Origin of the sequence: Priestia sp. TSO9, from assembly GCF_021029645.1 — a bacterium.
Taxonomy (GTDB): Bacteria; Bacillota; Bacilli; order Bacillales; family Bacillaceae_H; genus Priestia; species Priestia megaterium_E.
In genome coordinates this window covers 461,152-1,186,514 of record NZ_JAJEKD010000013.1, presented here as the reverse complement: position 1 = coordinate 1,186,514, position 725,363 = coordinate 461,152, and the positions used below count along the sequence as shown (strand labels likewise).

The window sequence follows — 725,363 nt, the reverse complement described above, 5'->3', positions numbered from 1 at the left end:
GGATGGACACACCGCTGGTGTACCAGTTGTCTTGCCAAAGGCATCGCTGGGTAGCTATGTGTGGACGGGATAAGTGCTGAAAGCATCTAAGCATGAAGCCCCCCTCAAGATGAGATTTCCCATAGCGCAAGCTAGTAAGATCCCTGAAAGATGATCAGGTTGATAGGTCAGAGGTGGAAGCGTGGCGACATGTGTAGCTGACTGATACTAATCGATCGAGGACTTAACCAAACTTTTAAAAGCGTAAGCTTTACTCAGCAAACTGTTATCTAGTTTTGAGAGAGCAATCTCTTGTCTGGTGGCGATAGCAAAGAGGTCACACCCGTTCCCATACCGAACACGGAAGTTAAGCTCTTTAGCGCCAATGGTAGTTGGGACTTTGTCCCTGTGAGAGTAGGACGTTGCCAGGCAATGAATAAGACCCCTTATGAGTCTCTTATAAAAGAGCATAGGGGTTTTTTATTTGAAATATTCTATTATAAGTAATGAAAATAACGCTTGTTAAAGCGCTTATATAGATTTTTTTGGAGGATTAGCTCAGCTGGGAGAGCACCTGCCTTACAAGCAGGGGGTCGGCGGTTCGATCCCGTCATCCTCCACCAGTTTTTCGAGCCATTAGCTCAGTTGGTAGAGCATCTGACTTTTAATCAGAGGGTCGAAGGTTCGAGTCCTTCATGGCTCATTTTAATAAGCGCCCGTAGCTCAATTGGATAGAGCGTTTGACTACGGATCAAAAGGTTAGGGGTTCGACTCCTCTCGGGCGCGCCATGAACGGGAAGTAGCTCAGCTTGGTAGAGCACTTGGTTTGGGACCAAGGGGTCGCAGGTTCGAATCCTGTCTTCCCGACCAGAAGTATAATGTTACCTTAGCTCAGTTGTTTAGAGTAGAAGGTTTATCATTCTAACATCGGAGGAATACCCAAGTCCGGCTGAAGGGATCGGTCTTGAAAACCGACAGGGGTGTCAAAGCCCGCGGGGGTTCGAATCCCTCTTCCTCCTCCATTTATTTTTATCATCATCGCGGGTTCAATTTCCGTCATGACTGCTACTTTTTATAGGGGCATAGTTTAAAGGTAGAACTACGGTCTCCAAAACCGTCAGTGTGGGTTCAATTCCTACTGCCCCTGCCATTTTAGATACATATGAGGATTATGGGCCTATAGCTCAGCTGGTTAGAGCGCACGCCTGATAAGCGTGAGGTCGGTGGTTCGAGTCCACTTAGGCCCACCAGTATAACAAACAGTTAAGTTAAACTTAAAAAACAATCACGGCCCGTTGGTCAAGTGGTTAAGACACCGCCCTTTCACGGCGGTAACACGGGTTCGAATCCCGTACGGGTCATCGAAAGAGCAGTTTGCATTTGCAAACTGCTCTTTTATTTATGTCAGATAACTACAGATTTTGATTGAGACTGTATAAAATTCTAATGTGAAAACTTCAAAATTTTTGAGTCTAATCTCTGAAATTTGAACATAACGATACTAGTACTTTAAGAATAACACTAGGATAACGTGCTATAATGGATAAAACTGAATACTAGGGGTAATGAATAATGGAGGAATTAAAGCGAAAAAACCAAGGTGCTGCGGAACTAGACGAAAAGGGATTTAAGTGGATGCGTTTCGTCAGCTTCTTTATGATTGTGAACCTCATTTTCACCGTAGCTTTAGTAGCAGTTGTTCTAATAGTTCCACAAATTCAAGAAACTTTTCAATGGGTAGCATTTGGTGTATATGGGTTTACAGTTCTTTATCTCATCTTTATGCGTGAAGTAGCCTTTAAAAAGACATATGGTTCTTTAGCAGCTTGGATGCGCACTGTATGGAATTTTAGTTTTATTGCTAGTGCGTTTGGGGCCATTAGCATGTTTATAGGGAACACTCACTGGACTTTATTTTAAAGGAATCTGTCTTCTTGTGTTGAAAGTGAAAGTAAGGGAGGAATTTATATGAATCCATATGAACAATTACAATTAAACAAAGAAGTAGAAGCGATTGCTAAACAACGAATTGAAATTCATAAACAGCGAATAAAGCTATCTGAAGAGTTAGAGCAAGACTTTGATAATACAGAGCTCCAAAATAAAATTATTGAGTTAGAAGAAGAAAGTCAAAAACTAAAGAAAAAGAGTGAAGCTTTACAAGCTAACTATTAAACATCCTTTCAGGGTGTTTTTTTAATAATGTTATAATAATAAACGAGTTGGTATAAAGGAGTTGGTACTATCACCATACAAAATCTTATTGACTCAAAAGATTTAGAATTGCCATTTGTTTTTTATTATGACGGGGATTTCGTACGTCAATCAATTAAAAATGGAACGAACATACTAGAAAGATATGATTACGTCGGAGAAGTTGAATTAGAATTACTTCAAGAAACTGGATTTATTGAAATTTGTATAGAGGGTTATGGTGGGATGAGAATAGGTGATAAAATTGATGTCTCTGTTGGTAATTTAGAAACTAAAAATGTTACCGAACCATTTGTTTTAGAAAAACTTGATAAGCGATTTTATTTTTTAATACCCTTTCATCCTTATTGGGTGAGTACAATGGAAGATGGGGGTATCCTCATCTCATATTCTATAAAAAGTGTACTAAATATGACTACTTACAGTTCTGAAACAGTACGTTTTCATAAAGATATTCTATCTAGCTCAACTGTATATTAAAATAAATATAGTAGCTTAATCTATTGCTTGTTAATATGCTGCTAGATATGTATCTTTTTAGAAAAAATAAAATAGCTTACTGAAATAGTCTTTATATAGAACAGAACAAGCAGATTCTTAATTATTAAGAGCCTGCTTGTTTTACTTTATACCCAGCATTAGATTCTTTATTTAACAGCTTCTTTAAATTCTTTTCGTGGCTTAAAGGCTGGAGCCTTTGTAGCATCAATAAATTCAGCTTTATTCATATCTAAATACCTCATTCCTTACTGTGTATAGTCTGTTTAGAGAAAAAATATATCATAGTTTCCTTATAAGGATCAAACCTATGTTCTTTTAAATGCATCATGCATCTGCTAGAAAACTCTAAAAAAAGTTAACATTGCATGTTTTGTTTCCTTTTTGTTAGGGAAATGGAAATAAAAGAAAGATAAAAATGATTAAAAATGAGGAGAAGGAGTGTCAAAAAGTGGTATATAGTCAAGTAGTAAGAAAACCTGAGTTTCAACAAGCGGAATCGGAAGGGTTAAATGAAGCCATTCACGAGTACATAACTCGTCGTACACGTCACAATGCACCGGTTGTGGATGCGCTTCGATATATTATGACCATTGAACATAAACATGAACGCATGCAGGTAGCAGCAGAACTGTTCGGATCAGCTATTCAGCGTGTAAAAGATCAAGATATTATTCAATATCTAAAAAAATGCGGAAGCTACAAAAGAATTTCTGATACGATGGAATAAAAACGTTTTCTTTGAAAAAGCGCCTTTAATGAGAGGGGGCTTTTTTTGTTTCCTCCATTTAAAAGCGAGGATAAATACATAGAATTCTTCCAATTTGTGCATAGTAAATGAAGCAGAATTAATTGAGGAAGAGACAGAGTTTTGTATCTGACTGCGGGGACGAATGTTAAGGTCTAGAATAAAGTCTTCATTACAGATACCCACTCTTGAATAAATGAAGATTTACGTATGTATCCCTAGCAGGAGGTTTAGTGCATGAGTCAAGAAATACCGTTAAGTTCAAGTGAAATTGCTACTCTTTGGATGACCTATCAGCAAAAAACAATGACCCAAAGAATTTTGGAATATTTTATTGCACAGGCAGAAGATGACGGGGCAAAAGAAATTATGCAAGATACGCATAGGCAAGTGGTAAACTACATTAAAGATATCAAAACAATTTTACAGAATGAAGGGGCTGCCATACCGGTAGGATATACAGAAAAAGATGTAAATGTAGGCGTTCCTAAGCTCTATGATAAGATGTTTGATATTATGTTTCTTCGCCTTTTAAAAGAAATTAGTATGGGGCTACATACGCTTCATTTAACCATGTCCTACAGAAAAGACATGATCTCTCTATATAAAGAGCTTACCGCTTTCACGCAAAGTGGCTATGACAAATGTGTAGATTATCTTCAGGAAAAAAACGTGCTTCCAAGGCCGCCAGCTGTCTCAGCGCCTAAAAAAGCGAAGTTTGCTGAAGGCACAGATTACATGAATGGCCTCCATTTGTTTTCTAGTAAACGTGCATTAAATACTGTAGAGGTAGCACATATTTATTACGCAATTGAAAGCAACATTTTTGGCATGCAAATGATCACAGGGTTTGCTCAAGTAGCAAATGAACCTGAAGTGAAGAAGTATTTTGTAAAAGGAAAAGAGCTGACTAAAAAAGTTGTAAGTGATTATAGTAAAATTCTTCTGGAGAGTGATATTCAGACGCCTGCGACGTGGGGTGCGAAAGCGACCGAGTCAAAAGTAGCACCTTTTTCGGATAAACTAATGATGTACTGCGTGAGTTTATTTTGCAGTTTCGGGCTAGGCAGCAACGCTTTAGGCACTGCGTTTAGTTTGCGTGGAGATCTTCCTCTTACACTTGTCAGTACGGCCAAAGACATTTTAACATACGGGCAAGCCGGGGGAAAAATCATGGCCAAAAACGGATGGCTTGAGGAACCGCCAAGTATGGAAGACCGAAATGATTTGATGAAATAGAAAGGCATAATACATTATGAAAACTTCTTTTTTTGAAAGAAGTTTTTTCTTTTGCATAAAAAATGTCGTTATTTGTTCGTTTAACGGTTTGTTTTTTGAATAAAAAGGATATATAAACTATAAATTTACAATTTTATACTAAAAAAGGAGGTTGTTGCATATGAAGTGGTACATAAAAGTGTTGAAAAATTACGGGACGTTTTCTGGCAGAGCAAGCCGAACTGAATACTGGATGTTTGTATTGGTCAACTTTGTTATTTCATTTATTCTTTCTTTCATTCAGTTCTTTATTGATAAGCCTCTTTTTCTGCCGGTAATCTACTCGCTATTGATTGCAGTCCCTTCGTTAGCGGTAGGAGCAAGAAGACTCCACGATACGGGAAAAAGCGGGTGGTGGCAGCTCATTACATTAGTTCCACTTATTGGAAGTATTTGGCTAATTGTTTTATTCTGCCAGCCTAGCGATCCAAAAGATAATCGTTTTGGTACAACGGCAAAAGCAGCATAAATAGAACTCCCCCTTACATAAGGGGGAGTTTTTTAGTGCACAGGTTCTACTATAGCACCATCATACGCTGATTGGTAAATAGCTCGTATGTCTTTTTCATGAAGAGGCAAAGGACTGCGAGCGAGAATTCGTTTTTGCTGGACGCCATCTTTTGTTAGCTTTTGAAGGGCACTTTCTGGAATATCAAATCCGCGAAGGGTTTGAGGAATGCCTACCTCTTTGACAAGTGACTGCAGTTGTTTTACACACTGATAAGAAGCTTCTTCTTCTGATAAAGAGTTAGCGTTTCCGCCTAGGGCTTCAAAAATATCCCGCATCTTTTCCACGCAGCTGCTGCGTATGTAACCCATCACATAGGGAAGCAATACGGCGTTTGATTCACCGTGAGAAATATGAAACTGTCCACCTAATGGATATGCAAGCGCATGAACACCGGCTACGCCTGCGTTAAAGAAAGCAAGTCCCGCTAAATAGCTTCCGTAGCTCATCTGAGTTCGCGCTTCTTTATCTTTGCCGTTTTCTACAGCTGTTCGTAAAGAAGAGCTAATCATGCGTATAGCCTTTAGTGCTAAGGCATCGGTTGCTGGATTTGCATTCACTGATACATAAGCTTCCACAGCATGAGTTAATGCATCAACCCCTGTAGCCGCCGTTACTTTAGAAGGCAAGCTCAGCGTAAGCTCGGGATCTACAATGGCAGCGTCTGCAAGCAAATAGTCGTGGGTCACGACGTCTTTTGTGCTTTCAAGAGATAATACAGAAATATTGGTTACTTCTGAACCCGTGCCAGAAGTAGTGGGAATTAAAATTTTTGGAAGACCTTTTTTTGAAATTTGTTTTGTACCAGTTAAGTTCAAGTATTCTTCTACAGCTCCATCGTGAACGGCTAAAACGGCCGTAAGTTTTGCTAAATCTAATGCGCTGCCGCCGCCAACGCCAATGACTAAATCAAATTTTCGGCTTTTTGCATAGGATACGAGTTTTTCACCGAGTGCTAAAGGCGGTTCTGGTGCCGTATCTGCATATACATCTACTTCGTATCCATTTTTAATGAGGGGAGAACTCACTTTATCTACAAGTCCAATGTCTTTTAACACGGGATCTGTGACAATTAAAATATGAGCAGGGTGATATTTTTTTACTTCCAGAAGCAGTTGCTGAAGTGATCCCCATCCTGTATAGCTAAGAGGGGTAAAAACTAGTTTTGACACAGTCATTCTTTTATCCTCCTATAGGTACTGTTTTGTTGGCGGTTTCAAAGATGTGGTTTTGCGTCTACGTATACTATAATGAAGTATCGAAAATTTTTCATTGAATACAAATTAGCTGTCACGAAAAAATTGAGCTTTACTTCACAGGGGCAAAGGATGGGGAAATGTTGAGATACGTAACAAAAGAATTAGCTCAGAAAATTGTGTGTAGAACGATGGAGATTATTGATTGCAACATTAACGTGATGAACGAAAAAGGAGTCATTATTGGTTCGGGTGACAAAAAGCGAATGAATCAAATTCACGAAGGAGCGTTGCTGGTATTAAAAAACGGCAGTTCCTACGAAATTACTCAACAGCAGGCTGACTCGCTGCGCGGGGCCAAACCGGGCGTGAATTTGCCTATTTTCTTTAACGGGGAAATTGTTGGAGTCGTGGGATTAACAGGACTGCCAGAACAGATTCGTAATTACGGAGAACTCGTGCGCATGGCGGCTGAAATGATTTTTCAAGAAATGATTTTAATAGAGGAAATTCAGTGGGATGAACGATTAAAAGAAGAGGTGGTTCATCAGCTTCTTCAACAAGAAGACCCGCTTGACTCCTTCTTTTTTGACCGGGCGAACCGCTTTGATATTAACTTATACCTTCCACGAGTGGCACTGATTGTTACAGCGGACAATCGCCATGAAGTTATGAAGCTTGTAAAGAAATACATAGCTAATAATGACTTATATGCTATGCTTCCAGACGGAGTAGTCATATTAAAATCTACAGAAGCAGGCAGCGCTAGCAGCTATGCGGAACAGCTGGAAAAACAGCTTCGGGCGTCTGGGATGGTGTGTAAGTTAGCGGCAGGATCTGTTCAACCTGACTTTAAAGGCCTTCGTGTATCTTATCAGCAGGCAAAAGATACGCTTGCGGTCGGTTCTAAGCTTCACCCAGAAGCTGTTTTCTACTGCTATTCGGATTATCAAATTCCCGTGCTGTTACGTCAAAGCGCCGGTTTTCAAGAAAATCATGATCTGTTGCATCACTATAAAAAGCTGAAGGAATACGATAAGAAAAAAGAACTTATCGAAACGTTAACGGTCTACATAGAAGAAAATGGCGAAGGAAGCACGGCAGCTAAAAAGCTTTTTATACATCGAAATACGCTAAGCTACCGTCTAGATAGAATTCAAAGCATTACGGGAAAAGATCCAAGAAAAGTCAAAGACCTTCTTGAACTGTATGTAGCCATGCTGCTGTCTAAAATTTCATAACTGTGCACGTGCATAAAAGATCTTGCGATAGTGAGGTCTTTTTCTGTTGAAGTGACTAATGAAAGAATATAAGATAGCGCTTACAATTAACGTTAGGGACAGGAGAAATAAGAAAGGGGATGCTTTATGGACGTTCAAGTAAGCGCGTTAGGCGCGATTTGTGCATTAGTAATTGCTATTATATTAATCTTAAAGAAAGTGGCTCCCGCATACGGAATGATAGCCGGAGCTTTAATTGGAGGACTGATTGGCGGAGTTAATATTGCTGATACCGTTAATTTAATGATTGAAGGGGCACAAGGCATCATTCCCGCAGTGCTGCGGATTCTTGCAGCCGGTATATTGGCCGGGGTATTAATAGAATCAGGTGCTGCAGCGGTTATAGCAGAAACCATTGTAAAAAAACTAGGGGAAACAAAAGCGCTTTTAGCTCTAGCGCTAGCCACACTCATTCTTACGACAGTAGGTGTGTTTGTTGATGTGGCTGTCATCACAGTGGCACCTATTGCTTTAGCCATTGCTAAACGTACGGGTATGTCAAAGCCTGCTATTTTATTAGCAATGATTGGAGGAGGAAAGGCGGGAAATTTAATGTCTCCTAATCCTAACGCTATTGCTGCTTCGGATGCATTTAATATTCCGCTTACATCCGTGATGGCTGCAGGAATCATTCCCGCTATATTTGGCGTAGCGGTCACTTATCTCGTAGCCAAACGATTAGTGAAAAAAGGAACAATGGTTCAAGCTGAAGAAATAGATACAGTGGATGCAAGCAGCTTGCCGCTGTTTTTAACGGCTATCATAGCACCCATTGTTACGATCGTGCTGCTGGCGCTGCGACCGCTTTTTGATCTTAATATTGATCCAATGGTTGCGCTTCCTGCAGGAGGAATTGTTGGTGCCATTGTGATGAAAAAAGGAAAACAGCTTAATACATATGCTATTTCTGGATTAGGGAAAATGTCAGGTGTAGCCATTATGCTTCTCGGAACGGGGACATTAGCAGGAATCATTGCTAACTCCCAGCTAAAAGATGTTATTATTCACGCCTTGTCTGCTATTGGGTTGCCAGCTTACGTTTTAGCACCGGTTTCAGGTATTTTTATGTCAGCGGCAACCGCTTCGACAACGGCAGGAACAGCAGTCGCAAGCCAAGTTTTTGGATCGACAATTTTAGAGCTAGGCGTTTCTGCTTTAGCCGGAGCTGCTATGGTTCATGCCGGAGCGACCGTACTTGATCACCTTCCGCACGGAAGCTTTTTTCACGCAACGGGCGGAAGTGTAAACATGAAAATAAAAGAACGCTTAAAATTAATACCGTACGAATCGCTTATTGGACTCATCATGGCAATTGTATCCACGCTTATATTTGGTGTATTAAAGCTATATGGCTAAAAATAAAAGGAGTGTTTGCGGATGAAAATTGTGATTGCACCGGATTCATTTAAAGAGAGTTTAACGGCTCTGCATGTTTGTGAAGCAGTTGAAAAAGGAATAAGAACTCATTTTCCAGACGCTGAGATTAGTAAAGTACCTATGGCAGACGGTGGAGAAGGAACTGTTCAGTCGCTTGTGGATGCAACGGGTGGAGAGATTATACAAACGCGAGTAACCGGACCGTTAGGGAAAGCAGTGGAAGCTTTTTACGGAATTCTTGGAGATGGCAAAACGGCTGTTATTGAAATGGCAGCCGCTTCAGGACTTCATCATGTTCCTATGGATGAACGCAATCCGCTTATCACCACAACGCGAGGAACCGGCGAGCTCATTCTTAAAGCGTTAGATCATAAAGTGAAGCATATCATCATTGGCATCGGAGGAAGTGCTACAAATGATGGAGGAGCTGGTATGGCAAAAGCTTTAGGGGCAAAGCTTCTTGATGCTAACGGCGCAGAAATAAAAGAAGGAGGCGGCAGTTTAAACCAGTTAGCTGCTATTGATCTGACAAACTTGGATTCCAGGCTTGCTGAAGTCAAAGTAGAAGTTGCGTGCGACGTAGACAATCCTTTAACAGGTGAAACCGGAGCATCCGCGGTATTTGGCCCTCAAAAAGGCGCAACTCCTGATATGGTTAAACGCCTTGACTGTAATCTAGCTCATTACGCAGCAGTTATTGAAAAAGAAATGAATATTCATATCCAAAGTGTTCCTGGTGCTGGAGCCGCAGGAGGACTAGGAGGGGGCCTGCTGGCATTTTTATCTGCGGAGTTAAAGCCAGGTGTAGACATTGTCATTGAAGCAACTCAGTTAGAAAGATATATTAAAGATGCTGATCTTGTCATTACCGGTGAAGGAAGAATAGATGGACAAACTATTTACGGAAAAACACCCATTGGAGTAGCGAAAACAGCAAAAAAGCATAGCGTTCCCGTGATAGCGATAGCAGGGAGCATTGGAACAGGAAGCGAAGCTGTATATGAGCACGGTATTTCTGCGTTATTCAGCGTCGTGCCCGGAGCGGTCGATTTGTCAGAAGCGCTGGAAAAAGCGGGTGAAAACATTGAAAGAACGGCTAAAAACGTAGCGTCAGTTATACGCTTAGGCATCAAGTGAAGAAGTTACAGTTTTTATTGTTCTCTTTTTAATAAATAGTAAAAGGTCTCTTTCATCAGAAGAGGCCTTTTTTTCGTTTAGTGCTAAAGTAAGCTGCTATCATTCTTTTAAATTTTATATAGGAAATAGAACTAAACGTTTTCTGAAGCGTCATAGTAAGTAAGCAGTCCCAAAGATTCGCTAGCATTCTCGTCGGCTTACTAACTGCTACTTATGGAAAGGAGAGGTTAAGGTGGAAAAAAAGTTTAGGTTCTTGAGAATTTTAAGAAACGTGATAGTAGCTATATTGGGGATATGCATCATTTTGGTTGTAACGAATCAAGTTATAACGGCAGTAGAAAAGAAAAAGTATCCGCCTATTGGTCAATTAGTAGAGGTTAATGGCAGAGATATTCATGTATATACAAAAGGTAAAGGGGAAAATACAATTGTACTACTAAGCGGCTTGGGAACGACTGCGCCTGCACTGGATTTTGAACCTTTAGTAAATGAACTGTCGAAGGATAACAAAGTTGTGGTAGTAGAACCATTTGGATACGGATGGAGTGACATTACGAATAAAAAACGTACCGTAGAAAATAGTGTAAGTGAAATGAGAGAAGCTTTGCAAAAATCGGATATAAAAGGCCCGTATATATTAATGCCGCACTCAGTTTCTGGCGTGTACAGCATGTATTACGCTAATAAATATCCAGATGAAGTAGAAGCAATTATTGGAATAGACCCTACGCTGCCAAAAGCGCTGGATTATTTTAAAGAAGAAGCGCCGAATATACCAAGTTTGATGAGTGTTTTAGCGCCAAGTGGACTTGCTCGCTTAGCCCTGCTTACTAGTCCTAATCAGTATCTACCGCTAGCCGAAGAAGGAACATATACAACAAAAAATTTAAAAATGACAAAAGCAATCTCCAGCTGGAAAGGCTACAACAAAAACGTCATTGATGAAGCAAAAGAACTGAACAACAATATAAATAAAACTCTCGATATGTCGTTTCCTTCAAAGATGCCTGTAATGATTTTTACTAGAAAAATAGATAAAGAACCAAAAGAAGAAAAATCTAATATCACGTTTTATCAAGATCAATTAAGTCACGTATCGTCGCAAAAACTAGTTGTTTTACAAGGTCATCACTATTTACACTGGACGAAGTACAGAGAAATGAGCAAAGATGTGAATGATTTTATAGATACATCTATTAATTCAAGTACAAAGAAATAAAGGCTTTAAGAAAAAGGAGTCCGAACCATGGGTCTCCTTTTTTATAGGAAAGAATCGAATCTAGTTAGCTGTATAGCTATAAATGTTATAATTAACCAATCGCTGGAATGATTTATATATAGAGGAGGCAAATCATGATTAAAGCCGTTATTTTTGATTTAGATGGGACATTATTAGACCGAGACAGTTCGTTAAAACATTTTATTCAAGATCAATACGAGCGTTATAGTAAAGAGCTAGCACATATACCGAAGCAAGAATATATATCTAGATTTATCGAGTTGGATCAAAAAGGCTATGTATGGAAAGACAAAGTATATCAGCAGCTTTTTAACGAATATGATCTTTCAAATCTAACGTGGGAAGGAATGCTAGATGATTATCTTTACTATTTTCCAGCGCACTGCGTTCCGTTTTTACATATGGAGCATGTACTAAAAGAGCTAAAGAAAAAAGGGCTGTTGCTAGGCATGATCACAAATGGTTTTACGGACTTTCAGTGGATGAATATTAGAGCGCTTGGAATTGATCACTATTTTGATACCATACTTGTTTCCGAACAAGAAGGCATTAAAAAGCCGCATAAAGATATCTTTTTGCGAGCATTAAAAGCGCTTGATGTGTCGGCTGAAGAAAGTGTATATATCGGGGATCATCCAGAAAATGATGTACTTGGTGCAAGAGGGGCGGGCATGCATGCTGTATGGAAAAAAGACGCTTTCTTTGACGGGAATTTTACAGATTCATATGTAGTAGAGGATTTAAAAGAGCTGTTGAATGTAATTAATGAGTTTCAAGAGAACTGATGTGAAAAGGAGAAACACGATGAAAACCGAAGTTCGTCTATTGACTGATGAAGATCTTAAAGAAGCAGCAATCATCTATACAAATGTTTTTAGTGCCTCATCGTGGAATGAGCCTTGGAGCATGGACACCGCTTATGCTCGTTTATATAATATCAGTAAAACTCCAGGGTACGTAGGAATAGGTTACTTCCACAGTGAAAATAATAAACTCATAGGATTTATAGTAGGAAATGAAGAACAGTGGGCGAACTATAAGACGTTTTATGTAAATGAAATTTGTGTGTTAAGCAGCACTCAGCAAACTGGCATAGGAACGAGCCTTTTATCTTTCCTTAAAGAGCTACTTATACAAAAAGAAGTGAAAGAAGTCTACGTGTCTACAGAAAGAGGCCAAGGCAAACCAGAACGTTTCTTTGAAAAGAACGGTTTTGCCACTGATGAATCTCGTATACTGATGGCGGTAAATGTAGATTGAATATAAGTGAATGGGTGTAGGGTATCCGTTTTGTTGTTCCAGGAGGAACGGTTTATAAAGCAGGAGGAAATAATTTATGATTTTTTCGCTACTAGTTTTAGTCGCTATTTTAACGGTGAGTATTCCGCTGCTGATTATTATTGTTAAAACAGTTTGGCAGCGAAAGCTTCCTCGTAATTACTATACGCCGTTTGACTATCTTGCTGCACAAACAGAAGAAGAGTTTCATGAAGAGCAAAATGAACGAGAACTAGAAGAAAAAGAAGGAGATGTTGTAAACAGAAAGAGCTAAAGGTCGTTTTCAACTCCTTCTGTTTACAGCCCACCCCTCCACAATTTCCGTAAATTCACCTAGGTGTTCTTCAAATATCCGTTTTCGATGTCCGTTAGCTCCGGATGGATGTGGAAAGCCAAATAAATACGTATGCCGAGAAAACGAAGGTTCACTTGAAAGCTTTCTTAAAACATTCTCAACCGCTTTTCCTAGTGGAACGATTAAGCATGAATTCTTTATTTCGCTCAATTCATGTGGAAACACTTCAAAGGCATAGCGAGAAAGAAGCGCTGATCGTTCGATTGGCGGCTGATGCCCCGTGTAGTTTTTTCCTTTATAAAACACAGGATATTTCAGTACAGACGTTGTATGCAGCAAATCTCTCTGTGAAGCAAATAGCTCAGCGGCACCGTTAATGCCCATGACTTTTGCAATTCCGCATTGATCTAACATGTCTATTAAATTGACTCTCATCGTTCCGCTAAAGCTAGCTGCTTTTTTTGTTTCGTACAGTACTTGTTCAAGCGGATGATGATGGGACAGGCTGGAAACGCATTGTTTAAAAGCAGTTTTCATTTGAAACCAGCCTGGTGTGATGCCGGCAATAATAATATGAGCTTCTGGATTTATGTAATCGTTATGGGGTGAGTAGTACATGCTTAGTTCCTTTTCTTGACCGATTAAAAAGTCTTTTTGCAACAGCTGTTCTTTCGTAAAATTCATATTATGCAATTGTTGAATGGCATGCAGACATTGTTGAAAATAAGAATGTTGGCTAATCATAGGCTCTCTCTTTCTTTATCACTATTTCTTCTTTTATTTTCCCCAACAAACCGTTTTATATCAAATATGAACAAATTCTTACGAAAATTAATGTTTACTAAAAGTTTACTTAAGTATTAGTTCGGTGTGATAAAAATAAAGTAGTAATAGCGGCGTTTTTGTCATTTAAACGGCGAAACTAACAAAAGAAATGAAGAATTTTGGAGAATTTTTTGATAAATTTACTGAAATTTTAAAAATATTTATTGAAAGCGTTTTATTAATGTGCTATTCTTCCAATATAAGAGATAAATATTTAGTAAAAATAGAAGATTATAATAGAGAGGTAAAAAGATGGCAACTTTAAAAGATATAGCGGCGTACGCTAAGGTTTCCAGTTCAACTGTATCAAGAGTACTAAATAATGATCATACGCTTTCTGTATCTGAGGTTACTCGTGAACGCATTCTGCATGCAGCCAAAGAGCTGCAATATACGCCCGTGAAGATACGAAAAGGAACGGCAAACGGAAAGGATATAGAAGCTCCTCGAATAGGTATTATTTTCGCTCAATCCCTTGAAGAAGAGTTAGTAGATCCTTTTTTCTCTTCTATTCGCCATGGAATAGAAAGTGAATGCGCAGAAAAGGAAATTTTTACAGTAAAGTCATTTAGGCTAAAAGGCATGAAGCAAGAAGAGCTGCTGCAGGATCTTGATGGAGTGATTGTAGTGGGAAGAGTTAGTCCAGAAACGGTTCAAGAAGTGAGCAATCATTTAGATACTATTGTTTTTATTAATCACAAAGCGGATGAGGATTTGTACGATTCGGTCATGATTGATTTTGAGAAAGCTACTAAACACGCATTAAATCATTTATTTGACCTCGGTTATAAAAGAATTGGCTATATCGGAGGGACAGAAAGAGAACATTATATCAATGGAAGTTCTATTATTGAAGATCAGCGTCAAACGGTTTTTGAACGCGTTATGCATGAAAAAGGCCTGCTCGATTCTGAGAAAGTTTATATAGGAGAGTACTCAATGACTGAAGGCTATGAGCTGATGGGACAAGCGATTAAGCAAGGAAATCTTCCTGAGGCATTTTTTATCGCAAGTGATGCAATGGCGATAGGAGCAATGCGTGCCCTGCAGCAATCAAATATAAAGGTTCCTGAAGACGTAGCGATTGTAAGCTTTGATGATGTGGATATCGCAGCATTTGCGAGCACGCCGCTCACCACAGTTAAAGTATATACTGAAGAGATGGGAAGGCAGGCTGTTAAAATGCTAGTAGATCGGTTAAGCGGCAGATCCGTTCCTTTAAAAGTCATGGTGCCGACTAAATTAATTTATCGTGAAAGCTGCGGAGCCTTACTCAAAAAACAGTAGCCTAAAAGTTATAACTTGAAAGGGGGTGATAGAAAAGAAGAATTCATACATAAAGAGTGATAAGGGGGAAGGAAAATAGAAAAAACCATAGAAAAAGCAGGTTAAAAAGCCCTAGAAACTACATACTTATTGGCAGATAAGTATGTAAATGAAAAAGCTTTTTCATCTCTAGGACTCTTTGAACCTTTGTAAAAGTATAGGATTAAATTATAAGTGACTTTATTTCGTTGTGCAATGAATTTGTCTATGTGTAAATAACTGAATATTCAGTTATTTATGTCTTGATAGAGTATAAGGAGGAAAAAAGATAAATGAAAAAGCTTACGTATCTTTTCGTTCTATTACTAGTCTTTTCTGTTGTGGCAGCGGGCTGCGGAAATAAAGAAGCGGCAACAGGCGGAAATGGGAAAACAACGCTAACGCTTTTTTCTACGATGAGTAATAAAGGGGAGAGAAAAGCGCTTCAAAATGCGATTGCAGAATTTGAAAAACAAAATCCAGATATTAAAATTGATGCGAATTTTCCGGGTAACGGCTATGAAGATATGCTTCGTGTGAAAATGGGTGCAAATGATATGCCGGATTTATTTGATACGCACGGTTGGTCTCAGCTTCGCTACGGGGAGTATGTAGCGGATTTAAAAGATATGGATTGGGTTCAGCATTTGGATCCGGCGCTAAATCAAATTTTAAAAGATAAAAGCGGCAAAGTGTATGCGTATCCTTTAAATCAAGCAAAAGACGGAATTAGCTATAATGCGACGCTGTTAGAAAAATACGGAATAAAGCCTCCTAACACAATGGATGAATTTATAACAGCATTAGAAACAGTAAAAAAGAAGAGCAAAGGAGAAGTAGCGCCTCTATGGATCCCAGGAGGGGAAAATGGCAATATTGCTCAAGTGTTTGATCAGCTGGCTACACCTCAGCTTATTACAGCAAAAAATAAGAACTACGCTAAGCAGTTGGAAAAAGGAACATTTAATTGGTCAAACTACACGCCGCTAGCGGAAACAATGGCAGAAATGAAGAAGAAAGGGCTGCTGAATGAAGACGTATTAACCGCAAAAGTATCTCAAGCAACGGAATTAATGGCTCAAAATAAAATTGCTTTTACATTTGTGGGCGGATCTCTTGGACCGGATGCAACAGAATTAAATCCTGAAGTAAAAGTAGGAACGGTACCGGTGCCTGCTATTCATAAAGGCGGTACGCAAAGCTGGATTGGCGGAGAGCGCTTTACCCTTGCTGCGTGGAAAGATTCTAAGCACCTTAAAGAAGCGAAAAAATTTATTGAATTTGTGTCACAGCCGAAAGTTGCCAAAAAGATTGCCGAAGGAACGTCTTCAGCATCGGCTCTGACAAACAATAAAACACAAAACTACTACTCTGAATACTACGATAAGTATAGCGATATTAAAGTTGAGCCATACTTCGACCGAAAGTATTTACCGAGCGGTATGTGGGCAGTGATGTCTTCTACAGGTCAAGAATTGCTAGCGGGAAGTTTAACGCCAAAGCAATTATCAAAAGAGATGGAAAAAGAGTACAAGCGTCTCAGTAAACAATAAAATAGTGTGCAAAAGTTCCTTGTTCGCCGAGAAGCAGGGAGATAGGCTTCTGCTTCTTTTCAACACAAGCTGAAATAGGAGTGAACACGATGAATGAATTAGTCAGGAAAGAGCCGGTTTCTGTAGTAAGAGATACGGAAAAACGAAAGAAAAAATTAAAAACAGAGTCTTCTTTATGGTGGATGTACCTTCCCGGCTTAGTAATTATCACCGTTTTTATTATCTATCCTTTTATTAACGGAATTAGACTTTCCTTTACTAATTGGAATGGATTTTCACAAACGTACGATTGGATTGGGCTCCAGCAGTATAAACGTTTGCTTGCAGATCCAACGACTTGGCTTGTGATAAAAAATACGCTGCTCTACGGAATAGGCAGTACTATTTTTCAAAATATTATTGGCTTGTTATACGCTTTGCTTCTGAATCAAAGCATTAAAATGAAAGCTGTAACAAGAACAATTGTCTACCTTCCGGTTATTATCAGCCCAATTATTATGGGGTATATCTGGTACTTCTTTTTTGCCTACCAAGGAGGCGCTTTAAATGACCTTCTTGTATTTTTAGGTTTTGAGAAGATTAATGCTTTGGGAACTCCAGAGCTTAACTCTTGGATTATCGTGTTCGTCAATACGTATCAATTCGTTGGAATTGCGATGATTATTTATTTAGCGGGGCTGCAAAGTATTTCAAAAGATTATTACGAGGCAGCGCAGCTTGACGGAGCATCGGCTCTTCAGCAGTTTAAAAACATCACGCTTCCATTGCTTATGCCTTCGATTACAATTAACGTCGTTTTAAATATTATCGGAGGTTTAAAACTGTTTGACGTAATTGTTGCGCTGACAGGAGGAGGGCCTGGAGATGCATCGCAGTCAATGTCTACTTTTATGTATGACTTATATTTTAGAAGACAGGACGCCGGCTATGCTGCAACTCAAGGTGTGTGCATGGCGCTCATTATCTTAGTCATTAGCTTATCAGCACTTGTGTACTTTAAACGAAAGGAGACAGAAGCGTGATGGACTATACAAATAAACGGAAAAAGCGATTTTTTACCTTTCTAGCTCTTTGTATAACGCTCGTTCATATTGTCCCTTTTTATATTCTTGTTACGACTTCTTTAAAAGCAACCGGGGACTTTAGTTCCAAATGGGTATTTCCAAAAAGCATACACCTTGAAAATTTCACAGCGGCTTGGGAGCAAGCGAATTTAGGCAGTTCTTTTATGAATACGTTTATCATTACGTTCGTTTCGGCGGTTCTGCTTATTTTTCTAGGATCAATGGCTGCGTATCCTCTAGCGCGCCGCCAAACGAAACTAAATAAGTACGTCTATTTTATTTTTATCGCCGTGATGGTAATACCGCCTTTAACAGCGTTAGTTCCGCTGTACAAAATGGTTGTGAATATGGGGATGATGAACACGTACCAAATTGCTATTTTAAATAATGTCGCAGCATTTTTGCCGCTAACGATCTTTTTGTATGCGGGCTTCATTCGCTCCACTATTTCTAAAGAGCTCGAGGAAGCAGCAAGAATTGATGGGGCCGGCACGTTAACGATTTTCTTTAAAATCGTATTTCCGCTGCTAAAGCCTGTCACTGCGTCTATTTTAATTATTGCGAGCGTCTACATTTGGAACGACTATCAGTTTGCAATATTCTTCCTTCAAGATAAGGAAATGCATACATTAACCGTTACGTTAGCAAGCTTTTTTGCCGAAAATCAAAATAATCTTAGCTTAGTAGGAGCAGCTGCGATTATTGCGATGCTTCCAATGACCATTTTATTTTTAGTGCTACAAAAATACTTTATTGCAGGGCTTTCATCAGGATCTGTAAAAGGATAAAACCAATACGAGGAAGGAAGATGACAATGTCTAAAATCACATTTATCGGAGCGGGAAGTACAGTTTTTGCAAAAAATATTTTAGGAGACTGCATGTTTGTGCCTGCTTTAGCTGGCTTTGAATTTGCGCTATACGATATAGATGCTGAGCGTTTAAGAGATTCGGAAAATATGCTAAACAATCTAAAAGAAAACTATAAAGTGAATATTACGGTTAAAGCCTATTTGAACCGCAGAGAAGCTTTAACAGGAGCAAAGTATGTGATTAACGCCATTCAAGTAGGCGGTTACAAACCAAGCACCGTCATTGATTTTGAAATTCCTAAAAAATACGGCTTGCGTCAGACAATTGGAGATACAGTAGGAATTGGAGGAATCTTCAGATCACTGCGCACGATTCCGGTCCTGTTTGATTTTGCAAAAGATATTGAAGAAGTATGTCCAGATGCGCTGTTTTTAAATTACACGAATCCAATGGCAACACTAACGGGTGCAATGCTGCGCTATACAAATGTAAAGACGGTAGGCCTTTGTCACAGTGTTCAGGTATGTACAAAAGATTTATTTGATTCTCTCGGAATGGAGCATGAAGGAATACAAGAGAAAATTGCAGGCATTAACCATATGGCATGGCTGCTAGAAGTAAAAAGAGATGGACAAGATTTATATCCAGAAATTAAGCGTCTGGCAAAAGAAAAGCAAAGAACAAAGCATCACGATATGGTGCGTTTTGAGCTAATGGATAAGTTCGGTTATTATATTACCGAATCGTCTGAGCATAACGCAGAGTATCATCCATACTTTATTAAACATAAATATCCAAATCTTGTTGATCAGTTTAACATCCCTCTTGATGAATATCCGCGCCGATGCGAAGAGCAAATTAGCAATTGGGAATCAATGAGAGAAGAAATGGTTAACAACAGTCAGTTAACTCATACACGTTCACATGAGTACGGCTCTAGAATCATTGAAGCAATGGAGACAAACGTGCCGTTTAAATTTGCCGGTAACGTATTAAATACCGGAGGCTTAATTAGTAACCTGCCGACAAAAGCGTGTGTAGAAGTGCCATGTGTTGTAGACCGAAGCGGTATTATGCCGACTTATGTAGGAGATTTACCAGAGCAGCTTGCGGCGTTAAATCGCACGAATATTAATACGCAATTGCTAACAATTGAAGCAGCTGTTACTAGAAAAAGAGAGCACATCTATCAAGCAGCGATGCTAGATCCTCATACAAATGCGGAATTATCCATGGATGACATCATTCGTATGTGCGATGATTTAATTGAAGCACACGGCGAGTGGCTGCCTGATTTTACAGGGAAAGTGAATCAATACGTGTAAGAAAAGAATCCTCGGCTGAGATCAGCTGAGGATTTTTTTGTGCGTAGGAAAAGAAGGGGATATCATCCAAAGCGATATTGACATTTAAAAAACTTCATCATACACTGTAAGAAGCAAGTCATTTTATACTAAGAAAGGAAAGGTACCGTAGACAATGGATAAGTAATCCTATTTTTTTAGACATTCTTTTAAAACTTTATTTTAAATGAACATTTGTCTAGATAGGATTAGTCTGTACATTTTTAGGTGCCATTTCTATATGTCTTATATGAAGTGATTTCTCCCTTTTTTTACTCTATAAAAGGGTGCATATTTGCGTATGCCTAATTATGACCTCTAATCCTCTCTAGAAATCCTAGGGAGGTTTTTTTATGTTATTGTTAGAAGCTATAAATATTGAAAAAAGCTATGGAGATCGCCTGCTGTTTCAAGCAGAGAAACTTCAAGTACATCGCGGAGAGCGAATTGGAATTGTGGGGAAAAACGGAGAAGGCAAATCGACGTTGCTTCATATTTTAATGAAAAAAATGAGTCCAGACCAAGGGATTGTGCAAACATATGGCCGTTCCTCACTGATTCCGCAGCTTGATGTTCAAGCTACATCGGCTGTTTCTCCTGAGATGAAAAGTCAGTGGAGTGTGCCAACTGAAGCGGACTTTCTTAGCGGAGGAGAAGAAACAAGAAAAAAAATTGCAGCTGCTCTTTCATCCGGGGGGGAACTGCTTGCAGCCGATGAGCCAACGAGCCACTTAGATGTAAAAGGCGTAGAAAAATTTGAAGAAGAAATGAAGTCTTTTACAGGCAGTCTGCTGCTGATTTCACATGACCGAGAATTATTGAACCGCCTTTGTACGTCTATTTGGGAAGTAGAAGGCGGCAAAATTCACTGCTATGAAGGCAATTATCAAGAATATGTGACGCAAAAAAAACACGCGGTTGAAAGACAGCAGTTTGAATATGAACAGTATGTAAAAGAAAAGCAGCGTCTTGAACTGGCGTCTGAAGAAAAAAGCCAAAAATCAAAGTCGCTTAAAAAAGCGCCGAGCCGTATGGGGAACTCTGAAGCGAGACTTCATAAGCGAGCGGTCGGAAAACAAAAAGCGAAGCTAGACAGAAGCGCAAAAGCGATTGAAACAAGAATTGAAAAGCTGGAGAAAAAAGAAAAGCCAAAAGAAATGGAAGAAATTCATTTTGACCTATCGCAGTTTCACCAAGTGCACAGCAAGCAGGTACTAAGCTTTGACAAAGTCTCAGCATCAGCTGGTAATCATATCTTGTTTCAAAACCTAAAAGGCGGTGTGAAGCCAGGAGCGAAAGTAGCGATTGTCGGCAAAAACGGCGCCGGAAAATCTACGCTGCTGAATATGATTGAGCAGCGAACAGAAGGCATCACGGTTGCGAAGCCTGTAAAACTCGGCTTTTTCCATCAGCGCCTCGAAAATCTAGATCCCGCTAAAAGCATTTTAGAAAACATTAAAGAAGACAGTCCGTACACTGAACAGTTTATTCGTACGGTACTATCGCGCTTACTTTTTAAACGTGAAGACGTGTATAAAAAAGTAGAGATGCTAAGCGGAGGAGAACGAGTCAAAACGGCATTAGCAAAAGTCTTTTTAGGAAACTATAACGTTCTTCTTTTAGATGAACCGACCAACTATCTTGATCTTCATACAAAAGAAGCGCTTCAAGAAGTGTTAAAAGCTTATCCAGGGACGATTTTATTTGTGACGCACGACCGCTATTTTGTTAAAAAGCTTGCGACGCATGTTTTGACGTTAAAACAGTCCAAAGCGGAGCTCGCGGCGATTGAAGACACGGGTAAAAGCAAAAAAGCGTCACAGCAGCAAAATGAAGCCGAGAAACTTGCGCTTCAACTAGAATTAACAAAAGTGATTAGCGAGCTTTCTATCACGCCAGAAGGAAAAGACAAGCAGCGTCTTGAAAAAAGATACGAAGAGCTTTTAGAAGAAAGAAAACGATTAAATAGAAAGGAAGGGTAATATCACTTCACCTAACAATGAATACAATGATGTTACTGAACATCAAAAGCGTATTGAAGGAAAATTAACGGATATGAATGTAAAAGGAACGCCCAAAAGAATAAAATGGATTGGCTATGGAATCATTATTTTCTTTGTGATTCTTATTTTAACGATGACCATCGGCGTATTGATCAATTAAAACAAAAAGCAGCCGCTTCAATGTTGAAGCGGCTGCTTTTTTATTTTCCTACTTTTGTAACGATCGCATCTCCATTTTTTCCAACGCGTACAGTAGCAAAACGAGCTTCGCTTTCCACTTTGCTGCCGGTTCCTTCTGGAATAAAATAATGTTCAATTCCGTACTGAATTCCCCAGTCGTGATAGCTGCCCGTAATGACAACGTCTTTTTCTTTAGAAGTATACGGCTTATTCCAGTCATCATCCGCTTGGTAGATTTTTGCGTATTCATACACGCCTTGTTTGTCAGGGCGAAGAACGAGCTTCACTTTTTCACCGTCTTTTACATGAGGTAAGGTAACGTGCGCAATGTCGTAATTCAGCTCAACGTAATCGCCTTGCAGCAGCGAGCGCGGATCGATCGGCTGTAAAGCGAGCTTAATTTCTTTTCCGTTTTGAAGAAGCACTTCGTTTTTAGTGAAAATGCCGCCCAGCATAATAAGCTGAACAAGAATGATGATCCATACAGCGGTTCGGCTGCGATCAAGAAACGACGGCTGCGGCTGATCAGGCGTTGACAGGTCCCATTTCCTGCTTAGGAAAAGAAAGATAAGACCTAAAATAACGAGCACAAGTGATTTATTAAATAAATCCCACACAAAGTCGTAATATTTCATCGCTAAAAAAACAAACCAGAAGATCATGCCGACAATAAAATCATATTTTGGCTCTTTTCGTACCGTTACAAATAAAAAGACGGTCGAAATTACAAAAAACACCGTACAGTAAATGATATTTAAAAAAGACGGTTCGCTTAATTCAGTCATCGACAGTAAAAAGATAAAAGCAAGAAGCAGCGCTGCTTTTTTAAACGCGTGGTGTACGTTTATCGCGTACACAGCGGCATTTAATAGAAACAAAGCGAGCAGCACATAATCTATTTTGATAGTGTCATAGTAAGCAGTCGGAACCTTTATTAACAGAAGCCCTTGCACTAGCACAAAAAGCAACAGGCGAACGGGCGTATGCTTCGTGAATACTAAAAGCGCTACAAGTGCGATGACGTAGATAAAAAACAGAATGTCGTTCACAAAAAAAGAAGCGCCGCCGCTAATTAATACGCCCATCATTAAAAGCGTATATTTCACGGTTGGAATATCTGCTTTAATCAAATAACATGCCACAATCAGCAAAACGCCAATCACAAGCATTCCGTTTGTTGGGTACGTTCCTGTAATAAGTGTGACAAGTCCTCCTAAAGAGCTGCTGCCGATGACCGATGCAATGGCCGTAATCCCAATCACCGCTATTCGTTTGATTACGCGGAGCGAGGTTTTTTGTGCTGACGTGTTAGCAGTGAGCCATTTGACAAACCATACGCTTGCACCAATAAATACAATCACGAATCCTAAAGCTAAGAACAGTGACCATTCAGCGTAGTGTTTAAAAATAAAAGAGAAAAACTGTTCAATAACAAATAAAGCAAATGCCACAATGGAAATCCCTAAAAACGGCCTTTGCGGCTCCACTTTTGAAAAATAAAAAAAGGAGCTTAGTAAAAACAGCAAATAAAAAATAATAAGACCAATCCGTAAGCTAGAGCTGCCTGTGAAATCCGGCAGGGAGATAGTTAAAAAAATGTAGTGAAACAAACAAAACGCCGCATACATGATCACAGGAGACGAGCGCTGTTTCTTTTTTATGATCCAAAAGATGAGTAAGTTCACAAACGCCATTCCTGCGTAAAGTAAAAGCGTCTCGTGTTCGCCTCGCTGTGAAACTGCACCTGTTGGTGAAATAAAAAAAGCTATGGTGAATTGAAATAAAACAAACGATAACACGTAAAACGGCCGATACTTTGTAAAAAAGCTAAACAAAATGATCGGCACAAGCCAAATTAAAAACAGCCAGTACGATTCAGCGTGCGTGTTGTAAATTTGAGAAAGAAGCGCGATGCTTAATCCAAATGAAAGAGCGCCGGCCAAAAGCGTCCAGTGACTTAAAAACGCCTGCTGAGGAAGGAGCTTTCGCACTACAAACGCACTTCCGTAAAACAGCAGCATCAGCCCCACGCTCAGCGCAATTTTAGTGTAGCGATCAAAGCCTTGCCAGTTCGATGCAAAGAAATATAAAATGCCGGACAAAACAAGAGCCAACCCCAGTAAATAACCGAGTCTTACGAGCTTTTCTCTCATACTCAACCTCCTCTTTATATTATGTATATACTAGCGCATGTTTAAATATTTGGAAATAGAAAGAATGAATGCGTTTTAACAAAAAAATTGTGTAAAAAGGCCTTTTAGTGGCATGGAAATAACAAGCGAAGTAGTCCAAAAATCTTGATAAATTGTCAATGGTAAGATAGTTTTGGTTATTTTATCCTGAAGAGTGGGTATTGAACTAAAAACCTACATTATTCCCAAAAAATATAAGAAAACGTGCCGATGTGCTCTCTTTTTTTATTTGATAAGCTATAAAAGGGAATTACTGTTAGAAGATCCAAGAGACAGATATAAAGGAAGTGTCATCATATGAATGAGATGTTTGTTGCTCATCTGTATACCCAAGTGAAGCAGGCACATGAAGATATCCAGCAGCTTACGGCTAGTAAAAACACGTTAACGGAAGTCAAAGGCGAGCTTGAACGTGCAAAGGAAAAGGTAAAAGAACCAGAGCTCACTTCCGCCACTTGGTCAGGCAGCCTTGCTGTTGGGTTTGAAGACATCCGCACCGCTATGTTAGACGAATACGATGATTTGCTGACCCGTCAGCTGACGGATGCCATCACGACAATTGATGCAAAAATTACGGCGCTTCAATCAGATATACAAGGGATGGAACGCGCCATTAAAATGCAAGAAGACGAAGCAAAAGATAAGGTGTGATGCAATATGGCAGACGAAATTAAAGTAATAGATGGTGAAATTAATAGAACGCTTAGTGACCTAAGCGCTGCTGCGCAGCAGTTTCAGCCGCTTTTTCCGTTTCACGTAGGAAGCGGACAAGAACTAGAGGTGCTCGATGAATTAAACCAGCTGAACCAGCAGCTGCAAACGTTAATTGTGGACTACAAGCAAACGCTCCTCGATGATTTGAACGCCACCAAAAAATCCGTGCAGTCCATAAAAGAAGCAGATGAAAAAGCTGCAAACGCCGCTAAATAATGTTCATATTTTATATAAAGCTATCAAAAACAACCTTTCAACCAGCATAGATTTGGCATTCAAATAAAAAGGTTTTACCTAGCGGATGATGCAAGCCTTATAAAGAGGAGCGTCCGCTTAGGTTTAGAAAAATGACGGGCGCTTGTTCGTTAACCGATTGTTGTTTTTCTACATCGATACAGCTAGGAGGTTACAGATTATTGAAAACACTTGATGTCGATGCTTTTCACGAGAATATTCAAGCTATCTTAGACTCTATTAAAAGTCAAAAAGAACAAATTCAGGGCCTGATTTCACAGGTTCAGGCATTTTCAAGCTTAGATGATGCGTTTAAAGGAAAAGGAGGAGAAGCGATTCGGTCTTTTTACGAAACGGGACATGCTTCTTTTTTAACGCTGTATCATTCATTACTCACTTCCTATGAAGCTCGACTAACTCAAATCACACATGCGCTGCGCTCATTTGAACCGAGCGAAGACGGCTACATCACGCAGCCGTTTCTACAAGACACTATTCCTGCGCATTTAAATCAAACAAGAAATACAACCGTTTCGCTTGTCGATCAAGCGAATGCAGCGATTCAAAAAGTCAGTCACCTTGCTTCTGTTTCAGCGCTTAACGACCAAGGTTTTCTAACAGAAGTAGAACAAGCAAAAAACAAAGCGGACAAAACGATGAACGATTTAGTCCGTTTTGACGAACAGCAAACGCAAAGCCTTTCAGTCATTCAAGATCAGCTGACGTCTTTAAACTCGCTGCTTTCTAAAGTGAAAGCTGGGTTTCAAAATGGTTCCATTCAGCCGGGCAATGTAAGTGAGCTGAGCGCGTTGGCGAAAAAAGCGATGACCGATTCAGGAGGCGTCTCGGTTTTTGAAAAAGGCATTCCAACAACCTTGACAAGAAAAGAAAAACAAGAGAAAGTGATAAAGGAAGTAGGTCTTGAAAAACTGATTCAGCTTCAGGCAATGACGCCTGCTGAACAGTTAAAAGAAATTCACAGGCTTGAAAAAAACTCGCCTTACATAAGAGAAGTGCTAACGCAAATTCAGCAGGATACAGCACCTGCTAACATGAAAAAACTAGCGGAACTGTCACCTGCAGAGCAAGCAGTGGAACTGGAAAAAAGTCCATATTTGCAGGCGCTCAACGATTCTTCAACTGTGGGCATGCTAACGTCTCAACAGATTCTTCAAAACGCTACGGGCGTTGAGGGAATGCTTATGCAGTCGGTGATGAGTCAGGGGCAGATTAGGAGTATTGGGACTAAAAAAGAAGCTACAAGTTCTAAAAAGCTGACTATTCAACAAAAAGAAAAGCAAGTTATTAAAACAGTTGGACTAAAACAGCTAAAAGAGCTGGAAATGATGCATCCACTGGATCAAAAAAAGAAGCTCGAACAGCTTGAAAAAAAAGCTCCCCATGTTAAAGAAGTTTTTAAACATATTCAAAAGGAAAACAGTCCAAAGGTTCAGCGGGATCTTGCGGCACTGTCTCATTCTAAAGCAAAATTAGAAAAAGAGTTGAAGAAATATCCGTATCTATATGAGAATTATAAAAAGCCTGAAATTGCAAGAAGTGTATATGAGGAGGAAGCCAAAAAGCAACAACAAGATGGTCTAGCAGCTGTTTCTTTTGTAGCGGATATGGTGCCTGTGGTTTCCAATGTAAAAGGTGGATGGGAAGCAAGTGTAGGATACGATCCTATTACGGGGAATGAACTATCTAGTTTTGACCGTTCTGTTTCTGGAGCAGGAATTGTTTTTGGCGGCTTTGCGAGAGTGCCAGGGAAAGTGGTGAAATACGGAAGCGAAGGAGCAGAATACGTACTTCGTGTAAACAAAGCAGAAAAGACCGTAACCAAGCATAAGGTTAAAGATGTTTCCAAGGGCGAATCGAAAGCTGTGAAGAAGGTGGGAAATCCTGGTGGTAAGGCGGATGTTGCTAAGGGTACGGTAAAATATACTGGAGGAAGAACACAGAAAGAATTGGATGATTTAGCAGGAGATCCATCACATGGAGGAAGAATTGAAGGTCAAGGAATAAAAGAAAGAGAGATTGGGTTAGAATTAGAAAGTCGCGGTGATTTAGGAAGAATTATTAGAGATCAAAAAGCTGATAAAGGTGCAGAGTTTATTGATACTGTTACAGAGAAAAAATGGGATGTAAAGAGCTTTGAATCTTATCCTAATGGTCATACTTCACCCAAAAAAGGTGCTTTTACAGTTGATAACGCTATGAAAAAAATAAAGAAAGAGTTTGAACGTGGTCACAATGTTATACTTGATGATAGGAATTTGACCCCAGAACATACCAAGCAATTGAAAGAGGCAATACAAAAAGAGGGGATATCAGACAAGATTATTTGGTATCCTTAGAGGGGGGGAATTATAATTAATAATCGCAAAAAAGAGGAATTAATTCAACTTTTAGAATCACATAAAATTTGGCTTGATTCTCTAGGGTTAGAAGGCAAGAAGTTAGTTCTTGATGAAGTAAAGTTGACCGAAGTAGATTTAATAAAATATCCATTAAATCAAGCTTATATTACAGATTGTATCTTTAATAATATGCACTTGATTAATATAGAAATGTATTCTTCAACTATTTGTTCTTCAAGCTTTGTGTTTGCTAATCTAGAAAATGCTGATTTCTATAAAGCAGATGTTTCTTATGCAAACTTTACAAACGCAAACCTTCAAAATACAAGATTTGCTAAGAGTGATTGTATTGAAACTATATTTAATAGTGCAAACTTAAGTGATGCAAAATTAGTAGCAGCCCTTTTTGATAATGCAGATTTTCGTAATGCAAACCTTCAAAATGCAGACGTAAGCGAATCGACGTTTGAAAATGTATTACTAAAAGGAGCTAAACTAACAGGGGTTCGAGGGTTAGAAGAGGCTTTTATTAAAAGTATTAATATTGGGACACCAGAACAACCAAATATTCTAATAGGTGGAGAGGCTAGAAAGTGGTTAGAAGTGATGAGCAATTAAAGTAAGAGCAAAATAACTTTTGGGATATAAGTGATTATAACCTTGATTGGCTAAATGCCTTTCAAGGTTTCTTTTTATTATATATGGCATGATGAAGCAAAAAACAGCTTATTACCCGTAGTACAAGAGAAAGAAGTAGTTTGGTAAGGGTAAGGCTAATTTTTTTATTTGTAGATTTTAAGATTACAACATCAACATAGGGTACGGGTAATAATAGTCAGCCGGTCAGCGGAACTAAAACAGATTTTGGAGCAGAGAATCCAGTATCTGGACAAGATTGGAATAATTATTTCAAAAATAAATATGGGAATGAAAATGTTCAATGGAAACCTGCATCATTTGATGACATCATTGCGAATCCTGAAAGATTGTATGGAAACTCTATTGGAATGAGGTGTGTACGGAAGGGGTGGATACGGTTGGAAATTCACTAATCCGGATGGAAGTGTGTTCTATCATGGCGGTGGAGGAGTGCATAAGGGTTCATACTATGGATTTTCAAATGGAAAAACAAAAAAAGTGAAGGTATATAAAAAAGAGGATGGTTACGTTCCTACTATTGATGATAAAGGTACTACAATACAAATTGATTAAAGAAGGGGAGTAAATTGTGATATCAATTGGAGAATCATTTAAACTATTTTTAGAGACATTAAAGCATTCTAATTCTAATGTTTTAACATTGTCAGATGATTTAATGGAGTATTATCTTCTTGAAGAGTTTGCAATAGAAGCACCCGCCTATTTAAGTGAATTTACCCTTGATAGATTAGCTAGTGAAGGAATTATAGATGAAGAAATTTTTGAAAAAAGTAAAAAATTAAAAGATGTGTATTTTTCAATGAATCAAATGAAAGTATGGGATAGTTCCTCTATAAAAAAAAGCTCAGAGTGGAAAGAAATTTTTTCTCTTTCCGATCAAATCTGTGAGTTAATTAATAAAAAATGGACTGGTAAAGAAATAGAATATTTAGAAACAATATAAAGGCGATAAATATTATACTATAGTGTAAAAGGTTTGTTACTCCGCTTTAACATGCAGCAAGTCATAATTCGATACAGGCAGCTCAATGGTTAATTAATCAAGGTGCGAATGTGAATGCTGGCGAAGATTTGCATATACATGCTACAGCTCTCGTAAAAGCTGTTCAGCAGGGACATTTTAAAATGGTCAAGCTGCTCGCAGAAAGCGGAGCCAATATTGCTGCTTGGTACACGTTAGGTGAAGGTCAAGAAACTACAACAATTAATGCTGTGAAAATGGCTCAAATGAAAGGTCATAATGAAATCTTAGACTATTTGTATAGTAAAAGTGAAAATGAAATGAATAAATTAGAGTCGGAAAATAATAACTCAATTTTTAATTATGTTGAAAATAAGATAGGAGAAGTCAGTTTTACCTTAAGTGAAATTGTTTCAATAAGCCGAGTCGAGATAGATGTACATGTTATTATGCCAACCGAAGAGAGAAACGCAATTACATTGTTTACAACAGGTATGAGTACACTTCCTATGGCTGAAGGTAAAGTAGAAGAAGAGCTACAATATGCAGAATTGATCATGACTCTACCGCCTAATTGGCCGATTAATGAAGAAGCGTTAAAGAAGGAAGAAAACAACTGGCCTTTGGGTTGGATAAGACAAATAGCTCACCTTTCACATATGTATGAGGGGTGGATTGACGAAGGCATAATTATTCCTAATGAGGAACCTCCTCAGCCATTTGCTAATAATACAAAGATGTCAAGTTTATTAATCATGCGACCATGTGGAGAAAATCTTCAACTGATAGATGAAGGTAAGGGTGTTATTAATTTATACCAGTTGATACCACTCCATGAAACAGAGAGACAAATAGCCATAGAAAAAGGTTCTGATTATATAGTAAAGCAATTGAAGCGCAGCGATCAAGCACCATATTTTGAAAACATAAATCGTAGTAGTGTCTGCTAAAGGAAAAAGAGCTTCAAACTAAAATCAGGAAGAAAATCTATATTCCTTATAGTGGGACAAATATACAAAACCTTACATTTGTAAAATAATATTAAAGTTTTAGAGGAAAAACTACAGTTACATAAAAAGCACTTGATTGTCTATGAGAGGCAACAAGTGCTTTTTGTGAGGAATTAACCCTTTGGAAAATATAAAAAATGACTGTATGAAGTTCATAGCTCATGGATGCTATACCATTAAATAGTATTAGGTGCACTGTCACCTGCAAAGTAAGCAGTTGAACTAGAAAACAGCCCAAAGATTCAGCAAACTCTTGCGGCGCTTGCTCATTCTAAAGCAAAATTAGAAAAAGAGTTGAAGAAATATCCGTATCTATATGAGAATTACAAAAAGCCTGAAATCGCAAGAAGTGTATATGAGGAGGAAGCCAAAAAGCAACAACAGGATGGTCTAGCAGCTGTTTCTTTTGTAGCGGATATGGTGCCTGTGGTTTCCAATGTAAAAGGTGGATGGGAAGCAAGTGTAGGATACGATCCTATTACGGGGAATGAACTATCTCGTTTTGACCGTTCTGTTTCTGGAGCAGGAATTGTCTTTGGCGGCTTTGCGAGAGTGCCAGGGAAAGTGGTGAAATACGGAAGCGAAGGAGCAGAATACGTACTTCGTGTAAACAAAGCAGAAAAGACCGTAACCAAGCATAAGGTTAAAGATGTTTCCAAGGGCGAGTCGAAAGCTGTGGAGAAAGTGGAAAAGCCTGGTGGTAAGGCGAATGCTGAAGGAGTTCATGATCAGGCGGGTGTTGCTAAGGGTACGGGTAAATTTGTCAACAATGCTGATGATGTTGTATTCAAACAAAGTTCAATAGATAAAGCTTTCAGTAAACACAGAAATGATTTTGGAAGTTATCCTGATGGTAGCAAATCTAGTGTGGAATTATTCAAAAACGATGTTTCAGAGCTGATTAATACTGGAGTTCAAAAACAAGGTAAATATAGAAACGTTGAAGGAACGCATATTTACAACGAAACTACTAAACAATGGACTTTTATTAACTCAGATGGAACTATGAATACAGCTTTCAAATTAAGTGATTCACAATACAAATATTTAATTGAAAAAGGAGTTGTAAAATAGTGAGATTAGTTAATACCCTTCTCTCAGAACATGAATTAAAGAAAGAAGATATTGAAGTGATTTGCAATATATTTAAGAAACAATATGATGAAAATATAGAAGTAAATAGCTATAAATATGATGATCGTAAATATTATGAAACTGATTTTGATATAATTGACGTAGAATTTCTAAAGGAAAATATATATATAGAAATTGATAAGTTGATTAAGATTCATGAAAAGATTATTCAATTAGTTAATCAAAATGTAGAAATAATTGTAGCTAATGATGATACAGATACGGAAATCCAAATATTTGAAAAAAATTGTAACGATATATCAGGATTTGGACTGTTTATTACTTCAAGAAAAATTCTAGAACTTGAACCCTATTATACTTCTGATATTTGCAACGCATATTTGAATTTTGAAAATGTTAGTTTTGGTGTAATGTTTGAATAGTGTTAATTAGGAAGAGACGGTTCTTCCACTTTAGGATGGATGAATGATTTGCTAAAATTTTTATAAAAGAAAAAATTATGAAATTCATGCTGGGAAATGAGATTTTACGAACATAGACAAGAAAAATATTTATGTTAACATTTTTTATTACTACCTTGATTGGCTAAACGCCTTTCAAGGTTTTTTTATAAAGTTGGATTTGGTAAAAAGGTATCCGAAGAAGAATAGATATAGTGATCAAGAAGTAATGAGAGTAGCTAACTAGGGGTAAGTCTGGATTTAACTAACCTTGACAAGAAAAGAAAAACAAGGGAACGTGATAAAGGAAGTAGGTCTTGAACAAAAGATTTAGCCCAAAAGCAGCAAGCAATTGGTCAAAAAAGGTGTATAAACCTGTTCAGAAGCAGCTTCAACCTTTACTAGATGCTGAGATACCGACTTTACGTCCTCAACCTCAACTACTGTCAGGGATAGGAGATGAGTCACCTGGACAGACCTTTGGTGAAGCGTTACATGGGTTACCGACGTATAAGATGGGGAATGTTTCGAAAGGTCAGTCCAAAGCTTTGGAGAAAGTGGAAAAGCCTGATAGTAAAGCGAATGTTGAAGGGGGTTATGATCAGGAAGCTGTTGCTAAGGGTAATACTAGTATACCGAAGCCGGTAAGACCTAAAGCAAGTAGAGTGAAACCTGACACTCGAAAAAAACCTTCTGCTAATAAAAAACAGAAGGAAAAAAATTATCAAATGCGCAATTAAATAAACTGGTAAAAGACCACTTTGTAAAAGAAACCGCGAGGACTAGAACCTTTACATCAGAGACTATGCCCGGAAGTAAAGCCTTTGCAAAATGGTTTAATGAATTGAGCGTAGATGAATTTGAATTAGCCTGGTCTACTCCAAAATTAAGGACTATTATTGAGAGTAGAATTCGTTATCCTGGTGGGTACCATGAATGGCACTTAGTATCACGAGCGCCAATTTTTAAGCGGTGGGGTGTAACGGCTGAAGATATAGCAGAAATGAGAACGTTAACGAAAGATGTTGAATTTGTTAATCCGGTAGGAAGACATGGGTTTGATGGTTCTGGCAAAGCTCATAGAGAGCTTCTCAATTTAATTGATTACTCACTTGACTACGATACATTTAAAAGAAAATTAAGAAATTGGGCACATTATAGGTTAAAAGGTGGAATTGATTCATTGCCAGAAGGACTTAGGTAAATAGAAAAGGGGGATTATGATGGAAAACCCAGGAGCTGTTTCTCTTTGGTTTGGAAATTGTAGTGATGAGGATTTGTTAAGCAAGTATGTAGAAATAAAATATGATGATGAGGGAGATAGAATCCCTTCGAGCTTCATGAATGATTTTCAGATAAATTTCCTTGAGTACAATCAAGACTTATTAGAATGTACCTACAATGAATATCCTACATCTTCTTTGTCCGAATTACTAAAGAATGCTTCGTATTCTAATTCACTTATAAGTGAACTTGAAGACTTTTATGGTGAAAGCTTAGAAGAGCCGTACAATATTGTTATTCGGTTGTATGATTTTGAATATGAAGAACTTGTTGAGGAAGCAAAACTTGATGGTAGGAAGCTTAAATATATGGGTTCTGTTATTTATGAAGATTAGAGTTTGAATTAAAGAACCTAAGTATATTTATTAATATATTATCTGAAGAAAAAAGCACTTCTTGTCTAATGACAAAAGGTGCTTTTTTTCATTTTAGGATAGAAGTAGGTAGACACATTATAATTTTATAAGTGCACGAAGTATTAAATTTTTAAAGAAGGAAATTAAATACATCGAAAGGGAATTAAAACAGCTAGTAAATCTACTAGATTATCAATTAGAGACGATGCCGGGAATAGAACTTGTGACGGCATCGGCATTAATTGCAGAAATTGGGGATGTAAAGTTATTTCCAAATGCCAATAAATTAGCACGATTTGCGGGGATTGCACCTGTTTACTTTGGTTCTGGTGGGAAAGGTAAGACACATAAAAGTAAACAAGGAAACAGGGCGCTACACGCTTTATTTTATAATTTAGCCGTACAGCAAGTGCAAGTAGCGAAAGGAAGTAAGTTACCTAGAAACCCAGTGTTTCATGTATATTATCAAAAGAAACTAAAGAGGGAAAAACACAAGGACAAGCATTGGTATGTATTATGAGAAGTTTTGTAAACATTGTATATGGTATGATGAAATATAAAACAGCTTATGAATTGCTTGATACGTTTGCAGGGAAAGGACAACTACTGCCAAACGGTAAAAAAGAAAGAGTAGACTTTGGTAAAACTATTGGGAAGTACTATGATCGAAATACCGGTGAATACCTTGAGACTACTAATGGATTGATACATTATGGCAAAGATGGAGCTCGTATAGTACCATCAAGGCCGTAAAAACAAAAGAAAAGAGGATGTATATGGGGTATGACTCTTTAATAGGAACATTAATAAAATATGAACATAGTGACATGATACTAGAATGGGAAAATGGATTAAGGATTGTAGGTGAACTAGATACAGTCTTTGAAACAGATAATGGGTTAGATGACGACGATGTAAATTATACCGAATATGATGCAGCTGTATTTCAAGTAAATGATATTTTAGCGCATCCTACTAGTGAGGAAAGTCGTTTATATAATTGGCTAATACAAAAGAAAGGTTCATTAGTTGAAATTTCACTTTATGATGATCCGCCAAGTGCAGTTTTTTTAACTGACGGAGAAAGTGTATGGAAAAGGAATATTAAAAAATAAAAACGTTACTCTAAACATATACCTTGATGGGCTACATTACCTTTCAAGGTTTATTTTGTTTTTTATAAATTTTTTAATTTCTTTGACATAGGGATTAACTGTATTACTTAAATTACATACATAGTGAAATTGAAATTAAATAAGTATTTCTTATAGATATATCGGAATTATACAAAGCCTGAAATCGCAAGAAGTGTATATGAAGCGGAAGCCAAAAGCAACAAAAGGACGGTCTAGGAACTGTTTCTTTTGCATTAGATATGGTGCCTTTGATTTCCAATGTAAAAGGTGGATGGGAAGTAGGTACGATCCTGTTACTGGCGATGAACTCTCTCATTTTGACCGTTCTGTTTCTGGAGCAGGAATGGTATTGGAGCTTTGCGAGAGTGCCAGGGAAAACGGTGAAATACGGAAGCGAAGGAGCAGAATACGTACTTCGCGTAAACAAACGCGTAAACAAAGCAGAAAAGACCGTAACCAAACATAAGGTTAAAGGTGTTTTCAAGGTTGAGTCAGAAGCTGTGGAGAAGGTGGAAAAGCCTGGTGGTAAGGCGGCTGTTTCTAAGGGGACGGCTGAAATTAATTATGTTAATTTTAATAAAACACATAAGGATTCCTTACCTAAACCTAAAGGAGATGGTCCAAATGGTGGGAAATTACAATCTCATCATGGATTACAGGAAGAATTACAATTCATGCTGGACGATTTAACTAAAGCTGGTTTTTCACGTAATACTACTAGTCAAGTTCTTGAACAACAATACAAGATGCTAAATAAACTAGGTGTTAAGTATGAAAGGATTGATTATTAATGAATATACTAGATAATATCAGTAGTATGTACACAATTGATGCTAAAAAATCTCCTTCGAAAGAAGAAGAAATTAAAGCACTACAGGACTTTTCGACAATAGATGCACCTACAGAATTTATAGAAATAATTCAGCTGGCTTCAGACATTGAAATTAATGTTAGCGACCAAATGTATATTCGAATTTGGGGAGCATCGGGGTGCATAGAAATGAATGAAGCTTATGAAGTACAGAAATATCTCCCGAATTCAATCGCAATTGGTGATGACGAAGGAGGTGGTGCGTTAATCTATCTACAGGGTAAAGATGGTTTTGGGATATACTATACAAGATTCGCGGATTTTGACATTGAGGAGGCAGTGAAAATTGCACCATCTCTAACCGAATTATTAGTAAATAATGTAGGTGTGAATACTTTATTAGATATATGAAAAACTTATACCTTGATTGGCTAAATGCTTTTCAAGTTTTGTAACGTAGAAATTGTATATTTGAAAATAGCTCAGCATCTGAATCAAAATTTATGAAAACCAGTAAATTGGTGATAAAAACTAAAGTAACAATAAGGACTGTATTTGTAAGGAATAAATTAAATATAGATGGGAAGGTGATTTTGTGTGGAGAGATCAAGTTAGTCAAATTTCTCAACTAGAAGAGAAGTGGAATAAAAAACTCAATTTACCTAGCAGTGAAAAAGAGTTATCGAGTTTTTGTAAATATGTAGAAGGGAAATTTGGTGAGGAGGTACTTCCTCAGGAATACTGTGAATTTTTAAAAACTGTTAATGGAATTGAATTTAATGGACTAATAATATACGGAATGGACCCAGACTTCTTGGAAGCTAAGCCCATCAACGAAGTGGAAAGTTTTTTAGATGCTAATGAAACGTGGAAGTCAATTATGGATGAAGATAAGCTGATTTTCTTTGGCGATTCAGATATAGCTTGGTATTGTTATAATGTTTCTAAAAAATGTTTTGTAGAATTAGACAAACCTTCAGGTGAACATATGGAAACCTTTGAAGATTTTAATACTATGCTGAAGTCTGCCTTTTCTGCAGCGCTTAGTTGAATGTACAATTTATACCCCAAGTTCGAAATGTTAAAAGGCGGTAAATTAATAGTAAAAGGTGATACATCGTATGTGTTATTCTAATAAATTAGAAGATCCTGTTTTTTAATTTCTAGCTGGGACTTTTCATCAGGATATTGCTTCGTCAGAAGAGGCATTAAAAGAGTTCTTAAAAGAAGAAAGAGCAAGATGAGGTTGAACCAGTATGTAAATTAGAAACAGTTGAGTTTGTTAAAATTATATTGGTGTGGGCTTATGAAACATATAAGTATAAAAGCCAAAAAAGAGTCATTTCTCAAGAAGATGCAGAAATAGCTATGAATTGGATTGAGGAAAAAATGGAATCCATCACTTAGTCATAAGAAGTGTGAAGTGTACTAAAGCCTGAAACCACAATGGGTGAATGCTACTCAAACTCAGCAAATCAAGCTATTGTTGAAAAACTGTTAGTGCTGGTTCTAAGGCTCCGGTTTTTCTAAATTACTAGTTTAATAAAATAAATCAGTAATCAAAGGACAAGGTTAAAAACGTTGTCCTTTAAACGTTCAGTCACCTATTAGTAAATGTTATTTTAAACTATCTATATAGTAGAAATAGCAATGAAATGGTGAAGAAGCTAATCAATAAGGAGTGAGTTTTAGTGAAAATGGAAAGAATGCATGAAAGTTTATCCATTGAAGATTTAGAACGATTTGAGCATAGTCATTCTATTACAATTCCAAGAGAGTATAGAGATTTTTTACTGGAATATAACGGTGGTTATCCAAATCCAAGTGTTTATAAGATATCTGAAAAGCTGGGTGAAAGTATAGTAAACATTTTTTATGGAATTGGAACCATGTATGACAATTTAGAGAAAAAGTTTGATCTTTTCGACGAAATTGTAGAAGCAGGGTTTATGCCAATAGCAGATGACCCAAGCGGGAATCAAATATGTATTGGGATCAGCAACCAGTATTTCGGACAAGTCTATCATTGGGCTCATTGTGAGGAAACTGAAGAAATGGAAAATATATATTTTTTGTCAAATAGCTTCAACGATTTTCTTAATTGTTTATATGAGGACTGATTATTTTACATATAAAAAAAGAACGGTTGTAACAGGTTGCACGAAAGGAGAAGTAACATGAAAAAAGAAAAAAACATAGAGGTTACAAACGAATATAATGATTCTGTCTTTTTGACTGATGGAGTCAGTATTGATGAAATAAAAAAGAGAGAAGATACGATCAACGTAAACTTGCCAGATAGTTATCAAATGAATTTAAATGCCTTTGGTCAAGCAACGGAAGAATCAATAGGCGAATTAGAAGAACTTTTGGGGTTTTTACTTCCGGAAGATTATAAAAAATTTTTAGTTGAATATAACGGAGGAACTTCGAAAGTAAGATATAGTAAATTTTTTGTTGAAGAATTAAATCAGGAAATTCCTTTAGATGTTTTGTATGGGATAGGTGTAACAAGAACGTTTGATTTAATTAAATGCTATGAAGAGTTTGAAGAAGATATGCTGCCGTATAGTTTGGTAATAGGAGATGATCCTGGTTCGGGACTTATTGTACTTATTACTGATACGGAAAGGCACGGTGTGTATTATTGGGACCACTCTCTTTCTTTCCCGCAATCTCGTGAAGAAGAAAATACATATAAAGTAGCCCATAGTTTTAAGGATTTTTTAGACGAATTAATTCATCCGAGATAACAGGGCGTGAAGAAACAGAACGAACATATGCTGAACGATTAGAAAAAGTCTTAAGTGAAGGTGATGTTATTGGTAATGAAAGATGCTATGAGCAACTATTTTAAGGTAAGAAGAGAATATTTTGAAAAAGGTTTGGATTTCCTATTTAAAACATCCTACAACGAAAATGTTCAATCAACGATTTATCAAGGGGAAGTGGATGAAGACGGAGAAATTTTATGGAACCCTGTTCAAAAAGATAATCATAGCGATATAAAATCACTTGAAGAAAGGTTTCATATTAAATTTCATTCTTCAATTGACTGCTATTTTAATTCCTACTGGTTTGCGGAGTTAGATGGTTTTCTGGATAGCCATTACATCACGTTAGAAGCTGTATTACCAAATATTGAATTGGATACGTTTGAAAGGAACTTAAAGGGATATAAAAGAAATCGCGATAAGCTTGATAAGGTTCCTATAGGTATAGAAGGCAATGATTTGGTAGTTGTGATTGATAACCTCAGCGGCAGAGTAGAATTAGAAGATTTTGAACGAGATTGTTTTAAAGAAATTGCAAACTCCTTAGAAGATTTAATTTCTAGCCTGCGTTTACAAAGATAACAAGAGTATGTACAAAAAAGAATTAAATCATCATCTACAGAAAGGGAAGGAATGGAATGAAGATCGAATTATTAAAAGCAGTGGACCAAGAGTTGGAAATGTACCCTGAAGCTTTTGGCGGTGCTGTTACTAGTGAGGAAGTGACACAAGCTGAAGCGAAGCTAAAAGTGAAACTTCCAGAGGACTTAAAAAAATTTCTTTTGAGGTATGGTTCGGGGGCAATTGGTGAAGCGATTGTTTTAGGGTTAAGAGAGGCAGAGTTTGTGTCTACACCGTCATTTGTAGATAAATCTCTACAGTTCAGAAATATGTTGCCTCAAGGATACGAGCATTTTGTTGTGATTGGAGTAGACAGTGCGGGAAATCCAGTAGGCTTTCAATATCCTAATAAAGAAATCATCATAGTTGATTTTGACTTTGGCGGAAAAAAAGTTATAGCAGGAAGCTTTGAAGAATATTTAGAAAAATCGATTCATGAAGAATTAAATATCCATTTCTGATTGAAGTTATGGAATAATCCGTATTTATAAGGAGGAATTAGATGAGAAAAGATTTAGAGTGGGAATATGCTGATTGAGAAGTATCAGAAAATGAGGTTGAAGAAAGTGGAAGGCAATTAGGATTCCACTTACCTAAAGATTATATTGATTGTGTAAAAATAAATGGAGGTGCTAGCGTATTACCAGCAGAATTTAATGTAGGCAACGTAGAGCATTGTTTTGGTAGTTTATTTAGCTTTGATAAGGAAAGCAGTGAGTACATTGTTCAAAAATATGAACTATATAAACCTATGCTTCCGAAAAAGGTTTTTCCTATTGCGAATGATTCCGCTGGAAATTTAATTTGTTTAGATTATAAAAATAATATAGACAACCCGATTGTGGTATTTTGGGAACATGAAAATGCTGCTGAAAAAGAAGTGTTAATGCAAGAGAAAGGTTTAACTGAAGAACAAGTGGAAGAACGTGCAAGGAGCAATGTATTTTACATCGCAGATACGTTTACGGATTTTTTAAGTAAATTACATGATTGAAAAGCTTTTTGTAAGTGCACGTTGATTTGCTAAAGTCTCTAAGGGGTATTTTTGTGGAAATGCTTCATCAAAAAAATGCTCGAGCGTATAACAATATGTCACTCTTCAAAATTTGGAGGGTTTTCTTTTAAATATTCAAATATAGTCTATGTAAAAGTCAACATACATGTTAGGTTTTATAACATAAATTTCTGAATAATCATTTACTTATTCACTTATTTCATGGTATGTTATATGACATAGATATTGTAACTTGCAATATCTGTTGAGAATTAGCTGTTGTAATATATACTTATTTTTCTAAAAATGCACCTGGACGAGCCGGTGCTCTATACATATATATATACATCTACGTATAACTAGTCAAAAAGAATACAGGCATTTCTATTTATAGTGATGTTTGTTCATTCGAGTGAGTATAGTTATAGTAGGTGAAATTTTCAAGACAGTTATTTTGGTTTTTAAGCTGAATTTTTGGAATAGTTTGTTATTTTATTAATCAATGCTTTGCCACTTAGAAGTAGGTATAAAAGTTTACTAATAAAAGAAAATGCAGACGGAATTTAATAAGTTTTTTGGAATTTGTGGGCGATTTTCTCACTTTTTTATCATTTTTGAATAGTTTATAATCATCAGACAATTATACTGTGATATAGTTATAAGTGAGACAGAAAAAGGTGTGTTCTTAGGTCGCACCTGAATTTTTTTACTACGTAAGCAGGAGCGCCTACATCTTTTTACAAATATAGGGGATGAGGAAGGTTATAATGAGCAACGTACAGAAAAAAACAGACGTTATCTTAATTGGTGCCGGAGTCATGAGCGCAACTTTGGGATCATTACTCAAAGAGTTAGCACCTGAATGGGACATTAAAGTGTTTGAAAAACTCGCAGACGCAGGGGAAGAAAGCTCGAACGAATGGAATAATGCAGGGACGGGCCATTCTGCGCTGTGCGAACTAAACTATACATCAGAAAAAGCTGATGGATCTATAGATATAACGAAAGCGATCCGAATTAACGAGCAGTTTCAGCTGTCAAGACAGTTTTGGTCTTATCTTGTAAGCAGCAAGTTGATTCGCAATCCGCAAGATTTTATCATGCCAATTCCGCATATGAGTTTGGTACAAGGGGAAAAAAATGTATCGTTTCTGAAAAAGCGTTTTGAAGCGCTGTCAAACAATCCGTTGTTTCAAGGAATGGAGTATTCCGACAGTCCTGACAAACTAAAAGAATGGATTCCGTTAATCATGAAGGGGCGCACGTCAAATGAACCGATTGCCGCAACTAAAATTGATTCGGGAACAGACGTAAACTTTGGTGCTTTAACACGCATGTTGTTTGACCACCTGAAAAATAAAGGGGTTCACGTTCATTACAAACGAAGTGTAAAAGATATTAAACGTAAAAGTGACGGTATGTGGGAAGTAAAAGTCGCAGATGTAGACAGCGGCAAAGTTGAGTACCACACGGCAAAGTTCATCTTTATCGGTGGCGGAGGCGGAAGCTTGCCTTTACTTCAAAAAACAGGTATTCCTGAATCCAAGCATATTGGAGGATTCCCGGTAAGCGGATTATTTATGGTATGCAATAACCCTGAAGTCATTGCGCAGCATCACGGAAAAGTATACGGAAAAGCCAAAGTCGGAGCTCCGCCAATGTCAGTTCCGCACCTTGATACACGCTATATTGATAACAAAAAGACGCTGTTGTTTGGTCCATTTGCCGGCTTTTCACCGAAATTCTTAAAAACAGGTTCGAACTTGGACTTAATCAGTTCTGTAAAGCCGAATAATATTTTAACCATGCTAGCAGCAGGCGTCAAAGAAATGGCGTTAACAAAATATTTAATTCAGCAAGTGCTGTTATCAAATGAAAAACGTGTCGAAGAACTGCGTGAGTTTATCCCGAACGCGAAAAGCGAAGACTGGGATATCGTCGTAGCGGGTCAACGTGTGCAGGTAATCAAAGACACGGAAGCCGGTGGGAAAGGAACGCTTCAGTTTGGTACAGAAGTTGTAAGTGCCGCTGATGGTTCGGTTGCTGCACTTCTTGGTGCTTCTCCTGGTGCGTCAACGGCGGTTCACGTTATGCTTGAAGTATTGGAAAAATGCTTCCCAGAAAACATGAACAAGTGGGAGCCAAAAATAAAAGAAATGATTCCTTCCTACGGCATGTCGTTAGTTGATCATCCAGACTTCTTTAACGAAATTCATGCGTCTACTTCACAGACGCTTGGTTTAATTAAAAAAGAGTCTGTTTATAGCTAAAGATTTTACGTCGCAACAAACAGCACATGTGTATGTGAAGAAATCTACAGGCGTGCACAAACACCACCTTTTCTTGAGGTGGTGTTTTAATGGTCTTTATATGTAGAGTTTGAGTTAAGAGCGGTATTGATTGCTTCCAGTCTGAAGTTTTAAATGCTTCCACGCTGCAATTGCATCATCGCGGCTTTTTCCTTTGTTTTTCGGATCGTTAAAAAAATCGCGAATAAAGCGGTTGTACTCAAACTGAGGCGCAATTTCTTTTTGATAAGAAGGCTGCTTTTTTCGTTTTTCTTCTTCATGCCACGCTTTTACCACATCTCGATAGGTTTTCCCTACATTTTCTTTAAAGTAGTTTTGAATATACGTGGAAAAATGAAACGTAGGATGAATGGCTTTTTTAAAAAAAGCCCGTACTTCTTGACTGCAGCGATGATTTTCTCCAATGACGGTATCTAATGTTAGCGGAGCTTTCGTTTTAGAGGACGAGCGTTTTTTAGAAGGTGCTCCTGAGTGTTGAGTGTCACCGGTTGTTAAAAACACTTCAATTCTTTTTGAAAGTTCCATTTTAGATCCAGACGGGCTCATATTGTTTTCACGGCAAAATTGCTGCAGCTCGGTTTTGAGCCAGTAAAAGTCCGTAAAGTCATTGATAGATAAATTTTTTGTAAGTTCGGGTCTCATTGTTTTCACCTCCATATATTTACAAAATAATTATAGAACGTTTGTTCTTGTTGGTCAATTGTTTTTAGAGAAGTACGAAGCAATGTCTTTTATGTTTCTTCCTACATAGTGAGAAGAAATAGGCTGTTTATTCATCTCTCTTGCCCAAATAGAAAGCTGGCCGATGTGATGGATTTCATGAATGATGATGTGATGCAAAATGTCAGCTTCCGTGTAAAAAGTAGAATCCCAAGGGACTGTTATGTACCTTTTGTTAGAAAAATTCAAATGACTTAGAAAGTCGGCAATTTCGGGTCTATGTGCAGAAGAAAGCGCTTGAAGCTTTTCAAGCGTATCGTATTCTTCAAAAGAAAGAACGATATCTGGTTTACCTTGGATGGCGCGTATCCAGCTGTCTTCCACATCAATAATATGAAACAGAGTTTGTAAAATGCTGCCCGTTCCTCCAGTCCGCTTCTTCAACAGTTCTTCTCTAGAAAGTTGATAACACCAGCTAAACCATTCATCTCTCACTTGCCAATTATATTCAAAAAAATGAATCATCTACCACACCTCACATGTTTTTTTACCTCTTACTAAATTAGATTAAGGCTTGTAAATTCCTTTGTAAAAAGAAGAAAAAACGTCTAGGCAAGAGATCTCTTGCAAATTCCAAAATCAAACAATTACAATAATAGAAAGGAGTTGATTGCATGAAGCTACATAAAAAAGTACTTTCTACGATTCTAGGAGGAGCTGTCGGAGACGCTTTAGGCGTTCCAGTTGAGTTTAAAAAACGCGATACATTTCGGATCACAACTATGACAGGCTACGGTACATACAACCAGCCTAAAGGAACGTGGTCAGATGATACATCTCTGACGATGTGCTTGATTGATAATTTACTAGACAAACAAGATGAATATGATTTGATGCAAAAGTTTGCGAACTATTGGTCGGATGGCTACTGGACGCCGTACGGAGAAATGTTTGATATTGGCATCGCAACAAGCGAAGCGATTCGCCGCTATAAAAGCGGGCTTCCTAAAGAAGAGTGGGGAGGAAGCGCTGAATACGACAACGGAAACGGAGCGCTTATGCGTATTGCTCCGCTTGCGTTTACACTACGTGATGAACCTAGCTTTACAAAAAGAAAAGAAGAAATAGAAAGAATTGCGCACGTCACGCACCGCCATGTGCGCTCTACGCTTGGCTGCATTATATACGTGGAGCTGCTTATTCGCCTTCTTGACGGCGATCAGCCTTTTAAAGCATATGAAAACGCGGTAAATCTCTGTCAAAAGCAGTTAACAGGTACGGAGTATGAAGCAGAGTTCACTGCGTATGAACGAGTGTTAAACCTAAGCTTGCCGCACGCAGCGATAAATGCAATTGGGTCAACTGGATACGTTGTCAGCTCGTTAGAAGCGTCAGTTTGGTCTTTTCTGAAAAGTGATGACTACGAAGAAGCTGTACTGACCGCTGTGAATTTAGGAGAAGACACAGATACAATAGGCTTTATTACAGGTACTATGGCAGGAGTATATTATGAGCTGGATGGCATTCCTGAAGAGTGGATTTGTCAGCTTGCTAAAAAAGAAGAGTTAGAGAAAGCGTGTAAGAAGTTTGCGGATATATGTTAATGGATCATAAAAATTACTCAAAAGTTCGGAGGAGATAAAGTGAAATTTTCTATGGATTTTGGCGATACCAATTTTATCGGAGTGGCAAACGCAAAAGAGTACCAATCATTTGTCGATGAGGATTGGGAGCTAGACCAGCTTCTGAATCACTTCGGCAGTGAAATGAAAAAGAGAAATATTCTAGTATGTCAAATGACAGAAGAAGGAATTGAACACTCTTGGAACGTAGAAGTGAAGATTGGAACAGAGTCGGATATAGATACATACTTTAGGAAAGCAACAGGTTATATAAATGTAACCAATCATCAGCTTTATCTCGTAGATTATGACTGCCTTACGATGGCCGCCCAGTTTGAAGATCAGTTAGTGCCTGATGCGAACTGTTCTAAGTATAGAATTGATATTAAAAACGGTATGTACAAGCTCGAGCTTATTCAATTTTATAATGTTGATCAAGATGAGTATACAGGAAATGACCAAACGGATCTTTTATTGAACTTTATTAAGATGGAGCATGTTGAAGAAACGGTCGATGAGGTATTTTGGTGTACGTATTAAGTAGTAAACGTACCGTAGGCTACTAACTTAGAGGCGTAGTGTGCCGTTCTAAGGCATCCTATCTTATTTATATATTCAGTGAAACCCTCTGGCTTTGCGTCAGAGGGTTTTTATGGTCAAAATCATTTATAATATACTTTTACATAACATACAAACTTCACGTTAAAGAAAGGTGATCACAGTGCCAAATGCATGGGATGCAGAACAAATCGTATCAGCACCGCTTGCCAAAACGCTAATCGAGACGCAGTTTCCAGAGCTTGCGCCCGCTTCAATTTCACTGCTTGGCTACGGCTTTGATAATACGGTTTATCAAGTAAACGACCGCTTTGTGTTTCGGTTTCCAAGAAGAGAACTCGCAGTAGGACTATTAAAAACAGAAAATCAGCTTTTACCAAGCCTTGCTTCTCAGCTGCCGCTATCCATTGCAGAGCCCATTTTTTTCGGTAAGCCGAATGCAGGCTATCCTTGGCCGTTTACGGGCTATCACTACGTGCAAGGAACTCCGCCTGCACGATTAACAGAAGAAGAGCGCATACAATCCGCTTCTGTACTAGCAAGGTTTCTTCGCACGCTGCATCACTATCCGTATTCAAAAGCGCAAGAGCTCGGTGTGCCGTTTGATGAGCTGAATCGACTTGATATGATGAAGCGAAAGCCGGCGCTAGAGAAATATGTCAAGCAAATGAAAGAGCGTAGTCTTTATTCGAAACAAGCTATTCTTGAAAACTATGTAAATGACATACAAGAAATTCACTATCAAGAAAAAAACGTACTGGTTCACGGAGATCTTCATATTAAAAACATGATTGTTGATCAAACCAATATGGTTTCAGGCATCATTGACTGGGGAGATGTTCATATTGGTCACCCGGCAGTTGACCTAGCGATTGCCTACAGCTTTTTACCTCCTAAAGGAAGAGCATGTTTTTTTGAAGAATATGGAAAAGTAGACGAAGAAACGCACAGACTGGCAAAATGGAAAGCCGTATTTACAACCGTAGTACTTGTGGCGCACAGCTACGACCAAGGAGACAAACAAACGTTAGAAGCGGCTCTAGAAAGCTTAAACCTCATTTTTCAAGAGTAATAAAACTGTAATAGAATTTCTGTTCAATTCCTGTATAGTTAAGAAAGGATAAAAATAAAAACAACAGGTGAAGCAAACGATGAATACAAGCCACTGGAATAAATCAGCAGCGCAGCTGCTAGAAGCATGGATACAGCTATATAAGGAAAAGGAATTTCTTATTGGAGAAACGGAATCTTTAAACATGCTAAAAGAAGAAGTAGACGGGATGGACAAAGAAAAATTTCTCTCCATAGTAGAACGTCATCTGCAAAAAGTGTATGACGAACTGGAAAAAGAACGGACAGAGTACAACATGAACAACAGTGAATATACAATGGTGACGTTTCTTTCAAGCGACTATCCGGAGTACATAAAAAAGCGTCAAAGCAATATGAGACAGATTGAACAGTTAACAAGCATACATAGGAATGTGACAGAGCTTTTTGGAAAAGAACTTTTTTCTGAAGCGGATATGGTAGCGTTTAGAAACGACTTTTTTCAACTAACAGAAAGACACGCTAACACGTCATCGTTAAAAGAAATGAAGGAAAACTGGAATACGTATTTGTCAGCGTTCGTTGACTTTCAAAAAAAGCATGAACATGTAAAACAAGCGATAGCCACAGTACTCGAAGAAGACAAGAGCTTGAAGCAAGAATGGCATCAGCTAAGCAAAAATAAAGTAGTGACCAAACAAAAAGCGACCGCCTTTCGCACAAAGCAGCATGAGCTAAATGAAAGTATTCGAAAAGCCACGACTGCACAAAAACAGTTACTCGAACTGCACTGGCCTGATGCTCGCAGCCAGTTTGATGCCTTGCAAGAAAAAATGAGTAAGAGTCTTTCTACTGTGCTGAAAGAAACGCAACGCAGTATGGAAGTCATTAGCCAAAACGATGCAAATGAACATGCCAAGTTAAAGCAATCACTTAACGACCTAAATGCAGTCCACAAAGTCGACGTTCATCAAACGTGGTTAGCGGCTTTTATTAAAAAATCACGACCATTTTTTAACGAACTGAGTGAAGATATAAAGGATACTCGGTGTCGAGAACTGTGGAATCGAATTTACGGCATGTATAAAGGAATAGCAGTAAACGAATTTATTGTTACCTACGAAGAATTTTTAGCACTTCAGCCGCTTGGGAGTGTAAAAAGCATGAAAATACCAAAGCCGTTAGCTCGGTTAAAGGTAGATATAGACCCTGTTACGCTGCCATCCTACGCAGACTTTCCCGTGCTCAAAAAGCAGCAATCATCACGGCGCACTTTCCCTATTTTAATAGGAGGAGCTATCGTTCTTGTCTTGTTACTGACGATTGTATATATGAATCGTGACAATCAAACGGCAGAAACAAGCTCAGATATAAAAGAAACGACCAGCACGACGTCGTTAAAAAATGAACAGACTAAACCAGCTGCCGTAAGTAAAACGGATCTTGAAAACTTTTTTATCTCCTATAAAGCCGCTTACTTTTCAAGTTTAAACAGCGGAGACTTTAGTGGGATGGCGCCTTATATTGACTCGGGTCAGCCAGTTTATAAACAGCTAAAAAGCTATATCACATCACTTGCCGGAAAAAACGTATCGTTTGCTAACGATCAGTTTCTCGTGACAAAAACAGAATCACATGACGACGGAACCTATGACATTTATACAAACGAAGTATACACGTTCACCGACTCATATGACGCAAGCACGCAGTTTAAAAAAGAACGAATTTATCATGTGAAAGCTGCTGGTAAAGACAAACTTCAAATTACTAAAATTGATACATTAACAGATGAGCAGAAGCCGGTGGAAGAGTGAACGGTTTCTGAGAGATTATGAACAACCGCTAGTTCCTTTTGGGGAGCTAGCGGTTGTTTTGGTTGGAGTCGGTTTTTCCTTTTTTTGTAGAGTGGTAGGAACTATTTATGAGTCTTTCATTGATTGTGTTCATGCTTCTTCCAGTAGAAGTATGGTAGTATCGAACATGTATAAAATATAGGTCGGAACATAAGTAAAAGGAGGTGCTATGATGAAAAAACGCACCAAAACAGTTAGTGCAGTCATTGCTGGAGCTACTATTTTAATAGGAGGTATATGGATGATAAATGAAACCCGTTATCCAAATGTCCCCGCTTTTAATGATCACTTTACACGAGAATTCTTAGATAAAGGCAAAAAAGCAGATAACGAGTTTTACGAGTTTAAGTCAAAGACAGGGCAGTATACAATGTGGTTTCCAGAGGAGTATCAGTTAATTCATGAAAATAAAGAAGACTATGCTATCAACGGTCAGTTTTATGAGCGATGGGTGGCTTCTTCGGGAAATTTCTTTAATAATAAAAATGAAGTTTCATACATGAACGTAGAACTGGCAGAGAAGGTAAAAGAAAATGAGGAGGTAAATGTAGAGAGTCTGTTCAAAAAGAACCTACATGTGAATCAACCAAAAAAGATAGAAACAGCGCATATCAGTATATATTACGATTCAGCATATACATATTTTAAAGGAACTGAAGAAAAAGTTGTAAAGAACAATATTAAGTATGTTCCAAATACATACGTAGCATATATAGCAGATAAAAATACGGATAAAGTAATCGAGCTTTATTACAAATATACTGGAGATCATTTAACAGAGAAACAAGGGGAAAAACAAGATAAGTTGATTGTGAAAATGCTGAAAAGTGTAAAGTTTTAATAGGTGAAACGAGAAAGAATGAAAAATCATGATTACATGATTATAATAACGAACGAATTAGCATGGCTGGCTAAAATATAAGGGGTTATCTAAAAAAGGAATTTGTGTTGATAAAACAACAAATTCCCTATTTCAATACTCTTCTCAAAAAACATTAGCACTTCCAGTTTTTTTCAATGAAATGAAAGGCAGGCCGTAAATTCGTTTTATTAGCAATCAAAATAAGAGCGGGAACAACCGAAGGGTCCGTTTTAGAGAAATTAGGAATCCGCGGATTCAACCGGAAAAACTGATCGCCTAAAAGCTCAGAGCTGACCATTGACTCGTAGTAGCTTGATCCACCAGAGATAATCTGAAGAAACGGCAGCAACGGTTCATTAGGCGATCGGTCTAAAAGCACTCCCCAATTCGGAGGCAGGTCCTCCATATCCTCAGGGCGTATGTTATCGGCACTAACCATTCCCCATCCCTTTGTATCTCTTCTTAATTGAGTTGGCTGTTCACCTGTTCCAATGGATAATACGGCAATTTGATCTAACGGCTGCTTTGCTTTTCCGACTGCAAACGCGATACTAGCTGTACTGGTATTAGTTGCTACTGTATAACCATCTACGTAGTTTTGATAAGCTCTTTGCGTTGCGGGAGCACCGCTGCTCCTAAGTATTACGTCACTCGCTTTTTCATTAAGATAAGGGGAACCAGGAAAGTTGTGGAATAACACTGGATTCCAACGATTCAGCTCCGGTGAAAATAAGTGGAACGCAGGTACAACAATTCGTTTCTTTAAGTCTCTAAGGCGAAGGTCTCGGGGGAAAAACGTTCGTATGGCTTTAATAAAACCAGAATAGGGTAGTTGTTGGTTAAAAACAGGTCCGCCCGGTCGGGAAATGCTGAATGCCGGTAAGATTTGATCTTTAAAAAAATCAAACGTCTCTTCTGGTGTTCTTCCGCTTGCTAATGCAAGAGCAGTAAATGAACCAATCGAATTTCCTGAAAAAACATTGGTTTCACTAATTAACTTGGGGTTTTGATGAGCTAATCTATTCAAAAGCTGTAAACTTAAAGCACCTAAAGTACCGCCTCCATCAAAGGTCATAATCCGATATTTTGTCAAAGGTGATTTCTCCTTTCGAATTCCATGAGAGGTATCATTCTGTATATGTTTATTTAATGTGCTGTAGAGGTATGAGTATCTCTTTTACTGATTATTTGGGAGTCAGATTATGCAGGTGATAATGGTAAGAGTTAGACAATAGATCCCTATGAAGTCTAAATAAATAGGAGGTTTTATAAATGGGCGAAGAGCTTTATTGAGGAAATCTTGAACTAAAGCTATTTGTTGAAGAAATAAATATGTTGAAGGTAGCCATAAGTTAAATCCAGGAGTAAATAAAGAGGCCTTAAAAGAGCTTGAACTGAAGTTTAATATTCAATTCCTTCAATATTATAAACATCATTTTTATCCACAAAATGGAAGTGTTCTTCCTTGGGGATATACGGAGAATGGTGACGAATTATATTGGCTAACTGAAGGGAGCCCCGCCGAATGGAAAGTGGTGGTGTATGAATCTAGATTGCCTGAAAATTATATTTACTCACTGTCCATGACTGATTTTTTTATGTGAAATAATTACAAAAAAGTTAGTTTGTGATGCATTTCTAGATGATTTTCCGAGTGATGTGGCTACATTTATTTCGGTAAATGTTGATTAGTTAATTAATTAGTAGAAAATTAGACTTAGGAGGAATGTTAGATCAAGATGCTGCCAAATAAATTGAACCAAGTTCTTGAAGAAAAAATATATATACGTGAAGATAAAACTTCAGTAAAGGATGCTTTAGCACGGCTAGAAGTAAAGGGATCCCAAACCTTCACAGAATTTTACAAACGGTATGCCGGACCATTCTGGGAAGAATACATACCTTTTGAATTACTTGATTTAGTAGATGAAGAAAATAACATTGAAGCATATACGCTTATTTGCCAAAGAGAATACGGTTTTCCTAAACAATATCTGATTTTAAGTGAAACATCAGCTAATGCCGTACTAGTGCTTGATGCTTTAACCGATAGCGTGTACATAGTAAATTTTGAAGGAGGAGACGAGCTGCTGTTAAAAGGGGAATTAGAGGCAACGTGGCCTACCTTTTCTGATTTTCTGAAATCCTATTTTAATTGTTAGGTATGGATTTTAGCGGTTATATTCCGTGTGAATGGGACGGAGAATATCGAGTTGGAAATATAGTTGTATGTAAGGTAGGGGAAGCTTTTGAAACATGTAATGAAACAATATTTTAAGAAACTAACGAGAAAATGGGAAGAGTTCAATGGAACGTTACCTTTGATTTCTTGGAATGAAGAAGCAGATAGACGTATTTATGTAGGTTCTCAAGATGAAGAAGCCTATATAGCTTGGAAACCTTTGAATTGTGTAATTAGTAGAGCGGTTAATGGTACTAAAAATAACTTCTTTGAAAGCATATTTAAATTACATAGATCCGGGTATTTGTCTTATGGATGGTGTGGAGATTATCCAGATGGTGGAATTATTGCATATAGAGGGTGAATTCAATAGCATCATGGAAGAATTAGAGGATGTTAGTAATGCTTTTGCTTTGTCTGATGAGGATTAAATTAAGTGAAATGTAAAGGAGAGGAAATGATGAAGTACGACTTTGTGGCGGATCAAGAAGATAATCAATTTTATCCCGTACGTGAAACTGATGTTGAAGAGGCAGAAAGAACGTTAGGTCTAAAGTTTCCTTTTGAGTTAAGGAAGTTTCTGTTAGAGGTGGGGTACGGCTTCCTTCGGGGGTCTGAATATAATATAAACCGCATCATGGGCCCTTCTTCAATCAGAGACGCTAGATTAAAAGTAAACGATTTTGAATTTTACCCTGATATCGAACTTTACAAAGATTTAGAAGAGGGTAAATTACTATTTTTTGAAGTCAATGAAAGTGCGCTGCTGCTGATAGAAATAAGTGAAGAGCAGAACAATGCGATTTATTATGATGACATAAAGATTGCCGATTCTTTAGAAGAGTTTTTGAAGAAAGTGATGGAGGATGACGGGTATTATTTTGATTTAGAGTGATAGGGTGTTTATAGGTATTTGAAGCAGTTTTTATGCTGGGAAATTAAAGAATCTAACAAATGAAAACAACTGGACAATCCTGAGCTGATGCTTTTCATTGAGATAAATGTTACTAAAAAGGTGTATTTTTAGAACGGAGATATATTCTAACGCTATAAATTGTGTAATATTCAATAGCAATAAATATTTACTTGAGATCCAGAAAAATTATACTGTGAAACTTCGGGATGTAAATATAGAGAAGTTACTTTAAAGGAAGAATTCAAGCTGATGAATGATGTGGGAGGAATCATAAAACGCTTAGAAGTTATTTTTTATGAATAATATGCGAATCTAACTAGACTGAATGTTAATGAAAATTTATATAGTATTATATAATACTGGGAAAGAGAAAGTGATTAGGTTACCAGATAACTATAAATTATTGTATACTATAAACATAAAAGAACTGTAAGGCTTAACCTCTTACAGTTCTTTAAATATCTCTAAATCTTTTTTATCAATAAAGCTAGACAACGAAAACCTAACGGTTGATCTAACCTGATCAATCGAAAGTCCGATAGCAGCAAGTACGTGAGAAGGCTTGCTAGAACTACACGCTGAACCTGTAGACACAGCCATTACTGGAGCTAAATTTTTCACTAAAAGTTCGTTATTTGCTCCTTTAAATTGAACGCTCAAAACTCCTGGTATCTTATGATTAGTATCATGATTGAAAACAATTTGATCGTTAAATTTATCTTTTAAAATTAACGAAACATAAGATTCCATGTCTTCTAACTTCTTAATGTTTTTCTTTAAATTCTTTTCTGCAATTTCTGCTGCTTTTCCTAAGCCAACGATATTGTGAACAGCTAACGTACCGCTTCGGATTCCTTGTTCTTGCCCGCCTCCATGGAGAAGAGGGGTAATTTTTGTTAAAATATCATATTGATCTCTACGGATAAAAGTAGCACCGATACCTTTAGGTCCATGGAATTTATGACCTGAGCATGATAGAAAAGTAATTCCAGGATAAGCCGATAAATTCATTTCAATTTTACCAACTATTTGAGTTGCATCCGTGTGTAAGAAGATGTTTCTTTTACGACATAATTCGGAAATCGATTCCATGTCATTTAAAGAACCTAGTTCGTTATTTCCCCAAATTAGCGATACTAAAATTGTGTCATCTCGCAATTGCTGTTCAAAGTCTGCTAAGTCAATTCTCCCGTACTGATCTACATCAAGGTAAGTAACTTCAAAGCCTTTTTCTTCTAAGTACTTGCATGTTTCTAATATAGAGGGATGTTCTACTTTACTAGTGATGATATGTTTACCGTGGTTAGAATAATAATCTGCCACGCCTTTAATAACCATATTATTACTTTCAGTTGAGCCGCTAGTAAATATAATTTCAGAGTCGTGAGCGCCAATTAAAGAGGCAAGAGAGTGTCTTGCTTCTTTAACCGCATTTTTAGCATTCTCAGCGACAGAATAATACTTACTTGACGGATTACCGAATTCCTCCATTAAGTAGGGGAGCATAGCTTCTTTAACTTCAGGATGAATCTGTGTAGTTGCACTATTGTCTAAATAAAGCATCAGTATCACCTATCCTTCCATTTTTAATAAGTTTTGGAGAAGCTTTTCGTAGTTTCTAGCATGTTTGTATTCGTTATCCAGCAAAACAATGCCACGCTCTAAATGTGCATTAAAAAGATCGGGGAAGTATTCTTCATCCGTAACGTTTCTTTGAGCATGTTGTCTAATTAAGGCTTTGTAAATATAATCATTTTCTCCGGTCATGGCATTTCGGTTAATATCCACGCCAGATTTATTTTCTACTAAATTTGGCATCGATGGATCTCTTAAAGAAAGAGCAAGGGCGATTCGGGACAGAATATTCCATGTTAACCCTGTTGTAGCCTGAAGAGATACTAATCTATCTCCTGTTTCTTTTGAAGTTTTTAATCGGAAATTCATAGGTTCACCCCCGTTTGTCTAAAAGGGAAATATTGATTTAAAATCTGCGTTTCTTTTCTTTCTACGTTAAATTCAAGCATATATTCTTTAGTTACACTATCTTCTAAAATCTTGTAGTTATTTTCATCAATTTCAGTATCAGTTGAAAGAATAATAGCTTGTCTTCCACAGTTAGGAATGAATTCTTTTAATACTGCGGCTTTATGGGTTTTATCTAATCTTCCTAGTAAAGTATCAAAGATAAAAGGTACTTTTCTACCCGAGCATTTAAATATAGCCCAAATAATTGAAATAAGTAAAATTTCTTTTTCGCCAGCCGATAGTGTGGACTTTTCAACATAATCCTTTTGAGAATCTAGTAAGGACACATCGTATGTCTTGTGATCAATAACAATAGAAGAGATATAGTTATGTTTTCGCAAGATTCTCTTCAGCATAGTAGTTGCTTCGATTTGAACTTGCTGTAACTTTTTCTTTAACTGAATTTCTCGGAAACGTCGACTTAATGTAATAATTTTTTGTGATTCAATAAATGAACTTTTTGTTTTTTCACTGTCTTTTAACGTACCTTGGATCTTATCGATGGTAGACGTTATGACTTCTAGTTCTGATTTCCAGTCTTCTAATTGCGATTCACGAGAGTTTAGCTCATCTTCTAATTTTAAAATAGCTTGTTGAGTAGTCTCCATGCGCTGAATCATATCACTAAATTCATTGGTTGTATCATTAATTTTTAATCTTTCTCTTAGCTTTTGGAGTTCAGTTAACTTTTCTTTATTGTCTTTAATAATGTCGAGACATTCTTGGTGAGCAGTACCTGAAATAGTTAGAAACATATTTTCAATTAAGCTACTTTCAGAAAAGGAAGCTCCATGAACTGAGCTGATCTCTTTTTCAGGCTTTACTAATTTTAAAAGGTGAGCTTTTAAAGTTTCACCTGCATTATCTTCAAAAGAACCATTAAGAGAATGAAGAACATCGCTAATTTTATCATCTGTTAATTTTGTATCTAACTGTTTAAATAATTGTAATGATTCCTCATTCTGAATTTGTTGTCTAGCATCTGTGAGAAGTCCTTTTGTCAGATAAAAAGGAAGGAGATTAGCAACAAAACCTTTAATCTTTTCTAAGTTTTGCTTCCTAATGTTTTCAAGGCTGTTCATTTGCTTAACAATCTGATCTCTCTCAGATTTTACAAGGCCACCATACTTCTCAAAAGCATCTTTAAGCTGCTGATATTCATCATTAAGCGCATCCTTTTTTAGGTTGAGCTCCTTTAAATCAGAAATGGCCGAAACAATTTTCTTTCTAAGTTCTTTTTCACGAAGATTTGAATCATAGAGAGTTTGCTCAGACTCTTCCATTTTTCTAACATCTACAGATTGATTAGAATAGCTTTCCAAATCGTTTTCAAGTATTTCGAATAAATCCAGGTTAAATACTACTTTAGATAAGTTTTGAAGGTATTCAGATAATAAATCTTCGTTCACAATTCTAGCTATTTCCTCACCATCAAATAAACATAAATCTAATAGCTGAGGAGGCATGATCTCTTTTAGTTTTGACTGAAAAATTTCTTTTTCATACTCTGATAAATACTTTCCGTTTGCTGATAAATCGAGTGTTTCTTTTAAATTATTATTGGAGAATTTCCAGTGTCGACGTAATACATAATCGGTCTTTTCGAAATTATCTATTAAAGAGAAATCCAATTTAATTCTAAAATTATTTTCATTATTTTTTTTCGCATTATGGTTAAGAATGCTTTGAACTCTTTTAAAGTATTCAGCATTTTCCGTTTTAAAGCCATAACCATAAGAACCAAACAAACCCAGCTTTATTGCATTCAAGAGGGTAGTTTTACCTGCACCGTTTTCTCCACCGATTAAAATAACATTCTTTCCATTCTCCGGTCGAAGGTTAAATGAATTGGTCTCTTTATAGGCGCCGATGTTAGTTAGTTGAATTTCATTTATAATCATGTTTAAACCTCATTTTCTCCTATTACAGATGTAAATAATCTTGTTTTAATGCTTTACCTATTTCATCCATTAAACCTCTTCTAACTTTATAGCCAGAAAAGTCTTTTTCAATAGAGATCAATTGTTTAATTACTTTAATATCAACTTTAAATTGATCACATAGTAGTTCTAGGTCGGATATTTGTTCCTTATCAAATAGTGGACGGTCATCAATTTCCCAGTCTAAAGAATAACCCATAATTTCTTCAAAGATTTTTGGAACTTGATCTTCCCAATCTCCATGTTTGAACCAAATTTTCCGAATTGCTTTTAACTCTTCAATACTTATAAGTTCATAATGAGGGTCATCAGGGTGCTTTAAGTTTTTTTGAACTTCTAAAAGTTTTCTAAGAATCTCTTGTCGTGCTTCTAATGTAAAAGGCCCTAAACCAAGTTGAGCATGCTTTGTCACCATTTCACCATCTAATGTTTCTTCTTGATACGTGACTAGTATTTTGTAATCTTGAGGTGCACTTAAATCAATGTTGTTAGTAAAAAGATAATTTTTTAATTCTTCTTTTGGTACAACAGTATATTGGTCTAATGGAATGTGTTGTTTAGGTCTACCGGATTTCTTTGGAATTAGTACATGTGGTACATCATCAATATCTACAATCTTTACATCTTTAAAGTAGGTATGACCATTCATTCTATACTTCATTCTTCTAGTTCGATCATCTCTGATAGCAGATAGCCAATTTCTAAAGTCAAGTAAGGGTTTCATCCAGTCATGACCACTTTGAATAAAGCCGCTCAAAGCTTTATCTTCGTTAACGACTGTACATACCCAGCAACCAAATCTACTGTTTCCACAAGAGCCAGCACTTTCTTTAATAGATTTATCAATTACAAGAGGGCATTCGCCACTATTGGAATCTTGATACAATCTGTGAAGCTCATGGTTGTCATCTCCCCATGGAGATGGATGGTTAAGTAAATAATTCCATACATCATCAAGGGTAAAGCTCCTAATAGGAGCGTACACATATGCGTTTGATAACGTAGAGTGTCTCATGAAAGTCTTTCCTTCGACGGTATGAGAACGAATTACATTACCACGTGTAGCACTTTCATCTTCACGTACACCTAATACCATGATTACTTCTCCAAAAGAAGATACTTTGTCCATAATAAACTGATTAGCAGGATCAATTTTTAATCGATCTGTACACCATCTGAATTTTTGATTTGGTGAAGGGTAGCCTTTACCAATAATATTGACCCAGAATGACTGTTCAAAAACTGGTTTTACTTTGTGTGTTTCAACTGGTAAATCTCTACTTAAAGCTTCATCTTGAATTCTTCTAAGAGTTTGATTAATCGAATTTATAATTAAAGGTGTTTCCACTAATGTATCGGAAGAAATTACATATACTTTTTTGTGCAATTCCTCTTTAGGCATTTCACTTAGAGCCTCAAATACTAACTGAACTACAACTGTGGAATCTTTACCACCACTATATCCTACTACCCAAGGGCGGTCATCTTCCTTATAAGCTTTTTTTATGCTTTCTTTTGCTTCGTCAATAAAAGGCACTTGTTTTGATAAAAGATTACTAATGATGCCATTACTCATAATTAAACTACTCCTTGAAAAAATTTATTTTCTAATGATTGTTCAGCATCACTTAGCGGTAAACTAATCAATTGCTTAATTTTATTAGAAGTTAATTGAATGGTAGAGGAAGTCTTTTGAATACGACCATTTTGATTAAATGCACGTCCCAACCAATCGTTTGTATTACTTCTATTCCAATCTATATTTGATAGCTTTTTAACGTAACTCTCCCAGTCTTTGGGGTGATGCTTTCGTAGATATTGTCCGACTAAACCAACTGCTTCAACAAATACGCCATGTCCCACAATAAAGTTTGCTCTTAATTCACGAGGAGTCAGTTGTTTTTCAAAAACCATGTTCCATTCTACAATAGAATCACACAAAACTAACCAAAATTGCTTCAAAAACTCTTCTTCCTCATGAGTTATTTCATCACCTTTAGATTTTCCAACTAGCTTTAGGTTTGTATTAAAAATGTGATTTAAAGCCAGTATCTTGGGTGAATTCTTGGACAGTGATACTCTTTCTTTATCTGTATATCTATTTAATAAAGGCGTAGTGGTTACAACATCTTTAGTAATAAGAGACAAACGATCTCGATAATCATAAAGAATACCGATAGAAGAAGTAGTATTTACAGCATGCCTATTTAAATCAGAAAAAATTTGTTGGGATTTTTTTAACCCTTCATCGTGGAAAAAAACTACAGATATAGTTTCGTTGCCAAGTTCGGGAGATATTTTTAATGCTTCTTCAATAGCTGCTCTTCGATGCTGCCCGTCATTAATCAAAAACCTTGCATCCAATGAAATTTGCAACTGTCCTAAGTCTTTGGATGAAGGGTCCTCATTATATGGCTGAAACTTAATTTCACCATCTATAGACGCTGTGATGGAGGAAAATACATAATCTTTTTGATTTTCCACTATGTAATTTGTCATTTCTGGAATTCTAGATTTGTTTAAAATCCTTTGAGATCTGTATTCAGGTGGAATTTCTTCTTCATCAAAAAGAAAAATCTTTGGAATAATTCGTAAAGGGCACATAGCTACAAAATATTCTTTTCCTGCTTGGACACCTCTAATAGAAGGGAAATTATAAGTGAATGTCGAGTCCATAATCAAACCTCCTTATTACGTACGTAAAATATAATTTGATTATAAATTAATTAATTCAAAGATACAATGAAAAAAACCGAATGGAGGTTCGATTTTCTGTATTTCTAATTTTCTAATTAGATTGTTTTTTGTGTAAATAAACATATTGGTCCAGCATAAAGAAAATAGATATAATATATGTTAAAATTAAAATGAAATGGAAAATGATTATAGTAACCGGAGATGATTGACAAATGAGTTCCCAAGAGGTCTTTTTTTTAAGCTTCTTAGAAGATATAAATCCTGTAGCAGCTCAAAATGCCAAGAAGATGCAAGAATTAATATATGAAGATCCAAGTAGTTCAATTGTAAAAGCTAGATTATTCGCTGAAGCAATTCTTAGTGAAGTATTTAAGCAGGAGAAAATACAAGAACCTTACGTCAATTCTTTGTATGAAAAGATTTTGTACTTAACGAGAGAAGGGTATATTGAAAGAGATATTCAGAGATCATTCGATACAATTCGCTTGTCAGGCAATAAAGCTGCTCATGATGGCCAATTTAATGACATTACAGAAGCTTTTAAACTACATAGAGAAATGTACAAAATTGGAGTTTGGTTTTATGAGGTGTATTCATTAGAACAATTAAAAGTGCCTTTATACGAGAATCCTAAACCTCCTCAACAAGAAAACATTGAAGATATTGTAAAGAAACAAATTATGAGCCTTTTTGGTCCTGAAGGATTAAAGATGGCGCAAAAAGAAGAATTATCAGGAGTAGAAGAACCCCTCTTAGTAAATGACCCTGTGTCTTCTCAAGAAGAAGATAACTCTACCTCTTCAATTTTAAATAAAGATTTAGAGCCAGGACAGAGCTACTTAGTAAGAGAGCTAAAGAGATTAAAAGATTCGTCGCAAGAAGCAATCGAGAATGCAAATAATTTTAGTATCTTTAAGGACTATATGCACGTAGATCGCAATATTCAATTGGATTTAGAAAATATATTAGAACGTAATGAAAGTAGAGAAACAGGCAATTTAATTTTGTTATGTGGTAGTGTAGGGGACGGAAAGTCTCACTTACTAGCATATCTTAAAGAAAAGAAGCCAGATTTAATAAAAGATTATACAATTTTTAATGATGCTACTGAAAGCTTTTCGCCTAATAAAGATGCAATGGAGACTTTGGAAGAAGCATTGAATAGCTTTTCAGATCAAAAAATTGAACACTCGACGCAAAAAGTAATACTAGCAATTAATATGGGAGTGTTACACAACTTTATTAATACAAAACACAAAGAATATTCCTATGAGACATTAAGGGAGTTTGTGGATAATAGTGAGTTGTTTTCTCAAAATGTAACTACTTACTTCAGCAATGAGAATTTCGATTTACTAAGCTTTGGTGATTACCATTCGTATGAATTAACTGAAAAAGGGCCCAATTCGACTTTTTATTCTTCTTTAATAAGAAAAATTTGCGATTCTTCAGATGAAAATCCGTTTTATTTAGCACTAGAAGAAGATAAAAAAAATGGGCTTCATAACATGGTTCACAAAAACTATGAGTTTTTACAAAATAAATTTGTTCAAGAACAAATTGTACAATTAGTTATTCAGACAATCGTTAGAAAAAAACTAGTTATCTCAGCTCGAGCTTTCCTGAATTTTATCGCTGATATCTTAATTCCAGATAACATTCAAAACATAGAACTGATGTCTGAATTTGACGTTTTAGAATTCTCTTTACCGAACCTTCTATTTAATCGAAAAGAGCGTTCTATAATTCTTCAATCTCTAAGTCAATTAGACCCTATTCACCGTCGCTCTGTGTTTATTGATCAGTTAGTAGTAGAGCTTAATACCTTAAATGATTGGGATACTCTAATTGAAAATTATGTTTATGCTGAAACATCGAAAGGCTGGTTTAAACCTTTTATATCTAAAGATAATTTAACGGACTATTCTTTTAATTTGTTTTTTGAAACGTTTATTAGAGTTACGTTTTTAACAAATGAAAAATTTTCCGCTAATATTGCTGATCAAAGCTATTCAAAATTCCTTAGAAGCCTTTATTATTTTAACGTGGGAGATATGAGAAAAATAAAAGGGTTTTATGGGGAGATTGAAACAGCTATTTTTAAATGGAAAGGTAGTCCAATGAAAGGCTATATATATTTAGATAAACCTTCTGAAAAGTACCGTCTAGCACAAAAGCTAGAATTGAATCCTTCTATTAGTCATTTAAAGCCGAATAAAGGAGAGGTAATCGAATCTTTTAAGTCCTTTATTACACTTGCTTATAACGATAATGATGAAAAAAATAATATCTTCCTAGATATTGATTTTCCATTGTATCAGTTGTTAACGAAAGTCCAAGATGGATACTGTCCAAACAAAAAGAATGAAGAAGATGCAATAAAGTTTGTTGAATTTATTGAAAAGCTTATGGCGTTTGGAATGAAGAAAAAGGAAATGCTTGTTCATTTCCCTCAGGATAATAAATTTTATACAATCAAGCGTGATACTTTTGGTTCATTTGTATTTGAAAGGGAGTAAGTAAAATGGTTCAAACCTTGGAAAGAGAGTATTTAAATCATCTCTTCGAAACCAAAAAAAAGCATGATACTGGTAACGTGCTAGATGTGTTACCTTTTTTGTCTAAAAGAACAAAAGAAATTAGAGGACAATTCAATAAAGTTCTTGGAGAATATATACGAAATATTTGTGAGATAAAGCTAAGCAATAAGGCCTTTAAAGATAAGGAATTTGTGACGTCTGCAGAAAGTAATGAGTTAAGTGAACATATTGCAAGTAATGTAGATTATAACAATGAAGATGATTCCCATGATTTTGTGCGATTTTTAGATCAATATCTATTTAATCAGGAAGATATTAAACCTATTCATCCGTTTTTATTTAATTATATAGAAATCGAAAAGAAATTGAAAAATGAATTTGGAAAATATGGTCAGTTTATGAGCGAAACTTTTGTTAAAGATAATCCTGAAATTAAGGCTATTTTCAATAATAAAGAGTCAGAAGATATATTAACGGAGTTAATTCTTGATAAGTTGAATGGAGTAGAAGAATCTTCAAAGAATCCCCAAAATCAGGCGAAAAATAAAACAGTTAAACAATATCAGCCTCTTTTAGGTGAGTTTACACGTATTTACCAAGAGGATATCTTGTATCTAAGTAAATATAAGGATTATTTTTTAACTTCATTTCCTTTATTAACACATTATTATGTGTTTATGTATGCGTGTCAATTAATTGTGAAATTCGAGCAATTTACCACTGCTGATATGGAAATGGTGCAACCTCTTTATTTCGCGTTAGAATGGGAATCTATGAGTAGAAGAAGAAAAGCTACTGGTGAGTTAGAGGGTTTTAAATATGTAAAAGAAAAATCTATTAATCTATTTCCTCATATTCATACTATTTCTCAACTTAGTCATAATTCACTGAATAATGTGGAAGAGCATGATGACATACTTGAGTTCATGCCATATCGTAAACTTTACGATCTAATAGAGAGTAAAGGTGAGGAGTATGAAGCTGCTTTTTTAAGCGAAGTTAATCAATGGATCAAGGACTATCTAGAATTAAGAAAGCTTCCGTCTCATGAGAATAAAGCTGCTCAAAGCCTTCCAGAAGCTTTTCAATTACTGTTTAATTGCGTAAAAGAAGGTATAAGCACAGATGTTGCTAAGAAGTTCGGTGAAAACATAGGTGATTTAGGTGCTAACCAGTTTTTAAAGACCCGAGGAAGTTATGGACAGGTATTTAATATTAAGCATGATTTTCTACTTTTGTTAACAGCTGTTTCGGTAAAAGATAAAAGAATTCCTTTAAATGATTTGTTTAAAGAACTAGAAAAAAGAGGAGTAGCATTTGACCGTTACTCTAAAAAAGAGATTATAAGCTTATTTGATGACCTTAACATTTTGGATAAAAAAAGTGATAGTGGAGATGCACAATATGTCAAACCAATTTTATAATTATATTTCTACGCTCTTAGTAGAATATTTTAAAAAAGCAGGAATTAAAAAAGGAGATCGGTTTTACTTACAACTAGATAGTGGAACGGATGTTTTTCATTTAGTTGAAGCGCTGAAAATACTAGAAGGAACTAAACCTTTTAGATATAAACATGAGTTGGGAGAGGAATATGAAACATTTTCTATTCCTTTCCATGAAATTAACTTAGTAGTAGCATGTACTTCAAAAGACGTTAAGCCTGATTTTCTTGTTACATTAAGGAACTTAGTTGGAGAGCAAAAAGGAGTTTGGGAAAACTCCGCTTTGATTAGCATTGTTTCTGAGCAATTAGATTCCATTCAAGGTGGAAGTAGTGATTTACAAAAAGAAGGAATGCCTTTACATCCAGCTTCGTTATTTAATAATTTGAGAAATGAGATTGAAAATAGAAGTTTGGAAAAAGTTGATCAAATTATTTTATTAGACAATCTAAATAATTTAGTGAAAGAACAATCTTTTCAACAAATCACTTTTTTCGAGTTTGAGGATATTTTTGCTACTTTACAAAAAGGTTCTATCGATGACACGGATTACCATAAATTTGGACTTTTTAAAGATGCTGACCTAGATAAATTTAATGGTAAAGAACAAAGAGATCGTCTAAGAGAGAATAGAGATCTTTTTGATTATGTAAGAAAAGTGCATGATTTCGGTCTTAATAAAGAAGAATTAGAAAAACAATTTTCACCAGAAGGTGCCAACGAGCTAATTAAAGAAGAGTGGCGAGAATTACCGTTCTCTAGAGTCTATAAATTTAACGAAGATTATAGAAAACTTAATAAGAAGAAAAAAGTAGATTTAATAGGCTTAAAGGTTAACCATACGATTAAACCTTGGGATAAGCCGTATAAAGAATCCACTTCAGGTAAAAGAAAAAGACATATTATAATTTTTAATCCTGAAGGTAAAGAGGAAATTGAATTACAAGCTTCTTTTAGTTTAGAGGGTAACGTAAAAAGTTTAAGCTCTGAATTCCTTAAAGTGCCTAATGCTTTTTCTAAGAACCTCACAGTTGAAGTTAAGCAAACTAATATTTTTGCTAAAATAAAGCTTGAAAAGGATGCCACAACCTTCACGAGATTTTCTTACAAACATGACAACAAAGCAGCGTTAGGTGCAGAGTTTTTTATTGCTGTTTTACCAGTTGAGCCTATCTATTTGGATAGTTATAAGTCCAAATATTTAATTGATCCAAATGGTGGTTATATAGAGCTACAATTCGAAGAAGATGAATTGAGCTTTGGAGATAAAATAGATATACAGAAAGTAGAAGTAACAGAGGACAATCAAACAATTATTACCTCTCAAGATCAAAAATTGGTTGTTACTCCATTACCAGAGGCTTTTAATGATGAGGATGAATTAAGCCTTAATATAAAATTTGAAGAATCGCTTATTCCCCTCCTCTTAAAAAATGAATTGCCTGAGTCTATGCCGATTACTGGTCAACGAATTTGGAAGCTTATCAGGGAAACTGGTAAAGATATTCAATGGTTCAAAAAAAATAACCGTTTGGTTTTAGAGAACAGAGAATTTTACTTTCACTCTGAATATCGAGACTACTTCAAATGGGAAGATGAATGGGTTAAAAATGGGTTAAAGTATGCAACTCATGAATCGGACCGGCTGCTTAATAATAGAGAATTAAAACTGAGTGATGACTTAAGAGAAGCTTATAGTAGATTTTTAACATATTTTAAGATTCGAAAGTCAATTCCTAGTTTATGTACGGTTACTGATGATTACGAGAAGCGTGCAATCGATTATATAAAGGAATATCAGAAGGAAATCAACAAATTTGAAAATGGATCTCCCGCAGGACGTAAAGGAAAAGATTTATTTAAGTTAGGTACTATTCAATCAAATGGAATGTTATATTTTACGCCATTTCATCCAATAATGGTTGCATTTAAGCTGAAAATGTTTGAGTTATTGGATTCAGAAGAGCTAGATAACAGTATTTTAAATAGATTAAATCCAAATGGACTTATTCCATTTTTATATGATGAATCGGAAACATTGTTTAAGCCGGATTATCAACAAGCAGCTATGGAATGGTTGATGTTCAAACCGGTTAATAAAGTATCTGTTTCAGCTGCTAATCAGTATTTAGCTAAGGTTGTGAACGAAAAAATCACACAATTTAAAGAGCATTTCTCTTATTTGTTTATTAAGAAATCTCAAGCACCTCTTCAAATTAATGTAATTAATATTGCCAATGATAAAGAGGTTATTCGTGGAATATTACAGTGGATGATTAAAGAAATTGATAAAGAAGGTACTGAAAGCTTAAAACCGGTAGAAGTTACTCTTTATAAAGAAGAGCATATAGAGAGTTATTTTGATTTATATGCTAGAACTGAAACCATTGAGCAATTTGAATATCTTTTTGACATTAAACTTAAATCAAAAAATGTAGACTCGGATGATATCTTAAGAACAATAAGAGAAAAACTGTTCTTTTATAAGCAGGAACTTCAGGAAGAATTAAGATATGCTCATATCTCCTTTTATAAAATGCATGCTCAAGAGAACCATGCAGTACAGCCACTTAATGGCATGACGTCAGGGATTGCTATTGAAGGCCTTTACTCAAGCGTACCGTCAATGAAGGATGAGGAGACCTATAGAAGTGGATTTGGCACAAAAGCATACAGTATCGATCCTCAAAATTACTTAACAAGCACAGCTTACTATTTAAATGAATTAGCGGCGAACTTGCGAAATGGCGGTAATGATAGTTATAGAAAAGGAGAAGCTATTTTTTCAAGAACAACTACAGCGGATGAGGAAACATTGAAAAAGATTTTTAAATCATCTTATTGGGTAACATTTGTAGATCCATTAATTGATTTGGAATTTTTTCATGATTATGAGGACGAGCTAGTTGTGATTCATTATAACGATCAATACTCTTCTTCAAGTCGATATGATGCTATAACTGTGACTGATAAAACAAACCAATATTATGCTGTAATTAAAGAGTTTCTTAAGCAAAAAGGTGTAGAAGGCACAGAGGAAAATGTCCTTGCTACAATTAAAGCTTTTAATACATTTAACGGTGAGTGGCTATTAAGGATCATAGGAAGTAAAGGTCATTATGATCGAGAAAAATTAAGTATTATTTCTGCTATCAAATATTCTGTATCTTATTTTGATCATCCAGATATTCTTTGGGTTCCTATTTCTCTCGAAGAGGTATTAAGGGTTGCTGGAGCTGTTAGTTTGAATAAATCTGATGGGGTATTTACCGCTAAAAACCTTGGAGTTAAAGGAAGTCATAGCGATGATTTATTATTAATAGGTTTAGAAAATAGAGAAGGGGATATTTCACTTCATTTTTATCCTATTGAAGTCAAGATTGGAATAAATAAAGGAGAAGTATTAGAAAAAGCACGACACCAAGTTCAAAAAACAAACCAATTGTTTATTGAAACTTTAACTAAGCGAGCTGAAGATACATTTACGAGTAAGTTTTATCGTAACTTCTTTGCTCAGCTATTCATTTCTAATGCTCAAAAGCTGACACAAAGTGGTTTTTGGAAAGAGAAAGAATATAGTCTATCAGATGAAGTTATTGAAAGATTATTAAAAGATGATTACTTAGTGTCTAATAGTCTGAAAAATTATATAGGGAACAGCGCCATACTCTCATTCCAAAAAGATGCTTTTCATAGAAGCGCTCAATTAGAAGACGATGTCTTACTATTAAACCTCACGGAAAAAGATGGGTATGAGGGTCTAGTCTTTCCAATTAAAGAAATGCAGCATTGGATTCAGTTCGAATCAAGCGATTTTATTAAAGAAGATATGCTATCGTCTCGTTATAAACTAGGAGGGGAGCATAAATCTTCAATGGATGAAAGTGCTCAATCGGATGTCTTTCCAACGGTAGAAAAAAGTAGCCCCCTTCAAGAACATAAGGACTATGCGGCTGTTAGTGAAAATTTAGGATCTTATGAAACCGAGAAACCAGACACGGTAATTATTGAGAATCTTGATGAACATGAAAATTCTCTGCATAAAGAGGGTTCTCGGTCTAGGTATGAAGGGAAGTTATCTACGAATCCAACCGAAGAAATAACTAATTATCCTTCCTTAGAACAGGCAAGAATTAAGATTGGTAAAGCGGAAAATTCTAATCGAGAAATCTATTGGGAATATGGTAATAAAGGCCTTGCCAATAGACATTTATTAATTTCTGGTAAGTCAGGTCAAGGTAAAACTTATTTTATGCAATGTTTATTGTTAGAGAAAGCTAAGCTGGGAATTTCTAGTATCGTTATTGACTATACCGAAGGCTTTTTACCTAATCAATTAGAACCTGAGTTTGTGGACTATCTGGGACACAAATTAAAACAAAAAATTGTTTACAGTGAAAAACTTCCAATAAATCCATTTCAAAAGAATACTCGGGATATCGGAGGAATTCAGTTACCGGAATCCAACACTGATGTAGCAGAACGAATTAAAAGTGTTTTTGCGGCTGTTTATAGTTCGTTAGGTATTCAACAACAAAATGCAATATACGAAGCAATTCTAAAAGGTTTAGAGCTTTATGATGAGCAAATGAGCTTAGTAAAGCTAAAAGAACTTCTTGAAGAGGATGGATCAAATTATGCTAAAACAGCACTATCACAGATTAGACCTTTGATTGATCGTAATCCATTCAGTAACGACAATGTGATTAATTGGAAAGATATTATTCATAGTGAGGGTGAGGTTTATGTAATTCAACTTACCGGGTTCCCTCGGGATGTTCAATTAATCATCACTGAATTTATCCTTTGGGATTTATGGAATTATTCTGTGAGGTACGGTAATAAGAATACACCTATGCCCGTGATTATGGATGAAGCGCAGAATCTTGATCATACCGAAAAATCACCTTCTGCTAGAGTGCTGACAGAAGGAAGAAAATTTGGTTGGTCAGCATGGTATGCGACTCAATTCTTAAAATCACAGTTAGATGCTGATGAATTAGCAAGATTACAAAATTCATCTCAAAAAATTTATTTCTCACCTCCAGAGCAAGAATTATCGCACATTGCAGCTAGCTTATCTAAAGATAATCATGAGAAAAAGCATTGGGAACACAAATTAGCTTCATTAAGAAAAGGGCAATGTATTGTTCATGGTCCTATTCTAAAAGAAAACGGAGAACTATCTCATCCTACAGTGACAGTAGTAGATATTAGTCCACTATCAGAAAGAACGTAAAAAAAACCACCTTTGAGGTGGTTTTTTTTATATGATGCGTAATCTGAAATCTTCCATTGAAGTTTTATTTTCTAAATCGTCTTCTAACTTTCTTAATCCTTTTTCAATAAAGGCTAGCATATGTTTGTGTAAATCGTCATCTGTTAGAGGTGTACTCACTTCATTAATAATTAGATGCTTAAATAATAGAAATTCCTTATCTTTAATAATATTATCCGGTATGGTCCACTTATTCTTTCCGGGAGAGTATTGCTCCGAAACTGGTCCTTCTGAAATTGAGATTCCTTTAGCTAGAGCTATTTTTACAGCCATAGGTCTTTCGCATTCTAAGGAATCTACAACTCTGTCTAATATTTGTTTTCCTTCCTCAGATAATAGCATTCTTCGATTAGACACTATATCACCCTTTTACAAAATTGAAATAACCGTCTCTGATGACAGTATATTTCTTATTTTCATCATAATCTAACATATATTGTTTATAAGAATTCTTTTCCATTAACGTCACATATTCTTGTGTGATTTCTGTATCAGTAGAAAGAATAATAACTTGTTCACTTAGTTCTTTATAGTAATGATTAATTAAATGATTTCTATGATAGCTATCAAGTCGTCCCAGCGGTGTATCAATAACCACAGGTAAAGATAAATCCGATGCTTTTGTCAAGGCCCATATTAGAGCAGAAGCAATCATCTGCATTTCACCCGCTGATCTGTCTTGAATACTAATTTCCTGCATACGATCATTATAAAGGCGAATAGTATACGTATTAATGTCAAATTCTATTTTTCCAAATTCATCTTGTTTTCTAAATAATCGATGTAACATAGTTGAGAATTCTTCTTTAATATATGTTGCTTTCATAGTTATAAGTTCTGAAACATATTGTTCCATTCCTTTAATTATACGCTCTACATGGATGTAGCGTCTTTGCACTTCTTCTAAGTTTTCATCTTGGTTGGATAGTCTACTAAGACTATTTAATAGCTTGGTTTTTTCTTCCAAAGCATTATTTAATCTACGGTTTAAAGCTTTAAATTTAGTGTTGATTTCTCCTGATTTTTCGACTAAAAGATCAATTCTTTCATTTTCTTCTTCGATATTTACTGCTTCTGGTGCATTACGGATATCCGATTCTAATTTATCTAATTCTTGCTGTAACTTTTCGATTTTATTAATTAACTCTACTACTGGATTTTTATCTTTAATAGCAAGATTCATTAAATAACTATAATCATTATTCGATATATCATGTATTTCTTGAAAGTCAGAAGGTACAGTTTGTTGTATATCATTTTCCTTAATCCAGATTTCTTGACCAATGTTTTTTATTTGTTCTAGTTGGTCTTCTGTTAAAGCTGGAGTAATACTTTTGTTAAGTAATTGATCAATGAAACGTCGATAAGGAGATAAAGAAGCATTTTGTAGCACCTTTTTATGGTGAACTTCATTTTCTGCTTTAAGCTGCTTTTTTAACTTAAGGATTTTATCACGTAAAAGAATATTTACTATGTTCTCTTGAAGAAAATCATCAAGTTGTTTGACACACAGGTCGAGTTGGGTGGCTACGCGAGCTTGGTTCTTTACAATGACTTCGCGAGATTTTGAGTTTTGTGAAATTTTCGCATTGCGTTTCTCGTGAGCCTCACTGATCAGTTTTTTATATCGTTGAATATCAGTTAGAAATTTTTGTTTCTTATTTTCCAGTATTGTGATTGTACCTTCCAATTCTTCGGCTTCTCTTTGGACATTATTAAGTTTCGTTCGACTGACGGATTTAGCTAATTTATTTTCAAGAGATGCTTTAAGAGAGCGGAGGTCAATTAATAGATGTTTATAAGCCTCCATGCCCGTTATTTTTTGAATAGCTTCTTTCATTTCATCACTATTTTGTCTTAGAATAATATCCTTAATTTCTTCTCCATCAAAAATAAAGAAAGGTGCAGCGTGATAAGGAATAATTCTATCTATGAATTTATTAAATACCTCGATGTTATCAATACGCGCACGCTTTGGAATGCTTGAACCTTGTTTTTTAACCTCAAGCTCTCTTTCTTCATGCCCCATTCTTTTAGATTGATCAAAATACCATTTAACTTTCAAATTCCATTCTTCACCGGAATCTGTTTCTAAAATTAAAGAAATAGAGCATTCACGTCCACCTTCATTAAAGAAGGAATTATTGATAGTATTAGAAAACAATCTTTTATACTCTACTTGAGAAATTCCTCGTTGGCCGAATAAAATATAAAGAATAGCCTTAAGTATAGTAGTTTTACCGGCTCCATTTAGTCCGCCTAGTAGAATAATATTTTGACTTTTTTCCTCCCGGACTTTCTCCGGTATGTAGAGGTCAATTTCTTGCAGACCATAGTAGGTTTTATAATTGTCGAAAATCAACTTTTTAAGTAACATTAAACCTCACCTTATTAATTATTTTTAGTATGAAAATCGATTAAATCTTGATATTCTTTAGTTCTCACACTTTGACTAACATTTTCATAGGATAATTTTTCTGCTGAACGAATTAATTGGCTAGCTAACTTTAAAGGAATATCATTTTGTTTACAAACCCTTGCTAGTAGCTCAAGCTCTTTTCTTTTAACTTCTTTCATGGAAACCACCTTTGTTTAATATAAAATAACAATCAAAACAGTTATCATTAAAATCTTATCATAATAATTTAGCTTATAATACTACTAAAAAGTAAATATTAGTGACTATTTTATTATATTTGGTATCTAAGGATATTAAATCAAGAGGGGAAAATGGTTATATTGTATGAAATTCCCAATGAGTGAAATTAGGCTTAAAGTTTCCTTTTTAAGGTGAGGAAGTTTCTGTTAGAGGAGGGGTGTGGCTTCCTTCAGGGGTCTGACTATAATATAAACCGCATCATGGGGCTTTCTTCAATCAGAGACGCTAGATTAAAAGTAAACAATTTTGAATTTTACCCTGATATCGAACTTTACGAAGATTTAGAAGAGGACAAATTACTATTTTTTGAAGCTAATGAAAGTGCGCTGCTGCTGATAGAAATAAGTGAAGAACCGCATAATCCCATTTATTATGATGATATAAAAATTGCCGATTCTTTAGAAGAGTTTTTGAAGAAGATGGTGGAGGATGATAGGTACTATATTGATCTAGCATGATACGATATCTGAATAATAGATAAAATAAAGAACCCTAAAAAACCGTTGGCTAAGCTTTTAACCAATGGTTTTTTAGGCAGATATAATTAAGAAGGTTCATTTCTGAAAAGACGAATCATTCATTTTAAGAATATAAATTGCCCTATACTCAAATGAAAAAAATCAGCGATGTAGCACGTTTAAATAATTTAACTGGAAATAAAAGTACTTCAATTTATGTAGTTTACAACGCCGCCAGGAAAATTTTAAACGACAGCAAAAATTTGTTCAATTGAAAACTTATCTACAACAAGAGAGTTGATGCATCAAAAATAAATGAGCATACTTGTCCAGAAACCCTCCAGTAAGTTTTCTACTCTCTATTTATCCCCTTTAAACTGTGTGTCTTTTCTGAAGAAAATTCATAGGATATAGCATCTTATCTGTATTAAGAAAGGGGTTATATCGTGGAGGAAACAAAGCTTACTGGACGAATCGTTACACCTGATGATGCGGAATATGATCAGGCTAGAACAAATAATAATTTAGGTGTACCTAAATTTCCGAGAATAATTGTATTTTGTCAGAATACAAACGATGTAGTAAATGCATTGAAGTGGGTAAAGGAAAATCATGTCTCATTTCGAATAAGAAGCGGCAGGCATAGCTATGAAAATTTTTCACTGGTAAACGGTGGATTAGTGATTGATGTCAGTGAAATGGATAGAATCAAGATCGACAGTAAAAGCATGACAGCGAAAATAGAAGCAGGGGCTAATCTAGGGAAAGTATATAATGAATTATGGAAAAAAGGAACGACTATCCCTGCAGGTACGGAAAGCAGTGTTGGTCTTGTAGGCCTTGTGCTTGGCGGAGGAATTGGCATGTTATCAAGGTTGTTTGGGCTTACCTGTGATAATTTGGTTGAAGTTGAAATGGTCATCGTAAATGAACAGAGAGAAGTTGAACTCATTAAGGCAAATAAAAATCGCAACAGTGATCTCTTTTGGGCTTGTTGTGGAGGCGGGGGCGGAAACTTTGGTATTGTTACGTCTCTTACATTCAAGGTGCAGCCTGTCTCAAAGGTGTCAATCTTTTCAATTACATGGGAATGGGAAGATTTTGAAGCTGCTTTTGATGCATGGCAGCACTGGGCCACAAATACCGATAAGCGCTTAACTTCGGAGATTGAGTTAAAGTCGAAAGAAGCGAATCAGATTATTGCTCAAGGTGAGTTTGTTGGTTCATCATTCAAGTTAAAGGAGCTTCTGCAGCCTTTAATAGATGTTGGGTGTCCTAAAAAAGTAGTAATAAAGGAAGTTTCATATATTGAAGCTGTACAATTTTTTGACGATCCGAGCGGAAACCAACCCGCCCCTCGAAAAAGGTCAGGTTCTTTTCTTAATAAACCTTTTCCAAAAGACGCTATTTTAACAATGAAGCATTTTTTAGAAAATGCTCCGAATGAAAAATCTAGTATTTGGCACCAGTCTCTTGGGGGAGCAGTGGAAGAAGTTGCCTCTAATGAAACGGCCTTCTATTATAGAGATGCTGTTATCGCACAGGAGTACCTTGCTACATGGAGCCATCCTTCAGAAGAGCGAGCAAACATTCGATGGATTGAAGAGTTAAGAAATGCTTTATCGAGATATACAACTGGAGATTATGTGAACTGGCCGGACCGGCTCATCAGAGATTGGCCAACGGCGTATTATGGAGAGAATTTTAAAAAGCTTCGAGAAGTGAAACGAGCATATGATCCATGTAATCTATTTCATTTCCCTCAAAGCATCCCGCCGTTTATTAACTGGTTTTAAAGATCATCTTTCAAGTGGTAGATGCAAATAATACCCACCTTAAATGAGGTGGTTTTTTGTGTACATTGCCTTTTCCTGAGAGCGTGAAAAAGGAAGCAAACAGTGGTAAGCAGTTATTTTATCAATAGATGGCTACGTTATACGGAGAAACATACACAAATTTCATAAACATTGACATTCCCTTCCAAACCGCATACAATAGCTACTAATAAAAGCACACAAATTCGTTGAAGAGAATCAGTACGCTGCAAGTTTGTTCCACAGAGAGCTGGTGATAGCTGAAAGCCAGTGTTCAAGCTGCAGGGGAATATCCTCTCTGAGAAGTCAAACTGAACGATAAGTAAGTTTGAACGGTAGTCTACCGTTAAAAAGAACGCGTATGATTGTACGTTGCTGAGTGCTATTGATGAACGGATCAATAGAAGCCAGGGTGGTACCGCGGTTAAAACCCGTCCCTAGTCATAGGGACGGGTTTCTTTGTGTGCTTTTAACTTTAAAAGGAGTGGTATCACATGAAAGAAGTGAATGTAAGGGAGTCTTCGCAAGAGCGCGAAAAGCGTATCCAGCAGCAGTGGCAAAAGAGAAATGTGTTTCAGCAGTCGGTTCAAAACAGGGAAGGGCATCCGTCATTTGTATTTTATGAAGGGCCTCCTACAGCAAACGGTTTGCCTCACGTGGGGCACGCGCTAGGCCGGACCATTAAAGACGTGGTGGCTCGTTATAAGACGATGGCGGGGCATCAAGTAATTCGAAAAGCAGGCTGGGATACGCACGGACTGCCGGTAGAGCTCGGTGTCGAAAAGCAGCTCGGAATTTCAGGGAAGCATGACATTGAAAAATACGGCGTAGAAGCTTTTATCAACAAGTGTAAGGAAAGTGTGTTTGTGTATGAAAAGCAGTGGCGCACGTTCACGGAGCAGCTTGGCTATTGGGTTGATATGGAAGACCCTTACATCACCTTGGAGAATTCATATATTGAAAGCGTATGGAACGTGCTTGGCACGATTCATGAAAAAGGACTTCTTTATAAAGGCCACCGCGTATCACCTTACTGCCCGAGCTGTCAAACGTCGCTGAGTTCACATGAAGTAGCGCAAGGGTATAAAGATGTAAAAGATTTAACGGTAACGGTGAAATTTAAAGTGAAAAACCGCGATAATGAGTATTTTTTAGGGTGGACGACAACACCTTGGACGCTTCCGTCAAACGTGGCGCTTGCGGTGCATGAAGAGATGAACTACGTTCGCGCTGAGCAAGGCGACAGCGTGTATATAGTGGCAGAAGCGCTCGCAGACAAAGTGTTAAAAGGAGAATATAGCGTTTTATCTCAACATAAAGGAAATGAGTTAAAAGGGATGTCGTATGAGCCGCCGTTTAATTTTGTGAAAGTGGAAAAAGGGCATGAAGTCGTAACGGCTGATTACGTAACGGATCAAAGCGGAACGGGTGTTGTTCATTTAGCACCTGCATATGGTGAAGATGATTACAGAGTCGTAAAAGAAAACGGCTTTTCGTTTGTGAACGTAGTGGATGAAAAAGGACAGTACACGTCTGAAGTGCCGCCTTTTCAAGGACGTTTCGTGAAAGACTGCGACGTTGATATCGTTCGTCATTTAGCAAATGAAGGCGTGCTGTATCATAAAGAAAAGCATGAGCACAGCTATCCGTTTTGCTGGCGATGCGACTCGCCGCTTCTTTATTACGCAAATGAAAGCTGGTTTATCCAAACGACGGCGTTGAAGGAACAGTTTTTGAAAAACAATGAAAGCGTGACGTGGTACCCGGATCATATCAAGCACGGCCGCTTTGGCAACTTTTTAGAAAATATGGTGGACTGGAACATCAGCAGAAAGCGCTACTGGGGAACACCGCTGAACGTATGGGAATGCGGAGCATGTCAGCATCAAGTAGCGCCAAAAAGCATCAAAGAGCTTCAGAAACATGCGTCTCATTCCGTGGATGACAGCATTGAACTTCATAAGCCGTATGTAGATGACGTGCAGCTAACGTGTCCGGTCTGCAGCGGAGAAATGAAGCGAACGCCCGAAGTGATTGACGTTTGGTTTGACAGCGGCTCGATGCCGTTTGCGCAGTATCACTATCCGTTTGAAAATAATGAACTGTTCCAAAAACAGTTTCCAGCAGACGTTATCGCAGAAGGAATTGATCAAACGCGCGGCTGGTTTTACAGCTTGATGGCAGTTTCAACGCTGTTTACAGGAAAAGCACCTTATAAGCGCGTTTTGTCTCTTGGCCACGTCTTAGATGAAAACGGTCAAAAGATGTCTAAAAGTAAAGGAAATGCGCTGGACCCTGTTGATCTTATTCATACATTTGGTGCTGATGCGCTTAGATGGGCGCTTTTAGCAGACAGTGCACCTTGGAATCCGAAGAAATTTTCAGAGCGCGTCGTGCAAGAAGCGAAGTCAAAAGTGATTGATACGCTTGTGAACGTGTACGGCTTTTACGTGTTATACGCCAAGCTTGACGGCTATGACCCGAAGCAAACGTATGAATTGAAAAAAACAAAATTGGATGAGTGGATTCTTTCGCGTTTACACAGCACGGTCAAGCGCGTCACAGCACATCTTGAAGATTACGGATTTACAAGTGCCGCTCGTGAAATCGCGGCATTTATTGAAGAGCTAAGCAACTGGTATGTACGACGTTCTCGCGATCGCTTTTGGTCAGAAGGGATGCACGGAGAAAAAGCAGCGGCTTACGATACGCTTCATGAAGTGTTAGTGACGCTTAGTCAGCTGTTGGCACCGTTTACGCCGTTTGTTGCGGATGATGTTCATGAAAATCTCACAGGGAAAAGCGTTCATTTAGCAGACTATCCTGTTTGTGATCAAACGAAAGTGAACGAAAAGCTGGAAAAAGAAATGGCAGCGGTGCTTCAAGTAGTGGAACTAGGCCGAAGCATCCGAAATACGCATTCGTTAAAAGTAAAGCAGCCTCTGCAAAGTCTTTCGCTTGTGGTAACGGAAGAAGATGTAGAGTGGAAAGCATATCGTGATGTCATCAAAGATGAGCTTAATGTAAAGAACTTTAACGTGGAGCAAGACGACGACAAACTTGTTTCATACGTATTAAAACTGGATTTTAAACAGGCTGGACCAAAGTTTGGGAAACAAGTTAATGAGGTCAACCAAGCGCTGAAAAACCTTTCAGAAGAGAAAGGGAAAGAGTTTGTTGAACAAGGCAAGCTAAGTGTTACGCTTGCTTCAGGAGAAAACCTAACGCTTGAAACGGCAGACGTACTTGTTGAAAAAGTGCCAAAAGAAGGTTTTGCAGTTGCATCAAACGGCACGTACACTGCGGTGTTGGATACGGCGTTAACCGAAGAACTCGTGCAGGAAAGAGTCGCTCGTGAAGTAATTCGAGCGGTTCAAGATTACCGCAAAAAGCTGGATTTACCCGTGAATTTACGTATTGATTTGGAGCTTAGCGGAGACGAAGAAGTGAAGGAAGCCGTCGCGAAGTTTGAAACGCTGCTTCAAGAAAATCTTTTGCTGCACAGTCTCAGTGTGAAAGAAGCCATCGAAAATGGAGAGACGGTAAAAGTCGGAACAAAGCAAGTTACGCTTCGCGTTTTAAATCAGAGCTGATAAAAAGCACTTACCTCATAGCAGGTAAGTGCTTTTTTACCTTTAATCAAACTGTCCGAGAACATTTTTAAGACTCGGCCAAACGATTTCAAAAGGAGCCGCTAACACATGCTCTTTTCCGTTTTCATCTTTAAAGTGCTGAACAAAACGGTACTTTCCTACTTTGTAGTTAGGAGTTGCGATATCTAGTTTGAGTGATTTCCCTGGCTTCAGCATGACAGTTTTATCAGGGAACTCTAATCCGTTTAGAACAACTTTGTACCACTTGCCGTCTTTTAAGTGATCCGCCGTATTTTCGTAAGGAATCGTTAAGGTATGCGTCGAATTGTTTTGAATAACAAAAAAGCCAAACTGCGTTTTATCGTATTTTTTACTGACAGCAGATAGCGTAATAGTTCTCCCATCAATGCTTATGGAAGAAGGAATGTTTTTTTCTTGTTTGGGTCCTAGTTCCATTTTTTGACCGTTATAATCGATATAGCCAAAGATACAAAACAAGATAATAAAAATGCCTAGTATTAGTAAAAGTGTTCGTACTATTTTCAAAAGCTTTGCACCACCTTTTTATCACTCTTCCATTATACGGAAAAATTCTCGTTTGAAATAGTATGAATTTACATTTCCTATATCACTTTTTTGAAAGGAATGATTGAATTGAGACAAATTATAGCCATGGGCGGCGGAGGTTTTTCGATGGAGCCGGATAACTTGCTTCTGGATCAATACATACTTTCACAAGCTCATATAGATGTGCCGAAAACCTGTTTTATCCCTACAGCCAGCGGAGATGCCGATAATTATATAGAAAGGTTTTATGAAGCGTTTGAGGAGTTGGTATGTACACCGTCTCATTTATCGCTGTTTTCACCAAACTTTATAGATTTAAAAGCATATGTGCTGCAGCACGATATTTTGTATGTAGGCGGCGGTAATACAAGGAAGAATATGCTTTCTTTATGGAAAGAGTGGGGACTGGATACGATTTTAAAAAAGGCTTATGAAAAAGGAGTGATCTTAGCAGGAATAAGCGCAGGTTCGATTTGCTGGTTTGAAGAAGGCGTCACTGATTCAATGAACAATAAACTGTCTAAAATCGACTGTTTAGGATTTTTAACGGGAAGTAACTGTCCTCACTACGATGGAGAAAGCAATCGAAGACCGTCGTATCGTGAGTTAATTGCAAGCGGGGAAACGAAAGAAGGCTATGCTGTAGATGATGGAGTTGCGCTGCATTTTAAAAATGAGAAGCTATCCGCATCAGTTAGCTCAAGACCAACAGCAAAAGCATATGCTGTTGGTCGAAAAGAGGAAGAAGTAGTTGAACGTGAGCTTCCGGTGACCTATTTGGGTGATCGCAAGCAATAAATGGCTGCTTTCCATGTTTCTCTGTATAAAATGGAGCTTATTCGTACATACATAAGCAGAGATTCTATCTAGGAGGGTACTTCAGTGAGCTATAAACAATACTGGGGAAACATACATGAACAAAGCGATAAGCTGCAGAAGTTATTATCGTCGTATTGGCATCAGTATTCAGATTTTGGAAACTGGCAGTTTTGGGTGGTGCTTGCTTCGCTCGTTCTTCCTCTTGTGTTGTTGTATTTTACCGTAGACCGGACGCGGATCTTTGAGGTGTTTTTCTTCGGTTATACAGTTCACGTGCTTTGGGCATATACGGATACTGCACTTGGAAGAACCGGTTATTTAACACACACGTTTTTCTTAACGCCGCAGCTTCCAAACGCAACGAATATTACCGCTTCTATTTTGCCGGTAGGCTTTCTGCTGCTTTATCAATATTGTACGAATCACCAAAAGAATTTTTATCTGTATACGATTCTGCTGAGCGCTGTTTTTTCATTTGGACTGGCGCCCCTTGAACACCATTTTAAATTTATTGATTCAGGAAAAGGAATGAGCTTATTTTATATTTTTCTGATTGATATCGGAATAACGTTAGTAGCGTATTGGTTCACAAGGCTTCTTGTAAAAGCAAAAGCCGCAGCCTATCGTAAAGTGGAAAAAGAACGTTGAAAAAATGTTTGAAGGTTATTAGTTAGGGGTATACATGTATTTAAGATAAATTGAGGTGAAAAAATTGTATTACTACCGCATTTCAGAAGGGCAAGATGAAACGTACTCTGAGACAATTGTTGTTCATGAAGAACAGTTTGATCAAGGTACGTTTGAAAAAATGGTGAAAGAAGCGATGGTCGATAAGCCTGGCAAAATTGATCAAGTGGACATTGTGAAATATTTAATTGGACATTATCATTTCCAAGTTGCATATATTGAAGCAGCCTTTCATAGTACATATACAGACTAATAATGTTATGTATTCAACAAAAAAAACCGTTGCGTTGGCAGCGGTTTTTTTGTTTCTACCAGTACCGATAGTGATAGGGGCTTTGAGGGTGATAGTAGGGATTCTGAGGCGGAGGATACGTACAAGGAGACGTGTGATGGTAGGCTGGACCAGCTTGTTTTTCCTTTTTATAGTGTTCTTTTTCTCTACATTCGTCCGTTGCTCCAATCACGATGGTTTGATTTTTTAACGGAGCCAGCGTTTTCTTTAGTTGCTCTGGATCTAAGCAGTACGTGTGAGCAAGGACTTCAATAGGCGTTTTATTTAAAATGTCCGATCCAAAAATATATTCCGGGTAAGGGGCGTCAAAAATGGCAAGTAAATGCGTATTGTCTTCAGACGCAATTTCCCAGTGCCACCAGCCTTGAGGGATATTGGCTACTTGACCGGGAGTAATCGGAATATTTGTGACTTCGTTGTTAAACGGATTGATTAATGAAACGACGGCCGAGCCTGCAATGCAGTAGACAAGCTCAGCGGCATTTTGGTGATAGTGCGGTTCGACTACGCGGCTTTTGCTTAAGTAAATATCGAGTAATGAGACGTTTCCTAATGTGTTGAGCACATCCCGGCCTAATCGGTTAATGTAATTTTGATCGTTTCGCGTATTAAGTCTGTTTTTATTCACATCAGAAAAGTATTGCACGTTTGGATTATTGTAATTCATATAGGACGTTGACAAGGGTCTTCAGCTCCGATCCTTGAATTTTTTATGATGCTGTATCGTATGTGAAGAGTTTTATTTCGTGACAGAAGCCTAGGAGGATATGTAGGTAAGGCCTATTTTTGATAACGTGTACAATCATTTGTCCACTGATTTTCATACACTGTAACAGGTTCTTTTTTTATAGAGCCATGATCAATGTCAGACGCATACGACAGATCATTTTAAGGAAAGTGAGTTGCAGAGCTGTTGCTTGATCAATATGAAAAAATAACTAGTACGTATGAAAAGCTGGATGAACTTCAGCTGCCGTTTGATAAGCCCATTTTAGTAGGAGTCGAGTGGAACGGAGTGCTGTTTGAGTTTTTAGTAAGGCTGAAAAAAGAGTCTTCTCATTTGCTTGTGTTTGGTTCAGGAGGAGGCGCAAGTCAAGAAATGCCGGCAGGTCCTCCATATTTTCAGCGCCATTCGTGGATGAATGAATTCCAAGATTCAATTATTTATTATAACGATCCTACGCTTTATTTAGGAAAGGTGTCGCTTGCGTGGGGGCAAGGGACAAGCGACCGTTTTTATTTAAAAGACATTGCGGTTTTAATTGAAAAGTTCATGAAAAAAGTGCAGATAAATTCGTCTAACGTGCTGTTTTACGGATCTTCGGGCGGCGGCTTTATGTCAATGTTTTTAGCGGGGTACGTAAAAGGAGCAAAAGCGCTTGTCAACAATCCGCAGACGTGCTTGACCAAGTGGCTGAAAACGCCGGTTCGGCAAGTGTTTAATTTATCTTATCCAAACCTAACAGAAGATGAAGTGATAGCCTCATACGGTGAGCGAATTAACGTAGTGAAGTTTTTTCGCCATATTAACTATGTGCCAAAAGTGTATTACTTGCAAAACGGGGCGTTTGAATACGATATGAACAATCACTTGCTGCCGTTTTTAACGGATTTGCAGGATATGCCAGACGACTGTGAGATTAATAATATAAAAGTGGAGCTCTATTATAACCCAAAGCTGAAGCATGCAGCTGTTAGTAAGCAAGAAACGATTGACTATGTGAATATGGCGAAGAAGATATAAGAAAAAAGGCAAGAGTTTATCTTTTAAGAAGCTGTTGCTTTTTTATGTCGAATTTTCTAACTCAATAGATACAAGTAGGAAGTTATGTTGCTTTTTCTTTTGAATATGATAGTGAAGATGAGGTGTAAGGAGGGAAAGTATGGCCGATCAAGATGAGAGAAAAAGATACTTGATGGAAGTTCAGACCTGGCTTGAACAAGTATGTGATCCTGTATTTGAAGAAGCCATTACAGAAGTAGATATAACGTCATATATAACGCGCACGCAAGAAGATGTTCTTGAATATTTAAGCGAAGAAGATGTCAACGAATATACGTTAGAAGAAATCAATAATGCAGTACGGCATATTGATAAAGTTTTAAAAGAGCGGCTTGGAGACGACGGCAGGGAGCGAGAATCGATAGCGCCAGGACAGCATGAGCTGCCGCCGCTTGGCTATAGCTATTCAGCTCTTGAACCGTATATTAACCGAGAGATCATGCGTCTTCATCACAGCAAGCATCATCAAAGCTATGTAGATGGATTAAATAAAGCAGAGCTCATGCTGCAGCAAGCCCGTAACACAAACAAATTTGACCTCATAAAACATTGGGAACGGGAAGCTTCTTTTCATGGCTCAGGTCATTATTTGCATACAATTTTTTGGGAAATTATGAGCCCAGAAGGAGGAGGGAGGCCGAGACGACAGCTGCTGCAGCAGCTTCAAAAAGACTTTGGCAGCTATGAGAAATTTATGATGCACTTTTCTCAAGCTGCAAAAAAAGTGGAAGGTGTGGGCTGGGCTATCTTAGTATGGTCGCCTCGTTCGCGAAAGCTTGAAGTCTTACAGGCTGAGCGCCATCAGCTTCTCACGCAGTGGGATACGATTCCGCTGCTCGTATTAGACGTATGGGAACACGCCTACTATTTGCAGTACAAAAATGAACGTGATCCGTACGTTGATAATTGGTGGAAAATAGTTTACTGGCCCAATGTAGAAAAAAGGTTTGAGGCAGCTAAAATGCTTCAGTGGCAGCCATATTAACAAGGAATGCAGGCATCTTAATTTCAAATAAAAAGGCTATGAAAAAAGCATTTTAGTTGGAGAAAGATCCGAACGGTGAATTGAGATTCTTGATGGAGAATCCAACTCGTTCGGATTTTTTATTGTTATGGCGATCATGTATGTATGCGTTTCTAGCAGTTGATTGGAGAGCAAGACGAAGACTCCTGCGGAAATAGTGGAATAGATGAGACCCCGCAGGAGCGCAAGCGACGAGGAGGCTCATCGGCCACCCGAGGAAAGCGAAGTCTTGCACGGAAATCAACTGCGGTGTACAAAGTGATTTATATTAAGATCCTTTAACGCATTTATTAATTTTAAATAAACTATGTTCTAAATAACTAATATAAAAATAAAGTGTAAGCCTCTAGAACCAGTTAAATGTTACAAATGAAATAATCCAATATAAATGTGTGTAAAAGCACCTTTATATGCCTAAATATGTATGTTTTTGAAATGTTAAGGTGATTAATTCACTAGTTTAAAAGGAAGAATTTTTATTTTTACTGTAACTAAACTATCAAACTATTGACATGTTACTGAAATATAACTGTAATATTCATGTGTTATTTTTTATGTATTGGTAGATAAAGGGGAAATCAATTACATGAAAAAGACAATGATTACGTTCAGTTTAGTTCTAATGTCACTGTTCGGAGTGGCAAGTGGTGCATCAGCTGCAACAAATACATATACAGTAAAAAGCGGAGATTCGCTATATAAAATTGCAAAGACATATAAAGTATCGGTTAGTCAGCTGAAACAGTGGAATAACTTAAAGTCAGACAGCATTCATCCGAAACAAGTATTAAAAGTATCACAAGTAAAATCAAGCACGCCTGCTAAAGCAGCGCCTGCGAAGTCTTCAAACGTTGTGAAAGAATTTAAAGTAACAGCAACAGCGTACACAGCGAACTGCAAAGGCTGCAGCGGAAAAACGGCGATTGGAATCGATTTGAAAAAGAATCCAAATCAAAAAGTTATTTCTGTCGATCCAAAAGTGATTAAGCTTGGTTCAAAAGTATACGTAGAAGGTTATGGCACGGCAATCGCAGCTGATACAGGAGGCGCGATTAAAGGAAATAAAATTGATGTTCTTCTTCCTTCTCAAAAAGAAGCGTTAAAATGGGGAAGAAAAACAGTAAAAGTTCAAATCTTAAAATAAGTATTTCTTAAGAGAATGAGAGCCTTCGTTGAAGGGCTCTCATTTTTTTCTTCATTAAAGGGTATGCTACTTTATATATACTGATGGAAAAGTTTTACGAAAATGATCATATTTGTTGACAAATATTTCGGAAACAGATATATTTATCCGGTATATAATTAAGTTCATTAAATATTCGTGACATAAATTAATAGAATGAACACATAAACTATATTCTTAACCTGTTTGTCATCTGAAGATTTACATACAGATAATTTTAAAGGGAAAGGTCTTGTTAAAATGAATACACAAACACAACAGTCCGATCAAGCCCGAACTCGGTCTATTTTTGGCGTAATGATAATGGGAGCGCTCGTAGCTTTTTTAAATCAAACGCTGATTAACATTGCGCTTCCGCAAATGATGGATCATTTCCATGTAACGGCGGCTACGGGTAACTGGTTAACAACCATCTTTATGTTAGTAAACGGAATTGTTATTCCAATTACAGCATTTTTAATGAATCGATTTACGACAAGGCAGCTGTATATTACAGCAATGGGGCTGTTTACAGTAGGAACACTGCTTTGCGGTATTGCACCGACATTTTCTGTTATTTTAGTGGGACGCGTCGTGCAAGCAGCAGGAGCAGGGATTTTATTTCCGTTAATTACCAACGTTATTTTTACGTTATTCCCGCCTGACCGACGTGGTTTTGCGATGGGGATTTTTGGCGTAGCGATGAACTTCGCACCGGCAGTAGGGCCGACGCTTTCTGGTTTAATAGTTGAGCACTACTCATGGCGCGTTTTATTCTTTATGATGTTTCCAATTGCACTTATCAACGTAATTGCGGCAATTATTTTAGTGAAAAACGTGACGGAAACAAGCCGACCGAAGCTAGACGTGCTTGGCGTTATTTTATCAACAGTTGGATTTGGCGGCTTGCTTTATGCGTTCGCTACGGGCGGTACAAAGGGCTGGACCAGCACCGAAGTGTTAGCCATGTTCATTGTAGGCGGTATTTCAATTCTGTTCTTTATTTTCCGTCAGTTAAAAATTGATCAGCCGCTTCTTGAATTCCGTATTTTCCGTTACCGTATGTTCACGCTGACAACAATCATTAACGTAATTGTGACAATGGCAATGTTTTCAGGTATGATTTTAATGCCGATTTATATGCAAAACGTACGCGGCTTTTCACCGTTTCTTTCAGGCCTGCTGTTACTGCCAGGGGGAATTGTAATGGGGATTATGTCTCCGATTACAGGACGGCTGTTTGATAAGTTCGGCGCAAGATGGCTTGCTGTTATTGGTTTAGCAATTACCGTTGTGACAACATATGAACTAACAAAACTTGAAACAACCACAACATTTATGTATGTCATGATTGTCTATACTGTTCGTATGTTTGGGATGTCACTGCTTATGATGCCGATCTTTACAGCTGGATTAAATGAGCTTGCGCTTAGCTTAAATAAATACGGTACCGCGATGGTTAATACGCTTCGAATGGTTGCCGGAGCTGTAGGAATGGCGTTCTTTGTATCCATTATGATGAATCAAGGTGAAAAACACGTGAAAAATATCGTAACGAATCAGCAAATTTCGCCAACAGATAAAGGCAGTATGGCTGAAGCTGTGAATCAAGGTACAGCAATGGGTATTAACGATGCGTTTATGATCGCAACGATTTTAAGTGTGATCGCGTTTGTTTTAGCCTTCTTTATTCGTAAAACATCACCAAAAGAAGATACCATTACAAATCGTGTAAAAAAAGCAAGCTAATAACAAATCCGTGCCTTTTGGTACGGATTTTTTTATGAGTTAAATTTGTCTTTTTTATAGTCAATGTAAAGGGATCCGTCGGACTGGACCTCAGCATAAAAGACGTCATCAATTGAGTTGACTCCCGCTTTTTCTAGCTGTTTATGCAGCCAGTTGTTATCTACGTGCAGGTCCTTCAAGGCATCTTCATTCGCTTTTCCATCGTAAATAACGCCCGTTGAAGTGGGAAATAAAAGCGTTTTTGACCACGAGTTCGGCTTTTTATCTTGTTTTTGCATAACGGAAAGGTTTCCGTTGATTTCTAATATGGCGTATTCGACATCTTTTATGGAAAATACGTTTTGCTGCCTCAGCATGCCTAAAAGAGATTCAATATCTAGCCGGACTTGTTTTAATGCCTTTTCCATCACTTTCCCTTGCTTAATCACAATTTTAGGCTCACCGGTAATAAGATGCCGCGCTTTTTTCGATTTCATTCCAAGATAGCCCATAGCGATCGTTAAAAATGTCCATCCTAGCAGAGAATACACTCCTTTATCAATTTCTACTCGCTTATCAGTGGAGAGGGAAGAAGCGATATTACCAATCGTAATCGCCGTAATGAATGTAAACACATTTAACTGGCTGATTTCTGTTTTTCCCATGAGCCGCGTTAAAAGAAGCAGCACAAAAAATGAACAGGCGATTCGAAACGTCGATTCAGCATAGCCCATACATTTCACCCTTCCTTCATTTCATTGTTTTATGTTGTGAAAAAATAGAAATTTTATGCAGTTGAAAAGATAAATTCCATGCTTCTTTCCCACTAGCTTTTGCTTTTGCGCTACAATAAAGAAGCAGCGTGTTTGACTAGACAAAAGAAGGTGAAAAGATGAAACCATTTAAAGCATCCGCATTATTAGATGTCATCAGTGAATTGTTCTCCGATGAAGCGTCGATTGCCGTTTCAGATCTAGAAACGTACGTGTATTACCGAGCAAGCAAACGAATTAATTTAAAAATCAGCCCTGGAGATCAAATAAAAAAAGGAACGATTACATATAAAGCATTAGAACGAAAGCAAAAAGTATCGGAATTTATTCACCGAGACGTATTTGGCACACCTTACTACGGCATGGCCGTGCCTTTCTTAGACGAAGGAGAAGTACAAGGATGCGTGACGGCGATTTTTCCCGCGTTAACGAGCGGAAAGTCAGTTGTGACGTTAAAGGTGAACGAGGGATGGATACCGGTTCCTTTCTCAAAAATCATCTACGTAGAAGCGCGTGACCGAAAAACCTATGTGTACGCCCAGAAGTATACAGGTACGCATAAATACACGTTAAATGAATTTGATTATGTGCTTCCAAAAGAAGAGTTTGTGCGCTGTCATCGTTCCTTTATCGTCAATGTGACGCAAATTCAAGAAATTTACCCTGATACACATTCAACCTTTCTGTTAGTGATGAATAACGGAGAAAAAATTCCGGTCAGTCAGTCGTACGCCAGTTATTTTCGAAAGCTGCTTGGGTTTTAACCGTCATTTAGCTTAATTATCATCAAATATGCTGTTTTGTCGCTATTTTTGTCCATTTCATTCCAAAAACTCTTGTGGACGCTCCCTTTACAGTAAAATGGTAAAAAGAGAAAAAACAAGGAGTGAACAGAATGGAAAACGTTTGCAGTCGAATTAAGCATGAAGCACTACAGAATCGCGTTGTCTCTGCTGAAGAAGCAGCGTCTTGGATTCAAGATGGAATGACTCTTGGTCTAAGCGGTTTTACACGCGCGGGGGATGTCAAAGCTGTACCGTTTGCGCTAGCGAAACGAGCGGAAATAGAACCGATAAAAGTAAGCGTATATACCGGTGCTTCACTTGGATCAGATGTGGATAAGCTATTTGCAGAAAAAGGCATGTTAAACAAACGCCTGCCGTTTCAAGCGGACCCGACCATGCGTAAAAAAATTAATGAAGGTGAATTTCAGTTTATTGACCAGCATTTATCGCATACTTCTGAATGGGTGCGTTCAGGCGTGTTAGATTCAATCGATTTCGCTATTTTGGAAGCGGTTTCTATCACAGATGACGGAATGATGATTCCAACAACGTCAATTGGCAATTCGATGGTGTTTGCCGAGCATGCAAAATCGATTATTATTGAAATTAACACAGCGCAGCCAGAGCTGTTAGAAGGTATTCACGATCTGTATGATCCAGGCGTTCAAGGACAGCGAGATGTGATCCCTTTAAAAAAATCTGATGATCGTATTGGTTCGTTAGGTATACCAATTGATTTAGATAAAGTAAAGGGTATTGTATTTACAAATCAGTTAGATTCACCGTCTACGATTGTAGCACCTGACGAAGAAACGGTTGTGATGGCTCAAAATTTGATTTCATTTTTACGCCAAGAAATTAAAGAAGGGCGATTAACCGAATCGCTTGCTCCTTTACAATCTGGAATTGGTTCCGTGGCAAATGCCGTTTTCCACGGTTTGTTAGATTCAGAGTTTCATGATTTAGAGGTGTATTCAGAAGTATTGCAAGATGCTGTGTTTGATTTATTTGACGCAGGAAAAGTTACGTTTGCTTCCTGCTGCTCAATTACGCTTTCAGCGGATAAAATGAAACAAGTTTTCTCTAATTTTGAAGCCTATCGAGATAAGCTCATTCTTCGCCCGCAGGAAATTTCAAACCATCCCGAAATCATTCGTCGCTTAGGCCTGATTTCTATTAACACTGCGCTAGAGCTAGACATTTACGGAAACGTCAATTCCACGCATGTGATGGGAACAAAAATGATGAATGGCATCGGAGGCTCAGGAGATTTTGCCCGAAATGCGCGTCTCGGTATTTTTGTAACAAAATCCATTGCTAAAAACGGTGATATTTCAAGCATAGTGCCGTTTGTTTCGCACGTTGATCATACGGAACACGATGTGGATGTGATTGTAACAGAGCAAGGATATGCGGACTTACGCGGACTCGCTCCAAGAGAACGGGCAAAATGCATTATTGAAAATTGTGCCCACCCAATGTATCGCGATCAGCTTATGGCGTATTACGAAGAAGCGCTCACGCGAGGCGGACAAACACCGCACGTTCTTGAAAAAGCCTTTTCTTTTCATACGTCTTATCAAAAAAATGGAACGATGCGAGAAGTTGTAACGCAAACAAATTGAAAAAACGCTTTGTCTCCTTATGAGACAAAGCGTTTTTTGCTGAGTAAGAAACTTGTGTTTGTTATCTCGTTGAATTACGATGAAAGGGAATACATAAAGAAAACGAGGTAACTTATCTATGAAAGCATTAGTATTTGAAAGATTTGGAGGACCTGACGTTCTGCACTATCAAGATATACCGAATCCCTCTATTGGACCAACAGATGTACTAGTAAGAACAAAAGCAATTGGACTTAATTTTGCGGATGTGTACCGAAGAAAAGGGAACTACCACTTAACGGGTACACCTCCGTATATTTTAGGATATGAAGGAGCAGGTGTGGTAGAAGAAGTAGGAGCAGAAGTAAGTCATGTTAACGTAGGAGACCGTATTGCGTTTGCTGACGTTCCTTTTGCAAATGCAGAGCTTGTTGCCGTGCCACAAGATAAAATCATTGCCGTACCTGATGATATTTCGTTTGACGCAGCTGCTTCTGTGCTTTTACAAGGGTTAACGGCTCACTATTTAACACAAGACAGCTACAGCATTCAGCCCGGCGATTATGTACTTGTTCACGCAGCTGCTGGAGGCGTAGGTCAGCTTTTAGTTCAAATTGCCAAGCTATTAGGCGGACAGGTCATTGGCTTAACGTCATCTTCTGAAAAAGCAAAAGCAGCGGCTCAGGCAGGCGCTGACTATGTCTTTTTATACGAAGATAACTGGGTGGAACAAGTGAAAGAAGTAACGAAGCGAGGCGCAGATGTTGCCTATGAATCTGTAGGAGTTACGCTAGAAAAAAGCTTTGAAGCCGTAAAAACAGGCGGAACCGTGGTATTTTACGGAATGGCAGGAGGCGATCCGGCCCCGGTCGACCCACGTATGCTGATGGATACCTCTAAAACGCTTACAGGCGGAGACTTATGGAACGTGCTTGTGTCATATGAAGAACGTAAAGTACGTTCACAGCAGTTGTTTGAGTGGATCAGTAAAGGTCAGCTTGTGTTAACTGATCCCGTGGTGTTCGATTTAAAAGACGGAGCAAAAGCACATGAGCTGCTTGAAAGCCGGAAAAGTACAGGGAAAATTTTGTTAAGACCGTAAAAGAAAGGCCCTTTAGTCAAGGGCTTTTTTCCGTTAGTAAAGGAGAAACTAAGGAGCTGTCTAATATATATAGTAGATAAGTAGAGTGAAAGAGGTGAAGGTAGATGAAACATGCATTGATTACAGCGGGTCATAAAGGTATCGGCAAGAAGGTAACAGAACAGTTTTTAAAAAAGCAGTATTCCGTTACCGTCCATTTTCGAAGTGATAAAAATAAAGTGCGAGAACTGCAAGAAGAATGGCATCAATATAAAGACAACGTACAGTTCGTAGAAGGAAATATAACGAATAAAGCAGATATTGAACACGTCGTTGCGCAGGCTATGGAGCGATTTGGACGTATTGATGTCTTAATTAATAATGCAGGTCCGTATGTGTTTGAAAGAAAAAAATTAATAGAGTACACAGACAGTGAATGGTATGAAATGCTGGAAGGGAATTTAAGCTCCGTTTTTCATTTTGTCAAAGCGGTTGTTCCTATTATGAAAAAGCAGCAGTTTGGAAGGATTATTACATACGGTTTTCAAGATGTAGAGCACACCCCTGGATGGATGTACCGCGCGGCTTTTAGTGCCGCTAAGTCAGGGCTAGCTTCTCTGACCAAATCGCTTGCTCTAGAAGTAGCCGAATACGGGATTACGGTCAATATGGTCTGTCCCGGAGATATTGTAGGGGACATGAAAGAAAGTGATATTATAAAAGCAAGATTACTAGAAGACAAGGAAACGCCTGTGGGCCGATCAGGTACGGGAGAAGACATTGCGCGTATTATTGAGTTTCTTTGTGATGAAAACTCAGATATGATTACAGGCAGCATTATATCCGCTTCGGGCGGAGTAGACGTTGTTCATAAAAGTAAAAAAACAAGCCCCTGACATTGATGCAGGGGCTTGTACGTTACAACAGCGATTCTCCGCCGTCGATAAACATTTCACTTCCGGTAATATGTTTGGACGCGTCAGAAGCTAAAAAGAAGATTAAATCTGCTACTTCTTCGGGCTTAGCTGAGCGTTTAGCAAGCGGCTGATTGCCATTTGGATATTCAATTGGAATAGCGACTTCTTTTAATTTGTCTTCTTGACGGAATGTATTGCTTTCAATATTTGTATCAACTGCTCCTGGACAAATGACGTTTACCCGTATTCCGTATGTAGAAAGTTCAAGAGCTGCCATTTTGCCGAACGCCATTTGGCCAGCCTTTGAGGAACTGTATGCGCTCATGCCGATATTTGAAAATGTACGGTTGCCGTTAATCGAGCTAGTAATAATAATGCTTCCTCCCTGAGCTTTCAAATAAGGAATAGAATGCTTCACGGTTAAAAAAGTACTTGTTAAATTTGTATCAATTGTTTTTGTCCAATCTTCTGGTGATAGTTCTTCAATAGAAGAGAACGTACCGTTGATGCCTGCGTTAATAGAAACAATATGTAATTGACTCCATAGGCTGCTGATCGTTTCGATACTCTCTTTTATACTTTCAGAGTCGGAGACGTCTGTTTTAATGGCTATACACTCTCCGCCGCTCGACATGATGGTCTCTTTTACTTCATGTAGTTTTTCTTCGTCTAAATCTAAAAGAGCAACGCGCGCTCCTTGTTCAGCTAATGTAATGGCTGAAGCACGTCCAATTCCAGACGCCGCCCCCGTCACGAGCGCAACTTTTCCAGTTAATGCAATCATTTGTAACCCCTCCATATAAAAATGTTGTTTCCTTTCTTTAGCCTATACGGAGGAAATAAAAACCTCTTTTAAAATATTTGTGTTTAAATTTGCTAAAAGATGCCAAAAGGAAAAGAGAAAACAGCGGCGAATTATTAATATGACGCCAGAACATGAAAAAGCTAATGTCAAATGAGCCTACTTGAGTAGCTAAAGATATAGCCTGTCTTTTCAGAAGAATGTTTATATAAAATTTTACATCAGAGGGACTTGCAAATCGTTCCTTGAAAGCTTACACTAGTAAAGCACAGAAAAAGGACGGTGTTTTATGAAGAAGAAAGATAATGTGATTCCATTCCCGCAAAGAAGGGAAGCGGCTGCTTATGTTCCCGCTTCTATTAGTTTAGATAAGGATATTGTGGAATTTTTAGAAATTATGAATTTTGAAGATCGCAATGATTTTTTAAATGAAATGATTGATTCATTTTTTAAATATGTAAAAGGTGAAGAAGACGAAGTAAGATAAAAGGTAACGTTAAAGACATCCAACGAGATGTTTTTTATTTTGTGACCAATTGCTTAAAAGGCATGCTTAAGCCTCGTATAGTTATTTATGGTATAGTATACATTAGATACTATCTAGCAGGTGCAAATGCGAGGAGTGATAAGATGAGTGGATTTAAAAAAGACATTCGTGCCGGATTTGAAGAACCACACTCACTAGAACAATTAAAGCATGAAATGGAGCAAAGCCTGTGGAATTTAAGAAAAGATTTGCGAAATGAAAATCGCTCGGAAACGGAAATGGAAATGATTAAAATTTCGCTGCTGTCACTATTTGAGGAACAGGCAAATAAATTGAGTGAAACTGAGCTTTCTGACTACCTTGCTGATTACCACAAAAGAGTCGAGCAGTTATTCGACAGGTATAGCTATAAATAAGACAAGCATCCTTGCGGGGATGCTTGTTTTTATTTGAGCAAAATTCGCTTGTATTCATTGCGCTTCAGAGGTTTGGATACATACCCGTCGGCTTCTAGCTGATAAATAATGGTCGCAGCTGCATATACGCTAAAGGCATGATCAAGACCAAAGTAGTCTTGCAAAGCGGCGACGCTCACTTCCTCTTGAAAGATTTTACTGCGATTCGATAAGACAATAGGGTAGACGTTTTTAACGATTTGCTTTGAAATTTCGAGTGTTAACATATTAAATCCCTCCCGTGTGAATGTACATAACTAAAGGTATTCAGCACGGTGTACATTCATGAAAAAGGGAGCGATTACATTTTTAAAAGATAAAGAAAAGAGGAGTAAATGCCCATAAAATCAAAGGTTTTATCTCTTTGTGGGGCATGTTTGAAAAACGCAGTATTTTTAGTGTATGACAAACATTTTCAAAAGTTCTATGGAATTATTAGGAGCAATTTAACTAAATCCACATATCTTAAAGTATAGCAAATGGAGGTGAAACACATGGGATACTACGGAGGTTACGGATACGGTTGTGGTTATGGCGGCGGTGGCTGCGGCGGCGGTTTCGCTTTAATCATTGTACTTTTCATCTTATTAATCATTATCGGCGCTTCTTGCTTCGGCGGCGGCTGGTGCTAATTATTAAAAAATGATGACGACGCAACATCCACACTTTATTTCTTCAACTATTTATTCCACAAAAGGTCTCTTCGGGATGAAGAGACTTTTTTAGTTTATTATTTATAATAACGTGTACAAACTGCACGTTAAAAAGGTTTTATGCGTGGTTCTACATAAAAAAAAAGACTCTGAAATCAGAGTCTTTTTCTACTTATGCTTTTTGAACGTTAGCAGCTTGAGGTCCGCGTTGACCTTCTTCAACGTCGAATGTTACAGCTTGACCTTCGTCTAAAGATTTGAATCCTTCGCTTTGGATTGCTGAGAAATGTACGAATACATCGTCGCCGTTTTCGCGCTCGATAAATCCGAAACCTTTTTCTGCGTTAAACCATTTTACTGTACCTTTTTCCATGAATGTTGCCTCCTCGTGTGCTATGCACACATTGTATTACTATCCTTGCTCATGATCAAAATCTTTAAGACGAAAGTATTCACCTATCGATTGTTGCCGAACAAAAATAATTCTTCTTATAGAATAGCAAAAGTTCATGATAATTGCAAGGAATGAAGAAAATTTAATGAAAGTGGTTCATTCATTTAATGAAAGAAAACGAAAATTATACGAGTGAAAATAAGTAAGAAAGAGCGTATCAGGTCACACTATCTCTATATATAAGAAGAAAGGGGTCAGTCATATGTTTAAACAAAAAGCAGGGGAAAAACTGATTGAACTGTTAATTGAATGGGGCGTTGATCATATTTACGGCATGCCAGGAGACTCCATTAATTCAATTATTGAACCGCTTCGCAAAGCCCAGGATAAAATTAAATTTATTCAAGTGAGGCATGAAGAAGCGGGAGCTCTCGCAGCGGCTGCATATGCGAAGTTAACGGGTAAAATCGGTGTATGCACGGCTATTGCCGGACCGGGAGCAATTCATTTACTAAATGGCTTATATGATGCCAAATTAGACAAAGCGCCCGTTTTAGCACTTACGGGGCAAGTAGAATCAGATCTCATCGGCAGCGATGCGTTTCAAGAAATTAATTTAGAGAGAATGTTCGATGATGTGGCTGTATATAACCAGCGAGTCATGTCCGCTGAGCAGCTTCCGACTGTTGTCAATCAAGCGATTCGAACAGCGTATGCTAAAAAAGGTGTGGCTGTGTTAACCATTCCCGATGATATTCCTCGTTTTGAAGTTGGATCAGAAGCACGAGAAACATCAAGCATAATTGTCAAACAAGACATTTTTCCCCATAGAGAAGATCTTGAAAAAGCAAAAGATTTGATTGGTAAAGCGGAAAGTCCGGTTATCTTAGCCGGTCGAGGCACACATGAAATGAGAGAAGAGCTGCTTGCATTTGCAGAAAAAATCGCAGCACCGATTGTTCTTACGCTTCCTGGAAAAGGCGCAATACCGGATGAACATCCATATTGTCTCGGAGGACTTGGATTAATCGGTACAAAGCCAGCGTATGAAGCGATGCAAGAAGCGGATACGCTCATCATGATTGGGACATCTTATCCGTTTACAGGATTTTTGCCAGACCATGCGAAAACGATTCATATTGATATTGATCCTGCACAAATTGGCAAAAGATATCCTGTAGATGCAGGGCTTGCAGGAGAAGCGAAAGCAACGGTTCAGTGGTTTTTAGAAAACGTTGGCCGCTCAGAACATCGCCAGTTTTTAGAGCAAAGTCAAGAACGTATGAAAAAGTGGTGGAGTCAGCTTGATACCCAAGAAGCAAAAGAAAGCCTACCTATCAAGCCACAGCGAGTGATTCGAGCGCTTCAGCACGTAGCGGCTGATAACGCGGTCTTGTCCGTAGATGTAGGAAACGTCACAGTATGGATGGCGCGTCATTTTCGTATGACAAATCAGCAGTTTGTGATTTCAAGCTGGCTAGCGACTCTTGGATGCGGGCTGCCGGGCGCACTTGCTGGAAAAATTGCTTATCCCGAGAAGCAGGTATTTGCGGTCTGTGGAGACGGCGGCTTTGCGATGACGATGGCTTTGCGATGACGATGGCAGATTTTATTACAGCTGTTAAATACAATCTTCCGCTAGTTGTGGTGCTATTTAATAACCATAAAATCGGTATGATTAAATTTGAACAAGAAGTAATGGGAAATGCTGAATTCGGCACAGACTTAACAAATCCGAACTTTGCCAGGTATGCAGATATTTGCGGAGGTGTTGGCTACCGAGTAGAAAAAGAAGAAGAGCTGCTGCCGGCTTTTGAAAGTGCTGTTAGGCAAAACAAGCCGTGTATTATCGATGTAATCGTTGATGCAAACGAAGCGCCTATGCCAGCTAAGATTACGCTAGGACAAGCAACGGGTTATGCCAAGCATATGGTGAAAGAATTGTTTCAAGAAGGCAAGCTAGATTTACCTCCTCTATAAAAAAGAGGCCGTGACGAAAGTAGTTTAGTTGAAGAAAGATCCGAACGATGAATCGAGATTCTTGATGGAGAATCAACTTCGTTTGGGTTTTTTTTATTGGCATGGTGAATGTAGTTTTCATGTATTTCGTTGCTTCTAGCAGTTGATTGGAGAGCAAGGCGAAGACTCCTGCGGGAAAAGCGGAATAGGTGAGACCCCGCAGGAGCGTATGCGACGAGGAGGCTCACCGGCCGCCCGCGGAAAGCGAAGTCTTGCACGGAAATCAACTGCGGTGTACCAAGCAACCCATATGAGCTCATGTATCCCATTTGTTCGTCTTCAGATTGGACTGGTGTGGTTATGTCTCAATCTCTTTTTCATGGTGAAATTCATTCAATATGATTAACTATAAAATTATTATGTAAACTAAAATATCTAAAAATGAAAAATAGCTACTATTATAATTTTTGATACAGTGGATGAGCAAAAAAACACAAAATTGGATGGTCTTTTTTTATAAAACTGCTTTAAGATAAGAGAGATAAAGGATAAACTACTAATAAGAAAGTTTAAATGTAAGGACTGACGCCGCATGAACTGGAGACCAGATCGCGCTAGCAAAAAAGCGATTTATAAACAAATTGCAGAATATATTGAAAGCTGTATTTCATCGGGAGCGTTTCCGCCGGATTCTATGCTGCCATCAGAACGAACGCTTGCTGCTGAGCTAAACGTGAACAGAAGCACGGTAGTAGCTGCTTATGAAGAACTGCAGGCACTTGGAATCGTAGAACGTAAAAAAGGAAGCGGCACGCGAGTTAGTTCAAGCATCTGGGGAATTTCCCGTAAACGTATTCCAAACTGGGGGAGATATGTAGAAGACGGTTCATTTTTGCCTAATTTACCGCTCGTACAACGAATAAGAAGCGAAGCTTTGCGAACAGATTTTGTAAACTTAGCCAGCGGAGAATTGGCTCCTAGCTTATTTCCAAGTGAAGATTTTCAGCGAATATTAGCGGGCATGCCGTTTAATGAGCATTTAGGCTATGATCATCCTCACGGCAATGAACGTCTGCGTGACGCTATTGCTGCTCATGTTCATGAGTACCGGAAAATCTCCACCGATGCTAATTCCATTTTAATTACATCAGGTGCACAGCAAGCACTTCATTTAATTGTTCAGTGTTTGTTAAAACCAGGAGATGCAGTAGCGATTGAAGATCCGTCTTATAGCTATTCACTGCCGCTTTTTCAATCAGCAGGTTTACGAACGTTTTTGCTGCCTGTAGATAAAAATGGAGCCAACCCGGAGGACTTAGTAGAATTACATAAAAAGCATCGTATTCGTATGGTTTTTTTAAATCCGTATTATCAAAACCCGACCGGTATTGTGTTATCAGAAGCGCGTCGAAAGCGGTTTTTAGAGCTTTCTTCAGAATACGGCATTCCGCTTATTGAAGATGATCCTTATTCACTCACGGCATTTGACGGAAATGTACATCAAACGCTGAAATCGATGGACGAGAACGGAAATGTCCTCTATATCAGCTCGCTTTCTAAAATCGTGGCATCGGGCCTTCGAATTGGCTGGATAGTAGGGCCAGAGCAAGTGATTCAGCGCCTGGCAGACGCTAAGCAGCAAATTGACTTTGGCCACAGCATCTTTCCCCAGTGGATTGCTTATCAATTCTTAGATTCTCCTACGTTTTCTTCACATATTGAAAAGCTTAGACAAGAGCTCAAAAAGCAAGAGTATGCCCTGTCGTCGAGTCTGAACGAATTGCTCGGATCAAAAGTATCTTTCGATTCACCTCAAGGCGGGATTCACTTATGGTGCAAAGTAAATCAGCCGGTCGATGACTATCGACTATTGGAAGAATCGCTTAAAAGAGGAGTGGCTTTTGTACCAGGAAGCGTGCTGAGTTCTCAAAGCGGAGCTATTCGCTTTACGTTTGGCAGAGGGGAAGAAGAGGTCATTCGAGAAGGAATCAAACGATTTGCAAGCGCCCTAGAGAGTCTGGAATAGCTATAAACATAGGTAAACGTACCGGATGAAAGTTTTATTTTATTATTTCGTATAGATTGTTATGATCTTGTGCTATACTAAGAGTACCATTAACTTTACTTCTGTATTTGTACCGACTGGTCCTGTTGAAAAACAGGGCTTTTTTTTATGTTTGTATACAAAAAAACAGATCCTTTAAAGGATCTGTTTCTGATATGTTGTGTTTCTTATGCTTTTTGAACGTTAGCAGCTTGAGGTCCGCGTTGACCTTGTTCTACGTCAAATGTTACAGCTTGACCTTCGTCTAAAGATTTGAAGCCTTCGCTTTGGATTGCTGAGAAGTGTACGAATACATCGTCTCCACCTTCGCGCTCGATGAATCCAAAACCTTTTTCTGCGTTAAACCATTTTACTTTACCTTGTTCCATAATTGTTGCCTCCTCGTGCGGACTCGCACATTGTGGTACTATTCTTGCTCAAATCTAAAGACGAAAAGTGACAATACTCATACATCCCCACCGAACAAAAATAATTCTCTTACATCTTAGCAGAAATTTCCTATGTTTGCAAGCGCTTTATTTAAAAACCATTCGTATTTTTTAGACAAGTTTTTTATAAATCATGTCTAAAAAATGTCACATTTTGAACATTATAGAAAGGCTATTCTTTGTATTCGCTTTTACTGTAGTTATATAATAATGAAAATATGCTTTTTCTAAAGATAGACGACATGCATAAGAAACGTACATACTGAGTGCTGAAATGGAGTGGTAAAGATGAAGGTGGGTTTAATTGGTTTAGGAAATATGGGATTACCGATGGCGGAAAATATGATAAAGGCGGGTCATGAACTTGTTATTTATAACCGTACTGCTTCGAAGGCGGAAAGTCTTGTGAAAAAAGGAGCAAAGGTTGTGGAGACACCTGCTCAAGCAGCACAAGAAGCGAATCTTGTCTTTACGATTCTTTCAAACGATGAGGCTTTAGAAGAAGTAACGCTTTCAGAAGCCGGTGTACTTGCAGGCCTTCAAGAAGGTGGTATTCACGTCTCAGTGAGTACTATTAGCGTAGATTTGTCGGAAAAATTAACAAGCGCACATGCTGCATCAGGACAGCATTTTGTGGCAGCGACTGTTTTAGGTCGCCCCGACGCAGCAGCAGCAGCGGCTCTCAAAGTAATAGTTGCAGGTAATAAAGAAGCAAGAGAGCACGTTTGGCCGCTGTTTGAATCGATTGGTCAAACTATTTTCACTGTAGGAGACGAGCCTTACTTATCAAATGTAGCTAAGCTTGGCAATAATTTTTTATTAGTATCGATGTTAGAAGCTGTTTCTGAAGCAGTAGTCATGGTAGAACAGTATGGCATGCAAGCGGAGGAGTTTCTTGAAGTGGTTAATAGCTTATTTGCATCTCCTGTGTATAAAAATTACGGCAATTTAATTGCTAAAAGAGACTTTGATCCAGCCGGGTTCAAGCTGGAGCTTGGCCTAAAGGATGTAAATCTGGCTATTGATGCAGCCAAAAAAGTGTCCGCTCCGCTTCCGTTAGGAGAGCTTGTGAAAGGTCATTATGAACAAGGAATCGAAAATGGCTGGGGTCATTTAGACTGGTCCGCTTTACTAAAAACAGTTGAAGCTCTAAAAAAAGATAACTAAAAAGACGAAAAGGAGTGCAGCCCGTGAAAGCGAAAGGAAAGTGGGTATGGATTGTATCCTTGATTTCGATTATTTCGTGTCTGCTGTTTGCAGCGGGACTTGGAATGTCTATTTATGATTATGTTAGCGCCTCAAAAGCTACTGTAAAAGAAATGCCAAAGCCAAAGCAAGAAACAAGCAGCAGTAACAAAAGTACCAAGAATTATACGATTGTTGCTTTAGGAGATTCACTGACAAGAGGAACAGGAGATGCAGCGGGAAAAGGGTACGTTGGGTATTTAAAAGATAATCTTGAAGAAAAAACGAAGAAGAAAATTCTCTTAAGTAACTTTGGAATAAAAGGTCAAACGTCTTCGCAGCTGGCAAGTCAAGTAAAGCAGCACGAAATTCAGCGGCAGGTTAAGTCGGCAGATACCGTACTGATCACCATTGGAGGAAATGACTTATTTCAAGGCGGACAAACGCTGCAGAACTTAAATAAAAACAATATTCAAAAGCTAGAAAATGACTATTTAAAAAACGTAGACAGCATCTTAAAAAGCATCCGGTCGGCCAATAAAGACGCGACGATTTTTTTAATTGGTTTATACAATCCGTTTAGTAACCTGCAAGATGCAAAAACGACAACGGCTATTGTACGAGAATGGAATTACAAAAGCAGTGAATTAAGTGCTAATTATAAGCAAACTGTTTTTGTTCCGACCTTTGATTTGTTTCAGCTAAAGGTAGATGACTACTTATATACCGATAAGTTTCATCCTAATGCAAAAGGCTACAAGCTGATCGCAGAACGTGTAGCATCGCTTATTACGTGGTGAGGGAGGGAATGATATGAGTGAAGTAACGCTTTCAGTAAAAGGACTGAAAAAAGTAATAGGAAAACGAGAAATTATCAAAAATATTGATTTTGAACTAAAAAGAGGCGAAGTGTTCGGCTTTTTAGGACCCAATGGAGCCGGTAAAACGACAACGATTCGAATGCTTGTCGGCTTGATTCGCCCGACCGCTGGTTCCATTTATATTTGTGGATACAGCGTATCGAAGCAGTTTACAAAAGCGATGGAGCATATCGGCTGTATTGTTGAAAATCCTGAGCTGTATCCATACTTAAGCGGCTGGGAAAATCTGCAGCACTTTTCACGCATGATTCCTTCTATGACAGAAGAACGCATTCATGAAGTGGTGGAATTAGTTGGCTTGCAAGAGCGTATCCACGATTTAGTTCGCACGTATTCGTTAGGCATGAGGCAGCGTTTAGGAATTGCGCAAGCGCTTCTCGGAAAACCAAAAGTGCTTATTTTAGACGAGCCAACGAACGGACTAGACCCTTCTGGGATTCGGGATATGCGTAAATTTATTCGCTTTTTAGCTGAAAGTGAAGGTCTAAGCGTCCTAGTATCGAGTCATTTACTGAGCGAGATTCAGCTAATGTGTGACCGAGTAGCGATTATCGCAAAAGGAGAAGTTATTCACACAGAATCGGTGAAGACCCTGTTAACTCAGCAAGAGCGTTTACTGTGGAAGCTAGATCCGCAGCCTGCAGGAATAGACGTTTTAAAACAAGTGACGGACTTTGTGCAAGTGCAGGGGGAGTACGTCACGACGTTTTATGAAGAAGCTGAAGTGGGAGAGTGGAATAAACAGCTCATTGCAGCAGGAGTAACGGTAAAAGAAATGAATCGAAAGCTTCCAACTCTTGAAGATTTATTTATCGAAATGACAGGAGGCGAATCGATTGATTAGTTTGGTTCAAAATGAAATGATCAAGCTCGTTCGAAAAAAGCGCCTGTTAATCGTTACCCTTATTATGGGCGTTTTGATTTCCATGTTTACCTATGCTCAGCTTCGCGAAACACAGCGCCTTCAAGAAAAGCTAGGAACGACCGATTGGCGCAGTACGCTGCAGCAAGAAATTATCGATACGCAAAACCGGCTGAGCGGAAGCCAAATTTCAGATGATTGGCGCAAGCAGCTTGAAATTCGCGTGGCGCAGCAGCAGTATTATTTAGATAACGATATCAATCCTTCGGAACCAGGGGCACCAACGTTTGTGCGAGGATTCATTGAAAACGCCATTCAGCTTTTGCTGCCGCTGATGATTATGATTATTGCAGCGGATTTAGTGTCTTCAGAGTACAGCTTGGGATCCATCAAGGTATTGTTGACGAGGCCTGTGAAACGGTGGAAAATCCTGCTTAGTAAATACATCACGCTCGTCATGTCCGTCTCGTTTTTAATTTTAATGTTTGGCGTTTTGTCGTACCTCATTTCTGGCGTTGTATTTGGATTTAAAGGCTGGACAGCCCCGATTCTTACGGGGTTTAGCGTGCAGGGAAATGATTTAAATACAGCGGACGTCCATTTAATTTCGCAGTGGAGATATATTTTAATGGAGTTTGGCCTTGCTTGGTTTGTATCTTTGGTCGTTGGAACGCTTGCTTTTATGCTGTCCGTTTTAATTAAAAGTACGGCTGCTGGTATGGGTGTGATGCTTGCTTGTTTGATTGCAGGTACGATTTTAAGCAGTATGGTTTCTTCGTGGAATTCAGCTAAGTACTTGTTTATGGTCAATTTAAATTTAACTTCTTACCTGCAAGGCACAGCTCCTCCGACTGAAGGAATGACACTAGGGTTTTCCTTGGGTGTGTTAACCATTTGGGGACTTGCCGGGCTGCTCGTGTCGTTTCTGGTATTTACCAAAAAAGACGTGTACTAATTCCGTATAAGTTGACGATAATCAGGAACGTGCGTTATGATTGTGTTAACAAAAAATACTGTTTTGCTCAAAGGGGAGTAGCTCTTGCAGTAAAGTCGTCATTTCGAGATTATTATCTCCGGCTTTATTGACAATGCAAATTGTTAGCGAGACCTTTGCCAATGTTGCCATTGGTAAAGGTCTGTATAAAAACACCTTTACCACATGTGGTAAAGGTGTTTTTTGTTATTTCAAAAGAAGAGAGGAGCTTAAAAATGTCAAAACTATCGAGACTGTTAAAAAGCCCCGCTGTAAAAAAAGGAATAAAAAAAGCTGTACCCATTATTATGAAAGAGTTAAAGAAACGAAAATCGAAAAGAAGATAGCAGAAAAGAAACTAAGAAAGGTTGAGTGCTAAGTGAAAAAGTGGATGCTAGTCATATCAACTGCTGTTCTTTTTATGGTCGGCGGCTGTTCTTTTCTTGAAGATACAAGCAGTACGCTGAACTACGCAAATGATGCAAAAGATTACGTGAGTGAAGCGCAAAAGTTTGCTGAAGAAATACCGCCTCTAGCGGAAAAGGCTGTTAATGATGACGAGGCAATAAAGAAGCTAGAGCAAAAGCTGCAGGAAATGAAAGGAAAAGCTGAAGAATTTAATCAAACAAAAGCTCCTGACATCGCTTCTGATGTGCACGATCAGCTTGTTCAACAAAACGAAAAAATCATTAGTGGAATTGAAGCGTATGAAGCCAATATAAAGGATGGCAGCTTCAATCCAGAAGCGCTAAAAAACAGTGAATTGTTTCAATCAATTCAAGATGTATCAAGTATTATGAAACAAATTAAAGAATTAGGTCAGTAAGAAAACGCGGTTGAGAAAAAAGTATGTTAACTAAAAAACATCCGAACGATGAATCAAGATTCTTGATGGAGAATCAACTTCGTTCGGATGTTTTTATTTGTAGGTGAACGTAGGTTTCATGTGTATAGATGCTTTAGATTGGATTGATGTAGTAGGTATGTCTTATGACTCAACATCGTTTCTTTGTTATAAATGTAAAATTATATAAATATATCTATTTATTAGAAAGAAAAACCTTTTCTTTCTTTTTTATATCTACGAAATTTTGTTAGAAGCTGTGACAAACTTAATGTCTGCTTTTCGTATCCTATGTATAGTACATATATACACACCGCTTGAAATAAATTTTTTTTGAATGAAAAGAGGATGTGGGAACGTTGATGTATTAGGTAATAAGACTCATTCTAAAAGGATGATTCATCCAATTAATAAAAACTATAGTCCTTGATTTTGAAGAGGGAAACTAAAAAAATTTTTCGGTTTACAAAAAGTTAATAAAACGCATACAAATGGTTTACTAAAAAATCAAAAAATTTACATCCTTTATAAATCTTTTCTGCTATACTATTTTTGAACAGTTGCTAGATTTATAGCGATGATAACTTACTTGAAAGGTGAATGGTAGATGAAAAAGAACAAAAGTAGTAAAACGAAAAAAATCCTATCCACATCACTGGCACTTTCTCTATTATCTATGCCTCTTTTAACTACACAGGCAGGAGCGGAAGAACGTCATCCTGGACAAAGCTCACAGCAAAGCAAGCATCAAGGCCATAATAAAAAAGATGCGCTTGTGAACATACGTCTGATGGAAACAACCGATGTTCATACGAATCTATTAAACTATGATTATTTCAAAGATGCCTCTTACGAGAAAGTGGGTTTAGCTAAAACCGCTACCTTAATCAAAAACGCTCGAAAAGAAGTAAAAAACAGCTTATTAGTAGATAACGGAGACCTCATCCAAGGAACGCCTCTAGGCACGTATAAAGCCAAGATTGACCCGCTAAAAAAAGGGGAAGTTCATCCTGTATTTAAAGCAATGAATCAGCTGGATTATGATATTGCAACACTTGGAAATCATGAGTTCAACTATGGATTAGACTTTCTAAAAGAAGCGTATAACGACGCGAACTTTCCTTACATAAATGCCAATGTCTACGTTGATGATCATGACAACAACCCGAAAAACGATAAAAATAAATTTATGCCTTATAAAATTATGAATAAAAAAGTCGTCGATGAAAATGGAAAGAAACGAACGATTAAAGTTGGTTTCATTGGCTTTGTACCGCCTCAAATTAACGATTGGGATAAAGCAAACCTTGATGGAAAAGTCATTACAAAAGGCATTGTGGAAACAGCCAACAAATATATTCCAGAAATGAAGAAAAAAGGCGCGGACGTAGTTGTTGCAATGGCTCACTCTGGATTTAGCAGCAACAAGCAAAACACGGAAGATGTGATTTACTCATTAAGTGAAGTAAAAGGCATTGATGCTATTACGTTTTCGCACACGCATAAAGTCTTCCCTGCTAAAACGGAAGCTTCGCTAGACGGTTTGTTCCTTGGAGCAGATAAAAAGCCTCTTCCTGGCGTTGATAATGCAAAAGGAACAATCAACGGCGTTCCCGCTGTCCAAGCAGGTTACGGCGGAGGGTCACTTGGTTTAATTGACTTAACGTTAAAAGAAGAAAAAGGAAAATGGAAAGTAGTAAGCTCTCAATCGTCTACGCGTGAAACGTATAAAGACGTAAAAGACGCGTCAGGGAAAACGGTTACGCAAAGTACGGTAGAACCGGATAAAGGCGTTGTTAAAGCAGTTCAAAAAGATCACGATGCAACGGTTAAATACGTGAACACACCAATCGGTAAAACGACGGATGATATTCACAGCTATTTTTCTCTTGTAAAAGATGATCCATCTATTCAAGTGGTAACAAATGCACAAAAAGATTACGTAGAAAAGTACGTTTCTCAAAACAAGCCGGAATATAAAGACCTTCCGATTTTATCAGTGGGAGCGCCTTTTAAAGCAGGAAGAAACGGCGTTGATGAATATACGGAAATTAAAAAAGGTGACTTAACGATCCGAAGCGCTGGCGACCTGTATCTATATGACAACACGTTAAAAGCGGTTAAAGTAAAAGGTTCTGTTGTAAAAGACTGGATTGATATGTCTGCCGGTAAGTTTAATCAAATTACACCGAATAAAACAGAAGAGCAGGAATTATTAAACCCAAGCTTCCCTGTTTATAATTTTGACGTCATTGACGGCGTTCAATACCAAATCGACGTCACAAAACCAGCAAAATACGATGTGAATGGAAACGTGATTCACGGAGATTCAAGCCGTGTTGTTAACTTAACGTATAACGGTAAACCAGTTGACCCGAATCAAGAGTTTATTGTTGTGACAAATAACTACCGAGCTGGCGGAGGCGGAAACTTCCCTGGTCTAAAAGGAAGCGAGCTTGTGGTGGATTCAGCGGATGAAAACCGTCAAATTCTAATGGACTACATCACCGAGCAAAAAGAAATTACGCCAACAGCTGACGATAACTGGTCAATTGCACCAATTAACGGAACGGCTAACGTGACGTTCACAAGCTCACCGCGCGGAGAAAGCTATTTAACTGAAGGAAGCAACATTACGTATACAAATAAAACGGATGACAAAGGATTCGGCATTTACAAAATTAATTTAAACGGCGAATCAAAAGATAATACAAAGGTTCAGCTTTTAGGGATGAACGACCTGCACGGTCAGCTCGATACAGATACACAAATTAAGTCAAATGGCCAAACGCTTTTAGCTGGAAATATGAAATATACAGCAGCAGCTATTCGTAAACAAGAAGCTGAAAATCCGAATACGCTTTTAGTTCATGCAGGAGACATGATTGGCGGAAGTCCGCTAGTTTCAGCGCTGTTTCAAGACGAGCCAACGGTTGAAGTGATGGAATCGCTTGGATTTGATGTAGGCACGCTTGGAAATCATGAATTTGACGAAGGCATTGCTGAGCTTCATCGTATGATTGAAGGCGGAGACCATCCAAAAGGCACAAAAGGATACGACGGCATGAATTTCCCAGTAGTAGCGGCAAATGCTTATGATACTTCAACTGATAAATTAATTACAGAACCTTACGCGATAAAAGAAGTAGGCGGCAAGAAAATTGGATTCATCGGCGTTGTAACACAAGAAACGCCAAGCATGATTGTTCGTAAAGGAAATGAAAACTTAAAAATTACGGACGAAGCAACAGCGATTGATAAATATACGGCAGAGTTAAAAAAGAAGGGTATTAAAGCAATTGTTGTACTTGCTCATAATCCATCTAATCAAAATGGAACGTCTACCGAATTTGATGCAGCCGATATCGCTAAAAAAATTGATGATGAAGTTGACGTGATCTTTTCAGCTCACAATCACGTATACAACAACAAAGTAGTAGATAACAAACTAATCGTTCAAGCTTATTCATACGGCTCAGCGTTTTCTGACGTAGACGTTGAAATCGATAATACGGGTGACATCGTGAAAAAAGATGCAAAAATTGTGACCGTTTATCAAAAAGACTATACGCCAGATCCTGAAGTTTCAAAGATTATGCAAAAATATGAAGACTTAGCAGCACCTATTAAAGCAGAAGTGGTTGGAAATTCATCTACTGCTCTAGCAAAAGGTTATCCATCTAGCGGAGCAACGGGCGATATCGCGCTTGGAAACTTAATTGCTGACGGTATGAAAGCAGAAATGAAAGCTGACTTTGCGTTAATGAATGGCGGAGGCGTTCGTTCACAGCTTGATGCTGGTGACGTGACATACGGTGATTTATTTGCGATTCAGCCGTTTGGCAACGTCTTAAATAAAGTAAAGCTAAGCGGAGCGGATTTAGAAACGGTGTTAAACAATCAAATTACATCATCTGGACTAGATTTCCATATTGCAGGCTTTAACTATACGTGGGATGGAAGCACGAATAAAGTAGTTGATATCAAGCTTCCAGATGGAAGTAAAATTGACAAAGAAAAAGAATATACAGTAGTAGTCAATAACTATATGTATGGAAATGAAAAATACGGGATTGGCGCACTTTCTTCAGATATGGAAGTGGGACCAGAAGATTTACAAGCAACGGTAAACTATATTAAAACACTTAATAGCCCGTTTGAATACAAAGCAGAAGGACGTATTCAAAACGTGGCAGCTGCTAAAACAGCTGAACAGCAAGAGCCTGCTTTGAAAATAGCTCAATAAGCCAAAAAAGACTGTCTCATAACTCGGATTTCCGGTTTAGAGACAGTCTTTTTTTAGTAAGCTGACTTACCTTTTAAACTTTAAATCAACTAATTTATGTCACAACAGCCCACTTAATTTTTGAAACAATCACCAGATTGTGGTATTCTTTCCATGGAAAGAAGATTTACGTAAACGTTAAAAGTGGTATAAAAGATTTCACTATTTTTTCATTTATTTGCGCTATGATATAGAGCTATATAGAGTCTGAAAAAGAATGTGTTCGCTATAGTAAAGGAGTAAATAAACGTGGCTATTAATCTACAAAAAGGTCAAAAAATTGATTTAACAAAAGGAAGAGAAGCCCTATCTTCTATTACAGTTGGATTAGGATGGGATCCTGTAAAAAAACGCAGCTTTTTTGGTTTTGGAGGAAACGGACCAAGTATCGACTGCGATGCATCTGTTCTTATGCTCAATTCGAACGATAAGCTTGTAAGTAACTCAGCCGTTGTGTATTTTGGAAATCGTCACAGTAACTGCGGGAGCGTTAAGCATTCAGGGGATAACCTTACCGGAGCAGGTGAAGGGGACGATGAACAAATTTTTGTTAATTTAAAAAATGTTCCCGGAAACGTACATAAACTTGTGTTTGTAGTCAACATCTATCAGTGTGTTGAGCGAAATCAAGATTTCGGTATGATTAAAAATGCTTTTATCCGCGTTGTGGACAGCGCTAAAAACGAAGAGCTTGTACACTTTAATCTATCTGAAGATCATTCAGGAGCAACCGCTTTATTTGCAGGTGAAATTTACCGAGACGGGAATGAATGGAAGTTTTCAGCAACTGGAGATGCAACGAGAGATACTGGATTGGCTGAAATTGCAAACAAATATACAAAATAAACAATTTGAAAAGAGGGAAACGAAATGGCTATTAATCTTTCAAAAGGACAAAAAGTAGATTTAACAAAAACTAATCCAGGATTAACAAACGTAGTAGTAGGTCTTGGATGGGATGTAAATAAGTATGACGGTGGAAACGATTTTGATTTAGATTCATCTGTCTTTTTATTAAACGGAGCAGGAAAATGCGCTTCAGAATCTGATTTTATTTTTTACAATAATACGACGGGTGCAAACGGAGCGGTTGAGCATACCGGAGATAACCGTACAGGCGTAGGTGAAGGAGACGATGAGCAGGTTCAAGTAGATTTGAAAAATGTGCCTCAATCTATTGAACGTATCGCGTTTACCATTACGATCCATGAAGGGGAAGCACGCGGTCAAAACTTTGGCCAAGTAAGCAACGCCTACGTTCGTATTTTAAATGCAACAAATGACGAAGAGTTAATTCGTTATGATTTAGGTGAAGACTTCTCGATCGAAACAGCCGTTGTAGTAGGAGAGCTGTACCGACACGGCGGAGAATGGAAGTTTAATGCCATTGGCAGCGGCTATCAAGGCGGCTTGGCGGCACTTGTCAACGACTTTGGTTTAAACGCCTAATCATTAAAGTAAGAAAACGTACGGAGGATGTTTTTATGTCAATTTCTTTATCAAAAGGTCAGCGCATTGACCTAACGAAAACCAACCCAGGATTAACAAAAGTAATAGTAGGCCTTGGATGGGATACAAACAAATATGCTGGATCTCAGGATTTCGATTTAGATGCATGTGCATTTTTAGCCAATAAATCAAGTCAGGTTGTAAATGACGAGGAGTTTGTTTTTTACAACAATTTGAAAAGTCCAAATGGCGCTGTGGAGCATACCGGTGACAACCGTACGGGTGCAGGAGATGGAGACGATGAGCAAATAGTCGTTGATTTTTCCCTTCTTCCTGACTACGTTGAAAAAATCGGAATTAGCGTCACGATTCACGACGCAGATGCTCGCGGACAAAACTTTGGACAAGTATCCAACGCGTTTGTTCGTCTGATAGACGCCGAAACAAATGAAGAAGTGCTTCGTTATGATTTAGGTGAAGATTTTTCAATCGAAACAGCTGTTGTAGTGTGCGAGCTATACAAGCACGGAAACGACTGGAAGTTTAATGCCATTGGCAGCGGATTTTCCGGTGGCTTGGCCGACCTTTGCCGCAACTACGGATTATCCGTATAAAAAAGGCATGGGATAAATGAAAAAGAAAGGGTGCTTTAACGAGTACCCTTTCTTTTTAGCATGTATATGTCTGAAAAGAAAGGAGCTGTAAGGCGTGAGTAAACTAATTGATCCTCATATCATTAATCTTAACGAGCAAAATGGAACTTCTCTTTTTTCTCAAGATGTTTCTCTGCGAGGTGACTTTATACAAAATGAGCAGCAAATTTCCTATAAACAAGTGGCAGGAAGATATGTAGGCACCCATCTTGATGCGGACGAGTACGCAGCTTTTCTTTATGAACTTGCGCATTCATCATCATCGATCCTTGTCCTGCACGATAAGCTTGATAAGTCCATTTCAAATGATAGATTAAAAGAAGTACAAACGATCCTTAAAATTAATCAAGAAGAGCACGGCCTTTCTGTCAATCGGCTATTTGCTTTTTTAGAAGGAAAAAAGCTGATCGTGAAGTCAGAAAATCCCGCTATACATAGAAGAGTACGCGAAAAATTTATTGAAACCTTAACGTGTTTTAAAGAACAGCATGGAGATGGTTTTATGGACGGGCATTTTCAACGCGTATTAATCGATTTAATAAAGTGGCAGTTGAATCATGTAAAACCTTGGATGGTCGATCAAGCATTTCCTGAGCACGCGCCTCGCATCATGTGGTATGGAGATGCGAATAAAAGCGAGCAGTATTTTCTCTATTATTTGATTTTACTAGGTTTTGACGTCCTTACCTTTCATCCAGAAGGAAAGGATCATTTAAAAGAAGTAGATAAGAATCAGCATTTAACAACGGTTTATACGTTTCCTTCTACTAGCTCGCTTTTACCTTTTCCAACGGATAAACCGGTTCGAAAAGGTACGGTAGCATTTCGAGCGTCTCAAGAAATTGAGCAAGTGCTTCATTCAGAGGAGTCCATGCTGTATAAACCTTGGCAATTTCGTTCGTATTTTCCAACTTCAGTCACTCTCAAAACGACGTATGATGAAATCTTTTTATTAATGAGAGAACGGGCGTTTATTCGTCCTAATTTTCAAGTGTCCAAGCCATATGTACACGTGCCGGTCTTGTTTTCAAAAGTACTTGGTATCTCTAAAAACCGAAAAGAGTACTGGAGTAAAGTGCATGAGCTCATGCAAACGGAAAATGAGTTAGCTCTGACGATTGATTCTGTTCCTTTTGCTAAAAAAATAGAAGGAAATAATCACTTTCACTATCAAGGAGCTCTCGGAAGTGATGGCACGCTCAGTCCTGATAGAATGATTGAAAGCAACTGGTGGCGCTATAAAGAGCTGCCTATCGGGCTTCAACAAGGGCTAGCTGCAGCTATTTCCAGATACTGTGCACATTCAAAGCTCCTTCGGTTGGATCATGAAGATGCGTATCAGCATCAAATGTACTTGTTTAATCAGTCTTTGAAGCTTCCAAACAACGTGCTTCGCATGCTTCAAAAATTTGATTATACGCAGCACGTCCCTCGGCTCATTATTTATCACGGAAATGAACATGAAACGTTTACGCGTGAAGATGCAGCTTTACTGCTTCTATTAAATGAATTTGGCGTTGACATTGTTCTTTTTAATCCGACCGGTCAAATAGATATAGAAGCGTTTGTCGAAGAAAAATATTTCGATATACATTGGCTAGAAGAAATTAGCTTTAATGAAGAATTCAAAGAGCCGTCGCTCATTCAAAAATGGTTAAAACGAATCTTTTAAAGAAAGAAGGGTTTTTAAATGGCAACCAACGAATTACAGCCTTTAGATGTAAACGAAGCCGAAGAAGTTTTAGAAACAAAGCCTAATGAAGTAAAAGCAAAACTGCGAGAAGAGCCGGAAGTACGTCGCTTAGCAGAACAAATTGATTATAAAAATCAGCTGGCTTTACTTGAGTATGGGAAAGAAACAGCCAATGAAATTTCCTCGTTTTCCGGAAAAGTGCTTAGTACAATTAAATCGTCTAGCATGGAAGAGTCAAGTCAATTATTAAAGCAGCTTGGAAAGATTATGGACAAATTTGATGCAAAAGATTTTGTTGAAGATAAAGGGTTTTTCTCTAAGCTTTTTAAACGCGGTCAAAAAATAGTGGATAAGCTGTTTCAAAAATATGAAACGATGGGCTCTGAAATTGATAAAGTGTATGTAGAGATTACAAAATATGAAACCGAAATGAAGCATTCAACCACGACGCTTGAACAGCTTTATGAGCAAAACTATCAGTATTATATAGAGCTTGAAAAATACATTGTAGCGGGCGAAGTAAAAGTAGAAGAGTTAAAACAAGAGCTAAAGGTGCTTGAAGAAAGAGCGTCGAGTGGAAATCAGCTGGCGGCAATGGAGCTTCAAACCTTAAAAAATGCGGTTGAGCTGATGGAGCAGCGATTATATGATTTAGAAATGGCAAAACAAGTATCTTATCAATCCGCTCCTCAAATCCGTATGCTGCAGCGAGGAAATACAAAGCTGATTGGCAAAATTAATTCTGCGTTTATTACAACGATTCCTATTTTTAAAAATGGACTCATTAACGCAATCGCAGCAAAACGTCAAAATTTAGTAGCCGAGTCTATGAACGAATTAGACAAACGTACAAATGAACTGCTCATTCGCAATGCAGAAAACATTTCACAGCAAAGCGTTAAAATTGCCAAAATGTCGGGTGCGCCCAGCGTAAAAGTAGAAACGATGGAACAAACGTGGAATATTATTATGAAAGGAATGCAGGAAACAAAAGCAATTGAAGAAGAAAACAAACGCCTTCGTGAAGAAGGACTTGTTCGCTTGGAACAATTTCAAGAAAACTTCAAAGCGCTTGAACATAAGATGTAACGAAAAAGCGAGAATCTTTATGATTCTCGCTTTTTTTGCCTATACGTTTGCTGGAAGTCTTAACCATAAGAGATTAGTGAAAAGCGTGAAAGGGTATCAGATATAAAAGAAGTATTATCCAAAATAAGATAGTTATTTCCAGAAAGCGTTTGTACACTTTTATGCTTTTTTCGAATTTGTTTAAACAATCTTTTATAATTTAAGTTAAAAACTTAAAAAAATTAAGCTTTTTAAGTTTTTTAGTTGTTTTTAGTTTTTCTTTGCGCTACAATTAGCTCATATCAAAGTAAAAAAGGAGGGTATTCGGGTGTATCAAGAGCAGCGCATGAGTGCGATTATTGAATACCTTCACACACACCGCACGATTACATTAGACGAAATTTGCGATATGTTTACCGTTTCAAAAGATACGGCGAGGCGCGATTTAGTCAAGCTTGAAGAAAACGGCGAGGTTATGAGAGTTAAAGGCGGAGCGACGCTATCGTCAAGTCATATCATTGATTACAGTGAACGAACGCCTACCAAAGCGAAAGAACAAATTGCTAAAGAAGCAGCTTCGTTAATGTCGGAGGGGTATGACGTGCTTTTAGATACGTCTTCTACCATCGCACTGATGGCGGAGTATATGGATGTAAAGCATGTAACCGTTATTACAAATTCCATTGATAATGTGGATTTGCTCGATCAATATACAGCGTGTGATACGTTTTTGCTGCCGGGCAAGTTTAACGGGAAAAACCGTAACGTCACCGGGCCAAGAACGATTTCTACGTTGCAGGAATACAAAGTAGATCAGCTGTTTTTAGGTACGTGCGGCGTTGGTGCAGCTGGTATTACATCTCCAAGTGAAGAAGAAGCGTTTTTAAAAAGACAGATGATTCAATGCGCAAGACAAGTTATTATGCTTGCGGATCATACAAAGTTTGAACGTGAATTTTTACATCGAGTATGCGATATGAGCGATATTGATATCTTAATCACAAATAAAGAGCCAGAAGCGGATGTAAAAGAAAAAATAGAACAAAATCAAGTGCGGCTTATCGTAACAGATTTTGATAAAGGAGAGGAAACACAATGAAGAAAATAAAAGTAGGATTAGTAGGATACGGATTTTCAGCAACGGTCTTTCACACGCCGCTTTTAAGCGTGTTAGAAGAATTTCATATTTCAAAGGTAATGAGTTCAAATCCTGAAAAAGTAAAGAGTGACTTAGAGGATGTTGAAGTAGTGAGCACTCTATCTGAACTTCTAGAAGATGACAGCATTGATTTAGTTATTATTACAACGCCTAGCGGCATGCACTATGAAATGGTGAAAGACGCACTACGCGCAGGTAAGCATGTAATTGTTGAAAAGCCGATGGTCGTATCAGAAAAAGAAGCAAATGAATTAATTCAATTAGCAAAAGAACAAGATGTTCAATTAAGCGTCTATCATAACCGCAGATGGGATAATGATTATTTGACGGTGAAACAGCTGATTGAAGAAGCGGAATTAGGCGACGTTAAAATGTATGAAGCTCATTTTGACCGCTATCGTCCAGCTGTTCGAGACCGCTGGAGAGAAAATGAAGGACCTGGGTCAGGAGCGCTTTACGATTTAGGATCTCATTTAATAGACCAGGCCTTACACCTTTTTGGAATGCCTGAATTTGTTCAAGCTGATGTATTTGGTCAGCGAGATCATGCACGTACGGATGATTACTTCCACGTAGTGCTTGGATACGGTTCTCTTCGCGTTATTTTACATTCAAGTGCCATTGTGCCAAGCAACGGGCCGCGCTTTCAAGTTCATGGAACAAAAGCAAGCTATATTAAATACGGCATTGACGGCCAAGAAGATATGCTAAGAGCCGGCAAGAAGCCTGTGGACGATACGTGGGGAGCCGACAGCCCTGAACACTACGGGAAGCTGACCACTGGCGAAGGCGAAACGAAAGAAATTCAAACGCTGCACGGTTCTTATGTGACGTATTATCAAAAAATTGCCGACAGCCTGCTTCGAGGAGAAGAGCTTCCGGTTTCAGCAGAAGAAGCTCGTGACGTGGTTAAAGTTATCGAAGCGGCATTTGAAAGCAGCAAAGAAAAACGAGCGGTTTATTTTAACTAAGGAGCGAGAAACAGTGAGTAATCATTCGGCAGAGAAACTGCTTGAAAAAGTAGTTCAGCAGGAAAAAGAACTGATCTTTCATCAATTTACAAATGACCAGGCTTTACAGATCGGAACGGCCCTTATTAATGAAGCAAAAAGTAAAGGGAAAGCCGTTACAGTAAGCATTAAACGAAATGGTCAAACTCTCTTTCAACATGCGATGGAAGGGGCTATTCCCGATCATGAAGAATGGATTAAACGAAAATCAAACACCGTTCTTCGTCACCATCACAGCTCGTACTATATGAAGCTGTACTGCGAGTTAAAAGATCGTTCTTACGCGCAGTTTTACGCAGCGGATCCTCAGGAATTCGAAGCAGTAGGAGGGTCATTTCCAATTTCGGTTAAAAACGTCGGCGTAATCGGAACCATTACCGTATCAGGCATGTCGCAAGAAGAAGATCATGCACTTGTGGCAGATACGATTCGTAGCTTTATTTCGTGAAGAAAGAACTTAGGATAGGAATAGTTTAAGGAAGATCCGAACGATGAATCGTTCGGATCTCTTTATTGGTTTGGTAAACGGAGGTTTCGCTGAGTGATTACCTGCTAAAGTGCTTAATAGCAGAATCATTTAAAGAAAAATCTTCTTTAGTAAGCGCCGTTTGATTCTGTGTTTCGCATTCTTTAGTAGGATGCTCTTCTTTTTTAGAAACAGCAGAAACTTCTTCGTTATTTTCATACGTGTAGTTTGTTGACATTATATTTCACCTCTTGTATCTAGTGTTTGAGGTACAGAAAATAAAATAAGAAGAAATATCAGGAATACCTTGAAAAGAAAAGTATACGCTTTAAATTATTTGAACTCATGCAAGAAATTGTCTACACTAAACACTGATACATAAATCGAGTGAGGAGAACGTGAAGAGTTTATGAAGTTGATTTCGTGGAACGTAAATGGCATTCGCGCTTGTGTGCGAAAAGGATTTTTAGATTATTTTCAAGAAGTGAATGCGGATGTATTTTGTATTCAAGAGACGAAGCTGCAGGAAGGCCAAATTGATTTGCAGCTAGAAGGGTATTATCAGTACTGGAATTATGCCGTGAAAAAAGGGTATTCCGGAACAGCTGTTTTTACAAAGCAAAAGCCTTTATCCGTTTCATACGGTGTGGATAAAGAATCGGAAGACGAAGGACGTATTATCACGCTTGAGTTTGAACAATGCTATGTAGTAAACGTGTATACGCCAAATTCTAAAAGAGACTTAGCAAGGCTTGAAGAAAGGCTTCAATGGGAAGACGATCTGCTCGTGTACTTAAACAAATTAAATAGCCGTAAAGCGGTGATTTTGTGCGGAGACTTAAACGTAGCACACGCAGAAATTGACTTGCGTAATCCGAAGCCAAACCGAGGAAATTCTGGTTTTACAATAGAAGAGCGAGGAAAAATGACGACGCTTCTTGCTAGCGGATTTCTTGATACATTTCGTTATTTGTATCCGAATCAAGAAGAAGCCTATACGTGGTGGTCGTATATGAACAAAGTGAGAGAACGAAATATCGGGTGGCGCATTGATTATTTTATCGTATCCGAGAGAATCAAAGACGTTATTCAAGAAGCTACTATTCATCCGCATGTAATGGGAAGCGATCACTGTCCTGTGATGCTAGAATTAAATGTACCTCATCTATGATATCTTTCTATATAATAGAAGAAAAACGGAAAAAAGGTTGGTTCACGCGAACGGTTGCGGTATAGTAAACATATTAAAAAGTACAGAATGTTTCATGAGATAAAGGGGGAGACAGAGGTGAAGCGAGACTCGCTGCAAACCATTGAACACGAAATTGCGCTGCTTGTTCGTCTAACAACGACGCACAGTCCTAAGCTTGGAAGCTTGGACCGTTCTGAGTATTTACTGTTAAGCGAACTAGATCAGCGCAGTCCGCTCGGGATTAATGCATTAGCTGAAAATTTAAAGCTGAGCTTATCTACAGCTAGCCGGCAAGTATCTGCGCTTGAGACTAAACAGTTTGTTCGTCGCTTTCCGAGTCCAGAAAATGGGCGAATTAGTTTAATTGAAATGACGGATGCAGGGAAAGATATTTTGCAGCATGTACAAAGCAAGCGTAAACAAGCCTATGCTGAAGTGTTAGAAAATTGGTCGGAAGAAGAGGTTTTGGCACTGGAAAAAAGTTTATCACGCTTGAATCTTGATTTTAAAAGATGGCGCAGTAATGGATGTTAAAGCGAATACATATAGATGAACAAAAAGGCTATTGAAAAATAGTCTTTTTAAGTTGAAACAAAGAAGTTGATTTCTTCTTTAAAAGATGTATAATATGTAGTGCTGCTATAACTTGCATGATACAACTTGTACAATAAAATATGTAAGGAATTGTTAGTCTTATGAAAAGAATTTAATAAAAGGAGGAATAAATATGAGTCAGAATAATCCAGCAGTAGCCTCCGACAAACAAGGTTTAAGCGTACCTAAATACTTAATTATGGCGATTTTAACGCTATTTTCAATTGGCCCTCAGTATTTTTTGAATTTATCCTACACGGTCAATCAAGTATTAATTCAAAATCGATTTGATGCGAGTACACAAAGCTTACTATTGCCATCTATTATTTCTAACTTGGCATTTGGACTTGGAGTACCTATTGGTCCGATGCTTGCGAAAAAATATGGCGTGCGTAAAGCATACTTAACGTTCGTTTTAGTCTTTTTAGCAGGTTCGATTATCAACGTTTTTTCCGAAAACGTTGCGTTTTTATCCCTTGGTCGTCTGATTCAAGGCTTAAGCTCAGGAATGCTGTTTTTAACCATTATTCCAGCTGCGCTGATCTCGTTTCCGAATAAAATCCGAAACTTCTTTTTAGTGTTAGCGATCGGCGGACTGTTCGGTTCAACGGCAATTGGAGCCTTTTTAGGTGCTGTATCTCTTAGCATGGATAATTGGCGCTGGGTTTTTGTTTTAGGAATAATAGCTTCTCTTGTCTCTCTGTTTATCGGATATAAGGTATTACCTGCTCATGATCCAACTCAGCAAGAAGATCGACCAGTGGATAAGAAAAGTATCTTTATTCTTAGTCTTATTATGATTTTATTAGTGTATCCACTGTATGAACTAAGATACGAAGGATTTGCTTCTATTCAAGTGTGGCCGTTCTTACTAGCTGCAGCAGGATTAGTTGTCATTTTTGTCTTAGTTGATTTAGCGGCTGAAAATCCGCTAGTACCATTAAAATCGCTGCTAGCCGTAAAACCAGTTGCAGGTACAATTATGGCAATTGGCGGTCATATGGCGTATATTCTAGCCATTGCAGGTATTAATGGCGTCATGCAAAATGTGCAAAATGCATCGTACACCACGCTTTCTTATTTTTATTTATACTTTTTTGTTGGGGTACTGATTTCAGCATTTGCAACGACATTTTTGTATGATAAGTTTGGCCCAGGCTACCTTGGAGCAATTGGATCACTTCTTATTGTCATTGTAGGATTTAGCTGGGTGAACGTATCAGCTGATACATCACTAGTAAGTTTATATGTTCACATTATGCTCTTTGGTATGGGTGTTAGTATGGCACTGGTATCCGGTGCGCTAGGAGCGGCACTAGCCGGAGATTTACATCAAGCTTCCATGCGTTCGATTTCACTGCACTCCATTCGAAATTTATTAGGAGCGATTGTAGCACCTGTGATTGGGTGGTTTGTTGTTCGACAAAACGCGATTTATTATGAAGATTTTCGAGGTCAAATTAGCTCAGTAGATCCTCAGGTGAAGCTGCAGCTGTCTGAAATGATCAAACGCTATATGGGTATGGGAATGAGTCAAGCAGACGCAAAAACATCGGCTGTGACGGCTGTTGTAGCAGGCGCTAAAAAAGCGTCGATTTTACATGCGTATCACAACTTATTTTACATGCTTGGTATTTTAGGCGTAATTATGCTCATTGCTTCACTAAGTAAAGCATGGAGCGGTGAAAATAGAATTCTTGTTCAAAAAGAAGAGGTTCAAGAAGAAGCTGAGCCGCAAGAAGAAAGAAAAATGCTGCCGGCACCTCAAACAGAAGAAACCTCTGTATAATATACTAACTATAGAAAGAAGGAATTCCGATGAGTAAAAGTCGTTTATTGGTTACTAACATTGTTGGAATCATTGTGATTTTATTACTAGTAGGCTTTGGTGGATATTATTTCTACGAAAAAGCAAATTACGTTAAAACAGATGAAGCGCAGGTAGAAGCACCGCTTTCACAAGTCATCGCTTCAGCTAACGGTCAGTTAAGCGAATGGAATGTAAAAGAAGGAGATAGCGTTTCTCAAGGTGATTCTGTTGGAAGCTTAAAAGAAGGCGAAAAATCAACAGACGTAACGTCTATGATTGACGGAACAATTATTAAAAACAACGCATCTCAAAATCAATTAGTAAAAGCTGGCGATGTGTTAGCACAAACAGCTGATTTATCTAAAATCTATATCAATGCAAACATTAAAGAAACAGACCTAGGCGACTTAGAAGAAGGAGACAGCGTCGACATTACAGTAGATGGAGATTCAGGTAAAGTCTTTAAAGGCCATGTTGAAGCAATTGGCCGCGCAACAAACTCAGTGTCTTCTATGCTTCCTGCTCAAAATACAGGAAACTATACAAAAGTAACGCAAAAAGTACCGGTGAAAATTTCAATTGATGATGCATCAGATAAAGTTCTTCCAGGTATGAACGCAGAAGTGAAAATTTCAATTTAATAACGGAAAAAAAGCTGCTTCCTCTAAGGGAGCGGCTTTTTTTATGCCTAAACAAATAAAATAAAAAATGTGCTAAAAAGGGGATGTATACAAAGGAAATGTGTGGTAAGATACTTCTTGTTTGAAATTGGATATCGGTAAAGAAGGTGATGGGATGACCGCGGTCGAAACAAAAAAAGGGCCAAAAGAAAAGCTGAATTTGTTTTTCTTAACGTGGCCGATCTTTTTAGAAGTGTTTCTTTTTATGTTAATGGGGATTGCTGATACCTTTATGCTAAGTGCGCTGTCAGATGATGCCGTATCAGGAGTCGGAGCAGCCAATCAATACCTTCACATTGCGATTTTGGTGTTAGAGGTCATTGGTAACGGAGCGGCAATTGTTGTCTCTCAGTATTTAGGATCAAAACGGTATATGGAAGCGTCAAAGATTTCTGCTTTGGCCGTTACGTTAAATTTAGGAGTCGGGCTAGTCATTAGCGCGGGTTTTCTTTTGTTTTCCAGACATATGATGGAAGCGATGAACTTACAAGGTGACGTACTGATGTATGCACAAAGCTATTTATCCATCGTTGGAGGAGCTATTTTTCTTCAAGCGATTATTAACTCTCTTGCAGCGATTATTCGCGTACATGGCTTTACGAAGCAGGCAATGTTTGTTTCACTTGGAATGAACATTTTTCATATTGCAGGAAACTATGCTTTAATCTTCGGGAAGTTCGGCTTTCCGGAAATGGGCGTGCAAGGAGCAGCGATTTCATCTGCGTTCAGCCGATTCGTTGCCCTTATTGTGTTCTTTTGGCTGCTGTATCAAGTGATGGAATATAGAGTGAAATTTCAGTACTACATTACGCTTTCAAAAGAATATATCGGTAAAATTTTAAAAATCGGTATTCCGTCGGCTTTCGAACAAGTGATGTATCAAGGCTGTCAAATTGTCTTTTTATACTATGCAACCTACCTAGGAGCAGAATCACTTGCTGCGAGACAGTACGCGATGAATATTTCAATGTTCATTTACTTATTTGCCATTGCAATTGGAATGGGTACAGCGATTATTGTCGGCCGTTTAGTAGGCGGAAACGAAAAAGATGAAGCGTACCATCGCGTATGGAAAAGCGTCAAATGGGCCAGTGCCGTAACGATGATGATGGTTGTTCTTGTGATGACATTCAGAACACAGCTGATCAGCGTGTTTACAGACAATCCGCATATCATTGAGCTTGGGGCGACGGTGCTGCTTCTGAGCATTGTGCTTGAAACGGGAAGAACGATGAACATTGTGCTGATTAACTCGCTGCGGGCAGCGGGAGATGCCAAATATCCGGTGTTAATTGGTGCGATGTCGATGGTCATGATGAGCTTGCCGCTCGGTTATTTCTTCGTTTTCCATTTAGACATGGGGCTCGCTGGCATCTGGCTTGCCATCGCAGCCGATGAATGGACGCGCGCAGTTATTATGTTTTTCCGCTGGAAAAGCCGAGCATGGGAAAACTACGGACTTATACAGCACGAACAAACAGCTGAAGAACCAACGCCGGTTCAAGTATAAAACAAAACCTCTGCAGGATGTGCAGAGGTTTTTTGCTGTGTAAAAAAACGAAGTGAAGTTGGTCTTTTTACGCAAAAAGCTTTAATTTGTGGGAAAAAACGGGTATAGGTACAAAGAAATGGTTTTATTCTACTTATTCTTTGTTTTAGATAACGGTATATGGTTGGATGACGTATTTAGACATGAGTCTTTTTTCTCTGATTTTCCATTTTTATCTCAATTCATGAAACTAGAAGCATAAAAAAGAGAGTTTTTTCCTATTTAGCTATAATGAGACAAATTTTATACTTATAATTATTGGATTAAACTCGAAATGTGCGGAACAGGAGGAACGATATGGGGTTAGGAAGCGTATTAGACGGACTGCTGGGTGAAGTATCTGGAAGAGTCTCAGATGTAGAAGGGAAAATTTCTAAGCTAAGAACGGCTAAAAGTAAAATTGAGCATGAACAAGCTGTTTCATTAAAAGAAATTGAACATATCAAAAAGCCTGAGCTGGGAGACAAATGGACGGGTACGTTATCGGATGATTTTGACGAAAAACGTACGGCAGCCTACGACAACATAAAAGGCATTTTAGACGGTGATTACGATGGATACATTCGTGAAATTGAAACAAAGATATGGGCGCTAGAAGCTGAAAAAGGAGCTTTGAGTGGCTTGAACGCCGTTATTGGAGAAGCGGATTCTTTATTAGCTAAAGGTGAAGAAGCCTATGACGCAGTAGAAAACAAGATTAGTGAAATTAGAAGGGGGCTGTTTTCATGACAATTAAGCTTGATCACGCTGACGTTATCAAAAAGCTTGAAGCAGTCAGCACAGCGATTGGAAATTTATCCATTAGCAAAATGCCTGACCTTGGAAAAAACAGCCTTGATACTACAGAGAAATGGGAAGCGCGCGAAGAAGAAATTCAAACGCTCATTTCTACTTATATAAAAGCACTAAACAAAAACGTAAAAGATACAAAATCTAATGTAGACTTACTAAAAGAACAAGACGAATCTATTATCCATTCGTAGCAGCAAAGGGGGATGACTGTGGGAAAGGTATACGATGCAAAAGCACTGTTTGATGTAGCAAAAGACAGGGAAAAAGCCTACGATGAGTTACTCAGCCAGCTGGGTGAACTGAAAAAAGCGCTGCAGGGCGTAGCGGACTTAGAAGGCAGCTTAGAAGGAAAAGGCGCTGACAATATAAAATCTTTTTATAAGCAGCACGTTGATACGGCCGGACAGTGGGAAAACTTAATTAAAATGCAGCAAAGCTATTTTTCAACGCTTCACGTTAAAGCTGAAAAAGCAAAGCTATCAGGAAGCACGATTGTAACTGAATCATTTTTAGAAACGGAGCTAAAAAACGCCAACAGCAATGCTAAAGAAATGGTTGCGCAGCAGCACGAAGATCTGCAGAGTATTTTAAACGGCATCGATGATATCGTCTCTATTTCAGCGTTTTCAACGAGTGAGTTTAACGATAAAATAGAAGAAGCAGAGAAAAAACGCACCGATACAATTGAAGCAGTGAACCAGCTAGACGCTGAATGGTCAAAAGAATACAGCGAAATGGACGACTTCTATGCGGTAGTGGATACGCTAGTAAGCGGCTTAGAGCTTGCTACGAGTCAAGGAGGAAGTGTCTATCAGCTTGCCTTTGACGAAAAAGCCTATCACGACAGCGAGCTGTATAAAGTTCAAACAAAGCTAAACGACTATGCAACTTCATATGTTGACTACAACAAGCAGCAAGAAGAAGTATACGAGCTGGAAAAAAAGCAAGAAGAAGAAGCAAACAAGCCGTGGTATGAAAAAACGTGGGACGCGGTTTCTACCTTTACAGGAGAGGTCAGCGGATATTATGATTATAAACGAGCAGCAGAAGGCGTGGACCCTGTTACGGGTGAAAAACTTTCCACCTCACAGCGCGTCGCAGCGGGAGCCATGGCAGCAGCCGGCTTCATTCCGGTTGTCGGCTGGGTAGGAAGAGCCGCAAAAGGCGGAAAAGCCATCTACAAAACGGCTAAAGGCCTAAGCGCAGCGGATCACGCCCTAGACGCCTACAAATCCGCCAAATCCTTCAAAGTCCTGGAGCAAACCGAAAAAGGCCTCTACGGTCTTGTGGCCGCAAACGGCTTAGGAGAATACATGACCGGACGCGACATGTTCGGGAATAAAATCAGTGAAGAGCAGCGTAAAGCAAGTCTTCTGCAAGCACTAGGAATTGCTGGAGCTGGAGCGCTTTCTACGAAAGTAGCGGGGAAAATGGGACAAAGCCTTGCGACCAAAGGAACCGAAAAACTTAACAACATGCGCAACACGCTTCGCACAAGCGCTGTTGCCAACGTCACAAAGCAAGCCTACCAAAGCGTCAAAAACGCACCGGCCTCTTGGACTCAGTCGCTACATAAAACGTATAACAACATCCTAGACAGCAGTATGCCACGACTCATGCCAGAACTTGTGCCGGCTGGTCCATCACTTGCCCAGCAGACGGTGAGAGAGACCTTGCAGAATGTGAAGCAGCAGACGATGCAGATGGTAACGAAGGTGAAATATGATCCGAACCACAACAGCTACCGTGGACCTGACGGAAGGTTTATGTCAGAGAGCGATGTTACAAAGATGGGTGACGAGGTTGAGGTTGAAACGCTTCGGAAAGTTGACGAACCTGTAAAAGTAGAGCCTGAAATTCAAAAGGTTACGGATGAAGTGGTGAAAAATGGTGATGTTTCTAAGAAACCTTACAGTAGCAGTAGACCAAGTTATGGGAAGGGCCAAGTTGAACAGGTATGGGAAAATGCTAAAGATCCTATTAATGGAAAAATCTACGATCCATCAGGTGTCGAAATAGGTTGGGATAAATCTAAACCTAGAAATGGGCAGTGGGATATGGGACATATCCCAGGAGAAAAATATTCTGATATTCACGAATTGTATATGAATGGTACTATTACAAAGAAAGAATTTTTAGAGTGGTACAGGGATCCTGCAAACTATAGACCAGAATTACCAAGCACTAACCGAGGTCATGAGTATGAATAAGGGAGGTAATGATGTAAATGGACATTAACAAGGCTGATTTTTGGACTATAATAAAGTTTGGAAATCTCGAAGAATTTTTAAAAAAGTTGAAGATTGAAAATAAATGTATCGAAGAGGTAATAAACTCGGTTGATAAAAATGGTATTAGTTTACTTGAAAAATCACTGATTAGTAGAAAGTTCGATATAGCAAAGTTTTTACTAGAAAACAATGCAAAAGTTAATATTGTTTCAAATGAAGGATGTAATGAATTGCACTATTTAGCAGCAAATATTAATTATGTAGGTGCTGTTGACTTAGCATATAAGTTAGTTGAAATGGGTGTTGATTTAAATTTAAAAGATAAAAAATTTTCTAATTCTGCAATATTATCTCTGTGTCAAGAAGTATTAAAAGAACGCACAAGGGATGGAAATGAATTAATTTTACACTGTTTGGAAAAACACCCCGATTTTAATGATTCCAATAAATTTGGTTATTCTTTAAAGCGAATAATTGAAGAACGTGGAACTGAGGATATGAAAAAAGTCATGGAGGCGGTTAGTTGAAAACAAGTAGTGGATTAGGCGGTAGCGTTGTATCAAATAATATTCTAAAAAATATAGGGGACTTAAAATGGTGCATTAAAGAAGAACCAGTAAATGATCTTGATAATGGGTGGAGATTTTTGTCTGATATCGATACAGAGGAATTTCTTGCAAATGCATCGAATATGTCAGTTTGCGACTGGGGAACGATTATTGAAATAGAACCTGCTATAATAAATATTTTTGATATGCCTATTGGTACAGATATAACTTTACTAAGCGAAAATAATAAAAAGTATTTTGTTTATACTGATTCAGGAGAAAAGGTAGTTTTTTAAGGTTGTATATTAGTGACTGATACAGATTTGGATTTATTAGTATGAAGTTCCATTAGTGTAAGTAAAGGTTAAGGATTAAAAAAATAGATAATATATACTATGAAAATCAGCAAAATATTATTAAACCTTTGATTGGATATAGCCTTTTGAGGGTTTTTTTTAATGTTTTTTATGTTAAAAATGTCTTTTCTTGAATTAAGAAGTTCATGTTGGGTGGTAGACATAGGAGATCGGAGGCAGTTACATTTAGATAAAAATTTTATAAAGAATGTAAAAGAGCCATGCCAATGGAGATAAAGGTAATTTATGATATGAAGGGTGGCTTAAAGCTGAATACAGTTTTGAGTTAATTGTAAGAAAGAGATAATAAGTATTAAGATATAGGAGTAGCTAGAACACAATTAGACGAAAGAATTCTTTTTGATGAAAATTTAGTAGGTGTTGAATTACCCCCCATAGCTGTTTTATTTGCAGGGAACTTTGTTTAGATGATTGCTACCATGTTGAAGAGCCTATTGTATACGTTTGAAATTATGAAGAATCCTTGAATTTAAATCCTGTAACATATATTGTAAGTAACAGCTTTGAAAAATTTCTAAATATCTTAGCAGAATAGGTAGTTTGATAGTATCTAAACTAGAGTGAATACTCATATATTCGTCAGACCTATTTAATTCGTTAGAGAGCACTAATTGTCTACAACAGGCAGCAAGTGCTTTCTTTTATGTGAGGGTATATAATTTCAAAGGGTTTTCATTTTTATTTGTAGTCAAATGAATAGCCTAAGCGCAGCGATCACGCTGCAAATCTGCCAAATCCTTCAAAGTCCTAGAGCAAACCAAAAAAGGCCTTTACGGTCTTGTGGCTGCCAACGGGCTAGGAGAATACATGACCGGACGCGACATGTTTGGGAATAAAATCAGTGAAGAGCAGCGTAAAGCAAGCCTTCTGCAAGCATTAGGAATTGCTGGAGCTGGAGCGCTTTCTACGAAGGTAGCGGGGAAAATGGTACAAAGCCTTGCGACCAAGGGAACCGAAAAGCTTAACAACATGCGCAACACGCTTCGCACAAGCGCCGTTGCCAACGTCACAAAGCAAGCCTACCAAAGCGTCAAAAACGCACCGGCCTCCTGGACTCAGTCGCTACATAAAACGTATAACAACATCCTAGACAGCAGCATGCCAAGACTCATGCCAGAACTTGTGCCGGCTGGTCCAGCACTTGCCCAGCAGACGGTGAGGGAGACCTTGCAGAATGTGAAGCAGCAGACGATGCAGATGATTGAAAAGCCTGTAAAAGCAGAGCGTGTGAGTGAACGTCAAATTCAACAGGATACGGGTGAAGTCAAGCACTTAGATAATATACCTAGAACAAAAGAAATTGAAGTGAAATGTAACTACAAAACTAAATTCGATTCAGAAGAATTTGCAAGACAGTTAAAGGATCAAGAAAAAGGTATGAATGAATTAACCGTACATGAATACCAGGAAAATCGAGAGCGATTTATTGATAAAGGCAGGGCAATAGAGGGAAATGTTGCTCAACAAACAGCTAGAGAAGAAGCTTTATCTGACAAAATTACCGAATTTATGGATAAAGGAAAATCATTTGATGAAGCAGAGGAAGAGGCGAAAAAATGGCTAAAAACCCAAGCGGCACTTCATAATCCAGATCAGGTTGCAGGAGGAAGGCCTGAAATAATAGGAGGAATGGGAGATAAGAGGGTTAATTTATTAAAATTGTTGATAAACAAATAGAGGAAATATCAAAAAATATGACACTAGAACAACTGAAAAATACTTATTTGAATGTAAAGTTAACACATTAAAGGAGGAGTTTGAATGGAACAATATTTAAAAGATTTTAAGTTGCATAATAAAGTTCCTAGTGAACTGATTGAAAAGTATAAAAATATGGTCCCTAAAGAAATAATAGATTTATGGCAGGATTATGGATTTGGAACATTTATGGCAGGTTATTTTAAAAGTGTCAATCCAGAGGAGTACATTGATATCTTACAAGAAAGTAGCCAAAGATACACTGATTCTTTAGTATTATTTGCAACAAGTATGGGGGATTTAGTCATATGGGCTGATGGTTATGTAAGGTTGCTTAATTTTAGGTACGGCTTACTTAAAACACTTATGCCAAACTTTCTATACTTTTTTAAAAGTTTAGATTCGGAAAAATTTCGAGACGAATATTTAAAGTGGAAGCCATATCCAAAAGCAGTAGAAAAATGGGGCGAAATACCTTATGACGAATGTTTTGGATACACCCCTCTATTAGGGCTTGGTGGAGCAGAAAAAGTAGAGAATCTAAAAAAAGTCAAATTAAAGGAACATATTCTTATTATTACTGAATTCATGGGACCAGTACAATAATGTTCAAAGCTATATTACAAAATGAACTATAAGCACTTGACTGCCTTTTAGGCAACAAGTGTTTTTTTGTGAGCCATTTTTTGTTTTTAAATTATCCGATGTGAATGTGAAAAATATCAGAAAGTTAAAGAGAAATGAGGTTGAATTTTTAAAAAAATATTTCAAAAAAACAAGTGTTGACGTTAAAAACATTTATACTGAGAGTAATATGCAAACAAAGAAATTTATAGTTAAATATATTATTGATGGCAAGCATGGCCTTACAGCATTTTATTATTGTTAAAGAAGTAAAAGTAGTATGAAAGAATTTAAAGATTTATTCAGTGAATTGCAGGCTGATATGACATCTAGTATGTAAGGAGGATATAGATGAAACCTAATTATTTTTCAATTTCAATGTACCCCACAGTAGCTTTTAACGAAGAGGAGCTATTAGGTCGTCTTTTGGATGTGTTTGAGTCAAATGAAAAATTTGCTCCTACCCATTGGGGTAACTCTGAAACAGTAAAGGTAGAATATAATCGTCGGGAAATTCTAGAAAAAGTGATTTCAGAGCTTAGAGTATCTGAAGTTCACCTGTATCGTGATAAAGCGGTGCACTATAAAGGGAGTTTTAAAGTTAACTGGAGTCATAGTTCATATTTGGAGTTTGAGTTCCATAAATCAATACCTAAAAAATTATGGTCTGTTTTTTTTGAGTTATCTGATCAAATCGCAGAAATTGTAAAGCCGCGTTATGGAGTGTCGCAAATTTTTTGGAAAGCATCTTATCCATGGAATACTGAATATGAACGCTTACATATGTGGATGAATATGTCTTCACTACCTATACCGGTCAGGTTTCTTCCTAACGGTCCCTTGGGGGTAGGAGCTAGAACATATTTTAGTGGTCATATTTTAGAAATGTTTGATAAGGAATTCCTACTAAATACTCCCGCTGTCGTATCAGAATTAGAATGGGGCGGGGTTTGTATGGATCTTTTACAAAATCCATTAGAAGCTGATAGGGATACATTGCTAGATCGGTGGTTACATGTAATGAAATACTTAGAACCAGCTCAAGTAATAGCTGTGCCAAGTTTTCATGAAAGTCGAATGGTTGTCACGTATTCGCCTAATGTTGCTTGGAAGAAGTATCTAGAAAATTAAAGGAAAGGAATTTGTAATCATGGATGAGAAAAGTAATGAGCGAATAAGGGTTATGGAAATAGTAAATAGATCTCAATATAATGATGAGGTTATAGATCAGGTAGATATGAGTGATTTAGACCTTAGTTTTTCAGACCTGTCAGAAGTAATGGCAAGGCGTATTATGGCAAAACGTGTTGTGTTGAGAGCCTCTTCACTAATGAGAGCAGCGTTTCATGACTGCGATTTTGAGTTAGCTGATTTCAGAAGTTGTAATTTAGAGGAAATTAACATGGCAGATTGTAGGTTTGGCGAAGCGGATTTTTCTAAAGCAAATATGAAATATGCAAAGATAAATATAAGTAGTTGCTTTGAAACTCGTTTTGATGAGGCTGATTTTTCACATGGAGAATTAGTTGGAACAATTTTAAATCATGCTACATTTCGCCATGCAAATTTGTCAGGAATTGATGCGGAACAGGCCGACTGTACGGGAACGGATTTCAGCGGTGCCAATCTGACAGATGGTAAATTTGAAAAAGCGCATTTGGAAAATGTGAATTTATCAGAGGTAGATGCTAGAAATGCTAATTTCACAGAAGCAGATTTTACCGGAGCAATCCTTTTAAATGGGGATTTCACAGAAGCGGATTTTACCGGTGCTAAACTCGACAATGTAGTTTGGACAGGAGCAAATGTAGAAGGAGCTAAGTTTGACGAAAATGTGAAAGAACAAGTGTTGAAAATGATATAGAAGTTGATTTTAAATTGTATGTAAAATTGGCACCTACGTTTTAATGTATGATTTGTCACAGCATGTAAAGGGTGTCACACTCTCACTATAGAACTTGAAACTAAAAGAAAGAATCTCTAGGGATGATATGGGTTGCAAAGTTATGGACTGAGATAATTTATAGAGGGATGAGTAATATTTATTTATGAATATAGAGATTAAAAATAATAGTAAGCCTGCAAATTTGCAAGAGATTCAATCATTTGAAGAAGAGTGGAATATTGAATTGCCCGATGATTATAAAGAGTTTTTACTTAAAACCAATGGCGGCAACCCTACTATACGAAGGAGTCAAACCTTAGACAAAAAAATCACGTCATCTTTAACATCTATACTTCCATTTACTAAAGAAGTGCATAAAAATGTACAGAATGTATTTTTAGCTTTTCATAGTAACCATATAATACCTGATAATCTTCTAATTATTGGCGAAGATCCAATTGATAACAAAATTTGCTTGTCATTATCAGGAGAAGATGCCGGAGCGGTTTATTATTGGAGCTTAGACATGGAAGACATCTACGAAGAAGAGTATGAATCTTCTAACACGCATTTTAGCCTTATTTCTTATAGCTTTGAAGATTTTATAAAAAGCCTAAAAGACAAATAACCCTAGAGGGCTGCTAAACTTATTTGTTTGTTAATTTTATTGGGGAACTTATAAAACCTACGTTCGTAAATAGGTATAAATTCTTTTATTCCTGAATTAATGAGATTAATTTGGCAATAAAAAATTTGCAAGAGTAAGTGGGAGCACCGATTGAATTTTCTAGGCAATAGGTGCTTTTATTAAACGCATTTGCGCATTTCAGTATTTATTTTCTATTTTATAAAAGTTACGGCTTATAAAATAGAATAGCGCCAAAATAGCTTATCCCAATCGCTAGTCATTGCAAGTATCTCAAAAAATAAGGTGGGTCACTCTATGGTGAACAAAGGAACGAAAAGATTTTTTAGGTAAGGTTAACTTGAATTCTTGAGAGTTAATCTAAGGAGTGAAAACAGCAAAATGAAAGAATATGAAGATAAGTTGAGTGAATTACAAGCTGATATGATATCTATATGTATGGAGTGCGTTGAAGATAGAGCTGATAAAGTATATGTTTATGCTTCACGTGAAGGAGGAATTGTTTCAGGCAGTTTCTTTTATTGTATCAATAATAAGTATGTAGAATGTCATAAAATGAATGATGCATTGGAGAATGGAGACGAAAGATATGATGTGTCTCAAAAAAGAATCCTTATGGTGTTGCGAATAATATGTGAAGATATCGAAAAGATTGAAGAATTATGCAAAGAATATGAAAGAGATATGCCAACGGAGATGAAGTTAATCTATGATGTTAAAAGTGGCAATTTTAAAGCTGAATACAAGTATGATTTAGTATATACTAATGATGATAGTAAAACAGCCGATCATGTTGCTGATGAGTGGTTTGAAGAAGTGAAAAATAACAAGCTTTAATTTAGTATTGGTGTGTGGTAATGAAGCAGTTAGTGCATATGGTAATAACATGATGAGAAATTACACCAATTTTAGAACTATCATAGATAATAAAATAATTGTTACTTTATAGTACATCAAATGGTTTGACTTAGTAAGCGATGATTGGTAACCCAATTATCGCTTTTGGTTTTAAATAAGGATACGGATAAAGCCAAGCATTTAGATGATATACCTAGAACAAAAGAAATTAAAGTGAAATTTACCTACAAAACTAAATTCGATTCATAAGAATTTACAAGACAGTTAAAAGATCAAGAAAAAGGGATGAATGAATTAACCATATATGAATATCAGAAAAATCGAGAGCAATTTATTGATAAAGGTAGAGCGAAAGAAGGAAATGCAGTTCAAAAATAGCTAGACAAAAAGCTTATGTACAAAAGGTAAATGAACTTCAAAGTGAGGGATTACCGTTATCACAAGCAAAGAAAAAAGCTCAGGCATGGTTAGTTACTCAAGCACCCTGACTCCTGACTAGATAGCAGGTGGGAAAGCTGAAATAATAGGAGATAAGAGGATTAATTTCTCTATAGGTAGTTAATGGAGGTCTAGAATCAAGAGTATTGATAAACAAATAGAGGAAGTAGCGAAAAACATGACACCAGAACAATTTAAAAATACGTATTTGAATGTAAAGTTAACACTTTAGGGGAGGAGTTTGAATGGAGCAATATTTAAAAGATTTTAAGTTGCATAGTAAAGTTCCGAGTGAAATCATTGAAAAGTATAAAGAATTAGTACCAAATGAAGTGATAAATTTTTGGAGTAATTATGGATTTGGTACATTTATGCAAGGGTATTTTAAAAGCGTAAATCCAGAGGAATTTATAGAAATCTTGGAGGAGAGTTGTCCAAGATTTAAGGATTCAATCGTATTGTTTGCTACGAGTATGGGAGACTTGATTATTTGGGCGGATGGATATGTTGGATTACTTAATTACAGGTATGGCATAGTAAAGATTATTATGTTTACATTTGAATTTTTCTTTCAAAATATTGCTGATTTAGAATTCAGGGATGAAGATTTATCTTGGCAGCCTTATCCCGAAGCGCTTAAACAATACAATGAGTTAGAGTATGATGAGTGTTTTGGTTATACACCTCTATTAGGGTTAGGTGGAGCAGAAAAAGTAGAGAACTTAAAAAAGGTCAAATTGAAGGAACATATTCTTATTATTACTGGTTTTATGGGGCCAGTAGAGGTATAAGGTTCGTTCTAATGAAGTAGACTTACTACTTATTTTATATTTTACAAGCAGATCGTATAGGAAACACAATAACGAATATATAAATAAAAAAACAAAGTACGAGTGAAATGAGTAGAAAAAGAATTACGAGTCTAGGTGAGATGACATTTTATCATTTTAGTCTAGAAGACCCCTACCTGAAGGAGCGGAACGAGCTTAGCTCAGCGAGTAAGTGGGGGGAAGTTCCATGTATGACAAGTACAAAGACGTATATAAACAAACATGGCATGAGTCAGGTTGTGATGTTAGTTAAAATAGGCATTACCTAGAAACTGAAAACACTGACCAAATACTTGAAATAATTAGCCTAGTGGGTATTATTGTTTCGTATAAGGATATTTATGATGAACGTGATATTGGACTAACATTTGATTGTACATGGGATATAGAAAATGGATTGGGACTTCGTTTATTAGATGAACAGGTGAACGACGTAGGGGGGCATGATGTGACCATCTAAATAAACTGTTTTTTATCCGACAACAATCTATAACCATATTTACAAGAGAAAACACGGTAGAAAATAAAGATAGTTTAATAAATGAATTTAAGCGGATAAATAGGAGTGATTCTAAGTGGATAAGTTGTCTTTTCTGCAACAATACAGAAAAAGTATTGAGTTTGTATCTAATGAAGACTTACTAAATATTAAGAAAGAGAACATCCCGAAAGAATGGCTGGAAGTATTTATAGAAACTGACAAGACTGAGAGGAAAGATAAACTAATTGCTTTATGGAATCGGGTATGTGAAAAAGAATTAAGTCACACGATTTCATATTTAAAAGAGAATTTAGTAGATGTTGAACTCATTATAGATAATGGACAGTACGCCATTCTATATAGCGTGAAGAGTGAAAATGACGAAATTCTTTATTATGAAGGGGGAATACCAAACAAATCAATTTACGATTTAGACATGGAACAAGCTTGGTCAAGTGTTCCGCAATCTATTGTTAAATTTTACGGAAAGTTACATAATGGCTTTTATTATATGCCAAGTCGAGCAATGAGTCTAGTACCGTTAGAGAGAGTAACTTATTTTAAAGAAGATGAATGGGGGATTCTTGATGATTTAGAGCATCCATTAGAAATCAATCTTGATACCACTTATGGATTTTTTGAGAATGGTATGGGTGGATACGTTGCGGTAGATTTGAACAATTGTACGGATAATAGAGCAACACTGTGGTTCACCAATGATCAGCCTGAATATAGTGTTGATTTCTGGGATATTGTAGATGAATGGATTTTAATAGGGTTACAAGATAATTAAAAAATAATGTGTAAATAGACTAAGTAAGTTTATATAGCATATAGCACTTGATTGTCCATAAAAGGAAGCAGGTGCTTTCTTTTATTTGAGCGTAACAATCAGTACAATCATAGAAAAGTTCAAAAATGAATTACGTGTACGTTAAAAAAATGGAAAGATTATTAAATAAACATAAAGAGGATTTTGTGAAAAATAAATTCATTCTTAATTTGCAAAGTGAACGAAAAGTTGGGGTTGTTTTAATTGTTGCTGAAAGAGTATTTTCTGTAATAAGTAAAGGTGATGAAAGATATCCAGCAGGTAGAGAAGCGTTAGACAAATGTTGGTTATGGGGTGAATCTCATACTGTAACTGGAGATGAACTCTATGAGCTTATTGACAATGCAGACTATACAGGGATCTCAGAATTTGCTGAGGAAGAAGAAGACTTGAATATGGCTAGGCTATGGTCACTACTAGTGGATGCCGCCGCTTATACATCTTGGGAAGCTTATAAAAACGAAAAAGTAAAATATGTACCGCAAGCACTGGAAGGTATCGGTGCAGATAGTAGCACTGTCTTTTTGAATAGCGCAGTTGAGACCGGTTTTATCACAGTAGAGGAAATTGAAAGAATGGAATTAGTTTTTTATGATTATGAGTGTACAAGCAATGAAACCTCAATAAAAAGAGAAGACTTTATGAAATTATTTTAACTCAGTGTATGGAACCTATTAAATAAACAGAACGAATGAGTAAGTGTAGACCACTACAGCAAATGGTGAGAACTAACAGTAAGCACACCTCAAAAAGCAGTTAAATGCATTATTTTTAACAGCACGTAATTGTTAAAGGAAAGAAAAAGGCGCTTTTTATGTTTTAGGATAGGAATCAATAGGTCTAGTCAAATTTTATAAGTGCAAAACTATTAAATAGTAATGTATCTTTAGTCTTAACAAGTCATCCCATTTTATTAAGGAGAATGTAAATGAAAATGGAATTAAATATCCAACAAAGAGTTGGAGAATATAGAGTGAAAAGTGATCAGTTATTTGAACAGAAAAATTATCAACAATCTGTTGATGTATTAATCAAAGGGTGGGAAGAGATTCCGCTTCCAAAAGGGTTATATAGTGATACTTATGAGGTGGTAAAAGATATCATTGATACCTTTATCATAATGAATGACTATGAAAGTGCCCAATATTGGCTAACTCATCTATACTCATCAGGCTTTAAACGATTTGATGATGGTGAGAAAGAGTTTATTTCAGGCGTTATTTATTATGAATTGGGATCCCTTTTACTTGCCAAAGAATTTTTTGATATTGCTAATCGAAAATCAGAAGGAAGATTATTTGAAGGGAAAGATACGAAATACATAAAATTACTCAAAAGGTAACCATGTATGAAGGAGGATCACCCAATCGAATAAATCGATTTAATAATTTGAGCAAGGATGCTAAAGTCGAGTATCTATTGTCACTATCTAATTTAATTATCAACAAGATTTCTGAATCTAAAGGATTTGAAGTAGCGGTTGAGTCATTAGAAAAAGCTTGGGAATGGCTAAAATTAAAGGATTTTGACGCAGATAGCCTGTATGTATATTTAGAAAACATAGATGAAACAGATATCATGACTTATATGCAACTGGCCGATGATAAAGATAATGAAAAAGTATGGATATGTATTGGAAATGCTCTGGCATATACAATCTGGGAGGCGTATCAATATGAAAAAGAAAAGTATCTTCCCCAGACTATTGAAAGTGTTGATTATCAGACTGTTCAAAGCTTCATAACAAATTTTGAAAAGGTATATGAGAATAATAGTATCTCAGATAAGCTATTACACTTTCTTGAAGAAAACTATCCAAAGAATGCTGATAAAAGGGTAGATTTAATTTCAATAAAGACTTTTATTGATGAGTCTATTGAGAAATAGATAACTAAGAAACTTCTAAAAATGTGTAATTATTTAGCTATACTTTTAAAAGCAGATTTTAACTTCAAAGATAAGCAGATGAGACTTTTAGATGACAGCTGCTTTTGGTTGTTTTTTTGAGATATTTACATTTTGTATACTTGAATGATGCTTTATTAAAGTTCATGAAGGTAGCATCATCAAGGAATATCAAGTTAATATTTGAATTTTATGAGAAGGACGATGATCAGAAGCCAAATGGATATATCGCCTTTTAATATTACACTTCATCACAATGTTAAAGAGGTATACAAATGGAATGTAAGGATGGTCAATCATTTATCCCTTGCCGGACGATACTGTGCTTTCTGAAAAGGAAGGTAAATGGAGAATGAATTTACCAGAAACGTATAAAGAATTTGTGAAAAAAAACAGCACTGTTAGTAGAAATATTATGGGAAGGTGTACAAGTGACTATGGAAATGTATTATTGTGACGAATGGTCAGATATCAAAAAGAAGCCTTGGAACATTCTTGATGAGCATACTGCATACACATACCACCAAAAACATAAACCCTATACGGTCGTACTAAGGGAAGATGAGAAGCACAAGTATATTATAAATATTACAAATGAATGGGTTTCGGTAGGGTTTTATGATGAACTAATTCGTAAATATTTAAATTATGATTTCGAAGTTATGAGTGAAGGTAAGCTTTTTTTAAGAACAGCCATGTATTGGGAATATGATGATAAAACTAATACAGAAGTAAGTAGTTTGATTTTGAATTTCCGAGAAGATGGTTACATAGCAATGGAAAAGCGTGATTTAAAAAATGGTTCAGTCGAGGAACGCGAAGCAAACAATACCCTTGAAAAAAACTGGGATGTGTTTCCTGAATTTGGCCAATACTTATATTTGTGCAAAGAAGAGCGCTAATTCTTTTGTGAAGCTAGAGTTCATAAGATGTGTCAGCTTAATAGTTGCTACGATATATAAGTATCATAGTGTCTTTTTTTAGTTGTTTGACATGGATTTGAAGAAATATAAAAAAGTTAAAGATAAACAGTTAGGATAACATACCAAATTGAAGATGAAGAACTAGGGATAGCAACAGTTGAAAACCAGTCAGGAGGATAAATTTTATGCAAATGGAAAGCCAGTTACAGGAATTGTATCAAGAAATAGCAGAAACGGTTAATAATATGATTCCAGAAGAATGGGAGAAATTTTATTTTTATGCACAGATTGATGAATCAGGGGGGCGAGTTTACTTTTTTTATAAATCAATTAGAGATAATAGCTACACGTATAGTCTAGATATACCAAAACAATTTAACATATCGGAACTAGAATTTAATAATGAAGAAGATAAGCTTTTTGATCTTAGTGAACAGCTCAGGGAAATCTTTAAAGAAAATAACCAGGAACTATGGTATTCTTTTACGCTAATGTTAGAGCAAACAGGGAAGTTCTCTGTATCATTTGATTATACAGATTGGTTGAATACAGATTACGGATTTGTAGCACAGAAAAAGATTTGGAAGTATAAATATTTAGATGAAGCACCGGCGGATGAAAAAACTAAAAGTTTAATAGATCAGTATTTAAAAGAATATCCAAATAATCCTATTTAAATAATTATTAAGGCTATACAAATAAAGGAAGCAGTAAGCACAAAGTGAAGATGAGGGATTTTCGAGTACAAATATTTAAGTAGAGAATTAGCGGATGAAAAAGATAAAGAACAAATGATGAAAATGAAAAGATATGAAGAGAATTTTAACAGCAATAATCAATAATTTATAGCATTTGAGTTTTTTAAAAAGGAGGCAAGAACTTATGGATAAGGACGATATTCATTTTCTTCAACAGTTACTTAATAGCACAGATAAGGATTATATAATAAGTTATTTATTGAATACTAATAACGCTCTATTGCTTCATTACTCTGCTGCAAATTATAACTGGAATAGTGGATTTGAAGTGCCAACAGTTATTCTAGAAAATGCAGCTTGTGATTTTGGAACAGGTTTACTGATGTTTCATTATGCAGAAGGGTATCGTATGTGAGAAGATCCTGGTGAGGTTTTAAATTCTCCTTTGGAAAATTGGAAAAAATTTTTAGGGGAAGTTTACAACAAACTCATAAACTTAGAGTTTACATCTCAGGCTATTTCTTTCAATCCTGAATTAACAAACATTCAAAAATATAAATTAAAGAAGAGTAATCCAAACATTCCTGAACTCCTTATTAATAAATCTCCAGGAGATGCGGTTGATATTTTTAAAATATAATGAATTAGTAACTAAACTTAGGTTAATTGATGCATTATAAAAAGAGAAAAGAGTTAGGTCTAAGTCTAAAATACATAAAGGAAACTAAATATCAATATCAAGCAGCTAAATCTGGAAGAATGGTAGGTATAGAATTTGAACGAACTGAAGTCATGAAAAGAGTGGCAGGTGAGACCGTTTTTGTTGGTGTTTCATTAAGGTCAAATGTATCGGAGGTTGCTAAAAGTGGAAAATGAAATGAAGCAATTACATAAAGAAATAGCTGAAACAGTGAATAAAATGATACCAGAAGAATGGGGAAAGTTTTATTTTTATGCTCAAATATCCGAAACGGGCGGAGGCACTTACTTTTTTTATAATACCCTTGAGAATGAAAAGAACTATAAATATAGTTTAGAAATTCCTTGTGAATACGACGATATTGATAAAGAATTTTATAAAATGAAGGATCGAGCTTTATTTGAGTTAAGTAATAGATTAAGAAACGTTTTTAAAGATAATCAGCAAGAACTTTGGTACTCTTTTACACTATCTGTTAATAGCGATGGCAAATTGAAGGTGCATTATGATTATACAAATTGGTTTGACACGGATTATAGCTTTGATGACCAGCTAGTGATTTGGGAATATAAATATTTAGGAACAGAACCAGATGATAGCGAAAGCAAGACTTTAATCAATAAGTATTTAAATGAGTATCCCAATAATCCAATTTAGCATAAATCCAGTATTTGTGGTTAAATTCCCACCTCATGAAGGTACTAAATTAACCCTAAAGAATTGCATCAAGGGAAGATTTTACAAGCGTAGAATTAAAAGTTTATAAGCGAGGTGCAACATCATATGAAAGAATTTGAAGACCGATTCAGTGAACTCCAAGCTGATATGATATCAATTTGTATAGAATATATTGACGATAGAGCCGACAAAGTGTATATCTATGCTTCGTGTGAAGGAAACATTATCGCTAGTAAGTTTTTTTATCTTATTAACAATCAATATGTAAAATCTCATCAAGTGAACGACGCCTTAGAGGATGAGGATGAAAGATATGATACATCTCCGAAAAGAGGATTTATGGTATTAGATATTTTAAATGAAGATATTGAAAAAATTGAAGCGCTGTGTAAAGAAAATAACAGAGACATGCCAACGGAGATGAAATTAATTTATGATGTGAAGAGCGGCCACTTTACAGCGGAATACAATTACGAGTTGGTTTATACAAATGATGATGTTAAAACCGCTAGTTATAATGCTAATGAGTGGTTTGAAAAGGTGAAACGTAATAGGCTTTAATATTTTGCTAGGGCTTCTTAGGCAATTTAACAAGGCAGCAGGAGGAATGTTAGATGAACGAAGAAAAAGTGAATAAGCTATATCAAGACATGGGCAATATCGTAATAGAGACCATTCCAGAAGCGTGTTCTAAAGTTTATCTTTATGGTGAAGTTGTTGATGGTGCCCAAACAGCGTACTTCTATTATTATCCTAATAACAGTGATGAAATTATATACAGTCATGACATTCCTGAAATTTTTGCTGTAAGTGAAGAAGACTATGTTAAACAATGGAACAAATTATTAGACTGCATCCAAGAATTGTGGAAAGTGTTTACCGGAAGTGAGAACCAAGAGCCATGGACCAGCTTCACTTTAATTTTTAATCACAAAGAAACGTTTACGATTCAATTTAATTATGATGATCTTTCAGCCGCAGATTCCCATGCTAGGAAGACAATATGGAAATATGAATACCTTGGTATCTTGCCAAAAAGTAAGCTAGGACAAAAGCATCTAAAGAGATATCTCGAGGCTGTAAAAGATAGATAAAAAATGAACAGCTTATAGTGTAATTCATTATGTTAAATATACATATTTCAATAGGGAATGAAAGAATACTACAGAGAAGGAGTACATTCAATGGAAATAAAAAAAGATTCAATCATTTATCCCTTACCATCAGATAATTTACTAGCTGAAAAGGAAGCGTTTTGGAGAGTGAAATTACCTTCAGACTATAAACAAATGATAAAAAAATAACGGGGCTTCTCCAGAAGCAAAAGTTTTTAAAGTGAAGAGTCATAGCTATGTATTAATAAGGTTTTTATGTATTCTTGAAGCCCCAGAGAACAATGAAGCTGGTACGTTTGATATTGATGTAACATGGACTCAATTAGAGGATCGGCTTACAGATGATGGAGATTTATTGGGAGTAGCTTTATTACCAATCGCGACTTTATTTGCAGGAGATTTTGTGTGTTTAGGTTATAGAAATTCAAGAGATAACCCTAGCGTTTGTGTATGGGATCATGAAAATTCTACTGAGCTTGAGCCGAACACGTACCCTGTTGCAGATACATTCAAAGAATTTTTAGCTATGCTTCATTAATCCGCAGCTAAAGTAGGGCATGAAAATAATTGTGGATTTTTTGAGGCTCTCATAGAAGTAGGCGTGATCAAATAGTAAATGTTGATTCAATTAATTATAAAAAGGGGATACGAATGAAGAAGATCGTAGAATTATTTCATGATATAGATTGTACGTTGTCTCCCATGATAAGTTTTTATAGCGCTTTATCAGATCAAAAATTTTTAAAAGTCTTACGCTATTTTTCAGAGGAAACTGGTTATGGAAATGAGTACCACATTTGTACATTTTTAGACGACTTAGAGCCGTGGGAAGAGGGCTATGTTGAAAACGGCATTGAATTTCTAGACGGTACGGGTGACACTGACAAAAGTGTTATTGTCGATTATGAAACGTTTTTAACTTACTTGCACAAAATTTGCCACGTATATATGGAAGATCATGCCCATGATAAAGAAAAAGTGATGGCTCTTTTACATAAAATCAAACAAAATCATAGTAATGAAGACTAGTAGGAGTATATAAAGAAGCAACGAATCGAGTCTTGCTATAGACAATAAGCTCCCCACACTACAGCGCATCACACCAAGCAGAGAGACGATATATTTTGGAGAGGATTCTACAAGGTAGAAAGTAGAGGGAAAACGAAAAATGGAAACAACTCACATAGCAAAAGCTATTAGAGGTGCTATAAAAGGTCGTCACTTAAATAAAGTAAGAGACTTATTTGAGAAAAATCCAGAAATGTTAACATTGGTCACACCTTTTGGCACATGGCTACATGTAGCGACAGCTCATGGTCATTTAGAAATTGTACAATACCTTATTCGTGCTGGAATAGATGTGAATGCACAAGGAGGAACTTTTTCTACCAATGCCTTAGAAAGAGCGGCTGCAAAAGGACATATAGATATTGCTAAGTATCTTATTAACCATAATATTGAACTTGATATTAGTGAACCAGATAGAAATCCGCTGTTTGCTGCCATATATAACGGTCATTTTGAGATGGTTAAACTGTTAGTTGAGAATCATATTAATATATCGATTACATACTCTGGTGAAAACATGAAAGAAATGGATGCTTACACATTTGCGATTGAACGAGGACAAATAGAAATTGCTGAATATTTAAAGCAGAAGGTGGACAGTAAATGGTTTTGAAAGATGTATAGAGAATGCGAATAGTTACATAGAAAGATTAACTTCTTTATTAAATGATGATACGAATAGAAAAACAGTGAATGATCTGCGAACAAAAGTGTTAAAAGAACTACAAGTATGATAGTGAAGTTCACTGACCACAACTATTTAAAAGTAAAAACGGTAGAAACAGCTAAATTATTGAGGGAGATGTCTACATTAAAACACGGCAATAAAGGGCAACTAAATTAAGGGGGATATGCTTTGAAGAAAAACAGCGTCAATAAAGCAATAAGAAATGCAATTAAACGTGGTGACATTAACTCAGTCAAAGAATTAATAGGTAGTAATAAAGCAATTCTACACACCATGACTCCATTTGGCAGCTGGTTGCATATAGCAGCAAAAAAAGGACAGATGGAAATAGTAGAGTATCTAGTGCATAAAGGAATCGATGTAAATACAAAAGGTGATATATTTGATGCTTCTCCCTTACGAGTGGCAGCAGGTGAGGGGCATGTAGATATAGTACAGTACTTAATCCAATCTGGAGCAGAATTAGATGTAAGCTCAGCAAAAAGAAATCCATTGTTCGCAGCAATTTACGGTGGTCATAAAGAAGTAGTTGAACATCTAGTTGATCAAGGTATAGATATTTCCGTTCAATATACCGGAGAGAATATCGAGGATATGGATGTGTACCGATATGCTAAGGAATTTGGACAAATAGAAATTGCTGAATATTTAAAGCGAAAGCTGAATGAAAAAGTACAAAAGAGAGTGCTTAAAGATTAATTAAATCGTATATAACAGGTCACAAAGCTAATAAAAGCAAGGAGGTCCATCTCATGCTAGAACCCATATATGCTGAAAACGTAATTGTCGGAGTGATACATAAAAAGCAGTTTCAATGGTATGTGACCGACCGAGAGCTATGGTATTTGGATTATGTGAAGTTTGCACAAGCTTTTGAAAATGAAGGTGATTCAGCCGTTGACGAGTACATTGAACCTGAACGAAAAGGAATCGAAGTTCTCAGCAGTGAAAATGCTGAGCTTTTTTTACAACGTATAGAGTCGTATCAAGCAGACGCAGCTACTCTTTTAAAGCTGTTTGAAAATAAAATAGAAAGCGTAGATGAAGAAGATGTATTAGACTTTAGCCCTTCGTTTTTAGTGAACTTTGATCAAAAAACGTTCTACTCACTGTTTCCTGAGCCGGCTTCATTTGAAGAATATGTTCCAAGCGATTGGGAAGGAACGTATGAAGACTTTACAGGTTTGATTCCAGAAATAGAAAAGTATTGGGTAAATAAGGACGGAGAAAATTTATTTGAGCTGTGAAAGCAAACAGGGCATGGAGGGATAACGTTGTTTCGTGTTCAAACATTCATTAAGCGTCCAGATATTTTGATTACCGATTTATCATCTCTATATGAAAAGGAATCGCACTATTTTATCGAGATATCAAATGAAGCAGAACTCATTCGTTACGGTAATCAGCTTGATTTTACTTGCCTTGAAGGAGCCATTAAGCTCGAATACTACGGTGAGCCGCTCCTTGATGTATCTGCATGGGACGTTATAGATGAGATGTGGCTTTATTTGTTGAATGCAATGGAGAGTTTAAAAGAGACCGGGTATGGAGAGATGAATTTTCCAGATCAAGCGTTAGTATTAACCTTAAAATCGGCTTCTGAACAGTTTGTACTGTATACCTTTCATACATCTCCTCCCGTAAAAGCAGTGCTTCCGAAACAAGACTTTTTTATGATAGTGTTAGGAGGAGCGGAGCAGTTTTTTTAAACGATGGAGAGATGTTTTAAAGGGAACTTTCAGTATTTCAATGAAATTAAACGTATTGAAGCGTTAAAAAGGCAGTAAGGAAGACGAGGTTACTAGTAAAAAACTACAGGAACTATGGCCACATTGTAACGGCAAGTGTAATTACTCGGCGTGCGCTGCCTTTTTCGAGCTGTTGTCCGATAGCACTTGATGTTTGCACCCAATTCACTTCATCAGGATAATTCGTAATCACTCCGTCACTTTTTGTTTTCCACAAAAATGAAGCGGGAAGCCGCTTGCTTCCAGACCACGGCGATATTTTCATTCCGGCAGAATGAACTTGGTGGATAAGAGCAGGCGTTAGGATGTCATAGGACGGGTTAAAGTAAGTGGCAAAGTCAGCAAATTGCCGGATTGAGTTTGGGTTTGTATCTCGCTGTGAAGAAGTTAGTATGCCTATAGGAACGTTTGGGAGAAGCTCATGCATTTTTTTCATGGATGAAATGTTAAAAGACTGAATGATAACGTGATCGAGCTTTCGCTTGTTGATTTCAAAAGCTACTTTTTTTTCAATTCCAGGATAAAGTTCCGGGGCTTTTAATTCTATTAATATACCGATTTTTCCTTGAAATTCATCTAACACTTGCGAAAGAGTTGGGATTTTTTCATTCGCAAACGAATTGTCTTTCCAGCTTCCTGCATCCAAGCGCTGAAGCTCCGCGTACATTAACCCTTGAATGTGTCCGCTTCCGTTTGTTGTTCGGTCTACGGTACGGTCATGCATAATAACGAGTACACCGTCTTTGCTTTGCTGCACGTCAAGTTCAATGTAATCTGCATTCATTTCTAGCGCTTGGTGAAAAGCAGCCATTGTGTTTTCAGGTGCGTAAGCGGAGGCTCCTCGGTGCGCGATATTTGTAAGTTTTTCTTCCGTGCGTGCAAAAGCAGAAGAGGCGATTGAACAGCATAATAAGGCGACTGCGCTTAGACCAGCTAAATATTTTTTCATCACGTTTCTCTCCTATGCGTTAGTATAGAAATAGCGTAACGAAAAAATGTGATGCTGATATAGAGAAAGTGTGTAGAAAGCGTTGACATTTCGTAAAGAAAAATAGGGATTTTTTCATGATGATGTTTACAAAAAATGCGTAAACGAATAGCGATTTTAATCAAACGTTAAGGAAACAGCGCTATAATAGAAGGTGTGAAAAAAAGAATAGGAATTTCTTAGAAAATAGTTGTATAATAGGTGAGTCAGTCAATGAAAGGAATGGAACATGGATATTCAGTACATACATACGTTTACGATGCAAACGAAAGAGGAGTGCCGGACGCTTCAGCAAAAGCTAAAACCACAAATTGATTTAACATCACGCGTCAAAATGACGCATATACATAACTGTGCTGGTGTTGATGTTGCGTACTGAGAAGAAAACGGCATATCTCACGGAGCGTGCAGCATTGTAGTGGTTGATTATCAGACGAAAAGCATTGTGGAAAAAGTGCACAGTGTAGGAGAAGTAACGGTTCCTTATCTTCCTGGGTTTCTAGCTTTTCGAGAGCTTCCTTTAATTCTTGAAGCGGCTAAAAAACTTCAAATAGAGCCCGATGTGTTTTTATTTGATGGCAACGGATATTTGCACTACGAGCACATGGGAGTAGCCACACATGCTTCGTTTTTTCTCAATAAACCTACCGTTGGAATTGGGAAAAGCTATTTAAAGATCAAAGGACATGATTACGTTATGCCTAAAGATACAGCAGGCGCTTATGAAGATATTGTGATTGATGGCGAAGTTTATGGTAGAGTAGTAAGGACAGCCAAAGGGGTAAAGCCTATTTTTCTGTCGTGCGGAAACTATATTGATTTGGACATGTCATATCAGCTTATGATGCATTTTATTTCAAAAGAAAGTAAGCTTCCGATTCCGGTCCGCCTAGCAGATCTGCATACGCATGAGCTGCGGAAAAGGTACCGGCAGTCAACGGGGAAGTAAGCTGTTCATAATGAGTTCATAGTTTCCTTTTATACTGATGGTTGGAATATAGTAGTAGTGTAAAATTATTAAAGAATGAGTAAGGTGATTAAAGGTGAGTTCATTTATTACGAGTATTTTGGATTTTTTAACGAGCCTTGGCTATTTAGGTATTGCGCTCGGCTTAATGATTGAAATCATTCCAAGTGAAATTGTACTAGCCTACGGGGGGTATATGATTTCTCAAGGCATGATTAGTTTTCCTGGAGCAGTCATTGCCGGAATTATTGGCGGAACGATTGCACAGTGGTTTTTATATTGGATTGGAGCCTACGGAGGACGTCCGTTTCTTCAAAAATACGGCAAGTACTTATTCATTCATGATAAGCATATTGATCTTGCGGAAAACTGGTTTAATAAATACGGCGCGGGCGTTGTTTTCTCCGCCCGTTTTGTCCCGGTTGTTCGACATGCAATTTCGATTCCTGCAGGTATTGCTAAAATGCCGTTTTGGAAGTTTACGTCTTTAACCGTGTTAGCGATGATTCCTTGGTCGATTTTATTTATTTACTTAGGCGGAAAGCTAGGCGAGAACTGGGCGAACATTGAAGACGTAGCAAGCAAATATACGCTTCCGTTTGTGGTTGCGGCATTTGTGATTATTGTTCTTTATTTCGTATTCAAACGCACGCGTACAAAGCGCGTATAAGATCGTTTTTGGACTACAAGCATGGCAAAAAGCCATGCTTTTTTTGCATGAATAAAAACAAGCTCTTTTATTTGCTCATGACTTCTTCAAGTGCTATTATTTTTCATACGCACTAAAAAAGGAGACGATTTAACGTGGTACAAGAAATTGTATTAAATGATACACCTATTCAAATTTACAGCTATGAACAAGAAATTGTAAAAGGCAAAACAAAAGTTTCAGTTGATTTTAAAGTAACAAGTGAGGAATATCATGATATTACTACACTTTTATATAAGGGTACTTTTCATGTAAATGTCCCGGAAGAAGATCTCGATTTTCAAGGAACGATTCATCAGTACTCTACGTCTTTTACAAATTTATATGAAAAAGGCCAGGTAGGGGATTTTTCATTAAGTTTAATTGAAGTGAACGAATAAGGAGCAGATGCGTGATGAAAGTAAGTATACTCGACCAATCGCCCGTTTCATCCCATCAGACCCCAGCGGAAGCGTTAGAAGCATCGATGCAGCTGGCCAAAGCGGGTGACAAGCTTGGCTATGAGCGCTACTGGATTGCAGAGCATCATGATTTGTCTGGACTTGCCTGTTCGGCTCCTGAAGTGATGCTTGGCTATATCGGCGCACAAACTAATAGAATTCGAATTGGATCGGGAGCGGTGCTGCTGCCTCACTACAAGCCGTATAAAGTAGCTGAAACGTATAACATGCTCGCAACGCTGTTTCCAGGGCGCGTTGATTTAGGGATTGGACGCGCGCCGGGTGGATCGGCTGAAGCAACAAATGCACTGTCGGATAACTTCTTGCAGCAAGTATTTAAAATGCCTGAACTTGTTAAAGAGCTTCTGCAGTTTTTAGACGATAAATTTCCGGCTGAACATGAATACGCAAAGCTTTCAGCTTCGCCGCTTCCGCCTGTCTCTCCAGAACCGTGGCTGCTTGGCACAAGTAAAAAAAGTGCTGAGCTCGCTGCTAGAAACGGAATAGCCTATACGTTTGGCCAGTTTATGAGTGAACAAGACGGTTCAGCTATTATTGATCAGTACAAACAGGCATTTCAGCCAAGGCGGAGCGGGAATCAGCCTTATGCAATTGTCACTGTATCGGTCATTTGCGCTGAAACAACCGAGCAAGCCCATCGCATCGCAACGAGCTCACTCGTATGGAAAATTCAGCAGGATAAAATGGAAGCAAAAGGCGTGCCTTCTATTGAAGAAGCGGCCAGCTATCCGCTTACAGAAGAAGCAGAGAAAAAAATGAAGAAGATGAAAGAAGCCATAATTATCGGAAATCCAGAAGAAGTACACGTCCGTCTTCAAGAAGTTCAAGCACGCTACGGAGCGGATGAACTCATGCTTGTCACCATTACGCATGATCCGGCTGACCGATTAAAATCATATGAGCTTGTCGCAGAGAAATGCAAAAAATAAGAGCCGAATTTCGGCTCTTATTTTTTATGCCCGTAATAGTACTCAAATAAGTGCTGAAATGCTTCTATAGCGCTTGAAAAAGAAGCGATGCCTTGGCGGTCCTCTATTAACCAGCACGTGGCTATTACAGAATGAGCGTATCCCCACAGTAAAATGCGTTTTTTATTTACGTTCAGTTCTTTTACAAATATATTGATTCGATGGTCAATTGTCTCTGCTACGTTTGTCTTAGGCAGATGATTTAAAAGAAAAGGGATAATTTCGTACTCTTTTTCTCCAATCAACCCTTTTGGATCAATTATTTTCCACGCCTCACCAGACTGTAAGATGTTATCATAATGCAAGTCTCCGTGAAGCAAAAAAAGCTGCTGAGAAGTCCGGTTTAATTCAGAGAAAACGGCTAGCGCGTGTTGAAGCGTTTCGGAAGAAAGAAAATCAATGCCGCTTGGATACATTTGTGTATACTCTCGAAGCTGCTTTTCTCTTTTAACGGCTGTTGCTTCGATAGTGGAGTCTGATTGAGGCATGCGCCACAGAGATTTCATGAGCCGAGCAGCGATTAACACAGCTTCGTCTTTAGTTGATAAAGAGGAAAGCGGGCATCCGGGAGACAGCTTTTCAAGCAGTAAAATGCCTTTTTCAACATCGCTGTCCACTATTTTTACCGTGTTCTCACCAGCTATTGCTGTCAGTGCTTCTTGCTCATGAAGCAGCTCTGAAGGCTCTACAAAGAGTTTGACAACTAGTTCGCTTCCATCTGCTTTGCGCGCAGGAGCAACAAAGTGGTAAGAAAGGGGAAAGTGACTGTGAATGTTGATACGCCAGCGCTCTTCACAGTAGCGAATCAGCTGAGGAAAGTCAGTTAGCCACTTTTGACCTTTATGAGAGTGAAGGTGAGTAATCGTATCACAAAACGTTTGAGGCAACGTATGCATGCGTTTGTCTCCTTTGTTGTTTCCAATTTTTTCTGATAAACTCATCATATACAGTCTATATAGAACCTGTAAAGAAGGAGGAGATCCTACATATGAAGAAAAAGAAGGTGAAATCCCCTTGGGCTCTTTCGGGGTTCCCGGTTTATATCATTGGTTTTTCACTTTTACTTGCTGGAAGCGCACCGGAGTGGCTAGAAACGGTGAGTAAAATCATGATTGTTCTTGGAGTCATTTTGCTTATAATTGCAGGAATTGATCTTAAAAAACGAAAAAAATCAGTACAAGCCTAAAAAACTGCCGTTTGGCAGTTTTTTTATTTGGAGAAAGGGTAACAAGATAACTAGATAAAAATGTTGAATTATTATTCTATTTGATGTATAAATATAATATAGAAAGCAACGGTATTGAAAGGAGAATGAACGTGTCCTACGTAATAAAAAAAGAGGTTCCGCTATTTGAGCAGTTTGCAGCTTTGCATGAAGCGAGCGGATTACATAAAAGTAAAAAAGGAAATTATACAAAAGAACAGCTGTTTGAAGCCGCAGCCAACAGCTGGTTTAGAGTCGGCATTTATGACAATGACCGATTAATTGCATTCGGCCGTATGATTTCAGACGGAATTTACCAAGCGCTTATTTGTGACGTGATGGTAGATCCCACATACCAAAATAAAGGGCTTGGAAAGCAAATTATTCAAGAGCTGTTGACGAAATGCCAAGAAAGCGGAATTGAATCGATTCAGCTGTTTGCAGCAAAAGGAAAGCATCATTTTTATAAAAAATTAGGGTTTCAAGAAAGAGAAGAAGACGCGCCAGGCATGTCGCTTGTTATATAAAAAAGCTCAGTGATCAATCATACTCACTGAGCTTTTTGTATTATGCCGTTTTTAAAACCGTACTTTTTTGGACTAAATTCCAAGCAACTTTTACTAAATAAACAACAAGCAAAACGTTTAGCATCGACGTAGCAAACATAGAAAACGGGTATGACGTGCTGTTTTGCATATTACTGTCGCCGTATAAAACAAAAAAAGTGTTCATAAAAATACTGATGCTAAATCCAAGGGACAAGTAAAGCAAGTTTTTGTCTTTTAAATAAATATAAGCCACTAAAGCAAGCGCTGCTGCTGGAAACAAGTAGCGTTCATGCATGCTTGAAGAAAACGTAAATACCCCGGAAATTTGAATAAGCGCTGCAAGAGCGGCGTATTTAAAGCTCCGTCCTTTTATATAAATAAGCCAGGAAAAAATAGTCGTCGCGACGATAAAAATAAGTCCCCACGTATGATAGCTGAAAAACAGCAGCATTGCAGAGCTGTCTTTATAGTTTGCGCCTAGTAAACTATAAAAGTTATAGGCGTTAACAGAGGCATACGGGTACTCTCCAATGGTGGATGAGAATAAATCAATAATCCACGCAGGACTTTTTCCAGCTGAAAAAGGCAATAAAATCACCCCAGCAGTGAGAGCCGCCGTTAAAGCAATTCCGAAGAAATGTTTCACTTGCTTCAGGCGAATGAGTTCAAAAAACAAAATAGGCAGGATAATAATCGCCTGCGGCTTCATTAAGACCGCTGCTGTAAAAATAACGGCCGACGCGTAAATTCTTTTTTCCGTAATCATCACAATCGCTAGGACAATAAGCAAAGTAAAAAATGAATCGACTTGCCCCCAAAATGTTGAATTAACTAAAATGGCCGGATTAAATAAATATCCAATTGCTAACAGATAGGCAAAAGAAGGTGCCAAGTATTTACGAGCTAAACGATAGAGTAAATAAGATGTGACAACATCTGCTAAAATAGGCGGGATTTTAATCAACAGCGAAAAATACTGCTGAAAATCTGGTAAACTGCCAACTTTCCCAACGATAAACAAGATATAAATATAAAACGGCGGATAATCGCTTCCGCTTTTAGCGTAGAAATTTGAAAAATGATTAGCCGCAACCGATGCCCAGTTTTTGAAAAGCGACGCATCCATATGAGAGCCTACCCACGGAATCAGCGCAATCCGAATAAATAAACCAGTGCCAAGTAATGACCATAAAATAACGCGAGAATGCCCTATCGAATGATGCCATTTCTTTTTCTTTACTAATCCGTAAACGAAAGCTGCTGCTATAAAAAAGCCCACCGTATAAAGAGCTAGCGGCGTTTCATAGTCTTTATTAGCTCCTTGACTTCCGGCACCGTTATCCATAGATAGATTATGAAAAGGCGTTACGTGTTCTCCGGAATTGCTGGGTGAAGCAGGACCGTTTCCTGAAGGAAGACGATGATCTCTTGAGTTATTATCAAGAGCAGATATACCATTCGTAATCTTTTTTAACTGATGACTTTCTTGAATTGAAAATAAATGTTCTTCTCCTTTATAGTGTGATAGTGAAACGATACTGAAAACAAATGCTAAAAGAAAAGCAGCCATTACGATAAAAGCCGTTCTTTTTTGTAGTATGTTCATATAAAATCCTCCGATGACAATGTATCGAATAAGTAGTAGTGTGTATCCATACTATAAGGGGAGTTGGTGAAAATAAAGTGAAACTTCTTTAATAAAGAGCGGAAGAGAGAGCATAAAAAAACAAGGCCTGAGAAGACCTTGTTTTTTATATTGCTTATAGTACAGCGTCAAACTTATTTACTTTCCACTGTGAACCAGATTTATAAAATGTAACGGTGCGTTTTACACTTCCTCCGTCAACTGTTGGAACCGTAAATTGATAAGAGCGAACATCGGCACGTTGATAAGTTAGTTTTGCTTTTGCTTTGTTCCACTCTAGCATGCTGAATCCGTCACCGACAGGACGAGCAAGCTTTCCGTTATATGTGATGTAGCGATAATTTGTTAATCCTTTTTGAATAGCACTGTTTGTAAACGTTTCAGATAAGTAGCTTACTAGTTTGCTTTTTGTATTAAAATCTTGACAAAGATATGAGTACTGAGTGCCTTTATAATTAAATGTTTTTTGAGTACATAAATTGCCTTTAGATCCATGAAGTGCATTCCAGAAATGGTTGCTTGCGTTTGCTGCAATTTTTACCGCATTAGTCGTTGATAGATTTTGTGATGCTGCTTGAGCTGTAACTCCTGTGCTTAGTGAAAAGAAAAGAGCAAGTGATGCTAAGATTATTCCAAATTTTTTCATTTCCATTTCCCTCCTACTCATTCATTGAAATATATGTAACATTCATGCTGTTAATATTACAATTGTTACATTTATATTACAATACTTCTTTAAAGAAATAAAGAGTATTTCTTATATATGTTTGAATTATTCCCGTATTTTCTTAAATAAAACGTAGAATTAAAAGAAAACATATAAACAGTATGTCAATTATGTGTCACATATTTCGTCGCTTTACAACTTCGTATATAATAGGAATAAACCGACCAATATGCTGATGTAGATAAATAGGTCAGGCACAAAAGGAGAACGTAGACTAATGGGTGTTTCAGAAGTAACATCAGGAATTATTATTACCACTGCTGTAATTGCTATTGTGATTATTACAGTCGGTGTTTTGGCTACAATGATTGCGATTGCGAAGAAAGCAAATAAAAAGTAAGTGTGTAGAGGAGAGTTAGTATAATAACTAATTCTCTTTTTTTTGAAAAAAACCTATCGCTATTTTTATAATAAAAATGCATAAATAACGCGTGCATTATTCATAGAAAAAAGCAGGAAATTTACGTTTTGAAGCTAATAGATACATAAGGCAAACTGCGCACTTTCATTATAAAAATAATGGAAGGGGTTCTAACAGACTTCAAGTGATATCGCCTATTTTATGTCATAATGAATGATATTCATTAACACCGCACCTTAGACGCACTTTATGACCAAATAATGAGGAGAGTGGTTGAGTTGCAACGACAAAAAGTAGCAGTGAATGGAGAAAGGTTAAAAAATACGCTTGAACAATTTGCCGAGTATGGACGAACACCTAATAACGGTGTAACCCGCTTAGCGCTGTCAGAAGAAGATCGCTTAGCACGAGATTATTTTTGCTCATGCTGCCGGGATCTTGGAATGGATATTAAAATTGACGATCTTGGATGTATTTACGCCACGCTTGAAGGATTAGAAGATAAGCCGCCTGTTGTGATTGGCTCACACATGGACAGCGTAAAAAAAGGCGGAAGGTTTGACGGAATCCTCGGTGTAGTTGCAGGATTAGAGTTAGTAAGAACGCTGGTTGAGCATAATATTAAGCCGAAGGTGCCGATTATGATTGTTAACTTTACGAATGAAGAAGGAGCGCGTTTTGAGCCTTCTATGATGGCTTCAGGTATTTTATCGGGCAAGTTTCAAAAAGACGTTATGATGAAGAAGACAGATGTTGACGGCGTGACGTTTAAGCAAGCCCTTCAATCATGCGGATATGAAGGCGATACGAGTAGCCGTCTTACTGAAGCATCGGCATTTGTAGAATTACATATTGAGCAAGGGCCTATTTTAGAAAGAGAAGCCAAATCAATCGGTGTAGTCGAGTGCGTGCTAGGAATGGTATGCTATGAAATTGAAGTTACCGGGGAGTCAGATCACGCTGGGACGACGCCGATGGATATGCGGAAAGACGCACTTTTTGCAACTAATAACCTGATTGCTGAAGCTCGTCATGAGCTCGGCAGATTGGATTCAAATTTAGTCTATACAATGGGTCGTATGAACGTACTGCCTAATATTCATACGGTTATTCCAAATAAAGTTATTTTTTCGCTTGAAGCGAGACATACGGATGAAGATGTCATTGCATCTGTGGAAAAAATTATTCAATCACTGCCTGATCAAGCAGAGCTGTTAGAAGGCTGCGAAGTGAGGGTGACCAAGCTTTGGGGTCGCGATACCGTGTGGTTTGATAAAACGGTTTGCGATGAAGTGGAAGAGTCGGTTCGTTCGCTTGGGTATTCCTATAAGCGAATGGTAAGCGGAGCTGGACATGACGCACAGTTTTTAGCTAGCTATATTCCGACGGCTATGATTTTTATTCCGAGCGTAAACGGAAAAAGTCATTGTGAGGAAGAGTTCACTCCTTGGGAAGAATGTGAAAAAGGTGTAAACGTACTTTTAGAGACGGTGATGAAGTTAGCTCAGAAGTAATGAGATAAAAGAGTAAACCTGCGGAGGTTTGCTCTTTTTTAGTGCTTAGAAAGACTCGAACTATTGCATTGAACTTTTGGTTTATTATGGATACAATAAATGAGAAGCATGCGGACGGATGTGAAAGAAGGATGTGAAAAAAAGTGAGATGTTCTCACTTAAAGAAATGAAAATTACTATTATTATTGCAGATGATAATTCGTTTATCCGAGAAGGAATGAAAATTATATTAAATACATATGAAGAATTCGACGTTGTCGCTACTTTAAAAGATGGTCAGGAAGCCGTTCAATATTGCAAGAATCATTCCGTCGATATTGCACTGTTAGATGTAAGAATGCCTGTCATGGACGGTGTAGAGGCTACAAAACTTATTTCAGAGTCAACGAAAGCAAAGCCGCTTATTTTAACTACGTTTGATGACGATGAATACATTATTGATGCTGTAAAAAACGGAGCTAAAGGCTACTTGTTAAAAAATACAGAGCCAGAGCGCATTCGAGACGCAATCAAAAGTGTCTTCAACGGCCATACGGTTCTGCAAGATGTTGTGCTTGATAAGATTAAATCAAGTTTAAACGCTGCAACTGAGCGCGAGTCAAAAGCGGATATGACACAGTTTACCGAGCGTGAAACGAGCATTATGACGCTGATTGCCAAAGGGCTTTCGAACAAAGAAATTTCTAAAACACTTTTTATTTCAGAAGGTACCGTAGCAAACTATATTAGTTCGATTTTAAGTAAAACGGGACTTGAGCATCGTACTCAAATTGCTATTTACTATTTAACCGGTAAAGGGAAGTAGGGCTATGGAAGTCGGATTAATGATGACTAAGCTCATCCTTATACTGTTTTTGGCTATTACGTACATTCAGTTTAATTATGTACACTCGATTTCAGCTATTGTGTTAGCACTGCTTCTTTACAGCTGTGTTAACATTGCAGCGTCCATTGTGAAAAAGAGAGTGTTCAAGCGTATGTTTATTGTTAGTTCAATTGTCCTTATTCTATATTGTGCGTATAAACTTCATCCTTTGTTTTTTCTTCTTTTTCCGCTAAACCTTTGTGAGCTTATTGGAGAATCAGTCGTGAAAAAATGGATGGTGCTGCTGCTTGTTTTGCTTCCAATACTGCTTGTTCCCTCTGATATTAGCGCGCTGTATGTGTTAGTCGCTGCGTTTACTTTCTTTATTTATACAGGAGCAGCTCTCTATCAAAAGCGGACAATCAATTATGAACAAAAGCTCGATGAAATGAGAGTAAGTATGCAAAAGCTGCAAAAGCACGTGAATGAAAATAAAGAGTATGTGAGGCAATCTCAATATGCTTCAAAATTAGAAGAGCGAAATCGATTATCGCAGGAAATTCACGATAAGATTGGACATTCAATGACTGGAGCACTTATTCAAATGGAGGCAGCAAAGCACGTAATGAAGCATGATCAAGAAAAAGCGCTGTCTCTTCTTCAAAATGCGATTACAATTTCGAAAGAAGGCATTGAAGAAATCAGGTTAACGTTAAAAAGCATAAAGCCTCCCGCTGAGCAAATAGGAATCAGCAGGCTTAAATTATTTATTGGTGAATTTGAGGCTAAACATAGTATTGCAATGCCTCTTGTATACAAAGGGAATTTGGATCTTATCACTCCTCTTCAGTGGAAAATTATCCATGAAAATATAACGGAAGCTATTACGAATGCCTTAAAATATGCAGAAGCAACGATGATTGCCATTGAGCTTCATGTATTAAATAAAATGGTTAAAGTAGAAGTCAAAGACAATGGAAAAGGCGCTCACTTGTTTCAAAAAGGCCTTGGCATAGCAGGAATGGAAGAACGAGCTGCTTCCATTAACGGGACGGTGATTGTTGACGGGACAAACGGGTTTTCTGTTACCACGCTGCTGCCGATAGGTGAGAAACTTCATACATAAATAATGAGATTTCTCATGGAGAAAAGGTGAACTTATGCACTGACGTAAGTTTGCCTTTTTTTCATAAAATAAGGATATACCAACACACTAGAGGTGAAATGATGAACGTATTATCGATTCAAAAATTAACAAAGAAATTTGGAGATTTTATTGCGGTAGATAATTTGTCTTTACAAGTAGAAGAAGGAGATATATTCGGCTTTTTAGGAACAAACGGAGCAGGAAAAAGCACAACGATTCATATGGTTGCTAGTCTGCTTCAAAGCAACAGCGGGGATATTGAAGTGCTGGGGAAAAATATAAAGAAGCACCGAAATTTTGCAAAGATGAACATCGGGATTGTTCCGCAAGACTTAGCGATTTATGAAGATTTGACAGCATATGAAAATGTGAAGTTTTTTGCAGGACTTTACGGATTAAGAGGCTCACTGCTTAACGAACGAGTCGAAGAAGCTTTAGCATTTGTAGGGCTTTTGGATAAACAAAAGGCGTATCCGAAAAGTTTTTCTGGAGGAATGAAAAGAAGGCTAAATATCGCATGCGCAATTGCTCATCGCCCAAAGCTTATTATAATGGATGAACCGACGGTGGGCATTGATCCTCAGTCACGAAATTATATTTTAACATCTGTAAAAAAGCTAAATGAAATGGGAAGCACAATTATTTATACGAGTCACTACATGGAAGAAGTAGAAGAGGTATGTACAAAGATTGCGATTATTGATCACGGCAAAATTATTGCTGAAGGAACAAAAGAGCAGCTGAAAGCGATTATCACCGATACAAAAGATATTTGGATTGAAGTAAAAGAAGCGGACGATATAGATTGCAGCGGTCTAAAAGACATTCCGGGAGTAACAGCCGTTACGTATGAAGATGGAATCATTAAAATTAATTCAAATGCTGAAGTGAATAACTTGAACAAAGTCATTCAGTATTTAATGAGCCACCATATTGAAATTAAAGCAGTCAAGGAGCAAGCGCCAAATTTAGAGACGGTCTTTCTGACGCTCACAGGACGCAGTCTAAGAGATTTATAAAAGAAAGGAGGAATAACGAATGAATATTATTGCAATTGCTTTGAAAGAAATGAAAAGTGATCTGCGAGATAAGCGTGCATTTATTTTTATGATTCTCTTTCCGCTAGCTCTTGTCCTTATTTTAGGAACAGCTTTGTCTCAAGCTTTTAATAACGACATGACGATAGACGATAGCTATGTTCTCTATAAAATCGACACGAGTAATGAACAATCTGCCGCATTTAAGCAGTTTGCTGCAAACGCAGAAAAATCCGGCATTCACTTTAAAGCGTTGAAAAAAGATCAGGATGGAAAAAAAGAAGTAAAAGAGCAGCGTTATACAGCTTATGTAGAAGTGAAAGACGGAGACATTGATCTCTACGGAAATGAAGAAAACAGCATTGAATTTAACGTGGTGCAAGGTATGTTAAGCACGTTTACGGATAAGTACAACGTGGCGATGGAAGTGGCAAAAGTAAATCCTCAGCAAGTGGAGAATCTGCTGCGTGCGTCTAAGCATGACTATATTCAAGAAACATCCCTTCATTCTCAAAAACAGCCCAATTCAATAGACTACTACGCTATTTCAATGACAACCATGATTGTTTTGTACGGATCTATCTCAGCGAGTTATTTAATTAGAGGAGAGCGTATGCGAAATACGGCCTATCGATTAGTAGCCGCTCCGATTAAAACCGCTGAAATTTTTGTCGGGAAAATTTTAGGTACTGTTTTGGTTCACACTATTTGTGTATTAGTGGTGATTATGTCGACTAAATACTTTTTTGATGCGAATTGGGGAGATCATTTACTCTTAGTACTCGTAATGTTAGTATCTCAAATTCTTTTTGCTATTAGCTTTGGACTAGGAGTTAGCTACCTTACGAAGACAGAAGCGGCGTCAAGAGCAATTATTATGGTTGTGATTCAAGTGTCGTGTATTGTGGGAGGAACCTATTTTCAAAATGGATCTGGAGAAGGCTTCGTCAATGTATCACCTTTAACCTGGATGAATAATGGACTTATTAAATTGATTTATACAAATGATATCGGCGCTTCTCTTTCAGTTATCGGGTTGAATGTAGGCTTCTCTATTTTATTCTTGGGCACAGCCATTGTGCTTTTGAGAAAAAGAGAGGGGTTATAACATGAAAAACATCATGTGGCTTGTCACAAATATGCTGAGAAATATGCTGCTTAGAAACAAAAGGACGCTTGTGCTTGTTATTGGTTTGCCTATTGCAGGGGTTTTAATGTCCGTTCTTATTTATGGAAATGCAGGAGGGACTTCGGTGAATATCGGAGTTGTCAATCACGATTCAACGGATATTACAAAAGATACCGTTCAGTTTTTAAAAGGGCTGCATAAAACAAATGTTAAAATGCTTACGGACAAAGAAGTGGATCATGAGATTACGTCAAAGAAAGTTGATGCGGTTATTACTTTTGAAAAAGGGTTTTCTGACAGCGTCAAAGCGAACAAACCAGATCATATTACAATCACTTCAATAAAAGGAGCAGAAGTAACGAGCTTTATTAAGTCTTATCTGTATCAATATATTGATAATATTTCTGCGCTGAATCAAGCTGCTGAAGGCGACGATGCTGCGTTTAAACAAATGTATGAGAATTATCAAAAAGCGCCATTCCACGTCTCTACGCACGCCCTTGAAGACAAAGGAACCGATCAAAATATTGTCAAGCAGACAATTGGGTATTTAATTATGTTTATGCTTTTTTCTGCGGTAAATTTATCGGCTCTTATCACAAAAGAAAAAGAGCAGCGAACGTATTTTAGACTGTTAGCTTCGCCAGTTAGCGCAAGGCAATATGTGATATCCAATGTTATTACAAATATGATTTTATTAACTCTGCAAGTAATGATTACACTTGTGTGTATTACGACTTTTTTTCACGTAGATATGAACATTCCCGTGTGGCAGCTGTTTTTTATTTTAGTTTTGTTTGGTCTAGTAGCCATCGGCTTGTCTCTTGTAATTATCGCTTTTACAGAAAGTTCAAAAGCAGCGAATGGTCTTCAGACGCTTATCATCACGCCAACTTGTTTACTGTCCGGCTGCTTTTTCCCGCCTGAATTTATGCCGGATGTGATGCAGAAAATAGCCGACTTTCTTCCTCAAACGTGGGTATTAAGTACGTTAAAAAGTGTTCAACAAGGAGCTGATTTAAGCAGCCTATGGTTAAATATCAGCATTTTACTAGCTTTTGCACTTGTTTTTTTCCTGCTGTCTATTTATAAATTAAATCGAAATAATACTGTTCAAAAGTTTATTTAAATGGTAAAGTCAGAGAATACCTCTGGCTTTTTTTGTAATTTTTAAAAAGTTACAAAAAAAGATTGAAAAATATAAGATGAAATTTTAGAATGAAAGAGGAAAGGGGTATACAAAAAGAGAATAAATAGGGGAGAAAAACGAAGTTCATGTTGGTTTTTTGCACAAATAAATGAAATCGCTTACATAAGTCAGCATGAAAATACGGAAGGAGAGATTGTCAGCGAGATAACAAAGGGGGAAAAACAGTGGGAATTTATGAACTACTTGTACCACGCACGGTTTTATATGGAGAAGGATCATTTTCTAAAATTGGAGAACAGGCTGCACTGCTTGGGACAAAGGCATTGCTTATAAGTGATGACGTTATGGTGAAAGCAGGCAATGTAGAAACTTGCCGTCGTTACTTAGCAGAGGCTGGCATGGACTGTGCCGTGTATACAGGCGTAAATTCAGAGCCGACAGATATTCATCTAGATCAAGCGCTTGCCATATGTAAAACGGAGCAGTGCGATGTGGTTATTGCCTTAGGGGGAGGCAGCTGTATCGATACTGGAAAAGCGGTTGCCATTATGATGACAAATGAAGGGCATCTACGAACGTATTTTCAAAATCAACAAGATTTTCAAGATAGTCCTCTTCCGTTGGTTGCCGTGCCTACGACTGCTGGAACCGGATCAGAAGTGACGAAAGCGACGGTTATTACAGACACGGCGTACGATGTAAAAATGATGCTTGCAAGACCTCAATTATTACCTGATACAGCCATTGTTGATCCGTTATTAACGCTATCATGTCCGAAACACGTAACGGCAGCTACAGGAATTGATGCACTCAGTCATGCAGTGGAAGCGTATTTGTCTAAAAAAGCACATCCTTTTACAGATTCACTTGCGCTTCAAGCAATTGAGTTAATCATGAAAAATATTCGTCTTGTGTATAGGAATGGAGAAAATGTTCAAGCAAGAAACGAAATGGCCTATGCTTCTATGCTGGCAGGAATGGCGTTTTCAAATTCATCTGTTGCTCTAGTGCACGGTATGTCAAGACCTATTGGCGCGTTATTCCATGTGCCGCACGGTATTTCTAATGCGATGCTCCTGCCTGCGGTTTTGGACTATACAAAAGAGGCTTCAATCGATCGTTTAGGTGAAATAGGACAAGCTCTTTTTCCGAACGTATCATATACAAAAAAAGAGGGAGCAGATGTGTTAATTGAAGCCATCAAGCAGCTTTGTATCGACTTAGAGATTCCTAATCTTCAATCGTGGGGCATTGATCGCCAGCTATTTTACGCGGCGGTTGAGAAAATGGCAGCGGATGCGATTCAAAGCGGAAGTCCTGCTAACCATCCAGTTGTACCGACGGCAGAAGAAATTATCCAACTGTATTACACGTGCTATGAATATGAGTTTGAGTCTGCACTTTATAAAAAATAAGATAAATTCAAAACAAATTGAATAAGGGATGAAAGGGGAAACGTTATGGATTTGCTGATTATTTTGCTGTCTCTGGGGCTTTTGATGCTGGTTGCTTACCGCGGATTTTCAGTTATTTTGTTTGCTCCACTTTGTGCGCTGCTAGCCGTTATTTTAACGGAACCAAGCTATGCACTCCCGTTTTTCTCAAACGTTTTTATGGAGAAAATGGTTGGGTTTATTAAAAACTACTTCCCTGTCTTTCTATTAGGAGCGGTTTTCGGGAAGATGGTTGAAATGTCTGGAGTCGCTGAGTCGATTGCGAAAACAATTGTTAAAGTCGTAGGGGCTAAACGTGCGATCTTGGCGATTGTTTTAATGGGAGCAATCTTAACCTACAGCGGCGTAAGTTTATTCGTTGTTGCGTTTGCAGTTTATCCGTTTGCAGCTAACTTATTCCGCGAAGCGAATATTCCAAAACGATTAGTACCGGGAACGATTGCATTAGGAGCTATTTCGTTTACCATGGATGCACTTCCAGGTACACCGCAGATTCAAAACGTTATTCCAACGACTTTTTTTAAAACAGACATCTATGCTGCTCCGACACTGGGGATTATCGGATCGGTTATTGTCTTTAGCTTAGGTCTTTGGTATTTGGAAAGTCGAAGCAAAAAAGCAAGAAAAGCTGGAGAAGGCTACTACGGATTTAATAATGAACTAGCGGCTGCTGCAGAACTAGAAAAAGAGTCAGTGCCTTCTACAGAACCTAAGTATGAACCTAGCGTAGCAAGACAGATTTTAGCATTTGTTCCTCTTGTGCTTGTAGGGGTTGCAAACAAATTTTTTACTGTTTCTATTCCAAAATGGTATCCAGAGGGTTTTGATTTTGCCAAAATTGGCCTTGAAGCGTTCGGAAAAGTAGATTTAACCGCGGTTGTTGGTATTTGGTCAGTGGAATTGGCACTTGTTATTGGAATTATCACAACGATTGCGTATGATTGGAAGCGAGTGACCACCGGTTTCCAAGCAGGTCTTAATGCAAGTATTGGCGGAGCGCTTCTTGCTGCGATGAACACGGGAGCTGAGTATGGCTTTGGAGGCGTTATTTCATCTCTTCCTGGGTTTGCAGCCGTTCGTGACGGTATTTCACATACATTTACAAATCCGCTTGTCAATGGAGCCGTTACGACAAACATTTTAGCGGGTATTACAGGCTCTGCTTCTGGAGGTATGGGAATTGCGCTTAGTGCGATGGGAGATAAGTATGTAGAAGCTATTAATCAGTACAACATTCCTCCTGAAGTTATGCATAGAGTTGTAGCGATGGCATCAGGCGGTATGGATACGCTTCCTCATAACGGAGCCGTTATTACACTGCTTGCCATTACCGGGTTAACCCACAAGCAGTCTTACCGAGATATTTTTGCCATCACTATTATAAAAACGCTTGCATGTTTCTTAATTATTGGAATCTACAGCTTAACTGGACTCGTATAACCAGTAAAGAGGTTGAGAAAAAAGTAGTTTCGTTGAAGAAAGATCCGAACGATGAATTGTTCGGATCTTTTTATTGTTGCAGTGATTTAGTTGCATATTAAGATTTTTGCTCTAAAACAGATTCTTTGACTTTCTAAACTGTAAGTATTATGATTACACTACTTTCTGCAGTACTATATGCCGTTACATTAATTCTTAGCATGTTTATGAAGAAAGGAGAATGACTGTGAAGCTATTTGAAGGAAATTTAAAAGTAGGCGACTGGGTCAAAGGAAAGTCTCGCGACGGTGAACTTATATACGGATATATTAAAACGATTAATCCATCTAAAAAAGCAGCACTAATCAACGTTGTGAAAAGTGATGATGAAAAAATGGTCGGCACAACCATTGGCATGATGGATGAAAAAATAGAAAAGCTGCCCCTTCAAAAAACGGCGCACGAAGAGCAAATTCTTTCATTAATTGATCTCGCGCTGCTAACGAAAGACGAAGCTTGGTTTATTGAATTAACAGCTGAATTAAAAAGATTACAAGATAAAAAGCAAGGCTGACATTCCTGATAAGGAATGAAGGCCCTGCTTTTTTTATTATTCCTAGGGGAAAAGCAGGAATGGAAAGCAGCTTGCGAGAAGAAGTAAATGACGACATTAAAAGAAAAGGTGATAAAAGATGAGTAAACGTGTCTTGATTTTAACAGGAGATGCCGTGGAGGCTTTAGAAGTTTTTTATCCGTATTATCGCTGTTTAGAAGAAGATATTCAGTGTACCATTGCTTCTCCAGTGAAAAAGAAGCTCCAAACGGTTGTTCATGATTTTCTTCCAGAAATGGAAACATTCACAGAAAAAACGGGATATAAAATTGATTCTCACGCTTCTGTAGATGAAGTGGATCCCGCTGATTTTGACGGACTTATTATTCCTGGAGGACGAGCGCCTGAATATATTCGAATGAACACAAAAGTTCAGGAAATTGCCGCTCATTTTTTAAAAGAAAACAAACCTTTAGGCGTTATTTGTCATGGTCAGCTCGTGTTAACGACGGTTAGAGAGTATCTGCAAGACAGAGAAGTGACAGCGTATCCTGCTTGCCGTCCGGAAGTAGAAGCGGCGGGTGCAGTATTTGTTGAACAGACGCTTCATGTAGACAGAAACTTAGTAACCGGACAAGCTTGGCCAGATTTACCTAAATTTATGAAAGAATTTTTTAACGTGCTAAAAAAAGCTGAAAAAGTGAACGCATAATAAAAAAGCGGGCTGAGAGAAAAGAATTCTTTCAGCTCTTTTACATGATGATAGGTGAGGTGTAAACAACGTGCAGCTTGTGTCTGAACTTTCGAAGAAAATTATAAAAGAAGTGCAGCTTGTGATGAAAGAACATGTAATTGTAACAGATCCAAGTGGAATTATTATTGCGTCAACAGAAGAAAAACGGGTTGGTTTTTTTCACGAAGGCGCGTGGAACGTGATGCAAAGAAAGCAAAAATTATATATATCCAAAAAAGAAGCAGCGGATTTAAAAGGAGTTAAGCCTGGTATTAACTTGCCTATCAGTTATCAAGGAGAGATTATTGGGGTTATTGGCATTACAGGTACTCCAGAAGCCGTTGAGCCTTTTGCAGATATTATTCGAAGATTAACAGAGTTAATTATTCGTGAGGCATATTACATAGAAACAAAGGAATGGGAAAATAAAGGAGTGGAAGCTTTTTTTCGTGAATGGATTTATAGCCAGCAGGTAGATGCAGAATTTATTGAACGAGGCCATATTTTAGGAGTACAAGCAGACAGTGCTTATTGCTGCACGCTGTTTCAAATTGATTCATCTCTTTCGAAAAATAAGCAGCAGCAGGTACAAGAAACAATTCGCTACTGGTTTGAAAGTCATAAAGCTGACGGAGATTATATCGCAAACTGGGGATATGATCGTTTGCTTTTACTGAAAGAGGCGGTAGGTGAAAAGGCAAGGCATGGATTTAAAGAAGAATTAAAAAAATGTCAGCAGTACATTCAAGCAAACAACCAAGTTATGGTAACTATTGGTGTAGGAAAGTCAGCGGAGCAATTTAATTTGCATGCTTCATATGAAGAAGCGAAAAAAGCGCTTAAAGTGGCTTCAAAACGTCAAACCGTTGTTTTTTATGAGGAACTGCTGATGGACATGATTTTAGAAGACGTTTCTAAACCTGTAAAAAAGGAATTCTTGAGTCGAGTGCTTTCCACTCTCTTAAAAGAAAAAGAGCTGCTTGAAACGCTGAAGTGCTATTTGGCCAATGATCAATCATTAAAAAAAACGGCAGTTGATTTACATATTCATATTAATACGCTTCATTACCGCTTGAAGCAAATAAAAGAGCTCACAGATATTGATCCTAAAAGCGTAAAAGGTATTACGCTTTTTTACCTTGCGCTATCTTTACTAGAGTGAAGTGCGTCCTTCGTTGGATAAACATACAAAAAAAGAGTTTTTAAAGCGCTTTTTTTTAGTTCTTTATCTATAGTCCCTCGTTGCTTCTGTAACTATAATAAGAGTAAGAGATACATATAAGGAGGAACGTTATGCTTAATGAACGAACAAAAGCAAAGCTCATTGAAGTTGTAGGATCAGCCAATTTTCAAGATAGCAGTGAAGCAAGACTCGTGTATTCCTATGACGCAACACCTAACTTTCAGTCGCTTCCTGATGCGGTTATTATGCCTGAAAACAAAGAACAAGTGAAAAGAATTTTAACGATATGCAACGAAGATCACGTGCCCATTGTTCCAAGAGGTTCAGGTACAAATTTAAGCGCAGGAACGTGTCCCACGCAAGGAGGAATTGTTCTTACATTTAACCGAATGAATAAAATTTTGGGAATTGATGAAGAAAATTTAACCGCTACTGTACAGCCAGGTGTTATCACGTTAGACTTAATTAACGCCGTAGAGGCAAAAGGTTTATTTTATCCTCCTGATCCAAGCTCTATGAAAATATCAACCATTGGAGGAAACATTAATGAATGCTCAGGAGGATTACGAGGCTTAAAATACGGCGTAACAAAAGATTACGTTCTTGGTCTTGAAGTAGTTCTTGCAAACGGCGATTGTATTAAGACAGGAGGAAAGCTGGCTAAAGATGTAGCTGGCTACGATCTAACGAACTTGTTTGTCGGGTCTGAAGGAACGCTTGGCGTCGTGACAGAAGCCATTTTAAAGCTCATTCCAATACCTGAAACAAAACAAACTCTGCTCGCGCTGTTTGAAGACATGGACGCAGCTGCTAAGACGGTTTCAGCAATTATCGCCAATAAGATTATTCCGGCTACGCTTGAATTTTTAGATCAGCCGACGTGTGAAGTAGTAGAAGATTTTGCGCAAGTTGGGCTTCCAACTGATGTAAACGCTATCTTATTGATTGAACAAGATGGCCCGCCAGAAGTGGTGAAGCGCGATATTGAAATGATTTCACGCATCTGCAGCGAAGGAAACGCTGTATCGGTAAAAGTAGCGGCTTCGCAAGCAGAAGCAGAAGCGTTAAGTACAGCCAGAAGGTCAGCCCTTTCTGCTTTAGCACGGATGAAGCCAACGACCATTTTAGAAGACGCAACCGTTCCACGGTCTAAAATTAGTGAAATGGTCAAAGCAATTAATGAAATTGCTGTAACATATAACGTTAAGATCTGTACGTTTGGTCATGCGGGAGACGGAAACCTGCATCCGACTTGTTTAACAGATGCGCGTGACGAAGAAGAGCTTCACCGGGTTGAACAAGCTTTTGAAGCAATTTTTCATAAAGCCATTGAGCTCGGAGGAACGATTACAGGGGAACACGGAGTTGGAGAAATGAAAGCACCGTATTTGGCGTTGAAGATGGGCGGAGAAGGAGTAGCAGCGATGAAAGCAATTAAGTATGCTTTGGATCCGCAAGGAATTATGAATCCAGGGAAAATTTTTGCTAAAGACACGAGAAAAAGAGTGGTGGTTCGTTCATGACGGCAACAAAAGACATTCAGCAAGCGTTCAAAGAACGGTTAGATTATGACGAGTTAATGAATTGTATGAGATGCGGTTTTTGTTTGCCGAGCTGTCCGACGTATGGACAAACGAATCAATATGAAGCAGCGTCACCGCGCGGAAGAATTGCTTTGATGAAAGGAGTGGTAGACGGACTTATTGAACCTGATGAATCTGTTGAAAAGCAATTGAATCTTTGCCTTGGCTGCCGAGCGTGTGAGCCTGTTTGTCCTTCGGGTGTGAAGTACGGGCACTTATTAGAAGAAGCGCGTGATATTATTCAGCAGAAAAAACGACATAAATGGCCGGTAAAAGCGCTCAGGCATATGGTGTTTGAACAGCTTTTTCCCCATAAAGAACGATTAAAAAATGTACATTCTCTGCTTGCTTTCTATCAAAGAAGCGGCTTGCAAAAAGCTGTTCAAAAAACAAACATACTAAACGTTCTGCCCGGTAATTTAGCACAAATGGAAAAAACGCTTCCGCCTGTGCCAACAAAAAAAGAAATGAAGAAACGTCCTTTTTTATTTGAAGCAGAAGGAACAAGAGAGCGTACGGTTGCTTTTTTTACAGGGTGTTTAATGGATACGATGTTTATGGAGACAAACAACGCGACGATTGCACTTTTACAAAAAGCGGGGTGTAAGGTCGTTATACCAGAGGTGCAGACGTGCTGCGGCGCACTGCATGCGCACGGAGGAGAAAAAGATCAGGCAAAGAAGTTAGCGAAGCAAAATATTATGGCGTTTGAATCCATTCAAGCGGATGACATTGTTCTTAATGCAGGAGGCTGCGGTGCGCTGTTGGTAGAATACGATCATTTATTAAAAGATGAGCCGGAATGGAAAGAAAGAGCGGCGGCTTTTTGTGCCAAAGTCAAAGATTTTTCAGAGATTTTATTGCAGCAGCAGTTTGTGGAAAAACAAAAGTTATCGCTTTCAAGTCAAGTTATTACGTATCAAGACTCGTGTCATTTAAGAAACGTGATGAAAACGTCCAGCGCACCGAGAAAACTGATCCAAGCGATTAACGGAACGGTGTTTCATGAAATGGAAAATGCGGATCATTGCTGTGGCTCAGCCGGTATTTATAATCTAACGGAACAAGAGATGTCTATGCAAATTTTAGATTATAAAATGGAAAAAGTGAAAGAAGCCCATGCCCATACGATTGTAACAGCGAACCCGGGCTGTCTTATTCAAATGAAGCTAGGGGTAGTCAGAGAAGGAGTAGAAGAAAGTGTAAGGGCCGTTCATCTTGCAGATTTACTTCTTGAAGCAGTAGAAAGCAAATAAAAAGGCCGGACACGTCCGGCCTTTTTATTATTTGAACAGCTGAGAAACAATTTCGTACGAACGAAGGCGAGCTTTGTGATCGTAAATTTGAGCGTTAATCATCAGTTCATCTGCTTCTGTTTCTTCAATAAACTGTTCCAGCTTGACTTTAATCGTCTCAGGACTTCCGACAATAGAAGAGCCCAGCTGCTGTTGAAGAGAAGCTTTTTCAAAGTCAGTCCATAGTTCATCCATATTATCCACAGGAGCTTTTAGTTTACCCGGTGTGTTTCGAATTAAATTTAGAAACTGCTGCTGCATAGAAGTAGCCAAACGTTCAGCTTCTCTATCTGTATCAGCAGCGATTACGTTTACACCTAACATTGCATATGGTTTGTCTAACACGTCGGACGGCTTAAAATAACGGCGATACATGTTAAGAGCTGTCATTGTATTATTAGGCGAAAAGTGACTTGCAAATGAAAATGGCAAGCCTAGCTGTGCAGAAAGCTGTGCGCTAAAACCGCTTGAGCCAAGCAGCCAAATCGGAATATTTAAACCTTGACCTGGAACAGCTTTAACGCGCATCTGACTTTCTGAAGCTGGTTTAAAGTATTCTTGCAGTTCAGCCAGCTGTTCTGGGAAGTCACTGCCGTCGCTTCTGCGGTCGCGTCGCAGCGCTTGTGCTGTCAGCTGATCTGTCCCTGGCGCTCTTCCTAAGCCTAAATCAATACGTCCTGGAAATAGTGATTCAAGCGTGCCAAAATGCTCAGCAATAACAAGCGGAGAATGGTTAGGAAGCATAATCCCTCCAGAGCCTACGCGAATGCGTGACGTGCCTGCAGCTACATGACCAATTACAACGGATGTAGCGGAGCTTGCGATACCTGTCATATTATGATGCTCAGCTAGCCAATAGCGGTTATACCCCCATTTTTCAGCGTGCTGAGCTAAATCTAATGTATTTCTAAGTGAGTCAGATACGGTTCCTCCTTCAACTACAGGAGAAAGATCTAATACGGAAATCGGAATATTTTTTAATGCTTTACTCATCAATTTCATCTTCTTTCTTTAAAGACTTCATAGGCCTTGTTATTTCAATGGAATACAAGTATTTTAACAATAATCTTTCGAGTTCCAAAATATTTTGCTTCGGTTATTTTCCTTTACGTTATTGTTCTTTATTTACATAAGCTTTTGAGAAACAAAAAGCTTGTACGGTATAAGGCAGAAGCCGCCTCTTTCTATAAAAAGCTGTCATATTTTATAGTAGAAGGGAGGATGAATATGGTTACTTTAAATGAACTAAAAAGCAAGCAGTACGATATGATATACAGTTTAGGCTATAACTGTTTTCCAGGGATATACATGAAAAAACATTCTTTGCGAAAACAAGCCGGCGTGATTGATTGGTGTATTAGCATTTCTCTTTCTCATGTTAACCAGCTGTTGAAAAATCGCTGTAAAGACTTATTTGTATATGAACACTTAACCTATATCAGTTCTTTCGGAGATGGTTCCACGCTTAGACTGCGTGATCAGGTGTATCAAATTGATTCTGCTCATGATTTTCCGTCGTCTATTAATACAGAGACTAACTGGCTTTCATATAATGAAGTCAAAGAAAAATATGAACGGAGAACGGAGCGATTTTTAACGTCGATGGAGACCAGTTCTTGTATACTGTTTATTCGCATGGGCGGAACGTATGAAGAAGCGAAAGAATTAGAGCATATTTTAAAGGGAATGGTCAAAAACGATTTCTATATACTGCTGCTGACAAACAGTGAAAAAGAACTTTTGTCCGAAGCTAACTGGGACTTGCCTTATACATGTGTTTTACATGCACCTATTTTTTCAATGGACGTGCTGCGCGATGATAAAGTATGGGAAGAGCTCTTAAGCGGGCTTGTTATAAAATAAAAGAAACTCTTTTTGTTTAATACGAGAATGAAAAAGCTCGTTTTTTTCATAGACTTTGTTATATCTGTGTATCAAAGGAGATGAAAAGATGGAGTCCAATGTGCGGAAGGTGATAAAAGAAATTGTATTGCTGCTGCTAGAACAAGACCAGCGCTGGAATGAGTATCTAGTACAGCTGGAGGATTTGAAAATACAAGTGGATTTGAATAGTTCCGCATATGAAGTTCTGAGAAAGATGACGGGTAATTACGAAGTGCTGCTTGAACATATGGATCTCATTCAGCAGTTTGAAAATCATTCTAAAAGTGAAACGGCGCTGAATGACTTAGTTACTATCGTTATGAAGCATTACTCATTAAAAAATTCATAAGCCTGCTTTGTGCAGGTTTATGGAGTTTAAGCTCTCAATGGAATTCGGTAGAGATAATCGTTTATAATAAGTACATATGGTGATGAAAGGGTGATCGATATGGAAGAGAAACAAGAAATTGTACCCGTTCGGACAGAGGAAACAGCCAAATATTATTCGGAAGAAAAATTTTGGGACAAGCTTAAAAAGTTTGGTAAAAAAGCGGGAGCAAACGTTGTTTATGCTGTATTACTTTTATACTATACGCTGCAAAAACCTGATATTCCCCCAAAAGCAAAAGCAGTCATTATAGGAGCGTTAGGTTATTTTATTCTTCCTTTAGATTTAATTCCGGACTTTGCAGCAGGAGTTGGATTTACAGATGATTTAGGAGCTCTGGGGCTTGCATTGATTCAAGTTGCCATGTACATTGATGAAGGTGTTAAACTGAAAGCAAAGGAAAAAATTAAAACGTGGTTTTCAGAAGAACACAATTTTTCCATTATTGATGCTAAAATAAAGTAACGTTATGATCTACATGTAATTATTAAATAAAGTAAGCAAAAGAAGGTGATAGATGAATCATCTTCTTTTTAATCGATAATATACAGGTCTTTTTGACTACTTTAATCCGTTTTATGTAAAAAAAACAGGATTAAAATATTTTTTTCACTAAAAGTTTAAGCAATGTAATTGAATAATTCCCCTACAAATGTTAAGTTAAAACATGTTCATAAATTCGTCACAGAAAGCAATATACAAATAAGTAAGATTGTTTGTAAAAACTTTGTGAAATTATGGAACTTTTTAACTGAGAGTTTCAAACTCTTAGAGATTCTTCCTCATCAATCAGAAGTAGCTTTCTTTCGTCACAAGATTAAGCATCTTTCATTTGAAGGTGTTTTTTTTCAGCCTAAGTAAGCCAACAACATGATTGTATGACAAGTTTTTGCTAAGGTTGTAGAGTTACTGTATTGTATGACAAGTTTTGTGTGATTTGATTTAACTAAATGAACAGCTTCGAAGTAAATAAATGATTGCAGAAAAACAAAGTCCATGCGTTTTCATGAACCATTATACGTTACTTCATATTTGTAGAGATGTTTAGCAAAAAGGGAGATGAATGGCCTGACGTAAACAATATCCATAGACAAGCCTTAGAAGATAATTATCTTTCTAAGAAAGCAAATTTATATGATTGATTCTAATCTAAACAATGGAGTGTTCAAAAATGGAAATTAGTCAAATCTTTATTATTTTAACCCCAATCTTTTTCGTTATTTTGCTAGGTTATTTAGCAGGGTATTTCAAAAAGTTTGATGCAACAACATCTAAAGGGTTAAATACGCTTGTAACAAAATTTGCGTTACCTGCACATCTATTCGTTGGTATTACAACAACATCAAAACAAACGCTTATTGAAAAATGGCCGTTTTTATTAGCATTAGTTCTTGGTATTATTGGATTTTATGTTCTTTTCTTACTTGTTGCAAAATATGTATTCAAATACTCACTAACAGGCGCGTCTATGTTCTCTTTAAACTCTACGCAGCCAACGTTTGCGTTTATGGGTATTCCCGTATTAGGTAGCTTGTTTGGCGCGGATGTAGTAGCAATTCCAATCGCCATTACGGGTATTGTAGTAAATGCGATGCTTGATCCTTTGGCAACTATTATTGGTACGGTTGGACAACGCGAAAGAAGTGAAGGGGATTCAGAAGAAAGCTTATTTAAAGTAACGATTAAATCAATCTTACACGGTCTTTCTGAACCATTAGCTTGTGTTCCGTTAATCGCAGTAGTATTAGTATTATGTGGATTCCAATCTCCAGATTTATTATCAAGCAGTTTAAATCAAATTGGCTCAATTACATCAGGTGCGGCTCTATTCGCAGTTGGGGTAACAATTGGTATTCGTAAAATTCAATTTAGCCCATCGGCATTTGGTATTGCGATTTTGAAAGTGGCTATTCAGCCGCTTGTAATGTTAGGAATTGCAACAGCAATGGGTCTATCATCAGCTGACATCGTAAAATTAGTATTATTAGTAGCGTTCCCAGGTTCAGCTGTAGCAGCGATGATTTCAGTTCGCTTTGACAGCTTAGCTGGTGAAACAGCTTCAGCATTCGTACTTAGTGCCATTATGTCACTTGTTACATTACCGCTGTTAATTTCTTGGTTAATGTAATCACATATATGGATATAAAACAAAAAAAGGCTTTGCTAAAATAGCAAAGCCTTTTTTTGTGCATCTATATTTAAAAAAGCTTTAAAAATTCTTGAGCGATTTTGGGAAGATAACTGTCGGTACGCCACGTAACTAAAGGCTCAATTACAAATGGATTATCTTCTATGTTTAAAATTTTAATATGTTCTAGTGAAAAAGAAGATAGCATCGAATAAGGAACAACAGCAGCACCGAGGCCGCGACATACTAAATTAAGAAGCATCGCTGAGTCGTGGCATTCGCATAAAATGTTAGGTGTTATATCCGTCTTTTCAAATTCCTTTATAATGCGATTGTATATGCTTATTTCCCGATTTGAACGAAGAAGAATGAGAGGGAGAGAAGCAATTTCAGCGACTGAAATCTTTTCTGATGTATAACCACTTTCTTTGGGAACGGCTACAACAAAAACATCTGGTGCAAGTGTTTTTGCTTTGACATGTTTATAAGGTAAGTCAGTAGTAGTGACTGCTACATCGATTTTTCCTTCCGTTAATAATTCGTTTAAGTGAGCTGGTTCGTTTTCATAGATGTTAAATGTGCTGTTTGGATACTGTTTTTGAATAAGAGTTAGCTTATCGAGAACCGTTGATGCACAGTAGATCGTACATCCGATTTCAAGCTTTTCATTTGTTGCGTTTTTACATTCCTGTACTTCCAATACTGATTTTTCGACCCTTTGCACAATTTCTTTCGCTCGTTTTAAAAAAAGCTCTCCTTCTGCCGTTAACAATAAGCGCTTGTTATTATTTCGTTCAAAAAGCAAAAGACCTAGCTCATTTTCGAGCTGTTTTAGCTGCCTGCTTAAAGGAGGCTGAGCCATATGCAGGCGCTTTGCTGCTTTGGTCACATTTAATTCTTCAGCTATGACAATAAAATAATGCAGCTGTCTTAATTCCACTTTATTCAACTCCATACTTTAAAGGTATTATTATATATTTTATCAATATTTTAATTGTATGGAAAATGAGTGTAAAGTTAAATGTGTAATCAAAGCAGAGAGGAGAAAGAGAAATGAAAATAGCTGTAGGAATCACAGGAGCCACGGGAGCTATTCTAGGTATTCGAATTTTAGAGCTTTTGAAGAAGGCTTCTGTTGAAACGCATTTAGTTATGTCGACTTGGGCTCATGCCACAATTAAGTTGGAAACACCGTATAGCGTTCAGCAAGTAGAAGCGCTAGCAGATTATTGTTATTCATATCAAGACCAAGCAGCAAAAATTTCAAGCGGTTCTTTTCGTATAGATGGAATGATTGTTAGTCCTTGCAGCATGAAAACATTAGCATCTATTCGAATGGGACTGGCAGATAACTTAATAGCGAGAACGGCAGATGTGATGTTAAAAGAAAGAAAGCCACTGGTGCTACTTCCTCGAGAAACGCCTTTGAATACGATTCATTTAGAAAACATGCTGGATCTTTCAAAAATGGGCGCTATCCTTGTGCCTCCTATGCCAGCATTTTATAACAAGCCTGAAACGATTGATGATCTTGTCACTCATATTGCTGTTCGAACGTTAGATCAATTAGGGATTGAGCTTCCTGAGGCAAAAAGATGGAATGGAATTAAACATTTATCACAAGGAGGAAAATAAACATGGCTTATAAAGACTTTAGAGATTTCCTTAATACGCTACATAAAGAAGGGCAGCTACTGACAATTACGGATGAAGTGCAGCCTGATCCAGATTTAGGTTCAGCAGGTCAAGCCATCAGTAATTTAGGCGACCAAACGCCGGGATTATTATTTACCAATATTTATGGGTACACCAACGCAAAGGTAGCCCTAAACGTAATGGGTTCTTGGTCAAATCACGCATTAATGATGGGAATGCCTAAATCAACTCCTGTAAAAGAACAGTTCTTTGAGTTTGCTCAGAGATATGAAAAATTTCCTGTTAAAGTAAAAAGAGAAGAAACAGCGCCATTTCATGAGTGTGAAATTAAAGATGATATTAACTTATTCGACCTTTTGCCGTTGTTTCGCTTGAATCAAGGAGACGGAGGCTACTATCTAGATAAAGCGTGCGTTATTTCTCGTGATCAGCATGATAAGGAGAACTTTGGCAAGCAAAACGTAGGTATATATCGTATGCAGGTTAAAGGGAAAGACCGTCTAGGCATTCAACCTGTGCCGCAGCATGATATTGCCATTCACTTGAAACAAGCCGAAGAAAAAGGTGAAAACCTCCCTGTATCAATTGCTTTAGGATGTGAACCTGCGATTGTCACAGCAGCTGCTACGCCGCTTCATTACGATCAATCAGAGTATGAAATGGCAGGAGCTATTCAAGGTGAGCCATACAGAATTGTGAAGTCTCAGCTTTCTGATTTAGATGTACCTTGGGGAGCAGAAGTGATTTTAGAGGGGGAAATTATAGCTGGGGAACGTGAATATGAAGGTCCTTTTGGCGAATTTACAGGTCATTACTCCGGTGGCAGAAGCATGCCTGTTATAAAAATCAATCGTGTATACCATCGCAAAGATCCTATTTTTGAAAGTCTCTATATCGGTATGCCTTGGACAGAAACAGATTATTTAATTGGAATCAATACAAGCGTTCCTTTATATCAGCAGCTAAAAGAAGCATATCCTGAAGAGATTGAAGCGGTGAACGCGATGTATACTCATGGTCTCGTTGCTATCATTTCAACGAAAAGCCGATACGGAGGGTTTGCTAAGGCGGTTGGTATGAGGGCATTGACTACGCCGCATGGATTAGGATATTGCAAGTTAGTTATTGTAGTAGACGAAGATGTGGATCCGTTTAATTTACCGCAAGTCATGTGGGCGCTATCGACAAAAATGCACCCAAAACATGATGTTATAATCGTGCCTAATCTTTCAGTTCTGCCACTTGATCCAGGATCTGAGCCGGCTGGTATTACAGATAAAATGATCTTGGATGCTACAACACCGGTTGCACCTGAAACAAGAGGCCACTATTCTCAGCCTTTAGATACACCACTTGAAACTGAAAAATGGGAAAAAATCTTAACGAATATGATGCAAAAGTAAATAAGGAGGAATCGACATGCATACTTGTCCAAGATGTGAAGCCAAACAAGCGAACTTAGTATCTAAATCACCAGTTGAAGGAGCCTGGGAGATTTACTTATGCAACGTGTGTTTGTTTACCTGGCGTTCTTCTGAACCTGAGACGATCACCAATCCTGAAAAATACCCTCGACCATTTAAAGTCAATCCAAAAGACGTACCGCTGGCAACGCACGTGCCTCCTGTGCCACCCCGATCTTAATCAGCAAAGGTGGTAAGTAAAATGAATAAAGCAGAGCTGCCAAGAGCCGTGCGGGTATTTTTAAATGGAAAAGATCTAGAAAGGAAACAGCATGATGCGATGCTGCTATCTACAGTGACATCCGAGGGTTTTCCTCATGTAGCAATGATTAGCGCAGGAGAGCTGGTAGCTATTAGCTCTTCACGCGTCAAGCTGTTAGTATGGAAAGATACAACGTCTTCAACAAACATGATACAGAATCATAAGGCAACAGTTACATTAGTTATTGAAGGAAAAGCTTATTACATTAAATTTTTGCTAAAAAAAGAACCTCCTGTGTTATCAGGCTATGAGCTATTTTCGGGAGAAGTAGCCGCTGTTAAAGAAGATTACGCAAAATATGCAGTTTTAACATCAGGAATTCAATTTCAGCTTCATGATTCCAAAGAGGTACTGAGCCGCTGGAAGCAATCAATTGAGGCTGTTCTTTCTCCTGAAAAAACCGATTCTTAAAAATAAGAATCGGTTTTTTAGCTGTAGTGGAATTTTTTTAAATAGCATGCTAGCTGAACTTTTAATAGATGTTCACTGTTTGTAAATGATATGTTCATTTTTTCCTCAACTTTTTTCAACCGCTGATAGAGTGTATTAACATGAATATGAAGCTGTTTAGCTGTAAGTGAAGCCGAGCGGTTATTATCGAAATACGCTTCTAGCGTTTGCTCTAAAGGTTCATCGTTTGAATGATTGTTCTTAAGAGGGAGAAATACTTCATCAATAAAGGTTTTGACTTCTTCTTTTGATTGATTAATAAATAGCCGATTAATTCCTATTTCCTCATACAACATGCATCCATCTTGCTGCTGAGACAGAAGGTAAGAGACAGCTTTTTCAGCTTCGCTATAACTTTTTCCTATTTGAGTAAAGTGAGAATAACGACTTCCAACCCCTATTTTCACATGACATTCATTGTAGTAACGCCATTTTGAGAGTAAATCCTCTAATTGTTTGATAATAGCATGATGTTTTTCATAAGGGTCAAGCGTAAATACAATGGTTACTTTGGTGTCGAATCCGTATACGACCGGTGCTTTTGAGCTGAAAACCGATTTGATGTCAGATACAAGGCGATGAAGGTGCAAGTTTAAGAGCTGCAGGTCCGCTTGTGAACGAATGGTAATGAGAGCGACTAGAATATGCTTTTTTGTATCAATGTTTAGCTCATTTGCTTTTTGATACAGCAAAGTGGTGTCATAACACGATAAGTATTCACTGAATAATTCATGTGTGCGCTTGTAAAATAAATCAACTAACGTTTGTTTTTTCAGCATTTCTAGTGCAATAACAGAGCTGCTTTGTTCGAGTGCCACTTGATCTAGAGAGGAAAGATCTCCTTGATGTGCCTGCATAATAAGTAACCCTAAGAGCGTGTCAATGCCGTGTATGGGGTGAATATAAACACTGTTTGCCTCAATAGTATAAAAACAAGGCTTTGTATGTGAAAGAAAATGTGTGTGGAATTCAGCTGTTTTTGTGTCTATATCAAAGAATTTCAAGAAGCCATAGGTCTTATTATCAACAAAATCTACAATGGTGACAGGAGATGTAACCATTCGGCGCAATTCGGTAAGTATTGGTTCAATTCCTTTACTTTGAAGTGAAACATTCATGAAGGTGCGATGGATTTGATCGCGGCGTATTAAAAGTTCATTTTGTTTTTTTACATCTTCAAAAAGCGCTGAGTTTAAGAGAGCAATCGATACTTGATCGGAAAAGCTTTCTAACAATTCTTTATCCTCTGCATTTAAAAGAGGGGTTGTACCATTTTGATAAATAATGAGTACGCATACCGTCTGTTCTTCCATACAAATGGGGACAGAAATAATAGATTGAATGTTTGTAAACGTATAGGACTGATTAAGATAATGAATATTATTGTCAGTCATAGTAGAAGAATCGCGTAATATATCTTTTAAGTTCGTATACATATAGCTTTTATTATGCTGAAATGTCTTTCCAATAATTCCTTCGCCAACTTTCATTTTCATGTTTTGAATTTCATTGTTTGGCCCCCCGGACCAGGCGCGAGGCAAAAGAAATTGAGTGGAAGAATCAAACATCCACAGCACGCCCATATCCGCAACAGAAATAACTGAAAGAGCATTTTCAAGAATTCTTGTTAATAGATAATCTGAGTCTTGTAAAAGTGAAATTTCCTTAATGCTTTTCATAAGCACGTTTAAAATGTGCTCATGCCGCTCCAGCTTTTTTTGCAGCACATAAGGAGAAAAGGTAGCCGATAGCTGTTTTATTTGTGGGGGTGTCCAGTCGTGCTTAGCAAATATGCGAACAACAAACGCATAGCGATTTGGAAAGGACAAGTAAATTTCCTCGAACTCTTCATATGCCATATGCTTTTGAAAGGAATCACTGCCGTTATGTAGGCTAGTGGGAGGAGGGTAAGTCAGGGATGAACATGAAGAACTGGAAAAAATCACGTTAAAATTTGCAGAATCAATACTTGTCCAAATTTGATAAGGACTATTTTTGATAATAGATGTAAGATAACCTTTCATATTAGCTAATAAATCACTCATGTTAACAACCCCTTATAGACTACTTAATGTAAAAAAATACATAGTTATAGTTCTTATTATATAGAAATACACATTGAAAAAATAGTCAGAATTTTTTAATATTTATATAACGAATTGATTTGTTACAAAACATTACATTAAATGGAATAAAAAGGAGATGAGTGCATTTATGCTAGCAAGGTCGAACTGGAAATACGTCATTTTATTTTTATTATTTTTAGGCTGGTCGCTTGGAAACTTAGATCGTTTTATTATTAACTACGCTATTTTAGATATTTCGAAAGATCTACATCTGAATGCTTCTTCTACAGGCATCATCTTAAGCAGCTTTTTTGCAGGATACGCACTGATGCAAATACCTGGAGGGTGGCTAGCAGACCGCTTTGGATTTAAAAAAGTCATTACAATCGCCGTGCTTTTATGGTCGTTGTTTACGGTTTTTACCGGCATGGCCTGGTCTTTTGCTTCTATTATTATCATTCGCTTTTTATTTGGTTTAGGGGAAGGGAGTTATTTTCCATCTGCATCAAAAGGAATCGCAGGGTGGTTTCCTCAGCAAGAACGCAGTAGAGCCATGTCCTTTTTGTTATCGTCAGGTACGATTATGGGCGTGGTTACACCAATTCTAGCGACGCAGCTGATGCAAACGATAAGCTGGAGAAGTATCTTTTATATCATAGGAGCCATCGGACTCGTTATTACAGTTCTGTTTGTTTTTTTACTGAAAGAAAAGCAGCAGAGAGAAAAAACAGAGACTTCTGCTATTCCTGCTAAGCAGATGACATTAAAAGAAATTATCAAAACTCCGATGATTTGGAATTTATTTATTGCATACTTCAGTATCTACGCCATTAACTGGGGGCTCATGTCGTGGATGCCTACATATTTAGCCGAAGTAAGACATCTGAATTTAACGGACATCGGTTTTCTTTCCGCTATCCCAGCATTTGTAGGCATTATCGGAATGTTTGTTAGCGGCTTTGTTTTAGACAAGCTTCCGGACGGAAAAGACAAGACGATCGCGGCGGTGTTTGGTTTACTGATGGGTATTTTTCTTTGCTTCATGGCCATTTCACCTAGCGTAGGCATGTTTATCGTTTTTCAAAGTGCAGTCACCTTGCTGTTTTCGTTTAATGTGATTTTAATCGCTTCAGCTCCTTTAAAAATGTTGCCTGAATCAGTGGTCGGTTCAGCAAATGGTTTTATCAATACAGGAGCTCAAGCAGCCGGCGTATTAACACCGATGCTCATTGGCTTTTTAGTACAATCGTTTGGCGGGTCGTATAATGCAGCATTTGCTTTATTAATTATCTGCGCTCTTGTCTGTGCTATTTCGTTGTTTTCGATTCGACCTGCAAAAGTGGTAGTGGACGCACAAAATGCTGTTAAATAATGAAGAAAAAGGAGAGTGTCTCATGAATATTATTAAAGAAGTCGAACAACTTATTGAAAAAAAGCGAAACGAGCTAACTCAAATCAGTGATCAAATATGGGAATATGCAGAAACGAGGTTTGAAGAGTATAAGTCGGCACAGCTGATTTGCGACATGTTAGAAAAAGAAGAGTTTACGCTTCGTACACATATTGCTAACCTTGAAACAGGTTTTATTGGAAGTTACGGGAGCGGTTATCCGATCATCGCTATTCTCGGTGAATACGATGCGCTTACCGGGCTGAGTCAAAAAGATAAGTGCGCAGTAGCAGATCCGGTCAAAAAAAACGGAAATGGCCATGGATGTGGACATAACCTACTTGGCGTAGGCTCACTAGCAGCTGCACTTGCTGTCAAAGAATACTTAAAAGAAAAAAATATCCCGGGGACCGTTCGATACTATGGATGTCCAGCCGAAGAAAGTGGTTACGGAAAGACGTATATGGTACGAGAAGGATTTTTTCAAGATGTAGACGTCGCGTTTTCATGGCATCCCGCTACCGTTAATGGTGTTATGCATACGTCATCGAATGCGGTTATGCAAGCAACTTTTAAATTTAAAGGAAGAAGCAGTCATGCAGCTGCTAGTCCTCACCTTGGCAGAAGCGCTTTAGACGCTGTAGAGTTGATGAATATTGGTGTAAATTATATGCGTGAACATATGATAGATGAAGCGCGCGTACACTATGCCATTACAAACAGCGGAGGCATCTCTCCTAATGTTGTTCAAGCAGAAGCGGAAGTGATGTACTTAATTCGTGCTCCGAAGCCATCTCAAGTAAAAGAACTTTATGAACGCGTTGTGAAAATTGCAAAGGGAGCGGCTTTAATGACTGAAACACAAATGGAACAGGAAATTCAAGGAGCCTGCGCTAATCTAATTCCAAATCAAACAATGGAGCAGCTGATGCATAAGCAAATGATGCAGATAAATTTGGCTGAAGTGAAACATGAAGAAATAGCTTTTGCCAAAGCTATTTACGAATCTACATCCGCTGAAGATAAAGAAGCAGCAAAAAAACAAGTGGGTTCACTGCTAGACAGAGCTTTAGCGGATCATCCAGTCTTCAACCAAATTGCTCCTATGTCTAAAAATGTTTCCTTCATGACAGGATCAACTGATGTCGCAGACGTTAGCTGGAATGTTCCCACTGCACAGTGCGTGACTGCAACGTGGGCTTATGCTACGCCGTTTCATACATGGCAAGCTGTTGCTCAAGGGAAAACGGAGTATGCCCACGATGCGATGTTGTTAGCTGGAAAAGCCATAGCGGCTACGGCGATTGAAATGATAGAAAATCAAGAGCTGATTAGTCAAGCCAAACAAGAGCTGGAGGATAGGCTAGAAGGGGAAAGCTATGAATGTCTTGTGCCTTCACATATACATCCACCTAATTACTCAGAAAGTGAGCAGGAAGACTATAGTGTGGTATAAAAAACGAGACGGGAAAAAACGTATTTTCGTGTAAGGAAGATCCGGACGATGAATCGTTCGGATTTTTTTATTGTTAGGTTGAACACAGGTTTCATTTATCCCGTTTGTTCGTCTTTAGATTGTATGGATGTAGTTATGGCTCAATCTCTTTTTTGTTTTCATTAAAAATAAATGGTTAAAAATATATCTCTTGGCTGAACCTAACCCTATCTAATTGTTTAGGAAAAGAGGTAAAAATATGAGAGCATATAAAGTAGAAAAAGATGGGTCAATTTCAACTTCACTAAAAGGAAAATCAGTTTTATCCACTTCTTATTTAAATAAAGGTTCTGCTTTTACTGAAGAAGAAAGAGAAGAGCTTCATCTGCAGGGACTTCTTCCTCCAACGATTTTAACGTTAGAAGAACAGGCAAAAAGAGCATATGAGCAGTTCAAGAAAGCACCGAATGATCTTCAAAAAAATAATTCGTTGAATGATCTACATAACCGGAACGTTGTCTTATTTTATCGTTTATTGAACGATCATTTAAGTGAAATGCTTCCCATTATTTACACGCCTACTGTAGGTCAATCCATCCAAGAATACAGCCATGAATACCACCGTCCTGACGGACTATATTTATCCGTAAATGAAGCGGACCGATTAAGTGATGCAATTGAAAACTTAGGACTTGACGGTGAAGATATTGATTTGCTCGTTGTAACGGATTCAGAAAGTATTCTCGGCATCGGGGACTGGGGTGTAGGAGGGATAAATATTGCAGTTGGAAAGTTAGCGGTTTATACAGCTGCTGCGGGAATTGACCCAAGCCGCGTACTGCCTGTTGTTCTTGACATGGGGACCAATAACAAAAAGCTTCTTGAAGATCCTTTGTATTTAGGAAATCGTCATGAACGAGTAAAAGGAGAAGACTATAATCGCTTTATTGCTCAATTTGTAAAAGAAATAACGACCAAGTTTCCTAAAGCGCTTCTTCATTGGGAGGATCTTGGGAATATTAACGCGCGTCATATTATGAAAGAATATGGCGATAAAATTTTAACGTTTAATGATGATATTCAAGGAACGGGAGTGATTACTCTTGCAGCCGTTTTAACAGCGGTGCGCATTACAGGAATGCCCCTAAAAGATCAGAGGGTTGTTGTATTTGGACCGGGATCTGCCGGAATTGGGAATGCTGATCGTATTCATAGTGCGATGATGCTTGAAGGGCTATCTGAAGAAGAAGCGTATGATCGTTTTTGGGCATATGATTACAGAGGTCTGTTAACCGAAGATATGGAAGATTTAGCTCCTTTTCAACAGCCGTATGTTCGCCAAAATGAAGAGATTAAAGAATGGGAAAAAGACGATGAAAATAAAATTTCACTGTTGGAGCTTGTCAAGCAAGTGAAGCCCACTATTTTAATTGGAACATCAGGCGTCACGGATGCTTTTACCGAAGAAATTATTAAAGAAATGGCAAAGCATGTAGAGCGCCCGGTGATTATGCCGCTTTCAAACCCAACTAAACTTGCTGAAGCTGTTCCAGAAAATATTATAAAATGGACGGAAGGAAAAGCCCTTATTGCAACGGGAAGTCCATTTGAACCCGTTGAATATAACGGGCATACTTATGAAATCGGACAGGCTAATAATGCGTTTGTGTTTCCGGGTCTTGGTTTAGGTGCCATTGTGGTTCGCGCTCAAAAGTTTACTGAATCTATGTTTGCAGAAGCAGCCAATGCAGTAGCGCGTGTAGCAGAAACAGATACAAAAGGAGATACGCTTCTTCCCAACATTAAAGATCTTCAAAAAGTATCAAAGGCGGTTGCTGTAGCAGTTGCTGATGCTGCTGTAAAAGATAACGTAGCAACTGTTAGCGAGCAAAATGTAAATGAACTTGTAGAAGCAGCGGTATGGCAGCCTGTTTATAAAACGATTAAGGCGAAAAATGAATGAGGTGAATGATAAATGAGCATAGGTCAAATTTTTCTCATTCTCGCGCCTATCTTTTTTGTCATTTTGCTTGGTTATTTAGCAGGGCGCTTTAAAAAATTTGATAAGCAAACGTCTAAGGGGCTCAACACATTAGTAACGAAGTTTGCGCTTCCTGCACACTTATTTGTAGGTGTAACGACAACGCCAAGAAAAACACTCATAGACGAATGGCCGTTTTTAGTAGCGCTGATTTTAGGAATCGTCGGGTTTTACCTCATTATATTGCTCATCGTGAAGTATGCAGGGAAGCATACGTTAACTTCTTCTTCAATGTTTGCTCTAAACTCAGCTCAGCCAACGTTTGCTTTTATGGGCATTCCGGTACTCGGAGGATTGTTTGGTGCAGGCGCCGTAGCGATTCCAATTGCTATAACAGGAATCGTGGTAAACGCGATTTTAGATCCGCTGGCAACGATTTTAGGAACCGTTGGACAACGGGGGCGAAAAGAAGGGGAAGAGAAAACAAGTTTATTTAAAGTAACGGTTCATTCCATTTTGCATGGTTTATCTGAGCCTTTGGCATGTGTACCGTTAATTGGAGTGATTTTAACGCTTTGCGGCTTTCAGTCACCTAAACTTTTACAGGATATGCTTGATCAAATCGGAAGTATTACATCGGGAGCAGCTTTGTTTGCGGTAGGAGTAACGATTGGAATTGGAAAAATTAACTTTAGTAAAGGGGCGCTTGGGATAGCCGTCTTAAAAGTAGCGGTTCAACCCATCGTTATGCTCGGAATTGCAGTATGGATAGGGTTGTCTTCAGATGAAGTGACAAAAGCTATTTTACTGGTAGCTTTTCCTGGGTCTGCTGTAGCAGCGATGATTGCTTTGCGGTTTGAAAGCTTGGAAAACGAAACGGCATCTGCTTTTGTTATTAGTGCTATTTTATCGTTGATTACGCTGCCGCTTCTTATTTCTTGGCTTATGTAAATAAAAAAACGAAAGAGGAGAATTCCTCTTTCGTTTTAAGACGGATTAATAAGCTAATGCAAATAATCCTTTGATATGAGATAAGTAACGAACGTTACTTGCTTCTTTCATAAGTGATGCTGGTAAACCTTTTAATTGCGTTTTGTTTCCGCCGATTGTACCAATTGCATCTTTGCGTCCAAGACTTCCTAGTGTACCAGAGAAGACAGGAACGAATGATTCCATTGCTCCACCGCGAATAGCTACTGCTAAGTTCACGCCTACAACTTCACCCATTTGCCAAGCTAATTGAGCAGTAGGTGGGTAAGGGCGACCTTCTGGACCCATTACAACCGCTGAGTCACCAGCAAGGAATACATCTTTATGAGATGTAGATTGTAAGAATTCATTTACAAGTGCACGACCGCGGTTTACTTCGATACCTGAGTTAGCAACTACAGAGTTACCTTGAACTCCGCCAGTCCATACCATTGTTTTTGTTTCAATTTTGCTGCCGTCTTTAAGTTCAACAGTTGTAGCATCCATTTTTGTTACAGGTGTACCAGTAACAAATGTAACGCCACGTTTTGTTAAGCTTGATTGAGCGCGCTCTACTAATTCAGCAGGGAAGCCTGGAAGAACTGTAGGAGCTGCTTCTACACAGTATAGAGAAATTTCTTTTGGATCAACACCGTGTTTTAGACATAGGCTTGGCATTAAGTCAGCGTATTCACCAACAAGTTCGATACCTGTTAATCCACCACCGCCGACTACGATTGTACCGTCAGCTTTATTTTTTGTTTTGCTGTATTCAGCGATACAAGCTTCTACGTGTGCACGTAAACGGTTTGCATCATTTACTGATTTAAGAACGAAGCTGTGCTCTTCTAAACCAGGGATACCGAAGTAAGCAGTTTCACTACCTAAAGCTGTAACAAGGTAGTCGTAGCTTAATTTTGTACCATCTTCAAGAGATACTTCACGTTGATCTGGTGAGATTTCTTTTACCGTTGCAATTTTTAAATCAACGTTGTAGTTTTTAAGTAATTTATCAAGTGGTAAAGCTACCGCTTGTTCAGAAACGCCGCCTACAGCTAGACGGTGTAATTCTGTAATGATTTGGTGAGTAGCAAAACGGTTCACTACTGTAATTTTTGCTTCATCCGCACTTAGGTGTTGGCGAGCTGTCATTGCAGTTAATAAACCACCGTAACCGCCGCCTAAAATTAAAATATGTTTTGACATAGTCGATCCTCCGTCCACACTTTTTAATGAAAATTATTTTTGTTTTTCGTTTGTAATGTCTAAATACGCTTGTGCAAAGCGGAATAGTTTTTGAGCTTGTGGATCTTTAAGCATGCGTAATAAACCGAATAAACCGATTGAATTAGAAGCATTTGCTTCTGCACGATCGTTTGCTTCGATTGCAGTAGCTGCAAGACCTTTTACTGTTCCTTCTACCGGCTCGATAAATTCTTTTACTCCACCAAGTAGATCTTCTTTTAATACGTCGTCAGTTAATAATGATTGCGCAACGTCGTAAGTTTTTGTAAGCACCGTTACCATTTCAGATAATTTTGGTAAATTATCTACAAGAACAGTAAGAGCTTCTTGTACTTCAGGCTTTAACAATTGATCTAACACATCCGCTTGACCTTTGTTAACTGCCGCTTCTGTTTGTACAGCAGCATTTTCCTCTGCAGCTGATTTTTGAATAGTTGATTGAGACATGAAAAGTCCTCCTTTGCTGGATACTGTTGCATATGTAGTTCCTAGTTATCTGCTAGACTTTCAAACTACATTGTGAAGTTGTGAAATCTTGCACATAATTCTATTTTAATTTTAATACGAGATAAAATCAACTCATTTCGTTGAAAAAATAAGTGAAGAACCTCGTAACCCTTTGTTTAATAAAAGTTTATAAAAAATAAAGCGAATAATTGCCTAGGTAAATAAAATTAAAATAGGGAACTAACATGATTCCTCTTCCTACGATAAAACAAATAACGTCATATTTCAACACATACGAACTTAATATTCTATAAGTATTAAAAAGATAGGGCGCATTTACTATTTAAAGAGTTTTCAAAAAATTACATTGACTTACTATAGTGTTCTACATATAATCAGAATATAACATCTTATGTAAGGAGATATAACATGGTTGTAGTGGATGAACTTTATCATAATGTGGTCATTACGTTGCCTCAATTAAAATTAATTGAATTTATAATGAAGTTAAAAGAAGCTAAAGCACAAGAAATAGAAGATATAAAAACGAAAATTAGTAAATACGAAGAGAAGAAACGTGCTGAAGAAGCTTGGTATCAATCACTATCAACGTTTCGTAAATTTTTTACCGGGCGTCCTTTAAGTCAGCATCAAGCGGTCGAGTATATGGTATACGTAAAGGAGCGCTTTAAAAAAATTGATCACCTTAAAGCACAAATGCGAGAACTTCATGAAGTTCTTGAATTAATAAAAGCGGAAAATGAAGAAACAAGTGAAATTACGCTTTCGCCTGCTATTGTACAAGAAATAAAACGATTAAAAAGCAGTGGAGGCGTTGGGATATGAGTGTTAATGAACTAAGTTTAGGGATAAATACAACGTGGGTCGTGTTAACAGCGGCGATGATTTTGTTAATGGAAGGCGGCTTTGCCTTGCTAGAGGCAGGTTTTGTCCGCTACAAAAATAGCGTGAATATTATTATGAAAGTATTCGCTGATATTACAATAGGAACGCTTTGTTTCTATTTAATTGGTTTTGGATTAATGTACGGTGATGATTTAGGTGGAGTTGTCGGTAAAAGCGGTTTTGCGCTCTCAGGTAATTTATCGCACCTTGACATTCCAATTGGGCTTGAAACGTTTTGGCTGTTTCAATGTGCATTTGTTATTGCGGTCATTTCTATCGTTTCTGGAGCGGTGGCAGAACGAATTAATTTCCGCGCATATCTTTTATATGCGATTTTAATGACTACATTTATTTATCCTATAGCCGGCCACTGGATTTGGGGAGGCGGATGGATTAGTAAGTTAGGGATGCTTGATTTTGCCGGTTCGGCAGTTATTCATGCTCTTGGCGGTTTTTCAGCTTTAGCAGCTGCAATAATGATTGGACCGAGAAAAGGGAAGTTCACGAAAAATGGAATTAGTTCTGTTTCTCTTCCAAGCAATTTGCCGCTTGCATCAGTGGGTGCTTTTTTATTATGGTTTGGATGGTTCGGGTTTAATGCAGGAAGTACGCTAAGTGCTACTGACGTTAGAATTGGTCACATTGCTATTGTCACAATGTTATCAGCAGCAGCAGGCGGAGCAGCTACTTTATTTTATACTTTATTTCGCTACAACCGTTCAGATGCACCTTCTGTGATAAATGGATCACTTGCCGGACTGGTTGGCATTACGGCCGGGTGCGCTTTTGTTAACACACCATCTGCTATTTTTATTGGAGCTGTATCTGGTTTATTAATGATGGCAGCTACAAACTGGCTCGAAGCACGTCAAATCGACGATCCTGTAGGAGCTTTTCCTGTACACGCTGCTTCGGGAATATGGGGCACGTTGGCTGTAGGCTTGTTTTCTACAGACGGCGGTGTGTTTACAGGAGGGAGCTGGACATTATTTGGCGTTCAACTTCTTGGGTTAATCGCTCTATGCGCTTGGGGATTTGTTACGACGTGGATAGGGTTAAAGGTTATTTCCTTGGTGGTTCCGCTTCGATCTACGGAAGAAGAAGAAGAAGTGGGCTTAGATATCAGCTACCACGGTATCATGGCAGCTCATCAGGCTCCTGAATTTATTGAATATGAAAACTACTATGCGGAAGTAAAAGAAAAAGCCGCAGATTCGTAATAAAAGGCCGCGCTTTATAACAAAAGGGCGGCCTTTTTATGTGAAAAAAAATAGATTAAAATACTTGGTTTAAATGATTGAAAAGTCAGAATATTTGTGTTATATTATAAAAAAGCCAAGGAGTTGATTTCTTATGAAAAAGAATTTACTTAATTCACCGCAAAAATCCAACGGAAAGGTGCTTGATGCATTATTCGCTGAGATGATTTTAGACAAGGCGATTGCAGAATTTCGTAAAGCACAGCTAAAAGAAGAAATCGACCGCACGCTATTGATGAAAAATAAAGAAGAGTTTTTAAAACTCTCATCAGAACTTAAACAAATTTCTTAATTACTTACTATACTTCACACACCATCTATTTTAGATGGTGTGTTTTATTTTTGATACCTACTAAAAGGGATTAATTAGTAATAATTATGAATATATTCCTGTTTAAAACTTTATTTACATTAATTGTATTGACTTCTTTTATGGATTTTTTTAACATAAACAAGAATTAAAGAGGAGGGGTTTGGTTGGGACATCTATTATTAGTAGATAGCTTGATTGCGGGTATTGTTTGCATTGTGTTAGGAATTTTATTTAGAGCTCATAAAACAAGTAAATTTTTGTATGGCATAGGGATTGTGTTTGGTCTTATTTTTGTCATCGGGACGGTCACTCATTCTCCATCTAATACAGAAACTTCATCAGTTACAGCTGAGAAAGTAGAAGCAAATCAAAAAAACAGTAAAGACACGTCAGAACTTAAAGCTCTCGTTACTAAGGGAATGACAGATAAGGAATTTCAAAAAGAAAAAGAGAAAGCCGCTTTTCAACAGTCAGACTTAATTGTGTTAGGTAACGGAGAAGTCGGATATGTGATCAAAGCTGAAGACGGTTACGTTGTAGCTGATACGAATGGCGAAACCATTTCAAGCGTTGAAACGTTTAAAACGGCTGATGAAGTAGAACAGTATGAGTTAAATGAAGTTAAGAAAGTACATAAAGATGTAAGGACAGTCGATGCTCATTATACGGCTTCAGATTTAGAAAGCTTAGAAGATTTTGATCAAAAAATTAATGAAGTGCTGAAGCGCGTTAATCTTACAAAAAAAGAGTTTAATGAACTAAAATTAAAGGATGTTAAAACATTAACTTCTCATGAAATAGAAGTAATGAAGACTATACGTGACTCTGTTTCTCCTCTTACAAAAGATACGCTGCTGCAAAAAACGATTCCTGCTAAAGATATTGAAAAGTATGTAGATGGCTCTTATACAGCAGTGGGAGGATATGTAGCTAAAGCTGAAGATGTTCATGATATTACTTCGTACAAAGATTTTGTTGAAAGCTTACGTTTAGATTACACCGATGGCTCAGGCAAAAGGCCGTTTCCTGAAGAAGGATCGACGTACGGTGTAATCAAATTTAAATCGCAAGCGGTAAGCCACGTTGATATTCCCTACGGAACTGTGTTGGGAGGGAAAACAACAGATGGACCTCCATGTACGCTTAATGGATTTACAGGATCTCGAAACGGGGAAACCGTTCCAGAGTTCAAATTTGATAACTATTATCCACCAGCAAACGGAGCGGAACTATACCAAGTGGTAAATGGGGAAGAAGTACTTTTAGCTACCTATGTGGCAGAAGAAAAACGATTTGTACCAGCGGTTGCTAACCCAATGTAAAGGACTGGTTTTTTGTGATTCGAAAAGGTTTGCATGCAGCATATAATGAACGAGATTACGAATGTTATGAAACGGAAAACGGATGTGTAAAGCTGATTAGCTATGAGAAAGGCGATGTAGCAAATGGATTCATTCCATACAATGACACGACTTTTACAAAAGAAGTTCCTCGTGATGCTGTTGAAGAAGTGTTTTTTGTAGCTCCGTATGCTACTTATCAAAATGAAACGTTTGGTGTGTCAGATGCTTCTGATCGTCGAGTGCTTTTGACCACATCTGAAAAAGAAAAAGCTGATAAATATCATTTTCAACGAACGGATAAATATCTATACGAAAAACATGTGTTAAGAGAAGAAGTGAAGTTAATGGAGAAAAAAACTCCTTACTCATAAGACGCCATAATAAAAAGAGGATGCACTCGCATCCTCTTTTTATTTAATCAATTTTCTTGAAGTGTTTCTGTTCGTATTATCATTTGTACGAAGGAAGGTAATGACAAGACCGATTAATCCTCCTACAATAGCAGGAACTACCCAGCCGAGACCCACTCCATACATAGGTAGAATCGATGTAAACAGATCGTTTACTGCCGCAATTTTGAATCCAGCAGCATTTAAGCCATCAAATAAACTAACGATAAACGTGAACAGAAGGCTTACTTGGTAGACTTCTGAACGTCCTTTAAATAAAGGGTGTAAGAATGTTAAAGCAATTAACACAATAGCTAACGGATAAATAGCTGTTAAGACCGGAACCGAAATAGCGATTAATTCCGTTAAACCAAAGTTTGCTACAACGGCGCTGAATGCTGATAAAATGACAGCAATCAACTTATAAGAAACACTTGGAAACAGCTTATGGAAAAAGGATGAACAAGATGTTACAAGGCCTACACTTGTTGTTAAACAAGCAACGGTAATCATCAGGCCTAAAAGAATTCCTCCGTAAGAGCCAAAGTAGTAATTTGATACTTCAGCCAAAACTGTACCTCCGTTATCAAGACGTCCAAGCTCTGATACGCTTGAAGCACCCATATAGGACAATGCACTATAAATAAGAGCTAAAATAACGGCAGCGATAGCCGTAGCTTTTGCACAAATTGTGATAATTTGTCGGTTAGTTTTTGCTCCTTTTTCTTTAATTGCATTAATAATAATAATTCCAAAAACAAATGATGCTAGTGTATCCATTGTTAAGTAGCCTTCTTGGAAGCCTTTAAAAAATGCGTGTGTTGTATAAGCTTCGCTTGGTGCTTCAAATTTCCCAATTGGGTTCACAACGGCTACAACTACCAATATTCCAATAAACGTTAATTTAATAGGTGTTAAAACTTTTCCTACTAAATCGACAATTTTCGCAGGATTTAGCGAAAAAAAGCAGGTAATAGTAAAGAAAATTACCGTGAAAATGATAAGGGGAAGGTGCCCTGGATTTTCTGATAAAAAAGGCTTAACGCCAATTTCGAACGAAACGCTTCCCGTTCTTGGCATCGCAAAAAGCGGTCCGATTGCCAAGTATAAAATCGTAGTAAAGATAATACCGAAAGCTGGGTGTACGCGACTAGCTAAAGACTGCAGATCCTCTTTTCCGGAAAAACCAAATGCGAGAACGCCTAGAAGAGGCAGACCTACACCCGTTACTAAAAATCCAGCGTTTGCTGACCAAATATTGCTTCCAGCAGACTGACCTAACATTGCAGGGAAGATTAAATTACCTGCGCCGAAGAATAGGGCAAAAAGCATAAAGCCAATAACCACTATAAATGAAAAAGGAACTTTGTTTGACACATTAAAACCTCCAAAATTATAAATGCTTTTTATTATCGTGTTGAATAATTAAAATTTTCAGAATTTTATATTCGAATAATAAAAATAAACATGTATCGTATTATACTAACCTAAAATGCATATTTCAATATAAAATTTTATTTTTTTAATTTATTCGCTGAAATAGCAAAAATAGAAAAATACTTAGCAAAAAAATCTCAATATACAACAATTATTTGATATGATAAAACAGAACCGTGGCTTTTAAAAATTCGCATGTGCGGCCTAGCATCCTTTTAGTAAAGAACTGTTTACATAAGGTGCTGTAAGGATGTATATTTATACACGGTTCGCGGAACCGCATATGCTCGATGGATGAAAGTCAACTGTGCGAAAGGAGCAAGAAAGTGAAAAGGTTAGGTCTAGCAACTCAGATTCTAATTGGACTGATTTTAGGCGTAGCTGTAGGTGCTATCTTTTACGGAAGCGATACAGCCATTTCTATTTTACAGCCGGTTGGAGACATATTTATTCATTTAATTAAGATGATTGTCGTACCGATTGTGATTTCAGCATTAATCGTAGCGGTCGCAGGAGTAGGCGATATCAAAAAATTAGGTAAGCTTGGCGGAAAAACAATTCTTTATTTCGAAATTGTTACAACCATTGCTATTGTAGTAGGGATTATTGCCGCGAACTTATTCCACCCTGGTGCAGGGGTTGACATGGGACATATTGAAAAAAGCGATATTTCTCAATATGAGGCAACGGCAAAAACGTCTGAAAGTACAGGGATTGCTCAAGAGCTTCTTCATATTGTTCCAACAAACGTGTTTCAATCGGTAGCAGAAGGTGATCTTTTACCAATCATTTTATTTTCCGTACTGTTTGGTGTAGGCGTAGCTTCGATTGGAGAGAGAGGAAAACCTGTTTTAGCCTTTTTTGAAGGCGTCTTGGATGCAATGTTTTGGGTAACTAATTTGGTGATGAAATTTGCTCCAGTAGGTGTATTTGCACTTATTGGTGTTAATATTATAAAGTTTGGTGTCGGATCACTTATTCCATTAGGAAAATTAGTGTTCGCCGTTTACTTCACCATGATTTTCTTTGTGCTTGTGGTTCTTGGAATTATTGCTAAAATGGCTGGAACAAGCATGTTTACGCTCATAAAAGTGTTAAAAGACGAGCTGCTTCTTGCTTTTACAACGGCAAGTTCAGAAGCCGTTTTACCGTCTCTTATCAAAAAGATGGAAGACTTCGGTTGTTCTAAATCGGTTACATCGTTCGTTATTCCAACGGGCTACACGTTTAACTTAGATGGTTCAACCATTTATCAGGCGCTGGCATCGCTGTTTATTGCTCAAATGTACGGCATCGACCTTTCCATTATGGATCAAATTCAGCTCCTTCTTGTGCTAATGTTAACCTCAAAAGGAATGGCTGGTGTACCAGGGGCATCGTTTGTAGTTGTACTTGCTACACTTGAATCTATGGGCTTCCCTCTTGAAGGCATGGCATTTATTGCAGGAATTGACCGCATTCTTGATATGATGCGTACCACAGTTAACGTAGTAGGAAATGCTTTAGCTGCCATTGTGATGTCGAAGTCTGAAGGCGAATTTGATAAGCAAAAATCATTAAACTATACAAATGGATTAAAGAAATCAAACATAGCTTAAAACAAAAAAGCCGGGCAGCTGCCCGGCTTTTTTGTTTGGATCTGCCTGTTATCTTTTTTGAAACATATGGTAAAATAAAAGAAATGAGAGACAAAGGAAGTGTCATAATGACGGAAACTGTTCAGTTAATTAAAAAGCTTGTTTCGATTCCCAGTCCTTCTGGAAATACAGAAAAGGTGATTTCATTTGTCGAAGACTATGTAAAAGAGCTAAATATTCAAACGTATCGCAATCGAAAAGGGGGCTTAGTCGCTACTATTCCCGGTAAAGATACAGATCACCACCGCATGCTGACGGCTCATGTTGATACATTAGGTGCTATGGTAAAAGAAATCAAATCGAGTGGGCGTCTAAAAATCGACCTGATTGGAGGGTTTCGCTACAATTCTATTGAAGGAGAATATTGTGAAATTGAAACTTCATCAGGAGAAGTATTTACAGGAACCATTCTTATGCATCAAACATCTGTTCATGTGTATAAAGATGCAGGGAAAGCTGAGCGGAATCAAGAAAATATAGAAATTCGATTGGATGAAAAAGTACATAGCGCAGAAGATGTTCGCAGCCTTGGAATTGAAGTTGGCGACTTTGTTTCGTTTGATCCTCGTGTAGAAATAACAAAAAGGGGTTTTATTAAATCTCGTCATCTCGATGATAAAGCAAGCGTAGCTTTATTGCTTCAGCTCATGAAAACAATTCAAGAAGAACAGATCGAACTGCCATACACTACGCATTTTCTCATTTCAAATAATGAAGAAATTGGATACGGAGGAAATTCGAATATTACGCCTCAAACAGTAGAATACTTAGCAGTTGATATGGGTGCTATGGGAGATGGACAATCTACTGATGAATACACTGTGTCTATTTGTGTAAAAGATTCAAGCGGCCCATATCATTACGGTTTGAGAAAGCATTTGGTGGAGCTAGCTAAGCAGCATGATATTCAGTACAAATTAGATATTTATCCATTTTACGGATCAGATGCTTCTGCTGCTATTCGTGCGGGACACGATATCGTACACGGCTTAATTGGTCCAGGAATTGATTCTTCTCATGCGTTTGAGAGAACGCATCAAGATTCATTGAATCATACGTATAAGCTTCTCTATTACTATATTCAGTCGAACATGGTTCTGCTTTAAGAAAGGGATATTTAATTAGTGTATTTTTATGCAAAATAAAGAACAGGATGGGATTACGATGTCTGTTCTTTCCTTTCTTAAAAAAGAAGCCAGCTGTCCGGCTTCTTTTTTTTAATAAATACTATATATTTTTTACTGGTGGAGCAATAGGTGATTAAAAAAGCACCTTTTTAAAGAGATACAATACTGCTTAAACCTTTTGTACATTTTGTTCATTTACAGAAGTTAAAATGTTTTTAAATTTTTAAAAGTTTCTTGTGACAAGTTTTGTAGAATGGGTTTTCAAAAGGAAATGGTTTCGTCATAATGTGGATATAGCGATCACTACAATAATCGGAGGCGAATCTTTTCATGTGGGTACTGACGGTATATGCTGGAAAAGAAATGAAAATGTTTGAATTTGAAACTGAAAAGCAGGCGAGAGAAGCTTTTGCCAAAACAAATGGCTGTAAAGTTCTTTCAGAAGTCGTGTATTATAATGATCCTCATTTAACATTGGTAGCTATATAAGTAGAAAAACAAGAGCTGATTTTTTGCTCTTGTTTTTTTATGGCTCTTTATATCCTATAAAAAGAATAGAGTTGAAATAAAAAAAAATGTACGCTATGATATGGTAGTTACTTCTATTATTCTGATAGTTTAAAAGGTTCATATATATCAAACAGCAACAGTAAAGATGCCAAGAAGGCTTAATAGGGAAACTGGTGAAAGACCAGTACTGCCCCCGCAACTGTAAGTGTGGACGAACGAGTATAACCACTGTGGAAGAATCACGGGAAGGTTCTCAAGTAGAATGATACACAAGTCAGGAGACCTGTCTTTATTGTGAAGTTTCTATTTCTCCGGGGAGCGGGAAGGGAAACGTTGGCTTAAAGTGGCATTCGTGTACACTCTTATTCTGACGTTTTACCCGCTCGCATATTAGCGAAGCGGGTTTTTCTCATGTCGCAAAACTACATATCGTGCAAAAAAGGTGCGCAATGTTTACATTGCGTTAAATGGGAAGTCTGGTGTGAAGCCAGCGCGGTACCCGCCACTGTGAAGATGAGCTGATTGCATATGCCACTGTATTCGGGAAGGCGCAATGAAGTGATGAATCGAAGCCAGGAAACCAGCCTTTTTCTAATGCGAAGCTTACCCTACGGGATATAGGTGGAAGTGCAAAAACTTAGTTTGAATTTTTCTGCGCCTCTATCAATGATAGAGGCGCTTTTTTTAGTAAAGGAGCGAATGAGTGTGACGACGTGGAACTTAAATGGAACAAAACATCACGTATTGATTTGTAATGGAAGCAGCTGTATGAGAAAAGGTGGAGAAGAAGCCACCCAAGCTATTCGAAATAAAGTGACGGAACTGGATTTGGATGAAACGGTTCATACAACGCGTACACGCTGTAATGGACGATGCAAAGATGCTCCTGTAGCTATTGTGTATCCTTCAGGAGATTGGTACAAGCAGGTCACTGAAACCGTGGCTCACCGGATTGTCGAAGAACATTTAGCAGGAGGCTGCAGTATAAAGGAATCGCTTATTTATGAATATGATCAAAATGGTTTCGTTTCTCCGGAAAACAGTGACTCCATAGAAGGAATTGACAAAGTAAAAAGTAACGCATAAAGGAGGAGCTAGCATGAAAGGTAAACTGTTAGTTATCGGATTTGGGCCGGGAAGCTTTGAACATATTACACAGCGAGCAAGAGAAGCCATTCAAGAAAGTGATATGATCATCGGTTACAAAACCTATGTGGAATTAATTCAAGGACTGTTAACGAATCAGCAAATTATTAGTACAGGAATGACCGAAGAAGTAAGCCGTGCACAAGAAGCTGTAAAGCAAGCGGAAGCAGGAAAAACCGTGGCTGTCATTTCAAGCGGAGATGCAGGAGTATATGGAATGGCAGGCCTTGTGTATGAAGTGTTGATTGAAAAAGGCTGGAAAAAAGAAACGGGCGTAGAGCTGGAAGTAATTCCTGGCATTTCGGCTATCAATTCATGCGCATCTCTCCTTGGAGCGCCCGTGATGCACGACGCTTGTACAATTAGTTTAAGTGACCACCTTACGCCTTGGGAACTAATTGAAAAAAGAATCGAAGCAGCTGCACAAGCAGATTTTGTAGTGGCTTTTTACAACCCAAAAAGCGGAAGACGAACAAGACAAATTGTTGAAGCACAGAGGATTTTATTAAAGTACCGTTCTCCTGATACGCCTGTTGGTCTTGTGAAAAGCGCTTATCGTGACCGTGAAGAAGTCGTAATGACCAACTTAAAAGACATGTTAAATCATGAAATTGGCATGCTGACTACCGTTGTTGTCGGGAATTCATCTACGTTCTTTTACGACGATTTAATGATTACCCCGCGCGGGTATCAGCGGAAATATACCCTCAACCAAACGGAGCAGCCGCTAAGACCGCATCAGCGACTTCGAAAAGAAGCAGAACCATGGGCTCTCGATCAAGAAGAGACTGTAAAGCAAACAGCTTCAGCTATTGAAGCAGTTCAGACCAAACCAGAAGAACCAGCAACTTCACGAGCTCTTGCAGAAGAAGCGCTTCAAGCAATTTTAGGTGAAACCACTTCTGCGGTCGTACATCAGCCAATAGAGTCAATTTTCGAAGTGGCAGTTAGCCCAGGACTTGCCAATAAGAAATTCACACCTGTTCAAATGACCACACTAGCAGAAGCTGTTGGTGAAAAAGGTACGATGGAGTATACACCTGACCATCAAATCAAACTGCAAATCCCAACGACTCAGCCAGATGTGATTATTAAAAAGCTCCAAGCAGCTTCCTTTTTACTATCTCCGGTCGGAGATGTGTTCACAATCAAAGCGTGTGATTTTTGTGACGGAGAAAAAAGTGATGCTATTCCACATACGGAAGAATTACAAAAACGTCTCGGGGGAATGGACATGCCAAAAGAGCTGAAGCTTGGTATTAATGGATGCGGTATGGCCTGTTATGGTGCTGTTCAAGAAGATATCGGCATTGTCTATAGAAAAGGTGCGTTTGATTTATTTTTAGGAGCTAAAACCGTTGGACGCAATGCGCATTCAGGTCAAATTGTGGCGGAAGGTATAGCGCCCGATGACATTGTTGAAATAGTGGAGAACATTGTCCATGAATATAAAGAAAAAGGTCATCCTAATGAGCGATTTCATAAATTCTTTAAGCGTGTGAAGAACGTTTATGGATTCGACTATCAAGATATAACACCAAAAATAAAAGTAGAACCAGCTCCGTGTGGAGATTAAAAAATAGGAGGGCATTATATGAAATCAGTTTTATTTGTCGGTCATGGAAGCAGAGATCCTGAAGGGAACGATCAAATTCGCGAATTTATTTCGACTATGAAGCATGATTGGGACGCATCTATTTTAGTAGAAACGTGTTTTCTAGAATTTGAACGCCCAAATGTAAGTCAAGGCATTGATACATGTGTGGCAAAAGGAGCAAAAGATGTAGTTGTAATTCCAATTATGCTCTTACCTGCTGGCCACTCTAAAATACATATTCCGGCGGCTATAGATGAAGCTAAGGAAAAATATCCACACGTAAACTTCGTATATGGACGTCCCATTGGCGTTCATGAAGAAGCCCTTGAAATTTTAAAAACGAGATTACAAGAATCGGGAGAGAATTTAGAAACTCCAGCTGAAGACACGGCTGTTATTGTCTTAGGGCGAGGAGGAAGTGATCCTGATGCAAACAGTGATTTATATAAAATTACGCGCCTTCTTTGGGAAAAAACAAATTACAAAATCGTTGAAACTTCTTTTATGGGCGTGACCGCTCCACTGATTGATGAAGGCGTGGAGCGATGTTTGAAATTGGGCGCTAAAAAAGTGGTTATTCTCCCGTATTTCTTATTTACAGGAGTACTAATTAAGCGTTTGGAAGAAATGGTGAAGCAGTATAAAATGCAGCATGAAAACATTGAGTTTAAGCTAGCCGGCTATTTCGGTTTTCACCCAAAACTGCAGACAATTTTAAAAGAACGTGCTGAAGAAGGATTAGAAGGTGAAGTGAAAATGAACTGCGATACGTGTCAATATCGCCTCGGCATTATGGAGCATATTGATCACCATCATCATCACGATCATGACCATGATCACGGACACCATCACCACGATCACCATCATGACCACGACCACCATGAAGATAAGGTCGGCGAGCTAAAATGATTTTATTGTTAGCCGGAACTAGCGATGCACGTGCATTAGCCGTGCAAGTGAAAAAAGCAGGTCATGAGGTTACGGCAACGGTTGTAACCGAAAACGCAGCTATCGAATTGCAGCGTGCAGAAGTGAAAGTGAAAATTGGACGTCTCACAAAAGAAGATATGATGGATTTTGTAAACGAACATCGTGTAAAAGCTATTGTGGATGCAAGTCATCCCTTTGCGGAAGAAGCGTCTAAAAATGCTATCGGCGTCGCTGCTGAAACAGCACTTCCTTACATACGCTATGAGCGGGCTTCGCAGGCTTTTGCCTATGATAATATGACGATGGTTTCTACGTATGAAGAAGCAGCAGAAGTAGCAGCTGAGAAAAAAGGAGTTATTATGTTGACAACAGGCAGCAAGACGCTGCAGGTTTTTACAGAAAAGCTGCTTCCTCTCTCAGATGTACGGCTTGTGGCTCGTATGCTTCCAAGGTTGGATAATATGGAAAAGTGTCAGCAATTAGGCTTTCCGCAAAAAAATATTATTGCTATTCAAGGGCCGTTTACAAAAGAGTTTGATCGAGCGCTGTATAAGCAATACGGAGTGACGGTTATGGTCACAAAAGAAAGCGGAAAAGTTGGATCTGTGGATGAAAAAGTAGAAGCAGCTAAAGAGTTAGGCTTAGATATTATTATGATTGGGCGACCGAAAATTGAGTATGGGACCGTGTATTCCACGTTTGAAGAAGTGGTTCATGCTTTATTAAACCAAACTAGGAGTTGATTGAGATGGATTTTCGTACAGAATTTAAACCGTTAACTGTTCAGCCTCAGCAAATTGAAGGAAAAAGTTTTGAAATGATTACAGAAGAGCTTGGGCCTCATCCGTTTACAGACGAACAGTACCCAATTGTTCAGCGCGTAATTCATGCGTCTGCAGACTTTGAGCTTGGACGCAGCATGCTGTTTCATCCGGATGCGATTCAAGCGGGAATTAAAGCCATTCGCAGCGGCAAGCAAGTGGTTGCAGATGTACAAATGGTACAAGTAGGAACAAACAAGCAGCGAATTGAAAAACACGGCGGTGAAATCAAAGTTTATATTTCAGATCCGGACGTAATGGAAGAAGCAAAGCGCTTAAATACAACGCGTGCAATTATTTCGATGCGAAAAGCCATCAAAGAAGCAGACGGTGGAATTTTTGCAATTGGGAACGCACCCACAGCTTTACTTGAATTAATTCGTTTGATTAAAGAAGGAGAAGCGAAGCCTGGGCTTGTTATTGGTCTGCCGGTAGGATTTGTTTCAGCAGCTGAATCTAAAGAAGAACTTGCAAAGCTTGACGTGCCGTTTATTACAAACATCGGGCGAAAAGGCGGCAGTACGGTAACGGTTGCTGCATTAAATGCAATTTCAATTCTTGCAGAACAGGTGTAACGCATGAAGGAAGTACCAAAAGAACCTAAGAAACTCAGAGAAGGCTATACGACGGGCGCTTGTGCAACGGCAGCTACGAGAGCAGCTCTGCTTACGCTAATTTCGGGAGAAGTGCAAGATGAGTCAACGATTTACCTACCTGTCGGCCGCTTTGCTACGTTTCATCTTGAAGAATGCGAGTATCGCACAAGCAGTGCTGTAGCCAGCATCATTAAAGATGCTGGAGACGATCCCGATGCCACGCACGGAGCGCTGATTATTTCTGAAGTTTCGTGGTGTAATGGTGCAGACATTATCATTGATGGGGGAGTGGGAGTAGGGCGTGTGACAAAGCCCGGTCTCCCAGTTCCTGTCGGTGAGGCAGCCATTAACCCTGTTCCAAGAAAGATGCTGAAAGAAACAGCTGAACAGCTTCTAGCCCAATACAATATACAAAAAGGCGTTAAGATTGTCATCTCGGTTCCTGAAGGAGAAGAAATGGCGAAAAAGACATTAAATGCGCGTCTAGGTATTTTAGGAGGCATTTCGATACTGGGGACGCGGGGGATTGTCGTTCCGTTCTCAACAGCTGCTTATAAAGCAAGTATCGTGCAGGCCATCAGCGTTGCTAAAGCGAGTAACTGTGAGCACGTTGTCATTACGACAGGGGGCCGAAGTGAAAAGTATGGAATGAAACAGTTCCCAGATCTTCCGGAAGAAGCATTTATCGAAATGGGAGATTTTGTTGGATTTACTTTAAAACAATGTAAAAAGCAAGGAATGAAAAAAGTGTCGCTCGTAGGCATGATGGGAAAGTTTTCAAAAGTTGCGCAAGGCGTTATGATGGTTCATTCAAAAAGTGCACCCATTGATTTTAATTTTTTAGCAAAAGCAGCTTCTGAGTCAGGCGCTTCTGCTGAACTGGTAGAGGAAATAAAAGGTGCAAACACAGCTTCTCAAGTGGGAGATTTAATGACGCAAAGCGGTCATCATCAGTTTTTTGAAAAACTGTGCGAGTACTGCTGTTTATCAGCATTAAAGGAAGTAGGGGACGGAATCGGTGTCGATACGTCTCTTTACACATTAAAAGGAGATTTTTTAGGACAGGCGGTGCAACATGGCAATTAAAATTATTGGAATTGGTGACGATGGGAAGTTAAGTTTGCTTCCTATGTATGAACAGTGGGTGTATGAAAGTGATGTGCTAATTGGAGGAAAGCGTCACCTGGATTTTTTTCAAGATTTTGAAGGAGAAAAAGTAGCGATTGAAGGGGGTCTTTCTCCTCTTGTCGAACGTTTAAAAAACGAAGAAGGAAATGCCGTTGTGTTAGCCTCAGGCGACCCGTTATTTTACGGAATAGGAAGCTATCTTTCTACGAAGCTAGACGTTGAAATATATCCTTATTTAAGTTCTATTCAGCTTGCATTCTCACGTCTAAAAGAGCGATGGCAAGACGCTTATTTTACAAGCGTGCACGGCAGAAGCATGAAGGGACTGGCTCAGCGTATTGACGGCTATAAAAAAGTGGCGATTTTAACAGATGAGCAAAATTCTCCTAGTGCTCTGGCAAACTACTTATTATCATTCGGCATGACAGAATACAAGATGTTTGTAGCAGAGAACCTAGGTGGGGAAACGGAGCGCTGTCAGATGCTTTCGCTGGAAGAGGCGGCGAACCAACTCTTTTCTCCGCTTAATGTCGTGATATTAAAGCAGGTAGAAAAAAGCCCAGTTTGGCCTCTTGGAATAGAGGACGATGAATTTATTCAACGCAAGCCGGACAAGGGGCTTATTACTAAAAAAGAAGTTCGTACACTTAGTGTTAGCGCCCTGCAGCTAAAGAGAGACAGCGTCGTATGGGATATCGGAACATGTACGGGTTCAGTCGCAATTGAAGCGGCTAAAATTGCGCGTGAAGGACAAATTTTTGCCGTGGAAAAAAATGAAGCAGACTTAGAAAACTGCAGAGAAAATCTAGCGAAATTTCGAGTAGACGCCCACACTGTGCACGGAAAAGCACCGGAAGGGTTAAGCGAGTTTGCTGATCCTGATGCGGTGTTTATTGGAGGTACAGCAGGAGGCATGGAAACCATTTTGGACGTGTGCTGCAGCCGATTAAATGCAGGAGGGCGCATCGTATTAAATGCCGTAACGATTGAAAATTTAGCAGAAGCGATGAAAGCTTTTAAAGAACGAGGGTTTGAGACTGCTGTTACCCTTGCACAAATTTCAAGAAGCAAGCCCATTTTACATTTAACGCGATTTGACGCTTTAAACCCCATTTATATTATTACAGCCAAAAGAGGAGAATGAATATGATTGGAACATTGTACGGACTTGGAGTTGGACCGGGAGATCCAGAACTTATTACAGTAAAAGCATTTCGTAAATTAAAAGAATCACCCGTTATCGCGTACCCGAAAAAGCAAAAAGGAAGCAAAAGCTACGCTCAAAAAATTATTGATGTCTATTTTAGTGCAAATGAAAAAGATATGCTGGGCCTTGTGTTTCCAATGACAAAAGATCCTGCTATTTTGGAAAGAAAATGGACCGAAACGGTAGAACGAGTATGGGAAAAGCTCCAGGAAGGAAAAGATGTAGCATTTGTCACAGAGGGCGACCCTATGCTTTACAGTACGTTTATTCACATGATGCGTCTAATGCAAGAACGTCACCCCGAAGCTCCGATTCAAGTAATTCCTGGTATTTCATCTATTAATGGAGCTGCATCTCGTTTAGGTATTCCGTTAGCAGACGGGGATGAACACGTAGCAATTGTTCCTGCTCGTGAAGATTATGAAACAATGAAAAAAGTATTAATGGAAAACGACTGCGTCATTTTTATTAAAGTGGCCAAAGTCATCGATTTTATGGTCGGTCTTTTAAAAGAGCTTGATTTGCTTGAAAAAGCGTCAGTGGTGACAAAAGTAACGTCAGATGAAGAAATTATCTGGAAAGCTTCAGAATTAGAAGGAGCCGATTTACAATACTTAACGCTAATGGTGGTGCGAAAATGAAGTTATACATAATCGGAGCTGGACCCGGAGATCCAGATTTAATTACCGTAAAAGGCTTAAAATTACTTCAGCAAGCAGATGTTGTTTTATACGCTGATTCACTGGTAAGTCAAGAGCTAGTTGCTAAGTCTAAACCAGGAGCTGAAGTGTTAAAAACAGCGGGTATGCATTTAGAAGAAATGGTCGGTACGATGCTTGAACGCATGCGTGAAGGAAAAATGGTTGTAAGAGTTCATACGGGAGATCCTGCTATGTACGGAGCCATTATGGAACAAATGGTACTTTTAAAAAGAGAAGGCGTTGATATTGAAATTGTTCCGGGCGTCAGCTCCGTATTCGCTGCTGCAGCAGCGGCTGAAGCGGAATTAACCATTCCAGATTTGACTCAAACAGTTATTTTAACTCGTGCTGAAGGAAGAACGCCTGTGCCTGAGTTTGAAAAATTAACTGATTTAGCAAAACATAAATGTACGATTGCGTTATTTTTAAGCGCGACGCTCACAAAAAAAGTAATGAAAGAATTTATAAACGCCGGTTGGAGTGAAGACACGCCGGTTGTAGTAGTCTATAAAGCAACGTGGCCAGATGAAAAAATTGTTCGCACAACGGTAAAAGACCTAGATGATGCTATGCGAACAAACGGCATTCGCAAGCAGGCGATGATTTTGGCAGGGTGGGCACTTGATCCACACATTCATGACAAAGATTATCGTTCAAAACTTTATGACAAAACATTTACCCATGGCTTTCGAAGAGGAGTGAAGTCAGAATGATTCAACTCCAAGAAGGAAAAAAAGCCCTCATTACACAGCGCGGAGAGTATGCCGTTGTAGCTATCACAAAACACGGCGTAGAAATTGCAAGAAATCTAGGCCGCACTTTTCAGCAGTCTGACGTGTATTACATGAGCAAGTTTGAAAAAGGAGACGAACAAGAGCAGAACATCCAGCTGTTTTCAGGAAGTGTTCGGATGCTTTTGCCTTCTCTTTTTGAATCGTATAAAGGACTTATTATTATTATTTCACTCGGAGCAGTTGTGCGTATGATTGCCCCTATTTTAAAAGATAAGAAAACGGATCCTGCGGTTGTTGTCATTGATGATAAAGGTGAAAATGTCATCAGCGTGCTTTCGGGTCATATCGGAGGAGCAAATGAGCTAACGCGTGAAGTTGCGGCAGCTCTTGAAGCTCATCCTGTTATTACAACAGCATCCGATGTGCAAAAAACAATTCCGGTTGATTTATTTGGTAAGCGCTTTGGATGGGTGTGGGAATCAGCAGAAAAACTAACGCCTGTCAGCGCTTCTGTGGTGAATGAAGAAGAAATAGCGGTGGTTCAAGAATCAGGTGAAAAGGGCTGGTGGCATTATGAGCACCCTGTTCCAGCTAACATTAAAACGTATTCATCGATTCAGACAGCTCTTGGAGCATCGCCACATGCAGCCTTGGTTGTAACGCATCGCAATTTAGAAGAAGAGGAAGAAGCGATCTTAGAAAACGGTGTTCTTTACCGTCCAAAAGTACTGGCGATTGGGATGGGGTGCAACAGAGGAACAAGCGCAGCGGAAATTGAAGCCGTTATTGAAAAAACGCTTGCTGAACTTCAGTTTTCCATGAAAAGTGTAAAAGCATTATGCACAATAGAGATAAAGAAAGATGAAGAAGGGCTGTTAGAAGTGGCGTCTAAGTACGGCTGGGAGTTTGTCTATTATTCGCCCCAAGAGCTAAACACCATAAGTATCCAACAGCCTTCAGATACTGTCTTTAAATATACAGGTGCATATGGCGTTAGTGAACCTGCTGCTATGTTATACAGCGGTGCTGATAAGCTTGAACTTGTGAAGAAAAAGTCAGGGAATGTCACCATTTCAGTGGCGCTTATTCCCTATGACTAAAGGAGAGAACAACATGTCAAACAGAAGACTCGTCATTGCCGGTATCGGAAGTGGCGTAGGGAAAACAACACTTACAATCGGGCTGATGGCAGCATTAAGACAAGCTGGTTACAGAGTTCAAGGGTTTAAATGCGGACCCGATTATATTGATCCAACGTATCATACGGCTGTTACAGAACGAACGTCTCGAAATATAGACAGCTGGATGCTTGAGCACGATATGGTTAGAGAAATTGTCGCTCGTGCTAGTGAAGATGCTGATATTTCCATCATGGAAGGAGTTATGGGATTTTTCGATGGGAAAAATCCGTTAACGAACGAAGGAACAACAGCAGAAATCAGCTTAATCACCAATAGCCCTGTCCTTTTAGTTGTCAATTGTGCTAGTATGGCTAGAAGTGCAGCGGCGATTGTAAAAGGGTTTCAGCAATTTTTACCGGAAGCTAACATCGTCGGTGTAATTGCTAACCGAGTTGGAAGTGAAGGGCATTATAAACTTGTTAAGGCGGCGATTGAGCAGGAATGTCATATCCCTGTAGTAGGCTACTTGAAAAGAAACGATGATCTTACGATTCCTGAACGTCACCTCGGGCTCATTCCGTCGATTGAACGAGGAGAGTTAACACCGTTTTTTGAACAGTTAGGAAAGCTTGTTCATGATACAATTGATATCGAAAAAGTATATGAACTGGCTTTAGCTCCTAAAATAGAAATTAATGATCCTATCTTTACAAAGCCGTCCGTACCTCAAGTGAAAATTGCTGTAGCGAGAGATGCGGCTTTTAACTTTTATTATAAAGAAAATTTCGAATTGTTAAAAGCTTACGGAGCAGAGCTTGTAGAATTTTCGCCTTTAAAAGGAGAAACAGTTCCCAAAGATGCTGATGGCCTTTATATAGGAGGCGGATTTCCAGAAGAATTTGCTGAAACGCTGGCTCAGCAAATCGACGTTAAAAACTCTGTTCGAGCAGCCATCCAAAGAGGGCTGCCTACGCTTGCTGAGTGTGGAGGCTTTATGTTTTTAACAGATGGTATTGTCACAACAGATGATACATGCCATGAAATGGTGGGGCTTATTCCCGGACAAGTAAGAATGCAGACAAAATTAGCTGCTTTAGGGTACCGAGAAGTGACGGGAAAGCCGGGGAATTTTTTATTTAAAGGCGATATACAAGCTAAAGGTCATGAATTTCATTATTCAACCTTTCATTCAGAGAAAGAGTTTTCGCCTGCCTATGATACAAAAGGGATGCGAGGAATGAAAGAAGAAGGCTATATGAACAATAATTTAATTGCCGGCTATACGCACTTTCATTTCGGCTCTTCTACGAAGATGGTAGAAAACTGGGTGGAACAGTGTAAAGCGGTAAAAAAAGAAAGAAGAGATGCCGTGTGACAGTTGGAAAAGTATATTTAGTAGGAGCCGGACCAGGAGATCCGAAGCTGATAACCGTATATGGAATGGAGTGTATTCAAGAAGCGGATGTCATTTTATATGACCGCTTAGCTAATGAACAGTTGTTAAACTATGCTAAAAAAGACGCGGAGCTTATTTTTTGCGGAAAATTACCGGGCAAGCACGGAGTCATCCAAGATCGTATTCATGAACTGCTTGTTGAAAAAGCACTTCAAGGAAAAGTAGTGACACGCTTAAAAGGAGGCGATCCTTTTGTGTTTGGCCGCGGAGCAGAGGAAGCTGAAGTGCTTGCTAATCAAGGAATTCCTTACGAAGTAGTGCCTGGTATCACGTCAGGAATTGCAGCTCCAGCTTATGCAGGAATTCCTGTTACCCATAGAGATCATGCCACTTCTTTTGCGATTGTAACGGGTCATGGAAGAGAAGAAAAAGGAAAAGATTATTTAAATTGGTCAGCGCTTGCTCAAGGAATAGATACAATTGCGTTTTACATGGGCGTTGGAAATTTACCTCATATATGCAAGCAGTTGATGGACCATGGACGAGATAAACATACGCCAGTAGCGCTTGTTCAATGGGGCACAACGAAGTATCAGCGCACCGTAACCGGAACGCTTGCCACAATCGAAGAAATAGCAAAAAAAGCAGAAATTGCTCATCCTGCCATTGTGCTTGTAGGTGAAGTAGTGACAATTAGAGAAAAAATAAAATGGTTCGAAGAAAGAGCGGAAAATATTCTGCTTTAACGTTAAAAGGAGGAGACAATATGACGATTATCTCACAGCTAAAAGAACGAAGAGCGGTACGAGATCATGAAGCACGTGAAGTGGAGCAAGAGAAAATCGAACAGCTGCTTGAAGCAGCGACATGGGCTCCAAATGACCGAATGAGAGAGCCTTGGAGCTTTTATGTGATTCAAGGAGAAGCAAAAAAGAAGTATGAAGAACTGGCTGAAGCGTATTTAAAGGAGCGCTTTCCTACAAAGCCTCATTTAGTAGAAAGTTCGTTAAAAGCAGTGAAAAATACGCCTGTACATATCGTCGTAACAGCTGATACAGTTGAAGGAGACGACGAAGCCACTGAAGACAATAAATATGCGGTTTCATGCGCGATTCATTCCATGTGGCTAGCAGCTAAAGAACTAGGTCTCGGATTCGTTTGGAGAACAAGAGGCGTTGGTCTTGTTCGAGACGAGAGGCTGTATGAGTTTATCGGCAAGCCTTCAGGTAAAGTCGTAGTAGGAAACGTATTTCTAGGCTATCCAAATGAAGAGTCTCTTACAAAAATGAAAGAGCCTGCTAGAACACCGTTTACAGAAAAAACAACATGGCTGTAAACTGAAATTCGAAGAAAAAGAGGTTTTTAGATTGAAAGACAAACGGGGTCTTACGTTAATTTATACCGGAGACGGAAAAGGGAAAACAACCGCTGCTTTAGGTCTTGCGTTGCGCGCTACGGGACGCGGACAAAAAGTATTAATGATTCAATTTATTAAATCTCCTCAGCGTACATATGGCGAAAAGCTGATGTTTGACAGAATAGGAATTGAAATGATTCAAACCGGAGTCGGCTTTACGTGGACAAAAACACCGCCTGAACATCGTGAAGCGTTGCAAAAAGCTTGGGCGCTAACGAAGGAAAAAGTCTTCTCGAACGAATATGATGTAGTTATTTTAGACGAGTTAAATAATGCACTGGCTATCGAGAAATTTCCTATTGATGATGTGCTACCGCTACACGAAGTAATTGACCTTATTCAAAAGCGCCCTGAGCATATGCATTTGGTCATTACCGGGCGTTCTGCCAAAAAAGAAGTGATGGATGCAGCAGATCTTGTGACGGAAATGAAGCCTCATAAACATTATTATGACGAAGGAATTCCGGCTGTAAAAGGAATTGAATTTTAAAAAGCCCTCAGTGAAGAGGGCTTTTTTTATTGAGCAGGAGCATCTACTTTTTCAGCTTGCCAGTAAAATTGGCTAATGACATCAGACAGTGCTTTTGTTGTGTTGGTTAGTTCATCAAAGTTATTATCAACCCCGCCCACTTCAATTAAAATCGCATTTTTAGAAACATCTTGGTTATATACACCGTTACCGCTGGATTTGTTTTTGCCAATAACTCCACGGCTTAACCCAGGGTATTTCTTTTCAAGACCTTCATGAAGCGCTTTTGCCATTTTTAAGTTTTGTTCAAAGTTTTGATTCGCTTTCCCTAAAACAAACACAACTTTTGCATACGATTTATTGTTAATCTTAATGGTTGTATTATCTTTTCGAAGCGAATCTCGGTGCAAATCGATAAAGTAAGTTAAATCTCTATTCTCAGTCATCGCCGTTTCAATTACTGTGCGAGACATGGCGTACGATTGATTGGTGTTCCAGCCTTTTTCTTTTAATTTCTGTCCAATATTGGTTTGATCCACTTCTGCCCCAATTCCCTGAGCCTCTAAATCTTTTCCTAGCATATTTGCGACTATATTAATATTGGTTTTGCTATCCACTGCTTTATTAGCATCTGGATCACCTTCAAGTCCTAACAGAGGCAAGTAAGATTCCCAGCTGTGTGTATGATAAATATAAAATACCTTTTTTCCGCCAGTTGTATTATTATTTGGAGCGTTCGTACCATTGTTTTCTTTAGGCTGTTGAACTTTTGTAGTAGAATTTCTTTCTTTTAGTGTTTCATCTAGCGGCGGTGCAGATTCTCTAGGGAAGTTGGTGAAATTTGTGCCTTCACCGGCGATAATGATATTGGAGTCGTAAATACTGAATCCAGGAAGTTCGGAACCAAACAAGCTTCTCGCGTCTTCTGCTCGAATACTTGTTGACAACTCGAGCAGTGTAGAAGAAAGACCTGGAGGCGAGTAATTTTTATCAAAAGCCGTTGAAAAGTGGTTGTTTTCCTGGCTCATCAAATAATAAAGGCTTTCTGCTTTATGCTTTGATAACGTTTGATAGACAATAGAAGAATTGAACTGTTCTTTAAATGCTGAGTAACTTACTAGAACAATGATAGATGATGTCATTAAAACAACGGATAAAATAACAAGAACCATCTTATATGTTAACACTACAAAATTGGCGCGATTACTAGATTTCAATGGCGAAATCTCCTCTCTATGTCAGCGTCAGGCTAATAGGTATGAAGGACTTTGCTAATCTAGTAATGATTATATGAATGGAGGTTTCTAATTATGATAAGCATTTAATAGAGAAAGTAGTCTTCAAAATCAAAAAAGAAGAATCACGTGAGATACAATCTCATATTCTCCGTGATTCTTCTTCAAATAGACGTCGGATGGCTTCTCCTTTTGGAGTGAGGCTGAATCCTTTTTTCTCTTTTTTAAGCATCTGATAGTTTTGTAATTCTTGTAAATACGTAACAATGCGCTTGCGCTTTATGGAATTTAATAATCCAAACGCGGGTATTATATCGAGCTCTTTTTGACGAATACTGTTAGTAGAAACGCCTTCTAAAATTTGTACGTAAACCTGCTGAGTTTCCGTGTTTTTTAAAGTATCTATAAGTGTTAATAGCCGTAACATTTGGTTTGAATCAAAAGTTATTTGACCGATTTTTAGCGGAGTTGAAAGCAGGTCCTGACGCTGCTTATGAAGTTCATTTTCTATCTTAGCGCTTATTTCTGTCAGCTTCGTTTCTATTTCGTTTGGACTCATATAACATGTAAATTTGTTTGTTTCCTGCAGCAGAGTGACATCTGGAAAATCCCACTGTGAAAACCATTGAATGGAACCAACTTTGAGATTGGCATTCGGTGTCTTTACTTGTAATACGTTTTGAATGAAGGAAAGAAAGGGATCGTTTTTCTGTAAAACTTGTTCTTCATTAAGTTGATAAGTGGTTAGGCTGCACAATTTGTCTTGGATCTCTTTGATGTGCACTTCATGATGCTTTAAAAGACTTTTCCATTTGAAAAAGACAAGCAGTTTTTGAATTACTTCTTCATTTTCATCTATAATCTCTTCGAACTGCCGCTGAGTTGTAGCTAATCGTTTCGCTGCTAGCACTACATTATACTCATCATCGAGTGAAATAGTATCATTTGTGACATCATATGTTACGGCGAGACCCCTGTTTTCTGAAGTTAAGCGAATGATCTCGTTTTCTCCATGAACAGTTAATACCGTATCTTCCGTATCTGAAAAACCTCCCTCAAAGGCGGTGGAAGAAAGAGAGCGAAAAGGTCTCATAATGATTTCAATCCGATTGCGCCAAAAAGCAATTTGCTCAGGGTTTTTCATAATAAAAAGCAAAGGTGATTTTTTTGATTGTTCAATTGCTTCAATCACATCTGCATTTCGATGATAAAGGGAAATGAGCGGATGTTTGAAGAAACACTTATTAATATGTTGAATCCATTCTTCTTTGGAAGAATCATGTATCCTAGCGCAAAACATGTAATCTTTCATAATACTTCCGAGGTAGTTTTCCAACTCATTTTTAGTTAAAACCGTAAAATCTTGAGAATAAAGCTCATCATGATGAATAGGAATGCCGCGATTCTTATTATATTCTTTCCATAGGAATGAAGTTGGTTTCCAAAAGTGAGGATAAACGTCTTCATTTTTATCAATTGCGACGGGAAAACCGCCCCTATGACTTCCATATAAGAACGTTTGAAAAAGGACTATATCTTCTTGAGATAACTCATTCATTGCTCGCTCAAAGTAGTCATTTAAACGTCCAAGCAGCCCTTTAGTATGTTTACTTCCTACGGACCGAATCGATTTATTTTTGCGTCCGAGCGGAAGGAATGTTAAGTGGTTGTAAGCTGTAAAATCAACAGGCAAATTTTCTGGTAAAGTCATTTGTCTAACTCCTTTCATTTATTGAGTATTTTACCTATTAAAGAAGAGAAGAAAAAGTTTTAGTGTGTCTTGAATATAAGAGTTATTTTTTAAAATTTTCTGTTAATTAATCTGTATAAATTAAGAAAAGGGATTCAAAGTGATTTTGAATGGGTATAGTAATAAAAATTTTGACACATATTATCGAATATATATGAATGTTGTCAAAAAAAACAACAAAAGTGATGATTCATCCAAAGGAGGAAGCTTATGGAGAATAAAGGTCCGTTTAAAAAGACGATATCCCTATTAGATTTAACATTGATTGGATTAGGGGCTATTTTTGGCTCCGCTTGGCTGTTTGCCGTTAGTAATGTCGCTACGCAAGCAGGTCCTGCAGGAAGTTTTTCTTGGGTTATTGGTGGAGTTATTATTTTATTAATAGGCCTTGTATACGCTGAGCTAGGGGCTGCCTTGCCTCGTACAGGAGGAATTATTAGATATCCTGTTTATTCACACGGTCATCTTGTAGGCTATATGATTTCGTTTATTACTATCGTAGCTTACACTAGTTTAATCGCTATCGAAGTAACAGCAGTGAGACAGTATGTGGCTTACTGGTTTCCAGGTTTAACAAAATCCGGTTCTGACTCACCAACGATATCCGGATGGATTCTACAATTTGTGTTGCTTTGCTTATTCTTTTTACTCAATTACTGGAGTGTAAAAGCATTTGCGAAATCGAATATTATCATTTCTATTTTCAAATATTTTGTACCGCTTACGGTAATTGTAACGCTGGCATTTTATTTTAAGTCAGGAAACTTTACGATGGGAGAGTTTGCTCCCGGGGGGTTTGATGGTATCCAGGCCGCCATTGCCACAGGCGGGGTTATGTTTGCCTACTTAGGCCTTCATCCGATTGTATCTGTAGCTGGAGAGGTGAAAAATCCTCAGCGTAATATCCCAATTGCTCTTGTGATTTGTATCATTCTAGCGGCACTTATTTATACCGCTCTGCAAGTCTTATTTATCGGGGCCATTCCATCTGATATGATCACGGGCGGTTGGTCCGGCATTCAAGATAAATTTTCACTGCCGTTTAAAGACATCGCTGTTGTTCTTGGCCTTGGCTGGCTAGCAACACTTGTTATTTTAGACGCTATTTTATCACCGGGTGGTAACGGTAATATTTTTATGAATACAACATCTAGACTTATCTATGCTTGGTCTCGTAACGGTACGCTATTTAAAACGTTTGCTCATGTGGATAAAAAAACAGGGATTCCTCGATCATCTCTATGGCTTTCATTAGGACTTTCGATTTTTTGGACACTGCCATTTCCTTCATGGAATGCACTCGTAAACGTATGCTCTGTTGCGCTTATTCTTTCTTACGCGATTGCACCAATTTCATCAGCGGCCTTTATGGTGAACGCAAAAGATTTGGAAAAGCCTTTTAAATTAAGAGGAATGAGTATAATTGGTCCATTATCCTTTATTTTTGCTTCCTTTATTGTCTACTGGTCAGGATGGAAGACTATTTCATGGCTGTTAACTTCTCAATTGGTTATGTTTGTTATATATTTGATTTTTGCTAAATATGTGCCTAAAAATGAAGTAAGTCTTCGTCAGCAGATTAAATCAACATGGTGGTTAGTTGCTTATTATATCATCATGCTCTTTATTTCTTATATCGGTTCGTTCGGCGGAGGGAAAGGTTTAATTGATACGCCTGTAGACTTAATTATCATAGCGGTCGTATCTCTTGGGATTTATTATTGGGCTAAATATACCGGCCTTCCAAAAGCGCTTATTGATTACGATCACCATCCTGAACAGGAAGAAAAAGCACCTGTATAACCTGTAAAGCAGCGATATTCGCTGCTTTTTTCTATGTTATTTGAACATGAATTTCTAAAGTTTGTCGTATAATTTAGTAGGAAAGAAGGAATTAGCACATTATTGTTTAATTAATGTAATGTAACCGTTTTAAATCCAACGCTTGGAGGAAGAGTATGATTGAAAAAATAATAAATTCACTTCGAAAGCGGCTGTGGGAAAACAATAATGTTATAGAAGTGTGTAAAAATGAAGGAGAAGTATACAGAACCACGTGTGCTTTTTTTGATGGAGTAAGCAAGAATCAACTGAATGTTTTTGAAGAAGAAATGCATGTATCACTTCCTGAAGACTACAAGCAGTTTTTGCAGCTAACAAATGGGTGTAATTTGTTCATTGATGCTGACAAAAAAATAGCAGGGAATCTTTATAGCTTAGAAGATGTAAGAGAAACAGCTTATAAAAGTCAGAGTCTTTATATGACAATTGGGTCTGTCGGAGAAGAAGAGATTATCATTGACTCTAAAAAATCAGCGCACTCTGCATATATAATAGTAAAAAAGCGGAACGCATCGTTTCAAGATGCACATGTATTACATATGAATTTTCAGAAATGGCTGGATTGTTTTATAGTGAGTCAAGGGAATTGTTTTTGGCACTGGAATGGGCTTTGTAATAAAGCTCATTCAACGGATAAAAAGACAACGGCTCAATAACGTTATCTTCTCGAATGTAAAAGCAGAGCGTGTTAATCGCTCTGCTTTTTATGTAGTCATCATAAGCTAGAACAGCGTATTCATTCTAAAAGGTTATGTATATGCTTATAAAGCACTTGTCTAATATTTGAATTGTGGATAAGTATAAGTATAGGTAGGTAATAGTAAGATGAATTTAAATAAAATGAAAAGGGAGAATGGGGATGAGTCTAACAAAGCGAGGTCCTATCATTTCATCATTGGTGATAGTATTTTAAATGAAATGCTTATGACCATGTTAAAAGGATTAAATGAACCGAATACAGCTTTAGCACAAGTAAATGCGCTGATTTTCAGATAGCAGCAAGCACTTCTTATTGCTGCTATCGTTGGAGTGATTGCCCACGTCTTATCTTTTTTCTAAAATGAATGCATGCTCGGGAAAATGCTTCAACAAGTGTTTCTATATAAATAAACGAGCACGTTAGTGTGCTCGTTTATTTATATAGAAGGAAGACGTTCCCAACCGTAAGCTTCGTCTTCAACTTTAGTTTCTCCAAACTGACTTGTGCGATTCAAGATTTTTTTGCCGCCTAATTTTTTATAAAACTGAGTCGCTTTCTTATTTTTCTTCATAGCCCAAATAATCATAGACGTATATTGCTGATTAGCAAATTCTTTTACTGAATGAGAAAATAGAAGATGACCAATTCCTTGGCTTTGCACTTCCTTGCAAACGTATAGCGCGTATATTTCAGCGCGTGACAAATGAGGCTTACCCGCTGAAAAGCCGACGATCTCTCCTCGTTCATCGATAGCGAGCAAAATAAAATGAGAAGGATCGGTAAGAAAAAGGGACCATTTTTCTGCACTTTGTTTATAAGACAAGTTGTTTAAATAAGCATCAGGTACTAACTCTTTGTATGTAATGCGCCAGCTGTCTACGTACAGACGGGCAACAGAAGGGATGTGAGAGGAAGTAGCTTTAATAATTTTCATTAAAAAATCTCCTTTTTTAAAATATTAAGGCATATAGTATACCTTTCAGCCTAAGAATATTATGAAAAATAGATCATAATTTTCCAGTAATTCATAAAATGGTAAAAAAGGTGGTGTTCATTCTCACTCTATCACGGTAAAGTGAGAATATACATTTGTTTTGTTGTTTTAATTTTTGCTACATGTATAATGTCTAACGATCTATTTGTTATTCACCTTTACTAGTCTATCAAATAGTTTTGTTAAAGCCAAAGGGGCATAGGGTAAGAAATGTCAATTCAGCTGCGTTTTGTTTTAACGTATATCAGTATTGTGTTTGTCTTTATTATTTTGCTTTTTTTATCGGGCTTTCTCATTTTCTTCTCCATTACTGGAGACGCCGATTTTGTAAGAAAACTGTACAGTCACTCCTATGAGTACAAATTGTTAACGCCAGAAGAAGAAAATGCATTCTTGGATTTAAAGTTATTGAGTGAAGAAAAACCGGAGCAGCTGCTGCGGCCGGATATGGTTAAAAAATATGAATTTGAAAATATTGATATTGTGATTCAAAAAAACACAGAGGTTGTATATGCTTCAGAATCCATTAAAGGAGAAAACCTTCGTAAATACTTGCCAAAGCATCAAAAAAGTAAAGGAAATCATTCGTATCAGCAGGACATGCTGCGCATAGGCAAGCAGTACTTTACATATATCAACCTTGATTTTCCTTTCTCGAATCAAGAAAAAGGAAGCATTTACGTTTTGCGAAAAATCAGCCCTTATGTAGGTATTATTAATCGAATTTTCCCTTTTTTAATCTTTCTACTATTAATTTTAGTCATTGTTATTATTGGATTTTTAAACTATCTTGTTTCAAGAAGCATTATTAAACCTATTCGTGAATTAAAAGAAGCGGCTGAAAAAATAAAACAAGGTGATCTTCACTTTGAGATCTCTGCTAATTCAAAGGATGAAATAGGCGAATTAACGCAAGCTTTTGAAGAAATGAGGCAAAAACTAAAATCTTCTGTTGAGCTGCAAATTCAATATGAAGATAATCGAAAGCAGCTGCTTTCAAGTATTTCACACGATTTACGAACTCCTATTACTTCCATTGTAGGATATGTAGAAGGAATTCAAGATGGAGTAGCTAATACGCCGGATAAGCTTTCTAAATATTTATTAACGATTTCAACAAAAGCAAAAGACATGAATGCGTTAATCGATGAGCTGTTTTTATTTTCTAAATTGGATTTGCACGAAATTCCATTTGTGTTTAAAAAACTTAATATTTCAGCATTTATGGAAAGTTATGTGCAAGAGCTTCAGTTTGAAATGAGCGAACATGATATTGATGTTTTATTTTCTAATGATTCTCTAACAACGCTGTATGCCAAGGCAGATGCTGAGCAGCTGCGAAGAGTTTTAATAAATTTAACAACCAACAGCATTAAATTTATGGATAAAGAAAGAAGAAAAATCGATATCGTTCTTTCTGCTACCGAAAGTGAACTCATTATTGAAGTAAAAGACAACGGCTCTGGGATTTCACCGGAAGCATTAGCGCATATTTTTGACCGGTTTTATCGAGCAGAACAGTCCCGCAATAGCAATACTGGAGGAAGTGGACTTGGACTGGCCATTGCAAAACAAATTGTTGAACGCCACGGGGGAGACATCTGGGCACTAAGTAAGCTTGGCGAGGGAACAAGTATTTTCTTTTCTTTGCAAAAAATGAATGAAAATGGTGATACACATGAAGAAGATATTATTAGTTGAAGATGAAGTAAGTATTGCTGAATTGCAAAGAGATTATTTAGAAATTAACGATTTTGAAATAGACGTTCAATATAGCGGGGATAAGGGATTAGAAAAAGCGTTAAATGAACATTTTGACCTGGTTATTTTGGATATTATGCTTCCTAAAGTGAGCGGATTTGAAGTGTGCAAGCAAATTCGAGCTGCAAAAGATATTCCAATCATTTTAGTTTCAGCTAAAAAAGAAGAAATTGATAAAATTAGAGGGCTCGGTCTAGGTGCAGATGACTATATTACAAAGCCATTCAGCCCTGGGGAGCTGGTCGCAAGAGTCAAAGCGCATTTAGCTAGATATGAAAGACTCTCTGATAAGCAGGAAAAGCGTATGATTCGCATTCATGGCTTAGCGATTGACACGCTCGCTAGAAGAGTATTCGTGAATGACAAAGAAGTGTTTTTTACAGCGAAGGAATTCGATTTGCTGAAGTTTATCGTTTCTCATCCAAATCAAGTATTAAGTAAAGAACATCTATTTGAAAAAATTTGGGGATTTGATTCTTCAGGAGATATTTCAACCGTAACAGTTCACATTCGAAAACTGAGAGAAAAGTTAGAAGAAAACCCAGCAGATCCTCAGTACCTAGAAACGGTTTGGGGAGCAGGATACCGGTTTAATATTTAAAAAAAGAGATCCGAACGATTAATCGTTCGGATCTCTTTTTTATTACGTAGTAACGATTCTATGACGAGCTTTAATCTTACTCACGGGAGGTTCGGAAGAAAATATATTTTTTTCACCGATTTTATCATATAGACCGGTTGACTTTAACATTTCTTTCGGCTGGTGCTGTAAGCCAGAAATAACGACTTGGCTATGCGAATCTTTCAAACGTTCGACCACCTTCGATAGTAAAGCTTCTCCAGATGTATCAATAAAGGAGACTTGGCTCATTCGAAGCAATAAAACTTTCGGTTTCGCTTCAGCGATGTTATCAAAGGAATCTTCTAATACTTCAGCTGATCCAAAGAAAAGAGATCCTTGCATGGTATATTCCATCAACTCAGATTTGTGAGCGTTTTCAGATGTTTCCGCTAAAACCTTTGATATCTTCAGTGATCCGCTCATTCGTTTCACGAACATAACAATAGCTAAAAGTAGACCCACGCCTACACCTGTTGTTAAATCGATTGAAACTGTTAATAAAAACGTAGCTACAAGTACAAATGAATCAGCCGACTTTGTTTTTAAAATATGAACAAATTCTTTACGCTCACTCATATTCCAAGCGACAAACATTAAAATAGGGGCCATACTTGCCAGCGGAATGTTTGATGCATAAGGAGCCAGCATCACAAGGACTAATAAAACAACTAAGCCGTGTATGACTCCTGATAGCGGAGAAGCTGCGCCGTTTTTGATATTAGTAGCCGTTCTGGCGATAGCACCAGTTGCTGGAATTCCACCAAACAGTGAGGTAGCAATATTAGCAATTCCTTGGCCCACAAGCTCTTTATTGCTATTATGCTTGGTTTTGGCCATATTATCAGCAACAACAGCCGATAGTAAAGACTCAATACCTCCAAGCATCGCAATTACGCAGGCAGCCGGAAATAGCATCACGATGTTATCCCATGTTAAATCTGGAAAGCTAAAAGATGGTAGTTTACTAGGAATGGCACCGTAAGTAGAGCCAATCGTTGCAACTTTTCCTGGGAACAGTGTAATGGCTACAAGTGTGGAAACAAGAAGACCTAGAAGGGCACCCGGAATTTTAGGTAAAAACTTTGGCGTTGTAATCACGATAGCTAAACAAATAGCGGCTATGATGACGCTGTAAATGTTAATCGTTGCAATTTTTCGTAGGATTTCAATCATATTTAAATGAAATTCCTCATGTTTTGCAATTCCTTTTAATCCTAAAAAGTTAGCGATCTGACCTGAGAAAATAATAATCGCAATTCCTGCTGTAAATCCAATCGTCACAGGGCGCGGAATAAACTTTATAAATTTCCCTAGCTTAAATATTCCGAGAAGCGTAATCATAATTCCAGCCATAAAGCCGGCGATAATGAGGTTCTCGTAACCATATTGCATGACAACTCCAAGCAGCACCGGAACAAATGCACCTGTTGGACCTGCAATTTGAAATTTCGATCCGCCTAATATTGAAACCATAATCCCTGCGATAATGGTTGTATAAATCCCGTATTCAGGTCTTACACCAGAAGCGATGGCAAAGGCCATTGCTAAAGGAATAGCAACGACCCCAACAACCAAACCGGCGATAATATCTTTTTGTAAATGCCCTGCTGAATAGCCTTGAAATCGGTTATCTTTTAGCATTCGATAAAATCCTCCTTCATGAGCTTACGGTTTCAGTTCGGTCTTTAGAATAGCCGTTTACAACAACGTCAAGCTTTCCTGTTGAGGGGTGAATAACCATTCCAGAAACAAGCACGTCTTTTGGTAATAAAGGGTGATTTCGAATCATATCCACACTGTTTTCGACACTATCTTCTACACATTCAAACCCAGTCAACCATGATTCTAAATCAATACCGGCATATTTTAGATTACGAATCTGTTCCGCGCTGATCCCTCTTTGTTCAGCAGAGGCTAAAATAGCTTCAGCTTTCATGCCTGTCATTCCACATTCATGATGACCGATGACACATACTTCATCAGCTTGCAAAGCGTAGACGGCAACCAATATACTTCTCATGACGCTGCCAAAGGGATGGGAGATAACAGCTCCGGCATTTTTCACTATTTTTGCATCTCCATTTTTTAGCCCCATGGCTTTAGGAAGTAATTCTAACAAACGTGTATCCATACAAGTTAAGATGACTATTTTTTTGTTAGGAAATTTGGATGTTTGAAAAGCCTCAAATTGATTATTTGTTACAAATTTTTCATTAAACTTTAAAACTTCAGATAGACAAGTCATTGTTTTCCTCCTGCGTTATTTATTTTTAACTTATTTTTTAGTCTAAAGATAAAGTTTAAAAACGAACTAAATAAAATATTAAAATTTTCTTAAAATATTCAGAAAAAACTTATAAATAAATCACATTTATATGCGTGAAATTATGTAAGCGCATTCTTTATTTGTTTTCACGAAAAATAGGAATTATATGTTAAAATGGTACAAAGTTGGAATTGTCTAAAAGAATGGTAGGAAGGAGGAAGGTAAAAGTGAAGGCTCTTATAGCAATAGGCATTATTTTTTGTTGTTTAGTAGGGTGCAGTTCTAATGCTCAAGTGACCAACGACAAAGAAATGGGAGAGAATATTCAGCAATCATTTGAAAAAAAAGGTGTAAGGTCAGTGGATGTATCGAAGTTAAGTGATTTTAAATGGGAAAAAGGATATTTATTCACAAACAAAAGCAAGAAAGCCGACGTAGAAAAACTTGTAAACGCACCGATCAGTGAAGAGGTAATGAAAAAAATATCTGCTGCTAATCAAATGCTTGTGTTTGTACACGAAGGAGAAGTTGTCCGCTATGTAGAACTACCCCAAGATTTCATAGCGCATGATAAAAGACAACTTGAATTTTCATCTTCTCATTCTGAACTAAAACTTAATAAAAAAAGGGAGGGCAAGCCTATAAAAGCAGGAGATAAAACGTTAAGTTCAGAAGATGCTTTAGCTGTAGAATCAATTATGAAACAAATTCAATGGAAAAAAGCTGATTACAGCGTCGCTCTTGACCCAGATGTACAGCTTACTTATGAAGGAGTCGTATACAATGTACGATTCACCTCCGAGAGTGCGGAACTTATTTCTAAAAGACGGGGAGTATATGGTAAAGTAACAGGAGAAACAGCACAGCAGCTATATGACCTATTGATGTAACCTATTGATTTATCAATAGGTTTTTTGGTGCACATATTTTTTAAATTTACATAAAATGTCTTGGTATTGTTGACATTAACGTTAACGTTAAGCTATAATGGTAATATATAATTGACGTTAACGTTAATGTTAAAGAGAGGTGAAGGGGAAAGCATGTATCTAATCGATGACGTGACGAAAATGACCGGTTTGACCAAGCGTGCTCTTCGTTATTATGAAGAGATTGGACTCATTTTGCCCCCGCAGCGCACGAAAGGAAATGCACGGATTTATTCCGAAGAAGAGGTAAAAGAACTAAAAAAAGTAGCAGAAGCAAAAGAAGTTCTCGGTTTTTCTTTACAGGAGCTGCAGCAGTTTATGTCGCTCAAAAGAATGATTGAAGAAAGAAGTGAGCAGCAAGGGTTATCAGCCAAAGAGATAACTAAAATAGAAAATTTACTGGAAAATCAAATCAAGATGATTGAATTTAAAGTGGTTAAAATGCAGGCATTTAAAACAGAATTAAAAGAAATGCGAGAATCTGCTATGGAAATACATGAAAAAACAAAAACAAAAGGAGAGATGAAAGAGTGGAAGGACAGCATTCAAATAACCGATTAGGTCAAATTATTACGGTAGTAGCTACTTTTTTAGCGTTTATGGGGATCGGGGTAGTAGATCCGATTTTACCGGAGATTGCTAAGCAAATTGGAGCTTCCCATTGGCAAGTAGAAATGTTATTTACTTCCTATTTGCTAATGATGGCTATTATGATGATTCCAGCAGGCATCTTAGCATCACGTGTAGGAGACAAGCGTTTGATGGTAACAGGACTTATTATTGTGACGATTTTTGCAGCACTATGCGGGTTTTCTAACAATATTCCTCAGCTTTCTATTTTCCGAGCAGGATGGGGACTTGGCAATTCGTTTTTCTTTGCAACAGCTATGACGCTGCTTATTGCATTATCAGGTGAAGTGAAAAAAGCAGTAGGGTTATATGAAGCTGCGATTGGTTTGGGAATGGCCGGAGGACCGCTTGTAGGAGGCGTGTTAGGAAATGCTTCTTGGAGATTGCCGTTTTTCGGTACAAGTGCTTTAATTTTTATCGCCTTTATTTTAGTATTAACGATTGTTAAACAGCCTACAAGCACTAAGCCTCGTAAAGCAGCGGGTTTTAAAGACATGGTAAAACTTTATAAATTAAAACCATTTACTCAAGGCGCTGTATCAGGCATGCTTTATTACTACGGATTTTTTACAGTGTTAGCTTATACGCCGCTTATTCTATCGATCGGAGCTCTTCAAATTGGCTTTGTTTTCTTTGGATGGGGATTATGTTTAGCTTATGGCTCAGCGGTTTTAGCGCATCAGTTAGAAAAAAGATATCAGCCAAAACAAGTGTTACATGTTAGCTTAATTGTCTTTTCACTTATTTTAATTTGTTTATTTGCCTTTGATGCAACATGGTTACGCATTGTTTTAATCATGGCCGCAGGTCTTGTATCAGGACTTAATAATGCATTATTTACGAGTCATGTCATGGAAGTATCTCCTTATGAACGAGGAATTACATCTGGAGGATATAATTTCTTAAGATGGTTAGGTGCAGCGTTTGCTCCTTTATTATCAGGAGTTATCGGCAATGCCGTAGCGCCTCAAGCTCCTTTTCTCGTAGCAGCAATTCTTGGGTTGCTAGCTTTTGTTATTATGGTTATAAAAGTAAAAACAACTTCTCAAACGAATGAAGCTGTATCTAAATAAACGTTGAAATAAAAGGCTTTTTCTTGTGAAAAGCCTTTTATTTTGTTTTATGTTATAATAGTAAAAACGTTTTTAATCATAAAAATGAAACTCTTTACCAACTTGTACGTATACTTTATATGTACATAAATCTTTTTAGGAGCGTGATGCCCATGGCCACCTGTCAAAATTGTAATCATAAATGGAACTGGAGGACAACCTTTAAACAACTGTTAACATTTAGAAACGTTTTAGAATGCCCACACTGTGACAAACAACAGTATATCTCTGCAAAATCCCAAAAGCGATTATCAATCTACTCATTTGCACCCCTTATTATTTGGCTTATTCTCTCACTATTTGACTTTTCCTTTCCATCCATTGTTGTCGCGGAGCTTATTTTCTTCATAGCAGCGGTTGTTATGATGCCACTTTCTTATGAAGTAAGCAGCGAAGAAGAACCCTTGTGGTAATAAAAAAACCTTCCGTTAAAACGGAAGGTTTTTTTATGCGGCTTTACCGTCTAGCTGTTGTCCATGATGGCGCTGATAATACACCCACCCAGCATTCAACAGTAGAAGAACACTCGTTGTTAAGAATACGTAAGGAATTCCTTTAGCTCCGGCAATTTGTCCGCCAATGACTGGACCGGCTAAATTTCCAAAATATTGCGCTGTTTGATTATAGCCAAACATTTTACCTGTAATAGAGTCCGGTACAATTTTCTTTAAATAAGAATTAATAGAAGGTAATAATCCTCCCATTGCAAAACCGAGTAAAAAACGAAGTAAGAATAGCTGCCAAGTACTATTCACAAAGGCCTGCAAGCCGCAAATAACCGCTACGATAAGCAAGCATATTTGAAGTACATTTTGAGGGCCCACGCGATCGCTGACTTTGCCAAGTTTTGATGCAGCTAAAATATTTGAAATTCCTGTTGCCGCCACGACAAAGCCTGAAATAAGGGCAAGGTGATCGGTATGAGTAGACAGTTGTTTTACATACAGTGTAACGATTGGCTGAATAGCCATAACCGCAAGCTGCAGTAAAAAAGTTGTAACAAATACACCAATCACGGCCTTTGAATTTTTAAGAGACAGTAACCCAATGTTAGATTTTTTCGTCGTTTTCGCCGTCTCTTTTTTGTCTTCTTGAATTAAATTTACAATTAAAAAAGACAAAAACATAAATGCACCCGTCACGAAAAAAACGTGACGCAATCCAATTGTATCTCCTAAGTAGCCGCCTACTAGCGGTCCTAATAAAGATCCTGATACAGCCCCTGTAGACAACATACCTAATGCTTTACCGCTGTGCTCTTTAGGTGTTTGAGTCGCTACTAACGTAATGGCTGCAGAGATGAAGCCGGAAACGGCCCCCATTAAAAAGCGCAGTCCGACAAGCTGATAGACATTTTGAACAAAACCAATAGAAGTCATAACAATTGCCATACCCAAGCTTGCGCGAAGGAGCATAAGCTTTCGGCCATATTTATCGGCCAAACTCCCCCATAAAGGAGAAACAATAGCCGCCATTAAAAAGGTAGATCCAAATGCAATACCAGCCCATCTGCTGATGGAGCTTGTATCGTGAACGCCCAGCTTTTCAATATAAAGCGGTAAAAACGGAATAACTAAACTCATCCCGGCTGTGGTGCAAAAAGAACCGAACCAGCAAATGTACAAGTTTCGTTTCCATAATTCCATTCTATTTCCTTCTTTCGTTGTACCGCATGGCGTGAAAACAACAAAAGAGCGAAACCATACGGCCTGCTCTTTTAGCATACATGCAGCATCTTTTTATCAATATAAATTATACCATATATCAGAAATGTTTAAAAATAAAATGATTTACTTAGTGAACTATTAACGTAAAGTGAAAATAGAAAGGGGTACAGTTTTACGTTAGGTTTTTTAGCCGCTTGAAGATGGTAATGATTCGTTCTTTTCGGGTATAATGTGGCGTGAAGCGTCCTCAATTTATTTTCGTTTGAGCATTTATTTATAATAGAAGACATATAAAAGGACGGTGGTATGTAAATGACTAAAAAAGAAAATGAATCCATTTATATTCAGCAGCATTTAGCAAATGAACGAACGTATTTAGCGTGGATTCGAACGTCTATTGCCACACTCGGCATTGGCTTTGTTGCAGGCGGCCTACATTTCAATTCCGGAAAAAAATTAAGTGAAGCAGCCGATACTCTTATTATTGCTGTTATCATCTTTTCTTTAGCTGCAAGTGCAGGTTTGCTTCTCTTCTCAACCTATCATTATTTTTCAACCCGCAAAAAAATTAACAGCCAAACGTATCAATCTTCTCACGCTTTGGTTATTTTTGTTTTAATGATTATGCTGATGCTGATCGGCGCTCTTATGTTTTACTTTTTTAACATTGCATAAAAAAGTTTAAGATGCAAGAAAAAAGGGAAAGCAGTCCCAGAGAATTTACGGTTTTATGAAAGAAAAAGAAGATCTATTGATATGGTGGTAATGGCAGATGTAATTATAATAATATCTTCTTTATGAACCGGCTGTATAATTTTACAGGTTAAATTCTTTGTTAACCGCGGATAATGGAAAAGGAAAGCTTTATAAGCCGAAACTTATCCAATACATGTTGAACATAAAAATTGAATATGAATTTCACTACAGGGTGAAGCGAAAGTAAAGGAGAACGCTGTTATGATTCAAACATCTAAGACCGTTGCCGCTCGTTTTTTTACGGAGCGTTTCTTTGATCAGGCTGCCCAAACAGCCTACTATTTTTTATTATCTTTTGTACCGTTTATTATCTTTCTTTTTTCTCTGCTGAGTTTCTTTCCAATTGATACAAATAATTTGCTGATATTTATTGAACCATTTACGCCTAAAAGCGCCTACGACGTAATTGAACGGTCAATTGAAACAGTTAACAATAGCGGGAAAAAAGTTTTATCTTTTAGTTTATTGGCGACTTTTTGGCTCGCATCTATGGCTATACAATCTTTGGTTCGCTCGTTAAATGACGCGTATCATATTCAAAGAAAACAAACGTTTTTGCGCGGTTTAATCAATGATTTGATTTTAACTTTTGGTTTTATGGTTGTGGTAGCTATTTCATTGTTTGTACCAATTATTGAAGAGGTTATTCGACATTTGGTCCTAACAAAAGTCCATGTTCCTGATATATGGTTTCAAAGCTGGACGACAATTAGATGGGGAATTGGGACATTATTTTTATTAGGCTTCTTCATTCTTTTTTACAAACTGATGCCAAGCGCAAGAGTAACGTGGAAAGATGTACTTCCAGGGGCTGTTTTCTCCACGCTAGGATGGCAAGTTGTATCTACCGGATTCGGATACTATGTCCAGTTTGGAAGCTACTCGCAAATCTATGGTCAGCTTGGAAGTATTATTATTTTAATGGTCTGGTTTTATTTAACGGCCGCTATTTTATTAATTGGCGGTTTAATAAACGGTAATAAGTTCATCAAAGCTCACAAGACAACGTATAGAGACGCGGAAAATGACTAGGGAAACCTAGTCGTTTTCTTTATATTCAGTTTTACAGTTAGAAAGTTTATCAAAAAAATATTGCGGGTAACTATTGAATATCTCGTTGCCTTCCCTTTACACACAACAAAAAAGCAGTAGGAGTTCACGTTGAGATGAGGTGGAAAATTGAATAATTTTAATCGGTTTTTAATCGCAATTATTGGAATTGCAGGACTGATTTGTTCCGGTATGTTAGCACTGATGGTTTATAGGGTTCCTCACCTTTCAAGCTGGTTAGAAAAGTGGCAGCATCAGGAGTGGTTTTACTACACAGTTTTATCAATAAGCGCATTTTTAGCTGTTATTTTTATTATTTTTCTTTTAACAGGCATATTTAGCAGACCGCCTAAGAAGAATTTAGCAATTGTAACTGGTGAAGGCAAAATAACAATTTCTAAAGCAACGATCGAATCTACAGCTTTACGAGCAATTAGAAGCTTTCAGGGAATACGCTCTCCTGAAGTCCATGCCTCTATTCATTCTCGCAAAGAAAAAGTTAGTCTGTATATCAACTGTTCGTTGTTTGGACGAGATGGACTACCAACACTAGGAAAAGAGATGCAGCTTGAAACAAAACGCGCCGTGGAGGCCTTACTCGAGCTTCCCGTTCACTCCGTCCGTATTGACTTAACAGATACACAAACACGAAAGGAAGAGCGTGTTGTGTGATGAAGGAGGGACATAATGAGTACTCCAGATAAATTGATTCCGTACCGTGGCCGAGTACTTGGTATTCTGGCAGGTTTAGTGTTGGCAATTTTGCTGTTAACAATTGGTTTTGGCCCCACGCTGCTAATTGTAGCTTTTATGGGAATTGGTTATGTAATCGGGAAGTGGCGAGACGGTCATTTAGACATAAATGCTTGGGTAGGATTCTTTACTAAAGGAAGATAGAAAATCACTTTAAGGGAGATGTTAGTTATGGCAGTTAATGAAACAAATACAGCAGTAAAATCTCAGGAAAATACACATCAAAATACATTAACATTTGAAGATCAAGTCATTAAAAAAATTGCTGGAATTGCAGCTAATGAAATTAAAGGAATTTTATCAATGAGCGGCGGATTTATGAGCGGGTTAACAGATCGCTTCCGCAGCACTGAAGATATCACAAAAGGGATTAACGCTGAAGTAGGAGAAAAGCAAGTTGCCCTTGATTTAAAAGTAATTGTCGAATACGGAAAAAATGTTCCAGCTATTTTCTCTGAAACTGTTAATAATGTGAAAAAATCAGTTCATGATATGACGGGATTAGAGGTAGTAGAAGTAAATATGCATGTAGAGGACGTAATGACTCGCTCTGAATTTGAAGCGAGAACGGATCGAGACAAAGAGCAGGAGTCAAAGCGTGATCTTGAATAAAATATAAAAGGTAAACACTTCCATTCATCATATATTCTTTGTATGATGAATGAGAAGTGTTTTTTTTATGGGAGGGAGAATTCTGTGATTTTGGTTAGTTCCTGCTTAGCAGGTCAAGCTTGCAGATATAATGGAAGCAGTGCCTTAGTTAAGGTAATTGAAGCGCTCGTTGAAAATAAAGAAGCGGTGATGATGTGTCCGGAACTGTTAGGTGGATTTCACACGCCTAGAGAACCGGCAGAAATTATAAAAGGAACGGGAATAGACGTAATAAACGGAAATGCGCGAGTTATTGAACGATCGGGAAAAGACGTGACAGATATATACATAGACGGGGCCTATAAGGCACTGAGCATCGCAAAAGAAATAAAAGCTACTGTTATTGTACTAAAAGAAAACAGCCCTTCATGTGGAAGTGAACATATATATAACGGAGCATTTTCAAATGTTAAATTAGCCGGTGAAGGGGTAACGACTGCGTTGCTAAGAAAGCATGGTTTTATCGTTATGTCCGAATCTCAATTTGCAGCTGAAATGCATGAAGACCCATCATAATCAAAAAAAGCGTACACACATAGTGTACGCTTTTTTTATAAAAGCTTATTTACTGTGAAGCGTATCTGCTGTGCTTTCTGTTCGTGTTACCGCATAAAGAGAGCAGAAAAGACCAAGCAAAACAAAAATAGACCCGACCCAGCCGTTATAAATAACAGAGTATTGATTAACGACAATTCCTCCAACATAGGAGCCGATCGCAATTCCTACGTGTGAAATCGCTGCATTAGTGCTGATTAAAATGTCCGACGTGTCGCGTGCACTATGGATAATTAAATTGCTTTGAGCTGGTGAAACCGCCCAGCTGAGCGCACTCCAAATGATCATAAGAAGCAAGAACACAACGAATGGTAAATGAACGCCAAAAGGCATAGCAATCATGCTAACAAAAAAGAGAGCAATCATGGTGATAACAGATGAAGAAGGGTTCCATTTATCAGAAACAGCTCCTCCAAGTCCTCCTCCTGCCACGGCAGCAAGACCGAAAATACCATAAATAATGGTCACCATCGTTGTATTTAATCCTAGTGTTTCTTGTAAAAATGGTGTGAAGTACGCATAAAGCGTTAAATGACCCGCAAGTACAAATAATGTTGCTAGGTGAATAGCGAGCATTTTTTTATTGCGTAAAGCTTTTACCTGAGTTTTTAGCGGTACAATTGGCGCAGGAGCTAGACGCTCCATTGTAAACCAAACGGTAATCATAATAATGGCAGTCAAAATTGCAATCATAACAAATACTTGACGCCAGCCAAGCGCATTTCCAATCAAAATACCAAGAGGAATGCCTAAAACAAGTGAGCCGCTGATTCCCATAAATACGATGCCAATTGCTCTGCCTTGGTATTCAGGTTTTACCATTCTAGAAGCCATTGTGGTAGATAGTACAATGATAAAAGAACCGCTCGCAGCAGCAAGAATACGTCCAATCAGTAGCATATAATAGCCCGAACTGTAGGCTGAAAATACATTGCTCAATAAGAAAATAAATAATGTCCACATATAAACTTTTTTACGCTCTATCTTAGCCGTCACATTTAGTAAAATCGGCGCAGACAAGGCATAAACAAACGAATAAATAGAGATTAAATAACCTGCTTTTGCTAATGATACATGAAATGCATCGGCAATTAAGTCTAAGATGCCTCCTAGAATTAATTCGACCGTTCCAACAACAAAAGAAGCAATCGCAAGTATGTAAACTTTTTTATTCATCAAAAAACCCCCTCTTTAAAAAGTTACAACTAGAATAGTAACCTTTTTTAGAAGGGATTTCAATAGGTAATATTAAAAAGGTTACTAATGAATTAGTAACCTTTTTAATATCGCAGGCGAGTAAGCAGCTCCATGATCTCAGAATCTTGAAGAAGCTGCTCTTGATATTTCTTTGTAATATGGGTAAGTGCAACGTCATGATAAAAGAAATCAGCAAAAACTTTTACAAGCGGCTGCGACATGGTTTTTATTGCTTTCCATGTCTCATGTTCAATGCCGGCAAATAAAAGGTAAGCATCGTCAACAATAATCAACTGCGACGGCTCAAGGTTTTTATGATCATCTATTGGATTTAATGTATGTAAATGTTTGAGGGCAGTCTGCAAGTTTCCTATGGTTAAGACCTCGACGTTTACGCCTTGTTTCTCTTTTTCTTCTAGCAATGAGCGGTAATGTGCTAACTCATCATTCCACGCGGATAAAATAATAGAAGATTCCGCTTCATGAATCAATTGTTCGATGTGAGCAGAAATAGAGGATTTATCTTTTAAACTCCAAACATAATCATCTGTAAACGTTTTTTTAATTTTATATGTTTTTAATTCATTAATGTCATTTTCAAAATCAGCAGTAAGTTTTTGAATGACGGTTTGAAGGGCTACCGCTGAGTAAAGTTTCTTTTTCCCGGACAATGTATTTACTACAATACCTTTATCAATTAAACGATTAAGCACTTCATAAATTTTTGCTTTTGGAACATGCGAATACGTAACAATTGAACTAGCATCCAGCGGGCCATCATTCGCAAGCAGCGCTTCATATACTTGACTTTCATACTGAGAAAAACCAAATTTTTGCAGCATAATTTTCTATTCATCATCCTTTCTTTTTTTAAGTATATCACGGTTTGTAAAAGTATTACTAATTGTATCAGATATAGTAATCTTATTAAACTATGTTCTAAATAATCATTAAAAATAAAATAAGCTATTAAAAGATCTTTATTACAGGAGAAATATTTTTAACCATATACTTTCTATACTAAAACACTCAACATGGGGTAAAGAAAAGAAAGAGGTGAAAAAATGAAGAAAAATGAAAAACTACTGTTGAAAAAAATGAACATAAAACAGCAAAGAGAAGTAGCTGCTCAGCTTGAAGACGTACTGAATTCCTTACTGTCCCTTGAAGAAAAATTATGCTCAGCACCTGATAATAGCGAGTGGCTTTCTTTACAAGCTCAGCTTGAAAAAAGAGAACATGAGCTGAAATTCAAGCATAAAATGCTGTGCGAAGAATGGACAGCACTATAAAAGACAGGCATTTTGTCTGTCTTTTATTGCATCTAAATTTTCATTACGCGAATAGGGCTAACCATCAAAATAGCTAACATAATCATAAGGTAAGGATTCACGTAATAAAACATGCCAAGCAGTGCGATAATTAGAGCGGGAAAAGGAATAGGAAGCCCTATAAAATAACCTATGGTTGGATTTGCACTAAATTTAGCTAATCTTAATGCGCCCATGCTTGGATAAATCATAAAAGCGAGTACGGTTAGCCAAGAGTGGGGAGAAAGAGTATGAAATAGCATTGCAGGCGCTACGCCAAAGCTTATAATATCAGCCAAAGAATCTAGCTCTACACCAAACTCACTGTTAACTCTCAGCTTTCTCGCAATTTTTCCGTCAAATAAATCGAAAAAAGCGGCTAGAAAAATAAAAAGAGCAGCTAAGCGTTCGTAGCTATTCATATTAAAAGCTATGGAAAATACGCCGCTTAGCAAATTTCCAATCGTAAAGAGATTCGGAACCCATTTTAACAGTCGAAGAATCAATGTCATACAACCGCCTTTCACAGTGTGTACGATTAGTGTAACTGTTAAATCGTATTATTATGTGAGATGTCAGATAAAAAGCAGGTAGTATTGAAACCTGGCTGTCGTTCCTGTAATATATATCGTATAATACGATAATAACTAAAAATACGATATAAAGGAGCAAGATCATGAAAATAGAGGAGTTAAACAGCTATTGGACGTCTATTTATTATCATTTGCACTATACGCATGAAGAGAAAATAACACACCAAACAATACGTCTTTTACAGCATATAGATAAATCATCTTCGGTTGGAATAAAAGAAATTGCGGATTATTTACACGTTTCACATAATACGGCATCTGAACACGTAAAGAGAAATATTGATAAAGGGTATGTATATAAAAATAGAGATATACATGATGAAAGAAAAGTAATTCTGCATTTAACAGAAGCAGGAAAAGACCTATTAAAACGGAATTCAAGCTTGGATGAAGAAAAAGTATCAGCTATTTTACGCGAAATGACAGCATCTGAAAAACAGCTGATTCAACAGGCTTTTCAGTTATTGAGCGAGCGTGCAAAACATGTATAGTATCATCAAAATTTTAATGTCGGCTCTTATTATTGCAGGGGTAACAGAAATGGCCAAAAGATTTCCCACATACGGTGGAATTGTGGCTGCCCTTCCAATTGTGAGCTTACTAAGTATTATATGGTTATCAGTGCAAGGAGAAAAAAAGGAAGTGGTCAGTCAGTTTACGCTAGGCGTTCTTTATGGACTGCCAGGCACTATTTTACTACTTGCTGTCGTCTATATTTGCTTAAAAAACTCTCTTCATTTGTTTATGAGTTTATCGATAGGAGTCATGTGTTGGGGCCTGTTTTTAGGCCTTCAAAAGATCGTGGTTAAACTAATTAATACATAAACTATTGGAATTTAATCCAATTTTCTGTAAAATGAAAGTCTAAGTGAAAGATAGGAGCTGAGTAGAGTTGAGTTTAGCAGAGAAAAAGTTAGGAATTGACCGAGTTGTTTTTATCGGCAGAACGTTTGAAGAGTATAGAGCTATGTTTAATTTGAATGAAAAGTATTTAAAAGGAAAAAAAGTGTTAGATTGTGCTGGCGGGGCCTGTTCTTTTACTGCTCATGCCTTGCAGCAAGGTACGGAGGCTATTAGCTGTGATATTGCCTATACATTTACGGCAGAAGAGCTTGAAAAGAAAGGAAGCCTGGATTTAATTCATACGATGAATCAAATGCAGCATGTACAGGAACAGTATGTGTGGAAGTATTTTTCGTCTATTGATGATTTAACTGAACATCGAAAAAGAGCATTAAAAGATTGTATTGCTCATATGAAAAAGAACCGCGAAGCCTATCAGTACGGAGCACTTCCTAATTTGCCGTTTCAAAAGAACGAGTTTGATTTAACGCTTTGTGCAAACTTTTTATTTATGTACAGTGACCGGTTAGATTATACGTTTCATTTAGAAGCTTTAAAAGAACTCATACGCGTTACAAAAGAGGAAGTACGCTTGTTTCCTTTAACGAATTTAAGCGGCAAGCTTTCTACCTATTTGCCGCAGCTGTTAGAAGAGATTGCGCCTCTAGTAAAAGGAACAGAAATAGCAGACGTCCCGTACGAATTTCAAAAAGGTGCCAATCAAATGCTGAAGATATATGTATAACAAATAGAACGAAAGCCGCTTTTAGTTAAAGCGGCTTTTTAACATTCAAACGTTTTTTGGCAGTTTGAGTATGCTTCGTTATGGTTTCAGATCCAAGGGCTTTAGCTAAACCGAACGAAGGCATATTCACATATACTGATTCATAATTTCCTGCAGGAATGACATACGTTTCATGATAAATGCCCACTGCATTCGTTTTTGAAGCCTGTTTATAAAAAGAATTCCACGCCTTTAAGTGCTGAGGGCCCTTGGCATAGGAGGTCAATTGATCAACTGACTCCCAATATTGAATCAGGGTGATGGTTCGTAAATTAAAAGATCCTTGCAAAGATAAAAATCCAAGGTTTTTGTTTGCATACAATTCGCGAATCATAGGAGGCATTGCTTTAAATACAGGGAACCACTTGTGTACGGCTGTCCATTTGTTAATGCGCATTCCTATAACAAAGACGACCAAATCCTGACCGGGCTTAGCCATCATACGATTGGAATGAATCATAAATTATGCGCCTCCTCATCATATAATTTATTAATCGTATCTTTGCACCATTCTATCGAAGCACACGTTGTTCGTTTACCGTAGTCTAGGGTAATAAGCCAATACGTTCTGTCGGGAGAAGGGCTGTTAGAAATGCTGTCTTCAATTCCGCAATACATGTGATAGCGTTCAGTTAGTGTCTGCTGAGCGTTTTTTAACTGGGAAATTGTGAGCTGCTTTTCTTGCTGACTACTAAAAAAGAGTTTTAACAAAATTTCATTTCTTTCTGAAGGGAGCTGTTTAATAGGTTCACGCAGCCAATTTTGCAGAACTTCTTTTCCTTTAGTTGTTATGACATACTCTTTTTTATCCGGTTTATCACTTTGAGCAACGGAATTGACCGTTGCTAGTTCATCATTCACAAGCTTTTGTAAAGTGGGGTAAATTTGGCCATAACTGATTTTCCAAAAATGATTTAAACTTCGATCCATTAACTGCTTAATTTCATAACCAGTTCTGCATTCCGTGGTAAGCAGTCCTAAAATTGCATATGTTGTTTGATTTTCCTTCATTTATTTTCCTCACCTATATCTTTTTGATATATATTACCATAAACAGGATAATATTCAATAAAAAAACGCGAGAGTTATGCACTCTCGCGTCTAAAAAAAGGTTTGTATTGCTGAACCATCATTTGCGAAGCAGCAATAAATAAAAAGATAAAGCCTCCACACATTAGCAACATGACAGCACCTATTCTCCATAAAAGCTTTGGCATCAGCATATCTCCTTTTTTGAAGTTATTACCTATAGTGTAAAGAATAGCTTGCAAAAATTCTAGTCATAACTAGATATAATTTTATAACTTTTTTAGACTGACTCTTCCTTTGGATCATCTTCATCAAAAATAGGAACTTCTGTATACGCTTCTTCTTTTTCGAAAGCGGAAGAAGAATTCTCTTTATCCTCTTGTGCAGGGTTCGTTTTGTCTGAAGAAATATCTGATTTAGCGTTTTTTAACTCTTCCATATCTTTTTGGATTTGGTCGGTGAAATCCTTGGGTATAGCTCCGCTTCCGTATGTAGCTCCGATGTTTAAAGCACCGCCGAGCTCCTTAATGCCAACTTGGCCAATATTGTTGTTTTGTTCGTATTTATCAAGAAAAAATTTATCAATATGAATAGGCGGGGGAGCATTTTCTAAAAGTGCCGCTTTTTGATGAATCAATTTTACTTCTTCTTGAAGGGAAGACGTTCGTTTTAGCATGTCCACCTGTACTTCAGTTAAAAGCGACATACTTCGCTCTAATGCTGAAACTCTTTCATCTAGTTCGGTCATTCTTTTGAGATAAGGAGCCATTTTTTTCTCTACAGATTGTTCTACCAAGCCAGTTAAATCCGGATAAGGTACAGTTTCTATCTTTTTATCGCGAGGGGGTTGCGTGGAGATCGCTTGTTCTAATTGCGCTACTTTTTCCTTTAAAAATTGAAGCTGGTTAGCAGTCTCTTTCATATCTTTTGCATATGCTTGTTCAGCATTTTTATGAGCACTTCTTTGTGAAGATGAAGAATCGTTGGAAAGCGCTGGCTGAGACTCCAGCTTTTTTTTGAGCATTATGAGAGAACCCATTTGCGGTTCGAGTTTTAAAAAACGGTTCATGTGAACTTCAAGCGTGTTAATACGCTTGATTTGATGTTTGAAGTCCGCTAGCTCAGTATGAAGCTGTTGGTTAGTCTGTTTGGGGTTAAAAAATCCTTTCATAGACATTTCGCTTCTCCTCATCTTGGGCTTATTTCCTCTGTAATCACAGTTAGATAAATACATATTGATTCAGTTTGGGAGTTAATATTAAATTTTTTGCATTTATAAATGCTTATGTGCAGCATTACGTTTCATTCGTAAAACTACTAAACCTTATTCAATATGAATACGCTCTTCTTGAAAAAACTGCCTGTGATAAGAAAGAATAAGCAGTCCATTTTCAAATTTTGCACGTAGATGATGCGCATCTGTAGGCTCAGGCAATTCGATAATTCGGTTAAAATCTCCAGAAGGTCGTTCTTGTACAACAGGTTGCCCTGTAATGAAAGGGTGGGGCGAGCCTTTTAATAGAAGCCGGCTGCCTGAAACAGAAACGTGCAAGTTTTCTTTTAGATAACCAGGCAGGTCAGCGATAACAATGATTTCGTGAGGAGTAACATAAATATCGACAGGCGGAAAATTACTTTTAGGAGCTTGAGGAGCCTGAGGAGCCTGATAAGAATCCGGAGCGTTCATATCCATATTTTCTTTCATAAAGTCGTTAAAAGCAGTCTGATCAAAGACACCGTTCCAAAAGTCATTTGTTTGATATTTTTTAGCAAATTCCATCCACTGCATAAGTTTATCAAAGTCCATATGGTTTCCTCCTTACCACACATCATAAAAAGATGGAATTTGAATATAGTTTGAAAAGGGGGGGGTTTAAATGGCAGGTGCATCTATAAATATTAATATTTTAATGCTAAAGATAAATTCCTTTGAAAATGCGTCTGCGGTAAATATCGGACAGAATTTACTAGCAGACTGGAATAATTCAGATAAAAAAACACAGGGGTTTGGGCAAAACTTTGGTGATGATAGCGGCTTTATAGGAACGAGAAGCTGTGTTGATGATCGAGATCAAATTGATAGCCCATCGTCCTTTCAAAAAGTGCCCATTTTATAGAAAAAGCCTAATAAATATAGCCAGTTCAGACGCAGGTTATATTTATTAGGCTTCAGATTGAATACTGATAGACGAATAGATGAAGGTATGCTGCTAGTCATGCTCGTTAGAGGCGGTGTAGAAGCTTAAATTACGCTGTTTTTAACTGAGTTTGAATCGTTTACATCTGAATCTATAATCCAGGAGAACGGAGTTACGTTCGGAGAAAAATCTCCGTTTGATTCTCCCAGACCTTGATTACGTTTATAAGATACGAACACATCAAGCTGCTGATTAGGTCCTATGCTTAAAACGGATGAATTATCCAAAACGTTCACTTTGAAGGCTTGTAAGTTAATGACCATGGGCGAAAAAATCATATGGTTTCCTCCTTATTTATCATTTTTTGTTGCAAATGCATCTACATAATCGTTATCTACAGTTTTTTGAGCAGATCCTGCTGTAAAACATTGATCAGCGTGCTGCTGTCCGAAGGCCTGATTTTTCTTTGCTGTGACATATCTTGTAACTTTTGACGTATTTCCAATAGAAATACTGCTTGCTTGATCAGCACTGCGAACGTTCAAATTTCCTAGGTTGATTTTTGTTGAGTCGAATAGCATATTATTCTCCTTTCAAACGACAGTTCTTCTAAGTCTTTAAAAGCTTATTGTAGCTTCTTTGAAAATATGAATAATACATGGATTCATTCAGAGAATAGAAGTGGTCTACTGTAGCGTATTGTAGTTCTGTGTAAAACGTGAAAAGATTTTAAAACCTCGACAGGAAAAGGAGGGAATAATAAAAATGCACGATATTTTACATGCTGTAAACACATCAGCAGTAAAAAGTGTGTTATCACTCTGCACAGAAGCTGCCTATTTTCTGTTCGTATCATTGCCTCTTCATTCATTAAGCCCCTAACGCTTTTCTTTTCTGTCATGTTTCATTAAAATGAACATAAACATATATGTAGAGAAAAGAATAGTGTAGTGTTTTCTAACGTTATAAAATAGCTTACTATACGAAGAAAGCGTCTATAATAAAAGAAATGAACCTTTTGCGTGGTCAGCTGACGATGCTTTTTATTTTTACAAACTGGTGTGAAGGCAGAAAGGAGAGAATTCGATGAGTTTGCGCGAGCGGCTGCTGTATGTAGCGGAACATTATAAACAAATGGGTGGAGATGTACTTGTGAAACATGAAATAGAAAATATGCTTACACGCAGGCTTCCGATTTCTCTTTATCGATTGGAGCATATAAATCGAGAAGAAATGCGTATATCGGGACACCATGCTGAAACATTTCCTTACGTGACCCTTGCGAATAAGAATATAGAGAGTGACGTGATGGTCGCGTATTTATTCAGTGAAGACGGTCAGCGCATTTACTTAGTCATGATGAGAGGAGACTCAGAAGAAGGAACCGATCTGAAAGACATTCGGTTTTTCACTCCTGAACATGCCCGCGTATTGAAAGATAATCATATTGTCATTGGTACAAGCATGGAAGCGAAAAACTTTGAGGATAGAGTAGCTCTTTACCTCCCTTACAATATAGCAGACTTACCTAGCAATGATCAGCTTCAAGATGACTTGTATTTACTGCTAAGTATGCATGAACAGTATATAAAAACATACGGAATGAGCAAAGAGATGATGGGAGACAAAGACGCCATCGTCCATATTCATGAGTATATTAGGAAATCTGGATTTACATATGAACGACATGATATAGCCAACGCCTACTTTGCTTTAAAGACCAAACCGTTTATTGTTTTATCAGGAATGAGTGGGACAGGAAAAACAAAGCTTGCTCAGCTCTTAGCAGATAGTATCGGTGCTACGATTGAAAATGGAAGACAAGTGCTCATTCCGGTTCGACCCGATTGGCACGATAGTTCAGATTTATTAGGATATATTGATTTAAGAGGAGATTTTCGCAGAGGATCGTTTCTGTCGATTATGCAGCAAGCCATTCAGCACCCAGCTTACACATATGTTGCCATATTGGATGAAATGAACTTAGCTCGAGTTGAACATTATTTTAGCGATATTTTAAGCGTAATGGAAAGCAGGAGCTGGTCAAAAGGGAAAATCAAAACGGCTCCGTTATTCCCGGGACATAAGATGTTCCGAGATATTTATTTGCCGTCCAATCTTCTCATTATCGGTACAATTAATATGGATGAAACCACTCATGGGTTTAGTCAAAAGTTGTTAGATCGTACCAACACCATTGAGTTAAATAAGATTCAACTAGATTCTTTTGATTTTTTAGATGATAAAGATCCGTCTCAGCACGGCATTCAAAATGTACAAATTCAAAGTCAATATGTTCACTTAAAAGATGCGTATGTTGAACATGCTGAGCTCATTCACGAAGTAACAAATGAACTTCTAACCGTCAACGAGATGCTTATAGAAGTCGATCTACAAATAGGTTACCGCGTACGCGACGAAATATGCTTTTATTTAATTTACGCGGTGAAAAGCGGGATGTTTACATTTGATCAGGCGTTTGATTTTCAGATTTTGCAAAAAGTTTTGCCTCGTATTTCAGGAAGCGATGGGTACACATTTGACTTATTAAAAAACCTTTATTATTACTGTACAAATACACTGTTAGATGATGAATTTGAGACAGCTGTCGTAAATGCAGATGGAATGAGATTTCCTAAAAGCGCACGCAAAATAATGGAGATGATGAGACGTTTTGAAGTATACGGATACACGTCATTTTGGATTAATACCGTACGTTGAAATTGAAACCGACACATGTACGGTGGTTATAAAAGGGAAAAATAAGAAAAGAATAAAATCTGCCGAAGAAGTGATGTTTTTTTCTTGTACGGGAAAAGGAATTACACATGTAAAAGTATTAAAGCCAACAAAAGGCATGATGACTTCAAAACCGCCGCTTGAGCCTTTATTTTTTGAAAATGAAACCTATCAAATTACAGTTGTTTCTAAAAATGAAACAAGCCTGTTTGTTACCCACGATTCAAAAGCAGTTGAACAAAGTTTTCAAACCGTAGGATTTCCCTACATTTTGACGGGAAATATAAGCTTTCAAAATGAAGTAGGGTATTCTACGTTTCATGTTTACAGTGAAAGAGAAAAAGAGCTGTCCTTTACTCTTGAAATTTTCCCATCAAAGATGAGCTACAAGACAGATTATGTACACATGGTTGATGAAGTGAACGGATACATTCATGATTTGGCATACGATATGCTTCGTAAAACATATATTGAAGCGAAATCTGTTTGGTCTAAGCAAGCAACATGGACGGAATTTTATCATGTGCTCTCTCACTATATGAAACCCTTTCTTCATTCTGTGCGTCAGATTGAAAATCAGCCGTTTCAATCGGTAAAAGTTGAACATGAGCTCATGAGAGGCGATCAAATAAAAAAACAAGATAGCCGTGCTATATCTTTTGTCCGAACACACCCTACCTATCTTGCATCTTCAAGCAGGGGGATTAAAATTAATCGAAATATAAAAGTAGTACCCACAAAAGCAATTGGCACCAGGCATGTGTCTACCTATGATAATCTTGAAAATCAAAGTGTTAAATGGATGATGACGCAGCTGTACCATAAGCTAACTGCACTAATTGACAAATTAATAGAAGACAGATATGTAAAAAAAGAGGCGGTGTCGGCTCTAGAAACTAATCATACCGAATTAAAAAGACTGTTAAATAATGTGTTTTGGCAACGGGTGAAGACCCTCCAAGCTTCAACTCTTCCTTCTACACTGCGTACGGCACCCCGCTACCGGGAAGCAAGCAGATACTTTATGTTCTTAACGCGAGGATTGGCTCTTAACGGAGAATTTTACCAGCTTTCATTAAAAGATATTGCAACTCTCTATGAATACTGGACGTATGTTAGTCTTTTAAAGAAGTTGAAAACTTACGGCAAGCCGATAGAGCAAAACATCATGACAACGACAGAAAAAGGGTTGAACGTCAGGATGCAGCCGTCTTATCATCGTTTTCAAGTGGGGAAAGCAGAAGTCACGCTATGGTATCAGAAAGCATATCATCATACTCATACCGTTATTCAAAAGCCTGATTTACTGCTTGAAGTAAAGCAAGGGGAGAAAAAAAGTGTATATCTTTTTGACGCTAAGTATCGCATCAAACCAAATCACGATACGCCCTCTCCTAGAGAAGAAGATATTAATACCATGCATCGTTACCGAGACGCTATTGTAGAAGAAAATGGGATAAAACCGGTACAAACAGCGATTGTGCTGTTTCCAGGGAAAGCAGAGGGCTATAAGCAGCATCATTTTTATAAAAGTATTGAACGTGTTGGAGTCGGTGCGCTGCCTTTTTTGCCGGGAGAAGAAGGGTTAGTAGAAGAATTTATTGAAGCTATTTGTACGGTAGAACCACATTTTTTCAGCGCTGAGTAGGTGAATAGGTAGAAAGTGAACAAGTCTTTTTTTATGGGTTGACATAGTGTTAAGTTTTTTATGTTTTGATGACATTTCGAGATTTTAGTTGTATTTTCCTGTTGAATTTTCTAGAATAGTAGAGAATAAAACCGTATCGAAAAGAAGTCGTATCATGTGCAGAGAACGTATCAGGAGGACAACGAAGTGAAAAAGATTCTACTATTCACGTTAGTAGCGCTATTGGCAACTTTTTTTATTGACAGGGTATACAGCGAACGCAACCAGGCGCAACTTCAGCAAACTGTAATTAATGAAATTAAAAAAACAAATCAAAGTAAAGAAGAAGCTTCCATCCTTGATTTTAATGAATTATGTGATTTTAGATGGGATAAAGTATATGTTTTTGGACCAGAAACGACTCGCAGTGAGGTAAATGAAAAGCTGGGCTTTACGTGGTCTGAAGCAAAAGCAAAAGGTATTGGAAAAGATAAAAAAGATAACTTTATTGTCTTTGTAGAAAATAATCAAGTAACGCAATATTTAAAAATACCGGCGTCATATGGAACTATTGTTCCTAAGACTTCTGTTGCAAATGAAAGCTAACGAATTTCTTCGTTAGCTTTTTTATGCTTTCTTTTTTAAGGATGAAGTTTTTTTCTCTGCTGTTGATTTTGTCGGGTGTAAAGTAGAAGGATCTATGCTCACTTTTAACATTTCCATTAAATGTCGAATATCTCGTTCTTCGCTTTCGCTGCCTTTTGTAACTTCGCCTTGATTTATTTTTTGTTGAATGACGTTTTGTAAGGCGTCTCGGTAGTTGTTTTTGTAAATAGATGGATTAAAAGAAGTAGATAGCTTCTCAATTAATTCCACCGTCACTTGTGTATCACTTTCATTAATGGAAGAAGTACTGGATAAGTTAGGCACATCTGTGACTGAACGAAGTTCTTCTTCAAAATGCATCGTGTGAAGAATAAGAGATCCGCCCACGGAACGAATAATTGCCATTTGCTGCTTGGAATATAAAAATACATCCGCAATACCGACTTTATTCGTTATTTCAAGTGCATTTAATAAAGTATAATAAGCTTTTAGGCTTGTTTCTCCAGGAGAAATATAGTAGGGCTTATCAAAAAACAGGGGATCAATGTCATCTAACGAAACAAAGTGTAACAATTCAACGGCTTTGTTTGCTGCAAAGGGCTCTTTGACACTGTCAATTTCCTGTTGTGAAAGTACAACAAACTGACCGGTCGCAGTTTCGTATCCTTTAACCAGTTCATCGGATTCTACTTCTCGTCCGCACGTTTGGCAATGTTTTTCTTGATGAATAGGTGTATGGCAAACGGAGTGTAGCGTGCGCAGCTTTACATCTTTTTCTTCAATTGCTCCGTGCAGTTTAATAGGGATATCAATTAATCCAAAGCTGATTTTACCTTTCCAAGCAGTATGAAGCATAAACGTTCTCCTTTTACTCTTTTTTTAGTAGTGTACCGTAAAACAAATTAGATATCCCATTGTTTTGAAAAGAAGAATATTCTTAAAAAACTATGTGCTAAATAAACAATTAAATAGTTCCAATAAAGCTGCAGAGACAACATCTGCAGCTTTATTGGAAATCAATAGGGACTATTTGCTGATTAGATTCATTTGTCTCATGTTTAGAAATCGTAATTTCGAGGATTTCGTTACTAAATGTAGCGGTAATTTTTTTATTCATCAATGGAAATGGAAAGTCGATTGTACGTTCAACGCTTTCTTCCATTTGTTCTCTTGCAAGCGTTCCTTGCTTTTCATCATGAAATTCTCTAATGCAGTATTTTTTGGCTGTCAGCTGTAAGTGGGCAGGTTGTATCTGAACGATAATATCCTTAGGGTGATACCCTAATAATTCAGCTTCGACAATAAATGATTGTTCTGTTTCAAATAAATCTATACGAACAGAATCATAATCTAAATAACTCATAAAGGGATTTGAAAGCATGACTTCTAACAACTCTTGAAAGCCTTTTACAAACATTTGGTCTGCTGGCAGACGCTTGTTTTTCATTTCTGCGTTCCTCCATTATTTAAACTGTTTCACTTTACTATCATATGCGCGTTTATGTACTTAGTGAACTCCTGCGCAAAGAATAAGCTTGAAGTACTAGCTGTCTTTTCTACGCATAAAAAAGCAAGCTCTGTAGAGAGCTTGCCGCTGTTTTACATATCATGTCCGCTATTGTGTTTTTGACGAGAATGCTTACGGTTTTTTACTTTATGAGATCCGCTTAGCGGTTCTGGCTGTCCAGAATTGCTTTTTGGCGCATTTCTTCTGATGTCTTTGCTGCTGTTTTTGTTCATAGTTAAAGCCTCCCTTTCATTATTAGGGTAGGATAGTGACAGGGAATTTATCCGATGAAAAATTCCCCTTTCTAAAAATAGGTTTAACAAAAACAGGAAATGGGAACAGAAAAAAAGCGTCATATATAATGACGCCTTCTCGTTAGATTTCATGGAGTTAAACGATTTTGCTTTTCTAACTAGTGATTAGTATATCCAATAAGAGATTGTTTTACTGATTTTTTTTGCGTTTTTTATTATTTTGTTTCTGTTGTTCCGTTAATGGTTCATTTGAAAATTCTTCATTATAACCCGCTCCTTTTTCTTGAGCGCTAGCCGCATTAGCTCCAGGAATGACGTGGTTTGACTTGCGTTTAGCCATGTTGAATCACCTCCGTTTCTAGCATGCGTAAAAATCAATGAAATATGAATTATTAGAAAAATAAAAGGGAGATGGAAAAGGTTATAAGTGAAACTTATGTTAATTAATAACATTCTTTTTATTTACTTATGTATAATATTATATTAAGATAGATGGTGAAGGGAATAGAGGATGGGGTAAGTAAATCCTTTATACATAGAATTTTAAGGGGGTAAAAGCAATGACTAAAAAAGACGTTTTTAACGCTCGTTCGTCATTCGATCTTAATGGCAGCACATATAATTATTACCGCTTACAAGCTTTAGAGGAAGCAGGTTTAGGTAACGTTTCTAAGCTGCCGTATTCAATTAAAGTATTATTAGAATCTGTTCTTCGTCAGGTAGATGGCCGTGTTATTACAAAAGAACACGTCGAAAACCTTGCAAAATGGGGAACAAAAGATATTAAAGATATCGATGTTCCTTTCAAACCATCTCGCGTTATTCTTCAAGATTTCACTGGAGTTCCAGCGGTTGTAGACTTAGCGTCACTTCGTAAAGCAATGGCTGATTTAGGAGGAGATCCTGACAAAATCAATCCAGAAATTCCAGTAGACCTCGTTGTCGACCACTCCGTACAAGTTGATAAAGCAGGTACAGCTGACTCATTACGAATTAATATGGACCTTGAGTTTCAACGTAATACAGAGCGCTATAATTTCTTAAGCTGGGCTCAAAAATCATTTAATAACTATCGTGCAGTTCCACCAGCTACAGGTATCGTGCACCAAGTAAATTTAGAATATTTAGCAAACGTTGTTCATGCTGTTGAAGAAGATGGTGAATTTGTAGCTTTCCCTGATTCTCTAGTAGGTACTGACTCTCATACAACGATGATTAATGGTATCGGTGTTTTAGGATGGGGTGTTGGCGGTATTGAAGCGGAAGCAGGTATGCTTGGTCAACCTTCTTATTTCCCAGTTCCTGAAGTAATCGGTGTTAAACTTGTGGGTGAATTACCAAACGGCACTACAGCTACAGACTTAGCGTTAAAAGTTACGCAAGTGCTTCGTCAAAAAGGAGTAGTCGGAAAATTCGTGGAATTCTTCGGTCCTGGCGTAGCAGAACTTCCATTAGCTGACCGTGCAACAATCGCTAATATGGCTCCTGAATACGGTGCAACATGTGGATTCTTCCCAGTTGACGCAGAAGCATTAGCATATATGCGTTTAACAGGAAGAGATGAAAAAGACATTCAGGTTGTCGAACAATATACAAAAGCAAATGGTTTATTCTTCACACCAGAAAATGAAGATCCAATTTTCACTGACGTTGTTGAGATTAACCTTGCTGAGATTGAAGCAAATCTTTCTGGTCCAAAGCGTCCGCAAGATTTAATTCCACTTTCTCAAATGCAAACAGAATTCAAGAAGGCTTTAACAGCTCCTGTTAGCAACCAAAGCTTCGGACTTGATGCTAAAGACGTAGATAAAGAAATTACGTTTAAGCTTGCAGACGGTTCAGAAACAACAATGAAAACAGGTGCCATTGCCATTGCGGCTATCACAAGCTGTACGAACACATCAAATCCTTACGTATTAGTAGCAGCTGGTTTAGTTGCCAAAAAAGCAGTAGAAAAAGGATTGGATGTTCCAGCTTACGTGAAAACGTCATTAGCACCAGGTTCAAAAGTAGTAACGGCTTACCTGCAAAATTCAGGGCTGCTTCCATACTTAGATAAAATCGGCTTTAACATCGTAGGTTACGGCTGTACGACTTGTATCGGAAACTCTGGTCCATTAGAAGCTGAAATTGAAGAAGCGATTGCAGACAACGACTTGCTTGTAACGTCTGTTCTTTCAGGAAACCGTAACTTTGAAGGACGTATTCATCAATTAGTAAAAGGTAACTACCTTGCTTCTCCGCCGCTTGTTGTAGCATATGCACTGGCTGGAACGGTAGATGTAGATTTACAAAAAGATCCAATCGGTATTGATACAGACGGCAATGAAGTATTCTTTAGCGACATCTGGCCTTCTCAAGATGAAATTAAAGAAGTTGTTAGCCGTACGGTAACGCCTGAATTATTCCGTAACGAGTATGAGCGCGTATTCGATGATAACGAGCGCTGGAATGAAATTAAAACAAGCGAAGATGCTCTTTATACGTGGGAGAATGATTCAACGTACATTCAAAACCCACCTTTCTTTGAAGGGTTATCAGAAGAGCCAGGTGAAGTAGAACCGTTAAATGATCTTCGCGTAGTAGCGAAATTTGGTGACTCAGTGACAACGGATCACATTTCACCAGCGGGTTCAATTGCAAAAACATCACCTGCAGGTCTTTACCTTCAAGAAAACGGTGTAGAACCAAAAGACTTTAACTCATATGGTTCTCGTCGTGGTAACCATGAAGTGATGATGCGCGGTACATTTGCAAACATTCGCATTAAAAACCAAGTAGCTCCTGGTACAGAAGGCGGCTGGACAACACACTGGCCAACAAATGACGTAATGAGCATTTATGATGCTTGTATGAAATACAAAGAGCAAGGTACAGGTCTTGTTGTACTTGCAGGTAAAGATTACGGCATGGGAAGTTCTCGTGACTGGGCAGCAAAAGGCACAAACCTTTTAGGTATTAAAACAGTCATCGCTGAAAGCTTTGAGCGTATTCACCGTTCAAACCTAGTATTAATGGGTGTTTTACCTCTTCAATTTAAAGATGGTGAAAGCGCGGATACATTAGGTTTAACTGGAAAAGAAACAATTGCAGTAGCAGTTGATGAAACAGTAAAACCACGTGATCTTGTAAAAGTAACAGCAACTGATGAAGCTGGAAACAAAAAAGAATTTGAAGTGCTGGTTCGTTTCGATAGTGAAGTTGAAATTGATTACTATCGTCACGGTGGTATCCTTCAAATGGTGCTTCGTGATAAATTACAGTCTAAAACACATGCGTAAGTTATAAAGAAAAAGAGCGGTTCTCGTGAGCCGCTCTTTTTTTATGCAAACGCACCGTTTTCGACAAAAAGTGAGAGGGAAATATGCTATATTATAAAAGAAAATGCCCTATAAAAGGATTATTTTAGTAGATATTGCACATATCTATTAATACATAGATTATCACTTTTTAGAAGAAATAAAGGAGCCGATCATATGGTTAAAAAAATAATTGCGGTCTTGCTTCTAGTAGGCTTTCTTAGCTACGCACTTTGGCAAGGGCTTTCTCCAAATGAAGCATCCGATAATTCTAACTTAAGCGAATACAAGGATTTAAATATCAAAAAAGACGATAGTGCTCGTCAGGCTTCGGGTCAAGCTTATGGGTTGGAACCAAAAGATACAGCGCCTCCGTTTACACTGTCAGATACGAGCGGGAAATCCGTTCAATTATCGGACTTTAAAGGAAAAAAAGTCATTTTAAACTTTTGGGCAACATGGTGTCCGCCGTGTCAAAAAGAAATGCCCGATATGCAAGCGTTTTATGCGAAAAATGGAAACGATGTACAGCTGCTTGCGGTTAATTTAACTTCGTCAGAAGGCAGTAAACAGGCAGTATCTAAGTTTCTTAAAGAAAAACAGTTTACGTTTCGTGTATTATTGGACGACCAAGATAGTGTAGGAAGTAAAAAATATCGGGTTTCCACCATTCCGACATCTTACTTTATAGATGAAGAAGGGAAAATTGTTCAACGAGTGAATGGTCCAATGACGCTTAAACAAATGGAAACCTTTGCTCAACAAGCAGCGAATTAACTTCGCTGCTTGTTTTATTAAAAATGAAACTTATTTACTTTACCATCGTATACATAGATAAGTCAGTAAACATGTCAAACTTTCTTACAACTTTTCAAAAAGTATGTTTACTTATCTGACAAATTGGTTACAATATAGATAGTTATATGATATCAGTTTCTTTAGATTTTTCAGATTTTTCATAAAAATTACATAAAGTAGGTGTTGGAATCATGAGAAAATTACGCAAACGTTCATTTGAAGAGTTAGTGCAAGAAAATAAAACGCAACTGTTAAAAGATCAGTCAGAAATTGAACGCATTGAAATGGAAATTGAAAAGCGGTTAGAAGATCGTATGCTTGAAAGAGCTGAATAATTTCAAAGTAAGTTGGTTAGAGTAACGGTGAGGAGGGGATAAGCATGGGAAATCCTAAAAAACAAAGCAAATCTTTTGTTCCGAATCACATCGGCACTCAACCGAGAGAAGCTGGTGGAAATAACGGAAAACAAATGCAAGATACATCCGGCAAGCATCCTCAAGTTATTCAAACCAAAGGTGAATGAATAAAAAGTCGCTGAATTCAGCGACTTTTTATTATTTGAATTCTACTGTGAATAAATAAACGTAAGGATTGCTCGAAATAAGCTCTTTAACAACTTCTCCATCGTCGGTTGAAAGCGGAGCAACTCGTATGCCACTGCCATCGTCACCAAATAAAGCAGCAACTGGATATGTTTTATTCATTTTTACCGTTTGTTTTTTCTCTAATCCAGTAAAGGAATAGCCGTTCATTTTTTTTTGCTTTTCCGCTTCTATTCCTAGGTTTGTATCGTTGCTGCCTACATTAAACATAACTTTATGAGTATCATCATCGATTTTATATGTAATAGCAAACATGTCAAATTCTTTTGAAACAGTCAATCCTCCTGAAAATAAAGGCTCTTTTGCTTTTCCCTTTTCGTAATAAGTAGCTTTTACATAAGCTTCTTTTGCGTGATTAGGAGCTTTCACATCGTATGCAATGATATTGCTTTTGTAGTCTAGGTTTGTCACAGCTAACATTTTTTCTTCATATTTTGAGTAATGATGAGGCTTCATAAAGGCACTTGCTGTCAACTTTGATGCCAATGAGGTTTGCGACATAAAAAATACGGCAAGCACTGCAATAAAAATGACGCTTAGTAATATTATCATTCGTTTGGTCATAGCGATTCCCCCTTTGTATGTATATATTACCATATTATGTATGTTTTATATATACATTTTAACTTAATTATAATTATATTATGTAAACTAAAATCATTTTTTTCCACTTATAGAGATGAACAAATCCGGCATACTACAATTGTAACAAAGTTATTTTGAGGAGGAAGATACAATGGCATGGAATAAATCGAATCCAGACGATCGCAGTGATAACGTTGAAAAATTACAAACAATGGTCCAAAATACAATGAAAAACATTGAAGAAGCAGAAGAAGCAGCTGCATGCAGCACTGAAGAAGAACGTCAGCGCATTCAGCAAAAAAATCACAATCGTGAAGTAAGTATCGAAGCAATGCGCAGCGAAATAAAAGATGAGTCAGAAGCTCGTCAAAATGGTTACGAAGGTACGATTTAATAAATAAAACAACGACAATAAGCAGCTAAAAATAAACGGTTTTAGCTGCTTTCTTTCTATATTTTTTTAGTAAGGTCAATACTAATACAAACTAGCGAAGAGGCTTATGTAGGTGAAAAAGCACGTAAAAAAGAAAGTAGTAAGGATTTTGGTCAATTTACTTGTTGTCTTGATTATTGTGGGCTCTTATCACACGCATAAGCCCTTGCCTAAAGGAGTTTCATACGAAAGTAAGCCCCACAAAGTAGAAGATGTATTTCTTTTATCAGACCTAACGTATCAAGACCAGCAGACGTCTGTTTCTGAACAACATATTTTTCAAGCAGTTACAAATGCGATTGATGACGCAAAAGCTTTTATTATTATGGATATGTTTCTATTTAACGGCTACTATAACCAAGGCGAAACGTTTCCTCACCTTAGTGATACGCTTGCAAGTAAGCTGATTGAAAAGAAACGAAAACATCCTACTATCGAAATCGTCTTTATTACAGATGAAATCAATACAACCTACGGCTCACATGATTCAAAGTGGTTAGATTCACTGCGGCTAAACGGAATCAAAGTGGTGCAAACCAATTTATCTAAGCTCAGAGACTCCATTCCACTGTATTCTTCAGTGTGGAGAACGTTTGTTCAGTGGTTTGGTGAAAAAGGAATCGGATGGATCACCAATCCTTTTGGAAATAATGCGCCTAAGACGACGGCTCGTGCTTATTTTAAGTTATTAAATGTAAAAGCGAATCATAGAAAAGTAGTAGCAACGGATCAAAGCGTTATTATCTCCTCTGCCAATCCTCATGATGCAAGTTTTTATAATTCTAACATGGCCTTTGAAGTAAAAGGGAATATCATTAGAGATGTGGTGAAAAGTGAACAAGCGGTGTCAGATTTTTCTTATGGAGGAAAGTTACCTCGGTATAAGAAGAAAGAAAAAGAAAAGGGAGACCTCTATGTTCAGCTGTTAACAGAAGGCAAAATCTATAAGCACATATTACATGATTTACGTCATGCTAAAAAAGGCGACGATGTATGGCTCGGCATGTTTTATCTTGGAGATCGAGACGTAATAAAGGCGCTTTTGAAAGCTTCTAAACAAGGCGCAAACGTACGATTAATTTTAGATCCTAATGAAAATGCGTTTGGAAGAAAGAAGTTCGGACTGCCTAACCGTCCAGTCGCAGCAGAACTTGTGAAAAAATCTAAAGGAAATATTAAAGTTCGCTGGTATCATACGGGAAAAGAGCAGTATCATCCTAAAACTTTATTTATTCGGAACAAAAGAAAGGCAACGATTATTGCAGGGGCAGCAAATTTCACAAAAAGAAATTTGGCTGACTTGAACTTAGAAACGGATATTAAAGTATCAGGCCCTTCTAACAAAAAGGTTATGACCGAACTAAACGCTTATTTTGACCGCTTATGGACAAATAAAGAATACACATATACACTTCCTTATAAAAGGTATGAAAATAAGATGACGCGGCTGGAAATGCTGATATATCGCATTCAAAATGCGCTTAGTCTTACAACATATTGAGTAATAACCAAACTAGTAGGAGTATATTCTCCTTATATGGTAAGATAAAACAGGAACAGTGCAAGAGGAGGTAAAATCATGCTAGTATCGAAGAAAGAAATCGAAGTGCGCTATGCAGAAACTGATCAGATGGGCGTTGTGTATCATGCTAACTATTTAGTATGGATGGAAATAGGTCGAACGCAGTTTATTAGTGATTTAGGTTTTAGCTATGCACAAATGGAAAGAGACGGTGTGCTGTCGCCAGTTATTGATATACAGGCTTCATATAAAAAGCCGCTTCATTATGGCGAGACAGCTGTAGTACATACTTGGGTTGAGAGCTATGACGGGCTACGCGTTGTGTACGGCTACGAAATTTTTAATTCAAATGAAGAACTTGCGTTAACAGGAACATCGTCACACGTATGTGTGAAAAAAGAAAACTTTAAGCCTATTTCAATTCGCCGTAATTATCCGGAATGGCATAAAGCCTATGAAAATGCCAAAAAGCAGGGTTAAGCGTAAGAAAAAAAGCATCGATAAATCGATGCTTTTTTTCTTACGCTTCGTAATGAAAGTCAGGTTCTTTTGTTTCTTCGTTATAATTTACGGTCAAATCATGACCATCAAAGTACCAAAGGTCTTCATCTTCTACGAAGAATGTTAAACCGTCAACTTTTGTTTCAACGCCAACGTTTTTAGGAGAATCTGTGTTTACACCTAAAGAAAAACCTTTTTGAACGTTACTGCATCCGCCGTAGCGAACAAAAAAGCGAATTGTTTCGTTTCCTTCTAGCATCATTTCGTCTTTGTACCACGTAGCAGCTGCTTCTGTTACTGTTAATTTCATTAATTATGCTCCTTCCAATACTGCGGATACATTTATTATAGTAGAAAGGTAGATAAATTACCAATATATACGAATCCAGCTAGGAAGGAATGAGATAAAATAAAACGATTTAATATAGAGGTGAAGGCTTCATTTCTATATTAAATCGTTTCATTCTTTCATTTGAAATCATATTGTTTTCCAATGGTCTCCCAGCAGTGAACGCAGTAGCGGCTTCCTTCTAGCTGTGAATCCATTTTCTTATTTCGTTTGCAAATGGGGCATTTTTTCTTCACATCATTCACCTCCTTATTTTAGTATCAGTATAACTAATAAATAAGAAATATATTCGCTTACAAGGTGGTTATAAAAAAAGAAATAAGAGGAAGATCCTCTTATTTCTTTTTACCTGACAAAAATGTGACTTTCGGTTCTGTTTTGTTAAGAATTCGGGTAATGTTTGCGCGGTGTCTGTAAATGACAAAGGCTACAATTAAACCAATAATCATAATAAGCATGTAGTCTTGCTTAAATAGCGTGTAGATAAAGGTTAATACCCCGGTAACCATTGATGACAGTGATACATACTTCGTTATGTATAAGCAGATAAAAAAACATAATAGTACGAAAGCAAATAAAAGAGGTTCATAACATAAAATCACTCCGGCGGACGTGGCAACAGCTTTCCCGCCTTTAAATTTCGCGAAAACAGGAAAAATATGACCAATGACAGCAAATAAACCAATGAAGAGAATGCTTTGATTCGTATCAAATAAAAGCGGTAAAGAAGCTGCTAGGGTTCCTTTTAGAATGTCTCCCAGCGTAACAATAATTCCGGCTTTTACACCCAATGTACGAAAGGAGTTGGTGCCGCCTAAATTGCCGCTTCCATGCTCTCGTATATCGATGCCGTATCCTAGTTTTCCAACAACTAGTCCAAAAGGAATAGAGCCCAAGATATAGGCAAGAATAGGTAATAAATAATTCATGTTTGAAAGCTCCTTTATTTCTATATCGTTTCTATTTTACCATGAGATACTTAAAAAAACATAGCTAGTTTTGGGTGAGAGACAATTATTTTAAAAAAAGAAGACGTTTACAAAAATAGAGAAAACGGGTACTATATGCAGGAAATCAACTGTAAATCACGAATGTTGTTCAGTACATATTATATAGCTAAGAGAGGTAATAGACATGTCCATTAAAATTCCTTCCCGCCAAGAGCTTGGTAAAATATTAAAGAGAAGCAAGCGCATTGCTGTAGTAGGTTTATCAGATAACCCTCATCGAACGTCTTATATGGTTTCAGAAGCCATGCAGCAGCAAGGCTACGAGATTATTCCAGTGAACCCGACAATTAACTCAGCGCTCGGCGTAAAAGCCGTATCTTCATTAAAAGAAATTGAAGGGCATATTGATATCGTTAATGTATTTCGTCGCTCTGAGCATTTGCTTGAAGTTGCAGAAGAGTTTTTAGAAGTAGACGCAGACGTATTTTGGGCACAATCTGGTTTAATTAATGAAGAAGCATATGACCTGCTCGCTAAAAAAGGGTATACTGTAGTTATGGATCGTTGTATAAAAGTTGAGCATGCTTTAACAAAGTAAGATCTATAAGCAGAACAACCAACCCATGCACACTGCTTGCATGGGTTTCACCATGCGTTGAAATAGTAAGAGCGTTTCCGCTACAATAGACGTTAGACAGCTAGCTTTATAATGCTTATAATCCATGAATACACAAGATATTGCTTTTATAATACGGAAATTTGTGCTAAAATCTTGTAAGTACGCAAAAATAGAAACATACGTTCTGTTTATGCGAACACTATAAAATTAAAAGATAGGATACATGATCATTTATTCTTAGACACGAAGCGCAAACGTTTGTGTTTCATACATAATGTAGTAATGTTCGTTGTAATGAAAGGGGTAGTATGAATGGCTCGGAAACAACAATTTAATTATAATGAAGATGCAATTCAAGTACTAGAAGGATTAGATGCCGTTCGTAAACGTCCTGGTATGTATATTGGAAGTACGGATACACGAGGTCTGCATCATTTAGTATATGAAATCGTCGACAACTCTGTCGATGAAGCTCTAGCAGGCTACGGAGAAGAAATTATTGTAACCATTCACAAAGATAATTCAATTTCTGTACAAGATAAAGGTCGAGGTATGCCAACGGGCATGCATAAACTAGGAAAACCAACGCCTGAAGTTATTTTAACCATCTTGCATGCAGGAGGTAAATTCGGACAGGGTGGATATAAAACAAGCGGAGGCTTACATGGAGTAGGTGCATCTGTTGTAAATGCGCTGTCTGAATGGTTGACTGTAACCATTCATAGAGATGGATTTATTTATGAACAGCGTTTTGAAAATGGAGGAAAGCCGGTTACGACGCTAGAAAAAATAGGGAAAACGAAAAAAACAGGAACAACGATTCATTTCAAACCGGATGCTACGATCTTTTCAACAACTGTGTATAATTATGACACGCTTTGTGAACGGCTCCGCGAATCGGCTTTTCTGTTAAAAGGATTCAAAATAGAGTTAATCGATAAAAGACATGATCGTCACGATACCTTTCATTATGAAACAGGTATTCAAGCCTTCGTTTCATATTTAAATGAAGAAAAAGATTCACTTCATCCAGTCGTCTTTTTTGAAGGGATTCACCATAATATTGAAGTTGAATTTGCCTTTCAATTTAATGATGGTTATTCTGAAACCATTTTATCATTCGTTAATAATGTTCGTACCAAGGATGGTGGAACGCATGAGTCCGGTGCAAAAAGCGCTATGACGCGTGCATTTAATGAATACGCCCGTAAAGTAAGCCTGCTAAAAGAAAAAGACAAAAACTTAGAAGGAACGGATATACGAGAAGGCTTAGGAGCCATCGTTTCTGTAAGGATACCTGAAGAGTTGCTTCAGTTTGAAGGACAAACAAAAGGAAAGTTAGGTACAAGCGAAGCTCGTTCGTCTGTAGATGCAGTTATTTCTGAAAAACTTGCCTATTTCTTAGAAGAAAACCCGGACGTAAGCTCTCTTCTTGTAAAAAAAGCAATCAAAGCTGCTCAAGCGCGTGAAGCAGCACGAAAGGCGAGAGAAGACGCAAGAAACGGGAAGAAACGAAAGCGTCAAGAAACCGTTCTAAGCGGAAAGTTAACGCCTGCGCAATCAAGAAATCCTCAGCGAAACGAACTGTACTTAGTCGAAGGGGATTCCGCCGGAGGTTCAGCAAAACAAGGAAGGGATCGCCGCTTTCAAGCTGTGCTGCCACTGCGAGGGAAGGTTATCAATACCGAAAAAGCCAAGCTTCAAGATATTTTTAAAAACGAAGAAATTAGTACGATCATCCACGCGATAGGCGGAGGAGTAGGAGCAGATTTTGCAATTGATGATATTAACTACGATAAAATAGTCATCATGACCGATGCGGATACGGATGGCGCTCATATTCAAGTGCTTCTGCTAACGTTTTTCTACCGCTATATGAAACCGCTTGTGGAAGCAGGAAAAGTATTTATTGCTCTTCCACCGCTTTATAAAGTAAGTAAAGGGTCAGGTAAAAAAGAAGTGGTTGAATATTCATGGAGTGACGAAGAATTGCAAGGTGCTATCGATAAGGTAGGAAGAGGGTATATGATTCAACGCTATAAAGGTCTCGGTGAAATGAACGCAGATCAGCTGTGGGAAACAACAATGAACCCAGAGACGCGTACGCTGATTCGTGTCCGTATTGATGATGCTGCTCGCGCTGATCGTCGTGTGACCACTTTGATGGGCGATAAAGTAGAACCTCGCAGAAAATGGATTGAAAGCAACGTAGCGTTTGGATTAGAAGAAGATCCAAATATTTTAGATAATGAAAATGTATTAACGGTCGCAGAGGAGGACGTACAATGACACAAACAGAACGCTTTTTAGATTTACCTCTTGAGGATGTACTAGGCGACCGTTTTGGTCGATACAGTAAATATATTATTCAAGAGCGTGCACTGCCGGATGCAAGAGACGGGTTAAAACCCGTTCAGCGCCGTATTTTATATGCAATGCACGTAGATGGAAATACAGCAGAAAAAGGCTTTCGCAAGTCAGCCAAAACTGTAGGGAACGTAATTGGTAACTATCACCCTCATGGTGATTCATCTGTATATGAGGCCATGGTTCGAATGAGTCAAGAATGGAAAGTTAGAAATGTATTAATCGAAATGCATGGAAACAACGGAAGTATTGATGGAGATCCCCCAGCAGCAATGCGTTATACAGAAGCTCGCCTTTCATCGATTGCTGCAGAACTTCTACGAGATATTGACAAACAAACGGTTGAGTTTGTGTCTAACTTCGATGATACAAGCAGCGAACCAACTGTGTTACCGGCTATGTTTCCTAACTTGCTAGTAAATGGATCCACGGGTATTTCAGCTGGTTATGCTACAGAACTTCCTCCTCATCATTTAGGTGAAGTAATTGACGCAACGATCATGCGAATTGATAAACCAACGTGTACAATTGAAGAGTTGATGACGGCTATTCAAGGTCCTGATTTTCCTACGGGAGGAATCATTCAAGGGGTAGACGGGATTAAGAAAGCCTACGAGACAGGTAAAGGAAAAATTATTATTCGCGGAAAAACGGAAGTGGAGTCCATTCGCGGCGGAAAACAGCAAATTGTTATTACGGAAATTCCGTTTGAAGTAAACAAAGCCAACCTTGTTAAGAAAATGGATGAGCTTCGTTTAGATAAAAAAGTGGAAGGCATTGCTGAAGTTCGCGATGAAACGGATCGTACCGGTCTGCGCATCGTAGTAGAATTAAAAAAAGATGCAAATGCTCAAGGAGTACTTCACTATCTCTATAAAAATACGGATCTGCAAGTACCTTATAATTTTAACATGGTTGCTATTGCTAAAAAGCGACCAAAGCTTATGAGTTTGGCTAATATTCTTGATGCTTATATTGATCATCAAAGAGAAGTGGTAACAAATCGTTCTAAATATGAACTGCAAAAAGCACGTGAACGTGAACATATTGTAGCGGGATTGATTAAGGCCCTGTCGATTTTAGATGAAGTTATTGCGACGATTAGAGCTTCTAAAGATAAGCGCGACGCTAAAAATAATTTAATTGCCAAATATGAATTTACAGAACCTCAAGCAGAGGCGATTGTATCGCTTCAATTATACCGTTTGACAAACACGGATATCACAGCTCTACAAGCGGAAGCCGAAGAGCTAGGTGCTAAAATTAACGAGTTAGAAGAAATCTTACATAGCGAGAAAAAACTTTTTAATGTAATCAAAAAAGAATTACGCCGTGTAAAGAAGCAATATAGTACAGAACGCCGCTCAAAAATTGAAGCGGAAATCGAAGAAATTAAGATTAATCTAGAAGTGATGGTTCCATCTGAAGAAGTGATGGTGACAGTCACAAAAGACGGATACGTAAAACGAACAAGCCTTCGTTCTTACGCCGCGTCTAACGGGCAAGACTTCGGTATGAAAGATACGGACCGAATTTTAGCGAAGTATGAAATTAATACAACCGAAACGCTACTCATCTTCACAAACAAAGGGAATTATTTATATATGCCAGTGCACGAACTTCCTGATATCAGGTGGAAAGACATGGGGCAGCATATCATGAACATTGTTCCAATTGATAAAGAAGAGCAAATTGTACGGGCGATACCGGTGAAAGAATTTAAAGAAAATCAGTATCTGCTTTTCTTTACGAAAAATGGTATGGTCAAAAAATCAGAATTACTTCAATATAAAGCACAGCGCTACTCCAAAGCTCTTGTCGCCGTTAATTTAAAAGGCGATGATGAAGTAATCGATGTATATCAAACGGATGGTAAAAAACAAGTGTTTATTGCCACTCGTTCTGGCTACGGACTGCGTTTCCGGGAAGAAGAAATCAATATTGTAGGAACTCGCGCTTCTGGTGTGAAAGGAATTAACTTAAAAGACGATGATTATGTTGTAAGCGGCGTTATCTTCGATGAAGATGAAGCTCTATCAACTGAATTATTTATCGCCACGCAGCGAGGAGCTGTGAAAAAGACAAAAATTACTGAGTTTGAAGAATCAGCACGAGCAAAACGAGGGCTAGTGATGGTCCGAGAACTAAAAGCTAATCCGCATCAAATTGCAAAAGTAAAAGCAATCTCTAAAGAACATTACATGATAGTGGAATCATCTAAAGGTCAAATCGAGCAGGTTGATCCGTCTACAATGCGAGCTAGTGACCGATACAGCAACGGTTCATTCGTATTGGACCAAAGCGAAGCTGGCAATTTAGTTGATGTGTGGCTGGAAGAAAAATAACAAAAAAAGCAGTAAAGTTTTTAAAGCTTTACTGCTTTTTTTACTTTATATTTTTAAATTAAACTATGTTCTAAATAAACAATATAAAAGAATTACTCTACTCCTCATCCCAAATAAACATTATACACATCCTACACAGGCCTATAAGAAACTTTTGAATGTTCCAATTGTCCTAAACATATATATATAAGAACAACTAGGAGGTGTTATACATGAACTATTTTATTCACGTAACTCCTAAGACTAAACTTTTTGTTCGGGATATCGGAAAAGGGGAACCCGTTCTTTTCCTTCACGGGTGGCCTGTTAACGCTAAAATGTACGAATACCAATTTACAACATTGCCGGCCCGAGGTATTCGATGTATCGCTCCTGATCTTCGAGGATTCGGAAAATCAGATGCGCCTTTCACCGGCTATTCTTATAATCAATTAGCGGATGATGTTCGCATGTTAGTAGAAAGATTGGAGCTTAAAAATTATACGCTCGTAGGCTTTTCTATGGGGGGAGCCATTGCCATTCGATATATGAGCAGACATTTAGGATATGGCGTGAAGAAGTTAATTTTATTAGGAGCAGCGGCTCCTAGTTTTATTCAAAAAACTGATTTTCCATATGGACTTCCTTCTGAAGAAGTAAATACAATTATTCAAAATACGTATAGAGATCGTCCTAACATGCTTGAAGAGTTTGGGAAAAAGTTTTTTAATCAGCCAACCAGTTCAGCTTTTAGAGGGTGGTTTCAAGATTTAGGTTTAGAGGCATCCGGTCATGGAACGATTAAAACTGCGGTGTCTTTACGAGACGAAGACTTACGGGAAGATTTAAGTCAAATTTTCGCCGAGACATATATATTACACGGAAAAAAAGATCAAATTTGTCCATTTGATCTTGCAAAAGTTATGAATCGTCATATTTCATTTTCTACACTTCTTCCATTTGAAAATAGTGGACACGGCCTTTTTTATGATGAACGTGAGAAAGTAAATGACACTCTTATTGAACTCATTGCTAAAAGCTCAGCCTATAAGTAAGGATATACACTTAAAACCGAACTGGCAGCCAAATAAAAAAAGTAAAAACCCGGCACCTAACGTAATGAAACGAAGAAGCTTAGGTGTGATAAATTTTCTTGTGAAATGAATGCTGCAGGCAATATTTAAATTCCAAAGAAGGATGCCAAAGATAATAAAGAAACTGTGAAAAAAGACAGATAGCCACGTTTGACTGTGGAGGCTTTCGCTTAAGCTTGACCCAAATACACCAAACCAAAACACAATATTTAAAGGGTTCATAAGAGCAATGAAGAAGCCTGAAAAAAACGATTTATCTCCTTTAATAGAGGGTTTATTTACATCGACTGAAAAGGAACGAGAGACAGCTTGTTTCATACTTTGAAAGCCAACAAATGTGAGCATGACAAAACCAGTTGCATACAGGGAAACAGTAACAGCCTGCATCTGAACAAAAGGCGTTAACCCTATTAAAATGAGGAGCATAAATAAAATGTCGGCCGTCATGCCTCCTAAACCAACTAGCCAAGAAGCCCAAAAACCTTTTGTCAGCCCTTTTTTAATCATCTCTATATTAATTGGACCTACCGGTGCTGCGAGACTAATACCTAGAATTATTTGTTTTATAGCAATCAAAAACCATTCCACAAACACAGCCTCCTTTCTAACTTGTCCAATAGTAGCTTATATATATATAGATTAGAGTTTTATAATTTAGAAGCGACATTTAGTTAAAAATGCTCATAAACTTTCTTTTCTTTAATACACATGTAACGTTGAGTTCCATAAGGAGGGTTTTAATGGCATCAAAAATACTTTTTCGAGCCAATGAGATTTTAGAGTCAACGCATGTCCCGTTTTGGGGAAAAGATGCTTTTCAATATTTCCAAAGCGATATATTATCAGAAGAAAATCCATTTCCTTGTATATTAGGGGTAGAAGGCTTTAAAAAAGATTTACTGCGGTTTTCATTTGTGACTACTCCTTATAACTACCAAGATATTAGGAATGCAGCGTCGGCACTTAGAGAATACATAGATACTTTTAAAACCATAGGTCGCTATACATCCTTTGTGTTATTCTTTAAGCCTGAACATAAAGAACGCTCAATGGAAGAGTACGAAACGATGTTTTGGGATACGCTGACGTTTCTTCATCAAATTGATCAAAAGAAATGGCCGCAAGACATTCCAAAAGATCCAAAAGATCCATTGTGGGAATTTTGCTTTCACGGAGAACCTACTTTTGTCGTCTGTAATACGCCTGCTCATTCTTTACGTAAAAGCCGTAAGAGCAGAGGATTTATGATTACATTTCAGCCTCGATGGGTGTTTGAAGGAATGACAGGAGATTCAAAAATAGGGAAGCACGTACAAAAGGTCGTCCGTGATCGGTTGGAAACATATGATGACGTATCAGCTCATCCTGAATTAGGATGGTATGGACAGCAGGAAAACCGAGAGTGGAAGCAATATTTTTTGCGCGATGATAACAACTATACTACCGGACAGTGTCCGTTTAAATTAAAAAGGAGTGAGCAGCATGGACGTAAAAAAAGCCTCTATTAAAAAAGGAGTTGGCGGAAAGTTTGAAGAAGTAATTAAAGAACTGCTTCCGGCGTATACTGGATACGTTGAAGTACAGCACGATATTGCTTTTCAAACGCACCCATCTCATACCCATCCAACTGATGAAATTCTTCATATACTTGAAGGATCTATTTACTTTACAGTTGAACATGATACGGTTCTATGTCAGGCAGGAGATCGGATACATTTACCGAAACAAACGGTTCATTCGTCAAAAGCCGGATCTGATGGGTGCACATACGTTATTTCCATTTTAAAATAAAGATGAAAGAAGATGATGCTTATGTTACGTTCCCGGCCAGTGCTGCTGCTTATTGATGTACAAGAAGGATTTTATTCACCACAGTGGGGGGAAAGAAACAATCTAGATGCAGAAAAACATATGCTGACACTACTGCAAGCATGGAGGCGCCAAGATTATCCTGTCATTCACGTACAGCATGCATCAGAAAATCCAGATTCTCCTTTACACCCAAGTTCAAAGGGGTTTCAGTTCAAAGAAGGGTTTGGTCCACAAGAAGACGAATACTTAATTCGCAAACACGTGAACAGCTGCTTCATTGGAACAGAGCTAGACAGTTATTTAAAAGCAAATGGCTATGATACGCTTATCTTAATAGGACTAACTACTAATCACTGCGTCTCTACGACTGCCCGCATGGCTGGAAATCTAGGGTACAGGACGTACGTTGTAAACGATGCAACAGCTTGCTTTGATTGTATGTCCTACGATGGAAAAACAAGGCTTCCTGCAGAAGATGTACATACATTCGCACTGTCTTCTTTGCATGAGGAGTTTGCGACGGTCGTTTCTACAAAAGAGACACTTCAAGTTCTTCAAACCTTTCAATATGCTCAAAATCACAACTGATGTGCATGCGCACATCGGTTTTTTATGTAGATTATGTTTATTAAAAGAAGTAAAATAAAGATAATTCTATACTATAAGGAGTTTGTACATATGATCATTCGTTATGCTAAAGAAGAAGATTTACCTATGCTTGTTGAAATTTATAACCAGTCTGTTCAAACAAGTGCTGCTACTTTTGACTTAACGCCTGTAACGGTAGAGCAAAGAAGGAGCTGGTTTAATAATCATATTAGCAATGAACTTTTTCCGCTTATTGTCGCAGAAAAAGATGGGGTAGTAGCGGGCTATGCTTCGCTTTCTTCTTATCGAGATAAAGAGGCGTACATTCAAACGGTAGAGCTATCGATTTATATTGATAAAAACCAGCAGGGACATGGCATTGGAAAAAAGCTTATGAAGCGAATTTTGGAATTAGCTAAAGAACTCAACCATCACGTTGTCATTTCAGGGATTACAAAAGGGAATGATATCAGTATCAAAATGCATGAGCAATTTAATTTTACATTTTGCGGAGAATTTAAAGAAGTAGGCTGGAAATTCGATCAGTGGCAAGATGTTCTTTTTTATCAGCTTATTTTATAAGATGTATGACACCTTTACACATTGCAACGTTTTAGTTTCATGTGTAAAGGTTATTAAAATAATAAGTCGTTTTATTATTTTAATACGAAAGGTGTTAGCTATCATGAATACACATGTTCAATATCAGCATCTAAGAGCTATTCCAAAAAAATGGTCCAAAAAAGAACTGCATATCCAGCTGAATAGAATCAAACACAACTCTGAACTATCTACTATAGCAGCAGATCCGCTTTTTCATCTGTTAGAATGTACTCATTCGGGCCTTCAAACTAAACAAGAAATCATAGACTACATCCAAAGCATTCCAACTCATCAACTTCCATCTTTTGTAACCCATTTAAGCAGGTTAATTCAGCATATTTATTATATAGAAGCTGCTGATTACTGTAGTCGCCCCCTCAAAGGTTATATGCTTGTTATGAAAAATCAGCCCGCCTATATATCTCTTCATTTTGCTGATCAGGTCACATAAAAAAGCTCTCTATTCAAAAGAATAGAGAGCTTTTTTTATTCGTATTTTTTTACTGTTACTTGGCATTCTTTTAACGGAATAAGTTTTGACTTTTTCGTCCATTTGTATCCTAACCAAACAATTAAGAATAAAGGAAGTCCGATATAAGAAACAAGTACACCGTACCAGTCAATCGAATCACCCGTAAACGCCGAATAGTTTTGACCTAAAATGACAACAGCACATAAAATAAAGGCAAAGATAGGACCAAACGGGAAAAGTTTTGCATGATATGGAAGTTCACTCAAATCATGACCTTGGGCAACAAATGCTCTTCTAAAACGATAGTGGCTGATGGCAATTCCTAACCAAGCAATAAAACCAGACATACCAGAAGCGTTAAGTAACCACGTGTATACCGCACCGTCTCCAAAAAATGAAGCACCAAATGCAAGTGTACCGACAAGTGCCGTTGCGATTAAAGCATTAACCGGAACGCCTCGTTTATTTACTTTTGCTAAGAACCTCGGTGCTTTTCCATCTTTCGCTAAGTTCCACAGCATACGCGTAGAAGCATACATACCTGAGTTACCAGCAGATAAAACGGCTGTTAAAATAACGGCATTGATAGCTGATGCTGCAAACGCCAGACCTGCTCGTTCGAATATTAAAGTAAATGGACTTACCCGCACATCATCACTTGCTAATGAATCCGCTGTGTATGGAATAAGCATCCCGATAACAAAAATAGCTAAAATATAAAATAACAAGATGCGCCAGAAGACTTGTTTAACTGCACGAGGAACCGTTTTTTCCGGATCTTCACTTTCTCCAGCTGCGACTCCAAGCAACTCTGTTCCTTGGAATGAAAAACCAGCAGCCATAAAAATACCTAAGACAGTAAAGAATCCACCGTGAATGGGTCCATCACCAAGCGTGAAGTTTTTAAAACCTGGTGCTTCATTGTTAAAGATACCAAAAATCATCATAATACCAATAACTAAAAAGATGATAACCGTTACTACTTTAATTAACGAAAACCAAAATTCAGATTCACCAAATCCTTTTACAGAAAGGTAGTTAAGCCCAAACATAATTAATAAAAACAGGGCACTCCATAAAATAGAAGAAGAGTTTGGGAACCAAAATTTCATAATAAGGGCTCCAGCAGATAATTCAGCTGCAATCGTAATAGCCCAGTTATACCAATAGTTCCAGCCGAGAGCGAAACCAAAGGATGGATCTACAAACCGAGACGCATACGTACTAAACGAACCGGCTTCAGGCATATAAGCTGCGAGCTCCGCTAGGCTGGTCATCAAAAAGTAAACCATGACACCAATGATAGCGTAAGCTAAAAGCGCTCCCCCAGGTCCTGCTGTGTGAATTGCTCCACCACTTGCTAGGAATAAGCCGGTTCCGATGGCTCCTCCTAATGAAATCATCGTTAAGTGGCGAGATTTCAACCCACGTTTTAATTCTTGCTGCTCTTGCATAGATAAATACTCCTTTCGAATGTACGGAAAGAGACGGGATAACATAAAAAAAGCCCGCAGTATATGTGCGCGCTTTTAAATCTGAAAACCGCGTCAACCTTCCGTGAAGATAGCTCTTCACATCACTCGCATGATGTGACAGTTCTGTTCCTGTTCGGAGACAGCCCCAGCTTAAATCAACCGAGAAGTGATCTAAACTTCGGCAATTTTTCCTTTCAAGCAACATCCTCAATGTTCTCTGCATTTCCGTTGCTTTACTATTAAAAACTGCGACCTCTACCTCATCGATTAGGATGAGGGTTTTTTATATTCATTTGACATAAAAGAAGTATACCAAATACTAAAACGATTGTCATTATAAAAAATAGATTCAGAAAATAGAAACATCTTTGAAATCTCTCGAATCTATTTTGTTACATATGATATAATGAATGTTGTCATAATACTACATAAATATCCGAACGTACCACAGGGGGAGCCGCCGTGCTGAGAGTGAACAAATTGTTCAGACCCTTCGAACCTGTTAGTTAACGCTAGCGTAGGAATGTGGGAATAGTAGCATATATTTGCTTACTCCTGTGTAAACCGTTTGATATGAATGATTCAAAAACAGGAGTGAGAAACGTGAATAAAGCATTACCTTTACAGGCTAAAATTGAAATAGCTATTTTTGCAGCATTAGCACTTCTACTTGATCTTTTGCCTTCCATTAAGATTGCAACGGCTGTGAGTATTTCGTTCTCCATGGTGCCCATTTTTATTATGTGCTTTCGCTGGGGAGTAAAAGGCGGGGCTCTATCTGGTCTATTATGGGGGCTTTTACAGTTGGCAACAGGAACGGCTTATATTTTAACAGCGCTGCAAACGTTTATTGAATATATTGTGGCTTTTGCTTTTATAGGTTTTGGAGGTATTTTTTCGCAATCTATTAAAACAAATTTAGCTAACAATAACAGATCAAAAGCTTTTGTTTTGATTGTTTTATCCCTTATTATCGGCAGCTTCGCACGGTATTTCTGGCACTTTATTGCGGGTATTATTTTCTGGGGATCATATGCGCCAAAGGGCATGTCCGCTCTATGGTATTCTTTTTCAATGAACGGGATTTCAATGGTAGGATCACTAATAGCCTGCTTAATCATTCTTTCACTATTAATTCCATCGGCATCAAGAATGATTATAACTAAATCACACTCATCATAAGCAAAAAGACTAAATCTACCAAGATTTAGTCTTTTTTGTCATTTGTCACCTTTGTTTACACAAAAGTGTGTCAGGTTTGATAACATAGTTAGTGAAATATTCAAAAAACTGTTTTATGATAATCACCATATTCAAACGAGATAAGGGATTGATAGCATGCTACAGAAATGGATCACGAGCATAGGTTTAGATATTGGAACAAGCACAACGAAACTGATTGTAAGCAAGCTGTTAATAGCAAATCAACAAAATCAGTTTACGCTGCCAGGCTGTCAAATTATTGATCGTCGCGTAACCTATGCAAGTTCTATCTATACCACCCCTATGCTAAACGATGTTGAAATCGATGTTCAAAGATTAACGGTACTACTAGAACAAGAGTATAAGAATGCAGGAATCTCCTTAGATCAAGTGGAAGCAGGTGCTGTTATCATCACAGGAGAAACGGCCAGAAAGCAAAATGCAGAAAGTATCGTTCACTATCTAGCCGAACATGCTGGGGATTTTGTTGTTGCAACAGCTGGCGCTGACCTGGAAGGAATATTAGCAGCAAAAGGATCAGGAGCAATCGAACATTCTGCTGAAACAAATGCAGTAATTGCCAATATTGATGTAGGAGGAGGAACTGCTAACATCGCTTTATGTCAAAATGGAAAAGTTATAGAAACGTTTACACTGCATGTGGGGGGAAGATTAATTCGTCTGAATTCAGACGGTTTTGTCACCTACGTTTCGTCTCATTTAACTGAATTTTTGAAAAATAATTCTTTAACACTGCGAGAAGGTGAAAAAGCAACATTTGAAAAGCTCTCGTCTATCTGTCAATTACTAGCTGAAGAAACCGTGAATTATGTAAATGCGCTGAATCAAAATTCCTCGCTTCTCGTTTCTCCTCATACAAGATTTTCTATCCCCGAAATGATCATGGTTTCAGGAGGAGTAGGAGCAATGATGGAGAAGCAAAAGCCAAAAACAGTGAAAGAAGTGGCCATACATGGAGACGTTGGTCCGCTTCTAGCATATCATTTTCAATCCATCCAAGTTTCTCAAGCCGCTGAGACAACGCGCGCTACTGTAATTGGGGCTGGTATGCAAAATACAGAAGTTAGCGGATCAACTGTATACATTGGGTCTAAGCGGCTGCCGTTAAAAAATATCCCGATTGTAGAGATACCTGTTCAGCAAGAAGAGAAATGGAATCCGCTGATGTTTCAAGAAAGAGCTCGAGCGGCATGTATGCAGGCTTCAACTATTTTCAGCGCAGAAGATCCCCCCGCTGCTATTGCTTTATCTCATTTTCCTTACTGCAGCTATAAGATGCTTCAAGAATTAGCAAAAGTAATAAGCGCTGAATTTATTGCTTGTTTTAAAGGAGCTAAGTGCCTCGTTGTTCTATGCGAGCAAGATATTGCAAAAGCTTTAGGACAAGCATTAGCTAAACAGAGGAAAGAGTTAGAAATTATTTGTTTAGATCAAATTGATTTTACACACGGAGATTACATTGATCTAGGGTTACCAGTAGCTGGAGAAGCGATCTTCGTTTCCGTTAAAACGCTCGCTTTTTCATCATAATCTACTAAATATAGAAGGAGGAAACGATGTTTAAAACTACACGATTGTTAGGAGAAACATTTTCATTTTATAGCTTAAAAGAAATCATGGCCAAAGCAAACGAAGAGCGTTCTGGAGATCAACTCGCAGGAGTTAGCGCTGAGTCAATGAAAGAACGAATGGCAGCAAAGCAAGTTCTAGCTGATATCACACTTGCTGATATCAGAAACTACCCGCTGCTCAGCGCAGATGAAGACAACGTCTCGGCATTAATCGAAAGTCAGATTGATTCATCTGTTTACGACATTATTAAAAATTGGACAGTAGGGGATTTAAGAGAATACATTTTATCCGATCAGCATAGCGGAGAAGACCTTCTTGCACTTAGCAAAGGATTAAGCAGCGAAATGATTGCGGCGGCTACTAAAATTATGTCCAATTTAGATTTAATTCAAGGAGCTGACAAGATAGAAGTGCAAACTACTTGTCAAACGACTATCGGCCAAAAAGGAGTATTGGCTTCTCGAGCCCAGCCTAATCATCCTTCAGATAACTTAAAGGGAATGAGAGCATCTCTATACGAAGCGTTAAGCTATGGAATTGGAGATGCGGTTATCGGAATTAACCCTGTTATTGACACAACGGATAATATCTACGCGCTTTTGAATGAAACAAAAAATATAATCAATGAATGGGCAATCCCGACTCAAAACTGTGTGTTGTCACATGTGACGAGTCAGATGAGAGCAATTGAAAAAGGAGCATCTGCTGACTTGATTTTTCAAAGTTTGGCAGGCACAGAAGCCGGTAATGATTCATTTGGAATTTCACTGTCTATGCTTGATGAAGCGACAGCGTTAATTCATGAAAAAGGGACGGCAAAAGGTCCGAACCGCTGGTATTTTGAAACAGGACAAGGTTCTGAACTGTCATCAGAAGCTCACTATAATATTGATCAAGTAACGCTCGAAGCTAGATGCTACGGCTTAGCTCGTCACTATAAGCCTTTCTTAGTTAATACGGTTGTTGGATTTATTGGACCTGAATATTTATATAACAGCAAACAAGTTCTACGAGCTGGGTTAGAAGATCATTTTATGGGCAAGATGCACGGCCTGCCTATGGGAGTAGACGTATGTTACACCAACCACATGGATGCTGATCAAAATGATATGGATAATTTAAGTATGCTTCTGGGAACAGCTGGAGTGAACTTTGTCATAGGAGTGCCCATGGCTGATGACTGCATGCTAAACTATCAGTCTCTTAGTTATCATGACATCGCAACGGTGCGTAATGTGTTAGGCCGCACCCCAACGCCGTTATTTCAAAAGTGGCTTGAAGAACAGCGTATTGTGGCCAACGGGCGCTTTACATCAAGAGCTGGAGATCCAACTATTTTTATGAATTTGATTTAAGGAAGGTGCTTACTATGATACCAAAGTCAAATCGAGATCCACTAGAAACACTTAAACAATTTACCCCTGCCCGCATAGGTGTCGGACGTACAGGAACAAGGCCGCTAACAAAAGACGTTTTATCTTTTCGCACGGATCATGCTGCAGCCGTCGACTCTGTATATGGAGTAGTTTCAGAAGATATTTTAGCCGAGTTTAACCTTTTCTCTGTGAATACACGCGTGAAGTCAAAAGAACATTATTTAAAACGGCCGGATCAAGGAAGGTTATTAGCAGATAACGCTAAGAAAGAAATTTTTAAAAACTGCGTGCACCGGCCTGATATACAAGTAGTAGTCTCGGATGGGCTGAGCGCCAAGGCAATTGAAGAAAATATAAGTGACGTCTATCCAGCTTTAATTGACTCCCTGCAGTCATATGGACTTCATATCGGGACTTCATTTTTTGTAAAAGGGGGAAGAGTTGCGTGTATGGATGAAATAGGCGAGATCATAAAGCCAAAAGCACTTGTGCTATTGATTGGGGAGCGACCTGGACTGGTCAGTGCTGAATCAATGAGTGCTTACATGTGCTATGAACCTAGCAAAGGCAAAAAAGAGTCTGATCGTATGGTCATTTCTAATATTCATAAAAGAGGGACGCCTCCTATTGAGGCAGCCGCACATATCGGTACTATGATTGACAAAATGATTAAGCAGCAAACAAGCGGTGTACATCTTATTGTCTAAACATCAAAAGGAGGAGAACGTATGGCGTTACAAAAACAATTAAAACCTATTCATTTATGGGCTATTTCAGTTGGTATGGTTATTTCAGGACAATACTTTGGGTGGAATTACGGGTTTGAACAAGGCGGGATTATCGGACTTGCAATTGCAACCTTAATTGTAACTGTGTTTTACACCACGTTTATGTTCAGTTATGCAGAGCTTTCAACATCTATCCCGCAAGCAGGTGGACCTTCAGCTTATGCAAGAAGAGCACTTGGACCTTTTGGGGGATATATCGCAGGAATTGCCTGCTTGCTTGAATTTATTTTTGCTCCTCCTGCTATTGCGGTCTCAACAGGAGCATACCTACACTTCCTTATTCCAGCCGTTAACCCTGTATACGCAACGGTAGGAGCTTTTATCTTCTTTGTTTTATTAAATTTAATCGGGGTAAAAGAAGTAGCAGTGATTGAGCTTACAGCTACCATTGTTGCACTAATTGGTTTATCTATTTTTTATGTAGCTGGTTTGCCTCATGTACAAACATCGAATATTTTTAATGATCATTCATTTATTAATGGGCCAACAGGGGTACTAGCAGCGATTCCGTTCGCTGTTTGGTTTTATCTGGCAATAGAAGGAGGAGCAATGGCAGCGGAAGAAGTGGAAAATCCTAAGAAAAACATTCCTAAAGGATTTATTGGAGCGATTATTACTCTAGCAACCGCAACGTTGTTTACACTATTTGTAACAGCAGGACTTGGCGGAGGAAGCGGGAAGCTAGCCGATTATCCACTTCCACAGGCGCTGTCTTCTGTATACGGAAACGGCATTTCAACCGTTGTTGCTATTATCGGGCTATTTGGCTTGATTGCTAGCTTAAATGGAATCATCATGGGATTTTCAAGACAAACCTATGCGCTTGCACGAGATGGTTACTTTCCTAAATTTCTCGCTAAAACGAATAAAAAAGGAGTTCCTGTCGGCGGTTTGTTGATTCCGGGAGCAATCGGCGTGATTTGTGCAGGATCTGCAACGTTTGCCAATGCACTTATTATCTTATCCGTGTTCGGAGCAATGATGATGTACTGCATCAGTTTAGTTTCTCTTTTTATTTTACGCAAAAAAGAACCTAACCTGTCCCGTCCTTTTAAAGTAAACTACCCGGTCGTGCCAAGCATTGCCTTAGTATTAGGGATTCTGTGCTTGTACAGCATCATAAAATACAGTGTTCTTACAACAAATTTAATGCTGTTTGGCGTTTCTCTACCTTTAATTTATGTGATTCTTGGAATTTTCCTTCTTTCAATTATTTACTATGTCTTTTATGGCTCTAGACAGCTCAAAAAAGAAGCAGCCAATTCATATCAAGAAGCATCCATTAAATAGGAGGAAAAACGGCTCGCTGTAAAGGCAAGTCGTTTTTCTTGTGAAATTAAAGGGTTGAGCGTTTTTTTGTAGAATGATATACTAGGTCTGTTTGTTGGAAGAATATACATACATTTATTAGATAAAGAAGGGGCAATTATGATGAACAAACGTAATACAATCATTATCACGGTTGTTTCATCTATTCTGTTATCAGCCTGTCAGCAAGAAGAAACATTAAAAGACGGAAATACAATGATAGTAGAAAAAGATGCAAAAAAAGTACTAAACGAACCAAAAACACAGGTAGAAAGCATTCAATCGATTGATTTAAATAAAGAAGCAATGAGCGGGAAATTTATTACAGCCTGGATGACTGATTACTTTTCAGCGTTTGGAAAAGCAGTGGATCAAAACTCTTTTGATGATTTAAAAGCTTTTTTGAAAGCGGGCAGTTCTTTTTATAAAGAGCAAAACCTTCTTGTTGAAAATTTCACACGCCAAGGCATCGAGCAGAAGAAGCAAACGTTTCATATTGTTAATTGGTATGAAGAACCTAACCATGTGTTCAAAATACAAACCCACGAAGAAAGCTTATTAAAACAGCCGGGTAAAGATCCTTATACTAAAATTTGTGACCGCCTTTATACAGCCGTTTATCAAAACGATACGTTAAAGTTATCGAGTGTAGAACCATTTGACTTTTCATCTAAACCAAATGCAAGCACTGAAACTCCCACTACACAAACAACAGATTTACACGACTACGATGGAAAATGGACCACTGGCAATGATAACGGATCTCCTATCATTCAATTTCTTGCTACATCAAACTCGGAAGCAACGATTAAAATAAATTCGTACCAGCCACCTAGCAAAATCCGCGTGTCAACCGTTGAACAAAAAAATATTCGCTTTGAAAATAACCAAGCCGCCATTGAATATGAAAATGATGGACAAGGAAATAAAGGAACAATTGTCATTACGCTCAAAGAAAATTCCATTTCATTACTTGCTAAAACAGATCAAAATAAAAAGGCAAAGTGGGGAATTCCAAGCGGTGATTACGTGCTCGATACGTTTGAGAATTAAAGATCATTTTAAAAACAGACTAAATTCGGCATTGAGGAGGACACCTTATGCATAAAAAATGGACGATTGCATTCGTTCTACTGCTGCTAATGGTTTTAACAGCCTGTGAAGAAAAAGAAACAGTTAAGTTATCCAAACCAACCGAACCTTCCTCAGATGAAGTGATCCCAAAAGATCAAGCTAAGTCATCTATCAAGCCTGACCTTGTATCAGAAAAAAAAGCAGAAAAAACTGCGGTTGAGACGATGAACAAAATTTCAAGTACTTATAAAGAATTAGGCGAAGAGTACGAATGGGAAAATGAATCTAACCCTGCTGATTATGAAACGCTAAAAAAAGCGTTAACGCCATATGCAACTTCATCTTTAATTGCAACAAAGCTAAAAAGTATTTCTACTAATTATTACTGCAAAGAATGCAATATGAGCTTTTTTCCTGATGTAACTCATCTGATTCGATTTGAACTTATTAACAATCATGCTGGGCAATTTTCAGTCTCGGCTATTGAGCCAATTAGTAAAGAAGGAAGCGGCGGACTGACCATTTACATGAATTTTAAATACGTTAATAAGCACTGGAAGTTAAACGAATGGGATGAAGTTACCTATCATCAAAAATACCTCAACATTACGGCCGATGAATATATCGAATACGTAAAGTCAATTAATCCTTCTAGTGATATTTCATACCAAGGTAAAACGACCCGTACAAATGAAAAAGGGGAAAAGGAAGAAATCTTGGTTTTCAAGGAGAACAACACAAAGTATGCCATCAGCAAAAACAGCTCTCAGCGAATCGACAATTTTAAAGAAGATGAAAAAGAAAAAGATTTTAATTTAAAAAACATCCAAAAAGTTGATCAAGAAACAGCGGATATTTTTATTGAACATTACTTAAGAGATTTAACAAAGTCCATTAACACAAATAAATTTGAATACGTACAGCCTTATATCGAACAGGACAGTGTTTTATGGAATGATCAAAAGCAGCTTGTGAAGATGCTGTATGAAAGAGATATTCGAGAAGAACTCGTTGATTATTCGGTATTAGATGTTGAACTCTCAAGTGAAGAAGAAAGTGAATCGGTCTATGCAATCCGAACAAAAGAAGTTATTTCTATTACAACGAACGGACAAAGTCAAGAAAAAGAGTATTACCGAACCTATACCGTTTCTTATAATAACAAACAGCTCCACCTGACTAAAATTGAATCACTTTAGCAAACATCACGCTCTGCGTGATGTTTTTGTGTATACACAATTTGCGGACTTCTTACGAAGATAAATTTTAGCGTTCCAGCATAAAAAAGCATACTTTACTTTTGAAAGCGTAAAAAGCATATCCTTAGAAAGAAGCTTTTTTTAAAAAAACACTTTATCATACTAACGCAAGATAACTCTTCCTTATCAAGCGTTCGTATGATAAAGTAGATAAATAAGCAGAAAACAGAATTTATTTTACATATAATGGATTTTTTTATTAAAATCTTTAAAAAACCGGCTTTTTAAATTGAGTTTTGAAAGGTTTTTAAAAATTTTTAATGGTATTTGTTGTGGATTAATAAAAGTTCGTTATACTCCATTTTGAATCATTTAAAAGACATGTATTTATTTTTAATCATTAGGAGGGATAAAGTGGAAGAATTTGAATTGTCGCCTGTTAAAAATTCGTTTCGCCAGCTAAAAGAGCAGTGGGAAGAAGCAGAACTGTTAGATGAAGATAACAACTTGAATTTAAAGCACGTTTCAGATGAAGAATTTATTCAGCTCTTTTTTTCAATGCGTATTATCAAAAAATCACTTTCTCCTCATACAATCAGATCTTACAATCAAGACATGAAAACGATTCTGTCTTTTTTCTACGAACGAGAGATTACATTAAAATCGATTGGATTTATGGAAGTCAAATTATTTAATGAAGAAATGATGAATCAATATGCCAATCGCACCGCTGCAAGAAAGCTAGAATTTTTTAGAAGAATGCTAGAGTTTGGACACGCTACTCATTTTTATCCTTCGCTGTATACGACGTGGATTGAAAAACCATCTATTGCTAAGGGACATTACAGCGACAAGGAAAAACAAAACCGCACCGAGTACCGAGAGCTAACCGACCGCGAAGCCCAGGTGATTGTAAATGCGTTAGAATCAGTCGTGCGCATTCGTCAGCATGAAAAGGAATTTAAAGTGCGCAATCGCTTAATGGGAATGCTTTTGTATATGAGCGGAATGCGTTCAAGTGAACTGCTGAGTTTAAATTGGGGAAGCTTCCGCGAAGACCGCCGAGGAAATCTGGTTGTAGATGTGATTGGTAAAGGAAAAAAAGAACGAACGATTCCCGTGTTTGATGATGTGAAAGAAACGCTTTTCGCTTACCGGCAAATGTTAAATGAAAGCACTGAACTAAGTCCTTTTGACACCGAACCCCTTTTTTATTCCATTAAAGAGTACTATCGTACCGGGGAAAAGAAGCGACTGTCCTATACAACGTTGTATCGAACGATTAAATCAGCTGTTTATAAAGTAAAAGGAAACGAATCTATTTCTCCTCATTGGTTTCGTCATACCTTTATTACAAATAGTTTAGCTAATGACGTTCCGCTTGCGGTTGTGAAACAAGTAGTAGGGCATTCTTCTATTGCTACAACGAACATTTATCTTGAAAAACTTCAAGAAGATACGGTATACGACGCGTTTCGAAAATCGGGTTATCGCTAATTACTTATAATATTTTTATGTAAACTAAAAAACATATATTTTCATTTTTACTGCTTATGCGTATGAAATAAGTTGTATAAATGAATAAGTTACTTTTCCTACAATATAATGGTAGAAAGTCGATAAAGGAGGGAGCTACCTATGACGGCTAAACATCCGCTTCACTACCATTTCGGAGAAGTAACGGAGCTTTTTCATTACATATACGAAGTTTGTGAAACAGCAGGTATTTATATTGACTGGAGCGGAACAGCCCAAACCGTTCAGCTATATAGAAGCAAAGAATCTTTTTTATCCGGAGAACGCTACATCGGAGCGATTCAGTATGAGGGAAGCAATCAGTTTCAAAAAAGATGGCCTTCTACCGTCAGTTTGAGATTTCGACGTGCGAACTTGTCGTTTATTTTAAAATATTGTTTAGAACAAATTGAAGACTACCGCAAAGACACGAACAAAGAACCCTTCATTAATCCAAATGCAGAATCCATCGCGTTTAAATTCACCTCTTTAACAGATGAAACCAAACAAGTGATTTCAAAAATCAAAGAAGTGCTATGCATCGCCAACTACGTGTAAAACCCCGCAGAATGTTAGCTGTGGGGTTTTGGGCATTTAACGCAGGTCTTCTGTGTCTTGAAGCAATTGTTCGGCGCGGTATTCAAGTTTTTGTAAAGTTTCGGTATAAATTTTCACCTGCTGCTCGTTTAATTCGGACGTTAATTCGAAAAATACCTGCTCCACAGCAGGCGTTACTTCTGCTTTTAAACGCAGGCCGTCTTCTGTTATTTGAATAAAAAACGAGCGGCGATCTTCTGGATTTCTGATACGCTGAATCCAATTTTGCTTTTCTAGTAAATCTAAAATTTTAGTCAGCGTCGCTTGATCTTTATCCGCTCGTTCAGCTAATTGTTTCTGCGTACTATATTCAGATTCTGATACGCGTTTTAAAACGGTCCACTGTTCTGGTGTAATCCCAAAAGGACGCAAGCGTGCGGCAACTACTCTGCTTAAGCGCTTACTTGTACGAACGGTGGGAATGCCGAACATTTCTTCTAACGATTCCATATAAAACCTCCTGCATACATACATGCTGTGATTATATCAGCTGTTTTTATTTCTGTAAATTTGTTTGTAAAGAGGACGCTTGATAAAAATAAATTTACAGAATAAATCGCAAATACACTAGACTTATTGTGTGTATCCTTGTAATCTAGTGTAAGAATAGTTAAACTTTTTCAAAAACAGTAGGGGGTACACACATCCATGATTAAAGCGGTATTTTTCGACTTAGACGACACGCTACTTTGGGACCAAAAAAGCGTAAAAGAAGCATTCGTTGCAACCTGTACATATGCAAGTGAGAAATATAATTTAAAACCTGAAGAACTAGAAGAAGCGGTGCGTAAGGAAGCAAGAGAATTATATGCTTCGTATGAAACCTATGAGTTTACGCAAATGATTGGCATTAATCCATTTGAAGGATTATGGGGAAATTTTTTAGACGATCATGATGAATTCCGCAAAATGAAAGATATTGTTCCTGCTTATCGCAAAGAAGCTTGGACTCGAGGTCTTCGTACTCTAGGAATTCACGACGATGCTTTTGGAGCAGAGCTAGCTGAGCGTTTTCCGTTAGAGCGCCGCAAAACACCGTTTGTATACGAGGAAACGTTTGAAGTGCTTGATAAATTAAAAGGAAAGTACAAGCTGCTGCTGTTAACAAACGGTTCACCTGACTTACAAAATACCAAATTAGATATTACATCAGAACTAGTTCCATATTTTGATGAGATTGTGATTTCAGGTGCATTTGGCCGAGGTAAGCCTGATCCATCTATTTTCGACCATGCTTTATCACTTATGGATTTAAAGAAAGATGAAGCGATTATGGTTGGAGATAATTTAATGACAGATATACTGGGTTCTTCTCGTGTTGGAATGAAATCTGTATGGATTAATCGTCACGATAAAGAGCGAAATGAAGTCATTCCTACTTATGAAATTACCCATTTAAGTGAACTGCATTCAATTTTAGATGAACTAAATTCATAATATGAACAAACAAAAAAGAGGCGTAAATCGTCTCTTTTTTGTTGTAAAAATAAGCACAGCAGTCTTTGAAGGTTCTATATCCGTTCCAAATCTCACTGACTTCATTCACATTGCACCAATATTATCCTTTATTCCTAGATAAATACCATGTAGCATAGTATATAGACTAGTCATTGGAGGAATAACATGAAGAAAATAGTTACCAGAAGCCTTATAGGGGCTGCTTTGTTCACAAGTCTCGCCGCTTGTGAAGACAAACAAGGCGATACGCACGTCACTTATAAAAACACTCAACCTAAACATGCCCCTGGAGCAGACACCATTTCAGCAGCCGATGAAACGATGGCCCCTGTAAGTCGGGTAGCTCAAGAAGATGAAACCGATGATCGATTAGCATTTGGAGAACGATCAAAACACGGTCAATATTATGTGTCCACAACGGATGCGCAATTTTATCCTGTTAAAGGAGCTAAACAAGTAAACACCCATTACATTGTCGTATCCGTTCAGTTTCAGCGAACACCTAATGAACATTCGACTGTAGTATTAAACGACACGACGCTTACATTACAAGACACAGCAACTTATCAAACCTACGAACCGTCTGATGGAGGAAATTTATCGACAGAAACCCCGCACACCCTGTGGACAGCTTTTTCATCACCGTCACTATCTGACGATGAACCACTTAACCTCGATGTTGCATTTAAAATTCCAAAAAAGGCCAACCATACGTATAACCTATTAATTACACAGCAATCAGAACGAGCGGATGTGTTTAAGTTTGAAGAAGCCAAACAAGATTATTAATTACATACAAAAAAATGCCTGTCTTTTGTTTTATAAAAAAAGAAGGCGTTTTTTTGTAAAAACCATCTTGTTTCTCATAGAAAGAGCAAACGATACTACAACTCCTGAATCAAAAGAAGGAATATACAAGGGAAGCGGAGCAAACGATAGACATAAAAAGAAAAAGAGAATAGACATAAAACGCGTTAGTGTAGTCAAGTTCAAAAAGAACGTGTATCATTGTAACTGCTGGTAACAAAAGATAGACATAAAATATAAATAACAAAGTTATGAGAAAGGAAAAGGTGCGTACATCACGTTAAAGACATATGAATCATAAACATACAAAAACAACTACTGAATTTAGTAATAAAAAAATAAACATGCATTTGAATAGAAAGCTATCAGCCGCTATTACAGCTGCGTTTCTTTTTACTTTACTTTTTTGTTTTATGCCAGGTATAAAAGAGTCAATTCCCAATTTTTCTATTAAAAAAACCAGTCCGCATTTCATTGATTTATTTCCTTTATACCTTTTATTTTTTACACCCTTCTTTTTAATAATGGGGACGTTAGGCACGGTTATCGTTGATTTATTAGTCAGTGCTTTTGTAAAAGACCGTAGTAAAAAAATTGATTTTATCATGTCATTCATGTTTCACGCCATTTTTGGGTTATTAATGTTTGAATTCGGAATGCTGGGCGTCATTCTTATTTTTATTGTTGATCGCATTCTTTCAATCCGTAAAGAAAACTACTCTTATTTATATCCACTGGGTTGCTTAGTACTGTCGGCCATTATTGGAACTCTCGTCTATTTCATTTTTGCTATGGTTTAATAAAAGAATACTAAAAAAGAGACCTCAAAAAGTTAGATGCAGCCTAACAAATGAGGTCTCTTTTTTTGCTTTTTTTCTTCTTTTAAAAACACTATTTGGGTAAGTTGTTTAGTTTGCTATGCTATCGTTTGATAAACCAAAAAGAGATTTAAACAAATGACTAATGCAGCTATCACCCAAGCTACAGCCGTTGTAGCTTTATGATTAACCAATCCGCCCATGATTTTTTTGTTGCTTGTAAACATGATAAGAGGAACGAGCGCAAATGCAATTCCGAACGATAAAATAACTTGACTGACAACTAGTGCACTTGTTGGATTTACGCCCAATCCGATAATCAAAAGCGGCGGAATAATTGTAATGAACCGGCGAAGATATAAAGGGATTCTGCGTTTGATAAATCCTTGCATGATGACGTCTCCAGACATTGTCCCGACCGAAGAACTTGAAAGTCCTGAAGATAATAATCCAACTCCGAACGCAATAGCTGCAAAGGGACCAATTAAATGTTCAAATTGTGTAAAAGCCACGTCCAAATCTTGCACGTTTAGTCCGTTTTTAAAGAACAGAGCGGCTGCGACAATCAGCATGCTTGCATTAATTGCACCAGCGATAATCATGGCAATCACAATATCGATAAATTCAAAGCGGAAAATCGCTTTTTTCTCTGATTCTGTAGTTCCTACCACGCGGCGCTGCGTAAGAGCTGAGTGCAAATAAATCGCGTGTGGCATAACTGTAGCACCTAAAATCCCAGAAGCTAACAGCACGCTGTCTGTCCCATGAAACTGAGGGACAAATAAGCCGTGGACAACACTTGCGCCGTCTGGATGCGCAAGAAACATTTGAGTCCCAAAAGCTAATACCACAATAAAAACCATCGCTGCAATCACTGCTTCTAGCAGTCGAACACCTCGTCTTTGTAACTCTAAAATAGCAAAAGAACCTACCGCTGCGATAAGTGCAGCTGGGAACAAAGGAATATGAAATAATAAATAAATTCCAAGAGCAGCCCCGATAAATTCTGCTAAATCCGTCGCCATAATGACCAATTCCCCTTGTATCCAAAGCCCAAAAGAAACGAAGGACGGGAAGTGTTCCTGTGCTATCTCGGGTAAATTCAAGCCCGTCGCAATCCCTAATTTAGCTGATAACGATTGAATTAAGACAGCCATTAAGTTAGAAATTAATACAACCCAAAGCAGCATGTATCCGTATTGAGAGCCCGCTGCAATGTTAGTAGCAAAATTACCTGGGTCAATATAAGCAACCGCTGCGATAAAAGCAGGCCCTAAGAAAGGCAATAATCGCTTAATTCCTTTTGTTTTACCCGACAATACGTCTTGAGCACTTAGCTGCATAGCCGATAATGCTTTACTGCCGTTTTGATCTTTCATGTCTAGTGCTCCTTTCTTTGGTGAACAATAAATAGCCCAAGCTAATTTTTTTATATGAAGTATAAAATGTTTCCTTAATGCAAATTATATGCTAGCAAAGGTTCTTTTGACAATAAAAAAGTTTAGCAAAAAATATAGATCATCTTCAGCTGTTTTTCATCCCGTTTGGCACAATTCTTTAAATGCACAGCCGTGACAGGAGGCAGGCATATCTGTTTGAGGGAAATGCTCAAGCGGAAGAGGCTGATTTACCTCTGAGTCTCCCAAAAAAGTTTTCATATAATCAATGCTTGTATCAACTTGCTGAAGAACAGCTTCAATTTCGTGAAGAGTAAGCTGATACGTACGCGCACTGCCTGAAAGTAAGTATTCGTTCCGGACTTTTATCTGATCAACGGAAATATTATATTCGGCTAGCACGTAGAGGGCGTATATCGCCAGTTGAAACAAATCATCTTTTGTTTGTTTACTTGTTTTCCAATCAACAATCGTAAATTCGTCTGTGACTGGATTTTTAAAAAGAGAATGAAAAGGCGCATATACTTTATGATCGTACACATTTATAGAACGAAACGACTGGTGGGGCTCCACTTCTAAAAAAGGGGAAGATACGATGTCGCCAAGCGATTTACTTTGTAAAAAGTGATGTACACAAATTTGTACCCGTTTTTGCATGTCTTTAAGATCTTCTTTAGAAATATAGCCGTTTTCGTAGAATTCTAAAAGCATCTTATACTGAGCGGGCTTATGATACCAAAGCTCTCCATAGTCAGTAGAATCACGCAGTGCGTTATTTAGTAGCTGCTGCGCTTTCTCCGTTAAGTTCTGTTCATCCGGAACAATCTGTGTAGAGGTATAGTCAGAAATGGCCTCTGTAATCACTTGACGAACGGCTTGTCCGGCGTACATAGATAAAGTGGAAACCTTTTTTAGACGATAAGCGCTCTGAGACTGAGCAGAAGCGCTGTCAAGCCATCCGTTATGTGAGACATAATAATGATAGGCATACTTCCGTTTGCACTCTGTGACCATTTTATGCCTGGAGTACGACCATGAAAATTCAGGGAAATCAGTGATTTGAAACAAGCTATTCACATCCTTTTTCAAAAACTGCGCATAGGTTGGTCTATTAGTATATTCGTACATGAGTTAAAATAGACTCGAAATGTAGAAAGTGAATAGCTACGCATGCATATTATTTTGTGGATTCTCGTGAAATATGTATAAATAGAAAAAACTATTTAAAAATTGATTGCTTTTTTCTGTGGCGGATGTTATATTAATAAAGCGATGAGCTAATTTGTGTAAGTCGAAGGACATGCTTTCGAGCTAAACGTGTGAATGTGGTCACACGGTCCCCGCCACAAACGCATCAAAGACGTCCTGCGTGGACGTCTTTTTCATTTTATAAAAAAGAGAGCGCTAGCGCTCTCTTTTTTTGTGGGATTATTTTCTGAAAAAGTTAAGGGCTGTTATTTGAATGCTTTCACTATATTTTTAATATTTCTTTTTTATTCCACACATCGTTTCCTGCTTGCAACAAGAGTTTTCTTATCCGATTTTCTCGACCAAACGTAAATATATAAAAACTTACTGTATTTGCACATTTGCCGCATATTGCATGGTTCCTCTTGTAGAGTTAATTGCAATATCAACAACGTACAAACCTTGATTTTTAGGAACCTCAAATTCATTATTTTTGACAAACAGCTTGGTTTTTTCACCGTTATCTCTCCATATATGCACACTCACACTACGAATATAAGCACCGTCTAAATTCGAAAAATGGAGCTTAACTGATTGCTGCTGCTTCAATGGTATGCTTTTTTGCTGCGATATGTATGTATATAAATCATATACATTTATTTCTTTTTTTGTTGTTGAACGGCCGTTTGACCAGTTAATAGAACCTTTGTGAAGGTGATAGGTATGTTCGTTGACCGCAAGCGCAGCTTCAGGTTTGTTTTGATCGTATTCTTCCTCTAGAAAGAAAGCACTGTTCTTAAGTAAAAGTAAGAAGAACACAATAACAGCTCCTAGACCGCTTAAGACATATACACCACATTTTGCGGGTTGTACTTTCATAATAATTTCCTTTCACAGACCAATAATTAAGGAGGATAGGTACATAAAATTTCCACTTTTTCTATTCTAAACGATTACAAGTGAAATTACATTTATTGCTTTCTTTCTTCACAAAAAACAGGATAATAGTCATGCGTTTTTTATAAAAGGTCTCCTTAGATCAAAATCAAACCTATAGAAAAGGAAGATAAATGGAAATCAAAAGAGGGAATCTAAAAAATTTACAGAAGTTGATAAGTGATTTAAAATTATACAAAGGAAAAAAAGTATTTCAAAAAAAGGGAGATTAGTAGGTTTTTTGTTCTACTCCCACTTCTTAAAAAGTCGTATTTTTCGTAAGAAACTGTAAAGCTATATTTTATAAAGGTGAACCAATACATATACAAACAAAAGGGACACAGAAAAAGGGGGATCAGCATGGAAATTAGAGAACTAGAATTACATGATGCTGCAAACTTTGTAGATTTGCTTAAACAGATTGAAGAAGAAAGTAAGTTTATGCTGTTTGAAAGCGGAGAGCGAAAGCTGAGTACAGATCAGCAGGAGAAAAACATCGAAATCTTTAAGCAACAGCCAAACTCTACGATTATTGTAGCAGAAGAAAGCGAGATGCTTGTGGGATATATAGCTGCAACAGGGGGGGGAGCTAACCGAAACGCTCACATCGCTTCTTTGACATTAGGCATTCGAAAGACGTTTCAAAATCAAGGAATTGGGACGGCTTTAATCGGTGCACTTGAAGAATGGGCGAGAGAACATCATATTCATCGTCTTGAACTGACAGTCGCTATACAGCATGAAAAGGCTCTTTCTTTATATGATAAAGTAGGATTCGAAATTGAAGGAACAAAAAAACATTCACTCCGGATTGGCGGTTTGTTTATTGATGAGTACTATATGTCTAAATTGCTGAACTAAAAAAGAAACGACGTTTAAAGACGCCGTTTCTTTTTTTAACTTCCTCTATAAATTTGGTATCCCCACGGTGACACAAGTAAAGGGACGTGATAATGTTCTTGTTCAGAAGACAATCCGACTCGAACAGAAACTTGATTTAAAAAGGGCGGATTTGTTGTTTGGACTTCTTTTTTTTTATAATATTCCCCGATATGAAACAGAAGTTCGTAATCTCCTGATTCAAACTCTTCAGAAGAGAAGAGCGGAGTTACTAACCTCCCGTCTTCATTTGTAGTACCGTGTGAAATTTTTATTCGTTTACTTTCCGACTGAATATGATAAAAATCAACTTTGACAAAAGCAGCCGGACATCCGTGGGTAAGATCTAAAATATGCGTTGTGATTTTAGTCATGCTCGTTTCTTTGTCCCCTTATCTTCAATGATTTTATCAGTTAAGCGAAAGAAAGCAATCTTATATACTTCTTCTAATGCTGTATCAAACTCCGTTTGCTCGGTATTTAGTAAACGACTTTGCATTGCCTCGTATATATCTTCTTTTTGTTTACCTCGTACTGCCAAAATAAAAGGAAACGGAAACTTCTCCATATACGTTCCATTAAGAGAAGAAAACTGTTCATACTCATCTTGCGTTAAGTTTTGTAAGCCTGCTTTGGTTTGTTCTTCAGTAGAAGCAGATGTCATGGCAATATTTTCACCTAGATTTGGATGAGCTTGCAGCAGCTTCAGCTGTTTTTCTACAGACGCTTGCGCTACAATTTCTTTCATCATAGCATGAAGTTGTTCAACGGAAGAGAAAGGACCTTTAGAATAAGCCTCTTCTGCAACCCAAGGTGAATGTTCAAATATATCACCAACTAGTGAAACAAAATGCTTCTTGCTAAGCTGATTTACATACTGCACAGATACGTTATTCATACTACACCACCTTTATTATATTTCTGAATAATCGGTCTTCTCTAAAGAGACAGAAGGTACTTTTCGTTCAATTGATGCGTTAAAAAAGAGATTTAATAAAATGGCAGCTAAACTTCCCGTAATAACTCCATCGCTTACAATTACGCGCAAAGCATTTGGGAGCTGAGCGAATAGATCAGGTACCACCGTTACACCAAGGCCGAGTGAAAGAGAACACGCAATAATCAGCAAATTTTCTTGTTTGGACAAATCAACAGCACTTAGCATTTTGATGCCTGATGAAATAACTAAACCAAACAACACGACCATTGCTCCTCCTAAAACAGGGGTGGGAATAATGGTTGTAAAAGCAGCGATTTTCGGAACAAGCCCCAGTAATATGAGAATGAAGCCGGCTACTACCACTACATTTTTTGTTTTTACTTTCGATAATTGAACCAGTCCTACATTCTGAGCGAATGTATTGTAAGGGAAAGCATTAAATAGCCCTCCAAGGACAATGGCGATTCCTTCTGCACGGTAGCCTTTTGTAAAATCTTTTTCCGTTAATTCCCGATCACACAGCTTTCCTAACGCTAAAAATACGCCTGTAGACTCAATGATAATGACCAAGCATACGAGAATCATTGTTAAAATAGGGCCGATTTCAAAAGTAGGCATCCCGAAATAAAAAGGAGTGGGAATGTGCAGCCAAAAAGCTTCATTAAAATTAGCAAAATCAACTTTTCCCATTAATACAGCGGCTATTGTTCCAACTACAATTCCAATCAACACAGAAAGAGAACGAAGAACACCGCTGAAAAATCGATTTAAAATTAAAATAAGCGCTAGAACACCAAAAGAAAGAAGAAGATTAGAAAGAGAACCAAAATCTTTGCTTCCCACTCCTCCTGCCATATTTCGGACGGCGGATGGTACAAGCGATAAACCAATCATCGTCACAACCGTTCCCGTGACAACGGGAGGGAAAAATTTAATAATTTTGCCTAAAAAACTTGCTGCCAGTACGATGAAAATACCACCGGCAATAATCGCTCCGTAAACGGCACTAATTCCATATTGAGTTCCAATTGCAATCATAGGAGTCACCGCTACAAATGAGCTTCCAAGTACAACAGGAAGACCAATCCCAAACCACCTGTTCGTCCAAGCCTGCAGCAGCGTAGCTAGTCCGCAGGTCAGTAAATCAATGGCTACGAGATAGGCTAAGTCATGTGCATTTAAATTTAATGCGCGTCCTACCATCAGCGGAACGAGAATGGCACCCGCATACATAGCGAGTACGTGCTGTAATCCCAATGAAGCTAGTCGAAACGGTCGATTTTGGTTATCCACCTAAAAACCTCCTTTAATTATATCACATGTAATGTTAATAAATATTACATTTAGAATGATACATTAATAGTAAAATGTTTTTTAAGGGATGTCATTAGTCAAGTTGACCAAAAACAGAGGTTTCAATATCTACTTTTTTACAATATACAGAGAAGCAGGTAAGCTATCGTGTAAAAAGATGTTACATTTATTTTTTAGTACCAGATATTAATATCAAGTGATATAATTTTGTATATATTTTCAAATAATAGAGGGAAGAGGAAATGTTTATGTATAATCTTGCGGCTCACGCATGTAAATTTTTATTAAAAAGAAGAGGTAAGCTTTACATAAGGAATAAAGAGTTTTTACCAACAGACACAGGTTTTGTGATCGCTTGTTCGCATAAGGGATGGGTAGACGTTGTAGCGCTTGGTGCGGCTATTTTGCCTCACCAAATTCATTTTATGGCAAAAAAGGAGCTTTTTAATCATATACTCACTAGTAATGTATTAAAAAAACTTAACGCATTCCCAGTAGATCGTAACAACCCGGGACCCAGCAGCATTAAAATACCTATTAAATTAGCAAAAGAAGGACATATCGTCGGGATTTTCCCTAGCGGCACGCGAACAAAGGAAGACGTTCCTCTGAAAAGAGGGGCAGTCACTATAGCGAGCATGGCAAAGGTTCCTATTGTACCCGCAGTTTACAAAGGACCTGCAAATGTAAAAGAACTATTTTCGAAGGATCCTATTGTTATCTCCTTTGGAAAACCTATCTACCTTGGGGAAGATAAACTGACAAAGGATCGCCTTGAGGACGTGTCAAACCATTTAACAGCTTCAATTCGTGCGTTAGAGGAAACAGCAAGATAACTTCATAGCGGAGGTGCACCATGAAGGATTGGGTACAGAGAAAGCTAAACGATGTAATTAGTGATGATGTGCAGGCAAAAATGAAAGAAAAGATGGCTGAAAGCGGGGTAACCGTTCCTATATCCGCTTCTATGCTCATGCGAATTTTTCAAAAACAAATGACAAAGCAAGATCAAATTCAGCAATTTTCTATTTCATTTCAAGACTCCTATATTCACGTGAATGGAATTATTAAAAAATTTCTGGTGAGAATTCCATTTTCCATTGTGCTAGAACCCCTTGAGGCAAAAGAACGTACGCTTCTATTCAAAATCCATGAAATGAAACCTCTTAATCAAAATTGGATCAACTATCGAATTTTTCACAAGCCGCCTGTTACTACGTATGAAGAAAAACAAATTCATATCAATCTCAATGAAATTGATAAAGTGAAGGTCATTCCAGTGGGGAAAATCAAACAATTTTCAATACAAGATGAAAAGCTTCGAGTGAAAATTGGTTTATAAATAGTTGTAAATAAAATGTAGAAATAGTTTTTTCAGAAAGAAAACCTTTTCAGTTCAGCACTTAATTTGATTAGGTGCTATTTCTTTATAATTTTTATAAAATTTTTAGAATTTTTCGTCTCTAACTATTGTGACACGCTTCCCTAAAGTTGTACAATGTAACTTATATAGAGGTTTAAGCGCAAAACCCGTAAATATAAAGAGCAAGGAGAAACAACTATGACAACTTATTCAATCGATGTAACACTAAGTCAAACAAAAAAAGAAAAGCCGCAATCTGATCAATTGCAATTCGGGAAAGTCTTTACGGACCATATGTTCATTATGGATTATACAGAAGGCCAAGGATGGCACGATGCTCGTATTGTACCTTATCAACCTATCACATTAGATCCGGCATCCATGATCTTTCATTACGGGCAGTCTGTTTTTGAAGGACTAAAAGCATATGTAACAAAAAAAGAGCAAGTATTATTATTTAGACCAGATGAGAACTTCAAACGTTTAAATAAATCAAATGATCGTCTTTGTATTCCTCATGTTGATGAAGACTTAGCGCTAGAAGCGTTAAAACAGCTGATTAAAATTGACCGCGAATGGATTCCTACTGCTGAAGGTACATCACTATACATTCGCCCGTTTGTCATCGCAACAGAGCCTTACTTAGGAGTAGCGCCGTCTGACCGCTATCAATTTATCATTATTCTTTCTCCAGTTGGTTCATATTACAAAGAAGGGATTGCTCCTGTAAAAATTGCGGTTGAAAGCGAATTTGTTCGTGCTGTAGCCGGAGGGACAGGAACGGCTAAAACAGGCGGAAACTATGCTTCAAGCTTAAAAGCTCAGCAGCTTTCTGACTCAAAAGGATATTCACAAGTACTGTGGTTAGACGGAGTTGAACGCAAGTACATTGAAGAAGTAGGAAGCATGAATATTTTCTTCAAAATCGATGGAGAAGTAGTAACGCCATCTGTGAACGGAAGCATTTTGGAAGGAATTACGCGTAAATCGATCATTGAGCTGTTAAAACATTGGGATATGCCTGTAACTGAGCGCCGTATTTCTATGGAAGAAATTCAGCAAGCTTATTCCGAAGGCAAACTAGAAGAGGCATTTGGAACAGGTACAGCTGCAGTTATTTCTCCAATTGGCGAACTATTTTGGAATAACGAGAAAATGGTCCTCAACGGTGGAAACACGGGAGAAGTGTCACAAAAACTGTATGACACTCTAACAGGTATTCAAAATGGTACAGCGGAAGATCCATTCGGCTGGGCAGTGGAAGTAGAATAAATTTCGATAATCGAATATCTTTTTACGTAAAAGAAGCGGGACAGCTCCCGCTTCTTTTTTTATTTGTTGCCGAATAGTCCAAAAGAAACAAGTTATTTTTTGAATATTTAGAACTATTTATATACTTTTATTGTAAAATAAAATATAATTATCCTTATAAAAGCGATACTTTGTCTTTATTGAAATTCACAGCATTACTTATTCGTTATAAGGGGAGAACAAAATGCTTTTTTTATCACATGATGAAAAAATTAAACAGCTGGCTTCACACTTAGCTGAACGACTCGAAAGAGAATTAAACCAAGAAACCTCAGGTGAACAAATGCACGTGCTCATCGGCTATTTATTTGCTTCTCATTTAATCGAGCACCGTCCTACGGGTTATTACGTAAGGTCTCAATACCCTGAGCAGCTAAAAGATTTATATGAAACTTTACACGTCCACCAATAAATTATCTCTTCCTCTTTTGTCCTATATCGTGTAGAATTTTAGAAAATATATGATTTTCTAGTTGATGGCAGAGCTAGGACATAGTGTGGTGTGGCATTTACCTTTAAATGATCAAGTAATGGCTTTAGAGGTGAATAATGTTAGCGCAGATCAAAGAAATGAGTTTAGATAAAAATCGTCGTAATCCACATTACCGCGTATTGTTGCAGTGTCCAGACGGGAGTGAACTATTCATTCACTTTAATTATACATACCGATCAAAAACATATTGGTCAAGAGATGTATATCACAACAATGTTCATAAAAAATCTCAGCTTGCTTGGTATACCCAAAGCGTAGAGGAAATGACTGCTCAGCAGTTTCTTGAAGAGCTAGGAGCTAAAGTAAATGAACATTTCGATTTTACACTGCGACGATAACCCAAAAAAAGCACCCCTTCATATGGGGTGCTTTTTTTGGTTGTTTTACACAAATAAGGACAGAATAATGTATATTCTCTTTTTTGAAATGAAAGGTGGAATGTTCATGGCGCAAATTGTAATGTGGGTGTTTTTTATCGGTCCTTGGCTATTGCTTTTTGCAGTGGATAAAGAGCGAGTAAAGCGGTATATGGCTGTATCACTATTCGGAGTGGTATTGTTAACGATGGTTTTTCAAATTGCAGATCGCTTTAACTGGTGGGAAGTGAATAAAACTCTTTTTTTCTTTGTTAATATGACGCCTTTTCCTTTTGGCATATTTATAATAGGCACGCTTTTTATTTTTTATTTTACCTATCCTGGCTTTTGGATGTTTATGATTATCAATGCAGCTTTCGATTTATTTCAAGCACTTGTCATGAGTCCTATCTTTGAAAAACTAGACATTTATACACTCAAGGAAATGAATCATTTTTTATTATTTGTACTAATGATGGTTATTGCTGTTCTACTTTTTCTTTATCAAAAGTGGCAAGATACTGCGTTTAAGTTATCTATCAAGTGATAGATAGAGAGCTTGTGTTTTATCGCTAACTTTTATATAATGAGCGTATAAAACCCTCTATTTATATCGGAAATAGAGGTGTTTTTACTATGGGAAAGATACAAAATGGCAAAATATCTGCGGATGAACATCATTTTTCGCAAAAAAATTAAAATAATGTAAAAGTTTATGTTAAAATGGCAATGTTGCGTGAACGAATTAACTAACTTTACGCAAGAATGCTATTTACATACGTAAGAAGGAGAGAGATTTAAGATGGCAAAGACGTTAATTTTTGGACATAAAAATCCTGACACAGATACAATCTGTTCTGCAATTGCATACGCTGATTTAAAGAATAAATTAGGTGTAGACGCTGAACCAATTCGATTAGGGGATATTAACGGTGAAACGCAATTTGCTCTTGAAAAGTTCAACGCTGAACTACCACGTTTCGTTGATGAAGTATCTAAAGAAACAAATGAAGTTATTTTAGTGGACCACAACGAACGCCAGCAAAGTGCAAACGATATTGATCAAGTTCGTGTGCTTGAAGTAATTGATCATCACCGTATTGCTAACTTCGAAACAGCAGATCCTCTATACTATCGTGCAGAGCCAGTTGGATGTACGGCAACGATCTTAAACAAGATGTATAAAGAAAACGGCGTAGAAATCGAACCTAACATCGCAGGTCTTATGCTATCAGCTATCATTTCTGATTCTTTATTATTCAAGTCACCAACTTGCACAGACCAAGACGTTGCAGCTGCTAAAGAATTAGCCGAAATTGCAGGCGTAGATGCAGAAGAGTACGGATTAGCAATGCTGAAAGCTGGAGCTGACTTAGGCGATAAAACAGCTTCACAATTAATTTCATTAGATGCTAAAGAATTCAGCATGGGTACAAGCAAAGTAGAAATTGCTCAAGTGAATGCAATTGACGTAAACGACGTTTTAGTGCGCAAAGTTGAATTGGAAGAAGCTATTACTAAAACAATCGAAGAAAAAGGATTACAATTATTCCTTTTAGTTGTTACAGATATTTTAAACAGCAACTCTACTGCATTAGCATTAGGTTCTGCTGCTTTAAAAGTAGAAGAAGCATACAACGTAACGCTTGAAAACAATACAGCTGTCTTAGAAGGCGTTGTATCACGTAAAAAGCAAGTAGTTCCTGTATTAACATCTGTATTTGCTTAATAAAAAAACGGTTCGTGTCTAAACACGAACCGTTTTTTTGTCCATTTGCACGTCAAGCCAATTTAGTATATCGTCTATCACTTCATCTTTATTTAATTCATTAAGCAACTCATGACGGCACTGTGTAAAAAAGCGGTAGCTTACGTTCTGCAATCCGGCTTTTTTAAAGTCGTTATATACTTTGCGTACACCTTTTGTATAGCTGCCTACTGGATCATGTTCTCCAGATATTAAATAAACAGGCAGGCTCGATGGGACTAGCTTTATATTAGCTAAGTTAGAGATTTGTTTGATTCCTGTTAATAAGTCATAGAAAAACCCTGCTGTGAAAACTCCTCCGCAGTAAGGGTCATTTACATATAAATCTACAGCCTCATTATCTTGACTTAACCAATCAAAAGGTGTTCGAGCAGGATGAAAGGATTTGTTGTACTGCCCAAAAGAAAGTTTATCAAGCAATGGACTAGCAGATCGTAATCCTTTTCTTTTTTTCTCTATTTTCGTAGCTAATATGCCGGCCTTCAGTGAAAGGGAAGGAATGCTGCCAGTACCTGAGAGCATCACGCCGTGAATGTGCTCTGTATTCAATTGAATATATCTTCTCGTTAGAAAAGACCCCATGCTGTGACCGAAAAGAAAGATTGGTAGGTTGGAGTGTTCCGTTGAAATGTGCTTAGTCAAAGCAATCATATCGTAGACTACTGTATCAAAACCATTTTCTTCAGCAAAAAAACGCTTTTCTTCATCTTTTAAAGCTGTTTGACCGTGACCGCGGTGATCATTTCCATATACGATGTAGCCATGTTGAGTTAATACATTAGCAAAGTATTCGTAGCGTCCAATATGTTCGGCCATTCCATGGGCTATTTGGACAACGCCTTTTGCAGAATTGTTTTCAACATTCCATTTTTGTGCAAATATTTCTTTTTCCTGATGACCTCTGTAGTAAAAGGATTGTTTCATGCTCAGCATTCACCTTCTGCTTTCCTGTAAAATAAGGGATATATGTATATATTATACTAATTTATGCAGATGATTTTACTATTTTAAAATAAAAAATGATTATTTTGTCATAAACCTTTACAAACCTTTATGTGATTTGTTAAATTAGTATTTATATTAAAAATTATTAAACAATTTAAAAAGATTTAGTTTTTAATAGGTTAGATGAATACGGAGGGAATTATTGTGGCAGAATTAAGAAGTAACATGATCAAAAAAGGATTCGACAGAGCACCGCACCGCAGCCTACTGCGTGCAGCTGGTGTAAAAGAAGAGGATTTCGGCAAACCGTTTATTGCGGTTGTCAATTCATATATTGATATTGTACCAGGTCATGTTCACTTACAAGAGTTTGGTAAAATCGTAAAAGATGCGATTCGCGAAGCTGGTGGCGTACCTTTTGAAATGAACACTATCGGTGTAGATGACGGTATTGCGATGGGACATATCGGTATGCGCTATTCATTACCAAGTCGTGAAATCATTGCTGACTCAGTTGAAACGGTAGTATCTGCTCACTGGTTTGATGGAATGGTATGTATTCCAAACTGTGATAAAATCACGCCTGGGATGTTAATGGCTTCATTACGTCTGAATATTCCGACAGTTTTTGTTAGCGGCGGACCAATGAAGGCTGGCGTAACAAGCGACGGTCGTAAGATTTCTCTTTCTTCAGTATTTGAAGGCGTAGGAGCTCATCAAGCTGGTAAACTTGATGATAAAGGATTACTTGAATTAGAACAATTCGGCTGTCCGACATGCGGATCTTGTTCAGGAATGTTTACAGCGAACTCAATGAACTGCTTAGCTGAAGCGTTAGGACTTGCTTTACCTGGAAATGGTACAATCTTAGCAGTTGCTCCTGAACGTAGAGAATTTGTTAAGAAATCAGCTAAACAGCTTATGGAATTAATTAAATTAGATTTAAAACCACGTGATATCGTCACAGAAAAAGCAATCGACAACGCATTTGCTTTAGACATGGCGTTAGGTGGTTCTACAAATACAGTTCTTCATACGCTAGCTCTTGCGAATGAAGCTGAAATTGATTATCCGTTAGAGCGCATCAATGAAGTAGCGGAACGCGTGCCTCACTTGGCAAAACTCGCTCCGGCTTCGGATGTATTTATTGAAGACTTACATGAAGCAGGAGGCGTATCGGCTGCTCTAAACGAGCTATCTAAAAAAGAAGGAGCTCTTCATTTAGATACGATGACGGTTACTGGAAAAACGCTAGGCGAAAACATTGCAGGATGCGATGTAAAAGACTATAACGTTATTCATCCAATCGATAAGCCGTTTACAGAAAAAGGCGGACTTGCTGTATTGTTTGGTAACTTAGCTCCAGACGGCGCGATCATTAAAACAGGCGGTGTTCAAGATGGCATTACTCGCCACGAAGGACCGGCAATTGTATTTGAGTCTCAAGACGAGGCGCTGCACGGTATTGCTAACGGAAAAGTAAAAGAAGGACATGTCGTAGTCATTCGTTATGAAGGACCAAAAGGCGGACCGGGAATGCCTGAAATGTTAGCTCCAACTTCTCAAATTATGGGAATGGGACTAGGTGCAAAAGTAGCACTATTAACAGACGGACGCTTCTCTGGCGCTTCACGTGGATTATCAATTGGCCACGCGTCTCCAGAAGCTGCTGAAGGCGGCCCACTAGCATTTGTCGAAGATGGCGACCACATCGTGATTGACATTGAAGATCGTTCGATGAATGTTCAAGTTTCTCCAGATGTTTGGGCAGAACGAAAAGCAAACTGGAAAGGCTTTGAGCCAAAAGTTAAAAAAGGCTATCTTGCAAGATATTCTAAACTTGTAACTTCTGCAAGCACGGGCGGAATTATGAAAATCTAATAGCACAAAAAAGGCTCTCTGCTGAGAGCCTTTTTCTTTACTAAAGTAACGGTGCAAAGAAGCATTTTTAACACGAAAATTCTTTTTTCATAATAACGTGTGGAATACCGTCTTCCATAAAGACATCAGAAACAGTCTTATAGCCTAACTTATGATAAAAAGGTTCAGCCTGAACTTGACCGTGAAGCTTAGCTTGAGTTAATCCTTCTTTTTTCGCTGCTTCTTCTAAGCTGGCCACCACTTCTTTTCCGAGCCCGTATTTTCTAAATTCCTTTAATACGCATATTCGCTCTATTTTGGCGTAATCGTCTACTATGCGGAATCTACCAGAAGCTGCCGGTTTATTGTTATAGTAAATCAACATATGTTTTGCCGTTTCCTCATGTTCATCAAATTCATCTTTTAAGGGCACGCCTTGTTCTTCAACAAACACTGTTTTACGTATACGGAATACTTCTTCAAGCTGCTCTTTTGTTGTAACATGCTCAATTTTCATTAAAATCCTTCCTTTTCTACGAATTTAAGCTTCTTTTTTGTATAATAAAAATACGTGATATAAAAAGAGTATAAAGGAAAAATAAAATGTTGTAAATGCAACAAAAATTAACTAATGAACATATTACACAAATTTGTGGTCATTGCTCACTGTTTAAACGACTTCAGAAATAATAAAATCAACTGAAACATGTTAAAAAAGCAAAGAAAAGGGATTATGAAGCGCTGTGAATCTACATAACTTGTAAAAAGAGAAATATTTAAAATAGTAGTGGGATGAAAAAGGGGAATGTATCATGCAAATAACCTTAGTGTATAAAGATGAGCAATCGAATAAATTTTGGAAAGTTGAAAGAAGAGACAGCAAGTTAGTCATTCACTTTGGAAAAGTTGATACAGCCGGTCGCATGCAAGTGAAAGAGTTTGCTTCCAAAGAAGCTTGTGAAGCGGAAGCTGAAAAGCTGATTCGTGCAAAAATGCAGAAAGGATATAAACCTTTAACTTGTTCAATGCAAGTAATGAAAGACAGCACGATGTCAGAGGATCTCTTTTGGGAACTGATAAAAAAGGCGAAGACAAAATTAGATGTCGACGAGCAAATGGAATGGCTCCGCTCAACGCTAGCAAAGCGTTCTGAAAAAGACATTTTCCGCTTTGATCAGCTATTAAATCAGCATTTTGATCAATCCTATACTTCTTCATTGTGGGCAGCAGCTTATATTGTAATGGGCGGTTGTTCAGATGATTGTTTTGATTATTTTAGAGCGTGGCTTTTATATCAAGGAAAAGACATATATTATAAAGCAATTGAATCTCCTGAGACGATGATTTCTGTTCTTCAACCACTAGAAGCAGAAGGCTATGCTCCTCAATTAGAAGAATTACTTGCTGTAGCGTGCGAAGCTTACGAAGAAAAGACAGGTTTAGATAACGACTATTATTATGATAAATATGACCAGTTTGACCCAATGTGGTACGATGAGCAAGATTTGGATCTTGATTGGGATGAAGATGATGAGGACGGTTTACAGATGCGATTCCCTGTGCTTTGGAGTCGCTATTGGAACAATCACCTCGAATATTAAAAAGAAGAGATGAAAATCTGTTTACAGACTTTCATCTCTTCTTTTCTTATTTTGATAGAGTGGGTGACGACGCGGTCTGAGATAGTTTTGTTTTTTTGTTTAGCATACTGTTCATAATCATTCCAATTACGATTATCGTCATACCAGCTAACGCAATCCCTGTTGGCATACGGCCATTTAATAAAAACACTTCGCCAAGAACGGTAAAAATCATGCTGCCTGATTGAGTTGCTTCGACCGCTCCAAGCAAACCTAAATTTTCTTTTGCCAAGTCTGTTGCGTAAAAGAACGTCATCGTAGCAATTACACCTGAACTCATTGCCAAGAGAAAGGCTTGAGAAAATTGAGGAGCACTCGGAATACCTGTAGTAAAGAAACCGTATATTGCGTAAATAATGCTTAGGGGAATGCTTCCTAACGCCATTCCCAATACACGTTGGAACGTATCGAGCTTTCCGCTGCATATTTCCATCATTTTTCGGTTTCCAAGCGGGTATAAAAATGCAGCGACAACAACAGGTAGAAACCCTAGAATAAACTGCATAGCCGTAATATTTTCTGCTTCTTTTACCTGCATAAGAATCACGCCTACTAAAATAAACGCTGAAACGCTAAGCGTTTTTAGCGGAATTTTCCCTCTTACTTTTTTATATCCTTCTGCAGTTTGAACTTTTATAAAAAACAACGGAGAAAGAAGAGCTCCAGCTAGAATGGTCACTTGCCACGTTCCTGCCACTAGCCATGATGGTCCGAAAAGTGAGGAAAAACTTAAGAGAGAATAAAAGCCTACTCCTGCAAGTGTACCCCAGCCAAGCCAAGCCCACGGATGTTTTTTCATTTCCTTCCACAGAGGCGTAAATTTCTTTTGCAGCAGCACTAAAATGAGTAAAATAGGAATAGCGAATAAAAAGCGGAGGGATGCAGTCCATGCCCAACTCGTTCCAGATACATTCATTGCTCGGTTGACGATAAACGTAGCGGAAAAGAACATGGAAGATAATAGTCCCCATATTATTGCTTTCATTGTTTACCCTCCTTATCAAATATATTATAATATGTTAATTACTCAAAAAAGTTTATCATAATATACATCAGAAAGGAAGGAAGAAATGCATACAGAAGACATGATTAAAAAAGTAGGCAGTGAATTACGAAAAATCAGGATGCAAAATCATTTGACGCTGGATGAACTGGCTGAAAAGACAGGAGTCAGCAAACTCACATTAGGAAAAATTGAAAGAGGAGAGACGAACCCTACTTTAGGGGTGATGTGGAAAATAACCACAGGTTTAAATATTCCTTTAACCAAATTAGTGTCAGTAGAACCTTCAGTATCCCTATCTAAGTGCGGAGGGGGATTTTCTCTTAAAGGACCAGATGAAGCTTGGAAAATTGAGTTTATGTTTCAAAATCAAATGGATTCGACGATTGAAATGTACCGAGCATTTCTTTCACCTCTTGCTACATACAGTCCGGAACCGCATCACAAAGGATTAATTGAAGTAGCAACGGTAATGGAAGGAAGAGTTGAAATAAAGATTGAAGAAGAGGTATACGAGTTAAACCAATTTGACTCGGTGAAATTTGAAGGAAGTCACACGCACTCATACAAAAATCTCGAAGAACGTCCCGCTGTGCTGCATCTACTAGTAAAATATGAGCAATAAAGCGGCAGAGCCGCAGTAAAACGAACCATAAAAAATAATTCGTTTTACTGCGGCTCTAATAGCTGTTTATTCATCAGCTTGTTTTGGTAGCTAATATATTTTTTTACTTTAATGATACTTAATGAATATTCTTCAATTAAACGGTGGATAGATTGAACCATACACTCTGGATAATGATGTTTTTTCTGTAAATATACTTTATACTTTCGAATTTGTCTTTCAAAATATAAAATAACTTGTTCAGGCGTTTTCACCAGTAAAGATTGCATGTATTCATTTACTTGCGTTTCAAGAAAAGAATAGCGATTCGTGATAAAAAATGTCTTCATCTTATTTTCCTCCCTATATGTTAGTGGTACAAAAAAGAAACCCTTGTGCTAGGATTTCTTTTTTGCTTTTTATTTGAATCAGCTGTGCGCAACTTTTAGGCACTGATACTTGAAATCGAAGACTCTCTATATTTTTTTATTTTGCATTTTATATATGTAGGCGTTTCGCCGAAAAGATTTGCTACGTGTGTAATAGCTCCATAATACGTTTTAGCATCCATCATTTCTTTATTCACAATATAGTCATACAGGGATGATTCAATATCATCAACAAAAGCTAAAATGTGACGCTTTTCGAATAGGAGTTGATAAAGTTCATTAATTAAGTATGGGCTTTGATCAAATTTGTCTTGCAGCTGCTCTACTCGGTACTTTGTCATAGGCACTTCACACAAGATAATGTATCGTAACTCTTCTAAAAATAATTTATTCATCTTTCTCACATCCCTATTCTGTTAATAATTATATAATAGCACTATGCCTTCATATTTGGAAGCGTTTTCAATGTATTAATTTTAATATTTTTTTTCTTCTCATTTCCTTTCGTTTTTTCTTTTCTTACGTGAATTATCTGTAGTATAGTTCGTTTTACGTAAAGACTCTAGCTAATTGTTAAACTACCTGACATACTTTTTGGAATTTTTATTATTGATGTCAAAAACTCTTACATACCTAAGCGGAAACACCTTAAAAATAACATCCTATGAGCCGGAATCGTCTGTAATTGTGATAAAATAAAAAATGGAAAATACATCATATAGGAGAGAGGCTATGGAAAAAGATCATATTTCAGAGCTTAAGATTTTAAAAGACATTGCCGAGATTTTAAATGAAGGCACTAATTTACATACAATGCTTCACGATGCTCTTTTAAAACTGCTGCAAATAACAGATTTACAAACAGGCTGGATCTTTTTTATTGACGAAAATGGAAAACATGAGATGATTGCCGCTCAGCATTTGCCGCCGGCTTTATTAAATAAAACCGCTCAGCCTATGTGTAACGGAAGCTGCTGGTGTGTTGATCGGTATATGGATGGCCGGCTTCAAAAAGCATCTAATATTATGGAGTGCAAGAGACTTGAAGATTCCGTCATTCATGAGTGGGGAGATACACACGACATTACTCATCACGCAACGGTTCCTTTACAAGCAGGGGATGAGCGCTTTGGATTATTAAATGTAGCTGCCCCTCATAAAATTCATTTTGAACAGCGAGAGCTTGATTTATTAGGATCTGTCGCTCTTCAAATTGGCACGGCTATCAAGCGGATTAAGCTGACTCAATCTCAGCAGGAAGTAAAACTTATTGAAGAAAGAAACAGACTGGCCAAAGATCTTCACGATTCTGTTAATCAGCTGTTATTTTCGATTAATGTCACAGCCAAAGCCGGAAGCAGCTTAGCGACAGATGGGCAGTTAAAAGAGACTTTTTCCTTAATCCAAGAAACCGCTCAGCATGCTCAAGTAGAAATGAAAGCATTAATTTGGCAGCTTCGCCCTCAAGGATTGGAAAACGGCATTGTCAGCGCGTTAAAAAGCTATGGTCAAATGCTAGGTCTTAACGTAAAAGAACAAATTAAAGGAGTGTCCGTTTTGCCTGCTGTGATTGAAGAGACACTGTGGAGAGTCGGACAAGAAGCTTTTAATAATTGTCGAAAGCATGCGGATACGGCAGAGGTACATTTAAACGTAAATATAAGCAAGGAACAAGTAATTATGAAAATTCAAGATAGCGGCAATGGATTTATATATAGCGCTTCAGCAGAATTGCCGACGCTTGGGTTAAAAACCATGCAGGAGCGAATAAACAGATTAAATGGCAATCTATCTGTTACAAGCAGCATAGGAAACGGAACGGTTGTGGAAGTATCTATTCCTCTTTCATAACAGAAAGGAGCGCACATGAAAATAAAGATTCTAATCGCAGATGATCACCACGTTGTCCGAAAAGGACTAGTCTTTTTCTTACAGACGCAGCCCGACTTAGAAATTGTAGGAGAAGCTTCTAACGGAGAGGAAGCTTTAAAGTTAGCGACATCTCTAGAGCCCCATATTGTTTTAATGGATTTATCGATGCCCGTTCTCGACGGAATTGAAGCAACAAAAGAATTAAAAAAACAAGCACCGCATATACAAGTTATGATTTTAACAAGCTTTTCAGATCAAGACCATGTGATACCGGCACTAGAAGCTGGAGCTTCAGGCTATCAGCTAAAAGAAAGTGACCCAGATGAACTTGTAGCCGCTATTCGAAAGCTAATGAACGGAGAAAATCAGCTTCATCCAAAAGTCACCACACACTTGCTAACACGGTTAACCAAAAGCAGCGAAAAGAAAGTCAATTTTATTGACCACTTAACGAAACGAGAAAAAGACGTATTAAAAGAAATTGCAAAAGGTAAAAGCAACAAAGAAATTGGTGCTTCCTTACATATTACAGAAAAAACAGTAAAAACACATGTATCTAATATTTTATCGAAACTCGGTGTTCAAGACCGCACGCAAGCTGCTCTATATGCTGTGCAGCACGGCATTTCCTAACCTACGACTTTAGTTGTAGGTTTTTCTCCGTGCTTCTCCGTCTATATTGGTAGCTTTCTTTCTATCAATAGCATGACGAAAAAAAGTTCAATCATCCCTATACTATACATATAACCAAACGACAGAGGAGTAGATAAGCATGAACATACTTATTATCAATGGAAGTCCTAGAGAAACAGGCCGAACAACACAAGTGACGAGAGAGCTTCACAAAAGCTATCAAAGTTCTTTTTTAGATTTAAGCCAATTATCGCTTCCTATATTCACAGGTGAACCTCATCAATATGAAACAGAAGAAGTACAAGAGCTAATTGAAAAAATAGAAAAAGCGGATGGTATTTTACTTGCGACGCCCGAGTACCACGGAGCTATGAGCGGAGCGTTAAAAAACGCATTTGACTTTTTAAACAGTGCGTATTTTGCGCATAAGCCCGTAGCACTTTTAGCAGTATCAGGAGGAGGAAAAGGAGGCATTAATGCTTTAAATAACCTTAGAACCGTTACACGCGCTTTGTATGCGAATGTTCTATCTAAGCAGCTGGTATTAGACCCTGCAGACATCGTGGAAAAAGGGACTTTACGAAAAAATGCAGCTGACGGAATTCATGAATTAGTTAATGAGCTGACTTTGTATACACAAGTGTCTAAGCAAATTTTAGAAGCTAAGCAAAACGTTTGATGAAGGCGCTTTATAAAGACCGTCGCTTTCAAGCCGTAGTTGCTGCAAATGTTTTATCATCGATCGGTTCTGGTATTACGATGATTGCCATTCCTTTACTGTTAGTTGCATCTCCAGATGGAAATAGACTATTTGGTACGATTATGCTGATTATGACGGTGATTAGCTTTGTGGCTACTCCGTATATTGGTGTTCTTATTGATCGAATGTCACGAAAGAAACTGCTGTTAACCGTAGAATTGATAGGTTTTATCACGGTCATGTTATTTGTAATCGTCGGTTTTGTTACAGACTATTCAACGATTCACTACGTCATTTTGTATGGAACCGGAAACCTTTACTACACCTTTTTTTATCCAACGATTTTTGCGTTAAATCAAGAAATTTTTTCAAAAGATGCGTTTCACTCATTAAACAGTATCATGGAAATACAAGGTCAGCTATCAAGTATGCTTGCAGGAGCTTTGGCGAGTCTAGTCATTACTCGTTGGTCGCTTCAATGGATTTTAACAGTCGATGCAGCTACGTATATAGCTGCATTTCTTTGTCTATTGAGTATTCCATATAAACAAAGCAGGGAACGAAGCGACAAGAAAAAGACTGCTATGAAAGAAGGGGTAACATTTATAAAAGAAAATCGCTCGGTCTCTCTTTTTTTACTGCTTTCTTTTATGCCTTTCATCGCTGTGATGATGACGAACTATTTATTTCCTATTTATCTGACTCAAGAATTAAACGCAAGTCCAGCAGCATATGGGATTGAAAGTGCTGTATATGGTTTCGGGGCGTTAACGGCAGGGGTATTTATCGTATCTATTATGAAAAGAACAGGCACAGAGCTAGCGATTATGCTGAATATAAGCCTTTTTGCACTCGGAATATCTATCATCTTCTTTATGAAGCTTTTACCCATTTATTTTTCTATTGTGTTTCTTCTTGCTTTTGCAAATGCAGGTACAAGAGTAGCTCGAAATACGTTTATGATGCAAAAAATACCAAATATCATCGTGGGAAGAGTCGACAGCTGTTTTCGCTTTATTACGTTAGGAATTCGGATTGTACTGATTTTCTTCTTTACGTACGTTACGGCTAACGATCGTATAGGACTGGCTTTTTTAGGGCTGAGTCTCCTTTTATTATCATCGGCTGGAGCGGGCTGGATACTCTACAAAAGAAAACAGCGAAAACAGTCTGCATTGCTTAAGAGTGTTTTATAATGTCTGTTGCATGTTATAATAGAGGAATTGACAAATAATGTTCAACGTTTATGACGTTGAACATTATTTGTTCTGAATAGAAATTAAACAGCAACAGCATTGACTGTTATGCGATTGGAAGATTGTGAAGCGATGATAAATAAAACATTAAACAAAGAACAATTAAAAGATTCGTACTCAAGCAGAACGTACTATAGAGGACACACGTATTACAAGCAGGGACGTGTGCTTGATTTGGAATACAATGAACAGACCACTACGTGGACAGCATCGGTTCGAGGTGCGGAAATGTATACAGTAATGGTTGAACAAAAAGGAAATTCTTTTTATTCATTCTGCGATTGTCCTGCTTATCACGAGTTTTCAGAATGCAAACACGAAGTAGCTGTTTTATTAACCATTTGCGATGAGCGAGCAAAGCCGCAGCCAATTAAAACAAAGCCTTTTCGCCAAAGCAAAGAATACGAGAATGTAAATCACTTTATCGACTTATTTTCAAGCTATCAGCAAACCATAAGTGACCATAGGAAATATGCCGATAAAGATCCGTTGAAAGTAGAATTTATTTGCAAGTCTTACTCAGAAGAATTTTTACGTTCAGAAGGAATGTACGTAGCGCTTGAAATGAAAGTGGGCGTCGACCGGACGTATGTAGTAAAAAACATTCAAGAATTTTTAACAGACGTTAAAGAATTCCAAACTCACGAATTTACCAAGCGCTTCGAATATGACCCGGCGGAACATTTTTTTATAGAAGAAGATAGAAAAATCATTGAGCTGCTGATGGATATTATGACAAATGAATCATTTTATAAAAATTCTTATTCCATGTATCGTTCGTCTGCAAATAACAGAGAACTAATCATTCCTTCCATCATAGCCAAAGAGTTATTTCAATTGCTCAAAGATCGGAACTTTACATTTATTCATGACGAGCACTCATATGAAAATATTATCTTTGCTGAAAGCTCAGCTCCTTTTTCGTTTCAGTTAAATAAGCACCCGGCAGCTGGATTTGAACTAGACTTTACGGAGCTTCATCAAGCTTCGTTTTTTGATCGATACGGGTGGCTATTTTTAAAGGGGACGTTTTATGAGCTATCTCAAGATCAGCGTATGCTTCTTGAAGGGCTTCGAAAAACGGCGCCTTTGAAGCCAGTCGTACCTATAGCAGAAGAACAGATGGGCAATTTTTTATCTCACGTCGTTCCAGGACTGAAAAAAGTGGGGAAAGTGGATATCGCAAAAGAAGTATCCCATCAGATTATTGCACCTGAACTAAAAGCAAAAGTATTTATTGACCAGGAAGATGAACAGCTGTTTGTGACACTTGGGTACCACTACGGAGAGATTTCAATTAATCCATTTTCACCTCAACCTGAAAAGTACGATAAAATCTTAATACGAGATTTAGAAAAAGAAGACCGCGTGATGGATTTAATTGAAACAGCTCCTTTAAACATTTATAAAAATCAGCTGTATTTAAATCAAGACGAATCATCTTTATATGAATTTTTGTTTCATATTGTTCCAAAGCTTGATGAAATAGCGGATGTGTATATTACGGATGAGATGAAAGATTATGCTTATACGGATTTTTCTGCGCCAGTAACAACGGTTGACATCAAAAACAGCAATGGATTATTAGAAATTAATTTTGATTTAGGAGACATTAATCATCAGACCGTTCAAGATGTTTTAAAATCTGTTTTAGAAAAGAAAAGCTATCATCGTCTAGATAACGGTGCGTTTATTCCTCTTGAAAACGAAGGCTTTGAGCATATTCAAAATCTGTTTCGTGAGCTGAACGTAACCGAGAAAGACTTAAAGGATAACTCATTGCAAGTACCTTTATACAGAGGGATGCAAGTAGAAGAGATTATGAGTGCGGGTGATAAATCAGCGGCTAAGTTCGGCTCAGCATTTAAAAGGTTACTTACACAGCTCAAATCCCCAGAGGAAATGGATTGGGAAGTACCGGAATCCTTGCAAGCATCCCTGCGTGATTATCAGTACAATGGGTTTAAATGGTTTAAATCTCTGGCTCACTACTCTTTAGGAGGCGTGCTGGCTGATGATATGGGGCTTGGAAAAACGCTTCAAAGCATTGCCTATATCTTATCTGAAAAAGAGCTTGATGAAGACAGCAATGCCTTTTTAATTGTTGTGCCGGCTTCCTTGATTTATAACTGGCGCAACGAATTGGAGAAATTTGCACCGAATTTAACGGTTCAAACCATTACAGGAACGCCGAGCGAGCGTGAGGAGAAGCTAAAACGCACAGCTGACGTATGGATTACATCTTACCCAACGCTGCGTCAAGATATCGATTTGTATCAGCATCTTCATTTTCATGCTTTAATTCTAGATGAGGCTCAAAGTATTAAAAATCATACAACGAAGACAGCAGTAGCTGTTAGGACTATTTCAGCTAAAAAACGTTTTGCGCTTAGCGGTACGCCTATTGAAAACTCACTTGATGAGCTTTGGTCAATTTTCCAGACCATTCTTCCTGGCTTATTTCCAGGACTTCGCCAGTTTAAAAACATGTCATCGGAGCAGGTCAGCCGAATTGTAAGACCATTTTTACTGCGACGAGTAAAAAAGGATGTGTTAAAAGAACTGCCTGATAAAATTGAAACAACTCATTTATCTGAGCTGACTAAAGAACAAAAAGAGTTATATGTAGGCTATTTAGAACAATTAAAATCATCTTTAGCCGGTGAAGATTTTAACAAAAACCGAATGAAGATCTTGGCGGGACTAACAAGACTTCGCCAGATTTGCTGTCATCCGTCTTTATTCGTTGAAAATTACGAAGGGGATTCAAGCAAATTAGAGCAGCTGCTTGAGATTACAAGAAATGCGGTTGCCAACGGAAAACGCTTGTTAATCTTCTCTCAGTTTACAAGCATGCTTCACATTATTCGAGAAGAGCTCCAAAAAGAAAATCTCTCATACTTTTATTTAGACGGTCAAACGCCATCAAAAGAACGAGTGGAAATGGCGGATCGGTTTAATAATGGAGAACAAGACATTTTCTTAATTTCATTAAAAGCCGGAGGCACGGGTTTAAATTTAACGGGAGCCGATACGGTTATTTTATATGACTTATGGTGGAACCCGGCGATTGAAGAACAAGCGGCAGGCCGTGCACACCGCATTGGACAAAAAAATGTTGTGCAGGTCATCAAGCTTATTTCTCAAGGAACCATCGAAGAAAAAATTTACGGCTTGCAGCAAAAGAAAAAAGAACTCATCGAACAGGTTATTCAGCCGGGAGAAACAATGCTTTCTAGCTTGACAGAAGAAGAGCTTCGAGAACTGCTTAGTATGTAGCAAAGGACGTGTAAAGAATGAAAAAATGGGCGTTTGTATCAGATTTTGATGGCACAATTTCAAAAAAAGATTTTTACTGGATTGTGATTGAAAAGTATTTTCCAGAAGGTGAAGAACTGTTCCACCGATGGAAAGCAGGAGAAATAAAAGATATTGATTTTTTATCTACTGTTTTTCAATCCATTCACCAAGAAGAACCGAAAATTTTAGAAGAAGTAGCGAATATTCCAATTGATGAATACGTGCCCGATTTTATTAAAGCTGTTCAGGAAAACGGCGGAGATTTTTATATTTTAAGTGCTGGAACAACGTACTATATTAAACCGATTTTAGATAAATACGGTGTTGAAAAAGTGGAAGTTTATTCAAATGAAGGATATTTCCATCAAAACAACGTTCACTTGCGTCTAGACCCTGCTCACAGATGGCATTCAGAACGCTACGGCATTGATAAATCGGCTGTTATTAAAGAACTAAAAGAGACATACGAAACGATTTATTTTGCTGGAGACAGCGAGCCGGATTCGCATCCGGCAAAATATGCAGACGTCACATTTGCAAAAGATTCTTTGCAAGATTTACTGCGCGAACAAAACGTTTCATTTGTTCCAGTTGAGACATTTGAAGATATTGAGCAATATTTAATACAACACAACGTGATAAGAAAAGGATAAAAACAGCGGTATTATTTGATTACTTCAAATAATACCGCTGTTCCTATTCCGCCTCCGCTTCCTAAAGCCGCTATGACATATTGCACGTCACGGCGCTTGCTTTCATAAAAAAGACGCGTAGTTAAAATAGCTCCTGATGCTCCGTACGGGTGTCCTAGCGTCAATGCTCCACCGCGAATATTTACTTTTTCTTCTGATATCCCCAGTTCTTGCATACAAGCAACAACTTTAACGGCAAAGGCTTCATTGATTTCAAATAAGTCAATATCATCTACCGTAAGAGAATTTCGCTTCAAGATATTTTTAATCGCAGAAATGGGTGCAATAGCAGGGTAAAGAGGTGACACTCCTGAAATATCGGCGTCGATAAAACGCAAAACGGGCTGAAAGCCTAAGGCGCGTGCTTTTGTCTCTTCCATCACAAGGGTAACGCAGGCACCGTCGTTAATTCCACAGCTGTTGGCTGCGGTGACGGTGCCTTCTTTTTTCAAAAAGACGGGGCTGGCTTTTTGCAGCAGCTTTGTTAGGTTTCGTTTTTTCATAAATGCTTCATCGTGCATCATGTTTGGAAGAGGAAGCGTTTCTTCTTCAAACAACTTTTTTTCAAAAGCCTCCCAGCTTCTTTCATGACTTAAAAGAGCATATCTGTCCTGCTGATCTTTAGATATATTGTATCGCTGAGCTACGTTTTCTGCTGCAATCCCCATGTCAGGGTCACCAATTTTATCAGGAGAAAAACGTGCTCTTTTTTCAAAAGGAGAAGTACTTGTACTTTCAACGCCTCCAGCTAAATAACACGTTCCAGCGCCTGCTTTTATCAAATAGCTGGCCATTCGAATCGCTTCTAAGCCAGCTCCGCACTGACGATCAATGGTCATTCCCGGGATAGAAAAAGGGAGGTCTGCTTCTAAAGCGGATAGCCTAGCTACGTTTCCTCCTGGACCTACAACATTCCCTAAAATAACGTCATCAATTTCATGTTCAATTCCAGCGCTAAGATGTTTTAATAAAGGAGCCGTTAGCTCTTGAACATGAAAATCTTTCAGTAGACCGTTTTCTTTTCCAATGACCGTACGCTTCGCTTTTACAATTGCTGCTTGATAGATAAGTCATCACTTCCTTACATAGAAGCCGTGTTAGAACGGCCAGGTACCGCTACTGCTTTTCGAACTTTTGTAATTAGATAAGCCGCGACCACTGCTTTTATACAGTCACCTGGAAGGTAAACGAAGCTTAGCTGAAGAGATTTTAGAAATGGAGTGTGAAGCTGTAGTGCCTGTACAGGAATGCCGCATGCATATACCAACCCAATCCCAAATAACACATTTACGGCAAATGCTTTTGCAACCGTTACATTTTTTAATCGTGACAGCGTCCAGCCAATAAAGAAAGCTGCAAACACATAGCCAATGATATACCCAGCACTCGGACTCAAAAATACCCCGATTCCTCCGCGTCCTCCAGCAAGTAAAGGAACGCCAGCTGCTAGCAAACATAAAAAAAGAAATTGACTTAAAGCTCCTAACCTAGCTCCAAGGATTCCCCCCGATAGCATGACACCCATAGGCTGAAGAGTAATTGGAACGGGTGTAAAAGATAAAAAAATAGGAGGGACGAGTCCTAGAGCTCCCATTATAGCCGTGAATAATGCAACGTACGTCATATCTTTTGTTTTCATCGTAAACCTCCGCTATGTATGATAAAACATGACTATCGTATCTTATTAAACTTAAATTAGTCAACTCAATTTTTATTAAAGTTTACATTTTTATTTTCTCAAACCCGTATTTACGGTACACTAAAAGTAAAAGAAAAAGGGAGTTTAAGCAGTAATGAAACGAATTGAAGAACTAATTTTTTATCAGTGTCAACAAACGCCTGGAAAACTGGCACTATCGGATTCTGTTAATAAACTAAGCTACGGTCAAATGTGGGATCATGTATGCAAAGCCGAAAATCAGCTGAAAGAAAAAGGGATGGAAAAAGGAGAGGTCGTTGCGTTAAGTATGCCAAACAATGCAGAAGCTGTTGTGTCATTTTTAGCGATTTTAAAAGCGGGTGGAATTGTGATGCTTTTACATAATGAGCTAACAGAGGCTGAAGTAGATACCTATTTTTCTATTCAATCCCCGAATTGGCTATGGAAAACATTTTCTTTAACTAACATAACAAAAGAAAAACCAATCCTGCCCGTACGGCGAGTGAATGCACTATCCGATTTATTTTTATTTGGATTTACCTCTGGGTCAACAGGGAGACCAAAAGGGTTTGTAAAATCGCATTATTCTTGGTCTTCATCATTTCAAGAGTGGTCAGATATATTTTCTTTAGAGCAACACCACAAAGTGCTTGTTCCTTTACATATCTCGTATTCTGCCCAGCTTTACCCAGTTTTGCATGCGCTTTGCAGCGGTATGCACGCTATCATGCTAGAAGCGTTTACACCTTCGGCTGTTTTTAACAAGGAAGCTAGCTGTATGTCTATTACACCTGCATTAATTTCTCCGTTGCTTCGTTATGTACAAAGCAGACCAAAAGAAAAACGACTTCTGCCAAAAACCGTGATTTCAGTAGGCAATAAATTATCTCCTTCCGTTCGAAAGAAATTTTCACAAGCATTTCCTAATGCCTATCTGTATGAATATTACGGATCTTCCGAAATGGGATTTGTTACGGTGCTTTCACCACATACAGCTAAAACGATGCCTCATACAGTAGGCTATCCTGTTAACAGCGTAGACGTTTTAATCCTGACCGAGCGTGGAAAAGCAGTAGAAAAAGGAGACAAAGGAACACTATTCGTGAAAACAAATCAAGCATTTGAAGGGTTTGTTAATGACAGCGAAGAAACGAACCGCTCATTTTTTAATGGATATGTTACGTCGCATGATATTGCGGTTCAGCTTCAAGACGGAAGCATTACCATCGTAGGAAGAGACAAAAATGTAATCAAAAGCAGCGGAAGCTTAGTGTATGCCGAAGAAATTGAAGAGCTGCTTTTACAAATACCGGGCGTTAGCGAAGCAGCCGTTTTTAGCGTATCGGATGCTGAACGTTCAGAAGTAGTAGGTGCAGCAATTGTTTTAGAGAACATTGCTCTTTCTGATGTGAGACAAGCGCTGACACAACGAGTATCCCCTTATAAAATCCCGCGCGTATGGAGAGTTTTAACGTCCTTTCCGCGAATGAAAAATGGTAAAATTGATAAAGCAACGATATACAGCTACTTTACAGGGAAAGAAGGGAAGACATATGATCTCATTTGAACCTATTACAGCTGACACGATGTATATTGTGTCAGAGATTATCAATTCAAACGAAGCTTATAACGTGTTAGAAAACGGTAAAAAAGAGCGGAGTGAAGAAGAGCTTTTTAAAGAATATACGAATGAAAAAACGGACAGTTACTTTATAAAAGCCGACGATACATACGTAGGGGTTATTGATTACATGAAACAAAACCCAAATGATGACCGTCCATGGATTGGGGCTTTTATCATTCATAGTGCCTACCACAATTTTAGTTTCGGAACGCAGGCGTATCTAGCGTTTGAAGACAAGCTAAAAGAAGAAGGAGTTTCCGTTCTTCGCCTTGGCGTTCTGTCTCAAAATCCTAGAGCCAAGCTGTTTTGGGAACGCCTTGGTTTTACACATTATGCCACTAAGCCGCTGCATCATAATCAAGTTAACTGTTTGGAAAAAGAGCTGTAAGAAAATCCCTGGATTATGGGACTGACCCCATAGAGTGAGACAAATAAAAAACACCTTTAAGTTAAAAACCGGTATGTAGTACCTAACAATAACTTGGAGGTGTCTTTTCTATGGGAACAAAAGTGAGCTATCCAGTAGAAGTGAAATTAAAAGCAATTGAAATGAGATTGGCAGGAATCCCCGTCAAAGAAGTGATGGAAACGTTACAGATTCGTAATCGTACACAGCTTAAAACAAAGAAAGAAGTGGATTGGGTATATATAATCTGTACACTTTATTACAGAACAGCTGATTTAGTTGAACTCTTCTTTAGTTAATAAACTTTCTTCTGCGCACGTTGACACCCCTAATCTTTCTGTATATAGGTCAATATCAATCGCATACGGAGGCCTCTTTTTTACTTCTATAAATATCTTTCCAATATATTCTCCTATTACTCCAATACTTATTAACTGTATGGCACCTAACAACCAAATAGAGATCATTAGAGAGGTCCACCCTATACTTGTATTGCCTAATACCTTTTGAATAAACGCATAACAGCCTGTCATCACACTTATAAAAAATAATAAACACCCTAAAAGAGTAAAGGCTCGGATTGGAACCACACTAAATGAGGTAAGACCATTAAAGGCAAAAGAGATCATCTTTTTCAGAGGATATTTGGTTTCACCGGCTAAACGTTTTTTTCGACTATATGTTACGTTTGAGGAGTTAAATCCAATCAAAGGAACAATTCCTCTTAAAAACAAATCTGCTTCTTTATAACGCGAAAGTTCTTCAATCGCTCGCTTGCTCATTAACCGATAATCTGCATGGTTGTAAATAAGGTTGATATTCAACTTTTGCATAAGACGATAAAAACATAAAGCAGTATTTCGTTTAAAGAAAGTATCTGTTTCTCTGCTATCGCGTACACCATATACAATTTCATCTCCCTCATGATACTTTAAGAGGAAACTTCGAATAACAGAAACGTCATCTTGTAGGTCGGCATCAATGGAAATGACACAGTCCGATTTAGATTTAGCTTTTTCTAGTCCGGCAAGAAGAGCTTTCTGATGCCCTACATTGCATGATAGCTTTAGTCCCGTTACATAGCTATTAATAGTACTTTCCATCGCAATTAATGACCATGTCCGATCTTTACTACCGTCATCTACAAATAATATCTTACTGCTAGCTGAAATTAACTCTTCTTTTCTTAAATCATCTAAAACAGAGGATAGTTGAGTAATGGTGTCTTTTAATACTTCTTGTTCGTTGTAACATGGAACCACTATTGTTAGTAAGGGCCGCATTGACTTCAATTTTTATACCTCCTACATTACTTGATACAAGTAAATCTTCCATGCAGATTCTTTATGATTAAATTCCTTCAAGAGCGAAAGGTTATTATCTTTCGCGTTCAAAATAGGGACCGATGAAAAGATATATCGACCACCCATTTTTTTAAATTGATTCGTGTTTAACTGTAGATGATGTATCTCTTTTTTCTGGTCTTTTCTGAACTCATATGTTTTACCAAGTTCATCAACGAAGAGGTAACAACGGCTTCCCCATTCATCGTAATATTTTCTTAACTGCTTATTTTTGTCTAACTCTTTGGCTATTATCTTTCGAAATTTATACTTATATTCAAGGGGATATACATTGTTATAAGTATCTAGGGTATAAAACCCATTGTATTGTGAAATAGCTGGGTGAATTCCAATACTTGCTACTCGGTACGAATCTTGAGAATCCCCTATATATTCCTTTATATCGTTGAACTGTTTTGTAGCATAAAACTCCCTAAAAGAAGGAGAGTGAAAGTAATGGCCATAAAGAAGTTCTTCATTAAACAGGAGAAGTGTTATGATTTGACTTATAATTGCTAAAGTAGCTATTTGCCTCCAAAACTTTCCTAATGACCATAGAACGTAACAGGCTAAGCTGAAACTAAGGTAAATAACAATAATTCGTAAGAAATGAAACCTCGCAAAGTTAAATGTATTTAAAAAGCTGATCTTTTCTTTGAGAGGGATCCATAAATTATTAAACCAAAAAGCGTACCATATCGATAAAGCAAAATTTAAAAGAAATAAAAAAATGAATATTTTGTTATATTTTATCTTCCTCTTAAAAGCTAATAGAATAAGGGTCAAAAATAATATTGGGAGAATAACATGCGTATGAACAGTCATAACATGTGTATGCCCTATAAGAAAGTTTTTAAGGGAAAGGCGCATAGAGTGCCAAAAATCATGTCGTGAAGATATAAATTCCATCCTATGATTTGGCTGTTCTGAGATAATCATTGAATAGACAAGGCGATACTCAATTAAAAGGTAAAGGGATGTCATAAAAATAAGGCTAAATAGAAATGGCCAATTCCACTTTCTCTTTCTAATTAAGTCATAAATCCATAAAAAAGAAATCGCTACTAAAAAGAAGAAAAAGCCAAGTACAAAGCTTGAATAAAAGGGTAGAAGGAAAAGAACCACCCATTCCTTCCATGAAAAATCTCCAGAACGAATATTCAAAAATGCCCATAAAGCAAGAGGGTAGCCTAATGTACTTAACATGCCTGAAGGCCAAAATGGAGTAAGTGCAAATGCAAGTGAAACACCAATACGAACAAAGTGGGCATCTTCGTGTTTAATAAAGTGCTTCTTCAATAGTAAATACATTCCACAAAAAGCAACTAACCGAGTAATCGTCTGGCTTAAAGCGTAAGCAGTCATGGAAGGAAAGAGAGCATGAAGCCAAACAATTCCACTGAATGCCGTCCCGAACGCATCACGCGGTAATCCATTAATAACCTGGGGGATCGTAGAGTGAAGGCCCCCAAATATCTGACCACTTTCAGCCAGCACCTTATACCAGGCAATATTAGAATCTAAATTATCATGAACACGTATGTGAGCATTTTCTCCTAATACATACATAGGAAGAAAATAAAGAAAAAGTAGTACAAGTGCAATAATGATATAAATTTTCTCTTTTCTCTTTCCTGTTGTAGACACTGACATCTATTACACATCCATTGTATTATTTTTAAAGCGTATTGATTCTTTTTGGAGATTCTACTCATCCAAAATATCTGTTTGTTACTATTCCCATCCTTATAACGAAAATGTATGTTAGAGAAAGATTTTGAAATCATTATGAGACCATATGAATAAAACTCCTTAATCCTTAAGGAGTTTTACCATATGCATAGAATATTTGACGTTTAGTTAACTTCAATTAGACCTTTTTATCTTTGTGCGCCACCCTGCCCATGCTCCTATAAGAAGGCCTCCTAAAGTATCGGCAATTAAATCAATCATCGTATCTTTATTTCCACCACCCTGTAAAGTCATTCCGAAAAGTTGATCTGAGCTAAATTCGTATATTTCCCAAATGACGCCTCCAAGTGCAGCAAACGAAAAGGTAAATAGAAAAACAAACCATGCTGATATATACTCTCCTGCACTTCGATGTATCAATCGTTCATATAAAGCGATCCCCACAAAAGCAAGGATAGCCCCACTTATTAAGTGTAAAAATGTATCCCACCATCCTAATCCATACCAACCTACAATTGAACCCAGGTACTGTGAGCAAAATAAAAAAACTAAGTAGGAAATGATGATAGGCAAGTTAAATTTAAGCTTAGTAAAAAAAGCTAACAAAAGGGGGATTAATCCGCATGCAAAACCACCTATTGAAACCATGGTCTTAAAGGATTCATTACTCACATAGTAAAATGCTGCCAAGCACCCCATAAAAATAACGTAAATCAAACTAAACAATATAACAAGCTTACGTTTCATTTCAACACCTCCTATATTATTTATAGTTTTTCTCGTCGTTTCATAGAATAAATAGCAGTTAAAAGAGCTGATGTCATACCTAAGATCATGTCATACATAGTATCTGTATTTCCTCCTGATTGCATAGTGTGAGTAAAAGTCAAATCACCTAAAAACTCATAAACTTCCCACAAAACTGTAGCATTCACGGAGATTGAAAGTACAAATAAGAAAATGGCCCATCTAGAAATTTCAGCTTGTATACGAGTAGCTATAAGTCGCTTATAAAGAGAAATTCCTACAAATCCCATGAAGATTCCTTTGTGAAAATGTAGAACAGCATCCCACCATTTAAAGCGATTATAAAAATCTTCAATTGACCCTAAAAACAGGGTGCAAAAAAGAAAAACATAATATCCCACTATAAGAGAAATTGGGAAGGGATTAACCTTCATAAACAATAACAAGATTGGTAATGCGCTTACTATCACACCTCCCAATGCTACCTGCCAACGAGAGGAATCTCCTTTAATTAGATAAAAAAAGAGTAAAAAAAGCATAAATGCAATAAAAGCTATACTAAGAATTAAGATTATTTTTGATTTCAAGTTTTCACCCCATTTGTCAAAAAGGTTCTTCTTCGAGTAAGCACCATATAGCTAGTTCTTAAGATCCAAGGAATCCAATTTTCTCTATATTTTTTGATAAATAATAAATGCATATACTCTTATTAAAAGAATTTTAAAAATTGTATTGGAATGGATGGAGAATAAAACAGCATTCTTTACGTCAAAAGGGAAAATAACAGCTTAAAAAATAAAAAACTCCCTTCGATTGGAAGGGAATTTTTCTGCTACATTTATTTGATTAAAGGACTGATGCCTCACGGCGTCCTGAGTAGTTTGCTCTGTATACAAAAGTTTATTACTCCTTGAATTTTCAAGGTATTTCCTGTAATTATTTAAAAAACAATGTAAACCTTAATACGTGTATTACTATTAGAAGGAGTGAAAAAAGAATGAAGACAAAAAAGTATGTACTGGGACTCTTATCAGCTATTTTATCAGTAGGATTTCTTTTTGGTTGTAATGATAAAAAAGATGAAGCTGAGCCTGATCCAACTGAAGAACCGTCTGAACAAAAAGCTCAAAATAATCGTGATAACAATGATCTACGAGACGTGGGATTTCAACCCGACGGTGTTCAAAATAATAATGTAGATAATAATAATCAGACACGATTAGAGGTAGCTGATAAAGCTGCGGAGCGTATTGCTAAATTAAATGAAGTAGACACTGCAAATGTGATTGTTACAAACCGAAATGCATACGTGGCTGTTGTTTTAAAGAATGAAGCAAACAATGAAGTAACCGATCGTTTAAAAAAGAAAATTTCAGATCAAGTTAAAGCTACAGATAAAGATACTCGAAATGTGTATGTGTCATCCGATCCTGATTTTGTAAATCGTATGGAAGAGTACGGAAACCGAATTAATGAAGATGCGACAAGAAATGGCTTATTTGAAGATTTTACTGAAACTGTTAAAAGAGTCTTCCCTAACAATCGTTAAATAAAAATGATGCGATATAACAAAGCAATTTTTTATGTTTTAAAAAGAGAGGCCTCCTTATAGATTAAGGAGGTTTCATATATTATAACTGGATTTATTTAAGACAAATCCTGTAATTAGCTCATTAAATTGAACCCACTTTTTTGTAGGCAGTTGATGACCCTGTTGTGGCAAAACGAAGAATTCAGCATGCTTACATTTATTTTTATATTCTTTCATATAATGGGTAGTCCAATCCTTTTTCCCACCATATATACACAACAAAGGCATAGTTAAGTGATGAAGTTTGTCTAAACAGTTATAGTGTAATGAATGATTATAATACTGATACCATGATTCTTGATCTGCTTTTTTCATATAACTAACTAGGCTCTTTCTTAGTGTCTTGTCCCGAGTATGACTTATAGAAAGGCTTTTTATTAATATATTTAGGTGTTCTTTCACCATATACATTCCTATTTTATGTAATAGTTGTCCAGGTATATCTCTTACTATAGGGTAAGTTCCTGAGAAAACTAATAATTCGATTCTATCGGGATGATAAATAGCCAGCTCTTGAGCAATTAGACAGCCAGCAGAATAACCACATATAATAGCCTTGTCTAAATGCAGCGCATCCATAAAACACAATACTTCGTTTGCATAGAAGGAAATTGATACAGTTTGTTCAGCTTTAGGACTTCGTCCATGACCACTTAAATCTGGAAAGATGACTCTCATATGTTTGGATAAATCGTATTGATAATGGAAGACTTTATTTCCCATGCCAGGTGGATGAATAAAGATGACTGGCATACCCTGTCCACGCTCTTCATAATACAAGTATTTATTCGTGTCTATTTCAATAAAAGGCATGATTATTTCTCACTCCAAAATCCATTAATAATTACTTTTTAGTTAAGGTTAATCTAGTTTATGAAAATCAAGATCGTTTTTCATCTTACGTTTAACTCCATATAATTAACTATTTGTTCTGTATTGTTTAAAATCAAAGATCCTTTTTATTATTTATTATGAGGTTATTATAGTGAGACTATACAGACTAAAAAGGAGGAGATTTTAGAATTGTTAATAGGATTTCTGATAATGCTGATTATGTGAACTAAACATGTATACAATACACAGCTTAAAAAGCAGAAAAACTCCCATCGGTTGGAAGGGAGTTTTTCTACTTTTTAGGAGTTTGCTATAGTATTATGATTTGTCCATCTTGAGTAGTTTGCTTAAAAGATAAACTTTTATTCATTTACATAAAAAGAAAAAACATTCATGACAGGGAGCTAAAGCTTATACATATAGTAAGAGATAAATTGATTAAAAAGGTGATTATTATGTTTCAAAAAATACCGGTTGTTCTTGTCGGAAGCTTATTGTTAAGTATAGGAATTAATGGATTTTTAGTTCCTCATTATTTGTTAGATGGAGGAACAATTGGAATTGCTCTTATCCTTCACTATTATTTTGAATTTCCTACAGGTGTAACGATGATTATTTTGGGCTTACCATTATGTTGGTTTGCTTGGGTCTATGAAAGAACTTATTTTTATAATAGTTTTTATGGATTACTTATTTCTTCTTTATTGATTGATTGGCTAGAGCCTCTTAAAGACCAGTTTCAACTTTCTGTTTTTCCTAGTGTAATCTTTGGAGGAATATGTATTGGGACGGGAGTTGGTCTTATGCTTCGATACGAGACAAGTACTGGAGGAACAGATTTACTAGCACAACTTATATCAAAAGCTTTTTCCTTAAACATTGGGATGGTTATTTTAATTATAGATGGTTTTATCATAACAGCAGCTCTTCCTTTATTAGGACCTAAAACGTTTCTTTTTTCATGTTCGACAATTTTTATAGGTGGAATGACGACTTCGTTAATTACAAAAAAGGAATAATTCGGATTATAAAGTTAGTATTTTCTATCCTCCGTTTTTTGCCCCTCCCTTTCTACAACCTTCAATCGCTTTATAAGTTCATGTTGACTATTTTGACTTATAAACCTAAAATCCTTCTAAAAATGGCCTTCTTTTAGAGTGATCTAAAATACATAAACCTTTTCGTGAAAATTAAGGAATGCTGCTATGACATTTGTTTGATTATAAATTGAATACCATATCTCTTTCTAAATCATACTATATAAGTACATTTGTATTTATATGAAAATCAGGAGGGTCTATTAATGAGCAATGGTAATACACCGGCAATTGGATTCATTTACAACGGTGAATTTTACGAGATACTTATAAATAAGAAGTCCACAACATTTAAGGAAAACATTAGCCCCCAGGAATCTAGATTACCTACGAAGTTAAACTTTCCTGGTGAAGACGAAAAAAAATAATTTTTGTTTCCTATAATTCCACCGGAAATGGTCAGACACCAATAATACTTGAGAAATCTAATCAATTACCAGAAAACGCTATAAAAATGCTATTAGAATACAGTATTGATTCATCTAGACCTTTCTTATAAAGGAGACTTAACGTGGAATCTATTTTCAAAAAAATATAGCATAATTCTTCATAAGGACTATTTTTATAGGAACTAACATATTATATAATGCAGACTTTTTATGCATTCACCTTCCACTGGGGTATCGAGAAAACGTAGTCATATCAAGGGTGTATAAAAAGCTGCATGAACGAGAAAATATCCTCATCGAGAACCCTTACTGCCACAAGGGTTCTTTTGCTTTCTTGCTTCCTTCCTTGAAGAGTGATTATGTTAAGTATATCCATTTAAATTTCATCGGTATATAATATCTTCAAGAGTTTATTAGATTGGAGAAATAGATTGCATAAACTGAAAAGCATATTACTAATGATATTTGTTTTTTTAATTTTTCAGGGGAATGAAGAACCAAGTCTAGCAGAGGAAGATAAAGAAGAAGGAGAATATATGACAATGGCTTATGATAAAGCAGAATGGCATTATGAAGGTGATTTTCCAGAAGGATTGGATGAAGATCAAGGATTTGTACATACAGGAATGTATTTAGGTTGGGTTATAGATAACAACTTGTATAGCAAGGAGTTTAAAGAAGTGTCTTCTAATGAAATAACAAAGTTTAAACAAAGTCAGTTATCAGGAACGGAAATATATATGAATTGGGATGGCGTACTAGCTAGTGACATGTTAAGTAAAGAAGGAAATGATTTTACAAAAGATTATTATGATTCAGGAACATATTTCGAAGACTATGCAGACCTATTTCCTGATGTTAGCTCTGTTTATGAAGTAAATGATACATTGGATAACTATAATATCGTAAAAAATAAGCTTAATGAACGTTTTAAAGAATGGAAAAGCGAGTAGTTTTATAAGTTTTAAAACCCTAAAAAATTTACTTTCTTAGGGCTTTTTATTTCTGATAAATGGTTTTATGTTAACTAATGTTGTATATGATATACACCTTTAAAAAACAAAAAAAACCTACTGATCATCTCTGCAGCAGGTTTCTTTGTAACGCAATCTTATTTTTGATGAGTCCGTTCATCTTGAGTAGTTTGCTTAAATTATCAATAACTTATGTATTAAAAAGAAAAAACTACTGAACAGGGATCAGTAGTTTTCTCATGAAGCATCTTGTGAACTCAAGAAGTAGTGATGATTTCCAAATAGAAGCTTCACAGCGTCTTAAATAGTTTGTTCAAAGGTTGCCAGAGATATGCAACCTTTACACAGCAAATATGTTTTGAAAATATTTTTTATATTAACTATAAAGTAAAAAAGCTACCTTTGGTGCGGTGGGTTGATCAATATGGACTAGAAAAAGTAAAAGCCATTGAACTGAGAATAGCCGGTGTAGCTGTAAAAGAAGTATTATTGCAACTAAACAACTAATTACCTCTACAATACAGAAAATTGGTTATTTAAAAAGTGTTTTGATCCCTGTCTCAAAAACAGGGGTCAGCACTAAGAAGATACAAGCTTTTCCCTAATTTGTTGTTTAAGTAGAGATAAGTACTTACTTTAAACTTAAGGTTACTTCTTCATTTAGATATGGAGACGTAAAAGTTACTGTTTTTTCATTTTTCCATTGGGCATTGTCAGCTCCTAGAATATTTAAATCTCTCATATTCGTACCTCGTGTTATAACATGAATAGGTTTCTGGTTGAGTCGTTTTTTTACCAACGGAAATCCCGTTTGTTTATAAAAGTCATAGTAATGATTAGTTTCCCCTAGACTCCAATTAGAATATCCAATAACGAGTTTTTGTGTATTATTAGGGGAACTTAGATCGTAATAGTCAACTTTATTAGTATAAAAGAACGCTAGCCATCCAACGATTGCTATAGGTATAAGAAAGAATGGGGAAATTACACCCCAAAGAACTTTAAATGCTTTTGTTCTGATAACGCTTATAAGGGCTATGTATAAATAGACGAAATGTATTACGAACACACAAAAATATATTGAAACACTTGTGGAAAGAACATATAAGTTATTCAGTGCTAAAAGATAAAAAAGTATATCTATAGCAAGTAAAGCAATAACTAAAACTTTTAATATACTTTTTTTATTTTTATATTTCATTAACTACAAATTCTCCTCATTCGATATACTAATCATCTTTATCGATAGAATTTAATTTTCGTTGTTAGATACATGTATAAATTGTTTTCTTTAATGAAAGAGATAATATATCAATTATATCTTCTATTGTGATAATTTTATTAAGATTTCTAATCATAAAAGATATACCTTTTATTCCTATATTAATTAATAATTTATTATATTAAATCCATGTATAGTTACAAATTATAAGTTTTCAAAACCTATATGTAAATAGCATAACTAACTTATAAAAATATATGTTTTATTATTTACACTAAGTGACGACAAATAGAACCTTTTCTACAAGGTATGTAATAGACAAAATTATTTTTAAGTAAATAATTTAAACACTACTCAAAGGTAGTAGATGTTTATGTGCAAACTAATGATTTAAGGAATAGTTATTTTTATATTAAGAATTATTTTTTTATTCAAAAAACTATGTTGACAAAATGAGTAGATAGATATAATATTGCATGTAATCAAATAATAATAAGCAAAGATTGGAAATAGTAGAAGGATATATAAACTTGTCAGAGAGCCGATGGTTGGTGAGAATCGGTAGTTATTGCCTTTGAACTCATCCAAGAGCTACTCCCTGAATATTATAAGTAGGGGATGTCGGTTTTCTACCGTTATGAAGATAGGTGGTGATAGCTGCCGAAAATGAGTGGGTTAATTATGTAATGATTGATCAATTAGAGTGGTACCGCGAGCAACGCCTCGTCTCTATGTTTTTATAGAGACGGGGCTTTTTTTTATACATTAATATGACAAAGGAGTGTTTCTGAAATGACGAGAAAAATTTGGATGTTTGATACGACTTTAAGAGATGGCGAGCAAGTTCCGGGGGCTAAGCTGAACCTGTATGAAAAACTAGAAGTAGCACAGCAACTAAAGAAGCTGAAAGTCGATATTATCGAAGCTGGTTTTCCTTCATCTTCAGCTGGTGATTTTAATGCTGTGAAAGAAATTGCTATGAAAATAGGAAATACAGACGAAACGATCATTACAGCGTTAGCAAGAGCAGTAAAGACTGATATTGATGCTGTTTATAATAGTGTGAAATATGCTGAAAAACCGTTAATCCATATAGTGTTAGGCGCTTCAGACATTCATGTAGAAAAGAAGTTTGGAAAATCGAAAAGTCAAATCTTAGATCTTGGTGTTGGTGCAGTAAAATATGCCAAAACATTTCTACCAAATGTACAATATTCAACGGAGGATGCGTCTCGCTCCGATTTCGAATATTTATGGGCAACGATCGAAGCTGTTGTAAAGGCGGGGGCTACCATTATTAATGTGCCCGATACAGTTGGCTATGCCGAGCCGGAAGAGTTTGGTGAACTAATCTTTAAAATAAATGATCGCTTGAAAAATTTGAATGATAAAGTGCTTTTAAGTGTCCATTGTCATAATGATCTTGGTATGGCGACTGCGAATACGTTAGCTGCAATTAAAAATGGGGCAGATAAAGTTGAGTGTACGATAAATGGCATTGGTGAACGTGCAGGCAATGCTGCACTAGAAGAGGTCGTGATGGCAATTAATACACGCTCATCAGTTTATAATGCGTACACAAATATTAATACAAAAGAAATCATGAATACATCTAGATTGGTAAGTAGTTTAATGGGACTTGATGTACAAGTAAATAAAGCCATTACGGGTGATAATGCTTTTGCTCATTCTTCAGGTATACACCAAGACGGCTTATTAAAAGCAAGAGATGCTTACGAAATCATTAGCCCGATTGAAGTTGGTTTAGATGATATGGAACTTGTTTTAACCGCCCGTTCTGGACGTCATGCGGTGAGAAATGCTCTTGAATCATTAGGCTTTAATGAGATGACTAACATGCAATTTGAAGGGATATTTGAAGCTTTCCTTGCATTGGCAGATGCAAAAAAAGAAGTATATAATCATGACTTATATGTCATCGTTGAGAATTATTATGCGAAAAATGATATTCATAATCAGGATATAATGCACTATAGTAATCATTTTTATGAACTAATCGACTTGCAAGTGATTAGTAATACAAATTTCCCGTCTGCAAGTGTGAAGATTAAAAAGGGTGATCAAATATTGAAAAGTAGTGCAGTCGGTTCTGGCCCGATTGATGCCTTGTATTCAGCTATTACAGAAATTAGTGATTTAGATATTAAATTGATCGAATATAATATTAGCAGTGTATCAAGAGGTAAGGAAGCATTAGGGAAAGTGAAGATTCAAGTGGAATATAGAGGAGAAAAGTATGTTGCCAAAGCAACAGATACGGATGTTATGAAAGCAAGTGCATTTGCTTATATCAATGCTGTAAACAGTATTGTGGTTGACACGTTGCTTCCGATTGAATAAATAAAAGGCAATATTTAACGGAATGTACTTAGTTTGTTAAGGTATGGACTTGTCAATATTTACTGGATACTAAGTTAGGCTACTATAACGAATGAAAAGAAACATGAATACAAAGAAAACCTTAGGAATCTATAGATTTCTAAGGTTTTTGTATTCCGGGAACCTGAATTATTTTAACTAAAATTGAATATGACACATCGTCTATAAAGGTAAATTACTTTTTGTTCGTCCAAAAAGGTCTAATTTATTAACTAAATAGACCTTATATCATTTGAAACTACATAGTCTAAAAAGGTGTACCTTTCTGAACCATCTATATTAAAAAGCCTTTGTGAATTACACAGACTTTTTATTTCCGATAAAAATGTTTTATGTTAATCAAATTGATGATTATTGATTATTTAAGAAAATAATTATTTTCTTAAATTTTTTCCTTTTATATTATAAAAAAACTTAAAATGATTGTACACTTTTTTACTATGTATACGTTATAACACGGAAAAAAAGATTTAACACACTATATATTATTAAAGTTTCACTGTTTACACTTGCTGACGATAAATGCTTTATTTTTTACAACTTATATCAATCATGTAACTATTTTTAAAAGAAGGCAGGGCGGATGCGCGAGTACGACAGTTGTAGCATAGGAGGAATAAAACACCTCTACGTGATTACCAAGTAATCACGTAGAGGTGTTTTTAATTATTTTATTAAAACCGTTGTATTAGCCGGAATTACAAGCTGATTTTTGACTTTTTTAGCACCTTTTTCACTAGCAAAAATCAATTTACCTTTCGCTGCTACAGATACTTTTACAGGTTGATTTGAAATATTATGATACACGCTAATCGAGTTGCCTTTATACGTGCGACTATAGGCAACCACTTCTTTACTGTCTACTGAAATAGATTGAAGCGTTCCTTTTACTAACTCTTCATGCTGCTGACGCACGCGAATCATTTCACGATAATGATTTAACAAAGAATCCTTTTGTTTGGTTTGTACTTCTACAGACACGCCGTTGCCGCCTTTGTTATATACAGGTGTTTCCCAGCTAGTTTGTCCAAGTCCGTTTCCTTCGTACCAGCGGAATGGTTCACGGATTAACTCATCAGGCTTTTCACCGGTCATGCCAATTTCTTCACCGTAATAAATATACGGGTTGCCAGGAAGCGTAAGTAAGATAGAAGCAGCTGATTTTGCTTTGTTCACATCGCCGCTCAGCTCACTCATGACGCGATTTTGGTCATGGTTGGTTAAGAAAATGCCGTCAATTTTATTTGGATTGTATGATTTGAACAGTTCATCTGTTGCCGCTGCTGCAGTGGCGATTCCTTGATCATTTCCTGCTTTTACAGAGCTGACAATTTTTCCTGCTAAATCAAAATTAAATAAAGAATCAAGCGATTGATAGTAAGGAGCTACCACTTCAGGCTGATCCCATACTTCACCCGTTAGATATACGTTAGGGTTTTCTTTTTTCATCGCATCTCTAAACTCATTCCACCACAGGATATTTTTCTTAGCGCCTTCAGGTGTTTGACCTTTAAAAATATGAAGCGCAGCATCTAAGCGGAAGCCATTAACGCCTTGCTTTAGCCAAAACTTTCCGACGTTAATCATTTCTTTTCTTACTTCAGGGTTATCGTAATTTAAGTCAGGCATTCCTTCCCAAAACGTTCCGTAAAAATACTCTCCGTTTGGAGCTTTATGCCATACTTGCTGCCCCCAAGATCCTTTTTCATTCAAATCGGTATTTTTATCAGCCCAAATATAGTAATCTCTGTACTTGCTGTTTTTATCTTTTAATGCAGCTTGAAACCAAGGGTGTTCGCTGCTCGTATGATTCACAACAAGGTCCATAATGACTTTTACGTCTCGTTTGTCTGCTTCTTTCATCAGCTTGCGAAAATCTTGCAGATTTCCGTACTGAGGATCAATGTTATAATAGTCCGTTACATCATATTTATGATAGCTAGGAGAAGGGTTGACTGGCATCATCCAAATCCCGTTTACTTGAAGATCATTCTTTGTATGAGAATTGCCGTCATTTAAATAATCCAACTTTTGTGTCAGACCTTTTAAATCACCATGTCCATCTTTATTTGTATCGTAAAAAGAGTTTACATACACCTCATAAAAGACACCGTTTTTATCTGTTGCTTCAGACTTACCTTTATGTACGGTTTCGGCGTGAACGCCTGTTGATAAGCTAGCAGCCAGCGGCAGTGTTAGAGCTAAAGCTGTCCATTTTTTCCCTTTCATCGTTTCATCCCCTTTTTTTGCAATCGTTTGCATAAATTGACTACAATTGAAATATAGCACCTATTTGAAAACGATTACAACGAAAATTTCATTTTGATTATTTTGAACTAGTAATTATTCTGACAACCTAGTTATTTACTGTGTCCAATGACATTGAGCGGCTGGGTTATATTAAGGCTATAGATAGAATATAGCAATAAAATAAGGTAGTATTATCCAAGTGAAAATAATGACTATGTCAAATATTCTGACAATGTTGTTGTTCAATTCATCATCTCGTGCTAAAATCCAAATATAACTGAAAAACGGTACTGTGGTTCCGGAAAACGGAACTCAAAGTATTGATGCAGATAATAAAGCTTGAATTTTATTTACTATCTGTAAATGATTACGCTTACATTAAAGGGGTTAAGGGGGAAGAACGCATTGAGTAAAGTAGATTTAAACTGTGATTTAGGGGAAAGCTTTGGTGCTTATCGTATTGGCAATGATGAAGCCATTTTAGATCACGTGACGTCTGTGAACGTAGCCTGTGGGTTTCATGCAGGGGATCCGAGCGTCATGAGAAAAACGGTAAAATTGGCCGCTGAAAAAAAAGTGCAAATTGGGGCTCACCCTGGTTTGCAGGACCTTATCGGTTTTGGACGCAGAAACATCAATATTTCGCCTCAGGAAGCCTACGATATCGTGGTCTATCAAATTGGGGCATTAAACGGTTTTTTGCAAGCAGAAGGGCTATCGATGCAGCATGTAAAACCTCACGGTGCACTATATAACATGGCTGCTAAAAACAAAGCGTTGTCTGAAGCAATAGCAAAAGCTGTTTATAACATAAATCCTGAGCTGATTTTGTTTGGGTTATCTGGAAGTGAGCTGATTCAAGCAGGTAACAGAATTGGTTTAAAAACGGCTAACGAAGTATTTGCAGACCGTACCTATCAGTTAGACGGTTCTCTCACTGCTCGTACAGAACCAAATGCTTTAATTGAAAATGACGACGAAGCTGTTTCTCAAGTTATTACAATGGTGAAAGAAGGGAAGGTAAAATCTCAGCAAGGTAAGGATGTAGAATTGCAGGCAGACACGATTTGTATCCACGGAGACGGGGCTCACGCACTTGAATTTGCTCGTCATGTGAACCGTTCTTTACAAGCATCAGAAGTGGTAGTTAAGGCTATTTCACAATAAAGACTACATACAATCAGGAGGAAGATGATATTGGAGCCAATTAAAAAATCAACACCTCAGCAAAAGCTTTCGGCTGCACCTAAAGTAAACTGGACGTTAATGCTTGGAGCCGCTTTTTTAATGGCCACATCGGCTATTGGACCAGGCTTTTTAACTCAAACTACCGTATTTACACAAAATTTAGCTGCAAGCTTCGGATTCGTTATTTTAATTTCAATTATTCTTGATATCTTTGCTCAAACCAACGTATGGAGAATTATTGCCGTTTCTGAAAAACGCGGACAAGAAATCGCCAACATGGTATTTCCCGGATTAGGGTATGTGCTCGCTATTTTAATTGTTATTGGAGGACTTGCATTTAACATTGGGAATATTGCTGGTGCCGGGCTTGGATTAAATGCGATTACGGGTATTTCTCCAACAGCCGGCGCTGCAATTAGTGCAGTTATTGCCGTGCTAATCTTCGTTGTAAAAGAAGCTGGAAAAGCAATGGATCGTTTCACACAAATTGCAGGTTTTGTCATGATCGGGCTGATGCTATATGTAGCGGCTACCACTTCACCTCCCGTTGGAGAAGCTGTAGTGAAAACTTTTGCTCCTGACAAAATCGACATCATTGCAATCGTTACGCTGGTTGGAGGAACTGTCGGTGGTTACATTACCTTTGCTGGTGGACATCGTCTTTTAGATGCCGGCGTAAAAGGCATCGATTCTTTACCTCAAGTAACAAAAAGTTCTGTAACAGGAATTCTCATCACTTCTGTTATGCGAATCGCTTTGTTTTTAGCTGTACTTGGCGTTGTGTCTAAAGGTTTACAAATTGACCCAGCCAATCCTCCGGCATCCGTGTTTCAGCTCGCAGCAGGAAACGTCGGTTATAAAATCTTTGGTATTGTCATGTGGTCTGCCGCTATTACGTCTGTGGTAGGAGCTGCTTATACATCCGTTTCGTTTATTCAAACGTTTAGTGAAAAACTTAATAAAAACTCAAACTGGATTATTATTGGATTTATTATTATTTCAACTCTGTCGTTTGTCTTAATTGGAAAACCTGTAAAAGTTCTTCTTTTAGTTGGAGCAATCAATGGATTAATTCTGCCGATCGCTCTTGGGACGCTACTGGTTGCTGCATACAAAAAAAGCATCGTCGGCGAGTATAAACATCCTTTATGGCTTACCATTTCTGGTGTACTTGTCGTTATTGTAATGGCTCTAATGGGCGGCTATACCTTAATGGATCAACTTCCTCAATTATTTAAATAAAACAAGGTGCCCGCGCGTAAGTTGCGTGCGGGCAATGATGGGAGATAGAAATATGACAACCCTTTCACAACTAACTCCAGCTGAACTTCGTCAGCAAATCCGTAACAATCAGCTTATTCAACCAACAGCAGGCATGGCAAACGGCTATGCTCAAGCTAATTTAGCTATTTTACCAAAGAAACAAGCTTTTGACTTTCTATTGTTCTGTCAGCGTAACCCTAAATCGTGTCCTCTTTTAGATGTCACAGACGTTGGATCTCCGGTGCCAAAATTTGCAGCTCCATCTGGAGATATTCGTACAGACATTCCAAAGTATCGAATCTATGAAAATGGGGAACTAGTAAAAGAAGTAACCGATATCACAGATTACTGGACAGAAGATATGGTAGCTTTCCTTATCGGCTGCAGCTTTACATTTGAACACGCACTGTTAAACAACGACATACCTGTTCGTCACATTGAAGAAAATTGTAATGTTCCTATGTATAAAACAAATATTTCATGCGCTGAAGCGGGAATATTCCATGGCTCGACGGTAGTTAGTATGCGGCCAATTCCTCAACAAGATGTAGTACGGGCAGCCCAAGTAACTTCACGTTTTCCAGCTGTGCACGGAGGACCTATTCACATTGGAAATCCCGCTGCGATAGGCATTGAAGACCTTCACTCTCCGGATTTTGGCGATGCTGTTTCAATTAAGGAAGGGGAAGTGCCCGTATTCTGGGCTTGTGGTGTAACTCCTCAAGCAGTAGCAATGGAAACAAAACCTTCTATTATGATTACACATGCTCCGGGGCATATGTTTATTACAGATATTCGAGATGAAAAACTAGGTGTTTTATAAAAGAAAGAGGTGTAGATATGAATCAAACTGTAACAAAAGCATCGGCTGTTATTTCTCCGCTTGGCGACTCAGCGCTTGTTATAACGTTTGGAGATAGCATTCAATACGACATTCATAAACAAATTAAAACGTGTAAAGATTCGATAGAATTAAATCCTTTTCCTGGATTTGTTGAGTGCGTGCCGGCATTTACAAATCTTACAATTTTCTACAATCCTCTTGAAGTTGTAGCGGCCGTGGGGAAAAAGCAGAAGAAGGAATTTGTTTCTCCTTTTGAAGTAGTGTCGTCTATCATTCAACGTAAAATAGAAAACGAACAGACAGAAAAAGAGTTAAACCATCGTACGGTTTCTATTCCAGTTTGCTACGGAGGAGAGTATGGACCTGACCTTGAATATGTCGCTCGTCACCATAACTTAACAACTGAAGAGGTAATTAGTATTCATTCTGAAGGCAAATACTTAGCGTACATGATTGGATTTGCTCCTGGATTTCCATTTCTCGGAGGGTTATCTGAAAGAATTGCTACGCCTCGCCGGCCATCTCCTCGCACCTCTATTCCTGCTGGCTCGGTTGGTATTGCGGGGATGCAAACAGGGGTGTATCCTATTTCCACTCCCGGAGGATGGCAGTTAATTGGTCAAACGCCCGTTAAATTATTTTTGCCGGAACAAAACCCACCAAGTTTGCTGCAGGCTGGAGATATTGTAAAGTTCGAGCCTATCTCTAAAGAAGAGTATCAAGAAATGAAAGCAAAGGAGGAGGGAAAATGAGTATGCGAGTAAGTAAAGCCGGCTTATTAACGAGCATTCAAGATTTAGGAAGAAGAGGGTTTCAGCAGCACGGTGTGATTGTAAGCGGTGCAATGGATTCTTATTCCCTTCGAATTGCTAATTTACTAGTTGGTAACGATGAAAAAGAAGCAGGACTTGAAGTTACGCTAATGGGGCCTACCCTTGAAATAGAAAATGATTGTTTAGTAGCAATTACCGGAGGAGATTTAACTCCTTCGGTCAACGGAAAGCCAGTCCCGATGTGGAAACCTTTATTTATTCCAAAAGGGAGCACTTTATCATTTGGTCCTTGCAAAACTGGGTGTCGTTCCTATCTATCTGTAGCAGGAGGATTTGCTATTGATGAAGTGTTAAATAGTAAAAGTACGTATTTAAGAGGTGAAATCGGGGGCTACAAAGGAAGAGCATTACAAACAGACGATGTTTTACCCCTATCTGTTCCTGATGCTTCAAAGCCTGCTTTTCTTTCAAATGAACTGATAAACGGAGTATATACTTCTTCATGGTCCGTAAATTATAAAGAACTTGTTCACTTTACAAAGAAACCAGGTGTCCGTGTTATTAATGGCAGTCAATACGATTTATTTACAGCTGAAAGCAAAAGTCATTTTACGAAAGAGCCTTTTAAAGTATCAAATCAATCAGATCGAATGGGCTATCGAATGGACGGACCTTCTCTTCAGCTTCAAGAAAAAAAAGAGTTATTGTCTGAAGCTGTTTCGCAAGGTTCTGTTCAAGTCCCACCGGATGGAAATCCCATCATCCTGTTAGCAGACCGTCAAACCACGGGGGGATACCCTAAAATTGCTCAAGTCATCACAGCGGATTTACCGCTTTTAGCTCAAGTAAAGCCCGGAGAATCCATCTATTTTTCTCACATTTCGCTTCATGAAGCGGAAAAAATCTATTTAGAAAAAGAACAGATGCTTCAAGAATTGAAGATTGCTATTAATCTTGCGTCAACTAAATAACACAAAATGGGAGTGACAAGAAATGATAAACGTACGTGAATTGCAAGAAGTTGTTTCATTAATGAATGAATCTGGTATTCAAAAGCTTCATATTGAACATGAAGGAACAAAAGTTGTCATTGATAAAGCGGGAATTCCTTTAGAGGACACAGCTGTTACAGAAGTGAAAACAGATGAAGTAAAAGCCGCTGCCACTGAGCAAGCGCCTCAAGATTCTATGTCTGTAAGCGCAGCAGACAATAATGAAAAGCAAATCTTATCACCAATGGTCGGAACGTTTTACGCCAAGCCAGAAGCAGACGCCGATCCCTTCGTTCAAGTAGGACAAACAGTTGAACGTAAAGATGTTGTATGTGTGATTGAAGCGATGAAGCTGTTTAACGAAGTCGATGCGGGAATAGAAGGAGAAGTGCTTGAAATTCTTGTAAAAGACGGGGATGTTGTTGAGTTTGGACAGCCATTATTTACCGTAAAATCACACTAAAGTATACATACTGTCAGGAGGAGTCATTATGTTTAAAAAGATCTTAATCGCAAACCGCGGCGAGATTGCAGTTCGTATCATTCGGGCTTGTAAAGAGATGGGGATTGCAACCGTGGCGGTTTATTCAGAAGCAGACAAAGATGCACTTCACGTGAAGCTAGCAGATGAGTCATTTTGTATTGGCAAAACGTCTTCTAAAGAAAGCTACTTAAACATTCGTAATCTGCTTACCGTAGCGCAAGTAACCAAGGCAGACGCTATTCATCCCGGCTATGGATTTTTAGCTGAAAATGCTGATTTTGCTGAGATGTGTGAATCCTATGATATTACCTTTATTGGTCCAAAAGCGGAAGCCATCCGTAAAATGGGAGCAAAAGCCGTAGCGCGAGATACAATGAAACAAGCCGGCGTGCCTATTGTACCTGGAACGGAAGGGCTGATTAAAGATAGCAGCTCAGCTATTCCAGTAGCACGAGAAATAGGTTATCCAATTATCGTAAAAGCCACAGCGGGCGGTGGCGGAAAAGGAATGCGTCTAGCTCATAGCGAAGAAGAGCTAGAAAAAGCAATTCGTCAAGCTCAGCATGAAGCAGAAACTGCCTTTGGAAACGGCGGCGTATACCTTGAAAAGTACCTAGAAGAGCCAAAACACATCGAAATTCAAATCATTGCGGATGAAGAAGGGAGTGTGGTTCATTTAGGGGAACGAGATTGTTCGATTCAACGCCGTCATCAAAAATTGGTAGAAGAAGCTCCGTCTCCTGCGGTAGACGAAAACCTTCGTGCTAAAATGGGCAAAGCGGCTGTCTCGGCAGCTAAAGCAGTTGATTATACAGGTGTCGGAACAGTTGAGTTTCTGTTGGATAAGCACGGGCATTTTTACTTTATGGAAATGAACACGCGAATTCAAGTTGAACACCCTGTTACAGAACTTGTAACAAACATTGACTTAATTAAAGAACAAATTTCAGTAGCGGCAGGCTACCCGCTATCATTTACTCAGCAGGATATTCAGTTAAAGGGATGGGCAATTGAATGCCGGATCAATGCAGAAAATCCGGCTAAAAACTTTATGCCTTCTCCTGGAAAAGTCGAGATGTATTTACCTCCTGGCGGCTACGGAGTTCGTGTAGACAGCGCCGTTTACCCAGGATATGAAATTTCCCCATTTTATGATTCAATGGTGGCGAAATTAATTGTAACGGGGAAAGATCGAAATGAAGCGATTCAACGAATGAAACGCGCGCTCGAAGAATTTATCATTATCGGTATTCATACAACCATTCCTTTTCATTTAGAATTACTGAACCATCCTTCTTTTAAAGAAGGGGATTTTACAACCAAATTTCTAGAAAGTAACCCTATTTCAATTAAAGAACTAGAAACGGTGTAAGAAAGGAAAGTGCTCTTATAAGGGAGTGCTTTCCTTTTTTTCTTCATGTATAATAAAAAGAACATATGATTAGCTAGTAAGCTATACGTCTATCAAATACATGTATTCGCACAAATAAGGGAGAAGGTTTTATGCAAGCTAACAATAAAACAGTCGTTAAATCCATGCAGGTTCTCACTCTTTTTATCAAGCACCCTAAGCTTACCTTCACAGAAATGATGGAATATTCAGGCGTTCCAAAAACTTCTTTGCACCGGATGGTTGGTTCGCTTGAAGAAATGGGATTTTTAACAAAAGATGAGCAAGGATACTATTCGCTAGGACTTTTATTCTTGCAATTTGGTCAGCTGGTGGCTAATCGCTTAGATATTAGAAATATCGCAAAGCCTGTAATGGAAACGCTCCGAGACGAAGTAGAAGAAGCGGTTAATTTAATTGTACGAGATGGGAATGAAGCTATGTATATTGAAAAAGTAGATACGCTTCATCCAGTGCGTCTTTATACATCAATTGGAAGGCGTTCACCTCTTTATGCAGGAGCTTGTTCACGCATTATCTTGGCGCATTTACCCGAAAAAGAACAAGAGGAATATATTACTCAAACGGAGCTAGCTCCAATAGGAATTGGAACCATTACAGATCAAAAAAAGCTAAGAAATGTATTAAAAGAAGCAAAAGAAAAAGGGTATACCATTAGCACCTCTGAATTAGAAAACTTTACAACATCCGTGAGCGCGCCGATTGTAAATCATCAAAATGAAGTGGTTGCAGGCATTAGCGTAGCGGGAATTGAAGCGAGATTTCAAGGAGACAGACTGCCGTTCATTATTCAAAAAGTAACAGAAGCGGCGAGCCTAATTTCTGAAAAACTCGGTTATCAAAGATCATTAAAGTAGCATACATAGAAAAATGGAGGTAGACCATTGAAACGATTAGAAGGAAAAACAGTCGCACTCGTAGGTCAGCGTAAAGTAGAAGAAATCAGCAAAATTGTTGAAAACCTTGGCGGCACCCCGCTTGTACGACCTGCACAAGGAACAATCTTTTTAGATGACACACATTTAGAAGCAGATATTAAAGAACTGGTAAAAGGAAATTATGATTGGTTTGTTTTTACGACAGGCGTCGGGACGGAAATTTTATATAAAACGGCAGATAAGCTAGGCCTGGCGGATGAATTTCTTTCTTCTTTACAAGCAGCTCATATTGCTGCACGCGGGTATAAAACCGTAAATATGTTAAAAAAGCTCGGTGTTACTCCAACCGTTCGAGATGATGATGGAAGTACAGCGGGACTAGTCAGGGCGCTTCATTCGTTTTCTTTTGAAGGAAAGCATGTAGCGCTTCAGCTTCACGGAGATCCTGCACCAAAATTAATTGACTTTCTATCGAATCAAAAAGCCCAATTTAAAGAGGTTTTACCGTATCAGCATATTCCGCCACAAGCAGAAGTCATGGAACAGCTTATAAACGAATTAATAAGCGGAAAAATTGATGCTGTTAATTTCACAAGCGCTCCGCAGGCCCGCTTTTTATTTTCATTTGCAAGAGAACACGGACAAGCTGATCACATTCGCGAACTCTTTAAAAGCTCTGTAGTAGCTGTATCCGTAGGAAAAGTAACCGCTGCTGCTTTAAAAGAAGAAGGAGTAGAACGTATTGTTATTCCTGATCAAGAAAGAATGGGAAGTGCAATTGTAGCTTTAGAGCATTATTATCAGCAGCGTGATTAACAAAAGACCTTCTCGCCTCACCGTGAGAAGGTCTTTTGTATGACTTCATCCAAACGTTGTCGAATATTGTTTGATAATTACCTATCACACTTTTTTTAAACACGTGCAAACAACAGATAAACATAGATTTGTTACTATTTCAGAAAATCATTTTCAAATATTGTAAAAATAGCAGAAAAAGGTAAAAAACAGACGTGGATGTTAAAAAATTGTTACGTTTTTTTAGCAACAACTTATATCCAACCAGCTTAAAAAATATTGATCTCCTATTTTATCATGTTAAAAACATTGCTGTGTAAAGCCCGGTAGATTATTTGTTTTAACAGGGATATAAAGGTATATTTTTGCAGGCGAAAGATGAATGTATACATAAGCTTTAAATGTTACATTACTGAAATACAATTGTAATATTGTTATTCTTTTTTTCAACGTTTATCGTGGTATAATTTTCGTAGATTTTCATTAGCATATTTAGCTATTTATCGACAAATACAGTGAACTTTACATAAATTGTCAGACTTTTGTACATATTGATACATAATTAGAAATTACTAGTTTAACAGAGCGAGAAAGCGGAGGAATTCATATTGAAAAAGAAAATGCTTTTACTTAACACAACGGTTTTATTAGGCCTAGGAGGAGTTTTATCAACTCCAGCGTATGCCTCTACCATTCAGGATATGGAATCACAAAAATCTCAACTTCAAAATCAGCGTCAAGATGTGCAATCTAACATCAAAGCAGCTTCTGATGAATTAACAAGCCTTCAAGCAGAACAAGATCAAATGAAAGCACAGCTTGAGCGATTAACAATAGCAGAAGAAGAAAACAATAAAAAAGCCCAACAAACAGAAGCCGATATTAAAGAAACGTCTAAACAAGTAGAGCAGCTTGAAAAAGAAATTAAGCTGCTTCAAGAAAAACTTGAAAAGCGAAACGATATTTTAAAAGATCGTGCACGTTCTCTGCAAGAAAGCGGCGGTAACGTAGAGTATTTACAAGTTTTACTTGGTTCTTCAAGCTTCAGTGATTTTGTAGACCGCGCGCTAGCTGTTTCAACTATTGTAGATGCAGACCGTGGTATTTTAAAAGAAACTAAAAATATGCAAGACGAATTAAAAACAAAACAAGCTGATGTTAAATCTAAGCTTGCTAGCTTAGAAGACATGAAGGCAGAACTAGATGAAATGACTGTCCAGCTAGCAGCTCAAAAGAAACAAAAAGATGCACTGGCAAAAGAACTAAAAGACAAAGAAGCAAAAAATGAAGAACTAAAGGCTTCTCTACAAGCAAAAGACAGCTCTCTTGCAAATGAACAGTCTACGCTTGAACAAAATATTAAAGATCAAAAAGCTGCAGAAGAAGCAGCAAGAAAAGCAGCTGAACAAGCGGCTAAAGAGGCGGCTAAGAAAGCAGCTGAGCAAGCTCAAAAAGCAGCGGCCGCGCCAGCTGAAAAAGCCGATTCATCTTCTGCTAAGGCAGAAGCACCAAAAGCAAGCAGCAATGATGTGGCACCTACAAGCGCTCCGGCTCCAAAAGCTAGCAATGTTGTAACAGTAGGAAACCGCTGGATTGGAAACTCTGCTTACGTATTTGGCGGAGGACGCAGCCAGTCTGATATTAGCCGCGGTTTATTTGACTGCTCATCATTTGTACACTGGGCATATTCTCAAGTAGGCGTTAATCTTGGACCTCTTGGATCTGTAAGTACAGAGACGTTAAAGCATGCGGGAACACAAGTGTCTTCTAGTCAAATGCAGCCTGGCGATCTTGTTTTCTTCGATACATATAAAAAAGACGGCCACGTTGGCATTTATGTAGGAGGCGGCAAGTTCATCGGTGCTCAAAGCTCAACAGGTGTTGCAATTGCAAACATGAGCAGCGGCTACTGGAAACAAAAATTCAACGGACGCGTAGTTCGTATTTAATAGGGTATAGTAAAAAGAAAACATCCCATCTGGATGTTTTCTTTTTATATTGTAAGGAGCGTATGACTATGAATTCTATTTTTGATCATATACAACCCAACTTAGATATTTTATTTGTCGGTTTTAATCCAAGCATCCGTTCAGGTGAAACGGGTCATCATTTTGCGAATCCAACCAATCGCTTCTGGACGATTCTTCACAAAGCAGGTTTGACAGATCGTAAATATCATCCGGAGGAAGATCACTCGCTGCTTCAGCTGGGGTACGGTTTAACAAATATTGTAGAGCGTCCTACAAAGGCAGCTGATGAGATTACAAAAGAAGAATATGCAGAAGGCAGAGAAATCTTAAAGGAAAAAATAGCTACATATACGCCTAAAATCGTTTGTTTTGTTGGAAAAGGTGTCTATCAGCAGTACAGCGGACGCAAGCAAGTAAAGTGGGGTAAACAAGAGAAATCGATGGTATCAGGAATAATGGACTTTGTTGCCCCGTCTTCAAGCGGGCTCGTTCGAATGAAAGTAGATGAAGTAATCGCCATTTATTCAGAGCTTCCAACGTTGCTGCGTACATTAAAATAGAGAAAGCCCTAGGGCTTTCTCTATTTTGTAAACGAAATATCAATTTGAATAATTTCTGATCGGCTCCCGATTCGAAGCGGAGGACCCCAAAAGCCAAATCCTGAAGAGACAATGGTATGCAGTTGGTTATTTTGCTTGTAGCCCCAATCAATTTCAAATAACCGCTTTGTGATCAAATGATTAGGTGCCATTTGCCCTCTGTGAGTATGACCGCATAGCAGCAAATCTACACCTGCTTGTTCCGCTTCTTTTAAGGAAAGCGGCTGATGATCCATTGCAATGACAGGTAGGGAACGATCCGTTTCACTCGCCAAATCGAAAAAGCTGTCTCGATTTTTATCCGTCTTGTCTTTTCTTCCTATTAAATACAAGCTATCACCTATGTTTAACACTTCATCCATTAAAATAGGAGTGTTCATTTCTTTCATTCTTTCCACAAACTGAGGGATCTTCCCGCCGTAATACTCATGGTTTCCCAAAATTCCATACGTGCCTAAAGGCGCTTTGAGCTGTTTCATCATAGTATCCATTTCTTTTTTAAAGAATACGTGGGGATCATCGTCAATAATATCTCCAGGAAGTAAAATAAGATCCGGCTGTATCTTTTGTACATGAGTGATTAACCGCTGCAAATGTTTTTTGCCGGACAATGTGCCAAAGTGCATATCAGATGCTACAGCAATGCGAAGGTTTTTCCGATTCGTCTTTTTAGCAAGCGAAATCGTGTATTTTCTTACCACAGGACTGTAAGCATTATACGTACCGTAAGCAAAAATGAATAAAAAAGCGGCAATTATGAAAAATCCAATTGAATCGATAGCTGTAGAAAGCGAAGCGCCTAGAAGAGTAAGAATATATACGGCTAGATTACTTATAGGAAGCAAAAGCACCGAATATTGAATAAATCCTAACCAGTACGATCCCACAATTTTAAATATGCTCACTTGTTGAAACGCACGACTGATGATAAAGGAATAAGCAAAAAAGACAACGATCACTGTAAGAATCCATTTGTTTTCCACTTCAAACATTGTGTGAAGCCACATCCAAGCGTTCCATCCGATGTACAGAACGAACAAATTATATAAAATAACAACTAAAATAGACCTTACTAACACACTTACTTTCATACGCTAACCTCTTTTCTTTCATCCGTAATTCCACTATAGCTCATTTTTATTGCTTCAACAAAATTTTATCTCTTCTTCTCATCAATAAAATTTTTGCTTGTCACACAAACGAAAAAACACACCTATAAAACAAGGTGTGTTTTTTATATTAATGATGGTGATGCGCGTGGTGAAGGCTGCTAATCACAAATTCAGGCTCTGGAACGTGGAAATATTGAATCCATACGCCTTCTAAAAATTTCTCGCGTTTATCTAAAACGATATCGATATCTTTATCTGTTTTTACGATTTCATCATGTTCAGTCGGCGTATCGAATTTCCAATCATAATGCGCGTGATCACCGTGGTCGATAGTTACATATACACGAATCATTTTTCCTTGACCTTCTGGGCTAGCCAATGCATTTTTTAACACTTTTGCTGCGTTTCGATTAATTTTTACTTCCATTTTGAAAACTCCATTCTGTAACTTGGTATGTAACGTATTTTCGCAAACTTAAACGAAAAAGAGAAATTTTTTGCCTGACGCTCCGGATAGAGTTGCTTCATTCCAACGTAATACGCTACACTACACCATATTGAATGAAAAAGGAGCGTATCATAAATGAAGATTGTTATTTTAAGTGACACTCATATTCCAAAAAGAGCGAAACATTTTCCGAAAAGACTCTTAGCCGAACTGAAAACAGCTGATGCTATTATTCATACGGGGGATTTTCAAACGATAGATGTCTACAATGACCTGCGTGTGTTTGCTCCTGTACACGCTGTAGTTGGAAATGTAGACAGTGAAGAGCTTCAGGAAGTACTTCCATCTTCATTACTTCTTCCGTTTGGCGACGTTACGATTGGCGTAGTCCACGGTCACGGCAAAGGAAAAACGACTGAAAAACGTGCACTTTTGGCATTTGAACATGAACAAGTAGACGCAGTGATTTTTGGTCATTCTCACATTCCTACTCATAAACAAATTGGTGATATTACGTTGTTTAATCCAGGTTCCGCTACTGACAAACGGCGGGAAAAGCAATTTTCGTTTGGACTTCTGTACATACAAAAAAACACGCTGCGTTTTGAACATGTTTTTTACGATTCTAAAGACTAAAACAAGAGAGGACTCTTGTTTTAGTCTTTTTACGTTGTATGGTCTAAATGAGCAATATACTCGTGAAGCTTATTTTCTTCGTAATCATTTAAGTCATGCATCGGAATAACCTGCTGAGTTTGAGGATCCGTTCCTCTTACTTCTGCAATTTTTACTCCTTCTTTATAGATATTAAAAATATCTTTTTCTTCCCCGCGCTTAACCTTTTCTGTTTCAAACATTGAAAAAGACTTGCTGTTTTTACTTTCTTCCATTAAAATCACCTACTTTTTTTATCGTACTCTTATCTTTTCACTCCCATTGTTAATTATGTATACACTCAATGACTAAAGGAATATGAAGTCTTGCCGATAGAAAGAAGGTGCACGATCACTTTTAACTACGGAGAGAGAGGCTACATAGCATGGAGAGAGTAAGAAAAAAAAGGTCCCTTAATAACTTTAAGACAAAGCTGGGGGTAGCATTTGCAGCGATCTTATTAGTGCCATCTGTTACGATAGGTGTATCAGCTTACATAACAGCGAAACATGAAATTGAAAACCAAATTATTAACACAGCACAGCAAAATGTACAGTCTATTAATTCAGTGATTGACGATACCATTGGACCAAAAATTCATGATGTAGAGTTTTTTGCATCAGTGGTAAATAACGAGCGCTACAATGAAAAAGATATGGCTACTTTAAGCAAAGATTTTAACTTATATGCTTCGCTTCATCCAGAAGCCGTCAGCATTTTTACAGGAAATCAGCAGGGGAAGTTTATTCAATCGCCTAAAAAAGTGCTACAAGCAGGCTATGATCCCAGAAAACGAGATTGGTACAAGCTAGCCATGCAAAACAAAGGAAAAACAGTTGTCACTGAACCTTATCCATCAGCCTCTACAGGTCAGACCGTTATTACTGTAGCGAAAACATCGGCGGATGGCACAGGGGTTATTGCTTTAAATTTAGATATAAGCCGCATCAATAAAGCTGTCAGCAAAGTAAAAATCGGAGAAAAAGGATATCCATTTCTTTTAGATGGAGAAAGAAAATATATTGTTCACCCTACGGAAAAAGCAGGTACAAAAGCGACAGATTCTCTTTTTGACAAGCTTTATGCAAAGAGCTCTGGGTCTTTTGAATATACCTTTAACGGGGATGAAAAAAAGATGGTCTTTACGACAAATAAAACAACAAACTGGAAAGTTGCAGGCACTATGTATTCATCAGAAGTTAGTGAAGCTGCAAAGCCTATCTTTTACAAAACACTATTTATTATTGTAACTTGTCTGATAATCGGGAGTCTTACCATTTTTGTGGTATTGCAATCAATTATTAAACCGCTCAAACAGCTTAAGAATCAGGCTCTGAGCGTTAGTGAAGGAGATCTGACAACAGCGATTACCGTCAATTCAAAGGATGAAATCGGCGAGTTAGGGTATGCTTTTAGTCAGATGCAAAACAATCTTCGCACATTAATTCAAAATGTTGAAATGAGTGCAGAACAAGTGGCTGCTTCATCAGAAGAGCTAACGGCCAGCTCACAGCAAACAAGCGCTGCGACTGAACAAGTATCAGTTGCGATACAAGAGGTGGCTTCTAGCGCGGAAAAACAAACGGCTGTTATTGACCAAAATGCAGCTTCTTTAGATGAGATTGTACAAGGAGTTTCTACTATTGCTCAGCGTACAGAAGCTGTTTCTCAGCTATCAAATCACACAACGTCTGAAGCTGTAGAAGGCGGAAAAGCCGTGAGAGAAACGGTCGAACAAATGGAATCCATTTCTCAATCCGTCGAGCTGTCTAATACAACGATTCGTACTTTGTTTCAACGTTCAAAAGAAGTTGGAACCATTTTAGAAGTAATCAGCGGTATTGCTGCTCAAACAAATTTACTAGCCTTAAATGCTGCAATCGAAGCGGCACGAGCTGGAGAACATGGAAAAGGGTTTTCCGTTGTAGCAGCAGAAGTAAGAAAGCTAGCAGAACAATCACAAGTGTCCGCGTCTCAAATTTCTGAGCTTATTCAAGCTATTCAACAAGATACTCAGGAATCTGTACATACAATGGAGCAAGTTACAAACAAAGTTGAAGAAGGACGAACAATTTCACAAACGGCTATTCAAAAATTCGAACAAATTCTAAGCAGCATGAATGAAACGACTCCGCAAGTAGAAGAAGTGGCTGCGACTGCTCAGCAAATTGCAGCAGCGGTTGAAGAAGTGGCTCGTACAGCAGGTGAAATGGCGATCCTTGCTAAAGGAAATGCAGCTACATCTGAAGAAGTGGCCGCATCAACTGAAGAACAGCTGGCTTCAATGGAGGAAATTGCCGTTTCCGCACAATCTCTGTCTCAAATGGCAGAACAATTAACAGCGCTCATCAGCAAATTTAATTTGTAAACTTTCGTCAAATCGTCATAGACCTCTTTTATATTGGAAAAAGTAGAACATACACACATGAAAGAGGTGACAGTATGATGGAGCAAACAAAAATGACCTTTGAGCCAGCTTCAATTAACGATGATATGCATGCGAAGCTTAAACAGCTAGAAGAGCAGTTTCAACAAACGTTAGGAAAAAGAGTAGCTTTAGTTGCATACGAAGCTGAAAAATAAAGAAACAAAAAAGAAAAGACGCTAGGTCTTTTCTTTTTTTGTTTCAATAAAGTTAACATACATTAAATTACAAGTTTTTTTATATACTTTCTCAAAATAAATTATAATATAGTGTAAAATTACACTTTTATAGTGTTATTTCACTTTTAATATGGTATAATTTCACAGAAATAAAGAAAGGAGCTTACAGTTTGTGATGAAGAAAAACGTGTTGTTAGGAACTTTTTTATCTTTTTATCTAGTAGGTTCATATGCCTCCTATCATATTTATAAACAGCAGCAAAGCCGTCCTGTAACGAAAGATGTTGCTCGGCTTCTTCCTACAAAAGTCAAAGAAATAAAGCATGGAACAACTGAAAAACAGCTGAAAGATTGGGTGAAAACCGCTTCACAGCATCATGAAAAAATAGCGATTGCAGGCATGCAGCACAGTCAAGGAGGGCAGACTTACTATCCGAATGCTATTTTACTTGATATGAAGCAGTACAATAAAATTATAGATTACAAGCCCCGTCAAAAAGAAATTACGGTTCAAAGCGGGACAACGTGGAATGATATTCAGCAATATATACATAAAGACGGTCTTGCTCTTCAGGTTATGCAATCACAAAATATTTTTATCGTTGGAGGTTCTATTAGCGTGAACGTACACGGCAGAGATATTCGATACGGTTCTTTAATGGATACGGTAAAATCTATGCGTCTTTTGCAGGCCGACGGATCTATTATCGAAATTAGCCGGACAAAACACCCTGAGCTGTTTTCTTTAGTAAACGGAGGCTACGGGTTATTTGGAGTCATTTTAGATGTGACGCTTCGTTTGACGGACGATGAATGGTACGAAGATGAAATTATCCGCTTAGATTATAGACAGTATACAGCGTATTTTAAAAACTACGTACAGCATAACCCAGACGTTCGTATGCATATGGCGCGTATTTCTATTTCTCCTAATCAATTGCTAACAGATATGTACGTCACAAACTATCGCTTATCTTCTCAAAATACTTCTACTGTAAACGAACCGCTCAAAACAGAAAAAATAGTGGCGCTTCCTAAATTTATGCTAGGGCTATCTCGTTACAGTGACTGGGGAAAAGATATGCTGTGGGAAACGCAAAAGGCTTATTTCTTAAGACAAAATGGCCGGCTTGAAACAAGAAATAACGTTATGCGTTCTGAAAGTGATTTTATGGAATACGAAAGTGTTAGCCGGACGGAAGTTTTACAGGAATACTTCGTTCCGGTTGATGAATTTGCTTCTTACATCGATGATTTACGCGAAGTGTTAGCAACAGAGAAATTAAATTTACTGAACATTACTGTTCGCTATGTAGAAAAAGACAATAAAGCCGTCATGTCTTATGCAAAAGACGACATGTTTGCTCTCGTTTTACTTATTAACCAGAAAAAAGACCATCAAGGCATGGCTGATACACAAAGAGTTGTCAGAAAAATGGTGGATGTAACGCTGCACCATCAGGGAAGCTATTACTTGCCTTACTACGGCTACTCAAGCAAGAAGCAATTAGAAGAGGCTTACCCTCATAAAACCGCCTTTTTTAATTTAAAAAGAAAATATGATCGGAACGAAACGTTCGTTAATTTATTTTATAAGGAGTATGGAAAATGACGTACAAACAACTCTTACACTCACAAAGCCTGATGATTACCGCAAGCAGTATTGTTTTTCCTTTTTACCTGTTACTGCTTCGAAATCTTGGCGATAGTTATTCACAATTTGGCTTAGCTTACGGAATTTTCGCTTTAACCGCAGCTTTGAGTCACCCTTTAATCGGTTCATGGAGTGACAGAGTAGGAGAAAAGCGCTTGCTCATTTTATATACGTTTGGGATGGCGGTGGTTATGCTTGTGATTCCCGTTCTATCAACTATTACGCAGGTGTATATCATTCAAGTTATAATGGGTCTACTTGGAGCTCTTCAAAAAACAGCAGAAAAAATAGCGTTATCTAGGCAGACAGATCGTGCTCATACGGGAAAACAAGTAGGACACTATCATTTATGGACCTCTATATGGGCAGCTTTAGCCGTGATTGCAACAGGGTATATCATTGATTTTCTTACAATCGGCAGCCTTTTTTACATCACTTCGTTTATGTATGTAGCGGCAGGGGTATTAATATGGCAAAAACCAAAAACAGTCGAGCTTGAACGCCACCATTCGCTGTAAAAGCGTAGCAGGTCACTTGAATTTTTTAGTTCGTATTATAAGATACTATAAAAAATTTATGTTCTCCCGATATAAGTACTGAAAGGAGAAACGTTTATGCAAGGTATAAGTATATCAGGGCAAGATGCATGGTCTTCTATTATAGTATCGTTCGCTATTTTCATCATTATATGGGGTCTGATTCCAGGCTTAACTATAAAGTATGTATGTAAAAGTCAAACACTAGGTATAGCCAGTTTTTTTGTTGGTATTGCCTATGGGGTTAAAGCAGGTCATTTCCTTATTTAAATACGATTTGGTGTAAGTAAGGAAGCTTGGACCGCTATTAGCTAAGTGGGAATCCCTTTTGTTTCCTGTTATTTTTTTAGAGCAATTCTCCATAATAACAGTTAAAGAGGTGAATCCAATGACAGATAACAATGTTGGGTTTGGAGTTAGCGAAGGCGAAGAGACGAGAAAAAAATCTACTGTTTCTAGTGAAGCTCCTATATCTAATGATGTACAACAAAACCAAAAACAAGATAACTACGAAAAGCTTAGCCACCAACTAAATTCATTATCTGATGATGAATTTAGAGCAGATCGTGATGAAGATTAAGGGTTACCTATCAAAAAAGAATATTTAAATTAAATAAAGTATTATGAAAGTAAACTAATTGGATTCCATGACTTTAACGTGATAGCATTAACTACTGGTACAAACATACCACTTGACTATTTTGACATGCTATTTTGTCAAAGTTCTTAGTTATTTCTTTGATAACTGAGAATCCATTTGTAACCTTTAAGTAGAGATATAAAGGTAATCCTTCACTTTAATAAGTGAAGGATTTTTTTATCATTTCGTAATGGTTTTGCGATTGTTTGGATTAACAGGGATAAAACATTTACATTGTATACAATGTAAATGTCGTCATGTATAATGTAACTTGTTCTTAGTTGAAAACTTGAATGAGCAGGGTAGACATACTCGAGATAAGCGGAGGCATACACCAGTGTCTAAGAAAATACATGATTTTAATGATATTATCCGAAAGCTGCGCAAAAAACTTTTTGGAAAAGGTCCAGAACGAATTCATACTGTATTTGTTCAAAATATGGCTATTTCAACTTTGTACGGCAACTTAACGCCAGCTGAACAATTTATCGCGAGAACAACCGAAGGTAAAGAGACGGTACATATGGCAAGAACAAAGCTTATTCAAAACCTTTATGCTTCATCTCCTCCAGAGGGGCTTGAAGACTTGTTAGGAGCTAAGCTGGAGTACTTATTTTCTGATATCAAAGTAGAAGAAGATATCGCTGTTTCTGTGTTTGTGTTTGAAACCAATATTCAGTAGAACAACGCAAAATACATAATTTAATTAAATAAAAGAGGAGTAGGATCTGCTTGTTTTTTATTTGATTTTATTATAGATAATGATGACTGATATACTGTAAAGAAAGTGCAGGATTATTAGGCAGCATTCAAAAACCTTATGTAAAAGGTTTTTTTGAGTGCTGCCTTTTTTAGTTAAGGAGGAGTTTTATGGCATTTCACAAGCCGGATAAAATGTTACACATCGCTTTAGAAGCGGGGATTTCAAAAACGAAGCTGTCTCTTTCTTCCATTCTCATGCTTGGGTTTTTAGGAGGCGCGTTTATTGCGCTTGGTTTTTTACTAGATGTACGCGTCATTGGTAATTTACCAGCCGAATGGGGAAGTTTATCAAATCTTTTAGGAGGCGCCGTCTTTCCTGTAGGTCTTATGCTGGTAGTACTTGGGGGAGCAGAGCTCATTACGGGGAATATGATGTCTGTCTCCATTGCCCTGTATGCAAGAAAAATTTCGCTTCGCCACTTGCTTCATAACTGGTTTTGGGTCACGCTTGCCAACTTTTTAGGAGCCGTATTTATTGCGTATTTCTTTGGACATATTGTCGGTTTAACAGAAACGGGGCCTTTTTTAGATAAAACGGTAGCAATTGCTCAAGCGAAAATTGACGACTCGTTTTTTAAAACGCTTATTTCTGCTGTGGGCTGCAACTGGCTTGTATGTTTAGCTATTTGGCTTTCCTACGGTGCTGACGATGTTACGGGGAAAATTCTTGGTATTTGGTTTCCGATTATGGCATTTGTTGCGATTGGCTTTCAGCACGTTGTAGCCAATATGTTTATTATTCCCGCTGCTATTTTTGCAGGTCACTTTACATGGATTGATTTTATTGCAAATATTATCCCTACCTTTATTGGAAATATGATAGGAGGAGCTGTATTTGTAGGCCTTATTTATTTTTCTTCTTATCAACAGAAACAAAAAGAACAATTAAAAAAAGCTTCTTAAGCGGTTTTATCAGTTGTCATTAAAAAAAAGCAGTCTCTTAGTAAAGAGGCTGCTTTTTTGATAGTGAAAGGTGAAAAAATGTACTTTTAACAATTTATGTATGATAACATATAAAACAATTAAGGTTCGGTAAACGTTCAAGTCCGCTTTTTATTTTCATAATAATATTATGGTTAACTAGATGGTAAGGAATACATTCGCAAGGGAGAGAAAGAAAGATTGAATATTGGTATAGGATTGATTCTGCTATCTGTCGCACTACTATTTCTTATATCAGGAATGTTTTTACGCAAAAAGAGAAAAAAGGTATGCAGCAGCAGTTTACTAATCGCAGGAACATTGATTTTATCAGCAGGTCTATTATTAATCACTGGTTTATATGATCCGTATGCAAATCATATTTAATAACTTACTAACGGAGAGTGAAGAAATTGAAGTTCATGTTTGCTGTTTTATTGATTATACTTGGCAGCATTTTAGTTGGGTTGACTAGTAACAGCCTAGGCGCGACAGGTAATAACATCATGCATTTAGCTGGAATTGGGTGCCTTATAGCAGCTATTTTTATAGCAAAAGGCAAAAAAGATACTAAACGCCGTACAAAAAGGTAATTTATCCTTCTTTTTTCACAGCAAAAACCCTAGGTAATCAAGATATCTAGGGTTTAAGATCTAAAATTTAGGACCTTTAGGTAAGTCTTCAATCATCATTAAATGCTTTACCTTGGTCTTAGCATGTTTAACTTCTTTTTCTGCTTTCTCTACATCATCAATCTTTTTGGTGAAGTCATCAAAATACTTTTCCATCTCCTGTTGAAAGGCATCCTTAGCGTTGCCAGATTCCCATGTGGTTAAGTCTTCGACTTTGTTTTTAACGACTAACTGTTTGGCACGCAACTTTGTAATAGCTGTATCTAAATAAGTACTAAGACTTTCTAAATTATTTAATTCTTTTTTGTATTTTTCTAAGTCGCTCATTTTATGTGATCAGCCTCCACAAAAGATTCTGCAGCTGCATTAAGATTACTAACCATTTTAGCGGTATCTTGTGCAAACCAACCGCTTACATGATGGACACGTTGAAGAACATCATTTAATACATCTTCAGTTGTTTGAATATCATCCAGAACGGAAGCTTTTTGTTTAAAGCTATTACAGATGCTTTCTACTTTTCCCACAAAAGATTCTAGTTCACTAGCAAGCTCTTTAAGGTCTACAGGAGTAACCTTAATAGTCCCGCTGTCTGCAGAAGCAAAGCGAGGGGAGGTAGCTAGGCTTTCTCCGGTTAAGACATTAGTTAGAGTTGGATTAGAAACATTCCCAAACTCGTCAAATTTATAATGTTGCATACCGTGATAACCGGCACCAGCAAGTGAACCCCATGCTCTAGAAACAGGATTATATCTGTTCTTTGAGTTTTCTAGTTCAAATGAAGACCCAATATAATAAGCAGAACCAATATAACGCTTGTACGGATTAATAGCACCCGAACTTATAGAATCTTTTGGATGTACATAGTTAACAATCTGCTTATCAAATCCGCCTTTTTCCGCTTTTTCCTTTAAGTCTTTGGGAAGCAACCCAATAACACTAGGTCCGTTAAATGTAACTGCATGCAAGTCATTTTTGGCAGCAGCGTAAGAAGCCATAGAACCCGCTAAGGAGTGTCCAGTTAGTGACACTTTTGCTTTTGGATAAGCTTTTTGAACCTCCTGCGCTAATTCGTCGGCCTGTCTAAATTGATTTTGCTTATAAAAATCGACGTGAAATTTACCTTTTTCAAGCTCAACATGTAAATCAAGCTCTTTAACTGGTCTATTACGAACAATATAATTAAAGTCTGTTATACCATCTTTAATACCTACGGTTACTGCATTCTTCGCGGAGTTCATTTCCGTCCCGCGGTAAGCAATAACAACCGTATCTTTATGTTTAGCTACCATCGCATCAAATCCCGTATCGGGATCGTGTAGCTTAAACTTTTTGTTGCCGCTGATAATCTGCCATTTCTCTTTACGATCCTTGTATATAATGGTCCGAGACTTACCAGGGTTATTCGAATAGGCAACTGAACTTAATACCTTATACGTATTATCTCTCACTTTCATGTTTGAAACCCCTCTCGATAATAGAGTATAATTCTATTATATAGGAATTTCCAAAAAATTGGAGCGATATGGATGATGAAACTGAGAGTTATTGCTATTTTTCTATTACTATTAGTGATAGTAGGATGCCAAAAGGAGGGGCAAATGGATAAAAAAGAAATTGAAAAAACCGCTTCTGCAGTAGCGGCTACGTATATGAAAGATGAAGAAAATATAGATTTCGTTCCTAAAGATGTAGAGTTTTTAGGTGGGGAGGATTTAAGTACAGTATTAGTTCACGGATATGCTAAGGATAAAGAGATGTCTGTCACAGTAGATTATGGTGACGATTATCGAGTAACATCATACGGTGAGCACTAAAAAGAACCCCTATACACTTCTGTATAGGGGCTTGCCATGTGTAAACAAGCAATGAGTATGTACTGGGCTTGTCATTTAGTAGTATAAACACATAAACTAGAATTTATTCACCGTATCTTCCTAATAAAATATGATCATGAATGTGTTCCCACCTTTGGTACCTAGTTGTGACTTTATTGAATTCAGAATCATTATTTCAAAGTGTTCGTGGAAATTATCATCGGCCGTACAACCGCCACGTTCGCCAATATATACAACCAATGCATTAGGGTTAACTTCGTGTAGACGTTTGATTACCCGGTAAGCTGTATCATCCATATATGGCCAACCCATTGTTACAACGTCAACTTCTTTGCCATAACGTTCTACAGCTTCAATTGCATCCATTTCTTCAACTTCTGTTAGTGTATCTATCCAGCTTCGATTCATCCAAGAGAAGTCATCAGTAGCAATAATATTAACACCTTTTTGTCGAAGGGCGTATGTCCACCATCCACGGCCAGCCATTACTTCAAGTACTTTTTTATCTCCCAGCTACTCAGCAAATGGGTTCACCCATCTCCAAGAAACAAAAGCTTACATATCGGCTTGATTGTATGCATTTTTTAACTGGATTTCTTTAAGTCCTCCATACATATCATCTTCTCGAAAAAGATCTTCTAAAGACGGTGTAGTGTCTTTTTTCATAATAAAACACCCTAGATAATTTAAATATCTAGGGTTTAAGGAGGGAAAACAAAAATCGTTTTTAGTCATTTTTTTTATCTAATCTGATATACATAAAAGCAAATAATAAAAGTAATGCAATACTAATAGGGAAAACAATATAGGAATCTGTTGTTTCACTTACACTAGATTTTAATGTGTAGTTATAAATGATATATGCAATTCCAATAATAGCTATTAATATTTGATATGTTCTTTTTTTACTAAACATATAAAACAAACCCCTTTTCTGATAAGCTACTCCAAGGGTATGTTAAAGATTTATTTAGAAGCAATTCTTAATAAATGTATCTATTCCTAGGAGTGCGTATAATGCGTCAAAAGCATCTGGTGTAGCTCTAGCTGTCTTTTTTAACGCTAGTTTCATAGCTGTTGTTTTAGAATACTTAGCAACTCTGCTACCAAGCTTTTTAATTCTTGAATAGTAATCGTAAGACTTAACAAGCTTGTTAGCAAATTTAGCTGTACCACCTGCAACTTTGATCGCTTTTTTAATTTTTAATACTTTAGCAATTGGAACAGCATTCTGTGCTATAGCATAACCTATTCCTTTAGCACATCCCCAAGCTGAGAAAGTAGTAAAAACCGGTTCTTCGTTAGTAAGCTTTTGTTTTTCTGCTTCTAATGCAGCCACCAACTCTGAATCTTGTGTGTTTTCAATCATCCAATCTAATCTTTCGACAGTTTTATCTTCTGTTACTAGTTCATCGGGAACACTTTCAATTAAAGAAAAACCTTCTTCCATCGTAGCAAGCTCATCTTCTGTATAAACCTCGCTGTCCATCTCGTCTTCATCTAGAAATTCAAGCTCGCCATTTGAAGCTTCTTCATCTATTAGTGCAAGTTCTTGATCCAACTCTTCATCTGTTAGGTTCTGGCTTTCACTATCTACGTTCTCCGCTGCTTGCGTACCAATAGTTTTAAAGTTAAAAACAGATGTAAAAACTAATGATAAACTAGCAATCACTAAAACTCTCTTAAAAATAGAAAATACTTTGTTATCCAACCTTGCTACCTCCTGAATTTTACAACTATTACCCTCCGTTTACAATACCAACATTCCTTTTATGTAAAATAAACCCATAAAAATAGATTTTTTTCCCAAATACTACTCCATTTGACGTTAGTAGTGTCCTAGATTAAATAATTATTTTTCTAGAAAAGTAGTGGTTGGAATTGGTAGGCATTTATTGAGATACTTCATTAAAAAAAGAACAACCGGGGATGGCTGCTCTTTTTTGATAAAACGAGGAATAGTAAAATGCGTGGTCGGTTTAACAAGTTTATACACACAAGGAGGATGTGTCGAATAAAAACTTGAGGGGATATGGTACTCATTAAATAAAACCTTTTAAATTATATTAGTCAAACATTAATTTCAGCTTTTAATTTTGGATATAAAAAAAGCTACTAAGTTTAAAGTAACTCTGCTGCAACAAGTGCCGCGGTACATAAAAAAGATACGTCTGATGAAAGTAAGGAAACTAAAACAACAGGAAATCTTCCAGATAAAGAACAGCAAGCATTGGATGGCGCTCTACTTATGTTTACTCATGCTAAAAATGAAAATTTTAATGCTTTTAAAAATGACATGAAATTGCACAGCAAATTTTCTCTTGAGACTACACAATCTGAACCAGCGGATAGTGAGTATAAGGACATAATGGCTAATTTCGCTGCTCTTAATTACGCTGATTTTAATCTAAAAGTAATTGATTGGGATAAATTATCTGATGCAATACAAATAGAAATTGGTGAAGATTACGGTGGATATTCCGTTTTAGTATCAGTAACAACCAAAGATAATAAGCTATCTCAAGAAGATAAAGAAGGAATGGATATCGTATTGATAATGAATAAATACGATAATCAATATATGATGAAGGAATTTAAGGCAGCTGATATTATACAAGAAGATATCAATGAGCAAATGTATGCTGGTAATTCTATTGCAGAAAAAAATACTGAGTCTGAAGAAGGCAATAATAGTAATGACAATGAAGAACAAAATGAGAAACTTACTAGTGAACAACAGGAAGCTATTGATGTAGTAAAGAAATCCCTCAAAGATGCTGAAAACAAAAACCTCACAGCTTTTACCGAAGACATGTCTTATTTCAACGAACTGCCTAGTAATGAAGTTCAAGAAGCTATGAACACGTTTGGACTAGTGGGTTATCTGAAAAATGATTATAGTTTTAGAGTAATTGACTTTGAAGATTTTCCGGATAACTCAGAAGCTAGAGATAATTTACTTAATCAGTATGGGAACCAATTCGTGCCTATTAGTGTAACTAATAATAAAGATACTGTCCCTGAAGAAGTATTAGTAGAAGATGATGAGAAAATATTCCAAAAAGTCTCAGCAGATTTATTAGTTCTTGTACAGGACTATGAGGAAGAATATAAAATAAGAGCTATTATTCCGTTAGCAATGGAAGATAGTGATATAGCTAACCTTATGTATGCGCATGATCCTAAAACATTAAGTGAACTTAAAGAAGTATTAGCAAAACAGTAAAAAAAATTCTCAGTGAAAAAGTTACGGACAGATTGGAATTTTTCTGTCTGTTTTTATTTTTCTCTTTTTTTATTGAGATACAATGAAAAATTCACTATGAATATATACAAAATGAACATCTTGAAAACAATATTAGCGCTGCTCTTCTATCATCGTATAGTCCTAACATTTACGACCAATACTTAGGTGATTACTGAGTTATTTCCAAAGTTGAGCATTACAACTAATATACTATGACCATACCTTTACAATAAAAACCACATTATAGTATAGTTTACTTATATTTCTAAAAACGAGGTGACAGAAACGTGGATGCTACTGTTAAAACAACTAAAAGCGGGGTAATAGGAGGGATTCTCGGAGGAATTTCACTTTTATATGTCATTATTAATACTTTATTGATCCTTAACTTTTTTACAGGACTAATTTTTGCTGAAAAACTTCAAGGTCTGCCTATTGTAGCTCCTATCTTTTTAGTTCCGTTCATGATTGTTCCTGCAATTATTGGTTTTTTTATAAAAAAAGACAAGCTCTGTCTATGGGCGATTATTTTAAATATCATCTTGTTTCTTGTACCAATTGGCTACCATGTCATCGGTACGTTAGTATTCGGCCCTTAATTAAAAAACGAACAAACTTCAATATAAAGTTTGTTCGTTTTTTTATATCATATAACCTTCTATAACCACTATTGAGCCGGAGCAGTAGCTGTACTGCTGTTTTCGTCTTTCACCATCATCCTTACGCCTTGTACAACCGCGATTCCTTCCCACTTATCAAGATCAGGTTCGAGAAATTCTAAAGCAAACGTGTGGGGACGTAATGACAGAAAAGAAGAGAGTGTGCGGACTTGAATAATAGGAACGCCGGAACGCAAAACGTCGAATTTGCGATCTGTTATATTCCCCGTAATTTCATATGTATCGCCATCGTTTCTGATATAAAGATATTTCTTTTTAAAAAAAGTAAATTTTCGCTGAATCATGCCAACTTCATTTCCGTGGTGATCAGAAATAATCAGCTTCGGCATAAGGGCAAACATTTTAGATTTACCTGTAAATATAATTTCTTCGTCCTTTAAAATCTCAAATTTATTAGCAATAGATAACTTATATGAGACATTTCCAATAACGTCTTGTGATTCATTATAAATAGGAGATTCACCTAACTCGAAAAACTTGTCTTGCAAGATAATCCCTTGTTTCTCCATTTAAAAACCCCCTTTTACAATATATTACCATATTTTACACCTTTTGAGTTTGGTAATACCATTTTCATGGGTATTATTAAATAAAGTTCGTCCTTACGTGCTACGGATAATGGAAAGAATGAAAATAGTCTTCAAAGCTCATAATGTGTAAAGGAGACCTGCTTGTTATAACACCAGGTGAACGTAAAGCAATTTGTTAGATATACATAAGGAGATGATACTTTATGCCTCAATGGCATCCGCATCGTGAACAAAAAAATTTACCTGATGAATTTCCTGTTAATCCGCTTTTTTCTCGACAAGGAGAAGTGACGATTCCAAGGCTGCGTATCGGTGATCAAGGTATGCTTCCAGAAACAGCTTATCAAATCATTCATGACGAAATTGCTTTAGACGGAAATGCCCGTTTAAATTTAGCTACGTTTGTTACTACTTGGATGGAGCCTGATGCAAAGCGTTTGTACGGCGAATCTTTTGATAAGAATATGATTGATAAAGACGAGTATCCGCAGACAGCGGCTATTGAAGAGAGATGCGTACGTATTTTAGCGGATTTGTGGAATTCACCTAATCCTGATACAACGATGGGCGTTTCTACTACAGGTTCATCTGAAGCTTGTATGCTTGGTGGACTAGCGTTAAAAAGACGCTGGCAAAAACTGCGTAAAAGCAAAGGTCTATCAACAGAACGGCCGAACATTGTATTTAGTTCATCCGTTCAAGTGGTGTGGGAGAAGTTCGCAAACTATTGGGACATAGAGCCTCGTTATGTGAACATTAATGCAGATCATCCCTATTTAGATCCAGAAGGCGTCATTAATGCGGTTGACGAAAATACAATTGGTGTCGTACCGATATGAGTTACAGGAAAAAACAGGGTTGGATATTCCTATTCATGTAGATGCTGCTTCTGGAGGTTTTATCGCTCCATTTCTTCAACCAGACCTTATCTGGGATTTCCGCTTGCCGCGAGTAAAGTCCATTAACGTGTCAGGACACAAGTATGGTTTAGTTTACCCTGGTTTAGGGTGGGTGATTTGGAGAGAAAAAGAAGACTTGCCTGAAGATCTTATTTTTCGCGTTTCTTATTTAGGGGGCAACATGCCAACTTTTGCGCTCAACTTCTCTAGACCAGGAGCACAAGTCCTTTTACAGTACTACAATTTCTTACGTTTAGGTAAAGAGGGCTATTATGCCGTGCAAAAAACCTCCCAAGAAAACGCGCTGTTTCTCAGCAAAGAAATTGGAGAAATGGAAGCATTCGAAATTATCGCCGATGGTTCAGATATCCCGGTTCTTGCTTGGAAACTAAAAGAAGGATACACGCCAAACTGGAATCTTTATGACTTGTCCAGACAATTACGCACGTATGGATGGCAAGTGCCTGCTTATCCACTGCCAGCAGATATGGAAGAAATAACAATCATGCGTATTGTCGTTAGAAATGGATTTTCAAGGGACCTTGCTCATTTATTTATGGTTAATTTCAAACAAGCCGTTGAATTTCTTAACTCGTTGGATAGACCTGTTCTTAAAGACACGAAATACGACAATGGATTTCATCATTAACATCTGTCATAAAAACACAAAGCCGTGTTATGAAAAATTGCATGGCTTTGTGTTTTTTTATGTATAAAAAGATAATTTTTCAAAAAATTCCATGAACAACACAAGAAAATATTCTTATATTTTCTTAATTTTGGTATAATAACCCCTAAGGTTTTATAGTTCTTTAGAATTACGAAAAACCTAAAAAAAGATAAAAAAAGGGGATAATAGCCTATGAAAATGTTGAAAGTTGCTTTTGGCATTCCGCTGTTAGCCGTATTGCTAGCAGGGTGTAGTGATGAGTCCAGTGAAACGGTATCGCAAAAGGAAGAGTCTATAGAGAAATCAACAGCGGTTCATACGAAAGAAAATGGCAATAAAACGGCTGTAAAAGAATCATCGCCGAATACATTACAAACAAAAGCATCAACAATTAAAAAAGCAGTTAATTCTAAAGAAGCTGATCGCGATTACTTATTAACCGTAATGAATGGTTATCAGTATATTCAAGTAGGTGACAATCAGTATATTTACTATGGCATTAATCAAGAGCAAAATGTTTTTTGTATGATGGAAGTTAATTTTGACGCCAGTGGTGATTATGTAGAAAACATCAATTTTGTTGATAATGCTTCAGAAGAACAAATTGCTTTGCTTCAAAACCAAATACAAGAACAACAAAAGCAATTATCAGACCTTGAACAGCAGCAAATGGAAAAGGAATTAGATGATTACTATGCGCAGCTAGAAGAAGACCGACAAAAAGAAGAGGAGGCACAAGCCAAGGCTGATGCAGAAGCTGAAGCTCAGGCAGAAGCAGACCGTAAAGCGGAGGAAGAACGTTTAGCAGAAGAAGAGAAGAAACAGCAGGAGGAAGAGGAAGCTCAGGCAAAAGCGGATGAGGAAGAAGCTGATGCTGAAGCTTCTTTAGAAGATGAGGCGCAAACAGAATCGGAATCAGAACCAGAGCAAGAAGAAGATACAGAAGCCCTTGAGGAAGAGGAAACAGCGGAACAAACAGTTTCCAAAGAGCAAGCTATCCAGCTAGTTCGTGATCAGCAAGGCATATCTGAAGATTCACCTCTTTTTGTAGCATATGATCACCTTGACGACTCAGGAAACTATATTATCCATGTTTATGAAAATGTTGTAGATAATGAAGAAACAGGAGAGGAACATACAGCTACACAGGGTTGGTATCAAGTAAGTCCTAGTGATGGGTCAATTACTGATGTTACGGTAGATGGTTACTAATAGAAGAAACAGGGGTTATTAAAAGAAGCATTTCTAAAAGGGGGTTGCATAGTAAAAGCCTACTTAACTAAGTAGGCTTTTTTAGAACCACATTTTTTTACACGTATTTTTACGATGAATGTCATATATTTGGCTGATGCCGTGTTTATCAAATTTATCAAGTAGCTTATCAGTTCCACGCTTCATTTTATAGTTCATTTCACTTTCAAGAGTCGTAGAACAAGGGATGCGAAGCTTAAAGCTTATATTCAAGGTGCTAAGAAATATAATTTTCTTATAATATGGGAATATGACTTCTAGGGGTTTTCCATAAAAATATTACAACAGGTTTATGTATAAAGGGCTTCAAATTGAGTTAAGCTCTGCATTTACAATCAGTTACCACTTTGGTCCAGTAGGTATTTCTTCAAGCATCATCATATGCTTTACTTTTGTCTTAGCATGTTTAACTTCTTTTTCAGCCTTTTCCAGAGCGTCAATCTTTTTAGTAAATGTATCAAAATAGGACTCCATCTCCTGTTGAAAGGCATCTTTTGCATTACCGGATTTCCAAGTAGTTAGTTCTTCTACTTTGTTTTTTACTAGTAGTTGTTCGGCGCGTAGGTTGGAAATGAAAGAGTCTAACTTTGTACTTAACGTATCCAAATCCTCTAATTCTCTTTTATATTTTTCTAATTTCTTTTCGTCTATCATTTTAAAACATCAGCCTCCACAAATGATGCCGCTGCAGCATTCAAGTTATTTGTCATTCGAGAGGTATCCTCAGCAAACCAACTACTAAGATTATGTGCTTGTCCAATTACTTCGTTCACGACACCTTCAGATATTTGAATACCATCTAACATTGTTGCATCCCGTTTAAAGGAAGAACAAAGCTCTTTAACACGTGACACATATCCTTCAAGCTCACTCGCTAAATTAATTAAGTGTTCCGGCATAACATTGATTGTTGCCATTTCTCCAGAAGTATATCTAGGGGACTGTGCTAAAGACTGACCAGTTAGAACGTTGGTAAGAATAGGGTTGTCTAAATTGCCTACACTATCAAATTTGAAGTGCTTCATAGCATGATAACCTTCTCCAGCTAGTGAACCCCATGCTCTTGAAACAGGATTGTATCTGTTTTTTGAGTTCGCAAGATCAAAAGAAGAACCGATGTAATATGCGGAACCAATGTATCTTTTATAAGGGTTAACAGCTCCAGAACTTATAGAGTCCTTAGGGTGAATGTAATTTACGATTTGTTTATCAAATTCTCCCTTAACTGCTTTCTCCTTTAAATCTTCAGGAAGCAGGTTGATAACACTTGGTCCGTTAAACGTAACAGCTTCTACATTATTTTTAGCAGCTGCATAAGATGCAACGGAACCAGCCAAAGAGTGTCCTGTTAACTTAATATTGTGATCAGGATATTCTTTCTTTACATCTTGAACAAGTTTATCTCCTTGTCGGAATTGATTCTTCTCGTGGAAATCAACAGACAATTCACCATTGTCATATTCAATATTTAACCCCAGACGATCAACTGTCTTACCCCGAACAATATATGTATAATCTGTTTTAACGTCTGGCCATGCGCGTCCTTGTTTAACATTCTCTATTGAGTTTGCTTCAGTGCCACGATAGGCAATACAATATTCTTTTCGTTTTTGACAACTAATGCATCAAAACCAGTATCCACATCATGTATTTTGAATTTTTTATTATGAATTACCGTCCATTTTTCCTTACCATCTTCATAGTTAATAGTATAGGATTTCCTCGGCTTAATATCATAGGCAAAGCCGCTTAGTTCCCTATAGGTTCTATCCCTTATATCTGTAATCATAATTGAAGCCTCTTTCCCTATTAGTGTATAATTCTATTATATAAGAATTTCCAAGAATTTGGAGAGATATGGATGATTAAAAAGAAATTGTTTGGCATTATTTTTATAATTGGAACTTTATTAATAGCAGGATGTGGCAGGGAGGACGACAAAGATATGAAAGAGATAGAGGAAACTGCTTCACATGTAGCTTCGGAATACATGAAAGTAGAAGAGAAGATGGATTTTATTGTTACTAGTGTAGATTTTTTCGATGGTCAAGGGGTAACAACTGTAGCTGTTAATGGACATGAAAAGGGGAAGAAGAAAGAACTAGCAGTTATCATTGATTATGGTGATGATTATAGAGTACAGGGAACAGCGGAGAATTAAATAAAAAAAGCAAAACTCCCGGTAGTTACGTATACCTGGGAGTTTTGCTTGTGAAATATATTATCAATAGTAGCTACGATTATTCTAACTGTGCAGTTTAGATTAGGACATTATGTAATGACTTAGCATTGACTTCGTCAAACAGTGTATCTAGATGGTAGAGAAATATACAAAAATCTTAAAGTTTGTTTTCCGCTTTCTTATAATATAAGGGGTGACTAGCTTTGAAGATTGTAGAGACGACTATTTTTACCATCGAACCTGATGATAATTGTTTAAATATCATTAATGCAGATTACAAAGATGAATATGGACTGGTCTTAGTTCAAAAACGCCATAATAAATTCGAACTGTCTGTAAACGGTACTACACTTTATCCACGTTTAAAAATAAACTATCCTTTTGTCAGATGGATTGATCATAAGCATTTTTTGATAATGAATCCCAGAACCAAGGGAGAAAAGCACAATTTGTTTATTATGAATATTGAGGGAGAAGTCATGCGGTCATTCTATTGTGGAAATGCTGTACAAGACATAGCTGTTAGTAAAGAAGGAATATGGTGCAGCTATTTTGACGAAGGCGTTTTTGGTGAAGGGATATCGACAGAAGGGTTAGTATTATTTGATCATACAGGTTTACCAACTTTTCAATATCACTCTTATTTACCAGATGCTCCGTCCATTGAAGATTGTTATGCAATTTGCAGAGGTGAAAATACAACACTTTGGTTATATCCATATACAGATTTTGAGTTAATTCAAGTAAATCCCGAGAAAAATTCCTTCATTGTATATCAAACTCCTGAAACGTTACATGGATCACAAGCTATAAGTATTAGAGGAAAATATAGTTATTTTTACAGCCCATACAACAAGGGGGGAACTTTATACAGTTGGAAACCAGGAGAGAGCAGTGTTAAAAAAATAGGTAAGTTAAGCGGAACCCTTAGAGGGCTAGATGCAAGGCAAAATGCTCATTTTATAGGGATTGAGGAAAAGAACATAAAAGTTTACACCATCTTGAACCCGAAAGAGTATTAAAACATAAATAAAGTATTTTAAATTATATAAATCAAAGAGGTAATGTATTGTATGAAAAATTGGTTCAAAAAATATTCTAACAATAAAAAAATTGAGGATAATACACCTTGGCAATTAGATAATGTTTACAAAAGAAATAAAGAATCTCCTTATACATTTTACAAGCCAAGCAAAGCGGTGACGGATAAATTAAAAGCGGGAGACCTAGTGAAGTTAATTTTCTTTAGTGATTCAGATCAAGCTGGTTACAAAGGAGAAAGAATGTGGGTGGAAATTACGGATAGAAACAAAGAGAACTTTGTTGGAAAGCTTGATAATGAACCTTATCATTTAAAGAGCTTAAAACTTGGTCAAACCCTGCATTTCGATACTGAACATATTTGTGATACTGAATATGAAGACGATGATGCTGCAAAGATGGACTATTACTTTGATACCCTCGTAACAGTTAGCAATGATGTTTTAGAAAGAAACGAGTTTAATTTTTTGTTAAAAGATAAACCAAACGAACCGAATGATTCAGGATGGGTTATCTTTAGCGGACACGAAGAAGATGAGTTCAACAGTAATCCAGATAATTTTCAAATTGTAGCTCTAGGAGTCGTTTTAAATGTTGATGACTCAATTTTAGCTTTTATAAATGAATCACCGCTATGTGCTTACGAAAGAAATGAGTTTGGGCAATTTGATAAAATTCATGACTACGATTGGGAAACATACCTTAGTGAGTGAAGCCTTGAAACTAGTAACTTGAAAAGTTTGTATGACAAGCGGATGGAGGGGAAGAAGTTGTTCTTTTTCCTTTTTTTCGCTTCTACATTAGATCAACTACTATCACACTGATTCATAGCTACTTTAAACTTGGGATGCAAAATTGTAAAGTTCTAGGATAAATCATAAGGCATTACTTAATTACATATAAAATGATACGTACTGGCGTACTCAGGCGATTGTGATTAAGCGAGCGGTCATTTTAACCATTTCTAAGATATAATCTATAGCTTGTACATATTTCAAACTCATTTGACTTTAAAAGCATACTTCAGTCGATTTTTAAGAGTTCTGTTTACAGCCCCAAATTAAAATCATGAGAGCAAAATCAGCTAAACCTACACACTTTAAAGAAAAAGCAAAAGGTGATAGACATTCCAACGTTCTAAGAGCAAGGGAGACTCTAACGATTTTATTTCTTTTTCTAGTTTACATAATATATATTCTAGGAACCAATAGATAAAATACGAATTCTGTCTCATTATAAAAGTATACTTATGATAGTGAGACAGAATTTAAAAATGAGATAGGGTTTGCGTTTATATGATTAAACTCACTAAACTACTTATCATCAAGATTTGTTCAATTAGAACAAATCTTGATATGATTTTATAGAATGCATATTGATTTCACCAGATTGTTTCTGGGTTTAATCAGTTCGACTTATATTTTATAGATTTTGAAAAATGAATGAGTTTATTTGTAGGATTTAGATTTTACACTCATTTATTTTTTTCTCATCGTATTCTCAATGAACTCTTTGCAAAACGATGAAATCTGTTTGTGTTTGATATCTTAAGGATTTATTTGCTACTGAACGTATATTTTTCATTCAGTACATATGTTTGCATTAAATGGATTTTTATTCATTGTCAAAAGTAAAAACCTCGTATTTTCTGCAATAAAATACATCAGTTAGTATTTTTATTCTATAAAATTCTGTATTAAAATCACAACAAACCCCTTTCCTATCAGCTTTTTAGTGATTTTAGTTGTAGTTTCCTTTTTCATCGGGTATAATATTAAATAAATAGATGACGGTATAAATTGGATGTCATTATCCAGTTTTAAAGGAGCGATACTCATGAACATTACAATTTATTATGGAAATCATGAAGATAAAACAATTCATACAATGGATTGTCACGTAGATATCGATTTAGATGACGAAGATATGGTAGCTTTAACAGAAGCTCGTTAATGAATATATAAAAGGCTGTGGATGCTTTTCATCTGCAGCCTTTTATTTTTTTGCTCTCCCCCTTCTTCTTTAACTTCTACTAACCGCTACGTTTTACAAATCTTAGTTACTTTTATTATAAAATTTCAAATTCTCCGTTAACTTCTCTTTACTTTTCGACACATTTTTTGTATCATTAAATAAGAACGTATGTTCGTTTTATTTTTATCGTATTGATGATCACAAGGAGTGTTTTTGAATGACGGTACGAAAAAGAAAAAGAAAGAAGCTCCCTCCTACCCTATCTAACACTGGCTTTATTGGAGCAACGTTTGCTGATACAGATGAATTAGCACGCAATGAATATCACTTCCCTCGTAAGCAAATGAAAATTACCCATCATGTCTTAGATGCCTTGCTTCAAGGGGCAACGCACTTATTTCAACAGCATAAAGTTGAAGCCGCTATCTCATGCGTGTATTTACCTAAATACAAAAAGATTGGTTTGGTTCTTTCTAAGCAGCCTTTTGGTCACGATGAAGGCATTGGATACTTTATTAATTATTTAAAAGAAATCGGACATATTGAGTGGGATGAAAAGACGAAAGACTACGAAATACATAATACGAGTTTTATCGGCGTGGTATTTGCAGACCTAGAAAAAATTGCTAAGTTCACTTTTGATTTTGAGCTGGAATTGCTGTCAAAGTTCGTCAAAGACTTAATTATTCCCGCTAAAGAGCTGTTCTTGCAGCATAATGTAAAAGCGTATCTCTCAGGCGTTGAAAATGAAGATCAGCATAAAGTAGGGTTTGTTTTATCCATCAAGCCTTATGATGAACGTAAGGAAGCAGACTTATATTTTGTGGAGTATTTAAAAGAACGTGGTTTATACGAAGAGGACGAGTCTGAAGAAGAGCTAGTACCTATTCATACAAAATGGAGCTTATTTAAATAACATACGTTATACCCGCTGTCTTAATAAGATAAGCGGGTCTTTTTTTGCTTTTTTACTAAAACCTAAAACAAATTAGTAGCAAGTACTAATAGTTAGTAATATAATAATAATAATGATAAAAAATCATTGATATCTATAATATAAGGAGTCGTTTTTATGATTCAACTAAAAGATTTAGTTCCAAGTGAACATTACAACTTAACAGAGGAAATTGAAAAACATGCATCGGATCAGCTTGCGCTAAAGTGGCAGGACGCTGACGGTGTGCGTGAGGAAATTACATATAACGAACTTTTAGCAAAAGCAAATAAGGTGGCAAACGGGTTAACGGAGCTAGGATTAACAAAAGGCGATCATGTTTTGGTTATTGCACCTCGCCTTATTGAATCGTATGCTATTTACTTAGCATGCTTAAAAGCAGGTATTATTGTAATTCCTTCTTCAGAACTATTACGCGCAAAAGATATCCTATATCGTTTACATCACGCTGAAGCAAAAGCGATTATTTCTTACCATCCTTTCTGCAATGAGATCGATAAGATTGAAAACTTCCCTACTTCTCTACAACATAAAATTACGTTTGGTGCTGATGTTACGTCATGGACGCGCTTAGAGTCACTTACGGCGGATGCATCAGAACAGTTCCAAGCAGCTAAAACAACTAAGGATGATACGGCATTCCTTCCTTATACATCTGGTACAACAGGACAGCCAAAAGGCGTTGTTCATACTCATGGATGGGCTTATGCTCACCTTCGTATCGCTGCTGCTGAATGGCTAGATATTAAAAAAGGCGATACTGTCTGGGCAACAGCAGGTCCTGGTTGGCAAAAATGGATTTGGACTCCGTTTTTATCTGTACTTGGACAAGGTGCAACAGGCGTTATCTATAACGGACGTTTTGAACCTAAAAAGTTTTTAGAAATTTTACAGGATGAAAAAGTCAACGTACTGTGCTGCACGCCAACAGAGTACCGCTTTATGGCTAAAATTGATGAGCTTGAACGCTTTGACCTGTCTCACCTTCATAGTGCTGTATCTGCCGGTGAACCGCTAAATGAAGAAGTCATTAATGTGTTTAAAAAATATTTTAATATCCAAGTACGTGATGGATACGGTCAAACGGAGAATACTCTTTTAATCGGTACATTAAAAGGTGTAAAAACAAAGATTGGTTCAATGGGTAAACCGATGCTTGAAGGATTTGTAGAAATCATTAATGAAGACGGCGAACCTTGTGAGCCTGGAGAAGTTGGAGACATTGCCGTTCGTAGAGACCTCCCTTCTCTTTTCAAACATTATTATAAAGATATAGAGCGCACTGAGAAAACGTATAAAGGAAACTACTATTTAACAGGTGACCGCGCTTCTAAAGATGAAGAGAACTATTACTGGTTCCAAGGACGCGGAGATGATATCATTATCAGTTCCGGCTATACAATTGGGCCATTTGAAGTTGAAGATGCATTAATTAAGCATCCAGCGGTGAAAGAATGTGCCGTTATAGCTAGCCCGGATGCTGATCGCGGCCATGTTGTAAAAGCATATGTTGTTCTTGTCGATCATGTAAAAACAACAGACGCAGGGTTTATTAAAGAGCTTCAAAATCACGTAAAGACTTTAACTGCACCTTACAAGTATCCTCGCGTAATTGAATTTATTGATGAATTGCCAAAAACTAATTCAGGTAAAATTCGACGTGTGGAGCTTCGTGAACGCGAGCAACAAAAAGCATAATAAATAAAAAAAGACGTATCTGTTAGGATACGTCTTTTTTTATTAGATGGAACGCTGTGAAGTACGAACATCTACCGTTAAAACACCGGTATTTACGTTTGCGTACGCTTTAATGATGACAGGATAATCTTTGTTGTTTGTGAACTTAAAATCAGGTCCGCCCCACGATACGGTTGCATCTCTTCCTGCAGGTACATAACCTACATGTTTTGAATGGTGAGACCTAGCTGTCACTTGAAGACCAGCGCCGTCAATCGCATTAAATAGCGTAGAAGATGTTTGACAGATCCCTCCGCCAATTCCCATCACCAGCTGTTTATTGATAATTTCAGGAGCAGGCTGATAGCCTCTTTCTGCTGTGCGCTCCCCAACTGTTTGATTATAAGAAAATGAATCTCCTGGTCCTAACACAACGTTGTTAATTGCTTCTGCGGATAGCTGAACATTTCTGTTTCTGCTTGTATCACTTGGACGGAAACGTGTAGAATACGAAGCTAGCGATACATCAGCGATCCCTTTAGCAGATGCTGCTGTGACATTTGGAGCGGTTTCGTAAATCGGAACCTTTACATCCAATTGTTTCGTATTTAAGTTCTGCAGATTTTCAACAAGTTCTGCTTCTTTTAAGATGATTTGCTTGGACCCGCCAGTCAACGATCCATTTTCATCTATTTTTATGTTTTGCATAGGTGTATCGATCCCTTTTGCCAGCTCAGACGCTAACTGTTTAATTTCTTGGTCGTATACGTCTTTATCCTTGTAATGAACCGGCTTGAATTCTTTCATTACTTCTCCTGTACGGGAATCTTTTAACTGATACGTCAGTTCTTCGACTTTAAGGATTGGCTTTTTCTTTTTCTCAGCCTTTTTTTCTGGTTTTTTAGCCGCTTGTTTTTGTTCTATCGCAGCTGTTTGCTTTGCAGAATGATTGGTATACATGCCGTACGCAATAAACGCACTAACAATTGTCGCGCCAAGCAAAAGCGCCCCTAAGACTTTCTTCATGTAATTGAATCCCCCCATATCTCGGCTTTACCTCAATATGTTTTTTCTATAAAAATATGTATACATTCATTTTATACAAACATCTTAGAAAAGACGATATGTCAAAGTGAATAATCACCATTTTTTATATTTTTTTCTTTGTTCAACACATGAGGTAAAGCGGAATGATGTTCATAGACCCCATTTTTTCTTATGAACTCAATAGAAAACAAATGTTGTATGCGTTTCCTGTTATTACTATTCTTATATATAATAGCACGAAAACAAGGATTTTTTAACGAATTATGGTAATTATTTTAAAATTTTTCTGACAATTTTCGCGGTGTTGTTCATTTTTCTATGGGCCTTATACATGGTATAATGGTGAAAATGGAATTTGTTTTATAAGGAGGATTTACGCTTGACTGAACGTTATAGCAAAGAAGAGATTAGTCATCAGCTAGAAAGTATAGATCATGTAAAAGAAGCTCTTTTAAAATATAAAAACACCGTAATCGGTGAGAAATATGATTTGCTTCCCTACCATTTAACTTCAACAAAAGAGGCAATCTTAAAGACCGTTCACGATAAAAAAAGCTGTATTGTTAGCGATATCACAAAAGTACTTGGGCTCTCACCTGGTGCTATCACCATTGTATTAAATCAATTAGAAGATGATGAGCTTGTGAATCGTATTTATAAAAAGCAAAACCGCCGAAGCGTGTGGGTGGAGTTGACGGAAAAAGGCGAAAAAGTTGTCGAAATATTGCAAGCTACTCGTGTCGATTTTTGGTCAGATTTACTTTCACACTTATCAGAAGAAGAAAGAGATCAATACTTTCACATTATGAAAAAAATATCTCAAAAATTACAGCAATAAATATAAAAAAGCGGCTATAACGGCCGCTTTTTTATTATGCGTGTGCTAAGGCTTGTTTTTTCACTTCGTTTTTCAACACTTTTCCTACGCTGTTTTTAGGAAGTGATGAAACAAATACAACAGTTGGCACTTTATATGGTGCTAATCGTTCTTTACAGAAGTTCACTACATCTTCTTCAGTTAAAGCGGATGCTTCTTGTTTAACAACAAATGCATATGGAACTTCTCCGTACACATCATCAGGCATGCCGACAACTGTCGCTTCTAACACACCATCTGCTGCTAGGACAACTTCTTCTACTTGATCTGGGTAGATGTTGTCTCCTCCATATACAATTACATCTTTATAGCGTCCTTCAATGTAGAGAAATCCGTCTTCATCTAATCGACCTGCATCGCCCATCGCTAACCAGCCATCTTGTAAGACAGCGTTTGTTGCTTCTTCGTTTTGCCAGTAGCCTTTAAATAGATAAGGGCTTCGTACAAGTACTTCACCCTTTTCTCCAGTTGAAACTTCTTGACGTGTTTCGGGATCTACAATTTTAACTTCCACATGTGGAGCAGGTTTTCCAGCAGAGCTTACCTTCTTCCATCCCATTTGAGGATGCCATGAACTGATAATCCAAGCTTCTGTGCTTCCGTACCCTTGAGCTAAAATCATTCCATTACGATCATATTGTTCAATTAAAGACTCTGATACTTTTGTTCCGCCTGACACAGCAAGTTTTAGAGGGAAATCATAGTGATCTCCTTTTTCAAGCTCTTCTACGATGTATTTTAATGCTGGTGGTAGTGCAAACAGCATTTTAATGTTTTCTTTTTCGATTACCTCAATTACTTTAGCTGGATCTGTTTCTTCAGAACATACCATTGTGTTTCCTGTGTTAATGCACATAAATAAAATGCTCATCGAACTCATGTGGAAGAATGGATGAACAAATAAATAGCGCATGCTTTTATCAATATTTGCACGTTCTTCCTGTCCACCAGAGTTTAAAAAGGCACTTACCGATCCGTGTGCAATCATACATCCTTTTGATTTACCTGTTGTACCTGATGTAAACATCATTAATGCTAAATCTTCAGGAAGTACTTCAGGAAGTGCTTCTGGTGTGTTTGTGTTATACGCTGAGAATTGGGTTGTAAATTCTTTTGCATCCTCAATTTTTAACGTAAAGCTAAGTCCAGCCGTTTGTTCCGCTTTTTCTAATACAGACGTAAATTCATTATGGTGGATAATCGCTTTTAACTGTCCGCTTGTAATAATGCTATCAAGCTCATAAGGTGTCATGCTCTTACTTAATGGAACAACGACTGCTCCCACTTGTAAAATCCCCATTGTAACAACTGGGTAAGCAATGCTTGTATGAGCTAAAATACCAATACGATCTCCTTTTTGAATTCCTTTCTCTAAGAAGTAATGAGACAATTGATTTACTTTTTCATGAAATTCATTAAATGTATAACGTTCATTATGTTCAACTAGTGCTTCATGTTGAGGAGAAATCTCTGCACGTTCTGCGACTAAGTATTGTAATGTGTTCATTTTATCCTCTCCTTTGTCCGCTTGGACTAAATATTTCGTTCGTGAATATTTTAATGACTAAAACATAATAACAAAAAATTTTTCCGAAGTAAAAGTTTAAAATTATCAAAATGTGTTTATATAGGTTGTATCGGGAAATGTTAAAAGAGATACTGTTTTTAAGAAATGTTGTATTACCAAGGGTTTGATAAAATTTTACAAAATTTAAATAGTTCAGACACTGGGTTTAACGAACTATTTTTTTCCTTTTTTTGTTTGTAAATTAGTTTTTATTTCTTGTTTTTCATTTTTTTAATATATTTTCTTACTTTCCCCTTATTCACCGGATTTTGAGCTCATTTATTGAATGAAAACGGTGAATATGAAACAATAATATATAAGTATTTGGATTTGAAAGGAGCAAATTTAGACATGAAAGTTCTTGTAATTGGTGCGAATGGTCAAGTAGGTAAACATATTGTAAACATTTTGAATGAAAGTGATGTGCACACTGTACGTGCGATGGTTCGTAAAGAAGAACAAGCAAAAGAACTTGAAGCAAGAGGTATCGAAACGGCTTTTGCAAGCTTAGAAGGCACTGTACATGAAATTAAGGAAGTGATGAAAGGCTGTGACGCCGTTATCTTTAGCGCAGGATCAGGCGGAAATACAGGCCATGATAAGACACTTTTAATTGATTTAGACGGTGCGGTAAAAGCGATGGAAGCCGCAGAAGATCTAGGTATTAAACGATTTGTGATGGTAAGCGCACTTCAAGCACATCACCGTGAAAATTGGAATACTTCACTAATTCCTTACTATGTAGCCAAACATTATGCAGATAAAATCTTAGAAGCAAGCGGATTAACATATACAATTGTTCGACCAGGCGGATTGTTAAATGAACCAGGAACAGGACGTGTAGATGCTGGGGAGAACAAAGAGCGCGGATCAATTCCTCGCGAAGATGTAGCGCGTGTTGTAGTAGAAACGTTAAGTGAAGATCATACATTTGGACGTTCTTTTGATTTAGTTTCAGGCGATACGCCTATCACAGAGGCTATTCAATCTATTTAATATAAAAAAAGCAGCGAATACCATTCGCTGCTTTTTATTTATCATTTAGTACATGTATTAAATGATAAATCACTTTTGCTGTCAGTCCCCATATGACTCGATCTTCATAGTAATAAAAATGTTCTTCCATCTCTCTTGTTTGCCAATTATAATTTTCGCCACCAATAATCGCGTCATAAGGAAAATTATGTTCGGGTTCTACTCTGAAATGGATATTGTGTATATCAGGTTCGGTACGCTGAAAAAAAGAAAGAGGCACGGTAAATACTTCTGCTACTTCCGAAGGATTCGGTCGAAGTTCAAGCGACTCATCAATGAAACCTACATAAGGATAAATGATTGTTCCGAATTGAGAAACAATATAATCTAAAGCTTGTACTTGCTGAATAGATTGGAGCGTAATCCCTAACTCTTCAGAGGTTTCGCGGATAGCCGTTTCTTTTTCATCTGCATCCGTCTTTTCAACACGCCCTCCTGGAAAACAAATTTCTCCGGGCTGCCTACGTAAATCGAACGCTCTTACTTCAAATAAAACATGCAGTTTTCCTTGTTTTTCAATAAGCGGAACAAGAATGCCGAAGCGGGAGAACTGCTCCATCCCAAGGATTGTCGGCATCCGGTTTTCTAACTTAGCTATAATGCGGGATGCATCCATACGTCCACTTCCTTTCACAAAATGAATTATCAAAAGAATAGCGAGTTATAAGCTGCGATGTCAACTAACCTGCAAAAGAAAGCTGTTATCTTTATTATATGAAGAGATGTATTGAATTGACACTACAATTGATAAAAATATATAACATGAATATAAATAAAAACAGATAGCACCGGCTACCTGTCTTTTTGTCTTGTTTTTAACAACCCATAAATAAGTAAAAAGAATGCAACCACACTGATAAGCAATCCTCCTACTTGCTTATCAGTGAGTCCAAAACGAAGCTGAAGCCAAAAGATAACCAAGCAAATCAAAATGACGCTGGTAGCTAAATAAAAGTAAATGCTGTAGAAAAACGGATTCGTTCTTTTCCGTTTGTAGACAAGTAGTGAGATACCTATATACGTACCTAAAAGTGTGAGTAATACAACAACTTCCGTTAATGTTCTCACTGCATTCTCCCCTCTCCCTTTTTTCTTCTATACCCCGTTTCTTCTTTTATCAAAAGGTAAAAAGGTATTCATAAAAAACCGCTCTTACGACATAAGGCGGCTTTCTCGATACGCTTTATCTTGAATTATTTGCTTTTTTACATTGGTCGTTTTCCTGTTGCTAACATCAGCTGTTTTTTTACAAAGGCGTTTGTACTATACATCAAGAGCAAAGGTAATGACCGCTTCACAAGCTAATTCCCTGCCTACAAATGCTTTTCCTTTTCCTTTTACAATCTTTCCGCGCTGCTTAAGAATCTCAAATTCTAAGCGAAGTGTATCTCCTGGCCTTACTTGACGCTTAAAGCGGCATTCATCTATCCCTGCCAAAAAAGCAAGTCTTCCTTTTGGTTGGTCATCCGCAGCCATAGCAAATCCACCAAGCTGAGCAAGAGCCTCGACAATAAGTACCCCTGGCATCACCATATAGTCCGGAAAGTGACCTTGGAAAAAAGGTTCATTTGCTGTTACTTGTTTAATTCCTACAGCAAGCTTTCCTTCTTCTTGCTCTAAGATGCGATCAACAAGTAAAAAAGGATAGCGGTGTTGAATGGTATGTTTTATTTGTTTTATATCTTTCATATGTATCGCTCCTTTTTCTTATAATAAGGGGTCCTTGCCGTCAAATGCAGGAAACGTATCTGGATGAAGAAGAGGCGCGAGTTTTTTTAATCCTAACAGCAACCGAGGTGAAGGACGACAATACAGCCATTCTTCTAGTACATGTACGCGATGTTCTTTAATGGCACACATGTCAGACCAGTTGGGTCTTTTATGTAAAATAGTCGGATTTACTTTGTTTGTCTGCACTCCTACCCAAGCCAGACAAATATGTTGTGGATTTCGTTTGAACACTTCTTCCCAATTACTCTGTACATTTGCTTCTTTATGATCAGCAAATATATTTTCTCCTCCCGCTAACTCACTAATTTCAGTCAGCCAGTTTGCTTTGCCAGGAGTAAAGATAGGTTTTGGCCACCATTCCCAGTATACAGTGGCTTTTTCATCAATTTGATTTGCAATCCCTTTATATGTAGAAAGAAACTGATCATAACGCTTTAACAGTTCAGCTGCTTTTGATTCAATGTTTAATCGCTGACCTAAATCCTGTAGATTGTGACGGATATCTTCTAGCGAATTAGGATTATATACGACATAAGGAAGCTTTCGTTTTTTAAGTTCTTCAATATTTCGCTCCATTCCAGGAACGCTTAGTGATGCTAGGACTAAATCGGGTTTAGCTTCTTCCACCGCATCCATATTAATAGATAAATCGGGACCTAAACGCGGCAGACCTTGAATAGACTGCGGCCAATCGGAATAATCATCAATTGCTACGAGCAAATGCTCACATTTTAAATACGCTATTAGTTCTGTATTGCTTGGACAAAGCGAAACAATTCGCATAGTTCCCCTCCTGCATTCATTTCTTTTTTTCTATTATACAATAGATCCAAATATAAAAAGCAGAGACTTTCACTGAAGTCCCTGCTTGTGGTGCTCTCTCTTATCCGCCCATCGCGTGATAAAAGAAGTAAAAGAAACCTAAACAGCCAAGTGAACTAATGCTTGTAGTTAAAATGCCGATTGAAAGCAACGCCTGTCCGTCTTTTTTTCGTTTATATCGCAGCATATAATAAAAAGCTAAACAGGTGCCAAGAAGTAAATAAATAGCCCATATGTAAGGTAGATTCTGTAGCTGAAAGATGTATCCTTGATTAAATAATAAACAGTAAATAAAAAAAAGATTTACGATAAAAAATATAGGAAGTACACTTTTCTTCATCTATTAAACCCTCTTCTATTCTTTATTTTCTGCTATAGTTGCTCTGTTTTGATTTCTCAGCTCATCCCGTATTTCACGTAAATATTGATTTCTCTCTTTCATTCGCTTTAACACTATAACGATAACAGCTATAATACCAGCAATGATTCCTATATAAAGAACTCCAAACACTAAGATAGGTACTACACCCCAAAGCTCCATCTCATCCCTCCTTTTTTTGGGTTATTACCTTATTTTACCGTATTTTGTAAGGATGTCACGTCTTTTATCCATGAAAAAGGGAGTTTGAATATACATTCAAACTCCCTAAAGAGATAATAAAAAATAATATTTATTATAGCGCTTTGCTTTTGACACTCGCTCCCGTTCCGAAGAACTTATCAAAAATTTGATAAAGAGCAGACAGACCAACTAACCAATAAATCGTTGTTACTAACCAATCCCAAGAGCCAAATAGCTCTTCTACTACATTCACGCCTAATGCTACAGCTAACCAATTTAAACCGCCTAAAATCACAAGAAGAGTCGTTAAACCTGAAAGAAATTTCACGTTGTCACCTCCTTGCGAACTGCATTAGGAAAAGCAGCTCATGTTACATCTTATGCGCTGTGTAGATCAGTATATGCATAGGCGCTATGTAAAATAGTTATAAAGAATATGTGATTTATTCTTTTTTATTTCCTTATTATTGTGCAGCTGCAGCTTTCCCAATTTGCTTAATCGTTTCTACATGCATCGCTTCATGATAGAAGCTGAATAAAAACGTTTCGCCAACTGTTGTAAAGTTGATACCCGCTTTATTTGTAAAAGGTGTGATTAACTGCTTATCAAACTGCTGAGGCATGAACTCTTTAATACGATGTGCTTGATCTTTCAACACATTCGCAATTTCTTCAAGAGAAGGAGCAGCCTCCGTCCAATCGGCAGGTTTTGTTCCTGCGCCGAAAAAGCTTTCATAACTCTCTGGCGTTTGCATCGGTTCACCAGCTAAGCCAAACACAAGTTTTTCTTGAATAAAGGCAATGTGTCCGAGATTCCAGCGGATATTGTTATTGAATCCTTTTGGTGTGATGTCCGCTGCCTCTTCTGTTGTTTTTTCGAGGATACTAATCGTAATCCCTCTTACAACGTCCATATGTTTTAAAATCATGTTTTCCATCGTCTAATCTCTCCTTACGTTGTCGTATTAGATAAACTATTCAATGTCTATTGTGCACAAATTAATCTTTAAATGCCACTCATAACATTTAAACCTTAAAATAAAAGAAAATTCAAAAGAAAATCCCCCTATATAAAAACTAGGGGGATGTTTTAAGCAGAAGACTTTAAATTTGAGACAGGTCCTTTGTTTGGCTTCGGTTTTAGCTGACCAAGCTTATTTTTCAGATAATCTTTTAATGCGCCGCGTTTTCTCTTGCGTCTTTTATCACGATTTTTAATAGTAATCTCCTCCTTTCCTTTTAGTTTTAAGACCTGCGTATTAAATGGATTCTGCTTTTATACATAAAATCCTTTTGAATTCTCAAATTTACCTTCATGTAATTCTTTCCTTTTTACAAAAAAAGATCAAAGTATCAAAACTTTGATCAATCAAGCTACATACGTAATCGACCCAATAGTGGAAATAATAGCGCTGTTTCTGTCGTACCAAACAACGGGTTCGTATCTAACTGCAAAATAACTGAGGTGAGCGGTGTGAAGTCTGACAATTTCATCTGACAGGTAAGCAGATTGCTTTGCGTCATCTTTTCTCTTTAAATTTAACACTTCAATAATTCTTTCCCGCGTCGTAATTCCAATCCCATGACCAAAATATAGAGTTTCATCTAATACAATGGTGTTTTCACCTTTCCACTGGGGAGTATCAGGATTATAATCAGGGTTCTTAAAATAAGCACAGTCTCCGGGCAAGTAGTCAGATCCTTTATAACCATGGAGCTCAAGATCCTCATCGTATTGCCAATCGTGTAAATAAAGATCAGCAAAAAGCCTGTTAAAGTTTGCTTTTCCAATATTATTTAATACAGCTTTGTAAAAGATGATGATAACAGCCGTCGCGCATTCAAACGCGTATTCGTGTCCGTTGTAAAAAATATCATCGATGGCCTGATGAGGAGAAACGGTAGGCAGTAGTTGAAACCCTCCGTTATCGGTTCGTTTCCAATACTTTTCGTTACACCTAGAACGTGCAAATGTGGCAAACCTGGCGCCGCTTTTGCGCAGCAACACAGATGATTCAATAATTTGTAATTTAACAGATACATCAAAATCAAGCTGGTCAAATGTAGCATACTCATACACTTCCCTATAGGCATCCATCTGTTTTAAAATGTCTGCTTTTTCTTTTGTTAACGAACTATTATTTAAATCGCTTATTTTCACAATTTGTTGATTAACTTTAATCATAGACGTTCTCTCCTTTACAGAAAATGATATCAATCACCTTCTCTAACAGGATATTGATAAAAAAATATTTTGTGTATCTTCATTTAGTTAAAATCATGAAGATTAGAAAAAACGATAAAAAAAGTAAGTTAACCGCTAATCTTTTCATTTGTTCCTTTTTGTCCTTTTGTAACCTTTTTAAATATAAAGCGAGCACACAACACGTACAGTGGTAACACAAGAATGACGGCAATAACATTTAAAACCCAAGGTATTGTCCCCATAAAAACATTTGAAGATGCTTTATCATACCAACTCACAATCAGTAGTAAAAAGACCACGCTGGATATAAAAGTACTTATATATCCCTTCTTATAGTTGGTACTTCTCACAGCAATAACAAAGCCAATTACCAAGGAAATGCCTGCTGCAATTAAGACAAAAATCAAAAATAAGTTTGCTACCTTTTGAACGTCCATTACTTCCCTCTTTCTTATAAAATTTTCACTCCAGAATCTTCGTTACGTCACTTATAAAAAAAGTAAATTTAAGTACTTTGAACTCCCTAAAACAATTAACGCCCTTTTCTAGATACAATTCCTACAGTTAAAATTAAAGTCATACCTACAACATATAGTGCTATAAAAGTATAAAGTGATTTTATGTAGCCAGCTGGATAAAGCGTAGCGCTCATTATTAATAAAATTCCTAATATGTTTAATAACTTTGTTTTTTTAATTTTTGTTTCAACCTCTTCCTTTCTATCTCAATATCCCTTTGACTTATATAAAATCTGGAAGCTGAAATTTCTTGGCAATCCACTTGGTAAATGCTTATACTTCTTTTCTTAGGTCTTAATATAAATTCGTAGATAGACCAATAAGTTAAAGGAAACAAAACGATAACAAGAAACCCGTTTTCAGCTGATATATATTTTTAGATTAATAGCATAATATTTAATGTTTTTTTGTACGGTCGTGTAAATAAAAGCTTAAATTAAAGGAACTTAACTTCTTACCAAGCTTTTTAAATAAAATTATAAAGGCTGTAAAAGTTATCAGTGCACCTATAGCGATCCAGGCATTTAAAATATTTAGCCAAATACATATACCCATTATTAAGATAAGCAATAATACATTAACAACAATAGGAATCTTCTTACGAGTATCGATGGCTGTGTAAAATAGACTAAAAACAAAGAAAATTATTATAAGTCCTAGAGTTATGTTGATGCTGATCTTCATCACTCCTCATTCTTATATGTACTTATTTTATTTACATTTACAACTACATTTGGGCCCTTTAAAAGAAATAAACAGACTAAACCGATAACGCCTACAAGTACTGAAGCAAACCCATACTTATTCACTACTCCCCCCCCTTTATTAAATGACTTTACCCCTACCATACTCTATTTGATTAAAATTGTAAATTTATAGATTAATTGTATTTTAATTTCCTTATCATAAGTCTTATTTATATACATACTTGGTTAAACAGTATGTTTTTTGTTACTAAGATGTTAGCAAGAAAGGTTAAGTTTAAAAATCTCATCTCTTTTATAATTGGTATGTAGTCTATATTAAAAAGGTGGGATTTACCGTGGAATTTAAAGAGGTTATAAAAGAAGATTTTGTAATGGTTGGATTTAGCGGCGCCGGTAAGTGGACTAAGGAGGTTGTATACCCTATTCCTGAACTTTGGGATAAAGCATACAAGTCTTTCTTAACTAAAAACCTAAAACAAATTATCGGTGTATGTTTGCCGCCAAGGAGTGATCATTATTTCTATACGTGTGGAATTGAAATATCTTCTGTACTCTATAGTGAAATTGGAGAAGGAACGACTGTACATACTTTCCCTGCGCAAAGATATGTCGTTTTCAAGCACACTGGTCCTGCTACAATGATTCCTAATACATACGGCAAGCTATGGGATACATTTGATTCAAATGGCTATAAAATAAAACCAGGAGCTCCTGAAATTGAAATAGTAAATAGTGATATGGCTGGACAAGAACAATCTCCATTATATGAAATGAAAATATGGATTCCTGTAGAAAGCTCTTTAAACGCTAAATAAGTAAAGTAAGTCTTTAATATCATTATTTTGGAGCGGAACACATAATAACCTAATTTGTTATGTCAACGTAAAAAAGAGCATCAATGGATGCTCTTTTTTTATTAGATGTATTTATTATGGAAAGATGAACGTAATAAATAAGCAAAAACTGCCCAATGATTAACCTTTCATTATAGTTTGCATACATAAAAGTTGGATTGATGTGGTGTGTTTGGGCATAGCTTTATATCCCCTACCTGTACACTTTATGGCAAAAAAAGAGTTGTTTCAAACAAAGCTAATTAAAAGGCTACTAGAAAATTTGAATGCATTTCCTGTAGATAGAAAAAATCCAGGTCCTAGCGTCTTAAAAATACCTATAAAATTACTTAGACAAAACAAAATAGTGGGATTTTTCCAAGTGGGACAAGAGCCTCAGAGGAGAAAGAATTAAAAAATGGGGCAATTCATATTGCTTCAAAGGCAAATGTACCAATTATACCTGCAGTTTATATTGGGCCCTCTTCTATAAAAGACTTATTAGGGAGAAAGAAAAGAACAATTATAACAGGAGACCGCATTAAAATTCCTAAATTGCATATTGACAAAAAGGCTATTATAAAGACAGCAAATGAATTGATTTCAAATTCGTTTGAAAAGTTAATACAAATAAAAAGCAATAATATATAAATACATTAAAAAAACAACTTAGTTACTAAGAGAATATCTTAGCCGCTAAGTTGTTTTTTTGTTTATTTATTATCATTGGTAAGCTCAATTGAAAGTTCCTGAGACAAAATTTTGTTACCAACAAACCAAAATATAAGCGTACTGCCTGCCAACATTAAAAGCGATACAGTAATTATTACTTTATAATCTATTACAAACTCGCCAGGATCAACTAAAAGAAGTATAAAGGTCGTTAGTAAGCCCATTATTATACCAATAATTAATCCAATCCCAATATATAGGTTCACTTGTGACAGTATAACTTTACGAAGACCTTTTGGTGTCACGCCCATTGCACGTAAAACAGCAAATTCTTTCCGTTTAGAGTATATGTTATTTGCTAAAGAGTTAAATACACCAACCATCGTAGATGCAACTAATGTAACTATGACTAAAATAAATATCCCCCAGCGCTGATAAAACATTTTGTTTGCTTCTTTTACCGATTGTTCATAGTTGCTGATTTTAATTTCTGGATACTGACTCTTTAATTCCTCAAGTTCATTAACTGTATTTTTTATATGTTCGGAATCCACATAAAGGGTATAGAAAATAACATCCAGCAATTTTTGGTTATTCCAGTCTACATATGCATCTGCGTTATTTAACAGTTGCTTTTCTATGGCAATGACTTTAAAGGTTCCTTTAGACTCGACAATTTGTGTCTCGTTAGAAAACTCTCCCACTGGAACTGTCTGCCCTACTTTTAAATGGCTCTGCTGTGCAAATCTTTCAGATAATATTAAGCCATTACTAGGAGTTTTACTGTTTAAGTGAGCCATCAATCCTTGTGCTTGTAGTCTTTTGAGATCAACTACTGCATAATTCATATCTACTTTCTTTCCTTCGGTTTGTAATTCTGCCAACCCTAGGGTGCTAAAGTTACTAACGGACTTTACACCTAATAGTTCCTCTACTGTTTTAGTGAATTCCATAGAATTTATTTTGGAATTATCAATTCGAGTTTCAATTAGAATAGGAGTGGCAAAATCTTTTTTCAACTGTTCCAGTTGGCTTATTTGAATTGTACGTAATGTAACAGATCCAAATACGGCAATTATCATTAAGCTGCTTATCATTAAAATAATAGCAGTGTTCTTTCTGACTTGAGGAATAAGGTTTTTCACAGAAATATAAAACTCTTGTCCGAATAACCTTTGCCCATAAGGTAAGAACCATTCTAAGATTTTTGGTAACCAGATAGGAAAAACCAACACAAAGGCTAGCAATACTAAAACCACTGATATTAAAAGCATAGCAGACCCATACGTCCCCCTTGTGGGCAACACTTGGCTACCAATAATTAAGAATACAGCAATTCCGACTAAAACTTTTGAGAGAGTAACCCTTACTTTTGAATAACTATAATTAAGTTTTTCGTTTTCCTCCATGGTTTTAAGCGGTAATACCTTTGTACTACGGTAAGCTGGAACAAATAAAAAGAGCTGAATAACAATAAAAGCTAAAATAGAAATACTTATAGCGGCACCCACATTAAATTCCGAAGGTGTGGTTGGAATATTAAATAGCTTTTCTACCCAACTATACAGGGTTCTCTGACTTAAAAAGTTTAGTATAAAACCCAAAGATATACCGGTAATGTTAATCACAGTGCTTTGTATCATAATAATTTTACTAATTTGTTTAGTACTTGCACCTAATGAACGCATAATTGCGAATTGATTTCGCATTTTATAAAGCAATAGTTCGAAATTTGAAATGATAATAAGAGAAGTAACAATTAACACTAATACAGACAATACAACAATAAATAGATGTAATGATTGCAAATTACTTTTTACCCCATAATCTTGCTCAGCAATATCAATGCGTAAGTCTTTATCATAAGATTTTATTTGATTAGCTAAAGTCAGAGTATTTACATTCTTCTTTGCTTTAATTAATAAATAAGTAGCTTCGGCTTTACGATTATCCTTTGCTTGGATATAGCTCTTTACAACCTTTTGGTTAAGTATTAGCATATCTGGGGCAGAACCCGTAGCAGTTAAGTCATCTACTGTCTCTACCAAAGTGTATTTTTTGTTTTCAATAAGGATCTTATCGCCAATTTTTGCGTGTAGAACTTTTGCTAATCCTTTGTTCATTACAACAGACTCTTCATTTAAATCCTCAGTAAAATGGTATCGGCTTTTGGGTAGATAATTATTTTCTGCACCTACTGTATAGATAGCGGTGTCCATCTTGTTTACGTTTAAGTGAGCAATAGAAACTTTAGATACTTTATTAACTTTTTTGTTTTGAACAATTTCGTTCACTAATTTTGGTGTAAGGACGTTGCTTTGGTCCATATTAAATCCTACTGATAAATCCATTTCCCCATACGCCTGTTTCATCTGATTCTTAAGCGTATCCTGAGCATTAAATGAAAATAACACCATACTAAGTACAAGTGTTGCAGAGATAGCTATGCTTAAGATAGATGAAAAGACAATAAACTTATTAGCTTTAAACAAACGTAAAGCTACTCCTTTTATGGTCCTCATAGCGTTTGTTTCTCCGGCTTTGTAATAAGTTTAAATTTCTCCAATATGTAATCTAAATCATTATTTCCGTTACAGTTATACGTATCAACAATGCTACCATCGTGAAAGAATAAAACTCGATCTGCATAAGTGGCTACGTTAGGGTCGTGAGTAACGAGTAATATACTTTGGTTAAGCTGCTTCTTCGTAGACACCAGTGTATTTAATATATCTTCCGAAGTATTAAAATCTAGATTACCTGTTGGTTCATCCGCCAATATGATAGGTGGTTCAGTTATAATCGCTCTTCCTATAGCTACCCGCTGCTGTTGTCCACCTGACAGTTGTACAGGACGGTGTTTTTTCCAAGCTGTTAAGCCCAAGAGCTCAACAATGCTATTTACTTTTGAATCAATTGCATCCGATGTAAGTCCTTTTAAAACTAGCGGCAGAGCTATGTTTTCTTCTACAGATAAATCTTTTAATAAGTGGAATGATTGAAAGATAAATCCAATATTATCTTGTCTGTACGCTGAAGCTTGAGGTTCTTCGAACATATCTTTTGAAAGCATTCCTTTTAATTTAATCGTTCCACTAGTTGGCTCATCGAGTGCTCCTAAAATGTTCAGCAGCGTACTTTTTCCTGAACCACTCGTTCCCATAACAGCAACCATTTCACCTACCCCTAACTGAAAGGATATATCATTTAGTGCAGTGACTTCATAGCCCTCTCCTTTATAAACTTTAGTTAAATTTTCCACCTCTAAAATATGTTTATTTTTCACGTCTTCACCTCGAAGTAAGTTTCTTTTTTGTAGTAACAAAGATGGTTAACTCTTTTATCGCATCTACCTTTGTAAATTTCTCCTATATCTAGTACGTTTCAAAACAGGAATAGTTTTACATTTTGTGAAAAAAAGGAAAAATTTTTAGTTATTTATAAGAAACACAAAAAAGTAGAAGTTTATTAGATAAGCTGCTACATTCAAATTCAAACAAAAACAGTGTTGTATTTGACTCTGTTTTCTTGCTTAAATTCACTTGAACTCACATAAAATATTTCCACTTTTACCCTTATGTCTTGTAGTCCAACACGTAAACAATTATACTTATTTTAGTAAATATTCATAAAAAAGGAAGTGGAGAAACGTTATGCCGCCAAATCCATCACACCATCCTATTATTCTATTTGATGGTGTTTGCAATCTTTGCAACGGATGGGTACAGTTTGTTATCAAACGAGATCCGCGTGCTCTATTTCGTTTTGCGTCGCTTCAATCTGATAATGCGGGAATCTTGCTGCGTAAGCATAACTACGAGGACCCACCGCTTCAGTCGGCCATTCTTCTTATGAACGGGAATCTTTACACAGAGTCTACGGCTATCCTACATATTGTCCGCCAGCTTCGAGGCCCCATTCAACTAATGGCGTGTTTCCAAGTGGTTCCCGCGTTCATTCGAAACCTGCTCTATCGTTTCATTGCACGTAATCGGTATAAGTGGTTTGGAAAACAAACGTCATGTATGTTGCCAACCCCTGAAACTAAAATGCGATTTTTGGACTAAGCATACAAATGGAGGAAAACAATGCGTTTATCAACAAAAGAGAAATTTCGTTTAAGTATTCTTGCGACCCTAAGGTGGACCATGGCCATTACGTTTCTTATTTATGGAATGACCAAAATCTACCCAGGACAATTTATAACAGGCGATTTTGTGTTCGATTCAACAAAAGATTCTGCGATGAAACTGGCGTGGTATTTCTTTGGGTATTCCGATTTCTACAACTATTTTATTGCCGCTGGCGAATTATTAGCTGCATTGCTATTGGTGATTCCGCGTACCGCAACACTAGGGAACATTATTTTTCTCCCCATTATTGCCAACATCACCGTCCTTAACTATTGTTTCAACATTCCTGCCAAAGTGGTGTGTGTTCCGCTGCTTGCAATGAGCTTGCTATTAGTATTGATGGAATATTCAAAGTTAAAAGGCATCTTCTTTGTCAATACCGCTACCCCAATGCAGAAAGTAGACGTTCACTCATCCGAAAGGAAGGTGACCGTTAAATGATCGTCTTTCTTTTGCCGCCCATTATCTTCGGTTTGGCGTGTACTTATTATTTTGGTCTTCGCAAAGAAGACTGAACACAGACAATTCCTATTTTGCTTTGAATAGTAGTTTACGGAAACCAGAGAAGTTCTCCATAAGATACTAAAAAAACTGCTGCAGGTAAGCTAATAAAAGCGCAACTTAATGCCACTCTCAAAAACAATAAAAAAGGCAGCAGCTCAACTTATGAGCTGCTGCCTTTTATTTATAGAAACATAGGAATAACCTTTTAACGATACCAAATCGTTTTATCTTGACATGGAATACGTTTTGATAAAGCTTCTTTATTAGGATGTCCGACGTAAATTAAGCCTAAGAGCTTATCGTCTTCTTCTAGAGATAAAAAGTCATTCAGTTCTGTCTGATAGACAATTTCACCTGTTCTCCAAATTGTAGCCAAACCTTGTTCTTCCGCTACTAATAGCATATTTTGTATGCTTGCCGCTACGGCAGAGATTTCTTCAATTTCAGGCACTTTTCCTGAAGGACTTACTGCTACAGCAATAATGACAGGAGCACGAAGCGGGCCTTTTTTAGCTTTTGTTGTTTTTTTCAACGCTTCTTCTTCACTTAAGTGAGCAGTTTTTTGCTTCATAATACGTTCCATTTCGTCTCCTAAACGAACGCGTGAATCCCCTGTAAACACTCGAAACTTCCAAGGCTCTGTCTTTTTATGGTTAGGAGCCCAAGTGCCTGCTTCTAACATAAGATTGATAGCATCTTCTGATACATCTTTGTCTTGCATAGCTCCAATCGTTCTTCTGGCTTTAATAATATCTAATACGCTCATGCTTTTCGTCTCCTTTTTTACATTCAATTTATTATAGTTATGTATTTGTCTTGAATATAGAATAATTGAAAATCATTCTCACTGTCAAATGTTTTGATTAGCAATTAGGTAACGATGAATATGCCAGTTTTTTAAGCATGTTTGTTTTTTTAGCAGTTTTTCTTTTAATTATTTGGCAGTTCCGGCAAATAAAAAACGATTTGGAACATGTAATCCAAATCGTTTTTTTATCTTATACCCAGCCGCGGAAACGAGAAGCTTCAGCTGATTTTTTGATTCCTGCCATGTAAGCAGCGAGTCTCATGTCTACGTCATTTTCTTGAGCGATTTGATAGATCGTTTCAAATGAATCCACCATTACCTTGCGTAATTTGTAAGCTACTTCCTCTTCAGACCAGTAGTAGCCTTGATTATTTTGCACCCATTCGAAGTATGAAACCGTTACGCCTCCAGCACTTGCTAAAATATCTGGCACTAAAAGCACGCCTTTTTCATCTAAAATGCGCGTGGCTTCAAGCGTAGTCGGTCCGTTCGCCGCTTCGACTACAATAGAGGCTTTAATGTGATGAGCGTTACGAACCGTAATTTGATTCGAAATGGCTGCGGGTACTAAAATATCACATTCTTTTTCTAATAGTTCTTCGTTTGTTATCACATTTGCAAATAAATTCGTTACGGTACCAAAACTGTCGCGTCGATCAAGGAGGTAATCAATATCAAGACCAAGCGGATCATAAAGAGCTCCGTACGCGTCTGAAATGCCAATCACTTTTGCACCTGCATCGTGCATGAACTTAGCAAGAAAACTGCCGGCGTTTCCGAAGCCTTGAATAATAATCCGCGCTTCTTGCAAGTTAAGGTTTTTCTTTTTAACGGCTTCTTCAATACAAATGGTTACGCCTTTAGCCGTTGCAGTTTCACGTCCTTGAGACCCTCCGAGTACAATAGGTTTTCCAGTAATAAAACCAGGAGAATCGAATTCACGCAGTCGGCTATATTCATCCATCATCCACGCCATAATTTGAGAGTTTGTATAGACATCCGGTGCAGGAATATCTTTAGTAGGTCCAACTATTTGACTGATAGCTCTTACATAGCCGCGGCTTAGTCGCTCTAGTTCACCAAACGACATATTTCTTGGATCACATACAATTCCGCCTTTACCGCCGCCATACGGAAGGTCGACAATTCCGCATTTCAAACTCATCCAAATAGATAATGCCTTCACTTCTTCTTCATTCACTTCAGGATGAAAACGCACGCCTCCTTTAGTCGGTCCGACAGCATCATTATGCTGAGAGCGGTAGCCCGTAAATACTTTTACCGCTCCATTATCCATTTTAACTGGAATACGAACCGTCATCATGCGCAGCGGTTCTTTCAGCAAATGATACATTTCTTCACCATACCCTAGTTTTTGAAGCGCTTCTTGAATAACGGTTTGAGTAGATAAAAATAAATTAAGTGATTCCTGTTCTTGCTGCTGTTCTTTTTTTAATTCACTAGCTGTTTTTGTAATGGACATTCTGTTCACCCCATATTAATCATTGAATTTTCTCAACGATTTAACATGCAATTCCTGTGCCAATTTCTGCTGCTTTACAACGGTTCTTATATTATACATAATCCGCATTAGCAAGCCTGATATTCCCTGCATAGGCTGATATTAGTATATACTTAAAGAAATAAGACAAACTATTTATACTGCAAAGGAGGAAAGTGCTATGTTACATGAAAGAAAAGAACAAGAGCGAAGCAATCACTATATAGAATGCTGTTCCATCTGCGGAGAAAGGCTAACATCTTTTCAAGAAAAAGAAATTTTCACATGCGACAGCTGCTTTGAACAAAAAGTCAACGATGTGCTTTCTGAGCTGTAATCAGGTACTCTATTTTCTAGAAACAGGTGTCACAATATTAAAGTTTGGATCGATAGAATCCTGACAAGACAAAAAGAAATCCCATTTTGATTTATCTCCTTGAACAAATATGACCGAGCTATAAGAGTGATCATTTGTAGTTGTTAGCCGATATAAGGTATCTTGCCACATCGTTACCGTCACCTCAGCTTTCTTTCGCGTATCTCCGAGGTACCTAAAGATTCCATGCTTAAGTTCTGTGAGAGCTACTTCATTGCGATCGGGTATCACAAACAATATACGATAGTTACATGCGCCTGCCTTTAATCCATCTACGCGAATGCTAAATAGTTCTAAAATATTTTTCAAAGGAAGTGTATCCCATACTTCTTTTGTAATAATGTTGACTGGCAGCGGTATATTACCTAAACGAAGTTCTTTGGCTCCTGTTAAATATTCATTTCGCCAAGGACCAGATTCAGCTATATACCCTAATTGTTCAAGCGCGTCTGCGCATAAAAGTTTTGCCTTCACATGGTGAGGATCAGCGTAAATTACTTGTTTGGTCACTTCAGCTACCCATTGATAGTCGCCTTGCTGAAAACAACGCTGTGCTTTTTTGACAATGTTGTCCGATCCGCCCATATACTCTACATATTTCTTAGCTGACTCTTCAGGAAACAGTTTATTTAAATCTACAGGATTGCTGTTATACCAGCCCATATAGCGCTGATAAACCGCTTTTGCGTTATGGTTAACCGTTCCATAAAAGCCGTTTGTATACCACTCGTGAGATAGAGTTTCCGGAAGCTTCATCATTCGGCCGACGTGGTCGATGGTATAACCTTGATTCATCAGCCTTAATGTTTGGTCATGAATATATTGATAAACATCTCGTTGATTTTCGATATAGGTAATACACGACTCGTTTCCGAACCTTGGCCAATTATGTACCCCAAATACAGTTGTTAGCTCTTGGCCAAATAAATCGATTGCTTGCTGCAAGTATCTTGCCCATGCTGCTGCGTCTCTTACTTTTGCTCCTCTGAGCGTATAGAGGTTGTGCTGAGTGACCGTACAGTTTTCTGCAATACACAGAGACTTTTCACTAGGAATATAGATGTTCATTTCAGCAGGCGCTTCTGTTCCTGGCGTAAGCTGAAACTGAAATGAGACGCCGTCAATTTTCTTACTTACATAAGAATGATGTTCGGAAGAACGAATTTCTTCTATTCCTTTAATAAGCGTGATTGTTCCAAATGAAATTTCTTTTCCGATACCGTTGTCAATTAGGCCTTTTTCATCGCGTCGCAGTTGAATACCGTACATGTATTGACTTCTTCGTGTCATTGCTGTGGCTGCCGTGACGTTTTCATCAATAACCGCATCCATAAACCCAGCAGGAGCATAAACTTTACTAGTTTTATTTTGTATTGAATCAGGTAATACTCCTAAAACTCCACCGTAATGGTCTATATGTGAATGTGAGAAGATAACGACTCTAACAGGACGCTTCCCGCAGTGCTGGTTTACTAGTTTAAGTGCTTCTTCTGCTGTTTCTCTTGACGTCAAGCAATCAATAACAATCCATCCCGTTTTTCCTTTAACAAATGTAATATTAGCCATATCAAAGCCTCTTACTTGAAAGATATTTTCAGTTACCTGATATAAGCCGGCTTGTACATTTAATTTTCCTTGTTCCCACAGTTTAGGGTGGACAGTAGCAGGTGTAGATTGTTCAAATAAAAAAGCGTACTTTCTTAAATCCCATACAGGATACAGCTGATTTTTTTTGAAAATCAGAGGAAAAGGTACGCGTACAAGAGCTTGGTAATCCGCAAGATTTTGTTCTAATTTCACTTGTTCCCAGTCTATGTTTTTATAAGTCTCAGCATTAGTCGCTGCAGTCTTTTGAGTAGCATCTTTTCGGTGAATCGTTAACTCTCGTTCATAATCAAACAGCATAACCCCCTCCTTTTTATTACTTTATGCGTAAAAATAAGACGAAGTACAAAAAGGGAGGGAAAATAGAGTCAACAAAAAAAAGAAGATGCGCTTAGTACGCATCTTCTTTTTTATACTGAATGTTATGTTTGAATAGTCGAGTGTTCTGTCTAAATTAGACAGCCTAGCACTTAGTATAACGATTGTTTACCAATGTGCCTTTTGTAATCAAAACAAATCTTCCTTCTAAGGTGCTCAATACGTTTCTTGAAGTCGCTGTAAAACAATGCATGTGTGTACAGTCTCTCCTTTCTTGTATTGGCCTTACATAGAATATATACCCGGAAAAAAATAAACAAAACACGATTTGGTTATTTTTTCAAAAATAATAATAAATCCACTCTGGGGTGTTTTTTAGAGAACGTTCCCATTTAGGTAATTCATCTATTACTCTTTTGGTTAATCTACGGCTATTTGTTTTATCTTCATTAATTTCTCGTTCTACGTGCGTAATCATCTCGCGATCATAAATGATACAGCTCGCTTCATCATTTAAATAAAAACTTCGGGGATCCCAGTTGGCTGTGCTAATATTGGCGATTGTATGATCAATGATCATTACTTTTCCGTGAAAAAACCCTTTTTTATATAAGAAAATTTGAATACCTTTGTTTAATAGTTTCTCTGTTTTAGGGTAACTAGGCGGTTTAGTGAACCACGCATCGGTATTGTCTGGAAGTATAATATCGATTGAAACACCTTTTTCTTTTGCTGAAATAAGTGCATTCATTAAACGTTCACTTGGAATAAAATAAGGGGTAGCAATGGTAAGCTTTACTTTGGCACGGTTGATTAGATCAATCATCTTTTGCTCAAGTTCTTCTCCAGTTGAAAACAGCAGCTGATAGTTTGCTCCGTTAGAGCGAGCGATAGGAACTCGCTGAGGAGAAATATGTTTTCCCGTGTCTTCTTCCCAATCTTTCAAAAATTGCTTTTCAATTTCAAAAACACCTTCTCCTTTGATTCGTAAGTGGTAATCACGCCAATAGCCCAATTTTTTATGCTTCCCTAAGTATTCTTCTCCTATATTAAAACCTCCCAGATAAGCTTCTTGGCCATCTACTACGACAAACTTTCGGTGATTTCGATGATTAATACTATAGAAAAAGTGCTGCCTGCTTGCTTTTCGACTAAATGTAAACTCAACTCCGCTTTTCTTAAGATCATCTATGAGTATTCGGGAGAGATCGTTTCCTCCAAAACGATCTACAGAAAGTTTAACCTTTACCCCTTCACCTGCTTTCTCTTTCAATAGTTTAAACAGCTTCATGCTGATGTTGTCCGCTCGAATAATAAAAAATTGAATATACACGTATTTTTTTGCTTTTTTAATATCTTCAAATAAAGCAGGATATAAACTACTTCCTTCTGCATACAGTGCTAACTTACCTTGGTAAACAGGCGTTTCGATAAGCGGATGTACACGAACGTAAGCATTATATCCTTTTTTTACGTCCCATTGAAAAAACAAACACAAACAAAGCACGCATACTAAAATAAACAGCGTTTTTTTAATCATACTGTACTCCTGATTCATCTAATACGTATAGGCTTTGGAGGTTTGTTTTATTTTATATGAGGAAATGTATGGAAATATAGAGCCTGTAACACAAAAAGCTTAATCATTTTTTGATTAAGCTTTTGTGTACTTCGCTAGCATTTAGTAAATATAGTCCTTATACAAGTCGGACTGAATAACCTTTTTATAAGCGAGTCCGTGTTTCTTGGTAAGGGCTTTCACCTCATCCACACAGCTTTGAGCGCCTCTTGGGGATACGTAAATTTCATTGATAAGCTGATGTAAATTACATGTAAGGAGGTTACCATGCTCGTGAGAAAAATCATACGATCTTTTTTCAAGGATATCCATTCGTTTTTGCCATTGATTTGCGGAAATACCTTGAATTTCGAATAGCTTTTGCAGCTTCCAAGCGTGTATGCGACTTGCTACAATAACAAGCCTCAATTCATTTTCATGCTGATAGGATTTGCGCTTGTAAAATAACGTGTCATATACAGAATGACTGACCATTTCTTTTTGGAAGTCTATGTACTGCACTTTGCCAGAGAAGATTTTATAGCGTAAATCTTTAATACTGCACAATAAATTTTCATAGGTGGTTTTAATAGCTACGCCATCATTCCCCTTTAAATATAGATCCCACATTCCAGCGGCTTCGTAATCATTGATATGCCAGGATGAAACAGCAGAAAATTCATGGATTTTTCTTATATAGGTTCTAGAGGTACGGTTATGACGTTCGCCTTTTTTTCTTAGCTCTTCTATGTTCCACATTGAAGAGCATCCTTCAAGAGGGTCCGAAAATGCATCAGGTTTTGCGAAAAAAAGCGCATTGGTTTCCAGTAAATCTTGAAAATCAGACAGCGGCATAAATCGCCACACCGTCGGATTATTGTGCACCTTATAGCGTTCATCATAATCGTCATAGCTAGATTCGAATCTTTTGGCATATTCGTAAGCTTTCTCTCTATAAGCTAAATCCATTGGTTTTCCTCCTCTGAATGCATATTCATACTTGAATTATAGCACTTAATTGTTGTAATTTTCAAAATTATCCACCTGTATTAAGAGAGTTCTGTTATTAGAAAAGAAGACACGCCTCAACATCTGCAGCGTGTCTTCTTATTTAATGAAATGAATGTTTTGCTTAACACTTTCACTTTCTGGCTGATTTAATTCCAATAAATAAATTTTATCCGCTCGAAAATCAGTATTCTTCATTTCTTTTTTTAAGGTACGAATAAAGGCAGCTGAAGTTTTTCCGTAGGCTTCAAAATAATGAAACGTGTGTACAACAAATAGAATGGATGCCCCGCTGTAATCTTTTTTGCTCTTTTTTTGGATGTTTTCTAGCACTTTTTCTATATACTCTTCTACAGAACCTTCCGTCTGGATACGGGGTAGAGCAAAATTTCCTGAATTGACCCTCTGTGCATCTTCAAATTCCAGTTTTCCATCTTTGTAGGAAGTAATTTCAATTCGTTTTTCAGTACCATCCGGCTGAAGAATTAATCCGTCGTATCCTTGACTTCCAATAATAAGTTTTAATTTTGAATTCCTCGGACAGTAGGAAGATTGGCTGAAGCAATAAAGCGGATAAAACTCTTCAAAAAACTTTTTGAAACGCCCTTTTTTAAGTCGAGCTAATTTTATATATTCTCTGTTTTGATGAATCATTTTCTGCGTATGTTCAAAATACTGCTTCATTTCTTCTTGCGTCCTGTACACATCAAGATCTTTAAATAATTCATCCATCTTTTTCACCTTCAATCCCACCAACTAAAAAAGTCTTCTTACTTAGTAGATACATATTCATAAATGTGTGTGACAATTTTCTTTTTTTAAGATATAGCCTTTTTTAAAACAAAACGTGCACACTTTTCATTTTTTTGCATATCCTGTTATTCGTGCGTTCAATTATGAGCGTACGTTTCAGCCTTTAGTTGTAAAAGATGAACCGTAAAGTTACAGCTGATGGCGGATGATATGCGTCTGATTATTTCATAAACTATAACAAACAGGAAACTTAACAATAATTGAGGTGTTGGAAATGTTTGATAACGATTACGTAGTTAAAACCATTCACGATTTACATGTAAAACGTACAGAAAGCAAATTAAAAGTCTTCTTAACTTATTTTTATCATAAAAAATAACATGGATTTATAGACGGTAATATATAGTCAGTTGTTACTTGGAGTTTTTTATAGGAAGAAGAGTTTGATACAAGTAAAAAGGAATAGCGGATTATTCGCTATTCCTTTTTACTGTACTTGCAATTCTCGAATAAGTTCAGCAAGAATTTTAATGCTTTTATCGATATCTGGTAAAGAGGCATAGGCGTAAGAAAGCCGAAGATAACTGCCGGTTTCTTGTGCATAGATACTTCCGGAATTAAGCAATATCCCTCTTTTTAAAGCACGAGAGTATAAAGATTTCATTGAAATAGAAGGTTGAATATGCACCCATATAAAAAAGCCTCCTTCAGGATTCGTCCATGTTGCTACATCTCCTGCATATGTTTCTAATGCATTCAGCATAACTTTTCTTCTTGTTCGCAATTCGATTCGTACCGTTTCCATATGCTGTTGATATAAGCCATTTTTAAACCATTCTGCTGCTACTCTTTGAGACAATGAGCTAGATCCATAATCCGTTTGCATTTTAATATCCGCCAAACGCTCAATGACTGGTGCTGGGCCGACTATCCATCCGATACGTAATCCCGGGCTTAATGTTTTAGAAAGACTGCTAACATATAACACGTGTCCATTTTTATCTAAAGCCTTTAATGGCAACGGAGGCTGTTTATTTAACCATAATTCGCGGTATAAATCATCTTCAATAATAGGAAGCTGATGTTCCTCACATTCTTTCAGCAAATCGTAACGCCTTTTTTGTGACATTAATGTTCCCGTTGGGTTATGAAAACATGGATTTGTATATAAAATAGCTTGCCCTTCTTGAGGGTCGGCGCGTTTTATAGCTGTTACTTTTATTCCTTCCTCATCCATAGAAAGACCTTTGAGTTTCATTCCCGCTGATTGGAATACATGTAAGGAGTATAGATAAGAAGGTTTTTCTAGCAAAACCGAAGAGTTCTTTTGCAGCAGTCCAATTGAAATAAGCTGAAGAGCTTGAAGAGCGCCGGAAACAATTAAAATAGAATCTGGAGAAGATTCAATCCCCGTTGTTTTCATATACGCACTTAACTCTTTTCGTAAAGGAAAATACCCCTTTGGTTCTTCGTATCCCAGAACCTCCATGTTTTTTGCTACTTTTTCCATAGCGTATTTCATTTTATCTTTAGGGAATATGTCAGGTGAAAGCTCTCCTTTGCTTAATTGAATAAGGTTTGAGTTAAATTCGGATTCATTAATATCTTGTACCATTGCTTGACTCGGACGATGCATACCTGATTTCACATGAACATTCCAATCGGGCGGAGTCGTAGCCAAAAGTGTCCACGTATTATTTATAACGATTGTTCCCTTTCCCATCTTACCTTCAATTAAACCGTCCGCTGTTAATTCCTCTAATGCCGTGATGACCGTACTTCGGTTAACATCGAACATAGCAGCAAGCTTTCGCTGACTAGGAATTTTACTTCCAATCGGCCATTCTCCACGCGCAATTTTCTCTTTCATAAAATCAATGATTTGTTTGTATTTTGGATAACTTGAACTGTTTCCTTGATTCATACATTTACTCCTGTTTTTAAAGTGGTTGGGTTAATTGCTTTTAAACTGGTTGAAGACATTTTATCAAATGTTTATTAACATGGGAACCACAATAGATACTGGTTGGATTCAAAATGAAAAATGGAGATGAATAGGCATGAAATTAACGTTTAGTCTGGTGTTCTTACATATACTGATGATTAGCTTATGGGCTTCAGCATTTCCAGTTATTCAAATAGGGCTGGAATCGTTTTCTCCTCAGCACCTTGCTTTTGTTCGGTTAAGTATTGCTTCTTTAGTACTGTTAGTTATTGCAATAGCTACACGCATGCGCTTGCCTGATATAAAAGATATTCCACTTCTTTTAGCGCTCGGTTTTTTAGGTTTTACCGTATATCACACGGCATTAAACATTGGAGAAAAAACGGTGAGTGCGGGTATTGCGAGTTTACTGGTCTCGACTACTCCTATTTTTTCTTCGCTTTTAGCTATTTTTCTTTTTCAGGAGGAGTTTGGAAAAAGAAAATGGATTGGGTCTGCAGTAAGCTTTGCAGGTATTGCACTTTTAACCTTCAGCAAAGAGAACTTTGTACACTCAATTAATGGAATCTTACTGATTCTGCTAGCTGCCCTTGCAGAAAGCATCTATATAGTATGTCAAAAAAATTTATTAAAAAAGTATGGTTTTCTTTCTTTTGTGACGTACAGTATTTGGGGGGCTACAATTTCTATGCTTGTTTTTTTACCTGGGTTAGAAACAGAACTTGCACATATCTCTGTCAGATCAGCGATAAGCGTGACATATTTAGGATTATTTCCAACCGTTATTCCCTATATGGTACTCGCTTATCTGACATCGCGTATAGGTTCTGCTGAGGCTGCCATTTCTCTTTACTTAACTCCTGCGCTGTCCTTTTTCTTAGCGTGGCTGCTTTTAAAAGATATCCCGAGTGCAGCTTCCATTGTGGGAAGCATCATTACGTTATGCGGCGTGTTGCTTACACATAGTAAAAGAAAAGTAGTGGTAAAAGAGACAAAGTTCACAATGCAAAGATAATGTGTATGCTTTAAGGAATTGTCTTAGAGGCTATGTTTTTTATTTATATATTTTATTTAGAACATACTTTAATTTCTTCTTTTTGCAGTTTAATTAACAATTAATAAAAAAGCGCCTTTCTTTAATCTTGGTTTAAGATTTAAAGAAAGGCACTTTTTTATGTAGTTTCTAATTCCGCTTTTATTTTCCCAGCCACTGCGTGAGTCAGCTGCTGAAGATCGTAAATCTCTTCTCCTGAAAGTACTACATGTCCGTTTAAAATGTGGTTATGTTTATATGCTCGATACGTCACTTCGATACTTTTTATCGCACGCTCTACTTCATCATTTACCATAATACTTTCATAGTGATAGGATAGTGTTTCAATTCGAATCTGCGTATTTTTCATATTTATTCACCCTCCATGAGCCGTTGACTAAAAATATGACTGTTAGAGGTGAACTATACATAGAAACTTTTTTGTTATCACCTACTTTGTTATTTAGAACATATTTTAATTACTTAATTCATCTCTGCTATTCTTTTTTTACAAAATACCCAAATAAACCCCTGCTCTTCGGAGCGGGAGTTTATTGCTTGTAGTACCAGCCATTTTTATCTAAAAACTGTTTAACTTTTACAAAATCCAGCCCAGCTGCGGTAAGTTCAGCGGATGGATTACCTATTGCATGTACGTGTAATTCACTGTCGATTCCTTCATTTTTTAAGAAAGCACGAAACTCTGTTTCCATGTCTTTACTTAATCCGCCTGTTTTAATTGTAATTGGGATAGGTTCTACGTCTTTCATTTGCACAAATCCGCCTGGAACAGCCCATGCTGCATTCGTATAGCCATATACACTAAATACCGTGCCTTTTTTTATCGCTCTAAAATTCTCTGTTATATTCGCATATTTGTAGACTCCAATATCCTTCTTCGCTTTTACTTGAAAAGAATACTTTTCTCCGAGTGAAGTAACCTTTGGTAATGATTCTTCGACAGGATTGCTTACACCCTTGAGTAATTCCATCATTTTAGCTAATGTTTTCTCATCAGCTTTTCCAGTTGACGTTAATCCATACTTTTCTTGAAGAGCTTTAACAGCCGCAACAGTTTCACTGCCATATTGACCATCGGTCCCTTGCTGGGAAAGTTCAAATCCTAATTTAATTAAGTTTTGCTGCAGTTCTTTTACAGCTAGTCCGCTATCACCTTGCTGTAATTGTGCTGATGGCTTATTATTTTCCACCACCGTCACGCCTGTATTAATACTATTAAAGAAATCCAGATCCATTTCATTGATATCAACATTGCCTTTAATCCCGTTTACTTTTCCTTGATCTGTATATTGAAACATAGACCATCTATCCCAAATCGTCGTATCACCTGGGTTAGCAAATCCCTTAGAACGGTTACTTCCACTGTAACGAGCTATCCATAGCGGATATCTTGCTACAGCGCTTGTAAAATTGGATTTAATAAAACTATACCCCGTGTAAAGAATAGGCGTAATGCTTGTTTTCCTTTCAATATACTCCATCCATCTAACTGCAAAGGCTGTGACCTGGGCTTTTGTTTTCCCTTTATTTTCTTCCAAATCTAAGCAATGAGGCAAATCAATCTTCATGCTGCCTAATTTATTTAAAAAGAAATTAACTTCTGCAATGGGATCATTATCAGCATGAGCAAAGTGATAAAAGCCTACACGTAGACCTGCATTTTTTGCTCCTGTATAATTATCATACGATTTTTTATCTAAGAAGGTTGTACCTTCTGTTAATTTAATATATGCGCCTTTTACACCATCCGACGCCACTTTTGCCCAATCAATTGTTCCGTTGTGATGAGAAACATCAATGACCTTAATATTTTGATTATTACGGTTTTGCATTGCTATCACTCCTTCATACAAACTATGAACAAAAAAGGAAATGGCAACTGATACAGGCCTATTAAATAGATATTAGGCTTTATAAAAAACTACAGTAAGAAGGGATTTTGGTAGCCTTTCCTTATTAGAAGAAATGAATTTGTGCAATTTTATAAAGTGAGGAAAGCTATATTCGTTTATACTAATAATATGAAGATATACTGAATAAAAAGTGGAGGAATATGATGTCTTTAATAAAAGAAGCACGTAGATATGCAGAACACGCTCATAGCGGCCAAATGCGCAAGCTGTCCGATATACCTTATATTGTTCATCCTATTAACGTAGGTAATATTTTAGAAAAAGCAGGTTTTAGTGAAGAAGTAATTGCAGCAGCTTATCTGCATGATGCTGTAGAAGATACAAGTGTAACACTCGAAGAAATTATACAAAGATTTGGTTTAGAAGTAGCGGGTATTGTTGAAGCTCATACAGAAGACAAATCAAAAAGCTGGGAAGAACGTAAACAGCATACAATTCAAATCGTGAAAACTGGTTCTCTTGAAGTGAAATCTTTAATTGTAGCAGATAAATTAGACAATTTACGGTCTTTAAAAGAAAGCTACGATCAGCAAGGAGATACGATTTGGAATAGCTTTAAAAGAGGATTCGAAAAGCAGAAATGGTACTACGAATCCATCAGCAAATACGCTGCAAAAGGATTGGAACCAAACCAAATTCCAAGTTTTTTTTATACGTACAAACAAGAAGTAAATGATTTTTTTAGAAGTTAATATTCATATAAAGAAATTAGAAAACACTGAAAATAACTATTGCGAACGCGCGCCATACGTATTAAAATATAGTAGAGTCAACACGCAATAAAGGCTCTACATAATCGGGACTGTAGTTCAGTGGGAGAATACTTGTCTGGCAGACAAGGGGTCGTGGGTTCGAATCCCATCAGTTCCATAAAACCAGTCGTATCAAGAGTTTAAAACACTTTAAAACTCTGCAGGATGGAATGGTTGCAATACTATTTCATCTGACCTCTTCATGATTTCCATGAAGAGTTTTTTTATTTTCTTTTTACGATTGATCCTCATGATTTTTATGATTATTTTTTTCACTGCTCCTGCTGACAATTTCTCTAAGTTCGCCCTCGTCGCCTTTTGCATTGATGATTTCAAAAAGCTGATTCAGCCCTTCACTTGTTTCATCGTTTGGTTCTTTGCTCATTCTATCCCCTCCTTTTGCTTCTAGGATGCCCATTTTTTTCGCATTGTTTCATGTAAAAAGCAATTCATCAATATTAATCGGCCGTAAAAGTATACCTTTACGACCCTTGTACAATTACTGGTTATACAGATATACTCAATCAATTCTTTAAATTTTGCAGCGTTTTATAGGGTTTCTAATACTCATCTATAATGAAATAATCATCACAAACTTCGTTAAAATCGTTCTCTTCGTGGAGATCTACTTCTTTATCTTTAGATATCTCGGTTTCTGTTGTAAATGGTTTAAAAAGCTTGTTTAACATTGTTCCGCCTCATACTTTTTATTAATACATTCAGTATGATTAATTTATATGAAGCCAGTATGAATTGAAACTTAAGATAATGTGAATGTAGTCATTAACGTGAGATGTTAAGCAAGCTTATACCCTGGACAAAAAAGTTACTTAATTCTACAAAGAAGTGATTAGTATATCAGCTGTATGTGGCATTCGTTTTGCTATTGTACTAGGTAGCTTAATTTTATGTATTATCGCTTTAATCCCTTAGTTATCAACATCCTTAAATACCATTCAAATGGCTTGTGTAGTTGGAATTATCCTTTTGCTTGCTTTGTTTTTCTTTAGTTATATCCACAATTAAACGAAAAAACGCATGCTATAAAAAAAGAACTTTGTATGTTGCTGCAAAGTTCTTTTCATAAACACTTACTGTTTGTTAAGAACTGTATGAAATATTAAATAGCTCATACACTGCTTATACAATCGTTAAGGCCTATTCAGTTAACAGTCCTTCTTACGTTTTTTCTCGAACCATCCATATGCAATTTCAGCTTCAATTTCTTTGTTTCCCGGAGAAACTAAGAAAATAACGTATGAACCGTTGTTTGGAAAGATAAATTTGCCGTCTTCATCACTTACTAATGTACTTTTCGGCGGAACAACACGGTTAAATACGTTTACCCCTTTAGTAGGAAAGCCTTTTACCATTTCTGCAAATTTAATTTTCCCTTTTGGCTTTGAACGTATTGTAGTATTTGCTGGACTCACATTGTCTGAAGTTGTTCCTTTTCCAGGCGGGATAGAGTTAAACCAAATTTCAGCAGTAAAAGATTCGTTGGAATAGTTAGTAATAGTAAAAGCATTCACAAATAAATCTACTCCGGAGCCAGAAGGGTTAACTAACCCGCCCCAAGCATTTCTATTTCCACCAAAACGAATAGGCTCAGTTTGTCCAACAAAATAGTCTCCTTTTAAAGATTGATATAAAGGATTAGGTATATTAACAGCTTTAATATAAGGTTTGCTCGACTCGTAATTCGACATACAATCATCTCCTTTCTATACTATATTTTATGAGGTTTTTCTATAAATGCTTGGACACGTGCATAATATATTTAATCTTTATATAAACGCAAAAAGATAGACCCGGTACTGAGCCTATCTTTTTTGCTTTTATAAAATAAAATTTCCCCTTCATCTTTTCCTTACTAATGCCCTCGTTGACTGCTGGTGTATAAACGGATTGTTTTTTGACTTTATATTCCGATGCTTTTTTAATACGTCTACTATCACTTCTTAAAGTAGTAATCACCTATTCTTTTGTAGTCATAAAATGAAGAAGTCTTACCTTTTTTTCGCAATATTCAATAATCTCGTAACAAGTTGTGAGGATATCATGTCTAGACAGTTCTATTTCATCAAATACAAACTTTGAAAGCTGCTTCTGCAGAACCTCCAGCTTTTTACTGTCTTCTTCATCGATCCATAGTCCTTCCGTAATACACACATCTGCTAGTTTGTTAATAGATTGAGCCGTCCAGTTTAATCCGGCTGAAGAAACAGTTTTTGTAAGTAAATCGTTTTTTATAGCTAGAATAACTTGACACACATGGGTATAAGCATCAACTTTCTTTTGGATAAATGCTTTCCGAAGCTCTTGCTTGTATTGCTCTTTCGACATCACTACGGCTACGACAGACGTAATGAATGTTCCTGCCAGCGCGATGAGTGACCCTATCAAAATTCCTATCAGTTCTCCTGACAAAACGCTCACCTCTTTAAAGGTATTTCTATATGCTATGGGAATGAAGGAAATGATATGAAGATAAACACTATGTAAAAACAGCCCTAACTTTTCTAAGTTAGGGCTGCAACACTAAAATATGAGGGTAACCGAATTAGATAATACGACTTGTAATAATTCCTTCAATTTGACCAATTTTTTCTTCTAGCTCAGGCACAATCTCGTCACTTACTTGATTGTCAATATCGATCATTGTATACGCATATTCACCGCGGCTTCTGTTCACCATATCTGCGATGTTTAAATTGTAGTTTGAGAATACTTGCGTAAGTTGTCCTACCATATTCGGAACGTTGTGATGGAAAGCAGCTACGCGTTTTTTCCCAGTGTAAGGAAGAGATGCATTCGGGAAGTTCACTGAGTTTTTAACGTTTCCAGTTTCTAAGAAATTTTTCACTTGACGTGCTGCCATTACCGCACAGTTTTCTTCTGATTCTTGAGTTGATGCCCCTAAATGAGGAATTGGTACAACATTTTTCATGTTCAAGACATTTTGATTTGGGAAATCTGTAATGTATCGTCCAACTTTTCCACTTTCAAGAGCAGCTTTCATATCTTCTTCGTTTACAAGCTCACCGCGTGAGAAGTTCAAAATATGAACATCAGGTTTCATGATGCTAAACGTTTCTTTATTGAAAACACCTTTTGTGTCGTCCGTTAATGGAACGTGAACCGTAATATAGTCAGATGCTGCAAATAGTTCTTCTAGAGACATTGCACGCTGTACGTTGCGAGACAAATTCCAAGCTGTATTAACAGAAATGAATGGATCAAAACCAATTACGTCCATATCTAAATCAAGCGCGTCGTTTGCTACAAGAGCACCAATTGCACCTAAACCAATAACGCCTAATGTTTTACCTTTGATTTCTTTTCCAACAAACTGTTTTTTACCTGCTTCAACTAACTTAGGAATTTGATCACCTTGGCCGTCTAATCCTTTTGTCCATTCAACTCCAGCAAATAAGTTACGAGAAGAAGCCATAATTGTAGTTAAAACCATTTCTTTTACTGCGTTTGCATTAGCTCCTGGCGTATTAAATACAACGATACCTTGCTCCGTGCAAGCGTCCACCGGTATATTATTAACTCCTGCTCCAGCTCGTGCAATGGCTTTTAAATTTTGGTCAAATGCCATGCTGTGCATGTTAAAGCTACGCACGACAATCGCATCTGGATTTTCGCTGTCGTTGTCAATTTGATAACCTTCTTGATTAAAAACATTTAGACCTTTTTGTGCAATGTTGTTTAATGTTTTGATTGTTTGTACTTTTTCTAATGTTAATGTGCTCATTTTGTACTCTCCTCTGATTATCATCGTAATTTTACATGTTTTTACCTTTGGATAAAGGAACTTCATTTTTAATTTTTTTAAAAGTCTGGTTTTTTAGCCTACATGTCTGATAACTTCTATATCCTCTCCCCCTAAACAGAAAGAGGTAAGAGATATGTATTAATCCCTTACCTCTGCCCAGGCGAACGGCTACGTCACTATATGCTTCCTCACGGTTATCCGCGTTTCGCCAGTCACATATAGTCTTTGAAATTAAGTATATTCTAGCAAACTCTTTCAGAACGTTCAACCTTTTTTTAAAAGTTTGCTTTTTTCAGTCTAATTTTTAATCTCTTTAGTGAATCTCCTAATATATTGACAAATATCCTAATACATGTTAAATAAAAAGAGTGATTAGCACTCTATCCACTCAAGTGCTAATTATTTTATAAGCCCTATTTGGAAAGGAGAACTTCTTATGTCAAAAAAAGAATTCAAAGCCGAATCAAAGCGATTATTAGAGATGATGATTAATTCCATCTATTCTCAAAAAGAAGTATTTTTGAGAGAACTTCTATCAAATTCAAGCGATGCAATCGATAAAATTTATTACAAAGCCTTAACAGACGACTCCTTGCGTTTTAACAAAGAAAGCTATTACATAAAAGTAACACCACATAAAACTAACCGTACCTTAACCATTACGGATACTGGGATTGGCATGACGCAAGAAGAGCTTGAAAGCAGCTTGGGCACAATTGCGCGAAGCGGTTCCCTTGCGTTTAAAAATGAAAATGAAACAAAGGACGGACACACGATTATTGGCCAATTCGGCGTTGGGTTTTACGCAGCGTTTATGGTGGCAGATGTCGTAACGGTGATTAGTAAAGCGTTAGGCAGCAATGAAGCCTATAAATGGGAATCTACTGGTGCTGATGGTTATACAATCGAACCTTGCGAAAAAGAAACGGTTGGAACTCAAATCATTTTAAAAATCAAAGAAAATACAGAAGATGAAACATATGATGAGTATCTAGAAGAGTATCGTTTAAAAGAGATCATTAAAAAATATTCAGACTTTATCCGCTACCCGATTAAAATGGACATAACGGAAAAACGTCCTAAAGAAGGTTCTGATAACGAGCTAGAAGATTATACAGAAGAGCAAGTTATCAACAGTATGGTACCGATCTGGAAGAAAAACAAAAATGAATTGACTTCAGAAGACTATGAGCAGTTTTATTCAGAAAAGCGCTACGGGTTTGATAAACCGCTCACTCACCTTCACATTAATGTGGATGGAACGATTCGCTACAATGCTATTTTATTTATTCCAGAAAATAGTCCGTTTGATTACTACTCAAAAGAATTTGAAAAAGGACTTGAACTGTATTCAAACGGCGTATTAATTATGAATAAATGCGCAGATCTTCTTCCAGACTACTTTAGCTTCGTGAAAGGTATGGTAGATTCTGAAGATTTATCTCTTAATATTTCGCGTGAAATCTTACAGCAAGATCGCCAGCTTCAGCTGATTGCCAAAAACATCGGCAAGAAAATCAAAAATGAATTAAAAAGTTTGCTTAAAAACGAACGTGAAAAGTACGAGAAGTTTTATGAATCATTTGGCCGCCAGTTGAAGTACGGCGTTTACAGTGACTTTGGCAGCAACAAAGACGTATTAAAAGACCTGCTTTTATTCTATTCTTCTACAGAGAAAAAGCTCGTAACACTAGATGAGTATGTATCGCGCATGCCTGAGGATCAAAAGTATATCTATTATGCATCAGGCGAATCGTATGACCGAATTGAAAAGCTTCCTCAAGCAGAATTGGTTACAGATAAAGGGTACGAAATTCTGTATTTCACAGAAGATATCGATGAATTTGCAATTAAAATGTTAATGACGTACGAAGAAAAAGAATTTAAATCTGTTTCAAGCAGTGACTTAGGGATTGAAGCAGAAGAAGAACAGCTCAATGAGTCTGAGGAAAGAGAAAATAAAGAGCTATTTGACTATATGAAAAAAGCTTTGGCGGGAAAAGTAGGAGATGTGCGCGCGTCTAAACGTTTAAAAACACACCCCGTTTGCTTATCAGCTGATGGTGAAGTAACGATTGAAATGGAGAAAATTTTAAGTGCTATGCCTGATAACCAGCATGTAAAAGCAGAAAAAGTGTTAGAAATTAACGTAAATCATGATGTATTCGCTTCTTTAAAAGATGCATTTGAAAATGATAAAGGGAAATTAGACCTTTATACAAATTTATTATATAACCAAGCTCTTTTAATTGAAGGCTTATCTATTAGTGATCCAGTTGAATTCACAAATGATATTTGTAAAATTATGATATAAAAATCAGGCGCAGAATCATTCTGCGCCTGATTATATGTATGGCATAATAAAATTAGTTATATAGTAAGAAGCGATAAAAATGAGTACGGGCAGTTCTTCTGTTACTCTTATTGAGTGTTTGCCTTCTTTAAAATGAAAAAGCTCTGATTTAAATTCTGCGACTTTTTCTCTTTTTCCATTAAAAATACACGCTTCCTCTACGGCTTCATGACTGTTTAACATGTAGACGTTATTTCCCCATCTAATTTCTTGTGCTCCTTCGTTTTTGATTATTCCTTTCCCTAATAGATACCCCACTGTTTTTCCACTTTCTTTTATCACCCACCGGTGTTTTTTTATGTGATCAATAAACACCGTTCTTCCTTCCCATTGAACTTGTAAATGTACCTTTAAGCCGCAGGAAAAGATAGGAAACCAAGAAATAGAATCTAAAACTGGAAGTCCATCACGAGTTAAAAAATCAATACTTTTAGTCCACATATTTTTATGCATTCTCTTAAGCTGTCCGACATTTTCTCCATTTTCATTTGTAACTGCTACGGTCTTCCCCGCTGATTTAAAATAGGGAAAATAAAAAATATATTCCTGCATATAAGCCTCCAAAGCTTCTGTACCTTATATTAACAGCGTGTACATAGTTATGTTTCTATCTTTCATATATTTCGTTTGTTTCTTTTGATTTCTTCCTTTGTTTAAATTGGCTCTGATTTTCTTTTAAATGCTTTAGTAAAGCAACAATCAAGAAACTAACAATCACAAGAAGAAGCCAAGAGCTAATTTTACTTATATGAACCATTGTCCACTGCTGCTGTTGATCTGGATACTGCCATGCTCCGAAAAATGTTGCGATATTTTCAGCGATCCAAATGAAAAAGCCTATCAGTACAAAAGACAATACTAAAGGCATGCGATATGTACGTTTGTTAACCGTAAAATACACAAAAGCTCGATAAAAAATAAGTAAAGTAAAAAGTTTTAAAAACCAGCGGAAGTCGTAAATAAAATGATGCGTGAAAAAATTAAGGTAAATAGCCATACTTAGTATACTGACAATCCACGTAGAAGGCCAATTCGTAAGCTTTAATTCAAGCCTTCTCCACACTTGGCACATGTAGCTGGCTACACTAGCATACATAAATCCGCTGTACAGCGGAACTCCCCAGACTTTAGTGAAAGCTTTTTCCGGATAGCTCCATGAGCCCATATGAACTTTGTAGAGTTCTAACGCTAGTCCAATTAAATGAAATACTGCGATGACTTTTACTTCATCAAGCGTTTCGCGTTTAAACATCACCATTAAAACTTGAGTTCCTAGACAGACTAATAAAATAAGGTCATATCTAGAAATAAACGGTACTTCAATTATTTTTGTCAGAGCCAATGTAAGAAAAATAATAACAGGAAAAACACAGGATTTTGCTTGTTCTAAACCAAAATAGATTAATTGCTTCATTGTAACATCCTATCTTTATAGTATTCCTTAGTATTTTCACAGAAATGATTCTCTGAAAATTATTGCAGATTTTTCAAATTTATTCAATAAGCATCTCCGCTGTTTTTGTAACGAAACTATCATACCCAGCGGAGATCATTTTTCTCCATTAACTTTTCAAAAAATCGGTTACTCGCTGTACATAGCCCTCTTTATCGTAAGATAAGTACAGATAACTAGTTAACTGTACAGGCTCACCAAAGAAAAAACGTTCATACAGCGTTTCTCTTGTGCCAAACGGACTCATCGTTAAATCCCACGCTAGTCGAAAAAGCTTAATTCGATCTTCTGCTCCTCTCGATTTAGCTTGCAAATAACGCGTAATATCTTCTTTAACCAATGAGCGGCACGTATTTTCTGTTGGTATTGCCATTAGTCCGCTTGCACCTAAAAGCTGGATAATTTCTGTAAAGGTAGGATATGTTTTTGAAAATATATTTGCGGCAATACGAAGTGTAGTTTCATTCGGACGCATGTATCCCCATGGATCAATCTCCGCTTCTTCTTCTGCTTTCATCACGAGAGCTTTCATCGTTTCTAACGCAATAATAAGCTCTGTTGCTTTTTCTCGTACATGCGGATAGTCTGTAATGTTAATGGTTTCAATCAGAGATTGTACAATTCCTAATACAAATTCTGTTTTGACAATTCTCCTTGAAGTTACTTGATGCAGAGCAAAAGCTGAGAAAGAACTAGAAGCAAGGAATGTATTTGATACGTCTACATTTTCATAGAAGAACACGCGATTCCACGGTACTAATACATGGTCAAAGACAACAATTGTATCCATTTCTTCGAATCTAGAACTTAATGGATAATCAAACGTCGACTCTTTTCCTGCAAATGATTCTCTACAAATAAATTTAATTCCTTTTGTATTACTTGGAATTGAAAAAGCAAACCCTTTTTCTTTTCCTTGAATGCCCGCTGAAGACAGTACGAGCAGCTCATCTGTCATTCCGCCCTGTGTAGCAAGCAGTTTCGCGCCTTGGATAACGATTCCCTCATTGTTTTTATCAACTATTTTTGCAGCTATCGGTTCGTCGTTTTGCTCGTAATAAAATTGGATTCGATTGACTTGAGGATCGATGAATGTATGAGTGAGCGATAAATCTTGCTCTCTCACATATTCATAATAAGAAAGGATGTTTTCAGGAAAGCAGTTTTCCGTTCCTCTCAGGAGTTCTGCAGAGGATGCAAAAGCCATTAATACGGTATTCATATAATCTGGACTTCTTCCCATCATACCATGGGTTAATTGCGCCCATTGCTGGGTCATCTCTCGTCTTTTTTTTAACTCTTCTTTTGTTTTAGGCTGTAAATAAGATGTACCAACAAATTCTTTAGAAGACGGAGATTGATATGTCATGATATCTTTAATTTTTTTATCATGCTGAAGATCATAAAGCTTAGCTTGACTGTTAATGGCTCCTTTAAAAGCCGGATGTTCTGATATATTGCCTGTTACGAGCTTGCCATCAATCCATACATTTGCTTTTAATTGATTAATTCTCTCTACGTATTGCTTCCCATTAATTGCTGACATACTCCCACTCCCAGACTTTCGATAAATATTTTTACCTATTGCATTTTTATCATATTACGATGTCTTTTCCATGTTTCCTTCATACATCACAGCTTTGAGCACAAAAAAAGAAGGTCACAGTAACCTTCTTTTTTATAATTTATTTATATTGAATATCATTTCTTAAGGATTCAACTTTATTTAATGCTTGGTCAATATCCGGCTCTTCAACATTAAAGTGAGCAAGTGCATCGTGAAGATGCTTAGCAATTGCATTAAAATGTTCGGGTTGAATATTCATATTTGCATGTGCTTTGGCCATCGACTTTCCTGAATATTGATTCGGGCCACCTAAGGCAAAACTTATAAACTTAGCTTGATGCCGACGCTGTTTATCCATGTCCGTATGCTCGAAAAAGTGACTGACCGTTTCGTCTTTTAATACGAGTTCAGAATAAAAATAATCAACTACTTTTTCAATCGCTTCTTGTCCGCCCACTTTTTCATACAATGTTTGTTCCAAAACAATTCCTCCTTTTGTACCTTTTCCCATTATTACCCAATAGAAGTGTTCATATTCTTTAAAAGGCTTCTTTATGGAAATTCGTTGTCCCCATATTTTATTCCTCTTCCACATAAAGAATAAAATGTAAAGAAGTGAACACAATGTAAAGGAATTGTAGAAGCTGCATGTAACATCTCTCGTTACTAGGCTTAGGAATCATTACATTTTCACAAGCGCTTATCTAATATACGTAAGTATAAGCAGGGACGCCTTTCACTCCTACTCGGCATGAAAAAAGAGAGCCGGCAGCTTCTTCGTATTTTTCTTCTTCCTTAGCTGTGGTGATAAATAAGGTTTGTAAATCGTCTCCTCCAAATGTACAGCAGGTTACATTGGAAACAGGAAGATGAATAGATTCTATAATTTCTCCTTTATCTGGATCTACACAAATGACTTTCGAACCTCCCCAAAGTGCTACCCATAATCGATCATGTTCATCAATTGTCATTCCATCGGGAAACCCGTCCATATCCGAAAGGTCAATCACCACTTTTTCATCTTCGAGCCTTGTTGTTTCTTTCGAAAATGAATAAGACATAATTTTATTTTTCGGTGAATCAACCAGAAAGAATTTGTCTCCTGTTCGATTCCAAGCTAGCCCATTTGACACGCTTAATCCTTCTTTAGCGCTCTTAATGACACCTTTTTCATCTACTACGTACAGCTGGGCTTTTCCTTCTTCATCTTCTTCACTCATCGTTCCAATCCAAAAGCGATTATATGGATCACATTTCCCGTCATTAAAACGCATGGTTTTTTCAAGAGTATCTAAACGGATATACTCTTCATGATTCTTTTTGTTTTTATCAACTAAAAGCAGCTGATTACGGGTAGAGACAATCAATTTTGAATGATTGGTTTTAGAAACGCTTGTAACGACTGAAGGAAGAGCAATATCTTCTAAGGTTGTCGTTTTTGGATCGTACGTAAGAAGCTTTTTATCTAAGATGTCTACTAACACTAATTTTTGATTTTCTTCATCCCATAGGGGTCCTTCAAGCAAACGGCCATCGTACTTTTTTTCAATTTTTGCTTCCATTTTCAAGCTCCTTTTTCATTTTTATGTACAATCATTTTTTTATAATCGCTTTCTCAAAAAAACATTCTTTTAAACAAATAGAAAAAGTTAGGAATATCTTTCCTTTTTCATAAATACCCGTTGTATGACATTCTTTAAACACCAGGTTCTAAGAGAATCTTTTCATAAAAAAAGCAGCACGCTTTGTATAGCGTGCTGCTTTTTTTATTATAAAGTTACGTGTTCTTTTTCAAGCTCTTTAACACGTGCTGCAAACTCTTCTTCTGTTAACCCGTGTTCTTTTACATAGCGGTTACGAGGACTCACTCGGCATTCATGTGAACAAGCGCGTAAATATTTGTGTTCATTTTCTTCAGAAGCTAAGATTTTCTTATTGCATTCTGGGTTTGCGCAGTTAACATAACGTTCACAAGGATCGCCGGTAAAGTGGTCTTTTCCGACAATCACATGCTCTTTTTGGTTAACTGGTACGCTGATGCGCTCATCAAATACATAGCACTGACCGTCCCATAGTTCACCTTGTACTTCAGGATCTTTTCCGTATGTTACAATACCTCCGTGAAGCTGGCTTACGTCTTCGAAACCTTCTTCAACAAGCCACCCAGAGAATTTTTCACAGCGAATACCGCCTGTGCAGTAAGTTAAGATTTTTTTATCTTCAAACTGATCTTTGTTGTCGCGAATCCATTCAGGAAGCTCACGGAAGTTTCGAATATCCGGACGAACAGCTCCTCGGAAATGACCTAAATCGTATTCATAATCGTTTCGTGCATCAATTACGACAGTATTCTCATCTTGCATCGCTTGATAAAATTCTTTTGGGCTTAAGTAATTACCCGTTACGCGAAGAGGATTCACATCTTCTTCTAATCGAAGAGTTACTAATTCTTTGCGGTGACGCACGTGCATTTTTTTGAACGCATGTTCATCTGCTTCGTCTATTTTAAATACAATACCTTCAAAACGAGGATCATTTTTCATCGTTTCCATGTATTTATCTGTTTGTTCAACTGTTCCTGATACCGTTCCATTGATCCCTTCAGCCGCAATTAAAATGCGTCCTTTTAATTCAAGCTCTTTACAAAATGCCAAGTGCTCAGCTGTGAACTCTTCAGGATTTTCAATTGGAGTGTACAAATAATATAGTAGTACTTGATATGGTTTTCTTTCAGTCATGTTGCTTCTTCCACCTATCTGTTTATATTTGCAAGATATAATGCATGTAGGTCGGTTATTGTGAACCGAATTGATGGTAACAATTCATTACTTAAAGGTACATTACGACAAAAACAACATCCTTTTTATGAGGATGCTTCTATCTAAAAAGTATTACAGTGAATGATTGTTTCAAAAACATACAGTATTTAAGCCTGTAATAGTATAACATATCAAAGCGTCCACTTCTAGGATTTGTTCGTCAATAAAAATTTTATTGACGCGATACGTTCTACCTGAATTTTCCCGCGCATACATGATGAGATATAAATCTTTGAGATTGGGGGCGAAAATAATGCCTTTTTATACAGTAAAAGACAGTGCAACTTTGTACTATGAACAACAAGGGGAAGGAACACCTATTATTTTCATTCACGGAGTTTGGATGAGCAGTCGTTTTTTTCACAATCAGCTTTCTTTTTTTTCGAAACAGTATCAAACTATTCTTTTGGATTTAAGAGGACATGGAAATTCAAGTCATACTCCATACGGCCATACAATTTCCACTTATGCTCGTGATGTGCATGAGTTTATAACCACTCAACAATTAAAAGACGTGATATTAGTAGGCTGGTCGATGGGTGCTTTTGTTGTGTGGGAATATTTGAAACAATTTGGTCAAGAAAATGTAAAAGGGAATATTATTGTAGATGAAATGGCTTCAGACTTTAAATGGCCAGATTTCCCGATCGGTGCATTTGATTTACCTGCGCTTATTTCGCTTATGCAGGGTATTCAACTTGATCGAGCAAGTACATTAGAAAATTTTATTCCGCTTATGTTTAAGGATGAATTAACTGAAGAAGATAAACATTGGATTATGAAAGAAGTAACGAAAATGCCTGAGTCGATAGCCAGTGCTATTTTGTTTGATCAATCCATTGTGGACTATCGAGATTTTCTCCCGTTTATTACAATCCCTACCTTACTGTGCTTTGGAAAAGAAGAAAAGCTCATTCCGGTAGCAGCTGGAAGACATATTCAAAAGCTGGTTTCAGGTTCTGTACTTGAAGTTTTTGAGAACAGCTGCCACTGCCCTTTTCTTGAAGAAAGCGATCGATTTAACAAAGTTGTGAGCAACTTTATCGAACATATCTAATTTACAAAAAAAAAGAATTGTCTTATTTCTAACGGATTCGGTTGATAAAAAGAAGCATAAGTTAGAAATACAAATCAGCAATATAAATGATAAGTAAAAGCGCTCGAAAAAAATCCGAGTGCTTTTACACTTAATGTTCTGCCCCCTCATTAAACTTAACTCTTTTACAGTTTAAGGCAATAACTTATAAGAATATTTTTTACTTCAAAACCAACTTTCATATATACTCGATTTGCTTGACTATTCGGCCTATCAACAGTTAGTTTAATTTCATTAATTTCCGGGAATGAAAACATCTCGGTTAAAACTTCTTTTAACAACATCGTTCCTAGACCTTGACTCTGAGCATTCTTCGAAATACAAATATACTCCAATGAGCCCTCTCCCATTTCAGTATCGACTTCAAAGTACGCATAACCTTGCAACTCGTTAGAAATATTTTTGAGTATCTTTAACATATTTCTATCGTTAAGTCTCTCAATAATTGTTTTTCCATTGTAATAAGTATTTTGAAACATTGCATTGTGTAGTGTTTCAAATGCTTGAAAATCACTATGTTTAAATGACTCACTTTTCATTTCAGTAACTTTATCAAAATTTTGTTCTTTAATTTCTAAGATCAAGTGTTCACCAGTCTTTTTTGCTTTTATTTCATTCATAAATACTTGTTGCAGCTCATTTTCTTCATTGATAAAAAAATGAAATTTTTGAATCAAAGGGTTTTCATTAACTAACTGTTTCCATAATTGAGATTGCAAATAAATAGAAGATGTTTTATTAAAAGGTCCCCACACTTCTGCTACTGTTTCTTCGATATCAAACCCAATAGCTGCTAAAATTTCTCCTGTCCTATTTCTAGCGATTAAAAATTTAATATCACCCTCGTCACTAATAAAATCTTCTTTTAATGTCTGGTGGATTTCTTCTTCTTTTTTACCACAATAACCAATGTGTGATGTTTTCTTTCTATTTATTTCTGATAGAAATCGAGATAATTCACCAATGTTAGTAGCTTTTTCTATAATACTCTCCATAACACTATCCCTTCTTTAAATCCAATTTAGTGTCATGTTCGTTCCTACTGCAAGATATTCCTGCATCCCAACCTCTTCTGCCTCGTTAGTTTGGAATTATTCTTCTACAATATATAAAAAATCCTTTCTGTGCATCACTATACTTAAGGTAATAAAATCTCGCGTCCGTCATAGGCAAAGCTTACGTTTTCATCTGAGAGCATCTCGGCGTGCTTTCGGATATCGATATCATGTGATAAATGAGTAAATACCATGTTTTTGGCTTGCAGCTTCGCTTTGATCTCCACTGCCTCTGTCACGTCATATACGGATCTTTTTTCTTTTTGAAGATATTCTTTCCAGAAAGATGTACCAAATATCAGTAAATCTAAGTGGTAAAAGGGCTGCCACTGTTCTTTTGTCACATTAAAAGAATCGGATACATAAGCCCAGCGTTCGCCCTGTTTTTGATGAACCACAATGCCGTAGGAATGACCGTTAAATCCGTGATTTACTTTATGAAACGTAATCGTTGTTTCTCCACTATCCCATTTTAACGTTCCTTTAAAGGTAAGCCCTTTTCTTTTTGCGAGATAAGGAAATCTTTCGGTTAACTCGCTGATGACTTCAGGCGCTCCTACGACTTCTGTATTTACATTATTCCAATAGCATAAGTCAGCTAAATCTCCTAAACCAGCCACATGATCATTGTGAGGGTGCGTAATAAATACAGTAGAAGGGATTTTTTTGTTATTATATAAATGAAATTGATGTTTAAAATCAGGTGAGACATCAATCAAAAACACGTTACCGTTCATTGTAAATTGTGCACTAGGTCTTGTGCGCTGATTTAATGGATCTTTTTGTATACATACTTTACAGTCACATAATAATCGAGGCACTCCTTGAGCATCGCTCGTCCCGTAAAATAAAAGCTTGTTCATTACTCTATTTCCCCCTTTTTTTCTTCTAAAGGTCTATCTTTTTATTTCAAGAAATGTCCTATGTTGTTCTGCATCTTTCCTTTATTTGTCCTTCTAGAATAAAACCAGCTTTTATGTAAAACAGCCAGTCTTTTTAACGACTGGCTTTGCTATATCCCCTATAAAAAACGTTTTTATGCTTTTTCTATTGATTTCTTTCTTCATCTCTTTCAACAATATGCTGAAGAATAGATAATTTGTTCGTCCAAAATTGTTCGTAGTAAGAAAGCCAATCTTTTACTTCTTTTAAAGGCTCTGGCTGAAGATAATACACTTTTTCTCTGCCTTTTTTTTGTCCATGGACTAAGTCTGCTTCTGAAAGTATATGAAGATGCTTGACAACAGCGGTACGGCTTATTGAAAAATGAGACGTTATTTCTGAAATAGGCAATTCTTTTTCAGAAAGCAGCTCAAGTACTTTTCTTCGAGTAGGATCAGCAATGGCTTGAAAGATATCATGCTTGGCAGCTGATGAAGTCATTTAGTTTTCAACAACCTTTCGAAGTTTTTCATTCACGAGACTAATCCACCCGTAGCTCATTCTATCTCGTACCACTGAACTCTTTTCGTTTGCTTTTTCAAGAGGTGTTTCAGCTTCTTTCCATCCGCTATGAATAAGAGTAAATTCAGTTTGATTACCCATTTCTTTTAAGGTAAACGAAACGACCCATCCATCCGTATCCCAAGAGAAAGAAAGATAGTTTGGTGCATCTATTTCTAATACTTTACACGGAGATGGTCCAAAAGGCGATTGTAAATGAAATTCATATCCTATCTGAGGCTGAAAATCATTAGGCATGACCCATTGTTGGAGCCCTTCTGAGGTTGCTACTTTATCCCAAACTTTTTGAATCGGCGCGTTAAAGATTATCGTCTGTTTTACATCTTCTACTACACTTTTATCATTCATCGTTATCTTCATTCTCCTTTTTTAAAAAATAACACCAAAAGGTTTCATACGAGAATGATATAACACCTTTTGATTTCATGTCAATTCCTTTGAAAATGAAATCCTTCAATACATCTCCGTTCCTTGATAAAGAAAGTTGTTATGATGTTGAATGAGTGCATTTTGTTATATTTCAAATATATCTTTTAAACAATGCTTCGTCCGCTTTGTGCCAATGCATAATGAATGCCGTGCTGCAATGTTTGAAAACAATCATATTTTGATAAATCAATATGGGTCTCTGATATAACTAAGCCTAAGTCAGCAGAAATTCCTACTAAAATTGTTTTCGTACCAATCAGGGACGCTGCTGCACCTAATTTTTCGATAAGACTTGCCGTATATTCAGTAAGTTCTTTATCCAATCCGGTTAAATCCAGCACAAGATAATTAGCCTGATGTTTTGGGAGGTTATTTAATGTATTGACAATCAAATCTTCTGTTCGATCCTCATCGTATTTGCCAATCAAAGGAACGACGACTATGCCTTCCAAAACCGGAATAATAGGAGAAGAAAGCTTTTTAATAAGATCTTTTAACTCTGCTGTTTTTTCTGCTACAATGTTTTGCAAATGTTCTATTTTCTGCGCTTCTTTTCTTCTGGCTAATTGATGAATATTTTGAGTGATATCAATGTTGGAAGGGAAGTATTCTACTGTGGTGTATTCATGCCCTTCTATTTGATGTTGAATCACCTTGTACCAAATATTTGTTCCGAATAGTCCTGTAAAAATCCCTGCATAATGGGCCGGAAGAAAATTTCCTCCCTTTGTTTTCTTTTGCGCCACGTTAATTTTATGTTCCCAACTGTCTTTTAATTCAGCAGATAGAGTTTTACTTTCAGGATTTAAATATTTAATAGTTGTTTTTCCCCATCCAGCCGAAGCGTATGTATTTGTAATTAACTCAGCCGCTTCAAAAACCGTTACGCCTTTCATATTTTGAAAGTACTCTCCTACTACTAATCCTTGTCGGAAACCAGTGGTTTCCAGTACTACAGAAGCTGCCTCTTCTCCAGATATTTCTTCGATTGTGTCAAACAATGTTTTCATCGCAGAAGAAATCCAAAAAAGGATCGCATCTTCTCCTTCAAAGCTAAATTGTCCCTTTTCTAAATCCCACGCAAAATTAAGACCACCTATATCAATATTCTTTTTTTCACCCATGGCGGAATCTCCTTTTTATATAATCTCTCTACTAATAGTGGTTTTTACGTAAAAGTGAGTATGAATTACCTTAGATGCTACTTTTTTTAATCTTATCATTATTATTAGTTCTAAAGGAACAATTCTTTTCAAACTACTGGGCTTGTAATTGTGATTAAATAAAAAAAGCTTCTTAAATAAAATAGAAGCTTTTTGCCGAAGTATTTAGTTTTCTTCTTTACCTTGGCAGCTCGGACACTCATAAACATGTACAAAATAAAGTCCAATATGGTGGAATCGTTTCCCTAAGCAATCTGGACATGTTCCTGCTTCGCGCATTTGTTCTCGTCGTTTGTCTCGTTGATTAGCGAAGAAATTTACAAATTTCATAAAAGAACCTCCCTCATGTTTTTGACTATAGGTTTTCCTGATGAGAGGTCTTTTATTCGACTAGGTGTATTTATAAAAGCACCTGCTTGATTGTGCTTTTAAACTATACTCACGTTTTCCAATAATACAAAAAGGATAGATAGAGCATTCTTATGACGCTCATCTATCCTTCATTTTTATCCTATATAATGCTTAACGCTATACAGGCGTTTATCACTATTTCCTAACAAGTATCTGATTTTTGATACAGCTAGCATATACAAGTTATTCTTCTACTTTGTATTTTTCTTTTTTCCGAATAAACGGCCACCAGTTTCCTTCTCCAAGCGTTACGACAATCGCTGGCATAAGAAGCGGAAGAATGACAAGGCCATAAAGTAAAAGACCAATAATAACAACCGTTGCTACATGAACAAGTGTTAATACACCCGATGGCATCATAGCCCCAAACGTTCCGGCTAAGATAATAGCAGCAGTGATAATAACCGACCCCATCTTACTCATAGACGTAACCATCCCTACTGCTACGCCGCTTTTTACTTCTTCGTTAAAACGGTCTAACAAGAAAATAGAGTAGTCAATTCCAAGGGCAACTAAAATAACAAAACTAAAGAATGGCACGGCCCAGCTGATTCCGTCATTCCCCATTATATCCACGAATAGAAGCTCTGAGATTCCCATTGCTGTATAATACGTAAGCAGCAGTGAAGCAATCATGTATACAGGCATGATCATTGAACGGAATAAAATGGTCAGCACAATAAACAATCCAATCATCATAATAACCATTGTGCGTGAAAGATCCGTTGTGGATAAATCTTTTAAATCTGCATTCGAGCTCGATACGCCTCCGTACACAATTTCTGTATGCTCAAACGGCGTATCAACGACTTCGCTTGCCACCGCTTTTTCAATATTTTTTACGGTTGAAATGGCTTCTTCAGAATATGGATTTTGATCGAGCACTACACTGAGCTTAACTCCTTTTCCATCTGCAAAAGAATAGCTATCGATGGATTGTTTAAACCCTTTATCTTTCATCACTTCTGCTGGAAGGTAAATACCCGTATCTCTAACTGTTGAGCTGTCACTCATGTTATCAAGCATATCTGTTGCTTTTGTTAAGCCATCTGAGATCTTCGTCAGTCCGTCATTCGCACTGTTAACGCCTTTTGCTAACTGATTGATACTGTCTGATAACGCTCCAACTTGACCTTGCTGAGCTGAAAGATTCTCATTTGCTTGTTGGAGACCAGTTTGAATGGTAGTAAGCTGTTTACTGATTGCAACAAGCTGCGGAACCGCTTGCTGCACATTTCCTGTTGTAGAGAGCTGAGTGCTGACAAGCTGCAGCTGTTGATTAATTTGAGCTAATCCATCTGCAGCAGGTGCAAGCGACCCGCCAGATTTCTCTTTAGAAGCAGAACCCGTTTGGTCAGCTATTTGATTTAGCCCTTTTTCAACATCACTTAATCCTTTTTGTACATCTCCGATTCCTTTAACAGCATCTTTGATTCCATCTGATGCAGAGCCTAGCTGTGAATTAACATATAAATCATCAATCTTTTCTCCGGTAGGCTGTGTGATAGTCATAACAGAATCCACGTGATCCACTTTTTCAATTGCTTTGCTTATATTTCCTAAATAAGGAATAACATCCGCCTTTGTTAACTCTTTATCTCCTTTAATAATAACATTGACAGGAAACGCTTTTCCTTCTCCCAGTGCATCACTGATAGCATTTAGTCCTTTTATAGATTTATAATCACTGCTTATTTCAGCAGTAGAATCAAACGATACTTTTGAGTCGTACGTGACAATAAAAGGCACGGTAATAATCGCTGTAATGACTAAAAACACGAACGGTCGCGCCACTGCCTTTTTCCCTAAAAAGCCCCACAGCTTATTATCGCTATGAGAAGCCACTTTTTTAGACGGCCAAAATAATTTTTCTCCAAGCGTAACCATAAAAAGTGGAAGCAGAGTAAATAAAATGACTAGCAGTACACCTACGCCCACTGCTACCCCGACAGCCGACTGGAAAATGGCAAACTTGGCAAATCCAATGGCTGCAAACCCAATAAATACGGCAATTCCGCTGATAAATAGCGTTCTTCCTGCTGTACGATAAGCCGTGATCGTGGCCTCTACTTTATCATGTCCGTTTGCCAATTCTTCACGGAAACGATTAAGTAAAAGAATGCAGTAATCCGTACCAATTCCAAACAAAATAGCTACTAAGAACGTTTGCGTGAACGTTGAGATTGGAAAATCGACATTTTTAACTAAAATCCCTAGTAACGATTGACTGATTAAGTATGTGATTCCCACAATTAAAATAGGAATAAACGGCGTCACGACTGAACGGAAAACGAGTAAAAGCAAACCTAAAATCAAAAAGATAGTAATAAACTCCGTTTTCTTTAACCCTTCTTCTGAACTGTGTGCAAAATCCTGATTGATAAGAGATGCACCTGTTACATATGCCGTAGTGTCTTTTGGTACGCTATCATAAATCTGATTCGCTATTTTTTCAACTTTTTCATCCGATCCACTGACAGTAACCGGAACTAAAACGGTTTTTTTGTCTTTAGACATTAATTGATTACGAACATCTTGATCATCTGTTAAAGGCGTTGTGACATCTTTTACACCTTTAATTTTCTCTGTCTTATCAATGATTTTCTGTATTTGTTTCTCACTGTCTTTATCTAATGCGTTATCTAACTTGATAACCATGCTGATGGTATTACTGTCTTCTCCAGCATTTTTTAGAATTTGGCTGGCTCTGGATGAAACGGCATCGTCGGGAAGCTGAGACTGCCCTTTTTCACTTGCGAGCTTTGTTAAATTTGGTGACGTTAGCATCAATATACCTGTTAAAGCTAAAATAAAGGCCGCAATCACCCATTTAAATTTCACAATAAATTTCATTCTTTGCTTTCCCCTTTTGTAGTTAACTTTTCTTTTGCCATTGTAAGAATTTCAATAAATGTATCTATTTTTTCTTCTTCTACATCATCAAACAAATTCTCAATGATACTAAAACACGCGGCATTTCCGTCATTTATTACCTTTTCTCCTTCAGCCGTAATCTTAATAAGCTTAGAACGTTTATCGCTCTCTAGTTCATTAGTGTCCCACTCCACAAGCCTTTTTTCGAGCAGCTTTTTGATTCGATTCGAAATAGCACTTTTATGAACACCTTGCAAGACAGCAAGACTGCCAGGTGAAGATGGACCTTTAATCATTAAACTATTTAACAAATCAAACTGCTGCCTAGAGACATGTTCGAAGAGGTTATGGCTTATCTCTCTGTGAATTACTTCTGTTCCTACAAACAGCACTTCTTCAAAAAGTTCTACAGCTTGATATAACTTGCTTTTCGTCACTTCTTTCCCTCCTTTGCACATTTAGTTTATAGGTATAAACTATTCAACTTTAAAAATAGTTTATAGGACTAAACTTTATTCTGTCAATAAATTTATGTCTGACTGTCTTCATATATGATAAAGATAAATGGAATTCGAAAAGATACCGCTTACATCAGCTTTTTTGGTTGTCAAAGCTCAATCACTTAAGTATTATTAGTAATTGACTTCTTTTCAAGGAGATATAAATTTTATACACAGAAAGGGTGATCACACATGAATACAATGCATGCTAATGAGCAGGTCAGTAAGAAAGATTCCTTTCCAATTGCTCTCATCTCATTGACTCTTGGAGCTTTTGCTATCGGAATGACGGAATTTGTTATTATGGGGATATTGCCTAACGTTGCGGAAGACCTTCACGTTAGCATTTCGACTGCTGGCCAACTAATTACAAGCTATGCTTTAGGAGTAGCAATCGGCGCGCCAATTTTAACCATTTTTACTCATCGACTTCCTCAAAAGCTTCTGCTTTGTTTACTTATGCTTTTATTTATTCTCGGAAATGCGATTGCTATTATTGCACCTAGCTATGGAATTTTAATGGGAGCTCGTTTAGTTACGGCATTATGTCACGGTACTTTCTTTGGAGTAGGCGCTGTTATTGCTTCACGGCTCGTACAACCTCATAAACGTGCAAGTGCTGTGGCAACGATGATGGCAGGTTTAACCATTGCAAATATAATCGGCGTTCCTGTGGGAACATTCATTGGGCAACACTTAGGCTGGAGAGCTTCGTTTGGAGCTATTACGATCATGGGGATTATTGCATTTATTGGTATTATTCTGTTTATCCCAAAGCTTGGTCAAGACAAATTAACGGGTCTAAAACAGCAGTTTGCTGCTTTTACTCAACCAAAACTTCTTGTGATGCTTCTTTTAAGCGCAATAGGATGCGGTAGTTTATTTACTGTATTTACGTACATTACACCGCTTCTTGAAGACGTTACAGGAGTAAGTGAACATAGCGTTACGTGGATACTTGTATTATATGGATGCGGAGTTACGCTCGGAAACGTTGTTGGAGGCAAGCTAGCAGACTGGAAGTTAATGCCTTCGGTTGTAGGTATATTTGCTTTTCTTTGTATTGTGCTGACTATTTTTACGTTTACCGTTAAAAGCCCAACAGCAGCGATTATCACGCTGTTTTTCTGGGGGGCAGCAGCATTTGCTGTAATGCCTGGTATTCAAGTGAAAATTATGAACTTAGCACAGGAAGCACCTGCTTTAGCTTCTACTTCGAATCATTCGTTTGCTAACTTAGGAAATGCTTTTGGCGCCTTTTTCGGAGGCGTAATTATTAACCATATGGGACTTACTTCACTTCCTTGGGTCGGCGCCATTTTTGTAGGAACGGCTTTTGTTATCAGCACTTGTCTTTTTATTGTGGAAACACGCAAAAAACATAGTGAACAATCGTCCTAACTGTCTAACAACCGAACAACAAGTAAAAAAGAGCCTTTCTTTGCTGAAAGGCTCTTTTTTACTTTTAACTCGCTTTTTTCATTTCTTTACTTGTTAATCGACTGTGTTTACGAGAATAACCGACATATACAACTATACCAAGCACAATCCATATGCTAAAATACAGCCATGTTGTTTTAGGAAGATTAATCATTAAAAATAAACAAGATAATACAGATAAAATTGGTAAAACCGGGACAAACGGCATTGTAAATCCACGTTTTAAAGTTGGATGCGTTTTACGTAAGATGATAATGCTGACGCCCACCATGCCGAAAGTTAAAAGAGCTCCGATATTTGCTAAATTCGCAAGTTCTTTTAGATCTATAAATCCTGAAATTAACGCTCCGATAATCCCTACTAGCCAAGTAGAAAGAATCGGAACTCCTGTTTTCTCGTTTGTTTTGGCAAATGCTTTTGGCAACAAGCCGTCGCGGCTCATTGAGAATAAAATGCGTGTTGCTGCATAAATGTAGGCGAAAATAACAGCCATGATTCCAATGACAGCTCCTGCAGCAATAACTCCTGCCACTGCATTTTGTCCTACTGAATGAAGAACATAGGCCATTGCTTCTGGAACATTCAGTTCCTTGTACGAAACAACTCCGGTCATAACAAGGCATACTGCTACATAAATAATCGTGCAGATCACAAGTGAACTAATAATTCCAATGGGCAAATTGCGCTGCGGATTCTTTACTTCTTCTGCTGATGTAGATAAGGCATCGAAACCTAAGAAAGCAAAAAATACGGCCGCTCCCCCTGTCACAACACCTTCAATTCCATAAGGCATAAAAGGTGTCCAATTAGACGGTTTTACATAAAAAGCTCCTACAATAATGAAGAGAAGGATAATAAACAATTTAACAAGTACCATAAAGTTATTCACTTTTTTACTTTCTTTTGTTCCTCTTGAAAGCAGCCATGTAATAAGAAGCGTAATACAAATAGCAGGAAGGTTTACTAGGCCTCCATTTGCAGGGATTGTAATCAATTCTTTTGGCAGTGAAAAACCAAAGCCTTCTAAAAAGTTGTTAAAATAAGAAGACCAGCCGTTTGCTACTGCTGACATCGTTAACAAATAGACAGAAAGCAACGTCCATCCCATTAAGTGCGCTACCACTTCGCCGATGGTTGCATATGTATAGGTGTAAACGCTCCCAGATACAGGTATAGTTGAAGCAAATTCCGCATAGCACAGCGCTGCAAAACCGCATACAATAGAAGCCAATATAAAAGAAAAAATAACGGCTGGCCCAGCATCGTTAGCAGCTACTAAGCCTGTTAATACTAAAACCCCCGTTCCGATTACGGCTCCAATACCAAGAAGAGTCAAATCGAATGCTCCTAATGTTTTGACTAGAGATTTGTTTTGACTTTGTTCTAATAATTGCTCGATTGACTTCTTTTTAAATAGTTTTCCCATTGCACTCTCTCCTTTCTGTTGCCACTCATCCATTAAAAACTTGAAAATAACGTCTTTCCCATTTGCCTGCGCGTTTTCACTTCAGATACAGTAGTAATTATATAGAAATAATTACTAACTTGTCTATTAGTATACTAATATCATTATATATATTTCAAGAGTTTTTGTAAGCGATTTCTTATCATTGCTCTATTTTGTATTTATAAACTAAATAAAGAGATTATCATTATGCTTACGTATAATAAGTTTGAATAAAAATAATATTCTGAAAAATTATTTTATATTTTTTTTAAATAACTTTTTTACTAACTATCTTCAGATATAAATTCCTGACATAGAGATTATTTACAGAACGATGAATGTTTTATCTTACCGGGTGTTATAATGATGAAAACTGAAGTGTATGAAGGGCGGAGAAAGATGATTAACTTACTTATTGGCTGTATTTTACTAGCATTAGGAGTATACTTTATGTTTAAATTTCTTTTTTACTCTCCTTCTAAAAAGAAGCGAGATCAGCAAAACATAAACAAACCATCAGGTGAAGCTTCAGCTTCATCCACAAACGATTCGAATAGAATAAGATAAATTTTTTTATAAAATAACGGCGTTTATCTAAGACAAAAGTTACACTGCCGATATATAATATTTTATACCCTTCTAGTTCAATATTCCCTTCATTTTGGTGTAAGACAAGATGAAGGGAATCACTATCCGACTTAAAAAATCGGATTTTTCTATTTAGCAAGGTAAATGGCTTCAATAAACTCCGTTTGAATTTTTTTCTTTATTCAAGTTTACAGCTGCCTCTTCCACACTTATTGTTCCTATATTTTTCTTCCCATGCTTTCGCATAGCAAGCGATTCATTTTCCACTTCTTTATCTCCTATCACAGCCATATAAGGAACTTTCAGCATTTCTGCTTCTCGAATTTTTAGCCCTATTTTTTCAATGCGATCATCTACTTCCACACGATATCCTTTTAACTCCATCTCGTGTTTCACTTTATATGCATATTCCATATGCGGCGGTGCAATAGGCAATAGTTTGAGTTGAACAGGAGCCAGCCAAAGAGGAAATTGACCTTCGTAATGTTCAATCAAGATGGCCATAAATCGTTCAACGGAACCGTATATAGCGCGGTGAATCATTACGGGACGATGCGGTTTATTGTCTTCCCCAATATACATACAGTCAAACTTCTCTGGCATTAGAAAATCAAGCTGAACTGTTCCGCACTGCCAGCTGCGACCTAAGGAATCTAAAATATGAAAATCGATTTTCGGCCCATAAAAAGCTCCGTCTCCTTCATTAACCTGGTAATCTAAGCCTTTTTCACTTAACACAGATTGAAGCGACTTTTCTGCTTGGTTCCATGTTTCAATATCTCCCATGAATTTTCCAGGTCGTGTGGATAGCTCCACTTTGTAATCGAAGCCAAAATGTGAGTAAAAGTCATGGATAAACGCTAGGATGCGGCTAATCTCAGCTTCAATCTGACTGAGTTCTACGAATAAATGAGCGTCGTCCTGTGTGAATGAACGGACTCTTAGCAATCCGTTTAAAGAGCCAGAAAGCTCGTGGCGATGAACTAATCCAAGCTCTGCGTATCGAATCGGAAGTTCTCGGTAGCTTCTTCGCTTGCTGTTAAACAACAAAATGGCTCCCGGACAATTCATAGGTTTAATCGCATAGTTTTGTTTGTCAACATTTGAAAAATACATATTCTCATGATAGTGCTCCCAGTGTCCTGATTGTTCCCATAGCTCCTGTTTCATCATGATTGGTGTTTTTATCTCCTGATAGCCTGCTTTGTAATGCTTTTGTTTCCAGTAGTTTTCTAACTCATTTCGAACAATCATTCCGTTAGGTAAGAAAAACGGCATGCCAGGAGCTTCTTCCATCGACATAAACAGCTCCAGTTCTTGACCTAATTTTTGATGATTTCGCTTTTCTGCTTCCATTTGTTTTGACATGTTCATTCCTCCAATATGTTTTTATTCAACAAAAAAGCCGCACTCATCCCTAGTAAAGGGACGAATGCGGCCGTGGTACCACCCTAATTCCGTAAAATACCCATACGTATTTTACGCTTAAAAAGATAACGGTTTTACCGGTTGCGGTTTCAGTGTATATACATTCCCCGCCGCAGCTCCAAGGTGGTAAATTCATTTCGTTTTCTAAGGGTTCTCAGCCAGTGACCCTACTCTCTGTAAAGAAAATCCAAAAATGATTCATGTCCTTTTCATTGCTCGTATATTCATTTTTTCTACATAAAAAAACCGCACTCATCCCTAGTAAAGGGACGAATGCGGCCGTGGTACCACCCTAATTCCGTAAAATACCCATACGTATTTTACGCTCAAAAAAGATAACGGTTTTACCGATTGCAGTTTCAGTTATGCACGTTCCCTGCAATAGCTCTAAGGTGGTAAATTAGATGATTTCTTAAGGGCTCTCAGCCAGTGACCCTATTCTCTGCGAAGAAAACAGCACCTAATTCATGTCCTTTTCATTGCCAAATACTGTTTATTAGTTGTTAAAAGCGATTATAGTGTATAAATTTAACAGAAGTCAAGAGATAATTTTTTATTTTTTAATGGTATAGAATTACTTTATGCTTGAATTCTTGAAAAGTTACTTAAGAATATACGGACTTAAAAAGTTTTTTATTATACTATTAACGACTACATTCTATTCTTATTTTTACCTTTATTTTCACAACAATAAAGCGCAAAAGAAAGATACCGTAAGTCCTTATTTGTTTTATCTAAGCGGAATTAACGAAGTAAAACCAATACTATCCCAAACCAGAACAAGTAACATAGCACAAGCATCATCAGGTTTTTTTATTTATATACTAAAATATTAAATATACCTTTTTCTGCTCACCCAAATAGTTGACTTAAATCCGTAGAAACTATTTTTTATCTATCTTTAGACTGAAGCTCATCATACATACTTCCACTTTGCGGAAAAATCCGTTTTGTCCTGATTTGTTCTTTAAGAATAACATCAAGCTGCCGCTGAATTTCCCTTGTTTCATTTGTCGAAAAGTACGGGTGAGCCAGATTTACTGTTTCTAACGGATCCTTGGTCAAATTGTACATTTCAATTTGATCGGGAACACGTGTTGTTTTGAGGGTAGTAAGACTTACAGGGTAACCTTCATATTGCTCTCCGTGAATGAATTCATCTTTTTTGTCATCTGCTGACCAAAATTGCGGATTATCATGATAGCGAGCGTATTTCCAAATTTCCTTTCCTGCCGCTGACGAAAACTCGACAATGACCGCTTGAATGTGATTAGGCTGAACAACTGACGGGTAGCTTTCTCCTAAAAAACTTGTTTGGTGAAGTCCTTTTGTCGGGTCATCATCCGTCATGAAGAAAACCGGTGTTTGCTCTTGCTCAAGAGACGATTCTCCTCGAAGTATACCTGACAGGTCTCGCCCAACAAATGGATGTACTTCCGTATGACTTTTTTGTAATTGCTTTTGAACAGCGGAAGCATTGATATTAGCTAAACTAAGCATTGTCGGGATCAAGTCAACGTGACTAGTCATCAGGTCTGTACGTTGATAATTGGTAAACAAACATTTGTTGTGAATGAGAAGCGGAACGTGAATAGATTCTTCATACATGTTGTACCATTTTTGATGTAGTCCCCCGTGAGCTCCAAGCAAATCACCGTGATCAGACGTAAAAATAATAATTGTATTTTCATAGAAAGAAGATTGTTCTATGGTCCGAAGAACTTTTAAAATTTGTTTATCAACATTTTTTTGCAGCTGATAATACAAGCGCCGGTAGAAGCTAGAATTTGGCGTTGGCTGCAGCGCTTTTGGATAGAGTATTTATAGCTGCTTTGAGCGCAAGGCTTTGTTTGTAAAGGTTCTCTAATGGTAGGCGGCGGATCGATGTTCGGAATCGTCTCATCAATAGAAAACTGAAACATAGGAAGGTGTTTGGTAATCGCTCCAAACAGCGCAATGTCATGCGGGTTCACAAACGAAGCTACCATGAGCCAAGGCTGCTCAGTCGCTTGATGTTCTAATCGTTGAATAAGCTCTATGATTTCCTCTGCATATATTTCGTCTCGTCCGCTCACTCCAACGGCCGCAGATGAACCAGAATTGTGCGGGTTTCTCCCTTCCGGTTCTGGACCAATCCACCCTGAAAAACCAAACTTTTCAAGCTTATTAGCCCGTTGATAGAGGCATTCTTTTTCCGGATCCGGTATTCCTGTTTGCATCTGGTAGCTAGAAAAAACATTATGTGTTCCTGGAATTAAGATGTTCTCATCAGAAATGTGCCATTTTCCTTTATAAAAGGTTTGATACCCAGCCTGCTTAAAATAATCCCCCATCGTCGGGACGGTATTAGGCTGCAGCCAAAACATATCAGGATCTTGTGACTTCTTTGCGATACCTTGCGTTTGCGTAACTCCGTGCAAGGAAGGATACTGCCCTGTAAACAATGTAGCTCGACTTGGTGAACAAGCTGTAGAACCGACGTAGTGAAGGGTAAATTCCATTCCATGCTGTTTTAAAAATTCATGTGCTTTTAAATGTTTTTTCTCCACTTTTTTAGTTCTTTACTTTCATATAAGGGTGGAAATCGCTCCTCGTCCACGACAATTAACAAAAAATTAGGCTGTTTCTGCATGTTTACTCCTCCGCGTGTTTATCAAATTTTCTGTATTGATAAACTATGTAAAAAGCACTTTTTTTAGAAGAACGGAGTACGGTTCATGTCTTTTTATACCCAAACGAAAAAAGACTTGGAGGATTTCTCTAAGTCTTTCATAGCTCGTTTCAATACGATATTCCTTATTTTTTGTATGCTTTTAGCTGCTGATTTCGTTTATAGGTGCCAATGATACTAGGTATACCTACAATTATACTTATCATAAAACTCCACATCATGTAGCGCCAATCCCCTGTAAAAAGCGCTACTCCCATAAAAAAAACGAGCTGACCAGCAAGAGCTAACCATGAAGCTATCCAAGCAAACATCATATTCTCTTTCACGTTATCACCTCATATTTTTAATTATGAATGACTTTTTATATTTTACCATGAAATTCTAATTTTAAAGGTTGTTCTACTGTTTATTTTATGTACATAACTAAAAAAGCTAATAGCAGCGCGCAGCTAGCCATTAGCTTTTTTATTATTTTGCAAATACATGATTTCCTATTTTAATTGTTTCTTGTTTTTGGCGCAGCCATTGATCTCCCGTTTTATCAGGATTAAAGAAGAATAATGAACCTTTCCCTTGACCTTGGAAGTTAATTGCTTCTTCTACAGCTTTTTTTGAATCTTTGTCTGCAGGTTTATTAACTTGACCGTTGCTCACCGGACTATACTGACCTTTTTGATAAATAACGCCTTTTACAGTGTCCGGGAATTTGCTGCTGTCGACTCTATTTAATACAACTGTCGCCACGGCTACTTTGCCTGCATAAGGCTCTCCTTTGGCTTCGGCTGATACGAGACGAGCTAATAATTCTTTATCATTTTTATTTACTTGAACGTGCTGTTCATGAGCGGGCGCTGCAGCAAATGCTGAGTAACCTGCACCAAAACTTGGGATAAGCATCGCTATAGCGATTACTAGTTTCTTTATCATAAAAATAAAAAGCCTCCTTGCTATTTCTTGACGTGGTTCATATGCTAGCAGAAATATAGGAGTCTTTCATTGCAAAAAATTATCCAATTCCCAAAGAAATTGGATGTTATTGTCTTCTTTAAACAATCTTTAGCTTATAAAGAATCCTTTATGATTACGTATGAGTTGCACTGCTAAATCTTAAAGAAATTATATTTTTTCTGTTTGAAATATAAAGTTTGAACTGTATATTTCCTTAACTACTGAAGAAAGAATATCAATTCCTTTCTTTAACTCCTCATCTGTAGCAGTAAGACTTATACGAATACACTCCCGGTTGTGAGAAGAAGATTGGCTGCCGTGAAAGAATGAGCCGCCTGGTACTACAATCAAGTTTTCTGCTTTTAATTTATTGTATAGATCGCTATCACTGAAAGGCAAACCTTCTAACCAAAGCCAACCAAATAACGAACCTTCCGCTTTGTGCAAATACCAAGGAATATCATCCGGCATACGTGTAGTTAAAAGATTTTTTAAATAGTCATGTTTTTGTTTATAATGAGTTCTTATATAGTTAGCTGAAATTCCGGCTAACTGCCCGCTCTTTAAGGTGCTAGTCACCATTCGCTGACCTAACCTAGAAGAGTGAATCAAAATATTTGATTGAAATGCTTCCATTACTTTTATGAACTCACTTTTTCCTATAGCAATTCCTATTCTCTCTCCAGGCAATCCGGCTTTAGAAAGACTCATGCAGTGAATGATATTATCATGTATGATTGGATCCATTTCAACAAAGTTCATAGCCGGAAAAGGAGGTGCGTACGCTGAATCAATTAGCAATGGAATGTTATAGTCCTTGCATACTTGGGATATAAAGTGTACGACTTCTTTTGAAAGAATGTTGCCGCTTGGATTATTAGGTCTTGATAATACGACAGCTCCGATGTCTGGGTCCTGAGCTATTTTATCTTTAAATGCCTGTTTGTTAAATTCATAGCGAAACGTATGACGATCAAGCTTTGAAAGGATAGGAGGAATTCCCTCTATTACACCTTCCTCGAGCGCGATTCCACTATACCCAGCGTAATCTGGCAGCATAGGTATTAATGCTTTTTTTACTCTTTCTTCTTTACTTGTACCGCAAAACGAATTTAAAGCTAAAAAAAAGAGATTTTGACTTCCCGACGTGATCAAGACTTGTTCTCTGTCCAGTTTAATACGATAATTCGTAAAGAAGTATTCTCTTATGCAATCAATTAATTCATGCGTACCGTAACTAGAACCATATTGGCTAATCAAATTTTTTAATTGTTTTTCGTTCACAATATCTCTTAAAGCTTCTTCCCACATTTCATAAACTTGAGGGAGGATGGCGGGGTTGCCAGCACTTAAATTCACATATTGATTGAGGTTGGAATTGAGCACTTCTTGGATGTCATGCATAATAGCGCGAACGCCTACTTTATTAGTCATTTTGTTTCCGATTTTACTTAAATGCAAAGCATTCATTAGTGCATCTTCTCCTTAGAGATTATGGTCATCGAATAGTAAGTATGGAACTTCAATCTTTTTATTTTGCTGATTAATAAAGTACTTGTTCGGAATAGTAAATTTATCACCATTCTCACTAGGCAATAAGTATTTTCGAACATAATGTTCAGCTTTTTCTTTATAGTCAGAGTCACTTTGAACCGTTTCAAGTTCTTCAATTTCTTTTACTAAAAGATCCAGTTCTTTTAAGCATATGTCTAAATCTAAATAAGCATGGTCTCCTTTTCGGGATATTGAATGCCCATTTGCAACTAGCCAGCTAAAAAGAAAAAATCCTGTTCCAGAATCAAAGTTTCGGGGTGCATTATGCTGAATAGGGTATCTTAAAAGTCGTTCAAAGAGAACAAATTCTGTTATCTCTTCCCAAAAAGGATATTTTCTTTTATGAAGAGTCAGCACCGTCTGACAGTCTACTTTAACTTCTTCCAGTATGCCTGCAAAAAAATTCATTTTTGCCTGTATATGCTGGTCAAAAGGTTTATTTCCGCAGTGATGGTAATAATCATGTAGATATCCCCAGATTACCCTTGCCTGATAGGTGTCTTCTCTATTCATAGTATGAGATTTAAAGTTAAAATCAGGAAAGATAGAATACGCTCTTTTTAATGTATCATCATTGTATATGCTGTGAAATTTATTAAAGAAAAATATCGCGAAGTTTTGACTTGTTACCTTTTCTTTTGTTTTTACATTCTCAGGGAAAAATACAATACACTTCCCTTCCATAAATCCTTGAGTACCAGCCAACAGCTTTAAAGATTCACATCCATTTTTAGGATGAGGAAGGTCTGCTTCAATGGAGTTCATGATTTCGGGTTCATCACGAACGGCGATAAAGGCTTCTAAATAAAACCCTCTTTTTGTAGGGCCATTAGGCGTTACAATCGGTCCTAAAAAGAACGTCGCCTCTCCGTTTGCAGGCGGGCTATAAGCAATTAACGTTTGATCAAAATAAGGAGCTTGATCGAGTCCTCTTTCAATCCAATCACATACGTCATTTTTTAATGCATTCCACACTTCAGGTAAATTTAAAGAGTCATATATTGTTTCAGTTTCAGCAACTACTTTTAATAAGAGCTCTCTAGCTTTTTCGTAATTTCTTTTGACCTCTCCATTTGGGCCCTGATATTTTCTTATCTCATATAGAGCAGGTACTATTTTATCGTTTAATAACTCCACTAAACTTTGAGTATGATTTTTTGTTAACATGATTAAAACACTCCTTTTTTAGAACAGCTACTTAGCAGAAATATTTTTAGATGATGTAAGAGTAGAGTTATTTGTGTTTTTCTCTATTTGCTTTTTCAAGTTAATAAATATAACCCCTGCTATTACAAACGCTGTACCTATATAGACCTGTTTGTTTAATGTTTCACCTAAAAAGACAAATCCTACATATAAGGCGATAACCGGTGAAATAAATAAATGCGCCGTTGCTTTTGATATATGCCATTTTTTTAATAAATAAATATTAATAGAAAACCCTACGACCGACCCTATAATGGCCAAGTATAATAATGAGATAAGGCTAATCCCGGAGAAAGTGCGATTTCCATTTTCCACAAATAAACTAACAATCAGTAAACAAGCGCCTCCACTTAGCATCGAAAAAGAATTAAAGGTCATAATAGGCAAGGATTTTATGCGAGATTGAACTTGAACAGTTATAAAAGCTGAACCTAGCATAGCCATTAAAATGACGATCATGGCTACTATTTGAATCACATTTCCCTGTATAAACAGCTGATTTCCAAATACAACGCTCATACCAATTAAGCACATGACTACACCTAGCTTTTGTCCTTTTGTAGCTGGTGTTCCTTTAAATAAGCGATTAAATAAAAGAGCAAACACTGAAATGCTGGCAGCTAAAACGGAAACAAGCCCGCTTGGCAAATAGACGGATGCCCAATAAACAGAACCAAACGGTAGAGCAAAGTACAAAATTCCGTTTAATGCTGAAATGATTACTACTTCTTTTGAAACGGCCATTTTTTTTGTGAGTAAGAGGTAGAGGGCAATTATTAAACTAGCAATTAAAAACCTCATACCTGCTGACCATAGAGGCAAGCTATCTTTTAATCCAGTCTTTTGAAAAGCCCATGTCGTTCCACCGATGACGGCTAATAGACAGAACAAAAGATGGACATGAATACGGGTTAATTTAGAAATCACTGTTTCACCTTATTTCTTTTTAAAGTTAAGCCTATTTTCTTCCGTGGAGCGTAAAACACATCGGCACTTCTCCAAAATCTTTTACAACTGTTAACCCCTGCTCGTTAGCGGCTTTACTTGTTGTAATACATGCGTCTACCTTTCCTTCTAAGCAATCAATCGCCGCTTGAGCATTACTATTTACTAACTGAACATTAGGACTGATGGAATGAGCTAAATCAACAGGGGCAGGATGTGAAGCAATTAACAGGTTGTTGTTTGTTATCACCTCTTCTTTTGAGGCAAGCACCATGTTATACGTCGGCATAATAAAGCTATCTACTAGCTCTAAACTAGTTAAATTTTTGAACACAATATCATGTAAGTAAGGATATACTGCGCAGCCTAGAAGAGCCGAACTCTCTGTTTCTTTCACATGAACTAAAGCTTCTTCCAACGTTTGATGCAAAAAGACCTGACCTTGTATGCTTTGGCGTTCGAACCACAGATAGCCTGCTTTTTCACAATTTGTTCCTTCAGGCCCTAAGGTATGGATAATGCTAATTTTTTGAAGCTGCTGATTTTTCTTACTAGACGACTCTGCAACTATCATAGCCTTTGATACCCCCTATGCGTTTACTTTATTTTTATAAACGATTTTTACTTTGTTATCTAAATAGCTGTAATACTGCTCACAGTCGGAATAAGAGTCATGAGTGGTTAAAATAAATCCAGGGTACCCTGAAAAGTGCGGATATGGTAAAATGTCTGTCCCTTTAGTTATAAATTGAATAACTCTTTTTACTTCAGTATCTCTACGCACGTCTTCTAAGCCTCGAATTTCTTTAAAAATTCCATGGCCTTGCACAGGGATAATGTAGTTGCCCACCACTTTCTTTCGTTTTCTTTCATTTTTTTTTACAGAAGGTTTTACTCCTAATACATAGTAAAAAACTAGCTCCATATAGTTAATACCTGTACTTTCCTTTACGATATAGTGAGAAATCCCAGATCCTCCAATGCGCGCTCCTATTTCAATCACATAAGGTTTTCCCGCTGGGTCCAGGCGTAATTCAATATGAGCCGGGCCATTCTCAATTCCTAAAGCATTTGCTGCTCTAGCTGCTTCTTGTGCAATAGATTGCCAAACGTTTTCTTCTAGCTGAGCTGGAGCTATATAAACACCTTCTTCAAAGAAAGGTCCTTTGGAATTTCCTTTATAACCTATAGAAAGTACATAAATTTCTCCTTCTGCAGAAAACGTCTCAATAGCAAACTCTGGTCCGTCTATAAATTGTTCAATTACCATGCTCGTTTTATTTTTTGTGAATTTGCTTAGGTCTTCTTCATTTACGCGTCTCACTTTTTCTATGCTGTCAATCAGTTCTTTTTTATTATTCGCTCGTGATACACCTTGACTGGAAAATCCGTTAGAAGGTTTTACTACGACAGGATAAGGCATTGAAAGATTCGTTAATTCCTCCGTATTTTCAACCTCTTTAAAATACGGAGTGTTAAGATCATTATCTTTTAAAACATCTCTCATCTTCTGTTTGTTGCGACAGTTACTAATCACAAACGGTGATAAGCCCGGTAAGTTTAACTCTTCTGTCAACTGAGATACAAACTCTAATGCAGGCTCATATAATGTCATAATGCCGTCAAAAGGATTTTTGTGATGCTCTGCTTTAATCATCTCAAGAGCTTTGTCTGGGGTGTGAAATAAATCAATGGGTATGAAATTTTGTACGTTTTTAAGATGCTTAGGTTCTACTTCTTCTTGGTTATAAAAAAACGTCACGTTAATTCCGAGAGCTTCTGCTTCTTCAAAAATAAACGGTAAATATGTATTTTGTAACACAACTGCTAGATGCTTATTTTGTAACGGCATTTACTTCCCCCCTACTTTTAAACAGCTCTTCACTGTTCGATGACTAAATTCTAATAACCGCTTCATATATTTGTCAATTTAATTTTATATAACATTAGGAATATATAGAATATTTGATATATTAGTAAAAAGTAAAGAAAAGAATGGTTTATAGGGTTAATACTAAAGCGAAATTAAAAGCAGGAATTTTGCTATTTGATTATAAAGATATTGTTAGAAAAAATTTAATGAGAATTTTTCTAAAAAAAAGAAAGGTCGACATAGATTCAACCTTTCTTTTTTATATTTTTTATTAAAATAGATATTAACCATTTATAAAGTTACATCTTTTTCAGCCATCTCATTTAGTATTTTTTTTTTAACGTAGCATTTATTTCATAGGCTGCAAATGATTATTAGCTTTTTGTTTGGCATCACGCTGAACGAAAAAAATGATGCAAAGCGCCAGAAGATATAAACATGCAAAAGCTGTTATGTACCAAAGTGCTGATGTGATTCCGCTTACATCCATAGTAAAGCCAATAAGTGCAGGGAAAACAGCTCCTCCAAGCCCTGAAAAACCAGTAATTAAACTTGTTACAATACGAGCAGATCCAGTAAACGTATGGTTAGCATATACCATCGTTATCGAATAGATACCTGACATTGCAAGCCCTAAAAACCCTAATAAAATATAGCCTGCTACTGCTTCTTTTAACACAATAAACAGCACTAAACTCACAATTGTTCCTCCAATGCTGCCAAAAAGATAACGTTCGTATGTAACGATTCGAATAATCCATCCAGTAGCCACTCGTCCTATTAGCATAGCCACCCAAAAAACGCTTATGCTCAAAGTAGCCTGTGACGGAATTACATCTAGATACGCGATAAAAATAGACGAAAGAAAATTATTCATACTGCTTTCTACTCCGGCGTACATAAAAATCATTACACTAAAAAGAGCAAGTATTTTCCATCTTTGATTTTTAGCAAGCACAGGGGGAGGTTCTGAGTTGGCGTCTGAAGCATCGCTTTCTGAAGTTAAAACAGTCTCTTTTTTAAAAGGAATCATTTTACAGACCACAACCATTAGTAAAGCTAGTACACTCGTTATAAAAAATGAAAACCTCCAGCTGTTCTGTGAAATCAATAAGCTAGCTACTAACGGCATCAACAGCGCACCTAGACCAAATGATACTTCTAAATAGCTCATAACAATAGCTCTTCTACCAATAAATACTTCCATCATTAAAGTAGCTACAACTACTTCCAATGCGGCTACACCAATACCGTTTAAAAAATTGAATGCGATAATCCACTCAAATGGAGGCAATAAAAGCATACCTATTTGTGATAGCGCTATCATTAGTGCGGAAACTGTCAGTAAATTCATTTCTTTGAAGCGTCCTAATAGAAAAGAGGATAGCGGAACTCCTATCAAAAATCCTAAAGAACCTAATAATACAAGCTGTCCGCCAACCGTATAGGACACATGATAATGTGTTAACAATTGCGGTAAGACGGACCCTACGGCTGTAATGACTAATCCGCCCAGCAAATAAAGCGCATATGAAGCTAGCGCAAACTTTTTCATCTTCCCACTCCCTTAAATTCTCTAAAACTTTCTTTCTGTACTTAATTATAAAGCTTTTCCTTTAGTTGTTAACTGAAATTTGAGAAAAAAACCATTCTTCCTCCTCTACTTAATTTCCAGTCATTTATAGGATAAAACAAAAAGAAGAAGACAGATGTCTCCTTCTTTTTTGCTTTTCACTTTACAGTGACGCTTTTAAAATAGCTAAAATATCATCTTTATTTAGTTTTTTAAAGTTACCGAAACCTCCGTACTCCATTTCGCGAGCAGCAATTCCAGCAATTTCGTCTAGTCGCTCTTCTCCGATATCGTAATTTGCTAAGCGAGAAGGTGCACCAAGACTCGACCAAAAAGCGCTTAGTTTATCGATTCCTTCTAATGCAATTTCTTTGTCGCTTTTACCTGCAGTTTCAATATCGAACATGCTTGTCATTACACGTTTCATACGAGTAACATCTTGATCTACAACGTGTCGCATCCAATTTGGGAATAGGATTGCTAAACCGCCTGCATGAGGAATGTCATATACCGCTGATACCGCGTGTTCAATTGTATGTGAAGCCCAATCGCCAAAGTAGCCCATTTGAAGTGTTCCGTTTAGCGCGATTGTTCCGGAATATAAAATCGTTTCGCGGTGCTCGTAGCTTTGCAGATCTTCTAGTAATTTTGGTGCTGTTTCAATTACTGTTTGTAATACAGAATAGCACATACGATCTTGTAAAGGCGTGTTTTTCACGTTATGGAAATATTGTTCAAATACATGACTCATCATGTCTACCATGCCGTAGATAGTTTGATCTCTAGGAACAGACATCGTGTTCACAGGATCTAATATAGAAAATACAGGATGCGTAACGGCGCTTCCCCAAACGTATTTTTCATTTGTTTCCCAATTCGTAATAACAGAATCAGGATTCATTTCAGAACCTGTTGCTGCCAATGTTAATACTGTTCCGAACGGCAGTGCTTTTGTAGCCGTTACTTTTTTGTTAATAATATCCCAGACGTCTCCTTCATATTCAGCTCCGGCAGCGATTGCTTTTGTGCAGTCAATAACGCTTCCTCCACCGACTGCTAACATGAAGTCAATGTTTTCATGTCGGCAAATTTTAATTCCTTTTCGTACCGTAGATAGTCGAGGATTTGGCTCTACGCCCGCTAACTCATGTATATTTACGTTTAACTCTTTTAACAGCGTAAGAACTTGATCGTATAAACCGTTTTTCTTAATGCTTCCTCCGCCGTAAACAAGCAAAATATTTTTTCCGTATTTCGGGAGCTCTTCTGATAATGCTTGAAGCTGATCTTTTCCGAAGATTAATTTTGTGGGATTATGATAAATGAAATTTTCCATACTATCTGTATACCTCCTAGTTGAATATAAAGTAAGTTGTCGCATTACGCGAACAAGAATGTAAGTATAAATGTAAAACAAAAATTTTTCAAGAGTTAAGTTCTCAGATCGCGTACTTTATTTTATTGAGTGACTAAAATGAAGAAAATGGCTTCTTAGATATAAAAAAGAGAGCAAGTAAATGCTCTCTTTAAAGTTCTTTATAAGCCATTTTTCTATACATAACAAATCCTTCTTTTTCGTAAAAGCTCTCGGCAATCGTATTGTCGCGCCAGTAATCTAACTCAATTGTAGTGATCTCTTTTTCACGAGCAATGCTATAAATTTCTTTCATTAAACTCGAACCAAACCCTTTGTTTTTCTAAGGTTCTGCAATATTTATTTGATGAACATAAATTGACTTGTAAGTCTTTTTAAACACTGTCTCTGAATACTGCTTTATTTCCAGCCAAGCGAATCCCACATGCTGTCCTTCGTCTTCTCCTAAAAGAAAGACAAATCTATCGTCTTTCATCACTTTCTTAAAAAATTCATGTACCTGATAAAAATCATATGTTTGAAAGCGCTCGGGGTATAATTCTACATGCAGTTGATGAACAGACTGATTAAGCTTGGCAATTGTATCAGTATCGAAAGTACGGCTAATCTTCAATTTTTTCTCTCCTATATATCTCGTATTTAGTAATGGTCATTATGAATTTATTTCGTTTAATATAGCCGGTGCGTTTGAGGTAAATAACAGATAGTTTTTATTGGTCGTTTTTATAAAGATGCGGTCAGTCGTTCCGTACGGAGGGCCAATTCGAATGGCGCTTACTTCTTTGCCTCCGTACGTGTCATCTTCCATTACTTCAAGAATGTCTTCTAACGGAATCGTAAAGTGTGAAAGCTGCCATTTTATAATGAGATTATCATTTATTTTTCGGACACTGATAGTTGGTGTAAACATTTTATACATCCCCTTCCCCTTAACTTTCTCCCTGTGAAATGTGTTATTTTATCCTTAAAATTGCTTCTTTCGGACAGCCTTGAAAATACCCTCCATGGTAACAAATAACATGCTCAATGTCGTAGTGTAAGAATTTTTCCAGTGAGTGAACTGCTTGGTCCATATTTAAGGTCGTTTGTTTAACAGGTCCCATTAGTTGTTCATTTGCAAATACTAAAGCATCTCCAGCAACCAGTGTTTTTGATTTTCTTAAATAAAAGCTTACATGCCCAGGCGTATGTCCGGGAGTGAAAATAACTTCAATGCCTCCGCAGTATGGAAGCAGTTGATCTTTTTTGAATAATGTATCTACCTCAACTTTTGGGGGATTTTTATATAAATATTTTATTTCGTCAGGTATAGCTGCTAGTTCTTCGTTACTCATTCGACTCGCATTCGTTTTAATAAGCGGAAGTTTCCCTTCAATATACGGCTTATCAAATTCATGAGCATGTACGATGATATTTTCATTTGATTTTTTTCGTATATCAGTCGCACATCCTATATGATCTAGATCTTGGTGTGTTAGAAGAATTGCTTTTAGCTGTTCAATAGATATATTCAATTCACTCAAGGCCTCTTTCAGTTGATCGGTTTGCCCAGGCATTCCTGTATCAATTAGAACAGCTTCATCGTTATTCCAAACTAACGTAGGATTTAATATTATATCTTGGTCAAAAGCTCTGGCAGTCAACTGTAGCATTTCAACACCTGTAGAAATTCTCATTGCACTCCCCTTTTCTTATTAAAGTAAAAAGATTTTCAACCTCCACAATCGCTTAGCATGCAGTGGTATTCTTGAATTTTATCAATAAACAAAATAAAAACCAGACTGGAAAAAAATCACTTTTTATGCTATAATATCTATAAAATAAAGCTTACTATGATAGATTTTTATAAATAAAAAGGTGAACCTCGTTGTCCGAGGTTCACCTTTTTTGCTTATCGTTAGCCGTATAGCTTTTTTATTTCTTATCTTCTCTTTGGATACACGCATGCAAAGGTACAACCTTGGTTTTCTTTGCTATTTTATATCCCCACCACGTCGCTAAAAAGAGAGGCAGACCGATGTATGAGACCGTCAAGCCGTACCAATCAATTTTGTCGGAAAGTACCGCTTGATAATTCTGTCCTAGAATAACGATGAGGCACATTCCAAATGCAAGAACAGGACCTAGAGGAAACCATTTTGCTTTATACGCCAGTTCATTTATATCCCGTCCTGAAGCAACATATGCTTTTCGGAAACGATAGTGGCTGATGGCAATACCAATCCACGCAATAAATCCGCTCATGCCTGAAGCGTTTAAAAGCCACATATACATTTGATCACCAAAAATTGATGTTAAAAAGGCAAGACCGCCAATGATAGTGGTTAAAACAAGCGCGTTTACTGGAATTCCTCGACGATTAATTTTTCGAAGCGCTTTAGGCGCTTGCCCTTCATTGGCCATGGACCATAACATTCGCGTAGAAGCATATAAGCCAGAAGTTCCGGCTGATAAAACCGAGGTAAGAATAACAGCATTCATCACTGAAGCAGCTGCAGCAATTCCTGCTTTTTCGAAAACAAGCGTAAATGGACTAACAGCAATGTTATCCACATCTCCTCCTAGAAGAGATGGACTTGTGTAAGGAATGATAAGCCCGATTACAGCAATGGCTGCAATATAAAATAGAAGAATGCGCCAAAAGACTTGGCGAATGGCTTTTGGGATATTTTTTTGAGGGTTTTCACTTTCCCCCGCCGCAATGCCGACTAGCTCTGTACCTTGAAAAGAAAATCCCGCGATAAAGAAAATGCTTAGTACGGACAGAAATCCGCCGTTGACCGGCGCTTCTTCTAATGTAAAGTTTTTAAAACCGATATATTCACCGCCGAAAATACCAAAGATGGTCAGAAGGCCCACTCCGATAAACACGATGATGGTTACTACTTTTACGAGAGCAAACCAATATTCAGATTCTCCATAGCTTTTTACAGATAGGAAATTAAGTAAAAAAATTAAGCCTAAAAACAAAGCGCTCCAGATAATACTTGGCACATCAGGGAACCAAAACTTCATAATAATAGCAGAAGCAGCTATTTCTACAGCGAGCGTAACAGCCCAGTTAAACCAGTAGTTCCAGCCGAGCGCAAAGCCGAGAGCTGGGTCTACATAGTGACTGGCGTACGTTGAAAAAGAACCTGATACCGGCATAAACGTGGCCATTTCTCCAAGACTAGTCATGAGAAAGTAAACCATAATTCCAATAGCCCCGTAAGCAATCAGCGCTCCTCCAGGTCCAGCAGTTTGGATGGATGATCCGGTAGCTAGAAATAAGCCCGTTCCGATTGACCCTCCAATGGCAATCATGGTCATATGACGCGCTTTTAAATGGCGTTTTACATGCTTATCGTCCTGTTTTTTTTCTTCTTCATTACGATTTATATCGACCGCTTCCATACTTATCCCACCTTTATAAATGAACTATGCGCACATGTTTAACGTAAAGCGTATGAGAATATCCATCTCCCACAAAAAGTAGGAGATGGATCCTTCATTGCTTACTTTGAAAAATCAAAGTAGTTTCGTTTTAATAGACGAGGCAGGCTCATAAGCTGTTCGTACGTTACACTTTTTTCTAAGGCAGAGGTGTTGATTAAAAACAGTTGATCTTCAATGTGTCCAACCGTTGTATCTGTTTGATACGTAATTCCGCATTCTGAACATGTAATGGAAGGCGTCTCTTTAATTTCTATAGCTTTTGTGCCGTCAGGAAGCTCCCAATAAACCGTTGCATCCGTCTCTTTCGCTTCATAGGATTCGCACCATTGACATTTCAATATTATTCCTCCTTCGCTCCCGCCGTTTCGTATTTTTTCATTTGCGTTTCAAATTTTTTCTCTTTTAATTGATCGCGCTTTTCACGCTTGTCTTTTAAAGAGCTATGCTCTGGATTTTGGTCATACGTTTTCCGGCGGTCAAGACGGTTTAGACCTTCCGGTGTTAAGTTGAACTTTGTATCATCAATAATCGAAAGAACACCGTTGCTTTCAAATTTTTCAAATACTTCAGGATATACTTTTTTATAAAATTCTTCTGCGCTTCCACTTTGGTAATTTTGCGGCTCTGGATAAGATGTAATAACACCTTCAAAGTTTCGAAGCACCACTTTATTGGAGCTTTGAGAAATAATATAGTTTGGCTGCAGCGGAATTTTACCTCCTCCTCCAGGAGCATCCACGATAAATGTAGGAACTGCATAGCCGGACGTATGGCCTCGAAGTCCTTCCATAATTTCTAGCCCTTTGCTGATTGGCGCACGGAAATGACCGATTCCTTCTGATAAATCACATTGATAAATGTAGTAAGGACGCACGCGAATCTTTACTAAATCATGCATAAGCTGCTTCATGATTGGCACGCTGTCATTAATTCCGGCTAAAATAACCGCTTGGTTTCCGACTGGAACTCCTGCGTTCGAAAGCATTTCACAAGCACGCTTTGATTCTTCTGTAATTTCAATTGATGTGTTAAAATGCGTATTTAGCCAAACCGGATGATATTTCTTTAAGATATTGCACAGGTTTTCTGTAATGCGCTGCGGGAACACCACCGGTGCTCTTGTACCGATACGAATAATTTCTACGTGCGGAATATCGCGCAAATTTTTCAAAATATATTCTAAAATATTGTCATTGATTAATAGTCCGTCTCCTCCGGAAATTAATACATCACGGATTTGAGGGTTGGCTGCAATGTAATTAATAGCTGTATCCAGCTGTTTTTTTGGAACGCCCATGCCAATTTGTCCTGAAAAACGTCTTCTTGTACAGTAGCGGCAGTACATAGAGCATTGATTTGTAACTAAAAACAGCACGCGGTCGGGATAACGATGCGTTAAGCCAGGAACCGGTGAATCTTCATCTTCATGAAGCGGATCTTCTAAATCATACCGTGTTTTATGCAGTTCTTCTGAAATAGGAACGGACTGCATTCTGATTGGACATTTCGGATCGTTCTCATCCATTAACCATGCGTAATAAGGAGTGATATTTAACGGAATCGTTTTGGTTGCAATTTTTACGCCTTCTTCTTCTTGAGGTGTTAAATTTATGACTTTCTTTAAATCTTCCAATGTTTTAATTGTGTTTGTCAGCTGCCATACCCAGTCGTTCCACTGCTCGTCCGTTACATCTTTCCAAAGCTCGATTTCTTTCCAGTGTCTGCTTACTTTATATAATGTATTTTTCATTTTATATTCCCTCCAAAGTTCATTTTTTGAATAGATGTTCTACTAAGAAATTGACCGCACCATATAATAGCGATCTTCTCCTTCGCCAAACTCTCCTGATCGCGTTTCTTTAATCGTAAAGCCCATTTTTTTATACAGCTTCACAGCGCCTTCATTTTTCACATTCACAGTCAAACAAACGCTTTCAAAACTATCTTTTTGTAAAATCGAAAATATTTCTTCTAAGAACAGCTGTCCAATTCCGCTTCCTTGTTTATCAGAGCGGACGTAGAAACCAAAGATATAAGCTTTTGTGACATCTTTGTAATCTCGAAGCAGCTCGCAAATGGCAATTGGCCTTGCGTCATTTTCCTGGAAATATTGAATGAGCTTTCCATAGCGTGCTAAAGGTACAAGCGTCTGTTCATCAACGGCTCCCATGCCGGGAAACGCATCTTTTTCAAGTTCAATCATCATTTTTTGCTGCTCAGGATTTAACGATTCCGGCACTTCGATATAGTACTGCTCTTTTAATGCATCCATTTTTCTTTCCTCCTTTTTTCACTTTCATATTTTGCATCTTGCAGCGGCCATATTGGACTTGGAAGGTGCTGATAATTAAAGGTCGTTAAGCGGTTTGACGCTACGCCTGGCGCATCCACATAGATGATAGATCCTACAAGCGGTTCAAAAGCGGCTCTGAAATGATTTTTAGCTTTTAAACCAATGATTTTTTTCGTCGCTGGCTCAATGCCAATATGGCGAAAAAGTTCAGGATCATTGGCTGATACCGGCCTTCCAATCAGCAAAATATCCAATTCTCCTACTTGGATGTGAGCTGCACCTTTTACATTTACTTTTAAATGCTGATTAAACGGTCCTGAATTGTAAAACTCACCTTCCGACAAAGCAACGACCTTGGCCTCAACTTCAACGGGCTTTCCGAACTCAGGAGAAACTTTTCCTCCTAAGGAAAGAGAGACGTAATTCCCAGCTCCTGCTTGCACGCATTGTTTAATAGATTCAGGGTCATAAAGACCTCCAAACAGTGTCCTCGGCATATTTAGCTTCAGCATGTATTCCAAAAGCTCTGTTGTATCGCCGCTTCCGCAGCTTAAAGGATTGTCCGCTATATCAGCGAGCACTATTGGCTGTTCGTCTGATAGTTTTAACGCTGTTTGCAGACCCTCTTCAACGGTAGGCAAATCCACGATAAAATCTTCTTTTATACTCCAAAACTGAGAAGCTAGTCTCTTTGCTATTTTTTCTGCTGTTTCAGGATTCAAAGCTGTTACGAGCACGCTTGCTCCGGCAATTGAAATATCAGAATAAGGAAAGCCTCCAAAAATAGAAACATTGTATACGTCTTCTTCTTGCTCGGCTTGCTTAGCAAGGTCCATCATTTTTTTCATCGGCCCTTCTGCTGTTCGCATATTAATCGACGGCAAAAGCATAGGCATTTTTTTAAAAGATGCATAATAGATAACGCTTTCTTTTACTTGTGTTAAAAGCGCTCGCGCAGCGTTCACTCCTTGTTCGTACATATCAACATGAGGATATGTTTTAAACCCGAAATGAAGCGGCGTGTACGTAAGCATATCTTCACTGATATTTGCGTGCATATCGAGCGTAGTAGCAATGGGAACGTCGCTTCCTATGCAGCTTCTTATCTGACTTAACAAATGAGCTTCAGGATCGAAAAGATGCTCTACTACCATTGCGCCGTGCAAAGCGATTAATAAGCCATCTAGCGGGCCGGCGTGAGTAAGCGTATGCAACATTTGCTTTTCAATTGTGTAATAAGCTGCTGAAGATACAATCCCAGACGGAACTGCAGCTGCACAAACAAGGGGAACGATTTCTACTTGCTTCTCTTGCTTTAATACATCTAAAAATCCCCCTACTTCTGTTTTGGTTCCTGAGTATGCTTTATATATTTCCGTTCCAACAAAATAGCCTTCTTGTACAAAGTGTTCTATTTCTGTTTTTAATGGACTAAAGCTGTGAGATTCATGATAAAAAAAGGCAATGCCAATGCGATATGAAGACATGTGCTCCTCCTTTTCGCTAAGGTGCGAGATTAATAGTTGGTGTAGACAGACTTCCATTCTGTCATCACATCAAATGCATGATGAGAAACTTCCCTGTGGCCGTTGCCAGACATTTTCATTCCTCCGAATGCTACTCCCATTTCAGCATTAGATGTTCCGTTATTGATATAGACTAATCCGCTAACAGCGTCTTTTGCCGCTCGGCTGGCATAGTGCAAGCTGCTTGTATAAATAGAAGTGGAAAGCCCGTACATCGTTCCATTATTGACGCTCATTGCTTCTTCGTAGCCATCTACTTCAATAAAAGCAAGCACGGGACCAAAAATCTCCTCTTGAGCAATTGTGTGGTTCGAATGGACGTTATCAATAATTGTAGGCATGTAATAACAAGTTCCTAACTCTGATAAAGCATGACCTCCAAGCGCAATATTTCCGCCTTCTTCCACCGCTTTTTGTACGTAATTTTCTACTAAACGGCACTGCTGTTCATTAACAAGCGGTCCTATCACAACTCCTTGTTCAAGACCATTTCCAATCTTCATTTCTTTTGTAAGAGCTATTACTTTTTTCAAAAGCTCTTCTTTTACTGAACGCTCCACAATCACTCTGCTAGCTGCGGTACAGCGCTGCCCCGTTGTCGTAAATGCTGATTTAACAATTCCTTCTGCTGCTTTATCCAAATCGGCATCCTTTAACACAATAACAGCGTTTTTTCCTCCTAGCTCTAAAGAAATTCGTTTTAAGGTTTTGCTGCTCATTTCTGCTAACTGCTGACCAACTTCCGTAGAACCTGTAAATGATATGATTTTCACTTCAGAGTGCGTAGCAAGCTTTTGTCCAACAATTCTGCCCGATCCTGTAAGCAAGTTAATTGTTCCTTTTGGAAGCCCCGCAGCGTGCAATACTTCCATAAAAATCTTCGCTGAGAGCGCCACTTCTGAAGCCGGCTTCCAGACAACGGTATTGCCAGCGATTAAAGCGGCAAACATTTTATAAGAAGCGAGAGAAACAGGAAAGTTCCAAGGTGTAATACATGCCACAACTCCAAGCGGTTCGCGAACCATTTTTATATCTCGGTCAGGAAAGCCAGCGGGCACTATTTCGCCAAACAAACGTCTTCCTTCTCCAGCCATATACTGAGCTGTTGCAATGACGACACCAACTTCCCCTATGGATTCTGTCAGCGGTTTTCCCATCTCTTTTGTCATCACTTGAGCTAACTCTTCTTTTCTGTCTTCAAAAAGCTCAGCTGCTTTTGTTAAAAATGCTGCACGTTCAGGAATAGATGTATTTTTCCAGTGGCTGTAGGCTGTACTAGCCGCTTTTACCGCATCATCAACTTGACTAGCCGTAGCGGCTGCGCACGTTCCAACGAGCTCTTGTGTTGCAGGGTTTATACTTTCAAAATAGGTTTGCTCCTCTTCACTTACCCACTCGCCGTTAATATATAAATTTCCTTGTAACAGTTCGATTTTAGTCTGACTCATATTGTTACCCTCCTTTTCATTTAAAAAGCTAGTTAATTGAAACTGCCTCTGTGATGGCTTCTTCTAGTAAAGACAGTCCTTGATCCAGCACGTCTTTATCAATATTTAGCGGCAGCATTAAACGAATGGTTTGCCCTTTGACTCCACAGTTCATAATTAGCAGTCTTTTTTCCAGCGCTTTTGATTTAATAACAGGGACATAAGCAGCTGCTGTTTCAACATGAAATTCAATACCAATCATCATACCAATTCCTCTAACCTCTTTAATAGCCGGTAAATGTCCGATAGAATGCTGAAGGCGTTTAACAATATCAGCGCCTACTTTTTCACTGCGCTCTACAAGCTTTTCTTCTTCAATGATTGAAATATTAGCTAAAGCCGCTGCGCACGATACTGGATTTCCGCCAAAAGTAGAACCATGTCCAGCTGTTGGCCATTTCTCATGCAGTTCTCGGCTTGCTACAATGGCTCCTAAAGGCATGCCGCCGGAAAGAGCTTTTGCCAAAACTAAAATATCTGGTGTGACTCCAGCATGTTCTGCGGCAAACATTTTTCCAGTGCGCCCAAATCCCGTTTGCACTTCATCAAAAACAAGCAGAATGCCATAATCATTCGCTATGTCTCTCAGTGCACGTAAAAAGCTAGAAGGAGCAGGGTAATAGCCTCCTTCGCCCATGACTGGCTCAATTACAATCGCCGCTACGCGTGAAGGATCCACTCGCAGATCAAACAGCTTTTGCAGTTGATTTAAGCAATATGCTTCTGCATCTTCCTCGTCAACATTAGGAAGCTGACTTGGATAAGGATAAGGGACGTGATACACTTCTCCTAAAATCGGCTCGTAGTAGCTGCGGTATTTTGAGCTTGAAGCCGTAATAGCTGTAGCTCCTAATGTACGACCGTGAAAAGAACCTTCAAAAGCAATTATCGCTGGTCTGCCAGTGGCCGCTTTTGCTAATTTGAGCGCACCATCAATGGCTTCTGCGCCTGAGTTTGAAAAAAACACCGTGTCTAAGTTTCCAGGCGTAATTTGCGCAAGTTTTTCTGCCAAATTCACTGCTGTTTCGTAATAGCCGTAGTTTAAGCCTAGGTGAAGCAGCTGATCTGCTTGTTTTTTTATCGCTTCTACCATCTTTTCATGCGTATGACCCACTGCATTGACAGCTACTCCTGATACAAAATCAATATATTCCTTGCCATCAGCTGTCCAAAATTTCGCACCGTGCGCTTTTTCAACAACAAGCTCTGTTACTCTTGTCATCACCGGTGATAAATGTTTTTTTCCTTTGATTTGAAGCTCTTCTGTTTTATTTTGCACTTTCATATGACTCATCCTTTCTTATGTGCTGATAAAAAATAGAAAACGCATGATCTAGCAATCTTACTATTTCATCAACTTCTGATTTCGTTATATTTAAAGGAGGACTGATAATGATATGTTCTCCTTTATGTCCATCTATAGATCCGGACCCTGGATAAAAGACGCCTCCAAGCTCCATACAAATTTCATTGAGCTTTTCGCTGGCTGCTTCACGTGGCTCGAAAAATATCTGTTGATTGGCGTCTTTCATTAGTTCTAACCCAATTAAAAGTCCGCGGCCGCGAATATCTGAAATATAAGGATGCTTGCGCTGCAGAGCTACTAAACATTCCATTAAATACGCGCCTTGAGTTTCAACGTTTTGAAGGATATTCATTTCTTCATACATATCCAAAGCAGCAAGACCTGCCGCTATTGAAACAGGATGTCCACTGTACGTATAGCCATGAAGAAATTTCCCGCTGCTATTTTCTAACAGACCTTGAATCAGACGGTCATGCACGATCATTCCTCCTAAAGGAGCGTACCCAGCTGAAACTCCTTTACCAAACGTTAGGATATCGGGTTCGATGCCGAATTGTTCCACTGCAAAATCAGTTCCCGTTCTCCCGAAGCCTGTCATCACTTCATCAACAATCAAAAGAATGTCATAGCGGCTGCAAAGCTCACGTACTTTTTTGAAATAGTCAAGCGGAGGTACAACAGCTCCTTGCTGACTTCCTACGATGGGCTCTGCGATAAAAGCTGAAATATTTTCTGGACCAAGCTCTAAAATGGTGCGTTCAATATCGGTGATACAGCTCCAGTTTTGATTTGCCACGCAGTCTTCTTGATTGCGATTATACGGACAGCGATGACAATACGGCGAATAGACGTGCGCAAAATGTAAAAGGTTGGGTGTATAAGGATATCGTCTTTTTACATCTCCTCCAGCTGATAGTGCCCCTATCGTATTTCCATGATAAGACTGCCACCTTCCGATTACGATGTGTTTTTGCATCTTTCCGGCATCTCTGTGATATTGCCTTGCTAATTTTAATGCACTTTCATTAGCTTCTGATCCTCCTGATGTAAAATAGACTTTGTTTAAATGAGGCGGCGCCATTTTACCAATTTTTCCTGCAAGTTTATGCAAAACATTCGTTTCAAAACGCAATGTATGAACAAACGCCGCTTTTTTTGCCTGCTCCGCCATCGCCTCGGCTATTTGCGCAATGCCGTGCCCTAAGTTTGCCGCCACGGCCCCGGAGCAGCCGTCTAAATACTTTTTTCCTTGTTCATCTATTAAGTAGCTTCCTTCACCGTGCGTAATCATTGGATACTTTTTTGTTAAATCTCTATGAAAAACATAATCTTTTTTTATTTCGTCCATCTTTCCACCACCATCGCCATTCCTAATCCTCCTGCAACGCAAATAGTAGCCAGGCCGTATCGTCTTTTTTGCTTGTGAAGCTCATGACACAGAGTTGTGATAATTCTTGCCCCGGAGCATCCTAAAGGATGGCCAAGCGCAATCGCTCCTCCGTTTACATTCACTTTTTCTGATGTGATGTCCCATTCTCTTAAGCAAGCAATACTTTGAGCGGCAAATGCTTCGTTTAATTCAATCAAGTCCATATCACCTAAGCTTAAACCGACTCTATTTAAAGCAATTTGCGAAGCCGAAACGGGGCCAATTCCCATTTCCTTTGGAGAGACGCCCGCTGCGGCAAACGACACAATCTTTGCCATAGGCGTTAATCCGAGGTGCTCAGCTTTTTCTTCCGACATCAGCAGCAGCATCGAAGCGCCATCGTTTCTGCCGGATGAATTGCCGGCTGTCACCGTTCCATTTCTTTGAAAAACTGCATTAAGCGCACCAAGCTTTTCTTTGCTAGTAAGACGAGGAAATTCATCTGTTGCAAAATGCCTCATACCTTTTTTTCCTTCTTTTACAGCTACCGGGATAATTTCTTCTTCAAACAAATCAAGTTCTATAGCCCGCCTAGCTTTTTCCTGACTATAAAAAGCAAACTCATCTTGTTCCGTGCGGCTAATACTATATTTTTCAGCGAGCCATTCGGCCGTCTGTCCCATCGTAAACGTTCCGTATAATGTTTCAGGCTGTGATTTTGGCTGACTTTCTGTATTAGAGTCATAGAGTGTTAAATCACCAACGTGAAAACCAAAACGAGTGCCTACCGTATAGTGCGGTGCTTGAGACATGCTTTCCACTCCTCCGGCTAATACCACTTCGGCTTGACCTGATAAAACGGACATAGCTCCATTCATTACAGCCTGCATGCCTGATCCGCACTGGCGGTGCACGGTATAAGCTGGAATACGTTCAGAGAATTGAGCTTTCAGCCCGGCTACTCTCGCTATATTAGGAGCATGAGCGCTTTGTTTCGTCTGTCCGACAATGATTTCATCAACAATCTCTGACGTATATCCCGCTGAAGACAAATTGTTTTTCATCACAAGAGAGACTAGTTCTTCTGGAAGCGTATCTGCAAGCGAACCGCCAAACTTTCCAATAGGCGTTCGAAATGCATTTACAATCACTGCCATTATGCTGTCACCTCATTGTTTTTATTAAATAATTTAGAAACGCGAAAAGAAGCCTGCGTTTTTTGTTGCACTGTCTCTAAAGAAACACCCGGAGCTGTTTCAAGAAGTTCAAGACCATGTTCTGTTACCGAAAAGACAGCTAATTCTGTAATAATCATATCGACTCGTCGCTCTGAAGTAAGCGGATAGGTTAAATTCCTAACTACCTTGGACTCTCCTTGACTATTCGTATGAAGAGTAGTCACAATAACTTTTTTTGATCCTTCTAATAAATCCATTGCTCCTCCCACGCCAAGAACACTTTTCCCAGGAACAGCCCAGTTTGCAATTCGGCCTGTTTCATCTACTTGAAGCACTCCAAGAATCGATACATTCACATGGCCTCCGCGTATCATGGCAAAAGAATCAGCGCTGTTAAAAAATGAGGCACCTTCCAAAACCGTGACGGGCAGCTTTCCCGCATTCACAAGTTCTGGATCTATATAATCTTCTTCAGGAGTAGGGCCAACGCCAAGAATCCCGTTTTCTGAATGTAAAAACACGTGAACATCGGGTGAAATATAATTAGCAACTAAAGTAGGAATGCCGATTCCTAAGTTCACTACATCTCCGTGACAAAGCTCTTTTGCAGCACGCGCAGCAATATATTGTTTGACGTTCATCTTATTGTTCTCCTTTCATTACGATATAAGTGACGTATAAATGAGGAGTTACAATTTCTTCAGGAGAAATCTGTCCAACTTCAACCACTTCTTCTACTTCAGCAATCACGATATCAGCAGCCGTTGCCATCATTGGATTAAAGTTTCTTGCTGATTTACTGTAAATAAGATTTCCGAGTCGATCTGCTTTTTTAGCTTTTATTAGAGCTACATCTGCGTGCAGCGATTCTTGCAAAACATATTTCTTTCCTTTTAATACTCGTTCTTCTTTTCCTTCCGCAAGCTGAGTCCCTACGCTCACAGGCGTATAAAATCCTCCGATGCCTGCTCCTCCTGCCCTAATAGCCTCGGACATTGTTCCTTGCGGGATGAGCTCCACTTGGAGTTCTTGTTGTTGATAAGCGTGTACAACTTCAGGGTTGGAAGTAAAATAAGAACCTATGGCTTTTTTTACTTGTTTTTTTTGAACCAATACACCTAATCCTTTTCCAGGTTCACCGAGGTTATTACTAATAATCTCTAAATCTTTAAGGTTTGATTTGGCAATCGCTTCAATCAGACTAAGCGGGCTTCCAACGAGACCAAATCCACCTACCATAATGCGTGCGCCATCTGTTATTTTTTCTATTGCTTCTTCGCGCGTGATGATTTTGTTCATTTTGTTTCCTCCTTTTCTTTTTATATTTCACAGCGCTTTACGCGAAAAAAACCAAGCAGGATACAATGACTTCCCAAAGAAACAGGGATGTCCCCACTCTTTGTAAAGTGTGTGTATCTGCTTGGTTTTAATAAGACCATGAAAAGAGGTTGTCTTCTCACTTTATTCTAACCAAACGCTATGTAATTTTTTGATTCACATTATCCCAGTAACGTTGGATTGCAGCCTGAAGCGCTACGATAATCGCCTGTTGAGATGGAGCAAAATAATAGTTTTGAATACGTTCAATAAGAGGTTCAATTCCATCTGCAAGGCAGTAACCAATAAGCAGCTTCCGGAAAAAATTTTGCGTCAGCTCCGTAATAAACGTAAACTCAGCATTTACAATTTTATGCTCTGTCAGATCCACTTCTAGTACAATTCCCGCATGCTTATACATTTCATACATGGAAGTTCCCTGTGGAGCTTTTGCATATCCTGTCACAATGACTGTATTCAGTATTTGCATGCCCCTTAATCTCCTTTTAAAAACTATTTAATTACTCCGCACTTTTACACTAATAATTCTGAAAGGTCAAATGAGATTAACTCATTTTCTTTTAGTTATGTAAGTGCTTTCATTTTTAAAAAGATATATTCTTACACAACTAATATTTCGCCTTTTCTAGACAAAATCCTTCTTTTCTTTTAAAAAAACTTTCTATTTTTTTATTTATTCGGCTTTATTGAAATTTATTCGAGTCTCCATCAAACTTTTCATCCGCTATACGGATGGACTCTGTTGGACAGCCTTCAAACGCATCTATTAAATCGTCTTCCAGCTCTTGGGGCACTTCAGCCGTGCCTTGATTATCATCAAGTATAACGAACGCAATTCCTTCATCATCGTAATCATAAATATCAGGTGCCGCAGCTCCGCATGCACCGCACGCAATACACGTTTCTTTATCGACTATCGTATATTTCCCCATAATCATTCTCCTAACTAAGTTTAAAAGTTATTACTCATTACCAGCCGCGTTCTTGCATACGATTTTCTGGTAATAATGATGAAATTTCAATTCCTTTCATTGCACTTCCTAATCCTTTTGATAAGTTTGCAATGAGTTCATAGTCTTGATAATGCGTTGTTGCTTCCACGATTGCACGCGCAAATTTTTCAGGGTTGTCTGATTTAAAGATTCCTGATCCAACGAACACACCGTCTGCTCCAAGCTGCATCATTAACGCTGCGTCCGCGGGTGTTGCTACGCCGCCTGCTGCAAAGTTTACAACCGGTAAGCGGCCTTCACGTTTAATTTGCAGTAATAGCTCATAAGGCGCACCTAATAGTTTTGCTTCTGTCATTAACTCGTCTTCATCCATGCCTACAACTTTACGTACTTGAGCGTTTACTTGGCGCATATGACGCACTGCTTCGACGATGTTTCCTGTTCCTGGTTCGCCTTTTGTACGAAGCATCGAGGCACCTTCACCAATTCGTCTTGCTGCTTCCCCTAAATCACGGCATCCGCATACAAATGGAACCGTAAATGTACTTTTGTTAAGATGATATTCCTCATCAGCTGGAGTGAGTACTTCACTTTCGTCAATGTAGTCTACACCCATTGCTTCTAGCACGCGTGCTTCAACAATATGGCCAATACGAGCTTTCGCCATAACTGGAATGGATACAGCGTTCATCACTTCTTCAACAATTGTTGGGTCTGCCATACGAGACACGCCGCCTGCTGCACGAATATCAGCTGGAACACGCTCTAACGCCATAACAGCAACAGCCCCTGCTGCCTCTGCAATTTTTGCCTGTTCTGCATTGATCACGTCCATGATAACGCCGCCTTTTTGCATTTCCGCCATTCCCCGCTTCACGCGGTCCGTTCCATTTCTCACCATATTCAATTCCTCCTTTATATGTTCAAACACTTATTATGCAACTTCCATGCCAGTGTTAAAATATAGAAGAAATTAGTAAAAAGCATTGATTTTTATGCCAAATTATTAAGCGATTTTTAAAAATCTGGCAGGTGAAAGCCAATTTTTTAAACCAAAACAGCTCCCATCCCTATTAGAGACGGAAGCTGTTTTGTTAAGGAACTAACACTAATTTTCCGGTCGTTTTTCTTCCTTGAAGCAGACGATGTACATCTGCCGCTTCATCAAGTGAAAATGTGCCGCCCAGCATTAATTTTAACTGACCGGAATTTACGTAGTTTAATAGCTCATGCAAACTTTGCTGATAAAGTGTTGGTTTTGCCATCATTTGAGGTAAGAAAAAGCCGAGAACCGATTGATTTTTTTCCATCAGGCGGGCGGGGTTGAATTTTACAGGTTTTCCGCTAGCCATTCCGTAAAAAACGAGGCGCCCAAATGGTGCAAGACATTGAAGAGATTCATAGAATATATGCCCTCCTACCATTTCTAAAATAATATCGGCTCCTTTTCCTTCCGTCACTTCTAAAATTTGTTTTTCCCAGCCTGTTTCTGTATAGTTAATCGCTTCGTCAGCTCCGAGATTTTTTGCAAGCTCAAGCTTTTCTTTGGAGCTCGCTGTAGCAATAACTTTTCCAGCTCCAAAAATTTTGGCAAGCTGAACAGCTAAGGTTCCAACACCGCCTGCTGCCGCATGAACGATGACGGTTTCTCCTTTTTCAAGGCGACCCATTGTTTTTAAAATATGATAAGCCGTGAGTCCTTGAAGAGGCAAAGCAACCGCTTGTGTTAAATCCACATTCTCCGGCAACGGAATAAGGCCTCTTGAATCTGCCAGCGTGTACTCAGCGTATCCTGTTGCTCGATTAGATCCCAGCAGCGTCACGACTTTTGTACCTACTTTTATCCCTTTTACATCCTCGCCTACTTCAACCACTTCGCCCGCAACTTCAGAACCTGGGATAAAAGGAAGCGGTGTTTCGACTACGTATGCTCCTTCACGGCGCGCAGCGTCGGCGTAATTAACGCCGATTGCCGCAACTTTAATGAGCACATCTTTCTTTTTTGGTACAGGGCGTGCAATATCGATCACTTGAAGAACATCAGGTCCTCCGTACTGCGTAAATTGAATGGCTTTCATCTTATATCCTCCTCTTATTTCCCTTGAAATAGTGGCTTTCTTTTTTCTTTAAACGCAGATATTCCTTCTTGATGATCTCTTGTTTCTACCATAAGAACTTGCGTTAGCCTTTCTTGTTCAAGGACTTGTTCTAATGTTAAATGAAAGGAATCGTTGACAATTTTTTTCATTTTTCCATACGCTTTGGTTGGTCCTTGTGATAAGCGACTTGCAAAGGATGTGACCTCATCTTTCAGCTGATTTAACGGTACTACACGGTTTAAAAAACCAGCTTTGTAAGCCGTGTCGGCATCCATAGGCTCTCCTAAAAATAATAGTTCCTTCGCTCTATGGGGACCAACGACCTTTGTAAGAAAGTAAAGGCCTCCTCCGTCTGAAATCAATCCAACTTGAGAAAAGCTTAATACGAACCGACTTTCTTCTGACGCAATGATAAAGTCAGAAGCGAGAGCTAAATTAAAAGCCGCTCCTGCTGCAAATCCATGAACTGCTGAAATAATTGGCTTCTCTAGATTTTGCATCGCTAAAATACATTCATTTAAACGGCCGATATGTTCATAAACATCAGATCCGGATGCTTGGCCCATCGTTTTTACATCGCCTCCGGCAGAAAACGAGCGCCCTGCTCCATTTAATATAACCACTTTAATAGACTCATCGCTTTGCGCCTGTTTTATTTCAGCTGTTAACTTTTCAATCATTTCCTCACTGAATGCATTTAAACGATCCGGCCGATTTAACGTTAAAGATAAAATAGTCCCCTGCTTTTCTACTACTAAATCACTCATAATTCGGATTCCCTCCTCTTTAATTTGCATTAAACGATAAGCCACCCGCCATCTACTAATAAATCACTTCCCGTCATATAAGATGCCTCTTTAGACGCTGCGAAAGCAATAACATTTGCAATTTCATCTGGTTTACCTACACGTTTTAAAGCCGTATTTTTTTCGATTGCCTTAGTGAAGCGCTCATTTTCAAGTCCAGGCTGCGTTAAAGGTGTTTCTACGAATCCAGGAGACACAGAGTTTACTCTGACTCCACAGGGAGCTAACTCAAACGCCATTGCTTTTGTAAAGTTAATTAAAGCAGCTTTAGCAGCGCTGTAGTGAGGGATTTGTGCACCTGCTTTATGTCCTGAAAGAGAAGCGATGTTAACAATAGATCGATTTCCTCCTATTTCTTCAGTTAAAAAAGGAATCAAATGTTTTGTAACAAGAAATACGCTTGTTAAATTGACGTCCTGCACGTGTTTCCACTGTTCAAGCGTTGTTTCTTTGATGGTTGAATTAACTGATCCGCCTGCGTTATTAATTAATAAATGAATTTGTCCGTACTTTTCTTTTATAAACTCAGCAAGCTCTTTGACGTCTTCTTCTTTCGTTACATCAGCTGGGAAAATATCCGTGCATTTTCGTTCACACCGTGTGTCAATAGACGATGCAGCCTGTACTAGCTTTTCTTTCGTTCGCCCGACAAGAATGACGCGAGCTCCTTCTTTCGCCATTCTCTGAGCGGTCGCTTCTCCAATGCCGCTTCCAGCTCCTGTAATAACAGCTATTTGCCCTTCAAAACGCATAATATCCCTCCTTATACAACATATCGCCCGCTGTCGATAAATTCACGGGCAATATCTCGATTGCGCGTGAACTCTCCTTCACTTTGCAAATCATTCATCCATTTCCCAAGAATTGTACGGTATTGTCGGTGTTTTTCACCCGTTAACATCCCGTTTATTAATTGTCGAGCCTGCTTTTCAATTTCAAATAGCGTTTCACTGACAACGGTTGCTGTCAGCTTGCTTTTTAACTTTTCTTTTTCTTCTCCATTTCTGATTACGGCTTTTTCCGCGCGCAGCACAGATGACTCTATGGCAAATAGTCCAACAGCAATTTCTGCGAGCTTCATCAGCGTTTCTTGTTCTTGTGCTAAATTGGCGTTAAACGTTTGGAATGCTGTTCCTAACAAAGCAAGAAATAAATGTCTTGTTGTAATAACCGCCTGCTTTTCTCTTGCTAGAAGTTCATTTGAAGATATTTCCCACTGACCGCTCATCAATTCACTAACAGCATGTTCTACTTGTTTGCTCAGCTCTATTTCTCCTTTGGCTGATTTTTTTAGAAGCTGAGTTGGAAGCAAAAGGCGGTTGATTTCATTTGTGCCTTCAAAAATACGATTGATGCGTGAGTCACGATATACTTGTTCTATTTTATATTCTTGAATAAACCCTGCGCCTCCATGAAGCTGCAGCGATTCATCGGCAATTAAATCAAGGGTTTCCGATCCGTACACTTTACAAACTGAACATTCCATTGCAAATTCAGCCAGCTGTTTAGCTACTAACTGATGATTTTCACTTTCATATAAGCCGCCAAGTGCCTCTTCTAGTAAACCAGCTGTACGGTACTGAATAGATTCAGATGCAAAAATACGAGCTGCCATTTTTGCTATCTTTTCTTTTGAAGCATTAAATTCTGCAATAGCTGTTTTAAACTGCTTGCGTTCTTTTGTATAACCTAAAGCAAGTTCAAACGCATATTTCGCTGCGCCCATACATGCAGAACCTAAGTTAAAACGCCCAAGGTTTAAGACGTTCAACGCAATCAAGTGACCTTTTCCTACTTGTCCAAGTACGTTTTCTACGGGTACTAAACAATCTTCATAAATAACCGGGCGAGTAGACGAGCCTTTGATTCCCATTTTCTTTTCTTCTGGCCCAAGAGATAGTCCTTCAAAATCTTTCTCTACAATAAAAGCGGTAAAATGTTCTCCGTCTACTTTTGCATATGTGATGAACGTATCTGAAAAGGCAGCATTGGTAATGTACTGCTTCGTTCCATTTAATACATAATGCGTTTTTTTAGGATTTAATACGGCTTTTGTTTGGGCTGCAAGAGCATCAGAACCAGCTTCTGGCTCTGTCAAACAGTAGGCGCCAATATATTCACCGCTTGCCAATTTAGGCAAGTATTTTTCTTTTTGCTTCTTGGTGCCAAAATACGTAATAGGAAGTGTTGCAATGCATGTATGATTAGAATGAGCCACTCCATATCCACTTGTCCGGCCAATGATTTCACCGACGAGTCCTTTGCTTACTTTGTCAAGACCTAGTCCTCCATATGTTTCTGGAATACTGTGAGCAAGAAGTCCAAGCTCGCCTGCTTTGTGCATCAATTCTACTACTTTATTAAAATCCTGCTGCTCAATGTCATTATGGTAAGGGTCTACTTCTTTTTCAATAAACTGCTTTGCTGTTTGAGCAATCATACGATGCTCATCCGTTAAGTCTTCGGGTGTATAGACGTGATCCGCAGATGTTTTTTTTAGTAAAAATGCTCCGCCTTTTGCTTCGGTTTTCATTTCAGACATATCGTTTCCTCCCCGTTTACTAGCTTTTTTTTCACTACCTTAGGAACTACGGAATAGACGTTTTTTCGGCTTACAAAGCCAATTTCTTCTAGAAATCCATACTGAGTGAGCATTTCTCCTACGGCTGAGCGCTTCAATATTTCAACAGGTGAATGCTCATAAGCCTCATATAAAAGCAGTGCGGCTTTTGCAGCATCCGTTAAATGAAATGGTTTTAGTTGCAGCAGACAGCTTATAAAGTACCCCGCTCCATACAAATCTTCTAAACAGAAGCGATCGGATGAACCTGAACAAACTAATAAAACAGTTTCATCTTGACTTGGTTGACAAACAGAACTGGCAACCGCTTCTCCGTTTAAAAGCGAAGCTGTATATACATGGCTGGCTTTTTCAGCGTTATGAATGGCTACGGTTCCGTTAGTCGTGGACAAAATAACTGTTTTATTTTGAACATGCTGCTTTAATGTGCTGGGATTCGGATCAAAAAAGCCTTCAATCGTTTTCCCTCTATATTCGCCTACAAGCGCAATATCATCAGGCTTGTACGTTTTTGCTTTTTTACGCGCTTCTTCTTCGTTTTTTACTGGAATAACTTCTCTTGCTCCTTGCTGTAAAGCAGCGGCAATTGTTGACGTAGCTAATAAGACGTCAAATATAACAACCGTTTTTCCTTCTAGCTTTTTGGCAAGAAGCTCTTCTTTTTTTAGTATTACGTGAACTTTTCTTTTCATATATGTCCCCGTTCTGTGTGCAGAGCATGAATAATTAGTGTTTTTACATAATCTCCAAATTGTGAAAACCGTTTATCATTTGTTTGGCCTTTTTTATAGCGGTAATAAATTTGCTGACAAATGACAGCAAGTTTGAAGTACGCAAACTTCAGGTGAAAGTCAATGTGTGAAACATCCCGTCCGCTTTTTTTAGCGTATGCTTCTACAAAATCTCGACGGGAATAAAAGCTTTTTTGCACAGTAACAGGTGGATTTCCGAGTCCTCTTTTTAAAAGTTCAGGATCGCTGTCTTCCATCCAGTAGCTCAGCGCCACTCCCAAATCGGCAAGCGGGTCTCCAACGGTTGTCATTTCCCAATCAAATAATCCTACAATTTTATTTCCATCCGGTGAAAATAACGTATTGTTAAGCTTATAATCATAGTGAATAATGGTCGAATGCTGTGTAGTGGGGATGTGTGTAGTCAACCATTTTTTTAGGGCTTCTACTTCCGGTATGTCACTTGTTTTTGATTTTTCATAACGATGAATCCAGCCGTGTACCTGACGTTCTAAAAATCCTTCGGGCTTGCTGATTTTTTCAAGAAGCGTACCTTTATAAGGAACATCATGAAGCTGAGCAAGGACATCCACCATTTGTTCTGAAATACGACGGCAAAGTTCGCTAGTTCCTTTCACGTCTTCTGGAAACGCTGTGTCGATGAGAACACCGTGCTTTCTCTCCATTAAAAAAAAGGGTTTCCCGACCACCGTCTCATCTTCACAAAACACATACGGCCTAGGAGCGAGAGGGAAAGACTTCGATAAAACAGATAAAATCTTGTATTCTCTTTGCATGTCATGCGCTTTTGGCGCAACTAGTCCAAAGGGAGGGCGTCTCAACACCGCCTCCCACTCTCCGACTGAAAGAGCGTAGGTTAAATTGGACGCACCTGATCCAAATTGCTTGATTAAAAGAGGCTCTTTAGGTAAATCAGAAATCGAAACACGGAGAAACTGATGCAGTTTTTCCGTGTTTAATTCCTCTCCTTTTCGTACGGGAATGATTTGTGACATTCTTTTACCACCTGCTTTTTTATAGTTAAACAGCTACTTTATAATTCATCAAAAACTGCTTAATGTCTGCTGGAATAGAAACGCTTTTTTGTGCATCAAAATCAAAGTACACGATGACAGCTTCTCCTTTAGCAATAAGCGACCCCGTCTTGCTGTCGGTAATTTCATGGCCAATTGTAAAGCTTTTATTGCCGACATTAGATACAAAGGTTTTAATCATTAGCACTTGATTAAAATAACCTTGCGCAACAAAATCACATTTAGTAGAGGCTAAAATATACTCCCACTTTTCTGTATGCATGGATGCTCCCATTTCTTCAAAAAAAGCAATCCGGGCCTCTTCTAAATAAATGAAATAGCTCGTATTGTTAATGTGACCGAGTGCGTCTGTTTCGCAAAAGCGCACTTTGACCTGTGTTTCATACATGATCTTCTCCTCCTTTATTTATGTGAAAAAACAGCGGGACGCTTTTCAATAAATGCTGATACTCCTTCTTTAATATCTTCTGTTTGAAAGACTTCTTCAAACAGCTCTGCTTCAAGTTCAAGACCTTCAGATAATGTACGATTTATTCCTTCGTTTACCGCTGTCTTAATTCGAGAAAGTGACGGAAGAGAGTGACGGTTAAATTTCTTAGCCAGCTCTTTTGCTTTTTCAAGCCCTTTTCCTTTAGGCGTGACATGATTGACAAAGCCTGCATGAAGCGCTTCTTCTGCAGAAACAGGACTGCCGGCAAACATCCACTCTTTAGCTTTAGAAACGCCAATTACTCGTGGAAGACGCTGAGTGCCGCCGCCTCCAGGAAACAATCCGAGCTTCACTTCCGGAAGACCGATTTGAGCATGTTCTTCGGCAATACGTATATCAGCGGTTAGTGAAAGTTCGCATCCTCCTCCAAACGTTAAACCGTTTAACACGACAATTGTTGGTTTTTCAATGTTTTCAAGTTTTTGCAAAACACGATGGGTTTTCATAAATTCTTCTTTAATGCCGCTTTGCCCCATTAACTGAGGAAACTCTTTAATATCAGCTCCAGCCATAAACGCCCGATCGCCCGCTCCTGTTAAAATGATTGTAATGACATCAGGGTCTTTACTAAGCTCTTCATACGTTTCTTCAAGCTGCTGCACAACAGTCTGGCTCATTACATTTAAAGGCGGGTTATCAATCGTTACAATTGCCGTTTTTCCCTCTTTTTCAACACGTACAAATTTTTTCATCATTACTTCACTCCTTGTGTGTGGTATGTGTAAAAACCTTTTCCTGTTTTACGTCCAAGCTCGCCTTTTTGAACTTTTTCTTCAATACACGCAGCTGGCTTGTCCTCTGGATCCCTCGTTTCGCTATAGCGCTGCTGCATCACAAAATATCCGACGTCAATTCCCGAGAGATCCATCAATTCAAAAGGACCGATCGGGTGATTGAGTGCTTTTTTGCAAATCGTATCAATATCTTCAAAATCTGCGTATCCATTTTCATAAAGAAAAACGGCTTCTTTTTGCAACGCTCCTAAAATTCGATTAGCAATAAAACCTGAGATTTCTTTTTTCAAAAGGACTGCTGTGCGATTAATTTGCTTGCAAACGTCCATTGTCGTTTGAGCTGTTTTTTCACTTGTCTTTTCACTCATCACAACTTCTACGCAGTCCATTACAAGGGGAGGGAAAAAGAAATGCATGTTAACGATTTGCTCTGGACGGTTTGTTGCACTTGCAATAAGCGAGTTAACAATTGTTGAACTATTCGATGCTAAAATGGCGTGACTTGGTGCGTACTCATCTATTTCTTTAAAGACACTTTGTTTTACATCTAACTTTTCTACCACAGCTTCAATTACAAAATCAGCATTCGAAACCGCTTCCTTTAATGTGTTTGTAAAAGACAATCTTCGAAATGCGGCTTCTTTAGCCTCAGAAGAGATTTTTCCTTTATGAACCCACTTGCCTATAATTGCTTCCAGCTTGTTTTTCGCATCAATGAGTGATTGTTCATTCATATCTTGAATAATTGTTTCATATCCTCCGAGTGCACAAAGCATACCGATTTGATGTCCCATTTGTCCTGCTCCAATAACAGCAATACGCTGTATATCTTTACTATTCATGTTATAACCTCCTTTTAATATAAAAGGAGAGAAAGAGCTTGTACTTTCCCGCCTTTTACGAGCACTGTCTAGCCCAGCAGCTCCTATGACTCAATACCTTTCATCAGCATCTTATAAAAAATAGCCGCAACTTCTCGATCTGTCTTTTCACCATCCGGCTGAAACCAAAAATAGCTCCAATTTGTCATTCCTAATATGCCTAGCGTGACGATATCTGAAGGCAAATCTGAACGGAACTGCCCTGCTTCCATGCCTTTTTCAATAATTTCCTGTACGTTTTCTTTAAAACGATCGCGCTTTGGAATGATTTGTTCTAAGTGTTCTTCACTCAAATGACGCATCTCTCGAAAAAACACTTTAGCTCGAAGACCTTCTTTCTCAATATCATGAACAAGTTTAAAGATAATACTGTGCAGCTTTTCTGGATAAGATGTTGTCTTATCTGCAAGAATCGCCTCTTGGTTTTCTATTAATCTTTCAATATATTGAAGGTGAATGTCCATTAAAAGCTCTTGTTTGCTTTTAAAATAATAATAAAACGTTCCTTTTGTGACGTTTAATTCATTTACAATATCTTGAATCGACGTTTCTTTGAAACCTTTTTGAGCAAAAAGCTGAATGCTTCGTTCCATCATCAAATCTTTCATCGTCAAACCCTCTCTGTCTTTTCTCATTTTCACAAATTATACCATGGCTTAGAGGGAGCTTTTGAAAAAGTTTGTTTATGTTCAGCTTATTTACATCGTTTCTTTCACCACTTCTTCTCGCAGTGCCCGTCGCAAAATTTTTCCTACATTGGTCTTAGGGAGCTCAGCGCGAAACTCAAAGATTCGCGGAATTTTGTAAGCGGCAAGGTGCTGTCGACAATAAGAAGTAAGCTCTTCTTCGGAAAGAGATTTCCCTTCTTTCACTACCAAAATCGCTTTAATTGTTTCCCCTCTGTAAGGGTGCGGCACACCAATTACAACGGCTTCTTTAATGTAGCTGTGTTCATATAAAACTTCTTCAATATCTCGAGGGTACACATTAAAACCACTCGCAATAATCATATCTTTTTTGCGATCAACAATGGATAAATACCCGTCTTCATCTATCTGTCCAATATCTCCTGTGTACAGCCAGCCGTTTCTAAGCGCGTGAGCCGTCTCTTCAGGTTGATTCCAATAGCCCTTCATAACTTGAGGGCCTTTAATTACTATTTCTCCAAGCTCTCCTCTTGGCAGTTCTTTTGTTCCTGTAGCCACATCAACAATTTTATAAGCAGTTTGTGGAACGCCAAGCCCGACTTTACCTGGCTTTCTCTCACAAAACGGCAGGTTGCAGTGGGTCACAGGAGAGGCTTCTGATAACCCGTACCCTTCTAACACTTTAGCACCCGTTTTTCGTTCGAATTCTTTCATCAGCTCAACAGGCATCGGCGCACTGCCGCTGTTGCAGATACGAATACTTTCGATGTTGTATTCTTCTGCATGAGGATGATTGGTAATAGCAACATACATAGTTGGCACGCCAGGAAAAATACTAGGCTGCTCTTTTTTTATTGTATTTAGTACTTCTTCCAAATCAAAACGCGGCAATAGCAATATTTCATTTCCGCAAAGAATTGATAAATGCATACAGGAAGTCATGCCAAATACGTGAAACAATGGAATAACGGTTAAGCATTTTTCTTTTCCTAATTCAATATCATGCTTAAATATTTCGTATGATTGAACTGCGTTCGTGTAAATGTTTGTATGTGTAAGCATCGCACCTTTAGACGGTCCGGTCGTTCCTCCCGTATACTGAAGAACAGCAATATCGTGTGATGGATGGATAACCGGCTGATTAAATTCATGTTTTATGGTTAAAAAATCTAGGAAGGAAAGGTCTGGTGATGCAGGAACAAAAGGTTTTTGTAAGCTTACAGTTATCGCTTCTTCTATATCAACGCGGTTTCTTATCTCTTGAAGTCTCGTATAAAAATCATCGAGCAGAATTATTTTTTTTGCCCTGGAATCGTTTAAAATATGCTCTAGCTCTTGTTCGACAAGCATAGGGTTGACCTGAGTAACAATGCCGCCCGCTGCTACAATGCCGAAATAGCTTATTATATATTGCGGACAGTTTGGCAGCATAATTGCTACACGATCTCCTTTTTTAATCCCTTTTTTCTGTAGTGCTCCTGCAAATATGCGAACTGAATGATACAGCTCCTGGTACGTTAACGTATGCTGATACATGCGCGTTGCCGTATGAGCAGGATAACGTTCGGCTGTTTCTTTCAGCATATCAAATAGTGAAATATCTTCGATGTGAATGTCATGAGTGTAGGCTTCTGGATAAGGTGTAAACCATTTTTTAACGTCTTCCATCAAGGTACTCCTTTCTTATTCACATAGCATGAACTCCACCGTCTACTGTCAGAATATCTCCCGTAATATAATTGGACGCCGCAGAAGCAAGAAAAATAGCTGCTCCTTTTAAATCAGCTTCGGAGCCAAAGCGTTTTAAAGGGGTTTGACTTAGAAAATAATCTTTGCCTTGTTCCATAATCGCACCTGACATTTTAGTAGGGAAAAATCCCGGCGCAATCGCATTAACTTGAATATTATGCTGTCCCCATTTGACAGCTAAATCTTTCGTAAACGTAATGACCGCTCCTTTACTCGTATTGTACCCGATTGTATCCATGTACTGAGGATCCGTTCCTCCAAGACCGGCAATCGAAGCAATGTTAATAATCTTGCCAGCCTTTTGTTTAATCATTTCTTTTCCAGCTTCTTGGGACATTAAAAACGTTCCTGTAACATTAATATTCATTACTTTTTGCCATGCTTCAAGAGGCATTTCTTCAACTGGAGCACCCCACGTAGCTCCGCTGTTATTAATTAAAATATCAATACGTCCGAATGTTTCAATTGTCTGATGCACGACATTTTTAATATCTTCAGGCTGACTGATGTCGCAAGTTAAGGCGAGCGTTTTTACATCGAGGCGGGCCAATCGGTCGGCTACTTGCTGACATGCTTCTTTCTTTCTCGAACATAGAACAATGTTTGCCCCTGCTTCTGCAAGCCCTTCTGCCATTTGTTCTCCTAATCCTCTGCCTCCGCCGGTAATAATAGCTGTTTTGCCAGTTAAATCAAACAAATCCTTTATGTGCATAGGTTGCCTCCTTTTCTTGATAGGGTTTTAGCTCAAGCCTTGCAAGCTGTGCTTTGTGCACTTCATCTGGACCATCAGCGAGGCGCAGAGTGCGGGCATTTGCCCAAAGTGCCGCAAGCGGCGTGTCTTCTGAAACACCTGCTGCTCCAAATGCTTGAATAGCGCGATCAATGACTTTTAAAGCCATAGCAGGAGCCATTACTTTAATCATAGCAATTTCTTTCCGCGCTTTTTTATTTCCGACTGTGTCCATCATATAAGCAGCTTTTAATGTTAATAAGCGAGCTTGCTCAATTTCAATACGCGATTCTGCCACCCATTCTTGAATAACCCCTTGCTGAGAAAGCAACTTATTAAACGTAGAACGACTTTGAATACGCTTACATAATTCTTCAAGCGCTCTTTCAGCTGCTCCTATTAAACGCATGCAGTGATGAATACGTCCAGGCCCTAATCTGCCTTGAGCAATAGCAAACCCTTTTCCTTCGCCTAAAAGCATATTAGACGCTGGCACACGCACATTGTCATAATGAATTTCAGCATGTCCATGAGGAGCGTGGTCGTATCCAAAGACTGGAAGCATGCGTTCGATTTTAACTCCTGGAGTGTTTAATGGAACTAGAATCATAGACTGCTGTTCATATTTAGATGCGGTAAAATCGCTTTTTCCCATGACAATAGCAACTTTGCAGCGAGGATCTCCCGCACCTGAAGACCACCATTTTCTTCCGTTGATTACATACTCATCGCCTTCTCTTACAATACTGCACTGAATGTTTGTGGCATCAGAAGAACCTACATCTGGTTCTGTCATAGAAAAGCAGGAGCGAATGTCTCCATTTAACAGCGGCTTTAGCCATTTTTCTTTCTGTTCGGGCGTTCCGTATCGAACCAGTACTTCCATATTGCCGGTGTCAGGAGCTCCGCAGTTAAAAGCTTCTGGTCCAATAATAGAACGGCCCATAATTTCGCAAAGGGGGGCATATTCGACATTTGTTAGACCTGCTCCGTATTCGCTTTCTGGCAAAAATAAGTTCCATAATCCAGCTTGCTTTGCTTTTTCTTTTAACTCTTCCATGATCGGAGGAACAGCTGACCACCTAGACGGCTGTTCATTCAGCTGTTGTTCGTATAGCCGTTCATTTGGGTAAATATGCTCTTCCATAAAAGAGGTCAATTCTTTTTGCAGCTTCACTACTTTGTCAGAGTAAGAAAAATACACGGTAGTCCCTCGCTTTCATTTACTTACTAACCGGTTGGTATGTTACATATTCATCATAAATGAAGGGAAATAATTCAGCAAGATATTTTTAGAAAAATTCTAAATATTATATTATTTAAAATAAAAAAAGAGAGGTTTTATCCTCTCCTTCTCGTGTTTACGCGGATGTCATTTCCTCAAATACGGCTGATACCTTTTCAAACTCCTCGTCATCTTCAATTGAAGACCATTCACCATCATCTTCAATTTTCAAAAAGAAAACATCAATTTCTTCTTCTGTTTCAATTAAAACTTCTTCCACAAACGCAACGGCAATATAATCATGCCCTTCAATCGTCATTTTTCCAAGCACTTCAATATCTTGCTCTTGATCATTTTCATCTAAAATTGTAAAAATCTCTCCCGTTTCAATGCGTTCCATCTTATTCCCTCCTTATTTTAACCTCATTATTCGTTCACTAACATGTATTCCCCTTTAGAAAAGGTTTCATGCTTATAAAAGTAGAATCTACTTTTTAAAAGGCAAAAGAATGTCTACGGTAGTTCCTTTTCCAAGTTCACTTACAAAGTTAATTTCTCCTCTATGTTCTCGAATGATCTTATAGCACACCATCAGTCCAAGCCCCGTTCCTTTCTCTTTGGTACTATAAAAAGGTTTTCCTAAATGCTGCATTCTTTCCTGCGTGATGCCTGGCCCCTCGTCGCTAAACCGGACAACAAGGTTCTCCTGATTAAACCTTTTTAGTTGAATCGTTACGGTTCCTCCACTTGGCATAGATTCGACTGCATTTTTAAATATATTACTAAACACCTGTTTCAACTGATTTTCTTCGCATAATACGAGAGGAAGATGAAGATCAATTTCTTTTTTTACGTGAATTTTCTCTGTAATCCCCTGCACCTCAGCTAGCTTTAAAGTATTCTCTAAAATATCTTGGACATGTTTGTCCCTGTAGGTTTTCGCTTGAGGCTTTGCAAGACTCAAGAACTCATCGGTAATCAATTCAATTCTGTCTAACTCATGATTTATCATTTCTACATAGTAAGGCTGACCGCTCGTTTCTTTTAATAACTGCATAAATCCTTTTACCGCCGTCAGAGGGTTTCGAATTTCGTGAGCAATACCAGCCGCTAACTGTCCGACTAAGGAAAGCTGAGCGGATTCACGCAGCAATTTTTCAGTTTTTTTACGTTCTGTAATATCACGAAACAAAACTTGAATGGCCTGCTTTCCCATATAGGGAATAGGAAAGGCAATGGTTTCGGCATCAATCGTATGACCGTCTTTATGAATAAACTTTTCTTCCTGTAGGTCTACAGATTTATTTTCTGTTTTCATTCGATAAATTCGCTGTTTTACAACATCATAGTAATCAGGGTGAACAAACTGATAAACACAAGCTCCTAATACGTCTTGAGGACTTTTGTATCCTAGCGCTTTAGCTCCTGCAGGGTTGATGTAATCAATTTTACCTTCACTATGAACGATAATCGCTTCCGGCGATAACTCAATCAAGCTTCGGTAGCGTTCTTCACTTTCTTTTAAAGCCGTTTCGGCCTGCTTGCGTGATGTTATATCTCGATAGACAAAAGCAATGCATAGCGGCCAATCATTCATATTTTTAACGCGGAATAGTGTGACGCTTACATTAATTAAATGACCGTCTTTATGCTGTCTGACCGTCTCAAATTCCGTTTTCGATTCACCTGATTGAATGGTCTTATGAAGTTCCCACACTGGCTCCTTTAAAAACGAAGGTATAATCGGAAGAGGCTTTTGATAAATTTCTTCAAACGTCCAGCCAAATGTATTCTCAAACGCAGGGTTCACTTGAAGCGTTTTACCTTCTAAGTCAACGACAGCAACAGCATCTGCGTTATGATAAATAAAAGGCTGAATCTGTTCTTTTTTCTCCTGATAACTAGTTATATTCACGCAATGTCCCATGATTTCAGGCTTTTCTGTGTAAGATAAAGGGGTTAAGTTTACTACATAGCGTTTATCATTTATTTGAAGCTCGTACATAAGCTTTTTCTTTTTATTTAGTGCTTCGAAAAAATGCTCATACGAGACCCATTCTTCCAGAGGGATTTTTTGCTCATGAACGCTTTCACCTTGATACATACTGTAAACAAGATAGTCATCTTTTTGTTTGTAAGCAAATATGATTCCTAGCGCCTCATCTGAATGATTTTCTGCATGTAATCGGACTATTTTTTTATTTTCGTTCATATTTACCTACCCCTCACTAGCATCTTTCCTACTCGTTCTCATTCTCTTAATTTTACATGAGGATTTTAGAATTTACTAGATAAAGAAGCGGATATTTTCCATTCATTCACATAAAAAAACGCCTGTAAAGGCGCTTTTTTATGTGAATATGAATTACTTTGAATGATGCATTTTATGACAGTGTCGCTTCGGCACAAAACCATTTTTCTCCATATGCTGATAGCGATTTTCCATATGTGAAGAAATATTTTGACTCTTCGTTTTGCTTAACACGCCATACTCCACATATTTTGAAAGTATTTCTTTCTTTTTTGCTAGTATTTCTTTGTACAGCACGGACAATTCCTGCTTTTGCTGAGATGTCAGCTGCACGTCTTTTGTTTCTGGCTGAGGATGGTTTTCCGCTAATACAGGCGTCGCGCTCATAAGTAAAAAAGCTGCTGCTGCACTTATCATAATCTTTCGCAAACAATCTACTTCCTTTCATCATATAGTAGTTATAGTTTGCGAACCTCTATTTGTTTTCATTCATTCTGTTTACTTAAGACTCGATAGTTCCTCTTAAATCATAGTCGCTAAGATCAATTTCCATTTCCATTTCAAGTGCTAATTTAGCAAGCTCTGAACCAAGATAAGGACCCGACGTTAAGCCTGAAGCTCCAAGACCATTGGCTACTAGTATTCCTTCGTAAGCCGGAAGAGCTCCAATGACTGGCAAGAAGCCTGGAGTAAATGGTCGAAACCCTACCCTTGTTTCTAAGACTGTGCTTTCTGTTAAGCCGGGTGCAATTGATAAGGCCTTTGAAAAAATCTCATGAAGCCCCCCAGCAGTTACTCGCAAGTCATAACCCGTGTCGTTTTCATGTGTTGCTCCAATGACAATTTGACCTTGTTCAAACGAAAGAATATATTGGTCGCTTGGAGGCATCACAACGGGCCAGTTTTTTGTATCTAAATCTGGAAGGTGCAAGTGGACAATTTGCGCTTTTTGAAAGCTTGCTAAAAATTTCACTCCAAGAGGCTCTAGTAATTGATTTGCCCACGCTCCTGCTGTCACGATTGTTGTAGTTGCTAGAAGGGTTTGCCCATTTACGGCAACGCCCGTTACTTGATTATTTTCATAAAGAAGTTCTGCGTTTCCTTCTATTATTTTTGCACCGTTTTTCTTCGCTGCATTCACAAGTGCGTTTCGAAGAGCTCTTCCGTTAACGCGAGCGGCTCCACTAATATGAACTGAACTGTATTCTTCCGAAAGAACCGGAAACAAAGCCTGTGTTTCTTTGGCGGATAAACGTGTAATCTCGCCTATTTCGGGAGCTTCTTCCCGACGTTTATATGCTCGTTCTTCCATTTTTTTAAGCTTTTGTTCATCAGTATGTAAGCTAATTGCTCCCACTTGCTTATATCCCGTATCCGTTTCTCCATCTTCTTCTAATTGCTGAATTAATGTTTGATAGTACTTGGCGCCGCCTTTTGCTAAGCGGTACCATGCTTTATTACGACGCTGCGAAAGCCATGGACAAACAATTCCTGCTGCTGCATCAGTAGCTTGACCAGCATCCTTGCGATCTACCAATGTCACATCTGCTCCTGCTTTTGCTAAATGATATGCTGTAGAAGCTCCAAGTATCCCAGCTCCAACTACGATGTATGTTTTCATACCAAAACACCCTTTTCTTTCTTCTAATATTCTCATGCTATATGTACGCAACTTTAGCATAGCAAAAAAAGAAGTCACATACTAGGCGAAGCTATCTTGAGCTTATTTTTGAGTCTTGCTGACTTTGACATATAGTTCCTTTCATTGTAAACAAAAGCGCAATAAGTTCTTTTACGGGAATTATGGTGAGATGAAGCAAACCACAAATAGTGATCACCCATATTTAACACTGCGCTTACCGCTTTTTTATTATAGTTTCTGAATAAAAAAATGAAAGAATAAAACCACTATAATATGTAAATAAAAAGAAATAACCATTATTTTAAGGAGAGCGTATGCAATCTTCATTTGTATTATTTTTTATCATTCTTGGTTTACTATTTGGCAAGTGGCGAAGGTATCAAGAATACTATCCTACTTTGCTGTTTTGGGTCACGGGGAATTTGCTTTATGAAGTACTGCTGTTTCATCACCGCGTATGGGTATTTCACCCTGTTGGTATTGATCACCTTTTTCTACCCGATCACCTAATGGTTTCCCTTGGAATAACCTTAATCATTTATCCGTTTGTTATACCGGTTTTTTTAGGAAGGCTGCCGCTGCATGTAAGCGGCCGGCTGTGGTGGATTCTTTTGTGGGCGCTTTTATTTACTGTGATTGAGTTCATTGCTTATGTTAATCACAGTATTACTCATCATTATGGATGGTCTCTGCTGTGTTCTTTTCTCTTCAATATTGTCACGTTCTCACTTTTAGTCATCCATCAGAAGACAGCACTGGCCGCTTGGGTTCTATCTGGCAGCTTCATAGCTTTCTTATTTATTCTTTTTGATATTCCTATGCCTTAACTTTTCATTGACTAGACGGAGGAAAAGGAAATATAATAGAAATTACATTTAAATATAATTTTCCTCTCTGAGAATAGAGGTGCATGAAATCAAGAGTCACTTATTGGAGACTAATGGAGTCTGTGAAGATAAGTAAAAGGGATTTCGTGCCGAAGTATATAAACATCCATTGTGTTCATATACTGGTTCAGTATTGAATAAATGCTGAGCTGTCACAAACCATTTGGTTTGTGGAGAGCTATTGAAGAGATGTTGATGCCTAGAATGTAATAATATTTTATTATTATGAAACCAAGACGCGTGAACATCACTTCACGGGTCTTTTTTGTGTTTTTCTACTGACCATCAAAGTTCAAAGTTATAGTTGAATGATTTAAATGGAGGGATACGGATTATGTACTTACATGGAACGAGTAAAATTAACAGCAGCAATCATTTAGAAATTGGGCAGTGCGATACGGTCGAACTGAAAAAACAATACGGCACTCCCCTATACATCTACGATCAAGAATTAATTGAGACGAAATGCAAGGCCTTCCATTCAGCCTTTCGAAGAAGCGGATTTTCATATCAAATCGCCTATGCAGGGAAAGCCTTTCTTTGTATGGAAATGGCTAGCCTTTTAACGAAGCTTGATATGTCACTAGATGTGGTCTCAGGAGGCGAATTATTTACAGCGCTTGAAGCTGGATATCCAGCTGAACGCATTCATTTTCACGGAAATAATAAAACAATTGAAGAAATAGAAATGGCTCTTGATGCGAATATTGGCTGTTTTGTTGTTGATAACTTTACCGAACTTGAAGTTTTGCATGCCTTAGCAGCTGAGCGCAAACAGAAAGCATCTATTCTTCTGCGTGTTACTCCAGGGATTGAAGCCCATACACATGAGTATATTATGACCGGACAGGAAGACTCAAAATTTGGATTTGGTCTTTCCAATGACCAAGCCATGAAAGCGGTAAGTTTTGCGTTAGAAAAGCCTTACTACGATCTTTTAGGCATTCATTGTCATATTGGTTCGCAAATTTTTGAAGTAGATGGTTTTTCTCGCGCCATTGATATTTTAACTGATTTCTTATTCAGCATTCGTGATAAAATGGAATTTGAAGTAAAAGTTTTAAACGTAGGTGGTGGTTTTGGTATTCGTTATACCGAAAGCGACTCTCCTCTTCCAGTTGAGTATTATGTAGATGCACTGACAGAAAAGCTAAGCCGCACGTTAACTGAACAGAATTATACCCTTCCAGAAGTCTGGATTGAGCCTGGAAGAAGCATCGTAGGAGAAGCAGGTACAACGCTTTATACAATTGGATCAACGAAGGAGATTCCAGGTGTACGCAAATACGTAGGAATTGACGGCGGTATGACTGATAATATCCGTCCTGCTCTTTACGATGCAAAACATGAAGCTGTCTTGGCTAATAGAGTGACGGATAAAAAAGATGAAACAGTATCAATTGCGGGTAAATGCTGTGAATCAGGAGATATGCTTATTTGGGATATTGACTTGCCGCGCGTTAATCAAGGAGATTTATTAGCAGTGTCCTCTACAGGTGCCTACAACTATTCAATGGCTAGCAATTACAACCGTATTCCGCGCCCTGCTGTTGTATTTGTGAAAAATGGAGAAGCTCGTCTTGCTGTAGAGCGAGAAACATACGAAGATTTGGTGCGTAAAGATGTAAAGCCAGTCGTTACTACGTATGCAATGAGCAAATAATAGCTGTTCTTGCGTAGTAAAGAAGCTATTGTTGTTTGGAGGAAATCTAACTATGGTTTTAAGTGTATTTAAAACGTACAGATCATCGCTTATTCTGCTTCTCGCTATTTTAATTGGCGGGATAGCAGGATATGCTATTGGACCCGATGTGGCAGTCGTGAAGCCCTTTGGTGATTTGTTTCTTAATTTGATGTTCATGATTATCGTTCCCCTTGTCTTTTTTAGTGTGGCTTCGGCGATTGCAAACATGAACGAAATGAAACGTCTTGGTAAAATTATGCTAGGAATTGCCGTTGTGTTTGTCGCCACTGCTGCTGTTTCAGCCGTTTTAGGCTTTTTAGGCGCATCACTTTACAATCCGCTACATAATGTAGATACTTCTGCCATTAAAGAATTGATGGGTGACAGTGAAAATACAGCTGAAAAAATGACGCTTTTAAATCAGCTTGTTAGCACATTTACTGTACCTGATTTTGTTCAGTTATTTTCGAAAGAGCATATTTTACAATTAATTGTCTTTGCCGTTATCTTCGGTATTGCTACCACAATGGCCGGTGAAAAAGGACAGCCTATGGCGAAATTTCTGACTTCGGGTCAAGAAGTATCGATGAAGGTTGTTAAAATTGTGATGTACTATGCCCCCATTGGTTTAGGATGCTATTTTGCTACTGTAGTAGGAGAACTTGGACCAAAGATCTTACAAGGGTACGCTAGAGCATTTATTCTTTATTTATTAATTGCAATCGTTTACTATTTCGGTTTCTTTACGCTATATGCATGGATTGCTGGCGGTAAAGCAGGAATTAAGCTGTTTTGGAAAAATGCAGCTGCTCCTTCTATCACCGCTATTGCTACCTGTTCTTCTGCTGCATCTATTCCGGTCAATTTAGATGCAACAAAGAAAATGGGTGTGCCGCTGGATATCGCTGAAACGGTGATTCCATTAGGAGCAAACACGCATAAAGATGGTTCTGTGATCGGTGGTATTCTAAAGATTGTTTTCTTATTCAGTTTGTTTGGCAAAGATATGACGTCTGCTACGAGTATTTTGAGCATTTTAGGCGTAGCCTTTTTAGTTGGAGCCGTAATGGGAGCAATCCCTGGAGGCGGTATGATTGGCGAAATGTTAATCATTACAATTTATGGATTTTCGCCAGAAGTTCTGCCCATTATTGCGGTCATTTCCACAATTATTGACGCCCCTGCTACGCTTTTAAACAGTACGGGAAATACAGTAACAGCGATGCTTGTTACAAGGTTTACAGAAGGAAAAGACTGGATTAACAAAATTATCACCACCGATAAAGTCGCTTAGTAAAAAAGCAAAGGGAACAGTTTAGTGACTCTCCCTTTGCTTTTTTCGTGTGCAGTAATATCGATAGCGGTGTATAAAGTCTGTAAATACGCACATTCTATAGGTATGTTTCATAACCGGACTGGAGGTGTCGTCTAATGAGTAACGCTGCAGGAGGTTCAAAGAAGAATCAACCGAATGATGCGAATCACGTAAGCGCAGAAACAAAAGCTCATCAAAAACGTCTCACTGAGCAAAACAAACAAGAGCATCAAGCTGAAGAACGAAAATAAAATGACGTTAAAGAGCGCAGCGCCTGCGTTCTTTAACGTCATTTTATTTTTAGAGAGAACTTCATAACCCCGCTCGTTATGGGGCTATCGTACAACCTCCTTTTGAACTTTTACATATTCTATTAATAGGTTTGTAAAAGGAGGAATGATATGATGTTTTCTTGGCTAGAGATTACAGCCGCAGCCTTTGGACTTTCAGTTATTTTGATAAGTTTTGCATTTTTGCCCGAACGTACATGCAAAAATCTTTATATTCCTCATCAGCTAGTAGCAAAATCTATGTTTCTCTACAAAAAAATTATTCGTTTTATAAATCAATTTCGAGAGAAACTTTAGTTCATTTCCTTTCCCTGTTTTTATTCATTGGATATATCCTCCCCCTTTTTAATCAGCGCATTTACAGTAAATAATTTAATGGTTAAAATAAAGAGTAAAGAAAAAGGATAAGCAGTTTGCAGAAATGGAGTTTCACATGGAAATCAGAGACTTAGAATACTTTATAGAGGTAGCAAATCATAAAAATTTTACAAAGGCAGCGCTGCAAGTTCATTTGTCACAAACGGCTTTAAGTAAAGCCGTCAAAAAAGTAGAAAATGAACTAGGATTTGAGCTTCTTGATCGTTCAACAAGAGAATTAAAGCTAACCGATGCAGGAGAGGTTGTGTATCATCAGGCAACTAAAGCTCTGTCGGTGTTAAAAGACATGCCTCACTTGTTGGGAGATTTAATGAATTTGCAAACAGGGCAAATCAAGATGGGAGTCCCTCCGCTCATCGGGACCTTGTTTTTCCCGAAGATTGCAAAAGCATTTAATGAACAATACCCTAAAGTATCTCTAGAGCTTATTGAATTTGGAGCAAAAAAAATTGAAGCACTTGTGGAAGAGGCTGGTGTAGATATGGGGATTGTTATGCTTCCTCTTACAAGCGGTCATGATGAACATTTTCACGTATACCCGTTCGTTAAGGAGAGATTTCTTTTATACGCGCATAAAAACCATTCTTTAGCGAAACGTTCTTCCGTCTGGATGAAAGAATTGGAGCATGAAAAATTCATTATGTTTAGTGAAGAATTTACGCTGCACGACCGGTTAATTCAAGATGCTTTAAAATCAGGCTTTGTGCCTTCTATAGCGTATAAAAGTTCTCAATGGGATTTAATTATTGAATTAACAGCGGCAGAACTAGGTATTGCTATTTTACCCGAATCGCTTTATGCCAAAGTGAAAGATCCCAATATTACTACCGTACCTATTGCAGATCCTGAAATGATGTGGGAACTTGGAATTATTCTGTTAAAAGAACGCTACAGTTCATTCGCTGTACGAGAATTGATTAATTTTTTAACCGAAAAACAAATGACAGATAAATTGGGGCCCATTTAAAAAGAGTCTGGAACAAAAGTATGTTAGTTCAAGGACAATCCGAACGAGTTTGGTTGAGAATCCAACTCGTTCGGATTTTTTCGTGGGGACGCTGAACGTAGGTTTCATGTATGTATTTGCTTCTAGCTGTTGATTGGATGGGTTTAGTTATGTCTCCGTCTTTTTTGATGTGTAATACAAATTTTATCATTCAACAATCCCTACAATGAATCCATCATAGCCTTTGCTTCCAACGGTTTGTATAGCCGTGGCGCTGATTCGTTTTTCTTGAGCCAGAGCATTCATAAATTGGCGAATTCCCTTTACATTTTCATCTTCACTTTCTGAGTTCACCACATGCCCTTGACGAACAACATTATCACAAATAATCGTACTTCCTCTTTTCGATAATTCTAGAGCCCACTTTAAGTAATTTGGGTTATTCGGCTTGTCAGCATCAATAAAGATAAGATCAAATGGCTCTGTTCCCTTATCCTTTAATACAGCTAATGTATCAAACCCGGGGCCGACAAGGACTTCTACTAAGTGGCTTACTCCCGCTCTTTTTAAATTAGCTCTTGCTACTTCTGCATGCTGAGCGCTCAATTCGAGCGTAATCAGCTGTCCGTCTTTCGGAAGAGCTCTGGCTAGCCAAATCGTGCTGTATCCTCCAAGAGTACCAATTTCCAAAATGCGTTTAGCTCCTTTTAATGAAGCTAACAAATGCAGAAACTTCCCTTGACTAGGCGATACGTTGATGGCAGGTAATCCAGCCTCTTGATTTGCCTTCAATACCTCATCAAGAATAGGGTCAGGTTGTATAAGCTTATCATTCATATAAAGATCCACTTCATTCCAAATTTCATATATAGACATTTCCATACTCCTCCACATAAGTGATAAAAGCTTTATTATTTCTATGAATGTGTTCTAGCTCTCTAATAAACTATCCTGCTCGCTCTTAAAAAGAATTGTTATATGTCCATAAAAAAAGACCTTCAGAGAGGTCTTTTTTATCTTTAAATAATCGTAACTTTACTAAGATCTATCTTGGCACTTTTTAAAAAGTTATATGTCAATTTATCCATTTTTGCACCTTCAAAATCGGATTTTTTTAAATCTGATCCTCGAAACTGTACATTTAGCAAAGTGGCGTTGCGAAATGAGGCTTTTTTTAATGATGTTCCTTCAAAGATTGTTCCCTTAAATGTTTCCTCGTCAAATACAATGTCTGTTAAATTACATTGCTTAAAGTACGTGTTGTCATAGATACAGCCTTCAAAACTGGCCTGTTTAAAATTTGCCCATTTAAATTGTACGCCTGTCAAATTAACGTGATGAAATATTGCTTTTGTTAAATTGCTGCTTTTAAACATGCTGTCTGTAAGATCTGCATAGCTAAAATCAGACTCATTCAAATTACTGGCATTAAATTTTCCTTTATACACCGATACAGAACGAAAATCAGATTTTGTAAGCTCGGTCTTTGAAAAATCCATAGGGACGGTTTGCTTTAATTCCTTGGTTTCTACATTCATTGATTGAATCAGTTCTGTGATATCACCGATAGAATTGATTGTCATATAATAAGCCTGTTCTTCACTATGCCCGTCTTTTTTGTAATCTGTAAATTTTTCCTGCAAGTTCTGTGATAGTTCTTCTTCTAGATCTTGAACATTTTCTACATCCTGATAAGGAGACAAAATGTTATGCACATGATTTTTTATTTTTTCGTTCATTTATAACATCATCCTTTCTTACAACAATAAATCAATAATTTTTTTCGCTTGCTCCCAATTTTCTTTGTTTTGTTTATATACGCTTTTTCCTTGTTCTGTAATTTTATAATACTTTCTGCGGCCGCCTTGTACAGCATCTCCCCAGTAAGAAAGAATATGGCCGTCTTTTTCCAGGCGCTTCAAACTTGAATACATTGTGGCTTCTTTTAATTCATACTGCTCTTTAGAGTAGGTATAAATAAGCTTACTGATTTCATAACCATACTTATCGCCGCTGAGAAGTAATTTCAAAATCATTGTATCTGTATGTCCCCGAAGTAAATCTGAAGACATTTTTGCATATACCAAAGTATCACCTCTTTATGTATAATTTAAATCATATTACTATGACAGTCAAGGTATTGTATTCAATAAAATACACTAATATATAATTACATATATGTAAACAGCTTAACCAATAGAAAATAGCCGGTAGAAACGTACCGGCTATTTTCTAGGAGACACCTTATTCTTCGTTATAACTGAGCTTAAATACTATGGGCGTACTTTCTGCTGATATTTTCCAAACCATGTGATGATACCCCTTGCTCCAGTAATCTTTCACTAAATAATCAGGGATTCCAAATATGTTTTTCCATACTTCCTGAGCACTTTTGTATCCGCTGTCCAAACAAATTTTTTTAATTTCTCTGCTTTGAAGCGTAAGCAGCATAGTATGTAAAAGCAGTGTGCCTACACCTTTTCTTTGGTACTTTGGATGAACAAAAACTGTGCCGATTTCAATCCATCCTTGCAGCTCTCCCTTTGTACACGATGTAATTAATTCACTAGCAGGACCATATTCAATACAGCCAATAATCTTATTGGTGCACGTATCTATTCCGAGCCAAAAGAATCGATGTTTTCCACCGCTATCAAGGTCACTTTTTAAATATTGTTCTTTACTTTCAATTTCTATTTTTATATCGTTCACCATGTCTGATAGCCCCTCTTTATGAAAGGTATCTGTGATTACTTCATTAAAAAGCTCATGAAGTTCTGCGCGGTCTTCTATTTTTGGTCTTCTTATTTCAATATGATGCAATGTTTATTCCTCCTTGTTATTTCACGGCAGAATATGAAGCTTTACCATTATTATTTATTATTTATCAATCTATGTTGATACTCCTTTTCTCTTTCTACTGTTTTTCCAATAAAAAAGCACGAGAAACTTTGAGTTCTCGTACTTTTTAATAATATGAATTCTGCTTTTCTATTGGGAACGGTTAATACTGATTCACAAAGCTCTGGATTTTACATACGAATTCAGAAAGATTCTCCTTTATCTCTTTGTCCTCTGTTTTCTCTACTTGCTCCTGTATGGCATCAATCATTAAACGTGCTCTTTTAGGATCTATAGAGGCCGGTTGGCTGCTGTTGTTTGATAGACTTTTCAAAATTTGATTAGTCATTTTGTTTTTATCGTGAATATAAAATAATATTTGAGGAACTTGATTAATTAACAAATTTACGTATCTGCGAAACTCCTCTATCTCATATAATTCTCTTGAATTACCTTTAAAGCCATCAACGGAAAGCATAAGACTCTGGTAGCCTTTATCACTGCGTTGATTAAGTGCTTTAATCACTTTCAAAAACCGATCGAACTTTAGATAGCGTATTTCGTCTTTCCTTAATTCTAAAAATTCAATTTCTCCTTTTTCCAAAAAGGGATCTTTGATAAGACTATTATCATTCATATACATTCTCTCCCTACTAATTTATTAGTTGCAGAGCTTGTTTTGAATTCATTTGTCTATCGTTTTAGTAATTGTTTACCTCTTTCAGGCTCGTTTTAAAACCTTTATTTGTAAAACGCTTACATAAATGTTCTCAATTGCCTGACGTGTTGACGGAATTCTGCTTATTATCGAATAAAAAAGAGCTCCTTTACAGAAGCTCTTTTTTAAAAATTATAGAGATGCTGATAACTTTATATCTTATTTGCTTCTTTTAATACCTCTAATAAGTATTCCCATGTCTTAATAGTAGACGGAATGCTCAGGTGTTCATCAGGTGTATGAACGTCGTACATATCGGGACCGAGCGAAATGGCGTCTAATCCAGAGATTTTTTCCAGGAAAATACCGCATTCAATTCCAGCGTGGATGGCGATGATCTCCGCCTCTTCCCCATACTTTTCTTTGTAAACCTTTTTACATAATTCACGAATTTTCGAATCTGCATTGTACGCCCATTCAGGGTAATTACCTTTTGTTTCAACTCTTCCTCCGACTACTTGAGCAAGTATATGCACTTGACTTACTATTTTTTCTTTTAAGCTTTTTACTGAGCTGCGGATTTCATTTTGAAAAACAATCTCAGACTCTGTCGTCGTAATCACACCTAAGTTGGTAGAAGATTCTACTAATCCTTCGATATTCATACTCATGCTTTGAACGCCGTTTGGTGTTAGCATAATAGCTTGTACAATTCGTTCTGTCGTTTCTTTTGTAAAACATTTCTCAACGGAAGAAGATTTGTTTATTTTTACATATACGTTCGGATCAGCCGCTTGTAATTCATTTTTTACTATTTCGTTCCATTCACGAATCTTATTTTCTAGCTTTCCTACCTCAGAAGGCTCAACTGATAGAATTGCTTCTGATTCACGGGGAATCGCATTTGATTTTAATCCTCCGCTAATGCTGCTTAAAGAATAGGGAAGTTCATGTTGTAAATCATATAAAACTCTCCCTAGCAGTTTATTCGCATTTCCTCTTTCTTTATCAATTTCCATTCCAGAATGTCCGCCGCGCAGTCCACCGATGCTTAAGCTATATGTTTCTGAGTTATCGGAAGACGATTCCCAGTCTACGGGAATAAGAAGCACGCTTTTTACCCCGCCTGCGCTGCTGACAAGCAGCTTTCCGTCTTCTTCCGTATCAAGGTTAATAAAAATTTTCCCTTCAAAATGAGCTGGATTTACAGCGATGGCTCCACCCATCGTTGTTTCTTCCTCAGTAGTAATGACTACTTCAAGAGAGGGGTGAGCTATATCATGAGCATCTAGTAAAGCCAGTGCATATGCAACGGCAATCCCGTTGTCAGCTCCTAGCGTAGTACCATTTGCATAAAGCATATCTTCCACAATTCGCAGTTGAAGCGGATCTTTTTCAAAATCATGCACAGTCCCTTTATTTAACTCGCATACCATGTCCATATGTCCTTGCAAAATGATGGCTGGAGCATGTTCATATCCTTTAGCTGCCGGCTTTTTAATAATTACATTTAAAGCCTCGTCTTGTATAACTTCAAGGCTTCTTTCTTTTGCAAAAGAAACTAAATAGTCACTAATTTTCTTTTCATTTCCAGATTCTCTAGGAATAGCTGAAATTTCGTTAAAAAAATAAAAAACCGGATGTTTAATTAATTCATTTACTGTTTGCACCATATGTATCATCCTTTCTGAACTGTAGGCTTTTTTATCATACTATTTATGCCTAGTTATATTTTAACGTTGATTAGCTCGATAGAATAGATATAACATAAAAAAGCATAAAGGAGCTCATTAGACTCCTTTATGCTTTTAATGACTTATTCTATTTTTTATTGAGCTGTATATCCGCCGTCCATTACTACCGCTTGACCAGTTACACCTTTTGCTTTATCACTCGCTAAGAAAATAGCGTAGTCAGCAATTTCGCTCACGTCTAGTAATCTTTTTTGAGGGACTAAAGGATAAATAACTTCTTCAAGCACTCTCTCTAATGGTACATTTCTTGTTTTAGCTAAACCATCTAACTGACCTCTCACTAGTGGTGTATCCACATAGCCAGGACAAAGTGCATTCACCGTAATACCGTGTGCTGCCCCTTCAAGAGCAGCTACTTTTGTTAGCCCTATTACACCGTGTTTAGCACTGTTATAAGCTGCTTTGCCCGCAAAACCGATTAAACCGTTGATAGAAGAAACGTTAATAATACGTCCGAACCCTTGCTTTTTCATAATCGGAAACGCGTGCTTAATCGCCATAAATGGAGCTGTTAGCATAATTTTAATCATTAACTCATATTTTTCAGTTGGAAACTCTTCGATTGGAGAAACATGCTGCAAGCCAGCGTTATTAATGAACGTATGAACCGCTCCAAAATGTGCGTTTGCTGTTTCAATTAAATGTTTGATTTCTTCTTCTTTTGTTACATCGGCTTTGACACCAAGCGCTTCAAATCCAGCTTCACGAAGATTTTGTGCTGCAGCTTCTACAGCAGCTTGATCAATGTCAGATAACACAATTTTCCCGCCGTTTTCTGCAAATCGTTTACCTATTTCAAACCCAATTCCTCTTGCTGCTCCTGTGATTACAATTACTTGATTTTCAACCATGTGTATCCTCCTCCTGATTTTAAATAATACCGGCTGCCGCTAATGCGACTCCTGCAAATAAAGCGATTGTCGGGATGATAAATGCAACAACAAATACGTCTTTATACGTTTCTTTATGCCGAAGACCAGTTACCGCTAATAGCGTTAACAACGCACCGTTATGCGGTAAAATAGATGCACCTGACGCAACACTTGCAATACGGTGAAGAGCATCGGCACTTAAATTCGTTGTTTGAGACAAGTGATACCACGTATCTCCTAATGCTTGAAGCGCAATACCCATACCGCCGGATGCTGAGCCCGTGATCATCGCTAGCACTTGAACGCTTAACGCTTCTGAAACGAGCGGATTACTCGAAATGTTTAGCAACACATGCGTGACATCTTTAAACTCTGGAACTGCTGTAATAACCGAGCCAAAACCTACTGCTGCACTCGTGTTAATAACAGCCATCACGGATCCTTTTGCTCCTTCATTTATAGAAGAAATAAACGTCTTGTAGTGTTTAAAATTAATAAGTAAAATAGAAAAAATACCAATTAATAACGAAACGATAGGCTCCCATTTTAAAACGTTTAATGTCACGACAACGACAATCAGCGGTAAAATAGCTAATATCACATTCATCGAGTCCTGTTCTTCACTCGCTGCGACTGATGATTCATTAGGCTCGGTAAACCCTTGATTTTTAGCTTTTAATTTTTTATCGCGATAAGCTAACCATAAATATCCTCCCACCGCCATAATAAGACCTGAGACAATTCCAATAATCGAACCGGACATTGCATTGGTTTTAAATGTAGCAGTCGGAATCAGATTTTGAATTTGAGGCGTACCTGGAATCGCTGTCATTGTAAACGTAAATGCTCCGAGTGCAATTGTTGCTGGCAGTAAATTTCGCGATACGTTGGCTTCTCGAAATAGCGCGATTGCTAAAGGATAAATCGCAAAGACAACAACGAATAGACTCACTCCGCCGTATGTCAAAATGGCTGAAGCAATCAGCACTCCTAAAATGGCTCTTTTACTTCCAAACAATTTAGCAATACGCTGCGCCAACGACTTAGCTGCGCCTGTATCTTCCATTAGCTTTCCGAAGACGGCTCCTAATAAAAAGATGGGGAACCATTTTGCAGCGAAATCTACAAACCCTCCCATATACACATCTGTATAAGTAGGCAGCACTTTTAAACCACTAAAGTAAGCAACGAATGTAGCTACAACAGGTGCCACCCAGATAATAGACCATCCTAGATAAGCAAAAAACATCAATAATAACAATCCTACAATAATAACCACAGGGTAACCTCCTTTCCTTTTAAAATCTATACATAATGGATTATTTCACAACACAACAAGTTTACACCTGTTGTTTTTATAAGTAAAATGAATAAAAGGAATCAAAACTATGAATAAAAGTCGTAGTTTATTTTAAAATTCACCCTCCATTATTTTTTTCATATAATTTTACTCTGAGTAGAAGCTATAAAATACCCTTCCTTCCTTTTTCCTTGTACAAGCTAATTTTTTTCTGTCACATCCCGCTTTCTTCCTTTATTTTCTTTTCTTTTATAAGTTTTTCCTAACATATAGATGGGTATTTGAATGTTATGACACAGAAAAAGAGGCGATCTTATGCTACACTTCATAACAGACTTACTGAAACAATTTGGAATTTGGGGACTTTTAAGCGGACTGGCCCTTGAGGCTTCCTCCCTGCCGTTTCCTGGTTCTCTTCTCACCCTTACCTACGGATACTTATTAAACATGCATATAGTGCAATTACTATTAATCGCTCTTGCAGGCAGCGCCGTTTATACAGCTTTTAGTTTTATACCGTATGGGATAGGCTATAAATTAGAGGATAAGGTAAAGAAAAAATTATCAAAAAAGAAAAAAGCATTTGAGAAATCACAAAAATGGTTTAAAAAATGCGGATTATGGAGTATTGCGATTGCTCGTCCTTTAGGGCTCGGCAACTACATTTCCTACCTTTCAGGGCTATCTAAAGTGAAACCTATGCCGTTTGCTCTGCTCACATTTCTTGGTATCTTTCCTTTGAATATTGCCATGCTTTGGTTAGGACAAATCGGAAACTTTAAGTCCATTCAATCTTTTATCTCAGATGCACAAACCTATATTTTAATTGCAGCGGTAGTGGCTGTATGCGGATTTTTAATTTATAAGTTCTATTTTAAAAAAAGCAGCTGCAGCGAACAGTCTAGTTCAACGTAAGAGTATAAAAAAAGACCCTTTGGGGTCTTTTTTTATCAAATAGAAATAACGCCTAAAATTAATGCAGCTATTGTCATCACTGCCGTAGTTCCTAGCGCCCACTTAATTAAAAAGCGTTGTAAATCACTAAATTCAATTCCTACCATTCCAATTAATAAGTGAGCTGCTGCTACCAAGGGACTTATCACGTGAACGGGTTGTCCTAAGATAGCAGCTCTTCCAATTTCAGCTGCGCTAATGCCATAACTTTCGGCAGCTTGAGCAATAATCGGCAATACGCCAAAATAAAAGGCATTATTAGACATAAAAAATGTAAATGGTGCACTTAAAAATGCTACTACAACTGGCAAAAAAGGACCCATTGCATCTGGGATTATTCCTACAAGTGTATTTGCCATAGCATCAATCATCTTTGTTCCAGACATAATTCCTGTAAAAATACCTGCTGCAATAACAATTGAAACGACGGCTACCGCATTATTTGCATGAGATGAAATTCGCTGCTGTTGATCTTTGATGTTTGGATAATTTATTAATAATGCAATAGCAAACGCTACCATGAACAAAAGCATCAGCGACATAAAGTCCATAATTAAGCAAACCATAAGACTAACGGTAAGGAGAAAATTAAACCATACTAATTTAGGACGTCGATAGTCTGAATGTTGCGCTGTTCCCTCTAATTCATGTGCGTGTGCAATTTCATTTGCAGAATGTTTAATATTGATAACTCCTAACCTTTTTCTTTCCCTTCTTCCAAAGACAACAGAAACAAACAGCACCCATAGAAGTCCAAAACCCATTACAGGTATCAAAGGCAAAAACAACTGAGACGAATCTAAATTCAATGAACTCATAGCCATAGCAGAAGCACCTCCCCACGGAGTCATATTCATAACTCCCATAGATAGCATCGCAACTCCTGCTAGGATAAGCGGATTCATTTCTAGGCGTTTATATAATGGAAGCAAAGAAGAGACCGTTATCATATAGGTAGTAGTTCCATCACCATCTAAAGCAACCATCATTGAAAGCACAGCAGTTCCGACCACGATTTTTAGAGGATCTCCTTTTACAACCTTTAAAATGAAGGAAACGAGAGGGTCAAACAATCCTGAATCAATCATTAATCCAAAATATAAAATAGCAAATAAAATCATAATAGCTGTAGGAGCAATATCTTTTACACCCTCTAGCATCATAGGTCCCATTCCGCTAGCAAACCCACCTACTAAACCAAATATAATTGGAATAATGATAAGAGCAACCATTGGGGTAAGTCGCTTTGACATAATTAAATACATGAATACTGCAACCATTAAAAATCCTAATAAAGAAAGCACGGATATTTTTCCTCCTTTTTGATAACGTTTTCATTATTGCTTGCTACACGTTACTAAAAAGGTATCACTTGTTGAAGCAGGTTCATAGATAACCAACATAAGTTTAATATCTTTTATAAAAGTAATTTTTTTCATTTTTTTCATGCATCATTTCTACATAAAAACGAGATAGCGGTTTTTTACCCGCTATCTCGTTTTTATGTAAGATTAGTTACTCGATATTTCCGTTCAGGCCTCCCTACACTTCCATATACTATTTCCACCTGCATTTCCTTGCACGATACTAAATACTCTAAATACCTTCTCATTGTTGAATAACTGATACCCACTAATTGAGCAAACTCATCTACATTCAAGCTTTCCTGAACTTTGCAAACTTTATCTCTGACTAAACGAAGAGTATGTTTATCAATGCCTTTAGGAAATTCTGTTACTGCAGCCGCTGATTGATTGCGTCGATTATGATGTGTTCTAAATAAATGGTCTATTTTGTCTTGATTAACCATTTTATTTTCAGTTAATTCTATTCTCGTAGACTGATAATGTTTTAAAGTAGATAAAAATTTATCAATAATTACAGGTTTCACCAAATAACCAAATGCTCCGCCTCTTATTGCTTCTCCTACTGTTTCAACATCGTTGGCCGCCGTTATTAAAATAATGTCGATCCCTCGATAATTCTTTCTAATTTCCCATAGCAGTTCCACTCCGTTGATATCCGGTAAAAAGACATCTAATAAAATTAATTGCGGCGTAAATATTGTTAGTAATTCTAAAGCCTGTTCTCCAGATCCTGCTGTCGCAACAATAGTGAAATGTTCTAATTTTTTAGTAAACTGCTCATAAATTTGTGCAGCTGTAGAATCATCTTCTATAATCATGACGTTAATTTGATTTTCAGTCATATCGATTCTTCCTTTTCGTTATTTAATAGCTTTGGGATAACTAATGTGAACCTTGCCCCTTGTAACATGCTTTTGCTTATGTATAGTTCGCCTTTAAGCAGCTCTACAGATCTTTTAACAATGGTCAATCCAATCCCGTGATTTTCACCTTTTTTCGTTGTATAACCATCTATAAAAATCATATTTTCTACTTCTTTTGATATCCCTTGTCCATCGTCTTCAACTTCAAAAATCAGGTCGTTTCCTACATCTGTAAAAGATACCAATACGTGACCTTTATGTTCTCGCACAGCCTCGAGCGCATTATCAATTAAATTCCCCAAGATGGAAACAACGTTTTTTGCATCTTCGATATCTAAAGTACTTGTTAAGTTACTATCTTGATCAATCTCTAAAGTGACGTCCAATTCTTTCGAGCGATTGATTTTCCCAAGTAAGCAGGCAGCAATCAAAGGATCCTTCACAGAAGACATTAAAAAAGAAATAATATCTTGGCGTTCCTTTACCTCTGATGAAATCATTTGCATGACATGCTCATATTTCTTTAACCTTAATAACCCGTAAATTACGTTCAGCTTATTTAAAAATTCGTGATTTTGAGCACGTAAATTATCAGAGAACATTTTAATTTTAGAAATCTCTTCAGTCAGTTCTTCAATTTGTGATAAAGTTCTTATGGTAAGAACGATACCTTGCACTTCTTTTTTTCTTACAATAGGAGATAAATCTAAAATATACTGCTGACCATCTAGTACAAGGGACTGGTTAGAATACACCCGCTGCTTTTCGATCGCTTGATCAATTAGCTGTCCTAGACGGGCGTTCTTTATCTCTCCTCCTATTTGAAGATGACCAAATAGCTCTCTAGCCCTTCTGTTCATTGACGTTACATATTTTTCAACATTTACAGTAACAGTAGCATCTCGAATAGATTCAAGGGTAGCCTCCTTTTCTTTAAAAAGAAAGGAAATCTCCTCCGGTTCTAGTCCAAATATTAGTCTTTTTACCCGCCTTGCAATGAAGAAAGCTCCAAATGCTCCAATAAGAAAAGGAATACAAGACAATTTAATAATTTTTATTCTATAGTCATTAATCTGTTTTTCTATATTGCTTACAAGAAACCCTACCGAAGAAACACCTATTACGTTTCCTTGGTTATCCCATATAGGGGTTTTGGCTTTAATTGCAAATCCTGAAATTCCTTTTCCTTTATAAATAATGGATTGATGCTTCTTTAAAGAAGCTTCATTGCTTGTTTGAGTATGTTTTCCAATGTAGCTACTATTGGGATGAGAATAGCGTATTCCTTTATCATTAGCGATGGTAACGTAATCTGCCCCTGTGGTTTTTCTTATTTTTTCAGCAACAGGTTGGATGTCCTTAGGAGGATTTTTCTTCTTAAAAGCTTTTACAATAATTTTATCTTCAGAAGCTAATTTTGCTACTGTCATAGCTTGATTGCCTACATATTTTTCGACAATTTCATCTACCATTGCAGAAAATAAAATGCATACAAGGACGGTACTAACAAGAATAACTACCGTGATGAGTAATGTAATTTGGGCAAGTAAGCTAGGTCTTCTATTCACGTAAAGAGAACGCATACATTCCTCCTTTTAAGGAATTAATAATGAAATAAAATACCGCCTTTTGTTTTAAGTTTAGCATAAAAAAAGAAAGTTTAGCACCAAACTTCAAATGTTTATAATTAGACTTATAAAGGGAAAAATAAATCGAATAAACGCTTGACTTAAAGTATACTTTAACAATTATAATCAATTCGAAAACATCGAAAATGGAGGAATCAACATGAAATATACAGTAATCACTGGCGCAAGTTCAGGAATTGGATATGAAACAGCTTTAGCTTTCGCAGCACGCGGAACAAATCTTATATTGGCTGCACGTAGAGAGGACAAGCTAGAAGAGTTAAAAGAAAAGATTGAAGAACTGAATCAAGGTGTAAAGGTTATTGTCCAGTCGGTTGATTTATCCGTGGCAGAAAATGCGCATACGTTTTATGAGTCACTCAAAAAGTATGAATTAGAAACTTGGATTAACAATGCTGGATTCGGAAACTTTGCTTCTGTCGGTGAACAAAAATTAACTAAAATTGAAACAATGCTTCATTTAAATATCGAAGTCTTAACCATTCTTTCTTCTCTATTTGTAAGAGATTATGAAAACGTTGAAGGTACACAACTGATTAATGTCTCTTCTGGAGGCGGCTACACCATTGTTGCTGATGCAGTCACTTATTGCGCAACAAAATTCTACGTCAGTGCATTTACAGAAGGTCTTTCTCAAGAATTAAAAGGAAGAGGAGCAAAAATGCAGGCTAAAGTTCTAGCTCCGGCGGCTACTGAAACAGAATTTGCACAGCGTTCGATGGATATGAGTGATTTTGAATACGAAGGACGAGTACCTAAGTTTCATACGTCAAAAGAAATGGCTGCTTTTATGCTGGACCTTTATGATAGCAATAAAACGGTAGGACTTGTAGATGGAGTGACTTACGAATTTCACTTAAAAGATCCTATCTATCCATATGCAGACAGAGCAACAAGCTCAGATTCTTAAACAAAAAACACCCTTCCAAGGGTGTTTTTTTATGGCCGTTTAAATGAGTAATTATCTTGTTTATGTAATGAAGATGCTTAAAGATAATCTTTTCCTATTTATCTTTCCACGCTTTACTTCCTAATTTTTGTTTTGCTTTTTGTACATACTAACCGAACGGAGGTGACGAAAATGGGTACAAAAAAATCTGCTAACCGTGGTCAAGTGGCTCCTGGAGTTAACCCTCAAGGACACGGAAAAGATGTTGAATTTTCAACAGAACCAAAAAGTGAACTTGAAAACAAAGCGAAAAAATCAAATACAAAAATTTAATTAAAAAGGAGAAGATCACTCTTCTCCTCTCTTCCTTCTCTTAATTCCTTTTTCGAAAACGAAACTCCACAGATTGTTTACTCCTTTCTGCTTCTTATAAAACTGCATTAATAGTATAAAAAAGTATACTATACAACAAAAATGTGCGTACTTGTTAGGATGATTTATATGATTTATGATAAATTTGCAAACGGGCTTTATGACAAATTGTATGTTAACTAACTGTTAGTTGTAAGCTATACAGGGTATAGGATACTCTAAACAGTTCATCACTAAATATTTTTACAGAAAGGTTGTTTACACATGAACAATACAGATAAAAAGCAAGAAATTTTAGACGCATTTAACTTCCGTCATGCTACAAAAGAGTTTGATCCAACGAAGAAAATTTCCGATGAAGATTTCCAATTCATTTTAGAAACGGGACGCCTATCTCCAAGCTCAGTAGGTTATGAGCCGTGGAAGTTTTTAGTCGTTGAAAATAAAGATTTAAAAGAAAAATTAAAAGCTGTTTCTTGGGGAGCACAAGGCCAAATTCCTACAGCAAGTCATTTTGTTATTATTCTTTCTCGCACAGACGCAAGATATGACTCTGAATATGTATTAGATCTTCAAAAAAACGTCAAAGAAATGCCGGATGATGTATTAGAGACATTAATGCCTCGTTATAAAGATTTCCAAGAAAATGATTTTCACTTGTTCGAAAGCAAGCGAGCACTATTTGATTGGGCTAGCAAACAATCTTATATTGCACTAGCTAATATGATGACATCAGCTGCTCAAATTGGTATTGATTCTTGTCCGATTGAAGGGTTTAACTATGACCAAGTACATGAAATTCTAAAAGAAGAAGGATTACTAGAAGACGGTAAGTTTGATATTTCCGTTATGGTTGCGTTCGGCTACCGAATTCATGAGCCTAAGCGTGGAAAAACAAGAAGAAGTATGGATCAAGTTGTACAGTGGATAAAATAATAACAAAAAAAGAAGGGGTGACATTGCTGTCAGCCCTTCTTTTTTATATCTTTATATGCTGCTATAAAATCAGCAGGATCGGTGTGTATGGTATAAGCGAACATTCCTTGATTTGTATGTAAGTATAAAAAACCACTGTCTTTTGAAACGCATTTGTAAGAGATGTCAAATATGCTGTTAATGTGAAAGCAGTTATTCTCTGTTTGAATATTATCAGGATACAAGCACATGTCTTTTGAATGCTGAATCGTCACCTTTTGTGTTCGTTTTATTTTTCTTTCAACGTATGTATAAGGAATCATAGAAATAATGCTCATAGCACCGCTCAAACCCCTTCCTCATGAATGTTTTTCTTTTAAAAGCCAACACAACTTGTTAACAAAACTCTATCACTTACCAAAAAACAATTCCAGAAATACTCTTTCTGGAATTGTTTTCAAGATTGCTGCTCTTTATTTTCTTCGCCTTTGCAAAAGTCGACATTACTGTTTGTCATAGATGCAATAGCAGGAGAGCCGTTTCCAAACGAAAAACAAGCTCCTACCGATTTTGTATTTGTCGTGTGACTACTTTGTACAACACAGCCTACGCTTACGTTCGAATTGTCTTTTAACCCGTTAGTCACGATATTTTCAATGTTAATAATACAGCCCATTTTAACACCTCTTTCGTTTCTATTAACGTATGTCATCTCTGCATATATGTATAGGATGTTCGCCTATTAATGATAAGTTGTTTGCTACAAAATAGAAAAAAGAATCTCTGTATACCCTTTAAGCAGAGAAGACACTAAAATGATGTCTTCTCCTTAAGTGAATTTAACTTTTTACAGCTTTTTCCCAGTCTGATGCAAATTTTTCAATTCCTTGCTCTGTTAACGGGTGTTTTACCAATTGTTCAATTACGGCATACGGAATGGTAGCAATATGAGCCCCAGCAAGAGCTACTCGTGTGACGTGATCTGGATGTCTGACTGACGCTGCTATAATTTGTGAGTCAATGTGTTGAATTCGAAATAGCTCCGCAATTCGAGATACCAGATAAACACCGTCTTCTGAAATATCGTCTAAGCGTCCTAAAAATGGCGATACGTACGTGGCACCGGCACGAGCTGCTAGAAGCGCTTGATTCACTGTAAAAATTAACGTTACGTTTGTTTTTACGCCTTTTTTAGCTAGATAACGGGTTGCTTCCAATCCAGCAATGGTCATAGGAAGTTTAATCGTTATATTTTTGTCTCCTCCATTAATTTTTATCAGTTCTTCTGCTTGAGCAATCATGTCATCTGCTGTTACTGTGTCGGGCGTGACTTCTGCTGAAACGGATTCTACTTCCGGGACGGTTTTTAAAATTTCTTCGATGCGATCTTCAAACTTTACGCCTTCTTTCGCTACTAGCGAAGGGTTTGTGGTAACACCTGATAATACCCCAATTTTATATGCTTTTTTAATATCTTCCAGGTTAGCTGTATCAATAAAAAATTTCATCATGTATTCCTCCACTCGTTATGGTAAAAACAGCTTTTCAGGGACGTTTTTGCATGACTTTATGTTCAAATAGAATTGCCCTCTTCATATTGTCTTCATAAAATAAAATTTATTTCCTTTTAAATGCTGTATGTTTTTCTCCAAGTTTTCCCTTCCTTAAATTCACCGGAATAACTTTTATTTGCATGTATCATACTAATGGTGTTAAAAAACCCCTCATCTACTCCACTAAAAAACCTTCAGCATTTATGCTGAAGGTTGAGATACATTCTATTCTTAATTTTTTAGTCCTCTATAGCGAGCTGTTTTTAATTCTTGAACGTAGGGTTCAAAGTCCGGCATCTCTAAACCTCTCGCCAATTCGATAGCCTTTTCAATATCGTATGGAATACGTACAAATTGAATAGAAAATGCTGAAGGACTTTCGTCTTGATCCTTTCCTTCTAAAATAAGATAGGAAGCTTGTGGTAAATCAAGCGGGTTTCCTACACTTCCTACATTACATAGCGTTTTCCCTTTAATATGTTGAATAAATGCATTATGTACATCTCCGTAACAGATAACATCCGGCTCTCTTGATCCTTTTATATTTTCCGTATATTCCGTATTAGCAAATAGACTAAGGCGCTTTTCAAGTGAATCCCAGGGTTGAATTCTGTCATAAGGACTTCTAGGTGAAGCGTGAAACATTCTAATTAATTTTCCGCTCATCATAAACTCAACAGAAAAAGGAAGTTCCTTTAAGTATGCTTCTTGGGCTGAACTTAACTGCTTCTGATGCCATTTCAACGCTTCAAATTCCGCAGGCTTTGTAATGAAGTCATCCCAGTTTCCCATTACCGTTACTTCGCACTTTTCTTTTATGATATCAATCGCTTTACTTGAATCCGGTCCTTTTCCTACTAAATCACCTAGACAAATGATGCGATGGATATCTCGCTGTTGTATGTCAGCTAAAACTGCTTCTAATGCAGGAAGATTTCCGTGGATATCTGAAATAACAGCAATTTTATCCATTGATTCCTCCACTCCTTTTTCATATGTATGTATTTAATTCTTTTCTTTATTATAACATTTTATAATAAGACCGTTTACTAAAACGGGTCAGCTTCATTTAACAAATAACGGTATAATTCGAATGGATATAAAAGGGAGGAATAAGACGTGGATTTTTATAGATCAAGAAGAAATCTGTTTTCCTTATTTATTAACATAAAATAAAGGAGTACTGTAATATATTTATACGAGTACTCCTTTATTGGTAGTAAGGTAGTATAGAGAGTCGTAAGATACCTCATTTATCTTGCGACTTTTGGTTTATAACTTACTGAACACCAACTGCGTCAAATGACTTGCCTACTGAAATTACTTCTTGAGAGCCTGAACCGTATAGATCAGCAGCAGCTTGTACTAAACCTGCACGCGCTTGGCTAAATGTTGTAGACTGAGTGAAGTATAGCGTATTAGCACGGTAATAAATTTTCCCTAGCTTATCGCCGCCGATGCCTGTTACAGTAACCCCGTAATGCGTTCCTCCGTTAGCTAGTAAGTAGGCAGCTTTGTTGATAATACCGCTGTTTGTATGAACTCCGCCGTTGTCACTAGAACCTGTATAGCGCTTTGAATAATGATCCGGATCTCCATATTTTGCTGGGTTGCTCATTGAACGAAGGGCATCACCGCTTGTTCCAGGCGTGTAAATATCTTCTCCAATTTCCCAATCTGGATTTCGGTTGTCATAGTATTCTACCAATGTTCCGAAAATATCGGAAATCGCTTCGTTTAATGCACCTGATTCATATTGATAGATTAAATTAGAACTTCTTTCTGTGACCGCATGCGTCAATTCATGTCCGATAACATCTAACCCTCCTGATAGCGGAACAAAAGTAGTTCCATCTCCATCTCCATATACCATTTGAGAGCCATTCCAAAACGCATTGTTGTAGCCGCTGCTATAATGAACAGTCGATTTTAGCGGAGCTCCTGCATTGTCATAGGAGTTGCGGTTAAATTTGTTTTTATAATAATCATACGTCACACCTGCATAATAGTGAGCATCTACTGCAGCTGCATCGCGGGTTGCATTGTACGTATTATCGGTGTCTGCCCATAGCGCACCTGGAAGAGATGTACGATTTTTTGCATCGTACGTATAGATTGTCGCCCCTCTTGTATTATCTTGTAAGTAGTAAGTAGAACTAGATAACGTTGTCTTTAACGATTTAGTATCTCCAAGCACTCCTTTACCTGAGCCAATAGCATTTGTGCCTGTTACAGGTTTCGCTGCCGGCTTCGCCGCTTGCTTCACATCGGCTTTTGGGCCAGCTACGGAGTCAATTGTATTGTACTTATCTAGCACTTTACCGCTAATAGCATCAACAAAGTAATAATAGTTGCCTGGTTCAGGATTTAAGAAATTTAAATTTACTACATAAGCATACGTTGTGTCTGAACCGTTTTGATAAACATACAGTTCAGATGAAGGGGATTTTTCATACGTCGGTTTAAAGCCTAAGTCTTTTTCAGCTGCTTGAATCGCCTTTTTGCTGTCAACTTGCTTCTGGCCTTTTAGCTTTTCCTTTTTATCTAAATCAGGAGCTACTGTACCTGATACAACTTTTAAGGTTCCATCTTTCGCTACGTGTGCTAATTGAGTAGATCCCCAAACAGGAATATTATTATATACCTGCTGCAAGCGTACAACGGTTGCTTGTTCAACGGGATCTTTCACTACTTCTGTCACTTTAAATGAGTTTTGAGCATTTTCGTTTCCTAATTTATATTTGTCTTTATTTGTATTCATATAATGAAATACGACGTCTTGAGCTTTCTGTGATGATGGGGCTGAAAGCTTTCCAGAAATAAACTCAGGAGATTTAATTTCTTTGTTATACTTTTCGGTTGAAAGTACATTATTTGGCGCGGCACTGCTCGTATGTGCAAAAACAAATGATGAAGAAAGGATACCAACTGATAATAATACTTTTAAAGCCTGTTTTTTCTTTTTCATAGTTTTTTCTCCCTATCCTTAGTAAATTTAATTACCGCAATTTTTCTGTTAATTGTGATAATTAGCAACATTATAGCAACTAAAAATTACTACGTCTATATATTATTTTAATATTCCTATTATTATGAAAATTAAGAATATAGCTTTTGCAATAAGTCTTTTTTACCTATTTAAACTATATGAAAATCATTTATGTTGATTTTCAGACAAGTAAAATAATTCTTTTAGTCATCGGATAAAAACTAGCGGTCTATGGAGTGTTATTCAGTCTTATTATCAGTGTTGCGAAGCATTTTACAAAAATTACTTATAAGGAAAATTATAAATTTCAGACCTTTTTTGTGGCTTAAATTTACTCTTCCTCTTCAATTTTTTATTTTTTTAATCTATTAATTAAATTTTTTGTATGTTTTTTATGTACATGCACAACATTATTTTATTATAGTACTGTTCTTCTTATGAACATAAAAAAGCACGAATCTACTAAAACCTTTGTAAATCCGTGCTTTTTCTGTTTATTTCAAGCATGTACAACCAACGATAACTAATAAAACAAATAGTACAACGATTAATGCAAAACCGCCACCGTAACTACCGTAGCCGCCGTAGCCATAACCACCGCCGTAACCCCAGTTGTAAAATCCCATTTCACTTCACCTCCGTAGCCTGTTTACTCTATAGCATATGTACAGGCTAGAAAAAATGCTCGCCCATTTATCGCCCTTTTATGACGATAAAAAAGAGATTGAGACATAACAAAATCACTCCAATCAACCGCTAGAAGCAACCGACTAGATTAAATCCATGTTCACCATAACAATAAAAAAATCCGAACGATGAATCGTTCGGATCTTCCTTCAACTAAAATACTTTTGTCACAGCCTCTTTTAAGATAACAAATATTAACTTATTTACTTTTAGAAGCTTGTTCTTTAAAGCGAAGTATGTAATACGGAACAATACAAATAACCGCCAAAACAAGAGCCGTTAAACTGACTATGCGGGGATTATTAAGCCCAAAAGAATAGTCTCCAAAAGATGCTCCAATCGCAATAATAGCAAAAATAATATACAGAATACGAAATATGTTAATCCACTTTTTCTGTTTAATCGTAACCACTCCTTTGCTTATTTTTCTTCAACATAGAATATTATAACTTTACTAAACAACTTGTTGCAAAATTTCTTCTTCCTTTAACTGATGACCTTTTATTCTAACGGTAAACAAATTTCCACACTTGTCCCTTTGTTTACTTCACTTTCAATACTAAGAGTTCCTTTATGCTGTTGGATAATATTAAAGCAGATCATTAACCCTAACCCGATTCCGTCTTCTTTAATACTGTAAAATGGTTCACCTAAATGTTTGATGCGTTCTTTTGAAATTCCTACACCTTCATCAATAATTTGAATATGAATATGATTGTCGTTCTTTTTTCTCAGCTCAACTTTAATTTCCCCTCCGGAAGGCATTGCTTCAATCGCATTCTTAAGAACATTTATAAATACCTGTTTCATTTGATTGCTTTCACAATATACAAAAGGCATTTCTCCATATGAGTTAAGTTCAATAAAAATGTTTTTCATGGTTGCTTGAGGCTGCAGCAATAAAATCACTTGTTGAATTAACAGCTGCAAATCAATCGACTGAAATGTTACGGCCTGTGGTTTTGCCACAGACATGAATTCATCTGTAATCATTTCAATACGCTCAATTTCAGAGGATATAATGTTCAAATAGGTTAACTCTTCCTTACTCGCTTTTTCAGTTAATAGCTGCATAAACCCTTTAATGGCCGTTAAAGGATTTCTAATTTCATGAGCAATAGCTGTAGCAAGCTGCCCGACCGCTGCTAATTTCTCAGATTTCTGCAGCAGCTCTTCTGTTTTTAAGTACTCTGTTCTGTCTCTTGAAACAATAAGAAGTACTTTTTTGTTTTCTATATTGAACAACTTTCCACTATATTCTAGTTTTTTTATTTCGCCAGACTTAAATGTAAATTGTGATTGCAGCGTAAAAGAAAGATTTCCGCTGCGAATTTCTTCGACTGTTTTTTGAACAATGTCAGAATCCCTAGGTATAATATGGTGGCAAGGCATGGATAAAAGCTCTTCTCTCGTATACCCAAAGCGCTTACATCCAGCTTCATTTACTTCAACAAAACGAGAAGGAAAATGATTCGAACCTATTTCAAGTAAATAAATTGCGTCGTTTGCATATTCAAATAACGTGCGGTACTTTAACTCACTTTCCTTAAGCTTACGATGTAACAAGTCAAGCTCTTGTTTAGCTTTTTTAGCTTCAGATATATCCACACACACTCCAGACAAACCTACCAACTCATCTTTGCCATTAAAAATCGGCGAAATAGTGATGCGAAGGTCTACTAAACTTCCATCTTTACGAGCTCTTACTACTTCTACTCGATTGATTGCCTCTTTTTCAGCAACAGTCTTTTTTATATTCTCATGCACATCCTCACTAAAAGCTCCTGCTATATCGTAATATTTTCTCCCAATGACTTCATGGGATTTCCAGCCATACACTTTTTCATAAGCTTCATTAACTCGCAAGATTCGCCCTTCTAAATCAGTTATAATAACCGCATCCATGTGATGATTAATAAAAGATTCCAGCTGTTCTTTCGTATATTCTAGTTCTTTTTTCATTATCCTGACAAAAAAAGAATCTTCTTCTTCCTTACATGAATCTGATCCAGCATAAGCAGCTTCTTCTGCTACAGCGTAAAATTTACGATAAAACTCTATCGTCGCCACGGCTACTCCCAGTCCGATAATTCCGAACACTAAATATTCTATTTCGCTATAAAACGGCGACTGAATAGGTGTATTCCAGAAGTAATTTGTCAGTAAGACATGAACGATAAAATGAATAAAGAAACAAAGAAGAGATTGTTTTAATAAAGAAAACTGCTTTCTATATCGAATAAGAGGAAGGGAAAACAAAAAGGTAAAGATTAAAATTAAGATAGTCAGTAACCAATGACTTTCTAAATAGATACTGCACGCAGCCATAGTGATACCTGCAACTGCACCGGCTCTGTAACCAAAGTATAGAACGGTTAAAATAAGAGGAAGAAAACGTAAATCATATGTAATCTGTTGATACGTAACGCTATATACCATAAGAATAGCAGAAACAATACTTGCATAAATACCACTCATCCATTTGTATTTATGGGCTAGACGCTGTAACAAAAATATTCGTATCGCAATCATAATACTGACAAAAAACGAAAAAATACATAAGTTAACAAATAGTCCGCTACTAACCACTCCTTCTATTCCTCCTTTACTTGTAAATATGCGTGAAATAATTCCCTTATATAGAGAGTGTAACATGAATAAGCGCTGCTATTTATAAAATTAATAAAAAAACTAGTCTTGCCCGAGGCAAGACTAGTTTTTTTATTATCTATGCTGATCTTGATACATAGGTCCTTCTGAAATCATATTGCTTTCAGAAACGTACGTAGGATCTGAATGCACATCTTTATTTAGGCTAGCATTTACCTGCTGTTTTTTAGATAAACTTGAAAGTTTTACTTTGGCACTTCGAACAAGTCCTTTTACTTTTCGTCGTTTCGCAGCATCGCTTAATATATAAGACGTAATGCCGACTCCTACAGTTGATAGGGTAATACCTGATATCAATGCTTTTTGTTTTCGTTTTCTCATAATAGCTCCTTCCTTGTACCTTTTTGAATCTTACAGTGACTTTTCCCTATCTGGTAATCTCTCAAACCAGATTATTCAGATTATTCACTTCTTTAACAAGACGCGGCAGTGTGTCCGCTCCTGCTATCCCATCTGAAAAAAGGCCATATCGATTCTGAAATTTTTTCACTGCAGCGATTAATTCATCTCCATAGAAACCGTCTGCTCCAAACTTCGGAAGAGAAAAACCTAGCGCAAGTAAGTTTTGCTGAATTTGTTTGACTCCTAACCCTCTATCGCCTTTGGAATAGACAAAGGGCCCTTTTGTATTATTTGTCATAGAGAGATTTGTTGTGACTTCCTTAAAAAATGAGCAGTCCATTTCATTTATATCCACATTTGTAGAAATTCCTTTTACTCTGCCAGAATCCGTATATTGAAACATTGCCCATCGCTGCCACTGACTTAGCTCACCAGGGTGCTGCATACCGCCCTGTCTGTTGGCTGCACTATATCTTGCTACCCACAAAGGATACTTACTTATTTCGTTTGTAAAAAAAGTTTTAGCGAAATGATAATTTGTATATACGATAGGCTTAATCCCTGTTGTTTTGTGAACATGCTCGAGCCAGCTTACGGCAAAGCGAGAAACAAATTCTTTGGATTTTTTCTTGTCTTCTTCTAGATCCAAACACGGCGGAAGGTCTAGTTTCATTTGTCCAAGCTGAGCAATAAAAAAAGCAGCTTCTTTCTCTGGGCTATTTGTACAGTGAGCATAATGATAAAACCCTACTCTCAAACCCGCATTTTTAGCGCCTATATAATTTTCATAAGATCTAGGGTCTACAAAAGTTCCGCCTTCTGTTAACTTTATATACACCCCTTTTACTGAGGTGTTTTTTATTTCTTTCCAATTAATGATTCCTTGATGATGAGAAACGTCGAGAATAATAGGATTATTTGAATGTCGCCTTTGCATAGTTTTCACCTCTTTTGCTAACTTCCTTATGTATACGACGAATCTCTCAAAACCCCTGTTTTTCCGGATCTTGATATTCTTTTATAACGATGTGTAAAACGTTGCTCATTTGAATCGCTAAATAAGCTTCGTGTTTTTTGTCATAATAACGATACCATCCTTGCGTATGAATAATAGATTCCTCAAGCTTTTTTACATTTTCTGATTCAACCAATGTACTGATTGATTTTTCATTTCCAAAATAAAACTTCACTTCGTACGTCACGTGAATCCCTCCTTTATAAAAATGTAAATACCCTAATCGTATGTACTTGAATCTAGTATAAAGTAGTGTAAAATTTCTTTTAATCCGCAGTTTCTTTTTATATGTTTATTTAGAACAATGTTTATTTTATTAAAACAAGCAGCCAAGCAGCTCAGAATGCTTGGCTGCTTGTTTTATTTTGATGGATGAATCATATTAGCTGGATTTACCCATTGCTCAAATTGTTCTTCTGTCAGAAGGCCCGTTTTGAACGCTGCTTCTTTTAATGTCGTTCCTTCCTGATGAGCCAGCTTGGCGATTTTAGCCGCATTTTCATACCCTATGTGCGGATTTAACGCTGTTACAAGCATAAGAGAATTTTCTAGATTATGCTGAATTTTTTCTTTGTTGGGTTCAATTCCTACTGCGCATTTATCGTTAAAAGCCTGCATGGAATCTGTCAGCAATCTGACTGATTGTAAAAAATTATAGATAATAACCGGCTTAAATACATTCAATTCAAAGTTTCCTTGACTAGCCGCAATGCCAATTGTCACGTCATTCCCAAGCACTTGTGCAGAAACCATTGTTAGAGCTTCACTTTGAGTTGGATTTACTTTTCCAGGCATAATAGAACTTCCTGGTTCGTTAGCAGGAATCGTAATTTCGCCTAATCCGCTCCGAGGACCGCTTGCCAGCCAGCGTACGTCATTGGCGATTTTCATTAAGTCAGCTGCTAAGGCTTTGAGTGCACCGTGAGCATAAACCACTTGATCGTGACTTGTTAATGCATGAAATTTATTAGCTGCTGAGATAAATGTTTTTCCAAGCGTGCTGCTGATTTCTTTCGCTACTTCATCGCCGAAGTCAGGATGTGCATTTATTCCCGTCCCAACAGCTGTACCGCCAATAGCTAGCTCCTTCATATACTCTACGCTTTGTTTAATCATTTCTTCATTCTTTTCGAGCATATGATGCCATCCGCTAATTTCTTGTCCTAGTGTTAGCGGTGTAGCATCTTGTAAATGGGTTCTTCCTATTTTAATAATATCTTTAAACTGCTCTTGCTTCGCAGCGAACGTTTCTTTTAATGTTTTTAGAGCAGGCAATAATTGATCTTCGACTTCTAGTACAGCTGCAATATGAAGAGCTGTAGGAAAAGTATCGTTAGAGCTTTGTGACATATTGACATCATCATTTGGATGGAGCGTTTCGTCGCCATTTATTAGCTGGTTTCCCCGGTGAGAAATCACTTCATTTACATTCATGTTTGATTGCGTTCCGCTTCCTGTCTGCCATACCACTAAAGGAAAATGTTCATTCCATTTCCCTTCAATAATTTCGTTAGCAGCTTGTACGATGGCTTCCGATTTCCCTGCTGATAGTTTGCCTAGTTTATGATTACTAATAGCCGCACTTTTCTTCAAAACCGCAAAAGCGCGTATTACTTCAATCGGCATTTTTTCAATCCCTATTGGAAAATTTTCTTTACTTCTTTGCGTTTGCGCTCCCCATAGTTTATCTTCTGCCACTTTGATTTCTCCAATTGAATCTCTTTCGATACGATAGCTCATAGTTAGAACTCCTTTTCAATATTTTCTTTACCTATTAGTATTGATTATATGGATGAATTTCATGACATAATAACAATTATTCACTGTTGAAAATTCCCTTTATTTTATTTTTTAAACGGGCTTATCGTTTTTGATTATTTAGCTCATAGTTTATTTTGAATTTATGATACAAAAAAAGATCCGAAGAATACGCTCTTCAGATCTTTTTAATACATCCAATTTTACTTATGAATCCATACAGCACCAGCTGAATTGTCTTTCGCTTCACCAATTACGTCTAACTTTAATCCGTTTTGAGGAAGCAAGCGGCCTGCATCTTTAATTCTTTCATCTAAATACGATTTTTTGTCGTTAAAGCTTGTAACGCCATTTGATTCTTTAGATGAAATCGTTCCCCACGTTTTATGAGAATATGACCAAGCAGGTGATTTATCAAATGAGAACGCCGCGTCTGCAATTTGATATCGGCTTGAATTTGCTGTCGTGCTAATCCCATTTACATTAAAGTAAAGAACTTTATGAGCATGGGAATCAACTACGCCAAGGAATCCTTCACCTGGGTGCTGTCCTACCCAGTTATCAAGGTAGCTTTCATCTGCGTACCAAAGCAGCATGCCTGTATTATATTTTGCACCTCGCGCGAATTGAAGTGCTTTATCGCTGCCTGCATAGTTTCTCCACTCAAGGTAATAATAGTTGTCTTTATAGCTGATGCCGTTTGTCTTTTCAAATCCATCTAACGTTACTTTTGGCGCTCCTTCAGCATCGTCCGTAAATACCGTTTTTCCATCTACTACTAAACTGGCATTATCAAGAGCAAATCCTTGAAGGGCAAGTCCACCGTCCGTTACGTATTCAAATTGAAGCTTAATTTTTTTACCTTTAAACTGCGTTAAGTCATAGCTTTTATCTTCCCATTTTCCGCCGGAAGTTTCAGCAGAACCGTCTGCATTGTTCGCTTTATCACCAATTGTATCTAACAGAACTTTTGAGCCGTCAGGAAGAATTGCATTTACATATAAGTAATCGTATTCTGCCTCTACTTCATAGAACGCTTTGTAATTGAATTTAGCTGTTTTTGCTGCTGTTAAATCAAACTCTGGCGTCGTCATTGTCGTATGCAGATCGTCTCCGCGTTTACTGTAGTAGTAGTTGCTTCCAAACTCAGGCTTAATCCCTTGAACAGCTTTTTTAGGTAAATTAATCTTTACAATACCCGGGCGTTTAGATTTTGTCACGCTTTGATCAACCACGCTCACAGAGCCCGATTTTGTAATGTTTTTGCTGTCGATTTGTTTAATATTTGCCCAGTTTCCACCCATATTTGCTTGGAAAAACTCTTTATTTTGCGGGGAGAAACTTGTCGGTTCTGTTCCAGCTACTTCACCAGCCCAGCTCCCTCCGCTCATAATTGACCAAACGCCTACCGGCTCACCTTGACCCGTATACTGTGTATCATACTCATCCGGCAAACCTAAATCATGGCCAAATTCATGAGCAAAAACGCCAACTGCTCCGTCTTCTGGTTCAATTGTATAATCATAAGCAGCCATGTTTGTTCCAGGAACTTTATACACTTGGCCCAAAGTAGAGCGATGAGACCAGATAGCATCGTTTCCTAATTTCCCTCCACCTGCTTCTTGCCCAGTTCCAGCATGAATGACCATTAAGTGGTCCACTATGCCGTCAGGCTCATTGCGGTTGCCGTCTCCATCGATATCATATTGATCGAACTGATCATAATCTGAAAGATTAATTCCGCTTTTTGCTGCTGCAGCAAGCGCTTCTTTTACAAGATTACGAGGCCCTTTAGATCCAGGCGCATTATCGTTTCCTCCCGCTGGATTGTCTGCTCCGTATTCTTTTGCGTTTCCAGGTACAGTTAACCAGTCAGAAACCGTTCCATCTACTGTGTAACTACCTCCAGACTGTTCTTCATAATATTGTTTAAATGTTTTAATTTTCTTACCGTTAAATAACGTAAAGTCTTTCTTTCCAAACATTAATTGCTGATAGTGATTTCGATTAAAATCTTTTGCATACATGTAACCAGGTTCTTGAACGACATTGTTATGCTTAAAGTCTGCGTATTCGACTAAAAGAACAAGAACTTTATCTTTTCTCACTTGTCCGTTATATTTGACCTGAGCTGCAGGTTTAACGTTTACCCCGTTCCCCGAATTGTTTCCTTGAGACTTAATATTAGCAAATTCGCCTCGTTGAAACTTTTCTTTTTGTTTTGTTTGCATTTCTTTCGCTTTCAAATCAATTTTGCTAGCTTTATGTCCCTTCATGCTCTCTTTATGTGCATCTTTTTTGTTTATGTAAGAAGTAACGGCTTTCTTCACTTCTTGCGGTGTTGCACTTTGAGAAATAACTCCTTGGTTTTTCAGTGCGTTAGCCAATCTTTCTTCCGGTACTGTATTCATATCAATTGGTGAACTCGGAAGTTCTTCCGATTGTGCGGTTTTAGCTGAAGCAGTACTTCCATTCATAAGTACTGGCCCGACTCCGCTTAATGTAACAGTTGTGGCAAGAAAAGATGTCCCCAAAATCTTTTTCCAGCTTTTCAAGTAAACCCCTCCATTTTAGAATTTTCAAACTATTAGCAAGATTTATTTTATATTCTAAAACTAGGAAGGTCAACTACATTTTACTATATTATTAAAATTTTTTAATTCTAGTAGATAATGTAAAATAGTTTTATAGTATGTAACTAGTTTTCTTTGCCTGACAATTAAAATGTCTGATAAACCCTTCTTACGTATGCAAATTCCATGCCAAATCGATAACCAAAACTTAAAATATATGAAGCGTATTTTTTTAGGAAATTAGAACCATCTTTTTCGTATTACTATTATATAAAAACAAAAAATTCCCTATTATGGATACAGAAAGATAAAAAAATCACTTCTCAATAGACGAGAAGTGATAATTTCTGTATGCAAGTAAATTTAAGAATGTTCTTTTTGACGCTGCAGCAAGATATGATAGAGCGACATGCTCCAAATAGACATATTGCGCGCTGCGATTTCATAAGGTTTTTCATCAATTTTAAACAAGAAATCCCCTTCATAACTCACGGATTTCCCTTGCTTTTCTAGCTCTTGTTTAACAGCTTCAATCCATTCTACTGCATTCGTATAATGTTTGTTCAAACGAACTTTAATAGTTTGATTCCTGTAATGAATAAAAGATGTAATTCCCCAAAAAATTAAGACAAGAAAAAGTACCATATACAGCAATTGCATGATAGCGATCCCCTTCTTCCTTCATTTCATTATTTTCAATGAAGACTTAATTTAGATGAGTAAATATTACTATTCTCCTTTGCTATCGTCATCTCCTTTAAAAAAGTAAATTCCTTTTCCGCGTGGGCATATAAAATAAATCTCTGTACGTGCTCCCTCATCTTTTTTACTAACGTTTTCTTTTAAAAAATGATAAGCTAATAGAATGATAAATAGAAAGGGAGGGCGACGAGTTGTCAACTGAACAAGTGAAATTAGCAGCCGTTTTAGATGTTGAAACAACGGGATTAAGTGCGCAAACATGCGATATTATCGAACTAGCAATTGCTGTTGTTTCTTATGATTCTTCTACCGGAGAAATAATCGACATTGTAGAAGAATATGAAGAATTTAATATGCCTTCAACTCCCATTTTCCCGTATATTACAAACTTAACGGGAATTACAAATGAGATGGTCAAAAATAAAACATTAGACGATAAAAAAGTGGAATCGCTGTTAACTAGCGTTTCGGCTATCATCGCTCATAATGCTTCTTTCGATCGCAGTTTTCTTTTAAAACGGTATCCATCTTTATTTAACCAAAAATGGCACTGCTCTATGCGTGCTGTCAAATGGAAAGAATACGGCTTTCCTAATAAAAAACTAACAACGCTTCTTGATCATCATAATATCGAGAGAGAGCACGCTCACAGAGCTATGGATGATGTGAAAGGAACCATTGACTTGCTAAGACAGCAAAATCCTAGCGGAGATCCCTATTTTTCTGAAGTATTAAAAAAAGCAATGAGCAAACCTAAAAAAACAGCGGCTTCCACTCGTTTTTAACTCAACAAAAAAAGCGCAGAAGCTGCGCTTTTTTTGTTTTTATTCGCATATTTCTTAAGTGTTGAGTTATATGTTTGAGGAGTATGATTGGAAACAGCGAGGCTGTAAACGCACCGGAAGAAAAAGAAAAGTGCCTGCTTTCAAGCAAAAAGCCGCGGAGGAACAAACTGAACAGCAGGTGTTTACACATATATACGAAATCAGCTGAATTTCTAATAATCTGGGAGATTTTAATTATATTTCTCTTACCTTTTGGTTTTGAAGATCGTGATGCGTTTGTTCTAGTTCACTTAAATTCAATTCGTACAAATGTCTCCCGTCTTCTGCTTTAAAGTAACCCGATTCAATAATTTGATTCATTAAAAGATCTTTCTTTTGCTCAAATGCTTTTTCAGATGTCATGTTATCATCTCCTTTTTTAGGTGAATATCTTTCATAGAAAAGACGTACACCGCTTGTGGCATACGTCTTGTTGCTTTTCACACTCGTTACCTATGTTTAAAAACAACGCAATCGTTACATTTTATCGAGAAGGCTGCTTATGTCTTGCAGCCATATTGAACATTTTGGTGATGCACTACTTTTATACCCTTCATGATGTTCTTAAAACGCAATTGGAAAAAGATTTTCACAAAATTTGTTTTCCATCTACTGCCCCGCTTTCAAAATGCGGCTGTGCGGCGATTTTTTTCGTTGCTAAACTGACCACCATTAATACAACTAAATTAATAAATAAAGAAATAACGCCGACATTTGTATCTTTAATGATTTGTGGCAACGCAGGAAACAACGTGCCAAGCGTTGTTTCAGTAAGCGTTATATACATCACAGACGCAATGCCGGCAACAATACCTGCACATGCCCCGTATTTAGTCACGATATTGTTTTTCATTAAACTAAAAATAAAAGCAGGAAACAGCTGCGTCACAATGCTGTAGCCCATTAGTAAAAGCGTTACAATCGTATTCCCTCCATGAAGTGTAAAATAGACTGAAACAAGCGCAATGACCGGTACGAAGCATTTAGCCAGTATCGAAATTTGTTTGCCCGTCGCTGAAGGAACAAGAATGCCATAAACGTTTTTAGACAGTGACGTAGAAGCTGCCATCAAAAGCATCGATCCAGGCACAAGTGCTGTTAATAAACCAGCTGCGCCAATAAAGCCGACCATCCACGGATCAAATGTTTGAATGGAAAGACGAAGCAGTGACAAGTCTGCTTCTGCGCCTTGTAGTCCAGGTACCTGCATAAGAGCAGTAAACCCTACAAAAAAGACAAAAAGCAGCATTAACGTATAAATAGGACTTATAATAGAATTCTTTCGAAATACATTCTCGTTTTCAGCTGAATACGTTGCATTAAACGTATGCGGCCACATGTAAAATCCTAATACGGTCAGCATGACTGTAGAAATAAACCACGAAATACTTAGACCTGTCTTGGGAAGAGTGAGAAACGTTGGATTTGCTTGATGCACAGCCTCAAACATTGGCTGTAAGCCTCCGTATTAATGAAACGGCATATATATTCCTAAAAATAAGACAACAATAAAAATCATGATATCTTTGACAATAGCCGTCCACGCGGAACCATGTATGCCTGATATCATTAAGTAAACCGTTAATGATATGGCACCAATCCAAATGGCTGCGGTTGAAGAGATAGACCCATAAGAAGCTTCAGATACAATAATACCTAAGCCTTTGAATTGTAAAATAATATAAGGAACAATTGCCAGCACCCCTGCACATGAAACAACGATGCCAAGAAACGGGCTGTTGTATTTTGAAACAAAAAAATCCGGCTGAGACATGAGCTTATGCTGCTTCGCATACCGCCATATTTGCGGGCCGATCCAATACCCTAACACGTATGCCAAAGAAATATAAGCTAAAATATAAAACGCTGGCCCTCCTTTTCCATATGCCCAAGCGCTTCCACCTAGAAACGTAAAAGTAGTATAGATTTCGCCCGCCATCAAAAAGAAGACAAAAACAGTTCCAAAACCTCTGCCACCTACGCTCCACTGTTCTAAATCCATTTTTTTGCCCCGCGTAGCTCGAATTCCAAGATAAATAGCTAAAAGTAAAAAACCAAAAATAATAATCAGAGCGGTATTCATTATTTATCTCCTCCTTTAACAGCAGGATCGAGCTTGTACACAATACCCATAATAAAAGACGTAAGGATTACCCACATAACAATCCAAAAGAGAAAAAAAGGCATCCCTAAAATAAACGGCGTTACTTTGTTAACAAAAGGCAATAAACCTAATATTCCTACAAACGGAAGCAGGCAAAGAAGATAAATTATTTTCATAGAGCTCCTCCTTAATCACACGGCTTATCAGTACTTATCTAAGACTTTAACTATCTCATTATGTACTTCTCTTATTCTTCTCTTTACACCTCCATTCTTGAGCTAAACGAGACGTTTGGCATAGAAAACCGCCGTTTATTTGTTCCTTAGTATCTTCCATTTGTCACCATGTGAAAAGGAGTTTGTAAGGCATGCTTACAAGATTTTGAATGCAGAAGAATGTAGACAAACAAAAAGAAACGAAACTGAGAGCAAAAGTTTCAGTTCCGTTTCTTTTTAGCATTTCTATACTTTATTCTTCTTTTTTCTTTACACCAAGCGAAGAAAGAGCTTGGTGTAAATGTCCAAACGTTTCAATTTTATTAAAACTAATTCCTACATTAACAGCCGTCTGAGCCATGTCAGGACTCACTCCTGACATAATCGCATGGATGCCTAGCAGCTGCAAAATGTTAATCAAATCAAAAAATTTGTGAGCAACATACGTATCTACATAATTTACACCGGATAAGTCAATGACTAGATGTCTTATATGTTTTTCTGCACATCTTTTTGGAACAACCTCGATAATAGAATCACCTTTGATTTCATCAATAAGCCCTACTAAAGGCAAGACCGCGATGTGATCTACAAGTGGAATGACAGGAAAACTCGTTTCGTCAATTAGCTCTTGCTGAAGACTTATTTTTTGCCTTGTGATTTTATAGTACTGTTCGGAAAATTCATTAATGAGTTTATCAAATGTTGTATGATAAACTTCGCTCCAAGAGAGTATATCTTCTTTTGTGATAGATGAATGTATCAGACTATATGTTTTGACATACGTCCAAATAATTTTTCTTGTTTTGCTTAGCGCTTCTACTACCTCGTAAATCGGCGTATCAAATTTAATTCTGCTGTTTACTACTTCCGTCGTCCATTTCACCATACGTTGTTTGAAAATCTCTTGATCGTCAAGAAAGCCGCTCGCAATTGTTTCGATCGTATAAAGATGCTGCTCGCGCAGCTTTTTCTCAACTGAAGCGTCTGCGTCCTTTGAGTAAATCGATCCTTTAATATTACTTCTTTGGCGCAGCCATTCTTCACTGATAGAGGCTGAATTCTCTAAAATATATTCAAAAAGACGTTGATTTTGTTCACTCACTACTGTTTAACCTCCGTTCACTTTCTCCTTCTGTCCAATTACTTACAAAACGCACCTTATGATAAATTCATGCTTCATATTTTTTCCTCGTCCATCTCTATCATACACGATAACCGCTCTGCATACTTATAGAGAATTAGATATAAACAAGCAGGTATTGGATTATCTACATAGATAAACTGCCGTGTATGATGCAACTATCATTTATTTTCACATGAAAGGATGTTAATTGTATTGAAAAAATCAATTATTTTGTTGGGGATTCTCGCTACAAGTATTGGATTATCCGCTTGTTCAAACAATACAACAACTTCTTCTGCCACAAACTCTTCTGCACATTCAGGTCATGAACATCACAAAGCTGCAGTTGCTGATATTCGCGAAGAGACTCCAGGAGCAGATGTTTTGCCACAGTTTTTGAAGAACCAGCCTAAAGATATGAAACTAGTTTATCTATCCGTTGCTAAAAATCGTGAACTACTTGAAAAAATCCCTTGCTACTGCGGATGTGGCATGGAAGCAAATCACAAAAACAGCTATGACTGCTTTATTTTTAAAAACAAAAGAAATGGAGCAGTTGTCTGGGATGATCATGGAACAAAATGCGGATTGTGTATAGAAATTGCAGCTAAAGCTATGCTCGACTATAACCGAGGCAAATCAATAAAAGATATTCGCAAAGACATCGATGAAAAATATAAAGAAGGCTATGCACAACCCACTCCTACTCCTTCCTTGTAAGACATTGGCAGTTTTTAAGCAAACATTCGCGATAGGTATATATAAAAGTAGAAGGTACCAAAAACACGTTCTTTTTTAGCGTTTTGAAAGCTGATTCATCTTTGAAACAGCAAAAAACACTCAAATAGCTATTTGAGTGTTTTTTGTGTACTATTCTTTCACAAACTCTTTTGTACTTCTTACTGTATCAATCGGACGCACGAGCTTCTCAATTTCTGCACGTTTTGGCTCTAAAAAAGGAGGAAGTGATAATTTTTCTCCGAGCGTTTCGTAAGGTTCATCTCCCATAAATCCTGGTCCATCTGTCGCAAATTCAAATAAAATTTGCGGAGCCACTCTTGCATACAACGACTCAAAGAAGTGACGATTCACATAACCAGACGTATGGAAACCGAAGCTTGACATTCGATTAATCCACTCTTCAAGAGCCTGTCTATTTTCTACGCGAAAAGCAACGTGATGAACAGTTCCAAAACCTTGCTGAGCCTGCGGAAGTTTTTCATTGTGTTCTACTACTACTTGCGCACCGTTTCCTCCTTCTCCTACTTCGAATAGGTGAAGATCTCCTTCTTGACCAATCTCTTTAAATAAAAGGACTTTTTCCATCATTTCTTTAAAGTAATTAAACTCGGCAATACGAATAAAGATAGGACCAAGTCCCGTAATAGCGTATTGAAGAGGGACAGGGCCTTTTTGCCAAGGAGTGCCTGATTCAACTCCTTGATTTCCTTCATCGGAAATTAACTGATACTGCTGATCATCAAAATCAACAAACGAAAGCGTCTTTTTCCCAAATAGCTCTTGAATCCCCGTATGATTTACTTCTAAGCGTTCAAAGCGCTTTACCCAATAGTCTAAAGCCGCATCATTTGGAACACGGAAAGATGTTTTCGAAATTTCATTTGTTCCGTGAAAACCTTTTGGAATACCTGGAAAATCAAAAAAAGTCATGTCCGTTCCGGCGCTGCCTTTATCATCTGCAAAAAACAAATGGTACGTTTGAATATCATCTTGATTGACCGTTTTTTTAACTAAGCGCATGCCTAACACATAGGTGAAAAATTCATAATTCTTTTCTGCACTGCTTGTAATGGCCGTTACGTGGTGTATTCCTTTTAAGTGATTCATTCTACATTCCTCCGGATAAATCGTCTAGTTTATCATTTATTATTTATCTTTAATTTGAATATCTTTAATTAAAGATAATATACCATGATTAATTTTCCTTTGTCAATAAAGTATGGATGATCTCGGAAGGAAATATATATATTTTTACATTTAACCAAAACATTATAAATGAGGACGAGCCAAATCGGCAATAAAACATCATATAAACAAAGAGCTTTTACAATTCAAGAGCTCTTTGTTTATTCTTTAATTTTCAATATGCTTGATTATAACTGCAGGATTGCCTCCCACTACCACGTTATCAGGAACATTTTTTGTCACAACGGCACCCGAAGCAATTACGGCATTGTTGCCTATTTTCACTCCAGGATTAATAACGGCTCTTCCCCCAATCCAGACGTTATTTCCTATTTCTACGCGTTTGCCAAACTCAGCTCCTGAAATTCTTTCAAGAGCATGCAAAGGATGAGTTGCTGTATAGATATGTACACCTGGTGCAAGAAAACAATTATCTCCTATTCTTATTTCACATACATCTAAAAGTACGCAATCAAAGTTAGCATAAAAATTTTCTCCAACATGAATGTTAGAACCGTAGTCACAGCGGAAAGTAGGCTCTATGCAAAGAGAATTTCCCGTAGATCCAAACAGTTCTTTTAATAAGTTTGTACGTCTTTCTTCTTCCCTTTCTGTTGTTTGGTTATAAAGCCTTGTTAATCTTCGAGCGTTTTCACGTTCTTTTATTAATTGCGGATCAGCAGAAAGATATAATTCTCCATCCAGCATTTTTTGTTTTTCTGTTTTCATTTTGCATCCCCTTTTTTGTAGTTCCTTCTCTAACCGATACTGATTTATTCTCTTACACGATATCATGTTTTTAAACCTTTGTCCGGTATTCGCTGAGATTATCACCCACCAGGCAAACATTAGTTAATTTAATAACTCCCGGAAGCTAATTTTTCAATGTTTTTATATAAAAGGAATAGTAAGAGAAAACTTCATCACATATACTATATAAATTTATATAAAAGGCAGGGATATCATGAAAGCACAGCGCTTAGTAGATGACCAAAAAGGAACATACAGCAAGGAAGTTCAAAAGCACTTCAACCTAAAAATAAATGGAAAAATTTATACACAACCCTCGCCGCAATCACCTTCCTCACCCCCTATGCAGAAGAAAAATCTTAAATACAAACCTCAAAATAAAGTTCTACGCACGTACGATAAAAAAGATAAAACATTAAATGACACACAAGAAAAGCTCATAAAATCTGCAAAAACTAGATTAACTAAATATGAAAAGCTTCTATTAAGCAATCAGCTTTCAGAATCTGCCGCTCTTTACTCACCTTTTGGGTTAGAAGAGCTGGTACGAATGGCTAGTAGAGAGGAGTGAACGATTTGTGTTGGATGAAAAAGTAATTATTGATACAAACATTTGGGCTTCACATGCGCTTAATTATCCAGAAGTTGTGGAATATATTAATGAACTTATTTCAAATAACGCGGAATTTTTAATGCCTACCGTTGTAGAAATGGAACTTCTGTCGCATTGGGAAGTAGAAACAAACCCTCAAGTCAAAGCAGTAAAAAATCATTATATTTACGATATGACAGATAAGATTGTGGACGTTACAAGTGAAATTGCACAGCTAGCAGCTCAAATTCGTAGAAAAGCTAAAATAGAATCCAATAAAAAAATTAAAGGACCAGATGCGATGATTGCCGCATCTGCTTTTATACATAATGCAAAACTGATTTCCAACAATAATAAAGATTTTGCTTGGATGACACTTAATTTCAGCTACCGAGGTCAACCATTATCTTATGTAAACCCTATTAAAGATACGATTGCTTACGCTTCTTTTATTAAAAGCTTTGAACATCCCACCCTTCCCGATGCTGATAACTTACAAGAAAACGAGAAGGAAAGCTAATTTGTTTTTATTTTTAAAATACTCCTTGTCTCCCGCCTTTTTCAAATTAAAAGTTTGATGAGTACATACTCCAATTCTTTCTGTAATGAATACAGTAAAAAGCATAAAAACTTAGGCGGTGAAAAGAGTGAATTATCAATATTACCCGGAACAACCTTTAGAAGAGTATCAATATGGCTATGATTATTATTCAAATCCCCAAGAAGCTGACGAAAGATTCCCTTATGGTTATTATCCATATCCTCGCCCTCGGCCATTTTATCCTTACCCTTATCCTCGTCCTATTTATTACCACCCCCCTTACTTTTACCCTCGCCCTCGGCCATTTTACCCACACCCAGTGTATTGGAGATAAAAAAAGAAGAGCGATCAGCTCTTCTTTTTTGTTTCTTGATATTTAGACATCTCTTCTTGAATAATGGTCACAAACGCTTCATTCTGCTCAATTTTAAAAACGGTAATAGCTTTTTCTAGGTAGGCTATTCCTTCTTTAAGCTCATCAAGCTGACAGAGTGCTTCTCCAATTTGATAGTGCAGTTCTCCTAATAAATAAAGCGTCTCATGCTGAATACACAGCTCTAGTCCTGCTTGTGCATATTTAACCGACTTTTCATAACGTTCCATTTGCAAAAGCGCACGCGATAATCCATATAAAATTCGAATTTTAACAAGAGGATCTTTTAACTTAGGAAGCAAAGCAATATGCTGCAATCCTTCCATGAACGTACTGAACGCTTTTTTTAAATGACCTTCTTCTTCATAAATAATGGCAATACTATTTAAAATAGCAATCTCTTTTTCTGAATAAAACTGTTCACTCGTACGCGTGAACGCAATAGCTTTTTCCAATTTACGAAGCGCTTGTTCAAATTTATTTCCAATATAATAATCACATATGGCTTCGTGCCATAGGAAAAATTGTGCATGAAAAGGATCTTGAAACATAGGATTATCTTTTTCTTTGTTCACCATATGTAACACGGTTTCATAATCGCGTTTTCGTATATAATGCCTAATGGTCGATTTAATTTCTTTTGAATAATCGTTGGGCGTTAGCTCTCCTGCTTCAAAGAAATAATTCATCGGAACCCCTAAGCGTTTCGATAAATGATAGAGAACTTCACTGCTTGCATGAATTTCACCTTGTTCAAATCGATGTAGCTCTTCTTCAGTACAAATTCCTTCTGATAACTCGACAGTTGTCATTTCCGCAATCTTTCGCAGATCTTGAATCAGCTGACCTACTTGTTTTTTATCATTCAAAAAATCACCTTACTTAATGTCGTCAATAAACTCTGTGAAAACAACGTTCCATTATGTTTTTATAAGTCTATTGTACCATTTAGATAGTTTTTTTATCAATAGTATTAAGAAAAATATCCCAAGCAAAATTCTTCTAGTTATAGTATTATTTCAAACAATCTCCCGCTTCTTCTTTTGAAATATATCCTTCTTGCACTCCATATAACACTTGATCACATCGCCATAAAGTAGAACTATATCCATCGTTTTCTTTCATTTCTTGATTAATTTGTTGCTTTGTTTCGTCTGTGAAACTGTCTTCTTGTTGTTGACGAACCTCTTCTTCGTATTGATCTGGAGCAGAAATATCTTCATTTACTTCAGGTTCTTCATATTGATCAGCATGAGATAATTCTTCATCATTTGTTGGCTGCTGTTGATTTTGTGCTACTTGAGCTTGTTGCTTCTTTTGTTCTTCTGCTTGTTGCGCTGCGATACGCTGTTGTTCAGCAATCTTTTGTTGTCTTTGTTGCTCAGCTACTTCCGCTTGTCGTTTAGCTTCCGCTTCCTCTCTCGCCTTTTGCTCTGCTAATTCTTTAGCTTTTTTTTCTTTTTCAACTTTTACACTATACGCACGTAAATCTTTCTGTTCGTTTTGAATTTGCTGAGACTCGGACTTTTTATCTAAATCTTTGCCTTCAGACTTCTTTTTAGGTTCTTCAGCTACACTTTTCTTCTCTAGTAAATCATTTTCCTTCTCATCACTGTCACAAGCACCCATAGTCAAACTCAATGACAACAAAGCAGTACCAATTAGCAGCTTTTTCACAGAATTCTCCCCTTTTGTTTAATTGAAGCCACAACCAGTAGTACCTTAAATTTCTTTTTATATAGTGTTACTTTAAACTGATAAACTAAGTTGGCTGATTACTTTTTCTACGTTCATAATTAGTTGGTCGGGTCTGCAACTATTGTTCATTACGCTATGGCATATTTCAGGAAGCTCAAGCTTAACCCCTACAATTGCTCTGTCACAGTACTCAGCCCTTCAACGAGTAAATAATATCATGAAATAGGTTATTTTTGTTATTTTTTCAATTATATTTCTTTTTTATTTTCCAATAAATTTCCGTTAAAATCGCTAATATTGCCCATATCTTCTTCTCTATAATCCATTATCGTACTTTCCATAACCTCAAGAATTTCTTTTCTTCTTTTTCAGTTTGTTCTAGCATGGATAAAGTACTTAAGTTAGCTGACGTTTTGAATGTTAAAATGGATGAATTATACGAGAAAATTGAAAAGTAAAAAAGCCCAATCCAATTAAGGAAAGAACTTTTTAACTTTTACTATATTTTTAGTATTTTTTTAATTAGATATTTTATGACACTATATATCTTTGCGCCTTAAATAGAATCAAATACTTGACGCAGTTGAGCTGCGCTTTTATTGATCGCCTGCTGAGCGAGCGGGACAAATTCATGAAACCCTAAAAACCCGTGAATCATTGTTTCGTAATTTTCATAGGTGACAGGGACACCGTGATTTTTTAATGCGTCTGCGTAGTCTTTTCCGCTATCTCTTAGAGGATCATACTGTGCTGTAATGATGGTAGCGCTTGGTAGACTCGATAAATCTTCTAGTAATACCGGAGCGTTATAGGGATGCTGTTCTTCTTCTTTATTATTTAAGTACTGAAGGCGAAACCAATCCATAAGATCTTTTGAAAGAAGATATCCTTCGGCGTTTTCTTTCATAGAGGCAGGGTGCTGATTTTTAAATCCTACAGACGGATAAATAAGCAGCTGATGAACAATGGATGGACCTTGTCTTTGTTTTGCTAAAATGCTTACAACCGCAGCAAGGTTGCCACCGGCACTGTCGCCCCCGACGGCAATTTTGTTTGAATCGATATTTAATTGAGACGCGTGAGCTGAAATCCACTCCAAGGCGTCATAGGCATCGTTTATTGCAGCCGGAAATTTACTTTCAGGAGCAAGACGGTAATCAACAGACACTACAATACAGTTTGTTTCATTTGCATACGACCTGCATATGGAGTCATGAGTATCCAGGCTTCCTAATACCCAGCCTCCTCCGTGATAATAAACAAGAGCGGGAAATGGCCCTGTTCCTTCAGGTTCATACACTCGTAGAGTGAGCGTACGTTCATTTAATTGGATTTCTTCATTATATACTTTTTTAACTGCTTCTTTAGAAGGAGTTAAAGACATCTTTTCCATTTCCCTCAGCTGCGGGGGTGTAACGTCCTCTAAAGAAGGACGGGGCATTTCATTATATTGATTTAGAAATATTTGAATATGCGGATCTAACGGCATTCTTCTTCTCTCTCCTTTCAAGGTAACTCTATATGTAATGATGAATGAAATTTCAGAAAAAATCCAATATATTGTCTTCTCGGCAGGCTTTTGTTTGTTTTGATTAAAAATGGGTATAACAATTAAATAAAGAGGATGATATTCGTATATATTTTATTCTCACCTATATAGATATAAATACGTACAAAGGAGGCACACCGATGATTATTGTTTATATAAGCTTAGCTGTTGTTTTGGCATCACTTGCGTACCTTATTTACGCAGGCGTATCATTTAATAAAAAAATCAAGCCAACTGTGAACTCTGTAAATGCCACTTCTCAACATCTTCAAAACGAAACTGATCATATCAAAGAAAAAACAAATCATTTAAAAGTAACACAAGCAGCGATTAAAACCGATGTACAGTACAAAAAAGATTCGGTCAAATATACAGCCAACTCATTTAAACAGCTTGTGAATAGCTTTAAACGTTAAAAAAGGAAACCTCTATAAAGGTTTCCTTTTTTATTACATCGCCTGAGACGTATCTTTAGGAGGCGCAGCCGTTTTGTTTCGGTGATAAATAGCGTTAATCTCTCCTCCAATAACGAGAATTAACCCCGTTAAAAATAGCCAAAGCATCAGAACAATCACGCCTCCTAAGCTTCCATAAGTAGCAGAATAATTGCCAAAGTTGCTTACGTAAAATGAGAACCCTAAAGATGTCAGCTGCCATAACAGCGTAGCAGCGAGCGCTCCGGGCCATACATGAGCAAAAGGAAACGTTTTGTTTGGCGCTAATCTGTATAATACGGATAAAACAAGTACCATAATGCCGACACCGATAATCCAGCGCAGAATATTTAAAACCACTGTTGTACCGGAAGGAAGAGAAAACCATTCGCTTACCCAATTTAACAAAACCCCTCCGAACACTGGCAAAAGAAGCGATACAATAATTGTTACAATTAATCCAATTGTTAAAAGAATGGACAGACCTCTTACTTTAATAAACGAGCGCTGTTCTTTCACATCGTAGGCTTGGTTCATTGCACGGATAAAGGCGTTCATCCCGTTTGAAGCAGACCAAATAGTTCCTAAAATCCCTACAGTCAGTAGCCCGCCGTTTGGTTGGCTTACAAATTGAGCTACGTTATCTTTAAAGATTGCAGCCGTTTCTCCCGGCATAACGCTTTGAAGGACATCGATTGCCTCTTCCGGTTTAATAGATAGATACGGAACAATGGATATCAGTAAAATAAGCATAGGGAATAATGATAGCATATAATAATAGGCTTGCTCAGCCGCTAGTCCCGTTGCTTGGTCTTCTTGAATTTCTTTACCAAGACTTTTTCCAAATGATAATAGCTTTTTCATGATAAACCTCTACTTTCTCTTTTTTTGTCCTTTTCCCATTTTATGCACTTTTCAACCTTGAAAGTGGAGAATTTTAAGCGAAATCTCAAATCAAACGACCAAGAGAAAGTAAAATGATGTTTCCTACACAAAAAAGTTCCAGCTCAAAAGAGCCAGAACTTTTCATCAGCGTGTTTATGTAGAGCAGACTAGCGAATGTGTCCTTGTGCACCACTTAATTGCTGATGCGCCATTGCAACAAGGTGCTTCGTCATTTCTCCACCAACAGAACCATTTGCACGAGCCGTTTGCTCAGCGCCAAGCTGAACGTTAAGTCTTCCCGCAATTTCCGTTTTTAACTGATCAAGAAGCTGTTCAGCACCTTGAACTAAAATAGGATTACGATTTGCCATGTTTATCACTCCTTTCCTTCAACAGCTTATATAGGTTAATGTTCCTTTCACTTGAAATTTTATACAACATCCTTCAAAAAAAGATCCCTGGCTATCGCCGAGATCTTTTTTTCTTTTCAAGCTTTTTTACACTCGTTCAAGAGGCATTGTGCAGCAGCGGAAAGAACCGCCGGACTTAATAATTTCAGATATATCAACTTCAATCACTTTATAGCCTCGTTTCCTTAACTCTTCATTCACTTCTGTATTCATTGGCAGGCTGATCACCCGCTGATTACCGATGGATAATACATTGGTTCCCATCGTAAACTGCTCTTCTTTTGTTACTTCAATTAAGTCATATTTCATGCGAAGTAAATTTAATTCTTTCTCATGTAAAGCTGGTGAAAATACGAGCGCTTCTGTGGGTGATAAAATATTTAACACACAATCAAGATGAAGATAAGACCGATCAATAGGAATCGGAACAACCTCATACGCTGGAAGCAACTCTTGGATATGCTCCACGCCTTCTTTACTTGTACGGTCGCTGAGCGCAATAAAAATAGCTTGTCCATCAATCAGCACATCTCCACCTTCAATGGGATGGTCCGGTACCTGATGGAAAGGAATACCTTGCTGCTGCAGCCACTCTGCTAGCACTTGTTCTTCTCCACTTCGAATCTCGCTTCCCATTTTCGTGACAATAACGGTATCTCCCAGCGTATAGCCAATATCCCGCGTAAATACTTGTTCTGGAAACGGCTCTTGAGCAGATAGCCCGATGACTTCCACTCCTTCTTTTTGAAGGCATTCGACAAATTGACGGTGCTGCTTTGAAGCCAAGCTCTCATCAATGTTTTCGTCCGCATAATGCTTTTGTGTTTCATTAATAATTTCTTCAATTTTCATATATGTAGGTGGGCAAACAATCACACGTTTTAATGTATCATACTCATTTTTACACCCATAACTATTCGTCATTTTAGCTGGCTGTTTCATTTGCATCTTTTTAAATCCCCCTTCGTGCATTTATGTACAGTGTTCCCTAAATCTCCTGAAACATAAACACGATTTTACTGAGGAAACACCTCTGTGCATCTATCTAAAAAGCTTTTTCAGGCAAGAAAAACAAAAAAACACAATACTTCTTCTAATTACAATAACTGTTAGTATAAAATAGTCTAGTAACTGTACAAAAAATGGGAGGTTAATATGAATAAAGTAGCGAACGCATTATATGCGGGCAGAAAATTTTTATTAATACTGTGGATCATTCTAATTGTCGGATTTGGCTTTTATGCGGCTAAGCTTCCTTCTGTGCTGGGAGGAAACGGATTTGAAATGAACGGAATGTATAAAGATACCGAGCAGCTTTTAGTTGATAAATTTGATGTTAGCGAAGCTCAGATCATCGTTTTATTTGAAAAAAAAGACGGAGTTTCTGACTCGAAATTCCAGCAAACAATCGCTCAGTATATGCAAAAAGCAGAGGACAAATCAGACGCGTCGAAAGTTGACATACCAACGGCTTCTAACAAGATGATAAAAGGAAGCACAGCGTATGGAATTATCCACTTTAATCACGATGATGGAACGATGGACAAACGAGTGGAAAAGATCAGAACTCTTTCAGCTGAAGAAAAAGAAATGAGTGTAAAATTAACCGGTGGTCCTATTATTGAAAAAGATATGAATACAGCAAGCCAAGCAGATTTAGCAAAAGCAGAAGCCATCGGTATTCCTGTTGCTTTAGTTGTGCTTCTTCTAGCTTTTGGCGGCGTGGTAGCCGCTGCAATCCCTCTTATGATAGGAATTGTAACCGTCGTTACCACCATGGGTGTTGTCTATTTCTTTCATCCGTACACAGAGCTGTCCATCTTTATTTTAAATGTGATTCCAATGATTGGATTAGCTCTTAGTATTGACTTTGCCCTTTTATTTATTAATCGCTTTAAAGAAGAAATTCAAACAAAATCGGTAGAACAAGCAATCAAAATTACCATTCAAACAGCGGGACGCTCGGTCATCTTCTCAGGATTATGCGTATTTATTGGATTAGCGGGAATGCTGTTTATTCAAGTGGATATTTTTCAAAACGTCGCTCTTGGAGGAATGGCTGTTGTTTTTATTGCTGTGTTTTCAGCTCTTACGCTCCTTCCTTCCATACTGGCTATATTAGGTACACGCATTAATCGTTTACGCATCTTAAAAGTCAGTGAAAAAGGCGGTCAGTCTAGGTGGCGTTCATTCGCTACATTTGTCATGAAAAAGCCTGTAACTATGACAATTGTTTCTCTTATCATTCTGTTAGTAGCACTTATTCCCGTTCGAGACATGCATCTAGAAATACCGTCTTCAGAAGCGCTGCCAACAAAATACGAGTCTCGTCAAGCTTTTGACACGTATAACGATACGTTTATAAATAAAAACACGGCAGACGTTTATTTTGTGCTAGAAGCTAAGCAAGATATGCTGAATGAAAAGCCTTTAACAAATGCCTTTACTTTTATAAAACAATTAAAAGAAGATTCGTTAGTTAAGCAAGTCGATTCTATTTCTACCGCTTTAAACGTAAAATCGAGTGATCAGCTTCAAGCTATGCTGGAAAACCCGCAGATAAGTGCGCAGGCAAAGCCAGCTGTAGATTCGTTCATTAACGGACATTATATGCTTATAAAAGCTACGCTAGATACAGACCAAAATTCAGATGAAGCAAAAGATTTTGTTCGAAAATGGAAAGACAAACGTTCACTTTTCACCGTTCATATTGGCGGCTATCCAAAATTTGAACAAGAAATATTCGATGAAATTTATGAAAAAGCTCCATATGGTTTGGCTCTTGTTTTATTTTCAACGTATGTCATTTTAATGATTGCTTTTCGTTCTGTCCTCATTCCTTTAAAGGCTATCATTATGAATATTTTAAGCTTAACAGCTACGTTTGGTTTACTTGTATGGCTGTTTCAAAATGGACATTTAGGTCTTACCGAGTCTAATATTGCTTTAGTGCTGCCAGTCTTTGTTTTCGGCCTTGTATTTGGGCTCAGCATGGATTACGAAGTCTTTTTAATTTCGCGCATTCACGAAGTGTATCATCAAACCCGTGATAATAATGTGGCAACGGTAGAAGGATTAGCTTCCACTAGTAAAATCATCACAAGCGCTGCTTTAATCATGATTGTGATTACAGGGGCCTTCGCTTTTACAGATGTAACGCCTGTTAAACAAATGGGTGTAGGAATTGCTTTAGCTATATTTATCGATGCAACGATTGTCAGAATGCTTCTTGTCCCTTCTCTAATGAAATTGCTTGGAGATGCCAACTGGTGGTTTTTCACTAAAAAACGCGATAAGTCCAGTTCCAACGAACAGTTAAAATCATAATAAAAAAACCCGCTCACTTGAGCGGGTTTTGCATTGAAGTTCTTTATCGACTTAATTTTGCAAAAGCGATAATGCCTTCTTCATCGTCTAATTCCAGTTCTAGTCCTGCTGCGTATGGGTCTACGTTCATTTCCGTATCCAGCCAAAAGCGCAGCGCTTCAATAATGTTCAAAGTAATATGAACCTGCTTACGATCATGCACGTATGACTCTGCTGAAAAACCGTAGTCATCATCATACATTAGCTCAATCTCTACTTCTTGAGGCTGAACTTGTTTCTTTTCTGCGATATACAAACACATCGCATTGATAATATCTTGTTCAGAAATTTTTATTGTCTCCAAGATTTCACTTCCTCATTTTTACGCTTGTTGCTACGTACGCTTTGGAATAACTTTACTACAAGAAGAATTAAAGCTACAATCACAAGCATATTTACCATAAAGCCTAAAATTGGGCCTAATGGTCCTAAGCTAGATAGTAAGCTTCCAAATAATAAGCCCGCAATTCCTCCCATTAAAAGACCTTTCATTAAGCCGCCGCGCTTTGAGCTAGCCGCTGTACTTTTAGATGATGAGTTTTTAGACGTATTGTTTTGCTTAACTGAATTACTATTATTGTTTTTAAATAAGCTTGATTGGTTATTGCTTCCGCTGTCAAAAGAGCGCTTTCCTGACTTATACCCTTTTGCGCTTGCTACGTTTGAACCGTCATGAATAAGTGATCCACCGACTGGTGAAAACACAACCGCTAATGCGATAAATGCGGCCAATAATTTTTTTACCATTGTTTTCCCTCCACTAAATGACTAACGTCACATATGTTTTTTCATATATGATTTCCATATATGTTCCTACGTTTCATCATACCAAAAGGTTTCACTTTTTTATATAAAAATGCATCAAGCTCCATCAAATGTTCACAGGATTAAACATTTGCACGTATTTCTTGTGTATATAAGACTATTCAAGTATAAACCAGAGACCTTCATAAAACTAACAAAGGTCCTTCATCTTCATTAAATACAGCTTATTTTACACTTTGCCAAAAATATTATCTAAAGTAACTTTTGTAGAGTTCTTTGGTTTTTCCAATTCTTTAATAATGTCTTTATAGGCTATAGGCTACCTTCGCCTTTATTACTAATTAAAGGATATACGCGCTTATATGACGAATACCATACGAGAAACAGCGCCTATTAAAAATTGGCTCTGAAAACTTCTAATGCTGTGCATTTGCAGTTAATTAATGGTCAATGCTTCATCACGTTATCTACTTGCCCTTTCATAAATAAGAGCTTTCTCTTATATGAATATGTATAGATAGACTAAAGTTAAAAAGGAGAGATACGATGTTGAATGAACAGCTCCCATTATCAACAGCAAATTTATCAGATGCAATGGAAGGTGCAAACCACTTAGACTTTTCCATTAAGCCATTGCAGCGTCATTACAAACTATTTGGGCCGGCTCTTACCGTAGATACGCCTGCTGGCAATAATTACTCAGTGCTTGAAGCGATTCGACTAGCGGAGCCCGGAAGCGTGCTCGTCATTGATGGAAAAAGCTACTGCAACCGTGCCTTAGCAGGAGATTTCGTAGTAGCCATGGCGAAGCTTGTTGGAATAAGAGGTATTGTACTAGATGGTGTTATACGAGATCAGGAAGATATTGAAAAGCTCAATTTCCCCGTATTTTGCAAGGGCTCTACGATCGCAGCAAGCAGCAAAAAAGAAAAAGGAAAGGTAAACGAGATCATTTCCTGCGGAGGCGTGAAGATCCGTCCTGGGGATTTTATTGCAGGTGACGACGGTGGAGTCATTGTCATTCCTAAGGATGAAGCCGAAGAAGTATTAGCAAAAGCACGAGAAAAGTGGCAAAAAGATAAAGACAGAGAAAATGAAGTATTAATTAGCAAAGAAACGGTATATACGTATTTAGATAACGCCCTAAAATAAAAGACCTCCGCTTGGAGGTCTTTTATTTGTCATATTGTAAAAATTCTAATCGATTTCCGAACGGGTCATGGACAAAAAAACGCTCTCTCCCTGCAATAGGCTCTTCTTCAGAAAGAACACACCCTGAATTTGCCAACTTACGTCTAAGCGTCTTGATATCTTCCACGACAAAAGCTGGATGCGCTTTTTTAGCAGGTATGTAGTCATCTTGAATACTGATATGCACTTCTTGAGTCCCACATTGAAACCATATACCGCCTCTGTGCCTTAAATTTTTCGGCTTAAGAACAGTTTTCATTCCTAAAAGATTTTCATAAAAATTTCTTGCTTCTTGCTCGCATCCTTCTGGACCAAGAAGCTGAACATGATCAATTCCCAGAAACATCCACAAACCCCTTTCAAAAAACGTCTTCCTAAAAGTTATTAATCAATGACTCTAGGATTATGAATAACCTGCAGTTCTTTTACAGCTTGCTTCATGTCGCTTTTGCAAATTGGACAAGTTGGCTGATCTCCGCTTTTAAAGTTATCTCGAACCCAACAATTACACGTATCTGATGTACATTCCCAAACTTTTGTTTCTTCAATAACAGCCGGCTCTAAATTTTTACGATTATACATACACATCGTCTCCTTTAAACAGTACTTTTTAAGTGGATAATAAATGAAGATTAACTTAGCGTGTAAATGTGGTAAATGGTGCAAGATAAAGTGATACTATACATCCGTAAATCAATCTTTGAGGAATACATACGGCGTCTTGAAAGACTAAAATAAAAATGAAGTTATAACAAAGCAGATAGCAGTTGCTTTTCTTAAAACAACGGGATAGTCTGAAAAGAACAAAAATGAAGATCACAAAAATTATATATTTTACTATTATAACAGAGTTTATAATTTTTTACAAATCAGCTTCCATTTACTTGTCTTTTCAAAAAAAAAAAAAGCGAGCACATGATTAGGCTCGCTTTTCATTTCTTATCGAGTTTGTCCGTTTCCACTCATAATATATTTAATTGTCGTAAGCGCAGGAAGTCCCATTGGACCGCGTGCATGAAGCTTTTGAGTTGAAATCCCAATTTCAGCTCCAAATCCTAAAGCTCCTCCGTCAGTAAAACGCGTAGATGCATTATGATACAGTGCCGCTGCATCCACTAAAGACATGAAGCGTGAAACGGCTTGTTCATCTTCTGAAATAATGGCTTCAGAGTGTTTTGTTCCATATGTTTCGATATGGTCAATCGCTTCATCCACACTCTCTACTACTTTCATCGCGATCGCTAAGCGCAAATACTCTTCAGCCCAGTCTTTTTCAGCCGCTGTTTTTGCTCCAGGAATTTCACCTACTGTCGCTTTGTCACCATATACTTCAATATTGTGATCATTGAATGCTTGAATCAATTCATCTTTATGAGAATCGAGCCAGTTTTTGTGTACAAGAACCGTTTCTGCTGCGTTACACACCGCTGGTCGATCTGTTTTTGCATTAATCAAAATCGGAATGGCCTTCTTAACGTCAGCTTGTTCATCGATATAAATATGGCAGTTTCCCACTCCCGTTTCTAACACAGGAACCGTTGCGTTATTGACGACCGCTTGAATCAACGAAGCCCCTCCGCGCGGAATTAGCACGTCAATATGCTCTTTCATTGTAAATAATTCTTGCGTAGCCGCACGATCTGTACTTGAAATAAACTGTACCGCTTCTTTAGGAATGGGCGTTTCATTAAGAGCTTTATGAATAATGTCCACAATAGCTTGGTTAGATGAAATAGCTGAAGAGCCGCCTTTTAACACAATGGCATTTCCAGATTTCAACGCTAGCCCTGTTGCATCTACCGTTACGTTTGGACGTGCTTCATAAATCATTCCGATAACGCCAAGAGGCACGCGTACTTGCTTTACATCTAGACCGTTATCCAATGTCCAGTTTGATAAAACATCTCCTGTTGGATCGTCTAGCTCAGCAACTTCACGAAGGCCGTTTGCAAATTCTTTTACACGTTCCGCTGAAAGAGCAAGGCGATCCATCAGCGCTTCGTCAAACCCTTTTTCTTTCCCGTTTTTTAAGTCTACTTCATTTGCTTTTAAAATATACTCCGTGTTGTTTTCAAGTGTAGAGGCAATCGTTAACAACGCATCGTTTTTTTGCTCTGTTGTTAGTAAACTTAATTGTTTAGCTGCTTTTTTTGCTGAAATAGCTTGTTCTTCTACTGAATACTTTTCATTTGTTTGTAACACCAAATCACTCCTGGATTCGTTTTAGTTTTGTTTGATTTTAAAGTGTGAGGCATAAGAGGTAAATGCAATCATGCAAAGAAAAGGAAGGGCTCCTTTTCTTTACAGCATGTTTGCTTACAAACCGACCGGTACTGGAATTTCTAAGTGACACACTAGACCTTCGCTGTCTACAATCGGTTGATCAATTGGCTCATTCAGTGCAAGTTCATCAGATGAATAATTTGTCACGCCAAGAGCCAGCTCATTTTCGTCTTTATCTAGAATACGTACAACTGCTCGTTCACTAAAGTGGCCTTTAATATATTTAACATGCTCGCGAAGTAAAGGCTCTTTATCTTCAATAATTGCACGTTTCGCGGCATCTTCGACTACTATTTCCCCTTCAGGACCAGAGTTAAACGCAATCCATTGCTTTTTCTGATTAAGGTTCGCAGAATCATCTTCAGATTCAAAGTACGTTCCTGTTGCATCGCCGTCAACCGCTTGTGTTAAAATGTTTGGCACGCCAGCTCTTCCTAAAAATGCTGGAATTCCTGACGCCATAGCGATTTTGAACGCGTCAATTTTCGAGCGCATACCGCCTGTTCCAACTGAACTTCCTGAATCTCCTGCAGATTCTTCGATTTCTTGCGTGATTTCCCCTACGTGAGGAACTAATTTTGCATTTGGATCCTGGCGAGGGTCCGCGCTGTATAAGCCATCGATATCCGATAAAATAATAAGCAGGTCGGAATCCACTAGTCCAGCAACTTTAGCTGAAAGTGTATCATTATCGCCAAATTTTAATCGATTGATGGTTACCGTGTCGTTTTCATTGACAATTGGCACAATGCCGCGTTCTAACAGCACGTTAATTGTATTTCGGGCATTGTTGTAACGATTTTCGTCTGAAAAATCGTCTCTTGTAATTAAGATTTGAGAAGCAACGTACCCATGCGATAGAAACAGTTCTGAATAAGCCTCCATTAACAGTCCTTGACCGATTGAGGCAGCTGCTTGTTTTTCAGGCAAAGAGCTAGGTCGCTCTAAGCAGCCAAGCTTGCGGTATCCTGCAGCTACAGCTCCTGATGAAACCAACAGCACTTCATGACCGCTGTCTTTTAAGTCTACGACTTGATCCACAAGGCGCTCCAGCTTCCGTCTGCTGATTTCGCCGTGTGAACTTGTTAATGAACTACTTCCAATTTTAATTACAACCCGCTTCTTATTGTCGGGACTCATCAAATCACTCCTAGTGTGTTCTGTATGTTTTCTTGTTTATGATTATTTTTTTGTGGTGAGGAATTCACGAAGAAGATAAGTGACGCATTAATTAGTACTTGCCACTTTTTGTAGTTGAGCACTCATTTCTTTTGAACGCTTTGATGCTCCTTTGACTGCTTGCATCATTGCTTCTCCGCCGCCGTGTTTAGCTAAGGCGTCTAAACCAGCTGCTGTTGTACCGTTTGGAGACGTCACATTTTCACGAAGCTCCGTCGGCGTTTCATCTCTTTCCATCATCATTCTTGCTGCACCGTAAATGGTTTGGGCGCCAATTTCACGTGCTAGCTCAGGATCGAGACCTTCTTCTTTAGCTGCTTTTTCGATATGCTCCATAAGGAAATAAAAATAAGCGGGTCCACTTCCGGCAATTCCTGTGAAAATGTCCATTTGAGGCTCATCAATCACGTATACCTTTCCGATTGCAGAAAGCAGCTCTTTTGCTGTTAGCACAGCGTCCATTGCAGCATATTGACCTGGAGATATAGCCGTTGCTGATTGCTGAATCATACTTGATGTATTCGGCATCACTCGAATGACCTGCTGTTCATCATGCAATAACTCTTCCATGTAAGAAGACGAAATCCCTGCAAGAACAGATAGGACAAGCTGGTCTTTGTTGATTTGAGGCTTTAATTCGTTTAATGCCTCTTCAGCGCCTTTTGGCTTCATCGCTAGAATAAAAACGTCAATGTCATCTGTTTTCAGCTCGCTGCGCTTTACTGCTGTGATACCATATCTCTTTTCAAGTTCGTGCAGTCGCGCATCATTACTTCGGTTTGTTACGATAATATTTTCAGCAGGTAATTTCTTTGCATTGAACATACCAGAAATCATCGCTTCTGCCATTGATCCAGCACCTAAAAAAGCAACTTTTTGTTTTTGATCCATCAAATCTCCCCTGTCATTTGTTCGTATTTTTGTTCTCGTTTCTTTCAACGGTTCCTATAGTAACACGCTGAAAAAGAGTGTCAAGTTGAATTTAACCGTTTTTTTCCTCCTTGAGCGTTTAACCTTATGCATATGTAAGCGCAAACAAAACTTTTTTAAATATTTTTTTCTGTAAAAAAAACCGATTTTTTTTATAAAAATGCGTTTATATAAAGAAAATCGGGGCATACTATATAGTTTGGGCTTTAAATTTTTTTTACAAAAAATAGAGGAATTTTGAAAACGTTATTTGAACAATATAATAGGTTTGCTAAAATGAACCTATGTACCAGCATCTTGGTTTTTTTTGAAAAATTTACTTTTGATGTAAACCACGCTGTGCTGTCGACATTAAAATAAACAAAACGACATACAATCTAGGAAGTGTCGAAACATTATTGGAGGTTCTATTATGAAGAACAACTCGTTTTCTACAGTTCCATCGTCTTCAGAAGGAATAGAGAAACAGGATTTACACGTTGTGGGAATTGGCGCTTCTGCCGGAGGGTTAGAAGCTATTGAGCAGTTTTTCGCTAATATGCCTTCACCAAATGGAATGGCGTTTATTATTGTGCAGCACCTTTCCTCTAAATATAAAAGTTTTATGCCAGAACTTTTAGCAAAAAAAACAGGAATGAATATCAAACTGACACAAGACGGGATGACTTTACAAGAAGACACAATTTATTTAAATCCTCCCCATCATTATGTGACCGTTGCGGATCATACTCTTCGCCTTCGTCCCTATGAAGAAAATGATCAAGTAAAGTATCCCATTGACGCCTTTTTTCATTCTTTGGCTGCTTCAAAAAAACACCGGTGCACAGCCATTATTTTATCGGGAAAAGGAAATGATGGAACAGGAGGAGCAAAAACAATACGAGAGTATGGCGGAACTGTACTTGTACAAGATGAAAGCACAGCAAAGTACAGAGATATGCCCCTAAGCGCTATTGATGCACACCTTGCTGATTATATTCTTTCTCCTGCTGATATGCCTGACCTTGTGCAAACGCATGTCAGCCAAACTGAATTTACATATAATGAAGAAACGTTGCAATATATTTATTCATTAATAAAGAAGAAAACAGGCATCGACTTCTCTATGTACAAAAAAAACACGGTGCTGCGACGACTTGAAAAGAGAATGGCTTTACTCGATCCGCCCTCTCAAACGATGGAAGAATACCGGGACTATTTATGTAAAGAAGCCGAAGAAATCGTCGAACTGCAGCGAGACTTGCTGATTGGAGTGACACAATTTCTTAGAGATAAAGAAGCATTCTCTATTATTGAAGAACAGGTCATCCCTCAATTAGTTGAAAGAAAGATTCATAGTCAAGAAGATGAAATCCGCATCTGGGTAGCAGGTTGTTCTACTGGTCAAGAAGCATATACATTAGCTATTTTGCTTCATGACTATTTATCAACAATCAACCGTTATTTCGATGTCCGAATCTTTGCTACGGACATCGATCGTCATGCAATCAAAAGAGCTAGTCAAGGTATTTATGAAGAAGCGGAAGTTCATTCCTTCTCAGCAGCTCAGATTAACGAATATTTTGAGCAAACAAAACACGGTGGTTATCAAGTTAAAAAAACAATTCGTAAAATGATTGTTTTTGCCCCGCATAATATAGGAAAAGACTCGCCTTTTGTAAACGTTGATTTAATTAGCTGCCGAAATATGATGATTTACTTCCAAGCTGAACTGCAGCAGCGCATTCTGTCTCTTTTTCATTTTTCTTTGACAGAAGAAGGCGTACTTTTTTTAGGTCCTAGTGAAACAACAGGAAATTTGTCTGATTTGTTCCGCCCTATCAACAGTAAGTGGAAAATATTTAAGCGTTCGGGACAGCCCAGCCGACAAATTACGGGAGCTTTTAATCTTTCGAAATCCAGCTTGCATGAAGGTGATTTTTCTAGCGTGCCGCTGCCAAGTCAACTTTATAAGCCTCTTCCTTCACTTAAATTAGATGAGATGTATCAGTCAATGATTGATCACTTTATGAGCCCTTGTCTCGTATTAAATGAATACAACGAAGTAATATTTTGTTCAAAAGAAGCGACTCAGCTTATTAACGTTCCTGTAGGGAAAATTAATTATACAATTTTCAAAATGGTTCCAGTTCACGTCTCTTTAGCCATTGGAGCAGCTATTAAACGCGTAAAAGAGCAAGGTATGAGCGTATGCTGTCAGCACATTGAATTTGTCATAAACAACGTGCAGCGCCGTTTTAATATTACGATATCTGCCCTTCCAACAAATCACTCTCTTTACTTACTTATGTTTGATGAACAGACAGATGGTGCCATTATTGATAAGGAAGAGCCCATGTTCCTTAATCAAACAAGCTCGATTAGTGAGCTTGTAGTAGATTTAGAGCAAGAGCTTCATTACACGCAGCAGCATTTGCAAACGACGATTGAAGAGCTAGAAACAGCAAATGAGGAGCTAAAGTCTACAAACGAAGAACTGATTGCTTCTAACGAAGAGCTGCAGTCTACAAATGAAGAGTTGCAGTCGGTGAATGAAGAATTAATCAGTGTTAACAACCAGTACGAGCGTAAGATTGAAGAATTAACGGACTTAAATAACGATATTGATAATTTATTAATCAGTACAACTATTGCTACTATCTTTTTAGACGAGCAGCTGAATATTAAATTATTTACGCCGGAAACGAAAACAGTGATCAACGTTCTTCATCAAGATATTGGAAGACCTTTCTTTCATATTTCGCATAACTTTAGATATGACCATCTAATCGAGGATGCAATGCACGTTTTAAGAACAAATAACACCCTTCAAAAAGAAATTCAAAGCTATGATAACCAATGGTACAGCATGAAAATGATGCCTTATCGTACAAATGAGAATTTAATTAACGGTGTAGTTATTACGTTTATTAATATTACAGAAATTAAACGATCAAATGAAGAATTGGCTATTACATCATTTGCAGTCGCTCACAGTCCTACGGGCATTTTCATTACCGATCATCAAGGTAAAATTAAGTACATTAATCAAAAATTCATGGAGCAAAAGCATGCGCCGCAGGAAGTATTTGGGCTACACCTCTATGACTTATATACAAAAAAACTGGGGGTTAAAAGATTCCCTAAGATTTGGAATGAAGTATACAGAGGAGAAAAATGGAACGGAGAAATTTCCTACGTTCAAGAAGACGGAGAAACCGTTTGGGAACAGTTAGCCTTAATGCCTGTTAAAAATGATCAGGATGAAATCATCCATTACATTGGGTTAAGCGAAGACATTTCACAGCGCAAACAGTCGGAAATGATGCTCAAAAATTCAGAGATGCTGTCAGCACTTGGACAGCTGGCTGCTGGCATTGCCCATGAAATACGAAATCCTCTTACATCATTAAAGGGCTTTTTACAGCTTATGATGCAAGAAGAAACGTATAAAAAAGAATATATGGATGTCATGATGTCCGAGTTTAACCGCTTAGAACTGATCATTAGCGAACTGCTCATTCTAGCCAAACCCGAAGTCGTAAAATATGAAAATAAACAGATAAATTTAATTCTTCAAGACGTATGTACGCTGCTGCATACACAGGCCATTCTTAAAAACATTACTATTTCAACAGATTTTGAAGAAAAATTACCTGTTATTCATTGTATCGAAAAAGATATGAAACAAGTATTTATCAACATGGTGAAAAATTCTATTGAAGCGATGGATGACCCCGGATCTATCCTGGTGGTATCTAAATTTGATCCAGATACAAATCAAGTAGTCGTCCAAGTGATAGATGAAGGAAAAGGCATGCCGAAAGATCGATTAACACGAATTAGCGAGCCTTTCTATACAACAAAAGAAAAAGGAACAGGATTAGGATTGATGGTGAGTCACAAAATCATTAGTAATCATAAAGGAAGCATTTCGTATGATAGTGAAGAAGGGAAAGGAACAACGGTAGAAATCCGATTGCCGCTTTCTTAATGTACTTTGTTCTTCTGCCTTAAACATTCAAGCTCCTGATTAATTACATCTTGAATGTCAAACAAATGTGTAGAGACCAATTCAATATATTCTCCTTTTCCTGCTTCAATCACGTCGGAGCGGATAATACTTAGGAGGTCTTGAATGGTTAGCACATTTGTTTTCATTTCTCGAAAATGACGCTGAAGATCAACTAGCTGCATTTTTTTCACCGTTTCTACATCTGTTTCCCTGACTGAAAAATCTGGGTTCACTTGTGGTGAGTCTTGCAGAAGCATAGAGCGAAACTGTTGAAGAGTTGATTGAACACTCATCATATGCTCATGAATAGGATAGCAGAAAACAGCGTGCAGCGAATGATAGGCTTCAGGCTTAAAATGAAAATCAAAAAGAGCAACCGGGTTAGAAAACGTGCGCATATTTACTTCGATTTGCACTTCCTCCTTTCCCTGGAGTGCTCTTTTTACTTTTTCTTGGCTGTCTTCATCAACTAGATCTAAAAAGTTCTGAACAGGCGGGAAATTTTTCGTGACGCTTGGTGTAAATTCAATTATTTCGTTGTCTTTATTGAGTAAAAACATTGGAACCGGAATGTGTTGAATCGGCAAACTGATCATATTTCTTCCCCCATTGCTAACATTTTATCTTGCGTCGAACTTTCTTTATTGTTGATTAGAAGCCAGTCTTTAAAAGCTTGAATATGATTAATGAATATGGTTCTTGAAGATCCTGAAGCCGACAAATCGTGCTTGTTGAGAAGCCTGCTGCCTACTAATACTAGAGGACTTTGCGGCATGTTTTCAATCTCAGCAATGTATTTTTGTAAATCAGGCAGCAAATGCACTTGGGAGACAGACAAGCACACTACATCAGGGTCCCATCTTTCAATGCTTTTTAGAGCAAACGGCAGCGGCAAGTTTGCTCCTAAGTTTTTAACTTCCCATCCCTGTTCTCTCATAAGTCCTGCAATCATTTTAATACCTAAGTAATGCTCTTCTCCTTCAATGCAAAAAAGAAGTGCTCGATGGCGCTGAATCAACTGATGCTGTAATAGCTGAAAGCGAGTTAACACATAGTCACAGGTTGCAGTAGCCAAATGCTCGTCCGCGACTGAAATTTTATTTTCTTGCCACCTTTTCCCTATCTCATACATCGCTTCTGTCAGAAACGTGTATACGTCAGTTGAAGAATGGCCTTCTTCTATATATAGAGCAATGAGCAGCCAGCTTTTTTGAACGTCCCCTTCTAGCAAACAATCAGCTAAAGCCGCTACATTACGAGAGTAAACGATAAGATCACGCCCTTTTCTTAAAGTTACAATAAATCTCTAGGCAAAACTTCCTTTTTGCACGATGGACAACATGCGTAGACGCCTTTATTTTCATCATAATCTACGTTCATCGGCTGCTTGCATGCTTTACATACAGCATGTACGTAGTTTAAATATTTTTCCACTAATAAACGTGTTGCCCCACTTGTTTTCCCGCAATAATAGCAAATAAACCTTACTTTTCCTTTTTTTGTTATCTCTACTTCTCGCATATGCTGACAAGATTCACAGCGATCCCAGCTGAAAAGGTAATTGCTCAAAGAATATTGTGGTTTATTTGTTTCTATATACATTTTCGTTTCTTGATTTCTTGTTTTATCTTCGGTAAAGTCAATCGACCGAATAAGCTGTTTAGCGCCTAGCTTTGACTCAATTCTAGCAGCCATAAACGCTTCATTCTTTCCGCCATAAGGCATATTAATCCATATAGTGGATTCATCGATGATAAGCAGTGACATCGGAACAGCAGATGAAATGACATGCGCGCCGTCAATTCGAACTTCTGTTGGTTCACGAGTAAGAACGGTCAGTTCACCTTTAAACGAATTTAACACATCCCGTATTTCTTGAGGGATAAGGGATGCATAAGGAATGCACAATAAAACCTGCTGCCGAGCTTGATATAAGTCTTTTTTTAACTGATTGCTGTTCGATGGATGGTACCAAATCAATTTAGGATGCTGAATGACTTCTTTTAAAAATTGCTGAGGCTGGTATACTTTTTGATTTTCGTTAAAGTGATTGACCAACTTCCATAACGCTCGCTCTTTTGGTACGCGCTGCTGGGCAAACGACTCGTCTGAAAGCATAATAAATTTTCCTTTTGAACGCGTCACCGCTACATTTACCAATCGGTCGCTATTTTCATTTGTTAAAAGTAACCCTGGTTTTGACTGCGGCTTTGTATCGACCGTATCAAAAATCATGATATCTCGTTCCGCGCCTTGAAACTTGTGTACGGTTGCTGCAATTATACCGCTAGCTGGTTCAATATCTTGAAGAAATGCATTGATCAATTTAGCTTGAGACTTATAAGGAGTCACATAGCCAAGAGTAGCCGAAGAAGCTTTGCCTGCCCGCAGCATCAAACTTACCGCCAACACAGCCGTTATCACATTGTAACGTGAGCCGGAAGCAGCATCTCGCATAGCGGAAGAATGCAAATGACCAATGTTAAGCATAAGCGCTGCTTCATGAGCAAACGGCCGGCTGCTTGCTACTACTTCTCGACTTGTTGTGACAGATGGATGATCTGCTACTCGATTGCTGTAAATATAGCGATTTGTAAAAGCTGAGATATCTTTATGCATTCTTCTTTGCTTCGTCAACATAAAAAGATGCGGGTGTATCTCACCGCTTTCTACTTGCTCTACAAGACCCGTCTGCTCAAATAAATCTCGCTGCAGCCACTTCTTCACTTCAGCATGAGAAGATTGAGATACCGGAGGAAGCTGTTTAAAATCGCCGCATACGACAATTCGTTTTCCTAACGTAGCTGCAAAAGCAATTTGCGGTGCATATGCCATGCTAATTTCGTCTACCACAACCATATCAAATTCACTTTGATAAAGTAATCGGTCAATAGCCGCTTTTGATAAAGTAGTGCCTACAATATACGCTTGATCAAAAACATTTTTCTCCGCTTCAATCCACTTGTTACGAAGGGCGTTTAGCTTTTTGTTAACTTGCTGAAGCTGGTGTGCTCTATTGGGATACCTGCTTAAGTAAACTCGTTCTTCTTGTAAATCACGCATCTCCTGAGCTAAGTACGGATCATCTTCTCCAATGACTTCTTCTACTTTTATATTTTCTAAGCCGCTGCTTTTTGTTGCTCCGTATCGAATGAGTTTTCCTTTTTTCCAAGCTTCTTTCTTTTTTAACTGACGCGCAGTTTCTTGCAGCAAACCGTCCACCGCTGCATTACTGTGAGATAATAAAAGGATCCGCTTTGATTTCCGGTAGTAGCTTGCCGCGATTTTGGACAGCGTATATGTTTTTCCTGTTCCAGGAGGCCCCCAAATATACGTAGTACGGTTATAACGCGCTCGCAGCAACACTTCATGAAGAGCGTTCTTAGACGTATATTCTTTATGACGAACAGGACTATCACCTCTCATAAGACGTTTGATTCTCACTATTTTTTGCTTGTAATCTTTTGCTTCCGTGAGTCTATCAATGAGAGCCTGCAATAATTCCCATGGTTCATTATATATATCGAGTTCGTCTACTTCTTGTCCAATAAACGCATCTATTTTAAGATACAAATCAAACCCTTCTGTTCCGATCACTTCTCCTTTACTTTCTTTATGCTGGTGGACAAGGCGTACCTGAGCTCCATCAAAAAGGTATAAATCGGCTGTGCGTTCAAACCGGTAAAGATACGCATCCTCCTGCTGCCCTAAGTATTCTCCTTTTCCTACCGTATACTTTTCTCCGCCGTGTTTCTTCATATAATTAATCTCAATTGAAAGTGCGCGCACCCATGCTTTTAAATATGAAGAGATAGAGCGTTTTTCCATAGATGTCTAACTCCCTTTTTATCCGTTCATTTCTAACTTGTCTATTCTATCATGTCATTTGAATATAGCATAGCTTCTTTCTTTTTCATTTTTATCAAAGCAGAACACCTTTTTTACTATTCTATCTCTACAGACAAATTAAGACTTTTTTCATCAAAATTGTAAAAAAACCGCGTTTTTTCTATAACTTTAGACGTGTTGTTACAAACTTGTAATATAAAACCTACCATTTTGTCATGAGTTTGTTACATATTGCTGATAGAATAAGAGTCAACTATTGGAAATAAAGGAGAATTATTAGATGAAAAAACACATTTTTACATTAGGGGCCACAGCTTTAGTATCAATTGGAATTGCAGACGCAGCATCGGCTGACACAGACACGCATAAAGTAAAAGCTGGAGAAACGTTATTCAGCATCTCACAGCAGCATAATGTAACAGTTGAAGACTTAAAAAAGTGGAATGGTCTTTCTTCGACATTAATTTATGCAAACCAAACATTACAAATTAGATCTACATCTACTGACTCTTCATCTAGTTCAACTCCAACTACAACATCTTCAAATCATACATATACAGTAAAATCAGGCGACACGCTTTATCGTATCGCTAAAAACAACGGTACTTCTGTACAGCAGCTAAAAGAGTGGAATAACTTATCTAGTCATTTAATTTATGTGAATCAAGTATTAAAAATAAGCGGAACAGGAACGGTTTCATCATCACCTTCAGCACCTGTACAAGAAAAAACAAACGAAACGCAGGCATCTCCGGCTCCTAGGAACAGTAAAAGTTACAAAGTTCAGCCTGGAGATACAATGTGGAGCGTAGCACAGCGACACGGCATTTCAATTTCTCAATTAAAACAGTGGAATAACTTATCGTCTAATACGATTTACATTAATCAAGTGCTACAAGTAGGCGGACAAGCTGCAGCTCAGGCAAAACCATCGACGCCAGCGACTACTGCTCCTTCAACACCGTCAACTTCAGCACCGTCGACTTCAACGCCGGCACCTGCTCCAGTGCAAGAAAGCAAGTCGGTTTCGAAAGAGATTACGGTTGAAGCAACAGCTTATACTGCTTACTGTGCAGGGTGCAGCGGAATTACTGCTACAGGCATCGACCTAAGGTCAAATCCTAATCGAAAAGTAATTGCAGTTGATCCTCGCGTGATTCCATTAGGTTCTCGCGTATACGTAGAAGGTTACGGAGAAGCAATTGCTGGAGATACTGGCGGTGCGATTAAAGGTACTCGCGTTGATTTATTTATGGCATCTCAAAGCTCAGCTTTAAATTGGGGACGCAAAACGGTAAAACTTCAAATTTTAGATTAATCACTAAAAGCAGAAGCGTGTTAGTCGCCTCTGCTTTTTAATTTTTTTTCAAACATAATCATATCGATAGCTTGCAAGCCATTCTCGTAAATTGGTGGAACGTACTGCAAAAAGAAATTCTTTTTGACACCCCTTTGATAAAAGCCTGCCTTTTTATAAAACGCTATGTTTTGAAGACTGGAGTCCGCTGTTCCTACAATCATTTTAGAATAATGGTTACCTTCATACAATGCTTCTAACTTTTTAATAACTTTGCTGCCGATTCCTTTTCCTCTGTATGCTTCTTTTAAACCGATATTTTTCACTTCTACTGCCGATTCCTCTTCATCGATGAGGCACTGCACAACTCCTATCTCCTTCTTTTCATACACAATGGTAAATAAAGAACCTTCATTTATATACGACTTCACCACTTTTTCGTCTTCATCCCCTATTAATAGCAGGTTCAAATAGGAAGCGCGCCGGTCTTTATGAATTTCAATAAGGTCGATACTCATTTTCATCCTCCAAAAAATAAGTCAATAATATTGCTGCCTCTTGAAGATGATTTATTATATAGCTCTGAATATCCGCAGTTCGTGCAATATACCACTGTAAAGTGATTGTGCTGAACGTCTAAGTATCTAGACAGTCCCGTTCCCGTTGTAGCAATTTCTTTTGTTTGTGCTTCTGTATGTCCGCATTTTACACAACCGTTTTTCCCCATTGTCATACTCCTTTATACATAAAATAATTTCTTATTTATATAAACGGATATAAGAGGAAAAAGTTTCATTAAATTGATAAATAAAGGAAAGTAAGAAACCGCATCTCCAACAGAAGATGCGGTTTCTTACTTTTAATATCGACGGGATGACTGTACACTCGATTTCTATAACAGCAATTCTCTTTTCATAATTTCAACGTTTTTTTGATGACATTGTGCGGTGAAGTCAGAGGGAAACGCCAGTTTATCATTTAGCTTATCGAGCGCTTCTTTACTGTCTTCTTTCACTGCAGCGTGCAGTTCATCTAAATAAGAGCTGGCCATCTCCACTCGTCTTTGAATTTCAGCTCGGTGATGTGTCGTTTTCCCATGCCCTGGAACTAGCGTCAGATTTTGGTGCTTAGCTAAAATGTGTCGCGCAGTAGCAAGCGTGTCGCGGTAATCGTTTACACTTTCATATATGTACGGATATTCAAAATCTGATAAATAATCACCCGCGATCCATATCGAATCATCGACAATCATAAATAAGCCATCGTTCGTATGACCTTTTGCAAAATAACAGGTAATGGATGTTTCACCTAAAGTAATGTGCTGTTCATTGTCGGTTACCACAATATCCAGCTCCGGGAATATAATATCATGAGATCTTTTTATATAATAGTCATGATCAAACTGCTTAATCATTTGAACTTTTTCTTCTTTGTCCGGATGATGTTCTAAAAATTTGCTGCCGATAAAGGTGGCATTTAATTCTAAGAAAGCGCCATATCCAATGACGTGATCAAAATCTCCGTGAGTAAAAAACACATACAGTTTGCGATGGTTTAAGATCTCTTGAACATGCTGTTTAATTTCATTAATTTCGTGAGGAAGCCATGTTGGATCAACAACAATAACACAGTCTTTTGTTTCAATCACTGCAGATGTTGTTTGAAACAGCGCGCTTTCAAAAACCGTCATTTGCTCCGTTTTATATTGAATCATGAGAACAGCTCCTTATTTTTTCTATCACCTTTATTATAGCGGAAATAGAAAGATAAGGGCGCGTATGACGGTTTATAAAACGAAACTATGCAAGATGTGATAAAATGCGGAACCAGCCAAACAATGAAATCCAAATAGGAATACTAAATAAGGTTCCCCAAAATAAACCTTTCAAAAAGTTCCCTTGATTCATTCTGATATTCCTCACCTTCATCGTATGTTGGTTTTTAGTCTAGCGCAGCTTAATGAAATTTTAGTGAAAAATAAAAAAAGAAGCAGTTGCTTCTTTTTTATTTATTATAAAATTGGTGATCGTACTTAATTTTCGGCAGCTCGCGTACTTCCTGCGACATTTCCGTTCCGCACATCGGACAGTTATAATCAACCGTAACAAAATCTTCTCTCATCCACCCATTACATGATTCGGATTGACACGCATATACAGTCGTATCCATCATTTGATCTACTTCTTCTTCTACGGCTTTTTTTGCAAAATACATGTGCACAGCTCCCTTTTTTTCTTAGTATATGTAAAATTCCCATTTTTTATTTACAGCTTGATTACTTTTTCATTCGGCGTTATTGGACACCACTATTTAATTGTGTATAATTAAATAAAAAGCAATAGACTGGAGGCAACATGAATGGAACAACTTTATAAGCAGCTGCAGCTAGAAAATCAGCTTTGTTTTTCAATTTACGCCACGTCTCGAGAAATTACAAAGGTGTACAAGCCGCTGCTCGATAAATTAGGAGTAACCTATCCGCAGTATTTAGCCCTTCTTGTTTTATGGGAACATGAAACACTCAGCGTAAAAAAAATGGGCGAACTTCTGTATTTGGATTCAGGCACCCTTACTCCTATGCTAAAAAGAATGCAGGATCAAGAATTAGTGATTCGTCAGCGTTCTCATGAAGATGAACGCGTTGTTTTTATTAGTTTAACCGAAAAAGGAAAAAACTTACGTGATAAAGCTTGTCATATTCCAGAAGAAGTTTTTAGTATGACGAATAAGTCACAAGGAGAATTAGAAAAGCTAAAAGAAACGCTGAAGGAGTTATTGCAATCACTGCATACGTACAATCAAAAATAGACCATATAAAATTGCACATAAAAAAACGCCTGGATTTAAGAGAAATCCAGGCGTTTTTTTATTTACTCAGCCGTTGTATTTAACGTTACGTTAACATTTCCACGCGTTGCTTTAGAATACGGGCAGAATTGATGTGCATCTTCTACTAGCTTCTCAGCTACTTCTTGTGAAACGCCTTTAATATGAGCGTTTAACACCACGCCAATTTTAAAGCCATCATCAGTGTGGTCTTTTAGTAGACTTACCTCTGCAGTAATAGACGAATCAATGTCTTTTTTTTGTTTCTTTGCGATTAAATTTAAAGCACCGTCAAAACAAGCAGAATATCCTGCTGCAAACAGCTGCTCGGGATTTGTTCCTTCTTCTTTGTTATTTGGAGAAGGATTTACAAGGGTTAAATCAATAATACCATCATCTGATTTAACTCGACCATCTCGGCCTCCAACCGCTGTTGCTTTAGATGTAAATAGTACGTCTGACATAAGATCACCTCATAGATTATTTTATGTAATTTCATTGCAGACAATCAAAAAAGTCGCAATCAAATTCATTTTGTAATCACTTTGATTACCGTGATAGTAATGTACTTCCCCTTCTATAATGAGTGTAAACCTATTATTTTATACAAAAAAAGAGAGTTACCTCTCTTCTTTTCCTCTTTGTTTTTTTTAACCGCTTTGAATAATGTTATCTCCATATTTTTCACGCAAACTTTCGACCGCTTTGTATAAAGGCTCTTTTTTTGCTTGCTCTCCATATGTAAACAAATCTAACTGTTCTCCTTCCTGAAGATGGTGGCTCACTTGAAGAGCAGCTACGCCTAATAAACGAATCGGTTCTCCGTTCCAATGCCTTTGAAATAATACCGCACTGTAATGAAAAAGATCGCTTGGCTCGCTAATTGCTTTTGAAATGGTTTGGCTTCGAGTAATGGTTTTAAAATCACTGTATCGTATCGTTAACTGAATCGTTTTGCTTACAACTTTTTTCGCTTTCATGCGAGAGCTTACAGAATGCGATAGTTTATTTAAAATAGGAAGAACTTCATGTTCATCTACTGCATTTTGAGACAGCGTCGTAGAGTTTCCAATAGATTTAAACTGTGATTGGCGATCAGGGTTCACCTGTCGATCATCTTGGCCCCATGCTCGTTCTTTCATCACTTCTCCTTTTACTCCGAGAGTCTGTTTAAGAAGACCAGGAGCGGCATTTGCTAGATCACCGATCGTCACGATCTTAATCGCATTTAGCTTCTCAGCTGTTTTTTTACCGATTCCGTGCATTTCCTCCACCGCTTTTGGCCAAAGAACGGTTTGGACATCTCTTTTTCGAAGGACGGTAATCCCTAAAGGTTTTTGCATATCACTTGCCGTTTTGGCTAAAAATTTATTCGGTGCGATTCCAATTGACACAGGAATTTGCAGCGTCTGTATTAAATGCTGCTGAATTGACTTTGCTATATCAAGAGGAGAACCTAATTCAGCACAGTTTGTAATATCCAAATAGCCTTCATCAATGGAAGCAGGCTCTAAAAGAGGTGAAATGGTTACTAAATAATCAAACATGTTTTTGGACACTTGGCGATATAATGGAAAATTAGGTTTTATAACAACCAGCTCAGGGCATTTTCTTTTCGCTTCCCAAAGAGGCATTGGCGCATATACTCCGCGTTTACGAGCAATATAGTTACAGGTTACAACAATTCCTCTTCGTTCCTTTGGATTGCCAGCAATAGCAAGAGGCTTATCTTTGAGCGTATGATCATGTGCGGTTTCAACAGATGCATAAAAAGCATTGGCATCAATATGAAGAATAACTTTGCCGTTTTTAGGGTACATCATTTTCATACTATCACCTCTTTCTGTATAATTAATCCCTGAAAGAAGAACGTACATTCTTATTTATTATAACTCTTTTTTTCTAAGTTGTGCGTACCTATACTTTATTTTTATTTTGAGCGAACACTGTGTGTCACTCTCTCGTATTCTAATGAAGAAAGGAGGAAGAAAACATGATTGATCAGCTTATCGGAGCCATTAACCAATTAGGCTACGGATATTTCTTTTTTATCATTTTAGTCGGAGCCAACCTTACTCCTATTCCTGACCCGGTCTATATTATGCTTGCGGGCAGTCAGGCTACCTCTCCGTCCGTTCAGTACATTCCAGCTTTTATACTTACCTACAGCGGCATGATGATTAGTTTATATCTTAAGTTTTTGGTAGCCAGTCTTTTTTCAGCTCAGGCGCTTGCGGTATTAAAACGCCCGCGATGGGAAAAAAATGTGATGAAAGTCGAGCGCACGATTCAAGAATATGGATCTCATGCCATCATCGCAAGCTACTTTTTACCAGGCATGCGACATGTGATGCCTTTTTTTCTCGGAGCAAGCGGAATGAAGCATCGGCATTATATTAAAGTCTCATTTTCTTTCGGTTTTATTTGGACGCTTGCTTTATTTATTTTCGGTTCCTTTTTTAATACGACATCTTCTTATACGGACGTGATTGAGATCACTTTAGCTTTTTGTGCGATCAGTTTGATTATCTATGCCGTCCAAAGAAGAAAAATACGAAAAAAACAGCAGTAGTTTGTGTAAAAAAGTTCTTTTTTCACAAACTGCTGCTGTTTCATTTATATTAAATGACTTCATTATATCCCTTTACAAAGTATTTGCGCGCGCGGTAAAGAGCTGATTTTAACGTAGTCATCTGCATATTTAATAACTCCGCAATTTCTTCATATTTAAATCCAAATCCATATTTTAATAGAAGCAAATTGCGATACTTAGGATTCAATTTATTTAAAATCGCCTGACATTCAGCCGCTTCTTCCTTTCTAAGCACCTGCTGAATAGGGGTATACATAACGGGCTCTTCTTTGTAAGAAGACGTATAGCGGTCTTTCACTATTTTACGCCTTCCTAAATCACACCGTTTATTTAATGCGACGCGAAACATCCAAGCTTTTATTTTTTCAGGATCGACCATTTCTTGTTTTTCTAAATATTTTAATGCTACTTCTTGCGTAATATCTTCGGCGTCTTGTCTATTCACGCCATTTTTCAATAAATAAGCCAGCACCTGATTTAAATAATCTTGCAATTCCTCGCCGCACATAATAAGTTCTCCCTTGTTATTTTAGTTTTTCTCTTAGTTCGATTGGCAGTTCATTTTCATTCAACATATAAATCTGAGGAGTATCTACTTGGTCTTTGTAATAAAAAGAAACAAGATAATCTCCTGTATCTCGTAAATTAGCACGTTGAAGAAGCGTTTCTACCTGCTGATTGTTTTTTACTTTAATTGATTTTTCATCCTTCGTTAGAGATGTAAACTCTTCTTCAAGACGATAATCGTTTTTAAGATGAGAAGAATTTTTAAACACTTCGGTTTTTTCTACGTCCTTTGGCATCAGGCGAGCACGTTCATATAAATGCTCTTTCTTCAGCCATGCTTCTACTTCGCTATAAGACTTATCCCAAGAAGCAGTTTGTACGTACTGTCCTTTTCCATCCATAAACTCAATTGAAGCCCAGCTTTCTTTTGTGCTGTACATTTCATCAAACGTTTCGTTCATCATCGACTGTTTGACTACGTGTATAAGTTCTTGCACTTTATCTGGATTTGTAATATTGATTGAATTTGACTTTCCTGGAACAGAAAAACTCACGCTTTTAATTTTATCCGTGTTTTTTGTTCGTAAAAGCGGATGGAAATTTTCTTTGTATTCTTTTGTTTCTGCAATTTCTTTATAAAAAGCTTTATAGTCTGAAAATGGAATAAAGTATTCTCGAACCATTTGTTTTCCATTTTTTAATTTATAAGCAAATACAGCCATTTTCCCGTTTCTGCTTTCTATTTCACTTTGTTTATCAGGATCCAGCTTCTTATCTTTAGATGCTGTAATTTGTTTTTGCAGGTGACGAACGCTCTGAATTGTTTCTTTACTTGTATAGTAATATGGAGCTTCATAATAGCCATTCATTCCATTTGCATAGTTTTCAGGTTTATCAGTCAATGGATATATATCTTCATCGAAATATACACTTTCAATCTCTGAAGCTGCTGGCACTTTAGTAGAATAGCCAAACACATCTAGATGAATGATAAAGCCCACAATAGCTGCAGCTATAACAAACCCTAGATATCCTTTCCATTTCGTAAAGGTGCGCCACGTTTTATTTAAAATAATTTGAGCAACTGTATAGCCTATTAATGAACCAATAATATAGCCCACGACCATCCATGAAAATTCACCTTTCATGCTAATAAAGTAAAATCCGCCTAACATGAGTGAACAAGCGGTTACTCCGTATACGAATACCGGTTTTAACCAGCTAACTGAAATGGTTTGCGTAGCAGCTTCTACTTTTCTTTTTTGATAGGTGATTAAAGCAATGATGTAAAATAAGACAATGAGTCCAATATAGACAAATGCACTAGTAGAAAAGCTTTTATGGGCTACCATTTGCGCTACGTGTGAAAACGGAACAAGGCTGTCAACATTTTCACTCATGTAATAGTCATACGCATAGCCGTACCAGTAAAACTTTACATTGGATATAGCTAAATAAGAGATTCCTCCGGGTAGAAGAAATAGAACGTATAAAAAGATTCCTTGGAGGACAGACATGCCGGTGAACATTCCCGCTAAAACAGTTCCAGTCAGCACAAATAAGTTAATTAAAATACTGTAACCGACCCAGCTTAGAACATCTTTTGTTGTATAAACATTCTCAACGGTTAAAACTCCTTTAACAGCAAAAGTAACGACTCCCGTAATTAAAATAGGAACAACTAAAACCAACGCGCCCAGGAGCATATTTTGATGAAACAGCGTAGAACGCTTAATTGGTAAACTATGAATATAGTCAGCCGCAATCTTCGTTTGTATATATCTAAATAGGAAAATACCAAGTAATACTGGTACAACAAACATAAACACAAATTCCAGCCCATCCAATACGTTAAATAACGTATCTGGTTTCTCTATATAAGGCTCTACCTTGCCTGTGAAAGTGAAAATCAGTTGTAAAGGTAAAGCAAACAGCAGTACTAGCAAGTATACAAGCCCAATCCATCCCACGTTTCTCATGGATTGAATCCACATGCCGCGGTTAAACGATGATGTTTTCGATTGCATAACCCACATCCCCCATTTCATAAATAAAGATTTCTTCCAGCGTAAGTGGCAAGATGTCAAAAATTAAAGGCTTATACGATCGAACTTTGTTGACTAAGTGATTTTCTTTTCCTCGAACAATACAAAGCAAGACGCTTCCTCGTTTTTCTTGATATAAAATGTCTAGCGTGTCATAAAGCGCTAGCGGCACATCTCCTTCAAATGCAACTTGAATTTTGTGCACGTCTGATTTTAAATCATCCAGCTCTTTTTCAATTAATAATTGACCATGATGCAAGATGCCTACATGATCACACAGATCTTCCACTTCTCGCAGGTTATGTGACGAAATTAAAATCGTCATTTCCCGTTCTGCCACGTCTTGAACAAGAAGGTTTTTAATTTTTTGACGCATTACCGCATCTAAACCGTCGAGCGGCTCATCTAAGATAAGTACATCAGGCATAGCAGACAGCGCTAACCAAAAGCCTACTTGACGCTGCATTCCCTTAGACATTCTGTGTACCTTTTTATGTAATTGAATTGGGAAAGCTTCTTTTAATTTTTGAAACCGCTCTTCGTTCCAAGTCGGATAGACGCTTCTATAAAAAGACGCTAATTGCTTAATCGTTGTTTGAGGAAAAAAATAAAGAGAATCTGGCATAAAAATAAGACGTTCTTTTAAGCCAACGTTTTCAAATACTTCCTCGCCGTCTATGGCGATTTTCCCGTGATCCTGCTTGTAAATACCTGCGATGATTTTTAATAGCGTTGTTTTCCCTGCCCCGTTCGAGCCAAGCAGTCCGTAAATAGATCCTTTTTTTATAGAAAGCGTGACGTCTCTTAGAGCTTCCATTTCTTCAAACTCTTTTTTTATCGCCTTCAGTTCAATCACTATCGCTTCCTCCTTTTACTGCTTTTTCAGCCTGTGAAATAAGTGATAGAATTTCATCTTTATCCATCCCTAAATACATAGCTTCTGCCAACAGCTTTACTAATTCTTCTTTCATCTTTTTCACCTTCTCGTTATTTAGTGTATCAACTTGAGGCATTACAAAACTTCCTTTGCCTGGAACTGAATAAATATAATTCTGATGTTCTAGTTCACGATACGCTTTTTGAATTGTATTTGGATTAATCGTTAATTCTTTTGCTAACAGCCGAACAGATGGAAGCTTTTGATCGGCCTTAAAGACTTCATGAATAATAAGCTCTTTCAATTTATCTACTAATTGCTCGTATATCGGCTTGCGACTACGAATATCTAAATCGAACATAGTCTGCCTCCCTTCATCTACCCAAAATCATGATGTGTGTACTAGGTGTATTAACTGTATTACTTATCGTATTACAGTTAATATTATAGTATGTTTTTTGGAAAAAACAAGTACTTTTTTTACTTTTGTTACAAATAGATGACAAAAAAGTGTTTAATAGCTTTATAGATGAAATGCAAATAACTGTAAACAAATTGCGCGGGCTGCCTTCGTTAGAAGCCAAAGTACTCCTTTAAATCAGCACCTCATTTTGTTTTTCTTACCCAGGTGCCTCTAGTTATTACCATAATAATGTTTTATAATGTTTATAATTAATTTTTTTAATATAAAAGGAGCCATACTCTATGTACTATGATGCGTTAAAGACGTTTGTTTCTGTTGTAGAAGAGCAAAGCTTTACAAAAGCTGCGGAAAAATTAATGATTTCACAGCCAAGCGTAAGCGTACACATCAAAAATCTTGAAAAAGAATTTCAAACTTCCCTGTTCCTGCGTTCACCTAAAATGTTAAAAATCACACCCAGCGGCGAAATTTTATACGATCGTGCTAAACAAATGATTCAAATATATGAGCATACGAAACGAGATATTTATGAACACCATCACCGTGTCAAAGGAATGCTAACGATTGGCGCCAGTTTTACGATTGGCGAATATATTCTTCCTTCATTTTTAGCAAAGCTTCGTGAACAATATCCTGATATTGATGTAGAAGTGACTATCGGTAATACAAAGGAAATCGCTCAGCTTGTTCGTCATTTCAAAGTAGATGTAGGACTTATTGAAGGACACACGGAAGAGTCCGACTTACATATTCAGTCCTTTATGGACGATGAGCTTGCCATCGTTGCGTCAGTGGATCACCCTTTAGCTCAGCTTAAAAAAGTAGAAATTGATGATTTACAAAATCAGCGGTGGGTAGCGCGTGAAAAAGGCTCTGGAACAAGAGAATATTTAGATCACGTTCTAATGTCCAACGGTTTAAAAATGAAAAGCATGCTAACGATCAGCAGCAATCAAGGAATTAAAGAAGCCATTGTTCATAATTTAGGAATGTCTGTGCTGTCACTTTGCGCTATTAAAGAAGATGTAGAACAAAAGCACCTATCGATTCTCAACGTTAACACCGCTCCTTTTAAGCGCCGTTTTTCTTATATCTATCCTGCTAACAGCGCTCATAAAAAAGTAGCCGAGCTTTTTATTCAGCTTTTAAACTAAGAAAAGAAATTAAGACATAACTAAATTACTTCAATCTAAAGACTAAAGTACCTAGTATAAATTACTTGCGACACCGCAGTTGATTTCCGTGCAAGACTTCGCTTTCCGCGGGCGTCCGCTGAGCCTCCTCGTCGCTTCCGCTCCTGCGGGGTCTCACCTGTTCCGCTTTCCCGCAGGAGTCTCCGTCTTGCCCTCCAATCAACTGCTAGAAGGAACGAAACAGATGAAACTATGTTCACCATAACAAAAAAAACGAACCACTAATCAAACATGTTGATCAATGGTTCGTTTTTCACTTGGGCTAAAATCCTTTTGTACCGGCCTCTTTTTTTAAATCAATAGCTATATGTCTTTACATTTTCTTAGTGAACATGCGTCTGCTGAGCCGGCATTTTTGACAAACGAACAGCTAAGAAAAAGGCTGTTGTAAGAAATACGCCAATTAAAGCAATCACACCTTTCCAGCCGTACGCACTCCAGCATAAGCCAGCCACCGTCCCTCCAATGCTTGATCCTGCATAGTAAAAAAACAAATACAAAGACGAAGCCTGAGCTTTGTCATGAGTCGCTCTTCTTCCCACCCAGCTGCTCGCGATGGAATGACTTCCGAAAAAGCCAAAAGTCAGCAGCAAAAGCCCGGTAATTTTTATCCACAAAATTGGATGCAGCGTAACAATTGAACCTATAAGCGTAACAGCAATCGTACATAACAGCACTTTTTTCCGGCCGTATCGATCCGCCAGCGTCCCCATCCAAACCGAGCTGAATACTCCCACAAAAAAAATAACAAAAATAAAACTTACAAGCGTATGATTCCAAGAATACGGAGGAGCGGATAAAGCGTATCCAATATAATTGTATAAAGCTACGTTACTTCCAAGCAGCGCAAAACCAATAGCAAAAAGGCAAAGCATCCCTTTATCTTGAAGATGACTGCGAAGAGAGCCGGTAAGCTGACGAAGTTCAAAGGACCTGGAAGTAAAGTTTTGTGAATCTGGCAAGTTCATAAAAAAGACAAAGGTGGCCAGCAAACTAATTGCGCTTACAACATCAAGAGCTACGGACCAGTTGAAATACTCCGTGAGCACCCCTGTCATCAGCCTTCCCGCTACGCCTCCAAAGGCGTTTCCGCTTATATAAATCCCCATCGCTTTTCCTAAACTCCCTGGTTCAATTTCTTCTCCTAAGTAAGCCATGGCTACAGAAGGCAGCCCTGCTAACACGATTCCTTGAATGACGCGAAAGACTAGCAGCGTTTCAAAGGTAGAGCTAAATGCTGTCATGATGCATAGCAATGACGCAAAAATTAACGATAGGCCCATCAGTTTCTTTCGTCCCCACACTTCCGATAAAGAACCTAAAAAAAGCATACTAACCGCAAGCGTGATGGTTGTTAACGAAAGAGATAAACTCGCAAACGCCGGGGATATCCCAAATTCTCTAGAAAATTCGGGTAAAATGGCCTGTGTACAATATAAAATCGAAAATGTGTTGAAGCCTGCTGCAAAAAGCGCAACATTTGTTTTGCGAAAAGCTGATGTTCCAATTACGGTATAACTCACAGTTGGTCACTTCCTTTTTTCTCTAAAAAAAGCATATCACGGTTTTTTTATTCTGTATAATTCATTATGTAAATCGTTTTCATACATTTCAGTAATGAGTGAAGTGAAAATAGGAATGGACAACAGCCAGAGTATTTTCAACCGACTGTATGCAAGACTGTTATGCTTTCTCATTTTACGTACACATAAAAAAAGTCGAGCCAGTTTTTCATGGCTCAACTTTTTTAATCCAGTACATAAGATGCTAATACTTTTTGCACGTCGTAAATGCTTTTATCTTTACGAAATTCTTTTGAGATCGGTGCACTAGAACCCGATACCCAGATATTTAATTCCGCATCTAAATCAAATGTTCCAGCAGTTTCTACGCTAAAATGGGTAATCGTCTTATAAGGAATGGAATGATAATCTGTTTTCTTTCCCGTCACTCCTTGCTTATCAACGATAATTAAGCGTTTCGTCGTAAACACCATCAAATCGCGAATGACTTTATATGCTTGTTCTACTCGCTCGTTGGCAATTAAAATGTTTTGTAAATCTTTTTCAGTTCCTCTTATATCTGCTTCTGATGCATTTCCTAATAGTCCATCTAATATACCCATGCTTATCACTCCTTTATATCTACACTACCGCATTTTGTTCTGTCTGGAAACCCAAAACGTTTTTTTAATGAATTAATTTACTTTCACTCGCTTTTTTTGTTAATTTTGCACTCGTTTTACTAAGAGGCTTATGAAGAAAAATGCCAACGAGCAGCACGCCTAGCCAAATGCAAAGAAGCACCGTAACGTCTTTTCTGACAATATCCGCTAACATGCCTCCTACCACTTCTCTCATCATGCTTATTGCATAGGTAAATGGTAAAAACGGATTGATTGCTTGAAAAAAAGCAGGCACGACTTGAATCGGAAATGTACCGCCTGCAGCGGAAAGCTGAAGCACAAGTAAAACAATCGCCATCGCTTTTCCTGCATTGCCAAATATCGCAACAAGCGTATAGACAATCGTCATAAATACGAAGCTGCACAGCAAGCCTAAAAAGATAAAAGGCACTTTATCTACGACATACGTTTTGATTAAAAATAAATCCCCTAGCGTCACAATAAAAGCTTGCACGAGCGCAATAGACAAAAACGTTAACAGTCTTCCAAGATAGACTTCATAGCTTTTAAACCGCTCTTCATCCGCTACTTCTACGCTTAAAATCGAAACTAACAGCAAAGCTCCGACCCACAAGCAAAGCGTTGTATAAAACGGCGACATAGCCGAGCCGTAGTTCGGAATCGGGTAAAGTCTTTCTTCTTTTAAAAGAACCGGCTTAGCAAAAAAGTCGCTTTCTTTTTGTACGTCGTTTTTTAGCAAATTAATAATATCTTCAATATTTTCTTTTTGCTGAAATTCTCGTATCTTATCCGCTATATTGTGCACGTTTTGTTCAATTCGCGGAAAGTCTTTTGTTATTTTCGCAAGCTCCTGCTGTCCAAGCAAGATGCCACTCGCTGTTTTAGACAGGACGTTAGAAACATCCGGTATGCTTTTGTTAGCTTCATCAAGCAGTGAGTTTGCGCTTGCCGTTTTATCTTTCGCTTCTTTAATTGCTTGTTCAACAGCGGGCACAATCGTAGAAGAATATGAGTTCGTTAACGCATTTAATCTAGAAACCGCTTGGTCGGTGCGAGAGCTGAACCTATCAAGTACGCTTTGATTGGGACCATCCCCATTCTTTGTTTGCTGCTGCAGACTGTTTACATCTGAAAGCTGCTGCTGTAAAAGCGTATTTACATCTTTTACGTCATTAATAACAGGTGAAAGAACTTTTTGTTGAGATAACGCATTTAAATCTGTAAGAAGTGTAAGAGTCTCTCCTGTGTCAGCAATTTGTTTTGTTAACTGCACTTTTAGGTGTTCCGCTGCTGCGCTGACTTCAGCCGGTGCTATATCTTTTTCCATCAGCTGATTCTTCAATTCTTGAACTCGGAGAGATCGTTGCTGAACCCGCTGCAGCGTTTCGTTGATCGTTGGTTCAGCATTTTTTAAAACTTCATCGCTTTTAGTTAAAAAAGTGTTTAGTTGCTGAGTCATCTGTGCGCCGTCAGCTGTTAATCTCTCTACTTCAGGAAGAGCGGCCTGGGCTTTTGATACAATAGCTCCAGCTTTTTGAGTGGTGTCATTCGCTTCATTAATTACTTTTTTGATTTCAGGAAGACGATTTTCAAGTTCAAAAATCCGTTGTTCAACTTGTTGAATGGTTGGCAAATCCCGCTGCAGTGTAATACCTAGTTCGTTAAACACTGAAAAAATAGCTCCATTCGCTGTTTTGACGAATTTTTCACTGATCTGTTGTGTTAAGCTGCTGGCTCCTTTACTTGTAATTTTAGGCGCCACTGCGTTTATTTTTTCGTTCACTTTATAAATAATGACTGGTTTTTCCAAACGATCTTGAAGAACGGTACCAAGCCTTTGTGAAAAATCTTTTGGAATAACAATACTTGCATAATAGTCACCGTGCTTTACTCCGTGATCAGCTTTTTCTTTGGAGACAAACGTCCATCCAAGCGTTTTATTTTTCTTTAAAGTTGCAATAATATCTTTACCCACATTTACGTGCTGACCTCTTATCGTAGAACCTTCATCTTCGCTCGTTACTGCAATGGCAATACCTTCAGTCCGACCGTATGGATCCCAAGATGCTTTTATATTAAACCATGCGTAAAAAGACGGCAGAATCATAAGCGTCAGCACAATGATAATCATCGCCCAATTGGTGAAAATTCTTTTTAAATCCCGCGTATAAATATAAACAGTATTTTTCATATGTCCCACCCAGTTTTATTGTTACAAGTTAGCTTATCCATGTTCGAAGAAACATATTTCTGATACTATAGAAAAAGTTAGATATGGTTTTACTAGAAAGGATGAGGAACATGACAGAAAGACTTTATTATAGCAATCCCTACATAAAAACATGGGAAACTGAAGTGATAGAGACGCGCTCTCTTTCAAATGGCTACGCATTAACGTTAAAACAAACCGCTTTTTATCCAGAAGGAGGCGGACAGCCTTCTGACTACGGTAATATTGCAGGAATCGACGTGAAAGATGTGTATGAAGAAAATGGAGAAGTATATCATATCGTCGATACACTCCCTGAACAAACGAACGTCACGTGTGAAATTGACTGGCAACGCCGCTTTGATCATATGCAGCAGCACAGTGGACAGCACTTACTTTCGGCTCTATTAATCGATACATATGATATTCACACCGTTAGCTTTCACTTAGGAAGCGAAGCAGTCTCTATTGATCTAAATGTACCTCAGTTATCTCATGAGCAGTTATTACACATTGAAAAAGTTGTAAATGACGCTATTTACAGCAATCGTCACATTAAAACGTACGAAGTAAAAAAAGAAGATCTGTATACTCTTGCGCTTCGCAAAGTGCCCGACCTAGAAGACGAAGTGGTACGCATCGTGGAAATTAAAGGCATTGATGTTTCTGCCTGCTGCGGTACTCATGTGAATCAAATTGGAGAACTTGGCCTTATTAAACTTACGAAAACAGAAAAGCAGCGCGGCAATACACGCCTCTTTTTTAAATGCGGTATGCGTGCATTAGCTGATTATCAGCAGTCTCAAGAAATCGTAGCGGAAATTAGCAATAAATTCAGTACAAGCCGTGAATTAGTTATAGAACGCATTAAAAAATTGGAGACTGAACAAAAAGAGCTGCAAAAACAACTAGAAGAATTAAAAAATGAAAATGCAGCTTATTTAGCGAGTGAATTAGAAGCCAAAAAAGAAGGTTCATTTCTGTACCATCACTTTGAAAACCGCACATTAAAAGATGTGCAAGCTTTGACAAAGCAGCTGCTTCAAACACCTGATACGACGCTTCTTTTTGCTTTTTCAAGTGATCAAAAAGTCTTACTGGCTCACAGCGGAAGTGAAGTAAAATGCGGAGAACTTTATAAAGAGCTGCTTCCGCTTTACGATGGAAAAGGCGGCGGCGGACCAAAACAAGCTCAAGCCAGCTTTTCATCTTCTGAAAATATGAACGCATTTATTAGCGCGGTAACAGAAAAAATAACTGGAGCATAACAAAAAGCCTGTCTTTTTAAAGACAGGCTTTTTCCACTCAATCAGCTTACTAAATAGCCAATTAATAATCCAATTGATAAAGTAAATCCAAAAAACGTATTGGTTTGTGCAGTTGCTTTCATCGCAATAAGCTCTCCGCGTACAAATGCTTGTACGGCTTGAATTGGCTTAGGTGCACTAAGAAACACTAAGAAAATCCAAGGGCTAATATCGAAGAATACAACTAATGCAACTGTCCAAATATACGCAATGCCAAACAAAGCAGCTAAAAATCTAATCGCATTTTTAGAACCTAATAAAATGGCTAGTGTACGACGTCCGCCTTTTGTATCTTCTTCTATATCACGAATGTTGTTAGACAAATTAATCGCACCTACTAAAATCGCAATCGGAAGTGATACAAAGATGCTTTCAGACGTTACGGTATTCGTTTGAATAAAAAATGAAATCAACACGAACATCGCGCCCATGCAAAGACCTGAAAATAATTCTCCAAACGGCGTATACGCAATCGGAAGCGGTCCGCCCGTATATAAATAACCAATCGCCATACCTACTAATCCAACTAAAGCAAGCCACCAGCTGCTGTTTGCACATATATATATACCTAAAATAAGAGCAATTCCATAAGAAATCAGTGCTAAATTTAATACCGTTTTCGGTTTCATTCCGTGTCTGACGATGGCTCCTCCGATACCTACGGAGTCTTCTGTGTCTAACCCGCGTTTAAAATCATAGTACTCATTAAATAAGTTCGTCGCAATTTGAATCCACAAACATGAAAAAAGCATCGCAAGAAACATCCAAACGTTCACATGGCCATAAAACATAGCTAGAACTGTTCCAATTAAAACCGGTACAAACGATGCTGTTAGCGTATGAGGACGGGTTAATTGCCACAAAATCTTCCCTTTACTGTACTGCTCGACTGCAGTTTTGTTTTCTTTGTTATGACTTGTCATCATCCTCTTCCCTTCTATTACGAACCGTATCTCTATTTAAAAGTGCTGCTTTTAACATAACGAATGATAGCAAACTTACTCTAATACAATACACGTCCGCCCAACAAAAAAATCACGGAACTCTTTGAAATATAAGTTCCACTCTATATCATAATAATTTATTGCTCTTTTTACAAGATGACCGCTTATACATTTCCGATTTTTTTCTGCAAAAATCTGCTTTGACGCAGAAATTCAGAGGAAAAAGATAAAAAGCCTATACGAAAAATAAGATTGAAACATAAAGAAATGAATCCAATCTAAAGACGAATAAATGGGATGCATGAGCTAAACTTCTTGTTACATCGCAGTTGATTTCCGTGCAAGACATCGCTTTCCGCGGGCGGCCGCTGAGCCTCCTCGTCGCTTACGCTCCTGCGGGGTCTCATCTGTTCCGCTTTTCCCGCAGGAGTCTTTGCCTTGCTCTCAATCAACTGCTAGAAGGAACGAAACAGATGAAGCCTACGTTCACCATAACAAAAAAAAACGAATCACTAATCAAACATGTTGATCAATGGTTCGTTTTTCACTTCGGCTAAAATACTTTTGTACAAGCCTCATTTTCATCTCTACATCTTATTAATTAAAATCGCCGTCTCCATGTCTTCTGCGAAATCTTTTATGAAAACATGAATCGCATATCGCATGATCATGATTCCAAGGAAGGTCTTTAGAACACGTACTGCACGTTCTTTTAAATTTTTTCATATCTTTTCTTAATACATCATGTATTTTGTTTGTAAGCTCTTCTCGGACACGCTCCCAGTAAATAGCCTCTGGCCTTCTGTCCATTCGATATAAAAATAAAAGATGCAGGCCAATCGCCTTATAAGACAGCTCTAGTTTTTCCAGTGAACCTTCTATCATCCTTGGTTCAGGTAACTCTTCTCTGTTAACAATCGCATTCATGCTGGCCACCCACTGTTTTTTCAAAGAGCTTTCTTTGGCTGAAAAAGGAAGCTGCAAGTAACCGTATAAATCAACAATTGGCATTTTCGCTTCAATCAGCGTGTCTTTCACTTCCTCATAAAGCTCACGTTCTTGTGCCAAATTTGATTTTTGTGTCCCTTTTGGATTTTTAAATTTAGCCCACATGTCAAAAAACATTCCGAGGTCATGATGATATTCTTTAAATCTTCTAAGCATATCTGAAGTAGGCGCAATTGAAAATTTGCTGATTTGCTCGTCTGTTGAAAATAACAGTTCTCTCATTTGCTTTGCATCTTTAGCGAACGCAACTTCTCCAACATTGTAGAGTCCCTTCCTTCCAGCACGACCTGCAATCTGTTTTAACTCTTGAGAAGTCAGTAATCTCCGTTTTTGCCCATCAAATTTCTTGTTTTCTAAAAGGACAATTCGTCTAATTGGAAGGTTTAATCCCATTCCGATCGCATCTGTAGACACAATGACAGTTGTTTCTCTATTAATGAACTGCTCAATTTGTTTTCTTCTTGTTTCAGGCGGCATACTTCCATAAATCACGCTAACTTTGTGACCATCTTTTTCTAGCTTAGCCGCTGTCTGGAGCACTTTCTTACGCGAGAAAACAATTAAAGCATCTGCGGGTTTTACTTGTTCAATTTTGAACTTTCGAAGATCTACTTTTAAAGGTATATCTCTTTCATACTCATGAATTTCTGAGATCACACCGTCAAGCATCTCTTCTAACATACTTCGAATACTTAAACTCCCAATCACATGAACTTGTTTGGCATTGGCTCGTGTGATGGCTTTATACCATGAAAACCCTCGGTCTCTGTCTTGAATCATTTGTGCTTCATCAATTACGGTTACATCGCCATGTTCTAATTCACTAAACATCTCTACGGTACCGGCCATATGCTGAGCGTCTTCAACAATCTTTTCTTCTTCACCTGTTTTTAACGAACAAGGGACTCCGTCTTTGTTCAGCTTTTCAAAAACTTCTAAAGCCAACAAGCGAAGCGGCGCTAAGTAATTACCCGAAGCAGCTTTTTTTAATGACTTTAATGCCGTATACGTTTTCCCTGTGTTTGTATCACCGAGATGAAGGATGTATTCCGTTTCTTTTCTTGGGTCCATTTCGTATTCTGCACCAAAAATATAGTTTAACTGTCGCTGTTCTTCTTCGATAAGCTTTTTCTTTTCTTCAAGCTCACGTTCTTGTTGTAATCGTCTTTCTTCCAGCTGCTGTTGATATCTTTCTTGATGCTCTTCAATCGTTAAGTTGTGATCTGAAACTTCTAGTACATCGGAAAGCTTTTCTTCTACAAGCATTTTTTTATATTCATAGACCAAATCCGATAAATCACTTCTAAGTGCTTTTATAATATCCATTCTTGTTACTGAAGCATTTGTATAAGATTTATATTCTTCTTTAAATGAAGCAGGAAGGTCATCTATGATCATAGTTGGAATGATTTCATAAATCTTATCGGTGATAAATACCTCATACACATCTTCATACGTTTCAAACAAGATAATCGTTGAATATCTGTCTAATTCTGAGCTTACGCCGCCGGTGAGCTCTTGAAAAAAGTCATGAACCGTTTCATAATCATAACGTGTTAAATTACCGTTTTCTATTAATTCATCTTCAAGTTCAGTATGCGGCGCATAGTTTTCAATATACTTTGAGTTTGTTTTTATATCTTTTGATAGCTGTTGTGAAAGCTTTTCTCTTATATGTAGGTAATACAGCTCTTTATTTGATTCCAAGATAGGATCTGATTCTAAATTTAACTGTAATTGATATCTGGCTTTTCGATCATTAATACTTTGCTGTCGTTCTTTCTCTTTTCTTTCTTCTTCTTTTTTGGCAAATTCAGCTCTTGCTTCTCCGTATAGTGATAGCCACTCTGCTTTATTGCCATTTCCGTACTGCTCTTTTAACCAAGAAAAAGCATCAAACTCCATACCTTTTCTCGTTTCTTTAGCAAATAACTTATCTATAGCTTGAGGTTTATACCCTTTTATCTCAAAGCCTCTTTCTGTTAAATACGATTTTCTGTTTTTCTTAGATATAGAAGAAACAGCTATTTTTCTCCACGCAGTCCCCCAGGCTTTTTTAATAAAAGAATGCCTGTCTGTTAAATACGTCTCTAAATCCGGACATTCGTCTTGTTCACCTAGTACGCTTTTTATATCCTGTAGTAATGTATGTTTAGTTTTTTCAATGGCCCTGCCATGAATAGCCTCTAATTCGAGCATAAAATTCTCCTTTGGAAAGTTTTCCTACATTTATTATAGGAAAGACCCTTGAGAGAATCAAATACATGTTATTACTTTATTTTCAGCTCAATCAAGAACCTCTCTTTTCCCCGCTTTTGCTTATTTCTTAGCTATTTTTAACACAAAAAGCTCCTTTAAATAGGAGCTTTTTGATGGTTATATTTTTTAGATAATTCAGTCTATTTTAAACGTATATCAAGCATTTTTGTCAATTCCCTTTGAGTAAGGGATGGAAAGCTGTGAAAGTTTGGTTAACGATACATGCAAAACACCTGTAAATAAAAAAGCTAAGATCGTTGCGCCTGTGGCTACCGGGTGAACGTACGTAAAATAGTAGGCAAATACAGCCCCCACTATGTAAGAGACATACACATGAAGGTTAAAGCCTTTTGTATACCAGTACAGTTTATTTTGTTTTTCTAAAATAGCTGAAACGTCATAGTGTTTTCGGCGAATGATATAATAATCAACAAGAACAATCGCAATAATAGGAATAAATAATACGCCGATCATAAGCAAAAAGCTTTGAAAATTTGTCATTAACCATTCTTTTAATAAAGAACCTAGGACTGTGACAACTCCCATGGTTAGTGCCGGTATCCAGAACCTCTGCTTTGGAAAAATAGATAAATAAGACATTGTCGCGCTATACAATACCATTACGTTGGTTGACAGCACCGATAAAAAAATTACGATGGCAGCTACTAACCCTAACATCGGACTATATGCGCCAATTAAATTTACCGGGTCATACGTTTGCGTCATATTTCCGAGAATTGAAAAACCAGAAACCGTTGCGCCTAATCCCATCGCAATCAAAGTCGCAACGTTATAGCCTAAATAAGTTCCCGCAATTCCCGTTTTTTCAGATTTACAGTTTCGGTTATAATCGCAAACAATAGGAATCCACGTAAAAGCTGTAGCTACTACAATATCAAAAGCTAACATTCCTGTAATACCAGGATTTTCGCTTGCTTTCATTTGAATTAATTTTGCTGCATCAAATTCGATAAACAAATAGCTAAACACAACGGTTGCTAAAATGACCATAAGCGTAGCTACTAATTTTTCTGTTGCTTCAATACCTTTATGTCCGTATATAGAAATAGCTACTACCAATACTTGAGTAAGAATTGTAAATAGATTGATATTGCTGTAACCGGTCAAAAAAGTAACGGCATGATTTAAACTTAGCCCTGCCATGTAGGCTTGAACCCACGCCCAGCCGATCAATGTAATAAGATTAACAGCAGCAGGAAGCATAGCTCCTCTTTGCCCAAAAGCTGGTCTCATCAAAACCATGGTTGGAAGACCGGTTCGAGTTCCGATATTCCCCATCAACACGAGCGGTATCGCGCCAACTAAAGAGCCAAGCACAATAATAAATATTGCCTTTAAAAAGGTCATATCGGGTACAAACAGCATTCCGGTAAAAACGGTCGTTACCACCACATTAGCTCCTATCCACATGGAAAATGTAGAGAAGAAGCCCATACTTCTTTTATTCATTGCAATCGGCTGCACATCATCATGGGCGAGACCACTTTTTGTTGTCATTCCTATTCCACCTTTCACTTTTATTGATACCAATTGGCTCGAGCTAGCTTGGAATTTGTATTCACATGTTTTGTTTCAGTAAAAGCAGCTAATCCTGATGGACCTAACTCCCGCCCAATGCCGCTTTCTTTAAAACCGCCCCACGCCGTTTCAATATGAGGCGTATGGTAGCCGTTGATCCAAATCGTTCCCGCTTGAAGATGTTCAGCAACTCGCTCTGCTTTCATTACATCATTCGTTAAAATTCCTGCAGCTAAACCAAACCTCGTGCCGTTGGCAAGTGCTATGGCTTCTTCTTCACTTGAAAAAGATTGAACGGTAATGACGGGACCAAATATTTCTTCTTGTACGACTTTCATATGCTGCTCCACATCAACGAGCACTGTCGGCTTTATATAGTTTCCACCTTCGCAGTCAATTAACGTTCCCCCTGTTAATAAATTCGCGCCTTCTTCTTGACCTAGCTTGATAAAACCCTGTATTTTGTTCAGATGCTCCTTGCTAATAACCGGACCCATTTCCGTTTCTTCTCTTAAGGGGTTACCAATTTTTATAGCAGCAACAGCCTCCTTAAGAGCAGAAAGAAACGGCTTATAAATAGATTCATGTACGAGTATACGCGATGAAGCTACACACACTTGCCCTTGGTTAAAAAACGAGCCAAACATTGTCCAGTCTACTGCAATATCAATTTCACTGTCTTCGAAAATAAGAAGCGGAGATTTCCCTCCCAGTTCAAGCGAAACTCTTTTCATCTCTTTTGCGCACTGCTGATAAATACGTTTGCCTGTTTCTGATCCTCCTGTAAAAGAGACTTTGGCTACGTCTTTGTGTTCAACAAGGGCACTTCCCACTTTACCGTCTCCTGTAAGTAAATTAAACACGCCTTCTGGTATACCAGCTTTTTCACATAGTGAAGCTAACTTTAAAAAAGAAAGTGGCGTTAATTCTGACGGCTTAAACACTACCGTATTTCCAGCTGCTAAGGCAGGAGCCAGCTTCCACATACCAAGTAGCAAAGGGAAATTCCAAGGAACAATCAGCGCGCATACGCCGATAGGTTCTTGCATGATTTTACTGTTTGTATCGTCGAACATGTCCTTTGTCCACGGCTGGTTTTCTTCTATTAAATTTGCATAATATCTTAAACAATTAATCGTATCTTCAATATCTAACTGCGCTTCTTTTATCGGTTTTCCAGTATTTAATGTTTCCGTTTCAGCGAATATACTCGCTTCATTTTCTAATAAATCTGCTAGTTTCTTAAGCACCTCTACACGCAGTGATTTATTTTTCTTCCATTCACTCTCTTCAAAAGCCTGCTTTGCTTTACCTACCGCTTCCTCTACTTGTTGAAGCGACGAATCAAATACTTTCGCTATGATCTTATTGGTCGCTGGGTTGAGTATTTCTCTTCTACATGGTTTTACTTGCTTCTTATCTACTGTTACATTTACTTGCTCGTTCATAGTTCAACACTCCCTATAGAAAACTCTTATATAAAAGTGGGAAGATAATAGTACCTTCCCACTTTTACCGCCTTGCTTATATTCAGTCGCGCACTTTTACTAACAGCGCTTCTTCTTCTTTTACTTTTTTTCTTAACGCGATAAGCGTGATAAATTCATAAACAATGTTCGAGGCCGCTGCTGCTGTAATTTGTCCATGGTCATAAGCTGGCAGTACTTCTACTAAATCAAACCCGACAAAATCAATATTTGTTAACCCACGAACGAATTGAAGCGCATCGTCAATACTTGCACCCGATACTTCAGGCGTTCCTGTTCCCGGTGCGTAAACTGGATCTAAAAAGTCAATGTCAAACGACAAAAATACGGGTCCTTCTCCTACACGCTCATGAATAATTTTTAGCATTCTTTCAACGCCCAGTTTTTTATATTCATTTGTCGTATACAGAGCTAGACCTAAGTTCTTTGCATCTTCTAAATCTTCAATGCCGTACAGACCGCCTCGCATACCAATTTGAATCGAACGCGACACGTCAATTAGCCCTTCTTCAATTGCTCGTCTGAACACGGTACCGTGATTGTATTTTTGTTCAAAATAGCTATCCCACGTATCAGAATGAGCATCAAACTGTAAAAGCGCTACGGGTCCGTGTTTTTTGGCGATAGCACGAAGTTCACCGAGCGTCATCGAATGATCACCGCCTAGTGAAATCGGAATAATTCCTTCATTCACAACCGGTGTTAACCCTTCTTCAATTTTTTTATATGTTTCTAAAATATATCCCGGAACCACTGCCAAATCGCCGTAGTCCACACCTGAAATGTAATCAAAAATATTAATCTTTTGTTCTGGGTTATACGGGCGAAGCAAAATGGAGAAATCTCGAATAGCTTCCGGCCCAAAACGTGCTCCTGTGCGAAAAGACTGCCCTGAATCAAATGGAATACCCGTCACAATAAAATCCATATCTGCATTTACTTGTTCTACATACGGAAGTCTCATAAACGTTCGAGGTCCACAAAAACGCGGAGATTCAAATGAATTTTTCGGCTGATATTTTGGCATGATTTATTCCTCCTAATGGGTTTCATTCATTAGCGCCGTATCATCATTTTAGAGACTGACGCTTTTTATTTAGATACTTTTTATTAATGCAAAATGCATGCCAAATTTTATCGCCCTATTTCGTGCAATTATGGACGATTTTTAATTCATAATAGAATCAAAACAAAAAAACTGATTCAGTACTGAATCAGTTAATTCATTTTGAATTAAATTTCCCTTATTTAATATTGTACTTTCGTAAACGTCTTACAACCGTAGGCTGACTAATTCCTAATGCATTTGCCATTTCATACGTTGTTTGACACTGGCGATAAGCACGGATCAGCCAGTTTTTCTCCACTTCTGCAAGTGCTTGCTGAAGCGTCATTCCTTGAGAGGTTAACACATCTAGAGTCTCCCATTCTTCTTTTTCAATTCTGATCTTTTCTGCATGAAACGGCAGGTCTTTAGGTGAGATGCTGTTTTCATCCGTTGTTAACACGAGGCGTTCAATCGTATTTTCTAGCTCGCGCACATTTCCGGGCCAATGATATTCAACTAATTGATTTAGTGCTTCTGTATGAAAAAATTTCTTCATTTTATACTTTTCATTTTGTTTATGCAACACGTGATAAAGCAGTGCCGCGAGGTCTTCTTTTCGCTCGCGAAGCGGAGGAATTGTAATCGGAATAACGTGTAATCGATAAAATAAATCTTCGCGAAATGTTCCTTTTTTGATCATTTCCTCAAGCGGCTGATTTGTTGCTACAATCAGCCTGAAGTTTACGTTTTTGGATCGTTCACTTCCAATTTTGGTGACTGTTTTTTCTTGCAGCACCTTTAAAAGCTTCACTTGCATATCAAGTGGTAGCTCTCCTATTTCATCTAAAAAAAGCGTACCATTATGAGCTAATTCAAACTTTCCTATTTTTCCTTTTGTACTTGCACCTGTAAAAGAGCCTGCTTCGTATCCAAACATTTCAGATTCAAACAAACTAGACGGAATGGCTCCGCAGTTGATTTCAATAAACGGCTCTTCTTTTCGTTCACTTCCATAATGTAAAGCACGAGCAAAAGCCGTTTTACCAACACCCGATTCACCTAGCAACACAACCGTTGCATCGCTGTCTGCCACGCGATTAATAATGGACCATACCTTTTTCATCGATTCACTTCGTATGACCATATCATTTGACTGCTGTTCCCGAAGCTCTTCCACTTCTAGCTGATATGTTTTCATTTTCACTTCGAGCTGCTGATAATCTTCTTTTAAGCGCTGAAGCTCTGTTAAATCATGTGAAAAGCTGATTACTCTTTTCATACACTGATGTTCATCATACACGGGAATACCGGTTGCCATTACAACTTTGCCCGTTTCTGTTTTTTGCATCAGCTGTACTTCTTTCTTTTTCTTTAACACTTCAATCGTAACGGAAGGTGAAAAGATCCCGCGGTCTTGCAATTCGTATACGGTTTGTCCGACTAACTCTGACACGTTATACCCGTATATATCACGGCAGTTTTGACTCGCTCGTAAAATACACCCTTTTTCATCAGTGATGACGATATTGTCGTTAGAAGCATGCAAAATAGCTTCAAGCTCTCGTTCAATCATCTCAATGCAGTACTCCTTTTTATTTAATCTGATTTTTCAAATATTTATACCTTCCATTTTATCAGTAAACTCGCTTATTCAACACAAAAAGCTCCTTTAATAGGAGCTTTTTGTTTAAGATAGTTGCTTCATTTTTTGTTTGAATAACGCTACTTTAATCATAAAATAAGTAATGTTTTCAGCTAATTCTTCTTTGATTGGTTTTAACTTTTCATCGCCTACTGAGGAAGCAGCTTCTAAAATAAGCTGTTCGTCCTCCTCTGAAAGAAAAGGTGACCAGTCAATTTCTTTTTCTTCTTCTGCGCATTTAAACAAATGATTTTCAATGGTAATGCGGCTCAATTCACGTTCAGCAGCAATTTCATCTAACGATTTTCCTTGCTGAAATAGCTCATACGTCATTAAGTGAGAGCCTTCTTTTGATGACGCTCTTGCTTTTTTCGGAGCAGGTGCTGAAACTTCTCGCTTTCGGTCTGGATTTTCTTCACAAAACTGTTTGATTTCAGTCGTGAATCGTTCTCCGTATCGCTCTTGTTTTTGTTCTCCGACTCCTTTTACAGTGGCGAACTGTTCAAGGGTTACCGGAAGTTTTGAACACATATCATGAAGAGTATCGTCTGAAAAAATAACAAAAGGAGGCACGCCCGCTTCGTCTGCCAGCTGCTTTCGAACGGAACGCAAATGAGCAAATAGCTCGTCGTCTTGGACAATTTGCTTCACTTCCATTTGTTCTTTTCTCATCACTTTTTCCGTACCAAGAAGCACGCCTTTTCCTTTGGCCGCTACGGATAAGGTAGGAAATGACCCTTGTCCTACTAAGATAAACTGCTCGGAAATCAAATACTCAATAAAATCGCTTACTTCTTTAGCTGACCGGTCGCTCATGACGCCGTACGTTTTCAGTTTATCAAAACCAAAATCAACTACTTTTTTATTTCGAGAACCCGTTAACACTTGAGCGATCATCATTTTACCAAAGCGTTCGCCCATACGAATCATACAAGATAACACTTTTTGCGTATCGACCGTTACGTCAATTTCCACGCGATCATCCGTACAGTTGCTGCAGCGGCCACACTCATGCGCTTCACTTTCTCCAAAATAATGAAGAATATACGCCTGCAAACAGCCTTCTGTATGACAGTAGTTCACCATACTTTGCAGCTTTTCAAGATCTTGAATCTGCTTTTTAGGATTCGACGTTGACTGTTCAATTAAAAAGCGCTGCACGCGAATATCCTGAGGTGAATAAAGCACGATACACTCACTTGGCAGTCCGTCACGACCAGCACGTCCTGCTTCTTGATAATAGCTTTCCATATTTTTCGGAAGCTGATAGTGAAGAACAAAGCGAATATTCGATTTATCGATTCCCATTCCAAACGCAGACGTGGCCACCATCACCTGCACATCATCTTGCAAAAAGCGGTTCTGCTCTTCATCACGGCTGTTCCCATTCATACCAGCATGGTATTTTGATACGTTAACTCCTGACTTTTGCAATCTAGCATGAAGTTCTTCAACATCTTTACGCGTAGCAGCATAGATGATTCCTGCTTCTTGGTCATTTTTACGGATATACTGCTCGATATAGCTGATTCGATCCTGACCTTTCACGACAGCAAACGATAAATTTTCACGTTCAAATCCCGTCATCACCGTGTACTCTTCATTAATATGAAGAGCTCGGCAAATATCTTCACGCACTTGAGGCGTCGCAGTAGCCGTCAGCCCCATCACAATCGGAGCGTTAGACAGCTTGCTGATTAATTCATTGATACGCAAATAACTCGGTCTGAAATCATGACCCCACTGTGAAATACAGTGGGCTTCATCTACCGCTACAAGCGGAATAGGAAGCATTTGAAGTTGCTCTAAAAACTGCGGAGACTCCAGTCGTTCCGGCGCTACATAAAGCAGCTTATATTCGCCAAGCGCCACTTCTTCTAAGCGCTCCTGCACCTCCGTGTGCGTCAGCGAGCTGTTAATATACGTAGCCGGAATACCAGCTGCGTTCAGCGTGTCTACTTGGTCTTTCATCAAGGAGATCAACGGAGAAATAACCAGTGTCGTGCCTTCTAGTAATAATGAAGGAATTTGATAACAAAGCGATTTCCCTCCTCCTGTTGGCATAATACAAGCAGTATTGTGCCCTTCTAAAACATAACGAATAGATTCTTCCTGTCCTTTTCGAAACGAATCATAGCCAAAATAGGACTGTAAATGTGTTAAAGCTTGTTCAAACTGCAAAATTGCGTCCTCCTTTAAAATAAGTAGAAATAGTAGTTGAGGGATTAAGTTAGAAGAAATTGAGGCGTAGGGTTTTATTTTATCAAATCTTAAAGGAAGTTGCACAGAATTCGTTGATTTAAGGTCATAGCAAAAATGATAAACGAAAAGCCCTCAATTTATAACTCTCTTTCCTATTACAAACAGTCTTTTTATGTATGTCAGGACTCCTTTCCTAAAAATCTTTCCCCATTCCATTCTTTTTTCCTGTATACTTAAGAATAGGAAAGAGGTGCTTATCACGAGACATCCTGTAGAAACGATTTATTATTTAGAAAATCCACAGCGTAATATTTCAACATATGCTTCCACAACTCAGCTAACGGTTGAGTCTGTTGTGAAAGATGTGTTTGGTGTTGCTTGCGTAGCAGATATTAAAATTATGCTCCAATATAATAAAGAATTCCGCAAAAGTATTAGTCAATTACACAATGCAATGGACGATGATCTTACGTTAGAAATGGTTTTTCGAGTTGCTTCAAAAGAGGATTTGCTTCGCTTTAAAAAAAGTTTACTTGAAAGTAGTTTAGATGACGCAGAAACGTCAATAGACTGTCCATTCAGCGCAACCATTCAATTACAAGATGGTCGATATACATGGAACGAGTCTACTTCTGTTTATGAAAAACAAAAAGAACGTCTTTCATCTTAAATTTCTCTATTTTTATGTATGTAAAAAGCCTGGATCTTAGCTATTTAAGATCCAGGCTTTTTGCAGTTTGTACTGTACCTTAAAAGATCAAAAAAAAACGATGCAGGAAAAAGGCTAACTAAAGCTTCTTCCCGCTTATCCTTCACAGGATCCTCCTCAAAAATAACAGCGCTGCTTTCCCTTCTCCTATGTTAAGCTTTTTAACTCAATTTCAGAAAATAGGTTTTATCTCTTCCAATAACGTGTATACACAAACCAAGGAGATAAGTTACTTAAACTTCTCTTCATTACTCAACGTACTCGAGAAAGTTGTCTATCATACAAGGAGGTTTTTTGAAATGGTAAATGTAAAAGTAGTTGAAAATGGCGTACAGGCAAAAGATACAATCGAACAATTTTTGCGTGAAGGATTTACAAAAGACCAAGTTTATTTACTTGCACACCATCAAGATCGCTCCGAGGATTTAACAGCTGCAACAAATACAAACAATATCGGTCTTTCTGAACAAGGTGTTTTTGATGCGATTGCGAACGTATTTCGTTCTCGAGGAGACGAGCTTCGTGCCAAAATGCGTTCATTAGGATTATCACAGCCGGAAGCTGAACGCTATGAAGAAGAATTAGATCACGGCAAAGTAATCGTCGTTGCATCAAAAGTTGCTTAATAAAAAAGCCCTACAGCAGGGCTTTTTTATTTTGACTTACTCCCTTTCACCCTTTCATTAAAGAAGTCATTCATACATATGATTATGAAGATAAGAGTTACTGTGAGGAGTGATATATTTGATTATAGGAATTGAGTACACAAAACGTGTAAAAAATGGATTAGTCGTTAAAAATATTCCTTACAAGATACACGATAAACCTTGTGATGAAGGCTGCTGTAAAAATGATAAAACGATAGGCGTCAGAGACAAATTAAGAGTTAATTGGCTGTTGAATGTTTTTATGCCTAGCAAAAATATAACGGTATTTGATTATAAATATTGGTCAGAAGAACTAACTTCGTTATGGAGAGAGCATCGGAGAAAAACGATATAATACACCTGATAAAAAGACTCCTTGATAAGCAAGGAGTTTTTTCTATTTACTTCATTTTCTACCCCCACGTATTTATTACGCCTTAACGCAATTTTTATACCTTTAGATGTAATGACAGTAAATGTATTTCATTGTAATTTGCTGTGTAAGAGGCTTTTTCTTCCACTCACCATAATCAATTTTATATGTAACATTTCTTAGCTGTGTTTATCCTTTTCTGCTGAAGGCAATAATGAAGATGCATAAACTATATAAAGGGTGAAAAGTTATGATTAACGTCATTGAGACACTACTTGATTATATAAAAAACTCTTCTACAGATGACTCGCCCCCTCCCCCACATATTGGTGAGGCTATGGGATGCTGGTTATATTTCACTGCTTTAGCGGAAGAAGTACCTGCCTTAGAAACCTGTCTTAATACAACAACTAACAGTGAACTGCTTAAGCTTATTCAAGACTCAAAAAACCTGGCTGAATCTCAGATTGATACACTCAAAAAATTAATGATTAAAGAAGGAATTCTGCTTCCTGAAATACCGGCTACCAAGCCGAAATCCGACCCTAACAGCATTCCATTAGGAGCAAAAGCGACGGATTCTGAAATCGCTAACTTAATATCTGTAAAAATTGCTTCTAATATCGTCATGTGCAGCACGAATATGGGACAGTCTATTAGAACCGATATTAGTTTGATGTGGCTAAAATTCCACACTGAAAAGATCATATTAGGATCAAAAGTGAAAAGTCTAATGCAGCAAAAAGGCTGGCTTAAAATTCCGCCTTATTATTATTCGCCTGGAGCACCTCATAACTAATTGAAGTGTTTTAAGGTAAGCAGCATAGATAACCTTACATCTAACACATTTAACGAGGTGCTTGAATATGGATTTCGCTACAATTCATACAAATTTTTGGGACGCAGTCATTGGTGTTCCTGTCGTATTAATCGTGACGTAGCTGATCAAATGGCTTTTTCATCCTAAAAAGCAATATGTTCCGACTATTGCTTTAGCTGTCGGCGTGCTTTTTTCAGTATTTATCAGTCACCCTCATCATATTATTGCCGGATTGTTTATGGGATATTTTTATGGATACGCCGCAATTGGCAGCTACGCCGGTCTTAAAACAACGTGGAGAACGATTAGAAAAGATACGTCACCTTATTCATCAGACTAAAAAACCAGCGACATATTCGCTGGTTTTTTAGTCTTCACTACTTATTTCTTCTGCTCCTAGCTCTTTGGCTAAGTGAACAACCGATTGATTGATTTTCCATACGTAATAAATGTTATGCAGCAGCTGAAGATGTTGTAAATTTCTTGATTGAACGGACGTATCAAAATAATCTAAAGATTGTTCAATCTTTTGTCTTACATCTTCAAGCGTGTATACATACGTTCCTCTTTCTCCTCGCAACGCTTTTTCAAGCTGAGTGAAGTTGCTTGCTACTTTCTCTTCCACTTCCTTTACTACGCCATGAAATTCCGCTTCCTTGTAAAAAGCCTCGTTTCTAGTAGAAGATGCTACCAAATGCTTGGCGTAATAATTAATGGCGGTAAAAACGGTCAAAAATTGCTGAAGACGTGAACGGCCAACGAAACCTTTGATAATAGGATCTGAATCTACATGAAGCTGTTTTAGCTTTTTTTCTAATTCCATTCCTTTATCAGCTAAATTGGCAAACGCATACTGCTTCGTAAAACGATGCAAATAAGTATGAACAAATTCTTTTAAAGCCGCTACGTATTCTACTGAGGTGTCGGTTATTTTATCTCTTGTTCTTTTAGGAAACACAAGAGCAGATACGGCTAGACCAATTCCAACTCCTACAACTGTATCTAATACGCGAGCTAGTAATAAACTCTCTGAAATCCCCCCAAGAAGCATGTCATACATAAAGGCCAGCATCATCGTAATCCAAAAGCTCATAAACGAATACGTAATAGGAAAGAAATAAAAAGCCATAAACACACAGATAAAAAGCAGCGTTATTTCAAGTATCCCGGGTGAGACAAAGCTTGCGACAACAAAGCCAACAGCTGCTCCTAAAAGCGTTCCTACGCTTCGCTGCACGGCTTTTACAAACGTACTTCCTATCGTTTCTGTACCAAGAAGCACTAGATAGCCTGCTAACAGCGCCCAATATTGATGCGATGGAGATAAAAAAGAGCCAAATATTAATGTCGCAACAGCAGTGATGACCGCTTGAATAGACTTTTTCGTAGAGGGTTTTAATCCTTTTTCTTCATCATTGTCCTCTTCGTCTTCTTTTTCTTCCGCTTCTTTTTGAGGCTGTTTTTCTTGTTTCACAATTGCTTGCTGCAGCTCATAGGCTTCATCAATCACGTGATTTGATATCGTTTCGATACGGCGGATTAAGTAAAGCCACTCTTTATACCTTTTATCTTGAGGTTCGAGTTCACTTAATTTTTGGCGCAGCTCTTGCAGATGCTGAGCTGCATCCGTTAAGGAATGAGTAGGTTTTTCATTTAATACTTCTGCTTCGCGAATTGATTCCACTAGCTTTAACAGCAGCTGCTGAATATCAAAATGATTAAATGCCTTTAATTCACTGAGCTTTCGAATCGCCGGGGAATATGTCTGGAGCAGCATAACTGTATCAAATACATAAAGCCGCATCTGTTCAGCTGTTACGCCAGGCCATATGTCGTGGGGATCTGTATTTCCAAGCTCTTCTGATACTACACGGGCATACTCGGCCAGTTTTTTAATATTGCGGTTATATTGTTTGATTTGAGCCGGTTCAATTTGTTTCTTTTGAATTAACTCAATAATTAAATCAAGCACCAAATTCACTTGAATATGAAATGATTTCATTGAAGACCTCAGTACGTTGGCAGGCCGGTCTTTAAAGATAACAAAATTATAAATAAATGCACAGCATGCTCCTACTATAACGCCAGCTAACAGCCACGGCAGCTGAGAAAATGTGACGTGTAAAATAGAAGCAAAATAAAACGACATAAAGGCCACCATCGACAGGGAAAAATAGCGAATACCAAATCTCTGTAAATAAAAAGACAAAAACACCAACAGAACAAGAAAAATATTTTCTGCTTGTCCATATCGTGATAAAAACGAGCCAATTCCGAGAGAAACGGCGCTAGAAAGCGCTACTAAGCCTGTTGTCACTTTTTTTGCTTTTGTTGTTTCATCATTCACGACCAATATACCCATCAGGCCGATTACGCCTGCTAAAATAGCAGCGGTAATTTGTGAGCTTCCCGCTGCTTTTAATACGATGAGCATAATAACGACCGCTGTAATGACGCTAATCGTAGCTTTAGAAGCCGTTTTGAGCCTTTTTCGTCCAGGGTCTGCAGCAACTAAGCGGCTAAACCAATATGAAAAAATAAACACCCTCTCCTTTCGTGCTGTAGAGTTCTTTGCAGAAAGAGTAATATTATTACTTATACCCTTTTTTATTCTTTTCTATCGTATGTAAGCACGTTTTTACACTATAACATTGCGAAGGACTAAAGTGCTAAACAAATGCTTAAAAACACATCTGTTTTCTGTCAGATGTGTTTTTAAGCATTAATCAGTACTTACAATGTAAGTGAAGAAATTTCCCACCCGTTTGTTAACGGATTTCTCTTTAAAGTAAAAACCATCGTGGTCTTTTGAGCCCCTTTATCTTCGTAATAAATAAGGCAATCTACGGCGATTTTCTCTTTTGTTTTATACTTTTTTGCATGAAATACGTCCGTTTTATAATAAATAGTGGAGATACTATGCAGTTTTGCCCATAGCTTATGCTCTTGCTTCACGCGCAAAATCGGCTGCATCAAAGCATCATCATCTTGCTTTAATCCTGTTAAAAACATATTTACGACTTCTGCCGGCTCAGCTTTTAATGCATATTCATCAAGCTTTCCTCCTGCTTTTAATACCATTAACTGATGACCTGGATCCACATTTTGAGACTTGTGAGTCGTACTTCCTGCAAAATGAATGCAAAAATGACCGGGGAATCCATTGTCAAGCGCACCGGCTCCGTGAGGCATTCCGTTCATGGAAGCGGCAAGCATTTGACCTTTAAACGGAATGAGAACAGCTCTTCGGTTCCAGCTCCATTTCCCATTATATAAGTGCTTCATTACTTTCGTATCTTGGCGTGTAAGCGGCTGAGCATCTGCATGGTGTGAGCCTGCTCTTCGCTGCACGTAAAAGTAAAAGCCGGTTTCTACATCGATCACTTTAAACTTTTTCCCCTTCGGCAGTAAGCTTTCTACACGTTTCCACTTTAATACTTTTCCTGTGTCACTTACCGGAAAGTACGTAAGGTTTTCTTCTGCTTTCATCTTTTGGGGATGCACAAAAAAACTAATAAGCATAAAGACTAAAATCATTAATTTTGTCATTATCTACCCTCATTACCTTGTAGTTTCTCTATGTAATATGCGAAAGTACACATACAATTATAAATAGAAATTTTTACACGCTCGCCTCATGGAAAATAATACAAAAAAGAGCTTGTGAATCCTATACATTAAACGGTTCATTTTATTCATACTAACAGGTGAAAGCGAGGTATATGTTATGAATTTCACTTGGATGGTTGGACTTTTAATGCTCATTCAACCTCTTTCTACACAAGACCACCTATCTATTACTCATGACGGTAAACCAATTGAACGGATTGAACGGGACAAAGTGGCCGTGCCTCTTCTTCCTGTCCCTATGGTTGATTATGACAGATACAATCTTCTTCTAAAAGAATTGGATAAAAAAACATATAGAGAGCCCATAAATGCCCGCATTGATAAAAGCGGACAAATTGTTCCAGAGCAAGCGGGTGTCAAACTATATCATAAAGATTTTGCGGAGAAATTTTATACTTATTTTTTTAGCGGCGGTACGTCAACATTAGAAATCCCGACGCTTCCTGTTCCGCCTCGCGTAGATAAAGAACTGCTTGCAACGATTCGAATTAAGCAAATCGGTCATTATCATACGGTATTTAACCCTCACAATAAAAATCGTTCTCACAATATTTCTCTTGCGGCTGAATCACTAGACAGCAGCGTCATATTTCCTGGGGAAGTTTTCTCTTTTAATCAAACCGTCGGAAAAAGAACGGCAGCAAAAGGGTATATGCGTGCGCCAATCATTGTAAAAGGAGAGTATTCTGAAGGAGTTGGAGGAGGAATTTGCCAAGTTTCTTCTACTTTATTTAACGCCGTCGATAACGCTGGCGTAACGATTACACAGCGTTACTCACACAGTCGCAGTGTTTCCTACGTACCTCCTGGACGAGACGCTACCGTCAGCTGGTATGGACCTGACTTTCATTTTAAAAATACGTATAGTGATCCTTTGTTGATTCGAGCGCAGGTGCAGGGGGGAGTCATAAGCGTGGCCGTTTACTCTACTGATGCGATTGAATATAAGCCTCGGCGCGTGCCTTGGGCTTCTATTGATCAATTGCCGAGAGAGAAAAAAATTGAATCGCATGTTGATACTGAGCCTGCCGATTAAAACGTAAAAAAGCAAGGAGTGAGCCCTCCTTGCTTTTATTTATACAGCTTTTGTTTCATCTGCATCTTTAATCGCAGCGTTTTTATCTACCTTTGTCGTTCGATCGTATTTGGCTGGATTTTGAGCAATTTTGACTAATGCAATAAGAACACCTATACCTAAAAACAGTGCAGGTACTCCTCCTAGATTGGCTAACATTTTAATTCCGTCTAATTTTGCAAAACTAATCATCACCCATCCCACTAAACTTACAGTGACACCCCATACTACTTTAATCATAATGCCCGGAGACGGACTTTGCGGAGAAATTCCTGATGAACTGATTCCGCCCATCGCTTCCATATTAGAATCTGCCGCTGTCACGAATGAAATGAACACGATAAACAAGTAGAACGGAATAACAAATTTAGCGAACGGTAAAGCAGCAAATACTGCATACAAAACGGCTTCAGGCCCGTTTTGTGCCATAATATCTGCGAGTTTCCCTCCTGTCATTTGCATATGAATCGATGTTCCGCCAAATATCGTCATCCATACGCCTCCAAAAAAGGCTGGTAAAATAAAATTCACAAGAATCATCGTTTTCACTTTATATCCGTATGCAATTCTTCCTAAAAATAATGCGGTGATAGCTGCCCATGAAAACCAGCTTGCCCAATAAAAAGTAGTCCATGACTGCGGCCACGTATCGCCTGCTGCCGCTCCTGTAAATAAGCTTTTTTCAAAAAAATGCGTAAAATAATTACCGGCCGACTCCGTCCCTAAATTTAAAATATAAGAGCTTGGTCCTACAATAAATATAAAAATGGCAATGCCGTAGAACGCTTTCATATTAATATCTGATAAAATTCTAATTCCTTTCATTAAGCCGCTTGATGCGGATAAAATAAAGGTGATTGTAACGGCAGCCGTTATAATCGCCCAGAGTAAAGGGTTGCTGGCAATACCGCTCAAATGATTAACGCCTCCTGCTAAATTTAAAACACTTGTTCCAAGAGAAGAGGCCATCCCAAGAGCAAGAGTGTACAAACATACCGCATCAATTATTTTCCCTGTTTTCCCGTTAATTTTATCCCCTAAAATTGGAGCTAGCGTAGATCCTAGACTGAACGGTTTTTTCATATTGTAATAAGCAAATGCAAATACAATTGCAGGTACGCAATAAATTGCATACGGCGAAATGGTCCAGTGAAGGTACATAGAAGACATCGAGAAAATGGCTGCTTCTGGAGAATTCGGTTTAATTCCTAACGATTCAGGAGGTGCAGATACGTGGTAGATCGGTTCCACAATTCCCCAAAACGTAACGCCTGCAGCTATGGTTGTACATAAGGTAATCGCAAACCAGTTGCCGAATTTAAGAAAGGGTTTTGCGTCAGGCCCTCCTATTTTAACATTGCCGAGCGGTGAAAAATAAACACCAATACATGCAATTACCATCAGCAGCCCGCTAATGCTAAACAGCCAGCCTAAGTTAGAAATAACCCAATTATTTGCATTAGTCGTAACTGTCGTAAAGGTTTCACGGTTTGTAAAACTTAGTAATGCAGCTCCAATTAACAATAAAAATGGAGGCCAAAATACAGCATGTCTGATCTTTTTCATTACGCTTCCTCCTGCCTGATTAATGAGATGGTACATACCGCTTCTTGCAAGCGGTATGTGCTTCTATCAAACTTTCGACGCTCCTATAATTATAATTGCATGTGCAAACTGCTGTAGATCCTCTTCGCTGGCAAAACGGGCATTATTTACTCTCATCGGTTCATTTTCAACGGAAAGCATCACGTCCACAAAGTTAGAGATATTCACAGAGAGTTCATCCCTATCTCCAATCGCAAGGTTTAATCCACTTACAGCTACTAGACGCTTAAATTCTTCTGCACCTGCATAAGCAAGTTCTTCCTTCGTAGAAAATGCTTTCTTTACTCCCAAAGCTTTTGCTACCTCTGCATACAGTTCCACTGCACCTTCAATGTTCCAGTCGTATACAGCATGCAAGGCAATTGAAACCGCGCGGCCGTGATGGATTTTTCCGACTGTTCCTAGCGCATGCCCTATGCAGTGTGCAAGCCCCGTTCCTCCTTGTTCAATCGCCATTCCTGCAAGCGTTGCCGCAATCGCGAGTTTTCCTCTTGCCTCTAAGTTTTCAGGCTGCTGCAGAGCCGTTTCTAAGTTTTGACTTACTAATGAAATGGCTTGAAGGCTCAGCGCTTGAATAAAAGGATTCGTACGCTTGCCTGTGCATGCTTCAATTGCATGCACAAGCGCATCTAATGTAGTGGCAGCTGTCAAGAAATCCGGCAGTTTCAAGGTAAATCGCGGTTCTAATATCGCTAGCTCCGGTGCCATGTCTTGATCCCATGCCCACACCTTTACTTGATCGTGAGTAGAAAATACAACCGTGCTTGTGACTTCCGCCCCTGTGCCTGAAGTAGTTGGAAGCATAATCGTTTTCACTTTCTTTTTTGCAAAAGGATTGGCCATTAAAGCATAGTGCATCGTTTCATACTGATCCCCTGCAACTAGCGCAGCCATTTTAGCCACGTCCATAGCTGAGCCTCCTCCAAGACCAATGACGCACTTTATCTGATGTTCACGAATAAGCTGGGCAGCCGCATCAATAGAAGCGGCCGTAGGATCACTTTTCACATCATGAAAAACAAACGTCTCTACACCTTCATTTTGAAGCGCTCTCAATACGGTGTCTGCTAAACCAACTTTGATTACCCCTGGGTCTGTCACTAACACGGCTCTTTTTTCACCGCTCACCGCTTCAACATCTTTTCCAATTTGCAAAACCCGGTCTAGTCCATACGCTATGCTTGTTTTTGTAGTAAATTCAAATACTGAATTCATTGTTTTTCTCCTCTCTTAGCTCATTTACATTATGAAACAATGTCAAATTCATCTCCATTTTCTAGCGAGGCTTGGGATACAATCGACGGAAATTCAATCACTGACCGGCCTACGTTTACACAATTACAATCATGAAATGACTGAAAAGCTTCGTTAATATCATCAAGCTGCATGCGTCCAAGAATCAGTTCGTCTAACATAAATTTTCCGTCTAAATAAAGCTGAGCAATTTTAGGAAAATCACGAAACGGCTGCGTGTCTCCGTAAAAGCTTCCTTTTAACACTTTGCCGACACGATGAAAGCCTCCGCCTGGTAAATTAATAGACATGGATGGGTTAAAAGCTCCTACTACAACTACCGTACCTCCTTTTCTCGTTCCTTCCCAAGCAGATTCAGTAGCTTTTGTATGACCGGTGCAATCAATCGCGAAATGGACGCCATGTCCTCCTGTTAAAGCTTTTAAAGCTTCGCTTGCTTCTTCTGAAGCTACATTTATCGTATGAGTAGCTCCGAATGTTTTAGCAAGTTCCAAATTTGCTGGTTTGACATCGCATGCAATAATTTTACTTGCTCCCGCAATCCGAGCCCCTTGAATAGCATTAACCCCTACCCCTCCGATGCCAAAGACGGCTACCGTCGATCCCGGCGTAACTTTTGCGGCGTTCACAGCTGCTCCGTACCCAGTCGCTACACCGCATCCAATTAAAGAGGCTTGAGCCATCGGCATTTCATCAGGAAGTTTAATACAAGACATTTCCGGCACCACCGCATATTCAGCAAAAGTGGAAAGCAGCGAGTTATGAAAAACCAGCTCTCCATCTTTACTTAATCGAGAGGTACCGTCTAACAGCGTTCCGTTAAACATCGGACCAAAAGCCGAATCACACAGATGTACGGCCCCTGTCACACAAAACTCACACGTGCCGCAGTAAGGAACCCAGCTAAGTGCTACTTTATCTCCTACTTTTACCGTTTTCACGTTTAAACCGACTGCCGTTACAATACCTGCACCTTCGTGACCTAAAATAGTAGGTGTTGGTGTTGAAGAGTCTTCTAAAGCATTTAAATCACTGTGGCACACGCCCGTTGCTTCTATTTTCACAAGTACTTCATTGGCTTTTGGTGCTGCTAAATCCACCGCTAAAATTTCAAGAGGCGCATTAACGCCCGTCATGACCGCTGCTTTCATCTTCATCATGCTTTCCTCCAGCTTTTTAATTTAATAAGCCATCCATATTGCTTTTATTTTTGTGTAAGATTGAAGAGAATGAATCGCATATTCTTTCCCCCATCCGCTTTGTTTCCATCCTCCAAATGGGCTGGCAAAATCATAGCAGCCATATTTATTGATAAAAACCATGCCTGCTTCTAGTTTCTTGGCTACACGATTGGCTCTTGACACATCTTTTGTCCAGAGTCCAGCTGCTAAACCATAAATCGTATCATTCGCAATTTGCACCGCTTCATCTTCTGTATCAAACGGAATTACACACAGTACAGGACCAAAAATTTCTTCTTGTGCAATGGTCATCTTATTATCAACATCTGCAAAAATAGTAGGACGGATAAAATACCCGTGCTTATTATCTCCACTTACATCGCGCTCTCCGCCCGCTGCTAGCGTAGCTCCTTCACGTATACCGCTCTCGATATAGTGTAAGATTGACTGCATATGAGATTCAGAGACTTGGGCTCCTTGATCTGAATCAGGATCAAAAGGACTGCCGCACTTGTAGCTATTTGCATAATCTGCTAACTTATCAACTACCTGCTCGTAAATGTCACGCTGTACTAACAAGCGAGTAGGCGCTGAGCATTTTTCTCCTTTATGTGTAAACAAGCCGTAAAAAGAACGTTCAATCGCAGCATCCAAATCGGGTGCATCGCTAAAGATGATATTTGGTGATTTCCCTCCAAGCTCAAGGGTCACAGGCTTTAAATTAGAGTCGGCAGAATCATGAACCAACTGTTTGCCTACTCCTGTGCTTCCGGTAAACGATACTTTATCAACTCCCATATGACGGCTGATATGAGAACCGATCGATCCTTTTCCTAAAATTAAATTTAAAACACCTGGCGGTAAGATGTTTGCTTCATCGATGATTTCTACTAAACGAATCGCAGAAAAAGATGTGGTGCTAGAGGGCTTTAAAATAATGGTGTTGCCCATCGCTAGAGCCGGTGCTAGTTTCCATGCGGCCATATCGATTGGAAAGTTAAATGGTACAATTTGACCGCATACGCCGATTGGGTCGCGCGTTGTATAACTCACGAAATCTCCTTCCACCGGATTGTTTTCACCGTAATATTTATCCGTCCAGCCAGCGTAATACTCAAATAAATCCGACGCTTCTTGTACATCGTCATGGTACGATTCTGTATAAAGCTTGCCGTTATCAAGAGACTCCAATGTGGCGAGCTCTGCTTGATGTTTTTTAATTAAGCTGCTTATTTCTCTTAAAATTCGCGCGCGTTCTTTTCTTGTAACGCTTGGCCAGGGACCGTGGTCAAACGCGTGTCTAGCTGAAGCTACTGCTTCGTCGATATCTTGTTTTGCTGCACTTTGAATTTGGCCATTAATTTCTCCGTTTGCAGGGTTAATAGAATCAATTAGTTCACCGCTTGAACTTTCTTTCCACTCCCCGTTGATATAGAGTTTTTTAGGTTCTTTCAGCCACTCTTTTGCCCATAATAATGCAGGTTGTTCCATTCCTTTAAATAAGGTTTTTTCATTTAGTTTTGTCATATTCACATTTCCTCCATTTTTTCAGCCCTTCATAGCCTGCTTCTTTTAAACTACCTACAACGCGGCTATAGCCATATTTTTCTTTCATTTCAACAATCAACGGAATACGCGATTGAGAAAGCTGCTGACAGCGCTCTGAACTGGCTGATAAATCCTGCACGCAAAGCGTCGAAAAACTTCTTACAGCGCTGGTTAAAAACTGAATGCTATCTAAAATATTAATTCCAGCGGCTCCTTCGAATACATTTAAATTTAATTCTCCGTGTTCAAGAGCAGCTTGAACGATTCTGTCACATCCTAGCACTTGAAAACAGCATTGAATTAAGGTTTCAGGTACCACAGGATTGACTTTGCCTGGAAAGAATGAGGAACCTGCTTGAACAGATGGTAATTGAATTTCGCCAAAGCCAGCTTCTGGTCCAGAAGAGAGCAGTCTTAAATCTTTAGCAAACTTTATAAAAGACGTAGCCAGCTGCTTTAATTCGTTCGAAACATTAGCAAGATCATCAATATTCTGTGCTGCATCAAATAAATTAGCGCGGTGGTAAAGCTGCATACCAGATAGACGTGACAGCTGCTGAACGACTTTACTTCGGTATATCTCTGATGCTCCCGACCCGGAGCCAATAACCGTACCTCCAAGATTAACAGCGTGCAGTTCTTCTACCGCTCTTTTTAAATAGCGCGTACGCCGTGAAAGAACCGCTTCATATCCGCTGAATGTATCACTAAGCGAAATACTCATCGCGTCTTGCAAGCAAGTCCTTGCGATTGTCACCACAGGCTGGAACTCTTCCATCTTTTTTTGAAGAATAGAATGGAGATGCTCCATTTCTTTTTGTAAATAATGATAGCTTTTAATAATCGCAATTCGGATAGCGGTATGACACACATCAGAAGTTGATTGAGATGCATTTACATGTTCAATAGGATGAATAGGAAGATGATGTGGGCACTGCTGGTTTATCCAGCCTGCTATTACTTCATTCACATTCATATTCGTCCCGATACCGCCTCCGCCGTGCAGCACATCAATCAAAAAATGATGGTGATAAGCGGAGCTTTGCAATTGGTCACATGCATTTGATATGGAGTCTCCCATTTCTTTTGGAATTACTCCAGCTTCTACGTTTGTTAAGGCAGCTGCTTTTTTTACGATTAACAGTGCATGCACGTAGTCCGGATATTCATGCAATCTTTTATTAGAAAATGATAAATTCTCCATTGTCCTGGCCGTGTGAATGCCATACAAAATCTCTGCCGGGAGCTCAACTTTTCCAAAACTATCTTCCTCCACACGCGTTTTCCCCACCTGTGCTCACCTGCTTTTTAAAGTTAAAATTTCATATAAACTGTTTTTACCTGTAAAAACTCTTCAAATCCATGCTTGCCATCGTCTCCGCCGATCCCTGATTGCTTCCAGCCGGAGTGATAGCCTTGATATGCTTCGCCCTGCTGGCGGTTCACGTATACTTCACCGCATTCTAGCTGCGTAGTTAGCTCCATCACATAACGGTAGCTGGATGTATATAAATTAGCGGTTAATCCGTATTCAGAATCGTTCGCTAGATTAATTGCTTCTTCAAGCGACCCAAACGAAATAATAGGAAGAACGGGTCCAAACACTTCTTTTTGCACGATATTCATTTGTTGCGTACACTCATCTAATAGCGTTGGCGGATAAAAGCTTCCTCCTAATTCCTCTAGCAAATATCCTCCGCATAATACAGCGGCTCCTTCTTCTACGGCCTCAAGTACCATTTGATGAACGCGGTTCGCTTCAGATTTGTTAATGAGACAGCTCATTTCTGCATCTGGATTAGCCAAACCATCTTTTATCTCTACATTTTGAAACGCTTTCAATAGTTTAGTAGTAAACGCTTCTTTTACACTTTTATGAACGTACACACGCTCAGTGTTATTGCAGACTTGACCGGAGTTAGCTAACCTGCCTCCCTTGATTGCTTCAACCGCTAAATCAATATCCGCATCTTCCATTACAATGGCAGGTGCTTTTCCGCCTAATTCAAGTGATGTACGAATCATATGACGAGAACATTTTTCCATAATACCTTTTCCTACTTTAGTACTTCCGGTAAATGTCACCATGTTTACATCAGGAGATGAGGTTAACGTTTCTCCCACAATGTCATCCATACCTGTCACAATATTAATAACACCTTTTGGAAAGCCGGATTGATGAATGCACTCCGCTAATGCTAAAGCAGATAAAGAAGATTTTACGCTCGGCTTGACCACAACCGTATTACCTGCGACAAGCGCCGGTACAATTTTTCTCATCAGCACATAAATCGGAAAATTCCAAGGTACAATTACCACGACTACGCCAAGAGGCTCTTTATAAGAAATAATTTTCTCCTTTACGTTATCGCTGTCTACTACATGACCTTCAATGCGTCTTGCCCACTGAGCTTGGTACTCGCCAAGCTCTGCTCCGTAAAACACCTCTGATTTCGCTGCATTTAAGGGTTTTCCCATTTCCTGTGTAATGGCTGTTCCGATGTGTTCCATATGTTCTTCTGTTTTCATGTTCGTTAAAAATTTTTTAATTTGTTCAGCTCGGTCATATGACGGACGAAGCTTCCACTCTTTAAAAGCTTGTTTAGCGCAAGAAACAGCGTGCTCTGTTTCTTCTATACTGCAGGAAGAGACTTGGGCTACGACTTCACCCGTTCCTGGGTAAGTGACATCCATTTGACTGCTGCCTTGAATAAATTCTCCGTTTATATAAGCACTGTATTTCTTCACTTTGTGTTCACCCTTTATATCAGTTAAATAGAAACTGTATTTTTTTCACCTACGTAGAAATGATTAATTTCGTACTGTTTTAAAGCTTCTTCATCAAGATCGATGCCTAAACCGGGCTGTTCTGGCGCTACTAAATAACCATCTTTGTCAATCATAAGCGGGTTTTGCTGAATATAATCTCTCCGTTCGTTAGACCATGCTGGAGGATCGTAAGGAAATTCTAAATATGGACAGTGACTGACCGCCGCTGCTAGATGTAAATTTGCCAGTAAACCAATGCCGTTTGTCCATGTATGCGGGCTGAACCAAGCGCCGCTTCCTTGAACAAGATCCGCAACTTTTTTCGTTTGCGTAATTCCTCCTGACAATGCTACATCCGGCTGATAAACGTCTAATGCATTTATTTTGTTTAACTCTCTAAAGTCATGCATATGACGGTTCATCTCTCCCCCTGCGATTCGAATACCTACTCGATCCCGAAGTTTTGCCATCAGTTCAAACTGATGAGAAGGCAGAGGTTCTTCAAGCCAAAACACTTTCAGTTCTTCAAGTTCTTTAGCTACTTGATAGGCCATTTTTAAGTCCCACGTCCGTTCAACGTCCCACGGCATTTTCCATCCTTGATTTGCATCAACCATAATCTCTAGCTTGTCACCAACGGCTTTTCTGACCGCTTCCACTACTTGAATATCGTCTTTTACATCTTTGTGATGAAAACGAATTTTCATAGCTTTGAATCCTTGCTCTACAAATCGAATCGCACGCTCCGCACGTTCTTCAGGAGTCACGATTTCTCCCGTTGAAGCATAAGCGAGAAGCTTGTTAGATCGGGCTCCAAGCAATTTATAGACGGGCTGTTTTGTTGCTTTCCCCATCAAATCCCATAGAGCTAAATCAAGCGGCCAGCATCTGCCATAGTGAAAATCTATATTTTGAATCACTTGTGCATGTCGTTCAATGGCAAAAGGATCTTGACCGATAAACAAATGTTCATGTCCTTCAAGCCCCATCATTAAATCTCCTGATCCGACTCCCGTTATTCCTTCATCCGTATGTACATAGACAACGGTAGAAGCAAACTTTTTGCGGGGCTCAGGGTCCCAAGCTGCTTTAAAAGGCGGATTTAAAGGCAGTAAATAATGTTTGATCTCTATTCCCGTAATTTTCATTGAATACTAATCTCCTTACGTTTCAGCATTTTTACTTTCACTTATATCTATTGCAAGATGCGTGCCAAGTTCAAATAGCTGATGTAATCGCTACTTAATGGCAAACAAAAAATAAAGTGTAGAAAATTCACACAATTTACTGTAGAAATTTTCTACACTCTACAATAAAAAAAGCTGCACAATGTGCAGCTTTTAATGTTTTGTATCTATCAAGGAGTAAGCAAGTGATTTTCAAGTAAAAATTTATAGGCCACATCTGATACGTCTTTGTGTAAAATATCAACTTGATAATTCAGCTCTACCATCTTTTTATTCGTTAGTTTACTTGATAGTTCATTTAAAGTAGAAACGACAGACGGATAACGGCTTGCTAACGATTGTTTTACTACGGGAGCTGCATAATAAGGCGGAAAAAGAGATTGATCTTCCTTTAGTAACACAAGATCGTAAGCTTGAATTCGGCTATCAGATATCATTCCAATCCCTACGTCTACTCTGCCTTCTTTCACTGCTAAAGGAATAATTTCTGAATCGATTCCAATGATTTCAGTTGAAATGGACTTCAACTCATAATTGTCAGCTAATTGCATCAACCCGTCTTTTCTTTTTAGAAATTCATTGTTTGTAGCTATTTTCACCTTTTTATTTTGCTTTTTTATGTAGGAAATCAAGTCAGAAACAGAGTTTAAATGATGCTCCTTTGCAAAAGAACGGTTAACTAAAACCCCCCAGCTGCTGTTAAAATGGCTAGTGTTCAGCCACGTTAAGTGGTTTTTCGCATCCGTTTCTTTCACCAGCTGATACAACTTTTTTTCATTATAGACCGGCTCTTGGTTTTGATGCACAATTCTTGCCGTACTTGTATATTCCCAGTACATATCAACATATCCCGCCAAGCTTGCTTTTCGAATAGAATCGCTATCTAAAAAGCGCCTTTCATGTACAGTAGCTCCTTGTTCTTTTAATAGAAGCGCGGTCATTTTCATTAGTAGATATTGCTCGGTCATGGATTTCGACCCAATTGTAATACTAACAGAATCGAGGGGCTTCTTTTCTTCCCTAAGCGGGGCAGTACTGGGCTGCTGACATGCTCCCAGCACTGTAAAACACAGTACCAGTAAGCTGAATATTTTACGATAGGTCATTTCTTTCATATCCTTTTTCTAAAATTTAAGACCCATTTTTTTCATTTTATAAATTAACGTATGGCGAGCAATTCCTAGTTTTTGAGCTGCTTTCGTTTGATTGCCTTTCATTTCTTCAAGAGCGTTTTTAATCATTTCTTCTTCTACTTCACCTAATGCGTGTGATAAATTTGTTTGTTTGGCTTTTGTCGGCTGATTCCTATATGAATCAGACTCTTGCTTATTAAAAAGATACGTTAAATCGGAGAGCTCAATTGTTCCATGCCGTTTTAAAATATGGACTCTTTCAATCGCGTTTAACAGCTCACGAATATTTCCCGGCCAATCATAAGAAATTAGCTGTTGAAGTGCTGCGTTTGAAACAGCAAGTGTCTTATTGTATTTTGTATTTAACTTTATAATGTGATGATGAATGAGCGGTTCAATGTCTTCTTTTCGGTGCCTTAGAGGAGGAATGGTGACCTCCATTAAATTTAACCGATAGTATAAATCTTCCCGAAATTTCTTTTGTTCTACTAATTGTTGAAGCGGTTTATTTGTAGCTGAAATAATTCGGACGTCCAAGGATTCATACTCATTGCTTCCGAGCTGCATTACTTTTTTTTCCTCGATCACATGCAATAGCTTTGCCTGCATGCTTAACGAAATTTCTCCAATTTCGTCTAAAAAGATGGTACCGCCATCCGCAGCAGAAAACTTACCTTTTTGAGAAGAAGAAGCCCCTGTAAAAGCTCCTTTTCTGTAGCCAAACAGCTCACTTTCAAGAAGGGCTTCCGGTATGGCTGCGCAGTTGATAGCGACAAAAGGATTATTTTTTCGATGACTCTGCTCGTGTATCCATTTAGCCATCGCGGTTTTACCTACTCCGCTTTCACCTAGAATTAAAATGCTGGCGTCTGTATCTTTTACGTACTCCACCATTTCAACTAACTTGTTCATTGCTGGGCTTTTTGAAATAAAGTCTTTATCTTTATCTTTTTCCATCACCGCATCCGATTGCTTGCCCGTACATAGCGAAGCAATAATATTTTTTAGTTCTTCAAGTTCAATAGGCTTATTCAAATAATCAACAGCCCCTATTTTCATAGATTGCACAGCGCTCTCAACATTCCCGTATGCAGTAAGCATGATTACTTTTGATTGCGTTACCTCTTTTAACTTCTTTAATACATCGATCCCCGTCATATCCGGAAGCATATAATCTAGTATCACGACATCTATATCCAGCGTTTTAGCCATTTCGATTCCTTTTTCTCCGGTATATGCCGCGTGCGTATGAAAACCAGATTTCTGAAGCTTTTTGGCTACCAGCTTACAAAGGTTCTGTTCATCATCAATCATTAACACACTGCACTTATTCTCCATGTTTTTAGCCTCCTTTTGTATTTTTCTGTTTGGGAAAACGGCATGTAATGGTTGTCCCTTTGCCTTCTATACTTTCAATAAATAATTCTCCTCCATGTTCTTTTACAATATCTCTTGCAATCGTTAACCCTAGTCCTGAACCTGTTTCTTTCGTGGAGTAAAAGGGATTAAACAGCCACTCTAAGTCCTGCTTGTTAATGCCTGAACCGGTATCTTCTATACGAACAACCACATATTCTTCGTTCATATTCATCGTTTGAATGGAAGCGATAATATACCCGCCCTCATCCATTGCTTCCATTGCGTTTAAGACAATGTTTAAAAATACTTGAATCAATTGATCATAGACCCCTGTAATCAAACATTTTTCTTCAAAGTCTTTTACAATGCTAATGTTTGCTTCATTACACTTTAAACGCAGTAAATGAAACACTTCTTCTAACACTTGTACAAGTGACACTTCTTTCTTTTCCTTTTGACTCATGTTTGCAAAATTAAGAAAATTATTTGTGATCTCTTTGAGACGGCTTACAACGATGAATACGTCCGCAGCAAGCTCTTTTACTTCTTCTGAGCAGGCGCTTTCTTCCGCTTCATCCAGCAAAAGTTCAGCTGATCCTGATAAAATGGCTAGAGGATTCTTTATTTCATGGGCAATTCCTGCCGTGATTTGTCCGATAGACGCTAGCTTATCACTTTGCTGCAGTCTTAGCTGTAACTGCTTTATTTCGGTAATATCTTGCATGACCGCGATAATCCCCATCACTTCACTTGTGTCGGTATAAAAAGTAGATGTCGTAACTTTAACAATTCTTTTTCTGCCGTCTGAATCGAGAATATAGCTTTCTATCTCTTCCATGTCTTTCCCAGATGCCAATGTGTGAAGCAAAATAAAATCTACGCTTTCAGATTTTATTGGTAAATCTTTTAAGTTAAAACCAATCATGTCCTGGCGCTGAAAAGCAACCATTCTTTCAAACTGCTGATTCACGTATGTAATTTTACTCCTCGGGTCAATTGTAATAATCCCATAAGGAATTCCTTCTAATACATCGTGAAGGTATCTTTCACTTTGCTCAAGCATTTTTTGTTTTTCGTAATTGCTGTTTCCCATTTCAATAATTGTACGTGTCAATATACTCAGCTCATCATCCTTTGCCGGCGCTTCTTTATTTAATGGCACGAACGTTTGAGAATTCCGGTACGTTTTTGCATAGCTTGTAAGCTTGACGATTGGCTGTAAAATATTTTTGATGCCTAACCATATAAAAAATAAAGCAAGCAGCAATATACTAATAAAACTAACGCGCAGTAAAAGAGATAATTTATGTAAAGGAGAAAAGGCTACGTTAGTCGGTACACCGTAAACCAAGTTCCAGCCTTCTTGGTTCGTTTGATAAGCTGCTAAACTCTCTTGTCCATTATGATTTATGTGAGTATAGCCAGAAACGTTTGGTATTTTGTCTACTGAAAACTTCTTGTTAAGCTGCTTATCGCTTGTAGATGCGATGACATTTCCTTTGCGATCCGTTAAAAAACCGAAGTGTCCTCGTGACAGGCTGACGCTTTTTAACACCTCTGATAAATAATCCCGGCTTAGTTCTGCAACAATAATTCCTTTAAATTCTTTATCATTAGTAAGAACGGGTACAGAAATGGTTACTACTTTTTGATGACGATAATTTTGAATAAGATCCGATAAAGCGTACGTATGTGTCCAATATACTTGGGTAAAATTAGGGTGATGATACATTAAATTGTTTTGGCTTGAAGCAAAAGGCGTTTCAAACTTTACGCGTTTTTGTTCATTGATATAGTAAATCGAATGAATAACTGAACTTTGTGAATTTGCTTGTTTAGCTCGGTTATACATTCTATTTATGTTAAGATCTGACTCTAGCCCCTCTCCTGCAATAAGCTGCAGCTGCGAAGCTACATGCTCAATTTCTGAATTCAACCTTTTAGCTATAATGTCTTTACTTGCAATGTTTTGAACCTTTACATCTTCTTTAATAATTTTGCTTGCATAGCCCGTAATGATGTAATAAATGATGATGCCCGGGACAATTAAAATAACCGTAAATAAAAGAAGATATTTAGTTGTAATACTTTTCGAAATAGGAAAGTTCACCTTATGCCCTCTCTTTTTTGTTTGCTGATCTATATATGTAAGCGTTATTATCTATATTAAAAGTATAGCAGATATCGATCGTGGTAGGGTCTTTTAATTGTTCAATCGTTTATCATAACCGCTAATAAATAAGTAATTTTCTTAGAAACTAACGGACTTTTAAAACACAAAAAAGCCTAAAGAAATTTCTTTAGGCTATTCAGTGATATAATTAGCAGCCGTAGCCGCCACCATAACCACCGCTATAACAACTACATCCGATAATTACTAATAGAATAAATAATACAACTAATAAAGCGAAACCAGAACCGAATCCACATCCAGCATTAGACATACAAGCACTCCCTTTCAACGTGATTTTCTGTTGCTAAAACAAAGAAGGTTCAAACATGGGGTGTTTCTCATGGATAGCTTATTGTATGTCTGCCTAGACGTTTTGGTTTGCTGTTCTGCTCATTTTTTAAAAATTGGGCTTGTTTTCGTCTTTACAACTCGAAAAATGCAATTCCGTAAAAGTAAAGCTCATTTCCACTCTTCCTTTAAAATCGCGTAATAATATTCATCCCACCATCCTTTGTCAGTTGGAATACATTTTTTAAAATACCCTTCTCTTCTCATCCCGATCTTCTCCATAACACGATAAGAAGACGTATTCTCAGGTTGACAAGTAGCAATAATCCGATGCAGGTTCATTGTGTTAAAGCCATAGTCCACGATTGCTTTTGCCGCTTCTGAAGCATATCCTTTCTGATGATAGAAAGAATGAAATACCCAGCCAATTTCATAAGTATGGTCCCCAAAATAGTTAAAAAAGACGATATGACCAATTAGAATTTTTTCGTTTTTTAATACAACTGGAAAATTTTTAGCATTTTCTTTCATATTTTCATTTACAAATTTCTTTGCATCATCTTTACTAAAAACACCTTCTGGTATGTACTTCATGACATGAGCATCAGATGTATATGCGTAGACATCTTGCCAATCTTCATAGTTAAATTTGCGTATTAGTAGTCTGTCAGTATCAATGTTCATGTGGTTCTCCCCTATCTCAAAGCTATCTTTCTATACGCTTGTTTCGATAGTGAAGAGATAAAAACCTTTTTGCACCAAGTTACTGTTGTTTTTGTTGCCGCTTCTTTAAAAGAAGATAAAGAGACTCTGCGAAAAAGAAAAACAAAAGAGAAAAAAGGACAAATAATTCGGCCACTTCCATTACACGAAACGGGCTTAACGCATTGTATAGTGCCTGCAGTACGTTCGTTCCTTGAAAAAGATCAATTCCTACAGACAGAGCGATCACAGATCCAAATAGCAGCAGGCTAACTCCAATAATTTTCATTCCTTTCACTCCTCACCTAATCGTTACTTACCTCATAGGGTCGTCATTTTCATTTACCGTCATGCAAAAGATATTTTGTTAAAAATTACATAATTATACGGTTTTTGGTCAAATTAATAAAAACTACAGTAAGGGTGCTTTCATTTATGCCTTCGTTCTTTAAAAATCTAAAATCTAAAAATAAGCTTCAACCTCAGGCAGATCAAACGAACAGCAAACAAACAGTGTCTTCTCTTAAGAATTTGTTGTCTGAGAACCTTACCCTCATTAAAGAGAAAACTGGAAACAGCTCAGATATTGTGATTCGTCATTTTAAAATAGGCGTCAATAACAGTTTAGCTGCTGCTATCGTCTACATAGAAGGGATTGTAGATAATCAGGCTATTCAAGATTACTTACTGCAGTCTCTTATGAAAGATAATCAAAAAAACGAACTAAACGATAAAAATGCATTAGAGTTAATTTCCGAAGACATCGTAACAATCGGCAACGTATCGTTTGCAGACAACTGGAATGATTTACTGTCTTCTTTGATGTCAGGAGACAGCCTTCTTATTGTCGACGGCATAAACCGCGTACTCAGCGTAAGTACACAAGGCGGTGAAAAGCGTGCCATTTCAGAATCTACTACCCAAATGGTAGTGCGGGGACCAAAAGGTGCCTTTACTGAGTCTATTGGCACAAACTTAGCCATGGTGCGCCGAATTATTAAAACACCTGACTTATGGCTAGAATCGATGAAGATTGGCCGTGTAACTAAAACGGATGTCACTCTTATGTATATTCATGGCATCGCAAACGATAAAGTTGTAAAAGAAATTCGAAAGCGATTAAAAAACATTGATATTGATAGTATTTTGGAATCAGGTTATGTTGAGCAGCTAATTGAAGATCAAACGGTCACTCCTTTTCCAACTATTTATAATACAGAAAGACCCGACGTGGTGGCAGGTAACCTTTTGGAAGGAAGAATTGCTATTTTTGTGGATGGAACTCCTTTTGTACTTATTGCTCCAGCGTTGTTCATTCAATTTTTCCAATCGGCTGAAGACTACTACGCACGCTTTGATATTGCGACGTCCATTCGTCTTTTGCGGGTGTTTATGTTTATGATTTCACTTATCGCTCCTGCTACGTATGTGGCGGTTACGACATTTCATCAAGAGATGGTACCCACAACGCTTATTGTAGCTCTTGCGGCACAGCGAGAATCCGTTCCATTTCCCGCGTTTGTAGAAGCTTTTTTTATGGAAGTCACCTTTGAAATTTTACGTGAAGCGGGGATTCGTTTACCAAAAGCTATCGGCTCTGCCGTATCGATCGTCGGAGCTCTTGTTATTGGGCAAGCAGCGGTTCAAGCAGGGATCGTCTCACCAGCTATGGTTATTATCGTATCGATTACAGCTATTGCTAGCTTTGCAACGCCGTCTTTCGATATGGCTATTTCAGCGCGTTTAATTCGTTTTTTATTTATATTAGGGGCGGCTACATTCGGTTTCTATGGTATTATTCTTATTCTTTTAATGGGGGTTGGACACCTGTGCAGCTTACGTTCATTTGGTGTTCCTTATATGACGCCATTAGCACCGTTTATTCCTGCAAGCAATGAAGATACGTTGATGCGGTTGCCATGGTGGACGATGAGAAGAAGACCTAAGTTAATTACTGATAACAAAGTTCGTCAAAGCAAACATCAAAAGCCTGAGCCTCCTTCTTCAAGAGGTATGATCAACCAAGAAATGGAAGAAGATGATCAAAATGAAACGTAAAAGTTTATTTTTACTGGTAATGACCATAATGATGGTATTGCTTACTAGCTGCTGGAGTAAAAAAGAGTTAACGGATCTTGCACTTGTATCGGCAATGGGAATTGATAAAACGAAAGACGGGCGGTATGAGCTTACCTTTCAAATTATTAACCCGGGAAATGTAGCTGGCTTACAAGGGGGCGGCGGTACCCAAAGTCCGCCTGTTACGATCTATTCTGCTTCCGGTGATAATTTAGTTGAAGCAAGCAGGCGCGCTTCAGCTAGAATTTCCCGAAGACTTTATTATGCCCATACCAACTTAGTCGTGATCGGAGAAAAACTAGCGCGTGAAGAAGGAATTAACATTCTTATTGATTCTATTGATCGCGATCCTGATTTTCGAATTACGACTTCCTTAGTAATCGCAAACCAGTCAAGTGCTGCTGATTTGGTAAAAGCACTAACACCTGTCGATAAAATTCCAGCAAACAAAATTATGAAAACGCTGGAGTTCACTCAAAGAAAATGGGGAGAAAATCTAAAGGTTTCCTTTCAAGAAGTGATGAGATCTCTCGAATCTCCCGGAGGAGAAGCACTGGTCTCGGGTTTTCGTTTAGTTGGAAATCCTAAACAAGCAGAAAAATTAGCTAACCTCCAGCAAAGCGCACCAGAAGCTACCCTTCGTGCTTCTGGCATTGCTGTTTTTAAAAATGGAAAGTTAATCGACTGGTTGTACAATAGTCCAGCCAGAGGCAGCGTTTGGATTCTTGATAAAATACAAGGAACCGATATTAATATAGACTGGAAAGGAAAAAAAGAAGCGCTTGCCTATCAAACAGTTCGTCAAAAAACGGATGTATCTGTAAAAATGGTAAAAGGAAAACCTTATGTGTCCGTTCACACTCGCGTAGAAGGCGATCTTGGAGAAGTGGAGGTCCCTGTTGATACACGTCAACCTGCTGTACTCAAAAAAATGGAAAAAGCAGCAGGTAAAGAAATAAAAAAAGAATTACAAACAGCTATTAAACAAGCTCAGACAGACAAAGTTGACATCTTTGGGTTTGGAGCAGCGCTGGAACGCACGAGGCCTAACCAGTGGGAAAAACTCAAATCAGAATGGGATGACGTTTACTTTCCAAAATTGAATGTAGACGTTACAGTAGAAGCTTACATTCGCCGAACGGGTCTGCGCAATAAATCGTTTCTCTCTAGCGTAAAAGAAAAACAACAATGAGGTAAGGAGGTTCTGGCTATATGGAAAAAGCAAAAATCAGCGCCACTCAATTATTTATTCTCATGGTGTTATTCGAACTGGGAAGCGCTCTATTAGTTCCTCTTGCAATGAGAGCGAAGCAAGATGCATGGCTAGCTATTTTAATTGGCATGCTGTGCAGTTTTTTCTTCTTTTTAGTTTATCACAAGCTCTATTCCTACTATCCGGACCTCCTGCCCACAGAATATATGCAGAAAATTTTAGGTAAGGCACTGGGAACGCTTCTTGCATTCGTATATATCGTTTATTTTTTATACGATGCATCACGAGTTCTAAGAGATTTCGGAGAGATGCTTCTTACTTTTGCTTATCCCGATACTCCTTTATTTATTGCCAATGCCTTATTAATGCTGGTCATTATCTATATTACCCGAAAAGGAATTGAAGCGATAGCCCGGTCAGGAGAGCTTCTGTTTATTTTTATGTACTTTCTGGCTGTGGCAGGCTTCATCTTAATTATTAGCTCAGGACTAATTGATTTTAAGAACTTACAGCCGGTATTAAAAGAAGGAGTACTGCCCGTTGCAAAAGTTGCTTTAACCGAAACGCTGTATTTTCCTTTCACGGAAGCTATTGTATTTACCATGCTTCTTCCTTATTTGAGCAATCCCAAAAAAGCGAGTGTCACCATGATATGCGCAACGGGATTAAGCGGAATTAACCTAATTATTACGATGATCATTAACATTAGCGTGCTTGGAGTTGATTTGACGACAAGATCACAGTTCCCTCTTCTGAGTACTGTCCAAACGATCCAAGTAGCTGATTTTTTAGAGCGTCTAGATGTATTTTTTATGTTCGCTATGGTTATTGGGATTTATTTTAAAGTTAGCATCTTGTTTTATGCTTCTATAATAAGTACAGCTACTTTATTTAAAATTAAATCGCCTTCCCGTCTAGCGTATCCTTTAGGCATCATTGTGTTATTTCTGTCGATTACAATCGCTAGTAATTTTCAAGAACACCTTTATGAAGGGCTGCACGTAGCGAGATTTCTTTTACATATGCCGCTATTTTCTATCATACCTATACTGCTTTTGATTATCGCCTTTTTGAAAAATAGGAAGAAGCAGCACAGATAGTATATATCTCTAATAAATAGAAAAATGGCGTTAAAATTATCGAGGTGATGTTCGTGTATATATGGTTTTATGATCATTTTGTTAATACAATCTTATTTCCGCTTACTTGTATCATGCTAGTGTGCGTATCATTAGGACTGTATGCATACTTTAAGCTGAAAAAAATGAAAAATTGATACTAGATGGCTATTTCCCTCATTTAAAACAAGAAAGATACAACGAGATAAAAAGCAACTGTTATTCCAGCTGCAATTAAAGCTGGCTTTAATTTATATTTGGCATATTCAATAACAGATAAATCTAATATTTTGGCGATGGTATTCGTATCGTCGCTTAAAGGCGAAGAAAACGCTCCAAATGAACCGCTTGCAAATACTGCACCGATAATCAACGGCAAAGAAATATCTGCAGAACTCGCAAGCGATACGCCAAGCGGCATTAAAATCCCCCACGTCCCCCAAGCAGACCCGATAAAGTAAGAAATAGCAGCTCCAAACACAAACATAAAAGGAGTGACAAACATTTGAGGAATCCACTTAGAATGTGCGGTCACGAAATTCGAAAAACCCAAGTCTTCTGTAACAGCGGATAACCCCCATACTACCGATAACAGCAGAATAACGGACATTAAGTCATTCCCTCCTGTGATAAACCCATTAAGCAAATTCTGTAATGTAAAGCGCTGAAATAAGAAAAAAATGAGGGTAATTAACGTAGTCATAATTAAAGCTACTACCATCGCTTCTAGCACGTCTGCTTTAATAAATGCTTCAAAAAAGGTGTGACTCTTACGATGTCCACTCCACCATGTTAAAAGTAAGGTGAGTGAAATCACAATAAGTAAAGGCACTAACAGATTCCAAGGCTTAGAAGGCAAATCCTTCGATACGCAAGGATGACAATCATGCCAATCTTTTTCGTCTTCTTTCTTGAGCTTCATAGGAGCTGTAGATGTTGAATGATGAAAAAAGCTTAAATAAATCCCTACTAAAATAATCACAATCGAAAAGAAATTATAAGGAATGCTTTGAATGAACAAAGAATAAGCGTCTTGTTTTATGCCTTGATGATCAATCGCCATTTGAATGATGGATACCATGTATCCTACAAATGCCGTTGCCACGGGAATTAAGACGATAACAGGAGTAGCAGTTGTTTCAATAACAAACCCTAGCTCTGCTGTCGTCATTTTCACTTTTTTCAGCAGCGCTCTCATGATGGGCGCGATCGTCACAAAACGAAATGTGGGAGCACTGAATGTTCCAATGGTTGAAACATAGGTTAAAATAAGGGCTTTTTTTCTTGTATCAATTCTTTCAGCAGCTGTTTCTACAAACCCCTTAACTCCTCCAGCCATCTTAATCATTCCGATAAGCCCTGAAAACGCGTATAAAAAGACGACGATTTCTATATTACTTTTGTTTCTAAGAGCTTGTACAACGTAGTGAAGCAGTTTTTCAACACCTCCGATAATCGAATGATCAATCAAATAAGCGCCTACTAATAGGCCTAAAAACAACCCTGGCAGCACTTGTTTGGTGAAAATAGCTATGGGAATAACAATTAAAAACGGTATAATTGAAAACCAACTAGATTCCATAGGACTCTCCCCTATCTTAAAAACCATATTAGATGTCTTCACGTATCGTTCATTAGCTTTTAATGTAACCCCAATATTGTGTCTATATTCACGAAAACAACCCGTATAAGCAGTATTGCTTTAATAAAATATTTCTGATTACAAACAGCATACTAAAACTCTTTATTTCTACAACAAAAAAGCAGTTTGCACATGCAAACTGCTTTTGAAAAGAAGCGGAAGACGAAGTTCGAACTCGCGACCCCCACCTTGGCAAGGTGGTGTTCTACCACTGAACTACTTCCGCGCATATATCAAAATAAAGATGCGGGTGAAGGGACTTGAACCCCCACGTCATAAGACACTAGATCCTAAGTCTAGCGCGTCTGCCAATTCCGCCACACCCGCGTGTGAATTAAAAGATAACTCCAAAATGGCAGGGGCAGTAGGAATCGAACCCACACTGACGGTTTTGGAGACCGTAGTTCTACCTTTAAACTATGCCCCTAGAAATGATTTCTTCAAAAGAACCTCGTTTATGAACGACGCTATATCATAATAAAACATATATGGAATTTCGTCAATAGGTCTTTTGATGAATCATAACTAGTACTAGGGGTTTCAAAAAACTGTGAGGCATATCACAGTTGTTTACACATTCCTTTCACCAGCTGCAGCCTCTTTAATCTCCGCTATTTGTTTTTAAAGACTCTGCTGTAACACAGCGCTATACAAAATGTCTCCAAAATCGCGTAAAGACCGAAAGAATATGTAGGAGTGCAGATTTTACAGGAGGCACGTTTTTTTGAGAATCCGTATAAAACTCCACAGGTTCTCCCTCATTTCCCACAAGCATACTGTGAGAAATTTTAGTTTCAATAGCTCTTGTTAACTCGGCTGCAAATTCTTCACTATCTATCATAACCATGGATTCAGTGTTTAAAAATACAGATCGTGAATCTAAGTTAAAAGAACCAACTGCACTTAAACGCTGATCATAAACAACAGATTTCCCGTGAATTGAATAAGGCTTTTGATATTCATAAAGCTTCGAACCAGCTTTTATAACGCGATTCTTTACTCCCAGGTATGCAGAAAAAGCCATAGCATTTGGCGTGGATGTAATCGAATTAGTTAAAATAATTCTTTGCACTTTTGGTTTCACTCGCTTATCTATATACTGTTCCATCTCTTTTGTTGGTACGATATAAGGACTTTGAACAACAATGGATTTTTCAGCTTGTTGGGAAAGCTTAATAAATGTTTTCCATATAAAAGGACTTTTATTCATTCTTTGGATAGGATTTGTAATAAAAGAAACTTTTCTTGTAGGCATCGTTGATTCTCTCCATACAATATAAGGATGAACAAAAGGTTCGTTTGCTTTTTTGGCCTCTTCGTATTGATCTATCAACAATTTTTTTCCTGAAAGACCACGAAATTGTTTAGTTTTGTTGAGCTTTGGAAAAGCTTTGCGTGTATACGGATGAGTCCATAATTTCTCTACATACTTCTCCATCGAGAGAATGGCACTATGACTTTCTTGCTTTGTGTTATAAATCAGCACATCACGGTCATAGACAAAATTTTTATTTGGTTGACTGGCCAAGTATTTATCTCCAATGTTTCGTCCTCCACTAATACCTAATTGGCCATCGACTACTATTATTTTATCGTGAAGACGATTATGCCATGTCCAAGGTTTAAAAATAATAAAGGGCTCATAGTACTTTAATTCAATATTATTGTGGAAAGCTAGAGCATACAGAACATTTTTTCTCTTGCCTTTTAACCCATGAGAGATCCCGTCTAACAGCACTCGAATACGTATACCTCGATCCGCAGCTTCGAATAAAGCGCCCATAAGTAAATCCGAAGAACGACCTTTACCGATGGAAAAGTACGCAATATCGATTGTATGCCTCGCTTCTTGAATCATCTGCATCCGAACAAGTCCTGAAAAATAACCATTTTCTAAAAGCATAACTCGGTCTGTGGATTCTTTCTTCCCGTAAAAATTCTCAGTATTCATTACTTTTAAGTCTTTTCCCTTGTGCAAAGGGACATAAAACAGTACCACTGCAGTTACGAATACATATATGAAGTACAATACGACAATCATTATTAGTATATTTATTAGCATGTTTCCTGTCACAATCCCTTTCCATTCTTATTCTTCTGTTTTTATTAGGATTCTTACTTTTTTAACTTCTATACCTTTTAAAATAAGAATGGAATGATGGATTATTTATTACACCACTGTTGATTTCCGTGCCAGTCTTCGCCTTTCCCTCCAAACAATAGCTAGAAGCAATTATATAGACGAAACCTACGTTCATACTACCAATAAAAAAAGCAGAAGTTGATTATCTTCTGCTTTTACAATTTATACTCTCTATTGTGAACCTGCCTAAGTAAAACAGCGGCTCTTTTATTGATTAAGGTCGTTCTCCATATCTTTTATATCTTGCTGAAACTCTGTTAAACGCTGACGCTGTGTTTCAGAAGCATTTTCAAGCGCATTCTCAATTTGCTGAGAGGCTTCATTCACTTCACCTATCGCTTGCTTCGCTTCATGGCCGTACGATGCATCATTTTTAGCTTCATTTGCTTGTTTATATGCATCTACTGCTTCTTTATGCCCCTGCTGCGCTGCTTGAAACGATTGTTGTTTATCTTTATTATATGGGTATTTTTTCATCATAGTGCTCCTTTCCATTTGTTCACTCTTTAGTGTGGCATTTTTCTACTTATTCATACGATGCTTCAATAGGTTAAGGCTAAGTAAATATTCCTCATAACAAATCCCTCAATCATTTAAGAGCCCTAGAAAATATCTTCTGTCTCCTGAAATACTTTCTATATTTTACAGAAATGTATAATCACTTTCTTTAGCGGACATCATACGAATAGCTTATCTGAACGAAAAAATGTATTGGGGTTGACTGCATGCACTTGTTTCTTTCCTTTTTGATCATTTGTGCAGGGATTATATGGATGGAAATAAAAAGATTACCTCAACACTCCCATAAAAAGGAACGGAACATTTTTATTGTGTTCATGACAGTCAGTATCATAATCGCTCTTGCAAAAATCTTTCGGCTGCCTCTACCGAACCCTTCTGATTGGGTAGAAGGAATGTTTCGACCTTTAAGTCACTTATTATTCCGTTGGATCACTTAATTAGTGTATATGGCAAAAGGATGTGCTCATTTTGCTTAATGAAATCAATATTTCAGCTGCGCAGTTTCGCAAATTAGTAACTTTGTATAGCATCGGAAGCACCATTATTGTTGTACCTGCCGCTATTACAGCTGATGCTCATCAAGATGCCTGGATTGCCGCACTCTTCGGTGTAGCATCAGGCATTGGCTTAGTTTTGCTTTTTACCTCACTAGGAAAAATGTTTCCAACACTTACGCTGATGGAAATGAACGAAAAAATTTTAGGCAAACTATTTGGAAAGATTGTTTCTGCTGTTTTTGTGTTATCCAATTTATTTATCAGCAGTCAAGTTCTTTACTATGTAGGGAATTTTCTCACTACACAAATTCTTCCCTACACGCCGCTTACAGCCATTCACATTGCATTTATGGGTGTGGTCATCGTAGGAGTACGCCTAGGAATAGAAGTTATTGCACGAAGTGCCGAGATTTTATTTCCTTGGTTTGTCGGATTATTCGGACTTCTCATTTTGTCTATGATCCCTCAAATTAAAATAGAGCATATTCAGCCTGTGTTCGAAATCCATCCAAAAGCTTTTATTCGGGCTGTTTTAACGTTTTTAAGCATGAGTTCTTTGACTTACACTATTCTGCTTATGATTTTTCCTTCCCATACACCAGACACGAAAAAGGCCACTCAATCCTTTTATATAGGTAATATAGCCGGTGGACTAGTGATGGTTACGTTAATCTTACTCGGAATTCTAGTACTTGGTCCTTATTACTCCCAAATCACCATGTTTCCAAGCTATGAATTAGGAAGAAGAATTGATGTAGGAAACTTTCTTCAAGGAATTGAAGTAGTCATTGCTATTTTGTGGTTTATTACTCTCTTTTTTAAACTTTGCATTTACTTTTACGCTACTCTTTTAGGGTTTGCCAATGTATTTCATATAAAGGACTACAAGCTATTTTCTTTTCCAGTCGCGCTCATTATGATTACCCTTTCCCTTATTGTGTATCCAAACGTTTCTTATCAAAAGGATTGGGATACAAAAACGTGGATTCCCTACAGCTTACTTGTAGGCATCTTATATCCACTTTTCCTTTTAATTGCAGGGTTTATTCAAAATAAAAAGCGGCGTTCTAGCAATGGATAAAAACTCACAAACCTTTAATAAAGAATGCACCTTCAGTATAAGTAATTATTTTTCAGGAAAATATAACATTAATTATTCATGTATAGGAGCTAGTGTATGCTAGGGGTATTGGGGTTGCTTATTGTTTGCACGCTCGTCATTTGGTTTGAAGTACCTAAACTACGGCAAAAAAAAGCAAAGAAAGAACTGTGGCTATTCTATACAGTTCTTGCAATCGGAATGGTCGTAAGCATCTGTAAAGCACTTGGTTTAAATGTTCCAAATCCTTCTGATTTATCAGCTGCTATCTTCAAGCCAATCAGCATATTTTTACTTCATTTATTATCTTAAGACGTTAAGACGAGGAAGTGAATACAGTGAAACCTGTAGTTAAAATTTCAACGATTCAATTTCGCATGCTCGTTATGCTTTATACAATTGGAAGCACAATTGTTATTGCTCCAGCAGCTATGACTGTAGATTCTAAACAAACCGCTTGGATTCCAGCTATCCTTGGAGCAGTATGCGGATTTGTATTAGTGAAAGTATATATAGCTCTAGGACTTTTATTTAAAGATAAAAATCTGATAGAAATCAATGAAGCAGTGTTTGGAAAATATCTAGGAAAAGGTGTATCTTGTTTATTTGTCACGTCTACTGTCATAACATGCAGCCGCATTGTATACTACGTGGGGAGTTTTTTAAATACACATATTATGATGGAAACTCCGCTGATTGCTATTCACATTATTTTTATGCTTGTGGTTGTGTTCGGCGCAAGACTCGGACTAGAAACCATCGCACGCTGCTGTGAAATATTTTTCCCTTGGTTTATTGGCCTTCTCGGAATTTTCATCTTCTCACTGACTCCTCAAATGAAAGTAGAAAACCTTATGCCTTTATTAGATATTCACTTAAAGCCGCTGACTCATTCAGTTTTCACCTTTCTTAGCATCACTTATTTTACTTTTGCTCCTTTAATGATGGTATTTCCTCTTCATTTAAGAAAACCTGAAAAAGGTGCTAAAGCTTTAATCAGCGGAAGTCTGTTAGGTGGATTTATTATGGTAGCGATCATTCTCTTTTGTATAATGGTTATTGGCTCTTATCATTCTTCAACTACCATGTTTCCTGTATACGAAATGGCTAAGCGAATTGAACTGGGGAATTTTTTGCAAGGAATTGAAGTAATTATTGCTATTATATGGTTTCTTACTCTTTTCTTTAAAGTTTCTCTCTATTTTCATGCTTCTATCGCTGGGCTTTGCCACATTTTTAACGTTAACGAAACTCGATTTCTAACGTTACCGATGGGGTTAATCGTTACAACTTTTTCTATTATCGTTTATCCAACTATTATCTATCAAAAAACATGGTTAGCCGAAACGTGGATTCCCTATAGTTTTTTCGTAGGAGCTTTTTATCCTTTTATTCTCCTTACTATAGGCTGGATCCGCTTTAGACCTGCTAAAATAAAAAAGATAATAAAATCCACATAAAAAAAGCAGGTAGTCACCTGCTTTTTTATGCTTGAAGCGCTTGAAGTCCTGCTTGGTTTAAGAAATGCCAAGGCTTATTAAAATGCGGCTGAAAGAAAAAGTCCATGAAGCCAAGCTCATCAATCGTCATTTCCTGCTGTACACATACAGACAATGTATTGATTGCTTGAGTAGCATCAATTTTAGAAATAACCTGTGCACCTACAATTCGTCTTGTTTCTTCTTCATATACTACTTTTAACGTAATATTTTCGTACGTTGGCATGAATTCAGGTCGGTTATTCTCTGATATTGTGATACTTTTCACATTCATATCAAAAAGAGAAGCTGCTGTTTCAGTTATGCCGGTAGATGCAACATTGTAATCATAAATATGCAAGCCTGACGTTCCTTGTGTTCCCATATACTTAATCGTTGGCTTAACAAGGTTTTGAGCTACTAATGTTCCCATTCTAACTGCATTGGTAGCAAGCGGAATATAGGCATGTTTCTTAATCGGATTGTAGTAAATGGCACAGCTATCTCCGGCAGCAAATATATCTTTTTTGCTTGTTTGCATATATTCATCAACCACAATTGCGCCGTTTGGAAGCATGTCTACTTGTCCTTTTACTAAGTCTGTATTTGGACGGAAGCCAACACACAGAATAACAAGATCCGCTTCGTATTCGCCTTCAGTTGTCACTACTTTTTCAACAGATCCCTCACTGCCTACAAATTTCGTAACCGCTTGGTTTAATGCTAATTTAACTCCTCGATTTTCAAACTCAGTTTCCATTAGATTCGTAAATTCTGGATCAAGATATTTATTTAAAATGCGATCAGCACTATCAATAAACGTCACTTCTTTTCCATACACTTCGAATGCTTCTACTAATTCTGCACCAATATAACCCGCACCAATCACGGCTATTTTCTTCGCTTGCTTCGCTTTTTCAATAATGTGATTAGCATGCTGATAGTTTTTACAAAGCACAACATTATTTAAATCGATGCCTTCAAGGTTTGGAATAATCGGCCATGATCCAGTTGTCATCACTAGTTTATCAAATGTATCTTCAAATTCTTCGTTGGTTTCTAAATTTCGTACAGCTATTTTTTTGTCTTCTGTATCAATATTCGTAACTTCATGTTTCATTTTCATATTTACACCCATCTCTTGCAATTCAGACGGTGAAGAGTAAAATAAGCCATTTGCATCTTTTACGACCCCGCCTACATAGAGCGCGATTCCACAAGACAAAAATGAAACATTATCATTTCGCTCATAAACTGTAATTTTAGCTTCTGGATAAAGTTCTGCCATATTTTTTACTGCTGCCGTTCCTGCATGTGTACACCCTACTACTGCAATTTTCATAGATGATATCCCCCTTAGGATTATAGAAAATATAATATTGTGAAGTTTTTCACATATATTGTGAAATGTTTCACATATCTTTTACAATTCTTATTATACAAACTTGTTTGTTCTTTTTCAAGAGATATGTGAAAAAAATCACATACTTTTTTAAAAAAATATGTTACAGGGTTCTTTAAATAGCGTTGAAGCTTGATATGATGCGCTTTTCTTGCTGATGCGCTGCTGATGAAAAATTTCATCAGCTTGTTTTTTTACGTAGAAATTCACTATCCAATGCACTCTCCATCCAAAAAAATAAGACGGATAAAAGAGTCACCGCTAAAATGATTAGTACCATCACTCCTACTATAAAGAACAAAATCAAACGATCCATATTCCACTCCACCTTACTTACTCATCACTTACTCCATATTATACGAAAAAAGTGCGATACCATGGTATCGCACTTTTCGACGTTAGTTATCTTTTTTATCTTGAAGAGCTTGTTTTAAAGCATCACCCAAACTTGAACCAAATGCTCCATCATCATTGTATTTGTTAAGAAGCTTTCGTTCTTCTCGTTTTGAAATCTTTTTCTTTTTGTCCTCAGCTTTCTCCACTACTTGACATGAACGGCATTGGAAGTACGTACCCGCTTTTCCTGAGTGAATTTCCATTCGCTTGTGACACTGCGGACAGCGTCGATTCGATAGTTTAGGGTCTTTTGCGCGTCTATAACTGCACTCAAGGCTTGAACAAACGAGCACTCTTCCTTGCTTTGTTTTCTTTTCTTTCAAGAAAGAACCGCATTCCGGACATTTAGAACCCGTTAAATTATGAGGTTTGTACGTTTGATTACTCGTTTTTACTTGCTTAACTAGCTTTTCTGTTTGTTCGCGAATATTTGTTAAGAACTCTTTTGCATTTCCTTTTCCTTTAGCAATTGCTTCTAAGTCACGTTCCCACTTAGCTGTAAGCTCAGGCGACTTTAACTCATCTGCTACTAGGTCAATCAGCTGCTTCCCTTTTTTGGTTGCGTGCAGACGATTGTTTTGGCGATCAATGGATTCATTTTGCAGAAGTTTTTCAATAATATCTGCACGTGTTGCCGGGGTACCTAAATTATGTTTTTCCATTTGTCCAAGAAGATCCGCTTCTGTATAGCGCTGCGGCGGCTCTGTAAATGCACTTTTCATCGTTACATCTTGAATGAGCAGCTTGCTGCCTTCTTCCATATCAGGCAGCTTCACCGTTGCTTCTGAGTCTCCACCAGAAACTTTTTTGAAACCTGCATTCACGACTTGCTTTCCGCTTGCTACTAACTGTTCCCCATTTACTTCAAGCTCTGCTTTAACCACTTCATACTCATATGCAGGATAAAATAATGAAATAAATCGCTTTGCAATTAAGTCATACAGCTTTCGTTCATCAGCTGATAAGTCCTGGAGAAATACAGGCTGATCCGTTACGATAATAGCGTGGTGATCACTTACTTTTTCGTTATTAACCACTCGCTTTGGCAACTGTGCATTTCTTAAAATTGGACGAACCTCTTCTTTATATACAGCAGAGATGCTTTCCAAACGCTCTTTCATAGTAGAAACCATATCTGTTGTTAAATAACGGGAATCTGTACGTGGATACGTGACTAACTTATGCTGTTCATATAACTTTTGAAGTACATTCAATGTCTTCTTAGCAGAGAAGTTAAAGCGTTTGTTAGCATCTCGCTGCAGTTCGTTTAAGTCATAAGGAAGCGGCTGGGCTTCTTTATGGATTTTGCGTTTAATTGTTTTTACAACTGCCTCACCTGATAATTTTGAGTGCAGCTCTTTTGCGCGTTTTTCATCAAAAATGCGCCTTTCATTGCCCTTTTGCCAAGCCGCTTCAAAAGATGAAAACTGCGCTGTAAGCGTCCAATATTCACTAGGTTTGAATGTATTAATTACTTGTTCACGCTCAATTATCATCGCAAGCGTCGGTGTTTGTACCCTTCCTGCCGACAATGGTTCTTCGTATTTAGTCGTTAACGCTCTCGTTACGTTTAAACCGATAAGCCAATCGGCTTCTGAACGGCAAACGGCTGAGTCGTACAAGCGATTAAACTCTTTTCCTGGTTTTAACTGTTTAAATCCGTCACGAATTGCTTTATCCGTTTGAGACGAAATCCAAAGGCGTTTAAACGGCTTGTTCCAGCGTATCTTTTCCATAATCCAGCGTGCTACAAGCTCTCCTTCACGCCCTGCATCAGTCGCAATAATTAACTCGCCAATATCCTTTCTTTTTGCTAGATCGGATACTGTGCGAAACTGAGAGCTCACTTTACGAATTACTTTTAATTTCATTTTTTCAGGCATGATTGGCAGATCTTCCAATCGCCATGTTTTATATTGGTTATCATAATCCTCTGGTGTTTGTAATTCAACTAAATGACCGAGTGCCCATGTTACGACATACTTTGGTCCTTCAATATACCCTTTTTTTGTTTGTGTGCTGCCAAGTACGCGCGCAAGATCACGTGCTACACTTGGCTTTTCTGCTAATACAAGTGATTTCATTTTATGTATACCTCCAATTCACTTGTTCCATTATACATGATTGTATACCTTTTGTACGACTTCAAGATTAAGTTTACATAATCATATTATAATAAAGAAAGCTGAAGAATTTCTCTTCAGCTTCGAGCTACTTCTTTTTATAAAATAGTCGCGAGATAATTAAACCGATAGCTCCTAAGACGATAAATAACAAGGCTCGTATAGCCATTGGGATAAAAGGTAAATCGTATAAAATGAGTTTAAAAAGTGTTAAGAACAAAATGCCCACGCCGATATACGTTGCTGTTTTAAACGTTTTAAGTGATCCTATTACAAATGCTGCAATGGACATCCCTAACCAAACGGCCGTCATAATAAGCGTTTGCGGATTAGTGGAAAGATGATTGGTGCCAGCGACCGTCACTTCCGTAGCAAAAATTAAAGAAAGAATAGAAAAAACAATACTTCCTCCAATTTTGAACATATCGTGCTCATCTTGTTCTGTTTTTTGAACGCTGATCCATATAAATACTGGAATAGAAGCTAACACAACAAGCCAATTTAATGTCGGAAGAGACAGCACTCGTTCGATTGGTGTAACTAAGATATACGTTGCGCTCAGTATATAAATCGTATAAGAAAATAGTTGATGAAGTAGATTTTTATACGTCATGGCGATATAGTAAACAGCCAGTCCTTGAATCACATATAAAATAACTCCTTCTCTTAAATCGACGAGCTGATGAATAAAAAACGCTACTGCAACAATTAAATAGGTAATAAAAAATTCAAATTTCTCTTTAGAACTTCTTACTGCGTAAACACCTAATGCGTAAATAATGACTAGCGCAAGCAGCACCATTGTGGTCGTGCCATCGTCAAAAACGGCGAGCAGCCAGCCGTACGTAACTGCTAAACTCGATAAAAGGGTAAACGCATATACTTGGAGTACGGATTGTGATAGAAAAAAACTTGAAATTAAGCATAAATGCTGAATAAGAATCGCCATACCTAATAACTCTTTTACACCATTATCACCAACAAACGAGTAATAAATGAGTAGCGTAAGATTTAATAGTACCGCGGAAAGAACATATAAAATTGAATATTTTTGTTTGACTGCCACATATAAAAAGGCAATATACAGAAGCGTTTCATAGCCAATGAAAACGAGCGCATTAGGCGAATTACTTTCAATAAGAAAAGGAACTAGTACGCCTCCAACCGCGCTAATAATCCCTAATGCCTGTGAACGATAAAAGACTGTCGCGATAATCCCTAGGATAATCCAGCTCGCATTTAGTATAAAAGCAAGCGTTGGTCCCGCTAAATGATACAGGCTATGCATCGCAAACGTCGTTAACATGAGAATAGGAATAGCTCCTCCTACAAGTACTTGCCCGAGCACCAACCTGCCCTTTTTAATTTGGAAATGACCTGTCACAGCAAAACCTATTGAAACAACGAAACCGAGAACAACTTTTGCTTTTTCATTCATTAACCCATAGTCAGAGGCTGCTTTAAATCCCCATAGCACGCCAATAATAAATACAAAAATAAAAATTCTCGGCAGCCATGTTTGAAAAAGGACTTTTTCCCAATCAACGGGTTCTTCTATTGCCTGTGAGCTTTTAGCTGCTGGTTGAGCAGGACGTTTAGTCGTCTCCTCACGCTGCTTGGGAGGAGCGTGAACTGCTTTTGGTCTTGGAGAATTTGTTTTATATACGAGCGACTTTAGCCTGGCTACGTCTTCTTCTAAACTGCTTATTTTTCGTTCAAGTTCTTCTATTCTTTCTTTTTCCATTTTCTCTCACCCTTTCCCTTTAAAGTATTTGTGATGTTTATATGTATATCTAACAGAACTTAACTATTATACCATTAAAAGGGATATACCTTAGAAACATTCTACTTTAAGCAAAAAAAAATACAGCGCCCTTTTCAAAAGAAAAGTTCGTTGTATAGGATGTGCTGCATTTTTTATGTCACTTTCTCGCTGTATGTACTATGAAATCCCGCTTCGATGTGGGCTACTTGAAAGCTATGGTGACCAATTAAATATTTAACAATATCCACACGGTCAATTTTACCGGGCTTATTATTCATTGCTTCTCGCACCATAGATTGAAATGTTTCTTTGCAAAACTTCTTTTCATGAAGCAGAATCGTTTCACAATACTCTTCATGGTCTCCCTCTGAAATACGATAATAATGCATTTCTTTCACCCCTTTTTAATGTTATACCTATTACATACCCCAAATATTGCTATTTTAACAAATTAATTTTATTATTCTTTCTTTTTCCATATATATAGTTTATAGGGCAACGTTTCGAAACTCGTCGTTATAAATGCTAATTTGAAGCCGCTGAGAAAAACGTTCTTGTTCGATATATGTTTCAGGCATTAATCCAACAGGATATACCTTAGGGTTTTCGCCACTGCCTAATATGTATACATACATCTTTCCTTCGCTTGTATATCGAACCTTCGTCGAAATCCCCCCTTGCCCTTGAAGAGGCGCATAAACAGCTCTTACATTATCTCTTATTTCTTGTACAAACCCATGCAGTTCAACATCAGAATCATAATAATGATTTGCTTCATACAAGCCGTAAATACGAGACTTATCGATATCACATAATATGTTCCAAAATTCAGATAAATCTTCTTGGAACAACACTTGAATAAAATTCCGTGCAGCTTCTTGCTGTTCGTTTGTTAATTCTTTTGTTAGCGCAAACTCTTCATTCTTTAACATCTCAGTCACCTCCCTTTTGTATGTAATACGACAAGAGATAAAAATAACCTCTTTTTTTCAACTTATTAGCAAGCAATTTATTTTTTTACATTAAAAATTGAAAAGTTATTTTGACTAAGGCGTCAGAATAACTTTTCAATTACTGTAGAATAATTACGTAAAATATTCGATTTTTGCATTTGGAAAATACTGATCAATGTAATATTCTAATGTTTCTCTTAATTCTTGTTCTTCATCTTTTGCGTATACATACTTTCCAATTCCGTAACGCCCCCATTTGTAGCGGCGCTCCTCTTCATTCATCTCAAGCTTTGTTTTTGGATAATTTTTCTCAATTACCCGCTTGGCCGGCTTGGTAAAACGATGTTGAATCATTTCAAACGTAATATCGTCTCTTGATTCCTCAGGTATAGAGGCATCTAGCTTTTCAAATAACTGACGGTATCCCTCTTGCCAACCTTCATGAATGTAAATAGGCGCCACAATAAAGCCAAGTGGATATCCAGCTTTTGCAACTTTATTAGCAGCTTCAATCCGGTAATCAAGAGGAGATGTACCAGGTTCAAAGTTTTTTATAACATAATCTGCATTTATGCTAAAGCGAAAGCGCGTGCGACCATTATGTTTAGCATCCAATAAATGATCCACGTGATGAAATTTAGTTACAAAGCGCAGTTGACCTAGTTCACTTTCCCCAAAATATTCAATCGCGCGCTTTAATGAATGTGTTAAATGGTCAATTCCTACGATATCAGATGTACAAGCCGCTTCAAATCGCGTTATTTGAGGGGCTCTTTCCTGCATATATTGCTCTGCTTGACCTAATATTTCTTCAACATTCACGTACGTGCGAATATATGGTTTGCTTCCCATTGTTGTCTGCAAATAACAATAGTGACAGTGCCCCATACACCCTGTTGCAAACGGTATTGCATATTCAGCTGACGGTTTAGATGTATCAAATTTCAATGTTTTACGCACGCCAACTACTAAAGTCGACTTGGCATTGCGGTATTTTTGCAAATCATTTTTTCCCGGTATATTACGCACTTGATTATGAGAAGTTGTTTGACGAATCTCAATTCCCATCTTCTCAAATTTTTCTTTTAATTGAACACCAAGCGGATACTCCATTGCCCCTGGCTCAATATATACTAATTGAGGTACAAAAGGTTTTATCATCATGTACACTTCCTTTTTTCTAATACTAATAGCGTTTGAAAAATAAAAAGACTCTATCCTTGGTAATTAATTATTTTTCACACAAAAAGAGATGGGAACATACTGAAATGAACCCAATCTAAAAACGAACAATAGGGATACATGAGCCGAACTGCTTGTTCCATCGCTATTGATTTCCGTGCAAGGCTTCGCTTTCCGCGGGCGGCTGATGAGCCTCCTCGTCGCTTACGCTCCTGCGGGGTCTCATCTATTCCGCTTATCCCGCAGGAGTCTCCGCCTTGCTATCCAATCAACCACTAGAAACACCTACATACATGAAACTTCCGCTCACCATGATCATAAAAAAACACGAACTATTCATCCATTTTTGATAGATAGTTCGTGTTCACCTTTAACTACACTATTTTTGTCTTAGCCTCTGCATCAGTCATATTGTTCATAATCAAATATCTTATTATACATTTTTTCAGCTTCTTCATACGTTGAATACACGGCATCATCTTCAGCTAACAAATGATAAGACTCATGTAAAAACAGCGCTTTTTCACCTTTGTTTTCAGGATGTTCAACAATTTCAGCCTGATTAATATTCGCAACGTTTGCCGTATGAGGATTTCGGTAAATAACAAATACTTGATCTCCCACTTGATATTCTTTTTTCTCCACGGTCATCATCCTTTTCTTCTTTCTTTACTCGTATGATGTCCGCTTTTGCTCATTTTATCCGGTAAAAACAACTCATGGCATCATCAAGAACTCATACGCTTTTACGCTCAATAAACCGAAAAGGGAGCTCAATTTTCTGAGGAGCCTTGCTTCCCACTAATGTAAAAAGCGTTTCTCCCATTTCTTTAAGAGGAAGTTCGATCGTTGTTATTTGTAAATAAGAAGAAAGCGGATGATTATCAAAACCAATGATAGCTAATCCACCAGGAACTGAAATACCTGCTTGTTCGCACTGAGCTTTTATTCCGATAGCTACTTGATCGTTTGTTACTAAAAGCGCCTGAGGCCGATTTTTCATCTGCACTAGTTTTTCAACCACTTTTTCACCATCTGTCACGTTCAAACAGCCTTGAAAAACCCATTCCGGATGATAAGGCTGATTTATTCTTTCTACATATTCTTTGTATGCTTGTTGCCGCTGCAGGCTATTTGTACCTGTCATTCTTCCAATACAGTAGCCAATATCCGTATATCCTTTTTCTTTTAAATACAGGAGCGCCTGCTTAAAAGCTGCATAATGATCAACGTATACGGAGCGAATAGAACGATTCTGTACGTTTTCGCACACGGCTATCGGTCCGTACTGCTGATAATATTCAATCGTGCTCCAGCTGCTTGCTCTAGAACAAATAATCACTCCATCAACTTGCTTTGTTTTCAGCATATGAAGCGCTTCTTCTTCTTTTTTTACATCATAGTTCGTCTGACAAATAACAAGCTGATACTGCTTTTCTAACGCTTGAGAGGCGACTCCTTCTAAAAGCAAGCTGAAATACGGATGATTAATAAAAGGCAAGACGACGGCAATCATATTTGTTTTCCCTTTTGATAAGTGAACGGCATTAATGTTTTGTTCATAATTAAGTTCGTGAATAACCTGCTCTACCAGCCGGCGTTTTTCTTCTTTTACATACGGATGATGATTTAGCACCCGTGATACGGTCGAGACAGATACACCAGCTTTTTTTGCGATATCTCGGATATTTGTCATGTTTTCACCTTTTTCTCTTGCGCTGAAACGCGTTTCATACTTTATTCTCATTATAAAGTGAAACAGCAAGAAGCTAAACCCGTTACCATCGTGTTTTTATTCATTTACGTAAGGAGGTCATTTCATGGGTATTTTATTATTCATTTTATTATGCGGAATTGAAATTGGAGGAGCGGCTTATGCACTTAAACAGAACGAGACGCTTTGGAAGGAGTTAGATGATGAAAAGCCGACTGATTTTTTTAAACAGTAAAAAACCCTTAAAAAGAACATTCTTTTTAAGGGTTTGATATTACGCAGCTTCTTTAGATGACTTTGACTTTTTATTTAAACGAGGAAATCCAATTACAATTGCAATGATCCCGCAAACCGCTGTTAACATTGGGTAAAATGTAAATGGAATAATCTCAATCGGTGAAACTTTAGCAAATCCTGCTGCGAGAAGCATTTGTGCGCCGTAAGGGATCAGCCCTTGAACGCTGCATGAAAACAAGTCAAGCAGACTGGCTGATTTACGATTATCAATTGAATATTTATCAGAGATTTCTTTTGCTAACGGACCTGCTGTAATAATTGAAATCGTGTTATTAGCCGTCGCTAAATTAGTTAAACTTACCAGTCCAGCGATGCTGAATTCGCCGCCTTTTTTTGTTTGAATGCGTCGTGTTAATAAATTCAATAAGAACTGAATACCGCCGTTATAGCGAATAAGCTCAACCATTCCGCCGATTAGCAGAGATAAAATAATTAACTCTGACATTCCGCCAATACCTTCTGTCACAGTTTTAGCAAGAGAAGAAAGCGTGTAGCTTCCGTCAGCTAATCCAATCACGCCGGCTAATACAATTCCTCCGGTTAAAATGCTTAATACGTTTGCACCAAATATGGCAGCAACGAGTACGCCGACATAAGGCAAGATTTTAAACCAGCTAAAATCTTTAATTTCTACTGATGACGTATTGCCTAGCGTCATTACAAGCAATAAAATTACCGTAACAATCGCTGCAGGAAGGACAATAAAAAAGTTTACTTTTAATTTATCTGACATATTTGTTTTTTGCGTACGAACTGCTGCAATGGTCGTATCAGAGATTACGGATAAATTATCTCCAAACATTGCACCACCAACAACGGCAGCAATTGCTAATGTAATGGATACATGCGCTTGCTCACTGATTCCTACAGCAATAGGTCCTAGCGCAGCGATTGTTCCCATTGACGTTCCCATCGAAATTGAAATGAATGCGCCAATAACAAAGATTCCGACTACCACTAAGCTTTGCGGAAGCACAGACAGAGCTAAGTTTACAGTTGAATCAACAGCTCCCATGCCTTTAGCAACTTGAGAGAAAGCACCTGCTAAAATAAAAATAAGCACCATAATAATGATATCAGGATGCCCTGCTCCTTTAGCAAAACGTTCCACTTTTACATTAAGTGAATCTTTGCGGTTCATAGCCAGCGCCACAATGGCTGCAATAATAATGGCTACTAGTACAGGCAGCTTATAAAAATCTCCCGTTATAATTCCTGATCCGACAAACAGGACTAAAAAGACGCCCAGCGGTAACAGCGCCCAGCCGTTTCCTTTTTGTTGTTCCATTCTTAACACCTCTTGTTTACGTAATAAAAAAGACCTCTTCTTATTGATAAGAAGAGGTCTCTTATTTGTATCATAAGATTACCCTTCTCATCTTCCAAACGAAGCATCGTCTGCTGGATTTGGCACCGCACTGCGTACAGCCAGTTGCCGAGACATCATAGGGCCAGTCCCTCCGTCTCTCTTGATAAGAAGTTTATAGTTGTTTTAAAAATAGTCTTTCACTACTGTAATCTCTTTTTATTTAATTGTCAAATGCTATTTTAGAAAAATGTATAGTACGAAAATTCTCACATCAGTTAGCTACGTCACGTTTTAAAAACGCTGCCCATGCCACGCCCATAAAGAAGACAAAATGCGCGACCAAGATGAAAATTGAAAATGGAATTGTCATGCTGTCAAACATCGTCTTCATTCCGTCCATATACTGAAGAAAGTCCGTGTTGGCAAATAATAGAAATTTACCCCACCATAAACCTAGCTCTGATACTAGTGCAGTTACCGCTTTAGCCCCGATACTTACGACAATAGCTAGACTTGAAGCAAGCGCGCTGTTTCTAAATAAAGACGACAGCATGAATGCGAACGTCATCATCATAAACGTTTCCATATACGCGCTGTCATAGGTAAGCGTAATATGTTTAAGCAGCTGCGCATCTCCTTCTAGACTGGCAAATCCAAAGAACAATGCTCCCCATACAAACGAAAAAAGCAAATAGCTCAGCAAATAATACAAGCTAATTAAAATGAGCGTTATGTACTTCGATGCTAAAATCGTTGAACGTCTAGCCGGACGAATTAACAGAAGCTTAATGGTACCTGCTTCAAACTCTTTTGCAACCATTGACCCTCCAACAGCAAGCGCGAAAAATTGAACAAGAATGAGCATACCTGAACTAAATGACAGGAAGTTCAAAATGTTGTCTTCCGTTCCTGCACTGTTTGACACTTTCTTTATTAAAAGAGCCATACAAAGAGTTAAAATGCCGATTGTGATAAACGTGATTTTTGTACTTCTTTTGTGAAACCATTTCATATGTTCATTTTGAATTAGCTTAAGCATGGTGCTCTCCTTCCGTAACGGACATAAACGAATCTTCAAGCGTCTCATAAACAGGTGTAATTCGGTAGACTAAAATACCGCTATCTACTAATTTTCTATTTACAGCTGGAATTTGCTCTTTTACAATCGCCACGTCGATAATATCTGATCTCATCGTTATTTCAAATTCTTGTGATAAAAGATCCGCTGCTTTTTGCGCATCAGACACTTCAAATTCTACGTGCATTCCTTGATCTTGACGATTTGGAGATAGATCTTGAACGGCTTTTAACTCACCGTCTTGAATGATACCAACGCGGTCACATAATGCTTCTACTTCTTTTAATAAGTGGCTCGCGATTAAGATTGAAATTCCTTCTTCCCTGCAAAGCGTTTGTAAATATGTACGAAACTCTCTCATTCCCGCTGGGTCTAGACCATTTGTTGGTTCGTCTAGTAAAAGCAATGCAGGCTTATGTAAAATAGCTTGAGCTACTCCTAAACGCTGTCTCATCCCAAGAGAATACGTCTTCACTTTTGCATGAATGCTGTTTTCAAGCTTTACTAAAGCAATCACTTTATCCAAGCGTTCTGATGTGATTCCTTCATGCATATTCGCAAAGTGTTTTAAATTTTGATAGCCCGTCAGATAATCATAAAACTCAGGGTTCTCAATAATCGCGCCAATTGATTTCATTGCTGATGTAAACTGTTCCTTTAAAGGAAAGCCGTTAACGGTAATCGTTCCCTCTGTTTCTTTAATGAGTCCTACGACGGTACGAATTAGCGTTGTTTTTCCAGAACCGTTCGGACCAAGCAATCCGAAAATCTCACCGCGCTCAACCGATAAGGATACATCATGCAAAATGGTTTTCTTCCCAATTACTTTACTGACATGATCTACTTGTAGCACTGTTTCTGTCATCATGTACATCCTTTCTTTAATTAGCAATACGCCTTCTATTGTTTCTCTTTTTTAACTATTTGTCTACTATAACCTTATTTTTGGAAAAGTAGCCCATTCAAATCATTCGTATTATCCGCTTACATTTGATAAAATAAAACAAATCTTAGTTAGAGGAGGACTTCTACATAATGAACTTAACCGTATACCTTGCCGGGCAAATTCACGATAACTGGCGAGACGAAATTAAAAACCAAGCAGAACAATTAAACCTTCCCCTTACCTTTGTCGGTCCCATGACAGACCATGACCGCTCCGACAACATTGGAGAAGAAATTTTAGGAAAACAGCCTAACGCTGTCTTAAAAGATGAGGCTGCTTCTCAAATTAATAATTTACGTACGCAGGTGCTCCTTAAAAAATCTGATGTGGTTATTGCTTTATTTGGCGAAAAATACAAGCAGTGGAACAGCGCAATGGATGCGGCGACAGCCATCGCATTAGATAAACCGCTAATTTTGGTTCGCCCTGAAAAACTGCACCATCCGCTTAAAGAACTGTCAAACAAAGCCCAGGTTGTAGTCGAAACGCCAGAACAGGCTCTTCAAGCATTAGCTTATATTTTTGAATAATAAATAAGAGCTGTCCAAAAGTGGCAGCTCTTATTTATTATTTATTATTTATTGAGGGCTGCGTACGAAGCATGTGATGAGTATTTCTTTGGGGGGATTTTTTCATTTTTGACATAAAGATAAACAAAGTTATAGTCGGGTGCTTACTTTTTTGACCCGGATGCTCCATAATCTTTAATCGTTAACTTCACATCATAATTAATTGGCACTTCACTAAATGTTTGATCCCAATTGTCTTTAACCCTCATCCATACTCCGGGCCTCTTAATTCTCAATTGATTTCCGAAACCTGCAACATCAACTTTATATTTTGTTTGCATTTTTTCTAGTACGTTTTTTACCAGGTTCTTTACTTTTTTTTCTGAAGTTTTTTGCGCGTTCTGTAAAAATTGATTGTTAAAAGAGCTCCCTGAGGTCATCCAACTTTCAGATAGCCTTCCCACTGATTCAATGTGTACATCAAAAGAGATATTATTTCCTTTAACATGAGGTTGAATGTGACTTTTCATAGACTCTATTTCATATACAATCAGCTGACCGGTCTTTTTATCAAAGCTTTTTACTAGGCCGCCTTTTCCTTTGCCTGTGATCCAAGCCAAACCATCTAGTTCTTCTTCATTCAAAAAACCAATCATTTTGCTTGTTTTCCCTTTAATTATACCAGCACCTGCAAATTTGATTTCTCCATTTGCTGATAATACATTTTGCAGCAGAAAACTAGACCCAGTTTGAATCTTGCTTGCTAATTTAATAAGCGGCATGGGCGGTAAAATTCGCGTTGTTCGATACGTATTGTCTATCATTCCATACAGGTGAAAAGCCGGGATCTCTCCTGCTGTTTTTGATTCTAACGTGTCGCTAGCTCTTCCTTTGCTAATAAACACAAGGCAACTAGGTCTAAAATCATTGTCCCGAAGAGTTTGGTTCACTAATTGCTCTAAACTATACGCTCGTGCAAGGGCCTCACTGATAACCATTACTTTCATATGAGGACTAGTTAAAGGAGTGTCACTTCTTAAAGATAATTCACGAAGCATTTGAAAAGGAGAATCTCCTGTTTCCGAGATATTTACATAAGATTTCTGCTGGGGTCCTCCTTGTTTAGTGGTTGAACTTGCGACTTGAGGAGTGATAAGTTGATAAGTTGACGTAATCAGGTTCTTTTTAGTATACCCTTCTCCTTGTTCATCAAATTCTTTTTCAGCTATGGACTCCTTACCTTTATCATAGGCTACACCCACTCCAAAACTTTGCTCTTCAATTTCATGACTACTCCAGCAGCCTGCCAGAGGAAAGAGCAAAAAAACAGAAAACAAAACCAATAGGAACTGGAAATGGTTAAAGGTTTGTTTCATATTTTACTCGCTTTACTTTTGAAATAATGAGAAGAAGCAGCGGCAAAAAGCCAAATAGAACTAAGGCGATATTGCCAATCATATCTCCCAATTTGAATACATCATTAATATTTTTGGGAATCATGGAAATAAGATATATAACCGGAAGCAAACCATACATAAATGGATGAATGTTTTTTTGGAAAAGCTGAGACAGTCCTAATGAAGCGGCGTAATGGTTAATAGTAAAAGAAGCAAACATCTGCATGATCCATACAACTAGCAGCAAGGAATCAAATCGTTCAAAAATCAAGCCTGTCAGCTCAAAACTCCTTATTAAATCAAGCGTTGGCCATGTTCTTATTACTACTCCATCAATCGATAACGCTCCGATCACCATTACAACAGTAATCACATAAATAAATATAGGAATAGTAATTCCAACTAGTACAGCTTTTCCTGCTTTGTGAGGTTCTTTCATAAAAGCTAAAATGATTAACATAATTTCAGGACCCGTGAATGCAAGAGCAGTTGTTTTTACCCCTTTTAGTACAGGAAGGACTCCTGATCCAAGTACGGGGCGCAGATTATCTATTTCAAATATTTTCATACTCATAAAAGCTACCAGTAAAAAAAGAATAACGGTAATAGGGAATATAATTTCAAACAGTCGAGCAATCGGATTAATGCCCCCTCTAATTAAATAGAGGCTTATCCACATAAATGGCATAATAATAGCCCACGTCGGCGTTCCTTCCAGCAAGAGATATCCGGTTACTTCTGCCAATGAACGGGCGTGAAAACCACCAAGCAGTAAAAAATAACCTATCATAAGTAAGCTAATTAACTTACTCAACCATTTCCCTGTAATTTCTTTACTGTATTGATAAAACGTCTTTCCAGGAAATTTCCGGCTTAACTTCACCATGATTATCGCTGCTATCATCGTGACTATTCCTCCTAGAATAACAGTTAACCACACATCTGGTGTTTTCACTTGTTCCGCAGCTGTTCGAGGCAATGTCAGAATACCAGTTCCAAGTATAAAATTGATGACAATAATAGCTGTTTGTGGCGTCGTAATACGATCGTTTGAATTTATCATTACCTCTGATTCACTTCCTTTTATCATAAGCTGCTATCCTTTTCGTAGAGAATCTTTGGTGTGCATCATCTTTGGACGTCTTTTCATCATCATAAGAGGCATACGGACCATCAAGTCTTTCCATTCACTTAAACGATAGGGTACCGCTGGACTCATGTAAGATACGCCAAAACTTTTTAGTTTTACCAAATGACTGGTCATAAAAAGGAAAAATAAAACGACGCCGTATAATCCAAGTACGGCAGCACATAGCATAGCTATGAAGCGAAGAATACGCAATGAAATCCCGACGCTATATTGCGGAATAGCAAACGATGAAATGGCAGTTAACGCCACAATAATCACTAAAATAGGGCTAACAATTCCTGCCTGCACCGCAGCTTCTCCAATAATTAATCCACCGACAATTCCCATTGCTGGACCAATTGGTTTTGGTAACCTGAGTCCAGCTTCTCTCAAGATTTCGATAGCTATTTCCATGAATAAGGCTTCTATAAGGGCTGGAAATGGCACTCCAGACTTTGTTCCTATAATGGAAATAGCCAATTTAGTCGGAATCATCCCTGGGTGAAACGAAATAAAAGCAATATACAAGGCTGGTGTAAAAAGAGAAAGAACTACTGCGATATAACGAAGAAAACGAATGAATGTACCGGGAATCCACCTTTCATAATAATCTTCCGGCGACTGTAGCATCATGCTAAACGTAACGGGGGCAATCAAAGCAAAAGGCGTCCCGTCTAATAAAATGGCTACTCTCCCTTCCATCAAAGCAGCAATTACACGATCCGGACGCTCCGTATTCTGCACCTGAGGAAATAGGCTAAGGTAATTATCTTCAATGAGTTGTTCCACATATCCTGACTCAGGTACATTATCAAGATCAATTTTTTTAATTCGTTTTTCTACTTCTTCAACTAGTTCTGGATCAACAATCTCCTTTATGTAAGCAACAACTAAGTCTTTTTTGGAACGCTTTCCTACTTGAAATTTCACCAGCCACAAATTTTCAATGTCTCCGCTTCCTCTTAATAAAGAAGTATTATCACTTAAAGATTCAGTGAAGCCTACTCTTGGCCCTCTCACTAATGCTTCTGATACGGGCTCTTCAATCGTTCTTGTTTTCACTTTGCTTGTACCAAGAATTAAAGCAGATGATAACCCGTCAATTAAAAGCGCCGTAGATCCTGTTAAGACTTTTGATGTTACTTCTTTAATAGAATGAACCTCTTCTACATCACTAATTGATAATACTTGGCTTTTAATAAAATGTTTTGAAAGGCTTTCCTTTACGTAAAGCTGATCCTGTTGGTATTCTTTTGAAAAATCAGCCATCAATGATGACAAAATATGTTTTTCAATAAGATCTTTATCTGATAGCCCCTCTACAAAAATAATAGCTGCCTGAATGCCTGTGCGTCCTATAATAAACTCCCGAAAATGAACGTCGGAGTTATGACCAATTTCATTTTTAACTGCTTTTAGAGTTAAAGCTAAATGATCCGTAATAGGATTAGATGAATTTTGAAGTGTAAATTCCTGTTTGTTTTCCTTTTCATTCGCATGGTTTCCTATTTTTTTTATCGTTGATCTCCATTTTTTCACTTTCATCACTCTTCCTCTGAATTACGAACCCCGCTTACTAATTTGTAGATTATATACGGGATGAAAAAAACCAGAACTGCTTGTATAAAAACTGGCCCTTCTGGAAGATAGGAAACAATTAATTTCCACATGATAATCACCCTATTTATGTCTTTAACAAACAAATTTTAGAAATAAGCAACCGCAAAATATCAGTGTTTACTTCATATAAATTCTTTTATTTACCAGGTAGTATTATTCTTCTTTTTGTTTCTTATACAAAGGAATACAACATCCATCTTAAAAATGAAAAACAGCTGATTACTGAAGGATTAAACATGCTGGTTTGCTGTTCAAAGTTTTGGTGAATGCTAGAATAATCAAGTTTCACCGCTCAAAAAATCCCTTAAATGGTTGACGAGTGCTTAAAGTGTCGGTTACACTTTATGTTTGAAATATTGTATTCATATCGCTCTTATATAAAAAGAATGGTATAATTTTATAGATATTGAATTTGGAGGACTGCTCATACATGATTACAGTTAGTAATGTAAGTTTACGATTTGGCGACCGAAAGTTATTTGAAGATGTGAATATTAAATTCACGCCTGGTAACTGTTATGGATTAATCGGCGCAAACGGTGCTGGAAAATCAACGTTTTTAAAAATTTTATCTGGTGAAATTGAATCTCAAACTGGTGATGTACATATGGGCCCTGGCGAACGCCTTGCTGTCTTAAAACAGAACCACTTCGAATATGAAGATCAAGAAGTTATGAAAACCGTTATTATGGGGCACGCTCGCCTTTATGAAGTAATGCAAGAAAAAGATGCTATTTATATGAAAGCAGACTTCACAGATGAAGACGGAATGAAAGCAGCTGAGCTTGAAGGTGAATTTGCTGAATTAAACGGTTGGGAAGCAGAATCAGAAGCAGCTATTCTTTTAAAAGGATTAGGTATTTCTGAAGATCTTCACGCAAAAAAAATGGCTGAACTAACAGGTAGTGAAAAAGTAAAAGTGCTTCTTGCACAAGCTTTATTCGGAAAACCTGATGTATTACTTTTAGATGAGCCTACGAATAACTTGGATATTCAAGCTATTCAATGGCTAGAAGAGTTCTTAATTAACTTTGAAAACACAGTCATCGTTGTATCGCATGACCGCCACTTCTTAAACAAAGTATGTACGCACATTGCTGACCTTGACTTCAGTAAAATCCAAGTCTACGTTGGTAACTATGACTTCTGGTATGAATCAAGTCAATTAGCACAAAAAATGGCGTCAGATGCGAACAAGAAAAAAGAAGAAAAAATTAAAGAGCTTCAAGCCTTTATCGCTCGCTTTAGCGCAAATGCATCGAAATCAAAACAAGCAACGTCTCGTAAAAAATTGCTTGATAAAATTTCATTAGATGACATCCGCCCTTCTTCTCGTCGCTATCCGTACGTGAATTTCACACCGGAACGTGAGATTGGAAATGACGTACTTCGCGTTGAAGGTCTAACAAAAACAATTGACGGCGTAAAAGTGCTTGATAACGTAAGCTTTATTATGAATAAAGATGACAAAATCGCTCTTGTGGGCCGCAACGAACTTGCAAATTCAACATTAATGAAGATTTTAATGGGTGAAATGGAAGCAGACAGCGGTACGTACAAATGGGGTGTGACAACGTCTCAAGCCTTTTTCCCAAAAGACAACTCCGAGTACTTTGAAAACGGAGATTTAAATTTAGTAGACTGGCTGCGTCAGTATTCACCTAATGACCAAAGCGAAAGCTTCTTACGCGGTTTCTTAGGCAGAATGCTATTCTCTGGTGAAGAAGTGTTGAAAAAAGCCAACGTTCTTTCCGGAGGAGAAAAAGTTCGCTGTATGCTTTCTAAAATGATGCTAAGCGGTTCAAACGTTCTTTTACTAGACGATCCTACGAATCACCTTGACTTAGAATCAATCACAGCACTAAACAATGGACTTATCAGCTACAAAGGTTCAATGATTTTCACATCTCATGACCATCAGTTCGTTGAAACGATTGCGAATCGTGTAATTGAAATTACGCCAAACGGAGTAGTTGACAAGCAAATGACGTACGATGAGTATTTAGAAGACAGCAACCTGCAAAAACAAGTAGCTAGCATGTACGCTTAATAAGAAATCCCCTTTCTCTAGAGAAAGGGGATTTTTTTATATACGCACCTCTTGATTTAGCGATGATTTCGGAGAATAGGTTAAAAACGCTAAGCTAGCAAACACTAGTGCTGCTCCGCATATGTTCACCAAAGTTAGAGATTCTCCTAAGAAAAAGACGCCGAGTAAAAAAGCGGTAACGGGCTCTGCTAACGATAACGTCACGGCGGTAGACGCATGCACCGACTTGAGCGCTGTAGAAAATAATACATAAGCAAGAGCCGTCGTAAGTATTCCTAAGTGAAGAGCTATGCCTATTCCATTTAAAGAAACTAGCCAGCTCATATCGTACATAAACCAGCATGGTATCAGTAAAACAGCTGCGGCTGTGAACACAAGAGAAGCGCCTACTTGCGGATCAACATGCTGAACAATTTTTTTATTAACAGTTGTATAGCAAGCAAAAGATGCCCCTGCTCCTATCGCCATACCCAAACCTATCACGTCGATTTGACTATCTTTTTTTAACAACAAGCTGCAGCACCCTATAATACCCGTAAACGTAGCAAGCAGCCATTTTTTTGTAGGTTTCTTGCGGTACACTATGTAATCTAACACTCCTGACAAAAGCGGCGCACTGCCAATTGCCACCATTGTTCCTACTGCAACACCCGTTTTGATAACGGCTGAAAAAAACAGCGGCTGATAAGCGGCCATACTTGCTGCAGCAACCGCAAGAGGCAAAATAGGAAGACGTCTTACGTCCACATTCTTTTTTTGAATAAGACAAGCTGCAAGAAGCGACAGCCCCCCCACAGCTAAACGCACGGCTCCAATCGCCACGGAATGTGCTTCAGCAGATGCTAAAGCTTGGGCGGTTCCTGTTGTTCCCCACAAAACTGCGGCACATAAAATAAGTATTTTTGATAATGAAGTATTCATCGTTTCATCTCCTTTCTTTTATCATAGCTAAAAGAAAGAAAAAAGTTTTTCCGCTTTTATGATCTTATTTGTCTGTTTTTAAGATACTTCGATATTGCGTGGGTGAGACTCCTTCTTGTTTTGCAAACCATTTAGTGAATGAAGACAAGCTGTGATAGCCGACTTCATGCGCAATATACGTTATCGAATAGCTGCTCTCTTTTAACAATTCTTTTGCTTTATTTAAACGTATACGCGCTACATAGCTTTGAGGCGAATAGCCCGTTTTTTGTTTAAACCAAGCAGAAAAATAGGCAGGATGGTAATTTTCCATCTTGGCAAGACTTTCTATGTTTAGCTCTTGATTAAAGTTAGCATGAAGATAATCAATGGATTTAAACGTTTGTTTCTTTGGCAAATAATGCTGAACGTAACGGACTAAATCTTCAAGCGCCCCTCTGTCAGTGCTTTTTTGAAGCCCATCAAGTAAAAGGTAGCGAATTGCTTTCCACGTTGAATTCCATTGAATAAACGCTGCTTGTTGAGAAAGATGCGCACTTTCTGTAAATTTCAATGGAATATCAACGACCAGACATTCATTTGTATTTTTAGCTTGATACGTATGAAGCTGACGAGGCGGAATGTAAAAGCATCCTTCTTGCAGCGTTAAGTGCTGCTCACTCGCTTGAATATCAAGAGCACCTGCTAGCGGAAACAAAAGCTGACTGTAGTTATGATAATGAGTATGAGGTGAATAGCTGTAGGCTCTTTTTTCGCAAATAATTTCACGTAGCGTATCCATTTTGTACTCCTTTCCTTATTTCCTATTTCACAGAAGCTGTTCTATGCCATTCAAAACCGTTTCAAGTGCCTTTAACGATTTCGCAGGAGTATACAAAACGTCCAATGAATGATCGGCATTTTTAATCACTTGAATATTCAATGTGTTTGTTTTTAATTGATACACTTCTTCAGTATAATAGTGATCACGAGTTCCTATTGCAATAAGACCTTTATGAGTGCTTTCTAGTAAACTTTTAAACAGTTCCGGTCTGGTTAAAAGCGGCGTCAGTAAAAGCATCACTGCATCTTTGTAGACTTCATCTTTCATAACTCGCTGAATCAGCGGAATGGTGCCCAGCGATTTTCCTGCAAATATGATATTTTTATAGTCATTATGAGATAAAACGTCTTGCAGCACGAGATCAATGTCTTTCATCATAACATCTGCAATCTCATCTGTAGACTTTGTCATGAGCTCTTTTGGATATGTATAGTGAATATGAACAACGTCAATTCCGTGTTTTAGCATCAGCATCGTTACATAATACAATAGCGGCTTTTCGTACGTATAGCCTAGCCCTGAAAACATAAAGCAAATGCGAGGCCCTCCTGTTTTAATATGTGTATAGGTAATCTTATTAGTTTGGCTGCTTACACTTTTTGATCTACGTGCATGCCATTCCTCCTTTTTAAATATTCTAACATTTAATTCCGTAAAAAAACCCCATCTTTTTCTTAAAAAAATAAGTGGGTTTCATAATTTGTCATTAAGCTATTGTAGAGCGGTTTAATTAACTTTTATTAGGTTCTAATTTTCAAAATATATCATTATAAATTAAATTATGTGGGGCAAAAATGGGGCATCTCTTTTTGCCCTCTTCTCTTGTAGTCATTAGCACATATAAGGCTTGGAATTATAAAAAACCACGTATTCTCTTTACACAGGCATTTAACAAACTACATGTTTGTTTACTTCCATAGAAGAAAGGCAATATTAATTATAAATAAAAAAGGAGGAATAAACCATATGAACAAAAAAATGTTAACGCTATCTATTTCATTAGCTGGAGCTTTAACGGCAGGATCTCTGACGGGATGTTCCAGTCAAGATAATTCATCTCAAAATACATCTCAAAATGAAAGCGGCTCCTCTGAAAATAAATCAAATTTACAACGGTATTCCAAAGATCCTGATAGTAAACAGGATGAGGACTTTGATTTAGTAGGTACTTTGGACAAAGAAACAAACGATGAGTTAACACTTGTCATTGATGATAAAAAGGTAAAGGTACCTAAGAGTAATTCCTTTAAGAAGGAAAAAGATACTCCTAAGACTATCGATGGAAAACAAGTAAAAGTAGAAGTTAATGCCAAAAATCAAAGTGCTGAAAACTTAGAATTAACAGCTCTAGCAAAAGCCGATTCAGACGGTATCTATGAAAAAGAATCCGATGGAGATTATAGCGTAATTGGTAAGTTAATTAGTGAAACAGACAAAGACCTAACCATAGAAGTTTCTAGTGGTAAAAAGACTTATAAAAAAGCCAAAGATTTTGAGTTAGATAATGATAATGTGTCTGGAGATAGTAAAAATAAAATTGTACGATTAGAAGTAAAAAAGAATGACGAAGTTGAAAGCCTCGAAATAGATCCAGAAGACCAGTGACAAGAAAGGTTTCAGTAACTTATTTCTTTTCATCGCTATAGATGTTTTACTTCTTTGTTAAACGGGTAAAATTCAAATGAAGATTATGTTAACTCCTTGAGTTAGCATTTTTCCCCTTTTCCAAATTATACGGTTGGATACAGACGCCCCATTAGGCGTCTTTTTTTTGTGCAAAAAGACTCTTAGCTAAAATAATTTTGTATTGTTGAGAATAAATTGTAGTAGAATAACGAAGGAAATGGAGGTTTTACTAATAAGAAATTTTTCTATATCAATTTTGATTTTAGTAGTGTTATGGACAGTTATTCTTTGTATAGAAAAACAACTCATTATAGCAGCTTTAATATGGATAATATATATCTCTCTAAAAATCCTTAAAAGAAAATAACTCTTGCTTTAAAATATAAATGGTATGTCAGAATATAAGGGATGTAAAAAAGAACTACTATATAATTAAATTAACTTAGCAATATTTTATATTAAATCATTATAGCTTACATAAATAAAAGGCTCTGTTTTGTCAGAGCCTTTTATTATAGTGCCGATAAAATTCTTAAACGCTTTTCAATTTTCCTGATTCATTTACTTTATTATTTTTGTATTTCTTTTCGTACATGTTAAACATGGATATATTCGCCAATATCCCTACAGCTGCCATAAGTAACGTAAGAGAAGAACCTCCAAAACTTACAAAAGGTAACGTTACACCTGTAATAGGAAGAATTCCTGTTACCGCCCCAAGATTGACAAATGCTTGAATACCAATCATGACTGAAATACCAATTGCTAATAACGCTCCAAAAGGATCATTACATCTTCTTGATATTTTTAACCCTTGCAATATAATAAAAAATAATAATCCTAATACAAGGAGTACACCCCAAAAACCTAGTTCTTCAGCGATAATCGCCATAATGAAATCTGTGTGAGATTCAGGTAGATAGCCCGCTTTTTGAACACTTTGTCCTAATCCCATTCCCGTAAGACCACCACTACCGATAGCTAAGTAAGAATTCACCAGTTGATATCCATCCCCTTGCTGGTTCTCAAAAGGGTGTAGATAACCCGTAAAACGAGCCAAACGAACAGGTGAAAATACTGTATCAATATGTCCGGTTACTAATAAAACCACTAACATAATAAAGATGCCTACTACTCCTAGCAAAGTAATCTTCAGCATTGTTTTAGTCGAAATACCTGAACATAAAACAATAGCTAAAACTGTCCCTAAAATAAGCAGGATACCACCATAATCTGGCTGTAAAGCAATTAAAAAACAAATAAAAAATACTACGAGAACAGGCGGAATAATAGAGCGTTTTAAATCGTTGATATACTCTTGTTTATTCGCAAAAACTGCTGACAAATACACAATGATGGTTAGCTTCGTAAATTCTAATGGTTGAATTGCTATAGGGCCAAGTTTAAACCAGCTTTGCGCATTACCTGCCGTATGTCCAAAAGCTAAGACCAAAATAAGAAGCGTAATAACAATGCCTAATAGGATTTTTAACACTTTTTTCTCGCGATAAATTTTATAAGGAATAAATGCAGCAACACAAAAAAAGATAAATCCTGCTATAAGAGCAAGTTTTTGTTTTTGATAAAAATAATCACCTTCTACACCATAGCGACTAACCGCTGTTACCATACTAGCACTATAAACCATAACTAAGCCGATGAGGCCTAAAACTACCAAAGCTACAATAAATTTGTAGTCATAACATTTTACAATTTTCTTAAACATAGAAATTCCTCGTTCCTTGCAAGTATAAGAATCTTATTTTTATTTAAAAAAGACTCTTAGTAAATTATATAAAGTAAAAAGAAAACTCAATAATATAATAACAGTTCCCCGCGTTTTGTTCTTTCCTACGATGTAATCATTTACACCATGTAGGATAAAAGATATTGAAACAACGAAAATGGCCACATTGTACCAATAATAGCTATCTAGTACCCAAGCTATACTCATACAAATAAGTAATACAATTAAAGTTGTGTTTCGAATTCGATTTTCAGTAAAAATTTGTGCGTACTTCATAAATTTCTCCTATTACACTGTCTTCTAGTATATTGACATTGACATTCCATTTTTTAGTCTTCACCTCATCACATTGACTCATGTAAAACTGCGAATTTACGAGTTTATTACCCTCTTATCTTTCAATAAATTAGGAAATGCATGAGACTTTGTTGTATAATAAGTTGTTTTTCATGTTTTAATTATAATCATTAGGAGAAAGAAAACAATAAATTACTAATCTTTTCTTAATTTCTTTCTACTCTCTTAATCGTTAAACCTATAGATAAAAATTATTATAAAAAAGGCTTACCTAGCGGCTTTACAGTTAAGAGTCAACAATAAGAAGAGGTGATATATCTTTGGGGGACATAAATAATTTCTTTCATTTCTTAATACTAGACATCATCCTAAGTTTCCTCTTCCTTTGTTGCGTTATTTTTACAGATAGATATTTTGGAAGAAATAAAGATACAAAGGAAGAGAAAAGGAAAAGATACCAAAAAAATTTTTTGATTTTGTTAGCAGTGGGTTTAATCGTTTATCTTATGTAAAACAATATACAGTATAGGAACTTTAAGAATTTGGAGGAGCAGTAACATGATTAGAACATTAGCTGTTACACAAGATTTAAATGTAAGACAAGACGTACCTCTTGATCACTTATCTGATCCTTCAATTAAATGGTTTTGGGTAGATTTTTCTTCTCCATCTGAAGAGGAAGGAAAAATATTAGAGGCGTTTTTTCATTTTCACCCTTTAGCTATTGAAGATTGTTTTCATTTTTTGCAACGACCCAAGCTTGATTATTATGAAGGATACAGCTTTTTAGTTCTTCATTATTTAAACAATAAAACTTTAGATATTGAAGAATTAGACTTATTTGTAGGGGAAAATTACTTAGTGACGTTTCATTTCAAACCTTTGTCAGGTGTCGAAACTGTTTGGGAACGTCTTCTCCAACACCCGAGCGGCTTTAATAAAGGGATATCCTATCTCACTTACGCTGTTTTAGATCAATTAGTAGATGATTACTTTCCAATTGTGTACGAAATTGAAGACCAGCTAAACGAAATTGAAAGTAGAGACGCAAAAAAATCAATTGCCTTACTAATGGATGATGTGTTTGATATTCGAAGTGATTTATTAAAGTTGAGAAAAACGATTCTTCCCATGCGGGATTTATTATATCGAATTATTAACTCTGAACGTTTAAATATACCTGCAGATCAAAAAGCTTACTTCAATGATATCTACGATCATTTATTAAAGTTGACAAATATGGTGGAAGCCAATCGAGACATGACATCAGATATGAGAGACAATTATCTTTCCATCAACGCCAACCGGATGAACTCCATTATGATGACCCTAACTATTATCTCATCTATTTTCATTCCTCTTACCTTTGTAGTAGGTTTATACGGGATGAACTTTGATAATATGCCTGAGCTTCACTGGCACTATGGGTATTATATTGTTTTAGGAATTATGGTATTAATGACAGTAGGTATGATTCTGTGGTTTAGAAGTAAAGGCTGGTTTAATATTAATAAGTAACACTTGAACAAGATATGATTCTATCTTCTAATAATTCCTAACTAGAAAGACAACCATCTGTTACTTATGATTTATGATGGTTGTTTTTTTGCCTTATAAGAATTGTTTATAAGGGACTCCCCTCCTAAAATGAGACACATAAAAAACACCATCCAAATTGAATAGTGTTTTCAAATGAAATTGCTAGCTTCAATTGTACTTAATTGATTTTTATTTCTCGTCAGGTATTAATTGTGCAAGAATAAGCATTATTCTTATAGAACTACCTATTAAACCTGCAGTAGCAAAAATACCATAGCTGCCCCATTTTCCTTGTACAACTTCATTTTGACCGTACCACTGACCTCCAAAGTTATCACGCCAGCTATCACCGCTACTTGCTGTAATGGTTACTGTGGCCAGCGGCTTTGTCCATCCTGTTCCCTCGTTATCGTCATTTGGTTCAATGGCCCCGCTATACTCTAAAAGTCTGTCAGAAACAAAAAGGTTTATATCATCTGCGCTATACTCTACCACCGTAGGACTATCAAAATTACCTACATACAAATTACTAAATCCGCCCTGGGCCGCATCTAGTGAAGCAATTAATTCATCATTCTCATTTTTGTATTGCTATAAATAAAGCGGTAGAGCTAGAAATGCTAACCTACAACAAATATAGAAATATCTCTATAAAAAAAGAAAAGGATCTTTCCGAGAGAAAAATTAATTATCTTACAAGAGATGAAGTTACCATTTTTATGGATACAGCAAAACAGTGCCCTTTTTATCAATATATCGTAGCTATTACCCTTTTGCGTACAGGCATGAGAAAAAGTGAATTAATTGCATTACATTGGGACGATATTAATTTTAAAGATAAAACTATTAGCATCACTAAAACACGGAACAGTCACGGCGTAAAGCCTCCTAAAACGAAACGCGGTATGCGGACAATAAGTATAGATGATACATTGGTAACTGAGTTAAAAAAATATCAAACTTGGCAAAAAAGAAATAAACTTAAATATGGAGCTAATTATATTGAACAAGAGTACATGATTACCCAAGCCAATGGTAAAGCGCTTAGTGAATTTCGAATTAACGATATTATGAAGGCTATTACCAACAAAGCTAGACTGCATCACATAAGCCCTCACGGTTTACGCCATACTCATGCAATTATGTTATTAGAGAGCGGAGCTGATATTAAATTTGTAAGTGATCGGCTAGGACATACAAACATTAAAATGACAGCTGATGTATATCTTCATATTACAAAGAAATATGAATCTGAAAACATCACTAAGCTAGATCGTTATCTAAGTAATTAGTGGGGCAAAAATGGGGCAAACGCCTAATCCCCCCTCTTAAACCCCTCTCATATCAATAGCTTACTCACAAACCCCATCTTTTTCTTAAAAAAATGAGGGTTGAGGAAATAGCTCTGCAAGCAGCTCATAAGACTTCTTTTTTGCTTCATAATCATGGATATTTGTAATAATTAAAAATTCGTCGTTATCGTATTTTTGCTGCAGCCCGATTAATCCTTGTTTTACTTCAGCTGGATTTCCTACGATCATACGAGGGCGATTGTTGGTTATTTTTTTGAGCTCTTCTTCTGAATAAGAACGATTATGCACTTCTTCTATTGATGAGACCGTTGTATCTCCGCCTTTAGCTACTTTCAACAACCAATCATCTAACGTTTTAGCGTGCAGCTCGGCTTCTTCTGTTGTTTCTGCACATACAACAAATACGCATACATTGGTTTTAGGCTTTGATTGATACGAAGAAGGGATAAATTGTTGTTTATAATGACGAATGGCTTCTTGTCCACCAACCGAATAAATAAAGTGTCCAAATGTAAAAGAGATGCCCAGCTCAGCAGCAGATCTTGCTCCTCTTTTATTAATGCCAAGATGCCACAGCTCTGGCTTTGTTTCACTTAACGGATAAGCCGTCACGCCGTAATGCGGATGATCTGACGGCAAATTGTGTTCAAGGTGTCCTTTTAACGCTTGAATTTGCCGAGGGAATTCATTGAGGCTTTTACGGACTCCATCTGTCAGCGCTAGCCGAGTCAGCGCATCTCCTCCCGGTGACCGTCCAAGACCTAAGTCAATTCGATTCGGAAACAGATTTTCAAGCAGCTGAGCGTCTTCTGCTACTTTATAGGGACTATATTGAGGAAGAAGGACTCCTCCAGATCCAATTCGGATTCGGCTCGTTTGAGAAGCTAAGTGCGTCATTAATAGTGTCGGAGATGAACCCGCAAGACCGTTCGTATTATGATGTTCTGCTACCCAAAAGCGGTGGTAGCCCAACTCTTCCGTTAATTTAGCCAGCTCTACCGTGCGTTTCAACGCTTCCTTTGGTGTTGATCCGCTTGAAACAGGAGACTGATCCAATACGCTTAGCTTAATCATAGGTGATTCTTCCTTTCGATTTTCAATTTCTATTGTCTCTATTGTAGGAGAAAAATATGAATCCGTCTTGAAATTTGCTTCACGCTCATAGAAAAAGCAAACGCTAAGGCGCGTTTGCTTTTTCTTTTTCTTATTTTGCTTCGTGCATTTCTTTCACACGCTTATCGCTCGGTAACAGCCATGTTAACAGCCCTAGAATTGGAAGATAGCTGCAAAACAGCATAATAAACTGAAGGCTGAATACATCGGCTAATTTACCGAATACAACAGCTCCTAAAGCTCCCATTCCAAAAGCAAGACCTACAATTAAGCCGGAAACCAAGCCGATTTTTCCCGGCATCAGCTCCTGAGCATAGACGACCGTGACGCTGAAACTTGACTGAAGAATAAAGCCGATTAGTACTAAAAGAGGTGCTGCCACTCCGAGAGAAACATGAGGCAGTAATAAAGTAAACGGTACTGACCCTAACATAGAAAACAATAAAATATTTCGTTTTCCGAAACGATCGGCAAGCGGACCTCCAAAGAATGTTCCAAAGACCCCTGCAATCATAAATAAAAAAACGTAAAGCTGAGCGCTTTTGATAGGCAAATTAAATTTTTCAATGATATAAAACTGAAAGAAATTAAGGATGCCTGCTCCGTACCATGAACGTGCAAAAACTAGGAAAATTAAAAGTCCAAATGCAAAAATAATTTGCTTGTTCATCGTAAATGAAGCATCTGACTGCTTTTTCTTCAAGCGTTGACGAGTAGCTAACTCCGATTTATACCATTTAGAGACGCTATACAAAACCACTACGCCGATACCTGCAATTAACGTAAACCAAATCGTTCCAAACTGACCAAGTCCGATAAAGATAAATGCCGTAAATAGCGGAGCCATCGACTGTCCTGTATTTCCGCCAACTTGATAAATAGACTGCGCCAGCCCCCGTTTTCCTCCTGCTGCCATATACGCTACGCGAGAACCTTCCGGATGAAAAATAGCTGAGCCGAATCCTACAAATAAGACAGATATAATCACAAAATAAAAATTTGGCGCTAAAGCGAGCCCGACCATACCAATCATGCTTAAACACATTGCAATTGGCAATAAAAATGGCGAGGGACGCTTATCGGCAAATACGCCGAATACCGGCTGCATAATCGATGACGTCATGTTTAAAGCAAAGGCAATCCAGCCGATTTGCGTGTAGTTTAAATTCATCGATTTTTCAAGGACAGGAAAAAGTGCCGGTATAACGGACTGCATACAATCATTTAGGAAATGTCCTAAACTAATAGCAAATAAAATACGATAAATCGTTGCCGGCTGCGCTTGCTGCGTTCGTGCTGCTGCTTGCATTCGTAACCCTTCTTTCTTATTTAATCTACATTATAATTGTTAAAGTCTTACAATGTCTTTTTCTATTATACAGTGAAAAGTAAGATTGTAGTTGTTTTCTTTTTTATAAAAAAGGGAAAATTGCCTGTGAGGTGAGAACAGTGAAAAAACATGTGCATATGATTGTAGACGGACGCGTTCAAGGAGTTGGGTTCCGTCACTATACGCAGCTAAAAGCAATGGAATACTCTATTAACGGATGGGTACGAAATCGAGACGATCAAAAAGTCGAAATTGATGCTGAAGGTGAAGAAAGTAATATCCAAAAATTTATTGAAGAAATTAAAAAAGGTCCCTCGCCGTTCGCTTCTGTTAGCAACGTGGAAGTAAAGATAGTAAACACCCCTTCCCACACCCATTCTTTTCGCGTGAAGTACAGTTAAAAAACTCGCTAAATCAAGATAATTTTTGATAAAATGGAAAAGTAAGCGATTTTATATCATCTACATATAAGGGGGAAAAAACGATGGTTGAAAACAAAATTGTGTTAATTACAGGTGCAGCTCAAGGTATTGGTTATCAAATTGGTGAGCGCTTTGCTGAAGACGGAGCGACTGTTGTCTTAACTGACTTGAATGAAGATGGAGTTAAGAAAGCAGCAGACAAATTGAAGACAAAAGGCTACGAAGCATTAGGCATTAAAGCAGATGTGACAAATGAAAGTGATATTGAACAAATGATTGCTCAAACGGTTGAAACATATGGCCGCCTTGATGTATTAATTAACAATGCTGGCATGCAATTTGTTTCCCCGCTCGAAGAATTTCCTACTGAAAAATTTGAACTTTTAACGAAAATTATGCTTGTTGCACCTTTTGTTGCGACTAAGCATGCGTTTCCTATTATGAAAAAGCAAAAATTCGGCCGCATTTTGAACATGTCTTCTATTAACGGATTGATTGGTTTCTCAGGAAAAGCGGCATACAACAGCGCTAAGCACGGCGTGATTGGCTTAACGAAAGTGGCTGCTCTTGAAGGTGCAGAGCACGGCATTACGGTAAATGCGATTTGCCCTGGTTATGTGGATACGCCGCTTGTTCAAAATCAATTAAAAGATTTGGCACGTACGCGAAATGTAGCGCTTGAAAAAGTACTAGAAGAAGTCATTTATCCTCTTGTTCCTCAAAAGCGCTTGCTTGCAGTTGATGAAATTGCAGATTATGCAATGTTTTTAGCAAGTGATTTAGCAAAAGGCGTAACCGGCCAAGCTGCGGTGATCGATGGTGGATATACGGCTCAATAAAAAAAGAGTGTCAGTTAGACTGGCACTCTTTTTTTATTTATTTAATTTCAAATTCTCCTAAAGAACCTGTCGTCTGACCTGCTTTTACTGCTTCTGCGTATAAATAATACGTTCCCGCTGGAAGAGCTTCACCATTAATCTTTCCGTCCCACGTTGCGCTAGAGAATCCTTTTTCTACATTCGTATACGAACTTAACAATTCCCCTTTTTCTAACGTTGCATCGTAAATGTAATAGCTAAGCTTCTCTGCTCCTCCTGGTAAATAACTCCCGTATTCAAATGAGCCATTTCCAAGTACATCTACATACGCAGAAGTAACGCGAGGATAATCCGGCTCTTTTACAAATAAGATGGTTGGAACATCGTACGTTTCTTTATTGTTACTTACGGTAATTGTCCCTTCGTAATAGCCAGGAGATAATTTCCCTGCATCTACTTTTACATTCAGATTTACTTTTTGCGTTTTCCCGGCATTAACCACTAAATCGTTTGTTGATTTAACGTCAATTGCCTGATGGCTTTTCTTAAATTTTACTTTGATCGAGTATTTTTGACTGTGATTTGATAGATTTTTAATCTTAAAGCTTTGTTTTTCTACTTGTTTCCCTTTATCTTTATAAAAAACACCGTACGAGTGACTTCCTGGTGTAATAAGGGTTTTTGCTTTAATTGCATCTACTACGCGCATGCTTCCTGCACCTTGCGTATTATGAGGATAAACCAGCCCGTTGCGGTCACGAAGCAGTTCCGTTGTATTCATTAAAGATGCTTTTACGTCTTCTACTTTATAGTTTGGATGCGCCTGTAAAATTAACGCTGCTGCTCCTGCTACGTGGGGTGCCGCCATACTTGTTCCTTGTTTGGACCCATATCCATGAGGGTTGCTTGGATCATTAGTTGGCACTGTGCTGATGATATCGACTCCCGGTGCCGAAATGTCCGGCTTAATCATCCATGTATCAACAACCGGTCCGCGCGATGAAAAGTCAGCCATTGTTTCATCGACTGTCTGATTAAACGTTGCACTAAAAGAGCCCGTAACCGATCCCTTTGCCAAAGAAGCAACCAAGGCTTGTCCATCAGCTTTTGATAGGCGAATACTTGGCAAAGATGTGCCTGGAATATCAGGGATTGTCCCTTCTACATTGTTGTAAATCACCGTTGCCACAGCGCCGGCTTTTTTCGCATTATCAACTTTATCTACAAACGCAATGTCACCGCGAGAAATAACCGCTACTTTTCCTTTTACATCTTTTCCTTCAAAGTCTTCTGGTTTTCCGAGTCCGACAGGTACAAATTCATACTTTTTACCGCTTGCATCCAGTAGCGCCTTGTCATTTGGAAAGCCCATTACTTCAGCTGAAGCATAGCTTGCGTTATCTACAGTTAATGTCGTTTTATACAAATTGTAAGGAAGCTGAGTTGCACCAACTGAAATAGCTTCACGAGACGTTCCCGGAGACCCTACTGTCCAGTTAGCTGGTCCACTGTTTCCATTTGACGTAACGGCAACTACTCCTTCTTCCATTGCCCAATCTAATGCAATACTTGTTGCCAAGTCCGGATTATTAATCGTATCTCCAAGCGACAGGTTCATTACATCCGCTCCGTCTTCTACCGCACGTTCAATACCGGCGATCACGTCTTCCGTTGTACCTGTTCCTCCTGGCCCTAGTACACGATAAGCAAGTAAATGAGCATCAGGAGCTACCCCTTTAATTTTCCCATCCGCTGCAATTGTTCCCGCTACGTGCGTTCCGTGCGTTGTTGCTTCGCCTTTTGGATCTCCATCAGGCGTTTCTTGAGGATTTTTGTCCTCATCTACAAAATCCCATCCTTTATACTTCTCAAACGCTGACTTTAAATCCGGGTGGTCGTAATCAACGCCTGTATCGATAACGGCTACGGTCATATTTTTACCTGTATATCCTGATTTCCACGCTTGATCTGCTCCTACATAGTAAATGCTTTTATCCATTTCAGAACCGTATTCTTCGGCGCTCACTTCTTTCGATTTCACTTCTGTTGTATGATATTCAACGCTTGGATAAATAGCTTTTACTCCCGGTAAACTTGCTACTTTTTCAAGGTCATTAGCCGGAAGTTCCGCTGAAAACCCAGAAAACACTTGGTCATATTCACGCTTTACTTTTGAAGTTTTAGAAGCTTTTGAAAGCTCTTTTTTCACTTCGTCACGCGCTTTTTTAATCTTTCCTTTACTTTGCGCTACTCCTTTTTTCTTTGCTTCCGCTACAGACTCTTCATTTAACTCCACAATCACTTTTACTTTTTTAGCCGACTTTAAGTTATAGTCTCCTTGAATTTTAACTAAAGACGGTTCAAGCGCTGGTTTTGAATTTCCGTTCGCAGATGCGCCCATTGCAAAAGAAGATAAAGCAACCGAAAATGCTACTGTACTTAATACAGACCGAATTGATACTTTTTTCATTGTTTTTTCCCTCTCCATTTCTCTCTATACTTCGTGCTACTATGTATGCCTTCATCCCCAGAACATACGCATCTTTTACTTAGCTAGTGAGCTAAAAACTAGAATAGTATGGAAGTTCTATATATTACTATAAAATCCTTGAGTCTATGGAATCATTTTATATATTCGTGCAAATTAAGCACTAATGCTCAAAAAATGAAGAATTTTGTCTGTTTCTCTTCTTTTTGTAACTTTTTTATTCCTAAAATTATGAAGAGATTAGATGAATATACAAGAATACTGACGAATTTCTGTTAATTTAGCTATTTTTATCAGGGACTCATCCCTACTTTTCCTTTGTTTACTTATAAGGTTTTTTTATTATTTTAAGAAAATTGTTCTTATAAGCGCTTTTTATTTTATTACTTGTTATTTAGAACATAGTTTAATTTAATATAAAATATCGCACTTAATTAAATGAAATTTTCAAAAATTAGGAATAATAAAATGAGATCTTGCAGATACTAACGTCAACGCTCGCACAAAGGGAGGCATGATTATGATAGATTTAAATTTCATCCTACTCATCCTTGATCTTCTCTCATCTCTTGTCACTATTGGCATCTACTTTACAACCAAGTAAGTACCTAACCTTCTCTTTACTCTTCTAGCACATGTACTTAAGCTATTACAAAAAAGAAGCAAGCCAATTTTTACTGGCTTGCTTCAGCTATATAATAAAGTAGTTAAAGTGGAAGGGATTTATCCGCGTCTTCCGCCTCTGCCACCTCGTTTTGATTCAGTGCTGCGTTTTAGTGTAGATAAATTATCTTCACTATCTTTTAAGAAACGCGCCATTTTTTGTTCGAAGTTTTCCTTTGGTTGGAAGTTGCTTTTAGAACGATTATCATTATTTCTTGCCTGACGTGGCGGGCGTTGTGAATAAGAAGATGAGGGTCTTTCAGGTTTATCTATTGCTTTTTTAATCGATAATCCAATTTTTCCGTCTTTCTCATTAACGACTTTCACTTCAATTTCTTGACCAACTTTAAGATGGTCATTAATGTCTTTTACATAGCTGTCAGCTACCTCACTAATATGTACAAGCCCAGTTTGACCTCCAGGTAATTCTACAAATGCTCCAAAATTAGTAATACCTGTTACTTTACCTTGTACCTTGCTACCTACTTCAACTGCCATAAAAAATGTTCCTCCTCAATAATATTAAAAGCACTTCATTATACCAAAGTGCGTAAGAATAACAAAGTGTGTATGAGAAAACAATTTGTTAAATTGCACTTTTTCCGCCTCTTTTTTGTTTTATGAAAGAAATCAGTCAAAATAATGCCCATATTAGATATACCTAATATGGGCATTTCTCTCATTTCCACCATTCATCAAACATGCTAGCCGGTAACTGACGTTTATGTTCCGTAATACGATAGCGCTGTTCAATTTTTTCAGCGGCTTCTTGTGATACTTCTTTTCCTTCCAGATAATCGTCTAGTTCATTATAAGAAATTCCTAGTTCCGTTTCATCAGATTGACCAGGACTATTATCTAATAAGTCAGCTGTTGGTACTTTTTCATACAATCGTTTATCTGCACCTAATTCTTTTAGCAATGCTTTTCCTTGACGTTTTGTTAGTCCCGTTAGAGGGAGCACGTCTGCTCCGCCATCCCCGTATTTTGTAAAAAAGCCTGTTACTGCTTCTGCTGCATGATCGGTTCCGATAACTAAAAGGCCGTTTTCTCCTCCGATTGCATACTGTACAATCATACGCGTACGTGCTTTGACATTTCCTTTATGAAAATCAGACAGCGCTATATCTGTCGCACCTGTAAACGAACTTTCAAATGCTTCTACCGTGTTTTTAATATTAAACGTATATGTTTCATTAGGTTTAATAAATTCTAGTGACGCCTTCGCATCCGCTTCATCATGCTGCGTGCCATGAGGCAAGCGAACGGCTACAAATTTTGCTTCATATTCTTCTTTTCGCAATTCGTCTACAGCAATCTGCGCTAATCGTCCAGCTAAGCTAGAGTCCTGCCCTCCGCTTATACCTAATACAAAGCCTTTTGTATTTGCTGACTTTAGGTAGGTTTTGAGAAAATCAACGCGGGCACGAATTTCCTGTGCTGGATCAATTTCAGATTTCACATGTAGCTCTTTTCTTATTTTTTCTTGCATGTCTGACATGACACATGCTCTCCTTCCATTATATGTAGATTTCTTACTGATACAATCCATGTTTTTTACTATAAAAATAACAGAGATCAGGCATTAAATATCTTGGTTCTCCACCCCGGGCAAATTCTTGACGAATATAAGTAGAGCTGATTTCCATCGCCAGCCCTTTATCAAGAAGCTGAAACCGGCCGTCGTCATAATTTCGAAGCAAAGGAGAACGGCTAATAGCTTTCAACATGTCTATTCCCTCTCTTGCCATGACGATAAACTGGTTTTTACTAATAAGTTCATCTGCTTTCTTCCACTTGCCTTCGCCAATATCTTGCAGTAAGTCCGCTCCCATAATAAAAAATAAGTCAGCGTGTGGAAGCAATTTTTTAAAGTGTTCCATAGTGTAGTATGTGTAATGATAGCCGGGCAATACGTCTAGCTCATACGTATCGAGCAAAAATTTTGGGTTATCTTTAATCGCCAAGCTAACCATATTTACACGGTGCTCATCCAACGTCTGGAGCTTTTTATCCGTTCGTTTGTGCGATGAAGGCAAAAAGATAATAGCATCTAACTTCTTTCGATGCGCAACCGTTGATGCCGTCCAAAGATGAACATTGGTAACCGGATCAAAAGAAGAACCATAAATCCCAATTTTCGCTCCTTTTTCTAAAAGCTTATCTATTTTTTTATCAGGGTTTAACTGTTGAAAATAAGCAAGCGTATCTGACATGTCTCCAGCTCCCTACTATTTTTTGTTTAGGGCTTCCGCTACTTTTTGTTTCACGTACGCAATTTGACGCGTTTTATTTTCCCAACATTTTTCGCTTAAATCTACTGGATATTCTTCAGGATTGCGCGTGCGCTTATATTCATCCCAAAGCAGCTCTAGATTATCTTTTACGTACTGCTGAATTTCCTGAAGCTCTTCTGTTTCATACACAAGCTCTCCGTTTACAAAGATATCATGATGGAGTTCTTTTGCCTCAAAATTCGTGACGAATTTACTGATAAACGTATGAACAGGATGGAACATTTTTAAACGTTCTTCGCTTTGAGGATCTTCGTCTTCCATCGTGATATAATCCCCTTCAGATTTTCCATTCAAATTATTAATAATACGATATACGCGCTTCAACCCTGGTGTACTTACTTTTTCAGGATTCGCGCTAATTTTAATCGTATCCATCATCTCGCCATTTTCTCCTTCAATAGAGACGAGTTTATACACTGCTCCAAGCGCCGGCTGATCATATGCAGTAATGAGCTTCGTACCAATTCCCCACATGTCTATTTGTGCACCTTGCGACTTTAAATGCATAATCGTATCTTCATCTAAATCGTTGGAAGCAACAATTTTTGTTTCTGTAAACCCTGCTTCATCTAACATTTGACGAGCTTTTTTAGACAAATATGTTAAATCGCCGCTGTCTAAGCGAATCGCTGTAAAATTAATTTTATCGCCTAATTCTTTTGCTACTTTAATGGCGTTGGGAACTCCTGATTTTAACGTATCGTACGTATCAACTAGAAACACGCAGTTTTTATGGCGACGAGCATATTTATGAAATGCAATATATTCGTCTTTATAAGCTTGCACCATCGCATGAGCATGCGTTCCTGCAACTGGAATTCCAAATTTCTTTCCTGCTCGCACGTTAGAAGTAGCACCAAATCCGCCAATATAAGCTGCTCTTGTTCCCCAAATAGCAGCGTCCATTTCTTGAGCGCGGCGTGTTCCAAATTCCATTGCCACTTGATCTCCTACTACATGTTTGATTCGAGCTGCTTTTGTCGCAATCAGCGTTTGGTAATTCACAATATTCAAAATAGCTGTTTCAACGAGCTGAGCTTCAATTAATGGTGCTTCTACACGTAAAATTGGTTCATTATGAAACACAAGCTCACCTTCACGCATACATCGAATCGTTCCAGTAAACGTAAGGTCTTTTAAGTAAGCTAAATAATCTTCTTTAAAACCTAATTCTTCATGCAAGTAAGTTAAATCTGATTCGCTAAATTTAAATGCTTTAATATATTCAATAATTCTTTCTAATCCAGCAAAAACAGCATAGCCATTCCCAAAAGGAAGTTTGCGGAAGAAAACTTCAAAAACAGCCTTCTTTTGATGAATATTATCTTCCCAGTACGTTTCTCCCATATTAATTTGATATAAATCGGTGTGTAGCATTACGCTGTCATCTGTAAACATATTCATTGATTTCCTCCACTTTTATGTCCTTAAATAATTTTTGCTCCGAGACAAGATTTAAAATGTTCAAGCGCCCACTCATGGCCTTTTTGATTAAAGCTTGCTACGGCTTTTTCATAGATATAAATAGCAAATCCTTTATTATAGGCATCTACTGCTGTATGAAGTACACAAATATCCGTACATACACCTGCTAAGTAGACATCGGTAATTTGTCTTTCTCGAAGTTTAATCTCCAGATCCGTTCCAGCAAATGCGCTGTATCTCGTTTTATTCATCCATTCTACATTTGCCTGTGATCGATACACATTATATAAATCATTTAACTTTCCGTATAGCTCTCTTCCTGCAGAGCCTTCAACATTATGAGGCGGAAACAGCGCTGATTCTGGATGCAAGGAATCATTTTCTTTATGAAAATCAATGGCGAACACCACATACTCGTTTTGCTCAATAAATTCACGCGTAATATCGCTTATGAATGTTTCAATGTATCGCCCTGGTTCTCCGCATGTCAAAGCTCCGTTTTCAGCTACAAAATCATTTGTATAATCGATGTTAATCAGTGCTTTTTTCATTATGTTTCCCCCTCATAATTGAAAATTAACAGTTAACATATTGTTAATTATTTAGATTGAAAGTTTTTCTTTTAATAGCGTGCTGTATAGATTGGCTTCATCACATTCATTTCAACAAACTGATAGAGCTTTGTTGGTTTTTTAGACGTTCTCGTCGTTGTTTTTCCGTCTACTTCTTCAATAAATGGCAGCATTCTTATTTTTCGTGCAAAGGCCTGATCACTTTTAATCGCTGCATCATCTGTTACGGTAAGCAGCACAGCCTGCAGCTCAGAATATGTAAACTGAGAAGGCAGAAATTTCTGGGCAATGGTCGTTTGCAATAAATCTTTCTTAATTTCCTTGATTGCATCTCGAATGATGATTTCATGATCAAAAGCTAAAGGCAATGAAAAGATTTCATCTATTTTAAATAATTCAACTCGAGCAGCATCATCATTCGCTTTTCGCTTTATTAGACTATCTTCTGGGACGATTGCATAATGTGCGTTTGTAATGACCCATCCTCTATCGTCCCTGCCAGGCTCATCATAGACACCATAGTGTTTTAAATGAATGTCCTTTACGCCCGTTTCTTCTTCGAGCTCTCTTTTAGCCGCTTCAAAAGCTGATTCATCAGGATGGACAAATCCGCCGGGAAGCGCCCACTTTCCTGCTTCGCTGTTCTTTTCTCCCTCTGCGTTCACCATTGCTCGTTGGATAAGCATTAATTTCAAACTCATTTTAGGTGGTTTGTATGGCTCTTTTTCTTCCGTCACAATCGTAAATACAGCAATATCTGACGTATAGCCATAGGGTTTAGGATATTCTTTTTTCGTTTGATTCGTCATTGCTTTATTGTTCGACATTCATCATTTCTCCTGATCGCTCTTTTTACAATTAACAATATGATTAATGTTAATTATATTTGTTTTATGGAAAATGTCAATACTTTTCCCACTAATTATAAAGAGAAGGTAATTTATATTGTAAATAACGTTATGTTTCGTATTTTTTAGATTTTATATGCATAAAAAGCTGAGTGAAGAAGTTCTAATTCCCCTCCTCCCTCAGCTTTTTTCCTTTTAATTAACGTGCTGCTAAACCAATCATCATTTTACCGTCTTTAAAATACTCAATGACATAGTCAACAGACGGACAGTAAATAAATGCTTCTTCTGTCAGATCAGCTGTTTGTTGAAAAAACAGTAAAGCCTGAGCTAAATCGACGCTTACAGCTTTAGTTGCTCGTTTCCAAAATAAAACAACCTGATGTTCTTTTATATTCATCTCTTGAAGCCATTTTTTGATTTCTTCAATATGCCGGGTGGACTTTTTAATTAATACTTTTCGCCAATTAATTTGCATGATTGTTAAAAAAGGAAAGGTGTTTGAAAGTTTTTCGAAGTAAATGCTTGTCTGCTTTTTCGTTAGCAAATCTGCACTGTTACCCAATGTTTGAATATAATGTTCTACTTTTGTCATAATCATCCTCCAGTCGAAATTGGAGTTTGCTAGAATTTCCAGAGACGATCTCTACTCTTCTTGCTAAAAATCCTGCAGCTTTCCAACCGTGCTTTTTCTCAACAATTTTGAAATTTTACTTTTTATACAAATTATTCAAAATAATTTGTGTATTTTAGTTTACCATAAAACTTAATCTTTGACTTTGAATATGTAAAACCTTATTTGTGTTTTGACCAAACAGCGAATTCCATCGAAGAAAAGCTATAAAAAAGTTGACATTCACATTTATAAAAGTTAATATACTTACGAAAAGTAACTTAATTGCATATAACAAACAAGGTGAAGAAAATGAACTATCAAACAGACGTGTGTATAATAGGAGCCGGACCAGGCGGTGCTCTACTAGCCTATCTACTGGCTAAACAAAATATATCAACTATACTTATAGAGAGCTCTAATACGCTTGGAAAAGAATTTCGAGGCGAACATTTAAATGAAGATGGAGAAAAGATTCTTAAGAAACATTATATATTTGAAGAGATTGAAAGCTTAGGCCTCCTTCGAATGTCTAGGGTTGAATACTGGAAGGATGGACATGTATTCAAAACGATAGAATCTGAACTTGGACATGCAGGAATTCATGTTCCACAGCAGCATCTCCTTCAGTCTATAAATAACCAAGCAAGCATCCATCCCTCCTACAAACTTATGCTGGGCACAAAAGTAACGGAGCTCATGCAGAATGAAAAAGGACAATATACTGGAATAAAAGCTCAGCAAAAAGGCCGGGGTGAAATAATAGTTGAAAGTAAAATCATTATTGGAGCAGATGGTCGATATTCAACTGTTCGCAAACTTGCGCACATAAAAAATAACATTCATAATCATGGATACGATTTGCTGTGGGCAAAAATTCCTGCACCAGCCAACTGGGAGCCTTCTATTAAACTTGCGCTTGTGAAACAGCAGCAGGTGGCGCTTTTTTCTCAAGCAAAAGGCTTTGTTCAAATCGGATGGAATATTGAAAAAGGCAGCTATCCTGCTCTTCGGAAACAATCGTTTAGACCGTTTATTCAGCGTTTAATAGACGCTTTCCCTAGCTTAAACCTTTCAATAGAAAGGTTTATTACGTCGTGGTCAGACTTTACGCTTCTTTCTGTGCAAAGCAGCATAAGCGAAGTATGGTCAAAGCATCACCTGTTATTATTAGGGGATGCTGCTCATACGATGACTCCTACTGGCGCTTTTGGATTAAACGAGTCATTAAAAGATGCTGACTTACTGTCTGACTTACTGCATCAAGTTTTTTATCAAAACAAAGAGATTTCAGAAACATTGAGACAGTTTGAACAGAAAAGAAAGCCTAAATTAATAACTCTTGAACGTATTCAGTTTCAGCGAGAAAAAGAATTCTCGTCCCATTTTATTTCTTCTTAAGCCTAAAAAAAGAGATTCCATAGATAAATGGAATCTCTTTTTTAGCAGTTATTCTATGTAAGTTCTCTTTTATGTATATTCCGCGAAGTTAATCTTGCTTTGCCCGCTGCCATTTTTGAAATTCTAGAAATTGTTTAAACTGCTCTTTGCTTATTCCTGACTCCGCTGCTTCTTTTGCTAACTCAAGCCACTCATTATCAATATCCAACGATTCAGATTTATCCATAGGCTCATGAATCAATCTATCAATACTCACGTTCAATGAGGTAGAAATTTTGTTTAGAAATTGAATAGATGGGTTGAGCTGAATTCCTCTTTCTACTGAAGATATGTACGATTTAGCAACACCCGCTCGGTTTGCAAGTTCTGTTAGCGATATTCCTTGTTTCGTTCTGAGATCTCGAATACGTTGGCCAATTGTCATTTTAATCACCCTTACTAATGCTTACTTATCGATAATAATACCATAATTTCACTTTACCGTGCATTATAAATAAACGTTCTTACTGTAAAGGGATGATTATACATCTAGTGGACATAGCTTGAGACTCGCTATAAAGGTTATCTATGCTTAGAGAATTCTTTATTTCCTTACTAGTGTATCGGCTAAGAATTTGAGCTAATACTTTGTAAAAACTGTCTAACTTCCTCGATGCTTATACCTGTTTGTTTTGCTTCCATTATAAGCATAACCCATTCTAAGTCTAACGTATTTTCGTCTTTAAAATTCATAATTCTCCTCCGTTCTTCTTTTTTCGAAGTTGATAACGTTTTCTTTTTTCTGTTTTTGGGCATTCTCCCTTATTTTTCACTATGGTTTTACAGTATAATGGATATTACTAGAACATTAGACATTTTTTAATTACTAAAAATCACCCATTTTTTTGAAATTTTTGTCTATTCTTATCATAATAATTTTACCGTTACACAAACGCTACAGTTAGACATTAGGAGGATTGTTTTTATGCCTTTTCTGCATACGGCGACAGAAAAAATTTACTATGAAGTTCATTCGCCCGTATTCACTGACAAGACAAAAACCATTGTGATGATTCATTCTGTTATCACTGATCATACGCTTTTTGATTCCATTACTGCGGAATTAACCCAACATTGCCGTGTTATTCAATACGATTTGAGAGAGATAGGAAACAGCTCCTCCTCTACAGGGGAGATATCGTTTGAGGGTCATATTGAAGATCTTTTCCACTTATTACATACGTTACATATAAAAAAATGTTACTTAGTTGGAGTCGGATTTGGAGGACAAATCGCTATTAAATTTGCTGCTCGCTATGAATTTCTTATTGAAGGACTTATACTATTGTCTCTTCCTTTTTATTCAGATAGCACCCTTCAAAAGATTAAGAGATGTTACAACGAAGAAAGTAAAAACCAAATACCGGTAGAAAAAATTTTCGAATTAGGCAAACTAGAGAGTCTGGAACCTATAAACATACAACAGGTAATTGAAAGACTTAAAAAAATGGATCCCAGTATATATTTCCGCTTTCTTAAACTATCTATTACAGACAATCTATTTCAAGAGTTGACTAGTATTTCACTTCCTGTACTCACTTTATCTGGCCAACATGATTTGCTGTTTTCATCTCAGTATCTGATTTCAAAGACGATGTTTTTAAAAAACTACAGTCATATGACCATACCCAACGCACATTCTTTATTTCTAGTAAAAGAAAAAACAGCTTTAATCAGAGAAATCATCATAGATTTTATTAAAAATAATACACAACAACTGCCTTCTTTAAAGAATGATCCTATGAAAATACTTAAGAACTGGGAAAGTGACACAGCTATAGATATACAAAAAGATTTTCATGCACATACACCCTCTCTTAAAGTAGATTTTTTGTACTCTTTTTCCGTCTATGTAAATGGCCAGCTTATTACAGAAGGCTGGAATAAGCGCTTTGCTCAAGAGATTTTACTCTATCTTATTTTTCACCATTCTATCAGCAGAGAACAGCTATGCGAAGCGCTGTGGCCCGAAATGCCTTTAAGCAACGCCAAAAAGAATCTACGCGTCTACTTGTCTCATTTAAAAAAGTTATTGAACGCAGAAAAGGGAGAGCCGGTTTTACTTGTTAACAGGCAGCTCATTTCTTTAAACGCCGATGTGTCAAGCGATGGATTAGACTTACTAACTGACCTTCAGTGGATTACCGAACAGTCTGATCCGGCGCTGAAATTCAAGGAAGCTGAACAGCGACTGCACCAATTGGTTCCTCATTATTTAACAACGATTTATGACGACTGGTTCCTTGATATCCGAGTGAAAATAGAAATTATTCTTCTTGACCTATTAATTTGGATGAAAGAATGGCTTTGTGAGAATGGAAAAGTTTCAAAAGCCGTATTTTTACTCATTAAATTTATTGATTTAGTAGAAGAAAAGGAATTCATTTATGATGAAATTGTCGATTGCTATATCAAGCTCGATAACAATGAAAAATCAGAATACTGGCTCGATCAAAAAATGCGGTATTTAGTTGAATAAAATGGATGTGAATATATGAATTCGTACTGTGAGATGGTGTTTAATCAAATAAACGTTAATATCCATTCCCTAACCGCCATCATTAATGACGTTACAGAAGAAGAGCTTGCTTATCGTCCCCTCCCTCACAAGCGGTCTATTCAAGAGCTGCTGCAGCATTTATGTCTCATTTGTAGTGCAGACTACTATATTTCCTTAGGCTACTCTGCAGATAAAATGAATGACTTTTATCTGCAGCATCCAGCTTATACAAAGCTTGAACTCAAAGCAGCTTTAATAGAAGGTTTTAACCAGCTAAAAGCGGTCTACTCTTCTTTTGACGAACAAAAGCTGTTTTCACTGCAGACATCCTATTGGGGATGCACGTATACACGTTTTGAATGGCTGCTTGAAATTCAGTCTCATCTATACCATCACCGTGCAGAACTGTATACGCTTCTAACCTGTTACCGCAGAAACGGATTGGATGTAGTGCTTTTTGAGTGATATAACTTTTTACTCTTTATATTTTCGTAGATTTTTAGGGGCTTAAAGGAAGCTTCTTTTATTTATTTACCATCTTCCATCCATTATGAAATATAATAGGAGAAATAGTAATAGCTTTTGTATATAGAAAGCATTAAAAGAAAATGAGGTTGGGTTATGAGAGAAACAATTGTTGCAGCTTTAAAGAAAATTGAAGAAGATTACGACGTAAAAGTATTATACGCTTGTGAATCTGGAAGTAGAGCGTGGGACTTTCCATCTAAAGATAGCGATTATGATATTAGGTTTATTTATATTCATAAGAGAAATAAATATTTAAGCATTGATCCAATCGGTTTAGGTAAAAAGCGAGATGTAATAGAGCTACCTATTAATGACCTATTAGATGTTAGCGGCTGGGACTTAACCAAGACATTAAAACTTTTTAGAAAATCAAACCCACCTTTACTAGAATGGATGCAATCAAACATTGTATATTACAAGGCGTATTCAACATTTGATAAAATGAAAGAACTACATTCTAACATCTTTACTCCTACTTCTTGTATATATCACTATTTAAATATGGCTAGAAATAACTTTAGAGAATATTTACAAGGTGACGAAGTAAAAATCAAAAAATATTTTTATGTTTTAAGACCCGTGTTAGCTGCTAAGTGGATTGAGCAATATAACGAATTTCCTCCACTAGAATTCCCTATTCTCTTAGAGAAACTGTTACCTGAAGGAGAATTAAAAGAAGAGGTTAGTAAGCTGTTAAAGCGTAAAATTAGTGGTGATGAGTTAGATTTAGAACCACGCATCAATGTTATTAATGAATTTTTAAACTTAGAAATTGACCGTTTAAACAAATACGTCAGAACTTTATCTGTAGAATTAGATGACCCTACATATGAATTAGATCAATTATTTAGAGATACTTTAGACGAAGTTTGGAACTAAGTATAAAACAAAAAGGCTTATCCCTAATGCAAGTAGCAGCGGATAAGTCTTTTATTTATAATTTCTGTTATAGATGGTAGTAACGATGCATTCTTATTTGCTACGCTATTGGCTCTAATTACACTATTACTCTCTTTCTTCTTACATACACCTAAGATTAATAGAGAAAAATAAAAAAGTCGTTTCTTTGTATAAGAAACGGCTTTTTATTTTAATAAACAATTGTATTTAAAGCACATATTTTACATTTGGATATCATATTTAGATTCAAATGCAGACACTTTTTCTTTAGCGTCTAAAAATTGTGTTTCAGCAGCTTTTGTGTTTTCTTCTAAAGTTGATTTATCCTTACCACTTTCTTTTTGTAGAACTTCTAGCATTTCAACTTGCTTATTTAATGACGAAGTTACGCTAGTGACTGCGGAATTCAATTGATTATATTCTTCAGTACTAAAACTAGCTTTATATTTCTCCAACTCTTCCTTAATAAGCTTTATTCTTTTCATAGGCATTCCTTGTATGGCCTTAATAGCCTCAGTTGCGTCTGCATCAATTTTTTCATAATTATAGCTATCTGCATTAAAATCTTTGTCTAACTCAATAGTGTTCACTGCATTAAAGTGCTGAGTAATATCGGCTTTAGTTAATACATAATGTAAGTGGGTACCTATTGCAGCCTCGTACACATCTGCTGCTGAGCCGTAACGCTTTTGAGCTTTTATTGCTTGATCATTACTTAAATTGTCTATCTCAGTTTTTAAGTCTTTTAAGTGTTTGTCTATTTCACCATCATCGCCTTGAAGAATATTCTTGCTTTCAATTGACTTTGCAAGTATGTTAAAGTCTGCTTCAAAAACAAGATAATCATCAGATTCCATATATCCTTTTTCTTTTGTATAGTCTTTACACTCGCTCTCTAATTTAGAGATTTTTTGTTCAAGTTTTTTCTGCTCTTTCCCCATTTGTTTCTGCTCTTGCTTAGCAGATTCTTGTTTTTGTTCTTCTTTTGTTGACCCACAAGCTACTAAACTAATAGATAACAATGATGCTACAAGTCCTAGGCCGATTTTTCTTAAATTCTTCATTTCTTTCTCCTTTTTTTGGTATGTAGTTTTTTCACCCAACTTTGGTATGTAGTTTTTTCACCCAACAATGATAGCATATATTACGTACTCCAAAAGAACGATTTTAGTAAAATTATCAAGTTTTCTATAGATGAACCATTAAAAGCAACAATATTTTATCTGTTAGTAGCAACTTTAAAAAACCTCTTATCCGCAGTTTTACTAACAATTGCTTAGTTATTATATCTTTTATCTTACGCGCATTAAAACTAATTAGGGAAAAAATAAAAACCGCTTCACTGTTTAGAAAATGGTTATTTACTTTAACATATAATTCTATACTTAGAGTTAATTTGATATTTCACCCTCTAGTTCTGCTTCAAAATCATAAATTTACAATTTTTAGCAAATTTACTTATTTTTCTAAAATAGAAATTAATCATTTTTTTCATAAAAATAGTACTATTTTCAAGAGAAATCTTTTATTTCTCCTGAGAATAGTACTACACTATATTAGATAACCTTTATTTTTGTTTTAATTGTATAATATGTATCTGCTATGAGTCCTACTGCAAGTCCGCTAATCATCCCGTACGGTAATACACCTGGTACATTTTGATAAAAAGTGCCGATTAACATTGCAGCTAAAATGCCGAAAAGTACGCCTATCACAATATGCGAACCAAACTTCACCTGTTTTGCGGTATACATTCTTCCTCCTCCTCACTTTTTTTCCATTATATCACAACAGCATCGTTTATTTAATGATAACTGAGCGAGGAATGCGAATGTAATAAAACTGTAACCTTATATAACTATTTTAATACTACTCTTCTGGCGAATAAAATGTCATATGAGGCTTTTCTTCTTGATAATACGCTAAACGGTCTTGGAGCGTACCGGTGTGAAATTCAAATTTATGACCGTCCGGATCCGTAAAATAAATAGATTTTCTGTCTCTTTTGTCGCGGTTTCTTCCCGGTAAGATGGTTACATTATGCTGTTTTAACAGTTCTTTTGCTTCGTCAAATTTCTCAATAGAAATAGAAAACGCTAAATGAGTATACGAATACTGAATGTCTGATCTAGGAATATTTTTTTCTTCGTTTAACGCCAGCCACAGTCCATTTAGACTAAAGTAAGCGGTGGATTTTCCTTTTAATAAAAGTTCCGCTCTTAGCACTTTCTGATAAAATATGATGGATTGTTCTAAATTTGACACAGAAAAGCACATATGATTAATTCCTTGAATCATCTTTACCCCTCGCTTTCTAGAAAAAGTACTTCTTTCTATTACATAACTTTCCTTTTAGCATCTATTTTACTGAAAAAACATACTTTTTGCCATGTAAAGAGCTACTCCCCAAATCATACATGCAGAAGCCTTATTGACCCAAATCATTATTTTTCCATTTGAATCCATTTTCCCTACTGCTTTTCCTGCAAAAGCTAAGGATAAAAACCATATCCATGAAACGCATATCGTAACCAATGTAAAAACCCACTTTTCTTTTCCGCTGTACAGTAGAGAATTTGTTCCGATTACGCCCATGATATCCATCAGCGCGTGGGGATTTAGCAAAGATACAGAAGCAGCAAATAAAACTTGCGCTTTTACCGTCATCCCTTCCTTTACTGACGTTTTTGACGGTTCGCTCTTCCACGTCACAAAGCCCATATACGCTAAAAAAAGAAAACCTATTCCAAAAATAAGCGTTTGAAAAAATGAAAAAGCAGCGGCTACGGCTGAAACTCCCAGCACTGCTACTAGAATTAAAATCGTATCACAAACAGAAGCCGTTACCACTACGGGAAGCGCCTGTTTGATCGTTCGTTGATTTGCTCCTTGGTTAAAAACAAACACATTTTGTACCCCTAAAGGTAAAATCAAACCGAATGCTAACAACAAAGCATGTATAACCACTGTAAACATGTTGCTCTCTCCTTTCTCTTTTATCCTACAATTGACATCCCCTGTTGTCTCCATCCAAATTTTGATTTATAATACCAACCAAATTATAAAAAGGTGGTCTCACATGAACTGGACTCCAGATCCGGCTGATAAAAAGCCAATGCACAAACAAATTCAAGAGTATATGAAAGAGAAAATCATAAATGGAGAGTGGCCTATTGGAACTAAAATTCCTTCACAGCGCCATTTAGCTGCTAGCTTTTCTGTAAATAGAAGCACGGTGGTGACAGCAACCGAAAACTTAATTGCTGAAGGACTGCTCAGCGGAAACAAAGGCGGTGGCACCAAGGTCATTAACAATACGTGGAGCTTACTAGCATCAGGTTCTCACATGAACTGGAATTCGTATGTAGAAGCAGGAATATACCGACCAAATTCTCCGACTATCCGCCATATTAACGAAGCTGAATTTCAACCGGGCATTATTCGTTTAGGAACTGGAGAGTTAGCACCTGACCTGCTTCCTTCCCATCAGCTTGCGGAACTATTTAGCGGAATTAACCATAGAAGCGTACACTTGGGCTACGAGCACCCAAGAGGAAATAATGAACTTCGACAAGAGTTAGTGAAGCATGTAAAAAAACGAGGCATCGAAACTTCTCCTTCATCTATTTTAATTGTATCCGGTTCACTTCAAGCTCTTCAGTTGATTTCAATCGGCTTGCTGCCTCCAGGTGCCAATATATTAGCTGAAAAGCCTTCTTATCTTTATTCTCTACCGTTATTTCAGTCCGCACAAATGAAAATAACGGGCGTTTCGTTAGACGAAGAAGGAATACATTTAGCTTCATTAAAAGGCCAGCACGAAAAAGAAAAAGGCACAGCTTTATATACAATACCGAACTTTCATAACCCCACCAATGTAACGATGAGTGAACAAAGGCGCCAAAGACTGCTTCGCCAGTGTGAAAGAATGCATTTGCCTATTATTGAAGATGATGCTTACGGAGAGCTTTGGTTCCATTCACTGCCTCCACTTTCATTAAAAGCTCAAGATAAAAATGGAATGGTTCTTTATTTAGGAACGTTCTCTAAAACATTCAGTCCAGGATTTCGAATTGGATGGATTGTAGGGCCTGAACATGTAATTGAGCGATTAGCTGATCTTAAAATGCAAGTTGACTACGGAGCCAGCTCCTTATCTCAATGGGCCGCTGCTGAAGCTCTCAAAACCGGAATCTATGACAAGCATGTGGCCAGCGTACGCTATAAATTAAAAGAAAAATCTCAGCAAACACTGGCTATTCTAGAGAAGTATTTGAAGAATCTCGCTGTGTGGAATGCTCCGAGCGGAGGTTTTTATTTTTGGCTTACGCTGCATAAGCCTGTTTCGATGCGGAAGTTATTTAAGCACTGTCTCGACGAAGGAGTTCTTTTAAATCCAGGCGCATTGTATGACCATGAGACATCACAGCATATCAGAATATCGTTTTCTTATGCGACGCTTGCAGAATTTGAATACGGCATCAAAATAGTCGCAAAAAGCCTTAAGAATCTTTACAAGTGATTCTTAAGGCTTTCTTGTGTTAACGGCAGCTTTATAAAAAAAGTGAGCTTATTATGCTGAAGATCCGCTCGTATCTCTCCTTGATGCAGCTGAATAATTTGTTTTGCAATAGCCAGTCCTAAACCTGAACCATTCGCGTCCGTTCTTGATTCATCACCTCGATAAAATCGATCAAACAACTTTTCTACCTCAATTTTTTCACTGATGTTAATGCTGTTCCTAAAAGAAATAACTATGTAGCCCTCGTCAATCTCCTGATTCACCTCTAACACAGAAGGCTTTTTGCTGTATTTCTGGGCATTTTCGAGTAAGTTTTGAAATACTCTTACCATTTTTTCCACATCAATAAATGCATTCCATTCACAGGCAAAGTTAGTCTGAACGTTAATGCCTTCTCTTGTTAAAATTGGCTCGTACTCTCCTATTACCTGTTGAAGCAAACGTTTCATATCGACCTCATTTCGTTGAAGCTGAAGATCAGGACTCGTTAATTTTGTATAGTCGAACAATTCTTCAATTAAATCAGTTAAGTATTTTGCTTTTGAATCAACAATATATAAGTAGCTATCTAATGTTTCATCATCCATACTTTCTCTTTTTTTGATTAAATCCAGGTATCCAACGATGGATGTTAACGGCGTACGCAAATCGTGAGATACACTGGATATTAACTCATTTTTCACTTGCTCCAGCTCTCGTTCACGATCAAATTTTGTCCGAAGCTGCGCAGACATTTTGTTAATGTTTTGACTTAATTCAGCCAGTTCATCTTTTCCTCGTACATGGATGGTTGCGCCTAAATCTCCATTTGAGATTTTTTGAACTTGTTTAGAGATTTCTTTCAAATAACGAATATGGGAACGGATAAGTGCTAAGAAAACAAAAACAAAGACCACAACGGCGATAAAAAAAAGTCCAAACGCCAATACATTATATGCAGGGACATTCATTTTCGCTTCTTGTATATACCTGCTCAAAACAAGCCTAGCAATTAAAATAAAAATTAAATTGGTAGCCAAAAAACTTATAATGATAGCAAAAAGTAGCTTTACACTTATTCTTCTCATATTCTGTATCCTACGCCCCATATGGTTTTAATATAAATAGGCTTTTTCGGATTATCCTCAATTTTTTCGCGAATCTTTGTAATATGAACCATTACGGTATTATCCGATTTAAACGCATCTTCTTGCCATACAGCTTCATATATTTTCCCCATACTCATCACCGTTCCTTTGTGGCGTACCAGCAGCTCTAAAATATCAAACTCTTTTGGTGTTAAACGAATCTCTTGGCCGCGCACAAAGACAAGCCGGGTGCTGCGGTTAATTTCCAAATCGCCAATTTGAATGATATCTCGCTCAGCACGTTCGTTGTATTTTTTATAGCGTCTAATTTGTGATTTTACTCGTGCGATGAGCTCGAGAGGATTAAATGGTTTTGTTAAGTAATCATCTGCGCCTGCTGTTAACCCAGAAATCTTGTCCATATCTTCTGACTTAGCCGACAGCATAATAATGGGCATGTTTTTTTCTTCACGTATTTTAAAAGCAGCGTCGATTCCATTCATCTGCGGCATCATAATATCTAATATAATTAAATCTACTTCTTGTTCCTCTAAAAGCGCTAATCCAGATACAGCATTAGAAACTTTCAGCGCTTCAAATCCTTCATTTTCTAAGTAAATAGCAATTAAATTACGAATTTGCTCATCGTCATCTATAATTAAAATTCTATCTTTCATTTACAAACTCCTTATATCTGATTCTTTTCGCATGTAAAAATATATGCAGGAGGAACATTTCTCCACTCTTTTTCCACTTTAATGTGAGGGAAAAACGAGCGGATCAGCTGTTTTTTTAAATTCGTATACTGAAACGTAATAAATTTCCCTTCCTCGGCTAATACGCTGCGCGTGTTTTGCAAAATACAGTCCGACACTTCAGACGTTAAAGAAGCAAAAGGAAGACCTGATAGTACGTAATCCACTTTTGGAATATCATACTGTATCAAGTACTTTTGAACATGTTCAGCGGATCCGTGTATCACATACACATTTTTTTCATCTCTTACTTGTTCCTTTACTTTTTCGTAAAAATGCCGATTGTATTCGATAAGAAGCAAAGTTGTACAAGCGCTTCGTCTTCTTATTAATTCACGGGTAAAAACTCCGGTTCCTGGCCCGTACTCTACTATACAGTCTGCATGTTCAAAATCAATCCCTTTTACCATTTTTTTCGCTAAGTGCGTAGAACTTGGCAAAAGTGCTCCTACCGTTCGCGGCTGGTGAAAATATTGATACATAAAAGCTAAATTCATTTTCTATTCCTTCTTTCTACTCTTTCTTTCTAGAATAGAAAAAAAATCTAAAGAAACGTTAAGTAAATTTCTTAAGAATTCTTAAGAAAACAAAAAGGAAGATGGGATATAACGGAATTAACTCAATCTAAAGACGAGCAAATTGGATTAATAAACCCATATGGATTGCTCTTGACACCGCTGTTGATTTCCGTGCAAGACTTCGCTTTCCGCGGGCGGCCGGTGAGCCTCCTCGTCGCTTCCGCTTCTGCGGGGTCTCACCTGTTCCGCTTTTCCCGCAGGAGTCTTCGCCTTGCCCTCCAATCAACAGCTAGAAGCGGTAAAACCAACGTTCATAATAACAGTAAAAAAACCGAATGATCAGTCAATAATATCGATTGATAATTCGAATTTGCCTTTAACTAAAATATTTTTATCCAGCCTCGTTTAAAAGATAATTTATCGTAAATAACAGCCGCTATTTAAATCAAAGGTGGCTCCTGTATAATGTTTTGCTTGAGGGCTCAGTAAAAAAAGAACCGTATCTGCCACGTCTTGAGGCGTAACAAAGCTTGGAATCAGCTGATGAGCGATGTATTCATTTTTGCGCCATTCTGGAATGTTTTTCATCATGTCGGTATTCACTATTGTAGGTGCTACAGCATTCACCCGGATATAAGGAGAAAAATTCATCGCACAGCTCTTGGTTAATCCTAGTATTGCTGCTTTAGACATTCCATATATAGCATCGGAGCTTCCTTCCATTCCTGACACGGAGGATATATTAATAATCGCTCCTTCCGTTTCTTTTTTCATTAATAATTCGCCAAAGTACTTGGAAAAATAAATATATCCTTTAATATTAATATCCATCACAAAATCTATTTCGTTTTCTTCATAGTCCAATAAATTTTTTCCTAAATATACGCCCGCATTATTAACTAACCCATACAAACTTTTATCTTTTATTTGATAAAAAAGATCTTTTACATCCTTTCCTTTTTTAACATCTACTACATACGTTTCAATATGGCCCTGGCCCTTTGTATCTTCAGCTAGCTGTCTCAAAGCTTCATCATTAATATCACAAGCAATAACTGAATAGCACTTCGACACACACTCTTTTACAATTTCTTTGCCAATTCCAAAACCTGCACCCGTGACAATTATCCATTTTTCTTTCATCTCGACACCTCTTATTTACTTTCTGTTAGACATACTTGTTATGTAAATATTCAAACACTCATTATACCATTATTTTCTATATAGACATCCCTTTCTTGTGTTCTTTTTTAGCTTGCCTGACAAAGCGCGTATAGTTTTTTATGGGAGTGATAACGATAAGACAGTACATTATTTCAAACAAGAAAGAGATGATAAGACGTGGCAAAAGTACTTTATATTACAGCTCATCCTCACGATGAGTCTCAATCATTCAGTATGGCAACTGGAAAAGCATTTATCGATGCTTACAAAGAGCACAATTCAAGTGACGAAGTTGTACATATTGACCTTTATAAAGAAATTATCCCTCATATTGATGCGGATGTATTTAGCGGCTGGGGCAAACTTCAGTCTGGCTCGGAACTTTCTTCTCATGAACAGGAAAAGGTCAATCGCCTTGCAGAATTGAGCGAACAGTTTGTATCAGCGGACAAATATGTTTTTGTAACGCCTATGTGGAACTTTTCGTTTCCACCGGTTATGAAAGCTTATTTAGACTCTGTAGCCGTAGCCGGTAAGTCATTTAAATACACGGCAGAGGGTCCTGTGGGGCTATTAACGGATAAAAAAGCGCTTCATATTCAAGCGCGCGGAGGCATTTATTCTGAAGGCCCTGCAGCTGATATGGAAATGGGGCATCGTTATATTGGGATTATGATGAATTTCTTCGGAGTACCTTCGTTAGACGGCATTTTTGTGGAAGGGCATAACGCCATGCCAGATAAAGCCCAAGAAATTAAAGAAAAAGGAATAGCAGAAGCAAAAAAACTTGCCCAAACTTTTTAATATAAAGAGGCTGTAACAAAAATATTTTAATTGAAGGAAGATCCGAACGAGGACTCGAGACTCTTAATGGAGCATCAACTTTGTTCGGATTTTTCTGTTGGTAAGGTGAACGTAGCTTTCATGCATGGCGGCTGCTTCCAGTAGTTAATTGGAGGGCAAGGCGAAGACTCCTGCGGGAAAAGCGGAACAGATGAGACCTCACAGGCTCGTAAGCGACGAGGAGGCTCATCGACCGGTCGCGGAAAGCGAAGCCTTGCACGGAAATTAACTGCGATGTAACAAGCTATTCATACTAGATCATTTACCCCGTTTGTTCATCTTTAGATAGAAGTGATTTCGTTATGTCTAAGTCTCTTTTCTACGCAAAAAAACTTTCTCTTTCCCTTTCGATCCACCTGTCCATTTCTCTATCACTTTTTTCTACAAGTCTGTTAACGAGAATATCATGCCAAATATAATTTTCAAGTAAATTAATGTTGACTGCGTTATTTGTATAGTACGCCATTTCTTTATGACCATAAATCATTTCACTGCTGTCAACAGATATAATAAACCAGTTTTGATTCCCAATGTTTTCGGTATAGCTCGTATGACGGTGCCGGTCAAATTCCTCCATTGCTTTATCTTGTTCAAACACAATTCCTTTTAGTGTGACACTCTCCCTTAGCTGTAATAAAAGAGGCTTCAACTCATTATAAATATCGGGCCAAAGCGAGATGACAATTTTATTTTTTGCTTTTAACAATAGCGACTCACAAAAAGCAAGAATGGCTGTTTCTCCTTTCATCGTCATAACCCTGCTTTCTTCTATAGACTCTGCAGTTTCAAGACGTTTAAGCGTTTCGCTAACGTCTTCATACGTTTCGTTCCATTTTTTCTGCAGCGAATGTAAAAAAGCATCGACGGGCAGCGACGTGTACTGGGTGCCATCATTACTCTCTTCTTTTAACACCATGCCTTTTTCCTCTAGTCTTTGTAAAATATCGTATACACGCGCTCTTGGCACACCTGAATGTTTACTAATGCTATAAGCAGTGGAAGATCCTTTTTTGACAAGCGTCACGTATGCTTTTGATTCATACTGATTAAATCCAAGCGACTGCAGCTGCTGAATAATATTTTCCATAAAGGAAACCTCCCTGTTTTTTAAGTTATTTGAAATTTTCATCATTTACATATTTACAACTGCTTTTTATATAGTTACTATTTAAGTAGTCACTATATATTATGACATGAGGAAGGTGCTTTATGGAAGAATTAAGTTTACAGATTGTTCTTTTGCTTTTACTCTTTGGTTTTTTAGCTGCATTCATAGACTCTGTAGTTGGCGGAGGCGGTTTAATTTCAACGCCTGCCCTTTTATTTTTAGGCCTGCCTCCCGCTGCTGCCTTAGCTACAAATAAATTAGCCGGAACGATGGGCGTATTAACGAGTACCATTCGATTTGTCAAATCCGGAAAAGTCGATTTTCGCGTTGTAGGCAAATGGTTTCCTTTTGTATTTATTGGCTCTTTAGGAGGTTCAATCACCGTTCATTTTCTATCCTCTGCTTTTTTGAAACCTGTTATTTTGATTCTTCTTGTTTTAGTTGCTATTTATACAATCTTCAAAAAAAACTGGGGCACCACGTCCACGTATAAGCCGCTGTCTATTAAGAAACTTGTTTTCTTTACCGTACTTATTTTTATTATTGGCTTTTACGATGGATTTTTAGGAGCAGGCACAGGTTCATTTATTTTATTCGCTTTTTTATTTATGGGATTTGATTTCCTGCAGTCAGCAGGCAGTGCAAAATTTTTAAATTTCGGCAGTAATTTAGGTGCTTTGCTTGTGTTTTTATATTTCGATTCTGTTGTATTTTCTTACGGATTAATTATGGGGTTTGCCATGATCGTGGGTTCTTTTGTCGGGTCAAATGTCGCTCTATCAAAAGGCGTGACGTACGTCCGAACGCTTTTTATCCTTGTCACTTTAAGCCTTATTAGCAAAAACATATTCGATTATGTGAATCAGTACAAATAGATCAATGGTTTCTTTAGAACCATAACAATGAACCTGTATATCTATTAGATTAATAAAATCACCTCTTACTATTTTCTTATTTTTGGGTAAATGTGTAAAAAGACACTAAAATTGTTGTATACTGGTCCATATTGTTTTACATAATTTAGAAACATTATACAGAGGTGAACATTTTGTTTAAGAAATTCAGGTTTTTATGGTTTATTTTGCTTATCTTTGCACTTATTTTTGTCAAAAATACGTTCTTTTCTTCTTCAGATAACGCTGCTGAGACTCTAGCAACGTCAGATGTTCCACAAGCCGCAGCTACTTTCAAAGAGGGAAACAATCAGCAGGACGGAGCCATTATTCAAAAATATCGCAAACAGCTAGATGCAGCGCAGAAAAAAAACGACGAAAAAGCTACTAAAGAAATACAGGAAAAAATGTATGAAGATGGCAGGCAAGCAGCACTAAACTTTTTACCGCGCAATAAATTTCAAAGAGCTTTTTCTCAGCCTTCTAAAAAATCGGCCGATGACATTTATAACTTTCTAATTGCCCAAGTAGGGTTTGGAGGATATGGTTCTCTTTATCGAGAAGCAATAGCTGCAAAAAAAGAAGCAGTTTCTTCTACTGATGAATTAAATATGGGTGGCATTCAAGCTAAAACCGCTGCACTTACATACGGCACACTAGCACAAAGAGAGCAGCTGCTTGTTACAAGGCTTGCCTATGACTTAAGCAGCGTAGGCGTCATTTCTTCCGATACAGCTAAAGATATTGATAAAAAAGCGACTCATATGCTAGAAGTTAGAAAAGAAGGAATAAATGCCACGATGCAAGAATAGTTTTGCGAAGTGAAAAGCAGCAGGTAAAACTGCTGTTTTTTTATTCTAACGTTCAGGTATTTCACTATTTTAATAGCCGATCATTTAATAACACTGGTTAAAGCTTTCATACAATGATATAAAAATGGAGGTAATTTCTATGAAAGAAGCAATTGTTTATCAATACGATGCGTTCAGTACGCGCCCTAATAAAGGAAATCCTGCGGGAATTGTGTTTAACGGAGATGATTTTTCAGCTGAAGAAATGCAGAAAATTGCTTATCAAGCACAGTTTAACGAAACGGCTTTTATCATGAAATCTTCCCGCGCTGATTTACGAATTCGATATTTTACACCCGGACAAGAAGCAGATCTGTGCGGTCATGCGACCGTCGCTTCTCTTTATGCTTTACATAGTAAAAACAAACTTCCAAAAACTACATTTACAGTGGAAACAAATGCTGGAATTTTGCCGATGACTGTACAGAATAGAAACGGACAACCTGTTATCACCATGAGTCAAGTTTCTCCGCAGTTTCATCCGTTTTCAGGTTCAAAAGAAAAACTGGCAAACGCTCTTAATCTTCATATTGATGACCTTGATCAAAGACTTCCTATTGTATATGGAAGTACAGGGAACTGGACGCTTATGGTACCTTTAAAAAATTTAGATGCCTGTAAAAAGATGAAGCCTAATCAAGAAGATTTCCCTTATATTTTAACAGATATGCCAAAAGCATCTATTCATCCCTTTTGTTTTGAAACGATTCACTCAGAAGCCCATATGCACGGAAGACATTTCTCTTCACCATTTTCAGGTACCGTAGAAGACGCCGTAACTGGAACAGCATCAGGCGTAATGGGCGCCTATTATGCAAGATATGTGGACCAGCAAGATAACGAACGCTGGCAATTTGTGATTGAGCAAGGACAGGAAATAGATAAAGATGGCTTCGTTCATGTAGAAATTACAAAAAAAGAGAACACGTATGGTGTGGTAATCGCAGGAGAAGCTGCCTATGTAACCAAGCAAATCGTTTCTCTTTCCTAATAAAAACGTGTCCGCCTATTTGGCGAACACGTTTTTTGTTTAGTAAATAATAGCCTGTACGCTCATTATTGTAACGGTTAAAATAAGAATCACGTTCCCTATAATTAACCACGGCTTTGCGCTTCCTCTTCTACCTTTAATAGCCGTGATTAGTCCAGCAATGGGCAATAAAGCCATAACGATGACCCAAATTTTACGAAGAATGCTGGAATCCAAATAAAAACCAAACTGCATCATCGCAAATAACACGACTGTGATAAGGAAGAAAAGTGTAGGCACAGCTAAATGAATGCCTCTTGGTCTCATTGAGTAGTACACAACATCACTTTCTTTCTATGTAAAATCTTACGTAAAATAACGTTATCATTTACAAAGAGTTTTGACAACTTTTTGAAGGATTTTGTCAACAAATTTTAATAATCCAGAAGAAATTACTTCTCACTCAGCTGTTCGAATACTGCCGGCAGTGCAGAAATAACGTCGCTTGCTAACATATCCATCATTGTATGCCCCTGATCGAGCAGCACATCCGCTGCTTTTCCGTGAACATATACCGCATTACTGATTGCTTCTTGAAGAGAATCATGCTGCATAATAAAAGCCAGGATGATCCCTGTTAAAGTGTCACCCGTTCCGCCTTTTGCAAGTCCCGCGTTTCCAGTGGTATTTACGTATTGTTTTCCGTCAGGTGTTGTAACAATCGTGTTTGGACCTTTTAATACAAGGTACACACCATTTTCTACTGCGTATTGCCTAGCTATTGAAAATCGATTTGCTTCTACTTCGGCGATTGTTGTGTCCACGAGCCTTGCCATTTCTCCCGGATGAGGCGTTAAAATCGTTGCATGTTCTCTTTCTTTTACTTCTTTTTCTAAATGGGGAAGATGAAAAAGAGCATCGGCGTCCACCACAACAGAAACCGGCTGGTGAAGCACTTGTTCGACGACTTTCTTCGTTTCTTTCGTTCTCCCAAGCCCTGGTCCGACTGCAATTGCATCATACTTCCCTTCTTTTAAAGGAATCTCGCCTGCAAAAAATCCATCTTTGCTTGGACATGGTTTATACATCACTTCCAGCATGTGAGCAGCTGCAATCGCATGAATATCGCTCGGAAGCGCAAGCGTTAAAAGTCCCGCTCCGCTTGTGAGCGCTGCTTTTGACGTTAGCATCGGCGCTCCGGGTGTTTGAAGCGAACCTCCTATTACGATTCCTTTTCCATGTGTACCTTTATTAGACGAAGCGTTTCGAATGGGAAAAGATTGTTTAATATGCTGAGTTGACCATACTTCCTTAAGAGATGAACTTTTTTCAATTGCTAGCGGCGGAATACCGATATCTACTACAATCAATTCACCGTAACTTTCTTTACTCGGGTATGTAAATGCCGTGATTTTCGGCTGCTGAAGCGTAATCGTAGCATCTGCACGTACCGTAAGCTCTTGCTTCTGTTCCATTACTCCACTTGGGACATCGATGCTGTATATGTAAGCATTAGAATCGTTTATTTTTTTTATAATGTTATCGTAAGGAGATTTGATACTGCCTTTTACTCCTATCCCTAGTAGACAGTCAATAATCACCGTATACTTTTTTACAGAGAAGTTATCTTCCGCCGATTGCCACGTGAACCCGGCATTTTCATAGATGATCATGGCTTTTTTAGCCGCACCTTTTATTTTTTCCCGTGCAGGAACTACCCAGACGTCAACTTCATAGCCTTTTGACTTCAAAGCACGGGCAATAACAAAGCCGTCTCCTCCATTGTTTCCCGTTCCTATAAGCAGCCCTATATTTTCATGTTTTTCGATTCGCTCACTCAGCGCGTTGGCAGCAGCCTGCCCGGCATTTTCCATAAGGGACTCTTCACTCATCTCAATTGTATTCATCATATAATTATCCACTTGATACATCTCTTGATTCGTTACAATTCTCATTATGCTGCTCCTTACTGAAACGGAAATGGTTCATCTGTATTTACCGTTCCTTTTATTTTCGTTATAGTTAATTGTTCTCCTTTCACCCAATCTTCAAACGAGAAAATGAGAGGCTTTGCTTTTCGTCCAATCCCCACAATGACTTGCAGCGTCTCCGGTACATATGCTACTGTATGAAGCGTTCCAGCAGAATTCCGGTAATCTTCTTTAAAAATACCGTATTCATCTTCATTAAATAAAGAAAAAGCTTCAAGAGGCGATAGCTTTTTTTCAATATGATCTCGAATATGATCGAGCCTTTCCTTTGATTCTACCAAATGATGACGATTTTCTTCGACTAGCTGATTAAAATGGTTCGTACACCCCATTATCGTCCCTCTTTGTACATGAACGCCTCGTCCGGATGCTTCGACTACTGCTCCCTGTCCGCTGCGGTCATAAATGGAATAATTAAACGCATGACGATGCGGTGCTCTTTCTAAAATAGCAACAGCCTCTTCTGTCGTTTCACATGTTTCTAAAATAAACCGAGCGAGCGTACAGCAAATAAATCCGTTTGTTTGACGGCGGCGATTAACAAAATGATAGCCAATTGCCAGTCCTTTTTCATTCATTCCATCCATTCGCCCAATCATTCTCGTTCCAAATCCGACGCTTGCATATCCTTCCTTTGGCTGAAAAAGCAAAAATCGGCCTTCGTACGTTTTAGGATGATAATCATAGTTTCGTACATACACGCCGTGCTGCATAAGAGCCGAACATCCCGTTTTTTTCCACTCTTGCTGATACCCGCTGTACTCATGAATAACGTCTTCAAGAGGCCAATCTAAGCCTTCTGCTAATCCCACTAGCTCATCCCACAGTCCCAGAGCAAATAAGTCGTAATAATGACGAGCTTCTTTTGCTATCGTTTGATAGCTTCGTAATGAACGTTTTCTTCTTTTTTGATGATTTTCAAACAGCTTTGTTCCTTTATGTAATTCCCCTTGCATTTTACCAAGCTCTCGGTAAGAGCCTCGTCCTTGAATGACTTCTACCTGTATTTCTTTCACTTCTATCACTCCAATTTTCCAGTACCTTTATTGTGCAGCAAGCGCTCTATTCTTTGCAACTTTCTCCTCTCATAGAACTCTCTTCCTTTGAATACAGTTATAAAGAAACAGGTCGAAAGATTGAAAAAGCATTATCATAAGAGGTGATCATATTGCTAAAGGAAGTTCAGCTAGAGATTCAGCGAAGAATCGCCTATCTGCGCCCAACACAAAAAAATGACGGGTCATTTCGCTACTGTTTTGAAACAGGCGTTATGCCTGATGCGTTTTTAATTATGCTTCTTCGCACCTTTGATTTAGATAAAGAAGTGTTGATTAAACAATTAACCGAACGGATCGTTTCCCTTCAAAATCAAGAGGGTCTTTGGACGTTGTTTGATGATGAAGAACATAACTTATCCGCCACTATTCAAGCTTATACAGCTCTTTTATATTCAGGCTATTACCAAAAAAATGACCGGATTTTGCGAAAAGCAGAAAGATATATTATAGATTCGGGAGGCATTTCGCGCGCTCATTTTCTCACAAGATGGATGCTTTCTGTTAACGGCTTATACGAGTGGCCAAAGCTATTTTACCTCCCGCTTTCTCTTTTGCTCGTACCTACCTATGTACCGCTTAACTTTTATGAATTAAGCACCTATGCCAGAATTCACTTCGTTCCGATGATGGTAGCAGGAAACAAAAAATTTTCACTTACTTCTAGGCATACACCTTCTCTTTCTCATTTAGATGTAAGAGAACAAAAACAGGAACCGGAGGAAACTACTCAAGGATCACGCGCTTCTATTTTTTTAGTCGACCATTTAAAACAGCTGGCTTCTTTACCTTCTTACATCCACAAGCTTGGTTATCAAGCAGCGGAGCGTTACATGCTAGAAAGAATTGAAAAAGATGGAACACTCTACAGCTACGCCACCTCTACTTTTTTTATGATTTACGGTCTTTTGGCTCTTGGCTATAAAAAAGATTCATTTGTGATCGAAAAAGCAATTGACGGTATTTGTTCACTACTTAGTACATGCAGCGGCCACGTGCACGTAGAAAACTCCACGTCAACCGTTTGGGATACCGCGCTGCTCTCTTACGCTCTACAGGAAGCAGGTGTACAGCAGCAAGACCCCATGATTAAAGGCACAACTCGCTACTTAAAGAAAAGACAGCATACAAAGCTTGGAGATTGGCAGTTTCATAACCCAAATACAGCGCCTGGAGGCTGGGGATTTTCCGATATTAATACGAATAACCCTGACTTAGACGATACGTCTGCTGCTATCAGAGCTCTTTCTAGAAGAGCGCAAACCGATACAGATTATTTGGAGTCTTGGCAAAGAGGCATTAACTGGCTGCTGTCCATGCAAAACAAAGACGGGGGTTTTGCTGCATTTGAAAAAAATACCGACTCTATTTTATTTACTTATCTTCCGCTTGAAAATGCAAAAGATGCAGCGACGGATCCGGCTACTGCCGATTTAACCGGTCGAGTGCTTGAGTGCCTCGGAAACTTTGCTGGTATGAATAAATCCCACCCTTCGATTAAAGCTGCAGTAAAATGGCTGTTTGATCGTCAATTGGATAACGGGAGCTGGTACGGCCGGTGGGGAGTTTGCTACATTTACGGAACGTGGGCTGCTATTACAGGGCTCCGTGCTGTAGGGGTTTCTGCTTCTGATCCGCGTATCATCAAAGCTATCAACTGGCTCAAAAGCATTCAACAAGAAGACGGTGGATTCGGAGAATCATGCTATAGCGCTTCTTTAAAAAAATATGTGCCACTATCGTTTAGCACCCCTTCTCAAACGGCTTGGGCTCTCGATGCTTTAATGACAATATGTCCGTTAAAAGATAGAGCCGTTGAAAAAGGAATTAAATTTTTACTGAATCCAAATCTTACAGAGCAGCAAACTCATTACCCCACGGGAATTGGTCTTCCTGGACAATTTTATATTCAGTACCACAGCTACAATGATATTTTTCCTCTTCTTGCACTTGCCCACTACGCAAAAAAACATTCTTCGTAAAGAGGCTGGGACAAAAGTAGTTTAGCTGAAGGGAAATCCGAACGATGAATTGAGATTCTTGCTTGAGAATCTAACTCGTTCGGATTTTTTCATTTGTAGGGTGAACGTAGGCTTCATGTATGTAGCTGCTTTCAGCAGTTAATGAGAAGCCAAGGGGCAGTCTCCTGAGGGAAAAGCGAAATAGATGAGAAACCGCAGGAACGTTTGCGACGAGGAGTCTCATCGGCCGCCTGCGGAAGTCCAAGGCTTGCACGGAAGTCAACCGCAGCGTAAAAAGCACGCCATACTAGCACATTGATCCCATTTGTTTGTCTTAAGATTCGATGGACCTAGTTATGTCTCAATTTCTTTTTATACGTAAAAGCAGGTTTTTTAAGAAACAAGTGGAATACCTTTTTAAATGTTAGAAAAGAAAGGATGCATCAAATGAATAATGATTCACCACTTCTAAAAGGAAAAAACGTGATACTAAGAAAACCAAAAGACAGCGATGTAAATGACTATTTAGCATGCAAGCAAACAAAAGAACTTATTCGCATGTACGGAGGCGATACCCGAAACTTAAAACCTCTTACATTACAAGATGCCAAGCGGCACGTCGAGTACATAAAGTCTCAAAAGCTGAATTGGTGTATTAAATATCAGCAGCGTTTTGTTGGAGAAGCCCGGCTGACCGTTAACGAATACGACCGGCGCGCACGGTATGCAATTGGTTTATTTGATTCTTCCGTTTGGAATCAAGGGCTCGGCACTGAAGTTACAAAATTGGTACTTGCGTACGCATTTGAACACCTTCACTTGCACAGAGTCGATTTACGAGTGCTCGAATACAACCATAGAGCCATTGCTTGTTATGAAAAATGCGGTTTTGTAAAAGAAGGAATAGAGCGTGAAGGTGCTTTTATTGAAGAAGCATTTCAGACAGATCTTATCATGAGTATACTCGAACAAGAGTATTATCAGCTTTAGAAAAGAGAACCAGCTTTCATCATCGTACTTCTTTAAAAGTTCGTATAGCCCAAGCCTTTTGTGAATAAAGTAACATAACGATATAACTAAAGGAGCCAACGATGACAGCTTATGATTCCTCTTCTTTTGTATTTGTAACCATTGATAAACATGACATTGCTGCTTTTTTACTAGTTGATATTATTTGCGGCACCACTATTTATGTAGCATGTAAACATTATTTCCACAACGAGCTTATTTCCATTGCAAGCAGCGCTCTTTTTCCCATGGTATGTAAGAAGGTTTCACGACGCTAGCTCAGCTTTTTACCGGTTCTTTTAATGACAGCCAAGTGCGTTCCTTCTGCTGCTGAATCTCTACGGCGTGATTAAAAAATTCAGAAAGATGCGGCTCAGTGAGCTGGTCTTTTGTTTTTCCAGAAGAAAACACTTCTCCTTGGCGCATACAAAGCGTATGGGTAAAGCACGGCAAAATTTCTTCTACATGGTGAGTAACATAAATAAGCGTAGGCGCTTTTGGCTGCTCTACCATTTTTGCAATCAGCTGAAGAAGCTGCTCTCGGGCCATTATATCTAGACCTGTACATGGCTCATCAAGTATTAAAAGCTTCGGTGAAGCCATAAGAGCTCGGGCAATTAGCACTCGCTGGCGCTCTCCTTGAGAAAGTGTTCCGTACGCCTGATTTTGTAAATCTGCGCAATTTAGCAGCTGCATTAATTCTATGGCTTGGTTCATATCTTTTTGCTCCACTTGTTCATATAAACCAATAGATGCAAATTTGCCGCTTAAAATCATTTCTAAAACCGTATCTTCATCTCGAAACCGCTGCTGAAGCGAAGAACTTACCCATCCGATTTCTTTTCTGAGCTCAGACAGATTTGTTTCTCCAAATTTCCTTGAAAGAACTTCTACTTGGCCTTTTGTAGGCCAGATATATCCGTTGATTATATTTAAAAGCGTCGTTTTTCCGGAACCGTTTAACCCAAGCAAACACCAATGTTCCCCCTTTTCCACTAACCACGACACGTTTTTTAAAATTTCTTTTTCTGCTCGTTTTACCGAAACGTTCTTAATGTTGATCATGCTAACACTCCTATACTCTCATTTTTCATTATATATACTATAAAAGAATAATGATTTGTCCCATTTGTTAACTTGCTTTTCGTTTTTCATGCCAATTCTTTCAGCCACTTTAATCGAGGAGGAATTGTCAGGATCTATTAATGATATAATCTTCTGAAATTTCAGCGTATGAAGTCCATAATCTAAGCAAGCTTTTGCTGCTTCACTCGCATAGCCTTTCCCCCAGCGGCTGCGTAAAAATAAATAACCAAGTTCTGGATCTACCTTTCCGTCTACTTTTTGAAGAACCATGCCGCACTGCCCTAGAAACTCTCCTTTCTGTTTATCCTCGGCGACCCACATGCTAATGCCGTACGTTTGATAATGCTGCTTCATCCATTGAATCCAGCGGCGTGTGTCTTGTTCGCTTTTAGTAGAAGAATAATACTTCATTGCTTCAGCATCCTCAAAGATTTTCAGTAAATTGCCTGCATCGCTTTCGGCCATGGCTCGCAGCGTCATTCGTTCTGTCTCAATAATCGTATGAATCCTCTCCTTTCGTACATTCCAACATCTACTATCTTTATTATCCGCTACTATTTTCTTTTCGTAAAGTTTTCCTTTTTTTATTTAAATGAACGAGAAAAAACGCACCAAAAAAGGCTGCTACACACAGCCCTTTAATCTGGATCACACGTTTTCCCGTACCGTAATACGTTATATATAGCACGTCCATCACTTGCAGATGTCTCTGTATATTGAATTGGCAGCAGTGAGAAAATAACATAATAGACTGAAAAATAAACAAATTGATAGCAAAATATATCTTCAGGCAGAATATTAGCCATAATTAATCCATTTATTATAAAAATAGTAAGCAAATTAAACAGTACACCACCCGCATACACCACTGCATGAGAAATGCGACTGTCATTCTTAAGATTTTCATATTTACAAAACGAGTCTAAAAAATAGACTGACTTAATTTTAAATTTCCCCATTTTAAGAATCGTTTTCCCCCGCCCAATAGTAAAATCGACCTTCCCTCCGAAAATAATTGCCATGACGGAATGCCCCAGCTGATGAACAAATGATACAAGTGGCAATACAAGACAGAATGACCACACAAACTTTGGAAGATCATTTAACCCAAACACGTTTATCCCTCCTTTTTGTTTCTTCTCTCTACTTTTCCTCCCCGTTTTCACTTAAAACTACATTTAATTTCTTTTTTAAAACTCGTACGAAATAACCAGCATACACACCATGCCTTATGACCTAGAAAAAACCCGATATATGTAGCTTATGAAAAATACATTTTCCGAAAAATAGTTGGCGTAACGTTTTCCTGTTCTTTGAAACGCTTGATAAAGTAGCTTGGATGTTCATACCCTACTTGTCTTGCTATATCTTGTACAGAGATTTGGTTGTTTTTAAGCAGCAGTTTCTTTGCTTTTTGAATCCGCACGCGCGTTACGTATTCAAATGGCCGGATGCCAAGAGATTGTTGAAAAAGCAAACACGTATACTGCTCCGTTACGTTGAGCTGCTGCGCCAGTACTTCTAGCGTTAACGGCTGATGATAATATTCCTCGATATAACGAAGGACTGGGTTGAGCTGAGTAATTTGCTGCAGCCGACTTTTGCTTTCTATATATACGCTGTCTTGGCGAAGTTTTAAAATGACGCTATATAGTAGTTCAGAGCACTGCATGGTGCTAGAAGTATGATTTTCTTCTAATCGATTCATTAGTTCTTGTAGCATCCTATGAAGACTTTCAGCATTTGTAAGGACGATTTTCCCCGAATTAATAAATTGAAGAGAAAGCATGATATCATCAATCACACTTCCGTTAAAAGAAACCCAGCATACTTGCCATTCGCTCGTAACGGGATAGTATTCGTGCGGAACGTGCGGCGTCAGAAACATCCCTTCATTTTCTTTTATAATATAAACCTCGTCATTTACACGAAGCTCGCCTCTTCCTTTTATGCATTGAATCCATTGATAATCAGGAAACTCTCCCTGACGGTTAATATGTGTTTGGTGTCTCCAGCTTCCAGCGCTTGTAACATAGAATGGCAGTTTCATATCTTCATCTGAAAGAGCCGGAAAGTACATACGGTCCACAATACTTCCCCCTTTTTATGTGAATATAGTTATATTATCATGAAAATAATTAGATTGATAAGGTTTTCAGAAAACGTTATCATCTTCATATAAACTAATAACCTAGTACTTTAGAAATGAGGGATCGACATGTTAAAAACCGGCAAGAAATTTCATTACACAGCACCTGCAAACGGATATCCTGAATGGAATAACAACCCTGAAATTTTTCAATTGAACCGTTCAAAAGCACATGCTTTACTTATGCCTTATCAAACGGTCGAAGAAGCCTTAAAAAATGATAGAAAATCTTCTATTTACTATCAAAGCTTAAATGGCAGCTGGTATTTTCATTTTGCTGAAAATGCAAATGGCCGCGTCAAAAACTTTTTCGCTCCTGAATTTTCATATGAGAAATGGGACTCTATTTCAGTTCCTTCACACTGGCAGCTGCAAGGATATGACTATCCTCAATATACAAACGTGACATACCCTTGGGTTGAAAGTGAAGAGCTCGAACCTCCTTTTGCACCGACTAAATATAACCCTGTCGGTCAGTACGTCCGTACTTTCACACCTAAATCAGAATGGAAAGATCAGCCCGTGTACGTCAGCTTCCAAGGCGTTGAATCTGCTTTTTACGTATGGGTTAACGGTGAGTTTGTTGGATACAGCGAAGACAGCTTTACTCCAGCTGAATTTGATATAACTTCTTACCTTCACGATGGTGAAAATACGATAGCAGTAGAAGTATATCGCTGGAGTGATGCAAGCTGGCTTGAAGACCAAGATTTTTGGCGAATGAGCGGCATCTTCCGAGATGTGTATCTCTATTCTACTCCACCGGTTCACATCTATGACTTTAGCGTTCGTTCGTCGCTTGATAACAACTACCAAGATGGTGAACTTATCGTTTCAGCTGATATTTTAAATTACTTTGAGCACGATACTCAAGATCTAACATTTGAAGCCATGCTGTATGACGCGAATGGCCAAGAAGTACTACAAGCTCCGCTGCAAACAAATTTAAGTGTGAGCGATCAACGTACAGTCTCCTTGCGTACACACATTAACAGCCCTGCAAAATGGAGCGCAGAAAGTCCTAATTTGTATACGCTTGTACTCAGCTTAAAGAATTCTGCTGGTTCTATTATTGAAACAGAAAGCTGTAAAGTCGGCTTCCGTACGTTTGAACTAAAGAACGGTCTTATGACAATCAACGGCAAGCGTATTGTACTTCGAGGAGTGAATCGCCACGAATTTGATTCAGTAAAAGGCCGGGCAGGCATCACGCGCGAAGATATGCTTCACGACATTTTGCTGATGAAGCAGCATAATATTAACGCGGTGCGTACATCCCATTATCCCAACGATTCAGTATGGTATGAACTATGTAATGAATACGGGCTGTACGTTATTGATGAAACCAATTTAGAAACGCACGGAACGTGGACTTATTTACAAGAAGGTGAGCAAAAAGCCGTTCCAGGAAGCAAGCCAGAATGGAAAGAAAACGTATTGGATCGCTGTCGTTCTATGTACGAACGTGACAAAAATCACCCTTCTATCATTATTTGGTCGCTTGGAAACGAATCATTTGGCGGAGAAAACTTTCAGCATATGTATACCTTTTTTAAAGAAAAAGATTCCACGAGACTTGTTCATTACGAAGGAATCTTCCATCATCGCGACTATGATGCTTCAGATATAGAAAGCACGATGTACGTTAAGCCAGCAGATGTAGAGCGCTATGCATTAATGAATCCGAAAAAACCCTACATCTTATGTGAATACAGTCATGCAATGGGCAATTCATGCGGAAATCTGTACAAATACTGGGAGCTGTTCGATCAATATCCAATCTTGCAAGGTGGTTTTATATGGGACTGGAAAGATCAAGCTCTTCAAACAACAGCTGAAGACGGTACTTCTTACTTAGCTTACGGCGGAGATTTTGGTGATACGCCAAACGATGGCAACTTCTGCGGAAACGGCTTAATCTTTGCTGATGGGACAGCTAGCCCAAAAATTGCAGAAGTAAAAAAATGCTATCAGCCTGTAAAGTGGACAGCAATCGACGCTTCTAAAGGAAAATTTGCCGTTCAAAACAAACACTTGTTTACAAACTTGAACGCCTATGATTTTGTTTGGACTGTTGAAAAAAACGGTGAACTCGTTAAAAAGCATGCGTCTCTTTTAAATGTAGCTCCTGATAATACAGACGAACTGACGCTTTCTTATCCTCTTTATGAGCAAGAAAATGAAACTGATGAATTTGTTTTAACTCTTTCTCTCAGATTGTCCAAAGATACAGCTTGGGCTTCAGCTGGATATGAAGTGGCGTACGAACAGTTTGTACTGCCTGCTAAAACCGCTGTACCTTCAGTAAAAGCTGCTCATCCTGCTTTAACCGTTGACCAAAATGAACAAACACTTACGGTTACTGGATCTAACTTCACGGCTATTTTCGATAAGCGAAAAGGACAGTTTATTTCTTACAACTATGAACGCACCGAGCTGCTTGCGTCGGGTTTCCGTCCGAATTTCTGGCGTGCAGTAACCGATAATGACCTCGGAAATAAACTGCATGAAAGATGTCAAACGTGGCGTCAAGCAAGCTTAGAGCAGCATGTGCAAAAAATAACCGTTCAGCCGCAAATTGACTTTGTTATCATTTCGGTTGAACTAGCTTTAGACAACTCTCTTGCTTCTTGCTATGTAACGTATACGCTATATAACGATGGTGAAATGAAGATTGAACAATCTTTAGCACCTTCTGAGACAATGCCTGAAATTCCTGAAATCGGCATGCTGTTTGCGATGGACGAGGCTTTTGATTCTTTAACATGGTACGGAAGAGGCCCTCATGAAAATTATTGGGACCGTAAAACTGGCGCTAAGCTGGCCCTTCATAAAGGCAGTGTAAAAGAGCAAGTCACACCGTATTTACGCCCTCAAGAATGCGGAAATAAAACGGACGTTCGATGGGCCACTATTACAAACAATCAAGGACGCGGCTTTTTGATAAAAGGTTTGCCAACAGTCGAGCTGAATGCTTTACCTTACTCACCTTTTGAACTGGAGGCTTACGATCATTTTTACAAATTGCCGTCAAGCGATTCAGTAACCGTACGGGTTAATTACAAGCAAATGGGCGTTGGCGGAGACGACAGCTGGCAAGCTAAAACACATCCTGATTACACGCTATATGCTAACCGCTCGTATACAAACACGTTTACGCTAAAACCTCTATAAAAATAAAAAGGACTTTCATTTGAAAGTCCTTTTTATTTATGATGTCATCTCTGGCTTTCGCTGAGAAAGCAAAAATACCGTAGCGATAATAAGAATTGTACCTAGCCACTCCGTCCACCCAAAAGTCACATGAAGCCATAGAACAGATAGCGCAGCTGCTGATAAAGGCTCCGCTGACGCAAGAACAATGGCTTCAGAAGCGCTAATATGCTTTAAACTTTCCAAGTAGCAATAAAAGGCAATGAGCGTTCCAAAGATAATCACAAATAGCACCGCACACAGCGACAATAGCGACCACTCACCGGCTATATGCCACGGCTGGTGAATAAATGAAAAACTTACACCTCCTATTACCATTCCCCAGCCTACTACTTCAATTGAGCTCCATTTCGCAAGAAGGCGTTTAGGCTGAAGCGTATAAAAAGCAGACGTCACAGCTGCCCCAATCCCCCAAAACAACGCCCATCCTGTAATAGACAGCTCGTTAAAATTTCCGCTTGTTGCAAGAAAAAAGGTCCCCGTTATGACGAGAGCAACAGAAATCATTTCTACTTTCACCGGCCATTTTCTTGCTTGCACAGCTAAATAGCCAATAATAAATATTGGCGACGTATATTGAAGCACTGTAGCTGTAGCAGCGTTTCCTGCTTCAATAGCTGCAAAATATGTATACTGCACGCCGAGCATACCGATTACACCAAACAAAAGCAGCGAAGTCCTCTCTTCTTTTGTTTTCCAAATTGCAAAAATATTGCGCTGCTTAGAGGCTATTGCCAAAAGCAGCAATCCGGATACTAACATACGAACGACAACCAGCCACTCTGCGTTAAAACTTTTATGCTGAAATAAATATTGAGCCACCGTGCCAGATACTCCCCACATTGTGGCGCCAATGATTACAAGCAGCAGCCCCCATGCTCTTCTAGATGACGTTTGAACTCCTTCCACTTGCCATTCCTTCTCTCTTTTTCATATATATTTAACTTACCTCGCTCCTCTTTAACGGTCAATAGCAAAAAAAGTCGAAGCAATATGCTTCGACTTTTTTAAATGCTTTTATGAAGTAATTTCTTCAGTAAAGGAAATAGCACATCGGGAAGTTCTTCGATGTTTGGTACTAGAATACTATATTTTCCGTACATATTTTGAATGGTTTTCTTTTGTCCTTCATCAATTTCCCCGTTGGATAAAAAGACGTTAATGACTTCAATTCCGTGCTTGCGTGCTTCTAATACCGCTTCGTGCGTATCTACAATACCATTTTGTTCATATCCCATAGCGGCTGGTTCACCGTCTGAAAACACAAGTAAAAACTTCTGCTGTTCAGAACGCTGAAGCAAGCGGCGTGTCATATGGCGAATGGCAAATCCATCACGATTGTCTTCTTCAGGCTCAAGCTGCATAATTTCAGGACCGCTTTTACGCTTTAACGATGCTTGAAAGTCCATAACCGTCTGCAGGTAGTTAGGCTGGCTCGTTTCGGTGGCATCATTTGTATCTTCCCAAAACCCTACAATTTGATGAGGCACCATAACGGATTTTAACGCTTCATGAAATAGCGTAATTCCAAGCTTCGTTTCATCCATTTTATCGTACATCGACGCGGAACAGTCAACTAAAAGAGAAAAGACGGCATCAATCTGCGCAGAATCTTCATCTTTTTTATAAAACAGACGAGGATTATCATCTGTCCATAGTTTTAGAAGCTTTTTATTTAATCGGCCAAAGTGCAGCTCGCTTCTAGGCAGCGTTTTTTTATGTTCAAGCGTTTTTTCAATCATTTGCTTTAATTTCTTTTGATACGATGCAATGATTTTTTTATTCTCATCATACTGAACAACGTGATCGTCGTTCGGAAGTTTAGAATCTACAAAAACAGCATAGGCATGCTTATTTTCTTTCCCATACTCATAATCCGCTTCCCCGTCTTTTTCCGGATGCGTTTGCTCCATTGCTTCCATTTGAGAATAATCGTTGCGCGATGTTTTTTGAGAAGCCCCTTGCACCATGCCCATTGCTTGATCTCCATCGTCGCCTTCACGAACACCATCGCCTAGCATGTCTGTTTTTGAACCTTGATCCATATCAAACTGTAGAAAACTTTGCGTCGCTTCGCTTGTCTCTCGATGCCACATTTCCATTTTCTCTTCGTGAATATCTTCATCTCCGTCTTTTTCATGCTCTAAAATATCATCGTTCACTAATGAATCTTTGCGCTTTAAATCTTCAAATGTTAACCCTTCTGCTAACTGATCATACTGAAGTTCAGCCAAGAAGAAATAAGTATTAAGCATATCTTTTTCAATAATATCATCAAACACATCTACAAGTTCAAGACAGATGCGCGATACATCTTTTGTTGTTTTAGCTTCATATACATTTGTTAGCTGTCTGCGAATAAAAGGCATCGCTAAATTAATCGATTCACTCATTGAAGGAATTTCTTCAAACGGATTTTCGGCCGTCAATAGCAAGTAGATGCCGTTAAAAAGTGCATCCGTATACACGCTTTTTGTTAAATTTGCGCTCATTTGTGTAGCAAAATATTTTCTGTAGAGCTGTCTTCTGACGGCGAAGGCTTTTTTCGTTCCAGGACGTTCGCGTTTGCATACTTCTTCTAAACGAATATCTTCAAACAGCATAAACAGCTGCTTAGCTAAGCTAGGTACCGACGTTTTATTTATTTTCTTTAAATATGCATTAATTTCTTTGAAGTTTGAATGCTTATAGCTTCCAATACTTCTTAAAAACACATCACTTTTTAAGCCGTACACTTTGTCTTCTTCTGGACGGTTATCCCAAAAGTGACTGAGATAAATAATGCCGTGTACAGGATCATAATAAGATGAAACGCGATACTCTACTTCAATTTCATCATTTTTTGTTAATGTTTTCGTTAAATCCGCCAGCTCCATATAGAGAAAGGAATCTACATTTTTGTCGTTAAATTTAATAAATCGCATAGCGCCACTCCTTACTCAAATAATGTTTCAGCAATATTTTGAATGGCGGCTTTTTCCCTTTCATCTTCTAGCTTTTCAATAATACCGCGTCTAATCGCGCGAAGAGGCGGCATATAAAGAGCTAAATCACACGTATCGATAAGCGCACGAATAGACGCAGCTTCTTCTGATACATGGCCGCTTTGAACTTGAGTAATTAAATCCGCAGAGAGCGTGACAAATTTATCAATTAATTTTTCGTCTTTTAACTGAGACTGAGACATCAGAACTTGCTTCAAGCTGCCTCCTTGAATATACGGCACTTCAATAACAACAAAACGATTTTTTAACGCTTCGTTTAATGGAACGGTACCAACATACCCCTCATTAATCGCCGCTACTACGCCGAACGTTTGCTGACCGCGTACTACATCTCCAGTGAATGGGTTCGTAATCATTTTTCGGTAATCAAGAACCCCGTTTAAAATAGGAAGTGTTTCAGGTTTAGCCATGTTAATTTCATCAATATATAGTAAATGGCCTTTTTTCATTGCCTGAATAACAGGTCCTTCCACAAACTCAATACCTGTTTTCCCTTCTTGTTCAGCAATTGTTTTAAAACCAAGCAGCGCTTCTGCATCTAAGTCAACCGAGCAGTTAACGCTATGCATCGGCTGAGAAAATAAATGCGACAGCGTTTCAGCAAGCTTTGTTTTACCTGAACCTGTTGGCCCTTTTAAAAGTACGTTTTTCCCTAGTGACAAAGCAATAATGGCATCTTCTAAAATATCTGCTTCTTCTGCTGTATAGCCGCCTTTTCCAATTAATAGCTGATCAGCATCGGACAAATTTTCATATTTACGATTCGCTAAAAGCGAAAGAACCTCTTTTGGCAATGATAATTGTGATAGTTGAATTGACATAACAAAAATCCTTTCTTTCTGCATACTTTCTATAGTTTACTAAAAAACTTTCTTCTTCTCAAAGAATTGCTTTACCTACGCTTTTCTCTAAGGTTTCCGATAGAAAAACCGCGGTCTTTAAACATATATTCAGTAAAAAAAAGTAGGTTATTCACCTACTTTTTTACGATTTTATAGTTTTTATGATTAACAACTGTTTTCATGGATTCGCCCGTTTCAGCATCTTTCCCAAAATCTACGATAACCGAATTGTCTCGCACTACCATAACAATTCCTTTAAATCCTTTATAGTCGCCTTTTTTTGGCTGAATCGTATCGCCAACTTTAGCTGCTTTGACTTTAGGTGCTTGTTCTTCTGTACCTTGTGTATTTTCTACGTCCATCATGACCCCACCTTTTCCAATTTACCGTGTTTTTTATAAGTGAAAACACAATTTAATTTACTTTTTGTTGAAAATACTTAGTTTATTTTCCCACAAACATCTATGGTTAAACACCATGTGTTTGTCCATTTTTATTTTGCAAACAAACGCTGTATTTTTTATTATGTATGTAGCTGTTTTTTGTAAGAGCACATCCTTGTTCTATCATAACATTTTCTGTTTCCTTCGAACACCAATTACCCTTTAGTTTTTTAAAAAAATGACAAATTACACGGAATTATGTCGAATTTCATATGATTTTCTTTTTAGTATGATAAGCTATATATCGTATTTTAAGCATCTTTTCTCTATTACATACGATTTTTGATAAAAAACCGAAACTTTTATCCACAAATTGCGTTGATTAAATGAAAGGGGGAGAAAATGGCACAACAGCATAACTTTGAACACATTTATAAACAGCACATGCATGATTTGCTGCGCTATCTTCTCTCTCTTACTCGCAGAAAAGAATCAGCGGAAGATTTAATGCAGGAGACCTTTTACCGGGCACTTTTACACTTAGAAACATATAAAGGCGAGGAAGTGAAGCCTTGGCTGTTCAAAATTGCTTATCACGCCTTTATTGACTGGTATCGTAAAGAAAAAAAACGCCCTACTGTCGAAATAGAAGAATGGCACTTTACTCCTCAGCCAAGTGCTGAAGAACAAGTGATGATTCAAAGTGAAATCGACGGCTGGCTTTCTGATGTATCTGCTTTGCCTCCGGCTAAGCAGAATATTGTACTGTTACGAGATTATCACGGCTTCACATATGAAGAGATTGCAGAAATGACTGGCTATACTCTGTCAAAAGTGAAAATGGACTTGTATCGTGGTCGTCAACAATTGAAAAAAAGAAAGGAAGAGGACGGATGAGCTGTCAAGATATGAAGCATCAATGGGAAAAATATAAAAACGGCACTTTGACAGACAAAGAAGCAGAAACACTTGAAGAACATACGGAAAATTGTGAAGCATGCTCAGCTCATTTGGAGCACTTGCTAACCGAAGATGAACCGTTACCGCCAACTTCATCAGCTACTTCACTAAGTGACGATACGATGTTGGATAATAAAAAAGTTAAAAAGTCCATTTATATCGCCAAATGGAAGCAGCGCCTTTCAAATGTGACAACTGTCATTGGCTCTGTCGTTCTGCTATGGATAATCGGCAGCTTTTTATCTATTGTATATTATCATCAATCAAAAACCGAATACATAAACAGCGTGAATCAAGCGGCTATCGAATCTGCTTTTCCGAACGTTCACATACGTGAAACCACTTCTGATACACAATCCTTTTTCCGGATGCAGTCGCAAATGGAAGCTTATAAGCAAATTGGACGTGAAGAGCAGGCCATTGGGACGTTTACATTTCATCAGCTGTTTGATAAAACAAGCGGTGTAGAAAAAGAATTTTCCGGCGGCAAATACGATCTTAACCTTTCTTTTGTCTATCCTGATCCAAAAAAATTAAAGCTACATGCAAAAGAGTATAAGGAATGGACAAATGAAACATGGAAAGCATTAGAAAATCTACCAAAAGGAACGGTAAGCGAAGTGGCTATTTCTTTTGATGATACGTACTCGCTAAAAGAAGTTCAGCAAAAAATGAACGCCATCGACAGCCGTGATTTTTCTACCTCTTGGTACGCGCTTAATACAGGGCACGAACAAAAAACAAGTACAAAAGATGAGCCATTAATTGACTTAACATCAACATTTGGCTTTCCAGAGTTTTTAGACTTACCTTACGATCACAAAGGAAATCAAACCCACTCTACTAGCAAGTCGAACGTTTTAAATATGATGAAACTATTAGCCGATAATGAAGAAACGGTCCAAAAAGTTCGTCAGCTAGACCATTCTGATCTGTTGCTAAAGCAGCGATATTCTTATGTAAAGAAACATGGAGTCGGTGTGTACGGCGTTGTGATTACAGGGCCTACAAAAAAACTTCTGAAATTTAAAAATGATCCGTCGATCACATATGCGTCACTTGGAGATGTAGAGCTATGGAATTGGTTCAGTCGTCCCTCGTCAGGTACGTTAATGAATCAGTAGAGGCTGAGAAAAAAGTATAGCAGTGGAAGAGAAATCCGAACGATGAATCAAAAGTCCTGATGGAGAATCAAATTCGTTCGGATTTTTTTATGAGCAGAGTGAATGTAGGTTTCATATATGCAGTTATGCAGTGATTTTGTTATGTCTCGGCCTCTTTTTATTCATTCGTTAATTGTTCAAACCTTTTTACCGCTTCGCTTTTATCAAATGAACTAAACCATCGATAGTCTTGGTCATCTAAAATGCGATAGTGCTGACTAATCATATTTTGCTGCAGACGAAAAGAGCCTTCTTTTTGAATTTCTTTCCACCATACTCTTCCTCCGAGCGTTTTATCTTTTGGAGAAGATACGCCGTTATGAGCAATGATTTCTACTACTTCTAAAGGAACGTCTCCTAAAACCGATTGAAGGATTTCACTGTCACCAAACAAACTGCATACTGCCACAGTAGTCGTCCACCCTGCTTCCGTGCGCCCTTTTTCAATTTGAACCAATGTTTTTTTGGAAATACCAATGACTTCAGCCATTCTGTCTTGTGAATAGTTTCTTTCTAAACGAATTAATCGTATTTTATCCGATACTGATTTAATCACTTCTTGTTTATTCATTTTCACAGCCCTTTCTTTCTATACACGCACATTTCTTTAGTGTAATATTACACCTAATTAAAGAAGAGTTTCAAGCGTTTCCCTTCGTCACAAGACGGGGAAATATACTGAAATGATTTTTGTACACTAAAACAATTAAAAGGAGTTGAGAATATGTATATCATTGTATGGGCTATGCTTGTACTATACGCCTTTCTGCTAGCTCCGGGAGCAAGCGCCTCTGATGATTTGCTGTTTAAAAAACTTATCACAGGAAATTTTCAACAGGTAGATCCGCTCGTGGTTATGGTATTCTCTTTTTTAGGACTTTTCCCAGTATTGTTTATGATAATGATCTGTAAAAAAGATACATATAAACTGCCTGGATGGCCATTTTCTCTTCTATCATTTGCGCTTGGAGCTTTTTCTCTTTTGTTCTATTATCATTGGACAAGACAAAAAGTTCGAACACGTTCGCGTATTCCTTCACGTTTCATTGCTATCATTTCTTCTCGTCTATGGATCGGACTATGCTTAGCGCTCACGATTGCAGGTTACGCATACGGACTATCCGTAGGTTCAATAAAAGCTTATGGAGATGCTTTTATGCAGTCACAGCTTGTTAGCGTGATGACCGCTGATTTTTTTGTTTTAACGTGGCTTTCTTACTCCGTTATGACAAAAGAAAGGATCGCATCCCGGCCTTACCTTCTTTTATGTTTCATTCCAGTTGCCGGCCCTTTTCTTATTTTGTTACTGGATAACCGCCAAGATATTAGAGAAGAAAAACGTTAAATAAAAGTCTTGCGTTCCATTCATTATTCCGTTATAATCATTTCTTGTACGATGAAAGTTGATTAATTAGAAAATATTTATATATCGGCATCTTATTTACATTTGTTATACATACCTGCGCTGTGCGTATACTCATGTTGTCTTAAACCTTTGAGTGTTAAAAGGGAGCTCAAAATTTAGCTGCAGATAGCACGCCCTTCTTGGGACGCTAAACCCGGCTATGAGGGCACCCACCTAGTAGATCTGGGTATTTAAGACACTTAGGGTTACGGCAGTGCGGGCTTATTTTTTAGTTAGCTGTAGCTAGCTTTTTTTATTTTTTATTTTATTAGTTTACATAATTATTTTATCGTTAACTTATATTTTTTTTAGACATGTATGTTTTATTTATCTTCGATTGAGGAACATAAAAAGTAATAAAGGAGATGGATAAAATGAATGAACAAAAAATTGCTAAAAAAGTAAACGAAGTATTAGAAGGAAATCGTGTAGGAACATTAGCCACAGTTGTAAACAACAAACCCCACTCTCGCTATATGACATTCTTTAGCGATGAAGATGGTATCGCTCTTTACACACCAACAAATATCAATACACATAAGGCAGAAGAAATCGAAGCCAATCCGAACGTGCACGTACTATTGGGCTATAGCGGCGAAGGATATGGCGATCAATACTTAGAATTATCTGGTACAGCTGTCCTTCGTACTGGTGATCAATTAAAAGGACGTATATGGAACGATCACATGAAAGAATGGTTTGACGGTCCAAATGACCCTGAGTATGTTGTTCTTGAAATTACGCCGAACGAAATTCGCTTTATGAATGAAGGCGAAGAAACTCCTCAAACTGTTCAGCTATAATAAAAAAAGCGCACACTGTGCGCTTTTTTTATTTTCCTACCGCTTCTTTCAATTGAGCTGCTTTTTCTTTTGGAGACGCTGCTAAGCTAATCGCGGTAATAATAGAAACGCCATCTGCACCTGCTTCTACTACTTGTTTGGCATTTTCAGGCGTGATCCCGCCGATTCCTACAATTGGAAAGTCAATATTCTGGTTTCGCACTTCTTCAATTAACTTTGTACCTTGCACTGCTTTTGCGTCTTTTTTTGTAGAAGTAGGAAAAACAGGTCCCATTCCTACATAATCCGCCCCGTCTTTCATCGCTTGCTGCAGCTCTTGTACATTATGAACAGAGACGCCTACAATTCCTTTTCCTATTTTCTCTCGAACAATATGAGCTTTTTCATCTTCTTGGCCAATATGAACGCCATCTGCTTGTAAGCGGATCGCTAAGTCAAGATCATCATTCACAACAAAAGGAACGCTGTGCTGCTGACAAATTTGCTGAAGTTCCTTCGCCAGCTGATATTTCGCTTCTCCTGTTAGGGCACCTTCGCCTTTTTCACGGAATTGAAACACAGTAACGCCGCCTTCAATTGCTTCTTTCAACACTTCTCTCGGATCTTTTGTACAGTTATTGCTGCCCATTATAAAATAAACTTGCAGCAGCTTTTTGATTTCTTCATTTGTCATTTTCCCTCTCCTTTTAACGTTGATGTACTCTTGCATATGATTCAATATCCTGCCCAGATAAAAGATGAAGCTGATTTAACAGCTCAATTTGAAAGCTTCCCGGCCCTTCTTCACCTTTTTTCTCTGCGGCGATTTCACCCGCCACTCCGTAAAAACTTAAAGCAGCAACGCTTGCCTCGACATATTCTTTTTCTACAGCAGCGAAAGCTCCTATAATTGATGTCAGCAGACATCCAGTCCCCGTCACTTTCGTAAATAACGGGTGACCGTTGTCTACTGTATACGTTGTGTTTCCATCTGTGATTACATCTTGTTTACCCGTGATAACAATCACTGTATCTAATTTGTTCGCTGCTTTCTCAGCAAGTTCAATGACGTCTCCTTGCCCTTCTAATGAATCAACGCCTTTAATGAGCCATGACTCGCCTACTACATTCGCAACTTCAGCAGCGTTACCACGAATAACTGCCATATTTAATTCTTCTACAAGCTGACGTGCTACTTCTGTACGAAACGGTGTCGCTCCGGCTCCTACAGGATCGAAAATAACCGGCACGCCATTTTCATTTGCTGATTTTCCTGCTATTCTCATCGCTTCTACTTCTTGAGCCGTCAGTGTACCCATATTTAAGACAAGCGCTCCAGCGATTCGTGCCATGTCAGCCACTTCTTCTTTCGCATAAGCCATAACAGGTGAAGCTCCTAGTGCAAGCAGTCCATTTGCTGTAAAGTTGGTTACCACAACATTCGTAATATTATGAACAAGCGGACTTATGTCTCTTACTTTCTCTAATTGAGCTGAAATTTTACTAATATCCATGTTTTTTCACTCTTTTCATTTAGTTTTAACACTGCAAAAAAGACAAAAAAGCACCTTGCATGCGCAAAGTGCTTTGGTATGTACTCACATTCCCTGCGCTGGCATTATCCAACAGGTTCAAATGGTCAACAGGCGTCCCTGTACTCTCAGCCTGCCCCGCGCAAGCTCCCATACTATTCTTGTTACGTTTAAAGTTTACTATTAACCTTTTTTATTTGCAACCATTTCATTGTTTTGCCGATAAAATAAAGCTTCTCTATAGGCTGAGTGGCGCTTTAAACCTTACACCATTCCTAAAAGAATAATCAAAAGACCTCCAGTAAGCTACTGGAGGTCTTCTATTCCCTAAGAATTCTATCATTTTTCCTTATCGTTATTTCTCTTGAACCGCTTGATTTCTCACAGCTGTTTTTCTGTCCTTCCCTGCTCTTAAAGATAAAAGAAAACAAAGAAGCAGTACAAGTGCAGCTGATACGTACGGATAATTAATGTTTATATCAAAAAGAAAGCCTGCTACAACGGGGCCAATAATATTTCCAAGACTTGTATAAGCAGAATTTAGTCCGGCTACATATCCTTGGTCGTCTTGTGCCATCATCGACATTTGCGTGCTGATTGCCGGACGTAAAATATCTGTTGCTAAAAAAACGATAAATGTCACAACAATAATAAGCCAGTACGTGTGCACAAATAGCGTAAGTAAAATAAAAAGTCCCGTCATCATCAAGCAAAAAGAAATCACTCTTTTTTCACCAAATTTATTTAAAATCCACCCGAAAATCGTAACCTGCACTACAGCCCCCGCAATAGAGCCGAACGTAATAACAAACGCAATATCTTTTGGCGTAAAGCTAAATTTATGATCAACGAATAGTGAAAAAATCGTTTCATAATTGGATAATCCAAACGATGTCACAAAAACAATAATTAAACTTAAAAAATAAGGTTCTTTATAAGAATTCATAAGCTGCAGTAGCAGCCGCTCTTCTTTTGGATTCTCATGGTTTGAAACAGCAGGATTTTGTACAGGGCGAGACTCTGGCAAAACAAGAAGCGTAATCACTGCAGCCAAGCCTCCTGCTACTGCGGCCATATAAAATGGTACACGCATGCCGTATTCAGCTAAAAAGCCGCCGATACCGGGTCCAATAATAAATCCTGTTGTAATCGCCGCCGTCACATAGCCCATTCCTTTAGCACGTTCTTTAGCAGACGTCACGTCCGCTGTATAGGCCATAACAGCAGGCATAATGAGCGCGGCCCCAACCCCGCCTAACATTCTCGATACAAATAATAAAAGAGGTGTACTCACTGAACCAAAGAACCATTCAGACAGGGCAAAAACAATCATTCCCGCTACAATAATTTTCTTTCTCCCTAACGAATCTGATAACCGTCCTGCTAAAGGTGAAAACAAAAATTGAGTTAGTGAAAACACCGCTACTAAAAGCCCCATCACGCTACCGTTGATATGAAGCTCTGTCATATACGTTGGCATAATTGGAATTACAAGACCGATTCCTGTAAAAACAATAAAAATATTTAGCATGAGCAGCAAAATCGCCGCTCGATTTCTTAACAATAATGACATATAAACCTCCTAATTACAAAAATACTGAACGTTCGGTCTATAAAAATACAAAATAATGAGGGATTACTCATTACCTCAATAAGCATCCCCGATTATTTAAGAAGACCTTGGTATAATTCCGTTTAAAAATACATCGATTGCTGAATGGTAAAGCTGCAGGGCATTTTCGGTGTTCGTTTTTCGAGACATGCGGCTCATTCCAACAAACAGCCCTTCTAAAATCACTGCAAGCTGTTCTGCATTTTTAGGAGAAAACTCTCCTTCATCAATGCCTTTTTGCAAAAGTTCTCGGTTAAACTCTACGTGTCGTCTCACCATCTCATCAATTCGCTCTTCGATGTCGCTGCCCTTTTCCTCGTTGTTAAAAAACTCATCGGCAGCTTTCGTAAGAGGATGATTTAGATCATCTAAAATGATTTGCTCCGCAATTCCAAAAAGCTTATCTCTTGTTGTTTTGTAAAGAGACTCTCTTTCTTTCCAGTTTCGTTCCCACTCGAGATCCCATTCGTCTATTAAATAAAGAAAAAGCCCTTCTTTACTTTTAAAGTGATAATAAATATTCCCTTTACTGCTTCCCGTAGCTTCTACAATTTCCTCAATAGACGTAGCTTTATAGCCTTTTTGAGAAAACAACGCTTTAGCGGCATCTGCCACTTTTCTTTTGGTTTGTTCACTTTGAAGCTTTTTTTTATTCAAGCTATTTCCACCGCCCGGCACATTTATTATTTATACTGAACATTCGTTTTGTATTATCTGACACCTATACTACATAGGAAAAACCCTTTTGTCTAGTGAGAAAACCTAGTTTATACCTTTTTATATGAATCGTGACAAAATAAAAAAACAAAGAGATTGTGACTTAACGAAATGAATCCAATCTAAAGACGAACAAATGGGATACATGAAACCTACCACCATTACCATGAAAAAATCCGAACGAATTTGATTCTCCATCAAGAATCTCAATTCCTCGTTCGGATTTTCCTTCAACGAAACTACTTTTGCCCCAGCCTTGTTTAATCATTCAATTTCTTTGTCATAAATACACTGTATGGATCTTCTTTGTAGGTAGAAAACGGTTCGCACTCGTAAAATCCAAAACTGGCGTATAGCTTTCTAGCCGGTTCAAAAGCGGGTGCGGATCCTGTTTCTAAGCTTAAGCGTCGGTACCCTCGTTTTTGTGCTTCATTTATTATGTACTGCAGCAGCTCTCTAGCAATTCCTTTCCGCAAATGAGCCGTGGCTGTTCGCATCGATTTAATTTCTCCGTGATGCTCATCTAGCTCTTTTATAGCCCCGCATCCTGCTAGCTGACTGCATTCCCACACGCTCCAAAACGTAATGTCCTGTTGTTTTAAGCTTTCAATATCTAGAGCATGAATACTTTCAGGCGGCGAATGTAAGTTCATTCCTTGAAGGTGTGAACTTACTAATTCAATAACTTCATTGTTCGTTAAGTGGTCTCTTTTTATTTTAATCATTTTCTCTTCCTTCCTGCTACTAACGGGTGGTCAACTACAAACCTACTTATGAATAAATTCACTGTCAACCTTTAAAAATCCTTTTATACACTCCCTTCTTTTTCTCAGTTATTAAAACCGACTTTGCCAAGCAGATGTTTCATACATTGTTAAACGGAGGTGAAATTCGTTGAAGAAGGTTTTATTTTGTCTTGTCCCTCTTTTGTTTTTATTATCCGCCTGCTTTAGTGATCCTGTTCAAGATGATTTAATCAACTATAACAATCAAGATTTAAAAAAAGCCGCTCAGCTTGAAAAAGAAGCGATTGACGCATATGATTCTGTTACGGGCGCTAACTACACAAGTGACGCAGTGATGTATGATACGATGACGAGTGAAGTCATTCCTACCTATCGTAAATTTGTCGACGAACTGGAAAACATCGATGTAGAAACCGACGAGCTTCGAAAGGTTCATGAAGGCTATATAAAGGCTGCCAATACCCAGTATAATGCTTTCATTAAAATTGTCAGCGCTTTAGAAAAGCAGGACCGCAACCTTATTGCTGAGGCAAACGCTATGCTTGATGAGGCACGAAAAGGGATACGCGATTACAATGCAGCTATTAAAAAGTTGGCTAAAGAACATGATGTGAAAATTGAAGAACCAAAAACACAGCGAGAAAACAGCCTATAGTTTTGATGCAAAAAGAAGGTCTCTAAAAATAGTAAGAGACCTTCTTTCGTATGGTGTTTCACTTTTTCTACGTTCAATAAATAAAGATGAGTGTTAAGAAATATTGCTTAAAGAAGCATAATAAGAGGCAATAATTTCTTCGTCTGAATGCGGAATTTCCTTTCCTTTTACAAGCTGAGCGCCGTTAATACAGCCGCTTGTAAGTAAAATAATATCATTCGGCTTTCCTAAAGAAAGCGACTTTAATACTCCTTCCGTTCGAGTAGGGGCGCGGTGAATATTGCTTGCGCTCGGATTCGAAAAACCTGTCATCACTTGATCTACGATTATGTTCGGATCATGATGACCTGGATGATCAACCGTTACGATAATTTCATCAGCTTTTCCTTCAATGGTGCGCGCCATTTTAGGCATTTTGTTAAAATCTCGAATGCCGATCCCTGCAATCATGACAATCAGCTGGTTGTACTCCATTTTTTTTACTTCTTCGACCAAACGAGTAAGAGCAACAGGCGTATGGGCATAGTCTAAGATCACTTTTTGGTTATTAGGACCTTCTATCACTTGAAAGCGCCCTTCTGGACTTTCCAATTGAGGAAGCACGCTAATAATATCTTCAATGTGGTATTCAAAGTGAAGGGCTGTACCAATGGCCGCTAACACGTTGGCAATGTTGTAATCGCCATATACAGGCACTGCTACTTTGTATGACTGTCCTTTATAAAGTAAATCAAAGAAAGAGCCTCCTTCTTTGACAATAATGTTTTCTGCTTGCAGAGTTGCTTCCGCATTATTTAATAAACTATACGTGACTTTAGGTCCTTTAAATACCCTGCTTAAGTCTTTACCCATGTCCTGATCATCTATATTAATAACGGCATGTTTGGCCTGTTGAAATAATTTCATCTTGCATTTTTTATAGTGCTCAAACGTTTTATGATACTCTAAATGCTCTTCGGATAAGTTTGTGTGAATGGCTACATCAAAATAAATATTTTCTACTCGCTGCTGATCAATCGCAATTGACGACACTTCCATCACTGCTGCTTCATCACCTCTTGTATACAAATCATTAAAGATTTTATGCAAGTCTACCGATTCCGGCGTTGTAGGCGTACTTTTTTTATAAACTAACTTCTCCTTCGATGACCAAATCCCAGTCGTTCCAATCGCTCCTGTCGGCAATTTTAAAAGAGTTAACAGCGACCTCACGTAAGCTGCTACGGTTGTTTTACCATTTGTACCTGTAACGCCAATTGTCTCAATTTTTTCATCCGTATAATCAAAATACATTTTAGAAAAAGATGCCATTACTTTACGGACGTCGTCAACAGCTAAAAACGTACAGTGAGCATACTGAGTGCTTAAAAGACGAAGCTGCTCAACGCTTGTCCCAAATACTGCTACCGCTCCTCTAGATATAGCTTCTTTAATATATTGATGTCCATCTTCATTTTCACCTTTTATACTAAAAAATACGGATCCGTCGTGAACTTGCTTTGAATGATATGTGAGATGGGTGATTGTTTGAGATGCAGGCCCAAAAATATGTTTAATTGATAAGTCGGTTAATGTATCAAAGTGGATGTTCATAGCTATTCCTCACAGTATATAAATTTTATTTTTAATATGTTCTAAAATCCCTTAAATACTCTTTGAAGGATATTTTTTCTTTATTTCCATTTATCAAGAACTTTCTACAATTCAATCTTTTTATTTTGCTTTCATGTGTAGAACGAAAATAAAGAAAAGACGGATCACTATTTTTTAAAACTAAAAGCATGTAAAATATGGATGAACTGTGTATACCATACCAGCAGAAAAAGCAAAGCATTGTAGTAAAATATTCCCCCTATACGTGCAAAATGAAACCCTTCTTTAAAATAACTTCATAGAGTGAGTTGAATCATGATAAATACTTGAACGTGGGATAAGAAAGGTTACTGTATTAATCGGCCCCTCCTTTTGCAAAATAATAAAGAAAACATCATAATAAAAGGTGCGCATAACAGCGTGAATGACTCTGTTTTGAAAGGATGGACTACAGCAAATGACGCGTTCTCTTTTAGCAATTGAACCACTTCCTCTTTTATTTTATCAACAGCCTACACTTGAATTAGCTCAGTCGCTGTTAGGATGTCTTCTTGTTCACGAAACGGCAGAAGGAACTGCATCTGGTTTTATTGTAGAAACGGAGGCTTATAAAGGGCCTTTCGACCGAGCAGCTCATAGCTTTAATAACCGGCGCACAAAAAGAACGGAGGTAATGTTCGGTCCTCCTGGTCATGCCTATACGCATACAATGCATACACATTGTTTACTCAATGTTGTAAGTAGCGACATCGATTGCCCAGAAGGCGTCCTCATTCGAGCTATTGAGCCATTTAGCGGAAAAAATTTGATGAAAAATAGACGTCGAGGGATGGAAAATGAAATAAATTGGACAAACGGTCCTGGGAAACTAACAAAAGCGCTAGGGGTTTCAATGGATTTGTACGGTCATGATTTAACTAGCCCTCCTCTTTATATTGCTCGTGGCTTCACTCCTTCAGAGATTTCCGCCGGACCTCGCGTTGGCATTGATAATTCTGGTGAAGCGAAGGATTACCCTTGGCGCTTTTGGGTTACCAATCACCCGTTTGTATCGAAGTTCAGGTGAACAAAAGACGAAGTGATTTATTAACGAAAATAAAAGAAGCACCTCTTTTTAGAGATGCTTCTTTTTGCTTACGCCCACCACATTTGTGAGGGAGTTTCTTCAATTAATACACTTTGTAAGTTTGTAACCGCGCGTTTAAATCCTTCTTCAATCGACATGATTGGATCTTCATGCTCGATGCTGACTACATAGTCGTATCCGTATGTGCGGAGTGCACTCATCATATCAGACCACTCTTTCACATCATGTCCGCATCCTACGGATCTAAACGTCCATGCACGCGTTTGGACTTCTCCGTATGGCTGCATATCCGTCAGTCCATACATATTAATATTATCCTGGTCCAAGTACGTATCCTTTGCATGGAAATGATGAATCGCATTTTCTTTTGCTAAAATTTTAATAGCTCCTACCGGATCAATTCCTTGCCACCATAAATGACTTGGATCAAGGTTAGCGCCAATCGCTGGACTTGTTTTTTCGCGAAGCTTTAGCAGCGTATACGGAGTATGAACTAAAAATCCACCGTGAAGTTCTAAACCAATTTTCACGTTATGCTCCTCCGCTAGCTCTCCGATTTCTTTCCAATAAGGAACAAGCTTATTTTCCCACTGCCAATTCAATACGTCTCCATACTCGTTAGGCCAGGGAGTAACAGGCCAGTTTGGGTACTTCGCTTCTTCGTGATCTCCTGCCGTTCCAGAGAAGCAGTTAACCACTGGAACACCTACTAGTGATGCTAGTTGGATGGTCTTGCGAAGCGTTTCGTCAGATTCTTTTGCAAAACGTGCCTCAGGTGAAATAGGATTGCCATGGCAGCTGAATGCACTGATTGTAAGTCCGCGGTCTTTTATCTGCTTCATATAGGCTTCTCTTTTTTGTTCATCTTCAAGCAGCTCATCTAACGGACAATGACTGTTTCCCGGATAGCCCCCCGTTCCGATTTCAACAGCATGAAGACCTGCTGCTTTTACTTTATCTAACATCTCTTCAAAAGAAAGATCCGCAAATAAGACCGTGAATACTCCAAGTTTCATTTTAATTTCCCCCTGTGCGATATATTTCGTCAATAATAGCTGAGACTTGAAGCGCTTCTTGTGGCTTTACCACTAATTCAGCATTTCCTTTACACGCTTCAACGAAATTTTTAGCCTGACTTAGGCTGTAATCATCTTCTCCATCTATCCAAGGTGACGTACTGTTCATGAGCATACCGTTTTTAGACGTGTATAGTTCAAACGGAAACACGCTTAAACCGCCATCTACCCCTGATATGCTTACGTGCTCTTCATCATCTTCGATATTAGCAGCCCAAGAAGTTTCTAAAAGAAGCGACGCTCCATTTTCAAATTTAATATAGGCCGTTACATGATCATCCACGCTGAATGCTTCATGATCAAATGCTCCCCATTGATTTAATTGGTTAGGCGTTTTACTCAGGTCATTATAGGTACTTCCCAGCACTTCAGTATGCTTTGGGTTTCCCATCAGCCAAAGCGTTAAATCAAGCAAATGGCAGCCGTAATCAATTAAGCTGCCTCCTCCTTGAAGATCTTTGTTCGTAAATACCCCCCAACCCGGAACCTTTCGGCGACGCATTGCTCTGACACGTGCAACTAATGGGCGCCCTACCTCTGTCATCATTTTTTTCGCTGCCTGTGCTTCTTTCATGAATCGGTAATGATACGCAATCGCTAACTGCTTACCTGATTCTCTAGCAGCAGCAAGCATTTCTTCACCTTGCTCTTTAGACATCGCCATTGGCTTTTCACATAGGACGTGAACGCCTGCTTTTAGCGCTTCTACTGCAAACTCTGCGTGAAATTTATTCGGTGTACAAATACATACAGCATCCACTTCTTTAAACATATCTTTGTAATCAACAAATACGTGAGGGATATTATGCTCATTGGCTACCTCTGTGGCTCTTTCACTATTAATATCGCTAAGCCCCCAAATCACACATTCATCACCCAGCTGTTTGAATGCCGGAATATGCCTGCTTACAGCAATCCCTCCTGCTCCGATTATGCCAATTCTCACGTTTTTCACCTCTTACACGCGCGTAATTTGTTTCGTTTGACTTGATTTTAAAGCTGCTAAAATAACAGCAAGTGATTTTAATCCTTCTTCACCAGGAACAGGAGATTCTTTATCTTCTGCAACTGCATCTACAAATTGTTCAATGACGTGAGAATTACCTTGGCCGCCCTCATCGTTCGACTGAATTTTTCCTAATTCATAGTTCACCACTTCACCCGTTGCATATTGTGCAACTAATGAATACGTCGGGTCGTCCTCCAAACGAAGAATCCCTTTCTCTCCGTAAACAATCGTGGAGTTATCTTCTTTTCCATTGTAAGCCCAGCTTGCCGCAAGCGTCCCGATAATCCCGCTTTCCGTTTTTAATACGCACACAGCATTGTCGTCTACATTTGCAAAGTCTTTTGCATTGCTTTCTACAAATGCACCGACTTCTACAATTTCTTCATTCAATATGTAGCGGAGCATATCGGTTTTATGAACGCCTAAATCCCCCATAGCCCCAATAAACGCTTCGTCTTTTTTGAAGAACCAGCTGTCTTTTCCGTCCACGCTCCAACCTTCAGGACCACCATGGCCAAAAGCCGTACGGAAACTGTAAATTTTACCGATTTCCCCTTTTTCAATAAGTTCACGAGCTTTTTGATGAGAAGCTACAAAGCGCTGATTATGTCCGATCATTAGTTTTTTACCGTTTGTTTTTGCTGCTTCAATCATGGCTTTCGCTTCTTCTTCTGATGTTGCCATCGGCTTTTCACACAGGACATGAACTCCGCTGTTTAACGCTGCAACCGAAATAGGCGCATGAAGATAATTGGGCGTACATACGCTCACTGCTTCCACTGTACCGCTTGCTAAAAGTTCTTCATAGTTTGTGTAAGCTTTTACACCGTACTGCTGTGCTACGCTGTTTGCACGTTCTGTGTTTATATCGCAAACGGCTACTAATTCTACTTGTTCATTCATCTTATATTCTGGTAAGTGACGGTGTTGCGCAATGCTTCCACACCCAATAACGCCAATTTTTACTTTTGCCATCTTCCCTATCCCCTTTGCTTAAGCATTATTAATTAGTTTTTAACAGCGATTGATTCAAGCGGTTGCGCATTGCCATAAACAGGACGTTTTCTCTCTGCTGGCTTCGCCCATTTAATAGCATTCATAATGACACGCTGAATGTCTTTGTTATGGTATGTTGGGTATGTTTCATGTCCAGGTCTGAAATAAAATACTTTTCCGTTTCCGCGTTTGTACGTGCAGCCGCTTCTGAAAATTTCTCCGCCTTCAAACCAGCTCGTGAAAACCAGTTCATCAGGTGCTGGAATATCAAAGTGCTCTCCATACATTTCTTCGCGCTCAAGCTCGATAAATTCACCAATACCTTCCACAATCGGATGACTCGGTTCTACTACCCACAAGCGCTCTTTTTCATCTGCTTCACGCCATTTTAAGTCGCAGCTTGTGCCCATTAACGTTTTGAAAATTTTAGAAAAGTGACCTGAGTGTAAGACAATAAGCCCCATACCGTCTAGCACGCGCTGCTTTACTTTCTCAACGATCTCATCTTTTACTTCGTCATGTGCTAAATGACCCCACCATACTAAAACATCCGTTTGATTTAATACTTCTTCAGTCAACCCGTGTTCTACTTCGTCTAATGTGGCGGTGTGCGTGCGAAACCCTCCTTCTTCTAAAAAAGAAGCGATGGCACCATGGATGCCTTCAGAGTAAATTTCTCTTACAACCGGATTTTTCTGTTCATGACGATTTTCATTCCATACTGTAACATTAATCATTTTCATATCCCCTTTTTTTGTGAATGCTAACTTATATCCCCTTTTTTTATAAACGCTAAACTTTGGTTAACCGGTTAACTTACTGTGATTCACCCGCGCTTAGCAGTCGAATCTCGAATAATAAGTTCAACCGATAACTTCACATGCTGCAGCGTGCTGAAACGGTGTTCAATTGCTTGAATAACAGACGTAGCGGCGACGACTCCTTTGTTAAATACATCTTGACGAATGGTTGTTAGACTTGGAGATGCATAGCTGCTAAACGTTATGTCATCAAACCCTACGATTGAGTAGTCCTGCGGAATTTTTTTCCCCTTTTCTTGCAGTGCTTTCATAATCCCAAGCGCCAGCGTATCAGAGGATGCAAAAACCGCCCGAATATCCTTATGATCTTGCAGCAGCTTGTTCCCTAAATTGTAACCGTTATCAAAAGAACTTTCGTTCACTTCAAAAACAAATGTCTTTGATGGTGTAATGCCCGCTTCTTTTAATGCTTTCTCGTAGCCTATATACCTTTTTTTATCCACTGGACTATTGACGAGGTGATGCGCAACAAACGCAATTTCTTTGTGCCCCAAATTCACTAAATGTGTTGTAGCTAGATATCCTCCATACTCATCGTCTACGGAAATATGATGATAATCACGTTCGTACCTTTCGTATGTATCTACTAGCACAATCGGATTCGATAACGCTTTCATTTTCTCATACAATCGATGAGGGAAGGCTCCTAAAAACAGAAGACCATCAATATTTCTCGTTCGAATCCATTTTAGGCAATCAGCTGGGCTACTCGCTCCAGATATGACTAGATCATAACCATGCTTACGGATTACATATTCAATTCCACTAATCATTTCGCTGTAATAATGGTTATCTTTAAATATAGTAGAAAGTGAATCATCTGTAAGCGGGAACATAACGCCAATCATATTTGACTTTTGTTTCGAAAGACTAACGGCGGTTAAATTTGGTTCGTAGTTTAATTCTTTTACCGCTGTTAAAATTCGCTCTTTTGTTTCATCGGATACTTTGTTAATTCCGTTTAAGACGTAAGATACTGAAGCTGCAGACACCCCTGCATGCTTTGCTACATCACGAATCGTTATCTTTTCTCCCATAAAATCTCTCCAGTTAAACGGTTAACTATTTACTCGTTCATTATAATTCACTCCTTTATTATCAGTCAACGTATTTTTTTAAATTATCTGTTAACTATTATAATATCTTCCTAGATTGGTATGTTTTAAGCAGTGACAAGATGTATTGACACCTGTTAATCTTTGAAACGTACATATAAAGTTCGGTGCACAGCACGCACCGATCCGTGATAAAAGGGGCGTTCAAAAGGATTTCAGGAGGTACTTACTTTATGTTTAAGAAACTAGCAATTATTGGAGCACTAGCAGTTCCTATGTTCGGCATGAGTCACGGGGCAAATGCCGCTGAAACAACTCATCGCGTAAAATCCGGAGAGACTCTTTACAAGATTGGCGCTGAATACGGCGTTACGGTTAAACAGTTAAAAGAAGCGAATCACAAATCTACCGACTCTATTAATGCAAATGAAACATTAACAATCCCTAACTCTATTAGCGAAAGTGATAAAGATCTGTTAGCTCGCCTTGTACAAGCTGAAGCAAAAGGCGAACCTTACGCTGGCAAAGTGGCTGTAGCAACAGTCGTTTTAAACCGCGTGGATAGCGATTCTTTCCCAAACTCTATTCATGATGTCATTTATCAAGGTACACAGTTTACACCTGTACAAAACGGTGAAATTAATAAAGCAGCGGATGCTGAAGCAAAAAAAGCTGTAAATGAAGCACTAGCTTTTAGAGGTCAAGGAAAAGGTTCGTTATTCTTCTTTAATCCAGATAAAACAAGCGACCAATGGCTTCGTCAAAAACAGGTTACGATTACAATCGGAAATCACGTTTTTGCAAAATAAACAAAAAAAGCACTCAGATGAGTGCTTTTTTTAATATGCAACAAGTAAGCTTAATAGAACAGCTATAATAATAATAGGCAATACGTATTTAACTAGAAAGAACCATGTGTTGAATAATTTAGCGCCTTTTGTACTTCCTGAAATAAACTCTTCATACACGGCTTCTTTTTTCATTTTAAATGTCACAAAAATCGCAATGGCTAAACTTCCAAGAGGCAGCATTAAGTTGCTCACAAAAAAGTCAGCTACGTCAAATATACTTCTGCCAAAAAGTGAGACATGTTTTAGTACACCAAACGAAAGCGCTGATGGGATACCTACCACAAACACAAGAATCCCTGATAAAGAAGCGTAGCGAGTTCGTTTTGTCTGATCGTCTTTGGTTAAAGCAGCTACGATAATTTCCAGCAGTGAAAAAGCGGACGTAAGCGTAGCGAATAGAAATAAAATTAAAAACAGTGCTAAAAAGACGGTACCAAACGGCATTTTCTCAAATACTGTTGGCAAGACCACAAACAAAAGTCCAGGTCCTTCAGTTGGCTTTAATCCAAACGAAAAAACGGCTGGAAAAATAGCCAAGCCCGCCAGCAGCGAAACAAACAAGTTCAAAATAGCAATGGTGCCAGCTGAACGCGTCAAGCTTACTTTTTTCCCTAAATAAGAGCTATATGTCACCATGCAGGATAAACCTACGCAAAGCGAGAAAAACGACTGACCAAGCGCATAGAGAACAGATGACCCTGTAATGGCTGAAAAATCCGGTTTCAAAAAGAACTTTACTCCGTCCATTGCTCCGTCTAACGTTAAAGAACGCACCACGATAATGATAAAACAAATAAATAACAGCGGCATCATGTATTTATTAGCACGCTCTATTCCTTTTTGTACGCCTTTTGAAATAACAAACACTGTAATTAGTAAAAACAGCGCCTGTGCACCTAATACTACATAAGGTTGGCTAATGACGGCATTAAACAACGGGCCGTACTCTTTTCCGCTTAGCATACCGGTTACGCTCATAATCGTATATAAAATCACCCAGCCGCCAACGACGCTGTAAAAGGAAAGCAAAACGACACAGCTTAGTACTCCCAGCCTGCCAATCCATACCCAAGCGGATTTTGGAGCAATTGCCTTATAAGCACTAATCGCTTCTTTCCCCGTATGTCTTCCAATGATAAATTCTGCCAACAGAAGCGGCAATCCAATAAAAATCGTAAATAAAATAAACAACGCAAAAAACGCTCCACCGCCACTGGTTCCCGTTACGTATGGAAACTTCCATATCGCTCCTAGACCAATTGCTGCCCCAGCAGATGCTAAAATAAAACCGAGGCGTGAAGACCACTGATTTCCTTTACTCATATAATGTTACTCTCTCCTCTTCTAAACTCAAAACTCACCTGATTAGTACTGTACCATAAATGCAGAAGAAAATCATTCCCGTTTTACTTTTTTCTATAAAACGATATCTATATAGAATAGAAAAAATGAAGAAGCAGCTGCTTCTTCATTTTAAGGTCGGTGTTTCTATTCAAAATTTATTCTCTGTACGATGATTCATCTCCACGGTAGGCTTCTTGATTTGAAATTTCTTCAATATGCATATGCCCTTCTCTCTCTAAACGAAGGACCGTACGCTCTGCATCTTCATAGCTCTCGCACGTCACTTGTTTATATTCCATATCATCTTTATCTGTGTAGGCGACTAAATATGTTTCCATTTTAACTCCTCCTATATAACCTGTATGTAACGTATGTTGCCTTTTTCGTTTATTTCTAAACATATAGGCTCCAAACATAAAGCCTAGCATACTATAATAGCGGAACTTCAATTTAAAAAAGTTGAATTTTTCATTATGCGCCGATGCAACATGGAGGTTACACTTATGACATTTATTTTATCATTCGTACCAATTGTTGTTCCTTTTGGTATTTTAATTAGCTTAATTGCTTTTACAGCTGCTTTTTTACAATCAAAAGAGCATCATAAAAAGCTCTAGCTTACAAAAGCTAGAGCTTCTTTTTAAAAACGTCTATAGCGTTTAATCAGTCCCACAATAATGGCAATTGCTAATAAAACAATCGAAATGATAACAGTAATGACAATTGGCTGATTTCCACTTTGCTTCACTGCAATGGCAACATAAGCCCAGATAAAAACAAGCGGATAAACAGCGTCTCGGTTTTTTAATGTAAACACAATGCCCAGCGCAGCTCCTACCAGCAGCATAATGATCGTCCATGCTAACTCGTTTAGGCCAAGCAAGCGCTGTATTCCATTTGCTTGAAATACGACAAACACATTGACGATAGTCGCAACAGAAATCCATCCAAGATAAAGCGAAATTGGCAGACGCATAAACCATGTCGTCATCCGAGAATGCTGAATAATGGAATACACAATCATTAATGTACCTAAAATAAAGAGCATAACTAAAAGGGATAACTTATAGTAATCGTTTTGGAAAATAAAGATCCACGCACTATTTAACAAACAGTTTAGAAAAAACCAAATGCCGATACGTGCATATATTTCCTTTTGATCTTCTCTTGCAAAAAATTGGCGTATAACCCAAATGGTTAATAACAAATAAATAACGCCCCAGATAGCAAAGGCATAACCCGCTGGTGTAAACAACGTAGGAACTTGCGCAGAAGCCTCTGCCGTTGTTTTTCCTCCTATTGGAATGGCATTTGCTAAATAATTCACAAGCAGTGTAATAGCCAAGCCTACTGCATTTAATATAGCATACAAACGAAATTTCGCCATTTTGTTCTCTCCTTTCTTCTATTTATATGGGAATGTTTCGGAGACGAAAACGGCTCTTCCCTTCATTAATACCTCTTCTTCCCTAAAAATATGCATTTTTAAACAAAAATGATTAAAAATAGCTTTAAGAAGCTCCCTCTTTAAGAAATTTAAGAAATAAAAACGGTTAGCGCACATTTTCCCATAACGCTTTCTATTTTTCAGAATATATGGTAAGTTAAACATAGATTAATAGGAAGTCCACTAGGGGTGCCCACCGGCTGAGACAAGTTTTCTTGATCCCTTTGAACCTGATCTGGCTCATACCAGCGTAGGAAAGTGGCAATGTTCAGTTTTTTACTGTCCTTTGCCACTCCGTTTATAAACGGAGTGTTTTTTATTTCCTTTATGTGCTTGTTTGTGACTTCCTCATATTAAAGGAGGATTTTGATGTCATTTTCATCTCAATTAAGACAAGAAGCAAACTATATTTACGAAGCCATTTTTAACCATCCTTTTATTAAAGGAATTGCTGAAGGAAACGTGCCAAAAGAAGCGCTGATTCACTACGTTTCTCAAGATTACGAATACTTAACAGCATTTGTTCGCATTTACGGCGCTGCTTTAACAAAATGCCGCACGCGTACCGAAATGGAAGCCTTTAATGCCGGCATTTCTACGGTATTACATAGTGAAGTACATCCTCACAATAATTTTTGTGAAGTAGCAGGCGTACGTTATGAAGACCTTCACACTGAGACGCTTTCACCGACGGCCAGCCACTACATTAACCATATGACAAGTGTTGCGCACACAGGCAGCTTAGCGGAAATCATTGCAGTGCTTCTTCCATGTCCATGGACGTACGTTGAAATTGGCCAGCGCATTACAGAACAAGTAAATCCATCTCCTTCTCATCCTTTTTATGAATGGATTCAGTTTTATAATAATGAAGAAATGAATGGCACAACACAATGGTTTTGTAACAAGCTTGATGAACTCGCCGAACAAGCGACTGAAGAAGAACGTAACCGTATGAAAGATCACTTCATCAAAAGCTGTGAACTGGAGTATTTATTTTGGGAAATGGCATATACCCAAGAAAAATGGCCGCTTTCTCAGCTTTCACTTTCAAAATAACGAAAAAGCCTCCTGTCAGGAGGCTCTTTTATTTCAATAATTTTTTGATCATTTTCAAGCTTTGTTTTTCCGAAGGATAGCGGAATGACAAATCAAACTTGGTTGTTTGAGACAGCATGCTTTTAAAATGAGTGAATGTCTGAAAGCTGTCTTTTCCATGATATTGACCCGTGCCGCTTTCTCCCACTCCGCCAAACGGCAAATATGGCGTAGCGATATGCATAAGCGTATCGTTTATACAGCCTCCTCCAAATGAAAGGCGCTCCGTTATGACGTTTTGCACATCTTCACTTTCTGTAAATAAGTAAAGAGCTAACGGCTTAGCTTTTTCTTGAACTTTATGAATGACTTCGTCTAGTGTTTCATATTCAATCATAGGAAGAATAGGTCCAAAGATTTCTTCTTGCATAACATCTGATGTCCAGCTTACTTCACTTAACAACGTAGGTTCTATTGTTAGCGTGTCCTTATTGTACCCGCCTCCAACTATAGCATTTCCGTCTTTTAAAAACTCAACTAGCCGAGTAAAATGGCGCTCACTGACAATACGGCCGTAGCGGTCGCTTTCAAGCGGATTGTTACCGTAAAATTGAGAAATTGCTTCGCGAAGTTTTTCTACAAGCTGCGCTTTTACCTTTTTATGCACGAGCAAATAATCGGGAGCAACGCACGTTTGGCCTGCATTCATCCCTTTCCCAAACATAATTCGCTTCGCTGCAAGATCTAGATTTGCGTCTTCATGTACAATGCACGGACTTTTTCCGCCTAGCTCAAGCGTGACGGGGATAAGCTGCTTCCCTGCTTCTTGCATAATAATTTTCCCTACATTTACACTTCCCGTAAAGAAAATATAATCAAGGGGCTGTTTTAAAAGCAGGCTTGTCGTGTCTACAGCCCCTTCAACCACCGTCACAAATGCTGGGTCAAAAGCTTCAGCAAGTAATTCTTGTATAACGCGAGATACGCTAGGCGTTAGTTCAGAAGGTTTTATAATCGCCGTGTTTCCAGCGGCAATCGCTCCTACTAAAGGAGACAGTGCTAATTGAAACGGATAGTTCCACGGAGCAATAATTAACGCGACTCCATACGGTTCAGGAACAATTTTCCCTTTAGAGCCCACATGTGTTAAAGCGGTTTTTACTTTTTTAGGCTTCATCCATTTTGCTAAATGCTTAAGCGTAAACCGAATTTCCTCTAGTAAAATCCCAATTTCCGACGTGTACGCCTCTACTTCAGATTTATTTAAATCTTGTTTTAAAGTATCCATAATTCTCTGCTCGTTTTGTTTGACTGCGTCTCTTAGCTTTTTCAGCGCTTGAATGCGGCTGCTGATACTCTTTGTCTTTTGCGCATAGAAGTATTGTTTTTGTGTAGAGACAATATGCTCAATGACCGTTTCATCTGTGATATAAAATTGCTCGTGGTTCATCTCTTTCATCTCCCTATAAACATTCGCTTTCAACTGTAGCAAGCAAGTTTTTTAATAGCTCAACTGCCTCATTTAAAGCTAATGAATAATATCTCTGCGTTCCTTTTTGCTCAATTTGCACAAGCTTTTGATCGCGTAAAATTTTCAAATGATGAGAAATTGCCGGTCGTGATAGCGTAGACTCGTTTGCAATTTCATTTACGGTTAAAGGCTCTTTTTCCGCGAGCAGCAAAATAATATCTTGTCTTGCTGAATCACTTAGCGCCTGAAAAATAGGAATGCTGGCACGAAATAACTCGACTGCTTTTTCACTCATATAGATTCCCCTTTATTTAATTTCTTGTGTTCTTCGGACAACGGATGTAAGCCACTTTCTTGGCACGAAGCGCGGGATGAACGTGGCGAGACGAAACTGCACTCCTGGTACGATAACCGTCTGCCCTTTCATAAATTTTTTATAGCCAACTTTCGTTACTGTTTCTACATCCATTGCACCGCTTTGAAAAAGCTTGGAGCTGCTTAGCTGGGCGCGGTCGCTAAAACCCGTTTTAGTTGGACCCGGGCATAGAGCGCTTACCGTTACATTGGTACCTTTTAATTCATTTTCAAGGGCCTCTGTGAAAGACAATACGTACGCTTTTGTTGCATAATACACCGTCATAAGCGGACCCGGCATAAATGCAGCAACGGACGCAATGTTTAAAATTTTACCGTGATTTCGTCTGACCATATCCGGTAAAAATAATTTTGTTAAATGAGTTAATGATCGGATATTTAAGTCAATCATATTTAACTCGTCGTCTAAAGCTGTTTCAATAAATTTGCCGTATAGTCCAAAACCAGCATTATTCACTAAATAGTCAACGTGCATTTTTTTATTTTTAAGTTCTTCATATAGTGACTGTATCTCTTCTTCTCTTGATAAATCCTTAACAACCGTTATCACGTCAATATTATAAGTAGATTTTAAATTCTCTCTAATCGCTGTTAGTTTATCAGCGCTTCTGGCAACTAAAATTACAGGATGCCCATCCTTTGCGAATTGATAAGCTAACTCTTTACCTATTCCTCCGGACGCACCGGTGATAAGTGCATAATGCTGTGACATAGTGTTCACTCCTTATGTTTATATGTTCAAGAACTTAAACGTTTAAACTTATCTTATAGGATTCATTTTTTCCCGTCAACTGTTTTCTATACTCTCCTTTTCTTTTATGTTTTCCATTTTTGCCATTTGCGCATTTCTGTACATTTTTTTACAAAATATGCGTTTTCTTTACATAGAAGGCTAATGTCGTCTAGTTTTGACAACCTTTGTCACCTAGCAGGAAAACAAGTGAAGATATGGTGAATACAACATACAACAAATAATCCATTACATAGTTGGATGAAAATAGATAAGGGAGGAAATGAAAAATGATGGAGACATATACAATTAAAAAAGTAAGTGATCAATTAGAGGTAGAAAAGAAAACGCTAAAACAATGGGAAAAATTATTGGGCAGCTATTTAACAATTGAACGAGTAGATGGGGCCCGTGTCTATACAGAGGAACAAATTGAATTATTTAATGATATTAAACAGCTGTTTGATGAACAATGTACGTTAGATGAAGTCAAAGAATATGTTCAGCTGCTGATAAAGGAACAAGAAGAGCAGGAACATTTAGTGATGGAATCAGAGGCAGCGGTTTCAAAAGAAGAAGAACCGCCACAGTTGAAAACAACAGCTAAAAAAGAAAATGTCATTGATTTTCAAGAACATTCCAATAAACAAATGAAACAAGAAAAGAAAAAGGCTGCCGAAAAGCAGGAAAGCATTTCAGAAAACAAGCAAGAGAAGACCCCTCCTATACCTGAAGCACGATTAGCTACTGAAGAAGAAAAGCAGGCTATTTCTGCTTCTATTGAAGAGCCAAAACCAAACGACCTTGTTGTGAATGAAAAAGAACTGCTTCAAGGGGAATTAGTAGAAGCTGTTCGCCGCTATGAAGATGTGTTTGAGGTACTTGATACGTTTAAAGCTGATTTGTTAAAAGAAATGCGAGAAGGTATGCGAAATGAAGTTCGCGAAGAAATTGTAGGAGAAGTAAAAAGAGAGCTTGAAAAAAGTGCTACTCAAACTGTAGAAATGGTGGAGTCGGTCGGGGCATACATCTCTGAGTCTTCAGAACGCAGCGCAAGAGATGTAGAAAATATGTCTAAAAAAATTATCCGTTCTAACGAAAAATCGTTTGATGAAGTCACTTCTTTGATTGAAGATTATTCAACAATCGCTGAAGAGAAAACTGAGGATATGCGCCTGTTCATGAAAGATGTGATGGAGAATGCGGATGAATCCTCTAAAGAAATGCAGTATTTATTAGACCGATTCTCAAGCAATTCCACCGTTGCGATGAATCAAGTAAAATTTATGGTTGAAAAATTAAACAATTCTTCAACTAATACAACAGAAGAGCTTCGTGATTTAATTGATTCAATGAATGAGGAACGAGTCTATTATTTAAAAGAAATGGAGAAAGAACGTAAGCTTCATCGTCAAAGCGTAGCTGAACGCGAAGAGATGTTTAGTGATTTTGTCCAAACCTTTAGACAAACCGCCGCTGCTGATATGAAGCGAAAAAGGAAGTGGTGGAAGCTGTTTCTCTCCTGAAAACACCGGCCCTATGGTAATAGGGCCGGTGTTTTTTAATAGTATGAACAATCGTAGTTTGTATGTAAGAAATGTTAAGGTAACGCGTGGCGATGAGACGTTATACTTTGAAAAACATGATAGCCGCTTACCGATACGCCTATAGTTCCTGCTCCTGGAAATACTGTATCTCCGCATAACCACATTCCTTGTAAGCCAGATCGATGCGAAATGCTGTTGAACAAGGCATGATCTAACGTTTGCGGAAAGCCTCCCACTCCGCCGCTTGGGCGAGAAGTGAACCTTTCCCATGCTTTAGGAGCTCCCGAAATTTGATGCTCTGCTTTTTCAATGCTAGGAATAATGGTTTTAATGCCTGCTACCATTTTTTCTTCAAGAACTTGTTTTTGAAGATCATAGGCTTCTTTGGTACTCCACTTGCTAAGATCAATGTGAGTAGACGCTGTAATTGTACGCTTGCCTTCAGGCGCTCGAAAACGATCATCAGGATGAGAGACTGAGAGAAATAAATGATTTCCTTCCGTCATTTCCCCTTGTTCGGATTGAAGTACTTGCTGAAACAACTCTACCTTTTGCGGCAGATCTCTTTCATCAATCGCAAAATACATCGAAAACGTTCCCCACTGCGGAAGCTCGCTTTTTTCTTTTGCCCGCTTATGAATATGCTGGTAATCTTCATCATGCAGCAAAGACTTTAAGCTTTGAACCGGCGCGTTGCATACAACGTCTGATGCACGGTAATGGTTACCTCTATGATCATGTACGATCCACCCGTCATTATCACGCTCTATCTTTACTACTTTCCTTCCTAGAGTGGTTTTTCCTCCGTTGGCTTTAATCGATTTTTGCAGCGCTTCTGCGACTTTGTATAAGCCGCCTTTTACATAAAAAGCACCTTCGTGATAAATATCCAACGCTAAACATCCAATAAGCATTGAACAGTTCTCACTCGTTGTCTGCATGCTGTCTATTAATTGACCATCAACAAAATGAAGAAAGTCCGCTTCGTCTACCAAGCTGTGTTTTTTTAGTAAATAACTAAACGATTGATGAAAATAAGGCAACAGCTTCACAGAACCAACATTCAACGAACTTACCAGCCTGCTCCACTCACCGACTGTTAGAGGAGGAAGAACCGGCAGAGACTGCATAAGCTTGCGAATTTCTTTTGCAATTCTAAAAACATTTTCATAAAAGCTCCTAATATTTTTTGCTTTATGAGGAAATTGTTTTTGAAGATAGGAAATATGCTGATACCGGTCTTGATAATAAATCAGTGTACGATGAGGAAGATGAACTTTCATGATTTTCTCAAGAGAAACCTTTTCAATTTCTAGGCCAAGGTACGTGCCGATTCGCTCATGTACCCCTCCGTGCTCAAATCCCATTCCAAGCGTCGCCCCAACAGGAAACGTATACAAATGACGCTGAAATTTCCCTGCACAACCTCCCCATTCTCGAGAAGCTTCTAAAACCGTCACTTCATAGTCATGTTTAGCTAAAAGCGCTCCCGCTGTTAACCCACCTATTCCTCCGCCTATTACGACAACTTGCTTATGCATGTTTTCACCTTCTTTTAGCTCTTTCTTCTATTGTGCAAAAAAAAGAAGCTCACCGCAATTTAGAAGCGGCTCGTTACTGAAATAAAAAAGCCGTGAATGATCTCACAGCTTTTTGGCTTATTTTGTAATCACTCCACAAACAATCCGATCTCCTGAGTTTCCTGAAGGATCCGTTGTGTAATCGTCGACTTTATCATGTATCACTAATGCCGATCCATCCATATCCAAAAGAGAATTCGGCTTTCCTTCTTGCAGAGTGACAAGAGAAGCAAAAATTTCTGTATCTACTTTGCCATTTGGAGCAACTTCTAGATTGGGCAAATCACCTGCATGCGGGCCTTTTGTATTTTTAAAGCCGTGTTCACGTTTAAAAGGATTAAAATGGGCACCCGCTGTTTTAAAATCCGGCACCTCACATTTTCCTATTTCATGAATATGAAATCCATGTCTCCCCGGTGAAAGACCTTGAGCAGTTAATTTAATGTGCACGCCGTTCTTTGCTTCTGACAGGGTAGCCTCTCCTACTTTTTTGCCCGATGTATTTGTTAAATCCACTTTAACAGGTTCTACCGATACTTCGCTTGTTTCTTTTGCTTCCTCTGTTTTCAGGTGGTTTTCATGAGCGTTATTTTGCTCTTTTACCATGCTGCATGCTCCTAACCATAACAGAACAAAGACTACGCATCCGTTCATTATCAACTTTTGCATCCGTGATTCCTCCTTTTTCTTATTTATCACCATCCTTTCACTATTTTCCTTTTTTTAGACATCAAAAATAAGATTGAGACATACGTTCACCTTACCAATAAAAAAATCCGAACGAGTTGGATTCTTAATGAAGAACCTCGATTCATCGTTCGGATTTTCCTTCAACTAAAATACTTTGCTTTAACGTCTTACTTCTGTTTAAAGTTGTATTCTTTTTCCGTTCCGTTTGAAAAACGAACTTCTAATTCAAACGACTGAAAATCTTTTTTTAGACCAAACGCATCGATTACTTCCTTTTTTACATCTTCATTGGGCGTGCGCTGATCAAAATTTAACTTTTTAAATTTTGAAGATAATTTATTAAAAGCTTTGTCTCCGTTCAAGTGCTCATCGTTAATATTATCATCCACTTTGGCTTCTATCTCATCATTTTCATTTTCGTAGTCGGCTTCATAATCATTGTTGAGCCCCTTATAGTCTACTTCTAAATCAAATTTCGAAAAGTTAAAAGATGTGTTTTCGCTTTGATTATCATAGCTCATCGGCGTTCCGCCATTCGTCACGCCTTGTTTATTTTGAGCTTCTTTTGCCGGCGCTGCATCATCATTGTAGCATGCTGAAAGTACGCTAATACTTATAAGGGAAAAGAATATGAAAAAGGGTCGTTTCTTCACTGTATTTCCTCCTTTGACTTCACTCTTCCTTCCCTTTATGTCCACAAATTTGATTTTTATACGCCTCCACTAGAAAACCCCGCTCTCTAAAAAGAAAGCGGGGTTTTTCGTCTTGTTTATTTTACGTTCGAATAAGAAATACTGTACATGCTGTTAAAATACGTATTGTAAAGAGCTTGAACGGCACGGTCTAAAGCGTCTGCTTTCACACCAAACATCATGCTCACCTCAGAAGAACCTTGGTTGATCATTTCAAGATTCACTTCAGCACGAGCAAAAGCTTCTGTAGCTTTTGCAGCAATTCCTACTGTGCTATTCATTCCTTCTCCTACTACCATAACCATAGCAAGATCACGTTCAATAAAGATTTCATCTACTTCAAGTTCTTTTTCAATTCGAGCAAATACACGCTTTTCCACATCTGGCGTAAGCTGATGCTCGCGCATGATGACAGAGATATTATCAATTCCTGAAGGGGTATGTTCGTATGAAATGCCTTCATCTTCTAAAATTTCAAGCAATCTTCTGCCAAAACCAATTTCACGGTTTAATAAGTATTTGCTCACATGAATATTGCAAAAACCTTTGTCGCCAGCGATTCCAACCACCGGCGTATCGCCGTGAGGACGCTCAGCTACAATAAATGTCCCCTTTGCTTCCGGATTATTTGTATTCTTTACACATACAGGAATGCCTAGTTTATAAACCGGCTCTAGCGCTTCATCATGGAAGACAGAAAAACCTGCATAAGAGAGTTCACGCATTTCTCTGTATGTGACTTCTTTCATTTCATGAGGCTTTTCCACAAGTCGTGGATCTACGCTATAAATAGCATCTACGTCGGTAAAGTTTTCATACAAGTCAGCTTTGACTCCCGCTGCTACAATTGAGCCTGTGATATCTGACCCACCGCGCGAGAACGTAACCATGTTCCCTTCTTCAGAGTAGCCAAAGAATCCTGGAATCACCAAAATGCCCGAACGCTCTCTTAGCTGCGGCAGTTTTTCATAAGACAGTGGAAGCACTCTTGCTCTTCCGGGTTCATCAGAAACAAAAATACCTGCTTCTTTTGGATTTACATAATGAGCTTCAAATCCTAAATGGTTTAAATAAGCGGCCATTACCTTTGCGTTATTATCTTCTCCACTTGCTTTTAGACAGTCTAATAAGCGAAACGGATCGTTTTTATGTAAATCAATAAGTGATTGTAAATTCGTAATAATGTCCGTAATAATCGTTTCTGGCATAGACAAGTCCACAACGATTTCACGATAGCGATCAATTACTTGCCCAAACTCATCGACGTAATCTTCTCCAAGCTGTATTTTGGCAGAAAGTGCGATTAGCAAATCTGTCATTTTTGTATCTTCTCCGTATCGCTTGCCCGGAGCTGATACAACCACCAGCTTTCTCTCTTTATCAGACGTTACAATATGCGCAACCTGTTTAAATTTCTCTGCGCTTGCAACTGAACTCCCGCCAAACTTCGCAACCTTCATGTTTGAGACACTTCCTTACTTTGTTTTTAATATTCGATTATTGTACCATATTTTATCAAGTAGAAAAGCTTATCTATCTAACTTTTCTAAAAATTAAAGGAATACTACCGTAATTGTACTCCCATAAAGAACAAATGTCTACCACAAAAACACAAAAAGACTGATTTTACATGATGTAAAATCAGTCTTTATTTGTTATTCTGCTTTTGGCTTTTTTAATACACCTACAAGGACCGCTGTTACAATTGCACCAATTAAAATTGCTAGTGCATATAAAAGAGGATTTCCTTGTACAATTCCGATAACGAATACGCCGCCGTGTGGTGCTGGTAAACCGATGTGGAACATCATTGTTAAAGCACCTGCTACTGCAGCACCGATAACCGATGCGGGAATCACACGGCCTGGGTCAGCTGCTGCGAATGGAATCGCACCTTCTGTGATAAATGAAAGACCCATTACATAACACGTTTTACCTGTTTCGCGCTCTTGGCGAGTAAATTTGTTTTTGAACAAAGTTGTCGCAATAGCCATACCCAATGGTGGAACCATACCGCCTGCCATAATCGCTGCGTGTGGTGCATAGTTTCCAGCATCAATCATTGCAATACCAAATGTAAAGGCTGCTTTATTAATAGGGCCACCCATATCAATCGCCATCATACCGCCTAAGATAATACCTAATAATACTAAGTTACCTGTACCAAATCCACTTAACCAGTGCGTTAATCCTTTGTTAATTGCACTAACTGGCTCATTTACAACATAAAGCATAATCAATCCTGAGATAAAAATCCCAAATAGCGGATAAAGAAGAACTGGCTTAATTCCATCAAGCGCTTGCGGCAGGCCGCTGAATAATTTCTTTAACCCCACTACTACATAACCCGCTAAGAAACCAGCGATTAAACCACCTAAGAAACCGCCTCCGCCAGAAGCTGCTAAAAGACCTGCAACCATACCGGGAGCTAAACCAGGACGATCAGCAATACTCATTGCAATAAACCCTGCTAGTACTGGTACTAGTAAGAAAAATGCATTATCTCCGCCAATTGTTTTTAGCGCCGCTGCAAATGCATTGTATGTTGGATCTTTCGGTTCTGCTGAGTGAATGCCAAACATAAATGAAATAGCAATTAAGATCCCGCCCCCTACAACAAACGGAAGCATTGCTGATACACCGCTCATTAGGTGTTTGTAAAACCCTGTACGCTCTGATCCTTTACTTTCTCCGCCTTCTTTGCTGCCACCGCCGCCGCTGTATATAGGAGCGTCTCCTTTTAACGCGCGGTTAATTAATTCTTCAGGCTTGCGAATCCCTTCAGCTACTGGAACTTGAATGACTTTTTTACCTGCAAAACGTTCCATTTCTACTTGCTTGTCCGCTGCAACAATAATAGCGGTAGCGTTTTCAATTTCTTCCTTCGTCAACGCGTTTTTAACCCCGCTGGAACCATTTGTTTCAACTTTGAGCGTCACGTTCATATCTTTCGCTTTTGCTTTTAAGCTGTCCGCTGCCATATATGTGTGTGCAATTCCCGTTGGACAAGCCGTTACAGCAAGCACTAATTGATCTGAAGCTGTATCTACTTCCTCTTCCGGCGCTTCATTTTCAGTTTCTTTATCATCAATTGCTTTAATGACTTCATCAATTGATGATGCTGTTAGCAACGTTTTTCGGAATGATTCGTCCATTAATAACGTAGACAAACGAGATAGTGTTTCTAAGTGAGCGTTATTTGCGCCTTCACTCGCTGCAATCATGAAGAATAAGTGTGCAGGCTGTCCGTCTAATGATTCATAATCGATACCTTCTGTTGAGCGTCCAAATGCAATGGCCGGTGTTTTTACCGAGCTTGTTTTTGCATGCGGAATGGCAATGCCTTCTCCAATTCCCGTTGTACTTTGAGATTCACGATTTAAAATTGCTTCTTTATAGCCAGCTCGGTCGCTTAAGCGACCAGCTTCGTCTAATTTTCCAACTAATTCATCAATAACATCAGCTTTTGACGTGCTTTTTAAATCAAGAATGATTGTATCTTTTTTTAATAATTCAGTAATTCTCATTCTCGTTTCCCCCTACTCTACCTTTGTGATTGACACTTGTTCACGAAGCGTCTTTACATCTTCTGCTGTACATAATTCAAGTGAGAATGCTGTGGCACTTCCTGAAGCTACTCCTGTTTGAAAAGCTTCTAATAAATCCCCTTGTTTTACATAAGAAGCAATAAATCCAGCTACAAGTGAATCGCCAGCTCCAACAGAATTTTTTACCGTTCCTTTAGGGACTGTGGCACTGTAGACACCGCTTTCGTTAATAAGCAGTGCTCCATCACCTGCCATAGACACAACGACGTTTTGCGCTCCTTGTTCCACGAGCTTCTTACCGTATACTAGCGCATCTTCTGCACTGTTTACTTCTACATCAAACAATTCTGCAAGTTCATGATGATTCGGTTTGATAAAAAACGGGTTGTGGGACACGACGTCTAGCAAAGTTTTTCCACTTGCATCTACTACAACTTTTACTCCGTTCGCTGCTGCTAGTTCAGTTAACGTTTCATACACAGAACTTGGAAGCGTTTTCGGTATACTCCCCGCTAATACGAAGATATCGCCTTCAGTCATTTGCTTTACTTGAGTCAATAAAGACTGAAGCGCTTCGTCTGTAATAGCAGGTCCTTGACCGTTAATTTCTGTTTCTTTTTCTGTTTTTAACTTTACGTTAATACGGGTATCTCCCTCAACTCTTGTAAAAGCTGTTTCGATATTCTCCGCTTTTAAGTAGTCTTCGATATAGGTTCCTGTAAAGCCGGCTACAAAACCGAGGGCTTTATTATCAACACCTAATCGCTTTAAAACGCGAGAGACGTTAATGCCTTTTCCTCCTGGAAACTTGGCTTCATTCGTTGTGCGGTTAAGCCCGCCTTCTTCGAATGCTGAAACATGTACTACGTAATCAACGGATGGGTTCAACGTACATGTATAAATCATGATTTCACAACCTTTATGTCTGTTTTGTTTGCATACTGTATAAGTACATCGCTAGGTACGTCATTTGTTATAATTTTTGCTTCATGTAAATCGGCTATTTTCGCAAAGCTTGTTTCAAAAAACTTAGTGGAATCTGATAAAATATAAGATTCTCTAGACAGCTTCATTGCCGTTTGCTTGATCAATGCTTCTTCTGGGTCAGGAGTGGTATATCCATATTGATGATGAATCCCATTCGCTCCCATAAAGCACTTATCAAAACGATATTGCTCAAGACTTAAAAGAGCTCCATTGCCAATTAAAGCGCCCGTTTTATGTTTAACAGATCCCCCAATTAAATAGAGGGTGATACCTTGTTCTAGCATCGGGTTTAAATGCATTAAACCATTTGTCACGACAACTACATCTTTTTGCTTTAAAAAAGGAATCATTTCATACGTTGTAGTTCCTGCATCTAAAAAAATACAGTCACCTTCATTTATAATGGAAGCCGCATACTCTGCAATGTTTCGTTTATCTTGAACATTTTTAGCAGATTTTTCGATAACGCTCAGTTCGATTCGTTTACTGCGAATAAGCGAAGCGCCACCGTGAACACGTTTGAGCATTTGCTCTTCTTCTAGTTGACTTAAGTCTCTTCTAATGGTGGATTCCGAAGCGCCTGTAACTTCGATAAACTCTTGCACTTTTACAAGTTCTTTCTCTTTTAAAAGTTTTAAGATTAGTTGATGTCTCTCCGGCGTTAACATGTTCTAGCTCCTTTTTCAAAAAAGCGTTTTCATTTATTTCATGTACTTACTTTATCACGGTTTACATTCAAAATCAATCATAAAAAATCAAAAACATTCATTTTTTTAATTACAAAATAAAGTTTTTTGAACGAACAATTAAATTTGCATTTGGTTTAATAATAGTTACTACAAAAGGAAATATGCTGGTAATTCAAGAATTTGTCTACTTTTCTCATTATATGTAAAGGTTTTCTTCTACTCAATTAGCTATGACTGTTTTTGACTATTTCTTGACCGATTGAATTTTTCTGACTGAATCAGCCATAGCTTGTCCTGATTTCGTAAAAGCCTACACACCAAAAAAGTTGTCCACCTTTTTGGACAACTCAAAGTGACCCATCATTTAAATAAAAACAGAAGCATATATAATATGGAAGCAAGGGCAGAAGAAATAGCTAAACTTGAGATAAAACGAACGAGTCTTTTCTTAATGAACTGCGTTAATTCGATTTCTCTTACTTGAGTTTTTTCATTTTGCATACTAATGATCCCTTCTTTAATTAAAATTTCCTAGTAGCTAGAAGTTACTACTCGCAGAATATGCTTTTATGTATTGTATGCATGCGTTAAAAAAAAGATACAAAACGAACAAAAAAGCTACTCTTAGCTAGAGTAGCTTTCATCTTTCCATACATCTGCTTCAATTACTGCATCCGCTCGAATCGAATATGTATAACAAGGGCCTGTAACCATCAGCGTATTCGACTGCAGCGAGACTTTATCAATCGTCACTCGTTCATACCTTTGAATATGTCCTGCTTCATAGACGTGAAGCGTTACTGGATGATGCTCCGAGTAACTGTTCATAATGACATTTTCAATATGCTCAATCTTTTCTTTTTTCAACCCTAAGGACTGCTTATGCGCATCGGGACTGTACATTTTCTTCATTTTCTCTAAATGCTCGGGCATTACTAACTTCGCATACTGTTTTAATTCATCTTGATACACGTTCATTCTCCCCCTTGACTCTTGCTTCTATTTTACCGAACGAACATTCTCATTGCAAAACTTTTTAATCAAAATAAAAGCAAACAATTCATTTTTTCATATTAGATAAAAACTGTCAAAAGATTTTATGATGATAGCAGAAACTGATTTTTTTAAAAATAATAATATCTCATCTTTAATTCGGTCTCTAGAGTTGGTATAATACATTGTCATGACTGTGTTTTCGGAGTTTTTGATGATTGGAGGTAACGTTCATGATTAATAAAATAAAAGAAATTATCCTTATTATTCTAGGAAGCCTTATTTTTGCACTTGCCATTAATTACTTTGCTATTCCAAATGAATTAGCAGAAGGCGGCGTAACCGGTGTAACAATGATTACCTATTATGTATTAGGCTGGTCTCCGGGTATCACAAACTTTATATTAAACGGTTTGCTGGTACTAATCGGATACAAATTGCTTCACAAACGTGTGATTGCTTACACAATTATATGTATTGTTTTCACATCTCTATTCCTACATATAACTGAAGGACTGGGAAATCCTCTTGATGATACGCTGCTGGGGGCTATTTTTGCTGGTATTTTAGCTGGTGTAGGACTCGGACTTGTGTTTAGAGGAGGCGGAACTTCCGGAGGCTCTGCAGTTATTGCCCGCTTAGCTAATCAATATCTAGACTGGAATATTAGCAAAACGATGCTGGCAATTGATTTATTGGTTGTAGCAAGCGCCTATTTTGTCATCGGAGGAGAAAAGACGATGTATACGGTTATTTCTCTTTACATCGGAACGAAAGTGCTTGATTATATCATTGAAGGACTCAATCCTCGCAAAGCAATTACTATTATTTCACACCGTTCCGCTGAAGTGGCCGAACAAGTTAATAAAAAGATGCAGCGAGGAGTCACTGTTTTTTCCGCTCATGGAAGCTATACAAAAGAAGCAAAAGACGTATTGTACGTAGTTGTGAACAAACAAGAACTGCTAGAATTAAAACGCATTATTCATAAAGTCGACGAACAGGCTTTTGTGGTTGTCCACGATGTGCGCGACGTATTTGGAGTAGGCTTTACTATTCCAAAAGCCAGCTGAAAACCCGCTGTAAAAAAGCGGGTTTTTTCTATTATATATGTTTGCGCTGAAAATACAGTAAACCTGCTGCTCCAAAAAGCAGAAAGCTGCTTATAACAACCACTAAGAAATTCTGTGTAGTCAGCATCAACCCCCATGATGCTTTTCCGTTTACACCTAACATTCCATACATTGGCTGAGTCCATGGGTACCAGGGGCCAAATCGTTCAGAATTAGCAACGAATAAATTCGGTAGTGTTAAAATGACGTTGACTGTCAAAGATGCTCCAAAGCTAGAACATGCCATTGACACAGCTAGCATAAACGCAAGAATGGGCAACGCCGCAACCCATCCGCCTAGCATATTTCCAGCTATCATCTTTAATGGCACAGCGCTCGGATAGTCTTTTAACATGCTAACTCCTAATAAAACAACAAATACAAGCACTTGAAGAATTCCCATGAAAGCTGCTGCTGTAATCAATTTTGCTCCGTATACCGATGTCCTTGTCACAGGAAGAGATAATAATTGCTTCCACCCTCCCGCTTCGTGTTCATACCGACAGATGAAGGATGTTACTAACCCGCCAATTAACGGATAAAACAGCAATCCGTGAACATTGGCAATCAAGGCATCTGCCATTGCCCATTTCATTCTCCCGCTTGGCATTGCCTGATCACCTACAAAAAGGATAATAGCGATTAGAATAGGACTCACAAAAAGGTACGTCCAGGCTTTTGTTTTAAACAATTTAAACGATTCTATCTTACATAATTGCAAAAACATTTAGGCCACATCCTTTTTGATAAAGTGCAAGGCGCCTGCAGCATATAAGAAAATGCCGATAATTACACCTGCTATCATGTACATATTCCGATAGTCAGAAAACGCTAACATTGGCCATTGCCAGAAAAACCAGCTCGGCAATTCTCTCATACCACTCATCGTCACACTCATCACAATACCTAGTGCAAGAGAGCGGCCTTGATTTTTAAAAAGCATAGATAACCATATTTGAATAGCTACAAATGGAATGGCAGAAAAAAACGGATAAAAGGTATACACGAAAAGATTTTTCCAAGAAGACGGAAAACCAAATCCTAACCACCATCCTAACCCAATTATACCGATTAATAGAACAGCAGAAGCGATAAGTAGCATAAACATAACTACTACAAATTTTGCTGTATAAACACTCAGTCTGCTCACAGGTAAGCTCAGCAGCTGCTTCCATGAGCTTCTATGATATTCAATATGCGCTACATTTGAAGCAAGAATCGTTCCTCCCAGTAAAAAAGCTATTGGAAGCGTGATGTTTAGTTCATGTAAAAGACCTTCCCACACATTCGGATTTTGCTGAATTAAATATTCATATCGAACGCTATAATCAACTAGCGTTAAGCCAATTACACCCGCTGGACCTAAAAATAGTAAAAACCAGAGCCATTTTCTTTTTAACTTTATACACTCAGCCTGCAGTATTTTTGCGAACATATCTATTCTCCTCGCTCGTCAGCTTTAAAAAGATATCTTCTAATGACTTCGATTTTTCTTCAACTCGGTAGATTGAGACATTTTCTTGCACAAGCTGATAAACAAGATGTGCCACTTGCTCATGATCAATATAATCTAAAAGAAGACTATGTTCATCGATAGTAGGTACAAACCCGTTTGCTAATAGGATTGTTTTAGCCTTTTCTATCTCTCCCGTTGTAAATGCCACTTGATGCTTAGCTTTTTTGCGAAGCGATTCAATCGATCCATTAAATAGCATCTTTCCTTTTGTAATAATACCTACTTGAGTCGCTAAATGGTCAATTTCATAGAGTAAATGACTTGAAATCAATACGGTAACTCCGTTTTCCCCTGGCATTTCTTTAATTAATGAACGAATTTCTTGAATTCCTGCAGGATCCAGTCCGTTGGTTGGTTCGTCTAAGATTAATAAACGAGGATTTCCGAGGAGTGCAGAAGCAATACCAAGCCGCTGTTTCATCCCAAGAGAAAAGCCTTTGACTGGACGATTTGCTTCTTTTGTTAATTTTACAATATTTAGTACTTCATCCACTCTGTTTTTAGATACACCTAGTATTTTACGAAGTACCTCTAGATTTTCTCTTGCAGTTAAATGCGCATAATAGGAAGGGCTCTCTACAAGTGAACCTATCTTTTTTAAGGCTTGAATATGCTGCCTGTGATTTTTTATTCTTTCTCCAAACAGCTCAATTTCCCCGCTCGTTGGCTTCATTAGCCCGAGCAGCATTCTGATCGTTGTCGTCTTCCCTGCTCCGTTAGGTCCTAAAAACCCGTAGATTTCTCCTTCTTTAATGGATAAATTCACTTCATTTACAGCTTCTGCTCCTTTAAATACTTTTACCAGCTGAGTCGTTTTAACTATTTCCACTTTTATCACCTCTCCTTTACTATAAACAGCCAAAGTTAAGAGGACGGAAAAGAAAGGTTAAAATTTGTTTAAAAAAGCGAGTGAATTAATCACTCGCTTTGTACACAATTTGAATATCCGTTCCATGTTTTGTAGAATGAATTGACCACGTTAACCCCATTTCTTTAATCATCGCATCCACAATCGCTAGACCTACACCGTTTTGCTTCGTATGGCTATTCTTTTTAAAGCCTGACCCTTTATCAGAAATGGTGAGAGAAGATAAATCATGCTCTTGAACAAGGCGAAAGCCAATAAAGTTACCTTCTTTGGCATGACGAATGACATTTTGACATAAATTATCTATTATTCTTTCTAACCACTGAACATCTCCGCGCCAATATATGGACTGAGAAGGCAGTTGAATATCCACTTCCATATTCTCTTCTTCAAATAGTGGATACGATTGTGCAATGCTTTTTCTAAGAAATCGAGCCATATCAACTTCCTCTTCCCGATATGGATATTTTCCATTTAACAGCAGCGTATAGGAAAATAAATTATCTATTAAATCACTAACAAATTCTACTTTTGTATCAATTACCTCAAGAGATTGTTGAACGTTCAAGGCCATTTCTTCGTTTTTCAGCTGATAAATATGCGTTCGAACAGTCGTGAGCGGTGTTCGTAAGTCATGCGACAGACTCATAATTAAGTCTTGCCGCAGCTGTTCTTCTTGCTTCTCTCGGTCCCGGCTTTCATGAAGCTGTTTAACCATTTGATTGAACGATTGTTCTAGCTGACCAATTTCATCCGTGGACTCAGATACAACAGGTAAAGGAATTCCTTGCTCGCCTTTGTTGTTCATAGCAGCTTGTAACACTCGCAGCCTTTTTCGAATTCGAAGAAAAAAGAACAGAGAAAGTACAATAAAAGAAAGCACAATGATAAAAACAAATCCTAAATAAATATTATAGTAGGCTGGGTCTAGCCTTTGAATAGGAGGCTCAACGGCTTTTTCTGGCACTTCAATGACCATAAAACCTTGCTTTTTATCTGTTCCAATAAAGGTAATAACCGTATACGGATCGTTTCCGTATCGTTTTTTTATAAATTCAGCCGTATAAGACGATGACCATTGCTTCGGAAGGGCTTCATGATAAGGAAGCGGAAGCTGTGTTTGTCCAGCTTCGTTTACCCAGAACATTGAAGCTTCAGGGTATTTTGCTTTTAATAATTTTAGCTTTTGATTAATTGTTTTCTCATTTGCTCCTTCTAGCTTTTGGGCTTCTTCATTCCATATTTGTTCGTAGTAGCTTTTTCCTTTATACTCTTCATTTAATAATCCTTGAATATGCATAAAAGGGACGGTGATCAGCCATGAGCCTGCAAAAAATGATACCGGTATAATTAGTACAGCTGCAATCATAATTAAGATATACTTCGTGATAAGAGACTGTGTAACGTTCATTGCTTCACCCTGTACCCAATCCCTCGTATTGTTTCAATAATTTCAGGCTTAGCTGCATTTTTCTCCAATTTTTCTCGTAAATAGCGAATATGTACCATTAATGTTTTATCTCCTTCTATATAACGCTCTTTCCATACCCCTTCATAAATTTGTTCTTTTGTTAAAATTTGATTTAAATGCTGAAGGAAATAAGTAAAAATATGAAATTGCTTACCTGTTAAACTAATTTCTTCACTTGTCTCTCTGTTCATCACGCGATAGTCTATCATCGAAATATGCAAATGTTTTACAATAAGCTCTTCTTTCTTTCTTGAAAATCTTCTTAACAATACTTCAAGCCTTGCAAGCAGCTCTTCTGGATGAAACGGCTTTGTGACATAGTCATCGGCAAACTCTAGCCCCATGATCTTATCTTCTAGGGCTGTACGAGCTGAAAGCATTAAAATCGGGACATCAGGTGCTAGTTTTTTAAGCTTTTTTCCCACTGTAAATCCATCTAACCCAGGCAGCATTACATCTAAAATGACAATATCCGCTTGTTTAATAAACTGACTGGCGATATCTCCTGATTGTAACCAAGTAACTTCATAGTTTTGCTTTTTAAGCTCATTTTGAATCATTAATCCAATTTCTTCATTGTCTTCAATGTATAAAACGTGATTCATATGCACACCCCCTTTACTTCTTTTTCCATTTTATCGAATTCTTCTTAGCAGTAAAAGACAAAAAACGCTAAAAGGCCATGCCTTTTAGCGTTTTTCTTTACACGTCCATTTAATTAACAAGCCGCAGTGCGTTAATCCTCCTCCAAACCCATAGAGAATAAGGAGGTCATTATCCTGTACTTTTCCTGTCATTATTCCTTCGTTTAAAGCAAGCGGAATAGAAGCTGAAGACGTATTTCCGCAGTATTGCACACTCGTTAACGTTTTATCCATTGAAACACCTGTTTTAGCACAAATAGCTTCAATCATTCGAAGGTTTGCACTGTGCGGAATAAACCAGTTTACATCAGAAAGAGAAATAGAAGTATTCTTTAATAATGCTTCTACTCCTTTTGGAATCGTTCGGACAGCAAAGCGGTATACTTCACGCCCGTTTTGAACTAAATTTCCGCTCGAGTTAATTTCTTTTCCTGAAAGAGTATTAGATAAGTTAGTACGATATAAATTTACCCCTCCGCTTCCGTCCGTTCCGTAGTGACATCCTAAGAAACTTGGATTATGCTCATCGTACTCTACAAGCATGGCTCCCGCTCCATCACCAAACAGCACGCATGTGGCCCGGTCCGTATAATCTGTAATTTTCGACATGACTTCAGCACCAATAACTAAAATCTTTTTATGCAGTCCAGACGTCACTAGGCCGTTCGCCACATGAAGGCCATATGTAAACCCGGCGCATGCTGCACTTAAGTCAAATGCAGCAGCTTGCTCAATATGAAAGTAATCTTGAACCTGACATGCTACGCTAGGAAAAAAGTGATCCGGCGTTGTGGTCGAAACAATAATTGCATCTACATCTTCTATTTCTACAGCATATCGGTTAAGCAAATTTTCAACGGCTTGAATGGCAAGCGTAGACGTGTATTCGCCTTCACCAGCCATTCGTCGCTCTTTCATTCCCGTACGCTGCACAATCCATTCGTCACTTGTATCAACCATTTCTTTTAAATGGTCGTTCGTTAATTTTTGCTTTGGTGTATACGTCCCCATTCCCGTAATTCTAGCTTTTGACTGTATCATTTCTCCACCTCAAATCAGTTGATACTTAATTATAACACCTACTTTTAATATCTGGTACTAATTTATTACAGATAAAAAGCGCAAAGCCATATCCTTTACGCTTTTTTATTGGATATAAATTTTTCTATGCCTTACCTACTGCGTGCCTGATACTCTTTTTCTAAGTCAGAAAGTGTGAGTTCAAAAAGATGATGGTTTTCTTTTTTGTAAATCCCTTTTTTCAATAACTCTTCAATGAGGTATTGTTTTCTTTGCCGCACCGCTGCTCGTAATAAATTTTCCATCTTTATTCCTCCTATTACATTAATTTAAGAATAAAAAAAGACTCCTAACACAGGTCAGAAGCCTTCGGTAATCCGATCAGCACAGGGATAAAACTGCCAGATCTTTATCATTTTAAAAAGTGTAAAGCTGCTGCTTCAGCAGCTTTACACTTTTCATCGTCATACTCATACAACCTATAACACAATTTAAATTCAAAAAATTCTAAATCTTCGACCGGAAAGAAAGTCAATTTTTCTTCGAATACGCACGTTTTCTATATTTAGTACAGTACTTGCTTGCCCCGCCGTCAAGCGTTCGCTATCTAGGCTGGCCCTTCAGTTTCTCTAAATACGTATTCAAATAGACTTATTTGTGGCTTGCTACTTTACTTTTAGCTAAAAAGCGGTTTTTTTCCGTGCTGTCCACTTGAGTAATTTGTCCGTCGTGAAGAGTAATTAGTACAGATCCATAGTTGATTTCAGTTAGTAATTTAACAATATAGTCTAATTTTTCTTGTGTAATTGAAGCCATTTTATCATTCTCCTATTCATAGATAAATTTATATTTTAGTTGCAGTTGAATAAACAAAGCGAACAACATCTATAAGTACTTGTATAATGTGCAGAAGATAAATACATGGTAATCCTCCCCATATGTTCAGTTGAAGATTGAGATTTTAATGACCACAACCAATGTACAGAAAAGGCCCACACTAGTAGCGAACAAGTATGAGCCTTCGGTTGACCGATCAGCTTCTTTAGCATCCCAATTTTTTCAAAAGATTTATACTATCTATATTATTTACACTTTACCTATATGTCAAGTAGGGATTAAAAAAATAAATAGATATTATTAAATTTTTTTATATCTTCGACCTAATAAAAAAGACTCATCTGCATGAAGTTACACAGACGAGTCTTTTTCAGTTCTATTTTTTTGGATAGGCAGGGTTACCGTAAAGATGCTTCCTTGTTCTTTTTTGCTTTCAACATGTATTGCGCCCTCATGCAGCCGAACAATTTTTTTTGTGATGGCTAGACCGAGGCCGCTTCCTTTTAACGTTCTCGATTTATCTACTTTATAAAAGCTTTCAAAAATATATTTTTGATCTTCTTGGGCAATACCAATTCCATTGTCCTTTATTTTCACGTCTATTTCTTCGTTTTTTAGAGAAATGGATATTTTCACAAATCCATGTTCAGGCGTATATTTAATAGCATTTGTTATTAAGTTTAGCCACACTTGCTCTAACAAATCTTTATCTGCTTCCATTTGAACATTGGATAAATCAAGGTCAATTTCTATGTTCTTTTTTGTCCACTGAGGTTCTAAAGCCATGACCACATGCCTGATTTGTTCATCTAACCGGTATGGCTGTAGCATTAGCGTTTGATGTTCAGAGTCTAGAGAAGCAAGTTTTAGCAAATTGGAACTCAGCTGAGAAAGTCTTGTACTTTCTTTTTCAATAATCGTTAAATATTGTATCTTTTTATCTTCACTGACGATATCATCTTTAAGTGCCGCTGAAAAACCGCGAATAGAGGTCAGCGGTGATTGAATCTCATGCGAAACGCTAGCAATGAACTCTTGCCTCATCGTTTCTATTTTGTTTAATTCTTTAGTCATTTGATTGAAATTTTTAGTTAACAGACCGATTTCATCATTCGCTGCGTGCTCGACTTGCACATTGTATTCACCTTGTCCAACAACTTTCATCGCTGTACTGAGACGCTTAATCGGTTTAATAATAATCATTGAAACATATGCAAATAATACAATACCCACTAATAAAATCGTAATAAGCTGGATATTTTGCACATCTTGAATAACTGAAAATTGCCGCTGAGGATGAGACTGAATAAATAGAGCATACGACCGTCCATTTTCTTTAAAAGGAAGACCCACTACGTTTGGCTGTGGACGATCATCTTTTTCCTCGTTTAAATTAGAATAACGCTTCCCGTCTAATACTTGATCTACTTCTTTCGGTGTAATTGGAATAGGCGGTCCTGGCTGTCCTAATACTTTTTCTTCATGCTGATCATCAATAATAATAAACGAAAAATGAATGAATGATGAATTAGATAAAAACCTTGCAGCTTTGTCGGAGTCTTCTGCTCCGTACAAATCGATAAAATCTTCGCCCATCTTCACCATATCCTGACCTAATCGCATTTCGAGCTTCTGCTTGCTAAGAAATGTCGTAACGACAACGGTAATCACAACGCTCAATAAAATTGTAATGATGAACGACAGAACCAGCTTTACATAAATTGATTTCACGTTAACACCCTTCTGCTCTATAGCCTAATCCGCGAATTGTTTTGATTTCCATACCGACGTTTTTCATATGATTAAGCCTCTCTCGCAGACGTTTTATGTGAACGTCTACCGTGCGCTCATCGCCTTCATAATCATATCCCCAAATTAATTGAATAAGCTGATCACGAGTAAAAATCTTTCCTGGAGAACTAACGAGCGTGAACAGTAGTTCAAACTCTTTTAACGGCAGCTGTTCGCTTGTTTCTCCTGCACTCATCTCTAATTTGGTACGGTCTAGTTTTATATTCCCCATATAGATTACATTGTTAGCTTCTACTCGGTACCTGCGTAAAAGAGCCTTTACACGAGCAACCATTTCCTGAGGATCAAAAGGCTTCACGACATAGTCGTCTGTTCCGATATCAAATCCTTTTAGCTTATCATGTGATTCGCCTCTAGCTGTTACCATTAAAACCGGTATATCAAAATACTCCTTAATTTCCTTTGTTAGTTCCCATCCGTCTTTAAATGGCATCATGATATCAACGACTGCTAGATCAATTCGAAACTCTTCCATTTTCGTCCATGCTTCTTCACCATCTGATGCTTTTATAATTTTAAATCCTTGATTTTCTAAATATAATGATATCAGCTCTCGAATATGTTGATCATCATCTGCAACTAATATTTGAATCATACATGTCTCTCCCTATTCCTAAGTTTGTCCAGCTTTTACGCACAGTAAGCTCTCTGTTTATACCAAACAGAGAGCCGCATAAGATCATACAATGATTTTATACTTCAGATATGAACTGAATATGAACAAACTGATTAACTCTTAGTAACTGAAGTTGTTTGCTCGTTCTTTTTCTACAATTCCCTCCAAATACGATAAAAACGTGTGACGTAAATCTCTGCGCTTTAACGCAACTTCTACCATCGCTTTCATATAGCCTACCTTATCTCCAATATCAAAGCGCTGCCCTTCCAGTTCAAGAGCAAACAATCGCTCTTTTTCACATACCACACGCAGTGCATCTGTTAATTGTAATTCATTTCCTACCCCTCTTTCAATCGTTTTTAGATAAGAAAAAATAGAAGGATTTAAAATGTAGCGGCCCATAACGGCAATAGTTGACGGAGCTTGTTCTATCGATGGTTTTTCAATCAAGTCATTCACTTCATGAAGGCTGCCAGATTTATTTTTCGGCTGAATGATTCCGTATTTTGATACCTCTTCAACATCCACTTTTTGAACTCCGATAACTGATTGATTAGTCGTTTCATACGCTTGGATCATCTGTTTGAGCGCAGGTTCTTCAGAAGTCATAATATCGTCTCCAAGAAGAACAGCAAACGGCTCATCTCCAATAAACTGTTCGGCACAAAGAATAGCATGACCGAGTCCTAACGGCTCTTTTTGACGAATATAGTGAATGCTGGCCATTGATGAGATCGTTTGTACTTCCTTTAACATGTCAAACTTGTGTTTTTCTTCAAGCATTTGCTCTAACTCAATTGATTTATCAAAATGGTCTTCAATTGATTTTTTGTTTCGTCCTGTAATAAAAATAATACTTTCAATGCCTGATTTCACAGCTTCTTCTACAATATATTGTACAGCAGGCTTATCGACAATTGGCAGCATTTCTTTCGGCTGCGCTTTTGTCGCTGGCAAAAATCGAGTTCCTAAACCGCCTACTGGAATAACTGCTTTTTTTATCGTCATATATGAATCCCTCTTTCTTTTTTAGTAGTAAATACAAATAATTTAGTACCAATAAAGTTGATACCGACACTTGCGATTGCAATTAAAAGTTTACTGATTAGCAGCGATATACCCCATTTATTATATAGAACAGTCAACAGAAATGATGTTAGGGATAAAGTGATCAAATTTACGATCACGAATGAAATCACTTCACGCTTACTGCTTTTTTCTTTTCTCTCAAACGTCCATTTGCGATTCATGACATAACTGTTTAAGATGCCCGCACTGTATGAAATCCACTGCGCTAGTATGTAGTTAACACCGATTGTTGTTAAAAGTGCGTATACTACAAAATCAATCAGTGTATTTACAACTCCTACTAACGCAAATTTAATAAAAGATACCCATTTGTTAGTCACGAAGTGATACTTCCTTGCGTGGTTCAAGCTGATACTTTTCACGGACGATATAGAGTGGACGATTTTTTGTTTCATCGTAAATGCGGCCAATATATTCTCCAATCATACCAAGAATAATTAAAATGATGCCGCTAAAGAATAGCTGAATGACAATTAATGACGACCACCCGGTGATGGTGCTGTCTGTAAATAACTTCAAATACAGCACTACTAAAAGATAAATAAAGCCGATACCAGATAGAGTTACACCAGCATAGCTAGCTAGCTTTAATGGCTTATATGAAAAAGATGTAATACCATCCATTGAAAGCTTCAGCATCTTATTCAAAGGATATTTCGACTCCCCGGCCAAACGCTCGTCTCGCTCATATTCTACTGCTGTTTGCTTAAAGCCAACCCAGCTTACTAATCCGCGAACAAAGCGATTTTTTTCTTGAATGCTATTCATTTGATTGCACACTTTACGATCTAGCAAACGGAAATCCCCTGTGTCAAGTGGAATATCAATATCGGTCATCGCGCGTAAGAAGCGATAAAACATAGCAGCCGTTTGTTTTTTAAAATATGTTTCTCCTTTTCGCTTTGTACGCTTAGCGTATACAACGTCAAACCCTTGCTTCCATTTTTCAATCATCTCTAAAATCAATTCGGGCGGATCTTGCAAATCAGCATCAATCACAACGACCGCCTCTCCTCTTGCATAATCCATACCGGCTGTAATAGCAATTTGATGACCAAAGTTACGGGCAAAATCTAATAAAACAACCGCTGGGTCTTGCTCACTGTACTCTTTAATGATTTCTACTGTTCGATCTCTACTGCCGTCGTTCACGAAAAGAAGCTCGTAAGCTTCTTTCGTTGAACGCATCACTTCTGTGAGACGGCGGTAGGTTTCATGAATCACTTCTTCTTCGTTGTAGACAGGAACAACAATAGAATATTTAACAATTGAACTCATGTTCATGCCCTCCTTATTTAAGCGTTATTTCGTATAATGTTCCGTTTCCAGATGGCCCTTGCTGAGCACTTGATGAAGTAGACTGCCATTTGGAAGAAGGAATCTCCTTACTATTTTCTTTAATCCACGTGATAACGTCAGATTGACCTCCCTTGCCCATTCCAGACAAGTAGAAATATTTCACTTCACCTTTTTTAATTATGGCTTTTAATTTACTTACCGTTAAAATTGGATCTGAACCGCTAAATCCACCCATTGCCATTACTGGCTTGCCCGTTTTGATAATGTAAGGCGCAGCTGAAGTTGAATCCGTTGTGGCAAATAAATATTTTTCACCTGTATTATTTTTTGTTAAATAGTTTAGTAGCTTTTGGTTTACTTCTGCGTTCATCCCTCCACTTTTTCGTTTTGAAGATGATGATTTGCTTGAAGAGCTATTTGGCATTTGACTATTATTAGATGAACCGCCTGGCATTTGCATTTGACCATTATTGGACGAACCGCCCGGCATTTGACCGCCGTTCGATGAACCGCTTGGCGGCTGCATTTGATTGTTCGATGATGAATTGCCGCTAGAGCTTCCTGGAGGCTGCATGCCGTTAAAGCCAGACTGTTTGCTATTTGTAGCTGTGCTTGGAGGTCCTCCCATACCGCTTGAAGAATCAGGACCTGCTGATGGAAGCATGCTATTTCCACCATAAATAATTGGTGTCATCGCCCAGTACGCCGGCATCGCAAGTAAGACAACCATCGCTGCGGCTCCTAGGTAGTTCGTCAACGAATTTTTACGCTGTTTACGAACAGCTAAAACAAGAGCTAAAATGACGCCCAGTGCTCCTACACCTGCAATTGGCGCTACGCCGATTGAGCTGACATAAGGAGACATAATATATACTTGAAGTGCTGCTGTTGTTAAAACACCACCTGGCAGCAGACATGATTTCCAACCATTATGCTGTTTGTACATGCTCCATAAAGCTACTGCTCCCGCTCCGGCAAATGCAGCGATTGGAGGTGCCAGCATAATTAAATAATACTGATGGAAAAATCCTGCGATACTAAAGAAGACAGCTACTGGTAGCAGCCACGCTAACCAAAATAAACTTTCTTTTTGTTTTGTCGTGTAAGGGCCTTTAAATTTTACTCCGGCAAATAAACCCACGATTGAAAAGATTACAAATGGTAATAACCAGCTGATTTGATCTGATAACCCTTTTTGAAATAGTCGGAATGGACCAGGATTCCCCGTGTTGAACATTCCGTTTTGATTCCCTCCACCTGGAGCCTGCATCTTTTGAGAAGAGCTGCTCTTTCTTTGATTTGAGCTTTGTGAAGAATCAGCACTTGAATTACTAGTTTGTTTTGTTTCACTGCTTGCTGTTTGCTGCTCAGTTTGAGCAGGCTGTTTATGACTGCTTCCCGTCACGCTTGTATTTCCAGTTAAACGATTAATACCGTTATATCCGAAAGCAAGCTCTAGAACTGAATTTGTTTGACTGCTTCCCATATAAGGTCGCTTATCAGCAGAAGTTGAATCCACTACAACTGCCCATGAGACAGAAACGGCGAGCATTAGTGCAGTCGCTGTTGTTAAAAAAGCAATTTTCTTTTTCCAAGTGATTTTGGTTGCCACTACATAGAAAACATAAAATGCTGGTAAAACCATGTATGCTTGAAGCATTTTCATATTAAATGCAACACCAATCATCGCAAAAGCTGCTAACACCCAGCCAAATTTAGCCGTACGCACAGCACGAAATAACATCCACGTTGCTACTAGTAATGTAAATACAAGCATACTATCGATATTATTTGTTCGGCTTACCGCAGGTACAATTGGCGTAAGAGCCATGGCAAGAGCAGCAAATCTCCCAGCCCATACGCCAAACGTACGTTTTACGAGTACGTATAGTAAAAGGACTGAACCGATGCCTGCTAATGCTTGCGGTAGAATGACGCTCCATCCGTGAAATCCAAATATTTTGGCACTAATTGTCTGAATCCAAAATACAACCGGCGGCTTATCAATCGTTACATAGCCTCCTGGATCAAAAGATGCATAAAAGAAATTATGAAAACTTTGAAGCATACTTTTGACAGCTGCCGTGTAATAAGCGTTGGCGTATTCATCTGTCCAAATTTTAAATAAGTTCAAAAACGCTGCAATTAAAACAATGGGAACTAAAAATAAGTCTATTCTTTTTTTATTTGAAGTTCGTTCTTCTTTCACTTCACTGTTCATGTGTTTCATTTCACTCCTTCGTAATTTCTGACTTTAGTCTAACAAGCATATGTGAACTGATTATGAACAGGAAAAATAATTTTTTATTTTTTAAAAACCGATTTGACCTCTTACGCTCACCAATGAAATATTTTACAATTAAAGAATCAAGCACATGAAATAGAAAGCATATTCTTGGAATGCTGCCGCTTCTATGAAACATTATTATCAACACTTCATCCACTTCTTGCTGAGAAAGGAGACAACTTTATGATTCAAGTAAAAGATATATACGGAAATTTACCCACACTAGAAACAGAAAGACTCCGCTTGCGGAAAGTTACCAAAAAAGATGTGCGTGACATGTTTGAATATGCCTCCAATGAAAAGGTAAGCAGATATGTAAATTGGGAAAAGCACCGAAAGCTTCAAGATACAAAAGAGTTTGTTTCCTTCGTTTTAAAGCAGTACAGCAACCAATCCATTTCTCCTTGGGCTATGGAAATCAAAGCCTTAAAAAAATGTATTGGCACCATTGACTTTGTCACTTGGAACCCTACTCATCGCATTGCGGAAATTGGCTATGCGATTTCTGAAGAATATTGGAATAAGGGATTTGTAACGGAAGCAGCTGAAAAAGTAATTGCGTTTGGATTTGAAGAAATGGATTTAGTCCGCATTCAGGCGAGGTGCTTTGTTGAAAATGCTGCATCTGAGAAAGTAATGAAAAAAATCGGTATGTCTTATGAAGGAACAATTCGAAAAGCCATGTTTATTAAGGGAGCTCATCAAGACTTAAAGTTATATTCAATCTTGCGAGAAGAATATACATGCAACGCGTAGAAAATGTATAAAATACTTTCCATGACATAGGCTAACTTCAACACTAACTCTTCCTTTTGAGGTGAAAAATGTTGGAACAAGCAATTCAGCATTTAGACTTATCTGCACATGGTTTGTGGTTTCCGATTACCGTTAGTTTATGTTTATTTATTCTTGCCCTTGTTTTATTTAAACGACAGCTAACTTGGCGAGATTTTTATATCACGTTTTGCATAGTTGGATTTGTCGGATGGCTTTGTGATGTTATCATTACGCGTGTTTTTAACATGATTGATTTGGGAGATCCAAAAGTTACAGGACTTGGAGATATTCTAAGCTATACATTTATTCCACCTTCCCTTTCCATTTTATTTTTAACTTACCTAACAGCTAAAAATAAATGGGTTTTATCACTTCTCTTTTGCGCTGGTTCACTACTTATAGAATACGGAATGATTAAAAGTGGCTATATGCATTTAAACGGCTGGTTTTTTATCTATTCAATAGTGGTATACTTCCTCGTTTATGCTTTTGTTCTACCATGGCATATGGCATTTATTAAGTAAAAAAGCAGATGTTGATTAACATCCGCTTTTTTACTATGCGCTTACTTTCTATCTGCTGAAATCCATATTTCATACCGACGTTTAGAAGAAAGAATATCTCCATTGCATGTTCATAACCGGTCATTTTATGCGCCGTGATGACACATGCGCGCGGCTATGTTCTTCAGGACGTCTAAACCCAATTTTTAAAAGCGCTGCTTCTAAATTTGCTTCTGTTTTAATTTGATTAAAATCAATTCCCAGTTTCACTACCGTTTGGGCAATTTCCGGTCGTATCCCTGTTACAATAGCTTCCACTCCTACTAATTTGAGAGATCGATGAATTTTGAACAGATTGTCTGCTACCATTGTATCAATAATCACGACACCTGAAATATCCAAAATAAGATAGGATAATTGAAGGCTTGTCCCTTTTTTCAAGCAAGTTTCCATAATAACTTGCGAGCGATGAGTATCAATTTCTCCAATAATCGGCATAATAGCGATACCTTTTGTGACAGGTACGAGCGGAACTGACAGTTCTTCTAGTGACGTGTAAGCTAAATTCATCATATATCGATTATGCTCATCATAAATTTGACCAAAAACACATGTTACCGTATCTAAAAGCGGATCAATTCGTTCACTGACATGCAGCATGGTAATTGCAGCAAACTGATGCTCCTCTAGTTCTCGTGTAAATACATCCCAAATAACGCTGCGATAGATTGGTAAGGTACCCAGTGCTTTTTCTAAAGGAATATTTTTTTCTACCGCATATTTTCCCGTTTCTAGTGCCCATTCTTTAACAAGTTTAAGTACATCCTCTTGTTCTTCAAATAGCGCTCTTCCAAAGTACTCCATAATTGACACTCGCCACTTCAAAATTTTCTTTTCTTTTAATTCCTCTATACTTAGCGTATGTGTAGAATCTAAACGTTGGGCTAATTTTTCTGACAAGCTATATTTATGTTCAAGAATCTTTTTTCCTATATACACGAGTTCCTCTTTCATAAAATACGCTCAGCTCCTCTTTTCTGCTATTTTTACTGCGTATATAACCTTGACTAAGCCTACTTACCCAACCGACAATTGACTAGCCTTCCTAAAAATAACAAAAAAGCGGTTATTTTATGAATTTTCTTTCTTTTTATTATAGTACCAGAGTAAGAGCCGCACAACTGAAAGTTTGCTGCGAATAAAATTCGTAATTTGACATAGAAAACAATCCTGTTTGAACGCAAACAGGATTGTTTTCTGTATTTACTTATCTCACTTTACACTTGGAATAGCCAGACAACAATCGGCCCAAAAACCGAGCCCAGTACAGCGCTTAACGTCATTGATACTGAACTCATCGATACCGTTAGTTCACCGTATTCAAATGCTTTAGAAGTTCCTAGGGCATGAGAAGCGCTGCCTAGTGCAATTCCTTTTCCTAAAGAACTTTTAATACGAATCCACTTTAAAAGTAAAGGTCCAAGAATTACTCCCGAAAAGCCTGCAATCATAACAAATACCACAGTCATGGATGGAACCCCTCCTAGTCCTGTGGCAATTTGAATTGCAACGGGAGTGGTAATAGACTTAGGAACAATGGATAAAATCAGGCTTCGGTCAATGCCGAATACTTCAGCGAACACAAGTCCGCTAATCATGCCTGCAAATAATCCTACAAACACTCCTCCAATAATAGGAATGCTGTATTTTACTAGCATCTCACGCTGTTTATACAGTGGATACGCTAATGCAACAACCGCTGGCCCCAGAAGTGAATTAATCCATTTGCCTCCAATCATATACTCGTCATAGGAAATATGAAAAGCAAGCAAAAGAAGAATAACGAATACGGTTGTAGTTAAAACTGGAATAAGGATTGGGTAGGAGAACCGTACGTATAGTTTTGCCATGACTAGATACAGAGCAACTGTAGCTATAATTATAAAGAGCGCGATAAAGAATTCTTGCACTGTTGTTTCTCCTTTCGTTTGTTCGCTTTCTTTTCTAAAAGTTGACTGGCAGCCCCCGCGGCGGCCATCGTAATGATTGTACTAAGCACAATAATTAAAAACAAAATCGCTCCGCTGCTTGAAAGAAGCGAAGGATAATTCATCACTCCCGCCATAGCTGGTATAAATAATAAAGGTAAAAAAGATAACAAGAAGCTTGCTCCGTCTTCAATCACTTTGATGGGAACAACTTTGCAGGTTAAGCAAATGAGCATTAAAATTAAGCCTATAATACTACCTGGAATAGGCAGGTGAAGCATGTGGTGAACAGCTTCGCCAATCATAGAAAAAGCATAAAGAATCGCAATTTGTAAAATGATTCGTATCACTTTCATTATAGGTCGCTGTCCTATAGATAAAGAACAGCTGTCCTCCTCTCTTTATTTTGTCATGTTGTCTAACATTTAACTATATAAACATCCTTTACTTTACCTACTTTTACTTGTACTATACAACTATATATACATTTGTATTATACAAGTATATATTTCTTTGTCAATGAATGATTTTGTAAGGAGAGATTATAATGCAAGAAAAAAATTCAATTGAATTGATTGAATATGAACTTACTACCTTTATTAGACGAGCCGTCTATCTTGATAATTCTGAAAATAAAATAGGAAATCTAGAAAGATCAGCTTATTTATTATTGCGGCAATTAGATGAATTTGGACCAGCTCGTGTAAAAGAGCTGGCAGAAGCATTTAAACTCGACATTTCAACTCTGTCTAGACAAGCAGCTGCTTTAGAAAATAAAAAGCTTATTTCTCGCTCTTCTGATCCTTCGGATGGACGCGTCAGCCTATTTGACATCACACCAGGCGGAAAACAAATGCTGGAAACTGATAAACAAATGCGCCTTGAACGCTATCATAGTATGTTAAAGGAATGGTCAAATGAAGAAAAGGAGCTGTTTGGCAAACTATTAATGCGGATGAATGACGCATTTATCGATTAAATAGAAATTCATGAAAATTAGGCTGCTGCTACAAGGTGTTTGTCCCTGTCTCTTTTCTCTTTTTTGCATTTAATGTAAAGAGACTATTGAAAAGGATGTATGATTATGTCTGTTCCGAACAAACGGAAAGCCACGCCCTGCCTCTTTCCCGGCTATAAATGGTGTGGTCCCGGATGTCCGGTAAACGATGTAGACTGCTGCTGCAAATACCATGATTTATGCTATGAAGATTATGGATCATGCCGCTCATGTGATGAGCAATTTCTTGACTGTCTTTGCTCCAAAGCAAATCCGTACAGTTTAAAAGGAAGACAGGCATACGCCATGTATACCTATATGCGGCTGAAGTTAGCTTTAAAACAATATGACTAAGCATAAAAGAGGAGAATTGAAAAATTCACCTCTTTCTTATGCCATTTTATCCGTATGAATCCAAAAGCGTTGAACAACAGTTCCGTCCTCTTCTATATAATCCTCGTCTTGTATACCACCGTTTGCCAGAATAGTTCGACGAGAAGCCGTGTTCCAATCATCACACACAACTAATGCCCGTTGAACTCCCAGCTTTTTAATCTCTTGAAGAGATAACTTCAGTAGCAGCTTCGCATATCCTTTTTGTCTTTCGCTCGGCCGAATACCATAACCTATATGTCCTCCGCTGTTTCGCAGTATTTCACTTAGCTCATGGCGGATATTAACTACGCCTATTACTTCTTCGTGATGCATTAGCCAGTAGGTGGAATCGGGTACATATCCTTTTTTTAATCCGATCCCTTTTTCTGCATCTAACAACTCTTGAACCATTTTTTCAAAGTAAGCAGGTTCTTTATCAATTACCCACGGAATCATTTTTTCTCCACTTGCTTTCCATTCATGATAAAAGCTCATATAAGCCTTTTTATAAGCTGCATCTGGTTTCATTAAAACGGGGGTTTCCACGTGTCTTCCTCCTTTTTGTTTATTATGTTTATACTACCTAGTTTTCCCAATAAATAAAAGAGGATAATTTACGTTATTTGATAAGTTTGTTTATGCATTTATTTATAAGATATGTAACAAAAAGCACCCAATGGATATACCATTGAGTGCTTTTTGTTCTACTGCCGGTTGTTTAAATAAATTCCTTAAAAAACCTTGTCACTTTTGCAAGGGCGTATAGGAAGGTCCGCTTCATAACAGGTTCTTCTTTCTTTTGGATGTCAGGAGATTTAATCCATCGCTTATGGTTAGCAACAAGGACACTTTTATCCATTTTGTTTTCCATCGCCATCGTCAGCTTTTTTGCAAATTCTTGACTATCGATAAGGACCATGGATTCATTATTCAAAAATGTAGAACGGGAATCTAAATTAAAAGAGCCTACGGCACTGAGTCTTTGATCATAAATCACAGACTTTGCATGAATCGAATAAGGTCCTTGGTATTCGTAAAGCTTTACACCTGTTTTCACAATCGTATCACGCATACTTATATACCCGGAAAAAGCCAACACATTGGGCGTAGATGTAACTGAATTTGTGAGTAGCGTCCATTGAACAGCTGGATTCTTTTTCATTGCTATATACTTTCTCATCGCATTGGTTGGCACCACATAAGGACTTTGAATAAGAACAGAGCGGTTAGCTGCTTCTGCCAAATTAATAAACGTTTTCCACATAAAAGGTCGTTTATTAAAGCGTTCAATTGGATTATGAATAAAAGAAACACGCTTTGTAGGAACGGTGGAAGTATTCCAATTAATCTTAAGCGTCGCAAACGTTTCTCCTACTTGCTTAGCTTTATCATATTGCTGCAGCAGCAAAGCTTTCATTCTCTTTCCCTGATCGACCTGGTACTGCGTGAGATGATAAAAAGCTTTTTTAGTGTAAGGATGAGCCCATAATTCATTTATATAATTTTGCATTTGAGTGATGACGCTATCTTGTTTATGTTTGCTGTTTGTAATAAAGACATCACGATCATAGACGAAGTCTGGAGGAGGCTTTTTAGCCAAATATTTGTCCCCTATATTCCGTCCTCCTATTATACCTAGTCTACCGTCTACAATCATTATTTTGTCATGCATACGATTTTGCCACGCCCAAGGTTTAAACAATTGAAGCGGTTCGTAATACTTCACTTTAATATTAGGATGTGAAGCTAATGCATAGAGCACGCCTCTTCGATTTCCTCGTAAGCCGTTAGCTATCCCATCTAAAAGAACGCGAGTATGGACGCCTCGATCAGCTGCTTTAAAAAGAGCGGCCATAATTAAATCAGTTGACTCTCCTTTTCCTATTGAGTAATAAGCAATATCAATCGATTTCTCAGCTTCTTGAATCATTTGAATACGAACTCTTCCTGCCTCATAACCATCTTCAAGAAGTCTCACTCGGTCCGTAGACTCCCTGTGACCAAAAAAGCTAGCCGGTTTAATTGAGGTCGTTCCCTCTCCTGTTTTTAAAGGTACATAAAAGAGAACCACCGCCGCTATAACCACGTACAGAATATATAAAGATAAAATAATAAGTAATCCTTTGAATGCTATTTTTATCATCGCAACTCCAGCTTCTTGTCTTTTTCTGTTATCGTTCACAAATAAGGACCATTACATGCAAGAAACTGCTTCCTTGATTGCTTTGCGCTTTGTCTTTTTGACACATTTATTTTTTCTGATTCACTATTTGTATAGTATGCTAGTACATATCATAGAAAAAAGGATGATGGTGATGGAGGAATATTCTTTTCGTTTTCATATCACAGATTCTTACCCTTTGCAAAATGAAAACGATAAAATAGAAGCTGTGGTACGCACCAAAATCAAGCATGCGGAGCGGGGATGCTTGTATGAGGGTTATCTTCGTGTTCATATCACTAAAATCGGGGTATTCCCTGTAGCAAAAGATATTGCTGAAGCGATTAGCGTTCGTTCGCTTCGTCAGCAGTTAGCGGCCGAATTAAAAAGATACGTACGGCCGCACCGCAATTTTTTATAACTTTATCCAAACATTTGTCCAAGTGGACTTTCATCTTCAATAATATCTTGAATAGCGTAGATAGAAATTGGAAAGTAAGGAATTCCATATGCGTAAGGAGCCAGGTCATACAGCTGATAAAAGAGCACAAGTGATTTATCGGCGATATAAAAATCTTGATCTGGTTTAATTCCTTTATACTCTCCAAGAACCATAATATCGCGCTCTTTTATTTGCTCTCCTACTATTTTAGAAAGAATGCTCACGTAATTACTGTCTTTTTTAAATAGATCTTTGAGTTGATACGTTTTTCCAGTCAGCACATTAAACGTTAACGGAACGACCACGGTCAAACCATGCGCTCCCCCGGAATAAGCAAAATTGACAAGTGTTAAGCTGAGCACATTTCGCTCGTTCGTTTTCAACTCATAATAACCCGTTTCTTCTGTATCCGGATTTTCTCCATATCCTTGCTGACGAATTAATTCATTCGTGCGCTGCAAAATTTTACTGTTCATGCTGTGCTGAACAGCTTGATTAGTCAAATGTACAACTGGATAATAAACGTTTAACTTTTTCTTCACCATTTGTTGAGAATATACGGTTGCAGGTAACGTAACCATCGCTTCCTCCTCTTTGTATACAGGTTGTTACATTCTATTCTTTTAGCCTCCATTCCATTACTGAAGCAAAGAAAGATTCAGACATAGCGAAATCAATCCAACCTAAAGACGAACAAACTGGATAAATGCTCTAGTATGGATTGCTTGTAACACCGCTATTGATTTCCGCGGAAGTCTTCGCCTTGCCCTCCAATCACCAGCTAGAAGCACACTCATACATGAAACCTATGTTAACTTTATCAATGAAAAAATCCGAACAAGTTTGATTCTCAATCAAGAATCAAACTCGTTCGGATCTTCCTTCAACGAAAATACCTTTGTCTCAGCCTCTTTTTTACTTCTTGTTATTTTACGTTGTTAATTGTTTTAGCAGCGTCTACCGTATTTTTTAATAACATTGTGATGGTCATCGGGCCAACTCCGCCTGGTACTGGTGTGATATAACCTGCAACTTCTAAAGCCGCTTCGTAATCAACATCACCAACGAGTTTACCATTTTCCATTGTGTTACCTACATCAATTACAATCGCACCCGGCTTAATATCATCTGCTTTAATAAGTCTAGGTTGTCCTACAGCTGACACAAGAATATCAGCTTGTTTTGTTAAAGCAGATAAATCTTTTGTGCGAGAGTGAGCAATTGTTACCGTTGCACTTTCTTGAAGTAACAGCATGGATACTGGTTTACCAACAATATTGCTTCGTCCAATTACTACCGCATGTTTACCTGAAATTTCTTCACCTGAACGTTTAATTAACTCAACGATGCCGTGTGGTGTACATGGTAAATAGCACTCATCGCCAATAACCATATTCCCTACGCTTACTGGGTGGAAGCCATCTACATCTTTTTTAGGAGATACAGCATTTAATACTGCTTTTTCATCAATATGTTTTGGTAATGGAAGTTGAATAAGAATACCATGAACAGATGGATTTCCATTCAAGTGATGGATTTCGTTTAAAAGCTCTTCTTCAGTAATCGTTACGTCACGTTTGATAATTTCAGATGCAACACCTATTTCTTCACAAGCCTTTGCTTTTGCTTTTACATATGATTGCGAAGCAGGATTTTCTCCTACTAAAATCACAGTTAAACCAGGAACGATACCTTTTGTTTTTAATTGAGCTACCTCTTCTTTTAATGCGGCGCGCAGTTCTTGCGCTACTTCTTTTCCTTTAATTACTTTCGCTGTCATGATGTTTTTTGCTCCTTTCAACTGTAGCCATTTAATAAATGTACGAATTATAGTTATTAATCTAACACAAAAGTTCGGTTTTGTTCAATGTTTTTATTATTTTTATTTTAAATAGATGAAAATAAATAACAAATAACGTATATTCCGTTCTTATCGCACTATAATATTTTGTATTCACCAAAGGTGTTTTTATTCAAACATTGCTTTCCCAAATTAAAAACCGCACCTTCGGCACGGTTTTGAACGATTTATTTTTCTGTTGATATGCTTTTCTTTGTAGTCAACGGCAGCACGTCTTCCTCTGTTTTTAGATCTTTTACATGCATTTCCTTGAGAGGCGCACTTATTTTCTTATTTTTCGGAGGTTCTTCAAAATTCTCCACCCAATCACATAGCAGTTCAAATCCTTGATACACATAAGGCAGAAGAGGCTGAAGCTTTCGATCTGGGTCAATTTGATGATTCCATACTAAGCTATCAATGTGGTTGCCATTTTCAATTACATAGTGACGATGAAGGTGCTGCTTACCAGAATCTTTTACCAGTTGTTCATAAGGATAAGCATGAATATCCGGAAAAATAAGAGCATCTAACGACCCTGTAATGCTTATCAACGGAACGGAAATATCACCTGTATTTTCAATTTCACGAACTCTTTGCTTTACATCTTGCGGTCTTTCTTGATAATCATACTTTTCAAAAATAGAATCTAACGAACGATCTCTAACTCCGTTTTCAAAAAGAGTCAAGTATTTTTGCCATGGAATGCTTCCAGGTGCTTGACTGTCAAACTCATCTCTATATATATTAAGCGTTAAAAACCAATAATACTGGTCATGATATGGCCATAAAAACTCAGATCCTTTTGGCAACCCTGCTTGATACAAACGGTGCAAAGCTTCTTTTTGCGATTCACCTACGGTGTACAGTGCTTCTTCAGCATGATTTACAACAGGTGTTAAGGAAGTAATCAAGTTATCGTGATCAGCTCGCCACATAACCCCTTCCCATTCAACGCCTCCATTAAAAAGCTGAGGCTCTCCATTTTTCCCGTCCTTTTCTAAAGCATAGCGAACAACATAACCCCCGTTAGAAATACCTAACGCATACGTTTTTATATCAAAATATTCTGTCACTTCTTTTTGAAGTTTGTGACGATAATTTTCAAACAAAAATCTCTGCGCGATTTTTGTCACTTCTCGGTATTGAATATGCCATTTTCTAATAGAGTCTTCTTCTTTGACTAGAGCGTTCTTTGCTTTAGCAAATGGATCATCACTCACTTCTTCTCCCTGAGTTCCTTTATCAGAAGCAGCAAACGCAAACCCTTTTGCCAACACATAGTCACTGAATAGTAAATCCGTTGATTTCTCATCTCGGGTAGCTGGGACTCCTGACATAACTAACTTTCCATTCCAATCATCGGGAATTCGAATGAGAAATTTACCACCATCAACTTCACCTTCTACTTGAACGCCCGTTATTTCTTCAGGCTGATACATGTAATACCATCCATTTTTTTCTTCTTTTGTTCCCCAATAGATAGGAGCCAGCCCAATGTTTCCATAGGCAGTCGCTGCTTGAAATTGAAGAGGATTTTTAGTCGTTAGCCAGTTTCCATACTTACCGTCAAACGTTGTGATATTCAAGTGATGACCTCCATTCACATTTGCTTTTGAAGAAACTCTTGGGGACTATACATGCATAATTTTAGTTAAATATTACCATCATTTTCTCAAAAAGTACATCAAAACGCCTTTCTTACAGAAAGAAAGTAGACATTTATCACAACTGAGCCCCTAGCGCCGTATAATATTGAAATTTATTCAAAAAAAGGAGTGTAAATGACTATGAGTTCGTTTAATTCTTCAAAACTTTCTACGACTCTTATTCCCCCTGCTACTTCCTCCTATCCGGTTTCCGGAAGAAAATATACTCTTACTCATTCTGATACAACCGGTCAGCTTTTTTTAAGCATCGGATGCTCATATAACAACAAGGCGATAGATAAAAATATGCGTGATGAAGTACTGGCTGCTCTTCACGTAACAGACCGACAAGCAGTTATTCAAGGCGAAGTTTTTGTTAGCGGGGGCGAGTTCAGCCGCGAGCAAGCTCAGCTTCGTTATCAAATTTTCCGTCGTGAACTCCCCCTTGCTTTAGAAGCAATGTTTTACGGAGACCAAGCGTTTTTTCAACATTATCCCGACTTGCTAAATACACCAATTTACATTTATTTTATATCGACTTATCAAGAATTTAGAGGGTGGTCCTATTATCAAACTCCTAAATTTTATTTAAAACAAACATGCAGCAGCTAGCACGCTCGTGCATAAACTAATGGGAAATGAACGAGGAAGGTGTGAATGTTTCATGTACAGTCAATGGGTTTACCCCTATATGCCGCGCTATTACCATCCAGTGGTTCCTACTACGAATGAAAATTATTTAGAACCTTATAGATACAATGAAGACTTATTTTCTTATATCCTGCATGAAGAAGAGGAAGTTAGATCTACACGCGATGTAGACAGAGTGATGAAAATTTTAAAACGCCAGTATCAGTCCATCTACAGAGATGCTCAACGAGGCGGGATGGATAGCAAACTAACAGAATACTTATTTCGTTCCATTGTAAGATTTGTTGATGATAACTATAACAATTACAGCGGATCTATTAACGAACGCGTTGAAAAAGCCGCGCGACAGTTAAAAAAACGTGACCCCTGGATATTTGAACTTTTTAACTTATACAGCGTTTCCCCCGCTTCACAAGTTCGAATTACCAACACGATTTTAACCGTTTCATTTGAGAATTTACGTAGAGGAAATGAAGTTCCAAATCCTAGATAAACAAAAAACCGCCACAATTGTGACGGTTTTTTGTTATGGTAATACAGTTGCTCCCATTAGATGGCTATCAACTTGTTTAGCGACTTCACGACCTTCATGAATAGCCCATACGATTAAACTTTGCCCACGCCGAGCGTCACCAGCAGCAAAAACACCTTCAACATTTGTTTTGTAATTTCCATACGCTGCATCTACGCGACGATTTTTCGTTTCAACACCAAACGCTGATAGAACCGGATGCTCTGGACCTTCAAACCCAATCGCAATAAAGACAAGCTGAGCTGGCCATACTTTTTCTGTTCCTGGAATTTCGGTAAAGATGTACTGTCCATTTTCACCTTTTACTTTTTCCATTTGAACCGTATGAAGTTCCTTTAGATTGCCTTGCTCATCTGCCACGATTTTTTTCGTTTGAATTGAATATTCACGTGGATCGTCCCCAAATTTCGCCTGTGCTTCTTCATAAGCATATTCAAGATTAAATACATGTGGATATTCAGGCCACATATTATCTGCCGTACGCTCAGCAGGAAGCTGAGGATGTTTACCAAACTGAACAACGCTGCGGCATTTTTGACGAAGAGCAGTAGCTACACAGTCAGCTCCCGTGTCTCCGCCTCCAATAACAATAACGTCTTTTCCTTCAGCATCAATAAATTGACCATCTTTGAAGTTAGAGTCTAAAAGGCTTTTTGTTGAAGTTGTTAAGTAGTCCATTGCAAAGTGAACTCCTTTTGCTTCACGACCTTCTAATACTAGATCTCTTTGCTTCTGAGCTCCTGTACACAAAATTACAGCATCATATTGTTCTTTTAATTCTTCAGCAGTAATGTCTTTTCCAACTTCCGTATTTGTTACAAAATCAATACCTTCTTGCGTCAATAAGCGAACACGTCTTTCCACTACTTCTTTATCTAGCTTCATATTCGGGATTCCATATGTTAATAAACCGCCAGCACGATCTGCTCTTTCATATACCGTTACCGAATGACCCGCTTGGTTCAGCTGATCTGCGCTTGCTAAGCCTGCTGGCCCAGAGCCAATAACAGCAATTTTTTTGCCTGTTCTTTTCTCCGGAATTCGCGGAGTAATCCACCCATTCTCAAAGCCTTTATCAATAATAGCGCGTTCGATATTCTTAATCGAAACGGCTGGATCTGAAATAGCAAGCGTACAGGAACCTTCACACGGAGCAGGACAAACGCGTCCTGTAAACTCCGGGAAGTTGTTCGTTTTCATTAAACGCTCTAAAGCTTCTTTCCAGCGTCCTTTATAAACTAAATCATTCCACTCTGGAATTAAGTTATAGATTGGACATCCAGAAGTAAAAGCATTAATATCCATTCCCATGTGGCAAAAAGGTGTGCCACAATCCATACATCGTGCCCCTTGACGGCTTAGCGCTTCATCAGATAAAGGAGCAGCATACTCTTTCCAATCACCTAAACGTTTTAACGGGTCACGTTCCTTCCCTTTTTCACGTTTGATTTCCATAAATCCTGTTGGTTTTCCCATTGTACTCTCCCCTTTCTTACTGAGCTACCGCTTCTTGTTGTTTTGCCGATGCTTTCTTTTCTTGTTTTGCATTTTCCTCAAACGCACTCATAGCTGCTTCTTCTTCCGTTAGTCCAGCTGCTTTTTGCTCTTCAATGCGATTCATCATGCGTTTATAATCATTCGGAATCACTTTTACAAATTTTGAAAGTGATTGTTCCCAATTTTCCAAAACAAATGCTGCTTTATGACTGTTCGTATATTTCAGATGATTTGAAACCATCTCTTTTACTTCTTCTGCTTCTTCGCCTTTTAAGCTCTCAAACCCAATCATGTCTTTATTGCAAAGGTTTTTGAATGCTTCTTGATCATCAGCAAATACGTAAGCAATACCGCCTGACATTCCTGCACCAAAGTTTTTACCTACATCGCCTAATACGACAACACGTCCGCCAGTCATATATTCACAGCCATGATCGCCAATTCCTTCAACCACTACGTTCACACCGCTGTTACGAACTGCAAAACGTTCCCCTGCTAGCCCGCTAACATAGGCTTCACCGCTTGTTGCACCGTAAAATGCAACGTTCCCAACGATAACATTCTCGCCTGACACAGCTGTTGTTTCCTTAGGTGGAGCAACAATGATTTTACCTCCTGATAAACCTTTTCCGATATAATCATTTGCATCTCCAGTTAGATACATAGACATTCCTTTTGGAACAAACGCACCAAAACTTTGTCCTGCTGAGCCAGTGAATCGAAGAGTAATCGTATCTTCTGGCAGACCTTTCTCACCGTAACGTTTTGTAACTTCACTTCCCACAATTGTTCCAGCTACACGGTTAATATTAGAAATTGGAAGTTCTAACTCGACTTGATACTTATGCT

722 protein-coding genes, 12 tRNA genes, 2 rRNA genes, 1 other RNA gene, 17 pseudogenes, 9 riboswitches and 4 other annotated features (1 of these 767 running past the window's edge) are annotated in these 725,363 nt (G+C 37.7%); of the genes and pseudogenes, 382 read left to right on the top strand and 372 right to left on the bottom strand.

From position 1 onward, the window contains the following. From LJC66_RS14295 to LJC66_RS14220, 16 genes are all read left to right on the top strand, one after another. Positions 1-231: ribosomal RNA gene (locus LJC66_RS14295) — 23S ribosomal RNA — on the top strand; the annotation flags it as partial. Between the two features lie 63 nt (positions 232-294). Further along, a 5S ribosomal RNA gene (gene rrf, locus LJC66_RS14290) occupies positions 295-410 on the top strand. A 116-nt stretch (positions 411-526) separates the two neighbouring features. Next, a tRNA-Val gene (locus LJC66_RS14285) sits at positions 527-602 on the top strand. Between the two features lie 7 nt (positions 603-609). Next, positions 610-682 (top strand) — tRNA-Lys (locus LJC66_RS14280). 9 nt (positions 683-691) lie between these two features. Further along, positions 692-768 (top strand) — tRNA-Arg (locus LJC66_RS14275). Positions 769-772: 4 nt separating this feature from the next. Beyond that, a tRNA-Pro gene (locus tag LJC66_RS14270) sits at positions 773-849 on the top strand. A 59-nt stretch (positions 850-908) separates the two neighbouring features. Next, positions 909-1,001, top strand: a tRNA-Ser gene (locus LJC66_RS14265). Positions 1,002-1,055: 54 nt separating this feature from the next. Further along, a tRNA-Trp gene (locus LJC66_RS14260) sits at positions 1,056-1,129 on the top strand. A gap of 23 nt (positions 1,130-1,152) precedes the next feature. Next, positions 1,153-1,229: transfer RNA gene (locus tag LJC66_RS14255), tRNA-Ile, on the top strand. A gap of 39 nt (positions 1,230-1,268) precedes the next feature. Beyond that, positions 1,269-1,340: transfer RNA gene (locus LJC66_RS14250), tRNA-Glu, on the top strand. 211 nt (positions 1,341-1,551) lie between these two features. After that, positions 1,552-1,899 carry a hypothetical protein gene (locus LJC66_RS14245; RefSeq protein ID WP_195696772.1) on the top strand — a complete coding sequence of 116 codons (348 nt, stop codon included), beginning with the start codon at positions 1,552-1,554 and terminating at the stop codon, positions 1,897-1,899. A gap of 48 nt (positions 1,900-1,947) precedes the next feature. Next, positions 1,948-2,154: a hypothetical protein gene (locus tag LJC66_RS14240; RefSeq protein ID WP_016766132.1), complete on the top strand. Its 207-nt coding sequence runs from the start codon at positions 1,948-1,950 to the stop codon at positions 2,152-2,154. Positions 2,155-2,262: 108 nt separating this feature from the next. Beyond that, the gene (locus tag LJC66_RS14235; RefSeq protein WP_050690599.1) at positions 2,263-2,673 is read left to right on the top strand and encodes a hypothetical protein; all 411 of its coding nucleotides are present in this window, start codon (positions 2,263-2,265) and stop codon (positions 2,671-2,673) included. 469 nt (positions 2,674-3,142) lie between these two features. Beyond that, entirely contained in the window at positions 3,143-3,421 is a 279-nt protein-coding gene (locus LJC66_RS14230) for a hypothetical protein (protein ID WP_028408159.1), read from the top strand. 255 nt (positions 3,422-3,676) lie between these two features. Continuing rightward, entirely contained in the window at positions 3,677-4,678 is a 1,002-nt protein-coding gene (locus LJC66_RS14225) for a DUF3231 family protein (protein ID WP_230932807.1), read from the top strand. A 160-nt stretch (positions 4,679-4,838) separates the two neighbouring features. Next, positions 4,839-5,186 carry a DUF805 domain-containing protein gene (locus tag LJC66_RS14220; protein ID WP_050690602.1) on the top strand — a complete coding sequence of 116 codons (348 nt, stop codon included), beginning with the start codon at positions 4,839-4,841 and terminating at the stop codon, positions 5,184-5,186. Between the two features lie 32 nt (positions 5,187-5,218). Here LJC66_RS14220 and LJC66_RS14215 read toward each other — a convergent pair whose 3' ends face one another. Beyond that, on the bottom strand, positions 5,219-6,403 hold the full coding sequence (locus LJC66_RS14215) for an iron-containing alcohol dehydrogenase (RefSeq protein ID WP_230932806.1): 1,185 nt from the start codon (positions 6,401-6,403) through the stop codon (positions 5,219-5,221). Positions 6,404-6,561: 158 nt separating this feature from the next. Between LJC66_RS14215 and LJC66_RS14210 the strand changes: the two genes are divergently transcribed. The 7 genes from LJC66_RS14210 to LJC66_RS14180 all read left to right on the top strand — a co-directional run bounded on the left by LJC66_RS14210 (position 6,562) and on the right by LJC66_RS14180 (position 13,007). Then, a complete protein-coding gene (locus LJC66_RS14210; protein WP_230932805.1) occupies positions 6,562-7,662 on the top strand; it encodes a sugar diacid recognition domain-containing protein in 1,101 nt (366 codons plus the stop codon). A gap of 126 nt (positions 7,663-7,788) precedes the next feature. Beyond that, positions 7,789-9,057 carry a GntP family permease gene (locus LJC66_RS14205; RefSeq protein ID WP_230932804.1) on the top strand — a complete coding sequence of 423 codons (1,269 nt, stop codon included), beginning with the start codon at positions 7,789-7,791 and terminating at the stop codon, positions 9,055-9,057. Positions 9,058-9,078: 21 nt separating this feature from the next. Next, positions 9,079-10,215 carry a glycerate kinase gene (locus tag LJC66_RS14200; RefSeq protein ID WP_230932803.1) on the top strand — a complete coding sequence of 379 codons (1,137 nt, stop codon included), beginning with the start codon at positions 9,079-9,081 and terminating at the stop codon, positions 10,213-10,215. 325 nt (positions 10,216-10,540) lie between these two features. Continuing rightward, a complete protein-coding gene (locus LJC66_RS14195; RefSeq protein WP_050690663.1) occupies positions 10,541-11,434 on the top strand; it encodes an alpha/beta fold hydrolase in 894 nt (297 codons plus the stop codon). Between the two features lie 134 nt (positions 11,435-11,568). After that, positions 11,569-12,240, top strand: coding sequence for an HAD family hydrolase (locus tag LJC66_RS14190; RefSeq protein WP_230932802.1), 672 nt, complete (start codon positions 11,569-11,571; stop codon positions 12,238-12,240). Between the two features lie 19 nt (positions 12,241-12,259). Then, positions 12,260-12,715 carry a GNAT family N-acetyltransferase gene (locus LJC66_RS14185; protein ID WP_230932801.1) on the top strand — a complete coding sequence of 152 codons (456 nt, stop codon included), beginning with the start codon at positions 12,260-12,262 and terminating at the stop codon, positions 12,713-12,715. A 76-nt stretch (positions 12,716-12,791) separates the two neighbouring features. Continuing rightward, positions 12,792-13,007: a DUF3951 domain-containing protein gene (locus tag LJC66_RS14180; protein ID WP_028408169.1), complete on the top strand. Its 216-nt coding sequence runs from the start codon at positions 12,792-12,794 to the stop codon at positions 13,005-13,007. A 9-nt stretch (positions 13,008-13,016) separates the two neighbouring features. On the opposite strand, the gene LJC66_RS14175 is transcribed toward LJC66_RS14180, so the two are convergent. Then, positions 13,017-13,772 carry a hypothetical protein gene (locus LJC66_RS14175; RefSeq protein WP_230932800.1) on the bottom strand — a complete coding sequence of 252 codons (756 nt, stop codon included), beginning with the start codon at positions 13,770-13,772 and terminating at the stop codon, positions 13,017-13,019. Positions 13,773-14,105: 333 nt separating this feature from the next. Here LJC66_RS14175 and LJC66_RS14170 point away from each other — a divergent pair, with 333 nt between their 5' ends. The 6 genes from LJC66_RS14170 to abc-f all read left to right on the top strand — a co-directional run bounded on the left by LJC66_RS14170 (position 14,106) and on the right by abc-f (position 21,912). Then, complete coding sequence (locus tag LJC66_RS14170) at positions 14,106-15,140, top strand: LacI family DNA-binding transcriptional regulator (RefSeq protein WP_050690610.1); 1,035 nt, start codon at positions 14,106-14,108, stop codon at positions 15,138-15,140. Between the two features lie 311 nt (positions 15,141-15,451). Beyond that, entirely contained in the window at positions 15,452-16,711 is a 1,260-nt protein-coding gene (locus tag LJC66_RS14165; protein WP_230932799.1) for an ABC transporter substrate-binding protein, read from the top strand. Positions 16,712-16,800: 89 nt separating this feature from the next. Next, complete coding sequence (locus tag LJC66_RS14160) at positions 16,801-17,733, top strand: carbohydrate ABC transporter permease (RefSeq protein WP_016766148.1); 933 nt, start codon at positions 16,801-16,803, stop codon at positions 17,731-17,733. Further along, a complete protein-coding gene (locus LJC66_RS14155) occupies positions 17,733-18,563 on the top strand; it encodes a carbohydrate ABC transporter permease (RefSeq protein ID WP_034651257.1) in 831 nt (276 codons plus the stop codon). Before LJC66_RS14160 ends, LJC66_RS14155 begins: the two co-directional genes overlap by 1 nt. 26 nt (positions 18,564-18,589) lie before the next feature. Continuing rightward, positions 18,590-19,912, top strand: coding sequence for an alpha-glucosidase/alpha-galactosidase (gene melA / locus LJC66_RS14150; protein WP_153253037.1), 1,323 nt, complete (start codon positions 18,590-18,592; stop codon positions 19,910-19,912). Between the two features lie 371 nt (positions 19,913-20,283). Then, the gene (gene abc-f, locus LJC66_RS14145; protein WP_230932798.1) at positions 20,284-21,912 is read left to right on the top strand and encodes a ribosomal protection-like ABC-F family protein; all 1,629 of its coding nucleotides are present in this window, start codon (positions 20,284-20,286) and stop codon (positions 21,910-21,912) included. 221 nt (positions 21,913-22,133) lie between these two features. On the opposite strand, the gene LJC66_RS14140 is transcribed toward abc-f, so the two are convergent. Then, a complete protein-coding gene (locus tag LJC66_RS14140; RefSeq protein ID WP_230932797.1) occupies positions 22,134-24,266 on the bottom strand; it encodes a GDYXXLXY domain-containing protein in 2,133 nt (710 codons plus the stop codon). A 336-nt stretch (positions 24,267-24,602) separates the two neighbouring features. Here LJC66_RS14140 and LJC66_RS14135 point away from each other — a divergent pair, with 336 nt between their 5' ends. From LJC66_RS14135 to LJC66_RS14030, 23 genes and pseudogenes are all read left to right on the top strand, one after another. Then, a complete protein-coding gene (locus tag LJC66_RS14135) occupies positions 24,603-24,956 on the top strand; it encodes a YwqH-like family protein (RefSeq protein WP_014459697.1) in 354 nt (117 codons plus the stop codon). A gap of 6 nt (positions 24,957-24,962) precedes the next feature. Then, positions 24,963-25,235, top strand: a complete 273-nt coding sequence (locus LJC66_RS14130; protein ID WP_028412986.1) for a DUF5344 family protein — start codon at positions 24,963-24,965, stop codon at positions 25,233-25,235. Between the two features lie 200 nt (positions 25,236-25,435). Continuing rightward, the gene (locus LJC66_RS14125) at positions 25,436-27,610 is read left to right on the top strand and encodes a T7SS effector LXG polymorphic toxin (RefSeq protein ID WP_230932796.1); all 2,175 of its coding nucleotides are present in this window, start codon (positions 25,436-25,438) and stop codon (positions 27,608-27,610) included. Between the two features lie 123 nt (positions 27,611-27,733). Next, a complete protein-coding gene (locus LJC66_RS14120) occupies positions 27,734-28,231 on the top strand; it encodes a pentapeptide repeat-containing protein (RefSeq protein ID WP_230932795.1) in 498 nt (165 codons plus the stop codon). A 610-nt stretch (positions 28,232-28,841) separates the two neighbouring features. Further along, entirely contained in the window at positions 28,842-29,216 is a 375-nt protein-coding gene (locus LJC66_RS14115; protein ID WP_116740710.1) for a hypothetical protein, read from the top strand. A gap of 62 nt (positions 29,217-29,278) precedes the next feature. Next, positions 29,279-29,425: pseudogene (locus tag LJC66_RS27775) on the top strand (ankyrin repeat domain-containing protein); the annotation flags it as partial. Then, positions 29,399-30,184 (top strand): suppressor of fused domain protein, encoded by a 786-nt coding sequence (locus tag LJC66_RS14110; protein ID WP_308201954.1) that lies wholly within the window; start codon positions 29,399-29,401, stop codon positions 30,182-30,184. The pseudogene LJC66_RS27775 and the gene LJC66_RS14110, both read left to right, overlap by 27 nt. A 354-nt stretch (positions 30,185-30,538) precedes the next feature. Then, positions 30,539-31,318 carry a pre-toxin TG domain-containing protein gene (locus tag LJC66_RS14105; protein WP_230932793.1) on the top strand — a complete coding sequence of 260 codons (780 nt, stop codon included), beginning with the start codon at positions 30,539-30,541 and terminating at the stop codon, positions 31,316-31,318. Beyond that, the gene (locus LJC66_RS14100; RefSeq protein ID WP_033579303.1) at positions 31,318-31,761 is read left to right on the top strand and encodes a hypothetical protein; all 444 of its coding nucleotides are present in this window, start codon (positions 31,318-31,320) and stop codon (positions 31,759-31,761) included. Before LJC66_RS14105 ends, LJC66_RS14100 begins: the two co-directional genes overlap by 1 nt. Positions 31,762-32,096: 335 nt before the next feature. Next, entirely contained in the window at positions 32,097-32,519 is a 423-nt protein-coding gene (locus tag LJC66_RS14095) for a hypothetical protein (protein ID WP_194273239.1), read from the top strand. Between the two features lie 65 nt (positions 32,520-32,584). Next, positions 32,585-32,983: a hypothetical protein gene (locus LJC66_RS14090; RefSeq protein ID WP_141541286.1), complete on the top strand. Its 399-nt coding sequence runs from the start codon at positions 32,585-32,587 to the stop codon at positions 32,981-32,983. 19 nt (positions 32,984-33,002) lie between these two features. Further along, positions 33,003-33,398, top strand: coding sequence for an immunity 22 family protein (locus LJC66_RS14085; RefSeq protein WP_028408179.1), 396 nt, complete (start codon positions 33,003-33,005; stop codon positions 33,396-33,398). Between the two features lie 136 nt (positions 33,399-33,534). Then, positions 33,535-34,172 (top strand): annotated as a pseudogene (locus LJC66_RS14080) (transposase); the annotation flags it as partial. A 23-nt stretch (positions 34,173-34,195) separates the two neighbouring features. Beyond that, entirely contained in the window at positions 34,196-34,534 is a 339-nt protein-coding gene (locus LJC66_RS14075; RefSeq protein WP_102813927.1) for a hypothetical protein, read from the top strand. 269 nt (positions 34,535-34,803) lie between these two features. Continuing rightward, complete coding sequence (locus LJC66_RS14070) at positions 34,804-35,346, top strand: hypothetical protein (RefSeq protein WP_230932792.1); 543 nt, start codon at positions 34,804-34,806, stop codon at positions 35,344-35,346. Further along, positions 35,346-35,777 (top strand): SMI1/KNR4 family protein, encoded by a 432-nt coding sequence (locus LJC66_RS14065; protein ID WP_153252028.1) that lies wholly within the window; start codon positions 35,346-35,348, stop codon positions 35,775-35,777. Before LJC66_RS14070 ends, LJC66_RS14065 begins: the two co-directional genes overlap by 1 nt. A 184-nt stretch (positions 35,778-35,961) precedes the next feature. Continuing rightward, complete coding sequence (locus LJC66_RS14060) at positions 35,962-36,417, top strand: YrhA family protein (RefSeq protein WP_016764498.1); 456 nt, start codon at positions 35,962-35,964, stop codon at positions 36,415-36,417. A gap of 646 nt (positions 36,418-37,063) precedes the next feature. After that, positions 37,064-37,486 carry an SMI1/KNR4 family protein gene (locus LJC66_RS14055; protein ID WP_034327889.1) on the top strand — a complete coding sequence of 141 codons (423 nt, stop codon included), beginning with the start codon at positions 37,064-37,066 and terminating at the stop codon, positions 37,484-37,486. A 189-nt stretch (positions 37,487-37,675) separates the two neighbouring features. After that, positions 37,676-38,119: an SMI1/KNR4 family protein gene (locus LJC66_RS14050; RefSeq protein WP_050690666.1), complete on the top strand. Its 444-nt coding sequence runs from the start codon at positions 37,676-37,678 to the stop codon at positions 38,117-38,119. Positions 38,120-38,206: 87 nt separating this feature from the next. Continuing rightward, positions 38,207-38,722: a SecY-interacting protein Syd gene (locus LJC66_RS14045; protein ID WP_230932828.1), complete on the top strand. Its 516-nt coding sequence runs from the start codon at positions 38,207-38,209 to the stop codon at positions 38,720-38,722. Positions 38,723-38,778: 56 nt separating this feature from the next. Then, positions 38,779-39,222 (top strand): SMI1/KNR4 family protein, encoded by a 444-nt coding sequence (locus LJC66_RS14040; RefSeq protein ID WP_230932791.1) that lies wholly within the window; start codon positions 38,779-38,781, stop codon positions 39,220-39,222. 41 nt (positions 39,223-39,263) lie between these two features. Further along, positions 39,264-39,755: pseudogene (locus LJC66_RS14035) on the top strand (SMI1/KNR4 family protein). 767 nt (positions 39,756-40,522) lie between these two features. Next, positions 40,523-42,025 carry a malate:quinone oxidoreductase gene (locus tag LJC66_RS14030; protein WP_013083523.1) on the top strand — a complete coding sequence of 501 codons (1,503 nt, stop codon included), beginning with the start codon at positions 40,523-40,525 and terminating at the stop codon, positions 42,023-42,025. A gap of 114 nt (positions 42,026-42,139) precedes the next feature. Here the strand turns inward: LJC66_RS14030 and LJC66_RS14025 are convergent, their stop codons facing one another. After that, a complete protein-coding gene (locus LJC66_RS14025) occupies positions 42,140-42,706 on the bottom strand; it encodes a DUF6434 domain-containing protein (RefSeq protein ID WP_230932790.1) in 567 nt (188 codons plus the stop codon). Positions 42,707-42,760: 54 nt separating this feature from the next. Beyond that, positions 42,761-43,249 carry a DinB family protein gene (locus LJC66_RS14020; protein WP_230932789.1) on the bottom strand — a complete coding sequence of 163 codons (489 nt, stop codon included), beginning with the start codon at positions 43,247-43,249 and terminating at the stop codon, positions 42,761-42,763. Positions 43,250-43,398: 149 nt separating this feature from the next. Here LJC66_RS14020 and LJC66_RS14015 point away from each other — a divergent pair, with 149 nt between their 5' ends. From LJC66_RS14015 to LJC66_RS13995, 5 genes are all read left to right on the top strand, one after another. Then, positions 43,399-44,328, top strand: coding sequence for an ADP-ribosylglycohydrolase family protein (locus tag LJC66_RS14015; protein WP_230932788.1), 930 nt, complete (start codon positions 43,399-43,401; stop codon positions 44,326-44,328). Positions 44,329-44,379: 51 nt separating this feature from the next. Then, a complete protein-coding gene (locus LJC66_RS14010) occupies positions 44,380-44,886 on the top strand; it encodes a hypothetical protein (protein ID WP_216876207.1) in 507 nt (168 codons plus the stop codon). A 181-nt stretch (positions 44,887-45,067) separates the two neighbouring features. Continuing rightward, positions 45,068-45,976, top strand: a complete 909-nt coding sequence (locus tag LJC66_RS14005; RefSeq protein WP_230932786.1) for a phosphotransferase — start codon at positions 45,068-45,070, stop codon at positions 45,974-45,976. 79 nt (positions 45,977-46,055) lie between these two features. Continuing rightward, on the top strand, positions 46,056-47,768 hold the full coding sequence (locus tag LJC66_RS14000) for a TcaA NTF2-like domain-containing protein (protein ID WP_230932785.1): 1,713 nt from the start codon (positions 46,056-46,058) through the stop codon (positions 47,766-47,768). Between the two features lie 208 nt (positions 47,769-47,976). After that, positions 47,977-48,648 (top strand): hypothetical protein, encoded by a 672-nt coding sequence (locus tag LJC66_RS13995; protein WP_308280729.1) that lies wholly within the window; start codon positions 47,977-47,979, stop codon positions 48,646-48,648. Positions 48,649-48,802: 154 nt separating this feature from the next. Here LJC66_RS13995 and LJC66_RS13990 read toward each other — a convergent pair whose 3' ends face one another. Next, positions 48,803-49,762, bottom strand: coding sequence for a patatin-like phospholipase family protein (locus tag LJC66_RS13990; protein ID WP_230932784.1), 960 nt, complete (start codon positions 49,760-49,762; stop codon positions 48,803-48,805). Between the two features lie 646 nt (positions 49,763-50,408). Between LJC66_RS13990 and LJC66_RS13985 the strand changes: the two genes are divergently transcribed. The 3 genes from LJC66_RS13985 to LJC66_RS13975 all read left to right on the top strand — a co-directional run bounded on the left by LJC66_RS13985 (position 50,409) and on the right by LJC66_RS13975 (position 51,746). Continuing rightward, positions 50,409-50,831 carry an SMI1/KNR4 family protein gene (locus LJC66_RS13985; protein ID WP_269067599.1) on the top strand — a complete coding sequence of 141 codons (423 nt, stop codon included), beginning with the start codon at positions 50,409-50,411 and terminating at the stop codon, positions 50,829-50,831. A gap of 87 nt (positions 50,832-50,918) precedes the next feature. After that, entirely contained in the window at positions 50,919-51,215 is a 297-nt protein-coding gene (locus tag LJC66_RS13980; RefSeq protein WP_230932783.1) for a hypothetical protein, read from the top strand. 96 nt (positions 51,216-51,311) lie between these two features. Beyond that, a complete protein-coding gene (locus LJC66_RS13975; protein ID WP_154990521.1) occupies positions 51,312-51,746 on the top strand; it encodes an SMI1/KNR4 family protein in 435 nt (144 codons plus the stop codon). 465 nt (positions 51,747-52,211) lie between these two features. Here the strand turns inward: LJC66_RS13975 and LJC66_RS13970 are convergent, their stop codons facing one another. From LJC66_RS13970 to dndB, 5 genes are read right to left on the bottom strand one after another with little or no spacing between them, the layout of a single operon-like run. Further along, positions 52,212-53,330, bottom strand: coding sequence for a cysteine desulfurase family protein (locus LJC66_RS13970; protein WP_154990523.1), 1,119 nt, complete (start codon positions 53,328-53,330; stop codon positions 52,212-52,214). A gap of 9 nt (positions 53,331-53,339) precedes the next feature. Continuing rightward, positions 53,340-53,711: a DNA sulfur modification protein DndE gene (gene dndE / locus LJC66_RS13965; RefSeq protein WP_033579261.1), complete on the bottom strand. Its 372-nt coding sequence runs from the start codon at positions 53,709-53,711 to the stop codon at positions 53,340-53,342. Beyond that, positions 53,708-55,693: a DNA sulfur modification protein DndD gene (gene dndD / locus LJC66_RS13960; protein WP_176343926.1), complete on the bottom strand. Its 1,986-nt coding sequence runs from the start codon at positions 55,691-55,693 to the stop codon at positions 53,708-53,710. Before dndD (LJC66_RS13960) ends, dndE begins: the two co-directional genes overlap by 4 nt. Before the next feature lie 22 nt (positions 55,694-55,715). Further along, on the bottom strand, positions 55,716-57,308 hold the full coding sequence (dndC, locus tag LJC66_RS13955; RefSeq protein ID WP_033579259.1) for a DNA phosphorothioation system sulfurtransferase DndC: 1,593 nt from the start codon (positions 57,306-57,308) through the stop codon (positions 55,716-55,718). A gap of 2 nt (positions 57,309-57,310) precedes the next feature. Continuing rightward, positions 57,311-58,408, bottom strand: coding sequence for a DNA sulfur modification protein DndB (gene dndB, locus LJC66_RS13950; RefSeq protein ID WP_033579258.1), 1,098 nt, complete (start codon positions 58,406-58,408; stop codon positions 57,311-57,313). A gap of 233 nt (positions 58,409-58,641) precedes the next feature. On the opposite strand from dndB, the gene dptF reads away from it, so the two are divergent. Genes dptF through dptH form a run of 3 tightly spaced genes read left to right on the top strand, consistent with a single transcriptional unit; the run spans position 58,642 to position 67,653 of the window. Continuing rightward, complete coding sequence (gene dptF, locus LJC66_RS13945) at positions 58,642-60,948, top strand: DNA phosphorothioation-dependent restriction protein DptF (protein WP_195696802.1); 2,307 nt, start codon at positions 58,642-58,644, stop codon at positions 60,946-60,948. A 5-nt stretch (positions 60,949-60,953) separates the two neighbouring features. Then, positions 60,954-62,393 carry a DNA phosphorothioation-dependent restriction protein DptG gene (gene dptG, locus LJC66_RS13940; protein ID WP_195696803.1) on the top strand — a complete coding sequence of 480 codons (1,440 nt, stop codon included), beginning with the start codon at positions 60,954-60,956 and terminating at the stop codon, positions 62,391-62,393. After that, on the top strand, positions 62,374-67,653 hold the full coding sequence (gene dptH, locus LJC66_RS13935; RefSeq protein WP_195696804.1) for a DNA phosphorothioation-dependent restriction protein DptH: 5,280 nt from the start codon (positions 62,374-62,376) through the stop codon (positions 67,651-67,653). The genes dptG and dptH overlap by 20 nt, the downstream gene beginning before the upstream one ends. A 27-nt stretch (positions 67,654-67,680) precedes the next feature. Here dptH and LJC66_RS13930 read toward each other — a convergent pair whose 3' ends face one another. Genes LJC66_RS13930 through LJC66_RS13920 form a run of 3 tightly spaced genes read right to left on the bottom strand, consistent with a single transcriptional unit; the run spans position 67,681 to position 70,269 of the window. After that, positions 67,681-68,049, bottom strand: coding sequence for a hypothetical protein (locus LJC66_RS13930; RefSeq protein ID WP_154990532.1), 369 nt, complete (start codon positions 68,047-68,049; stop codon positions 67,681-67,683). A 4-nt stretch (positions 68,050-68,053) separates the two neighbouring features. Continuing rightward, positions 68,054-70,069, bottom strand: coding sequence for a DNA sulfur modification protein DndD (gene dndD, locus LJC66_RS13925; protein WP_195696805.1), 2,016 nt, complete (start codon positions 70,067-70,069; stop codon positions 68,054-68,056). Positions 70,070-70,083: 14 nt separating this feature from the next. Beyond that, on the bottom strand, positions 70,084-70,269 hold the full coding sequence (locus LJC66_RS13920) for a DNA modification system-associated small protein (protein WP_195696806.1): 186 nt from the start codon (positions 70,267-70,269) through the stop codon (positions 70,084-70,086). Positions 70,270-70,482: 213 nt separating this feature from the next. Here LJC66_RS13920 and LJC66_RS13915 point away from each other — a divergent pair, with 213 nt between their 5' ends. From LJC66_RS13915 to ileS, 3 genes are all read left to right on the top strand, one after another. Continuing rightward, entirely contained in the window at positions 70,483-70,809 is a 327-nt protein-coding gene (locus tag LJC66_RS13915) for an SMI1/KNR4 family protein (RefSeq protein ID WP_230932782.1), read from the top strand. Between the two features lie 446 nt (positions 70,810-71,255). Beyond that, a complete protein-coding gene (locus LJC66_RS13910) occupies positions 71,256-72,605 on the top strand; it encodes an FAD-binding oxidoreductase (protein WP_230932781.1) in 1,350 nt (449 codons plus the stop codon). A gap of 218 nt (positions 72,606-72,823) precedes the next feature. Next, positions 72,824-73,065: a binding site (T-box leader), on the top strand. Positions 73,066-73,117: 52 nt separating this feature from the next. After that, positions 73,118-76,216, top strand: a complete 3,099-nt coding sequence (gene ileS, locus LJC66_RS13905; RefSeq protein ID WP_230932780.1) for an isoleucine--tRNA ligase — start codon at positions 73,118-73,120, stop codon at positions 76,214-76,216. A 42-nt stretch (positions 76,217-76,258) separates the two neighbouring features. On the opposite strand, the gene LJC66_RS13900 is transcribed toward ileS, so the two are convergent. Next, positions 76,259-76,762: an immunoglobulin-like domain-containing protein gene (locus tag LJC66_RS13900; RefSeq protein ID WP_230932779.1), complete on the bottom strand. Its 504-nt coding sequence runs from the start codon at positions 76,760-76,762 to the stop codon at positions 76,259-76,261. Positions 76,763-76,870: 108 nt separating this feature from the next. On the opposite strand from LJC66_RS13900, the gene LJC66_RS13895 reads away from it, so the two are divergent. The 3 genes from LJC66_RS13895 to LJC66_RS13885 all read left to right on the top strand — a co-directional run bounded on the left by LJC66_RS13895 (position 76,871) and on the right by LJC66_RS13885 (position 78,542). Further along, on the top strand, positions 76,871-77,581 hold the full coding sequence (locus tag LJC66_RS13895; protein WP_230932778.1) for a Type 1 glutamine amidotransferase-like domain-containing protein: 711 nt from the start codon (positions 76,871-76,873) through the stop codon (positions 77,579-77,581). Between the two features lie 84 nt (positions 77,582-77,665). Then, positions 77,666-78,250, top strand: coding sequence for a hypothetical protein (locus LJC66_RS13890; protein ID WP_230932777.1), 585 nt, complete (start codon positions 77,666-77,668; stop codon positions 78,248-78,250). Between the two features lie 55 nt (positions 78,251-78,305). Continuing rightward, on the top strand, positions 78,306-78,542 hold the full coding sequence (locus LJC66_RS13885) for a hypothetical protein (RefSeq protein ID WP_224357852.1): 237 nt from the start codon (positions 78,306-78,308) through the stop codon (positions 78,540-78,542). Positions 78,543-78,597: 55 nt separating this feature from the next. Here the strand turns inward: LJC66_RS13885 and LJC66_RS13880 are convergent, their stop codons facing one another. Continuing rightward, positions 78,598-79,263 carry a cupin domain-containing protein gene (locus LJC66_RS13880; protein WP_230932776.1) on the bottom strand — a complete coding sequence of 222 codons (666 nt, stop codon included), beginning with the start codon at positions 79,261-79,263 and terminating at the stop codon, positions 78,598-78,600. Positions 79,264-79,494: 231 nt separating this feature from the next. Here LJC66_RS13880 and LJC66_RS13875 point away from each other — a divergent pair, with 231 nt between their 5' ends. From LJC66_RS13875 to LJC66_RS13855, 5 genes are all read left to right on the top strand, one after another. Next, positions 79,495-80,325, top strand: coding sequence for a glycosyl transferase family 2 (locus LJC66_RS13875; RefSeq protein WP_230932775.1), 831 nt, complete (start codon positions 79,495-79,497; stop codon positions 80,323-80,325). 139 nt (positions 80,326-80,464) lie between these two features. After that, positions 80,465-81,349: a superoxide dismutase gene (locus LJC66_RS13870; protein ID WP_230932774.1), complete on the top strand. Its 885-nt coding sequence runs from the start codon at positions 80,465-80,467 to the stop codon at positions 81,347-81,349. A gap of 159 nt (positions 81,350-81,508) precedes the next feature. Then, a complete protein-coding gene (locus LJC66_RS13865) occupies positions 81,509-81,670 on the top strand; it encodes a hypothetical protein (RefSeq protein ID WP_230932773.1) in 162 nt (53 codons plus the stop codon). Between the two features lie 304 nt (positions 81,671-81,974). Then, on the top strand, positions 81,975-82,532 hold the full coding sequence (locus LJC66_RS13860) for a 3D domain-containing protein (RefSeq protein ID WP_014459735.1): 558 nt from the start codon (positions 81,975-81,977) through the stop codon (positions 82,530-82,532). A 279-nt stretch (positions 82,533-82,811) separates the two neighbouring features. Then, complete coding sequence (locus tag LJC66_RS13855; RefSeq protein WP_230932772.1) at positions 82,812-84,299, top strand: DHA2 family efflux MFS transporter permease subunit; 1,488 nt, start codon at positions 82,812-82,814, stop codon at positions 84,297-84,299. A 32-nt stretch (positions 84,300-84,331) separates the two neighbouring features. On the opposite strand, the gene LJC66_RS13850 is transcribed toward LJC66_RS13855, so the two are convergent. Further along, a complete protein-coding gene (locus LJC66_RS13850) occupies positions 84,332-85,012 on the bottom strand; it encodes a DUF421 domain-containing protein (RefSeq protein WP_028408225.1) in 681 nt (226 codons plus the stop codon). Between the two features lie 158 nt (positions 85,013-85,170). On the opposite strand from LJC66_RS13850, the gene LJC66_RS13845 reads away from it, so the two are divergent. From LJC66_RS13845 to LJC66_RS13830, 4 genes are all read left to right on the top strand, one after another. Next, the gene (locus LJC66_RS13845; RefSeq protein ID WP_050690645.1) at positions 85,171-85,815 is read left to right on the top strand and encodes a LytTR family DNA-binding domain-containing protein; all 645 of its coding nucleotides are present in this window, start codon (positions 85,171-85,173) and stop codon (positions 85,813-85,815) included. 131 nt (positions 85,816-85,946) lie between these two features. Further along, positions 85,947-87,461 (top strand): succinyl-CoA:acetate CoA-transferase ScpC, encoded by a 1,515-nt coding sequence (scpC, locus tag LJC66_RS13840; protein WP_230932771.1) that lies wholly within the window; start codon positions 85,947-85,949, stop codon positions 87,459-87,461. Positions 87,462-87,579: 118 nt separating this feature from the next. After that, the gene (locus LJC66_RS13835; RefSeq protein ID WP_014459740.1) at positions 87,580-88,542 is read left to right on the top strand and encodes a quinone oxidoreductase family protein; all 963 of its coding nucleotides are present in this window, start codon (positions 87,580-87,582) and stop codon (positions 88,540-88,542) included. A 104-nt stretch (positions 88,543-88,646) separates the two neighbouring features. After that, positions 88,647-89,417 (top strand): SDR family oxidoreductase, encoded by a 771-nt coding sequence (locus tag LJC66_RS13830; protein ID WP_230932770.1) that lies wholly within the window; start codon positions 88,647-88,649, stop codon positions 89,415-89,417. Positions 89,418-89,439: 22 nt separating this feature from the next. Here LJC66_RS13830 and LJC66_RS13825 read toward each other — a convergent pair whose 3' ends face one another. Beyond that, the gene (locus LJC66_RS13825) at positions 89,440-90,222 is read right to left on the bottom strand and encodes an SDR family oxidoreductase (RefSeq protein WP_028408229.1); all 783 of its coding nucleotides are present in this window, start codon (positions 90,220-90,222) and stop codon (positions 89,440-89,442) included. Positions 90,223-90,529: 307 nt separating this feature from the next. On the opposite strand from LJC66_RS13825, the gene LJC66_RS13820 reads away from it, so the two are divergent. After that, positions 90,530-90,727 carry a hypothetical protein gene (locus LJC66_RS13820; RefSeq protein ID WP_014459743.1) on the top strand — a complete coding sequence of 66 codons (198 nt, stop codon included), beginning with the start codon at positions 90,530-90,532 and terminating at the stop codon, positions 90,725-90,727. Positions 90,728-90,870: 143 nt separating this feature from the next. After that, the gene (locus tag LJC66_RS13815) at positions 90,871-91,143 is read left to right on the top strand and encodes a hypothetical protein (protein WP_230932769.1); all 273 of its coding nucleotides are present in this window, start codon (positions 90,871-90,873) and stop codon (positions 91,141-91,143) included. 29 nt (positions 91,144-91,172) lie between these two features. Here the strand turns inward: LJC66_RS13815 and LJC66_RS13810 are convergent, their stop codons facing one another. After that, the gene (locus tag LJC66_RS13810) at positions 91,173-91,409 is read right to left on the bottom strand and encodes a hypothetical protein (protein ID WP_013057410.1); all 237 of its coding nucleotides are present in this window, start codon (positions 91,407-91,409) and stop codon (positions 91,173-91,175) included. A gap of 267 nt (positions 91,410-91,676) precedes the next feature. Here LJC66_RS13810 and yjcZ point away from each other — a divergent pair, with 267 nt between their 5' ends. Further along, on the top strand, positions 91,677-91,814 hold the full coding sequence (yjcZ, locus tag LJC66_RS13805) for a sporulation protein YjcZ (RefSeq protein WP_013057409.1): 138 nt from the start codon (positions 91,677-91,679) through the stop codon (positions 91,812-91,814). A 193-nt stretch (positions 91,815-92,007) separates the two neighbouring features. Here yjcZ and LJC66_RS13800 read toward each other — a convergent pair whose 3' ends face one another. Further along, entirely contained in the window at positions 92,008-92,208 is a 201-nt protein-coding gene (locus LJC66_RS13800; RefSeq protein ID WP_013057408.1) for a cold-shock protein, read from the bottom strand. Positions 92,209-92,491: 283 nt separating this feature from the next. Here LJC66_RS13800 and LJC66_RS13795 point away from each other — a divergent pair. The 3 genes and pseudogenes from LJC66_RS13795 (at position 92,492) to pdxR (LJC66_RS13785) (ending at position 96,214) form a co-directional block, all read left to right on the top strand. Further along, a pseudogene (locus tag LJC66_RS13795) lies at positions 92,492-94,209 on the top strand (pyruvate oxidase). 142 nt (positions 94,210-94,351) lie between these two features. Further along, positions 94,352-94,594 carry a hypothetical protein gene (locus LJC66_RS13790; protein WP_195696817.1) on the top strand — a complete coding sequence of 81 codons (243 nt, stop codon included), beginning with the start codon at positions 94,352-94,354 and terminating at the stop codon, positions 94,592-94,594. 186 nt (positions 94,595-94,780) lie between these two features. Beyond that, entirely contained in the window at positions 94,781-96,214 is a 1,434-nt protein-coding gene (gene pdxR, locus LJC66_RS13785) for a MocR-like pyridoxine biosynthesis transcription factor PdxR (protein ID WP_034651371.1), read from the top strand. Between the two features lie 206 nt (positions 96,215-96,420). Here the strand turns inward: pdxR (LJC66_RS13785) and LJC66_RS13780 are convergent, their stop codons facing one another. After that, a complete protein-coding gene (locus tag LJC66_RS13780; protein WP_013057405.1) occupies positions 96,421-96,621 on the bottom strand; it encodes a cold-shock protein in 201 nt (66 codons plus the stop codon). 348 nt (positions 96,622-96,969) lie between these two features. Between LJC66_RS13780 and LJC66_RS13775 the strand changes: the two genes are divergently transcribed. The 14 genes from LJC66_RS13775 to LJC66_RS13710 all read left to right on the top strand — a co-directional run bounded on the left by LJC66_RS13775 (position 96,970) and on the right by LJC66_RS13710 (position 113,191). Beyond that, the gene (locus LJC66_RS13775) at positions 96,970-97,848 is read left to right on the top strand and encodes an NAD(P)-dependent oxidoreductase (RefSeq protein ID WP_230932768.1); all 879 of its coding nucleotides are present in this window, start codon (positions 96,970-96,972) and stop codon (positions 97,846-97,848) included. A gap of 23 nt (positions 97,849-97,871) precedes the next feature. Beyond that, the gene (locus LJC66_RS13770; RefSeq protein WP_230932767.1) at positions 97,872-98,666 is read left to right on the top strand and encodes an SGNH/GDSL hydrolase family protein; all 795 of its coding nucleotides are present in this window, start codon (positions 97,872-97,874) and stop codon (positions 98,664-98,666) included. A 13-nt stretch (positions 98,667-98,679) separates the two neighbouring features. Continuing rightward, on the top strand, positions 98,680-99,591 hold the full coding sequence (locus tag LJC66_RS13765; protein WP_098333044.1) for an ABC transporter ATP-binding protein: 912 nt from the start codon (positions 98,680-98,682) through the stop codon (positions 99,589-99,591). Then, entirely contained in the window at positions 99,584-100,564 is a 981-nt protein-coding gene (locus LJC66_RS13760; protein WP_014459751.1) for an ABC transporter permease, read from the top strand. The genes LJC66_RS13765 and LJC66_RS13760 overlap by 8 nt, the downstream gene beginning before the upstream one ends. A gap of 397 nt (positions 100,565-100,961) precedes the next feature. After that, positions 100,962-101,408, top strand: coding sequence for a DUF6376 family protein (locus tag LJC66_RS13755; RefSeq protein ID WP_028408237.1), 447 nt, complete (start codon positions 100,962-100,964; stop codon positions 101,406-101,408). Positions 101,409-102,033: 625 nt separating this feature from the next. Further along, positions 102,034-105,672 carry a multifunctional 2',3'-cyclic-nucleotide 2'-phosphodiesterase/3'-nucleotidase/5'-nucleotidase gene (locus LJC66_RS13750; protein ID WP_230932766.1) on the top strand — a complete coding sequence of 1,213 codons (3,639 nt, stop codon included), beginning with the start codon at positions 102,034-102,036 and terminating at the stop codon, positions 105,670-105,672. A gap of 288 nt (positions 105,673-105,960) precedes the next feature. Beyond that, positions 105,961-106,557 carry a TerD family protein gene (locus tag LJC66_RS13745; RefSeq protein ID WP_230932765.1) on the top strand — a complete coding sequence of 199 codons (597 nt, stop codon included), beginning with the start codon at positions 105,961-105,963 and terminating at the stop codon, positions 106,555-106,557. A gap of 24 nt (positions 106,558-106,581) precedes the next feature. Continuing rightward, on the top strand, positions 106,582-107,160 hold the full coding sequence (locus LJC66_RS13740) for a TerD family protein (RefSeq protein WP_025751616.1): 579 nt from the start codon (positions 106,582-106,584) through the stop codon (positions 107,158-107,160). Between the two features lie 35 nt (positions 107,161-107,195). Then, on the top strand, positions 107,196-107,774 hold the full coding sequence (locus LJC66_RS13735; protein ID WP_230932764.1) for a TerD family protein: 579 nt from the start codon (positions 107,196-107,198) through the stop codon (positions 107,772-107,774). A gap of 94 nt (positions 107,775-107,868) precedes the next feature. Beyond that, the gene (locus tag LJC66_RS13730; protein ID WP_230932763.1) at positions 107,869-109,485 is read left to right on the top strand and encodes a YceG family protein; all 1,617 of its coding nucleotides are present in this window, start codon (positions 107,869-107,871) and stop codon (positions 109,483-109,485) included. Between the two features lie 18 nt (positions 109,486-109,503). Continuing rightward, the gene (locus LJC66_RS13725) at positions 109,504-110,595 is read left to right on the top strand and encodes a toxic anion resistance protein (RefSeq protein WP_050690657.1); all 1,092 of its coding nucleotides are present in this window, start codon (positions 109,504-109,506) and stop codon (positions 110,593-110,595) included. Positions 110,596-110,902: 307 nt separating this feature from the next. Continuing rightward, the gene (locus LJC66_RS13720) at positions 110,903-111,673 is read left to right on the top strand and encodes a DeoR/GlpR family DNA-binding transcription regulator (protein WP_028408243.1); all 771 of its coding nucleotides are present in this window, start codon (positions 110,903-110,905) and stop codon (positions 111,671-111,673) included. After that, positions 111,670-112,704 carry an oxidoreductase gene (locus LJC66_RS13715; protein WP_230932762.1) on the top strand — a complete coding sequence of 345 codons (1,035 nt, stop codon included), beginning with the start codon at positions 111,670-111,672 and terminating at the stop codon, positions 112,702-112,704. The genes LJC66_RS13720 and LJC66_RS13715 overlap by 4 nt, the downstream gene beginning before the upstream one ends. 13 nt (positions 112,705-112,717) lie before the next feature. Further along, on the top strand, positions 112,718-113,191 hold the full coding sequence (locus tag LJC66_RS13710) for a heme-degrading domain-containing protein (protein ID WP_230932761.1): 474 nt from the start codon (positions 112,718-112,720) through the stop codon (positions 113,189-113,191). 97 nt (positions 113,192-113,288) lie between these two features. Here LJC66_RS13710 and LJC66_RS13705 read toward each other — a convergent pair whose 3' ends face one another. Continuing rightward, the gene (locus tag LJC66_RS13705; RefSeq protein ID WP_168769257.1) at positions 113,289-113,447 is read right to left on the bottom strand and encodes a hypothetical protein; all 159 of its coding nucleotides are present in this window, start codon (positions 113,445-113,447) and stop codon (positions 113,289-113,291) included. Positions 113,448-113,618: 171 nt separating this feature from the next. Between LJC66_RS13705 and LJC66_RS13700 the strand changes: the two genes are divergently transcribed. The 35 genes and pseudogenes from LJC66_RS13700 to LJC66_RS13525 all read left to right on the top strand — a co-directional run bounded on the left by LJC66_RS13700 (position 113,619) and on the right by LJC66_RS13525 (position 140,758). Continuing rightward, complete coding sequence (locus LJC66_RS13700; RefSeq protein ID WP_014459763.1) at positions 113,619-114,380, top strand: exodeoxyribonuclease III; 762 nt, start codon at positions 113,619-113,621, stop codon at positions 114,378-114,380. Between the two features lie 117 nt (positions 114,381-114,497). After that, the gene (locus tag LJC66_RS13695; RefSeq protein WP_014459764.1) at positions 114,498-114,935 is read left to right on the top strand and encodes a MarR family winged helix-turn-helix transcriptional regulator; all 438 of its coding nucleotides are present in this window, start codon (positions 114,498-114,500) and stop codon (positions 114,933-114,935) included. A 193-nt stretch (positions 114,936-115,128) separates the two neighbouring features. Continuing rightward, complete coding sequence (locus LJC66_RS13690) at positions 115,129-116,784, top strand: MFS transporter (RefSeq protein ID WP_230932760.1); 1,656 nt, start codon at positions 115,129-115,131, stop codon at positions 116,782-116,784. A gap of 29 nt (positions 116,785-116,813) precedes the next feature. Continuing rightward, entirely contained in the window at positions 116,814-117,446 is a 633-nt protein-coding gene (locus tag LJC66_RS13685; protein WP_025751627.1) for an HlyD family secretion protein, read from the top strand. Between the two features lie 154 nt (positions 117,447-117,600). Further along, positions 117,601-118,995, top strand: a complete 1,395-nt coding sequence (locus LJC66_RS13680; RefSeq protein WP_014459767.1) for an MATE family efflux transporter — start codon at positions 117,601-117,603, stop codon at positions 118,993-118,995. Between the two features lie 336 nt (positions 118,996-119,331). After that, positions 119,332-119,763: a YwqH-like family protein gene (locus tag LJC66_RS13675; RefSeq protein ID WP_013057382.1), complete on the top strand. Its 432-nt coding sequence runs from the start codon at positions 119,332-119,334 to the stop codon at positions 119,761-119,763. Continuing rightward, complete coding sequence (locus LJC66_RS13670) at positions 119,760-120,017, top strand: YwqI/YxiC family protein (protein ID WP_013083474.1); 258 nt, start codon at positions 119,760-119,762, stop codon at positions 120,015-120,017. The genes LJC66_RS13675 and LJC66_RS13670 overlap by 4 nt, the downstream gene beginning before the upstream one ends. 18 nt (positions 120,018-120,035) lie before the next feature. Beyond that, on the top strand, positions 120,036-122,036 hold the full coding sequence (locus tag LJC66_RS13665) for a T7SS effector LXG polymorphic toxin (RefSeq protein ID WP_230932759.1): 2,001 nt from the start codon (positions 120,036-120,038) through the stop codon (positions 122,034-122,036). Between the two features lie 17 nt (positions 122,037-122,053). After that, positions 122,054-122,584, top strand: coding sequence for an ankyrin repeat domain-containing protein (locus LJC66_RS13660; RefSeq protein WP_154990554.1), 531 nt, complete (start codon positions 122,054-122,056; stop codon positions 122,582-122,584). Next, a complete protein-coding gene (locus tag LJC66_RS13655) occupies positions 122,581-122,901 on the top strand; it encodes an immunity protein Imm33 domain-containing protein (RefSeq protein ID WP_014459771.1) in 321 nt (106 codons plus the stop codon). Before LJC66_RS13660 ends, LJC66_RS13655 begins: the two co-directional genes overlap by 4 nt. A 1,386-nt stretch (positions 122,902-124,287) precedes the next feature. After that, a pseudogene (locus LJC66_RS27965) lies at positions 124,288-124,730 on the top strand (polymorphic toxin type 15 domain-containing protein). 13 nt (positions 124,731-124,743) lie between these two features. Next, positions 124,744-125,286: a T6SS immunity protein Tdi1 domain-containing protein gene (locus tag LJC66_RS13645; RefSeq protein WP_230932757.1), complete on the top strand. Its 543-nt coding sequence runs from the start codon at positions 124,744-124,746 to the stop codon at positions 125,284-125,286. 369 nt (positions 125,287-125,655) lie between these two features. After that, positions 125,656-126,435, top strand: coding sequence for a hypothetical protein (locus LJC66_RS13640; RefSeq protein WP_230932756.1), 780 nt, complete (start codon positions 125,656-125,658; stop codon positions 126,433-126,435). A gap of 19 nt (positions 126,436-126,454) precedes the next feature. Next, complete coding sequence (locus tag LJC66_RS13635) at positions 126,455-127,168, top strand: pentapeptide repeat-containing protein (protein WP_230932755.1); 714 nt, start codon at positions 126,455-126,457, stop codon at positions 127,166-127,168. Between the two features lie 184 nt (positions 127,169-127,352). Beyond that, the gene (locus tag LJC66_RS13630; RefSeq protein WP_230932754.1) at positions 127,353-127,817 is read left to right on the top strand and encodes an SMI1/KNR4 family protein; all 465 of its coding nucleotides are present in this window, start codon (positions 127,353-127,355) and stop codon (positions 127,815-127,817) included. 399 nt (positions 127,818-128,216) lie between these two features. Continuing rightward, positions 128,217-128,672, top strand: a complete 456-nt coding sequence (locus tag LJC66_RS13625) for an immunity protein YezG family protein (protein ID WP_043982986.1) — start codon at positions 128,217-128,219, stop codon at positions 128,670-128,672. A gap of 306 nt (positions 128,673-128,978) precedes the next feature. Continuing rightward, positions 128,979-129,071: a hypothetical protein gene (locus LJC66_RS28040; RefSeq protein ID WP_226555440.1), complete on the top strand. Its 93-nt coding sequence runs from the start codon at positions 128,979-128,981 to the stop codon at positions 129,069-129,071. A 305-nt stretch (positions 129,072-129,376) separates the two neighbouring features. Then, the gene (locus tag LJC66_RS13615) at positions 129,377-129,922 is read left to right on the top strand and encodes a T6SS immunity protein Tdi1 domain-containing protein (RefSeq protein WP_025751635.1); all 546 of its coding nucleotides are present in this window, start codon (positions 129,377-129,379) and stop codon (positions 129,920-129,922) included. A gap of 316 nt (positions 129,923-130,238) precedes the next feature. Further along, a pseudogene (locus LJC66_RS13610) lies at positions 130,239-130,421 on the top strand (DUF6985 domain-containing protein); the annotation flags it as partial. Between the two features lie 115 nt (positions 130,422-130,536). Next, the gene (locus LJC66_RS13605; RefSeq protein WP_230932752.1) at positions 130,537-131,235 is read left to right on the top strand and encodes an SMI1/KNR4 family protein; all 699 of its coding nucleotides are present in this window, start codon (positions 130,537-130,539) and stop codon (positions 131,233-131,235) included. A 149-nt stretch (positions 131,236-131,384) separates the two neighbouring features. After that, positions 131,385-131,930, top strand: a complete 546-nt coding sequence (locus LJC66_RS13600) for an Imm6 family immunity protein (protein WP_226701296.1) — start codon at positions 131,385-131,387, stop codon at positions 131,928-131,930. A 272-nt stretch (positions 131,931-132,202) separates the two neighbouring features. Further along, positions 132,203-132,616: a hypothetical protein gene (locus LJC66_RS13595; RefSeq protein ID WP_165635273.1), complete on the top strand. Its 414-nt coding sequence runs from the start codon at positions 132,203-132,205 to the stop codon at positions 132,614-132,616. A 2-nt stretch (positions 132,617-132,618) separates the two neighbouring features. Continuing rightward, on the top strand, positions 132,619-133,161 hold the full coding sequence (locus tag LJC66_RS13590) for an Imm6 family immunity protein (protein WP_230932751.1): 543 nt from the start codon (positions 132,619-132,621) through the stop codon (positions 133,159-133,161). Positions 133,162-133,616: 455 nt separating this feature from the next. After that, on the top strand, positions 133,617-134,081 hold the full coding sequence (locus LJC66_RS13585; protein ID WP_195696836.1) for a hypothetical protein: 465 nt from the start codon (positions 133,617-133,619) through the stop codon (positions 134,079-134,081). Between the two features lie 212 nt (positions 134,082-134,293). After that, a complete protein-coding gene (locus LJC66_RS13580; protein WP_154991762.1) occupies positions 134,294-134,779 on the top strand; it encodes an antitoxin YezG family protein in 486 nt (161 codons plus the stop codon). 205 nt (positions 134,780-134,984) lie between these two features. Then, positions 134,985-135,440: pseudogene (locus LJC66_RS27960) on the top strand (DUF4274 domain-containing protein). Between the two features lie 225 nt (positions 135,441-135,665). After that, complete coding sequence (locus LJC66_RS13565; protein WP_230932748.1) at positions 135,666-136,157, top strand: immunity protein YezG family protein; 492 nt, start codon at positions 135,666-135,668, stop codon at positions 136,155-136,157. A 126-nt stretch (positions 136,158-136,283) separates the two neighbouring features. After that, the gene (locus LJC66_RS13560) at positions 136,284-136,739 is read left to right on the top strand and encodes an immunity protein YezG family protein (RefSeq protein WP_230932747.1); all 456 of its coding nucleotides are present in this window, start codon (positions 136,284-136,286) and stop codon (positions 136,737-136,739) included. A 53-nt stretch (positions 136,740-136,792) separates the two neighbouring features. Next, positions 136,793-137,272: an antitoxin YezG family protein gene (locus LJC66_RS13555; RefSeq protein WP_116740450.1), complete on the top strand. Its 480-nt coding sequence runs from the start codon at positions 136,793-136,795 to the stop codon at positions 137,270-137,272. Between the two features lie 90 nt (positions 137,273-137,362). After that, positions 137,363-137,831 (top strand): annotated as a pseudogene (locus tag LJC66_RS13550) (SMI1/KNR4 family protein). Between the two features lie 113 nt (positions 137,832-137,944). After that, a complete protein-coding gene (gene cdiI, locus LJC66_RS13545) occupies positions 137,945-138,322 on the top strand; it encodes a ribonuclease toxin immunity protein CdiI (protein WP_230932746.1) in 378 nt (125 codons plus the stop codon). Positions 138,323-138,461: 139 nt separating this feature from the next. Beyond that, on the top strand, positions 138,462-138,974 hold the full coding sequence (locus tag LJC66_RS13540; RefSeq protein ID WP_230932745.1) for an ankyrin repeat domain-containing protein: 513 nt from the start codon (positions 138,462-138,464) through the stop codon (positions 138,972-138,974). Positions 138,975-139,217: 243 nt separating this feature from the next. Next, on the top strand, positions 139,218-139,748 hold the full coding sequence (locus LJC66_RS13535; protein WP_230932744.1) for an ankyrin repeat domain-containing protein: 531 nt from the start codon (positions 139,218-139,220) through the stop codon (positions 139,746-139,748). 53 nt (positions 139,749-139,801) lie between these two features. Continuing rightward, positions 139,802-140,296 (top strand): hypothetical protein, encoded by a 495-nt coding sequence (locus LJC66_RS13530; RefSeq protein ID WP_230932743.1) that lies wholly within the window; start codon positions 139,802-139,804, stop codon positions 140,294-140,296. Between the two features lie 27 nt (positions 140,297-140,323). Continuing rightward, positions 140,324-140,758, top strand: a complete 435-nt coding sequence (locus LJC66_RS13525) for a hypothetical protein (RefSeq protein WP_230932742.1) — start codon at positions 140,324-140,326, stop codon at positions 140,756-140,758. Between the two features lie 112 nt (positions 140,759-140,870). On the opposite strand, the gene LJC66_RS13520 is transcribed toward LJC66_RS13525, so the two are convergent. After that, entirely contained in the window at positions 140,871-141,746 is an 876-nt protein-coding gene (locus LJC66_RS13520; RefSeq protein WP_230932741.1) for a glycerophosphodiester phosphodiesterase, read from the bottom strand. Positions 141,747-142,014: 268 nt separating this feature from the next. On the opposite strand from LJC66_RS13520, the pseudogene LJC66_RS13515 reads away from it, so the two are divergent. The 4 genes and pseudogenes from LJC66_RS13515 (at position 142,015) to LJC66_RS13500 (ending at position 144,851) form a co-directional block, all read left to right on the top strand. Next, positions 142,015-142,734, top strand: a pseudogene (locus tag LJC66_RS13515) (endonuclease V). A 94-nt stretch (positions 142,735-142,828) separates the two neighbouring features. Further along, positions 142,829-143,422 (top strand): undecaprenyl phosphate transporter UptA, encoded by a 594-nt coding sequence (gene uptA, locus LJC66_RS13510; protein ID WP_014459791.1) that lies wholly within the window; start codon positions 142,829-142,831, stop codon positions 143,420-143,422. Between the two features lie 134 nt (positions 143,423-143,556). Next, on the top strand, positions 143,557-143,841 hold the full coding sequence (locus LJC66_RS13505; RefSeq protein ID WP_014459792.1) for a DUF3219 family protein: 285 nt from the start codon (positions 143,557-143,559) through the stop codon (positions 143,839-143,841). A gap of 14 nt (positions 143,842-143,855) precedes the next feature. Further along, a complete protein-coding gene (locus LJC66_RS13500) occupies positions 143,856-144,851 on the top strand; it encodes an LLM class flavin-dependent oxidoreductase (RefSeq protein ID WP_230932740.1) in 996 nt (331 codons plus the stop codon). A 17-nt stretch (positions 144,852-144,868) separates the two neighbouring features. Here the strand turns inward: LJC66_RS13500 and LJC66_RS13495 are convergent, their stop codons facing one another. Beyond that, a complete protein-coding gene (locus LJC66_RS13495; protein ID WP_230932739.1) occupies positions 144,869-145,786 on the bottom strand; it encodes an aminoglycoside phosphotransferase family protein in 918 nt (305 codons plus the stop codon). A 92-nt stretch (positions 145,787-145,878) separates the two neighbouring features. Between LJC66_RS13495 and LJC66_RS13490 the strand changes: the two genes are divergently transcribed. Together LJC66_RS13490 and LJC66_RS13485 are read left to right on the top strand one after the other, a co-directional pair. Next, positions 145,879-146,076: a hypothetical protein gene (locus LJC66_RS13490; protein WP_230932738.1), complete on the top strand. Its 198-nt coding sequence runs from the start codon at positions 145,879-145,881 to the stop codon at positions 146,074-146,076. A 131-nt stretch (positions 146,077-146,207) separates the two neighbouring features. Beyond that, positions 146,208-146,621, top strand: a complete 414-nt coding sequence (locus tag LJC66_RS13485) for a GNAT family N-acetyltransferase (protein WP_028408268.1) — start codon at positions 146,208-146,210, stop codon at positions 146,619-146,621. 40 nt (positions 146,622-146,661) lie between these two features. On the opposite strand, the gene LJC66_RS13480 is transcribed toward LJC66_RS13485, so the two are convergent. Together LJC66_RS13480 and LJC66_RS13475 are read right to left on the bottom strand one after the other, a co-directional pair. Beyond that, entirely contained in the window at positions 146,662-148,248 is a 1,587-nt protein-coding gene (locus tag LJC66_RS13480) for an MptA/MptB family glycosyltransferase (protein WP_230932737.1), read from the bottom strand. 154 nt (positions 148,249-148,402) lie between these two features. Further along, the gene (locus LJC66_RS13475) at positions 148,403-148,939 is read right to left on the bottom strand and encodes an IseA DL-endopeptidase inhibitor family protein (RefSeq protein WP_014459798.1); all 537 of its coding nucleotides are present in this window, start codon (positions 148,937-148,939) and stop codon (positions 148,403-148,405) included. Positions 148,940-149,231: 292 nt separating this feature from the next. Between LJC66_RS13475 and LJC66_RS27770 the strand changes: the two genes are divergently transcribed. The 14 genes from LJC66_RS27770 to LJC66_RS13410 all read left to right on the top strand — a co-directional run bounded on the left by LJC66_RS27770 (position 149,232) and on the right by LJC66_RS13410 (position 164,338). Further along, positions 149,232-149,354 (top strand): hypothetical protein, encoded by a 123-nt coding sequence (locus LJC66_RS27770; protein ID WP_013057357.1) that lies wholly within the window; start codon positions 149,232-149,234, stop codon positions 149,352-149,354. A 299-nt stretch (positions 149,355-149,653) separates the two neighbouring features. Further along, positions 149,654-150,889 (top strand): Zn-dependent hydrolase, encoded by a 1,236-nt coding sequence (locus tag LJC66_RS13470; RefSeq protein WP_195696847.1) that lies wholly within the window; start codon positions 149,654-149,656, stop codon positions 150,887-150,889. A gap of 166 nt (positions 150,890-151,055) precedes the next feature. Further along, on the top strand, positions 151,056-151,694 hold the full coding sequence (locus LJC66_RS13465; RefSeq protein ID WP_028408271.1) for a response regulator: 639 nt from the start codon (positions 151,056-151,058) through the stop codon (positions 151,692-151,694). A gap of 4 nt (positions 151,695-151,698) precedes the next feature. Then, positions 151,699-152,820: a sensor histidine kinase gene (locus LJC66_RS13460; protein WP_195696848.1), complete on the top strand. Its 1,122-nt coding sequence runs from the start codon at positions 151,699-151,701 to the stop codon at positions 152,818-152,820. A 101-nt stretch (positions 152,821-152,921) separates the two neighbouring features. Beyond that, on the top strand, positions 152,922-153,860 hold the full coding sequence (locus tag LJC66_RS13455; RefSeq protein ID WP_140450953.1) for an ABC transporter ATP-binding protein: 939 nt from the start codon (positions 152,922-152,924) through the stop codon (positions 153,858-153,860). A gap of 19 nt (positions 153,861-153,879) precedes the next feature. After that, positions 153,880-154,986 (top strand): ABC transporter permease, encoded by a 1,107-nt coding sequence (locus LJC66_RS13450; RefSeq protein WP_230932736.1) that lies wholly within the window; start codon positions 153,880-153,882, stop codon positions 154,984-154,986. Between the two features lies 1 nt (position 154,987). Then, positions 154,988-156,136, top strand: coding sequence for an ABC transporter permease (locus tag LJC66_RS13445; RefSeq protein ID WP_050690183.1), 1,149 nt, complete (start codon positions 154,988-154,990; stop codon positions 156,134-156,136). Positions 156,137-156,381: 245 nt separating this feature from the next. Beyond that, complete coding sequence (locus LJC66_RS13440; protein WP_230932735.1) at positions 156,382-157,572, top strand: iron-containing alcohol dehydrogenase; 1,191 nt, start codon at positions 156,382-156,384, stop codon at positions 157,570-157,572. A gap of 45 nt (positions 157,573-157,617) precedes the next feature. Further along, entirely contained in the window at positions 157,618-159,051 is a 1,434-nt protein-coding gene (locus LJC66_RS13435; RefSeq protein ID WP_014459806.1) for a GntP family permease, read from the top strand. 226 nt (positions 159,052-159,277) lie between these two features. Continuing rightward, a complete protein-coding gene (locus LJC66_RS27955; RefSeq protein ID WP_013057348.1) occupies positions 159,278-159,604 on the top strand; it encodes an IDEAL domain-containing protein in 327 nt (108 codons plus the stop codon). A 118-nt stretch (positions 159,605-159,722) separates the two neighbouring features. Continuing rightward, positions 159,723-160,295, top strand: coding sequence for a DJ-1/PfpI family protein (locus LJC66_RS13425; RefSeq protein WP_013057347.1), 573 nt, complete (start codon positions 159,723-159,725; stop codon positions 160,293-160,295). 70 nt (positions 160,296-160,365) lie between these two features. After that, on the top strand, positions 160,366-161,478 hold the full coding sequence (locus LJC66_RS13420) for a CdaR family transcriptional regulator (protein WP_042992088.1): 1,113 nt from the start codon (positions 160,366-160,368) through the stop codon (positions 161,476-161,478). 131 nt (positions 161,479-161,609) lie between these two features. After that, a complete protein-coding gene (gene glcD, locus LJC66_RS13415) occupies positions 161,610-163,022 on the top strand; it encodes a glycolate oxidase subunit GlcD (protein WP_230932734.1) in 1,413 nt (470 codons plus the stop codon). Further along, complete coding sequence (locus LJC66_RS13410; RefSeq protein ID WP_230932733.1) at positions 163,019-164,338, top strand: (Fe-S)-binding protein; 1,320 nt, start codon at positions 163,019-163,021, stop codon at positions 164,336-164,338. Before glcD ends, LJC66_RS13410 begins: the two co-directional genes overlap by 4 nt. 27 nt (positions 164,339-164,365) lie before the next feature. Here the strand turns inward: LJC66_RS13410 and LJC66_RS13405 are convergent, their stop codons facing one another. Beyond that, on the bottom strand, positions 164,366-165,370 hold the full coding sequence (locus LJC66_RS13405) for an LLM class flavin-dependent oxidoreductase (RefSeq protein ID WP_050690187.1): 1,005 nt from the start codon (positions 165,368-165,370) through the stop codon (positions 164,366-164,368). A 234-nt stretch (positions 165,371-165,604) separates the two neighbouring features. On the opposite strand from LJC66_RS13405, the gene LJC66_RS13400 reads away from it, so the two are divergent. The 4 genes from LJC66_RS13400 to LJC66_RS13385 all read left to right on the top strand — a co-directional run bounded on the left by LJC66_RS13400 (position 165,605) and on the right by LJC66_RS13385 (position 168,777). After that, on the top strand, positions 165,605-166,240 hold the full coding sequence (locus LJC66_RS13400; RefSeq protein ID WP_144634404.1) for a DUF1796 family putative cysteine peptidase: 636 nt from the start codon (positions 165,605-165,607) through the stop codon (positions 166,238-166,240). A gap of 88 nt (positions 166,241-166,328) precedes the next feature. Next, positions 166,329-166,610, top strand: coding sequence for a hypothetical protein (locus tag LJC66_RS13395; protein ID WP_195696857.1), 282 nt, complete (start codon positions 166,329-166,331; stop codon positions 166,608-166,610). Between the two features lie 99 nt (positions 166,611-166,709). Continuing rightward, entirely contained in the window at positions 166,710-167,114 is a 405-nt protein-coding gene (locus LJC66_RS13390; RefSeq protein ID WP_013057340.1) for a YkvA family protein, read from the top strand. Between the two features lie 706 nt (positions 167,115-167,820). Beyond that, positions 167,821-168,777, top strand: a complete 957-nt coding sequence (locus LJC66_RS13385) for an AEC family transporter (protein ID WP_025751675.1) — start codon at positions 167,821-167,823, stop codon at positions 168,775-168,777. A 70-nt stretch (positions 168,778-168,847) separates the two neighbouring features. Here the strand turns inward: LJC66_RS13385 and LJC66_RS13380 are convergent, their stop codons facing one another. Continuing rightward, a complete protein-coding gene (locus tag LJC66_RS13380; RefSeq protein ID WP_230932732.1) occupies positions 168,848-169,717 on the bottom strand; it encodes a LysR family transcriptional regulator in 870 nt (289 codons plus the stop codon). A 113-nt stretch (positions 169,718-169,830) separates the two neighbouring features. Between LJC66_RS13380 and LJC66_RS13375 the strand changes: the two genes are divergently transcribed. From LJC66_RS13375 to LJC66_RS13360, 4 genes are read left to right on the top strand one after another with little or no spacing between them, the layout of a single operon-like run. Further along, on the top strand, positions 169,831-170,412 hold the full coding sequence (locus tag LJC66_RS13375) for a non-oxidative hydroxyarylic acid decarboxylases subunit B (protein WP_195696859.1): 582 nt from the start codon (positions 169,831-169,833) through the stop codon (positions 170,410-170,412). Between the two features lie 2 nt (positions 170,413-170,414). Beyond that, complete coding sequence (locus LJC66_RS13370) at positions 170,415-171,836, top strand: non-oxidative hydroxyarylic acid decarboxylases subunit C (protein WP_230932731.1); 1,422 nt, start codon at positions 170,415-170,417, stop codon at positions 171,834-171,836. 16 nt (positions 171,837-171,852) lie between these two features. Next, positions 171,853-172,077 carry a non-oxidative hydroxyarylic acid decarboxylases subunit D gene (locus tag LJC66_RS13365; protein WP_013083432.1) on the top strand — a complete coding sequence of 75 codons (225 nt, stop codon included), beginning with the start codon at positions 171,853-171,855 and terminating at the stop codon, positions 172,075-172,077. A gap of 21 nt (positions 172,078-172,098) precedes the next feature. Next, positions 172,099-172,569 carry a hypothetical protein gene (locus LJC66_RS13360; RefSeq protein ID WP_230932730.1) on the top strand — a complete coding sequence of 157 codons (471 nt, stop codon included), beginning with the start codon at positions 172,099-172,101 and terminating at the stop codon, positions 172,567-172,569. Positions 172,570-172,586: 17 nt separating this feature from the next. On the opposite strand, the gene LJC66_RS13355 is transcribed toward LJC66_RS13360, so the two are convergent. After that, positions 172,587-174,653 (bottom strand): helix-turn-helix domain-containing protein, encoded by a 2,067-nt coding sequence (locus LJC66_RS13355; protein WP_230932729.1) that lies wholly within the window; start codon positions 174,651-174,653, stop codon positions 172,587-172,589. A 169-nt stretch (positions 174,654-174,822) separates the two neighbouring features. Between LJC66_RS13355 and LJC66_RS13350 the strand changes: the two genes are divergently transcribed. The 4 genes from LJC66_RS13350 (at position 174,823) to LJC66_RS13335 (ending at position 180,431) form a co-directional block, all read left to right on the top strand. Continuing rightward, positions 174,823-176,046: an MFS transporter gene (locus tag LJC66_RS13350; RefSeq protein ID WP_028408291.1), complete on the top strand. Its 1,224-nt coding sequence runs from the start codon at positions 174,823-174,825 to the stop codon at positions 176,044-176,046. Between the two features lie 22 nt (positions 176,047-176,068). Continuing rightward, positions 176,069-177,520: a M20 family metallopeptidase gene (locus LJC66_RS13345; RefSeq protein ID WP_230932728.1), complete on the top strand. Its 1,452-nt coding sequence runs from the start codon at positions 176,069-176,071 to the stop codon at positions 177,518-177,520. Positions 177,521-177,758: 238 nt separating this feature from the next. Further along, positions 177,759-179,462 carry an NAD-dependent malic enzyme gene (locus LJC66_RS13340; RefSeq protein ID WP_230932727.1) on the top strand — a complete coding sequence of 568 codons (1,704 nt, stop codon included), beginning with the start codon at positions 177,759-177,761 and terminating at the stop codon, positions 179,460-179,462. Between the two features lie 12 nt (positions 179,463-179,474). Next, on the top strand, positions 179,475-180,431 hold the full coding sequence (locus tag LJC66_RS13335; protein ID WP_153255178.1) for an AEC family transporter: 957 nt from the start codon (positions 179,475-179,477) through the stop codon (positions 180,429-180,431). Between the two features lie 45 nt (positions 180,432-180,476). Here LJC66_RS13335 and LJC66_RS13330 read toward each other — a convergent pair whose 3' ends face one another. After that, a complete protein-coding gene (locus tag LJC66_RS13330; protein ID WP_013057328.1) occupies positions 180,477-181,655 on the bottom strand; it encodes an NAD(P)/FAD-dependent oxidoreductase in 1,179 nt (392 codons plus the stop codon). Positions 181,656-181,688: 33 nt separating this feature from the next. Continuing rightward, entirely contained in the window at positions 181,689-182,141 is a 453-nt protein-coding gene (locus LJC66_RS13325; protein WP_013057327.1) for a DUF1641 domain-containing protein, read from the bottom strand. Positions 182,142-182,570: 429 nt separating this feature from the next. On the opposite strand from LJC66_RS13325, the gene LJC66_RS13320 reads away from it, so the two are divergent. The 5 genes from LJC66_RS13320 to LJC66_RS13300 all read left to right on the top strand — a co-directional run bounded on the left by LJC66_RS13320 (position 182,571) and on the right by LJC66_RS13300 (position 186,333). Continuing rightward, entirely contained in the window at positions 182,571-182,987 is a 417-nt protein-coding gene (locus tag LJC66_RS13320; RefSeq protein ID WP_230932726.1) for a hypothetical protein, read from the top strand. After that, complete coding sequence (locus LJC66_RS13315) at positions 182,984-184,267, top strand: ammonium transporter (protein WP_102812824.1); 1,284 nt, start codon at positions 182,984-182,986, stop codon at positions 184,265-184,267. The genes LJC66_RS13320 and LJC66_RS13315 overlap by 4 nt, the downstream gene beginning before the upstream one ends. Before the next feature lie 133 nt (positions 184,268-184,400). Beyond that, a complete protein-coding gene (locus LJC66_RS13310) occupies positions 184,401-184,598 on the top strand; it encodes an IDEAL domain-containing protein (RefSeq protein ID WP_013057324.1) in 198 nt (65 codons plus the stop codon). 185 nt (positions 184,599-184,783) lie between these two features. After that, positions 184,784-185,941, top strand: coding sequence for a hypothetical protein (locus LJC66_RS13305; RefSeq protein WP_230932725.1), 1,158 nt, complete (start codon positions 184,784-184,786; stop codon positions 185,939-185,941). 14 nt (positions 185,942-185,955) lie between these two features. Then, on the top strand, positions 185,956-186,333 hold the full coding sequence (locus tag LJC66_RS13300; RefSeq protein ID WP_195696869.1) for a hypothetical protein: 378 nt from the start codon (positions 185,956-185,958) through the stop codon (positions 186,331-186,333). A 39-nt stretch (positions 186,334-186,372) separates the two neighbouring features. Here the strand turns inward: LJC66_RS13300 and brnQ are convergent, their stop codons facing one another. Further along, positions 186,373-187,728, bottom strand: a complete 1,356-nt coding sequence (gene brnQ, locus LJC66_RS13295; RefSeq protein WP_195696870.1) for a branched-chain amino acid transport system II carrier protein — start codon at positions 187,726-187,728, stop codon at positions 186,373-186,375. Between the two features lie 386 nt (positions 187,729-188,114). Here brnQ and LJC66_RS13290 point away from each other — a divergent pair, with 386 nt between their 5' ends. The 17 genes from LJC66_RS13290 (at position 188,115) to cobO (ending at position 204,346) form a co-directional block, all read left to right on the top strand. Next, positions 188,115-189,386, top strand: a complete 1,272-nt coding sequence (locus LJC66_RS13290; protein ID WP_230932724.1) for a cation:dicarboxylate symporter family transporter — start codon at positions 188,115-188,117, stop codon at positions 189,384-189,386. A gap of 107 nt (positions 189,387-189,493) precedes the next feature. Further along, positions 189,494-190,531, top strand: a complete 1,038-nt coding sequence (locus LJC66_RS13285; RefSeq protein ID WP_230932723.1) for a M42 family metallopeptidase — start codon at positions 189,494-189,496, stop codon at positions 190,529-190,531. Positions 190,532-190,882: 351 nt separating this feature from the next. Further along, positions 190,883-191,041 (top strand): hypothetical protein, encoded by a 159-nt coding sequence (locus tag LJC66_RS13280; protein WP_013057318.1) that lies wholly within the window; start codon positions 190,883-190,885, stop codon positions 191,039-191,041. A gap of 147 nt (positions 191,042-191,188) precedes the next feature. After that, a riboswitch (cobalamin riboswitch) is annotated at positions 191,189-191,367 on the top strand. A 118-nt stretch (positions 191,368-191,485) separates the two neighbouring features. Continuing rightward, a riboswitch (cobalamin riboswitch) is annotated at positions 191,486-191,665 on the top strand. A 102-nt stretch (positions 191,666-191,767) separates the two neighbouring features. Further along, a complete protein-coding gene (locus LJC66_RS13275) occupies positions 191,768-192,148 on the top strand; it encodes a (2Fe-2S) ferredoxin domain-containing protein (RefSeq protein WP_016764370.1) in 381 nt (126 codons plus the stop codon). 13 nt (positions 192,149-192,161) lie between these two features. Next, entirely contained in the window at positions 192,162-193,784 is a 1,623-nt protein-coding gene (gene cobJ, locus LJC66_RS13270) for a precorrin-3B C(17)-methyltransferase (RefSeq protein ID WP_195696873.1), read from the top strand. An 18-nt stretch (positions 193,785-193,802) separates the two neighbouring features. Continuing rightward, positions 193,803-194,714, top strand: a complete 912-nt coding sequence (locus LJC66_RS13265; protein ID WP_047933570.1) for a sirohydrochlorin chelatase — start codon at positions 193,803-193,805, stop codon at positions 194,712-194,714. Next, a complete protein-coding gene (gene cobK / locus LJC66_RS13260) occupies positions 194,711-195,478 on the top strand; it encodes a precorrin-6A reductase (RefSeq protein WP_230932722.1) in 768 nt (255 codons plus the stop codon). Before LJC66_RS13265 ends, cobK begins: the two co-directional genes overlap by 4 nt. A 5-nt stretch (positions 195,479-195,483) precedes the next feature. After that, the gene (locus tag LJC66_RS13255) at positions 195,484-196,131 is read left to right on the top strand and encodes a precorrin-8X methylmutase (RefSeq protein ID WP_153252109.1); all 648 of its coding nucleotides are present in this window, start codon (positions 195,484-195,486) and stop codon (positions 196,129-196,131) included. Positions 196,132-196,134: 3 nt separating this feature from the next. Then, positions 196,135-197,238: a cobalt-precorrin-5B (C(1))-methyltransferase gene (locus LJC66_RS13250; protein WP_230932721.1), complete on the top strand. Its 1,104-nt coding sequence runs from the start codon at positions 196,135-196,137 to the stop codon at positions 197,236-197,238. Then, on the top strand, positions 197,228-198,424 hold the full coding sequence (gene cbiE, locus LJC66_RS13245; protein WP_230932720.1) for a precorrin-6y C5,15-methyltransferase (decarboxylating) subunit CbiE: 1,197 nt from the start codon (positions 197,228-197,230) through the stop codon (positions 198,422-198,424). Before LJC66_RS13250 ends, cbiE begins: the two co-directional genes overlap by 11 nt. A gap of 2 nt (positions 198,425-198,426) precedes the next feature. Then, positions 198,427-199,128: a precorrin-2 C(20)-methyltransferase gene (cobI, locus tag LJC66_RS13240; RefSeq protein WP_013057310.1), complete on the top strand. Its 702-nt coding sequence runs from the start codon at positions 198,427-198,429 to the stop codon at positions 199,126-199,128. Next, positions 199,125-199,901: a precorrin-4 C(11)-methyltransferase gene (cobM, locus tag LJC66_RS13235; RefSeq protein WP_028408307.1), complete on the top strand. Its 777-nt coding sequence runs from the start codon at positions 199,125-199,127 to the stop codon at positions 199,899-199,901. The genes cobI and cobM overlap by 4 nt, the downstream gene beginning before the upstream one ends. Then, entirely contained in the window at positions 199,898-201,022 is a 1,125-nt protein-coding gene (locus LJC66_RS13230; protein ID WP_230932719.1) for a cobalt-precorrin 5A hydrolase, read from the top strand. The genes cobM and LJC66_RS13230 overlap by 4 nt, the downstream gene beginning before the upstream one ends. 13 nt (positions 201,023-201,035) lie before the next feature. After that, entirely contained in the window at positions 201,036-202,418 is a 1,383-nt protein-coding gene (locus LJC66_RS13225) for a cobyrinic acid a,c-diamide synthase CobB (protein ID WP_230932718.1), read from the top strand. Beyond that, positions 202,415-203,185 carry a uroporphyrinogen-III C-methyltransferase gene (gene cobA, locus LJC66_RS13220; RefSeq protein WP_050690211.1) on the top strand — a complete coding sequence of 257 codons (771 nt, stop codon included), beginning with the start codon at positions 202,415-202,417 and terminating at the stop codon, positions 203,183-203,185. The genes LJC66_RS13225 and cobA overlap by 4 nt, the downstream gene beginning before the upstream one ends. Before the next feature lie 20 nt (positions 203,186-203,205). Next, entirely contained in the window at positions 203,206-203,775 is a 570-nt protein-coding gene (locus LJC66_RS13215; RefSeq protein ID WP_016764358.1) for a nitroreductase family protein, read from the top strand. A 31-nt stretch (positions 203,776-203,806) separates the two neighbouring features. Then, positions 203,807-204,346: a cob(I)yrinic acid a,c-diamide adenosyltransferase gene (gene cobO, locus LJC66_RS13210; protein WP_013057304.1), complete on the top strand. Its 540-nt coding sequence runs from the start codon at positions 203,807-203,809 to the stop codon at positions 204,344-204,346. Between the two features lie 26 nt (positions 204,347-204,372). On the opposite strand, the gene spoIIP is transcribed toward cobO, so the two are convergent. Together spoIIP and LJC66_RS13200 are read right to left on the bottom strand one after the other, a co-directional pair. Continuing rightward, on the bottom strand, positions 204,373-205,542 hold the full coding sequence (gene spoIIP, locus LJC66_RS13205; RefSeq protein WP_230932717.1) for a stage II sporulation protein P: 1,170 nt from the start codon (positions 205,540-205,542) through the stop codon (positions 204,373-204,375). 160 nt (positions 205,543-205,702) lie between these two features. Beyond that, entirely contained in the window at positions 205,703-207,271 is a 1,569-nt protein-coding gene (locus LJC66_RS13200; protein ID WP_195696880.1) for an RQC-minor-2 family DNA-binding protein, read from the bottom strand. Between the two features lie 249 nt (positions 207,272-207,520). On the opposite strand from LJC66_RS13200, the gene LJC66_RS13195 reads away from it, so the two are divergent. The 3 genes from LJC66_RS13195 (at position 207,521) to LJC66_RS13185 (ending at position 210,148) form a co-directional block, all read left to right on the top strand. Then, on the top strand, positions 207,521-209,113 hold the full coding sequence (locus LJC66_RS13195; RefSeq protein ID WP_050690215.1) for an APC family permease: 1,593 nt from the start codon (positions 207,521-207,523) through the stop codon (positions 209,111-209,113). A gap of 155 nt (positions 209,114-209,268) precedes the next feature. Then, positions 209,269-209,808, top strand: a complete 540-nt coding sequence (locus LJC66_RS13190; protein WP_195696881.1) for an SMI1/KNR4 family protein — start codon at positions 209,269-209,271, stop codon at positions 209,806-209,808. A gap of 169 nt (positions 209,809-209,977) precedes the next feature. Continuing rightward, positions 209,978-210,148: a hypothetical protein gene (locus tag LJC66_RS13185; RefSeq protein ID WP_195696882.1), complete on the top strand. Its 171-nt coding sequence runs from the start codon at positions 209,978-209,980 to the stop codon at positions 210,146-210,148. Positions 210,149-210,288: 140 nt separating this feature from the next. On the opposite strand, the gene LJC66_RS13180 is transcribed toward LJC66_RS13185, so the two are convergent. Beyond that, positions 210,289-210,786: a GNAT family N-acetyltransferase gene (locus tag LJC66_RS13180; protein ID WP_230932716.1), complete on the bottom strand. Its 498-nt coding sequence runs from the start codon at positions 210,784-210,786 to the stop codon at positions 210,289-210,291. Positions 210,787-211,056: 270 nt separating this feature from the next. Here LJC66_RS13180 and LJC66_RS13175 point away from each other — a divergent pair, with 270 nt between their 5' ends. Beyond that, positions 211,057-212,547 carry a sensor histidine kinase gene (locus LJC66_RS13175; RefSeq protein ID WP_230932715.1) on the top strand — a complete coding sequence of 497 codons (1,491 nt, stop codon included), beginning with the start codon at positions 211,057-211,059 and terminating at the stop codon, positions 212,545-212,547. After that, complete coding sequence (locus LJC66_RS13170) at positions 212,525-213,208, top strand: response regulator transcription factor (protein ID WP_028408317.1); 684 nt, start codon at positions 212,525-212,527, stop codon at positions 213,206-213,208. The genes LJC66_RS13175 and LJC66_RS13170 overlap by 23 nt, the downstream gene beginning before the upstream one ends. Before the next feature lie 42 nt (positions 213,209-213,250). On the opposite strand, the gene LJC66_RS13165 is transcribed toward LJC66_RS13170, so the two are convergent. Beyond that, positions 213,251-214,870, bottom strand: a complete 1,620-nt coding sequence (locus LJC66_RS13165; protein WP_116516067.1) for a SulP family inorganic anion transporter — start codon at positions 214,868-214,870, stop codon at positions 213,251-213,253. A gap of 16 nt (positions 214,871-214,886) precedes the next feature. Beyond that, positions 214,887-215,474, bottom strand: a complete 588-nt coding sequence (locus tag LJC66_RS13160) for a beta-class carbonic anhydrase (protein WP_050691664.1) — start codon at positions 215,472-215,474, stop codon at positions 214,887-214,889. 248 nt (positions 215,475-215,722) lie between these two features. On the opposite strand from LJC66_RS13160, the gene LJC66_RS13155 reads away from it, so the two are divergent. The 4 genes from LJC66_RS13155 (at position 215,723) to LJC66_RS13140 (ending at position 218,579) form a co-directional block, all read left to right on the top strand. Then, the gene (locus LJC66_RS13155) at positions 215,723-216,385 is read left to right on the top strand and encodes a hypothetical protein (RefSeq protein ID WP_195696886.1); all 663 of its coding nucleotides are present in this window, start codon (positions 215,723-215,725) and stop codon (positions 216,383-216,385) included. Between the two features lie 153 nt (positions 216,386-216,538). Continuing rightward, positions 216,539-216,985 carry a MerR family transcriptional regulator gene (locus tag LJC66_RS13150; protein WP_230932714.1) on the top strand — a complete coding sequence of 149 codons (447 nt, stop codon included), beginning with the start codon at positions 216,539-216,541 and terminating at the stop codon, positions 216,983-216,985. Beyond that, entirely contained in the window at positions 216,955-218,127 is a 1,173-nt protein-coding gene (locus LJC66_RS13145) for an MFS transporter (RefSeq protein ID WP_014459848.1), read from the top strand. Before LJC66_RS13150 ends, LJC66_RS13145 begins: the two co-directional genes overlap by 31 nt. A 152-nt stretch (positions 218,128-218,279) precedes the next feature. After that, positions 218,280-218,579 (top strand): TIGR04104 family putative zinc finger protein, encoded by a 300-nt coding sequence (locus tag LJC66_RS13140; protein WP_016764349.1) that lies wholly within the window; start codon positions 218,280-218,282, stop codon positions 218,577-218,579. A gap of 33 nt (positions 218,580-218,612) precedes the next feature. Here LJC66_RS13140 and LJC66_RS13135 read toward each other — a convergent pair whose 3' ends face one another. Then, the gene (locus LJC66_RS13135) at positions 218,613-219,812 is read right to left on the bottom strand and encodes a multidrug efflux MFS transporter (protein ID WP_230932826.1); all 1,200 of its coding nucleotides are present in this window, start codon (positions 219,810-219,812) and stop codon (positions 218,613-218,615) included. A 333-nt stretch (positions 219,813-220,145) separates the two neighbouring features. Here LJC66_RS13135 and LJC66_RS13130 point away from each other — a divergent pair, with 333 nt between their 5' ends. From LJC66_RS13130 to LJC66_RS13105, 6 genes are all read left to right on the top strand, one after another. Further along, positions 220,146-220,508 (top strand): YidH family protein, encoded by a 363-nt coding sequence (locus LJC66_RS13130; protein WP_013057288.1) that lies wholly within the window; start codon positions 220,146-220,148, stop codon positions 220,506-220,508. Positions 220,509-220,790: 282 nt separating this feature from the next. Next, entirely contained in the window at positions 220,791-221,621 is an 831-nt protein-coding gene (locus tag LJC66_RS13125; protein WP_013057287.1) for a YihY/virulence factor BrkB family protein, read from the top strand. Between the two features lie 147 nt (positions 221,622-221,768). Continuing rightward, a complete protein-coding gene (gene amaP, locus LJC66_RS13120; protein WP_230932713.1) occupies positions 221,769-222,311 on the top strand; it encodes an alkaline shock response membrane anchor protein AmaP in 543 nt (180 codons plus the stop codon). 15 nt (positions 222,312-222,326) lie between these two features. After that, positions 222,327-222,536 carry a DUF2273 domain-containing protein gene (locus tag LJC66_RS13115; protein ID WP_016764344.1) on the top strand — a complete coding sequence of 70 codons (210 nt, stop codon included), beginning with the start codon at positions 222,327-222,329 and terminating at the stop codon, positions 222,534-222,536. Positions 222,537-222,563: 27 nt separating this feature from the next. After that, on the top strand, positions 222,564-223,004 hold the full coding sequence (locus LJC66_RS13110) for an Asp23/Gls24 family envelope stress response protein (RefSeq protein WP_195696889.1): 441 nt from the start codon (positions 222,564-222,566) through the stop codon (positions 223,002-223,004). An 84-nt stretch (positions 223,005-223,088) separates the two neighbouring features. Continuing rightward, positions 223,089-223,559, top strand: coding sequence for a 2-thiouracil desulfurase family protein (locus tag LJC66_RS13105; RefSeq protein ID WP_195696890.1), 471 nt, complete (start codon positions 223,089-223,091; stop codon positions 223,557-223,559). 45 nt (positions 223,560-223,604) lie between these two features. Here the strand turns inward: LJC66_RS13105 and LJC66_RS13100 are convergent, their stop codons facing one another. Next, the gene (locus LJC66_RS13100; protein WP_057245050.1) at positions 223,605-224,774 is read right to left on the bottom strand and encodes an MFS transporter; all 1,170 of its coding nucleotides are present in this window, start codon (positions 224,772-224,774) and stop codon (positions 223,605-223,607) included. Between the two features lie 104 nt (positions 224,775-224,878). Then, complete coding sequence (locus tag LJC66_RS13095; protein ID WP_230932712.1) at positions 224,879-225,637, bottom strand: TrmB family transcriptional regulator; 759 nt, start codon at positions 225,635-225,637, stop codon at positions 224,879-224,881. 222 nt (positions 225,638-225,859) lie between these two features. Between LJC66_RS13095 and LJC66_RS13090 the strand changes: the two genes are divergently transcribed. Next, positions 225,860-226,087, top strand: a complete 228-nt coding sequence (locus tag LJC66_RS13090) for a hypothetical protein (RefSeq protein ID WP_230932711.1) — start codon at positions 225,860-225,862, stop codon at positions 226,085-226,087. Positions 226,088-226,119: 32 nt separating this feature from the next. On the opposite strand, the gene pssA is transcribed toward LJC66_RS13090, so the two are convergent. Continuing rightward, complete coding sequence (pssA, locus tag LJC66_RS13085) at positions 226,120-226,611, bottom strand: CDP-diacylglycerol--serine O-phosphatidyltransferase (RefSeq protein WP_230932825.1); 492 nt, start codon at positions 226,609-226,611, stop codon at positions 226,120-226,122. A 170-nt stretch (positions 226,612-226,781) separates the two neighbouring features. Here pssA and LJC66_RS13080 point away from each other — a divergent pair, with 170 nt between their 5' ends. The 3 genes from LJC66_RS13080 to LJC66_RS13070 all read left to right on the top strand — a co-directional run bounded on the left by LJC66_RS13080 (position 226,782) and on the right by LJC66_RS13070 (position 228,286). Further along, positions 226,782-227,189: a MarR family winged helix-turn-helix transcriptional regulator gene (locus LJC66_RS13080; protein ID WP_230932710.1), complete on the top strand. Its 408-nt coding sequence runs from the start codon at positions 226,782-226,784 to the stop codon at positions 227,187-227,189. Beyond that, positions 227,182-227,523 (top strand): DUF3147 family protein, encoded by a 342-nt coding sequence (locus LJC66_RS13075; protein ID WP_050689720.1) that lies wholly within the window; start codon positions 227,182-227,184, stop codon positions 227,521-227,523. The genes LJC66_RS13080 and LJC66_RS13075 overlap by 8 nt, the downstream gene beginning before the upstream one ends. 67 nt (positions 227,524-227,590) lie before the next feature. Further along, a complete protein-coding gene (locus LJC66_RS13070) occupies positions 227,591-228,286 on the top strand; it encodes an SAM-dependent methyltransferase (protein ID WP_230932709.1) in 696 nt (231 codons plus the stop codon). A gap of 25 nt (positions 228,287-228,311) precedes the next feature. Here LJC66_RS13070 and LJC66_RS13065 read toward each other — a convergent pair whose 3' ends face one another. From LJC66_RS13065 to LJC66_RS13050, 5 genes are all read right to left on the bottom strand, one after another. Then, entirely contained in the window at positions 228,312-228,785 is a 474-nt protein-coding gene (locus tag LJC66_RS13065) for a DUF4188 domain-containing protein (RefSeq protein ID WP_230932708.1), read from the bottom strand. Further along, positions 228,782-229,336 carry a PadR family transcriptional regulator gene (locus LJC66_RS13060; protein ID WP_230932707.1) on the bottom strand — a complete coding sequence of 185 codons (555 nt, stop codon included), beginning with the start codon at positions 229,334-229,336 and terminating at the stop codon, positions 228,782-228,784. The genes LJC66_RS13065 and LJC66_RS13060 overlap by 4 nt, the downstream gene beginning before the upstream one ends. 74 nt (positions 229,337-229,410) lie before the next feature. Then, the gene (locus tag LJC66_RS27755) at positions 229,411-229,542 is read right to left on the bottom strand and encodes a hypothetical protein (RefSeq protein ID WP_013057274.1); all 132 of its coding nucleotides are present in this window, start codon (positions 229,540-229,542) and stop codon (positions 229,411-229,413) included. Between the two features lie 92 nt (positions 229,543-229,634). Continuing rightward, a complete protein-coding gene (locus LJC66_RS13055) occupies positions 229,635-230,531 on the bottom strand; it encodes a dynactin subunit 2 (RefSeq protein WP_230932706.1) in 897 nt (298 codons plus the stop codon). Between the two features lie 147 nt (positions 230,532-230,678). Further along, on the bottom strand, positions 230,679-231,161 hold the full coding sequence (locus LJC66_RS13050) for an Hsp20/alpha crystallin family protein (RefSeq protein ID WP_014459871.1): 483 nt from the start codon (positions 231,159-231,161) through the stop codon (positions 230,679-230,681). Between the two features lie 70 nt (positions 231,162-231,231). Between LJC66_RS13050 and LJC66_RS13045 the strand changes: the two genes are divergently transcribed. Then, entirely contained in the window at positions 231,232-231,471 is a 240-nt protein-coding gene (locus LJC66_RS13045) for a hypothetical protein (RefSeq protein ID WP_014459872.1), read from the top strand. 125 nt (positions 231,472-231,596) lie between these two features. On the opposite strand, the gene LJC66_RS13040 is transcribed toward LJC66_RS13045, so the two are convergent. Continuing rightward, positions 231,597-231,830 carry a hypothetical protein gene (locus LJC66_RS13040; RefSeq protein ID WP_013057270.1) on the bottom strand — a complete coding sequence of 78 codons (234 nt, stop codon included), beginning with the start codon at positions 231,828-231,830 and terminating at the stop codon, positions 231,597-231,599. A gap of 12 nt (positions 231,831-231,842) precedes the next feature. Further along, positions 231,843-232,073: a hypothetical protein gene (locus tag LJC66_RS13035; protein ID WP_195696898.1), complete on the bottom strand. Its 231-nt coding sequence runs from the start codon at positions 232,071-232,073 to the stop codon at positions 231,843-231,845. Positions 232,074-232,578: 505 nt separating this feature from the next. Here LJC66_RS13035 and LJC66_RS13030 point away from each other — a divergent pair. The 3 genes from LJC66_RS13030 to LJC66_RS13020 all read left to right on the top strand — a co-directional run bounded on the left by LJC66_RS13030 (position 232,579) and on the right by LJC66_RS13020 (position 236,464). Next, positions 232,579-234,213: an MrcB family domain-containing protein gene (locus LJC66_RS13030; RefSeq protein ID WP_195696899.1), complete on the top strand. Its 1,635-nt coding sequence runs from the start codon at positions 232,579-232,581 to the stop codon at positions 234,211-234,213. Next, the gene (locus tag LJC66_RS13025; RefSeq protein WP_230932705.1) at positions 234,167-235,879 is read left to right on the top strand and encodes a DUF2357 domain-containing protein; all 1,713 of its coding nucleotides are present in this window, start codon (positions 234,167-234,169) and stop codon (positions 235,877-235,879) included. The genes LJC66_RS13030 and LJC66_RS13025 overlap by 47 nt, the downstream gene beginning before the upstream one ends. A gap of 186 nt (positions 235,880-236,065) precedes the next feature. Next, the gene (locus LJC66_RS13020; protein WP_013057259.1) at positions 236,066-236,464 is read left to right on the top strand and encodes a hypothetical protein; all 399 of its coding nucleotides are present in this window, start codon (positions 236,066-236,068) and stop codon (positions 236,462-236,464) included. Between the two features lie 21 nt (positions 236,465-236,485). Here the strand turns inward: LJC66_RS13020 and ku are convergent, their stop codons facing one another. From ku to sspO, 4 genes are all read right to left on the bottom strand, one after another. Next, a complete protein-coding gene (gene ku, locus LJC66_RS13015; RefSeq protein WP_230932704.1) occupies positions 236,486-237,319 on the bottom strand; it encodes a non-homologous end joining protein Ku in 834 nt (277 codons plus the stop codon). A gap of 151 nt (positions 237,320-237,470) precedes the next feature. After that, positions 237,471-237,911 (bottom strand): Hsp20/alpha crystallin family protein, encoded by a 441-nt coding sequence (locus LJC66_RS13010; protein ID WP_050689730.1) that lies wholly within the window; start codon positions 237,909-237,911, stop codon positions 237,471-237,473. 152 nt (positions 237,912-238,063) lie between these two features. Beyond that, complete coding sequence (locus LJC66_RS13005) at positions 238,064-238,204, bottom strand: small acid-soluble spore protein P (protein WP_013057256.1); 141 nt, start codon at positions 238,202-238,204, stop codon at positions 238,064-238,066. Between the two features lie 211 nt (positions 238,205-238,415). Then, positions 238,416-238,565, bottom strand: coding sequence for a small acid-soluble spore protein O (sspO, locus tag LJC66_RS13000; RefSeq protein ID WP_230932703.1), 150 nt, complete (start codon positions 238,563-238,565; stop codon positions 238,416-238,418). A gap of 220 nt (positions 238,566-238,785) precedes the next feature. On the opposite strand from sspO, the gene acnA reads away from it, so the two are divergent. The 4 genes from acnA (at position 238,786) to LJC66_RS12980 (ending at position 242,845) form a co-directional block, all read left to right on the top strand. Beyond that, positions 238,786-241,506: an aconitate hydratase AcnA gene (acnA, locus tag LJC66_RS12995; RefSeq protein WP_050689731.1), complete on the top strand. Its 2,721-nt coding sequence runs from the start codon at positions 238,786-238,788 to the stop codon at positions 241,504-241,506. A 195-nt stretch (positions 241,507-241,701) separates the two neighbouring features. Beyond that, complete coding sequence (locus tag LJC66_RS12990) at positions 241,702-242,301, top strand: TlpA disulfide reductase family protein (protein WP_230932702.1); 600 nt, start codon at positions 241,702-241,704, stop codon at positions 242,299-242,301. A 212-nt stretch (positions 242,302-242,513) separates the two neighbouring features. Continuing rightward, the gene (locus LJC66_RS12985) at positions 242,514-242,657 is read left to right on the top strand and encodes an FbpB family small basic protein (protein ID WP_013057252.1); all 144 of its coding nucleotides are present in this window, start codon (positions 242,514-242,516) and stop codon (positions 242,655-242,657) included. A gap of 44 nt (positions 242,658-242,701) precedes the next feature. Continuing rightward, positions 242,702-242,845: an acid-soluble spore protein N gene (locus LJC66_RS12980; RefSeq protein ID WP_014459885.1), complete on the top strand. Its 144-nt coding sequence runs from the start codon at positions 242,702-242,704 to the stop codon at positions 242,843-242,845. Positions 242,846-242,876: 31 nt separating this feature from the next. Here LJC66_RS12980 and LJC66_RS12975 read toward each other — a convergent pair whose 3' ends face one another. Beyond that, on the bottom strand, positions 242,877-243,488 hold the full coding sequence (locus LJC66_RS12975) for a hypothetical protein (RefSeq protein ID WP_230932701.1): 612 nt from the start codon (positions 243,486-243,488) through the stop codon (positions 242,877-242,879). Between the two features lie 172 nt (positions 243,489-243,660). On the opposite strand from LJC66_RS12975, the gene tlp reads away from it, so the two are divergent. From tlp to LJC66_RS12960, 3 genes are all read left to right on the top strand, one after another. Continuing rightward, positions 243,661-243,903: a small acid-soluble spore protein Tlp gene (gene tlp, locus LJC66_RS12970; protein ID WP_014459887.1), complete on the top strand. Its 243-nt coding sequence runs from the start codon at positions 243,661-243,663 to the stop codon at positions 243,901-243,903. Between the two features lie 112 nt (positions 243,904-244,015). Continuing rightward, positions 244,016-245,443 carry a phospholipase D family protein gene (locus LJC66_RS12965; RefSeq protein ID WP_230932700.1) on the top strand — a complete coding sequence of 476 codons (1,428 nt, stop codon included), beginning with the start codon at positions 244,016-244,018 and terminating at the stop codon, positions 245,441-245,443. A 78-nt stretch (positions 245,444-245,521) separates the two neighbouring features. Beyond that, positions 245,522-245,944, top strand: a complete 423-nt coding sequence (locus LJC66_RS12960; RefSeq protein WP_195696906.1) for an acyl-CoA thioesterase — start codon at positions 245,522-245,524, stop codon at positions 245,942-245,944. Between the two features lie 40 nt (positions 245,945-245,984). Here the strand turns inward: LJC66_RS12960 and LJC66_RS12955 are convergent, their stop codons facing one another. Together LJC66_RS12955 and plsY are read right to left on the bottom strand one after the other, a co-directional pair. After that, positions 245,985-246,275, bottom strand: coding sequence for a HesB/YadR/YfhF family protein (locus LJC66_RS12955; RefSeq protein ID WP_013057245.1), 291 nt, complete (start codon positions 246,273-246,275; stop codon positions 245,985-245,987). Between the two features lie 374 nt (positions 246,276-246,649). Then, entirely contained in the window at positions 246,650-247,243 is a 594-nt protein-coding gene (gene plsY, locus LJC66_RS12950) for a glycerol-3-phosphate 1-O-acyltransferase PlsY (RefSeq protein ID WP_230932699.1), read from the bottom strand. Positions 247,244-247,448: 205 nt separating this feature from the next. Between plsY and LJC66_RS12945 the strand changes: the two genes are divergently transcribed. From LJC66_RS12945 to LJC66_RS12930, 4 genes are all read left to right on the top strand, one after another. Continuing rightward, a complete protein-coding gene (locus LJC66_RS12945; protein WP_050689736.1) occupies positions 247,449-247,862 on the top strand; it encodes a CoA-binding protein in 414 nt (137 codons plus the stop codon). 333 nt (positions 247,863-248,195) lie between these two features. Continuing rightward, complete coding sequence (gene parE / locus LJC66_RS12940) at positions 248,196-250,172, top strand: DNA topoisomerase IV subunit B (RefSeq protein ID WP_028408350.1); 1,977 nt, start codon at positions 248,196-248,198, stop codon at positions 250,170-250,172. Continuing rightward, entirely contained in the window at positions 250,169-252,595 is a 2,427-nt protein-coding gene (gene parC / locus LJC66_RS12935; RefSeq protein ID WP_230932698.1) for a DNA topoisomerase IV subunit A, read from the top strand. The genes parE and parC overlap by 4 nt, the downstream gene beginning before the upstream one ends. Before the next feature lie 212 nt (positions 252,596-252,807). Then, entirely contained in the window at positions 252,808-253,629 is an 822-nt protein-coding gene (locus LJC66_RS12930) for an alpha/beta fold hydrolase (protein WP_230932697.1), read from the top strand. On the opposite strand, the gene LJC66_RS12925 is transcribed toward LJC66_RS12930, so the two are convergent. Next, entirely contained in the window at positions 253,615-254,256 is a 642-nt protein-coding gene (locus LJC66_RS12925) for a LysE family transporter (RefSeq protein ID WP_028408353.1), read from the bottom strand. The two genes, LJC66_RS12930 and LJC66_RS12925, sit on opposite strands and share 15 nt — an antisense overlap. 152 nt (positions 254,257-254,408) lie before the next feature. On the opposite strand from LJC66_RS12925, the gene LJC66_RS12920 reads away from it, so the two are divergent. The 5 genes from LJC66_RS12920 to LJC66_RS12900 all read left to right on the top strand — a co-directional run bounded on the left by LJC66_RS12920 (position 254,409) and on the right by LJC66_RS12900 (position 257,122). Beyond that, positions 254,409-255,176, top strand: coding sequence for a YqcI/YcgG family protein (locus LJC66_RS12920; RefSeq protein ID WP_028408354.1), 768 nt, complete (start codon positions 254,409-254,411; stop codon positions 255,174-255,176). After that, positions 255,151-255,459: a cupin domain-containing protein gene (locus LJC66_RS12915; RefSeq protein ID WP_028408355.1), complete on the top strand. Its 309-nt coding sequence runs from the start codon at positions 255,151-255,153 to the stop codon at positions 255,457-255,459. Before LJC66_RS12920 ends, LJC66_RS12915 begins: the two co-directional genes overlap by 26 nt. A gap of 21 nt (positions 255,460-255,480) precedes the next feature. After that, complete coding sequence (locus LJC66_RS12910) at positions 255,481-256,068, top strand: cysteine hydrolase family protein (RefSeq protein ID WP_034276016.1); 588 nt, start codon at positions 255,481-255,483, stop codon at positions 256,066-256,068. A gap of 90 nt (positions 256,069-256,158) precedes the next feature. Beyond that, a complete protein-coding gene (locus LJC66_RS12905) occupies positions 256,159-256,650 on the top strand; it encodes a GNAT family N-acetyltransferase (RefSeq protein WP_050689738.1) in 492 nt (163 codons plus the stop codon). Positions 256,651-256,753: 103 nt separating this feature from the next. Further along, on the top strand, positions 256,754-257,122 hold the full coding sequence (locus LJC66_RS12900; protein ID WP_230932696.1) for a hypothetical protein: 369 nt from the start codon (positions 256,754-256,756) through the stop codon (positions 257,120-257,122). A 35-nt stretch (positions 257,123-257,157) separates the two neighbouring features. Here LJC66_RS12900 and LJC66_RS12895 read toward each other — a convergent pair whose 3' ends face one another. Beyond that, positions 257,158-258,597 (bottom strand): amino acid permease, encoded by a 1,440-nt coding sequence (locus tag LJC66_RS12895; protein WP_050689739.1) that lies wholly within the window; start codon positions 258,595-258,597, stop codon positions 257,158-257,160. Positions 258,598-258,699: 102 nt separating this feature from the next. Next, a riboswitch (Lysine riboswitch) is annotated at positions 258,700-258,884 on the bottom strand. Positions 258,885-259,058: 174 nt separating this feature from the next. Continuing rightward, a riboswitch (TPP riboswitch) is annotated at positions 259,059-259,159 on the top strand. A 32-nt stretch (positions 259,160-259,191) separates the two neighbouring features. Here LJC66_RS12895 and thiT point away from each other — a divergent pair. The 9 genes from thiT (at position 259,192) to LJC66_RS12850 (ending at position 269,232) form a co-directional block, all read left to right on the top strand. Beyond that, complete coding sequence (gene thiT / locus LJC66_RS12890) at positions 259,192-259,800, top strand: energy-coupled thiamine transporter ThiT (protein WP_050689751.1); 609 nt, start codon at positions 259,192-259,194, stop codon at positions 259,798-259,800. A gap of 156 nt (positions 259,801-259,956) precedes the next feature. Next, complete coding sequence (locus LJC66_RS12885; protein ID WP_230932695.1) at positions 259,957-261,372, top strand: ethanolamine ammonia-lyase reactivating factor EutA; 1,416 nt, start codon at positions 259,957-259,959, stop codon at positions 261,370-261,372. Between the two features lie 26 nt (positions 261,373-261,398). Continuing rightward, positions 261,399-262,769 carry an ethanolamine ammonia-lyase subunit EutB gene (locus LJC66_RS12880; protein WP_230932694.1) on the top strand — a complete coding sequence of 457 codons (1,371 nt, stop codon included), beginning with the start codon at positions 261,399-261,401 and terminating at the stop codon, positions 262,767-262,769. A 14-nt stretch (positions 262,770-262,783) separates the two neighbouring features. Then, a complete protein-coding gene (gene eutC / locus LJC66_RS12875; protein ID WP_050689742.1) occupies positions 262,784-263,497 on the top strand; it encodes an ethanolamine ammonia-lyase subunit EutC in 714 nt (237 codons plus the stop codon). Between the two features lie 21 nt (positions 263,498-263,518). Next, entirely contained in the window at positions 263,519-264,868 is a 1,350-nt protein-coding gene (gene eat / locus LJC66_RS12870) for an ethanolamine permease (protein ID WP_028408364.1), read from the top strand. Between the two features lie 138 nt (positions 264,869-265,006). Further along, the gene (locus tag LJC66_RS12865; protein WP_195696916.1) at positions 265,007-265,939 is read left to right on the top strand and encodes a TcaA NTF2-like domain-containing protein; all 933 of its coding nucleotides are present in this window, start codon (positions 265,007-265,009) and stop codon (positions 265,937-265,939) included. 47 nt (positions 265,940-265,986) lie between these two features. Further along, positions 265,987-267,159, top strand: a complete 1,173-nt coding sequence (locus LJC66_RS12860) for a TcaA NTF2-like domain-containing protein (protein WP_230932693.1) — start codon at positions 265,987-265,989, stop codon at positions 267,157-267,159. 414 nt (positions 267,160-267,573) lie between these two features. After that, positions 267,574-268,656 (top strand): tyrosine-type recombinase/integrase, encoded by a 1,083-nt coding sequence (locus LJC66_RS12855; RefSeq protein ID WP_195696918.1) that lies wholly within the window; start codon positions 267,574-267,576, stop codon positions 268,654-268,656. Positions 268,657-268,797: 141 nt separating this feature from the next. After that, positions 268,798-269,232 (top strand): hypothetical protein, encoded by a 435-nt coding sequence (locus LJC66_RS12850; protein WP_013083346.1) that lies wholly within the window; start codon positions 268,798-268,800, stop codon positions 269,230-269,232. A gap of 36 nt (positions 269,233-269,268) precedes the next feature. Here LJC66_RS12850 and LJC66_RS12845 read toward each other — a convergent pair whose 3' ends face one another. Beyond that, positions 269,269-269,721: a MarR family winged helix-turn-helix transcriptional regulator gene (locus tag LJC66_RS12845; RefSeq protein WP_230932692.1), complete on the bottom strand. Its 453-nt coding sequence runs from the start codon at positions 269,719-269,721 to the stop codon at positions 269,269-269,271. A 198-nt stretch (positions 269,722-269,919) separates the two neighbouring features. On the opposite strand from LJC66_RS12845, the gene LJC66_RS12840 reads away from it, so the two are divergent. The 3 genes from LJC66_RS12840 to LJC66_RS12830 all read left to right on the top strand — a co-directional run bounded on the left by LJC66_RS12840 (position 269,920) and on the right by LJC66_RS12830 (position 272,336). After that, positions 269,920-270,708: an HAD family hydrolase gene (locus LJC66_RS12840; RefSeq protein ID WP_195696920.1), complete on the top strand. Its 789-nt coding sequence runs from the start codon at positions 269,920-269,922 to the stop codon at positions 270,706-270,708. Positions 270,709-270,894: 186 nt separating this feature from the next. Beyond that, on the top strand, positions 270,895-271,518 hold the full coding sequence (locus tag LJC66_RS12835) for a hypothetical protein (protein ID WP_230932691.1): 624 nt from the start codon (positions 270,895-270,897) through the stop codon (positions 271,516-271,518). A gap of 308 nt (positions 271,519-271,826) precedes the next feature. After that, positions 271,827-272,336 (top strand): hypothetical protein, encoded by a 510-nt coding sequence (locus LJC66_RS12830; protein ID WP_195696922.1) that lies wholly within the window; start codon positions 271,827-271,829, stop codon positions 272,334-272,336. A 116-nt stretch (positions 272,337-272,452) separates the two neighbouring features. Here LJC66_RS12830 and LJC66_RS12825 read toward each other — a convergent pair whose 3' ends face one another. From LJC66_RS12825 to LJC66_RS12815, 3 genes are all read right to left on the bottom strand, one after another. Continuing rightward, the gene (locus tag LJC66_RS12825) at positions 272,453-273,733 is read right to left on the bottom strand and encodes an Nramp family divalent metal transporter (RefSeq protein WP_230932690.1); all 1,281 of its coding nucleotides are present in this window, start codon (positions 273,731-273,733) and stop codon (positions 272,453-272,455) included. Between the two features lie 156 nt (positions 273,734-273,889). Further along, the gene (locus tag LJC66_RS12820; protein ID WP_230932824.1) at positions 273,890-274,828 is read right to left on the bottom strand and encodes a PD-(D/E)XK nuclease family protein; all 939 of its coding nucleotides are present in this window, start codon (positions 274,826-274,828) and stop codon (positions 273,890-273,892) included. A gap of 495 nt (positions 274,829-275,323) precedes the next feature. Beyond that, the gene (locus LJC66_RS12815; protein WP_230932689.1) at positions 275,324-275,818 is read right to left on the bottom strand and encodes a hypothetical protein; all 495 of its coding nucleotides are present in this window, start codon (positions 275,816-275,818) and stop codon (positions 275,324-275,326) included. 417 nt (positions 275,819-276,235) lie between these two features. On the opposite strand from LJC66_RS12815, the gene LJC66_RS12810 reads away from it, so the two are divergent. Then, the gene (locus LJC66_RS12810; RefSeq protein WP_195696926.1) at positions 276,236-276,736 is read left to right on the top strand and encodes a GNAT family N-acetyltransferase; all 501 of its coding nucleotides are present in this window, start codon (positions 276,236-276,238) and stop codon (positions 276,734-276,736) included. 35 nt (positions 276,737-276,771) lie between these two features. On the opposite strand, the gene uraH is transcribed toward LJC66_RS12810, so the two are convergent. Genes uraH through LJC66_RS12795 form a run of 3 tightly spaced genes read right to left on the bottom strand, consistent with a single transcriptional unit; the run spans position 276,772 to position 278,987 of the window. Continuing rightward, the gene (uraH, locus tag LJC66_RS12805; RefSeq protein ID WP_195696927.1) at positions 276,772-277,128 is read right to left on the bottom strand and encodes a hydroxyisourate hydrolase; all 357 of its coding nucleotides are present in this window, start codon (positions 277,126-277,128) and stop codon (positions 276,772-276,774) included. Beyond that, the gene (gene uraD, locus LJC66_RS12800; protein WP_195696928.1) at positions 277,125-277,652 is read right to left on the bottom strand and encodes a 2-oxo-4-hydroxy-4-carboxy-5-ureidoimidazoline decarboxylase; all 528 of its coding nucleotides are present in this window, start codon (positions 277,650-277,652) and stop codon (positions 277,125-277,127) included. The genes uraH and uraD overlap by 4 nt, the downstream gene beginning before the upstream one ends. 15 nt (positions 277,653-277,667) lie before the next feature. Further along, a complete protein-coding gene (locus tag LJC66_RS12795) occupies positions 277,668-278,987 on the bottom strand; it encodes a nucleobase:cation symporter-2 family protein (RefSeq protein WP_308280728.1) in 1,320 nt (439 codons plus the stop codon). A gap of 269 nt (positions 278,988-279,256) precedes the next feature. On the opposite strand from LJC66_RS12795, the gene LJC66_RS12790 reads away from it, so the two are divergent. The 7 genes from LJC66_RS12790 to LJC66_RS12760 all read left to right on the top strand — a co-directional run bounded on the left by LJC66_RS12790 (position 279,257) and on the right by LJC66_RS12760 (position 284,260). Continuing rightward, complete coding sequence (locus tag LJC66_RS12790; RefSeq protein ID WP_195696930.1) at positions 279,257-279,844, top strand: lysophospholipid acyltransferase family protein; 588 nt, start codon at positions 279,257-279,259, stop codon at positions 279,842-279,844. A 20-nt stretch (positions 279,845-279,864) separates the two neighbouring features. Next, positions 279,865-280,350: a hypothetical protein gene (locus tag LJC66_RS12785; protein WP_013057211.1), complete on the top strand. Its 486-nt coding sequence runs from the start codon at positions 279,865-279,867 to the stop codon at positions 280,348-280,350. A 219-nt stretch (positions 280,351-280,569) separates the two neighbouring features. Further along, complete coding sequence (locus tag LJC66_RS12780; RefSeq protein ID WP_195696931.1) at positions 280,570-281,643, top strand: branched-chain amino acid aminotransferase; 1,074 nt, start codon at positions 280,570-280,572, stop codon at positions 281,641-281,643. Positions 281,644-281,866: 223 nt separating this feature from the next. After that, positions 281,867-282,094: a hypothetical protein gene (locus LJC66_RS12775; protein WP_098658324.1), complete on the top strand. Its 228-nt coding sequence runs from the start codon at positions 281,867-281,869 to the stop codon at positions 282,092-282,094. Between the two features lie 137 nt (positions 282,095-282,231). Further along, entirely contained in the window at positions 282,232-282,513 is a 282-nt protein-coding gene (locus LJC66_RS12770) for a hypothetical protein (RefSeq protein WP_195696932.1), read from the top strand. 106 nt (positions 282,514-282,619) lie between these two features. Next, positions 282,620-283,078 carry a hypothetical protein gene (locus LJC66_RS12765; RefSeq protein ID WP_013083333.1) on the top strand — a complete coding sequence of 153 codons (459 nt, stop codon included), beginning with the start codon at positions 282,620-282,622 and terminating at the stop codon, positions 283,076-283,078. 255 nt (positions 283,079-283,333) lie between these two features. Further along, positions 283,334-284,260, top strand: coding sequence for a manganese-dependent inorganic pyrophosphatase (locus LJC66_RS12760; protein WP_195696933.1), 927 nt, complete (start codon positions 283,334-283,336; stop codon positions 284,258-284,260). 18 nt (positions 284,261-284,278) lie between these two features. On the opposite strand, the gene LJC66_RS12755 is transcribed toward LJC66_RS12760, so the two are convergent. After that, entirely contained in the window at positions 284,279-285,223 is a 945-nt protein-coding gene (locus LJC66_RS12755) for an alpha/beta hydrolase (RefSeq protein ID WP_195696934.1), read from the bottom strand. Between the two features lie 225 nt (positions 285,224-285,448). Between LJC66_RS12755 and ilvD the strand changes: the two genes are divergently transcribed. Further along, positions 285,449-287,125, top strand: coding sequence for a dihydroxy-acid dehydratase (gene ilvD / locus LJC66_RS12750; RefSeq protein WP_013083330.1), 1,677 nt, complete (start codon positions 285,449-285,451; stop codon positions 287,123-287,125). A 67-nt stretch (positions 287,126-287,192) separates the two neighbouring features. On the opposite strand, the gene LJC66_RS12745 is transcribed toward ilvD, so the two are convergent. Next, positions 287,193-287,621 (bottom strand): GNAT family N-acetyltransferase, encoded by a 429-nt coding sequence (locus LJC66_RS12745; protein WP_153252880.1) that lies wholly within the window; start codon positions 287,619-287,621, stop codon positions 287,193-287,195. A gap of 295 nt (positions 287,622-287,916) precedes the next feature. On the opposite strand from LJC66_RS12745, the gene LJC66_RS12740 reads away from it, so the two are divergent. Continuing rightward, positions 287,917-288,705 (top strand): DUF4240 domain-containing protein, encoded by a 789-nt coding sequence (locus tag LJC66_RS12740; protein WP_195696935.1) that lies wholly within the window; start codon positions 287,917-287,919, stop codon positions 288,703-288,705. Positions 288,706-288,751: 46 nt separating this feature from the next. On the opposite strand, the gene LJC66_RS12735 is transcribed toward LJC66_RS12740, so the two are convergent. Continuing rightward, complete coding sequence (locus tag LJC66_RS12735) at positions 288,752-289,729, bottom strand: DMT family transporter (RefSeq protein ID WP_195696936.1); 978 nt, start codon at positions 289,727-289,729, stop codon at positions 288,752-288,754. Between the two features lie 85 nt (positions 289,730-289,814). Here LJC66_RS12735 and LJC66_RS12730 point away from each other — a divergent pair, with 85 nt between their 5' ends. Continuing rightward, positions 289,815-290,372 carry a helix-turn-helix domain-containing protein gene (locus LJC66_RS12730; RefSeq protein ID WP_195696937.1) on the top strand — a complete coding sequence of 186 codons (558 nt, stop codon included), beginning with the start codon at positions 289,815-289,817 and terminating at the stop codon, positions 290,370-290,372. Positions 290,373-290,416: 44 nt separating this feature from the next. Here the strand turns inward: LJC66_RS12730 and LJC66_RS12725 are convergent, their stop codons facing one another. After that, positions 290,417-290,701: a hypothetical protein gene (locus LJC66_RS12725; protein WP_028408390.1), complete on the bottom strand. Its 285-nt coding sequence runs from the start codon at positions 290,699-290,701 to the stop codon at positions 290,417-290,419. A 95-nt stretch (positions 290,702-290,796) separates the two neighbouring features. Then, positions 290,797-291,135 (bottom strand): hypothetical protein, encoded by a 339-nt coding sequence (locus LJC66_RS12720; protein ID WP_050691151.1) that lies wholly within the window; start codon positions 291,133-291,135, stop codon positions 290,797-290,799. 337 nt (positions 291,136-291,472) lie between these two features. Here LJC66_RS12720 and LJC66_RS12715 point away from each other — a divergent pair, with 337 nt between their 5' ends. The 6 genes from LJC66_RS12715 to LJC66_RS12690 all read left to right on the top strand — a co-directional run bounded on the left by LJC66_RS12715 (position 291,473) and on the right by LJC66_RS12690 (position 299,154). Then, the gene (locus LJC66_RS12715) at positions 291,473-292,591 is read left to right on the top strand and encodes a GAF domain-containing sensor histidine kinase (RefSeq protein ID WP_269067594.1); all 1,119 of its coding nucleotides are present in this window, start codon (positions 291,473-291,475) and stop codon (positions 292,589-292,591) included. Positions 292,592-292,606: 15 nt separating this feature from the next. Beyond that, positions 292,607-293,245: a response regulator gene (locus LJC66_RS12710; RefSeq protein WP_050691149.1), complete on the top strand. Its 639-nt coding sequence runs from the start codon at positions 292,607-292,609 to the stop codon at positions 293,243-293,245. A 139-nt stretch (positions 293,246-293,384) separates the two neighbouring features. Then, positions 293,385-293,924 carry an NADPH-dependent FMN reductase gene (locus tag LJC66_RS12705; protein ID WP_050691148.1) on the top strand — a complete coding sequence of 180 codons (540 nt, stop codon included), beginning with the start codon at positions 293,385-293,387 and terminating at the stop codon, positions 293,922-293,924. Then, positions 293,924-295,141 (top strand): MFS transporter, encoded by a 1,218-nt coding sequence (locus tag LJC66_RS12700; RefSeq protein ID WP_230932688.1) that lies wholly within the window; start codon positions 293,924-293,926, stop codon positions 295,139-295,141. Before LJC66_RS12705 ends, LJC66_RS12700 begins: the two co-directional genes overlap by 1 nt. Before the next feature lie 132 nt (positions 295,142-295,273). Continuing rightward, positions 295,274-298,480 (top strand): DEAD/DEAH box helicase, encoded by a 3,207-nt coding sequence (locus LJC66_RS12695; protein ID WP_230932687.1) that lies wholly within the window; start codon positions 295,274-295,276, stop codon positions 298,478-298,480. A 17-nt stretch (positions 298,481-298,497) separates the two neighbouring features. Further along, a complete protein-coding gene (locus tag LJC66_RS12690; RefSeq protein WP_230932686.1) occupies positions 298,498-299,154 on the top strand; it encodes an MtnX-like HAD-IB family phosphatase in 657 nt (218 codons plus the stop codon). Between the two features lie 11 nt (positions 299,155-299,165). Here LJC66_RS12690 and LJC66_RS12685 read toward each other — a convergent pair whose 3' ends face one another. After that, positions 299,166-300,260: an acetyl-CoA C-acyltransferase gene (locus LJC66_RS12685; RefSeq protein WP_195697051.1), complete on the bottom strand. Its 1,095-nt coding sequence runs from the start codon at positions 300,258-300,260 to the stop codon at positions 299,166-299,168. A 14-nt stretch (positions 300,261-300,274) separates the two neighbouring features. Beyond that, a complete protein-coding gene (locus LJC66_RS12680; RefSeq protein ID WP_230932685.1) occupies positions 300,275-300,832 on the bottom strand; it encodes a biotin transporter BioY in 558 nt (185 codons plus the stop codon). Positions 300,833-300,986: 154 nt separating this feature from the next. On the opposite strand from LJC66_RS12680, the gene LJC66_RS12675 reads away from it, so the two are divergent. The 3 genes and pseudogenes from LJC66_RS12675 to LJC66_RS12665 all read left to right on the top strand — a co-directional run. Further along, positions 300,987-302,420 carry a class I adenylate-forming enzyme family protein gene (locus tag LJC66_RS12675; RefSeq protein WP_230932684.1) on the top strand — a complete coding sequence of 478 codons (1,434 nt, stop codon included), beginning with the start codon at positions 300,987-300,989 and terminating at the stop codon, positions 302,418-302,420. Next, positions 302,407-302,865 (top strand): GNAT family N-acetyltransferase, encoded by a 459-nt coding sequence (locus tag LJC66_RS12670; RefSeq protein WP_195696945.1) that lies wholly within the window; start codon positions 302,407-302,409, stop codon positions 302,863-302,865. The genes LJC66_RS12675 and LJC66_RS12670 overlap by 14 nt, the downstream gene beginning before the upstream one ends. A 110-nt stretch (positions 302,866-302,975) precedes the next feature. Then, a pseudogene (locus LJC66_RS12665) lies at positions 302,976-303,101 on the top strand (IS3 family transposase); the annotation flags it as partial. Between the two features lie 57 nt (positions 303,102-303,158). Here LJC66_RS12665 and LJC66_RS12660 read toward each other — a convergent pair. The 4 genes from LJC66_RS12660 to LJC66_RS12645 form a co-directional block, all read right to left on the bottom strand. Beyond that, complete coding sequence (locus tag LJC66_RS12660) at positions 303,159-304,175, bottom strand: glycosyltransferase family 2 protein (protein ID WP_230932683.1); 1,017 nt, start codon at positions 304,173-304,175, stop codon at positions 303,159-303,161. A gap of 12 nt (positions 304,176-304,187) precedes the next feature. Then, positions 304,188-305,879, bottom strand: a complete 1,692-nt coding sequence (locus LJC66_RS12655) for a DUF6044 family protein (RefSeq protein ID WP_230932682.1) — start codon at positions 305,877-305,879, stop codon at positions 304,188-304,190. Between the two features lie 213 nt (positions 305,880-306,092). After that, positions 306,093-306,665, bottom strand: a complete 573-nt coding sequence (locus tag LJC66_RS12650; protein ID WP_195696948.1) for a DUF2238 domain-containing protein — start codon at positions 306,663-306,665, stop codon at positions 306,093-306,095. Between the two features lie 20 nt (positions 306,666-306,685). Beyond that, positions 306,686-307,252, bottom strand: a complete 567-nt coding sequence (locus LJC66_RS12645; protein ID WP_195696949.1) for a DUF2238 domain-containing protein — start codon at positions 307,250-307,252, stop codon at positions 306,686-306,688. A 410-nt stretch (positions 307,253-307,662) separates the two neighbouring features. Between LJC66_RS12645 and LJC66_RS12640 the strand changes: the two genes are divergently transcribed. Next, positions 307,663-308,214: a YhcN/YlaJ family sporulation lipoprotein gene (locus tag LJC66_RS12640; protein ID WP_195696950.1), complete on the top strand. Its 552-nt coding sequence runs from the start codon at positions 307,663-307,665 to the stop codon at positions 308,212-308,214. A 75-nt stretch (positions 308,215-308,289) separates the two neighbouring features. Here LJC66_RS12640 and LJC66_RS12635 read toward each other — a convergent pair whose 3' ends face one another. Continuing rightward, a complete protein-coding gene (locus tag LJC66_RS12635; protein WP_230932681.1) occupies positions 308,290-309,069 on the bottom strand; it encodes an alpha/beta fold hydrolase in 780 nt (259 codons plus the stop codon). Between the two features lie 455 nt (positions 309,070-309,524). Here LJC66_RS12635 and LJC66_RS12630 point away from each other — a divergent pair, with 455 nt between their 5' ends. From LJC66_RS12630 to LJC66_RS12620, 3 genes are all read left to right on the top strand, one after another. Next, positions 309,525-310,109 carry a YitT family protein gene (locus tag LJC66_RS12630; RefSeq protein WP_195696952.1) on the top strand — a complete coding sequence of 195 codons (585 nt, stop codon included), beginning with the start codon at positions 309,525-309,527 and terminating at the stop codon, positions 310,107-310,109. A gap of 284 nt (positions 310,110-310,393) precedes the next feature. Further along, positions 310,394-310,555: a hypothetical protein gene (locus LJC66_RS12625; RefSeq protein ID WP_230932680.1), complete on the top strand. Its 162-nt coding sequence runs from the start codon at positions 310,394-310,396 to the stop codon at positions 310,553-310,555. 557 nt (positions 310,556-311,112) lie between these two features. Then, positions 311,113-311,529 (top strand): DUF7832 domain-containing protein, encoded by a 417-nt coding sequence (locus tag LJC66_RS12620; RefSeq protein ID WP_161515497.1) that lies wholly within the window; start codon positions 311,113-311,115, stop codon positions 311,527-311,529. Positions 311,530-312,181: 652 nt separating this feature from the next. On the opposite strand, the gene LJC66_RS12615 is transcribed toward LJC66_RS12620, so the two are convergent. Then, a complete protein-coding gene (locus tag LJC66_RS12615) occupies positions 312,182-312,751 on the bottom strand; it encodes a hypothetical protein (protein WP_195696954.1) in 570 nt (189 codons plus the stop codon). A 511-nt stretch (positions 312,752-313,262) separates the two neighbouring features. Next, positions 313,263-313,506 (top strand) — a binding site (T-box leader). Between the two features lie 58 nt (positions 313,507-313,564). Here LJC66_RS12615 and LJC66_RS12610 point away from each other — a divergent pair. Further along, positions 313,565-315,133 (top strand): 2-isopropylmalate synthase, encoded by a 1,569-nt coding sequence (locus tag LJC66_RS12610; protein ID WP_230932679.1) that lies wholly within the window; start codon positions 313,565-313,567, stop codon positions 315,131-315,133. Between the two features lie 705 nt (positions 315,134-315,838). Here the strand turns inward: LJC66_RS12610 and LJC66_RS12605 are convergent. After that, complete coding sequence (locus tag LJC66_RS12605) at positions 315,839-317,434, bottom strand: alpha-amylase family glycosyl hydrolase (RefSeq protein WP_195696956.1); 1,596 nt, start codon at positions 317,432-317,434, stop codon at positions 315,839-315,841. Positions 317,435-317,827: 393 nt separating this feature from the next. Here LJC66_RS12605 and pxpA point away from each other — a divergent pair, with 393 nt between their 5' ends. From pxpA to mug, 11 genes are all read left to right on the top strand, one after another. After that, on the top strand, positions 317,828-318,589 hold the full coding sequence (gene pxpA, locus LJC66_RS12600; protein ID WP_195696957.1) for a 5-oxoprolinase subunit PxpA: 762 nt from the start codon (positions 317,828-317,830) through the stop codon (positions 318,587-318,589). Positions 318,590-318,613: 24 nt separating this feature from the next. Further along, positions 318,614-319,852, top strand: a complete 1,239-nt coding sequence (locus LJC66_RS12595; RefSeq protein ID WP_045295487.1) for an NRAMP family divalent metal transporter — start codon at positions 318,614-318,616, stop codon at positions 319,850-319,852. 52 nt (positions 319,853-319,904) lie between these two features. Continuing rightward, positions 319,905-320,696: a putative hydro-lyase gene (locus tag LJC66_RS12590; protein ID WP_230932677.1), complete on the top strand. Its 792-nt coding sequence runs from the start codon at positions 319,905-319,907 to the stop codon at positions 320,694-320,696. Positions 320,697-320,713: 17 nt separating this feature from the next. Further along, on the top strand, positions 320,714-321,469 hold the full coding sequence (gene pxpB, locus LJC66_RS12585) for a 5-oxoprolinase subunit PxpB (RefSeq protein ID WP_195696959.1): 756 nt from the start codon (positions 320,714-320,716) through the stop codon (positions 321,467-321,469). After that, positions 321,466-322,461 (top strand): 5-oxoprolinase subunit C family protein, encoded by a 996-nt coding sequence (locus tag LJC66_RS12580; RefSeq protein ID WP_230932676.1) that lies wholly within the window; start codon positions 321,466-321,468, stop codon positions 322,459-322,461. The genes pxpB and LJC66_RS12580 overlap by 4 nt, the downstream gene beginning before the upstream one ends. Positions 322,462-322,483: 22 nt before the next feature. Beyond that, positions 322,484-322,945 (top strand): acetyl-CoA carboxylase biotin carboxyl carrier protein, encoded by a 462-nt coding sequence (accB, locus tag LJC66_RS12575; RefSeq protein ID WP_230932675.1) that lies wholly within the window; start codon positions 322,484-322,486, stop codon positions 322,943-322,945. A 28-nt stretch (positions 322,946-322,973) separates the two neighbouring features. Further along, the gene (accC, locus tag LJC66_RS12570) at positions 322,974-324,338 is read left to right on the top strand and encodes an acetyl-CoA carboxylase biotin carboxylase subunit (protein ID WP_195696962.1); all 1,365 of its coding nucleotides are present in this window, start codon (positions 322,974-322,976) and stop codon (positions 324,336-324,338) included. Between the two features lie 131 nt (positions 324,339-324,469). Then, positions 324,470-325,234 (top strand): IclR family transcriptional regulator, encoded by a 765-nt coding sequence (locus LJC66_RS12565; protein WP_098622047.1) that lies wholly within the window; start codon positions 324,470-324,472, stop codon positions 325,232-325,234. Between the two features lie 27 nt (positions 325,235-325,261). Then, positions 325,262-326,071, top strand: a complete 810-nt coding sequence (locus LJC66_RS12560; protein WP_230932674.1) for a uroporphyrinogen-III synthase — start codon at positions 325,262-325,264, stop codon at positions 326,069-326,071. A 587-nt stretch (positions 326,072-326,658) separates the two neighbouring features. Next, positions 326,659-327,999, top strand: coding sequence for a coiled-coil domain-containing protein (locus LJC66_RS12555; protein ID WP_195696964.1), 1,341 nt, complete (start codon positions 326,659-326,661; stop codon positions 327,997-327,999). Between the two features lie 68 nt (positions 328,000-328,067). Further along, on the top strand, positions 328,068-328,580 hold the full coding sequence (gene mug, locus LJC66_RS12550) for a G/U mismatch-specific DNA glycosylase (RefSeq protein WP_230932673.1): 513 nt from the start codon (positions 328,068-328,070) through the stop codon (positions 328,578-328,580). A gap of 20 nt (positions 328,581-328,600) precedes the next feature. Here mug and LJC66_RS12545 read toward each other — a convergent pair whose 3' ends face one another. Both LJC66_RS12545 and LJC66_RS12540 read right to left on the bottom strand, forming a co-directional pair. Further along, entirely contained in the window at positions 328,601-329,710 is a 1,110-nt protein-coding gene (locus LJC66_RS12545; protein WP_230932672.1) for a metallophosphoesterase, read from the bottom strand. A gap of 148 nt (positions 329,711-329,858) precedes the next feature. Next, a complete protein-coding gene (locus tag LJC66_RS12540; RefSeq protein ID WP_013083290.1) occupies positions 329,859-330,158 on the bottom strand; it encodes a hypothetical protein in 300 nt (99 codons plus the stop codon). Between the two features lie 156 nt (positions 330,159-330,314). Here LJC66_RS12540 and LJC66_RS12535 point away from each other — a divergent pair, with 156 nt between their 5' ends. Beyond that, entirely contained in the window at positions 330,315-330,815 is a 501-nt protein-coding gene (locus LJC66_RS12535; protein ID WP_230932671.1) for a metallophosphoesterase family protein, read from the top strand. Between the two features lie 29 nt (positions 330,816-330,844). Here the strand turns inward: LJC66_RS12535 and LJC66_RS12530 are convergent, their stop codons facing one another. After that, positions 330,845-331,069, bottom strand: coding sequence for a hypothetical protein (locus LJC66_RS12530; protein WP_050690136.1), 225 nt, complete (start codon positions 331,067-331,069; stop codon positions 330,845-330,847). A gap of 149 nt (positions 331,070-331,218) precedes the next feature. On the opposite strand from LJC66_RS12530, the gene LJC66_RS12525 reads away from it, so the two are divergent. The 9 genes from LJC66_RS12525 to LJC66_RS12485 all read left to right on the top strand — a co-directional run bounded on the left by LJC66_RS12525 (position 331,219) and on the right by LJC66_RS12485 (position 338,543). After that, the gene (locus LJC66_RS12525; protein WP_230932670.1) at positions 331,219-333,201 is read left to right on the top strand and encodes a methyl-accepting chemotaxis protein; all 1,983 of its coding nucleotides are present in this window, start codon (positions 331,219-331,221) and stop codon (positions 333,199-333,201) included. A gap of 74 nt (positions 333,202-333,275) precedes the next feature. After that, positions 333,276-333,416 (top strand): hypothetical protein, encoded by a 141-nt coding sequence (locus LJC66_RS12520; protein ID WP_016764236.1) that lies wholly within the window; start codon positions 333,276-333,278, stop codon positions 333,414-333,416. Between the two features lie 196 nt (positions 333,417-333,612). Next, a complete protein-coding gene (locus LJC66_RS12515; RefSeq protein ID WP_230932821.1) occupies positions 333,613-335,049 on the top strand; it encodes an FAD-binding oxidoreductase in 1,437 nt (478 codons plus the stop codon). Then, positions 335,046-335,609: an MFS transporter gene (locus LJC66_RS12510; RefSeq protein ID WP_013083286.1), complete on the top strand. Its 564-nt coding sequence runs from the start codon at positions 335,046-335,048 to the stop codon at positions 335,607-335,609. The genes LJC66_RS12515 and LJC66_RS12510 overlap by 4 nt, the downstream gene beginning before the upstream one ends. A gap of 406 nt (positions 335,610-336,015) precedes the next feature. Next, complete coding sequence (locus LJC66_RS12505; RefSeq protein ID WP_230932669.1) at positions 336,016-336,207, top strand: hypothetical protein; 192 nt, start codon at positions 336,016-336,018, stop codon at positions 336,205-336,207. A gap of 397 nt (positions 336,208-336,604) precedes the next feature. Continuing rightward, positions 336,605-336,949: a Na-translocating system protein MpsC family protein gene (locus LJC66_RS12500; protein ID WP_013057171.1), complete on the top strand. Its 345-nt coding sequence runs from the start codon at positions 336,605-336,607 to the stop codon at positions 336,947-336,949. 188 nt (positions 336,950-337,137) lie between these two features. After that, positions 337,138-337,932, top strand: coding sequence for a formate/nitrite transporter family protein (locus LJC66_RS12495; protein WP_230932668.1), 795 nt, complete (start codon positions 337,138-337,140; stop codon positions 337,930-337,932). A 219-nt stretch (positions 337,933-338,151) separates the two neighbouring features. Then, positions 338,152-338,337, top strand: a complete 186-nt coding sequence (locus tag LJC66_RS12490) for a hypothetical protein (protein ID WP_057243522.1) — start codon at positions 338,152-338,154, stop codon at positions 338,335-338,337. 26 nt (positions 338,338-338,363) lie between these two features. After that, positions 338,364-338,543, top strand: a complete 180-nt coding sequence (locus LJC66_RS12485; protein WP_195696973.1) for a hypothetical protein — start codon at positions 338,364-338,366, stop codon at positions 338,541-338,543. A gap of 60 nt (positions 338,544-338,603) precedes the next feature. On the opposite strand, the gene LJC66_RS12480 is transcribed toward LJC66_RS12485, so the two are convergent. Continuing rightward, entirely contained in the window at positions 338,604-338,909 is a 306-nt protein-coding gene (locus tag LJC66_RS12480; protein ID WP_230932667.1) for a WXG100 family type VII secretion target, read from the bottom strand. Then, a complete protein-coding gene (locus tag LJC66_RS12475; RefSeq protein WP_230932666.1) occupies positions 338,906-340,039 on the bottom strand; it encodes a Tle-like phospholipase domain-containing protein in 1,134 nt (377 codons plus the stop codon). The genes LJC66_RS12480 and LJC66_RS12475 overlap by 4 nt, the downstream gene beginning before the upstream one ends. A gap of 72 nt (positions 340,040-340,111) precedes the next feature. Here LJC66_RS12475 and LJC66_RS12470 point away from each other — a divergent pair, with 72 nt between their 5' ends. Beyond that, entirely contained in the window at positions 340,112-340,399 is a 288-nt protein-coding gene (locus LJC66_RS12470; RefSeq protein WP_142928188.1) for a hypothetical protein, read from the top strand. A gap of 120 nt (positions 340,400-340,519) precedes the next feature. Here the strand turns inward: LJC66_RS12470 and LJC66_RS12465 are convergent, their stop codons facing one another. Both LJC66_RS12465 and LJC66_RS12460 read right to left on the bottom strand, forming a co-directional pair. Next, a complete protein-coding gene (locus LJC66_RS12465) occupies positions 340,520-340,906 on the bottom strand; it encodes a hypothetical protein (protein ID WP_121945150.1) in 387 nt (128 codons plus the stop codon). A gap of 484 nt (positions 340,907-341,390) precedes the next feature. Continuing rightward, positions 341,391-342,131, bottom strand: a complete 741-nt coding sequence (locus LJC66_RS12460) for a hypothetical protein (RefSeq protein WP_230932665.1) — start codon at positions 342,129-342,131, stop codon at positions 341,391-341,393. A gap of 537 nt (positions 342,132-342,668) precedes the next feature. Here LJC66_RS12460 and LJC66_RS12455 point away from each other — a divergent pair. Both LJC66_RS12455 and LJC66_RS12450 read left to right on the top strand, forming a co-directional pair. Then, a complete protein-coding gene (locus LJC66_RS12455) occupies positions 342,669-343,646 on the top strand; it encodes a hypothetical protein (RefSeq protein WP_230932664.1) in 978 nt (325 codons plus the stop codon). A gap of 308 nt (positions 343,647-343,954) precedes the next feature. Continuing rightward, positions 343,955-344,266, top strand: coding sequence for a hypothetical protein (locus tag LJC66_RS12450; protein WP_195696977.1), 312 nt, complete (start codon positions 343,955-343,957; stop codon positions 344,264-344,266). A 68-nt stretch (positions 344,267-344,334) separates the two neighbouring features. Here LJC66_RS12450 and LJC66_RS12445 read toward each other — a convergent pair whose 3' ends face one another. Further along, positions 344,335-344,856 (bottom strand): LURP-one-related family protein, encoded by a 522-nt coding sequence (locus LJC66_RS12445; RefSeq protein ID WP_195696978.1) that lies wholly within the window; start codon positions 344,854-344,856, stop codon positions 344,335-344,337. 224 nt (positions 344,857-345,080) lie between these two features. Between LJC66_RS12445 and LJC66_RS12440 the strand changes: the two are divergent. Next, positions 345,081-346,425, top strand: a pseudogene (locus LJC66_RS12440) (pyridoxal-dependent decarboxylase). Between the two features lie 213 nt (positions 346,426-346,638). After that, complete coding sequence (locus LJC66_RS12435; RefSeq protein WP_230932663.1) at positions 346,639-347,658, top strand: hypothetical protein; 1,020 nt, start codon at positions 346,639-346,641, stop codon at positions 347,656-347,658. 378 nt (positions 347,659-348,036) lie between these two features. On the opposite strand, the gene LJC66_RS12430 is transcribed toward LJC66_RS12435, so the two are convergent. From LJC66_RS12430 to LJC66_RS12420, 3 genes are all read right to left on the bottom strand, one after another. Further along, on the bottom strand, positions 348,037-348,351 hold the full coding sequence (locus LJC66_RS12430) for a WXG100 family type VII secretion target (RefSeq protein WP_221780034.1): 315 nt from the start codon (positions 348,349-348,351) through the stop codon (positions 348,037-348,039). Further along, positions 348,348-349,142, bottom strand: coding sequence for a lipase family protein (locus tag LJC66_RS12425; protein ID WP_230932662.1), 795 nt, complete (start codon positions 349,140-349,142; stop codon positions 348,348-348,350). Before LJC66_RS12425 ends, LJC66_RS12430 begins: the two co-directional genes overlap by 4 nt. A gap of 113 nt (positions 349,143-349,255) precedes the next feature. Further along, complete coding sequence (locus LJC66_RS12420; protein ID WP_230932661.1) at positions 349,256-349,486, bottom strand: hypothetical protein; 231 nt, start codon at positions 349,484-349,486, stop codon at positions 349,256-349,258. Between the two features lie 72 nt (positions 349,487-349,558). Between LJC66_RS12420 and LJC66_RS12415 the strand changes: the two genes are divergently transcribed. The 5 genes from LJC66_RS12415 to mbcS all read left to right on the top strand — a co-directional run bounded on the left by LJC66_RS12415 (position 349,559) and on the right by mbcS (position 355,547). Next, positions 349,559-349,858 (top strand): hypothetical protein, encoded by a 300-nt coding sequence (locus LJC66_RS12415; protein WP_074897354.1) that lies wholly within the window; start codon positions 349,559-349,561, stop codon positions 349,856-349,858. Between the two features lie 224 nt (positions 349,859-350,082). Beyond that, entirely contained in the window at positions 350,083-350,901 is an 819-nt protein-coding gene (locus LJC66_RS12410) for a TetR family transcriptional regulator (protein WP_195696982.1), read from the top strand. Between the two features lie 51 nt (positions 350,902-350,952). Next, positions 350,953-351,633 (top strand): immunity protein Imm33 domain-containing protein, encoded by a 681-nt coding sequence (locus LJC66_RS12405; RefSeq protein ID WP_226701255.1) that lies wholly within the window; start codon positions 350,953-350,955, stop codon positions 351,631-351,633. A 1,478-nt stretch (positions 351,634-353,111) separates the two neighbouring features. Next, positions 353,112-353,810: a hypothetical protein gene (locus tag LJC66_RS12400; RefSeq protein WP_230932660.1), complete on the top strand. Its 699-nt coding sequence runs from the start codon at positions 353,112-353,114 to the stop codon at positions 353,808-353,810. A 156-nt stretch (positions 353,811-353,966) separates the two neighbouring features. Further along, positions 353,967-355,547, top strand: coding sequence for an acyl-CoA synthetase MbcS (gene mbcS / locus LJC66_RS12395; protein WP_195696984.1), 1,581 nt, complete (start codon positions 353,967-353,969; stop codon positions 355,545-355,547). Positions 355,548-355,589: 42 nt separating this feature from the next. Here mbcS and LJC66_RS12390 read toward each other — a convergent pair whose 3' ends face one another. After that, entirely contained in the window at positions 355,590-356,552 is a 963-nt protein-coding gene (locus LJC66_RS12390) for a VanW family protein (protein ID WP_230932659.1), read from the bottom strand. Between the two features lie 400 nt (positions 356,553-356,952). Between LJC66_RS12390 and LJC66_RS12385 the strand changes: the two genes are divergently transcribed. Next, positions 356,953-357,411, top strand: a complete 459-nt coding sequence (locus LJC66_RS12385; protein WP_195696986.1) for a MarR family winged helix-turn-helix transcriptional regulator — start codon at positions 356,953-356,955, stop codon at positions 357,409-357,411. A gap of 34 nt (positions 357,412-357,445) precedes the next feature. Here LJC66_RS12385 and LJC66_RS12380 read toward each other — a convergent pair whose 3' ends face one another. After that, positions 357,446-358,957, bottom strand: coding sequence for a class I adenylate-forming enzyme family protein (locus LJC66_RS12380; protein ID WP_230932658.1), 1,512 nt, complete (start codon positions 358,955-358,957; stop codon positions 357,446-357,448). A 411-nt stretch (positions 358,958-359,368) separates the two neighbouring features. Here LJC66_RS12380 and LJC66_RS12375 point away from each other — a divergent pair, with 411 nt between their 5' ends. Further along, complete coding sequence (locus LJC66_RS12375; RefSeq protein ID WP_014459986.1) at positions 359,369-360,013, top strand: SDR family oxidoreductase; 645 nt, start codon at positions 359,369-359,371, stop codon at positions 360,011-360,013. A 34-nt stretch (positions 360,014-360,047) separates the two neighbouring features. Here LJC66_RS12375 and LJC66_RS12370 read toward each other — a convergent pair whose 3' ends face one another. The 11 genes from LJC66_RS12370 to LJC66_RS27750 all read right to left on the bottom strand — a co-directional run bounded on the left by LJC66_RS12370 (position 360,048) and on the right by LJC66_RS27750 (position 366,700). After that, the gene (locus LJC66_RS12370) at positions 360,048-360,668 is read right to left on the bottom strand and encodes an NUDIX hydrolase (protein ID WP_230932657.1); all 621 of its coding nucleotides are present in this window, start codon (positions 360,666-360,668) and stop codon (positions 360,048-360,050) included. A gap of 176 nt (positions 360,669-360,844) precedes the next feature. Next, the gene (locus tag LJC66_RS12365) at positions 360,845-361,120 is read right to left on the bottom strand and encodes a hypothetical protein (protein ID WP_014459988.1); all 276 of its coding nucleotides are present in this window, start codon (positions 361,118-361,120) and stop codon (positions 360,845-360,847) included. 195 nt (positions 361,121-361,315) lie between these two features. Continuing rightward, positions 361,316-361,741 (bottom strand): 3-hydroxyacyl-ACP dehydratase FabZ, encoded by a 426-nt coding sequence (gene fabZ, locus LJC66_RS12360; RefSeq protein WP_116741061.1) that lies wholly within the window; start codon positions 361,739-361,741, stop codon positions 361,316-361,318. Between the two features lie 18 nt (positions 361,742-361,759). Continuing rightward, positions 361,760-362,566: a cobalamin-binding protein gene (locus LJC66_RS12355; protein WP_230932656.1), complete on the bottom strand. Its 807-nt coding sequence runs from the start codon at positions 362,564-362,566 to the stop codon at positions 361,760-361,762. A gap of 100 nt (positions 362,567-362,666) precedes the next feature. After that, positions 362,667-362,945: a hypothetical protein gene (locus LJC66_RS12350; RefSeq protein ID WP_230932655.1), complete on the bottom strand. Its 279-nt coding sequence runs from the start codon at positions 362,943-362,945 to the stop codon at positions 362,667-362,669. Positions 362,946-362,960: 15 nt separating this feature from the next. Beyond that, positions 362,961-363,146 carry a hypothetical protein gene (locus LJC66_RS12345; protein ID WP_013083262.1) on the bottom strand — a complete coding sequence of 62 codons (186 nt, stop codon included), beginning with the start codon at positions 363,144-363,146 and terminating at the stop codon, positions 362,961-362,963. A 133-nt stretch (positions 363,147-363,279) separates the two neighbouring features. Beyond that, positions 363,280-363,495 carry a DUF378 domain-containing protein gene (locus tag LJC66_RS12340; protein ID WP_013057146.1) on the bottom strand — a complete coding sequence of 72 codons (216 nt, stop codon included), beginning with the start codon at positions 363,493-363,495 and terminating at the stop codon, positions 363,280-363,282. Between the two features lie 136 nt (positions 363,496-363,631). Then, a complete protein-coding gene (locus LJC66_RS12335; RefSeq protein ID WP_098249668.1) occupies positions 363,632-364,105 on the bottom strand; it encodes a DinB family protein in 474 nt (157 codons plus the stop codon). Between the two features lie 431 nt (positions 364,106-364,536). Next, the gene (locus LJC66_RS12330) at positions 364,537-365,352 is read right to left on the bottom strand and encodes a protein-glutamine gamma-glutamyltransferase (protein ID WP_013057144.1); all 816 of its coding nucleotides are present in this window, start codon (positions 365,350-365,352) and stop codon (positions 364,537-364,539) included. A 128-nt stretch (positions 365,353-365,480) separates the two neighbouring features. After that, entirely contained in the window at positions 365,481-365,810 is a 330-nt protein-coding gene (locus LJC66_RS12325; RefSeq protein WP_230932654.1) for a hypothetical protein, read from the bottom strand. Positions 365,811-366,574: 764 nt separating this feature from the next. Next, positions 366,575-366,700 carry a hypothetical protein gene (locus LJC66_RS27750; protein ID WP_014459997.1) on the bottom strand — a complete coding sequence of 42 codons (126 nt, stop codon included), beginning with the start codon at positions 366,698-366,700 and terminating at the stop codon, positions 366,575-366,577. Between the two features lie 233 nt (positions 366,701-366,933). Here LJC66_RS27750 and LJC66_RS12320 point away from each other — a divergent pair, with 233 nt between their 5' ends. Further along, positions 366,934-367,413: a GyrI-like domain-containing protein gene (locus LJC66_RS12320; protein ID WP_195693807.1), complete on the top strand. Its 480-nt coding sequence runs from the start codon at positions 366,934-366,936 to the stop codon at positions 367,411-367,413. A gap of 169 nt (positions 367,414-367,582) precedes the next feature. Continuing rightward, positions 367,583-368,082 (top strand): annotated as a pseudogene (locus tag LJC66_RS28035) (1-acyl-sn-glycerol-3-phosphate acyltransferase). 62 nt (positions 368,083-368,144) lie between these two features. Here LJC66_RS28035 and LJC66_RS12315 read toward each other — a convergent pair. Together LJC66_RS12315 and LJC66_RS12310 are read right to left on the bottom strand one after the other, a co-directional pair. Then, positions 368,145-370,595: an FtsX-like permease family protein gene (locus LJC66_RS12315; protein ID WP_230932653.1), complete on the bottom strand. Its 2,451-nt coding sequence runs from the start codon at positions 370,593-370,595 to the stop codon at positions 368,145-368,147. Between the two features lie 26 nt (positions 370,596-370,621). Further along, entirely contained in the window at positions 370,622-371,389 is a 768-nt protein-coding gene (locus LJC66_RS12310) for an ABC transporter ATP-binding protein (RefSeq protein ID WP_230932652.1), read from the bottom strand. Positions 371,390-371,756: 367 nt separating this feature from the next. Here LJC66_RS12310 and LJC66_RS12305 point away from each other — a divergent pair, with 367 nt between their 5' ends. Both LJC66_RS12305 and LJC66_RS12300 read left to right on the top strand, forming a co-directional pair. Then, positions 371,757-372,170, top strand: a complete 414-nt coding sequence (locus LJC66_RS12305; protein ID WP_230932651.1) for a thiol-disulfide oxidoreductase DCC family protein — start codon at positions 371,757-371,759, stop codon at positions 372,168-372,170. Between the two features lie 21 nt (positions 372,171-372,191). Next, complete coding sequence (locus tag LJC66_RS12300) at positions 372,192-372,677, top strand: hypothetical protein (RefSeq protein ID WP_230932650.1); 486 nt, start codon at positions 372,192-372,194, stop codon at positions 372,675-372,677. A 268-nt stretch (positions 372,678-372,945) separates the two neighbouring features. Here LJC66_RS12300 and LJC66_RS12295 read toward each other — a convergent pair whose 3' ends face one another. Continuing rightward, entirely contained in the window at positions 372,946-373,506 is a 561-nt protein-coding gene (locus LJC66_RS12295) for a nitroreductase family protein (protein WP_230932649.1), read from the bottom strand. A gap of 232 nt (positions 373,507-373,738) precedes the next feature. Next, positions 373,739-375,031 (bottom strand): Glu/Leu/Phe/Val family dehydrogenase, encoded by a 1,293-nt coding sequence (locus LJC66_RS12290; protein ID WP_195693823.1) that lies wholly within the window; start codon positions 375,029-375,031, stop codon positions 373,739-373,741. A 199-nt stretch (positions 375,032-375,230) separates the two neighbouring features. On the opposite strand from LJC66_RS12290, the gene LJC66_RS12285 reads away from it, so the two are divergent. After that, positions 375,231-375,386 (top strand): hypothetical protein, encoded by a 156-nt coding sequence (locus tag LJC66_RS12285; protein ID WP_195693825.1) that lies wholly within the window; start codon positions 375,231-375,233, stop codon positions 375,384-375,386. 9 nt (positions 375,387-375,395) lie between these two features. Here LJC66_RS12285 and LJC66_RS12280 read toward each other — a convergent pair whose 3' ends face one another. From LJC66_RS12280 to pdxR (LJC66_RS12260), 5 genes are all read right to left on the bottom strand, one after another. Continuing rightward, the gene (locus LJC66_RS12280; RefSeq protein WP_230932648.1) at positions 375,396-377,330 is read right to left on the bottom strand and encodes an alkyl/aryl-sulfatase; all 1,935 of its coding nucleotides are present in this window, start codon (positions 377,328-377,330) and stop codon (positions 375,396-375,398) included. A 358-nt stretch (positions 377,331-377,688) separates the two neighbouring features. Next, complete coding sequence (locus LJC66_RS12275; RefSeq protein ID WP_230932647.1) at positions 377,689-378,888, bottom strand: phospholipase D-like domain-containing protein; 1,200 nt, start codon at positions 378,886-378,888, stop codon at positions 377,689-377,691. Positions 378,889-379,029: 141 nt separating this feature from the next. Then, on the bottom strand, positions 379,030-379,875 hold the full coding sequence (locus LJC66_RS12270; protein WP_230932646.1) for a DUF2971 domain-containing protein: 846 nt from the start codon (positions 379,873-379,875) through the stop codon (positions 379,030-379,032). Between the two features lie 138 nt (positions 379,876-380,013). After that, positions 380,014-380,646, bottom strand: coding sequence for a hypothetical protein (locus LJC66_RS12265; protein ID WP_195693833.1), 633 nt, complete (start codon positions 380,644-380,646; stop codon positions 380,014-380,016). A gap of 508 nt (positions 380,647-381,154) precedes the next feature. Beyond that, positions 381,155-382,591 (bottom strand): MocR-like pyridoxine biosynthesis transcription factor PdxR, encoded by a 1,437-nt coding sequence (pdxR, locus tag LJC66_RS12260; RefSeq protein WP_050690104.1) that lies wholly within the window; start codon positions 382,589-382,591, stop codon positions 381,155-381,157. A gap of 136 nt (positions 382,592-382,727) precedes the next feature. Between pdxR (LJC66_RS12260) and LJC66_RS12255 the strand changes: the two genes are divergently transcribed. Continuing rightward, positions 382,728-383,627: a DMT family transporter gene (locus LJC66_RS12255; RefSeq protein ID WP_028408470.1), complete on the top strand. Its 900-nt coding sequence runs from the start codon at positions 382,728-382,730 to the stop codon at positions 383,625-383,627. 157 nt (positions 383,628-383,784) lie between these two features. On the opposite strand, the gene LJC66_RS12250 is transcribed toward LJC66_RS12255, so the two are convergent. After that, positions 383,785-384,015: a hypothetical protein gene (locus LJC66_RS12250; RefSeq protein WP_230932645.1), complete on the bottom strand. Its 231-nt coding sequence runs from the start codon at positions 384,013-384,015 to the stop codon at positions 383,785-383,787. 181 nt (positions 384,016-384,196) lie between these two features. After that, a complete protein-coding gene (locus LJC66_RS12245; RefSeq protein WP_230932644.1) occupies positions 384,197-385,498 on the bottom strand; it encodes a GH25 family lysozyme in 1,302 nt (433 codons plus the stop codon). A 224-nt stretch (positions 385,499-385,722) separates the two neighbouring features. Here LJC66_RS12245 and LJC66_RS12240 point away from each other — a divergent pair, with 224 nt between their 5' ends. Then, on the top strand, positions 385,723-386,271 hold the full coding sequence (locus LJC66_RS12240; RefSeq protein ID WP_195693838.1) for an HD domain-containing protein: 549 nt from the start codon (positions 385,723-385,725) through the stop codon (positions 386,269-386,271). A 106-nt stretch (positions 386,272-386,377) separates the two neighbouring features. After that, positions 386,378-386,449: transfer RNA gene (locus LJC66_RS12235), tRNA-Ala, on the top strand. Positions 386,450-386,566: 117 nt separating this feature from the next. On the opposite strand, the gene LJC66_RS12230 is transcribed toward LJC66_RS12235, so the two are convergent. The 4 genes from LJC66_RS12230 to LJC66_RS12215 form a co-directional block, all read right to left on the bottom strand. After that, positions 386,567-386,716, bottom strand: coding sequence for a hypothetical protein (locus LJC66_RS12230; protein ID WP_016764191.1), 150 nt, complete (start codon positions 386,714-386,716; stop codon positions 386,567-386,569). 781 nt (positions 386,717-387,497) lie between these two features. Beyond that, positions 387,498-388,040, bottom strand: a complete 543-nt coding sequence (locus tag LJC66_RS12225) for a DUF6143 family protein (protein WP_195693840.1) — start codon at positions 388,038-388,040, stop codon at positions 387,498-387,500. Between the two features lie 268 nt (positions 388,041-388,308). Continuing rightward, complete coding sequence (locus LJC66_RS12220) at positions 388,309-388,770, bottom strand: hypothetical protein (protein WP_230932643.1); 462 nt, start codon at positions 388,768-388,770, stop codon at positions 388,309-388,311. A gap of 124 nt (positions 388,771-388,894) precedes the next feature. Then, on the bottom strand, positions 388,895-390,094 hold the full coding sequence (locus LJC66_RS12215) for a phosphoglycerate dehydrogenase (protein ID WP_013057119.1): 1,200 nt from the start codon (positions 390,092-390,094) through the stop codon (positions 388,895-388,897). 168 nt (positions 390,095-390,262) lie between these two features. Continuing rightward, positions 390,263-390,341, bottom strand: a riboswitch (ZMP/ZTP riboswitch). A 210-nt stretch (positions 390,342-390,551) separates the two neighbouring features. Here LJC66_RS12215 and htpG point away from each other — a divergent pair. Next, entirely contained in the window at positions 390,552-392,429 is a 1,878-nt protein-coding gene (htpG, locus tag LJC66_RS12210) for a molecular chaperone HtpG (RefSeq protein ID WP_195693844.1), read from the top strand. A gap of 30 nt (positions 392,430-392,459) precedes the next feature. Here the strand turns inward: htpG and LJC66_RS12205 are convergent, their stop codons facing one another. From LJC66_RS12205 to trhO, 6 genes are all read right to left on the bottom strand, one after another. Then, positions 392,460-393,020: a tubby C-terminal domain-like protein gene (locus LJC66_RS12205; protein WP_230932642.1), complete on the bottom strand. Its 561-nt coding sequence runs from the start codon at positions 393,018-393,020 to the stop codon at positions 392,460-392,462. A gap of 55 nt (positions 393,021-393,075) precedes the next feature. Continuing rightward, positions 393,076-393,882, bottom strand: coding sequence for a DUF817 domain-containing protein (locus tag LJC66_RS12200; RefSeq protein ID WP_230932641.1), 807 nt, complete (start codon positions 393,880-393,882; stop codon positions 393,076-393,078). 148 nt (positions 393,883-394,030) lie between these two features. After that, complete coding sequence (hpaB, locus tag LJC66_RS12195; protein WP_195693850.1) at positions 394,031-395,467, bottom strand: 4-hydroxyphenylacetate 3-monooxygenase, oxygenase component; 1,437 nt, start codon at positions 395,465-395,467, stop codon at positions 394,031-394,033. Between the two features lie 139 nt (positions 395,468-395,606). Continuing rightward, positions 395,607-395,969, bottom strand: coding sequence for a group I truncated hemoglobin (locus LJC66_RS12190; protein WP_013083221.1), 363 nt, complete (start codon positions 395,967-395,969; stop codon positions 395,607-395,609). A 223-nt stretch (positions 395,970-396,192) separates the two neighbouring features. Continuing rightward, positions 396,193-397,050, bottom strand: coding sequence for an SMP-30/gluconolactonase/LRE family protein (locus LJC66_RS12185; RefSeq protein WP_025751869.1), 858 nt, complete (start codon positions 397,048-397,050; stop codon positions 396,193-396,195). A 207-nt stretch (positions 397,051-397,257) separates the two neighbouring features. Next, entirely contained in the window at positions 397,258-398,226 is a 969-nt protein-coding gene (gene trhO / locus LJC66_RS12180) for an oxygen-dependent tRNA uridine(34) hydroxylase TrhO (RefSeq protein ID WP_121945121.1), read from the bottom strand. 334 nt (positions 398,227-398,560) lie between these two features. Between trhO and LJC66_RS12175 the strand changes: the two genes are divergently transcribed. Next, the gene (locus LJC66_RS12175) at positions 398,561-399,364 is read left to right on the top strand and encodes an alpha/beta fold hydrolase (RefSeq protein WP_195693852.1); all 804 of its coding nucleotides are present in this window, start codon (positions 398,561-398,563) and stop codon (positions 399,362-399,364) included. Between the two features lie 164 nt (positions 399,365-399,528). Here the strand turns inward: LJC66_RS12175 and LJC66_RS12170 are convergent, their stop codons facing one another. The 8 genes from LJC66_RS12170 to LJC66_RS12135 all read right to left on the bottom strand — a co-directional run bounded on the left by LJC66_RS12170 (position 399,529) and on the right by LJC66_RS12135 (position 407,236). Next, complete coding sequence (locus tag LJC66_RS12170) at positions 399,529-400,398, bottom strand: GNAT family N-acetyltransferase (RefSeq protein ID WP_230932640.1); 870 nt, start codon at positions 400,396-400,398, stop codon at positions 399,529-399,531. Between the two features lie 143 nt (positions 400,399-400,541). Next, the gene (locus tag LJC66_RS12165) at positions 400,542-401,321 is read right to left on the bottom strand and encodes an MBL fold metallo-hydrolase (RefSeq protein WP_230932639.1); all 780 of its coding nucleotides are present in this window, start codon (positions 401,319-401,321) and stop codon (positions 400,542-400,544) included. Positions 401,322-401,505: 184 nt separating this feature from the next. Beyond that, positions 401,506-401,841, bottom strand: coding sequence for an ArsR/SmtB family transcription factor (locus LJC66_RS12160; RefSeq protein WP_014460050.1), 336 nt, complete (start codon positions 401,839-401,841; stop codon positions 401,506-401,508). Beyond that, the gene (locus tag LJC66_RS12155; protein WP_230932638.1) at positions 401,842-402,270 is read right to left on the bottom strand and encodes an SRPBCC family protein; all 429 of its coding nucleotides are present in this window, start codon (positions 402,268-402,270) and stop codon (positions 401,842-401,844) included. Positions 402,271-402,455: 185 nt separating this feature from the next. Continuing rightward, the gene (locus LJC66_RS12150; protein WP_182420575.1) at positions 402,456-403,475 is read right to left on the bottom strand and encodes an STAS domain-containing protein; all 1,020 of its coding nucleotides are present in this window, start codon (positions 403,473-403,475) and stop codon (positions 402,456-402,458) included. A gap of 204 nt (positions 403,476-403,679) precedes the next feature. Beyond that, entirely contained in the window at positions 403,680-403,844 is a 165-nt protein-coding gene (locus LJC66_RS12145) for a hypothetical protein (protein WP_181160216.1), read from the bottom strand. 264 nt (positions 403,845-404,108) lie between these two features. Further along, on the bottom strand, positions 404,109-406,778 hold the full coding sequence (locus LJC66_RS12140) for an MMPL family transporter (protein ID WP_230932637.1): 2,670 nt from the start codon (positions 406,776-406,778) through the stop codon (positions 404,109-404,111). Beyond that, on the bottom strand, positions 406,775-407,236 hold the full coding sequence (locus tag LJC66_RS12135; RefSeq protein ID WP_230932636.1) for a MarR family winged helix-turn-helix transcriptional regulator: 462 nt from the start codon (positions 407,234-407,236) through the stop codon (positions 406,775-406,777). The genes LJC66_RS12140 and LJC66_RS12135 overlap by 4 nt, the downstream gene beginning before the upstream one ends. Positions 407,237-407,491: 255 nt before the next feature. Between LJC66_RS12135 and LJC66_RS12130 the strand changes: the two genes are divergently transcribed. After that, positions 407,492-408,700 carry an MFS transporter gene (locus tag LJC66_RS12130; RefSeq protein ID WP_013057095.1) on the top strand — a complete coding sequence of 403 codons (1,209 nt, stop codon included), beginning with the start codon at positions 407,492-407,494 and terminating at the stop codon, positions 408,698-408,700. Positions 408,701-408,764: 64 nt separating this feature from the next. On the opposite strand, the gene LJC66_RS12125 is transcribed toward LJC66_RS12130, so the two are convergent. Next, the gene (locus LJC66_RS12125; RefSeq protein ID WP_230932635.1) at positions 408,765-410,165 is read right to left on the bottom strand and encodes an amino acid permease; all 1,401 of its coding nucleotides are present in this window, start codon (positions 410,163-410,165) and stop codon (positions 408,765-408,767) included. Between the two features lie 384 nt (positions 410,166-410,549). On the opposite strand from LJC66_RS12125, the gene LJC66_RS12120 reads away from it, so the two are divergent. Then, positions 410,550-410,753, top strand: a complete 204-nt coding sequence (locus LJC66_RS12120) for a hypothetical protein (protein WP_195693880.1) — start codon at positions 410,550-410,552, stop codon at positions 410,751-410,753. A gap of 171 nt (positions 410,754-410,924) precedes the next feature. On the opposite strand, the gene thrS is transcribed toward LJC66_RS12120, so the two are convergent. The 46 genes and pseudogenes from thrS to LJC66_RS11890 form a co-directional block, all read right to left on the bottom strand. Next, positions 410,925-412,142, bottom strand: coding sequence for a threonine--tRNA ligase (thrS, locus tag LJC66_RS12115; RefSeq protein WP_049793997.1), 1,218 nt, complete (start codon positions 412,140-412,142; stop codon positions 410,925-410,927). 53 nt (positions 412,143-412,195) lie between these two features. Continuing rightward, positions 412,196-412,424: a binding site (T-box leader), on the bottom strand. A gap of 40 nt (positions 412,425-412,464) precedes the next feature. Further along, positions 412,465-412,691 (bottom strand) — a binding site (T-box leader). 402 nt (positions 412,692-413,093) lie between these two features. Continuing rightward, positions 413,094-414,834 (bottom strand): annotated as a pseudogene (locus LJC66_RS12110) (sulfatase family protein). 164 nt (positions 414,835-414,998) lie between these two features. Then, positions 414,999-415,199, bottom strand: coding sequence for a hypothetical protein (locus LJC66_RS12105; RefSeq protein WP_050688889.1), 201 nt, complete (start codon positions 415,197-415,199; stop codon positions 414,999-415,001). A 142-nt stretch (positions 415,200-415,341) separates the two neighbouring features. Next, positions 415,342-415,800 (bottom strand): cell wall hydrolase, encoded by a 459-nt coding sequence (locus tag LJC66_RS12100; protein WP_230932634.1) that lies wholly within the window; start codon positions 415,798-415,800, stop codon positions 415,342-415,344. A gap of 189 nt (positions 415,801-415,989) precedes the next feature. Continuing rightward, positions 415,990-417,291 carry a valine--pyruvate transaminase gene (locus LJC66_RS12095; protein WP_230932633.1) on the bottom strand — a complete coding sequence of 434 codons (1,302 nt, stop codon included), beginning with the start codon at positions 417,289-417,291 and terminating at the stop codon, positions 415,990-415,992. A gap of 15 nt (positions 417,292-417,306) precedes the next feature. Beyond that, complete coding sequence (locus LJC66_RS12090) at positions 417,307-418,542, bottom strand: DUF6421 family protein (protein ID WP_230932632.1); 1,236 nt, start codon at positions 418,540-418,542, stop codon at positions 417,307-417,309. A 27-nt stretch (positions 418,543-418,569) separates the two neighbouring features. Then, positions 418,570-419,508, bottom strand: a complete 939-nt coding sequence (locus tag LJC66_RS12085; RefSeq protein ID WP_098790652.1) for a DMT family transporter — start codon at positions 419,506-419,508, stop codon at positions 418,570-418,572. 31 nt (positions 419,509-419,539) lie between these two features. Next, positions 419,540-420,100: a hypothetical protein gene (locus tag LJC66_RS12080; RefSeq protein WP_028413322.1), complete on the bottom strand. Its 561-nt coding sequence runs from the start codon at positions 420,098-420,100 to the stop codon at positions 419,540-419,542. A gap of 15 nt (positions 420,101-420,115) precedes the next feature. Continuing rightward, on the bottom strand, positions 420,116-421,378 hold the full coding sequence (locus LJC66_RS12075; RefSeq protein WP_230932631.1) for an ATP-grasp domain-containing protein: 1,263 nt from the start codon (positions 421,376-421,378) through the stop codon (positions 420,116-420,118). A gap of 370 nt (positions 421,379-421,748) precedes the next feature. Continuing rightward, entirely contained in the window at positions 421,749-422,954 is a 1,206-nt protein-coding gene (locus LJC66_RS12070; RefSeq protein ID WP_230932630.1) for an MFS transporter, read from the bottom strand. A gap of 181 nt (positions 422,955-423,135) precedes the next feature. Then, positions 423,136-424,308: an iron-containing alcohol dehydrogenase gene (locus LJC66_RS12065; RefSeq protein ID WP_230932629.1), complete on the bottom strand. Its 1,173-nt coding sequence runs from the start codon at positions 424,306-424,308 to the stop codon at positions 423,136-423,138. A 190-nt stretch (positions 424,309-424,498) separates the two neighbouring features. Next, positions 424,499-424,654: pseudogene (locus LJC66_RS12060) on the bottom strand (GNAT family N-acetyltransferase); the annotation flags it as partial. 15 nt (positions 424,655-424,669) lie between these two features. Then, positions 424,670-424,960: a hypothetical protein gene (locus LJC66_RS12055; protein WP_230932627.1), complete on the bottom strand. Its 291-nt coding sequence runs from the start codon at positions 424,958-424,960 to the stop codon at positions 424,670-424,672. 39 nt (positions 424,961-424,999) lie between these two features. Continuing rightward, entirely contained in the window at positions 425,000-425,257 is a 258-nt protein-coding gene (locus LJC66_RS12050) for a SunI/YnzG family protein (RefSeq protein ID WP_195693901.1), read from the bottom strand. 43 nt (positions 425,258-425,300) lie between these two features. Next, positions 425,301-426,023, bottom strand: a complete 723-nt coding sequence (locus tag LJC66_RS12045) for an MBL fold metallo-hydrolase (RefSeq protein ID WP_230932626.1) — start codon at positions 426,021-426,023, stop codon at positions 425,301-425,303. A gap of 238 nt (positions 426,024-426,261) precedes the next feature. Next, positions 426,262-427,743 (bottom strand): amino acid permease, encoded by a 1,482-nt coding sequence (locus LJC66_RS12040; RefSeq protein WP_195693905.1) that lies wholly within the window; start codon positions 427,741-427,743, stop codon positions 426,262-426,264. A 101-nt stretch (positions 427,744-427,844) separates the two neighbouring features. Continuing rightward, positions 427,845-428,123 carry a YokU family protein gene (locus LJC66_RS12035; RefSeq protein ID WP_195693907.1) on the bottom strand — a complete coding sequence of 93 codons (279 nt, stop codon included), beginning with the start codon at positions 428,121-428,123 and terminating at the stop codon, positions 427,845-427,847. Between the two features lie 2 nt (positions 428,124-428,125). Further along, positions 428,126-429,535: a lysine 2,3-aminomutase gene (gene kamA / locus LJC66_RS12030; RefSeq protein WP_098626453.1), complete on the bottom strand. Its 1,410-nt coding sequence runs from the start codon at positions 429,533-429,535 to the stop codon at positions 428,126-428,128. A 42-nt stretch (positions 429,536-429,577) separates the two neighbouring features. Then, complete coding sequence (locus LJC66_RS12025; protein WP_014460080.1) at positions 429,578-430,057, bottom strand: GNAT family N-acetyltransferase; 480 nt, start codon at positions 430,055-430,057, stop codon at positions 429,578-429,580. Further along, complete coding sequence (locus tag LJC66_RS12020) at positions 430,045-431,565, bottom strand: M81 family metallopeptidase (RefSeq protein WP_221779980.1); 1,521 nt, start codon at positions 431,563-431,565, stop codon at positions 430,045-430,047. Before LJC66_RS12020 ends, LJC66_RS12025 begins: the two co-directional genes overlap by 13 nt. A 29-nt stretch (positions 431,566-431,594) precedes the next feature. Next, positions 431,595-433,052 (bottom strand): aldehyde dehydrogenase family protein, encoded by a 1,458-nt coding sequence (locus LJC66_RS12015; protein WP_209369224.1) that lies wholly within the window; start codon positions 433,050-433,052, stop codon positions 431,595-431,597. 28 nt (positions 433,053-433,080) lie between these two features. Next, complete coding sequence (locus tag LJC66_RS12010) at positions 433,081-434,376, bottom strand: aminotransferase class III-fold pyridoxal phosphate-dependent enzyme (RefSeq protein ID WP_195693911.1); 1,296 nt, start codon at positions 434,374-434,376, stop codon at positions 433,081-433,083. Then, entirely contained in the window at positions 434,360-435,745 is a 1,386-nt protein-coding gene (locus tag LJC66_RS12005) for an aminotransferase family protein (protein ID WP_230932625.1), read from the bottom strand. The genes LJC66_RS12010 and LJC66_RS12005 overlap by 17 nt, the downstream gene beginning before the upstream one ends. Continuing rightward, positions 435,733-436,923 (bottom strand): thiolase family protein, encoded by a 1,191-nt coding sequence (locus tag LJC66_RS12000; protein WP_230932624.1) that lies wholly within the window; start codon positions 436,921-436,923, stop codon positions 435,733-435,735. Before LJC66_RS12000 ends, LJC66_RS12005 begins: the two co-directional genes overlap by 13 nt. After that, entirely contained in the window at positions 436,923-437,585 is a 663-nt protein-coding gene (locus LJC66_RS11995; protein ID WP_195693917.1) for a 3-oxoacid CoA-transferase subunit B, read from the bottom strand. Before LJC66_RS11995 ends, LJC66_RS12000 begins: the two co-directional genes overlap by 1 nt. Position 437,586: 1 nt before the next feature. After that, positions 437,587-438,243, bottom strand: coding sequence for a CoA transferase subunit A (locus LJC66_RS11990; RefSeq protein ID WP_043982486.1), 657 nt, complete (start codon positions 438,241-438,243; stop codon positions 437,587-437,589). Positions 438,244-438,421: 178 nt separating this feature from the next. Further along, on the bottom strand, positions 438,422-438,751 hold the full coding sequence (locus LJC66_RS11985) for a DUF3870 domain-containing protein (protein ID WP_013057066.1): 330 nt from the start codon (positions 438,749-438,751) through the stop codon (positions 438,422-438,424). 214 nt (positions 438,752-438,965) lie between these two features. Continuing rightward, a complete protein-coding gene (locus LJC66_RS11980; protein WP_013083172.1) occupies positions 438,966-439,214 on the bottom strand; it encodes a ferredoxin in 249 nt (82 codons plus the stop codon). 37 nt (positions 439,215-439,251) lie between these two features. Further along, the gene (pdxS, locus tag LJC66_RS11975) at positions 439,252-440,136 is read right to left on the bottom strand and encodes a pyridoxal 5'-phosphate synthase lyase subunit PdxS (protein WP_029321789.1); all 885 of its coding nucleotides are present in this window, start codon (positions 440,134-440,136) and stop codon (positions 439,252-439,254) included. Between the two features lie 193 nt (positions 440,137-440,329). Further along, the gene (locus LJC66_RS11970; RefSeq protein WP_075419904.1) at positions 440,330-441,313 is read right to left on the bottom strand and encodes a quinone oxidoreductase family protein; all 984 of its coding nucleotides are present in this window, start codon (positions 441,311-441,313) and stop codon (positions 440,330-440,332) included. A 14-nt stretch (positions 441,314-441,327) separates the two neighbouring features. Beyond that, entirely contained in the window at positions 441,328-442,101 is a 774-nt protein-coding gene (locus LJC66_RS11965) for an enoyl-CoA hydratase/isomerase family protein (protein ID WP_308201947.1), read from the bottom strand. A 29-nt stretch (positions 442,102-442,130) separates the two neighbouring features. Next, a complete protein-coding gene (locus tag LJC66_RS11960) occupies positions 442,131-442,892 on the bottom strand; it encodes an SDR family NAD(P)-dependent oxidoreductase (RefSeq protein ID WP_195693923.1) in 762 nt (253 codons plus the stop codon). Positions 442,893-442,903: 11 nt separating this feature from the next. Then, complete coding sequence (locus LJC66_RS11955; RefSeq protein WP_230932623.1) at positions 442,904-444,682, bottom strand: acyl-CoA dehydrogenase family protein; 1,779 nt, start codon at positions 444,680-444,682, stop codon at positions 442,904-442,906. After that, the gene (locus tag LJC66_RS11950; RefSeq protein ID WP_230932622.1) at positions 444,670-445,413 is read right to left on the bottom strand and encodes a 2-phosphosulfolactate phosphatase; all 744 of its coding nucleotides are present in this window, start codon (positions 445,411-445,413) and stop codon (positions 444,670-444,672) included. Before LJC66_RS11950 ends, LJC66_RS11955 begins: the two co-directional genes overlap by 13 nt. Beyond that, a complete protein-coding gene (locus LJC66_RS11945; protein ID WP_230932621.1) occupies positions 445,410-446,468 on the bottom strand; it encodes a phosphotransferase family protein in 1,059 nt (352 codons plus the stop codon). Before LJC66_RS11945 ends, LJC66_RS11950 begins: the two co-directional genes overlap by 4 nt. Positions 446,469-446,493: 25 nt before the next feature. Then, positions 446,494-446,895 (bottom strand): acyl-CoA thioesterase, encoded by a 402-nt coding sequence (locus LJC66_RS11940; RefSeq protein ID WP_013057057.1) that lies wholly within the window; start codon positions 446,893-446,895, stop codon positions 446,494-446,496. A gap of 14 nt (positions 446,896-446,909) precedes the next feature. Continuing rightward, the gene (locus LJC66_RS11935; RefSeq protein ID WP_025751917.1) at positions 446,910-447,692 is read right to left on the bottom strand and encodes an enoyl-CoA hydratase; all 783 of its coding nucleotides are present in this window, start codon (positions 447,690-447,692) and stop codon (positions 446,910-446,912) included. After that, entirely contained in the window at positions 447,692-448,573 is an 882-nt protein-coding gene (locus LJC66_RS11930) for a 3-hydroxyacyl-CoA dehydrogenase family protein (protein WP_116373059.1), read from the bottom strand. The genes LJC66_RS11935 and LJC66_RS11930 overlap by 1 nt, the downstream gene beginning before the upstream one ends. An 83-nt stretch (positions 448,574-448,656) precedes the next feature. Then, on the bottom strand, positions 448,657-449,220 hold the full coding sequence (locus LJC66_RS11925) for a TetR/AcrR family transcriptional regulator (RefSeq protein WP_098658399.1): 564 nt from the start codon (positions 449,218-449,220) through the stop codon (positions 448,657-448,659). 90 nt (positions 449,221-449,310) lie between these two features. Continuing rightward, the gene (locus tag LJC66_RS11920) at positions 449,311-450,927 is read right to left on the bottom strand and encodes a long-chain-fatty-acid--CoA ligase (protein ID WP_230932620.1); all 1,617 of its coding nucleotides are present in this window, start codon (positions 450,925-450,927) and stop codon (positions 449,311-449,313) included. Positions 450,928-450,946: 19 nt separating this feature from the next. After that, the gene (locus LJC66_RS11915) at positions 450,947-451,720 is read right to left on the bottom strand and encodes an SDR family oxidoreductase (RefSeq protein WP_195693937.1); all 774 of its coding nucleotides are present in this window, start codon (positions 451,718-451,720) and stop codon (positions 450,947-450,949) included. Beyond that, on the bottom strand, positions 451,698-452,942 hold the full coding sequence (locus tag LJC66_RS11910) for an acyl-CoA dehydrogenase (RefSeq protein ID WP_195693939.1): 1,245 nt from the start codon (positions 452,940-452,942) through the stop codon (positions 451,698-451,700). The genes LJC66_RS11915 and LJC66_RS11910 overlap by 23 nt, the downstream gene beginning before the upstream one ends. Positions 452,943-453,099: 157 nt before the next feature. Next, positions 453,100-453,363 carry a DUF1292 domain-containing protein gene (locus LJC66_RS11905; protein WP_028408533.1) on the bottom strand — a complete coding sequence of 88 codons (264 nt, stop codon included), beginning with the start codon at positions 453,361-453,363 and terminating at the stop codon, positions 453,100-453,102. A gap of 87 nt (positions 453,364-453,450) precedes the next feature. Next, positions 453,451-455,175 carry a PAS domain-containing sensor histidine kinase gene (locus LJC66_RS11900; RefSeq protein ID WP_195693941.1) on the bottom strand — a complete coding sequence of 575 codons (1,725 nt, stop codon included), beginning with the start codon at positions 455,173-455,175 and terminating at the stop codon, positions 453,451-453,453. 153 nt (positions 455,176-455,328) lie between these two features. Continuing rightward, the gene (locus tag LJC66_RS11895) at positions 455,329-455,643 is read right to left on the bottom strand and encodes a YckD family protein (protein WP_230932619.1); all 315 of its coding nucleotides are present in this window, start codon (positions 455,641-455,643) and stop codon (positions 455,329-455,331) included. Between the two features lie 73 nt (positions 455,644-455,716). After that, positions 455,717-456,835 (bottom strand): NAD(P)/FAD-dependent oxidoreductase, encoded by a 1,119-nt coding sequence (locus LJC66_RS11890; protein ID WP_230932618.1) that lies wholly within the window; start codon positions 456,833-456,835, stop codon positions 455,717-455,719. A 335-nt stretch (positions 456,836-457,170) separates the two neighbouring features. Here LJC66_RS11890 and LJC66_RS11885 point away from each other — a divergent pair, with 335 nt between their 5' ends. The 6 genes from LJC66_RS11885 (at position 457,171) to LJC66_RS11865 (ending at position 462,377) form a co-directional block, all read left to right on the top strand. After that, the gene (locus LJC66_RS11885; protein WP_195693948.1) at positions 457,171-457,683 is read left to right on the top strand and encodes a CBO0543 family protein; all 513 of its coding nucleotides are present in this window, start codon (positions 457,171-457,173) and stop codon (positions 457,681-457,683) included. Between the two features lie 66 nt (positions 457,684-457,749). Continuing rightward, positions 457,750-457,932: riboswitch (Lysine riboswitch) on the top strand. Between the two features lie 145 nt (positions 457,933-458,077). Continuing rightward, a complete protein-coding gene (gene lysA / locus LJC66_RS11880) occupies positions 458,078-459,406 on the top strand; it encodes a diaminopimelate decarboxylase (protein WP_230932617.1) in 1,329 nt (442 codons plus the stop codon). A gap of 52 nt (positions 459,407-459,458) precedes the next feature. Continuing rightward, positions 459,459-460,721, top strand: coding sequence for a dicarboxylate/amino acid:cation symporter (locus LJC66_RS11875; protein ID WP_033578970.1), 1,263 nt, complete (start codon positions 459,459-459,461; stop codon positions 460,719-460,721). Positions 460,722-460,858: 137 nt separating this feature from the next. After that, a complete protein-coding gene (locus tag LJC66_RS27745) occupies positions 460,859-460,993 on the top strand; it encodes a hypothetical protein (protein ID WP_013057043.1) in 135 nt (44 codons plus the stop codon). 150 nt (positions 460,994-461,143) lie between these two features. After that, entirely contained in the window at positions 461,144-461,329 is a 186-nt protein-coding gene (locus LJC66_RS11870; protein WP_195693952.1) for a hypothetical protein, read from the top strand. Positions 461,330-461,465: 136 nt separating this feature from the next. Then, positions 461,466-462,377 carry a LysR family transcriptional regulator gene (locus LJC66_RS11865; protein WP_230932616.1) on the top strand — a complete coding sequence of 304 codons (912 nt, stop codon included), beginning with the start codon at positions 461,466-461,468 and terminating at the stop codon, positions 462,375-462,377. 186 nt (positions 462,378-462,563) lie between these two features. On the opposite strand, the gene LJC66_RS11860 is transcribed toward LJC66_RS11865, so the two are convergent. The 8 genes from LJC66_RS11860 to LJC66_RS11825 all read right to left on the bottom strand — a co-directional run bounded on the left by LJC66_RS11860 (position 462,564) and on the right by LJC66_RS11825 (position 469,760). Further along, positions 462,564-463,250 (bottom strand): O-methyltransferase, encoded by a 687-nt coding sequence (locus tag LJC66_RS11860; RefSeq protein WP_230932615.1) that lies wholly within the window; start codon positions 463,248-463,250, stop codon positions 462,564-462,566. 125 nt (positions 463,251-463,375) lie between these two features. Further along, positions 463,376-464,095, bottom strand: a complete 720-nt coding sequence (locus LJC66_RS11855; protein ID WP_195693954.1) for a pentapeptide repeat-containing protein — start codon at positions 464,093-464,095, stop codon at positions 463,376-463,378. Between the two features lie 18 nt (positions 464,096-464,113). After that, positions 464,114-464,443 carry a PadR family transcriptional regulator gene (locus tag LJC66_RS11850; RefSeq protein ID WP_013057038.1) on the bottom strand — a complete coding sequence of 110 codons (330 nt, stop codon included), beginning with the start codon at positions 464,441-464,443 and terminating at the stop codon, positions 464,114-464,116. 157 nt (positions 464,444-464,600) lie between these two features. Continuing rightward, on the bottom strand, positions 464,601-465,179 hold the full coding sequence (locus LJC66_RS11845) for a GNAT family N-acetyltransferase (RefSeq protein ID WP_230932614.1): 579 nt from the start codon (positions 465,177-465,179) through the stop codon (positions 464,601-464,603). Between the two features lie 181 nt (positions 465,180-465,360). Then, positions 465,361-465,834, bottom strand: coding sequence for a hypothetical protein (locus tag LJC66_RS11840; RefSeq protein WP_013083145.1), 474 nt, complete (start codon positions 465,832-465,834; stop codon positions 465,361-465,363). Positions 465,835-466,067: 233 nt separating this feature from the next. Further along, positions 466,068-467,528, bottom strand: coding sequence for an aminoacyl-histidine dipeptidase (locus LJC66_RS11835; protein ID WP_230932613.1), 1,461 nt, complete (start codon positions 467,526-467,528; stop codon positions 466,068-466,070). A 155-nt stretch (positions 467,529-467,683) separates the two neighbouring features. Beyond that, the gene (locus LJC66_RS11830) at positions 467,684-468,460 is read right to left on the bottom strand and encodes a 3-hydroxybutyrate dehydrogenase (RefSeq protein ID WP_230932612.1); all 777 of its coding nucleotides are present in this window, start codon (positions 468,458-468,460) and stop codon (positions 467,684-467,686) included. Between the two features lie 19 nt (positions 468,461-468,479). Further along, the gene (locus tag LJC66_RS11825; RefSeq protein WP_025751936.1) at positions 468,480-469,760 is read right to left on the bottom strand and encodes a GntP family permease; all 1,281 of its coding nucleotides are present in this window, start codon (positions 469,758-469,760) and stop codon (positions 468,480-468,482) included. Positions 469,761-470,096: 336 nt separating this feature from the next. Here LJC66_RS11825 and LJC66_RS11820 point away from each other — a divergent pair, with 336 nt between their 5' ends. Continuing rightward, a complete protein-coding gene (locus tag LJC66_RS11820) occupies positions 470,097-470,696 on the top strand; it encodes a DedA family protein (protein ID WP_195693960.1) in 600 nt (199 codons plus the stop codon). A 35-nt stretch (positions 470,697-470,731) separates the two neighbouring features. Here LJC66_RS11820 and LJC66_RS11815 read toward each other — a convergent pair whose 3' ends face one another. The 3 genes from LJC66_RS11815 to LJC66_RS11805 all read right to left on the bottom strand — a co-directional run bounded on the left by LJC66_RS11815 (position 470,732) and on the right by LJC66_RS11805 (position 474,548). Beyond that, positions 470,732-472,039, bottom strand: coding sequence for a CitMHS family transporter (locus LJC66_RS11815; protein WP_050688845.1), 1,308 nt, complete (start codon positions 472,037-472,039; stop codon positions 470,732-470,734). 197 nt (positions 472,040-472,236) lie between these two features. Further along, positions 472,237-472,944 (bottom strand): response regulator, encoded by a 708-nt coding sequence (locus LJC66_RS11810; RefSeq protein ID WP_195693962.1) that lies wholly within the window; start codon positions 472,942-472,944, stop codon positions 472,237-472,239. Further along, positions 472,941-474,548, bottom strand: a complete 1,608-nt coding sequence (locus tag LJC66_RS11805) for an ATP-binding protein (protein WP_195693965.1) — start codon at positions 474,546-474,548, stop codon at positions 472,941-472,943. The genes LJC66_RS11810 and LJC66_RS11805 overlap by 4 nt, the downstream gene beginning before the upstream one ends. A 205-nt stretch (positions 474,549-474,753) precedes the next feature. Here LJC66_RS11805 and LJC66_RS11800 point away from each other — a divergent pair, with 205 nt between their 5' ends. From LJC66_RS11800 to LJC66_RS11790, 3 genes are all read left to right on the top strand, one after another. After that, positions 474,754-475,524, top strand: coding sequence for an SDR family NAD(P)-dependent oxidoreductase (locus LJC66_RS11800; RefSeq protein ID WP_230932611.1), 771 nt, complete (start codon positions 474,754-474,756; stop codon positions 475,522-475,524). Between the two features lie 171 nt (positions 475,525-475,695). Further along, the gene (sspL, locus tag LJC66_RS11795) at positions 475,696-475,836 is read left to right on the top strand and encodes a small, acid-soluble spore protein L (RefSeq protein ID WP_013057030.1); all 141 of its coding nucleotides are present in this window, start codon (positions 475,696-475,698) and stop codon (positions 475,834-475,836) included. Between the two features lie 303 nt (positions 475,837-476,139). Beyond that, positions 476,140-476,811, top strand: a complete 672-nt coding sequence (locus LJC66_RS11790; protein WP_013057029.1) for an NAD(P)H-dependent oxidoreductase — start codon at positions 476,140-476,142, stop codon at positions 476,809-476,811. 29 nt (positions 476,812-476,840) lie between these two features. Here the strand turns inward: LJC66_RS11790 and LJC66_RS11785 are convergent, their stop codons facing one another. The 14 genes and pseudogenes from LJC66_RS11785 to LJC66_RS11720 all read right to left on the bottom strand — a co-directional run bounded on the left by LJC66_RS11785 (position 476,841) and on the right by LJC66_RS11720 (position 491,037). After that, the gene (locus tag LJC66_RS11785) at positions 476,841-477,128 is read right to left on the bottom strand and encodes a 3-isopropylmalate dehydratase (protein ID WP_195693969.1); all 288 of its coding nucleotides are present in this window, start codon (positions 477,126-477,128) and stop codon (positions 476,841-476,843) included. A 119-nt stretch (positions 477,129-477,247) separates the two neighbouring features. After that, positions 477,248-477,466: a spore germination protein gene (locus LJC66_RS11780; protein ID WP_230932610.1), complete on the bottom strand. Its 219-nt coding sequence runs from the start codon at positions 477,464-477,466 to the stop codon at positions 477,248-477,250. A gap of 163 nt (positions 477,467-477,629) precedes the next feature. Beyond that, complete coding sequence (fsa, locus tag LJC66_RS11775; RefSeq protein ID WP_013057026.1) at positions 477,630-478,298, bottom strand: fructose-6-phosphate aldolase; 669 nt, start codon at positions 478,296-478,298, stop codon at positions 477,630-477,632. Between the two features lie 276 nt (positions 478,299-478,574). Next, positions 478,575-479,315: a metallophosphoesterase family protein gene (locus LJC66_RS11770; protein WP_230932609.1), complete on the bottom strand. Its 741-nt coding sequence runs from the start codon at positions 479,313-479,315 to the stop codon at positions 478,575-478,577. 307 nt (positions 479,316-479,622) lie between these two features. Continuing rightward, positions 479,623-481,221, bottom strand: a pseudogene (locus tag LJC66_RS11765) (M4 family metallopeptidase); the annotation flags it as partial. A 605-nt stretch (positions 481,222-481,826) separates the two neighbouring features. Next, positions 481,827-481,958: a YjcZ family sporulation protein gene (locus tag LJC66_RS11760; RefSeq protein WP_016764087.1), complete on the bottom strand. Its 132-nt coding sequence runs from the start codon at positions 481,956-481,958 to the stop codon at positions 481,827-481,829. 260 nt (positions 481,959-482,218) lie between these two features. Beyond that, positions 482,219-482,431 (bottom strand): hypothetical protein, encoded by a 213-nt coding sequence (locus tag LJC66_RS11755; RefSeq protein WP_013083131.1) that lies wholly within the window; start codon positions 482,429-482,431, stop codon positions 482,219-482,221. Between the two features lie 89 nt (positions 482,432-482,520). Beyond that, entirely contained in the window at positions 482,521-484,608 is a 2,088-nt protein-coding gene (locus LJC66_RS11750; protein ID WP_230932607.1) for a PAS domain S-box protein, read from the bottom strand. A 135-nt stretch (positions 484,609-484,743) separates the two neighbouring features. Further along, complete coding sequence (locus tag LJC66_RS11745; protein WP_013083129.1) at positions 484,744-485,010, bottom strand: hypothetical protein; 267 nt, start codon at positions 485,008-485,010, stop codon at positions 484,744-484,746. A gap of 61 nt (positions 485,011-485,071) precedes the next feature. Then, the gene (locus LJC66_RS11740) at positions 485,072-485,968 is read right to left on the bottom strand and encodes a GH25 family lysozyme (RefSeq protein ID WP_230932606.1); all 897 of its coding nucleotides are present in this window, start codon (positions 485,966-485,968) and stop codon (positions 485,072-485,074) included. Positions 485,969-486,014: 46 nt separating this feature from the next. Next, positions 486,015-486,233, bottom strand: a complete 219-nt coding sequence (locus LJC66_RS11735; RefSeq protein WP_102194846.1) for a hypothetical protein — start codon at positions 486,231-486,233, stop codon at positions 486,015-486,017. A gap of 173 nt (positions 486,234-486,406) precedes the next feature. Beyond that, positions 486,407-487,786, bottom strand: a complete 1,380-nt coding sequence (fumC, locus tag LJC66_RS11730; RefSeq protein WP_195693979.1) for a class II fumarate hydratase — start codon at positions 487,784-487,786, stop codon at positions 486,407-486,409. 221 nt (positions 487,787-488,007) lie between these two features. Further along, positions 488,008-490,359, bottom strand: a complete 2,352-nt coding sequence (locus LJC66_RS11725; RefSeq protein ID WP_230932605.1) for an immune inhibitor A domain-containing protein — start codon at positions 490,357-490,359, stop codon at positions 488,008-488,010. Positions 490,360-490,740: 381 nt separating this feature from the next. Further along, positions 490,741-491,037 (bottom strand): hypothetical protein, encoded by a 297-nt coding sequence (locus LJC66_RS11720; protein WP_013057017.1) that lies wholly within the window; start codon positions 491,035-491,037, stop codon positions 490,741-490,743. Between the two features lie 233 nt (positions 491,038-491,270). On the opposite strand from LJC66_RS11720, the gene LJC66_RS11715 reads away from it, so the two are divergent. Continuing rightward, positions 491,271-491,864: an exonuclease domain-containing protein gene (locus LJC66_RS11715; RefSeq protein WP_028408562.1), complete on the top strand. Its 594-nt coding sequence runs from the start codon at positions 491,271-491,273 to the stop codon at positions 491,862-491,864. A gap of 234 nt (positions 491,865-492,098) precedes the next feature. Here LJC66_RS11715 and LJC66_RS11710 read toward each other — a convergent pair whose 3' ends face one another. The 4 genes and pseudogenes from LJC66_RS11710 to LJC66_RS11695 form a co-directional block, all read right to left on the bottom strand. Beyond that, complete coding sequence (locus LJC66_RS11710) at positions 492,099-492,266, bottom strand: Fur-regulated basic protein FbpA (protein WP_081085234.1); 168 nt, start codon at positions 492,264-492,266, stop codon at positions 492,099-492,101. Positions 492,267-492,492: 226 nt separating this feature from the next. Then, positions 492,493-493,986, bottom strand: a pseudogene (locus LJC66_RS11705) (sodium:solute symporter family protein). Next, positions 493,986-494,183, bottom strand: a complete 198-nt coding sequence (locus tag LJC66_RS11700) for a DUF3311 domain-containing protein (RefSeq protein ID WP_013083119.1) — start codon at positions 494,181-494,183, stop codon at positions 493,986-493,988. The pseudogene LJC66_RS11705 and the gene LJC66_RS11700 overlap by 1 nt, the downstream one beginning before the upstream one ends. A 292-nt stretch (positions 494,184-494,475) precedes the next feature. Then, entirely contained in the window at positions 494,476-495,327 is an 852-nt protein-coding gene (locus tag LJC66_RS11695) for an STAS domain-containing protein (RefSeq protein WP_230932604.1), read from the bottom strand. A gap of 234 nt (positions 495,328-495,561) precedes the next feature. On the opposite strand from LJC66_RS11695, the gene LJC66_RS11690 reads away from it, so the two are divergent. Beyond that, positions 495,562-496,068, top strand: a complete 507-nt coding sequence (locus LJC66_RS11690; protein WP_013083117.1) for a PCYCGC motif-containing (lipo)protein — start codon at positions 495,562-495,564, stop codon at positions 496,066-496,068. 150 nt (positions 496,069-496,218) lie between these two features. Here the strand turns inward: LJC66_RS11690 and LJC66_RS11685 are convergent, their stop codons facing one another. Together LJC66_RS11685 and LJC66_RS11680 are read right to left on the bottom strand one after the other, a co-directional pair. Next, the gene (locus tag LJC66_RS11685) at positions 496,219-497,196 is read right to left on the bottom strand and encodes a ring-cleaving dioxygenase (RefSeq protein ID WP_195693987.1); all 978 of its coding nucleotides are present in this window, start codon (positions 497,194-497,196) and stop codon (positions 496,219-496,221) included. A gap of 246 nt (positions 497,197-497,442) precedes the next feature. After that, positions 497,443-498,003, bottom strand: coding sequence for a maltose acetyltransferase domain-containing protein (locus tag LJC66_RS11680; protein ID WP_098249749.1), 561 nt, complete (start codon positions 498,001-498,003; stop codon positions 497,443-497,445). A 235-nt stretch (positions 498,004-498,238) separates the two neighbouring features. Here LJC66_RS11680 and LJC66_RS11675 point away from each other — a divergent pair, with 235 nt between their 5' ends. The 3 genes from LJC66_RS11675 to LJC66_RS11665 all read left to right on the top strand — a co-directional run bounded on the left by LJC66_RS11675 (position 498,239) and on the right by LJC66_RS11665 (position 499,491). Then, positions 498,239-498,595 (top strand): hypothetical protein, encoded by a 357-nt coding sequence (locus LJC66_RS11675; protein WP_057243646.1) that lies wholly within the window; start codon positions 498,239-498,241, stop codon positions 498,593-498,595. Between the two features lie 7 nt (positions 498,596-498,602). Continuing rightward, complete coding sequence (locus LJC66_RS11670; RefSeq protein WP_195693989.1) at positions 498,603-499,136, top strand: PIN domain-containing protein; 534 nt, start codon at positions 498,603-498,605, stop codon at positions 499,134-499,136. Positions 499,137-499,263: 127 nt separating this feature from the next. Continuing rightward, positions 499,264-499,491 (top strand): hypothetical protein, encoded by a 228-nt coding sequence (locus LJC66_RS11665; protein ID WP_080514729.1) that lies wholly within the window; start codon positions 499,264-499,266, stop codon positions 499,489-499,491. A 14-nt stretch (positions 499,492-499,505) separates the two neighbouring features. On the opposite strand, the gene LJC66_RS11660 is transcribed toward LJC66_RS11665, so the two are convergent. The 3 genes from LJC66_RS11660 to LJC66_RS11650 form a co-directional block, all read right to left on the bottom strand. Further along, complete coding sequence (locus tag LJC66_RS11660) at positions 499,506-500,399, bottom strand: helix-turn-helix domain-containing protein (protein ID WP_195693991.1); 894 nt, start codon at positions 500,397-500,399, stop codon at positions 499,506-499,508. 145 nt (positions 500,400-500,544) lie between these two features. Next, positions 500,545-501,207, bottom strand: a complete 663-nt coding sequence (locus tag LJC66_RS11655) for a hypothetical protein (protein WP_230932603.1) — start codon at positions 501,205-501,207, stop codon at positions 500,545-500,547. 577 nt (positions 501,208-501,784) lie between these two features. Beyond that, positions 501,785-502,717: an alpha/beta hydrolase gene (locus LJC66_RS11650; RefSeq protein ID WP_230932602.1), complete on the bottom strand. Its 933-nt coding sequence runs from the start codon at positions 502,715-502,717 to the stop codon at positions 501,785-501,787. A 200-nt stretch (positions 502,718-502,917) separates the two neighbouring features. On the opposite strand from LJC66_RS11650, the gene LJC66_RS11645 reads away from it, so the two are divergent. Continuing rightward, entirely contained in the window at positions 502,918-503,193 is a 276-nt protein-coding gene (locus tag LJC66_RS11645; protein WP_025752355.1) for a hypothetical protein, read from the top strand. A gap of 33 nt (positions 503,194-503,226) precedes the next feature. Here the strand turns inward: LJC66_RS11645 and LJC66_RS11640 are convergent, their stop codons facing one another. The 3 genes from LJC66_RS11640 to LJC66_RS11630 form a co-directional block, all read right to left on the bottom strand. Beyond that, positions 503,227-504,075 carry a YihY/virulence factor BrkB family protein gene (locus tag LJC66_RS11640; RefSeq protein WP_230932601.1) on the bottom strand — a complete coding sequence of 283 codons (849 nt, stop codon included), beginning with the start codon at positions 504,073-504,075 and terminating at the stop codon, positions 503,227-503,229. 188 nt (positions 504,076-504,263) lie between these two features. After that, entirely contained in the window at positions 504,264-504,467 is a 204-nt protein-coding gene (locus LJC66_RS11635; RefSeq protein ID WP_230932600.1) for an alpha/beta-type small acid-soluble spore protein, read from the bottom strand. A 126-nt stretch (positions 504,468-504,593) separates the two neighbouring features. After that, positions 504,594-505,454 carry a dimethylarginine dimethylaminohydrolase family protein gene (locus LJC66_RS11630; RefSeq protein WP_195694002.1) on the bottom strand — a complete coding sequence of 287 codons (861 nt, stop codon included), beginning with the start codon at positions 505,452-505,454 and terminating at the stop codon, positions 504,594-504,596. Positions 505,455-505,661: 207 nt separating this feature from the next. Here LJC66_RS11630 and LJC66_RS11625 point away from each other — a divergent pair, with 207 nt between their 5' ends. Continuing rightward, the gene (locus tag LJC66_RS11625; protein ID WP_230932599.1) at positions 505,662-507,833 is read left to right on the top strand and encodes an MMPL family transporter; all 2,172 of its coding nucleotides are present in this window, start codon (positions 505,662-505,664) and stop codon (positions 507,831-507,833) included. A 43-nt stretch (positions 507,834-507,876) separates the two neighbouring features. On the opposite strand, the gene LJC66_RS11620 is transcribed toward LJC66_RS11625, so the two are convergent. Together LJC66_RS11620 and LJC66_RS11615 are read right to left on the bottom strand one after the other, a co-directional pair. After that, positions 507,877-508,176 carry a YxcD family protein gene (locus tag LJC66_RS11620; protein WP_013056994.1) on the bottom strand — a complete coding sequence of 100 codons (300 nt, stop codon included), beginning with the start codon at positions 508,174-508,176 and terminating at the stop codon, positions 507,877-507,879. Beyond that, a complete protein-coding gene (locus tag LJC66_RS11615; protein WP_013056993.1) occupies positions 508,164-508,619 on the bottom strand; it encodes a hypothetical protein in 456 nt (151 codons plus the stop codon). The genes LJC66_RS11620 and LJC66_RS11615 overlap by 13 nt, the downstream gene beginning before the upstream one ends. Before the next feature lie 564 nt (positions 508,620-509,183). Between LJC66_RS11615 and LJC66_RS11610 the strand changes: the two genes are divergently transcribed. Further along, positions 509,184-509,789 (top strand): RraA family protein, encoded by a 606-nt coding sequence (locus LJC66_RS11610; protein ID WP_195694008.1) that lies wholly within the window; start codon positions 509,184-509,186, stop codon positions 509,787-509,789. Between the two features lie 22 nt (positions 509,790-509,811). On the opposite strand, the gene LJC66_RS11605 is transcribed toward LJC66_RS11610, so the two are convergent. From LJC66_RS11605 to proC, 5 genes are all read right to left on the bottom strand, one after another. After that, positions 509,812-510,174, bottom strand: coding sequence for a VOC family protein (locus LJC66_RS11605; RefSeq protein ID WP_230932598.1), 363 nt, complete (start codon positions 510,172-510,174; stop codon positions 509,812-509,814). A gap of 38 nt (positions 510,175-510,212) precedes the next feature. Next, positions 510,213-510,410, bottom strand: coding sequence for a cold-shock protein (locus LJC66_RS11600; protein ID WP_230932597.1), 198 nt, complete (start codon positions 510,408-510,410; stop codon positions 510,213-510,215). 357 nt (positions 510,411-510,767) lie between these two features. Beyond that, entirely contained in the window at positions 510,768-512,030 is a 1,263-nt protein-coding gene (locus LJC66_RS11595; RefSeq protein WP_195694010.1) for a glutamate-5-semialdehyde dehydrogenase, read from the bottom strand. Between the two features lie 114 nt (positions 512,031-512,144). Continuing rightward, positions 512,145-513,251 (bottom strand): glutamate 5-kinase, encoded by a 1,107-nt coding sequence (gene proB / locus LJC66_RS11590; protein ID WP_013056988.1) that lies wholly within the window; start codon positions 513,249-513,251, stop codon positions 512,145-512,147. Positions 513,252-513,338: 87 nt separating this feature from the next. Further along, positions 513,339-514,181, bottom strand: coding sequence for a pyrroline-5-carboxylate reductase (gene proC, locus LJC66_RS11585; RefSeq protein WP_230932596.1), 843 nt, complete (start codon positions 514,179-514,181; stop codon positions 513,339-513,341). A 451-nt stretch (positions 514,182-514,632) separates the two neighbouring features. Here proC and LJC66_RS11580 point away from each other — a divergent pair, with 451 nt between their 5' ends. Further along, the gene (locus LJC66_RS11580; RefSeq protein ID WP_230932595.1) at positions 514,633-518,193 is read left to right on the top strand and encodes a CheR family methyltransferase; all 3,561 of its coding nucleotides are present in this window, start codon (positions 514,633-514,635) and stop codon (positions 518,191-518,193) included. Here LJC66_RS11580 and LJC66_RS11575 read toward each other — a convergent pair. Genes LJC66_RS11575 through LJC66_RS11565 form a run of 3 tightly spaced genes read right to left on the bottom strand, consistent with a single transcriptional unit; the run spans position 518,190 to position 522,042 of the window. Continuing rightward, complete coding sequence (locus LJC66_RS11575) at positions 518,190-518,810, bottom strand: hypothetical protein (RefSeq protein WP_195694016.1); 621 nt, start codon at positions 518,808-518,810, stop codon at positions 518,190-518,192. The genes LJC66_RS11580 and LJC66_RS11575 overlap by 4 nt on opposite strands. After that, on the bottom strand, positions 518,807-519,484 hold the full coding sequence (locus LJC66_RS27950; RefSeq protein WP_276511016.1) for a cobalamin B12-binding domain-containing protein: 678 nt from the start codon (positions 519,482-519,484) through the stop codon (positions 518,807-518,809). The genes LJC66_RS11575 and LJC66_RS27950 overlap by 4 nt, the downstream gene beginning before the upstream one ends. Before the next feature lie 23 nt (positions 519,485-519,507). Next, a complete protein-coding gene (locus LJC66_RS11565) occupies positions 519,508-522,042 on the bottom strand; it encodes an AAA domain-containing protein (RefSeq protein WP_195694020.1) in 2,535 nt (844 codons plus the stop codon). 301 nt (positions 522,043-522,343) lie between these two features. On the opposite strand from LJC66_RS11565, the gene LJC66_RS11560 reads away from it, so the two are divergent. Next, a complete protein-coding gene (locus tag LJC66_RS11560) occupies positions 522,344-523,381 on the top strand; it encodes a LysM peptidoglycan-binding and 3D domain-containing protein (RefSeq protein ID WP_230932594.1) in 1,038 nt (345 codons plus the stop codon). 20 nt (positions 523,382-523,401) lie between these two features. Here the strand turns inward: LJC66_RS11560 and LJC66_RS11555 are convergent, their stop codons facing one another. From LJC66_RS11555 to LJC66_RS11540, 4 genes are all read right to left on the bottom strand, one after another. Further along, positions 523,402-523,878 carry a GNAT family N-acetyltransferase gene (locus LJC66_RS11555; protein ID WP_195694022.1) on the bottom strand — a complete coding sequence of 159 codons (477 nt, stop codon included), beginning with the start codon at positions 523,876-523,878 and terminating at the stop codon, positions 523,402-523,404. Positions 523,879-523,880: 2 nt separating this feature from the next. Then, positions 523,881-524,087 carry a zinc ribbon domain-containing protein gene (locus LJC66_RS11550; RefSeq protein WP_013056980.1) on the bottom strand — a complete coding sequence of 69 codons (207 nt, stop codon included), beginning with the start codon at positions 524,085-524,087 and terminating at the stop codon, positions 523,881-523,883. Between the two features lie 165 nt (positions 524,088-524,252). Continuing rightward, complete coding sequence (locus tag LJC66_RS11545) at positions 524,253-525,074, bottom strand: MBL fold metallo-hydrolase (RefSeq protein ID WP_195694024.1); 822 nt, start codon at positions 525,072-525,074, stop codon at positions 524,253-524,255. Between the two features lie 290 nt (positions 525,075-525,364). Further along, positions 525,365-525,574 carry a cold-shock protein gene (locus LJC66_RS11540; RefSeq protein ID WP_013056977.1) on the bottom strand — a complete coding sequence of 70 codons (210 nt, stop codon included), beginning with the start codon at positions 525,572-525,574 and terminating at the stop codon, positions 525,365-525,367. Positions 525,575-525,718: 144 nt separating this feature from the next. Between LJC66_RS11540 and LJC66_RS11535 the strand changes: the two genes are divergently transcribed. Further along, positions 525,719-526,168, top strand: a complete 450-nt coding sequence (locus tag LJC66_RS11535; RefSeq protein ID WP_230932593.1) for a MarR family winged helix-turn-helix transcriptional regulator — start codon at positions 525,719-525,721, stop codon at positions 526,166-526,168. Positions 526,169-526,230: 62 nt separating this feature from the next. On the opposite strand, the gene LJC66_RS11530 is transcribed toward LJC66_RS11535, so the two are convergent. Together LJC66_RS11530 and LJC66_RS11525 are read right to left on the bottom strand one after the other, a co-directional pair. Continuing rightward, positions 526,231-526,650, bottom strand: a complete 420-nt coding sequence (locus LJC66_RS11530) for an organic hydroperoxide resistance protein (protein ID WP_013056975.1) — start codon at positions 526,648-526,650, stop codon at positions 526,231-526,233. 186 nt (positions 526,651-526,836) lie between these two features. Continuing rightward, on the bottom strand, positions 526,837-528,015 hold the full coding sequence (locus tag LJC66_RS11525) for a DNA polymerase IV (protein ID WP_230932592.1): 1,179 nt from the start codon (positions 528,013-528,015) through the stop codon (positions 526,837-526,839). 164 nt (positions 528,016-528,179) lie between these two features. Between LJC66_RS11525 and LJC66_RS11520 the strand changes: the two genes are divergently transcribed. Continuing rightward, on the top strand, positions 528,180-528,758 hold the full coding sequence (locus LJC66_RS11520; RefSeq protein ID WP_195694028.1) for a DedA family protein: 579 nt from the start codon (positions 528,180-528,182) through the stop codon (positions 528,756-528,758). A 49-nt stretch (positions 528,759-528,807) separates the two neighbouring features. Here LJC66_RS11520 and LJC66_RS11515 read toward each other — a convergent pair whose 3' ends face one another. Genes LJC66_RS11515 through LJC66_RS11500 form a run of 4 tightly spaced genes read right to left on the bottom strand, consistent with a single transcriptional unit; the run spans position 528,808 to position 532,569 of the window. After that, positions 528,808-529,287, bottom strand: a complete 480-nt coding sequence (locus LJC66_RS11515) for an RNA polymerase sigma factor (RefSeq protein WP_057243672.1) — start codon at positions 529,285-529,287, stop codon at positions 528,808-528,810. Between the two features lie 16 nt (positions 529,288-529,303). Then, positions 529,304-531,313 carry a DUF6449 domain-containing protein gene (locus LJC66_RS11510; protein WP_230932591.1) on the bottom strand — a complete coding sequence of 670 codons (2,010 nt, stop codon included), beginning with the start codon at positions 531,311-531,313 and terminating at the stop codon, positions 529,304-529,306. Continuing rightward, the gene (locus tag LJC66_RS11505; RefSeq protein WP_048020984.1) at positions 531,288-532,187 is read right to left on the bottom strand and encodes an ABC transporter ATP-binding protein; all 900 of its coding nucleotides are present in this window, start codon (positions 532,185-532,187) and stop codon (positions 531,288-531,290) included. Before LJC66_RS11505 ends, LJC66_RS11510 begins: the two co-directional genes overlap by 26 nt. Continuing rightward, positions 532,180-532,569, bottom strand: a complete 390-nt coding sequence (locus LJC66_RS11500; RefSeq protein ID WP_230932590.1) for a GntR family transcriptional regulator — start codon at positions 532,567-532,569, stop codon at positions 532,180-532,182. The genes LJC66_RS11505 and LJC66_RS11500 overlap by 8 nt, the downstream gene beginning before the upstream one ends. A 344-nt stretch (positions 532,570-532,913) precedes the next feature. Between LJC66_RS11500 and LJC66_RS11495 the strand changes: the two genes are divergently transcribed. Beyond that, positions 532,914-533,786, top strand: a complete 873-nt coding sequence (locus LJC66_RS11495) for a selenium metabolism-associated LysR family transcriptional regulator (protein ID WP_029321663.1) — start codon at positions 532,914-532,916, stop codon at positions 533,784-533,786. A 362-nt stretch (positions 533,787-534,148) separates the two neighbouring features. On the opposite strand, the gene LJC66_RS11490 is transcribed toward LJC66_RS11495, so the two are convergent. From LJC66_RS11490 to LJC66_RS11480, 3 genes are all read right to left on the bottom strand, one after another. After that, on the bottom strand, positions 534,149-535,348 hold the full coding sequence (locus LJC66_RS11490) for an MFS transporter (RefSeq protein WP_028408588.1): 1,200 nt from the start codon (positions 535,346-535,348) through the stop codon (positions 534,149-534,151). Between the two features lie 224 nt (positions 535,349-535,572). Further along, entirely contained in the window at positions 535,573-535,950 is a 378-nt protein-coding gene (locus LJC66_RS11485) for a PH domain-containing protein (RefSeq protein ID WP_014460184.1), read from the bottom strand. A gap of 64 nt (positions 535,951-536,014) precedes the next feature. After that, a complete protein-coding gene (locus LJC66_RS11480) occupies positions 536,015-538,162 on the bottom strand; it encodes a YhgE/Pip domain-containing protein (protein ID WP_230932589.1) in 2,148 nt (715 codons plus the stop codon). Positions 538,163-538,272: 110 nt separating this feature from the next. Between LJC66_RS11480 and LJC66_RS11475 the strand changes: the two genes are divergently transcribed. Beyond that, positions 538,273-539,448, top strand: coding sequence for a DHHA1 domain-containing protein (locus tag LJC66_RS11475; RefSeq protein WP_230932588.1), 1,176 nt, complete (start codon positions 538,273-538,275; stop codon positions 539,446-539,448). Positions 539,449-539,489: 41 nt separating this feature from the next. Here the strand turns inward: LJC66_RS11475 and LJC66_RS11470 are convergent, their stop codons facing one another. The 7 genes from LJC66_RS11470 to recQ form a co-directional block, all read right to left on the bottom strand. Further along, complete coding sequence (locus LJC66_RS11470; protein WP_195697054.1) at positions 539,490-540,410, bottom strand: 1,4-dihydroxy-2-naphthoate polyprenyltransferase; 921 nt, start codon at positions 540,408-540,410, stop codon at positions 539,490-539,492. A gap of 618 nt (positions 540,411-541,028) precedes the next feature. After that, positions 541,029-543,638: a helicase-related protein gene (locus tag LJC66_RS11465; RefSeq protein WP_230932587.1), complete on the bottom strand. Its 2,610-nt coding sequence runs from the start codon at positions 543,636-543,638 to the stop codon at positions 541,029-541,031. A gap of 216 nt (positions 543,639-543,854) precedes the next feature. Continuing rightward, on the bottom strand, positions 543,855-545,216 hold the full coding sequence (locus LJC66_RS11460) for a purine-cytosine permease family protein (RefSeq protein WP_230932586.1): 1,362 nt from the start codon (positions 545,214-545,216) through the stop codon (positions 543,855-543,857). 20 nt (positions 545,217-545,236) lie between these two features. After that, positions 545,237-546,685, bottom strand: coding sequence for an aldehyde dehydrogenase family protein (locus LJC66_RS11455; protein ID WP_230932585.1), 1,449 nt, complete (start codon positions 546,683-546,685; stop codon positions 545,237-545,239). 82 nt (positions 546,686-546,767) lie between these two features. After that, positions 546,768-547,751, bottom strand: a complete 984-nt coding sequence (gene speB, locus LJC66_RS11450; protein ID WP_230932584.1) for an agmatinase — start codon at positions 547,749-547,751, stop codon at positions 546,768-546,770. A gap of 217 nt (positions 547,752-547,968) precedes the next feature. Then, positions 547,969-549,345, bottom strand: a complete 1,377-nt coding sequence (locus tag LJC66_RS11445; protein WP_195694049.1) for a sigma-54 interaction domain-containing protein — start codon at positions 549,343-549,345, stop codon at positions 547,969-547,971. 114 nt (positions 549,346-549,459) lie between these two features. After that, the gene (gene recQ / locus LJC66_RS11440) at positions 549,460-551,595 is read right to left on the bottom strand and encodes a DNA helicase RecQ (RefSeq protein ID WP_195694051.1); all 2,136 of its coding nucleotides are present in this window, start codon (positions 551,593-551,595) and stop codon (positions 549,460-549,462) included. A gap of 271 nt (positions 551,596-551,866) precedes the next feature. Here recQ and LJC66_RS11435 point away from each other — a divergent pair, with 271 nt between their 5' ends. From LJC66_RS11435 to LJC66_RS11415, 5 genes and pseudogenes are all read left to right on the top strand, one after another. Continuing rightward, positions 551,867-552,286, top strand: coding sequence for a hypothetical protein (locus LJC66_RS11435; RefSeq protein WP_013056956.1), 420 nt, complete (start codon positions 551,867-551,869; stop codon positions 552,284-552,286). A gap of 338 nt (positions 552,287-552,624) precedes the next feature. Continuing rightward, entirely contained in the window at positions 552,625-552,951 is a 327-nt protein-coding gene (locus LJC66_RS11430) for a YflT domain-containing protein (protein WP_230932583.1), read from the top strand. A gap of 118 nt (positions 552,952-553,069) precedes the next feature. After that, the gene (locus tag LJC66_RS11425; RefSeq protein ID WP_029321637.1) at positions 553,070-553,327 is read left to right on the top strand and encodes a hypothetical protein; all 258 of its coding nucleotides are present in this window, start codon (positions 553,070-553,072) and stop codon (positions 553,325-553,327) included. A 268-nt stretch (positions 553,328-553,595) separates the two neighbouring features. Then, positions 553,596-554,144, top strand: coding sequence for a DUF3231 family protein (locus tag LJC66_RS11420; protein ID WP_230932582.1), 549 nt, complete (start codon positions 553,596-553,598; stop codon positions 554,142-554,144). Between the two features lie 67 nt (positions 554,145-554,211). Then, a pseudogene (locus tag LJC66_RS11415) lies at positions 554,212-554,505 on the top strand (hypothetical protein). 27 nt (positions 554,506-554,532) lie between these two features. Here the strand turns inward: LJC66_RS11415 and LJC66_RS11410 are convergent. Beyond that, positions 554,533-556,710 carry an FUSC family protein gene (locus LJC66_RS11410; protein ID WP_230932581.1) on the bottom strand — a complete coding sequence of 726 codons (2,178 nt, stop codon included), beginning with the start codon at positions 556,708-556,710 and terminating at the stop codon, positions 554,533-554,535. A 188-nt stretch (positions 556,711-556,898) separates the two neighbouring features. Then, on the bottom strand, positions 556,899-557,714 hold the full coding sequence (locus LJC66_RS11405) for a hypothetical protein (RefSeq protein WP_060745703.1): 816 nt from the start codon (positions 557,712-557,714) through the stop codon (positions 556,899-556,901). Between the two features lie 178 nt (positions 557,715-557,892). On the opposite strand from LJC66_RS11405, the gene LJC66_RS11400 reads away from it, so the two are divergent. Next, positions 557,893-558,831: a VanW family protein gene (locus LJC66_RS11400; protein ID WP_230932580.1), complete on the top strand. Its 939-nt coding sequence runs from the start codon at positions 557,893-557,895 to the stop codon at positions 558,829-558,831. A 39-nt stretch (positions 558,832-558,870) separates the two neighbouring features. Here LJC66_RS11400 and LJC66_RS11395 read toward each other — a convergent pair whose 3' ends face one another. The 13 genes from LJC66_RS11395 to LJC66_RS11335 form a co-directional block, all read right to left on the bottom strand. Continuing rightward, on the bottom strand, positions 558,871-560,436 hold the full coding sequence (locus LJC66_RS11395) for a BCCT family transporter (protein WP_116516326.1): 1,566 nt from the start codon (positions 560,434-560,436) through the stop codon (positions 558,871-558,873). 66 nt (positions 560,437-560,502) lie between these two features. Further along, a complete protein-coding gene (locus LJC66_RS11390) occupies positions 560,503-561,690 on the bottom strand; it encodes an iron-containing alcohol dehydrogenase (RefSeq protein WP_230932579.1) in 1,188 nt (395 codons plus the stop codon). A gap of 29 nt (positions 561,691-561,719) precedes the next feature. Continuing rightward, complete coding sequence (locus tag LJC66_RS11385; RefSeq protein ID WP_230932578.1) at positions 561,720-562,889, bottom strand: Zn-dependent alcohol dehydrogenase; 1,170 nt, start codon at positions 562,887-562,889, stop codon at positions 561,720-561,722. Between the two features lie 21 nt (positions 562,890-562,910). Further along, positions 562,911-564,437 carry an aldehyde dehydrogenase family protein gene (locus LJC66_RS11380; RefSeq protein ID WP_230932577.1) on the bottom strand — a complete coding sequence of 509 codons (1,527 nt, stop codon included), beginning with the start codon at positions 564,435-564,437 and terminating at the stop codon, positions 562,911-562,913. Then, entirely contained in the window at positions 564,421-565,749 is a 1,329-nt protein-coding gene (locus LJC66_RS11375; protein WP_230932576.1) for a lyase family protein, read from the bottom strand. The genes LJC66_RS11380 and LJC66_RS11375 overlap by 17 nt, the downstream gene beginning before the upstream one ends. A gap of 23 nt (positions 565,750-565,772) precedes the next feature. Then, complete coding sequence (gene aldA / locus LJC66_RS11370; RefSeq protein WP_230932575.1) at positions 565,773-567,206, bottom strand: aldehyde dehydrogenase; 1,434 nt, start codon at positions 567,204-567,206, stop codon at positions 565,773-565,775. Positions 567,207-567,229: 23 nt separating this feature from the next. Then, the gene (locus LJC66_RS11365) at positions 567,230-568,375 is read right to left on the bottom strand and encodes a mandelate racemase/muconate lactonizing enzyme family protein (protein ID WP_230932574.1); all 1,146 of its coding nucleotides are present in this window, start codon (positions 568,373-568,375) and stop codon (positions 567,230-567,232) included. A 209-nt stretch (positions 568,376-568,584) separates the two neighbouring features. Next, on the bottom strand, positions 568,585-569,520 hold the full coding sequence (locus LJC66_RS11360; RefSeq protein WP_230932573.1) for an ABC transporter substrate-binding protein: 936 nt from the start codon (positions 569,518-569,520) through the stop codon (positions 568,585-568,587). Between the two features lie 18 nt (positions 569,521-569,538). Beyond that, positions 569,539-570,885, bottom strand: a complete 1,347-nt coding sequence (locus LJC66_RS11355) for a sigma-54-dependent transcriptional regulator (RefSeq protein WP_230932572.1) — start codon at positions 570,883-570,885, stop codon at positions 569,539-569,541. A 4-nt stretch (positions 570,886-570,889) separates the two neighbouring features. Continuing rightward, positions 570,890-573,016, bottom strand: coding sequence for a sensor histidine kinase (locus LJC66_RS11350; RefSeq protein ID WP_230932571.1), 2,127 nt, complete (start codon positions 573,014-573,016; stop codon positions 570,890-570,892). Between the two features lie 211 nt (positions 573,017-573,227). After that, entirely contained in the window at positions 573,228-573,350 is a 123-nt protein-coding gene (locus LJC66_RS11345; protein ID WP_013056948.1) for a YjcZ family sporulation protein, read from the bottom strand. A 188-nt stretch (positions 573,351-573,538) separates the two neighbouring features. After that, positions 573,539-574,051 (bottom strand): GNAT family N-acetyltransferase, encoded by a 513-nt coding sequence (locus LJC66_RS11340; protein ID WP_195694059.1) that lies wholly within the window; start codon positions 574,049-574,051, stop codon positions 573,539-573,541. Between the two features lie 79 nt (positions 574,052-574,130). Next, entirely contained in the window at positions 574,131-574,358 is a 228-nt protein-coding gene (locus LJC66_RS11335) for a YczF family membrane protein (RefSeq protein WP_045290361.1), read from the bottom strand. A gap of 146 nt (positions 574,359-574,504) precedes the next feature. On the opposite strand from LJC66_RS11335, the gene LJC66_RS11330 reads away from it, so the two are divergent. From LJC66_RS11330 to LJC66_RS11320, 3 genes are read left to right on the top strand one after another with little or no spacing between them, the layout of a single operon-like run. Beyond that, positions 574,505-576,127: a spore germination protein gene (locus LJC66_RS11330; protein ID WP_195694061.1), complete on the top strand. Its 1,623-nt coding sequence runs from the start codon at positions 574,505-574,507 to the stop codon at positions 576,125-576,127. After that, a complete protein-coding gene (locus LJC66_RS11325; RefSeq protein ID WP_195694063.1) occupies positions 576,117-577,340 on the top strand; it encodes a Ger(x)C family spore germination protein in 1,224 nt (407 codons plus the stop codon). Before LJC66_RS11330 ends, LJC66_RS11325 begins: the two co-directional genes overlap by 11 nt. A 20-nt stretch (positions 577,341-577,360) precedes the next feature. After that, positions 577,361-578,461, top strand: a complete 1,101-nt coding sequence (locus tag LJC66_RS11320) for a GerAB/ArcD/ProY family transporter (protein WP_060745708.1) — start codon at positions 577,361-577,363, stop codon at positions 578,459-578,461. Between the two features lie 199 nt (positions 578,462-578,660). Here LJC66_RS11320 and LJC66_RS11315 read toward each other — a convergent pair whose 3' ends face one another. From LJC66_RS11315 to LJC66_RS11290, 6 genes are all read right to left on the bottom strand, one after another. Further along, the gene (locus tag LJC66_RS11315; RefSeq protein WP_230932570.1) at positions 578,661-580,061 is read right to left on the bottom strand and encodes a Na+/H+ antiporter NhaC family protein; all 1,401 of its coding nucleotides are present in this window, start codon (positions 580,059-580,061) and stop codon (positions 578,661-578,663) included. 214 nt (positions 580,062-580,275) lie between these two features. Then, positions 580,276-580,347: transfer RNA gene (locus LJC66_RS11310), tRNA-Gly, on the bottom strand. Between the two features lie 19 nt (positions 580,348-580,366). Then, positions 580,367-580,448, bottom strand: a tRNA-Leu gene (locus LJC66_RS11305). Positions 580,449-580,474: 26 nt separating this feature from the next. Beyond that, a tRNA-Trp gene (locus tag LJC66_RS11300) sits at positions 580,475-580,548 on the bottom strand. A gap of 219 nt (positions 580,549-580,767) precedes the next feature. Continuing rightward, entirely contained in the window at positions 580,768-582,162 is a 1,395-nt protein-coding gene (locus tag LJC66_RS11295; protein ID WP_374199214.1) for a phospholipase D-like domain-containing protein, read from the bottom strand. A gap of 309 nt (positions 582,163-582,471) precedes the next feature. Next, positions 582,472-582,741, bottom strand: coding sequence for a hypothetical protein (locus LJC66_RS11290; RefSeq protein WP_230932568.1), 270 nt, complete (start codon positions 582,739-582,741; stop codon positions 582,472-582,474). Positions 582,742-583,245: 504 nt separating this feature from the next. On the opposite strand from LJC66_RS11290, the gene LJC66_RS11285 reads away from it, so the two are divergent. The 3 genes from LJC66_RS11285 to LJC66_RS11275 all read left to right on the top strand — a co-directional run bounded on the left by LJC66_RS11285 (position 583,246) and on the right by LJC66_RS11275 (position 585,842). Further along, positions 583,246-584,364, top strand: coding sequence for a GerAB/ArcD/ProY family transporter (locus LJC66_RS11285; RefSeq protein WP_230932567.1), 1,119 nt, complete (start codon positions 583,246-583,248; stop codon positions 584,362-584,364). 96 nt (positions 584,365-584,460) lie between these two features. Beyond that, entirely contained in the window at positions 584,461-584,694 is a 234-nt protein-coding gene (locus tag LJC66_RS11280) for a hypothetical protein (protein WP_028408627.1), read from the top strand. A gap of 26 nt (positions 584,695-584,720) precedes the next feature. After that, a complete protein-coding gene (locus LJC66_RS11275; RefSeq protein WP_230932566.1) occupies positions 584,721-585,842 on the top strand; it encodes a GerAB/ArcD/ProY family transporter in 1,122 nt (373 codons plus the stop codon). Between the two features lie 25 nt (positions 585,843-585,867). On the opposite strand, the gene LJC66_RS11270 is transcribed toward LJC66_RS11275, so the two are convergent. The 10 genes from LJC66_RS11270 to LJC66_RS11230 form a co-directional block, all read right to left on the bottom strand. After that, positions 585,868-587,202 carry an FAD-dependent oxidoreductase gene (locus tag LJC66_RS11270; RefSeq protein ID WP_121945042.1) on the bottom strand — a complete coding sequence of 445 codons (1,335 nt, stop codon included), beginning with the start codon at positions 587,200-587,202 and terminating at the stop codon, positions 585,868-585,870. Positions 587,203-587,443: 241 nt separating this feature from the next. After that, the gene (locus LJC66_RS27730) at positions 587,444-587,578 is read right to left on the bottom strand and encodes a hypothetical protein (protein WP_269067589.1); all 135 of its coding nucleotides are present in this window, start codon (positions 587,576-587,578) and stop codon (positions 587,444-587,446) included. An 82-nt stretch (positions 587,579-587,660) separates the two neighbouring features. Next, positions 587,661-589,742, bottom strand: a complete 2,082-nt coding sequence (locus tag LJC66_RS11265) for a DNA topoisomerase III (protein WP_230932565.1) — start codon at positions 589,740-589,742, stop codon at positions 587,661-587,663. A 127-nt stretch (positions 589,743-589,869) separates the two neighbouring features. Next, positions 589,870-591,525, bottom strand: a complete 1,656-nt coding sequence (locus tag LJC66_RS11260) for a DUF2339 domain-containing protein (protein ID WP_230932564.1) — start codon at positions 591,523-591,525, stop codon at positions 589,870-589,872. A 173-nt stretch (positions 591,526-591,698) separates the two neighbouring features. After that, positions 591,699-591,935, bottom strand: coding sequence for a hypothetical protein (locus LJC66_RS11255; RefSeq protein WP_013056931.1), 237 nt, complete (start codon positions 591,933-591,935; stop codon positions 591,699-591,701). A gap of 99 nt (positions 591,936-592,034) precedes the next feature. Next, a complete protein-coding gene (locus LJC66_RS11250; RefSeq protein WP_025752277.1) occupies positions 592,035-592,478 on the bottom strand; it encodes a hypothetical protein in 444 nt (147 codons plus the stop codon). Positions 592,479-592,631: 153 nt separating this feature from the next. After that, a complete protein-coding gene (gene splB / locus LJC66_RS11245; RefSeq protein WP_025752275.1) occupies positions 592,632-593,660 on the bottom strand; it encodes a spore photoproduct lyase in 1,029 nt (342 codons plus the stop codon). Between the two features lie 77 nt (positions 593,661-593,737). Further along, positions 593,738-593,920 carry a hypothetical protein gene (locus LJC66_RS11240; protein WP_230932820.1) on the bottom strand — a complete coding sequence of 61 codons (183 nt, stop codon included), beginning with the start codon at positions 593,918-593,920 and terminating at the stop codon, positions 593,738-593,740. A gap of 163 nt (positions 593,921-594,083) precedes the next feature. Beyond that, on the bottom strand, positions 594,084-594,335 hold the full coding sequence (locus LJC66_RS11235) for a transcriptional regulator SplA domain-containing protein (RefSeq protein ID WP_195694080.1): 252 nt from the start codon (positions 594,333-594,335) through the stop codon (positions 594,084-594,086). 82 nt (positions 594,336-594,417) lie between these two features. Beyond that, positions 594,418-595,377, bottom strand: coding sequence for a LacI family DNA-binding transcriptional regulator (locus LJC66_RS11230; protein ID WP_230932563.1), 960 nt, complete (start codon positions 595,375-595,377; stop codon positions 594,418-594,420). Between the two features lie 124 nt (positions 595,378-595,501). Here LJC66_RS11230 and LJC66_RS27725 point away from each other — a divergent pair, with 124 nt between their 5' ends. Continuing rightward, positions 595,502-595,630, top strand: a complete 129-nt coding sequence (locus tag LJC66_RS27725; protein ID WP_013083044.1) for a hypothetical protein — start codon at positions 595,502-595,504, stop codon at positions 595,628-595,630. Positions 595,631-595,669: 39 nt separating this feature from the next. Here the strand turns inward: LJC66_RS27725 and LJC66_RS11225 are convergent, their stop codons facing one another. The 3 genes from LJC66_RS11225 to LJC66_RS11215 all read right to left on the bottom strand — a co-directional run bounded on the left by LJC66_RS11225 (position 595,670) and on the right by LJC66_RS11215 (position 598,944). Further along, entirely contained in the window at positions 595,670-596,980 is a 1,311-nt protein-coding gene (locus LJC66_RS11225; protein WP_016764004.1) for a Na+/H+ antiporter NhaC family protein, read from the bottom strand. An 84-nt stretch (positions 596,981-597,064) separates the two neighbouring features. Next, a riboswitch (SAM riboswitch) is annotated at positions 597,065-597,171 on the bottom strand. 101 nt (positions 597,172-597,272) lie between these two features. Then, positions 597,273-598,040, bottom strand: coding sequence for an ABC transporter permease (locus tag LJC66_RS11220; RefSeq protein ID WP_230932562.1), 768 nt, complete (start codon positions 598,038-598,040; stop codon positions 597,273-597,275). Further along, positions 598,033-598,944: an ABC transporter ATP-binding protein gene (locus tag LJC66_RS11215; RefSeq protein WP_230932561.1), complete on the bottom strand. Its 912-nt coding sequence runs from the start codon at positions 598,942-598,944 to the stop codon at positions 598,033-598,035. Before LJC66_RS11215 ends, LJC66_RS11220 begins: the two co-directional genes overlap by 8 nt. A 170-nt stretch (positions 598,945-599,114) precedes the next feature. Here LJC66_RS11215 and LJC66_RS11210 point away from each other — a divergent pair, with 170 nt between their 5' ends. After that, the gene (locus LJC66_RS11210; RefSeq protein WP_025752263.1) at positions 599,115-599,555 is read left to right on the top strand and encodes a YtoQ family protein; all 441 of its coding nucleotides are present in this window, start codon (positions 599,115-599,117) and stop codon (positions 599,553-599,555) included. 143 nt (positions 599,556-599,698) lie between these two features. On the opposite strand, the gene LJC66_RS11205 is transcribed toward LJC66_RS11210, so the two are convergent. From LJC66_RS11205 to LJC66_RS11195, 3 genes are read right to left on the bottom strand one after another with little or no spacing between them, the layout of a single operon-like run. Further along, the gene (locus tag LJC66_RS11205) at positions 599,699-600,910 is read right to left on the bottom strand and encodes a Ger(x)C family spore germination protein (RefSeq protein ID WP_195694086.1); all 1,212 of its coding nucleotides are present in this window, start codon (positions 600,908-600,910) and stop codon (positions 599,699-599,701) included. Continuing rightward, a complete protein-coding gene (locus tag LJC66_RS11200) occupies positions 600,894-602,021 on the bottom strand; it encodes a spore germination protein (protein WP_230932560.1) in 1,128 nt (375 codons plus the stop codon). The genes LJC66_RS11205 and LJC66_RS11200 overlap by 17 nt, the downstream gene beginning before the upstream one ends. 6 nt (positions 602,022-602,027) lie before the next feature. Next, positions 602,028-603,605: a spore germination protein gene (locus LJC66_RS11195; RefSeq protein ID WP_230932559.1), complete on the bottom strand. Its 1,578-nt coding sequence runs from the start codon at positions 603,603-603,605 to the stop codon at positions 602,028-602,030. A gap of 505 nt (positions 603,606-604,110) precedes the next feature. On the opposite strand from LJC66_RS11195, the gene LJC66_RS11190 reads away from it, so the two are divergent. Beyond that, complete coding sequence (locus tag LJC66_RS11190) at positions 604,111-605,730, top strand: ABC-F family ATP-binding cassette domain-containing protein (protein WP_050688769.1); 1,620 nt, start codon at positions 604,111-604,113, stop codon at positions 605,728-605,730. 36 nt (positions 605,731-605,766) lie between these two features. Here LJC66_RS11190 and LJC66_RS11185 read toward each other — a convergent pair whose 3' ends face one another. The 3 genes from LJC66_RS11185 to LJC66_RS11175 form a co-directional block, all read right to left on the bottom strand. Next, positions 605,767-606,651 carry a DMT family transporter gene (locus LJC66_RS11185; RefSeq protein ID WP_230932558.1) on the bottom strand — a complete coding sequence of 295 codons (885 nt, stop codon included), beginning with the start codon at positions 606,649-606,651 and terminating at the stop codon, positions 605,767-605,769. 64 nt (positions 606,652-606,715) lie between these two features. After that, on the bottom strand, positions 606,716-607,432 hold the full coding sequence (locus LJC66_RS11180) for a helix-turn-helix transcriptional regulator (protein ID WP_230932557.1): 717 nt from the start codon (positions 607,430-607,432) through the stop codon (positions 606,716-606,718). A gap of 27 nt (positions 607,433-607,459) precedes the next feature. Continuing rightward, positions 607,460-608,002: an alpha/beta family hydrolase gene (locus LJC66_RS11175; RefSeq protein ID WP_230932556.1), complete on the bottom strand. Its 543-nt coding sequence runs from the start codon at positions 608,000-608,002 to the stop codon at positions 607,460-607,462. A gap of 438 nt (positions 608,003-608,440) precedes the next feature. On the opposite strand from LJC66_RS11175, the gene LJC66_RS11170 reads away from it, so the two are divergent. After that, on the top strand, positions 608,441-609,079 hold the full coding sequence (locus LJC66_RS11170; RefSeq protein WP_230932555.1) for a hypothetical protein: 639 nt from the start codon (positions 608,441-608,443) through the stop codon (positions 609,077-609,079). Between the two features lie 553 nt (positions 609,080-609,632). Here the strand turns inward: LJC66_RS11170 and ftsW are convergent. Then, on the bottom strand, positions 609,633-610,826 hold the full coding sequence (gene ftsW, locus LJC66_RS11165; protein WP_195694096.1) for a putative lipid II flippase FtsW: 1,194 nt from the start codon (positions 610,824-610,826) through the stop codon (positions 609,633-609,635). Positions 610,827-611,702: 876 nt separating this feature from the next. On the opposite strand from ftsW, the gene corA reads away from it, so the two are divergent. After that, positions 611,703-612,662 (top strand): magnesium/cobalt transporter CorA, encoded by a 960-nt coding sequence (gene corA / locus LJC66_RS11160; protein ID WP_195694098.1) that lies wholly within the window; start codon positions 611,703-611,705, stop codon positions 612,660-612,662. Positions 612,663-612,872: 210 nt separating this feature from the next. On the opposite strand, the gene LJC66_RS11155 is transcribed toward corA, so the two are convergent. Then, positions 612,873-613,178, bottom strand: a complete 306-nt coding sequence (locus LJC66_RS11155; protein ID WP_230932554.1) for a hypothetical protein — start codon at positions 613,176-613,178, stop codon at positions 612,873-612,875. A 59-nt stretch (positions 613,179-613,237) separates the two neighbouring features. Between LJC66_RS11155 and LJC66_RS11150 the strand changes: the two genes are divergently transcribed. Continuing rightward, positions 613,238-613,975, top strand: a complete 738-nt coding sequence (locus tag LJC66_RS11150) for a site-specific integrase (RefSeq protein WP_230932553.1) — start codon at positions 613,238-613,240, stop codon at positions 613,973-613,975. Positions 613,976-614,059: 84 nt separating this feature from the next. On the opposite strand, the gene LJC66_RS11145 is transcribed toward LJC66_RS11150, so the two are convergent. Continuing rightward, entirely contained in the window at positions 614,060-615,070 is a 1,011-nt protein-coding gene (locus tag LJC66_RS11145; RefSeq protein WP_195694102.1) for an LLM class flavin-dependent oxidoreductase, read from the bottom strand. A 130-nt stretch (positions 615,071-615,200) separates the two neighbouring features. Next, a complete protein-coding gene (locus tag LJC66_RS11140) occupies positions 615,201-616,418 on the bottom strand; it encodes an MFS transporter (protein ID WP_195694104.1) in 1,218 nt (405 codons plus the stop codon). A 140-nt stretch (positions 616,419-616,558) separates the two neighbouring features. Between LJC66_RS11140 and LJC66_RS11135 the strand changes: the two genes are divergently transcribed. Both LJC66_RS11135 and LJC66_RS11130 read left to right on the top strand, forming a co-directional pair. Continuing rightward, positions 616,559-616,840, top strand: coding sequence for an acylphosphatase (locus tag LJC66_RS11135; protein WP_025752251.1), 282 nt, complete (start codon positions 616,559-616,561; stop codon positions 616,838-616,840). A gap of 83 nt (positions 616,841-616,923) precedes the next feature. Next, on the top strand, positions 616,924-617,700 hold the full coding sequence (locus tag LJC66_RS11130; protein ID WP_013056911.1) for a 3-hydroxybutyrate dehydrogenase: 777 nt from the start codon (positions 616,924-616,926) through the stop codon (positions 617,698-617,700). A gap of 37 nt (positions 617,701-617,737) precedes the next feature. Here LJC66_RS11130 and LJC66_RS11125 read toward each other — a convergent pair whose 3' ends face one another. From LJC66_RS11125 to LJC66_RS11085, 8 genes are all read right to left on the bottom strand, one after another. Then, positions 617,738-620,149 (bottom strand): S8 family serine peptidase, encoded by a 2,412-nt coding sequence (locus LJC66_RS11125; RefSeq protein WP_308280727.1) that lies wholly within the window; start codon positions 620,147-620,149, stop codon positions 617,738-617,740. 741 nt (positions 620,150-620,890) lie between these two features. Further along, complete coding sequence (locus LJC66_RS11115) at positions 620,891-621,328, bottom strand: S1 domain-containing RNA-binding protein (protein WP_013056909.1); 438 nt, start codon at positions 621,326-621,328, stop codon at positions 620,891-620,893. 181 nt (positions 621,329-621,509) lie between these two features. Then, complete coding sequence (gene nadE / locus LJC66_RS11110; protein WP_230932552.1) at positions 621,510-622,331, bottom strand: ammonia-dependent NAD(+) synthetase; 822 nt, start codon at positions 622,329-622,331, stop codon at positions 621,510-621,512. 34 nt (positions 622,332-622,365) lie between these two features. Further along, on the bottom strand, positions 622,366-623,046 hold the full coding sequence (gene nadD / locus LJC66_RS11105; RefSeq protein WP_098525103.1) for a nicotinate (nicotinamide) nucleotide adenylyltransferase: 681 nt from the start codon (positions 623,044-623,046) through the stop codon (positions 622,366-622,368). A gap of 15 nt (positions 623,047-623,061) precedes the next feature. Then, positions 623,062-624,531, bottom strand: a complete 1,470-nt coding sequence (locus LJC66_RS11100; RefSeq protein ID WP_016763992.1) for a nicotinate phosphoribosyltransferase — start codon at positions 624,529-624,531, stop codon at positions 623,062-623,064. 23 nt (positions 624,532-624,554) lie between these two features. Then, the gene (locus LJC66_RS11095; RefSeq protein WP_195694113.1) at positions 624,555-625,103 is read right to left on the bottom strand and encodes a cysteine hydrolase family protein; all 549 of its coding nucleotides are present in this window, start codon (positions 625,101-625,103) and stop codon (positions 624,555-624,557) included. A gap of 71 nt (positions 625,104-625,174) precedes the next feature. Then, positions 625,175-625,951, bottom strand: coding sequence for an NUDIX domain-containing protein (locus tag LJC66_RS11090; RefSeq protein WP_043982236.1), 777 nt, complete (start codon positions 625,949-625,951; stop codon positions 625,175-625,177). A gap of 220 nt (positions 625,952-626,171) precedes the next feature. Next, the gene (locus LJC66_RS11085) at positions 626,172-626,567 is read right to left on the bottom strand and encodes a CDI toxin immunity protein (RefSeq protein WP_028408652.1); all 396 of its coding nucleotides are present in this window, start codon (positions 626,565-626,567) and stop codon (positions 626,172-626,174) included. A 330-nt stretch (positions 626,568-626,897) separates the two neighbouring features. On the opposite strand from LJC66_RS11085, the gene LJC66_RS11080 reads away from it, so the two are divergent. Beyond that, positions 626,898-627,986, top strand: a complete 1,089-nt coding sequence (locus LJC66_RS11080; protein ID WP_230932551.1) for an FAD-dependent monooxygenase — start codon at positions 626,898-626,900, stop codon at positions 627,984-627,986. Positions 627,987-628,074: 88 nt separating this feature from the next. Here the strand turns inward: LJC66_RS11080 and LJC66_RS11075 are convergent, their stop codons facing one another. Further along, the gene (locus LJC66_RS11075) at positions 628,075-628,410 is read right to left on the bottom strand and encodes a helix-turn-helix domain-containing protein (RefSeq protein WP_050688748.1); all 336 of its coding nucleotides are present in this window, start codon (positions 628,408-628,410) and stop codon (positions 628,075-628,077) included. Positions 628,411-628,592: 182 nt separating this feature from the next. Further along, a complete protein-coding gene (locus LJC66_RS27720) occupies positions 628,593-628,718 on the bottom strand; it encodes an anti-repressor SinI family protein (RefSeq protein ID WP_075420012.1) in 126 nt (41 codons plus the stop codon). A 232-nt stretch (positions 628,719-628,950) separates the two neighbouring features. Between LJC66_RS27720 and LJC66_RS11065 the strand changes: the two genes are divergently transcribed. The 3 genes from LJC66_RS11065 (at position 628,951) to LJC66_RS11055 (ending at position 631,932) form a co-directional block, all read left to right on the top strand. Continuing rightward, the gene (locus LJC66_RS11065) at positions 628,951-630,504 is read left to right on the top strand and encodes an alpha/beta hydrolase (protein WP_230932550.1); all 1,554 of its coding nucleotides are present in this window, start codon (positions 628,951-628,953) and stop codon (positions 630,502-630,504) included. Positions 630,505-630,519: 15 nt separating this feature from the next. Next, positions 630,520-630,990, top strand: coding sequence for a DinB family protein (locus LJC66_RS11060; protein ID WP_230932549.1), 471 nt, complete (start codon positions 630,520-630,522; stop codon positions 630,988-630,990). A gap of 156 nt (positions 630,991-631,146) precedes the next feature. Then, a complete protein-coding gene (locus LJC66_RS11055) occupies positions 631,147-631,932 on the top strand; it encodes a nucleotidyltransferase domain-containing protein (protein ID WP_230932548.1) in 786 nt (261 codons plus the stop codon). A 242-nt stretch (positions 631,933-632,174) separates the two neighbouring features. Here the strand turns inward: LJC66_RS11055 and LJC66_RS11050 are convergent, their stop codons facing one another. The 4 genes from LJC66_RS11050 to LJC66_RS11035 all read right to left on the bottom strand — a co-directional run bounded on the left by LJC66_RS11050 (position 632,175) and on the right by LJC66_RS11035 (position 634,929). Continuing rightward, complete coding sequence (locus LJC66_RS11050) at positions 632,175-633,017, bottom strand: hypothetical protein (RefSeq protein ID WP_230932547.1); 843 nt, start codon at positions 633,015-633,017, stop codon at positions 632,175-632,177. Positions 633,018-633,509: 492 nt separating this feature from the next. Continuing rightward, on the bottom strand, positions 633,510-633,707 hold the full coding sequence (locus tag LJC66_RS11045; protein WP_016763981.1) for a hypothetical protein: 198 nt from the start codon (positions 633,705-633,707) through the stop codon (positions 633,510-633,512). Positions 633,708-633,822: 115 nt separating this feature from the next. Then, a complete protein-coding gene (gene fosB / locus LJC66_RS11040) occupies positions 633,823-634,251 on the bottom strand; it encodes a metallothiol transferase FosB (RefSeq protein WP_195694125.1) in 429 nt (142 codons plus the stop codon). Positions 634,252-634,317: 66 nt separating this feature from the next. Beyond that, complete coding sequence (locus LJC66_RS11035) at positions 634,318-634,929, bottom strand: LysE/ArgO family amino acid transporter (protein ID WP_230932546.1); 612 nt, start codon at positions 634,927-634,929, stop codon at positions 634,318-634,320. A gap of 103 nt (positions 634,930-635,032) precedes the next feature. Between LJC66_RS11035 and LJC66_RS11030 the strand changes: the two genes are divergently transcribed. Beyond that, entirely contained in the window at positions 635,033-636,475 is a 1,443-nt protein-coding gene (locus LJC66_RS11030; RefSeq protein WP_230932545.1) for an aminotransferase-like domain-containing protein, read from the top strand. Here the strand turns inward: LJC66_RS11030 and LJC66_RS11025 are convergent. The 5 genes from LJC66_RS11025 to LJC66_RS11005 form a co-directional block, all read right to left on the bottom strand. After that, a complete protein-coding gene (locus tag LJC66_RS11025) occupies positions 636,466-637,542 on the bottom strand; it encodes a HAMP domain-containing sensor histidine kinase (protein ID WP_230932544.1) in 1,077 nt (358 codons plus the stop codon). The genes LJC66_RS11030 and LJC66_RS11025 overlap by 10 nt on opposite strands. Further along, positions 637,539-638,219: a response regulator transcription factor gene (locus LJC66_RS11020; RefSeq protein WP_028408662.1), complete on the bottom strand. Its 681-nt coding sequence runs from the start codon at positions 638,217-638,219 to the stop codon at positions 637,539-637,541. Before LJC66_RS11020 ends, LJC66_RS11025 begins: the two co-directional genes overlap by 4 nt. A gap of 11 nt (positions 638,220-638,230) precedes the next feature. Further along, positions 638,231-638,794: a class I SAM-dependent methyltransferase gene (locus tag LJC66_RS11015; RefSeq protein WP_230932543.1), complete on the bottom strand. Its 564-nt coding sequence runs from the start codon at positions 638,792-638,794 to the stop codon at positions 638,231-638,233. A 127-nt stretch (positions 638,795-638,921) separates the two neighbouring features. Continuing rightward, positions 638,922-639,101, bottom strand: a complete 180-nt coding sequence (locus LJC66_RS11010; protein ID WP_195694136.1) for a hypothetical protein — start codon at positions 639,099-639,101, stop codon at positions 638,922-638,924. A gap of 131 nt (positions 639,102-639,232) precedes the next feature. After that, positions 639,233-639,958 carry an SDR family NAD(P)-dependent oxidoreductase gene (locus LJC66_RS11005; protein WP_230932542.1) on the bottom strand — a complete coding sequence of 242 codons (726 nt, stop codon included), beginning with the start codon at positions 639,956-639,958 and terminating at the stop codon, positions 639,233-639,235. 198 nt (positions 639,959-640,156) lie between these two features. On the opposite strand from LJC66_RS11005, the gene LJC66_RS11000 reads away from it, so the two are divergent. Next, positions 640,157-640,783 (top strand): FMN-dependent NADH-azoreductase, encoded by a 627-nt coding sequence (locus tag LJC66_RS11000; protein ID WP_230932541.1) that lies wholly within the window; start codon positions 640,157-640,159, stop codon positions 640,781-640,783. A gap of 358 nt (positions 640,784-641,141) precedes the next feature. Here LJC66_RS11000 and LJC66_RS10995 read toward each other — a convergent pair whose 3' ends face one another. Further along, a complete protein-coding gene (locus tag LJC66_RS10995; protein ID WP_195694140.1) occupies positions 641,142-641,909 on the bottom strand; it encodes a TrmB family transcriptional regulator in 768 nt (255 codons plus the stop codon). Positions 641,910-642,031: 122 nt separating this feature from the next. Between LJC66_RS10995 and LJC66_RS10990 the strand changes: the two genes are divergently transcribed. From LJC66_RS10990 to LJC66_RS10980, 3 genes are all read left to right on the top strand, one after another. Next, the gene (locus tag LJC66_RS10990) at positions 642,032-642,805 is read left to right on the top strand and encodes a sulfite exporter TauE/SafE family protein (protein WP_195694142.1); all 774 of its coding nucleotides are present in this window, start codon (positions 642,032-642,034) and stop codon (positions 642,803-642,805) included. A gap of 164 nt (positions 642,806-642,969) precedes the next feature. Further along, positions 642,970-643,635 (top strand): hypothetical protein, encoded by a 666-nt coding sequence (locus LJC66_RS10985; protein ID WP_230932540.1) that lies wholly within the window; start codon positions 642,970-642,972, stop codon positions 643,633-643,635. 139 nt (positions 643,636-643,774) lie between these two features. Further along, positions 643,775-644,665: a PhzF family phenazine biosynthesis isomerase gene (locus LJC66_RS10980; protein WP_230932539.1), complete on the top strand. Its 891-nt coding sequence runs from the start codon at positions 643,775-643,777 to the stop codon at positions 644,663-644,665. 39 nt (positions 644,666-644,704) lie between these two features. On the opposite strand, the gene LJC66_RS10975 is transcribed toward LJC66_RS10980, so the two are convergent. The 3 genes from LJC66_RS10975 to LJC66_RS10965 form a co-directional block, all read right to left on the bottom strand. Further along, positions 644,705-644,983, bottom strand: a complete 279-nt coding sequence (locus tag LJC66_RS10975) for a hypothetical protein (protein WP_223268911.1) — start codon at positions 644,981-644,983, stop codon at positions 644,705-644,707. Positions 644,984-645,096: 113 nt separating this feature from the next. Then, positions 645,097-646,599 carry an NAD(P)H-hydrate dehydratase gene (locus LJC66_RS10970; protein ID WP_230932538.1) on the bottom strand — a complete coding sequence of 501 codons (1,503 nt, stop codon included), beginning with the start codon at positions 646,597-646,599 and terminating at the stop codon, positions 645,097-645,099. Between the two features lie 11 nt (positions 646,600-646,610). Next, a complete protein-coding gene (locus LJC66_RS10965) occupies positions 646,611-647,651 on the bottom strand; it encodes a C45 family autoproteolytic acyltransferase/hydrolase (RefSeq protein ID WP_230932537.1) in 1,041 nt (346 codons plus the stop codon). A gap of 143 nt (positions 647,652-647,794) precedes the next feature. On the opposite strand from LJC66_RS10965, the gene LJC66_RS10960 reads away from it, so the two are divergent. Beyond that, positions 647,795-649,672: a terpene cyclase/mutase family protein gene (locus LJC66_RS10960; protein WP_195694153.1), complete on the top strand. Its 1,878-nt coding sequence runs from the start codon at positions 647,795-647,797 to the stop codon at positions 649,670-649,672. 131 nt (positions 649,673-649,803) lie between these two features. Here LJC66_RS10960 and LJC66_RS10955 read toward each other — a convergent pair whose 3' ends face one another. After that, on the bottom strand, positions 649,804-649,965 hold the full coding sequence (locus LJC66_RS10955) for a hypothetical protein (protein ID WP_195694155.1): 162 nt from the start codon (positions 649,963-649,965) through the stop codon (positions 649,804-649,806). A gap of 133 nt (positions 649,966-650,098) precedes the next feature. On the opposite strand from LJC66_RS10955, the gene LJC66_RS10950 reads away from it, so the two are divergent. Then, positions 650,099-650,641 carry a GNAT family N-acetyltransferase gene (locus LJC66_RS10950; RefSeq protein WP_230932536.1) on the top strand — a complete coding sequence of 181 codons (543 nt, stop codon included), beginning with the start codon at positions 650,099-650,101 and terminating at the stop codon, positions 650,639-650,641. Positions 650,642-650,742: 101 nt separating this feature from the next. Beyond that, positions 650,743-650,937, top strand: coding sequence for a hypothetical protein (locus LJC66_RS10945; protein WP_195694159.1), 195 nt, complete (start codon positions 650,743-650,745; stop codon positions 650,935-650,937). Position 650,938: 1 nt separating this feature from the next. Here LJC66_RS10945 and LJC66_RS10940 read toward each other — a convergent pair whose 3' ends face one another. The 4 genes from LJC66_RS10940 to LJC66_RS10925 all read right to left on the bottom strand — a co-directional run bounded on the left by LJC66_RS10940 (position 650,939) and on the right by LJC66_RS10925 (position 653,825). After that, entirely contained in the window at positions 650,939-651,724 is a 786-nt protein-coding gene (locus LJC66_RS10940; protein ID WP_230932535.1) for an ABC transporter ATP-binding protein, read from the bottom strand. Positions 651,725-651,742: 18 nt separating this feature from the next. Beyond that, on the bottom strand, positions 651,743-652,225 hold the full coding sequence (locus tag LJC66_RS10935; protein ID WP_195694163.1) for a GNAT family N-acetyltransferase: 483 nt from the start codon (positions 652,223-652,225) through the stop codon (positions 651,743-651,745). A 158-nt stretch (positions 652,226-652,383) separates the two neighbouring features. Further along, positions 652,384-652,860, bottom strand: a complete 477-nt coding sequence (locus tag LJC66_RS10930) for a site-2 protease family protein (protein ID WP_028408675.1) — start codon at positions 652,858-652,860, stop codon at positions 652,384-652,386. A gap of 146 nt (positions 652,861-653,006) precedes the next feature. Beyond that, on the bottom strand, positions 653,007-653,825 hold the full coding sequence (locus tag LJC66_RS10925) for an AraC family transcriptional regulator (RefSeq protein WP_230932817.1): 819 nt from the start codon (positions 653,823-653,825) through the stop codon (positions 653,007-653,009). 138 nt (positions 653,826-653,963) lie between these two features. Here LJC66_RS10925 and lacZ point away from each other — a divergent pair, with 138 nt between their 5' ends. After that, complete coding sequence (gene lacZ, locus LJC66_RS10920) at positions 653,964-657,068, top strand: beta-galactosidase, LacZ type (protein WP_230932534.1); 3,105 nt, start codon at positions 653,964-653,966, stop codon at positions 657,066-657,068. A gap of 36 nt (positions 657,069-657,104) precedes the next feature. On the opposite strand, the gene LJC66_RS10915 is transcribed toward lacZ, so the two are convergent. The 4 genes from LJC66_RS10915 to LJC66_RS10900 form a co-directional block, all read right to left on the bottom strand. Continuing rightward, entirely contained in the window at positions 657,105-658,016 is a 912-nt protein-coding gene (locus LJC66_RS10915; protein WP_230932533.1) for an EamA family transporter, read from the bottom strand. 98 nt (positions 658,017-658,114) lie between these two features. Continuing rightward, a complete protein-coding gene (locus LJC66_RS10910) occupies positions 658,115-660,031 on the bottom strand; it encodes a vWA domain-containing protein (protein WP_050688726.1) in 1,917 nt (638 codons plus the stop codon). Between the two features lie 11 nt (positions 660,032-660,042). Further along, complete coding sequence (locus tag LJC66_RS10905) at positions 660,043-660,957, bottom strand: AAA family ATPase (protein WP_230932532.1); 915 nt, start codon at positions 660,955-660,957, stop codon at positions 660,043-660,045. Positions 660,958-661,088: 131 nt separating this feature from the next. Next, complete coding sequence (locus LJC66_RS10900; RefSeq protein ID WP_013056869.1) at positions 661,089-661,319, bottom strand: YkvS family protein; 231 nt, start codon at positions 661,317-661,319, stop codon at positions 661,089-661,091. Between the two features lie 420 nt (positions 661,320-661,739). On the opposite strand from LJC66_RS10900, the gene LJC66_RS10895 reads away from it, so the two are divergent. Together LJC66_RS10895 and LJC66_RS10890 are read left to right on the top strand one after the other, a co-directional pair. Next, positions 661,740-662,234 (top strand): RNA polymerase sigma factor, encoded by a 495-nt coding sequence (locus LJC66_RS10895; protein WP_016763958.1) that lies wholly within the window; start codon positions 661,740-661,742, stop codon positions 662,232-662,234. After that, the gene (locus LJC66_RS10890) at positions 662,231-663,421 is read left to right on the top strand and encodes an anti-sigma factor (RefSeq protein ID WP_230932531.1); all 1,191 of its coding nucleotides are present in this window, start codon (positions 662,231-662,233) and stop codon (positions 663,419-663,421) included. Before LJC66_RS10895 ends, LJC66_RS10890 begins: the two co-directional genes overlap by 4 nt. A gap of 157 nt (positions 663,422-663,578) precedes the next feature. Here the strand turns inward: LJC66_RS10890 and LJC66_RS10885 are convergent, their stop codons facing one another. Next, a complete protein-coding gene (locus LJC66_RS10885) occupies positions 663,579-664,031 on the bottom strand; it encodes a helix-turn-helix transcriptional regulator (RefSeq protein WP_050688724.1) in 453 nt (150 codons plus the stop codon). Between the two features lie 153 nt (positions 664,032-664,184). Between LJC66_RS10885 and LJC66_RS10880 the strand changes: the two genes are divergently transcribed. The 3 genes from LJC66_RS10880 (at position 664,185) to LJC66_RS10870 (ending at position 665,668) form a co-directional block, all read left to right on the top strand. Next, positions 664,185-664,805 (top strand): hypothetical protein, encoded by a 621-nt coding sequence (locus LJC66_RS10880; protein ID WP_230932530.1) that lies wholly within the window; start codon positions 664,185-664,187, stop codon positions 664,803-664,805. 109 nt (positions 664,806-664,914) lie between these two features. Continuing rightward, positions 664,915-665,092: non-coding RNA, 6S RNA (gene ssrS, locus LJC66_RS10875), on the top strand. A gap of 147 nt (positions 665,093-665,239) precedes the next feature. Next, complete coding sequence (locus LJC66_RS10870) at positions 665,240-665,668, top strand: pyridoxamine 5'-phosphate oxidase family protein (RefSeq protein ID WP_013082985.1); 429 nt, start codon at positions 665,240-665,242, stop codon at positions 665,666-665,668. Positions 665,669-665,696: 28 nt separating this feature from the next. Here the strand turns inward: LJC66_RS10870 and thiE are convergent, their stop codons facing one another. The 5 genes from thiE to LJC66_RS10845 form a co-directional block, all read right to left on the bottom strand. Further along, positions 665,697-666,341 carry a thiamine phosphate synthase gene (gene thiE / locus LJC66_RS10865; RefSeq protein WP_230932529.1) on the bottom strand — a complete coding sequence of 215 codons (645 nt, stop codon included), beginning with the start codon at positions 666,339-666,341 and terminating at the stop codon, positions 665,697-665,699. 13 nt (positions 666,342-666,354) lie between these two features. Then, positions 666,355-667,161 carry a hydroxyethylthiazole kinase gene (gene thiM, locus LJC66_RS10860; protein WP_230932528.1) on the bottom strand — a complete coding sequence of 269 codons (807 nt, stop codon included), beginning with the start codon at positions 667,159-667,161 and terminating at the stop codon, positions 666,355-666,357. 73 nt (positions 667,162-667,234) lie between these two features. Then, positions 667,235-667,343, bottom strand: a riboswitch (TPP riboswitch). A 191-nt stretch (positions 667,344-667,534) separates the two neighbouring features. After that, positions 667,535-668,752: an MFS transporter gene (locus LJC66_RS10855; RefSeq protein WP_195694182.1), complete on the bottom strand. Its 1,218-nt coding sequence runs from the start codon at positions 668,750-668,752 to the stop codon at positions 667,535-667,537. Between the two features lie 96 nt (positions 668,753-668,848). After that, positions 668,849-669,448, bottom strand: a complete 600-nt coding sequence (locus LJC66_RS10850; protein ID WP_195694184.1) for a TetR/AcrR family transcriptional regulator — start codon at positions 669,446-669,448, stop codon at positions 668,849-668,851. Between the two features lie 320 nt (positions 669,449-669,768). Beyond that, positions 669,769-670,233 (bottom strand): GNAT family N-acetyltransferase, encoded by a 465-nt coding sequence (locus LJC66_RS10845; protein ID WP_014460293.1) that lies wholly within the window; start codon positions 670,231-670,233, stop codon positions 669,769-669,771. Between the two features lie 169 nt (positions 670,234-670,402). Between LJC66_RS10845 and LJC66_RS10840 the strand changes: the two genes are divergently transcribed. Further along, complete coding sequence (locus tag LJC66_RS10840) at positions 670,403-670,909, top strand: hypothetical protein (RefSeq protein ID WP_195694187.1); 507 nt, start codon at positions 670,403-670,405, stop codon at positions 670,907-670,909. 93 nt (positions 670,910-671,002) lie between these two features. Here the strand turns inward: LJC66_RS10840 and LJC66_RS10835 are convergent, their stop codons facing one another. Further along, positions 671,003-672,502 carry a UDP-N-acetylmuramoyl-L-alanyl-D-glutamate--2,6-diaminopimelate ligase gene (locus LJC66_RS10835; protein WP_195694189.1) on the bottom strand — a complete coding sequence of 500 codons (1,500 nt, stop codon included), beginning with the start codon at positions 672,500-672,502 and terminating at the stop codon, positions 671,003-671,005. 457 nt (positions 672,503-672,959) lie between these two features. Between LJC66_RS10835 and LJC66_RS10830 the strand changes: the two genes are divergently transcribed. Beyond that, the gene (locus tag LJC66_RS10830; RefSeq protein WP_098525120.1) at positions 672,960-673,568 is read left to right on the top strand and encodes a DNA-3-methyladenine glycosylase; all 609 of its coding nucleotides are present in this window, start codon (positions 672,960-672,962) and stop codon (positions 673,566-673,568) included. A gap of 68 nt (positions 673,569-673,636) precedes the next feature. Here the strand turns inward: LJC66_RS10830 and LJC66_RS10825 are convergent, their stop codons facing one another. The 5 genes from LJC66_RS10825 to LJC66_RS10805 form a co-directional block, all read right to left on the bottom strand. Then, complete coding sequence (locus LJC66_RS10825; protein WP_195694191.1) at positions 673,637-674,605, bottom strand: sugar phosphate isomerase/epimerase family protein; 969 nt, start codon at positions 674,603-674,605, stop codon at positions 673,637-673,639. 1 nt (position 674,606) lies between these two features. After that, complete coding sequence (locus LJC66_RS10820) at positions 674,607-675,611, bottom strand: Gfo/Idh/MocA family protein (RefSeq protein WP_034275886.1); 1,005 nt, start codon at positions 675,609-675,611, stop codon at positions 674,607-674,609. 12 nt (positions 675,612-675,623) lie between these two features. Further along, positions 675,624-676,649, bottom strand: coding sequence for a Gfo/Idh/MocA family protein (locus LJC66_RS10815; protein WP_098249833.1), 1,026 nt, complete (start codon positions 676,647-676,649; stop codon positions 675,624-675,626). A 32-nt stretch (positions 676,650-676,681) separates the two neighbouring features. Further along, positions 676,682-677,407, bottom strand: coding sequence for a ThuA domain-containing protein (locus tag LJC66_RS10810; protein WP_230932527.1), 726 nt, complete (start codon positions 677,405-677,407; stop codon positions 676,682-676,684). Between the two features lie 89 nt (positions 677,408-677,496). After that, a complete protein-coding gene (locus LJC66_RS10805) occupies positions 677,497-678,528 on the bottom strand; it encodes a LacI family DNA-binding transcriptional regulator (protein ID WP_029321510.1) in 1,032 nt (343 codons plus the stop codon). 251 nt (positions 678,529-678,779) lie between these two features. Between LJC66_RS10805 and LJC66_RS10800 the strand changes: the two genes are divergently transcribed. Next, a complete protein-coding gene (locus LJC66_RS10800; RefSeq protein ID WP_116515902.1) occupies positions 678,780-679,355 on the top strand; it encodes a cell wall hydrolase in 576 nt (191 codons plus the stop codon). Positions 679,356-679,385: 30 nt separating this feature from the next. Here the strand turns inward: LJC66_RS10800 and LJC66_RS10795 are convergent, their stop codons facing one another. The 3 genes from LJC66_RS10795 to LJC66_RS10785 all read right to left on the bottom strand — a co-directional run bounded on the left by LJC66_RS10795 (position 679,386) and on the right by LJC66_RS10785 (position 682,128). Further along, the gene (locus tag LJC66_RS10795; protein ID WP_230932526.1) at positions 679,386-680,720 is read right to left on the bottom strand and encodes a sodium-dependent transporter; all 1,335 of its coding nucleotides are present in this window, start codon (positions 680,718-680,720) and stop codon (positions 679,386-679,388) included. A 176-nt stretch (positions 680,721-680,896) separates the two neighbouring features. Continuing rightward, positions 680,897-681,079 (bottom strand): hypothetical protein, encoded by a 183-nt coding sequence (locus tag LJC66_RS10790; RefSeq protein WP_013056847.1) that lies wholly within the window; start codon positions 681,077-681,079, stop codon positions 680,897-680,899. A gap of 302 nt (positions 681,080-681,381) precedes the next feature. Continuing rightward, entirely contained in the window at positions 681,382-682,128 is a 747-nt protein-coding gene (locus LJC66_RS10785) for a TspO/MBR family protein (RefSeq protein WP_195694201.1), read from the bottom strand. 235 nt (positions 682,129-682,363) lie between these two features. Then, a riboswitch (TPP riboswitch) is annotated at positions 682,364-682,462 on the top strand. A 95-nt stretch (positions 682,463-682,557) separates the two neighbouring features. On the opposite strand from LJC66_RS10785, the gene tenA reads away from it, so the two are divergent. Next, positions 682,558-683,247 carry a thiaminase II gene (tenA, locus tag LJC66_RS10780; protein WP_013056845.1) on the top strand — a complete coding sequence of 230 codons (690 nt, stop codon included), beginning with the start codon at positions 682,558-682,560 and terminating at the stop codon, positions 683,245-683,247. A gap of 28 nt (positions 683,248-683,275) precedes the next feature. Here the strand turns inward: tenA and LJC66_RS10775 are convergent, their stop codons facing one another. From LJC66_RS10775 to LJC66_RS10765, 3 genes are read right to left on the bottom strand one after another with little or no spacing between them, the layout of a single operon-like run. Next, positions 683,276-684,676, bottom strand: a complete 1,401-nt coding sequence (locus LJC66_RS10775) for an aldehyde dehydrogenase (protein WP_195694203.1) — start codon at positions 684,674-684,676, stop codon at positions 683,276-683,278. A gap of 13 nt (positions 684,677-684,689) precedes the next feature. Then, positions 684,690-684,992 carry an ArsR/SmtB family transcription factor gene (locus LJC66_RS10770; RefSeq protein ID WP_057243764.1) on the bottom strand — a complete coding sequence of 101 codons (303 nt, stop codon included), beginning with the start codon at positions 684,990-684,992 and terminating at the stop codon, positions 684,690-684,692. A gap of 12 nt (positions 684,993-685,004) precedes the next feature. Next, positions 685,005-685,784, bottom strand: a complete 780-nt coding sequence (locus tag LJC66_RS10765; protein ID WP_230932525.1) for an SDR family NAD(P)-dependent oxidoreductase — start codon at positions 685,782-685,784, stop codon at positions 685,005-685,007. Between the two features lie 308 nt (positions 685,785-686,092). On the opposite strand from LJC66_RS10765, the gene LJC66_RS10760 reads away from it, so the two are divergent. Then, on the top strand, positions 686,093-687,328 hold the full coding sequence (locus LJC66_RS10760) for a helix-turn-helix domain-containing protein (RefSeq protein WP_230932524.1): 1,236 nt from the start codon (positions 686,093-686,095) through the stop codon (positions 687,326-687,328). A gap of 74 nt (positions 687,329-687,402) precedes the next feature. On the opposite strand, the gene LJC66_RS10755 is transcribed toward LJC66_RS10760, so the two are convergent. From LJC66_RS10755 to LJC66_RS10715, 9 genes are all read right to left on the bottom strand, one after another. Continuing rightward, positions 687,403-688,890, bottom strand: a complete 1,488-nt coding sequence (locus tag LJC66_RS10755; protein WP_230932523.1) for a phytoene desaturase family protein — start codon at positions 688,888-688,890, stop codon at positions 687,403-687,405. 117 nt (positions 688,891-689,007) lie between these two features. Continuing rightward, the gene (locus tag LJC66_RS10750; protein ID WP_195694211.1) at positions 689,008-689,598 is read right to left on the bottom strand and encodes a superoxide dismutase family protein; all 591 of its coding nucleotides are present in this window, start codon (positions 689,596-689,598) and stop codon (positions 689,008-689,010) included. A gap of 188 nt (positions 689,599-689,786) precedes the next feature. After that, positions 689,787-690,272 carry a YusW family protein gene (locus LJC66_RS10745; RefSeq protein ID WP_230932522.1) on the bottom strand — a complete coding sequence of 162 codons (486 nt, stop codon included), beginning with the start codon at positions 690,270-690,272 and terminating at the stop codon, positions 689,787-689,789. 116 nt (positions 690,273-690,388) lie between these two features. Next, positions 690,389-691,771: an aspartate kinase gene (locus LJC66_RS10740; protein WP_013082960.1), complete on the bottom strand. Its 1,383-nt coding sequence runs from the start codon at positions 691,769-691,771 to the stop codon at positions 690,389-690,391. A 195-nt stretch (positions 691,772-691,966) separates the two neighbouring features. After that, the gene (locus LJC66_RS10735; RefSeq protein ID WP_230932521.1) at positions 691,967-693,838 is read right to left on the bottom strand and encodes a PTS fructose transporter subunit IIABC; all 1,872 of its coding nucleotides are present in this window, start codon (positions 693,836-693,838) and stop codon (positions 691,967-691,969) included. Between the two features lie 12 nt (positions 693,839-693,850). Then, positions 693,851-694,765: a 1-phosphofructokinase gene (gene pfkB / locus LJC66_RS10730; RefSeq protein WP_230932520.1), complete on the bottom strand. Its 915-nt coding sequence runs from the start codon at positions 694,763-694,765 to the stop codon at positions 693,851-693,853. After that, positions 694,762-695,514, bottom strand: a complete 753-nt coding sequence (locus tag LJC66_RS10725) for a DeoR/GlpR family DNA-binding transcription regulator (RefSeq protein WP_013056834.1) — start codon at positions 695,512-695,514, stop codon at positions 694,762-694,764. The genes pfkB and LJC66_RS10725 overlap by 4 nt, the downstream gene beginning before the upstream one ends. A 381-nt stretch (positions 695,515-695,895) precedes the next feature. Beyond that, positions 695,896-696,036, bottom strand: coding sequence for a hypothetical protein (locus tag LJC66_RS10720; RefSeq protein ID WP_013056833.1), 141 nt, complete (start codon positions 696,034-696,036; stop codon positions 695,896-695,898). Between the two features lie 123 nt (positions 696,037-696,159). Beyond that, the gene (locus LJC66_RS10715; protein ID WP_025752142.1) at positions 696,160-696,513 is read right to left on the bottom strand and encodes a YolD-like family protein; all 354 of its coding nucleotides are present in this window, start codon (positions 696,511-696,513) and stop codon (positions 696,160-696,162) included. 248 nt (positions 696,514-696,761) lie between these two features. Between LJC66_RS10715 and LJC66_RS10710 the strand changes: the two genes are divergently transcribed. Beyond that, positions 696,762-697,601 carry a YitT family protein gene (locus LJC66_RS10710; protein ID WP_195694217.1) on the top strand — a complete coding sequence of 280 codons (840 nt, stop codon included), beginning with the start codon at positions 696,762-696,764 and terminating at the stop codon, positions 697,599-697,601. Between the two features lie 31 nt (positions 697,602-697,632). On the opposite strand, the gene LJC66_RS10705 is transcribed toward LJC66_RS10710, so the two are convergent. The 14 genes from LJC66_RS10705 to LJC66_RS10640 all read right to left on the bottom strand — a co-directional run bounded on the left by LJC66_RS10705 (position 697,633) and on the right by LJC66_RS10640 (position 711,045). Next, entirely contained in the window at positions 697,633-698,367 is a 735-nt protein-coding gene (locus LJC66_RS10705) for an ABC transporter permease (protein WP_230932519.1), read from the bottom strand. Then, positions 698,368-699,075 (bottom strand): ABC transporter permease, encoded by a 708-nt coding sequence (locus LJC66_RS10700; protein ID WP_050691739.1) that lies wholly within the window; start codon positions 699,073-699,075, stop codon positions 698,368-698,370. Continuing rightward, positions 699,050-699,985 (bottom strand): ABC transporter ATP-binding protein, encoded by a 936-nt coding sequence (locus LJC66_RS10695; RefSeq protein ID WP_230932518.1) that lies wholly within the window; start codon positions 699,983-699,985, stop codon positions 699,050-699,052. The genes LJC66_RS10700 and LJC66_RS10695 overlap by 26 nt, the downstream gene beginning before the upstream one ends. An 85-nt stretch (positions 699,986-700,070) precedes the next feature. Further along, the gene (locus LJC66_RS10690; RefSeq protein ID WP_230932517.1) at positions 700,071-701,435 is read right to left on the bottom strand and encodes a HAMP domain-containing sensor histidine kinase; all 1,365 of its coding nucleotides are present in this window, start codon (positions 701,433-701,435) and stop codon (positions 700,071-700,073) included. Further along, positions 701,432-702,100: a response regulator transcription factor gene (locus LJC66_RS10685; RefSeq protein ID WP_025752135.1), complete on the bottom strand. Its 669-nt coding sequence runs from the start codon at positions 702,098-702,100 to the stop codon at positions 701,432-701,434. The genes LJC66_RS10690 and LJC66_RS10685 overlap by 4 nt, the downstream gene beginning before the upstream one ends. A gap of 84 nt (positions 702,101-702,184) precedes the next feature. Continuing rightward, the gene (locus LJC66_RS10680; protein ID WP_195694230.1) at positions 702,185-703,180 is read right to left on the bottom strand and encodes a ketoacyl-ACP synthase III; all 996 of its coding nucleotides are present in this window, start codon (positions 703,178-703,180) and stop codon (positions 702,185-702,187) included. A 131-nt stretch (positions 703,181-703,311) separates the two neighbouring features. Then, entirely contained in the window at positions 703,312-703,464 is a 153-nt protein-coding gene (locus LJC66_RS10675; RefSeq protein ID WP_195694232.1) for a Fur-regulated basic protein FbpA, read from the bottom strand. Positions 703,465-703,810: 346 nt separating this feature from the next. After that, on the bottom strand, positions 703,811-703,975 hold the full coding sequence (locus LJC66_RS10670) for a YezD family protein (protein ID WP_013056824.1): 165 nt from the start codon (positions 703,973-703,975) through the stop codon (positions 703,811-703,813). A 372-nt stretch (positions 703,976-704,347) separates the two neighbouring features. Further along, a complete protein-coding gene (locus tag LJC66_RS10665; protein WP_230932516.1) occupies positions 704,348-705,727 on the bottom strand; it encodes a sensor histidine kinase in 1,380 nt (459 codons plus the stop codon). A 1-nt stretch (position 705,728) separates the two neighbouring features. Then, the gene (locus tag LJC66_RS10660) at positions 705,729-706,403 is read right to left on the bottom strand and encodes a response regulator transcription factor (protein ID WP_195694236.1); all 675 of its coding nucleotides are present in this window, start codon (positions 706,401-706,403) and stop codon (positions 705,729-705,731) included. A gap of 141 nt (positions 706,404-706,544) precedes the next feature. Then, positions 706,545-707,435 (bottom strand): UTP--glucose-1-phosphate uridylyltransferase GalU, encoded by an 891-nt coding sequence (gene galU / locus LJC66_RS10655; RefSeq protein ID WP_050689945.1) that lies wholly within the window; start codon positions 707,433-707,435, stop codon positions 706,545-706,547. Then, positions 707,432-707,836 carry a GtrA family protein gene (locus LJC66_RS10650; protein ID WP_230932515.1) on the bottom strand — a complete coding sequence of 135 codons (405 nt, stop codon included), beginning with the start codon at positions 707,834-707,836 and terminating at the stop codon, positions 707,432-707,434. The genes galU and LJC66_RS10650 overlap by 4 nt, the downstream gene beginning before the upstream one ends. Continuing rightward, a complete protein-coding gene (locus LJC66_RS10645; RefSeq protein ID WP_230932514.1) occupies positions 707,829-708,794 on the bottom strand; it encodes a glycosyltransferase family 2 protein in 966 nt (321 codons plus the stop codon). The genes LJC66_RS10650 and LJC66_RS10645 overlap by 8 nt, the downstream gene beginning before the upstream one ends. Before the next feature lie 13 nt (positions 708,795-708,807). Continuing rightward, positions 708,808-711,045, bottom strand: a complete 2,238-nt coding sequence (locus LJC66_RS10640) for an ArnT family glycosyltransferase (protein WP_230932513.1) — start codon at positions 711,043-711,045, stop codon at positions 708,808-708,810. 240 nt (positions 711,046-711,285) lie between these two features. Here LJC66_RS10640 and LJC66_RS10635 point away from each other — a divergent pair, with 240 nt between their 5' ends. Beyond that, complete coding sequence (locus LJC66_RS10635) at positions 711,286-711,858, top strand: GNAT family N-acetyltransferase (protein WP_230932512.1); 573 nt, start codon at positions 711,286-711,288, stop codon at positions 711,856-711,858. 68 nt (positions 711,859-711,926) lie between these two features. Then, positions 711,927-712,403, top strand: coding sequence for a hypothetical protein (locus LJC66_RS10630; RefSeq protein ID WP_230932511.1), 477 nt, complete (start codon positions 711,927-711,929; stop codon positions 712,401-712,403). 120 nt (positions 712,404-712,523) lie between these two features. On the opposite strand, the gene LJC66_RS10625 is transcribed toward LJC66_RS10630, so the two are convergent. The 3 genes from LJC66_RS10625 to LJC66_RS10615 form a co-directional block, all read right to left on the bottom strand. Then, complete coding sequence (locus tag LJC66_RS10625) at positions 712,524-713,396, bottom strand: STAS domain-containing protein (RefSeq protein WP_195694246.1); 873 nt, start codon at positions 713,394-713,396, stop codon at positions 712,524-712,526. 263 nt (positions 713,397-713,659) lie between these two features. Further along, positions 713,660-714,352: an LrgB family protein gene (locus tag LJC66_RS10620; RefSeq protein ID WP_230932510.1), complete on the bottom strand. Its 693-nt coding sequence runs from the start codon at positions 714,350-714,352 to the stop codon at positions 713,660-713,662. Beyond that, positions 714,322-714,726 carry a CidA/LrgA family protein gene (locus LJC66_RS10615; RefSeq protein WP_043982144.1) on the bottom strand — a complete coding sequence of 135 codons (405 nt, stop codon included), beginning with the start codon at positions 714,724-714,726 and terminating at the stop codon, positions 714,322-714,324. The genes LJC66_RS10620 and LJC66_RS10615 overlap by 31 nt, the downstream gene beginning before the upstream one ends. 191 nt (positions 714,727-714,917) lie before the next feature. Between LJC66_RS10615 and LJC66_RS10610 the strand changes: the two genes are divergently transcribed. After that, positions 714,918-715,349, top strand: a complete 432-nt coding sequence (locus LJC66_RS10610; RefSeq protein WP_195694250.1) for a MarR family winged helix-turn-helix transcriptional regulator — start codon at positions 714,918-714,920, stop codon at positions 715,347-715,349. 408 nt (positions 715,350-715,757) lie between these two features. Here LJC66_RS10610 and LJC66_RS10605 read toward each other — a convergent pair whose 3' ends face one another. Both LJC66_RS10605 and LJC66_RS10600 read right to left on the bottom strand, forming a co-directional pair. Then, complete coding sequence (locus LJC66_RS10605) at positions 715,758-716,270, bottom strand: GNAT family N-acetyltransferase (protein ID WP_195697059.1); 513 nt, start codon at positions 716,268-716,270, stop codon at positions 715,758-715,760. Between the two features lie 190 nt (positions 716,271-716,460). Further along, positions 716,461-717,885: a phospholipase D-like domain-containing protein gene (locus tag LJC66_RS10600; RefSeq protein WP_230932509.1), complete on the bottom strand. Its 1,425-nt coding sequence runs from the start codon at positions 717,883-717,885 to the stop codon at positions 716,461-716,463. Between the two features lie 172 nt (positions 717,886-718,057). On the opposite strand from LJC66_RS10600, the gene LJC66_RS10595 reads away from it, so the two are divergent. Beyond that, positions 718,058-718,324 carry a hypothetical protein gene (locus LJC66_RS10595; RefSeq protein WP_014460351.1) on the top strand — a complete coding sequence of 89 codons (267 nt, stop codon included), beginning with the start codon at positions 718,058-718,060 and terminating at the stop codon, positions 718,322-718,324. 2 nt (positions 718,325-718,326) lie between these two features. Here LJC66_RS10595 and LJC66_RS10590 read toward each other — a convergent pair whose 3' ends face one another. The 3 genes from LJC66_RS10590 to LJC66_RS10580 form a co-directional block, all read right to left on the bottom strand. Then, a complete protein-coding gene (locus LJC66_RS10590) occupies positions 718,327-718,926 on the bottom strand; it encodes a DUF3298 and DUF4163 domain-containing protein (protein WP_050689955.1) in 600 nt (199 codons plus the stop codon). 344 nt (positions 718,927-719,270) lie between these two features. Beyond that, positions 719,271-720,125, bottom strand: coding sequence for a bifunctional methylenetetrahydrofolate dehydrogenase/methenyltetrahydrofolate cyclohydrolase FolD (folD, locus tag LJC66_RS10585; RefSeq protein WP_028408722.1), 855 nt, complete (start codon positions 720,123-720,125; stop codon positions 719,271-719,273). Positions 720,126-720,373: 248 nt separating this feature from the next. After that, the gene (locus LJC66_RS10580) at positions 720,374-721,774 is read right to left on the bottom strand and encodes an alpha/beta hydrolase (protein ID WP_230932508.1); all 1,401 of its coding nucleotides are present in this window, start codon (positions 721,772-721,774) and stop codon (positions 720,374-720,376) included. Between the two features lie 201 nt (positions 721,775-721,975). On the opposite strand from LJC66_RS10580, the gene LJC66_RS10575 reads away from it, so the two are divergent. Next, positions 721,976-722,446, top strand: coding sequence for a staygreen family protein (locus LJC66_RS10575; RefSeq protein ID WP_028408724.1), 471 nt, complete (start codon positions 721,976-721,978; stop codon positions 722,444-722,446). Positions 722,447-722,498: 52 nt separating this feature from the next. Further along, positions 722,499-722,978 carry a hypothetical protein gene (locus LJC66_RS10570; RefSeq protein ID WP_016763905.1) on the top strand — a complete coding sequence of 160 codons (480 nt, stop codon included), beginning with the start codon at positions 722,499-722,501 and terminating at the stop codon, positions 722,976-722,978. 33 nt (positions 722,979-723,011) lie between these two features. On the opposite strand, the gene gltD is transcribed toward LJC66_RS10570, so the two are convergent. Next, complete coding sequence (gene gltD / locus LJC66_RS10565; RefSeq protein ID WP_013082931.1) at positions 723,012-724,493, bottom strand: glutamate synthase small subunit; 1,482 nt, start codon at positions 724,491-724,493, stop codon at positions 723,012-723,014. A gap of 16 nt (positions 724,494-724,509) precedes the next feature. Further along, positions 724,510-725,363: the 3' portion of a glutamate synthase large subunit gene (gene gltB / locus LJC66_RS10560; RefSeq protein ID WP_230932507.1), read on the bottom strand. The gene runs 3,700 nt beyond the window's last position; only the last 854 of its 4,554 coding nucleotides appear in the window; its start codon lies off the right edge, out of view; the stop codon is at positions 724,510-724,512.

What these genes read in the sequence shown, in the direction of transcription:
- LJC66_RS14245 (WP_195696772.1), top strand. Translation starts at nt 1,552, where the DNA reads ATGGAGGAATTAAAGCGAAAAAACCAAGGTGCTGCGGAACTAGACGAA.
- LJC66_RS14240 (WP_016766132.1), top strand. Translation starts at nt 1,948, where the DNA reads ATGAATCCATATGAACAATTACAATTAAACAAAGAAGTAGAAGCGATT.
- LJC66_RS14225 (WP_230932807.1), top strand. Translation starts at nt 3,677, where the DNA reads ATGAGTCAAGAAATACCGTTAAGTTCAAGTGAAATTGCTACTCTTTGG.
- LJC66_RS14220 (WP_050690602.1), top strand. Translation starts at nt 4,839, where the DNA reads ATGAAGTGGTACATAAAAGTGTTGAAAAATTACGGGACGTTTTCTGGC.
- LJC66_RS14215 (WP_230932806.1), bottom strand. Translation starts at nt 6,403, where the DNA reads ATGACTGTGTCAAAACTAGTTTTTACCCCTCTTAGCTATACAGGATGG.
- LJC66_RS14210 (WP_230932805.1), top strand. Translation starts at nt 6,562, where the DNA reads ATGTTGAGATACGTAACAAAAGAATTAGCTCAGAAAATTGTGTGTAGA.
- LJC66_RS14205 (WP_230932804.1), top strand. Translation starts at nt 7,789, where the DNA reads ATGGACGTTCAAGTAAGCGCGTTAGGCGCGATTTGTGCATTAGTAATT.
- LJC66_RS14200 (WP_230932803.1), top strand. Translation starts at nt 9,079, where the DNA reads ATGAAAATTGTGATTGCACCGGATTCATTTAAAGAGAGTTTAACGGCT.
- LJC66_RS14190 (WP_230932802.1), top strand. Translation starts at nt 11,569, where the DNA reads ATGATTAAAGCCGTTATTTTTGATTTAGATGGGACATTATTAGACCGA.
- LJC66_RS14185 (WP_230932801.1), top strand. Translation starts at nt 12,260, where the DNA reads ATGAAAACCGAAGTTCGTCTATTGACTGATGAAGATCTTAAAGAAGCA.
- LJC66_RS14180 (WP_028408169.1), top strand. Translation starts at nt 12,792, where the DNA reads ATGATTTTTTCGCTACTAGTTTTAGTCGCTATTTTAACGGTGAGTATT.
- LJC66_RS14175 (WP_230932800.1), bottom strand. Translation starts at nt 13,772, where the DNA reads ATGATTAGCCAACATTCTTATTTTCAACAATGTCTGCATGCCATTCAA.
- LJC66_RS14170 (WP_050690610.1), top strand. Translation starts at nt 14,106, where the DNA reads ATGGCAACTTTAAAAGATATAGCGGCGTACGCTAAGGTTTCCAGTTCA.
- LJC66_RS14165 (WP_230932799.1), top strand. Translation starts at nt 15,452, where the DNA reads ATGAAAAAGCTTACGTATCTTTTCGTTCTATTACTAGTCTTTTCTGTT.
- LJC66_RS14160 (WP_016766148.1), top strand. Translation starts at nt 16,801, where the DNA reads ATGAATGAATTAGTCAGGAAAGAGCCGGTTTCTGTAGTAAGAGATACG.
- LJC66_RS14155 (WP_034651257.1), top strand. Translation starts at nt 17,733, where the DNA reads ATGGACTATACAAATAAACGGAAAAAGCGATTTTTTACCTTTCTAGCT.
- melA (WP_153253037.1), top strand. Translation starts at nt 18,590, where the DNA reads ATGTCTAAAATCACATTTATCGGAGCGGGAAGTACAGTTTTTGCAAAA.
- abc-f (WP_230932798.1), top strand. Translation starts at nt 20,284, where the DNA reads ATGTTATTGTTAGAAGCTATAAATATTGAAAAAAGCTATGGAGATCGC.
- LJC66_RS14140 (WP_230932797.1), bottom strand. Translation starts at nt 24,266, where the DNA reads ATGAGAGAAAAGCTCGTAAGACTCGGTTATTTACTGGGGTTGGCTCTT.
- LJC66_RS14135 (WP_014459697.1), top strand. Translation starts at nt 24,603, where the DNA reads ATGAATGAGATGTTTGTTGCTCATCTGTATACCCAAGTGAAGCAGGCA.
- LJC66_RS14130 (WP_028412986.1), top strand. Translation starts at nt 24,963, where the DNA reads ATGGCAGACGAAATTAAAGTAATAGATGGTGAAATTAATAGAACGCTT.
- LJC66_RS14110 (WP_308201954.1), top strand. Translation starts at nt 29,399, where the DNA reads ATGGTCAAGCTGCTCGCAGAAAGCGGAGCCAATATTGCTGCTTGGTAC.
- LJC66_RS14090 (WP_141541286.1), top strand. Translation starts at nt 32,585, where the DNA reads ATGCCCGGAAGTAAAGCCTTTGCAAAATGGTTTAATGAATTGAGCGTA.
- LJC66_RS14085 (WP_028408179.1), top strand. Translation starts at nt 33,003, where the DNA reads ATGGAAAACCCAGGAGCTGTTTCTCTTTGGTTTGGAAATTGTAGTGAT.
- LJC66_RS14075 (WP_102813927.1), top strand. Translation starts at nt 34,196, where the DNA reads ATGGGGTATGACTCTTTAATAGGAACATTAATAAAATATGAACATAGT.
- LJC66_RS14065 (WP_153252028.1), top strand. Translation starts at nt 35,346, where the DNA reads ATGAATATACTAGATAATATCAGTAGTATGTACACAATTGATGCTAAA.
- LJC66_RS14055 (WP_034327889.1), top strand. Translation starts at nt 37,064, where the DNA reads ATGGAAAGAATGCATGAAAGTTTATCCATTGAAGATTTAGAACGATTT.
- LJC66_RS14050 (WP_050690666.1), top strand. Translation starts at nt 37,676, where the DNA reads ATGAATTTAAATGCCTTTGGTCAAGCAACGGAAGAATCAATAGGCGAA.
- LJC66_RS14045 (WP_230932828.1), top strand. Translation starts at nt 38,207, where the DNA reads ATGAGCAACTATTTTAAGGTAAGAAGAGAATATTTTGAAAAAGGTTTG.
- LJC66_RS14040 (WP_230932791.1), top strand. Translation starts at nt 38,779, where the DNA reads ATGAAGATCGAATTATTAAAAGCAGTGGACCAAGAGTTGGAAATGTAC.
- LJC66_RS14030 (WP_013083523.1), top strand. Translation starts at nt 40,523, where the DNA reads ATGAGCAACGTACAGAAAAAAACAGACGTTATCTTAATTGGTGCCGGA.
- LJC66_RS14025 (WP_230932790.1), bottom strand. Translation starts at nt 42,706, where the DNA reads ATGAGACCCGAACTTACAAAAAATTTATCTATCAATGACTTTACGGAC.
- LJC66_RS14020 (WP_230932789.1), bottom strand. Translation starts at nt 43,249, where the DNA reads ATGATTCATTTTTTTGAATATAATTGGCAAGTGAGAGATGAATGGTTT.
- LJC66_RS14015 (WP_230932788.1), top strand. Translation starts at nt 43,399, where the DNA reads ATGAAGCTACATAAAAAAGTACTTTCTACGATTCTAGGAGGAGCTGTC.
- LJC66_RS14010 (WP_216876207.1), top strand. Translation starts at nt 44,380, where the DNA reads ATGGATTTTGGCGATACCAATTTTATCGGAGTGGCAAACGCAAAAGAG.
- LJC66_RS14000 (WP_230932785.1), top strand. Translation starts at nt 46,056, where the DNA reads ATGAATACAAGCCACTGGAATAAATCAGCAGCGCAGCTGCTAGAAGCA.
- LJC66_RS13995 (WP_308280729.1), top strand. Translation starts at nt 47,977, where the DNA reads ATGATGAAAAAACGCACCAAAACAGTTAGTGCAGTCATTGCTGGAGCT.
- LJC66_RS13985 (WP_269067599.1), top strand. Translation starts at nt 50,409, where the DNA reads ATGCTGCCAAATAAATTGAACCAAGTTCTTGAAGAAAAAATATATATA.
- LJC66_RS13975 (WP_154990521.1), top strand. Translation starts at nt 51,312, where the DNA reads ATGAAGTACGACTTTGTGGCGGATCAAGAAGATAATCAATTTTATCCC.
- LJC66_RS13970 (WP_154990523.1), bottom strand. Translation starts at nt 53,330, where the DNA reads ATGCTTTATTTAGACAATAGTGCAACTACACAGATTCATCCTGAAGTT.
- dndE (WP_033579261.1), bottom strand. Translation starts at nt 53,711, where the DNA reads ATGAATTTCCGATTAAAAACTTCAAAAGAAACAGGAGATAGATTAGTA.
- dndD (WP_176343926.1), bottom strand. Translation starts at nt 55,693, where the DNA reads ATGATTATAAATGAAATTCAACTAACTAACATCGGCGCCTATAAAGAG.
- dndC (WP_033579259.1), bottom strand. Translation starts at nt 57,308, where the DNA reads ATGAGTAATGGCATCATTAGTAATCTTTTATCAAAACAAGTGCCTTTT.
- dndB (WP_033579258.1), bottom strand. Translation starts at nt 58,408, where the DNA reads ATGGACTCGACATTCACTTATAATTTCCCTTCTATTAGAGGTGTCCAA.
- dptF (WP_195696802.1), top strand. Translation starts at nt 58,642, where the DNA reads ATGAGTTCCCAAGAGGTCTTTTTTTTAAGCTTCTTAGAAGATATAAAT.
- dptG (WP_195696803.1), top strand. Translation starts at nt 60,954, where the DNA reads ATGGTTCAAACCTTGGAAAGAGAGTATTTAAATCATCTCTTCGAAACC.
- dptH (WP_195696804.1), top strand. Translation starts at nt 62,374, where the DNA reads ATGTCAAACCAATTTTATAATTATATTTCTACGCTCTTAGTAGAATAT.
- dndD (WP_195696805.1), bottom strand. Translation starts at nt 70,069, where the DNA reads ATGTTACTTAAAAAGTTGATTTTCGACAATTATAAAACCTACTATGGT.
- LJC66_RS13920 (WP_195696806.1), bottom strand. Translation starts at nt 70,269, where the DNA reads ATGAAAGAAGTTAAAAGAAAAGAGCTTGAGCTACTAGCAAGGGTTTGT.
- ileS (WP_230932780.1), top strand. Translation starts at nt 73,118, where the DNA reads ATGAAAGAAGTGAATGTAAGGGAGTCTTCGCAAGAGCGCGAAAAGCGT.
- LJC66_RS13870 (WP_230932774.1), top strand. Translation starts at nt 80,465, where the DNA reads ATGGCCGATCAAGATGAGAGAAAAAGATACTTGATGGAAGTTCAGACC.
- LJC66_RS13860 (WP_014459735.1), top strand. Translation starts at nt 81,975, where the DNA reads ATGAAAAAGACAATGATTACGTTCAGTTTAGTTCTAATGTCACTGTTC.
- LJC66_RS13855 (WP_230932772.1), top strand. Translation starts at nt 82,812, where the DNA reads ATGAATACACAAACACAACAGTCCGATCAAGCCCGAACTCGGTCTATT.
- LJC66_RS13850 (WP_028408225.1), bottom strand. Translation starts at nt 85,012, where the DNA reads ATGGGCTATGCTGAATCGACGTTTCGAATCGCCTGTTCATTTTTTGTG.
- LJC66_RS13845 (WP_050690645.1), top strand. Translation starts at nt 85,171, where the DNA reads ATGAAACCATTTAAAGCATCCGCATTATTAGATGTCATCAGTGAATTG.
- scpC (WP_230932771.1), top strand. Translation starts at nt 85,947, where the DNA reads ATGGAAAACGTTTGCAGTCGAATTAAGCATGAAGCACTACAGAATCGC.
- LJC66_RS13835 (WP_014459740.1), top strand. Translation starts at nt 87,580, where the DNA reads ATGAAAGCATTAGTATTTGAAAGATTTGGAGGACCTGACGTTCTGCAC.
- LJC66_RS13830 (WP_230932770.1), top strand. Translation starts at nt 88,647, where the DNA reads ATGAAACATGCATTGATTACAGCGGGTCATAAAGGTATCGGCAAGAAG.
- LJC66_RS13825 (WP_028408229.1), bottom strand. Translation starts at nt 90,222, where the DNA reads ATGATTGCATTAACTGGAAAAGTTGCGCTCGTGACGGGGGCGGCGTCT.
- LJC66_RS13820 (WP_014459743.1), top strand. Translation starts at nt 90,530, where the DNA reads ATGAAGAAGAAAGATAATGTGATTCCATTCCCGCAAAGAAGGGAAGCG.
- LJC66_RS13815 (WP_230932769.1), top strand. Translation starts at nt 90,871, where the DNA reads ATGAGTGGATTTAAAAAAGACATTCGTGCCGGATTTGAAGAACCACAC.
- LJC66_RS13810 (WP_013057410.1), bottom strand. Translation starts at nt 91,409, where the DNA reads ATGTTAACACTCGAAATTTCAAAGCAAATCGTTAAAAACGTCTACCCT.
- yjcZ (WP_013057409.1), top strand. Translation starts at nt 91,677, where the DNA reads ATGGGATACTACGGAGGTTACGGATACGGTTGTGGTTATGGCGGCGGT.
- LJC66_RS13800 (WP_013057408.1), bottom strand. Translation starts at nt 92,208, where the DNA reads ATGGAAAAAGGTACAGTAAAATGGTTTAACGCAGAAAAAGGTTTCGGA.
- pdxR (WP_034651371.1), top strand. Translation starts at nt 94,781, where the DNA reads ATGAACTGGAGACCAGATCGCGCTAGCAAAAAAGCGATTTATAAACAA.
- LJC66_RS13780 (WP_013057405.1), bottom strand. Translation starts at nt 96,621, where the DNA reads ATGGAACAAGGTAAAGTAAAATGGTTTAACGCAGAAAAAGGTTTTGGA.
- LJC66_RS13775 (WP_230932768.1), top strand. Translation starts at nt 96,970, where the DNA reads ATGAAGGTGGGTTTAATTGGTTTAGGAAATATGGGATTACCGATGGCG.
- LJC66_RS13765 (WP_098333044.1), top strand. Translation starts at nt 98,680, where the DNA reads ATGAGTGAAGTAACGCTTTCAGTAAAAGGACTGAAAAAAGTAATAGGA.
- LJC66_RS13750 (WP_230932766.1), top strand. Translation starts at nt 102,034, where the DNA reads ATGAAAAAGAACAAAAGTAGTAAAACGAAAAAAATCCTATCCACATCA.
- LJC66_RS13740 (WP_025751616.1), top strand. Translation starts at nt 106,582, where the DNA reads ATGGCTATTAATCTTTCAAAAGGACAAAAAGTAGATTTAACAAAAACT.
- LJC66_RS13735 (WP_230932764.1), top strand. Translation starts at nt 107,196, where the DNA reads ATGTCAATTTCTTTATCAAAAGGTCAGCGCATTGACCTAACGAAAACC.
- LJC66_RS13725 (WP_050690657.1), top strand. Translation starts at nt 109,504, where the DNA reads ATGGCAACCAACGAATTACAGCCTTTAGATGTAAACGAAGCCGAAGAA.
- LJC66_RS13715 (WP_230932762.1), top strand. Translation starts at nt 111,670, where the DNA reads ATGAAGAAAATAAAAGTAGGATTAGTAGGATACGGATTTTCAGCAACG.
- LJC66_RS13705 (WP_168769257.1), bottom strand. Translation starts at nt 113,447, where the DNA reads ATGTCAACAAACTACACGTATGAAAATAACGAAGAAGTTTCTGCTGTT.
- LJC66_RS13700 (WP_014459763.1), top strand. Translation starts at nt 113,619, where the DNA reads ATGAAGTTGATTTCGTGGAACGTAAATGGCATTCGCGCTTGTGTGCGA.
- LJC66_RS13690 (WP_230932760.1), top strand. Translation starts at nt 115,129, where the DNA reads ATGAGTCAGAATAATCCAGCAGTAGCCTCCGACAAACAAGGTTTAAGC.
- LJC66_RS13685 (WP_025751627.1), top strand. Translation starts at nt 116,814, where the DNA reads ATGAGTAAAAGTCGTTTATTGGTTACTAACATTGTTGGAATCATTGTG.
- LJC66_RS13680 (WP_014459767.1), top strand. Translation starts at nt 117,601, where the DNA reads ATGACCGCGGTCGAAACAAAAAAAGGGCCAAAAGAAAAGCTGAATTTG.
- LJC66_RS13675 (WP_013057382.1), top strand. Translation starts at nt 119,332, where the DNA reads ATGGGGTTAGGAAGCGTATTAGACGGACTGCTGGGTGAAGTATCTGGA.
- LJC66_RS13670 (WP_013083474.1), top strand. Translation starts at nt 119,760, where the DNA reads ATGACAATTAAGCTTGATCACGCTGACGTTATCAAAAAGCTTGAAGCA.
- LJC66_RS13660 (WP_154990554.1), top strand. Translation starts at nt 122,054, where the DNA reads ATGGACATTAACAAGGCTGATTTTTGGACTATAATAAAGTTTGGAAAT.
- LJC66_RS13645 (WP_230932757.1), top strand. Translation starts at nt 124,744, where the DNA reads ATGGAACAATATTTAAAAGATTTTAAGTTGCATAATAAAGTTCCTAGT.
- LJC66_RS13640 (WP_230932756.1), top strand. Translation starts at nt 125,656, where the DNA reads ATGAAACCTAATTATTTTTCAATTTCAATGTACCCCACAGTAGCTTTT.
- LJC66_RS13635 (WP_230932755.1), top strand. Translation starts at nt 126,455, where the DNA reads ATGGATGAGAAAAGTAATGAGCGAATAAGGGTTATGGAAATAGTAAAT.
- LJC66_RS13630 (WP_230932754.1), top strand. Translation starts at nt 127,353, where the DNA reads ATGAATATAGAGATTAAAAATAATAGTAAGCCTGCAAATTTGCAAGAG.
- LJC66_RS13625 (WP_043982986.1), top strand. Translation starts at nt 128,217, where the DNA reads ATGAAAGAATATGAAGATAAGTTGAGTGAATTACAAGCTGATATGATA.
- LJC66_RS28040 (WP_226555440.1), top strand. Translation starts at nt 128,979, where the DNA reads ATGAATGAATTAACCATATATGAATATCAGAAAAATCGAGAGCAATTT.
- LJC66_RS13615 (WP_025751635.1), top strand. Translation starts at nt 129,377, where the DNA reads ATGGAGCAATATTTAAAAGATTTTAAGTTGCATAGTAAAGTTCCGAGT.
- LJC66_RS13600 (WP_226701296.1), top strand. Translation starts at nt 131,385, where the DNA reads ATGGAAAGATTATTAAATAAACATAAAGAGGATTTTGTGAAAAATAAA.
- LJC66_RS13595 (WP_165635273.1), top strand. Translation starts at nt 132,203, where the DNA reads ATGAAAATGGAATTAAATATCCAACAAAGAGTTGGAGAATATAGAGTG.
- LJC66_RS13590 (WP_230932751.1), top strand. Translation starts at nt 132,619, where the DNA reads ATGTATGAAGGAGGATCACCCAATCGAATAAATCGATTTAATAATTTG.
- LJC66_RS13585 (WP_195696836.1), top strand. Translation starts at nt 133,617, where the DNA reads ATGGAAATGTATTATTGTGACGAATGGTCAGATATCAAAAAGAAGCCT.
- LJC66_RS13580 (WP_154991762.1), top strand. Translation starts at nt 134,294, where the DNA reads ATGGAAAGCCAGTTACAGGAATTGTATCAAGAAATAGCAGAAACGGTT.
- LJC66_RS13560 (WP_230932747.1), top strand. Translation starts at nt 136,284, where the DNA reads ATGAAAGAATTTGAAGACCGATTCAGTGAACTCCAAGCTGATATGATA.
- LJC66_RS13555 (WP_116740450.1), top strand. Translation starts at nt 136,793, where the DNA reads ATGAACGAAGAAAAAGTGAATAAGCTATATCAAGACATGGGCAATATC.
- cdiI (WP_230932746.1), top strand. Translation starts at nt 137,945, where the DNA reads ATGAAGAAGATCGTAGAATTATTTCATGATATAGATTGTACGTTGTCT.
- LJC66_RS13540 (WP_230932745.1), top strand. Translation starts at nt 138,462, where the DNA reads ATGGAAACAACTCACATAGCAAAAGCTATTAGAGGTGCTATAAAAGGT.
- LJC66_RS13530 (WP_230932743.1), top strand. Translation starts at nt 139,802, where the DNA reads ATGCTAGAACCCATATATGCTGAAAACGTAATTGTCGGAGTGATACAT.
- LJC66_RS13520 (WP_230932741.1), bottom strand. Translation starts at nt 141,746, where the DNA reads ATGAAAAAATATTTAGCTGGTCTAAGCGCAGTCGCCTTATTATGCTGT.
- LJC66_RS13500 (WP_230932740.1), top strand. Translation starts at nt 143,856, where the DNA reads ATGAAAGTAAGTATACTCGACCAATCGCCCGTTTCATCCCATCAGACC.
- LJC66_RS13495 (WP_230932739.1), bottom strand. Translation starts at nt 145,786, where the DNA reads ATGCATACGTTGCCTCAAACGTTTTGTGATACGATTACTCACCTTCAC.
- LJC66_RS13490 (WP_230932738.1), top strand. Translation starts at nt 145,879, where the DNA reads ATGAAGAAAAAGAAGGTGAAATCCCCTTGGGCTCTTTCGGGGTTCCCG.
- LJC66_RS13480 (WP_230932737.1), bottom strand. Translation starts at nt 148,248, where the DNA reads ATGAACATACTACAAAAAAGAACGGCTTTTATCGTAATGGCTGCTTTT.
- LJC66_RS13475 (WP_014459798.1), bottom strand. Translation starts at nt 148,939, where the DNA reads ATGGAAATGAAAAAATTTGGAATAATCTTAGCATCACTTGCTCTTTTC.
- LJC66_RS27770 (WP_013057357.1), top strand. Translation starts at nt 149,232, where the DNA reads ATGGGTGTTTCAGAAGTAACATCAGGAATTATTATTACCACTGCTGTA.
- LJC66_RS13465 (WP_028408271.1), top strand. Translation starts at nt 151,056, where the DNA reads ATGAAAATTACTATTATTATTGCAGATGATAATTCGTTTATCCGAGAA.
- LJC66_RS13460 (WP_195696848.1), top strand. Translation starts at nt 151,699, where the DNA reads ATGGAAGTCGGATTAATGATGACTAAGCTCATCCTTATACTGTTTTTG.
- LJC66_RS13455 (WP_140450953.1), top strand. Translation starts at nt 152,922, where the DNA reads ATGAACGTATTATCGATTCAAAAATTAACAAAGAAATTTGGAGATTTT.
- LJC66_RS13450 (WP_230932736.1), top strand. Translation starts at nt 153,880, where the DNA reads ATGAATATTATTGCAATTGCTTTGAAAGAAATGAAAAGTGATCTGCGA.
- LJC66_RS13445 (WP_050690183.1), top strand. Translation starts at nt 154,988, where the DNA reads ATGAAAAACATCATGTGGCTTGTCACAAATATGCTGAGAAATATGCTG.
- LJC66_RS13435 (WP_014459806.1), top strand. Translation starts at nt 157,618, where the DNA reads ATGGATTTGCTGATTATTTTGCTGTCTCTGGGGCTTTTGATGCTGGTT.
- LJC66_RS13425 (WP_013057347.1), top strand. Translation starts at nt 159,723, where the DNA reads ATGAGTAAACGTGTCTTGATTTTAACAGGAGATGCCGTGGAGGCTTTA.
- glcD (WP_230932734.1), top strand. Translation starts at nt 161,610, where the DNA reads ATGCTTAATGAACGAACAAAAGCAAAGCTCATTGAAGTTGTAGGATCA.
- LJC66_RS13410 (WP_230932733.1), top strand. Translation starts at nt 163,019, where the DNA reads ATGACGGCAACAAAAGACATTCAGCAAGCGTTCAAAGAACGGTTAGAT.
- LJC66_RS13405 (WP_050690187.1), bottom strand. Translation starts at nt 165,370, where the DNA reads ATGAGTAAAGCATTAAAAAATATTCCGATTTCCGTATTAGATCTTTCT.
- LJC66_RS13400 (WP_144634404.1), top strand. Translation starts at nt 165,605, where the DNA reads ATGGTTACTTTAAATGAACTAAAAAGCAAGCAGTACGATATGATATAC.
- LJC66_RS13395 (WP_195696857.1), top strand. Translation starts at nt 166,329, where the DNA reads ATGGAGTCCAATGTGCGGAAGGTGATAAAAGAAATTGTATTGCTGCTG.
- LJC66_RS13390 (WP_013057340.1), top strand. Translation starts at nt 166,710, where the DNA reads ATGGAAGAGAAACAAGAAATTGTACCCGTTCGGACAGAGGAAACAGCC.
- LJC66_RS13385 (WP_025751675.1), top strand. Translation starts at nt 167,821, where the DNA reads ATGGAAATTAGTCAAATCTTTATTATTTTAACCCCAATCTTTTTCGTT.
- LJC66_RS13375 (WP_195696859.1), top strand. Translation starts at nt 169,831, where the DNA reads ATGAAAATAGCTGTAGGAATCACAGGAGCCACGGGAGCTATTCTAGGT.
- LJC66_RS13370 (WP_230932731.1), top strand. Translation starts at nt 170,415, where the DNA reads ATGGCTTATAAAGACTTTAGAGATTTCCTTAATACGCTACATAAAGAA.
- LJC66_RS13365 (WP_013083432.1), top strand. Translation starts at nt 171,853, where the DNA reads ATGCATACTTGTCCAAGATGTGAAGCCAAACAAGCGAACTTAGTATCT.
- LJC66_RS13360 (WP_230932730.1), top strand. Translation starts at nt 172,099, where the DNA reads ATGAATAAAGCAGAGCTGCCAAGAGCCGTGCGGGTATTTTTAAATGGA.
- LJC66_RS13355 (WP_230932729.1), bottom strand. Translation starts at nt 174,653, where the DNA reads ATGAGTGATTTATTAGCTAATATGAAAGGTTATCTTACATCTATTATC.
- LJC66_RS13350 (WP_028408291.1), top strand. Translation starts at nt 174,823, where the DNA reads ATGCTAGCAAGGTCGAACTGGAAATACGTCATTTTATTTTTATTATTT.
- LJC66_RS13345 (WP_230932728.1), top strand. Translation starts at nt 176,069, where the DNA reads ATGAATATTATTAAAGAAGTCGAACAACTTATTGAAAAAAAGCGAAAC.
- LJC66_RS13340 (WP_230932727.1), top strand. Translation starts at nt 177,759, where the DNA reads ATGAGAGCATATAAAGTAGAAAAAGATGGGTCAATTTCAACTTCACTA.
- LJC66_RS13335 (WP_153255178.1), top strand. Translation starts at nt 179,475, where the DNA reads ATGAGCATAGGTCAAATTTTTCTCATTCTCGCGCCTATCTTTTTTGTC.
- LJC66_RS13330 (WP_013057328.1), bottom strand. Translation starts at nt 181,655, where the DNA reads ATGTCAAAACATATTTTAATTTTAGGCGGCGGTTACGGTGGTTTATTA.
- LJC66_RS13325 (WP_013057327.1), bottom strand. Translation starts at nt 182,141, where the DNA reads ATGTCTCAATCAACTATTCAAAAATCAGCTGCAGAGGAAAATGCTGCT.
- LJC66_RS13320 (WP_230932726.1), top strand. Translation starts at nt 182,571, where the DNA reads ATGGTTGTAGTGGATGAACTTTATCATAATGTGGTCATTACGTTGCCT.
- LJC66_RS13315 (WP_102812824.1), top strand. Translation starts at nt 182,984, where the DNA reads ATGAGTGTTAATGAACTAAGTTTAGGGATAAATACAACGTGGGTCGTG.
- LJC66_RS13310 (WP_013057324.1), top strand. Translation starts at nt 184,401, where the DNA reads ATGAAAAAGAATTTACTTAATTCACCGCAAAAATCCAACGGAAAGGTG.
- LJC66_RS13285 (WP_230932723.1), top strand. Translation starts at nt 189,494, where the DNA reads ATGACGGAAACTGTTCAGTTAATTAAAAAGCTTGTTTCGATTCCCAGT.
- LJC66_RS13280 (WP_013057318.1), top strand. Translation starts at nt 190,883, where the DNA reads ATGTGGGTACTGACGGTATATGCTGGAAAAGAAATGAAAATGTTTGAA.
- cobJ (WP_195696873.1), top strand. Translation starts at nt 192,162, where the DNA reads ATGAAAGGTAAACTGTTAGTTATCGGATTTGGGCCGGGAAGCTTTGAA.
- LJC66_RS13265 (WP_047933570.1), top strand. Translation starts at nt 193,803, where the DNA reads ATGAAATCAGTTTTATTTGTCGGTCATGGAAGCAGAGATCCTGAAGGG.
- cobK (WP_230932722.1), top strand. Translation starts at nt 194,711, where the DNA reads ATGATTTTATTGTTAGCCGGAACTAGCGATGCACGTGCATTAGCCGTG.
- LJC66_RS13255 (WP_153252109.1), top strand. Translation starts at nt 195,484, where the DNA reads ATGGATTTTCGTACAGAATTTAAACCGTTAACTGTTCAGCCTCAGCAA.
- LJC66_RS13250 (WP_230932721.1), top strand. Translation starts at nt 196,135, where the DNA reads ATGAAGGAAGTACCAAAAGAACCTAAGAAACTCAGAGAAGGCTATACG.
- cbiE (WP_230932720.1), top strand. Translation starts at nt 197,228, where the DNA reads ATGGCAATTAAAATTATTGGAATTGGTGACGATGGGAAGTTAAGTTTG.
- cobI (WP_013057310.1), top strand. Translation starts at nt 198,427, where the DNA reads ATGATTGGAACATTGTACGGACTTGGAGTTGGACCGGGAGATCCAGAA.
- cobM (WP_028408307.1), top strand. Translation starts at nt 199,125, where the DNA reads ATGAAGTTATACATAATCGGAGCTGGACCCGGAGATCCAGATTTAATT.
- LJC66_RS13230 (WP_230932719.1), top strand. Translation starts at nt 199,898, where the DNA reads ATGATTCAACTCCAAGAAGGAAAAAAAGCCCTCATTACACAGCGCGGA.
- LJC66_RS13225 (WP_230932718.1), top strand. Translation starts at nt 201,036, where the DNA reads ATGTCAAACAGAAGACTCGTCATTGCCGGTATCGGAAGTGGCGTAGGG.
- LJC66_RS13215 (WP_016764358.1), top strand. Translation starts at nt 203,206, where the DNA reads ATGACGATTATCTCACAGCTAAAAGAACGAAGAGCGGTACGAGATCAT.
- LJC66_RS13200 (WP_195696880.1), bottom strand. Translation starts at nt 207,271, where the DNA reads ATGACTTTACCAGAAAATTTGCCTGTTGATTTTACAGCTTACAACCAC.
- LJC66_RS13195 (WP_050690215.1), top strand. Translation starts at nt 207,521, where the DNA reads ATGGAGAATAAAGGTCCGTTTAAAAAGACGATATCCCTATTAGATTTA.
- LJC66_RS13190 (WP_195696881.1), top strand. Translation starts at nt 209,269, where the DNA reads ATGATTGAAAAAATAATAAATTCACTTCGAAAGCGGCTGTGGGAAAAC.
- LJC66_RS13185 (WP_195696882.1), top strand. Translation starts at nt 209,978, where the DNA reads ATGAATTTAAATAAAATGAAAAGGGAGAATGGGGATGAGTCTAACAAA.
- LJC66_RS13180 (WP_230932716.1), bottom strand. Translation starts at nt 210,786, where the DNA reads ATGAAAATTATTAAAGCTACTTCCTCTCACATCCCTTCTGTTGCCCGT.
- LJC66_RS13175 (WP_230932715.1), top strand. Translation starts at nt 211,057, where the DNA reads ATGTCAATTCAGCTGCGTTTTGTTTTAACGTATATCAGTATTGTGTTT.
- LJC66_RS13170 (WP_028408317.1), top strand. Translation starts at nt 212,525, where the DNA reads ATGAAGAAGATATTATTAGTTGAAGATGAAGTAAGTATTGCTGAATTG.
- LJC66_RS13165 (WP_116516067.1), bottom strand. Translation starts at nt 214,870, where the DNA reads ATGCTAAAAGATAACCGATTTCAAGGCTATTCAGCAGGGCATTTACAA.
- LJC66_RS13160 (WP_050691664.1), bottom strand. Translation starts at nt 215,474, where the DNA reads ATGACTTGTCTATCTGAAGTTTTAAAGTTTAATGAAAAATTTGTAACA.
- LJC66_RS13150 (WP_230932714.1), top strand. Translation starts at nt 216,539, where the DNA reads ATGTATCTAATCGATGACGTGACGAAAATGACCGGTTTGACCAAGCGT.
- LJC66_RS13140 (WP_016764349.1), top strand. Translation starts at nt 218,280, where the DNA reads ATGGCCACCTGTCAAAATTGTAATCATAAATGGAACTGGAGGACAACC.
- LJC66_RS13135 (WP_230932826.1), bottom strand. Translation starts at nt 219,812, where the DNA reads ATGGAATTATGGAAACGAAACTTGTACATTTGCTGGTTCGGTTCTTTT.
- LJC66_RS13130 (WP_013057288.1), top strand. Translation starts at nt 220,146, where the DNA reads ATGACTAAAAAAGAAAATGAATCCATTTATATTCAGCAGCATTTAGCA.
- LJC66_RS13125 (WP_013057287.1), top strand. Translation starts at nt 220,791, where the DNA reads ATGATTCAAACATCTAAGACCGTTGCCGCTCGTTTTTTTACGGAGCGT.
- LJC66_RS13115 (WP_016764344.1), top strand. Translation starts at nt 222,327, where the DNA reads ATGAGTACTCCAGATAAATTGATTCCGTACCGTGGCCGAGTACTTGGT.
- LJC66_RS13110 (WP_195696889.1), top strand. Translation starts at nt 222,564, where the DNA reads ATGGCAGTTAATGAAACAAATACAGCAGTAAAATCTCAGGAAAATACA.
- LJC66_RS13100 (WP_057245050.1), bottom strand. Translation starts at nt 224,774, where the DNA reads ATGAATAAAAAAGTTTACATACTTGCGATTGCTTCTTTTGTTGTTGGA.
- LJC66_RS13095 (WP_230932712.1), bottom strand. Translation starts at nt 225,637, where the DNA reads ATGCTGCAAAAATTTGGTTTTTCTCAGTATGAAAGTCAAGTATATGAA.
- LJC66_RS13090 (WP_230932711.1), top strand. Translation starts at nt 225,860, where the DNA reads ATGAAGAAAAATGAAAAACTACTGTTGAAAAAAATGAACATAAAACAG.
- LJC66_RS13080 (WP_230932710.1), top strand. Translation starts at nt 226,782, where the DNA reads ATGAAAATAGAGGAGTTAAACAGCTATTGGACGTCTATTTATTATCAT.
- LJC66_RS13075 (WP_050689720.1), top strand. Translation starts at nt 227,182, where the DNA reads ATGTATAGTATCATCAAAATTTTAATGTCGGCTCTTATTATTGCAGGG.
- LJC66_RS13065 (WP_230932708.1), bottom strand. Translation starts at nt 228,785, where the DNA reads ATGATTCATTCCAATCGTATGATGGCTAAGCCCGGTCAGGATTTGGTC.
- LJC66_RS13060 (WP_230932707.1), bottom strand. Translation starts at nt 229,336, where the DNA reads ATGAAGGAAAATCAAACAACATATGCAATTTTAGGACTGCTTACCACG.
- LJC66_RS27755 (WP_013057274.1), bottom strand. Translation starts at nt 229,542, where the DNA reads ATGCCAAAGCTTTTATGGAGAATAGGTGCTGTCATGTTGCTAATGTGT.
- LJC66_RS13055 (WP_230932706.1), bottom strand. Translation starts at nt 230,531, where the DNA reads ATGTCTATGAAAGGATTTTTTAACCCCAAACAGACTAACCAACAGCTT.
- LJC66_RS13050 (WP_014459871.1), bottom strand. Translation starts at nt 231,161, where the DNA reads ATGGACTTTGATAAACTTATGCAGTGGATGGAATTTGCTAAAAAATAT.
- LJC66_RS13045 (WP_014459872.1), top strand. Translation starts at nt 231,232, where the DNA reads ATGGCAGGTGCATCTATAAATATTAATATTTTAATGCTAAAGATAAAT.
- LJC66_RS13040 (WP_013057270.1), bottom strand. Translation starts at nt 231,830, where the DNA reads ATGATTTTTTCGCCCATGGTCATTAACTTACAAGCCTTCAAAGTGAAC.
- LJC66_RS13035 (WP_195696898.1), bottom strand. Translation starts at nt 232,073, where the DNA reads ATGCTATTCGACTCAACAAAAATCAACCTAGGAAATTTGAACGTTCGC.
- LJC66_RS13030 (WP_195696899.1), top strand. Translation starts at nt 232,579, where the DNA reads ATGAGTTTGCGCGAGCGGCTGCTGTATGTAGCGGAACATTATAAACAA.
- ku (WP_230932704.1), bottom strand. Translation starts at nt 237,319, where the DNA reads ATGCTTCATACTGCTTGGAAAGGTAAAATCAGCTTTGGATTAATTGAT.
- LJC66_RS13010 (WP_050689730.1), bottom strand. Translation starts at nt 237,911, where the DNA reads ATGAAAAACAAGCGTCTGCCAGCAGACCAAATGTTTGTAAAAGGCTTT.
- LJC66_RS13005 (WP_013057256.1), bottom strand. Translation starts at nt 238,204, where the DNA reads ATGAACAAAAACAGCAGCAAAGACATCAGAAGAAATGCGCCAAAAAGC.
- sspO (WP_230932703.1), bottom strand. Translation starts at nt 238,565, where the DNA reads ATGGCTAAACGCAAGTCAAACCACGTCATTCCTGGAGCTAATGCGGCT.
- acnA (WP_050689731.1), top strand. Translation starts at nt 238,786, where the DNA reads ATGACTAAAAAAGACGTTTTTAACGCTCGTTCGTCATTCGATCTTAAT.
- LJC66_RS12990 (WP_230932702.1), top strand. Translation starts at nt 241,702, where the DNA reads ATGGTTAAAAAAATAATTGCGGTCTTGCTTCTAGTAGGCTTTCTTAGC.
- LJC66_RS12985 (WP_013057252.1), top strand. Translation starts at nt 242,514, where the DNA reads ATGAGAAAATTACGCAAACGTTCATTTGAAGAGTTAGTGCAAGAAAAT.
- LJC66_RS12980 (WP_014459885.1), top strand. Translation starts at nt 242,702, where the DNA reads ATGGGAAATCCTAAAAAACAAAGCAAATCTTTTGTTCCGAATCACATC.
- LJC66_RS12975 (WP_230932701.1), bottom strand. Translation starts at nt 243,488, where the DNA reads ATGACCAAACGAATGATAATATTACTAAGCGTCATTTTTATTGCAGTG.
- tlp (WP_014459887.1), top strand. Translation starts at nt 243,661, where the DNA reads ATGGCATGGAATAAATCGAATCCAGACGATCGCAGTGATAACGTTGAA.
- LJC66_RS12960 (WP_195696906.1), top strand. Translation starts at nt 245,522, where the DNA reads ATGCTAGTATCGAAGAAAGAAATCGAAGTGCGCTATGCAGAAACTGAT.
- LJC66_RS12955 (WP_013057245.1), bottom strand. Translation starts at nt 246,275, where the DNA reads ATGAAATTAACAGTAACAGAAGCAGCTGCTACGTGGTACAAAGACGAA.
- plsY (WP_230932699.1), bottom strand. Translation starts at nt 247,243, where the DNA reads ATGAATTATTTATTACCTATTCTTGCCTATATCTTGGGCTCTATTCCT.
- LJC66_RS12945 (WP_050689736.1), top strand. Translation starts at nt 247,449, where the DNA reads ATGTCCATTAAAATTCCTTCCCGCCAAGAGCTTGGTAAAATATTAAAG.
- parE (WP_028408350.1), top strand. Translation starts at nt 248,196, where the DNA reads ATGGCTCGGAAACAACAATTTAATTATAATGAAGATGCAATTCAAGTA.
- parC (WP_230932698.1), top strand. Translation starts at nt 250,169, where the DNA reads ATGACACAAACAGAACGCTTTTTAGATTTACCTCTTGAGGATGTACTA.
- LJC66_RS12930 (WP_230932697.1), top strand. Translation starts at nt 252,808, where the DNA reads ATGAACTATTTTATTCACGTAACTCCTAAGACTAAACTTTTTGTTCGG.
- LJC66_RS12920 (WP_028408354.1), top strand. Translation starts at nt 254,409, where the DNA reads ATGGCATCAAAAATACTTTTTCGAGCCAATGAGATTTTAGAGTCAACG.
- LJC66_RS12915 (WP_028408355.1), top strand. Translation starts at nt 255,151, where the DNA reads ATGGACGTAAAAAAAGCCTCTATTAAAAAAGGAGTTGGCGGAAAGTTT.
- LJC66_RS12910 (WP_034276016.1), top strand. Translation starts at nt 255,481, where the DNA reads ATGTTACGTTCCCGGCCAGTGCTGCTGCTTATTGATGTACAAGAAGGA.
- LJC66_RS12905 (WP_050689738.1), top strand. Translation starts at nt 256,159, where the DNA reads ATGATCATTCGTTATGCTAAAGAAGAAGATTTACCTATGCTTGTTGAA.
- LJC66_RS12900 (WP_230932696.1), top strand. Translation starts at nt 256,754, where the DNA reads ATGAATACACATGTTCAATATCAGCATCTAAGAGCTATTCCAAAAAAA.
- LJC66_RS12895 (WP_050689739.1), bottom strand. Translation starts at nt 258,597, where the DNA reads ATGCAAGAGCAGCAAGAATTAAAACGTGGGTTGAAATCTCGCCACTTA.
- thiT (WP_050689751.1), top strand. Translation starts at nt 259,192, where the DNA reads ATGAATGATTCAAAAACAGGAGTGAGAAACGTGAATAAAGCATTACCT.
- LJC66_RS12885 (WP_230932695.1), top strand. Translation starts at nt 259,957, where the DNA reads ATGCTACAGAAATGGATCACGAGCATAGGTTTAGATATTGGAACAAGC.
- LJC66_RS12880 (WP_230932694.1), top strand. Translation starts at nt 261,399, where the DNA reads ATGTTTAAAACTACACGATTGTTAGGAGAAACATTTTCATTTTATAGC.
- eutC (WP_050689742.1), top strand. Translation starts at nt 262,784, where the DNA reads ATGATACCAAAGTCAAATCGAGATCCACTAGAAACACTTAAACAATTT.
- eat (WP_028408364.1), top strand. Translation starts at nt 263,519, where the DNA reads ATGGCGTTACAAAAACAATTAAAACCTATTCATTTATGGGCTATTTCA.
- LJC66_RS12865 (WP_195696916.1), top strand. Translation starts at nt 265,007, where the DNA reads ATGATGAACAAACGTAATACAATCATTATCACGGTTGTTTCATCTATT.
- LJC66_RS12860 (WP_230932693.1), top strand. Translation starts at nt 265,987, where the DNA reads ATGCATAAAAAATGGACGATTGCATTCGTTCTACTGCTGCTAATGGTT.
- LJC66_RS12850 (WP_013083346.1), top strand. Translation starts at nt 268,798, where the DNA reads ATGACGGCTAAACATCCGCTTCACTACCATTTCGGAGAAGTAACGGAG.
- LJC66_RS12845 (WP_230932692.1), bottom strand. Translation starts at nt 269,721, where the DNA reads ATGGAATCGTTAGAAGAAATGTTCGGCATTCCCACCGTTCGTACAAGT.
- LJC66_RS12840 (WP_195696920.1), top strand. Translation starts at nt 269,920, where the DNA reads ATGATTAAAGCGGTATTTTTCGACTTAGACGACACGCTACTTTGGGAC.
- LJC66_RS12835 (WP_230932691.1), top strand. Translation starts at nt 270,895, where the DNA reads ATGAAGAAAATAGTTACCAGAAGCCTTATAGGGGCTGCTTTGTTCACA.
- LJC66_RS12830 (WP_195696922.1), top strand. Translation starts at nt 271,827, where the DNA reads ATGAATCATAAACATACAAAAACAACTACTGAATTTAGTAATAAAAAA.
- LJC66_RS12825 (WP_230932690.1), bottom strand. Translation starts at nt 273,733, where the DNA reads ATGAAAGATCAAAACGGCAGTAAAGCATTATCGGCTATGCAGCTAAGT.
- LJC66_RS12815 (WP_230932689.1), bottom strand. Translation starts at nt 275,818, where the DNA reads ATGAAAGTACAACCCGCAAAATGTGGTGTATATGTCTTAAGCGGTCTA.
- LJC66_RS12810 (WP_195696926.1), top strand. Translation starts at nt 276,236, where the DNA reads ATGGAAATTAGAGAACTAGAATTACATGATGCTGCAAACTTTGTAGAT.
- uraH (WP_195696927.1), bottom strand. Translation starts at nt 277,128, where the DNA reads ATGACTAAAATCACAACGCATATTTTAGATCTTACCCACGGATGTCCG.
- uraD (WP_195696928.1), bottom strand. Translation starts at nt 277,652, where the DNA reads ATGAATAACGTATCTGTGCAGTATGTAAATCAGCTTAGCAAGAAGCAT.
- LJC66_RS12790 (WP_195696930.1), top strand. Translation starts at nt 279,257, where the DNA reads ATGTATAATCTTGCGGCTCACGCATGTAAATTTTTATTAAAAAGAAGA.
- LJC66_RS12785 (WP_013057211.1), top strand. Translation starts at nt 279,865, where the DNA reads ATGAAGGATTGGGTACAGAGAAAGCTAAACGATGTAATTAGTGATGAT.
- LJC66_RS12780 (WP_195696931.1), top strand. Translation starts at nt 280,570, where the DNA reads ATGACAACTTATTCAATCGATGTAACACTAAGTCAAACAAAAAAAGAA.
- LJC66_RS12775 (WP_098658324.1), top strand. Translation starts at nt 281,867, where the DNA reads ATGCTTTTTTTATCACATGATGAAAAAATTAAACAGCTGGCTTCACAC.
- LJC66_RS12770 (WP_195696932.1), top strand. Translation starts at nt 282,232, where the DNA reads ATGTTAGCGCAGATCAAAGAAATGAGTTTAGATAAAAATCGTCGTAAT.
- LJC66_RS12765 (WP_013083333.1), top strand. Translation starts at nt 282,620, where the DNA reads ATGGCGCAAATTGTAATGTGGGTGTTTTTTATCGGTCCTTGGCTATTG.
- LJC66_RS12760 (WP_195696933.1), top strand. Translation starts at nt 283,334, where the DNA reads ATGGCAAAGACGTTAATTTTTGGACATAAAAATCCTGACACAGATACA.
- LJC66_RS12755 (WP_195696934.1), bottom strand. Translation starts at nt 285,223, where the DNA reads ATGAAACAATCCTTTTACTACAGAGGTCATCAGGAAAAAGAAATATTT.
- LJC66_RS12745 (WP_153252880.1), bottom strand. Translation starts at nt 287,621, where the DNA reads ATGAAAATTGAGCATGTTACAACAAAAGAGCAGCTTGAAGAAGTATTC.
- LJC66_RS12740 (WP_195696935.1), top strand. Translation starts at nt 287,917, where the DNA reads ATGCAAATAACCTTAGTGTATAAAGATGAGCAATCGAATAAATTTTGG.
- LJC66_RS12735 (WP_195696936.1), bottom strand. Translation starts at nt 289,729, where the DNA reads ATGAAAGCAATAATATGGGGACTATTATCTTCCATGTTCTTTTCCGCT.
- LJC66_RS12730 (WP_195696937.1), top strand. Translation starts at nt 289,815, where the DNA reads ATGCATACAGAAGACATGATTAAAAAAGTAGGCAGTGAATTACGAAAA.
- LJC66_RS12725 (WP_028408390.1), bottom strand. Translation starts at nt 290,701, where the DNA reads ATGAAGACATTTTTTATCACGAATCGCTATTCTTTTCTTGAAACGCAA.
- LJC66_RS12720 (WP_050691151.1), bottom strand. Translation starts at nt 291,135, where the DNA reads ATGAATAAATTATTTTTAGAAGAGTTACGATACATTATCTTGTGTGAA.
- LJC66_RS12715 (WP_269067594.1), top strand. Translation starts at nt 291,473, where the DNA reads ATGGAAAAAGATCATATTTCAGAGCTTAAGATTTTAAAAGACATTGCC.
- LJC66_RS12710 (WP_050691149.1), top strand. Translation starts at nt 292,607, where the DNA reads ATGAAAATAAAGATTCTAATCGCAGATGATCACCACGTTGTCCGAAAA.
- LJC66_RS12705 (WP_050691148.1), top strand. Translation starts at nt 293,385, where the DNA reads ATGAACATACTTATTATCAATGGAAGTCCTAGAGAAACAGGCCGAACA.
- LJC66_RS12700 (WP_230932688.1), top strand. Translation starts at nt 293,924, where the DNA reads ATGAAGGCGCTTTATAAAGACCGTCGCTTTCAAGCCGTAGTTGCTGCA.
- LJC66_RS12695 (WP_230932687.1), top strand. Translation starts at nt 295,274, where the DNA reads ATGATAAATAAAACATTAAACAAAGAACAATTAAAAGATTCGTACTCA.
- LJC66_RS12690 (WP_230932686.1), top strand. Translation starts at nt 298,498, where the DNA reads ATGAAAAAATGGGCGTTTGTATCAGATTTTGATGGCACAATTTCAAAA.
- LJC66_RS12680 (WP_230932685.1), bottom strand. Translation starts at nt 300,832, where the DNA reads ATGAAAACAAAAGATATGACGTACGTTGCATTATTCACGGCTATAATG.
- LJC66_RS12675 (WP_230932684.1), top strand. Translation starts at nt 300,987, where the DNA reads ATGAAACGAATTGAAGAACTAATTTTTTATCAGTGTCAACAAACGCCT.
- LJC66_RS12670 (WP_195696945.1), top strand. Translation starts at nt 302,407, where the DNA reads ATGATCTCATTTGAACCTATTACAGCTGACACGATGTATATTGTGTCA.
- LJC66_RS12655 (WP_230932682.1), bottom strand. Translation starts at nt 305,879, where the DNA reads ATGTCAGTGTCTACAACAGGAAAGAGAAAAGAGAAAATTTATATCATT.
- LJC66_RS12650 (WP_195696948.1), bottom strand. Translation starts at nt 306,665, where the DNA reads ATGAAACGTAAGCTTGTTATATTGTTTAGTTTGATTTACGTTATTTTT.
- LJC66_RS12640 (WP_195696950.1), top strand. Translation starts at nt 307,663, where the DNA reads ATGAAGACAAAAAAGTATGTACTGGGACTCTTATCAGCTATTTTATCA.
- LJC66_RS12635 (WP_230932681.1), bottom strand. Translation starts at nt 309,069, where the DNA reads ATGCCTTTTATTGAAATAGACACGAATAAATACTTGTATTATGAAGAG.
- LJC66_RS12625 (WP_230932680.1), top strand. Translation starts at nt 310,394, where the DNA reads ATGAGCAATGGTAATACACCGGCAATTGGATTCATTTACAACGGTGAA.
- LJC66_RS12620 (WP_161515497.1), top strand. Translation starts at nt 311,113, where the DNA reads ATGACAATGGCTTATGATAAAGCAGAATGGCATTATGAAGGTGATTTT.
- LJC66_RS12615 (WP_195696954.1), bottom strand. Translation starts at nt 312,751, where the DNA reads ATGAAATATAAAAATAAAAAAAGTATATTAAAAGTTTTAGTTATTGCT.
- LJC66_RS12610 (WP_230932679.1), top strand. Translation starts at nt 313,565, where the DNA reads ATGACGAGAAAAATTTGGATGTTTGATACGACTTTAAGAGATGGCGAG.
- LJC66_RS12605 (WP_195696956.1), bottom strand. Translation starts at nt 317,434, where the DNA reads ATGCAAACGATTGCAAAAAAAGGGGATGAAACGATGAAAGGGAAAAAA.
- LJC66_RS12595 (WP_045295487.1), top strand. Translation starts at nt 318,614, where the DNA reads ATGATATTGGAGCCAATTAAAAAATCAACACCTCAGCAAAAGCTTTCG.
- LJC66_RS12590 (WP_230932677.1), top strand. Translation starts at nt 319,905, where the DNA reads ATGACAACCCTTTCACAACTAACTCCAGCTGAACTTCGTCAGCAAATC.
- pxpB (WP_195696959.1), top strand. Translation starts at nt 320,714, where the DNA reads ATGAATCAAACTGTAACAAAAGCATCGGCTGTTATTTCTCCGCTTGGC.
- LJC66_RS12580 (WP_230932676.1), top strand. Translation starts at nt 321,466, where the DNA reads ATGAGTATGCGAGTAAGTAAAGCCGGCTTATTAACGAGCATTCAAGAT.
- accB (WP_230932675.1), top strand. Translation starts at nt 322,484, where the DNA reads ATGATAAACGTACGTGAATTGCAAGAAGTTGTTTCATTAATGAATGAA.
- accC (WP_195696962.1), top strand. Translation starts at nt 322,974, where the DNA reads ATGTTTAAAAAGATCTTAATCGCAAACCGCGGCGAGATTGCAGTTCGT.
- LJC66_RS12565 (WP_098622047.1), top strand. Translation starts at nt 324,470, where the DNA reads ATGCAAGCTAACAATAAAACAGTCGTTAAATCCATGCAGGTTCTCACT.
- mug (WP_230932673.1), top strand. Translation starts at nt 328,068, where the DNA reads ATGAATTCTATTTTTGATCATATACAACCCAACTTAGATATTTTATTT.
- LJC66_RS12545 (WP_230932672.1), bottom strand. Translation starts at nt 329,710, where the DNA reads ATGAAAGTAAGTGTGTTAGTAAGGTCTATTTTAGTTGTTATTTTATAT.
- LJC66_RS12540 (WP_013083290.1), bottom strand. Translation starts at nt 330,158, where the DNA reads ATGGAAGTAAAAATTAATCGAAACGCAGCAAAAGTGTTAAAAAATGCA.
- LJC66_RS12535 (WP_230932671.1), top strand. Translation starts at nt 330,315, where the DNA reads ATGAAGATTGTTATTTTAAGTGACACTCATATTCCAAAAAGAGCGAAA.
- LJC66_RS12530 (WP_050690136.1), bottom strand. Translation starts at nt 331,069, where the DNA reads ATGGAAGAAAGTAAAAACAGCAAGTCTTTTTCAATGTTTGAAACAGAA.
- LJC66_RS12525 (WP_230932670.1), top strand. Translation starts at nt 331,219, where the DNA reads ATGGAGAGAGTAAGAAAAAAAAGGTCCCTTAATAACTTTAAGACAAAG.
- LJC66_RS12520 (WP_016764236.1), top strand. Translation starts at nt 333,276, where the DNA reads ATGATGGAGCAAACAAAAATGACCTTTGAGCCAGCTTCAATTAACGAT.
- LJC66_RS12515 (WP_230932821.1), top strand. Translation starts at nt 333,613, where the DNA reads ATGAAGAAAAACGTGTTGTTAGGAACTTTTTTATCTTTTTATCTAGTA.
- LJC66_RS12510 (WP_013083286.1), top strand. Translation starts at nt 335,046, where the DNA reads ATGACGTACAAACAACTCTTACACTCACAAAGCCTGATGATTACCGCA.
- LJC66_RS12505 (WP_230932669.1), top strand. Translation starts at nt 336,016, where the DNA reads ATGACAGATAACAATGTTGGGTTTGGAGTTAGCGAAGGCGAAGAGACG.
- LJC66_RS12495 (WP_230932668.1), top strand. Translation starts at nt 337,138, where the DNA reads ATGGCATTTCACAAGCCGGATAAAATGTTACACATCGCTTTAGAAGCG.
- LJC66_RS12480 (WP_230932667.1), bottom strand. Translation starts at nt 338,909, where the DNA reads ATGAGCGACTTAGAAAAATACAAAAAAGAATTAAATAATTTAGAAAGT.
- LJC66_RS12475 (WP_230932666.1), bottom strand. Translation starts at nt 340,039, where the DNA reads ATGAAAGTGAGAGATAATACGTATAAGGTATTAAGTTCAGTTGCCTAT.
- LJC66_RS12470 (WP_142928188.1), top strand. Translation starts at nt 340,112, where the DNA reads ATGATGAAACTGAGAGTTATTGCTATTTTTCTATTACTATTAGTGATA.
- LJC66_RS12465 (WP_121945150.1), bottom strand. Translation starts at nt 340,906, where the DNA reads ATGGCTGGCCGTGGATGGTGGACATACGCCCTTCGACAAAAAGGTGTT.
- LJC66_RS12455 (WP_230932664.1), top strand. Translation starts at nt 342,669, where the DNA reads ATGTTTACTCATGCTAAAAATGAAAATTTTAATGCTTTTAAAAATGAC.
- LJC66_RS12445 (WP_195696978.1), bottom strand. Translation starts at nt 344,856, where the DNA reads ATGGAGAAACAAGGGATTATCTTGCAAGACAAGTTTTTCGAGTTAGGT.
- LJC66_RS12435 (WP_230932663.1), top strand. Translation starts at nt 346,639, where the DNA reads ATGAAAATGTTGAAAGTTGCTTTTGGCATTCCGCTGTTAGCCGTATTG.
- LJC66_RS12430 (WP_221780034.1), bottom strand. Translation starts at nt 348,351, where the DNA reads ATGATAGACGAAAAGAAATTAGAAAAATATAAAAGAGAATTAGAGGAT.
- LJC66_RS12420 (WP_230932661.1), bottom strand. Translation starts at nt 349,486, where the DNA reads ATGATTACAGATATAAGGGATAGAACCTATAGGGAACTAAGCGGCTTT.
- LJC66_RS12415 (WP_074897354.1), top strand. Translation starts at nt 349,559, where the DNA reads ATGATTAAAAAGAAATTGTTTGGCATTATTTTTATAATTGGAACTTTA.
- LJC66_RS12405 (WP_226701255.1), top strand. Translation starts at nt 350,953, where the DNA reads ATGAAAAATTGGTTCAAAAAATATTCTAACAATAAAAAAATTGAGGAT.
- LJC66_RS12400 (WP_230932660.1), top strand. Translation starts at nt 353,112, where the DNA reads ATGACGGTACGAAAAAGAAAAAGAAAGAAGCTCCCTCCTACCCTATCT.
- mbcS (WP_195696984.1), top strand. Translation starts at nt 353,967, where the DNA reads ATGATTCAACTAAAAGATTTAGTTCCAAGTGAACATTACAACTTAACA.
- LJC66_RS12390 (WP_230932659.1), bottom strand. Translation starts at nt 356,552, where the DNA reads ATGAAGAAAGTCTTAGGGGCGCTTTTGCTTGGCGCGACAATTGTTAGT.
- LJC66_RS12380 (WP_230932658.1), bottom strand. Translation starts at nt 358,957, where the DNA reads ATGAACACATTACAATACTTAGTCGCAGAACGTGCAGAGATTTCTCCT.
- LJC66_RS12375 (WP_014459986.1), top strand. Translation starts at nt 359,369, where the DNA reads ATGAAAGTTCTTGTAATTGGTGCGAATGGTCAAGTAGGTAAACATATT.
- LJC66_RS12370 (WP_230932657.1), bottom strand. Translation starts at nt 360,668, where the DNA reads ATGGATGCATCCCGCATTATAGCTAAGTTAGAAAACCGGATGCCGACA.
- fabZ (WP_116741061.1), bottom strand. Translation starts at nt 361,741, where the DNA reads ATGAAAGATATAAAACAAATAAAACATACCATTCAACACCGCTATCCT.
- LJC66_RS12355 (WP_230932656.1), bottom strand. Translation starts at nt 362,566, where the DNA reads ATGCGAATTGTTTCGCTTTGTCCAAGCAATACAGAACTAATAGCGTAT.
- LJC66_RS12350 (WP_230932655.1), bottom strand. Translation starts at nt 362,945, where the DNA reads ATGAAGAAAAGTGTACTTCCTATATTTTTTATCGTAAATCTTTTTTTT.
- LJC66_RS12345 (WP_013083262.1), bottom strand. Translation starts at nt 363,146, where the DNA reads ATGGAGCTTTGGGGTGTAGTACCTATCTTAGTGTTTGGAGTTCTTTAT.
- LJC66_RS12335 (WP_098249668.1), bottom strand. Translation starts at nt 364,105, where the DNA reads ATGGAAAACATGATTTTAAAACATATGGACGTTGTAAGAGGGATTACG.
- LJC66_RS12330 (WP_013057144.1), bottom strand. Translation starts at nt 365,352, where the DNA reads ATGATTAAAGTTAATCAACAAATTGTGAAAATAAGCGATTTAAATAAT.
- LJC66_RS12325 (WP_230932654.1), bottom strand. Translation starts at nt 365,810, where the DNA reads ATGGACGTTCAAAAGGTAGCAAACTTATTTTTGATTTTTGTCTTAATT.
- LJC66_RS12305 (WP_230932651.1), top strand. Translation starts at nt 371,757, where the DNA reads ATGCCGCCAAATCCATCACACCATCCTATTATTCTATTTGATGGTGTT.
- LJC66_RS12300 (WP_230932650.1), top strand. Translation starts at nt 372,192, where the DNA reads ATGCGTTTATCAACAAAAGAGAAATTTCGTTTAAGTATTCTTGCGACC.
- LJC66_RS12295 (WP_230932649.1), bottom strand. Translation starts at nt 373,506, where the DNA reads ATGAGCGTATTAGATATTATTAAAGCCAGAAGAACGATTGGAGCTATG.
- LJC66_RS12290 (WP_195693823.1), bottom strand. Translation starts at nt 375,031, where the DNA reads ATGTCCATTACAAAAACAGCTAGTGAATTAAAAAAAGAACAGCAGCAA.
- LJC66_RS12285 (WP_195693825.1), top strand. Translation starts at nt 375,231, where the DNA reads ATGTTACATGAAAGAAAAGAACAAGAGCGAAGCAATCACTATATAGAA.
- LJC66_RS12280 (WP_230932648.1), bottom strand. Translation starts at nt 377,330, where the DNA reads ATGCTGTTTGATTATGAACGAGAGTTAACGATTCACCGAAAAGATGCT.
- LJC66_RS12275 (WP_230932647.1), bottom strand. Translation starts at nt 378,888, where the DNA reads ATGATTAAAAAAACGCTGTTTATTTTAGTATGCGTGCTTTGTTTGTGT.
- LJC66_RS12270 (WP_230932646.1), bottom strand. Translation starts at nt 379,875, where the DNA reads ATGGATTTAGCTTATAGAGAGAAAGCTTACGAATATGCCAAAAGATTC.
- LJC66_RS12265 (WP_195693833.1), bottom strand. Translation starts at nt 380,646, where the DNA reads ATGGATGAATTATTTAAAGATCTTGATGTGTACAGGACGCAAGAAGAA.
- pdxR (WP_050690104.1), bottom strand. Translation starts at nt 382,591, where the DNA reads ATGAATCAAGGAAACAGTTCAAGTTATCCAAAATACAAACAAATCATT.
- LJC66_RS12255 (WP_028408470.1), top strand. Translation starts at nt 382,728, where the DNA reads ATGAAATTAACGTTTAGTCTGGTGTTCTTACATATACTGATGATTAGC.
- LJC66_RS12250 (WP_230932645.1), bottom strand. Translation starts at nt 384,015, where the DNA reads ATGAAAAATACGCAGATTCGAATTGAAACACTATCCTATCACTATGAA.
- LJC66_RS12245 (WP_230932644.1), bottom strand. Translation starts at nt 385,498, where the DNA reads ATGCAAAACCGTAATAATCAAAATATTAAGGTCATTGATGTTTCTCAT.
- LJC66_RS12240 (WP_195693838.1), top strand. Translation starts at nt 385,723, where the DNA reads ATGTCTTTAATAAAAGAAGCACGTAGATATGCAGAACACGCTCATAGC.
- LJC66_RS12230 (WP_016764191.1), bottom strand. Translation starts at nt 386,716, where the DNA reads ATGAGCAAAGAACCAAACGATGAAACAAGTGAAGGGCTGAATCAGCTT.
- LJC66_RS12225 (WP_195693840.1), bottom strand. Translation starts at nt 388,040, where the DNA reads ATGTCGAATTACGAGTCGAGCAAACCTTATATTAAAGCTGTTAATATA.
- LJC66_RS12215 (WP_013057119.1), bottom strand. Translation starts at nt 390,094, where the DNA reads ATGAGCACATTAACATTAGAAAAAGTACAAACAATCAAAACATTAAAC.
- htpG (WP_195693844.1), top strand. Translation starts at nt 390,552, where the DNA reads ATGTCAAAAAAAGAATTCAAAGCCGAATCAAAGCGATTATTAGAGATG.
- LJC66_RS12205 (WP_230932642.1), bottom strand. Translation starts at nt 393,020, where the DNA reads ATGCAGGAATATATTTTTTATTTTCCCTATTTTAAATCAGCGGGGAAG.
- LJC66_RS12200 (WP_230932641.1), bottom strand. Translation starts at nt 393,882, where the DNA reads ATGAAGCAATTAATCTATTTTGGTTTAGAACAAGCAAAATCCTGTGTT.
- hpaB (WP_195693850.1), bottom strand. Translation starts at nt 395,467, where the DNA reads ATGTCAGCAATTAATGGGAAGCAATACGTAGAGAGAATTAATCAATTA.
- LJC66_RS12185 (WP_025751869.1), bottom strand. Translation starts at nt 397,050, where the DNA reads ATGGAAGCAAAAATTGAAAAAAAGTACGATGGCCGTTTGCTTGAAGGA.
- trhO (WP_121945121.1), bottom strand. Translation starts at nt 398,226, where the DNA reads ATGACTGAAAGAAAACCATATCAAGTACTACTATATTATTTGTACACT.
- LJC66_RS12175 (WP_195693852.1), top strand. Translation starts at nt 398,561, where the DNA reads ATGCCTTTTTATACAGTAAAAGACAGTGCAACTTTGTACTATGAACAA.
- LJC66_RS12170 (WP_230932640.1), bottom strand. Translation starts at nt 400,398, where the DNA reads ATGGAGAGTATTATAGAAAAAGCTACTAACATTGGTGAATTATCTCGA.
- LJC66_RS12165 (WP_230932639.1), bottom strand. Translation starts at nt 401,321, where the DNA reads ATGAACAAGCTTTTATTTTACGGGACGAGCGATGCTCAAGGAGTGCCT.
- LJC66_RS12160 (WP_014460050.1), bottom strand. Translation starts at nt 401,841, where the DNA reads ATGACTTCATCAGCTGCCAAGCATGATATCTTTCAAGCCATTGCTGAT.
- LJC66_RS12155 (WP_230932638.1), bottom strand. Translation starts at nt 402,270, where the DNA reads ATGAATGATAAAAGTGTAGTAGAAGATGTAAAACAGACGATAATCTTT.
- LJC66_RS12150 (WP_182420575.1), bottom strand. Translation starts at nt 403,475, where the DNA reads ATGGGTGAAAAAAAGAATATTGATATAGGTGGTCTTAATTTTGCGTGG.
- LJC66_RS12145 (WP_181160216.1), bottom strand. Translation starts at nt 403,844, where the DNA reads ATGAAATTTGTAAATTTCTTCGCTAATCAACGAGACAAACGACGAGAA.
- LJC66_RS12140 (WP_230932637.1), bottom strand. Translation starts at nt 406,778, where the DNA reads ATGAAATTTATTGTGAAATTTAAATGGGTGATTGCGGCCTTTATTTTA.
- LJC66_RS12130 (WP_013057095.1), top strand. Translation starts at nt 407,492, where the DNA reads ATGAATACAATGCATGCTAATGAGCAGGTCAGTAAGAAAGATTCCTTT.
- LJC66_RS12125 (WP_230932635.1), bottom strand. Translation starts at nt 410,165, where the DNA reads ATGGGAAAACTATTTAAAAAGAAGTCAATCGAGCAATTATTAGAACAA.
- LJC66_RS12120 (WP_195693880.1), top strand. Translation starts at nt 410,550, where the DNA reads ATGATGAAAACTGAAGTGTATGAAGGGCGGAGAAAGATGATTAACTTA.
- thrS (WP_049793997.1), bottom strand. Translation starts at nt 412,142, where the DNA reads ATGTCAAAACAAATGGAAGCAGAAAAGCGAAATCATCAAAAATTAGGT.
- LJC66_RS12100 (WP_230932634.1), bottom strand. Translation starts at nt 415,800, where the DNA reads ATGATAAAGAAACTAGTAATCGCTATAGCGATGCTTATCCCAAGTTTT.
- LJC66_RS12095 (WP_230932633.1), bottom strand. Translation starts at nt 417,291, where the DNA reads ATGAATGCTTTGCATTTAAGTAAAATCGGAAACAAAATGACTAATAAA.
- LJC66_RS12090 (WP_230932632.1), bottom strand. Translation starts at nt 418,542, where the DNA reads ATGTTAACAAAAAATCATACTCAAAGTTTAGTGGAGTTATTAAACGAT.
- LJC66_RS12080 (WP_028413322.1), bottom strand. Translation starts at nt 420,100, where the DNA reads ATGATAGTTGCAGAGTCGTCTAGTAAGAAAAATCAGCAGCTTCAAAAA.
- LJC66_RS12075 (WP_230932631.1), bottom strand. Translation starts at nt 421,378, where the DNA reads ATGCCGTTACAAAATAAGCATCTAGCAGTTGTGTTACAAAATACATAT.
- LJC66_RS12070 (WP_230932630.1), bottom strand. Translation starts at nt 422,954, where the DNA reads ATGAAAAAGTTTGCGCTAGCTTCATATGCGCTTTATTTGCTGGGCGGA.
- LJC66_RS12065 (WP_230932629.1), bottom strand. Translation starts at nt 424,308, where the DNA reads ATGGAAAATTTCATTTATCATAATCCCACAAAATTAATCTTCGGAAAA.
- LJC66_RS12050 (WP_195693901.1), bottom strand. Translation starts at nt 425,257, where the DNA reads ATGTTTACACCAACTATCAGTGTCCGAAAAATAAATGATAATCTCATT.
- LJC66_RS12045 (WP_230932626.1), bottom strand. Translation starts at nt 426,023, where the DNA reads ATGAGAATTTCTACAGGTGTTGAAATGCTACAGTTGACTGCCAGAGCT.
- LJC66_RS12040 (WP_195693905.1), bottom strand. Translation starts at nt 427,743, where the DNA reads ATGGAAGCGGTCGATATAAATCGTAATGAAGAAGAAAAAAAACAGGAC.
- kamA (WP_098626453.1), bottom strand. Translation starts at nt 429,535, where the DNA reads ATGAAAAATACATTATATAAAGTAAGCAGACACTGGAAAGAAATCGAG.
- LJC66_RS12025 (WP_014460080.1), bottom strand. Translation starts at nt 430,057, where the DNA reads ATGGATGCATTAAAAGAGCAGTACTATATCGAAGTGCCGGAATCGTTA.
- LJC66_RS12020 (WP_221779980.1), bottom strand. Translation starts at nt 431,565, where the DNA reads ATGTCTTCATATCGCATTGGCATTGCCTTTTTTTATCATGAATCTCAC.
- LJC66_RS12015 (WP_209369224.1), bottom strand. Translation starts at nt 433,052, where the DNA reads ATGAGTCAGACTAAAATCGAACTGTTACAAGGAAATTTATATATTAAC.
- LJC66_RS12010 (WP_195693911.1), bottom strand. Translation starts at nt 434,376, where the DNA reads ATGAAAGTGCAAAATAAAACAGAAGAGCTTCAAATCAAAGGAAAAAAA.
- LJC66_RS12005 (WP_230932625.1), bottom strand. Translation starts at nt 435,745, where the DNA reads ATGGACGAAATAAAAAAAGATTATGTTTTTCATAGAGATTTAACAAAA.
- LJC66_RS12000 (WP_230932624.1), bottom strand. Translation starts at nt 436,923, where the DNA reads ATGGCAGTGATTGTAAATGCATTTCGAACGCCTATTGGAAAGTTTGGC.
- LJC66_RS11995 (WP_195693917.1), bottom strand. Translation starts at nt 437,585, where the DNA reads ATGAACGTCAAACAATATATTGCTGCGCGTGCTGCAAAAGAGCTTTGT.
- LJC66_RS11990 (WP_043982486.1), bottom strand. Translation starts at nt 438,243, where the DNA reads ATGAACAAAATCATCACGCGCGAAGAAGCAATAGAAAAAATAACAGAT.
- LJC66_RS11985 (WP_013057066.1), bottom strand. Translation starts at nt 438,751, where the DNA reads ATGCAAATACTGAATACAGTCATTGTGACAGGATATGCAAAAGCTCCA.
- LJC66_RS11980 (WP_013083172.1), bottom strand. Translation starts at nt 439,214, where the DNA reads ATGGGGAAATATACGATAGTCGATAAAGAAACGTGTATTGCGTGCGGT.
- pdxS (WP_029321789.1), bottom strand. Translation starts at nt 440,136, where the DNA reads ATGGTGAGAAATGGAACGGACCGCGTGAAGCGGGGAATGGCGGAAATG.
- LJC66_RS11970 (WP_075419904.1), bottom strand. Translation starts at nt 441,313, where the DNA reads ATGAAAGCCATTCAATTTACGCAGTACGGAGGACCTGATGTTCTTCAA.
- LJC66_RS11965 (WP_308201947.1), bottom strand. Translation starts at nt 442,101, where the DNA reads ATGAGTGATTTAGTAGTAGAAAAGCAGGGGACTATTTTATCTTTAACG.
- LJC66_RS11960 (WP_195693923.1), bottom strand. Translation starts at nt 442,892, where the DNA reads ATGCGTTTTGAAGGGCAAATAGCTGTTATTACAGGAGCTGGAAGCGGC.
- LJC66_RS11955 (WP_230932623.1), bottom strand. Translation starts at nt 444,682, where the DNA reads ATGTCTGAAATGAAAACCGAAGCAAAAGGCGGAGCATTTTTACTAAAA.
- LJC66_RS11950 (WP_230932622.1), bottom strand. Translation starts at nt 445,413, where the DNA reads ATGAAAAGAAAAGTTCACGTAATACTAAAAAAAGAAGAGCTTCTTGCC.
- LJC66_RS11945 (WP_230932621.1), bottom strand. Translation starts at nt 446,468, where the DNA reads ATGTCACAAATCATTCCCGTACGAAAAGGAGAGGAATTAAACACGGAA.
- LJC66_RS11940 (WP_013057057.1), bottom strand. Translation starts at nt 446,895, where the DNA reads ATGTATGAAACACAGGTCAAAGTGCGCTTTTGCGAAACAGACGCACTC.
- LJC66_RS11935 (WP_025751917.1), bottom strand. Translation starts at nt 447,692, where the DNA reads ATGATGAAAAAATTTGTACGTGTTGAAAAAGAGGGAAAAACGGCAATT.
- LJC66_RS11930 (WP_116373059.1), bottom strand. Translation starts at nt 448,573, where the DNA reads ATGAATAGTAAAGATATACAGCGTATTGCTGTTATTGGAGCAGGACAA.
- LJC66_RS11925 (WP_098658399.1), bottom strand. Translation starts at nt 449,220, where the DNA reads ATGAAAGATTTGATGATGGAACGAAGCATTCAGCTTTTTGCTCAAAAA.
- LJC66_RS11920 (WP_230932620.1), bottom strand. Translation starts at nt 450,927, where the DNA reads ATGGAAGACGTTAAAAAATGGTTTACACCTTATCCAGAAGCCTACACT.
- LJC66_RS11915 (WP_195693937.1), bottom strand. Translation starts at nt 451,720, where the DNA reads ATGCACATAAAGGATTTGTTTGATTTAACTGGCAAAACAGCTATTATT.
- LJC66_RS11905 (WP_028408533.1), bottom strand. Translation starts at nt 453,363, where the DNA reads ATGGAACGCATTGAAACGGGAGAGATTTTTACAATTTTAGATGAAAAT.
- LJC66_RS11900 (WP_195693941.1), bottom strand. Translation starts at nt 455,175, where the DNA reads ATGAACGAAAATAAAAAAATAGTCCGATTACATGCAGAAAATCATTCA.
- LJC66_RS11890 (WP_230932618.1), bottom strand. Translation starts at nt 456,835, where the DNA reads ATGAAAACATACATCGTAGTTGGAGCTGGGATACTTGGAGCTTCTACA.
- LJC66_RS11885 (WP_195693948.1), top strand. Translation starts at nt 457,171, where the DNA reads ATGCAATCTTCATTTGTATTATTTTTTATCATTCTTGGTTTACTATTT.
- lysA (WP_230932617.1), top strand. Translation starts at nt 458,078, where the DNA reads ATGTACTTACATGGAACGAGTAAAATTAACAGCAGCAATCATTTAGAA.
- LJC66_RS11875 (WP_033578970.1), top strand. Translation starts at nt 459,459, where the DNA reads ATGGTTTTAAGTGTATTTAAAACGTACAGATCATCGCTTATTCTGCTT.
- LJC66_RS27745 (WP_013057043.1), top strand. Translation starts at nt 460,859, where the DNA reads ATGAGTAACGCTGCAGGAGGTTCAAAGAAGAATCAACCGAATGATGCG.
- LJC66_RS11870 (WP_195693952.1), top strand. Translation starts at nt 461,144, where the DNA reads ATGATGTTTTCTTGGCTAGAGATTACAGCCGCAGCCTTTGGACTTTCA.
- LJC66_RS11865 (WP_230932616.1), top strand. Translation starts at nt 461,466, where the DNA reads ATGGAAATCAGAGACTTAGAATACTTTATAGAGGTAGCAAATCATAAA.
- LJC66_RS11860 (WP_230932615.1), bottom strand. Translation starts at nt 463,250, where the DNA reads ATGTGGAGGAGTATGGAAATGTCTATATATGAAATTTGGAATGAAGTG.
- LJC66_RS11855 (WP_195693954.1), bottom strand. Translation starts at nt 464,095, where the DNA reads ATGAACGAAAAAATAAAAAATCATGTGCATAACATTTTGTCTCCTTAT.
- LJC66_RS11840 (WP_013083145.1), bottom strand. Translation starts at nt 465,834, where the DNA reads ATGAATGATAATAGTCTTATCAAAGATCCCTTTTTGGAAAAAGGAGAA.
- LJC66_RS11835 (WP_230932613.1), bottom strand. Translation starts at nt 467,528, where the DNA reads ATGGTGCAAACAGTAAATGAATTAATTAAACATCCGGTTTTTTATTTT.
- LJC66_RS11830 (WP_230932612.1), bottom strand. Translation starts at nt 468,460, where the DNA reads ATGGTTGAAAATCAAGTAATTGTAATCACAGGAGCAGCAAGAGGAATT.
- LJC66_RS11820 (WP_195693960.1), top strand. Translation starts at nt 470,097, where the DNA reads ATGCTACACTTCATAACAGACTTACTGAAACAATTTGGAATTTGGGGA.
- LJC66_RS11810 (WP_195693962.1), bottom strand. Translation starts at nt 472,944, where the DNA reads ATGACTGAAAATCAAATTAACGTCATGATTATAGAAGATGATTCTACA.
- LJC66_RS11805 (WP_195693965.1), bottom strand. Translation starts at nt 474,548, where the DNA reads ATGCGTTCTCTTTACGTGAATAGAAGACCTAGCTTACTTGCCCAAATT.
- LJC66_RS11800 (WP_230932611.1), top strand. Translation starts at nt 474,754, where the DNA reads ATGAAATATACAGTAATCACTGGCGCAAGTTCAGGAATTGGATATGAA.
- sspL (WP_013057030.1), top strand. Translation starts at nt 475,696, where the DNA reads ATGGGTACAAAAAAATCTGCTAACCGTGGTCAAGTGGCTCCTGGAGTT.
- LJC66_RS11790 (WP_013057029.1), top strand. Translation starts at nt 476,140, where the DNA reads ATGAACAATACAGATAAAAAGCAAGAAATTTTAGACGCATTTAACTTC.
- LJC66_RS11785 (WP_195693969.1), bottom strand. Translation starts at nt 477,128, where the DNA reads ATGAGCATTATTTCTATGATTCCTTATACATACGTTGAAAGAAAAATA.
- LJC66_RS11780 (WP_230932610.1), bottom strand. Translation starts at nt 477,466, where the DNA reads ATGGGCTGTATTATTAACATTGAAAATATCGTGACTAACGGGTTAAAA.
- fsa (WP_013057026.1), bottom strand. Translation starts at nt 478,298, where the DNA reads ATGAAATTTTTTATTGATACAGCTAACCTGGAAGATATTAAAAAAGCA.
- LJC66_RS11770 (WP_230932609.1), bottom strand. Translation starts at nt 479,315, where the DNA reads ATGGATAAAATTGCTGTTATTTCAGATATCCACGGAAATCTTCCTGCA.
- LJC66_RS11760 (WP_016764087.1), bottom strand. Translation starts at nt 481,958, where the DNA reads ATGGGATTTTACAACTGGGGTTACGGCGGTGGTTATGGCTACGGCGGC.
- LJC66_RS11745 (WP_013083129.1), bottom strand. Translation starts at nt 485,010, where the DNA reads ATGAGAAAACGAAAACAAAAAGCATTGATATCAGGTATTACCCTATCA.
- LJC66_RS11740 (WP_230932606.1), bottom strand. Translation starts at nt 485,968, where the DNA reads ATGCAAAGGCGACATTCAAATAATCCTATTATTCTCGACGTTTCTCAT.
- fumC (WP_195693979.1), bottom strand. Translation starts at nt 487,786, where the DNA reads ATGAGCTATCGTATCGAAAGAGATTCAATTGGAGAAATCAAAGTGGCA.
- LJC66_RS11720 (WP_013057017.1), bottom strand. Translation starts at nt 491,037, where the DNA reads ATGCAATTGCTGTATATGGTACTTTTTCTTGTCTTAATTTTTTGGGGA.
- LJC66_RS11710 (WP_081085234.1), bottom strand. Translation starts at nt 492,266, where the DNA reads ATGACATCTGAAAAAGCATTTGAGCAAAAGAAAGATCTTTTAATGAAT.
- LJC66_RS11700 (WP_013083119.1), bottom strand. Translation starts at nt 494,183, where the DNA reads ATGAAAATAATTTATCTTCTTTGCCTGCTTCCGTTTGTAGGAATATTA.
- LJC66_RS11685 (WP_195693987.1), bottom strand. Translation starts at nt 497,196, where the DNA reads ATGAATCACTTAAAAGGAATACACCACGTAACGGCCATTACAAGCAGT.
- LJC66_RS11680 (WP_098249749.1), bottom strand. Translation starts at nt 498,003, where the DNA reads ATGAAAACAGAAAAACAAAAAATGCTGGATGGAGAATTATATCTTTCT.
- LJC66_RS11675 (WP_057243646.1), top strand. Translation starts at nt 498,239, where the DNA reads ATGAAAGCACAGCGCTTAGTAGATGACCAAAAAGGAACATACAGCAAG.
- LJC66_RS11650 (WP_230932602.1), bottom strand. Translation starts at nt 502,717, where the DNA reads ATGCCGTTAGATCCGCATATTCAAATATTTCTAAATCAATATAATGAA.
- LJC66_RS11645 (WP_025752355.1), top strand. Translation starts at nt 502,918, where the DNA reads ATGATTATTGTTTATATAAGCTTAGCTGTTGTTTTGGCATCACTTGCG.
- LJC66_RS11640 (WP_230932601.1), bottom strand. Translation starts at nt 504,075, where the DNA reads ATGAAAAAGCTATTATCATTTGGAAAAAGTCTTGGTAAAGAAATTCAA.
- LJC66_RS11635 (WP_230932600.1), bottom strand. Translation starts at nt 504,467, where the DNA reads ATGGCAAATCGTAATCCTATTTTAGTTCAAGGTGCTGAACAGCTTCTT.
- LJC66_RS11630 (WP_195694002.1), bottom strand. Translation starts at nt 505,454, where the DNA reads ATGCAAATGAAACAGCCAGCTAAAATGACGAATAGTTATGGGTGTAAA.
- LJC66_RS11625 (WP_230932599.1), top strand. Translation starts at nt 505,662, where the DNA reads ATGAATAAAGTAGCGAACGCATTATATGCGGGCAGAAAATTTTTATTA.
- LJC66_RS11615 (WP_013056993.1), bottom strand. Translation starts at nt 508,619, where the DNA reads ATGGTAAAAAAATTATTGGCCGCATTTATCGCATTAGCGGTTGTGTTT.
- LJC66_RS11610 (WP_195694008.1), top strand. Translation starts at nt 509,184, where the DNA reads ATGTTGAATGAACAGCTCCCATTATCAACAGCAAATTTATCAGATGCA.
- LJC66_RS11605 (WP_230932598.1), bottom strand. Translation starts at nt 510,174, where the DNA reads ATGTTTCTGGGAATTGATCATGTTCAGCTTCTTGGTCCAGAAGGATGC.
- LJC66_RS11600 (WP_230932597.1), bottom strand. Translation starts at nt 510,410, where the DNA reads ATGTATAATCGTAAAAATTTAGAGCCGGCTGTTATTGAAGAAACAAAA.
- proB (WP_013056988.1), bottom strand. Translation starts at nt 513,251, where the DNA reads ATGAGTCCCGACAATAAGAAGCGGGTTGTAATTAAAATTGGAAGTAGT.
- proC (WP_230932596.1), bottom strand. Translation starts at nt 514,181, where the DNA reads ATGGATCAAAAACAAAAAGTTGCTTTTTTAGGTGCTGGATCAATGGCA.
- LJC66_RS11580 (WP_230932595.1), top strand. Translation starts at nt 514,633, where the DNA reads ATGAAGAACAACTCGTTTTCTACAGTTCCATCGTCTTCAGAAGGAATA.
- LJC66_RS11575 (WP_195694016.1), bottom strand. Translation starts at nt 518,810, where the DNA reads ATGATCAGTTTGCCGATTCAACACATTCCGGTTCCAATGTTTTTACTC.
- LJC66_RS11565 (WP_195694020.1), bottom strand. Translation starts at nt 522,042, where the DNA reads ATGGAAAAACGCTCTATCTCTTCATATTTAAAAGCATGGGTGCGCGCA.
- LJC66_RS11560 (WP_230932594.1), top strand. Translation starts at nt 522,344, where the DNA reads ATGAAAAAACACATTTTTACATTAGGGGCCACAGCTTTAGTATCAATT.
- LJC66_RS11555 (WP_195694022.1), bottom strand. Translation starts at nt 523,878, where the DNA reads ATGAGTATCGACCTTATTGAAATTCATAAAGACCGGCGCGCTTCCTAT.
- LJC66_RS11550 (WP_013056980.1), bottom strand. Translation starts at nt 524,087, where the DNA reads ATGGGGAAAAACGGTTGTGTAAAATGCGGACATACAGAAGCACAAACA.
- LJC66_RS11545 (WP_195694024.1), bottom strand. Translation starts at nt 525,074, where the DNA reads ATGATTCAATATAAAACGGAGCAAATGACGGTTTTTGAAAGCGCGCTG.
- LJC66_RS11540 (WP_013056977.1), bottom strand. Translation starts at nt 525,574, where the DNA reads ATGTATTTTGCAAAAAAAGCCGTAGAAGAAGAAGTAGATCAAATGATG.
- LJC66_RS11535 (WP_230932593.1), top strand. Translation starts at nt 525,719, where the DNA reads ATGGAACAACTTTATAAGCAGCTGCAGCTAGAAAATCAGCTTTGTTTT.
- LJC66_RS11530 (WP_013056975.1), bottom strand. Translation starts at nt 526,650, where the DNA reads ATGTCAGACGTACTATTTACATCTAAAGCAACAGCGGTTGGAGGCCGA.
- LJC66_RS11525 (WP_230932592.1), bottom strand. Translation starts at nt 528,015, where the DNA reads ATGAAAATGATGTACCCTAAAAACGGCAAAGTTATTCTTCATATTGAT.
- LJC66_RS11520 (WP_195694028.1), top strand. Translation starts at nt 528,180, where the DNA reads ATGATTGATCAGCTTATCGGAGCCATTAACCAATTAGGCTACGGATAT.
- LJC66_RS11515 (WP_057243672.1), bottom strand. Translation starts at nt 529,287, where the DNA reads ATGTGCGGCGAGGAATTGCAAGATTATTTAAATCAGGTGCTGGCTTAT.
- LJC66_RS11510 (WP_230932591.1), bottom strand. Translation starts at nt 531,313, where the DNA reads ATGCAATCGAAAACATCATCGTTTAACCGCGGCATGTGGATTCAATCC.
- LJC66_RS11500 (WP_230932590.1), bottom strand. Translation starts at nt 532,569, where the DNA reads ATGTTCGATTTAGATATTCGTAGTCGCAAGCCGATATACGAGCAATTA.
- LJC66_RS11495 (WP_029321663.1), top strand. Translation starts at nt 532,914, where the DNA reads ATGTACTATGATGCGTTAAAGACGTTTGTTTCTGTTGTAGAAGAGCAA.
- LJC66_RS11485 (WP_014460184.1), bottom strand. Translation starts at nt 535,950, where the DNA reads ATGGGTATATTAGATGGACTATTAGGAAATGCATCAGAAGCAGATATA.
- LJC66_RS11480 (WP_230932589.1), bottom strand. Translation starts at nt 538,162, where the DNA reads ATGAAAAATACTGTTTATATTTATACGCGGGATTTAAAAAGAATTTTC.
- LJC66_RS11475 (WP_230932588.1), top strand. Translation starts at nt 538,273, where the DNA reads ATGACAGAAAGACTTTATTATAGCAATCCCTACATAAAAACATGGGAA.
- LJC66_RS11470 (WP_195697054.1), bottom strand. Translation starts at nt 540,410, where the DNA reads ATGACAAGTCATAACAAAGAAAACAAAACTGCAGTCGAGCAGTACAGT.
- LJC66_RS11465 (WP_230932587.1), bottom strand. Translation starts at nt 543,638, where the DNA reads ATGCTCGAATTAGAGGCTATTCATGGCAGGGCCATTGAAAAAACTAAA.
- LJC66_RS11460 (WP_230932586.1), bottom strand. Translation starts at nt 545,216, where the DNA reads ATGACAACAAAAAGTGGTCTCGCCCATGATGATGTGCAGCCGATTGCA.
- LJC66_RS11455 (WP_230932585.1), bottom strand. Translation starts at nt 546,685, where the DNA reads ATGAACGAGCAAGTAAATGTAACAGTAGATAAGAAGCAAGTAAAACCA.
- speB (WP_230932584.1), bottom strand. Translation starts at nt 547,751, where the DNA reads ATGCCAAAATATCAGCCGAAAAATTCATTTGAATCTCCGCGTTTTTGT.
- LJC66_RS11445 (WP_195694049.1), bottom strand. Translation starts at nt 549,345, where the DNA reads ATGATTGAACGAGAGCTTGAAGCTATTTTGCATGCTTCTAACGACAAT.
- LJC66_RS11430 (WP_230932583.1), top strand. Translation starts at nt 552,625, where the DNA reads ATGGTAAATGTAAAAGTAGTTGAAAATGGCGTACAGGCAAAAGATACA.
- LJC66_RS11420 (WP_230932582.1), top strand. Translation starts at nt 553,596, where the DNA reads ATGATTAACGTCATTGAGACACTACTTGATTATATAAAAAACTCTTCT.
- LJC66_RS11405 (WP_060745703.1), bottom strand. Translation starts at nt 557,714, where the DNA reads ATGACAAAATTAATGATTTTAGTCTTTATGCTTATTAGTTTTTTTGTG.
- LJC66_RS11400 (WP_230932580.1), top strand. Translation starts at nt 557,893, where the DNA reads ATGAATTTCACTTGGATGGTTGGACTTTTAATGCTCATTCAACCTCTT.
- LJC66_RS11395 (WP_116516326.1), bottom strand. Translation starts at nt 560,436, where the DNA reads ATGAAAAAGATCAGACATGCTGTATTTTGGCCTCCATTTTTATTGTTA.
- LJC66_RS11390 (WP_230932579.1), bottom strand. Translation starts at nt 561,690, where the DNA reads ATGAATTCAGTATTTGAATTTACTACAAAAACAAGCATAGCGTATGGA.
- LJC66_RS11385 (WP_230932578.1), bottom strand. Translation starts at nt 562,889, where the DNA reads ATGATGAAGATGAAAGCAGCGGTCATGACGGGCGTTAATGCGCCTCTT.
- LJC66_RS11380 (WP_230932577.1), bottom strand. Translation starts at nt 564,437, where the DNA reads ATGACAAAACTAAATGAAAAAACCTTATTTAAAGGAATGGAACAACCT.
- LJC66_RS11365 (WP_230932574.1), bottom strand. Translation starts at nt 568,375, where the DNA reads ATGAAAATTACGGGAATAGAGATCAAACATTATTTACTGCCTTTAAAT.
- LJC66_RS11360 (WP_230932573.1), bottom strand. Translation starts at nt 569,520, where the DNA reads ATGACCTATCGTAAAATATTCAGCTTACTGGTACTGTGTTTTACAGTG.
- LJC66_RS11355 (WP_230932572.1), bottom strand. Translation starts at nt 570,885, where the DNA reads ATGGAGAATAAGTGCAGTGTGTTAATGATTGATGATGAACAGAACCTT.
- LJC66_RS11345 (WP_013056948.1), bottom strand. Translation starts at nt 573,350, where the DNA reads ATGTCTAATGCTGGATGTGGATTCGGTTCTGGTTTCGCTTTATTAGTT.
- LJC66_RS11340 (WP_195694059.1), bottom strand. Translation starts at nt 574,051, where the DNA reads ATGAACATTGATACTGACAGACTACTAATACGCAAATTTAACTATGAA.
- LJC66_RS11335 (WP_045290361.1), bottom strand. Translation starts at nt 574,358, where the DNA reads ATGAAAATTATTGGAGTTAGCCTGCTGCTATTTGGATCTGTGATCGCT.
- LJC66_RS11330 (WP_195694061.1), top strand. Translation starts at nt 574,505, where the DNA reads ATGCCTTCGTTCTTTAAAAATCTAAAATCTAAAAATAAGCTTCAACCT.
- LJC66_RS11325 (WP_195694063.1), top strand. Translation starts at nt 576,117, where the DNA reads ATGAAACGTAAAAGTTTATTTTTACTGGTAATGACCATAATGATGGTA.
- LJC66_RS11320 (WP_060745708.1), top strand. Translation starts at nt 577,361, where the DNA reads ATGGAAAAAGCAAAAATCAGCGCCACTCAATTATTTATTCTCATGGTG.
- LJC66_RS11315 (WP_230932570.1), bottom strand. Translation starts at nt 580,061, where the DNA reads ATGGAATCTAGTTGGTTTTCAATTATACCGTTTTTAATTGTTATTCCC.
- LJC66_RS11295 (WP_374199214.1), bottom strand. Translation starts at nt 582,162, where the DNA reads ATGATTGTCGTATTGTACTTCATATATGTATTCGTAACTGCAGTGGTA.
- LJC66_RS11290 (WP_230932568.1), bottom strand. Translation starts at nt 582,741, where the DNA reads ATGAAAAAATACCCATATAATAAAGATAAACAACAATCGTTTCAAGCA.
- LJC66_RS11280 (WP_028408627.1), top strand. Translation starts at nt 584,461, where the DNA reads ATGCTAGGGGTATTGGGGTTGCTTATTGTTTGCACGCTCGTCATTTGG.
- LJC66_RS11270 (WP_121945042.1), bottom strand. Translation starts at nt 587,202, where the DNA reads ATGAAAATTGCAGTAGTAGGGTGTACACATGCAGGAACGGCAGCAGTA.
- LJC66_RS27730 (WP_269067589.1), bottom strand. Translation starts at nt 587,578, where the DNA reads ATGGATCGTTTGATTTTGTTCTTTATAGTAGGAGTGATGGTACTAATC.
- LJC66_RS11265 (WP_230932565.1), bottom strand. Translation starts at nt 589,742, where the DNA reads ATGAAATCACTTGTATTAGCAGAAAAGCCAAGTGTAGCACGTGATCTT.
- LJC66_RS11260 (WP_230932564.1), bottom strand. Translation starts at nt 591,525, where the DNA reads ATGGAAAAAGAAAGAATAGAAGAACTTGAACGAAAAATAAGCAGTTTA.
- LJC66_RS11255 (WP_013056931.1), bottom strand. Translation starts at nt 591,935, where the DNA reads ATGCATTATTATCGTATTTCAGAGGGAGACCATGAAGAGTATTGTGAA.
- LJC66_RS11250 (WP_025752277.1), bottom strand. Translation starts at nt 592,478, where the DNA reads ATGTTAAAGAATGAAGAGTTTGCGCTAACAAAAGAATTAACAAACGAA.
- splB (WP_025752275.1), bottom strand. Translation starts at nt 593,660, where the DNA reads ATGATAAAACCTTTTGTACCTCAATTAGTATATATTGAGCCAGGGGCA.
- LJC66_RS11235 (WP_195694080.1), bottom strand. Translation starts at nt 594,335, where the DNA reads ATGATGACCGTGGAGAAAAAAGAATATCAAGTGGGAGATCAAGTATTT.
- LJC66_RS11230 (WP_230932563.1), bottom strand. Translation starts at nt 595,377, where the DNA reads ATGACAAATATCCGAGATATCGCAAAAAAAGCTGGTGTATCTGTCTCG.
- LJC66_RS27725 (WP_013083044.1), top strand. Translation starts at nt 595,502, where the DNA reads ATGGGTATTTTATTATTCATTTTATTATGCGGAATTGAAATTGGAGGA.
- LJC66_RS11225 (WP_016764004.1), bottom strand. Translation starts at nt 596,980, where the DNA reads ATGGAACAACAAAAAGGAAACGGCTGGGCGCTGTTACCGCTGGGCGTC.
- LJC66_RS11220 (WP_230932562.1), bottom strand. Translation starts at nt 598,040, where the DNA reads ATGCTTAAGCTAATTCAAAATGAACATATGAAATGGTTTCACAAAAGA.
- LJC66_RS11215 (WP_230932561.1), bottom strand. Translation starts at nt 598,944, where the DNA reads ATGACAGAAACAGTGCTACAAGTAGATCATGTCAGTAAAGTAATTGGG.
- LJC66_RS11210 (WP_025752263.1), top strand. Translation starts at nt 599,115, where the DNA reads ATGAACTTAACCGTATACCTTGCCGGGCAAATTCACGATAACTGGCGA.
- LJC66_RS11205 (WP_195694086.1), bottom strand. Translation starts at nt 600,910, where the DNA reads ATGAAACAAACCTTTAACCATTTCCAGTTCCTATTGGTTTTGTTTTCT.
- LJC66_RS11200 (WP_230932560.1), bottom strand. Translation starts at nt 602,021, where the DNA reads ATGATAAAAGGAAGTGAATCAGAGGTAATGATAAATTCAAACGATCGT.
- LJC66_RS11195 (WP_230932559.1), bottom strand. Translation starts at nt 603,605, where the DNA reads ATGAAAGTGAAAAAATGGAGATCAACGATAAAAAAAATAGGAAACCAT.
- LJC66_RS11190 (WP_050688769.1), top strand. Translation starts at nt 604,111, where the DNA reads ATGATTACAGTTAGTAATGTAAGTTTACGATTTGGCGACCGAAAGTTA.
- LJC66_RS11185 (WP_230932558.1), bottom strand. Translation starts at nt 606,651, where the DNA reads ATGAATACTTCATTATCAAAAATACTTATTTTATGTGCCGCAGTTTTG.
- LJC66_RS11180 (WP_230932557.1), bottom strand. Translation starts at nt 607,432, where the DNA reads ATGGATACGCTACGTGAAATTATTTGCGAAAAAAGAGCCTACAGCTAT.
- LJC66_RS11175 (WP_230932556.1), bottom strand. Translation starts at nt 608,002, where the DNA reads ATGTTTTCAGGGCTAGGCTATACGTACGAAAAGCCGCTATTGTATTAT.
- LJC66_RS11170 (WP_230932555.1), top strand. Translation starts at nt 608,441, where the DNA reads ATGAACAAAAAAATGTTAACGCTATCTATTTCATTAGCTGGAGCTTTA.
- ftsW (WP_195694096.1), bottom strand. Translation starts at nt 610,826, where the DNA reads ATGTTTAAGAAAATTGTAAAATGTTATGACTACAAATTTATTGTAGCT.
- corA (WP_195694098.1), top strand. Translation starts at nt 611,703, where the DNA reads ATGATTAGAACATTAGCTGTTACACAAGATTTAAATGTAAGACAAGAC.
- LJC66_RS11145 (WP_195694102.1), bottom strand. Translation starts at nt 615,070, where the DNA reads ATGATTAAGCTAAGCGTATTGGATCAGTCTCCTGTTTCAAGCGGATCA.
- LJC66_RS11140 (WP_195694104.1), bottom strand. Translation starts at nt 616,418, where the DNA reads ATGCAAGCAGCAGCACGAACGCAGCAAGCGCAGCCGGCAACGATTTAT.
- LJC66_RS11130 (WP_013056911.1), top strand. Translation starts at nt 616,924, where the DNA reads ATGGTTGAAAACAAAATTGTGTTAATTACAGGTGCAGCTCAAGGTATT.
- LJC66_RS11125 (WP_308280727.1), bottom strand. Translation starts at nt 620,149, where the DNA reads ATGAAAAAAGTATCAATTCGGTCTGTATTAAGTACAGTAGCATTTTCG.
- LJC66_RS11115 (WP_013056909.1), bottom strand. Translation starts at nt 621,328, where the DNA reads ATGGCAGTTGAAGTAGGTAGCAAGGTACAAGGTAAAGTAACAGGTATT.
- nadE (WP_230932552.1), bottom strand. Translation starts at nt 622,331, where the DNA reads ATGTCAGACATGCAAGAAAAAATAAGAAAAGAGCTACATGTGAAATCT.
- nadD (WP_098525103.1), bottom strand. Translation starts at nt 623,046, where the DNA reads ATGTCAGATACGCTTGCTTATTTTCAACAGTTAAACCCTGATAAAAAA.
- LJC66_RS11100 (WP_016763992.1), bottom strand. Translation starts at nt 624,531, where the DNA reads ATGAATATGTTTACAGATGACAGCGTAATGCTACACACCGATTTATAT.
- LJC66_RS11095 (WP_195694113.1), bottom strand. Translation starts at nt 625,103, where the DNA reads ATGAAAAAAGCACTGATTAACATCGATTATACAAATGATTTTGTAGCT.
- LJC66_RS11090 (WP_043982236.1), bottom strand. Translation starts at nt 625,951, where the DNA reads ATGTCGAACAATAAAGCAATGACGAATCAAACGAAAAAAGAATATCCT.
- LJC66_RS11085 (WP_028408652.1), bottom strand. Translation starts at nt 626,567, where the DNA reads ATGACAAAAGTAGAACATTATATTCAAACATTGGGTAACAGTGCAGAT.
- LJC66_RS11080 (WP_230932551.1), top strand. Translation starts at nt 626,898, where the DNA reads ATGAACTATCAAACAGACGTGTGTATAATAGGAGCCGGACCAGGCGGT.
- LJC66_RS11075 (WP_050688748.1), bottom strand. Translation starts at nt 628,410, where the DNA reads ATGACAATTGGCCAACGTATTCGAGATCTCAGAACGAAACAAGGAATA.
- LJC66_RS27720 (WP_075420012.1), bottom strand. Translation starts at nt 628,718, where the DNA reads ATGAATTTTAAAGACGAAAATACGTTAGACTTAGAATGGGTTATGCTT.
- LJC66_RS11065 (WP_230932550.1), top strand. Translation starts at nt 628,951, where the DNA reads ATGCCTTTTCTGCATACGGCGACAGAAAAAATTTACTATGAAGTTCAT.
- LJC66_RS11060 (WP_230932549.1), top strand. Translation starts at nt 630,520, where the DNA reads ATGAATTCGTACTGTGAGATGGTGTTTAATCAAATAAACGTTAATATC.
- LJC66_RS11055 (WP_230932548.1), top strand. Translation starts at nt 631,147, where the DNA reads ATGAGAGAAACAATTGTTGCAGCTTTAAAGAAAATTGAAGAAGATTAC.
- LJC66_RS11050 (WP_230932547.1), bottom strand. Translation starts at nt 633,017, where the DNA reads ATGAAGAATTTAAGAAAAATCGGCCTAGGACTTGTAGCATCATTGTTA.
- LJC66_RS11045 (WP_016763981.1), bottom strand. Translation starts at nt 633,707, where the DNA reads ATGTATACCGCAAAACAGGTGAAGTTTGGTTCGCATATTGTGATAGGC.
- fosB (WP_195694125.1), bottom strand. Translation starts at nt 634,251, where the DNA reads ATGATTCAAGGAATTAATCATATGTGCTTTTCTGTGTCAAATTTAGAA.
- LJC66_RS11035 (WP_230932546.1), bottom strand. Translation starts at nt 634,929, where the DNA reads ATGTTTACAGTGGTTATACATGCTTTGTTGTTAGCATTCGGTTTGATT.
- LJC66_RS11030 (WP_230932545.1), top strand. Translation starts at nt 635,033, where the DNA reads ATGAACTGGACTCCAGATCCGGCTGATAAAAAGCCAATGCACAAACAA.
- LJC66_RS11025 (WP_230932544.1), bottom strand. Translation starts at nt 637,542, where the DNA reads ATGAGAAGAATAAGTGTAAAGCTACTTTTTGCTATCATTATAAGTTTT.
- LJC66_RS11020 (WP_028408662.1), bottom strand. Translation starts at nt 638,219, where the DNA reads ATGAAAGATAGAATTTTAATTATAGATGACGATGAGCAAATTCGTAAT.
- LJC66_RS11015 (WP_230932543.1), bottom strand. Translation starts at nt 638,794, where the DNA reads ATGAATTTAGCTTTTATGTATCAATATTTTCACCAGCCGCGAACGGTA.
- LJC66_RS11005 (WP_230932542.1), bottom strand. Translation starts at nt 639,958, where the DNA reads ATGAAAGAAAAATGGATAATTGTCACGGGTGCAGGTTTTGGAATTGGC.
- LJC66_RS10995 (WP_195694140.1), bottom strand. Translation starts at nt 641,909, where the DNA reads ATGGAAAATATTATTCAGCAGCTGCAGTCGCTTGGATTTAATCAGTAT.
- LJC66_RS10990 (WP_195694142.1), top strand. Translation starts at nt 642,032, where the DNA reads ATGGAAGAATTAAGTTTACAGATTGTTCTTTTGCTTTTACTCTTTGGT.
- LJC66_RS10980 (WP_230932539.1), top strand. Translation starts at nt 643,775, where the DNA reads ATGAAAGAAGCAATTGTTTATCAATACGATGCGTTCAGTACGCGCCCT.
- LJC66_RS10970 (WP_230932538.1), bottom strand. Translation starts at nt 646,599, where the DNA reads ATGAGAATTGTAACGAATCAAGAGATGTATCAAGTGGATAATTATATG.
- LJC66_RS10950 (WP_230932536.1), top strand. Translation starts at nt 650,099, where the DNA reads ATGAATAATGATTCACCACTTCTAAAAGGAAAAAACGTGATACTAAGA.
- LJC66_RS10945 (WP_195694159.1), top strand. Translation starts at nt 650,743, where the DNA reads ATGACAGCTTATGATTCCTCTTCTTTTGTATTTGTAACCATTGATAAA.
- LJC66_RS10940 (WP_230932535.1), bottom strand. Translation starts at nt 651,724, where the DNA reads ATGATCAACATTAAGAACGTTTCGGTAAAACGAGCAGAAAAAGAAATT.
- LJC66_RS10935 (WP_195694163.1), bottom strand. Translation starts at nt 652,225, where the DNA reads ATGACGCTGCGAGCCATGGCCGAAAGCGATGCAGGCAATTTACTGAAA.
- LJC66_RS10925 (WP_230932817.1), bottom strand. Translation starts at nt 653,825, where the DNA reads ATGTACTTTCCGGCTCTTTCAGATGAAGATATGAAACTGCCATTCTAT.
- lacZ (WP_230932534.1), top strand. Translation starts at nt 653,964, where the DNA reads ATGTTAAAAACCGGCAAGAAATTTCATTACACAGCACCTGCAAACGGA.
- LJC66_RS10910 (WP_050688726.1), bottom strand. Translation starts at nt 660,031, where the DNA reads ATGCGATTTATTAAATTTAACGACAAAAATGTAGATTCCTTTCTCTAT.
- LJC66_RS10905 (WP_230932532.1), bottom strand. Translation starts at nt 660,957, where the DNA reads ATGCAGAAAGAAAGGATTTTTGTTATGTCAATTCAACTATCACAATTA.
- LJC66_RS10900 (WP_013056869.1), bottom strand. Translation starts at nt 661,319, where the DNA reads ATGATGGACGTAGAAAATACACAAGGTACAGAAGAACAAGCACCTAAA.
- LJC66_RS10895 (WP_016763958.1), top strand. Translation starts at nt 661,740, where the DNA reads ATGGCACAACAGCATAACTTTGAACACATTTATAAACAGCACATGCAT.
- LJC66_RS10890 (WP_230932531.1), top strand. Translation starts at nt 662,231, where the DNA reads ATGAGCTGTCAAGATATGAAGCATCAATGGGAAAAATATAAAAACGGC.
- LJC66_RS10885 (WP_050688724.1), bottom strand. Translation starts at nt 664,031, where the DNA reads ATGAATAAACAAGAAGTGATTAAATCAGTATCGGATAAAATACGATTA.
- LJC66_RS10880 (WP_230932530.1), top strand. Translation starts at nt 664,185, where the DNA reads ATGTATATCATTGTATGGGCTATGCTTGTACTATACGCCTTTCTGCTA.
- LJC66_RS10870 (WP_013082985.1), top strand. Translation starts at nt 665,240, where the DNA reads ATGAATGAACAAAAAATTGCTAAAAAAGTAAACGAAGTATTAGAAGGA.
- thiE (WP_230932529.1), bottom strand. Translation starts at nt 666,341, where the DNA reads ATGACAAATGAAGAAATCAAAAAGCTGCTGCAAGTTTATTTTATAATG.
- thiM (WP_230932528.1), bottom strand. Translation starts at nt 667,161, where the DNA reads ATGGATATTAGTAAAATTTCAGCTCAATTAGAGAAAGTAAGAGACATA.
- LJC66_RS10855 (WP_195694182.1), bottom strand. Translation starts at nt 668,752, where the DNA reads ATGTCATTATTGTTAAGAAATCGAGCGGCGATTTTGCTGCTCATGCTA.
- LJC66_RS10845 (WP_014460293.1), bottom strand. Translation starts at nt 670,233, where the DNA reads ATGATTAAAATAAAAAGAGACCACTTAACGAACAATGAAGTTATTGAA.
- LJC66_RS10835 (WP_195694189.1), bottom strand. Translation starts at nt 672,502, where the DNA reads ATGAACATCCACTTTGATACATTAACCGACTTATCAATTAAACATATT.
- LJC66_RS10830 (WP_098525120.1), top strand. Translation starts at nt 672,960, where the DNA reads ATGACGCGTTCTCTTTTAGCAATTGAACCACTTCCTCTTTTATTTTAT.
- LJC66_RS10825 (WP_195694191.1), bottom strand. Translation starts at nt 674,605, where the DNA reads ATGAAACTTGGAGTATTCACGGTCTTATTTGCGGATCTTTCTTTTGAA.
- LJC66_RS10815 (WP_098249833.1), bottom strand. Translation starts at nt 676,649, where the DNA reads ATGGCAAAAGTAAAAATTGGCGTTATTGGGTGTGGAAGCATTGCGCAA.
- LJC66_RS10810 (WP_230932527.1), bottom strand. Translation starts at nt 677,407, where the DNA reads ATGATTAATGTTACAGTATGGAATGAAAATCGTCATGAACAGAAAAAT.
- LJC66_RS10805 (WP_029321510.1), bottom strand. Translation starts at nt 678,528, where the DNA reads ATGGGAGAAAAGATAACGATTCGTGATGTAGCAAAGCATGCAGGGGTG.
- LJC66_RS10800 (WP_116515902.1), top strand. Translation starts at nt 678,780, where the DNA reads ATGTTTAAGAAACTAGCAATTATTGGAGCACTAGCAGTTCCTATGTTC.
- LJC66_RS10795 (WP_230932526.1), bottom strand. Translation starts at nt 680,720, where the DNA reads ATGAGTAAAGGAAATCAGTGGTCTTCACGCCTCGGTTTTATTTTAGCA.
- LJC66_RS10790 (WP_013056847.1), bottom strand. Translation starts at nt 681,079, where the DNA reads ATGGAAACATATTTAGTCGCCTACACAGATAAAGATGATATGGAATAT.
- LJC66_RS10785 (WP_195694201.1), bottom strand. Translation starts at nt 682,128, where the DNA reads ATGGCGAAATTTCGTTTGTATGCTATATTAAATGCAGTAGGCTTGGCT.
- tenA (WP_013056845.1), top strand. Translation starts at nt 682,558, where the DNA reads ATGTCATTTTCATCTCAATTAAGACAAGAAGCAAACTATATTTACGAA.
- LJC66_RS10775 (WP_195694203.1), bottom strand. Translation starts at nt 684,676, where the DNA reads ATGAACCACGAGCAATTTTATATCACAGATGAAACGGTCATTGAGCAT.
- LJC66_RS10770 (WP_057243764.1), bottom strand. Translation starts at nt 684,992, where the DNA reads ATGAGTGAAAAAGCAGTCGAGTTATTTCGTGCCAGCATTCCTATTTTT.
- LJC66_RS10765 (WP_230932525.1), bottom strand. Translation starts at nt 685,784, where the DNA reads ATGTCACAGCATTATGCACTTATCACCGGTGCGTCCGGAGGAATAGGT.
- LJC66_RS10760 (WP_230932524.1), top strand. Translation starts at nt 686,093, where the DNA reads ATGATGGAGACATATACAATTAAAAAAGTAAGTGATCAATTAGAGGTA.
- LJC66_RS10755 (WP_230932523.1), bottom strand. Translation starts at nt 688,890, where the DNA reads ATGCATAAGCAAGTTGTCGTAATAGGCGGAGGAATAGGTGGGTTAACA.
- LJC66_RS10750 (WP_195694211.1), bottom strand. Translation starts at nt 689,598, where the DNA reads ATGCAAAAGTTGATAATGAACGGATGCGTAGTCTTTGTTCTGTTATGG.
- LJC66_RS10740 (WP_013082960.1), bottom strand. Translation starts at nt 691,771, where the DNA reads ATGAAGGTTGCGAAGTTTGGCGGGAGTTCAGTTGCAAGCGCAGAGAAA.
- LJC66_RS10735 (WP_230932521.1), bottom strand. Translation starts at nt 693,838, where the DNA reads ATGAGAATTACTGAATTATTAAAAAAAGATACAATCATTCTTGATTTA.
- pfkB (WP_230932520.1), bottom strand. Translation starts at nt 694,765, where the DNA reads ATGATTTATACATGTACGTTGAACCCATCCGTTGATTACGTAGTACAT.
- LJC66_RS10725 (WP_013056834.1), bottom strand. Translation starts at nt 695,514, where the DNA reads ATGTTAACGCCGGAGAGACATCAACTAATCTTAAAACTTTTAAAAGAG.
- LJC66_RS10720 (WP_013056833.1), bottom strand. Translation starts at nt 696,036, where the DNA reads ATGCAAAATGAAAAAACTCAAGTAAGAGAAATCGAATTAACGCAGTTC.
- LJC66_RS10715 (WP_025752142.1), bottom strand. Translation starts at nt 696,513, where the DNA reads ATGAACGTGTATCAAGATGAATTAAAACAGTATGCGAAGTTAGTAATG.
- LJC66_RS10710 (WP_195694217.1), top strand. Translation starts at nt 696,762, where the DNA reads ATGATTAATAAAATAAAAGAAATTATCCTTATTATTCTAGGAAGCCTT.
- LJC66_RS10705 (WP_230932519.1), bottom strand. Translation starts at nt 698,367, where the DNA reads ATGTTTTTGCAATTATGTAAGATAGAATCGTTTAAATTGTTTAAAACA.
- LJC66_RS10700 (WP_050691739.1), bottom strand. Translation starts at nt 699,075, where the DNA reads ATGTTCGCAAAAATACTGCAGGCTGAGTGTATAAAGTTAAAAAGAAAA.
- LJC66_RS10690 (WP_230932517.1), bottom strand. Translation starts at nt 701,435, where the DNA reads ATGAACGTTACACAGTCTCTTATCACGAAGTATATCTTAATTATGATT.
- LJC66_RS10685 (WP_025752135.1), bottom strand. Translation starts at nt 702,100, where the DNA reads ATGAATCACGTTTTATACATTGAAGACAATGAAGAAATTGGATTAATG.
- LJC66_RS10680 (WP_195694230.1), bottom strand. Translation starts at nt 703,180, where the DNA reads ATGATACAGTCAAAAGCTAGAATTACGGGAATGGGGACGTATACACCA.
- LJC66_RS10675 (WP_195694232.1), bottom strand. Translation starts at nt 703,464, where the DNA reads ATGGAAAATTTATTACGAGCAGCGGTGCGGCAAAGAAAACAATACCTC.
- LJC66_RS10670 (WP_013056824.1), bottom strand. Translation starts at nt 703,975, where the DNA reads ATGGCTTCAATTACACAAGAAAAATTAGACTATATTGTTAAATTACTA.
- LJC66_RS10660 (WP_195694236.1), bottom strand. Translation starts at nt 706,403, where the DNA reads ATGATTCAAATATTAGTTGCAGATGATGATCAACATATTCGAGAGCTG.
- galU (WP_050689945.1), bottom strand. Translation starts at nt 707,435, where the DNA reads ATGACGATAAAAAAAGCAGTTATTCCAGTAGGCGGTTTAGGAACTCGA.
- LJC66_RS10645 (WP_230932514.1), bottom strand. Translation starts at nt 708,794, where the DNA reads ATGAGTTCAATTGTTAAATATTCTATTGTTGTTCCTGTCTACAACGAA.
- LJC66_RS10640 (WP_230932513.1), bottom strand. Translation starts at nt 711,045, where the DNA reads ATGAAACACATGAACAGTGAAGTGAAAGAAGAACGAACTTCAAATAAA.
- LJC66_RS10635 (WP_230932512.1), top strand. Translation starts at nt 711,286, where the DNA reads ATGATTCAAGTAAAAGATATATACGGAAATTTACCCACACTAGAAACA.
- LJC66_RS10630 (WP_230932511.1), top strand. Translation starts at nt 711,927, where the DNA reads ATGTTGGAACAAGCAATTCAGCATTTAGACTTATCTGCACATGGTTTG.
- LJC66_RS10625 (WP_195694246.1), bottom strand. Translation starts at nt 713,396, where the DNA reads ATGAAAGAGGAACTCGTGTATATAGGAAAAAAGATTCTTGAACATAAA.
- LJC66_RS10615 (WP_043982144.1), bottom strand. Translation starts at nt 714,726, where the DNA reads ATGAAAGTGATACGAATCATTTTACAAATTGCGATTCTTTATGCTTTT.
- LJC66_RS10610 (WP_195694250.1), top strand. Translation starts at nt 714,918, where the DNA reads ATGCAAGAAAAAAATTCAATTGAATTGATTGAATATGAACTTACTACC.
- LJC66_RS10605 (WP_195697059.1), bottom strand. Translation starts at nt 716,270, where the DNA reads ATGAAACCAGATGCAGCTTATAAAAAGGCTTATATGAGCTTTTATCAT.
- LJC66_RS10600 (WP_230932509.1), bottom strand. Translation starts at nt 717,885, where the DNA reads ATGATAAAAATAGCATTCAAAGGATTACTTATTATTTTATCTTTATAT.
- LJC66_RS10595 (WP_014460351.1), top strand. Translation starts at nt 718,058, where the DNA reads ATGGAGGAATATTCTTTTCGTTTTCATATCACAGATTCTTACCCTTTG.
- LJC66_RS10590 (WP_050689955.1), bottom strand. Translation starts at nt 718,926, where the DNA reads ATGGTTACGTTACCTGCAACCGTATATTCTCAACAAATGGTGAAGAAA.
- folD (WP_028408722.1), bottom strand. Translation starts at nt 720,125, where the DNA reads ATGACAGCGAAAGTAATTAAAGGAAAAGAAGTAGCGCAAGAACTGCGC.
- LJC66_RS10575 (WP_028408724.1), top strand. Translation starts at nt 721,976, where the DNA reads ATGAGTTCGTTTAATTCTTCAAAACTTTCTACGACTCTTATTCCCCCT.
- LJC66_RS10570 (WP_016763905.1), top strand. Translation starts at nt 722,499, where the DNA reads ATGTACAGTCAATGGGTTTACCCCTATATGCCGCGCTATTACCATCCA.
- gltD (WP_013082931.1), bottom strand. Translation starts at nt 724,493, where the DNA reads ATGGGAAAACCAACAGGATTTATGGAAATCAAACGTGAAAAAGGGAAG.